The 883015-nt window shown below is 69.4% G+C and carries 885 protein-coding genes, 8 tRNA genes, 1 other RNA gene, 13 pseudogenes and 2 CRISPR repeat arrays (2 of these 909 only partly in view); of the genes and pseudogenes, 456 read left to right on the top strand and 451 right to left on the bottom strand.

Features of this window, described 5'->3' with window-relative positions; translation table 11 throughout:
- Positions 1–17: the final stretch of a PIN domain-containing protein gene (locus tag P1K31_RS09245; protein ID WP_276303044.1), read on the top strand. It extends 496 nt beyond the left edge of the window; only the last 17 of its 513 coding nucleotides appear in the window; its start codon lies beyond the left edge, outside the window; it ends in the stop codon at positions 15–17.
- 86 nt (positions 18–103) lie between these two features.
- On the opposite strand, the gene aspS is transcribed toward P1K31_RS09245, so the two are convergent.
- From aspS to P1K31_RS09225, 4 genes are all read right to left on the bottom strand, one after another.
- Positions 104–1408 (bottom strand): aspartate--tRNA(Asn) ligase, encoded by a 1305-nt coding sequence (aspS, locus tag P1K31_RS09240; RefSeq protein ID WP_276303043.1) that lies wholly within the window; start codon positions 1406–1408, stop codon positions 104–106.
- Positions 1409–1447: 39 nt separating this feature from the next.
- On the bottom strand, positions 1448–2089 hold the full coding sequence (locus P1K31_RS09235) for a helix-turn-helix domain-containing protein (RefSeq protein WP_276303042.1): 642 nt from the start codon (positions 2087–2089) through the stop codon (positions 1448–1450).
- A gap of 209 nt (positions 2090–2298) precedes the next feature.
- Positions 2299–3012, bottom strand: coding sequence for a phosphoglycerol geranylgeranyltransferase (locus tag P1K31_RS09230; protein WP_276303041.1), 714 nt, complete (start codon positions 3010–3012; stop codon positions 2299–2301).
- Positions 3013–3071: 59 nt separating this feature from the next.
- The gene (locus tag P1K31_RS09225) at positions 3072–5561 is read right to left on the bottom strand and encodes a DNA topoisomerase I (RefSeq protein WP_276303040.1); all 2490 of its coding nucleotides are present in this window, start codon (positions 5559–5561) and stop codon (positions 3072–3074) included.
- 193 nt (positions 5562–5754) lie between these two features.
- On the opposite strand from P1K31_RS09225, the gene P1K31_RS09220 reads away from it, so the two are divergent.
- Positions 5755–6231 carry a hypothetical protein gene (locus P1K31_RS09220; RefSeq protein ID WP_276303039.1) on the top strand — a complete coding sequence of 159 codons (477 nt, stop codon included), beginning with the start codon at positions 5755–5757 and terminating at the stop codon, positions 6229–6231.
- A gap of 48 nt (positions 6232–6279) precedes the next feature.
- Here the strand turns inward: P1K31_RS09220 and P1K31_RS09215 are convergent, their stop codons facing one another.
- The 4 genes from P1K31_RS09215 to P1K31_RS09200 all read right to left on the bottom strand — a co-directional run bounded on the left by P1K31_RS09215 (position 6280) and on the right by P1K31_RS09200 (position 11685).
- The gene (locus tag P1K31_RS09215) at positions 6280–7776 is read right to left on the bottom strand and encodes a S8 family serine peptidase (RefSeq protein ID WP_276303038.1); all 1497 of its coding nucleotides are present in this window, start codon (positions 7774–7776) and stop codon (positions 6280–6282) included.
- A 6-nt stretch (positions 7777–7782) separates the two neighbouring features.
- Positions 7783–8400, bottom strand: a complete 618-nt coding sequence (locus tag P1K31_RS09210; protein WP_276303037.1) for an ArsR/SmtB family transcription factor — start codon at positions 8398–8400, stop codon at positions 7783–7785.
- Positions 8401–8555: 155 nt separating this feature from the next.
- Positions 8556–10034, bottom strand: coding sequence for an Asp-tRNA(Asn)/Glu-tRNA(Gln) amidotransferase subunit GatB (gene gatB / locus P1K31_RS09205; protein ID WP_276303036.1), 1479 nt, complete (start codon positions 10032–10034; stop codon positions 8556–8558).
- Positions 10035–10809: 775 nt separating this feature from the next.
- Complete coding sequence (locus P1K31_RS09200) at positions 10810–11685, bottom strand: alpha/beta fold hydrolase (RefSeq protein WP_276303035.1); 876 nt, start codon at positions 11683–11685, stop codon at positions 10810–10812.
- 115 nt (positions 11686–11800) lie between these two features.
- Here P1K31_RS09200 and P1K31_RS09195 point away from each other — a divergent pair, with 115 nt between their 5' ends.
- The 4 genes from P1K31_RS09195 to P1K31_RS09180 all read left to right on the top strand — a co-directional run bounded on the left by P1K31_RS09195 (position 11801) and on the right by P1K31_RS09180 (position 17299).
- Positions 11801–12073, top strand: coding sequence for a DUF7518 family protein (locus P1K31_RS09195; RefSeq protein WP_276303034.1), 273 nt, complete (start codon positions 11801–11803; stop codon positions 12071–12073).
- A 22-nt stretch (positions 12074–12095) separates the two neighbouring features.
- On the top strand, positions 12096–15662 hold the full coding sequence (gene smc, locus P1K31_RS09190) for a chromosome segregation protein SMC (protein WP_276303033.1): 3567 nt from the start codon (positions 12096–12098) through the stop codon (positions 15660–15662).
- The gene (locus tag P1K31_RS09185) at positions 15655–16704 is read left to right on the top strand and encodes a segregation and condensation protein A (protein ID WP_276303032.1); all 1050 of its coding nucleotides are present in this window, start codon (positions 15655–15657) and stop codon (positions 16702–16704) included. Before smc ends, P1K31_RS09185 begins: the two co-directional genes overlap by 8 nt.
- 139 nt (positions 16705–16843) lie before the next feature.
- Positions 16844–17299 carry a ferritin-like domain-containing protein gene (locus P1K31_RS09180; RefSeq protein ID WP_276303031.1) on the top strand — a complete coding sequence of 152 codons (456 nt, stop codon included), beginning with the start codon at positions 16844–16846 and terminating at the stop codon, positions 17297–17299.
- A gap of 243 nt (positions 17300–17542) precedes the next feature.
- On the opposite strand, the gene P1K31_RS09175 is transcribed toward P1K31_RS09180, so the two are convergent.
- Positions 17543–18394, bottom strand: coding sequence for an S-methyl-5'-thioadenosine phosphorylase (locus P1K31_RS09175; RefSeq protein ID WP_276303030.1), 852 nt, complete (start codon positions 18392–18394; stop codon positions 17543–17545).
- Between the two features lie 69 nt (positions 18395–18463).
- Positions 18464–19156, bottom strand: coding sequence for a phosphoribosyltransferase (locus tag P1K31_RS09170; protein ID WP_276303029.1), 693 nt, complete (start codon positions 19154–19156; stop codon positions 18464–18466).
- A 276-nt stretch (positions 19157–19432) separates the two neighbouring features.
- Here P1K31_RS09170 and P1K31_RS09165 point away from each other — a divergent pair, with 276 nt between their 5' ends.
- The 10 genes and pseudogenes from P1K31_RS09165 (at position 19433) to P1K31_RS09120 (ending at position 30896) form a co-directional block, all read left to right on the top strand.
- Positions 19433–19795: a DUF7344 domain-containing protein gene (locus tag P1K31_RS09165; protein WP_276303028.1), complete on the top strand. Its 363-nt coding sequence runs from the start codon at positions 19433–19435 to the stop codon at positions 19793–19795.
- A gap of 209 nt (positions 19796–20004) precedes the next feature.
- Positions 20005–20904 carry a PhzF family phenazine biosynthesis protein gene (locus P1K31_RS09160; RefSeq protein WP_276303027.1) on the top strand — a complete coding sequence of 300 codons (900 nt, stop codon included), beginning with the start codon at positions 20005–20007 and terminating at the stop codon, positions 20902–20904.
- 463 nt (positions 20905–21367) lie between these two features.
- Entirely contained in the window at positions 21368–23689 is a 2322-nt protein-coding gene (gene ppsA / locus P1K31_RS09155) for a phosphoenolpyruvate synthase (RefSeq protein WP_276303026.1), read from the top strand.
- 91 nt (positions 23690–23780) lie between these two features.
- Positions 23781–24557 (top strand): DUF7537 family lipoprotein, encoded by a 777-nt coding sequence (locus P1K31_RS09150; protein WP_276303025.1) that lies wholly within the window; start codon positions 23781–23783, stop codon positions 24555–24557.
- Positions 24558–24593: 36 nt separating this feature from the next.
- Positions 24594–25652: pseudogene (gene mfnA, locus P1K31_RS09145) on the top strand (tyrosine decarboxylase MfnA).
- 43 nt (positions 25653–25695) lie between these two features.
- Positions 25696–26253 (top strand): YqaA family protein, encoded by a 558-nt coding sequence (locus P1K31_RS09140; RefSeq protein WP_276305731.1) that lies wholly within the window; start codon positions 25696–25698, stop codon positions 26251–26253.
- A gap of 340 nt (positions 26254–26593) precedes the next feature.
- Complete coding sequence (gene metG, locus P1K31_RS09135; RefSeq protein WP_276303024.1) at positions 26594–28744, top strand: methionine--tRNA ligase; 2151 nt, start codon at positions 26594–26596, stop codon at positions 28742–28744.
- Between the two features lie 115 nt (positions 28745–28859).
- The gene (locus P1K31_RS09130; protein ID WP_276303023.1) at positions 28860–29036 is read left to right on the top strand and encodes a DUF7312 domain-containing protein; all 177 of its coding nucleotides are present in this window, start codon (positions 28860–28862) and stop codon (positions 29034–29036) included.
- 39 nt (positions 29037–29075) lie between these two features.
- The gene (locus tag P1K31_RS09125) at positions 29076–29654 is read left to right on the top strand and encodes an NfeD family protein (RefSeq protein WP_276303022.1); all 579 of its coding nucleotides are present in this window, start codon (positions 29076–29078) and stop codon (positions 29652–29654) included.
- A gap of 54 nt (positions 29655–29708) precedes the next feature.
- Entirely contained in the window at positions 29709–30896 is a 1188-nt protein-coding gene (locus P1K31_RS09120) for an SPFH domain-containing protein (RefSeq protein WP_276303021.1), read from the top strand.
- Positions 30897–30944: 48 nt separating this feature from the next.
- Here the strand turns inward: P1K31_RS09120 and P1K31_RS09115 are convergent.
- Positions 30945–32266: pseudogene (locus P1K31_RS09115) on the bottom strand (RNA-guided endonuclease InsQ/TnpB family protein).
- Positions 32267–32472: 206 nt separating this feature from the next.
- On the opposite strand from P1K31_RS09115, the gene P1K31_RS09110 reads away from it, so the two are divergent.
- From P1K31_RS09110 to P1K31_RS09100, 3 genes are all read left to right on the top strand, one after another.
- Entirely contained in the window at positions 32473–33084 is a 612-nt protein-coding gene (locus tag P1K31_RS09110; RefSeq protein WP_276303020.1) for a winged helix-turn-helix transcriptional regulator, read from the top strand.
- A gap of 306 nt (positions 33085–33390) precedes the next feature.
- The gene (locus P1K31_RS09105) at positions 33391–33609 is read left to right on the top strand and encodes an AbrB/MazE/SpoVT family DNA-binding domain-containing protein (RefSeq protein ID WP_276303019.1); all 219 of its coding nucleotides are present in this window, start codon (positions 33391–33393) and stop codon (positions 33607–33609) included.
- Entirely contained in the window at positions 33606–34085 is a 480-nt protein-coding gene (locus P1K31_RS09100) for a type II toxin-antitoxin system VapC family toxin (protein ID WP_276303018.1), read from the top strand. The genes P1K31_RS09105 and P1K31_RS09100 overlap by 4 nt, the downstream gene beginning before the upstream one ends.
- Before the next feature lie 134 nt (positions 34086–34219).
- Here P1K31_RS09100 and P1K31_RS09095 read toward each other — a convergent pair whose 3' ends face one another.
- The 5 genes from P1K31_RS09095 to P1K31_RS09075 all read right to left on the bottom strand — a co-directional run bounded on the left by P1K31_RS09095 (position 34220) and on the right by P1K31_RS09075 (position 37122).
- Entirely contained in the window at positions 34220–34459 is a 240-nt protein-coding gene (locus P1K31_RS09095; RefSeq protein ID WP_276303017.1) for a DUF7123 family protein, read from the bottom strand.
- Positions 34460–34727: 268 nt separating this feature from the next.
- A complete protein-coding gene (locus tag P1K31_RS09090; protein WP_276303016.1) occupies positions 34728–35114 on the bottom strand; it encodes a TRAM domain-containing protein in 387 nt (128 codons plus the stop codon).
- A gap of 49 nt (positions 35115–35163) precedes the next feature.
- Entirely contained in the window at positions 35164–35829 is a 666-nt protein-coding gene (locus tag P1K31_RS09085; RefSeq protein ID WP_276303015.1) for a YkgJ family cysteine cluster protein, read from the bottom strand.
- A gap of 161 nt (positions 35830–35990) precedes the next feature.
- The gene (locus tag P1K31_RS09080; protein WP_276303014.1) at positions 35991–36803 is read right to left on the bottom strand and encodes an MBL fold metallo-hydrolase; all 813 of its coding nucleotides are present in this window, start codon (positions 36801–36803) and stop codon (positions 35991–35993) included.
- A gap of 46 nt (positions 36804–36849) precedes the next feature.
- Positions 36850–37122 carry a MarR family transcriptional regulator gene (locus P1K31_RS09075; RefSeq protein ID WP_276303013.1) on the bottom strand — a complete coding sequence of 91 codons (273 nt, stop codon included), beginning with the start codon at positions 37120–37122 and terminating at the stop codon, positions 36850–36852.
- Positions 37123–37293: 171 nt separating this feature from the next.
- Between P1K31_RS09075 and P1K31_RS09070 the strand changes: the two genes are divergently transcribed.
- From P1K31_RS09070 to thsA (P1K31_RS09055), 4 genes are all read left to right on the top strand, one after another.
- Positions 37294–37692: a PPOX class F420-dependent oxidoreductase gene (locus P1K31_RS09070; protein WP_276303012.1), complete on the top strand. Its 399-nt coding sequence runs from the start codon at positions 37294–37296 to the stop codon at positions 37690–37692.
- An 85-nt stretch (positions 37693–37777) separates the two neighbouring features.
- Entirely contained in the window at positions 37778–38482 is a 705-nt protein-coding gene (locus P1K31_RS09065) for a class I SAM-dependent methyltransferase (protein WP_276303011.1), read from the top strand.
- A gap of 76 nt (positions 38483–38558) precedes the next feature.
- The gene (locus P1K31_RS09060; RefSeq protein ID WP_276303010.1) at positions 38559–39539 is read left to right on the top strand and encodes a glycosyltransferase family 2 protein; all 981 of its coding nucleotides are present in this window, start codon (positions 38559–38561) and stop codon (positions 39537–39539) included.
- A 191-nt stretch (positions 39540–39730) separates the two neighbouring features.
- On the top strand, positions 39731–41308 hold the full coding sequence (gene thsA / locus P1K31_RS09055) for a thermosome subunit alpha (RefSeq protein WP_276303009.1): 1578 nt from the start codon (positions 39731–39733) through the stop codon (positions 41306–41308).
- Between the two features lie 119 nt (positions 41309–41427).
- Here thsA (P1K31_RS09055) and P1K31_RS09050 read toward each other — a convergent pair whose 3' ends face one another.
- Both P1K31_RS09050 and P1K31_RS09045 read right to left on the bottom strand, forming a co-directional pair.
- Positions 41428–42249, bottom strand: coding sequence for an SAM hydrolase/SAM-dependent halogenase family protein (locus P1K31_RS09050; RefSeq protein WP_276303008.1), 822 nt, complete (start codon positions 42247–42249; stop codon positions 41428–41430).
- Positions 42250–42258: 9 nt separating this feature from the next.
- Positions 42259–42816 carry a nicotinamide-nucleotide adenylyltransferase gene (locus tag P1K31_RS09045; RefSeq protein ID WP_276303007.1) on the bottom strand — a complete coding sequence of 186 codons (558 nt, stop codon included), beginning with the start codon at positions 42814–42816 and terminating at the stop codon, positions 42259–42261.
- A gap of 226 nt (positions 42817–43042) precedes the next feature.
- Between P1K31_RS09045 and lonB the strand changes: the two genes are divergently transcribed.
- From lonB to P1K31_RS09030, 3 genes are all read left to right on the top strand, one after another.
- Complete coding sequence (lonB, locus tag P1K31_RS09040; RefSeq protein WP_276303006.1) at positions 43043–45061, top strand: ATP-dependent protease LonB; 2019 nt, start codon at positions 43043–43045, stop codon at positions 45059–45061.
- Between the two features lie 3 nt (positions 45062–45064).
- A complete protein-coding gene (locus P1K31_RS09035; protein WP_276303005.1) occupies positions 45065–45898 on the top strand; it encodes a CPBP family intramembrane glutamic endopeptidase in 834 nt (277 codons plus the stop codon).
- An 86-nt stretch (positions 45899–45984) separates the two neighbouring features.
- On the top strand, positions 45985–46875 hold the full coding sequence (locus P1K31_RS09030; protein ID WP_276303004.1) for a cell division protein CdpA domain-containing protein: 891 nt from the start codon (positions 45985–45987) through the stop codon (positions 46873–46875).
- Positions 46876–46911: 36 nt separating this feature from the next.
- On the opposite strand, the gene P1K31_RS09025 is transcribed toward P1K31_RS09030, so the two are convergent.
- The 3 genes from P1K31_RS09025 to P1K31_RS09015 are packed head-to-tail and all read right to left on the bottom strand — an operon-like array spanning position 46912 to position 49544.
- Positions 46912–47355, bottom strand: a complete 444-nt coding sequence (locus P1K31_RS09025; RefSeq protein ID WP_276303003.1) for a Mut7-C RNAse domain-containing protein — start codon at positions 47353–47355, stop codon at positions 46912–46914.
- A gap of 9 nt (positions 47356–47364) precedes the next feature.
- On the bottom strand, positions 47365–49113 hold the full coding sequence (gene polX / locus P1K31_RS09020) for a DNA polymerase/3'-5' exonuclease PolX (RefSeq protein ID WP_276303002.1): 1749 nt from the start codon (positions 49111–49113) through the stop codon (positions 47365–47367).
- The gene (locus tag P1K31_RS09015) at positions 49110–49544 is read right to left on the bottom strand and encodes a DUF5788 family protein (protein WP_276303001.1); all 435 of its coding nucleotides are present in this window, start codon (positions 49542–49544) and stop codon (positions 49110–49112) included. Before P1K31_RS09015 ends, polX begins: the two co-directional genes overlap by 4 nt.
- Before the next feature lie 72 nt (positions 49545–49616).
- Between P1K31_RS09015 and P1K31_RS09010 the strand changes: the two genes are divergently transcribed.
- Together P1K31_RS09010 and P1K31_RS09005 are read left to right on the top strand one after the other, a co-directional pair.
- Positions 49617–49952 (top strand): DUF5789 family protein, encoded by a 336-nt coding sequence (locus P1K31_RS09010; RefSeq protein WP_276302999.1) that lies wholly within the window; start codon positions 49617–49619, stop codon positions 49950–49952.
- 41 nt (positions 49953–49993) lie between these two features.
- Positions 49994–50443 carry a DUF302 domain-containing protein gene (locus P1K31_RS09005; protein WP_276302998.1) on the top strand — a complete coding sequence of 150 codons (450 nt, stop codon included), beginning with the start codon at positions 49994–49996 and terminating at the stop codon, positions 50441–50443.
- Positions 50444–50449: 6 nt separating this feature from the next.
- On the opposite strand, the gene P1K31_RS09000 is transcribed toward P1K31_RS09005, so the two are convergent.
- The 4 genes from P1K31_RS09000 to P1K31_RS08985 all read right to left on the bottom strand — a co-directional run bounded on the left by P1K31_RS09000 (position 50450) and on the right by P1K31_RS08985 (position 53329).
- Positions 50450–50650, bottom strand: a complete 201-nt coding sequence (locus P1K31_RS09000; RefSeq protein ID WP_276302997.1) for a preprotein translocase subunit TatA — start codon at positions 50648–50650, stop codon at positions 50450–50452.
- 38 nt (positions 50651–50688) lie between these two features.
- On the bottom strand, positions 50689–50817 hold the full coding sequence (locus P1K31_RS08995; RefSeq protein WP_276302996.1) for a hypothetical protein: 129 nt from the start codon (positions 50815–50817) through the stop codon (positions 50689–50691).
- Complete coding sequence (nreA, locus tag P1K31_RS08990) at positions 50814–52088, bottom strand: DNA repair protein NreA (protein WP_276302995.1); 1275 nt, start codon at positions 52086–52088, stop codon at positions 50814–50816. Before nreA ends, P1K31_RS08995 begins: the two co-directional genes overlap by 4 nt.
- 284 nt (positions 52089–52372) lie before the next feature.
- Positions 52373–53329 (bottom strand): transcription initiation factor IIB, encoded by a 957-nt coding sequence (locus tag P1K31_RS08985; protein ID WP_254543340.1) that lies wholly within the window; start codon positions 53327–53329, stop codon positions 52373–52375.
- Positions 53330–53493: 164 nt separating this feature from the next.
- Between P1K31_RS08985 and rnhA the strand changes: the two genes are divergently transcribed.
- Together rnhA and P1K31_RS08975 are read left to right on the top strand one after the other, a co-directional pair.
- Complete coding sequence (gene rnhA / locus P1K31_RS08980; RefSeq protein WP_276302994.1) at positions 53494–54093, top strand: ribonuclease HI; 600 nt, start codon at positions 53494–53496, stop codon at positions 54091–54093.
- A complete protein-coding gene (locus P1K31_RS08975) occupies positions 54077–54613 on the top strand; it encodes a DUF7108 family protein (protein WP_276302993.1) in 537 nt (178 codons plus the stop codon). The genes rnhA and P1K31_RS08975 overlap by 17 nt, the downstream gene beginning before the upstream one ends.
- Before the next feature lie 73 nt (positions 54614–54686).
- Here the strand turns inward: P1K31_RS08975 and P1K31_RS08970 are convergent, their stop codons facing one another.
- Entirely contained in the window at positions 54687–55046 is a 360-nt protein-coding gene (locus P1K31_RS08970) for a PadR family transcriptional regulator (RefSeq protein WP_276302992.1), read from the bottom strand.
- A 205-nt stretch (positions 55047–55251) separates the two neighbouring features.
- Between P1K31_RS08970 and P1K31_RS08965 the strand changes: the two genes are divergently transcribed.
- From P1K31_RS08965 to P1K31_RS08905, 14 genes and pseudogenes are all read left to right on the top strand, one after another.
- A complete protein-coding gene (locus P1K31_RS08965; RefSeq protein WP_276302991.1) occupies positions 55252–55785 on the top strand; it encodes an inorganic diphosphatase in 534 nt (177 codons plus the stop codon).
- A 390-nt stretch (positions 55786–56175) separates the two neighbouring features.
- Positions 56176–57522 (top strand): alkaline phosphatase family protein, encoded by a 1347-nt coding sequence (locus tag P1K31_RS08960; protein WP_276302990.1) that lies wholly within the window; start codon positions 56176–56178, stop codon positions 57520–57522.
- 94 nt (positions 57523–57616) lie between these two features.
- Complete coding sequence (locus P1K31_RS08955; protein ID WP_276302989.1) at positions 57617–58396, top strand: YihY/virulence factor BrkB family protein; 780 nt, start codon at positions 57617–57619, stop codon at positions 58394–58396.
- 431 nt (positions 58397–58827) lie between these two features.
- A complete protein-coding gene (locus P1K31_RS08950) occupies positions 58828–59292 on the top strand; it encodes a DUF7310 family coiled-coil domain-containing protein (protein WP_276302988.1) in 465 nt (154 codons plus the stop codon).
- Positions 59292–59645, top strand: a pseudogene (locus tag P1K31_RS22050) (DUF7311 family protein); the annotation flags it as partial. The gene P1K31_RS08950 and the pseudogene P1K31_RS22050, both read left to right, overlap by 1 nt.
- Positions 59646–59739: 94 nt before the next feature.
- Complete coding sequence (locus tag P1K31_RS08945; protein ID WP_276302987.1) at positions 59740–61650, top strand: ATPase, T2SS/T4P/T4SS family; 1911 nt, start codon at positions 59740–59742, stop codon at positions 61648–61650.
- Positions 61647–63383 carry a type II secretion system protein gene (locus P1K31_RS08940; RefSeq protein ID WP_276302986.1) on the top strand — a complete coding sequence of 579 codons (1737 nt, stop codon included), beginning with the start codon at positions 61647–61649 and terminating at the stop codon, positions 63381–63383. Before P1K31_RS08945 ends, P1K31_RS08940 begins: the two co-directional genes overlap by 4 nt.
- A gap of 43 nt (positions 63384–63426) precedes the next feature.
- Positions 63427–63897, top strand: a complete 471-nt coding sequence (locus tag P1K31_RS08935) for a DUF7283 family protein (protein ID WP_276302985.1) — start codon at positions 63427–63429, stop codon at positions 63895–63897.
- Entirely contained in the window at positions 63875–64270 is a 396-nt protein-coding gene (locus P1K31_RS08930) for a DUF7285 family protein (protein WP_276302984.1), read from the top strand. The genes P1K31_RS08935 and P1K31_RS08930 overlap by 23 nt, the downstream gene beginning before the upstream one ends.
- Positions 64267–65085, top strand: a complete 819-nt coding sequence (locus P1K31_RS08925) for a DUF7284 family protein (RefSeq protein WP_276302983.1) — start codon at positions 64267–64269, stop codon at positions 65083–65085. Before P1K31_RS08930 ends, P1K31_RS08925 begins: the two co-directional genes overlap by 4 nt.
- Entirely contained in the window at positions 65082–68042 is a 2961-nt protein-coding gene (locus P1K31_RS08920; RefSeq protein WP_276302982.1) for a DUF7286 family protein, read from the top strand. The genes P1K31_RS08925 and P1K31_RS08920 overlap by 4 nt, the downstream gene beginning before the upstream one ends.
- A gap of 32 nt (positions 68043–68074) precedes the next feature.
- Positions 68075–68503, top strand: a complete 429-nt coding sequence (locus P1K31_RS08915) for a DUF5791 family protein (protein WP_276302981.1) — start codon at positions 68075–68077, stop codon at positions 68501–68503.
- Between the two features lie 192 nt (positions 68504–68695).
- The gene (locus tag P1K31_RS08910) at positions 68696–69589 is read left to right on the top strand and encodes an SDR family oxidoreductase (protein WP_276302980.1); all 894 of its coding nucleotides are present in this window, start codon (positions 68696–68698) and stop codon (positions 69587–69589) included.
- A 39-nt stretch (positions 69590–69628) separates the two neighbouring features.
- A complete protein-coding gene (locus P1K31_RS08905) occupies positions 69629–70720 on the top strand; it encodes an aldo/keto reductase (protein ID WP_276302979.1) in 1092 nt (363 codons plus the stop codon).
- Positions 70721–70727: 7 nt separating this feature from the next.
- Here P1K31_RS08905 and P1K31_RS08900 read toward each other — a convergent pair whose 3' ends face one another.
- Positions 70728–71381: an RNA ligase partner protein gene (locus P1K31_RS08900; RefSeq protein ID WP_276302978.1), complete on the bottom strand. Its 654-nt coding sequence runs from the start codon at positions 71379–71381 to the stop codon at positions 70728–70730.
- 118 nt (positions 71382–71499) lie between these two features.
- Here P1K31_RS08900 and P1K31_RS08895 point away from each other — a divergent pair, with 118 nt between their 5' ends.
- The 7 genes from P1K31_RS08895 (at position 71500) to P1K31_RS08865 (ending at position 77444) form a co-directional block, all read left to right on the top strand.
- Entirely contained in the window at positions 71500–72609 is a 1110-nt protein-coding gene (locus P1K31_RS08895; protein WP_276302977.1) for an RNA ligase, read from the top strand.
- A gap of 106 nt (positions 72610–72715) precedes the next feature.
- On the top strand, positions 72716–73900 hold the full coding sequence (locus P1K31_RS08890; protein WP_276302976.1) for an MFS transporter: 1185 nt from the start codon (positions 72716–72718) through the stop codon (positions 73898–73900).
- A gap of 54 nt (positions 73901–73954) precedes the next feature.
- Entirely contained in the window at positions 73955–75049 is a 1095-nt protein-coding gene (locus P1K31_RS08885) for a glycosyltransferase family protein (RefSeq protein WP_276302975.1), read from the top strand.
- Positions 75046–75504: a DUF7109 family protein gene (locus P1K31_RS08880; protein WP_379794330.1), complete on the top strand. Its 459-nt coding sequence runs from the start codon at positions 75046–75048 to the stop codon at positions 75502–75504. The genes P1K31_RS08885 and P1K31_RS08880 overlap by 4 nt, the downstream gene beginning before the upstream one ends.
- A gap of 57 nt (positions 75505–75561) precedes the next feature.
- On the top strand, positions 75562–76161 hold the full coding sequence (locus tag P1K31_RS08875) for an NUDIX hydrolase (RefSeq protein ID WP_276302974.1): 600 nt from the start codon (positions 75562–75564) through the stop codon (positions 76159–76161).
- 67 nt (positions 76162–76228) lie between these two features.
- Positions 76229–76447: a hypothetical protein gene (locus P1K31_RS08870; RefSeq protein WP_276302973.1), complete on the top strand. Its 219-nt coding sequence runs from the start codon at positions 76229–76231 to the stop codon at positions 76445–76447.
- A gap of 139 nt (positions 76448–76586) precedes the next feature.
- The gene (locus tag P1K31_RS08865; protein ID WP_276302972.1) at positions 76587–77444 is read left to right on the top strand and encodes a DUF7388 family protein; all 858 of its coding nucleotides are present in this window, start codon (positions 76587–76589) and stop codon (positions 77442–77444) included.
- A gap of 42 nt (positions 77445–77486) precedes the next feature.
- On the opposite strand, the gene P1K31_RS08860 is transcribed toward P1K31_RS08865, so the two are convergent.
- Positions 77487–78086, bottom strand: coding sequence for an Hsp20/alpha crystallin family protein (locus P1K31_RS08860; protein WP_276302971.1), 600 nt, complete (start codon positions 78084–78086; stop codon positions 77487–77489).
- Between the two features lie 48 nt (positions 78087–78134).
- Positions 78135–78293: a DUF7559 family protein gene (locus P1K31_RS08855; protein ID WP_276302970.1), complete on the bottom strand. Its 159-nt coding sequence runs from the start codon at positions 78291–78293 to the stop codon at positions 78135–78137.
- A 425-nt stretch (positions 78294–78718) separates the two neighbouring features.
- On the opposite strand from P1K31_RS08855, the gene P1K31_RS08850 reads away from it, so the two are divergent.
- From P1K31_RS08850 to P1K31_RS08815, 8 genes are all read left to right on the top strand, one after another.
- A complete protein-coding gene (locus tag P1K31_RS08850) occupies positions 78719–79906 on the top strand; it encodes an NAD(P)/FAD-dependent oxidoreductase (RefSeq protein WP_276302969.1) in 1188 nt (395 codons plus the stop codon).
- A gap of 112 nt (positions 79907–80018) precedes the next feature.
- Positions 80019–80573 (top strand): TspO/MBR family protein, encoded by a 555-nt coding sequence (locus P1K31_RS08845; protein ID WP_276302968.1) that lies wholly within the window; start codon positions 80019–80021, stop codon positions 80571–80573.
- 233 nt (positions 80574–80806) lie between these two features.
- Positions 80807–82525 carry a radical SAM protein gene (locus P1K31_RS08840; RefSeq protein ID WP_276302967.1) on the top strand — a complete coding sequence of 573 codons (1719 nt, stop codon included), beginning with the start codon at positions 80807–80809 and terminating at the stop codon, positions 82523–82525.
- A gap of 76 nt (positions 82526–82601) precedes the next feature.
- Entirely contained in the window at positions 82602–84395 is a 1794-nt protein-coding gene (locus P1K31_RS08835; RefSeq protein ID WP_276302966.1) for a flippase-like domain-containing protein, read from the top strand.
- Positions 84396–84621: 226 nt separating this feature from the next.
- Positions 84622–85584: a transcription initiation factor IIB gene (locus tag P1K31_RS08830; RefSeq protein ID WP_276302965.1), complete on the top strand. Its 963-nt coding sequence runs from the start codon at positions 84622–84624 to the stop codon at positions 85582–85584.
- Between the two features lie 248 nt (positions 85585–85832).
- Positions 85833–86855, top strand: a complete 1023-nt coding sequence (locus P1K31_RS08825; RefSeq protein ID WP_276302964.1) for a DNA-methyltransferase — start codon at positions 85833–85835, stop codon at positions 86853–86855.
- 22 nt (positions 86856–86877) lie between these two features.
- Positions 86878–87549, top strand: coding sequence for a type I 3-dehydroquinate dehydratase (locus P1K31_RS08820; protein WP_276302963.1), 672 nt, complete (start codon positions 86878–86880; stop codon positions 87547–87549).
- Positions 87550–87609: 60 nt separating this feature from the next.
- Positions 87610–88065: a DUF7575 domain-containing protein gene (locus tag P1K31_RS08815; RefSeq protein WP_276302962.1), complete on the top strand. Its 456-nt coding sequence runs from the start codon at positions 87610–87612 to the stop codon at positions 88063–88065.
- A gap of 6 nt (positions 88066–88071) precedes the next feature.
- Here the strand turns inward: P1K31_RS08815 and P1K31_RS08810 are convergent, their stop codons facing one another.
- The gene (locus P1K31_RS08810; RefSeq protein ID WP_276302961.1) at positions 88072–88809 is read right to left on the bottom strand and encodes a proteasome assembly chaperone family protein; all 738 of its coding nucleotides are present in this window, start codon (positions 88807–88809) and stop codon (positions 88072–88074) included.
- 113 nt (positions 88810–88922) lie between these two features.
- Here P1K31_RS08810 and P1K31_RS08805 point away from each other — a divergent pair, with 113 nt between their 5' ends.
- Together P1K31_RS08805 and P1K31_RS08800 are read left to right on the top strand one after the other, a co-directional pair.
- Entirely contained in the window at positions 88923–89828 is a 906-nt protein-coding gene (locus P1K31_RS08805) for an RsmB/NOP family class I SAM-dependent RNA methyltransferase (protein WP_276302960.1), read from the top strand.
- Positions 89825–90340, top strand: coding sequence for a DUF7122 family protein (locus tag P1K31_RS08800; protein ID WP_276302959.1), 516 nt, complete (start codon positions 89825–89827; stop codon positions 90338–90340). Before P1K31_RS08805 ends, P1K31_RS08800 begins: the two co-directional genes overlap by 4 nt.
- Before the next feature lie 118 nt (positions 90341–90458).
- On the opposite strand, the gene P1K31_RS08795 is transcribed toward P1K31_RS08800, so the two are convergent.
- Entirely contained in the window at positions 90459–92003 is a 1545-nt protein-coding gene (locus P1K31_RS08795) for a DUF790 family protein (RefSeq protein ID WP_276302958.1), read from the bottom strand.
- Positions 92003–93397: a DEAD/DEAH box helicase family protein gene (locus P1K31_RS08790; RefSeq protein ID WP_276302957.1), complete on the bottom strand. Its 1395-nt coding sequence runs from the start codon at positions 93395–93397 to the stop codon at positions 92003–92005. The genes P1K31_RS08795 and P1K31_RS08790 overlap by 1 nt, the downstream gene beginning before the upstream one ends.
- Positions 93398–93498: 101 nt before the next feature.
- On the opposite strand from P1K31_RS08790, the gene P1K31_RS08785 reads away from it, so the two are divergent.
- Together P1K31_RS08785 and dnaK are read left to right on the top strand one after the other, a co-directional pair.
- Positions 93499–94203 (top strand): nucleotide exchange factor GrpE, encoded by a 705-nt coding sequence (locus P1K31_RS08785; protein WP_276302956.1) that lies wholly within the window; start codon positions 93499–93501, stop codon positions 94201–94203.
- Between the two features lie 135 nt (positions 94204–94338).
- Positions 94339–96219 (top strand): molecular chaperone DnaK, encoded by a 1881-nt coding sequence (gene dnaK, locus P1K31_RS08780; protein ID WP_276302955.1) that lies wholly within the window; start codon positions 94339–94341, stop codon positions 96217–96219.
- A 294-nt stretch (positions 96220–96513) separates the two neighbouring features.
- On the opposite strand, the gene P1K31_RS08775 is transcribed toward dnaK, so the two are convergent.
- The gene (locus tag P1K31_RS08775; RefSeq protein ID WP_276302954.1) at positions 96514–97182 is read right to left on the bottom strand and encodes a DUF7509 family protein; all 669 of its coding nucleotides are present in this window, start codon (positions 97180–97182) and stop codon (positions 96514–96516) included.
- 110 nt (positions 97183–97292) lie between these two features.
- Here P1K31_RS08775 and P1K31_RS08770 point away from each other — a divergent pair, with 110 nt between their 5' ends.
- Positions 97293–97685, top strand: a complete 393-nt coding sequence (locus P1K31_RS08770) for a winged helix-turn-helix domain-containing protein (protein WP_276302953.1) — start codon at positions 97293–97295, stop codon at positions 97683–97685.
- A 179-nt stretch (positions 97686–97864) separates the two neighbouring features.
- Here P1K31_RS08770 and P1K31_RS08765 read toward each other — a convergent pair whose 3' ends face one another.
- Together P1K31_RS08765 and P1K31_RS08760 are read right to left on the bottom strand one after the other, a co-directional pair.
- The gene (locus P1K31_RS08765) at positions 97865–98665 is read right to left on the bottom strand and encodes an enoyl-CoA hydratase/isomerase family protein (protein WP_276302952.1); all 801 of its coding nucleotides are present in this window, start codon (positions 98663–98665) and stop codon (positions 97865–97867) included.
- A 72-nt stretch (positions 98666–98737) separates the two neighbouring features.
- Positions 98738–100603: a Rieske (2Fe-2S) protein gene (locus P1K31_RS08760; protein ID WP_276302951.1), complete on the bottom strand. Its 1866-nt coding sequence runs from the start codon at positions 100601–100603 to the stop codon at positions 98738–98740.
- A gap of 119 nt (positions 100604–100722) precedes the next feature.
- Here P1K31_RS08760 and dnaJ point away from each other — a divergent pair, with 119 nt between their 5' ends.
- From dnaJ to P1K31_RS08730, 6 genes are all read left to right on the top strand, one after another.
- Positions 100723–101865: a molecular chaperone DnaJ gene (gene dnaJ / locus P1K31_RS08755; RefSeq protein ID WP_276302950.1), complete on the top strand. Its 1143-nt coding sequence runs from the start codon at positions 100723–100725 to the stop codon at positions 101863–101865.
- A gap of 133 nt (positions 101866–101998) precedes the next feature.
- Positions 101999–102526 carry a hypothetical protein gene (locus P1K31_RS08750; protein WP_276302949.1) on the top strand — a complete coding sequence of 176 codons (528 nt, stop codon included), beginning with the start codon at positions 101999–102001 and terminating at the stop codon, positions 102524–102526.
- A 37-nt stretch (positions 102527–102563) separates the two neighbouring features.
- Positions 102564–103568, top strand: a complete 1005-nt coding sequence (locus P1K31_RS08745) for a signal peptidase I (RefSeq protein ID WP_276302948.1) — start codon at positions 102564–102566, stop codon at positions 103566–103568.
- On the top strand, positions 103541–104068 hold the full coding sequence (locus tag P1K31_RS08740) for a hypothetical protein (RefSeq protein WP_276302947.1): 528 nt from the start codon (positions 103541–103543) through the stop codon (positions 104066–104068). Before P1K31_RS08745 ends, P1K31_RS08740 begins: the two co-directional genes overlap by 28 nt.
- Positions 104068–105141, top strand: a complete 1074-nt coding sequence (locus tag P1K31_RS08735; protein WP_276302946.1) for a DUF5305 family protein — start codon at positions 104068–104070, stop codon at positions 105139–105141. The genes P1K31_RS08740 and P1K31_RS08735 overlap by 1 nt, the downstream gene beginning before the upstream one ends.
- Positions 105142–105480: 339 nt before the next feature.
- Positions 105481–106209, top strand: a complete 729-nt coding sequence (locus P1K31_RS08730) for an acyl-CoA synthetase family protein (RefSeq protein ID WP_276302945.1) — start codon at positions 105481–105483, stop codon at positions 106207–106209.
- Positions 106210–106259: 50 nt separating this feature from the next.
- On the opposite strand, the gene P1K31_RS08725 is transcribed toward P1K31_RS08730, so the two are convergent.
- Together P1K31_RS08725 and P1K31_RS08720 are read right to left on the bottom strand one after the other, a co-directional pair.
- Positions 106260–107699, bottom strand: coding sequence for a TIGR00366 family protein (locus P1K31_RS08725; RefSeq protein ID WP_276302944.1), 1440 nt, complete (start codon positions 107697–107699; stop codon positions 106260–106262).
- 119 nt (positions 107700–107818) lie between these two features.
- Complete coding sequence (locus tag P1K31_RS08720; protein ID WP_276302943.1) at positions 107819–108268, bottom strand: MaoC/PaaZ C-terminal domain-containing protein; 450 nt, start codon at positions 108266–108268, stop codon at positions 107819–107821.
- 77 nt (positions 108269–108345) lie between these two features.
- On the opposite strand from P1K31_RS08720, the gene P1K31_RS08715 reads away from it, so the two are divergent.
- The 4 genes from P1K31_RS08715 to P1K31_RS08700 all read left to right on the top strand — a co-directional run bounded on the left by P1K31_RS08715 (position 108346) and on the right by P1K31_RS08700 (position 113677).
- Positions 108346–109905: an acyl-CoA synthetase gene (locus tag P1K31_RS08715; protein WP_276302942.1), complete on the top strand. Its 1560-nt coding sequence runs from the start codon at positions 108346–108348 to the stop codon at positions 109903–109905.
- 244 nt (positions 109906–110149) lie between these two features.
- Positions 110150–110305, top strand: coding sequence for a hypothetical protein (locus tag P1K31_RS08710; RefSeq protein ID WP_276302941.1), 156 nt, complete (start codon positions 110150–110152; stop codon positions 110303–110305).
- Positions 110302–111906 carry an acetate--CoA ligase gene (locus P1K31_RS08705; RefSeq protein WP_276302940.1) on the top strand — a complete coding sequence of 535 codons (1605 nt, stop codon included), beginning with the start codon at positions 110302–110304 and terminating at the stop codon, positions 111904–111906. The genes P1K31_RS08710 and P1K31_RS08705 overlap by 4 nt, the downstream gene beginning before the upstream one ends.
- 241 nt (positions 111907–112147) lie before the next feature.
- A complete protein-coding gene (locus P1K31_RS08700; protein WP_276302939.1) occupies positions 112148–113677 on the top strand; it encodes a class I adenylate-forming enzyme family protein in 1530 nt (509 codons plus the stop codon).
- Here the strand turns inward: P1K31_RS08700 and P1K31_RS08695 are convergent.
- The gene (locus tag P1K31_RS08695; protein ID WP_276302938.1) at positions 113674–114642 is read right to left on the bottom strand and encodes an NADPH:quinone reductase; all 969 of its coding nucleotides are present in this window, start codon (positions 114640–114642) and stop codon (positions 113674–113676) included. The two genes, P1K31_RS08700 and P1K31_RS08695, sit on opposite strands and share 4 nt — an antisense overlap.
- 77 nt (positions 114643–114719) lie before the next feature.
- Here P1K31_RS08695 and P1K31_RS08690 point away from each other — a divergent pair, with 77 nt between their 5' ends.
- Positions 114720–115973, top strand: a complete 1254-nt coding sequence (locus P1K31_RS08690; protein WP_276302937.1) for an MFS transporter — start codon at positions 114720–114722, stop codon at positions 115971–115973.
- A gap of 82 nt (positions 115974–116055) precedes the next feature.
- On the opposite strand, the gene P1K31_RS08685 is transcribed toward P1K31_RS08690, so the two are convergent.
- Positions 116056–118071, bottom strand: a complete 2016-nt coding sequence (locus P1K31_RS08685) for an AMP-binding protein (protein WP_276302936.1) — start codon at positions 118069–118071, stop codon at positions 116056–116058.
- A gap of 93 nt (positions 118072–118164) precedes the next feature.
- On the opposite strand from P1K31_RS08685, the gene P1K31_RS08680 reads away from it, so the two are divergent.
- The 4 genes from P1K31_RS08680 (at position 118165) to P1K31_RS08665 (ending at position 121603) form a co-directional block, all read left to right on the top strand.
- Positions 118165–118785 carry a GNAT family N-acetyltransferase gene (locus P1K31_RS08680; RefSeq protein WP_276302935.1) on the top strand — a complete coding sequence of 207 codons (621 nt, stop codon included), beginning with the start codon at positions 118165–118167 and terminating at the stop codon, positions 118783–118785.
- Positions 118786–118896: 111 nt separating this feature from the next.
- The gene (locus tag P1K31_RS08675) at positions 118897–120573 is read left to right on the top strand and encodes an acyl-CoA mutase large subunit family protein (RefSeq protein WP_276302934.1); all 1677 of its coding nucleotides are present in this window, start codon (positions 118897–118899) and stop codon (positions 120571–120573) included.
- 47 nt (positions 120574–120620) lie between these two features.
- The gene (gene mce / locus P1K31_RS08670; protein WP_276302933.1) at positions 120621–121004 is read left to right on the top strand and encodes a methylmalonyl-CoA epimerase; all 384 of its coding nucleotides are present in this window, start codon (positions 120621–120623) and stop codon (positions 121002–121004) included.
- 380 nt (positions 121005–121384) lie between these two features.
- Positions 121385–121603 carry a hypothetical protein gene (locus P1K31_RS08665; RefSeq protein WP_276302932.1) on the top strand — a complete coding sequence of 73 codons (219 nt, stop codon included), beginning with the start codon at positions 121385–121387 and terminating at the stop codon, positions 121601–121603.
- A 291-nt stretch (positions 121604–121894) separates the two neighbouring features.
- On the opposite strand, the gene P1K31_RS08660 is transcribed toward P1K31_RS08665, so the two are convergent.
- Both P1K31_RS08660 and P1K31_RS08655 read right to left on the bottom strand, forming a co-directional pair.
- Complete coding sequence (locus P1K31_RS08660) at positions 121895–122116, bottom strand: hypothetical protein (protein WP_276302931.1); 222 nt, start codon at positions 122114–122116, stop codon at positions 121895–121897.
- Positions 122117–122146: 30 nt separating this feature from the next.
- A complete protein-coding gene (locus P1K31_RS08655; RefSeq protein WP_276302930.1) occupies positions 122147–122809 on the bottom strand; it encodes an FAD-dependent oxidoreductase in 663 nt (220 codons plus the stop codon).
- A gap of 107 nt (positions 122810–122916) precedes the next feature.
- Here P1K31_RS08655 and P1K31_RS08650 point away from each other — a divergent pair, with 107 nt between their 5' ends.
- The 7 genes from P1K31_RS08650 to P1K31_RS08620 all read left to right on the top strand — a co-directional run bounded on the left by P1K31_RS08650 (position 122917) and on the right by P1K31_RS08620 (position 131108).
- The gene (locus tag P1K31_RS08650) at positions 122917–124680 is read left to right on the top strand and encodes a 2-oxoacid:acceptor oxidoreductase subunit alpha (RefSeq protein ID WP_276302929.1); all 1764 of its coding nucleotides are present in this window, start codon (positions 122917–122919) and stop codon (positions 124678–124680) included.
- The gene (locus tag P1K31_RS08645) at positions 124677–125543 is read left to right on the top strand and encodes a 2-oxoacid:ferredoxin oxidoreductase subunit beta (RefSeq protein ID WP_276302928.1); all 867 of its coding nucleotides are present in this window, start codon (positions 124677–124679) and stop codon (positions 125541–125543) included. The genes P1K31_RS08650 and P1K31_RS08645 overlap by 4 nt, the downstream gene beginning before the upstream one ends.
- A gap of 344 nt (positions 125544–125887) precedes the next feature.
- Complete coding sequence (locus P1K31_RS08640) at positions 125888–127192, top strand: digeranylgeranylglycerophospholipid reductase (protein WP_276302927.1); 1305 nt, start codon at positions 125888–125890, stop codon at positions 127190–127192.
- A gap of 196 nt (positions 127193–127388) precedes the next feature.
- Positions 127389–128762 (top strand): geranylgeranyl reductase family protein, encoded by a 1374-nt coding sequence (locus tag P1K31_RS08635; RefSeq protein WP_276302926.1) that lies wholly within the window; start codon positions 127389–127391, stop codon positions 128760–128762.
- Between the two features lie 431 nt (positions 128763–129193).
- Positions 129194–130033, top strand: coding sequence for an aldo/keto reductase (locus P1K31_RS08630; RefSeq protein WP_368410799.1), 840 nt, complete (start codon positions 129194–129196; stop codon positions 130031–130033).
- A 70-nt stretch (positions 130034–130103) separates the two neighbouring features.
- Positions 130104–130859 (top strand): hypothetical protein, encoded by a 756-nt coding sequence (locus P1K31_RS08625; protein ID WP_276302925.1) that lies wholly within the window; start codon positions 130104–130106, stop codon positions 130857–130859.
- A 57-nt stretch (positions 130860–130916) separates the two neighbouring features.
- On the top strand, positions 130917–131108 hold the full coding sequence (locus tag P1K31_RS08620) for a DUF7333 family protein (RefSeq protein ID WP_276302924.1): 192 nt from the start codon (positions 130917–130919) through the stop codon (positions 131106–131108).
- A gap of 275 nt (positions 131109–131383) precedes the next feature.
- Here P1K31_RS08620 and P1K31_RS08615 read toward each other — a convergent pair whose 3' ends face one another.
- The 4 genes from P1K31_RS08615 to P1K31_RS08600 all read right to left on the bottom strand — a co-directional run bounded on the left by P1K31_RS08615 (position 131384) and on the right by P1K31_RS08600 (position 134759).
- A complete protein-coding gene (locus P1K31_RS08615; protein WP_276302923.1) occupies positions 131384–132337 on the bottom strand; it encodes a phosphoadenosine phosphosulfate reductase family protein in 954 nt (317 codons plus the stop codon).
- A gap of 274 nt (positions 132338–132611) precedes the next feature.
- Complete coding sequence (locus tag P1K31_RS08610) at positions 132612–133565, bottom strand: phosphoadenosine phosphosulfate reductase family protein (RefSeq protein WP_276302922.1); 954 nt, start codon at positions 133563–133565, stop codon at positions 132612–132614.
- 125 nt (positions 133566–133690) lie between these two features.
- Entirely contained in the window at positions 133691–134299 is a 609-nt protein-coding gene (locus P1K31_RS08605; RefSeq protein ID WP_276302921.1) for a DUF7110 family protein, read from the bottom strand.
- 115 nt (positions 134300–134414) lie between these two features.
- Positions 134415–134759: a glutaredoxin family protein gene (locus tag P1K31_RS08600; protein WP_276302920.1), complete on the bottom strand. Its 345-nt coding sequence runs from the start codon at positions 134757–134759 to the stop codon at positions 134415–134417.
- A 181-nt stretch (positions 134760–134940) separates the two neighbouring features.
- Between P1K31_RS08600 and P1K31_RS08595 the strand changes: the two genes are divergently transcribed.
- On the top strand, positions 134941–135978 hold the full coding sequence (locus P1K31_RS08595; protein WP_276302919.1) for an NAD(P)/FAD-dependent oxidoreductase: 1038 nt from the start codon (positions 134941–134943) through the stop codon (positions 135976–135978).
- An 87-nt stretch (positions 135979–136065) separates the two neighbouring features.
- Here the strand turns inward: P1K31_RS08595 and P1K31_RS08590 are convergent, their stop codons facing one another.
- Positions 136066–136401, bottom strand: a complete 336-nt coding sequence (locus P1K31_RS08590; protein WP_276302918.1) for a 2Fe-2S iron-sulfur cluster-binding protein — start codon at positions 136399–136401, stop codon at positions 136066–136068.
- A gap of 109 nt (positions 136402–136510) precedes the next feature.
- Between P1K31_RS08590 and P1K31_RS08585 the strand changes: the two genes are divergently transcribed.
- Both P1K31_RS08585 and P1K31_RS08580 read left to right on the top strand, forming a co-directional pair.
- On the top strand, positions 136511–137881 hold the full coding sequence (locus P1K31_RS08585) for a geranylgeranyl reductase family protein (RefSeq protein ID WP_276302917.1): 1371 nt from the start codon (positions 136511–136513) through the stop codon (positions 137879–137881).
- A 621-nt stretch (positions 137882–138502) separates the two neighbouring features.
- The gene (locus tag P1K31_RS08580; RefSeq protein WP_276302916.1) at positions 138503–138973 is read left to right on the top strand and encodes a DUF5797 family protein; all 471 of its coding nucleotides are present in this window, start codon (positions 138503–138505) and stop codon (positions 138971–138973) included.
- On the opposite strand, the gene P1K31_RS08575 is transcribed toward P1K31_RS08580, so the two are convergent.
- Both P1K31_RS08575 and P1K31_RS08570 read right to left on the bottom strand, forming a co-directional pair.
- Positions 138970–140004, bottom strand: a complete 1035-nt coding sequence (locus P1K31_RS08575; protein WP_276302915.1) for a DUF5787 family protein — start codon at positions 140002–140004, stop codon at positions 138970–138972. The two genes, P1K31_RS08580 and P1K31_RS08575, sit on opposite strands and share 4 nt — an antisense overlap.
- Positions 140005–140008: 4 nt before the next feature.
- Positions 140009–140437, bottom strand: a complete 429-nt coding sequence (locus P1K31_RS08570; RefSeq protein ID WP_254543464.1) for a bis(5'-nucleosyl)-tetraphosphatase — start codon at positions 140435–140437, stop codon at positions 140009–140011.
- 110 nt (positions 140438–140547) lie between these two features.
- On the opposite strand from P1K31_RS08570, the gene P1K31_RS08565 reads away from it, so the two are divergent.
- A complete protein-coding gene (locus P1K31_RS08565) occupies positions 140548–140871 on the top strand; it encodes an uS10/mL48 family ribosomal protein (RefSeq protein ID WP_276302914.1) in 324 nt (107 codons plus the stop codon).
- A 38-nt stretch (positions 140872–140909) separates the two neighbouring features.
- On the opposite strand, the gene P1K31_RS08560 is transcribed toward P1K31_RS08565, so the two are convergent.
- Together P1K31_RS08560 and P1K31_RS08555 are read right to left on the bottom strand one after the other, a co-directional pair.
- Positions 140910–141170 (bottom strand): DUF7513 family protein, encoded by a 261-nt coding sequence (locus tag P1K31_RS08560; protein WP_276302913.1) that lies wholly within the window; start codon positions 141168–141170, stop codon positions 140910–140912.
- The gene (locus P1K31_RS08555) at positions 141167–142735 is read right to left on the bottom strand and encodes a Na+/H+ antiporter NhaC family protein (RefSeq protein WP_276302912.1); all 1569 of its coding nucleotides are present in this window, start codon (positions 142733–142735) and stop codon (positions 141167–141169) included. Before P1K31_RS08555 ends, P1K31_RS08560 begins: the two co-directional genes overlap by 4 nt.
- 106 nt (positions 142736–142841) lie before the next feature.
- On the opposite strand from P1K31_RS08555, the gene P1K31_RS08550 reads away from it, so the two are divergent.
- A complete protein-coding gene (locus tag P1K31_RS08550; protein WP_276302911.1) occupies positions 142842–144116 on the top strand; it encodes an amidohydrolase in 1275 nt (424 codons plus the stop codon).
- A gap of 138 nt (positions 144117–144254) precedes the next feature.
- On the opposite strand, the gene P1K31_RS08545 is transcribed toward P1K31_RS08550, so the two are convergent.
- Positions 144255–145145, bottom strand: coding sequence for a coiled-coil protein (locus P1K31_RS08545; RefSeq protein WP_276302910.1), 891 nt, complete (start codon positions 145143–145145; stop codon positions 144255–144257).
- A gap of 339 nt (positions 145146–145484) precedes the next feature.
- Between P1K31_RS08545 and P1K31_RS08540 the strand changes: the two genes are divergently transcribed.
- Together P1K31_RS08540 and P1K31_RS08535 are read left to right on the top strand one after the other, a co-directional pair.
- On the top strand, positions 145485–145931 hold the full coding sequence (locus P1K31_RS08540) for a DUF371 domain-containing protein (RefSeq protein WP_276302909.1): 447 nt from the start codon (positions 145485–145487) through the stop codon (positions 145929–145931).
- Between the two features lie 114 nt (positions 145932–146045).
- Positions 146046–146849, top strand: a complete 804-nt coding sequence (locus P1K31_RS08535; protein ID WP_276302908.1) for an endonuclease III domain-containing protein — start codon at positions 146046–146048, stop codon at positions 146847–146849.
- Here P1K31_RS08535 and P1K31_RS08530 read toward each other — a convergent pair.
- The 3 genes from P1K31_RS08530 to P1K31_RS08520 all read right to left on the bottom strand — a co-directional run bounded on the left by P1K31_RS08530 (position 146804) and on the right by P1K31_RS08520 (position 149674).
- Complete coding sequence (locus P1K31_RS08530) at positions 146804–147250, bottom strand: disulfide bond formation protein B (RefSeq protein WP_276302907.1); 447 nt, start codon at positions 147248–147250, stop codon at positions 146804–146806. The genes P1K31_RS08535 and P1K31_RS08530 overlap by 46 nt on opposite strands.
- Position 147251: 1 nt before the next feature.
- Positions 147252–147929 carry a DsbA family protein gene (locus P1K31_RS08525; protein ID WP_276302906.1) on the bottom strand — a complete coding sequence of 226 codons (678 nt, stop codon included), beginning with the start codon at positions 147927–147929 and terminating at the stop codon, positions 147252–147254.
- Between the two features lie 563 nt (positions 147930–148492).
- Positions 148493–149674: a 3-dehydroquinate synthase II gene (locus P1K31_RS08520; protein ID WP_276302905.1), complete on the bottom strand. Its 1182-nt coding sequence runs from the start codon at positions 149672–149674 to the stop codon at positions 148493–148495.
- 328 nt (positions 149675–150002) lie between these two features.
- On the opposite strand from P1K31_RS08520, the gene P1K31_RS08515 reads away from it, so the two are divergent.
- Positions 150003–150671, top strand: a complete 669-nt coding sequence (locus tag P1K31_RS08515) for an HAD family hydrolase (RefSeq protein ID WP_276302904.1) — start codon at positions 150003–150005, stop codon at positions 150669–150671.
- A gap of 87 nt (positions 150672–150758) precedes the next feature.
- Here the strand turns inward: P1K31_RS08515 and P1K31_RS08510 are convergent, their stop codons facing one another.
- The 4 genes from P1K31_RS08510 to trpC are packed head-to-tail and all read right to left on the bottom strand — an operon-like array spanning position 150759 to position 154497.
- Positions 150759–151553, bottom strand: coding sequence for a 2-amino-3,7-dideoxy-D-threo-hept-6-ulosonate synthase (locus tag P1K31_RS08510; protein ID WP_276302903.1), 795 nt, complete (start codon positions 151551–151553; stop codon positions 150759–150761).
- Between the two features lie 27 nt (positions 151554–151580).
- A complete protein-coding gene (gene trpA, locus P1K31_RS08505; protein ID WP_276302902.1) occupies positions 151581–152471 on the bottom strand; it encodes a tryptophan synthase subunit alpha in 891 nt (296 codons plus the stop codon).
- Positions 152468–153706: a tryptophan synthase subunit beta gene (gene trpB, locus P1K31_RS08500; protein ID WP_276302901.1), complete on the bottom strand. Its 1239-nt coding sequence runs from the start codon at positions 153704–153706 to the stop codon at positions 152468–152470. The genes trpA and trpB overlap by 4 nt, the downstream gene beginning before the upstream one ends.
- Positions 153703–154497 (bottom strand): indole-3-glycerol phosphate synthase, encoded by a 795-nt coding sequence (trpC, locus tag P1K31_RS08495; protein ID WP_276305728.1) that lies wholly within the window; start codon positions 154495–154497, stop codon positions 153703–153705. The genes trpB and trpC overlap by 4 nt, the downstream gene beginning before the upstream one ends.
- A gap of 86 nt (positions 154498–154583) precedes the next feature.
- Here trpC and P1K31_RS08490 point away from each other — a divergent pair, with 86 nt between their 5' ends.
- The 5 genes from P1K31_RS08490 (at position 154584) to P1K31_RS08470 (ending at position 158529) form a co-directional block, all read left to right on the top strand.
- Complete coding sequence (locus P1K31_RS08490) at positions 154584–155228, top strand: esterase/lipase family protein (RefSeq protein ID WP_276302900.1); 645 nt, start codon at positions 154584–154586, stop codon at positions 155226–155228.
- Between the two features lie 45 nt (positions 155229–155273).
- The gene (locus P1K31_RS08485) at positions 155274–155735 is read left to right on the top strand and encodes an MGMT family protein (RefSeq protein ID WP_276302899.1); all 462 of its coding nucleotides are present in this window, start codon (positions 155274–155276) and stop codon (positions 155733–155735) included.
- A gap of 52 nt (positions 155736–155787) precedes the next feature.
- Entirely contained in the window at positions 155788–156822 is a 1035-nt protein-coding gene (locus tag P1K31_RS08480) for a diacylglycerol/lipid kinase family protein (RefSeq protein ID WP_276302898.1), read from the top strand.
- A 62-nt stretch (positions 156823–156884) separates the two neighbouring features.
- On the top strand, positions 156885–157781 hold the full coding sequence (locus P1K31_RS08475; RefSeq protein ID WP_276302897.1) for a rhomboid family intramembrane serine protease: 897 nt from the start codon (positions 156885–156887) through the stop codon (positions 157779–157781).
- Positions 157782–157785: 4 nt separating this feature from the next.
- Complete coding sequence (locus P1K31_RS08470; protein WP_276302896.1) at positions 157786–158529, top strand: endonuclease V; 744 nt, start codon at positions 157786–157788, stop codon at positions 158527–158529.
- An 18-nt stretch (positions 158530–158547) separates the two neighbouring features.
- Here the strand turns inward: P1K31_RS08470 and P1K31_RS08465 are convergent, their stop codons facing one another.
- The gene (locus P1K31_RS08465; RefSeq protein WP_276302895.1) at positions 158548–159318 is read right to left on the bottom strand and encodes an HNH endonuclease; all 771 of its coding nucleotides are present in this window, start codon (positions 159316–159318) and stop codon (positions 158548–158550) included.
- 131 nt (positions 159319–159449) lie between these two features.
- Here P1K31_RS08465 and P1K31_RS08460 point away from each other — a divergent pair, with 131 nt between their 5' ends.
- Positions 159450–160271, top strand: a complete 822-nt coding sequence (locus P1K31_RS08460; RefSeq protein ID WP_276302894.1) for an SDR family oxidoreductase — start codon at positions 159450–159452, stop codon at positions 160269–160271.
- Between the two features lie 4 nt (positions 160272–160275).
- Positions 160276–161577, top strand: a complete 1302-nt coding sequence (locus tag P1K31_RS08455; protein ID WP_276302893.1) for a glycerate kinase type-2 family protein — start codon at positions 160276–160278, stop codon at positions 161575–161577.
- Between the two features lie 70 nt (positions 161578–161647).
- Here the strand turns inward: P1K31_RS08455 and P1K31_RS08450 are convergent, their stop codons facing one another.
- Positions 161648–162718 carry an ArsA family ATPase gene (locus P1K31_RS08450; RefSeq protein WP_276302892.1) on the bottom strand — a complete coding sequence of 357 codons (1071 nt, stop codon included), beginning with the start codon at positions 162716–162718 and terminating at the stop codon, positions 161648–161650.
- Positions 162719–163151: 433 nt separating this feature from the next.
- Between P1K31_RS08450 and P1K31_RS08445 the strand changes: the two genes are divergently transcribed.
- On the top strand, positions 163152–163670 hold the full coding sequence (locus P1K31_RS08445) for a CinA family protein (RefSeq protein ID WP_276302891.1): 519 nt from the start codon (positions 163152–163154) through the stop codon (positions 163668–163670).
- A gap of 22 nt (positions 163671–163692) precedes the next feature.
- A complete protein-coding gene (locus tag P1K31_RS08440) occupies positions 163693–164184 on the top strand; it encodes a metal-dependent hydrolase (RefSeq protein WP_276302890.1) in 492 nt (163 codons plus the stop codon).
- 31 nt (positions 164185–164215) lie between these two features.
- Here P1K31_RS08440 and P1K31_RS08435 read toward each other — a convergent pair whose 3' ends face one another.
- Positions 164216–164944: a PHP-associated domain-containing protein gene (locus P1K31_RS08435; protein ID WP_276305727.1), complete on the bottom strand. Its 729-nt coding sequence runs from the start codon at positions 164942–164944 to the stop codon at positions 164216–164218.
- Between the two features lie 130 nt (positions 164945–165074).
- On the opposite strand from P1K31_RS08435, the gene P1K31_RS08430 reads away from it, so the two are divergent.
- Positions 165075–166277, top strand: a complete 1203-nt coding sequence (locus tag P1K31_RS08430; RefSeq protein WP_276302889.1) for a CaiB/BaiF CoA transferase family protein — start codon at positions 165075–165077, stop codon at positions 166275–166277.
- An 18-nt stretch (positions 166278–166295) separates the two neighbouring features.
- Here P1K31_RS08430 and P1K31_RS08425 read toward each other — a convergent pair whose 3' ends face one another.
- From P1K31_RS08425 to P1K31_RS08405, 5 genes are all read right to left on the bottom strand, one after another.
- Positions 166296–166733: a transcription elongation factor Spt5 gene (locus tag P1K31_RS08425; RefSeq protein ID WP_276302888.1), complete on the bottom strand. Its 438-nt coding sequence runs from the start codon at positions 166731–166733 to the stop codon at positions 166296–166298.
- Entirely contained in the window at positions 166733–166906 is a 174-nt protein-coding gene (locus tag P1K31_RS08420; protein ID WP_276302887.1) for a protein translocase SEC61 complex subunit gamma, read from the bottom strand. Before P1K31_RS08420 ends, P1K31_RS08425 begins: the two co-directional genes overlap by 1 nt.
- Positions 166907–167172: 266 nt before the next feature.
- Positions 167173–168345, bottom strand: a complete 1173-nt coding sequence (gene ftsZ / locus P1K31_RS08415; RefSeq protein WP_276302886.1) for a cell division protein FtsZ — start codon at positions 168343–168345, stop codon at positions 167173–167175.
- 67 nt (positions 168346–168412) lie between these two features.
- Positions 168413–169741, bottom strand: coding sequence for a D-aminoacyl-tRNA deacylase (locus tag P1K31_RS08410; RefSeq protein WP_276302885.1), 1329 nt, complete (start codon positions 169739–169741; stop codon positions 168413–168415).
- Between the two features lie 77 nt (positions 169742–169818).
- Positions 169819–171210 (bottom strand): sodium/calcium exchanger protein, encoded by a 1392-nt coding sequence (locus P1K31_RS08405; protein WP_276302884.1) that lies wholly within the window; start codon positions 171208–171210, stop codon positions 169819–169821.
- Positions 171211–171362: 152 nt separating this feature from the next.
- Between P1K31_RS08405 and P1K31_RS08400 the strand changes: the two genes are divergently transcribed.
- The 6 genes from P1K31_RS08400 to P1K31_RS08375 all read left to right on the top strand — a co-directional run bounded on the left by P1K31_RS08400 (position 171363) and on the right by P1K31_RS08375 (position 176671).
- Positions 171363–172154: a shikimate dehydrogenase gene (locus P1K31_RS08400; protein WP_276302883.1), complete on the top strand. Its 792-nt coding sequence runs from the start codon at positions 171363–171365 to the stop codon at positions 172152–172154.
- A 26-nt stretch (positions 172155–172180) separates the two neighbouring features.
- Positions 172181–172906, top strand: a complete 726-nt coding sequence (locus P1K31_RS08395; protein ID WP_276302882.1) for a helix-hairpin-helix domain-containing protein — start codon at positions 172181–172183, stop codon at positions 172904–172906.
- 45 nt (positions 172907–172951) lie between these two features.
- Positions 172952–174415, top strand: coding sequence for an aminodeoxychorismate synthase, component I (gene pabB / locus P1K31_RS08390; RefSeq protein ID WP_276302881.1), 1464 nt, complete (start codon positions 172952–172954; stop codon positions 174413–174415).
- A gap of 310 nt (positions 174416–174725) precedes the next feature.
- Complete coding sequence (locus P1K31_RS08385) at positions 174726–175292, top strand: anthranilate synthase component II (RefSeq protein WP_276302880.1); 567 nt, start codon at positions 174726–174728, stop codon at positions 175290–175292.
- On the top strand, positions 175277–176206 hold the full coding sequence (locus P1K31_RS08380; protein WP_276302879.1) for an aminotransferase class IV: 930 nt from the start codon (positions 175277–175279) through the stop codon (positions 176204–176206). Before P1K31_RS08385 ends, P1K31_RS08380 begins: the two co-directional genes overlap by 16 nt.
- A gap of 24 nt (positions 176207–176230) precedes the next feature.
- Complete coding sequence (locus tag P1K31_RS08375; RefSeq protein ID WP_276302878.1) at positions 176231–176671, top strand: Rieske (2Fe-2S) protein; 441 nt, start codon at positions 176231–176233, stop codon at positions 176669–176671.
- A gap of 51 nt (positions 176672–176722) precedes the next feature.
- Here P1K31_RS08375 and P1K31_RS08370 read toward each other — a convergent pair whose 3' ends face one another.
- Positions 176723–177013, bottom strand: a complete 291-nt coding sequence (locus P1K31_RS08370; protein WP_276302877.1) for a transcriptional regulator — start codon at positions 177011–177013, stop codon at positions 176723–176725.
- Between the two features lie 115 nt (positions 177014–177128).
- Here P1K31_RS08370 and P1K31_RS08365 point away from each other — a divergent pair, with 115 nt between their 5' ends.
- Positions 177129–178085 carry a nucleotidyltransferase family protein gene (locus P1K31_RS08365; RefSeq protein ID WP_276302876.1) on the top strand — a complete coding sequence of 319 codons (957 nt, stop codon included), beginning with the start codon at positions 177129–177131 and terminating at the stop codon, positions 178083–178085.
- A 376-nt stretch (positions 178086–178461) separates the two neighbouring features.
- On the opposite strand, the gene P1K31_RS08360 is transcribed toward P1K31_RS08365, so the two are convergent.
- From P1K31_RS08360 to P1K31_RS08345, 4 genes are all read right to left on the bottom strand, one after another.
- Positions 178462–179178: a diphthine--ammonia ligase gene (locus P1K31_RS08360; RefSeq protein ID WP_276302875.1), complete on the bottom strand. Its 717-nt coding sequence runs from the start codon at positions 179176–179178 to the stop codon at positions 178462–178464.
- 46 nt (positions 179179–179224) lie between these two features.
- A complete protein-coding gene (locus P1K31_RS08355) occupies positions 179225–180346 on the bottom strand; it encodes a DUF373 family protein (protein ID WP_276302874.1) in 1122 nt (373 codons plus the stop codon).
- 31 nt (positions 180347–180377) lie between these two features.
- Positions 180378–181379 (bottom strand): signal peptide peptidase SppA, encoded by a 1002-nt coding sequence (sppA, locus tag P1K31_RS08350; RefSeq protein WP_276302873.1) that lies wholly within the window; start codon positions 181377–181379, stop codon positions 180378–180380.
- A 67-nt stretch (positions 181380–181446) separates the two neighbouring features.
- On the bottom strand, positions 181447–182790 hold the full coding sequence (locus P1K31_RS08345; RefSeq protein ID WP_276302872.1) for an MFS transporter: 1344 nt from the start codon (positions 182788–182790) through the stop codon (positions 181447–181449).
- Between the two features lie 90 nt (positions 182791–182880).
- On the opposite strand from P1K31_RS08345, the gene P1K31_RS08340 reads away from it, so the two are divergent.
- The 3 genes from P1K31_RS08340 to P1K31_RS08330 all read left to right on the top strand — a co-directional run bounded on the left by P1K31_RS08340 (position 182881) and on the right by P1K31_RS08330 (position 184427).
- Positions 182881–183138, top strand: a complete 258-nt coding sequence (locus P1K31_RS08340) for a DUF5789 family protein (RefSeq protein ID WP_276302871.1) — start codon at positions 182881–182883, stop codon at positions 183136–183138.
- A gap of 107 nt (positions 183139–183245) precedes the next feature.
- Positions 183246–183566 (top strand): transcription factor S, encoded by a 321-nt coding sequence (locus tag P1K31_RS08335; protein WP_276302870.1) that lies wholly within the window; start codon positions 183246–183248, stop codon positions 183564–183566.
- 264 nt (positions 183567–183830) lie between these two features.
- Positions 183831–184427 carry a DUF6517 family protein gene (locus P1K31_RS08330; protein WP_276302869.1) on the top strand — a complete coding sequence of 199 codons (597 nt, stop codon included), beginning with the start codon at positions 183831–183833 and terminating at the stop codon, positions 184425–184427.
- On the opposite strand, the gene P1K31_RS08325 is transcribed toward P1K31_RS08330, so the two are convergent.
- The 5 genes from P1K31_RS08325 to P1K31_RS08305 all read right to left on the bottom strand — a co-directional run bounded on the left by P1K31_RS08325 (position 184420) and on the right by P1K31_RS08305 (position 186722).
- On the bottom strand, positions 184420–184764 hold the full coding sequence (locus P1K31_RS08325; RefSeq protein WP_276302868.1) for a hypothetical protein: 345 nt from the start codon (positions 184762–184764) through the stop codon (positions 184420–184422). The two genes, P1K31_RS08330 and P1K31_RS08325, sit on opposite strands and share 8 nt — an antisense overlap.
- Positions 184765–184769: 5 nt before the next feature.
- Positions 184770–184994 (bottom strand): hypothetical protein, encoded by a 225-nt coding sequence (locus tag P1K31_RS08320; protein ID WP_276302867.1) that lies wholly within the window; start codon positions 184992–184994, stop codon positions 184770–184772.
- An 82-nt stretch (positions 184995–185076) separates the two neighbouring features.
- Positions 185077–185793, bottom strand: coding sequence for a methyltransferase domain-containing protein (locus tag P1K31_RS08315; RefSeq protein WP_276302866.1), 717 nt, complete (start codon positions 185791–185793; stop codon positions 185077–185079).
- Between the two features lie 6 nt (positions 185794–185799).
- On the bottom strand, positions 185800–186201 hold the full coding sequence (locus tag P1K31_RS08310; RefSeq protein WP_276302865.1) for a nascent polypeptide-associated complex protein: 402 nt from the start codon (positions 186199–186201) through the stop codon (positions 185800–185802).
- Between the two features lie 56 nt (positions 186202–186257).
- Positions 186258–186722 (bottom strand): PUA domain-containing protein, encoded by a 465-nt coding sequence (locus P1K31_RS08305; RefSeq protein ID WP_276302864.1) that lies wholly within the window; start codon positions 186720–186722, stop codon positions 186258–186260.
- Between the two features lie 136 nt (positions 186723–186858).
- Here P1K31_RS08305 and P1K31_RS08300 point away from each other — a divergent pair, with 136 nt between their 5' ends.
- On the top strand, positions 186859–187041 hold the full coding sequence (locus tag P1K31_RS08300) for a hypothetical protein (protein ID WP_276302863.1): 183 nt from the start codon (positions 186859–186861) through the stop codon (positions 187039–187041).
- Positions 187042–187548: 507 nt separating this feature from the next.
- Here P1K31_RS08300 and P1K31_RS08295 read toward each other — a convergent pair.
- Positions 187549–188046 (bottom strand): LabA-like NYN domain-containing protein, encoded by a 498-nt coding sequence (locus P1K31_RS08295; protein WP_276302862.1) that lies wholly within the window; start codon positions 188044–188046, stop codon positions 187549–187551.
- Positions 188047–188181: 135 nt separating this feature from the next.
- Between P1K31_RS08295 and P1K31_RS08290 the strand changes: the two genes are divergently transcribed.
- The 7 genes from P1K31_RS08290 to P1K31_RS08260 all read left to right on the top strand — a co-directional run bounded on the left by P1K31_RS08290 (position 188182) and on the right by P1K31_RS08260 (position 194436).
- Positions 188182–188442, top strand: coding sequence for a hypothetical protein (locus P1K31_RS08290; RefSeq protein WP_276302861.1), 261 nt, complete (start codon positions 188182–188184; stop codon positions 188440–188442).
- A 258-nt stretch (positions 188443–188700) separates the two neighbouring features.
- A complete protein-coding gene (gene dapA / locus P1K31_RS08285) occupies positions 188701–189624 on the top strand; it encodes a 4-hydroxy-tetrahydrodipicolinate synthase (protein WP_276302860.1) in 924 nt (307 codons plus the stop codon).
- On the top strand, positions 189621–190364 hold the full coding sequence (dapB, locus tag P1K31_RS08280; protein WP_276302859.1) for a 4-hydroxy-tetrahydrodipicolinate reductase: 744 nt from the start codon (positions 189621–189623) through the stop codon (positions 190362–190364). The genes dapA and dapB overlap by 4 nt, the downstream gene beginning before the upstream one ends.
- Positions 190351–191187, top strand: coding sequence for a 2,3,4,5-tetrahydropyridine-2,6-dicarboxylate N-succinyltransferase (locus tag P1K31_RS08275; protein WP_276302858.1), 837 nt, complete (start codon positions 190351–190353; stop codon positions 191185–191187). Before dapB ends, P1K31_RS08275 begins: the two co-directional genes overlap by 14 nt.
- A complete protein-coding gene (lysA, locus tag P1K31_RS08270; protein ID WP_276302857.1) occupies positions 191184–192416 on the top strand; it encodes a diaminopimelate decarboxylase in 1233 nt (410 codons plus the stop codon). Before P1K31_RS08275 ends, lysA begins: the two co-directional genes overlap by 4 nt.
- Positions 192413–193258 (top strand): diaminopimelate epimerase, encoded by an 846-nt coding sequence (gene dapF / locus P1K31_RS08265; RefSeq protein ID WP_276302856.1) that lies wholly within the window; start codon positions 192413–192415, stop codon positions 193256–193258. The genes lysA and dapF overlap by 4 nt, the downstream gene beginning before the upstream one ends.
- Before the next feature lie 5 nt (positions 193259–193263).
- Positions 193264–194436 (top strand): M20/M25/M40 family metallo-hydrolase, encoded by a 1173-nt coding sequence (locus P1K31_RS08260; RefSeq protein ID WP_276302855.1) that lies wholly within the window; start codon positions 193264–193266, stop codon positions 194434–194436.
- Positions 194437–194449: 13 nt separating this feature from the next.
- Here the strand turns inward: P1K31_RS08260 and P1K31_RS08255 are convergent, their stop codons facing one another.
- The 3 genes from P1K31_RS08255 to purB all read right to left on the bottom strand — a co-directional run bounded on the left by P1K31_RS08255 (position 194450) and on the right by purB (position 197855).
- Positions 194450–194827, bottom strand: a complete 378-nt coding sequence (locus tag P1K31_RS08255; protein ID WP_276302854.1) for a DUF5518 domain-containing protein — start codon at positions 194825–194827, stop codon at positions 194450–194452.
- 909 nt (positions 194828–195736) lie between these two features.
- Positions 195737–196363 (bottom strand): phosphoribosyltransferase, encoded by a 627-nt coding sequence (locus tag P1K31_RS08250; protein ID WP_276302853.1) that lies wholly within the window; start codon positions 196361–196363, stop codon positions 195737–195739.
- A gap of 82 nt (positions 196364–196445) precedes the next feature.
- On the bottom strand, positions 196446–197855 hold the full coding sequence (purB, locus tag P1K31_RS08245) for an adenylosuccinate lyase (RefSeq protein ID WP_276302852.1): 1410 nt from the start codon (positions 197853–197855) through the stop codon (positions 196446–196448).
- Positions 197856–198011: 156 nt separating this feature from the next.
- Here purB and purN point away from each other — a divergent pair, with 156 nt between their 5' ends.
- The 3 genes from purN (at position 198012) to P1K31_RS08230 (ending at position 201852) form a co-directional block, all read left to right on the top strand.
- Entirely contained in the window at positions 198012–199622 is a 1611-nt protein-coding gene (gene purN / locus P1K31_RS08240) for a phosphoribosylglycinamide formyltransferase (protein WP_276302851.1), read from the top strand.
- Positions 199623–199817: 195 nt separating this feature from the next.
- On the top strand, positions 199818–200894 hold the full coding sequence (gene pdhA, locus P1K31_RS08235) for a pyruvate dehydrogenase (acetyl-transferring) E1 component subunit alpha (RefSeq protein ID WP_276302850.1): 1077 nt from the start codon (positions 199818–199820) through the stop codon (positions 200892–200894).
- Positions 200884–201852, top strand: coding sequence for an alpha-ketoacid dehydrogenase subunit beta (locus P1K31_RS08230; RefSeq protein WP_276302849.1), 969 nt, complete (start codon positions 200884–200886; stop codon positions 201850–201852). The genes pdhA and P1K31_RS08230 overlap by 11 nt, the downstream gene beginning before the upstream one ends.
- Positions 201853–201904: 52 nt before the next feature.
- On the opposite strand, the gene P1K31_RS08225 is transcribed toward P1K31_RS08230, so the two are convergent.
- Complete coding sequence (locus P1K31_RS08225; RefSeq protein WP_276302848.1) at positions 201905–202273, bottom strand: hypothetical protein; 369 nt, start codon at positions 202271–202273, stop codon at positions 201905–201907.
- 222 nt (positions 202274–202495) lie between these two features.
- The gene (locus P1K31_RS08220) at positions 202496–203008 is read right to left on the bottom strand and encodes a twin-arginine translocation signal domain-containing protein (protein WP_276302847.1); all 513 of its coding nucleotides are present in this window, start codon (positions 203006–203008) and stop codon (positions 202496–202498) included.
- 345 nt (positions 203009–203353) lie between these two features.
- On the opposite strand from P1K31_RS08220, the gene P1K31_RS08215 reads away from it, so the two are divergent.
- The 4 genes from P1K31_RS08215 to P1K31_RS08200 all read left to right on the top strand — a co-directional run bounded on the left by P1K31_RS08215 (position 203354) and on the right by P1K31_RS08200 (position 207064).
- The gene (locus P1K31_RS08215) at positions 203354–203932 is read left to right on the top strand and encodes a hypothetical protein (protein ID WP_276302846.1); all 579 of its coding nucleotides are present in this window, start codon (positions 203354–203356) and stop codon (positions 203930–203932) included.
- Between the two features lie 68 nt (positions 203933–204000).
- Positions 204001–206430 (top strand): dihydropteroate synthase, encoded by a 2430-nt coding sequence (gene folP, locus P1K31_RS08210; protein ID WP_276302845.1) that lies wholly within the window; start codon positions 204001–204003, stop codon positions 206428–206430.
- Between the two features lie 44 nt (positions 206431–206474).
- The gene (locus tag P1K31_RS08205; protein WP_276302844.1) at positions 206475–206636 is read left to right on the top strand and encodes a hypothetical protein; all 162 of its coding nucleotides are present in this window, start codon (positions 206475–206477) and stop codon (positions 206634–206636) included.
- Positions 206637–206725: 89 nt separating this feature from the next.
- Positions 206726–207064: a DUF8152 family protein gene (locus P1K31_RS08200; RefSeq protein ID WP_276302843.1), complete on the top strand. Its 339-nt coding sequence runs from the start codon at positions 206726–206728 to the stop codon at positions 207062–207064.
- On the opposite strand, the gene P1K31_RS08195 is transcribed toward P1K31_RS08200, so the two are convergent.
- Positions 207061–208032, bottom strand: a complete 972-nt coding sequence (locus tag P1K31_RS08195) for an oxidoreductase (protein WP_276302842.1) — start codon at positions 208030–208032, stop codon at positions 207061–207063. The genes P1K31_RS08200 and P1K31_RS08195 overlap by 4 nt on opposite strands.
- Positions 208033–208140: 108 nt before the next feature.
- On the opposite strand from P1K31_RS08195, the gene P1K31_RS08190 reads away from it, so the two are divergent.
- Together P1K31_RS08190 and P1K31_RS08185 are read left to right on the top strand one after the other, a co-directional pair.
- Entirely contained in the window at positions 208141–210039 is a 1899-nt protein-coding gene (locus P1K31_RS08190; protein WP_276302841.1) for a S9 family peptidase, read from the top strand.
- Positions 210040–210238: 199 nt separating this feature from the next.
- Entirely contained in the window at positions 210239–210718 is a 480-nt protein-coding gene (locus tag P1K31_RS08185) for an NUDIX domain-containing protein (RefSeq protein ID WP_276302840.1), read from the top strand.
- Between the two features lies 1 nt (position 210719).
- Here P1K31_RS08185 and P1K31_RS08180 read toward each other — a convergent pair whose 3' ends face one another.
- The 5 genes from P1K31_RS08180 to proS all read right to left on the bottom strand — a co-directional run bounded on the left by P1K31_RS08180 (position 210720) and on the right by proS (position 220015).
- A complete protein-coding gene (locus tag P1K31_RS08180) occupies positions 210720–211766 on the bottom strand; it encodes an NAD(P)-dependent glycerol-1-phosphate dehydrogenase (protein ID WP_276302839.1) in 1047 nt (348 codons plus the stop codon).
- A 48-nt stretch (positions 211767–211814) separates the two neighbouring features.
- A complete protein-coding gene (locus P1K31_RS08175) occupies positions 211815–212792 on the bottom strand; it encodes an NAD-dependent epimerase/dehydratase family protein (RefSeq protein ID WP_276302838.1) in 978 nt (325 codons plus the stop codon).
- Between the two features lie 47 nt (positions 212793–212839).
- On the bottom strand, positions 212840–213595 hold the full coding sequence (locus P1K31_RS08170) for an MBL fold metallo-hydrolase (RefSeq protein ID WP_276302837.1): 756 nt from the start codon (positions 213593–213595) through the stop codon (positions 212840–212842).
- 150 nt (positions 213596–213745) lie between these two features.
- Positions 213746–218269 carry a glutamate synthase large subunit gene (gene gltB, locus P1K31_RS08165; protein ID WP_276302836.1) on the bottom strand — a complete coding sequence of 1508 codons (4524 nt, stop codon included), beginning with the start codon at positions 218267–218269 and terminating at the stop codon, positions 213746–213748.
- A gap of 291 nt (positions 218270–218560) precedes the next feature.
- On the bottom strand, positions 218561–220015 hold the full coding sequence (gene proS / locus P1K31_RS08160; RefSeq protein ID WP_276302835.1) for a proline--tRNA ligase: 1455 nt from the start codon (positions 220013–220015) through the stop codon (positions 218561–218563).
- A 166-nt stretch (positions 220016–220181) separates the two neighbouring features.
- Positions 220182–220737: a CRISPR direct-repeat array (repeat unit 30 nt; unit sequence GTTTCAGACGAACCCTTGTGGGGTTGAAGG).
- A 192-nt stretch (positions 220738–220929) separates the two neighbouring features.
- Here proS and P1K31_RS08155 point away from each other — a divergent pair.
- Positions 220930–221871, top strand: coding sequence for a hypothetical protein (locus P1K31_RS08155; RefSeq protein WP_276302834.1), 942 nt, complete (start codon positions 220930–220932; stop codon positions 221869–221871).
- A 225-nt stretch (positions 221872–222096) separates the two neighbouring features.
- On the top strand, positions 222097–222759 hold the full coding sequence (locus tag P1K31_RS08150; RefSeq protein WP_276302833.1) for a hypothetical protein: 663 nt from the start codon (positions 222097–222099) through the stop codon (positions 222757–222759).
- A 182-nt stretch (positions 222760–222941) separates the two neighbouring features.
- Here the strand turns inward: P1K31_RS08150 and P1K31_RS08145 are convergent, their stop codons facing one another.
- The 3 genes from P1K31_RS08145 to P1K31_RS08135 all read right to left on the bottom strand — a co-directional run bounded on the left by P1K31_RS08145 (position 222942) and on the right by P1K31_RS08135 (position 225214).
- A complete protein-coding gene (locus P1K31_RS08145; protein ID WP_276302832.1) occupies positions 222942–223265 on the bottom strand; it encodes an AzlD domain-containing protein in 324 nt (107 codons plus the stop codon).
- The gene (locus P1K31_RS08140; RefSeq protein WP_276302831.1) at positions 223262–223945 is read right to left on the bottom strand and encodes an AzlC family ABC transporter permease; all 684 of its coding nucleotides are present in this window, start codon (positions 223943–223945) and stop codon (positions 223262–223264) included. The genes P1K31_RS08145 and P1K31_RS08140 overlap by 4 nt, the downstream gene beginning before the upstream one ends.
- Positions 223946–224065: 120 nt before the next feature.
- Positions 224066–225214, bottom strand: coding sequence for an NAD(P)/FAD-dependent oxidoreductase (locus P1K31_RS08135; protein ID WP_276302830.1), 1149 nt, complete (start codon positions 225212–225214; stop codon positions 224066–224068).
- 165 nt (positions 225215–225379) lie between these two features.
- Between P1K31_RS08135 and P1K31_RS08130 the strand changes: the two genes are divergently transcribed.
- Positions 225380–226354 carry an ornithine cyclodeaminase family protein gene (locus P1K31_RS08130; protein ID WP_276302829.1) on the top strand — a complete coding sequence of 325 codons (975 nt, stop codon included), beginning with the start codon at positions 225380–225382 and terminating at the stop codon, positions 226352–226354.
- A gap of 6 nt (positions 226355–226360) precedes the next feature.
- Here the strand turns inward: P1K31_RS08130 and P1K31_RS08125 are convergent, their stop codons facing one another.
- Positions 226361–226846 (bottom strand): DUF7984 family protein, encoded by a 486-nt coding sequence (locus P1K31_RS08125; protein WP_276302828.1) that lies wholly within the window; start codon positions 226844–226846, stop codon positions 226361–226363.
- 221 nt (positions 226847–227067) lie between these two features.
- On the opposite strand from P1K31_RS08125, the gene P1K31_RS08120 reads away from it, so the two are divergent.
- From P1K31_RS08120 to P1K31_RS08085, 8 genes are all read left to right on the top strand, one after another.
- A complete protein-coding gene (locus P1K31_RS08120; protein WP_276302827.1) occupies positions 227068–228984 on the top strand; it encodes a beta-CASP ribonuclease aCPSF1 in 1917 nt (638 codons plus the stop codon).
- A 66-nt stretch (positions 228985–229050) separates the two neighbouring features.
- Positions 229051–229206: a hypothetical protein gene (locus P1K31_RS08115; protein WP_276302826.1), complete on the top strand. Its 156-nt coding sequence runs from the start codon at positions 229051–229053 to the stop codon at positions 229204–229206.
- A 143-nt stretch (positions 229207–229349) separates the two neighbouring features.
- Positions 229350–230513, top strand: a complete 1164-nt coding sequence (locus P1K31_RS08110) for a thiolase family protein (protein WP_276302825.1) — start codon at positions 229350–229352, stop codon at positions 230511–230513.
- Between the two features lie 45 nt (positions 230514–230558).
- Positions 230559–231680: a pyridoxal phosphate-dependent aminotransferase gene (locus P1K31_RS08105; RefSeq protein WP_276302824.1), complete on the top strand. Its 1122-nt coding sequence runs from the start codon at positions 230559–230561 to the stop codon at positions 231678–231680.
- 45 nt (positions 231681–231725) lie between these two features.
- Positions 231726–232109: a hypothetical protein gene (locus P1K31_RS08100; RefSeq protein ID WP_276302823.1), complete on the top strand. Its 384-nt coding sequence runs from the start codon at positions 231726–231728 to the stop codon at positions 232107–232109.
- A gap of 195 nt (positions 232110–232304) precedes the next feature.
- Positions 232305–232673, top strand: a complete 369-nt coding sequence (locus P1K31_RS08095) for a hypothetical protein (protein ID WP_276302822.1) — start codon at positions 232305–232307, stop codon at positions 232671–232673.
- Positions 232674–232726: 53 nt separating this feature from the next.
- Positions 232727–233581, top strand: coding sequence for a UbiA family prenyltransferase (locus P1K31_RS08090; RefSeq protein ID WP_276302821.1), 855 nt, complete (start codon positions 232727–232729; stop codon positions 233579–233581).
- An 80-nt stretch (positions 233582–233661) separates the two neighbouring features.
- Positions 233662–234048: a DUF8048 family protein gene (locus P1K31_RS08085; protein WP_276302820.1), complete on the top strand. Its 387-nt coding sequence runs from the start codon at positions 233662–233664 to the stop codon at positions 234046–234048.
- A gap of 28 nt (positions 234049–234076) precedes the next feature.
- Here P1K31_RS08085 and P1K31_RS08080 read toward each other — a convergent pair whose 3' ends face one another.
- A complete protein-coding gene (locus P1K31_RS08080) occupies positions 234077–234478 on the bottom strand; it encodes a hypothetical protein (RefSeq protein WP_276302819.1) in 402 nt (133 codons plus the stop codon).
- A 90-nt stretch (positions 234479–234568) separates the two neighbouring features.
- Here P1K31_RS08080 and P1K31_RS08075 point away from each other — a divergent pair, with 90 nt between their 5' ends.
- The 3 genes from P1K31_RS08075 (at position 234569) to P1K31_RS08065 (ending at position 236277) form a co-directional block, all read left to right on the top strand.
- Positions 234569–234982: an NUDIX hydrolase gene (locus P1K31_RS08075; protein ID WP_276302818.1), complete on the top strand. Its 414-nt coding sequence runs from the start codon at positions 234569–234571 to the stop codon at positions 234980–234982.
- Positions 234983–235192: 210 nt separating this feature from the next.
- Positions 235193–235660, top strand: coding sequence for a GNAT family N-acetyltransferase (locus P1K31_RS08070; RefSeq protein ID WP_276302817.1), 468 nt, complete (start codon positions 235193–235195; stop codon positions 235658–235660).
- Positions 235661–235851: 191 nt separating this feature from the next.
- The gene (locus tag P1K31_RS08065) at positions 235852–236277 is read left to right on the top strand and encodes an EamA family transporter (RefSeq protein WP_276302816.1); all 426 of its coding nucleotides are present in this window, start codon (positions 235852–235854) and stop codon (positions 236275–236277) included.
- Between the two features lie 72 nt (positions 236278–236349).
- On the opposite strand, the gene P1K31_RS08060 is transcribed toward P1K31_RS08065, so the two are convergent.
- Positions 236350–237528, bottom strand: coding sequence for a redox-regulated ATPase YchF (locus P1K31_RS08060; protein ID WP_276302815.1), 1179 nt, complete (start codon positions 237526–237528; stop codon positions 236350–236352).
- 420 nt (positions 237529–237948) lie between these two features.
- Here P1K31_RS08060 and P1K31_RS08055 point away from each other — a divergent pair, with 420 nt between their 5' ends.
- Positions 237949–238428: a cupin domain-containing protein gene (locus tag P1K31_RS08055; protein ID WP_276302814.1), complete on the top strand. Its 480-nt coding sequence runs from the start codon at positions 237949–237951 to the stop codon at positions 238426–238428.
- A gap of 347 nt (positions 238429–238775) precedes the next feature.
- On the opposite strand, the gene P1K31_RS08050 is transcribed toward P1K31_RS08055, so the two are convergent.
- Positions 238776–239645, bottom strand: coding sequence for a polymer-forming cytoskeletal protein (locus P1K31_RS08050; protein ID WP_368410797.1), 870 nt, complete (start codon positions 239643–239645; stop codon positions 238776–238778).
- A 174-nt stretch (positions 239646–239819) separates the two neighbouring features.
- Between P1K31_RS08050 and P1K31_RS08045 the strand changes: the two genes are divergently transcribed.
- The 3 genes from P1K31_RS08045 (at position 239820) to P1K31_RS08035 (ending at position 240889) form a co-directional block, all read left to right on the top strand.
- Complete coding sequence (locus tag P1K31_RS08045) at positions 239820–240017, top strand: DUF5800 family protein (protein ID WP_276302813.1); 198 nt, start codon at positions 239820–239822, stop codon at positions 240015–240017.
- A 110-nt stretch (positions 240018–240127) separates the two neighbouring features.
- Positions 240128–240253, top strand: a complete 126-nt coding sequence (locus P1K31_RS08040) for a hypothetical protein (RefSeq protein ID WP_276302812.1) — start codon at positions 240128–240130, stop codon at positions 240251–240253.
- 81 nt (positions 240254–240334) lie between these two features.
- The gene (locus tag P1K31_RS08035; protein ID WP_276302811.1) at positions 240335–240889 is read left to right on the top strand and encodes an SHOCT domain-containing protein; all 555 of its coding nucleotides are present in this window, start codon (positions 240335–240337) and stop codon (positions 240887–240889) included.
- Between the two features lie 10 nt (positions 240890–240899).
- Here the strand turns inward: P1K31_RS08035 and P1K31_RS08030 are convergent, their stop codons facing one another.
- Positions 240900–241214 (bottom strand): DUF7410 domain-containing protein, encoded by a 315-nt coding sequence (locus P1K31_RS08030; protein WP_276302810.1) that lies wholly within the window; start codon positions 241212–241214, stop codon positions 240900–240902.
- 148 nt (positions 241215–241362) lie between these two features.
- Between P1K31_RS08030 and P1K31_RS08025 the strand changes: the two genes are divergently transcribed.
- Entirely contained in the window at positions 241363–242229 is an 867-nt protein-coding gene (locus tag P1K31_RS08025; protein WP_276302809.1) for a cytochrome c oxidase subunit 3, read from the top strand.
- 747 nt (positions 242230–242976) lie between these two features.
- Here the strand turns inward: P1K31_RS08025 and coxB are convergent.
- Complete coding sequence (gene coxB, locus P1K31_RS08020) at positions 242977–243879, bottom strand: cytochrome c oxidase subunit II (RefSeq protein ID WP_276302808.1); 903 nt, start codon at positions 243877–243879, stop codon at positions 242977–242979.
- Between the two features lie 133 nt (positions 243880–244012).
- Here coxB and P1K31_RS08015 point away from each other — a divergent pair, with 133 nt between their 5' ends.
- From P1K31_RS08015 to P1K31_RS07990, 6 genes are all read left to right on the top strand, one after another.
- Positions 244013–245374: a heme o synthase gene (locus P1K31_RS08015; protein ID WP_368410856.1), complete on the top strand. Its 1362-nt coding sequence runs from the start codon at positions 244013–244015 to the stop codon at positions 245372–245374.
- On the top strand, positions 245371–246072 hold the full coding sequence (locus P1K31_RS08010; RefSeq protein WP_276302806.1) for a DUF7546 family protein: 702 nt from the start codon (positions 245371–245373) through the stop codon (positions 246070–246072). The genes P1K31_RS08015 and P1K31_RS08010 overlap by 4 nt, the downstream gene beginning before the upstream one ends.
- Entirely contained in the window at positions 246069–246299 is a 231-nt protein-coding gene (locus P1K31_RS08005) for a SelT/SelW/SelH family protein (protein ID WP_276302805.1), read from the top strand. The genes P1K31_RS08010 and P1K31_RS08005 overlap by 4 nt, the downstream gene beginning before the upstream one ends.
- A 425-nt stretch (positions 246300–246724) precedes the next feature.
- Positions 246725–247657, top strand: coding sequence for an ABC transporter ATP-binding protein (locus tag P1K31_RS08000; RefSeq protein WP_276302804.1), 933 nt, complete (start codon positions 246725–246727; stop codon positions 247655–247657).
- The gene (locus P1K31_RS07995; protein ID WP_276302803.1) at positions 247654–248415 is read left to right on the top strand and encodes an ABC transporter permease; all 762 of its coding nucleotides are present in this window, start codon (positions 247654–247656) and stop codon (positions 248413–248415) included. Before P1K31_RS08000 ends, P1K31_RS07995 begins: the two co-directional genes overlap by 4 nt.
- 22 nt (positions 248416–248437) lie before the next feature.
- Positions 248438–249715: a Glu/Leu/Phe/Val family dehydrogenase gene (locus P1K31_RS07990; RefSeq protein WP_379794362.1), complete on the top strand. Its 1278-nt coding sequence runs from the start codon at positions 248438–248440 to the stop codon at positions 249713–249715.
- A 40-nt stretch (positions 249716–249755) separates the two neighbouring features.
- On the opposite strand, the gene P1K31_RS07985 is transcribed toward P1K31_RS07990, so the two are convergent.
- Both P1K31_RS07985 and P1K31_RS07980 read right to left on the bottom strand, forming a co-directional pair.
- On the bottom strand, positions 249756–250790 hold the full coding sequence (locus P1K31_RS07985; RefSeq protein WP_276302801.1) for a S1C family serine protease: 1035 nt from the start codon (positions 250788–250790) through the stop codon (positions 249756–249758).
- 96 nt (positions 250791–250886) lie between these two features.
- Positions 250887–251567, bottom strand: a complete 681-nt coding sequence (locus P1K31_RS07980) for a DUF420 domain-containing protein (RefSeq protein ID WP_276302800.1) — start codon at positions 251565–251567, stop codon at positions 250887–250889.
- Positions 251568–251693: 126 nt separating this feature from the next.
- Between P1K31_RS07980 and P1K31_RS07975 the strand changes: the two genes are divergently transcribed.
- Genes P1K31_RS07975 through P1K31_RS07965 form a run of 3 tightly spaced genes read left to right on the top strand, consistent with a single transcriptional unit; the run spans position 251694 to position 254130 of the window.
- Entirely contained in the window at positions 251694–252113 is a 420-nt protein-coding gene (locus P1K31_RS07975) for a cobalamin B12-binding domain-containing protein (protein ID WP_276302799.1), read from the top strand.
- Positions 252110–253153 (top strand): methylmalonyl Co-A mutase-associated GTPase MeaB, encoded by a 1044-nt coding sequence (gene meaB, locus P1K31_RS07970; protein WP_276302798.1) that lies wholly within the window; start codon positions 252110–252112, stop codon positions 253151–253153. The genes P1K31_RS07975 and meaB overlap by 4 nt, the downstream gene beginning before the upstream one ends.
- Before the next feature lie 26 nt (positions 253154–253179).
- Positions 253180–254130: an alpha/beta fold hydrolase gene (locus P1K31_RS07965; RefSeq protein WP_276302797.1), complete on the top strand. Its 951-nt coding sequence runs from the start codon at positions 253180–253182 to the stop codon at positions 254128–254130.
- A 64-nt stretch (positions 254131–254194) separates the two neighbouring features.
- Here P1K31_RS07965 and P1K31_RS07960 read toward each other — a convergent pair whose 3' ends face one another.
- The 5 genes from P1K31_RS07960 to P1K31_RS07940 form a co-directional block, all read right to left on the bottom strand.
- Complete coding sequence (locus P1K31_RS07960; protein ID WP_276302796.1) at positions 254195–254593, bottom strand: Zn-ribbon domain-containing OB-fold protein; 399 nt, start codon at positions 254591–254593, stop codon at positions 254195–254197.
- Positions 254590–255756 carry a thiolase domain-containing protein gene (locus P1K31_RS07955; protein ID WP_276302795.1) on the bottom strand — a complete coding sequence of 389 codons (1167 nt, stop codon included), beginning with the start codon at positions 255754–255756 and terminating at the stop codon, positions 254590–254592. The genes P1K31_RS07960 and P1K31_RS07955 overlap by 4 nt, the downstream gene beginning before the upstream one ends.
- Positions 255757–256265: 509 nt before the next feature.
- Positions 256266–256553, bottom strand: a complete 288-nt coding sequence (locus P1K31_RS07950) for a DUF7111 family protein (RefSeq protein WP_276302794.1) — start codon at positions 256551–256553, stop codon at positions 256266–256268.
- A gap of 168 nt (positions 256554–256721) precedes the next feature.
- Positions 256722–257165 carry a type II toxin-antitoxin system VapC family toxin gene (locus P1K31_RS07945; RefSeq protein WP_276302793.1) on the bottom strand — a complete coding sequence of 148 codons (444 nt, stop codon included), beginning with the start codon at positions 257163–257165 and terminating at the stop codon, positions 256722–256724.
- A complete protein-coding gene (locus P1K31_RS07940; RefSeq protein WP_276302792.1) occupies positions 257162–257437 on the bottom strand; it encodes a hypothetical protein in 276 nt (91 codons plus the stop codon). Before P1K31_RS07940 ends, P1K31_RS07945 begins: the two co-directional genes overlap by 4 nt.
- Positions 257438–257540: 103 nt before the next feature.
- Here P1K31_RS07940 and P1K31_RS07935 point away from each other — a divergent pair, with 103 nt between their 5' ends.
- Positions 257541–257810, top strand: coding sequence for a hypothetical protein (locus tag P1K31_RS07935; RefSeq protein ID WP_276302791.1), 270 nt, complete (start codon positions 257541–257543; stop codon positions 257808–257810).
- Between the two features lie 39 nt (positions 257811–257849).
- Complete coding sequence (locus P1K31_RS07930) at positions 257850–258134, top strand: PadR family transcriptional regulator (protein WP_276302790.1); 285 nt, start codon at positions 257850–257852, stop codon at positions 258132–258134.
- Positions 258135–258158: 24 nt separating this feature from the next.
- Here P1K31_RS07930 and P1K31_RS07925 read toward each other — a convergent pair whose 3' ends face one another.
- The 4 genes from P1K31_RS07925 to P1K31_RS07910 all read right to left on the bottom strand — a co-directional run bounded on the left by P1K31_RS07925 (position 258159) and on the right by P1K31_RS07910 (position 261247).
- Positions 258159–259301: an acyl-CoA dehydrogenase gene (locus P1K31_RS07925; RefSeq protein ID WP_276302789.1), complete on the bottom strand. Its 1143-nt coding sequence runs from the start codon at positions 259299–259301 to the stop codon at positions 258159–258161.
- A gap of 74 nt (positions 259302–259375) precedes the next feature.
- The gene (locus P1K31_RS07920) at positions 259376–259579 is read right to left on the bottom strand and encodes a hypothetical protein (RefSeq protein ID WP_276302788.1); all 204 of its coding nucleotides are present in this window, start codon (positions 259577–259579) and stop codon (positions 259376–259378) included.
- Between the two features lie 100 nt (positions 259580–259679).
- Positions 259680–260540, bottom strand: a complete 861-nt coding sequence (locus P1K31_RS07915; protein WP_276302787.1) for a 3-hydroxyacyl-CoA dehydrogenase family protein — start codon at positions 260538–260540, stop codon at positions 259680–259682.
- A 56-nt stretch (positions 260541–260596) separates the two neighbouring features.
- Positions 260597–261247, bottom strand: coding sequence for an HAD family hydrolase (locus tag P1K31_RS07910; RefSeq protein WP_276302786.1), 651 nt, complete (start codon positions 261245–261247; stop codon positions 260597–260599).
- 349 nt (positions 261248–261596) lie between these two features.
- Between P1K31_RS07910 and P1K31_RS07905 the strand changes: the two genes are divergently transcribed.
- The 4 genes from P1K31_RS07905 (at position 261597) to P1K31_RS07890 (ending at position 265694) form a co-directional block, all read left to right on the top strand.
- On the top strand, positions 261597–262385 hold the full coding sequence (locus P1K31_RS07905; protein WP_276302785.1) for a class I fructose-bisphosphate aldolase: 789 nt from the start codon (positions 261597–261599) through the stop codon (positions 262383–262385).
- A 1-nt stretch (position 262386) separates the two neighbouring features.
- A complete protein-coding gene (locus tag P1K31_RS07900; protein WP_276302784.1) occupies positions 262387–263307 on the top strand; it encodes a class 1 fructose-bisphosphatase in 921 nt (306 codons plus the stop codon).
- A gap of 125 nt (positions 263308–263432) precedes the next feature.
- Entirely contained in the window at positions 263433–265142 is a 1710-nt protein-coding gene (locus tag P1K31_RS07895) for an acyl-CoA carboxylase subunit beta (protein ID WP_276302783.1), read from the top strand.
- A gap of 186 nt (positions 265143–265328) precedes the next feature.
- Positions 265329–265694: a DUF5658 family protein gene (locus tag P1K31_RS07890; protein ID WP_276302782.1), complete on the top strand. Its 366-nt coding sequence runs from the start codon at positions 265329–265331 to the stop codon at positions 265692–265694.
- 14 nt (positions 265695–265708) lie between these two features.
- Here P1K31_RS07890 and P1K31_RS07885 read toward each other — a convergent pair whose 3' ends face one another.
- Positions 265709–266155, bottom strand: coding sequence for a MaoC family dehydratase (locus tag P1K31_RS07885; protein WP_276302781.1), 447 nt, complete (start codon positions 266153–266155; stop codon positions 265709–265711).
- A 286-nt stretch (positions 266156–266441) separates the two neighbouring features.
- On the opposite strand from P1K31_RS07885, the gene P1K31_RS07880 reads away from it, so the two are divergent.
- The 4 genes from P1K31_RS07880 (at position 266442) to mvaD (ending at position 271575) form a co-directional block, all read left to right on the top strand.
- On the top strand, positions 266442–267275 hold the full coding sequence (locus P1K31_RS07880) for an HpcH/HpaI aldolase/citrate lyase family protein (protein ID WP_276302780.1): 834 nt from the start codon (positions 266442–266444) through the stop codon (positions 267273–267275).
- A gap of 120 nt (positions 267276–267395) precedes the next feature.
- Positions 267396–268655, top strand: coding sequence for a Glu/Leu/Phe/Val family dehydrogenase (locus P1K31_RS07875; protein ID WP_276302779.1), 1260 nt, complete (start codon positions 267396–267398; stop codon positions 268653–268655).
- Positions 268656–268999: 344 nt separating this feature from the next.
- On the top strand, positions 269000–270517 hold the full coding sequence (locus P1K31_RS07870; RefSeq protein ID WP_276302778.1) for an ATPase domain-containing protein: 1518 nt from the start codon (positions 269000–269002) through the stop codon (positions 270515–270517).
- An 89-nt stretch (positions 270518–270606) separates the two neighbouring features.
- A complete protein-coding gene (gene mvaD, locus P1K31_RS07865; protein ID WP_276302777.1) occupies positions 270607–271575 on the top strand; it encodes a phosphomevalonate decarboxylase MvaD in 969 nt (322 codons plus the stop codon).
- A gap of 32 nt (positions 271576–271607) precedes the next feature.
- Here mvaD and P1K31_RS07860 read toward each other — a convergent pair whose 3' ends face one another.
- From P1K31_RS07860 to P1K31_RS07845, 4 genes are all read right to left on the bottom strand, one after another.
- On the bottom strand, positions 271608–272093 hold the full coding sequence (locus tag P1K31_RS07860) for a cupin domain-containing protein (protein ID WP_276302776.1): 486 nt from the start codon (positions 272091–272093) through the stop codon (positions 271608–271610).
- 67 nt (positions 272094–272160) lie between these two features.
- The gene (gene hepT / locus P1K31_RS07855; RefSeq protein ID WP_276302775.1) at positions 272161–272589 is read right to left on the bottom strand and encodes a type VII toxin-antitoxin system HepT family RNase toxin; all 429 of its coding nucleotides are present in this window, start codon (positions 272587–272589) and stop codon (positions 272161–272163) included.
- 193 nt (positions 272590–272782) lie between these two features.
- The gene (locus P1K31_RS21865; RefSeq protein ID WP_368410855.1) at positions 272783–272974 is read right to left on the bottom strand and encodes a nucleotidyltransferase domain-containing protein; all 192 of its coding nucleotides are present in this window, start codon (positions 272972–272974) and stop codon (positions 272783–272785) included.
- A 152-nt stretch (positions 272975–273126) separates the two neighbouring features.
- A complete protein-coding gene (locus P1K31_RS07845) occupies positions 273127–274293 on the bottom strand; it encodes a cystathionine gamma-synthase (RefSeq protein WP_276302773.1) in 1167 nt (388 codons plus the stop codon).
- An 803-nt stretch (positions 274294–275096) separates the two neighbouring features.
- Here P1K31_RS07845 and P1K31_RS07840 point away from each other — a divergent pair.
- A complete protein-coding gene (locus P1K31_RS07840) occupies positions 275097–275390 on the top strand; it encodes a helix-turn-helix transcriptional regulator (RefSeq protein WP_276305726.1) in 294 nt (97 codons plus the stop codon).
- 36 nt (positions 275391–275426) lie between these two features.
- Here the strand turns inward: P1K31_RS07840 and P1K31_RS07835 are convergent, their stop codons facing one another.
- From P1K31_RS07835 to P1K31_RS07820, 4 genes are all read right to left on the bottom strand, one after another.
- Positions 275427–276404, bottom strand: coding sequence for a PLP-dependent cysteine synthase family protein (locus tag P1K31_RS07835; RefSeq protein WP_276302772.1), 978 nt, complete (start codon positions 276402–276404; stop codon positions 275427–275429).
- Between the two features lie 114 nt (positions 276405–276518).
- Complete coding sequence (locus tag P1K31_RS07830) at positions 276519–276680, bottom strand: BtpA/SgcQ family protein (protein WP_276302771.1); 162 nt, start codon at positions 276678–276680, stop codon at positions 276519–276521.
- A 115-nt stretch (positions 276681–276795) separates the two neighbouring features.
- Entirely contained in the window at positions 276796–277149 is a 354-nt protein-coding gene (locus P1K31_RS07825; protein ID WP_276302770.1) for a HalOD1 output domain-containing protein, read from the bottom strand.
- A 128-nt stretch (positions 277150–277277) separates the two neighbouring features.
- Complete coding sequence (locus tag P1K31_RS07820; RefSeq protein ID WP_276302769.1) at positions 277278–277928, bottom strand: helix-turn-helix domain-containing protein; 651 nt, start codon at positions 277926–277928, stop codon at positions 277278–277280.
- Positions 277929–278144: 216 nt separating this feature from the next.
- Here P1K31_RS07820 and P1K31_RS07815 point away from each other — a divergent pair, with 216 nt between their 5' ends.
- The 3 genes and pseudogenes from P1K31_RS07815 (at position 278145) to P1K31_RS07810 (ending at position 281308) form a co-directional block, all read left to right on the top strand.
- Positions 278145–278954, top strand: a complete 810-nt coding sequence (locus P1K31_RS07815; protein WP_276302768.1) for an alpha/beta fold hydrolase — start codon at positions 278145–278147, stop codon at positions 278952–278954.
- Positions 278955–279053: 99 nt separating this feature from the next.
- A pseudogene (locus P1K31_RS22045) lies at positions 279054–279152 on the top strand (oxidoreductase); the annotation flags it as partial.
- Positions 279153–279517: 365 nt separating this feature from the next.
- The gene (locus tag P1K31_RS07810; protein ID WP_276302767.1) at positions 279518–281308 is read left to right on the top strand and encodes a ribosome biogenesis/translation initiation ATPase RLI; all 1791 of its coding nucleotides are present in this window, start codon (positions 279518–279520) and stop codon (positions 281306–281308) included.
- A gap of 70 nt (positions 281309–281378) precedes the next feature.
- Here P1K31_RS07810 and P1K31_RS07805 read toward each other — a convergent pair whose 3' ends face one another.
- The 5 genes from P1K31_RS07805 to P1K31_RS07785 form a co-directional block, all read right to left on the bottom strand.
- Entirely contained in the window at positions 281379–281630 is a 252-nt protein-coding gene (locus P1K31_RS07805; RefSeq protein ID WP_276302766.1) for a hypothetical protein, read from the bottom strand.
- A 116-nt stretch (positions 281631–281746) separates the two neighbouring features.
- Positions 281747–282082, bottom strand: coding sequence for a DUF7344 domain-containing protein (locus P1K31_RS07800; protein ID WP_276302765.1), 336 nt, complete (start codon positions 282080–282082; stop codon positions 281747–281749).
- A gap of 52 nt (positions 282083–282134) precedes the next feature.
- On the bottom strand, positions 282135–282446 hold the full coding sequence (locus P1K31_RS07795; RefSeq protein ID WP_276302764.1) for a hypothetical protein: 312 nt from the start codon (positions 282444–282446) through the stop codon (positions 282135–282137).
- A gap of 237 nt (positions 282447–282683) precedes the next feature.
- Positions 282684–282758, bottom strand: a tRNA-Arg gene (locus P1K31_RS07790).
- A gap of 228 nt (positions 282759–282986) precedes the next feature.
- Positions 282987–284207: a thermonuclease family protein gene (locus P1K31_RS07785; protein WP_276305718.1), complete on the bottom strand. Its 1221-nt coding sequence runs from the start codon at positions 284205–284207 to the stop codon at positions 282987–282989.
- A 194-nt stretch (positions 284208–284401) separates the two neighbouring features.
- Between P1K31_RS07785 and P1K31_RS07780 the strand changes: the two genes are divergently transcribed.
- Together P1K31_RS07780 and P1K31_RS07775 are read left to right on the top strand one after the other, a co-directional pair.
- A complete protein-coding gene (locus P1K31_RS07780; RefSeq protein ID WP_276305717.1) occupies positions 284402–285238 on the top strand; it encodes a geranylgeranylglycerol-phosphate geranylgeranyltransferase in 837 nt (278 codons plus the stop codon).
- Between the two features lie 135 nt (positions 285239–285373).
- Positions 285374–285784: a CoA-binding protein gene (locus tag P1K31_RS07775; protein ID WP_276305716.1), complete on the top strand. Its 411-nt coding sequence runs from the start codon at positions 285374–285376 to the stop codon at positions 285782–285784.
- A 6-nt stretch (positions 285785–285790) separates the two neighbouring features.
- Here P1K31_RS07775 and P1K31_RS07770 read toward each other — a convergent pair whose 3' ends face one another.
- Positions 285791–286123: a DUF5798 family protein gene (locus P1K31_RS07770; protein ID WP_276305715.1), complete on the bottom strand. Its 333-nt coding sequence runs from the start codon at positions 286121–286123 to the stop codon at positions 285791–285793.
- Between the two features lie 129 nt (positions 286124–286252).
- On the opposite strand from P1K31_RS07770, the gene P1K31_RS07765 reads away from it, so the two are divergent.
- Complete coding sequence (locus tag P1K31_RS07765) at positions 286253–286666, top strand: DUF7548 family protein (RefSeq protein WP_276305714.1); 414 nt, start codon at positions 286253–286255, stop codon at positions 286664–286666.
- A 115-nt stretch (positions 286667–286781) separates the two neighbouring features.
- An RNA gene (gene ffs / locus P1K31_RS07760) (signal recognition particle sRNA) lies at positions 286782–287094 on the top strand.
- Positions 287095–287713: 619 nt separating this feature from the next.
- Here ffs and P1K31_RS07755 read toward each other — a convergent pair.
- From P1K31_RS07755 to P1K31_RS07745, 3 genes are read right to left on the bottom strand one after another with little or no spacing between them, the layout of a single operon-like run.
- The gene (locus P1K31_RS07755; protein WP_276305713.1) at positions 287714–288634 is read right to left on the bottom strand and encodes a mechanosensitive ion channel family protein; all 921 of its coding nucleotides are present in this window, start codon (positions 288632–288634) and stop codon (positions 287714–287716) included.
- The gene (locus P1K31_RS07750) at positions 288634–288879 is read right to left on the bottom strand and encodes a YhbY family RNA-binding protein (RefSeq protein ID WP_276305712.1); all 246 of its coding nucleotides are present in this window, start codon (positions 288877–288879) and stop codon (positions 288634–288636) included. Before P1K31_RS07750 ends, P1K31_RS07755 begins: the two co-directional genes overlap by 1 nt.
- Before the next feature lie 35 nt (positions 288880–288914).
- Positions 288915–289244: a ribonuclease P protein component 4 gene (locus P1K31_RS07745; RefSeq protein ID WP_276305711.1), complete on the bottom strand. Its 330-nt coding sequence runs from the start codon at positions 289242–289244 to the stop codon at positions 288915–288917.
- A gap of 86 nt (positions 289245–289330) precedes the next feature.
- On the opposite strand from P1K31_RS07745, the gene P1K31_RS07740 reads away from it, so the two are divergent.
- From P1K31_RS07740 to P1K31_RS07730, 3 genes are read left to right on the top strand one after another with little or no spacing between them, the layout of a single operon-like run.
- The gene (locus tag P1K31_RS07740) at positions 289331–290383 is read left to right on the top strand and encodes a glycosyltransferase family 4 protein (protein ID WP_276305710.1); all 1053 of its coding nucleotides are present in this window, start codon (positions 289331–289333) and stop codon (positions 290381–290383) included.
- Between the two features lie 25 nt (positions 290384–290408).
- Positions 290409–291512, top strand: a complete 1104-nt coding sequence (locus P1K31_RS07735; RefSeq protein ID WP_276305709.1) for a glycosyltransferase — start codon at positions 290409–290411, stop codon at positions 291510–291512.
- Between the two features lie 33 nt (positions 291513–291545).
- Positions 291546–292712 (top strand): LEA/WHy family protein, encoded by a 1167-nt coding sequence (locus tag P1K31_RS07730; protein WP_276305708.1) that lies wholly within the window; start codon positions 291546–291548, stop codon positions 292710–292712.
- Between the two features lie 122 nt (positions 292713–292834).
- Here P1K31_RS07730 and P1K31_RS07725 read toward each other — a convergent pair whose 3' ends face one another.
- The 6 genes from P1K31_RS07725 to P1K31_RS07700 all read right to left on the bottom strand — a co-directional run bounded on the left by P1K31_RS07725 (position 292835) and on the right by P1K31_RS07700 (position 297946).
- The gene (locus P1K31_RS07725) at positions 292835–293869 is read right to left on the bottom strand and encodes a phosphate uptake regulator PhoU (RefSeq protein WP_276305707.1); all 1035 of its coding nucleotides are present in this window, start codon (positions 293867–293869) and stop codon (positions 292835–292837) included.
- A 101-nt stretch (positions 293870–293970) separates the two neighbouring features.
- Complete coding sequence (locus P1K31_RS07720) at positions 293971–295038, bottom strand: ATP-NAD kinase family protein (RefSeq protein ID WP_276305706.1); 1068 nt, start codon at positions 295036–295038, stop codon at positions 293971–293973.
- Between the two features lie 252 nt (positions 295039–295290).
- On the bottom strand, positions 295291–295995 hold the full coding sequence (locus P1K31_RS07715) for a competence/damage-inducible protein A (RefSeq protein ID WP_276305705.1): 705 nt from the start codon (positions 295993–295995) through the stop codon (positions 295291–295293).
- A 39-nt stretch (positions 295996–296034) separates the two neighbouring features.
- Complete coding sequence (locus tag P1K31_RS07710; protein ID WP_276305704.1) at positions 296035–296766, bottom strand: DUF5803 family protein; 732 nt, start codon at positions 296764–296766, stop codon at positions 296035–296037.
- The gene (locus tag P1K31_RS07705) at positions 296763–297428 is read right to left on the bottom strand and encodes a DUF2110 family protein (protein ID WP_276305703.1); all 666 of its coding nucleotides are present in this window, start codon (positions 297426–297428) and stop codon (positions 296763–296765) included. The genes P1K31_RS07710 and P1K31_RS07705 overlap by 4 nt, the downstream gene beginning before the upstream one ends.
- Positions 297428–297946, bottom strand: coding sequence for a transcription factor (locus P1K31_RS07700; protein ID WP_276305702.1), 519 nt, complete (start codon positions 297944–297946; stop codon positions 297428–297430). Before P1K31_RS07700 ends, P1K31_RS07705 begins: the two co-directional genes overlap by 1 nt.
- Positions 297947–298038: 92 nt before the next feature.
- Here P1K31_RS07700 and P1K31_RS07695 point away from each other — a divergent pair, with 92 nt between their 5' ends.
- From P1K31_RS07695 to P1K31_RS07685, 3 genes are all read left to right on the top strand, one after another.
- Entirely contained in the window at positions 298039–298392 is a 354-nt protein-coding gene (locus P1K31_RS07695) for a hypothetical protein (RefSeq protein WP_276305701.1), read from the top strand.
- Between the two features lie 138 nt (positions 298393–298530).
- On the top strand, positions 298531–299142 hold the full coding sequence (locus P1K31_RS07690; protein ID WP_368410851.1) for an HdeD family acid-resistance protein: 612 nt from the start codon (positions 298531–298533) through the stop codon (positions 299140–299142).
- A 263-nt stretch (positions 299143–299405) separates the two neighbouring features.
- The gene (locus P1K31_RS07685; RefSeq protein WP_276305700.1) at positions 299406–300605 is read left to right on the top strand and encodes an AI-2E family transporter; all 1200 of its coding nucleotides are present in this window, start codon (positions 299406–299408) and stop codon (positions 300603–300605) included.
- A gap of 71 nt (positions 300606–300676) precedes the next feature.
- Here the strand turns inward: P1K31_RS07685 and P1K31_RS07680 are convergent, their stop codons facing one another.
- Positions 300677–301237 carry a tRNA (cytidine(56)-2'-O)-methyltransferase gene (locus tag P1K31_RS07680; RefSeq protein WP_276305699.1) on the bottom strand — a complete coding sequence of 187 codons (561 nt, stop codon included), beginning with the start codon at positions 301235–301237 and terminating at the stop codon, positions 300677–300679.
- A gap of 89 nt (positions 301238–301326) precedes the next feature.
- Between P1K31_RS07680 and P1K31_RS07675 the strand changes: the two genes are divergently transcribed.
- Positions 301327–302259 carry an NAD-dependent epimerase/dehydratase family protein gene (locus P1K31_RS07675; RefSeq protein ID WP_276305698.1) on the top strand — a complete coding sequence of 311 codons (933 nt, stop codon included), beginning with the start codon at positions 301327–301329 and terminating at the stop codon, positions 302257–302259.
- 2 nt (positions 302260–302261) lie between these two features.
- Here P1K31_RS07675 and P1K31_RS07670 read toward each other — a convergent pair whose 3' ends face one another.
- Positions 302262–302576 (bottom strand): BsuPI-related putative proteinase inhibitor, encoded by a 315-nt coding sequence (locus tag P1K31_RS07670; protein WP_276305697.1) that lies wholly within the window; start codon positions 302574–302576, stop codon positions 302262–302264.
- A gap of 525 nt (positions 302577–303101) precedes the next feature.
- Here P1K31_RS07670 and P1K31_RS07665 point away from each other — a divergent pair.
- Both P1K31_RS07665 and P1K31_RS07660 read left to right on the top strand, forming a co-directional pair.
- Positions 303102–304004: a hypothetical protein gene (locus P1K31_RS07665; RefSeq protein WP_276305696.1), complete on the top strand. Its 903-nt coding sequence runs from the start codon at positions 303102–303104 to the stop codon at positions 304002–304004.
- Positions 304001–305956 carry a hypothetical protein gene (locus P1K31_RS07660; protein ID WP_276305695.1) on the top strand — a complete coding sequence of 652 codons (1956 nt, stop codon included), beginning with the start codon at positions 304001–304003 and terminating at the stop codon, positions 305954–305956. The genes P1K31_RS07665 and P1K31_RS07660 overlap by 4 nt, the downstream gene beginning before the upstream one ends.
- 29 nt (positions 305957–305985) lie before the next feature.
- On the opposite strand, the gene P1K31_RS07655 is transcribed toward P1K31_RS07660, so the two are convergent.
- Positions 305986–306513: a hypothetical protein gene (locus P1K31_RS07655; RefSeq protein WP_276305694.1), complete on the bottom strand. Its 528-nt coding sequence runs from the start codon at positions 306511–306513 to the stop codon at positions 305986–305988.
- Between the two features lie 187 nt (positions 306514–306700).
- On the opposite strand from P1K31_RS07655, the gene P1K31_RS07650 reads away from it, so the two are divergent.
- The gene (locus P1K31_RS07650; protein WP_276305693.1) at positions 306701–307786 is read left to right on the top strand and encodes a hypothetical protein; all 1086 of its coding nucleotides are present in this window, start codon (positions 306701–306703) and stop codon (positions 307784–307786) included.
- Positions 307787–307841: 55 nt separating this feature from the next.
- Entirely contained in the window at positions 307842–308387 is a 546-nt protein-coding gene (locus tag P1K31_RS07645; RefSeq protein WP_276305692.1) for a transposase, read from the top strand.
- A 482-nt stretch (positions 308388–308869) separates the two neighbouring features.
- Here the strand turns inward: P1K31_RS07645 and P1K31_RS07640 are convergent, their stop codons facing one another.
- A complete protein-coding gene (locus tag P1K31_RS07640; RefSeq protein ID WP_276305691.1) occupies positions 308870–310000 on the bottom strand; it encodes a helix-turn-helix transcriptional regulator in 1131 nt (376 codons plus the stop codon).
- A 223-nt stretch (positions 310001–310223) separates the two neighbouring features.
- Here P1K31_RS07640 and P1K31_RS07635 point away from each other — a divergent pair, with 223 nt between their 5' ends.
- Positions 310224–311978 carry a DUF7096 domain-containing protein gene (locus P1K31_RS07635; RefSeq protein WP_276305690.1) on the top strand — a complete coding sequence of 585 codons (1755 nt, stop codon included), beginning with the start codon at positions 310224–310226 and terminating at the stop codon, positions 311976–311978.
- A 74-nt stretch (positions 311979–312052) separates the two neighbouring features.
- Entirely contained in the window at positions 312053–312826 is a 774-nt protein-coding gene (locus tag P1K31_RS07630; protein WP_276305689.1) for a DUF7345 domain-containing protein, read from the top strand.
- A 294-nt stretch (positions 312827–313120) separates the two neighbouring features.
- Here the strand turns inward: P1K31_RS07630 and P1K31_RS07625 are convergent, their stop codons facing one another.
- Complete coding sequence (locus P1K31_RS07625; protein WP_276305688.1) at positions 313121–313867, bottom strand: hypothetical protein; 747 nt, start codon at positions 313865–313867, stop codon at positions 313121–313123.
- Between the two features lie 119 nt (positions 313868–313986).
- The gene (locus P1K31_RS07620; RefSeq protein WP_276305687.1) at positions 313987–314724 is read right to left on the bottom strand and encodes a restriction endonuclease; all 738 of its coding nucleotides are present in this window, start codon (positions 314722–314724) and stop codon (positions 313987–313989) included.
- A 72-nt stretch (positions 314725–314796) separates the two neighbouring features.
- Between P1K31_RS07620 and P1K31_RS07615 the strand changes: the two genes are divergently transcribed.
- Complete coding sequence (locus P1K31_RS07615) at positions 314797–314988, top strand: hypothetical protein (RefSeq protein ID WP_276305686.1); 192 nt, start codon at positions 314797–314799, stop codon at positions 314986–314988.
- 57 nt (positions 314989–315045) lie between these two features.
- Positions 315046–315798 (top strand): DUF2797 domain-containing protein, encoded by a 753-nt coding sequence (locus tag P1K31_RS07610; protein WP_276305685.1) that lies wholly within the window; start codon positions 315046–315048, stop codon positions 315796–315798.
- 56 nt (positions 315799–315854) lie between these two features.
- Here the strand turns inward: P1K31_RS07610 and P1K31_RS07605 are convergent, their stop codons facing one another.
- Together P1K31_RS07605 and P1K31_RS22210 are read right to left on the bottom strand one after the other, a co-directional pair.
- Positions 315855–316289 (bottom strand): hypothetical protein, encoded by a 435-nt coding sequence (locus P1K31_RS07605; protein WP_276305684.1) that lies wholly within the window; start codon positions 316287–316289, stop codon positions 315855–315857.
- Between the two features lie 35 nt (positions 316290–316324).
- Positions 316325–316426 (bottom strand): annotated as a pseudogene (locus P1K31_RS22210) (hypothetical protein); the annotation flags it as partial.
- A 235-nt stretch (positions 316427–316661) separates the two neighbouring features.
- On the opposite strand from P1K31_RS22210, the gene P1K31_RS07600 reads away from it, so the two are divergent.
- Complete coding sequence (locus tag P1K31_RS07600; RefSeq protein ID WP_276305683.1) at positions 316662–317540, top strand: NmrA/HSCARG family protein; 879 nt, start codon at positions 316662–316664, stop codon at positions 317538–317540.
- Between the two features lie 37 nt (positions 317541–317577).
- Here P1K31_RS07600 and P1K31_RS07595 read toward each other — a convergent pair whose 3' ends face one another.
- The gene (locus P1K31_RS07595) at positions 317578–318033 is read right to left on the bottom strand and encodes a YbhB/YbcL family Raf kinase inhibitor-like protein (RefSeq protein WP_276305682.1); all 456 of its coding nucleotides are present in this window, start codon (positions 318031–318033) and stop codon (positions 317578–317580) included.
- Positions 318034–318172: 139 nt separating this feature from the next.
- The gene (locus tag P1K31_RS07590; RefSeq protein ID WP_276305681.1) at positions 318173–319231 is read right to left on the bottom strand and encodes a zinc-dependent alcohol dehydrogenase family protein; all 1059 of its coding nucleotides are present in this window, start codon (positions 319229–319231) and stop codon (positions 318173–318175) included.
- 105 nt (positions 319232–319336) lie between these two features.
- Here P1K31_RS07590 and P1K31_RS07585 point away from each other — a divergent pair, with 105 nt between their 5' ends.
- The 4 genes from P1K31_RS07585 to P1K31_RS07570 all read left to right on the top strand — a co-directional run bounded on the left by P1K31_RS07585 (position 319337) and on the right by P1K31_RS07570 (position 321199).
- Positions 319337–319534 (top strand): DUF7525 family protein, encoded by a 198-nt coding sequence (locus P1K31_RS07585; RefSeq protein WP_254543785.1) that lies wholly within the window; start codon positions 319337–319339, stop codon positions 319532–319534.
- A 177-nt stretch (positions 319535–319711) separates the two neighbouring features.
- Positions 319712–319936 carry a DUF7123 family protein gene (locus P1K31_RS07580; RefSeq protein ID WP_276305680.1) on the top strand — a complete coding sequence of 75 codons (225 nt, stop codon included), beginning with the start codon at positions 319712–319714 and terminating at the stop codon, positions 319934–319936.
- Positions 319937–319969: 33 nt separating this feature from the next.
- Positions 319970–320398 carry an SRPBCC family protein gene (locus tag P1K31_RS07575; RefSeq protein WP_276305679.1) on the top strand — a complete coding sequence of 143 codons (429 nt, stop codon included), beginning with the start codon at positions 319970–319972 and terminating at the stop codon, positions 320396–320398.
- Positions 320399–320404: 6 nt separating this feature from the next.
- Positions 320405–321199: a nitrilase-related carbon-nitrogen hydrolase gene (locus tag P1K31_RS07570; RefSeq protein ID WP_276305678.1), complete on the top strand. Its 795-nt coding sequence runs from the start codon at positions 320405–320407 to the stop codon at positions 321197–321199.
- A 309-nt stretch (positions 321200–321508) separates the two neighbouring features.
- Here the strand turns inward: P1K31_RS07570 and P1K31_RS07565 are convergent, their stop codons facing one another.
- Positions 321509–323047 (bottom strand): aldehyde dehydrogenase family protein, encoded by a 1539-nt coding sequence (locus P1K31_RS07565; RefSeq protein WP_276305677.1) that lies wholly within the window; start codon positions 323045–323047, stop codon positions 321509–321511.
- Between the two features lie 144 nt (positions 323048–323191).
- Between P1K31_RS07565 and P1K31_RS07560 the strand changes: the two genes are divergently transcribed.
- Positions 323192–323608, top strand: coding sequence for a DUF4112 domain-containing protein (locus P1K31_RS07560; protein WP_276305676.1), 417 nt, complete (start codon positions 323192–323194; stop codon positions 323606–323608).
- Positions 323609–323691: 83 nt separating this feature from the next.
- On the opposite strand, the gene P1K31_RS07555 is transcribed toward P1K31_RS07560, so the two are convergent.
- Positions 323692–324498, bottom strand: a complete 807-nt coding sequence (locus P1K31_RS07555) for an RIO1 family regulatory kinase/ATPase domain-containing protein (RefSeq protein WP_276305675.1) — start codon at positions 324496–324498, stop codon at positions 323692–323694.
- 231 nt (positions 324499–324729) lie between these two features.
- Between P1K31_RS07555 and P1K31_RS07550 the strand changes: the two genes are divergently transcribed.
- Together P1K31_RS07550 and P1K31_RS07545 are read left to right on the top strand one after the other, a co-directional pair.
- Entirely contained in the window at positions 324730–326253 is a 1524-nt protein-coding gene (locus P1K31_RS07550) for an alginate lyase family protein (protein ID WP_276305674.1), read from the top strand.
- An 84-nt stretch (positions 326254–326337) separates the two neighbouring features.
- On the top strand, positions 326338–327480 hold the full coding sequence (locus P1K31_RS07545) for an acyl-CoA dehydrogenase family protein (protein ID WP_276305673.1): 1143 nt from the start codon (positions 326338–326340) through the stop codon (positions 327478–327480).
- Between the two features lie 114 nt (positions 327481–327594).
- Here P1K31_RS07545 and P1K31_RS07540 read toward each other — a convergent pair whose 3' ends face one another.
- Positions 327595–328167 (bottom strand): hypothetical protein, encoded by a 573-nt coding sequence (locus tag P1K31_RS07540; RefSeq protein WP_276305672.1) that lies wholly within the window; start codon positions 328165–328167, stop codon positions 327595–327597.
- Positions 328168–328270: 103 nt separating this feature from the next.
- Between P1K31_RS07540 and nth the strand changes: the two genes are divergently transcribed.
- Positions 328271–328957 (top strand): endonuclease III, encoded by a 687-nt coding sequence (gene nth, locus P1K31_RS07535; protein WP_276305671.1) that lies wholly within the window; start codon positions 328271–328273, stop codon positions 328955–328957.
- Here nth and P1K31_RS07530 read toward each other — a convergent pair.
- Positions 328954–329445: a DUF7321 family protein gene (locus tag P1K31_RS07530; protein WP_276305670.1), complete on the bottom strand. Its 492-nt coding sequence runs from the start codon at positions 329443–329445 to the stop codon at positions 328954–328956. The two genes, nth and P1K31_RS07530, sit on opposite strands and share 4 nt — an antisense overlap.
- A 111-nt stretch (positions 329446–329556) precedes the next feature.
- Between P1K31_RS07530 and P1K31_RS07525 the strand changes: the two genes are divergently transcribed.
- From P1K31_RS07525 to P1K31_RS07485, 9 genes are all read left to right on the top strand, one after another.
- Positions 329557–330405, top strand: coding sequence for a DUF7319 domain-containing protein (locus P1K31_RS07525; RefSeq protein WP_276305669.1), 849 nt, complete (start codon positions 329557–329559; stop codon positions 330403–330405).
- 67 nt (positions 330406–330472) lie between these two features.
- On the top strand, positions 330473–331231 hold the full coding sequence (locus tag P1K31_RS07520; protein WP_276305668.1) for a halocyanin domain-containing protein: 759 nt from the start codon (positions 330473–330475) through the stop codon (positions 331229–331231).
- Entirely contained in the window at positions 331231–331617 is a 387-nt protein-coding gene (locus P1K31_RS07515) for a DUF7318 family protein (RefSeq protein WP_276305667.1), read from the top strand. The genes P1K31_RS07520 and P1K31_RS07515 overlap by 1 nt, the downstream gene beginning before the upstream one ends.
- Before the next feature lies 1 nt (position 331618).
- Positions 331619–332518 carry a ubiquinol-cytochrome c reductase iron-sulfur subunit gene (locus P1K31_RS07510; protein WP_276305666.1) on the top strand — a complete coding sequence of 300 codons (900 nt, stop codon included), beginning with the start codon at positions 331619–331621 and terminating at the stop codon, positions 332516–332518.
- Between the two features lie 42 nt (positions 332519–332560).
- Positions 332561–333355 carry a cytochrome b gene (locus P1K31_RS07505; RefSeq protein ID WP_276305665.1) on the top strand — a complete coding sequence of 265 codons (795 nt, stop codon included), beginning with the start codon at positions 332561–332563 and terminating at the stop codon, positions 333353–333355.
- 164 nt (positions 333356–333519) lie between these two features.
- Complete coding sequence (locus P1K31_RS07500; RefSeq protein WP_276305664.1) at positions 333520–334284, top strand: cytochrome b family protein; 765 nt, start codon at positions 333520–333522, stop codon at positions 334282–334284.
- A gap of 26 nt (positions 334285–334310) precedes the next feature.
- Positions 334311–334835, top strand: coding sequence for a DUF7315 family membrane protein (locus tag P1K31_RS07495; protein WP_276305663.1), 525 nt, complete (start codon positions 334311–334313; stop codon positions 334833–334835).
- A 9-nt stretch (positions 334836–334844) separates the two neighbouring features.
- Complete coding sequence (locus tag P1K31_RS07490; RefSeq protein WP_276305662.1) at positions 334845–335105, top strand: DUF7314 family protein; 261 nt, start codon at positions 334845–334847, stop codon at positions 335103–335105.
- Between the two features lie 146 nt (positions 335106–335251).
- Positions 335252–335401: a rubrerythrin-like domain-containing protein gene (locus P1K31_RS07485; protein WP_276305661.1), complete on the top strand. Its 150-nt coding sequence runs from the start codon at positions 335252–335254 to the stop codon at positions 335399–335401.
- A 74-nt stretch (positions 335402–335475) separates the two neighbouring features.
- On the opposite strand, the gene P1K31_RS07480 is transcribed toward P1K31_RS07485, so the two are convergent.
- The 3 genes from P1K31_RS07480 to P1K31_RS07470 are packed head-to-tail and all read right to left on the bottom strand — an operon-like array spanning position 335476 to position 338107.
- Positions 335476–335916: a DUF7313 family protein gene (locus P1K31_RS07480; protein ID WP_276305660.1), complete on the bottom strand. Its 441-nt coding sequence runs from the start codon at positions 335914–335916 to the stop codon at positions 335476–335478.
- 24 nt (positions 335917–335940) lie between these two features.
- Positions 335941–336705, bottom strand: a complete 765-nt coding sequence (locus tag P1K31_RS07475; protein ID WP_276305659.1) for an NAD(+)/NADH kinase — start codon at positions 336703–336705, stop codon at positions 335941–335943.
- 49 nt (positions 336706–336754) lie between these two features.
- Positions 336755–338107: a M28 family peptidase gene (locus tag P1K31_RS07470; RefSeq protein ID WP_276305658.1), complete on the bottom strand. Its 1353-nt coding sequence runs from the start codon at positions 338105–338107 to the stop codon at positions 336755–336757.
- Positions 338108–338286: 179 nt separating this feature from the next.
- Between P1K31_RS07470 and P1K31_RS07465 the strand changes: the two genes are divergently transcribed.
- Together P1K31_RS07465 and P1K31_RS07460 are read left to right on the top strand one after the other, a co-directional pair.
- Positions 338287–339351 carry a polyprenyl synthetase family protein gene (locus tag P1K31_RS07465; RefSeq protein WP_276305657.1) on the top strand — a complete coding sequence of 355 codons (1065 nt, stop codon included), beginning with the start codon at positions 338287–338289 and terminating at the stop codon, positions 339349–339351.
- Positions 339352–339437: 86 nt separating this feature from the next.
- Positions 339438–340490, top strand: coding sequence for a M42 family metallopeptidase (locus P1K31_RS07460; RefSeq protein WP_276305656.1), 1053 nt, complete (start codon positions 339438–339440; stop codon positions 340488–340490).
- A gap of 154 nt (positions 340491–340644) precedes the next feature.
- On the opposite strand, the gene P1K31_RS07455 is transcribed toward P1K31_RS07460, so the two are convergent.
- From P1K31_RS07455 to P1K31_RS07445, 3 genes are all read right to left on the bottom strand, one after another.
- Complete coding sequence (locus tag P1K31_RS07455; protein WP_276305655.1) at positions 340645–341094, bottom strand: VOC family protein; 450 nt, start codon at positions 341092–341094, stop codon at positions 340645–340647.
- Positions 341095–341171: 77 nt separating this feature from the next.
- Complete coding sequence (locus P1K31_RS07450; RefSeq protein WP_276305654.1) at positions 341172–341411, bottom strand: AbrB/MazE/SpoVT family DNA-binding domain-containing protein; 240 nt, start codon at positions 341409–341411, stop codon at positions 341172–341174.
- A gap of 96 nt (positions 341412–341507) precedes the next feature.
- Positions 341508–343886, bottom strand: coding sequence for a DUF2298 domain-containing protein (locus P1K31_RS07445; RefSeq protein WP_276305653.1), 2379 nt, complete (start codon positions 343884–343886; stop codon positions 341508–341510).
- Positions 343887–343971: 85 nt separating this feature from the next.
- Here P1K31_RS07445 and P1K31_RS07440 point away from each other — a divergent pair, with 85 nt between their 5' ends.
- From P1K31_RS07440 to P1K31_RS07430, 3 genes are all read left to right on the top strand, one after another.
- Positions 343972–344733, top strand: coding sequence for a glycosyltransferase family protein (locus P1K31_RS07440; RefSeq protein ID WP_276305652.1), 762 nt, complete (start codon positions 343972–343974; stop codon positions 344731–344733).
- Positions 344730–345191, top strand: a complete 462-nt coding sequence (locus P1K31_RS07435) for a GtrA family protein (RefSeq protein ID WP_276305651.1) — start codon at positions 344730–344732, stop codon at positions 345189–345191. Before P1K31_RS07440 ends, P1K31_RS07435 begins: the two co-directional genes overlap by 4 nt.
- Before the next feature lie 53 nt (positions 345192–345244).
- Positions 345245–345319: transfer RNA gene (locus P1K31_RS07430), tRNA-Met, on the top strand.
- A 231-nt stretch (positions 345320–345550) separates the two neighbouring features.
- Here P1K31_RS07430 and P1K31_RS07425 read toward each other — a convergent pair.
- The 13 genes from P1K31_RS07425 to P1K31_RS07365 all read right to left on the bottom strand — a co-directional run bounded on the left by P1K31_RS07425 (position 345551) and on the right by P1K31_RS07365 (position 357690).
- On the bottom strand, positions 345551–346249 hold the full coding sequence (locus P1K31_RS07425; protein ID WP_276305650.1) for a type 1 glutamine amidotransferase domain-containing protein: 699 nt from the start codon (positions 346247–346249) through the stop codon (positions 345551–345553).
- A 163-nt stretch (positions 346250–346412) separates the two neighbouring features.
- Positions 346413–346976 carry a hypoxanthine/guanine phosphoribosyltransferase gene (gene hpt / locus P1K31_RS07420; protein ID WP_276305649.1) on the bottom strand — a complete coding sequence of 188 codons (564 nt, stop codon included), beginning with the start codon at positions 346974–346976 and terminating at the stop codon, positions 346413–346415.
- A gap of 79 nt (positions 346977–347055) precedes the next feature.
- Positions 347056–348969: a hypothetical protein gene (locus tag P1K31_RS07415; protein WP_276305648.1), complete on the bottom strand. Its 1914-nt coding sequence runs from the start codon at positions 348967–348969 to the stop codon at positions 347056–347058.
- The gene (locus P1K31_RS07410) at positions 348966–349454 is read right to left on the bottom strand and encodes a hypothetical protein (RefSeq protein ID WP_276305647.1); all 489 of its coding nucleotides are present in this window, start codon (positions 349452–349454) and stop codon (positions 348966–348968) included. The genes P1K31_RS07415 and P1K31_RS07410 overlap by 4 nt, the downstream gene beginning before the upstream one ends.
- Before the next feature lie 67 nt (positions 349455–349521).
- Positions 349522–351285, bottom strand: a complete 1764-nt coding sequence (locus tag P1K31_RS07405; protein WP_276305646.1) for a Na(+)/H(+) antiporter subunit D — start codon at positions 351283–351285, stop codon at positions 349522–349524.
- Positions 351285–353084 carry a cation:proton antiporter gene (locus P1K31_RS07400; protein WP_276305645.1) on the bottom strand — a complete coding sequence of 600 codons (1800 nt, stop codon included), beginning with the start codon at positions 353082–353084 and terminating at the stop codon, positions 351285–351287. The genes P1K31_RS07405 and P1K31_RS07400 overlap by 1 nt, the downstream gene beginning before the upstream one ends.
- Positions 353081–354583: a monovalent cation/H+ antiporter subunit D family protein gene (locus P1K31_RS07395; RefSeq protein ID WP_276305644.1), complete on the bottom strand. Its 1503-nt coding sequence runs from the start codon at positions 354581–354583 to the stop codon at positions 353081–353083. The genes P1K31_RS07400 and P1K31_RS07395 overlap by 4 nt, the downstream gene beginning before the upstream one ends.
- Entirely contained in the window at positions 354576–354932 is a 357-nt protein-coding gene (locus P1K31_RS07390) for a cation:proton antiporter subunit C (protein ID WP_276305643.1), read from the bottom strand. Before P1K31_RS07390 ends, P1K31_RS07395 begins: the two co-directional genes overlap by 8 nt.
- Entirely contained in the window at positions 354929–355450 is a 522-nt protein-coding gene (locus P1K31_RS07385) for an MnhB domain-containing protein (protein WP_276305642.1), read from the bottom strand. Before P1K31_RS07385 ends, P1K31_RS07390 begins: the two co-directional genes overlap by 4 nt.
- Positions 355447–356037, bottom strand: a complete 591-nt coding sequence (locus P1K31_RS07380) for a DUF4040 domain-containing protein (RefSeq protein ID WP_276305641.1) — start codon at positions 356035–356037, stop codon at positions 355447–355449. Before P1K31_RS07380 ends, P1K31_RS07385 begins: the two co-directional genes overlap by 4 nt.
- The gene (gene mnhG / locus P1K31_RS07375; protein WP_276305640.1) at positions 356034–356357 is read right to left on the bottom strand and encodes a monovalent cation/H(+) antiporter subunit G; all 324 of its coding nucleotides are present in this window, start codon (positions 356355–356357) and stop codon (positions 356034–356036) included. Before mnhG ends, P1K31_RS07380 begins: the two co-directional genes overlap by 4 nt.
- Complete coding sequence (locus P1K31_RS07370) at positions 356354–356638, bottom strand: cation:proton antiporter (protein WP_276305639.1); 285 nt, start codon at positions 356636–356638, stop codon at positions 356354–356356. Before P1K31_RS07370 ends, mnhG begins: the two co-directional genes overlap by 4 nt.
- On the bottom strand, positions 356635–357690 hold the full coding sequence (locus P1K31_RS07365) for a monovalent cation/H+ antiporter subunit E (protein WP_276305638.1): 1056 nt from the start codon (positions 357688–357690) through the stop codon (positions 356635–356637). The genes P1K31_RS07370 and P1K31_RS07365 overlap by 4 nt, the downstream gene beginning before the upstream one ends.
- 375 nt (positions 357691–358065) lie before the next feature.
- Here P1K31_RS07365 and P1K31_RS07360 point away from each other — a divergent pair, with 375 nt between their 5' ends.
- Complete coding sequence (locus tag P1K31_RS07360) at positions 358066–359082, top strand: right-handed parallel beta-helix repeat-containing protein (RefSeq protein ID WP_276305637.1); 1017 nt, start codon at positions 358066–358068, stop codon at positions 359080–359082.
- Between the two features lie 108 nt (positions 359083–359190).
- On the opposite strand, the gene coaBC is transcribed toward P1K31_RS07360, so the two are convergent.
- Positions 359191–360345 carry a bifunctional phosphopantothenoylcysteine decarboxylase/phosphopantothenate--cysteine ligase CoaBC gene (gene coaBC / locus P1K31_RS07355; protein WP_276305636.1) on the bottom strand — a complete coding sequence of 385 codons (1155 nt, stop codon included), beginning with the start codon at positions 360343–360345 and terminating at the stop codon, positions 359191–359193.
- A gap of 61 nt (positions 360346–360406) precedes the next feature.
- Complete coding sequence (locus tag P1K31_RS07350; RefSeq protein WP_276305635.1) at positions 360407–361141, bottom strand: NAD(P)/FAD-dependent oxidoreductase; 735 nt, start codon at positions 361139–361141, stop codon at positions 360407–360409.
- Positions 361142–361227: 86 nt separating this feature from the next.
- On the opposite strand from P1K31_RS07350, the gene P1K31_RS07345 reads away from it, so the two are divergent.
- Complete coding sequence (locus tag P1K31_RS07345) at positions 361228–361758, top strand: type II toxin-antitoxin system RatA family toxin (RefSeq protein WP_276305634.1); 531 nt, start codon at positions 361228–361230, stop codon at positions 361756–361758.
- A gap of 88 nt (positions 361759–361846) precedes the next feature.
- Here P1K31_RS07345 and P1K31_RS07340 read toward each other — a convergent pair whose 3' ends face one another.
- From P1K31_RS07340 to P1K31_RS07320, 5 genes are all read right to left on the bottom strand, one after another.
- Positions 361847–362497 carry a plastocyanin/azurin family copper-binding protein gene (locus P1K31_RS07340; protein WP_276305633.1) on the bottom strand — a complete coding sequence of 217 codons (651 nt, stop codon included), beginning with the start codon at positions 362495–362497 and terminating at the stop codon, positions 361847–361849.
- 355 nt (positions 362498–362852) lie between these two features.
- The gene (locus P1K31_RS07335) at positions 362853–363431 is read right to left on the bottom strand and encodes a GNAT family N-acetyltransferase (protein ID WP_276305632.1); all 579 of its coding nucleotides are present in this window, start codon (positions 363429–363431) and stop codon (positions 362853–362855) included.
- Positions 363432–363749: 318 nt separating this feature from the next.
- A complete protein-coding gene (locus P1K31_RS07330) occupies positions 363750–364016 on the bottom strand; it encodes an HAH_0734 family protein (RefSeq protein WP_276305631.1) in 267 nt (88 codons plus the stop codon).
- Positions 364017–364110: 94 nt separating this feature from the next.
- Positions 364111–365928 carry a pyruvate kinase gene (gene pyk, locus P1K31_RS07325; protein ID WP_276305630.1) on the bottom strand — a complete coding sequence of 606 codons (1818 nt, stop codon included), beginning with the start codon at positions 365926–365928 and terminating at the stop codon, positions 364111–364113.
- Positions 365929–365931: 3 nt separating this feature from the next.
- Entirely contained in the window at positions 365932–367362 is a 1431-nt protein-coding gene (locus P1K31_RS07320; RefSeq protein ID WP_276305629.1) for an aldehyde dehydrogenase family protein, read from the bottom strand.
- 226 nt (positions 367363–367588) lie between these two features.
- On the opposite strand from P1K31_RS07320, the gene P1K31_RS07315 reads away from it, so the two are divergent.
- The 7 genes from P1K31_RS07315 to P1K31_RS07285 all read left to right on the top strand — a co-directional run bounded on the left by P1K31_RS07315 (position 367589) and on the right by P1K31_RS07285 (position 371314).
- A complete protein-coding gene (locus P1K31_RS07315; RefSeq protein WP_276305628.1) occupies positions 367589–367873 on the top strand; it encodes a 50S ribosomal protein L44e in 285 nt (94 codons plus the stop codon).
- Positions 367874–367876: 3 nt separating this feature from the next.
- On the top strand, positions 367877–368053 hold the full coding sequence (locus tag P1K31_RS07310) for a 30S ribosomal protein S27e (RefSeq protein ID WP_276305627.1): 177 nt from the start codon (positions 367877–367879) through the stop codon (positions 368051–368053).
- A 143-nt stretch (positions 368054–368196) separates the two neighbouring features.
- Positions 368197–368997, top strand: a complete 801-nt coding sequence (locus P1K31_RS07305; protein ID WP_276305626.1) for a translation initiation factor IF-2 subunit alpha — start codon at positions 368197–368199, stop codon at positions 368995–368997.
- Positions 368998–369180 (top strand): RNA-protein complex protein Nop10, encoded by a 183-nt coding sequence (locus P1K31_RS07300; protein WP_276305625.1) that lies wholly within the window; start codon positions 368998–369000, stop codon positions 369178–369180.
- 6 nt (positions 369181–369186) lie between these two features.
- The gene (locus P1K31_RS07295) at positions 369187–369936 is read left to right on the top strand and encodes a proteasome assembly chaperone family protein (protein ID WP_276305624.1); all 750 of its coding nucleotides are present in this window, start codon (positions 369187–369189) and stop codon (positions 369934–369936) included.
- Positions 369937–369993: 57 nt separating this feature from the next.
- On the top strand, positions 369994–370602 hold the full coding sequence (locus P1K31_RS07290) for a J domain-containing protein (protein WP_276305623.1): 609 nt from the start codon (positions 369994–369996) through the stop codon (positions 370600–370602).
- 1 nt (position 370603) lies between these two features.
- Complete coding sequence (locus P1K31_RS07285) at positions 370604–371314, top strand: metallophosphoesterase (protein WP_276305622.1); 711 nt, start codon at positions 370604–370606, stop codon at positions 371312–371314.
- On the opposite strand, the gene P1K31_RS07280 is transcribed toward P1K31_RS07285, so the two are convergent.
- Positions 371306–372568 (bottom strand): NAD(P)/FAD-dependent oxidoreductase, encoded by a 1263-nt coding sequence (locus tag P1K31_RS07280; RefSeq protein WP_276305621.1) that lies wholly within the window; start codon positions 372566–372568, stop codon positions 371306–371308. The two genes, P1K31_RS07285 and P1K31_RS07280, sit on opposite strands and share 9 nt — an antisense overlap.
- A 93-nt stretch (positions 372569–372661) precedes the next feature.
- On the opposite strand from P1K31_RS07280, the gene P1K31_RS07275 reads away from it, so the two are divergent.
- A complete protein-coding gene (locus P1K31_RS07275) occupies positions 372662–373834 on the top strand; it encodes a threonine synthase (protein ID WP_276305620.1) in 1173 nt (390 codons plus the stop codon).
- A gap of 203 nt (positions 373835–374037) precedes the next feature.
- Positions 374038–374673, top strand: coding sequence for a LysE family transporter (locus tag P1K31_RS07270; RefSeq protein ID WP_368410853.1), 636 nt, complete (start codon positions 374038–374040; stop codon positions 374671–374673).
- On the opposite strand, the gene P1K31_RS07265 is transcribed toward P1K31_RS07270, so the two are convergent.
- On the bottom strand, positions 374674–375363 hold the full coding sequence (locus P1K31_RS07265) for an HD domain-containing protein (protein ID WP_276305618.1): 690 nt from the start codon (positions 375361–375363) through the stop codon (positions 374674–374676).
- 105 nt (positions 375364–375468) lie between these two features.
- Here P1K31_RS07265 and P1K31_RS07260 point away from each other — a divergent pair, with 105 nt between their 5' ends.
- From P1K31_RS07260 to P1K31_RS07250, 3 genes and pseudogenes are all read left to right on the top strand, one after another.
- Positions 375469–376173 (top strand): alanyl-tRNA editing protein, encoded by a 705-nt coding sequence (locus tag P1K31_RS07260; protein ID WP_276305617.1) that lies wholly within the window; start codon positions 375469–375471, stop codon positions 376171–376173.
- Between the two features lie 86 nt (positions 376174–376259).
- The gene (locus tag P1K31_RS07255; protein ID WP_276305616.1) at positions 376260–376991 is read left to right on the top strand and encodes a GNAT family N-acetyltransferase; all 732 of its coding nucleotides are present in this window, start codon (positions 376260–376262) and stop codon (positions 376989–376991) included.
- Positions 376987–377238, top strand: a pseudogene (locus P1K31_RS07250) (RNA-guided endonuclease TnpB family protein); the annotation flags it as partial. The gene P1K31_RS07255 and the pseudogene P1K31_RS07250, both read left to right, overlap by 5 nt.
- Positions 377239–377687: 449 nt before the next feature.
- Here P1K31_RS07250 and P1K31_RS07245 read toward each other — a convergent pair.
- From P1K31_RS07245 to P1K31_RS07235, 3 genes are all read right to left on the bottom strand, one after another.
- Positions 377688–378515 (bottom strand): TrmB family transcriptional regulator, encoded by an 828-nt coding sequence (locus tag P1K31_RS07245; RefSeq protein ID WP_276305615.1) that lies wholly within the window; start codon positions 378513–378515, stop codon positions 377688–377690.
- 299 nt (positions 378516–378814) lie between these two features.
- On the bottom strand, positions 378815–379279 hold the full coding sequence (locus P1K31_RS07240) for an Lrp/AsnC family transcriptional regulator (protein WP_276305614.1): 465 nt from the start codon (positions 379277–379279) through the stop codon (positions 378815–378817).
- A gap of 204 nt (positions 379280–379483) precedes the next feature.
- Complete coding sequence (locus P1K31_RS07235) at positions 379484–379816, bottom strand: DUF7344 domain-containing protein (protein WP_438268319.1); 333 nt, start codon at positions 379814–379816, stop codon at positions 379484–379486.
- A gap of 239 nt (positions 379817–380055) precedes the next feature.
- Here P1K31_RS07235 and ddfA point away from each other — a divergent pair, with 239 nt between their 5' ends.
- The gene (gene ddfA, locus P1K31_RS07230) at positions 380056–380382 is read left to right on the top strand and encodes a DdfA family disk-determining factor (RefSeq protein WP_276305612.1); all 327 of its coding nucleotides are present in this window, start codon (positions 380056–380058) and stop codon (positions 380380–380382) included.
- Positions 380383–380524: 142 nt separating this feature from the next.
- On the opposite strand, the gene P1K31_RS07225 is transcribed toward ddfA, so the two are convergent.
- The 6 genes from P1K31_RS07225 to P1K31_RS07200 all read right to left on the bottom strand — a co-directional run bounded on the left by P1K31_RS07225 (position 380525) and on the right by P1K31_RS07200 (position 384118).
- Entirely contained in the window at positions 380525–380761 is a 237-nt protein-coding gene (locus tag P1K31_RS07225; RefSeq protein ID WP_276305611.1) for a hypothetical protein, read from the bottom strand.
- 115 nt (positions 380762–380876) lie between these two features.
- A tRNA-Gln gene (locus tag P1K31_RS07220) sits at positions 380877–380978 on the bottom strand.
- 240 nt (positions 380979–381218) lie between these two features.
- On the bottom strand, positions 381219–381653 hold the full coding sequence (locus P1K31_RS07215) for a metal-dependent transcriptional regulator (RefSeq protein WP_276305610.1): 435 nt from the start codon (positions 381651–381653) through the stop codon (positions 381219–381221).
- On the bottom strand, positions 381650–382141 hold the full coding sequence (locus P1K31_RS07210; RefSeq protein WP_276305609.1) for a ferritin-like domain-containing protein: 492 nt from the start codon (positions 382139–382141) through the stop codon (positions 381650–381652). Before P1K31_RS07210 ends, P1K31_RS07215 begins: the two co-directional genes overlap by 4 nt.
- 65 nt (positions 382142–382206) lie before the next feature.
- Positions 382207–383214 (bottom strand): asparaginase, encoded by a 1008-nt coding sequence (locus P1K31_RS07205; RefSeq protein WP_276305608.1) that lies wholly within the window; start codon positions 383212–383214, stop codon positions 382207–382209.
- 4 nt (positions 383215–383218) lie between these two features.
- Entirely contained in the window at positions 383219–384118 is a 900-nt protein-coding gene (locus P1K31_RS07200) for a polysaccharide deacetylase family protein (RefSeq protein WP_276305607.1), read from the bottom strand.
- 196 nt (positions 384119–384314) lie between these two features.
- Between P1K31_RS07200 and P1K31_RS07195 the strand changes: the two genes are divergently transcribed.
- On the top strand, positions 384315–384566 hold the full coding sequence (locus P1K31_RS07195) for a hypothetical protein (protein WP_276305605.1): 252 nt from the start codon (positions 384315–384317) through the stop codon (positions 384564–384566).
- Positions 384563–385033, top strand: coding sequence for a PIN domain-containing protein (locus tag P1K31_RS07190; protein WP_276305604.1), 471 nt, complete (start codon positions 384563–384565; stop codon positions 385031–385033). Before P1K31_RS07195 ends, P1K31_RS07190 begins: the two co-directional genes overlap by 4 nt.
- 78 nt (positions 385034–385111) lie before the next feature.
- On the opposite strand, the gene sufD is transcribed toward P1K31_RS07190, so the two are convergent.
- From sufD to P1K31_RS07170, 4 genes are all read right to left on the bottom strand, one after another.
- Complete coding sequence (sufD, locus tag P1K31_RS07185; protein ID WP_276305603.1) at positions 385112–386341, bottom strand: Fe-S cluster assembly protein SufD; 1230 nt, start codon at positions 386339–386341, stop codon at positions 385112–385114.
- A gap of 15 nt (positions 386342–386356) precedes the next feature.
- Positions 386357–387787 (bottom strand): Fe-S cluster assembly protein SufB, encoded by a 1431-nt coding sequence (gene sufB / locus P1K31_RS07180; protein ID WP_276305602.1) that lies wholly within the window; start codon positions 387785–387787, stop codon positions 386357–386359.
- Positions 387788–387851: 64 nt separating this feature from the next.
- Positions 387852–388775, bottom strand: a complete 924-nt coding sequence (locus tag P1K31_RS07175; protein WP_276305601.1) for an ABC transporter ATP-binding protein — start codon at positions 388773–388775, stop codon at positions 387852–387854.
- Between the two features lie 225 nt (positions 388776–389000).
- Positions 389001–391721 carry a DNA-directed DNA polymerase gene (locus P1K31_RS07170; protein ID WP_276305600.1) on the bottom strand — a complete coding sequence of 907 codons (2721 nt, stop codon included), beginning with the start codon at positions 391719–391721 and terminating at the stop codon, positions 389001–389003.
- A gap of 136 nt (positions 391722–391857) precedes the next feature.
- Between P1K31_RS07170 and P1K31_RS07165 the strand changes: the two genes are divergently transcribed.
- The 3 genes from P1K31_RS07165 to P1K31_RS07155 are packed head-to-tail and all read left to right on the top strand — an operon-like array spanning position 391858 to position 392852.
- Positions 391858–392046, top strand: a complete 189-nt coding sequence (locus tag P1K31_RS07165; RefSeq protein WP_276305599.1) for a DUF7331 family protein — start codon at positions 391858–391860, stop codon at positions 392044–392046.
- Between the two features lie 44 nt (positions 392047–392090).
- Positions 392091–392408, top strand: coding sequence for a DUF7322 domain-containing protein (locus P1K31_RS07160; RefSeq protein WP_276305598.1), 318 nt, complete (start codon positions 392091–392093; stop codon positions 392406–392408).
- 24 nt (positions 392409–392432) lie between these two features.
- Complete coding sequence (locus P1K31_RS07155; protein ID WP_276305597.1) at positions 392433–392852, top strand: DUF7346 family protein; 420 nt, start codon at positions 392433–392435, stop codon at positions 392850–392852.
- Positions 392853–392912: 60 nt separating this feature from the next.
- Here P1K31_RS07155 and rad50 read toward each other — a convergent pair whose 3' ends face one another.
- Genes rad50 through P1K31_RS07140 form a run of 3 tightly spaced genes read right to left on the bottom strand, consistent with a single transcriptional unit; the run spans position 392913 to position 397332 of the window.
- On the bottom strand, positions 392913–395600 hold the full coding sequence (rad50, locus tag P1K31_RS07150; protein ID WP_276305596.1) for a DNA double-strand break repair ATPase Rad50: 2688 nt from the start codon (positions 395598–395600) through the stop codon (positions 392913–392915).
- Positions 395600–397009 carry a DNA double-strand break repair protein Mre11 gene (gene mre11, locus P1K31_RS07145; RefSeq protein ID WP_276305595.1) on the bottom strand — a complete coding sequence of 470 codons (1410 nt, stop codon included), beginning with the start codon at positions 397007–397009 and terminating at the stop codon, positions 395600–395602. Before mre11 ends, rad50 begins: the two co-directional genes overlap by 1 nt.
- A complete protein-coding gene (locus P1K31_RS07140) occupies positions 397006–397332 on the bottom strand; it encodes a DUF7966 family protein (protein WP_276305594.1) in 327 nt (108 codons plus the stop codon). Before P1K31_RS07140 ends, mre11 begins: the two co-directional genes overlap by 4 nt.
- A gap of 414 nt (positions 397333–397746) precedes the next feature.
- Between P1K31_RS07140 and P1K31_RS07135 the strand changes: the two genes are divergently transcribed.
- Both P1K31_RS07135 and P1K31_RS07130 read left to right on the top strand, forming a co-directional pair.
- Complete coding sequence (locus P1K31_RS07135; RefSeq protein ID WP_276305593.1) at positions 397747–398511, top strand: helix-turn-helix domain-containing protein; 765 nt, start codon at positions 397747–397749, stop codon at positions 398509–398511.
- 47 nt (positions 398512–398558) lie between these two features.
- Positions 398559–399497, top strand: coding sequence for a DMT family transporter (locus P1K31_RS07130; RefSeq protein WP_276305592.1), 939 nt, complete (start codon positions 398559–398561; stop codon positions 399495–399497).
- Between the two features lie 55 nt (positions 399498–399552).
- Here the strand turns inward: P1K31_RS07130 and P1K31_RS07125 are convergent, their stop codons facing one another.
- The 3 genes from P1K31_RS07125 to P1K31_RS07115 all read right to left on the bottom strand — a co-directional run bounded on the left by P1K31_RS07125 (position 399553) and on the right by P1K31_RS07115 (position 402055).
- Complete coding sequence (locus P1K31_RS07125) at positions 399553–400650, bottom strand: GNAT family N-acetyltransferase (protein ID WP_276305591.1); 1098 nt, start codon at positions 400648–400650, stop codon at positions 399553–399555.
- Positions 400647–401573: a polysaccharide deacetylase family protein gene (locus P1K31_RS07120; protein ID WP_276305590.1), complete on the bottom strand. Its 927-nt coding sequence runs from the start codon at positions 401571–401573 to the stop codon at positions 400647–400649. The genes P1K31_RS07125 and P1K31_RS07120 overlap by 4 nt, the downstream gene beginning before the upstream one ends.
- A gap of 206 nt (positions 401574–401779) precedes the next feature.
- Complete coding sequence (locus P1K31_RS07115; RefSeq protein ID WP_276305589.1) at positions 401780–402055, bottom strand: winged helix-turn-helix domain-containing protein; 276 nt, start codon at positions 402053–402055, stop codon at positions 401780–401782.
- A 177-nt stretch (positions 402056–402232) separates the two neighbouring features.
- Here P1K31_RS07115 and pan1 point away from each other — a divergent pair, with 177 nt between their 5' ends.
- From pan1 to P1K31_RS07090, 5 genes are all read left to right on the top strand, one after another.
- Positions 402233–403450, top strand: a complete 1218-nt coding sequence (gene pan1 / locus P1K31_RS07110; protein WP_276305588.1) for a proteasome-activating nucleotidase Pan1 — start codon at positions 402233–402235, stop codon at positions 403448–403450.
- 110 nt (positions 403451–403560) lie between these two features.
- Positions 403561–403992, top strand: coding sequence for a DUF7541 family protein (locus P1K31_RS07105; protein WP_276305587.1), 432 nt, complete (start codon positions 403561–403563; stop codon positions 403990–403992).
- A gap of 50 nt (positions 403993–404042) precedes the next feature.
- The gene (locus tag P1K31_RS07100; RefSeq protein WP_276305586.1) at positions 404043–404330 is read left to right on the top strand and encodes a DUF6684 family protein; all 288 of its coding nucleotides are present in this window, start codon (positions 404043–404045) and stop codon (positions 404328–404330) included.
- An 85-nt stretch (positions 404331–404415) separates the two neighbouring features.
- Positions 404416–406227, top strand: a complete 1812-nt coding sequence (locus P1K31_RS07095; RefSeq protein ID WP_276305585.1) for a cbb3-type cytochrome c oxidase subunit I — start codon at positions 404416–404418, stop codon at positions 406225–406227.
- Between the two features lie 258 nt (positions 406228–406485).
- A complete protein-coding gene (locus P1K31_RS07090) occupies positions 406486–406773 on the top strand; it encodes a DUF7520 family protein (protein ID WP_276305584.1) in 288 nt (95 codons plus the stop codon).
- 352 nt (positions 406774–407125) lie between these two features.
- Here the strand turns inward: P1K31_RS07090 and acs (P1K31_RS07085) are convergent, their stop codons facing one another.
- The 22 genes from acs (P1K31_RS07085) to P1K31_RS06980 form a co-directional block, all read right to left on the bottom strand.
- A complete protein-coding gene (gene acs, locus P1K31_RS07085) occupies positions 407126–409111 on the bottom strand; it encodes an acetate--CoA ligase (RefSeq protein WP_276305583.1) in 1986 nt (661 codons plus the stop codon).
- A gap of 238 nt (positions 409112–409349) precedes the next feature.
- A complete protein-coding gene (locus tag P1K31_RS07080) occupies positions 409350–409673 on the bottom strand; it encodes a HepT-like ribonuclease domain-containing protein (RefSeq protein WP_276305724.1) in 324 nt (107 codons plus the stop codon).
- A 52-nt stretch (positions 409674–409725) separates the two neighbouring features.
- Complete coding sequence (locus P1K31_RS07075; protein WP_276305582.1) at positions 409726–410157, bottom strand: nucleotidyltransferase domain-containing protein; 432 nt, start codon at positions 410155–410157, stop codon at positions 409726–409728.
- 121 nt (positions 410158–410278) lie between these two features.
- Positions 410279–411982, bottom strand: coding sequence for an acyl-CoA mutase large subunit family protein (locus P1K31_RS07070; protein WP_276305581.1), 1704 nt, complete (start codon positions 411980–411982; stop codon positions 410279–410281).
- Between the two features lie 55 nt (positions 411983–412037).
- Positions 412038–412823, bottom strand: coding sequence for an ABC transporter permease (locus tag P1K31_RS07065; protein WP_276305580.1), 786 nt, complete (start codon positions 412821–412823; stop codon positions 412038–412040).
- Entirely contained in the window at positions 412820–413800 is a 981-nt protein-coding gene (locus P1K31_RS07060; RefSeq protein WP_276305579.1) for an ABC transporter ATP-binding protein, read from the bottom strand. Before P1K31_RS07060 ends, P1K31_RS07065 begins: the two co-directional genes overlap by 4 nt.
- 171 nt (positions 413801–413971) lie before the next feature.
- Complete coding sequence (locus P1K31_RS07055) at positions 413972–414781, bottom strand: CBS domain-containing ParB/RepB/Spo0J family partition protein (RefSeq protein ID WP_276305578.1); 810 nt, start codon at positions 414779–414781, stop codon at positions 413972–413974.
- 87 nt (positions 414782–414868) lie between these two features.
- Complete coding sequence (locus P1K31_RS07050; RefSeq protein WP_276305577.1) at positions 414869–416374, bottom strand: DHH family phosphoesterase; 1506 nt, start codon at positions 416372–416374, stop codon at positions 414869–414871.
- Between the two features lie 182 nt (positions 416375–416556).
- Positions 416557–418053, bottom strand: a complete 1497-nt coding sequence (locus P1K31_RS07045) for an NADH-quinone oxidoreductase subunit N (protein WP_276305576.1) — start codon at positions 418051–418053, stop codon at positions 416557–416559.
- Entirely contained in the window at positions 418050–419630 is a 1581-nt protein-coding gene (locus P1K31_RS07040; RefSeq protein WP_276305575.1) for a complex I subunit 4 family protein, read from the bottom strand. The genes P1K31_RS07045 and P1K31_RS07040 overlap by 4 nt, the downstream gene beginning before the upstream one ends.
- Positions 419631–421652, bottom strand: a complete 2022-nt coding sequence (gene nuoL, locus P1K31_RS07035; protein WP_276305574.1) for an NADH-quinone oxidoreductase subunit L — start codon at positions 421650–421652, stop codon at positions 419631–419633.
- Positions 421653–421656: 4 nt separating this feature from the next.
- Positions 421657–421962: an NADH-quinone oxidoreductase subunit NuoK gene (nuoK, locus tag P1K31_RS07030; RefSeq protein ID WP_276305573.1), complete on the bottom strand. Its 306-nt coding sequence runs from the start codon at positions 421960–421962 to the stop codon at positions 421657–421659.
- Positions 421962–422321 carry a proton-conducting membrane transporter gene (locus tag P1K31_RS07025; protein WP_276305572.1) on the bottom strand — a complete coding sequence of 120 codons (360 nt, stop codon included), beginning with the start codon at positions 422319–422321 and terminating at the stop codon, positions 421962–421964. The genes nuoK and P1K31_RS07025 overlap by 1 nt, the downstream gene beginning before the upstream one ends.
- Positions 422318–422587 (bottom strand): NADH-quinone oxidoreductase subunit J, encoded by a 270-nt coding sequence (locus tag P1K31_RS07020; RefSeq protein ID WP_276305571.1) that lies wholly within the window; start codon positions 422585–422587, stop codon positions 422318–422320. Before P1K31_RS07020 ends, P1K31_RS07025 begins: the two co-directional genes overlap by 4 nt.
- Before the next feature lie 394 nt (positions 422588–422981).
- A complete protein-coding gene (locus tag P1K31_RS07015) occupies positions 422982–423443 on the bottom strand; it encodes a NuoI/complex I 23 kDa subunit family protein (protein ID WP_276305570.1) in 462 nt (153 codons plus the stop codon).
- 97 nt (positions 423444–423540) lie between these two features.
- Entirely contained in the window at positions 423541–424584 is a 1044-nt protein-coding gene (locus P1K31_RS07010) for a complex I subunit 1/NuoH family protein (RefSeq protein WP_379794444.1), read from the bottom strand.
- Between the two features lie 143 nt (positions 424585–424727).
- Positions 424728–426410 (bottom strand): NADH-quinone oxidoreductase subunit D, encoded by a 1683-nt coding sequence (locus P1K31_RS07005; RefSeq protein WP_276305569.1) that lies wholly within the window; start codon positions 426408–426410, stop codon positions 424728–424730.
- Complete coding sequence (locus P1K31_RS07000; protein WP_368410852.1) at positions 426407–427048, bottom strand: NADH-quinone oxidoreductase subunit B; 642 nt, start codon at positions 427046–427048, stop codon at positions 426407–426409. The genes P1K31_RS07005 and P1K31_RS07000 overlap by 4 nt, the downstream gene beginning before the upstream one ends.
- Before the next feature lie 50 nt (positions 427049–427098).
- Positions 427099–427509 (bottom strand): NADH-quinone oxidoreductase subunit A, encoded by a 411-nt coding sequence (locus tag P1K31_RS06995; protein ID WP_276305567.1) that lies wholly within the window; start codon positions 427507–427509, stop codon positions 427099–427101.
- A gap of 135 nt (positions 427510–427644) precedes the next feature.
- The gene (gene purE / locus P1K31_RS06990) at positions 427645–428265 is read right to left on the bottom strand and encodes a 5-(carboxyamino)imidazole ribonucleotide mutase (RefSeq protein ID WP_276305566.1); all 621 of its coding nucleotides are present in this window, start codon (positions 428263–428265) and stop codon (positions 427645–427647) included.
- Entirely contained in the window at positions 428262–429425 is a 1164-nt protein-coding gene (locus tag P1K31_RS06985; protein WP_276305565.1) for a 5-(carboxyamino)imidazole ribonucleotide synthase, read from the bottom strand. The genes purE and P1K31_RS06985 overlap by 4 nt, the downstream gene beginning before the upstream one ends.
- Before the next feature lie 106 nt (positions 429426–429531).
- Positions 429532–431340 carry a flippase activity-associated protein Agl23 gene (locus P1K31_RS06980; protein WP_276305564.1) on the bottom strand — a complete coding sequence of 603 codons (1809 nt, stop codon included), beginning with the start codon at positions 431338–431340 and terminating at the stop codon, positions 429532–429534.
- 320 nt (positions 431341–431660) lie between these two features.
- Here P1K31_RS06980 and ribH point away from each other — a divergent pair, with 320 nt between their 5' ends.
- Positions 431661–432074 (top strand): 6,7-dimethyl-8-ribityllumazine synthase, encoded by a 414-nt coding sequence (ribH, locus tag P1K31_RS06975; RefSeq protein ID WP_276305563.1) that lies wholly within the window; start codon positions 431661–431663, stop codon positions 432072–432074.
- A 19-nt stretch (positions 432075–432093) separates the two neighbouring features.
- On the top strand, positions 432094–433248 hold the full coding sequence (locus P1K31_RS06970) for a pyridoxal phosphate-dependent aminotransferase (protein ID WP_276305562.1): 1155 nt from the start codon (positions 432094–432096) through the stop codon (positions 433246–433248).
- A 14-nt stretch (positions 433249–433262) separates the two neighbouring features.
- Here P1K31_RS06970 and P1K31_RS06965 read toward each other — a convergent pair whose 3' ends face one another.
- The 3 genes from P1K31_RS06965 to P1K31_RS06955 form a co-directional block, all read right to left on the bottom strand.
- A complete protein-coding gene (locus P1K31_RS06965; protein ID WP_276305561.1) occupies positions 433263–434405 on the bottom strand; it encodes a S8 family peptidase in 1143 nt (380 codons plus the stop codon).
- Positions 434406–434475: 70 nt separating this feature from the next.
- Positions 434476–434907, bottom strand: coding sequence for an FAD synthase family protein (locus P1K31_RS06960; RefSeq protein ID WP_276305560.1), 432 nt, complete (start codon positions 434905–434907; stop codon positions 434476–434478).
- Entirely contained in the window at positions 434904–435428 is a 525-nt protein-coding gene (locus P1K31_RS06955; protein ID WP_276305559.1) for a Mov34/MPN/PAD-1 family protein, read from the bottom strand. Before P1K31_RS06955 ends, P1K31_RS06960 begins: the two co-directional genes overlap by 4 nt.
- Before the next feature lie 122 nt (positions 435429–435550).
- On the opposite strand from P1K31_RS06955, the gene han reads away from it, so the two are divergent.
- Positions 435551–437446: a Hef-associated nuclease gene (han, locus tag P1K31_RS06950; RefSeq protein ID WP_276305558.1), complete on the top strand. Its 1896-nt coding sequence runs from the start codon at positions 435551–435553 to the stop codon at positions 437444–437446.
- Here the strand turns inward: han and P1K31_RS06945 are convergent.
- The 3 genes from P1K31_RS06945 to P1K31_RS06935 all read right to left on the bottom strand — a co-directional run bounded on the left by P1K31_RS06945 (position 437443) and on the right by P1K31_RS06935 (position 441366).
- Entirely contained in the window at positions 437443–439149 is a 1707-nt protein-coding gene (locus tag P1K31_RS06945) for a phospholipase D-like domain-containing protein (protein ID WP_276305557.1), read from the bottom strand. The genes han and P1K31_RS06945 overlap by 4 nt on opposite strands.
- A gap of 109 nt (positions 439150–439258) precedes the next feature.
- A complete protein-coding gene (locus P1K31_RS06940) occupies positions 439259–440626 on the bottom strand; it encodes a HEAT repeat domain-containing protein (RefSeq protein ID WP_276305556.1) in 1368 nt (455 codons plus the stop codon).
- A gap of 50 nt (positions 440627–440676) precedes the next feature.
- Entirely contained in the window at positions 440677–441366 is a 690-nt protein-coding gene (locus P1K31_RS06935; RefSeq protein ID WP_276305555.1) for a protein sorting system archaetidylserine synthase, read from the bottom strand.
- Between the two features lie 173 nt (positions 441367–441539).
- On the opposite strand from P1K31_RS06935, the gene P1K31_RS06930 reads away from it, so the two are divergent.
- Positions 441540–441950: a plastocyanin/azurin family copper-binding protein gene (locus P1K31_RS06930; RefSeq protein ID WP_276305554.1), complete on the top strand. Its 411-nt coding sequence runs from the start codon at positions 441540–441542 to the stop codon at positions 441948–441950.
- A 90-nt stretch (positions 441951–442040) separates the two neighbouring features.
- Positions 442041–443168, top strand: coding sequence for a zinc metalloprotease (locus P1K31_RS06925; protein WP_276305553.1), 1128 nt, complete (start codon positions 442041–442043; stop codon positions 443166–443168).
- A 146-nt stretch (positions 443169–443314) separates the two neighbouring features.
- Here P1K31_RS06925 and P1K31_RS06920 read toward each other — a convergent pair whose 3' ends face one another.
- From P1K31_RS06920 to P1K31_RS06905, 4 genes are read right to left on the bottom strand one after another with little or no spacing between them, the layout of a single operon-like run.
- Positions 443315–443950: a 30S ribosomal protein S3ae gene (locus P1K31_RS06920; RefSeq protein ID WP_276305552.1), complete on the bottom strand. Its 636-nt coding sequence runs from the start codon at positions 443948–443950 to the stop codon at positions 443315–443317.
- Entirely contained in the window at positions 443943–444167 is a 225-nt protein-coding gene (locus tag P1K31_RS06915; RefSeq protein ID WP_276305551.1) for a KEOPS complex subunit Pcc1, read from the bottom strand. Before P1K31_RS06915 ends, P1K31_RS06920 begins: the two co-directional genes overlap by 8 nt.
- Positions 444164–445285: a hypothetical protein gene (locus P1K31_RS06910; protein ID WP_276305550.1), complete on the bottom strand. Its 1122-nt coding sequence runs from the start codon at positions 445283–445285 to the stop codon at positions 444164–444166. The genes P1K31_RS06915 and P1K31_RS06910 overlap by 4 nt, the downstream gene beginning before the upstream one ends.
- A 15-nt stretch (positions 445286–445300) precedes the next feature.
- On the bottom strand, positions 445301–445765 hold the full coding sequence (locus P1K31_RS06905; RefSeq protein WP_276305549.1) for a 30S ribosomal protein S15: 465 nt from the start codon (positions 445763–445765) through the stop codon (positions 445301–445303).
- A gap of 316 nt (positions 445766–446081) precedes the next feature.
- Here P1K31_RS06905 and P1K31_RS06900 point away from each other — a divergent pair.
- From P1K31_RS06900 to P1K31_RS06865, 8 genes are all read left to right on the top strand, one after another.
- A tRNA-Ala gene (locus P1K31_RS06900) sits at positions 446082–446153 on the top strand.
- Positions 446154–446849: 696 nt separating this feature from the next.
- Positions 446850–450320: a winged helix-turn-helix transcriptional regulator gene (locus P1K31_RS06895; RefSeq protein ID WP_276305548.1), complete on the top strand. Its 3471-nt coding sequence runs from the start codon at positions 446850–446852 to the stop codon at positions 450318–450320.
- Between the two features lie 321 nt (positions 450321–450641).
- Positions 450642–450806 (top strand): hypothetical protein, encoded by a 165-nt coding sequence (locus P1K31_RS06890; protein WP_276305547.1) that lies wholly within the window; start codon positions 450642–450644, stop codon positions 450804–450806.
- 220 nt (positions 450807–451026) lie between these two features.
- Positions 451027–451569 (top strand): hypothetical protein, encoded by a 543-nt coding sequence (locus P1K31_RS06885; RefSeq protein WP_276305546.1) that lies wholly within the window; start codon positions 451027–451029, stop codon positions 451567–451569.
- A 167-nt stretch (positions 451570–451736) separates the two neighbouring features.
- Entirely contained in the window at positions 451737–452069 is a 333-nt protein-coding gene (locus P1K31_RS06880; protein WP_276305545.1) for a hypothetical protein, read from the top strand.
- A complete protein-coding gene (locus P1K31_RS06875) occupies positions 452066–452563 on the top strand; it encodes a hypothetical protein (RefSeq protein WP_276305544.1) in 498 nt (165 codons plus the stop codon). Before P1K31_RS06880 ends, P1K31_RS06875 begins: the two co-directional genes overlap by 4 nt.
- On the top strand, positions 452560–453162 hold the full coding sequence (locus tag P1K31_RS06870; protein ID WP_276305543.1) for a hypothetical protein: 603 nt from the start codon (positions 452560–452562) through the stop codon (positions 453160–453162). Before P1K31_RS06875 ends, P1K31_RS06870 begins: the two co-directional genes overlap by 4 nt.
- Positions 453159–453377, top strand: a complete 219-nt coding sequence (locus P1K31_RS06865) for a hypothetical protein (protein WP_276305542.1) — start codon at positions 453159–453161, stop codon at positions 453375–453377. The genes P1K31_RS06870 and P1K31_RS06865 overlap by 4 nt, the downstream gene beginning before the upstream one ends.
- A gap of 876 nt (positions 453378–454253) precedes the next feature.
- On the opposite strand, the gene P1K31_RS06860 is transcribed toward P1K31_RS06865, so the two are convergent.
- Both P1K31_RS06860 and P1K31_RS06855 read right to left on the bottom strand, forming a co-directional pair.
- Positions 454254–454430 (bottom strand): hypothetical protein, encoded by a 177-nt coding sequence (locus P1K31_RS06860; protein WP_276305541.1) that lies wholly within the window; start codon positions 454428–454430, stop codon positions 454254–454256.
- Between the two features lie 128 nt (positions 454431–454558).
- Positions 454559–455287, bottom strand: coding sequence for an SWIM zinc finger family protein (locus P1K31_RS06855; protein WP_276305540.1), 729 nt, complete (start codon positions 455285–455287; stop codon positions 454559–454561).
- Positions 455288–455453: 166 nt separating this feature from the next.
- On the opposite strand from P1K31_RS06855, the gene P1K31_RS06850 reads away from it, so the two are divergent.
- From P1K31_RS06850 to P1K31_RS06840, 4 genes and pseudogenes are all read left to right on the top strand, one after another.
- Positions 455454–455711 (top strand): helix-turn-helix domain-containing protein, encoded by a 258-nt coding sequence (locus P1K31_RS06850; protein WP_276305539.1) that lies wholly within the window; start codon positions 455454–455456, stop codon positions 455709–455711.
- Position 455712: 1 nt separating this feature from the next.
- A pseudogene (locus tag P1K31_RS22040) lies at positions 455713–456081 on the top strand (DUF7718 family protein); the annotation flags it as partial.
- A gap of 99 nt (positions 456082–456180) precedes the next feature.
- Positions 456181–456387 carry a hypothetical protein gene (locus P1K31_RS06845; RefSeq protein ID WP_254547227.1) on the top strand — a complete coding sequence of 69 codons (207 nt, stop codon included), beginning with the start codon at positions 456181–456183 and terminating at the stop codon, positions 456385–456387.
- A gap of 263 nt (positions 456388–456650) precedes the next feature.
- On the top strand, positions 456651–456977 hold the full coding sequence (locus P1K31_RS06840; RefSeq protein WP_276305538.1) for a ParB-like helix-turn-helix domain-containing protein: 327 nt from the start codon (positions 456651–456653) through the stop codon (positions 456975–456977).
- Here the strand turns inward: P1K31_RS06840 and P1K31_RS06835 are convergent.
- Positions 456974–457222 (bottom strand): hypothetical protein, encoded by a 249-nt coding sequence (locus tag P1K31_RS06835; protein WP_276305537.1) that lies wholly within the window; start codon positions 457220–457222, stop codon positions 456974–456976. The genes P1K31_RS06840 and P1K31_RS06835 overlap by 4 nt on opposite strands.
- A 2431-nt stretch (positions 457223–459653) precedes the next feature.
- Positions 459654–459797 (bottom strand): hypothetical protein, encoded by a 144-nt coding sequence (locus P1K31_RS06830; protein ID WP_276305536.1) that lies wholly within the window; start codon positions 459795–459797, stop codon positions 459654–459656.
- 167 nt (positions 459798–459964) lie between these two features.
- Between P1K31_RS06830 and P1K31_RS06825 the strand changes: the two genes are divergently transcribed.
- Positions 459965–460324, top strand: a complete 360-nt coding sequence (locus P1K31_RS06825) for a hypothetical protein (protein WP_276305535.1) — start codon at positions 459965–459967, stop codon at positions 460322–460324.
- An 82-nt stretch (positions 460325–460406) separates the two neighbouring features.
- Here P1K31_RS06825 and P1K31_RS06820 read toward each other — a convergent pair whose 3' ends face one another.
- Both P1K31_RS06820 and P1K31_RS06815 read right to left on the bottom strand, forming a co-directional pair.
- The gene (locus P1K31_RS06820) at positions 460407–460790 is read right to left on the bottom strand and encodes a hypothetical protein (protein WP_276305534.1); all 384 of its coding nucleotides are present in this window, start codon (positions 460788–460790) and stop codon (positions 460407–460409) included.
- A 108-nt stretch (positions 460791–460898) separates the two neighbouring features.
- On the bottom strand, positions 460899–461450 hold the full coding sequence (locus tag P1K31_RS06815; protein ID WP_276305533.1) for a DUF8102 family protein: 552 nt from the start codon (positions 461448–461450) through the stop codon (positions 460899–460901).
- Between the two features lie 76 nt (positions 461451–461526).
- On the opposite strand from P1K31_RS06815, the gene P1K31_RS06810 reads away from it, so the two are divergent.
- Both P1K31_RS06810 and P1K31_RS06805 read left to right on the top strand, forming a co-directional pair.
- A complete protein-coding gene (locus tag P1K31_RS06810; RefSeq protein ID WP_276305532.1) occupies positions 461527–461799 on the top strand; it encodes a hypothetical protein in 273 nt (90 codons plus the stop codon).
- Between the two features lie 239 nt (positions 461800–462038).
- The gene (locus tag P1K31_RS06805) at positions 462039–463046 is read left to right on the top strand and encodes a tyrosine-type recombinase/integrase (RefSeq protein WP_276305531.1); all 1008 of its coding nucleotides are present in this window, start codon (positions 462039–462041) and stop codon (positions 463044–463046) included.
- A gap of 809 nt (positions 463047–463855) precedes the next feature.
- Here P1K31_RS06805 and P1K31_RS06800 read toward each other — a convergent pair.
- Positions 463856–464818: a transcription initiation factor IIB gene (locus P1K31_RS06800; RefSeq protein ID WP_276305530.1), complete on the bottom strand. Its 963-nt coding sequence runs from the start codon at positions 464816–464818 to the stop codon at positions 463856–463858.
- Between the two features lie 394 nt (positions 464819–465212).
- Between P1K31_RS06800 and P1K31_RS06795 the strand changes: the two genes are divergently transcribed.
- The 3 genes from P1K31_RS06795 (at position 465213) to P1K31_RS06785 (ending at position 468668) form a co-directional block, all read left to right on the top strand.
- Positions 465213–465569: a four-helix bundle copper-binding protein gene (locus P1K31_RS06795; RefSeq protein ID WP_276305529.1), complete on the top strand. Its 357-nt coding sequence runs from the start codon at positions 465213–465215 to the stop codon at positions 465567–465569.
- Between the two features lie 312 nt (positions 465570–465881).
- Positions 465882–468293, top strand: a complete 2412-nt coding sequence (locus P1K31_RS06790; protein WP_368410847.1) for a heavy metal translocating P-type ATPase — start codon at positions 465882–465884, stop codon at positions 468291–468293.
- Between the two features lie 15 nt (positions 468294–468308).
- Positions 468309–468668 carry a ZIP family metal transporter gene (locus P1K31_RS06785; RefSeq protein WP_276305528.1) on the top strand — a complete coding sequence of 120 codons (360 nt, stop codon included), beginning with the start codon at positions 468309–468311 and terminating at the stop codon, positions 468666–468668.
- 94 nt (positions 468669–468762) lie between these two features.
- On the opposite strand, the gene P1K31_RS06780 is transcribed toward P1K31_RS06785, so the two are convergent.
- From P1K31_RS06780 to P1K31_RS06760, 6 genes are all read right to left on the bottom strand, one after another.
- Positions 468763–468912 carry a DUF7557 family protein gene (locus tag P1K31_RS06780; RefSeq protein ID WP_276305527.1) on the bottom strand — a complete coding sequence of 50 codons (150 nt, stop codon included), beginning with the start codon at positions 468910–468912 and terminating at the stop codon, positions 468763–468765.
- A 49-nt stretch (positions 468913–468961) separates the two neighbouring features.
- Positions 468962–469060: a DUF7989 family protein gene (locus tag P1K31_RS22205; RefSeq protein ID WP_465261742.1), complete on the bottom strand. Its 99-nt coding sequence runs from the start codon at positions 469058–469060 to the stop codon at positions 468962–468964.
- 151 nt (positions 469061–469211) lie between these two features.
- Positions 469212–471230 carry a type II secretion system F family protein gene (locus tag P1K31_RS06775; RefSeq protein ID WP_276305526.1) on the bottom strand — a complete coding sequence of 673 codons (2019 nt, stop codon included), beginning with the start codon at positions 471228–471230 and terminating at the stop codon, positions 469212–469214.
- A complete protein-coding gene (locus tag P1K31_RS06770) occupies positions 471227–473698 on the bottom strand; it encodes a type II/IV secretion system ATPase subunit (protein ID WP_276305525.1) in 2472 nt (823 codons plus the stop codon). The genes P1K31_RS06775 and P1K31_RS06770 overlap by 4 nt, the downstream gene beginning before the upstream one ends.
- 96 nt (positions 473699–473794) lie before the next feature.
- Complete coding sequence (locus P1K31_RS06765; protein WP_276305524.1) at positions 473795–474973, bottom strand: pyridoxal phosphate-dependent aminotransferase; 1179 nt, start codon at positions 474971–474973, stop codon at positions 473795–473797.
- Positions 474970–475458 (bottom strand): Lrp/AsnC family transcriptional regulator, encoded by a 489-nt coding sequence (locus P1K31_RS06760; protein WP_276305523.1) that lies wholly within the window; start codon positions 475456–475458, stop codon positions 474970–474972. Before P1K31_RS06760 ends, P1K31_RS06765 begins: the two co-directional genes overlap by 4 nt.
- A 170-nt stretch (positions 475459–475628) precedes the next feature.
- Here P1K31_RS06760 and P1K31_RS06755 point away from each other — a divergent pair, with 170 nt between their 5' ends.
- Both P1K31_RS06755 and P1K31_RS06750 read left to right on the top strand, forming a co-directional pair.
- The gene (locus P1K31_RS06755; RefSeq protein WP_276305522.1) at positions 475629–475817 is read left to right on the top strand and encodes a DUF7317 family protein; all 189 of its coding nucleotides are present in this window, start codon (positions 475629–475631) and stop codon (positions 475815–475817) included.
- Positions 475818–475941: 124 nt separating this feature from the next.
- On the top strand, positions 475942–476553 hold the full coding sequence (locus P1K31_RS06750; protein ID WP_276305521.1) for a thioredoxin family protein: 612 nt from the start codon (positions 475942–475944) through the stop codon (positions 476551–476553).
- Between the two features lie 21 nt (positions 476554–476574).
- On the opposite strand, the gene P1K31_RS06745 is transcribed toward P1K31_RS06750, so the two are convergent.
- The 3 genes from P1K31_RS06745 to P1K31_RS06735 all read right to left on the bottom strand — a co-directional run bounded on the left by P1K31_RS06745 (position 476575) and on the right by P1K31_RS06735 (position 480283).
- Entirely contained in the window at positions 476575–478386 is a 1812-nt protein-coding gene (locus P1K31_RS06745) for a formate/nitrite transporter family protein (RefSeq protein WP_276305520.1), read from the bottom strand.
- A gap of 62 nt (positions 478387–478448) precedes the next feature.
- Positions 478449–479222, bottom strand: a complete 774-nt coding sequence (locus P1K31_RS06740) for an iron-sulfur cluster assembly protein (RefSeq protein ID WP_276305519.1) — start codon at positions 479220–479222, stop codon at positions 478449–478451.
- Positions 479222–480283, bottom strand: coding sequence for an amidohydrolase family protein (locus P1K31_RS06735; protein ID WP_276305518.1), 1062 nt, complete (start codon positions 480281–480283; stop codon positions 479222–479224). Before P1K31_RS06735 ends, P1K31_RS06740 begins: the two co-directional genes overlap by 1 nt.
- A 116-nt stretch (positions 480284–480399) precedes the next feature.
- Between P1K31_RS06735 and P1K31_RS06730 the strand changes: the two genes are divergently transcribed.
- Positions 480400–481446, top strand: a complete 1047-nt coding sequence (locus tag P1K31_RS06730; RefSeq protein ID WP_276305517.1) for an NAD(P)-dependent alcohol dehydrogenase — start codon at positions 480400–480402, stop codon at positions 481444–481446.
- 29 nt (positions 481447–481475) lie between these two features.
- Here the strand turns inward: P1K31_RS06730 and P1K31_RS06725 are convergent, their stop codons facing one another.
- Positions 481476–483095 carry a uracil-xanthine permease family protein gene (locus P1K31_RS06725; RefSeq protein WP_379793945.1) on the bottom strand — a complete coding sequence of 540 codons (1620 nt, stop codon included), beginning with the start codon at positions 483093–483095 and terminating at the stop codon, positions 481476–481478.
- Positions 483096–483516: 421 nt separating this feature from the next.
- On the opposite strand from P1K31_RS06725, the gene P1K31_RS06720 reads away from it, so the two are divergent.
- The 3 genes from P1K31_RS06720 (at position 483517) to P1K31_RS06710 (ending at position 487161) form a co-directional block, all read left to right on the top strand.
- Positions 483517–484182 carry an O-methyltransferase gene (locus P1K31_RS06720; protein ID WP_276305516.1) on the top strand — a complete coding sequence of 222 codons (666 nt, stop codon included), beginning with the start codon at positions 483517–483519 and terminating at the stop codon, positions 484180–484182.
- Positions 484183–484254: 72 nt separating this feature from the next.
- Positions 484255–485910, top strand: coding sequence for a long-chain fatty acid--CoA ligase (locus P1K31_RS06715; protein ID WP_276305515.1), 1656 nt, complete (start codon positions 484255–484257; stop codon positions 485908–485910).
- 99 nt (positions 485911–486009) lie between these two features.
- The gene (locus tag P1K31_RS06710; RefSeq protein WP_276305514.1) at positions 486010–487161 is read left to right on the top strand and encodes an acyl-CoA dehydrogenase family protein; all 1152 of its coding nucleotides are present in this window, start codon (positions 486010–486012) and stop codon (positions 487159–487161) included.
- Positions 487162–487337: 176 nt separating this feature from the next.
- On the opposite strand, the gene P1K31_RS06705 is transcribed toward P1K31_RS06710, so the two are convergent.
- The 3 genes from P1K31_RS06705 to P1K31_RS06695 form a co-directional block, all read right to left on the bottom strand.
- Positions 487338–487697 carry a GNAT family N-acetyltransferase gene (locus tag P1K31_RS06705; protein ID WP_276305513.1) on the bottom strand — a complete coding sequence of 120 codons (360 nt, stop codon included), beginning with the start codon at positions 487695–487697 and terminating at the stop codon, positions 487338–487340.
- Positions 487698–487776: 79 nt separating this feature from the next.
- Positions 487777–488193 carry a luciferase domain-containing protein gene (locus tag P1K31_RS06700; protein WP_276305512.1) on the bottom strand — a complete coding sequence of 139 codons (417 nt, stop codon included), beginning with the start codon at positions 488191–488193 and terminating at the stop codon, positions 487777–487779.
- Between the two features lie 97 nt (positions 488194–488290).
- On the bottom strand, positions 488291–488638 hold the full coding sequence (locus P1K31_RS06695) for a hypothetical protein (protein WP_276305511.1): 348 nt from the start codon (positions 488636–488638) through the stop codon (positions 488291–488293).
- A gap of 160 nt (positions 488639–488798) precedes the next feature.
- Here P1K31_RS06695 and P1K31_RS06690 point away from each other — a divergent pair, with 160 nt between their 5' ends.
- Positions 488799–489599 carry an N-acyl homoserine lactonase family protein gene (locus P1K31_RS06690; RefSeq protein ID WP_276305510.1) on the top strand — a complete coding sequence of 267 codons (801 nt, stop codon included), beginning with the start codon at positions 488799–488801 and terminating at the stop codon, positions 489597–489599.
- Here P1K31_RS06690 and P1K31_RS06685 read toward each other — a convergent pair whose 3' ends face one another.
- From P1K31_RS06685 to P1K31_RS06675, 3 genes are all read right to left on the bottom strand, one after another.
- The gene (locus tag P1K31_RS06685) at positions 489600–492065 is read right to left on the bottom strand and encodes an efflux RND transporter permease subunit (RefSeq protein ID WP_276305509.1); all 2466 of its coding nucleotides are present in this window, start codon (positions 492063–492065) and stop codon (positions 489600–489602) included.
- Positions 492066–492071: 6 nt separating this feature from the next.
- Entirely contained in the window at positions 492072–493352 is a 1281-nt protein-coding gene (locus P1K31_RS06680; RefSeq protein WP_276305508.1) for a COG1361 S-layer family protein, read from the bottom strand.
- A 108-nt stretch (positions 493353–493460) separates the two neighbouring features.
- A complete protein-coding gene (locus tag P1K31_RS06675; protein ID WP_276305507.1) occupies positions 493461–494198 on the bottom strand; it encodes a DICT sensory domain-containing protein in 738 nt (245 codons plus the stop codon).
- A gap of 228 nt (positions 494199–494426) precedes the next feature.
- On the opposite strand from P1K31_RS06675, the gene P1K31_RS06670 reads away from it, so the two are divergent.
- From P1K31_RS06670 to P1K31_RS06650, 5 genes are all read left to right on the top strand, one after another.
- On the top strand, positions 494427–496319 hold the full coding sequence (locus P1K31_RS06670; protein WP_276305506.1) for a 2-oxoacid:acceptor oxidoreductase subunit alpha: 1893 nt from the start codon (positions 494427–494429) through the stop codon (positions 496317–496319).
- A 2-nt stretch (positions 496320–496321) separates the two neighbouring features.
- Positions 496322–497257 (top strand): thiamine pyrophosphate-dependent enzyme, encoded by a 936-nt coding sequence (locus P1K31_RS06665; RefSeq protein ID WP_276305505.1) that lies wholly within the window; start codon positions 496322–496324, stop codon positions 497255–497257.
- A gap of 84 nt (positions 497258–497341) precedes the next feature.
- On the top strand, positions 497342–497770 hold the full coding sequence (gene lrpA1, locus P1K31_RS06660) for an HTH-type transcriptional regulator LrpA1 (protein ID WP_276305504.1): 429 nt from the start codon (positions 497342–497344) through the stop codon (positions 497768–497770).
- Positions 497771–497814: 44 nt separating this feature from the next.
- Positions 497815–498297, top strand: a complete 483-nt coding sequence (locus tag P1K31_RS06655) for an SRPBCC family protein (protein WP_276305503.1) — start codon at positions 497815–497817, stop codon at positions 498295–498297.
- Positions 498298–498362: 65 nt separating this feature from the next.
- The gene (locus P1K31_RS06650; protein WP_276305502.1) at positions 498363–499256 is read left to right on the top strand and encodes a DMT family transporter; all 894 of its coding nucleotides are present in this window, start codon (positions 498363–498365) and stop codon (positions 499254–499256) included.
- Positions 499257–499746: 490 nt separating this feature from the next.
- Here the strand turns inward: P1K31_RS06650 and P1K31_RS06645 are convergent, their stop codons facing one another.
- The 7 genes from P1K31_RS06645 to thyA all read right to left on the bottom strand — a co-directional run bounded on the left by P1K31_RS06645 (position 499747) and on the right by thyA (position 506873).
- Positions 499747–500406 carry a hypothetical protein gene (locus P1K31_RS06645; RefSeq protein WP_276305501.1) on the bottom strand — a complete coding sequence of 220 codons (660 nt, stop codon included), beginning with the start codon at positions 500404–500406 and terminating at the stop codon, positions 499747–499749.
- A gap of 157 nt (positions 500407–500563) precedes the next feature.
- Complete coding sequence (locus tag P1K31_RS06640) at positions 500564–501493, bottom strand: hypothetical protein (RefSeq protein ID WP_276305500.1); 930 nt, start codon at positions 501491–501493, stop codon at positions 500564–500566.
- A gap of 477 nt (positions 501494–501970) precedes the next feature.
- Positions 501971–502045, bottom strand: a tRNA-Glu gene (locus P1K31_RS06635).
- A 75-nt stretch (positions 502046–502120) separates the two neighbouring features.
- Positions 502121–503257 carry a helix-turn-helix transcriptional regulator gene (locus P1K31_RS06630; RefSeq protein ID WP_276305499.1) on the bottom strand — a complete coding sequence of 379 codons (1137 nt, stop codon included), beginning with the start codon at positions 503255–503257 and terminating at the stop codon, positions 502121–502123.
- A 131-nt stretch (positions 503258–503388) separates the two neighbouring features.
- Entirely contained in the window at positions 503389–505152 is a 1764-nt protein-coding gene (locus P1K31_RS06625; RefSeq protein WP_276305498.1) for an acyl-CoA dehydrogenase family protein, read from the bottom strand.
- 114 nt (positions 505153–505266) lie between these two features.
- A complete protein-coding gene (locus P1K31_RS06620) occupies positions 505267–505875 on the bottom strand; it encodes a dihydrofolate reductase (protein WP_276305497.1) in 609 nt (202 codons plus the stop codon).
- On the bottom strand, positions 505872–506873 hold the full coding sequence (gene thyA, locus P1K31_RS06615; RefSeq protein ID WP_276305496.1) for a thymidylate synthase: 1002 nt from the start codon (positions 506871–506873) through the stop codon (positions 505872–505874). Before thyA ends, P1K31_RS06620 begins: the two co-directional genes overlap by 4 nt.
- A 107-nt stretch (positions 506874–506980) precedes the next feature.
- Here thyA and P1K31_RS06610 point away from each other — a divergent pair, with 107 nt between their 5' ends.
- The 3 genes from P1K31_RS06610 to P1K31_RS06600 all read left to right on the top strand — a co-directional run bounded on the left by P1K31_RS06610 (position 506981) and on the right by P1K31_RS06600 (position 508843).
- Entirely contained in the window at positions 506981–507316 is a 336-nt protein-coding gene (locus P1K31_RS06610; RefSeq protein ID WP_276305495.1) for a cupin domain-containing protein, read from the top strand.
- 76 nt (positions 507317–507392) lie between these two features.
- Positions 507393–508163, top strand: coding sequence for a creatininase family protein (locus tag P1K31_RS06605; RefSeq protein ID WP_276305494.1), 771 nt, complete (start codon positions 507393–507395; stop codon positions 508161–508163).
- Positions 508164–508267: 104 nt separating this feature from the next.
- Complete coding sequence (locus tag P1K31_RS06600; protein ID WP_276305493.1) at positions 508268–508843, top strand: MBL fold metallo-hydrolase; 576 nt, start codon at positions 508268–508270, stop codon at positions 508841–508843.
- Positions 508844–509068: 225 nt separating this feature from the next.
- Here the strand turns inward: P1K31_RS06600 and P1K31_RS06595 are convergent, their stop codons facing one another.
- From P1K31_RS06595 to P1K31_RS06575, 5 genes are all read right to left on the bottom strand, one after another.
- Positions 509069–509878 carry an ATPase gene (locus P1K31_RS06595; protein WP_276305492.1) on the bottom strand — a complete coding sequence of 270 codons (810 nt, stop codon included), beginning with the start codon at positions 509876–509878 and terminating at the stop codon, positions 509069–509071.
- A complete protein-coding gene (locus tag P1K31_RS06590) occupies positions 509875–510138 on the bottom strand; it encodes a DUF5827 family protein (protein WP_276305720.1) in 264 nt (87 codons plus the stop codon). Before P1K31_RS06590 ends, P1K31_RS06595 begins: the two co-directional genes overlap by 4 nt.
- A 125-nt stretch (positions 510139–510263) precedes the next feature.
- Positions 510264–510875 (bottom strand): superoxide dismutase [Mn], encoded by a 612-nt coding sequence (sod, locus tag P1K31_RS06585; RefSeq protein WP_276305491.1) that lies wholly within the window; start codon positions 510873–510875, stop codon positions 510264–510266.
- 131 nt (positions 510876–511006) lie between these two features.
- On the bottom strand, positions 511007–511609 hold the full coding sequence (locus P1K31_RS06580) for a superoxide dismutase (protein WP_276305490.1): 603 nt from the start codon (positions 511607–511609) through the stop codon (positions 511007–511009).
- Positions 511610–511732: 123 nt separating this feature from the next.
- Entirely contained in the window at positions 511733–513136 is a 1404-nt protein-coding gene (locus P1K31_RS06575) for a cryptochrome/photolyase family protein (protein ID WP_276305489.1), read from the bottom strand.
- Between the two features lie 97 nt (positions 513137–513233).
- Here P1K31_RS06575 and P1K31_RS06570 point away from each other — a divergent pair.
- The 8 genes and pseudogenes from P1K31_RS06570 to P1K31_RS06530 form a co-directional block, all read left to right on the top strand.
- A pseudogene (locus P1K31_RS06570) lies at positions 513234–513597 on the top strand (SDR family NAD(P)-dependent oxidoreductase); the annotation flags it as partial.
- Positions 513598–513672: 75 nt separating this feature from the next.
- A complete protein-coding gene (locus P1K31_RS06560; RefSeq protein ID WP_276305487.1) occupies positions 513673–515052 on the top strand; it encodes an ABC transporter substrate-binding protein in 1380 nt (459 codons plus the stop codon).
- A 4-nt stretch (positions 515053–515056) separates the two neighbouring features.
- Complete coding sequence (locus tag P1K31_RS06555) at positions 515057–515923, top strand: branched-chain amino acid ABC transporter permease (protein WP_276305486.1); 867 nt, start codon at positions 515057–515059, stop codon at positions 515921–515923.
- 37 nt (positions 515924–515960) lie between these two features.
- Positions 515961–517175, top strand: a complete 1215-nt coding sequence (locus P1K31_RS06550; protein ID WP_276305485.1) for a branched-chain amino acid ABC transporter permease — start codon at positions 515961–515963, stop codon at positions 517173–517175.
- The gene (locus P1K31_RS06545) at positions 517165–517956 is read left to right on the top strand and encodes an ABC transporter ATP-binding protein (RefSeq protein WP_276305484.1); all 792 of its coding nucleotides are present in this window, start codon (positions 517165–517167) and stop codon (positions 517954–517956) included. The genes P1K31_RS06550 and P1K31_RS06545 overlap by 11 nt, the downstream gene beginning before the upstream one ends.
- On the top strand, positions 517956–518753 hold the full coding sequence (locus P1K31_RS06540) for an ABC transporter ATP-binding protein (protein ID WP_276305483.1): 798 nt from the start codon (positions 517956–517958) through the stop codon (positions 518751–518753). The genes P1K31_RS06545 and P1K31_RS06540 overlap by 1 nt, the downstream gene beginning before the upstream one ends.
- Before the next feature lie 57 nt (positions 518754–518810).
- Positions 518811–520406 (top strand): long-chain-fatty-acid--CoA ligase, encoded by a 1596-nt coding sequence (locus P1K31_RS06535; RefSeq protein WP_276305482.1) that lies wholly within the window; start codon positions 518811–518813, stop codon positions 520404–520406.
- A 389-nt stretch (positions 520407–520795) separates the two neighbouring features.
- Complete coding sequence (locus tag P1K31_RS06530; RefSeq protein WP_276305481.1) at positions 520796–522568, top strand: DUF7289 family protein; 1773 nt, start codon at positions 520796–520798, stop codon at positions 522566–522568.
- A gap of 3 nt (positions 522569–522571) precedes the next feature.
- Here the strand turns inward: P1K31_RS06530 and P1K31_RS06525 are convergent, their stop codons facing one another.
- The 5 genes from P1K31_RS06525 to P1K31_RS06505 are packed head-to-tail and all read right to left on the bottom strand — an operon-like array spanning position 522572 to position 525792.
- Positions 522572–523321, bottom strand: a complete 750-nt coding sequence (locus P1K31_RS06525; RefSeq protein ID WP_276305480.1) for a DUF7289 family protein — start codon at positions 523319–523321, stop codon at positions 522572–522574.
- Complete coding sequence (locus P1K31_RS06520; RefSeq protein ID WP_276305479.1) at positions 523318–523755, bottom strand: DUF7266 family protein; 438 nt, start codon at positions 523753–523755, stop codon at positions 523318–523320. Before P1K31_RS06520 ends, P1K31_RS06525 begins: the two co-directional genes overlap by 4 nt.
- Complete coding sequence (locus tag P1K31_RS06515; RefSeq protein ID WP_276305478.1) at positions 523755–524741, bottom strand: DUF7261 family protein; 987 nt, start codon at positions 524739–524741, stop codon at positions 523755–523757. The genes P1K31_RS06520 and P1K31_RS06515 overlap by 1 nt, the downstream gene beginning before the upstream one ends.
- On the bottom strand, positions 524729–525313 hold the full coding sequence (locus tag P1K31_RS06510; protein ID WP_276305477.1) for a DUF7288 family protein: 585 nt from the start codon (positions 525311–525313) through the stop codon (positions 524729–524731). The genes P1K31_RS06515 and P1K31_RS06510 overlap by 13 nt, the downstream gene beginning before the upstream one ends.
- Before the next feature lie 2 nt (positions 525314–525315).
- Positions 525316–525792 carry a DUF7287 family protein gene (locus P1K31_RS06505; protein ID WP_276305476.1) on the bottom strand — a complete coding sequence of 159 codons (477 nt, stop codon included), beginning with the start codon at positions 525790–525792 and terminating at the stop codon, positions 525316–525318.
- A 132-nt stretch (positions 525793–525924) separates the two neighbouring features.
- Here P1K31_RS06505 and P1K31_RS06500 point away from each other — a divergent pair, with 132 nt between their 5' ends.
- The 5 genes from P1K31_RS06500 (at position 525925) to P1K31_RS06480 (ending at position 530224) form a co-directional block, all read left to right on the top strand.
- A complete protein-coding gene (locus tag P1K31_RS06500; protein WP_276305475.1) occupies positions 525925–526713 on the top strand; it encodes an enoyl-CoA hydratase-related protein in 789 nt (262 codons plus the stop codon).
- A 99-nt stretch (positions 526714–526812) separates the two neighbouring features.
- Positions 526813–527952, top strand: coding sequence for an acyl-CoA dehydrogenase family protein (locus P1K31_RS06495; protein ID WP_276305474.1), 1140 nt, complete (start codon positions 526813–526815; stop codon positions 527950–527952).
- 9 nt (positions 527953–527961) lie between these two features.
- Positions 527962–528819: an alpha/beta fold hydrolase gene (locus tag P1K31_RS06490; protein WP_276305473.1), complete on the top strand. Its 858-nt coding sequence runs from the start codon at positions 527962–527964 to the stop codon at positions 528817–528819.
- A 37-nt stretch (positions 528820–528856) separates the two neighbouring features.
- Positions 528857–529393 (top strand): Lrp/AsnC family transcriptional regulator, encoded by a 537-nt coding sequence (locus tag P1K31_RS06485; protein ID WP_276305472.1) that lies wholly within the window; start codon positions 528857–528859, stop codon positions 529391–529393.
- 39 nt (positions 529394–529432) lie between these two features.
- Complete coding sequence (locus P1K31_RS06480; RefSeq protein WP_276305471.1) at positions 529433–530224, top strand: CPBP family intramembrane glutamic endopeptidase; 792 nt, start codon at positions 529433–529435, stop codon at positions 530222–530224.
- A gap of 30 nt (positions 530225–530254) precedes the next feature.
- Here the strand turns inward: P1K31_RS06480 and P1K31_RS06475 are convergent, their stop codons facing one another.
- From P1K31_RS06475 to P1K31_RS06450, 6 genes are all read right to left on the bottom strand, one after another.
- A complete protein-coding gene (locus P1K31_RS06475; RefSeq protein WP_276305470.1) occupies positions 530255–530584 on the bottom strand; it encodes a hypothetical protein in 330 nt (109 codons plus the stop codon).
- 3 nt (positions 530585–530587) lie between these two features.
- Positions 530588–530905, bottom strand: a complete 318-nt coding sequence (locus P1K31_RS06470) for a MarR family transcriptional regulator (protein ID WP_276305468.1) — start codon at positions 530903–530905, stop codon at positions 530588–530590.
- 101 nt (positions 530906–531006) lie between these two features.
- Positions 531007–531465: a MaoC/PaaZ C-terminal domain-containing protein gene (locus P1K31_RS06465; protein ID WP_276305467.1), complete on the bottom strand. Its 459-nt coding sequence runs from the start codon at positions 531463–531465 to the stop codon at positions 531007–531009.
- Positions 531458–531961 carry a PaaI family thioesterase gene (locus P1K31_RS06460; RefSeq protein ID WP_276305466.1) on the bottom strand — a complete coding sequence of 168 codons (504 nt, stop codon included), beginning with the start codon at positions 531959–531961 and terminating at the stop codon, positions 531458–531460. The genes P1K31_RS06465 and P1K31_RS06460 overlap by 8 nt, the downstream gene beginning before the upstream one ends.
- A gap of 1 nt (position 531962) precedes the next feature.
- Complete coding sequence (locus tag P1K31_RS06455; RefSeq protein ID WP_276305465.1) at positions 531963–533915, bottom strand: 3-hydroxyacyl-CoA dehydrogenase/enoyl-CoA hydratase family protein; 1953 nt, start codon at positions 533913–533915, stop codon at positions 531963–531965.
- Between the two features lie 120 nt (positions 533916–534035).
- Entirely contained in the window at positions 534036–535640 is a 1605-nt protein-coding gene (locus tag P1K31_RS06450; RefSeq protein WP_276305464.1) for a long-chain-fatty-acid--CoA ligase, read from the bottom strand.
- Positions 535641–535721: 81 nt separating this feature from the next.
- Between P1K31_RS06450 and P1K31_RS06445 the strand changes: the two genes are divergently transcribed.
- The 3 genes from P1K31_RS06445 (at position 535722) to P1K31_RS06435 (ending at position 538074) form a co-directional block, all read left to right on the top strand.
- Positions 535722–536006, top strand: coding sequence for a DNA-directed RNA polymerase subunit L (locus tag P1K31_RS06445; RefSeq protein WP_276305463.1), 285 nt, complete (start codon positions 535722–535724; stop codon positions 536004–536006).
- Positions 536007–536231: 225 nt separating this feature from the next.
- Positions 536232–537320, top strand: coding sequence for an AI-2E family transporter (locus P1K31_RS06440; RefSeq protein ID WP_276305462.1), 1089 nt, complete (start codon positions 536232–536234; stop codon positions 537318–537320).
- A gap of 82 nt (positions 537321–537402) precedes the next feature.
- Complete coding sequence (locus P1K31_RS06435; RefSeq protein ID WP_276305461.1) at positions 537403–538074, top strand: hypothetical protein; 672 nt, start codon at positions 537403–537405, stop codon at positions 538072–538074.
- 6 nt (positions 538075–538080) lie between these two features.
- Here the strand turns inward: P1K31_RS06435 and P1K31_RS06430 are convergent, their stop codons facing one another.
- From P1K31_RS06430 to P1K31_RS06415, 4 genes are all read right to left on the bottom strand, one after another.
- Positions 538081–538275 carry a hypothetical protein gene (locus P1K31_RS06430; RefSeq protein WP_276305460.1) on the bottom strand — a complete coding sequence of 65 codons (195 nt, stop codon included), beginning with the start codon at positions 538273–538275 and terminating at the stop codon, positions 538081–538083.
- On the bottom strand, positions 538265–538459 hold the full coding sequence (locus P1K31_RS06425) for a DUF8118 domain-containing protein (RefSeq protein ID WP_276305459.1): 195 nt from the start codon (positions 538457–538459) through the stop codon (positions 538265–538267). The genes P1K31_RS06430 and P1K31_RS06425 overlap by 11 nt, the downstream gene beginning before the upstream one ends.
- A gap of 319 nt (positions 538460–538778) precedes the next feature.
- The gene (hisF, locus tag P1K31_RS06420; protein WP_276305458.1) at positions 538779–539591 is read right to left on the bottom strand and encodes an imidazole glycerol phosphate synthase subunit HisF; all 813 of its coding nucleotides are present in this window, start codon (positions 539589–539591) and stop codon (positions 538779–538781) included.
- 73 nt (positions 539592–539664) lie between these two features.
- Positions 539665–539856 carry a DUF8027 family protein gene (locus P1K31_RS06415; RefSeq protein WP_276305457.1) on the bottom strand — a complete coding sequence of 64 codons (192 nt, stop codon included), beginning with the start codon at positions 539854–539856 and terminating at the stop codon, positions 539665–539667.
- Positions 539857–539953: 97 nt separating this feature from the next.
- Here P1K31_RS06415 and P1K31_RS06410 point away from each other — a divergent pair, with 97 nt between their 5' ends.
- The 5 genes from P1K31_RS06410 to P1K31_RS06390 all read left to right on the top strand — a co-directional run bounded on the left by P1K31_RS06410 (position 539954) and on the right by P1K31_RS06390 (position 545628).
- The gene (locus P1K31_RS06410; RefSeq protein WP_276305456.1) at positions 539954–540124 is read left to right on the top strand and encodes a DUF7550 family protein; all 171 of its coding nucleotides are present in this window, start codon (positions 539954–539956) and stop codon (positions 540122–540124) included.
- A 541-nt stretch (positions 540125–540665) separates the two neighbouring features.
- A complete protein-coding gene (locus P1K31_RS06405; RefSeq protein WP_276305455.1) occupies positions 540666–541865 on the top strand; it encodes a hypothetical protein in 1200 nt (399 codons plus the stop codon).
- Positions 541866–541994: 129 nt separating this feature from the next.
- The gene (locus P1K31_RS06400) at positions 541995–543764 is read left to right on the top strand and encodes an ABC transporter substrate-binding protein (protein ID WP_276305454.1); all 1770 of its coding nucleotides are present in this window, start codon (positions 541995–541997) and stop codon (positions 543762–543764) included.
- 6 nt (positions 543765–543770) lie between these two features.
- Positions 543771–544778: a phosphatase PAP2 family protein gene (locus P1K31_RS06395; RefSeq protein ID WP_276305453.1), complete on the top strand. Its 1008-nt coding sequence runs from the start codon at positions 543771–543773 to the stop codon at positions 544776–544778.
- Between the two features lie 127 nt (positions 544779–544905).
- Positions 544906–545628, top strand: a complete 723-nt coding sequence (locus P1K31_RS06390; RefSeq protein WP_276305452.1) for a dolichyl-phosphate hexose transferase — start codon at positions 544906–544908, stop codon at positions 545626–545628.
- A gap of 15 nt (positions 545629–545643) precedes the next feature.
- Here the strand turns inward: P1K31_RS06390 and P1K31_RS06385 are convergent, their stop codons facing one another.
- The 8 genes from P1K31_RS06385 to purL form a co-directional block, all read right to left on the bottom strand.
- Entirely contained in the window at positions 545644–547293 is a 1650-nt protein-coding gene (locus P1K31_RS06385; RefSeq protein WP_276305451.1) for a GMC family oxidoreductase, read from the bottom strand.
- Between the two features lie 19 nt (positions 547294–547312).
- On the bottom strand, positions 547313–547858 hold the full coding sequence (locus P1K31_RS06380) for a gluconate 2-dehydrogenase subunit 3 family protein (RefSeq protein ID WP_276305450.1): 546 nt from the start codon (positions 547856–547858) through the stop codon (positions 547313–547315).
- A 26-nt stretch (positions 547859–547884) separates the two neighbouring features.
- A complete protein-coding gene (locus tag P1K31_RS06375) occupies positions 547885–550101 on the bottom strand; it encodes a DUF7846 domain-containing protein (protein WP_276305449.1) in 2217 nt (738 codons plus the stop codon).
- Positions 550102–550104: 3 nt separating this feature from the next.
- On the bottom strand, positions 550105–551253 hold the full coding sequence (locus tag P1K31_RS06370) for an ABC transporter ATP-binding protein (protein WP_276305448.1): 1149 nt from the start codon (positions 551251–551253) through the stop codon (positions 550105–550107).
- Complete coding sequence (locus P1K31_RS06365) at positions 551243–552889, bottom strand: ABC transporter permease (RefSeq protein ID WP_276305447.1); 1647 nt, start codon at positions 552887–552889, stop codon at positions 551243–551245. Before P1K31_RS06365 ends, P1K31_RS06370 begins: the two co-directional genes overlap by 11 nt.
- 13 nt (positions 552890–552902) lie before the next feature.
- Entirely contained in the window at positions 552903–554066 is a 1164-nt protein-coding gene (locus P1K31_RS06360; RefSeq protein ID WP_276305446.1) for an iron ABC transporter substrate-binding protein, read from the bottom strand.
- 172 nt (positions 554067–554238) lie between these two features.
- Positions 554239–555399 (bottom strand): alpha-1 4-glucan-protein synthase, encoded by a 1161-nt coding sequence (locus P1K31_RS06355; protein WP_276305445.1) that lies wholly within the window; start codon positions 555397–555399, stop codon positions 554239–554241.
- Between the two features lie 66 nt (positions 555400–555465).
- A complete protein-coding gene (gene purL / locus P1K31_RS06350) occupies positions 555466–557652 on the bottom strand; it encodes a phosphoribosylformylglycinamidine synthase subunit PurL (RefSeq protein ID WP_276305444.1) in 2187 nt (728 codons plus the stop codon).
- A gap of 175 nt (positions 557653–557827) precedes the next feature.
- On the opposite strand from purL, the gene cas6 reads away from it, so the two are divergent.
- From cas6 to cas2, 8 genes are read left to right on the top strand one after another with little or no spacing between them, the layout of a single operon-like run.
- Positions 557828–558640, top strand: a complete 813-nt coding sequence (gene cas6, locus P1K31_RS06345) for a CRISPR-associated endoribonuclease Cas6 (RefSeq protein WP_276305443.1) — start codon at positions 557828–557830, stop codon at positions 558638–558640.
- Positions 558637–560829 carry a type I-B CRISPR-associated protein Cas8b/Csh1 gene (gene cas8b / locus P1K31_RS06340; RefSeq protein WP_276305442.1) on the top strand — a complete coding sequence of 731 codons (2193 nt, stop codon included), beginning with the start codon at positions 558637–558639 and terminating at the stop codon, positions 560827–560829. The genes cas6 and cas8b overlap by 4 nt, the downstream gene beginning before the upstream one ends.
- Entirely contained in the window at positions 560826–561956 is a 1131-nt protein-coding gene (cas7b, locus tag P1K31_RS06335) for a type I-B CRISPR-associated protein Cas7/Csh2 (RefSeq protein ID WP_276305441.1), read from the top strand. Before cas8b ends, cas7b begins: the two co-directional genes overlap by 4 nt.
- On the top strand, positions 561956–562777 hold the full coding sequence (cas5b, locus tag P1K31_RS06330) for a type I-B CRISPR-associated protein Cas5b (protein ID WP_276305440.1): 822 nt from the start codon (positions 561956–561958) through the stop codon (positions 562775–562777). Before cas7b ends, cas5b begins: the two co-directional genes overlap by 1 nt.
- Positions 562778–562793: 16 nt before the next feature.
- Positions 562794–565472 carry a CRISPR-associated endonuclease Cas3'' gene (locus tag P1K31_RS06325; RefSeq protein WP_276305439.1) on the top strand — a complete coding sequence of 893 codons (2679 nt, stop codon included), beginning with the start codon at positions 562794–562796 and terminating at the stop codon, positions 565470–565472.
- A complete protein-coding gene (cas4, locus tag P1K31_RS06320) occupies positions 565469–566038 on the top strand; it encodes a CRISPR-associated protein Cas4 (protein ID WP_276305438.1) in 570 nt (189 codons plus the stop codon). Before P1K31_RS06325 ends, cas4 begins: the two co-directional genes overlap by 4 nt.
- Positions 566039–566056: 18 nt before the next feature.
- Entirely contained in the window at positions 566057–567049 is a 993-nt protein-coding gene (gene cas1b / locus P1K31_RS06315; RefSeq protein WP_276305437.1) for a type I-B CRISPR-associated endonuclease Cas1b, read from the top strand.
- Positions 567049–567309 (top strand): CRISPR-associated endonuclease Cas2, encoded by a 261-nt coding sequence (cas2, locus tag P1K31_RS06310; RefSeq protein WP_276305436.1) that lies wholly within the window; start codon positions 567049–567051, stop codon positions 567307–567309. The genes cas1b and cas2 overlap by 1 nt, the downstream gene beginning before the upstream one ends.
- A gap of 110 nt (positions 567310–567419) precedes the next feature.
- Positions 567420–568231: a CRISPR direct-repeat array (repeat unit 30 nt; unit sequence GTTTCAGACGAACCCTTGTGGGGTTGAAGC).
- A gap of 2 nt (positions 568232–568233) precedes the next feature.
- On the opposite strand, the gene P1K31_RS06305 is transcribed toward cas2, so the two are convergent.
- Positions 568234–569604, bottom strand: a complete 1371-nt coding sequence (locus P1K31_RS06305; protein WP_276305435.1) for a dihydrolipoyl dehydrogenase family protein — start codon at positions 569602–569604, stop codon at positions 568234–568236.
- 157 nt (positions 569605–569761) lie between these two features.
- On the opposite strand from P1K31_RS06305, the gene P1K31_RS06300 reads away from it, so the two are divergent.
- Positions 569762–570445 carry a PHP domain-containing protein gene (locus P1K31_RS06300; protein WP_276305434.1) on the top strand — a complete coding sequence of 228 codons (684 nt, stop codon included), beginning with the start codon at positions 569762–569764 and terminating at the stop codon, positions 570443–570445.
- On the opposite strand, the gene P1K31_RS06295 is transcribed toward P1K31_RS06300, so the two are convergent.
- Positions 570442–570972: an NUDIX hydrolase gene (locus P1K31_RS06295; RefSeq protein ID WP_276305433.1), complete on the bottom strand. Its 531-nt coding sequence runs from the start codon at positions 570970–570972 to the stop codon at positions 570442–570444. The genes P1K31_RS06300 and P1K31_RS06295 overlap by 4 nt on opposite strands.
- A gap of 135 nt (positions 570973–571107) precedes the next feature.
- The gene (locus P1K31_RS06290) at positions 571108–572082 is read right to left on the bottom strand and encodes a transcription initiation factor IIB (protein WP_276305432.1); all 975 of its coding nucleotides are present in this window, start codon (positions 572080–572082) and stop codon (positions 571108–571110) included.
- 165 nt (positions 572083–572247) lie between these two features.
- On the opposite strand from P1K31_RS06290, the gene gatC reads away from it, so the two are divergent.
- The 3 genes from gatC (at position 572248) to P1K31_RS06275 (ending at position 575632) form a co-directional block, all read left to right on the top strand.
- Complete coding sequence (gatC, locus tag P1K31_RS06285; protein WP_276305431.1) at positions 572248–572526, top strand: Asp-tRNA(Asn)/Glu-tRNA(Gln) amidotransferase subunit GatC; 279 nt, start codon at positions 572248–572250, stop codon at positions 572524–572526.
- Entirely contained in the window at positions 572527–573840 is a 1314-nt protein-coding gene (gene gatA, locus P1K31_RS06280; protein ID WP_276305430.1) for an Asp-tRNA(Asn)/Glu-tRNA(Gln) amidotransferase subunit GatA, read from the top strand.
- A gap of 199 nt (positions 573841–574039) precedes the next feature.
- Positions 574040–575632: a class I adenylate-forming enzyme family protein gene (locus tag P1K31_RS06275; protein WP_276305428.1), complete on the top strand. Its 1593-nt coding sequence runs from the start codon at positions 574040–574042 to the stop codon at positions 575630–575632.
- A 176-nt stretch (positions 575633–575808) separates the two neighbouring features.
- Here P1K31_RS06275 and P1K31_RS06270 read toward each other — a convergent pair whose 3' ends face one another.
- The 10 genes from P1K31_RS06270 to P1K31_RS06225 all read right to left on the bottom strand — a co-directional run bounded on the left by P1K31_RS06270 (position 575809) and on the right by P1K31_RS06225 (position 587016).
- Complete coding sequence (locus P1K31_RS06270; protein WP_276305427.1) at positions 575809–576873, bottom strand: nucleotidyl transferase family protein; 1065 nt, start codon at positions 576871–576873, stop codon at positions 575809–575811.
- Positions 576874–577119: 246 nt separating this feature from the next.
- Positions 577120–577467, bottom strand: coding sequence for a helix-turn-helix transcriptional regulator (locus P1K31_RS06265; protein WP_276305426.1), 348 nt, complete (start codon positions 577465–577467; stop codon positions 577120–577122).
- Positions 577468–577491: 24 nt separating this feature from the next.
- On the bottom strand, positions 577492–578235 hold the full coding sequence (locus tag P1K31_RS06260) for an NRDE family protein (RefSeq protein ID WP_276305425.1): 744 nt from the start codon (positions 578233–578235) through the stop codon (positions 577492–577494).
- 26 nt (positions 578236–578261) lie between these two features.
- The gene (locus tag P1K31_RS06255) at positions 578262–579746 is read right to left on the bottom strand and encodes a class I adenylate-forming enzyme family protein (protein ID WP_276305424.1); all 1485 of its coding nucleotides are present in this window, start codon (positions 579744–579746) and stop codon (positions 578262–578264) included.
- Positions 579739–580794, bottom strand: a complete 1056-nt coding sequence (gene menC / locus P1K31_RS06250) for an o-succinylbenzoate synthase (RefSeq protein WP_368410843.1) — start codon at positions 580792–580794, stop codon at positions 579739–579741. Before menC ends, P1K31_RS06255 begins: the two co-directional genes overlap by 8 nt.
- On the bottom strand, positions 580791–581732 hold the full coding sequence (locus P1K31_RS06245) for a 1,4-dihydroxy-2-naphthoate polyprenyltransferase (RefSeq protein WP_276305423.1): 942 nt from the start codon (positions 581730–581732) through the stop codon (positions 580791–580793). The genes menC and P1K31_RS06245 overlap by 4 nt, the downstream gene beginning before the upstream one ends.
- Positions 581733–582223: 491 nt before the next feature.
- Positions 582224–583135, bottom strand: a complete 912-nt coding sequence (locus tag P1K31_RS06240) for a 1,4-dihydroxy-2-naphthoyl-CoA synthase (RefSeq protein ID WP_276305422.1) — start codon at positions 583133–583135, stop codon at positions 582224–582226.
- A 96-nt stretch (positions 583136–583231) separates the two neighbouring features.
- Positions 583232–585001, bottom strand: coding sequence for a 2-succinyl-5-enolpyruvyl-6-hydroxy-3-cyclohexene-1-carboxylic-acid synthase (gene menD, locus P1K31_RS06235; protein ID WP_276305421.1), 1770 nt, complete (start codon positions 584999–585001; stop codon positions 583232–583234).
- Positions 584998–586344 carry an isochorismate synthase gene (locus tag P1K31_RS06230; protein WP_276305420.1) on the bottom strand — a complete coding sequence of 449 codons (1347 nt, stop codon included), beginning with the start codon at positions 586342–586344 and terminating at the stop codon, positions 584998–585000. Before P1K31_RS06230 ends, menD begins: the two co-directional genes overlap by 4 nt.
- 75 nt (positions 586345–586419) lie before the next feature.
- A complete protein-coding gene (locus P1K31_RS06225) occupies positions 586420–587016 on the bottom strand; it encodes a sulfite oxidase-like oxidoreductase (RefSeq protein ID WP_276305419.1) in 597 nt (198 codons plus the stop codon).
- Positions 587017–587241: 225 nt separating this feature from the next.
- Here P1K31_RS06225 and P1K31_RS06220 point away from each other — a divergent pair, with 225 nt between their 5' ends.
- The 4 genes from P1K31_RS06220 (at position 587242) to P1K31_RS06205 (ending at position 590807) form a co-directional block, all read left to right on the top strand.
- Positions 587242–587457 carry a ribbon-helix-helix domain-containing protein gene (locus P1K31_RS06220; protein WP_254543879.1) on the top strand — a complete coding sequence of 72 codons (216 nt, stop codon included), beginning with the start codon at positions 587242–587244 and terminating at the stop codon, positions 587455–587457.
- Positions 587458–587616: 159 nt separating this feature from the next.
- Positions 587617–588537 (top strand): FkbM family methyltransferase, encoded by a 921-nt coding sequence (locus P1K31_RS06215; RefSeq protein ID WP_276305418.1) that lies wholly within the window; start codon positions 587617–587619, stop codon positions 588535–588537.
- 76 nt (positions 588538–588613) lie between these two features.
- Positions 588614–588892: a UPF0058 family protein gene (locus tag P1K31_RS06210; protein ID WP_276305417.1), complete on the top strand. Its 279-nt coding sequence runs from the start codon at positions 588614–588616 to the stop codon at positions 588890–588892.
- 76 nt (positions 588893–588968) lie between these two features.
- Positions 588969–590807, top strand: a complete 1839-nt coding sequence (locus tag P1K31_RS06205; protein WP_276305416.1) for a DUF7527 domain-containing protein — start codon at positions 588969–588971, stop codon at positions 590805–590807.
- A 12-nt stretch (positions 590808–590819) separates the two neighbouring features.
- On the opposite strand, the gene P1K31_RS06200 is transcribed toward P1K31_RS06205, so the two are convergent.
- Positions 590820–591125 (bottom strand): hypothetical protein, encoded by a 306-nt coding sequence (locus P1K31_RS06200; RefSeq protein WP_276305415.1) that lies wholly within the window; start codon positions 591123–591125, stop codon positions 590820–590822.
- Positions 591126–591395: 270 nt separating this feature from the next.
- On the opposite strand from P1K31_RS06200, the gene P1K31_RS06195 reads away from it, so the two are divergent.
- From P1K31_RS06195 to P1K31_RS06185, 3 genes are read left to right on the top strand one after another with little or no spacing between them, the layout of a single operon-like run.
- Positions 591396–592751 (top strand): adenylosuccinate synthase, encoded by a 1356-nt coding sequence (locus tag P1K31_RS06195; RefSeq protein ID WP_276305414.1) that lies wholly within the window; start codon positions 591396–591398, stop codon positions 592749–592751.
- Between the two features lie 51 nt (positions 592752–592802).
- Positions 592803–592997: a methytransferase partner Trm112 gene (locus tag P1K31_RS06190; protein ID WP_254543885.1), complete on the top strand. Its 195-nt coding sequence runs from the start codon at positions 592803–592805 to the stop codon at positions 592995–592997.
- 33 nt (positions 592998–593030) lie between these two features.
- On the top strand, positions 593031–593612 hold the full coding sequence (locus tag P1K31_RS06185; RefSeq protein WP_276305413.1) for a DUF7524 family protein: 582 nt from the start codon (positions 593031–593033) through the stop codon (positions 593610–593612).
- A gap of 87 nt (positions 593613–593699) precedes the next feature.
- Here the strand turns inward: P1K31_RS06185 and P1K31_RS06180 are convergent, their stop codons facing one another.
- Positions 593700–594428 carry a GNAT family N-acetyltransferase gene (locus P1K31_RS06180; RefSeq protein ID WP_276305412.1) on the bottom strand — a complete coding sequence of 243 codons (729 nt, stop codon included), beginning with the start codon at positions 594426–594428 and terminating at the stop codon, positions 593700–593702.
- Positions 594429–595195: 767 nt separating this feature from the next.
- Between P1K31_RS06180 and P1K31_RS06175 the strand changes: the two genes are divergently transcribed.
- The 3 genes from P1K31_RS06175 (at position 595196) to P1K31_RS06165 (ending at position 600508) form a co-directional block, all read left to right on the top strand.
- Positions 595196–598201 (top strand): bacterio-opsin activator domain-containing protein, encoded by a 3006-nt coding sequence (locus tag P1K31_RS06175; RefSeq protein ID WP_276305411.1) that lies wholly within the window; start codon positions 595196–595198, stop codon positions 598199–598201.
- A gap of 408 nt (positions 598202–598609) precedes the next feature.
- The gene (locus tag P1K31_RS06170) at positions 598610–598978 is read left to right on the top strand and encodes a DUF7344 domain-containing protein (RefSeq protein ID WP_276305410.1); all 369 of its coding nucleotides are present in this window, start codon (positions 598610–598612) and stop codon (positions 598976–598978) included.
- Positions 598979–600019: 1041 nt separating this feature from the next.
- Positions 600020–600508, top strand: coding sequence for an HTH domain-containing protein (locus P1K31_RS06165; protein WP_276305409.1), 489 nt, complete (start codon positions 600020–600022; stop codon positions 600506–600508).
- 214 nt (positions 600509–600722) lie between these two features.
- On the opposite strand, the gene P1K31_RS06160 is transcribed toward P1K31_RS06165, so the two are convergent.
- Both P1K31_RS06160 and P1K31_RS06155 read right to left on the bottom strand, forming a co-directional pair.
- Positions 600723–601844, bottom strand: a complete 1122-nt coding sequence (locus tag P1K31_RS06160; RefSeq protein ID WP_276305408.1) for a DR2241 family protein — start codon at positions 601842–601844, stop codon at positions 600723–600725.
- 75 nt (positions 601845–601919) lie between these two features.
- The gene (locus P1K31_RS06155; RefSeq protein WP_276305407.1) at positions 601920–602792 is read right to left on the bottom strand and encodes a CbiX/SirB N-terminal domain-containing protein; all 873 of its coding nucleotides are present in this window, start codon (positions 602790–602792) and stop codon (positions 601920–601922) included.
- Between the two features lie 408 nt (positions 602793–603200).
- Between P1K31_RS06155 and P1K31_RS06150 the strand changes: the two genes are divergently transcribed.
- From P1K31_RS06150 to P1K31_RS06125, 6 genes are all read left to right on the top strand, one after another.
- A complete protein-coding gene (locus tag P1K31_RS06150; RefSeq protein ID WP_276305406.1) occupies positions 603201–603731 on the top strand; it encodes a DUF7523 family protein in 531 nt (176 codons plus the stop codon).
- Between the two features lie 163 nt (positions 603732–603894).
- Complete coding sequence (gene cysS, locus P1K31_RS06145; RefSeq protein ID WP_276305405.1) at positions 603895–605376, top strand: cysteine--tRNA ligase; 1482 nt, start codon at positions 603895–603897, stop codon at positions 605374–605376.
- Positions 605377–606134: 758 nt separating this feature from the next.
- Positions 606135–606431, top strand: a complete 297-nt coding sequence (locus P1K31_RS06140; protein WP_276305775.1) for a hypothetical protein — start codon at positions 606135–606137, stop codon at positions 606429–606431.
- Positions 606428–607420 (top strand): magnesium/cobalt transporter CorA, encoded by a 993-nt coding sequence (gene corA, locus P1K31_RS06135; RefSeq protein WP_276305404.1) that lies wholly within the window; start codon positions 606428–606430, stop codon positions 607418–607420. Before P1K31_RS06140 ends, corA begins: the two co-directional genes overlap by 4 nt.
- Positions 607421–607597: 177 nt before the next feature.
- Positions 607598–609661, top strand: a complete 2064-nt coding sequence (locus P1K31_RS06130) for a S8 family peptidase (protein ID WP_276305403.1) — start codon at positions 607598–607600, stop codon at positions 609659–609661.
- Positions 609662–609768: 107 nt separating this feature from the next.
- Positions 609769–610674, top strand: coding sequence for a class I SAM-dependent methyltransferase (locus P1K31_RS06125; RefSeq protein ID WP_276305402.1), 906 nt, complete (start codon positions 609769–609771; stop codon positions 610672–610674).
- Between the two features lie 273 nt (positions 610675–610947).
- Here the strand turns inward: P1K31_RS06125 and P1K31_RS06120 are convergent, their stop codons facing one another.
- The 7 genes from P1K31_RS06120 to P1K31_RS06090 form a co-directional block, all read right to left on the bottom strand.
- Positions 610948–612186 (bottom strand): tripartite tricarboxylate transporter permease, encoded by a 1239-nt coding sequence (locus P1K31_RS06120; RefSeq protein WP_276305401.1) that lies wholly within the window; start codon positions 612184–612186, stop codon positions 610948–610950.
- Between the two features lie 94 nt (positions 612187–612280).
- Positions 612281–612631, bottom strand: coding sequence for a 50S ribosomal protein P1 (gene rpl12p, locus P1K31_RS06115; protein WP_276305400.1), 351 nt, complete (start codon positions 612629–612631; stop codon positions 612281–612283).
- A 9-nt stretch (positions 612632–612640) separates the two neighbouring features.
- Complete coding sequence (locus tag P1K31_RS06110) at positions 612641–613696, bottom strand: 50S ribosomal protein L10 (protein ID WP_276305399.1); 1056 nt, start codon at positions 613694–613696, stop codon at positions 612641–612643.
- Positions 613697–614335 (bottom strand): 50S ribosomal protein L1, encoded by a 639-nt coding sequence (locus P1K31_RS06105; protein ID WP_276305398.1) that lies wholly within the window; start codon positions 614333–614335, stop codon positions 613697–613699.
- Between the two features lie 141 nt (positions 614336–614476).
- Positions 614477–616294, bottom strand: a complete 1818-nt coding sequence (locus P1K31_RS06100; RefSeq protein ID WP_276305397.1) for an ABC transporter substrate-binding protein — start codon at positions 616292–616294, stop codon at positions 614477–614479.
- A gap of 181 nt (positions 616295–616475) precedes the next feature.
- The gene (locus tag P1K31_RS06095) at positions 616476–616955 is read right to left on the bottom strand and encodes a 50S ribosomal protein L11 (RefSeq protein ID WP_276305396.1); all 480 of its coding nucleotides are present in this window, start codon (positions 616953–616955) and stop codon (positions 616476–616478) included.
- Between the two features lie 195 nt (positions 616956–617150).
- The gene (locus P1K31_RS06090) at positions 617151–617351 is read right to left on the bottom strand and encodes a VNG_1110C family protein (RefSeq protein ID WP_276305395.1); all 201 of its coding nucleotides are present in this window, start codon (positions 617349–617351) and stop codon (positions 617151–617153) included.
- An 84-nt stretch (positions 617352–617435) separates the two neighbouring features.
- Between P1K31_RS06090 and P1K31_RS06085 the strand changes: the two genes are divergently transcribed.
- The 6 genes from P1K31_RS06085 to artA all read left to right on the top strand — a co-directional run bounded on the left by P1K31_RS06085 (position 617436) and on the right by artA (position 626172).
- Entirely contained in the window at positions 617436–618548 is a 1113-nt protein-coding gene (locus P1K31_RS06085) for an OBG GTPase family GTP-binding protein (protein ID WP_276305394.1), read from the top strand.
- Positions 618545–618988 (top strand): TIGR04206 family protein, encoded by a 444-nt coding sequence (locus P1K31_RS06080; protein ID WP_276305393.1) that lies wholly within the window; start codon positions 618545–618547, stop codon positions 618986–618988. Before P1K31_RS06085 ends, P1K31_RS06080 begins: the two co-directional genes overlap by 4 nt.
- Before the next feature lie 198 nt (positions 618989–619186).
- Positions 619187–619960 carry a VOC family protein gene (locus tag P1K31_RS06075; protein ID WP_276305392.1) on the top strand — a complete coding sequence of 258 codons (774 nt, stop codon included), beginning with the start codon at positions 619187–619189 and terminating at the stop codon, positions 619958–619960.
- Between the two features lie 331 nt (positions 619961–620291).
- Positions 620292–622010: a DUF7282 domain-containing protein gene (locus P1K31_RS06070; protein ID WP_276305391.1), complete on the top strand. Its 1719-nt coding sequence runs from the start codon at positions 620292–620294 to the stop codon at positions 622008–622010.
- 551 nt (positions 622011–622561) lie between these two features.
- Positions 622562–624892, top strand: coding sequence for a DUF7282 domain-containing protein (locus P1K31_RS06065; RefSeq protein ID WP_276305390.1), 2331 nt, complete (start codon positions 622562–622564; stop codon positions 624890–624892).
- Between the two features lie 152 nt (positions 624893–625044).
- Positions 625045–626172, top strand: a complete 1128-nt coding sequence (gene artA, locus P1K31_RS06060) for an archaeosortase A (protein WP_276305389.1) — start codon at positions 625045–625047, stop codon at positions 626170–626172.
- Between the two features lie 7 nt (positions 626173–626179).
- Here artA and dph5 read toward each other — a convergent pair whose 3' ends face one another.
- Positions 626180–626959: a diphthine synthase gene (gene dph5, locus P1K31_RS06055; protein ID WP_276305388.1), complete on the bottom strand. Its 780-nt coding sequence runs from the start codon at positions 626957–626959 to the stop codon at positions 626180–626182.
- A gap of 134 nt (positions 626960–627093) precedes the next feature.
- Here dph5 and P1K31_RS06050 point away from each other — a divergent pair, with 134 nt between their 5' ends.
- On the top strand, positions 627094–628110 hold the full coding sequence (locus P1K31_RS06050) for an aldo/keto reductase (protein WP_276305387.1): 1017 nt from the start codon (positions 627094–627096) through the stop codon (positions 628108–628110).
- A 46-nt stretch (positions 628111–628156) separates the two neighbouring features.
- A complete protein-coding gene (locus tag P1K31_RS06045) occupies positions 628157–629128 on the top strand; it encodes a class I SAM-dependent methyltransferase (RefSeq protein WP_276305386.1) in 972 nt (323 codons plus the stop codon).
- A 39-nt stretch (positions 629129–629167) separates the two neighbouring features.
- Here the strand turns inward: P1K31_RS06045 and P1K31_RS06040 are convergent, their stop codons facing one another.
- The gene (locus P1K31_RS06040) at positions 629168–629557 is read right to left on the bottom strand and encodes a hypothetical protein (RefSeq protein WP_276305385.1); all 390 of its coding nucleotides are present in this window, start codon (positions 629555–629557) and stop codon (positions 629168–629170) included.
- A gap of 1 nt (position 629558) precedes the next feature.
- Complete coding sequence (locus P1K31_RS06035; protein WP_276305384.1) at positions 629559–629801, bottom strand: amphi-Trp domain-containing protein; 243 nt, start codon at positions 629799–629801, stop codon at positions 629559–629561.
- Between the two features lie 360 nt (positions 629802–630161).
- Between P1K31_RS06035 and P1K31_RS06030 the strand changes: the two genes are divergently transcribed.
- Both P1K31_RS06030 and P1K31_RS06025 read left to right on the top strand, forming a co-directional pair.
- The gene (locus P1K31_RS06030; RefSeq protein ID WP_276305383.1) at positions 630162–631223 is read left to right on the top strand and encodes a glutamate-cysteine ligase family protein; all 1062 of its coding nucleotides are present in this window, start codon (positions 630162–630164) and stop codon (positions 631221–631223) included.
- Positions 631224–632357: 1134 nt separating this feature from the next.
- Positions 632358–632651, top strand: coding sequence for a PadR family transcriptional regulator (locus tag P1K31_RS06025; protein WP_276305773.1), 294 nt, complete (start codon positions 632358–632360; stop codon positions 632649–632651).
- Between the two features lie 129 nt (positions 632652–632780).
- On the opposite strand, the gene P1K31_RS06020 is transcribed toward P1K31_RS06025, so the two are convergent.
- The 3 genes from P1K31_RS06020 to P1K31_RS06010 all read right to left on the bottom strand — a co-directional run bounded on the left by P1K31_RS06020 (position 632781) and on the right by P1K31_RS06010 (position 634906).
- Positions 632781–633467 carry a helix-turn-helix domain-containing protein gene (locus P1K31_RS06020; RefSeq protein ID WP_276305382.1) on the bottom strand — a complete coding sequence of 229 codons (687 nt, stop codon included), beginning with the start codon at positions 633465–633467 and terminating at the stop codon, positions 632781–632783.
- Between the two features lie 140 nt (positions 633468–633607).
- The gene (locus P1K31_RS06015; protein ID WP_276305381.1) at positions 633608–634528 is read right to left on the bottom strand and encodes a universal stress protein; all 921 of its coding nucleotides are present in this window, start codon (positions 634526–634528) and stop codon (positions 633608–633610) included.
- 105 nt (positions 634529–634633) lie between these two features.
- Positions 634634–634906 (bottom strand): DUF378 domain-containing protein, encoded by a 273-nt coding sequence (locus tag P1K31_RS06010; RefSeq protein WP_276305380.1) that lies wholly within the window; start codon positions 634904–634906, stop codon positions 634634–634636.
- A 188-nt stretch (positions 634907–635094) separates the two neighbouring features.
- Here P1K31_RS06010 and P1K31_RS06005 point away from each other — a divergent pair, with 188 nt between their 5' ends.
- From P1K31_RS06005 to P1K31_RS05990, 5 genes and pseudogenes are all read left to right on the top strand, one after another.
- Entirely contained in the window at positions 635095–635478 is a 384-nt protein-coding gene (locus P1K31_RS06005) for an Hsp20/alpha crystallin family protein (protein ID WP_368410885.1), read from the top strand.
- 288 nt (positions 635479–635766) lie between these two features.
- Positions 635767–636432, top strand: coding sequence for a hypothetical protein (locus P1K31_RS06000; protein ID WP_276305378.1), 666 nt, complete (start codon positions 635767–635769; stop codon positions 636430–636432).
- Positions 636433–637120: 688 nt separating this feature from the next.
- Positions 637121–639220, top strand: coding sequence for a DUF4350 domain-containing protein (locus tag P1K31_RS05995; protein ID WP_276305377.1), 2100 nt, complete (start codon positions 637121–637123; stop codon positions 639218–639220).
- Between the two features lie 39 nt (positions 639221–639259).
- Positions 639260–639843, top strand: a pseudogene (locus P1K31_RS21860) (5'-nucleotidase C-terminal domain-containing protein).
- Between the two features lie 308 nt (positions 639844–640151).
- The gene (locus P1K31_RS05990; protein WP_276305376.1) at positions 640152–641573 is read left to right on the top strand and encodes a CehA/McbA family metallohydrolase; all 1422 of its coding nucleotides are present in this window, start codon (positions 640152–640154) and stop codon (positions 641571–641573) included.
- On the opposite strand, the gene P1K31_RS21855 is transcribed toward P1K31_RS05990, so the two are convergent.
- From P1K31_RS21855 to P1K31_RS05980, 3 genes are all read right to left on the bottom strand, one after another.
- Positions 641542–641883, bottom strand: coding sequence for a twin-arginine translocation signal domain-containing protein (locus P1K31_RS21855; RefSeq protein ID WP_368410841.1), 342 nt, complete (start codon positions 641881–641883; stop codon positions 641542–641544). The genes P1K31_RS05990 and P1K31_RS21855 overlap by 32 nt on opposite strands.
- 320 nt (positions 641884–642203) lie before the next feature.
- Positions 642204–644012 (bottom strand): alkaline phosphatase D family protein, encoded by a 1809-nt coding sequence (locus P1K31_RS05985; protein ID WP_276305375.1) that lies wholly within the window; start codon positions 644010–644012, stop codon positions 642204–642206.
- A gap of 429 nt (positions 644013–644441) precedes the next feature.
- On the bottom strand, positions 644442–645452 hold the full coding sequence (locus P1K31_RS05980; protein WP_276305374.1) for a phosphate signaling complex PhoU family protein: 1011 nt from the start codon (positions 645450–645452) through the stop codon (positions 644442–644444).
- Between the two features lie 242 nt (positions 645453–645694).
- Here P1K31_RS05980 and P1K31_RS05975 point away from each other — a divergent pair, with 242 nt between their 5' ends.
- The gene (locus tag P1K31_RS05975) at positions 645695–647158 is read left to right on the top strand and encodes a hypothetical protein (RefSeq protein ID WP_276305373.1); all 1464 of its coding nucleotides are present in this window, start codon (positions 645695–645697) and stop codon (positions 647156–647158) included.
- A gap of 237 nt (positions 647159–647395) precedes the next feature.
- Here the strand turns inward: P1K31_RS05975 and P1K31_RS05970 are convergent, their stop codons facing one another.
- From P1K31_RS05970 to btuC, 6 genes and pseudogenes are all read right to left on the bottom strand, one after another.
- Positions 647396–648355: an endonuclease/exonuclease/phosphatase family protein gene (locus P1K31_RS05970; RefSeq protein WP_276305372.1), complete on the bottom strand. Its 960-nt coding sequence runs from the start codon at positions 648353–648355 to the stop codon at positions 647396–647398.
- A gap of 237 nt (positions 648356–648592) precedes the next feature.
- Positions 648593–648665, bottom strand: a tRNA-Thr gene (locus P1K31_RS05965).
- Positions 648666–648936: 271 nt separating this feature from the next.
- On the bottom strand, positions 648937–649203 hold the full coding sequence (locus P1K31_RS05960) for a UPF0058 family protein (RefSeq protein WP_276305371.1): 267 nt from the start codon (positions 649201–649203) through the stop codon (positions 648937–648939).
- A 70-nt stretch (positions 649204–649273) separates the two neighbouring features.
- The gene (locus P1K31_RS05955; protein ID WP_276305370.1) at positions 649274–649972 is read right to left on the bottom strand and encodes a CAP domain-containing protein; all 699 of its coding nucleotides are present in this window, start codon (positions 649970–649972) and stop codon (positions 649274–649276) included.
- Positions 649973–650225: 253 nt separating this feature from the next.
- Positions 650226–651023: pseudogene (locus P1K31_RS05950) on the bottom strand (heme ABC transporter ATP-binding protein); the annotation flags it as partial.
- Positions 651020–652144: a vitamin B12 ABC transporter permease BtuC gene (btuC, locus tag P1K31_RS05945; protein WP_276305369.1), complete on the bottom strand. Its 1125-nt coding sequence runs from the start codon at positions 652142–652144 to the stop codon at positions 651020–651022. The gene btuC and the pseudogene P1K31_RS05950, both read right to left, overlap by 4 nt.
- Positions 652145–652205: 61 nt before the next feature.
- On the opposite strand from btuC, the gene P1K31_RS05940 reads away from it, so the two are divergent.
- The 4 genes from P1K31_RS05940 to P1K31_RS05925 all read left to right on the top strand — a co-directional run bounded on the left by P1K31_RS05940 (position 652206) and on the right by P1K31_RS05925 (position 655025).
- A complete protein-coding gene (locus P1K31_RS05940; protein WP_276305368.1) occupies positions 652206–653309 on the top strand; it encodes a PGF-CTERM-anchored ABC transporter substrate-binding protein in 1104 nt (367 codons plus the stop codon).
- Positions 653310–653424: 115 nt separating this feature from the next.
- A complete protein-coding gene (gene srp19, locus P1K31_RS05935; RefSeq protein ID WP_276305367.1) occupies positions 653425–653703 on the top strand; it encodes a signal recognition particle subunit SRP19 in 279 nt (92 codons plus the stop codon).
- Complete coding sequence (locus tag P1K31_RS05930) at positions 653700–653927, top strand: H/ACA ribonucleoprotein complex subunit GAR1 (protein ID WP_276305366.1); 228 nt, start codon at positions 653700–653702, stop codon at positions 653925–653927. The genes srp19 and P1K31_RS05930 overlap by 4 nt, the downstream gene beginning before the upstream one ends.
- A gap of 57 nt (positions 653928–653984) precedes the next feature.
- Positions 653985–655025, top strand: coding sequence for a presenilin family intramembrane aspartyl protease PSH (locus P1K31_RS05925; RefSeq protein WP_276305365.1), 1041 nt, complete (start codon positions 653985–653987; stop codon positions 655023–655025).
- A gap of 438 nt (positions 655026–655463) precedes the next feature.
- Here P1K31_RS05925 and P1K31_RS05920 read toward each other — a convergent pair whose 3' ends face one another.
- On the bottom strand, positions 655464–656453 hold the full coding sequence (locus P1K31_RS05920; RefSeq protein ID WP_276305364.1) for an ornithine cyclodeaminase family protein: 990 nt from the start codon (positions 656451–656453) through the stop codon (positions 655464–655466).
- 84 nt (positions 656454–656537) lie between these two features.
- Entirely contained in the window at positions 656538–656747 is a 210-nt protein-coding gene (locus P1K31_RS05915; protein ID WP_276305363.1) for a DUF8015 family protein, read from the bottom strand.
- A 222-nt stretch (positions 656748–656969) separates the two neighbouring features.
- On the opposite strand from P1K31_RS05915, the gene P1K31_RS05910 reads away from it, so the two are divergent.
- Entirely contained in the window at positions 656970–658226 is a 1257-nt protein-coding gene (locus P1K31_RS05910) for an MFS transporter (protein WP_368410840.1), read from the top strand.
- On the opposite strand, the gene P1K31_RS05905 is transcribed toward P1K31_RS05910, so the two are convergent.
- On the bottom strand, positions 658204–658626 hold the full coding sequence (locus tag P1K31_RS05905; protein ID WP_276305361.1) for a DUF3054 domain-containing protein: 423 nt from the start codon (positions 658624–658626) through the stop codon (positions 658204–658206). The two genes, P1K31_RS05910 and P1K31_RS05905, sit on opposite strands and share 23 nt — an antisense overlap.
- 92 nt (positions 658627–658718) lie before the next feature.
- On the opposite strand from P1K31_RS05905, the gene P1K31_RS05900 reads away from it, so the two are divergent.
- From P1K31_RS05900 to P1K31_RS05885, 4 genes are all read left to right on the top strand, one after another.
- Positions 658719–659291, top strand: a complete 573-nt coding sequence (locus tag P1K31_RS05900) for a GNAT family N-acetyltransferase (protein WP_276305360.1) — start codon at positions 658719–658721, stop codon at positions 659289–659291.
- Positions 659292–659536: 245 nt separating this feature from the next.
- Positions 659537–660517 (top strand): flap endonuclease-1, encoded by a 981-nt coding sequence (gene fen / locus P1K31_RS05895; RefSeq protein WP_276305359.1) that lies wholly within the window; start codon positions 659537–659539, stop codon positions 660515–660517.
- Between the two features lie 136 nt (positions 660518–660653).
- Positions 660654–660920: a dodecin family protein gene (locus P1K31_RS05890; protein ID WP_276305358.1), complete on the top strand. Its 267-nt coding sequence runs from the start codon at positions 660654–660656 to the stop codon at positions 660918–660920.
- A 142-nt stretch (positions 660921–661062) separates the two neighbouring features.
- The gene (locus P1K31_RS05885) at positions 661063–661311 is read left to right on the top strand and encodes a BolA family protein (protein WP_276305357.1); all 249 of its coding nucleotides are present in this window, start codon (positions 661063–661065) and stop codon (positions 661309–661311) included.
- A gap of 88 nt (positions 661312–661399) precedes the next feature.
- Here P1K31_RS05885 and P1K31_RS05880 read toward each other — a convergent pair whose 3' ends face one another.
- The 6 genes from P1K31_RS05880 to P1K31_RS05855 form a co-directional block, all read right to left on the bottom strand.
- Positions 661400–662539, bottom strand: a complete 1140-nt coding sequence (locus tag P1K31_RS05880; RefSeq protein WP_276305356.1) for an ABC transporter ATP-binding protein — start codon at positions 662537–662539, stop codon at positions 661400–661402.
- A gap of 39 nt (positions 662540–662578) precedes the next feature.
- On the bottom strand, positions 662579–663505 hold the full coding sequence (locus P1K31_RS05875; protein WP_276305355.1) for a carbohydrate ABC transporter permease: 927 nt from the start codon (positions 663503–663505) through the stop codon (positions 662579–662581).
- Entirely contained in the window at positions 663502–664488 is a 987-nt protein-coding gene (locus tag P1K31_RS05870) for a carbohydrate ABC transporter permease (RefSeq protein ID WP_276305354.1), read from the bottom strand. Before P1K31_RS05870 ends, P1K31_RS05875 begins: the two co-directional genes overlap by 4 nt.
- A gap of 9 nt (positions 664489–664497) precedes the next feature.
- A complete protein-coding gene (locus P1K31_RS05865; RefSeq protein WP_276305353.1) occupies positions 664498–665805 on the bottom strand; it encodes an ABC transporter substrate-binding protein in 1308 nt (435 codons plus the stop codon).
- A gap of 124 nt (positions 665806–665929) precedes the next feature.
- The gene (gene gfcR, locus P1K31_RS05860; RefSeq protein ID WP_276305352.1) at positions 665930–666556 is read right to left on the bottom strand and encodes a transcriptional regulator GfcR; all 627 of its coding nucleotides are present in this window, start codon (positions 666554–666556) and stop codon (positions 665930–665932) included.
- Entirely contained in the window at positions 666553–667614 is a 1062-nt protein-coding gene (locus P1K31_RS05855; protein WP_276305351.1) for a glucose 1-dehydrogenase, read from the bottom strand. Before P1K31_RS05855 ends, gfcR begins: the two co-directional genes overlap by 4 nt.
- A 133-nt stretch (positions 667615–667747) precedes the next feature.
- Here P1K31_RS05855 and P1K31_RS05850 point away from each other — a divergent pair, with 133 nt between their 5' ends.
- The 3 genes from P1K31_RS05850 (at position 667748) to P1K31_RS05840 (ending at position 671425) form a co-directional block, all read left to right on the top strand.
- Positions 667748–668662, top strand: coding sequence for a dihydrodipicolinate synthase family protein (locus P1K31_RS05850; RefSeq protein ID WP_276305350.1), 915 nt, complete (start codon positions 667748–667750; stop codon positions 668660–668662).
- A 103-nt stretch (positions 668663–668765) separates the two neighbouring features.
- Positions 668766–670151, top strand: coding sequence for a GntP family permease (locus P1K31_RS05845; RefSeq protein ID WP_276305348.1), 1386 nt, complete (start codon positions 668766–668768; stop codon positions 670149–670151).
- Between the two features lie 44 nt (positions 670152–670195).
- Entirely contained in the window at positions 670196–671425 is a 1230-nt protein-coding gene (locus P1K31_RS05840) for a mandelate racemase/muconate lactonizing enzyme family protein (protein WP_276305347.1), read from the top strand.
- Positions 671426–671496: 71 nt separating this feature from the next.
- Here the strand turns inward: P1K31_RS05840 and P1K31_RS05835 are convergent, their stop codons facing one another.
- Positions 671497–672462 (bottom strand): sugar kinase, encoded by a 966-nt coding sequence (locus P1K31_RS05835; protein WP_276305346.1) that lies wholly within the window; start codon positions 672460–672462, stop codon positions 671497–671499.
- Between the two features lie 73 nt (positions 672463–672535).
- Between P1K31_RS05835 and trmB the strand changes: the two genes are divergently transcribed.
- Both trmB and P1K31_RS05825 read left to right on the top strand, forming a co-directional pair.
- Positions 672536–673582 (top strand): HTH-type sugar sensing transcriptional regulator TrmB, encoded by a 1047-nt coding sequence (gene trmB / locus P1K31_RS05830; protein WP_276305345.1) that lies wholly within the window; start codon positions 672536–672538, stop codon positions 673580–673582.
- Positions 673579–674802: an HAD hydrolase family protein gene (locus P1K31_RS05825; protein WP_276305344.1), complete on the top strand. Its 1224-nt coding sequence runs from the start codon at positions 673579–673581 to the stop codon at positions 674800–674802. Before trmB ends, P1K31_RS05825 begins: the two co-directional genes overlap by 4 nt.
- 194 nt (positions 674803–674996) lie before the next feature.
- Here P1K31_RS05825 and P1K31_RS05820 read toward each other — a convergent pair whose 3' ends face one another.
- From P1K31_RS05820 to P1K31_RS05810, 3 genes are all read right to left on the bottom strand, one after another.
- Positions 674997–675263 carry a hypothetical protein gene (locus P1K31_RS05820; RefSeq protein WP_276305343.1) on the bottom strand — a complete coding sequence of 89 codons (267 nt, stop codon included), beginning with the start codon at positions 675261–675263 and terminating at the stop codon, positions 674997–674999.
- An 83-nt stretch (positions 675264–675346) separates the two neighbouring features.
- On the bottom strand, positions 675347–675940 hold the full coding sequence (locus P1K31_RS05815; RefSeq protein WP_276305342.1) for an HAD family hydrolase: 594 nt from the start codon (positions 675938–675940) through the stop codon (positions 675347–675349).
- Positions 675941–676052: 112 nt separating this feature from the next.
- The gene (locus P1K31_RS05810; RefSeq protein ID WP_276305341.1) at positions 676053–676370 is read right to left on the bottom strand and encodes a hypothetical protein; all 318 of its coding nucleotides are present in this window, start codon (positions 676368–676370) and stop codon (positions 676053–676055) included.
- Between the two features lie 117 nt (positions 676371–676487).
- On the opposite strand from P1K31_RS05810, the gene P1K31_RS05805 reads away from it, so the two are divergent.
- Together P1K31_RS05805 and gatE are read left to right on the top strand one after the other, a co-directional pair.
- Positions 676488–677897 carry a class II fumarate hydratase gene (locus tag P1K31_RS05805; RefSeq protein WP_276305340.1) on the top strand — a complete coding sequence of 470 codons (1410 nt, stop codon included), beginning with the start codon at positions 676488–676490 and terminating at the stop codon, positions 677895–677897.
- 91 nt (positions 677898–677988) lie between these two features.
- The gene (gene gatE / locus P1K31_RS05800) at positions 677989–679845 is read left to right on the top strand and encodes a Glu-tRNA(Gln) amidotransferase subunit GatE (RefSeq protein WP_276305339.1); all 1857 of its coding nucleotides are present in this window, start codon (positions 677989–677991) and stop codon (positions 679843–679845) included.
- Positions 679846–679896: 51 nt separating this feature from the next.
- Here gatE and P1K31_RS05795 read toward each other — a convergent pair whose 3' ends face one another.
- The 3 genes from P1K31_RS05795 to P1K31_RS05785 form a co-directional block, all read right to left on the bottom strand.
- Positions 679897–681021 (bottom strand): DoxX family protein, encoded by a 1125-nt coding sequence (locus P1K31_RS05795; protein ID WP_276305338.1) that lies wholly within the window; start codon positions 681019–681021, stop codon positions 679897–679899.
- A 92-nt stretch (positions 681022–681113) separates the two neighbouring features.
- Positions 681114–681827 (bottom strand): RNA methyltransferase, encoded by a 714-nt coding sequence (locus P1K31_RS05790; protein WP_276305337.1) that lies wholly within the window; start codon positions 681825–681827, stop codon positions 681114–681116.
- Positions 681824–682348: a DUF8114 family protein gene (locus P1K31_RS05785; protein ID WP_276305336.1), complete on the bottom strand. Its 525-nt coding sequence runs from the start codon at positions 682346–682348 to the stop codon at positions 681824–681826. The genes P1K31_RS05790 and P1K31_RS05785 overlap by 4 nt, the downstream gene beginning before the upstream one ends.
- A gap of 112 nt (positions 682349–682460) precedes the next feature.
- Between P1K31_RS05785 and folP (P1K31_RS05780) the strand changes: the two genes are divergently transcribed.
- The 3 genes from folP (P1K31_RS05780) (at position 682461) to P1K31_RS05770 (ending at position 684635) form a co-directional block, all read left to right on the top strand.
- Positions 682461–683651 (top strand): dihydropteroate synthase, encoded by a 1191-nt coding sequence (gene folP / locus P1K31_RS05780; protein ID WP_276305335.1) that lies wholly within the window; start codon positions 682461–682463, stop codon positions 683649–683651.
- Between the two features lie 107 nt (positions 683652–683758).
- On the top strand, positions 683759–684448 hold the full coding sequence (locus P1K31_RS05775; RefSeq protein ID WP_276305334.1) for a 6-hydroxymethylpterin diphosphokinase MptE-like protein: 690 nt from the start codon (positions 683759–683761) through the stop codon (positions 684446–684448).
- 58 nt (positions 684449–684506) lie between these two features.
- A complete protein-coding gene (locus P1K31_RS05770) occupies positions 684507–684635 on the top strand; it encodes a hypothetical protein (protein WP_276305333.1) in 129 nt (42 codons plus the stop codon).
- A gap of 23 nt (positions 684636–684658) precedes the next feature.
- Here the strand turns inward: P1K31_RS05770 and P1K31_RS05765 are convergent, their stop codons facing one another.
- Complete coding sequence (locus P1K31_RS05765) at positions 684659–685633, bottom strand: quinone oxidoreductase family protein (protein WP_276305332.1); 975 nt, start codon at positions 685631–685633, stop codon at positions 684659–684661.
- 137 nt (positions 685634–685770) lie between these two features.
- Here P1K31_RS05765 and P1K31_RS05760 point away from each other — a divergent pair, with 137 nt between their 5' ends.
- A complete protein-coding gene (locus P1K31_RS05760) occupies positions 685771–687198 on the top strand; it encodes an FAD-binding oxidoreductase (RefSeq protein WP_276305331.1) in 1428 nt (475 codons plus the stop codon).
- A gap of 20 nt (positions 687199–687218) precedes the next feature.
- On the opposite strand, the gene P1K31_RS05755 is transcribed toward P1K31_RS05760, so the two are convergent.
- From P1K31_RS05755 to P1K31_RS05730, 6 genes are all read right to left on the bottom strand, one after another.
- Complete coding sequence (locus tag P1K31_RS05755; protein ID WP_276305330.1) at positions 687219–688601, bottom strand: sulfatase family protein; 1383 nt, start codon at positions 688599–688601, stop codon at positions 687219–687221.
- A 128-nt stretch (positions 688602–688729) separates the two neighbouring features.
- Complete coding sequence (locus tag P1K31_RS05750; protein WP_276305329.1) at positions 688730–690430, bottom strand: thiamine pyrophosphate-binding protein; 1701 nt, start codon at positions 690428–690430, stop codon at positions 688730–688732.
- A 47-nt stretch (positions 690431–690477) separates the two neighbouring features.
- Positions 690478–692505 (bottom strand): TRAP transporter permease, encoded by a 2028-nt coding sequence (locus tag P1K31_RS05745; protein ID WP_276305328.1) that lies wholly within the window; start codon positions 692503–692505, stop codon positions 690478–690480.
- A gap of 7 nt (positions 692506–692512) precedes the next feature.
- A complete protein-coding gene (locus tag P1K31_RS05740; RefSeq protein ID WP_276305327.1) occupies positions 692513–693580 on the bottom strand; it encodes a TAXI family TRAP transporter solute-binding subunit in 1068 nt (355 codons plus the stop codon).
- Between the two features lie 158 nt (positions 693581–693738).
- The gene (locus tag P1K31_RS05735; protein ID WP_276305326.1) at positions 693739–694740 is read right to left on the bottom strand and encodes a TIGR04024 family LLM class F420-dependent oxidoreductase; all 1002 of its coding nucleotides are present in this window, start codon (positions 694738–694740) and stop codon (positions 693739–693741) included.
- Positions 694737–695516, bottom strand: coding sequence for an SDR family NAD(P)-dependent oxidoreductase (locus P1K31_RS05730; RefSeq protein WP_276305325.1), 780 nt, complete (start codon positions 695514–695516; stop codon positions 694737–694739). The genes P1K31_RS05735 and P1K31_RS05730 overlap by 4 nt, the downstream gene beginning before the upstream one ends.
- Positions 695517–695678: 162 nt before the next feature.
- On the opposite strand from P1K31_RS05730, the gene P1K31_RS05725 reads away from it, so the two are divergent.
- The 3 genes from P1K31_RS05725 (at position 695679) to P1K31_RS05715 (ending at position 698357) form a co-directional block, all read left to right on the top strand.
- A complete protein-coding gene (locus tag P1K31_RS05725; protein ID WP_276305323.1) occupies positions 695679–696653 on the top strand; it encodes an MBL fold metallo-hydrolase in 975 nt (324 codons plus the stop codon).
- A gap of 91 nt (positions 696654–696744) precedes the next feature.
- The gene (locus tag P1K31_RS05720; RefSeq protein WP_276305322.1) at positions 696745–697455 is read left to right on the top strand and encodes an HAD family hydrolase; all 711 of its coding nucleotides are present in this window, start codon (positions 696745–696747) and stop codon (positions 697453–697455) included.
- 125 nt (positions 697456–697580) lie between these two features.
- Positions 697581–698357 (top strand): SDR family NAD(P)-dependent oxidoreductase, encoded by a 777-nt coding sequence (locus tag P1K31_RS05715; RefSeq protein ID WP_276305321.1) that lies wholly within the window; start codon positions 697581–697583, stop codon positions 698355–698357.
- Positions 698358–698463: 106 nt separating this feature from the next.
- Here the strand turns inward: P1K31_RS05715 and P1K31_RS05710 are convergent, their stop codons facing one another.
- Complete coding sequence (locus P1K31_RS05710) at positions 698464–698730, bottom strand: SCP2 sterol-binding domain-containing protein (RefSeq protein ID WP_276305320.1); 267 nt, start codon at positions 698728–698730, stop codon at positions 698464–698466.
- Positions 698731–699008: 278 nt separating this feature from the next.
- A complete protein-coding gene (locus tag P1K31_RS05705) occupies positions 699009–700994 on the bottom strand; it encodes an AMP-dependent synthetase/ligase (RefSeq protein ID WP_276305319.1) in 1986 nt (661 codons plus the stop codon).
- Positions 700995–701276: 282 nt separating this feature from the next.
- Here P1K31_RS05705 and P1K31_RS05700 point away from each other — a divergent pair, with 282 nt between their 5' ends.
- A complete protein-coding gene (locus P1K31_RS05700) occupies positions 701277–702467 on the top strand; it encodes an alpha-hydroxy-acid oxidizing protein (protein ID WP_276305318.1) in 1191 nt (396 codons plus the stop codon).
- Between the two features lie 36 nt (positions 702468–702503).
- Here the strand turns inward: P1K31_RS05700 and P1K31_RS05695 are convergent, their stop codons facing one another.
- The 3 genes from P1K31_RS05695 to P1K31_RS05685 form a co-directional block, all read right to left on the bottom strand.
- Positions 702504–703499: a CapA family protein gene (locus tag P1K31_RS05695; RefSeq protein ID WP_276305317.1), complete on the bottom strand. Its 996-nt coding sequence runs from the start codon at positions 703497–703499 to the stop codon at positions 702504–702506.
- Between the two features lie 593 nt (positions 703500–704092).
- On the bottom strand, positions 704093–705073 hold the full coding sequence (locus tag P1K31_RS05690) for an LLM class flavin-dependent oxidoreductase (protein WP_276305316.1): 981 nt from the start codon (positions 705071–705073) through the stop codon (positions 704093–704095).
- Between the two features lie 75 nt (positions 705074–705148).
- Positions 705149–706309 carry a CaiB/BaiF CoA transferase family protein gene (locus tag P1K31_RS05685; RefSeq protein ID WP_276305315.1) on the bottom strand — a complete coding sequence of 387 codons (1161 nt, stop codon included), beginning with the start codon at positions 706307–706309 and terminating at the stop codon, positions 705149–705151.
- A 147-nt stretch (positions 706310–706456) separates the two neighbouring features.
- Here P1K31_RS05685 and P1K31_RS05680 point away from each other — a divergent pair, with 147 nt between their 5' ends.
- From P1K31_RS05680 to P1K31_RS05670, 3 genes are all read left to right on the top strand, one after another.
- On the top strand, positions 706457–706804 hold the full coding sequence (locus P1K31_RS05680) for a hypothetical protein (protein ID WP_276305314.1): 348 nt from the start codon (positions 706457–706459) through the stop codon (positions 706802–706804).
- 131 nt (positions 706805–706935) lie between these two features.
- Positions 706936–708618 carry a long-chain fatty acid--CoA ligase gene (locus P1K31_RS05675; protein WP_368410884.1) on the top strand — a complete coding sequence of 561 codons (1683 nt, stop codon included), beginning with the start codon at positions 706936–706938 and terminating at the stop codon, positions 708616–708618.
- Positions 708619–708779: 161 nt separating this feature from the next.
- Entirely contained in the window at positions 708780–710003 is a 1224-nt protein-coding gene (locus P1K31_RS05670; RefSeq protein ID WP_276305312.1) for an acyl-CoA dehydrogenase family protein, read from the top strand.
- 19 nt (positions 710004–710022) lie between these two features.
- Here the strand turns inward: P1K31_RS05670 and P1K31_RS05665 are convergent, their stop codons facing one another.
- On the bottom strand, positions 710023–710493 hold the full coding sequence (locus tag P1K31_RS05665) for a peroxiredoxin family protein (protein WP_276305311.1): 471 nt from the start codon (positions 710491–710493) through the stop codon (positions 710023–710025).
- 76 nt (positions 710494–710569) lie between these two features.
- Between P1K31_RS05665 and P1K31_RS05660 the strand changes: the two genes are divergently transcribed.
- Both P1K31_RS05660 and P1K31_RS22035 read left to right on the top strand, forming a co-directional pair.
- Positions 710570–710815 (top strand): glutaredoxin family protein, encoded by a 246-nt coding sequence (locus P1K31_RS05660; protein ID WP_276305310.1) that lies wholly within the window; start codon positions 710570–710572, stop codon positions 710813–710815.
- Between the two features lie 65 nt (positions 710816–710880).
- Positions 710881–711039: a DUF7563 family protein gene (locus tag P1K31_RS22035; protein WP_438268318.1), complete on the top strand. Its 159-nt coding sequence runs from the start codon at positions 710881–710883 to the stop codon at positions 711037–711039.
- Between the two features lie 9 nt (positions 711040–711048).
- On the opposite strand, the gene P1K31_RS05655 is transcribed toward P1K31_RS22035, so the two are convergent.
- From P1K31_RS05655 to P1K31_RS05645, 3 genes are all read right to left on the bottom strand, one after another.
- Positions 711049–711450 carry a cupin domain-containing protein gene (locus P1K31_RS05655; protein ID WP_276305309.1) on the bottom strand — a complete coding sequence of 134 codons (402 nt, stop codon included), beginning with the start codon at positions 711448–711450 and terminating at the stop codon, positions 711049–711051.
- A gap of 34 nt (positions 711451–711484) precedes the next feature.
- On the bottom strand, positions 711485–712231 hold the full coding sequence (locus P1K31_RS05650) for an SIR2 family NAD-dependent protein deacylase (RefSeq protein ID WP_276305308.1): 747 nt from the start codon (positions 712229–712231) through the stop codon (positions 711485–711487).
- Positions 712232–712390: 159 nt separating this feature from the next.
- Positions 712391–713599 (bottom strand): acyl-CoA dehydrogenase family protein, encoded by a 1209-nt coding sequence (locus P1K31_RS05645; RefSeq protein WP_276305307.1) that lies wholly within the window; start codon positions 713597–713599, stop codon positions 712391–712393.
- A gap of 132 nt (positions 713600–713731) precedes the next feature.
- On the opposite strand from P1K31_RS05645, the gene P1K31_RS05640 reads away from it, so the two are divergent.
- Positions 713732–714814 (top strand): phosphotransferase family protein, encoded by a 1083-nt coding sequence (locus P1K31_RS05640; RefSeq protein WP_276305306.1) that lies wholly within the window; start codon positions 713732–713734, stop codon positions 714812–714814.
- 68 nt (positions 714815–714882) lie between these two features.
- Entirely contained in the window at positions 714883–716511 is a 1629-nt protein-coding gene (locus P1K31_RS05635; protein ID WP_276305305.1) for a rhomboid family intramembrane serine protease, read from the top strand.
- Between the two features lies 1 nt (position 716512).
- Here the strand turns inward: P1K31_RS05635 and P1K31_RS05630 are convergent, their stop codons facing one another.
- A complete protein-coding gene (locus P1K31_RS05630) occupies positions 716513–717139 on the bottom strand; it encodes an METTL5 family protein (protein ID WP_276305304.1) in 627 nt (208 codons plus the stop codon).
- A gap of 122 nt (positions 717140–717261) precedes the next feature.
- Between P1K31_RS05630 and P1K31_RS05625 the strand changes: the two genes are divergently transcribed.
- Positions 717262–717432 carry a hypothetical protein gene (locus P1K31_RS05625; RefSeq protein WP_276305303.1) on the top strand — a complete coding sequence of 57 codons (171 nt, stop codon included), beginning with the start codon at positions 717262–717264 and terminating at the stop codon, positions 717430–717432.
- On the opposite strand, the gene P1K31_RS05620 is transcribed toward P1K31_RS05625, so the two are convergent.
- Together P1K31_RS05620 and P1K31_RS05615 are read right to left on the bottom strand one after the other, a co-directional pair.
- Complete coding sequence (locus P1K31_RS05620) at positions 717429–718520, bottom strand: disk-shape morphogenesis protein volactin (protein WP_276305302.1); 1092 nt, start codon at positions 718518–718520, stop codon at positions 717429–717431. The two genes, P1K31_RS05625 and P1K31_RS05620, sit on opposite strands and share 4 nt — an antisense overlap.
- A 90-nt stretch (positions 718521–718610) precedes the next feature.
- Positions 718611–719483: a cell division protein CdpA domain-containing protein gene (locus P1K31_RS05615; RefSeq protein WP_276305301.1), complete on the bottom strand. Its 873-nt coding sequence runs from the start codon at positions 719481–719483 to the stop codon at positions 718611–718613.
- A gap of 91 nt (positions 719484–719574) precedes the next feature.
- Between P1K31_RS05615 and lipP1 the strand changes: the two genes are divergently transcribed.
- Positions 719575–720519, top strand: coding sequence for a LipP1 family hormone-sensitive lipase (gene lipP1 / locus P1K31_RS05610; protein WP_276305300.1), 945 nt, complete (start codon positions 719575–719577; stop codon positions 720517–720519).
- A 271-nt stretch (positions 720520–720790) separates the two neighbouring features.
- On the opposite strand, the gene P1K31_RS05605 is transcribed toward lipP1, so the two are convergent.
- From P1K31_RS05605 to P1K31_RS05595, 3 genes are read right to left on the bottom strand one after another with little or no spacing between them, the layout of a single operon-like run.
- The gene (locus tag P1K31_RS05605; protein WP_276305299.1) at positions 720791–721255 is read right to left on the bottom strand and encodes a DUF6691 family protein; all 465 of its coding nucleotides are present in this window, start codon (positions 721253–721255) and stop codon (positions 720791–720793) included.
- Entirely contained in the window at positions 721252–721746 is a 495-nt protein-coding gene (locus tag P1K31_RS05600; protein ID WP_276305298.1) for a YeeE/YedE family protein, read from the bottom strand. The genes P1K31_RS05605 and P1K31_RS05600 overlap by 4 nt, the downstream gene beginning before the upstream one ends.
- Position 721747: 1 nt before the next feature.
- Positions 721748–722929 carry an MBL fold metallo-hydrolase gene (locus tag P1K31_RS05595; RefSeq protein ID WP_276305297.1) on the bottom strand — a complete coding sequence of 394 codons (1182 nt, stop codon included), beginning with the start codon at positions 722927–722929 and terminating at the stop codon, positions 721748–721750.
- A 204-nt stretch (positions 722930–723133) separates the two neighbouring features.
- Between P1K31_RS05595 and P1K31_RS05590 the strand changes: the two genes are divergently transcribed.
- The 3 genes from P1K31_RS05590 (at position 723134) to P1K31_RS05580 (ending at position 725482) form a co-directional block, all read left to right on the top strand.
- Complete coding sequence (locus P1K31_RS05590; RefSeq protein WP_276305296.1) at positions 723134–723376, top strand: sulfurtransferase TusA family protein; 243 nt, start codon at positions 723134–723136, stop codon at positions 723374–723376.
- Positions 723377–723491: 115 nt separating this feature from the next.
- Positions 723492–724076, top strand: coding sequence for a DsrE/DsrF/DrsH-like family protein (locus tag P1K31_RS05585; RefSeq protein ID WP_276305295.1), 585 nt, complete (start codon positions 723492–723494; stop codon positions 724074–724076).
- A gap of 149 nt (positions 724077–724225) precedes the next feature.
- Entirely contained in the window at positions 724226–725482 is a 1257-nt protein-coding gene (locus tag P1K31_RS05580) for a M20 family metallopeptidase (protein WP_276305294.1), read from the top strand.
- 67 nt (positions 725483–725549) lie between these two features.
- On the opposite strand, the gene P1K31_RS05575 is transcribed toward P1K31_RS05580, so the two are convergent.
- The 4 genes from P1K31_RS05575 to P1K31_RS05560 form a co-directional block, all read right to left on the bottom strand.
- Positions 725550–726089 carry a DUF1684 domain-containing protein gene (locus P1K31_RS05575; RefSeq protein ID WP_276305293.1) on the bottom strand — a complete coding sequence of 180 codons (540 nt, stop codon included), beginning with the start codon at positions 726087–726089 and terminating at the stop codon, positions 725550–725552.
- 137 nt (positions 726090–726226) lie between these two features.
- Entirely contained in the window at positions 726227–727375 is a 1149-nt protein-coding gene (locus P1K31_RS05570) for an MBL fold metallo-hydrolase (RefSeq protein ID WP_276305292.1), read from the bottom strand.
- A gap of 347 nt (positions 727376–727722) precedes the next feature.
- Positions 727723–728772 (bottom strand): diphthamide biosynthesis enzyme Dph2, encoded by a 1050-nt coding sequence (gene dph2, locus P1K31_RS05565; protein WP_276305291.1) that lies wholly within the window; start codon positions 728770–728772, stop codon positions 727723–727725.
- Between the two features lie 54 nt (positions 728773–728826).
- Positions 728827–729123 (bottom strand): DUF7130 family rubredoxin-like protein, encoded by a 297-nt coding sequence (locus P1K31_RS05560; protein WP_276305290.1) that lies wholly within the window; start codon positions 729121–729123, stop codon positions 728827–728829.
- Positions 729124–729293: 170 nt separating this feature from the next.
- On the opposite strand from P1K31_RS05560, the gene P1K31_RS05555 reads away from it, so the two are divergent.
- From P1K31_RS05555 to P1K31_RS05535, 5 genes and pseudogenes are all read left to right on the top strand, one after another.
- Positions 729294–729707 carry a YlbF/YmcA family competence regulator gene (locus tag P1K31_RS05555; RefSeq protein WP_276305289.1) on the top strand — a complete coding sequence of 138 codons (414 nt, stop codon included), beginning with the start codon at positions 729294–729296 and terminating at the stop codon, positions 729705–729707.
- 143 nt (positions 729708–729850) lie between these two features.
- Complete coding sequence (locus P1K31_RS05550; RefSeq protein WP_276305288.1) at positions 729851–730681, top strand: MBL fold metallo-hydrolase; 831 nt, start codon at positions 729851–729853, stop codon at positions 730679–730681.
- Positions 730682–730735: 54 nt separating this feature from the next.
- Positions 730736–732034: a hypothetical protein gene (locus P1K31_RS05545; protein ID WP_276305287.1), complete on the top strand. Its 1299-nt coding sequence runs from the start codon at positions 730736–730738 to the stop codon at positions 732032–732034.
- 38 nt (positions 732035–732072) lie between these two features.
- Positions 732073–732957 carry a phosphoribosyltransferase HisG-related protein gene (locus P1K31_RS05540; RefSeq protein ID WP_276305286.1) on the top strand — a complete coding sequence of 295 codons (885 nt, stop codon included), beginning with the start codon at positions 732073–732075 and terminating at the stop codon, positions 732955–732957.
- A 263-nt stretch (positions 732958–733220) separates the two neighbouring features.
- Positions 733221–734201: pseudogene (locus P1K31_RS05535) on the top strand (DUF7972 family membrane protein); the annotation flags it as partial.
- Positions 734202–734530: 329 nt separating this feature from the next.
- On the opposite strand, the gene P1K31_RS05530 reads toward P1K31_RS05535, so the two are convergent.
- Entirely contained in the window at positions 734531–735562 is a 1032-nt protein-coding gene (locus tag P1K31_RS05530) for a tyrosine-type recombinase/integrase (protein ID WP_276305284.1), read from the bottom strand.
- A gap of 215 nt (positions 735563–735777) precedes the next feature.
- Positions 735778–736146, bottom strand: a pseudogene (locus tag P1K31_RS05525) (DUF5805 domain-containing protein); the annotation flags it as partial.
- 353 nt (positions 736147–736499) lie between these two features.
- On the opposite strand from P1K31_RS05525, the gene P1K31_RS05520 reads away from it, so the two are divergent.
- The gene (locus P1K31_RS05520) at positions 736500–737213 is read left to right on the top strand and encodes a DUF2270 domain-containing protein (RefSeq protein WP_276305283.1); all 714 of its coding nucleotides are present in this window, start codon (positions 736500–736502) and stop codon (positions 737211–737213) included.
- 134 nt (positions 737214–737347) lie between these two features.
- Here the strand turns inward: P1K31_RS05520 and P1K31_RS05515 are convergent, their stop codons facing one another.
- The 6 genes from P1K31_RS05515 to P1K31_RS05490 form a co-directional block, all read right to left on the bottom strand.
- Positions 737348–737740 (bottom strand): hypothetical protein, encoded by a 393-nt coding sequence (locus tag P1K31_RS05515; RefSeq protein ID WP_276305282.1) that lies wholly within the window; start codon positions 737738–737740, stop codon positions 737348–737350.
- A 362-nt stretch (positions 737741–738102) separates the two neighbouring features.
- Positions 738103–738336, bottom strand: coding sequence for a hypothetical protein (locus P1K31_RS05510; protein ID WP_276305281.1), 234 nt, complete (start codon positions 738334–738336; stop codon positions 738103–738105).
- Between the two features lie 344 nt (positions 738337–738680).
- Entirely contained in the window at positions 738681–739649 is a 969-nt protein-coding gene (locus P1K31_RS05505; protein WP_276305280.1) for an AIR synthase family protein, read from the bottom strand.
- 80 nt (positions 739650–739729) lie between these two features.
- The gene (locus tag P1K31_RS05500; RefSeq protein ID WP_276305279.1) at positions 739730–740239 is read right to left on the bottom strand and encodes a hypothetical protein; all 510 of its coding nucleotides are present in this window, start codon (positions 740237–740239) and stop codon (positions 739730–739732) included.
- A complete protein-coding gene (locus P1K31_RS05495) occupies positions 740232–741923 on the bottom strand; it encodes a sodium/proline symporter (RefSeq protein ID WP_276305278.1) in 1692 nt (563 codons plus the stop codon). The genes P1K31_RS05500 and P1K31_RS05495 overlap by 8 nt, the downstream gene beginning before the upstream one ends.
- Positions 741913–742047 carry a hypothetical protein gene (locus P1K31_RS05490; protein WP_276305277.1) on the bottom strand — a complete coding sequence of 45 codons (135 nt, stop codon included), beginning with the start codon at positions 742045–742047 and terminating at the stop codon, positions 741913–741915. The genes P1K31_RS05495 and P1K31_RS05490 overlap by 11 nt, the downstream gene beginning before the upstream one ends.
- 254 nt (positions 742048–742301) lie before the next feature.
- Between P1K31_RS05490 and arcD the strand changes: the two genes are divergently transcribed.
- Entirely contained in the window at positions 742302–743744 is a 1443-nt protein-coding gene (gene arcD, locus P1K31_RS05485; RefSeq protein WP_276305276.1) for an arginine/ornithine antiporter ArcD, read from the top strand.
- A gap of 3 nt (positions 743745–743747) precedes the next feature.
- Here arcD and P1K31_RS05480 read toward each other — a convergent pair whose 3' ends face one another.
- From P1K31_RS05480 to P1K31_RS05445, 8 genes are all read right to left on the bottom strand, one after another.
- A complete protein-coding gene (locus P1K31_RS05480; RefSeq protein ID WP_276305275.1) occupies positions 743748–745169 on the bottom strand; it encodes a sodium-dependent transporter in 1422 nt (473 codons plus the stop codon).
- A gap of 147 nt (positions 745170–745316) precedes the next feature.
- A complete protein-coding gene (locus P1K31_RS05475) occupies positions 745317–747212 on the bottom strand; it encodes an IucA/IucC family protein (protein ID WP_276305274.1) in 1896 nt (631 codons plus the stop codon).
- 6 nt (positions 747213–747218) lie between these two features.
- Positions 747219–748586, bottom strand: a complete 1368-nt coding sequence (locus P1K31_RS05470) for a lysine N(6)-hydroxylase/L-ornithine N(5)-oxygenase family protein (protein ID WP_276305273.1) — start codon at positions 748584–748586, stop codon at positions 747219–747221.
- Positions 748583–749179, bottom strand: a complete 597-nt coding sequence (locus P1K31_RS05465; RefSeq protein WP_276305272.1) for a GNAT family N-acetyltransferase — start codon at positions 749177–749179, stop codon at positions 748583–748585. The genes P1K31_RS05470 and P1K31_RS05465 overlap by 4 nt, the downstream gene beginning before the upstream one ends.
- Entirely contained in the window at positions 749176–750963 is a 1788-nt protein-coding gene (locus tag P1K31_RS05460) for an IucA/IucC family protein (protein WP_379793959.1), read from the bottom strand. The genes P1K31_RS05465 and P1K31_RS05460 overlap by 4 nt, the downstream gene beginning before the upstream one ends.
- A 62-nt stretch (positions 750964–751025) precedes the next feature.
- A complete protein-coding gene (locus tag P1K31_RS05455; protein WP_276305270.1) occupies positions 751026–752549 on the bottom strand; it encodes a pyridoxal phosphate-dependent decarboxylase family protein in 1524 nt (507 codons plus the stop codon).
- The gene (locus tag P1K31_RS05450; RefSeq protein WP_276305269.1) at positions 752546–753904 is read right to left on the bottom strand and encodes a diaminobutyrate--2-oxoglutarate transaminase; all 1359 of its coding nucleotides are present in this window, start codon (positions 753902–753904) and stop codon (positions 752546–752548) included. The genes P1K31_RS05455 and P1K31_RS05450 overlap by 4 nt, the downstream gene beginning before the upstream one ends.
- 248 nt (positions 753905–754152) lie before the next feature.
- Positions 754153–754767 (bottom strand): TMEM175 family protein, encoded by a 615-nt coding sequence (locus P1K31_RS05445; RefSeq protein ID WP_276305268.1) that lies wholly within the window; start codon positions 754765–754767, stop codon positions 754153–754155.
- Between the two features lie 140 nt (positions 754768–754907).
- Here P1K31_RS05445 and P1K31_RS05440 point away from each other — a divergent pair, with 140 nt between their 5' ends.
- The 7 genes from P1K31_RS05440 to P1K31_RS05410 all read left to right on the top strand — a co-directional run bounded on the left by P1K31_RS05440 (position 754908) and on the right by P1K31_RS05410 (position 760993).
- Positions 754908–755804, top strand: a complete 897-nt coding sequence (locus tag P1K31_RS05440) for a DUF7351 domain-containing protein (protein ID WP_276305267.1) — start codon at positions 754908–754910, stop codon at positions 755802–755804.
- Positions 755805–755891: 87 nt separating this feature from the next.
- Entirely contained in the window at positions 755892–756170 is a 279-nt protein-coding gene (locus P1K31_RS05435) for a hypothetical protein (RefSeq protein WP_276305266.1), read from the top strand.
- 392 nt (positions 756171–756562) lie between these two features.
- On the top strand, positions 756563–757306 hold the full coding sequence (locus P1K31_RS05430; protein WP_276305265.1) for a beta-ketoacyl-ACP reductase: 744 nt from the start codon (positions 756563–756565) through the stop codon (positions 757304–757306).
- Position 757307: 1 nt separating this feature from the next.
- Positions 757308–758879 (top strand): acyl-CoA carboxylase subunit beta, encoded by a 1572-nt coding sequence (locus P1K31_RS05425; protein ID WP_276305264.1) that lies wholly within the window; start codon positions 757308–757310, stop codon positions 758877–758879.
- 4 nt (positions 758880–758883) lie between these two features.
- The gene (locus tag P1K31_RS05420; protein ID WP_276305263.1) at positions 758884–759222 is read left to right on the top strand and encodes a DUF8022 family protein; all 339 of its coding nucleotides are present in this window, start codon (positions 758884–758886) and stop codon (positions 759220–759222) included.
- Positions 759223–759482: 260 nt separating this feature from the next.
- On the top strand, positions 759483–760637 hold the full coding sequence (locus tag P1K31_RS05415; RefSeq protein WP_276305262.1) for a thiolase family protein: 1155 nt from the start codon (positions 759483–759485) through the stop codon (positions 760635–760637).
- Complete coding sequence (locus tag P1K31_RS05410) at positions 760634–760993, top strand: OB-fold domain-containing protein (protein ID WP_276305261.1); 360 nt, start codon at positions 760634–760636, stop codon at positions 760991–760993. Before P1K31_RS05415 ends, P1K31_RS05410 begins: the two co-directional genes overlap by 4 nt.
- 216 nt (positions 760994–761209) lie before the next feature.
- Here the strand turns inward: P1K31_RS05410 and P1K31_RS05405 are convergent, their stop codons facing one another.
- Positions 761210–761959, bottom strand: a complete 750-nt coding sequence (locus tag P1K31_RS05405; protein WP_276305260.1) for a DUF7547 family protein — start codon at positions 761957–761959, stop codon at positions 761210–761212.
- 130 nt (positions 761960–762089) lie between these two features.
- Between P1K31_RS05405 and P1K31_RS05400 the strand changes: the two genes are divergently transcribed.
- Complete coding sequence (locus P1K31_RS05400; RefSeq protein WP_276305259.1) at positions 762090–762776, top strand: DUF7504 family protein; 687 nt, start codon at positions 762090–762092, stop codon at positions 762774–762776.
- A gap of 44 nt (positions 762777–762820) precedes the next feature.
- Entirely contained in the window at positions 762821–762964 is a 144-nt protein-coding gene (locus P1K31_RS05395; protein WP_276305258.1) for a hypothetical protein, read from the top strand.
- Between the two features lie 87 nt (positions 762965–763051).
- On the opposite strand, the gene dpsA is transcribed toward P1K31_RS05395, so the two are convergent.
- The 3 genes from dpsA to P1K31_RS05380 form a co-directional block, all read right to left on the bottom strand.
- Complete coding sequence (gene dpsA, locus P1K31_RS05390) at positions 763052–763600, bottom strand: DNA starvation/stationary phase protection protein DpsA (protein WP_276305257.1); 549 nt, start codon at positions 763598–763600, stop codon at positions 763052–763054.
- A gap of 143 nt (positions 763601–763743) precedes the next feature.
- Entirely contained in the window at positions 763744–764121 is a 378-nt protein-coding gene (locus tag P1K31_RS05385; RefSeq protein WP_276305256.1) for a DUF8048 family protein, read from the bottom strand.
- A 102-nt stretch (positions 764122–764223) separates the two neighbouring features.
- A complete protein-coding gene (locus P1K31_RS05380; RefSeq protein ID WP_276305255.1) occupies positions 764224–764742 on the bottom strand; it encodes a hypothetical protein in 519 nt (172 codons plus the stop codon).
- A 174-nt stretch (positions 764743–764916) separates the two neighbouring features.
- Between P1K31_RS05380 and P1K31_RS05375 the strand changes: the two genes are divergently transcribed.
- Positions 764917–765396 (top strand): YbaK/EbsC family protein, encoded by a 480-nt coding sequence (locus P1K31_RS05375; RefSeq protein WP_276305254.1) that lies wholly within the window; start codon positions 764917–764919, stop codon positions 765394–765396.
- Here the strand turns inward: P1K31_RS05375 and P1K31_RS05370 are convergent.
- Genes P1K31_RS05370 through P1K31_RS05360 form a run of 3 tightly spaced genes read right to left on the bottom strand, consistent with a single transcriptional unit; the run spans position 765358 to position 768238 of the window.
- On the bottom strand, positions 765358–766350 hold the full coding sequence (locus P1K31_RS05370) for a metal ABC transporter permease (protein ID WP_276305253.1): 993 nt from the start codon (positions 766348–766350) through the stop codon (positions 765358–765360). The genes P1K31_RS05375 and P1K31_RS05370 overlap by 39 nt on opposite strands.
- Positions 766347–767087: a metal ABC transporter ATP-binding protein gene (locus P1K31_RS05365; protein ID WP_276305252.1), complete on the bottom strand. Its 741-nt coding sequence runs from the start codon at positions 767085–767087 to the stop codon at positions 766347–766349. The genes P1K31_RS05370 and P1K31_RS05365 overlap by 4 nt, the downstream gene beginning before the upstream one ends.
- Positions 767084–768238, bottom strand: coding sequence for a metal ABC transporter substrate-binding protein (locus tag P1K31_RS05360; RefSeq protein ID WP_276305251.1), 1155 nt, complete (start codon positions 768236–768238; stop codon positions 767084–767086). Before P1K31_RS05360 ends, P1K31_RS05365 begins: the two co-directional genes overlap by 4 nt.
- A 245-nt stretch (positions 768239–768483) precedes the next feature.
- Here P1K31_RS05360 and acs (P1K31_RS05355) point away from each other — a divergent pair, with 245 nt between their 5' ends.
- Together acs (P1K31_RS05355) and P1K31_RS05350 are read left to right on the top strand one after the other, a co-directional pair.
- Positions 768484–770580, top strand: coding sequence for an acetate--CoA ligase alpha subunit (acs, locus tag P1K31_RS05355; RefSeq protein WP_276305250.1), 2097 nt, complete (start codon positions 768484–768486; stop codon positions 770578–770580).
- Positions 770577–771644 carry a phosphotransacetylase family protein gene (locus tag P1K31_RS05350; protein WP_276305249.1) on the top strand — a complete coding sequence of 356 codons (1068 nt, stop codon included), beginning with the start codon at positions 770577–770579 and terminating at the stop codon, positions 771642–771644. Before acs (P1K31_RS05355) ends, P1K31_RS05350 begins: the two co-directional genes overlap by 4 nt.
- A gap of 46 nt (positions 771645–771690) precedes the next feature.
- Here the strand turns inward: P1K31_RS05350 and trxA are convergent, their stop codons facing one another.
- Positions 771691–772092 (bottom strand): thioredoxin, encoded by a 402-nt coding sequence (gene trxA, locus P1K31_RS05345; RefSeq protein WP_276305248.1) that lies wholly within the window; start codon positions 772090–772092, stop codon positions 771691–771693.
- Positions 772093–772534: 442 nt separating this feature from the next.
- Between trxA and P1K31_RS05340 the strand changes: the two genes are divergently transcribed.
- The gene (locus tag P1K31_RS05340) at positions 772535–773308 is read left to right on the top strand and encodes a helix-turn-helix transcriptional regulator (protein ID WP_276305247.1); all 774 of its coding nucleotides are present in this window, start codon (positions 772535–772537) and stop codon (positions 773306–773308) included.
- A 126-nt stretch (positions 773309–773434) separates the two neighbouring features.
- Positions 773435–773731 (top strand): PRC-barrel domain-containing protein, encoded by a 297-nt coding sequence (locus P1K31_RS05335; RefSeq protein ID WP_276305246.1) that lies wholly within the window; start codon positions 773435–773437, stop codon positions 773729–773731.
- 24 nt (positions 773732–773755) lie between these two features.
- On the opposite strand, the gene P1K31_RS05330 is transcribed toward P1K31_RS05335, so the two are convergent.
- Both P1K31_RS05330 and P1K31_RS05325 read right to left on the bottom strand, forming a co-directional pair.
- Positions 773756–774889 carry a citrate synthase/methylcitrate synthase gene (locus P1K31_RS05330; protein WP_276305245.1) on the bottom strand — a complete coding sequence of 378 codons (1134 nt, stop codon included), beginning with the start codon at positions 774887–774889 and terminating at the stop codon, positions 773756–773758.
- Positions 774890–775095: 206 nt separating this feature from the next.
- The gene (locus tag P1K31_RS05325) at positions 775096–776544 is read right to left on the bottom strand and encodes a DHH family phosphoesterase (RefSeq protein ID WP_276305244.1); all 1449 of its coding nucleotides are present in this window, start codon (positions 776542–776544) and stop codon (positions 775096–775098) included.
- Positions 776545–777166: 622 nt separating this feature from the next.
- Here P1K31_RS05325 and P1K31_RS05320 point away from each other — a divergent pair.
- A tRNA-Lys gene (locus P1K31_RS05320) sits at positions 777167–777240 on the top strand.
- A 188-nt stretch (positions 777241–777428) separates the two neighbouring features.
- Here the strand turns inward: P1K31_RS05320 and P1K31_RS05315 are convergent.
- Positions 777429–778016: a carboxymuconolactone decarboxylase family protein gene (locus P1K31_RS05315; protein ID WP_276305243.1), complete on the bottom strand. Its 588-nt coding sequence runs from the start codon at positions 778014–778016 to the stop codon at positions 777429–777431.
- 46 nt (positions 778017–778062) lie between these two features.
- On the bottom strand, positions 778063–778692 hold the full coding sequence (locus P1K31_RS05310; RefSeq protein ID WP_276305242.1) for a hypothetical protein: 630 nt from the start codon (positions 778690–778692) through the stop codon (positions 778063–778065).
- Between the two features lie 167 nt (positions 778693–778859).
- Here P1K31_RS05310 and fmdA point away from each other — a divergent pair, with 167 nt between their 5' ends.
- Entirely contained in the window at positions 778860–780116 is a 1257-nt protein-coding gene (gene fmdA, locus P1K31_RS05305) for a formamidase (RefSeq protein ID WP_276305241.1), read from the top strand.
- Between the two features lie 129 nt (positions 780117–780245).
- Here fmdA and thsA (P1K31_RS05300) read toward each other — a convergent pair whose 3' ends face one another.
- Positions 780246–781931: a thermosome subunit alpha gene (gene thsA, locus P1K31_RS05300; protein ID WP_276305240.1), complete on the bottom strand. Its 1686-nt coding sequence runs from the start codon at positions 781929–781931 to the stop codon at positions 780246–780248.
- Between the two features lie 210 nt (positions 781932–782141).
- On the opposite strand from thsA (P1K31_RS05300), the gene P1K31_RS05295 reads away from it, so the two are divergent.
- Positions 782142–782672 (top strand): AmiS/UreI family transporter, encoded by a 531-nt coding sequence (locus P1K31_RS05295; RefSeq protein ID WP_276305239.1) that lies wholly within the window; start codon positions 782142–782144, stop codon positions 782670–782672.
- Positions 782673–782678: 6 nt separating this feature from the next.
- Here P1K31_RS05295 and guaB read toward each other — a convergent pair whose 3' ends face one another.
- Positions 782679–784166, bottom strand: coding sequence for an IMP dehydrogenase (gene guaB / locus P1K31_RS05290; protein ID WP_276305238.1), 1488 nt, complete (start codon positions 784164–784166; stop codon positions 782679–782681).
- 471 nt (positions 784167–784637) lie between these two features.
- Here guaB and P1K31_RS05285 point away from each other — a divergent pair, with 471 nt between their 5' ends.
- The 3 genes from P1K31_RS05285 to P1K31_RS05275 all read left to right on the top strand — a co-directional run bounded on the left by P1K31_RS05285 (position 784638) and on the right by P1K31_RS05275 (position 786095).
- Positions 784638–785573 carry a DUF5794 domain-containing protein gene (locus P1K31_RS05285; protein WP_276305237.1) on the top strand — a complete coding sequence of 312 codons (936 nt, stop codon included), beginning with the start codon at positions 784638–784640 and terminating at the stop codon, positions 785571–785573.
- Between the two features lie 44 nt (positions 785574–785617).
- Positions 785618–785845 carry a DUF5795 family protein gene (locus tag P1K31_RS05280; protein WP_276305236.1) on the top strand — a complete coding sequence of 76 codons (228 nt, stop codon included), beginning with the start codon at positions 785618–785620 and terminating at the stop codon, positions 785843–785845.
- A gap of 71 nt (positions 785846–785916) precedes the next feature.
- Positions 785917–786095 (top strand) — tRNA-Trp (locus tag P1K31_RS05275).
- Positions 786096–786403: 308 nt separating this feature from the next.
- Here P1K31_RS05275 and P1K31_RS05270 read toward each other — a convergent pair.
- Positions 786404–786916 carry a DUF892 family protein gene (locus tag P1K31_RS05270; RefSeq protein ID WP_276305235.1) on the bottom strand — a complete coding sequence of 171 codons (513 nt, stop codon included), beginning with the start codon at positions 786914–786916 and terminating at the stop codon, positions 786404–786406.
- A gap of 6 nt (positions 786917–786922) precedes the next feature.
- Positions 786923–787558, bottom strand: coding sequence for a DUF8102 family protein (locus P1K31_RS05265; RefSeq protein WP_276305234.1), 636 nt, complete (start codon positions 787556–787558; stop codon positions 786923–786925).
- 172 nt (positions 787559–787730) lie between these two features.
- Between P1K31_RS05265 and chrA the strand changes: the two genes are divergently transcribed.
- The 3 genes from chrA to P1K31_RS05250 all read left to right on the top strand — a co-directional run bounded on the left by chrA (position 787731) and on the right by P1K31_RS05250 (position 791119).
- Positions 787731–789131 (top strand): chromate efflux transporter, encoded by a 1401-nt coding sequence (chrA, locus tag P1K31_RS05260; protein ID WP_379793881.1) that lies wholly within the window; start codon positions 787731–787733, stop codon positions 789129–789131.
- A 116-nt stretch (positions 789132–789247) separates the two neighbouring features.
- Complete coding sequence (locus tag P1K31_RS05255) at positions 789248–789679, top strand: arsenate-mycothiol transferase ArsC (RefSeq protein ID WP_276305232.1); 432 nt, start codon at positions 789248–789250, stop codon at positions 789677–789679.
- A 129-nt stretch (positions 789680–789808) separates the two neighbouring features.
- On the top strand, positions 789809–791119 hold the full coding sequence (locus P1K31_RS05250; protein WP_276305231.1) for an MFS transporter: 1311 nt from the start codon (positions 789809–789811) through the stop codon (positions 791117–791119).
- A gap of 217 nt (positions 791120–791336) precedes the next feature.
- On the opposite strand, the gene P1K31_RS05245 is transcribed toward P1K31_RS05250, so the two are convergent.
- From P1K31_RS05245 to P1K31_RS05235, 3 genes are all read right to left on the bottom strand, one after another.
- Positions 791337–791591, bottom strand: coding sequence for an ArsR/SmtB family transcription factor (locus P1K31_RS05245; protein WP_276305230.1), 255 nt, complete (start codon positions 791589–791591; stop codon positions 791337–791339).
- A gap of 339 nt (positions 791592–791930) precedes the next feature.
- The gene (locus P1K31_RS05240; protein WP_276305229.1) at positions 791931–792584 is read right to left on the bottom strand and encodes a class I SAM-dependent methyltransferase; all 654 of its coding nucleotides are present in this window, start codon (positions 792582–792584) and stop codon (positions 791931–791933) included.
- 4 nt (positions 792585–792588) lie between these two features.
- Positions 792589–793614, bottom strand: coding sequence for a glycosyltransferase family 4 protein (locus tag P1K31_RS05235; protein ID WP_276305228.1), 1026 nt, complete (start codon positions 793612–793614; stop codon positions 792589–792591).
- A 472-nt stretch (positions 793615–794086) separates the two neighbouring features.
- On the opposite strand from P1K31_RS05235, the gene P1K31_RS05230 reads away from it, so the two are divergent.
- Positions 794087–795082 carry a phosphoribosyltransferase family protein gene (locus P1K31_RS05230; RefSeq protein WP_276305227.1) on the top strand — a complete coding sequence of 332 codons (996 nt, stop codon included), beginning with the start codon at positions 794087–794089 and terminating at the stop codon, positions 795080–795082.
- Between the two features lie 170 nt (positions 795083–795252).
- Here the strand turns inward: P1K31_RS05230 and P1K31_RS05225 are convergent, their stop codons facing one another.
- The gene (locus P1K31_RS05225; protein ID WP_276305226.1) at positions 795253–795648 is read right to left on the bottom strand and encodes a hypothetical protein; all 396 of its coding nucleotides are present in this window, start codon (positions 795646–795648) and stop codon (positions 795253–795255) included.
- A gap of 285 nt (positions 795649–795933) precedes the next feature.
- Here P1K31_RS05225 and dinB point away from each other — a divergent pair, with 285 nt between their 5' ends.
- Entirely contained in the window at positions 795934–797223 is a 1290-nt protein-coding gene (gene dinB / locus P1K31_RS05220; protein ID WP_276305225.1) for a DNA polymerase IV, read from the top strand.
- Between the two features lie 8 nt (positions 797224–797231).
- Here the strand turns inward: dinB and P1K31_RS05215 are convergent, their stop codons facing one another.
- Complete coding sequence (locus tag P1K31_RS05215) at positions 797232–797585, bottom strand: hypothetical protein (RefSeq protein WP_276305224.1); 354 nt, start codon at positions 797583–797585, stop codon at positions 797232–797234.
- A 130-nt stretch (positions 797586–797715) separates the two neighbouring features.
- Here P1K31_RS05215 and P1K31_RS05210 point away from each other — a divergent pair, with 130 nt between their 5' ends.
- Positions 797716–797997, top strand: a complete 282-nt coding sequence (locus tag P1K31_RS05210; protein WP_276305223.1) for a hypothetical protein — start codon at positions 797716–797718, stop codon at positions 797995–797997.
- A 7-nt stretch (positions 797998–798004) separates the two neighbouring features.
- Here P1K31_RS05210 and P1K31_RS05205 read toward each other — a convergent pair whose 3' ends face one another.
- The 3 genes from P1K31_RS05205 to P1K31_RS05195 form a co-directional block, all read right to left on the bottom strand.
- Positions 798005–799666, bottom strand: coding sequence for an acetate--CoA ligase (locus P1K31_RS05205; RefSeq protein WP_276305222.1), 1662 nt, complete (start codon positions 799664–799666; stop codon positions 798005–798007).
- Between the two features lie 374 nt (positions 799667–800040).
- Positions 800041–800817, bottom strand: coding sequence for a TrmB family transcriptional regulator (locus tag P1K31_RS05200; protein ID WP_276305221.1), 777 nt, complete (start codon positions 800815–800817; stop codon positions 800041–800043).
- Positions 800818–800922: 105 nt separating this feature from the next.
- Positions 800923–801573 (bottom strand): helix-turn-helix domain-containing protein, encoded by a 651-nt coding sequence (locus P1K31_RS05195; RefSeq protein ID WP_276305220.1) that lies wholly within the window; start codon positions 801571–801573, stop codon positions 800923–800925.
- 405 nt (positions 801574–801978) lie between these two features.
- Between P1K31_RS05195 and P1K31_RS05190 the strand changes: the two genes are divergently transcribed.
- A complete protein-coding gene (locus P1K31_RS05190; RefSeq protein WP_276305219.1) occupies positions 801979–803610 on the top strand; it encodes an ATP-binding protein in 1632 nt (543 codons plus the stop codon).
- Between the two features lie 114 nt (positions 803611–803724).
- On the opposite strand, the gene P1K31_RS05185 is transcribed toward P1K31_RS05190, so the two are convergent.
- Positions 803725–804423, bottom strand: a complete 699-nt coding sequence (locus P1K31_RS05185; protein ID WP_276305218.1) for an HAD family hydrolase — start codon at positions 804421–804423, stop codon at positions 803725–803727.
- Between the two features lie 145 nt (positions 804424–804568).
- Between P1K31_RS05185 and P1K31_RS05180 the strand changes: the two genes are divergently transcribed.
- The gene (locus P1K31_RS05180) at positions 804569–804829 is read left to right on the top strand and encodes a ubiquitin-like small modifier protein 1 (protein ID WP_276305217.1); all 261 of its coding nucleotides are present in this window, start codon (positions 804569–804571) and stop codon (positions 804827–804829) included.
- A gap of 4 nt (positions 804830–804833) precedes the next feature.
- Here P1K31_RS05180 and P1K31_RS05175 read toward each other — a convergent pair whose 3' ends face one another.
- Together P1K31_RS05175 and tpiA are read right to left on the bottom strand one after the other, a co-directional pair.
- Positions 804834–806138, bottom strand: coding sequence for an acetamidase/formamidase family protein (locus P1K31_RS05175; RefSeq protein WP_276305216.1), 1305 nt, complete (start codon positions 806136–806138; stop codon positions 804834–804836).
- Positions 806139–806259: 121 nt separating this feature from the next.
- Positions 806260–806904: a triose-phosphate isomerase gene (tpiA, locus tag P1K31_RS05170; protein ID WP_276305215.1), complete on the bottom strand. Its 645-nt coding sequence runs from the start codon at positions 806902–806904 to the stop codon at positions 806260–806262.
- A gap of 86 nt (positions 806905–806990) precedes the next feature.
- On the opposite strand from tpiA, the gene P1K31_RS05165 reads away from it, so the two are divergent.
- Positions 806991–807395 (top strand): VOC family protein, encoded by a 405-nt coding sequence (locus tag P1K31_RS05165; protein ID WP_276305214.1) that lies wholly within the window; start codon positions 806991–806993, stop codon positions 807393–807395.
- A gap of 15 nt (positions 807396–807410) precedes the next feature.
- On the opposite strand, the gene P1K31_RS05160 is transcribed toward P1K31_RS05165, so the two are convergent.
- Genes P1K31_RS05160 through hisC form a run of 4 tightly spaced genes read right to left on the bottom strand, consistent with a single transcriptional unit; the run spans position 807411 to position 810238 of the window.
- The gene (locus P1K31_RS05160) at positions 807411–807938 is read right to left on the bottom strand and encodes a multiprotein bridging factor aMBF1 (protein WP_276305213.1); all 528 of its coding nucleotides are present in this window, start codon (positions 807936–807938) and stop codon (positions 807411–807413) included.
- Positions 807939–807984: 46 nt separating this feature from the next.
- Positions 807985–808593, bottom strand: coding sequence for a CDP-alcohol phosphatidyltransferase family protein (locus P1K31_RS05155; RefSeq protein WP_276305212.1), 609 nt, complete (start codon positions 808591–808593; stop codon positions 807985–807987).
- On the bottom strand, positions 808590–809114 hold the full coding sequence (locus P1K31_RS05150) for an adenylate kinase family protein (protein ID WP_276305211.1): 525 nt from the start codon (positions 809112–809114) through the stop codon (positions 808590–808592). The genes P1K31_RS05155 and P1K31_RS05150 overlap by 4 nt, the downstream gene beginning before the upstream one ends.
- Entirely contained in the window at positions 809111–810238 is a 1128-nt protein-coding gene (gene hisC / locus P1K31_RS05145) for a histidinol-phosphate transaminase (protein WP_276305210.1), read from the bottom strand. The genes P1K31_RS05150 and hisC overlap by 4 nt, the downstream gene beginning before the upstream one ends.
- Positions 810239–810355: 117 nt before the next feature.
- Here hisC and P1K31_RS05140 point away from each other — a divergent pair, with 117 nt between their 5' ends.
- A complete protein-coding gene (locus P1K31_RS05140; protein ID WP_276305209.1) occupies positions 810356–810814 on the top strand; it encodes a transporter in 459 nt (152 codons plus the stop codon).
- A gap of 59 nt (positions 810815–810873) precedes the next feature.
- A complete protein-coding gene (phaZ, locus tag P1K31_RS05135) occupies positions 810874–811764 on the top strand; it encodes an intracellular short-chain-length polyhydroxyalkanoate depolymerase (RefSeq protein WP_276305208.1) in 891 nt (296 codons plus the stop codon).
- Here the strand turns inward: phaZ and P1K31_RS05130 are convergent.
- The gene (locus P1K31_RS05130; RefSeq protein ID WP_276305207.1) at positions 811761–812531 is read right to left on the bottom strand and encodes a fumarylacetoacetate hydrolase family protein; all 771 of its coding nucleotides are present in this window, start codon (positions 812529–812531) and stop codon (positions 811761–811763) included. The genes phaZ and P1K31_RS05130 overlap by 4 nt on opposite strands.
- A 197-nt stretch (positions 812532–812728) precedes the next feature.
- Between P1K31_RS05130 and P1K31_RS05125 the strand changes: the two genes are divergently transcribed.
- Positions 812729–813445: a metal-dependent hydrolase gene (locus P1K31_RS05125; RefSeq protein ID WP_276305206.1), complete on the top strand. Its 717-nt coding sequence runs from the start codon at positions 812729–812731 to the stop codon at positions 813443–813445.
- Positions 813446–813497: 52 nt separating this feature from the next.
- Positions 813498–813896, top strand: coding sequence for an OsmC family protein (locus P1K31_RS05120; RefSeq protein ID WP_276305205.1), 399 nt, complete (start codon positions 813498–813500; stop codon positions 813894–813896).
- Here the strand turns inward: P1K31_RS05120 and P1K31_RS05115 are convergent.
- Positions 813893–814453 carry a class I SAM-dependent methyltransferase gene (locus tag P1K31_RS05115; RefSeq protein WP_276305204.1) on the bottom strand — a complete coding sequence of 187 codons (561 nt, stop codon included), beginning with the start codon at positions 814451–814453 and terminating at the stop codon, positions 813893–813895. The two genes, P1K31_RS05120 and P1K31_RS05115, sit on opposite strands and share 4 nt — an antisense overlap.
- 112 nt (positions 814454–814565) lie before the next feature.
- On the opposite strand from P1K31_RS05115, the gene P1K31_RS05110 reads away from it, so the two are divergent.
- From P1K31_RS05110 to P1K31_RS05100, 3 genes are all read left to right on the top strand, one after another.
- Positions 814566–814730 (top strand): HEWD family protein, encoded by a 165-nt coding sequence (locus P1K31_RS05110; RefSeq protein ID WP_276305203.1) that lies wholly within the window; start codon positions 814566–814568, stop codon positions 814728–814730.
- A gap of 4 nt (positions 814731–814734) precedes the next feature.
- A complete protein-coding gene (gene cutA, locus P1K31_RS05105) occupies positions 814735–815037 on the top strand; it encodes a divalent-cation tolerance protein CutA (protein ID WP_276305202.1) in 303 nt (100 codons plus the stop codon).
- A gap of 97 nt (positions 815038–815134) precedes the next feature.
- Positions 815135–815509, top strand: a complete 375-nt coding sequence (locus P1K31_RS05100; RefSeq protein WP_276305201.1) for a hypothetical protein — start codon at positions 815135–815137, stop codon at positions 815507–815509.
- A 25-nt stretch (positions 815510–815534) separates the two neighbouring features.
- Here the strand turns inward: P1K31_RS05100 and P1K31_RS05095 are convergent, their stop codons facing one another.
- The 4 genes from P1K31_RS05095 to P1K31_RS05080 form a co-directional block, all read right to left on the bottom strand.
- Entirely contained in the window at positions 815535–816296 is a 762-nt protein-coding gene (locus P1K31_RS05095) for a ribonuclease H-like domain-containing protein (protein ID WP_276305200.1), read from the bottom strand.
- A 98-nt stretch (positions 816297–816394) separates the two neighbouring features.
- Positions 816395–817066 carry a metal-dependent transcriptional regulator gene (locus tag P1K31_RS05090; protein ID WP_276305199.1) on the bottom strand — a complete coding sequence of 224 codons (672 nt, stop codon included), beginning with the start codon at positions 817064–817066 and terminating at the stop codon, positions 816395–816397.
- A gap of 102 nt (positions 817067–817168) precedes the next feature.
- Complete coding sequence (locus P1K31_RS05085) at positions 817169–818152, bottom strand: DUF368 domain-containing protein (protein ID WP_276305198.1); 984 nt, start codon at positions 818150–818152, stop codon at positions 817169–817171.
- A gap of 4 nt (positions 818153–818156) precedes the next feature.
- On the bottom strand, positions 818157–821072 hold the full coding sequence (locus tag P1K31_RS05080) for an oligosaccharyl transferase, archaeosortase A system-associated (RefSeq protein ID WP_276305197.1): 2916 nt from the start codon (positions 821070–821072) through the stop codon (positions 818157–818159).
- Between the two features lie 162 nt (positions 821073–821234).
- Here P1K31_RS05080 and aglG point away from each other — a divergent pair, with 162 nt between their 5' ends.
- Positions 821235–822203 carry a glucosyl-dolichyl phosphate glucuronosyltransferase gene (gene aglG, locus P1K31_RS05075; RefSeq protein ID WP_276305196.1) on the top strand — a complete coding sequence of 323 codons (969 nt, stop codon included), beginning with the start codon at positions 821235–821237 and terminating at the stop codon, positions 822201–822203.
- A gap of 50 nt (positions 822204–822253) precedes the next feature.
- Here aglG and P1K31_RS05070 read toward each other — a convergent pair whose 3' ends face one another.
- A complete protein-coding gene (locus P1K31_RS05070; RefSeq protein ID WP_276305195.1) occupies positions 822254–823195 on the bottom strand; it encodes a formate/nitrite transporter family protein in 942 nt (313 codons plus the stop codon).
- Between the two features lie 131 nt (positions 823196–823326).
- Complete coding sequence (locus P1K31_RS05065) at positions 823327–824166, bottom strand: TrmB family transcriptional regulator (protein ID WP_276305194.1); 840 nt, start codon at positions 824164–824166, stop codon at positions 823327–823329.
- Positions 824167–824274: 108 nt separating this feature from the next.
- Here P1K31_RS05065 and P1K31_RS05060 point away from each other — a divergent pair, with 108 nt between their 5' ends.
- Together P1K31_RS05060 and aglJ are read left to right on the top strand one after the other, a co-directional pair.
- Positions 824275–824424, top strand: a complete 150-nt coding sequence (locus P1K31_RS05060; protein WP_276305193.1) for a DUF8595 family protein — start codon at positions 824275–824277, stop codon at positions 824422–824424.
- A gap of 72 nt (positions 824425–824496) precedes the next feature.
- A complete protein-coding gene (gene aglJ / locus P1K31_RS05055) occupies positions 824497–825531 on the top strand; it encodes an S-layer glycoprotein N-glycosyltransferase AglJ (RefSeq protein ID WP_276305192.1) in 1035 nt (344 codons plus the stop codon).
- Here the strand turns inward: aglJ and P1K31_RS05050 are convergent.
- Complete coding sequence (locus tag P1K31_RS05050) at positions 825508–825837, bottom strand: DUF5789 family protein (RefSeq protein ID WP_276305191.1); 330 nt, start codon at positions 825835–825837, stop codon at positions 825508–825510. The two genes, aglJ and P1K31_RS05050, sit on opposite strands and share 24 nt — an antisense overlap.
- Before the next feature lie 185 nt (positions 825838–826022).
- On the opposite strand from P1K31_RS05050, the gene P1K31_RS05045 reads away from it, so the two are divergent.
- Complete coding sequence (locus P1K31_RS05045) at positions 826023–826235, top strand: ribbon-helix-helix domain-containing protein (RefSeq protein WP_276305190.1); 213 nt, start codon at positions 826023–826025, stop codon at positions 826233–826235.
- Here P1K31_RS05045 and P1K31_RS05040 read toward each other — a convergent pair.
- Positions 826224–826625: a JAB/MPN domain protein-containing protein gene (locus P1K31_RS05040; protein ID WP_368410882.1), complete on the bottom strand. Its 402-nt coding sequence runs from the start codon at positions 826623–826625 to the stop codon at positions 826224–826226. The genes P1K31_RS05045 and P1K31_RS05040 overlap by 12 nt on opposite strands.
- Before the next feature lie 152 nt (positions 826626–826777).
- On the opposite strand from P1K31_RS05040, the gene P1K31_RS05035 reads away from it, so the two are divergent.
- On the top strand, positions 826778–826912 hold the full coding sequence (locus tag P1K31_RS05035; protein WP_276305188.1) for a DUF7503 family protein: 135 nt from the start codon (positions 826778–826780) through the stop codon (positions 826910–826912).
- Here P1K31_RS05035 and P1K31_RS05030 read toward each other — a convergent pair whose 3' ends face one another.
- Positions 826913–828994, bottom strand: a complete 2082-nt coding sequence (locus tag P1K31_RS05030) for a hypothetical protein (protein ID WP_276305187.1) — start codon at positions 828992–828994, stop codon at positions 826913–826915.
- A gap of 103 nt (positions 828995–829097) precedes the next feature.
- Complete coding sequence (locus tag P1K31_RS05025) at positions 829098–829775, bottom strand: MBL fold metallo-hydrolase (RefSeq protein ID WP_276305186.1); 678 nt, start codon at positions 829773–829775, stop codon at positions 829098–829100.
- Positions 829776–829911: 136 nt separating this feature from the next.
- Here P1K31_RS05025 and P1K31_RS05020 point away from each other — a divergent pair, with 136 nt between their 5' ends.
- Positions 829912–830595: a VOC family protein gene (locus P1K31_RS05020; RefSeq protein WP_276305185.1), complete on the top strand. Its 684-nt coding sequence runs from the start codon at positions 829912–829914 to the stop codon at positions 830593–830595.
- A gap of 12 nt (positions 830596–830607) precedes the next feature.
- Here P1K31_RS05020 and P1K31_RS05015 read toward each other — a convergent pair whose 3' ends face one another.
- Entirely contained in the window at positions 830608–830901 is a 294-nt protein-coding gene (locus tag P1K31_RS05015; protein WP_276305184.1) for a DUF5779 family protein, read from the bottom strand.
- Between the two features lie 749 nt (positions 830902–831650).
- The gene (gene ilvD, locus P1K31_RS05010) at positions 831651–833387 is read right to left on the bottom strand and encodes a dihydroxy-acid dehydratase (RefSeq protein ID WP_276305183.1); all 1737 of its coding nucleotides are present in this window, start codon (positions 833385–833387) and stop codon (positions 831651–831653) included.
- 158 nt (positions 833388–833545) lie between these two features.
- On the opposite strand from ilvD, the gene P1K31_RS05005 reads away from it, so the two are divergent.
- The 8 genes from P1K31_RS05005 to P1K31_RS04970 all read left to right on the top strand — a co-directional run bounded on the left by P1K31_RS05005 (position 833546) and on the right by P1K31_RS04970 (position 842047).
- Positions 833546–834790: a LeuA family protein gene (locus P1K31_RS05005; RefSeq protein WP_276305182.1), complete on the top strand. Its 1245-nt coding sequence runs from the start codon at positions 833546–833548 to the stop codon at positions 834788–834790.
- Positions 834791–835125: 335 nt separating this feature from the next.
- Entirely contained in the window at positions 835126–836949 is a 1824-nt protein-coding gene (gene ilvB, locus P1K31_RS05000; RefSeq protein WP_276305181.1) for a biosynthetic-type acetolactate synthase large subunit, read from the top strand.
- Positions 836949–837581 (top strand): acetolactate synthase small subunit, encoded by a 633-nt coding sequence (ilvN, locus tag P1K31_RS04995; protein WP_276305180.1) that lies wholly within the window; start codon positions 836949–836951, stop codon positions 837579–837581. The genes ilvB and ilvN overlap by 1 nt, the downstream gene beginning before the upstream one ends.
- A complete protein-coding gene (ilvC, locus tag P1K31_RS04990) occupies positions 837574–838608 on the top strand; it encodes a ketol-acid reductoisomerase (protein WP_276305179.1) in 1035 nt (344 codons plus the stop codon). Before ilvN ends, ilvC begins: the two co-directional genes overlap by 8 nt.
- A 9-nt stretch (positions 838609–838617) precedes the next feature.
- Positions 838618–838959, top strand: coding sequence for a DUF7989 family protein (locus P1K31_RS04985; RefSeq protein WP_276305178.1), 342 nt, complete (start codon positions 838618–838620; stop codon positions 838957–838959).
- A 34-nt stretch (positions 838960–838993) separates the two neighbouring features.
- On the top strand, positions 838994–840415 hold the full coding sequence (leuC, locus tag P1K31_RS04980; protein WP_276305177.1) for a 3-isopropylmalate dehydratase large subunit: 1422 nt from the start codon (positions 838994–838996) through the stop codon (positions 840413–840415).
- The gene (locus tag P1K31_RS04975) at positions 840412–841074 is read left to right on the top strand and encodes a 3-isopropylmalate dehydratase small subunit (protein ID WP_276305176.1); all 663 of its coding nucleotides are present in this window, start codon (positions 840412–840414) and stop codon (positions 841072–841074) included. The genes leuC and P1K31_RS04975 overlap by 4 nt, the downstream gene beginning before the upstream one ends.
- Entirely contained in the window at positions 841067–842047 is a 981-nt protein-coding gene (locus tag P1K31_RS04970) for an isocitrate/isopropylmalate dehydrogenase family protein (RefSeq protein ID WP_276305175.1), read from the top strand. The genes P1K31_RS04975 and P1K31_RS04970 overlap by 8 nt, the downstream gene beginning before the upstream one ends.
- Here P1K31_RS04970 and P1K31_RS04965 read toward each other — a convergent pair whose 3' ends face one another.
- The 7 genes from P1K31_RS04965 to P1K31_RS04935 all read right to left on the bottom strand — a co-directional run bounded on the left by P1K31_RS04965 (position 842048) and on the right by P1K31_RS04935 (position 848203).
- Positions 842048–842524: a DUF5799 family protein gene (locus tag P1K31_RS04965; RefSeq protein ID WP_276305174.1), complete on the bottom strand. Its 477-nt coding sequence runs from the start codon at positions 842522–842524 to the stop codon at positions 842048–842050. It abuts the gene before it with no gap.
- A gap of 39 nt (positions 842525–842563) precedes the next feature.
- Positions 842564–843019: a DUF7992 family protein gene (locus tag P1K31_RS04960; RefSeq protein WP_276305173.1), complete on the bottom strand. Its 456-nt coding sequence runs from the start codon at positions 843017–843019 to the stop codon at positions 842564–842566.
- Positions 843020–843055: 36 nt separating this feature from the next.
- Complete coding sequence (locus P1K31_RS04955; RefSeq protein ID WP_276305172.1) at positions 843056–843685, bottom strand: fibrillarin-like rRNA/tRNA 2'-O-methyltransferase; 630 nt, start codon at positions 843683–843685, stop codon at positions 843056–843058.
- Complete coding sequence (locus P1K31_RS04950; protein ID WP_276305171.1) at positions 843682–844527, bottom strand: NOP5/NOP56 family protein; 846 nt, start codon at positions 844525–844527, stop codon at positions 843682–843684. Before P1K31_RS04950 ends, P1K31_RS04955 begins: the two co-directional genes overlap by 4 nt.
- 76 nt (positions 844528–844603) lie before the next feature.
- Positions 844604–845797 carry a PQQ-dependent sugar dehydrogenase gene (locus P1K31_RS04945; protein ID WP_276305170.1) on the bottom strand — a complete coding sequence of 398 codons (1194 nt, stop codon included), beginning with the start codon at positions 845795–845797 and terminating at the stop codon, positions 844604–844606.
- 275 nt (positions 845798–846072) lie between these two features.
- Positions 846073–846900: an alpha/beta fold hydrolase gene (locus tag P1K31_RS04940; protein WP_276305169.1), complete on the bottom strand. Its 828-nt coding sequence runs from the start codon at positions 846898–846900 to the stop codon at positions 846073–846075.
- Between the two features lie 88 nt (positions 846901–846988).
- The gene (locus tag P1K31_RS04935; RefSeq protein ID WP_276305168.1) at positions 846989–848203 is read right to left on the bottom strand and encodes a putative manganese transporter; all 1215 of its coding nucleotides are present in this window, start codon (positions 848201–848203) and stop codon (positions 846989–846991) included.
- 144 nt (positions 848204–848347) lie between these two features.
- On the opposite strand from P1K31_RS04935, the gene P1K31_RS04930 reads away from it, so the two are divergent.
- On the top strand, positions 848348–849580 hold the full coding sequence (locus tag P1K31_RS04930; RefSeq protein ID WP_276305167.1) for a thiolase domain-containing protein: 1233 nt from the start codon (positions 848348–848350) through the stop codon (positions 849578–849580).
- Entirely contained in the window at positions 849580–850968 is a 1389-nt protein-coding gene (locus P1K31_RS04925) for a zinc ribbon domain-containing protein (RefSeq protein WP_368410881.1), read from the top strand. Before P1K31_RS04930 ends, P1K31_RS04925 begins: the two co-directional genes overlap by 1 nt.
- Here the strand turns inward: P1K31_RS04925 and rtcA are convergent.
- Together rtcA and P1K31_RS04915 are read right to left on the bottom strand one after the other, a co-directional pair.
- Positions 850931–851992 (bottom strand): RNA 3'-terminal phosphate cyclase, encoded by a 1062-nt coding sequence (rtcA, locus tag P1K31_RS04920; protein ID WP_276305165.1) that lies wholly within the window; start codon positions 851990–851992, stop codon positions 850931–850933. The two genes, P1K31_RS04925 and rtcA, sit on opposite strands and share 38 nt — an antisense overlap.
- Positions 851993–851995: 3 nt before the next feature.
- Entirely contained in the window at positions 851996–852445 is a 450-nt protein-coding gene (locus P1K31_RS04915) for a universal stress protein (protein ID WP_276305772.1), read from the bottom strand.
- 108 nt (positions 852446–852553) lie between these two features.
- Here P1K31_RS04915 and P1K31_RS04910 point away from each other — a divergent pair, with 108 nt between their 5' ends.
- The 13 genes and pseudogenes from P1K31_RS04910 to P1K31_RS04850 all read left to right on the top strand — a co-directional run bounded on the left by P1K31_RS04910 (position 852554) and on the right by P1K31_RS04850 (position 862571).
- Positions 852554–852730, top strand: a complete 177-nt coding sequence (locus tag P1K31_RS04910) for an HVO_2753 family zinc finger protein (protein ID WP_276305164.1) — start codon at positions 852554–852556, stop codon at positions 852728–852730.
- A 4-nt stretch (positions 852731–852734) separates the two neighbouring features.
- Positions 852735–853001, top strand: coding sequence for an elongation factor 1-beta (locus tag P1K31_RS04905; protein WP_276305163.1), 267 nt, complete (start codon positions 852735–852737; stop codon positions 852999–853001).
- 622 nt (positions 853002–853623) lie between these two features.
- Entirely contained in the window at positions 853624–853920 is a 297-nt protein-coding gene (locus tag P1K31_RS04900; RefSeq protein ID WP_276305162.1) for a 50S ribosomal protein L21e, read from the top strand.
- Positions 853921–854277 carry an RNA polymerase Rpb4 family protein gene (locus P1K31_RS04895; RefSeq protein ID WP_276305161.1) on the top strand — a complete coding sequence of 119 codons (357 nt, stop codon included), beginning with the start codon at positions 853921–853923 and terminating at the stop codon, positions 854275–854277. It begins immediately after the preceding gene.
- A gap of 156 nt (positions 854278–854433) precedes the next feature.
- Positions 854434–854982, top strand: a complete 549-nt coding sequence (locus tag P1K31_RS04890) for a DUF655 domain-containing protein (RefSeq protein ID WP_276305160.1) — start codon at positions 854434–854436, stop codon at positions 854980–854982.
- Positions 854983–855062: 80 nt separating this feature from the next.
- A pseudogene (gene sufB / locus P1K31_RS04885) lies at positions 855063–856494 on the top strand (Fe-S cluster assembly protein SufB).
- A gap of 92 nt (positions 856495–856586) precedes the next feature.
- Entirely contained in the window at positions 856587–856853 is a 267-nt protein-coding gene (locus tag P1K31_RS04880; RefSeq protein ID WP_276305159.1) for a hypothetical protein, read from the top strand.
- Between the two features lie 63 nt (positions 856854–856916).
- Complete coding sequence (locus P1K31_RS04875; protein WP_276305158.1) at positions 856917–857789, top strand: 16S ribosomal RNA methyltransferase A; 873 nt, start codon at positions 856917–856919, stop codon at positions 857787–857789.
- A complete protein-coding gene (locus tag P1K31_RS04870; protein WP_276305157.1) occupies positions 857786–858361 on the top strand; it encodes a HemK2/MTQ2 family protein methyltransferase in 576 nt (191 codons plus the stop codon). Before P1K31_RS04875 ends, P1K31_RS04870 begins: the two co-directional genes overlap by 4 nt.
- 96 nt (positions 858362–858457) lie before the next feature.
- Positions 858458–859459 carry a 5-methyltetrahydropteroyltriglutamate--homocysteine methyltransferase gene (locus P1K31_RS04865; RefSeq protein WP_276305156.1) on the top strand — a complete coding sequence of 334 codons (1002 nt, stop codon included), beginning with the start codon at positions 858458–858460 and terminating at the stop codon, positions 859457–859459.
- Positions 859456–860580, top strand: a complete 1125-nt coding sequence (locus P1K31_RS04860; protein WP_276305155.1) for a methionine synthase — start codon at positions 859456–859458, stop codon at positions 860578–860580. The genes P1K31_RS04865 and P1K31_RS04860 overlap by 4 nt, the downstream gene beginning before the upstream one ends.
- A gap of 89 nt (positions 860581–860669) precedes the next feature.
- The gene (locus tag P1K31_RS04855) at positions 860670–861635 is read left to right on the top strand and encodes a ribose 1,5-bisphosphate isomerase (RefSeq protein ID WP_276305154.1); all 966 of its coding nucleotides are present in this window, start codon (positions 860670–860672) and stop codon (positions 861633–861635) included.
- Between the two features lie 42 nt (positions 861636–861677).
- The gene (locus P1K31_RS04850; protein ID WP_276305153.1) at positions 861678–862571 is read left to right on the top strand and encodes an ATP-dependent ribose-1-phosphate kinase; all 894 of its coding nucleotides are present in this window, start codon (positions 861678–861680) and stop codon (positions 862569–862571) included.
- A 63-nt stretch (positions 862572–862634) separates the two neighbouring features.
- Here P1K31_RS04850 and rbcL read toward each other — a convergent pair whose 3' ends face one another.
- The 11 genes from rbcL to P1K31_RS04795 all read right to left on the bottom strand — a co-directional run bounded on the left by rbcL (position 862635) and on the right by P1K31_RS04795 (position 872973).
- Positions 862635–863882 (bottom strand): type III ribulose-bisphosphate carboxylase, encoded by a 1248-nt coding sequence (rbcL, locus tag P1K31_RS04845; RefSeq protein ID WP_276305152.1) that lies wholly within the window; start codon positions 863880–863882, stop codon positions 862635–862637.
- Positions 863883–863983: 101 nt separating this feature from the next.
- Positions 863984–864187: a TOBE domain-containing protein gene (locus tag P1K31_RS04840; RefSeq protein ID WP_276305151.1), complete on the bottom strand. Its 204-nt coding sequence runs from the start codon at positions 864185–864187 to the stop codon at positions 863984–863986.
- Between the two features lie 100 nt (positions 864188–864287).
- A complete protein-coding gene (locus P1K31_RS04835) occupies positions 864288–864608 on the bottom strand; it encodes a 2Fe-2S iron-sulfur cluster-binding protein (RefSeq protein ID WP_276305150.1) in 321 nt (106 codons plus the stop codon).
- 209 nt (positions 864609–864817) lie between these two features.
- Positions 864818–866212 (bottom strand): selenium-binding protein SBP56-related protein, encoded by a 1395-nt coding sequence (locus P1K31_RS04830; protein WP_276305149.1) that lies wholly within the window; start codon positions 866210–866212, stop codon positions 864818–864820.
- An 80-nt stretch (positions 866213–866292) separates the two neighbouring features.
- Positions 866293–868080, bottom strand: coding sequence for a purple acid phosphatase family protein (locus P1K31_RS04825; RefSeq protein ID WP_276305148.1), 1788 nt, complete (start codon positions 868078–868080; stop codon positions 866293–866295).
- The gene (locus P1K31_RS04820; protein WP_276305147.1) at positions 868077–869969 is read right to left on the bottom strand and encodes an alkaline phosphatase D family protein; all 1893 of its coding nucleotides are present in this window, start codon (positions 869967–869969) and stop codon (positions 868077–868079) included. The genes P1K31_RS04825 and P1K31_RS04820 overlap by 4 nt, the downstream gene beginning before the upstream one ends.
- A 246-nt stretch (positions 869970–870215) precedes the next feature.
- Positions 870216–870677 (bottom strand): nucleoside-diphosphate kinase, encoded by a 462-nt coding sequence (gene ndk, locus P1K31_RS04815; protein ID WP_276305146.1) that lies wholly within the window; start codon positions 870675–870677, stop codon positions 870216–870218.
- A complete protein-coding gene (locus P1K31_RS04810; RefSeq protein WP_276305145.1) occupies positions 870674–871144 on the bottom strand; it encodes a 50S ribosomal protein L24e in 471 nt (156 codons plus the stop codon). Before P1K31_RS04810 ends, ndk begins: the two co-directional genes overlap by 4 nt.
- A complete protein-coding gene (locus P1K31_RS04805; protein ID WP_254544230.1) occupies positions 871144–871365 on the bottom strand; it encodes a 30S ribosomal protein S28e in 222 nt (73 codons plus the stop codon). The genes P1K31_RS04810 and P1K31_RS04805 overlap by 1 nt, the downstream gene beginning before the upstream one ends.
- Positions 871366–871728, bottom strand: coding sequence for a 50S ribosomal protein L7Ae (gene rpl7ae, locus P1K31_RS04800; RefSeq protein ID WP_276305144.1), 363 nt, complete (start codon positions 871726–871728; stop codon positions 871366–871368). It abuts the gene before it with no gap.
- Between the two features lie 225 nt (positions 871729–871953).
- Complete coding sequence (locus P1K31_RS04795; protein ID WP_276305143.1) at positions 871954–872973, bottom strand: NADP-dependent oxidoreductase; 1020 nt, start codon at positions 872971–872973, stop codon at positions 871954–871956.
- Positions 872974–873090: 117 nt separating this feature from the next.
- Here P1K31_RS04795 and tmcA point away from each other — a divergent pair, with 117 nt between their 5' ends.
- Positions 873091–875361: a tRNA(Met) cytidine acetyltransferase TmcA gene (tmcA, locus tag P1K31_RS04790; protein ID WP_276305142.1), complete on the top strand. Its 2271-nt coding sequence runs from the start codon at positions 873091–873093 to the stop codon at positions 875359–875361.
- The gene (locus P1K31_RS04785) at positions 875358–875840 is read left to right on the top strand and encodes a DUF456 domain-containing protein (protein WP_276305141.1); all 483 of its coding nucleotides are present in this window, start codon (positions 875358–875360) and stop codon (positions 875838–875840) included. The genes tmcA and P1K31_RS04785 overlap by 4 nt, the downstream gene beginning before the upstream one ends.
- On the opposite strand, the gene P1K31_RS04780 is transcribed toward P1K31_RS04785, so the two are convergent.
- Positions 875790–877208 carry a metallophosphoesterase gene (locus P1K31_RS04780; RefSeq protein WP_276305140.1) on the bottom strand — a complete coding sequence of 473 codons (1419 nt, stop codon included), beginning with the start codon at positions 877206–877208 and terminating at the stop codon, positions 875790–875792. The two genes, P1K31_RS04785 and P1K31_RS04780, sit on opposite strands and share 51 nt — an antisense overlap.
- A gap of 131 nt (positions 877209–877339) precedes the next feature.
- Between P1K31_RS04780 and P1K31_RS04775 the strand changes: the two genes are divergently transcribed.
- Positions 877340–877504, top strand: coding sequence for a DUF8014 family protein (locus tag P1K31_RS04775; RefSeq protein WP_276305139.1), 165 nt, complete (start codon positions 877340–877342; stop codon positions 877502–877504).
- Between the two features lie 33 nt (positions 877505–877537).
- Here P1K31_RS04775 and P1K31_RS04770 read toward each other — a convergent pair whose 3' ends face one another.
- From P1K31_RS04770 to P1K31_RS04750, 5 genes are all read right to left on the bottom strand, one after another.
- Positions 877538–878269, bottom strand: a complete 732-nt coding sequence (locus P1K31_RS04770) for a GNAT family N-acetyltransferase (protein ID WP_276305138.1) — start codon at positions 878267–878269, stop codon at positions 877538–877540.
- Positions 878270–878422: 153 nt separating this feature from the next.
- Complete coding sequence (locus tag P1K31_RS04765) at positions 878423–878794, bottom strand: DUF8055 family protein (protein WP_276305137.1); 372 nt, start codon at positions 878792–878794, stop codon at positions 878423–878425.
- Positions 878791–880491, bottom strand: a complete 1701-nt coding sequence (locus P1K31_RS04760; protein ID WP_368410836.1) for an FAD-dependent oxidoreductase — start codon at positions 880489–880491, stop codon at positions 878791–878793. Before P1K31_RS04760 ends, P1K31_RS04765 begins: the two co-directional genes overlap by 4 nt.
- Entirely contained in the window at positions 880451–882136 is a 1686-nt protein-coding gene (locus P1K31_RS04755; protein WP_276305135.1) for an electron transfer flavoprotein subunit alpha/FixB family protein, read from the bottom strand. The genes P1K31_RS04760 and P1K31_RS04755 overlap by 41 nt, the downstream gene beginning before the upstream one ends.
- Before the next feature lie 2 nt (positions 882137–882138).
- On the bottom strand, positions 882139–883015 hold the 3' portion of the coding sequence (locus P1K31_RS04750; RefSeq protein ID WP_276305134.1) for an electron transfer flavoprotein subunit beta/FixA family protein. It continues 2 nt past the right edge of the window; 877 of the gene's 879 nt are visible here — the last part of the coding sequence; the start codon is cut by the window's right edge — 1 of its three bases falls inside, at position 883015; its stop codon occupies positions 882139–882141.

The following is an 883015-nucleotide window of genomic DNA, read 5'->3' as shown; positions in this document are numbered from 1 at the left end:
ACGACGCGGCCGGCTGACTACGGCTTTCTCCTAGGGACTCAGCCGCTGGCGATCTGGGCGAGAGTCGCTGGCGCTCCTCTCGCTGGCTCCCGACGGCTTCGTCCTACGGACTCAGCCGCTGGCGATCCCGCGGGAAGAGGACGGCCTCGCGGATGTTCTCGAGCCCGAGGACGGTCATGAGCAGGCGCTCCGCGCCCAGCCCGAAGCCGGCGTGGGGCGGCATGCCGTAGCGGAACATCTTCGTGTAGTACTCGAAGGCGTCCGGGTCGAGGCCCTGCTGTTCGAAGCCCGCGACGAGCTCGTCGTAGCGGTGCTCGCGCTGCCCGCCCGAGACGAGTTCCATGCGCGGGTGCATCAGGTCGAAGCCGGTCGAGAGCGCCTCGTCGTCGTCGTGGTCCTTGATGTAGAACGGCTTGATCTCGCTCGGCCAGTCGGTGACGAAGTAGTGGCCGCCGACGTCCCGCCCGAGGGCCTTCTCGGCCTCCGTCGAGAGGTCGTCGCCCCAGACGAGTTGCTCGTCGAGCTCGCCCGTCGCGTTGACGCGCTCGATGGCCTCTCCGTAGGAGAGCCGCGGGAACGCCCCCTCGGGGGCCTCGAACTCGTCGGCGAGCCCGAGGAGTTCGAGCTGCTCCCGGCAGTTCTCGTCGACCGCCTCGTAGGCGGCGCGAACCGCCCCCTCGCAGACGTCCATCGCCTCCCGGTGGTCGATGAAGGCGCTCTCGAAGTCGATCGAGGTGGCCTCGTTGAGGTGCCGCGGCGTGTTGTGCTCCTCGGCGCGGAAGATGGGGCCGATCTCGAAGACGCGCTCCAGCCCGGAGCCGACCATCAGCTGCTTGAACAGCTGTGGGCTCTGGTTCATGAACGCCTCCTCGCCGAAGTAGGTGATCGGGAAGAGCTCGGTGCCGCCCTCGGTGCCGGTGGCGACGATCTTCGGCGTGTTGATCTCGGTCGCGCCGACCTCGCGGAAGTACTCGCGCACGGCGCGGAGGATCTCGGCGCGGATCTCGAAGATCGCCTTCGCCTCGTCCCGCCGGAGGTCGAGCGTGCGGTTGTCGAGCCGCGTGGGGAGTTCGGCGTCGACCTTCCCGGAGGGGTCGAGCGGGAGTTCGGGGTCGGCGGGCGCGACGACCTCGACCGACTCGGGGACGACCTCGACGCCGGTGGGGGCGCGCGGCTCCTCCTCGACGGTGCCGACGACCGTCACGACCGACTCGCGGGAGACGCTCGTCCCGGCCTCGACGAGGTCGTCGTCCATCTCGTCCTTCGCGAACTTGACCTGTATCTTCCCGGTCTTGTCCCGGAGGATGAGAAAGGCGATGCCACCGAGGTCGCGGAGTTCGTGCACCCAACCGGCGACGGTCACCCGCTCGCCCGGTTCGGCGTCCGCGGTGTACGTGCGGTTCTCCATACGGCCCCGTTTCCCCCGGGCGGGTTAAAGTGGGTCGATTTATTCGACCACTTCGGATTCGACCAGTCGGGCGTAGGCGCGCCGGAGCCGCTGGCTGATGGCCTGTTCCGAGACGTCGAACTCGTCGGCGAGGTCGCTCATCGTCGCCTCGCGGGGGATCTCGAAGAACCCGCGGCGGTAGGCGAACTCGACCGTCTCCCGCTGACAGCGGGTCAGCGGGCGCTCGCCGTTCGAGGCGAGCGTGACGAACACGTCGTCGAGTTCGACGGTGACGTCGCGCTGATCGAGGAACGCGAGGTAGGCGTCGAGCGTTCCCCGGTCGGCGAAGCGCGTCACCGAGTTCCACCAGCCGTCCCGGAACCGCGAGGCGTAGTTGCTGGCGTCGAGGTCGGACCACCGCGAGTCGGCGTAGACGCTCGCCGCCCGCGTCACCTGTAACGTGTACAGCCGCGCGTCGGCCACCTCCCGCATCCGCTCGACGTCGGTCACCGTCGGGTCGTCGGCCATCGCACACTCGAAGGCGTCGAGGTCGGTCCCGTCGGCCCAGAGGAACCACGTCGGTCGGCCGCGATCCGTCGACACGGCGTGCGCCACGTCGAGTTTCACCTCGGGAACCGTCGTCACCGCCGTCGCCAACACCAGTTCCGGAGAGGACGTACGATACGCGGCGACGATACTCATTGGTGGGTGTGCGTCGGCATCCCATAATAATGATTTCCCCTGACATATGTGGCACACGCCGTCAATTTCAGGAATTGAGTATAATTCAAATAATATAAACGGGTGGCGAAACTCGCCGTGGGGCGGGAGTCGCCGCCCAGTGGCGTCACGGCGAGGAGTCGCCGATCTCGACGCTCGTGGCTCCCGACGCCTGTCGACCCTGCCGACGTCTACCGGCTGACGCGGGCGGCCTCCTTCGCGCCGCGGACGGTCTCCTCCACCGCCTCGATGCCCTCGTCGTGAACGAGGTCCCCGACGATCACGACGTCCGCCTGCTCGGCCATCCGGTAGGCGGAGTCGTAGTCGCGGACGCCGCCGCCGTAGAACAGCGTCGCCTCGTCGAGCGCGTCGCGGGCCGCACCGACGATCCCTGGATCGCCGAGCGTGCCCGAGTACTCGACGTAGACGATCTCCTGGCCGAACATCCGCTCGGCCACGGTGGCGTACGCCGCCACCTCGTCGGCTTCGAGGTCGCAGTCGGCCTGGGTGTACTCCGCCACCGACGCCTCGGGATTGAGCACGATGTACGCCTCGGTGGTCGTGTGCTCCCAGTCGATGTCGGGGTCGATGCGCGCCCACTCCTTGTGCGCGCCGGTGATCCACGCCACGTCGCCGGCGTTGAAGACGACGGGGACGAGGTAGCCGTCGAGGCGGTCGGAGTGGACGACCGCGCCCGAGTGGCTCGGCTCGATGTACACCGGAGCGTCGGACTCCCCGCACGCCTCGACGACCCGGCGCATCTTCTCCTCGGTCATGCCCGTCGTCCCGCCGACGACGATGGCGTCGGTGCCCGTCGCGCGGATGTCCTCGTACGTGACTCCCTCCGGGAGGGCCTTGTCCGGGTCTACCTTGACGACGTGATCCCAGTTCGCCCACGCGTTCATACCTGTCCGTCCCGACCGCCGGACAAAACCGCTTCGGAACGCGAAACCCCGGGGAAGCGTCAGCCGGCGCTCGCCTCCGTCTGCCACTCGCGGATCCGGTCCGCGCTCACGCCCTGGACCTCCGCGGCCACCTCGTCGGCCTCCGCCGTCCGGAGGTCGTCGAGGCTCTCGATGCCGACCGCCGCGAGCTTCTCCGCGGTCTTCCTCCCGACGCCGTCGAGGTCCTCGATCGCGCGGGCGGCCCGCCGCGCCTTGTACTCCGCGAAGTTGCAGATGGGGCAGCCGAGCTCCCACGGGTCCCCGTTGTGGACGACGAGTTCGGGCAGGTCGTGCTCCTCGCAGCGCTCGTCGAGTACCTCGATCTCCCCCCGGCGCGGGAGGGGAAGGGAGTACTCACACTCCGGATAGCGCGTGCAGCCCACGAGTCGCGAGCCGGAGCGGAGCGTCTTGATGGCGAGTTCACCCCCCTCCTCCGGACCGCAGTCGGGACAGGCCCCGATCACCCGATCCTCCGTCTCGTCGGCCTCCTCGGCGCGGCAGCGCGGGCAGCCGTGGGTGAACGTGTTCCGCCCGGCGAGCATCTTCACGTGCTTCAGGTCGTGCTCCTCACAGCGCTCGTCGAGCACCATCGGCTCGCCGCGGTTGGGCAGGGGGAGCGTGTACTCGCAGTCGGGGTAGCCGTCGCAGCCGACGAAGTACGACCCCCAGCGCGAGCGGCGGACGAGCAGGTCGCTCCCGCACTCCGGACACGGCCCGAGCACCTTGTCGGCCTTGAGCGACGCGCGGAGGTGTTTGCCGATCTCCTCGCGCGAGTCGTGGAGGTCGGCGAACACGCGCTTCAAGATGTCCCGCGACTCGTCGGTCACGTCGTCGAGGGTCGCCTCGCCGTCCGCGATGGCGGTCATGTCCTGCTCTAACTGGGCGGTCATCTCCTCGCTCACGACCAGGTCGGCGAACCGCTCGGCCGCCTCGACGACGCCCATCGCCAGCTTCGTCGGGCGGGGCGGATCGCCCTCGATGTAGCCCCGGTCGTAGAGCTTCTGGAGGGTCCCGTGCCGAGTGGCCTTCGTTCCGACCCCCATGGACTCCATGGTCTCGATGAGCCGCGACTGCCCCCGGCGCCGGGGCGGCTGGGTCTGCTTCGCGTCCAGTCGCACCTCGGTCACGTCCAGCCGCTCGCCCTCCTCGACCTCGGGGACGTAGTTCTCGGTCGTCGAGAGGTAGGGATAGACGGCGTGGTAGCCGGGGTCGACGAGGCGCTTCCCGTTCGCCTTCAGCCGGCAGCCGTTGGCCTCGGCGACGACCCGCAGGTGCGCCCACGTCGCCGGCTCGGCCACGGTGGCGAAGAAGCGCCGCACGACGAGCTCGTACACCTCCCACTCGTCGTCTGTGAGCTCCGTCGGGAACTCGCCCGTGGGGTGGATCGGCGGGTGGTCGGTCGTCTGCTTGTCGCCGCTGGTCGGTTCGATCTCGTCGCGTTCGAGGAGGTGGCGCGCGTCGTCGCCGAAGTTGGGGTGCCCGGCGAACGTCTCCAGCAGCTCGCGCTCGTCGAGGTCGTCGGGGTAGACGGTGTTGTCCGTCCGCGGGTAGGTGACGTACCCCGCCGTGTAGAGGTCCTCGGCGATGCTCATCGCGCGCTGGGCGGAGTAGCCGATGCTCCCGGCCGCGCGGATGTACTGGGTCGTGTTGAACGGCGCGGGCGGGTCGTCCGTCCGGGTGCGGCGGCGGACGGACTCGACGACCGCCGACGTCGCCCCGCGGAGGCGCTCGTCCGCGGCCGTCGCCTCGTCCTCGTCCCAGAGGCGCTCCTGTTCGGTGCCGTCGTCGCCCTCGAAGAAGTACTGCGCCTCGAACTCGTCGTCCGCCGCGCCCGCCTCCTTCGCGAGGTCGGCGTACAGCTCCCAGTAGTCCTCGGGGTCGAACGCCTCGATCTCGCGCTCGCGGTCCACGATGAGCTTCAGCGTCGGCGACTGCACCCGCCCGACGCTGATGAAGTCGTCGCCGAGTTGCTTCGCCGAGAGCGAGAGGAAGCGCGTGAGCGCCGCCCCCCACATCAGGTCGATGATCTGGCGGGCCTCGCCGGCCGCGGCGAGGTCGAAGTCGAGTTCCTCGGGTTCGGCGAACGCCTCCCGCACCTCGCGGTCGGTGATCGAGGAGAAGCGCACCCGGCGGATGGGGATGTCCGCCTCCTCGCGGACGAGTTCGTAGGCCTCCTTGCCGATGAGTTCGCCCTCGCGGTCGTAGTCGGTGGCGACGATGGCCCGGTCGGCCTCCCGCGCGAGCGACCGCAGCGCGGCGACGATGTTCTCCTGCGTCTCGGTCTTCACCACCTCGGCGTCGACGAGTTCGACGGGCCGGACGTCGCGCCAGTCCGCGTACTCGGGGGGGAAGTCGACGCCGACGACGTGTCCCGACAGCCCGATGCAGCGCCGCCCGCCCCAGCGGTAGACCGCGACGCCGTTGCGCCGCTCGACGCTCGCGCCGCCCTCGCTCAGAATCTCGGCGATCCGCCGGGCGGCGTTGTCCTTCTCGGTGATAATCAGCTCCACGGGGACCCACCTCTCCGCGTCGTCATGTACCGGTGATAGGCCGACGCCCTTTCTAACCCTTTCGACTGGTAAAATCAACGCACTGCGGGTGTGTGCGCTCGCGAGCGTCGTCGCACCGACCGACTGGAGGGCGCGGTCGTCGCCCGCGGCGCGACGTGAAACCCCTTTGTCCCCCCGATTGCTACCCCCCGCCATGGACAAGCAGCTCGTTCCGGGACTGCGGTTACTGGTGCTGCAGATGCTGGCGATCGACGCCCTCATCCACCTCAGCGTCGTCGCCCCGCGTCTCGCCGCGTCGTCCGTCTCGGGCGAGTTCCCCCGGGTCGTCACCGTGTTCATGGCGCTGTCGATCGCCGCCATCGTCGTCGGCGCGCTCGCGGTGTGGGCCGGCGCGGTCTCCTACCGGACGGCGTACCTCCTCGTCGTCCTCCTCACGGCGGGCGAGATCGTCGGCTGGTTGCTCTTTCACAACACCGGTCTCGGGCACACGCACGACGCCGGGATCGTGGAGAGCACGATCGAGCACGTCGTCGGCGACCCGCTGGAGACGGCGGCGAAGACAGCCGAGGTCGTCGCGCTCGCGCTCGCGGCCTACCTGCTCCGCGTCGACGCGGCGGCGCGGACGAGACGTCCCTCGCCGGTCGGCCGCCTGCTCGCGCGCGACGACTGACCGGTCCGCCGACGGACCCGCCGACGGCACCGACCGGGCGATCCCCTCCTATCCCGCCGCGGCGAGCGCCCCCGTGGCGTTCACGCGCCCGGCCCCGGAGGCGTCGTCCACCCCCTCGGGACCGACGTCGACCGCGCTCTCGGTCAGGAGCGCTCGCACCTCGGCCGGCGTGGCGGCGGGGTTCTCTCCGATCACGAGCGCCGCCACGCCGGCGACGTACGGCGCGGCGAAGGAGGTGCCGCCGTCGACCTCGATGCCCTCCGCGGCGATCGCGTCCGGCGCGACGAGGTCGACGCCCGTCCGGGCGCTGTACGGGCGGACGGTGCCGTCCGCGCTCGCGCCGACCGCGACGACGCCGGGGGCCATCGCGGGTGCGCTCCCCCCGCCGGCCGAACGGTGGTGGAGTTCGCGGTTCGCGAACAGTTCGAGCGTCGCGGGCTCCCCGACGCGCTCGGCCTTGATCGAGACGTAGTAGCGCCCCTCCGGGACGGTGGCGCTCAGGTGCTCGTACGGCCGGCCGTCGTGACCGGTGGCCCTCGCGACGGGAACGTCCTGACCGGGGCGCTCGCGGATGAGGTAGAGGTCGTAGTCGGCGTCCGTCTCCGGCCAGCCGTCCCACCGGAGGGTGAGTTTCACCCGGCCGCTGATGACGGCACCGCCGTCGAGGTAGTTGCCGTCCGCGCCGTCGTCGAACGGCACCCACGTGGGGTCGTCGGGGCCGTGCGTACCGGTCCAGTAGCGCCGGGCGTGGTTCCCCGCCGAGGTGACGAAGACGGTGTCGTTGGCGGCCTCGGCGGCGATGCGCGAGATCGCACCGCTGCCGTCCCCCGGTTGCGTGTAGTAGCTCCCGGCGTCGACGATGACGTCCACGTCCGACGCCTCGAGCCACTCGACGGCGTCGCGGTACTCCTCTGCCGTCGTGGACTCGCCGATGGCGGCCAAGTGGAGGGTCGCCCCCGGCGCGGTGTCCGCGACCGCGCTCGCCACCGCCGTCCCGTGCCGCCAGTCGCCGCCGTCGCCGAAGGCGCGGTACGCGCCGGCGCTCGACGCGATGGCGGGGTGGCTCACGCGGAAGTCGCTGTCGATGACGCCGACGGTGACGTTCTCGCCGACGACGCCCGCCTCGTGGAGGCGATCCGCGCCCACGGTACGCACGCCCGGGGAGACGCGACCGTCGGTGGTGAACTCGGTCTCGGCGAAGCGCACCGACTCGACGCCGGGGTGGTTGGCCAGCGCCCGGACGGCCGGGAGCGGTACCGACCCCTCGACGTGGCGCGTCCCCTCGCTGGTGTAGACGCGGTCGATCTCGAACCCCTCGGCCGTCGGGAGGCGCGCCCGCTGTTTCAGTTCGACGACGACCCGCACCTCCCCGTCGACGGTCGGCCCGTCGGGTTCGTCCGGTTCGTAGAGGTGGTGTTTCAGCCGATCGACGAACGCCGCGTCGTCCGCGGTCCCAGCCTCGACGTTCGCGCCGGGCATCGGCGCGAGGGAGACGGCGAGCAGGCTACACGCGACCATCACCGCGAGGAGGTCGCGCGGCTCCATCGGCGGTCAGACGGTCGGGTAGTTCACGCGGTGCCAGCGACGCCAGGCGACCAGGAGGGCCAGGACGAGCAGTCCGCCGGCGAAGAAGAGGACGCCCGGCGGGGCGGAGAGCGACGCGGCGGCCCCGCCGTTCCCGAGTCCGTCCGCCATCCGCGGGAGCGAGTCGGCGGCGGTGGCCATCGTCTCCGGCGTGAGGAGCCACTGGACGAACAGGCTGACGATCCCGAGGAGGCCGACGGCGGCCACGAGGCTGCGCAGCGAGTCGAGGAACGATGTCTTGCGCTCCTCGCGGCCGACGAACACGACGAGCGGTTCCTCGGTCGGCGCGTAGACGTTCATCTCCCGGCCCTTCTGCGAGTAGCGGATGTCCGCCACGCGGACGAGCCCCGCGTCCTGCAGGTTCGTCAGGTGGTGGCGCGCGTTCTGGAGGGACGTGTCAACGCGGTCCGCGACCTCGGAGGCGGTCGCGGGCCGGTCGTGAAGCGTCGTCAGGACGGCGCGAGCCGTCTCCGACGAGAGCGAAGAGAGCAACTCCCCCGCGTGGTCGCTGTCGAGCCACAGCGTGCGGAGTTCCCCCTTCTGCTCAGAGCTGGCATCGGTGCTAGTTGGCAACAGCCCTGACATTACACCACACTTATCCCCCTGGGTACAAATATTTGCGGTAAGTTTCTTTCACTTCGTGCTGTGAATATCCGAATTTCAAGTAATTTCACCGGTCGGTTGGTTTATCCACGGCGGACGAGAACCCTGCGGGCTCGGGCCGCGCGACGACCGGTGCGTCAGTCCAGTTCCTCGCGCAGGAGTCGGTTGACGGTGCCGGGGTCGGCGCTGCCGCCGGTCGCGGCCATGACCTGCCCGACGAGGTAGTTGAGCGCGCCCTCCTCACCCGAACGGTAGTCATCGACGGCCTCGGGGTTGTCCTCGATCGCCCGCGCGACGGCGTCCGCGACCTCGTCGTCGCCGGTCTTGCCCAGCCCCTCCCGCTCGACGATCTCGTCGGGGGCGTCGCCCTCGTCGAGCATCTCGCGGAGGACGACCTCCTCTGCGTTCTTCGCGGTGATCTCCTCCCGCTCGACGAGTTCGAGCAGGCGGGCGAACTCCCCGCGGGGGATGGCGTCGAGGGGCATGTCGCGGTAGTTGAGTTCGCCGAGCAGGCGGTCCGCGGTCCACGCCGCCGCGAACGCCGGGTCGAACTCGTCGGTCAGGTCCTCGTAGAAGTCCGCCACCTGCTTGGTGGAGGTGAGCTTCGAGGCGACCTCCCCGCTCAGGTCGTACTCGCGGCGGAAGCGCTCGCGGCGGGCCTCGGGGAGTTCGGGGATGGGGATCTCCTCCTTCCAGCCGGAGACGCGCAGCGGCGGGAGGTCCGCCTCCTCGAAGTAGCGGTAGTCCCTCTCGGCCTCCTTCGAGCGCATCGAGACGGTGACGCCGCGGGACTCGTCCCAGTGGCGCGTCTCCTGCTCGACCTCCCGTCCGCGCGCGACGGCGTTGCGCTGGCGGGTCACCTCGTAGGCCAGCGCCCTCTCAGCGCCCTTGTGGCTGCTGATGTTCTTCACCTCGGTCCGGTTGGCCGCGGCGAGCGCCGACGCGTCGATGGAGCCGTCCTCGGCCACCTCCTCGCCCGGCACGAGCGAGATGTTCGCGTCGACGCGCAGGCTGCCGTCGCGCTCGGCGTCGAACACGCCCAGGTACTCGAGCACCTCCTCCAGTTTGGCGAGGAAGGCGCGCACCTCCGTCGGCGAGCGGAAGTCCGGCCGGGTGACGATCTCCATCAGGGGCATCCCGGCGCGGTTGTAGTCGACGAGCGTGTACTCCGCGCGGTCGATGGCTCCGCCCTCGTGTCTGAGCGATCCGGGGTCCTCCTCCAGGTGGGCGCGCTCGATCTCGATGACGCGGCGCTCGCCCTCGACGCGGATCTCCAGGGAGCCGTCCTGGCAGATCGGGTCGTCGTACTGCGTGATCTGGAAGTTCTTCGGGAGGTCGGGGTAGTAGTAGTTCTTCCGGTGAAAGCGCGTCTCCTCGGGGATGTCGGCCTCGATGGCCTTGCCGACCTTGACGGCGGCCTCCACCGCGGCCTCGTTGACGACGGGCAGCGATCCCGGCAGGCCGAGGCAGACGGGGCAGGTGTGGGTGTTGGGCGCGTCGTCGGCCGTGTCGGTCGAGCAGCCACAGAAGAGCTTCGTGGCCGTCTCCAGCTGGACGTGCACCTCCAGCCCGATGACGACGGCGTGCTCGCGCGCCCGGGTCGCCTGTGCGGTCATTACCCCGATTCACCGGGTCCGCGCGCTAAAGGCTATCGGGACTCGGGTGGGGGTGGGTTTGGGGGTCAGCGGCCGACGGTGACGGTGTCTCGAAAGCCCTCGTGCTTGGATGTAGAGGGCAGTACCACCTCGAAAGCCCTCAAATCAGAGTAGGAAGAGAGCACCTCGAAAGCCCTCGTGCTCTCGGGTCGTGCGCCACACGCTGCGCGCTTCGCCTCACTGCGTTCGGCTCCAGTGCTTGCGGTGTCGGACTTCCCCGAGAGTACTCGCCCTTTCAGTCCACCAGGAGATTCGCGTGGCTCGTCTCCCAAGCCCCTGTTCGCTCGCCTGACGGCTCGCTCACGGGAACACGAGAAAACCGCACCGTAGGCCTGCCCTTCCCCGGGTCGAGCGACGAGCCGCCCTCCCGGCCACACGGCTGGGCGCGCTCCCTGCGCGCCCGACGGAGACGGGTAGGGACCCTGGTGGACTGAAAGGGCGAGCGCTGTAGACGATGCACGCCGACACAAGCACTGGAGCGAGAGAGCGGAGCGACCGAGCGAAGCGCGCAGCGAGGCGCGCGAGTCACGCGAGCGATGCGAGCGTGACGTCGGAAGTCGCAGCCCGCGCAACCGAGCACCGTGAGGCGAGCAGGACCGTCTTCCGGGAGTCTACAGCGCGAGGGCTTTCGAGGTGGTACCGTCCTCTGCACCCGAGCCGAGGGCTTTCGAGGTGTTCTATTTGCAGTTCATTACGTAAGTGAGGGCTTTCGAGATGCCGTCGACAGCATCCGCGTTCATCCCAGGAAGTCCACCAGTCGCTCGTTCACCTCGTCGGCCTTCTCGTGTTGGACCCAGTGGGTGGCGTCCTCGAACACCACTAACGCACCGTCCTCACAGTACCCGACGCTCCGCTCCGCGTTCTCCCGGACGAGCGCGGCGTCACGCGCGCCCCAGAGCACGAGCGTCGGCACCGTCACCCGCTCGCGGCGGTCGAACGATCCACTCCGCAGTCCGTTCGCGCGGTACCAGTTCAGCATCCCCGTCAACGCCCCGGGGCGACCCCACGCCGTGCGGTAGCGCGCGAGGTCCACCTCCGAGAAGGTCCCCGGTCGGGAGCTACCGACGAGCGCGCGGGCCAGCAGTTCGTAGTTCCGCGCCCGGAGCACCGCCTCGGGGAGGCGGGGAAGCCGGAAGACCCCGGCGTACCAGCTCCGAAGGGCCTGCCGCGGGTTCCCCCGGAGGGTGTCGCCGAACGCGCCGGGGTGAGGGGCGTTGAGGATCCCGAGGCGCTCGACGCGCGCGGGGTGACCGAGCGCGAGCCACCATGCGACCATCGCACCCCAGTCGTGACCCACCATCCGGGCCGCGTCGTACCCCTCGGCGTCGAGGAGGCCGACGACGTCGCGAGCGAGGGCGTCGATGCGATAGGCTCCTACCCGGCCGGGCCTGTCGCTCAGGTCGTAGCCGCGCTGGTCGGGGACGAGGAGGCGGTAGCCCGCGTCGGCGAGCGCCGGCAGTTGCCGCCGCCAGCCGTACCAGAACTCGGGGAAGCCGTGGAGCAGGACGACCGGAATGCCGTCCTCGGGGCCGATCGTCCGAACGTGGAGGGTGACGCCGTTCGTCTCGACGTACCGGGAGGTGCCGGGGAGGTCGCGGGTTCGCTGGACCATGGGTTCCGTAGGGTAGCGACGCGGTAACCGCTTTCCCGGCGCGGTACCGAGAAATGTCAATGAATCTGTTATTGTCTGACGCATGTTTATACGTCCACGCCGGTGCATGTGGGACATGGCCAGCGGAAATCGCGTCGAGGAACTCGAGTCCCGCGTTCGACAGCTCGAGGCGTCGGTGACGGGGCTGACCGACGAACTCGTCGAGTGCAAGGAGCGGATCCAGGCGCTCGAAGCGGAGGTCGACCCCCCGGACGCCGTCGCGGGACGGTCCGGGCGGGCGAACAGACCGGATCCACCGGCGTCGGAATCCGAAGGGGACAAATCCGAGCGGGACCAGGAGGGAGAACAGAGCGGTTCCTCCGGCAGCGACGAGATAATCGTCGCGTAGGGGGGTCGCCAACGAGCGCCCCATGCACATCAAAGAGCTCGTCCTCGACGATTTCAAGAGCTTCGGCCGCACGACCAGGATCCCCTTCTACGAGGATTTCACGACCATCAGCGGGCCGAACGGTTCCGGCAAGTCGAACATCATCGACAGCGTCCTGTTCGCGCTCGGGCTGGCCCGCACGAGCGGGATCCGCGCGGAGAAGCTCACGGACCTCATCTACAACCCCGACGACGACGGCGCGGAGTTCGCCGGCGAGCGCGAAGCGAGCGTCGAGGTGCGCCTCGACAACGCCGACGGTACGCTCTCGCGGTCGCAGGTCGTCAACGCCGCCGGGACGGAGAACGTCGGCGACGTCGACGAGATCTCCATCCGGCGGCGGGTCAAGCAGACCGAGGACAACTACTACTCGTACTACTACCTGAACGGCCGGTCGGTCAACCTCTCGGACATCCAGGACCTCCTCGCGCAGGCGGGGGTGGCCCCGGAGGGGTACAACGTCGTGATGCAGGGCGACGTGACCGAGATCATCAACATGACGCCGCACGCGCGCCGCGAGATCGTGGACGAGATCGCGGGCGTGGCGGAGTTCGACGCCCGGAAGGCCGACGCGATGGACGAACTCGAGGTGGTCGAGGAGCGCGTCGACGAGGCCGACCTCCGGATCGAGGAGAAGGAGGAGCGCCTCGCGCAGCTCGAGGACGAGCGCGAGACGGCCCTCGAGTACCAGTCGCTCAAGGAGGAGCGCGAGGAGTACGAGGGCTACCTCAAGGCGGCGGAACTGGAGGACAAGCGCGCCCGCCTCGAGCGTACCGAGCGGAAGGTGGAGCGCGACGAGACGAAGCTCGAGGAGCGCCGGCGCACCCTGGACGAGCGCCAGGGAACGGTGGTCCGCCTCGAGGAGGACCTGGAGGACCTGAACGCGGAGATCGAGCGCACCGGCGAGGACGAGCAGCTGCGCGTCAAGCGCGAGATCGAGGAGGTGAAGGGCGAGATCGCCCGCCTGGAGGACGCAGTCGAGAGCGCCGAGGAGCGCATCGAGGAGGCCGAATCGAGGCGGCGACAGGCGTTCGTCAAGCTCGACGGGAAGCAAGAGCAGGTCGACGACCTCGACGCCCGCATCCGCAACGCGAAGGTCGCCAAGTCCTCGCTGAAGGCAGAGACGATGGAGCGGGAGGAGGAACTCGCCGAGGTCGAAGCCGAGATCGAGGCGGTGGACTCCGAGTACGAGCAGCTGAAGACGGACCTCCAGGAGGCGCGCGACGAGCTGGAGGCGGCGAAGGCCGAGAGGAACGAACTCCAGCGCGAGCAGGACCGCCTGCTCGACGAGGCGCGGCGGCGCTCGAACGACCAGCGCGAACTGCGCGAGGAGATCGAGTCGCTTTCGGCGTCGATCCCCGACCTGGAGGCCGACCTCGCCGACCTGGAGGCCGAACTGGAGAAGGCCGAGAAGAACAGGGAGACGATCGAGTCGGTCGTCGACGACCTGCGCGCCGAGAAGTACGAGCGCCAGGACGACATCGACGAGCTGGAGGACGAGGTCAGCGCCGCCCAGCAGGAGTACGCGGAACTCGAGGCCAAGGCGGGCGAGTCCGGCGACAGCTCCTACGGTCGCGCCGTCACGACCGTCCTCAACGGCGGCCTCGACGGCGTCCACGGCACCGTCGGCCAGCTCGGGAGCGTCTCCGGCCGGTACGCGACGGCCTGCGAGACCGCCGCCGGGGGTCGCCTGGCGAACGTCGTCGTCGACGACGACGGGGTCGGCCAGCGCTGCATCGAGTACCTGAAGTCGCGCAACGCGGGTCGGGCGACGTTCCTCCCGATCAACAAGATGCGCCAGCGCTCGCTGCCGAGCGAGCCGAGCCGCGACGGCGTCGTGGGGTTCGCCTACGACCTGATCGACTTCGATCCCCAGTACGCCGGGGTCTTCTCCTACGTCGTCGGCGACACGCTCGTCGTCGAGGACATGGCGACCGCCCGCGACCTGATGGGGCAGTTCCGGATGGTGACCCTGGAGGGGGAACTCGTCGAGAAGAGCGGCGCGATGACCGGTGGTTCCCGCTCGGGATCGCGCTACTCCTTCTCCTCGGGGAAGGGCCAACTCGAACGGGTCGCCGAGCGGATCGCCCGTCTCGAGGACGAGCGCCGCGAGGCCCGCGAGGAGCTACGGGACGTGGAGAGCCGCCTCGACGACGCCCGCGACCGGCAGGCGGACGCCGCCGACAAGGTGCGCGAGGTCCGGACGGAGATCGAGCGGACCGAGGGGCGTATCGAGGACGTGCACGAGACGATCGCGGCGAAGGAGGCGCGGCTCGAGGAGATCGACGAGGAGCGCGACGCGGTCGCCGAGCGCATGGAGGCGCTCGAGGACGAGATCGCCGAGGCGACCGAGGCGGTCGCCGGGGTGGAGGAGCGCATCGCGGACCTGGAGGAGGAGCTCAGGAACTCGGCGGTCGCGGAACTCACCGAGCGCGCGGAGGAGATCCGCGCCGAGATCGCCGACCTCGAGGACGAGATGGACGACCTCGACGGCGAGCTGAACGAACTCGGCCTCGAGAGGCAGTACGCCGAGGACGCCATCGAGGAGCTCCACGAGACCATCGAGGACGCGCAGAACCGCAAGGCCGAGGCGGAGACGCGCGTCGCCGACCTGGAGGCGGAGATCGAGACGGAGGAGGCCACGCTCGAGGAGAAGCGCGAGCAGGTCGCCGACCTGGAGGACGAACTCGCGGACCTGAAGGAGGAGCGCGAGTCGCTCAAGGCGGACCTCCGGGAGGCGCGCGAGGCGCGCGACGAGGCGAAGGAGGCGGCCGCGACCGTCGAGAGCCGCCTCGAGAGCCGCCGCGAGACCGTCCAGCGCCTGGAGTGGGAGGTGGACGAGCTCGCCGCGCAGGTCGGCGAGTACGACCCCGAGGACGTCCCCGACCACGACACGGTCGAGTCGGAGATCGAGCGCCTGGAGGGCGAGATGGAAGGGCTCGAACCCGTCAACATGCTCGCCATCGACGAGTACGACCGAGTGGCCGACGATCTCGCCGACCTGGAGGAGAAGCGCGCCACCCTGATCGAGGAGCGCGACGGCATCGTCGAGCGCATCGAGGGCTACGAGGCGAGAAAGCGCGAGACGTTCATGGAGGCCTACGGAGCCATCGACGAGCACTTCACGGACATCTTCGAGCGCCTCTCGGGCGGGACGGGGACGCTCCACCTGGAGGACGAGGAGGATCCCTTCGACGGCGGGCTGACGATGAAGGCCCAGCCGGGGGACAAGCCCGTCCAGCGCCTCGCGGCCATGTCCGGCGGGGAGAAGTCGCTGACGGCGCTCGCCTTCATCTTCGCCATCCAGCGGCACAACCCCGCGCCGTTCTACGCGCTCGACGAGGTGGACGCCTTCCTCGACGCCGCCAACGCCGAGGCGGTGGGCGAACTGGTCGACGAACTGGCCGACACCGCCCAGTTCATCGTCGTCTCCCACCGCTCCGCGCTCCTCGAGCGCTCGGAGCGGGCCATCGGCGTGACGATGCAGGACGACAACGTGAGCGCCGTGACGGGTATCGACCTCGCGGCCGCGGGGGTGACCGCCGATGACTGACCGCGCGGACGGGTCCGACAGCGAGCGCCCCGAGCCCGGAATCGGGACCGACGGCGGCGAGGGGATCGCGCTCGACTGGACCGACCGGGCGTCGGACGAGGGACGCGACGAGGGCGAGGGGCGCGACGGGGCCGGGACGTCGGACGCCCCGTCGCCCCTCGCGAACGGGGCGGGCGGGCCGCCCGCGCCCGCCGACCTCCCTTCCGGCGACGCCGACGCGGAGGCAGTCGACGCGGACGACCTCGCCCCGGACGGGGACGAGGTCGAGCCGGTCGAGCTGCTCGTCCAGTTGGCCGACAGGGGCGAGATCGAGCCGTGGGACATCGACATCGTCGCCGTGACGGACAAGTTCCTCGCGGCGCTCGACGAGGCCGACCTGCGGACCGGCGGTCGGGCGCTGTTCTACGCGAGCGTCCTCCTGCGGATGAAGAGCGACGCGCTGCTCGAACCGGACGAGCCCGAGGTCGAAGACGAGCCGTGGGACGCCTGGGACGACCCGCCCGCGGACGGCGAGGAGTGGACCGGTCCCGACCCGTTCGACGCGCTCGACCGCGAGATCGACCGCCGTCTGGAGCGAAAGCGCGCCCGCGGGACCCCCCGGACGCTCGACGAACTCGTCCGGGAGCTCCGCGAGGCCGAGCGCGGTTCGCGGTGGAAGGAGTCCCGGACCTACGACACGAGCGACTCCCCGCGGGGGTTCCGCCGGGGGACCCAGACGCTCGACTACCGCGCCGGGGACGACTTCCGCGTGGACGACGAGCCGACGGCGGCGGACGTCACCGGGACGGCCCACGCGGAGGACATCGAGGCGACGATCCGGCGCGTCTACCGCGCCCTGCGAGAGCAGTACGACGCCGGGCGCGCGGAGGTGCTGTTCGCGGAGGTCGACGGGACCGGCGGCTCGCGCGTCGAGACGTTCCTCGGGCTGCTCTTTCTCGCCCACCGGGGGCAGGTGCGCCTCCAGCAGGACGAGCTGTTCGGCGACCTCTGGATCCAGGACCCGGCGGGCGTCGAGGCGACCGAGGAGGCGCTCGCCGACTGAGGCGATCGACGAGAGCGCGGCGCCGTGACGCCGTCGCGCCGCTCCCCTGCGGTCGTCCGCGCGTCGTACTGTCACCTTCGCGTGGGCGTCTGCGTTCGCCGGCATGAACACTATTGTCCGCGGGCCCGTGACCCGGAACATGAGCGACAGCCAGGTGACCGACATCCTCAAGCGAGCGTACGGGGACGAACTGGAGACCGTGATGAACTACCTGACCAACTCGATCGTGCTCGACGGCGTCCGCGCCGAGGAGATCAAGGACTCGCTGCAGGAGGACATCCAGGAGGAGCTCGGGCACGCGCGGATGATCGGCGAGCGGCTCAAGCAGCTCGACGAGCGCCCGCCGGGGTCGGAGGCCTTCGAGGCCCGCCAGGGGACCCTTCAGCCGCCCGAGGACACGACGAACGTGATCGGCGTGATCGAGGGCGTCCTCGACGCCGAGGAGGACGCCATCGAGACCTACCGGTCGCTCGCGTCGGCCGCCCGCGAGGCGGACGACCTCGTCACCGAGGACCTCGCGGTCACGATCCTCGCCGACGAGGAGGCCCACCGAACCGAGTTCCGGGGCTACCGCAAGGAGTACACGAACGACTGAGCGGCTCGCGTTCAGAACGCCCGCCGGACGGCGTAGGATCACCCTTACGCCCGCAACCGTCGAAAGTCCTATGACGATTGATAGCCAATGGCATGGTAACCATGACGCCAGCCTGGTTCCGCGAGCGCCTGGCCGAGACCGAGGGTCGCGTCGACCGCGAGCGGCTGGTCGCGGCGCTGCAGTACGTGCGCGATCCGAGCCGGTGACCGGGTCGGAAACTCGGCTGCGCTCCCCGTCTCCCCCTCAGAGGTACTCGCCGGCGAGCAGCCGCACCCGCTCCTTCGTCTCCTCGGGGACGTGCGCTCGGGGGGTGTTGATCGTCCCCTCCAGGGCGCGCCCGCAGTCACACTCGCGCTCCCCGGGCAGCGTCTCGATCGCCCGCCCGACGATCTCCTTGATGGCGGCCTCGTTCGCGGCGGCGTTCTCGAGCACCTCCTCCAGAGTGACCTCGCCGTCGCGCCTCCAGACGTCGTAGTCCGTGACGCCCGTCACCGTGGCGTAGCACAACTCCGCCTCGCGGGCGAGCTTCGCCTCGGGGACGGCGGTCATGCCGATCACGTCCCACCCCTGATCGCGGAAGAACTCGCTCTCCGCCCGGGTGGAGTACTGCGGCCCCTCGATGCAGACGTAGGTGCCGCCCTCGACGATCCCGTCGTCGCTCGTCTCGCGCCCGCAGGCGGCGAGGTGCTCGACCAGGTGCGGGCAGTAGGGGTCCGCGAAGCCCATGTGGACGACGATCTCGCCGTCGAAGAAGGTGTAGGGGCGGTGGCGCGTCCGGTCGAAGAGCTGGTCCGGGACGACCAGCGTCCCCGGCGGGAGGTCCTCCCGGAGGCTCCCGACGGCGTTGCTCGCGAGGACCCGCTCCACGCCCACCGCCTTGAGCGCGTAGACGTTCGCCCGGTAGGGCACGTCCGTCGGGTCGTACTGGTGGTGGCGGCCGTGTCGGGGGAGGAACGCCACCTCCACCCCGTCGAGCTCTCCGATCGTGACCGGCGCGCTGGGTTCGCCGTAGGGCGTCTCGATCTCCTCCTCGCGGACGTTCGTCAGGTCGAGCGCCTCGTAGATGCCGCTTCCGCCGATGAATCCGACCGTCATGCGTCGGGCGAGGGGCGAGGGGCACTAAACTCCCGCGAGATGCACTGCACCAGCGCGTCGAGCATCCTCTCACTTCGCGAGCCGCCAGCCCTCGCCGACGCGCTCTGCGACGTCCCGGCGCTCCATCTCGTCGAGCACCTCGCCCATCCGCCCCGGCTGGGCGATCTCCATCTCGATGCGCTGGATGTCGTGGTACTCGTTGAGGTAGTGACGGAGCTCCTCGACGGTGTACGACGCCGCGCCCGCCTTCTCCATGACGCCGCTCGTGAGGTCGATCATGTCCTCGATGAAGTTCCACGGGTAGACGACCCACGTCCACTCCTCGAGGCGCTCGCCGACGTAGTCGGGGTCGAACTCGCTGGTCCCGAGCAGCTGGAGCGTGGCCGTCCGGACCTCGCCGGGGTCGCGGTCGCTCACGTACTCGTGGGCGTGCCGTATCGACCCGCCCGTGTCGGCGATGTCGTCGATGATGAGCACGTCCTTGCCCTCGACGCTCCCCTCCGGCATCGGGTAGCGGATCTCCGGCTCGCCGGTCTTCTGGGCGGTGCCGACGTAGTGTTCCATCTTCAGACTCGTCAGGTCGTCGAGGCCGAGGAAGTCGCAGAGACAGCGCCCCGCGAACCAGCCGCCGCGGGCCAGCGCGACCACCACGTCGGGTTCGAACTCCGCCGCCTTCACCTGGTCGGCCACGTCCCGGCAGAGGTCGTAGATGTAGTCCCAGTTGGTGATCGTGCAGTTGAACTCGTCCGGGAGGTCAGCCATTGCCTGTGTTCACCACAGTACACCGACGGCGTTTCGCCGGTTAAGTCGTACTGGTTCCGAACGCGGCGCTCCGTCGGAAGATGCGAGCGCCGCGCCGTTCGTCGCCGTCCCACGTCGTCGGGACGACCCGCTGGTCCGAACGACTCCGTCTTCCCCGGGCCGCGCTCGGACGTGACTTTGAAGCGACTGGAATATCCTCCGCGTAATGAATGCGTGGCAGACGCAACCAGGGCACCCTTGGGAGTCTCCCCGGATCGTCCGCACACAGGTGGAAACATGTCGGCGTGGGAACCGACGATGACTCCGGATACGGCGCTCGCGTTGGTCTCCGACGCGCGCCGCCGGGTCGTTGTCGACACGATACTAGACGGCAGTGGCGTAACGACACGGCAAGCGCTCGTCCGCACGGTGGTGGAGGAAGAAACGGGAAGACCGATAGCGCACGCGGACACGGGACGCGTTCAGGACGTGCACATCTCGTTGTACCACAATCACCTCCCCAAGCTGAGCAGGTACGACGTCATACGCCACGACCGGGACACGGGGGAGGTGGCGCTCTCGGACAACGCCGACGCCCTCGGGGAGGTGCTGGGGACGCTCACCGTCTCGCTGGACGCCATCGACGACTTCTGCGAATAGACGGTCCGACGGTCCCGCTCCGGGCCCGCTGCGACCGGCAGCGGGGCGACTGCTCACGAATGGGCGGTCCGGCGCTCTGCCGCCCCCGGGTTCGTCCCCCGAACCTACCGGGTCGCACCCCGCCCCGGGGGTGTCACGGACCGGCGACCTTCGCCAACCTCTGTCACCCCTCGCCAACCCTTATCACGCAGCGGGGAGTCGCCCCGACCATGGAGACGCGCCGCACCCTGCTCGTGGACGCCTTCACCGAGGAACCGCTGTCCGGCAACGCCGCCGGGGTCGTCCCCGACGGCGGCGGGCTGACCGCGGACCAGATGCAGGCGGTCGCCCGCGAACTCCACGCCAGCGAGACTGCCTTCTTCACCGAGAGCGAGGAAGCCGACCGTCGGGTCCGCTACTTCACCCCGGAGACGGAGGTCGACCTCTGCGGGCACGCCACCGTCGCCGGCCACGCCCTCCTGCACGAGGAGGGGGCGATCGACGCCGGGACGCACGCGCTCGCCACGAACGTCGGCGTCCTCGAGATCGACGTGGAGGCGGACGGCGCGGTGTGGATGACGCAGGGTCCGCCGGAACTCCGCGAGGTCGACGTCCGCCACGCCGAGGTCGCCGACGCCCTCGGCGTCGAGGAGCGCGCGCTCGAGGAGGTGGCCGACGACCTCCCGCTCGCGTGGAGTTCGACCGGCCTCGCGTTCCTCGTCGTCCCCGTCGCGCGCCTCGACGATCTCGGGAACGCGGAGCCCGACGTGGCGGCCGTCGAGGCGCTCTGCGAGGCGGTCGACGCGACGGGCGTCTACGCGTTCACCTTCGAGACGCTCGACCCCGACGCCGCGCTCCACGGGCGGATGTTCGCCCCGCTCGCGGGCGTCCCCGAGGACCCCGTGACGGGCACCGCGAGCGGGGCGGTGGGGGCGTACCTGCGGGAGTACGACGCCTTCGACGACCTGCCGGCGGAGATGGCGTTCGAGCAGGGTCACTTCGTGAAGCGCCCCGGTCGGGCGCTGGTGCGCGCCCGCGACGAGATCCGGGTCGGCGGCCGCGCCGTGACGGTCTTCGACGGGACGCTCTCGATCCCCGACGCGGAGGAGGACGACGTGATCGAGGCCTGAGCCGGGGTGAGATCCCCGGCGACGGCGTCGCGCACCCGGTCCCCACGGACGTACTCGGCGTAACGCCGCCTCGGGGGTGTGCCCCCGCCGGTCGGTCAGCGGCGCGACGTCGTCCTCGGCGCGCGCGACCCGTCTCCGAACCCGTCCGTCCCGTGACTCCCCCGTCCTCAGCGGCCGTGATGAGCGACGTGGCGGGATCGGTTCCACGGCGCTGTGAGTGTCGGCCGGTCCGGACTGTGTCGAAGTAAGACAGGTCTATCGGTGTAAGGAGCACCTTACGCTCGTCTCCCGTCGGAGCGGTGGCTCCACCGAGCGCTAAGCGAGGGGGTTCTTACCGGTGCGTCGCCCGGAAAGACCGACGCGAGAGCGACGCTGTCGACGATCGCCGGACGGTTCGCGTACGAGCGGGACGCGGTGGGTCGGAAGGTTCTTAATCGAGTTCCGTGTTCATCCCGATACGCAAATGGCTGTACTCTGGCTGGACGACGTCGGGTCCGACGACATCGACGCCGTCGGCGGGAAGGGTGCGTCGCTCGGCGAACTCACGGGGGCAGGCCTGCCCGTCCCTCCGGGGTTCGTCGTGACGGCGGGTACGTATCGCTCGTTCATCGAGGAGACCGGAATCGACGACGACCTGTTCGAGGCGGTCGACGTCGACTCCGACGACTCGAGCGCGCTCGCGGCCGCCGCCGCCCGCGCCGAGGAGCTCATTCTGGAGACGCCGATCCCCGACGAACTGAAGGAGGAGATCCTCGACGCCTACGCGCGCATCGGCGCTTCGGACTCCGGGGAGGACGCCGAGGGGGGCGAGGCGTTCGTCGCCGTCCGCTCCTCCGCGACCGCGGAGGACCTGCCCGACGCGTCGTTCGCGGGTCAGCAGGAGACGTTCCTCAACGTCACCGGCGAGGACCTCGTCGATCGCGTGAAGCGCTGCTGGGCGTCGCTGTTCACCCAGCGCGCGATCTACTACCGCGAGGAGCAGGGCTTCGAGCACCACAAGGTCGACATCGCGGTCGTCGTCCAGCAGATGGTCGACGCCGAGAAGAGCGGCGTGATGTTCACGAGCCACCCCTCGACCGGCGAACCGGAGATCATCATCGAGGCGGCCTGGGGGCTCGGCGAGGCGGTCGTCAGCGGCTCCGTGTCGCCCGACAACTACGTCGTCGACCGCGATACCGCAGAGACGACCGAGGTGACCATCGCCGACAAGAAGGTGATGCACACGAAGGACCCCGACACGGGCGAGACGGTCGAGGTCGAGGTGTCGGACGACAGGCGCACCGCGCGCGTGCTCACCGACGACGAGATCGCGCGCCTGGTCGAACTCGGACGACAGGTCGAGGAGCACTACGGTCGCCCGCAGGACGTCGAGTGGGCCGTCTACCGGGGGGAGGTCTACATGCTCCAGTCGCGACCCATCACCACGATCAAGCGATCCTCGGGGTCGGACGCCGCGGCGAGCGTCACCGACGGGAGCGGCACGAGCGCCCAGCAGGAGCGGTCGGGTAACGACGAGGTCATCCTCAAGGGACTCGGCGCGAGTCCGGGGATCGCGAGCGGCGCGGTGCGCATCGTCGACAAGCTCGACCAGCTCGACAAGGTCGGCGAGGGCGACATCATCGTGACGGCGATGACGACGCCCGACATGGTGCCCGCGATGAAGCGCGCGGCGGGTATCATCACCGACGAGGGGGGCATGACGAGCCACGCGGCCATCGTCTCTCGCGAACTCGGCGTCCCCGCCGTCGTCGGGACGGGGAGCGCGACCCGCGACCTGCAGGACGGGCAGGTCGTCACCCTCGACGGGGACAAGGGGACCATCCGCGAGGGGACCGCCGCCTCGAAGGAGGAGGAGACCGACCCGCTCGAGGACGTCCGCCCGAAGAACCCCGTCAAGCCGATGACCGCGACGGAGGTCAAGGTGAACGTCTCCATCCCGGAGGCGGCACACCGTGCGGCCGTCACGGGCGCGGACGGCGTCGGTCTGCTCCGCCTCGAGCACATGATCCTCTCGACGAACAAGACCCCCGAGTGCTACATCCGCGACCACGGCGAGGACGCCTACGTCGAGGAGATCGTCGAGGGCGTCCGCACCGTCGCCGACGAGTTCTACCCGCGACCGGTGCGCGTGCGCACCCTCGACGCGCCGACGGACGAGTTCCGACAGCTGCAGGGCGGCGAGGACGAGCCGAAGGAGCACAACCCGATGCTCGGCTACCGCGGCATTCGCCGCAGCCTCGACACGCCCGAGGTGTTCAAGCACGAACTCGAGGCGTTCCGCCGCCTCTACGACATGGGCTACGACAACGTCGAGATCATGCTCCCCCTCGTCAACGACGTGGAGGACGTGCTGCGCGCCCGCAGGCTCATGGAGGAGGTCGGCATCGATCCCGACAAGCGCTCGTGGGGGATCATGGTCGAGACGCCCGCCAGCGCGCTCTGCATCGGTGAGATGGCCGACGCCGGCATCGACTTCGCCTCGTTCGGGACGAACGACCTCACGCAGTACACCCTCGCGGTCGACCGCAACAACGAGCACGTCGCCGGGCGCTTCGACGAACTCCACCCCGCCGTCCTCAAGCTCATCGGCGACACCATCGCCACCTGCCGCGAGCACGACGTCAACACCAGCATCTGCGGGCAGGCCGGCTCCAAGCCGAAGATGGTCCGCTACCTCGTCAACTGCGGGATCAGCTCCATCTCGGCGAACATCGACGCCGTCCGCGACGTCCAGCACGAGGTCAAGCGCGTCGAACAGAAGCTCCTGCTCGATTCGGTCCGATAGCGGGGTGCGACCCCCCGACCGTCGGTGGGGCATAAGCTTTGTGGGCGGCGGCGGACACGTCTTTTTTGATGACTGACCCCGAGGAGAACGTATGCGACGAAGTCGTATACCGCTCGTCCTCGCGGTCGCGCTGCTGCTCGTGACCGCCGGATGTCAGTCGTTCGACGGGTCGGCGATGGACTCGTCGGCCCTCTCGTCCGAGGAGTCCCCGCCGGGCGTCGTCGACGGCCGCCTCGACAACGAAACCGCCCTCCTCGCCGCTCACGCGGCCGCGCTGAACGAGACGGGCTTCGAGACGCTCGTCACGGCGAACGGAACCCGTCCCGTCACCTTCGGCGGCGAGCGGCAGGTGCTCAACGTCTCGCGCTCGCAGCGAACGGTCGTCGCGGCGGGCGGAACGCCCTACGAGTACCACACGGTCAACCGCGAGGCGGGCTCCCGGTTCGACGCCTGGGCGAACGGGTCCACCCACTACCTCCGGGGCGACGTCGGCGGGCAGACATACTACCGGACCGGCAGGCCCCACGCGGTCGCCTCCCTGGCGTTCGTCGACCTCCTCGGCCCCCGCATCGCGGCCGCCGACTACGCGGTCGCGTCGGTGAACCGGACCGACGACCGGACGCTCGTGACCCTCCGCGCGGAGGGGACGACCAACGCGACGGCGGTCTTCCCGGCGAACGCGACCGACCCCTCCGGCTACCGCTCGACGCTCGTGGTCGACGGCGAGGGACGGATCCACCGCTTCGAGGCGTCCGGGACCTACGCCGTCGACGGCCGCGACACCTCGTTCCGCCTCGTCTTCGACCTCGTGCGGATCGGGGACGTGACCGTCGAACGGCCCGAGTGGGTCGCGGAGATGAGCGCGTAACGCAACGGCTAAACCGCACAACGCGGTACGAGGCCCATGCAGCGGGCCGAACCGCAGGACTTCGCTCGCGTTCTCTCGTCGATGTGCACCCGGCCGCACCCGGCGGCCCGCGCCGCGGCCGAGCGATTTCTCGCGACCAACCCCGGCGACCCCGGCACCTACCGGACGGTCGCGGGGCTCGAACGCGAGGCGGTCGAGCTGCTCGGTGAGGTCGCCTCGCTACCCGATCCGGCGGGATACGTCACCTCCGGCGGGACCGAGGCGAACGTCCAGGCGGTCCGCGTCGCCCGCAACCGTGCCCGCGGCCGGACCGACGCGCCGAACGTCGTCGCACCGGAGAGCGCCCACTTCTCCTTCACGAAGGCGGCCGACGTCCTCGGCGTCGAACTCCGGCGCGCGCCCCTCTCCGACTACCGCGCGGACGTGGACGCGATGGCCGAACTGATCGACTCGGACACCGTCTGCGTCGTCGGCGTCGCGGGCAGCACCGAGTACGGGCGCGTCGACCCGGTCCCCGCTGTCGCCGACCTCGCGCACGATCGCGGCGCGCTCTGTCACGTCGACGCCGCGTGGGGCGGGTTCGCGCTCCCCTTCACCGACTACGACTGAGACTTCGCGGACGCGCCCGTGGACACGATGACGATCGATCCGCACAAGCTGGGTCGGGCGGCGGTCCCGGCGGGCGGCCTGCTCGCCCGCGAAGACTCCCTGCTCGACGCCCTCGCGATCGACACGCCGTACCTCGAATCCACCGCGCAGGTGACGCTGACGGGGACGCGGTCGGGGGCGGGCGTCGCCAGCGCCGTCGCCGCGATGGAGGCGCTGTGGCCGGACGGCTACGCCCGCGAGTTCGAGCGCGCCGCGGCCGACGCCGAGTGGCTGGCCGCGGAACTCGCCGACCGCGGCCACGAGGTCGTCCCGTCGACCCTCCCGCTCGTGGCCGTCGACCTGCCCGACCGGACGTTCGAGGCGCTGCGCGAGCGCGGCTGGCGGCTCTCCCGGACGGCGGCGGGCGAGGCGCGGATCGTGGTGATGCCCCACGTCACCCGCGAGGCGCTCTCCGCCTTCCTCTCGGAGCTCGACCGACTGGCGTAGGAGAAGACTTACAGCGTCGCGCCCGAACCCGCCGCGTGTGTCACTGGTCGCGGCGCTCGCCGGCTTCACATTCGTCACCGGTGGGGACGTCCTCCACGCCCTGGAGTCGGCGGTCGAGCACGCGACCGGGCCGCTCGGGCTCGTCCTCATCGCCGTCTACTCGTTTCTCATCGCGGTCGTCCTCCCGCTCCCGAGCGAGACGGTGCTCCTCGCGCCGCTGCACCTCGGGCTCCCGCGGTGGGCCGACTACACGCTCATCATCCTCGTGAGCGGGGCGGGGAAGGCCGCAGGAAGCGTCCTCGCGCTCCGACTCGGCAACGAGGCGAAGCAGTCGGGGCCGATCATCGACCTCCTCCGTCGGTCGCGGTTCGACGTGGTCTCCTACTCCGAGCGGAAGACGGTCGAACTCGCCCAGGACTACGGCTACATCGGCATGGCGCTCGCGCTGTGCGTTCCCTTCTTCCCCGACACTATCTCCATCTACGCCTTCTCCGTGCTCGAGGACGACTATGCCAAGTTCGCGACGGCGGCGTTCGTCGGGAGCGCGGGTCGGCTCGTCGTGACGCTCGCCTTCGTCGGCGGGGTCGTCCGGGTCTTCTGAGGACCGACGAGGCTATGTAGGCCGCGCGCCGAATCCAGAGACGTGACCCACGCGGCGCGGCCCCCCACGGTCTCCCCTCCTATGCGTGCGGAGCCGTCGCCGCGTCGGTGAATCGTCGCGTCGGCCGGTCATACGGCCCCCGTGACGCGACCTGAACCCGACGTTCTCCGGACTGTCGATCGCGGAGCGGTCGGCACGGCGCAGCGACGCCGACACCACGGTCGTAGCCCGACACCCACGGAACGTCACGGACCCACTCGGTACACAGCACAATGATCCACATCCACACCGATCACCGAAATCGGCGGGTTTTAGGCCCGCACGGGAGGCATCGCTAGACATGAGCCACGAGGACTTTCCCACGGAACGTCCGGCGGTGGTCACCTGCGGGTTGCCCTACGCCAACGGCGACCTGCACATCGGCCACCTGCGCACGTACGTCGGCGGCGACGTGTTCGCCCGCGCGCTGCGCCGACTCGGGCAGCGGACCGCCTTCGTCTCCGGGTCGGACATGCACGGCACGCCCGTCGCCGTCAACGCCGAGCGGGAGGGCGTCGCGCCCGAGGAGTTCGCGCTCCGCTGGCACGAGACGTACGAGGCGACGTTCCCCCGGTTCGGCGTCGAGTTCGACAACTACGGCCACACCCACGACGAGACGAACACCGAGCTGACGACCCAGATCGTCCGCGCGCTCGACGAGGCGGGCCACGTCTACGAGAGGGAGATCCTCGTCGCCTACGACCCCGAGGAGGACCAGTACCTGCCGGACCGCTACGTCGAGGGGACTTGCCCCTACTGCGGCGCGAAGGCCCGCGGCGACGAGTGCGACGAGGGCTGCCAGCGCCACCTCGAACCCGGCGAGGTCAAGGACCCCGTCTCGATCGTCACGGGTAACCCCGCGGAGTACAGAGAGCGGACGCACAAGTTCTTCCGCGTCTCCGAGTTCCAGGAGTACCTCCAGGGGTTCATCGACCGGCTGGAGGGCACCTCGAACGCGCGCAACCAGCCACGCGAGTGGATCGAGGGCGAGCTCAAGGACTGGTGCATCACCCGCGACATGGACTGGGGGATCGACTACCCGGGAGCGGGTGCCGAGGACCTGGTCCTCTACGTCTGGGTGGACGCGCCGATCGAGTACGTCGCCTCGACGAAGCAGTACACCGAGCGCGTCGGCCCGGAGGTCTACGACTGGGAGGAGGCCTGGACCGAGGGGGGCGAGATCGTCCACGTCATCGGTCGCGACATCATCCAGCACCACACCGTCTTCTGGCCGGCGATGCTCCGCGGCGTCGGGTACACCGAGCCGCGGGCCGTCATGGCGAGCGGGTTCGTCACTCTCGGGGGCAAGGGCTTCTCCACCTCCCGCAACCGGGCGGTCTGGGCCGAGGAGTACCTCGACGAGGGCTTCCACCCCGACCTCCTGCGTTACTACATCGCCACTAACGGCGGCTTCCAGCAGGACGTGGACTTCTCCTGGGAGAAGTTCGCCGAGCGCGTGAACGGCGAACTCGTCGGGACGGTCGGCAACTTCGTCTACCGCTCGCTGCTGTTCGCCCACCGCGAGTACGGCGGGACGCCGGACGCCCCCCTCTCCGACGAGGTGCGCGAGCGCATCGAGGGTGCGGTCGCCGACTTCGGCGAGGCCGTCAACGACTACGACGTCCGGGCGATCGGGCGGGCGACGGTCCGCCTCGCCCAGTTCGGCAACGAGTACATCCAGCGCAACGAGCCGTGGAAGCTTACTGACGACGACAGCGAGGCGCGGAGCGCCTCGGGAGACCCGAGCGGTGACGAGCCGCGAGGGCCCGAGCGCGCCGCGCGGGTCATCCGCGACTGCGTCGGGATCGCCAAGGCCGTCGCCGTGCTCTTCCAGCCGATCGCGCCCGACACCGCGGAGCGCCTCTGGGGGCAGTTGAACGAGGACGGCTCTGTCCACGACGCGACGCTCGACGCCGCGCTCGCGGAACCCGCCCGTTCCTTCGACGCGCCGAGCGAGCTGTTCGAGAAGATCGAGGACGAGCGCGTCGACGAGCTGAACGGGAAGCTGGAGGCGCGCGTCGCGGCGGCGACCGAGGACGACGCGGACGCGGCGGACGCCGCCGACGGGGGCGACGGGGCCGAGCCGGAGGGCGGGGCCGACGGGGCCGCCGCCGACCTCGAACCGCTCGCCGACGAGCGCGTCGGATTCGAGGAGTTCGAGCGCCTCGACATGCGCGTCGGCGAGATCGTGAGCGCCGAGCCGATCGAGGGGGCGGACAAGCTGCTTCGACTGGAGGTGGACGTCGGGCTGGAGACGCGCCAGGTCGTCGCGGGCCTCCGCCAGCTCCACGACGCGGCGGACCTGCCCGGCACACGGGTGGTCGTGGTCGCCAACCTCGAGAGGGCCGAGCTCTTCGGCGTCGAGAGCGACGGGATGGTGCTCGCCGCGGGCGAGGCGGCGGACCTGCTCACCACCCACGGCGACGCGCCGCTCGGGACGAAGGTCCGGTAGCGGCGGTCGGGCGCGGTCGCCGGTCGGGCGGGGGAGTGTGGTGACTCACGCAACGGGTAGTCGGCCCGGGCGACGGGGCGACACGCCTTTCCGGCTCGTTCGCGTAGGTGCCTCCATGGCCGACGACGACGCCGAGTGGCGCTTCACCCCGGACGGCGAACCAGCGGACGCACCCGACGCCGACCCGTTCGACGCCGATCCGGAGCCGGGATCGCCGAGCTTCGAGAACGCGTTCTTCGTACTGCTGGGCGTCGCGGCGACGGTCGCCGTCTTCGCGATCACCTTCCTGTAGTACAGAAGGGTTAATCCGCGGACAGACCTAGCACAGCGCATGATCCCCCTCCAGATGCCGCCGGGATTGGAACTCTCCATTCCCGTCCTGCTGTTGCTCGCCGGGGCGGGCCTCATCGTCGCCGAGGCGCTCGCGCCGGGCGCGCACTTCATCGTCGTCGGTATCGCCCTGCTCGCTGCGGGCCTCGTCGGCCTCGTCGTCGGCGGCGGGGCGCTCGGCATCTTCCTGATGATGCTGTCGGTGCTCCTCGCGGGCGGCCTCGCGCTCTACGCCTACCGCGAGTTCGACCTCTACGGCGGGAAGGGTCGCAGCCAGACGAGCGACTCGTCGTCGCTGCGCGGGAAGACCGGGGAGGTGACCGAGCGGGTGACGACCTCGGGCGGACAGGTGAAACTCGACGGCGGCGGCTTCAACCCCTACTACGCCGCGCGGTCGATGGAGGGGGAGATCCCCGAGGGAACCGAGGTGATGGTCATCGACCCCGGCGGGGGGAACGTGGTCGTCGTCGAACCGCTGTCCGCCATCGAGGACGCCATCGACCGCGAACTGCGGGAGGGACGCGAGGTTCGCGACCGCGACGGATCGCGCGACCGCGACGGCGAACCCGAGACCGCCTGAGATCGGACCCCGACAGAGCGAATCCTTTTACCAGTGACATGCCAAGGTCCGGATATGCTCCCCGCAGTGATACTGCAGGTCGGCTTCGGCGGTACGCTGGTGTCGCTCGTCGCGATCGTCCTGCTGGTCATCGCGATCGTCGCGGTGTGGCAGGCCGTCGAGATCGTGAACGCCTACGAGAAGCGCGCCCTCACGGTGTTCGGCGAGTACCGCAAGCTCCTCGAACCGGGCATCAACTTCGTCCCGCCGTTCGTCTCGCGAACGTACCCCTTCGACATGCGCACGCAGACGCTGGACGTGCCCCGTCAGGAGGCCATCACGCGCGACAACTCGCCGGTGACGGCGGACGCCGTCGTCTACATCAAGGTGATGGACGCGAAGAAGGCCTTCCTCGAAGTGGACGACTACAAGCGCGCGGTGTCGAACCTCGCCCAGACCACCCTCCGGGCGGTGCTCGGCGACATGGAACTCGACGACACGCTCAACAAGCGCCAGGAGATCAACGCGAAGATCCGGCGCGAACTCGACGAACCCACCGACGAGTGGGGCATCCGCGTCGAATCCGTCGAGGTGCGCGAGGTCAACCCCAGCGCCGACGTCCAGCAGGCGATGGAGCAGCAGACCGCCGCCGAGCGCCGCCGGCGCGCCATGATCCTCGAGGCCCAGGGCGAACGCCGCAGCGCGGTCGAGCAGGCCGAGGGCGAGAAGCAGTCGAACATCATCCGCGCACAGGGGGAGAAGCAGTCCCAGATCCTGGAGGCGCAGGGTGACGCCATCTCGACCGTCCTCCGCGCGAAGTCCGCCGAGTCGATGGGCGAGCGCGCCATCATCGAGAAGGGCATGGAGACGCTCCAGGCCATCGGCGAGGGCGAGTCGACGACGTTCGTCCTCCCCCAGGAGCTCACCTCGCTCGTGGGGCGCTACGGCAAGCACCTCACCGGCAGCGACGTGCAGGCTGACGGCAGCGTCCTCGACAGCCTCGAGTTCGACGAGGAGACCCGAGAGATGCTCGGCCTCGACGACATCGAGCGCATCATCGGCGAGATCGACGAGGCCGCCGAGATGGACGTAGAGCAGATGGAACAGGAGGCCCAGGCGATCAAGGCCGGGGCGGATCCGGCCGACATCAAGGACCCAGACGAGGTCATCGAGGAGATGGACGCGACCGATTCCGCGGACGACGCCGGCGATACGGACGACGCGTCCGACGAGGAGAGCGTCCGGGAACCCGAGACACAATGACATCCTCCCCAGCGTAAACGCCGGGGTTTCCCGATCCCAGTTGGGATATTATGGTTCGCGGTCCGTGACCTGTTCTCGCGGGGCGAACCGACCCTCGCTGCGGTCGAACAGGCGGACCGCTGGCTGTGCCAACCAGCCGTTATCCCTATCCTCCATTGGGGGATTCGGGAGTACTTTTCGTCTGATGTTCTCCGCACCGTTGCAGTCAGCGTTTCCGACGAAGCCGCACTCACAGACATACAAGCCGCGCTCGATGCGCTGACGCTTGTCTGACCGCCCGCACGCCGAACACATCTTCGACGTTCCACGTTCGGACTTCGTGACCACGTCGATGCCTTCGGCTTCAGCCTTGTAGTCGAGCATCTGCGTGAAGCGGTCGAACGCCCACCCGTGCAAGTCGAGATTGCCGTGACTTCCCCAGTTGCGGGCGTCCCTGTTCTCGTCCTCGCGGATGCCGCCGAGGTCGCCCACGACAATCGTTCCGACGCCCCTCTCGACACACTCAGACACAACGTCTTTCGAGAGCGTGTGCAATAAGTGCGTTCGGCGGGCGGTCCACTTGCGGTCGAGGCGGCGGGCTTCGCGTGAGGTCGGATCGTCCGTCTCGGCGCGTTTCTTGGCGAAGTAGTAGCCGTCCTCTTTAAGTGCTCCACCGGGGTACAACACGGCCTCGTCGCCATACGAGACGGTGACGAGGTTGCAGATACCGAGATCAATGCCCGCCACACCGTCGCCCGGCGGTTCGGCGTCGTCAATTTCGACGCGACAGACGAAGTGCAACCGCCACTCACCGTGTTCGTACACCGCGCGGACTTGTTGAACGTTCTCGACGGTGACGTTCGGACCGGCGTCGTACTTGCAGAGAATGAAGTCCGACCAGTGTTCTTTGAGGTTGCGGCCTTTCGAGAGGCGGACGCGGTTATATTTCGCGTCGAGTTTGAAGCCGTCTTCTTTGAACGTGACGGTCGACCGCGGATGGTCGTCGCCGTGTTTGCGGTAGCCGGGTGGATTCGCGTTCTGATTCCCGTTTCGGCGGTGGCCGTACCAGCTCTTGAACGCTTCAGAAAGCTCTTCGAGAACTTTCTGACTTGACTGTGCGTTGAGGTCAGCGTAGCGTTCGTGGCGCTTGAGGTACGACTTCAGAGCGCTATCCTCGGGAATCTGGCCGCATGCGTCCCAAACGCGCCCGACAGTCCACCGGGCGACGTTCCAGAGTTTGCTGGCGTTCACGAGAGCGAAGCTCTCGTGCAGCCCATCAGAAATCGAAGATTTCTGAGGACGGCGAATCCGAGCGAATCGAGGTCGTCGCGCACCTGTCGCTGGTTGCAAATACCAGCGGTGTAGGTCCGGGTGACAACCTGGTTCGCCATACATAGCCTATGTCACTGAATGTACTTAACATCGACCTGAGCGAAGTGAAAGTGAACGCAGGCGTGGAATATCCAGTCGGCAGTCGCCGGCGGTTGGATACTACCATGTCGGATTCACACCCGCCGTAAACGGCGGAATTCTCTCCTTGAGGAAGATAATAGATTTACCCGAAGCGATTTTACCCTCCTCTATCGTATCGAGTCCCGTGAGCGACCAGCCGGGCGGTGTCGACGAGGAGAAGCGCGCGACGTTGCGGCGGTTCGCGGCGCTCGGAGCCGCCGCGCCGCTCGCGCGCCTCGTGGACACCGACGCCCAGAGCGACGCCCGCGACGCGATCGCGGGGTACCTCTCGACGACGCCCGGCGCGCACTTCTCGAAGATCCGCGACGACCTCTCGCTCGGGACCGGCGAGACCCAGCACCACCTCCGGCGGCTGGTCGAGGCGGGCGCGATCGAGAGCTTCCGCGACGGCGAGTACCGGCGGTACGTCCCGGCTCGGCGCTTCTCCCCGTTCGAGCGCACGGCGCTCGGCTACCTCCGGCGGGAGACGCCCCGCGGCATGCTCGTCGCGCTGCTTCGCGACCCCGACGCGACGGCGAGCGCGCTCGCCGACGACCTCGGCGTCTCCCGTCCCACCGTGAGCAAGTACGCGAAGGAACTCGAGGACGCGGGGCTGCTCGACCGGACCGACGGCTACGCGGTCGAGCGCCCCGAGACGGTGCTGACGCTGCTCGTCCGGTACGCGGACTCCTTCGGCGAGGACGCGATCGCGCTGGCGGGCGAGGCGGACTCGCTCGTCCGGTACGACCCGCGGTGACGCGACGCCGTTCTCCGCTCTGAGGTCGATCGAGACTGCGTCCCTAGATGCGGGGCGTCTCCGGATCGATCGGTGCAGGTCGACGAGCGGGGTGTTCCCTTCCGTAGGGCGGCGGGCTGTCACTGCCACCCCTCCGAAGCCGCGAGTCGTCGCGGTCAAATCGTAGCACAGCGGTCACGCGGATTGCGAAGCAGACGGCTCGCCCTTCGGGGCGGGGATGTCGGCGTAACATCCTTGTCCGGTCGCGGGGTATCGACTGATGGGTGACGAAGAATGGGTACACGTTCCGACCGCGAGAGAGTGACCGTGGACGATCGGGGACGAATCACGCTGCCGAAGCACGTTCGCGACCGGCTCCAACTCGACGAAGGCGACGACCTCGATCTCGAATTCGAGGACGGCGAGATCCACCTTCGGCCGAACAGACCGCCGTTCGAGCCGATCACGTCCGGAAAGCGCGACTGGGGAACGGAGGCGTTCGCGGGTGCCGGTGAAGCGTTGTTCGGCGACGAGGACGAGGAATGACGACGAGCGGGAACGAGCAGTTCGACCGCGTTCTGCTCGACCTGAACGCGGTCGTGATCGCTATCCTGCGGGATCATCCGGGCCACGAGTATCTCTTTCCCCCCGTCGAGCGGGGGTTCGAGGCCGAGTCGAGCCTCCTCGTGTTCGACTACTACCCGTTGCGCGCGCAATACCTCCTGACGAAACGGTATCGCGTCGAGACCCACCGCGCCCGAACCGCCGTCCAGCGCTTCGTCCGGCAGCCGATCCAGTTCGTCGCCGCCGATCGAGAGACGATCCTCGAGGCCTACGAGGTGAGTGCGGAGAGGAACCACGACGTCTACGACTGCTTCCTCGTCGCGCTCGCGCGGCACCACGAGGCGGACGCGATCCTGACGACGGACACGGACTTCGAGGAACTCTGTCGCGGCGAGCCGTTCGCGTATTTCAATCCCGTTCCCGAGGATATTCTCGAACGGTTCGCCGACGCGTCGTGACGGTGAAATCAGGTGGGGGAGGCGATCGTCGCTCCGTTCGCTGATCTACTGGTTACCCGGACGGTCGTCGGATCTCCGACGGCGCGGGCGCTCTCCCTGTCGGACGGGGTCGGCGTAAGGAGAGAGGTCGACCCTCAGACGCTGACCTTCCAGGTGGTTCCCGAGGAGTAGCCCCACTTCTCGATCGACAGCCCCGAGCACTGCCGGACGGCGCGCATGTTCGCGCCGACCTCCTTCGCGCTCATCCCGAGTTCGTCGCCGATGAGCCGTGACTTGAAGTAGGTCTTCGTCTCCGCGTTCTCGCGCAGGAACTGCACGATGCGCCGTTGCTTGTCCGTGAGGTCCATCTCCACGTAGGCCCCAGTCGCGCTCATGTCCCAACGGACGGAGTATCGGCGTATAGAGGGTTTGGTACGATGAGTTAACGGTTCGCTGTCTGGTGGTTTTCGGTCGTCGGATGCCGTCTCGAACGGGATCGAGACGGCGACGGATCGGGGGATCTGGTACGCGCGGGAAACGCGGGGACGATCCGGACGAACGGGCGACGCGGGGAGGGCGTCCCGGGGTGGGGACGTCTTCGGGTCGATCCCGTTCACGTTGGGGCGTCGGACGGGGGCGACAGCGACGCCCGCGTCCGGCCGGCTACTCGATCACGTCGCCGACGGCGAAGTTGGACTTCACCTCGCTGATCTCGACCTTGACGCGTTCGCCGATGTCCGCCCCGGGGACGATGATGACGTAACCGCGCTCGACGCGGGCGATGCCGTCGCCCTGCTTGCCGATGTCCTCGATCTCGACGTAGCGTATCTCGCCCACCTCGACGGGCGGTTGCGGTTCGCTCGGCGGGCGACCGCCGGACTCGCTCTTCTCGAGTTGCTCGCCGGTGGCGATGAGCGCGACGCGGTAGGTCTCGCCGGGTTCGATGGAGCCCGTCTCGATCTCGCGGCGGGGAACCTCGACCGTGTAGCGGTCGCCCTCGGGGGTGACGTCCGCACTAAACAGACAGAGGAGTTTTTCTGAGATTTCCATAGGCCTCTGAACGGGGAATCTTCTCCGAGCACTAAAGCCCTTGCCTCGATCAGCGGGGGGTCCCGTCGGGGTGCTTCGCCCCTTCGGAGTCGTGGACCACCACCTCCCCCGGATCGGGGTCCGCGGGTTCGTAGGCGTCGCGGACGGCGATCGCCTCCTCGAGTTCGCGCACCGCGCGCTCCCGCAGCGCGCCGGCCAGTTCCTCCGCGTCCCCGCGGTCGATGTCTCTGCCGAGTCCCTCGCACTCGTGGGCCCGGACGACCCCCCGCTCGTCGACCGCCTCGCCCATTGGCTGGCTCGTCCCGTCGAGCGCGACGCTGAAGGGGTAGGTCCGGCAGATGAGCGGCCGATCCGGGTGAACCGCGCACGCGCCGACGCCGTCGGACTCCCGGTAGAAGGCGCAGTCCCCGCAGGCGTCGGTCCGGAGCGCCCACTCGAAGGTCTCGCCCTCCGGCCCGTCGTCGCCCTCGCGCAGGCCGAAGGGCATCGGGCGGGCCACGTCGCGCCACGGTTCGCCGGTCGCCTCCTGAAGCGCCCGCACCTCGTCGGGGAAGACGGTCGCCGTGTGCGGATCGGTCCCGCCGTCGTCCGCCTCCTCCGCGGTGCAGCACGCGCCGCAGCGGGTGCACTCGAAGCCGATCGACTCGATCGCGTCCGCGAGGTCGCCGACCTCGAGGTCGCGGGCGCGCTCCAGTTCGGCTTCGAGCGATTCCATGTCGTGACCGTGCGGACGCAGCGGGATAAGGGGCGTGTTCGCTAGCAGGCGTACCCCGGAGTCGTGCTACTGAGAACTGTGCTGACGGAGGGACCTCGAAAGCCCTCACAGTCTGGACTCGCGCGGCTCGTTGCGCGCTTTCAGTCCGCCAGGGGTACAGTTCACTCGACTGTCGTCGCCCGCTCGCCGTCCCAGTCGAGCCGCCCCTCGACGGCCAGCTTCTCGAGGTGGGCGCGAACGGTGGCCTCCGCGAGCGGACGGACGGCGGAGACGTCCTTCTCGTAGGCGGCGTCGGTGACCTCGGGAACCGTCCCGGCTCCCCCGCGGACGGCGGCGAGGACGCGCGCCTCGCGCTCGCGTCGGTGGTCCACGAGCCGTCGGGCGACGGCGCGGACCTCTCTCGCGCCCTCGATCGGCGGGCCGTGGCCGGGGAGGAGTCGGTGGGGCGCGCGGGCGTGGACGCGCCGGAGGCTCGCGAGGTAGGCGCGCACGTCCCCCTCGGGCGCGCCCACCACGACGCTCCCCTCCGCGACGGCGAGGTCGCCACAGAGCAGATGCTCGCCCGTCGCCGTCTCGAACGCGAACCCGACGTGCTCGGGGGCGTGCCCGGGGAGGTCGAGGACCGTCACCGCGCCGTTGCCCGTCGCTATGGTCGTCCCCTCGCGGAACGTCCGATCCGGCGCGATCCCCGTCGCGCGCTCGAAGTCGTCCTCGCGGCCGGCGCGCCCCCAGACGGTCGCGCCGGTCCGCTCCGCGGCGTGCGCGACGGCCCCGACGTGGTCCGGGTGGTGGTGGGTGACGGCGACGTGGCCGACCTCGACGTCCGCCAGAACCCGGTCGAGGCCCTCGTGGGAGGCGGCCGGGTCGACGAGGAGGGCCTCGCGGTCGTCGACGACGTAGGCGTTCGTCGCACCCTCGGGTGCCGCGGTCCGCACGGGGACCGCTACCGGCCCGTTCCAGGAGCGGATGGTCATGCCTGGTGGTACGTTCGAGGGCGACAAAACGCTACGTACGGTTCGACTACTCGACGAGGAAGTACACCTGCTTGCGGGCGTCGCGAAAGCTGTAGCGCGACTCGACGAGTTCGGCCTCGGCGAGGCGGTTCAGCGCGTAGCGGACGGTGCGGTCGGGGAGGAGCGAGTCCTCGGCGAGTTCGCCCTGCGACATCGGAGCCTGGTCCTCGAGGACCTTCGCGACGAGCTTCGCGCTCGGGGGGAGTTCGCGCAGGCGCTCTCTGAAGTCGGGATTCGATAGGGGGGTCTCCGCCGCCTGCTTCTCCGCGTGTGTGCTCATATCTCACCGGTCCGGCAAAACGTACCGTAAACCTTCGCTATAGGGGTAACAAAACAATACTGACTATCCTATGTGTTCATATCACCCTTATACATCGATTGGTGACATGTATTGCCGCGACCGGAGGTGACGACCCGCACGACTTTTTCGGTTGGCGCGAGTAGGTGGCCTATGGCCATTCCTCAGGAGTTCCACGACCTCTTCGAGAAGCGGACGTTCGCGCACGTCGCCACCGTCATGCCGGACGGGACGCCGCAGGTGACGCCGGTGTGGGTGGACTACGACGCGGACGCGGAGGAGCTACTCGTCAACACCGCCCGCGGCCGGTTGAAGGAGCGAAACGTGAGCCGCGACCCGAAGGTGGGCGTGAGCCTGGTGGATCCCGACGACCCCTATCGGTTCGTCTCGGTGCGCGGGCGCGTCACCGACCTCCAGGAGGAGAGGGCCGACGAACACATCAACGAACTGGCGAAGCGGTACATGGGCGTCGACGAGTACCCCAACCGCGACGCGGAGTCGGGCGCGCGGGTGATCGTTCGGATCAGCACCGATCACGTGGCGACCGCGTAGTCGGGCCCGACCGCGCCGCCCGTCCCTGACGGGCGTTCCCTAATCCAGTACCGTTTTATTGCCCGCCCGGGTTATTCCGGATAGCGTGAAGGGGCAGGAGTGGTACCAGGCCGACGCCGTCGCCGAGGAGTACGACACCAAGCGGTTCTCGCGTGGCGGTCGGCTCATCGACGAGCGCGAGAAGCAGGCCGTCATCGACGCCGTCGCGCCGGTCGAAGGCAAGCGGGTCCTCGAGATCGCCTGCGGTACCGGTCGGTTCACCGTCATGCTCGCGGAGCGGGGGGCCGACATCACCGGCATCGACATCTCGGCCGCCATGCTCCAGCAGGGCCGCGAGCGCGCCCACCGGACGGGCGTCGCGGACCACCTCCAGTTCATCCGCGGGGACGCCGCCCGCCTCCCCTTCCCGGATGACCACTTCGACTCGGTCTTCGCGATGCGCTTCTTTCACCTGGCGGACACGCCGGCGTCGTTCCTGAGCGAGATGTGTCGAGTCTCGCGCGATCAGGTGTTCTTCGACACGTTCAACAGCGTCAGCCTACGGACTGTCTACAACTGGCTGCTCCCGATGGGGTCCCGCCTCTACTCGGAGAGCGAGGTGCTGCGCCTGCTCCACGGCGCGGGCCTGCGCCTCGACGACGAGAGCCACGACTTCGTCCTCCCCTACGGCTTCTACCGCGCGATCCCGAACGACGTCGCCCGACGATTCCGCGATCTGGACGTCTCGCTCGGCGACTCCCCGGCGGGCGCGCTCGCGTCGGTCTCCTACTGGGACGCGCGCGTCGAGTGAGGCGATGGGACGACTAACGGGATCGCGCACGACGAGTGAGGGGGCTTTTTATCGCTCGGGAGCGGCATGTACGCGTATGCAGCTCTCGGTAGTCGTCCCGACGCTCAACGGCCGAGAGCGCCTGGTTCTCTGCCTCGACTCCCTCGCCGAACACGCCCCGGAGGCCGAGGTCATCGTCGTCAACGGTCCCAGCGTGGACGGCACCACCGGGGCGGTCCGCGCCCGCGACGACGTCGACGTGCTGGTCGAGATCGACGAGCGGAACATCGACGTCGCCCGGAACGCCGGCGTCGATCGGGCGACGGGCGACGTCGTCGCCTTCCTCGACTACTCGGTGACCGTCGAACCGGGCTGGTACGAGGCGCTCGCCGACGCGCTGACCGCGCCCGCGAGCGCCCACCGCGCCAGCGGCCACGGTCCCGCCGCACCGGACGTCGTCACGGGACCGACGCGACGCGCGTCCCCCGACGGCGACGGCTCGGCCGAGGGGCCGGAACGCAGCCGACTCGGCGGCCGGCGGGTGACCTACTTCAACGGCGGCAACGTCGCGTTCACCCGCGAGGCGCTGGACGCGATCGACGGGTTCGACGAGTTCCTCGTCACCGGCGGTGGGCGCGACGCGGCCCACCGCCTCGCCGCGCTCGGGCGCGACGTGGCGTGGCTTCCCGGGATGGCGGTCCGGTACGACGGTAGGGGCGACCCGGCCGGGATCCGCGAACCGTCGCTCTACGCCGACGGGGGGGAACGCACCCGCGACTGGGCGTGGCGCTACCGCTCGCTCACCTACCGCCTCGTGAAGAACTACGGCGCGCGCTCGTGCTGGCGCGTCTGCCGCCACGCGCTCGTCGACGCGGCGGGCGCGCTCGTCGACGTGGCGCGCGGTGAGTCCCGCCCGTCGAGCTGGTTCGGCAACGGGCGGGACGTCGTCGTCGGGACCGCGGCGGGCCTGCGAACAGGGCTCGTCGCGCGCGTGCGCGACCGAAGCCCGAGACGTAACCCCCGCGGCCTCTCGACGCGGAGCGACCGTGCCGTCGCCGTCTACGACCGACGCGGGTGACGCACCGACGCGAGTGACGCACCGACGCGGGTGACACGAAGCGGTGCGGGTGGCGTGGACGGTGGGCGCGGGCGACCCACGTGAGGGGCGTTCGACACCGTGCTACCTGATGGCGTGGGACGCTGTTGCTCGATTCCCGTGACTACCTACGAAATAGTTATATAGAATCGCAAACCATGTCCCACCTGATTATGGCACAATCCTTCCAGCGCCGCGGTCAGCCGATGTTTATCCTCGCGGAGGACACCGAGCGCACCCGCGGTCGGGACGCGCAGTCGTCGAACATCGCGGCCGGGAAAGCGGTGAGTAACGCGGTACGGACGACCCTCGGGCCGCGGGGGATGGACAAGATGCTCGTCTCCGACTCCGGCGACGTCGTGATCACCAACGACGGGGCCACCATCCTGGAGAAGATGGACATCGAGCACCCCGCCGCCCAGATGATCGTCGAGGTCGCCACCACCCAGGAGGAGGAGGTCGGCGACGGCACGACCACCGCGTCGGTCCTGGCCGGGGAGCTGCTCGCGCAGGCGGAGGACCTCCTCGACGACGACGTCCACCCGACGGCCATCGTCGAGGGGTACAACGAGGCTGCCCGCCTCGCGCTCGAGGCCATCGACGCGCAGGTGCTCGACGAGGAACTCGACGACGATCTCCTCGTGAAGGTCGCGAAGTCGAGCATGACGGGCAAGGGCACCGGCGACGTCGGGGCCGAACCGCTCGCCGAGACGATGGTCGAGGCGATCCGACACGTCCAGGGCGACGAGCGCATCGAGCGCGACGACATCCGCGTCCGCACCCAGACGGGTGCCGGCTCCAGCGCCACCGAACTCGTCACGGGCGTCATCAGCGAGGAGGAGCCCGTCCACGAGAACATGCCCCGTCGCGTCGAGGACGCAACCGTCGCCGTCCTCGACCTCGACCTGGAGGTGCGCGAGGGGAACGTCGACGCCGAGTACAGCATCACCAGCATCGACCAGCTCACCGCGGCGCTCGACGCCGAGGAGGGCGAGCTCCGGGGCTACGCCGACGCGCTGAAGGACGCCGGCGTCGACGTCGCGTTCGTCACCGGCGACGTCGACGACCGCGTCGCCTCGTTCCTCGCCAAGTACGGGATCCTCGCGTTCGAGGACGTGAGCGACGAGGAGGCGACGGCCATCGCTCGCGCGACCGGCGCGAAGCAGCTCGGGAGCGTCAAGGACGTAGACGAGAGCGACCTCGGCCACGCCGAACTCGTGCGCGTCGAGAAGTTCGGCGAGGACGAGCTCGCGTTCGTCGAGGGCGGCGCGGAGGCCCGCTCGGTGACGGTCTTCGCCCGCGGCTCGACCGAGCACGTCGCCGACGAACTGGAGCGCGCGCTCACCGACGCGCTCGACGTGGTGACGGCGTCGCTCGACAGGGGCGGCGTCGTCCCCGGCGCGGGCGCGACGGAGATCGCCATCGCCGACCACATCCGCAGCGAGGCCGCGAGCATCACCGGTCGCAAGCAGCTCGCCGTCGAGGCGTTCGCCGACGCCGTCGACGTGCTCCCGCGCACGCTCGCCGCCAACTCCGGCATGGACCCCATCGACGCGCTCGTCGAACTCCGCTCGACGTTCGAGAGCGAGGGGCGCGCGGGCATCATCGCGCAGGGGCAGACGGGCGTCGTCGCCGACCCCGTCGAGTACGGCATCCTCGATCCCGCCGCGGTCAAGCGCGAGGCCGTCGAGTCCGCCACCGAGGCCGCGACGATGATCGTCCGCATCGACGACGTCATCGCGGCGAACTGAGCGACGAGCGTCTCGTCGCGAGTTCCGTCTTTCGTGACTCCACTCCCCGACGAGCGACGCGTCGGGACGCGCCCCGCGCTCGGCGAGCGCCCCGACTGCGCCCTCGGCGACCCGTAGAATCAGAACCGCAGCGAGACGGCGTCGCCGACGCCCACCCCGAACGCCTCGTCGCCGCGCCCCCGGTTGACCGCCAGTTCGACGTTGCCGTGGCTGCCGACCATGACGAGCGCGTCGCCGGGGTCGCGGTGGGCGTAGGACGGCGCGACGGGGTAGGGCTCGCCGTTCACCCGCACGGCGTCCCGGCCGTCGAGCGCGTCGCCGGGGACGTTAGTGATGACGTTGCCGAAGCCGTCCACGACGAGCACCTCGCCGTCCGCGCCGTCGTCGCGGCGATCCGGGGCGGGGAAGCGCAGGTCGACGACCTCGTCTACGGGCGTGGCCCGGTCGAGTTCCCCGATCGCCTCGACGCCCGCCTCGTGGACCGCGGCGGCGGCGGGGGCGAACACGTCCCGGCCGTGGAACGTCGAACTGGCGGGGTCGTCCGCGCGCCAGGCGAACGCCTCGATCCCGGGCGCGGGCGCTCCCGTCGCGTCGTCCTCGTCCGCTTCGTCGTCTCCGTCGCCCCGGCCGTCAGCGCCGTCGCCGGCGAGTCGACGCGCGGCGGGGAGGAGGAGGCCGTTGTCCGGGCCGACGAGGGCGTGGTCGCCCGCGCGGACGACGAGCGCCCGCCGCCCGGTCCCGACGCCGGGGTCCACGACGGCGCAGTGGACCGCCGGGGGGAAGTGCGGCAGGACCTCGCGGAGCCAGAAGGCGGCCGTCCGGACGTCCTGGCGCGGGAAGTCGTGGGCGACGTCGACGAGGCGGGCGTCCGTCCGCCGGAGGATGACGCCCCTCATCGCTGCCGGATAGGGATTGCCGAAGTCGGTCGCGAGCGTGATCATCGGTCGTCCTCAGTCGCTCGGGTCCTCGGCGTACCCCTCGTGGCCGTTACCGTTGCTGTCGCTACTGCCGACCTGTCGGAGTCGGCCGACGCCGTCGATCTCGTCGACGACGGCGGCGGCCGCGTCGGGGACCAGGCTGCGCCAGTCGTCGCCGTTCATCATGCGCTCTCTGACCTCGGAGCCCTCGAGCACCTCGCGGCGGAACATCGGCGAGGAGTGGACCTCGATGCCCGACTCCTCGAACAGGCGGACGACGAGCGGGTTGTTCGAGTAGGCGACGTCGAACTCCGGGCACATGCTCTGGACGTGGCTCACCCACACGGCGTTGCGGTTCAGGTCCTCGATGGGGACCGCGTAGGTGATGATGTCGAGGTCGGCCGCGCTCACGGCCTTGGTGATCATCATGATGCGCTCCCCGGCGGTGAACGGGTCGTGGACGGTGTGGGACTGGTCCGCGCTCCCGATCCCGAGGACCAGTTCCTCGACGTCCTCGGCGATCCGCTCGACCATCGCGTGGTGGCCCGCGTGGTACGGCTGGAACCGCCCGATGTAGAACCCCCGACTCATGGTGAATCCTCGACAGGGCGTTTAATAAATAGTGGTGAATGGCTCCGCCGCGTCGGCGAGGGCGGGGCGTCGGTCGCGGCGGCGAACGCCGCGATCCGATCGTCGAACCCCCCATCACCCGGCGAATTCACCCCTCTCGGCGGGTCTCGACGCCGTCTGTGCTCGGACGAGGGGAGAAAGTATATCAGTAGAGGTCCCTTCAGTATCGGTTGACAGCAACGGTTCTATGAGCAATAACAACGCAGACGAGGTCTCTCCGGTGGAAGAGGGGTCCGGCGAGGTGCCGGTCGAGCCGGAGGACCAGTCCGAGTCCGACCTGGGGAGGGCGGTCGTCGACGACATGGAGATAGACGAGTCGTCGACCGACGACTTACTTGGGGGGCTCAGGATAGAGAGCACGGCAGACATCGAAGTGCCCGACCGCCTGGTCGACCAGGTCATCGGGCAGGACCGGGCCCGGGACATCGTCCTGAAGGCGGCCAAGCAGCGCCGTCACGTGATGATGATCGGGTCGCCGGGGACGGGCAAGTCCATGCTCGCCAAGGCGATGAGCCAGCTCCTCCCCCGCGAGGAGCTACAGGACGTCCTCGTCTACCACAACCCCGACGACGGGAACGAGCCGAAGATCCGCACGGTTCCCGCCGGAAAGGGCGAACAGATCGTCGAGGCGCACAAGGAGGAGGCGAGAAAGCGCAACCAGATGCGCAGCTTCCTCATGTGGATCATCATCGCGATCGTCATCGGCTACGCGCTCCTCATCGAGGGGGCCGTCCTCCTCGGCATCCTCGCGGCGGGCGTCATCTACCTCGCGTTCCGCTACTCCTCGCGCGGCAGCGACGCGATGATCCCGAACCTGCTCGTCAACACCGCTGACCAGCAGACCGCGCCCTTCGAGGACGCGACGGGTGCGCACGCCGGGGCGCTGCTCGGCGACGTCCGCCACGACCCGTTCCAGTCGGGCGGCATGGAGACGCCGAGCCACGACCGCGTCGAGGCCGGCGCCATCCACAAGGCCAACAAGGGCGTCCTGTTCATCGACGAGATCAACACGCTCGACATCCGCAGCCAGCAGAAGCTGATGACGGCCATCCAGGAGGGCGAGTTCTCCATCACCGGCCAGTCCGAGCGCTCCTCGGGCGCGATGGTCCAGACCGAACCGGTCCCGACGGACTTCGTCATGGTCGCGGCCGGGAACCTCGACGCCATGGAGAACATGCACCCCGCGCTCCGATCGCGCATCAAGGGGTACGGGTACGAGGTGTACATGGACGACACCATCCGCGACGAGCCCGAGATGCGCCGCAAGTACGCGCGCTTCGTCGCCCAGGAGGTCGACAAGGACGGCCGCCTGCCGCACTTCACCCGCGAGGCGGTCGAGGAGGTCATCCTCGAGGCCCAGCGCCGGTCGGGCCGCAAGGGTCACCTGACGCTCGAACTGCGCAACCTCGGCGGGCTGGTCCGCGTCGCGGGCGACATCGCCCGCGCCGAGGAGGCGGAGTTCACCACCCGGGAGCACGTGCTGCGCGCCAAGCGCCGCAGCCGCTCCATCGAGCAGCAGCTCGCGGACGACTACATCGAGAAGCGCAAGGACTACGAGCTCAACGTCTCGCAGGGCGAGGTCGTCGGCCGCGTCAACGGGCTCGCCGTCATGGGCGAGGACTCCGGCATCGTCATGCCCGTCATGGCCGAGGTCGCCCCCTCGCAGGGGCCGGGCGAGGTCATCGCCACGGGTAACCTGCAGGACATCGCACAGGAGGCCGTCCAGAACGTCTCGGCGATCATCAAGAAGTTCTCCGACGAGGACATCTCCCAGCAGGACATCCACATCCAGTACGTCCAGTCCTACGAGGGCGTCGAGGGCGACTCCGCGTCGGTGACGATGGCCACGGCGGTCATCAGCGCGCTCGAGAACATCCCGATCGACCAGAGCATCGCCATGACCGGGTCGCTCTCGGTCCGCGGTGACGTGCTCCCGGTCGGCGGCGTCACGCACAAGATCGAGGCGGCCGCGAAGGCCGGCCTGGAGACGGTCATCATCCCCGCCGCCAACGAGCAGGACGTGATGATCGAGGACGAGTACAAGGACCAGATCGAGATCATCCCGGTCCGGCACATCAGCGAGGTGCTCGAGGTCGCCCTCGTGGGCGAACCGGAGAAGGACTCGCTGGTCGACCGGCTGAAGAACATCACCGGGCAGGCACTCGACCGACAGGTCGGCCACGGCGGCAGCCCGAGCCCCCAGTAATCCGTGACCGACTGGGCGGCGTTCGTCGGCCTGACGGTCGTCGTCCTCCTCTCGCTTCTCGCGCTGGCGCGACTCTCCCAGGGGACGGTCCGCGCGCCGCCGCGCCGCGCCGACGGCTCCGCGGGGTCCGTCGCGCTCGCCGAGTTCGACCCGCCGACTCGCGGTCGCGGGGCCGCCGCGTCCCTCCCCGACGGCGGCGTGCTGTCGCGGGCGGCCTCCCGCACCGACCTCGATTCGATCGGCACCGGCGCGCTCCTCGTCAACGTCGCGCTCTCGCAGGGGCTGTTCGGCCTCGCGCTCGTCGCCGGCGCGTGGTACACGCGCGTGCCGCTCGCCGCCCTCGGCGTCGACCTCTCGGCCCCCCTGAGCACCGGCCTCCCGGCGCTCGCGGTCGGCGTCGGCGTCGGTGTCGCGCTCTACCTCGCGAACGCGCTGGGGGCGGCGGGCGCGTCGGCGCTCGGCTTCGACGCCGACGAGACGCTCCGCGACCTCCTCACCCCCGACTCGCCCGGCGGGTGGGGGCTGCTGCTCGTCGGCGTCCTCCCGATCATCGCCGGGTTCGAGGAGGTGCTGTTCCGGGCGGCGCTCGTGGGGGCGTTCTCGACGGGATTCGGCGTCTCGCCCTGGCTCCTCGCCGCCCTCTCCTCGGTCGCGTTCGCGCTCGGCCACGGCGCGCAGGGGCGCGCCGGGATCCTCGTGACGGGGGTGCTCGGCTTCGTGCTCGCCGCCGTCTTCGTCCTCACGAACAGCCTGCTCGCGGTCGTCGTCGCCCACTACCTCGTGAACGCGCTCGAGTTCGTCGTGAGCGGCTACTTCGGCGTGGAGTGGGCGGCGTAGCGCCTCGCTCGGCGGCCACAGGGCGACCCGTGCGTCAGACGTACGTCTGACGCAGAGTTTTGTACGACGCGCGAGAATCCGACGCCATGACCAGCCTCACGGAGGTCTACGAGGGGGGCAGCGGCGGGACCAACCTCCGACGGCTGTACCTCGGCGTCCTCCTGTTCCTCGCGGGCGTGGCGTTCGTGCTGGGCGGGATCGTGTTCGCGACGGCCGACCCGCGGGCGGGGCTGTTCGGCATGACGTGGTGGCAGCAGCGGGAGGTCGCGGGCGTCCTCGCGGGCGTCGGGCTCCCGGCGGTGTTCCTCGGGATCTTCTCGGTGCTCCCGGCGGGCCGTCGGGTCAGGCTCGCGGCGGTCGTCGGCGCGGCGGTCGCGCTCTGCGGCGTCGGCCTGTTCTACCTCGTCTACCCCGACAGCTGGGTCAACGACACGCCGAACTACGCCCTCCCCGTCGTCGCGATCTACTTCTTCGGCGCGATCGTCACGTTCTGGTGTCTGTTCACCGGCGTCGCGAACTTCAAGACGCGCAACGACCCCGGCGGCACCGTCAAGCTCGAGATCACCCAGGAGGGCGAGACGCGCGTCGTCGAGGTCGACCGCTCCCGGCTTGGCGGACTCGGCGGCGTCGGCCTGCTCGGAGCCGTCCCCGACGGCGAGGTGGAGACGCAGACGAACGCGCCGGCGAGCGCGCCGGCGGACGCGCGTACGGCCGACGCCCCGCTGAGCGACGGCGGCGCGAGCGCGCAGCGGTCGTCCTCCCCCTCCTCCGACGGGCGGGACGACGCCGTCCTGCTCGACGCCGACGCGGGGACGGGGGCAGGTTCGGAGGGTCACGGCGTTCCCGACACCTACTGCGGGAGCTGTGCGCACTTCAAGTACGTCCGCAGCGGCGGCGAACTGCGACCCTACTGCGACTACCACCGCGAGGTGATGGACGACATGGATCCCTGCCCGCAGTGGGAGCGCAACGGCTGAGGACCGCCGTCCCTACTACTCCCCCGATCCTCTCACTCACAGTTCCTCCAGCGTCGCGCGCACGTCGTCCCAGTGGCTCCCCCGCCAGAAGCACTGCCCGCACTCCCGGCAGCGCCACACCGCCTCCCCGTCCGGGTCGGGGGCGTACTCCGGGGTCGGCGCGCCCTCCGGAACCCGTTCGAGGGGGCCGTTGCAGCGCCCGCAGACCGAGGGACGCTCGTCGAGTGCGAGCGGGACGCCCGCCGTGAGGAGCTCGGCGAGCTGTTCGCGAACGTCACGCGATTCGAGGAGGATCGCGTCGTCGGCGCGGTCCGCGAGTCGCACGTCCCGCGTGACGAGCGTCCGACCCTCATCGCGGGCGAGCGCGAGGAGGTCGCGGTCGGCCTCGACCCCCCGATCCAGCGCGTAGGCCGCGTCGTGGCCGCACATCCGCAGGTAGCTCACCACCCCGCCGCACATCGCGTCGAGCAGGAGGCGCACGGTCGTCGCTCAGCGCCCGAGGAACGCTCGCACGTCGTCGGTCTCCCAGGTGTTCAACACGTCGTCGGCCGCCGCCCAGCCGCGCCGGGCGGTGTGCACCCCGTAGCGCACGAGGTCGTAGTTCGACGGGCTGTGCGCGTCGGTGTTGACGACGACGGTCGCGCCCCGCTCGACGGCGAGCTTCACCGCGCCGCCCGAGAGGTCGAGGCGGTTCGGGCTGGAGTTGATCTCCAGGGCGGTGTTCGCCTCCGCGGCGGCCGCCGCGAGCCGCGGCACGTCGAGGTCGAGCCCCGAGCGCTGGTTCAGCATCCGGCCCGTGGGGTGTCCGATGACGTTGACCTCGGGGTGCTCCGCGGCGCGGATCAGGCGGTCCGTGCCGTCCCCGTCGAGCGCGCTGTGCGGGGAGGCGATCACGCAGTCGAGTTCGGCGAGCAGGTCGTCGCCCACGGAGACGCTTCCGTCCTCGCCGACGTTCGCCTCGACGCCCGCGAACACCTCGATGTCGGCGTCGTCGCCCACCTCACGCACCTCCGCGAGCTGCTCCTCCAGTTCGTCGTCCGACAGGCCGACGCCGCCGACCATCCCCGGGCCGGTCGCGTGATCGGAGACGTTGACGTAGTCGTAGCCGCGCTCCGCGGCGGCCTCGACCATCTCGCGCACCGAGTAGCGCCCGTCCGACCACGTGGTGTGCAGGTGGAGCTCGCCGCGGACGTCGCCCTCCTCGATCAGGTCGGGGAGGCGGCCCTCGGCCGCGGCCTCGACCTCGCCGCGATCCTCGCGCATCTCGGGCGGGATCAGCGGGAGGTCCAGCGCGGCGTACACGTCCGCCTCCGTCTCGCAGGCGAGGCGCTCGCCCACCCGCTGTCCGCTGTCGGGGTCGTCCACGTCGGAGACGTCGAAGACGCCGTACTCGTTCACCTTCAGCCCGCGCTCGATGGCCCGGTCCCGCACGGTGATGTTGTGGTCGCGGCTGCCCGTGAAGTGCTGCAGCGCGGCGCCGTACTCCTCGGGGGCGACGACCCGGAGGTCGACGCGGATCCCCTTCGAGCGGACGGACGCCTTGATCGGCCCCGCCTCGATGACCGAGTCGGCGTCCTCCCAGTCGGTGAACGCGTCGACGACCGCCTCCGGCTCGTCGCTCGCGACCAGCAGGTCCACGTCCCCGATGGTCGGCTTCCAGCGGCGGAGCGACCCGGCCACCGAGGATCGCTCGACGGCGGCCACGCCGGCGAAGTGCCGCTGGATGTCGTCCGCGAGCGGGCGCGCCTGGCCGAGCAGCTTGCGCTCGTGCGATCGGCGGGCGAAGTCGAGGTTGGCGAGGATGTTCTCCTCGGTCTTCTCCCCGAAGCCGCGCACCTCGCTGATCTCGCCGGCGCGGGCGGCGGTCTCGAGGTCGTCGAGCGTCCGCACACCGAGTTCGTCGTAGAGCGTTCCGACGGTCTTCGGGCCGACGCCCTCGACGCTCGTCAGCGCCGCCATGTCGACGGGGAGCGCGGCGCGGAGCTCCTCGAGTTCCTCGATCTCACCCGTCTCGACGTACTCGACGACCTTCGAGGCAATGGCGTCGCCGACGCGGTTGACCCCCATCACGGCGTCCGTCCCGCCGCGCCGGGCGAGGTCCGCGACGGACTCGGGGTACGCGCGGATGTTCTCCGCGGCCTGCCGGTAGGCCCGCGGCTTGTACTCGACGTCCTGGGCCTCGAGGAGGTTCGCGAACTCCTCGAACAGGGCGGCGAGCTCGTCGTTACGGACGCTCACGACCGCCCCCGTCGCCCGCCGTCGTCGCCGAGCACCTGCTTGAGGAAGCTCATCCAGCGCTTCTGGTCCGCCGCCTCCTTCGCGCGGGCCTCGGCCTCGATGTTCGCCGGACCGAGGCTCTGGAGGGCTTCGAGCGCGCGGTCGATGCCGACGATGCTCTCGGCGAGGGCGCGCCCCTCCTCGTAGCCGACTTCCCCCCGCTCGATGCGCTGTCTACGCTGGAGGCGCTCGCGTCGGAGGTTCCGCTTCGCTCGGTCGACGCGCTCGCGCTCGCCCGGCGGAACGCGATCCCGCCGTTTTATCTCGAAGACGAACTCCCGGAGGTTCACCTCCTCGCCCTGGACGGTGACCGTCTCCGGGATGCTCGCGCCCACCGTCGCGCCCTCGCGGTCGATGCGCTCGAGCAGCTGCTTTCGCTCGAACTCTTCCATACCCCCGGTTGGGCGCGGGGCCACAAAAGTCCGAACGAAAGGCGTAATGGCCGCGCCGTCGCACCCACCGACATGGCTGACGAGGAAGAGGAGTCCGGACCCCTGGTCGAACTCGGGGAGGGCGAATCCGTCGAGGGTGCGCCGCTCGCTCGCGTCACGTCGCGGCTGCACTACGGCATCGAGCGGAGCGAGGTCGTCCGCCGCGTCGGCAACGTCGAGATCCGAACCCCCGACGGGCCGCGGACGATCGAGGACGCCCTTGCCGAGAGCGACGAGACGTACTTCCCGAAGAAGGAGGCGCTCGAGGCGACGCTCCGCGACGTCGTCGGGCGCGGTCCCGTCTCTACGAGCGACCGAGCCCCGGACCGGGACCGGGACGGAGGCCCGGACCGCGACGGCGGGCAGTGAGTTGGTAAGACCTTTTTCGGCGGCGGCCGTACCGATGTCCGATGAGTCTCGAGTTCGATCCCTCGGCGCTCGACCCGGAGGACATCGGCGAGAAGGAGGCGACGCTCCGCATGGACCACGAGGAGGCCGTCGAGCACGTCCGCGAGACGTTCGTCGAGGCCGGGTTCGGCGTCCCCGTCGAGTTCTCGCCCTCGGAGCTGTTGAACGAGAAGGTGGACGCCGATCGGGACCCGTACTACGTCCTCGGCGCGTGCAACCCGGCGATGGCCGATCGCGCGCTCGACATGAGCCTGAAGACCGGCGGGCTGTTCCCCTGTAACGTCGTCGTCTGGGAGGAGGAGCCGGGCGTCCAGCACGTCTATCACCTGAGCATCATGCGGATCGGTCGGCTCGTCGGCGTCGCGCCCGACTCCGAGGAGTGGCGGGAGCTGATCGAGGAGACGGGCGCGCTCGCGGAGGAGGCGTTCTCGAACCTCGACGGCGCGAACTGACGCCGGCTACTCTCGCTTCTCGCGCTCTAACTCCTCCACGTGCCGCTCGAGTTCGCGGACCCGATCGTCGGAGGAGCGTCGTCGGAGGAACCCGACCACCGCGGCACCGCCCACGAGGAGGAAGGCGAGCGGGACGACGAACACGAGGAGGACGATGAACAGCTCCGGACCACCCGGAACGCCGGGAAAGAGCGGGAGCGACGGCATATCGAGAGGAGTGATCGTCGCGGGTATCAGCTTTCTGGTCACTTCGACCCGCGTCTGGACGCGCGCCACTTCAGGTAGGCGAGCGCCAGCACTCCCGGGACGCCGAACGCGCCGAGCGCGAGCAGGCCGACGACCATCAGGTCGGTCGGGGAGACGGCGAGGATCACGATCGGTAGTCCCCGAGTGTCGCCTGGAGCCCCGACGCCATCTCGGAACTCCGGCGGAGGCGGTTCAGGTCGATCGGGAGCGCCGGCGCGAGCGTCCGCACCGCGTCGTGAAACGTCTCGGCTTCCCCCGGCCCCGCGTCGCCCTCGCTGAAGGCGTTCCTGACGCTCTCGCGGATCATCCAGACGCCCGTCGGTCCCCAGTAGTCCTCCGTGACGTCCCGGAGGACGAGCACCTTGGCCTGCCGCCCCCGGTCGGCGAGGTGTTCGAGCACGCCCAGGCGGGCGGCGTAGTACGCCCCGGCGGTCTCCTCGACGTACCCAGTCCGGCCCTCGTAGCCCTCGTAGTCCGCGGCGACCAGGTAGCTCGCGTCCGGGGCGTAGTTCCAGATGCTCCCCGGGGCCTTCATCTCGACGAGTTCGTACTCCCAGCGCCCGGGTGCGAGAATCACCCAGAAGCGGTTGCCCATGTACTCGTTGTACCACACCTCGACGGCGTCGACGCTCGGGGCGTTGCGGATGCGCCCGCGGAGGTACTGGCCCACGGTGTCGTCGACGGCGGTGATCGACCAGCGCGTGGGGACGAGCCTGCGGCTCTCCGCGGTGCCGAGCGCGCCCGCCGACAGGATGCGGTTGATGTCGTAGACGTCGAACCCGCGGTTGTAGAGGTAGTTCATCGCCCCCTCGGCGCGCCAGTCGTCGTCCGAGAGGGTCTTCTCCACGGCGCGGGGTACGTGGGGGTTCTCGGCGAGCTCGGCGCTCTTCGCGGTCGCGCGCGGGCCGGTCGGCGTCGAGACGTTCGCGAGCCCCGCGTCGAGGTCGACCGTCGGGGGACCGTCGAGGCCTACCTCCACGTCCACCGGGCGGTCGGCGATGGCGACCTCGCGCTGCACGCCCACGAAGCCGTCCCACTCGTCGGCGACGTGGACGTTCGTCCGCTGGGTCGAGTTGAGCAGGTTCGTCCGCGCCTGGAACACGTCGTCGATCGTGAAGCCGCGGCGGTACCACTCGCCGCTCGTCTCGTAGTCGGCCGCGTGCTCGGCGTCGCTCACGGGCGCGAGCACGCCGGCGGAGACGTTCGGGTACGACGACCGCCCGACGAAGATGGACGGCGCGGTGCTGCCGAACAGGGAGTCGCCCTGCAGCGTCTCCTCGACGCGCCGCTCGACGTCCGCGAGGTAGTCGGTGATGGCGTAGGACTTCTCCCTCGCCAACTGGCGCATCCGGACCGACTCGTCCACGTCGAGCCCGTCGATGTACTCGTCGAGGCGCATTCGGTCGGGGTTGGTGCCCGACGGGTTTGAAGGTTCAGTTCCGGCGTCCGCGGGATCGCGGGGGCGCGGCGGAACGGCGGAACGGTGACGCGGCGGCCGCTCGTCGGCTGGCGAACGGGCGACACGGACGGCGTCTGGGGGTCCCGACGGCGGCGTGTCGCGCTCCCGCGGAGCGCCGTCGGGCGAACGTCAGCGCACGGGGTCGCTGGTCCCGGCTTCGTACAAAAACGTTCGCGCCGCTCGGAGGCGTCGCGTCGCGGAGAAGTAGTGGTCGGGAGCGCGAGTTAGCTGTGGATGCCCATCGCTTCGATCTGTTCCTGGTAGCGGTTGCGGATGGTGACCTCCGTCACCTGCGCTACGTCGGCGACCTCGCGCTGGGTCTTCTTCTCGTTGCAGAGGAGCGAGGCGGCGTAGATGGCGGCCGCGGCGTACCCCGTCGGCGACTTCCCCGAGAGCAGGCCCTCCTCCGCCGTCGTGGTGATGATCTCGTTGGCCTTCGACTGCACCTCCTCGGACAGGCCCAGTTCCGAGCAGAACCGCGGGACGTACTTCTTCGGGTCGACGGGCTCCATCTCCAGGGAGAGTTCCTGGGAGATGTAGCGGTAGGTCCGACCGATCTCCTTGCGCTCGACCCGCGACACCTCGGAGATCTCCTCGAGGCTGCGGGGGATGCCCTCCTTGCGGCAGGCGGCGTAGAGCGCGCTGGTGGCGACGCCCTCGATCGACCGCCCGCGAATGAGATCCTCCTTGAGCGCGCGTCGGTAGATGACGCTGGCGACCTCGCGGACCGAGCGGGGGACGCCCAGCGCGGAGGCCATCCGGTCGATCTCGCTCAGCGCGAACTGGAGGTTGCGCTCGCCGGCGTCCTTGGTGCGGATACGCTCCTGCCACTTGCGTAGCCGGTGCATCTGGCTGCGCTTCTTCGAGGAGATCGAGCGGCCGTAGGCGTCCTTGTCCTTCCAGTCGATGGTCGTCGTGAGCCCCTTGTCGTGCATCGTCTGCGTGGTCGGGGCGCCGACGCGCGACTTCTGCTGACGCTCCTGGTGATTGAACGCACGCCACTCCGGACCGGGGTCGATCTTCTCCTCCTCGACGACGAGACCGCAATCGTCACAGACGAGTTCCCCTCGATCCGTACTCTTAACAAGGTGGTCGGACCCGCACTCGGGGCATTCCCTCGTATTTTCCCGTTCTGTGTGATTCTCCTGCTCGCGCTCCCGGGTACGGGTGGACCGTGTCATCGCATTTTTATAGTATTACGGCTCCGCTATTTAAGACTTTGTATGGTGGAAATCGACGCGCCGGGTGGAGAATTCGCCGACGGGAACGCGTCTGACGCCGATTCACCCGCGGTATCCGCGTCGCCGATCGGAACCGACTTGCGACTCCCGCCGGGAGTCGGGGTATGCCGGTCATCGAGTGCGACCCCGACGAGGCGCGCGAGCGCCTGGCGGGGGCGGGCGTCACCGTCGAACCGGGGAACACGGAGCACGAGCGCTGGCGCGCGGAGTACGAGGGAGCGACGGCCGTCGCGTACGACGACAAGGTCGTCGTGCAGGGGGGCGCGCCCGGGCGGCTGGTCGGGCTCCTGCGCGACGGCGGCGGCCGCGCGCACGTCTACTTCGACGGCGCGGCGCGCGGCAACCCCGGTCCGGCGGCGGTCGGGTGGGTCGTCGTCACGGGCGACGGCATCGCCGCCGAGGGCGGCGAGCGCATCGGACGCGCGACCAACAACCAGGCGGAGTACGAGGCGCTCATCCGCGCGCTCGAGGTCGCCGCCGACTTCGGGTTCGACACCGTCGAGATCCGCGGTGACTCGCAGCTCGTGGTCAAGCAGGTGACGGGCGCGTGGAACACGAACGACCCCGAACTGCGCGAGCGGCGCGTCCGCGTCCACGAGCTCCTCCGCGAGTTCGACGACTGGTCGCTCGGACACGTTCCGCGGGAGATAAACGACCGCGCCGACGACCTGGCGAACGAGGCACTCGATGACGGGGGTTCCTGACGACGCCGTAGAGGAGGCAACGCGACTGACCCGACTTGCGCGCGACGCCGTCGACGAGCGGGAGGCCGAGGCCGCGCGCGCGAGGCGCGACGACCTGCTCGCCGAGCACGGGTTCACGGCTCGAGTGAGAGAGGAGGACGCGACGCTCGTGCTCTACCCCGCCGAGTGGGTCGAGGACGGGACCGTCCGGTTCGACCGTATCGACGACACCGATCGCGCGATAGAGCGACCGCTCGAGGGTCCGGGCGACGGGACCGACTGGGAGGCCGTCGAGGCGCACAACCGCGCGGTCGTCGCGCGGGTCGCGGCGGAGCACGGGGAGGTCCACGGGAAGAACGCGGCGGCGTTCGCGGACTTCATGGGTAACCACTACGCGAAACCCATCGAGGCGGCCACCGCGCGGACGCGGACGGAGTTCCTCGCCGAGTACTTCCCGCGCAACGCGTGGCCCGACGAGAGACAGCGCGAGGTAGTCGAGGAGTCGGTCGACCTGACGATAAAAACGGCGCGCGAGTTCTGACGGCGTCGGCCGCACCCGTCGAGCGTTCGTCGGTCGACGAACGCTGCCCGCGACGGACGGCCGGCAGTACGACTTACTCCGCGGCGTCGACCAGCGCGCGGAGCTCGTCGGCGCGCTCCGCGTCGGTCACGAACCGCGAGAAGATCCAGCCCAGCTGGCCGAGGACGGCCTGCTTTCCCTTCTCGGTCAGCGCGTACTGGTTCGTGCGTTTGTCGAGTTCGCTCTTCTCGACGAGCTCCATCTCGACGAGGTCGTCGAGGTTCGGGTAGAGCCGTCCGTGGTTGACCTCCGATCCGTAGTAGTCCTCCAGCTCGCGCTTGATCGCGAGCCCGTAACGCGGTTCCTCGGAGAGGATGACGAGGATGTTCTGCTGGAATGCGGTGAGTTCCCGCCCGATGCCCGGTTCGCCGGAGACTGACTGTGCCTCTGACATAAGTGGATAAATGTCATGGCGGTATATAAAACTTCTCAACTATCCATGGATTTGTAATCGTTTTCGCGTTACTGCGGACGTATCTATACGTATTAACAGTTTCACATCCTCTGCCTTTATATAGGCCTTTCGAAAGTGAATGTCCCTGTCGTTGATGGAACGGGAGGCCGAAAGTACTTTTTGGCCATCTGTCTCACGTTCGGTGATGGCTAATCTCTGGGAAGACCTCGAGACCGGTCCGAACGCACCCGAGACCGTCTACGCGGTGATCGAGTGCCTGAAGGGCGAGCGGAACAAGTACGAGTACGATAAGGACGTCCCCGGCGTCGTGCTCGACCGCGTCCTCCACTCGAACGTCCACTACCCCTCCGACTACGGGTTCATGCCCCGCACCTACTACGACGACGAGGACCCGTTCGACGTGCTCGTGCTCGTCGAGGACGCGACGTTCCCCGGGTGCATCATCGAGGCGCGTCCCGTCGCCCTCATGAAGATGGACGACGACGGCGAACAGGACGACAAGGTCATCGCCGTGCCGACGGAGGATCCGCGCTTCGACCACGTTCGGGACCTCGACGACATCACGCAGCAACAGCGCGACGAGATCGACGAGTTCTTCGCGACCTACAAGAACCTCGAGGCCGGCAAGGAGGTCGAGACGCTGGGCTGGGAGGGCAGGCAGGCCGCGCTCGACGCCATCGAGCACGCACAGGACCTCTACGAGCGGAACTTCGCCTGACCGCGTCCCTCGCGATACCCCGCGGTAATCGCGGCGTCGTCCGGAATGTGTTATAATTATGGGTAATTACTTGTGTTCGAGCCGGCTAGAACCGCTCGTGATGTCCACCACCGAGCCGTTCGGCTGCCACCACCTGACGGTCGTCCCCGAGAACTTCGATCCGCGCGTCGACCGCACTCGACGCGACTCCCCGCGCAGTCGCTGACCCGGCCAATCCGAAGCGGTTCGATGCAGTGCGGCTCGATCGATTCGGTCCGATCCGGCCCGATCCGGCACGGTCGCATTCAGTGTGCTTCCGATTTACCACAGGCGGCGAGACGCGGGCAGAAAGCCCCGCAACCCCTGACGGCGAAAAGAACCTTCTTGTGGGAGTGCGACGGTAGCGATACCATGGGACTGTTCGACCGCCTTCGCGGCGATGATGGGCCACAAGTCGCCTTCTTCGGGATCGACGGCGTCCCCTATAGCCTGCTCAGAGACCACACCGACGAGTTTCCGAACCTCGCGGCCGTCGCGTCCGAGGGGACCGCGGGGGCGATCGACAGCATCGTCCCGCCCGAGTCCAGCGCCTGCTGGCCCGCGCTCACGACTGGGGTCAACCCCGGCGAGACCGGCGTCTACGGCTTTCAGGACCGGGAAAACGGCTCGTACGACACGTACGTTCCAATGGGTCGGGACGTGCAGGCGACGCGCCTCTGGGACCGCGTTCAAGCCGCGGACCGGGACGCGACGGTGATGAACGTCCCCGTCACGTTCCCGCCCCAGCGTAACGTCCAGCGGATGGTGAGCGGCTTCCTCTCGCCGAGCGTCGACAAGGCCGCCTACCCCGACGAACTGCGCGAGACGCTTCAGGAACTCGGCTACCGAATCGACGTGAACGCGAAACTCGGCCACCAGGAGGACAAGTCCGAGTTCATGGAGGACGCCCACGCGACGATCGACGCGCGCTTCGAGGCGTTCAAGCACTACATCCGGCAGGACGACTGGGACCTCTTCTTCGGCGTCTTCATGACGACCGATCGGGTCAACCACTTCCTGTTCAAGGACTACGAGCGCGACGGCGAGAACAAGGAGCTGTTCATGGACTTCTACCGCAAGGTGGACGACTACCTCGGCCAGCTCCGCGAAATGCTCGACGACGACACCACGATGGTCGTCGCCTCGGACCACGGGTTCACCAGCCTCGACTACGAGGTCCACTTCAACCAGTGGCTGGTGGAGGAGGGCTGGCTCGACTTCCAGGGCGACGAGCCGAGCGAACTCGGCGACATCACCGACGACACGCGCGCCTACTCGCTCATCCCCGGCCGGTTCTACGTCAACCTGGAGGGTCGCGAGCCGCGCGGGAGCGTGAGCGAGGAGGACTACGAGTCTGTCCGCGACGAACTCAAGGAGCAACTCGAGGCGCTCGAGGGCCCCAACGGGACGGCAGTCGCGGAGCGCGTCGTCACCAAGGAGGAGGCGTTCCGCGGCGCGCACGACGACATCGCGCCCGACCTCGTCGTGATCCCGAACCACGGCTTCGACCTCAAGGCCGGGTTCAAGGGGACGGGCGACGTGTTCGGCGTCGGCCCGCGAAACGGCATGCACAGTTTCAGCAACGCCTGCCTGTTCATCGACGACGCCGACGCGCGCGTCGGCGACGCTGACCTGCTCGACATCGCGCCGACGATCCTCGACCTGATGGACGTCGAGTACGACCGCACGTCGTTCGACGGCTCCAGCCTCGCGCGCTGATCGGAGTCGAGCGTTCGTCCGACGACCGAGAACTCACGATTCGTCAGTCGGGACGTTCGCGTACAGTTACCCGTCTGGGCCCCCATCGGTGAGCATGAACCGGCCGCCGCGGACGACGCGCGAGGCGCTCGAACGCATCGCTGCGGTCGCGCGCACCCGCGAACTCTCCCTCGCGGCCGCCGGCATCGCCTACTACGCGCTCGTCTCGCTCGTGCCGCTCCTGGTGCTCACCGTGGTCGTCCTCACCGCGGTCGTGGGCGAGCAACTGGCCGAGTTCGTCCTCCGGCAGGCGGGGGCGATGCTCTCGCCCAGCGGTCGCAGCGCCATCCGCGAGACGGTCAGCGACGCGAGCGGTCGCGAAGGGGCGTTCGCGCTCGGCTCGCTGGTCCTTCTCTGGGCCGCGATCCGGCTCTTTCGCGGCATCGACGCCGCCTTCGCAATCGTCTACGGCACGTCCGACGACAACGACGTCCTCCGACAGTTCCGCGACGCCGCCGTCGTCCTCGTGACCGTCGTCGCGATCGCGGCCATCCTCGCCGGGATCGACATCGTGGTCGGCGTCAGATCCCCCCTCGGGCTCGGCGTCGTGAACCTGATCGCCCAGTTCCTGGCGCTCGCGTTCGTGCTCGTCCCGCTCTACTACTTTCTCCCCGACGCCCCGGTGTCGCTCCCGGAGATCGTCCCCGGCGCGGTGGTCAGCGCCGGCGGCTGGACCCTCCTGGGGGTCGTCTTCGAGGTCTACGCGGCCACCGTCGGGACCTCCCTGTACGGCGCGCTCACCGGGATCGTCCTGTTCGTCACGTGGCTGTACGTCTCCGCGCTCGTCCTGCTGCTCGGCGCGATCGTCAACGTCGTCCTCGCGGGTCGCGACTGAGGTAGTGTTCGGATATGCCTGTGAGCTCTGCCGTCGTCTGTTATGAGACCTCTCGAAAGCCCACCCGCGGCGGCTGGCCGATCCACCGCCGCGGATCCACCGCCGCGGGTTGAACGTTCGAGGTGTCCTCAGTCACGCCCTCACCGTGACTGAGGGTAGTGGTTAGATAGGTGGGGAAACTGGAAGCGGCGACGTTCCCGCCTGTAAACCCTCGGTACGCTCGACTCCCGCGGCTCGTCGCGCGCGTTCGCTCGCGCTGTTCGCTCACGTGCTTACGTCGCCGGGGTTCGTCGAGCGTACCTTGCCCTTTCGATCCGCCAGGGTGGCGGTCGATCCGCCAGCGGAACCGGTGGTGGTCGGCTCCTCATCCGAACACTGTCGCGACTCGGGGGCCGAAGGTTCAAGTACCGGAACGGGGCCACTCCGACCCGATGACGGACGACACGCTCTCGGCTCGCGTCGACGCGCTCGAACGTGCGCTCACCGACGGCCGCGACCTCCCCGATCTGAGCGAGACATCGCGCGTCGCGGCCAGGCTGACCGAGGTCGAGGACCGCGTCGACGAACTCGACGACCGCGTCGACGAACTGGACGCCGCGGTGCAGGCGCTCCGCGGTTACGTCGGCGAGGTGAGACACGTCAACCGGGCGGTCGAGCGGCGCGCGGACGCCGCCCTCGCCGCCGTCGAATCGCTCGACGACGCGGATCGGTCGCCCGACCTCGCCTCCGACGGCGGTGCCGCGTCCGCCGCTCCGCCGTCCGCCGTCTCGCCCGCCGTCGCCTCGCCGTCCGCCGAGTCGACGACCGAGCCGAACGCCGCGGGCAGTTCGGCGGAGGACGCCACCGACGGCGACGAGGTCGACGGGGCGCTCGCCCGCCTCCGGAACGCCCTGTAGTGTTCCGCGTCGTCCTCGCGGTCCTGCTCGCCCTCGCGCTCGTGGGCGCGTCCCTCCCGGCCGTCGAGCGGGCGCGGGTCGCGGCGAGCGACGCGGCCGTCGAACGGCAGGCGCTCGCGCTCGCGGCCGCGACCGAGCGCGTCTGCGCGGACAGCGACCCCGTCGCCCCCGGCGCGCGTCGCGTCGTTACCCTCGCGCTCCCCGACCGCTCGTTGGGCCGCGCCGGCGTCGCGCGGGTTCGCGTCACCGCGCGCGGCGTCCGCTGGCGGGTTCGCGGCGGCGCGGGACGTCGCCTGCCGTTCGACGGACCGGTCGCGCTCGACCGCCCGATAGAACGGCGCGGACCGGGTCGCCACCGCCTCCGCGTCGCCTGCGAGCGCCGCGGCGGTCGCGCGGTCGCCGTCGTCCGGACACAGATTTATAACCGAAACCGGGACCAGCCCACCCATGTCCTGGTTCCGGTTCGGCTCCCTCGGTCGCGGGTCGCCGCCCGCCTGCGCCTGCCGCCCCCGCGCGGACGGCGACCGTCTCGTCGTGGACGCGAGCGACTGCGACGGCGGCGGCGTCGTAGAGCGCAGCCCCGACTGCCGCGAGACGGTCGTCGACGCGCTCGCCCGTCGCGACGCCGAGGCCGTGCTCGTCCGCGCGGCGGGCGTCGAGCGGTCCTACGAGGAGGACGCGGCGGCCCTCCTCCTCGCCGCCGGTCGGTTCGTCGAGGCGGTCGCCCACCGCGACGAGGCGCTCGCGGAGCGCGCCCGCCGCGATCCACTCCTCGCCGCCCGCCAGGCGACCGGCCGCGCGGGGGCGCTCGCCCGCATCGCCGCCGAGACGGGGCTCGCGGAGGGCGCGGCCCGCGCCGAGGGGTACGAGGACGCCCTTCGCCCGCGCGTCGGGCCGACCGTCGCCCGTGCCCGGGTCGCCGTCCGCCCGCCGTCCGACGCGCGCCTCGTCGAGCGGCGCGACCTCGACACGGGTGCGGTCGCCCGGATCTACGAGCGGCCGGGGGACGAACTCCGACTCTACCACCTCGTCCCTCCCGAGCACGCGTTCGCCGACGACGCCCTCGCCGCGCTCGCCGCCGCATACGAGCGGCTGGCCGCGGGGGACGCGCCCGGCGACCGCACCGCCGGGCGCGCCGTCCGGGCGGTCGCGGACGCGAGCGAGGACGCGAACGTGCCCGTCGAACGTCTCGCCGCAGTGCTCGAGAAGCACACCGCCGGCGCGGGCGTCCTCGACGACTTCTTCGCCGACCCCGACTGCTCCGACGTGTTCGTGACCGCCCCCGCAGACGCCGCGCCCCTCCGCGTTCGCCGGGGCGACGAGACCCTCCGGACGAACGTCGGGCTGACCGAGCGCGGCGTCGAGACGCTCGCCTCGCGCTTCCGGCGGACGAGCGGTCGGGCGTTCTCGCGGGCGAGTCCGACGCTGGACGCGGTGACGACGGCGGGCGGTCGCCGCGTCCGCGTCGCCGGCGTCACCGACCCCGCGAGCGACGGCGTCGGGTTCGCCTTCCGCGCCCACGACGTCGAGGCGTGGACGATCGCGGCGCTCGTGGCCAACGGTACGCTCCCCGCGGGCGCGGCGGCGGTCTGCTCGCTCGCCGTCGAGCGCGACGCCGCCTGCCTCGTCACCGGCGGTCGCGCGTCGGGGAAGACGACCCTCCTCTCCGCGCTCTGCTGGGAACTCCCGGCGGCCGTCCGGGTCGTCGCGATCGAGGACACGCCCGAGCTCCCCGTCGCCGCTCTGCGCGATCGCGGACGGGACGTTCAGCGCCTCCGCGCCGACGCGGACGCGGACGCGGACGGATTCTCCCCCGAGGAGGCGGTCAGAACCGCGCTCCGGCTGGGCGACGGCGCGCTCGTCGTCGGCGAGGTGCGCGGCGCGGAGGCGGGCGCGCTGTTCGAGGCGATGCGCGTCGGCGCGAACGACAGCGCCGTCCTCGGCACGATCCACGGCGACGGCGGGGAGAGCGTCCGTGAGCGCCTCGTCTCCGACCTCGGCGTCCCCGAGCGCGCGCTGGGGACGACCGACCTCCTCGTCACCTGCGCGCTGACGCCCGAGGGTCGCCGCGTCGCGGCGATCGAGGAGGTCTGCGCCGTCGAGTCGGGCGTCGCGTTCGCGCCGCTGTTCGAGCGAAGCGACGGCGGCCTGGCCTCGACGGGCCGCGTCGAGCGCGGCGAGAGTCAGCTCCTCGACTGCCTCGCCCGCCCCGGCGAGTCGTACGCCGACCTGCGGGAGGCGCTCGACGCCCGCCGGTCGTGGCTCGACGAACTGGCCGCCGCCGACCTGACCGACGCCGCGACCGTCGTGAGCGAGCACGCCCGCCGCCGCGGGCGTGACCGACGGCGTGGCCGATGACGCCGCGCCGAACGCGTCCCCGTGACGGTGACGGCGGGGATCTGCCGACGATCCGCCGCCTCGCTCGCCGCGCGCCGCCGTACCTCGCCGGCGTCCCGCGGGATCGCTACCGGCGCGCGCTGCGGTTCCTCTCGCCGACCCTCGCCGCGGAAACCGTCGGCGCGGCGCTCGCGCTCGCCGTCCTCGCCGGGGGACCCGCCGCCGCCGGACTCGGCGCGCACCACCTCGTCCCGACGGCGCTCGCGGCGGGGTTCCTCGGGACGGTCGCCGGGTGTCGGCTGCCGCTCCGGGCCGCCCGCGCCCGTCGGACGGCGGCGCTCGGTGCCGCGCCCGACCTCGTCAGCCGGGCCGTGCTCAGGATGCGGCTGACGCCGACGCCGGAGACGGCCGCGGCGTTCGCCGCCCGGACCGGGCGGGGCCCGCTCGCCGACAGCCTCCACCGCCACGTCGAGCGGGCCGTCGGGACGCCCGCGTCGGGCCTCGGAGCGTTCGGGGAGCGGTGGCGGGAGGCGTACCCGGCGCTGCGTCGCGCCGCGCACCTCGTCGAGGCGGCGGGGGCAGCGCCCGCCGGTGAGCGCGAGCGGACGCTCGACCGGGCCGCCAGCGCCGTCCTCGACGGAACGCGCGAGCGGATGACCGAGGCGACCGCGAACCTCTCGGGGCCCGTCTCCGCCATCTACGCGTTCGGGGTCTTCCTCCCGCTCGCGCTGGTCGCCGTCCTCCCGGCCGGGCGCGCCGCGGGCGTCCGGGTGACGCTCCCGCTGGTCGTCGCCCTGTACGACGCGCTCCTCCCCGCGCTGTTGTTCGCCGCCGCCGTCGCCGTGCTCGCGCACCGCCCCGTCACGTTCCCCGCGCCCGCCGTCTCGCGGGCGCACCCCGACGTCCCCGACCGACGGCGCGGCGCGGCGGTCGCGTTCGGGGCCGGCATCGCGTCTGGCGGCGCGGCCGGCGCGCTCGCCGCCCTCGCGCTCCCCCGCTGGACGCTCCCGCTCGCCGTCGCCGGGATCGGCGTCGGCGCGGCCCTCCTCGCGTGGTACCGACCGGTGGTCGCCGTCCGTCGGCGGGTCCGTGCCGTCGAGGACGGCCTGGCGGACGCGCTCTACCTCGTCGGCCGACGCGTCGAGGAGGGGCGATCCGTCGAACGGAGCGTCGAACTCGCGGCCGACGAGGTGACGGGCGAGATGGGTGCGGTCCTGGAGGCGGCCGCCGCGCGACAGCGACGACTCCGCGTCGGCGTCGGCGATGCGTTCCTCGGCGAGCACGGCGCGCTCGCGGCCGTCCCCAGCCCGCGCGTGCGGAGCACCGCCGACCTGCTCGCGATCGCCGCGCGCGAGGGTCGCCCGGCGGGGGCGGCCGTCGTCGCCATGGCCGACCACGTCGAGGAACTCCGGTCGGTCGAACGGCGCTCGCGGCGCGACCTCAAGCGGGTGACGGCGACCCTCTCGAACACCGCCGCGGCGTTCGGGCCGCTGGTCGCGGGGGTCACGGTCGCCCTCGCCGACGCGCTCGGCGGTCGCTCGCTCGCGGGCGCCCCCGTAGCCCTCCCGACGGGCGGCCTCGGCCTCGCCGTCGGGGCGTACGTCCTCCTGCTCGCCGCGCTCCTGACCGCCCTCGTCGCGGGTCTCGATCGCGGGTTCGACCGCGCCGTCGTCGGCTACCGCGTCGGCGGGGCGCTCTGCTCGGCCACGACGGTCTACCTCGTCGCGTTCGCGGGGGCGCGACTGCTGACCTAGCTGGGGGCGTAGATTCATATACCGGAGGGGGACCAGCGTCCCCATGTTCGACGTTCCGATCGACTCGATCGCCGCGTGGGTCGGCCTCGCGCTCGCCGGCGTCGTCCTCGTCGGCGTGGCGCTCGCGCTCCCGACCGCGACCCCGCCGGACGCGGCGGCGGCCGCCGACACGGTCGACGCGGTCGCCGCGAGCCCGCACGCGGCGACCGCCGATCACCCCCTCCACGGGGCGACGGTTCGACTCGACTCGCGCCGCCTCACGCTCGTCCGGAGCGGGGCGCGCGCGCACGCGACGTTCGCCTACGGCCCCGTCACGCCGGTCACGCCCGGCACTCGGCTCGCCCGGGTTCTCGCCGGCCGGCCGGCGGAGGCCGTCTTCGAGTCCGCCCGTTCGCTGGCCCGGGCGACGGCCGCGGCCCGCGAGCGCGCGCCGGTCGTCAGCACTGCCGCCGACCGACTGCTCGTCAGACACGTCCGCTGGAGGGGCGTCGATGTCACGCTCGTCGGGGCGTAGGGCGCAGGTCGAGCCGGTGGCGGCGCTGGTGGCGCTCGTCGCCCTCTCACTCGCCGTGAGCCTCTACGCGGGCGTCGCCGTCGAATCAGTCGCCCCCGACGCGGACGACGGTGGGACGGCGGCGACCGCAGCCGACCGGGCGGTCGCGCTCGTCGCGCCCGCCGGCGTCGCGACGCCCGCCGACCTCCCGGCCGTGACCGACGCCGCGCCGGCGGGCTACCGGCTCAACGCCACGCTCTCCGCCGGCGGCGAGCGCTGGCACCTCGGCCCGGCCGCCCCGTCGACGGCTCCCCATGCGACCCGTCCGGTGAGCGTTCGCCTGTCCCCCGGGCGGGTCGTCCCCGGGACGCTCTCGGTGGTGGTGTGGCCGTGAGCGCGCGAGGCCAGAGCACGGTCGTGGACGTCGCGCTCGCGCTCGTCCTCGTCTCGGCCGCCGTCGGCCTCCTCACGGCTCCGTCACCCGCCACGACCGACGACGCTGCCGACGAGGTCGCCGCGGCGCTCCAGACGAGCACGGTCACCGTCTCCGCCGACGGCGGGAACCGGACGCTCCACGGGACGCCCGCGCAGTTGCTCGCGCGCGCGACGGTCGATCGCGCTCGATTCGAGGGGACCGCGCTCCGCCGACCCGACCCCGCCACTCGTCGCGCCGTCGAGCGGGCCGTCGCCCGCGTCGCCCGCCATCGCGCGGCGCGCGCGCAGGTGATCGCCCGCTGGCAACCGTACTCCGGAGCGCCCGCCGCCGGACGGGTCGTCGTCGGGGGGACGCCCCCCGCGTCCGCGACCGTCGACGCCGCCGCGACGACGATCCCGGCACCTCTCCCCTCCGGTGCGGTCCCCCCGACGCGAGCGGCACCCGGGTACGACGCTCTCGGGAGCGCGGCGGCCGAGTCGGTCGTCGCCGTCGTCGCGCCGCAGTCCCTGCTCCGACGCGCCCGCTACGACGAGCGCGCCAGAACCCGGCTCGTCGAGCGGCTTCGCCGCCTCGATCGGGCGCTCGGCGGACGGACCGTCGCTCCCGATCGTCCGGCGTCGGCGAACCTGACCGCGACTCGCGAGCGGCTCCGGGGGGCGCTCGCGGCTCGGTTCGCCGCTGACCTCCGGGAGCGGTTCGCGTCGCCCGACCGCGCGGCGCGAGCGGTGACCGTCGGGGAGATACGGATCGTGATCCGGACGTGGTCGCCGTGAGGCTGGCCGACGATCGGCGCGGCCGCGTCCCGTTCGCGCTCGTCGCCGTCCTCCTGCTCGTCGGGAGCGCGGCCATCGTCGCCACCGACCGACCGAGCCGGCGCGAGACGCCGGCAGTGGACCGGGTCGTGGAGGCGACGACCGCCGCCGCGCAGACGGCGCTCAGACAGGCCGCCGTCGTCGCCGCGCGCGAGGCGGCGGCGGATCCGGTGACCGAGCCGGTCGACACGCCCTACGGGCGCGTCGTGAACGACTCGTCGCCGTTTCGCGACGCCCTCCGGATCCGCGCGTACCTCGCAGCGCGCTCGTACCTCTCTCGCGTCGGGGAGCGCCGCGACGGCGTGAGCGCGTCCGTCTCCCTCCCGGCCGTCCGGTCGCCGGCCGATCTGCGCGCGGCGAAGCGCCGCGTCGACGTCGAGCGGACCGGGCCGAACGGGACGGCCCTCCGCGTCCGGTTTCGGGGCGTGACGGTGCGGGCGGAGCGCGGCGGTCGTGTGGTCGCGGAGCGGCGCGTCTCGCCCGCCGTCACCGTCGCCTCGCCCGCGCTCGCGCTCCACGACCGGGTGACGGCGTTCGAGCGAGCGCTGAACGCCGGACCGCTCGAAGACGGCCTCGGGCGGCGGCTCGCGGTTCAACTGTACGCGCTGGCCTGGACGCGCGGCTACGCCCAGTACGCCGGCGCACCCGTCGCGAACGCCGTCGCCAACCGCCACGTCGAGGTCGCGACGAACGCCGGCGCGCTCGCCGTCCAGCGGACGACGCTCGGCGCGACCGCGAACGGCGGCGAACGGGCGGTCGCCCGCAGTGCCGCGCGGGTCGCGGCGACCGACCTCCTCAGGGCGGGCGGGATCGACGCGGGCTGGACCGACGCGGCCGTCGGCGTCGTCGAGGAGGCGACGCGGGCCGACGGCGTCGCCCTCGCCTCCGAGCGCCTCGTCGGCGACGGGACGGTGACCGTTCGGGCGAACCACAGCGCAGACCGGGCGCTGATCGACGTGCTCGGAGGGAGCGACGCGTCGTCCCTCGCGAGCGTCGTCGGTCGCGGCTACGCGGCCGACGCGCGCCTGTTCGTCCGCGCGACGCGGATCGACGTATCCGACGCGGGAACGACCGTCCCCGGCGGCAACTGGACGCTCGTCGACCGCCGGCGGACGACCGACCGCCGCGTCCTCGACGGCGACGGCGCGGTCTCGGCTCGCGTCCCGTCCGGGTGGCGGACGTTCGAGCGGTACGAGCGGCGGGTGGTCGTGACGCGCACGACCGTCTCCCGCTGGCGGCGCGGGTCGGAACGGCGAACCACGCGCCGCGTTCGGACCGAGCGCCACGCCGTCTCGATCGCGCTGGCCGGACGACACTCCCCCGACTCCCGAGTGCCCCGGCTCGGCGTCGAGCGCGTCTACGAGCGCGGCGGACCGCTCGCCGGGCCGAACCTCGCCGGCGTTCCGGAGGCGGCGACGGGCCGCCTCGTCGCGTCGCGGGGCGGGCCCGACGCGCTCGCGCGCCGAGCCGTGACCGGAACGTTCGACCGGCGGCCGGTCCGCCTCGCGGGGGCGCGCCCCGACGGCCTCCGGCCGTGGCTCCGGCGCGACCTGGCGGCGCTCCACGAGCGCGTCCGGTCCGAGTCCGTCACGCTCCCGCGCGCGGCCGTCGCGACGTACGACGCCAACCCCTCGGCGCGGCTGGCGGACCGCCTCCGCGCGCGGCGGGCCGAACTGCTCGGCGCGCCGCCCCGGTACGCGGGCGTCGCCGACAAGGTGCGCGTCGCCGTCCGTCGGGCGTACCTGGATCGCGTCCTCGCGCGCCTCGACGAGCGCGCGGCGGCCCGGGACCGGACGCGGCGTAACCTGAACGGGGCGCTCGCGGAGGCCGACTTCGGATCGCTCGACCGGCTCCGCGGCGTGCTGGCCGTCAGCGACGACCCGCCGTCGTCTCGACCGCCGACGGATCGCGGACTCGGCGGTCCGCTCTCGCTCTCGGTCGAGACCGCGCCGACGTACCTGTCCCTCGATCCGGTGTCCCGCGAGCGTCTCGGCGTCGCCGGACGGGGTCGGGTGACGCCGCTCGATGCGCGCAACACCAACCTGTTCACCGTCCCGTACGGCGACGTGGCCGACGCCGTCACGCGCGGCCTCCTCGGTCCGGAGCGCGTCTCGCTGCGCACCGCCGCGACGACGCTCCGCGCGGAGCGCCGGGCGACGGCCGGCCGGGGCGATCCGGCCCTCCGCCGCGAGGTGGCGGCGGCGACTGATCACGTCCGCGGTCGGATGGCGACCGCCCTCGCGGCCGAGGGGATCGGACTGACCGACGAGTCGCCTGAGGCGGTCGTCGACCGCGGGCTGTCGCGCTGGCGGACGCCCGCCGCGCGCGCGCTGGCGCTGACGAACGGATCGGCCGTCGGGGCGGTCGTCGCCGAGACGCCGGGGGCGACCGCCGGCGAGCGCGAGCGGCTCGCGGCGCGACTCCGGGTCGCCGTCGACGACGCGCTCGCGTCCGACGCCGCCCGGCCGCCGGAGTCGACCGTGAGCGAGTCGGCGGGCGTCGTCCGATCGGCGGTCCGCGAGGGCGCGAAACGGGCGACGGAGTACGGCGTCAACCGGACGCTCGCCCGGTTCAATCGCACGCTCGCGTCGATCCCGACGGGGCTCCCGGTCGCGCCCGTCCCCGGCTACTGGTACGCCACGGTCAACGTCTGGGACGTGGACGTTCGCGGCGCGTACGAGCGGCTGGCGGTGCGCTCTCGTCGCGGCGCGAGGGAAACCGCGTACGTCCGCGAGCAGCGCCTCGTCCGTCTCGACGTGGACGGCGACGGCGCGAAGGAGCGCCTCGGGCGGACCGAACGGGTGGCCTTCGAGACGCGGGTTCCCGTCGTAGTCGTCGTCCCACCCGGCCGGCGCGGCGTCGGCGACCTGGACGGCGACGCGGACGAGCGCTCGCCGGGCTACGGGGAGCGGACGTGAACGCACTTATGCCGCGCCGGCGAAGGGGGACCATGCTCCAGAACGTCGCTGACGACCCCGGCGCGCTCACGCCGGAGGAGTTGCGCGCCCGCTACGACGACCGCCTGCGCGAGACTGTCGAGACGGTCGGCGCGGCCGAGGCCGCGCGGGAGGCGGGCGTCCCCCGCGAGGCGGTCGACGCGCTCGCCGCGGGCGGTTCGCCCGACCTCACGCTGGAAGAGGCGGCGGCCATCCTCGCCCTCCCGGCGGACGCGCCCGACGCGTCCGCCATCCGCATGGAGGTGCTCGACGACCTCATGATGGGGATGTCGATCGCCGTCCTCGACGTCGAGACGCTGGAGAGCGAACTCGACGGCGAGCTGGAGGCCAAGGAGATCCAGCAGAAGATCGAGGGCCGCTTCCCGATGACGCTCTCGGAACTCGCCCTCGTCCAGCAGGCCATCGAGAGGCGCAAGCCGTGAGTCCCCGTATACCCCCTCGACTCCGGTGTACGGCCGCGCCGAGACGCGGCCGGGGGTCGTCGGTGAGAACTGTCGTCCGCCCCGGCTCCGGTGATCCGTCATCCCGGGAGATGACGGAGGGTCGCCGGTGAGAACTGCCGTCCGCCCCGGCTCCGGTGTATGGCCGCGCCGAGACGCGGCCGGGGGTCGCCAGTGAGAACTGTCATCCTCGGCTGTGGCTACGTCGGCCTCGAACTCTGTCGTCGACTGGACGGCCACGACGTGACGGGCGTCCGACGCTCCGACGACGGGCTGGCCGCGGTCGAGGCGACCGGGGCGGCCGCCGTGCGGGCGGACGTGACCGACGCCGAGTCGCTCGCGTCGGTCCCCGACGTCGACGCCGTCGTCTTCGCGGCCAGTTCCGGCGGCCGCGACGCCGACGCCGCCCGGCGGGTGTTCGTGGACGGGTTGCGGACGGTCGTCGAGCACTTCGCCGCGCGCGAGGACCCGCCGGAGCGCCTTCTCTACACCTCCAGCACGGGCGTCTACGGCGATCACGGCGGCGACTGGGTCGACGAGGGGACGCGGATCGACCCGACGACCGAGAAGACGCGCGTGCTGGCGGCGGCCGAGCGGGTCGCCCGCGAGGAGGCCGCAGAGCGGGGGATCGACGGGACGGTCGTCCGCTTCGCGGGGCTGTACGGCCCCGGCCGCTACCGCCTCCGCCGGTACCTCGAGGGGCCGGTCACCGAGGGGTACCTGAACATGATCCACCGCGACGACGCGGCGGGCGTCCTCCGGTTCGTACTGGAGGAGCGCCCGCCGGACGACCTGCTGCTCGCCGCGGACGACGAACCCGCCCCGAAGTGGGAGTTCGCGGACTGGCTCGCCGACCAGTGCGGCGTCGAGCGCCCGCCGAAGCGGACGAAGGAGGAGCGCCTGGCGGCCGACGACCTCTCTGCGGCGGCGCGGCGGCGGATCCTCACGAGCAAGCGCTGCTCGAACGACCGCCTGCGCGAGCTGGGCTATGAGTTCACCTACCCGACCTACCGGGAGGGGTACCGCGCCGCGATCGAGGCCTATCTGGCCGGCGAGCCCCCCGACTGAGTGGTCCCCACCTAAGGCGCTCGGACGGGAAGGGGAGGTATGGCCACGAAGAACGGCACGTGGGCGTATCGCGACGCGTTCGACGGGTTCGCCCGCACCTATTTCCGCCGGTTCGGCGACGGCGTGGTGTCGAGCGTCGGCCTCGGCACCTACCTCGGCGACCCGACGGACGCCGTCGACGAGTCGTACCACGACACGACCGTGCGCGCGCTCGAGAGCGGCATCAACGTCGTCGACACGGCGATCAACTACCGCGCCCAGCGCTCCGAGCGAGTGGTGGGTCGCGCGCTGGCCGACGCCGACGTGGACCGCGAGGCCGTCCTGCTCGCGACGAAGGGTGGGTTCGTCCCCTTCGACCACGGCCGTCCCGCCGACCCCGCCGCGTACGTACGCGAGCAGTACGTCGACAGGGGGATCGTCGATCCCGACGACCTCGCACGGGGCATCCACTGCATCGCGCCGGGCTTTCTCGACGATCAGCTCGACCGATCGCTCTCCAACCTCGACGTCGACACGATCGATCTCTACTACGTCCACAATCCGGAGACGCAGTTGGAGGAGAACTCCCGCGAGGCGGTCTACGATCGGCTCGAGGAGGCGTTCACCCTGCTGGAGAACCGCGCGGCCGCGGGCGACGTCCGCCACTACGGCGTCGCCACCTGGCAGTGCTTCCGCGTTCCGCCCGACCACGACGCGTACCTGTCGCTGGCCGAGGTGGTGAACCGCGCCCGCGCCGCCTCCGACGCGGCGGGGACGGCGGCGACGCACCTCCGCGCGATCCAACTCCCGTTCAACGTCCACATGGCGGACGCGTTCACCGTCGAGGCCCACGAGTCGGTCGAGGGGCGCCAGAGCGCCCTCCGGTTCGCCCACGAGGCGGGCCTGAACGTCTTCACCAGCGCGTCGCTCGGGCAGGGGGAGCTCGCGCGCGAGGGGGCGATCCCCGACGCCGTCGACGCGAAGCTCGCGGGGGAGACGCCCGCCCAGCGCGCGATCAACTTCGCGCGGAGCGCGCCCGGCGTCACCTGCTCGCTCGTGGGGATGAGCGATCCCGACCACCTCGAGGAGAACCTCGCCGCCGGGACGTTCGAGCCGATGGGCGCGCGGGCGTTCGACCGAACGTTCGAGTAGTTCCCGCTCAGCGGTCGACCGCCCGGAGGTACTCCTCCAGCAGCGCGGGGAACTCCCGGCCGCGGAGGTAGCGCAGGCCGAGTTCCTCGGCCCAGTTGATGATGCCCTGGTCCTCGGTGACGACGCCCGCGTCGAGTTCGCGCGCGAGGATGAGCAGGTCGAAGTCCTCCCGTGAGTCGAGGACGCCCCGCCGCAGGGCCCCCCGGTACTTCTCGCGGAGGTCCGAGATGACGATGTCCACGCCGGTCATGTAGTCGTGATCCTCGACGGTCTCCGCGCGGGCCCGTTCGGCGCGACGGACGGCCTCCTCGGAGACGCGCAGGCCGCGGTCCACGCGGTCGTTCATCTCCTCTACGAACCGGTAGACGATCTCCGCGGGGACCGACACCTCGTAGCGCGCGGGGTTCTTCCGGATGACCCAGGTGTTGAGCTTCGAGATCGTCTCGTCGGACACGTCGCGGTCCGCGAGGATGGTCGTCAGTTCGCGGTGGATCGACGGCGGCATGTAACAGGAGATGTTGAGCGTCAGCTTCGCCGCCGCGACGGCGTCGAGCAGGCGGTCGAGCGCCTCCGCGAGCGTCTCGTCCTCCCGCCGGATCTCGTTGGTGAGGAACGCCGACGTATCCAGCACGAATCGCTGTCTGAGCGGGTAGTCGGCCATGCGTGGTACCCGTTCGCGTCCCGGGGAGATATATCATACCCGCGGCGAGGCGGACGTGGCCGGCGCGCCGCACTCGCCGACGACTCGCTTTTGTCCCTGCGGGCGGTACGTTCGTGCCATGAGTTACCACGAGTCGTTGGGGGTGTCTCGTGCTGACTTCGAGGCGCTCGCCGAGCACTTCCAGGATCGGGTCTACGAGGGGCGGCGCTACCGCGCGCTCCCGGACGCCCGGGGGTCGCTCGAACGCGGGACCGCGCTCCTCGACGGCGTCGTGATTCGGGGGTTCCCGAAGGTGCCCCGGACGTTCGTCCTCGGGGAGGGAGTCCCCCGGCACTTCGACGGCCCGTTCGTCGTCGAGGAGAAGCTGAACGGCTACAACGTCCGGGTCGTCCGCGTCGAGGGGGACGTCCTCGCGTTCACGCGCGGCGGGCTGCTCTGCCCGTTCACGACGTGGGCGGCGCGGGATCGGCTCCCCGTCGAGGCGTACTTCGACGCGCACCCCGAGTCGATGCTCTGCGCGGAGGCGATCGGCCCCGAGAACCCCTACACCACCCACGACTACCCGGAGGTCGAATCGCTCGCCTTCCGGGTGTTCGACGTCCGGGACCGAACGACCGGCGCGCCCCTCCCCGTCGCGGAGCGCCGGGAGCGCTGTGCGGCGTTCGACCTGCCCTCGGTCCGGCAGTTCGGGACGTACCGTCCGGAGGGGTCGGCCGCCGAACTCCGCTCGATCGTCGACCGCCTCGACGCCGAGGGTCGCGAGGGGGTGGTGACGAAGTCGCTCGACGGCTCGAGGCTGCTCAAGTACACGACGAGCGCGGCCAACCGCGGCGACCTGGCGTACGCCTTCTCCGTCCCCTTCGACTACGGCCGGGACTTCGTGTTCCGGCGGCTCGTCCGGGAGGCGTTCCAGTCGGTGGAGTGGGGCGAGGACGCGCCGACGCGCGCCGAGCGCGCCCGGGCGGTCGGCGAGGCGATCCTCGAACCGATGGCCGAGACGTTCGAGGCGGTGGCCGACGGCGATCTCGCGGGCCAGCGCCACACCGTCCGGGGGCCGCCGGCCGTCGTCGAGGCGCTGCTCGCGCACCTCCGGGAGCAGGGCATCCACGTCGTCGTCGAGGCGGACGCCGTCGAGGACGGCGAGCGCGTCGTCACCTACCTGAAGCGGATGGCGGCGACGACCGACAGGACGCGGGCGTACCTCGACGGGGCGATCGTCCGGGAGTAGCGGGAGTAGCACTCGACCGCCGATCCGTGACACGCGCTGGCGCGGATTCCGGTAGGTAGTGCCCGCTTCCGGAAGGTTTGAACGGATCCGGGCGGAACTCGGAGGTGTGTCTCGTCGTCAGTTGTTCGGGTCGCTGTGCGCGATGGTCTTTCTCGTGAACCTCGCCCGGGTCATCTACGCCCCGCTCCTCGTCCCCCTCCAGCAGACGTTCGGCGTCACGGAGGCGACGCTCGGCATCATCACGGCTCTGGCGTGGTTCGGGAGCGCGAGCCCCAGGTTTCCGGCAGGGTACCTCCTCACGAAGACCTCCCGGATGACCGTCGTCGTCGGGTCGGGCGTCCTGCTCACCGGATCGGCGCTGCTCGCCGCCGTCGCGCCCTCCGTGCGGGTCATCATGGTCGGCGCGTTCTGCATGGGGCTCGCGAGCGGCCCGTACTTCATCGCCGCCGGGCCGCTGCTGAGCGAACTCTTCCCGCGTCGGGTCGGTCGCGTCCTCGGCGTCCACGGCGCGGCGAGCCAGTTCGCCGCCGTCGGGGCCGCGCCGTTCGTCATCGCGGTCCTCGCGTTCGGATCGTGGCGGGCGACCTTCTACGTCATCGCCGCCGTCACCGCCGCCGTCACCGTCGCCATCTACCTCGTGGGGCGGCGGACGGCCCTGCCCGAGGCGGGGAGGGCCGACCGCGACCTCCTCGGGGCGGCGCGCGCGCAGTGGCGCATCATCGTCGCGGGTATCGCCTTCGTCAGCCTCACGGGCTTCGTCTGGAACGGCGTGTTCAACTTCTACGTCATCTACATGATGCAGGCGAAGTCGCTCTCCGAGCCGATGGCGAACGCGCTGCTCACCGTGCTGTTCGCGTCGGGCATCCCCGCGTTCGTCGTGGGCGGGGATCTCGCCGAGCGACTCCCGACGGTGCCGTTCATCATCGGCATCTCGGTCGCGTTCGCGCTCTCGCTGCTCGCGCTCACGAGCGTCTCGGGGCTGGTCGCCGTCGTCGCCCTTACAGCGGTCGTCGGCTTCGTCGTCCACTGCCTCTTCCCGGCGACGGACACCTACATCCTCGGGTCGGTGCCCGACCAGCACCGCGCGAGCACGTACGCCGTCTTCAGCGGGACGATGATGCTCCCGCAGGCGGGCGGGTCGATCGCCTTCGGCGTCGTCCGGGACGCGGGGTTCGGCTGGGACCCGCTCACGCGGGGTGCCGCGCTCGTCCTCCTGCTCGCGATGGGAGGGTTGTTCGGCCTCTACGCCGACGGGCGACTCCCGGCGACGGGCGCTCCGGTCAAGCACTGACCGCTCGGAGCGACACGACGGAACTTTTGGGTCGGCGGCTCCGATCCACTTCCGATGGAATACGTACAGGAGCGCGTGACGACGCTCCACGACTTCGCCGACCCCGTCCCCGACGCGCCCGTGGACCGGGCGGCGGTGGTCGTTCCGATGACCGAGCGCGAGCACGCCAGCCTCGCCGCCGAGCGCACGTTCGCGACGCTCGAACGGCTCGACCCGGGTCGCGTCGTCGTCGCCCTCCGGGCGGGCGAGGGGCGCGTCGGCGCGGTCCGCGACTGGCTCTCCGGATACGACCTCTCCTGCGAGGTGCTCTGGTGCGACGGGCCGGGCGTCGGGGCGCTGCTCGCCGACGCCGGCCTCGACGGGGCGCGGGGGAAGGGACGGGACGTCTGGCTGGCGCTCGGGGTCGCCGCCGCGAGCGAGCAGTTCGTCGTCGTCCACGACGCGGACGCGAAGGGGTACTCCGAGCGCCACGTGCGCCGCCTGCTCTTCCCGCTCGAACGCGGCCACGACTTCTCGAAGGGGTACTACGCCCGCGTCGAGAACGACCGCCTCTACGGGCGACTCTTCAGGCTGTTCTACGCGCCGCTCGTCCGGGCGCTCGCCGAGCGCCACGACGCGCCGCTCGTCGACTATCTCGACGCGTTCCGCTACGCCCTCTCCGGGGAGTTCGCCGCCAGCGGGTCGCTCGTCCGGCGATTCCGGGTCCCCCGCGGCTGGGGGCTCGAGGTCGGCACGCTCGGCGACGCCTTCCGCGAGGCGGGCTTCGCCGGCACCGCACAGGTCGACCTCGGCGTCCACGAGCACGACCACCGCGCCGTCTCCGGCCCGAGCGGGCTGGGCGACATGAGCGAGCAGGTGGGCGCGGCGCTCCTCCACGCGCTCGCCGACGCCGGCGTCCGACCCGAGTTCGACGCGCTCCGCGGGACCTACCGCGAGGCCGCGGCGACGCTCGTCGAGCAGTACGCCGCGGACGCCGCGTTCAACGGCCTCGACTACGATCGGGGAGAGGAGCGCGAGCAGGTGGCGGCCTACGCCGACGCCGTCCGCCCGCCGGGCGCGGACGACCGCCTCCCCGCCTGGGACGACGCGCCGATCGCGCCCGCGGCCGTCAGCGAGGCGGCGCGCGAGGACCTGGAGGGGGTCGCGTGAGCGACCCGATCGACCTCGACGGCGACGACCTCGCGGGCGTCGTCGACCTCTTCGGCGCGCTCACCCGCGAGGAACTCGACCGCGCGCTCGCGGAACTCGCGTTCAAGCGGGACGCCGACCCGCCCGACGCGCGGATAATCGAGCGGGCGCTCGCCGACTACGAACTCGTCGCCCACGACGGCCGGCTGGTGCCCGGCCCCGCCGCGTTCCCGGCCCTCCCCGAGGGCGCGGCGGACCTCCCCCACATCCTCGACGTGGAACCCCGCTCGCCCGACCGCGACGCCGTCGCGCGCACCGTCGAGGAGCGGTTCCGCGCCGAGACCGCCCGGGCGCTCGCCGACGGGGACGACGCCGCGGTCGCCCGCCTGCTCGACGCGAGCTACGACCTCGAGGCGTGGGGGCCGATCGACCTGGGAGACGCCCGCCGTCGGCTCGACGACGCGCGCGAACCCTGAGCGCTGCTACCGGAGCGCTTGCGCAGGACGTAAGCCGATTCCGTCCGAGAGGGGGGTATGGACCTGTCGCGGGTGGCCGCCCACGAGCCGGTCGAGGTGACCGACGAGGAGCGCGAGGCGGCCGTGCTGGTGCCGCTCGTCGCCCGCGACGACGGCCCGCACCTCCTCTTCACGAAGCGCGCCGACCACCTCGGCGAGCACCCCGGGCAGATGAGCTTCCCCGGGGGCGGTCGGGAACCAGGCGACGACGACCTCCTCGCGACCGCCCTTCGGGAGGCGAACGAGGAGATCGGCCTCGACCCGGGCGACGTGGAGGTGATCGGCCGCCTGGACGACATCCGCACCGTCACCAGCTACTCGGTCCGGCCGTTCGTCGCCCGGATCCCCGACCGCGAGTACGCGCCCGACGAGCGCGAGGTGGCCGAGATCGCCGTCCTCTCGATCGCCGACCTCACCGACCTCGACAACTACGACTCCGAGCGCCGCGAGCACCCCCACTACGGGGACATCAGGCTGCACTTCTTCCGCGTCGACGGCTACACGGTGTGGGGCGCGACGGGCCGGATGCTGGTCCAGTTCCTCGAACTCGCCACCGACTGGCGGCAACCCGAGGGGGTCGACCGGGTGGTGGACCCCGACGCGGACTTCCCGGTCTGACTCACACTCGAACCGCCCGCACACTCTCGATCGAAAGAGTGTTTACGCGACTGACTAATAATTCCGTATGCGAAGGAGATTCGAGGACCCGGAGTGGCTCCTGGAGGGCGCGGTCCGAATCGGCGCGATCGTCGCCGTCACCCTCCTCGTCTCGGGCACGTTCTCGCTGCTCGGGTCGGCGTTCCCGTTCGGTCTCGACGCGTTCTTCGAGTTCGTCGCCGCCGTCGTCCGGTACGCCGGGCTCATCACCGCCCTGATGTACGCCGTCGCGCGGGCGACGCGGTGAGTCCGGACCGCGCGGTCGCTACACTCGCGCCGAGCGACACCCTTATCCGACGAACGGACCTCCCCCACGCATGGTCGCACACGCGGCTGATCGAGTTCCGCACCGACTGTAGACACTTCTGCGTGACCGGGGTGACGCGATGCTGACCCAGCGGACGCTCTCCGCCGCCGGCATCGACGCCGTCGCGCTGAAGCCCACCGAGTGCGACGTGCGCGACGCGCTCTCGCTCGGCGTCGACACCGTCGTCGTCGACTACGAGGGGCGGGAACACCTGCCCGGCGCGGCGACGCTGCGCGCACTCGCCGCCGAGTCGACGGTCTACCTCACCACGCCCGTCCGCGCGGACGGGTTCGACCCACTGGGCGACGACTCGCTCGCCGACCTCCCCGAGGGCGTCGGCCGGGTGCTCGTCGCGGGCAACGCGGCGTACCTCGCCGACGCCGAGCGGAAACGGGCGATCGCCCCGCGCCTCCGGGCCGCGCTCGACGGGATCGCCGAGGGCGCGGGCGTCGACCCGTCGCCCGCGCCCTGGGTCGGCACCGAGGGCGTAGAGCGCCTCGCGCTGGCGGCGACCTCCGAACCCGGAGACGGGTCCGGAGGCGCTTCGAGCGACGGCCGCGCCGGCGCGTCCCCCGTCCAGTACGATCTCCTGGGCCGCACCACCGAGCGGGAACTGCGCGCGCTCCGGACCGTCGGCTTCGAGGGCGACGTGGCCGTCTACGCGCCCACCGTGCTCACCGACGACGACGACGCGATCCTCGACGCGGTGGGGGCGTACGTCGCCCGCCGGCGGGCCGTCGCTCGGGCGCTCCCCGAGGGTGGTCACGCCGACCGACGGGCGACGGGACGCGCCCGCGAAGTGCTGCTCGCCGCCGCGCGCGACTTCGCGCTCGTCGGGACCGCGGAGGAGGTGCGCGAGCAGGTCGCCGCGCTCCGCGCGGCGGGCGCGACCACCGTCGTCTGCTACCCGGCCCGCGGGCTACGCGCGTTCACGTAGCGAGGGGGAGGGACGGCGCTGTTCGGGGCGTCGCCCGCGGTTTCAGGCCCCGCGCTCGTCGTCTTCGTCCTCTCCGCCGTCCGGTCCGTCGCCCTCGACGTCCGCGCCGGGGGCGTCAGAGTGGACATCCGTCGCCGCGCTCCCCTCGGCGGCGTCGCTCCCCGTCGCCTCGCCCCCCTCCCGGTTCGCGCCCGCGCTCACGTCCACGTTCGTGTCCGCGTTCGCGCCCTCCACCTCCTCCTCCGTCGAGACGGCGACGTCTCGCCCCCTACCGCTCTTGGGGATCCGCACCCGCAGCGTGCCGTTGCTCGCGAGCGTCGCCTCCGCCGCCCGCGGGTCGACGTCAACGCTCTCCGGGAGGGCCACCGAGGCGTCGAGGGAGAGCCCCCGGCCGGGGATGCGCATCTCGTAGTTCTCGTAGTAGTCGCGAAAGCGGTCGATGCGGACGCGGACGGTGTTCTGGTCGAAGCGAACGTCGACGTCCTCCCCGGTCGCGCCGGGGGCGTCGAACACCGCGAGGTAGGCGTCCTCGCTCTCGAGCAGGTCGACTGACAGCGGGGTGCGCTCCTGGACGCGGCTGGAGAACTTCCCCACGCCGTCGAGGACGACGCTCTCGACTCGCTCGCTCAGGTCCTTCAACATGGTCCCCGATTCGAACGAGAGCGGCTTATCGGTTGCCCCGACCGGGGCTCAGAGGACGATCTCCTCGAGATCGTCGGTCGACCCGCAGTACGGACAGGAGAAGTCACCGACCGCGGTGTCGTCGGGCATGTCGTAGGTGTAGTGGAGTTCGAACATGTCGAGTTCGCACTCCGAATTCGTGCACTTGACCTCGAGCGTCTTCGGCATAGTCACGGCTACGAACGGGTCGCTAATCAATTCCACGGGGCGAGGACGGCGGTGCGCGGTCGCCCCCCGCCACCACCGCAGTCGCCCCGCCGAACGGCGCGTCCTCCGCCGCGCGGTCACCGTCGTTCGATTTCGCGACGAGTTAAGCCGCGGCGCGGCGAGCGTCCCGTATGCGACTCGCCGCACCGACCGCGACGCTCCGCCCGACGGGAAGCACCGGAGAGGCAGCGACGAGAACCGCTGCCCGCCCCGGTTCCGGTGTACGGCCGCGCCGAGACGCGGCCGGGGGTCGCCGGTGAGAACTGCTGCCCTCCCCGGTTCCGGTGATCCGTCATCCCGGGAGATGACGGAGGGTCGCCGGTGAGAACTGCCGTACGCCCCGGTTCCGGTGTACGGCCGCGCCGAGACGCGGCCGGGGGTCGCCAGTGAGAACTGCCGTCCTCGGCGCGGGGGCGATCGGCACCACCGCCGCGTACGACCTGGCGACGCGCGGCGCGGACGTGACCGTCTTCGAGCGCGAGTCCGTCGCCTCGGGGAGCAGCGGGCGGGCGTCTGGCCTCTGCTACGACGCCTACGCCGAGCGCACCGACGCCGCCGTGGGCGACTGGGCGCTCGAACGCTTCCGAACGCTCTCGGGGACCGGCGACTTCGAGTTCACCGACCGCCCGTACGTCTGGCTGGCGCGCGAGGGCGACGAGCGCCGCGCCGCGGCCATCCGCGAACAGGTCGGCCGGATGCGCGAGCACGGCCGGGACGTGTCGCTCCTCTCCGGCGCGGCCCTCGGGGATCGCTTTCCGGCGCTCGAAACGGACGACGTGGCGGTCGCGGCCGTCGCGGAGAACGCGGGCCACGCCGACCCCGCGAGCTACGCCGCCGCGATGGCCGATCGCGCGCGGGCGGCCGGCGCGACCATCCGCGAGCGCACGCCGGCGACGCTCCGGGAGCGGACCGAGGGGGACGAGGGGCCGGTCGTCGAGACGGACGGCGGGCGGGAGGCGTTCGACGCGGTGCTCGTCGCGGCGGGCGCGCACACCCGACGGGTGCTCGCGGCGGCGGGGATCGCCGTCCCGCTCAAGCCCTACCGCGTGCAGGCGCTCGTCACCGGGCCGACGCCGGCGCGGGACGACCTCCCGATGTTCTTCGACGCCACCGGGGGCTACTACCTCCGGCCGTACGGCGCGGGCCTGCTCGTCGGCGACGGCACCGAACCGGTGGAGCGCGACCCCGACGACTGGGACCGCGGGGCCGACGACTGGTTCGTCGAGGACTGCGCGGAATATCTGTCGGCTGCGCTCGGGGAGGCCTTCGGCGCGGAGGGGGCGGACGCGTCCGGCGCGAGCGGGGCGACGGCGCTCCCCGTCGAGCGCGCCTGGGCGGGCCTCTGCACGGCGACGCCGGACGGCGACCCGCTCCTCGGGGAGTGCGCGCCCGGGGTCTACGTCGCCGCGGGCTGGCAGGGCCACGGCTTCATGCGCGCGCCGGCGCTGGGCGAGGTGATCGCCGAGGAGATGCTTGGCGGCGAGGGGATCGTGGGCTTCGCCCCGACGCGCTTCGACGGGGACGAGGACTTCCGGATCGTGGAGGGGATGGACGTGGCGGTGGAACCGGAGTGAGGTGAGGCCGCTGTCGGTCGTCGCGTCGGTGCGATGGACGCGACACGGTCGACGGACGGGCCGACCGCACGCAGTACTAACTGGGCGGGCGTCGTAGGGCGAGCGAGTTCCGATGACCGTACACCGAAACGGATCGACGACGCGCGCGAAGGGCGACGACGCGCCGCGGGGCGCGCTCTCGCGCGAGGACTGGCCGGGGCTCGCGCTCGCCGTCGCCTTCTGCGAACTGGCGGGGATCGTCCCGGGGATCGTCACCCGCGAGGACGTCGCCGCGCTGAACGAGCGGGAGACGGTCGATCCCGACATCGCGCCGCCGGGGTGGGTCGTCCCGCTCGTCTGGAACGTCCTGTTCGCGCTGATGGGTATCGCCCTCTACCTCGTGTGGCGCGACGCCGGCGACACCCCGGAGGGGAAGGTCGCAGTCGGCTTCTTCTCGGCGCAACTCGGCCTGAACGTCGCGTGGTCGTTCGTCGCCTTCGGCTCGCGGGCGCGGAACACCTACCTCGTCGGCTTCGCGATGATCGTCCCGCTGCTGCTCGCCGTGGCGGTGACCGTCGTCGCGTTCGCCCGCGTCAGCCTGCGGGCGGCGCTGCTGCTCGTCCCGTACCTCGCGTGGGTGAGCTTCGCGACCGTCCTCTGCTATCGGGGATGGCGGCTGAACCGGTAGGGAGCGAACACGGGACACTTCCGTGCTACACGTTCGATCGATCCCGTCACGAACGTCTCGAAAGCCCTCGCCCTTTCAGTCCACCAGGGCGACGCTCGCCCGGTCTGCACCGCGGATCAAATGATCGACACGTGCGTCCTGGTGGACTCGAGGGCGTTCGAGTCGGTGGCTGTCGAAGCGCAGACTGCAGCAGGTAGTCACCGTTTTACGCGCTCGTCCACTCACACCCTCCAATGACCGATCCGGCGACGCTCGACGTGACGCTCGTGGACGGCTACGTCGACGAGCCGGCGCACTTCGGCGTCCCGCCGTACGTCTCGACCTACCCGCGCTACGTCGCGGGCGCGCTGGTGGACGCCGGCGTCCCCGAAGAGCGCATCACCTACCACACCATCGACGCGCTCCGAGAGGACCAGCGCCGGTGGCGCGACGTGGAGGAGGCGGACCTGTTCGTCTACGTCGGCGGGATGACCGTCCCCGGTAAGTACGTCGGCGGCACGCCCGCCGAACCCGACGAGGTGCGCCGCATGGCGTGGACCGCGACGGGGACGACGCTGATGGGCGGGCCGGTCCGCTTCGGCGTCGGCGAGCAGAACGAGGGCGCGAGCGACACGGAGCGCAGGGACCTCGACTACGACTTCGTCGCCAAGGGGGACGTGGAGGCCGCCGCCCACGACCTCGTGGCGAACGGGCTGGAGGGGTTCGGGAACCGTATGCGTGACGTGGAGGAGGTGACGCGGTGGGCCGAGCGCGGCGCGTTCGTCGTCGATGATCACCCCAACCACCCCGACTACCTCATCGCCGAACTGGAGACGGGGCGGGGCTGTCCCTACCGCTGCTCGTTCTGTACCGAACCGCTGTACGGCGACGCCACCTTCCGCCCGCCGGAGACCGTCGTCGCGGAGGTGGAGGCGCTCTACGAGCGTGGCGTCCGGCACTTCCGGCTGGGGCGGCAGGCCGACATCCTCGCCTACGGCGGCGACGGCGAGCGGCCGAACCCCGACGCGCTCCGGGCGCTCTACGGCGGGATCCGCGATGTGGCTCCCGCCCTCGGGACGCTCCACCTCGACAACATGAACCCGGTCACGATCGCGCGGTGGCCGGAGCTGTCGAGGGAGGGGATCGAGGTGATCGCGCGGCACAACACGCCCGGCGACACGGCCGCCTTCGGCCTGGAGTCGGCCGACCCCGTCGTCCAGGAGGAGAACAACCTCAACGTGAGCGCCGAGGAGTGCTTCGAGGCGGTCCGGATCGTCAACGAGGCGGCGGGGTGGCGGCCGGGAGCGGGGGACGCGCCCGCCGAGGACGGGGACGCGACGCGCCTCCCGAAGCTCCTGCCGGGGATCAACCTCCTGCACGGGCTGAAGGGCGAGCGGCGGGAGACCTACGAGCTGAACAAGGCGTTCCTCCGGCGGGTGTACGACGAGGGGCTGATGCTCCGCCGAATTAACATCCGGCAGGTGATGGCCTTCGCGGGGACCGAGATGTCGAAGACCGGGTCGGCCATCGCCAAGGAACACAAGAAGCCCTTCAAGCGGTACAAGCGGGAGGTGCGCGAGGAGATCGACAACCCGATGCTGCGGCGGGTCGCGCCCGTCGGCACCCGCCTGCGCGACGTCCACCTTGAGTACCACAGGGACGGCCGGACGTTCGGTCGTCAGCTGGGGACCTACCCGCTCCTCGTGGCGATTCCGGGCGAGCGCGACCTCGGGACGACGGTCGACGTGGCGGTGACCGACCACGGCTACCGCTCGGTGACGGGCGTCCCCTACCCGCTCGACGTGAACGCCGCGTCGATGGACGAGCTGACGGCGATTCCGGGGGTGGGCCGGCAGCGCGCGGGCAACCTCGTCGTGGACCGGCCGTTCGCCTCCGTCGCGGATGCCGCGGAGCGCGCCGGCGTCGATCTCGCGGACTTCGCCACCGTCCGGACGCCGGAGAGAGCCGACTGACCCCGTTCCCGTCGGGACCGTCCCGTCTCGTGACCCATGGGCAAGGCACTTATTCGTCCGTGCCGACCGGCGATCAATGACCGAGGTGAGCGTCGTCCTCCCCGCCTACAACGAGGAGACGACGATCGAGCGGACCGTCGAGCGGACCCTCGAGGCGCTCGCCTCGTTTCTCCCGGCCGACTCGTTCGAGGTGCTCGTCGCGGAGGACGGCTGCGACGACCGGACGCCCGAGATCGCCGCGCGCATCGCCGGCGGCGACCGCCGCGTCCGGCACGTCCACTCCGACGACCGCCTCGGCCGCGGCGGCGCGCTGGTGCGGGCGTTCCGCCTCGCGGAGGGCGAGACGCTGGTCTACCTCGACACCGACCTCGCGACGGGGATGGACCACCTGGAGGAACTGGTCGAGAGCGTCCGCTCTGCGGGGTACGACGTGGCGACCGGGTCGCGGCTCGTCCCCGGACACGTGGTCGGTCGCCCCGCGAAGCGCGCCGTCCCGAGTCGCGGGTTCAACGCCGCCGCTCGGCTCCTGCTCGGGTCGCGCCTGCGCGACCACCAGTGCGGGTTCAAGGCGTTCGACCGCGGGGCGCTCTTCGCGCTCCTCGACGACGTCCGGGACGAGCACTGGTTCTGGGACACGGAAGTGCTCGTCCGCGCCCAGCGGCGGGGGTATCGGATCAGGGAGTTCCCCGTGGAGTGGATCCCGCGCGAGGAGACGAAGGTGGACCTCGTGCGCGACGTGCTCGGCATGGGGAGTCAGCTCCTGCGCTGCTGGTGGGAGCTCGCCGTCGCCCCGCGTCTCACGCCCCGCGCGACGGTCGCGAGCGGCGTCCTGCTCGTCGCGCTCGCGACCGCGCTGATGACGCTCTACATCGACTTCGGGGCCGTCCTCGCGGAGATGAGCGCGGCCGACCCACTCCCGGTCGCCCTCGCGGCCGCCGCGTACGCGCTGTCGTGGCCGCTGCGCGGCGGTCGCTACCGCGACATCCTCTCGGAACTCGGCTACGACGCGTCGCTCGGCTTCCTCACCGGCGCGGTGTTCATCAGCCAGACGGGGAACCTCGTCTTCCCGGCGCGCGCCGGCGATGCCGTCCGCGCCTACGTGGTGAAGGTCAGGCGGGGCGTCCCCTACCCGTCGGGCTTCGCCTCGCTCGCCGTCGAACGGGTCTTCGACCTGCTCACCATCACGGTCCTCGCCGGAACGGTGCTGTTCGGACTCTCCGCTGCCGGTTGGGCGGACCCCTCGGGCCTCGACGGGATTCCGGCGGCCTACCGACGGAGCGGCGAGACGGCGCTCGCCGTCTCGGCCGCGATGGCCGTCGCCGCGTTCCTCGCGGTGTGGCTCGTGGTCGTCGGCGCGCGGGGCGACGGAACCCTCGTCCGCCGCGCCGTCGCCCGCGTCAGCACCGACTCCTACGCCGGCTACGTCGCCGACGTGATCGAGCGATTCGTCGCCGACGTGGGGACGGTCGCGAGCGACCCCCGGGCGTTCGCCCGGATCGGGGCGTCGAGCCTGGCGATCTGGACGCTCGACGTCGTCACCGCGCTCCTCGTCCTCGTCGCCTTCGACGTGGGGCTCTCGCCGGTCGTCCTCGTCGCCGTCGGGTTCTTCGCGGTGAGCGTCGGCAACCTCGCCAAGGTGCTCCCGCTGTCGCCGGGCGGGGTCGGCCTCTACGAGGGTGCGTTCACGCTGCTGGTCGTCGGGTTGACGCCCGTCGGGTTCGCCGCGGCGTTCGGGGCGGCCATCGTCGATCACGCCGTGAAGAACGTCATCACCGTCGCCGGGGGCGTCGCCTCGACCGTCGCGCTCAACGTCTCGCTCGCGACGGCGGTCGAGGAGAGCCGCGACGTGGAGCGCGTCGAGGTGGACTGACGACCCCGGATCGCGGAGTGACGGCGACACGGTAAATAAACGGGGACGGAGCGGTCCTCCAGAGCGAACGGTACGCGCCGCTCGGCGTTTTCGCTCCCCCCGGAGGGCGAGATTCATATAATCGGTATCGGAACCATTAAGAAGCTTTCGGGCTAAGGGACCGTACCAGACAACTGTCCGGGATTTTCGGGGGTCTCTCCTGCCCGGATAGCACACGCCCTCACCAATGAGTGATTCGAACACGCGAACGCGCGAACGACAGACCGAAGAAGAACAGTCCGACGAGCGAGAGGGACTCGACTGCCCGGAGTGCGGCGGGAGCCTGATCAGCGACACGGAGCACGGCGAGACGGTGTGCGCCGAGTGCGGCCTCGTCGTCGAGGAGGACAGCATCGACCGCGGCCCCGAGTGGCGCGCCTTCGACTCCCGGGAGAAGGACAAGAAGTCCCGCGTCGGCGCGCCGACGACGAACATGATGCACGACAAGGGGCTGTCGACCAACATCGACTGGCGCGACAAGGACGCCTACGGCAACTCGCTCGGATCGCGCCAGCGCGCGAAGATGCAGCGCCTGCGCAAGTGGAACGAGCGCTTCCGCACCCGCGACTCGAAGGAGCGCAACCTCAAGCAGGCGCTGGGCGAGATCGATCGGATGGCCAGCGCGCTCGGCCTCCCCGAGAACGTCCGGGAGATGGCGAGCGTCATCTACCGCCGCGCGCTCGACGAGAACCTCCTGCCCGGCCGCTCCATCGAGGGCGTCGCCACCAGCGCCGTCTACGCGGCGGCGCGCCAGGCCGGCGTCCCCCGCAGCCTCGACGAGATCGCGGACGTCTCCCGCGTCGAGAAGAGCGAGATCGCGCGCACCTACCGCTACGTGGTGCGGGAACTCGGACTCGAGGTGAAACCGGCGGATCCGGAGAGTTACGTCCCGCGCTTCGCCAGCGCGCTCGGCCTGAGCGACGAGGCCGAGAACCGCGCGCGCCGCCTCCTCCGCAACGCGAAGGAGAAGGGCGTCCACTCCGGGAAGTCCCCCGTCGGGCTCGCCGCGGCCGCCGTCTACGCCGCCGCGTTGCTGACCAACGAGAAGACGACCCAGGCCGCGGTGAGCGAGGTCGCGGACATCTCCGAGGTCACCATCCGCAACCGGTACCACGAACTCCTCGAGGCCGAGCAGGACATCCCGGTCTAGGTCGGTTTTCACGGCTGCTCTTCCCGCGTCCAGCGTCCGCCACGGCCCTCGCTCCTGCCGGTCGCTCCCTGATCGCGTTCGCTTCGTCTGCGGGCGACATTCGGGTCGCCCGCATGGCCCGCGAGACGGCATCGCCGTCTCGCGCTGCTCGCGCGACCACGGTCGCTCGTGTGACTCGCTCTCTGATCGCGTTCGCTGGCGCTCACGCGACCACAAGACACTAGACGCCGCCGGTAAACCTCTCGTCCATGCAGACCGAGCACGTCCTCCGCGTCGGCGACGCCCGCGACCTCGCGCTCCCCGACGACTCGGTCGACCTCGTCGTCACCTCCCCGCCGTACCCGATGATCGAGATGTGGGACGGGCAGTTCGCCGCCCTCGATCCCGCCGTCGGGGAGGCCCTCGACGCGGGCGACGGCGATCGGGCGTTCGACCTGATGCACGCCGCGCTCGACGACGCGTGGGCGGAGCTCGCGCGCGTGCTCGCGCCGGGCGGCATCGCCTGCGTCAACGTGGGCGACGCCACGCGCACCGTCGGGGAGTTCGCGCTCTACCCGAACCACGTCGAGATCGTCCGGCGACTGCGCGAGCGCGGGCTGACCCAGCTTCCGGGCGTGCTCTGGCGCAAGCCCGTGAACCGCGGGACGAAGTTCATGGGGTCGGGGATGCTCCCGCCGAACGCCTACCCGACGCTCGAACACGAGCACGTCCTCGTCCTCCGGAACGGCGGCCCGCGGCGGCTCGAACCGGGCGCGGACGACCGCTACGAGGCGGCCTACTTCTGGGAGGAGCGAAACGAGTGGTTCTCGGACCTCTGGACGTTCAACGGGACGTCCCAGGCGCTCGCGCCGGACGAGGAGACCCGCGAGCGCTCGGGGGCGTACCCGCTCGCGCTCCCGCTGCGCCTCGTCCGGATGTTCTCGACGCGCGGGGACACCGTCCTCGATCCCTTCTGGGGGACGGGGACGACGACGCTCGCGGCGATGCTCGCGGCCCGCGACTCGGTCGGCTACGAACTCGACGCGACGCTCGTCGAGGCGTTCGACGAGCGGATCACGGACCTTCCCGCCCGCTCGCGAGAGCGCGCCCGCGAGCGCCTCGATCGCCACCGCGCGTTCGCCGCGGGGCGGGACGACCTCTCGTACGAGGCCGATCACTACGACTTCGCGGTGATGACCCGCCAGGAGCGGCGGGTTCGCCTCTACGCCGTCGAGTCGGTCGAGACGACGGACGCGGGCTACCGTTGCGCGCACGCGCCGGTCGAGTTTTGACCCCGCCGGTGCAAGCCCGCCCATGGACTTCGACTCGTTCGTCCTCGCGGCGAGCCTATCCGACCTCGGCGGGGAGCGCGCCGCCCGCGAGCACGCCGACGCCGTCGAGTTTCGCATGGACCTCGCGGCCGACCCCCTCGCCGCCCTCGACGGCTACGACGGCGAGCTTCCGATCCTCGCCACGAACCGCGTCGAGTGGGAGGGCGGCGAGGCGGCCGACGACGACGCGCGCGTCGACGCGCTCCGGGAGGCCATCGAGCACCCCCGCGTCGAGGCCGTGGACGTGGAACTCGCGGCCATCGCGGCGGGCGACGGCGTCGGCGTCGTCGAGCGCGCCCGCGAGCGGGACGTCGCGGTGGTCGTCTCGGTGCACGACTTCGAGGAGACGCCCGCCCGCGCCGAGATGTCGCGGCTGCTCGGTCAGGCGCTCGAGTTCGGCGACGTGGGTAAGCTGGCGGTGACGGCCGAGTCCCGCGCCGACGTGCTCCGCCTGCTCGCGCTCACCCACGCCCAGACGGAGGCGGGCCGTCGCGTGGCGACGATGGCGATGGGCGAGGCGGGGCGACACTCCCGCGCCGTCGCGCCGGTGTACGGCTCGCGCATCGGCTACGCGCCCGTCGCCCCCGCCGACGCGACGGCCCCGGGGCAGTACGACCTCGCGACGCTCCGGGGGCTGGTGGAGGCGCTCGAATAGACCGACTCGCCGCGAAACCGGGGCATAACGCTCATATGCGTTCGCTGTAGAGTGCCGATGGTGAGCAAGCGTCGCCCCCTGTTCGCGGTCGCGCTGGCGTTCGTCTACCCCGGGCTGGGGCACGTCTACCTCCGGGAGTGGCTGCGAGCGCTGCTGTGGTTCCTGCTCACGGTCGCGACGGCCGTGCTGGTCGTCCCGCCGAACGTGCTCGACGGCGGCGGCGGGATCGACGCCATCCTCCGGGCCCAGCGGAACCTCCCGCTGAGCGCGGCGCTGGCCATCATCGCCGTGACGGCGTTCAGCATGCTCGACGCCTACCGGCTGGCCGCCCACGACCGCGATCGGGCGACCGCGTCGGCCGCGTCCTCGTCGGGGGCGACGGCGAGCGGGGGAGACGAGTTCCGCTGTCCCGACTGCCGTCGGACTATCGACGCCGAGTACGACTTCTGCCCGTGGTGCGCGACCGAGTTCGAGCGCGAGCCCGGACCCGAGGCCGAGACGAGGCAGACGAGGTAGGGGCGATCACTGGAACATCCGCAGGGGCTGGGCCTGCGTGCTCTCGTCCGCCGCCTGCTGCATCCGCTGGGCGAGGCGCTCGCGGGCGTCCCTGATCTCCTCCGCCTGCTCGACCAGCCGGTCCGTGTTAACCTCCACGTCGAGCAGTTGACCGACGCCGTGTTTGAGGATGACCCGGGCGGCCTCGGGGTCGGGGAACTGCGGATCGGCCTCCACGATGAGCCCGACGCCGGCGAGGCCGTGCTGGCACGCCTCGTAGAGGAGCGCGCCGGTCGGGCCGCTCACGTACCCGCTCTCGGCGGGCGGGACGATGCCCCCCTCGTCGAGCAGCCGCTCGCCGTCGCCGGTCGACACGCCGTAGAGTTCGGGCGTGCCCGAGTCCTTCTCCGAGGGGAGCCCGCTGAGAAACAGGGGCGTCACGTCGTGCTCGTCCAGCCAGCCGACGATGCAGCTCGCGAAGTCGGTCGCGCTCTGGGGCGAGACGGGGACGTCGCTCTGGAGGACGAGCAAGTCGCGCTCCTCGTCGGCGTAGAGCCTGACCGGCGGCTTCACCTCGGAGGACTCGCCGTGATAGACGGCGACGCGGGGGATCCCCTCGCAGTGGACGTCGGCGTAGTGAGTCATGCCGAGCGTGTCCACGAGGTGGTCGGCGGCGATCTTTCCGACGAGCCCGACGCCCGGGAGCCCCTCGACGAGGGTCGGACTCGACAGCGACAGGTCCGTTCTGACGGCAATATGTGCCATGTGGGGCCACACGGTCGGGCGCGGGTTAACGCTATGCCCCCGCGTACCCGCGCGCCTCGGCGCCGGTCGAGGTCGATGGAAACGCACAAACTGCGGCGCGGCCAGGGGGGGACATGGTTCTTGCGCGCTACGAACCGCTCGTCGACGACGTCGAGGCCTTTCGGGCGGCCTGCGAGCGGCCGCTCCCCTCGGTGGTCCGGGTCAACACCATCAAGACCACCGTCGAGCGCGCCGCGCGGGCGCTCGCCGACGGCGGCCACGGCTTCGAGCGGGTCGAGTGGCTGCCCGAACTCCTCCGGCTCGACTCGCGGAGTCCCGGCACCTCCTGGCCCTACTTCCACGGCTGGCTCTACGGTCAGGAGGAGGTGAGCGCCCTTCCCGCGGTCGTCCTCGACCCGAAGCCGGGCGAGCGGGTGCTCGACCCCTGCGCCGCCCCGGGGAGCAAGACGACCCAGCTCGCCGCGCTGATGGACGACGAGGGCACGCTCGTCGCCAACGACAACAACCTCGGGCGGCTCTCCGCCCTCCGGTCAAACGCGGAGCGCTGCGGCGTGACGAACCTCGTGGTCACCAACGGCGACGCGCGGAACCTCTCGCTGAAGCCGTTCAGGGGTGAGCCGTTCGACCGCGCGCTCGTGGACGTCCCCTGCTCCTGCGAGGGGACGATCCGGAAGAACCCCGATGCCTTCGACGACTGGAGCCTCGGTCACGTCCGCTCGATCGCCGGCATCCAGCGGGCGATCCTCCGGCGCGCCGTGCAGGTGACCCGGTCGGGCGGCACCGTCGTCTACTCGACGTGCACGTTCGCCCCCGAGGAGAACGAGGGCGTCCTCGACGCCGTCCTCCGCGAGGAGGACTGTCGGCTCGTCCCCTTCGAGGTCGACCTCGAGACGCGCCCCGGCGTCACCGAGTGGGAGGGCGAGCGGTACGACGACTCGGTGCGCCACGCCAGGCGCGTCTACCCGCACCTCAACGACACGGGCGGGTTCTTCTGCGCGAAGCTGGAGGTGGGCGCGTGACGGCCCCCCGCGAAAATCGGAGCCACGAGTTCGACCGCGTCCCGGAGACGGACGCCGAGCGCGAGGTCGAGGGGCGTCCCTCCCGTCGGGCGGTCCTCGACTTCTGGGAGGAGCGCTTCGGCGTCCCGCCGGCGACCTTCGACGGCTACACCTTCTGGGAGAAGGGCGCGGGGAAGCTCTGGGCGTTCGCGGGCGACGTCCCCGCACCCGCGGCCGTGGAGGCGCTCGGGATGACCTTCCTGCGCGTCAGACAGGAGCACTGGAAGCCCACCACCGACGCCGTCCAGCGGTTCGGGCGACACGCGACGAGGAACGTCGTCCACCTGGACGAGGAGCGTGCGCGACGGTTCGTCGCGGGCGAGACAGTCGAGCCCGGGTGGGACGGCGACTGGGGGTACCTGATCGTGACCCACGACCTCGCGGGCGAACTGGAACCGATCGGTGTCGGCCTCTATCTCTACGACGAACTCCGCTCGCAGGTGCCGAAGGGACGCCGCCGGGAGATCGGCTGACGCGAGCGTTTATATACGAGAGGGCGGCCAGTGTCCCCGTGTCCTGACGAGTCACCGCGCGGGGTCCCGCGATCGCGCGACACAGCCCCGCGCGTCCCTGCGTGTCGCCTGTTCGCCCTCATTGCGCGTCCTTCTCGCGGACGGTCCCCCCGGACAGCCCGTTCCACTCCACGCGGTACCCCAGCGCCGAGAGCGCCGCGCTCGCGTCGTCGATCCCCGCCTCTCCGAGAACCGCCTCGGCCTCGGACAGCGACATCTCCGGCTCGATCCGCCCGCGCAGGTCGTCGAGCACCGCCGGCCGCACGAGCGTCCGCCCCACGCGCTCGTGGGCCGGGAACGACTTCTCCTCGACGGCGCTCTCGCTGACGCCGTACTCTGCGGCGAGTTCGGCGAGCGTCACCGCGTCGGCGTCGGGGACGAGGTCGTCGGGGAGATCCGCCACCGCGTCCGCCACGAGCGTCTCCTCGTAGCGCCGCAGCGCGTCGCGGACGTCCTTCACGCGGACGCTCCCCGAGTAGGGGACGACGCGGTGGTCGAGCGCCTCTATCTCCTCGCCGACGCCGAGCGACTCGTCCACCGCGACGAGCAGCTCCACGTCCTCGAGATCCGCCAGCCTCGAGAGCTTCTTCTCGACGTACTCCGGCGTCCAGAAGCCCATTATCTCGAAGAACACGCGGAACGAGGCGTGTCGCCAGTCGAACGCGAAGTCGGGGATGACGACGTACGCGCCCGACTCCAGCGGCTCCGGCTCCCGAACCAGGTCCCAGTCCAGGTCGAGTGACCGGAAGCGCGCCGCGAAGTCGGCCTCGACGCCGCTGTCGAAGGCGGGTTCCGCGAGCGGCTCGACGTTCGGCACCGTCACGTCGCCGGCGTCGAGTTCGAGCAGCCGCTCGGTGCCGCGGTCGTCGATCTCCGCCTCGAGGTACCACTCCGGGGCCTTCGCCACGGTCCGGAGGAGTCGCGCGAAGCGGGTCCCGTAGCGGCGCGACCGCCGAAAGAGCGCGTCGGGACCGGTGACGATCACCTCGCGGACGGGCGGCCCCGAGTGTCCGTCGAGCCGCGCGCGCTCGTCCGGCACCTTCCTGATCTCGTACATCAGCCGCAGGCGCTTGACCGCCGAGACGAGCGCCTTCGGGTCCGCGCTCCGGACGCGGACCTCCGTCGCGTCGAACAGCGCCGTCTGCGCCAGCGAGAGGTTGTACTGCTCGACCAGGCCCGCCGCCGACCACCGCGGCTCGAACGTCGCGAGCACCTGGCGGTCGTCCAGGTCGGCGTAGAGCGCGGCCTCGATCTCGTCGGCCGCGACGCCGAACCGGTCCGCTACCTCGCGGAGGACGGCCGTGCGCTCGTCGGACGTGACGACGCCCCGCTCCTCGGCCCGTCGGAAGACGGCGTCGCGGACGCGCTCGGGATCGACGGCCGCCCGCGTCTCGAACGTCGCCTCGCGGTCCAGCAGCTTCGCGAAGCCGCGGATCAGCTTGAACGCCTCGCCCTCGCGCTCCAGGTCGGTGAGCGCCGCCTCCAGCGTCGCCCGCGGCTCGCCGACGTGCTCCCGATAGACGCCGAGGACGCGTCGAGCGAGCGGTTCGTCGTCCGCGTCGGCGAACAGCGGTCGGTAGCCGCCGCCCCGGCGCGAGACGCGGAGGAGGTCCTTCGTGAGCATCAGCGCCGCCTCCGGGCCACGTTCTCCTCCGCGGTCTCCTCGGTGACGACCTCGTACAGCAGCGCCCGCCCGACGCGGGCCGGGGTCGCCTCGCCGGCCTCCGTGGCGGCGGCTCCGGGGCCGCCGCCGTCCTTCGCGTTCTTCGGGCGGAGCACGCGCCCGAGACGCTGGGTGAACTCACGCTCGCTGCCGCTGCCGGAGAGGACGACCGCCACGTTCGCGTCCGGCACGTCCACGCCCTCGTCGAGGACGTTCGCCGTGACGACCCGCCGATAGCTCCCCTCGCGGAACCGTTCCAACACGTCGCGGCGCTCTGCCGTCCCGGTCTGGTGGGTGATGGAGGGGATCAGGAAGCGCTCGGAGAGGCGGTAGACGAGGTCCGTCGAGGCGGTGAAGACGATGACGCGGTCCTCGCGGTGGTACTCTAAGATCTCGGCGAGCGCCTCGACCTTCGCGTCCGCGTGCATCGAGATGTCGCGGGCGCGCTGCTTCGCCAGCAGCGCCTCGCGGGCGCGCGGATCGCTCCCGGAGCGCTTCACGAGCTCCTGGTAGTCGCTCCCCGAGCGCATCTGGATGCCCGAGCGGGCGAGGTAGTCCACGAACGTCCCCTGGGCCGCCTCGTACCGCTCGCGCTCCTCTGGCGTGAGTTCGACGCTCACGCGCTTGATGTCGTATCGGGCGAGGTGCTCGCCCGCGAGATCCTCCGGATCGAGTCGGTAGACCCGCGGGCCGACGAGGTCCGCGACGACCTCGTGGGCGTCGTCGGGGCGCTCGAAGGTCGCGGTGAGGCCGAGTCGGGCGGGCGCGGCGAGCAGGCGGGCGATGTCGCGGTAGCCCTCGCCGCCGAGGTGGTGGACCTCGTCGAAGACGACGAGGCCGAAGCGGTCGCCGATCCCGTCGGCGCGGAGGTACGCCGAGTCGTACGTCGAGACGGTCAGCGCCTCGACCCGCTGCTCGCCGCCGCCCATCTGCCCGATCGGGCGGTCGAACTCCGCCGCGAGTTCCCGCCGCCACTGTTCGAGGAGGTCGATCGTGGGGACGACGACGAGCGTCGCGGTGGAGAGCGCCTCGATCGCCTTGATCGCGACGACGGTCTTGCCGCTCCCGGTCGGTAGCTCCAGCACCCCCCGATCGCGGTTGTCGCGCCAGGCGTCGAGCGCCGCCCGCTGGTACTCGCGGAGCTCGTAGCTCGAGGCGACGTCGAGCGCGGGCGCGTCGAGCACGCGGTCGTCGAAGGGGAGGCCGCGTGCCTCGAGCGCCGCTCGCAGGGCGGCGTAGCGGTGGGCCGGCGCGCGACGGGTCTTCGTCCGCGGGTCGGCCTCGACGCCCGGCAGGGGGACGTCCTCGGGGCCGTCGACGCGGATGGTCCCGTCCTCGAACGCGAGGGTGAACACGGGGGGAGAACGGCGTTCAACGCTCTTGTCGATTACGGGACGGCTCCGTCCTCGGCGCGAATCCGGTGGGTTTACTCGCCCGCCGGCCCACCCTTTCGGCAATGAGCGACGACGAGCAGTCTCCGCAGGAACGGGAGCGAGAGCGGGTCGAGGAGTCGGCCGACGAGGCCAGCGAGGCCGGCGAGACCGACGGCGACGAAGCGAACGGGACCGACGAGTCCGCGGGGGAGGTCGACGCCGAGTCCCCCGACGGGCCGACGGCGGAGGGGCCGGCAGCGGACCTCGTCGAGCGGGTCGAATCGACCCCGCCCGAACAGCTCGCCCGGGAGATCGACGCGCTGCGCTCTCGGACCGACGAACTGGAGGCGGAACTCGACGAGCGCGACGAGCGGGTCGAGGAGCTCGAATCGAAGCTCAAGCGCGCGCAGGCCGACTTCAGTAACTACAAGAAGCGCCAGGAGCGCCGCCGCGAGCAGGAGCGACGGCGCGCCACGGAGGACCTCATCGTCCGCCTCGTGGACGTGCGGGACAACCTCCGTCGGGGCCTGGAGCAGGAGGGCGACATCCGCGAGGGCGTCGAGTCCACGTTGCGACTGTTCGACGACGTTCTCGAGGCGGAGAACGTGACCGAGATCGCGCCCGAACCGGGCGAGAGCGTCGACCCCCAGCGCCACGAGGTGCTGATGCGCGTCGAGAGCGACCGGCCGGAGGGAACCGTCGACGACCTCTACCAGCCGGGCTACGAGATGGCGGAGAAGGTACTCAAGCCGGCGCAGGTCACGGTGTCCGACGGAGGCGACGAATAGCACTTCTGTTTATAATTCGCGGTTGTCTCTCACGGCGGTTCGCGAAAAACGCACGACTGCGGTGGGATTGGGTCGTGTGGTTTCGGACGGGATTCAGCAAGGTTTAACGGGCGGACGACAGTAGGTGGAGGTAACATGGCGAGTAACAAGATTCTCGGTATCGACCTCGGTACCACCAACAGCGCGTTCGCGGTGATGGAGGGCGGCGACCCCGAGATCATCGTGAACGCGGAGGGGGATCGCACCACCCCTTCCGTCGTCGCGTTCACGGACGACGAGCGGCTCGTCGGTCGCCCCGCGAAGAACCAGGCGATCCAGAACCCCGAGCGGACCATCGCCTCCATCAAGCGCCACATGGGCGATGAGGACTACACCGTGGAGGTCGACGGCTCCTCGTACACGCCCGAGCAGATCTCGGCGATGATCCTCCAGAAGATCAAGCGCGACGCCGAGGAGTACCTGGGCGACGAGATCGAGAAGGCCGTCATCACCGTCCCCGCGTACTTCAACGACAAGCAGCGCCAGGCGACGAAGGACGCGGGCGAGATCGCGGGCTTCGAGGTAGAGCGCATCGTCAACGAGCCGACCGCCGCCTCGATGGCCTACGGCCTCGACGACGACGCGGACCAGACCGTCCTCGTCTACGACCTCGGCGGGGGCACCTTCGACGTCTCCATCCTCGACCTCGGGGGCGGCGTCTACGAGGTCGTCGCCACCAACGGGGACAACGACCTCGGCGGCGACGACTGGGACCAGGCGATCATCGACTGGCTGGCCGAGGAGTTCGAGGCGGAACACGGGATCGACCTCCGCGAGGACCGCCAGGCGCTCCAGCGGCTCAAGGACGCCGCCGAGGAGGCGAAGATCGAGCTCTCCTCGCGCAAGGAGACCTCGATCAACCTCCCGTTCATCGCGGCGACCGACTCCGGCCCGCTCAACCTGGAGACGAAGCTCACCCGCGCGAAGTTCGAGTCGCTCACCCGCGACCTCGTCGAGCGCACCGTCTCCCCCACCGAGCAGGCGCTCTCCGACGCGGGCTACTCGAAGTCCGACATCGACGAGGTGATCCTCGTGGGCGGGTCGACCCGCATGCCGATGGTCCAGGAGCAGGTCGAGGAGCTGACCGGGCAGGAGCCGAAGAAGAACGTCAACCCGGACGAGGTCGTCGCGCTCGGCGCGGCCATTCAGGGCGGCGTCCTCGGCGGCGAGGTGGACGACATCGTTCTGCTCGACGTGACGCCGCTCTCGCTCGGCATCGAGGTCAAGGGCGGGCTGTTCGAGCGGCTCATCGAGAAGAACACGACCATCCCGACCGAGGAGTCGAAGATCTTCACCACGGCGGCCGACAACCAGACCAACGTCCAGGTGCGCGTCTTCCAGGGCGAGCGCGAGATGGCCAATCAGAACGAACTGCTGGGCGAGTTCCAGCTCGCCGGCATCCCGCCCGCGCCCGCGGGCACGCCCCAGATCGAGGTGACGTTCAACATCGACGAGAACGGCATCGTGAACGTCGAGGCCGAGGACAAGGGGTCGGGCAACGCCGAGTCCATCACCATCGAGGGCGGCGCGGGCCTCTCCGACGAGGAGATCGAGCGCATGCAGCGCGAGGCCGAGGAGCACGCCGAGGAGGACAGGGAGCGCCGCGAGCGCATCGAGGCGCGCAACGACGCCGAGAGCGCCGTCCAGCGCGCTCGCACCCTCCTGGAGGAGAACGAGGAGAACGTCTCCGACGACCTCCAGTCCGACATCGAGGCCGCCATCGAGGACCTCGAGGGGACGCTCGAGGACGAGGACGCGAGCACCGAGGACCTCCGCGAGGACACCGAGGCGCTCTCGAAGGAGCTCCAGGAGATCGGCAAGCAGATGTACCAGCAGCAGGCCGCGCAGGCCGGCGGTGCCGGACCGGGCGCGGCGGGCGCGGGTCCCGGTGCCGCCGGTGCCGGCCCCGGCGCGAGCCAGGAGTCGGAGTACGTCGACGCCGACTTCGAGGACGTGGACGACGACGAGGAGCAGTAACGGCGCGTCGACCGTCGTATCTCGTTTTCGCCCTCTGTTTCCCACCCCGCGACTGATGGACCGGGCGGTCGAGCACGGACGGGGTTTCGAGACCGTGCCGTCGTCCGCGTTCGGACGTGTACTGTCGGCTATCGGGCACCGCCACTGAGTAGTCTGCGCGTACGACGACTTCCTCTATGAAATCGGCGTCTTGCTGTAGCTCCGCAACCATCCCGGACCCCTCACGGTGACTCCCGTGTGCGTGCGACTTCGATTCACGTTCGCTACACACTGGCGGCTTCTCCTCGGCGCGCTTCAGTCGAGGCGGTCGAGCGATCCGTAGCGCTCCTCGTTCTGAATGTGAGTGCAGAACTGTGCGCAGAGCCGACAGCAGTCGGCGGCATCCGTGAACGTCCGGACGCTGGCGTCCCAGCGCGCGTGGACTGATCCGAGCATCGCACTCCGCACCGACGGCTCGGTCGCGACCATCATCCGCCGCGTGCGCTGAGGTGGCGTGGCCTCGGCCGCTGGCCCCTGCATGCCGTCGCTCGACAGCAGGTCCTCGAGGACGCTCCCGACCTCGATACCGACGCCGAGATTGTCGCCGACTCGTGGCGCGATGAAAATGGTCACATTGCTCGCTCGCGCGAAGGCGATACTCTTTGTCGCGGCGTCCATCTCGTCGAGTGAGATTCCGACGTCGATCGCGAGGAAGGCGTTGAAGCCACGGTCGCGGAGACAGTCACGCGTCTCCTGGAGGAGGCGTAGCACCTCGTCCTCTGCGTACTCGCCGCTGGCCTCGTTCCACGTCGCGAACGACGGCGCGTCAGTCTCAACGCCGGCGTCCGCTGGCAGCAGTGCGTCGACGTCGAACGTGCGGTACGGGCCCATCACGTAGACGAGAAACCGCTCGCGCCGGACCGGGGGGAGGGCGTCCGAGTCATCGACCGCCTGAGGGAGATTGTCGACGATCAGGTCCCGCATTCGTCTCGGTGATCCGGCACACTAGCTTATAAATACTCGTGTTTTCAGTAATCCTCTACTAGAGAACGACTAAGTACGTGGCGCTATAACACTCGAACCGAGGCATTCCAATGGCCGAAACCGACCGCCGCCCCACAGACGAGGTTCGTCAGCCGGAGCCGCCGCTCCCCGAGGAGAGCGGGCTGACGCTCGAGGAGTACCTCGCCATGCAGCAGGCGATCGGCCACCCGACGCGATTTCGCATCCTGCGCACCCTCATCGTCAACGACGAACTAAGCGCCGCCGAACTCAAGTCGGCGGTCGACGTCGAACCCCACAACTTTCACTACCACCTCGACGAACTGGTCGACGTCGGGCTCGTCGACAAGCGCCAGCGACGCACCGCCGACAGCCAGGGCTTCTACACGTACTACCGGCCGACCGCGATGGGACGGGCCATCTTAGAGCACGGCGTCGAGGAGTTAATGCGCCGGGAACGCGAGTTCAACGACGCGTATTCGTGATCGGATTTACTCGGCCTCCTTGACCAACGAGGCTGGTGAACGAGAGCTTTCAGTTGATCACTACCTAGAAGAAGCTCTGTGCGACTGCCGCCGTTGCTCGGGAGACGGGGACTTCAAACCTACGAAAACGTCGCCCTCGTTCACTGAACGAAGCCCGCCGATCCCGCCCCGATGCGCTCCTACCGCCCCACGAACTCCGGTTCCTCCTTCCCGAAGAACGCCGCGTAGCCGCGCTCGTAGTCCTCCGTTCGGGCCGCGCCGGCGATGGCGTCCGTCTCGGCGGCCAGCTGTCCCGCCAGCCCGCGCTCGAAGCTCTCGGTCAGGAGGCGCTTGGTCGCGCCGAGGGCCGCCGTCGGCCCGCTCGCGAGGCGCTCCGCGTAGTCGGCGACGCGCTCGTCGAACTCCGCGGCGGGGACGCTCTCGGTGACCAGCCCCAGGCCGACGGCGTAGTCGGGGTCGATCGGCTCGTCGAGGAGGGCGATCTCCTTCGCGCGGCGGAGGCCGACGAGCCGCGGCAGCCAGAACGTGGAGCCACCGTCGCCCGTGAGCCCGATGCGACCGTAGGCGTACTCCAGGCGCGCCTCGTCGCTCATCACGACCGCGTCGCCCGCGAGCGCGAGGCTGAAGCCCGCCCCGGCCGCGACGCCGTTGACGCCGACGACCAGGGGCGTCTCGGCCTGGTGGAGCTGGAGGATCGCGTCGTGGAGCGCCGAGGCGAGGCGGCGCAGTTCGGGGGCGTCCCGCTCGTCGCCCTCGAGTCCCGCGAGGTCCGCGCCCGCGCAGAAGACGCCGTCCGTCCCGGTGAGGACCAGACACCGGACCGCGTCGTCCTCGCTCAGCTCGGTGGCGGCGTGGACGAGTTCCTCGACCATCGTCGGGTTGAGCGAGTTGAAGTCGCTCGTGCTGTCCATCACGATCCGCCCCGCGGCACCGTCGCGCTCGACGCGCAGGTTCTCGTAGTCGTCGGTGGTCTCTGCCATGCCCGTCGTACAACCACGTCTGGAATAAAACAACTGGAACAGTCCCGAAACGGCTCGCGAGCGGTCCCGTCCTCACTCCACCTCGTGGAGCCGCTCGCCGCGGTGTAGCCGCGTCGCGATGGAGAACGTCTGTTCGGCCTCCCGCCGGGTCGGGAAGTGCGCCGCCATGTAGCGGGCGGTGGCCATCAGCGCGAGGCGGCGCTCCTCGTCCTCCTCGACCGCCTCGAACCGGCGGAACGCGGCCTCGACGTTCTGGAGCGTGTGGAACCCGGCGTCCTCGCGCAGCAGGCCGCGGCCGAGCGTCCGCTTGAGGTCGTCCGTATCGCCGCCACCGTCGTCGGACGCAGTCCGACGGGCCCGCGAGTCCGCGGACTCGCAGACGTCGAAGTACTCGCACACGAGCGCCGCGGCGCGGTTGACCTTCCCCTGCTCGTCGAAGCAGGACAGCAGCTCCTCGCGGACCTCGCCCGGATCGCGGTCGGACTCCCCCGGCGTCGGGAGGGGCGCGCGCGGGGTGTTGAGGAACCGGTCGAGGTAGACGCTCATCGCGGCGTCGAAGCAGCCGCGGTAGAGTTCGACCGCGTCGGTCCGAAGTGTCGCCCGGTGGACCGCGTTGGCGTAGGTGAACGTGTGGTGGACGGTGTTCCAGTCGGAGAACTCGTTGTTCGTCGCGAAGTACGCCACGCGTCGGGTCGCCGCGCGCGCCACGGCGTCCGCGAGCTGCGTCGTCGTCGCGCCCTCGCGGATCGCGTCGGCCAGGGCGTCGACGATCGCCTCGGGATCGTCCGAGAGGAGCGTCTCGACGAACCCGTCCGGGCGCTCCCACGCCCTCCCCTCCCCCGCCGCGACGAGGTCGGGCAGCAGGTCGTGCGCGTCGAAGCACAGCGACGCGATGTCGACTGGCTGCCGCCACGAGGACAGCTCCTCGGAGCGCGTCGCGCCGGTCAGCTGTCGCACCGTGGAGGCGAGGACGGCGTCGGCGTGGTCGTCGAACCCGACGTGATCGAGCGTCTCGAACGCCTTGTTGACGAAGTCGAGCGTGTGCCCCGCGTTCATGTAGAGGTGGTCCGTCGCGGCGGTGAACAGCACGTCCGCGACGGCCTCCTCCTCGAGGTTGGCGAGCGCGGTCAGGAGGACGCGCTCCGCGCCGTCGGCGTCCCGGACCTCCACGCAGTCGCGGAACCACTCCTTCAGCCGCTCCTTCGGGAGGTCCCGGTTGTCGAAGGCGTACTGGCCGAAGCGCGGCGGTTCGCCCGCGGCCTCGGCGGCCACCTCGCGCACGCCGAGGAACATCGCGCGGCGCTTGTCGCGCCCGCCGACGTCGGCGTGGAGGTTCGCCATGCAGCCGAGGGTGGTCAGGCCGCGACCCCACCCCATCTCTCGGTAGCGGGTGCCGAAGTTGACGGCCGTCTCGACCGGCGTGCGGAAGCCGTCCGCGAGCGGCTCGCCCCCCTCGCCGCCCGCCCGCTCCGGATCGGTCAGCGCCCGGCGGCCCTCCTCGTCGAGGCCGACGACGGCCTTCGCCATCACCAGCCGGAGGTTCTCGCGGAGGCCGTCGGCGAGACGGTTGCGCCAGTGGACGGCGGGCGGCACGTCCGGTTCGGGGTTCGGGTCGATGAGGACGCGTCCGTCGCGCACCTCGACGGGGAACGTCTGCACGTCGTCCGCCCAGATGTCGAACGTGTCGCCCTCCTCCAGTTCGAAGCGCGCGTGGTGCCAGTGGCAGGTGAGGATGCCGTCCTCGACGGTGCCGCGGGCGAGGGGAAAGCCCATGTGCGGACAGCGGTTGTCGACCGCGTACACCTCGCCCTCGTGGTGGAACAGCGCGACCGCCCGCCCGTCCGCACCGACGACGGCGACCCCGTCCCGCTCCAGATCGGCGAGGTCCGCGACCGCCACGTACTCGGGGTCACCCCCCGACTCGGATTCGGTTGCCATGCGTTCACGTGGGCCGTCCGTAGGGAAAACCGTTCCCTGAACCCGTTTTTTGTAACGACCTTGACGTGAGTCGCTTCCGTTCTTTTGAAGTGTAACAACGTCATACGACGTTCCAACGAATGAGCGAGGACTTCTATGAGGTGCTCGGCGTCTCGCGCGACGCCGACGAGGACGAGATCAAGCGGGCCTATCGGCGCAAGGCGGCCGAGTACCACCCGGACGTGAGCGACGAGCCGGACGCCGAGGAGAAGTTCAAGCGCGTGAAGAAGGCGAAGGAGGTGCTCATGGACGAGCAGAAGCGCGCGGCCTACGATCGGATGGGCCACGACCGCTTCGAGCAGGCGGAGAAGCGCGGCGGCTTCGACGGCGCGGGGGGCGGCGGGGGCGATCCCTTCGGCGGCATGGGCGGCGGTGCCGGGAGTCCCTTCGACGACATCTTCGAGCAGTTCTTCGGCGGTGGCGGCGGGCGGCGCGACGGCCCGCGGCAGGGGCAGGACCTCCAGACGAGCCTCACGATCGACCTCGAGGACGCCTACCACGGGCTGAGCCGGGAGATGACGGTCACCCGGCCCGAGCGCTGTCCCGACTGCGACGGCCGGGGGCACCCGCCGGACGCGGACGCGCAGCCCTGCCCCGCCTGCGACGGGCGCGGCCAGCAGACGCGCGTCCAGCAGACGCCCTTCGGGCGCGTCCAGCAGTCCCAGACGTGCCGGCAGTGCGGCGGCGAGGGGACGCTCTTCGCCGAGACGTGTTCGACGTGCGACGGCGACGGGCGCGTCCTTCGCGAGGCGACGCTCTCCGTCGAGGTGCCGGCGGGCATCCGCGACGGGCAGACGCTCCGCATGGACGGCGAGGGCGCGCCGGGCGAACGGGGCGGCCCGAACGGCGACCTACTCATCGAGATCACGATCGAACCGCACCCCGAGTTCGAGCGCGACGGTGACGACCTGCTCTACCGCCTGCCTATCTCCTTCCCGCAGGCGGTCTTCGGCGACGAGGTGACGTTCGAGACGCTCGACGGGTCGGTGTCGATGGACGTGCCCGAGGGCACCCAGAGCGGCGAGACGTTCCGCCTCCGGGGTAAGGGAATGCCCCGCCTCCAGCGCCGCGGCCACGGCGACCTCTTCGTCAGGGTGCAGGTCGTCACGCCGGAGCAGCTCAGCCGGGAGCAGCGCGAGGCGCTCGAGGCCTTCGCCGAGGCCGGCGGCGAGGAGATCGACGTGAAGGAGGGCTTCTTCGAGCGGATCCGGAACAGCTTCTGAACCCCGATCCGGCTGCCCGTCCGGCTCACCTCGCCCCACTGGACGCATTCTCACTAACTGGTACTGCCCGAAGTTTACAAGTAGTAGCACAATCATGAAAACGTGAATGTCTTCAAAGACAATAATCGGAACAGTGGCGGTCGCGATGCTCGTCGTCTCGGCGACGATCGGTGCAATGGCGTTCACGACCGGGAGCGTCTCCCGCTCGGTCTCCGCCGACGTCGTCACCGACGACGTGGGTCTCATCGCCCTGCAGGCCGGATCGAGCGGGCTGGTCTATCAGGACGGCAACGGCGCGCTCACGATCGACTTCACCAACGGGGCGGCCGCGAGCGGTGTGAACACCGACGCGCACTTCGAGATCGGTGACCCGAACAACGGGAACGCGACCTACGCGTTCAACGTCACGAACCTCGACTCGGAGAGCCACGACTTCACGTTCAGCTACACGGGCGTGACGAACGACACTGACACCGGCGCGAACATCCAGTATCAGGTGTACAACAGCACCGGTTCGCTCCTGGGTACCGCCAGCGAAGAGAGTACGTACACGGTCTCGGCGCTCGGATCCGGGCAGACGGTCTACGTCGTCGTCGTGGTCGACACCGTCGGACTGGACAGCACGGCGAACCTCTCGGGCACGCTAGAGATCTCGGCGTGAACGGAACGGTTCGCCCGTAATCCATAACGCTCGGTTTATGCGTACGCTCGCTGGTGTCGTCGCGATCGGCGTCCTCGCCGCGCTCGTGCTGTTGCCAGCGACCGCTCCCGTGCACGTCTCGTACGTCTATTCGGAGAGCATGGAACCCACGATCGAACGGGGGGATGGCTACCTCGTACTCGCGGCGGGCGAGGTCCGTCCGGGTGACATCGCCGTGTTTCGATCGTCGGTGCGCGACGAGTACGTCACCCACCGGGTCGTGGGACGCACCGCCGACGGCTTCGTCACGAAGGGGGATAACAATCCGACGACCGACCAGGCCGCCGGACACCCGTACGTCCGTCGGGACGCCGTCGTCGGAACCGTCCTCACCGTGAACGGACGGCCCGTGACGCTCCCCGGGTTCGGATACGCCGTCGGGGCGATTCGAACGCATCGACCGGTCGCGCTGTCGCTCGTCGGGGTGCTCGTGGCCGCCTGGTTCGTTCACCAGAGTGGCGAGCCACGCCGTCCGACCCGCTCGCTCCTCCGTAACGAGGACGTGATACGTCCGCTGTTCGCGGCCAGCTGTCTCGTCCTCGTGGGACTCGTCGTGCTGGGGGGGAGCACGCACACGCTGACCTACGTGGCGATCACCGGACAGTCGGCGTCGCCGCGCGTCGTGACTGTCGGCGAGTCGCAGACGGACCACCTGACCGTTGGGGTGGCGAAGACGCCGCTCACCCGTCGGATCGTCACGACCGAGGGGATGACGATCACGGCGCAGAGATGGAACGTGTCCGCCGTCGAGCTGGACGTGGTGGTTCCGGGCGTAGCGGAGCGCGGTCCGCACAGAGCGCACGTCACCGTGTACAAGTACCCCGCCGTCTTGCCGGGGGAGACGCTCGCGGCGCTCCAACGCGTTCACGCCGTGCTGGCAGCGGCCGTGTCGAGCGTTCTCACGCTCGCTCCGCTGTACGGCGCGTACGCGCTCTGTATCGATGGTCGATCACCGATCCGACTGCCGCGGGCGAGATGGCTCCGTCGGCGCTGGGGGCGGTGACGATGCGCGCCCGCGGTACACCTCGGCGTGGCCCCCGACGCCGCCCCGGGTTATCCGTGCTGTTCGGCGTGGCGTTCGTCGTGGCGGTCGGAACCGGTGGCCTCCCGACGGCGGCGTTCGATAGCGCCGACGCCTCCCGGTCGACCGACGCCGACGTCGTGTCCGACCCGGACGCCATCCACTCGCTCGACGTCGCCCCGGCGGTTCACATCAACTCGACGGACCCACTCGTAAACGTGACAAACTACTTCGGACAGAGCGTCACGGTCACCGTGACGCTCCGCGACGACTCACAACATCTCGGCGACCTCGTCGTCGACGGTAATAACACCGGGAACGAGTCCGTCTTCACGCTCGGTGAGACGGAAACGAAGACCGTGAAGATCGAGATCCCGGACGACAGCACGCTCACCACGGAAACCGTGTACTTCCACGTGAACGGGTCCGCCCGGGGACTCACCGTTACGGCGCAAGACCGGAGCGCGCCGGTGGACGCGTGATGACTCGCCAGGGCGTCCGTCGCGTTGCGGTGCTCGTCGCGAGACACGGACCGGCGCTCGTCGTCGGGCTCTGCGTGCTCGGGGCCGTCTCGCTCGGGAGCGCCGCGTGGCTGTACACGAACCCCCCGACGACCGAGGTGACCGACGCGACCGAGCAGGTGTCCGTGCGGTCGGATCTGCACACGAGCGCCGTCGTCACCGAAAACAACACGCTCTACCCGGAGGGCACCACGGTCCGCGATCAGCCTGTCTACTTCGTGTCCGCGACGCCGACGGCGACAGTGTCCGTCAGGACCGCCGTTTCGCCGTCCGACCCCGGAGCCACGCGCGTGAATCAGTCGCTCGCGCTGGTCGTCCGGGGTGTGCGTGACGGGCAGGTCTTCTGGGAGGAGACGCGGGTGCTCGCCAGCGACGAGGTGCGGCCGACGAACGGTACGGCGACGACGAACGCGACGGTAGACATGCGTCGAGTGTACGGAAACGTTCGTGCGGTGACGAACGACGTCGGGACCGCCGGTTCGGTGGAGGTACTGCTACGGATGGAGGTGGGATACGAAACGGCCCGGTACTCCGGGACCGAGAGCGAAACCGTCCCCGTTCAGCTCACCGAACGGTGGTACTCCATCGACCGGGCGTCGATCGAACAGGCCGACAGCACACCGGTGACTCGAACCGTCGTCGTGCCACAGCGTAACCGTCTCGGATATCAGCTTCCGGGGGTTCTCGGTGGGGTCGCGCTCGTCCTCGGCGGGGCGACGGGCGTCCTCTTCACCCGTCTCGACGACCCCGTCGCACTCGAACGGGAGTTACAGCGGGACAGATACGCCGAGTGGATCTCGTCGGGGGAGCTCGACTCCGCGGTCGGCGAGCGGTTCGTCTCGCTCCAGTCGCTAGAGGACGTGGTGGATCTCGCCATCGATACCCATCGGCGTGTGATCTTCGATGCGGAACGGGAACTCTACGCGGTAATCGACGGCGACATCGTGTACTACTACGATCCGAGCGGGAGGTACAGTTCCGTCTCCGACTCCGATACCGACGACCGTTACGGCGGATTCGTGTTCGATCAGTGACCGCGACGCGAGCGGTTCTTCCTCGGTCGTTACCGTCTCTAGCTGGTTCACAGAACGTCGCCCGTTGCCGTGAATCGTAGGCCGCGCCTCCCGCCAGCGAGTGCCGGTATCGTCCGCGACGATACGCCTCCGGCGGCTGTCACGAACGCGGTCTGATCGGTGGAGACCGTCGACCGGTCGTGTCCGAGTAACGCGGGACCACGGTTCGAACTCCCGCGCCCAGCAGTGGGACGGCTTCGCCCCGTCGACGTCGTGTTGTCCCTCTCGCGACGGTCGCGACCACGCCCGGCGTCGGCACTGACTCGTGTCACCTTTGGCAGCCGTCGGCGAAGGCGGTGCATGGACGATCACCCGCGGGTCCTCGGCGACCTCCTCGCCCGCGAGCGTCGGAGCGACGCGCCGGCCCTCCTCGCGCCGGCGCTCGGCCGGGAGTACGACTACCACCGCCTCTGTACGAACGCGTGGAAGACGGGTAACTTCCTGCGCCTCCTCGGGGTCCGCGAGGGGACGACCGTCGCCGTCGGGGACGATCCGACGCCGGAGGCCGTCCTCGCCTTCCTCGGGGCGGGCCTGCTCGGCGCGGCGGTCCGCTTCGATCCGCCGCGGAACGTGGAGGACCGCGCGCTCGTCACGCCACTCGCGCGCGCCGAGGAGCACGACCCCGGGCCGTCGACGAAGCGCGTCGTCTACGGCGGTCCCCCTGAGGACCCAAGCGTCGCCTTCTTCGAGCGGGACATCTGGAGCGAGAACCCGACGAAACCGCCGGACGCGGTGTCGCCCGACGCGGCGCTCGTCCGCGCCGCGTCGGCGACGCACTCCCACCGCGAGGTACTCGCCGCCGCCCGTCGCGTCGCCGGTCGCCTGGCCCTCGCGAGCGACGACCGCGTGGCGGTTCGCGCCCCGCTGGCGGAACCGGGGACCGTCGTCGCGGGGCTCGTCGCGCCGCTCCTCGTCGGCGCGTCGCTGCTGTTTCCCGACGCGGAGGCGACGGGGACGGTGGCGGTCGCCGAGGGGCGGGTACCCGAGGGGAACGCGGTCGCGCCGGCGGACGCGTTCGAGTTCGAATAGTAGGACGGAGAGAACGGGAGCGCGGCGGAGGGGTGGCGCGACGGTCGGGGTCAGGCGTGCGGCAGGCCGAGGAAGACGGTCATCGTGATCGCCATCACGACGAACCCGGCGAGCATCGCCACCGTCGAGTAGCCGATGACGTCGCGGGCGCGGAGGTCGGCCAGCGCGAGCAGCGGGAGCGCCCAGAACGGCTGGATCATGTTCGTCAGCTGGTCGCCCATCATCTCGATGACGACGGCCGTGTACAGCGGCATGCCGAGTTGCTGGGTGGTCTCGAGCAGGATCGGCCCCTGCGCGACCCACTGCCCGCCGCCGGAGGGGACGAAGATGTTGACGATGCCGGCGCTGATGAGGCCGATCACGGGCCACGTTACCGGCGTCGCGATGCTCGCGAAGAAGCCCGCGATGGTCGCCGTCAGCGCCGTTCCCGTCAGCAGCCCCGCGATACCCGCGTAGAAGGGGAACTGGAAGATGATACCGGCGACGTTCTCCACGGAGTCTTCCATCTGATCGACGATGCGTCGGGGGGTCACCCACAGCACTATCGCGGAGAAGACGAAGAAGGCGTTGATGCTGTCGAGGGTGATACTGGCCAGACCGCTCCCGCTGATGAACCACGCGTCGACGACGAAGTACGCCGGGAAGGCCGCGATGACGAGGCCGAGCACCTTCGACCGGTTGAGTCGGTCGGCGAGCGTCGGACCGCGATCGACGTCGGTTTCGTCGCCGACTTCGGTCGGGTCAGCGACCTCGCCGCCGTCGCTCGCGACCCTCTCGCCGCGCATCTCCCGTGCGATTTCGTCCGGCAGTTCGACGATTTTCCCCGCCTCCTTCGGGTGAAGCGCACCCATTACGAGCGGGACGACGACGAGCAGGAGCGCCACCGTGACGATGTTGACGGTGCTCCCGATCGTCTCGGAGAGGGGGATCCCCTCGCGGGCGTACTCGGGGAACGTCTCCGGGATGAGCGCCGGGTCGGCCATGATGAGGCCGCTCGAGGTGGTGAGGCCGGAGTGCCAGATCATCAACGCGGTGTACCCGGCGGCGGCCAGTAGCGGGTAGTGGAGCTTCAGGCCCCGCTCCTTCCCCTGGAGCGCCACCTGCTTTGCGATCACCGCGCCGACGATGAGCCCGAGCCCCCACGAGATGAGCCCGGCGAACATCGCGACGAGCGAGACGAACGCCGTCGCGGTGAACGCGCTGTTCGGTATCCCCGCGATCCGTTCCAGGAACCGGGTGACCGTCGGCGACTTCGCGATAGCGTCTCCCATCATCAGCGTCACGGAGAACGCCGCCATGAAGCCGAGGAGCGTCCACACCCCGCCCGCCCACGCGTCCATCGCTTCCGTCGGCGACGCCCCGACGCCGAGCGCGCCGGCGAACGCGATTACCGTCAGTATGATCACGAGGACGTACGGGTTCGGCACGTATTTCAGCGAGAGATCCGCGGCTAATTCACCCAACCGACGTACCGGTTTTGTAATTCGCATGATATTCCGTCACGGAATAGTGACGGCGATACCTTGCAGGAAGGGGATTATAAATATTGGCAGATAATGTCACCCTCGTAAGGTGATGACGTAACACGTCGTCCGCACGACGACTGTCCTCACCCGTGACGCGAGCGGATGTACTCGAGCGTCTCGCAGACCAGTACCGTCCGGCCGTCCCGCGTGCGGACCTCGTCGCGGAAGGTGACGATCCCGCCGGGGTCCTTCTCGCGCTTGTCGACGACTTCGCGGTACACCCGGATCGTGTCCCCGACGAACGTCGGTGCCGGGATCCGCATCGAATCGAGCCCGTAGTAGCAGACGTTCGAGTCCTCGTGGCGGAAGTCGCTGGTGATGAGCCCCTCCATCATCGAGTAGGTGAGCGGCGCGTGGACCGGACGCTGGCCGAACTCCGTCTCGCTCGCGAACTCGACGTTCATCTGCAGTTCGTTCATGTCGCCCGTGGTACCGGCGTGGGTCACGAGGTGCGTCTCGGTGACCGTGCGGCCCCGCGTCTCGAACGTGTCCCCGACGGAGAGGTCGTCGTAGTAGTGCGCTGTACCCGACATCGCTCCGGGGTTTCGCCGGCGGGGGGATAAGTGGTCCGTCGGTGGAACTATGCCGACGTGGGGTGTGAACGTGTGGCATGAACCTCGGGCACGCGCTGGTCCGCGCCGCTCGCCACCACCCCGACGCCCTCGCGCTGGTCGGTCGGGGGACCGACGGTCTGACGTACGCCGCGCTCGCCGACCGCGTCGAACGGATCGCCGGCGGCCTCGCGCTGCGGGGGATCGGGCGCGGCGACCGCGTCGGGGTCCTCCTGCGGAATCACGCCGCGTTCGTCGAGATCACCTTCGCGCTCTACCGACTCGGCGCGGTGGTGGTCCCGTTCAACGCGATGCTCACGCCGGGCGAACACGACGAACTGTTCGAGGACGCCGACGTCGCCGCACTGATCGTCGGCGGCGGGTTCGCCGACCACTGCGCGGCGATGTCGGTCCGCCCCGACCGGTGCGTCGTCGTCGACGGACCGACCGACGGGTTCGCGGCCGGCGCGGAGCCGTACGGGGCGCTCCTCGACGCGTCGCCCGCGCCCGTGGCCGACGTCGACGGGGAGGACCTCTGTGCGCTCATGTACACGAGCGGGACGACCGGCCGCCCCAAGGGCGTCCGACACACCCACGGGACGTGGTTGGCGACCGCGCTCGGCCTCAAGGACGCCCTGTCGCTCGGCGCGGACGACGTGACGCTCCACGTGGCGCCGCTCACGCATGGGAGCGGGTTCGTCCTCCTCCCGACGGTACTCGCCGGCGGGACGAACGTCGTCCGCGACGGGTTCGATCCCGCGTCGTTCCTCGACGCGGTCGAACGCCGCGGCGTCACGAACGTCTTCCTCGCGCCGACGATGGTGTACAAGCTCCTCGACGAGTACGACGGGGGACGCGACACGAGTTCGCTCCGGGCGCTCTACTACGCCGGGTCGCCGATGAGCGCCGCCCGCCTCGCGGAGGGCGTGGAGACGTTCGGTCCCGTGTTCGTCCAGTCGTACGGTCAGATGGAGTGTCCGATGCTCATCACGCTGCTCGACGCCGCGACGCACGAGGCGTCCCTCGGCGAGCGCGAGGAACTCCTCCGGTCGGCCGGGCGGGAGGTCGACATCGCGCGGGTGCGGATCGTCGACGAGAACGACGACGAGGTGCCGCCGGGGACGCCCGGGGAGATCCTCGTGGAGGGGCCTCACGTAACGCCGGGGTACTGGAACCGACCGGAGGCCGACGACGAGGCGTTCCACGACGGGTGGCTCCGGACCGGCGACGTCGGACGACTGGACGAGGACGGGTACCTCTTCGTCCTCGATCGGAAGAAGGACATGATCATCACCGGCGGGATGAACGTCTACCCCCGCGAGGTCGAGGAGGTGATCGTCGGTCACGGGGCGGTCTCCAACGCTGCCGTCATCGGCGTCCCCGACGACTACTGGGGCGAACGGGTCACCGCCGTCGTCGAGCCGCGCCCCGACGGCGATCTCTCCCCGGAGGCGCTCGTCGAGGCCGTCGAACGGCGGTGCGGGGAGGAACTCGCGGCGTTCAAGCGACCGAAGCGGGTCGAGGTCGTCGACGAGCTCCCGCGCAGCCCCTACGGAAAGGTACAGAAGACGGCGCTGCGCGAGGAGTACTGGGCCGACCGCGATCGCAACGTGAACTGAGCGGGTAGCCGGCCCGGAAGACGAACCGCCTCGCGTCGCTCGCACGGGATCGACCGCCGCCGTCGAGACGACGACGGCGTGGCCCAGCGCCTCGCTCACCCTCCCCGGCGAGAACGACGCCGTGCGCGGCGGACTCGGCTACCTCTTCGCCGGGCCGGACGCCCGCGAGGGGGCGAGCGCCTTCCCGGAGGGACGGACCCGACTTCCCCGACCGAATTAAGTCGTCGGTCACCGATCACGGTCCATGGCAACACGAATCAGGAGCGACGATCTAGGGAGCCTCCGCGACGACCGGACCGTGGACGCGCGCGGCGAGCGGGTCGACGACGTGACCGAGCACCCGGCGACGCGGGTCTCTGCCGCCGCCGATATCGGGCCCGACTGCGAGGACCGGCCGTGACGGGAGGTGGAGCCCCCTCGACCGAGTTCGACTGGGACGACGTGTTGGCGGGGTTCGACTGGGACGCGCCGGACGAACTCAACCTCGCCCACGAGACCGTCACCCGTCACGTCGGACGCGGGCCGGCGCTCCACTGGATGGGGGAGGACGGACGCGTCGAGACGTTCACCTACCGGGACCTCGAGGAGCGGAGCGCGCGGGTGGCGAACGCGCTCGCCGACCTCGGCGTCGAGCGCGGCGATCCCGTCGCGACGCTCGTTCCCCGTATTCCCGAACTCTACCCGACGTTCCTCGGCATCTGGCGGCTCGGAGCGGTGTACGTCCCGCTGTTCACCGCGTTCGGTCCGCGGGCCATCGAGACGCGCGTCGGCGACGCGGGCGTGCGAACGGTGGTGACGACCCCGGAGTACCGCGACCGCATCGCCGCCGTCGAGCCGTCGGTCGGCGTCGAGCGCGTGCTCGTCATCGGCGAGGACGTGGACGGGGACGACGTCGACTTCCGGGCGATCGTCGACGATCAACCGACCGATCACGAGACCGCACGGACGGGCGCTGACGACCTCTGTACGCTCGAGTACACGAGCGGGACGACCGGCCCGCCGAAGGGCTGCCGGCTCACCCACCGCGTCCTGGCCGCCCTCGTCCCGTACCTCGAGTACTCGCTCGACCTCGGCGACGAGGTGATCTGGGGGGCGGCCGACCCCGGCTGGATGTACGGCCTGCTCACCGCCGGCGTCGCGCCGGTGAGCGCCGGCGTCCCGAACGTCATCTACGAGGGGGAGTTCGACCCCGAGCGGTGGTACGCGGTGCTCGAACGGTTCGAGGTCACGACGCTCGCGACCAGCCCCACCGCCTACCGGGGGCTGATGGCCGCGGGCGACCGATACGAGTCGTTCGACCTCGCGTTGCGGAAGGGAGCGAGCGCGGGCGAGCCGCTCAACCCCGAGGCGATCCGCTGGTTCGACGAGGCGCTCGGCGTGACGGTCCACGACCACTACGGCGTGACCGAGTGCGGGATGGTCGCCGGCAACCACCACGCCTGGGAGATGCCGGTCAAGCCGGGGAGCATGGGCCTGCCGCTCCCGGGCTTCGACGTGCGCGTGTTCACCGACGGGACGGAGGCCGACGACGAGGAGGTCGGCGAACTGGTCGTCCGGCGCGGACCGGGGACGTACTTCGACGGCTACTGGGGACGCGACGACGCGAACCCCTGGATCACCGCCGAGGGGGCGGAGTGGTTCGCGACCGGGGACGCCGCGTACCGCGACGCGGACGGCTACCTCTGGTTCGTCGGGCGGGCGGACGACGTCATCATCTCCTCGGGCTACCGCATCGGCCCGTTCGAGGTGGAGAGCACGCTCGTGGAGCACCCGGACGTCGCGGAGGCCGCCGTCGTCGGCGTCCCCGACGAGCGGCGCGGCGAGGTCGTCAAGGCCGTCCTCGTCCCGCGGGCGGGGGCGAGGATCGACGCCGACGAACTCCGCGCGTTCGTCAGGGATCGACTGGCGCGACACGCCCATCCGCGGGTGTTCGAGGTCGTGGACGAGCTACCGAAGACGGCGAGCGGGAAGATCCGCCGCCGGGAACTCAGGGGGGACTGATACGGACTGTCGCGAGTCGGTTCCGGCTGTCGCCGCCTCCGCGGCGGCGACTACCGGTAACCAGCCACGACAGTCCGTCCGAGACGACCGGCGTCCCGAACGCGAGCGGCGATCCCCCGACGCCCGGGCGAATGGCGTCCCCGTACGTGCACGCCGGCTGCCACGTTCGACCCCGCCCTCCCGCCGGGTTCGTGGTGGATGGTATCAAGATACAAATACGGCCTCTCCGTACCGTCCGCCGATGCGCATCGAGGACCTACTCGAACGGCGGGTCGGGAAGACGCCCGACAAGCCGTTCCTGAACGTGTCGGGGGAGCGGTACACCTACGCCGAGGCGGCGGCCGAGTCGAAGCGGTACGCGTCGGCCCTGGACGCGCTCGGCGTCGGTCCCGGCGACCGCGTCGGCCTCTACCTGCCGAACTGCGCGCCGTTCCTGTTCGCGATGTTCGCGACCGCCTATCTCGACAGCGTGACCGCGCCGGCGAACCCCGAGTACCGGAGCGAGGAGTTGCGCCACTCGCTCACGCTCTCGTCGCCGACGGTGCTCGTCACGACGCCCGACCTCCTCGAGACGGCGGAGGAGGCGGCCGAGGGAACGGCCGTGGAGCGCGTCCTCACGACCGAACCGGTAGCCGGCTACGACTGCCTGCCCGACCTGGCCGCCCGCGCCTCGGCGTCGGTCGCCCCCGCGGGCGACGACGACACCGCCGTCGGCCTCCACATGTACACGAGCGGGACGACCGGCCCGCCGAAGGCGGTCGAGTGCGAGCACCGGAACTGGACGATCAGCGCCGTGGACTTCCAGAAGCGGATGGGGTTCACGCACGACGACGTCCTGTTCACGGCGCTGCCGCTGTTCCACGCGAACGCGCAGATCTACTCGACGCTCGGGGCGTGCGCCGCCGGGGCCGAGGTCGTCATCGAGGAGCGGTTCTCCTCCTCGAGGTGGTGGGACTGGTGTCGCGAGTACGGCGTCACCGAGTTCAACGCCATGGGGAGCATGCTGAAGATGCTCGACAACGTCGACGAGCGCGAGACCGACGCCGACACCCCCGTCGAACTCGTCTTCTCCGCCGGGACGCCGCCCGAACTGATCGAACCGTTCGAGGAGCGCTTCGGCGTCCGCGTCGTCGAGGGCTACTCGCTCACGGAGGACCCGCTGCTCGTCCTCAACCCGACGTCGCCCGAGAAGCGCCGCATCGGGAGCATCGGGCTCCCGCCCGCCGAGAAGGACGTTCGGATCGTCGACGACGACGGCGAGGAGGTCCCCCGGGGCGAGCGAGGCGAGATACTCATGGACTGCCCGGCGCTGATGGCGGGCTACCACGACCAGCCGGAGGAGACGGCCGAGGCCGTCGAGGACGGCTGGTTCCACACCGGCGACTACGGGAAGGTAGACGAGGACGGCTTCGTCTACTTCCTCGACCGCAAGAAGGACATCGTCCGGCGCGGCGGCGAGAACATCTCCTCCTACGAGGTCGAGGGCGTCATCAAGGCCCTCGATGCGGTCGAGGAGGTCGCCGTGATCCCGTCACCCGACGAGTTCTACGACGAGGTCGTCAAGGCGATGGTGAAGGTGAAGGCGGGTCGCTCGCTCGCTCCCGAGGACGTCGTCCGGCAGTGCGAGGGGCGCATCGCCCCCTACAAGGTACCGCGCTACGTCGAGTTCGTCGACGACTTCCCCTACACGCCGACCGGGAAGATCCAGAAGCAGAAGCTACGCACCCGGGAGCGGGAGGAGACGCCCGACCACTGGGACCGCGAGGCCTAGGGCGTGAGCACGACCTTCCCGAGGAAGCTCTCCTCCTCGACCGCGCGGTGGGCGACCGCCGCCTCCGAGAGGGGGTAGGTGCGCGCGACGCGGATCGTGAGGTCGCCCGCCGCGAGGAGTCGCGCCAGGCGTTCGAGCGGTTCGCGGAGGGACGGCGCGTTGAACATGCTCATCACGGTGAACGTCAGTTCCTTCCCGCCGACGGAGGGGACGTCGGTGAACCCGGCTTCGAGGTGCCTGTTTCTGAGGAAGACGACGCGGCCGTACCGCGCGACCACGTCGGCGTCGAACTGCATGTACTCGTGGAGCATGTGATCGAGGATCGCGTCCGGCCCGCCGTCGGTCGCCTCGACGACCGCCGCCGCGAGGTCGTCCCGTCGGTAGTCGAGCACGGCGTCCGCGCCGAGCGCGCGCAGGTCGTCGTGGTAGCGCTCCGAGGCCGTCGTGACGACGTGCGCGCCGGTCGCGGCGGCGATCTGAACCGCCGCGTGCCCGACGCCGCCGCTTCCGCCGTGGATCAGACACGTCTCGCCGGGTTCGAGGCCGGCGTGGTCGATCAGCGCGCGCCACGCGGTCACCGCCGCGACGCCGAGTCCGCCCGCCGCGTCGAACGGGACGCCGTCCGGCAGGCGCGCGACCCGATCGGTCGGCGCGACGGTGTACTCGGCGTAGCCGCCCGCGCGCCCCGCGTCGAGGCCGGTCCCGAAGACGCGGTCGCCGACGGCGAAGTCCTCGACGCTCTCGCCCACGGCGTCCACCACGCCCGCGAAGTCGAGCCCCAGCACCGCGGGGAAGGAGGGGACGCGATAGGACTCGTCGGTCGCGCGCATGTACGTGTCCACCGGGTTGACGCCCGCCGCCCGCACCTCGACGCGGACCTCGTCGTCCCGCGGCGTCGGTCGGTCGGCGTCGGCGACCCGCAACACGTCGGGCCCGCCCTCTCTGTCGATGCTAACGACGCGCATGAGCGTACCTGGGGGAAGGGGACGATAAACCTTGACCGGCTCGTGCATTTATGGGAGCCGCCGTGCTGTCGTCAGTCGTGCGTTCCCGCATCGCGTCCCGCGTCTACTACGGGTGGGTCGTCGCCGCGTGCTGCTTCGTCGTCACGGGCGTGCTGTTCGGGATGACCTACTCCTTCAGCGTCTTCTACGACTCGCTGCTCGCCGCGTTCGACGCCTCGCCCGCCCGCGTCTCGCTCGTCTTCGGGATCCAGACGTTCGTCATCTACGTCGGCGCGGCGCTGCTCGGCGCGGCGCTCGACCGGTTCGGTCCCCGTCGGATGCTGCTCGCGGGCACCGTCCTCCTCGGCGGCGGCCTGTACGGCACCGGCGCGAGCGACTCGTACGCCGCGCTCGTGTTCACTTACGGCCTCGTCACCGGCCTCGGGATGGGCTGTCTCTACCTGGTGGCGTACGCCGTCGTCCCCCACTGGTTCTACCGGCGGCGTGGCGCGGCGACCGGCTTCGCGAGCGCCGGCCTCGGCGTCGGCATGCTCGTCATCGCGCCCGCGTCCGCCGAACTCATCGCCCGCTACGGCTGGCGCGGTACGTTTCGCACCCTCGGGGTGGCCCTCGCCGCCGTCCTGCTCGTCGCCGCCGCGCTGCTCGCCGACGCGCCGCACCACGTGGGCGCGGACCCCTCGGGGGAGTTTCCCGAGGATCGCTCCCCCGGCGACGGTCGTCCCGCCTCCGACGGCGGCGCGGCCGCGACGTCCGCCGAGCGCGCGTGGGCGACGGTCCGCTCTCCCCCCTTCCTCCTCGTCGTCCTCGGGTGGACGCTCATCTACGCGCCGCTGTACGTCCTCGTCAACCACGTCGTCCCCTTCGCCGCGACCGTCGGGGCGGAGTGGGCGGGCGTCCTCGCCATCAGCCTCGTCGGCCTGACGACCAGCGGCGCGCGCCTCGGCATCGGCGTCGTCTCCGACCGCCTCGGTCGGATCCGCATCTTCGTGACCTGCTCCGCGCTGATGGGCGTCGCCCTGCTCGCCCTGCCGTTCGCCCGCGCGCCACTCGCGCTGCTCGCGGTCGCCGTCCTCTTCGGCCTCGGCTACGGCGGCAACGGCGCGCTGCTCTCGCCGCTCGTGGCGGACCTGTTCGGGGCCGACCGCCTCGGCACGCTCTACGGGCTCGCCTCCGTCGCCTTCGCCGTCTCGGGGCTGCTCGCCTCGCCGCTCGCGAGCCTCGGCTACGGAACCCTCGGGACGTACCTCCCCGTCTTCCTCGTCACCGGGGTCGTCGGGATCGTCGGCGCGGCGTGCATCGAGGGCGCGGGGCGGCTCAGGGGAGTGACCTGATCGCCCCCGACGCGCCGACCACCCTCGAACGCCGCCAGCGCGGCCGCGACCGTCTCGGCGGGCGACGGGTCGCCCGCCGCCCCTACCGCGCCCGCTCGACCTCCTCGAGCGCGTCGGGGTTCTCGATGGAGGACATGTCGCCGAGGTCCTCGCCGGTGTAGGTCGCCTGGATGGCCCGGCGGATGATCTTGCCGGACTGGGTCTTGGGGAACTCGTCGACGAACAGCACCTCGCGCGGCCGGAACGGCTTGCCCAGCTCATCGCCGACCTGCTCGCGCAGCTCCGCGCGCAGGTCGTCCGACTCCTCGACGCCCTCCTCCAGGATGACGTAGGCGACGACCGCGGTGCCGGTCGTGTCGTCCGGCGCGCCCACGGCGGCGGCCTGGTTGACTGCGGGGTGGTCGATGAGCGCGCCCTCGACCTCGGCGGGGCCGACCTTGCGGCCGGCGACGTTGAGCGCGTCGTCGGCGCGGCCGTGGAGGAACCAGAAGCCGTCTGCGTCCTGCTGGGCCCAGTCGCCGTGGTCCCACAGCGGCGGGTCCTCGAAGGTCGACCAGTAGGTCTCCAGGTAGCGCTCGTCGCCGTCCCAGAGGCTCTTGGTCATGCTCGGACAGGAGTCGCGCGCGACGAGAAAGCCCCGCTCGTGGTCGTCGGCGACGGACTCGCCCGCGGCGTTCACGATGTCAACGTCCATGCCGAGGCCGGGCTTGCCGAGCGTGCAGGGCTTGAGCGGCATGCCGGGCAGCGGCATGAGGAAGCAGCCGCAGATCTCGGTCCCTCCGGAGATGTTGATGATCGGGACCTCGCCCCGCCCGACGGTCTCGTAGAACCACAGCCACGACTCGGGGTCCCACGGCTCGCCGGTGGAGCCGAGCAGGCGCAGCGAGGAGAGGTCGTGGCCCTCGACCCAGTCGTCGCCCCGCTTGCGCAGCGCGCGGATGGCGGTGGGCGAGATGCCGAACGTCGAGAGCTCGTGGCGGTCGATCATCTCCCAGAAGCGATCCGGCTCGGGGTAGTCCGGCGCACCTTCGTAGATGAAGACGGTGCCGCCGAAGGCGTGGTTGCCGATCAGCGTCCACGGCCCCATCATCCAACCGATGTCCGACACCCAGAAGAAGCGGTCCGCGTCCCTGTGATCGAACCCGAAGTGGATCTCCTTGGCCGTCTGCAGCAGGATCCCCGCGTGGGTGTGGACGATGCCCTTCGGCTTTCCGGTCGTTCCCGACGAGTAGAGCAGCATCGACTCCTGGCTCGCGTCCAGTTCCTTCGTCTCGTACTCGTCGGACTGCGTCTCGACGGCCTCCTCCCACCGTTCGTCGCGTTCGTCGTTCCACGGCACGTCCGCGCCGAGGCGCTCGAAGACGATCGTGTGCTCGACGTGGCCCGCCTCCTCGATCGCCTCGTCGGCGGCACCCTTGAGGAGCACCTCCTTGCCGCGGCGGTAGAAGCCGTCGCCGGTGAAGAGGACGGAGCACTCGGAGTCGGCGATGCGCGTCGCGGTCGCGTCCACGCCGAAGCCCGAGAAGATGGGGACGGCGATCGCGCCGACCTTGAAACAGCCGTAGAGGATCGAGACGACCTCCGGCACCATCGGCATGTACAGCCCGACGGTGTCGCCCGTCCCGACGCCGCGTTCCTCGAGCGCGTTGGCCACCTGGTTCGACTGACGGCGGAGTTCGTGGTAGGTGACCTCCCGAACACCGTCGGACGAGTCCGACGAGCCTCCGCTCGCTCCGCTCGCGGAGACCCCTCCGTCCTCGCCCTCCCAGATGACGGCGACCTTGTTCCGGCGCTCGTCGTCGACGGCCGCGTGCCGGTCGACCGTGTTGTGCGCGACGTTGAGCGACCCGCCGACGTACCACCGGGAGAACTGCGGGCCGTCCGAGTCGTCCCGGACGGCGTCGTAGTCCTCGTAGAACTCGATCCCGAGGTACTCCGGCAGGACGTCCCAGAACCACTCGACGTCGCGGCTCCGCTCGATCAACTCGTCGTAGGTGTCGATGCCGAACTCCCGCATGAACGCGGCGACGTTCGTCGACTCGACCGTCTCCTCGGACGGTTCGTAGACGATCTCGTCCAGATCGGGTAGCGAACGCATGGCGGTGTGTCTCGCCGCCGGGAGCAAGTAGGTTTCTGCGTTCGGACGCGCCGTCGGTAAACCCTTTTGCCACCTCGCGAGCAACTAGCACGCATGTACGTCCGGGACGCGAAAAACCGAGAGGAGGTCTGGCTGCTCGACCACATCGAGGCGATGGGCCTCGACGAGCGCGCGTTCCGGTCCCGGGACTACGTCGTCGCCATCGACGAGGAGTCGAACGCGAAGACGGGGTTCGGACGTATCCGGGTTCACACGGACGAGGAGGAGGACCGGCCGCGCAGCGCGAGCGGCCGGCGCTCACGGGTGGGCGACTACTGCGAGATAACGAGCATCGGCGTCCTCGACGGCTGGCGCGGGCAGGGCGTCGGAGCGCACGTCGTCGAGCGCCTCGTCTCCACCGCGGAGGACCGCGGCTTCGAGGAGGTGTACGTGTTCACCGACCAGCCGAACTACTTCACGCAGTTCGGCTTCCGCGCGGTCGAGGCCGACTCGCTCCCCGCGGTGCTGCGAGAGCACTTCGAGGAGAAGCGCGAGGCGGCCGACGAGCAGGTGGTCGCGCTCACGATCGACACCGACCGGTTCCGGATGCCCGAGGTGCTCCGCGAGCGGTTCAAGGTCGCGGCCGAGGAGCGCGAGGAGGTCCCCCGCGAGGAGGCGGAGGATTTCGGCATCGACCCCGAGACCGCGACCTACAAGTACGACACCGGCCGGTGATCGGAGGGCGTCGCCTCGACCGTCTCCCCCCGTCGACCCACGCCTCGGAGCGGGACGTGGTGCGGTCACATCCCGCCAAGGATTAAGCCCGCCGGCCGCCACGTTCGATCTATGTTCGACGAAGACGACCTTCAGCGGATACGCTCGAGCCGCGAGGAGTGGGAGGAGGAGCGCCTCCGGCCCACGCTCGACCGGTTCGGCGAGCGCCGGGAGACGTTCACCACCGACACCGACGGCCGCGAGGTGGCCCCCCTCTACACGCCCGAGGACGTCGCCGAGCAGGACTACCTGGAGGACGTCGGCTTCCCGGGCGAGGAACCGTACACGCGGGGAGTGTACCCGACGATGTACCGCGGGCGGCTGTGGACGATGCGCCAGTACGCGGGCTTCGGTACCGCCGAGGAGACCAACGAGCGCTTCCACTACCTGCTCGATCAGGGACAGACCGGCCTCTCGATGGCGTTCGACCTCCCGACGCAGATGGGCTACGACTCGGACGACACCATGGCCGCGGGCGAGGTGGGGAAGTCCGGCGTCGCGATCGACTCGCTCCACGACATGGAGACGGTCTTCGACGGCATCCCGCTCGACGAGGTCTCGACGAGCATGACCATCAACGCGCCCGCCTCCGTGCTGCTCGCCATGTACATCGCCGTCGGCGACCGCCAGGGCGTCCCCCGGGAGGAGCTGCGCGGCACCATCCAGAACGACGTGCTGAAGGAGTACATCGCCCGCAACACCTACATCTATCCCCCGGAGCCGTCGATGCGCATCATCACGGACATCTTCGAGTTCTGCGCGGCGGAGGTGCCGAGCTTCAACACCATCTCCATCTCGGGCTACCACATCCGCGAGGCGGGGTCCTCCGCGGCCCAGGAGGTGGCGTTCACCCTCGCCGACGGCATCGAGTACGTCGAGGCGGCCGTGGACGCGGGCCTCGACGTGGACGAGTTCGCCCCCCAGCTCTCCTTCTTCTTCGCCTCCTACAACAACATCCTGGAGGAGGTCGCGAAGTTCCGCGCCGCCCGGCGGATGTGGGCGACGATCATGGAGGAGCGCTTCGGCGCGGAGGACCCGAAGTCGAAGCAGCTCAAGTTCCACACCCAGACCGCGGGCTCCACCCTCACCGCCCAGCAGATCGAGAACAACGTCGTCCGGGTCGCCTACCAGGCGCTCGCGGCGGTCCTCGGCGGGACGCAGTCGCTGCACACGAACGGGAAGGACGAGGCGCTCTCGCTGCCCACCGAGAAGTCCGTCCGGACGGCCCTCCGGACCCAGCAGATCCTCGCCCACGAGTCGGGCGCGGCCGACACCATCGACCCGCTCGCCGGGAGCTACTACGTCGAGACGCTGACCGACCAGCTCGAGGCGGAGGCGTTCGACGTCATCGCGGAGGTCGACGAGCGCGGCGGGATGCTCCGCGCCATCGAGGAGCAGTGGGTCCAGCGCCAGATCCAGGACGTCGCCTTCGACCGCCAGCGCGAGATCGACGAGGGAGAGCGGATCATCGTCGGCGTCAACGCCTTCGAGGCCGACGAGGAACCCGAGGAGGACATCGAGGAGGTCGACGAGGAGGACGAGCGCCGCCAGCGCGAGCGCCTCGCGTCCGTCCGCGAGCGCCGCGACGAGGAGGAGGTGGCGGCGACCCTCGACGCGCTCCGGAACGCCGCCGCCGGCGACGAGAACGTCATGCCCCGCATCATCGACGCGGTGAAGGCCTACGCGACGACCGGCGAGATCTGCGACGCCATGCGCGACGTGTTCGGGGAGTACAACCCCGGGCTCTGATCCCGGGCCGCGTCGGTTTTATCCTCTCGCCGCCCGCAGGTCGATCCATGCACTTCGATCACGCCGGCATCGCCACCGGCGACGCCGACGCGCTCGCGTCGCTGTACTGCGAGCTGTTCAGCACGCGCATCGCCCACGAGGAGCGGTTCGACGGCCTCCGCGTGCTCTTTCTCGACCTCGGCGGGGGCTACTTCGAACTCCTCGAACCCGTCGAAGAGGGGACGATCAGCCGCTACCTCGACCGGAACGGGCCGGGCATCCACCACCTCGCGGTCGCCACGGAGGACATCGAGGCGACGCTGGCGCGCGCGAAGACGATGGGCGTCGACCTCATCGACGAGGAGCCCCGGCCCGGCGCGTGGGGCCACGACGTGGCCTTCCTCCACCCGAAGTCGACCGGCGGGATCCTGGTCGAGTTCGTGCAACACTGAGCCCTCGGAACTGCGCGTGCCGCTGGCACGCGCAGCCGACAGCGCTACGCGCTGTCGGGCGACTAGCGTCGGTTCCTCGCCCTTAGTTATCCCGTCGCGCGGACGTGCGGGCAATTACGGAAGTGCCGCTCGCTCGCCACCGGAGGTGGCTCGCTCGCGGTCGGCGCGCTGGCGTTCGCCTGCCCTCTCAATCCGTGAATGCGCGCGAAAGATACAAACTCCCGGGCTCCCTGCCAACGTGTGCCAACACGCCTCAAAACCTTGTTCACCGATGATTCTACCAGCCCCACGGCCCGCCGGAGCGGCCGACAGGCGATACGAACCGACCCCGACGGCCGTCCGTCCGACGATACGCCGGACGCTCGCGGCCTTACGGTGATATGAGTCCCGACGACGCCTCGAGCGGGAACGGCGAGGGCTTCCCGCTCGACCGCGCCGACGAGCAGCGCCTCGTCGGTGAGAACCGACGGTTCGTCCGGGGGCAGCTCCACCTCCCCGAGTACACGACCGGCTGTTACCACGAGCGACTCGACGACTGCTGCTGGCTGTGCTTCTTTCGCATCACGTCCAGCACCCTCGTGCGTGCGCTCCGCCGATAGCCTCCGCTCTCGACGGACGATGCCCGCTCCGAACGACGGTACCCTCCGGACGCGAGCGCGTCGCGCCGGTCGCGCGGCGACGGAGCGACCGCTCCGCGCGAAAGTGCACGCCCCGGGACACCTCGTTTCGGTGCGGGTTGTCTTGTTCGCGGCGGACCCCACCCGCCACAGCGCCCGCGGGCCGCCGGGACGTTCGACGTAATATACCAAACCCATAAACAATGAACTATATTGGTGGTTTCTTGATATTTTCGGCGGGCTGGGACGCGCGCTGACGGCGGGAGGAACCACCTACGGATCGAGGGCAAAGCCGTCGTCAGCCGCTCGCCCGGTCGAACGCTGCCCGCGTCGCCTCGCCTCGAGGCTCCGCCACGTGACGGCCAGCGTTCCCAGCCTGTCCGCCTCCGAGACGGCGGCGGCCAGCGCCGGGCAACTGGCGCTGCCGATCGGGACCTGGCCGAGGGGGTGGTCGGTATCGAGCGTCCGGCAGAGCGCGGTGTCGAACGGTGGCATGCACCCCCTTCGCCGACCGCCGCGAAAGAACTACTCCGTCCCCGGGGCGGGGCCGAAGCTCTCGACCTTGGCGGCCGCGGCGTCGCCGCCCGCGCCGACGATCGCCTCGGTCGCCGCCTCGACGAACGGCGCGAACCCGTAGACGAACGTCCGGTGGTCACCCTCGATCGCGTCGAGCGCCTCCGCGAGCGCGGCGTCGAGCCCCTCGTCCGCGGAAAGGACGTACACCCGCGCGCCGCCCTTCGCGAGTTCGGCGAGTCTCCCCTCGTGGATCGGGTCGTCGTCGCGGTAGACGACGGTCGCCCGCCCGCCGTCGCCGAGCGTGCGCTCGGCGATGCCGACGGCGGGGCCGATCCCCGGCCCGCCGGCCAGCACGACCGTCTCTGCCTCGCCCTCGTAGTGGGCGTCGCCGAACGGCCCGGCGAGGAGCAGCGAGTCGCCCGGCTCGAGGGTCGTGACGTGGGTTCCGAACGCGCCGTCGGGGTCGACGGTGAGCGTCACCTCGAACGTGTCGGCCACGTCCGGCGAGGAGATGGTGTAGAAGCGGGAGACGGTCTCGCCGTCTATCTCCGCACTGAGCCTGACGAACTGACCGGGGCGCGCGTCGAAGCCGGCGGGCGTCTCGAAGTCGATGGCGACGGCGTTCGGTCCCACGTCGCGGACGGCGGCGACGGAGACGGCTGTCGGGTCCATACGTACTGTGCGTTCGTCCGATTCGAAGGGAGTTTCGGTCGTGTCGGCTGGACACCTATACGCTATTCAGAAGTCTTTTGCAGCGTGGCGAGGTAGCGACGACTAGTATGCCCGACGACCTCAACTGGGCCATCGGCGGCGAAGCCGGCGATGGTATCGACTCCACTGGGAAGATTTTCGCCCAGGCGCTCTCGCGAGCGGGTCGACACGTCTTCACCTCGAAGGACTTCGCCTCGCGCATCCGCGGCGGGTACACAGCCTACAAGGTCCGGACGTCCGTCGATCGCGTCGAGAGCGTCGTCGACCGCCTCGACATCCTCATCGCGCTGACCCAGCGAACCGTCGACGAGAACCTGGACGAGCTCCACGAGGGGTCGGTCATCATCTACGACGGCGAGCGGACGACGATGCAGGACCTCGAGATCCCGGCGGGGATGATCGGCCTCGACGTGCCGCTCAAGAGCCTGGCCGAGGACGCGGGCGGCGCGATCATGCGCAACGTCGTCGCGCTCGGCGCGGCCTGCGCGGTCAGCGACTTCCCGATCGAGAACCTCGACGAGTCGCTCCAGAAGCGCTTCGGGGGCAAGGGCGAGTCCATCGTCGAGAACAACAAGGAGGCCGCCCGCCTCGGGCAGGACTACGTCCACGAGAACTACGACCACGAGTTCGACTACGAACTGGAGACGACGGACGCGGACTACGTCCTGCTCAACGGCGACGAGGCCATCGGCATGGGCGCGATCGCCGCCGGCTGTCGGTTCTACTCGGGCTACCCGATCACGCCCGCGACGAACGTCATGGAGTACCTGACGGGGCGCATCGAGCGCTACGGCGGGGCCGTGATCCAGGCGGAGGACGAACTCTCGGCGATCAACATGGCGCTCGGCGCGGCGCGCGCTGGCGCGCGCGCGATGACGGCCACCTCCGGTCCCGGCATCGACCTGATGACCGAGACGTTCGGGCTCGTCGCGACCACGGAGACGCCGCTCGTCATCTGCGACGTGATGCGGTCCGGTCCCTCGACCGGGATGCCGACGAAGCAGGAACAGGGCGACCTGAACATGCTCCTCTACGGCGGTCACGGCGAAGTGCCGCGGTTCGTCCTCGCCCCCACGACGGTGAGCGAGTGCTTCCACAAGACCGTCGAGGCGTTCAACCTCGCGGAGCAGTACCAGACGCCGGTCTTCCTCGCCTCCGACCTCGCGCTCGCGGTCACCGAGCAGACGTTCCCGCCCGAGGAGTTCGACATGGACGCGGTCGAGATCGACCGCGGTAACGTCGTGGCCCCCGACGCCATCGACGAGTGGGTCAACGAGAAGGGTCAGTTCCAGCCCCACCTCGAGACCGAGGACGGCGTCAGCCCGCGCGCGTTCCCCGGCACCGCCGGCGGCGCGCACATGACGACCGGCCTCGAACACGACGCGCTGGGCCGCCGCACGGAGGACACGGACGTGCGCGTCGACCAGGTCGACAAGCGAAACCGCAAGGTGGAGACGGCCATCGAGGCGGAGGACTGGTCGCCCCGCGAGTTCGGGGACGCCGACTCCGACACGCTGATCGTCTCGTGGGGGTCGAACGAGGGCGCGATGCGCGAGGCGATGGGCTTCCTCGAGGAGGACGGCGTCTCGGTCCGCTTCGTCTCGGTGCCGTACCTCTTCCCGCGGCCCGATCTCACCGATGCGATCGAGGCCGCAGAGGAGGTCATCGTCGTCGAGTGCAACGCGACCGGGCAGTTCGCGGACCTCATCGAACACGACGCCCTTACCCGCGTCAAGCGCATCAACAAGTACAACGGCGTCCGCTTCAAGGCGGACGAACTCGCGGAAGACGTCAAGCGCGCGCTCGCGGAGAGCGCGGAGGTGACCGCATGAGTTCCCAAGTTCGATTCACCGACTTCAAGTCCGACAAGCAACCAACCTGGTGTCCCGGCTGCGGCGACTTCGGGACGATGAACGGCATGATGAAGGCCCTCGCCAACACGGGCAACGACCCCGACAACACGTTCATCGTCGCCGGGATCGGCTGCTCGGGCAAGATCGGGACGTACATGCACAGCTACGCGCTGCACGGCGTCCACGGTCGCGCCCTGCCCGTCGGCATCGGCGTCAAGGCGGCCAATCCCGACCTGGAAGTGATGGTCGCCGGCGGCGACGGCGACGGCTACTCGATCGGTGCCGGCCACTTCATCCACGCCGTGCGCCGGAACATGGACATGACCTACGTCGTCATGGACAACCGCATCTACGGGCTGACGAAGGGGCAGTTCTCGCCCACCTCGCGCGAGGACTTCGAGACCTCGACCTCGCCGGACGGTACCCACCAGGCGCCGGTCAACCCGCTCGCGCTGGCGCTCGCCGCCGGCGGGACGTTCATCGCCCAGTCGTTCTCCTCGGACGCGCAGCGACACGCCCAGATCGTCCAGGAGGCCATCGAACACCCCGGATTCGGCTTCGTCAACGTCTACTCGCCGTGCGTCACGTTCAACGACGTGGACACCTACGACTACTTCCGCGACTCGCTGGTCGACCTCGCGGACGACGAGGACTACGACTCGACCGACTACGACCAGGCCAAGGAGGTCATCCTCGACTCCGACAAGGAGTACCAGGGCGTCATCTACCGCGACGAGGACTCGGTGCCCTACAACGAGAGCATGGGCCTGACCGAGAACATGTCCGAGATCCCCGAGGGCGCGCCCGAGGACGCGATGGACCTGGTGCGGGAGTTCTACTGACCCACCACGTTTTACGCCTCGGGTTTCCTCGCTCGGTCTTCGACCTCGCTGGGGAACCGCTCGGCGCAAAAACCTGGACTAAAAACCGCCGAGTTCGAGCGCGACGCGCTCGAACTCGGTGAACCGCGCTCGTTACACTCGCGCGGTCGGTAGCTGTATCCGCTCTGGCCTGTCGTTCTCGATTCGGTAGTGACGACCGTGCTGGCGATAGTGTTCGACGTTCCGGGGAGCGAGCGTATCGTCGCAGCAGTCTCCCCGTCGACAGTCACTACGGTCGTACCGTCTCGTCGACGAGTCGTACCGGAACGAGGTACTGATAACGGTCGGTGGCGCAACTGAAACGCATGACGAAGGAGACGACGACATCTTCTAGCGCGAACGGAGACGAGAGAGACCGCTTCGACGTCGTCATCGCGGGGGCGGGGCCCGCCGGGGGGCAGTGCGCTCGCGACCTCGCCGCGCGCGGATACGACGTCGTCGTCCTCGAGACCGAGGCCGAAGACGAGTTCCCCCGACAGAGCAACAAATCGACCGCGGGGACGTTCCCGTCGATGATGACGGGCTTCGGCGTCCCCGACCGACTCGCGGAGACGTTCACCGACAGCGTCGTCGTCGAGTCGCCCAACAGCCACTACAAGCGAGCCCAACCCGGGGCGGTTCTCGACTTCGCCGCGTTCAAACGGTGGCTCGTGGAGGACGCGCGCGACCGCGGCGCGGAGCTCCGCTTCGAGTCCCGCGTCTCCGCACCTATCGTCGAAGACGGACGGGTCGTCGGCGCGAAGTACGCCGGGTCCGAGGAGGTGTACGGCGATATCGTCGTCGATGCGACCGGTCCGAGCGCGCCGCTCGCGAAGGCCCTCGGCGTGAGCGACCTCCACCGCGAGAACCAGGCCATCGGCATCGACTACAAGGTCGAGGGCGTCGACCTCGACCACGAGGACTACGCCGACCTCACCGGCGCGATGATGCTCCGTCTCGACCACGACATCGCGCCCGGCGGCTACTCGTGGATCTTCCACACGGGCGGCGACACCGCGAAGGTCGGCGTCTGTTACATCCAGAACGAGCGCCACGAGGAACTCGCCCGCGACGGGATGCGTATCGACGACTACCTCGACTACTGGATGGATTCCGACCCGCGCTTCGAGAGCGCCGAACCCGTCGAGGGCGCGCACGTCCTCCGCGGCTCGGCGCACATCCAGATGCCCGGTCGCCTGAGCACGGACGGCTTCATGGCGATCGGCGACACCGTCCCGACCATCGACCCGCTCTGGGGCGAGGGCATCCACCAGGGGATGGAGTCCGGACGCGCCGCGGCCATCACCGCCGACCACTGCCTGACGCTCGGCCCCCCCGACACCTCCGCCGACCGGACGTCGGTGTACGACGACCTCTGGCACGAGCGGGTCGCGCCGAACATGCACCGGCGACTGCTCATGACGGAGTTGCTGTACCTCGTTCCGAACGAACGCTACGACGGGTTGATCCGCGACCTGAACCGACTCGCCCCCGACACGCTGGCGAACGCCAGCGGCGGGAGTCTCCTCTCGATCGCTCGCCTGCTCGAACTCGGCGACCTCCGGTATCTCGTGAAGCTGGCCCGGAACCGACTCACGGACCCGCACCGCCGCTGGAGTCCGCTCTCCTGACGCCCGGCGAGCGCCCGCGGTCCGTCGAACCGCCCTCGACGCGTCTCCCCTCGACTCCTCGTCCCCGACGAGATCGTCTCGGATCGAAGCGTCACGACGAGCCGAAATCGTCGGAGCCACGGAACGAACGCGTGAGTGATTGTCTCTCGTGCGAGATATACGACTGTTTTTAAAATGTGCCCCGCAAAGTGCGGTTATGCCTGTGGAAACGTTCGACGTGGTCGTCGTCGGTGGGGGGACGGCGGGTGCGTTCGCCGCTGCAACGGTCGCCCGAGAGGGGCTCGACGCGGTCGTCCTCGAGCGTAAGAGCGCCGAGGACGCCGGTCACATCGCCTGCGGTGACGCGGTCAAGGGCAAGAGCACCTTCCCCGACGTCATCGACCTCGAATACCTTCGAGCGGAGTCGTTCTCGAACGAGGGGATCACGCGCGCGCGCTTCGAGAACCCCCACAACGGCGAGGCGATCGACGTCCCCTTCGGCCCGACGAACGGCGCGGTCGTCGATCGCAAGCGCTACGGCGAGGTCCTCCTGGAGGAGGCCGAGCGGGCGGGGGCGGAGATCCACTACGACACGGTCGTCCGCGACGTCGTCCAGAACGGGTCGGTCTCGGGCGTGAAGGGGACCCGGAAGGGCTCGGTGCTCACCTACGAGGGGGAGGTGGTGATCGACGCCGCCGGGTCGCTCTCCATCCTCCAGGACAAGGCCGACTTCTCCGACGCCACCTTCGACACGAACGTGAACTACTCGCAGTTCTGTTCGGCCTACCGGGAGATCGTCGAGGTGGCCGAGCCCGTCGAGTGGCACGACGCACTCGTCTTCAAACCGATCGAGGAGCTGGGGTACCTCTGGTACTTCCCGCGGACGCCCACCGAGATCAATGTCGGCCTCGGCTTCCAGATGAACAAGCCGCCGGTGAAGCTCGTCGAGGTGCTGAAGCGCGACCTCCAGACGCGCGCCGAGTTCGCGGGCGCGCGAGTTCTCGACAAGCTCGGCGCGGCGCTCCCGACCCGGCGGACCTACGACTCGGCGGTCGCGCCGGGGTTCGTGGCGGTCGGGGACGCCGCCGCCCACGTCAATCCCACCACCGGCGGCGGGATCCCAGGCGCGGCGAAGGCGGGCCACTGGGCCGCGCTGCAGGCCGTCGAGGCGATCTCCGAGGGGACGACGGACGACGAGAGCGCCCTCTGGGAGTACAACCGGCGGGTCCAGACCGACTTCGGCAAGCGCTTCGCCGCGATGGACCTGTTCAACATCTGGGGCGGGGCCGTCGACATGGACGAGATCATGGAGATCATCACGAAGCTGCCGGGCCAGCAGCTCGCGGACGTGCTCGGCACCAGCGGCACCACGTCGATGCCCCTCTCGCTGAAGCTGAAGACCGCCGTCAAGTCGTTCGGCCACTGGCGCACCCTCTATCAGATCAAGCAGGTCAACGACACCGCGACCGAACTCAAGCGCATCTACGACGAGTTCCCCACCTCCCCCGACGGCTTCCCCCGCTGGCGGGCCAAGCGGGACGCGCTCATGGACGACTTCTATGACCTCGTCGGCGCAGAGCCGAAGTACTAGAACCACCCAGCTTTTGCCAGGGAGTCGCGGCCGACCGCGAAACGGGTCGGCCGCGACTCCCTGGCAAAAGCTGGATTAAATGCCTGTGTCACCTCCTCGGGCGCTCGCTGCGCTCGCGCCCTCGAAGGTTCCTTGGCCCGCTCGCTCCCGCTGGTCGCTCGCGGGTGCCGCGCTGGTGCCGGCGGTGATGGTCGGATCGGTCGGGCCAGTCGGCCAGCCGTCCCGTACCTTTATACCCGAGAGCGGGACCAGATCCCCCGTGCGCTGACCCTCGCCGCGGGGAGGGAAGCGGTCGTGCGACGCGACTCCCCGCGGGCGCGAACCGCGTCGCCTGTTCGCCACTACTACCTCTCGGATCCGCCGGCCGTGTGTGCGATCCCGTGTCATCCACCTTCGTAACCCCTTTTGACTCGTCGGCCCTGGTTCGACACATGGTCCACCAGCGCGAGCTTACGCCGTCCGACGTGCCGGCCGCGAGCGGGATGCCGATGCTCGGCCTCGGCACCTGGCAGAACGACGACCCGGAGCAGTGCGCGGAGAGCGTCGCGACGGCCCTGGAGACGGGCTACCGCCACGTCGACACGGCGCAGGCCTACGGCAACGAGGAGTGGGTCGGCAGTGGCATCGCCCGCGCCGACGTCGCGCGGGACGACGTCTTTCTCGCGACGAAGGTGTGGATCGACAACCTCGCGTCCGAGGACGTGCTGGAGACGACGCGCGCGAGCGTAGATCGACTCGGCGTCGACTCCCTCGACCTCCTGTACGTCCACTGGCCCGCCCGCGAGTACGACCCGGCCGACACGCTCGGTGCGCTGACCGAACTCCAGGACGAGGGCCTCATCGAGCGCATCGGAGTGAGTAACTTCGAACCCGAGCACCTCGAAACAGCGCAGGACGCCTGCGAGGCCCCCATCTTCGCGAACCAGGTCGAGGTCCACCCGCTGCTTCAGCAGGAGGAACTGCGCGAGTACTGCGCCGACGAGGGGATCGAAATCGTCGCGTACTCGCCGCTCGCGCGGGGGAAGGTCTTCGACGAGACGACGCTCTCGGACATCGCGGAGAAGCACGACGCGAGCGAGGCGCAGGTCAGCCTCGCGTGGCTCCGCGAGAAGGGCATCACCGCCGTCCCGAAGGCGACGAGCGAGGACCACCTCCGCGACAACTGGGGGTCGCTCGCGCTCGACCTCGACGACGAGGACGTCCGCCGTATCGACGACATCGACCGCGAGGACCGGCAGGTCCACCCCTCGTTCGCGCCGTCGAGCTGGTGACGCGTCGTTCGTCTCTTCGTGATTAACAAGTAGGCGAAACGTTCACGTATCCGTAGGATAACGACCGTGCATGGTCGTCGAGCGCCAGCGGTACGGCATCGTGACCGGCATTCGGGCGGACGTGACGCGCCTCCACGGGCTCTGGATGTCGCTCGTCTTCCCGCAACTCCGGCGGACGCACTCGGTGATGGGTCGGTGGCGGCCGCGAGGGACCGCCCAGCGCGCGCTGTTCCGCGCCTGGGGTGCGCTCGGGGCGCTGGCGCTGCTCGCCGGGTATCCCCTCCTCCTCTTGGGGTTTGGAACGCGCTTCTGGAGCCGCCGGCTCGACGGCACCGTCGCTCGCCTCGGCGTCGTCGGCGCTGTCGTCCTCTCCGCGGTCGTCTGGGGTCTCCTGACGCTGGTCGCGCGCCTCCAGTTCTCCACCGAGGGGTTCATCGCCGTGGGCGCGGCGAGCGTCGTCGCCGTCGTCAGCGTCGCCCTCGCCGTCGTCTTCGCCCGCTACGGTGGCCGCGGGACGACGGTCCTGCTCGCCTACCCTGCGGCGATGAACGCGTTGTTCCTCCCGCCGGTCGTGGCCGCGCTCTACTCGCCGACGCTCGCGGGCGTGATCTTCCCCGAGAGCGCGACGCTCGCTCGCTGGCTGCTCGACAACGTACTCGTCGTCGGCGACCTCAGCACCACCCTCCGCGACGCGTTCGAACTGGAAGGAGCCGCCTACGTCGCGATGTGGTTCGCCCTCGCGGTGCCCGTCGGGTGGCTCCTCGGGAGCGTCGTCGCGCTCGCGGACGCGGTGCGGCCGACCCCCCACCGGTCGAGTCCCGCGTAGGCGGAAACGCTTATCAACCCGAACAACGCTTAATTCGGCCCCCGTCCAAGGATCGGTATGAAGTTCGACGCAAAGACGACGGTCGGTATCTTCGTCGTCATCGTCGCCGTCGGGGTGCTCGGCCTGCTGGCGATGGGCGTGATGGAGACGGGAACCGTCCTGATGATGGTCCTCCCCGCGCTCGTGGTCTTCGGGTTGCTGTTCCTATTCCTCGGCGTCAAGCACGGCGAGTACCGCGCGGTCCGCTGACCGACGCGTCGCTCAGGGGGTGGTCACACTCGACCGCCCCCTGAGCTAGTTCGAGTTCTTTCGGCCGTCGCGTTCGGAGGAGCGACGGCTCCCCGCTCGACGCGGTAGCGCACCGTGTCGTACCGCGAGCGACCGCAGTGAGCGAGCGGGCCGAGGAGCGACCAGAGGGAGCGACGAGGCTTTTGCTCCAGCTTTTGCCAGGGAGCCACGGCCGACCGCGGAGCGTGTCGGCCGCACACGACCGCAGCAAAAGGTGGGCGGTGAAACGTGGGGGGTTACATGTAGCCGAGGTCGCGCAGGCGCTCCATCAGATTCTCCTTGTCCTGGGCGCGCCCCTGCCGTTCGGTGGTACTCTCGAGGTCCTGCAGCCAGGCGGGTTCCTCCGCGGACTTCGCCGAACCCTTCTCCGTGCCGAGCGAGCGGAAGCCCTCGAAGTACTTGGGCGAGACGGGGATATCCCTGGCTGTAATGCCCTCGGGCATGTCGTCGTAGTCCTGCGGGACGTGTCCCTCGGGCCATCCGGCCACGGTGTCGGGGACGACGTACTGCCACGTGGCGTCCCACAGCGCCCGCTCGTCGAACTGGAGGATGGAGTGGACGCGGTCGTGGGGCGGGTACTTCCGCGAGTCGTGGCGGGGGCTGAAGAAGGTCTCGTCGGCGCGGGCCTCCTGCTCGTCCCAGCGGACGCCCGAGAAGATGCCGTCGAAGCCGTGCTCCTGAATGACGTGGTTGAGCGCGACAGTCTTGAGGAGGTGGTTGCCGCCGAGGCTGTCGGCCTCGAAGCGGAAGGTGTCGCCCTCGTGGTCCGCGCGGCGGAGCTCGCGCCGGTTCTCCTCGGTCAGTGACGCGACGGGGACGTCGTCGCCGGGCGCGTGCTCGGCGAAGGCGGGGTCCTCGTTGCGCGCGTAGACCACTTCGAGGTCCCACTTATCGGCCCAGCGCTCGACGAAGTCGGTGACCTCCTCGAAGTGTTGATAGTGGTCGATGAACACCACCGGCGGGAGGTCGTGGCCGTACTCCTCGGCGACCTCCTTCACGAAGTAGAGCACGAGCGTGGAGTCCTTCCCGCCGGTCCACATCACCGCGGGCCTGCGGTACTGCTCCAGCGCGATCCTCGTCACGTCGACGGCCTTCGCCAGCTTGTCGGCCAGCGTCGGGTAGTCCGCGGCGGTCTGCTCCCGCCCGTCCTCGTAGTCGACCGTCAGGTACTCGGGAAAGTTCTCGCTCATCTCAGCAGTGAATCGACGCCGGAGATAATTTACCTTCCGCGGTAGCGAATGTATCGCACTCGGCGTGCGTAGCGAGGAGCACTACGGCCGTGCACCGACCGCGGCCAGCGCACCGTGTCGTCCCGCGAGCGAACGCAGTGAGCGAGCGGACGCGCCGAACCCTCGAAGGAGCGGAGCGACTGAGAGGGTGAGACGCGGTTTTGATCCAGCTTTTGCCAGGGAGCGAGCGCAGCGAGCGACCGCAGCAAAAGCTGGGCGGTGAAAGGTAGGTGTCTTACATGTAGCCGAGGTCGCGCAGGCGCGCCATCAGGTCCTCCTTGTCCTGGGCGCGGCCGGCGCGCTCGGTGGTGCCCTCGAGGTCCTGCAGCCACGCGGGTTCCTCGGCGCTCTTGTCGGTGCTGACCTCGCTGCCGAGCGAGCGGAACCCGGCGAAGTACTTGGGCGAGACGGGGATGTCCTCGTGGGTGAGGTCGTTCGGGAGGTCGTCGTAGTCCTGCGGGACGTGACCGGCCGGGTAGTCCTCGACCGTCTCCGGGACGACGAAGTTCCAGAAGGCGTCCCAGACGTCGCGCTCCTCGAACTGGAGGATCGGCTGAACCCGGTCGTGGGGCGGGTAGATGTCCGGGTCGTGGCGGGGGCTGAAGAAGGTCTCGTCGGCGCGCGCCTCCTGCTCGTCCCAGCGGATGCCGGAGATGATGCCGTCGATGTCGTACTCCTCGAGCGCGTTGTTGAGCGCGACGGTCTTGAGGAGGTGGTTACCGACGTAGGTGTCGAGCAGGAAGGGGAAGGTGTCCTCCTCGTACTCGAGGATGTTCCGCACGTGGTGCCGGTTCTGCTCGTTCAGGTCCTCGACGCGGATCTCGTCGCCCGGCTCGTCGGCGAGCGATCCGACGTCCTCGTTGCGCGCGTAGACCACTTCGAGGTCCCACTCGTCGGCCCAGTGCTCGACGAAGTCGATGAGCTCGTCGAAGTGCTGGAAGTGGTCGATGAAGATGGTCGGCGGGAGGTCGAGATCGTACTGCTCCGCGACCTCCTTCACGAAGTAGAGGGTGAGCGTCGAGTCCTTGCCGCCGGTCCACATGACCGCCGGGTTCTGGTACTCCTGGAGCCCCGTCTTCGTGACCTCGATGGCCTTCTCGAGCTTGTCCTCGAGCGCCGGGTAGTCCTCGGGGGATTCCCCCTCGCCGTCCGTGTAGTCCACGTCGAGGTACTGCGGGAAGTCTGCCATACGTAGTAATTAGATATTATTACCAGCCACTTACCGCTTGTGGCCTCGGAGGCGTTCGCGGGTTTCGGCCGCGGGGGGTAGCCGTCGCTCCGCGCGTCGCGCGACAGGAGGATTCGCTTCGCCGTTTAGCTGATGAACTTGTTGTCCCGCCAGTTGATGCCGTTACCGTTCGGCGCGTCTCGCGGGTCTTCGACGACCTTCAGCGTCGCCGCGCGCTCCTCGCCGTTGACGATGCGTGTCGCCTGGAGTTCCCCGTCGCGCGACGTGATGGCGGTGAGCGTTCCCTTCTCGCACTCGAGCGCGAGGTCGCAGAGGACCTCGAACATCGGATACTGAAGGGCGGTGTTCTGTAGTACTGTCTCTCGGTCTCCCTTGAAGCAGGCGTACTCGACGAGTTCGGACGGTCGTTCGACCTGCTCCTCCTGCTGGCCGAACGCGGCCCACTGCGGGGTGCCGGAGGGGCCGCCGCCGGCACCGAAGGGTCCGGCCTCGTCTTCTTCGTCCTCGTCAAGGTAGACGCGGTTCTCCGTGACGCTCGCCTTCAACTGCGCTGTCGGCGTGTACTTGCTGATGTTGTCCTCGGCGGCGACGGCACTCACGATGAGGGTGTTGTTCCGACGGGTGATTTCGACGTCTGCTATTTCGACGGGGAGGTCAGCGTCCTCGAAGTACTCAAATACGTCTTCGAGGGGCAGTTCGAGCGTCGAGTGAAGAGTGTATACGTGGCTGGTCATGGTGTAGCGTGCGCTAACTGGGGCTGCTGGTCCCCGCGACCGGAACTGGTCACCCTATTCTAGGAACTTGTTGCTTATATTTTCTGCCCTTTTTGTCACTCTCCACCGTGGGTGGCTATTCCCCCTGGAGGGTCTCCGCGAGTTGCCCGCGTTCGTCTAGTTCTGCGAGAATGTCGCTCCCACCGACGAATTCGCCGTCGACGTACGTCTGGGGGATGGTCTCCCAGCCGCTGTGTTCCTTCAGCGCGGCGCGGTAGGCGTCGAGCGCCTCCAGCACGTCCACGGTCTCCACGTCGTCGCGGTGCTGTCCGATGAGTCCGAGCGCCCGCCGGGAGTAGCCACACTGGGGCATGAGCGGCGTCCCCTTCATGAACAGGACGACATCGTTCTCCTCGATTGCGCCCTTGACGCGCTCGCGGACCTCCGCCTCGCTCAGGTCGGACTGCGGTTCGAACGTCATACCCGCAATAGGCGGCGCGTCGGGGAAACCTGTTTCGTCGGTCCGCGACCCGCGACGACTCCCGGCGTCGATCGTGTCACCCCCGGTCGTCGCCTCCGTCTCTCGGCGACCGTCAGCGCCCGGGTGCGCGCGCCGCACACGCGACCGGAGCGTTATGTGACCGCCGTCCCAACGACGCGACATGGCAGACACTCCCGAGTACCAGGTCGCGGTCGTCGGCGGCGGCCCGGCCGGACTCACCGCCGCGCTGTACGCCACCCGACTGGGCCACGACACAGTGGTTATAAACCGCGGCGGCGGCCGCGCCGCGATGATGCTCGACACGCACAACGTCATCGGCGTCCCCGAGTCCGTCTCGGGCAACGAGTTCCTCCGGACCGCGACCGAACAGATCGAGGGCTACGGCACGGACGTCTACCGGGACTTCGTCACCGACGTCGAGCGCACCGACGACGGCCGGTTCTGCGTGATCGCGAACGACCTGGTAGTGCTCGCGGAGCGCGTCGTCCTCGCTACCGGCTTCTCGGACGTGCGCCCCGATCCGCCGCTGCCCCGCACGGGCCGCGGCCTGCACTACTGCCTGCACTGCGACGCCTACATGTTCGTCGACGAGCCGGTGTTCGTGATGGGACACGGCGACAGCGCCGCCTTCGTCGCCATGATCATGCTCAACTTCACGCCCGAGGTAGACCTGCTGACCCGCGGGCGCGAACCGGAGTGGGGGGAGGAGACCGACGAGCGCCTGCGCGCCCACCCGATCGACGTGATCGAGGAGGAGATCGTCGGCATGGAGAAGGGCGACGACGGCTGGCTGGAGGCGTTCGAGTTCGGGGACGGCACCCGCCGGGAGTACCGTGGCGGCTTCCCGATGTACGGCTCGGAGTACAACAACGACCTCGCGGCGTCACTCGGCTGCGAGCTGAACGACGACGGCACCGTGGTCGTGGACGACCACGGGCGCACCAGCGTCGACGGCGTCCTCGCCGTCGGCGATCTCACGCCCGGCCACAACCAGATCCCCGTCGCCATGGGCGAGGGGGCGAAGGCGGGCATCGCGCTCCACTACGACCTGCGGGAGTTCCCGCGTTCGCCCGAGGAGATCGAGGAGCGCGGTCCCGTCACCCCCGAGGAAGTGCCCGCCGTCTCCGACCGCCTGCGCGAGCGCGCCCGAGAGCACGGCGCGGACGCGCCGGAGGGCGCGGCGGCGGACGACGACTGAGGCGACCGCCGGCACCGCTCGCCGGTTCGTTCCCAGAAGCACTAGGTAACCGGGATCGACGCGACCGACGCGGGGTCACCGCTCCGCTCAGTCGTCGGCCGCCGCCGTCTCCGTCTCGCTCTCGGCGTCCCCCTCGATGCTCGGCGGGTACTTTCCACGGTCGAGCTTCAGATCGGAGGCGGGCCGAGCCATGCACGTCAGCGCGTACCGTTCCGCCTCCTCCTCGGTCAGCCCGCGGGCGACGGCGACCGGCTGCTCGACCTCCCCCTCCACGATCTCGGCCGAGCAGGCCAGACACATCCCGACCCGGCAGGAGTACTCCTGGGCGATCCCCTCCTCGATGCAGCGGCTGAGAATGGTCTGCTTGTCCGAGACGGAGACGGTCTCGCCGGTCCCGACGAACTCGACGGTGTACTCGGTCATACCCCGCGATTGGACGATGCCGGACAAAACTCTTGTTGGTGGATTCCGTCGCCCCCGGGGAAACGGATAATTCGACAAAGGTTTTCACGCGCGCAGGTCACGAACAGACATGACCACCCAGCAGTGCGACGTCGTCGTCGTCGGGGCCGGGACCGGGGGGTGCTACGCCGCGGCCACGGTCGCCCGGGAGGGGTACGACGTCGTCGTCGTCGAGCGCAAGACCGCAGCGGAGGCGGGGCACATCGCCTGCGGCGACGCGCTCAAGGGAGCCGCCAACTTCCCCGACGCCATCCCGAAGTCCCAGATCGAACCGGCGTTCACCAACACCGACGTCGATCACGGGCGCTTCGAGATCCCCTCCGAGGACGCCGTCCTCGACATCCCCGTGCCGGGCGAACTCGCCGTCATCGACCGCTGGGAGTACGGCCGGCGCATCATCGAGGGGGCCGAGCGGGCGGGGGCGGCGTTCCACTACGACACGGTGGTCCGCGACGTGCTCCAGGCCGACGACGGCCGCGTGACGGGCGTGACCGGCGTCCGGAACGGCGAGCCGGTCACCTACGAGGCGGGGATGGTCGTCGACGCCGCCGGGTCGCTCTCCATCCTCCAAGACAAGGCCGACTTCTCCGACGCCACCTTCGACACGAACGTGAACTACTCGCAGTTCTCCTCCGCCTACCGGGAGATCGTCGAGGTGGCCGAGCCCGTCGAGTGGCACGACGCGCTCGTCTTCAAGCCCACGAAGCGCTCCGCCGGCTACCTCTGGTACTTCCCGCGGACGCCCACCGAGATCAACGTCGGCCTCGGCTTCCAGATGAACGAACGGCCCATGAAGCTCGTCCGGGACCTCCGCGAGGACCTGCGGAACCGCCCCGAGTTCCGGGACGCACGGGTGGTCGACAAGCTCGGCGCGGCGCTCCCGACCCGGCGGACCTACGACTCGGCGGTCGCGCCGGGGTTCGTGGCGGTCGGGGACGCCGCCGCCCACGTCAACCCCACCACCGGCGGCGGGATCGCCGGGGCGGCCTACGCGGGCAAGTACGCCGGCGAGCGGATCGTCGAGGCCATCGAGACGGACGATCCGAGCGAGGAGACGCTCTGGGAGTACAACGAGCGCGTCATGGACCACTACGGCGGGCGATACGCGGCGCTCGACGTCTACAACGTCTTCTCCACCGCCTACGACCTCGACGACCTCATGGGACTGCTCGCCGGCCTGCCGGGGAAGGAGCTCTCCGAGGCGCTCTACTCGGGGACCGCGGGCGTCAGCCCCCTCCTCGCCGCACGTACGCTCTGGAAGTCGCGCGACCAGTGGGACACGCTCCTCGACCTCTACCGGACGAAGCGCCTCGCCGACCGCCTCCTGCGCCACTACGAGACCTACCCCGCCTCGCCCGCGGGCTTCCCCCGCTGGCGGATCAAGCGCGACCGCATCATGGACGACATCTACGCGACGACCGGCGCGGAGCCGAAGTACTAGAACCACCACCTTTTGCTGCACTCGCGTGCCAGCGACACGCTTCGCGGTCGCTGGCAAAAGCTGGCAAAAGCTGGAGCAAAAGCCTGTGTCACCTCCTCGGGTGCTCGCTGCGCTCGCGTCCTCGAAGGTTCCTTGGCCCGCTCGCTCCCGCTGGTCGCTCGCGGGTGCCGCGCTGGTGCCGGCGGTGGCGGTCGGGCCCGTCGTTCGGGCCGTATCTTTATATCTGAGAGCGGGACCAGCGTCCGTGTGACGTGAGAGTCGTCGCGGGGCGCTCTGCGGTCGTGCGACGCCACGCCCCGCGAGCCAGCCCCCGCCGCGGCGTCGCCTGTCCGCAAGGAGGTTTTGCCAGCGAGGAGCGCCAGAGGCGCACGAACGAGCGCAGTAAAACACCCCACCCAAGCCGCATCTCACCCCCTCAGTCGCCCCACTCCTTCGAGGGGTCGGCGCGTCCGCTCGCTCGCCAGCGTCGCTGTCTCGCTCGCGGTCCGACGCACGGCGTCACGGGGGCGGTCGCGGGCCGCCCTCGCGTCGTCGTTCCGGGACCGTCGGTCGGTCGGGTTCGTCCCCCGGTCCTCCGAAAGTCGGAACGCGCATGTAGGGGTCCGGACGTATCCTCGAACAGTGCCGCTCTCCGAGGAAGCGAAAGAACGGCTGCGCGACGTCGTCGAGTTGCAGCCGACGAAGAACGCCGAACTGCTGGACCGCTGGGACCTCGACAGCGGTAGCGAGGTCCACCGGTACCTCGAATCCGAACTGAAGGACTACTACTTCCGCGACGAGAACAGCCTCATCCGGGCGACCGCCGAGGCGTCGGAACTCGTCGGGGTCGACCCGAGCGACGAGGTCATCCGCGTCCCCGAGCTACAGGTCCGGATCACCGAGGTCGTCGCCGGTCCCGATGAGGACCCCGAGAGTGTCGTCTCCGTGCTCCACAAGCTCCATGACGCCGGGATTGACGCGGAGGTCGACGAGGTGCGATCCGGGCTCAGGAGCCTTCAGGACAAGGGCATCGTGGAGGTCGTGAGGCAGACCGTCCCGACGTTCCGACTCGCCCTCCCCCGCGAGGACCTCGCGGTCGATTCGCTCGACTAGTCGGGCCGCCGCGCGCGCTCGCGCTGGCGGTCGAGCAACCGCCGTATCCCCTTGCCCGGTCCGCCCTCGATCGGCCAGCCGCGGGTGCGCCAGGCGGGCGGTTCCGGCGCGAAGTCGGCGCACCGCCCGGAACACTCCCGGGCGGTCTGGGTCCGTCCCTTCGCCGCGCACCACGGGAGCACGTCGCCCCCGTCCCGCCGCAACTCGAAGTGCCGACAGTCCGGCCGCATCGTCTCGACGTAGGCGCGCCAGCCGCGCTCGTAGGCGCGCTCGGCCAGCTCGCGGCGCTTCGCCCGCTTCCAGTCGGGGTCGGCGTACTCGAACCGCGCGGCGGACCGATCGCGGTCGCCCCCGTTCGGCCGCTCTACGATTCGCGTTCCCGGCTCGTCGGCGGCGAGCGCCGCGGGGTGCCAGGCCACCGACGCGTCCCCGCCGTCGAACGCGAGGATACCCGTCTCGACCGGGAGCCGTTCGAGCAGCGCGGGTTCGACGTTCGCGCCAGTCGCGCGGGTCGCGATCCACACCTCGTCCGCGAGTCCGAGCGCCACGTCCCGCTCCACCTGGTCGCCGAGGCGGCGCGCCGCGCTCGCGTCGAGGTCCGGCTTGTTCTCGATCGCGACGATCCGCCGACACCAGTCGGGGTAGTGCCACCTGCGTCGGAGTTCGATGCGCCCCCCTCGCCGTCGGGTGTCGACGATCCCGCGCTCGGCGGCCTCGTGGATCGTCTCGCGGACGTAGCGCCACGGATAGCCCGGCTCGGGGAGGGCCTCGCGGTAGTAGGACCACTCCCGGGGCGCGTGGCGGACGACGTGCAGGAGGTCGCCCGTCAGCCGGTCGGGGCCGAAGACGGCGCGGGCGGCCAGCGCCTCGCGGTCGCACTCGAGCACGAGCGTGTCCCAGCGGCGGCTCCGCGTGCCGAGCTGTCGAGCGACGAGAACCGCCGTCCCGTCGTCGAGCGATCCGTCCGGCGGCCACTCGCGCTCGGCCCACTGGCAGACGCGGAGTTCGAACGTGAACTCCGGTTCCCGCATGCCCTCAGCCCTTCAGGCCGCCGTTGTCGAGGAAGCGGTGGGCCTCCCGCAGGATGTCGCGGGGGCCGTCCTGCGTGATTGTGTTGATCGCTTGCTCGTAGTCCCGCCACTGCAGGTCGCGGTGCTCCGAGGAGAGCTCGGCGCTCGCCTCGAACGACTTCGCGATGAACAGGTGTACCGTCTTGTGGATGGTGTTCCCGTTCGCCTCGAAGATGTAGTCGTAGTCCTCTCTGAAGCCGTCGATGAGTCGGATGTCGTCGATACCGGCCTCCTCCGCGATCTCGCGGATGGCCGTCTGCTGCAACTCTTCTTCCCCCTCCACGCCGCCCTTGGGGAACTCCCAGTCCCCCGTGCGGCTCTTGAGCAGGAGGTACTCACGACGGCCACGCGTATCGCGGAACAGGATTGCTCCGGCGCTCGTGGCCTCTATCATGCATCTCCCTACTGTATCATAGGATAAGAGAATGTCGCCATACGTCGCCGTACGACGGTGTCCGTGATCGGATGAGTGCGCTTTTGCCGGTCGCGTCCCTGAATCGGCGTATGACCTTCGTCACGACCCTCACCCTCACGAGCGGGAACCGCCACACCCTCGAGGACGTGGTCGGGGACATCAAGGCCACCGCGGAGCGCAAGGGCGCGGAGCTGAAGGGGCCCCACCCGTCGCCGCCGGCCGACTACCGCGTTCCGCAGTCGAAGCGCCTCGACGACGGCGAGACGTTCGAGCCGTGGGACTACACCGTCTACAAGCGGACGATGCGCATCGTCGGCCACGACGAGGTCGCCCGGCGCACCGCCCACCGGGAGTTCCCGGACGACGTGCACGTCGAAGTCGAGATCGAGCAGGTCACCGGCGTCGGACGCTGAGCGTCCCGACCCCGGAGCACGCGAAGCGCGTCCGGGCGCTAGAACACGCTCTCGCCGACCCGCTCTAGGTACTCCGCCTCCCCCGTGTGGTCGTTCGCGTCGAAGGAGGTCACCCGGATCCGCACGCGCGAATCGAGCAGTCCCTCCGGGGCGTCGATGACGCGCAGTACCGTGTCGCCGACGCGGGCGACCGGCGTTCCGCCCCGGTGGCCGGTGACGAACACCGTCAACTCCTGGCCCTCCTCGAAGGCGGGCGTCGTGGTGCGAAAGAGCCCGCGGAGGTACGATCCGAGGCTCATACCCGCGCCACCTCCCCGGTCTCGCGGTCGGTGATGTACTCGCGGCCGTAGCCGGTCAGCGCGGCGAAGACGAAGACGGCGACGAGCAGCCAGCCGTGGAAGACGAACGGCCACACCTGGACGGGGTTTACGACCATCGCCGGGGTGAACCACTCGTACTGGTTCGGAAGCTGACTGATGGTGACGTAGCCGACGAGCACCCCGCCCGCCCACGGGAAGATGTACCCGAGCGCGGAGGTGTTCGCGTCGAGGATGTTCGCCCGCCGGTAGCCGTTGATGTTGAACCGCTCGCCCAGGCGGGCGATGTACGGCGCGATGGCGATCTCGGCGGCCGTGTTGATCGTGATCATCGCGTTGACCATCGCCGTCCCGACGACCATCGTGAGCTCGGTCCGCCGGACGGACGTGGCGACGCTGTTGAGCAACCAGTCCTGGATCGCCTGGAACCCGCCGCCGCGGATCATGATCTGCGCGCCCGCGACGATGAGCAGCGTGAGCACGATGAGCGGGAAGAAGCCGAGCGCGCCGCTGTAGAGGCTCCCGCCGACGGTGTTGACGGCGTCGCTGTCCGCGGCGACGATCTCGACCACCGGGAGCCACGCCAGTTCCTGAGCGAAGGCCCCGGTCTCCGCCGCGTTGAACACCAGGATGTCGGCGATCGAGGAGAGCCCGAGCAGGAGGTTGAGCGCCACTGCGGTGATGATGCCCCAGGAGATCGCCTCGACGATGTGCCGGCCGGCGATGGCGGTCGCGAGCACCACGCCGATCGACAGGAGGTGGACGAGGCCGATGGGGTTGCTGTTCTGTTCGAGGAGGTTGCCGCCGCCGCCGACCTCGACGCCGGTCATGACGCTCCCCGCGATCAGATACGCGACGAACGCGAGCACGGCCGCCGCGATGGCGTACTTGAACCGGGAGGCGACGACCCCGCCGATGTCGGAGTCCTGGGTCACGGCGCTGACGATCGTGGTGTCGCTCACGGGCGCGAGGTTGTCGCCGAAGACCGCCCCCGAGAGGATCGCGCCGAACAGGAGCACGGGGTTCGCGCCGATGAGGACGCCCGCCGGGAAGAAGAGCCCGGAGAAGGCGACCGTCGTCCCGTACCCGGTCCCGATGCCGGTGGCGAGCAGCGCCGCCAGCACGAACGTGACGGCCGGGAACAGCGCCGCGCCGATGCTCGCGGCGTCGGCGGCCCAGACGAGGCCGTCGACGAACCCGCCGTCCTGCAGAACCTGCGCGAACATGCCCGCCCACAGCCACGCGACGATGGCGGTGGCGGCGACGCGCCGGGTCATCCCCTCGAAGATGGTGTTCGCGTAGTCTCGCCACGGCCCGCGGACGAAGAGCATCCCGACGATGAGTCCGACGAGCATACCGATCACGAGACCGGTGGTGTCGCCGATCCCCAGCAGGCCGCTCTGAAACACTGCCCAGACGATGAAGAACGCGATGGGGAGCGCGCTCATCAGGGGGCCGCCGTAGAACTCGATACGGTGCCCCTCGCGGGCGTCCTCCTCCGCGCGGAGTTCCTCGTCGATGTCAGCTGCTTCCGGGTCTGACGCCATGCTGTATCACGCTCGGATATCGTGACCCCCGGGTAGATAAAGGCCCCTAACCGGCCGCACCCGTCGGAGGGTCACGCACTTAACCCCTCCCGGCCCACGTGCGGGTATGTCTGCCACGCGTGACCGACTCGTTTCACTGCGCCGCGACCTGCACCGCCACCCCGAACCCGCCTGGCGGGAGTTCTGGACGACCTCCCGCATCGTGGACGAACTGGAGGACCTCGGCGTGGACGAACTGTACGTGGGCCGGGAGGTCCTCGCCGAGGGCGAGCGCACGGGCGTCCCCGACGACGCCGAGATCGAGCGCTGGTACCGGTTAGCCCGGGAGCGCGGTGCCCGCGAGGACGTCCTCGAACGGACGGCCGGCGGCTACACGGGTGCGCTCGCCGTCCTCCGGCGTGGCGAGGGCCCCACGATCGGCCTCCGGGTGGACATCGACGCCCTCCCGCGGGAGGAGTCCGCGAGCGAGGAGCACCTCCCGACGGCGGAGGGCTTCCGCGCGGAGACCGACGCGATGCACGCCTGCGGCCACGACGCGCACGTCACCTACGGGATCGGTACCCTCGAGGCGGTGGCCGAGAGCGACTTCGAGGGGACGCTGAAGGTCGTCTTCCAGCCCGCAGAGGAGGTGATCGGCGGCGGTCGGGCCGTCGCGGAGTCGGGCCACCTCAACGACTGCGACTACCTCCTCTCTGTCCACGTCGGCCTCGACCACCCCACGGGCGAGGTCGTCGCGGGCATCGACGGCTTCCTCGCGGTCCAGCACTTCGAGGCGACGTTCACCGGCGAATCCGCCCACGCGGGCGCGAACCCCGGCGACGGGCGCAACGCCGTCCAGGCGCTCGCGACCGCGGTGCAAAACCTCTACGCCATCCCGCGCCACCAGGACGGGGCGACGCGCGTCAACGCGGGCATCGTCGAAGGTGGGAGCGCGACGAACATCGTCCCCGAGCACGCCCGCGTCGCGGGCGAGGTGCGCGGCGCGACGACCGAACTGAAGGACTACATGGCCGAGCGCGCGAACGCCGTCCTCGAATCCGCGGCGGCGATGCACGGTTGCGAGGTGCGCGTCGACGTCGGCAGCGAGGCGCCGAGCGCCACGAGCGACGACGCCGTCGTGGACGTGGTCGAGGCCGTCGCCGCCGACGTAGCGGGCGTCGACTCCGTCGTCAGGAACGACGACCTCGGGGGGAGCGAGGACGCCACGTTCCTCATGCAGCGCGTGCAGGACCGCGGCGGGAAGGCCGCCTACCTCTGCGTCGGCACCGACCACCCCGGCGGCCACCACACGGCGACGTTCGACGTGGACGAGGACTCGCTCCCCGTCGGCGTCGACCTGCTCACGGGCGCTATCCTGCGCCTTGCCGAGGAGCGACCCTAGGCGTCGCTTCCGGGTGCAGGTTCTCAGTGACGGGTTCTCGGAGACGGGTTCTCGGGTTCGCCGACTCGCCGTCGGCTCTCGCGTCGGCTCGCGTTAAAAAGGAACGTAGGGTGAGAGGACCCCGAAAGAGCGCGGCGGTTAGAGCAGCCCGGACTTCTGGAGCTTCATCAGGTCCTCGGTGTCGAGGGTCTCGCCCTCCTTGAACTTCTGATAGATCTCCTCGGCCTCCTTCTTGGCCTCGGCGCGCTTCTGGGCGCGCTCGTCCTTGCGCTCGCGCTCCTCGGCCTTGTCGAGTTCGCGCAGGCGCTTCTGGACGCGGACGAAGTCCTCGTGGTGGCGGTCGGCGGCCTCCTGGGCCTCGACGAAGCGCTCGTGGGCGGCGTCGGCGTCGTCGCGGATGTCGTCGGCCTCGCGGTAGGCCTCGATCATCTGGTTGTGGTGCTCCTGGGCCTTGTCGGCGAGTTCCGTCACCTTCTGGTGGTGCTTCGACGCCTCGGCGCGGACCTCCTGGGCCTCCTCCTTGAGGCCGTCGATGCCGTCCGTCTCATCGAGCTTCTGCTTTCGCTCCTGGTACTGGTCGCGCTTGCGCTCGATCTTCTCGATGAGTTCGCGCTCGTCCTCTGCGCTCAGGACCTCCGTCTGCTGGCGGAACTCGAGCTGCTCGATCTCCTCCTTGAGCTGCTCCAGGCTCTTGCCGTCGTCGAGATCGAGGTCGGACTTCGCGTCGTCGACCTTCGAGAAGAGTTCGTTGGCCTTCGCGTTCAGCTCGTTGCGCTTCTGTTTGTGCTCCTGAACCTGCTCGTTCAGTTCGTCGCGCTTCTCGCGGTGTTCCTGGGCCTCGTCCACCTTCTCGCGCGTCTTCGCGTTCAGTTCGTCGCGCTTGGACGCGCGCTCCGAGGCCATCTGGTTGAGCTCGTTACGTCGGTCTCGGAGCTGACCCGCGCGCTTTATGAGCTGGCCCTTGGATTTGGTTTCGAGGTCCTCTTCGGTGAGTTCTACGTTCTTTGAGTCGTCGATAGTCTCTGCCATGGTTATTCGCTACTGTCCATTACCGGCTCCGACGGTGGGGGCCTCTCTTGGGGGGATAGCAACCGATCGATAATCAGGGTCTCCTGTCATTCTGGTCGCCGTTCGATGCACCCGTAACGCCGGAGGCGTTCTGGTACCTGATGTTATCGGTACATCCTACTTAAGCCTTTTCCAATTCACGAACGACGAAACGTCCGCGAACGCGGCTCTCCGGGGCTGTCATGGGTTCGCACGGGGCGCGCACCCGATATAAATGAATCGTCGAACGGTCGAAGGATTGAACCGACCGTTCGTGTACGGAACGACCCGCTCAAGTGTACGCCGCGTCGAGCGCTCACCATGGACGACACGGAGAGGGGCGACGGACCGGAGCGGGTCGTACGCGTCCGCGCGCGCGGCCACGAACACGTCCTGGCCGAGCACGAGAGTACGTTCGAGGTGACCAGCGACGACTGGCTGACGCCCGCCGGGGACTGCATCGTCGGCGTCGAGGCCGACCGCGTCCCGAGCGACCTCGACCCGGCGTTCGTCGAGGCCTGCCGCGCCGCGGACGCGACGGTCGCGGCCACGCTCGCCGCGGGCGGGCGCGAGCAGACGGTGACGGGACGAGGCCACCCGGACCTCACTTTCGCCGACGACCGGAGCATGGTCTTCAGGACGAGCGACTACGTGGACGACCGGACGGTGATGGTGGCCGCCGACGCGGCCGCCGCCGACCTCGACCGCGACCTCGTGGCCGCGCTCGCCGACGGCGCGGAACTGACGGTGACGCTCAGGGTGACGTAACCGGTGCGCGGCAGATCGGGTAGGGTCGAGGCACGTCGGGGCGGGGCGTGGCTGGCCGCAGCGGCAGTCGCCGCCCACCGCCGGACCTATCACGTCGCCTGACCTACCCCGCGCATGGACGAACCCGCTGAGAACATAAGCGGCGGTTCGGCGGGCGGCGGTCGGTTCTCCGAGTTCCGGCCGGGGGACGGTACCTCCCGCGCGGAGGCCGTCGTCGACCGCCTCGGCGCGCTGTACTGGCAGAAGACCTACGGCGGACAGGACGCCTTCGAGTGCCTCGTCCGGACGATCCTCAGCCAGAACACGAGCGACAAGGCCAGCCAGCCGGCCCACGACGACCTGATGGCGAAGTACGGCGGCGAGTCGCGGGGCGATCTGGCCGCGTCGCTCGCCGACGCCGATCGGAACGAACTCGCCGAGACGATCTCCTCCGCGGGCCTGTACAACCAGAAGTCGGAGGTGCTCCTCGCGGTCGCCGAGCGCGTCGTCGAGGAGTACGGCGGGGCGACGGCGTTCGACGAGTACGTCCGCACCGCGGACTACGACGCGGTCCGGGAGACGCTGCTCGGGATGAACGGCGTCGGCCCCAAGACGGCCGACTGCGTGCTCCTGTTCGCCGCCGGGCGCGACGGCGTCTTCCCCGTGGACACCCACGTCCACCGGATCTACCGGCGCCTCGGGGTCGCGCCGCCGGACGCCGACCACGAGGGGGTCAGGGCGGTGCTGGAGGAACAGGTCCCCGCCGAGAAGTGCGGCTTCGGGCACACGGCGACCATCCAGTTCGGCCGGGAGCACTGCACGGCGCGGAACCCCGCCTGCCTCGACGATCCGGAGGCGTGTCCCCTGTCGGACCTCTGCGATCAGGTGGGCGTCTACCCCGAGACGGGCGAGGTCGAGGACCCCGCGGACGCCGCCTGACGGACCATCCCGACGAGCGAGAGCGTGATCAGCGCGAAGGCGATCAGCGAGAGGTTCGGGATCGTCAGCCCGAGGACGGGTGCGGTCCACTGGATCGCCGCGCAGCTCCCGCCCGCCGCGGAGCAGAAGCCCGGCCCCGCGGCGGCCTGAAGCTGGACGTAGGAGTGGTACGCCGCGATCCCGAACCCGCCGACCGAGAGCGGGAGGGCGGTGCGGTAGACGCCCGCGCGCTCCTCGACCGCCGCCATCCCGAGGATCAGGACGAGCGGATACATCAGGATGCGCTGGTACCAGCAGAGCTCGCAGGGGACCAGCCCGAGGCCGAGGCTGAAGTAGAGGCTCCCGGCGGTGGCGACGGCGGCGACGGCGGTCGCGGCGGCGAGCCAGCGTCGCGGGCGCATCTCACTCCCCGGCGACGCTCTCGAGCGCCCGTTTGGCCTCGTCGGTCCCGTTGCCCCCGCCGTCGATCGGCGCGACCGGCTGGCCGTCCACGACGAGGTAGGGCGTCCCCTCGACGCCCGCCTCCCGGGCGTACTGCCTGCTCTCCTGCATCTCCTGCTGGTACTCCCCGGCCTCGATCGACTGCCGTACCGCGTCGGGCTTCGAGACGCCCGCGCTCTCCGCGAACTCGACGAGCCTGTCGGTCGTCGCCCACTCCTCGCTCGCGGAGGGCTGGTTGGCCATCACGTACTCGTGATACGTCCAGTACGTCTCCGGGTCGACGTTCCAGACGGCGAGGCCCGCACGCCCGGCGCGCACGTCGTCCGATCCCATGAACCCCGTGAACGCGCGGAACTCGAGGCTGAGCTTCCCCGGCTCGACGTAGTCCGTCACGATGTCCCTGAGGTAGCCCGTGCTGAACGTGGCGCAGTGGGGACACTTCCAGTTGCCGACGTACGTCACCGTCGGCTCGTCGCCCGTTCCCATCGTCTCGTAGGTGTAGTCGCCCGGCGAGGCGGGGATCGGTGCCTTCGTCACGGGGCCATCGGGCATCGACTCGCTGGAGCCGAGACAGCCAGCGAGTCCGACCACCCCGGTCGCGCCGGCCGCGGCGAGGAACTGCCGTCGGGAGAGGGTCATCGGTCATGTTACCAGGGTAACGCGAATCAAGTTTGTGGTCGACGCGAATTCGAACGGCGGATCGGCCGGGTGGGAACCGGCGACCGAGTTCCCTATTCGAGGGTGCCGTACCGCGAGCGACCACAGGGAGCGAGCGGGCGCGCCGAACGACCGCAGGGAGAGCCGCGGTTTTCCGGGGATTTTGCCAGCGATCGCGAAGCGCGTCGCTGGCGCGCGAGTGCAGCAAAACGTCCTGGCGTGCAGGCGACGCCGCGGGCGGGGGCTGGCTCGCGGGGCGTGGCGTCGCGCAATCGCAGACGCCCCGCGACGAACGTCAGGTCACGGGGGGCACTGGACCCGCTCTCCGATATAAAGGTACGGACCGGCGGACGGCCCGCATGACCCGACCACTACCGTCGGCACCAGCGCGGCACCCGCGAGCGAGACCGAAGGTCGAGCGAGCGGACCGACGAGCGACTAACGGCGCGCTCGCTTCGCTCGCGCGCCGGCTGGAGCGAGGAGGATTTTAATCCAGGTTTTGCCAGCGAGTGAGCGAAGCGAACGAGCGCAGCAAAACGTGGTGTTTATTGCTCGATGATCGTCTCCTCGACCTCCTCGCCGAAGTGGCGGGCGGTCGTCTCGTAGTAGACGAGTACCTCGTCGCCCTCCTCGAGGTCGGTGACGGCCTTCCGGCCGCCGCGGGTGGCGATCTTGATAGTCTCCGCGTTCTGGAGCAGCGTCTCGACCACGTCGACGTCCGAGCCGTCGCCGCCGAGTTCGGCCTGCACGCGGAACATTGGGCGGCGCTCGATCTTCGAGCGTCCGACGATCGCCTCGCGGGTGTTGCCGTCGGTGTCGACGACCTGCACCTCGTCGCCGCTCTTGAGTTCTGCGAGGTACTTCGTCTTCCCGTCGGGCGTGCGGACGTAGGCGTGGACCGCGCCCGCGTTGACGCGGAACGGGCGGGAGGCGACGTAGGGCGACTCCGCCGTCTCGGCGTGGACGAAGAACAGCCCGCGGGACATGCTCCCGACGAGCAGCCCCTCGTCGTGGTCGAAGAGGCTTCCGGTGTCGACGCAGACGCGGTCCGCGCTGCCGGTCTGCTCCACTGCCGTCACGGTCGCCCAGCGCAGGTCGAGTTGCTCACGGTCGGACGCGTCGCGCAGGTCGACCGTGCGGCGGATCTCGTCGGGGTCGTCGGCGTCGAGCAGGACGGCGTCCGCGCCGTGTTCGAGCGTCTCGAAGGCGGTCTTCGCCTCCTCCGCGCTCGTGACGCCCGCGACGAGCGTCGTCTCCTCGCCGATCCGTGCGATGAGGTTCTCCAGGGGGATGATCTTCCAGTCCTCGCCGACGACGATGGTGTAGTCCGCGTCCCCTGCGGCCGCCTCCGCGAACGCCTCGTACCCCTCGTCCAGGATGCGGACGTACGCGCCGTCGGCGGATCCGTTGCCCCGCCGGAGGGTGGTGAGGTCGGCGGAGCCGGAGAAGTCACCGGGGAGGTCGACCGTCCCGTCGCCCTCGGTGCCCTTTCCGACGATGAGCGCGTCCGGCTCCGTCCGCGCCTTCGGCTCGGCGTCGAGGACGTGCACGTCGTCGCCCGCGAAGGCCGCGACGTTCACCTGCCCGAGTTCCCGCACGCGGTCGACGTCGTCGCGGTCGACCAGCACCCAGTCGACCCCGGCCTCCAGGCCCGCCGTGATGCGTCGTCGTCGCGCGTCCCAGTCGCCCACCTCGTCGTCCGCTTTCAGCCAGACGGCACGTGTCATGACCGGGGCGTAGGTGGGGGTGCTATTGAACGTGGTGGATGTTCCACGCGCCGACGTGCCGGTGAGAGGGTGGTATTCAGATACGGGGTTCGGTCAGTAGGGCCGTCACCGACGACGTTTCCGAAAGCCCCCTCCCGCTCGACGGCTGCGAACCACGCTGCGCGCGCCATCGGCGTGCTTGCGGGTTCTCGCTCGCCGAGCGGTCGGACCTTTCGATTTCCCACCCGGAGCGGTCGATCGGCCGGCCGTCGCCCGTCGTATCCGAAGACCGCCGACACCGACCGGCGGGGGCGAACGCTTATCCGCCGCGCTGGACTACCCTCGGTAAGTGACTACGACCCGGACCCCGACGACCGTCCTCTTCGATCTGGACAACACCCTCTGTGAACACGCGACCACCTTCTCCGACCGCCTGGCGGCCGCCTTCGAGCGCGTCGGCGTCGACCCGTTCTTCGGGACCGCCGACGTCCACCGCTGGCTCCCCCGCGTCTCCGCCGAGAGCGCGCTCGACCTCCGCGAGCAGGTCTTCGGCGGCATCGCCCGCGAACTGGGCCGCGATCCGAGCGTCGCCGACGACCTCGCCGCGGCCTACGTCGACCCCGACCCCGCGGACGTGCGCCCCCTCCCCGGCGCGCGCGAGGCCGTCGACGCGCTCGGTGAGGAGTACCACCTCGGCCTCGTCACGAACGGCGGGCGCGCCGTCCAGCGCGCGAAGCTCGACGCCCTCGACCTCGGGGACGCCTTCGACGCGTCCGTCTACGCCGGCGGCGCAATGCCCGTCAAGCCGGACGCGGAGCCGTTCGAGCGCGCGCTCTCCGCGCTCTCGGCCGCGCCGGGCGAGGCGCTGCACGTCGGCGACTCCCTCGGCTCGGACGTGGCCGGCGCGAACGCCCTCGGCCTGCGGTCGGTGTGGGTGCCCCACGCCGAGTCGCTCCGCGAGGGGCCGACGCCCAGCCACACGATCGACACGCTCTACGACCTCCCGGGGTTGCTCTGAGCGGGGCGGGAACTCGACGGCACGGCAGAAGGGGAGCGGACGAACTACGAACTACGAACTACGAGCGGCGGGCGGTTCGATCGCGGCTCAGATCTCGACGGACAGCCCCGCGCGGTCGAGCGCGTCGTCGGCGCTCGCGTCGTCGTGTATCACGGCCGAGACGGCGCTCGTGATGGCCTCGGGGTCGTCGTGCTGGAAGATCGAGCGGCCCATCGACACCCCGGCCGCGCCCGCGTCCATCGCCCCGCGAACGGCCGTGAGCGTCGCGTGGTCCCCCTCGGGCGCGCCGCCGGCGATGACGACCGGCAGGCGCGTGGACTCGACGACGTGCGCGAAGCTCTCCGCGTCGCCGCTGTAGGCCGTCTTGATGAGGTCCGCGCCGAGTTCCTCGCCGAGGCGGACGGCGTGTCCGAGCGCCTGGGCGTCGTGCTCGTCCACGCCCGGGCCGCGCGCGTAGGTCATCGCCAGCACGGGCATGCCGAGGCGGTCGGCGTCGTCCGCGACGCGGGCGAGTCCCTCGATCTGCTTCGGCTCGTAGTTCGAGCCGACGTTGATGTGGAAGGAGACGGCGTCGGCCCCCGCCCGGACGGCCTCCTCGACGGTGCCCGTCAGCCGCTTGTCGTCGCTGTCCGGTCCGATGACCGTCGACCCGTTCAGGTGGACGACGTACCCCTTCCCGTTCTTGTTCGGGTGGACGCGGGGGGCGATCCCCTTCTGCGTGAGGACGCAGTCCGCCCCGCCGCGGGTCACGGCGTCGATGGTCGATTCGATGTCCTTGAGGCCGCGGACGGCCCCGAGCGTTATCCCGTGGTCCATCGGGACGACGAGGTAGCGGCCGTCGGTCCCGATGCGGTCGAGTCGTGCTCGCGTTCCTGCGTTCATTGGTATGTCACTCTCTGTCAGGTCAGTTCAAGTCCGTTCCGATCCCGTCACGTCTTCCCCCGATCGCGCGCCCGCCTTCAGCTCGCGGGCCTTCGCTTCGAGACGCCGGGCCGTCTCCTCGACGGGCGTGCCGGTCTCGACGCCCTCCGCCACGACGTCCACCAGCGCGCTCCCGACGATGACGCCGTCAGCGCCCGCCGCCACCACCTCGCGGGCGTTCTCGCACGAGCTGATGCCGAAGCCGACGGCCTTCGGTACGTCCCACGCCGAGAGCCGGTCGAGGCTGGCCGCCGTCTGATCGCTCACGTCGGCGCGCGCGCCGGTGACGCCGAGTCGCGCCTGGACGTAGACGTAGCCGGACACGCGCTCCATGATCCGCTCGAGGCGCTCGCCGCGCGTCGTCGGCGCGACGACGAACACCAGGTCGAGGTCGTACTCGTCGCACGCCTCGCGCAGCGGAGCCGCCTCCTCCGCCGGGAGGTCCGGAACGACGAACCCGTCGATGCCGACCTCGGCGGCCCGCCGGACGAACGGCTCCGGCCCCGGTTCGCCGACCTCGCCATTCGCGGTGCCGCCGCGAGCGCCCTCGGCCGTGTCGGCCGCCTCGCGTCGCCCGTACTGGTAGATCAGGTTGTAGTAGGTCATGCAGACAAGCGGCACGTCCGCGTCGAGCGCCTCGACGAACTCGAAGAAGCGCTCGGGGGTCATGCCGCCCTCCAGCGCGCGGACGACCGCCCCCTGGATCGTCGGGCCCTCCGCGATGGGTTCCGAGAAGGGGAGGCCGAGTTCGATCAGGTCCGCGCCACCGCGGGCGAGCGCCTCGACGTACTCGAGGCTGGACTCGAAGTCGGGATCGCCCGCCACCAGGTAGGGGACGAACGCCGGCCCGTCGGCGAACGCCTCGGGGATGCGGCTCACGCGTCCCCCCGGAAGACGTCCATGTCGGGCGCGTTCGGCACGTCGCGCGCCGCGGTCTCCTCGACGACGGACTCGAGGTCCTTGTCGCCGCGTCCCGAGACGCAGACGACGACACAGTCGCCCAGCTGCTCGGGCGTCGCGTCCTCCAGCCACGCGATCGCGTGGGCGGTCTCCAGCGCGGGGATGATCCCCTCCTCCTGGGAGAGGCGGTGGAAGCCCTCGATCGCCGCGTCGTCGTCCACGGTGACCGGCGCGACCCGCCCCTCCTCTACCAGGTGGGCCAGTTCCGGCCCGACGCCCGCGTAGTCGAGCCCCGAGGAGACGCTGTGTGACTCGACGATCTGCCCGTCCGCGTCCTGCAGGAGCCTCGTGCGCGCGCCGTGGAGGACGCCCTCGCTGCCGGTCGAGAGCGACGCGGAGTTGGGCGCGACGCCCCGCTCCTCGTCCACCCGGAGGGAGGACCCGCCGGCCTCGACGGCGAACAGCGACACCCCCTCGTCGGGGACGAACGCCGAGAACGCGCCCATCGTGTTCGATCCGCCGCCCGCGCAGGCGACGACGCTCGACGGGAGCCGCCCCGCCCGCTCTCGGACCTGCGCTCTGGCCTCCTCGGAGATGACCGACTGGAAGTCCCGCACCATCGCCGGGAAGGGGTGTGGACCGACGACGCTCCCGATGACGTAGTGTGTCGTCTCGACGGTCGTCGCCCAGTCGCGCATCGTCTCGCTGATGGCCTCCTTGAGTGTGCCCCGTCCGGTGTCGACGGGATTCACGGTCGCCCCGTTGAGCCGCATCCGGAAGACGTTGGGGCGCTGGCGGTTCGTGTCCCGACGGCCCATGTACACCTCGCAGGGCATCCCGAGGTGGGCCGCGGCCATCGCCGTCGCGGTGCCGTGCTGGCCCGCGCCCGTCTCCGCGATGATCCGCTCCTTGCCCATGTACTTCGCCAGCAGGACCTGCCCGAGGGCGTTGTTGAGCTTGTGCGCGCCGCCGTGGAGCAGGTCCTCGCGCTTGAGGAGGACGTCGGCGTCGTAGCGCGCGCTCAACTGCTCGGCGCGCTGGAGCGGCGTCGGTCGCCCGCCGAAGTCGCGGAGGCGCTCCCTGAACTCGTCGACGAACCCGTCCTCGTTGTCGAGGACGTACCGCTCGTAGGCGTCCTCCAACTCCTCCAGGGCGGGCATCAGCGCCTCGGGGACGTACTGCCCGCCGTACCGTCCGAACGTGCCTGAGCTCATGTGTCGTAGTCGTCCTCGTCGGCCGTATCCTCTGCGGATGCGAGTCGTCGCACGTTCTCGGGGACCGCCGCCAGGCCGCCGCGCATGATCGCCGTGCCGACCAGCAGGCCGTCCGCGCCCGCCGCGCGCATCCGTCGGGCGTCCTCGGGCGTCGAGATGCCGCTCTCGGCGATCAGGGTGACGTCGTCGGGCGCGTCGGCCGCCACGCGCTCGAAGGTATCGAGGTCGACCGAGAGCCGCGCGAGGTCGCGGTTGTTGACGCCGACGATCCTCGCGCCGGCGTCGAGCGCCTCGCGCAGTTCCGCCCTACTGTGTACCTCCACGAGCGCCTGAAAGCCGCGCTCGCGGGCCGCCGCCAGCATCCCAGGGAGATCGTCGAGGAAGCGGACGATGAGCAGCACCGCGTCCGCCTCGACGGCGTCCAGCTGCTCGGGCGAGAGCAGGAAGTCCTTCCGCAGGACGGGCACGTCGACGGCCTCGCGGACGCGCCGGAGCGTCTCGGGTGAACCGCCGAAGTGTTCCGGCTCGGTGAGCACGGACAGGGCGGCCGCGCCGCCGTCGACCATCGCCCTCGCGAGGGCGACGGGGTCGTCCTCGTTCTCCCCGCGCGTGGTCGGACTCGTGGGCTTCACCTCCGCGACGAGCGGCGTGCGGCCGTCCGCCGCGGCCGCGTCGAGCGCGCCGGGGAGGTCCCGCGGCGACACGGACACCGCGCCGCCCGGGGCCGGGCGGTCCCGCGCCGCCGCGAGGATCGACTCGACGGCGGGCGCGAGCGACTCGTTGTTGTCCATCATCGTACACTGATGTACTAGTTTGGGTATAAGGCTTGCGTCACGCGGCCGGGGACTTTTTCACCCCCGTGCCGTATCGGGAGGTGATGGCGACACTGGACGACGGGGGAGGCGTGATGCCGGGCGACGAACCCGTGCTCCTGGTACACGGATACGGCGATACGGGCCAGACGCCGTGGTGGAGCACGCTCGAGCGCCACTTTCGCGACGTGGGGTACGACGAGCGTCGCGTCTCGACGCTCAGCTTCGGACCCCTGATGGGAACGACGCTCTGGTCCCCCCGGCACTACGCCCGGCTCATCGGTCGCCGGGTGGAGGAGTTGCGCGACCGCCACGGGGGCCGCGTCGACATCGTCGCCCACTCGATGGGCGGTCTCGGGGCGCGCTGGTACGTCGAACGGGAGAACGGGGCGGCGAACGTCGACGACCTCGTGACGCTCGGCACGCCCCACCGGGGGACGGACCTCGCGTACATGCACCTGTTCACCCCGGGCGGTCGAGCGATGGTCCCCGACAGCGACCTGCTCGCGACGCTCAACGGGCGCGCACCGCCCCGGGGCGTCTCCTACACGGCGGTCTGGAGCGACGACGACGGCCTCATCCGCCCCGGACGGAGCGCCGCCCTCCCGTTCGAGGCGACCAACGTCCGCAACATCCGGGTCTCGGGTCCCGGACACATGTCGCTCGTCTCCGACCGCACCGTGTTCGAGCGCTACGCCGAGTTGCTGTGAGCGGGCGGGGCGAACTTTGATACCCTCGGTCGCCGTCGCTCACCCATGAACGACGTGTCGGGCATCTTCGCGCGGGAGTCCGAGTACCTGGGACGGTACGTGCAACTGGGCGTCGCCAGCGATCGCGTCATCTCCGTCTCGTTTCCCCGCTCGCCGGAGGACGACGCGGAATCGGAGCACCCGCTCCTGGAGCGGGTCATCGCCTACCTGGAGGGCGAGCGCGACGACTTCGGGGACGTGACCGTCGCGCTCACCGTCCCCACCGACCAGCGGAAGGTGCTGGAGGCGACGCGGTCGATCCCCTACGGCGAGCAGGTTCCCGTCGAGCGCCTCGCCCGCATGACGGCCGGACTCGACGGGGACGACGAGGACGCCCACGGCGTCGTCCGGGACGCCCTCGCGTCGAACCCCGCCCCGCTACTGATCCCCGACCACCGGGTGCGCGACGGGCCGAGCGCCGCCCCGCCGGAGGTCGAACAGCGTCTGCGGAGCCTGGAGGGGCTGTGAGGGCGGATCGGGCGACCGAGGCGCTATTCAACCTCGACGGCTATCCCACGGTATGGATCGCGCAGCCGACGGGTCCCCGGGCGCGGACGAGCCCCCGGTCCGCATCGTGCTCAACCCCGAGAGCGGGAGCGCCGATCACGCCAGGCGGGTTCGGGGGGTCGCCGCGGAGCGGGGCTACGGCGTCGTGGAGACCGATTCCGCGGCGGACGCACGGCGGGCGACGCGCGCCGCGATCGACGATGGGGTCGGGACGCTCGTCCCCTGCGGGGGCGACGGCACCGTCCACACCGTCGTTCAGGCGCTCTTCGAGGCCGACGCGCTCGACGCGGTGACGCTCGGGGTCCTCCCGGCCGGGACGGCGAACCTCTTCGCCCGAAACCTCGACGTCGGGACGCTCGACGCGGGCTTCGACGCGCTCGACGCCGGCCGGCGTCGGCGCATCGACGTCGGCCGCGTCACGGGCGCTGACGCCGGTTCCGCCGGCGAGGGGACACGGGAGCCCGACCCCCCGGAACGGGGTCGACCCGCGTCCGCGAGGGCGGTGCCCGAGGGGAGCGACGGCGAGGCGTTCGTCACGTCCTTCGTCGCCGGATTCCCCGCCGTCGCGAGCGGAGCCGCCGGCTCCGGACTGAAGGCGCGACTCGGGACGCTCGCCTTCGCGGTGAGCGCCGTCGGCGAGGCAACCGCCTACGAACCGCACCCGGTCGAACTCGCGCTCGAAACCCCGACGGGCGAGCGGACCTGGGCGGGCGACGCCCTCTGCCTGCTCGCGGGCAACAGCCGCCGGTTCACCGGCGAGGGCGGGCAGGGCCACGTCGAGGACGGACTGCTCGAGGTCGCGGTCGTCGAGTCGCTCGCGCCCCTGGAGGCGCTCCGGGAGGCGGCGGTCCACCGGCTGTTCGACCGCGGGACGGAGGGGGTCGCGCGGTTCGACGCCGCCGCCGCCGCAGTCACGTTCCTCGACGGTCCCGTCTCGGTGAGCCTCGACGGGGAACTCTCGACGCGCGAGTCGTTCGTCCTGTCCGCGGTCCCGGCCGCCCTGTCCGTGCTGGTCGGCCCGGATTACGACCCCGATCCGGCGACGTAACCGCCGTACGGCCCCGAACGCGATCCCAAACCCCTTTGCCGCCAGACTCGTAGCGTCGGGTAATGGCCACGTGCGACGTGTGTGGGAAGCAGGAGAACCTGCCGTATCGCTGCCGGCACTGCGGCGGCACCTACTGCGGCGACCACCGGCTCCCCGAGGCTCACGACTGCCCCGGCCTGCAGAACTGGGGCGACCCCGGCGGGGTGTTCGACAGCGGCTTCGACGACAGCGTGAACGAACAGGGTCGGGTCGCGAAGGCCCGCCAGCGCGTCGCGAGCACCGGCGGCCCGCTCTCGTACTTCCGGGGGAACGTCGCGTACCTCTTTCTCGGGATCATCCTCGTCACGTTCGTCGCCGAGCAGCTCGTGCTCGCGACGCTGGGATACGATGCGTTCATCGCCATCTTCGTCCTGTCGTCGAACCACCTGACGTACGTCTGGACGTGGGTGACGTCGGTGTTCTCGCACAGCCCGAACGGGTTCTTCCACATCTTCGGGAACGGGATCGTCCTGTTCTTCTTCGGCCCGCTGGTCGAGCGCTACGTCGGCTCGAAGACCTTCGCCGCCCTCTTCCTCGTGAGCGGGATCGCGGCCGGGCTCGCGCAGGTCGGCCTGGGGCTCGCGCTGGGCGATCCGACCGCGGTCCTCGGCGCGAGCGGCGCGATCATGGCGATCCTCGGGGTGCTCACCGTCCTGAACCCGGACCTCAAGGTGTACCTCTACTTCTTCATTCCGATCCCCATCTGGGTGCTCACCTTCGGGTACGCGGCGCTGTCCGTGGCCGGGGTCTTCAGCGTCGACCTCTTCGGCGGCGGCGTCGCCCACTTCGCCCACCTCATCGGGCTCGTGATCGGCCTCGCCTACGGCGAGTACGCCCGCCGACAGGGCGTCCGGGCGACGAGTCAGGTCCAGTTCGGCGGCGGGCCGGGCGGCCCCGGTCGCGGCCGCGGTCCCTTCTGACTCCATGGAGGTCGCCCGCCCCGAGTTCCGACCCGACGCGGCCGCCTCGCGCGAGGAGATGGAGGCGACACAGCGCGAGATCGCCGCGAGCGCCGTCTTCGAGGACCGCTTCGACTTCGACCCCGCGCGCGCCGGCCGGCCGGAGGGGCCGCTCGTCGCGGGCGTCGATCAGGCCTTCCTCGACGACCGGGTGGTGAGCGTCGTCGTCGTCCTCCGGGGCGACACGGTCGTCGAGCGCGCCCGCTCCGTCTCGCCGACGGCGTTTCCCTACGTGCCCGGCCTGCTCTCCTTCCGCGAGGGCGGCCCCATCCTCGACGCCTTCGAGGCGCTCGACACCCGGCCCGACCTGGTGCTGTTCGACGGCAGCGGTCGCATCCACTTCCGGCAGGCCGGCCTGGCGACGCACATGGGCGTCGCGCTCGACGTGCCCGCCGTGGGGGTGGCCAAGAGCCTGCTGTGCGGCCGGCCCGTCGCGCCCACCGACGAACTGGCGGAGGGGGCGCGCGTCGCCGTCGAGGCGAACGGCCGGGTGGACGCGCCAAACGGGACCGTCATCGGCTACGCCGTCCAGACCCGGCAGTTCGACTCCTACCGCATCAACCCGCTTTACGTCTCGCCGGGCCACCGCGTGAGCGCCGAGACGGCGGCGGACGTCGCCCTCGCCTGCCGGGGCGGGTACAAGCTCCCCGAACCGACGCGGCTGGCCGACCAGTACGCCGACGAGGTGAAGCGTTCACTAGGTGATTAGATCTGAACCGCTCGCTCGTCAGTGAGTTTGTTGCTCGATTCGATATCGGAGCTTGGATCGACTGATCGAACCACTGTCAGCTTTCCTGTGACAGTTGGGGCAGAGAACGATGAGGTTGTCCGGTTCGTTCGGCCCTTGCTCTCGGCGTGGCTCAATGTGGTGAACGTCAGGTGAGTCGATGTGTTCCTCGCACCATTCGCATCGACGATCGGCGCGTTCGAAGTAGAGTTCATTCCGCAGGCTTTCCGAAACAGGCGGCGTCTTCGCTTGTGTCGATTTTCCTGATTGGTCGTTCGAGTTCTGTTCAGAAGGAGTAATCAACCACGAGACTCCCTCTTTGAGGCCTTGGGATGCCTGTATCTGGTAAAATCGAATACCGACTATCACAATGATCGCCACACAGACTACGACGATGCCCCACTGGAGCCGTGGCATCGAATTTAGCGGTTGATTGAGCGATAAAAAACCACCGACGATACCAGCGAAGACGAGTATTCCCACGGGAGGTAAGTCCTCTAGTTCCTCGAGATCTACATCGATGTCCGAAGAACCGACAGTGCCGATGTCGTACTGTGGGCCGCTGTGGCTGTTAGCCGGCTCAATGCCGAGTTCGTGATTTAACTGATCGATTCGAGCTTGTATCGCGTCGAAGCTGTCGTACTGTCGTAATACTTGGCTCACGTACGAACTGGAACAGCCGAGTTTCCGCGCTATTTCGGCCTGTGTCACGTTTGGATCGTTGTACCGTTCGATGAGTATCAGCCGTTGTAACTCGGTTTTATCGCTCATGGATCTGTTCTGGGTCAATATACTATCATAATGACTTGAACGTTTCTGAGAATTTATCTTCCTAGTGCCTCTTATTTGTGATACCGTGATGATGTGGCGATTCTTAAGGCCGGGGGGAGTGTGTCGAAACCATGGCAAAGACCGCGCTCATCACGGGCTGTTCGTCCGGCATCGGTCGGGCGACCGCCCGCGCCTTCCTCGACGACGACTGGACCGTCTACGCGACCGCCCGCGACGCCGCCGACCTCGTCGACCTCGCGGAATCCGGCTGCGAGACGGCCGAACTCGACGTCACCGACGAGGAGCAGGTGCGCGCGGTCGTCGACGCCGTTCTCGGGGAGCAGGGTCGCCTCGACTGCCTCGTGAACAACGCGGGCTACGGGCAGTTCGGCCCCGTCGAGGACGTCACGACCGACGCGCTCCACCGCCAGTTCGAGGTGAACGTCTACGGCCCCCACCGGCTGATGCGCGCGGTGCTGCCCCACATGCGCGAGCGCGGCGAGGGGCGCATCGTCAACGTCTCCAGCGTCGCCGGGCGGATCTCGACGCCCGGTATGGGGGCGTACGCGGCCTCGAAGTTCGCCCTGGAGGCGCTCACCGACGCGCTGCGCAACGAGGTGGCTCCCCACGGCGTCGGCGCGGTGCTGGTCGAGCCCGGTCCCGTCGAGAGCGGCTTCGCCCGGCGCGCCAACGGCGAACTGGAGGAACTCCCCCGGTCGGACGCCTACGAGACGGTCTACCGCCTCTACGACGACAGCGAGGTCTTCGGCGGGGGGAGTCCGATCGCCGTCCGCCCCGATCAGGTGGCGCGCACCGTCCTCGAGGCCGCCGTGACGCCCGATCCCCGGGCGCGCTACCCGGTCGGCGGGTTCGCCGAGCTGAGCCTGAAGGCGCGCTACCTGCCCGACGGCGCGCGGGACACCGCCTTCTCGCTGCTCAACCGTCTGCTCTGACGCCATGACTGACACACGTTCTCCGCGAACTGTCGCCCGCGAGTGCGTCGAGGCGGGCGTCGTCGCCGCCGATCCCGAGCGCGCCGTGCGCGAGCAGGTCGCGCTCGACGGCGACGTGCTCCACGTCGGCGACGCCGCGTTCGACCTCGCGGACTACGACCGGGTCCTCGTCGCGGGCGGCGGCAAGGCCGCCGTCGCGGTCGCCCGCGGCCTCGAAGCCGTCCTCGGCGATCGGATCGACGCGGGGGTGGTCGTCGCCGACGAGGCCGGCGGCGGTGACGCGCGGCCCGACCGCGTCGAGGTCGCGGTCGGCGACCATCCGATCCCGAGCGAGCGCGGCGTCGCGGCCACCGAGCGCGTCGTCGACCTGCTCGAATCGGCCGACGGCCGGACGCTCGTGCTCGCGCCCGTCACCGGCGGCGGGAGCGCGCTGCTCGTCGCGCCGACCGTCCCGCTCGACGACGCGCGGGCGACGACGCGCGCGCTGGTCGAGAGCGGCGCGCCCATCGAGGCGATCAACGCCGTGCGAAAGCGCCTCTCGCGGGTCAAGGGCGGCGGCCTCGCCGCCGCGACGGCCCCGGCGACCGTCGTCGCGCTGCTCGTGAGCGACGTGGTCGGCGACGACCCCGCCGTGATCGCGAGCGGGCCGTTCAGTCCCGACCTGCCGGCCCTCGACGCCGAGACGGTCCTCGACCGCTACGACGTGACGGTGCCGGAGTCGGTCCGCGCTGCGCTGCGCGAGGGACGTAGCGGGGCGATCGACGCCTCGCACGTGCACACCCACATGCTCGTGACGGCGCGCACCGCGCTCGACGCGGCCGCCCGGGTCGCCCGCGATGCGGGCTACGACCCGCTCGTGCTCGCGTCGGGGATGCGCGGCGAGGCGCGCGAGATCGCCCTCGCGCACGTCGCCGTCGCGGAGGAGTGTCTCGCCGCCGGCGAACCGGCCGACCCGCCCGCGGCGCTCCTCTCCGCGGGCGAGTGCACCGTCACCGTTCGCGGCGACGGCACCGGCGGGCCGAACCTCGAGTTCGCGCTCGCGGCGGCGCTCGAACTCCCCGAGGGCGCGACGCTCGCCAGCGTGGACACGGACGGGCGGGACGGCGGGACCGACGTGGCGGGGGCGCTCGTCGACGCCGGGACGGTCGCTCCCGAGGACGCGGAGGCCGCCCGCGACGCCCTCGCGGTCAACGACGCCTACCCCTTTCTCGCCGCCCGCGACGCGCCGCTGCGCGTCGAGAGCGCGACGAACGTGAACGACCTCCGGGTCGTGCTGCTCGACCCGCCCGACGCCGCGACGGACTGAGGCGGGACGACGGTCCGAACGGTCCGACGGATCGACGGATCGGCGCGGCGGACCGACGGTCGCGCCGTCCTCAGTCGAGGCAGGCCGCGACGACGCGCAGCATCGCCTCGCCGCTCACCTCGTCGGCGAACATCGGGACGCGCTTGATCTCCCGCGAGCGGAACACCTCCTGTGCCCGGTGGAGCGCCTTCTGCTGGCTCTGCCACCGGCGCTTGCAGAACTCACAGCCCTCCGTGTCGGGCTTGACGAACCAGTCTACGTCCGCGTCCGCGTCGACCACGTTCGCCAGGTCCTCGGTGACGCGGTTGACGACGACCGTCCGCGCGGGCACGCCGAAGTCGTCCAGTTCGCGGAGCAGGCGCTCGGACTCGACGACGCTCAACCGCTCGGGGACCATCACGACCCGGAAGTCGGTCCGCGCGGGGTCAGAGAGCGCCGCGCGGAGGCGCTGGATGCGATCGGAGAGGTCGCGCAGTCGGTCGAGTCCCTCGCCCGCGTCCGGGTCGCCGAACGGACCGGGCATCTCCCCGAGCATCCCGCTCATCTGCTCGCGGAAGGCGAGGATCCGCCCGACCATCGAGTCGAGGGCCTCGGGCAGCGAGAGCAGGCGGAGCGTGTGTCCCGTCGGCGCGGTGTCCACGACGACGCGCTCGAAGCGCTCGTCGTCGAGGTACTGGAGCAACAACTGGAGGGCCGCCGTCTCGTCGGCCCCGGGCATCGCGCCGCCCATCGGGTTCGCCTCGCTCCCACCGAACAGTTCGTCCATGCCGCCGAACCCCTGTTCGAACGGCGTCCCCTCCGCCGCTTCGGGGTCGATCTCGACCGCGTAGAGGGGCACGTCGTCGCGGATCCGTCCCGGTTCGCTCGGGATGGCCGTCTCCAGCACGTCCGACAGCGAGTGCGCCGGATCCGTCGAGACGACGAGCGTGGGCGTCCCGTCGCTCGCGCTCGCGAGCGCCGTCGCCGCCGCCATCGTCGTCTTGCCCACTCCGCCCTTCCCGCCGTAGAGGACGTACCGCGGGGCGTCGACGCCCTCCGGCGCGAAGTCATCGTCGTCTATGGACTCGACGGCCTCGACCTCGACCTCGAACTCGTCGGCGCTCCCGCGCTCGACCGCGTCCGCGTCCGGATTCGCGCTCATTGCCGGGCCTACCCGGCGGCGACTTGAGTACTCGTTGGTGTCCCTCGGCGCGGTAGTGCTCGTATAGGCAGGGGGACCTGGAAGCACCGACGTTCTCGATCGAAAGCCCTCGGCGCGCTCGATCCATCGGGATGACGGATGATCCACCCCCGGTGGGAACCGTAAGCGGGACTGGTGGTGATCGGCACCGTATCCGAACGCCGCCCCTCGACGCCCGGCGAAGGTTCAAGTACCGGGACGGGACCAGGTCCCGTCGGACGCCGCCTCGCGGCGCGGTCGTTCGTCACCCCCGACGACCGTCAGTCCGGATAGCCGATCGCTCCCCGATCCCCGCGCGCGGTCGGCTGCGCACCCCGCCACGCCCGATCCCTCGTCAGTGGCCGCTCCGGTTCCCCGCCGGTGGCTACTTGCCCCCGCGGTCCCTCCCCCCGCCATGGCCGACGACACCCCGATCGCGGAGCGGGTCGGCGAGGCGCTGTGCGCGGCGGACGCCACCCTCGCCGTCGCCGAGTCGTGCACCGGCGGCCTCGTCGGATCGCTCCTCACCGACGTGCCGGGCTCCAGTGACTACTTCGACCGGTCGGTCGTCACCTACTCCTACGACGCGAAGCGGGACCTGCTGGCCGTCTCCCGCGAGGCGCTCGACGCGCACGGCGCGGTGAGCGAGGCGGTCGCCGGACAGATGGCCCGCGGCGTCTGCGACACCGCCGACACGACGTGGGGGCTGGCGACGACGGGCATCGCCGGTCCGGCCGGCGGGAGCGACGAGAAACCCGTCGGGACGGTCTACGTCGGCGTCGCGAACGCCGCGCCCTGGGGTACCGGCGCGTCGCGGACGACCGTCGAGCGGTACGGCTTCGAGGGATCGCGGACCGAACTCAAGCGGCGGTTCGCCGAGCGCGCGCTGTCGGACCTACTCGCGCGCCTCGAGCGAGAAGTGCAAGAGCCTTAGCGGACGCTCCCGAGAGTCGCCCGTGAACAAAGAAGGTCACGTCGTCAACGGCCTCCTGCTTGGGATCGGCCTGGCGTTCGTCCTCGAACCGAGCGGTGACGCGGGCACCGTCTACGCCGTCGTGGCGGTGACGGTGCCCGTGGTCCTCGGTGCGCTCTTCCCTGACGTGGACACCGCGTTCGGCGCGCACAGAAAGACGCTGCACAACCTGCCCGTCCTCGGACTGTTCGTCGCCTTCCCCGTCGTCTTCGACAACCTCCACTTCGTCTGGGTGGGGGTGTTCACCCACTACGTCCTCGACATCGTCGGCAGCAAGCGCGGCATCGCGCTGTTCTACCCGCTGCCGAGGGAGTACGGCCTCCCGACGGGAGTCGCCACGAGCAGCCGCTACGCCAACGTCGTCACGCTCGCCGTCACCGCCGCGGAACTCGCCGCCGCCTACGCGCTCGTCCGCGTCGCGCCGGGCGTCGTCGCGAGCGCGTTCCGGGCGCTTCCGGCGGGAGTCGCCGCGTAACCCCGTCGCTCCGTCGCCCCGACCCCCGGCGTCAGTACACCCGAACGTCGTCGAATCGCCCCTCGTAGGCGACGTGCCCCGGATGGGTCGGCTCGGTCGCCGAGAGGAGGACCCGATCTACCTTCCCCCACGTGTTCTCGTAGCCGAGGTGGGCGAACTCGAGCGCGCGGCGGACGTTGTGTTCGACCCCGTCGCGGCGGAACACCCGCATCGACGCGCCCGACCGCAACCTCGCGGCGAGGTCGGCCGCGCCCTCGATCGGTTCCTCGAACGTCGTCCACGCCTCGCCGACGCTCCCGCGGAGGTGGGCGTACGAGGAACCGAACCCCGGCAGTCCCGTGAGCCGGGCGATCTCGCGGGCCCGTTCGTTGTGGACCTCCCAGTGCTTCGGGTTGTACACCTCGACGGCCCGAACGTCGTAGCGCTCGATGTCCGCCCGACTCAGGCTCACGTTAAGGAACTCGGGGTGGGGCGCGAGCGCCGCCGCGCCCTGGCGGTCGATCTCCCGCATCGCGCCGTCGAGGGTGACGAAGTCGGGGATCGGCTTCGAGAGCCCCACCGCGAGGACGTGCTTGCGATCGCGCCACGACCCGGTGAAGATCTCGCGGGCGGGGATCACGAGCAGGTCGTCGTCGGAGAACGCGCGCGCCTTGGCCTCGATGCTCGGCAACCGCGTGAAGTGCGGCGCGTAGACGACGGCGTCGAGGCCGCGGGCCTTCGCCCGCTCGACGACGCGCGCGTCGAGGATCTTCACGTGCATGTCCACGCGGAACTCGTCGCTCACTCGCGGCGCTTCCCCCGGACGGAGGTTAGTGATTGCGCTTTTCGCACCCGCAGGGCCGTGCGCACGAGGCCCACAGCTTCATTGGGGTTCCCGGCGAGTCGTCGCCATGGCTGACCGGCCTCTCGACGGCGTGCGCGTCGTCGAACTGTCCACGATGGTCGCCGGGCCCTACGCCGGGCAGTTGCTCGGCGACCTCGGCGCGGACGTGGTGAAGCTCGAACGTCCCGACGGGGGCGAGTTAGCGCGGCGACTCGATCCCCGCGTCGGCGGGGAGAGCTTCTACTACCTCACCGCCAATCGGAACAAGCGCAGCCTCGCGCTCGACGTGACGAGCGACGCGGGCCGCGAGGCGTTCTTCGACCTCGTCGAGCGCGCCGACGTCGTGCTCGAGAACTTCCCGCCGTCGTTCACCCGCCGCTACGGCATCGACCACGGGGCGGTCCGCGAGCGCAACGAGCGGATCGTCTACTGCTCGATCTCGGCCTACGGCGAGACGGGACCCTACCGCGACGACCCGGGCATCGACACGACGGTGCAGGCGCTCACGGGGGCCATGTCGATGACCCGTGACGCGGACGGCCCGCCGATGCGCTCCGGCGTGCCGATGAACGACGTGTTCGCCGCGCTCTATGCCGTCCAGGGCGTCCTCGCGGCGCTCTACGACCGCGATCGGACCGGCGTGGGCGACCACGTGGACGTCTCGCTGCTCGACGCGGGCGTTACCGGCCTCACTACGCGGGCCACCTACAGCCTCGTCACCGGGGAGCCCTACCCGCCGTTCGGCCGGCGGCACAACTACTTCGCGCCGGAGGGGGTCTACGCCGTCGGCGACGGCGAGGTGCAGCTCTCGGTGGTCACGGACCGCCACTGGCTGCGCCTCTGCGAGGTCCTCGACGACCCCGACCTCGCGGCGGACGAACGCTTCGCCGACGTGAACGAGCGCGTGCGCAACCGCGAGCGGCTGGCGGCCGAACTCGCCCCGCGGCTGGCGGCGTGGTCCGTCGAGGACCTCGTCGCCGCGCTGCGCGAGGCGGGCGTTCCGGCCGCCCCCATCAACGACACGCGCTCGGTCTGGGACCACCCCCAGGTGCGGGCGCGCGACCTCAAGCGCACCGTCGAGCACCCGACGGCCGGGGCGGTCGAGACGCTCGGCTTCCCGGTGAAGTACGACCGGATCGAGCCGACGATCCGGCGACACCCGCCGCTGCTCGGGGAACACACGGCCGAGGTCCTCGAGGAACTCGGCTACGACCCGGCGACGATCGGGGACCTGATCGAGTCCGGCGTCGCGGCCCGTCACCGGGAATAGGAGCGGCCGCCGTGCGCGTCAGCGCTCGTCCGAGTCGAGTACGCGGATCTGGTCGCCGCGCACCGTGACGGGAATGGGGACGGTCGCCTCATACAGCTCGACGGTGACCTGGTCCTTGCCCTCGTCGATGCGCTGGACCTGCGCCTTCTCGCCCTTGAACGGGCCGGCGATGAGTTCCACGATGTCGCCCTCGGCGATCCCCTCGACGTCGGGCTTCGGCGAGAGGAAGTGCTCGACCTCCATGATCGAGGACTCGCCCTGCACGACGCCCCGCGCGTGGGGGATCTCGTCCAGGATGCGGTCGAACACGCTCGCCTCGTCGGCCTCGACCATGACGTAACTCGTGAGCGAGTCGGGCGCGAGGACGGCGTGGATCGACTCCTCCTCGCGGTTCACGAGCATGTCCGCGACCGTCCGCTCCTGGCTCGCCGTGGTCTTGACCGCGTAGATGGGCATCAGACGCCCCCCGGCATGAACGCCATGATCACGAAGATGATGAACCCGATGAGCCCGACGAGCACGATCCCGGCCCCGGCGATGAACGACACCTGCATGAACTCCTCGCGGGAGGGGGTGCTGGCCAACTTTAGCACCCGGACGTACGAGGTGAGATCCTTGGGAACTTCCATACCCGCCCTTACCGACGGGCCTTTTTCTATCTTTCTACAGATAGACAACGCGAGCGCCTCGGGATCGTACGGAAGACCGTCGATCATCCCTGACGAGAGCTTCGCGCTCTCTCGAACCACTTGACACGGGGCTGTTCACAGGGCGAGAATCCGCCGTTCACCGAGGAGGCGGCGGCCTCTCGCGAGAACCACGGAACCGTAGAGCTGGGGGACGGAGAATCGGGGGAGGGAGTACCGGAGGTCGGAGGTCGGAGGTCGGAGGCGGGCTACTCCACGTAGTCGATGTCGTCGCCGTCGTCGGTGAGTTCGCGGGTGTCGACCTGCTCCTGTCCGTCGCCCTTGCCGTAGATCTGCGGGGACTCGACGCCCGTCACGACGACCATCGTCTCCATCTTGCTCTCGAACTCGGGGTTGACGCTCGCCCCCCAGATGATGCGCGCGTCGGTGTCGACGCGCTCGTAGATCTCCTCGACGACGCCCTCCGCCTCCTCGATGCTCATGTCGGGGCCGCCGACGACGTTGATGAGCGCGGAGTTGGCGTTCTGGAAGTTCACGTCGAGCAGCGGGGAGCGGAGCGCGGAGCGGATGGAGTCGCGGGCCTTGTTCTCGGAGTCGGACTCGCCGAGGCCGATCATCGCGACGCCGCCGTTCTCCATGATCGTCTTCACGTCCGCGAAGTCGACGTTCACCAGCCCGGGCTTCGTGATGAGTTCGGTCATGCCCTTGACCGAGCGCATCAGCACGCGGTCGCAGATCTTGAACGCGTCCTGCAGGGGCAGGTTCGGCGCGTACTCGAGCAGCCGGTCGTTCGGGATGACGATGACGGTGTCCGCAACCGACCGGAGGCGTTCGAGGCCCGCGTCGGCGTTCGCCCGGCGGCGCTCGCCCTCCGCGGTGAACGGGATCGTCACCACGGCGATGGTGAGCGCGCCGGCCTCCTGGGCGGCCTGGGCGACGACCGGCGCGGAGCCGGTGCCGGTGCCGCCGCCGAGCCCCGCGGTGATGAACACCATGTCCGAGTCGCCGATGGCCGACTGGATGTCCTCGATGTTCTCCTGGGCCGCCTCCTCGCCGATCTGCGGGACCGACCCCGCGCCGCGCCCGCCGGTGCGGGTGCGCCCGATGAGGATCTTCGTGTCGGCCTGCACCTGTTCGGCGAGGTGCTGGGCGTCGGTGTTCGCCGCGACGAGACGCGCCCCGTGGATCCCCTCGCGGGACATCCGCGTGACCGTGTTGCCGCCGCCGCCGCCGCAGCCGAACACCGTGATCTTGGTCTCGAGGTCCCGGACGATCTCCGCGAGCTCGTCGTCGGTCATCGTCCCGCCGGACGACACCGGATCGTCGCGCTGACCACCGGCTCCCGCCCCGTTCCCACGCGGGGTGTCCTCCTCCCGTTCGCCTTCGGCCTCGTCGATGGCCTCCTCTATAAGCGAGTCCATACCTGCGCGATGAAATACAGACGCGAAATAACTATCTTTCGCCGTTTGTCTGACGCCCGTCGTACAGTCACGCGAGCGGGAACCGCCGCTCGCGCTCCCGGCGGACGGCCGACGGATCGACCGTCTCGCCGTCGACGGTCACGGCCCGACCGCTCGCCAGTCGCCCGAACTTCGGTCCCTCCGGGACGCCCGCCTCGCGGGCCAGCCCCGGATCGAACGCCGTCTCACGGGCGATCACCTCCCCGCCCTCCCGCTCGACGGCGTCGTACTTCCCGCGGAGCGCGTCGATCAGGACCTCGATCAGCGCCTCCCGGTCCGCGGGAGCGGGGACGACCGCCCGTCCTGCGAGCAGCGTCCCGCCCTCCTCGGTCGCGACGGCCGCGCTCCGCGCCCGGACCGCCGCGAGGACACCCTCGCGGTCGATGCCGTTGGCCGCCGCCAGGAGGGCGTCGGGGAGGTCGACGACCTCGGTCTCCGCCGCGTCGACGTCGGTCCGGTCGCCGAAGCGCAGCCCCGCCTCGACCGTCGCGACCTCGGCCTCCAGCCGCTCGACGAGGTCGAGGGGGACGCCGGTCGTCTCGCGCGCCCACGTCTCGCTCACGACGCGGCAGCCGAGGCCCTCGACGACGCGCTCCAGGGCGGGGCGATCCCCGTCCACGAGCGCGCGGGTCGCCCCGGACCGTTCGATCGCCCGGCGGATCACGCCGCGGCTCTCCCCGGGATCGCCCATCGCCTCCAGGGCCCAGTCCGCGGCGAGGTGTCCCACGGCCCAGTCGGTCTTGCGGACGATCCGCTCGAAGCGGGGCGCGTAGTGGCCGCCGCCGAAGCCGACGAGCGTCCGCTCGCGGTCGGGCGCGACCCCCCGCAGATCGAGGATCGACCGCGCTACCGCCCGCGCGCCGTCGGGGTCAGTCCACTGCCCCTCGTCGCTGCCCAGTTCGACGAACATCGAGGGCACGTCGATCGCGGTCGGCCCGTGGTGGGTACACTCCATGCCCACCTCGTAGCCCTCGGGGGCGTGTTCGCGGAAGGCGTCGAGCACGCGGGCATGGGTGTTCGGGCAGGCGCGGGCGAACGCGCCATCGCGGCCGCCGTAGGTCGCGGGACCGAAGTTCCCGGTGTGGTGGGCGGTGAGCAGCGGCCCCGTGTCCCCCGAGTGCCGGGAGGCGAACACCAGCAGGTCCGGGTCGTCGAAGGCCTCGTCGGCGCGGTCGAGGTCGAGGTGCAGCGCGCCGAACTCGCGGAGTTCGACGTCCGGGAGGCGGTAGACGGTCCCACCCCCCTCGGCGTCCGGGCGCGAGCCGTCCTCGATCGCGGACCAGTCGGCGAGGTCGAGCAGGTGCTCGCCGACGTGGACCGACGCACTGTCGGCGCGGCTGACGACGATTCCGAGCACGGCCGAGAGGTCGCGGGCGAGGGGCTAAACGCCGTCGGTGTCGCTCGTCGGCGGGCGGAGAACGGGGACGTCGTCGCTCAGTCGTCGGCGCGCTCCGGATGGGGCCGGGAGGAGTGGATGGCGTCCTGGGCGGTCGTCGCCGTCCGGGCGAACAGCCCGCGGAGGTCCCTCCGACGGCGGTAGAACAGCACGATTCCGAGGAGGAGATACAGCGCGGTGTACGCGTAGAGGACGTCGATGCTGAGCGCCTCGGCCGCGGCCTCCGACATCGTCCGAATGAGGGCGAACTCGATGGCGACCTGCGAGATGAACAGCACGAGCAGCGCGACCGCCTCGCGCATGCTTATCTCGAAGTTGGTCAGGATGGCGATGGCGAAGAAGCTCTGGGCGGCGGTAATCCAGATCTCCGCGACCTGCTTCTCGTCGAACGGGAGCCCGCCTACGTGACCCGCCGCGATGCTGTAGACGACCGCGAGCGTCCCGATGAGCAGGGTCCACTGGTTGAGCTTCGAGGAGATGAGCGCGTTGAACCCCGCCGTCGACCGCGCCTTGTTCACGAGGTAGGCGACGACGATCAGCTCCGGGCTCTCGCTGGCGAGCGGCGCGATCCACTGGATCATGAAGAACTCGGGGATGCCGTACTGGAGGCCGAGCGCCTCGAGCCCGGTCGCGAACGGGTGGACGGCGGTGTAGATCATCACGCCGGAGTAGCCGAACAGGAGGACGACGCTCACGACGCGCGGGACGCGAGACCACGACTGGAGGTAGGCGGGGACGCCGACCTGTCCCTCCGGTTCCTCGACCTCGCCGCGGATGATGATGGCGATGTAGAGGACGTAGAGCCCGACCAGGACGACCGTGTCGATGATGCCGATGCCGCCGGCCGGACCGCCGCCGTTCAGGGTCTCGAGGCTCAGCGGCACGAAGAACGCGAACGCCGTCGCGGCGAGCAGGAACGCGATCTCGGTGGCGATGTCGCGGTCGAGTTTGACCACGTCCCGAAGGAAGCCGTCCCGGCGCTCGACGGCGGGGTCGTGGGACTGCTTCGCGCGGTAGACGGTGAAGAGGGCGATGGCCGACCAGCCGATGCCGATGAGGATCCGGTTCGCGCCGGTCATGTTGGCGACCGCGAGGTTGGCGTTCGCCATCCCCTTCGCCGTCCCCTCCATCGCCCCTGCCGTCCACGCGTAGTAGGCGTCGACGGCGTACTCGGGGGCGACGGCGAGGACGGCGAGGACCGCGATCGCGAACGCCCGCGGGACGTCCTTCTCCGCGGTCTCCGCGCCCCAGGCCAGGAGAAACGAGGAGCCGAGGACGGCGAGGCCGGCGATGACGACGGCCGCGATGGGGGCGATGTTCTCGGTCGGCTCGACGTGGCCGCCGTGCGTGACGAACGTCGCGACCCACGGGAGGGTAAGAAGAACCGTCAGAACGACCGCGGTGAGCGGGTGGCGAAGACGACGTAACATCGTGTGATAGGGCGGGATCGGCGCACGTATCTCTTTTGTTACGAGCTACCCGGAGCGTGTCGGTAATCGTAGTCGGCGGAGCCAGCGTACCGTTGGCCACCGCGCGTGGCGCGACCGACCCGTTTATCGCCCCCCGCCGCCAGGCCCCGTCCATGCAGGTGTTCGGACTGCTCGGTAACCCCGTCGGGCACTCGCTCTCGCCGCCGATGCACGAGGCGGCCTACCGCGAACTCGACGTGGACGCCCGCTACGTCACCTTCGAACCCGATCCCGACGACCTCGCCGCCGCCGTTGCGGGCGCGCGCGCGCTCGGGATCGCCGGCCTGAACGTCACCATCCCGTTCAAGCGCGACGTGCTCGACCTCGTCGACCCCGACCCGCTCGCCGCGCGCATCGGCGCAGTCAACACGATCGACGTCCCCGCGATGCGCGGCTACAACACCGACGCCGAGGGGGCGGTGCGCGCGCTCCGCGAGCACGGCGTCGAACCCGCGGGGACGGCCGTCGTCGTCGGGGCGGGCGGCGCGGGCCGCGCCGTCGCGTTCGGCCTCGCCGAGGAGGGGATGCGGGTTCGGATCGCCAACCGCACCGTGGCGCGCGCGGAGGAACTCGCGGCGGCGATCGGCGCCGCCGCCGCGTGCGGCCTCGACGACCTCCCCGACGCGCTCGCGGACGCCGACGTGCTCGTCAACGCCACGAGCGTCGGCATGGAGGAGGACCGGTCGCCGGTGCCCGCCGACGCCCTGCACGCCGACCTCGCGGTGCTCGACGCGGTCTACGCGCCCGTCGAGACGCGCCTGCTCCGTGACGCGGCCGCCGCCGGGGCGACGACCGTGGACGGCGCGTGGATGCTCCTCTATCAGGGGGTCGCGGCGTTCGAGCGCTGGACGGGTCGCCCCGCCCCCGTCGAGGCGATGAACGACGCGCTTCGAACACGCCTTTAATAGTCCCTCCGGATCTACTACCGAATATGAGCCTCATCGAGAAAATTAAGTCGGTCCTCGGCTTCGGGGACTCGTCGAAGAACGGTGAGCCCCGCTCGTCGGCCGGCGTGACCGTCGAGCGCGAACCGTCGAAGCGCGACGCGGCGGAGGAGGAGTCGGCCGCGGCCGAGACCGACGCCGCCGGGTCCACGGGGTCGATCACCGAGGAGCCGCCCGAGGACGTCGAGACGGCCGCCGAACCGTCCGAGGCCGCCGGTCCGCCCTCGCAGTCCGGGGGGGACGAGGACCTCGAACCCTCGACCGGCGAGGGAGCCGAACCCGATGCGGTCGAATCCGAGGACGTCGAGTCGGAGGGTGACGAACCCGAGGAGACCGAGTCGGAGGCGGTCGCCGAGGAGGAGGCCGCGGGGGCCGGCACCGACGCCGCTGCCTCGACCGAAACGCTGGTCGACGAACAGCAGGGCGTCGAGCCGGGAGAGGCGGCCGGCCCCGTCGACGGTGAGCCGGAAGTCGAACCCGCCGAACCCGCGGAGACGACGGAGCCGGACGCGGAGGGGGCCGAGGGGGCGGAGTCGTCCCGTGCCGTCACCAGCCTCAAGGGCATCGGTCCCGCCTACGCCGAGACGCTCGCGGAGGCGGGCGTCGAGTCCGTCGACGACCTCGCCGACGCCGACGCCGAGACGCTCGCGGAGCGGACGGACGTCTCCGCGAAGCGCATCCAGCGCTGGATCGACCGCGCGAAGGAGCGCTGACGCCGACCGCAAGAGCGTTATCCCGACTCCGCCTCCCTGACGGTGATGCCTGCGGTCGCGACCGACCGAGACGCCTTCCTCGCGGCGGCGAGCGGCGCACCTCCCCGCGCTCGCGTCCCCGTCGAGGTGCGCGTCGCGGCCGACCCGTTTCTCGCCTACCGCCGCGCCCGCGACGGCGAGCCGTCGGTGTTCCTCGAAACCGGCGGCGGCCGCCCCGGGTGGGGCTACTTCGCCGTCGCGCCGATCGAGACGGTGACCGTCGCGCCCGACGGGGACGACGCACTCGACTCGCTCGGGACGCTCGCGCGCCGACTCGACCGCGAGACGCTGATCCGGGGCGACTGTGACGTGCCGTACCCCTGCGGGGCATTCGGCTGGCTCTCCTACGACGTCGCCCGCGAACTCGAGGCGCTCCCCCGCTCGACCACCGACGACCGGAACCTGCCGCACCTGGAGGTGGCCGTCTACGACGCCGTCGCGGCGTGGGAGGAACCGCACGACGGCGAGACGACCCTCCGGGTGACGGCCTGCCCGCGGGTCGGCGACGACCCCGGCGGGGCGTACGAGCGCGGCCGGGACCGGGCGCTCGCGCTCGCCGAGCGCGCGACGGCGGGCGACCCCTCGGTCGGTCCGCCGCCGGTCGCCGCGGGCGAGGTGCGCTTCGAGCGCGACTGCCCGCCCGCGGCGTTCGCGGAGCGCGTCGCCCGGGTCAAGGAGTACGTCCGAAGCGGCGACACCTTCCAGGCGAACGTCTCCCAGCGCCTGCGCGCGCCGGCCGCCGTCCACCCAGTCGAGGTCTACGCCGCGCTCCGCGAGGTGAACCCCGCGCCCTACGCCGCGCTCGTCGAGTTCCCCTCGTGCGACCTCGTCTGCGCCAGCCCGGAACTGCTCGTCCGCCGCGAGGGCGACCGCGTCGTCACCGAACCCATCGCCGGGACGCGACCGCGGGGCGCGACCCCCGAGGCGGACGCGGCGCTGGAGCGCGACCTCCTCGCGGACGGGAAGGAGCGCGCCGAGCACGCGATGCTGGTCGACCTCGAACGCAACGACCTCGGGAAGGTGTCCGAGTACGGGAGCGTCGAGGTGACGGAGTATCGCCGCGTGGACCGCTACTCGGAGGTGATGCATCTCGTCTCGCTCGTCGAGGGACGCCTGCGCGAGGGGTGTGACCTCGCGGACGTGATCGCGGCGGTCTTCCCCGGCGGGACTATCACCGGCGCGCCCAAGCCCCGGACGATGGCGATCATCGACGAGGTCGAGGCGACCCGGCGCGGCCCCTACACTGGGAGCGTCGGCGCGTTCGGCTTCGACGGCCGAGCGACGCTCAACATCGTCATCCGGACGCTCGTGCGCCACCGCGACGAGTACCACCTGCGCGTCGGCGCGGGGATCGTCCACGACTCGGTCGCGGAGCGCGAGGACGAGGAGACGCTGGCCAAGGGTCGGGCGCTCGTGAACGCGCTCGACGCGGCGCTCGAAGAGCAGCGGCTGACGATGGAGGGGCGATGATCCTACGAGAACGGACACGGCATCCGCGAGCGACCGCAGGGAGCGAGCGGTTCACCGCGGACGCGAAGTGTTCGCGGTTGTTCGGTCCTTCCAGCACCGCGGGACGGTTCTGGAAGCCAGTGAACCACGCTGTACCTCTCACTGCAGATCTTTCGAGAGGGGAACGCTGCTGGCGGAAAGATCTGTTGCACCCGCGAGCGAACGGAGTGAGCGAGCGGCTCTTTTTGGTCCAGATTTTTGCGAGGAGCGGTTCCCGCAGCGAGCGCGGAGCGCGAGCGAGGAGACCCGACGAGCAAAAAGGTGGTGGTTCATGATCCTGGTCGTCGACAACTACGACTCGTTCGCGTACAACCTCGTCCAGTACGTCGGCGTCCACGACGAGGTAGTCGTCCGGCGCAACGACGCGATCGACGCGGCGGGGATCCGCGCGCTCGACCCGGACGGGATCGTCGTCTCGCCCGGCCCCGGCGTGCCGGAGGCGGCGGGCGTCTCGACGGCCGTCTTCGCCGACCTCGACTACCCGACGCTCGGCGTCTGCCTCGGCCACCAGGCGCTCTGCGTCGCCAACGGCGTCGCGGTCGGCCGCGCGCCCGAGGTCGTCCACGGGAAGCCCTCGACGATCACGCACGACGGCCGGGGGATCTTCGCGGGCCTCCCCGAGCGCCTCACGGTCGGTCGCTACCACTCGCTCGCGGTGACCGACCCCGACCTGCCCGATCACCTCGAGGCGACCGCCCGGACCGACGACGGGGTGGTGATGGGCGTCCGACACGCCGATCGACCGCACGAGGGCGTCCAGTTCCACCCGGAGAGCATCCTGACCGAGCACGGCGAGCGGATGGTTCGAAACTTCTGTCAGCTATGCACTACCACGTGAACGGCGACCTGGTTCCGGCCGAGGAGGCGACGGTGAGCGTCCGCGACCGGGGCTTTCTCTACGGCGACGCCGCCTTCGAGACGCTCCGCGCCTACGGCGGCGAGGTGTTCGAGTGGGACGCCCACCGCGCGCGCTTGGAGCGAACCTGCGGGGCGCTCGGCATGCCCGACGCCGCGCCGGACGACCTCGCGCTCCGGATCGCGGAGACGCTCGACGCGAACGACCTCGAAGACGCCTACGTCCGCGCCTCGGTCACGCGGGGCGTCCAGCCGGGACGGCTCACCCCCGCCGCCGAGGTCGATCCGTCGGTCGTGATCGTCGTCGCACCGCTCCCGCGGGGCGGCCTCGGCGGCGAGTCGACGTGGGACGGTCCCGCGGTCGTCCAGTCGGTGAAGACCCGCCGGACGGCCGCCGGCGCGCTCCCGCCCGACCTGAAGACCCACAACTACCTCAACGGGATCCTCGCGCGCCTCGAACTCAGACGGGCGTCGAGCGACGCCTACCGCCCCGACGAGGCGCTGATGCGCGACGCGGACGGGTTCGTCGCCGAGGGGGCGACGAGCAACCTCTTCTTCGTCGACGACGGGACGCTCAGGACGCCGGCGGAGGGGGCGATCCTCCCGGGGGTCACCCGGCGGGTCGTCCTCGACCTCGCCGCGGACGAGGCGTTCCCCGTCGAGGTCGGGAAGTACGCGCCGGACGACGTGCGCGGGGCCGACGAGGCGTTCCTCACGAACACGACGTGGGAGGTGCGACCGATCGAGAGCGTGGACGGCATCGAGGTCGGGGCGGGACCGATCACCCGCCTGCTGGCGCGCCTGTTCGACGAGTACGTCGAGGAGCGCTGTTACCGTCGGGAGTCGTCCGCGCCCGGCACCGACGACGCCTCCGACGGCGGCGATCACAACCCTTGAACCGTCGGCGGCCGAACGCAGGGCATGGACGAGGACCGCCGCATCGCGAGCGTCGAGGAGGTGCCCGAGGACGGGACGCTGCTGTTCACCGTCCGCGACGGCTTCGACACGGAGGAGGTCGTCCTGATCAGACTCGCGGGGGACGAGTCGGGCGACTCGTCCCCGCCGGTGGCCGCGTGGAAGAACTACTGCCAGCACTGGACGGACGTGCGCCTCGACAAGGGCAGCGGCGCGATGGTCAGAGACGGCGAGATCGTCTGTCAGCGCCACGGCGCGACCTTCGAGCGGGACTCCGGCTACTGCGACTTCGGCCCCTGCGAGGGGGCGTACCTGGAGGAGGTGGCCGTCGCGGTCGAGGACGGTGCGGTCTACCTCGTCGACGACCGCTACGAGTTCGCCAACCTCGGCCCCTCGGGCGAGCACGACCTCTCGACGGGTAGCCGCATCGACTTCTCCGGCACCTGACCCCGAGAGGGCGCGCTCGCTGGCCCGCGGCGCTCACCGTCGCCAACCCCGCTACCGGATGGTGAACGTCGGCTCCTCGACGCTCTCGGCCTTGCACTCCGGGCACCGCGAGGGGCGGTTCACGAGGTCGTCGAACTCGTCGAAGCCGCACTCGCGGCACGCGGGCGGCGCGACCAGCAGCCGTTCGTCGGTGCCGTCGAGGGACTTCGAGATGTGTTCGACGTGCGAGAGCACCGTTCCGGTGCGGACGCCGAACTCGGCGGCCAGCGTCCCGGGGGCGGCCGGTTCGCGACGGAGGTAGTCCGCGATGCGCCGGCGGGTCGTCTCGCGCTCTGCGCGCATGGCTCTCCGGTGCACGCCCACCCGCAAAACAGTTACCCGTCGGACGGTCGATCCCTCCCCGCGGACGGTGATTGAAGGCGCAATACCTATGCGCGCGGGAGGAGACGCGGCGAGTATGTACGCAGTCGTCTTGGCGGGTGGCTACGCTACTCGACTCTGGCCGATCACCCGCCACCGTCCGAAGATGCTCCTCCCGGTCGGCGACACCACGGTCATCGACCGCATCCTGACGGAACTGGAGGCGGACGACCGCATCGAACGGGTATACATCAGTACGAACGAACGCTTCGCGGGCTCGTTCGAGCGGCACATCGACGACGAGAGTTACGAGAAGGCGACCCTCTCCATCGAGGAGACGGTCGCCGAGGACGAGAAGTTCGGCGTCATCGGCGCGCTCGCCCAGCTCGTCGAGCGCGAGGGGGTGGACGACGACCTCCTCGTCGTCGCCGGCGACAACCTCATGGGCTTCCCGATGAGCGACTTCCTCGACGACTTCGAGGCCCGCGGCGCGCCAACCGTCGCCGCCTATGACGTCGGCTCCCGGGAGAAGGCGACGTCCTACGGCCTGGTCGCGCTCGACGGCGACCGCGTCGTCGACTTTCAGGAGAAACCCGACGACCCGAAGAGCACCCTCGTCTCCATCGCCTGCTACGCCTTCCCCGAGGCGTCGGTCCGCTTCGAGGAGTACCTGGCGGGCGACAACAACCCCGACGAACCGGGCTGGTTCATCGAGTGGCTCCAGGCGAACGAGCCGGTCTACGCCTACCAGTTCGACGAACCGTGGTTCGACATCGGCACGCCCGAGGCCTACCTCGAGGCGGTCGCGTGGGCGCTCGACGGCGACGTCAGGGTCGCGGAGGACGCCGCGGTCGACGGCTGCGACTTCGGCGAGAACGTCCACGTCATGTCCGGCGCTCGCCTCAGCGGCGTGTCCCTCTCGAACGCCGTCGTCTTCCCCGAGACCGAGATCGCGGACGCCGCCCTCCGCGAGTCGATCGTCGACGAGCACTGCCGCATCGAGGGGAAGGACCTGCGCGACTCGCTCGTGGGGTCGTACTCGCAGCTCTACTAACCCACCTTTTGCTGCGGTCGTGTGCGGCCGACACGCTCCGCGGTCGGCCGTGGCTCCCTGGCAAAAGCTGGATCAAAACCCTCCTCACCCCCTCAGTCGCTGCGCTCCTTCGGGGGTTCCGTCGGTCCGCTCGCTCACTGCGTTCGCTCACGGGTGCTGCACTGGTGCCGGCGGCGGTGCTCGGGTCGTGCGGATCGTTCCCCGGTCCGTACCTTTATATCGGGGAGCGGGACCAGAGCCCCCCGTGACCTGACCGTTTGTCGCGGGGTGTTCGCGGTTGTGCGACGCCACGCCCCGCGAGCATCGCCCCCGCCGTGGCGTCGCCTGCACGCCAGGACGTGGTGCCGCGCTCGCGTCGTTCGCGTAGACGCTACGGCTATTCGAGCCACGCGTCCCCGATTCGCAACCGCCCCCGCGTCCCGTCCCACTCCGTCTCGTACTCCAGTTCGATCCGTCGCTCCATGTGCGGCGCGTCCACGACCAGCGTCTCGAACTCGCCGCCCTCGCCGAGGACGTGGACGCCGTAGCGGTCGTTGAGCGCCTCGAGGTCCGCGAGGGCGTCGGCGTCCAGGGTGCGCCCGAGCCACGACTCGTCGAGGCCGGCCGCCGCGACCTGGACGATCATGATCTCGAAGCCGGCGTCGAGCATGGCGTCCGCGAGTTCGCGGGGGTCGCGCCGCCAGAGCGGGGCGAACAGCTCCGCGTCGAGGCGGTCGCACATCGCCCGGATGCGGTCGGTCTGGAAGGTGCTCTCGACCGCGCCGGCGGTGACGCCGCCGATGCCGCCGAGGTCGGCCGCCAGGTCGCCCAGGGCGGCTTCGAGCGGTTCGAGTTCGGCGTCGCCCTGCGCGCTCGCGTCGGCGACGTCGTCCGCGCCGAAGTCGCCCGGGCGCACGGAGACCAGGGGGATGCCCACCGACTCGGCGGCGAGTTCGGCGAGGTCCGTCGCCGGGACGTGGTACATGTAGGAGTCGCCCGTCGGGTGGACGGTGACGAGGCGCTCGACGGGATGGTCCGCCTCGAGCGCGCGGTAGAGCGCCCACGAGGAGTCCTTGCCGCCGGAGAAGAGACTGACCCACGGTCGCGTTCGCATAACTGCGATAGCCGAGCGGGGGATAAACGGCCTGCGATCCTCCGGTTCAGGCGCGATCGTCGATCTCCTCGACGGCCACGCCGCTCACGTAGGATGAGACGCCGACGCCGAGGACGCTGACGACCAGTCCCGCGATCAGGAACGCCGCGAGGCGCGTCCCGGCGGTGAGCGCGAACCCGTCGACCGAGACGGGGCCGACGGTGACCGGCGGGACGCGGAGGCGGTCGATGACGCCCGCCCGTTCGAGGAAGAAGCCCGCGAATCCCCGGACGACGAACCCGAGGCCGACGATGCCGAACGGGAGGTTCATGAAGGAGCGCCGGACGCGGTCGTTGACGAGCCACTCGTCGACGAGCCGCCCCATCGCGGCGGCGAGCGCGCCGAGGACGAACCACGGGACGCTCTCGTAGAGGAACTCGAGGGCTATCAGGACGGGATCGGTCACCTGAGTCGTCCCGACCGCGCCGAGGAACACCCCGACGAGCGCCAGGCCCACCCCCACGACGTACGTGACGACCGAGACGCGCCCGGCGTAGAAGGCCGTCCTGACGGCCCCCGGGAGTCCGGCCAGCGCGCCGTCCACGCCGAGACCCTTGTAGAGGAAGAACACGCCGATGACGCCGGCGACGACGGCGACGGCGACGGCGATGCTATCGGCCGCCGTGAGCAGCGCCGGGAAGGCGAGCAGCGCGACGCCGATCGGAACGAGGACGGTCTTGCGAAGCTCCTCGTCCGCGAGGACCTGCTTCAGCAGGTAGTAGGTCGACTCGATGTCCCGCGCCTGCCGGACGATGACCCGGTCGACGGCGTCGACCCGGACGCGGCTCTCGATGATCGGGAGGGTCTGCTCGTCCTCGGCGCTGTCCACGACGACGACGGCTCCGTCGGGATCGTACGCAGCCACGAGGTCGTCCACCTGTGCGGCGAGCGCGCGGTTGGCGTTCACGGTGCTTCCCGCGCACGATAGCACGGCCAGGATCGGCTGCTCGCCGTCGTCGCGGAGGTCGCGCGCGACCCGCAGCCCCTCGAGCAGACAGTTCACGTGGCTGTCCTCGGGATCCTCGACGCCGACCTCGGTCACGAGATCGGCCACCGCCTCCTCGCCGACCAGCGGAGCGTCCCGGGGGGTGCTCCCGTCGCGGTCGATACACAGCACCAGGGTTCCCACGGCTTCGGGAACGGTCCCCGACTTGAAAAAGCTACAGGCGAACGTTCACGTCGGCGTCGTCGGCGAACCGGCTCGCGATACCCGCGCCGACGGCGTAGGCGACGGACTCCGCGCCCCGACCGAGGCGCTCGCGGAGGCTCGCCTTCGGCTCGAACGTCGCGACGCTCACGTCGACCCCGAGGAGGTCCTCGACGCGGTCGACGGCGTCGTCGCGCGCACCGAGAGCGTCCACGAAGCCCAGTTCGTGTGCCCGCTCGCCGAGGTAGACGCGCGCCTCGGTGTCGCGGATCAGTTCCGGCGAGAGGTCCCGCCCCTCCGCGACCCGCTCGACGAAGTGGTCGTAGTAGTCGTCGATGAGCCCCTGCAGGTACTCGCGCTCGTCGTCGGTGACCTCCTTGAGGGCCGCACCGGCGTCCTTGAACCGCCCGGCGGCGAAGCGCTCGTAGCTGAGGCCGAGTTCGTCGGCGAACTCCTTCGCGTTCACCCGCGAGCCGATGACGCCGATGGAGCCGACGACGGTCGTCTCGCGAGCCCACAGCTCGTCGCACCCGCTCGCGATCCAGTAGCCCCCGCTGGCGCAGGTGTCCGTCGCGTAGGCGACCGTCGGCCCGTCGAACGCCGCGGCCGCCGCGCGGACGTCGTCGCTCGGCACGACCTCGCCGCCGGGCGTGTTGAGCTTCAGCAGCAGCGCCCGCGCGTTGTCGTCGGCGTCGGCGGCCTCGATCTGCTCGACGACGTCGTCCGCGGGCGTCCCGCGGACCCGGTTCGGAAAGCGACCGCGCCCGGAGCGCGTGATGGGACCCTCGACCGCGACCTCCGCGACGTTGTACGTCGGGAGCGCGCGCGACGCGACGCGCTGACCGACCCGGACGCCGACCACGCCGGCGAGGACGGCGAGCAGCACGCCGAACGCGGTTCGCTGGTCGGGGAGGAAGACGAACAGTACGAGCCCGACGGCGACGGCCACGACGGCCACCACCAGCACGATGAACGTGCGGGCGACGGTTCGCTCACTGCTGTCTGGTCTTGCCATGTCCCCCACTGGACGCCGAGCCCGGATAAAACTCCACTGAGGATCCACCCGATGGAGGGGACGCCGCTCAGTCGTCCTGCGGGACGGCGTCGGAGACTCCCTCGGCACCGGACAGGGACTCCTCGACCTGCGTGTAGGTGAGGACGAGCGCGGCGGCGGCGAGCACACCGCCGACGACGAACGGGGTCGGGAAGCCGAAGCGGACGAGGTAGCCCGACGCGAGCGGGCCGATGGCGATACCGAGCCCGAAGGCGGTGGTGAGCACGGAGAGCGTCGTCCCGGAGCGTCCCTCGCCGGCGAGGTCGCCCGCGAGCGCGAGCGCCGGGGCGAACACGAGCGCGACGCTCACGCCCTGCAGCAGGCGGGCGACGAGCATCAGCCCCGGTCCCGCCACCCCGTCGAGCGCGGGGACCGCCCGCTCGACGCCGGGCGCGAGCGCCGGCACGTACCCCTGGAGGGCGACCGAGGGGGCGAGCAGGGCGAACCCCGCGAGGAGGAACGGCTTGCGGCCGTACCGGTCGCTCGCGCGGCCGATCGGCACCTGCAGGAGCACGTTGGCGATGACGACGGCGGCGAACTGGACGCTGAAGAGGAACTCGCCCTCCTCGAGCCTCGTCGTGATCGCGTCCTGGAGGGTCGCGAATAGGGCGATGGTGATCGCCATGAACAGCGTGCCCACGCCGAGGACGAACACCGGGTCGAACGTCCCCCGGCCGCTCGGGTCGAACACCCGAAACGAGAGGTCGTCGGACGCCGCCGCGGCCGTCCGCTCCGGATCCTCGATGAGCAGCGACACGAGCGCGAAGCTCGCGACGGCACCGAGGACGGCGACGCCGAAGGCGGCGTTGAACCCCGTCAGCGTCCCGAACGGCGTCGCGTACGGACCTCCCTGGACGACGAGGCCGGCGACGATGGGACCGAAGCCGAAGCCGACGAGTCGAAAGGTGTTGAACACGCCGAAGTTCCCGCCGCGGGTCGCGTCCCCCGCGGCGAACTCGTTGACCAGCGCGACCGTCGCGGGGATGGTGAACGCGGCACCGAGGCCCTGGAACGCCCGGACCGCGAGGACCGCCCCGTACCCCTCGACGAACGGGTAGGCGGCGCTGGCGACGCCGAACAGCGCGAGCCCCAACAGGACGAACGCCCGCCGTCGGCCGGTTCGGTCGGAGAGGCGGCCCGTGATCGGCTGGCCGAAGCTGTTCAGGAAGCCGAACAGCGACAGGACGAGGCCGACGAGCAGGGGGAGCGTCAGTTCGACGCCCAGGACGGACCGGCCGACGAGTCCCGTGACGTCGACCTGCCCGCTCTCTATGTACAGCGGGAGGACGATGATGAGAAACGAGTTCCCGAGCGCGTCGGCCATCCGCGCGAGCGCCAGCGTCAGCACGCGCCTGTCGGTGCCGAGAACCATCCGGTCGTGGTATGGACGCATCCGGGATCACGGTTTCTATCCTTACCGTCAGCGGCAACTTCATACCTTCACGATTCCTCACGGACGGGTATGGCTCGCACAGTGAAGCTCAGCAGAGTCGGGACCGTCCTTGCCGACCACGACTATCCGACCTCGCGGGACCGCGCCGTCTCCGCGTTCGGCGACGTGACCGTCCTGCTCGCCGACGGCGAGGCGAACCTCGGCCGGACGCTCACCGAGGTGACGAGCGACTCCTTCGACAGTGCCGACGAACTGGAACTCGAACTCTACTCGCACCTCCCGGTGGCGGCGGTCGGCGAGCCCGGCCAGTCCGAGGGCGAGGGCTGACCGGGAGCGCGAGGGTCGACCGCCGCGGACTCGCCGGCCGAACCGACCGAGGAGGACGGCGCGACTGGATTCCCGTCGCTTATACGTACCGGCCCTGTTCAGGGCGTATGAAGTTCTGTGACGAGTGCGGTTCGATGATGCACTCGGACGGCGAGACGTGGGAGTGTCGCTCCTGCGGCTACACGGAGGCGCGCGACCGCGACCAGGAGGGGAAGATGACGACGACGCAGGGCCAGGAGCGGAGCGAGATCGTCGACGTGAGCGACGCCGAGGACCGCGGCCTGCCGACCACGACCGTCGTCTGCCCGAACTGCGGCAACGACACCGCCCACTGGTACATGCAACAGATCCGCTCGGCCGACGAGTCCGAGACGCGCTTTCTCGTCTGCACCGAGTGCGAGCACAAGTGGCGCGAGGACGACCACTAACAACGACCTTTTACTGCGCTCGCGTGTCAGCGACACGCTCCGCGGTCGCTGGCAGCTCGCTGGTAAAAGCTCGATCAAAAGCACTTCCTCACCCCCTCAGTCGCTGCGCTCCTTCGGGGGGCTCGTCGGCCCGCTCGCTCGCCCCGCTTCGCGGTGCTCGCTCGCGGTGCGAAACGTAGAGGTTCCCGGTCCGCTGGTGGCCTCTCCGTCGTCCGTCGCTCTCTACACCTTCCCTACAAGTCCTCGGTGCCCGTAGTTCCGCCCATGATGCCCGCCGTCCCCGAGGAACGGCTGGAGCGTGGCGGCTGGTCGCTCGTCGAGGAGTCGACGGAGACGCTCGTCCGCCTCCCGGCGGCGCGAGCGCTGGGGTACACCCGCCTCTACGAGGACGCGGCGTTGCGCGCACGGATCCGCGAGGCGGCCGGGATCGACCGTCGGTGGCGGTTCTTCTTCGCGACGCGGCTGACGTTCGCCCCGCCGCTCCCGGCGGGCGTCGGGCCGGCGCTCCTGCTCCCGACGGTCACGGCCGAGGTGCGACGGACGTTCGCGGACGACCTCCGGGAGCGGGGGTTCCGTGGCGTCGAGCGGGGCCGTACCGAGCAGGTCCGCGTGCGCTCCGGGGGGCGCGCTCGTCTACAGTCGTTCCGCGCCCGACTGCCGCTCGACGTCGACGGGCGCTCGGCGGCGGTTCCGGTGGAGGGCTGGATCGGCGTCTGGGCGGCGGACGGCGAGTTCCGCGTCGCGGGCGGGGCGTACCCGACGGACCTCCCCGAACTCGGAGCGGCGCTCGGAGTCGAGGCGGGACCGGCCGCGAGCGCGTGTCGAGCGGAACTGTTCGAACTGCTCCGCGCGGTCAGTTGAGCGCGCGAACCGGGGCGGCGAGCGCCGTGCGGAGGACGCCCCGGGCGTCCGGCTGAATCGGCGCGATCCGGGCCAGGGGGCCGGGCCGGGCGGCCGCGCCGATCCGGGCGACCGGCGTCCCGTCGATGCGGAAGACGACGGTCACGTCGAGGTCGCGAAGCAGGCGGTCGAGGCGGTCCGCGCGGCGCAGGCCGGTGCGGGCGAGCGCCGAGGCGGCCCTGATCGACGGGAGGTTGACGAACACCGTGTCGGTGTAGGACTCGACGGTGATCGGCTGGCCGTCGATGGTCAGCGTGAGATCCGCGGTGACGTCGACGGGGTGGGGGGTTCGGGCCACCCGACTCAGTCGCGCTGTTCGCGCGTCGTGATCGTCAGCGTCCCGTCGAGACGCCAGTGGGCGTGCTCGGCCCCCTCGCCGGCCTTGCTCGGCACGAAGACGTTCATGTCATCGAACTCGTACTCGATCTCGGCGTTCCGTCCGGTCAGGCGGTCGTACAGCGCGATGCCGAGGTCGGGCCACGTCGTCGCCTCGTCGAAGCGCTCCTCGGGGGTCTCTGCGTCACTCATGGGGGTGATCTACGGCGGAGAGCCACATTAAACTACCCCGGACGCGGCCCGTCTCCCGGTTTTAGCCGCCGCGAGCGGTCGGTCAGGCGCGGGCGAACACGAGGTAGCCGGTGTGGCCGACGCCGGCCGTCGAGGGCCGAGACCCGCGGGCGTCGAAGTCCATCTCGCGCTGCAGCGTCTCGTAGGTCTCGATCTCGTCGAGACCGGCCTCCCGCGCGGCCTCGACGACCGCCCTCGTCCCCTCGACGAACGGGACGTAGGCGGCGACGTAACCGCCGGACACGAGCAGGTCCCGCGCCCGCGAGACGATCCGTGGGGCGTCCTCGGTGTCGAGCGTCAGGAGGTCGAACGTCCCGAGGTCGTCGAGGTCGTCGACCACGTCCCCGACGCGCACCTCCACCCGGTCCGGGACGCCGGCGATCTCCACGTTCGAGCGCGCCACCTCCGCGAACTCGGGGTTTCGCTCGTACGTGACGACGTCCGCCCCGGCGCGCGCGAGGTAGGCGGTCAGCACCCCCGTTCCGGTGCCGGCGTCGAGGACGCGGTCGCCGCCGCAGGCCCCCGTGTGACCCATGACGAGGCCGATGTCGCGCGGCATCATCGGCGCACCCGTGCGCTCGAAGTGCGCGAACAGGTCCGGCCCGCGCAGGTCCCGCACCTCGAACGCCTCGCCGAGATGCGTCTCGACCGTGTCGCCGGGCGCGACGTCCTCGGGCACCTCGAGGATGCCGAGGTCGCTCTCCAGCGTCTCGCCGGGCGCGAGCAGGTACTCGCGTCCGTCGCGGACGAACAGGTACACGCTCCGTTACTCCAGCCTGCTGACCGCCGCGGCGAGGTCGCCCCCCTCGGCCGCCAGCGCCTCCCGGGCTTCCTTCTCGCTCGCGCCGGTCCGCTGGGTGACGATCTCCACGTCGGCGTCGGGGATGTCGGGGGCCTCGTCGGCCGCCGCGTCCGCGTCCGTACCGGTTTCCCCCCCGACGTCCGCGCCGCCCTCGGCCCGCGGACGCGACTCGGGTTCGCCGACGATCTGGTAGGTCGCCTGACCCTGGGCGTCCATGCGCTGGACCTCGGCGTCCGTGAAGACGAGGTCCTCCTCGGCCGTCCGGATGACGACCTCCTCGGCGTCGATCTCGGTGACCTCTATGCCCATCTGCTTCATCATCTGCTTCATCTTGCGCGGGTTGAGCCCGCCGCCGCCTCCAAACATACGTGGCTCCACTCGGTCTGGCGGCAAAAGCGTAGTGGACTCCGCCCGTCCGCCGCTCACTCCCCGGTTCCCGCGCCGTCGCGCACCTTCACGGCCATCCCCGTCTCGAAGTCGGCCAGCCCGTCGGCCGGGAGTTCCGCCCGCCCAACGGCGAGCAGCGCTCCGTCGTGGGTGACGAGCACCTCGTCGCCGGGGCGGACGTCCGCGTCCGCGTGGCGGACGAACTTCGCGAAGGCGTTCTTCCCGTCGCGGACGAACGGGACGCTCTCCTCGCCGACCTCGACGCGCGGCCGACCGAGCGCCTCGTGGAGGCGCACGCCACCCGCGTACGCGAGCGTGAACCGGCCGTCGGTGCCGTAGGAGACGAGGCGCGTCTCGTCCGCGCGGACCTGCTGGGGACGACCGGTCGAGGAGCGCCAGACCGAAAGCGTCTCCCCGGCGGGGAACAGCGCCGCCCCCGCCCCCGCGCCGAACTGGTAGTCCGCGATCGTCCGCAGTCGCGCCCGCTCGTCCTCGTCCATACCCCCGCTGGTCCGCCCGCGGACAAAAGCGGCGCGAGTCGACCACGTCCGCCACGACCCGTGTCACGTGATAGTCATGGACGCGGGCCGGACCGATCCGGAGGAATTTAATCCGACCGGGATCGAACCGGGGCACATGGCAACGGATTCACGCAAGCTCACGATCGGCGTCGGCCTCCTCGTCCTGTGCAGCGCGCTCGTCATCTTCGGCGGTCTTCCGACCGCGCCGATCCCCGACGTCGCGCTGGCGGTCGCCGCGCTCGGCCTGGCCGCCGGCTCGCTGCTGGTCGGCTTCTCCGAGGACGGCATCGGGGTCTAGAACCCCAGCTTTTGCTGCGGTCGCGGGCGGGCGACCCGCCTCGCGGTCGCCCGCGACACCCTGGCAAAAGCTGGATCAAAAGCACGGCGTCACCCCCTCAGTCACGCCTTCGGCGTTCCTTCGGGGGCTCCTTGGCCCGCTCGCCGGCCATTGGCCGGCGAGCGGTGAGCGCGCTGGCGGTGAGATACGATACCGATAGCACTGAGGGCGATAGATCCACTCCGTAGTATCGCAGTCTAAGCGATTCAGTCGTCGCGATCACGCTGGCTACGTTCCGCTCCGTCGCGTCGCTCCGGTTCAGGAACGGTCCACCGCGGAAATTGGTTTTTTCGCTGTCGTCCCGAAACCGATCGACGACTCGCGCCAGCGCGGCACCCGTGAGCGAGGCCGAAGGCCGAGCGAGCGGACCGACGAACCCCCGAGCGAAGCGAGGGGGTGAGGAGGGTTTTGATCCAGCTTTTGCCAGCGAGGCGGCGGAGCCGCCGAGCGCAGCAAAAGGTGGTGGGGCTAGAGCAGGAACCTGTCCGTCCGTTCGCTCAGGTCCACGAACGAGTCGGCCGCCTCGATGAGTTCCGTCGCCGTGGACTGGCGAAAGCCCATCACCTCGACGCGGGTGCCCTCGTGGCGCAGGTGCGAGCAGAGCCGCGAGAAGTCGCCGTCGCCGGTGCAGAGGACGACGGCGTCGACGTGGCGGCCGAGCGTCACCGCGTCGAGGCTCAGGCCGACGTCCCAGTCGGCCTTCTTCGTCCCGTCGCTGTAGGTCTTGAGCTCCTTGATCTTCGTCTCGAAGCCGATGTCCTCCAGCGCCTCGAAGAAGGTCTCCTCCTCGGGCGCGTGCGCGCGGACGACGTACGCGATGGCGCGGACCAGTTTGCGGTCGTACACCGCGGCTTCGAGCAGGCTGGCGTAGTCGACGTTGCGCGAGTAGACGCTGTGCGACGAGTGATAGAGGTTGCGCGCGTCGGCGAGCACGGCGACGCGTTGATCGGGGTGGATCGGGGGCATGTTCCGGACTCGTCCGCGCTCCGGGATAGACCTTCGTATCGCCGCGACCGAGCGCCGCCGCCGCGGTCGCCCCGCGGCCGACGGTCGCGGTCGGCGAACGCAGGCTTAATGGGTCGAACTGTCCGACTGGTGGGTATGTCCGGCGACTTCCAGCTTCCGGCCAAGGGCGACGTGCTGGTCGAACTCTACAACCAGTTCAACGAGGACCAGCAGGAGATGACGTACGAGACGGTCACTATCCTCCACAACGGGTGGATCCGATGCGTGCGCAGACCCGAAGACATGGAGACCGAGGCCGCCGCCGAGGGGGACGCGGAGGTGGACTACTACCCCCCGAGCACCGTCGGCGGCGTCTACACTATCGAGGACGAGAACGTCGTCCCCCTGTCGCAGTAGGACCCGATCGGGACCCGGAGTCGGCCTCGCCCGCCGGCAGAATTGGCGCGCGGCACAACCCCTAAATAGGTGGCGTCCCCTCGAACGCACATGCACGTCACGTCCCGCGGGAGCGGGAGTGCGGACGGTACCCGTCGCAAACGCGCGTAGAGCGACGGGTTCACGGCGGGCTGGCACTCCGTCGCGGGCTGTTTTCGACGCGTACCGAACGAGAGCCGCGCATCCAGCGCACCGACACACCACACCAGATCACAGCACATGACGCACGAACCGTACACCGGGGTCTTCCCCGCACTCACCACGCCGTTCACCGAGGACGACCGCATCGACCACGAGACGCTCGCCGCGAACGCCCGCCGACTGGAGGAGGCGGGCGTGGACGGCATCGTCCCCGTCGGAACGACCGGCGAGAGCGCTACGATGACCCACGACGAGCACATCGAGGTCATCGAGACGGTCTCCGGGGCCGTAGGTGAGATTCCCGTCGTCGCCGGCGCGGGGAGCAACGCCACCCACGAGGCCGTCTCGCTGGCCGGGCGCGCCGCCGACGCGGGGGCCGACGGCCTGCTCCTCATCTCGCCGTACTACAACAAGCCCGAACCGGCGGGAATGGAGCGCCACTTCCGCGCCGTCGCCGACGCCGTCGACCTCCCGCAGATCATCTACAACGTCCCCGGACGCACGGGGCGCAACATCGCCGTCGAGACGGCCGTCTCGCTCGCTCGCCACGAGAACGTCGTGGGCTACAAGGCGGCGAGCGGCGACCTCACCCGGGTGACCCGGGTCATCGAGGGGACGCGCGAGGAGGCGTTCACCGTCCTCTCGGGCGACGACGCGCTCACCCTCCCGATGCTCGCCATCGGCGCGACGGGGTGCATCAGCGTCACCGCCAACGTCGAACCCGAGCGCGTCTGCGCGATGGTCGGCGCGGCGCTCGACGGCGACTTCGAGCGGGCGCGCGCGCTCCACCACGAACTCGGCCCGCTCAACCGCGCGCTGTTCGCCGAGACGAACCCGATCCCGGTGAAGGCGGCGATGGCGATGCGGGGATACATGCCCGAGCGCATGCGCCCCCCGCTCTCGCCGCTGACCGACGGCAACCGCGAGGAACTCTCCGCAATCCTCGCCGCTCTCGACAGGAATACCCCCCGAGAAGTACAAGCGCGACAGACAGAACCATGAGGGTAGTCGTCACGGGCGCGACCGGGCGGATGGGGCGGACCGTCCGCGAGGCGGCCGAGGAACGCGGGTGGGACGTCCGTCCCGTCTCGCGCTCCGACGCCGTCGAGGACGGCCCCGAGGACCTCGCGGCCGTCCTCGCCGACGAGCGCCCCGACGCGGTCGTCGACTTCACCCTTCCCGAGGCGAGCGTCGAGACCGTCGCCGCCTGCGCGGAGGCGGGCGTCCCGGCCGTCGTCGGGACGACGGGGTTCGACGACGGGCAGTTCGACGCGCTCTGGGGGGCGAGCCAGTCGGTGGCCGTGTTGCACGCCCCGAACTTCTCCCGCGGCGTCGCGGTCCTGCTCGGCCTCGTCCGCGAGGCCGTCGCCGCCCTCCCGGGCTACGACGTGGAACTCACCGAGACCCATCACCGCGGCAAGCGCGACGCGCCGAGCGGCACCGCGAACCGCCTGCTCGACGCCGTCGACGAGGCGCGCGAGACCGCGGCGGAGCGCGTCCACGGCCGTCGGGGCGCGCACCTGCGCGGCGACGGCGAGGTGGGCGTCCACGTCCGGCGCGCGGGCGACGTCCGCGGCGAGCACGAGGTGCTGTTCGCGGGCAACGACGAGGTGCTGACGCTCACCCACCGCGCCGAGAGCCGGCGGGTGTTCGCGGCGGGGGCGCTCGACGCCGCCGCGTGGCTCGCCGGCCGCGAGGCGGGCTGGTACGATTTCTCGGAGGTGCTGAATGACGACGCTTGAAACCGACGTAGGCGAGCTGTGGGATCGATACGAGAGCGGCCTGACCGCGGGCGACGCCGGGCTCGACGAGCTGGCGACGCTCGACGCCTTCCTCGAGGCGCTGGAGGCGGGCGAGGTGCGCGCCGCTGAGCGGGAGTCGCCCGCGGAGTGGCGGGCCGTCCCGTGGGTTAAGCGGGGCATCCTGCTCAACTTCGCCCTGCGCGAGACGCGCCCGCGGCGGTACGGCGACGTCACCTACCACGACGTGCTCCCGCTGCGCGAGACGCGCGACCTCGCCGCCCGCGGCACGCGCAACACGCCCGACGGCACCGTCATCCGCCGCGGCGCGTACGTCGGCGGCGACGCCATCATGATGTCGCCGTCGTTCGTCAACGTCGGCGCGTACGTCGACGACGGCACGCTCGTCGACTCCTGCGACACGGTCGGCTCCTGCGCGCAGATCGGACGCGACGTGAAGCTCGGCGCGAACACGCTGATCGGCGGCGTCCTCGAACCCGTCGAGGACGCGCCCGTGATCGTCGAGGACGGCGTCTCCCTCGGGGCGGGCTGCCGGGTCACCTCCGGGTTCGTCGTGGGCGAGGGGGGCGTCGTGGGCGAGAACACGCTCCTCACGCCGCGCATCCCCGTCTACGACCTCGTCGAGGAGGAGGTCGTGTACGGTCACCTGCCGCCAGAGCGCCGCGCCTTCACGCGGTTCGTGGAGTCGAGCGTCGGCGACCACGACCTGTTCGACGGCGGGGCGTACAAGCCGGCCGTCGTCGCGACGCACATCGAGGACCGAACGCTCGAGGCCAGCGAACGGGAGGGGGCGCTGCGCGAATGACGGGGACGGGAGCGGCGGTGCGTCGGCTCACGGACTGGGATGCCGCCCGGCTCCGGGCGCTCGCCGACGAGTTCGAGACGCCGCTCTACGTCCTCGACCTGGACCGCGTCCGCGAGAACGCGGCGCGCCTCCTCGCCGCCTTTCCCGACGCGGACGTGAGCTACGCCGTGAAGGCGAACGCGACCCGCGCGGTCCTCGAGACGGTCCGCGACGCCGGCCTCGGGGCGGAGTGCGCCTCCGCCGGCGAGGTGCGGCGCGCACTCGACGCGGGCGTGCCCGGCCGCCGGGTGCGCTACACCGCCGTCAACCCGCCCGCCCGCGACCTGGACGACGTGGTGGAGGCGTCCCGCGGGCACGACCTCGTGCTCACGGTGGACTCGGCGGACACCCTCGACCGCGTCGCCGAGCGCGGCTACGACGGCCGCCTCTGCGTGCGCGTCAACCCCGGCGTCGGCGCGGGCCACCACGAGAAGGTCGTCACGGGCGACGCCCCGCAGTTCGGCGTGCCCTACGACCGATCCGCCGCGCTCTGCGCCGACGCCCGGCGTCGAGGGTTCGACCTCGTCGGCCTCCACGCCCACGCCGGGAGCGGCATCTCCGGCGAGGGGCTCGAGGCGCACCGCGAACTCGTCCGCCGGACGAGCGCGCTCGCCGAGGAGGTGGGCGACCTCGACTTCGCGGCGGTCGGCGGCGGCTTCGGCGTCCCCTACCGCCCCGAGGAACCGCCGCTCGACCTCGACGCGGTCGCGCGCGCGACCCGCGAGGCGTTCGGCGACCCCGGCGCGCGCCTCGCCGTCGAACCCGGCCGCTACGTCGTCGCGGACGCGGGCGTCCTCCTGACGCGCGTCACCGCGGTCACCGAGACGCCCGAGACGACCGTCGCGGGATGCGACGCCGGGATGACGACGCTGCTCCGCCCCGCGCTGTACGACGCGTACCACCACATCCGTAGCCTCGCGCCCGACGCGGCCGCACGCGAGTCGGTCCGCTGTCTCGTCGCGGGACCGATCTGCGAGACGGCGGACGTGCTCGCCCGCGACCGACCGCTCCCCGCGCCCGCCCGCGGCGACCCGCTGGCCGTCGGGAACGCCGGCGCGTACGCCTACGAGATGGCCAGCCAGTACAACTCCCGTCCCCGTCCCGCCGTCGTCTCCGCGACGGGCGACCCCCTCGTCCGCCGCGAGACGCTCTCCGACCTTACCAGGCTCGAAGCACGAGTAGAACAATGATCCCTGTAGCGAAGTACCACGGAACCGGCAACGACTTCATCGTCGTCGACGCGGACCTCTCGGTCCCGGACCGACGGCGGTTCGCAACGGACTACTGCGACCGAACATCCGGCATCGAGGGGCCGGACGGCCCCTCGGGTGCCGACGGCGCGCTCTTTCTCGCGCTCGAACCCGCCTTCGACCCGCCGCGGGTCATCATGACGCTCGTCCAGCCGGACGGCTCGGTCGCCTCGATGTGTGGCAACGGCGCGCGCGTCGCCGCCGCCTGGGCCGCGGACCGCACCGGCCGGGACGAGGTGATGATCGACACCCCGGCCGGGACGCGCCACGCCGTCGTCGGCGACGACGAGGTGACCATCGAGATGGGTCGCCCGACGTTCGATCCGGCGGCCGTCCCCGTCGCGCGCGACGGGCCGATGGTGGACGAACCGCTCGCGGGCCTCGCGGTCACGGCGGTCAACACGGGGGTACCCCACGCCGTCGCGTTCGTCGACGACGTGGACGCGGTCGACCTCGAGGCGGTCGCCCCCGTGATCCGTCACCACGACGCGTTCCCGGACGGGGCCAACGTCACCGTCGCGTCGGAGCACGACGGCGGCGGGTTCCGCCAGCGCACCTTCGAGCGTGGCGTCGAGGGGGAGACTCGCTCCTGCGGGACGGGCGCGGTCGCCGTCGCGGCCGTCGCGCGCCGCGCCGGGCGCATCGACGACGGCCCCGTCACGATCCGACCGCCGGGCGGGGACCTCACCGTCTCCTTCGAGGACGGGCGGGCGTACCTCGCCGGGCCGGTCGTCCACGAGTTCGACGCGGAACTGTCCCCGGCCCGGCCGCGGCGCGCCTGAGACCGATGGGCGAGATCGATCCGCTCTCCTTCCACGAACGCGCCGTCCGGACGCCCTCCCACGAGTCCGTCGACGACATGCGCGACCTGCTGGTCGAGACGCTCCGCGCCGCCGGCGAGGGGCCGCGCGTCGACGGGGCGGGCAACGTGCTCGCGGCGAAGGGCGAGGGAGGCCCACACCTCGTGCTCAACACGCACCTCGATACGGTCCCGCCGCACGTCCCGATGGAGCGCCGCGCGTCGGTGCCCGGAACCGGCGCGGAGGAGCCGAACGAGCGGGGGCCGAGCGGGAACGGTGGTGGCGGTAACGGCGGCGCGCGCGCGTCGAGCGGGGCGGGCGCGGCGGGCGACGTGATCCGGGGGCGCGGCGCGTGTGACGCGAAGGGTCCCCTCGCCGCGATGGTCGCGGCGTTCGCGGCCGCGGCGCCGGACGGTCCCCGCCTCACGCTCGCGGTGACGCCGGACGAGGAGACCACCTCGGCGGGGGCGGCCGCCCTCGCGCCGACGCTCGACGGCGACCTGTACGTGGTGGGAGAGCCGACCGGCCTCGACGTCTGTACCGCCGCGCGCGGCCGGTTCGAGGGGTCGATATCGATCCGCGGGGTCGCGGCCCACGCCGCGGAACCCGAGACGGGCGTGAACGCCGTGGCGGCCGCGGAGGCGGTCCTCGGCGCGCTTCGCACGTTCGACGGCGCGCGCGGCCCCCCCGCGCACCCCGACCTCGGCGAGCCGACGCTCACGCCGACGCGGATCCGGGGGGGCGAGGCGGTCAACCAGGTCCCCGATTCGTGCCGCGTGGACGTGGACCGCCGGAGCGTCCCGCCGGAGACTGCCGGCGGGTTCGAGCGCGCGCTGAACGACCACCTCGCGTCCCTCGACACCGACTGCGAGTTCTCCCTCACCGAGCGGGAGACGCCGTTCCTGGAGGCGTTCGCCACCGACCCGGAGCACCCGCTCGTCGCGGCGCTGCGGGGTGTGGGGGCGGGGGAGACGCGCCCGTTCGGTGCGGCGACGGAGGCGTCGTACTTCGCGCCGGAGCCGACGGTCGTCTTCGGACCGGGCGTGCTCGCCGACGAGGAGGGACCGGTGGCCCACGCCCGGCGGGAGTACGTCAGGCGGAGCGAGGTAGAGCGGGCGAGCGAGATCCTCCGCGAGGCGCTCGCGACGCTGCGCGCGTGACGCCGGCTGACCGCTACGCGCCGACGCGCGTCTCCTCCCGGACGTAGACGCCGAGGAACCCGCCCAGCGCGCCGAGGAGGGCCGCGACGGCGGCCACCGCGAGGAACGCGCCGACGGCGAGGGCGACGCCGATCGCACCGACGGCGGGCGTCACGGCGTCGAGAGCCGGGACGACCGCGAGGAAGCTACTGAGAAGGAGGAGCGCGATCACGAGCGGCAGCGAGGCGAATACCCCCGACAGCGCCCCGACGCTCGCGCCCTCGCGGCGGCCCCCCCGCTGGAGGTACCCCGCCACCGCGCCGCCGAGGATCGGCGACAGCGGGACGAACGACAACACGACGGTTACGACAGCGCCGATCGCGGCGTTGAGCAGCGTCCCACCTCTCGTCATCGTCCCGATGATCAGTATCCAGCTATATATACTGTCTGTCCTCGCGTGACGACGCCGCCCCTGGAACGATCCCACTGAACCGGTCCCGACGAGGGGGAGTCGAGGGACTGAGGGCGTCCGCTGGGGGATACGGTCGAAGCAGGAGTCGCCACGGAGGCGGTGGTGCCCCCGGATCGAGCGCCGGCGTCGTTCGCGTCCGCTCCCTCGTTCCCCACCTGTGACTCGGCCCGAGGAACGGGCACCCGAGGATGACGGAGGCGGACACGCCATGCGGCCGGCACCCGACCGAACGGGCTCACGGCCGAGGGGTATTTATTCGGGTTGTTCAATAAAGGTGGTTTAACCCCGGAACGTCGTGTCAAATACGGTCGTTGCGTTCGTCGCGGCCGTCACGTGCCTCGAGTCCGGATCGGATCGCTTCGAAACGAACCACCGCTCGCGTCCGGACGGAGTAGACACCTACTACCCCCTGAAACAGTCAAAAGGACTATTGTACAGCAGTTTCCATGGTCCGATGGGACTGTGGCAGGCCGCTCGCACCCCTGTCACAGCGCGCTTGCATCCCGGAAAAGCCGTTTGTGCCGTCCGATGTCCGTTAGTGGACACCGACGCCGAGCGGGTTTCGCATCCCACGTGCGACCTCGGGGCGACCGCCCCGCTGCAAGCCTTCCCATCCCCACCTGTGTTCTCGCTCTCGGGGGTTTGTCCCCCCGCGAGCGCTTACCGACCGCCGCGAAGAGCGACGCACTCCCCCTCGAACGACCGACGGTGCCCGCGCGAAACCGACTATCGGGTCGAACCCTGCGTGACGGGGGTCCCGACGGTGCGGTTCGGGGTCCCCTCCCTCGACCGCGAGAGAGTGACGCGAACAGGTAGTTCTGCTGCCTGCGCAGGCCGGGTCGGGGGCGGTCACTCCCGGTCGAGATACTCCACCGCCTCCTCGTCGGGGACCTGTCCGAACTCCCGATAGAACCGACCGACTGCACCGAAGTACGCGGGCGTCTGGACGCAGATCACGTCGTCGGCCTCCCCCTCGAGCATCTCCACGGAGTCGGGCGGGGCGATCGGTGCGGCGACGATCACCCGCTCGGCACCGGCGGCGTACGTCGTTCTGACGCAGGCGAGAGCCGTCGCGCCCGTCGCGATGCCGTCGTCCACGACGAGCGCGGTCTTACCGTGGAGGTCGAACCCCGACCCGTCCCCGCGGTAGCGATCGGCCTTGGCGCGCGCCGCCTCGGCCTGCCGCTCGCGCTCGTCCTCCAGGTAGTCCTCCGTGACGCCCAGTCTGGCGACGAGGTCGTCGTTGATCCACGTCGCGCCGTCGGCCCCGACGGCCCCGATAGCGAGTTCCGGGTTCCCTGGCGCGCCGAGCTTGCGCGCGACGACCACGTCGAGCGGGAGGTCGAGCGCGTCCGCGACGGCCCGCCCCACCGGGAGGCCGCCGCGCGGTATCGCGAGGACGATGTCGGCCTCGACGCCCCGCGATTCGAGCACCTCCGCGAGCTGTCGTCCCCCGTCCGTGCGGTCCGTGAACACGAGTCGTTCACCCGTGCGAACTACGGGACAGCGGCGTATGACCCTTTTGCCGGCTCGAGCGCGCTCGCCGGCGCGCTCCGGTTCAGTCGTCGGGGTCGTCGGGGTCGTCGGAGGCGGGGGCGTCGGTCCCGTCCAGTTCGTCCACGAGGTCGCTCGCGAGGCCGGTGTATCCGGCCGGGGTGAGCGCGCGCAGTTCGTCGCGGACGGACTCGTCCACCTCGAGGTCGTCGAACAGCGCCCGGAAGTCCTCAAGCGTCACCTCTCGCCCCCGCGTGAGCGCCTTCACCCGCTCGTAGGCGTCCCCGTGGCCCTCCCGGCGGAGGATCGTCTGGACCGCCTCGCCGACGACCGCGGGCGTGGCCTCGAGTTCCTCGCGCATGACGCGCTCGTTGGGGACGACCTTCCCGAGCCCGGTCCGGAGCTTCGCGTAGCCGATGAGGCAGTGGGCGAACGCCGCGCCGACGTTCCGCTTCACGGTCGAGTCTGAGAGGTCGCGCTGGAGGCGCGAGGTGGTCACGTAGTCGGCGAGGAATCCGAGGTCGGAGTTCGCCTTCGAGAGGTTCCCCTCGCTGTTCTCGAAGTCGATGGGGTTGACCTTGTGGGGCATCGTCGAGCTGCCCGTCTCGCCCGCGGCGGCCTCCTGGCCGAGGTAGCGGTCGCTGACGTAGAGCCACGCGTCGCGGTCCAGGTCGAGTAGTACGTCGTTAACCCGGCGGAACGCGTCGAACAGTTCGGCGAGGTCGTCGCAGGGGTTCACCTGGGTGGCGAGCGGGAGGTGGGCGAACCCGAGCGACTCGACGAACGCCCGCGAGAACGCCCGCCAGTCCACCTCAGGGTAGGCGACGCTGTGGGCGGCGTAGGTCCCGGAGGCCCCGGCGAGCTTCCCGGCCAGCTCGACGCCCTCGATCGCGGCGACCGCCCGCCCGACGCGGGCGGCGTAGACGGCCATCTCCTTGCCGAACGTGGTCGGCGTGGCGGGCTGGCCGTGCGTCCGCGCGAGCATGGGGAGGTCGCGGTGCTCCCGGGCGAGGTCGGCGAGGTCGTCGCGGACGGCGCGCAGTTCGGGCAGCAGCGCCGCCTCGACCGCGCCGCGGACGAGCAGCCGCTGGGCGAGGTTGTTCACGTCCTCGCTCGTCAGCCCGAAGTGGATCCACGGGCCGTACTCCGGGAACGAGTCGCGGACGAAGTACTCGACGGCCTTCACGTCGTGGTTGGTCGCCGCGAACTCGCCGTGGCCCTCGGTCTCGATCCGCTTGACGAGTTCCGCGTCGTCCGCGTCGAACTCCTCGTACAGCGCCCGGAGCGCGGCGCGGTCGTCCGCGCCGATCGAGAGCGGCGTGACGTCGAGGTCGGCCAGCGCGAGCAGGTACTCCACCTCGACCCGCACGCGGGCGCGCATCAGGCCCGACTCGCTCGCGTAGGGGACGAGCGGGGCCGTCTTCGATGCGTAGCGCCCGTCGAGCGGCGAGACGGCGTCGAGTGACGTTCGCATACCGGGGGGTGTGCGCACCGGGCGAAAAAGGGTGTCGAAGTGGCCGGATCATCTGTACACGTTCGCGTATATCGGATGGGGGAGGGCCGTCGGTCTACTGCATGACTGTGCACTCGAACCGACACCGCTTTGGGCCTCCCCCCGGCCCTGACACACATGAAGATCGCGGGCATGGCGAGCAATCGCGGGCGCAACCTGCTGAACGTAGACGACCGAGCGCCGGGCGGCGCGTCGCTGTCGGTCGTCCTCTCGAACCGCGCCGCCGCCCCCGTGCTCGACGCCGCCGCCGAGCGCGGCATTCCGACGGAGAGCGTCGAGCGGAGGGAGGGCGAGTCGCGCGAGTCCCACGAGCGGCGGATCCTCGATGCCCTCGCCGACTACGACTTCGACGTCGTCTGCCTCGACGGGTACATGCGCGTGCTGACGAGCGAGTTCCTCGACGCCGCGCCGCCCACGCTCAACGTCCACCCCTCCCTGCTCCCCTCGTTCCCCGGCACGAACGCCCACGAGGAGGTACTCTCGGCGGGCGTCCGCGTCACCGGCTGCACCGTCCACGTCGTCACCGAGGAGGTCGACGCCGGCCCCGTCGTCGCCCAGGAGCCGGTCCCCGTCTACGAGGACGACACGGCGGAGACGCTCAAGGAACGCGTGCTCTACGAGGCCGAGTTCCGCGCCTACCCGCGGGCCGTGCGGGCGGTCGCCGAGGGGCGCGTCGAGGTGACCGAGGACGACGTCCGCGTCGAGGGCGACGAGTCCGGGGCGCTCCCCCGGCGGCGGCTCGTCGGCGAGGACCGCCTCGACGCGCTCCGCTACGGCGAGAATCCCCACCAGGACGCCGCGCTGTACGCCGACCTCACCTGCGAGGAGGCGACGGTCGTCGGCGCGCCGCAGCTGAACGAGGGCGCGAAAGCGCTGTCGTACAACAACTACAACGACGCCGACGGCGCGCTGAACCTGATCAAGGAGTTCGACGAGCCGGCCGCCGCGGTCATCAAGCACACGAACCCGGCCGGCTGCGCCACCGCCGACTCGCTCGCGGACGCCTACGCGCGGGCGCTCTCGACCGATCCGATGAGCGCCTTCGGCGGCATCGTCGCGCTCAACCGCGAGTGCGACGCCGCCACCGCCGAGCGGATCGTCGACTCGTTCAAGGAGGTCGTCGTCGCGCCCGGCTACGCGGGCGACGCGCTCTCCGTGCTCCGGGGGAAGGAGAACCTCCGCGTGCTCGACGTGGGCGAGTTCGACGGTTCGTCCGCCGACGGACGCGCGGGCGAGCGCGACCGCTGGTCCGAGCGCCTCGTCGAGAAGCACGTCACCGGCGGTCGGCTCGTCCAGGAGCGCGACCTGCGGACCGTCACCGCGGACGACCTCGAGGTCGTCACCGAGCGCGAGCCGACCGAGGAGGAGATAGCGGGGATGCTGTTCGGCTGGAAGGTCGTCAAGCACGTCAAGTCGAACGCCGTCGTCTTCGCGACGGGCACGGAGACGGTCGGCGTCGGGATGGGGCAGGTCTCGCGCGTGGACGCGGTCCGCCTCGCGGGCACGAAGAGCGAGGAGCACGCCGAGGGCAAGGACGCGCGCGGTGCCGTGATGGCCTCGGACGCGTTCTTCCCCTTCCCCGACGGGATCGAGACGGCGGCCGAGTACGGCGTCGAGGCGGTGGTTCAGCCCGGCGGATCGGTCAACGACGAGGACGTGATCGAGGCCTGCGACGACCTCGGCATCGCGATGGCGTTCACCGGGGTTCGTTCCTTCAAGCACGACTGAGGGGTGGCGAACGGCGGTGGCCAACGGCGGGAGCGGAGTGTGGGGACGCGTCGGTCGCCGGGATCGCCCTCCGACCCCTCCTCGGTTTCGCGTCCGATCGACCGAACCTCACCGCGGACGGTACGTCACCGACGGCCGTCCCTCTCTCCGACGAGAACAGCGTATACAACGTCGTGGCCACAACTTTCGGGCGGTATGCCCCGGGAAACAATTGCGGAGTTCGACGTCGACCGCGTCGAGGTGCTCTCGGCGGCCGGGACGGTCGATGAGGACCTCGAACCGGACCTCTCCGACGAGCAACTCCTCGCGCTGTACGAATCGATGAAGCGCTCGCGGGCGCTCGACGAGAAGGGAGTGTCGTTGCAGCGGCGGGGCGAGATCGGGACGTTCGCGCCGGCGGTCGGTCAGGAGGCGGCGCAGGTCGGGAGCGCGTTCGCGCTCCGGGAGGACGACTGGATGGTTCCGAGCTTCAGGGAGCACCCCGCGTACCTCACCCGGGGGACGCCGATCGCGACGATCCTCGCCTACACCGCGGGGATGGAGGAGGGGGCGGTGATCCCCGAGGGGGAGCGCAACATGCCTCCGTCGATCGCGGTCGGGGCGCAGGTCCCGCACGCGGCGGGGATCGGCTGGGCCCAGGAGATCAAGGACGACCCCGCGGCGACGCTGGTCTACTTCGGCGACGGGGCGAGTTCCCAGGGCGACAGCTACGAGGGGATGAACTTCGCGGGGGTGTTCGACGCCCACGCGGTCTTCTTCTGTCAGAACAACCAGTACGCGATATCGGTACCGAGAGCGCGGCAGACGGACGCCGAGACGCTGGCGCAGAAGGCCATCGCCGCCGGGATCGAGGCGGTGCAGGTGGACGGAAACGACGTGCTCGGGGTCTATTCGGTCACCGCCGACGCGCTCGAGCGGGCGCGGGAGGGCGAACCGTGGATGATCGAGGCGGTCACCTACCGGCGGTCGATGCACACGACGGCGGACGATCCCTCCGTCTACCGGGACGAGGCCGAGGAGGAGGCGTGGGCCGAGCGGGACCCCATCGAGCGGTTCGAGCGCTACCTGCGGGATAGGGGCGTCCTCGACGACGAGCGGATCGCGGAACTCGATAGCGAGATCGCGAGCGACACCGACGAGGCCTTCGCCGAGACGCGGGAGATGATGGACGCCCTCGACGCGGCGGACATGTTCGAGCACGTGTACGAGGAGCTGACGCCGGACCTGGAGGCGCAGCTCGCGGCGTTCAGGAGGGCGAACGATGGCGAATAACCTGAACGTCGTCGAGGCGGTTCGACAGGGCCTCGACGAGGAGCTATCGCGCGACGAGGACGTGATCGTCTACGGGGAGGACGTCGGCGTGAACGGGGGCGTCTTCCGCGCGACGCAGGGGTTGATCGAGAAGTACCCCGACCAGATCTACGACTCGCCGCTCGCCGAAGCCGGGATCATCGGGACGGGCGTCGGACTCGCCACGTACGGGCTGAAGCCGGTTCCGGAGATCCAGTTCGCCGGCTTCATCGACCAGGGGTTCCACCAGCTGAAACAGCACGTCTCCCGGCTCCGGAGTCGGTCGCGGGGGAGCTTCAACTGCCAGATGACCGTGCGCGCACCCTACGGCGGCGGCATCCACGCGCTGGAGCACCACTCCGAGAGCTTCGAGGCGGGCTACGCCCACGTCCAGGGGATACAGGTCGTCGTTCCCTCCACGCCGGCCGACACGAAGGGGCTGCTGACCGCCTCGATACGGGACCCCGACCCGGTCGTCTTCCTCGAACCGATGCGGATCTACCGGCGGTTCAGGGAGGCGGTCCCCGAGGGCGAGCACGCCGTTCCCCTCGGGGAGGCGACCGTCCGCCGGGAGGGCGAGGACGTCACGGTGATCAGCTGGGGGGCGATGATGTGGGAGACGCTCCGCGCGATCGAGGACGCGGAGGCGAGCGTCGAGGCGATCGACCTCCGCACGATCTCCCCGCTCGACACCGACACCGTCGTCGAGTCGGTCCGAAAGACCGGACGCTGCGTCGTGGTTCACGAAGCGCCGAGGACCGCGGGGATGGCGGCGGAGATCACTGCGCGACTCAACGAGGAGGCGTTCCTCTACCTCGAAGCCCCGGTCCAGCGGGTGACCGGGTACGACCTCCCCTTCCCGCTGTTCGGACGCGAGGAGCGGTACCTCCCGGACCGGGGACGGATACTCGACGGCATCGAGCGCGCGGTGACCTTCTGATCCCGTCGTTCCCATCACTCCCGACCTCCAGGCACCCCGGCCACCGGCGACCCTACCCGCGCTCCCCTTGCCCGCTCCCTCGCCGCGCGGCGGCGTCGGGATCGCGGAGCGAGAGCCCCTCGACCCAGTGCGTCAGGTCGACGAGCACGTCGTCGACCTCGGCACACCGCCGCTCCGCTTCGGCCAGGGTGACCTCCTCCCCGGGTTCAAAGAGGTCGGTGAACGCCCGCCGCCGCGTCGAGATCGGATGGGACGGCGAACAGCCGTCGTCCACTTGTTGACGAAACCGGTCGTACGCGAGGTACCGCTCGTCGGGGAGCAGTTCGACCGCGAAGCTCGGCGCGAACCCGTACGCCTCCCGGTATCCTCCGGGTCCGGTACCGACTCTCTCTACGGTGAAGGTGTATCGATCGCGTGCCATCCTCGGCGTAGTCACGCCTCCTCTCCGGGACAAACCTTCCGGTACGCGTCGCCGCCGCGCGTCGGAGACTTCACTCCGATCTGGGCGTTCGCTCCCGCCTCCGACCGGATCGCCGATCCGACGCCTGCCTCGAACCATGCTCAGTGACCCGCGCACGGCCGCGGCGAGAACGTCAGACCATCAAAATAGTATCAACTTCGACCGGGGGTGTGGAAACCGCCGTTACGACGTGTTGTTCGTGCTCGTGTTGTTCGTGCTCGTGTCGTTCCCGCCGGTCTGATTGCCGCCGCCCCCGCCGACCGTCTGGTCCTCGGTGGGGCTGTAGCTGACGTTGATGACGCCGTCCTCGTTGTTCTCGAACAGGGCGAAGCTATCGCTCAGGTCGTAGACGGTGTTCATCTCGGCCTCGGCGGACTGCGCCGGGAAGAACGGCACCGTCTCGCCCGTGCTCACGTACTCGATGAGCCGGGTGTTGAAATCGCTGAACAGCGCGATGTCGATCTCCTCGGGCGCGTAGTCGATGACGCCGGAGACGAACCGGAACTGCTGATTCGGGTGGAAGTCGTTGGCGTACATCAACGCCTTGAACTGTTGGCCCGACTCGTCGGGCTGCGCCGCCACGGAGCCCGTTCCGGAGAGGCCGACCATCGCGGCACCGGTGGCGAGCGCACCCTTCTTCATGAACGACCGGCGGGACGGTTCGTCGAACACTGTCTCGGTAGGTTCGTCACTCATTGGAATCACCTTCCCACGCGCCGTGGGCATTCGTTCCAACGCCCGCCAGCCCCTTAACAAGCCCTCATTATTTGATATGTTATTCGAGATTACATACCATTAGGGGATCGTAGTTCGTCGATCTTCATCGGTTATCGTTCCTGATTGACTTTTCCATCGATCGTTGCCCCGGCGAACCTTTATATCCGAGAGCGCGGCCAGCGTCCCCGTGCGCTGACACCCGCCACGGGTCGTCCTGCGGTCGCGCGGCACAGCGACCCGTGGAGCGGCCGTGCCGCCTGCCCGCCCTGGCACCCCGTCGGCCGAGCCTACGCTTTTGCGCCCCCGCGTCGTCCTCTCCGTCGGATGCTCCTCGCCGTCGCGCTCGGTGCGGTCGCGCTCCCCTACGCGACGCTGTGGCTCAGCCGTAGCGCGCGCGTGCGGTCCGTCGCCCGCCGCCTCGATCGTACCGGCTGGCCGTCGCGGCTCGCCCTCGTAGCCGCCGCGCTGTCGATAGCCGCGCTCGGCCTCGCGGGGAGCGCGTTCGTGACGTTCCCGGTCGCGCCGGCGTGGGCGTTCGTCACGCTCGCGCTGTTCGGCTACGCGCACGTCGAGCTGTTCGTCGCCGCCGATGAGCTCCGCCGCTACCCCGACGAGCGCGCGCTCCACTTCGCGCTCGACGCCCCGGCGACGTGGCCGTCCACGGCGATGCGGATCTACTCGACGTGGACGTACCTCGTTCGGACGCGCCACCCCTGGCTGGCACTGGCGTACCTCGCCTGCGCGGCGCTGTGGGGGGTCGCCCCGTACGTCGGGCTCCCGCCGGCGGCGGCCGTCGTGCTCGCGAGCGACAGCCTCGTGCTCTCGCTCGCGTGTACGCACGGCGCGCTCGCCGACCACCGCGAGCCTCGCGCCCGACTGGAGCCGCGTCTCGACGGCACGTGAGTGGAGCGCGGTCGATCGGCAGCGGATGCTTCGACAGGCTAAAGCGGCCCGCTCGGAAGCATCCGAGTATGGAGTTCTACGAGGCGGCGTCGTTCCTCTTCGACCTCCGTCGGTACCCCTCGCGGAAGGGGCTCGACGCCACCCGCTCGCTGCTCTCGGCGCTCGGCGACCCCCACGAGACCGTCGAGTTCGTGCAGATAGCGGGGTCGAACGGAAAGGGGAGCACCGCGCGCATGGTCGAGCGCACGCTCCGCGAGGCGGGCCTCGACGTCGGCCTGTACACCTCGCCGCACCTCTCGGACGTGCGCGAGCGCGTCCGCGTGAACGGCCGGAAGGTGACGAAGGCGGCCGTCGTCGAGTTCGTCGAGGCGGCGCGCGAGCCAATCCTCGACGCCGCGGGCCGCGGCGACTGCCCGACGTTCTTCGAGACGATGACCGTCCTCGCGCTCTGGGAGTTCGCCCGACAGGAGGTGGACGTCGCCGTGCTGGAGGTCGGCATCGGCGGCCGGTACGACGCGACGAGCGTCGTCTCCCCCGCGGCGAGCGCCGTCACGAGCGTGACGCTCGAACACACCGACCTGCTCGGCGAGTCGGTGGACGAAATCGCCCGCGACAAGGCGCAGGTCGCCGGCGAGGGGCCGCTCGTCACCGGGACGACGGGCCGCGCGCTCGACGCCATCCGCGAGGCGGCCGCGGACGTCGACGTGGTCACCGTCGGGGACGGCGACGCGGACGTGGTCGTTCGGTACGACGGTCGCGAGGCGCTCGAGGGGCGCGTCTCGCTGACCGGCGACGGCTGGTCGGTCGACGTGCGCCTCCCGCAGCTCGGCGCGCACCAGGCGACGAACGCCGGCGTCGCGGCCGCCCTCGCGCGCGCGGTCGCCGACGTGGACGAGACGGCCCTCGCCCGCGGACTCCAGAACGCCCACTGGCCGGGGCGATTCGAGGTGATGTCGCGCGCACCGCTGACGGTGCTCGACGGCGCGCACAACCCCGGCGGCTGCGTGAGCGTCGCCGACACGCTCGCGGAGTTCGCCTTCGGCGACCTCCACCTCGTCTTCGGCGCGATGAGCGACAAGGATCACCCCGGGATGGCCGAGGCGCTCCCCCGCGCGGACTACGTCTACGCCTGCCGCCCGGATCTCGACCGCGCGGAGGCGCCCTCCGCGCTGGCGCGGGTCTTCGCGGGCGAGGCGGGTGAGGTGGTCGAGTCGGGTGACGTCGCGGGCGCGCTCGACGCGGCCCTCGACGCGGCCGCGCCCGACGACTGCGTGCTCGTCACGGGGTCGCTCTACACGGTCGCGGAGGCGCGCGAACGGTGGACGCGCGTCGAGATCCCGAAGAGCGTGCGGAACCTCGAACAGGCGCGGGCGATGCTCGAGGACGCCGACGTGACCGCTTCCGGCGTCTGGCGGATGCGGGGGAAGGGCGTCCACCGCGTCCTCAAGACGCGCGTCCAGCCCCGGCAGGCGCAGTACATAAAGGAGGAGATGCTGAGCCTCGGCGGCGAGTGCGCCGTCTCGGGGCTCTCCTCGCAGGACCGCGAACCGGTCGACGTGGTGTTGATGGGGACGCTCGCTCAACACAGGCGCCTCCGCGAGAAGCTCGACGGCCAGCCGTACGGCCTGACGCAACTCGGCGACGCGCTCGGCGACGCGCTCGCCGTGGACGCGGACCCGAACCGCCACGGCTACCCGTGGGAGGAGCGCCCCTGCGTGATGGGTATCGTCAACGTCACGCCGGACTCGTTCCACGACGGCGGCGAGTACGACTCGGTCGAGGCGGCGGTCGAGCGGGCCGAGGCGATGGTCGAGGCGGGCGTCGACGTCCTCGACGTGGGCGGCGAATCGACGCGCCCCGGCGCGACGCCGGTCCCCGTGGACGAGGAGATCGACCGGGTGGTTCCGGTGATCGAGCGCCTCGCGGACCTCGACGCGCTCGTCTCCGTGGACACGCGGAAGGCGTCGGTCGCCCGGGCCGCCCTGGAGGCGGGCGCGGACGTGCTCAACGACGTCTCGGGGCTGGAGGACCCCGAGATGCGCCACGTCGCCGCCGAGTACGACGTCCCGATCGTCGTCATGCACAGCATCGAGGCACCGGTGGATCCCGACACCACCGTCGAGTACGACGACGTGGTGGAGGACGTCATCGACGCGCTCACCGAGCGCGTCCTCCTGGCGGAGAAGGCGGGCCTCGACCGCTCGAAGATCATCGTCGACCCCGGCATCGGCTTCGGGAAGTCCCGGCGCGAGAACTTCGAACTGCTCGGGCGCGTCGACGAGTTCCACGCGCTCGGCTGTCCGGTGCTCGTGGGCCACTCCCACAAGTCGATGTTCGACCTCGTCGGCTGCGATTCGGCGGACCGCCTCGCGCCGACGATCGCGGCGACCGCCGTCGCCGCCGAGCGCGGCGCGGACATCATCCGCGTCCACGACGCCCCGGAGAACGTCGCCGCCGTCCGCACGCAACTGGCGGCGACCGACCCCGACCGGTTCTGAACCGAACCTGCAACGCTTATATTTAGGCCGCCCTAAATCGGGCCGTGAGCACTTCACGGCCCGAACGGATCGACGCCGCGTCCGACCGCGAGGTCAGAGCGGTCGCCTGCCGGACGCGTCCGGAGCGGACGGTCATCATCGAGGAGGGGAACGTCGACGGGTGGCTCTCCTCGGATCTCGTCGTCGACCTCCCGCGGTACCGGTAGGTTCCCCCCTGTCCCTCGCGGCGCGCGACGTCCAGAGTCACTAGTGCGCCGGAACCCGTTTCGGTCCGACGACGCATCAGATAGACCGTATGAACGACGACCGCCCACTCCTCGAACGCCTGCACGCCCGCCTCGAAGCGACGGCGGACCTCCCGCTCGATCGGACGGCGAACCGCTGGCTGGGCGAGGCGGAGGCCGTCGCCGCGGACGTCGCCCGCGGGGACGCGCCGGAGGCGGCGGTCGAGCGCCGCCTCGACCAGGTACGGACGCTGCTCTCGCACGTCGAGGGGACCGGCCACCCGGAGGGCGACGCGCACGTCGAGGCGGCGCGGGCGCTGCTCGACGAACTCGACGAACGCGACGGCCCCGATGGATCCGGCGGGTCCGACGACCCCGGTAGCTCGGGCCGGAAGGGCGGGGAAGGTTAGCGCGCCGCCCGTTCCGCCTCCTTTGCCCCCTCGAAGTCATAGCGAACTCCCGTGAGGTTCTCGGAGGCGATCCAGAGCTGTCGGGCGGCGGTCCGGTCGTGGGACTTCGCGTTCGACGTCACCCGGTCGGGGGGTCCCTGGTACTGGAGCGGTCCCGGACCGCGCGGTCCGTAGAACGCGCCGCCCTCGACCGGCGAGCCGGCGGCGGCGTACAGGATCGGGAGCGCGCCGCGCGCCGCCGACTGGGCGAAGAGGGCGTTTCCGAGGTCCATCAGCCGCGCCCGCAGCCGGTTGCCCTCCATCTCGGGGCCGGCGCGCTGGAGGCCGGTGGCGGCCCAGCCGGGGTGGGCCGCGAGGCTCAGCGCGTCGAGGTCGGCCGCCTCGAAGCGGCGCTGTAACTCGTAGGCGAACAGCAGGTTGGCGAGCTTGCTCCCGGCGTAGGCCTCGTAGCGGTCGTACGACTCCTCGTCGGGCGTATCGAGCCGCAGCGTGCCGCGCCCGTGGAGGAGACTGCTCACGGTGACGACCCGGGTCGTCCCGTCTGTCGCCGCGAGGCGGTCGAGTAGCAGGCCGGTGAGCGCGAAGTGCCCGAGGTGGTTGACGCCGAACTGGAGTTCGAAGCCGTCCGCAGTCCGGCGGTACGGCGTGTGCATCACGCCCGCGTTGTTGACGAGGACGTGGAGGTCGTCGTGGGCCTCCCGGAAGGCCCCCGCGAACGCGCGCACGGAGTCGAGGTCGGCGAGGTCGAGCGTCAGGAGGTCGAGGTCGGCGTCGGGGAACGCGGCGCGGACGCGTCGCCGGGCGCGCTCGCCGCGCTCCTCGCTCCGGCATGCCATCGCGACGGTCGCGCCGCGGGCGGCGAGTTCGCGCGTCACCCGGTAGCCGAGTCCGCCGTTCGCACCCGTGACGACGGCCGTTTTCCCGCTCTGGTCGGGCAGTCGATCCGCCGTCCAGTCGTTCGTAGCCATGCCGTCGGCCCTTGGCGGGGCGCGCGGATAACGCTGACCGCGTCGGCGTGCGGGCGAGTCTCCTGTCACCCCCGAAGGGCTATCTCGCCCCCCGCCCACACTCACCCCATGCGCGACATCGAGCGCTACCTCAACATCCGGAGCGCCTACGGTGGGTCGCTCTCCCCGTCGGGCACGCTCGCCTTCCTCATGGACACGACCGGCGTCCCGCAGGTGTGGACGCTCTCGGAACCCGAGGCGTGGCCCGAACAGCGAACCTTCTACGACGAGGCCGTCTCGTTCGTCTCCTGCTCCCCGACCCGCGAGGAGGCCGTCTTCGGCATGGACGAGGGCGGCGACGAGCGGATGCAACTGTACCTGCTCGACCTCGATCCCGACCCGACCGCCGACCCGATCGCGGGACTGACCCTCCCGTTCGACATCTCGGAGAGCGATGCTCGCGCGAAACACCGCGGCGGCACCTCGGGCCGCAGCGAGCCCCGCCCGAGCGATGCTCGCGCGAAACACCGCTGGGGCGGCTGGAGCCACGACGGCGAGCGATTCGCGTTCGCCTCGAACCGCCGGGACGAGGCCGCCTTCGACGTGTACGTCCAGGGCCGCGACGAGCGAGGCGACGAGGCCGAACTCGTCCACGAGGGCGACGGCTGGCTCACCGTCGAGGGGTTCTCGCCGGACGACTCGGCGCTGATCGTCACCGAGGCCTACTCCTCGTTCGACCAGGACGTCTACGCGCTCGATCTCCCCTCGGGCGACCTGACCCACCTCACGCCCCACGAGGGGACCGTCCGCTTCCTGAGCGCGACGTGGGCACCCGACGGAAGGGGGATCTACGTCGTCACCGACCGCGACTCGGACCTGCTGTACCTCGCGCGCGTCGGCCTCGACGGCGCGCTCGAACCGGTCGTCGAGGACGACGAGTGGAACGTCGACGGCGTCGCCCTCGATCACGACACGGGGCGGGCGATCTACTCGCGCAACGTCGACGGCTACACCGAGTTGACCGTCGGCGACCTCGACGGGGCGACCTTCCGGGGCGGGCGGACGCTCGATCTCCCGCCGGGCGTCGCGGGCGGGGTCAGCTTCGACGAGGGCGCGCGCTCGTTCTCGCTCACCGTCACCGGGAGCGTCGAGAACGCGAACGTCCACGTGGTCGACGTCACCTCCGGCGAGCGCGAGCGGTGGACGCGCGCCTCGACCGCGGGGGTCCCCCGTGAGTCGTTCGTCGAACCCGAACTCGTTCGCTACGAGAGCTTCGACGGCCTGGAGATCCCCGCGTTCTTCTCCGTCCCGTGGGCGGCCAACGAGCGCGACGGCGCGGTGGGCGACGGCGTGCCCGTCGTCGTGGACATCCACGGCGGCCCCGAGAGCCAGCGCCGCCCGTCGTTCTACGCGCTGAAGCAGTACTTCCTCCGGCGTGGTTACGCCGTCTTCGAGCCGAACGTCCGTGGCTCGACCGGCTACGGGACGGCCTACGCGCACCTCGACGACGTGGAGCGGCGCATGGACAGCGTCGCCGACGTCCGCGCGGGCGTCGAGTGGCTCTCGCGTCAGCCGGTCGTGGATCCCGACCGGATCGTCGCCTTCGGCGGCTCCTACGGCGGGTTCATGGTGCTCGCCGCGCTCACCGAGTACCCCGACCTCTGGGCGGCGGGCGTGGACATCGTCGGCATCGCCAACTTCGTCACGTTCCTCGAGAACACCGGGTCGTGGCGGCGGGAACTCCGCGAGGCCGAGTACGGCTCGCTCGAGGACGACCGCGAGTTCCTCGAGTCGATCAGCCCCGTCAACACCGTCGACGCGATCCGCGCACCGCTGTTCGTCCTCCACGGCGCGAACGACCCGCGGGTCCCCGTCGGCGAGGCCGAACAGGTCGCGGAGGCCGCCCGCGAGCAGGGCGTGCCGGTCGAGACGCTGATCTTCGAGGACGAGGGCCACGGCGTCGCCAAACTCGAGAACCGGATCGAGGCCTACTCGCGCATCGTCGCGTTCCTCGACGAACACGTCTGAGCGCCTAACTGTTTCGTCGCCCGTAAGGCGACCTTTTCGCTCGACGCGGCCGCCCACCCCGTCCCACTGTGTTAATTAACCATACATGTAACGAATGGAATATACGTTGTCCACCGGTCGATAAAACGCTGATTTAACACCGTCTGTGGCGCTGGAAGGTCATTCGGATTTATGTACGGCGATGTGAAACGATCGGTCGATGTCCGTGAGCGACACCCACGAGCGCGTCTCCGATTATCTCCGGGTGCTCGACGGTTCGTACAGCGGATTCACGGTCCGGCAGACGACCCTCAGCGTCCGCGCCGAGGTGTACGACAGGATGGCCTCGCTCGCGAGCGCGGGGGTCGTCGACGCCGCCGTCCGCGTCCGGAACGCCACCGACGAGGTACTCGCGGTCCGCGAAGCGGGCGACGGCTGGACCGACCCCTACGGTCTCGTCCGCCGCGACGAGACCATCGAGTCGGGCGCGCGCCGTTCGCTGCGCGAGCGAACCGGCATCGATGCCGCGCTCGACGACCTGCTCGGCGTCACGATCGTCTGTCTGACCGACGCGACGAACCCCGACCGGGACTCGCTCTACCGGCTCTCGGCGCTCTTCTCCGGTCGCTACGTCGGCGGCGAGCCCGAGTCCAACTGCGCGTGGCGTTCCCGTCCCCCGCGCTCGATCTCCGCGATCTAGCCTAGATGACGCCCGTCACCGTCGCGGCCTCGACGGCCGCCTCGCGGCTCACGCCGTCGCCGAGGATCGTGTAGCGGTCGCGGATCTCGTGGGCGGTCGTCATCGCCTCGACGAAGTCCTCGGCGGTGATCCCCAGCTCGTCCGCCGTGGTCGGCGCGCCGATGTCCGCGAGCGCGTCGCGGACGTTCCGCCAGCGCCCCGCCGACCCCGAGTGGAGGTACTCGGTAACGACGCTCGCGACGCCGACCTGGTGGCCGTGCAGCGCCGCGCCGGGCGCGATGCGGTCGAGCTGGTGGGAGATGAGGTGCTCCGCGCCGCTCGCGGGCCGCGAGGAGCCGGCGATCGACATGGCGACGCCGGAGGAGACGAGCGCCTTCACGACGATCCAGGCCGACTCCTCCAGTCCGGGCTTGATCGAGTCGGCGTTGCCGACGAGCATCTCCGCGGTCATCTGCGAGAGCGCCCCGGCGTACTCCGAGTACTCGACGTTCTTCAGCCGGTGGGCGAGCTCCCAGTCGCGGACCGCCGTGTAGTTGGAGATGATGTCGGCGCAGCCCGCCGTGGTGAGCCGCCAGGGGGCGTCGGCGATGATCTCGGTGTCTGCGACGACCGCGAGCGGCGGCTCCGCGGCGACGCTGTGGCGGGTGTCGCCCTCCGGGACCGACCCCCGCCCGGAGACGATGCCGTCGTGGCTCGCCGCCGTCGGCACGCTGACGAAGCCCATCCCCAGCTCGTCGGAGGCCATCTTCGCGATGTCGATGGCCTTCCCGCCGCCGACGCCCACGAGGAAGTCGACCTCCTCGGCGCGGGCGGCCTCGATGACGCGCTCGACGGCGGCGAAGCTGGCCGTCTCGACGGTGACGGTGACGCTCGCCTCGAACTGTTCGGCGACGCGCTCGCCGGCGATCCGCCGGGGCGTCGGGCTGGTGACGATCAGCGGCGTCCCGCCGAGGTGTACCTCGTCGATGGCCGCGGCCGTCTCGTCGATGACGCCGTGGCCGACGACCACGTTGCGCGGCAGGCGAATCCACGCGAGTTTGTCGAACATACAGTCCGGTGTCTGTCGCGCGTCATAACGGTTTGTTTGTCGGGGGCGTTAGAACGTCTCCAGCACGCCGAGCACGCGCTCCTCGGCCTCGCGGTCGGGCCCCGCCTCGCGCCCCGCGCCGTCGGGGTGGGCCTCGACGGTCGCCGCGACCGTCTCCGCGAGCGGGGTCGCCTCCCAGCCGAGCGCCTCCAGCCGGTGGGTGTCGAGGACGTGCGGGTACCCGCGGTACAGCGGGAAGTCCGCCGGCTCGACGCCGCCCGCCGACAGTTCGCGGGGGCCGGCGCGGACGACCTCGACCTCGCGGCCCGCCTCCGCGGCCAGCAGGTCGACCCACTCGGGGAGGGTCGGGAGCGTGTGATCGCCGACGTTGTACGCCGCGCCCGCCTCGCCCGCCTCGGCGACGGTGCGCAGGGCGCTCGCCACGTCCCCGACGTACGCGAGGTGCCTGAGGGAGGTGTACGGAACGATCACCCGGTCGTGGTTCAGGACGCGGTCGATCCAGTAGTCGAAACGCTCGGTGTAGTCGTGGGGGCCGTAGACGACCGGCGGGCGGACGCTCGTCGCGCGGACGCCGCGCTCGGCGGCGGCCAAGACGGCGCGGTCGCCCTCGGCCTTCCGGGGGCCGTAGGTGTCCATCGAGTCGTCGGCCGCCTGCTCGGGCGTGCAGTCGTGCAGCGGCGTCTCACCCTCGCGCTTGGGGACGACCTCCCGCCCGTAGGCCGCCCCCGAGGAGACGTAGACGTAGGCCCCGCAGTCGGCGAAGACCTCGGTCGCGGCGCGCACGTCCCTGGGGTGGTAGGCGACGCAGTCGATCACGACGTCGGGGTCAGCCCGCTCGCGGGCGAGCGCGAGCGCGGAGTCGTTCGTCCGGTCGCCCTCGACGTGCTCGACCCCCTCGCGGTCGGCGAACGGGTTCTCGCGGTTCCCGCGGGTGAAGATCGTCACCTCGTAGCCGGCGTCGAGGAACTCCTCGACGGCGTGCCGGCCGATGAAGCGCGTCCCGCCGACGATCAGTGCGGTGTCCATGACGCTGGCTTCGGCGGACGGGGCAAACGTGTGGCGATCCCCGCCGCTCAGAGGTCGAGGCGCTCGCCGTCGGCCGGGACGTACACCCGGTCGCCGACGCCCGCCTCGTCGACCGCCGCCCGGAGGTCGGCGCGAGAGAGGGGACAGTGGTTGATGGCCTCCATGTGGACGGCGACGACGGGCGCGTCGGCGTGCTCGCGGACGGCGATCACGTCCTCGGCGGTCATCGTGATCGGGTCGCCCTCGACGAACTGCGCCGCGCCGGCGTTCACGACCACGACGTCCGGGTCGTACCGCTCCAGGGTCTCGCGGACCCCCTCGTACCAGACGGTGTCGCCGGCGAGGTAGACGCTCCGACCGCCCTCGGCGCGCAGGAGGAACCCCGAGACGGGTCCCATCCGCTCGGCGAGGTCGCCGCGGCCGTGACGGGCGGGCGTCCGGATCACCTCGAGGCCGCCGAACACGCGGGCGTCGTCGACCGTGCGGATGTCGGTGAACCCCGCCTCCGTGAGTTCGTCCACGTCCTCCGGCTGGCAGAACACGGGTCGGTCGTCCGGTAGCCGGTCCCTCGCCGGGTCGTCGAGGTGATCCCGGTGGAGGTGCGTCACCAGGACGGCGTCCGCGGAGAGATCGACGTCGGGGAGGTCCACGAGCGGGTTGCGGCGGTCGTTCGGCGAGTTCGGGATCGGCGGGTTCGCGCCCGCCTCGCCCAGCATCGGATCGACGAGGACGGTCGTCCCGCCTACCTCGACCAGCAGCGTCGCGTGTCGGATCAGCCGGACCGAGAGGTCCTGGGTCGCCATGCTCGTGGATCGCGCGGGAGCGGGAAATCGGTTCGGATCGGTCTCCGACCCCTAGAGAGTATCGTAGCCGGCCGGAGGCACGGTGAGACCCGACTGGTCGGGGCATCGATTCTCACGGAGCGAATCGATGGAGTAGTACGATACTCCCTATCAGTCCGCCCCGCCGCGCAGCGCCGCGTCCGCCTGCGCCGCGACGGGGGTGGCGCTCTCGGGGAGCTCCGTGCGGACGTCCCAGCGCTCCTCCTCGGCGATGACCGCGGCGTAGGCGTCGGGGAGCACCTTCACCACCGAGGAGAGCGCCTCCTCCCAGTCGTCGAGGAGTTCCGCGGCGCGGTCCGAGTCGGTGTGATCGTAGTGGTTCTCCACGAGGCGGCGGAGCATCCGGCGGTCGCGCTCGTCGAGGTCGCGCTCGAGCGCCACCATGCCCGTGTTCGCCTTCGACTCGAAGTCGCCCGCTTCGTCGAAGACGTAGGCGACGCCGCCGCTCATCCCCGCGGCGAAGTTCCGTCCGGTCTCGCCGAGGACGGCGACGACCCCGCCGGTCATGTACTCGCAGCCGTGGTCGCCACAGCCCTCGACGACGGCCTTCACGCCGGAGTTGCGGACGGCGAAGCGCTCGCCCGCAACGCCGTTGATGTACGCCTCGCCGTCGGTCGCGCCGTAGAGCGCGACGTTACCCACGAGGACGTTCTCGTCGGGTTCGTAGCCCGCATCGGGGGGCGTCTCGACGACGAGCGTGCCGCCCGAGAGGCCCTTGCCGACGTAGTCGTTGGCGATGCCCGTGAGGTGGAGCGTCACGCCGCGCGCGAGGAACGCCCCGAAGCTCTGGCCCGCGACCCCCTCGAGGTCGAGGGCGATCGTGTCGTCGGGCAGCCCCGCCTCGCCGTAGCGCGTCGAGACGTGGTGGGAGAGCATCGCGCCGACCGCGCGGTCGGTGTTGCGTATCTCGCTCGTGACGTGGACGGGCTCCTCCCGGTCGAGCGCGGGCGCGGCCCCCGCGATCAGGCGGTGGTCGAGCGCCTCGTCGACCTCGTGGGCCTGTTCGGTCGTCTTGGTCCGCCCGTCGCCCGAGGGCTGGACGAGCATCGCGCCGAGGTCGAGCTTCCTCGCCCGCGGGTGGGTCACGTCCTCGCGCTGGCGCAGGCAGTCGGCGCGGCCGACCATCTCCTCGACGGTGCGGAAGCCGAGTTCGGCCATCAGCTCGCGCAGCTCCTGAGCGATGAACGTCATGTAGTTGACGACGTGATCGGGCTGCCCCGGGAAGCGCGACCGGAGGTCCTCGTCCTGCGTGGCGACGCCCACCGGGCAGGTGTTGTTGTGACACTGCCGGGCCATCACGCAGCCGGAGGTGACGAGCGGGGCGGTGCCGAAGACGTACTCCTCGGCCCCGAGGAGGGCGGCCACGGCCACGTCGCGGCCGGTCTTGAGCCCGCCGTCGACGGTCACGCGGATGCGCGAGCGCAGGCCGGTGTGCCTGAGCATCTGGTTCGCCTCCGCGAGGCCGAGCTCCCACGGCAGCCCCGCGTTCTTGATCGAGGTCTTCGGGGACGCGCCGGTCCCGCCGGAGTGACCGGAGACGTGGACGGCGTCAGCCTTCGCCTTCGCCACGCCGGCCGCGATGGTGCCGATGCCCGCCTCGGAGACGAGCTTCACGTTCACGTCGGCCTCGGGGTTCGCCGTCTTCAGGTCGTGGATCAGCTGCTTCAGGTCCTCGATGGAGTAGATGTCGTGCAGCGGCGGCGGCGAGATCAGCCCCACGCCGGGCGTCGAGCAGCGGACGTGGGCGATCATCTCGTTCACCTTCTTGCCGGGGAGCTGCCCGCCCTCGCCGGGCTTCGAGCCCTGGGCCATCTTGATCTGCAGCTCGTCGGCGTGCGTGAGGTAGTTCGACGTGACGCCGAACCGGCCGGAGGCGACCTGTTTCACGTTGCACTCCTTCTCCGTGCCGAAGCGCTCGGGCGGTTCGCCGCCCTCGCCGGTGTTCGACTTCCCGCCGATGCGGTTCATGGCGATGGCGTTGTTCTCGTGGGCCTCCGGCGAGAGGCTCCCGAGGCTCATCGCGGCCGTCGAGAAGCGCCGGACGATCTCGTGGATCGGCTCGACCTCCTCGATGGGGACCGGATCGCGGTCGGACTCCAGTTCGAGGAGCCCGCGCAGCGTCTGGAGGCGCTCGTTCTGGTCGTTGCTGAGCTCGGCGAACTCCTGGTAGCGCTCGTAGTCGCCCTGCCTGACCGCCTGCTGGAGCGTGCCGACCGTCTGCGGGTTCCACTCGTGGTGGATGCCGGTCTTGCGGTTCTCGAACTCGCCCTGGCGTTCGAGTTCGGGGTCGTCGCCGAAGGCGGCGGCGTGGCGACCGCGCAGGTCCGCCTCCAGGTCCTCGACGTCGACGCCGCCCGTGCGCGCGGTGGTGCCCTCGAAGTACTCGGCGACGAAGCCGGAGTCGAGGCCGACCGCCTCGAAGATCTGCGCGCCTCGGTAGCTCTCGACCGTCGAGATACCCATCTTCGCCATCGTCTTCAGCAGCCCGTCCTCGAGCGCCTTCCGGTAGGCGGCGAGCGCCTCGTCGAGGTCGGCACCGTCGGGACCGGCGACCGTGTCCTCGATGGTCTGGTGGGCGAGGTAGGGGTTGATCGCGCCCGCGCCGTAGCCGACGAGCGTCGCCATCTGGTGGACGGTGCGCGGGTCGCCGGACTCGACGACGAGGCCGACGCGGTTGCGCAGCCCCGTGCGGACGAGGTGGTGGTGGACCGCACCGACGGCGAGCAGGCTCGGGATGGGCAGGCGCTCCGGGCTCGCCGCGCGATCCGAGAGGACGAGCACGTCGTACTCGTCGACGGCGCGCTCGGCCTCGTCGCGGACGCGCTCGACCGCCTCGGCGAGCGTCTCGTCGGGATCGAAGGTGATGTCGACGACGGTCGAGGGGACCCGCCCGTCCAGTTCCTTGATCGCCGCGGTCTGGGCGTCCGTGAGGAACGGCGAGTCGAGCACGAGCTGGCGGGCGTGCTCCGGCGACTCCGCGAGGAGGTTGCGCTGATTCCCGAGGCGACACTCCATCGACGTGACCAGCTCCTCCCGGATGTAGTCGAGCGGCGGGTTCGTCACCTGCGCGAACAGCTGTTTGAAGTACGAGTCGAGCGGCCGGTTGTAATCCGAGAGGACCGTGAGCGGCGTGTCGTCGCCCATCGAGCCGACGGGGTCCTTCCCGTCGGTCGCCATCGGCTCGATGAGGTGGTCGAGTTCGTCGTAGGTGTAGCCGTAGAGCGCCTGGTGGGCGCGCAGACCGTCGACGCGCTCGCCGAGGCTCGGCTCGTCGTCGAGGTCGAGGAGGCGGACCTGCCCCTCGCGGACCCACTCGCCGTACTTCTCGTCGGTGAGGCGCTCGAACACCTCCTCGTCGGGGATGACCCGCCCCTCGGTGGGGTCGGCGAGGAAGAGCTGACCGGGCTGGAGGCGTCCCCGCTCGCGGATCTCGCTCGGGTCGTGATCGAGCGCGCCGACCTCGCTCGCCATCACGAGCGTGTCGTCGTGCAGTACGTCGTAGCGACACGGACGGAGGCCGTTGCGGTCGAGCACCGCCCCGACGCGCTCGCCGTCGGTGGCCGCCACGAGCGCGGGGCCGTCCCACGGCTCGACGAGCGAGGCGTGGAAGTCGTACCACTCACGGCGCCCCTCGCTGACGCCCGTCTCGGGGTCACGCCACGCCTCGGGGATGAGCATCCGGAGGACGTGGGGGAGGTCGCGCCCGCCCTGCAGGAGCAGTTCGACCGCGTTGTCCACGCTCGCCGTGTCGGACTGCTCGGGGTCGTCGATGACTGGTCGGATCGTGTCGATCTCCTCCCCGAAATCCGGGTGTGCGAGGTCGTTCTCCCTCGCGCGCATCCAGTTGATGTTCCCCTGAATGGTGTTGAACTCGCCGTTGTGGACGATGGTTCGGTAGGGGTGAGCGAGGTGCCACGCGCCGAGGGTGTTCGTCGAGAAGCGCGCGTGGACGAGCGAGAACGTGGAGCGGAAGCGCTCGTCGCGGAGGTCGGGGTAGTACTCCGAGAGTTGCTCCGCGGTGAGCAGGCCCTTGTAGACGAGGCGGGTGCGGTCGAGCGAGCAGACGTAGAAGCGCTCTCGACCGGGGACGTCGCGGTTCTCGACGCTCTTCTCGACGGCGCGGCGACCGACGTAGAGCCGGCGGTCGAACGCCGCCGCGTCGGGAGCGTCGGTCGGTCCCACGAACACCTGCCAGACGTCGGGCTCCGAATCGAGCGCGGTCTTTCCGAGGTCGGCGTTGTCGGTCGGGACGTCGCGCCAGCCGAGCACCTCGAGGTCGTGTTCGGCCAGCACCTCAGCGACGAGCGCCTTCAGTTCGCCCTGCTTCGATTCGTCTCGGGGCAGGAAGACGGACCCGATCGCGTAGGGGTCCGGGAGGTCGAAATCGACCTCGGATCGGAAGAACTCGTCCGGCACCTGCAGCATGATACCCGCACCGTCGCCGGTGTTCTCCTCCGCGCCGGTCGTTCCGCGGTGTTCGAGGTTTCGAAGGAGATCGAGCCCGTCCGATACGATCCGGCGGGAGCGCCCGCCGTCGAGGTCCATGACGAGCCCCACCCCGCAACTTGCGCGGGCGTCGTCCGGCCTTGCGAGTCCGGCTCCGCCCGCAAAGCTCCCTTTGTGATGTCTGGCCATACTCCATCACGGCTATCGTACCCCATGAGAGTTCTGCTCAAGGGGCTATCCTACTGTTTATGCTATATTAAGACATATTACAGGCGGGCGGGTGTGGTAAAAGACTGGGGTAGTGGGGGATAATCTACCGGGGAGGGTGGAAATAATGCAAACAAAACAATTCGGAACGCCGTCTCGAAGTGACGTTCGTCGCGAGGGGTCGCGTCGCCGGGCGGCCGGCCGATCCGCCTTTCGCCCCGACGCGGCCTCCGATCTCCCCTCGCCGCTCTGCCCGGTTCGACCGGCCCTCGCTCAGTAGGACTTCGCGAAGTAGGCCGTCGTCTCCGCGCCCTCGCCGCAGACGCCGCAGGTGTCGTGGATCGGGGGCTCGTCCTCGTCCATCGGCACCATCACGATCTCGGCGGCGATCTGCTCCTTGATCTCGGCTTCGCAGGCCTCCTCGCCGCACCAGCCCGTCTTCACGTACCCGCCGTGTCGGCCGATCGTGCCGAGGATCTCGTTTCGACTGTCGGCCTCCCGGACGTTCGACTCAAGGTTCTCCTCGGCGGCGGCGTAGAGCTTCGCGTAGACGGTGTCGAGCGCGCCCTCGACCGCCTCGACGAGGTCGCTCCGGTCGGCCGCCTCGGACTCGCCGTCGGGGCGGTGGACGAGCGTCACCTCCCCGTCCTCGACCTCGTTGGGACCGACCTCGATCCGGAGGGGGACGCCCTTTAACTCCCACTCGTTGAACTTGAAGCCGGGGTTGCGCTCGTCACGGTCGTCCAGGTGGACGCGGACCCCCGCCCCGTCGAGTTCGTCTCGCAGGTCACCGCAGTACTCGAGGACCGCCTCGCGGGTGTCCTCCTGCCAGATCGGAACGATCACGACCTGCTCGGGGGCGATCGTGGGCGGCAGGACGAGTCCCTGGTCGTCGGAGTGGGTCATGATGAGCGCTCCCAGCGCGCGCCAGGAGAGCCCCCACGAGGTGGTGTGGGCCAGTTGTTCCTCCTCGTCCTCGTCGGCGTAGGTGACGTCGTAGGCCTCCGCGAACGACGTCCCGAGGTAGTGGCTCGTGCACGACTGGACGGACTTGCCGTCGGGCATCAGCGCCTCCAGCGTCGTCGTCGTGTCCGCGCCGGGGAACTTGTCATGGTCCGGCTTCTTCCCGCGGAGCGCGGGGATGGCGAGCACGTCGGTGTAGAGACGTTCGTACTGGTCGAGGCGGCGGATCGTCTCCTCCCACGCCTCCTCGCCGTCGCGGTGGGCGGTGTGGCCCTCCTGCCAGAGGAACTCCTTCGTGCGGAAGAACGGCTTCGTGTCGGTCGCCTCCCAGCGCACGACCGAGCACCACTGGTTCAGCCGCATGGGGAGGTCGCGGTGGCTGCGGATCCACTGCGCCATGAACGGCGTGATGATCGACTCGCTCGTGGGTCGGACCGCCAGGCGCTCTTCGAGTTCGTCGTACCCGCCGTGGGTGACCCACGCCACCTCGGGGTCGAACCCCTCGACGATGTCCTTCTCGCGTTCGAGGTAGCTCTCGGGGATGAACAGGGGGAAGTAGGCGTTCTGCACGCCGGTCTCCTTGAACCAGCCGTCGAGGTGCGACTGCAGTCCCTCCCAGAGGGCGTACCCGCGGGGTCGGGTGACGATGAAGCCGCCCATCGGCGCGTAGTCCGCGAGGCCGGCCTTCCGGACGACCTCGGCGTACCAGTCGCCGGGGTTGTGCGCTTTGGACTCGGTGATGCCGAGTTCCTGTTCGCCGCTCATACCGGTAGGTGTCGCAGGGCGGGCTTAAGTCCGACGTGATGCTGGCACGGCCTCACGCGCCCGAACGTCGTCGACCCCCGGGGGGTCGAGGGGGAACCGGAGGTCGACGGAAACGATAAGTGCGAGACACCCGACTGAGTGGCCGTGTGCCCCCGAATGGGGCATGGTTTCAGACGAACCCTTGTGGGGTTGAAGGGGAACTCGCGCCAGCACATCCGGCGGTCGGGGTGGCGTTTCAGACGAACCCTTGTGGGGTTGAAGGGCAGTACCAAGCGAACGTGAGTTACGAGGGGCGGGTTTCAGACGAACCCTTGTGGGGTTGAAGGTCGATGGTGGAGACGTGGCCCATGCTTTGGACCGCGGTTTCAGACGAACCCTTGTGGGGTTGAAGGACGACATGATGAGCCTCGCGAACGAGACGACCAACTCGTTTCAGACGAACCCTTGTGGGGTTGAAGGGCGAGCTCGTCGAAGACGAGTACGTGAACATTCGAAGGTTTCAGACGAACCCTTGTGGGGTTGAAGGGCCCGCGAAAAGAGCCGGGCTTTCGCGGTGTCGGGCAGTTTCAGACGAACCCTTGTGGGGTTGAAGGTCTGCGGCTCTTGATCGCCTTCGAGAGCGTCCCAGGTTTCAGACGAACCCTTGTGGGGTTGAAGGATGTATCCGCTGGTGTCGATCGTCTGGCCGGCGTGTTTCAGACGAACCCTTGTGGGGTTGAAGCGTGGTCGCCGACATGACGCTCGACGTCTACGTCGACGTTTCAGACGAACCTTGAGGGGTTGAGGCGAACTGACCACTCCCCGGCTGTCCTAACTACGTAGGGTCCATCTCCCCTAACTGCTTAGGTCGCTACTACTCGCCCGCGTGTGATCAAGAACTACACATCTCTCGTAGAGAGCGGGGCGAATCAAACATGTCGGGAAGTGACACGAGACGGACGCTCGTCTCCGTGGTAGTGATTCTCGTCGCGATAGGGGTCGTGTTCGGCTCCATCGGCGCGCTGGCCGGCCAGGACACGGACGGAAGCGCGGGCGACGGAGCGAACGGGAACGGAGACAACGGAGCGAACGGCAACGGCAACGGCGACGGAGCGAACGGCAACGGCAACGGGGATCGCATCGACGTGGAAGAGACGGACGACGGCGTAGACATCGAGGGTGACGGTCGACAGATCGACCACGACGACGGCGGTGAGGACGTCGAGGTCGAGAGCGCCGACGATACCCTCGAGTACGACACGTCCGACGGCGGCGACGTGGTCGACCTCGAGAGCGACGGTCACGAGATCGAGCAGGACGACGGTGACGCCGAGGTCGAGAGCGACGACCTCGACTTCGAAACCAGCGACGACCTCGACTTCGAAACCAGCGACGACGGCGACGAGGTCGACGTCGAGAGCGACGACCTCGAGATCGAGCACGACGACGGCAGTGAGGTCGAAACCGCGGACGTGGACTACGACCGCGACGACGACGGCGACCTCGACTTCGAGAGCGCGAGGGGTCCCATCGACCTCGAGTTCGATGACGACGACGTCGACATCGAAGCCGACGGCCTCGACATCGAGGAGGAGGACGACGACCTAGAGGTTGACGACGACGATGTCGACTTCGAAAGTGACGGCGACGGCGACGTCGAGTTCGAGGACGACGAGAACGACATCGAGCAGGACGACGACGAACTGGAGGTCGCCAACGACGATCTCGACTTCGAGAACGACGGCGACGGCGACCTCGAGTTCGACGACGGCGACACCGGCATCGAGCAGAACGACGATCACCTCGATGTCGAGGGCACCGACGGCTTCGACATCGAGAGCGACGGCGAGGACGTGGAAGTCGACGGCGACAACTAACCCCGCCTCGACTTCCGTCGAACGTCGAACACCGAACGGACGCGACGAGCGCGTCGATTTCTGGACCACTGCGGACGCGGCGTTACTCACGAGCCGCAGTCGGGTTCGGAACCCGAGCGATTAGGTCCCGCTTCACCAATCCTGTTAGGGCCGTAACTCTCGCCCGCCGCCGTTCAATCGTGCTACTGTCCCGCACGAACAGTAGGGCTACAGAGGCATTCGAACATGAGACAATCAGTGAACGCGGTAGTCGTCGTACTCGTTACGCTGGCCGTGGTGGTCAGCTTCGCCGGCGCGATCGGCGCGCAGGACGACTCGAGCGACGGTAACAACGGCAACGGCGGCTCCACGGACGGAGGTGACAGCGACGACTTCGACTTCGAAAGCACCGACGACGGCCTCGACATCGAAGGGCTCGGCTTCGAGATCGCGCACGACGGCAACGACGTAGAGGTCGAGAACGCCGAGGACGACCTCGACTACGAGACCGCGGACCAGGGCGACGAGGTCGACGTCGAGAGCCGCGACAGCGAGATCGAGCAGGACGGCGACGATACTGAGGTCGAGAACGACGATCTCGACTACGAGCGCGACAGCGACGGCGACCTCGACTTCGAGAGCGCGGACGGTCCCATCGACCTCGAGTTCGACCGCGGCGACGCCGACGGCGACGTCGACATCGAGACCGACAGCGACGAGATCGAGGAGCGCGGCGGCGACCTCGAAGTCGAAGGCGACGACCTCGACTTCGAGAACGACGGCGACGGCGACCTCGAGTTCGACGACGGCGACACCGACGTCGAGCAGGACGGCGACCGCCTCGAGGTGGAGAGCGACGACTTCGACCTCGAGAGCGACGGCGAGCACGCCGACGTCGAACAGCGGTAGGGGCCGGCCGCCCCCCGCCGACTCGACGTGACGAACGCGTCGGTATCTTTTCAGTAGACTCCGGCCCTGCGAGGGGCCGACGCCTCTCTACGAAGCCCGCGGCTTCGAGCAGTACGACGTGCACGTCGGGGCGTGGAGATCGACCGGCGGGGAGACACGTTCGTGAGGACGGAGTACGGGAGCTAGAGCGCCGCCTGCAACACCATCACCGCCGCGAGTCCCGAGACGATCGTCGCCAGCACGCTCTCGGTGCGCCAGGCGACGAGCGCCGCCAGCACGCCCGCGAGCAGGCGGGCGGGCGAGAACTCGCTCGGGGAGAGCGCGACGAACTCGGGCGCGACGAGTGCCGAGAGGACCGCCGCGGGCACGAACGACAGCGCCCACCGGACGCGCGGCGGGACGGTGTCGACCCGCTCGAACAGGAGGAAGAACGACAGCCGGATGGCGAACGTCCCGAGTCCCGCCGCGAGGATGACGAGCCAGAGGTCGAGACCGGCGACCGTCATCCGTCGATCGCCCCCGCGAGCATGCCCGCCGCGACGCCGCACAGCGCGCCGACGATGAGTCCGAGGTTGAACGGCAGCCCCGCCTCCAGCACGGCGACGCCTCCGCCGACGGCGGCCGCCGTGGCCGTGCTCCGTCCCTCGACGGCGGGCACGAGCAGCGCGAGGAACGTGAGCGGTACGGCGAAATCGAGGGGGACGGACGCGGGGACGGCGGCCCCGGCGACGACACCGATCACGGTACACGCCTGCCAGACGACCCACAGCGGCAGCGCCGTGCCGAGGTAGTACCACGGGCGCGAGGCGGGGTCGTCGTCGCCGAAGCGCGTCACCGACAGGGCGTACGCCTGGTCTGTCAGCAGGTAGGCGAGCGGCAGTCGTGCGAGCGTGCGCACCCGATCGAAGTAGGGCGCTATCGAGGCGCTGTACATCGTCATCCGGAGGTTGACGACCAGGACCGTCGCGATCACCACCGCCGCCGGCGCGCCGTTCCCGACGAGGTCGATGGCCGCGAGCTGGGAGGCCCCCGCGAAGATGAACACCGACATCCCGAGCGCCTGCATGGGGGTGATGCCCACCGCGACCGCGGCCGCGCCCGCCAGCAGGCCGAACGGCACGATGCCGACCGTGATGGGTGCGACGGCTCGCACTCCCGCGAGGAACGACGCCCGACGAGCAGTCATGTCCCGGGATCGGTGGATCGGGCGTAAATCGCGTTCGATTCGCCCGCCGTCCGAGTCGATTCGGCCCGCGGTCCGAACGGTCGTCCGCGGCCGCCGGCGGTCGAACGCGCGCCACGCGCGTTACGCGACGTTCCGCTCCTCGATCAGCTCCGCTCGCTCGAATCGGTCGCTCCCGAGCGCCGAGACGTCGACGAGCGACGCCTCGCCGTCGAGCGCGAGTTCGGCCACGATCCGCCCCGTCGCGGGCGCGTGCTGGAAGCCGTGACCGGAGAACCCGACGGCGCTAACGAGCCCCGGGAGCGTCTCCTCGACGATCGGGTGATGATCGGGCGTGACGGCGTAGAGGCCGGCCCAGCCGCGCCCGATGCGCGTCTTCGGGCCGAAGTAGCGCGCCGCGTCGCCCGCCCGCTCGACGGCGGTCGTCGCCCAGTCGAGGTCGAACGACCGTCGGTACGCGTCGGGGTCCCGATCGGGATCGTCGGCCGAGAAGTGCCCGCCGACGAGCGCCGCGCCCTCGCGCTCGGGCCGGAAGTAGGCACCCGTGTCGAGGTCGATGGTCAGCGGAACCGACTCGGGGACGGCCGTCTCGGGGTCGACGACGAGCATCTGCCGACGCCTCGGCGCAACCGGCAGGTCCACGCCCGCCGTCGCGGCGACCTCGCGCGCCCACGGGCCGGCGGCGTTCACCACGACGTCGGCGTCGAGCCGTCCCGCGTCGGTCTCCGCGCCCGTCACCGCGTCGCCGTCGCGCCGGACCGCCGTCACCGCGGTCCTCGTCCGGATCTCGGCCCCCGCCTCGCTCGCGGCGCGCGCGAACCCCTGGAGCGCGAGGTGCGGGTCGGCGAACCCGTCGGTCGGGGAGTACGTCGCCAGCCGGAACGACTCGGCGCGGAGTTCCGGACAGTGCTCGCGGGCGTCGTCGGGATCGAGCACGCGGCTCGGGACGCCGAGGTCGTTCTGCATCGCGACCTGCTCGCGGAACGCGTCGGCGGTCGCCGGCTCCCGGGCGAGAAACAGGTAGCCGGGTCGCCGGTAGGCCAGTTCCGCGTCGAACTCCTCCTCGAAGGTGCGCCAGACCGCCATGCTCGCGAGCGACAGCTCGACGTTGATCGGGGTGGAGAACTGCGCCCGGATGCCGCCGGCCGAGCGCTCCGTGCTCCCGCCGCCGAGCGACCCCTTCTCGCAGACGACGACCTCCGCGCCCCGCTCGGCGAGGTAGTAGGCCGACGCGAGTCCGACGATACCGCCGCCGACGACTACGGCGTCCATGGGGGATGATTCCGACGGCGGACGATAAGCGTGGCGCGCCGCCGGAGCGCGCCCCGCCGTTCACCGCGCGGTGTGGCCCGGCGCGACGTGTCCGCGCGCCGCCGCGCGGACGTGAAGGTGGCCGCCGTCCCCAAGAGCTAACCCCCGGTCCTCGATACTCGGGACATGATACGCGTCCTCTCGGACGACGACGTGGCGGCCGTCCTCGACCTCGGCGACCTCCTCCCGGTCGTCGCCGACGCCTTCCGAAAGCAAGGCGAGGGGGCCGTAGAGCGCCCCGAGCGCCCGCATTTCCACGTCGGGGCCGGCCTCGACGGTCCCGAACCGCTCGGAACGGGGCTGGTGATGCCCGCCTACGTGCACGGGGCGGCCCACTACGCGACGAAGCTCGTGGGAGTCCACGAGGGCAACGCCGAACGGGGCCTGCCGACCGTGAACGCGGCGATCGCGCTCACCGCCGCGGACACCGGCCGGCCCGCCGCGCTCGCGGCGGGAACGCGCATCACGAACGCCCGAACCGGCTGTATCGGCGGGCTAGCCGCGCGCGAACTCGCGAACCGCCCCGTGCGTCTGGGCGTCCTCGGGGCGGGCGCGCAGGCGCGCTGGCAGGTCCGCGCGATCGTCGCCGCGACGGGCGTCGAGCGCGTCCGGATCTACTCGCCGAGCGAGTCCCGCGAACGCTGCGCGGCCGACCTGCGCGCGGAACTCGCGACCGACGTGGCGGCGGTCGACGCGCCCGCGGCCGCCGTGGAGGACGCGACGGTCGTCGTCACGGCCACGACGGCGACGGAGCCGGTCTTCCCGGGCGACGCGCTCGCGCCGGGGGCGCTCGTCGTCGCGGTCGGCGCGTACACCGGTGAGATGCAGGAACTCGACCCGCGGACGGTCGAGCGCGCGGCGCGCGTCTTCGCCGACGTTCCCGAGGAGGCGGCCGCGACCGGCGACGCGCGCGCCGCGGGCCTCGACGCGTCCGACTTCGTCCTGTTCCCGTCCGTGCTGACCGGCGAATCGGGTCGTCAGGGCGAGGAGGAGATCCTGGTCGTCGAGAGCGTCGGGTCGGCGGTGCTCGACGCGGCCGCCGCGGAGCACGTCCTCGAGCGGGCGCGCGAGGCCGGGCGGGGGACGACCGTGCCGCTCTGAGCGACACTACTCGTGCCTCCGAACGGCGAAGGGGCTCTCGCGCTCGGTCCACCGCCACCCCGGCAGGCGGGTCTGGAAGCCGGCGGCGAGCGCGGCGTCGAGGTCGTCGAGTCCCGCTCGACCCTCGCCGTGCACGTGGACGTCCGCGTAGTGGAAGGTGGCCTCGGCGAGCAGCGCGAGCGGCTGACCGCCGGCGATGGTCGCGGCCAGTTCGCGCCCGAGGAACTCGTCGACGACGAAGCCGGGGTAGTCCCCCGGCACGTCGAGCACGCGGAGGAGGGCGACGAGCGCCGCGACGTTCACCGCGCGGTCGCCGTCGGCGAAGACGACCGCCACCTCCTCGCGGTACTGCTCCTCGGTGACGGGCGCGACCTCGGTGTCGAACGCCTCGCCGAGCGATCGGCGCACCTCGGTGATGAGCGGGGCGACGGGGCGGTCGCGGACGAATTCGTACTCCTCGTGGACGCGTTCCGGAGTCAGGTCGAGGTGCATGGTCCCCCTTCACCGCGACCGGACGTGTCCTTTGCGAAGGCTTTTATAATGACGGGGGTATAGGGGCAGGTAACGCGGGTTTTCCGAGCCGTTACCGCGGCACGAGTGCCTAGCATGACGTACTGTTTCGTTCCGACACTGGTCCCGACCCTCGTTCGCCGGACGAACGCCGGCGAATCGAGTGACGACGTGCGCCGGAACCCCGCCCCTTCGAGTGACCTATGAGCACGGTAGAGAAGCAACTCGACACGTTGAAAGCAGAGATCACAGAAGAGGTCCCGAGCGACATTTCCATCTCCGATGTCACCTACGAGGGACCGGAGCTGGTCATCTACACGCGCGATCCGAAGCGGTTCGCGCGGAACGGTGACCTGATCCGGACGCTCGCAGGGAAGCTGCGAAAGCGCATCACGGTCCGTCCGGACCCCGACGTACTCTCGCGTCCCGCCGACGCCGAGGAGCAGATCCGCTCGGTCATCCCCGAGGAGGCGGGCGTCACCGACCTCGACTTCCACGCCGACACCGGCGAGGTAGTCATCGAGGCCCAGAAGCCCGGGATGGTCATCGGCCGGCACGGCTCGACCCTCCGGGAGATCACCCAGCGGGTCGGCTGGACGCCGGAGGTCGTTCGCACCCCGCCCATCGAGTCCTCGACGGTCTCGAACGTGCGGAACTTCCTGAAGCAGGAGCGCGACGAGCGCCGCGACATCCTCGAGCGGGTGGGCCGGCAGATCCACCGCAAGCAGCTCTCGGACAAGGAGTGGGTGCGCATCTCGACGCTCGGCTGTTGCCGGGAGGTCGGTCGCGCCTCGTTCATCCTCTCGACGCCGGAGACGCGCGTCCTCGTCGACTGCGGCGACAAGCCCGGCTCCGACGACGTGCCGTACCTCCAGGTGCCAGAGGCGCTCGGGTCGGGCGCGAACTCCCTCGACGCGGTCGTCCTGACCCACGCCCACCTCGACCACTCCGCGCTCGTTCCGCTCCTGTTCAAGTACGGCTACGACGGGCCGATCTACTGCACCGAGCCGACCCGCGACCTGATGGGGCTGCTGACGCTCGACTACCTCGACGTCGCCGCGAAGGAGGGACGCACCCCGCCGTACCAGTCCGAGATGGTCCGCGAGGCGATCAAGCACACCATCCCCCTCGAGTACGGCGACGTGACCGACATCGCCCCGGACGTGAAGCTCACGTTCCACAACGCCGGGCACATCCTCGGGAGCGCGGTGAGCCACTTCCACATCGGCGACGGCCTCTACAACGTCGCGTTCTCGGGCGACATCCACTACAAGGACACCCGACTGTTCAACGGCGCGGTCAACGAGTTCCCCCGCGTCGAGACGCTCGTCCTCGAGTCCACCTACGGCGGTCGCAACGACTACCAGACCGACCAGGAGGACTCCGAGCGGAAGCTCATCGAGGTCATCAACGGGATCTACGACGAGGGCGGGAAGGTGCTCATCCCCGCGTTCGCGGTCGGGCGCTCCCAGGAGATCATGCTCGTCATCGAGGAGGCGATGCGAAAGGGGAAGATCCCCGAGATGCCCGTCCACCTCGACGGGATGATCTGGGAGGCGACGGCCATCCACACGACCTATCCCGAGTACCTCCGCGACGAACTGCGCGATCGCATCTTCCACGAGGACGAGAACCCGTTCCTCTCGCCGCACTTCAACCACATCGACGGCGGCGAGGAGGAGCGCCAGGAGATCGCCGACGGCGACCAGTGCATCATCCTCTCGACCTCCGGCATGGTCACTGGCGGCCCCATCATGTCCTGGCTCGAACACGTCGGCCCGGACCCCAAGTCGACGATGGTCTTCGTCGGCTACCAGGCCCAGGGGACGCTCGGTCGCCGCATCCAGAACGGCTGGGACGAGATCCCGATCAACGGCTACGGCGGCCGCGCGAACACGCTACAGTTGAAACTCGACGTGGAGACGGTAGACGGCTTCTCCGGGCACGCGGACCGCAACGGCCTGATGAATTTCGTGCGCACGATGAACCCCCGCCCCGAGAAGGTGCTCTGCGTCCACGGCGACGAGTCCAGCGTGCAGGACCTCTCCTCGGCGCTCTACCACGAGTTCAACATGCGCACCTTCGCGCCGAAGAACCTCGAGACGTTCAGGTTCAAGTAACCCCCGTCCGCCTCCGCCCCGCGCCCCCCGGATGGATTGATACGGGTTCGTGACCGAGAGGGGAACATGGTTGACACCGACGACGCCCTGCGGACCTTCCTCCGGCGGGCCGACGAGATCATCCACGAGTACGACAACGGCTACATGGACGCCGACGCGGCGATGAGCGCGATGGAGACGTACGTCGACGACCTGCGCGAGACCGTCGACGGCGACGGCTGACGCGGCCGCCGACGCGCCGGTGGCCTCGACCGCGCCGGCGTCGACGCGCCGGCGACCACCGAGACGACCGCCGACGGGCTGACTCTCACGGCGACCGACGGGTGGGCGAACGCGCATGGCGCTCGCGCCCGTACCGACGGTCGATGGCAGACATCGTTCTCCTCGACGGTGCGCGCACCGCACACGGCTCGCTCCTCGGCGGGCTCTCGTCTCACTCGGCGATCGAACTCGGCACGGCGACGCTCGACGCGGTCCTCGACCGGACGCCCGTCGCCCCGGACGCGGTCGACTGGGTGGCCCTCGGCTGCGCGATCCAGGCCGGCCTCGGGCAGGTGCCCGCGCGGCAGGCGGTCGTCGCCTCGCGGCTGTCGGACGGGACGCCCGCGACCACGATCAACGAGGCCTCCGGCTCCGGCCTGCGGGCTATCGCGCTCGCGGCCGACCGCATCGAGGCCGGCCGCGCCGAGGTCGCGCTCGCCGGCGGCATGGAGTCGATGACGAACGCGCCGTACGTCCTCCCCGACTACCGCACGGGGCGGCGGTACGGCGACGCCACGCTGGTGGACTCGATGATCCGCGACGCCCTCTGGGACGAGAGCTACGACGCCCACATGGGCGAACTCACGGAGGCGCTGGTCGAGCGCGAGGGCATCCCCCGCGAGGCGCAGGACGAGTACGCCCTGGAGAGCAACCGGCGCGCGGTCGAGGCCGTCAGCGCCGGTCGCTTCGACGCCGAGGTCGTCCCCGTCGAGGCGGGCGGCGAGCGCGTCGAGACCGACGAAGGGCCGCGCGAGGACACCTCGATGGAGCGACTGGCGGGGCTCCCCCCGGCCTTCGGGTCGGACGGGACCATCACGGCCGGAAACGCCTCGAAGCTGAGCGACGGCGCGGGGTGCGTGGCGCTCGCGACCGCCGACGCGGCGGACGACCTGGGCGTCGACCCGCTCGCGCGCGTCGTCGACTACGCCGTCGCCTACCGCGATCCGAAGTGGTTCAACGTCGCGGTCGCCGACGCCGTCGAGGAGTTGCTCGCGGCGAACGACCTCGCCGCGGACGACGTCGCGCGGTTCGAACTCAACGAGGCGTTCGCCGCCCAGATGGTGTACGTGATAGAGCGTCTGGGCATCCCCCGCGACCGGCTGAACACGCGCGGCGGCGCGGTCGCGTTCGGCCACCCCATCGGCGCGAGCGGCGGCATGCTCGCCACCTCGATCGCCTACGAACTTCGCGAGGCCGACGCGGACTACGGCGTCGTCGGCATGAGCATCGGCGGGGGCGGCGGGATCGCGATGCTGCTCTCCCGCTAGTGCGGATCACCAAGAGTTATCGCCGCCCACGTCGGGAGGTAGCGTATGACCGAGTTCTCTCGGCGGGTCGAGCGGATCTCCATCAGCGGGATCCGCGAGGTATTCGAGGCGGCGGGGGCTGACGCCATCAACCTCGGCCTCGGCCAACCGGACTTCCCCACGCCCGACCACGCGAAGCGGGCGGCCATCGACGCCATCGAGTCGGGCGCGAGCGACGCCTACACCTCGAACAAGGGCATTCTCGCGCTCCGCGAGGCGATCAGCGCGAAGCACGAGCGGGACAACGGGTTCGCGCCCGATCCCGGGAACGTCATCGCCACGGCGGGCGGCAGCGAGGCCCTGCACATCGCGCTTGAGGCGCACGTCGAGGACGGGCGGGAGGTGATCTACCCCGATCCCGGGTTCGTCTCCTACGAGGCGCTCACCCTGCTCGCGGGCGGGACGCCGCGGCCGATCCCGCTGCGCGAGGACCTCACGATGGATCCCGCCGCCGTGGAGGAGGCGATCACCGACGACACCGCCGCGTTCGTCGTCAACTCGCCCGCCAACCCGACCGGGGCCGTCCAGTCGGTGGCCGACATGCGGGAGTTCGCCCGCATCGCCGACGAACACGACGTGCTCTGCCTCTCGGACGAGGTGTACGAGCGGCTCGTCTTCGAGGGCGAGCACCAGTCGCCGATGCGGTACGCCGAGACGGACAACGTCGTCGTGGTGAACGCCTGCTCCAAGGCCTACTCGATGACCGGCTGGCGACTCGGCTGGGTGACCGCGAGCGAACGACGGATCGAGCGCATGCTCCGCGTCCACCAGTACGCCCAGGCCTGCGCGAGCGCCCCGGCGCAGTTCGCCGCCGAGGCCGCCCTCTCCGGCCCGCAGGGCGTGGTGGGGGAGATGGTGGCCGCCTTCGAGGAGCGCCGCGACGTCCTCCTCGACGGCCTCGAGGACATGGGCCTCCGGACGCCGACCCCGCGGGGGGCGTTCTACGCGATGCCCGAGGTCCCCGACGGGTGGGTCGAGGCGGTCATCGACCGCGGCGTCATCGTCGTTCCGGGCGAGGCGTTCGGCGAACACGGGGCGGGGTACGCGCGAATCTCCTACGCGGCTGGCGTCGAAACGCTCCAGGAGGCCCTCGACGCGATGCGGGAGGCGACCGCGGCCGTGCGCTGAGGGCGCAGGCGTAATCCGTAACTCGCCGCCCGCCCTATCGGGGGCGTGGACTCGCTCGCCCCCGACCACGTGCCGCTCTACGAGACGGCCGCCGAACAGCGCCGCGTGTGGGAGCGCTGCGCCGAGCGCGGCCTCCCGGTCGTCGCGGTGCGCGACGCCGCCCGGGGCTACGTCGTCCGGTACGACCTCCAGCACCTCGGGCGCGAACTCAAGCCGGACGTGCTCCAGCGCCTGCGCGACCGCGTGCACGCCTTCCGACGGCAGGAGCCGCGCGTCGACGTCGCCTCCCAGGTCGAGCGGATCGGCGGCGAGGTCGGCCCCGTCTCCGGCGACCTCCACGCCCCCTCCGAGGCGATCGCCCGCGACCTCGCATCCCACGTCGCCGCCACCGTCTTCGACCGGTCGAACTGGCGGTACGAACCGCGGTAACGCGCCCCACGGCACCCTCCGCGCTTTTGTCGGCGGCCGTCCTCGTCGGTGATACCATGAGGACCGGACTCCCGATCGACGACTGACGGTCCCACATCGGCGCGCCGACGCGCCCGTGTCGGGACCCCCGTCTCGGCACGACTGCCCCGTTCTGCCGAGTCCGCACTGCCTTCGAGCGACAGCACTCGCACACACATGGCCCGACAGTCACCCTTCGACGCACAGTCCGATCGGGTCGATCGCCCGTCGCGGCGGTCCCGCCGGGCCGCCCGACGGCCCTCGCGACTGGACCGATCGACCCGATACGACCCCCGAACCCCCGCCGACGCCCGCGCGCTCGCGGTGGCGTTCGCGCTCGCCGCCGTCGTCCCGCTCGCGCTGGTCGCGGCGGCCGCGCCCCTCCCCGGGGCGCTCCTGCTGGTCGCGGTCGCCGCCGCGGCGCTCGCGCTTCGCCGGGTCGCCCGCCGTCGCCTCGCCGCCGGCGGTCCCAGCTCCCGGACGGCCAGGCTGCCCGGTCTCGGCCTCTCGATCGAGGTGACGGTCAGCGCGTCCGACCGTCGCTGACCGTCGCCGACCGCCGGGCGAGGTTTCTTGTCGTTGCTTCGCCACCTTATTCTATGGCAATCGCACGCCACGGCTCGGGGGTGGACGCGGCCGTCCGCGCGCTCGCCTCGCAGGTCCACCCCGTGTTCATGCTCCCGCCGCTGGCCGCGAGCGCCTTCGGGGCGGTGCTCGCTCGCGACTTCTCGCTCGCGCTCGCGCTGCTCCACCTGGCGGCCGCCTTCTTTGGGCTCTACACCGCCCACGTGAAGGACGGCTACGTGGACTTCTACGGCCGCGGGGAGGACGACGACCACCCGCTCAGCGAGCGCGGGTGTCGCCTCGCCCTCGCCGGTGCCTCCGCCTGCTTCTTCGTCCTCCTCGGCGTCATCGGGCTCCTCGTCGGCCCGATCGCCGCCCTCCTCACCCTCCCGGGGTGGCTCATCGGCTACTTCCACGCCCCGCAGCTCGACATGCACCCCGTCTCGGCGACGGCGGGCTACCCGACGGGCATCGGACTCGCCCTCCTCGGGGGCTACTACGTCCAGACGCGGACGCTCTCCCCCACGGTGCTCGCCTTCGCCGCCGTGTTCGTGGTCGTCCTCTCGGGCATCAAGGTGATCGACGACGCGAAGGACTACGACTACGACCGCTCCATCTCCAAGCGCACCGTGGCGGTCGTCCTCGGCCGCCGCCGCGCCCGCGAGGCGGCCTACGGGCTCATGGTCGCCGGGATGCTCGCGGTCGCCCTCCTCGCGCTGTTCACCCCGATCTTCCCGCCGAGCAGCGTCCTCGCCGCGGCCGCGTTCGGCGCGGTCGCGCTCCTCGCCCGCCCGATGGACTCCGCGCTTGCGACGATGGTGCTCATCCGGGGGTCGTACGTCTTCCTCGCGCTGCTCATCGCGGCGGTGTGGTTCCGGCCGCTGGGGTAAGTACGTCGCGCGTTCCTCCGAACTGCCCGTACCCCGCGAGGCCCCAGCCTTGATACCTGCTCCGCGAGTAGGCCGAGGCCGTGACCGACACCGATCCCACCGGGACGACGGCCATCGACGCCGAGGTCTGCGAGCGGGTCGCCGCCGAGGGCGGAACCGACGCCGACGACCTCGCCGGCGCGCTCGCGGTCGTGGACGCCGCGCTGACCGACGAACACTCGACCTACGAGCGCGAGTACGAGTACACCACCGTCGAGGGGACGCGCGTCTACCTCGCTGATCCCGCCGAGTGGGACGACCTCGCGGCGCGCCTCGACCTCGACGCCTCCCTCCGCGCGGCGGTCGCCCGCGCCCACGAGGCGCAGGCGGAGAAGCTGCTCGACGACGCGACCGCCGGTCGCCGGGCCGAAGGAGAGGAGGGAACGGCGATCGTCGTCGGGATCGACACCGCCGAGGAGATGGTCTGATCGGACGGCCGTGGTTCTCCGCGTCGCGTCACTCTTCGAGTCGCTCGGCCGCCCGCCGGCACCGCGCGAGCCAGCGCTCCTCGTGCGTCCGGGGACCGACGACGCGCCCGAACAGGTCCCGGACGCTCGTGACTCCCTCCGCCTCGCACCACGCGACGCACTCGGCGTAGAGCGCCCGGGGGTGATCGTCGTCGTCCTCGCAGAGCCGGAGCTTCTCCGCCCCCGAGAGGGCGGCGAGGAACGCGCGGGTGTGTCCGTCGATCAGCACCCATCCCTCCACCCCCTCCAGGCGAATCGCGGGCAGGGGGTCGTAGCTCGGCTCGTCGGCGTCGAACCCGGCGAGCGCACGGGCGAGCTTTCGGCTGCTGAGGTAGAGCTGACTGGGTCGCGGTGCGTCGACGGGCACCGCGAACGGGTCCGCGTCCGACACGTCGGGATCGACGGTCTCTCCGCAGAAAGAACCGTCCCCCCGCCGTGAATAAGTGCTATCTATTGACACGGTGACGTACGCCCCGGAACCATGTCTCGGATCGTCGAGAAGGCCTGCGTCTACGCGACCCGCGCTCGGGACGAACTCCTGGTCTTCGAGCGCCCCGACGCGGACGCGGGCGTCCGCGTGCCCGGTGGCACCGTCGAGTCGGACGAACCGCACCAGCTGGCGGCTCTGCGCGAGCTGGAGGAGGAGTGCGGCGTCGCGGGCGACCGCGCCACCTACCTGGGGTCGATCCGGCGGCACCACCCGCGGCGGCCGGAGATCCACCACCGGCACTTCTTCCACGCGCCGGTCGAGGAGCGCCGCGACCGCTGGGATCACACCGTGACCGGCGGCGGCGATGACGACGGGATGGTGTTCCGGTGTTACTGGTTACCCGTGCCCGCCGCGCCCTACGCGCTCGACCACGGGTTCGAGGCGCTCGTCCACCGACTGCGGTGACGTCGATCCCCCACCGGGCGCTCACGATCTCGGTGCGTATCGTCGAGTGCGCTCTCGATAACGAGGGCGGTCTGCGGGCCGTACCGGGTGCGGACCGCGCGTCGGTCGAGCGGTGACTCGGTAGCACGCGTCGCCGCTCGCGCTCCCAAGGCGTGCCAAACTCTGGCATGCCGAGCGAAGCCTGAAGAGCGAGCGCCGAGGCGTCCCCGTATGGAACTCATCGAAGCCACGGCTGACGACCTCGACGCGCTCGTCGACCGCTGGTACGACCTCGCGAAGGCGATGGAGGAGTACTCCGAACTGAACGAACTCGCCTACGGGGACGTTAGCGAGGTCTCCGACGACGGCTTCCGCGCTCACCTCGACGACGAGGACGTCACCGACTACCTCGTCGTCCACGGGGGCGAGACTATCGGCTTCGTTACTCTCCGCGAGGGCCACCACCCCTCGCGGCAGTACTCGCGGTACCTCCGCGTCGTGAACGTCGCGATCGACGAAGATCACCGGAGTCAGGGCCGCGGCACGGAGGTCATAGAGCGGGTGAAAGAACTGGCCCGCGAGCGGGGTTGTGACCACCTCAAAGTCTCCTGCGAGTGGCAGAACGAGGACACACGCCGGTTCTACCGCGACGCGAACTTCCAGCCGAAGCAAGTCGACTACGCACAGCCGCTAGAGTGAGCCGAGATACGCCCCCACTCGACGGCTATCTTCAAACCGCGAGAGGATCCGCCCTGAAGGGCGGACATCGCCCGTAACGGGGTTGTATCGTCAATTAGTGCTCACGACCTCGATCGTAGATAGTGGCTATTTAAGAACCACAGATGATGAGGGTAGAGGTATTTTTTAGTAGCGATGGAGATCGCACACTGATGGGTTTTCCCGAGATAGATCCGGCCGTTTTCTTTGGTTCGATCACGATGGTAACGTGGGGAATCTGGGTAGTCTTGGGCAACGCTGCGTCGGAGTCCATCGACCCGAGGACGGCCGCCGCCATCTCCTATCTCGTTGCGGGACCCCTCGCACTCGGATTCATCCTCGTTTCAGACGCATCGCTCGCCATTACCGCGAGAGGAGGACTGCTCGCTGGCACGGCCGGATTGTTCACCGGAATCGGCCTTATCTCCATGTACATCGGCCTCTCCGGAGGGTCAACGACAACCGTCTCTACTCTCGGTGCGATGTACTTCGTCATCGCGGCCATCATCGGTATGGTCGTCCTCGGAGACGAAGTTACGATAACGAGGCTTGCCGGGATAGCGTTCGCAGTTGTTGGGGTCGTATTGGTGACCCAGTGAAGTACCACGGCTCGGGTGAGCTGTAGTACTCTGCCTTGAAATCCATAGAAGTGACAGTCTGTGCGAAAGTAGTCAGTTAGTGCTCACGATCTTGATCACGTCGCCCTCTGTCAATTCGTGGTCGTCGCCGATGCGCCGCCGCGAGCGCGCGTCGACGGCGTGGAGGTAGCCGTCGCCGATGTCCGAGTGGACGGCGTACGCGAGATCGCGGGGAGTAGAGCCCCGCGGGAGCAGGAAGGCGTCGGGGAGGACGTTCCCCTGCCCGTCGGTCCACTTCGTCTCGTTCTGGACCGGGTAGGCGGTCACGCGGTCGAGCAGGTCGTAGACCGCCGCGTCGAGCGCCGCCTGCACGCCCGTGCCGCCCCACGCCTCCATCACGTCGTGGATGCGCTCCAGGCCGGCCTCCTGCTCCGCGGTCACCTCGCCGACCACCTCGAAGTCGGGGTCGCCGGGGTCGTACTCGACGACGCCCGCCTTCGCCGCCTGCCGGAGCGCGAGTTCCCCCTCCGCGCTGGCGGGGACGACGATGTCGGCCGCCTCGCGCAGGCGCGCCACGTTCTCCGCCGGGGCGACGTCCGCCTTGTTCGCCACGACGACGATGGGCTTCGAGCGCGCCCGGAGGTCCCGGGCGAGGCGCTCCCTGTCCTCGTCGGTCCACTGCTTCGGGTCGTGGGGGTACTCGACGCTTCTGAGGGTGGCGGACACGTCCGCCTCGCTCGCGCCGATGCCGGTCAGCATCTCGGTGAGCGCGTCCTCCAGGTCGAAATCGGGCGCGCGCGACTGGCGTTCAATCGACTCCCAGTTGCGCGCGACGATGCCCGCCATCCAGAGGTCCATCTCCTCCTCGACGAAGTCCACGTCCCGCACGGGATCGTAGCTCCCTACCTCGACGGGTTCGCCCTCGGCGTTCGTGCCGCCGGAGGCGTCCACGACGTTGAGGATCGCGTCGGCGTTCGACAGCGCGTCGAGGAACTGATTGCCGAGGCCGCGCCCCTCGTGCGCGCCGGGGACGAGGCCCGCCACGTCGAGCAGTTCGATCGGGACGTAGCGCTTCCCGTCGCGGCAGCGCTCGTTCCCGCAGCGCTCCTCGCGGTCGAGGCAGGGGCACTCGGTGCGCGCGTGGCTCACGCCGCGGTTCGGGTCGATGGTCGTGAACGGGTAGTTGCCGATGTCGACCTCCGCGAGCGTCGCGGCGCGGTAGAACGTTGACTTCCCGGCGTTGGGCTTGCCCGCGAGCGCGACAGAGAGCATACCGTGGGGTCGTTTCGAGTCGCAGAGTGCCTTTCGGTTGCCCGAGGAGGGGAACTGGACGATACCCTCGTCTCGAACGTTCTCGTACGTTCAGCCGACAACAGCTGTCGATACCTCGAAAGCCCTCGCGCTCTCGGGTCGGGAGGCTCGCTGCGCGCTTCGCTCCCTCCGGTCGCTGCAGTGCTTGCATCGCCCGCCTTCCCCGAGAGCGCTCTTTCAGTCCGCCAGGTGGCTGTGGGTCGCGTCTCTGTACCCCACTCGCTCGCGCTGTTCATCCCACAGAACGCCGAGACCCTCCCCCCACCGTCGGACGACCCCGGAGCGCGCCCGGCCGCGTGGCGGGTGTGCGTATCCGTCCGCGTCCCCGAAACCGTCCTGTCCACCGGTAGTTACCTGTGCCCTGACGCGCGTTACTCGCGTATGACTCCCATCAACGAGTCGGAACTCGACTGGACCGAACTCGACGGGGTGGAGGGGACGTTCGGGCGGAAGCGGTTGGGCGAGGCGGCCGGGGGCGAGCGCATCGGCTGCAGCCTCTATGAACTGCCCACCGGGTGCCAACCGTGGTCGCACCACTACCACGCGGCGAACGAGGAGGCGATCTACGTGCTGTCGGGGAGCGGCACCCTCCGCGTGGACGGCGACGAGCACGCGCTCAGCGAGGGGGACTACGCGGCGTTCCCGGCGGACGAGTCGGGCGGCCACTGCGTCGTCAACGACTCGGACGCGCCGCTCCGATACCTCGCGTTCTCGACGATGGCGGAGCCGGACGTCACCATCTACCCCGAAATCGGTGAGATCGGGGTGTACGTCGGTGCCGCGCCCGGTAGCGGGGACGAGCGAACCCTGTCCGGGTTCTACGACCTCGACGACGCCGTGGACGGTTCGGAAGACGAATAGCCTCGACGATCGGAACGGATGCGGTTTTCACGCGAGCCGCGCGGCCGGGAGGGCGTCCCGTCGCCCGATCCGGGGGATGGCAGGCGTGCGGTGCGGGTTTCTGGTGTTCCCGTGAGCGAGCCACGCGAATCTCCTGGCGGACTGAAAGGGCGAGGGTTCTACGCGAACCCGGAGGCCGCAAGCACCGCAACGAGGGAGCGAGTGTAACGAGCGGACCGAGTGAGGAGCGCAGCGTGTCTCCCGGGAGCGTAGAACCCGAGGGCTTTCGAGGTGTTGCGGTTCGTTACGTGAGCGAAGGCTTTCGAGACGTTCCTACGTAGGAAGGTTCCGTACCATCACTCGACGCGTTACTCCGTCTCCCGGGCGAACTCGCGGTGGATGGACATCTCACCGCGCGCCCGGATCGAGCCGTCGATGGCGGCGTCGTCGTGCAGCGAGAGGTCCTCGCAGGCGACGTCGCCGAGGATCTCAGCGCCGGGGGCGATCCTGACAGTCCCCCGCTTGGTGGTCACGTCGCCGTGGACGCGCGTGCCCTCGCCGACGGTGATGTCGCCGCGGGCGCGGAGGCTGCCGAAGACGTTGTTGTCCCGGCCTACCTCGAGCGAGGTGGCGCGGATGTTCCCGTGGATGCGGCAGTCGTCGCCGACGACGCCCGGCTTCGAGACGCGCCAGGCGTCGTCGCTGACGCTCGACCCGCGGGGGACGATCAGCGGGTCGAGTTCCTCGTCCTCCTCGTCGGCCTCGGCGTCGCCGAGCAGTTCCTCCGCGGCCTCCCGGGCCTCCTCCTCCTCGCCGATGCGCAGCAGGTGCGAGAGGTAGACGAAGAAGAACACGACGGTCGGCATCGGGTTGCGGATGACGATCCAGCCGTTGGCCTCGAAGCCGCGCTCGATGTCCACGTCGTCGCCGATGTCGAGGTCGCCGCTCACCATCAGCTGGCCGCCGATGCGGGTGCGCTCGCCGATGTAGGCGTCCTCGCCGACGAGGACGTTCCCCGCCACGTCGCACCACATGTCGAGGCGGCAGTCGCCCTCCGCCTCGATGTCGTTGCCGAAGGTGACGCGCTCGCCGGCGACGACGGTCCGCCCGCGGACCCCGAACTCGACGGTGCTCTGCCCCCCGACGATCACGTCTCCGTCGGTCACCAGGTCGCGTTCCTCGACGGTCGTCCCGTCGGGGATGGCCAGTCGTTCGAGCGGGTCCGAGCGAATCGACACGAGTAGTCCGTTACCGTCACCCGTAATAAACCCCGTGCGATCGTCCGACGCGGGGCTGACGCTCCCGCCCGAATCGATCGGTCCGGGGCGGCGGACCCCGTCCGGTCGGTCTCCATTCGGTCGGTCCTCGTCCGGTCAGGTTTATACTCGCGCGCGGCCAAACCCGACCCGCGCATGACCGTTCTTTCGTTCGACGAGTCGGGCGTCGACGTCGTCTACAAGGGTACCGAGTTCCGCCTGGAGAAGTCGCTCATCGAGGACGCCGTCCAGAAGCCCTACCCCGACGTGACCGACCACGAGGTTCTGATGATCGTCGAGGAGGACCCGTCGCCGACGGGTGAACCGCGTCGCATCGCCGACATCGTGAGGTGAGCGGATCCCCTCGATCGCGCTGGTCGTATCTCCGCCCTCCGCGCCGACTTCGACGCCGCGTCGTCGCTTCGCAGCGATAGACATTTCATCCGGCGCGCGTACCCTCGGGTATGGCCGATCCCGTCCGGTTCGACCACCCCGCCTTTCGCACGGCCGCCGCCACCGTCGTCAGCTACCTGCTCATCCTCGTCGCGATGACGATCGTGTTGTTCGGCGTCCCCTACCTGCTCTTCTGAGTCAGCACCCGTCCCCGTCCCGAGCCGACGCTACGCCGATAGCCGCAGTCTATACCAACGCTCGCGGCGCTAGCGGGTAGTATGACCGGAGTAGTCGGGTGGGTCCGCCGACACCACGTCGGCGTGCTCGCCGTCTCGCTGCTCGTCGTCACCGCCCTGCTGGTGGGCGTCCTCGGTATCGGAACGCTCGTCGCGCTCGCGTCGCTGACCGCGCCGCTCGACGCGCTCGCGGACGCAGTCCTCCCGTGGGCGGTCGCCGCGCTCCTGCTCGCCGCGCTCGCGCTCTGCCTGGTCGCCGCGCTCGCGTGGGCGCTGGTCCGCCGGCTGTCGCTCCCGAAGAGCCAGCGCGCGGCCGACCTCGCCGCGCGGATCGAGCGCCACAACCACTGGGCGCGCTCGGTCGGTCTCTCGGCGTTCGTCGCGCCGCCGCGGCCCACGACCGACGATCGGATCGACGACCTCACGCGCCGCTACGTCGACGGCGACCTCTCGGAGGCGGAGTTCGAGCGTCGCGTCGGCTCGCTCGTGGACGACGAGGACCGCGATCGGATGCGCGGCTCGCGTGGCACGCGCGTCGGACGCGAACACGACGAACGAAGGCGGGGACGGGAACGGGAGCGCGCTCGCGGGCGCTGACCGAGGCGCGTCAGGTGACGAAGGCGTAGACGATGAGGAAGCCGAAGTAGACGACCACGAGCAGGCCGAGCGCCTTCAACCGGAACAGGGTGAGCCCCTCCTCCTCGTCCTCGTAGGTCTCCTGGAACCGCTCGTACTCGGCCGGAGAGAGGCGATCGCCGTGCTCGAGGCCGCGGTGGAGGACCAGCCAGTCCTCGCGGGCGAACCGCCTGTCGCAGAACTCGCAGGCGTACGGGTCGTCGGGACCGTCCGTCCCGTCAGACCCGTTCGACTCGGGGTCGCGCGATCGCGTGCGGACGGGGGGTGGGGATTCGACGTCAGTCATCCGTGGGCTCGGAGCGGGATCGCTCCGCGGTCTTCGACGGCACTAGGGCGACGGCGAAGGTGTACCTTCCGGCTCTCGCCGCTCACCGTTTCGCCTGCCGCCCGTGCGTTTGAGAGCCTTTTTGCTTCCCCGCTCGTAACGGAGCGACATGAGTGTAGACGAAGCGGACGAGCACGGCGGGCACCATCACCACCTGCCCGCGGTCGAGGACTGGCCGCGCGGGTTCGGCGAGGCCAGCTGGTGGCCGTTCATCACCGCACTCGGCGGCGCGGGGTTCTACATCGGCGCCGCCCTGTTCGTTCTCGGAAACGGATCGGAACCGCTCATCGACCCGATCGTCGGGCCGGCGGTGTTCGTCGGGAGCACGGTCGTGTTTCTCGCCGGGCTGTACGGCTGGCTGTACCACGCCTTCATCGTGAACTTCTGGGAGGGCGAACCCGAGGGGACGAGCGCCCGCGGTCTCCGGCTGGCGATGCTCCTCTTTCTCGGGAGCGAACTCTCCACCTTCGGCGCGGGGTTCGTCTACTACTTCTTCATCCGCGCGGGGACGTGGCCGCCGACGGGCGGCGAACTCCCCCACCTGCTGAGTTCGCTCGTTCTGATCAACACCGCCATCCTGGTGGTGAGCAGTTTCACCCTCCACTACGCCCACATCGCGCTCCTCAACGGCAAGCGCGGGCGGTTCAAGGGCCTCCTCGCCGCCACGCTCGTACTCGGGATCATCTTCCTCGGCGGGCAGGTGCTTGAGTACTACGAGTTCATCGTCGGCGAGGGCTTCACGCTCCAGCAGGGCATCTACGCGAGCGCGTTCTTCGGGCTGACCGGCCTGCACGGCCTGCACGTCACCCTGGGTGCGGTGCTCATCGCCATCGTCTTCATCCGGGCGCTCTACGGGCAGTACTCCCCCGAGCGCCACACCTCCGTCTCGACGGTCTCGATGTACTGGCACTTCGTGGACGCCGTCTGGATCTTCCTCGTCGTCGTCCTGTACGTCGGCGCGGAGATCACCTTCTGATCGGCGACGCACCGGGCGCTCGCCCCCTCCCCCCCTTTCTCTCCCTCTTCCTTCTCCCCCTCTTTCCCTCCCTCCTCCTCCTCTCCTCCCGCTACTGGACCCCCAGTCGGAGGCGACGACGCCGAGGTCGGGACGACCGGCGTCGCCCCCGAGCCGCCGACCGCCGGAACCGAGGTCGGTCCCGGCCCCCGCGAGAGCGAGACGACGTGCGACGCTCCGACGCGCGACGCGTTCCCGGAGCGGCCGCCGCCGTGGGCGGGTGGGCGGTACCTCGCGTTCCGGCCTCGCCGCGGGATCGATCTCCGAACGGTCGGTCCGCGGAGGGGACTTCGGCCGACGGGCGGAGGGGAGGTCACCCCTCGCGCACGTCGCGTGTATCGCGCGTCGGCGAACCGTCGCCGTCCCGGGCACGACGATCACCATGGGTCGCGCGGGGCCGGTCCGTCGAGCGACACGTCGCAGCGATGGTCGAGGTCCCGCCTCGATCCGTTCCGCCGCCGCGGCGTCCCGGAGGTCGGGTAACTCGTCAGCGGGTCATGGGGGACGAGGGTGTACACTCCCGAGCGACGAGCGGCGCGGTCGCCCGCTCGGAGGATCGACGGCGGGTAGATCGGCGCGGAGAAGCGGAGGTGCGCTGACGGGAGAGTCGCGCTCGCGGGTACGGTCGGCTACGGTGTGGCGTCGGGAGAAGCGCGTCGTGGGAGTACCGTCGGGGATCGACCGCGTCGGATCGGTTCTCGGCCGGGGTCAGGCGGTGCCGTTCGCGGTCGCGTTGGCCGTGGCGTTGGTGGCGTTGCCGCCCGCGGTCGCGTTGGTGGCGTTGGTCGCGTTGCCGCCCGTGGCGTTCCCCGCGGTGGTGTTGTTGCCGCCGGCGGTGGCGTTCTCGCCGCCGGACTGCTGCTGTTGCTGGAGGTACTGCTCGTACTCCTGCTGGGAGACGACCTCGACCGTGCCGAGCATCTGGGAGTGGCCCACGCCGCAGTACTCGGCGCAGTAGAGCTGGTACTCGCCCTTCTCGGTGGCTTTCGTGATGATCGTGTTGTACTGGCCGGGGAAGGCGTCCTGCTTCAGCCCGAGGTCGGGGACGTGGACGGCGTGGAGCCAGTCGGTCGACGTGACGTGGAGGTACACCGTCTGGTTAGCTGGGATCACCACCCGATTCTGCTCCCCGGTGACGTTCGCGTCCGGATAGTAGACGTTCCAGAGGTACTTCTGAGCGACGATCTCGACCTGCACCGCGTCACCGTCGGTCGGGGCCTTCGCGCCGGGGTAGTCCTGTGACAGGCCGACGACCTCGGCGTCGTCGGGGTTGGTCGCCGTCGCGCCGCCGATGAAGGTGCTGCCGAGCACCTGGTAGGAGGCGAGGCCGACGAAGAGGAGGATGATGGCCGTGGCGACTGTCCACGTGATCTCGAGGCGGCGGTTCTCCTGGGTGGGTGACGGGTTCTCGTTGTTGCGGAACTTGTAGACGGTGTAGATGAGGATGCCCTCGACGAGGACGGTGATCGGGACCGCGACGTACAGCAGCTTCTGGTTCAGCCCCGAAATCAGCCGCTCGTTGACGGACGACTGGGCCGCGACGGGCTCTGCGAGGACTGCGAGTAGCACGAGCCCCCCGAGCACACCCAGTAATCTCCGGGTAACTCTCATGCGAGTCGGTTAGAAACTGCGGCGTAAATACCTACTGACTGGCGCTCGGTGGGGCGAAAAACGGGAGGTCTAAGTGCCGACGTGACCGACTCTCGGCGTAGTGACCGTGTCTCGACGCCCCCGCTTCACGACGATGCTCGCGGCCGCGACCGTCGGCGTCTACCTGCTGGTCGTCGTCGGGGCCACCGCCGCGCTGGCGGACGCCGTCGCCGCGTGCGGGACGTGGCCGCTCTGCGCCGGCCCGCTCACCGACCCGCAGGTCGCCGTCGCCACCGGCCACCGCGTCGCGGCGGCCGCCGTCGGCGCGCTCGTCCTCGCCGCGGTCGCCCTCGGCTGGTCGTCGTCGACCCCGCGGGTGCGGGCCGCACTCTTCGTCGCGCTCGCGCTCTACCCCGTGCAGGTCGGCGTCGGCGCGTTCGTCGCCGTCGCGGACGCGCCGGCGGCGCTCTCCGGGGCGCACCTCCTAACCGCGATGGTCATCTTCGGGAGCCTCGCGCTCGCGCTCGCGTGGCAACTCGAGGTCGAGACGGGCGACCGGCCCCCCGTCGAAACCGCCGCGGGCGAGACGCCCCCCGATTCGACGCCCGTCTCCGCCCGGTCCGACGCCGGTCGTCGAGAGGGCCCACTCGCCCGCGCGGCGGCGACCGCCTACGTCTACTTCAAGCTCATGAAGCCGCGGTTGATGTGGTTGCTCTGTCTCGTCGCGAGCGCGGCGATGGCGCTCGCGGCCGGGCCCGACCTCCGCCTCGACACCGTCCTCTACACGCTCGGCGGCGGCGTCCTGGCCATCGGCGCGAGCGGGACGTTCAACCACGTCCTCGAACGCGACATCGACCGGAAGATGGCCCGCACGGCCGACCGGCCGCTCGCGACCCACCGGGTCCCCGTCCGAAACGCGCTCGCGTTCGGCGGCCTGCTCACCCTCACCGCCGTCGTCGCGTTCCTGCAGGTGAACCCGCTGACGGCCCTGCTCGGGTTCACGGCCATCGTCTTCTACAGCGTCGTCTACACGCTCGTCCTCAAGCCCAACACCGTCCAGAACACCGTCATCGGCGGGGCGGCGGGGGCGCTCCCGGCGCTCATCGGGTGGGCCGCCGTCACGAACGCCGTGGAACTGGCGGGGATCGCGCTCGCGGGCGTCATCTTCCTCTGGACGCCGGCGCACTTCTACAACCTCGCGCTCGCGTACAAGGAGGACTACGCCCGCGGCGGCTTCCCGATGATGCCCGTCGTCCGCGGTGAGACGGCGACGCGGCGGCACATCGTCTACTACCTCGCCGCGACGCTGCTGGGCGCGAGCGTCCTCACGGCGCTCTCGGATCTCGGGTGGCTCTACGCGGGCGTCACCGTCGCCTTCGGCGCGCTGTTCCTCTGGACGGTGGTTCGCCTGCACCGCGAGCGGACGAAGTCGGCGGCCCTGCGCGCGTTCCACGCCTCGAACGCCTACCTCGGGATGCTCCTCGTGGCCGTCCTCGTCGACGCCATGGTGCTATGAGCACGGCCACCTCCGCGTTCGGCCGAGTCCGTCCCTCGCGCGAGACGCTGCTGGGACTCGCGGTCCTCGTCAACACGGAGCTGCTGCTCGTCGTCGGTTACGTCCTCTGGACGGGGGTCACCCCCTCCCGACCGCTGTTCTACATCTACCCGTTCGTCTGGATCAACGCCGGGCTGTGGGGCCTCTGGCGCGCGACGGTCCCCGCCGCCCCGACCCGCCGCCGCCTCGTCGCCGGGGCGGTCGCGCTCGGCTACCTCCTCCTGCTCGGCTACTTCGGCGGGCTGTACGCCGTCGGCGCGACGCCCGGTCCGTCCGACCTGCGAGTCGTCACGCGGACCCTCCCGCCGGGGTGGAGTCCGGCCCTCCTCTACACCGGCGAGTGGCTCACGCTCGCGCTCCTCCCGTTCAAGGCCTTCGGGTACGCGACCCTCGCGTACCTCGTCTACGCGACGGTGCTCGACGCGGGCGGGTCGGCGACGGCCGGGCTGCTCGGGCTGTTCTCCTGCGTCTCCTGCACCCTTCCGCTGATCGCCGGCGTGCTGAGCGGCTTCGTCGGCGGGACGGCGGCGCTCGTCTCGGCCGCCTACGGCCAGAGCTACGGCCTCTCGACGGTCGTCTTCGTGCTCACCGTGGCCCTGCTCGTCTGGCGGCCGACGGCGGCGGACCTATCACGCGTGCGCTCGTCCCTCCGCCCGTGACGACCGTCGAAATCGAGTACTGCGTCCCCTGTGGCTTCCTGCGCCGCGCCGAGGACGTCCTGCACGTCCTGCTCACGAGCTTCGGCGATCGGCTGGACCGCGTCGCGCTCGTCACCGGCGACCACGGCGTGTTCGTCGTTCGCGTGGACGGCGAGGTGGTCTTCGACGCGAGCGAGGACGACTTCGACGCCGACGAGATCGCCCGCCGGGTGCGCTCGCGGATGTAAACGTGGTGTAGCGCTCACCCCTCTATCTACCGTCAGCGAGCAGCGCGAACGAAGGGGTGCGCAGGAAACCGATCGTACTGAACCCCCTGGCGGACTGAAAGGGCGAGCGGGCTACACGAAGCACGGAGCCGTAAGCACCGCAGGCGAACGCAGTGAGCCGAGGAGCACAGCGTGTTCCGCGCGAGTGTAGCCCGCGAGGGCTTTCGAGGTGTTCTCGGCTACTGTCGAGTACGTGAACGTGACCTCGAAAGCCCTCGCGCTCTCGGGTCGGGGGGCTCGCTGCGCGCGCTCTCTCGCGTCGCTCGTTCGCGTGCTTACGTCGCCCGCCTTCCCCGAGCCCCCTCGCCCTTTCAGTCCGCCAGGGCGTTCGACGTACTCGTCCCGACAACGGAACCCTTAGGCGCGGGTCGGACCTCGGATCAGGTATGGTTGTGGTCGCCGAGGACGTCTCCCGCGCGTACGGCGAGCGCGTCGCGCTCGACGGCGTCTCGCTGTCCATCGACGAGGGGGAGGTGTACGCGCTGATCGGTCCGAACGGCGCGGGGAAGACGACGCTCGTCCGCTCGCTCACGGGCACCACCGACTACGAGGGGCGCGTCGAGCTGTTCGGCGTCCCCCCGACGGAGGTCGACCCCCAGCGCCTCGGCCTCCTGCCCCAGTCGTTCGATCCGCCCGAGCGCCTCACCGCCCGCGAGCTGGTCGGCTACTACGCCGGGCTGTACGACCGCGCCCGGCCGGTCGAGGACGTGCTCGCCGACGTGGGGATGACCGCCTCGGCCGACACGTGGTACGAGAGGCTCTCCGGCGGCCAGCAGCGCCGGGTGTGCGTCGCCGCGACGCTCGTGAACGACCCGGACCTGCTCGTGCTCGACGAGCCGACGACGGGCATCGACCCCGCCGGGCGGCGCGACCTCCGGGACCTCCTCGAATCGCTCGCCGCAGGGGGGACGACCGTCCTGCTCACGACCCACTACATGGAGGAGGCAGAGCGGCTGGCCGACCGCGTGGGGCTGCTCGCCGAGGGCCGCCTCGTCGCGGAGGGGACGCCGGACGCGCTCGTCGCGGAGCACGGCGGGGCGAGCCGCCTCGAACTGCGCACCGCCGCCGACGAGGACGCCGCCCGCGCGCTGATGGACGCGGGCTACGCCGTCGAGCGGACCGCGCGGGCCGTCGTCGTCTCCGGCGTCGCGCCCGAGGGGATCGGCGAGGTCGTCGGGGCGCTCGCGGCCGCCGACGTCGGCTACGACGCGCTCTCGTGGCGCCAGCCCGACCTCGAATCGGTCTACCTGGCGCTCGCCGGCGCGGACGTGACAGAGACCGGCGAGGCGAGAGAGCGCGAGGCGGGGGTCGTCGCGTGACGCTGACCGCCCGCGTCGGGTCCGAGACGACCGCCGCCCTGCGCTCGTTTCTGCGCCGCCGGACGGCGGTGTTCTTCACGTTCTTCTTCCCCGTGATCATCATCCTCATCTTCGGCGCACTGGTGGGGACGCAGCCGACCGGCGGGGGGCTGTTCGCCGAACCGCCGGCCTACTACCTGCCGGGCTACCTGGCCGTCGTGGTGCTGTTCACGCCCCTCTCGCGGGTCGGCAGCGAGGTGGCGCGCCACCGCGCGGGCAACCGGTTCGAGAAGCTGGCGACGACGCCCCTCTCGCGGACCGAGTGGCTCCTCTCACACACGCTCGTCAACGTCGGCATCATCGGCGTCGCCGCGCTCGTCATCTTCGTGCTGGTGGTCGTCGTGACGGGTGCCGAGATCCCCCTGACGGCCGACCTCGCGCTCGTGGTCCCGTTCGTCGCGCTGGCGGTCACGCTGTTCTGCGGGGTGGGCGCGCTGCTCGGCCGGATCGCCGACTCGCAGGACGGCGTCATCGCCGCGAGCAACGGCATCGCCGTCCCGCTTTTGTTCCTCTCGGAGACGTTCGTACCGCCGTCGCTGCTGCCGGCGTGGTTCGTCCCCGCGCTGTCGCTCTCGCCGCTCACCTACTTCGCCCGCGGCGTCCGGAACGTGACGTACCCGGCCGCGGGCGGCGACCCGCTCCCGAACCTCGCCGTGCTCGGGGCGCTCACCGTCGTCTTCTTCGCCGCCGGCGCGTTCGCGCTCCCGCGGACGGACTGATCCGCCGCTCGCCGCTACGTTCATGCCCGCCGCAAGTATTGCCTCGACTATGGACGAGACCACCCCACTGGAGAACATGCTGGCCCAGATGGAACGGGCCCAGGAGTACGCGCAGGTCGATCCGGGCATCTTCGAGCGCCTGAAGTACCCCGAGCGGACGCTGAAGGTGACGCTCCCGGTGCGGATGGACGACGGGAGCGTCGAGGTGTTCACGGGCTACCGCTGTCAGTTCGACAGCGCCCGCGGACCCTACAAGGGCGGCATCCGCTATCACCCGAGCGTGACGATGGAGGAGGTGACAGCCCTGGCGGGGTGGATGACGTGGAAGACGGCGCTCGTGGACCTTCCCTACGGCGGGGCGAAGGGCGGCGTCATCTGCGAGGTCAAGGAGATGAGCACGGACGAACTGCGCCGCATGACCCGCCGCTACACGGAGGGTATCCGGCGGATGATCGGCCCCCACATGGACGTGCCCGCGCCGGACATGAACACCAACCCCGAGGTGATGGCGTGGATCATGGACACCTACTCGATGTACGAGGGGTACAGCATCCCACAGGTCGTCACGGGGAAACCCCTCTCGCTCGGCGGGACGCCGGGGCGCGTCGAGGCGACCGGCCGCGGCGTCGCCATGATCACCCGGAAGGTCTTCGACTACCTGGAGGAGGACCTCCACGAGGCGACCATCGCGATCCAGGGGTTCGGGAACGTCGGCAACTGGGCCGCGCGCCTGCTCGTCGAGATGGGGGCGAACGTCGTCGCCGTCAGCGACGTCACCGGCGCTCGCTACGACCCCGACGGCCTGGACCTGGGCTCGCTGCTCGCGTTCTCCGAGGGCGGTGGGACGATGGAGGGGTACCCGGACGCGGAGTTCATCTCCAACGAGGCGCTGCTCGAACTGGACGTGGACGTGCTCATCCCCGCCGCGGTCGCCGACGTCATCACCACAGACAACGTGGACGACGTGCGGGCGTCGGTGATCGTCGAGGCGGCGAACGGCCCGACGACGACGTCGGCCGACGACGCGCTCATCGAGCGCGACGTCCCCGTCGTGCCGGACATCCTCGCCAACGCGGGCGGCGTCATCGTCTCCTACCTGGAGTGGGTGCAGAACACCCAGGAGTACTCCTGGACGCTCTCGCAGGTGAACGCCGACCTCGAACGCCGGCTCACGGGGTCGTTCGACGAGGTCGTCGACGCCTACCACCGCCACGAGACGCCCGACCTCCGGACCGCGGCCTACACGATCGCCCTCCGACGGGTCGCCACGGCGCACGAACTGCGCGGGCTCTTCCCCTGAACGGCGGTCGAGGGGCGGGAAGCGAGAGGAGAAGAGAGCGTCAGCGGATCGGGATGTCGGTGCCCCGCCCCCGCCGCCGGGGGCCGGGTCCGGGTCCGCGCCGGCTCGGTCCGTGGCGGGCCGCCGGGCGCTCGCCGAGCGTCACGTGGACTCGGCGCTCGCGGCCGTCCCGGACGAGGTCGACGGCCACCCGCTCGCCCGGGCGGGTCTCGAGCAGGAGGTGGCGCATCAGCCCCTCGTGGCTGTCGACGGGATTGCCGTCGATGTGCGTGACGACGTCGCCGCCGACGGGGATCTCCCGTCCGCGGACGCGCCGGGTGCCGGTACAGCCCCGCAGCGCGTCGCTCGCCGGGCCGGCGCTCACGTCCACGACGAGGACGCCGCCCACCGCGGAGAGGCCGTTCGCCTCCGCGACGGTCGGGGAGACGTCGAGCGTGCGCACCTTCAGGTAGGAGTGGCGGTACGCGCCGTCCTCGATGAGCGCGGGGACGATCTGTGCTGCGACCTCGGCGCTGACGGCGAAGCCGATGTTGTCGCCGCCGCGGGCGCGGTTGACGCCGACGACCGCGCCGTCGGTCGTGACGAGCGGGCCGCCGCTGTTGCCCGGGTTGATGGGCGCGTCGGTCTGGACGGTGTCGGGGATGGCGAACCCCCGCTGGGTGGGCATCGAGCGGTTCGCGCCGCTGACGACGCCCGCGGTCAGCGAGCCGTCGAGACCCATCGGGTTGCCGAGCGCCGCGACTGGCGTTCCCGGGACCGGGTTCGACCCGGCGAGCGGGAGCGCCTCCGCGTACTCGGGGTGATCGCCCACGCGAACCACCGCGAGATCGGTGTAGGCGTCCACGCCGACGACCTCGCCGACGCGCCAGTCGCCCTCGCTGAAGCGCACGTCTACCGCCTCGTTGCCCCCCACGACGTGGGCGTTGGTGACGACGTAGCCCTCGCCGTCCATGACGTCGAAGACGAAGCCGGAGCCCGCCCCGCCGGGGGTACGTCCGTCGCCCGCGAGGTAGATGGAGACGACCGAGGGGATGGTCGAGCGATACAACTCCTCGTAGCTGTGAACGTCGGTCATAGCGTAGTGCCGACGCGCCTCGCGCCGGACTTACCTCGAGTTAGGTCGCGCGGATTGATAAGGCGTGCGCTGTCGTGTCACGGGCGCGCACGTCGGTCACGCGTGTGTCGAGTGGCGGAGCGAGGCGAGCCAGGAGCGCGCCGGCACCGCGAACAGGAGGAGGACCTCGCCGCGCACCTCCCACGAGTAGACGTGGTTGAGCATGACGTACGTCACCACGCCGAGGAAGAGGCTGAGCGACCACGCCGCGACGGCGACGCGGCCCACCCTCGCGTGGGCGGTCTCCGCGAGCTCGGCGGGCGTGTGGGTCAGCCCGAGGACGACGGCGTAGAGCACGACGGGCACCGCTACCACCGAGAGGAGGATGTGGATCGCGAGCATCGCGAGGTACGCCGGCTCGACGATCCCGGCGTAGGCGGAGAGGAACTGCCCGTCTTCGATCACGAAACTCTTCTCGAACCCGCCGCCCACCTTCCAGAGGTAGAGGACGAGGAAGACGCAGATGAGGCCGAACGCGGTGAGCATCGCGGCGCGGTGCTTGCGAACCTCCCCCCGTCGGATGAGGTACCACCCGAGGAGCAGCGAGGTGAGCGCGAGCGTGTTCACGACCGCGATGAGGTCGGAGAACAGGAGGACGGTCGCCTCGGAGAGCGGGGGGAACAACGGGATGAGCCCCTCGAACGCGCCGATGACGAGCGCGTAGCCGACGACCGAGAGCGCCGCCGTGACCGCCTTCGGGTGGGCTTTCGCGACGTTCTCGGGGGACGCTGTGGCCATAGTTCGAGCTTCGGACGCGAGCCGTATGGCCGCTTCGTTTTCCGCTCTCTCCCGGAGCGTCCCGCGCGCGGCCGATTCGACCACTTACCGTTAGAGTCAAAGCCGACTCTCACGATTGTTCGGCACATGAGTACCGATCAGGGTCAGCGTACTATCCGGTGTCTCGTGGCGAAGGTAGGGCTGGACGGTCACGACCGCGGGGCACACGTCATCGCCCGCGCGTTCCGCGACGCGGGCTTCGAGGTCATCTACTCCGGGTTGCACCGCTCGCCCGACGAGGTGGTGCAGGCGGCGGTCCAGGAGGACGTCGACGTGCTCGGCATTTCGATCCTCTCGGGGGCGCACAACACGCTCGTCCCGAAGATCCTCGAGGGGCTCGAGGAGTACGACGCGCTCTCGGACACGCTCGTCATCGTCGGCGGTATCGTCCCGGAGGACGACCGCTCGGCCCTCTACGACGCGGGCGTCGCCGAGATCTTCGGCCCCGGCGCGTCGATGGAAGAGACCATCGACTTCGTCCGCGAACACGCACCCCAGCGCGAATGAACGACGCGAACCGGCGGCTCCTCGACGACCTGCTCGCGGGCAAGCACCGCGCGCTCGCCCGGGTCATCTCCAAGATCGAGGATCGATCGGCGGGCTATCGAGACCTCGTGAGCGCGCTCCACGAGCACACGGGCGACGCGGACGTGATCGGGATCACGGGCAGCCCCGGTGCCGGCAAGTCGACGCTGGTGGACAAGCTCGCGAAGCACTACCGTGAGGAGGGGCTCACCGTGGGCGTCATCGCCATCGACCCCTCCTCGCCGTTCACCGGCGGGTCGGTGCTCGGCGACCGCATCCGCATGGCCTCGACCAACGGCGACATGGACGTGTTCTTCCGTTCGATGAGCGCCCGCGGCAGCCTCGGCGGGCTCTCGACGGCCACCGCCGACGCCGTGAAGGCCCTCGACGCGTTCGGCAAGGACAAGATCGTCATCGAGACCGTCGGCGCGGGGCAGAACGAGATCGACGTCGTGAAGGCAGCGGACACGGTCGCCGTCCTCGTCCCGCCCGGCAGCGGCGACGACGTCCAGATGCTCAAGGCGGGCATCCTCGAGATCGGGGACGTCTTCGTCGTCAACAAGGCGGACATGCCCGGGGCCGACCGGACCGTCCAGGAGTTACGCGAGATGATCCACACCCGCCAGGACTACACCGAGACGGGCCACCACGGCGCGGGCGCGCTCGAGGCGGTCGCGGAGCCGGAGCTCGCCGACGACGGGGAGGGCTGGGAGCCCCGCCTCCTCGAGACGGTCGCCAAGACCGGCGAGGGCGTGACCGACCTCGTGACGGCGCTCTCCGACCACGCCGCCTACCTCGACGAGTCGGGCGCGCGCGAGGAGCGCGAGCGCCAGCGGTACGCCGAGGAGATCCGAACCCTCCTGCGCGAGGACGTGAACCGGTTGCTCGCGGCGGAGATCGATCGTCGGGGCGGCCTCGACGTGCTGGTCGAGGCGGTCGTCGAGCGCGAGCGTGACCCCTACACCGTCGCGGACGATCTGATCGAGCCGCTCGCGGAGTGTCTCGATCGGGGGAGTAATTAAGCGTCCGTCGATCGTACGCCCCGCGCATGAGACTTCGAACCCTCCTGACCGGTACGGCCGCCGGCGCGGGGCTGCTCGCCGCCGTCAACCGAACGCTCTCCTCGCGGGCGAAGACGCTCCGCCCGCCCCTCGGTCGGGCGACCGAGGGCTACCGCTGGCGCGGCTTCGACGTGTCGTACACCGAGGCGGGCGATCCCGACGCGCCGGACCTCCTCCTGCTCCACGGCGTCAACGCCGCCGCGTCGAGCGCCGAGTTCGAGGCCGTCTTCGACGCGCTCGCCGAGGACTACCACGTGATCGCGCCGGACCTCCCCGGGTTCGGGCTGTCCGACCGCCCGCCGCTCATGTACTCGGCGTCGCTCTACTCGACGTTCGTGGCGGACTTCGCGCGGGACGTGACCGACCGGCCGACCGTCGTCGCCTCCTCGCTGTCGGGCGCGTACGCCGCGCAAGCCGCGGAGACGGTCGACTTCGAGGAGCTCGTCCTCGTCTGTCCGACCGCCTCCACGATGCCCGGCCGCCGGACGTGGCTGCGGTCGCTCCTCCGCGCGCCGCTCGTAGGCGAGGCGCTGTTCAACGCGCTGACGAGCCGGCACTCGTTGCGCTACTTCCAGCGCGATCACGGCTTCTACGACATGAGCCACGCCGACGACGAGTGGGTGGCGTACCGCTGGCAGCTCGCCCACCAGCCCGGCGCGCGCTTCGCGCCCGCGTCGTTCGTGAGCGGCTTTCTCGACCCCGACGTCGACCTCGGCGCGACGCTCGCCGACCTCGACGAGCCGATCACGATCGTCTGGGGCCGGGACGCGGACGTCCTGCCGGTCGAGCGGGGAGAGGAGCTGGCAGAGGAGGCCGACGCCCGCTTCGTCGTCTTCGACGAGACGCTGCTCCTCCCGCACTACGAACACCCGGCGGAGTTCGCCGTGCTCGTGCGGGGCGAACTCCCCGCGCGGACGGAGTACGCCAACGTGCAGTAGGTCGCGTCGAAGTCGGCCGTCCGGGTGCGATCGGGAGCACCTCCTCGACCGCGACGACGGACGCTCAGCGCGGTACGAACCGCACCAGTCGCTCGCCGGTCGTCGTCGACTCGCCGAGCGTCGCGCCGACCGTCATCCCCGTCTCGACGGCCTCGGGGTCGGCGTCAACGATCCCCGTCAGCCGGACGGTGCCGAAGTCGACGACGGCGGTCGCGTACGGCGCGTCCTCGTCGAACTGAGGCGTCGGGACGCGGACGACGGTGTAGGTCGCGACCGTACCCGACTCGGGGAGGGGACGCTCGTCGAGGTCGCGCGCGCCGCAGTGCGGGCAGACGCGCCGGGGCGGGAGCGATCCGTGACCGTCGGGACAGCGCAGGTAGTACCCCTCGCCCGCCTCGATCGCGTCGAGCAGGTCGTCGAACCCCTCGTTCCGGCCCGCGCTACCGCGCTCGTCTCCGCTCACGCGACCACCTCCAGTACGTGGACCGTCGCGCTGGCGACCGTGCCGCCCGCGTTGTGCGCCAGGCCGACGCGCGGATCGCCGGCGTCCGACGCGCGCGGGTGGGTCCCCGAGAGCAGTCGCGCGAGCGAGACCACCTGCGCGACGCCGGTCGCACCGACCGGGTGGCCCTTCGCCTTCAGGCCTCCCGAGAGGTTCACCGGCAGGTCGCCGTTGCGGGTCGTCTCGCCGCGCCGGGCCGCGCCGATGCCCTCGCCGGGGTCGTAGAAACCGAGCGCCTCGACGGCGAGCACCTCGGCGATCGTGAAGCAGTCGTGGACCTCCGCCACGTCGACGTCGTCGGGGCCGATCCCCGCGTCGGCGTAGGCCTCCTCGGCGGCGTCGGCGGTCGCGGGCGAGCGCGCGAAGTACTCCCGGTCCTGCAGCGCGAGGTTGTCGCCGCCCTGCCCCGTGCCGGTGACGGCGACCGGGGCGTCGAGTCCGGCCCGTTCGGCGTAGTCGTCGCTCACGAGCACGACGGCGCTCGCGCCGTCGGTGATGGGACAGGAGTCGTAGAGCCCGAGCGGGTCGGCGATGCGCGGCGCGTCGAGCGCCTCCTCGACCGTGATCGACGAGCGGAACTGCGCGTGCTCGTTCGGCAGGGCGTGTTCGTGATTCTTCACGGCGACGTGCGCGAGGTCCTCGGCGCTCCCGCCGAACTCCTCGAAGTACGCCCGCGCCATCAGCGCGTAGGCGGCGGGGAAGGTCATCCCGGCGCGGATCTCGTAGAGGTCGTCCGCGGCGATGGAGAGGCCCTCCGTCGCGCCCGCGGTGCCCATGTTCGTCATGCGCTCGGCCCCGCCGACGAGCACCACGTCCGCCTCGCCGGTCCGCACGGTTCTGACAGCCTCGCGGACGGCGACGCCGCTCGACGCGCACGCGGATTCGTAACGCGTGGCCGGTGCGCGGACGCCCACGGCCTCGGCCATCTGCGGGCCCATGTGCCCCTGGTGCTCCGCGAGTTCGCCCATGAAGTTCCCGAAGTAGAGGTGCTCGACGTCGCCCGGCTCGACGCTCGCCTCGTCGAGGGCGGCCAGCCCGGCCTCGGCAAACAGGTCGCGCCCGGTGCGATCAGGGAACCGACCGAAGCGAGTCAGGCCGGTACCGGCAATGCGTACCTTTGACATGGACGGACCTAGTTCGCTGCCCGGTATATGTCTGCCGTCTAAGGACGACGACGCGCCCGATCGGCAACGACGATAGACGAACTCGTCTACGACGGTCGCCGTCGACCCTAGGCGCGGCGCGCTCGGGAGCGCTAGCGAACAGGCGACGCCAGGGTGGGGTCGCGGGGCGTGGCGTCGCGCAACCGCGAGCGCCCCGCGACCGAAGTCAGGTCACACGGACGCTGGTCCCGCTCTCGGATATAAACGTACGGGCCGAGCGAACGATCCGACAGCCCCGACCGCCACCGCAGACGCCAGCGCACCGTCCCGCGAGGAGCGCGGACGACGCGAACGGCCGGCGCTACCGGCCGTGAGCGAGGCGCGAAGCGCCGAGCGAGCGGACGCGCCGAACCCCCGAAGGGGGTGAGGCGCGGTTTTGGTCCAGCTTTTACCAGGGAGCCGGGCGCGACCGCGAAGCGTGTCGCGCCCAGCGACCGCAGGAAAAGGTGGCAGTTCGAAAGGCGGTGGTTCTAGATCCCCATGTCGCGGGCGGCGTCGGGGATCGGGAGGTCGCCGACGGTCACGCCCAGGAGTTCCGCCGCGTGGTCGAGCGCCATGTCGAAGCCGTAGTAGCGCTCCAGTTCGTCGCCCGTCGGGGTCGGACGGACCTTCAGCATGGCGTAGCCGTCGACGTTCTGCGCGACCGCCGCGGTCGCGCCGCCCCCTGACCGCTCGAAGGTCAACACGCGCTCGCCGTCGGTCTCGAAGTAGCGGGCGGTGACGTCGCCCGCCTCCGCGGTGTCCTCGGAGTCCGTCATGACGAGGGGTAGGGGGAGCCGCCTGTCGTCTCTGTCGGTTCCCGACGAGGGTTCGAGTAGGGGAGCGGGACCTGCGCGGCACGTTCGATCGACACCGATGACGTCGCCGCCGTCCGTGGAGATATCGGCGGGGAGGGGCTCCGACTTCGACGCTGCCGGACCGAGCGATCACTCGCCGCCGGCAACGGTTTCGGGGGCGAGCCGGTCGATCACGCCGTCGAAACCGTCGTCGAAACTCAGAACCGAGTCGATGTCGTGCCGGTCGACCATCGCGACGATCGTCGCGTCGGTGAAACTGAGTCCGTGATCGGAGTATCGCTCGTACGCCTCGACGGCCTCGTCGAAGAGGGTCGGGGTGAAATACCGGAGGTCGATGGCTTCCGGATACCCGTCGCCCCGGATTCGGCGTCCGAGTTCGACGGCGTCCTCGATGCGGCCCGTCCGTCGGTGCGTGAGCGTCACGACTTCGTCGTAGACGTAGTCGCTCGTGACCGCTCGGCCGAACGCCGCCGACCGAAGCACGCGATTGAGCGCGGCGACGCCGACGTCGTGTCGGCTCGCGTCCGTGTCGTGATGTGCGTAGAAGACTCCTGTGTCGACGAAGACGCTCATCCGTAGAGTGTCTCGTCGATGTCCGCCTCGTCCGTCTCGCCGCCCGAGGAGATCATCCCCTCGTTGAACCGCTCGATCTCCTCGTCCGTGAGCGCGGCCTCCCCCTCGCGGAACGAGTCGATGAACTCCGAGCGCGACTCGTAGGCGGACTCCACGATACGCGTCAGGATCTCCTGCTGAGTGACCTTCACCCCGGTCTCGAGCCTGATCTCGGCCTGCAACTCCTCCAGTTTGGACTTCGTTTCCTCGTCCATCTTGACTGCGGTCGCCATGAGTGGGGTTACCTCTTCAACTGGGTTAACGTTTCGACCGTAGCGGCAGTCGAGTCCGGAGAGGGGACTGCTGCTCCCCTCCGTCCGGATGTATCCCCGCACTGTGCGGCGAGACCGTCGGTTCCCGACGAGGGTTCGTGTAGGGGAGCGGGACCTGCGCGGCACGTTCGACACGTTCCGACCGATCCACCTCGCCGCCGTCGCTGTCGTGACCGTCACGCTAGTTACGCTCGCCGTCCTCCTCGCCCAGTCCTGGTGGGTCCTCGCGTCCGCCGGCCTCCTCGTCGCGTCGGTGCTGTTCGCCGATCTGTCCGCCGCGTCGGTGCTCGCCCTCCTCGTCCGCGAACGACTCGACGCCGGACTCGACGAGTGAATCGCAAGCCTAGGGGCGCACCGCCCCGTCCCTCCCGCCATGGCGAAGTGGCTCGAAAGCGGCACTCGACGGGACGTCTGCGCCATCCTCTACGCGGGCGGAGAGCTTCGCGCCCCGCAGTTGAAGCGGCGGCTGGAGGCGCACTACGACGCCCGCATCGATCCGAAGCGCTTCTACGGCCGGCTCGACGCCCTGGTCGAGTCGGGGCACGTCGAGCGGCGGGTGGACGGGCTGGACGACATCTACGCGCTGACGGACGCCGGCGCGCGGGCCATCCGCGATCACTACGCGTGGCTCCGGGAGCTGATCGAGGGACAGGAGTAGTCCGGCGAACGGGCGCTCCGCGGTTCAGGAGAGCAGTTGCGCCGCGATCGTGTTGCGCAGCACCTCGCTCGTCCCCTCGTAGATCTCGTTGAGCTTGGCGTCGCGGTAGAACCGCTCGGCGGGGAAGTCCTTGGTGTAGCCGTAGCCGCCGTGGATCTGGATGCCCTCGTTTGCGACCTCGCGGGAGACCTCGCTGGCGTAGAGCTTCGCCTGCGCGGCCTCCTTGATGAACGGCTCGCCGCGGATCTTCAGGTCGGCCGCCTGGTGCATGAGCAGGCGCGCGGCGCTCGTCTTCGTGTCCATGTCCGCGAGCTTGTGCTGGATGGCCTGGAACTCGGAGATCGGGCGGTCGAACTGCTCGCGCTCCTGGGAGTAGCGGAGCGCCTCGTCGAGGGCGGCCTGCGCGATGCCGACGCCCCGGGCGGCGATGGTGATGCGCCCGCCGTTGAGCGTCTTGAGCGCGTGGACGAACCCCTCGCCCTCCTCGCCGAGCCGGCGCTCCGCGGGGATGCGCATGTCGGCGAAGCGCAGTTCGGCGGTGGGACAGCCCTTGTCGCCGAGCTTGTCCTCGGTCCCCTCGACGACGAACCCGTCGTCCTCCTCGGGGCGCACGACGAACGAGGAGATGCCCCGCCTGCCCGCGTCGGGGTCCGTCTTGGCGAAGACGGTGACGGTGTCGGCGACGGAGCCGTTGGAGATCCACAGCTTCCCCCCGTTGACGACGTACTCGTCGCCGTCCTTCTCGGCGGTCGTCCCCATCGCGGGCACGTCGCTGCCCGCCTGCGGCTCCGAGAGCGCGAACGCGCCGACGTCCCGCCCCTCCGCGAGCGGCGTCAGGTACTCCTCCCGCTGCGCGTCGTCGCCGAACTCGTAGAGCATGTTGCCGGCCAGCGAGGTGTGCGCGGCGACGATGGTGCCGAGACCGCCCGACCCCCGCGAGATCTCCTCGAGGCCGATGGCATAGGCGTGGTAGTCGAGGCCCGCACCGCCGTACTCCTCGGGGAAGGGCATGCCCATCAGTCCGAGGTCGCCCATCTCGCGGACGAGGTCGCGCGGGAATTCGTCGGTCCGGTCGATCTCCGCCGCGACGGGAACGACCTCCTCGTCGACGAACTCGGCGACCATGTCCCTGATCTGTCTCTGTTCCGCGGAGAGGCTGAAGTCCATGGACTCGGTTGCGGGTGATCGATCCTGTACTTTTCCCTTCCGGGGGTAGAAGGTGCCGCTCCCCCGGCGGCCGCTCAGCGCCTCCGCTGGTACAGCCGGATCCCGAGTTCGGCGAGGAGCCCGACGACGCTCCAGCGGTACGCGAGGACCGCCGCACCGGCGAGCAGCGCCGCGACGCGCTTGTTTCCACGATACAGCGCCATCCCCGCCTCCGCGACCATCGAGAGCGCGCTCAGCCGGCGCGAGGATTTCGATCTGAGGAACTTACCTGCTCCCATGGCGTTCGGTAGGTCCGCCGGTCCGAAAAGCCCCGGGCCGGCGTACGCCGGCAGCCGCCGGGACGGAGCGACCCTTTCGACGGCCGCGGCGGGGGATCGCCTAGTCGTACTCGTAGAAGCCCCGCCCGGTCTTCCTGCCGAGGTCGCCCGCGTCGACCTTGCGCTTCAGGAGGTACGCCGGTTTGTACCGGTCGCCGAGTTCCTCGTGGAGCGTCTCGGTCGCGTCCAGGCAGATGTCGAGGCCGATGTGGTCGGCCAGTTCGAGCGGCCCCATCGGGACGTTGGTGCCGAGTTTCATCCCGCGGTCGATGTCCTCCTTCGTGGCGACGCCCTCGTCGAACGCGCGGACCCCCTCGTTGATCCACGGCATGAGGATGCGGTTGGAGACGAACCCCGGCTTGTCGTCTGCCTCCCAGGTCTCCTTGCCCAGCGCCTCCGCGAACGCGTGGGCGAGTTCGACGGCCTCCGGGGCGGTCCGCTCCCCGACGACGACCTCGACGCCCGTCATGATCGGGACGGGGTTCATGAAGTGCAGACCGACCACCTGCGCCGGGCGGTCGGTCGCGCTCGCGATGGTCGTGATCGACAGGGTGGAGGTGTTCGTCGCGAGGACGACGTCCTCCTCGACGATCCCGTCGAGGTCGGCGAAGATCTCCCGCTTGACCTCCATGTTCTCGAGGGCCGCCTCGACGACGAGGTCACACTCGGCGAGGTCCGCGAGGTCGGTCGTCCCCGAGAGCCTGTCGAGGGCGGCCTCGGCCTCGCCCTCGGTGAGCCGTTCCGCGTTCACGAGCCGTTCCAGGCTGTCCTCGATGTTCGAGAGGCCGCGGTCTATGAACTCCTGCTCTACGTCCCTGACCACCACGTCGTAGCCGTTCGTGGCCGCGACCTGCGCGATGCCGCCGCCCATGGTGCCCGCGCCGACGACGCCGACGCGCGCTACGGAGTCGAATCCACGCATACCGGAGAGGACGCCCCCGACGAGTAAAGCGTGCCGGCTCTCCGTTCTCTTCCCCGCTACCCCCGGACGAGCGCCGGGAGCGCGTCGAGCCCGTCGATCTCGTGGGTCGGCGCGACCTCGCACTCGACGGGTCGCCCGCGCGTCAGCAGCGCCGAGTCGATGCCCGCGTTCGCGGCCGCCTCGACGTCGCAGGCGCTGTCGCCGACGTAGAGCGCGTCGCGCGTCCCGAGGTCCGAGAGCGCCTCGTTCACGTAGTGGGGGTCCGGCTTTTTCCGCCGCAGGCCCTCCGGGGTGAAGGGACAGCCGTAGACGGCGTCGAACCGATCCTCGATGCCGAAAAAGCGGAGGACGTACGCGACGGCCTCGTGCTGGTTGTTGCTCACGAGGCCGAGCGGAACGTCGAGCGACCAGACGGCGTGCACGTCGTCGTAGAGGTTCCGGAGTCCCGCCCGGAGCTCGCGCTTCTGCTCCCGGACCGCGTTGGCGGCGGCCTCGTAGCAGAAGTCCATCGCGTCGATCCGGTTGCGCCGACAGAGCCGCCCGATACCCTCGACGTTGCCGGCGACGAGCGCCCGCACGTCGTCGTGGGTCGGGCGTCGCATGTCGAACTGCCGGAAGGTCCGCTCGGTCGCCCGGCGGAAGGCGTCCCGGCTGGGGAGCTCGACGAGCACGCCGTCGTTGTCGAAGATCACCGCGTCGTACGTCACGCGAACCCCTCCGTCTGGTGAGTGTGATCAGGGAGCAGCTTCGCTGCGACCGTGGTCACGCGAATCCCCCCGGGATGAGTGTGATCTTGTCGGGCGCTTCGCGTCCGACGGTGGTCACGCGAATTTCCCCTGGATGAGTGTGATCAGGGAGCAGCTTCGCTGCGACCGTGGTCACGGCGACTACCCCTCGTCGTCCGTTCCCCCGTATCGCGTGTGCCCAGTTCGTGGTCATATCCCTGCTGTCGTGAGCACTCGCGCTCGGTGAGTATCAATCTGTCCGATTCGATCCGACGCGCTCGGCGCGTGGCACTAACAGTATTATACCTCGTTGTCGAACACCCGTCCGTACATGATCCCGATCGACGACAGTCCGCTCGTCCGAGACGGTAAGGTGCTCATTCTCGCGTACGACCACGGCCTCGAACACGGCCCGGTCGACTTCACCGACGTCCCCGAGAGCGCGAACCCCGAGCGAACCTTCGAGGCGGCGACCCACCCCGCGGTCACCACCGTCGCCGTCCAGAAGGGGATCGCCGAGGCCTACTACCCCTCCTACGAGGACGACGTGAACCTCCTGATGAAGCTCAACGGCACGTCCAATCTCTGGATGGGTGAACCCGACTCGGCCGTCAACTGCTCGGTCGAGTACGCCTACGAGGTCGGCGCGGACGCCGTCGGCTTCACGCTCTACGGCGGTTCCAACCACGAGATCGAGATGGCCGAGGAGTTCCGCGCGGTACAGGAGGAGGCGCGCGCCTACGAACTCCCCGTCGTCATGTGGTCCTACCCGCGCGGGCAGGGGCTGAAGAACGACACCAGCGAGACGACCATCGCCTACGCCGCCCGCCTCGCGCTCGAACTCGGCGCGGACGTGGCGAAGGTGAAGTACCCCGGCTCGAAGGAGGGCATGGAGCACGCCGTCCGCATGGCGGGCAAGACGAAGGTGGTCATGTCCGGCGGGTCGAAGACCACGGACCGCGAGTTCCTCGAGTCCGTCAAGGCCGTGATGGACGCCGGCGGGAAGGGACTCGCCGTCGGCCGCAACGTCTGGCAGCGCGAGGACCCGACGCGCATCCTCGACGCCCTGGAGCGGGTCATCTACGAGGGCGCGTCCGTCGACGCCGCGCTCGAGGAGTGAGATGAGCGGGGACGACGTCATCGAGGCGGTCTTCGAGGCCGTCGCCGCGGCGACCCCCGAAATCAGGGAGAGTCTCGTCGGCCGTCGCCGCTACGAGGCGGGCGAGAACCCGTCGGGCGAACAGCAACTGGAGGCCGACGTCTACGCCGACCAGCTGTTCGAGGAGCGCCTGCTCGCGCTCGACGGCGTCGCCTCCTACGCCAGCGAGGAGCGCGAGGGGATCGTCCGCGCGGACGGTACGTCCGCGGACGCGGATTCCACGAAGGGGAAGACGCGGGCGGGGAGCGGGGGAGACGGCGGCGATGGGGACTACCACCTCGCGCTCGACCCCCTCGACGGCTCGTCGAACGTCAAGCCGAACAACGTGATGGGGACGATCGTCGGCGTCTACGACGAACCTCTGCCGGCGGGGGGCGACGCGCTCGTCGCCGCCGGGTACGTCCTCTACGGCCCGCTCACGACGATGGTGACCGCCCGCGACGGGCGGGTCACCGAGTCAGTCGTCCACGGGGGCGAGCGCCACGCGGCGACCGCCGACCTCGCGCTCCCGGACGACCCCACCGTCTACGGGTTCGGCGGGCGCGTCCCCGACTGGACCGACGAGTTCGCCGCCTACGCCCGCGAGGTCGAGCGGGAGCTCAAGCTCCGCTACGGCGGCGCGATGATCGGCGACGTCAGCCAGGTGCTCACCTACGGTGGGATCTTCGCGTACCCCGGCCTCACCACGCACCCGAACGGGAAGCTCCGGCTCCTGTTCGAGGGCCTCCCCATCGCCGCGATCGTGGAGACGGCCGGCGGCGCGTCCACCGACGGCGAACGGTCGTTGTTGGAGCGGACGCCGGAGGAACTCCACGAGCGCACGCCCGTCTTCGTCGGGAACCGCGAGTACGTCGAGCGCGCGGAGTCGGCGCTGTCGGAGTAGCCGAACCGTCCGCCGCCGATCCCCTCGACGCCCCCGCGGTGCCGTCCCCGACCGCCCCGCTGGCCGACGCGGCCCGGGCGGCGACAAGATAACGGTTTTCACCCCCCTCCGCGCAATTCTTGCGCATGAAGGTTCGCATCGACGAGGGCGCGAGCGAGGACGAGGCCGCCGCCATCGCCGCCGCGCTAGCGCGCCACGCCGTCGAGGAGGTACGGGTGTACGTGGGGGACGCGGCCGAGCCCGCCGTCGTCCACGAGGGCGACCGCGTCGGGGACGCCACGCCCCACGACGATGTCGGGCCGACCGACCGGGAGATCACGCTGCTCGAGGAGATCGCCACCATCGAGCAGGGGGGGCCGGAGAAGTACAGGGAGCGGCTGTCGGACCAGGGGAAGCTGTTCGTCCGCGACCGCCTCGACCTCTGGTTCCCCGACGGGCTGCTGTTCGAGGACGGGAAGTTCGCCGAGTTCGACGCGGAGGATCGGATCCCCGCAGACGGCCTGCTCACGGGCGCGGCGGAGTTCGAGGGCCGTGACGTCCACTTCATGGCCAACGACTTCACCGTGAAGGCGGGATCGATGGCCGCGAAGGGCGTCGAGAAGTTCCTCCGGATGCAGCAGCGCGCGCTGAAGACGGGCAAGCCGATCCTCTACCTGATGGACTCCTCGGGCGGGCGCATCGACCAGCAGACCGGCTTCTTCGCCAACCGCGAGGGCATCGGGAAGTACTACTACAACCACTCGATGCTCTCGGGGTACGTCCCGCAGATCTGCGTGCTCTACGGGCCGTGCATCGCGGGCGCGGCCTACACCCCCGTCTTCGCCGACTTCACCGTGATGGTCAAGGGGATGAGCGCGATGGCCATCGCGAGCCCGCGGATGGTGCGGATGGTCACCGGCGAGGAGATCAGCATGGAGGACCTCGGCGGCCCGGAGATCCACACCCGCTACTCGGGGAGCGCCGACCTCGTCGCGGAGGACGAGGAACACGCCCGCGACCTCGTCGCTCAGCTGATCGGGTACCTGCCGAACAACGCGGGGGGGAAGCCCCCCCGCGCCGACCCCGAGGGGCCCGCGCGATCGCCGACGGGGATCGACCGGATCGTTCCCGCGGAACCGAACCGGGGGTACGACATGCGCGAACTGATCGACCACGTGGTCGACGCCGGGTCGTTCTTCGAACTCCAGCCGAACTACGGCGGCGAGATCGTCACCGCCTTCGCGCGCATCGACGGCCGGCCGATCGGCATCGTCGCCAACCAGCCCGCCACGCGCGCGGGGGCCATCTTCCCCGACGCGGCGGAGAAGGCCGCGGAGTTCATCTGGAAGTGCGACGCGTTCAACGTCCCCCTGTTGTACCTCTGTGACACGCCGGGGTTCATGGCCGGTTCGCAGGTCGAGCGGGACGGCATCCTCGAACAGGGCAAGAAGATGATCTATGCCACGAGCAGCGCGACGGTGCCCAAGCAGTGCGTCATCGTCCGCAAGGCCTACGGCGCGGGTATCTACGCGATGAGCGGCCCGGCGTACGACCCCGACTCGACTATCGCGCTCCCGAGCGGCGAGATCGCGATCATGGGTCCCGAGGCGGCCATCAACGCCGTCTACCGGAACCGGCTCGACGCCATCGAGGACCCCGACGAGCGCGCCCGTCGCGAGGCGGAACTGCGCGAGGAGTACCGACAGGACATCGACGTCCACCGGATGGCGAGCGAGACGGTCATCGACGAGATAATACCACCGAGTTCGCTCCGTAAAGAATTGGCTAACCGGTTCGAGTTCTACGAAACGGTCCGGAAGGACCTCCCTGACAAGAAGCACGGAACCGTTCTGTAGGCGGTAACGCCCCGAATCGGGCCGTCGCGTCGCGCTCGCGTTCCGTCGCTCGCTCGGATCGCACTATACCGTTCTTTACGTCGACCCGTCCGGGGGTAGGTCACTGGTAACAATGGCGAAACGGGTGTTCCCCTGAGGTACGACTCCGGCGGCGTCCGTCACGGACGTCGTCCCTCAGGCAACCCCATGTCTTCCATCGAACTCGCCGCGTACGTGCGCCACGGCTGGAACGACCGCTCGCTGCTCTCGGTAGCCGCGCGACACGAGCGTGCGTTCTGGGGGCTCGCCGTCACGGCGATGCTCCTCGACATCGGCCTCACGTACTACGGCTTACGGCTCGGCCTCGTCGAGATGAACCCGATCGCGTCGGAGATCATCGCGAAGTACGGTCTACCGGGAATGATCGGCATGAAGTCGTTCGGCTTCGGCGTGGCCCTGTTCGGCCGCCGCGTCGTCCACCGACGGTACGCGGCGCTCGTGCCGCTCGCGCTCGCGCTCCCGTGGCTCGTCGCGGCGTGCATCAATGTCGTGATGATCGCGTCGATCCTCTGACCCTCTGACCGACCCTACGGTCTCTTCAACGACAGCGCGGTTCGGTCGAACGCACAGACCAGTTCGTCGTCCTGATTGAACGCCTCGACGTGCATGGTCACGACGCCGCGCTCACCGTCGCTCGTCTCGCGCTTGTCGGTGACCGTCGTCCGCGCGTGAATGGTGTCGCCGTGGAAGACCGGAGCGGGGTGCTCGACGTTGTCGTACGAGAGGTTGGCGACGATGGTCCCGTCGGTGGTGTCGGCGATGGACAGCCCGACGGCGAGCGACATCGTGTAGAGGCCGTTGACCAGTCGCCTGCCGAACTGGGTTCCCTCAGCGAACTCCCCGTCGAGGTGCAGCGGCTGCTGGTTCATCGTCATGTCGCAGAACCGCTGGTTGTCACTCTCGCTCACCGTGCGGCGCTTCTCGTGCTCGATGGTCCGTCCGACCTCGAACTCCTCGTAGTGCAGTCCGGGCATGGAGGGGACTCGTCCCGGCGGGTAAAAGCGTCGGGGGTTCGGCCGGTCGCGGCCCGTGGCCGACGCCGTAATGCTCTCCCTTCACGCGTCTCGCCGGGCGCGACCGGCGTCGAACCGGCCCGAGAGCGGCCGGGGCGGCTGTGGACCACGAACCGCCTCGATCCCCGGTCGTCCCGATCCGCCCGCCCGAATCCCACGTGAAACGTTCTCCTATCCTGAGGCGTCGGCCCCGGGACGTCGCGGCGGACCGCCCCGATTCAATACCGTTGGGGGACACCTCTCCCCCATGCCGCGACGAACCGTGCTCTTCTCGCCCGGCGACGAGCCGGAGCTCATGCGAAAGGCCCCCGGTAGCGGTGCCGACGTGATCGTCTTCGACCTGGAGGACGCAGTCGCACCGGACCGCAAGGAGGCTGGCCGCGAGGCCGTGAACGGCGTCCTCACCGACCCCGACTTCGACCCGGACTGCGAGGTGTGCGTGCGCGTCTCCGGCGACGCGGCGGGCGACGACCTCGACGGGGCGCTCGCCGGATCGCCGCGCGTCGACGCCGTGATGCTTCCCAAGGCGGAGTCGGGCGACGACGTGGACGACCTGGCGGCCGCGCTCGCCGCCCGCGACGCCGACCTGCCCGTGTTCGCGCTCTGTGAGACGGCGGCCGGCGTCCTGCACGCCGAGTCGATCGCGAGCGCGGACGCGACGACCGCGATCGCCTTCGGGGCCGAGGACCTCTCGGCCGACATCGGCGCGAACCGCACCGAGGAGGGGACGGAGGTGCTCTACGCCCGCGAGCACGTCGTCCTGGCGGCGAGCGCGGCCGGGATCGACGCCGTCGACACGGTCTTCACGGCCATCGATGAGACCGAGCGCCTCGCCGAGGAGAGCGCCTTCGCGCGGGATCTGGGCTACGACGGGAAGATGGCGATCCACCCGGCGCAGGTGCCCGTCATCAACGACGCGTTCACGCCCAGCGACGAGCAGGTGGCCTGGGCGCGCCGCGTGATCGCGGCGCGCGACGAGCGCGGCGGCGGGGGTGTCTTCCGCGTCGACGGCGAGATGATCGACGCCCCGCTCGTCGCCCGGGCGGAGAACGTCATCGAGCGAGCCGGCGAGCGTCCGTGAGCCACCCGTAAAGGTCACCCTACGCCGGTAGGAGGTAGTTACTCGCCGGACGTAGTACCGGACGACCGCGGGGACGTTGCCCCCCGACACGTTTAACAGCGCCCCTTCCGAGGGTCGGGTATGTCTGACGCGGCGAATCCCTTTGAGAGTCTACAGGAACAAATCGACGACGCCGCCGAGTATCTCTCCGTTCGCTCCGATCTCCTCGAGCGACTCAAGCACCCCGAGCGGATCCTCGAGACGAACCTCACCGTCGAGATGGACGACGGATCGCTCGCGGTCTTCAAGGCGTTTCGATCCCAGTTCAACGGCGACCGGGGTCCGTACAAGGGCGGCATCCGCTATCACCCCGGCGTCACCCGCGACGAGGTGAAGGCGCTCTCGGGGTGGATGGTCTACAAGACGGCGGTCGTCGACATCCCCTACGGCGGCGGGAAGGGCGGCATCGCCATCGATCCCCGCGAGCACTCCGACGGCGAGATGGAGCGCATCACGCGCGCGTTCGCGAAGGAACTGCGTCCGTTCATCGGTCCGGACCGGGACATCCCCGCGCCCGACGTGAACACCGGCCAGCGGGAGATGAACTGGATCAAGGACACCTACGAGAAGCTGGAGAACACGACTGCACCGGGTGTCATCACCGGGAAGGCTCCCGACAGCGGCGGCAGCGAGGGGCGCGTGGAGGCGACGGGCCGGTCGGTCATGCTGACGGCTCGTGAGACGTTCGACTACCTCGGCAAGAAGGTAGAGAACGCGACCGTCGCCGTCCAGGGGTACGGCAACGCCGGGTCGGTCGCCGCGAAGCTCATCGAGTCCGACCTCGGCGGGAAGGTCATCGCGGTCTCGGACTCGAGCGGCGCGGTCTACAACCCCGACGGGCTCGACGCGCAGGCGGTCAAGGACTTCAAGGACGAGACCGGGTCGGTCACCGGGTACGAGGGGGCCAGCGAGGAGTTCACCAACGAGGAGCTGCTGGCGCTCGACGTGGACCTGCTCGTCCCCGCCGCCCTCGAGAACGCCATCGACGCGGAGATCGCGCGGGACGTGCGGGCCGACGTGATCGTCGAGGCCGCCAACGGGCCCGTCACGCCGGACGCCGACGAGATCCTCACCGAGCGCGACGTCGAGGTGCTCCCCGACATCCTCGCCAACGCGGGCGGCGTCACCGTGAGCTACTTCGAGTGGGTGCAGAACCGCCAGCGCTTCTACTGGACGGAGGAGCGCGTCAACGAGGAACTCGAACGGCTCATCACCGAGGCGTTCGACGCGCTCGTCGAGGCGTACGAGGGGAAGGGGACGCCGAACTTCCGGACCGCGGCCTACGTCGTCGCCATCGAACGGGTCGTGAAGGCCCACGAACAGGGCGGGACGTGGCCGTAGGATCCGACTGCGAGGATCGTCCGACTTCCTGACCGTGGGACCGCCACGTCGGCTCAGGTGTCTCGTGGCTGTCCCACGACTGACAAACACCCGACGGGAACTGGTCAGGCGAAGTTACTTATACGTACAGGGTACTATCACGTGGTAGCGTATGTCGCGCGCGAGACGGGGATTCGCGCGTCCGACATCGTGGCGGAGGAGGCGTTCGCGGAGTCGCGTTCCAACTGTCCGGGATCGATTCACGGCCGTCGGGAGGGCGTGACGCCAACCTGCCGGTTCGATGGGTGAGCGGGAGGGTCACCACGTCCCGTGGCTCCGAGCGGAATCCCCGGCCGGAACACACCATGACGAACACCACTGACACATCCACTGACGTATCCGCTGACGAACTTCCGTCGCGAGGACGGGTCCCGACCGGACTCACCGGACTCGACGAGATCCTCGACGGCGGCTATCTCGACAAGCGTAACTACCTGGTGCGCGGCAGCCCGGGCGTCGGCAAGACGCTCATCGGTTTTCACTTCCTCGCGGCCGGTGTGCATGCCGACGATCGGGTTCTCTTCATCAATCTCGGCGAGGCGGAATCGGACATTCGCCAGAACGCAGCGCAGTTCGGGTTCGGAGGCGAGTTCGAGACGGTTCCGATCGTCGATCTGAGTCCGTCTGCGGGGTACTTCACTGACGCCGGCGACATCTTCCCCCCGGACGAGGTGGAAGGTCGATCGGTCACCCAGGAGATCGTCGACGAGGTTCTGGCGCACGAGCCCGATCGCGTCGTCGTCGATCCCCTCTCGCAGTTCCGGTATCTCTCGACCGACGAGGCACACTTCCGCAAGCAGGTCCTGTCGTTCCTGAAGTTCCTCAAGGAGTCGGAGGCGACGGTGGTGCTCACCTCCGAGAGCACCACGGCCACGCCCGACGACGACATCCAGTTCATGAGCGACGGCGTCGTCACCCTCGACTACTCGTCGACGGCCCGGACCCTCGAAATCTCCAAGTTTCGGGGATCCGACTTCCAGGGCGGTACTCACGCCGTCCGCATCGACGATGACGGGATGACGGTCTTCCCGCGACTCCGTCCCGGGAAGCATCGCGCTGACTTCTCGCCGGATCCGATCTCCTCCGGCGTCCCCGAGATGGACCAACTCCTGCACGGCGGGCTAGAGCGCGGCACCGTCACGCTCATCAGTGGCCCGACGGGCGTCGGCAAGACCACCACCGGCGCGCAGTTCATGAAGGAGGCGGCCGGGCGGGGCGATCGGTCGGTCGTCTACCTGTTCGAGGAGGCGAAAACGACGTTCCTGCATCGTTCGGAGGCGATCCATATGCCCGTTCGAGACATGATCGACCGCGGCACGCTGGCGGTGAAGGAGATCGAGTCGCTCCAACTCTCGTCGGAGGAGCTCTCCAACGACATCCGGCACGAAATCGAGGAGGAGGACACCGGCATCGTGATGATCGACGGGATCGAGGGGTATCAACACACCATTCGGGGGGACAGCGATCGGGTGGTCACCGAACTGCACGCCCTCTGCAGCTACCTCCAGAACATGGGCGTCACGACGATCCTGATCGGCGAGGTGGGGGCCGTCACCGGCGACTTCAGGGTCACGAAACACGAGATCAGTTATCTGGCCGACAACGTCCTCTTCCTCCGCTATCTGGAGCTAGACGGCCACCTCCGGAAGGCGATCGGCGTGTTGAAGAAGCGAGCGAGCGACTTCGAACGGACGTTACGGGGGTTCGAGATCACCGAGTACGGGATCGCCGTCGGCGATCCGCTCACCGGACTCCGGGGCGTCCTGCGCGGCGAACCCAGGTGGATCGAAGACTCCAATACGAGTGCCGGATCGAACGGCTGAACGGGTCGCGACCCACTCGCCTCACGAACCGGGACGCGTCCTCGCGCGGACCCGAACCGCTTAAGCGGGTATCGGGCCGCGGGGTTGGTATGAAAGCGACCGCGCGGGCCCACCCGATCCAGGGGCTCGTGAAGTATCACGGGATGCGCGACGCCGAGCTCCGCCTGCCGTACCACGACAGCATCAGCGTCTGCACCGCGCCGAGCAACACGACGACGACGGTCGAGTTCGACCCCGACCTCGACGCCGACGACCTCACCATCGACGGGGAGGCGGTGACGGGACGGGCCGCCGAGCGGGTCGAGCACGTCCTGGACCACGTCCGCTCGCTCGCGGGCATCGACGACCGGGTGCGGTTCGTCAGCGAGTCGTCGTTCCCGACGAACATCGGCTTCGGCTCCTCCTCCTCGGGGTTCGCCGCCGCCGCCACGGCGCTCTGTGCGGCCGCCGACCTCGACATGACGCGACCCGAGATCTCGACGGTCGCCCGCCGCGGGTCGTCCTCGGCCGCGCGCGCGGTCACGGGCGCGTTCTCCCACCTCCGGACCGGCTTGAACGACGAGGACTGCCGCTCCGAGCGCATCGAGACCGACCTGGAGGACGACCTGCGGATCGTCGCCGTCGAGGTGCCCGCGTACAAGGAGACAGAGGAGGCCCACGCCGAGGCCGCCGAGAGCCACATGTTCGAGGCGCGGATGGCCCACATCCACGGCCAGATCGCCGAGATGCGCGACGCGCTCCGCCGGGGCGACTTCGACGCCGCCTTCGAACTCGCCGAGCACGACTCCCTCTCGCTCGCCGCGACGACGATGACCGGCCCCGCGGGGTGGGTCTACTGGCAGCCGACGACCCTCCGCGTGTTCGACGCCGTGCGCGACCTCCGCGACGACGGCGTCCCCGTCTACTTCTCGACGGACACCGGCGCGAGCGTCTACGTCAACACCCCCCGCGAGCACGTCGAGCGCGTCGAGAGGGCGGTGAGCGAGCACGCCCCCACCCGCGTCTGGGAGGTGGGCGGCCCCGCGCGGGTGCTAGAACCGGACGAGGCGCTGTTCTGAGCGGTCGGCTGCTCCAACCGACGTACGCCTCCCTACCGCTCCAGCCCGCACCCGTTACAGGTCAGATCGAACCCGCCGTCGGCGAGCGCGACGCCGTGGCCCGTCTCCTCCTCGCACTCCGGGCAGTAGACGATCGACTCGATCTCGTCCCACCCGTGGCTCGCGCCCGGCGCGCCGACTGCGAGGCCGACGACGCGCTCCTCGCCCCTGTTGCTGCCCCGCTGGAACTCGCCCGGTTCGAATCGGATCGCCGCGCCGGGACCGACCTCGACCTCCTCGGTCTCGTCGTCGATCCCCTCGCGTACCTCGAACGTGGCCGTCCCCTCCTGCACGTAGAACACCTCCTCCTGGTCGTGGTGGGTGTGGAGCCCGCCGGAGAACGACTCGCCGGGGGCGAGTTCGAAGTAGTTCATCGCGAAGTCCGCGGTGCCGAGCACCTTCGAGACGGGCTTCCTGACCTCGTGGACGCGTAGCGGGTTCGGCTCGTTGCGGATCTCGTCCAGGGCGACCCTCTTCATGGCGTGTACGTGCTGGGAGGCGGAGAACATAGCTGTACGGCCTCGGATCCGAATCGGCCGAGCGTTCTCAAGAATGGTGCTGCTGGAACCAGCGAGCGGGTTCCTGCTGAAACCGTTCGAACCAGTGGAGATCGTCGCGTAGGACCTCGTAGACGATTTCGTGGTCGATGTTCCCGTATTGGTGCGCCAACACGTTTCGAAATCCGACGGCCTCTTCCATCCGCTCTCGTGTCTCGGTCGACAGGATTACGGCCACCTCGAGTGCTTCCATCTCCCTCTTCGCCGTCCCGCTGGGTGAGAGGCCTTCGGTCGAGCGGACGTGCTGAGCGAGGTCGATACGCCCCTGAATGAGGTTCATCAACGTGCGTTCGACCGCCCGTTGTATCACCACGTCGTTCAAGTACTCCTGTTCCGGTACGTCCTGCATCTGCCGCAGATCGGCAGTGTATCTGTTAATATGACGTAATTTATCGACGAATACCTTCTCGTCGACCATCCCGGACGTCTCCCTTCGCGAGCCGGTCTATGAACTCCCGGCTCCCGCACTCGCTCGTCCTCCGTGGCTTCGTACTCTCGTTCGACCCGCTTTCGATACGCATCGGCCTCCTTCTCATCTCCGGAGACGAGGATCCCATCGCGGAATGCGGCGTACGCCACGGGTATCGGGAGCGTGTCGATGTCACTCACGTCTACGGAGTGCTCGGCGTACTGCTGGAGTTCAGCATCGATGCGGTTACGGAGCCGGAATCGCTCGCGCGTCTATTCGCTCCGGGAAGTCGAAGCGCGACGTCGACGTCCGACGACTCCTCTGCCGTACCGCGGATTCGTGAGCCGAAGAGGTGCGCGAATTCGACCGCGGTCTGTGCGAGATAGTCCCTCATCCCGTCGATGTCGATCCCATCAACGGTCGGCTCGCTTCCCGCCATAAGGCTACTAATCACTCGCCGCTTAATGTATTTACATCACCGTCCCCCGTCGAATGGCGGTGAGCGGTGATGCATCGAGGCACCGAGCACCGTTCACCGAGCGTCTTTTACTCACCCATCGCCCGCTCGATCGCGCCCGCCAGGTCCGCCCGGAGGTCCTCGACGTGCTCGATCCCCACCGAGACGCGGATCAGGCCGTCGGTGAGGCCGGCGGCGAGGCGCTCCTCGCGCGGGACCGCGGCGTGGGTCATCGCCGTGGGTTGCTCGATCAGGCTCTCGACGCCCCCCAGCGACTCGGCCAGCGCGAACACCTCGGTCCCCGTGACGACGGCGCTCGCCTGCTCCAGCGTGCCGTCGAGTTCGAAGCTCAGCATGCCGCCGAAGTCGTCCATCTGCTCGCGGGCCACCTCGTGCTGGGGGTGCGAGTCGAGGCCGGGATAGTGGACTGCGGCCACGTCGGGGTGGTCGTCCAGCCACGCGGCGAGTTCGCGGGCGTTCTCGCAGTGGCGGTCCATCCGCACGGGGAGCGTCTTCGTCCCCCGGAGGACGAGGAAGCAGCCGAAGGGATCGGGCGTCGCGCCGACGGCGTTCTGGTAGTAGCCGATGCGCTCGTCGAGGTCGGGGTCGTCGGTGATCAGCGCGCCGCCGACCACGTCCGAGTGGCCGCCGAGGTACTTCGTCAGCGAGTGCGAGACGACGTCCGCGCCGAGGTCGAGCGGCCGCTGGAGGTACGGCGTGGCGAAAGTGTTGTCCACGGCGCAGAGCGCGCCGTGCTCGTGGGCGATCGCCGCGACCCGCTCTACGTCCACGACCTGCATCAGGGGGTTCGTCGGCGTCTCCGACCACACGAGTTCCGTCTCGGGGCGCATCGCCGCCTCGATCGCCGCGGGATCGGTCATGTCCACGAAGTCGAACTCGAGGTCGTACGCCTCGTACACGCCCGTAAACAGGCGGTGGGTACCCCCGTAGACGTCGTCGCCGGTGACGACGTGATCGCCGGCCTCGAGGAGGTTCATCACGGTGTTGATCGAGCCCATCCCCGAGGAGAAGGCGCGGCCGTGCGTTCCCCCTTCGAGGCTCGCGAGGTTCTCCTCCAGGGCGGTCCGCGTCGGGTTGCCCGTCCGGGAGTACTCGTAGCCCCGGTGGTCGCCCGGGCCGTCCTGTGCGTACGTCGAGTTGGCGAAGATGGGCGTCATCAGCGCGCCCGTCTCGGGGTCGGGTTCCTGTCCGGCGTGGATCGCGCGCGTCTCGATACAGCGTGAGGGATCGTCCATGGGGAGACCAGCGCGGCCTGCGGTGTGTCTCTTGCCCTTCGCGGGGCGACGGCGCTCCGTCGGTGACCGCCGGACGGGGGGAGGTTCCGGGCCGCGCCCCTTCTCGGCAGAAGGAGTGTGGTTATCGCTCTCTCGGCACTACGAGGGGTGCTGCACCGAAGAGCGCCCGTCACGAAATCGGCTACTGCGACGGTGTGACAGCGCCGCCGAGCGGTGGTGATCCGGGTCCGAGATCGGCGTTTGACGGCACACGAGAGGGCGCCAGTCTATCGCGGCCACCTCCCCACCTGTGGCCGCTCCCGCTCGCATCGGAGCCGGGAGCTCACTCCGTTGGCGTCTCCGGGAGCGCGGCCCCGTACCCACCCCGCCGATCGTGGTGGGACAGGTGACCCCCACGCTACGTCTCCAGCCGACGCGCTCGACGGTCCGTGCGATCGTCAATCCGTTCGGTCGATACACCCATCGCACCCTCGGAGCCGCGCTCGTCGTCCGCGCTGACGGCGTCCCGGCCCGGTGTCTCGCCCCGGTCGAGACACGCCCTCGACACTTCTTCCGGAAGTGACGCGCCGCGTTTCCGGCGTAATCCGTCGTTACTCGGTGACCGTAATTGTCGAACGACTGTACCGAACGGCGTCGGTTTCGACCGCCTGTCCGAACTCGCCGCGTGGGAGACTGTCCGGTCGAAGCTGACACGTCGGCGAGACTGTTGTGACCGTTGTACTAGACAACGATCGGGAACTGTCTCTACCGCCCTCATTAACAATATCCCATGCCGGTGACAGGCCCGTTAGACGACAATGACACTGTTCGACCTCACTGGCTTCCAGCGCGACCTGCTGTACGTGATCGCCGGGTTCGACCAGCCCTCGGGCCAACAGATCAAGGGCGAACTGGAGGCGCACACCGACCGCGAGATCACCCACGGTCGCCTCTATCCGAACCTCGATACGCTCGTCAATCGCGGGTACGTCGAGAAGGGTCAGCTCGACCGCCGAACGAACTGGTACGCGCTCTCCGACGACGGGCGCGAGGCGATCGTCGCCCGCCACGAGTGGGAGGACAACTACGTCCCATTCGAGACGCCGCTACAGACGTAGACGAACGGTGCACCGGCCCTCCGTGACGGGGAGGCGTCAGCCTTCCCACTCCTCGAAGCTCCCGTAGATACCCTTCGAGAGGTAGCGCTCGCTGGAGTCGGGGAAGACGGTGACGACGCTGTCGAAGGGCGCGTCGATCGCGCCCTCCTCGATGCCCTCGGCCACCTGTCGCGCGGCGACGCTCGCCGCGCCGGAGCTGGAGGCGGCGAGGTGACCCTCCTCGCGGGCGAGGCGCTTCAACTCCGCCTGCGCGTCGCGGTCGGGGACGGCGATCACGTTGTCGACGAGATCGGGGTCGAACAGCTCGTTCGTCGCCACGTCGTTCGTCCCGATCCCCTCCGTCTTGTACTCGTGGTGACGGGGGTGGCGGCCGACCGCGCGGCCGTAGACCGACCCCTCGGGTTCGACCGCCGCGACGTGGGTGCTCGGGTGGCGCTCGCGGGCGTACCGGGCGATCCCCATGAGCGTGCCGGCGGTCCCGACGCCGGCGACGACCGCGCCGACCCTCCCCTCGAGCGCCTCGTAGATCTCCGGGGCGGTCGTGGCGTAGTGCGCCTCGGCGTTGAGCGGGTTTGAGAACTGCTGGGGGACGACGCCGTCGCGCGCCGCGGCGAGTTCGCGGGCGCGCTCTATAGCCCCGGCCATCCCGTCCTCGGTGGGAGTGTTCACGACCTCCGCGCCGAGCGCGCGCATGAGCTGCTGCTTCTCGACGCTGAACCGCTCGGGAACGACGAACACCGCGCGCACGTCGAGCTGCCCCGCCGCGATGGCGAACCCGATGCCCGTGTTCCCGGCCGTCGGTTCGACGATCGTGCCGCCGGGCTCGAGGGTCCCGTCCTCGAGCATCCGTTCGAGCATGTACCGACCGATGCGGTCCTTCACGCTCGCGCCGGGGTTGAACGTCTCCAGCTTCGCGTAGACGGGGACCGACTCGGGACCGGCGTGGACGCGGACGAGCGGCGTCTCGCCGATCGTCTCGACCACCGACGGGAGGGGGTCGCGGTGTGTCGTCATCTGTCGGCAAATATTGCACGTCCGCGCATTAACCTGGCGGGTTCGTGTGCGCGGCGGGGAGCGCGGGGCGCTGGACGCGGAACGTCGCGAGGCAGCGCGGAGCGAGCGCGGCCGCTACCGGCCGGCCGCCTCGACCAGCGCCCGGACGCGCCCCTCCTCCACCGGGGCGGTCGCGTCGTCCGCCTTGAGCGCCGAACCGACGACGACGCCGTCGGCGATCGCGAGGAGGTCGGCGACGGTGTCGGCGGTCGCGCCGCTCCCGACGAACGCGGGCACGCCGCACCCGTCCGCAGGCGCTCGTCGTCGACGGACTGTCCGGTCCCGCCGCCGGAGACGATCACGCCGTCCGCGAGGCCGCGTTCGACGACGTCGCGGACGTGCCTCCCTCGGCTCAGGTGGGTTCGGGTCCCTCCTCGATCTCGCGGAGACAGAGGCGGCCGTCGGCGTGTACCACGACGCAGTGCCCGTCGTAGACGAACGCGACGTGCCCGTCGGTTCGCGGACCGCCGCCGCCGTCGGACGGTTCGAACAGTTGGTTGAGCGCGTCGAAGTCGAGGTGATCCGAGAGGGGGACGATCTCCGTCAGTTCGCGGCCGGTGACCGCGGCGAGGGCCAGCACCACCGAGGTGCTGACGGAGTCGTCCGAGTCCCAGTCGTGGACGGTGCGATACCACCCCGTCCCGGGGTCGTACTCGACCGTCTCGTCTCGAGCGTGGTGGAATCCGTCAGTGTGTTCGTTACTCATTTGGGACACTACCGTGGGCGGACCGAGCAGTACTCCGCTCGTCCTCGTCGTCCCGACGGCACCGACGAGCGTGGAATAGGCGGTTCTCGGCAGAAGGTGTATATTAATCGAACTCGTCGGGATGCGCCCTACCGATCGGCCGCCAGCGTGCCCCCGACCAGGCGGTGCAGCCCGCGCTGGATCCGCTGGGAGATCGCCCGCTGGCTCACGCCGAAGTGGTCGGCCAGTTCCTGTTGCGTGACTCGGCGCGGGTCGTCGAAGTAGCCCCGTTCGTACGCGGCGACGAGCGTCGCGCGCTGGTCCTCGGTCAGATCGTACTGCTCTCCGGTGCGCATCTCGGTCACGCTGTACAGCCGTCGCAGTTGCAGGGGGATCTCGTTCTCGACGGCGTACGCCCGGAACCGCCGAAGCGCGTCGCGATCCGGGAAGCGAAGCTCGAACCGCCAGCCGTCGACCGTCCCCCGCGCTTCGAGGATCGACGCTTCCACCGCCGTCACGCCCGCGACGAGCCCGGCGACGGCGTGGTTCCACCGCGCCCGGTAGAGGACGCCGGTGTCGACGCGGTCGACGGCGGTCAGCGACTCGACGGCCCGCTTCTCGTGCACTCGCCGTTCGAACCCCTCGAAGTCGCCGCTGTCCCACGCCCAGAAGAACGGCAGCACTCCCTCCTCGGTCGGGACGATGCGCTCCAGCTCGATCCGCATCTCCGGTTCGGCCGTGAGCGCGTCACCCAGCGGGAACGCCTCGACCGGGAGGGTGAAATCAACGATCGTCGCCATGCCGACCCCTTGTCGCCCGGCCGCCAAAGGTACCGGGACCGCTCCGAAGCCGTGTCCGTTCCGACCGGGAGCCGATGGCGCGTCGCTTCCAGTCCCCCGAAGCGTCCTCGGCGTCCCGTCGCCGTTCGATCCGTCGTCCCCGACGCGGCCGGCGAACACCTGTCCGCCTTCGGGGGCGTCCGTAGAGTGAGGTGGCTCCGCGCCCTACTGCCTCCGATGACCCCGTTCGAGACCGGCGACCTGCTCGGGCGGTTCCCGTACGTCCGGGTAGGGGAGGGAGCGAAGCCGCTCGTCGTCTTCCCCGGGGTGGGCGACGCGATGTTCGACGGCGACTATCCGCCCCCGAGCGCGTGGGTGCTCCGGCGGTACTTCCGTCGGTTCGTGGACGACTACGCCGTCTACGTCGTGAGCCGCCCGCGAGGCCTCCCGGAGGGAGAGACCATCGAGGGGATGGCGGCCGACTACGCGGACGCCCTGGAACGGGAACTCGGCCCCGCCGACGTGCTCGGCATCTCTATGGGCGGCATGATCGGCCAGGCGTTCGCCGCCGATCACCCGGATCTCGTCGACGCCCTCGTGCTCGCAAACACCGGATGTCGCGTCGCCGACGCCGCGCAGGACACCGTCCGCCGGTTCCGGCGGTACGCGCGGGCACACGACTGGGGGCGGATCCGCGCGGAACTCGCGGCCGCGATGTTCACCGACTGGCGGGCGGTGTCCTATCCGCCCCTCGCGCTGACCGTCGGCCGGTTCGTCCTGCCGCGCCCGGCCGTCCCGGCCGACGTCCGCGTCTCGCTCGACGCCATCCTGGCGTTCGACTGGCGGGACCGACTCGACGACGTCGACGCCCGGACGCTCGTCGTCGGCGGTAGCGACGATCCGTACTTCCCGGAACCGATACTCGAGGAGACCGCCGCCGGAATCCCCGACGCGACGCTCTTCGCGTTCAGCGGGGCGACGCACGGGGCGTTCCACGAACGGAAGTCGGCCTTCGACTCGCGCGTCAAGGCCTTCCTGCGGCGATAGACCGGCGTGTCCGTCGCGCGAAACCGGGCGAGCGGACCGCGGTTCAGTCGCGGAGCCTGCAAGTGCAACGCCTCACGAACCGCGGGGCGATGCTGTCGCATGGCCGATTGCACGGTCCTGATCACGGGCTGCTCGTCCGGGATCGGACGCGAGACGGCGCTCGCGGAACGCGAGCGGGGGTGGAACGTCTGCGCCACCCGGTCGAGACGCGGTCCGGGGAGCGGGCGCTCGCGCGGAAGGAGGACCTCGAACCGACGGGGACGTACGGCTGGTTCTACAGGCTCTACGATCCGGAGCTGTACGATCGCCGGTTCATCGACAGGGGTTCGGATACGTCCATCCCCGACGCGTGGCGGCGGTGGTCGTGGACGCCGCGACCGACGACGGCCCCACCGGCGCTACGTCGTCGGCCCCTGGAAGTACCTGCTGTTGCTCGGGTTCGCCGTGCCCGACGCGGGCCGCGACCTGCGCTACCGGCTCCTGAAGCGGTTCGCGTAGCGCCTCCGAGCCCCGCGGCGGCCCCGGGCGGAAGTCACTCGAGGCTGAGCGCCCTACCCCCTCACATGGGTGACGAGCGCTCCCGGGCGGCGCGGAAGGACAGGTACGCCGCCGTCATCGACCAGGAGAAGGTCACCGACGAGGTCCGTGACGTCGCCCTGAAGTACGATCCGCTGAACCGGTCGGGGCGGCAGGAGGGGTTTCACGTGACCGCGGATGGCGAGCTCCACATCGACGACGACCGGGTGATCGAGGAGCACCGGATCGTGGAGCACCGCATCCCGAACGACGCGATCAAGATCGTCCGGCTGCCCGCCGAGCGGGGGCGGCTGGTCCACCAGTACGGGCAGAACGGGTTTCGGCTCTACGGGTTGCCGACCCCGGTCGAGGGGCGCGTCGTCGGCCTGCTGGGGCCGAACGGCGTCGGGAAGTCCACCGCCCTCCGCGTTCTCGCCGGTCTCTTGAAGCCGAACCTCGGCGCGTCCGACGGGGCCGAGTGGGACGCGATCGTCCGCGCGTTCCGCGGGACCGGCGTCCAGCGCTACCTGGAGGACCTGCGGGACGGCGACCTGCGAGCGGCGTACAAACCCCAGCGCGTCGATCGGCTCCCCGGGCGGTACGAGGGGACCGTCGGGGACCTGCTGGAGGCGCGCGACGAGCGTGGATCGCGAGCGACGGCCGTCGAACGCCTCGAACTCGGCGGACTCCTCGGTCGGCGAACGGACGAACTGTCGGGCGGCGAACTCCAGCGCGTCGCGATCGCCGCGACGCTCGTGGCTGACGCGGACGCGTACCTGCTCGACGAGCCCTCCTCGTACCTCGACGTCGGCCAGCGGCTGACCGTCGCCCGGGCGCTCTCCCCCCTCGCCGGCGCGCGGCGGGTCCTCGTCGTCGATCACGACCTCGTCACCCTCGACGTCGCGTGCGACGACGTCGACGTCGTCTACGGCGACCCCGGCGGGTTCGGCGTCGTCTCCCGGCCGCTCTCGGCGCGCCGGGGGATCAACCAGTTCCTGACGGGATACCTGCGGTCCGAGAACGTCCGGATCCGCGAGGACGCCGTCGACTTCCTCCGACGGCCGGGCCGACGCGTCAGCGACGAGGAGCCGGTCGTCGAGTTCTCCCCACTGGCGGCGTCGTTCCCATCGTTCTCGCTCCGGACGGAGGCCGGCGCGGTCCGCCGCGGGGAGGTGCTCGGCATCTTCGGCCGCAACGGCCTGGGAAAGACGACGTTCGCGAAGCTGCTGGCGGGCGCGATCGAACCGGACGACGGCGAGGTGGCGGGGGACGTCCGCGTCTCGTACAAGCCCCAGCACGTCGAGCCGTCCTACGACGGCACCATCCGGGAACTGTTCGAGGAGGCAGTCGGCGACCGCGGACGGGCGTTCGAGACGGGGGTCCGGCGGCCGTTCGACCTCGAACCGCTCCTCGACCGCGACGTCGGACGCCTCTCCGGGGGAGAGCTGCAGCGCGTCGGCGTCGCGCTCGCGCTGGCGAGGCGCGCCGACATGTACCTGCTCGACGAACCGTCGGCGTACCTCGACGTCGACGGGCGGACGTCGCTCGCGACGCACCTCCGCGCGTTCGTCGAGGAGGGCGCTCCGTGTCTCGTGATCGATCACGACCTGCTGCTGTTGCACTACGTCTCCGACCGGGCCATGGTGTTCGAGGGCACTCCGGGTGAGAGGGGGATCGCACGGTCGCCGGAGTCGGTGCGCCGGGGGACGAACCGATTCCTGAAGACCGTGGACGTGACCTTCCGGCGGGACCCGAACACCGGTCGGCCGCGCGCGAACGACCCCGGAAGCAGGAAGGACCGAGAACAGAAGCGATCGGGCGACTACTACGTGGCGTAGCGCCGTGACGAATCGCGTCGGGGTGGCGACCCGGACGGCGGGCGAAACCGTCCCCTCGGAGGCCGGGGCGTCAGAGCGCCACGCCGTGCATCAGGAACCCGGCCGTGAGCAACCCGCCGACGAGCGCCCCGACGGCGGCGGCGAGCGCGAGCAGCCGGAGGGAGATCCCGACCCTGGCGCACTCCTCGGCGTCGATCGCCGCGCCACAGCGAGCGCACGCCCGTCCGTCCCCGGCGTCCGGGTCGTCTGTCCAGTCGTGGCCGTCGCGCCGGCAGACGACGGGACCGAACAACGGGGCGGGTGGCGGTGAGTCGTGAGTCATCGTCGGAACGACCTCGGCCGGCGGCGTACGACCGGACGACGTCGGACGATCGGAACTCGCCTCCCCTGCGATAAGTGCTTACCGGCTCCTGAGCGCACTGTGCTTCGGGACCGCCGCTACTCCATCGTCACGAAGTCGTCGGCCGGCCGGGCCAGTTCCAGCAACGGCGCGAGATCGGCCGCGCCGTCCGCCAGCGCCACGTCTTCGCCCCGCGCGTCGTACTCCACGATACCCGCCTCGGACAGCTTCGGGAGGTGGACGTGAGCCAGGTTGATGGCGACTCGCCGCCGGATCCCCTCCGGCGAGTCGTCTGAATCGCGGGCCTCCTCCCACGAAGCTATCCGCTCTACGAGTTCCCTCCGGGTCGCCGTTCCGTCGCCGTCGATCAGGTGATAGAGGACGACCCGACGGTGTGCGTCCGCTACCAGGTCGAACGCCGTATCCGGGGTCATCGCCGGATTCCATTCCACCACGTCGTAATCCCTTGACACTTGTTGGCCAGTATCATATGAAAGTGTAACGCTTTTCGACGGTGGGCGCGACGATTCGAACACCCCGTTCTCGACCAATGCGGTCGAACAGGGCAGCCCCCAGTCTCCCACTGGGCACACCGTGAACGGCCGGAATCGGATCGCCGTCTGGGTCGCCCGTTTCTGCATACCCTAGCTTCCGGCCATCCGGGAGCGTCACTGTATCTGGGTTCTCGAACAGGTCACGCGCGATAGCGAGCGTTCCCTCGGTCCCATCCTCGAGGAACGGCGGTAGGGCGTTCCGCCCACACCAGCGCCGGAACGGGACGTCGACGAGACTATTCATCGGCTAAATATCGACGCCTATCTAAGTAAGGTTAAACGTGAACGCGCGCTACCAGCCGTTTCCAACCCAGAACGTGCCCGGGTTCATTCGAACCCTCTGCGTCGGCTCGCTCCTCACGTCCGTTCGTCGCAGAAATCATGGGCGCTGCAGGGCTTGAACCACGGTCGCTCACGTCCGTTCGCTCCTCGATTCAAATCCCTCGGAGCCGTTTTCACGGCTCGCTTCGCTCGCCGGAAACGGGCGCTGCAGGATTTGAACCCGCGGCAACTTGGTCCGAAGCCAAGCACTCTGTCCAGACTGAGCTAAGCGCCCTCGGTTCAATTCAGTGGGGTCGCCGATTTAACTCTGTCCAATCGACCCCTGGTCGGATACCTACTCGAGGTGGGCACGTCAGCACTGATAACTGCCGAGTGTCGGAGGCACCCTGACCGGATCGGTCGTTCCGGTAGTCGGGATCGACGGACGTCGGGGTAACGTGGGTCTAGCCGACCACGCGACCCCGACACAGAGACCGGAGTAAGGGGATGTCGAGGCGTGAATTCAGGGGAGCGACTCGCACGCGACGCCGTCGTCGTCGCCGTCGAGCCGGTGCGGATCGCTCGGGTCCCGATCGAGCACCCGCTGGGCCTGGTCCTGGGTATCGAAGTGGTCACAGTCGTAATCGCCGTCGGACGGCTTCGGTGGGAGGTCCGCGTCGTCGCTCGGTTCTGGTGTCGGCTCGGGCGTCGACGGCGGGCCGTCGAACCCCCACACGCCGACGTCGTTCCGCTGCGCGGTCGCCTCGATGTCGGCGAACCGGTCGCGCTCGGAGAACGAACTGTCGTAGAGCCGCGCGTAGCCGCGTCTGAGCAGCTGCGCATTGAAGTTCGCGCCGTCGAGGGAGACGTAGACCAACAGTCGGTTGTAGTATCCACGGCGGTCGGCCTGCGGATCGACGGCGATTCGCACGCGTTCGCCCTCGAGTTCGTCCGCGGCGAACCGTGACGCGCGCTGGCCCCAGTCGTAGAGCCAGTCTCGCCCGGCTGTCGTGTTGGGGATCCCCTCGAACTCATCGGGGTCGACCCGGCTCAGCGTCGTCTCCGGCGTGTCGACCCCGATGAGTCGGATCGTGTCCACCTCGCCGTTCGGGAATCGGACTTCCATCGTATCGCCGTCGACGACGCGCGTGACGGTGACGGTCCACTCGGAGCCATCACCCGGCCCGCGAGCGGCTGGCGTATCGCCGGGTGTCGACGTCGTCTGTCGGCTCGGCGTCGCCGTCGAACGCGGCGTGGGCGTCGCGTCCGGCGTAGAATCCGACGCAGGGGCCGAGGTCGGGGTTTCCGTCGGTGCTCCGCCGGCCGCCGAGTCCGGTGCCGCCGTGGATCGCGCCTCTGTCGTCTCCGACGGTTCTGTAGTCGGTACGGCACCGGTGGGGTCGGCGTCCGAAGCGTTGCTGCCCTGTGACGCGGACGGTCCCGCTGCGGACGGCGGTGAGTCGCCCGGGACCACCGCGAAGACGACGCCCACGAGCACGAACAGGTAGACGAACGATGCGGCTCCCGTCTTCCATCCGGGTTCCGACAGCCCCGGCAGACGACCGAGCGGCGTGTCACCGACGACGTCCGCGAGCCCTCGCCGGTTCGTCGCGAGAGCGACCGGGACGTAGACGAGCGCGATGAGCAACGTGAACGGGAACAGGACGACGGCCACGACGGCGAGCGCGACGTTGCGCTTCGTCGCCCCCGGCTTCATGCCCGGAACGTGTCTCGCTATCTCCATTGATTGATGACAGTACGATGGCGAATCCAGGCATAAGTCTATCCCTCGAAAACGTCGATTCCGCCCTCGAGGAGCTCGGAGACTGACGAACACGTATCATTTCGTGACTGTCACGGATGCTCTGCAGAGCGTCGCCGGAGAACCCCATCCGTCGGTTTCGCGGGCTTTATCCCACGCGTGGGATACCGAGACGTATGCGCGAGACGCTCCGCGGACTGGTCGAACTCACCCGTCCGGTGAACGCGATCGCCGCGGGCGTGCTCACCCTGATCGGCGCGTACGTCGCGGAGGGCATCGCCGGCCGTCCGGCCGCCGCGGCGGCCGCCGCGATCGCGACCGTCCTCGCGGTGGGGGCCGGCAACGCCATCAACGACTACTTCGACGCGGACATCGACCGCATCAACGCGCCGGGACGGCCCATCCCCCGCGGCGCGGTCGCGGAGCGAGCGGCGCTCGCGTTCAGCGTCGCCCTGTTCGCCGTCGCCGTCGGACTGGCGCTCACCCTGCCGCTCCTCGCGCTCGCGCTCGCGGCGTTCAACCTGCTGGCGCTGGTCGCCTACACGGAGTTCTTCAAGGGACTGCCGGGCGTCGGCAACGCCGTCGTCGCCTACCTCGGGGGGAGCACGTTCCTCTTCGGCGGGGCGGCCGTCGAGGGCGACCTCGCGCCGGTCGTCGCGCTCTTCGCGCTCGCCGCGCTCTCGACGTTCACCCGCGAGGTGATCAAGGACGTGGAGGACCTCGCCGGGGATCGCGAGGAGGGACTCAACACGCTTCCCATCGCCGTCGGCGAGCGCCGCGCGCTCCTGCTGGGGACCGCCTGCCTGGTCGTCGCGGTACTCGCCAGCCCGCTCCCCTACCTGACCGGGACGCTCGGGCTCGCCTACCTCGCGCTCGTGATCCCGGCGGACCTCGTCATGCTCGCGGCCGCGGCGGAGAGCTTCTCCGATCCGACCGGGGGCCAGACGCACATCAAGTACGGGATGTTCCTCGCGGCGGCGGCGTTCGTCGTCGGGCGGGCGGTCGCGCTGTGAGCGTCGCGTCCGGAGCGACCTGAGCGGCCCGAGCGGTCCCGAGAACCCGGAACCCCGGGAATCCGAGAACCCGAGCGGTCTCGAACGATCCCGAGCGACGCCACGCTTTTGCACGCGGCGGGGGTAGTCTGGGGTATGCCCGTCGAATCAGACGCGGAACTCAGGGATGTCCTGGGACAGGAGACGATCGCCGTGGTCGGATGCTCGGCGACGCCCGGCAAGGACGCCCACGAGATCCCGGAGTACCTGCGCGAGCACGGATACGAGGTCGTCCCGGTCAACCCCTACGCCGACGAGATCTTCGGACGCGAGCCGTACGACTCGCTGACCGAGGTCGAGGAGGAGATCGACGTCGTCGACGTGTTCCGCCCGAGCGAGGAGGTGTCGGGGATCGTAGACCAGGTGCTCGAGCGCGACGACGTGGACATCGTCTGGCTGCAGCTCGGCATCCGCGACGACGAGGCGGGCGAGCGCGTCGAGGAATCCGGCCGGCGGTTCGTTCAGGACCACTGCATGAAGGTCGAACACGGCCGGCTGATGGACTGAACCGAGTCAGGCGTCGCGCGTCGGCTCCGCGTCGTCGGCTCCCGGCCCGTCGTTCGCGCCGCCGTCGGCGCTCGTGCTCGTATCCGTACCTGCGCTCGCGCCGTCCGCTGCTTCGGCCTCCTCGATCGACGCCTCGGCGAGCACGGCGTCCACGTCGATCCCCTGCTCGCGCGCGACGGCTTCGAGCAGCACGCGGTTGTCCTCGGCGGTTCTATCGACGCGCTCGACCGTCTCGCGCACCTCGACCAGCTGCTGGCGCAGGTCGTTGAGCTTTTCGTAGACGTCCTCTGCCATCGCGGCGACCTTCTGGAGCTTCGATGCGGTTCCTCCGAGTCCCATACCCGTGTACGCGGGGCGAAGCCACCTGTGCCTTGCGGACTCGTGGCCGAACGGGATCTCCCGCGTCTCGCCTCCGTCGGACGTGTTGCGTGCCGTGGCGATTAAGCCCCTCGCGGCCGGCCCTCCCGTATGGACGACACCCGCCTCGCCCCCGCAGTCGGCACCGCCGCGTGCCTCGCCGTCGTGGCCGTCCTCGCTCTCCCCTACCTCATCGTCGACAGCGCGACCGCCGTCGGGACGTACTACGCCAGGGGCGTCATCGACCCGCAGTTCGCCGGTCTGTTCGCCCTCGTCTGCGTCATCGTCTTCGCCGCGGGCAGAGCGGGACGCTCGGACCCCGCGCTGGCGGCGGGCGCGGCGCTCGTCTTCGGTCTGTTCGTCCTCCTCCTCTGTCTGCTGTGGGCGCTCACGGTCCCAACCGAACTGGTGTTCTCGCTGACGCGGGAGACGACGATCGAGTACCACCGGCACCTGCTCGTCGCCGTCGCGGCGCTCGTCCCCGCCAGCGCGCTGTGGTACGCCCGCGCGCTCGGACTGGTCTGATCGACGGGCTGCTGTGGATCGACGGATCGACACACCGACCACCGCCACACCGGGTACCGACGAACGACGAAACCGGCGTACCGAAAGGCGTTTATTCGGCAACCGGCTACGTTCAGATCGGACTAGGTCGGGCAGTTAGGCCCTGCTCACAACCCGCACTACGGTCTTCAGCGGGGACCGAACCCCGGGCGCGTCCGGTCAGACCGGTACGGGCCCCGCAAGCCGACGCAGAAGCCTCGTCCGTCGGGGGCAGCGGTCCACGGCGGAGCGCCTGCAGGGGCGCTTCGTCGCGGTTAACCGTGGACAGCCCGCCAGGCGCGGAAGCGAGCAGCGGACCCGCGGACACCTGTCGCTCGACGGGTCGCGGGGTGGAGGAGGTGCGCGGGATTCCCCGTACCGGAACGCCGGGCAACCCCGGGCGTCCGTTCCATTCATCGACAACCACCTTTTGAACTGCTACCTTTTACTGCGGTCGCGTGCGGCCGACCGCGAAGCGGGTCGGCCGCGGCTCCCTGGTAAAAGCTGGATCAAAACCCTCCTCACCCCCTCAGTCGCTGCGCTCCTTCGGGGGTTCCGTCGGTCCGCTCGCTCGGCGCTTCGCGCCTCGCTCGCGGCCGGCAGCGCCGGCCGTTCGCGGTGTTCGCGGAACGCTCCGATCCCCGCGCTCCTCGCGGATGCCACGCTGGTGCTATCGGTGGTGTTCGGGTCGGTCAGGTGGTCACCCGGTCCGTACTTTTATAACCGAGAGCAGGACCAGAGACCCCCGTGACGTGAGAACCGTCGCGGGGCGCTTCGCGGTTGTGCGACGCCACGCCCCGCGAATCCGCCCGCGGCGTCGCCTGCACGCCAGGACGGTTCGCTGCGCACACCTTCGACGTGCCGGCAAACCGTCCACTGAGACCGCGTCTCACCCCTCGCTTCACTCGGGGGTTCAGCGCGTCCGCTCGCTCGTTTCACTCGCTCGTAGTGCCAACGCTCGACAGGTCGGGCGGGAGAGGCGGAGCGGCGGTCGAGCGAGAGAGGGATGGAGTGAGGACGGCCCAGCGGTCAGTCGTCGGCCGTCTCGGCCACCGTCGCGCCGTTGGCGAGTTCGATGCCGCCGTGAACGTCCACCTGCGGGAAGGGGATGTTGATGCCCGCCTCGTCGAACGCCCGCTTCACGTTCGTGACGTACTCCCCGCGGACGCGCGTGAAGTCGGCGCGCGAGGGGTCGGCGATCCAGAAGCGCGACTGGAGACCGACGTAGGAGTCCGCCAGTTCCGTCAGTCGCACCGAGGGCGCGGGGGTGTCGAGGATCTCGGGGTGCTTCGTCGCCTCCTCGACGATGACGTCGGTCGCCCGTTCGATGTCGTCGTCGTAGCCGATGCCGAACAGGAACTGCAGCCGGAGTTTGTCCTTCGCGACGGGGTTCTTGATCACGTCGTCGGTGAGCGCCGCGTTCGGCACCGTCAGCAGTTCATTGTCGAAGGTCCGCACCCGCGTCACGCGCAGGCTGATGTCCTCGACGATGCCGGAGTACTCGTCCCACTCGATCCAGTCGCCGATGCGGAACGGCCTGTCCGTGTAGATGAACACGCCCGCGACCAGGTTCTTGAGCACGTCCTGCATCGCCAGGCCGATCGCGAGCGTCGCCGCGGCCGCCACGGTCGCGAGCGAGGTGAGGAAGCCGTCGTAGCCCGCGAACCCGAACGCGATCGCCACCGCGACGAACGTCACGAGGACGTGGACGACGCGCACCAGCGGCTTCTTCGCGTGCGCGTCCACCTCCCGCGAGTCGAGGACGCGCCCCGCGAGGGGGAGGATCGTCGCCCGACTGACGGCGTAGACGACGACGAAGGCGATGACGAAGACGAGCGCCGAGCCGATCGCGTCGGCGATCTGCCCGTCCAGTCCGAACGTGTCCGCGAGTATCTTCGAGATCGCCCCCGTCGCTCTCGACCCCGTCTGGAGGACTCCGTCCTGGGCCATCAGTGGAAGACCGCGGTGTGCCCTCGCGCGTCGACGAGGTCCGCGTCGACGTGCTCTGCCAGGTCCGCCGCGAGCTCCTCGGTCGTCGTTCCACCGCGGGACGCCCGGAGGAACTTCACCTTCACGAGGTCGCTCTCTCGCAACTGGTCGCGGAGCTCCTCGGCCACCGGTTCGATGCCTCCCTTGCCGACCCAGACGGTCACGTCGAGGTCGTGCGCGCGCGCCTTCAGGTCCTCGTTTGCCATCACCAGCCGTATCGACGCGACGGCTTTGAACCTTGTCAGTTGGGTCGGGCGCGCTCGGTCGCGTCGGCGTCGTCCCGCTCCTCGCGCCGCGGCCGGTAGGGGTAGCGCTTCTGTGCGCCGCAGTCGCAGGTGACGACCACGTGGCCGTCCTGCAGTCGGACGCGGGCGTTCCGCCCCGGCCGGAGGTAGACGTCGCAGGCGTCGCAGGTGAAGCGCTTGAACGTAAGCGGCAGGCCGCAGCGGTTGCGCTCGGCGATCCGCCGCGCGCGTCGCACGTACGCCCGCGAGCGGTCCTCGTGACCCTCAGCGACCGCCCGCCGCGCGAGGTCGTGGAGCCGCTCGATGCGCTCCTCGGGGATTCCCATGGTCGACACACCCGACGGCCGTACATCCGCGTTGCGTTGTGGTCCGAAGTCGGTACGGTTAATCGCCGCCCGCGAACAGCGACGGTATGCGCGTCTGTCACTACCTCGAACTCGAATCCCGCCTCGACAGGAGCGGGATCGGCACCTCCGTCGCCCACCAGCGGAAGGCGCTCGCCGACACCGACGTCGAGCTTCTCGTCTCGCCGTGGCGCGGGGGGACGCCGAGACGGGCGCTCTCTCACGCGCTCGTCGGGGATGGCGCGTTCGACCAGTTCGACCTCGCACACTGCAACGTGGTCGGGCCGGGGTCGGTCGCGGTCGCCCGACACGCCCGCCGGAACGGCGTCCCCCTCGTCCTCCACGCGCACGTCACGAGCGAGGACTTCGCCGAGAGCTTCCGCGGCTCGACCGCGGCGGGACCCCTGCTCCGTCGCTATCTGCGGTGGTTCTACTCGCAGGCAGACCTCGTGCTCTGCCCGAGCGAGTACACGAAGCGGGTGCTCGAGTCCTACCCCGTGGACGCGCCGATCAGACCCATCTCCAACGGGGTGGACCTCGAGTCGCTGGCGGGCTTCGAGGACCTCCGCGGGGAGTACCGGGCGCGCTACGACCTGGAGGGGATGGTCGTCTTCGCGCTCGGCAACGTCTTCGAGCGCAAGGGGTTGACGGACTTCTGCCGGCTCGCGGAGACCACCGACTACGACTTCGCGTGGTTCGGGACCTACGACACCGGACCGCATGCGAGCCCGACGGTCCGGCGGTGGACGCGCGACCCGCCGGAGAACGTCACCTTCACCGGCTGGGTGGACGACAAGCGCGGCGCGTTCGCCGCGGGCGACGTGTTCTGCTTCCCGGCGAAGGTCGAGAACCAGGGGATCGTCGTCCTGGAGGCGATGGCCTGCGGGAAGGCGGTCGTCCTCCGGGACCTCCCCGTCTTCCGCGAGTTCTACACCGACGGCGAGGACTGCCTGCTGTGCGAGACGCGAAGGGAGTTCCGCGCGGCGCTCGACCGACTCGCGAGCGATCCCGACCTGCGCGAGCGCCTCGGCGAGAGCGCCCGCGAGACCGCGGCCGAGCACGGCCTCGACCGGGTGGGTGAGGAACTCACGGCCGCCTACCGGCGAGTCACAAACGATTAACCCTCCCGCGGCGGACTCTCGGGAAATGCGACCGGACGTGGCCGTCTTCACCGACACGTACCTCCCCACGGTGAACGGCGTGACCTACACCATCGAGACGTGGAGCGACCGCTGGCGTCGCCGTGGCGGACGGATGGACGTGGTCTACCCGAAGAGCGACCACGCGCCGAGGACCGGCGAGTACCCCGTCTTCAGTCTGCCCTTTCCCTTCTACGACGGCTTCCACGTCGGGTTACCTCGGGTTCCGAGCGCGGTGCGCGACGTGGACCTCGTCCACTCGCACACGCCCTTCGGGGTCGGACTGGCCGGGTATCGCCTCTCGCGGCGGCGCGACCTCCCGTTCGTCGTCTCCTTTCACACGCCCACCTCCGAGTACGCCGACTACCTCTTCGACAGTCGCCTCGCGAGGGTCGTCTCGCGCGCCGCGAACGACTACGAGACCGCCTACCTCAACCGCGCGGACCACGTCGTCACGCCGAGCCAGAGCGCCCGGGCGAGGCTGATCGAGCGGGGCGTCACCGCCCCCGTCACCGTCGTCCCGAACGGGATCGACGTCGAGCGGTTCGCCCCGGCCGACGGCGACGCCTTCCGCGCGAAGTACGACCTCCCCGACGGCCCGCTCCTCGGCTACACGGGCCGCCACGGCCAGGAGAAGCGCCTGCAGGACGTGATCGCCGCCGCCGAGGGCCTCGACATCCCGGTCGTCTTCGGCGGTGACGGCCCTGCGCGGCCGATGCTCGAACGCCGCGCGGCCGAGTCGAACGCCGACGTGCGCTTTCTCGGCTTCCTCGACCGCGACGAACTCCCCGCGTTCTACTCCGCGCTCGACGTGTTCGCCTTCCCGAGTCCGGTCGAGACGCAGGGACTGGTCGCGCTGGAGGCCAACGTCTGCGGAACGCCGGTCGTCGGGGTGAACGAGGGAGCGCTCGCCGACACCATCGAGGAGGGATCGACCGGATATCACTACCAGCCCGGGGACGTCGACGGCTTCCGGCGCGCCATCGAGCGGGCGCTCGACGAGCGCGACCGACTCCGCGCCTCCTGTCTCGCCACCCGCGAGCGCGTGAGCGTGGAGCACGCCGTGAGCGTTCTCGAGACGGTGTATTCGATAGTGCTGGAACAGTCCTAAAGAGCTATACGTCCACGGCCAAGTCGTCACCGCATGGTACGCGGACTGTTCACGTCGCGGCTTCGCGTCGTCGCGACGATCGTACTCGTGCTCACCGGGAGCGTCGCGGGGGCGCTGGTCACCGGCGTCGTCGGTGCGCCGTCCGTCGCGGGCGTCGAGAACCGCTTCGGCGCGGTCAACGAGTCGCGGACGGTCGTCCACACCGACCTACACGTCCGGAACCCGAACCCGATCGGCGTCCGGTTCGGCGGGACGACGGTGAACTACACCGTGGCGATGAACGAGGTCGTCCTGGCGAGCGGCGAGAAGGAGGGCATCGGCATCGAGTCCGGGAACGCGACGCTCTCGTTCGTCACGTCGATGGAGAACGAGCGGATCCCCGAGTGGTGGGTGACGCACGTCAGAAACGGCGAGACGACGCGCGTTCACGTCGACGCGCGCGTCCGCTCCTCGCTGCTCGGGCGGACGTTCGCCGTCCCTCAGGAGCGGACCGTGGAGACCGACGTCATCGGCCAGTTCCGCTCGACGGAGGACCGACCGGTTCGCGCCGACTCCCCGCTCGCACCGGATCCGGTGCTGATCGTCCGCGAGACGGACGCGCGGTGGGGCGCGGTGACCGCCGACCGAACGCCCATCGAGACGCGCTTCGTCGTCTACAACCCGAACTCGTCGCCGTACGTGCTCACCGAGATCGGGTACGAGATGACGATGAACGACGTCCCCGTGGGGAGCGGCGCGAGCGAGCGCGCCCACGTGATCGAACCGGGAACCGAGGAGGCGATCGACGCGACGACGGCCATCCGAAACGCCCGCCTCGACGAGTGGTGGGTGTCGCACCTCGAACGGAACCAGGTGACCGACCTCCGCATCGACTTCTACGCGAAACTCGAACTGCCCTCCGGCGCGACGATCCGCCTCCCGCTCGACGCCCTGACCTACACGGAGACGATCGAGACGGACGTCTTCGGGACGAAGAACGCGACCGCCGGGGCCGAGGCGAACGCCTCGGCGGAGGGCGGCGCGAACGGGACGACGGACGAGGGGACGGACGACGCTGACGAGGAGGGGACGAACTCGTCCGCCGCGACGCCGACGCCCACCGACGAACCGACCGACGGCTCCGCGCCGACGGACGACGGCGCTGACGGCGACGACGGTGGCCTCCTCTCGGCGCTCGCCCCCGCACGCGCCGGAAACTGACGCGCCGGCACCCGCTCGCGCTTCTTCGCCGGGCGTTCCGGTTCCGACCGCAGACCGCACTCGGAGGTCCGTGGGTGCGGAGAAGGAGGCGACCGAGCTACTGGATCGGCGGAGCGACCGAGCTACCGGATCGTCGTGTGCTCGCTCTCGGCGTTGAGCGCGAGGTTCGTGGCGATCTCGGCGTTGCGGACGGCGTACTGCGCGGTCTGCTGCAGGCTGACGAGCACCTCGCGCACCTCGAGCAGGTCCTCGTTCGGCATCTCGGGCAGTTCGCTCAGGATCTCCCGCTCGCGGTCCTTGATCTCCGCGAACAGGCGGCGCACCTCGATCGCCGTGTCGTAGTCGCGGTCGACCGCGGAGCTCACGCCCTTCTCGGTGATCTCGTTCACCTGGTCGGTGAACTCGCGGATCTTCCGCATCGTGGGTTGATCGACCTTCAGCTCGTGGCCCTCGGCGTTGAGCGCGATCTCGGCGATGTCCTCCGCGTTGTCGGCGGTGAGTTCGAGGTTCTTGGCGATCGAGCGGTAGCCGATGAGCGCGAAGCCGTCGTCGAGCCCCAGGGCGTTCGTCAGGTTCGGGTTCTGAAAGGCGGTGAAGATGAGGCGAAGCAGGAGGACGAAGATCTTGTTCGCCTGCCGCTCGCGGTTGAGCGCGCGCTGGGCGAGGTCGGGATTGCCGTGGGCGAGCGCGCGGATCGCCTCGTTGCGCATCGTCTGGCCGGTCGCCTCGAGGCGTTCGAGCAGGTTGTCGAGCGTGAAGTCCTCCGGGTCGACCGAACACCGGATGGCGATGCGGTCGGGCGTCTCCTCGATGACGCCGAGGCCCATCAGCTGCGTCTCGGCGTTGTAGACGGCGTTGATGTGCGCGCTGTCGAGCGTCTCGCCCTCCGGGGCCTCCACGTGGATGACCCGCCGCCCGAGGACGTACTGCGCGATGATGGCCCGCTCGACGGCGTCGGCGTCAAGGCTCCCCGCGTGGATGATCGCCTCGCTCTCCTCGCGCTGGACGGACTCGGGCATCACCGTGAGCATCCCCTTGCCGCCGACGCGGATCGAGACCTCGTCCCCCTTCTCTACGTTGTACTGCTTCGCCCACTCCGCCGGTAGCGTCATCGCCAGCGTCGATGGACCCAGTCGCTGGACCTTCCGCGTTTCCATGCACTCGGATAGCGCTCCGAATACCCTTAAGGATATCTCAACATGGCTAGTCTAACCGTCCGGTATAATACTGATAGTCACTCACACGACCGCCGCCGCGCTCACACGAGTTCGACGAGTCGCCGCTCGAACCGGCCGGTTCGCACGCGGTGCCACCCCCGTAGCTCGTCGTCGAGGTCGGGGTCGCCGGTGTCCGCCCGCAGGACGCCGATGCCGTCGAGTTTCGACCGCGAGGCGACGATCTGTACGTCGGAGCGGCGGAGCACCGCGGGCGAGAGTTGCTGGTTACCGCGCCCGAAGACGAACCCCTGTCCGCCGATGGGCGAGACGACGACGACGTTCCGATCGGAGAGCGCGTCGAGGATCTCGCGCTCCCCGCCGTCGCGGACGAGCACCTCCCCGTCGCGCCAGACGTCCACGCCGAGCGGCGACCCCTCGAAGCCGAGTTCGCGCTCGATCGCCCCGACGGTGCTCCCCGGTCCGAACACGTAGGTCGTCCCCGGTTCGACGTCGTCCGCGACGCCCGCCGCCAGCGACTCGACGCTCCCCCCGCCCAGTTGCTTTCCCGCCTGCACCTCCTCGGCCACCGGAACCGAGACGACGGCCTTCAGTTCGGTGTGGACCTCCCCCTCGCGGTAGTCGTCCTCGTCGATGTCGTTGATCTCGCGGGCCTCGACCCGCTCGTAGGTGGCGGCGATCCGACCCGCGGCGCGCGGGGTCACCGCGAAGACCGAGGAGTAGACCTTCACCCCGGCCGGGACGCCGAGCATCGGCGTCCCGGTCCCCGCCGCCTCGATCGTCTCGGCCACGTCCACGGCGGTACCGTCCCCGCCGACGAACAGCACGAGGTCGACGCCCGCCTCCAGGAACGCCGCGACGGCCGCCCGGGTGTCGGCCGCGCTCGTCTCCTCGCTGGCCGGGCGGCCGACGACCGTCGGATCGAAGCCCGCGGCGCGCGCCTCCTTCGCGCCCATCGGGTCGCCGTAGGCGAGGAGGTCGGCGGTCCGGTCGCGCTCGAACAGGCCGTCGAGCGCCTCCCGGGCGCGGTCGGGGGCCCGTGTCTCCGCGCCGCGCGCCCGCGCCTCCTCGACCTTCCCGTCCGTCCCCTTCAGTCCGACCCGACCGCCCATCCCCGCGATGGGGTTGAGCACGAACCCGATGCGTCTCACGGGGTGGCGTACTCGGAGGGGCCGCAAAAGCGTCGCGGACGCGGCGTCCCCACGAGGGTGGGACGCACCGCATCGTATCGCTTATGCCCTCCCCGTCGGAACCCGCGCCCATGTACGTGATCTTGCAGGAGGGCGTTCAGGCGGGCGTCGTCGACCTCGCGGGCTACGTGATCGGCATCGGCGGCCTCGCGCTCACCGCCGCGTGGCTCTCCTACCTCTACCGCTAGGGCGGTCCACCGAGCGCGACGGGCGTCACTCCCGTTCCGCGGCTCCCACCAGCGTCGCCCGCTCGCGCAGCCACGCGGCCGCCGCCTCGACCGCCCCTCGGTCCTCGCCGCGGACCTTCACCCGGACGTAGTCCCCCGGATAGCTCCCGACGGTCACGTCGAAGCGATCCCGTAGCTCCTCGAACCGATCGAGCAGCGCGCTCTCGGGTTCGTCCACCGCGACGGTCTCGACGTATCGCCTCGTTCCGGCGAACTCCTCCGCGACGAGCCCGAACATCGCCTTCATCTCCGCCGGGACGCCCGGGAGGACGTAGACGGACTCCAGGACGCACCCCGGCGCGACGCCGACCTCGTTGTGGAGGACCCGCGCCCCGGCGGGGAGGTCCGCCGTCCCCGCGGTGAGGTCCTCGCGGACGTACCCGCCGTGCTCCTCGAGCCAGGCGAGCGCCTCCTCGCTGCGCTCGAGTTCGCGGTCGAACGCCGCGGCGACCGCGTCCATCGTGAGGTCGTCGTGGGTGGGACCGAGCCCGCCGGTCACGACCACGGCGTCGTACTCCCCGTGGTACTCGCGGACGACCGACGCGATGTCCTCGATCCGGTCGGGGACGGTCACGACCCGCTCGACGGTCGCGCCGCGGGCCGTGAGCCGCTCGCCGAGCCACGCGGCGTTCGTGTTCACTGTCTCGCCTGCGAGGAGTTCGTCACCGACGGTCACGACCGCGACGCGCATGCCCCGCGCTACGGCGGGGGACGTTAAAAGTGGGGGCGCTCACTCCTCGCGCGTGTCGAGGCCGACCTCCTGTCGCCGCCGCTCGAGTTCGCGGATCTGCCTGACGTAGTAGGCGCTCCCGACGAGCCCCGCGATGGTGAGGATCCCCGCCAGCGACCCGAAGATAAGCAGGTCCCGATCGAGGTAGTACCGCACCGAGATGCCGCTCGTCTCGACCGACGACCACTCGATGTGGATGCGGCCGTCGACGCGCTCGGTCGTGTACCCGCCGGGCGAGACCTTCCCCAGCAGCGGCACCGCGACATCCGTGTTGGGGGGGATGACGACCTCGTAGGAGGCCCCCTCGACGAACGCCGGCGTGGAGAAGGTCTTCCCGTTGCGCGCGACGGTGAACGCCACCTTGCCGCCCTCCTCCGGCACCTCGATGGTCGCCCGCTCGCGGGACTGCGTGACGGCGAACTCGTCGCTGTCGTTCAGCCCGATGACCGTCCCGTTCGGGTACTGGTATTTGACGGCCGACACGTCGAGCGGCCGTTCGATGCCGAAGGTGTTGCGGTCGTACACCGAGAGGTTCGTCCGGTTCTCGAGGACGTACACCGCCCTGTACTCGTTCGCCCGGACGTCGTAGGTCGCCGTCGCGTCGGTCTCCCAGTCGTAGGAGGCATCCCGGTTCAACTGGTCCTGGCTCAGCTGTCCGGGGCCGAACAGGCTGGTACACCCCGCGCTCATCGTGAGGACGGCGAGCATCGCGAGCGCGAGCAGTCGTCTCATGGAATGACGCAGAGCAGCTCCGAGGGGAGGTAGCCGCCGATGCTGGAGAGCAACCCCGGCGGGTCGGTGTCCTCGCGGCAGACGATGCTCTGTTCGAGGAGGCCGAGGCGTTCTACGGTGACGATGTCCTCGGCGTGGCCCGCGCGGTTGACCGTCGCGCGCACCTCGGCGCGGGTGGCGCTGTTCACGTTCACCCGACCGTCGCCGCGCGTCCAGTCGTAGAGCCGGTCGCGCTCCACGTCGGCCAGTCGGGGTTCGTCGCCGTAGACGAACCGGAGAGGGACGTGCTGGACGAGGCCGAAGCGCCGCCTGACCTGCGAGGGGGTGCCGGGGCCGAGACCGACGTTCCCGGCGGCGATCCGCATCCGTTCGCCCGCGTCGAGGACGAACCCCTCGTCGTCCCACGCCTCGAGCGTACCGACGTACTCCTCGCCCGCCCGGAAGTCGGGGGTGATGGCCCCCCACTCCTCGCGGAGGACGTTGCGCGCGACGACGGCGTCGTCGCCCCCGACCGTCACCGACGGGAAGTCGTCCCTGCGGAGGCCGACGTCCCACGTTACTTCGAGATCGCCGAGGGCGTTTCCGACGAGCGAGTCGAGCGAGTCGAGCGCCCGCCCCCGGGCGTCCCCTCTGACGTAGATCTTCGTTGCGAGAACGACCATCAGACGTCTACGTTCAACTCCTCGCGCAACGCCTCGATGCGCTCGTTCATCGCGTTCACGAGGGCGTCGTTGTTCATCGCGTCCAGGTCCGCCCCGCAACTCGGGCACTGGAAGTTGAACTCCATCGCCTCGCCGAACTCGAAGCGCAGCGACTCCTCGGGACAGAGGTAGAACTCGTGGTCCGCCTCGTACTGACGGCGCTCCTCGAGCGCGTCGAGGAGGTCGTACATCTCCTCCTCGAGCTTCTCGGGGATGTTCTCGTACTCGAACGTCCAGAGATAGGTGAGCCACCCGGAGTCCTCGTCGCGCAGGCGACGGTAACTCGCGAGGTCGTTCTCGTAGAGGATGAAGAGCGCCCGACGAACGTCGTTCAACTCGAGACCGAGTTCCTCCGCGAGTTCCTCGTCGGTCACCTCGCCGTCCGGCGGCGCGGCGGCGACCGGCATGCCCGTGGGACCCACCAATTCGTGGAGATATTTCTGAATAACGGGGTCGTTCAGTAGCTCCTCGAAGGCCATTACGGAAAAGTGCGCGGCTGGGGCGGGTAAAACTTCCGTTCCGGCGAGCGCCCGTCCGCACTCCTATACGTCTCCGGGGCGTCGACTGTCGCATGACGTCAGACCGCGCGCAGTCCCCCTCGTCCGGGGGCCTCCCCGAAGCGGTCGTCGAGACGCTCGAAGCGCTCGACGACCACGACCTCAGACGGGCGATCCTCTACGCGCAGGCGCTCCTCCGCCGGCGACACGGGGACCAGGCGGACATCGAGGCGGGTCCCGGCGAGGAGATCGTTCGCGTCGTCGAGCACGAGGGGTTCACCGAGGTCCACAAGCTCCAGCCCTGTCCGAGCGGCTGCGACGACTGTCCGCACGGTCCCTACGTCTATCACGTCGTGTCGGAGCGACACCCCGACGGCACGGAACACCGCCGCTGGACGCTCATCGGGGAGGAGCATCACGAACCGTAACCGCTCCGACCGGCGGCCGCGCGACCGGTCGGGGGGACGACCCGACCGGAGCGGTGAACCGCCGACCCCCGTGACAGTAGTCCGATCTATCAACACGCCTTAAGTTCTCTCCGGTCCTACCCGCGTCGGTGATTCAAAGTGAGTACTGAAACTTCGAGCGACGCCGAGATGCGGCGGACCGAGAGCACCCTCCACGGGTCGTGGCGACGCCTCATGATCGGCGGCGCGCTGATCGCCATACTGGGCGTTCTCGCGATCGTCTACCCGTTCGTGACCGGCCTGTCGATCTCGATCTTCGTCGGCGTGGCGCTGATCGTCGGCGCGGTCATCCACGTCGCACACGCGTTCTCCGCGGGCGGTTGGAGGGGCGCGCTCTGGCAGGTCGTCCTCGCGCTGGTGTACCTCGTCGCGGGTGTCCTGTTCCTGACGGACCCGGTGCTCGGACTGGTGTCGCTGACGCTCGTGCTGATCGCGTACTTCCTGATCGACGGCGTCGTCGAGATCGCGATGGGTCTCCGGCTTCGCGGGGAGTCACGCTGGGCCTGGCTGGTCGCGAGCGGCGTCGTCTCGCTCGTCCTGGCGGGGCTCATCTGGGCCGGTCTCCCGTCCAGCGCCGTCTGGGCGGTCGGCCTCCTGTTCGGCGTGAGCCTGCTCACGACCGGCATCTCGATGGCCATGGTCGCCATGGGCGGCCGGGACGCGGCCGAGGCGGCCGACGCGACGGCCCGCCGATCGGCGCGCGGCGCGTAACCACGCGCAACCGAGTCGAACGACCGCCCCGTTTCCCGGGGCATCATTCACGTTTCGTGACGAAGTTCCGCTTTTCCGCCGGCGCGGCGCTCGCCTCTGCCCCGGTGACTGTCCACTCTCGCGACCTGCGCGCCAGCTTATCCCCCACGGACGCGTTGTCTCACTGATGTGACCGCCACGACCGACCAGCCGTTCCGCCGGACGAGATCCGGGGCGCTCCGCCGCGCCCGACGCGACCCAACGGGGGTGCCGCCCCCGGAGCCATGACCCCCCGGTTCGACCGCCGCGTCGACCGTCTGCGTGCGGCGCTCTGGGTCGCCGCCGTCGTCATCCTCGGCGTGCTCCTGTTCGTCGCCTACTCGTACGCGGGGACCGTCATCCTCGCGCTGTTCATCTACTACGTCACGCGACCGATCTACTCGCGGCTGCGGCGGGTGATCCCCTCCCGGACGCTCGCCGTGTTCGTCGCGCTCGTCGTCGTCACCCTGCCCGCGGTGGTCGTCTTCGGCTGGACGCTCGCGCTCGCCCTGCAGGAACTGTTCCGGTTCGCCGAGTCGGGGGCGCTCGATCCGTATCGGGGGTACCTCCAGCCGTACATAGACTTCTCGACGCTCGCCGTCGACATCGACACCCTGGTCCGGGAGGGGTTACGTCTCGTCGAGTCGGGTCCGCCGACGAACGGCTACCTGCAGGGTGCCCTCGACGCGCTCGCCGTCTCGTTCGGCCTCCTCGCCGGCGTCGGCATCCACCTGTTCATCGCGCTCGCGCTGGCGTTCTACCTGCTCCGGGACGACCACCGGATCGCCCAGTGGACGCGCGAGACGTTCGGCCTCGGGGGGACGGTCGTGGAGACATACGTCCGGACCGTCGACCGCGACCTCAAGAACGTCTTCTTCGGGAACATCCTCAACGCCTTCCTCACCGGCGCGATCGGCACGGTGGCCTACACGCTGCTCGACGCGGTCGCCCCCTCGCCGGTCGTCGCGATCCCGGCACCCGCGCTGCTCGGGATGCTCACCGGCGTCGCCAGCCTCGTCCCGGTCGTCGGGATGAAACTCGTCTACGTCCCGGTGTTCCTCGCGCTCCTCGCGCGCGGCGCGCTCGACGACCCCGCCGCGCTGTGGTTCCCACTCGCCTTCGCGGCCGTCTCGATCGTGATCGTGGACACCATCCCGGACCTCGTCCTCCGGCCGATCGTCAGCGGGCGGACGCTCCACGTCGGCGCGCTCATGCTCGCCTACCTGTTCGGGCCGCTGCTGTTCGGATGGTACGGCGTCTTCCTCGGGCCGTTCCTGCTCGTGGTCGTCCTCGAGTTCGCGCGCGTCGTCGTCCCGTGGCTGCTCGATCCCGAGCGGGACGTGACGACGACGCTCCCGGAGTTCCGGACGGTCGAGGGGAACGAGGACGGGGTGCGCGATCGGTCGCTCGTCGACCCGACGGAGGAGGGAGCGCCGTCGAAGTGACGATTTGCTATCGCTGTATCCGATATATCGGTGACGACCGCCCCCTCCCGTCTAGCGCGTCCGGCACGCCGCTACTCGTCGCCGTTACTCGAATCGACCGGATCGACCGGCTCCACCCGCTTTCCCGTCGCCTTCGGAACCACGCGGTGGGTCGCGCCCTCCCACTCCCAGTCGAGTTCCCGTCCCTCGAAGAGTCGGTCGAGGAAGACCGCGAGCCCCGCCACCTCGGAATGGGGCTGGTTGGTGACCGCGACGTTCCAGTCCGCGCGCTCGTACACGTCGAAGGGGACCTTCTCCGCGCCGACGACGATCAGCAGGGGTCCCGCCCGGTGGTCGGCGCGGACGTCCCGCTCTACGTCCTGCACGGGGAGGCCGTACATCGTCAGGTGGACGACCGCCCCCGGAAACTCGCGGACGACTCGCTTCGGTTCCTCGGTCTGCTCGACGACGAACGGGCCGCCGAAGCGATCGGTGATGTCCTCGATGGTCTCTCTCGACCTCGTCGCGTTCCCGGTGAGGACGACGCGGTCCGCCCCCAACGCCCGGGCCGTGAGGCCGACGTGGGTCGTCATCCGGTTGTCCCGGCCCGGCCGGTGGCCGAGGCGCAGGACGGCGACTTCGTGATCCCTCATACCGCCGGGATTCGCTTCGGCGCGAGTAGGGCTTTCGGAAGCGGGGCGAGGGCGGAAGCGACTTTACCCGCGAGGGGACCATACCGGGCATGGAACTTCGCGGACGGCGCATCGTCGTCACGGGCGGGGCGGGCCTCGTCGGCTCACGCCTCGCTGCGCACCTCGCGCCCGACAACGACGTCCTCGTCGTGGACGACCTCTCGAACGGCGTCCGCGCGTCCGTCCCCGACGGGGCGACCTTCGTCGAGGGGGACCTCACCGACCCGTCCGTCGTCGCGGACGCCGTCACCGGGGACGTCGATATCGTCTGTCACCTCGCGGCGGCCGACAAGTACGTCGACACCGACCGCCCGCGCGCGCAATTCGAGACGAACACGGCCATCACGTACGCGCTCCTCGAACGCATGGAGGCCGTGGGCGTCGCGAACCTCGCGTTCACCTCCTCGTGTACCGTCTACGGCGAGACGGGCGAACCCACCCCCGAGGACTACGGTCCGCTCGAACCGATCAGCGTCTACGGCGCGACGAAACTCGCCGAGGAGGCCGTCCTCTCCGCGTACGCGCACAGCCACGGCTTCACGGTGTGGACCTTCCGCTTCGCGAACATCGTCGGGCCGCGATTCGGCGCGGGCGTCGTTCCGGACTTCGTCGAGAAACTGCGCGCCGATCCCGAGACGCTCACGATCCTCGGCGACGGCGAGCAGGAGAAGTCCTACATGCACGCCGCGGAGTGCGTCGAGGCGATGCGCTACGTCATCGAGCGCGCGGGCGGCGACCTCAACGTCTACAACCTCGGAACGCGCGACACGACGAGCGTCACCCGCGTCGCCGACATCGTGAGCGAGGAGATGGGACTCGACCCCCGATACGAGTACACCGGGGGCGACCGCGGCTGGACTGGGGACGTCCCGCGGGTGTCCCTCCCCATCGACCGCCTGGCCGAACTCGGGTGGGAGCCCGAACTGACGAGCGACGAGTCCGTCCGCCGCGCGACCCGCGAGTTGCTCGCGACGGCGGACTGACCTCAGATCTCGAATCGCGTCCGCGCCTCGCAGTCCTGTTCGCGGGCGAGCAGTTCCGCGCGCGCCTCGTGGGTCCCCGGTTCGGGGTCCGACCACGCCCCCTCGTAGGTCCGCGACTCCCCCGGCGCGAGCGTCTCCTCCCCCAGCACCTGCGCGAACAGCCGTCCGTCGCTCCAGCGCCAGCGCTCGTCGACCACGAAGTCCGCCCGCGCGGCGTCTGCGAAGGTGAGCGAAACGGGTTCGTCGCCGGTGTTCTCGACGGTGAACGCGAACGTTACCCCCTCGTCGACGGTGGCGCGGAGGTCGCCTCGGAGCATAGCGGACACTGGGCGGCGGAGGCCATAGTTGTGCGGGCGTACACCGTATGACGATATATCGAATCGCGTACTCGGTGTTCGCAGAGCTTCGGAGGATGAGTAGCCACAAATCATAATGGTTCTACATTCACTCTGGACTGGATTGTTCCTTAGAAGACGAAAGTATGGATAGACTCAGTGATATTACACAACGGGTCAGTATTGGTAAGAAGCATGCAGAAGGGCAAGTGAGTTGTAACATAGAGTGAATGGCATCTACTTCTCAGAACGTGCTCTCCTCACATCGTCTATTCCAGTAAACTTCTCGCAGATGCTGATGCACAGTCTTGAGTAGCCGACCTATTGGTAGATTGCTCAGCTTTCTGTCGACCAAAAGAGGCACGACAGAGTCGAAGTATCCGATTCTGCGGCGACCTAGTAGAGGCTGGTGACATTCTCGCATATCGTAGGTCTTAAACTCGAATATAATTCCAAAACAGTCCCAAAATATAATAATTCACTATCTAATTAACTGGCTGCTGTCACATGAAATCAGATTCATATAAGCTGAGTAGACGGACAGTCCTCGCGGGAACGGGGGCCATGTGTCTAGGATCGTTGCTACCCTCACGGGTAGCCGCAGGCGGTAACCGAGTCGTCCTCGGGGATTTTGAGACCGGGACGGATGGTTGGCGAACGAACGGCGGTGTCGAACTCGCACGTGTCGACGGGAGTACCGTGCCTGAAGCGGTGGCTCACGGTGACTACGCCTTGCGTGTCGATGGGAACAACGATCCAAAACCGATGGTTGAGACGACCGTTCGAGATGCCGACTTTGCCACCTATCCGTATCTGGTTGCTGATGTCTATGTGGCCCGTATTGATGGCTACGATGGTTCCGTTACGTTCCAGTTCATCTTCCGCCACGACCGCGGTGGGCAGCAAGGTGAGACAACCGACAGGAAGAAAGGAACATCAACTAAGGAACAGAAAGCGAACTCTCCGACAGCTATCTCCCCGGAAATCGAGGTTCCGCAACTGTACGATCTCCAGCTGTTCTGGGACATGTCGGACATCCCGGCCGAAGCCCGAGAACGGCCTCATCAACTCGAACTTACATGGTCTCGAACTCGCGGCAAGGGAGAAGGGAGTGAAGGACAGGGGAATGCGCCTTCGTATGGCGCAGCGGTATATCTGGACAACGTTCGGCTGACGAACAGTAGAGAAGCCGTTGAGGCGAGCGCACTCTCCGCTCATTTAAGCCGACTCCGCGCACGGCACCAACTCCCCGAATACGTCTTCGAATCAGCGTCTGACGGTACGGAGCGCGGCCGTCTTGAATACGTCGACGGGACCACCGTTCCAGTAACCGTCGCCGTCGAAGGGTCCAAGAAGCTCCGGTATACGCTTGACGGCACCACCTACCAGCTCGGAGGTGGATGGGAATGACGGGTGACGGTTCGTCCGACAGGCAGTCGGGGACACCTCCGTATGGCAAATCCCTGCCAGCCGGAGCCGACGGCGACAACAGTATCGTCATTGACAACGGAGTGTACCGTGTCGATATCGGCGAAACAGAGTCAGGAACGTGGGTTTGGGATTACAACGGCCATTCTACGCTGTATCATGAATTCTTCGCGATGAGTGCTGGCGGCAACCGGGCCGTTCCTTCCTTTGACCAAGACGAGGTACTCAGTCCATTCCCTGACAACGGTGAGCCCGGTGGCCAATACGCTGCAACGACGAAATACACGGTTGAAGGCGTTCCGGTAGTCGTTAAACGGTCGGTCCAGATGGACCCTGACGATCCTACCTTCCGGATGACGTACGACATCGTCAATAGTGGTGGACAGTCACTTGAGGACTTCGAGTTCTACCAGTACGCCGACTTTGACGATGGTCGGAACGACTTTTGGGATGATGTCGGAGTATACCGCACAGATCCACAGTTTGTCTACGTTCGCGACGGCGGTGGGAATGCGTATGCTGGGTTCGGATCGAACCTTCTTGCTGATGAACACCTCGTTGACGATTATCCGGGATACAGCGAGGTATTGAACGGAAACATGGATAACGACGACCGCTATCCGACCTCCGGAACCGGTGACGCGGTCGTCGCACTCAACTGGGAGTTCGAGTCGTTGATACCTGGTCAACCGATCACCTTTACACTCCGGTTTGGAGCTGCCTCCACCGAGGAAGAGATCGAGCAGACTGCCGGTAAACCGCCTGAGGATCTCGATACCACTCCTCCACGAACGGAGGTGTCGGCAATGGCTGGAACCCTTGCGTACGTTCCCGGTCTTAGCGAGAATGATGCGGAAAACGGTAACGACAACTACAGTATCTTTCCGAACGGCAAGAGCGCGTTCCCACCCCGCGACTTCTCTCCCGACGGAACATTCCTCGGTGATAGCGTGCTTACGCCGGTTGGACTGGACGACCTCGTCGGCAAATCGAAGTCCGTTCAGGAGCTTGATGGCTCGTATCGCGCATTCCGGTTCCGAAATCACCTCGCTATCTCGTTCAACTCTCCGGATGGACGAACGATTCCAAGTGATGAGACAGTCCAGATGTATGTGAACGGAGAGTTCCCTGATGATGTGAACATTCACAACACAGCGGCTGACGACCCCGAGTTTGAGCTTGACTATTTTTTGCCCGGCGATCCGGACCGGACATCGAACACTATTCTCGAAGAAGGAATCCTCCACAATGACCTCCATCCGATTGGGCGCAACCCGGCGTTCGACAGCCGTACCCGACGTGCTCACGCTCACCGTCGGTTCTTCGGAGTTGAGAAACGGACATTCTACCGCAACGGAGAAACAGTTGACGGTGTGCGAGCCGCGACTATCTGGGGCACGTCGAATCCGTACACCCGCTATCTCGCACGCGACTTGCTGGCCGATATCGGCGATTTGATCTTGGACTTTGCAAATCCTATCATCTATAGTTGGGTAGAGCTGTCGCTGCTGGCCGACGGAACCAAACTCGTCCGCGTTCCGGACGCGAGTGTCTTCCCAAAACAGGCCGGTGTGCTCGCTAACCATCCCGATCTGGAGGAAGGTAGCATCCGTGAGCGCAACAACCTAGAGGTTCTCCTTGACGTCTCCAAGACGTCGAATGATGATGCATACGAGGTTGCCACCAACGAGAAGCACAATGCGGCCTGGCAGCGATTCCAGAAGGAGTTCAAGGAACAGCGGGTGGTCCCGTACGGGACACCACACCTCGACTACCTGTTCAACTACGAGGCAAACTGGGACCTGGCGGATCACCCGGTCATGGTCTACGGAGAACTACCGGATGGCACTCACCTTGACACCGATCAGGTCCATAACCTCCTTGACAGCGCAACTGCGGACACACGGCCGTTAAGTCCCTTCCCTGTCGGGTAGTTTGGGGGTGAATATCGGTTCGGCCACTACTAGGTAGCAGACACAGCCTGTCCACCCGCCGCTTTTCCAATCAGCACGAGCAGTGAGACAGCCGTGTACGCAAGCGGACACCAGACGCACATGTACACTAGGAAGGCGACAATGCCAGATGCGAAAAAGACGTCAGTCGTCCACACGGTGGCAAGGTGGCTAACCACCGGGAGCATCTGAAGAGCACCGATACTAACGAGCCTTTCGACGACGCCGACGAGTGCGCCGTTCACAATGCCGATTCCGATGGGAAACAAGATTGCCCATCGAGAGCCTCCTGTATAGAGCAACCGAGTTGCCTCATCGCGGAGGGAACCAGCGTCTGTGGTACTGCCCCGGATCACTGCCGCGCTGAGGAGTAGCGGGTAAAGCGCAAGCAGGTACGCGACTGGAACCGAAGTATAGGACTGGACGAGGACAAAAACCCAGAAGGCGGCCGTGAAAACTCCGACATGTCGAGCCACGACATTAGCCGGCGCATCGATATCAGGGGCAGTCAGCCACGACCGTACACCGCTAGGAGGCATATTATCTTAGTTGAAGAGAGTACAACAAAAAGTTACCCCTGATAGCGGGTAGTGTTCAGAAACGCTCACCTGTATATAAACACTCTCCCTACGCCTTGAGTATCGACAAGTAAGATATGGAAACAATGAGACGGTGTCATCCGCTCCTTGCGACGGTGACGGCGGCCAGTCTGCCCTCGCAGAGCGAATGGTCCGTCATGCCAGCGATCTCTGTGAACACGAAGACCACCTCTCACAGGTTATCGCTGGTCTCGATCTCCCGCTTGTAGAGATCGACGACCAGTACACACAGACGCCGAGTTACGGCTACGACCTCGCGCCGATGCTGCGGCTGTTCCTTCACAAGTACGCGGGCGACTACAGCGACGACGAACTCGCCGACCGCCTTGACTCGTGGCAGTATCTCGGAATCCGCTTCGACCTCGACGATACACCGACTCAACAGACCCTCTCGTACACCTGGCGTAATCGCTTCGACGCCAACCTCCGCGAGCTGATCGTCGCCGCTGGCGAGGGCATCCGCCAAGAGGCAATTGAGCACGACGTTATCCGCGACGACCGTGCGGACGGCGAAGACGAGACTGACAGCGAGTTCGAGACGGGCGAGGTCCCCGACGACCTTACAGAAGCGAAAATCCGCGAGACGATGCGGGCCGCCCGCGAGCACGTTTTCCCCGCGTTCGACACAGGACGTGCCTCGAACGCCCGGTATAGCGACGAATGCATCCTCTCGATGCAGTCCTACCTCAGTCTGGCGAACTGCGGGACTGCACAGGGAGCAAAGCGATTCGCGCGGATGAGCCGTCGCGACGAAACCCCACACGGAGACACACACTTGCGAGCGATTAAGAAACTCGGGAAGCCAACGGGCCGTCAATCTTCTCTCACCGAGTACCACGGAACAGGCCGAAAGAGGCGGATTGAGCCGTGGCAGCGCGTCTTCGAGGAACTACAGGCCGACTTCAGTACGGCAGTCGGGAACACGATTGACGCGATTCGGGATACGAAGCCGTTCCGCGAGCCGGTCGTCGCGGCCATCGACATTACCGATACGGTGTTCTACCCCTCGCCGTGGGAAGACTACGACGAGGGCATAGCGAAAGACGATTTCCCCGCGCCCGTGAACGGTCTCAAAGAGCGAGGGAAACGGGGCTCATCAATTTGCGACGCTCACCATCGTCGGCGACAACGTCCCGCTCATCCTCGCCGTCGAACCGATCCGGGATGCGTCCTACTGGGAAACAGACGATGTCGAGACGCGAAGCCGAGCTGAGGTCGTCGACGCACTGCTGGAAGAAGCGAGCAAACACGTCGATATACATCTCGTGATGGCCGACCGCGAGTTCGACGGTCACGACGTCCTGCACACACTCGATAGCCACGACCTCATCTACCTTATCCCGAAACGGGAGTACGAAGCGGCCTTAGAAGGTGTCGAGAAGGTTGAGGACCACCCGATCGCGGACGTGGGTGTCGAACCCGACGTGGAGGTAGGCGTCGACGGCGAAGTGAGCCATGAGGTGAACTTCATGTACCTCCCATCGACGGAGGAAGGCGGCGACTACGCGGTGTTCCTGACGAACCGTGACGACGTGGCTCCCGAGGACGTACGAGGACTCTGCAACCGCTACAGTCGGCGCTGGGAGATCGAGAACGAGTATAAGCAGATCAAGAAGTTCCTCCCGACGATGGCCTCCACTGACTACCGGGTGCGCTGCTTCAACTTCCTGTTCGCGTGCCTGCTGTACAACGTGTGGCGGCTCGCGGACTACCTGTTGAAACTGGAGATCGGGAAGCCGATTCGTGACGAGCCCGTGTTGACGGCGGGCGAGGCTATCGAGTTGCTTGCCTGCTTCCTCGTCCCATACGGATAGTCGTCGCAGGATTTCCCTCGTGTTCTCGCCTGCCGTAGCGACAGCTCTCGCATTCGTTCTGGATTTCGCTCCTTCCTGTCGCTTTTTGAATGAGTAGTGGGCTTCACTTTCGATTTGTCTCACTTCGTCGACTCTGAGTCACCCGAGAAATCGCCTGCTTTCGTTTGTGGATTCACTATCCACCGAACCTCTGGTGTTCGAGGGTTTCGGAGGATGGACAAGCTACAGACTGTAATGGTTCCATTTTCACGCATGGTACTGTGTAATGTAATAAAAACGACACTTCGGGTTGCACGTCGAGACGTTCAGATCTGAACGGTCGGATAGGACACGGACGCTGTGGGGTCGACTCACCGATCTAACGTGAGACGGGGGTGCTCTAGGAAGGGCCGGCGGTCGTCTCTGACGCACCGTCAATGACGTTCCAAGTTGCAGTAACCCTCTTTGGAGGTCTGATCGCATCGTAATCACGACTCCGTCCTTCACTCGTCGTTGTCTGCGAGATCGATCAGGTTTTCCCGGCCCAACTGGCGTTTCTCGATCGTCCCTTCGTCGACCAGCTTCCCGATGACGCGCGACGCCTTCGAGGCGGACCAGTCGAACTCGTCGGCGATGGCGGCCTGGCGCATTCGCCCATCGTTGGCTTCGAGCAGGGTCTGCACGCGTTCGGTATCGGTCATGACCTCCGGTCCTGTCGCCGGCTCACCCGACGGCGCCGCCTCGCTCGTCGGTGCCTGCGCCGCGGCCGTCGAATCCGTTGCTAGACTGCCTGTCACCGCCTGTTCGGTAGCGTTAGGGCCGTCACGTCGGTGCAAGACGGTGTACGCGCCGATGCTGACGAGCCCCAACAGGAGTGTTCCGCCAACCAAGAATCCCGGACCGATATCACCCAACGGCGACGTCGTCGCTCCGTTGGTCGTCGATAGCTGCGTACTGGTCCGTTCGCCTCCCGCGGTAGCGTCCTGCCCTGTCGCGGTGAACACGACGCGCGGGTGCTCACTGGCGAAATCCTCACGCCCGATCCACGTTACCCCGCCATCGTCCCAGCTAGTGGGCGTCGGTTCAACCCGAGCGATCTCGTAGCCAGCGGGGGCCTCGACTTCGAGCGTGTCGTTCGCTGCGAGGAAAAACCCACCCTGGAAAATATCCCCAACGACGAGCGTCTCGTTCTGCTGGACAGCGAAGTGTGTCCAGGTGAACTGGTAGGTGACGATCCCCCAGCGCCGGGGGACCTCCTGAATGCGGGTCGAAGCGGTGACGTTCACGGCACGCATTTCCCGCCCGGTTGCGTTCGCCGCGTTAGCAACGACGCCCCGCATCCGCTCCCGGAACGGGTCGAGATAGCGTGCCGTATCGTCTCGGAAACGGGCTTGAAACGCCTCGTACTCCGCGACGCGATCGTCGGTGTCGAGCCGGGTCCGAATCTGGATCGTCCACTGTGCCGACCCGTTCGGGGAGACGTGGATACGGGTGACAGTGTTGTCGGTCTCAGGTAGTGGGGGTTGAGCCGCGGCTCCTGCGACTGCCGTAGGCGTAATCACCGCCGCCAGCAAAAACCCGATGACGCAAATCGCTGTCGCCGTCAGCGGACAGACACGTAAGGAATCAGTCATACAGATACCTCCGATTACTGTGGAGTACTTATAAATTGTTTGTTCATTGAACCGCTCGACGGACCGAACCAAACAGGATAGCCTCGATAGCGTGGTAGAACAGAACACACTGGAGTCCCCGGGTTTGGCCGAGAAGGACGGCTGCAAACGAGTGCAAACGTCCGCGAATCACTCCCACTATCTCCTCGGTTTATTACTATACCAGTAAAATAGGTATCTCACGATGAAAGGAAAGTCAATCATACACGTACTTCTCGCACTGCTCGTCGTGGTCGGGATGACCGTCCCGGCAGCGGCAGTGTCAGGAGGCGATGGCGTGGCAGCCACCGATGAGATATCAGCGACGATGGCCGCTACGGTCGCACAGGAGAACGCAACGCGTACCAACTCAAGCGTGAACGTCACCGTCGGCCAGCAGCTCTCGACGGTTATCGACGTATCGAGCGACGAGGTTCAGACCGATTTCGAGAACACCGCGTTCGAAGTCTCGGTCGAGGGGGCCAGCGAGGAGAAGCAGGCCGAAACCATCGCCGACCGCGCGGAAGAACTGCGCGAGCGGGCGGAAGACATCCGCGAGGACTACGAGGAAGCGACCGGGGCATACGAAGCCGGTGCCATTAGCAAATCCGAGTACGCCCAGCGACTCGCCACCCTAAACTCGCGGGCGACGAACCTCCTTGGAAGCTACGAACAGCTCAACCAGCGCGCACAGAGCGTCTCCGCGCTCGAACTCCGCGCAGCTGGCATCGATCAGTCGGCACTCGAGAGCGCCGTGGAGAATCTGAGTAGCGTCAGTGGTGCCGGGCCCACGGCGCTCCTCAAGCAGTTCACCGGCGAGTCACAGGGGGAGATCGAACTCGAGACCGCCGACGGATTGAAAATCGAGATCGAGAGCGAAGACGGCGAACAGTCGCGTGAGATCGAACGCCCCCGCGACGAGGATCGGACCATCACAGTGACCCAGTCTGCCGCACTCGACACGGCGCGTGCAGCGCTCTCGACGCCGGAAAACGGCACCTGGACGCTCACTGAAGCGACGGTGAAGCAAGACGAAGGCGCCTACGAGTTCGCGTTCGTCCTCCGGGGGGTCGCCAACCGGACCGGCGAAGCCGAGGTCAGCGTCGACGGTTCCTCGGGCGAGGTCTACAAGCTCGAAGAGGAGATCAAAACCCGTGCAGATGACGACGAGGACGAAGCAGAGGAGCGTGACGAGAACGAAGAAGACGACGAGGATGACGAAGGCGAGGCCGACGGTGAGCTCGCGGTGATCGTCTCTGAGGGGACGCCCGCGGCGAACGCGACGGTCACGCTGACGGTCCTCTCGAATGGTGGGGCCGCCGAGAATGTCACCGTCTACTTGAACGGCCAGGCGGTCGGAACGACCGACTCCGACGGAACGGTGACGGTGACGCTTCCCGAGAGTGGTGAGGCAGAACTTACGGCCCAGAAGGGTGAGGCCGAAGGTGAACTCGAGTTCGAGTTCGAGGAGGCCGCCGAGGACGACGTCTTCCGGAACCTGAACGTGGATGCGGCGCTCGATGACGACACCGTGTCAGTGACCGTGTCTTACGACGGCTCGGGTGTCTCGAACGCGACGGTCTACGCGAACGGCCAGGCGGTCGGAACGACCAGTTCGGACGGGACGGTGACGTTCACGATCGACACGAACGCGACCGAAGATATCGAACTTGAGGTCAGCAAAGGCGCGTTCGAAGCTGAACTCGAGTACACGATCCAGGACGGCTCGCTCACCCTCACCGAAGAAGCCCACGAGGGCGACGGCGACAAAGCCGAGGACGAAGAGGACGAGGAAGACGAAGGCGACGAAGAAGCCGAGGAGGAAGACGCTGATGAGGACGAAGCCGGGGAAGACGAGGACGAGCAGGTCGATGCAGACGAAGAGGGTGAGGAAGACGAGGGGGACGAAGAAACCGAGGACGCAGAAGGGGAAGCAACTGACGAGGACGGAGCGAGATAGGTGGACTCCCGTTCTGACCGAATTCGCCTCGAGACTGACTCCGATACCACGTTTGCCCATCTATGACCCACGACATGACTGACAGTACCGATTCGAGCACACGCCTCGCTGAACGCCGGGGAGTTCGCTACGGCTGCGCGCTCGTTGCCATCGTGTTCCTGGTGACGACGCCAGTGGCTGCAACTGCCGGAACAGCCCAAGCCACTGATTCTGCATCGCAGCTGCCCGCGGAGCCAGCGTTCGTCGTTGAGCTCCACGCTGACGGATCGGCACGCGCGACGCTGGCCATGACGTTCGACCTGACTACCGAGAGCGAGCGCGAGGCCTTCGAAGCGCTCCGTGCGAATACGACCGCACGGGAGCAGCGAACTGACCGGTTCGCCACGCGGCTGCAAGCTATCGCTGCGGGAGCCGAAAACGCGTCTGGCCGGTCGATGCAGATCCGTGACCCAGGTATCACGTTTGCGACGCGAAATGACACCGGGATCGTCGCTCTTTCGGTCACGTGGGAGGGGTTGGCTGCACAGGAGGGTGACCAACTCGTGCTCCAGGAGCCGTTTACGAGCGGATTCGACCTGGATCGGTCGTTCAGGATCCATGGGCCCGACGGCTACGAACTCGCGACTGTCCGCCCGTCGCCGACGACTCAGACCCAGACCAGCGCGACGTGGCGGGCAGGGACGGCGCTCGATGGCTTCCAGGTGACGTTCACCGCAGCAGGTGACGCACACGCAGCCGAGACCGGGAACGACGAGAGTTCAGCTGGCGCCCCCGGTTTCGGGATTGGGGTCGGCGCTGTCGCTTTGCTGGTGAGCACGGCATTGCTGCTGTATCGTCGTCGGTCGTAGCAGAACGGTGCCACGGGCTGTCTCGACGTCCGTCCGATTGCCCTGCGTGTGACGCCCCGATCACTGCTCTGCCACGCCAGCTCTACGGGGAGAGCGGCATCGACACGCTCGCGGGGGAGGACGGGTGGCTGTTCGATCACCGGCGCGTCGCCGACGTCGTCAACGGCGACCTCTGACGGCGGGACGGTGTCTGTCCGGGCGCTGTACCGCTCGGGGACGGGGTGCCCGTCGCGGACGCCGAGCGTCTCGGCCGGCGGACGACCGGGCGTCGTTCCGCGACGCCGAATGTCACTCTCACGCCATGAGCAGAAGCGCCGTGTACCCCCCCGCGCCGAGGAGGAACGCCGCGAACCGGCTTCCGGCCGGCGACGGGAGTTCCTCCTTGATGCTGTTGAAGACGACGCTCCCGGCCAGGAACGCGAACAGCACCGCCAACGGCGCCGCCGCGATGCTGGTGAGCACGCCGATGCCGGCACCGACGAGGACCGCCGCCGCGAGGATCCACCGACCGATCCGGTGGTAAGCGGAGCCGTGGTGTCGTCGGAACCCCGCGTCGATGATGACGAAGTGGAGCACGATGGCGGCGGCGTAAAAGAACAGGTTCAGGACGCCCGACTCCTCCTGGTGGAAGAGGAGGTACCCGATCAGTCCGTTGTACCCGGTGAACGACAGCAGGTGCGCCCAGAACACCGTGTCCAAGGCGTCCTCGGCGTCCTCCGCGCCGTCCGTTCCGTGCCGGGAGTGCGTGACGAGGGCGTGGATCCCGTAGAAGGCGGTGAATCCGGTCAGGACGACGACGTAGACGTGGACGTCCCGGCTGAAGAACCGCCCGATGGCGTCCGTGCTCTCCACGACGTCGAGGACGGCTCGGTTCACCTCGGGAAGCAGGAGGACGAACACGTAGGACACCGACACGCCGCCCGCGAACGAGACGGTCAGGTCGTGGGGCAACCGGCCGAACGCGCGTAGCCGCCCCGCGAACACGTGGGCACCGGCGAGCACGAACGCGAACGCTATCGCAGCGACGGTCGCCGCTTCCATACAGGGGGGCGGCGGGTTCGCCACGTCAAGGTGTCGCCTGCACAGTACGACGCGGCAGAACGTGTATCCGAACGCACTCGCATCCCTCCGCATCTCCCCCGCTTCCTTCGCGCCTGACGTCAGAGCGCCCGCCGAATCGCCGTCGAGAGCTCCTCCTCGGCACCGTGGAGCGCGCCGCCGCTCTGATAGACCGAGAGGCGCACGATCGGCCGGAGTCGACCGTCGATGCGGACGTAGGCGAGGAAGCTGTGGCTCGTGATGCGCGCCTTCGCGAACAGTCCGGGGACCGCCGGGTGGTAGTAGTCCACGTCCGTGTACGTGCTCGTCCGCGTCACGCGCCGGTCGTCCGGCGCCGCCTCGTCGAGCTCGGCGACGGCGGCGGCGACGCGCTCGACCACGTCGTCGGGCCACTCGTCGAGCGCGGGAACCGTCGCCCCGGAGACGAACCCCTCGGCGTCCGACGGCGGAATCTCGACGCCCGCCTCGACGATCGTCCGCGCCAACGCGGGTCCGTCGAGGAGGTCGATGCCGGCCGCCGTCGCCGTGCGCTCGGCGTCCGGCGCGACCGTCGACGTCGTCGCCAGCGAGACGCGGTCGACGTCGCCCTCGGACCGGAGGGCGACGAGGTCGCGGACGACGGTCGAATCGACGCGGCTCGAGGGAGGGTAGTGGCGGACGTGGACGAGGCGGCGCTCCCCGCCGCGCCCGAGACGGACGTCGATGCCGCCCGCGGGCGTGGGCGGCGCGACCTCGACCGACCAGCCGTCCCAGCGCGCGAGCGCGAACTCGCGGACGAGGTCGGCGAACCGCTCCGGGGGGAGGCGCTGGAGCGCCTCGACGTCGTGGCTGTCTTTCACAAACACGGTTCGTCGTCCGCGCTTAAGACCCTTCGCGCGTCCCTCGACGGGTCGTCGGACGTTCCCCCGGCCGTGAGAATACCCTCCATCGAGCATCGCGTCGAGATCGTCGTTCCGGAGGACGCGGACGAGGAGGCGGACCTGATCCTCACCTGCACCGCGAAACCGCGCTCGGACTGTCCCATCGAGGTCGGACGGTACCGGGAACTGCTCGACTACCGCGCCGAGCACGGCCTGCCGCCGGGCCAGTCGAAGCTCGACTAGCGTCGACGGGCGATCGCGTCCGAACAGCGTATATCGGACGCGCACCGACTCACCGGCGTGCAGGTCGTCGGCTACCAGCGACCGGACCTCGCCCTCCTCGTGACCAGCGACGCGTCCCCCGGGGCGGTCGATCGGCTCCCGCTCGACCGGGGTGCGCGGCTCGAGTACAGCCTCGGGGCGCGCCACTGCGCCGGAACGCTCACCGACGACGGCCACGTGCCGTGCTCTGCCCCGACCGCGCCGTACTGCGAGGCCCACGCCTCGACGTGGGTCTGCGCCCGCTGCACCGGAACGTGTCTCAAGGACGAGATGGACTGCTACCAGGAGCACGCCGTCTACCTCGCGGCGTTCGCCCCGGCCACGTTCAAGGTGGGCGTCACGCGCCTCGAACGACTTGAGACCCGGCTGCGCGAGCAGGGGGCCGACCGCGCGGCGCACGTCCACACCGCCTCGAACGGCCGCATCGCGCGCGAACTGGAGGCCGAGATCGCGCGGACGCTCACCGACCGGGTGCGCGTCCCTGAGAAGGTAGCCGGTCTCCACCGCGCCGTCGACGAAGCGGCCTGGGAGTCGCTGCTCGCGGACTTCGACGTCGTGGAGCGGTTCGAGTTCGACTACGACCTCCCGCTCGACGACCAGCCGATACCCGAGACGCTCGCCACGGGTACCGTCGTCGGGACGAAGGGGCGACTGCTCGTCCTGGAGCGGGCGGGCAGCGCGTACGCGGTCGACGCGCGCGACCTCGTGGGCTACGAGCTTCGGGAGGGCGCGAGCGAGCGACAGCTACAGTCGAGCCTCGCGCGGTTCTAGCCGTCGCCCGTCGTTCGTCGCACCGGGAGAGGCGAGCGTCGGGTGGTCGGGTCCGATCAGTCCTCGAGCGCGTCGCCGATGCGCTCCAGCTCGCGGCGGATGTCGTGCAGTTCGTCGCGGACCTTGCGGACCTCACGGACGAGTTCCTCGCGCTCCTCGCCGCGACCGCGCTGGCCGGGGCCGCCCATGCCGCCGGGCCCGCCCGGGCCGCCGCCCATACCGCCGGGCCCGCCGCCGCCCATCATCCCGCCCATCATCTGCGCGAAGGGGTTGCCGCCCATGCCGCCGGGCCCGCCGCCCCCGCCGAAGGCCTCCTCGAGACGCTCCTCGCGGGACTCGCCGCCCTCCTCCCGCTCCTGTTCGCGCTGCTGTCGGATCTCCTCGACGCGCTCGCGGAAGGACTTCTCGCCGCCCTCCTCGGTCGACTCGTCGGGGGACTCGTCGTCTGCCGTTCGCTCCTCGTCGCTCGATGGTTCCTCGTCGTCGGCCATGGCGCGAACTTCGCACGCCCGCCACAAAAGCGTGGTTATACCCACTCGTTCCACGGGTCGTCGAGGACGCTCGAGACGCCGGCGAGCGCGAGGGGCAGGACGACGACGTCGAACGCCGCCCGGTAGATCGGCCCGTAGCGCGGCGCGACCCCCGGCCGATGACCGCCGAAGCGCTCGCGTACCGTTCAGCCCCGCCGATGGGGGCGGCGACCGGCGCTCCGAGTACAGTAACGGCTCTCGCGACGAACGACGAGCGACGACTGTCCCGCTCGCAGCGCCGTCCACCGTGACGGTCCGCGGCGGGGGACGAACCCAGGATCGTGCCAATGATTATCATACCTTATCTCCACCCGGCGCGTCTCCACTATCGCCATGAAACGGATTCTGGTCGCGGGAGCGACGGGCTTTCAGGGCGGTGCGGTCGTCGATCACCTGCTCTCCGGCGAGTACGGGGAGTACGAGGTCTTCGGACTCACGCGGGACGCACACGGCGAGGCGGCGCGCGCGCTGTCCGCCCGGGGGGTCCACGTCGTCGAGGGCGACATGCGCGACGACGCAGAGATGGGACCGCTCGCGGAGGGGATGGACGGCGTCTACTGCGTCACGACCTACTTCGAGGACGGCGTCGCCGCCGAGATCGAGCAGGGCGAGACGCTCGCGACGGCCGCGGCGGCGGCCGGGGTCCCGTACTTCGTGCTCAGTTCCGTCGCCGGGGCGGATCGCGACACCGGTCTCGAACACTTCGAGTCGAAGTACGCCGTCGAGCGCCACGTGCGGGACCTCGACCTCGCGGCGACGGTGATCCGGCCGGTGTATTTCATGCAGAACGTAGAGCGGATGCGCGAGGAGGTCCTCGGCGGGCGGCTGGCGCTCCCCCTCGAGATCGAGACGCGCCTCGACCTCGTCGACGTGAGCGACGTAGGACGGCTGGTCGCGAGCGCGTTCGCCGACCCGGATCGGTTCGTCGGCGCGTCCATCGACCTCGCGGGCGACGCCAGAACGCTGTCGGAACTGGCCGAGGCGGTCGCGGCGGTCCTCGGCCGGAGCGTGACCGCGGTCCACCTACCCGTGGAGGAGTACCGCGCGATCGCCGGCGACGAACTCGCGGACACGTACGCCTGGTTCAACGAACACGGGTACGGCATCGACGTCGACGCGCTCGTCCCCGAGTACGGGTTCACCCCGCGCACGTTCGAGGAGTACCTCCGCGCGAGCGACGTCTGGTCGCCGCCGCCGCGGTCGGCCTCGTGAGAGCGCGCCGCGCGCGGCACGGTCCCCGATGCGGGTGCTACGGCGCGTACCGTCCGGTCAGCCTCGTCCGCGCGAGGACGTGCCCCTCGATGGCCGCCTCGACGTCGGTCTTCCTGCTCCCCGCCGGGAGGTCGAGCGTGGTGTCGAGCGCGTAGCAGTCGAACCGGTAGATGTGCTCCCCGTCGGGCGGGTTCGGGCCGCCGTAGCCGACCTCGTCGTAGTCGTTTCGCCCCTCGACCGCCTCGGTCGCCCGCCAGTCCTCGGGGATCGACGTCACGTCGGGCGGAACGTTCCAGACGATCCAGTGATCCCACACCTTCCCCGCCGGCTCCATCGCGTCGGGGTCGTCCATCACGAGCACCAGCGACTCCGCGTCCGCCGGAACGCCCTCGACGGTCAGCGGCGGATTGACGTTCTCCTCCCGGTAGCCGTACTGATCGGGGATCCGACCGCCGTCCTCGAAGGCGGGACTGGTGAGCGTCAGCTCCGTCATGACGTCCCGGGATTCGCTCCCGAACGCCAAATAGGGCGGCGGCGATCGGGGGGACTGTCCGCGCCGACGAACGGTCGGCCGGCGGTGTCCGGACGGCGGCCGACGAAGGCCGTAGTGCTGTCGCCGTGCGCCGGGTCCGTCAGAACGAGGTCACCACTTCGACGCCCTCCGTCTCGTACGCCGTCATGGCCGCAAGTCGCTCCGGCACCTCCTCGAGCGGGACCTCGCGGCTTACCAGTCGCCCCGGATCGACGTCGCCGGACGAGAGGAGGCCGAGGAGTTCGTCGTAGCGCGTCGGCGGCATCCCCCGCGAGCCGTGAAACGACAGTTCGTCCATCGCCATCCGATCGGTCGGGAGCGAGACCTCGCCGCGCTCCCTGTCGGTCGTGAGTCCGATCTGGACGTGTTCGCCGCGTCGTCGGAGGCTGGCGACCGAGTTCCGGCACGTCTCCGCCCGGCCGAGCGCGTCGAGGGAGACGTGCGCGCCGCCGTCCGTGATCGTCCGCACCGCCTCGGGGACGTCGGCGTCGCGCGCGTCGACCGTCCCGTCCGCGCCGAGGCTCGCCGCGCGGTCGAGCGCCGACTCGCGCACGTCGACCGCGACGACGCGAACGCCGAGCGCGTCGGCGACGTGGACGGCCGAGAGGCCGACGCCCCCGCAACCGTGGACGGCTACCCAGTCGCCCGGCGCGAGGGAGACGCGGTGGGCCAGCGCGTGGAACGCGGTCATGAACCGGCAGCCGAGCGCCGCTACGTCGCGAGCGTCGAGGTCGTCGGGGAGGGGCATGGCGTTGTAGTCGGCCCACGGGAGGTGGACCTGCTCGGCGAACGCGCCAGGCGCGTCCGGGTGAAACCCGAGGCCGAGACCGTTCGGGCAGACGTTTCCGTGTCCGTTCCGGCAGAACGGACAGGTTCCGTCGCCCAGGTTGAACGGGAGCGCGACGCGGTCGCCCTCGCGGACCTCGGCGACCCGTTCGCCGACCGCGACGACGGTTCCCGCGGGTTCGTGTCCCAGGATTTGGCCGCGCGGGACGCGGTCGTCGGCCCACTCGCCGTGACCCATCCAGGCGTGCCAGTCGCTCCGACAGACGCCGCACGCCTCGACCTCGACGACGACGCCGTGGGGTTCTGGGTCCGGTCGCGGTACGTCTTCGATGACCAGCGGTTCGCCGTACTCCTCGAGGACGACTGCGCGCATGGTTCGTGACTGCGCAGCAGAGCGGGGTAATCGTTCCGTCCGCGGAGCGTCGACCGCTCCGCTCGAACCGGGGGTATTTTTATCCGCCGCGTCCGCTCCACGGGTATGACAGAGACGGCGTCGGCGACGGACATGGAACTCGGGCTCGCGCTGGTGTTCGGGCTGATCGGACTGGGCGGTGCGGTCGTGATGTACGCGGCCGCGGTCGGCGAGAATCAGGTGCTCTCCGCGTGGGGCTTCGCCGCGGCGATGCTGGCGGGCGCGCTGGCGATCGCCGCGCTGCACGTCTACGATAGGCCCTGACGCGGCCACCGGGGACCGCCGGGCGACGTTCACGGCGCGTGATTCCCGCCCCGCGACGTACGACGCGCGACGAGTCGCTTCGGCGCGCCGACGGGGGTGACGTACGTCGGGCGTGCCTTCCCCCACGGCTCTGTATAATGCCGTAATCGTTAATCCGTCACGTCCCGTAGTGGCCGCATGGCCGAGTTGAGCGAGGAGGATCAGCGCATCCTCGATTACCTGCGCGAGAGCGTCTCCCAGGGAGAGGGGTACTTCCGGGCAAAGCGCATCGCCGACAGCATCGGCCTCACGGCCAAGCAGGTCGGCGCTCGGCTCCCGCGACTCGCCGACTCGACCGAGGAGATCGAGATCGAGAAGTGGGGACGGGCGCGGTCGACGACCTGGCGCGTCACCCTGGGGTAGGACACTTTTTACGGTCGGCGGTGAAGGGCCGGTATGACTGTCCGGGTAGAGCGGACTTTCGAGTTGGACGCGGCACCCGATGACGTGTGGGCCTTCATCTCCGACCCGGAGAAGCGGGCGCGTCCCATCAGCGTCGTCACCGATTTCGAGACCACCGGGGAGCGAACGGCGAGGTGGCACGTCGAACTCCCGATCCCGCTCGTCAAACGTACCATCGCCGTCGACACCCGAGAGACGACCGTCGAGCCCCCGCGCTACGTCCGGTTCGTCGGCCGTTCGAAGGTGATGCGGGTCGTGGGCGAGCACGAACTCGAACCGACCGAGGGGGGAACGCGCCTCACGAACCGGTTCGTGGTCGACGGGAGGCTCCCCGGCGTCGAGCGCTTCTTCAAGCGCAACCTCGACGCCGAACTCGACAACCTCGAAGCCGCCATCCGGGAGGACCTCGGCCCGGGCGTCTGAACCGTCATGCGCCTCGCACTCGCTCAACTGGAGATCGAAGCCGGCGACGTGAGCGGAAACGTCGCCCGCGCGGAGCGCGCCGTCGCCGCCGCCGCCGGCCGCGGCGCGGACCTCGTCGTCCTCCCCGAGGTGTTCACCGTCGGCTACTTCGCGTTCGACGCCTACGCGCGCCGCGCCGAGTCGCTCGACGGTCCGACGCTCTCGCGCCTGGCGGAGGCCGCCCGCGAACACGACCTCGCGATCCTCGCGGGCAGCATCGTCGAGGACCTCTCGACGACCGACGGCGGCCCCGCAGAGGAGGGGTACGCGAACACGTCGGTCTTCCTCGACCGCGCCGGCGAGCGGCGGGCGGTCTACCGCAAGCGCCACCTCTTCGGCTACGACTCCGCGGAGGCGGACCTGCTCGTCCCCGGCGAGTCGACGCCGGTCGTCGACTTCCAGGGGTTCGGCGTCGGGATGACGACCTGCTACGACCTCCGGTTTCCGGGGCTGTACCGCGAACTCGTCGACGCCGGCGCGACCCTCGTCTGCGTTCCGAGCGCGTGGCCCTACCCCCGCGTCGAGCACTGGAGCGTACTCCCGCGCGCACGTGCGATCGAAAACCTACACTACGTCGCCGCGGCGAACGGCTCCGGGAGCTTCGAGGACGCCACGCTCCTCGGTCGCTCGACCGTCTACGACCCGTGGGGCGTCCCCCTCGCCAGCTGCGGCGACGACCCGGCGCTCGTCGTCGCCGACGTGACGGCCGAGCGCGTCGAGTCGGTGCGCGAGGAGTTCCCCGCGCTCCGGGATCGGCGCTGACGCTCTCGGACGAATTCGGGGGCCGTCGATCGAACGGCCGGGGCGATCCGCTCCGCGATCGATCGCCCAATGCTTATATACCATCGCGACCCGAATATCGAGTACCGGACGGGCGCTTTTCTCGTTCGTTCGGTAACGCGGCAACGCACAGGCCGCCATCACGGTCGTCGAGGTGCCCGGACTCGGCGACACTCCGTCCCGCCTCCCCTTTCACTCGCCTCTCCAGTCCACCTGCTCGTCCGCGCGTCCCGAACGGGATCGGTCGTAAGACGAACGAAAACAGGGATGGCACCGCCGACGGCGGTCGGGTCAGTCCTCCTGGGTCTTGATGTCGGCCGAGAGGCCCTGTGCCATCTGGATGTCCTTCGAGTTGTTGAGCGTCCACGCCGTGCGCTCGGTGACCGCCTCGATGACCTCGCGGGCGCTGGGGTAGCCGTTTCCGGACTTCTTCACGCCGCCGAACGGAAGCTGGACCTCCGCGCCGATACACGGGAGGTTGCCGTAGGAGAGGCCGACCTCCGCGCGGTCGCGGTAGTAGTTGATCTGGCGGTAGTCCTCCGCGATGATCGCCCCGGCGAGGCCGTAGGGCGTGTCGTTGTGAATCTCGACTGCCCGCTCGATGTCACCGGAATACTTCATCAGCGCGACGTGGGGACCGAAGACCTCCTCGCGGATGGAGCGCTGCTCGCCCTCGTCGTCGTACTCGATCTCGTAGACGAACGGCCCGACCCAGTTGCCCCCCTCGTGGCCCTCGGGGATCTCCGAATCGTCGAGTTCGGTGCGGTCGACGAGCACCTCCGTGGCCTCCTCGCGCGCGAGGTCGTTGTACTTGCTGATCTTCTCGACGTGTCCGGGCTCGATGGCCGGGCCCATGAACGTGTCCGAGGCGAGCGGATCGCCGACGGAGATCCCCTCCGCGAGCTCGACGAAACGCTCCTTGAACTCGTCGTAGACGTCCTCGTGGACGATCAGGCGCTCCGAGGAGACGCAGCGCTGGCCGGTGGTCTTGAAGCTCGACATGACGGCCGAGTGGACGGCGACGTCGAGGTCCGCCGTCTCGGTGACGACGATGCCGTTCTTCCCGCCCATCTCGCAGGCCGCGAGTTTGCCGGGCTGTTCGGCGACCTTACGGGCGACCTCGTGGCCGACCTCGGCGCTCCCGGTGAACAGGACGCTGTCCACGTCCTCGTGGTCGACGATGGCGGCCCCGGCGTCGCCGAAGCCCTGCACCATGTTGAAGACTCCCTCGGGGATCCCCGTCGACTCGAACATCTCGGCGATGACCTGGCCGCACATCGGCGTCTGCTCGGCGGGCTTCCAGACGACCGTGTTGCCCTCGACGAGCGCGACGGCCATGTGCCAGAACGGGATGGCGACGGGGAAGTTCCACGGCGTGATACAGCCGACGACGCCGCGCGGTTTGCGGCGCATGTAGGCGTCCTTCGCCGGGATCTCGCTCGGAACGACGTCGCCCTTCGGATGGCGGGCGTCGCCCGCGGCCCACTCGACCATGTGCCAGGCCTCGGTCACGTCGGCCCTCCCCTCGCTTATCTCCTTCCCGCACTCCTTCGTGACTACGCGTCCGAGTTCCTCGTGGCGTTCCTTCAGTTCGTGGTAGATCTCCCAGAGGTACTCGGCGCGGTCGATGTAGGACAGCGAGCGCCACTCCTCGAAGGCGCTCTCGGCCGCCTCCACCGCGCGCGCCACGTCCTCGGGCGTGCCGCGTTCGAACGTCGCCAGCGGCTCGCCGGTCGCCGGGTTCACCGACTCGAACGTCTCGTCGCCCGACCCGCCGACGAACTCGCCCGCGATGTAGTGCGCGTAGGTATCCTGAATCTGCTGGCTCATGACGTGGTAAGAATTGCGAGGGAGGAGGCTAAAAACTCACCGTGTTCCCGGGTCGTTCCCGGACCGTCGACCCGCGACGCGGCGGGACCGTCCGGGGACTCGAGGGATACCTAGCCTCAAGACCGCGGGTGTCCTTGGGGCGGTATGAACGGCGACATCGACCTCCCGAAGGACGAGGCGGCGCTCCGGCGAATGCGCGCGGTCGCGCACCTGCTCGACGACGGGTTCCGACTCCCCGGAACGGACTTCCGCTTCGGTATCGATCCGATCCTGAGCGTCGTCCCCGGGAACGCGGGCGACCTCCTCGGCGCGGGTCTCTCGCTCTACATCGTCTACGAGGCGGCCAACCTCGGGGTCCCCTACTCGACGATCGTGCGGATGCTGGCGAACGTGGCCGTCGACGCCGCGATCGGGTCCGTCCCCGTCGTCGGGGCGATCTTCGACGCGGTGTTCAAGGCGAACGTCCGCAACGTCCGCCTCGTCGAGCGGCACCTCGGGCGGGAACCGGACCGTGAGGACGAGGACGGCTCGGAACCGATCCGCATCGAGATCACGGAGTAGGGGCACCTCCGGAACAGTTATCGGGCCGCCCTCGCAGACGGCCCGTGGGGTCCCCTTCCCCCTCCCCTCGATCGCCACCTCGTCTAGACGTCCACGCCGGCGTCCTTCTCGATCTCGCCTTTCACGTTGGCCGCGTCGAAGTCGTGGTCCGGGCGGATGTTGACGAAGTCGAGGAAGTCGCGGGCGGCGAGGAGGACCTCGATCGGGTAGTGCTCCCGGGCGGCGTCGACGGCGGCGCGCCCCCCGATGAGCGGCGCGAGTGCGGCGAGCGCGCAGGCCACGTCGTACGCCCGGGCCTGCTCTACGGCCCCCTCGCGGACGCTCGTGGCGTCGATGAGAAACAGGCGGTCGTCGGCGACGAGGACGTTCTCGGCGCGGAGGTCGCCGTGGGCGAGGCCCGCCTCGTGGACGCGGGCGAGCGACCCGAACAGGTCGGGCGCGTACCGGACGACGTCGTCGGCGTCGAGTTCGTCGAACGTCCGGAACGCCGGGAGGTACTCGACGACGAGCACGCCGAGGCCGTCGTGTTCGAACGCCTCGATCGGTTCGGGGACGTTCACGCCCAGCTCGCGCATCCGCCGGGTCGCGTCCAGTTCGAGTTCGGCCATCTCCAACGGGTCCTCGACGTGCTCGAAGAACCCCGTCCGGCCGCTCGAGAACGCGCCGAGGTTCCGTCCCGTCGTCAGGAGGGCGTGCAACAGCGAGTGCTGCCCGGAGATGACCTTCACGAACCACCGCTCGTCGACCACGCACGGCGTCGACAGCCAGTTGTCGGCCTCGAGGAACTCCACTCGAACCTCGTCCCGACCGTACCGGCGCGCCACCTCGACCATCACCCCCTCCAGGCGCTCCCACTCGATAGTCCCCTTCAACAACCGACGGAAGGCCATGTACGATACGAGACGAGCGCTACGTATGAGTGTGTTGCCCGCGGTGTACCCCGACGTATCGCCGGAACACCGTCCGCCGGACCCTTCCGTTAGCGGTACCGTTCACCGCCCGATACCGTCCGAAGGAGGATACTAACCTTAGAAAGTTTAAGTTATGACTGGACTAAAATTATAATAACAAATTAACCTGCGAAAGAAATACATGGGGAGACATGGATGGGCGATTTGAGTATGGAAGAACTCAAAGAACAGCGTTCCTCGTTCAGCAGGCGACAGTATCTGAAGTCCGCGGCCGTCGCGGCCGTGGGCACGACTCTCGGCGCGACGGCGATGTCGAGCGCCACCGCCCAGCAATCCTCAACGACGCTCCCGACGGGCGAGAGCCGTCCGGCGCTGTTCGTCCACCTGGACGAGCTGGCGGCGGTGAAGGCGCAGGTCGACGCGGGCGCAGAGCCCTGGGCGAGCGCCTACGCCGAGTTCATCGCCGACGCCGACGAATCGCTGGAGGCGAGTCCGCGCAGCGTCACGGACAACGACGGCAGCAACACCTTCGCGAGCGGCGACCCGGGGTCGGGCGCGCGTAGCGACTACACGGCGGCGATCGAGATGGGCGACCGGATCCGCGATCTGGGCCTGGCCTACCAGCTCACCGGCGAGGACAAGTACGCCCGGCAGGCCGTCGAGTTCCTCGATCACTGGTTCCTGAATCCGAGCACGCGGATGCGTCCGGAGAAGACCGACGGGATCGAACTCTACATCACTATCCCGAAGATGTGGTACGGTGCCGAACTCGTCCGCGACCATCCCGCGTGGCAGCGTGGGGACGTCGGCTCGCAGGCCGACCTCGAAGCGTGGACCGCCGACTTCCTCGCGACGCTCCCGACCGGCACGCCCGACTGGATCCAGAACGTCTTCGTCTGGCGCGAGGTCTGTCACGCCGCCGGCGCGGTCTACATCGGCGACACGGACGCCCGCAGCGCGGCGTTCGACCGCCTGCGCGCGGACGCGTTCTCCCAGCTGCGCGAAGACGGGCTCCTCCAGAACGAAATCGAGCGCTCCGAGGGGCTCTCCTACTCGATGTACGCGCTGAAGGCGTTCGTCACCGCCGCCGAGTTGGGTCGGCACAACGGCGATGACCTCTACGGCCACGAGAAGTACGGCGGGTCCGCGATCAAGCTCATGTTCGACGGCTACGTCGAGTACGTCCTCGATCCCCAGACGTTCGACGAACAGTACGGCGAGGCGCGGGGCTTCACGGCCCGCGAGCGCGAGGAGGGGGCGTCGGCGTACGAGCTGGCGTACTCGTACTGGCAGGAGGACGACTACCTCGACGTGATCACGTCCCGGGGCAGCGAGATCAAGAACGAGCCGACGTACGTCGAGCAACATCAGGACGCGATCGACTCGAAGGGCCGGCCCGTCCGCGACGAGCGCCTCCTCGGCTGGACCACCCTCACACACGGAAACCTCTTCGAGGTGGAGCGGTCCTCGGGCGGTTCCGGCGGTTCCGGCGGTTCGAACGACTCCGACGGTTCTGGCGGCTCTGACAGCTCCAACGGCTCCGACAGGTCGAACGGCTCCGGCGGTTCGGATGGATCGAACGGGTCCGGTGGTTCCAACGGGTCCGCACCCGAGGGGCCGGATCGGTCCGGGAACTCGGAGGCTCCCGACGGCCTGGTGGAGTTCCTGGAGGGCGAACTCGGGATCGACGTCGACGCGCTCGCGCGGTACTTCGAGCGGTTGTCCGCCCGCTGACCACGTTCTCGATCCGCCGCGACCGCGGCGTCGTCGGGCAACACTTGCCGGAGCGTTTATCAGCGCTGACACGCGATTCGACGCATGGATTTCAGCCTGCCCGCCGAGCATCGGATGATCCGCGACACGGTTCGCGAGTTCTGCGAGGAGGAGATCGAGCCTGTCGCGTGGGATCTAGAGGAGGCGCACCGTTTCCCCGAGGAGATCTTCGAGGCGCTGGCCGACCTCGACATGATGGGGGTCCCCGTCTCCGAGGAGTACGGCGGCCTCGGCGGCGATCAGCTCATGTACGCGCTCGTCACCGAGGAACTGGGGCGCGTCTCCGGCTCCATCGGCCTCTCATACGCCGCGCACACGAGCCTCGCGACGAAACCCATCGAGTTGTTCGGCACGGACGAGCAGCGGGAGCGCTGGCTCACCCCGCTCGCGACCGGCGAGTACGTCGGCGCGTGGGCGCTCACCGAACCCGGCTCCGGCTCCGACGCGAGCAACATGACCACGACCGCCGAGCGTGACGGCGACGAGTACGTCGTCGACGGGACGAAGCAGTTCATCACGAACGCGAGCGTCGCCGGGTCCGTCCTCGTGAAGGCCGTCACCGACCCCGGGGCGGGCTACGACGGCATCTCGACGTTCGTCGTCGATCCGCGAAACGACGACGGGTTCGAGGTCGTCACCGAGTGGGACAAGATGGGACTCAATGCCTCGCCGACCTGCGAGATCAAGTTCACCGACTGCCGAATCCCCGCCGAGCGCCTGCTCGGCGGGGAGGGCGAGGGGTGGGAGCAGACGATGAAGACGCTCGACGGCGGCCGCATCTCCATCGCGGCGCTCTCGACTGGGCTGGCCCAGGGCGCGTTCGAGGCCGCCCTCGAGTACGCCAAGGAGCGCGAGCAGTTCGGCAAGCCCATCGGACAGTTCGACGCCGTCCGCGACATGCTCGTCGAGATGGACCGGAAGATCGAGCGCGCGCGCCTGCTTACGCACAAGGCGGCGGTCCTGTACGACGAGGGCGAGGACGTCACCCGCGCCTCCGCGCTGGCGAAGTACGACGCGAGCGTGGCGGCCCGCGAGGTGGCCGAGGACGCCGTGCAGGTGCTCGGCGGCTACGGCTACACGACCGACTTCGCGCCCCAGCGGTTCTACCGCGACGCGAAGCTCATGGAGATCGGCGAGGGGACCAGCGAGATCCAGCGGCTCGTACTCGGACGCGAACTCGGGCTCTGAGGAGGTGCCGATCACGTCCACCGTCTCCCCGTCCTCGTCGCGTTCGCGGCCCCCGTCTTCCGTCCCCGTCTCCATCTCCACCTTCGCCTTCACCTCCTCCTTCCGACGCGCGGCCTATCGCCGGCTGTGATACTGGAAGAGCAGCTCCCGGTGTGCGCCGGTCATCGCGCGATCCACGCCGTAGGCGAACAGCGCGAACCCGCCGAGGAAGACCACCCCGCCGACGAGGCTCGTCCACGAGAACGGCGCGAGCGTACCGGTCTCGACGAGCGCGACGAGCCCCCGGCTCGTCCCGTCGAGCGCGGCGAAGAAGGGGTCGCGAGCGACGGCGACGACGGCTCCGCCGACGAGCGCCGCGGCGAGCGCGAGGGCGTGGCGCTCACGCTCGGGGCGGTGCGCGTCGAGGAACGCCCGGAGGACGTCACGGTCGCCGAAGGCCCGCGGGTTGGCGCGGTACTGCCGGACGACCCCGACGCCGACGACGGTCAGGAACGCGACCCAGAGCAGCCCGGCCAGCGCCGTCGAGAGCTGCGCGGCGTCGAACCCCGGGGCGAACGAGCGGATCGCGCCGCCGACGGCTCCGGCGGCGCGGTCGACGACGGCGTACAGGAGCGAGAACCAGACCGCGAGCCACGCCGTTCCCGGCTCCGGCGAGACGACGGCGTGTGAGCGGAGCGGCGGTGCCATACCGCAGGACAGTCACGAAGTGTTATAAGTTTGCGGGCGGAGGGCAACGCGGCGCGGAGATCGAAGGCGACACCGGGAAGTCCCACCCGTCCGGGGATCACGCATGGGCACGCCACTGCCGACGCGTGAGAAGCAGGTCGAGGAGGTCCTTGAGCGACTCTACGAGGAGTACCCCGACTCCACTATCTCGCTCGACTTCACCAACCGCCTCGAACTGCTCGTCGCGGTCGTGCTCTCCGCGCAGTGCACCGACGAGCGCGTCAATCAGGTCACGGCCGATCTCTTCGAGAAGTACCGGACCCCCGAGGACTACGCGAACGCCGACGTGGACGAACTCGACGAGGACATCAGTTCGATCACGTACCACTACAACAAGGCGACGTGGCTCAAGAGCGCCGCGAACACGATCGTCGAGGAGCACGGCGGGGAGATCCCGGACACGATGGAGGAGCTGACGGACCTGATGGGCGTGGGCCGGAAGACGGCGAACGTCGTCCTCCAGCACGGCCACGACACCGTCGAGGGGATCGTCGTCGACACGCACGTCCGGCGGCTCTCGCGCCGCCTCGCCATCACCGAGGAGGAGACCCCCGAGCGGATCGAGCGCGACCTCATGCCGATCGTCCCCGAGACGGACTGGCAGCAGTACACGCACCTGATGATCAGCCACGGGCGGGCGACGTGCACCGCGCGGAACCCCGACTGCGCCGACTGCGTCCTCGAGACGATCTGTCCGTCCTCGAAGCTCGACCACGAGATCGACCTGGCGAGCGGCGAACCCTGGAGCTAGACGATCCCGTACTTGGTGAGGTAGCGCGCCATGCCGACGACGTAGGCGAGCAGCCAGAAGAAGACGTAGCCGAAGACGCCGATGCGAATGCGCCGCCGCCAGAAGCGCATGTTCTCGTCGCCGATCTCGTCGAGCAGTACGTCCTCGTCGTAGTCGTGATAGAGGTTGTGCCGCCACTTCGCGCGGAAGACCCGGACGATGCCCGTCGCGCCGAAGGCGAGCATCGCGTACGCCTGCAGACCGAGGAAGGCGTGGAGCGCGGCGAAGCCGTTCAGCTGCTCGAGAAAGCGGGGGGCCATCCAGCCGAGGAGCGGCACCGTGGTGAGCGTGAGGCCGGTGAGGATGAACTTCAGGTGGTGGACGAGGACGCCCCACGTCACCGCCTCGGCGTCGATCATGATCCACGCGCCGTAGAGGAACAGCGGAAAGCTCAGCGTGACCGAGACGGCGACGATGGTCGCGATCGCCGTCTCGCCGAGGCCGAACATACTCGGAGTTCGACGGGCGAACGCATCAGGGTGACGAAAACGCCGTCGAACGCCGCGCTCGACCGACGCGTCGTCGGAACGTCTATACGACGCCCGACCCTATCCTCGGGCATGGTTGACTCCCGGTCGTCGGCCGGCGAATCCGACGAGGGCGCGGCGGACGCCGAGGGGGGCGTCTCCGAGTCGACGGCGGGCGGGACGACCGACGACGACCTCTCGATCGACGAGCTCCGCGCGCAGGTCGAAGAGCGGTACGACTTCGACGACTTCGGCCCCGAGGACATGGCGCGCATGTCGCCGGAGGAGTGGGAGGCGGTCTTCGACCCCGAGACGTGGATCACGGGTCCCGAACTGCTCGACCGCGTCGAGGCGGACCTGAAGAACCGCGTCGCCGACCGCGACGTGTTCGCGCGCGTCGAGCGTTTCTCCGACCCCGACCGCGTCGTCGCCTACTCCGACGAGGGCTACGCGGTCGTCTCCCTGGACGGGAGCGTCGAGGGGATGGGCACCGTCCTGCGCGACGTGAAGCCGACGGTCGCGCTCTGCTCGATGGACGACTACGAGGTGGCCGAACCGCCCGACGGGGAGACCCTCCCCGGGCCGCTCGAGGTGCCCGAGGGGAGCGGCGAACTCGGCAACCGAATGCTCCAGATCGTCGGCGGCGTCCAGCTCCTGGTGGGGCTGTTCATGTTCGCCGCCGTGCCGCTGTTCGGGGTCGACGTGCTCCTCGGCGTGACGGTGGGGCTCGGCTTCCTCGTCATCGGCGGTCTGCTGTTCCTGCTCGTGGCGAACGCCCGTCTGTCGGATCGCTTCCGCGCCGAGGAGTACCGAAACCGCCTGCGGGCGATCGGGATGGACGCGGACGAACGCCCCGCGTTCGTCGACGAGATCGAGCGCGGCGGGCGTCCCGACCCCACCGACGAACGCTCGGACACTGAGTCCGGCGAGAACGCCGCGTAAGGGCACGAGCGTCCCTCTCGACACGTTCGGTGGGTTTATACGAACCCGGTTCGGAGTGAGATTGTGCATGAATAGACGGGAATTTCTCATGACGGCCGGGGGTACAGCCGGTGCCGTCACGGCTGCCGCCGGGTCAGCCGCCGCCCAGGACGGCGGGAACAACACCACCGGCGGCGGTAACGCCACCGGAGGGAACGCCACCGGCGGCAACGAGACCGGCGGTGGAAACGCTACCGGCGGGAACGAGACTGGTGGTGGCAACGAGTCGGGCGGTGGTGGTGGCGGTGGCGGGAGCGGGCCGATCGACTACGGCGGGTGGCTCGACGACGCCAACGGCTGGTCGGAAGGTGGGACCCAGGACGCGCGCGGTGAGAGCGAGGTGACCGTGCAAGTGGGCGCGGGTGAGGGCGGTCTAGCGTTCGAGCCCGTCGCCGTTCACGTCGACGAGGGCGCGACGATCATCTGGGAGTGGACCGGCGAGGGTGGGAGCCACAACGTCGCGGCCCAGGAGGGGGGTGACTTCTCCTCGGACATCCAGTCGTCGGGCACCTTCGAGTGGACCGCTGAAGGCGGCCCCATCGTCACCTACCAGTGCGATCCCCACGCCGGCCAGGGCATGAAGGGCGCCATCGCCATCGGCGAGGACGTACCGCGAGCGTCGGCCGCGGCGGCGGCCGCCGAACCGGCCGACCCCCACGAGATGGGCGTCCCGTTCCAGCCCCACTTCGTCGGCATCGCGACCATCATGATGATGATCTCGTCGCTCATCTTCACGTTCTACCTCCTGAAGTACGGCGAGAGTCCCAACACGAAGGGTGGTAACTGATGAGTTCCGGAAACAACAGCTACGGAGACATCCACCGCTACGAACCGGCCCGCGAGAGCACGACGGCCGCCATCGCCATCGTGTTGCTCACCATCATCGAGGTGGTGTTCGTCGGGGTGTTCACCTACGGCCTCGCCACGGGCTGGGGTCTCGATCCGTTCGGGAACATGTACCTCGGCGGCCTGCTCGCGCTCATCTTCGTCGACCTCGCGTTCATCCTCCTGCTGTACCGCAAGGAGTTCCTGCCGGACGTGATGATCGTGAAGAAGCGCCGGCGCAAGTGGGAGGACCTCTACGTCCGCGAGGAGGACGTCCACGGCGTCGAGTTCGGCGGCGACGCGTGGGAGAACGTAAAGCGCGCAGTCTACCCCTACTACAAGCGATAACATGGCAGACGACGACAAATATCCGACAGAGACAGGCCGCCGACGCTTCGTGAAGGGCGTCGTCGGCGCGGGAGTGCTCGCCGGCGTCGGGACCGGCGCGGCCGCCGCCCTCGGAACGGCGACCGCACCGACCGGTTCCGGCGGCGGTATCACCGAGTTCGTCGGCATCGAGAACACCGACGGCCCCGCCCCGCGCGGGATGCCGGTCATCCCCGTACAGATCGCCGACAACGGGGACATCCAGGGCCTCTGGCCCGAGGTCAAGACCGTCGAGGAGGCGGGACAGTCGTTCGAGGTCGCCGAGACGGACCTCGGCGGCGTCACGTACTCCTCGGAGTGGTTCCAGTACTGCGGCGTGCAGACGTACGCGGGCATCCAACCCTCCGCCGACCAGGAGAACACGTTCCTCTCGGCGGCCGACTCGCCGTACGAATGGCAGAGCGAGGAGCTCTCGGAGGGCGACCCGCTCAACGTATCGCACTTCGAGGACTACGAGAACTTCGACACCGGCGTCGGCAGCCCGGGTCTCGGAAAGCCGGCGATGGCGACGTGGCGCTCCCAGGACGTCGACGCGGCGGAAACCATCCCCGTGCAGGTCGTGCGCAGCGATGAGGTCATCAAGATGCGTCAGGAGGGCGGCCCCCTCGGCGAGTTCATCAAGGCCGCGACCACCGAGGACGGCTTCATGGCGTGGCTCGACAAGTGTACCCACTTCTGCTGCGTGCCGGCGTTCAAGGCCTACGAGGACAGCGCGAAGTTCGGTGCCGCCGACGAGGTCTACTGTCAGTGCCACCAGTCGGTGTACGCGCCCTTCACCTGGGTCCAGAAGTCCTTCGTCGCGCTCCCGCGACCGGAGGGCGAGGACGGCGGTGGCGGCGGTGGCGGCGGCAACGAGAGTTAAGAACAGTGAAACCGATCGAACCCCAGTGAGTCACCAATTCCCATGAGCCTAGAACGCAAGGACGAGATGGACCACGAGGGCTGGATGGAGAGCAAGGAGCTCTCCCCGGTCGAACGTGGGTACCTGACGGTCCTCATCTGGCTCGACACGCGTCTGCGCATCGTTGACTACCTCGAGATCCTCGAGAACCTCTACTACAAGGTCAACCTCCAGATGCCGAAGAGCCACACCGAACAGTACAACCTCGACAACAAGTTCTGGTACTGGTACCCCCTGTACGCGCTCGGGTCGTTCAGTACCATCGCCTACGTCGTCGCCGCCATAAGCGGGGCGCTGCTCGGGTTCTACTACTCGCCCGCGACGACGGGCGACCCGACGGCGGCGTACAGCTCCATCACCTACATCATGACCGAGCTGAACTTCGGGTTCTTCCTCCGGTCGTTACACCGGTGGTCCGCCCAGGTGATGGTCGCGGCCGTGTTCCTGCACATGCTCCGCGTCTACTTCACCGGCGCGTACAAGGAACCGCGCGAGCTCAACTGGATCATCGGCATCGTGCTCATCTCGCTGACGATGGTCTTCGGGTACACCGGCTACCTGCTGCCGTGGGACCAGCTCGCGTTCTGGGCCGGGCAGATCGGCGTCGAGATGGCCCTGTCGATCCCGCTCGCGGGCGAGTGGGTCGCGCAACTGCTCTTCGGCGGGTTCACGCTGAGCCAGGCGACGCTCCAGCGGATGTACATCCTCCACGTCTTCTTCCTCCCGTTCATCACGACGGCGCTCATCGCCATCCACATCGGCATCGTCTGGATGCAGGGCATCGCCGAGCCCCACTGATCGCTGATCGACGCGGCGTCCGATCGCGATCGGTTCTCCCTTCTCCCCGTCGCCCTCTTCCCCGAGCGGCCGGCGTCGGCCGGCCGTCGTTCGCTTTTCGCGGACCCGCGGGCGACTAACACAACGTTCAAGATTGCCCGCCAGCTAGAGTGGCGTACGTAGACATGCCTCCGAGCGACGATAGCGGCGAGGAGGTTCGAGGCGACGGGACCGGTATTGTCGCCCCGGACGACGAGACGCCCACCTGGAGCGAGCGCAAGGCTCGTACCGAGGGGCTGCCTCGCCTGACGTACGAGTACTTCGAGCGCGCCCGCCGCGAAGACCAGGACCTGCGCACCGAGTCGAGCTACATCGAGCGCGACGTCCTCGGCTTCCCGACGTGGCCCCACGAGATGATTCGCAACCTCGCGTTGACGAGTTTCTTCGTGGGCATGATCATCTTCCTCGCGGCGGCCCTCCCACCGCACATCGACGCCCCGGCGAACCCCAGCCAGACGCCGCCGGTCATCCTGCCCGACTGGTATCTCTACTGGTCGTTCGGCCTGCTCAAGCTCGGCCCGCTCAACCCCGAGATCAGCATGTTGGGCGGGCAGAAGCTGATGGCGGACCGGACCTACGGCGTGCTGGCGAACCTCGTGGTCGTCGGGTTCATCGCCATCGTGCCCTTCCTCAACAAGGGGTCGGCCCGCCGCCCGGTCGAGCAGCCGTTCTGGGCCGCCGTCGGCGTCTTCGGCGTGATCTTCGCGCTGACGATCAGCGTGCTGTCGATCAAGAACCTCGTGCCGCTCGAACCGCACCTGCTGTTCGACCTGACGTTCCTGCTCCCGTTCGTGGGCGGGTTCATCGCCTACGCGGTGCTCAAGTCGATGCGCGAGGGGTACATGTTCGAACTCAACCGGCGGTACTACCGGCTCCGTCCGCCGAAGTGAAGTAAGCGCGAACCCTCCCCTCTCTCATGGCAGACGGACCCGACCAGCCGCGTCGCGGGGCGGACGGCGACGTGGTGGTATCGCTCGATCTCTACAAGACGGTTATCGTCTCCTCGACGCTCGTCGCGGTGGCCTTCATCATCCTCGGGTTCCTGTTTCTCGACGCCGCGACGAACGTCGTCCAGCGGTTCCTGCTACTGGGTCTGCTCGTCGGCGCGGCGCTCCCGCTCGCGCTCTACCTCGGCTACCGCCGACTGCGACGGGCAGCGTCGCTCGGCGAGCGCGTCGTCGTCGGGGCCGTCCTGTTCTACGCGTCGCTGTTCGGGATCCCCGGAATCCTCGGGGCGGCGCTCGGGCTCCGAGCCGTCCTCCCCCCCGTGCCGTTCCTCGTCGAGTCGCTCCTCCAGCGGCTCCCGGTCCCGGCGGGCGTCCTGCAGGTCGCCTTCGCGCTGCTCGGCATCGCCCTCATCGGGGTCGGCGCGGGGACGTACGTCCTCGGGACGCGCTTTCGCACCGAGGGAATGGGAAACCCTAAAGACGACCGTGACTAACGTCCGATAATGGCTGACGAATTCATGAAGGGACTCTCGGCGCTCATCCTCGGCGGGTTCGGGTGGCTCGTCCTCGCCGGGTGGTACAACACGCCGGAGTTCGCGAGCGGCCAGCTCATCACGCCGGCACCGGAGACGCTGACGTTCTACGACCAGATGGGGCTCCTCCTCAAGGAGGGTCTCTTCTACTTCGCCATCCTCGGCGCGTTCACCTTCTGGGTGCTCATCCCGATCGTCCGGAAGGCGATGCAGGCCCGCGCCGGTCAGTAAACCGCCGGGGTACCGACTCTCCGTCTCCCGTTCAGCCCACCGCCGAGCGCCTCGATCGTCCCGCGGTCCGCGTTCGCCCCGGCCGTCGCCCCCGACGCCGAGCGCGCTGCCACAACACATACCACACTAGCGACTGTACCCCACCTATGGGAGTCGAAGATCCGTACGACGGGGAGCCCCCGTACACGTTCGAGTGCACCGAGTGTGGCGAGCGGGTGGAGGCCGATACTCGTCCTGGGCCGTGCTCGAACTGCGGCGGACGGATGCGGAACATCAGTCGTTCGCGCGAGAAGTAGCCCGTCCTCGCGAGAGCAGAGACGGGACAGGGGGAACGCCGGAGGGAGCGACTTCGAACCGGACCGTTCGCGGTTCAGATGATGCTGTTCCAGACGTTCTCGATGAGAAAGAACAGGCCCGTGTAGGCCGCGTACAGCAGCACGAGGACGGACGCGGTGATCGAGCTCTTGGGACGCTCGATGGTGACCTCCCTGCGGGCCTCGACCAGCCGCGCCTCGAACTCGAAGAGGTCGGAGATGACCAGACCCACCACCAGCACCGAGAAGACGATGCCCGCGTGGTACTCGACGGTCGCGAAGTAGAACGCGCCGACGAGCAGCAGGAAGTTCGTCGCCACGCGGAGCGGACTGCGCGCGACGGCGTCCGCGCCGCCGTCGCGCGCCTGCTTGACGTGCGTACTGTGCTCGGCCGCCCGGGCGACCATGTTCACCACCACGAGCGCGAGCAGGACGTATTCGATGTACGGCCCGAGGATGGCGTCGACCGGGCCGAACAGCGAGACCGAGGGTTCCATACGTAGATGGGTGTCGTGCTCCCCTTAGTGTCTTTCCAATCCTCGCCCGTCGGTCGCAAGGAACCGGAGCGATCCGGCGGGCTCGATTCTGACGGGGTCGTTCGGCGCGACCGGGCCCTCCCTGCGGTCGTCGGCGAGCAGTTCGACGGCGGCCTCGTCGCGCTCGACCCGCAGCGTCACCGTCCCCAGCGGCAGGACCCACCGATCGGGGTCGATGGCGAACGGCGCGACGGGGACGACCGCGGCGACGCCGCTGCCGAGCGCGAGCGAGGGACCGCCAGCCGCCCGCGCGTACCCGCGGCTGCCGAACGGGGTGGCGACCACCACGCCGTCGGCCCGGAACCGGGCGACCGTCCGGCCGCCGCTCTCGATCGAGTACTCGGAGATGCGCGCCGGTGAGGCGGTGACGAGCATCGCGTCCATCAGCGCGCGGGTCCGACCGCCCGCGTGGGTGACGGCGACGACCGGGACCTCGACCGTCCGGCTCTGCCCCGCCGCGACGGCGGCGACCGCCCCGGCGACCCGCGCGGGGGGGACGGAGAGGGGCGAGTCCCCGCCGACCGCCAGGACCGGCGCGGGGCAGTCCGGGGGAAGCGACAGGACCGCCCCCTCGCCGACCGCGACGACCGCGTCGAGGTCCGCGGGGAGGTCGCCCGCCGCGACGGGGACGCGCTCCGCGCCCGCGTCCCCGATCGCCTCGGCGACCGCCTCGTCCGCCCCGACGACGCCGAGGCGTGGACGGTCCCCCGGTTCGTCGGCCGCTCGCCCGCTCGCGCCCTCGTCGCTCATTACCGTGACCCTCGCGTCGCCCGTCCAAAAGCGTGACCCACGGCGGCGCTCACGGGAGGTCGCCCGTGATGCGGAGCCCCTCGGCGTGTCCCTCCCGTTCGAGGGCGGCGACGATCTCCTCGCGCGACTGTCTGGCGATCTCGGTGTCCTCCCGCGCGAGGCGGACGACGAGTTCGGTCAGGAGGACGGCACCCTCGCGCAGGTCGCGCGACTCGAGCTTATCGAGCGTGTCGGCGCGGGTGTGGCCCCAGCCCCGGCCCCGGTCGCCCGTCTCGCTCGCGACGTGGTAGGCGGGGACGCCCCCCGCGAGCACGTACGGCCAGTGGTCGCTGTGGGGGCCCTGTCGGGGATTCGTCGCGATCGGGTGATCGAAGTGCTCCGCGACCCCTCGCAGGACGGCCTCGAGGTCGTCGAAGCCGTGGGTGTACGCGGAGAGCGTCCGACCCTGCAGCACGCCGTCGCAGTTGACGACGGCCGTCACCGAGTCGAGGTCGCGCCGCTCGGCGTCGTAGCCCGACCCGCGGAGGCCCACCTCCTCGCTCCCGAAGCAGACGAAGCGGACCGTCGTCTCGAGTTCGTCCTCGCGCGCGGCGAGCGCGTTCGCGAGCTCGACGACCATCGCCGTCCCCGCGCCGTTGTCCATCGCGCCCTCCGCGATGTCGTGGGCGTCGACGTGGCTCGTCACGAGCACCTCGCGGTCGGTCTCGGGGCCGATGAGGGCGTGGACGTTCTGGCTCGTCGCGGGCGTGTACTCGCACTCGACCTCGACTTCGACCTCGCCTCCCGCCCCTGCGCTCCGCCCGTCCGCGCGCCCTCCGGAGCCGTCCTCCGCGCCGTCGAACCACCGGGCGAGGCGCGCGCCGACCTCGCTCGAGACGCCGACGGCCGGAACGTCACCGATGGGAGCGTCGGGCGTTCCGACGCTCCCCGTCGGGGCGAGACAGCCATCGACGTGGTTCCTGAAGACGAACGCCGACGCCCCCGCCCGCACCGCCCGGTAGTACTTCTCCCGGCGGTGGACGAACCGGTCGTAGTAGTCGGGGACGGTGGAGGAGACCATCACGACCGTCCCATCGAGGTCGCGGTCGAAGTCCTCGGGCAGTCCGTACCCGAGGTCGACGAACTCGCCGGTCGCGCTTCCCGAGGGGCTGCGGGGGAGGGCGATGCACGCCTGTTCGGTGTCGCCGGCGCGGATCGCGCTGTCGCCGCGCGTCCAGCCCTGCACCTCGAACTCGTCGAGGTGGGCGTCCCGCGCACCCGCCGCGGAGAGCGCGTCGCGGGTGAGTTCCGCCGCCTCGCGCTCGCCGTCGCCGCCAGCCATCCGGTCGCCGACGTCCACGAGCGCTTCGAGGTGACTCCACCCTGCCCTGCTCGTGAACGTTGCGCCGATCCACTCCGTCATGACCTGGCGTCGGGCGGGCGGGGGCCTAATACTGTCGGACGTACGCCCTTCGAGAATCTCGCTACCCCGGAGTGGCGAGTAGTTTTGCGGGGTTACGTCCGACAGTATAAGCGTTCTGACGTCGCGACCGTCGTCGGAACGGCGAGTTTTTCTGCCCTGCGCGCGACACCCGAGGTAGCATGCGGGACGTCCTCGAAGAGTGGCGGCCGGTCATCGACGCGGAAATCGAGCGTTTGCTCCCCCGGACGATAGACGAGGCGTACCTCTCTGACTTCTTCGGTCCCGCCGTCTACGCGTACGACCCCGGGGCGATCCAGCGGGCGCTCGCCGCGCCGCTCTGGGACCTCCTCGACCGCGGCGGCAAGCGCTGGCGGGCCGTGCTCTTTCTCGTCTTCTGCGAGGCGTTCGGCGAGGACCCGAACGACTACCTCCCCTACGCCTGCATCCCCGAAATCCTCCACAACGGCACCATCATCGTCGACGACGTGGAGGACGAGGCGACGATGCGCCGCGGCGAGCCCGCGCTCCACCACGGCCACGGCGTCGACGTGGCGCTCAACGCCGGGAACGCGATGTACTTCCTCCCGCTCAAGATCATCACTCGCAATCCCGGCGAACTCCAGCCCGCCACTCGATTGGCCGCCTACGAGATGCTCATGCACGAGCTCAACCGGACGCACCTCGGGCAGGGGATGGACATCTGCTGGCACAACGAGCGGGGCGTCGACATCACGGAGGCGGAGTACCTGGAGATGTGCGCCTGCAAGACCGGCTGCCTGGGTCGCATCGTCGCCCGCCTCGCGGCCATCGTCACCGGGCAGGACCGCGAGACCGAGATCGCGGTCGCCCGCTACGCCGAGCGGATGAGCGTCGCCTTCCAGATCGCGGACGACGTCCTCGACGTGGAGACGAGCATGGAGGCCGGCGGGGACTTCGGGAAGGGTGTCGGTAACGACGTCCGCGAGGGCAAGAAGACGCTGATGGTCATCCACGCCGCCGACACCGCCGACCCCGAGGCCGTCGCCCGCCTCGAGGAACTGCTCTGGGCCGAGGAGAACACCGACGAGGAGGTGCGCGAGGTCGTCGAACTGCTCTCCGAGGCGGGGAGCGTCGACTACGCCCGACGGCAGGCGCGCGACCTCGCGGCCCAGGCCCGCGAGCACCTCGCCCCGCTCGACCTCGAACCCGAACCGGCCGAGCGACTCGCCGCGTTCACCCGCTTCGTCGTCGAACGGGAGGCGTGACCGAGCGCGAGCGCGGGCGGGATCGCGGGCGTGCGGGCCGCTCGCGAGTCGCCACGTCTTTAGCGCGCCCGCACCGACCCGCGGGTATGGCCGACTTCGACTTCGACTACGACCTCTTGAAGGAACTGACGGAGACGCGGGGCGTCCCCGGCTACGAGGACCGCGTCCGCGAGATCGTCCGCCGCGAACTCGAGGCGGCGACGGATGAGGTCCGCTCCGACGCGATGGGCAACGTCGTCGGGACGATACGCGGCGAGCGCGACTACGCCGTCGTCGTCGGCGCGCACATGGACGAGATCGGCTTCATGGTCCGGCACGTCACCGACGACGGCTTCCTCCAGCTCGACGCGCTCGGCGGGTGGGACGCCGACGTCCTCCGCGCCCAGCGCGTCACCGTCCACACCGAGGACGGCGACCTGACGGGCATCATCGGCTCGCCCCCGCCGCACACCCAGTCGGACGGCGACGACGACGAGTTCGAGGTCGAGGACGTCTACGTGGACCTGGGCATGGACGGTGACGCCGTGAGGGAGCGCGTCGCGGTCGGCGATCTCGTCTCGATGGACCAGACGACGACCGTCGTCGGCGACCTCGTCACCGGCAAGTCCCTCGACGACCGGGTCTGCCTGTTCGCCGCGCTCGAGGCCGCCCGCCGCATCGAGGACCCGACCGTGACGATCCACTTCGCCGCCACCGTCCAGGAGGAGGTCGGCCTGCGCGGCGCTGCGGCCCTCGGCGTCGACCTCGATCCCGACCTCGCGATCGCGATGGACGTGACCGTCGCGAGCGACCTCCCCGGCGTGGAGAAGGGAGAACACGTCACCCGCCTCGGGGAGGGCGCGGCGATCAAGCTCAAGGACTCGTCGGTCATCACGAACCCGAAGGTGAACCGCCGCCTCCGCGCGGTAGCGGAGGAGCGCAGGATCCCCGTCCAGACGGAGGTCCTGCCCCGCGGCGGCACGGACACGGGGAGTTTCCAGAACTCATACGGCGCGAAGCCGGTCGGCGCGATCTCGATCCCCACGCGCTACCTCCACACCGTCACCGAGAGCGCCCACCGCGAGGACGTCGGCGCGGCTATCGACCTCGCCACGGCGTTTCTCGAGACCGAGACGGGCGAGAACGACTACACGCTCTGAAACCACCTTTTTCTTCGTCGGGTGCGCTCCCTTCGGTCGCGCACCACTCCTCGAAAAATCTGGACCGAAACGGCCGCGGACGCTCGGCCGTCTCGCTCGCCGCGTTCGCTCGCGGGTACAACGGGGGCGTGCGTCCGTGGGGTTCCTTCCCTACTCAAATGTCGAGCGGTTCGAACGCCCGGCTTGGCGGTGGGGGATTCGCGTTCAACTCCCACTCCATACCGAACGCGTCCCGGAGGATTCGGTGGTGGGCCGCGTTCTGCTCGACCTCGCACCCGACCGATTCGGCGCGGTCCGTGATCGCCTCGAACGCCGGTTCGTCGACCGCCAACGCCACGTGATCGACTCTGCCGGCGGAGGGTTCACCATCTGCCTGCGCGACGGCGAGGAAGAACTCGTCCCGACCGAGAAAGGACATCGTCGGCGTGGCTCCCTTCGATATCGCTTCGTCCCACCCGACGCCGTCCGGTACCGTGCCCACGGTGCCGTCGAGCACTCCCTCTCGAAACAGCACCTCCATGTCGAACAACTCCCGATAGAACGCTTCCCCGTCGGGAACGTCGTCGACGAGGAGCACGAGGTGGTGGAGCCCTCGAATTCCCATCGCGAGCGATACTCGACGAGGTGCAATAAAGATTGAGTGACGAGGGGCGGAACCGTCCAGATTCGTCAGCGCTGAATTCAGGACCAGTCGTAGCCCTCGGTGATCTCGACGGCGTCCGTCTCGCCCATATCGATCGGTTCGAGGTCGGCGGCGACGCCGTAGCGTTCTCGCACGATTTCAGCGACGAGACGACCCTCTTCGTCGACATCCCACCGTAGGCGATCGCCCGGTTCGAGGTCGAGGTCCTTCCGCACCGACGCCGGGATCGTGACCGCGTAACTCCCGTTCACCGTCGTCTCGTCGTCCTCGGTCGCCATGTGCGCGAGTACACCCCCCGGACGGATAACGATTCCCCGGGTAATTGTCGTGTGCCCACCCAGCGGGATCCTGTTTCACGACCTGTTCCTCGCTCTTCATCGCTCTTCCGCATCGGAAGGTGGATCGTCGCCCGCCGACCGCTCCACCTCGTAGATCGTCACGTCCCCGAACCGCCGCTCGACGTGCACGCCGGGTACGTCCTCGAACGACACCGTCCCGTAGCGCTCGCGCTCGTTCGGGCCGACGTAGACGTAGCGCACGGCGTAGCGATCGAGCAGTCGGGCGCGCTGTCGGGGGGTGCCCGTGAAGATCCGGTCCGCGTCCTCGACGCGGGCGTAGTAGGCCTCCGGGCCGCGGTAGCCCACCTCGTGTCGCCACCCGGCGACGGTCTGGAGGCCGGTGAGCGTCGTCTCCGCGTTCGTCCACCCGTAGCTGTCGAGTCCGGGCGCGGCGGCGACGACGGGCCGCCCCTCGCGCGCGTCGAGCCAGCGGATCGCCGCGTACTCGTCGGGGTGGTACGTCTCGACGAACGCGAGCGCGTCGAGCGTCGGATCGTCGGTGCGGGGGTACACCTCGGCTGCCTCGGCGTCGTAGCGACCCGGTTGGGCGGTGAAGTGATCGGCCAGCGCGAGCGCCCCGTAGACGGACGTCGAGAGGACGAGCGCGGCGACGAGGACGCGCCCAGCGTCGATCCCCGTCTCCCCCGTTCCGATCCCCCCGGGGAGCGAACCGCGTGAGGCGCGCCGGAACGACGCCGCGGTCGGGGCGGGTCGGGATCGCCGTGCGAGGTCGGCGAGCGCGGCCCCGGCCGCGGGCGACCAGAGCACCCACACCTGCGCGTAGGTCTTGAAGACGGTGTTCATCCGGCCGGGGCCCGCCCGCTCCCGGACGTAGACGAGGTCCGCGAGCATCACGAGGCCCGCCGCGGCGAGGATCAGGAGCGTCGCGAAGGCCGTCCCGTCGTCGAGGTCCGCGCGCAGGAGCCACCACGCGCCGAGCGCGACGGGGAGGAGGAGGCCGAGCGCGGCGAACCCGAGCAGCCACAGCGCGACGCCGCCCGCGACGGCCCCCCACGCGAGTCGACGCGTCCGCGCGTCCCCCGCGACCGCCCTCGTCCGGCGCGCGAGGAAGGGGACGAACGCCGCCAGGAATCCCCCGTGGACGACCAGCAGGGCGTACATCGGGCTTCGATCCCCGCGGGGGACGAGGGCGACCGACCGGGCGCTCGCGCTCGTCGTCCAGAAGGGGAGCGAGACCAGCAGCGCGAGGAGCGCGAGCGCGGCGACGACGGCGAGCGCCGACGCGTCGCGCCGGAGTTCGCGGCCGAGTCGCGCGAACTGCGAGTCACCCGCCGAGACGCGCCGGTCGAGACGACGTTTCCCGCCGAGCAGGAGGAGCGTCGCGGGCGATGCGGGGGCGAACGCGAGCGCGAGCCACGTTAGCCCGAGCACGGTCGGGAACGTCCACGTGTCGACGACCGCGACGAACCCGGCGTCGAGCGCGAGCAGCGCGAGCAGCGCGAACCGTCGGGCGCGTTCCGCCGCGGGCGTCCGGACGTAGGCGTAGCACAGCGTCGCCGCGAGCAGGAGGAACGGCGCGCTCGTCATGTGGGCGTGGAGGTCGCCGTTGAGCCACGCGAACAGGGGGAACTCGTTGATCGTCCCCGGGACGACCCGGCTCGCCCCCCAGTACGTGAAGTCGGCGACGGGACGGTAGCCCGCGGCGTCGACCCCCCGGACGCCGACGAGGGGCGCGCCGACCTCCGCGACGGGGGCGGGGACGAGCGCGCCGAGGACGCGAAGCGGCGTGTAGAGGTTGCTCGCGAACCCGACGAAGAACGCGCCGAGCGCGCCCGCCGTCCGTCGGGAACTCCCCGACGCGTCGCCGAGTGCGCCCGCGAGGCCGTAGGCCGCGGTGACGAGGGTCGCGTAGAAGCCGGCGAGCGCGAGGTTGTAGGCGAAGCGGGCCTCGGTGCCGGTCAGTCGCGCGAGCACCGCGGCGAGGAGGTGCCCGCCGTAGTAGTACCGGACGGGTTCGCCCGCGAACCACGGGTCACGCGGGGGCAGGACCTCCGTCCGGAGGAGCGCGCGCAGGAGCGAGAAGTCGAGGAACTTCTCGCCCATCGTGGCGTGGACGGCGGGGTCGACGGCACGGACGGCGACGAGAGACAGGAAGGCGAGCGCGAACACGAGCGCCGTCTCGACCGCCCGCCGCCCGTCGGGTCGCGCCCCCCGCCGGTAGGTGAGCGCCGACGCCCCGACGAGGGCGAGCAGTCCCGCGCCCAGCGCGATCGGGCCGAACGCGAGGTGGCCGACCCAGTAGGCGACGCTCCCGACGACGAGCAGCGAGAGCGGGAGGGCGATCCCCGCGCCGCGGTCGGGCAGGCGCGGGGCGACCGCGGCGGCGACCGGGAGGGAGAGGCAGAACAGCGCGAGGGAGACGACGAGCCACCGGGCGACGAGCCCCCACTCCATACCGGGTCACCGGCCGGCCCCCGCATACGTCTTCCGTCCGACGAGAGGGGGAACGGTTTAACCCCGGACGGTATTGGTTCTGACAATGTCATCGGTGGGTCTCGTCGTCCCGGCGTACCGGCCCGACATCGGTCGACTGGCCGACTACGTTCGCACCCTCGACGAGCGGCTGTCGCCCGCGGCCGTTCGGGTCGAGATCGACGCTCCCGAACCGGTCGCGCTCGACCGACTCGCCGACCTCCCCGCGACGGTGAACGCGGCACCGTCGCGCCGCGGGAAGGGCGCGGCCGTCGCCGCCGGGTTCCAGGCGCTCGCCGGGGACGACGGGATCGAGGTCCTCGCGTTCGCCGACGGCGACGCCAGCACGCCGGTCGGGTCGGTCGACGCCGTCCTCGGCGCGGTCGGCCGCGCGGACCTCGCAGTCGGGTCGCGCCGCCACCCCGACGCCGTCGTCGATGGGCACCAGACGCGCGTCAGGCGACGCCTCGGCGACGGCTTCGCGTGGCTCGCCCGTCGGTGCCTCGACGCCTCCCTGTTCGACTACCAGTGCGGAACGAAGGCGCTCACCGCCGAGGCGTGGCGGGCGATCGAACCCCACGTCGCCGCCCCCGGCTTCGCGTGGGACGTCGAGGTGATCGCCGTCGCCGACGCGCTCGGACACCGCGTCGAGGAGGTGCCCATCCGCTGGCGGGACCGGCCCGGTTCGACGGTCGCGCCGGTCCGCGGCTCAGCGTCGATGGCCCGCGGGCTGCTGTCCGCCCGCTGGCGCGCGAGACGGGTGCGGGCGGCGCGCGCCGGTCGACGCCCCGCCCGCGAACTCCCCGCGCCGGCGGACCGCGTCCGGTGACCCTCGCCGCCCGCCTCCGCGCGCTGGCGTCCGCCGTCCGGTTCGGCCGGTTCGTCTCGGTCGGGGCGCTCGGCGCGGCCGTCGACACCGCCGTCCTCGCGCTGCTCTACGGCGCACTCGAGCTTCGACCGGTGCCCGCGAAGCTGGCGAGCGCGGAGGCGGCAATCCTCGTCATGTTCGTCCTCAACGAGCGCTGGACGTTCGCCGGGGAGGGCGCGCCCGGGTACCGGTCCGTCCTCCGGCGGCTGGTCACCTCGAACCTCGTCCGCCTCGGCGGCGCGCTGGTCGCCACGGGCGTGTTCTCGGTCGCGCTCCGCGCCGCCCCCGTCGAGGTGGTGCTGTTCGGGGCCGATCTCTGGTTCCTCGTCGCCAACGGCGCGGGGATCCTCGCGGGGCTCGCGGTCAACTACGTCCTCGAGAGCGCGGTGACCTGGCGGGTGGCCGATGCGCCCGAGTGACAGACGGCGGTCGAATCACAACCCTTACTTACCCGAGTGCGGTACGGAGATGTAGCGGGATGGGATAGCCAGGAGATTCCGCCGGGCTCATAACCCGGAGATCGGTAGTTCAAATCTACCTCCCGCTACCTTCTGTGGCGCACACATCGAACGAGGAGCGAAGCGAGCCGTGAGCCGTGCGCCACGGCGTAGCGCCGAGTAAATTTGAATCAGGGAGCGAACGGAGTGAGCGACCGTGGTTCAAATCTACCTCCCGCTATCGTTTCCGTGGATCACGCTTCGAGCGTCGACTCGTAATCCAACGTGGAAAATCCGCCTCTCGTTTCCGGTCGCTCCCGGCGTTTCGACCGCGCGACTGCCTACGGCTGCGCGTCGGCGTCCCGCACGAGCGCCTGTTGGAGTTCGTTCGCGGCGGCGGCCGAGGACTCGGGGCCGCGGGCGGTGATGAGGTCGCCGTCGACGGTGACGCTCACGTCCTCGTCGAGTTCGGCGTCCCAGTTGCCGCCGGCGGCGATCACCTCGTCTTCGACCCAGTAGGGGAGCTTTCGTCCGTCGGGCATCAGGTCGTTCTCGTCGACGATGCCCTCCTCCCAGTCGTTCGGGAAGCCGGTCACGTCGCGCCCCTCGACGAGGAACGAGCCGTCACTCGCCCGGGTGAACGCGAGGAGGCCGACGGCGTGGCAGACGACGAGCGCGACGCTCCCGTCGTTCTCCACGGCGTCGCGCAGGAGCGCCCGCGCGTGGCGGTCCTGGTTCACGTCCCACTCGGTGCCGTGGCCGCCGGGGAAGACGACGGCGTCGAAGTCCGCCGCGTCGACGGCGGCGAGCCGCTCGGGATCGTTCAGTCGCTCGTCGGTCTCGTGGATCTCCCTGATCCGTTCCGCGGCCTCCTCGCCGACGGTCTCGGGATCAACCGAGCGTTCGTCGACGACCGGCGGGCCGCCCGTCGGCGTCGCGACCGTGATATCGACGCCCGCCTCGTCGAGCGTCGTCAGCGGCTCGACGCACTCCTCGCCCCAGTACCCCTCCTCGCTCACGACGAACAGCGCGGATACCATCGTACCTCGCCGCTACGCGCGCGGGACTGAAAAGTGTGGGCTCACCCGCGGCGATCACCGCTTTCGCTCCCGTTATCGCCTCCGTCGATCCCCCATCGGTTCCCCGTCTATTCCCGACGGTTTTCCGTCGGCCCTTCGTCGGTCCTCCGTCGGCTCCCGTCGCTCACCCGTCGCCGTGCTCGTCGACGATGACCACCCGACCGTCGACGACGTCCACGTTGATCAGCGTCTTCACGTCGTAGTCGGCCATCGCGTTGTCGCCGCCCACCTTCTTGATGACGGCGACGATGTCGGCCACGTCCGCACCGACCTCCTCGAGCGCCTGCGTGATCCCGCGGAGCGTCCCGCCGGTCGAGAGCACGTCGTCGAGCACGAGCACGCGGTCGCCCTCGGCGACGTCGTTCATGTACATCTCGCTCTCGGAGTAGCCCGTCACCTGCGCGAGCGAGACCTCGCCCTCGAGGCCGTACTGTCGCTTGCGGATGACGACGAGGGGGATGTCGGTCATGAGCGAGACGGCGGTCGAAATGTGGATACCCATCGCGGCGGGCGTGACGATCTTGTCGACCTCCTCCAGGTTCGCCTTCCGGATGATCTTGATGACGATCTCGCGGAGGAGCGACGGTTCGAGCATCGGGACGCCGTCGCTGATGGGATGGACGAAGTAGTGGTAATCCCCCTTCTCGATGATCGGTGCCTCGCGCAGTGACCGGGCGAGCTTGTCCATGTCGCTCCTATTCAGGGGACGGTAAAAATGGCGATGGTACGCGACCGACCTGCCTCTCCGTCGCACGCCGGTCGCGGCGTCACGACGCGAGCGCGTCGGCGAGCGCCCGGGCGAGCGGGAGGGCGTGGACGCCCACGTCCGCGAAGTGAGCGAACGACGCGAGCAGGGCGAGGTTCGCGCCCGCGGCCAGCGCGAGGCCGAGGCAGACCGCGCCGACGCGCGGCAGGGGCCGACCGGCGCTGTCGAGGAGGAGCCACGCGGCGAGGCCGCCCGCCGTCGCGAGGCCGAGCCACGCGTGAAACTGCATCGCCTCGCCCAGCGGCGCGTCGGTGAGCGCGAGCCACGCGAAGACGGCCTGTCCGCCGAGGAGCACCCCGGCGCTCGCCGTCCACGCGACGAGTCGTCCGCGCGCGACGAGGACGCGCCGAACGGGCGCCTGCCGGGCGACGCCGTAGACGCCGAGGGCGAACAGCGGGAGGAGATAGCGGACCGTCACCTGCGCGTGGAGCGGCAGGCGCGGGAGGTAGACGAGCGTCAGGCCGACGGCGACGGCGACCGCGAAGGCGTCTGCCGCGACCGTCGGGTCGCGCCGCGAGAGGAACGGTCCGTCCGACGCGAGGCGACGGCCGAGCGCGATCGGGAGGACGCAGAGCGCCCCGAGCAGCGGGGCCGACTCGACGACGGTGAGGTTGATGGCCTGGCGGATTCCGGGCTCCTCCACGCCCGGGATCGCCCCGCTCCTGAGGAACGTGTACCGCAGGCGGCTCGGACGCTCGACGAGCGCGACCGCGCCGTCCGCGAGGAGACCGAGCAGGACACTCACCTTTCCGAGGAGGCCGCCGCCCGCGTTCGGGTCCGGTCGTCCGGTGGGACCGCCGTCCGTCGTCGTTCCCGCCCCCGTTCCGGCGTTCGCGTCCTCGAGGGGTCCCCCACCGCTCCCGCCGGTCTGCGTCAGCGGCTCCCCGGCGTAGTCGGGCCACAGGCGCGGCGGTTCGACCGGCGTGCCGACGACCATCGCGTTCGTGAGCAGGAACGGGAGGAGCGCGACCCCGAACGCCGCCGCGACGGTCGCGAGCGTCCGCGGGTCGTTCGCGCGCGCGGTGGGGAGATCGACCGCGAGCAGCGCGAGGAGGACGACGAGCGCCTCCGGGGCGTGCACCCACGCGAGGAGCGCGACCCAGGCGTACGCGAGCGGGCGAAACCGTCGCTCGATCGTCCGGTCGCCCGCTCGGCTCCGGTACAGCGAGTAGAGCGCGGCGAGGGTCAGCGCGGTCACGACGACGTGGCGCTTCGGGATCGACGCCCAGAACCCGACCGGCGTCGCGAGGACGCCCGCCAGCCCCGCGAACAGCCCCGCGCGCCGGTCGTGGGCGCGCGCGACGAGGCGGTAGAGGAGGACCGCGACCGCCCCGGCGGCGACGACCGTACTCGTCTGCAGCGCCACCATCGGGAACCAGACGGGATCGAGGGGCCTCGCGACGGCGAGGTTCGCGGCGAAGGTGAAGAGCGCGACGGCGCTCCCCCCGAGCGCGAACGCGCGCCTACGATCCACGAGCCGTCCGACCTGCGTGGCGAGGGCGAGCAGGAGGAGGCTGTAGCAGGCGGCGACGGCGACGCGCGGGTCGGCGACCGCGGCGACCGCCTCGATCGTCCAGAGGAAGGGGAGGGCGAGGAGGACGTGGCCGTAGTTGCGCCCGTAGAGCCGCCCGTCCACCAGGTGCATCCCGGGCGTGTCGGGGGAGTCGCCGTAGACCACGTCCGGCGGGACCCAGAGGTGCCCGCGCGAGACGCCGACGAGCGTGTTGGCGATGGTGTAGTTGTCGGTGATGAAGAAGCCGATCCGCCAGCAGGAGAGGGAAAAGAGCGTCGCCGCGAGGAAGACGACGAGGCCGAGGCGGTCGCCGAAGACCGCGCGTCCGACGAGGCGCGCGGCGGCGGTCGATCCTCCCGACGCGTCGGCGAGGCGGCGCTCCACTCGCCCCGCGACGCTCACCCGATCACCTCGACGGGGACGGTCGCGCGGTCGACGACGGTCCGCTCCTCGCCCGACCTGAGCGTCACCGACACCGTCGCCTCGTAGCGGCGACGGTCGATCCGGTCGGGCGCGAAGGCGTCCGCCGCCACCGTCAGGCGGACGCGCCCGTCGACCCCCGCGTCGAGCGACGTGAGCGACACGCGACTGTAGCCCAGGTCTGCGATTCGTACCTCGTAGACCAGGATCGGTCGCCCGGTGACACCCGTCACGGTGGCGGTCGCCGGGGGGACCGAGAGCGCGTACGCGGTCTCGCCGTAGCGCCCGCGCTCTAGCGTCGCCGCCTCCGGAAGCCGCACGTCGCGCACGTCCGCGGTTCCCTCGCCCGACCCGAAGCCGTCGGACGGCGACGCCGTCGCGTCGATCGGGCCGTACGGTCCCGTGAGCACCAGCGCGAGGAGGACGACCCCGACCGTTCCGTGGACCGCCGTCGCTTCGACGTTCATTCTCTATTACGTGAATTACGCGAGGTAAAATATGTGTGTCGGGACGGGACTGTCGAGGGCCGGCGGGTCAGGCGAGCAGCAGTACGGCCACCCCGAGGGTCACGACGACGACGAGCACGAGGACGCTCGTGCCGATGCCGGCGCTCAGGTTCGACGGGCCGGTCGGTTCGTCGGTCGTCGGCGAGTTCGGTTCGAGCCCCGCGCGCCGCGCGGCGGTCGCCGGGTTCCTCGCGGCCCAGGCCGCGATCGTCGCGAGCCGCGCGACGACGCGATCGACGGCGGCGTACGAGTCGGTGACCCCGCGGACGAGCGCGCGCGTCCCGTAGAACACGACCGGGTTGTACACCGCGTCCACGTCGGGGACGCGGCCGACCCTGCCGAGGGGCCGCTTCAGGAGGACGAAGCCGATCACGCCCGCGGCGGCGAGGACCAGCCCCTCCGCGACGTGATCGAACGTGAACGTCACGTAGTGGAGGTCGGCCGCGTCCGGCAGGATCGCGAACAGCGCGTCGGGGAAGAGGCCGTAGACGACGCACAGGACGGCGACGGTGACCATGGCGACCTGCTGGCCGCGGTTCGCGTCGACGACCTGCCCGTCGTAGCTCCCCCGGAAGAAGGCGTAGTAGCCGAGCTTGATGAACGAGAGGAACGTCCCGACGCCCCCGATCAGCAGCAGCCACCAGAGCGGGTCGATGTGCTCCTTGTGCGCCGCGGCGATGATCATCCCCTTGCTCACGAAGCCGTTGAAGCCGGGGAAGCCGGCGATCGAGAGCGCGGCGACGACGAACGCGACCGCGGTCACCGGCATCTCGCGGGCGAGGCCGCCGACGTACTTCAGGTTCTCCTCGCCGGTCCGGAAGATGATCACGCCCACCGTCATGAACAGCAGGCTCTTGTAGAGGATGTGGTTGAACACGTGGCCGAACGCGCCGGCCGTCGCCAGTGCCGTGCCGATGCCGACCCCCGCGATCATGTAACCGACTTGCGACTGGATGTGGTACGAGAGCAGCCGCCGCATGTCGTTCTGGAGCAGCGCCATGCTCGCGCCGAAGACCGCCATCGCGCCGCCCATGTAGGCGAGCCAGAGGTGTCCCTCCGGGAACGCGCGGTACATGGCGTAGACGCCGGTCTTCGTCGTGTAGACGCAGAGGAAGACGCTGGCGGCGACGTGCGGGCGCGGGTACGTGTCCGGCAGCCACGCGTGCAGGCCGACGAAGCCGACGTTGACGCCGATGCCCACCGCCGCGAGCACGGCGACGGTTTCACCGGCCGCCGCGAGTCCTCCCGGCGCGGCGCTGAACAGGAACGACCCCACGTCGACGTAGTACCAGACGATCGCCGCGAGCACGAGGTTCCCGCCGATCCCATGCAGCAACGCGTAGCGAAAGCCCGCCCGGACGGCCTTCCCGCCGTAGTACCAGACGAGGGCGGTGCTCGTCACGGCCATCAGCTCCCAGAAGAACACGAGCGTCAGCCAGTCGCCGGCGAACACCGCGCCGAGGCTGGTGGCGACGTACGACAGCGCGTAGGCGGTCTGGACGTTGTCCGCCCGGCTCGCGTAGGAGTAGAGCACCGCGGCCGCGCCGATGAAGCCGAAGATGAGGCCCATCAGCCGCGAGAACTGATCGACGTTGAACAGCACCGTCTGGAACCCGAACAGCCGCACCGGGAGGTGCGCCCCCGCCGGCGCGAGCAGCGAGATCGGGACCACCGCGAGCGTCGCGACGAGCCCCAGCGCGTGGCCGACCCGTCGGGAGACGACCGGGAGCAGGAACGCGGCCGCGAGCACGTAGGCGAACGGGGGCAGGGCGGCGAGCGGATCGACGGCCATCAGGCGACCACCCCCGTCGCGGCGGCGACGATCCGCTCGACTAACCGCAGGAACACGGCGGCGTAGGGGACGAGACCGAGGACGACGGACCCCGCCACGGCGAGCAGGATCGGCCCGAGCATGAACCAGGTGCTCTCCTGGCCGAGCCACCCGCGTCGCTCCCAGCCGTCCGCCGGCGGGCCGTGGTGGACGTCGTGGCCGTCGCGGTCCTCCCCGCGGCCGCGCTCTGCCGCCCCGTCCTCGGCAGTCGACTCGTCGGGGCGCGCGTGATCGCTCGGGTTACGATCGACCGCGTACTCGCCCTCGCGCTCGGCGACCGGCCGCGCCGACTCGGCGGCGCGCGGTTCGGTGCCGGGGGCGTCGACGTCGCGCGCGTTCCGGTCGTGACCGTCGTAGCCGCCGTCGACGGCGACGTCGGCGCGCCCGCCGAGGGCGTGCTCTATCAGGGGCTTCCGGTCGTGGCGGTCGGCCGCCTCCCCCTCGAAGAACGCCTGGTAGACGATCGGCCAGAAGTAGGCGATGTTGAGCACGCCCGAGAGCAGCAGCGCCGCCGTGAGGACGAGCTGTCCGGCGTCGATCGTTCCGATGAGGATGTAGAACTTGCTGACGAAGCCAGCGACCAGCGGGATGCCGGCCATCCCGGCGGCGGCGACCGCGAACGCCGACATCGTGAGCGGCATTCGCTTGCCGATGCCCGCCATGTCGCTGATGTCGTCCGTGTGGGTCTCGACGTGGATGACGCCCGCACAGAAGAACAGCGTGAGCTTCATGAACGCGTGGGCGGGGATGTGCAGCAGCCCGCCGATCAGCGCGTTGGGCGTCAGCACGGCGAGCCCGAGGACGATGTACGACAGCTGGCTCACCGTCGAGTAGGCGAGCCGGCGCTTCAGGTTGTCCTGTCTGAGCGCGATGACGCTCGCGGCCACGAGCGTGAACGCGGCGACCGCGGCCAGCGGCAGGCCGACGCCGAGGTCCGACACGGTCGCCGGCCCGTACACGTCGAGGACGACCCGGGCGATGCCGAAGACGCCGCTCTTGACGACGGCCACCGCGTGGAGCAGCCCGGAGACGGGCGTCGGCGCGACCATCGCGTCCGGGAGCCACGAGTGGACGGGCATGAGCGCGGCCTTCACGCCGAAGCCCCCCGCGAGGAGGGCAAACGCGGCGCGGGCGACCGTCGGATCCGCCGCGAGCCCCTCGATACCGCCGGGGGTGAACGTCACCGTCCCCGTCAGCCAGTAGACGAGCGCCGTCCCGGCGAGGACGGCGACCCCGCCGCTGAAGGTGTACGCGAGGTACTTCCGGCCCGCGGCCCGCGCCTCCGCGGTCTCGTCGTGGGTGACGAGCGGGTACGTCGCCACCGTCAGGAGCTCGTAGAAGACGAACAGGACGAGGATATTCGAGGCGAAGGCGACGCCGATCGCCGCGCTCACGCTCGCCGCAAAGGAGGCGAAGTAGCGCGTCTGGGCGTGCTCGTCCAGCCCGCGCATGTACCCGATGCTGTACGCGCTCGTGATGACCCACAGCAGGCTCGCGAGCAGGCCGAACAGCATGCCGAGGGCGTCCGCGCGGAGCGCGAACTCGACGCCGGGGACGAACGCCCCGAGGTCGGTCACGTACGCGTCGCCGGCGAGCGCGGCGGGGATCATGCTCGCGACGAGGGCGAACGCGAGCCCGGCGGCGAGCATCGTCCACCCCTCGCGGAGGTTCGGTCGGCGGCGCGACGCGTAGATCGCGGGGATGGCGAGCGCCGGTACCGCCACCGCTGCGAGCGGTCGGAGGGAGGCGATGTCCGTCATTGCTGGAGTAGAGTTTCGAGGGTCGGTTGCATGAGCTGTGCGAATTCCGCGCCGAGCGCGCCGAGCGCGACCGCGACCGCCGCCGCGGCGAGCACGACGGCGACCATGCCGACCGAGACGCCGACGTCCCGGGGACTACCGCCGTCGGTCGCCGCCGCGGTTCCGGGCGCCGGCTCGACGGCCGACGCCCCGCGGAAGAACATCCGCTCCACGAGCCGCGCGAAGTACGCGAGCGTCAGCAGCGTGCTGAGCAGGATCACGACGGCGATGGGCCACGCCTCCGCCTCGACCGCGCCGAGGGCGATGTACCACTTGCCGACGAAGCCGACCGCGGGCGGGACGCCGACCATCGCGAACGCCAGCGTCGCGAACGCGAGGCTGAGCACCGGCGCTCGGGCGGCGAGGCCGTCGTACTGGTCGACGGTGCGCGCGCCCGCGGCCGCGGCGATCGCGCCGGCGGCGAGGAACAGCCCGCCCTTCATCACGGCGTGGCCGACGAGGTGGAGCGCGCCGCCGACGACCGCCGTCTCGTTGGCGATCGCGAAGCCCGCGACGACCAGTCCGAACTGCGAGACCGACGAGTACGCGAGCGTGCGCTTCACCTCGGTCTGCAGCACGGCCAGGACGCTCCCGGCGACGATGCTGACGCCGGCGAGCGTCAGTAGCGCGGTCCGGGCGGCCGGAACCGCCGCGAGGAAGTCGACCGTGAACACGCCGAAGATCACGCGCGCGATCGCGTACGCGGAGACGGTCGAGACGAGCGCGGAGATGAGCGCGCTCACGCTGTCGGGCGCGCTCGCGTACGCCTCGGGCTGCCAGGTGTGGAGCGGGTACAGCGCGGTCTTGACCGCGAGCCCCGTGACGGTCAGCGCGAACGAGGCGCGGACGAGCGTCGAATCGTACCCCACCGCCGCGAGTTGCGTCGCGAGGTCCGCCATGTTGAGCGTTCCCGTCGCGATGAACGCGTAGCCGATCCCGAGGAGGAACACCGACGCGCCGACCGTCCCGATGATGAGGTACTTGAGCGCGCCGACCGCGGCGCGGCCGGAGTCGCCGGTAGCCACGAGCGCGTACGCCGCGAGGCCGGTGATCTCGAGGAACACGTACAGGTTGAACATGTCCCCGGTGACGCTCATCCCGGAGAGCCCGGCGACGAGCAGCAGGTACTGCGCGGAGAAGGCCGGCGACCGGGGTCCCGCCCGGCGGGCGTACGCGAGCACGCCGAGCGCGACGAGGGCGACGAGCAGCGCCACCGCCGCCGAGAGGCCGTCGACCACGAGTTCGATCCCGAACGGCGGCCGGAACCCGCCGACCGCGTAGGAGAGGGTCCGTCCCTCGCCGAACACCCGCGCGGCGACCGTCCCGGCCAGGCCGAGCTGGAGGACGCAGACGAGGGTCGCGACCGGCCACGCGGTGCGCGCCGAGACGTACCCGAGCGCGAGCGCGAGCACGCTCCCGAGGATGGGGACGGCGACGAGGAGGGGCAGGAGATCACTCATTCGCTCGCACCTCCCTGAGCACGTCCTCGTCGAGGGTGCCGTACACGCTGTGGATCCGAACGATGAGCGCCAGCGCGACCGCCGTGAGGCTCACGCCGACGACGATCGCCGTGAGGATGAGCACGTGCGGTAGCGGGCTGACGTACGGTCCCTCGTTGGTGAGCACCGGCGGCGCGCCGCCGACGCGGTAGGCCGAGGTGATGAAGAACAGGAAGATCCCCGTCTGGAAGACGTTCATCCCGACGATCTTCTTCACGAGGTTCGAACTCTCGATGATCATGTACGCACCGATACCCAGCAGTAACACGACGGCGACGTAGTTGTAGCGCGTGAGTAGCAGATCGATCATGATTCCTCCTCCGCTGTGTCCTCTATCGGTTCCGCCGACTCGAACCCGGCCGAGATGAGGAAGAACAGGCCGGTGATGACGCCGGCGACGACCGCGCCGATGCCGAGCTCGACGAGCTCGATGCCGTACTTGCTCGCGTGGTAGACGGGGTAGGTGGCGTACTGGAGGAAGTTCCCGCCCAGCAGGATCGACCCGACGCCGATCAGGACGAAGTTGGCGACGCCCACCACCATCAGCGCGAGGACGAGTCCGGGGTTCAGCCAGTCGCGGACCGGCTCGATGCCGAACGCGAACGCGAGTATCAGGAGCACGGTCGCGGCGATCGCGCCGCCCTGGAACCCGCCGCCGGCGGAGTCGGCCCCGTGGAACATCACGAACAGCCCGAGCGTCAGGATGAACGGCGTCACGACGCGGACCGTCGTCATGATGATCGTGCTCTCGACGTACGGCCCGCGCTCGCGCTCCCACTCCTCGACGCCCTCGGGTTCCGCGCCGCCCCCCGATCTGTCGGCGCTCATACGAACTCCTCCCGCCGGAGCACGAGCAGGACGGCGACGCCCGCGGCGAACACCACGACCGCCTCGCCGAGCGTGTCGAACCCGCGGTAGGCGGCGAGCACGGCCGTCACGACGTTCTTCACCTCCGTCTGTTCGTAGGCGTTCTCGAGGTAGTACTCCGTGACCGACGAGCTGACGACCGGCGAGTCGGGGCTCCCGACCGCGGGCATCGCCGGGACGGTCAGCGCGAGGACGGCGACGAACGCGAGGACGGCGACGCCCGTGCGGGGACTGGGGAGTTCGAGCCGCCGCTCGTCGGGCGGCCGGACCGTCTTCGCGATCGTCAACAGGAACAGGAGCGTCGTCACCCCCGCGCCGACGGCGGCCTCGGTGAGCGCCACGTCGGGCGCCTGCATGATGACCCAGAGCACGGCGATGCCGAGGCTGTAGGCCGCCGCGGCGATGATCACCCCGAGCACGTCCCGGAGGACGGCGGCGATGAGCGCGCAGCCGAGGACGAACGCGAGGATACCGGCCTGGAGCGGCGTCAGGGCGCTCGCCTGCAGCGGGGCGAGCAGGACGCCCGCCTCCGGCGCGATCGAGATCATTCGGTATCGCCCTCCGAGCCGCCGACCGTCCACGGTTCGATCCCCTGATCGTACGCCGCGCGGGCGATGGCGTGGGCCGCCGTCGGGTTCGTCACGAACATGAACGCGAGCAGGAACGTCGTCTTGAGGCTAGCGACGTCCCCGCCGAAGACGATGGTGACGGCCGCGAGCGTCAGCATCGCGCCGAGCGTGTCGCTCTTCGAGGCGGCGTGCGTGCGGGTGTACAGGTCCGGCAGCCGCAGCAGGCCGACCGCGGCGACGACGCCGAAGAACGTCCCGACCGCGGCGAGCAGCACGACGAGCACGTCGATCGGCGTCATATGACGCCACCCCGCTCGACCGTGAACTTGGAGATCGCGATGCTCATCAGGAAGTTGAGCAGCGCGTAGACGAGCGCGACGTCGAGGAACATCGGCTCGTCGAACGCGGCCGCGACGAGCGCCAGGATGACGACGGTGTTCGAGCCGACGACGTTCACCGCGATGACGCGGTCCGGCATCGTCGGTCCCCGGAACACGCGGTAGAGGACGACCACCGCGAGCAGCGCGAAGGCGCTGGCCGCGCCGAGCAGGACGCCGGCGACGAGCGGCGACGCGCTCACGACTCCTCGCCCTCCCCGTCGGCCAGTCGTTCGCGCGGGCTCGGGATCCGGGCCCCGGGACGGCCGTAGAAGACGAACCGGACGGCCCGCTCGAGACCGCCCTCGAACAGGTCCTCGCGCGAGGCGCGCGTGAGCGCGTGGACGTAGAACTCGCGCTCGCTCACGTCGACCGTCAGCGTCCCCGGCGTGAGGGTGATGCTGTTGGCGAGCGTCGTCGCCGGCACGTCGCCCCAGACCGCCGCCTCGAAGCGTTCGAGCGACGGGTCGATCGGCAGCTTCGGGTGGAGGACGACGTACGCGATCGCCACGTTCGCCCTGGCGATCTCCCAGAGGAGGTAGGGGACGTACAGCGCCATCCGCGCGAGCTGTCCCGGGAGCTGTCCGAGCTGGGGCGGCCCCTTCAGGGCGATCTTCGAGAGCACGGCGGCGACGATGCCAGCCGTGATCGCGCCCGTGACGAGTTCGAACGGTTCGAGCGAGAACCCGCCCAGGGTCAGGTAGAAGAGGTACGACGCGCCGAAGACGAGGAGGTACTGGGCGGCGCTCTCGCGGCCCACCAGCGCCGTCCGCCGGGTCGCACGCTCGACGGGTGCCTCCTCGACGCTCAGTCCGAGTTCGGACAGTTCGAACTCGAGCGGGCGCAGCATGGGGGCGTTCCCGCCGGGCTGGTACTCTGGATCGACCACGACCCGGTCAAGCCCCTGTCGACGAGCGTACTGGTAGAGCACGCGAGCGAAGTCCGCCGGGCTGAAGAGGTACTCCTCGCCGCCGACGATCGCCGTCTCGACGGTCACGTCCGCCTCGTCGGGTTCGACGTCCTCTCGCGCCCAGACCTCGACGCGTTCGAGGAGCTCCTCCGCCCGTTCGAACTTCGCCGCCCGCGTCGGCTCGACGGCCCGCCAGACGGCGGGATAGACGAAGTGAACCGTCGCGGAGACGCCGCGCTCGGTGGCGTCGTCCTGAGCGACCCTGACCGCGTACGCGACCGTGTTACGGAGCGTCGGCGACTCGCCGACCGGGACCAGCATTCTCGTGTGGTCCTCAGCCGTCATGCGCCCCCCGCGCCGGGCGGTCACCGTCGGCCACTGGCTGACCGGTAACTCGCAGACTCTGCGTCATAGCGTTTGATCGTGTGGAACCAGTAGCCGTCGACGCAAAACTATTTTTATATCAGAACCCGTCCCTTCCGGTGATTGTCGCCGCAGCAGAACGGAACTGCGAGCGACCGCGACACGCCCGAAACGTCATCTCTACCGCCGCAGACGGGGACCGTCGCCGGATCGATCGCCGGGGGCCGCGCCGATCGCCGGCGGGGTTCGACGGATCGGAGGCCGGGATAGTGACCGGTTTCAGTAACTTTAGGCGTCGTGTAATCCCGTTTCATCGGCGATTAACGAAGCCGTTCACCCCCGCACGGGGGAGCACGCATGGCACTCAGGCAGTGGCGGCAGGGGGGAGTAGCGCTCGTCGTGTTCTTCATCGCGTCGTCGGCGGTGACCGGGGCGGCACCGCCGGGGCCGACGGACTCGACGTCGGTCGACTCGTGTACCACTATCGACATGCCCGGCGAGTACGTCGTGACCGAGGATCTCTCGGCCGACGGCACGTGTCTCACGATCACCGCGGACGACGTCACCCTCGACGGCGCGGGCCACGAACTCTCCGGCAACGGAACGGGTACCGGCGTCGTCGTCGGCGGGGAGAACGTCACCGTCCGCAACGTGACTGCGACCGGGTTCGACGCGGGGGCCGACCTCGACGGACAGAACAGTTCGGTCGTCGAGAGCACGTTCTCCGCGAACCGCGTGGGCGTCACCGTCACGACGCCGCGCAACGCGACCCTGTCGAACAACACGGTCGTCGGCAACGCGGGGGACGGCGTGAACGTCCTGCTCGGATCGGTGACCCTCGACGGTAACCGCCTCGCGGACAACGGCGGCTACGGGCTGGCGACCGCGCCCGGCGAGGCGACGACGCTCATCGACAACGTCGTCGAGAACAACAGTAAGGGTGGGCTCCTCTTCGCCTCCGGGACGCCGACGCTCCGCGACAACCAGGTGCGCGACAACGGCGGCGACGGCGTCTTCCTCGACGAGGTGTCGGGCGCGACGCTCGCGAACAACACCGTGACCGGGAACGACGGCGTCGGCCTCGCCGTCGCGGAGAGCACCGACGTGGGGCTCTTCGCGACGAACCTGTCGAACAACGCGGGCGACGGCATCCGCGTCGCGGGGACGCTCGACGTGTCGAACAGCACCATCACGGACAACGGCGGCGACGGCATCCACGCCCTGACGGCGCAGCTGGTCGAGGCGACCGACGTCACGGTGAGCGACACGGTCATCGAGCGGAACGCGGGCGACGCCGTCGGCGGACCCGCCGCCGGGAACGTCACCGTCGTGGACGGGCCGAACGCGAACGCGGCCGACGGCCTCTCGCGCTGATTCGGACGGAGCGACCGTCGTCACGGGCCTCGACCGCCGCGGACGACGGTAGGCGGGCGGTTCGCTCGAGGTCGAGACCGGTCGTGGGACGGTCGATCCGTCCGACGGTCACGCCAGTTCGCGAGCGAGTTCGTCCGCGACGCGGCCGCCGAGGCCCTCCTTCGTGCCGACGAACTCGTCCGCGTCGTCGGCCCGGACGACGAGCGCGCGGGTCTCGTCCTCGCCCATCACGTTCGCGTCGTTGGCGACGACGAACGCGAGGCCGGTCCGCGAGAGCGGGCCGCGGGCGGCCTCGACGAGCGCCTCGTCCGAGGCGGCGGTCTCTAGCTTGAACCCCACGATGGGGAGGTCGGGGTGGGACTCGCGGACGGTGTCGATCAGCTTTGGCGTGGGTTCGAGGTCGAGCGAGAGCCGCTGTCCGGACCGGATCTTCTCGTCGCTCGCCTCGACGGTGTAGTCGGAGATGGCGGCGGCCGAGACGAGGGCGTCCGCGCCGTCGCAGGCCTCGACCGCGGCGGCGGTCATCTCGGCGGCGCTCTCGACGCGCTCGACGGTCGCGTAGGGGACGTCGGGGCCGTCGTGGAGGAGGGTCACGTCCGCGCCGCGGACGTAGCACGCCCGGGCGACCGCCCGTCCCATCCGCCCCGAGGCGCGGTTCGAGAGGGTCCGGACGGGGTCGATGCGCTCGCTCGTCGCGCCGCTGGTCACGACGATACGCCGTCCGGCGAGGGGGCGCTCGTCCACCGCCCGGGCCACCTCGAGGCAGATCGCCTCCTCGGTCGCGATCTTCGCCTTCCCCTCCTCGATCCGCGGGTCGACGAACGCGACGTCCCACTCGCGGACGCGGTCTATGGCGTCGAGGACGCCCGGGTGGTCGTACATCGGCTCGTGCATCGCGGGGGCGACGACGACCGGCACGCCCGCGCCGAGCGCGGTCGTCGCGCACGTCGTGACCGTGGAGTCGTCGATCGCGGCCGCCACCTTCCCGACGGTGTTCGCGGTGGCCGGGGCGATCAGGAGGACGTCGGCCCAGCCCTCCCGGCCGCACAGCTCGACGTGCTCCACCCGCCCCGTGATCTCCGTCACGACCGGGGTGCCGGTGGCGTACTCGAGCGCCCACGGGTGGACGATACCCCGCGCGCTCCCGGTCATCACGCCCCGTACCTCGGCTCCCCGCCGCCGGAGTTCGTGGGCCAGTTCGACGGTCTTGACCGCCGCGATCGACCCGGAGACCCCCAGCGCGACGTTGACGCCTTCGAGCATACTCGGGGTTCGTGACCGCCCTATAAAAACGGCCCCGACGGCGATCCCGATCGCCGCTTCTCTACTCCTCCCGGAGGCTCGGGTGTGGCGTCGGGTCGTCCGGGTGCGGTTCGGCGAACGCCTCGCGCATCGCGTCCATCGACTCGCGCTCGCGGCGCAGGCGCTCCTCGTCGTCGATCTCCTCGCAGCCGGGGGGTACCTCGCGGTCGCGGTCGGTGAAGTATCCCGCCGGGGCGACCCAGTCGTGGTAGAACGGCACGTCGGCGTCCTCGACGACCGTCATCGCCACGTCCGCGCCGTGGCCCGCCGCGACGATCGTCTGGTGACGCTTCTCCGCGACGCGGCCGGCCGCGTACAGCCCCTCGACGTCGGTCCGGCCGTACTCGTCCACGTCGAGGTACGTCTTGCTCCCGCGCCTGATGATCCCCACGTCGAGGTCCGCGAGGAAGTCCGTCGCGTTCTTGGTGGCGACGAGGACGAAGTCCGCGCGCAGGGCGTCGCCGGCGGTCTGCACGTCGAAGCCCGACGCGTCGCGGGCGACGTCGGTCACCTCGCCGTCGAGGAACGCACACCCCGCGCGCTCGGCCTGTCGCTCGGTCAGGTCGAGAAACGTACGCGGGTTCACCCCGGCCGGGAAGCCCGGGACGTTCTCCAGGTGTGCGTTCCGCCGGAGGATGGACTCGCCGCCCCGAACGACGAGCGTGTCGAGGCCCGCCCGCGCGGTGAAGATGCCCGCGGTCAGCCCGGCGATCCCGCCGCCGACGATGCAGACGTCGCAGGTCGCTGCGTCTTCCATACTCGCGCTCGGCGCGAGGGGGTAACAAGCGCCCCGGTTCACCGGCGTGGTGAACACTTACGGCGCGGGCGGGCCAACGACGCCCTGTGGACTCCGTCGAAGTCAGCACCCTCGTCTATCTCCCCCCCGAGGAGGTCTACGACTTCCTCGTCGACTTCCCGCGCTACGCCGACTACTCGAAGCACCTGACGGAGGTCAGGCGGCACGGCGACGGGTCGCCGGGCACCGAGTACGACCTCACGTTCGCGTGGTGGAAGCTCACCTACACCGCCCGCTCGCGCGTGACGGGCGTGGACCCCCCCGAGCGAATCGACTGGGAGGTCGTGAAGGACATCGACGCGCGCGGCCACTGGGCCGTCGAGCACGTCCCGGAGGAGGCACCGGAGGGGAAGGACGACGCCTCGCGGGTGCGCTTCTTCGTCGAGTTCGCCTCCGGGTCGGTCGACCGGAGCGCGATCTCGCTCCCGCTGTTCGTCTCGCTCGACTGGGTAGTGGAGAAGGTGAAGCCGAAGATCATGGAGGAGGCAGAGCGCGTCGTCCGGCGCATCGTCGCCGACCTGGAGGGCGAGGAGCGCCCGGTCGAACTCGTGGTCCACGACGGCCCGGAGACGGTCTGATACTGTCGGGCGTCCCGTCGTGCAGCGACTCGCCACCCCGGGGTGGCGAGATTCTTGAAGGGCTTACGTCCGGCAGTATGAACAACCCTTACTCCCGGTAGTCGCCGCCGTACCGGATGAAAAAGTACGCGAGCCCGAGCGTCGAGATCATGGCGATGATGGTGGCGATGCCGAGCGTCTTCGCGCCGTCGGAGACGGCGGGCTCGACGGGTCCGGCGGGCGCGGCCCGGGGCACGTTCTCGCCGATGGCGATCGCGCCGAGCATCCCCTGGCCGGCGTGGGGGTCACACTGGTACGTGACGATCGGGCCGCCGGTCGCCTGCCACTCGAAGGTGCCCGACGACTGGATGTCCGAGGAAAAGTCCGCCCCCTCGGTGGCCGCCACGTTGTGCCCCGCCGATTCCCACTCCCAGACGATCGTCGCGCCCTCGTCGACGTGGACCGCCACCGGATCGAACGCCAGGCCGCCCTCCCCGACGCCGACTTTCACCGGCACCTGGCTCTCGCCGCGGGCGTCGACGGTTCCGCCCTCCTCCCAGCCGTTGGCGTCGTCGAGCCACCCGCCGTAGTCGATCGGCCCGCTCCCGCCGCCACCACCGCCGCCGCCCGACTCGTTGCCGCCACCGCTCTCGTTGCCACCGTCCTGGGCCGCCGCCGCGCCGCTCGCGGCGACGACGCCCGCGCCGGCACCCGCCGCGCGGAGAAAGTCGCGCCGGTTCAATCCCGTGTCTTCGTCCATACCCGCCCTTCGAAACGGGGCTAACTGAATGCTTCGAAAGCACTTTTTTTAACCGAGAGCCTCGCGCCCGCCTGGCGGGCGCTCGACCCCCGGCCAAAAACCTGCAGTAAAAAATACCGCTCGCTCGTTCGCTTCGCTCACTCGCTCGCGGTACAACACAGATCGACCTCCGCCCGAAAACCTGTTCCCGCGAGCGAGAGCGAGGCGTGAGCGAAGCGAGCGCCTCGAATAGCCGAGCGGCGGAGCCGCGAGGCGAACGCAGTGAGCGAGCGGAAACTCGCTGGACGAGCGACGCGAGTCCAGCGGTGCACTAAAGAGGCCGCTCGCTCGGCGTCGCCTCGCTCGCGACGTGAACTCACTCGGTCGCCCTCTGGTACTGCTCCCGGGTGACGGTGTACCGATGGTGGTCGAGCACGTCGTCGCCGATCGGCGTCCAGTTCCGGAGCACGCCGTCGTACCGCCCGCCGTAGCGCTCGACGTACTTCTCGACGGCCCGCTCGGAGTTCCCGTTTCCCTCCTCGTATCCGATTGCGATCAGGTCGAGGTCGAGGCGGTCGAACGCGAGTTCGGTGAGCGCGGTCGCGCACTCGCCCGCGTAACCGCGCCCCCAGAACGGCCGCGCGAGCACGAACCCGACGTTCCCCGTTCGTCGCTCCCACTCCACCGAGAGCGCTGCGTACCCCGCGAGTTCGCCCTCCGCCGGGTAGACGGCGTACCAGGCCGCCTCGCCCTCGCTCCACCGCCGCTCTGCCCGCTCCAACCGGTCCCGCGCCTCCTTGACCGTCCGATAGGGGTCGTGAGGCACGTACTCGAACACGCCGTCGGCGCTCTCGCTCCCCGCGGCGAAGAGGCGATACAGGTCGAAGAGGTCCACCCGCTCCTGGCAGAACCGCTCCAGCGCGAGGCGATCCGTCTCGATCCGCTCGGGGAACATAGGGGAGCCTACGAGGAACCAGGGCAAAAGGCGCGGGGGTACAACTGGCGGCACGACGCAGGGCGATTCGACGGTACCGCAACTATCGTCACACGCTAACCCGTACCGCGAGTGAGCGCCGTAGGCGCGAACGAGCGGGCCAAGGAGCGACTAACGGAGCGTGAGCAACGCGAGCGCTCCGGCATTCCCGCGAGCCGGAGGCGAGCGGGAGCACGCCGGACGAGCACCGCGAGTCCGGCGGTGGGAGCGACGCAGTGCTTTTGATCGAGCTTTTACAGCGGGTGCGCCAGAGGCGCACCCGCGTAGTAAAAGGTCGTGTTACACAGCCAGGTCGCCCTTCGCCCTGATGACCGTCACCGCCTCCGCGTCCACGTGCTCCGTGTCGAGGTGCATCGGGACGTACTCGCGGCGCTCGTAGGCCTCGCGCTCGGCCTCGTCGCCGATCGTACACCAGAGCTGCACCCGCTCGGGACCGTGCCAGTCGCCCTGGCGCTTGACCGAGAAGCAGACGACCTCCTCACCGTCGTGCTCGATGACGGCGTCCTTCCGGATGCCGGGATCCCCGTTGATGATGAGGTTCTTCATGTACCTCCCTCGCACTGACGGGCGGTTAAGCGCTTCGAGTCGCCGGGCGCTATGGGGCCGCCGGGAAGTCGCCGGGGAATCGACGTGTTCCGGCTCACGCCTCCGGCTCCGACGCGGGCTCCGGCACGCGGTAGACGACGCCGCGCTCGCCGTCGATGGTGACGCGCGTGCCGTCGGGCACGTCCTCGGGGAGCGTGACGTCGCCGACCATCGGGATCCCCAGTTCGCGGGCGACGATGGCGGCGTAGTTCGTCGACTCGGGGCGCTCGTGGATGAGCCCGCCGACGGTCGAGAGGTCGCCGGTGAACTCGCCGTCGAACTCGCTCGGCAGCGCGACGATCGCGCCATCGGGGACCTCCGACAGGTCACCCGTCTCGGTTCTCGCGACGGGGCCGGTCGCGCGACCGGCCACCGCGACGCGGCCCGACGCGATCACGTCGGCCGCCATGTGGACCTTGAGCGTGTTCGTGGTGCTCGTCCCCTCGAGTTCCTTCATCATTCCCGAGAGGACGACGACGGTGCCGCCCGGGTCGGCCACGCCGACGCGGAGCGCCTCGGTGGCGGCGGCCTCGATGACGGCGTCGGCCGCGCCGACGCTGAGCGGCGACAGGCGGGGGACCGTCCCCCAGAGGAGGGACAGCTGGCGGTGGACCCGCTCGTCGGGCGTCACGACGACGATCGGGCGCTCGGGGCGGTACTTCGCGACCTTCCGCGCGGTGTAGCCGGACTCGCTGGCGGCGGCGATGGCGTCGGCCTCGACGTCGCGGGCGAGGAAGCGAGCCGAGCGCGCGAGCGCGTCGGTCTTCGTCTCCCCGGCGGCGGGTACCCACTGCTCCCTCGCGGTGGCGTACTCCCCGCTCGCCTCGACGCTCCTGACGATGCGGGCCATCGTCTCGACGACGCGGACGGGGTGGTCGCCGACGGCGGTCTCCGCCGAGAGCATCACCGCGTCGGTGCCGTCGAGCACGGCGTTCGCCACGTCGGTGGCCTCCGCGCGGGTGGGTCGGCGGGCGTGGACCATCGAGTCGAGCATCTCCGTCGCGGTGATGACGGGGACGCCGGCCTCCCGGCAGCGACGGATGATCCGCTTCTGGATGAGCGGCACCTCCTCCATCGGGCACTCGACGCCGAGGTCGCCGCGCGCCACCATCACGCCCTCCGCGGCCTCGACGATCTCGCCGAGGCGCTCGACCGCGTCGGCGCGCTCGATCTTCGCGACGACGGGGACGTCCGCGCCGTGGGATTCGAGCACCTCGTCGACCGCGTACACGTCCGCGGCGCTCCCGACGAAGCTCGCGGCGACGAAGTCGACCCCGACTTCGGCCGCGAGTTCGAGTTCCCGTCGGTCCCCCTCGGTGACCGAGGGGAGGTCGAGGTCGACCCCCGGGACGTTCACGCCCTTGCGACTTCCGAGAGCGCCGCCGCTGTCGACGCGGGCGACGACCGCGCCGTCCTCGACGCGCTCGACGGTCGCCTCGATCCGCCCGTCGTCGATCAGCACCCGGTCGCCCGGGTTCGCGGCGGCGATCGACTCGGAGAGCCCGACCGTCGGGAGGTCGACCGGGGCGTTCGGGACGAACCGAACCGTCTCGCCGGCTTCGAGCGTCACGGGATCGTCGAGCGGCGCGGTCCGTACCTCGGGACCGGGGATGTCGAGCATCGTCGCGACCGGCCGACCCCCGGCGGCGGCGCGGACGGTCTCGACCAGTTCGCGCCGATCCTCGGGAGTGCCGTGGCTGGCGTTCATGCGTGCGACGGCCATCCCCGCGTCGATCAGTCGCTCGACCGTCTCCCGCGAGGACGAGGCCGGCCCGAGCGTGCAGACGATCTTGGCGTTGCGCCGCGCCGGGGCGGCCCCGGCGGCGCGGTCGGCGGCCGGTCCCTCCCCCGGGGGGACGTCGCTTCGGTCCATGGCTTAGAGGACGATCGTCTTGCGCTCGACGAACGACTCGATGGAGACGCCGAGCCCCTCGCGGCCGATGCCCGAGTCCTTCACGCCGCCGAACGGGATGTCGCCGAGGCCGTGGCTCGGCGCGCCGTTGATGCGGACCGCGCCGGCCTCGATCCGCTCCGCGAGCCGCATCGCCCGGTCGTAGTCGCCGGTGAACACGGCGGCGTCGAGGCCGAGGTCGCCGGCGTTGGCGAGTTCCAGCGCCTCCGCTTCGTCGGCGAACGGCACGATCGGGATGACGGGGCCGAACTGCTCCTCGCGCACGATGCGCGCGTCGTGGGGGACGTTCGTCAGCAGGGTCGGCTCGAAGAACTGTCCGTCGCGCTCGCCGCCGCGGACGACCGACGCGCCGCGCTCGACGGCGTCGTCGACCAGTTCCTCCACCCACTCGGCCTGCCCCTCGTCGATGAGCGGGCCGAAGGCGGTCCCCTCGTCGAAGAGGTCGCCCGATCGCCACTTGTCCATCTCCCCCTCGATGCGGCCCGCCAGTTCGTCGTGGACCGACTGGTGGACGAGCACGCGGCTCACCGCCGAGCAGCGCTGGCCGGCGTACTTGAGCGCGCCCTTCGCGCTCCCGGCCGCCGCCTCCCCGAGGTCGGCGTCGGGGAAGACGACCGCCGGGGCGTTGCCGCCGAGTTCCATCAGGAGTTCGACCATGCCGCTCTCGCGGGCGACGTGCTTTCCGGCCGCCGACGAACCGGTCATCGCGATGGCGTTGACCCGGTCGTCGCCGACGAGGAGGTCGCCGATCTCGCCGCTGGGCCCCGAGACGTAGTTGAACGCCCCGTCGGGCAGCCCGGCGTCGTCGACGATCTCGGCGAGTAGCTTTGAGCTGACCGGCGTCTGGCTCGCGGGCTTGAGGACGACGCTGTTGCCCGCCGCGAGCGCGGGGGCGACCTCGAGGGCGGTCGTGGAGAGCGGGTAGTTGTACGGCGAGATGCACAGCACCGTCCCGCGCGGGACGGGCTTGACGATGGCTCGCCACCCCTCGTGTCCTCGCGTCGTCCCCTCGCGGTACTCGCCGCGGAGCGAGCGGACCTCCTCGACGGCGCGGCGGAAGCGTTCGGCGGCCGCGTTGACCTCGTTGCGCGCGCTGCCGATCGGCTTCCCGGCCTCGCGAACGATGACGTCCGCGAGTTCGTCGGCGCGCTCCTCGATGCCGTCGGCGATCGCGCCGAGCCACTCGGCGCGCTGGACGACGGTGCTCTCGCGCATCGCGACCTCGGCGCGCTGGGCGGCCTCGAGCGCCTCCTCGGCCTGTTCGGGGGTCGCGGACGCGACCGTCGCGAAGGTGCCGCCTTCGGCGAGGTCGCGCACGTCCCGCGTTCGGTCGGCGGGGACCCACCGTCCGCCGACGTACAACTGGTCGTGAGCGTGGACTCCTCTGGTGGCCATGGTAACACTTCGCGCCGGAGGGTCAAAAAAGTTTACTCTAGTTCGAATAAATCATGTTCGGCTCCGAGACAGACCCGGTTCGCGGGGTGAGTCGGTCCGTCCACGCCTTCCGTACGGTGAGGGATCCCCGATCCGTCGCCCGAACCGTGCGAACGCGTCGCGTCGACCTGCCGGCCCGATACCAAACGGGTTTTAAGCGACGACGCAGAACCTCACTGCAATAACCATGCAGATGCCACGCCGGTTCAACACGTACTGTCCGCACTGTAGGGAACACAACGAACACGAGGTGGAGAAGGTCCGACGCGGCCGCTCCTCCGGGATGAAGAAGGTCAACGACCGCCAGCGCCGCCGCCGCGGGTCGGGCATCGGTAACGCCGGGAAGTTCTCGAAGGTGCCCGGCGGGGACAAGCCGACGAAGAAGACGAACCTGCTCTACCGCTGCAGCGAGTGCGGGAAGGCGCACCTCCGCGAGGGCTGGCGCGCGGGCCGTCTGGAGTTCCAGGAGTAGACCATGGCGGGGAACTTCTACCAGGTCAGGTGCCCGGACTGCGAGAACGAGCAGGTCGTCTACGGCAAGGCCGCGACCGAGGTCGCCTGCGCCGTCTGCGGGCACGTCCTCGTCCGCCCGACCGGCGGCAAGGCCGCCATCGAGGGCGAGGTCCTGGAGACGGTCGAGCGGGGCGCGTAGAGCGGCCGAACCGACCGACTCGCCGTTCTCCGGTCTTTCTCGCTCGTTCGCCGCGTTCTCACCGCTATTAGCGACGGCGACGGCGGCGGCGTCCGCGCTCGCGTGACGGTGCTTTTATTCTCGCGAGACGGTTACGACCGGGTATGAAGTACACCGGCTGGCCCGACCCCGGCGACCTCGTCGTCGGCAAGGTCGACGAGATCACCGACTTCGGCGTGTTCGTCGATCTGGAGGAGTACGAGGACCGACGCGGCCTCGTCCACGTGAGCGAGGTCGCGAGCGGGTGGATCAAGAACATCCGCGACCACGTCACGCCCGGCGAACTCGTCGTCTGCAAGGTGCTCGACGTGAACGAGTCCTCCCAGCAGATCGACCTCTCGATCAAGGACGTGAACGAGCACCAGCGCTCGGACAAGGTCCAGGAGTGGAAGAACGAGCAGAAGGCCGACAAGTGGATGACGCTCGCGTTCGGCGAGGAAATGACCGACGAGCAGTACATCGCCGTCGCCAACGAACTGCTCGCCGAGTTCGGCTCGCTCTACGACGGCTTCGAGCAGGCGGCGATCCACGGCGCGGAGGCGCTCTCCGACACCGGCCTCGACGACGACGAGGTGAGCGCCATCGTCGAGACCGCCCGCGAGAACGTCTCGGTCCCGTACGTCAACATCACGGGGTACGTCCACCTGCGCTCGGCCAGCTCCGACGGGGTGGACGACGTGAAGGCCGCCCTGGAGGCCGCCGAGGGCAACGGCGAGGTCCCCGAGGAGGTCGAACTCTCCGTCAGCTACGTCGGCGCGCCCGAGTACCGGATCACGGTGCGCGCGCCGAGTTACAAGGTCGCCGAGAGCGCCCTCGAAGCCAGCGCTGACCGCGCCCGCGCCACCATCGAGGGGCGCGGCGGCAGCGCCGTCTTCCACCGCGAGCGCCAGACCGAAGACGAGTAGATGAGAAGCGACATCCGGATCTGCGCGTCGTGGCGCGACCGTCACGACCGCCCGGTGTACACCCTCACCGATACCTGCCCCGAGTGCGGCGGGTCGGCGGTCAACAGCGCGCCCGCGCCGTACGACCCGACGGACCGGTACGGGGAGTACCGACGCGCACTTAAGCGCCGCGCCCGCGAGTAGGCGCACATGGACGAAGTTCACACCGAGGTCCTCGCGGAGGTCGCGCTCTCCGACCCCGTGCTCATCGAGGGGCTCCCCGGCGTCGGCCACGTCGGCAAACTCGCCGCCGAGCACCTCCTCGAGGAGTTCGACGCGACCCTCGTCGCCCGGCTCTACTCCCGGCACTTCCCTCCACAGGTGACCGTCGAGAACGGCCGCTCGAAACTCGTCGGCCTCGAGTTCCACGCCGTCGAGACCGAGGGGGCCGACATGCTGGTGCTCACGGGCGACCACCAGGCCCAGGACAACGAGGGCCACTACCTCATCACCGACGCCGTCCTCGATCTCGCCGAGGAGCACGGCGTCTCCCGGGTCTACGCGCTCGGGGGCGTCCCCACGGGCGAACTCATCGACGAGTACGGCGTCATCGCCGCCGCCTCCGACGACCTGCTCGTCGAGGAGCTCGAACCGCACGTCGAGTTCCGCGAGGACGAACCCGCCGGCGGTATCGTCGGCGTCAGCGGCCTCCTGCTCGGCCTCGGCGAGCGTCGGGGGCTGCCCACCGCCTGCCTGATGGGCGAGACGAGCGGCTACCTCGTCGATCCGAAGAGCGCCCGCGCCGTCCTCGAGGTCCTCCAGGAGATCGTCGGCTTCGACGTGGGCTACGACTCCCTGGAGGAGCGCGCCGAGGAGATGGAGGAGGTCGTGAAGAAGATCCAGGAGATGGAGGGAGCCCAGCAGCCTCCCAGCGACGAGGACCTCCGGTACATCGGTTGACGGCGACCGCGGGGTCGCCAGCGAGGGATTCTTGGTGGCGCTTCCCCAAGGGAGGGTGTGTACAAGGTGCTGGTGGTCGTTCCCAACTGGCTGTTCCTCGGCGTCCTCATCGGCCTCCTTCTGAGCGTCGTCGCGGCCAGCGCGTTCGTCGTCGGGCGATGGCTCTACCCCGACCCGCCGCTCTCGGAGCCGAGCCGCAGCACCGAGACGCGCCGCCGGGCGGAGATCCGCGAGTACCTCACCGCGATCGGCGAGCCGTTCGCCGAGGACCACTTCGTCGAGGGGTACACGGTCGAGTTCTACCTCCCGAAGCGGGACGTGGCGATCACGTTCGACGGTCGGGCGTTCATCGCCATCGAGGCGTCGCCGACCTACGCCGTCCTCATCGAACACGAGATGCCGGGGTTCTACCTCGGGAGCCGCCTCCCGTTCGAGACGCCGAGGATCGACTTCGGCGAGGGCGACGCCGGCGATCGGCGGACGCTCGACCGCAGCCGGGCGGCGTTCGCGGTGCTCGGGCTCCCGACGAACGCCAGCGAACGGCAGGTGCGGGCCGCCTATCGGGAGAAGGTGAAGGCGGCCCACCCCGACCAGGGCGGGGACAGAGAGGCGTTCAAGCAACTGCAGGAGGCGTACGCGACCGCCCGCGAGCAGGCCGCGAGCTGACGTGCCGGCCGACCTCACGTTCCGCGATCGGGCGGTCTACCTCGCTGACGCCGACGCGCTCGTCCTCGCCGACCTCCACGTCGGCAGGGACGCGACCTCCGACGTGACGTTCCCGCTCGGCGAACGCGCGGACCTCGTCGAGCGCCTCGGCGCGCTGCTCGACCGCTTCGACCCCGCCGAGGTCGTCTTCGCGGGCGACGCGCTCCACTCGTTCGACCGCGTCCCGGCGGGGGTCGCGGGGACCCTTGCGGCGCTCGACCGACTGGTCGACGAGTCGGGCGCTCGGCTCGTCGTCACGCCGGGGAACCACGACGCGATGCTCGCGGCGGTGTGGTCGGGACCGACCCGCCGCGCGCACCGACTCGCGGACGGCACCGTCGTCCTCCACGGCCACGAACCACCCGAACCCGACGACCGGGGTGCCCCGCGCTACGTCGTCGGCCACGACCACCCGAAGATCACCATCGAGGGGCGCGACTGGCCGTGCTTCCTCCACGGTGAGGGCGTCCTGAACGGAAGCGACGTCCTCGTGTTGCCCGCGTTCACCCGCCTCGCCGGCGGCGTGTCGATCAACGGGAACGTCTCCCGGGGGACGCCACTGCGCTCGCCGCTCGTCGCCGACGTCGACCGGTTCCGCCCGATCGTCCGCGACGAGACGGCCGGCGAGACCCACGCCTTCCCGCGGCTCGGCGAGTTCCGGCGGTTACTCTAGATCCCCGCTCAGGGCGTCCGCCGCGCGCTTTCCGCTCTCCAGCGCGCCGTCGATCGACGACCACCGGGTGTAGTCGCCGGCGAGGTAGACCGGCCCGTCGGGCGCGTCCGCGGCCGGGAGGGTTCGGCGGAAGCCAGGCGGTTGCGCGAACTGCGAGAACGGAACGCGCTCGGTCCGGAGGAGTTCGAGGTCGTCGAAGCGGCGTGCGGGATACCACGATTCGAGCGCCTCGCGCACCGCCGCCGCGAGGGCCACCTCCGGTTCGTCGGGGTCGCCGAGGAACGTCGCGCTCAGGAGCTGCACCCCGTCGGGGGCGTACTCGGGCGCGACGGTCGACAGCGGGACGACCTCGTTCGGCCTGGCGTCCCCGGCGTTGAGGACGATTCGCTTCCCCGCGTCGAGGTCGACGTGCTCCGGGAGCGAGAAGTACTGCGTCACGCAGCCGCGGGGCTCGCCGGGCGTCTCGACGCCGGTCAGGTCCTCCGCCGTCCGCGGGTCCGTCGCGACGACGCACGCGTCGAACGACTCGGTCTCCCCGCCGACCGAGAGCGCCGCGCCGTCGCCGTCGGGGGTGACGGCCTCGACGCGCGCCCCGGTGTGGATCGTCGCGCCGGCGTCCCGCGCGCGGTCGGCCAACTGCCCCGCGATCGCACCCATCCCGTCGGCCGGGACGGCGATCTCGCCGCTCGCGAGCATCTTGAACGCGTACTCGAAGACGACGCTCGAGGCGGACAGCGACCGGTCGAGCGTGATGCCGCCGAAGAAGGGCGCGGCGAAGTTCTCGACGTACCGCCGGGAGAACCCGCGGTCGGCGAGGTACGTCTCGATGTCGGCGTCGTCGCCGTTCAGGATCGCCTCGCCGTCCTTCCGCCGGAGTTCGCGCTGGAGCGCGAACGTTCGAAGTTTGTCGGCGAGGCTGATCTCCCGGTTGAACAGCGTCTCCGTGAGCGCACCGGGGTCGCGGACCGGGTCCGAGAGCACCGAGCGCTCGCCGAGGCGGGCGACGACCGCCCCCGGGGTGAACCTTCGGAGGGAGAGCGCGCCGTAGTCGAGTTCCCGCCGCGCGGCCGGATAGGCCGTGAACAGTACCTGGAAGCCGCGGTCGAACGTGAACCCGTCCTCGCGCACGCTGCGGACGCGCCCGCCGACCTCGGGGTTCTCCTCGAACAGTTCGACATCGATACCGGCCTCGGCGAGGTGCCGGGCGGCGACCAGCCCCGCGAGTCCCGCGCCGACGACCGCTGCGCGTGCCATACCCGGCCCGTCTCGCGGAACCGGTAAATACGCTGTCGACTCCGCCGGTGCAGCGAAGGACAGCGATTTGTCGTCCCCGGCGATAGCCACCGCATGGACACGACAGCGGCGTTCGACGGTTTCGTCTGCACCGAGACGGGCGAGCGCTTCGGCGCGGAGACGAGCCACCATCCCGACGGCGGCGTCCTCGACGCCGCCTACGACTACGACGCGATCGACCTCGACCGCGCGGCGCTCGAGTCCCGCGGGCCTGGGCTCGGGAAGTACGCCGAACTGCTCCCGTTTCCCGCGTCGTCGCTCGCGACGCTCGGCGAGGGAGCGACGCCGCTGGTCGACTGTCCGGCCCTCGCGGACGAACTCGGCGTCGAGCGCGTCGTCGTGAAGGACGAGGGGGGGAATCCGACGGGGACGTTCGCCGACCGCGGGATGGCGCTCGCGCTGACGGCCGCTCGCCGCCACGGAGCCGAGGACGTTGCGCTCGCGAGTACGGGCGACGCGGGGTACTCGGCGGCGGCGTACGCCGCCCGGGCGGGCGTGACGAGCCACCCGTTCGTGCCGACGCGCTCGACGTTCCTCAACAAGGCGATGATCAACGTCCACGGCGGCGACATGCGCGTCGTCGAGGGGCGACTGCCCCAGGCCGAGGAGGCGTTCCGCGAGGCGATGGCCGAGGAATCGTGGTACTCGCTCGCGGCGCTCGAGACGCCGTACCGCCACGAGGGGGCGAAGACGGTGCTCTACGAGCTGCTCGAACAGCTCGACTGGGAGGTGCCGGACGCCGTCTTCTACCCGTTCGAGGGGAGCGACGGGCTCCTCGGGCTCCACAAGGGCGGCCGCGAGTTCCGCGACCTGGGGCTGGTCGACGACGTGCCGCCGCTGTACGCCGCCCAGTCGACGGGCTGTGCGCCGATCGTCGAGGCGTTCGAGTCGGGCGAGAGCGCCCACCGGCCGTGGGAGGTGCCGGACACGGTCTGCGGCGGACTGGAGCGGCCCGACCCGCCGGGCGGCGACCTCGTCCAGACGGCGCTGCGCGAGAGCGACGGCGGTGCCGTCGCTACCGACGACGGCGACATCCTGGAGAGCGCCGCGGCGGTCGCCAGCCGCGAGGGCGTCGGGATGGGCGTCTCCGCGGCGAGCGCGGCGAGCGCGGCGTGGGCGATGGCGGACGAACTCGACGAGGACGCCACCGTCGTCCTCGTCAACACGGCGGCCGGGGCGAAGGACGCGGACCTCCTCCGGAGTCACCTGATGGGTCAGGGGTTCTGAGCCGAGAGGGCGAACAGGCGGCACGTCGCGTCCGCGGGCCGTGTGCCGCGCAATCGCAGAGCGGCCCGCGGCGATCGTCAGATCACGGGGACCCTGGTCCCGGCATCGGTGATAAACCCTCGCACGGCTTCCACAGGCTTTTCCCTCCGTCCGCGAACCCGTAGACGGAGATGGGCGCCGTCGTCACGTTCCTCGCGGGGGTGATCTTCGGCCTCGCGCTCGCCGCGCCGCCCGGACCGATGAACGCGATCATCGCCGAGGAGAGCGTCGTTCGGGGCTGGTCGTCGGGCTTTCGCGCGGGGCTGGGAGCGATGACGGCGGACCTCTGCTTCCTGGTCGGGTCGCTGCTCGGCGCGGTGACGTTCGTTCGGCGCTTCCCGGCCGTGCGGGCGATCATGGTCGGCGCGGGCGGAGTGCTTATGCTCTACTTCGCGTACGGGGCGGCCCGCGAGGTGCGCGGGGGCTTCCGCGCCGAGGGGGCCGACGGCAAGGGTTTCAGGAAGGCGTTCGCGCTCGCGCTGACGAACCCGTACCAGGTCCTCTTCTGGCTCACCGTCGGCGTGGCGCTGTTGAACCCCGGGACGGTCGACGTGCTCGAACCGCTCTCGGCGGCGCTCGCCGGGGCGCTCGTCGTGCGGACGGGGAGTCCGGCGCTGCTCGCGGGGCTGTTCGGCGGGATCGTCGTCTGGATCACGGCGTTTCCGGCGGCGCTCGTGGCGGCCGAGCGCCGCATCGAGGCGCTCGCGCCGGCGGTCGCGGGGCTCAGCGCGCTCGTGCTCGCCGGGTTCGGTTGCTACTTCCTCGTCGACGCGGCGCGGGCCGTGGCCGGAGCGATCTGATCAGGCCCGGTCGCCGTCGACGTCCATCTCGGCGACCTCGCCGTCCAGCCACTCGCGGAACCAGCGGACGCGCTTGAGCCGCTGGTGGGCGATGCTCTCGGCGGTGTCGCTCTCGATGCGGCGAACGGCGTCCTCGCCGCGTTCCAGCACGCGGGCGACCATCTCCGAGGCGTCCACGTGCGTGCGCGCCTCGTACCCCATCCGCAGGAGCATCAGCGTCGTCCCGTTCGCGCCCACCTTGTCGAGCAGGTCCGCCTCGATGAGACATCGCGTCTCGAGCGGGAGATCCGTGAGCGGTCCCTGGTAGGAGTGATCGCGGATCGCGGCGCAGACCTCCTCGACGAACGACTGCGGGTAGTCGCCGTGGGAGGTCAGGTACTCGCGGGCGACGCGGGCACCCTCCTCCGCGTGGGCGTCCTGGTCGGCCTCCAGTTTCGAGATGTCGTGGAACAGCGCGGCGACCCGGACCACGTCGACGTTCGCGCCCTCCCGCTCCGCGATCTTCGTCGCGAGGCCGACGACGTTCAGGATGTGGTTGAACCGGTACTCCGCGGAGTGCCACGGGTACCAGCGCATCCGCCCGCCGGTCTCCTCGCTCTCGACGCTGGCGGTGAGGTAGTCGTTCACGAACTGCTTCATCTCGTCGAACGCGTCCTCCGAGACGGGTGACTCCCTAATCTCGACCCCCATACGACCACCTCCGATGAATCCCGTTGTTCATATTAGCCGTAATTACTCCGGTTCTACTCTTGAGGTTTACGACAAGTCAAGTGCGCGGCGGACGGACGGTCATCCGTGACCGAACTACGCTACCTCGTCGACTCCTCGGTCGTCGCGTTCGAGGCGACCGTAGAGCGCGCGCTCGACGACCGGATCGTCCTCGACCGGACGCACTTCTACCCCGAGGGCGGGGGCCAGCCCGCGGACCGGGGGATCATCGAGGTCGGCGACGAGACGTGGACGGTGACGGACGTGCGGAAGGCCGACGCGGTCTATCACGAACTCGACCGGACGCCTCCCGCCGCCGGCACGACCGTCACGGGCCGCCTCGATCGGGACCGCCGCGAGGCGCACATGCGTTATCACACGGCCCAGCACCTGCTCTCCGCGCTCCTGCTCTCCGACTTCGACGCGCCGACGATCGGTAACCAGCTGTACGCCGACCGCGCCCGGATCGACGTCGCCTGCGACCAGTTCACCGACGACGACCTCGCGCGGATCGAGTCGCGAGCGAACGACCTCGTGGACGACGCCAGGCCGGTCGCGTGGTACACGATGGACCGCGCGGCGGCCGAGCGGACGCTCGATCCCGAGCGGACGCGCCTCGATCTCCTGCCCGAGAGCGTAGACGAACTGCGCATCGTCGAGATCGAGGGGTACGATCGCACGGCCTGCGCGGGGACGCACGTCGAGCACACCGGCGCGATCGGTCGCGTCCGCGTCACCGGGCGGATGACGCGGGGGAGCGGCGCGGAGCGACTCTCGTTCGTCCTCGACTAGCGCGCTCGGCCTCGAGACGAACGAAATCGGGAGCTTCACGCGACCCTCGGGGTAGCTTTATTTTTCCCCGCCGTGTGCGGTGGGGCATGGAGGTACGCACCGCCGATGTCGACGACGCGGCGACGGTTCGGGAGATCGCTCGACGGTCCATGGAGGCATCCTACACGCTGAGTCCGCAGACGATCGAGGGGGCGGTCAAGCAGTGGTACGGGGACGAGGCGTTCGCGGAGCGGGTCGAGGACGACGATCAACTCGTCCTCGTCGCCGAGGAGGAGGGAGAGCCCCGGGCCTTCAGCGAGAGTGTCCTCCTCGACGAGGAGGGCGACGCCGACCTCAACTGGCTGCACGTGGACCCCGACTACCGGGGGGAGGGGATCGCCCGCGCGCTCTTCGCCGAGACGCGCGACCGCCTGGCGGAGATGGGCGGGACGCGCCTGCACGGGCGCGTCCTCCGGGACAACACGGACGGAAACCAGTTCTACCGGCACCTCGGCTTCCAGAAGGTAAGCGAGGGCCGCGTCGACATCGACGGGACGGACTACGTCGAGAACATCTACGTCGAGGACGAGCCGAGCGAGATGGAGGCGGTGACGACCGGCGACGGCAAGCGGGTCTACGTCGACCACGACGACGCCCTCCGCGCCAGCCTCGGTCCCTTCTTCGCGGTGTTCTCCGACACCGACCGGGAGACGCGCTGGGGCTACTACTGCGCGAACTGCGGCAGCCTCGACATCGCGGTCGACACGATGGACCGCATCCACTGCAACGAGTGTGGCAACGTGAGCAAGGCCTCCCGCTGGGACGCGGCGTACCTGTGACTCCGAGGCGGATAGAGATGCGAACGCGGCGTGGAACATTCTTTCTCGCGGTCCCAAGACGATAGGAGCGGGACGCTCCGAATCAACGTGCGCAAAAACCGTCGATTTTTGGCATCACGGAAGACGCTTCGTGTCTTCCGTACGACCTGTGGAGACTGCGATCCCTGTTGATACGTCCGTATCTGCAAAACGCGTCGTGAAAGCAGGAAGCCCCACCCTCAAGCGCGAGCCGTCAGGCGAGCGGTAGGGTGGGTAGTTCACGGTGGTTCGCACGTCTAGGATAGACGTGCCGGACCTGCGGCCGCGAGGTGTACCGACGGTGCGGAGGGTCCCAGTACGGGAATGTGGAGTCGGATAAAGGCCGCACGGTCCGGTGTGAGGTGCACGCCTCGACACCGAACCACGCATGGACGGATGGCACACGAGGGTGCGTTCGCCCACGTCACTCCCCACCTGTGTTTGCCACGCCCCGGGCGAAGCAGGAGCGATGATGCGATGATTTCGGACCTGCCGGAGTCGTGACGGCTTCCGAGCGTGCGGGCGATTCACCCTCATCCTCACACCATATCACCGGCTCGTAAAAGAATTACGGCCAGCCGACCGCCCCGACCGACGAACTCGACGGTACATAGACGAACGAGCGTGAATCTCCACAGTTTCGAAGGCTATCCGGATCAGAACCGTCGTCGTTCTCGGTCACTTCGGATCGGCGTTCGGATTCAACCCCGTCGCCATGAGTCGCCGCGCGATCACGACGATCCCGTTGTCGAACCCTCTGCCGAACACCGCCCGTTCCGTCTCGGTGGAGCCCCCGTCCGTCTCGTGGGTCGAGACCGAACTGACTAGGATCGTGTTTCGGTCGATCAGCAGGAGTCGGCTGATCGTCGTCGCGTCAGCGGGGTCGGTCGGATCGCTGTTCAGCCACTCCAACCCCGAGACGAACACCTCGACGTCGGGGAGCGACGTCTGGATGGTCTCGCGAAGTCGCTCGGAGGCGGCCCCGACGACGACCGTGAGTCCCGTCTCCTGGGCCTCCCTCAGTTGTTGGATCAACTCCTCCGTGATGACGGCTTCGTGACCGACGACGAAGACGATCTCTCGCCCGGCGCCGTCGATGAGTTGCCGGGTCCGGTTCGTTATCGCCGAAACGCCCGAGAGCGCCCAGACCTCGTGCGCCGTCTCCTGCCCCTCGTCGGACGGTGCGGGGTCGATGTCCTCCAGCGTCCGAACGAGCGTCTCCGTCCGCGATTCGTACTCGTGTCGGAGCGTCTCGGCCGCCTCGTCGATCGGAACGGCCCGAAACTGCTGGGGGTTCGAGTGCTGGACCTCCGCGAGCCCCTTCGTCTCCAGCACCCTGATCGCGTCGTAGACGCGCGTGCGGGGAACGTCGGACGTCTCGCTGATCTCCTTGGCCGTCCCCTTCGGCATCCGCGAGAGGGCGACGAAGCACTTCGCCTCGTACTCCTTCAAGCCGAGTTGCTGTAGCAGTTCGACCGCTTGTCGGTGATTAGATAACTCGCTCATGGGTCCCAACCATGCTACCGGATCGTCCGGTGCCGTCTTCGCTGTTGACTCGGCGGTCACAAGACAGTTCCTGTTCAGTCGACTGGTCTCGCGCGCCGGAATCGGCTCGCCTAGCGGGGTGAAGTAGCTCAGCGACCATGAATCTACGCATCGGAATTCTATTATATTGCTGATACCGCAGATATGACGGGGAAGAGCTCGGGAAATCGGATTGTGAAATGTGTGTATCGCAGAATATTGCGCTGTAAGTGCGGATTTAACAACCCTCTACTCGCCGGCGGCGTCCGCGCCCCGCCCGTCTACCCCCTGAACTGGAAGTGATCGAACGGTTGTATCTGTCGTCGCTTCACGAGTTCAGAACTCTCGATTTCGAGTCCCAGTTCGTGGACGGCGTCCGCGATGCGGGAGATGTCTGTCGTACTCGTCGCGACGATCTCGACGTGGAGATTTCGCCGCCCGGTCATCATCTCCCGAACGTCGATCACCCCCTGTACGTTCATGATCTCGTCCGCTAGCTCCGCCCGCCTGGTCGCCGGCGCGGTACAGATGAAGAGCACTCGCAGGGGGAGATTCGCCATCTCGTAGTCGATCTCCGGATGGTACCCCCGAATGACCCCGTCCGTTTCGAGTTGATCGATCCGGTTTCGGACCGTGCTCGGCGAGACGCCGACCGTATCGGCGATCTCCTGTGCCGTCGTCTCCCGTGCCTCCCGCTGGAGCATATACAGGATCCCCTTGTCGATCTGGTCTAGCTCCCTCGACATGGTTCGGCTAGGTCGACGAGGCGTATGTACTCTCTGCCGGCCGGTTCGATGCGGAATCGGCGAGTAACCGCGCTACTGGTACGTTTACCCAGATAATCACAGCAAGGTTATACGAAGTCGGTTCGAACCGTCACATGGCACGGAGTTCGGTAGGGTCCCAACCACTGACCTTCCGTGCCACCGCTGCCACACCCGTGGCAGCTTCTACGACGGTGGGCTATCGACTACCGTCCCGCCGGGGAGGTCGTCCCGATTCTCGATCAGTACCGTCAGAAGCGGCCTGATGTCGTCGAACTGCGGCCCCCTCGTCACCGTCCCCGCCTCTCGATCCCAGCGGACGAACCCGTGGTCCGCTAATTTCGGGAGGTGCACGTGGTGCATCTGGATCATCGTCTCGCGGTCCTCGGGGATCGATCTCTGTCCCCCCACCGGAATCCGATTCTCGGATTCGGAGTTCTGTTCGACTAAGGTGACCAATACCCGTCGTCTATGGGCATTCGCCAATACACGTAACTGTGTGCCGAACGTCCGAGTCATTTCACTCCGCTTACGCGTTCAAGCGTCAAATACCCCGATCGTTTTCGAGAACACCAAACGTTTGAGGAAGTGAGTGACACTCCACCACGAACGAGGTGTCGGTGCGCACGTACACTGTCTCGGAGGGAAATCGGAGGGGTGGCTCGATCGATCCCGGGAACCAGCGATGCCACGCTCTGTTACTCGGATACTCACGGAATAGTTATTCGGGTTCTCCCCGTGTCTCCTACGGACTAACGATGAGCGACGATGAGCGCCCCGCCGACAGACGGATCCCCGCCGAGGCTCCGGAGACGATTCACGTCACGTACGACTGGTCGGTCACCTCGCCGTCCGTCGCGGTCGTCGAAACCGTCGCCCGAGCGATGGATCGAGAACCGATGGCCATGATCCCGCTGCACGAGAGCGTCGATCCGGACGCGTTGGACGCGCTGTTCCAACCGCTCCCGGAAGACCGATCCCCGACCGACGTCTCGATATTGATGACGTACGCCGGCTACGCGGTGACCGTCCGATACACCGGCGACGTCACCGCGCGAAGAGCGGATCCCGGACGGACGGAGTGACTCGCCGGGGTCTCAAGCGAGGAGTGCGGGACGCTCCGCTCGACCAACTCGGCGGCTCGAGCGACGCTCTACCGTAGCGTTGTCGTACAACGGGGAGGCGCGATGTCCGGACGAACCATTACCGCCCCAGCGAGTGGCCGGACTACTCCCGAGCGACGAGCTTGCCGCTGTCGTCCATGTTCACGAGATCGCGCCCGATCGCCCGCTCTATCGCCGCGTTCACCGCGCTCGGGCTGTGGCTCCCCCTGCTATACAGTATCGTCCGGACGCGGAACGCCGGCACGCTCGGCGGATCCGGGATGTCGGTGTTGGCGGCGACGATCCGCGCTACGGTTTCGGCGAGCGCCTCGCACCCGGCGTCTACGGTAGTAGTAACCATACGTTCCGTTCGGGGGCGAGGGGGAAGCCTGTTGTGCCGGCCCTCGTAGTTTCACGGATCGACCGCCGTTCGCTCGCCGAACGGGCCGCAGACACGAGTGCTCGGTCGCTGTGGATAGTCCCGCCCGGATTCGAACCGGGGTCAACGGCTGACCTCCGCGCCGGAAGCGCCGAACGCGTCCAAAGGCCGTTATGATTGGCCGCTACACCACGGGACTTCGCTCACTTCGTTCGCTCGTCCCGTGTACCTCGCAAACCCGATGGGTTTGCTCACCACCACGGGACTTCGTTCGTTTCGCCCTCTCAGCCCCGTGTCGTTCGCGAACCCGCTGGATTCGCTCACCACCACGGGACTTCACCTCGTTCGTCCCGTGTACCTCGCGAATCTAACGATTCGCTCACCACCGCGGGACGACGGTCGGAGGTTCCGCGCCGCCGTACTTCAAGCCTTCGAGCCGTCAGTCCGCGATCTCGGGGTACTCGGCTTCGAGCAGCGCGCAGACGTCGCGTTCCGGGGCGAAACAGTCGGGGCACTGCGGTTCGCGGTCGATGATGGTGTCGAGGCGTTCCGCGACCGTCTCGTCGATGACGCTCTCCAGGGCCTTCGCCTCGACGCGGAACTCCTCGACGTCGAGCACCTCGACGAGGAACCGCTCGATGATGCAGTAGTTCTGGAGGACGTCGCGGGCGCGGACGATGCCGTCGTCGGTCAGCGAGACGCCCTTGTACTTCTCGTGATCGGCCAGACCGCGCGCTTCGAGTTTCCCGATCATCTCGTTGGCGCTGGCGGGGCTGACGTCGAGCAGGTCCGCGACGCGACCGGTCGCGGCGGGTCCGTCCTCCGCCTTCTGGACGAGGTAGATCGCCTTGAGGTACTGATCGGCCGTGTTCATGCTCGGGTCTCCATGAGCCTGGTCACCGCCTCGACGCCCTCGGCCTCCTCCTCGCGGATCTCCGCGAGGACCGCGACGAGCCGTTCCGTGTCGATGCTGAACGTCGTCTCCGAGGCCTCCACGGCGGCGATGACGTCGTCGTAGAACTTGTACGCCGTCTCCTCGTTACAGAGCTGGTCGTAGAGGACGCCGTCGAAGTCCTCGGGCTTCGTCTGCCCGTACTGCGCCTCCACGAGCGCCTCGATCTGGTCGAACGGCACCGGCTCGGCGTCCAGTTCGTCGACGAGCGCCTCGAGGCGCTCGCGGTGCTCGGCCGACTCCTCGGCGGCGTGTTCGAGGAGCGCGTGCACCTCGGGGTCGAGTTCGTCGTCGTCCATCGTCTGGGCGTGCTTCGCCGACCGGGCCTCGACGACCTCCTCCAGCACCATCCCGATCTGGATGAGCCGGGCGAGCTGGTGATCGGACGTCACCTGTCGCGTGACGCTCATGGCCGACCATCCGCGGGACGGTCGCGATTCGATCCACTCATACGGGAACTGTCGCGCGTGGACAGTTAAGTCGTTTCCTCGTGCGCCGCCCCCGTCCACGGCGGAAAGAGCGCCTCGACCGGCGGGTCGGGCGCGCGCCGACTCAGCGCGAGCACCAGCTTGACGCGCGCCTTCGCCGCCGACAGGCGGCCGCCGGAGAGCGCCCCTGACTCCGCCAGCGTCCGACCCCCGCCGGGCGTGCCGTAGACGGGCTGGACCCGACCCGCGGGACACCGGGAGGTCACGACGACCGGAACGCCGTCCGCCGCGGCCGCGGCGATCGCCTCCCCCAGCGCGGCGGTCGCGTTGCCGGCACCCGTCGCCTCGACGACCGCGCCGTCCGCCCCGGCGTCGAGCGCCCGCCGCAACCCCGCGTCGCCGACGCCGATCCCCGAGAACAGGACGGGGACGGTGGCCGTCACCCGCTCCACGTCGAAGCGGGGCGCGTCGCTCCCCGGCGGGCGGTGGAACTCGATCCCGTCCCGCAGCACCGACGCGACCGGGCCGACCGCCGGGGAGCCGAACGCGCCCAGACGGCTGGTGTGGAGCTTCCGGACGGCACCGGCGGCGTGGAGTTCGTCGTCGAAGGCCACGTACGTCCCCCCCGCCGCTCGCAGGCGGTCGTCCCCCGCCGCGCGGACCGCCGCGAGGAGGTTGGCCGGGCCGTCGGCTCCCGGCAGGTCCGCGTGCCGCTGGGCTCCGGTGAACACGACCGGGACGGTCCCGTCGAGCAGGTGATCGAGCGCGTAGGCGGACTCGGCCATCGTGTCCGTCCCGTGGGTGACGACGATCCCGTCCGCCCCGGCGTCGCGCGCCGCGTCCGCGAGCGCGAGGACCGTCTCGAAGTCCATGTCGAAGCTCGGTCGTTGCGCGACCTCCTCGACGACGAGGTCGGCGTGCGCCGCGAGTTCCGGGACCGCGTCGAGCAGGTCCGCCGCGCCCCGGGTCGGTTCGGCACCCTCGTCCGTGTCCGTGCTGGCGATCGTCCCGCCCGTCCCGAGGACGGCCACCGTCGGTATCTCCGACATCGCCATCCGCTCAGACGAACCGCCCCTCGCTCTCGTAGACGCTCTCGTCCTCGTCGTACTTCTCGGCGACGTCCGCGAGCGTGCTGAACTCGACGCCGTCGTGGCCCTTCACGTACGTGATGAACTCCTCCAGCAGCGGGATCAGCTGCGGACGACCGTGCACGTCCGGGTGGATGGTGAGGGTGTAGACGCCCGCGCCGCGGCGCTGGTAGAGGTAGTCGAAGTGCGGCTTATACAGCTCCTCGTACACCATCCGCGGGCTGGTGTAGCCGTAGTTGTAGTTCGGCTGTTTGATGAACATCATCGGCGGGATGTCGTCGCGGTACCAGCTGATGGGGATCTCCACGACGTCCGTCTCCTCGCCGCGCTCGTACGGCTTCATCCACGTCTCGGGGTCCTGGTCGTACCGGATGCGGTGCCAGGTGTCGCCCTTGCGCATCCGGACCGGCTCGAAGTCCCGCAGCATGAGGCTGCTGTCGTACAGGAAGCCGTGCTCCTCGACCAGTTCGGGCGTGTTCTCGCTGAACTCCCACCAGCTGGCGCGGTGGCCGACCGGCTCGGACCCGGTGAGGTCCTCGATGAGGTCCATCGAGCGCGTGAGGATCGCCTCCTCCTGCTCGCGCTCGAGGTCCGTGGGGTTCTCGTGGGTGTAGCCGTGGGTGCCGATCTCGTGGCCCGCCTCGGCGACCGCTGCGCACTCCTCGGGGAACGTCTCGATGGTGTGGCCCGGGATGAACCACGACGTGTCCACGTCCGCGTCCTCGAACACCTGTAGCAGCCGCGGAATGCCCTCCGTGCCGGCGAGGAGGCCCCGCGAGAGGTCCGCGGGCGAGTCCGCCCCGCCGTAGGAGCCCAGCCAGCCCGCGACGCAGTCCGCGTCGATGCCGATGGCGACGTCTATGTCTCCCATGGTAGCAACTGCCCCGATTCGGCCGTCACGCGCTTGACCGTTGGGCAACGCCGCGTCGGTTACCGCTTTCACGCGGGCGGAACGATCACAGTGGCGTACCGACGACGTCGTTCCGTCGTTCGCGGTCGTTCGTCGGAGGAGCCGCGACACTCCGCCCGAACGTGAGTTTAAGTAGCGTGCCGAACGATAAACCGGTATGGGCGCGGAACTCTCGGATCGAGTGCGCGAGATCGCGTCGGCCCGCGGCGTTCCGGAGTCGGAGGTCTTCGAGCGCGCGCTCGAACGGGGTCTCGAGGACCTGTGGGTGGATGTCGTCCTCTCTGCGTACTTCGACGGCGATCTCGGTCGCGAGGAGGCTATCGAGCGCGTCGGACGAACGAAGGTCGAGCGGGCGGAGCGCGAGCGCGCGATCGTCGAGGACGACGTGAAGTGGGGTCTCAATGCGTGACGCTCGTCGCAGTCTCTGACGCGGGGCCGCTCATCCATCTCGCGGAGATCGATTCGCTTGACTTCCCGTCCGCCTTCGACGCCCTCGTTATCCCCAGAACGGTCTACCGGGAACTGGAGGAGGGCGGCGTTCCAGAGGGGCTGTCCGAGGTCGATCACGATCTCGTAACCGCAGAGGGGGATCCGAGCGTAACCGCGGAGCTGGATCCGGGGGAGACGGCGGCCCTGGCGGTGGCGAACGAACGCGACGCGATCCTCCTGACCGACGACTTCGCCGCCCGAGAGGCGGCGACGGCGGCCGACGTCGAGGTGCACGGATCGCTCGGCATCATCGCACTGGGATACGCACGCGGGACGCTCGCGAGAGAGGAGGCCGCCTCGCTCATGCGGGCGCTTCAACGCGAGACTAGCCTGTTCGTGACCGACGCTGTCGTCGAACGGGGAATCGATCTGTTAGACGACCGCTGAGGGAGAGATCGGCGCTCGAAAGGCGAGAAGAACAGCGTACGAGTTACGAGGAGGAAGGTCCCCGTGTCCCTGTTTCGCTCACTTCGTGCGCGCTCGCAACCGATCGCGGATACGCGACTGCATATCCTCGCGGAGTTCGTCGACCGCGATCTCCTCCAGGACGGGCACGAAGAAGCCCTCGACGAGCATGTTCTTCGCGAGGCGCTCGTGGACGCCGCGGGAGGTCATGTAGAAGAGGTCCTCCGCGTCGACCTGGCCGACCGTCGCCGCGTGGCTGGCCTCGGTGTCGTGGTTGTTGATGATGAGCTTCGGGGAGGCGTCGGCCTCGCTCTCGTCGGAGAGCATGAGGGTGTTCTCCCGCTGGTAGGAGTTTGTGTCCCACGCCTCGCGGCCGACGTGCTGGACGCCCTCGTAGACCGACCGCGCGTGGTCGTCGACGACGCCGCGGGTGACGAGGTCGGCGGTCGTGTGCTCGGCGTTGTGCCAGACGCGCGCGTCCACGTCGAAGTGCTGGTCCTCGTGGCCGAAGAACGCCCCGACGATCTTCGTCTCGGAAGCGTCGCCGTCGAGCGCCACCTCAACGGAGGTCTTCGTCAGGCGCGAGCCGATGTTGCAGTCGATGAAGTTGACCGTCCCGTAGGTGTCGGTCGTCCCGCGCTTGAGCTGGTAGTTGTACGTCTCCTCCGAGAGGTCCTGGAGGCTCCCGTACTGGACGTAGGCGTTCTCGCCCGCGACGACCTCGACGAGGCCGCTGTAGTAGCGGTCGCCCTCGACGGCCTCCTCGCCGCTATCCTGCCGCTCGAGGATCGTCACCGAGGCGGACTCCTCGGTGACGATCAGCGTGTAGTTGAACAGCGACCGGGAGTTCATCGTCGTGCGGATCTTCACGTTCTCCGCGGTGACGCCCCTCGGGACGTAGACGACGGTCCCCGTGCTGAACAGCGCCGTCGAGAGCGCCGTCAGGTAGTTCGTCTCCGGGTCGACGACGGAACCGAAGTGCTCGCGCAGCAGCGCCTCGTGCTCGTCGACCGCCTCCGCGAACGGCAGCACCTCGACGCCCTCGGTCTCGGGGGCGACGAGGTCCTTCTCCTCCGCGGCGGTGAGCGGATCGACGAACGACGCGAAGTCGAGGTCCGCGAGGTCCGTCCACTTGCGCCCCGGCGTGTGGATCACGTCCGGGAAGGGGAGGTCGTCGAGCGCCGCGAGGGCGTCGAGGCGCGTCTCGAGCAGCCACTCGGGCTCGCCGAGCCGATCGCTTATCTCCCGTACCTGCTTCTCGGTGAGGTTTGCGTGTACCTGCGTACTCATGAGATCCTCCGGGGGTTACCCGAGGCTACCCTCCATCTCCAGTTCGATCAGGCGGTTGAGTTCGACCGCGTACTCGATCGGCAGCTCCTCCGTGATCGGCTCGATGAAGCCGGCGACGATCATCTGCTTGGCGTCGTCGTCGTCCAGTCCGCGCGACTGGAGGTAGAAGACGTCCTCGTCGCCGATCTTCCCGACGGTCGCCTCGTGGGCCACGTCGACCCTCGACTCCTCGATCTCCATGTACGGCATCGTGTCCGAGGTGGACTCGTTGTCGAACATGAGCGCGTCGCACTCGACGCTGGTCGAGGAGTCGGTCGCGCCGTCCGCGATGTGGACCAGCCCGCGGTAGTTGGTGCGCCCGCCGTCCTTCGAGATCGACTTCGACTCGATCGTGGACTTCGTGTTCGGGGCGTTGTGGTAGACCTTCGCGCCCGTGTCGATGTTCTGGCCCTTGCCCGCGAACGCGATCGTGATGTGGTTGTCCGTCGCGCCCGGCCCCTTCAGGATGGTGCACGGATAGAGCATCGTGGCCTTCGAGCCCATGCTCCCCGACACCCACTCCATCGTCGCGTCCCTCTCGGCGATGGCGCGCTTGGTGTTGAGGTTGTAGGTGCTCTTCGACCAGTTCTGGACGGTGGAGTACTGGACGTGTGCGCCCTCCTTGACGAACACCTCGACGCAGCCGGAGTGGAGGTTGAAGTGGCTGTACTTGGGTGCGGAGCAGCCCTCGATGTAGTGGACCTCGGAGTTGGCTTCGGCGATGATGAGGGTGTGTTCGAACTGGCCCATCCCCTCGGAGTTCATCCGGAAGTACGCCTGGATCGGCATCTCCACGGTGACGCCCTCCGGGACGTAGACGAAGCTCCCACCCGACCAGATCGCGCCGTGGAGGGCGGCGAACTTGTTGTCGCTCGGCGGAACGCACTTCGTCATGAAGTACTCCTCGACCAGGTCGGGATGTTCCTGGACGGCCTTGTCCATGTCCATGAACACGACGCCCTTCTCCTGCCACTGCTCCTGCATGTTCTGGTAGACGATCTCCGACTCGTACTGCGCGCCCACGCCCGAGAGGGCGTTCTTCTCGGCCTCGGGGATGCCCAGCTTGTCGAAGGTGTCCTTGATGTCATCCGGGAGGTCCTCCCAGCTGTCGACGCCCCCCCGCACCTCGACGTCCGGTCGGATGTAGGGGACGATCTCGTTCACGTCGACCTCCGAGAGGTCGGGCTGGCCCGGCCAGCCGGTCGGCATCGGTATCTCGTGGAACTGCCGCAGCGCGCGCAGGCGGCGCTGCAACATCCACTCGGGTTCGTCCTTGTCCTCGGAGATGACGCGGATGGTCTCCTCGGTCAGCCCCTTCTCGGACTTGAACGCGGCGCGCTGCTCCTTCTTGAACTCGAAGCGCGCCTCGGTGTCGGTCTCTTTGAGGTGGTCTTGCTCGGAACTCATTGGCTGTAATTACGTTTACTCACTTATGTGCCTATCTCTAGTCGAATTCGGTTACGCACGTATCTCAGGCGGTCCCGTAGACCTCCTCGCGGACCCAGTCGTACCCCTTGTCCTCGAGTTCCTCGGCGAGTTCAGGCCCGCCGCTCTTCACGACCTTCCCGTCCAGCATGATGTGGACGTGGTCCGGCTCGACGTAGTCGAGGATCCGCTGGTAGTGGGTGATCTGGAGGACGCCCGTCCCCTGCTCGTCGCGGAGGGCGTTGATGCCCGCCGAGACGTCCTGCAGGCGGTCGATGTCCAGTCCGGAGTCGATCTCGTCGAGCACCGCGATCGAGGGCTCCAGGATCGCGGCCTGTAGCACCTCGTTCTGCTTCTTCTCGCCGCCGGAGAAGCCGGCGTTGAGGTACCGGGTGGCGAACCGCTCGTCCATGTCGAGCAGTTCCATCTTCTCGCGCAGGAGCCCCTGGAACTCGGCGACGCCGATCTCGCCCTCGTCGACCGGCCCCTCCATCGGGGAGGTGGTGTAGCCCGACTCCTCCTCCACTTCCCCCTCGCCCTCGCCCTCGCCCTCGTCCTCCTCGAAGAGCTCCTCGCGCTCCTCGAGCTTGGCGTTGAGCGCCGTGCGCAGGAAGTTGACCATCGTGACCCCCTCGATCTCGGCGGGGTACTGGAAACCGAGGAACACGCCCAGCGCGGCGCGCTCGTTCGGCTCGAGGTCGAGGAGGTCCCACGTGCGCTTGTCCTCGGGGATCTCGAAGTCCTCGCCGAAGTCGCCGTCGTCCAGGTGGATCAGTACCTCGCCCTCCGTGACCGTGTAGGCCGGGTGACCGGCGATGATCTTCGCCATCGTCGACTTCCCGGAGCCGTTCGGCCCCATCAGCGCGTGGATCTCGCCGGTCTCCACCTCGAGATCGACGCCCTTCAGGATCTGTTCTCCGTCTTCCTCGTTGACCTCCGCGTGAAGGTTCTTTATCTCTAATCGTGCCATAACGAGCACCTGCGCTTATCGTACGGTGATCGGTGCGTGGCGTGTATAATGTTTTCGTATCTACCCTAATTCCGCTTCCGGCAGCGACAAATGATGTTTCCGTATGGCAAAGACGGCCGCGGTTCCGCGTGCTCGTTCGGGTTTCAGCGCGTGGCCGCGAGCCGCCGCGCGACGACGCCTCGCGGATCGAACGCCCGATCGGGGACGAGCGCGTTCGTCCCCGACTCAGAAGTACTGGCCGAGGCCGGTCTGGGTCTGGCCGCTCTCGACCTCGTCCCAGGAGACGTCGATGGCGTCGAGGATGCGCTCGATGGGGCCGCGGAGGGTGCGATCGAGCATCTTCTCCCAGTCGATCTCGAACTCTCCCGGCAGCTGGTCGGCGTACTCGATGCAGATGACGTCCTCATTTCGGCGGAACTCGCGGTAGAGCGCGTCGGTCCGGGCGTCGATGCCGAGTTCGCGCTCGACGCGCCCGTAGAAGTCGTTGTGGACGCCCTTCAGGTAGAGGCGCTTCGGCTTCGATCCCCGACCGAAGTTCGTCCCGAGCAGGAGGTTCGCGTACTTCGCCCCGCGGACGTGCGCCGTGTCGGTGTCGTAGTTGTCGAGGCGCTTGCCGATGCCGCCGGGGATCCCGATCTCTTCGACGCCGATGTCGCCGCCCTTGAACCGCTGGACCACGTCGTGGACGTACTCCTTCACCTCCTCGCGGTACTCCTCGCCCTCGCTCGTGACGATGAGTTCGATGACGCGCTTCTGGACCTCCTTCGTGATGGGCGCGATGTCGGAGCGCTTGTACTCGAAGCCCGTGATGTCGATGTCGTCGACGTCCTTGCCCTCCTTCCAGACGATGTGGCCGGCGTAGCGCTTCTTCTTGCCCGCCTGGAAGAACCGCCGGTAGAGCTTCTCGAACTCGATTTGGAACCGGTGGTGGGCGGCGTTGAGCTCCTCGCTCGCGAACTCGTCGTAGGAGGCGTTGATCTCCTCCTCGATGGCGAACGCCTGTTCGATGGCCTCGCCCCTCGAAATCTGACCGCCGAGCTCCAACATGACAGAGTCCGTATCTCCGTACGCGACCCGGTGATCCATCTCGTTCGCCACGGTCTCAGTGAACTCGATAACCCGTCGTCCTGTTGCGGTTACCGCGGCTCCCATTTCTTTGTCGTAGAGCCTGAACCTATCCCAACCGAGTACCCCATATAAAGAATTCATAATAACCTTGACAGCTCCCTGCTGGCGATCGTAGGTCTCGTACTCGTCCGACCCCGGTCGGTGCTCGTCGCGCAGGCCCTTCTTCCGGTCGCGCTCCTCGAGCAGTTCGTCCACCATCTCCCGGATGATGCCGGCCGGCTCCTGGCGGAAGTGCGTGCCGTTGGGCGCGACGTAGGTGTCCCCGTCGAAGGTCGCCGGATCGACCTTCGTCTCGATGGACGCGTTGATCGTCACCATGCACATGGGGTAGAGCGACTTCAGGTCGAGCACGGAGACGTTCTCCCGGACGCCGGTGATGGGATCGAACACCGCGCCGCCCTCGTACTCCTCGCTGTCGACGCTCCCCTTGGAGGGGAGCGCGAACTCGCCGTGGACCTTGTGGAGGATGTAGAGGTCCACCGCGTCGCCGGGGGTCGTGGCGTCCTCCAGCTTGCAGCCGACGAACGACGCCACCTCCGTCCAGAACGGGACGATGTTCTGCTTGCGGTCGAGTTCGACGCAGAGCTCGACGTCGCGCAGGTTGTACTCGAGCAGCCGCTCGGGGTTCTCCTCCCAGAGGTCGCCGATGCTACCGGGGTAGCGCTCCTTCCCGACGCCGAGTTCGGCCTCCCCGACCGCGTCGAGGCGGTAGGAGTCGAGCTCGGAGATCTTGATGCGCTTGTAGGCGTACAGCAGATCGAACACGACCCGCCCCTTGACGTTCGGCCCCTGCCACTCGCTGCGCCAGACCTCGTTCACCCGGGAGAGCCGGTTCGGGTCGAGGTCGCCGTCGCCGCCGAGTACCTCCAGTCGGTCGAGCAGGTAGGGCGCGTCGAAGTCGGCGAAGTTCCACCCCGTCAGCACGTCGGGGTCGGTCTCGTCGACGTAGTCGAGGAACGCCGCGAGCATGTCCTCCTCCCGGTCGAAGGAGCGGACCTCGACGGCCGGCCCCTCGCGGAGCGGGTCGTACTCCGGAAGCGAGTCGGGACCGCCCGCGCCGTTCGGGGCCTCGTAGAGCCACACCACGTACTCGTCGCGGTAGTTGTCGTGGCTGGTGAGACAGATGATCGGCTCCTCGCCCTCCTCCGGGAAGCCCGAGCGGTCGTCGACCTCGATGTCGAAGGTGTTCACCCGGAGTGTCGCGTCCATCTCGACGGGCCGCAGTTCCTGGTGGGGGACGTCGATCGCGCCGTCGTCGCTCCGGCGACGGGGGACGCGCACGCCGCTCGTGATGTCCTTGTCGATGAGCAGGCGGTTGGGAAAGAGGATGTCGGCCTCGTAGTGGTCGAAGCGGTCGCGCAGTTGCCCGACATCGCGGGGCGTCTGTCCGACGATCTTCGTCAACCGCTCCCCGCGGATGCTGACGAACGGCTCGCCGTCCTCGTCGGTCTCGCGGGAGTCGAGCAGGCGGTCGAACTCCTCCTCGGGGCGACCCTCGAGGGAGTCGGTCGGCGCGTAGAAGTAGGGCTCGAACTCGCGGACCCTGACGTGTTCGACCTCGTCGTCCGCGGTCCGCCCGAAGACGTGGACGACCGGGTGCTCGTCGCGGCCGCTCCCCTCGATCGTGTAGTCGACCTGCGTGACGAACAGCTCGACGGCACCGTCGGCGTCGGGATAGCGGTACGAAGAGGTGTCGACCACCTCCGGCGCGAGGCCCGTGCCGTCCCCGGCGACGGCCTCCGCCTCGGCCGTCACCACGGCGGGGGCGTCCCGGCCGTTCCCGCCCGCGGCGTAGTCGCCCAACCCGCTCTGTTTCATGATAGGTGGCGTTCGCCCTCACCGGTAAAAATCCCCGCGGTGTCGTCCGCGCCGGCGCACGCGACCGCCCAAACCGCAAAGCACTCCGCTGCCGCAAAGCATATACTATGACATAGCATACCAGTGCGTTGCGACCATGGCCGATAACGATGCCCCGTCGGAAGCAGAGTCGATCGACGAGTCGCGTCGCGAGCCGGACGTCTCCGCGGCGGTCGAGTCGACGGAGACGTACGAGACGGACGAGGGGCTGGTCTTCTACGACGCGCAGAACCCTCTCGCGTGGATCCTCTCGCGGAACACGATCCGGCTCGACGACGTGATGTGAGCCAACCGGGTGCCTTTTTCGCCGCGTGCCGAGTACGTGTCCACGTGAACCCCTTCGAGGAGGACGAGGAGGACGCCTGGCCGGACGAACCCGACGAGTTCGACCCTGACAGCCTCGGCCCAAGCGTGGAGTACTCCGCCCCCGAGGACCTCGCCGACGCGGACATCCCCGAGGACGTCTTTCGCGCCTTCTGGGCCGTCGTCGTCATGGCCAACATCGGGCTGTTCGCCGCGAGCCTCGGGCTGATGTTCATCGTCTTCCGCGGGCAGCTCCGACTCGGCGGGACGGTCTTCGCCATCGGCGCGCTGGCCCTGCTGTTCGGCTACCGGTACTACCGCAGCTACCGGAGCGGGAACGATTAACCCCCGGGGCGCGAAGGGGACGACATGCGAACGGTTCGCGCCGCCGACGGAACGCGCTACCTCCTCGTGAGGCGGTCGAGCGAGTCCTCCCGCGTTCGGGACCCGACGACCGGCGAGGAGCGGTACGTCGCGAACGACCGCCTCGAACCCGTCGAGGGCGAATCGGCGCTCGAAACCGCCGCGCGAGCGATCCCCGACCCGGTCCGTCGCCTGCTCACCGCCGTCCGCGACGAGCGCGGCCTCGGGCTCCTCCTCGAACTCGACCGGCGCGGCCCGATCGCCGTCCGCGATCTGCTTGCCGCCTACGACCTCTGTGAGAGCGACCTCCTCGGACTGCTCACCGAGTTCCGCGCGGCGGGTCTCGTCGAGCCCGCGGACGTGGCGGGCGAACCGGGGTACGACGCGACGGCGACGGCGCGCGAGGCGCTCGACCGGCTCCGCTGAGCGTCGGCGACCGTCGACGGGGGTCGCGGCGGTCGCGGTCGGCGCGGCCGCGGATCGGGGTCAGTCGCCCTCCGCCCGCAGCGCGGCCAGCGACGCGCCCTCGTGGTGCTCGACGGTCGAGCGGTTGCTCGTCGGGTCCTTCTCGACGTGGACGAGTTCGTCGGCCGCGCCCACCAGCTCCTCGTCGTGGCTCACGACGACGATCTGCTCGACGCCCACCCGGCGCATCGACTCGACGAGTTCGACGAGCTTCGAGACGTGCCCCGAGTCGAGGAACACCGTCGGCTCGTCGAGGATGAGCGGCGGCATGGGGGCCGACCCCTCGATCCCCTCCGCGAGCAGGCGGTAGATGGCGCACCGGAGCGAGAGGTTGAACAGCGCGCGCTCCCCGCCGGAGAGCTGCTCGGGGTCGAGGGGCTCGCCGTCCTTCTGGTAGACGGTGAGCTCGTACTCGCCGTCGAGCTCGATGCGCGCGTAGGAGTCGTTCTGGTAGACGAGGTCGAACGTCTCGTTGAGCAGCTGCTCGAGCTTTCTGACGTTGCGCTGGCGCAGCTCCGCCCGGAGCTCAGCGTACATCGCCTGCAGCTGCTCGGTCTCGTCGTAGAGCGATTCGAGGTACTCGACGGTCGCGAGGAGCTCCTCTCGCTCCTCGCGCAGGCGTTCGAGGTCCGACAGCTCCCCGCGGGTCCGCTCGATGCGCCCGACCAGCTCGTCCCGCCGCTCGGTCACCTCCTCGATGACCGACGCGACCTGCTCTAAGTACTCATCGGCGTTCTCCAGGCGCTCGCGCGCCCTCTCGACGCTCGACTCGTCGAACTCGGCGTCGAGTTCCCCCCGGCGCTCGCGCTTCTCCGCGAGGCGGTCGCGGCGCTGGTCGTTGAGCTCGTCCAGGTGCGCGCGCTTCTCGCGGCGGTCCTCGACGGCCGCCTCCTCCTCCGCGATCTCGTCGAGGCGCTCGCGGGCGGATTCGAGGGCGTCCCGTTCGCCCGCGATCGCCTCGCGCTCCTCGGTGAGGTCGGCGATCGCCTCGCGCTCCGCGTCGGCCTCGGCCGCCTTCCGCTCCGCGACGGAGCGCTTCTCCTCGGCCTGCGATTCGAGGTCGGCGGCCTCCCCACGGAGCGTCTCGGCGCGCTCGCGCTTCTCGTCGATGGTTCCGGCGCGCTCCGCGATGCGCTCCTCGAGCAACTCTCGGCGACTCTCGATCTCGCCCAGCCGGTTCTCCGCCTCGAGGAGGGCCTCCGCGCGCTCGACGCGCTCCTCCAGGGTCGCGAGCTCCTCGCGCCGGGCCTCGAGCTTCGCGTCGAGGTCGGCCACCCTCGACTCGTACTCGGCGCGTGACTCGACGTGGGGCGAGTCCTCCACCGGCTGGCCGCACTCGGGGCACATCCCCTCGTCGAGCAGTTCCCGGATCTCGTCGAGGCGCTCCCTCGTGGCGTTCCGGTCGGCGACGAGTTCCGCCACCCGTCCCTGGCGCGCCTCGTGCTCCCCGCGGAGTTCGCGGAGGCGGGCGGCCGCCTCCCCGGGTTCGACCGCCGCGTCGGCGAAGCGCTCCCGGAGCGCCTCGGCCTCGGCGTCGAGGTCGGAGAGCGTCTCGCGGTCGGCCTCGAGGTCCCCGGCCGTCTCCTCGGCGGTCGCCGCGAGCGTCTCGGCGCGCTCGCGCTTCTCCGCCGCCCGCGTCTCGTGTTCGTCGGCGCGCTCGGCGAGTCGCTCCGACTGGTTGTCGAACGCCTGGGCCTGTATCCGTCGCTCGCTCGCCCGCTCGGCGAGTTCCTCGTCGCGCTCGTCGAGCGCCGTCCGGCGCGCCGCGATCGCCTCCGCGGTCGCCTCGTCGACGGCGGTGTCGTCGAGGAGGTCCTCGACCGCCGCCTCGAGGTCCTCGACGCGCTCGCGGGCCGCCGCGATCGCCTCGCGGTGGGCCTCGCGATCGCGCTCCGCCTCGGCGATCTCCGATCGGAGTTCGTCGATCTCCGCGTCGAGCGCGTCGAGTCGCTCCCGCGTCTCCTCGTATCGGTCGAGCACCTGCCGGGCCTCGTCGCGGCTCTCGCGGGCCCGGTCGCGCTGCTGCTCGTAGTTCTCTAGCCTGTCGTTCGTCTCGTTGAGCTCCGTCTCGAGGGCGTTCAGGCGGCCGTGGAGGTCCTCCTCCTCCCTCTCGGCGATGCGCTCCTCGACGCTGTCGAGGACGGCGCGCCGGTCGCGGCGGACCCGACCGACGCCCACGCGCGCCTGGCTCGCCCGCTGGCGATACTCCTCCAGCTTCCCGAGCTGCAGGAGGTCGTCGATCACGTCCTGGCGCTGGCTCGGCGAGGCGTTGATGAGCTTGTTCACCTCGCCCTGGCGGACGTAGGCGCAGTTGACGAACGCCTCGGCGTCCATCCGGAGGAGGTCGGTCACGAACGAGCGCACGTCCCGCGCGCCCTCGATCGGGTCGCCCTCGCCGGGCGTCTCGAGGACGCACGAGGCGGTCTGGGCGCGGTCGCCGCTGACGCGCACGCGCCGTTCGAGGCGGAAGCGCTCGCCGCCGTGGACGAACGTCAGTTCGACCGTGGCCTCCTCGCTCCCGATGGTGACGACCTCGTCGAGCGTCGTGTCGAGCGCCCGCGCGCCGTAGAGCGCGAAGAAGCACGCTTCGAGCAGCGACGACTTCCCGCTCCCGTTCAACCCGTGGATGACCGTCACGCCGCGGTCGAGGCGGAGGTCCGCGTCGTCGTAGCACTTGAAGTGCTCCAGCCGGATGCGCTCGAACCGCATCAGAAGTCACCCATGGTGGACTGGTCCTCCGCACTCCCGGCACCGTCCGCCTCGGTCGCGACGGTCTCCGACCCGGCCTCGGGGACGGCGGCCGACCCCGACTCGTTCCCGCTTCCCTCGCTTCCCTCGCCTCCCTCGCTCCCCTCGCTTCCCCCGTCTCCGCGCCCCCCCTCGGCCGACGGGGGCGCGGATGGCGACGGCGAGTCCGTCTCCCCGCTCCCCGCTCCGCTCTCCTCCCCGCCGGCGTCGGTCGCGTCGGCCGCGTCGTCGGCCGCTGCCGCCCCGGTCGTCGGCTCGATCGCTTCGAGGGCGTCCGGGTCGCCCTCCTCGACGATCTCCGCGACGAGCGACTCCACCTCCTCGGCGACGTTCGCGTCCGCGACCTTGCTCGCCCGGACCACCTCGTCGACGTGGCGGGCGGCCGCGCTGAGGCCGAGTTCGCGGACGCGCTCGTTCACCGCCTCGTCGGGGTCGGCGAAGCTCACCTCCAGGTCGCGCACCTCCTCGAACTCGCGGTGGTCGCTCACGCGCGCGACGAGCGCGCCCCGCTCGTCGATCTCCCGCTCCAGTTCTGCGGGGGTGATGCGCTCGCCGTCGCCGCGGACGGTGACGATGACGACGGCGTCCGCGAGGTCGTGCTGGTCGACCCGCTCGTGCACGCGCTCTATCCCCTCGCCGGGGGAGAGTTCGACGTCGACGAAGACGAACTCGCGGGTGTCGAGGCCGCGCCGGGCGATCGACACCTCGCCGTCGAAGGTGACGATGTTGTAGCCGCGGTCCGCCCGCTCGTCGGCGCTGGCGCGCTCGGTCGACCCGCAGTAGGTGACCCACGCCCCCTCGACCTGCGCCCGGTCCGCGGCGTGGTTGTCGCCGAGGAGCATCGCGTCGAACGCGACGGTCGACGAGGAGAGCACCTCCGCGGCGTCCCACTCCCCGAAGTCGAAGGGCGTGAACAGGCCGTGAGTGACGAGCGCGGCGTGGTCAGCGTCGTGGTCGGCGAACTCGTAGTCGAGCGCCGCGCGCTGTGACCGGGGGACGAAGTCGAGGCCGTAGAAGGCCGTCGAGCCGACGACGTGCGGCTCGCGGTCGAGGCGGACGGCGAGGCCCAGCGACTCGAAGAGGTCGAGCCACTGGCCGTCGCGCTTCGACTCGTGGTTCCCCACGACGGCGAGAAACGGAATGTCGGCGTCGTCGAGCGTCCTGAGCGCGGAGAGCGTGCCGAGGAGGTCGGGCAGGTCGGGGCGGCGGTCGTGAAAGAGGTCGCCCGCGTGGACCACCGCGTCGACGCCGTCGGCGACGGCGTCCTCGACGACCTGCTCGAACGCGTCGAGGAAGTCCCGACGGCGCTCCGACCGGTGATACTGTCGGTACCCGATGTGCGTGTCCCCGGTGTGTATCACGCGCGTCATCTGCCTCCCCGTTTCGTATCCGATCCTAAATCCGTTGCGTGACCGGGGCGGAAGTGGTCCCCCCGGGCGGCGGCGCGGTAGCGCTCGAACGCGCGGAGCGCGGCCCGCCCCTCGTCGCCCGGATCGCATCCCTCACGCCCCTCGCCGGCCGGACCGCACGCGACGGCCCGGCGGAGGCGCGGCAGCCCGACCGACTCGACGAACGCCGCGGCCAGCGCCACGTCCCCGCGGGCGGCGACGGCGCGCTCGACGACGGTTCGATCGCGATTCGGCGACGCGGCGAGGCGCGCGAGCGCCCGCTTGACGGCGACGGGGTCGGCCATGCCGTCGATGGCGCGTCCCGGTATAAGAAGTTCGGGGGCGGCGCGGCGTCGTCCCCGCCGTCCGGGAATCGGCGAACCCGTTACGGAACTCGACCGCGTCTCTCCACCTACTGACAATTGACGAACCCGGCGACGACGGCACGGTTCGAATGGACGCCCTGGAGATGCGGTGGCGTCAGGACGTGTTCGAACGGGCGAGCGCGTCGGAGGACACCGAACGCTACCGGTTTCCGGATCGGGGAACAAGTCGGCATCGAGCATCTCGGGCTTCCGCCCGCGTTCGAGGGGCCGCCGTCGGAAGGTCGGCCGGATCGATGCCCCCGGTAGCGACCGTCGGCCGCCGAGCGGTGACCGATCGGATCTCGACGGAGCCGGTTGAAACTGTTTTACGGGCGTCCGGCCAACCTGTTCGACATGTACCGCGTCGCGCTCGACCTCTGGCAGGACGACTGTCCCCTGGCGCGGGCGACCGCCGACCACGAGGTGACGTTGACCACGCCGTACTGGAACTTCTCCCCGGAGACGGGCCGGTGGGACCTCTGGATCGAGGCCTCGGCCGACGATCGGTCCGAACTGGAGGCCGGCGTTCGGGCGCTCGGCGGGGCCGAGACGATGCACCGCTTCGAGCTGAGACGGAAACGAGCCTCCAGCGCGACCGTCCGGGCGCTGTTCGACGAGACCGCCGCGATCGACGCGATCACCGCCCACGGCGGGGCGGTGATCGGCCCCTTCACGAACCGTGCCGGGCGGGAGCGCTGGCACGTCGGGTTCACCGACTCGGCGGCCGTCGACGCCGCGCTCGCCGCGCTCGACCGACGCGAGGACTTCGCCGTCGTCGAGCGGACCCGTCTCGACGGATCCGACGCGCCCGACGTGTACCGGCACTTCGACGCGGCGGCCGCGCTCCTCGCCGGGTGCGACCGCCTCACGGGGACCGAGCGCCGCGTGCTCCGGACGGCGGTCGAGCGCGGCTACTACGCGACGCCGCGGCAGGAGACCCTCGCCACCCTCGGCGACCGGTGTGGCGTCTCCGACGCCGCGATCTCGAAGACGCTCCGCCGGGCCGAGCGCAAGCTCCTCGGGGCCGCGGTCACCGCGCTCGACGACCTCGGGGACCTTGACGGTCCCGACGACCCCGACCGGCCGCGGCCCGCGCGCGGCGGGGCGGACGGGGGTTAGGATACGAACCGTCCGACTCTTCGGGCCGGCGAACGTCCGTCCGCCCGATGGACCGCGATCGGATCCTGGCGGCCGCGCCGCTGCTCGCGGCGGCGCTCTGGGGCGGGATGTACGTCGTGAGCAAGTGGGGGTTCGGCGCGATCCCGCCGCTCACCCTCGCGTTCCTGCGGGTCGCGCTCGGCGCGGCGGTGCTCTACCCCGTCGTCCGGGCGACGACGCCGACCCGTTCGTTCGCCCGGCGGGAGTGGCGGCGGTTCGGGGGTCTCGCGGTCTGGTTGACGGCGGCGCTCACGACCCAGTTCGTGGGCACCGACCTGACGAACGCGAGCCAGGGCGCGCTGCTGACCGTCTCGACGCCGGTGTTCATCATCGTCCTCGGGGTGACGGCGCTCGACGAGCGGCTCACGCGCCGGAAGGCCGTCGGAACGCTCCTGGCGTCCGCCGGAACGCTCGCCGTGCTCGCGGGTCAGTACGACCTCGGGGCGCTCGCCGGCGGGAACCTCTTCGGGATCGGACTGCTGCTGTTCTCGGCGTTCTGCTTCGCCGCGTTCACCGCGTTCGGCAAACCGCTCGTCCGGCGGTACTCGGCGCTCGAGACGGTCACGTACGCGACGGTCCTGTCGGTGCCCCTGTTCGGGCTGCTGGTCCCGGTCGAACTCGCCGCGCACCCCGGCGCTCTCGGGTCGGTTCCGACGACGCTCCCGGTCGTCGGGGCCGTCCTCTACCTCGGCGTGCTCAGCACCGCGGCCGCCTGGTACTGCTGGTACAAGGGGATGGAGTACGCGGACGCGAGCGCGGTCGCCGTGTTCTTCTTCGCCCAGCCCGTCGTCGGAGTCCTGCTCGGCGTGGCGTTCCTCGGCGAGACCGTCGGCCCCGGGTTCGTCGGCGGCGGGATACTGCTGCTGCTCGGGGTGTACGCGGTGAGTACGGACGACGGACCGCCGGCCGAGAGGCCGCGAGACGACGCGGCGAGCGGCGGACCGTGACCGCGGAGCCGCGCCGTCGCCGAACGGGGTGACACTCGTGGGGGTGCGGTCCCGGTCAGGTCGTGTCCTTCTCGCAGATCGAGACCAGCCAGCTGTCGGGGTCGGTGAGGTCCTTCCCGTCGATGACCCACGAGTGCTCGTCCGTGAGCGGGCGCGCGACGAGCGTCGCCGGTTCGGTGACCTGCGAGAGGGGGAAGGCGGTGTCGGGGTGGAAGCCGAAGGCGGTCAGGAGATCGGGGGGGAGGCCGCCGCCGCGAACGGCCACGAGCGGGAGGTCCTCGACGTCCCGCAGGATCGTCCGGAGGAGCGCCGCGTAGGCCGGCGCGCCGGCCGACCCGCCGTCGAGCGGGTGGACGTCCATCACGTTCGCGACGCCGCGGCGCGCGCTCGTCCCGACGATCGCGGCCCCGACCGGGGCGTCGTCCCGCCGGGCGACGTAGGCGGTGTAGTCGTACTCCGGGTTCTCGTACCGCCAGCCGTAGAACGTCCTGTCGCGGTCGGCGTGAAAGCGGTCGGGGATCCGGCCCTCGTACAGCGAGACGAGCGTCTCGACGGGGATCACGTCGTACCGCGAGACGGTGACGCCCCGGACGAGGCGACGCGCGCGCGTCCCTCGGAGGCCGAAGTAGGCGCTCATGGCCGTCGCGCCGGCGGCGTCGACGACGCGGCCGACGAGGCTCTCGTCGCCGAAGGGGGTGAACGCCCCGGGGTGCTGGATCCGGTAGTACGTCGGGACGGTCTCGACGACCTCCCAGCCCAGTTTGAGATTCCCCGGCAGCGACTTCTCGTTGGGGAAGTCGAAGAAGAAGTCGAACGGCTCGTCGGCGTAGCGCTCGATCGCTCGCTCGGTCATCCGGGTGAACAGCCCCCTTCGCTGGTGGTCGGGGTGGACCATCGTGTCGCAGGGTTCGAGGCTCTCGTAGGTGCGTCCGTTCGCGCGCAACCGGAGGCAGAAGAACGACCGAACCCCGACGATCTCGCCGTCGCGTTCCGCCACGTAGACGGGGACGTGATCGACGTAGGGGTTGTCCTCGTACTTCCACGCGAACCAGTCCGCGTCCTTCCTCGCCCCGAAGACCGCCTCGTAGAGGTCGATGTATCCCCGCCTGTCCCCGTCCCGGTACGGGCGAATCGCGTACTCGTCGCCGCTCATGCGAGCGTGCGTTTCGCGACCTCCCCCATGGTTTCGACGGTTACGTCCCCCCGCTCGCGCATCGCGTCGATGGCCGCGAGGACGGCCCGGAGGCGGCCCACCTCCTCCGGGCCGACGAGGTCGTTCGGGTGGAACCAGACGTGGAAGACGCCGTCCTCCTCGACGGCGCGTTCGAGGCCGAGTCTCGCCTGCTTCACGACCGGATCCCGACGGAACGGGCGGGCGAGGGTTCGCGCGTAGCTCTCGAAGCCGAACAGGTGCAGCGACGCGGGGACGTTCACGAGGCCGTACTCGTCGACCGTCGGGTAGACGGTGGGCGGGGCGGAGAACCCCCCGGCGTAGGCGGCGAACTTACCGAGCGCCCGGAGGCAGGATCGGTCGTACCACCGCGGCGGTGCGCGCCCGCGGTAGCACGTGAACCCCGTTTCGGCGAGCACCTCCCGGTGGGCGACGCGGTTGCGCGGATAGGCGAACGACTCCATCTCGATGCCGCGCTCCCGGGCGATGTCGACGCACGCCTGGAGTTCGGCGCGCGCCACCTCGGCGGTCGTAGTGTCCGCCGTGAAGTCGAGGTGGGTGAACGTGTGACAGCCGATCTCGTGATCGGCCCGCGCGTCGCGGATCTGCTCGACGAGGTCGTTCCCGTACCACTGATCGGCGGAGCCGGAGAGCGTCGCGGGATCGATCGGCACGCCCCCGTCGGCGGCGTAGGCGGTGTAGATCTGGTCGTCGGTTCGGGCGAGAAAGAGCCGTCCGACGACCGCCCACGTCGCGGGCAGGTCGAACTCATCGAGGAGTTCGAGGAGAATACCCCACCCCCGTCGGCCGGCCGCTATGCGCCGAAGTTCGCGCACCGGGGGCTCGGGGTGGTCGTGGAACCCCCAGGCTAGTTCCGCGTCGATCGAGAGTACTACGCGTGCCATTTACCCGCGTTTCTCCGCGCACCCCGATAGTTATGAAATACATATGATCATTTTAGTACGTGCTTCACTCATACTCGGATGCAATTGAAATTACTCTGGATAGAGGGGAATATCGGAATATCCGGTTATACAGTCGGTAAAAGCGCTCTACTCCGAACCGAACGCGTGAGAGTCACACCGCGTACACTATGTCCAGAACCCTGTCTTCACGGGTCCGGACCTGTCGGAATGTCGAGCGAGTAGATCCGCTTTCTGGCGTCGGTGAACGACACGCGCGAGGCGACCACGTCGGCCTTCTCGAGTCGCGTCAGGGCGTACCTGACGGTCCGCGTCGGCAGGAGCGTCTCCTCGGCGAGTTCCCGCTGTGTGAGCGGCCCGTCGTACTCGAGGACCTTCGCGACGAGCTTCGCGCTCGGCGGGAGTTCGCGCACCGATTCCCATCCCCCTGGTCGATCCGATTCGGACTCGCAGGTCGTACTCATACGCACCCCTTTCGGATGCCGGGTAATAATATTTTTGAATGCAAAATTACTACTGGGAATCTACGTATGGGTCGGTATCGTCCCCCGAAACCGCCGTCGGGCGGCCGGTTCGCGTCGGCTTTGGCCGGTTTGTACCGACCCGAAACCTCTTATGAACGCACGTGCTAGACGGGTCCAATGACCGACACTGTTGACGACGTCGACCTGCCGTACGACGACGACGCGTCACAGCAGGACAAGATATCGGCCCTCCGCGAACGGCTCGAGATCATCGAACGCCAGAACGAGGAGATGCGGGACAAGCTCCTCGACGCGAACGCCGAGAACAACAAGTTCCAGCAGAAGCTCGAGCGGCTGACCCACGAGAACAAGAAGCTCAAGCAGTCGCCGCTGTTCGTCGCGACCGTCCAGGAGGTCACCGACAACGGCGTCATCATCAAGCAGCACGGCAACAACCAGGAGGCGCTCACCGACGTCACCGACGAGATGCGGTCGCAGATCGAACCCGACAGCCGCGTCGCGGTGAACAACTCCCTCTCCATCGTCAAGACGCTCGACAACGAGACGGACGTCCGCGCCCGCGTCATGCAGGTCGAGCGCAAGCCCGAGGTCTCCTACGCGGACATCGGCGGCATCGACGAGCAGATCGACGAGGTCAGAGAGACCGTCGAGATGCCGCTCACCAGCCCGGGCATGTTCGACGCCGTCGGGATCGAGCCGCCGGCGGGCGTGCTCCTGTACGGCCCGCCCGGCACGGGCAAGACGATGCTCGCGAAGGCCGTCGCGAACCAGACCGACGCGACGTTCATCAAGATGGCCGGCTCCGAACTCGTCCACAAGTTCATCGGCGAGGGCGCAAAGCTCGTCCGCGACCTGTTCGAACTCGCCCGCCAGCACGAGCCCGCCGTGATCTTCATCGACGAGATCGACGCGATCGCGTCGAAGCGGACCGACTCGAAGACCAGCGGCGACGCCGAGGTCCAGCGCACCATGATGCAACTGCTCTCGGAGATGGACGGCTTCGACGAACGCGGGCAGATCTCCATCATCGCGGCGACCAACCGCTTCGACATGCTCGACCGCGCCATCCTCCGCCCCGGCCGCTTCGACCGACTCATCGAGGTGCCGAAGCCCGGCGTCGAGGGACGCGAGCGCATCTTCCAGATCCACACCCGGAGCATGAACGTCGCGGACGACGTGGACTTCGCGAAGCTCGCCGAGACGACCGAGGACGCGAGCGGCGCGGACGTGAAGGCGATCTGCACCGAGGCGGGCATGTTCGCCATCCGCGACGACCGCACGGAGGTCTACATGGCGGACTTCGAGGCCGCCTGGGAGAAGATCCAGCAGGAGGAGGCCGAAGAGAACGAGGACGTCTCGCGGACCTTCGCCTGACTCCGATTTCGGTTTTACGCTCCTGTTTTCGGCGTTCGTCGGCCCGGCGTTCGTCGCCCGGCTCGGCGACGATTCGACGCGCCTTTGGTGGGCCGACCCCTTCCTCCGACATGGACGATCAACCGGGATTGAGCGACCAGTACCGGATGTCGAGTCCGTGGCCGCTGTTCGTCGCCCTCGGATTCGTCATCTCGGAGGTCGGCGTCTTTCTCAACATCATCCCGCTGTCGGTGGGCGGACTCCTGCTGTTCGCCGGGAGCGTCGCGGGCATCATCCAGGAGTCGGGGTACGCCGAGCGACCGTGGGGGACGCTCTCGCTCGTCGGCGGGCTGCTGGTCGCGCTGGGACTCGCCATCACCGCCTCGCAGGTCCTGCCGTTCGAGGGGTTCCCGGCGGCGCTCGACGCCGTCTGGGGCGGACTGGTCGGCCCGGAGCTGAACGGCGTCGTCCAGCGCGGCGTCTCCGTTCTCTTCGCGGGCGTCATCGCGCTCGTGGCGAGCCAGGTCGCCCGCCTCGTGGAGCGCGACGTCGACGCGCTCTGAGCGGGCGAGGAACCAACACACTATTTACGACGCTCGCGTAACGTCGCGGTATGGCACCGGACGTCTTCGATCGGGAGACGCTGCTCGACCTCTCGGTGAACGTTATCCCGCTGTTCATCATCCTGTTCTTCGTGGGGCTGTTCGTCGTCGTCGCCCCGTTCGGCTTCAATCTCGTGGACACGACCATCCAGATGGGACTGCTCGTCGCCCCGTTTCTCGGGCTCGCGATCCTCACCTACTACGCGGGGAAGGCGATCACCGAGTCCGAGGCGAAGATGGAGGCGGAGGGCCTCGAGCGAGTGGAGCGCTCCGACGAGGAAGCGGCACCCGCGAAGTAGGCATCGGACGACGTGACGATCGCCCGCCGGCGGCGGGTCGCGGCGCGAACACAACCTTTCTAATCCCCCGGTACACAGGTGACGTATGGACGTTTCAGCTCAGCTTGCGCTGACGGTTCTCATGGGGGTGTTCCTCGCCGCCGTTGCGGTGTTGCTCACCCGCGTCGAGGACTGGCGGTCGTACACGCCGCTGGCCGGTGGCGGCGGCGCGTACGGTGAGGAGTCGGCGTACGCGACGGAGGAGAAACCGGCGGGCCTCATCCGCTGGCTGACGACGGTCGACCACAAGGACATCGGGATGATGTACGGCGCCTACGGCGTCATCGCCTTCGTGTGGGGCGGCCTCGCGGTCATCCTCATGCGCACGGAACTGCTCACCCCCGCGGGCGACGTGCTCGCCCCCATGGCGGAGGCGATGGGGGTCGCGAACGGCGGCGAGGGGCTCTACAACGCGCTGCTGACGACCCACGGGATCACGATGCTGTTCCTGTTCGGGACGCCGATCATCGCCGCGTTCGCCAACTACCTGATCCCGCTGTTGATCGGGGCGGACGACATGGCGTTCCCGCGGATCAACGCCATCGCCTTCTGGCTGCTCCCGCCCGGCGCGCTCCTCATCTGGGCAGGGTTCTTCTTCGTCCCGTTCGGCGTCGACCCCTCGCAGCTCTCGTGGACGATGTACACCCCGCTCTCGATCGAACAGCCCGAGGCCGGGGCGGACCTGATGCTGCTCGGGTTACACCTCACGGGCGTCTCGGCGACCATGGGCGCGATCAACTTCATCGCCACCATCTTCACCGAGGCCGGCGACGACGTGAACTGGGCGAACCTCGACATCTTCAGCTGGACCATCCTCACCCAGTCGGGGCTCATCCTGTTCTCCTTCCCGCTGCTCGGGAGCGTGCTCATCATGCTGCTGCTCGACCGGAACTTCGCGACGACGTTCTTCACGGTCGAGGGCGGCTCCCCGATCCTCTACCAGCACCTGTTCTGGTTCTTCGGCCACCCCGAGGTGTACATCCTCGTGCTCCCGCCGATGGGGATCGTCAGCTACGTCCTCCCGCGGTTCGCGGGCCGGAAGCTGTTCGGGTTCAAGTTCGTCGTCTACTCGACGCTCGCCATCGGCGTCCTCAGCTTCGGCGTCTGGGCCCACCACATGTTCTCGACGGGCATCGATCCGCGCATCCGCGCGTCGTTCATGGCCGTCTCGCTCGCCATCGCCATCCCCAGCGCCGTGAAGGTGTTCAACTGGATCACGACGATGTGGAACGGGCGCATCCGACTGACCGCCCCGATGCTGTTCTGCATCGGGTTCGTCCAGAACTTCATCATCGGCGGGGTGACGGGCGTGTTCCTCGCCTCGATCCCCGTCGACCTGGTGCTGCACGACACCTACTACGTCGTCGGCCACTTCCACTACATCGTGATGGGGGCCATCGCGTTCGCCGGCTTCGCCGGGCTCTACTACTGGTACCCGATCTACACCGGCCGGATGTATCAGCGTACGCTCGCGAAGGTGCACTTCTGGACGTGGATGGTCGGCACCAACATCACGTTCCTCGCGATGCTGCTGCTTGGCTACGAGGGGATGCCCCGGCGGTACGCCACCTACGAGTTCGGCACCGAACTCGTCTCGCTCACCCTCATCCAGGCGCTGCACGTCGCGGCGACGCTCGGCGCGTTCCTGATGCTGTTCGGGGGCGTCGTCTTCCTCTACAACTTCGTCCAGTCGTGGTACGAGGGTCCCGAGGCGGGTCTCGATCCCTGGGACCTGGAGGAGGTCGGCCTGGAGGGGCGCGAGTTCGTGTGGAACGACCAGCGCATCCGGACCGCAGTCACCGACGGCGGCGAGTCGTCCGGGGCGGCGACCGAAGACGGACCGACCGACGACGACTGACGACCGCGACGGAGAACCGCTCTCTCGTTCCCCCGATCCCTTCTACCGGTTCGACGGCGAGCGACGGGAGCGCCGTCGAGTCAACGAGGCGAACGCCGTAGAGCGTCACACGCTGTTCAGCACGAGGACGATGCCGGTGACGAACATGAACGCCGCGATGGCGACGAGAATCAGCAAGATGAGTTCCTTCTGGCCCATATTCACGCGTTCGGGGGCGCGGTTCAAAAGGGTAATCCCACGCGATTCCGTAGGCGGCGTGTGAGCAACGACACGCTACAGCTCCGGGGGCCGACCGCCGTGCTCGTCCTCTACGCCATCGTGGTCGCCGTCGCCGGCGGCCTCGGCTACATCCTGCCGATCGTCCGCCCCGGCGACTGGGATCCGCGGCTGTTCGGCGTCGTCCCCCTCCCCGGGACGTCGCTCGGGGTCGCCGCCTACGGGGCGATCACGCTCGCGACGATCCTCGGGGTCGTCATCGTCGCGATCGTGTTCGTCTCGAACCGGTACGCCGAACCGGTATCGGAGAAGCGCGACCGGCGCGAATAGGTGGACGGGCGGACAGACGATAGGCGGACGGGCGGATAGTGGAGAGGCCCCGGGACGATCGACGTATCGCACCTGCTGCTCGCTCGGTCACGCGTCGGGCGGTCGGTTCGGGTTTCCCCCTCGATCTCGGCTTCGGTCCCCTCACCAGTGACGGTCGGACTGGGCCACGCCGACGGCCGAAGATCACGTAGCAGGCGCGGTCGGCGGTCGTCCCGGGAGTGAGAACCTGCGTGCGCGACACCGACGGCCGAGTACCGAGACCGCGAGCAGGGAGACGGCGGTGGGGTCGAGCGGCGTCGAGCGACTTCGACGCGCCCACGTTCCCCGTTTCCCACCGCCGGTTCGACGCGGTTCAGTCGCTCCGGACCTGCTGGCGGATCTCCTCGGGGACGCTCGGGTCCCGGAGGGTGGTCGTGTCGCCCAGGTCCTCGTCGTTGGAGATGTTCTCGAGGAGGCGGCGCATGATCTTCCCCGAGCGCGTCTTCGGCAGATCGTCGACGAAGACGATGTTCGACGGACGGGCGAACTTGCCGATCTCGTCCTCGACGGCGCGCACGATCCGGTCGCGGACCTCCTCGTTCTCCTCGACCCCCTCGCGGAGGATGACGTACACGTCGGGCACCTCGCCCTTCTCCGTGTGCTCGCGGGAGACGACGGCGGCCTCGGCCACGTCCTCGACCTCCGCCACCGCGCTCTCGAGTTCCATCGTCCCGAGTCGGTGGCCGGCGACGTTCATCACGTCGTCGAGACGACCCAGGATGCGGAAGTAGCCGTCGCGCTCGTGGACCGCCCCGTCGCCCGCCTTGTAGTTCCAGTCGCGCCAGTCGTCGCTCTCCGTGTCGGAGAAGTCCTCCCAGTACTCGCTGATGAACCGCTCGTCGTTACCGTAGACCGTCTGGAGCATCCCCGGCCACGGGCGCTTGATGATGAGGTTACCGGCCTGTCCGGTGGCGGGTTCGATCTCCTCGCCCTCGTCATCGAGCAGCGCGGGTTCGATGCCGGGACAGGGAACGCCGGCACTGCCGGGTTTCATGTCCTTCAGCGCGGGCAGGTTCGTGATGAGGTGTCCGCCCGTCTCGGTCTGCCACCACGTGTCGACGATGACGGCCTGCTCCTTCCCGATGTGCTTGTAGTACCAGAGCCACGCCTCGGGCTGGATCGGCTCGCCGACCGTCGTCATGTGGCGGAATTCGAAGTCGTAGCCCTCGAGGTACTCGGGGCCCCACTTCATGAACTGCCGGACGGCCGTGGGGGAGGTGTGGAAGACGTCCACGTCGTACTTCTCCGCGATCTCCCAGATGCGGCTCTTGTGCGGGTAGTCCGGCGCGCCCTCGTACATGACGCTCGTCGTGCCGAGCGCGAGCGGGCCGTAGACGATGTAGGAGTGGCCCGTGATCCACCCGATGTCCGCCGCGCACCAGTAGGTGTCCTCGGGCTTGATGTCGAGGACGTACTTCGACGTGCCCGTCACGTACGCGAGGTAGCCGCCGGTGCGGTGCTGACAGCCCTTCGGCTCGCCGGTCGTCCCCGACGTGTACATCAGGAACAGGGGGTCCTCGGCGTCCCGCGAGACGGGTTCGACCGTCTCGCGGCGGTGCTCGGAGAGCAGGTCGGAGACGAGCGTGTAATCGTCGCTCACGTCGACGCTCTCGTGGGGTTCGTCGTGGCGCGTCCAGACGAGCACCTCGGGGTCGCCGTCGACCTCCTCCATCGCCTTGTCCGCCTTCTCGACGTGGTTCAGGAACTCGCCGCGGCGGTAGTAGCCGTCGATGGTGACGACGTAGTCGGAGTCCGCGCTGTCGACGCGGTCCGCGAGCGCGGTCGCGGAGAAGCCCGCGAACACCTCGCTGTGGGGCGCGCCGATGCGCGCGCAGGCGAGCATCGTGATCGGCAGGGCAGGCACCATCGGCAGGTGGAGGGTGACGACGTCGTCCTCCTCGACGCCGGCCGCCCGGAGCGCGGCGGCGAGCTCGTTCACCTCGCGGTAGAGGTCCTGGTAGGCGATCCGCCGGACCTCCCCCTTCTCGCCCTCCCACAGCAGGGCCGTCTGGTTCTTCCGCTCGTCGAGGTGACGGTCGACGCAGTTGTAGCTCGCGTTCAGCTTCCCTCCGGTGAACCACTCGTAGAACGGCGGGTTCGAGGCGTCGAGCACCTCCTTCCAGCGCTCGTCCCAGTCGAGGAGTTCGGCGTACTCCTCGAACCCCGCCGGGAAGTCCTCGAACCGGTCGTAGACGGCCGGGTCGCTGACGTTGGCCTGCCCGACGAACTTCGGCGACGGGTGGAAGTACTCCTGTTCCCGCAGTCGAGATTCGAGCTTACGTTCCTCTGACTCGCTCATGAACTTTCATCACCATGATAGCGGTTTACTGCCGTGGTAATAGGGTTAACGCACCACGGTCGAAGTACTCTCGTTACGCGAATATCCGATGGTCGAATCTCGGTGCTCCGTCCCGACGATACCCATCGAGACGTTCTCCGAGAGCGGAGGGGATCCGCTTACGACCCCGCCGTCTACTCCCCTCTCTACGAACAGATCCGGGAGGGTCTCCCTCCCTTCGAATCGACGATCTCGATCTCTATCGGTTCCACCGAGGATCCAGGTCCGGAAGCCGGATCGCCGGATTCTCCGTCGTCGGAGGCACGGGTTCAGTATCGGTCACGGAACCACTGCGCGACCTGGCGACTGAACGCGTCGTAGACTTCCAGCCCGGTCCGAAGGGTTTCGTACACCTCGCCGTAGTCCACCCTGCCGTACTCGCGAGCCAGTTGTGGGTAGCGACGTGTTGGGCGAGGTCGGAACACGCCTGAATGGCGTTCTCGAACATCCGCTCGACGGCGCGTTGCTCGGTCGTATCCGTCGGGAGGTCCTCGCGGGAAAGCGACCGTTGCTTCTCTTTCAGCTCGCCGTAGTACTGCTCGATTCCTTCGAGTTTCTTCGAGACGACCCGTTCGTCAGCCGTGCAGACCGTTCTCCGCGATGCGGTCTATCACGCCCCGCTGGTGGCGGCGGATATCGTCGCGTCGCTCCTCGAACGCCGTCTCGATGTCTGTCTCGAACCGGCGGAACGTCTGCTCGTCACCGCAGAGGAACTCGCCGTTGACCGCGTCGTAGGCCACGTCGAGCGGGAGGACTTCGACGTCGGAGATCTCGACGAACGGGGCGTCCTCTCGCTGGAGGTCGCCCGAGAGGAAACACCGCTTCTGGAATCGCTCCCGGGAGGAGAGGCCGTCGGTGAACTTGACGGCGACGTCGAGATCGGACGACGGCTGCGAGTTCCCCGTGACGTGCGAACCGAACGCCACTACGAAGTCGATCTCCGCATCACGGCAGAGCGACTCTTCGAGGATAGCGAGCGCCCGCGAGCGCCCGTCGGCCGATTCCATACGTGGACAACGGCGTATCGTTCCAAAAGAATTCCGCTGTTTCACGTTCGATCCCCGGTTCGGCGGGCACTACGCCTCGTTGAGCGACGGGGAGGACCGAACGCCCCGGCTCTTGCCCCGTTCAGGCCAGCGTGACTGTCTCGGTGTAGCTGCCGTGTTCGGCCTCGAACACCTGCATGATCTCGCCCATCGTCGCGTACGCCTTCACGGCGTCGACGACGTAGGGCATGGTGTTCTCGCCCGCGCGGACGGCCTCCCGCAGCGCGTCGAGCGTCTCGCGGACGCGCTCGTCGTCGCGCTCCTCCTTCACGGCGTCGAGGCGCTCCAGTTGCCGGTCGGCCACCTCGTCGCTCACGTGGAGCAGTTCCGTGTCGTCCTCATCGTTCCCCGTCGTGTACTTGTTCACGCCGACGACGGTCTCCTCGCCCTCGTCGACGCGCGACTGGTACTCGTAGGCGGCGTCCTGGATCTCGCGGTGGAAGTAGCCCTCCTCGATGCCCCGGAGGACGCCGTCGCGGATCGAGCCGTCGCCGATCTCCTCGATCTCCTCGATGTAGGCCATCGCCTCGGCCTCCATCTCGTCGGTGAGCGCCTCCACGGCGTAGCTCCCGCCGAGCGGATCGACGGTGTCCGCGAGGCCGGACTCCTCGGCGATGATCTGCTGGGTGCGCAGCGCGATGCGCACCGCCTCCTCCGAGGGGAGCGCGAGCGCCTCGTCGTAGCTGTTCGTGTGCAGCGACTGCGTCCCGCCCATGACGGCGGCGGCCGCCTGCAGCGTGACCCGGATGATGTTGTTGAGCGGCTGCTGGGCGGTGAGCGACTGCCCCGCCGTCTGCGTGTGGAACTTGAGGCGCTTCGCGGCGTCGGTCGTCGCGCCGAAGCGCTCCTCCATCACCCGTGCGTAGATACGGCGGGCGGCGCGGAACTTCGCCACCTCCTCCAGCACGGAGTTGTGGGAGTTGAAGAAGAAGGAGAGGAGCGGTCCGACCTGGTCCGCGTCGAGGCCGCGCTCCGCCGCCGCCTCGACGTAGGCGAAGCCGTCGGCGAGCGTGAACGCGAGCTCCTGGGCCGCCGTCGATCCCGCCTCGCGGATGTGGTAACCCGACACCGACACGGGGTAGAACTTCGGCGTGTTCTCGACGGCGTACTCGATGGTGTCCGTGACGATGTCGAGGGAGGGTCCCGGCGGGACGACCCACTCCTTCTGGGCGATGAACTCCTTCAGCATGTCGTTCTGGAGCGTCCCCCGAACCTGCTCGCGGGGGACGCCCTGCTTGTCGGCCAGCGCGAGGTACATGGCGTAGATGACGATGGCGCTCGGGTTGATAGTGAACGACGTGGAGACTTCCCCGACGTCGATGCCGTCGAACAGCACCTCCATGTCCCGGAGCGTGTCGACCGCGACGCCCTCCTTTCCGACCTCCCCGAGGCTCATCGGGTCGTCGGAGTCCAGTCCCATCAGGCTCGGCATGTCGAACGCCGTCGAGAGGCCGGTCTGCCCCTCCTCGACGAGGTAGTGGAAGCGCTCGTTGGTCTCCTCCGCGGTGCCGAAGCCGGCGAACTGCCGCATCGTCCACGTCCGGCCGCGGTACATCGTCGGGTACGGGCCGCGCGTGTACGGCGGCTCCCCGGGGAAGCCGACGTCCTCGTCGTAGTCGAGGTCGGCGACGTCCTCGGGCGTGTAGAGCCGGTCGACCTCGTGGTTCGATACCGTCGCGAACCGCTCGCGTCGCTCGCCGTGGGCGGAGAGCGCGGGGTCGAGGGTCTCCTCCTCCCACTGCTCGCGCTCGGACCGGATCTCGCGCAGGTCGTCCTCGTCGAACATGTACCGGTATTTGTAAAGGATAGCTATGAAGGTTCGGACGAGATGTGAGCGGGGATCAGTACTGGCCCAGCCGCCCCGTCGTGCGCGCCCGCCGCGTCCCCAGGCGGAAGACGGCGTAGCCCGCGCCGACGTAGACGACCGCCGTGACGACGAGCAGGCCGAGGTCGGCGGTCGGAAGCTCCCACAGGCGCTGTCCGGCGCTCATCGATCGCCGGAGGAGGTGGCTCCCGAGCGCGAGCGGGAGCAGCTTCAGCGCCGGGTTCGCCCCCACGGGCAGCGCGATGAGCGCGACGAAGGCGAACTGCACCAGCTGGAAGACGCTCTCGACCCGCCTGAACACGAGCGCCAGGCCGCCGAGGGCGAAACCGACGCCCACCGCGGAGCAGAGGGTGAGCGCGCCGAGGGGGAGGACGGTGAGCGGGTCGAGGGTCAGCCGCGCGTCGGTGGTCGCCAGCATCAGCGCCAGCAGGACGACGCCGTAGGCGAAGCTCACGAGGACGTTCACGACCGTCTTGACGGCCACGACGCGTCCGAACCCGAGCGGCGACATGTAGAGCTGTTCGAGCGTCCCCCACTGGGCCTCCCGGATGAGCTCCCAGGAGAGGTCGGCGTACGCGACGCTCGCCATCAGGAGGAGGAAGAAGCCGACGACGATCCCGCCGAGGGACGCCTCGACGGCCCGCGGGGCGAGTTCGCGCCCGCCGAAGACCACCAGCGCGAAGAGGACGTAGACGGTGAACAGGTTCGTCACGGTGTTGAACGCGTAGCGGACCCGGAGGACGAGGGACTTCCGGGCGACGGCCCGCGCGAGGACGGCGGTCTCGCCGAGCGACACGCTCACCTCACCCCGCGGTCGGTCAACTGCAGGAAGGCGTCCTCGAGGTCCGGTTCGACGGCCGTCATCGAGACGAGGTCCACGTCCGTCTCGCGGAGGTCCTCGACGAGCGCGTAGAGGGCCGTCGAGTCGGCGAGCGTCACCTCGAAGCGAAGCCCCTCGGCGGCGTGGAACCACCGCTCGACGCCGTGATCGCGCTCCAGGCGGTCGCGCACGTCGCGGGGGAGCGCCCCGGCGACCGTCACGCGGTACGCGCGCGCGTCGAACAGCCCCACAAGCTCCTCGACGCTCCCGTCCGCGGCGACCCGTCCCTCGTTCAGGACGACGGCGCGGTCGCACACCTCCTGTACCACGTCCATGTCGTGGCTGCTCAGCACGATGGCGCGTCCCTCCTCGTCGGCGAGGCGTCGGATCCGCTGTCTGAGGTCGTAGGACGCCCCCACGTCGAGACCGAGCGTCGGCTCGTCGAGGAAGACGACCGGCGTCTCCCGCGCGAGCGTGCAGGCGAGCGCCGTCTTCTGCTTCATCCCCCGCGAGAGGTCCGTCACGGCGTCGTCGGCGCGCTCGCCCAGCCCGAGCGAGTCGAGGAGGGCGGCGTGCTCCTCCCGACGCGTTCGGGGATCGATGCCCTGTAGCCCGGCGAAGAAGCGCACGTTCTCGCGGACGGTGAGCCGCCAGTAGACGTTGCGAGCGCCCTCGAGCATCGCGCTCGCGTGTCGGTACGCGGGGGCGGGATCGGCCAGCACGTCGACGTCGCCGACGCGAACCGACCCCGCGGTCGGAACGAGCAACCCGAGCGCGCACTTGATGAGCGTCGTCTTGCCCGCGCCGTTCGGCCCGAGCAGTCCGACGACCTCCCCCGGGTCGACGTTGAGCGTCACGTCGTCGACCGCCCGGACGTCGCCGTAGGTCTTCGTCAATCCCTCGATGACGACCGCTGCTTGCGCTCCCCCCCTCCTCCGCTGTGCTGTCTCGACGCTCATCGTGGCGAGATACCGAGTGGCACAGTTACGGCACGGGCGCGCAAAAAACCGCCGGTCGCGGCGGTATCTCGCGTCGGATCCGGTGAGCGTGTCGCCGCGTGCGCGCCCCCGGCCGGCGGGACGAGGACGGAGCTGCGTTCCTTCCCGAAACCACGAGGATCGAGAACCCGCCTACTCGTCGTCGCTCTTGAGGCGCTCGATCGTCTCGACGAGCGGGTGGTGGGCGTAGTCGACCTCCTCGATGTCGTCGATCGTCTCGAGGTTCGCCTTGCGAGCGGTCTCGGCCATCCCGAGGGGAACCCGCTCGTCGAGGACGATGACGTAGGCGTCCATCTCGTCGATGCCGAGGCGCTTTGCCGCCTTCACGCGGTGGTGGCCGTCGGCCAGCAGGAGGTGCTCGCCGCCGTTGTCGATCACCACGAGCGGTTCGGCGAGGCCGTTTTCCAGTTCGTAGGTCCGTCCCTCGAGTTCGTCGGTGTAGACCTTGGACTGCGTGGGCGTGAGCGACGCGAGGGGCACCTTTCGGCGCTCCTGGCGCATCCCGACGCCGTGGATGTTCCGGAGCGTCTCGATCAGCTTGTTGACCTTGCCCGGCGTGGCGCGCTCGATCTGGCTGCGCACCACGTCGGCGTTCGAGATGATGCCGACGAGGTTCCCCGCGTCGTCGACCACCGGGAGCTTCTGGATGCCGGAGCGCAGGATGACGCGCGCCGCGTCCGTGATCTCCATGTCCGGGTGGGCGACGATGAGGTCGTCGTTCATCACCTTGAACATCGGATCGCCGTCCTCGGCGAGGAGGAGGTCGCGGGCGGTGACGAAGCCGTGGACGCGCCGCCTGTCGCAGACCGGGAACCCGCTGTGTTCCTCGCTCTCCGCGATGCGCCGCTTCACGTCCGCGACGGTGTCGTCGACGCTCACCGTCACCACGTCGCGCGTCATGTAGTCCTTCACGCGGAGTTTGCGCTCCTCGACGTCGAGCATCACCCCGTTACTACGGCCGCCGAGGGAAAGTCTTCCCGGTCGCCGCGCCCGGAGCGCGGCGGGACGACCGCACCCGCGACGGCGATCTCACTCGTCGTCGGACGTCCCCGTCCCCACCGGGAGCCCCAACCCCTCGACGCCGTCGTCGAACAACTCGGTGGCGCTCCAGTGGGGGCGCGCGCGGAGCGTCTCGAAGAACCGGTCGTTGATGACGTCCTCGATGATCTCCCGGAGCTCCTCGTCGCTGTCCTCCTCCACGCTGCCGAGCAGGCCGAGGGGGATCTGCGCCCCCGCCATGTCGGCGTGGCCGCCCGCCTCGCCGATCTGCGAGAACGCCTCGCGGAGCGTCTCGCCCACGTCGAGGTCGGCCCCGCGGGTGCGCGCGGAGGCGTAGATCGTGCCCTCCTGGATGCCGTAGACGAGCGTCGTCGAGATCCCCTCCATGTCGAGCAGGCGATCCGCCGCCTGCGCCAGCGCGTCGCGGGAGCGCAGCCGACCCACGCAGGAGGTGAGCACCGGTCCCTCCACCCGACGGTTCCGGATCGCCCGACCGATGGTCTCGATGATGTCGACGCTCACGCTCGGCGACTCGACGCGCTCGAGCGTCGCGTCGTCGACGTACGGAAGCAGGTACGCCGCCGCCTCGAAGTCGTCGGCGACCACCTCCCGGCTGAAGTTCTTGGTGTCCACGCGGATGCCGTAGAGCAGCCCCGTCGCAACGGCCGTCGAGGGGCGGACCCCGAGCCGCCGCAGGTAATCGACCAGCAGGGTGCTCGTCGCGCCCACGTCGCTCCTGAGGTCCACGAAGCGCGCCTCGACCGGTTCGCGCGGCGGGTGGTGGTCGATGACGATGTCGACGTTCGTGTCCGGGGGGAGCTGGTCGTTCACTCCCGGCCGGGAGTGATCGACGAGCGCGAACCCGCCGTAGCCCGAGAGATCATCGTCCGGATCGAGGTTCACGAGGTCGAACTCCAGCAGGTTCACGAGCGCGAGGTTCTCCTGGTGGGTGATGTCGCCGTAGTAGATGGCCTCGGCGTCACATCCGGCGGTCTCCGCGATCGCGCTGAGGGCGACCGCGCTCGCGATGGCGTCGGGGTCGGGGTTGTCGTGCATGACGACCGCCAGCGTCCCCTCGACCTCGCGGAGGACGCGCCGCAACTGGCGGATGCGGAGTCCGTCCTGCCGGGTGGGTTCGATGATGCGCTCGGTGACGGCGGCCTCGGGGCGCACGACGCGGTCGGCGAGTCTCTCGATGGCGTCGCTCATCTCCTCGTCCGCCTCGATCGGGACGTAGGCGAGCACCATCGCGTCGGGGTACACCTCGCGCGCCGCCGTCGTCGCCCGGCGGTTCACCGCCGCGTCCGTGCCCGCCACGATGACGCTCTCGACGGGGCGGTCGTCCTCCGCGACGGCCGCGGCGACCGTCTCCGGGTCGGCGCAGTCGCCGAGCGTCGCCGGGATGCTCTCCTCGCGTAGCGCTTCGACCCGACTCTCGTCGTCGGTGACGACGAGGAGTTCGCCCGGATACCCGCCGAGGTCCTCGTACAGCGAGTAGCCGAACGACCCGCAGCCGAGAACGAGCCGGGTTGTCATACCTCCCCTACCGGAGCGAGGGGCTAAAACTCTGCGGGCGGCAGGTCGAAACCATCCGCGATCCGTCGGTTTCCGCGCCTCGCTCGGCCCGCTGGCGCGACGACTCACGGGTGGCTACGGCTGGCGAGCGCGACCGGTCGCTGGGCGAGAACGGCGACGGGGACGGGAGCGGAGCCGACCGCTCAGAAGAGGGTTGCGGCCGCCTCGAACGCCACGTCGGAGAACAGTCCGAGCGCGGGCAAGAGCGCGACGGTGACGACGGCGGCGGCGACGACCGCGGCGTAGAGCCCCGTCGGATAGCTCTCGATGTCGAAGGGCGCGGACGGGTCCTCGATCCACATCGCCCGCACGACGCGGGAGTAGTAGTAAAGCGACAGCGCGCTGTTGATGACGAGCGCGGCGGCGAGCAGGAGCACGCCGCCGTCGACCGCCGCCATCAGCAGGAAGAACTTCGAGAGGAAGCCCCCGCCGATGGGCAGCCCCGCGAGGCTGAACAGGAAGACGGTCATCGCGACGCAGGCCATCGGCGCCTGCGTGGCGAGGCCGTTGTAGTCCTCGAACGTGCGGCCGACGCCCCAGTACTCGACGAGCGCGACGAACAGGAACGCGCCCGTGTTCATGAAGCCGTAGACGACGAGGTGGAGCATCCCCGCGCCGAGGATGAACTCGCTGTCGCCCGCGCCGGTGAGCGCGCCGAGCGCGATGAGGACGTAGCCCGCGTGGCCGATCGAGGAGTACGCGAGCATGCGCTTTACGTTCTCCTGGGTCGCGGCGGCGAAGTTCCCGACGAACATCGTCACGAACGCGAGCACCTGAAACGCGAGCACCCAGTCGACGCCGATGTTCGCCTCGACCGGGAACGCGGTGACGAACACGCGGAACGCGACGACGAACCCCGCGGCCTTCGAGGCCGACGAGAGGAACGCCGAGACGGGTGCGGGCGCGCCCTCGTACGCCTCGGGGGCCCAGAAGTGAAACGGCACCGAGGCGGTCTTGAACGCGACCCCGCCGACGACCATCAGCACGCCGATGCCGAGCACGCCGAGCAGGCCGTCGCCGACGCCGCCGGAGAGCGCGCGCGCGACCTCCGGTAGCAGGAGGCTCCCGGTGACGCCGTAGACGAGGCTGATGCCGTAGGCGAGCACCGCCGAGGAGAGCGCGCCGATGAGGAAGTACTTCATGCCGGCCTCGACGCTCCCCCGGTTCCGCTTCAGGTACGCGACGAGCGCGTAGGAGGGGAGCGAGGAGAGTTCGAGGCTGACGAAGACCGTGGCGAAGGAGTTCGCCGCCGCCATCAGCGACATCCCCGTCGCGGCGAGCAGCACCAGCGAGTAGAACTCGGCCTGGTAGGGGTTATCGCGCAGGTAGTCGTAGCTCGCGAGGCTGACGAGCGCGGTCACGCTCCCGAAGATGAACGTGAAGAACAGGCTCATCCCGTCGACGATCAGCTGACCGCCGAACAGGTCGATCGGCTCGCCGCCCGTGGTGAACAGGATGAACCCCGACGCGAGCACCGCGAGCAGCGCCCCGACGGTCGCGATGCCCGCGAGGATCCCGCGGTTCGACGCTTCGGGGTCGATGCTGTCGACGACGAGCAGGACGAGCGACGCCGCGCCGAACGCGAGCGTCGGCGCGATCGCCGCCAGTGCGGAGAGTTCGGTCGTTTGTAACGGAATCATTGGACACCTCCGAGCGCGGAGAGCGCGTTAAGCGTCTCGACGCTGGCGTAGCGCGCGGCGTCGAGGTCGAGGATCGGGCCGACGGCGTCACGGATCATCGCGAACGCGATGTCGGGAGCCGTCCCCAGCACGACGATGAGCACGACGAGCACGACCAGCGGCACGAGGTCGTGAACGCCCGCCTCGCGCACCGGGTAGTCGGTCGCGGAGAAGAACTCGCCGAACACCGACCGCTGGAGCGCGAACAGCAGGTAGCCCGCGACGATGACGATGCCGAACATCGCCAGCGCGGTGAACACGGGCGCGCCGGCGAACCCGGCGTTGAACGTGCCGACGAAGATGAAGAACTCCGCGGCGAAGCCGGCCATCAGCGGCAGGCCCATGTAGGCGAACGATCCCGCGACCAGCGCGCCGACTGTGACGGGCATCCGGTCGGCCAGCCCGCTCATGTCGCCCACCATGCGCGTGTGGGTCGTGTTGTAGATGACGCCCACGCACAGGAACAGCAGCCCCGAGATGAGGCCGTGGGAGATCATCTGGAAGGTCGCGCCGCCGAGCCCGTAGACGGTGTAGGCGACGAGCCCGAGGATGACGTACCCCATCGACGAGACCGAGGAGTACGCGACGATGCGCTTCAGGTCCTGCTGGGCGAGCGCGAGCAGCGCGCCGTAGATGACGCTGACCACGGCGAGCGCGGCCAGCACCGGCGCGAGCGCCGTCGCGACCTCCGGGAGCATCGTGAAGTTGAACCGGAGCATGGCGTAAGTCCCCATCTTCAGGAGGACGCCCGCCAGCATCACCGACACCGGCGTGGGGGCCTCGACGTGGGCGTCCGGCAGCCACGTGTGCAGCGGGACGACGGGCACCTTCACCGCGAACCCGAAGAACATGAGGGCGAACGCGATCAGCGCGACCGCGTTCCCGGAGAGGCCGTAGAGCGAGCCGAGTTGGCCCGCGTTGAGCGCCTGTGCGATCTCCGGCAGGCCGAGGCTGGAGATCGAGTCGCCCAGCCCGAACACGAGGCTGAAGAAGCCGACGAACATCACGAGCGAGGCGACGTTCGTGTAGATGAAGAACTTGATCGCGGCGTACTTTCGGCGCGGGCCGCCCCAGACGCCGATGAGGAAGTACATCGGGATGAGGACGGCCTCCCAGAAGACGAACCAGACGAAGAAGTCGAGCGCGGCGAAGACGCCGATGAGGCTCGCCTCCATCACGAACATCAGCCCGTAGAACTGCGACTGACGCTCCCCGATCGGGGTCCACGCGCTCAGGATGGCGAGCGTCGTCAGGATCGTCGAGAGGGCGACGAGCGGCATCGAGATGCCGTCGAGACCGGTGTGGTAGGCGAGCTGATAGGATCCGACCCGGAGCCACTCGGCGTACGTCTCGAAGGCGGGCTGGCCGCCCTGCAGCAGGACGTTACCCGTACCGTCGAAGACAGCGTACATGTAGACGCTGACGACGACCGGGACGAGGCTGATCGCGAACGCGAGGCGTCCGGCGACGCGGTCGGGGGCGAGGAAGGTGATCGCCGCCCCGAGCAGGCAGGCGGCGATGAGTACCTCGATCAGCACTCAGAACCACCCCCCGTACAGCCCGAGCCCGACGATCAGCGCGACGAGCCCGAGCGTGAGCAGCGCGGCGTAGTTGGAGACGATACCGGTCTGGATGCGCCGGATGCGGCTGCCGGAGAACAGCGAGACGCTCGAGACGCCGTTGACCACGCCGTCGATGACGCCCTGGTCGAACTTGTCGGCGGCCCGGGCGACGTTCGCCGTCAGGCCCTGGGCGAGCCACACCTGGTACTCGTCCTGGTAGTAGTTGTTGAAGAGCAACGTCTTGATGGAACCGAGTCTGTCCGTGTGTTCGACCGGCGCGGGGCCGCGGTAGAGCGCCACCGCGAGCCCGGCACCGGCGAGGGCGAGCCCGAGCGAGGCGGCCGCGGAGACGAGCATCGTCCCCACCTCGCCGGCGAGGTACGTCGCCTCGTAGCCGGCGAACTGCTTCAGCAGCTCCTCGTAGTGCTCGCCGGTCAGGGTCTCGGGCCCGTGGAAGAGCCACGCGTGCAGGAAGTCGACGTGCGCGCCGGTCAGCTTCGCGATCGGCACCGCGTTGATGAACCCGACGACCGCCGCGAGCACGCCGAGGACGACGAGCGGCCCTTTCACGTTCCAGCGGACGGCGTGGGGGTCCCGCGCCGTGTCCGTGCGGGGCTCGCCGTGGAAGGTGAGCAGGACCATCCGGAAGGTGTAGAAGCCCGTCAGGAAGACGGCCAGCAGGCCCATCGCGTACGCGCCGAGCAGCAGCGGGTTCGACAGGCCGTGGACGAGCGCCTCGAACAGCACCTCGTCCTTCGACCAGAAGCCGGAGAACGGGAAGATGCCCGCGAGCGCGAGCGACCCGGCGAGGAACGTCCAGTAGGTCACCGGCATGCGCTCCTTCAGCCCGCCCATGTCCCACATGTCCTCGTTGTGGTGCATCGCGATGATGACCGACCCCGCACCGAGGAACAGGAGCGCCTTGAACACCGCGTGGGTGGTCAGGTGGAAGACGGCGGCGACGTAGCCGCCCGTCCCCAGCGCGAGCATGATGTAGCCGTACTGGGAGATGGTCGAGTAGGCGAGCACCTGCTTGATCTCGCGCTTGACGACGCCCATGGTCGCGGCGAACAGCGCCGTGAAGCCCCCGACGAAGGCGATCACCGCGAGCGCCGTCGGCGAGAGGGCGTAGAAGCCGTACATGCGCGCGACGAGGTAGACGCCCGCGGCGACCATCGTCGCCGCGTGGATGAGCGCGGAGACGGGCGTCGGACCCTCCATCGCGTCGGGCAGCCACGTGTGGAACGGGAACTGGGCGGACTTGCCCATCACGCCCCCGAGCACGAGCAGGCCGATGATCGTGAACCAGGTCCCGGGCGCGAGGCCGAACGTGTTCACCTCGCCCGCCCCGCCGGTCAGGGCCTCCTCGGCGAGCGCCGGGAAGCCCTCGGGCCCCGCGAACGCCGCCGTGCCGAACGTGGTGAACACCGCCACCACGCCGATCAGGAAGAAGTAGTCGCCGAAGCGGGTGACGAGGAACGCCTTCTTCGCCGCCGACGCCGGGCCGTCCTGCCGGAACCAGAAGCCGATGAGCAGGTACGAGCAGAGCCCGACCAGCTCGAAGAACATGAACGCCATCAGCAGGTTCGAGGACATCACGAACGCGAGCATGCTCGCGCTGAACAGGCCGAGTTCGGCGTAGTACCGCGACAGTCCGGTCTCGCCCTCGTCGTTCATGTACCCGAGGCTGAAGACGTGCACGAGGAACGCGATGAGCGAGACGACGACCAGCATCAGCGAGGAGAGCTGGTCGAGCAGCAGGCCGAACTCCAGCGCGAAGGGCTGGCCCGCCGCGAACGTGTAGATGACTTCGTTGTACGTCTCGCCGCCGAGCACCGTCAGCGCCACCCAGGCGGACAGCGCGAGCGAGCCGCCGGTCGCGACGATGCCGGCGAGCGCGCCCCGCTTGGGCATGAACCTGCCCCCGAAGAGCGCGACGAGGAACGAGACGAACGGCAACAGTGCGATCGCCGGGGCGTAGTCGAATACTCCTGCCATGATCTTACCACCTCATCGTGGTCGCCTTGGTGACGTCCACGTCGCTGAAGTTCCGGTACAGTACGAGGATGATCCCGATCCCGACGGCCACCTCGGCCGCGGCGAGCGCCATCGTGAACAGGGTGAACACCTGCCCGGTCAGGTTGCCGAACTGGTAGGAGAACGCGACGAGGTTGACGTTCGCCGCGTTGAGCATGAGTTCGACGCTCATCAGGAAGAACAGCGCGTTGCGCCGCGTGAGGATGCCGAACAGGCCGATGCAGAACACCGCCGCCGACAGGACGAGGTAGTACTGAACGGGCACCGCCATCAGTCGTCTCCCTCCTCGGTGCGCCCGCCGTCGGTTCGAAGCGCCTCGCGGGCGGTTCCGAGGGGGCCTCGCGTGCCCTCGCGCTTCGCCAGCATGAGCGCGCCTTCGAGCGCGGCGTCGAGCACGATGGCGATGACGATGAACGACACGAGGAATCCCTCGGACTGGTGGGACGCGAGGTCGACGAGGTCGAACATCGCGTAGCCGATACTCGCGGTGATACTCCCCTCGGCGAAGCCCTGTGGCTCGCCGAACTGCGACGTGAGGAACACCGCGGCCATGACGACGAACAACGCCACCGCGGCGAGGCCCGGCACCATGCTACTTCCGTCGAGTTTGAAGCGTGGACGTGTGGTCATGTGGGCACCTCCTCGTCACTGGCGGATTCGCGCGTCAGCATCACCGCGAAGGTGATGAGAATGAGGACCCCGCCGACGTAGACGAGGACCTGCATCGCCGCCAGGAACTCGGCGCGCAGCATGACGTAGTGCACCGCGACCGACAGCAGCGCCACCCCGAGGAGCAGCGCCGCGTGCCAGACGTCACGCACGAGCACGACGCCGAGGCTGCTCCCCACCGTAACGATGGCGAACAGCGCGAATGCTAGTGTCTCTGCTACTGCCATTGGTGTCTGTCGTTGCGCTCGGGGTTTCAACGTTTCGAGAATCGTGCGGCCACGCGCACGCGACCCACGCTCCGACGCGCGGGCGAACTTCCTCCGACACACCGGACATTTTCGGGTCGCGACCGGTCCGCGCGGGAATGATTCATCTGAGGACTCATTTCCCATTCAGAGACTTCGATCTCCCCACTCTCGCCGCGTCGGTCCCTCCACACGACGCTCGTACGATCATACGGGAGCAGTCTGTACGAGCATCCCCGAGCGAAGCGAGGGGTTCACCGATTTTTGCTCGCGTATGCGAGCAAAAATCGGCCTTTTTAGTCCAGGTTTTTGGGCGGGGTTCGACGAGGCGTGGCTTCGCCACGCCGAGGAGGACCCCGTCTAAAAAAGTGGTGCTCTACTGGTAGTCCACGTCGCCCTCGCCCTCGCCGATCCACGCGCCGCGGTCGGGTTCGCGCGAGGCGAGGGGGTCGATGTCCTTGTACCAGGGGACGTTCTTCAACTGCTCCATGTTGTAGGCGAACTCCTCCTTCGTGTCGGCCGTGAACTCGAAGTTCTGCGTGAGCAGGATGGCGTCGACGGGGCAGACCTCCTCGCAGAGCCGGCAGTAGACGCACTGGCCGATGTGGAGGTTGTACTGCTCGCCGTTGCGCTGTTCGTCCGTGACGATCTGGATGGTGTCGTTCGGGCAGACGTTCTCGCACTGGCGACACCAGATACAGCGCTCCTGGCTGAACTTGTGTACACCGCGGAACCGGGGGCTGACCTCCGGTGCCTGGTCGGGGTACTCGACGGTGAACGTCGTCCCGTCCAAGGCGTGCTTCATGGTGGTCGCCATGCCCTTGAGGATTCCAATCATTGTCGTAGTCTTGTCGGGGGATTGATTTCAACCCCGGGATTTCCCGAGCGTCGCCGGGCCGCGCCCGGCTCGCCCCGGCGTCCCGGAGCCGGCCGTCTCAGACGATCACCCCCACGATGACGGCGGTGAGCACGAGGTTGGCGAAGGAGAGCACGAGCATCCCCTTCCACCCGATCTCGATGAGCTGGTCGATGCGCAGCCGGGGGACGGCGGAGCGGGCCCACTGGGTGAACAGGAAGACCGCCCAGATCTTGATCATGAACCAGACGATCCCCGGGAGGATCGGCCCGGCCGGGCCGCCGAGGAAGATGGTCGCGATGATCGCGCCGCCGAGGAAGATGTGCAGGAACTCGGCGAGGTACATCAGCACGAAGTAGACCGAGGAGTACTCGGTCTGGTACCCCGCGACGATCTCCGTCGGCGCCTCCGGGATGTCGAACGGGTTGCGACCGATCTCGGCGAGGTTGGCCGCCATGAACAGGACGAACGCGAACGGGTTCACGAACGCGTACCACGACGGGACGGTGAGCCCGAAGACGGTGAACAGCGGCTCGGCCTGCATGTTCACGATGGTGCTCATCCGGAGCGAGCCGGTGAAGATGACGACCGAGGCCGCAGTGACGATCAGCGGGATCTCGTAGGCGATGTTCTGGGCCACCGCGCGCAGCCCGCCGAGGAACGAGTACTTGTTGTTCGACGCGTAGCCGCCCATCACCAGCCCGACGCTGGCGATTGAGGCGACCGCGAAGACGAACGCGAGGCCGACCTCGGGGTCCGCGAGCTGGATGCCGCTGCCCATCGGGATCACGGCGAACCCGATCAGCGCCGAGAACACCATCACGATCGGCGCGAGGTCGAACGCCGGTCGGTCCGCGCCGTCGGGGATGATGAGCTCCTTCGAGAGCAGGCGCACCGCGTCGGCCACGATGATCAGCAGGCCGAACGGCCCGACGCGGTTGACCGCGATGCGGTCGGTGAACGCGGCGGTGATCTTGCGCTTCGCCCACGGCCCCGCGATGGCCGTCGTGATGAGCATGATGTTACCGACGATGAAGGCCGCGATGAGCGCCGCGACGAACGTCTCGAGCGGGCCCATGTTCGTCCCGAAGCCGAGCAGCTCGCCGATCGTCTCGGGGAGCATCTTCCCGCCGGCGGGGGGCGCGGTTGCGTTCGCCGTTCCGTTCGTCGCGTTGCTCGCGTTCGTCGCGTTGCTCGCGTTCGTCGCGTTGCTCGCGTTCGAGGCGTTGCCCTGCTGGAGCAGCGCGACGGCGAGGCCGCCCGCGCTCATCGGTCGACCTCCCCGAGGACGATGTCGAGGCTGCCGAGCGACGCGATCATGTCGGGGATGTACTCCCCTTCGGACATCTCCGGGAGCGCCTGCAGGTTCGAGAAGCAGGGGCTGCGGATCTTGAAGCGGGCGGGGGTGTCGGTGCCGTCCGAGCGGATGTAGATGCCGAGTTCGCCCTTCGCCGCCTCGACCGCCCGGTAGATCTCCCGGTCGTTGTCCGGCTTGAGCGTGCGCGGGACGTTCGACTGGATCTCGCGGTCGGCCTCGGGCCAGTCTTCGAGCAGGTCGAGACACTGCTCGATGATCTTCGCGGACTCCTCGACCTCCTTCAGGCGCACGAGCACGCGGCTGTAGTTGTCACAGCCGTCCTCGACGACGACGTCCCAGTCGAGTTCCGGGTAGTAGCCGTAGGGGTCGTCCCGCCGCAGGTCGTAGTCGATCCCCGAGCCCCGGGCGACGGGGCCGGTCACGCCGTAGCTCTTCGCCACGTCCGGTTCCAGCACGCCCGTGTTGACGCAGCGGAGCTGGAAGATCTCGTTGCCCGTGACGAGGTCGTGGTACTCCTCGAGCTTCGCGGGGAGGCCGTCGAGGAAGTCCCGCGTCTTCTCGAAGAACTCCTCGCGGGGTTCGGGCAGGTCCCAGCAGACTCCACCCAGCCGGAGGTAGTTGAACATGAGCCGCTGGCCGGTGAGGTCCTCGAGGATGTTCTGGACGACCTCGCGGTCCCGCGTCGCGTACATGAAGATGGCGGTGAAGTCGCCGTAGACGTCGAGCGCGAACGTCCCGACGGCGAGCATGTGACTCGCGATGCGACACAGTTCCGCGCTCATGGTACGGATGATCTGCGCGTACTCGGGCACCTCCAGGTCGGCGAGGTCCTCCGCCGCCCGCGCGTACGCCCACTCGTTGAGGATGCCCGCCGAGATGTAGTCCCAGCGGTCGGGGTAGGGCATGATCTGGTGGCGGTAGGTGCTCTGCTGGCACATCTGCTCCTCGCAGCGGTGGAGGTAGCCGATGTCGGGGTCGACGTCCGCGACCTGCTCGCCGTCGAGCGTCGTCTTGAGGTGCAACACGCCGTGGGTCGCCGGGTGGTGCGGGCCGATGTTCACGAACATCGTGTCCGCGTCGTCCCCGCGGTGGTCCTCCTGGAGGGGGTTCGCGTGCTCGCGGAGGGCGACGATCTGGGGCTGTTCCACGTCGTAGTCGAGGCGCAAGGGGTGGCCCTGCCAGGTCTCGGGCAGCAGGATCCGCCGCAGGTCGGGGTGCTCGTCGTACTCGATGCCGACGAGGTCGTACGCCTCCCGCTCGTGCCAGTCCGCGGTGCGGAAGACCGCATTCCCCGACTGGCTGTGGGGGTTCTCGAGGCCCGTCGGGACGACGAGGTTCACCTCGTGGGTGGGGTCCGCGTACTTCTTCAGGTGGTAGATGGACTCGAAACGGTCCTCGTACTCCTGGGCGGTGACGCAGGACAGGTGATCGAAGCCGGCGCGGTTCTTGAGGCGGTCGAGCGCGGCCGCCACCCCATCGGGGCGGACGACGAACGACTCGGCGTTGACGTGCGACTCGCGACCGACGACGAGGTCCGAGAGCAGCGATTCGAGCGCGTCGTAGTCGAGCCCCTCCTCGGTGACGCCGACATCCGCGGTCGTGGTCGTGGTCGGGAGTTCTTCCAGGCTCATGTCGATCGACGCTCCGCCCAGTCGTAGCGCATGACGAGGTCGTCCTCGTCGATCTGGTCTGCGAGGTGCTGTACGAGTTCGTCGCGGTCGAGGTCGCCGAACTGCTCCAGCTCGTAGGACTTGACCACCACCGGCGAGGTCTCGCCGTTGGCGACGCGCTCCTGGAGCTTCGCGACGCCGTAGATGAGCGCCTCGGGGCGCGGCGGGCAGCCGGGGACGTGGATGTCCACCGGGATGACCGTCTCGGCCCCCTTGATCACGTTGTAGCCCTCCTGGAACGGGCCGCCCGAGATCGTACAGGAGCCCATCCCGACGACGAACTTCGGCTCGGGCATCTGGTCGTAGACGCGCTTCATGCGCGGGGCGAACTTGGAGACGATCGTCCCCGGCACGATGATCACGTCCGCCTGCCGCGGCGAGGCGCGGGGGACGCCGGACCCGAAGCGGTCGAGGTCGTGCTTGACCGCGTAGGTGTGCATCATCTCGATGCTGCAGCAGGCGATGCCGAACTGCAGCATGAACATGGAGGAGCCCCGGACCCAGTTCATGAACTTGTCGAACTTGGTGAGGATGAACGGCGTCGAACCGAACGCCTCGCGGAGCTTGGAGTTGAAGCGGGTGTCCACCCCGTCGCCCATCCGGGCCTCCTGCTTCCTCTGTAGGCTGGTCGTCGTCGTGTTGTCGCTACTCATGTGTTGTCCACCTGCTGTCTGTCAGTGCGCGCGGACCGCACCCAGCGGACCGCGTCGTTGCGCCACGCCCAGACGAGGCCGACGAGGAGGATTCCGATGAAGACCAACATCGGGACCAGCGCCTGCGCGAGGCCCGCCTGCGAGACGGCGTCCCGGTAGATGACAGTCCACGGAAAGATGAGAACCGTCTCGATGTCGAAGATGACGAACAGCAGCGCAACCATGTAGTACTGGATGTTGAACCGGATGCGCGTGGTGCCCGTCGGAACCTCGCCGCTCTCGTAGGTGGCGGTTTTCCCTTGCTCCGGCACGGTGGGACGCAGCAGCGCCGACAGCGCCATCATCCCGAGCGGGATGCCGACTGCGACGACCCCCAACGCGCCGATCGCTATCCACGGGTTGCTCATTGTGCTTGTATCGTATGGCGGGTTGGCAGCCCCCGCATATAAGAGTTGATTCTTGCGGGTCCGGCGTGCGGACGGCCGATTTCGTCCGCCTCGCTCCGTCCGTCGCCGGTCGTGCGGACCCGCGGCGCGACCGCGCTACGCGCCGTCGTCCCGGAACCGCTCGGTCCCCGACTCGTGCAGCGTCCGCGAGACGCGACCGACCGACGACTGGAGCCTCTCGTGGTACTCGATCAGTCGCTCCTCCAGTTCGTCGTGCCGACGGGCGAGGATCTGGACGGCCGACAGCGCCGCGTTGAACGACTTCCCCGCGTCGACGGCGGTGATGGGCGCGCCGGTCGGCATCCCGATCACGGAGTCGACGGACTTCTCCTGGACGGGGACGCCGACGACCGGCAGCGGGTACGCGAGCGAGGCGGTCATGTTCGGCAGGTCGGCGGACTTCCCGCCCGCGCCCGCGACGATCACGTCCAGGCCGCGGTCGCGGGCGGTCATCGCGTAGGCGTACATCAGGTCGGGCGTCCGGTGGGCCGAGACGACGTACGTCTCGAACGTGAAGCGCGCCCCCGGCGGGTCGTCGTAGTCGGTCACCTCCTCGAAGCCGAGTTCGGTCAGCGCCTCGTACGCGCCGTACATCACGTCGAGGTCCGAGTCAGAACCCATGACGATTCCCACCTCGGGCGTCTCCTCGGTCAGTCGGTCGCGGTCGGCCTCGGCCTCCAGGTCGTCGATCAGCGACCGGATCTCCGGGACGGTCATCGGACGGTCACCTCCGCGCGCAGGTCGCGAGCGCGGGACAGGAGCGTCTCCGTTCCCTCCCCTTCCCCGCCGACGAGCGTCACGTGGCCCATCTTCCGCAGGGGGCGCGTCTCGCGCTTGCCGTACCAGTGGAGGTGCGCGCGCGGCTCCGACAGGATCGCCCCGAGGGCGTCGAGCGTCGCCGGCTCCGCGGCCCGCTCGACGTCGCCGAGCAGGTTCGCCGTCACCGTCAGGTCGCGCCGGGCGGTCTCCCCGAGCGGCCAGCCCAGCACCGCGCGGAGGTGCTGCTCGAACTGCGAGGCGTGGGCCCCCTCGATCGTCCAGTGGCCGGAGTTGTGCGGACGCGGGGCGATCTCGTTGACGAGTACCTCCCCCTCCCGCTCGAACAGCTCGATGCCGAAGACGCCCCGGCCCTCGGTGGCGTCGAGCACGCGCTCGGCGATCTCGCGCGCGCGGTCGAGCACCTCGTCGCTCGTCCGGGCCGGCGTCACGGACTCCCGGAGGATCTCCTCGCGGTGGATCGTCTCGGTGACGGCGAACGTCGCCGTCCCGTCCGCGCCCTTCACGCCGATGACCGAGAGTTCGCGCTCGAAGGGGACGAGCGCCTCTGCGAGCGCGCCGGCCTCGCCCGCGCCCACCTCTGCGAGCGCGCCGTCGCACGCCTCGGGCCCCTCGACGGGGACGTTCCCGCGGCCGTCGTAGCCGCCGCGGCGGGCCTTGAGCATCACCGGCCAGCCGAGCTCCTCGCCCGCGGCGCGGAGGTCCTCGGCGTCGTCGACCCGGACGAACTCCGGGACGGGGACGCCCGCGTCCGCCAGCCACTCGTTCTGGACGAGCTTGTCCTGGATCGTCCGGAGCGTGTCGGGCGAGGGGTGGACGGGCGTCCCGGTCGCCTCGCCGACTCGCTCCAGGAGGTCCGGATCGGCCAGTTCGATCTCGTAGGTGAGCACGTCCGCGCGGTCGGCGAGTTCGCGCACTCCCTCCTCGTCGTCGAAGTCGCCCACGAGCTGGTCGCGGACGACGGGTGCGGCCGGGCAGTCGGGGGTCGGATCGAGCACGACGACCTCGACGCCGAGCGGTCCCGCGGCCTCGCCGAGCATGCGGCCGAGCTGTCCGCCGCCGACCACGCCGACGGTCGGGCCGGGCGTTGACAGTTGCATGTGAGCGTCTCGCCCGTCCGTCGGGATAACCGTTGACATCTCGATTCGCGACCCGCGACCGACCCAGACCGACGGGCGGGTCGGCGAGCGTCTCGCTCCTCGCCGGTCAGCGCCGATCCCGCTCCGGGGTCCGATCCTCCTCCCGCGGGAGTCGGGAGGTGTCGACGAGGAAGAGCACCTCCGAGTCGGTCGTCCGGAGCTTGCCGGTGCGCGCCTCGTAGTCGGGGAAGCGCGCCCGCAGGGTCGCCCGCTCGCCCGCGTCGGCGACGACGACCGGCGGTCGCTCCGCCATCGCGTCGAGTTCGGCCGGCGTGCGCGCACAGGTCACCGTGACGTCGCTCCGCTCGAAGTACCACGGCAGGGGGAGCAGGTCGAACCACTCGACGCAGGCGGGCCGGTACGCGCTCGCGCTCGGCGGGGTCCCCTCGACGTAGCGCTCGCCGTAGACGAGCACGTCCGTCCCCTCGGTGGTCGCCGCGGCGCGCTCCACGTCCGCGAGCGTCGGATGTACGTCGTCCGCCGGCTGGGCGTACTGGACGAGTTCGTTCTCCGGGGATTGCGGGTGGAGGTAGACGGCGGTGACGCCCATCGCGCCGACCTGCGCGGCGACGACGAGGAGGACGGCGGCCGCGACCCCGACGCCGATCCGGTCGTCCGCCGCGAACGCCGCCCGCCCCCGGCGGTAGACGAGCGCGACGCCGACGGCCGCGGGGACCGCGAGGGGGAGCACGGCGTGTACAGTCGCCCACGGAGCCTTGACGTCGGTGATGACGGGGTAACCGAGCACCGAGGCGACCCCCCAAGCGAAGGTGCCGAGGACGAGCCCCCGCGGGCGCTCCTCCGCGAAGCTCTCCGCGAGGAAGCCGACGACGGCGAAGGTACAGAGCATCGCCGCACCGAACCCGAGCGTCAGGAGGAAGTCGCCGAGGTAGGGGAGGTAGCCGTGCTCGGTCGCCGTGCCGTCGATCCAGATCTCGACGAACGCGCGCCACGATCCCAGCGTGGCCGCCTCGATCACCGGTCCCCACATCGCGGGATCGCCGAGCGCGTTCCCGAGACCGAGTTCGTCCGGGCCGCTCGCGCGCGGCGCGTAGAAGAACACCACGATCGCGAGGAACTCGACGGCGGCGACGGCGGCGACGGCGAGGGCGACGAGGACGCGCCGCGCGCCGCGGGCGCTCCCGCCGTCCTCGATCGTCCGCGGGTCGTCCCCCGCCCTCGCCCGGGCCGGCGCGTCCCGCCACGCCGCGCGACGGCGGTCGAGGCCGAGCCACCGCTCCACGACCGCGCTCGCCGATTCGCCGCGACGGGCGGCGGCGAACAGCTCGAAGTAGGCGACGACGGCGGCCGCGCCGGCCCAGCAGAGGAGGTAGACGGGGGCGTTCTCCTTGACCGTGAACCCGAGCGCGACGAACGCGACGCCGGCGAGGAGGTACCGGTGAGCACGCGTGTCGAGGAGGCGGACGAACAGGCCGAACGCGACGAACATGAACGCGCCGACGAGGGGGTCACCGCGCATGAACCGGCTGTAGTAGAGCAGCACGGGGTTCGCGGCGAGAAAGAGCGCGAGCGCGACCAGCTCGCTCTCCCGGAGACGCTCGCGGAGGAGGAGCGCGGAGAGGGGGAGGAGCCCGCCGACGACCGCGGGGACGAGGCGCATCGCGGCGTCGGTCGGGCCGAGGACGGTGAACACGACCGCGTTGACGTGGTGGTAGAACGGCCCGTGGATGATGGGGCGGTACTCGTAGCTCCCCGTCCGCGCGTAGTCGAGGATCCAGTAGCCGACGCGGGCCTCGTCCCAGTGGGCCACCCGGTCGCCGAGGAGGAGGAGGCGCGCCGCGAGCGCGAGGAGGGCGACGGCGGCGACGACGAGGTGTGCGCGCCGCGGGGTCCAGTACCGGACGCCTGCTGCCATTGCTCCGGAACAGTCGCCCGCGCGTAAGAACCCTTGTGGTCGGTCGCGTTAGTACTGCTCTGATGCGAGAGACCGGATCGCACTCACCGACGTGGCCGCCTCGAACGCCCCCTTTGGAGTCCCGTCTGGTAGCTACGTATCTGATCACTACCGGTCGTGTCTCGTCGTGCGGTCGGTCGTAGTCGCTCGCGATCGGAGCACCGTCTCGCGTGTGGGGGACCGTGGCCGACCGACACGCTCGATGGGAATCCGTCGCTCCGTCCCGGCAGTATCGGCCGCACAGCGGTACTTCTTTTAACGGGCCTCGCTACGGCGCAGGTATGGTAGCGCTAGGGCTCGTGGTCGCGCGGTTCAACCGCGAGGTCACCGAGCAGATGGAGGAGGCGGCCCGCGACGCGGCCGCGGAGGCCGGCGCGGACGTCGTCGAGGCGCTCTCGGTCCCGGGGGCGTACGACGCGCCGCTCGCGGCCGACCGCCTCGCCCGACGGGACGACGTGGACGCCGTCGTCGTCGTCGGGGCCATCCACGGCGGCGACACCGACCACGACCAGGTGATCGGGCACGCCGCCGCGCGGGGGCTGACCGACGTGAGCCTGAAGCGCGACACGCCCGTCGCGCTCGGCGTCACCGGCCCCGGGATGAGCATGGACGAGGCGCGCGCCCGCGTCGACTACGGGGCGCGCGCCGTCGAGAGCGCGCTGGCGCTCGTCGACGAACTGGAGGTAGCAGAGTGACGATGGAGGTACACGAGAGATGAACTTCGACTTCGCAGACCGCGTCGAACGCGTCGAACCGAGCGCGACGCTCGCCATCAGCAGTCTCGCCACCGAACTGGAATCGGAGGGCGTGGACGTGGTGGACCTGAGCGTCGGCGAACCCGACTTCCCGACCCCCGAGGTGATCGTCGAGGCCGCGACGGAGGCGATGGAGGCCGGCCACACCGGCTACGCCCCCTCCCAGGGCGTCCGCGACCTCCGGGAGGCCATCGCCGCCGACCTCGCGCGGCGGGACCTCGACTACGCCGCGGACGAGATCATCGTCACGCCGGGCGCGAAGCAGGCGCTGTTCGAGACCTTCCAGACGCTCGTGGACGACGGGAACGAGGTCGTCCTCCTCGATCCGGCGTGGGTCTCCTACGAGGCCATGGCGAAGCTGGCGGGCGGGTCGCTCTCGCGCGTCGACCTCTCGGCATCCGCGTTCCAGCTCGAACCGGCCCTCGACGACCTCGCGGAGACCGTCTCCGACGACACCGAACTGCTCGTCGTCAACTCCCCGAGCAACCCCTCGGGCGCGGTGTTCTCCGACGCCGCCCTGGAGGGCGTTCGCGACCTCGCCGTGGACCACGACGTGACGGTGATCGCCGACGAGATCTACGACCGGATCACCTACGGCGTCGAGCCGACCAGCCTCGCCACCCTCGACGGCATGCGCGAGCGCACGGTCACGATCAACGGCTTCTCGAAGGCCTTCTCGATGACCGGCTGGCGGCTGGGCTACCTCGCCGCGCCGGAGGAACTGATCGGGCAGGCGGGCAAGGTGCAGTCGCACTCGGTCTCCTCCGCGACCCACTTCGTCCAGCACGCGGGCATCACCGCCCTGCGCGAGTGCGACGACGCGGTGAACCAGATGACGCAGGCGTTCCGCGAGCGCCGCGACCTCCTCACCGATCTCTTCGCCGACCGCGGCGTGGAGGTGCCGGTCGGGGACGGGGCGTTCTACGTGATGGTCCCCACCGGAGACGACGACGCGCGGTGGTGCGAGGACGCGCTGAGCGAGGCGCACGTCGCCACCGTCCCCGGGAGCGCGTTCGGCACGCCCGGCTACGCCCGCCTCTCCTACGCGGCGGGCGAGGAACGGTTGAGGGAGGGCGTGAACCGCCTCGCCGACGGCGGGTTCCTGTCGCTCTAGATCGGGCGCGGATCCTACAGGTCGTCGCTGGAGTCGAGACCCAGGGCGGCCGCGACATCGAGGAGGCCGTTGCCCTGCTCGTTCTCCGTGAGGCCGACGTCCTCGGCGGTCGCGGCGAGGCGGTCGCGCGCCTCCGCGTTCGCGTAGCCGTTCGCCATCAACTGCCCGCCCGCGCCGGCGACGTGCGGGCAGGCCATCGACGTGCCCGAGAGCTCCGCGTAACCGCCCCCGACGTACGTCGAGTAGACGTTGGATCCCGGCGCGGCGAGTTCGACCTCGGGGCCGGTCGAGGAGTAGCTCGCCAGGTCGTCGTTCTCGTCGGTCGCGCTGACGGCGACGCACTCGGGGTAGGCGGCGGGGTAGCCGACACAGTCGGTGCAGGGGCCGTCGTTGCCCGCCGCCGCCACCAGCAGCACGCCCTTCCCGTAGGCGTACTCGCAGGCGTCCCTCAGGAGCGACGACTCGCCGCCGCCGAGGCTGAGGCTGCCGACGTCCCACCCCTGGTCGGCGGTGTACTCGATGCCCCTCGCCACGTCCGAGGTGGTGCCGATCCCGGCCCCCGTCATGACCTTGACGGCGTGGAGCGTGGCCTCGGTGCCGACGCCGACGACGCCCTCGTCGTTGTCGACCGCGTCCGCGATGCCCGCGCAGTGGGTGCCGTGGCCGTTGTCGTCGTCCCAGAGGTCCGACTCGACGCCGAGGAGGAACGCCCGCCCCTCCCCGAGGTTGGCCCGCAGGTCGGGGTGGTCCGCGTCGATACCCGTGTCGATGATGGCGACGTCGGCGCCCGCACCGGTCTCGCCGTTCGCGTGGGCCACCTCCGCGTCCACCCGGTCGACGCCGTAGGGGAGCGTCTGCGCGATCGCGCGCACCGTCCCGTCCTCCTCGGCGTACCGGATCCCGGGGGCGGTAGCCAGCGCGTCGACGGCGCCGGGCGCGGCCAGTACCGTCATCGCGTCGAAGGCGAACTCGTAGACGACCTCGTCGGCGCGGGAGAGCGCCGCGTCCCGCCCCGCCGCAGACGCGAAGCCGACGTTCACCCGGACGCGGTCCTCGTCCGCGCTGGCCGCCGACCCGGCCGCTCCGAGGCCGACGAGCGCGCCCCCGACCGTCCCGAGAACCGTCCGCCGAGTGACACCGTACCGTGTCCGTGACATGACGCCGACGATGGCACTCCGACTAATGTAATTTCCGGCTAGAATAGCACGTATTTAAATCTGTACGGCGCTACTGACAGCGCTTCCGACAGATCGCGTCGACGATGTCGCCCGTCGAGAACAGTTCGCCCTCGTATCGGGGGTCGCGCCCGGAGGCCCGGCGCACCTCGCAGTCGATGCCCCGCTCGTCGAGGGCGGCCGCGATCGCCGCCGGGTCGTGGTGCTGGTCGTGGCCCAGGAGGATGACGTCCGGGTCGATCTCCTCGATGGGGACGAAGATGTCCTCCCGGTGGCCGAGGACCGCGTGATCGACGGGGTCGAGCGCGGCGACCATGTCCCGGCGCTGGCGATCGGGGAGGACCGGCTTCGGCTTGTGCGTGACGTTCTCCCGGCGGGCGATGATGACGTACACCTCGCCCAGTTCGGCGGCCTGCTCGAGGTAGTGGAGGTGGCCGGGGTGCAGCAGGTCGAACGTGCCCTGCGCGACGACGGTCAGCGTCATCGCGGGTCCCCGTCGCCGGTCTTCCACTCCTCGTCGTAGGAGAGTTCCTCGTCGATGTCCGCCTGGGTGAAGTCGAAGAAGCGCTCCTCCGGTTCGGGGAGTTCCACGTCGAGCACGGCGAGGTCGGTCTCCTCGCCGTCGCGGTCGAACGCGCGCCAGTCGTCGTCGCCGTAGGGCGCGCCGATGATGATGTGGACGTCACCCTTCCCGAAGGTGGCGAGGTCGGCGTCGCTCGGGTAGAGCACGCCGTTCGGGTGGGAGTGGACGGAGCCGGCGGCGCGCAGGTCGTTCGGGACCATGCTGGTCTTGACCGTCGCGCTCACCGGGTTCGACTCGGTGCCGGGAATGACGAGGACGTCGGTGATGACCGTCCCCGACTCGTCGAGACCGAGCGTCCGGGCGTCCTCGCCGCGCAGCAGGCCCATGTACTCGTTCGGGTGCGTCTGGGCGGACGCCTCGAGGGCGAACTCGAGCGTCGCGCGCGCGATGCCGAGTATCTCGCCCGAGCGGAACAGCCGCATGTACGTGAGGTGACCGGGTTTCCATCTAAGCGTTCCGGAACGGGCGGCCCGCGGCGGCGCGTTCCGGCGCGCTCGGGGACGCTTGCCAACAGTTAAAAACGGTCGGAACCGAGCATGGGCAAATGTCTCCGTCACACGCCGGAAATGACTCCGGTTCGGTCTCTGCTGTCACCGTATACGATCTCGCGCCGGACTGCACCGCCGACGTCGTCGAGGTCGGGACGCACTACCACGCGACCGTCAACGGCGTCGTCGAGTACGGCGTCTTCGTCGATCTCTCGGACGCCGTCTCCGGGCTCGTCCACGACTCGGAACTCGAGGGCGACTACCGCGTCGGCGACGCGCTCATCGTCCGACTCGAGGAGATCCGGGACAACGGCGACCTCGGTTTCACCGAGGTCCAGCCGGACGACTACCGCACCGAGATCGTCGAACAGGACCACGGCGCGACCGTCGCGGAACTCGGCGACGCGGTGGGCGACACGGTCCACGTCGCGGGCGAGATCGTCCAGATCCGCCAGACCGGCGGGCCGACCATCTTCCAGGTCCGCGACGCGACGGGCGTCGTCCCCTGCGCCGGGTTCGAGGAGGCGGGCGTCCGCGCCTACCCCGACCTCGACGTCGGTGACCTCGCCCGCTTCGTCGGCACGGTCGAACGCCACGACGGCTCGCTCCAGATCGAGGTCGAGCGGGTCGAGTCGGTCGACGACCCCGAGTCGGTCCGCGCCGACCTCGACGACGCGCTCGACGAGGCCGCCGAGCCGCACGACACCGAGCCGCTCGTCGAGTGGCCCGCGTTCGACCAGTTGCGCGACGACCTGGCGGCGGTCGCGAAGACCCTCCGCCGGGCCATCCTCGACGGCCGCCCGATCCGGATGCGCCACCACGCCGACGGCGACGGGATGTGCGCGTCGGTCCCGCTCCAGCTCGCGCTCGAGCGCTACATCGCCGAGGTCAACGAGGACCCCGACGCGCCGCGGCACCTCCTGCGCCGCCTGCCGAGCAAGGCCCCCTTCTACGAGATGGAGGACGTGACCCGGGACCTCAACTTCGCGCTCGAGGACCGCGAGCGTCACGGGCAGAAGCTCCCCCTCCTGCTCATGCTCGACAACGGCTCGACGGAGGAGGACACGCCGGCCTACCGGACGCTCGCCGAGTACGACATCCCGATCGTGGTCGTCGACCACCACCACCCCGACCCCGAGGCGGTCGAGCCCTACGTCGAGGAGCACGTCAACCCGTACCTCCACGGCGAGGACTACCGCATCACGACCGGGATGATGTGCGTCGAACTCGCGCGCATGATCGACCCCGACCTCACCGACTCGGTGCGCCACGTTCCGGCCGTCGCGGGGCTGTGCGATCGCTCGCGCGCGGACGCGATGGACGACTACCTCGCCCTCGCCCGCGAGGCGGGGTACGACGAGGACGACCTCGACGACATCGGCGAGGCGCTCGACTACGTCGCCTTCTGGCTGCGCTACAACGACGGGAGCAACCTCGTCAACGACGTGCTCGGCGTCGACTGCGACGACCGCGAGCGCCACGAGGAACTCGTCGCCTTCCTCTCCTCGCGGGCCGAGCGGGACCGCGACCGCCAGCTCGACGTGACCCTCTCGCACACCGAGCACGAGACGCTCGACAACGGCGCGCACCTCTACCGCGTGGACGTGGAGAACCACGCCCACCGCTTCACCTACCCCGCGCCCGGCAAGACCACCGGCGCGATCCACGACCACAAGGTGCGCGAGCACGCCGGCGACCCCGTGATCACCATCGGCTACGGGCCGGACTTCGCCGTCCTCCGCAGCGACGGCGTCCGCCTCGACATCCCCGAGATGGTCACGCAACTCGTCGAGGAGCACCCCGGCGCGGGCGTCTCCGGCGGCGGCCACCTCGTCGTCGGGAGCATCAAGTTCGTCTCCGGCCGGCGCGAGGAGGTCATCGACGCCCTGGTCGAGAAGATGGCGGACGCCAACATCGACGAGGAGCTCCGTAGTACCCTCCTGCGCGACTAGTACCGGTCGCTCCCACCACCCTCCTCGAACTCGATCCGTCGCCCGAGCGCCGCCGTGGCGGCCGCCGCCGCGGCGATTCCCGCTAGCAGGCCGATCGGGACGCGCGGCTCCCTCCCGTCCCCGCTCGCGCTCGCGTGCCAGTCGGCCTCGAACGCCCGGGCGTAGTACCCGCCGACCGCCTCGCCCTCCAGCACGAGCGCCACCTCCCTGTTCTCGCGCGCGGCGTGTGCGTTCCAGTTCAGACTCCCGACGACGGCCAGCCGGTCGTCGACGACGACGCCCTTCGCGTGCACCTTCTCGAACCGCCCCCGGGGGTCGGCGAGGCGTGCCGAGAGGGGGATTCCCTCCTCGTCGGCGAGCGCGTTCAGTCGCTCCGCGAGCGCGGCGTTCTCCTCGCGGACGTACCACGCGCCGCTCAGGAGGACGCGCACGCGGACGCCGCGTCGGGCCGCCGCGATCGCCGCCCCGGCGAGAGGGCCGTCGGGGCCGCCGAGCGACACCTGCACCACGTCGATCGAGCGCGTCGCGTTCCCGAGTACGCCGCGAAGCGCGCGCTCGGCGTTGTCGGGCGCGGCGAGCACCCGGACGCGCTCCACCCGCAGCCGCTCCGGCTCGATCCGCCGCGGGTAGTCGCCCGCCGCGACCGACTCGTTCACGAGCGTCAGGTTCCGGCGGACCGTGCCCCAGGGACGGGCGTCGAGCCACCCGGCGTCCGCGCGGAACGTCTCCGCCAGCGCCGCTGCGGTCCGCGCGTCGCGGACGACGACGCCCCACCCCCGGCTCGAACGGCCGCCCGCGCCCGAGGGTTTCCAGTTCTCCGTGAGCACGAGCGCCCGGTCGTCCGCCACGGCGTACTTGGCGTGGTGATAGGCGTAGCGCGCACGCGGGCCGTCGACGGCGCGGACCGCGATCCCCGCCGCCACGAGGCGGTCGAGCGCGCGCGCCTGCGCCGTCGTCGTCCCGCCGACGGGGTCGCCCTCGACCAGCACTGCGACGCGGACGCCCCGGCGGTGCGCCCGGACGAGCTCGTCGGCGACGCGGTCGGAGGTGAACGTGTACCCCGCGAGGAGGATCCGCTCCTCGGCACCGGCGAGGACGCGCGTCGGGACCTCGGGGGCGTCGGGGAGGAGGAACGCCGTCGCGTTCGCCGGTCCGCTCGCGACGACGGGGCGATCCGTCGCGCCGAGGGGACGGAAGCGCCCGACGCGCCGGACGTACAGCTCGCCCTCGGGCGCGTCGCGGTACCCGAGGGCGTCGACGACCGCCCCGTCGCGGGAGAGCCGCAGGGGCTCGCCCGCGTTCGCGAGGCGGGGGAGCGCGTCGACGGCGACGATCCGGTCGTCGACGAGGCGGCGGGTCCGCTCGGGGACGGGCGTCAGCACGACTCGCCCGCCGACGGTCGCGTTCGGGAGCGCGACCGCCGTCTCGTCGTCGGCGAGTCGATACGTGCCGAGTCGCGTCCCGGCGGGCGCATCGAGGACGACGAACTCGCCCGCGTCGTCCGCCGCGACGGGGTTCGGGTAGACGCCGACGAGCCGCGGGTGCCGGTCGGGACCTCCGGTGGCGTTCCCGTCCAGTGTGGCGTTTCCAGCCGAGGTGGCGCCCTGCTGTCCGCTGTCGACGAGTGCGGCCGTCGCTTGTGGACTCGCGGCGACGAGGAGTCCGAGGACGACGATCAACCGAACGAGTACGACCCTGCGCACGGGGACGCTGGTCCCGTTCTCGATTAAAAAAGTTCGCTGGGGCGACCGGACCGGGCGTTGGGGGAGGTCGAAGGGGGCTATCGGGGAGGTGCAGATCGGACGGACGCGCTTACGCGGCCGCCTCTGGCTCCGTACCGGCCGCCCCGTCCTCGTCGAGCGCCTCGGCGGCCCGCTCGGCCTCGACCTGCACGATGTAGGAACGGTCGTCGGCGTGTTCGCTGGCGGCCTCGAGCGCGCGCTCGGTGGCGATCTGGTTGAGCGCCCACGCCGCGCTGGCGCGGACGGTGTCGCTGTCGTCGTCCTCGAGGACGTCGGAGAGCGGTTCGACGGCGCGCGTGTCCCCGATCATGCCGAGCGAGCGGGCGGCCGCGCTGCGGATCTCGGGGTCGTCGGCGACGAGGCGATCGGCGACCGTCTGCGTGGCGGACTCGTCGCCGATCTCGCCGACGGTCTTCAGCACGACGCGCTGGAGCGGCGGGTTCGCGTCCCCCTCGATGTACGGGAGGAGCGTGTCGAGGGCGTCCGGGTTGCCGATCTTCCCGAGCACCCGGATGGCCTCCTGATCGCGGCGCTCCGCGAGCGGCATCATCGCGTCGTAGGCCTCGGGCGCGCCGAGGCGTCTGAGCGCGTTCACGCAGTTCTCCTGCATGAAGTCCGATTCGAGCATCTCGAAGGCGAGCAGGATCGGCTCGGGGTCGCGCTCGGCCTCGGCGATGCGGACGACCGACAGCTCCGGCGGATAGTCCTTGCGGCTCTTCGGGGTCAGCACGTCGTAGAAGCCCTGGTAGTCGAGCTTCTGGACGACGGTGAGGTCGTCCCACTCCTGGGCCTCGTCGAGCCCCGCGTCGAGCGCGTCGGCCCCCTCGAGGAGCGCGGCGATGGCGTCCTCGTCCTCGTCGGGGTCGAGGCCGGAGCCCTCGATCGTCCCGGCGGCGTCGTCGAGCGCGTCGGCGGCGGCCTCCGGCGACCGTCCGGCGTCCCCGAGGTCCTCGCCGAGCGTCTCGCCGGCGTCGTCGAGAAACGCCTCGACCGCGGCGACCACCTCGTCGTCGCCGCGCTCCGTCCAGCGCGTGTCGCGGATGCGGCCGGCGTCGTCGCGGACTCGCTCGGCGACGTCCTCGACGTACGGCCCGCGCTGCTCCTCGATCGCGTCGCGCAGGTCGTCGACGCGATCCTCGAGGTCGCCCCTGGGGTCCTCCTCGGCGTCCTCCTCGGCCTCCGGGAGCGTCTCGACGTCGGCCTCGGCCGCGTCCAGTTCGGCCTCGACCGCGTCGAGGTCGGCCTCCGTCTCCGCCTCCTCGAGGTCCGCCTCGATCGCGTCGAGGCGCTCCCCGATCGACTCGGGCGTGGCCTCGGCCGCGTCGGCGTCCTCGGTCGCCTCGTCCGTCGGGGTCGCTTCGGCGTCCTCGCGCTCCTCGGCCGGGCGCTCCTCGCGCTCCTCGGCGGGCGCGTCGGCTTCGTCATCCCCGTTGCTCATACAGAACGGTCCGGCAGTGCCCGGCAAGAGCGTTTCCTTTCGGACCTCGGTCACTCGAAGCCGGCCTCGCGCCAGTAGAAACGCGGTGCGAGCAGCAGGTACGCGAGCGCGGCGGCGAGCAGCGCCTTCGGGAAGAGCCGCGAGAGCGCCTCCGGGGCGGCGACGGCGAGCACCTGCACGACGCCCATGGCGATGGCGTCCCGGGCGTGCAGATCCGGATAGGGGACGCGCGTCACCATCAGGGCGGCCAGGAGCGCGGTGACGCCCAGCAGCGCCCACGGGTCGCGCAGCCCCGCGAGGTAGAGCACGGCCAGCACGGTCGCCGCGAGCGTCGTCTGGACGCCGCGGGTCGCCGCCGCCTCGACGTCGTAGGCGGTGTAGAGGCCGAGGCGGACGACCGCCGCCGCGACGAACAGCGCGGGGACGGCCGTCGCGAGCGCGAACCGCGCGGTGAGCTCGGTCCCCCACGCCTCGACGGCGACCCCGAAGACGAACAGCGCGGGGGCCATCCCGAACGACGCAACGTCGGCGAGCGAGTCGAGGTACTCCCCGACCGGGGTGCTTCCCGCCGCGCGCGCGAGGACGCCGTCGAGGCCGTCGGCGACCGCGGCGAGGAGGACGAGCCGGGCGGCCGTTCCCGCGTCGACGAGGACGAACGCCGCGGCGGCGAACCCGAGCGCCGCGTTCGTCACCGTCACGCAGTCGGCGAGGCCGAGCCGGCCGACGAATCGGGGACGCATACCCGATGCTGGGAGGTCGACGGTTTAGCGGGTTCGGTTCGGCCCGAACGGCCGATCGGGGGGACTATACTGTCGGTTGTCCGTCACCGGAGGTGGTCGCCGCGTCAGTCGACGAGGAACCTCCAGACGGGTACAACCGACAGTATATACGTCGCGGCCGGCAAGTCCCGCGCATGAGACGGCGAACGTTCCTCGCGACCGCCGTGGGCGTCTCCGCCGGGATCCTCGCTGGTTGTCTGAGCAGCGGCGCTCCCGGCGAGTTCGACGTCGGCATGGCGGCGAACGCGTTCGAACCCCCCGAGTACGAGGTGAGCGTCGGCGACACCGTCGTGTGGGGCAACAACGGCTCGCGGTCGCACTCGGTGACTGCCTACGAGAGCGGCATCCCGGAGGGAACCGAGTACTTCGCGTCCGGCGGGTTCGAGTCGGAGCAGGCCGCACGCGACGGCTACTGGGACGGCGAGGGCGTCATCTACGCCGGCGAGACGTACGAACACGCGTTCGAAGCCCCCGGCGAGTACAACTACTTCTGCGTCCCCCACGAGGGGGCCGGGATGGTCGGTCGGATCGTCGTGACCGAGTAATCCCCTCGCCCGAGCCTGAACGCGCCCGGACATAATTCCGTAGAAGACTTTATCGAAATACTGATTGTGACGCAGGCGTGTATTTAACCGGTGCAACGACACGTGCTCGTCCTCGTCGCCCTCCTGACGGCGGTGGCGTCGGTCGGCGCGGCGGGAACGTTCGTCCTCGACGTTGACGATACTGCTACCCGTAACCACACGGACGGCGATAGCACCGCGCCGGTCGGTTCGGCCGGCGCGGACGCGAGAACGGGCATGGATCACGATCCGAACTCGGACGCCGATTCCGATCCGGCGTCGGCCGAAGGGCTCCGGGCCCCCTCGGACAATCCCTGGCGGTCCGAGGTCGTCGTCGTGGGCATCAATAACTCCGTCAACGACTCCTGGTCGTTCGAGCCCCACGTCCGGCGCGCGATCGACTACTGGACGGGCAACGCGGCGAGACACGGCGACTACACGGTGGCGTTCGTTCTCGACCCCACCGCCGAGGATCCCGACGTGGAGGTCCGGTTCGTCGCGTCCATTCCGGACTGTGGCGTCGAGGACGGCGACGGAACGTCCCTCGGGTGTGCGCCCGTTCTGGACGAGGGGACGCGGGCGCGTCCGCCCGAGGTCGTTCGGATCGTCGGCGGGTACAACGACACCTCGACAGTCAGGGTGCTCCAACACGAGTTCGGGCACCTCCTCGGGATCGAGCACGGCGAACCGCCGTACCCCGTGATGAACGAGAGCTTCGACGCGTCGCGTCTGCCCGAACCGAACGCCTCCGATCGCCGCCGTCCATGGGAACCCGACGCCGTGCGGCTCTACGTCGATACCGCGAACCGCTCCGCCGACCGCGACGTACTCTCCGAGCAGGTGCTCGGGGCGCTCTCGTACTACGAGCGAGGGGTCGGGGGAACGGGCGAACTGAACGTCACGTTCGAGCTAACCGGGAACCGCTCGGCCGCGAACGTCGTCGTCACGTTCCCCGAGTCGCTCGACTGCGAGAACGACGCGGGATCGTGCGCGCGGAGGTACGGCGTCGACACGGACGGCGACGGGGCGATCGAGTACTACACCCGACTGCATATCCAGATCGCGGACGTCGACGCCGACGCGGTCGGCTGGCACGTCGGCGCGAACCTCGCGACGACTCTCGGTCTCGACGGCGAGGAGACGCCGCCGCCCTTCGTCGACGCCGACTACGACGACCGTCGTCGGACGTGGTGGACGTAGCGGCCGCGTCGGACCCGCGTTCGATTCGCGGCCCGCTGGGTGTCGAATACTCGAGTGCGGCCGCTCGGACACGTACGACCTGAAAACGTACGCGGTGTCCGTGACTGTCGATCGCCGAGCGAAGCGGTGATCGGTCGGGGTGCCGTTCAGACCTCGACGTCCTCGCCCTCGACGTCGACGCTCGTCTCCTCCTCCTCGGCGACCTCCTCGGGTCGCGCTTCGAGGGTGAGCTTCTGGATCTCGACGCGGCGGAGCGGGTAGATGCTCTTGGCCTCGGCGTAGATGGCCGAGGAGAGGCGGCTCTCGACGACGCTGTCGACGAGGTCGTCGAAGGTACGCTCGCGCGCCGCTTCGCGGACGATGTCGACCATCGTGTCGCGGATGGCCTTCTCCTGGCTGTGGTCCGCCTTCTTCGTCGTGAACGCGACGGGCTGCAGCTGCACGCGGTAGTCGTCCGACGTGAGGACCGTGACGTACGCGGCGATCTTCGAGGAGCCGCGGCGCACGAGGCTGCGCAGGTAATCGCGCGTCAGCTCGTGTCTGACGAACTCCGTGTAGGCGGCGTCCGAGCCGACATCGTTGATCTGGAACGTCAGCTTCGTGTTGTTCTCGCTGGCGTCGTTCTTGATGGCGCCGAGCGTCGTTTCGATGGTTCGGCCGTAGACCAGTTCGGGGTCGTCGGCCGTGGTCTCACCGATCTCGGCCCGGTCGAATTGCTCCGGGGCGAGTACGGTGTACCAGCGCTTCTCCTGTTTTCGTCGAGAGACGGATCGTTCACTCATGATTGGTGTCTGTGTCGGTCAACTGCGATGCTACCGTGAGGTTCGTGACGTAGTCGTCCACCGTCGTTCTGAGGCCGCCGGTCGTCTCGCGCTCGATGACGGTCTCGACGACATCCCCCTCGACCGTCGTGCGCATCTCGGGGGTGTTGTCGGGTTCGAGCGCCGCGGCGACCGTCGCCGCGTCCTCGAACCGGGTGCGGATCGTCGCGCGCTTCATGCGCGGAGCCCCCGCCGGAGCGTCTCGATGAACGCCTCCGGCCCCGCCCCATTCTCGCCGTCCTCGCCGTCCTCGGCGAGGTCGACGTGCGCGCGCCGCCCGCGCCCGGTCGCCCGTCCCCCGACCGCCGCGGCGGTCTCGGAGACGAGCGTCGCGACGTCGCGGTCGGCCGCGACGGCCGCGGACCCGGCCTCGCCGTCGATCGCGACGGCGATCGGCTCCGGTGAGCGGAAGTCCCGAACGAGGCGCGCGACGGTGTCGAGCGCGCTCCCGCAGGCCGCCCGGACGACGACGTAGCCGTCGTACCGTTCGAGCGCGGCCTCGCGGACCGCCTCGTGGGCGGCGCGGGCGTGCTCCCGCCAGGCGTCGAGCGCGGCGTCCCGGCGATCGTGGCCGAGCGCCAGCGCGACGCCGACGCCGGGGCGCGCTCGCGCGACGGCGTCGAGCACGTCACCGTACCCCGCCAGGGTGTCGAACGGACCGCCCGGCGCGTAGGGCCGGAGGGCGCGCTCGACCGCCTCGGAGGCCCTCGGGGCGTCGCTCGCCCCCTCGAGCACCGAGAGCGCGAGCAGCGACGCGAGCGTTCGACCCTCGCGCTCGACGCCCGCGAGCGCCTTCGCGGCCGCCTCGGGGCGGCCGGAGAACGGGGCGTGCGCGAGCGTGGTGTGCGCCAGGCCGTCGGCGAGGTCGTCGGTCGGAGCGGCGATCCCGGCCCGGCGGTCGAGCCCCGCGGCGTCGAGCAGGTCCGCGTGCGCGCCGGGATCGTCGCCGGCCGCGTACGCGCCCGCGAGCGCGAGCGCCGCGTCGGGCGTCGCGTCGAGCGCCCGGGCGACGCCAGACGCGGTCACCGAGAGCGCCGTCGTCCCCGCGAGCGCGAGGTCGCCGCCGGACCGTCCGACCGCGACGGTCAGGTCGGCGTCCGCGTCCGCGATCGGTCGGCGGGTGACGCTCGCCTGGTAGGCGACGTCGCGCTCGCCGAGCGCCCTGGCGAGCAGCCCCAGCGCGGCCAGCGCGTCGCCGTCCGGCGCGGCGAACAGGCGGACGAACGCCGCCTCGCGCAGGCGGGCGGCGATGGCACTGGCGTCGGGGGCGGACTCGGGGGGGCCGGCGGTGGACATGTCGCTTCGTGTCGGTTACTCGAGCAGGCGCTTTGCCGTGTCGTACGTGTACTTGAACTCCTCGTCGAGGACGTCGCCGCGGTAGTAGTTCACCAGGCGGCGGACCTTCGACTCCGTGTTCTGCAGGGCGCGCTTGTTCTGGTGGTCGCCCGGGTTCGCGTCCATGTGCTCGCGCAGGCGGATCGCGCGCGCGAGCAGGTGGCGGAGGTCCTCGGGGAGGTCGTCGCTCGCGTCGTTCTCGTCCAGGATCTCGGTGACCTTCTTGCCGGTCGCGAGCTTCACGTCGGGGACGGGGACGCCCTGGACGCCCTCGTCCCGGAGTTTGACCCCGATGACGCTCGGGTCGTGGCCCTGTTCCGCGAGTTCGACGACGCGCTCCTCGATGCGCTCCGCGTCTACGTCACTCCACTCCGGTGGTTCGTCTGCCGTCGGGCGGTCCGAACCGGACGACCCGCGACGGCGCGTGTGCATTCGTGCCATGGTGTGAGATTGGAACCGCACGAACCGCGAGTGGCGCTTGCAGCGCCGCCGCGCCGGTCGCGTACGAGCGACTGGCGCGAGTGCACTACCGCACTCCCAAGCCGCGGAAGCCCGCGGCGACGTCGGATATGCGGCCGTGCCGTTCCCACGTGACCCAGTGGCGTCGACCCCAAAACGGTTTCTATACGGGCGGCCGCCTCCCCGAACCCGTCCGTCGCGCCGCCGTGACCGCCCGACGGCGTGCGAATACCCGTCGGGCGCGGCGGACGCTTCGATGGGGTTAAGTGAGGGGCAGAGATACGTAGAACTGCGCACAGGGCTTGTAGATCAGCGGCAGATCACTCCCTTGGCATGGGAGAGGCCCCGGGTTCAAATCCCGGCAAGTCCACTCCGATTCCTGCGCCGTAACCAGGGCCCCAAACCGCAAGGTACGGGCCCTGAATCGGCCGGGCTCGCCACTTTTAGGCTGACAATTACTCCCTCGCAGAAGGGAGTTCAACAGGATACCAAGCGCGGGGGGCCCGCGTCTGGCGGTCCTGTGAGGGAATGGAGGTGGTCGGCGTGACGCTCGTCGACCGCTACCCACCCATCTGCGAGTACTGCGGGTGCGAGATCGACACACCGGCGAAGCGCTGTCCGGCGCTCGCGGACGGGAGGTGTCGGCCGTGACTCGCGCAACGCTACGGGGGCCGTCTGTGCCCACTACTTCACGCCGGCCCCGCGCAGCGACACCAGCCGAACCACAGCGGTGGTCGGCCGTCTCTGACAAGAGTCGGCGTCGGGGTGAACATTACGGTGCGACGCCCCCCGCCCCAACTGTCATCGAGATCCTCGCCGCGCTTTCATATTCCCCCGATCCCACAGACGCGGGAAGCGCGAGGTGGTCGGCGTGACGGTGCCGCCGGCGCGGCAGTGTACGCTCCCGTCCTGTACGCGAGCGGCGACGGCGCCGACGCGCGACGGATCGCTGTGCGAGGTGCACCTCGACGGGCTCGGTGGCGGCAAACCTATCACGAAATCCGACCATACCACTCCCGCTGAGAGGGGCGAAGATGTGTCAGATTCGGTCTGTCGGACTGAAGACATGGCCGACGGCGAGGGGGTACCCGTCGACGGGGGCGGCGGCGGTAGGCCTACGACCTCGGATAATACGCTCAATCCCCGGTCGGAGGACTACGCCGACGCGGAATTCATTGCCCCCCAGCGTGGCGTCTGGCCGGCCGAACTGCTCGAGCGCGAGCAGTGGATGGGGCATGTCGAGAAGCGGCCGTTCGCGCCGTGGGCCGACCGCGACCACCCCGACGCCGACGCGGACGAGGACGCCCGCTGGAAGTGGGGGCTCACCGAGAACTACGTCGACGGCGAGACGGTTGCGATCGCCGAGGACGACCCCCGGCTTGACGGTCGGGTGTTCATCCAGCAGGCGGACGACCCGTACGCGTATGTCGACGGCGACGACGTCCGCTGTCCTGAGACAGGGGAGGTCCACCCAACGTTTCTCTCGCTCCTCGAGCAGCTCGGCGCGACCTATACCGACGTTTCGACGTCGGAGAGCGGGGTGCACGCGAACTATCGCGGCGCGCTCCCTGACGGCCTGACGCAAGCGACGTTCGCGATCGATGCCGAGCCGTGGGGGGCGAACGAGGATGTCCCCGAGGTGGAGATCTACGCCGGCAAGCGCGTCTGCGTCATGACCGGCAAGCACGTTCCCGGGACGCCGACGGACGTGCGTGAGTGGGACGACGAGGCGCTATACGAGATTCTCGACGAGTACGACCGCCTGCCGACGCCGCGGGGAGAGCCGGACGTCGAACGCGAGTACGAGCGCTTCGACGCGCGCGAGTACGAACCGACGGTGACCGCGGCGACGGAGACGACCGACGATATTCGTGACCTCTTCGCCGCCCTCGAGCGCCTCGACGCGCGCTGGGTGGCCGAGGACACGATCGTCCACGCGTGGAACGATGAGGCGTCGACGTCCGACGGCAAGCGCGCGTTCAAGCCGACGTGGGGGCGGAGTGCGAACGGGACGGCGAACATCGTCGACGAGAATATCTGGCAGGACACTGGCGGGGGCGGGTACGGCGGGCCGGTCGTCATGGCACTCATTGACCGCGGCGACCTCTCGCCGGCGACCGCGACGCCGCGTGACGCCCGCGGCGCACTCTGGTTCCGCGGGGTGGACCACCTCCGCGACCTCGGCTATGCGATCCCCGAGTACGACTCAGGCGACGGCGAGGACCTCCCGGCGTGGGTTGACGAGTGGGCCGACGCGCAACCGCTCGTCGACGTCGAGGACGTCCGCGAGCAGGGATTCGAGGGCCTCGAGCAGCACTCGGCGCTGCCACTCCGGCAGCTCGACGCGCTTGACCCGGCTGAGGCACGCCGGTTCGCGCGCAAGCGCGGCATTGAGTGGCCGACGACGACCGAGGCGCGCCGTCGGCTTCGCGACCGGATCATGCGAGCGCTGCGGGCGGGTGAGGACGTCGTCCTCGATGCGCCGACGGCGCTCGGTAAGTCGTTCACCGTCGCGACGGAGCCCTGGCTGAACCACGCCGATATCACCGACGAGCAACCGGTCGTCCAGTTCTCCGAGACGCGCGCGGCACGGGACGGCGCGGCCGAGGATAGCGAGGCCGCGGGCGTGTCGTACGCCGTCCTCAAGGGGCGGACGGAACGCTGTCCCGTCGCCAAGGGGGTCTATGATCCGGGCGAAGACACCGACGTGACGCTGACGATCGACGGAGTCCCCGCGAGCATCTGGTTCGACGAGGTCTGCGACCGTCGGGGCATGCCATTCTCGGTCGCACACGCCTACTTTGCCGAGCACAACGACCAGGGCGCGCCCCTCCCCTGCTGTGCCGACGGCCACGACTGCCCGGCCGTCACGCAGTGGGAGGGCGTCCCCCGAACCGAGGACGGCGCGCCGGCCGTCGACGTCGTCCACGCAACCCACCAGTTCGCGCGGGTGCCGTCGCTCGTCGCCGGCTGTAACGACGTGTTCGACGAACTCCCCAATTTCGCGGCCGACCTCTCGCAAGAGCGCGTGCGCCGTGCCGTCACGGCCTTCCTGAAAGCGACGGACGCGGAGGTGCGGACGTTCGAGCACCTCGTCGAAATCGGGAAGCACGGCCTCTCGCCGAACGAACACGACCCGCGGGAGTCACTTGCCGACCGCTGGCAGGCGCTGCGGGACGCCCTCGATACGGAGCCACCCGCGGAGTGGTACCTGGAGAACGCCGACGCGCACACGCTTGCGCCGGCGCTTGCCCGCGCGATCCTCAACGCCGAGGAGCAAGCAAACGACCGTCGAACGGCGACGGTGCCGCACCGACCGCCACGGTTCGACGACGAGGCACAGGACGACGACGGCTGGAATCGGGTCTGGGTGACGGTCGTCCTCGACGAGGATAACACGATTCGGACCGTCCGCGCCGCGCCCGACCTCTCGGCGGCGCGGTCGGTCATCGGCCTCGACGCCCATCCGACGATGCCGCTGTGGCAGCGCAACACGAACCCCGGAATCACACGGGACGCCCTGCTCGACCCCGAGGAGCGACGACTCTGGCGGCGCTACGAGCGCGGCCTCGTCGTCGTCCAAGTCGGCGACGCGACCCGACCGCTCACGAAGGGGGAATACTTCGACGAGGGGGGGACGACCGCCATGCTCGAGCACCTCCGCGCGGAATACGGCGACCGCTTCCGGACGGCGATCACCGCCAAGAGCGTCGCGAATCGGACTCACCGACTCATGCGCGACGTCGGCATCGACGAGCCGGCGGTGATGCACTACGGCGAGGAGAAGAGCCGCAACGACTTCGCCGGCGAGGCGGTCGGCTTTCTCAACGGGTGTATCGACCCCGGCGATGAGGCGATCCTCGACCAGCTCGCCGAGTGCGGCCTCGACGCCCGACCGAAAACCACCGTCGACGACGACGGGGAGGAACACCGCGCCCACGGCCGGGAGTTCGTCGGCCCCGACGCGGCGACCGCGCAGGCACTCTTAGCGAGCGTTCGCGAGAACCACGTCGCGCAAGGAGCTGGCCGGTATGCCCGCGACGCCGACGATCCCGAGAACCACGCCGTTGTCTTCGTCCGCACCGACGCGCTGCTCCCGGGCTTCGCCGACCTGCAGGTGGCGGGCGTCGAGTGGACCGCAACCGACACCCAGCGGGAGATTATCGAGGCACTCCGCGACCGCACGCACGCGACCGCGCGGGAATTGGCCGACGCCGTCGGCGTCTCGAAAGACCACGTCCGGAAGACCCTCCGCCGCCTCGTCGAGGCGGACCGCGTCGAGTGTCGCGAAGGCGCGGGGGACTACGGTGCGCACGTCTATCGCGCGTTAGCAGGGGAGGCGCCGACCACCGGCCTCGTTTCCCTCGGACGCGGAGAGACAATCGCCGACGAGAGCGTATGGGAGTCCTATACGTGGTCGTTGGCGATTACTCCTCCCCCGACTCCCGCCGACCCGGACGGACGGGGTGTCACCGCCACCTGGGACTGGCGCGACACCGCTGAGCGTGGAACGCCGCCGCCCGAACGCGGCGGATAACCCGCCCCGCCCCCGGTTGTTCGCCCCGCCGACCAGCAACGGCACTCGTCGATCCTGTCCACGCTCCCCCGCCAGTCTCCACTTGAAACGTATGTGCCTGTGCTGAGTGGTTCGCCGAGAATGGACGTTCCGTATACCAATACTGACGTGTAAATTTACCACACTAATCAGAAGGTTCTTGTAGTTTTATATCCAATATGATAGTGAGCACAGCACACGCATCATTCCGCGCGAGGCCCCCAGGTATGTCATGTCCCGCCGCCCGTGATTCGCGCCGCGTTCGCCGTCCCGGGGAGCCCTGCCCTTGCCACCGCTTCGTCTATGACCCGCACCAGCACCCGCACGTACACGACGATCGCCGTCACGCCCGCGACTCGAGACGCGCTGTTTTCCGAAAAGACCGGTCCACGAGATACGTACGAGGACGTCGTCCGCCGGCTGCTGGAGCGCCCCGCGCCGGCCGACCAGCGCGAGCAGGACGAGTAACGCTGTCGCCCCGGCCCGTGATGACCTCCGGCCGTCGCGCACCCGGAGCGAGCAGGATGCACGAACGGGGCTGGTGTTCCCCCGATATCGTCTCCGTGGTTCGTAGGCTCGTCGGATGGGCGGCGGGGTCCGCCGTTCATCCGGCCGCACCGACTCGCCGCAGCCGACGGCCTGCTCCACGCCGCACCATTCCATCCACCCATCCATCCATTCATCCATCATGACCGACGCATCTCCCACCACCGAGACCCCCGATACCGACCGTAGTGACGCTGACAGCGACGTGATCGTGTTAGGCGCGCCCACGGCGTTCGCCACGATCGGCGACCCGACGGACCCCGACGGCGAGCGCCTGATTGAGCTCCCCGAGCCCGACCCAGGCGAGGACGTCCGACGGTTCGAACTCCCCGCGGCTCAAGCGGATGCTGCTCATGCCTTACTGCGAAAGAAGCCCCGGCTCACCGTGCTCTCGAATCCGACCGAGCGCGATCTCTCGAACGTCAAATCCCGCATGGATCTCGAGAAAGAGCGACAGGAACAACAGGCGTGCAAGCACCAGCGCCGCCGTGAGAAGAAGGGGCGGTACGACCCGGCGGAAGACCGCCCGGCAAACCGGTGGAAACTGATGATCAACGCGACCTATGATCGGCTGGTTGCGGCGGGAGACGAGGAGGCAGCGGCGCGCCTGCGGGACACGCATCCGCTACGAACGCAAAAGCAACTGGCCGACCGGCTGGTGGCCGACTTGGAGGAAGAGGGGTAGCCGGCGTGGCGTCCCCCTCTTCCTCCTCGCCGGCTTCGTCCGGTTCGTCTGCCTCGTCTGCTGCGGCGCTCGGAGTTGTAGAGGGTAGTACTGAGCCCGACTATTCGAGCGTTGACCTCCCCTCGAAAGCCCGGACGGAGTACAGTTACGTCGAACGGCGCGCCGAATTGCTACAACTCGTCGAAGAGGCGGGCCACCCCGCCGCACTCAACCAGACGGAACTCGCCGAGGACTACGGCGTGAGCCAACAGCAGATTAGCAAGGACTTCGCCCGGATCGCCCGCCACGTTCACGCTCGGCTCGTCGATCGTGACCGACGGGCGTTCACCGTCGAGGCCGTGGTGTCCCGTGCGATCCGGGGGCTCCTCGATAACGAAGAGTATCGGAAGGCGGCGAAGACAGCGATGGACTACGACGAGTGGATCACCGAGTTCCACGATCTCGACGTGTTGGCCGACCGCCTCGAGCGCCTCGAAGCACAGCAGGAGGGCCAGCGGTGACCCGCCGGTCGAAACGCGGCCTCGAGAAGCGCCTCGACCAGCTCGAAGACCAGTCAGAGCAGACGCCGGAGCTCTGTTTAGTATACACCCCGCTCTCAGTGTCCGACCCTCTCAGCACTGCAATACAGACGGATTGGCACGCCCAATGTGCTCGTGGGAACGCTCCGGGGTTCCTCATTATGACGTCCGGGGTGATCGCGGAGTTCCGCGGCCGGCTCTCCCGCGCGTTGTACGATCTCCGAGCCGAGACGGGGGTGTACATCCCGCAACCGACGTTCCTCGAGTTTCTCCACGGTCGGGTGGAGGGAGACGTCCCGCTTGGCGACGAGGGTGTCCGTGCATTCTTCGAGCAAGCGGCCATCACGGCAGACCACGTTGATCGCGTCTGGGATCGGACGGTCATGGCAGCGTCGCCGGACTATCCAGCGTATGGTCCGCTCGCCGGCGCCTCCGGCCACGATTCCGACCGTTCGATCGTGGAGGGGGGAGCATGACGCGCCGATCGAAACGCACCCTCGAGCAGCGCCTTGGCGAACTCGAGGGCCAGGTAACTACTGAAGGCGACCGCCTCGAGACGCTCGCGGGGGACGCCCTCATGTACGCCGACGAGCCCGCTCTCACCGACTACCTGGTTTCCCTCGGGTTCGTCGTTGAGCGCGAGGAGCGAGTGCACAGCACTGGTCATGAGGACGTCATGGTGCACACGACGCCGTCGGCGAGCGACGTCTTTCACTCGGTCCGGTGGCACTCCGACGGACCGACCACCCCACACGACGCCTGCCGGATCGCATGGGCCGACGATCGTCTCGAGGCCGTCCTCGCGACCGCTGAGCACCCCGTCGAGTACGATACACCCGAGCTTCCGATCGACTCGGTCACCGTCGACGAGGGCGATGGGTGGCGGGCGATCGCGCCGGCCGGCCATGTCGTCGAGAACATGGTGCTCAGGCGATCGGCAGCCGAGAACTATGGGTACAAGATTCTCGGTCCGGTCCCGTCCCGGATCGCCGACGCCGACGAGCTCGACCTCGTCGAGGTCGACGCCGTCCCCGTTCCCTACGCCGATCGCCGACCGACACCGCCTCACGCATGACGTCAAAACGCGACCTCGAGAAGCGCCTCGACACGCTCGAACCGTCCCACCCCGACGAGGAACGGATCTTCGTCGCGGTCATCGGCGGCGACGACGACGCCCCGACCGGGTGGCTCTCGCCGGCGGAGTACGAGCGCCACTACGGCGACCTGCCGGAGAGCGATTTCGAGTACACAATCAAATGGGGTGGTCGGGAGTCAGCTTCCCACGACTGAAGTCGTGCGGAGGATGTCGGGGGCGTGGTGAACTACCCTGTCCTACTCGCTCACGGCTGACGTCGTTCGCTCCTTGAGTTAAGTGGTTGGCGTGCGTGGTGAGCATATGGTACAGGGGGAGGTTCGGCGTCGGCAGACCGCGGCGACCGATCAGGAATTTTCGAATGCGGTCTATCGGTGCACGCCGGCCGGGACGTCGGAGGTAGCCGAGATCGTCGGCGTGGCTCGGCAGTCGGCGGACGCTCGTCTGAAGAAACTCGAGGAGCGGGGATGGATTTGGTCGAAGAAAGTGGGCCCGACGCGCGTCTGGATCCACAACCGAGTGATGAAACAGCGGTAGCGGCATTGAGGCGCGACGCCTGCTACGAAGCAGTTTTTTGACAGGCCACGCGCACCCGCGCGCGCGAGGCGGCAACCGACCGCCGTCTACCGATTCTCTCCGCAGTATATTTTTGATTACTCGGACATTCACTGCTTCATAGCAGGACACACGGACGCTGTCTTGCGATTCGGTATCGTTAGGGAGCTCACGTCGGGGCGTGCGAACCGTCGGCAACTCAACACAGAATCGCGTGACGGCGCCGGTACCGATCGGCGTTCACGCGCACGTGGGCGCGCCGCGTCGAATTAGAACAGGCCGAGACGGCACCCCGCCCCGGCAGCGGCGAGGTGCGCGGTCACAGGTGGGATGAAGGATCACCGCGTCAGTGGCATGCCACTGGTACACCCTCCCCCGGACGACTGGCCCGGGGGACCGGTCTGCGCTGCACGACTCGGAAGCTACCGGGCCGGTCTCGCGCCTCGACGACGCACACCGGCCGCGGTGCGTCGCGTCATCGGCAGTCGGTCGTGTCAGTCGCCGCCCGCGGGCCGCGTTCACGCCGTCCGCGCCCGGGCGCGCTGATAGAGCAGTGCCACCACCAGCGCGGCGAGCACGAGGTTCGGCCAGCGGGGGATCGTGTACATCGCGACGAATGGCGCGGCCAGGAGCCCGACGAGGATCGCCGTCTCCCGGAGCGCCTCCCAGCGTGTCCGTAGGATGTCTATCGGCATGGTATGTTATATGCTATCCTATCTCTCTCGTTCCTTGCGACACGCCCGGCAGTACTCTCGAATCTCGCCCTCGACGCGCACGCGCTCGACGTCGGTCGTGAGCCGCCCACAGGAATCGCAGGCCGCGATCACAGGAATTGGACCCCGGTGCTCTCGCCGCCGCCGAAGTCCGCTGGTTCCGACCGCATCGGGCGCTCGCGGGCGTCCTCCTCCCCGGCCTCGGTCTCAGCCTCAGCCTCACCCTCGTCCGCGTCCGCGTCCGCGTCTGTCTCCACGCCGTCCCCGATCGGACAGCCCTCGGCGTGGCACAGTACCGTCCGCCCGCCGAGTGAGATGAGCAGCTCGCGCTGGCACCCCTCGCACCGAATGTATTCACAGCCGCCCTGTGCGGCCGGTTCGCGGTGGTACGTGTACTCACCCTCACCCTCACCCTCGTCCTCGCCCTCGAGGACCTCGCCGTCATCGCCGGCGACGATGATAGAGTGACCGCCGTCCGTCGCGACCGCTGCACTCGTCTCGCCGTCGGCCGTCGCTCGTTCCACGTCCTCGAGCGCCTCGACCAGCAGCGGATCCATCGCCGCCCGGTCAGCGTACGCGGGGACCGCCCGCGCGCCGGTCTCGAAGGCCACCCGGCGGGCGTGCTTGCACGTGACGCCGCGGTACTCGTGATCGGGGCAGGTACAGGCGCCCGTCCGCGCGTCGACGGTGTACTCGTCGCCACCCTCGCCGTACACCAAGTAGACGTCCGGCGCGTTCTCGACGACGAGGAGATAGTCCGTCAGTGCGCGCACGTCGCGCGGGTCAAGCTCCAGGTCAAGGTCGGTACGTTCTTCTGCCGTAGTCGCGTTCGTGTTCATGGGTTTCTCCTACAGAACCCGGCCCGCGTGTTCCTGCACGCGGGCGAACTAACGCCCCGAGAGGCCGGTGTTCTTATCCATTACTTTTACATGTAATGGCATAAGCGTTTCCATTCAAGATACCTGTAAAGGACTAAGTAGGCGCAAGCCATTATATTCATACGTAATGGTGGCCGACGTCTCGGACATGCCCGGTGCTGATCGCGACGAGGACAGCGGACAGTATTCTGAAACCTACCCCACGGCCGAGTTCCTCGACGCGGTCGCGGACAGTGGCGGAATGGCGAGCACCCAGGACGTCGCGGACTACGTGGGCTGTTCCTACGAAACGGCATACAAGAAACTCCGCGCGCTCGAATCCGACGGGTCGGTCACGAGTCGGAAGGTAGCAAACGCCCGCCTATGGCAGCTTCCGGACGAGTGAGATGAGTGCTCCCTCACGTCCGACGGGCTACGACGTCGCGTATCACGTCTCTCCTGGTCGTCCAGACTGTCACATCACCGTCGGGTTCGATCGCGACCAGGGTCACATCCCGCGGTTTCTCGTGACGCTCCATTACCAGGCGGTGACGGACCCGGTACGGTGGGAGGCAATCGCTCGGATGGACCACAACGAAACGTCGATTCAGGGCCACGACGTCTATCGCGAGGGGTTACACGTCGATATTGCCCGGCGCTCGAAGCGGCCGGTGCACCTCCAGGTCCGGCACGCGCCGCTGCCGTCGAACCCGGGGATAGTGGTTCGCGGGTGCGACCAGTACCTCCGACGCGAAGCTGACTATTTCAGTGACGTCTACGAGGAGCGTCGCCCGCCCGGCAGACCGCCCCGATGGTCTCCCGACGGGGGCGATTCTGCACGCACATTTATCACAGCGGAGCCGCTACAAGGACGTATGAGCCGCAAAGCTCCGGCCGAGAACGAGGTTCTCACGCCCGAGGAGCTGAGCGAGGTCCTCGCCGAGGCGACCGGGACCACCGCCGAGGAGATCGAACGCGGGGCCGCTGAGCTTGAGATCGCCCCGCCGGAAGAGGGGACGGTCGTCGGCTACGGGGAGTGTGTCGGGGGGCTTGATCCCCTGAGCGACCCCGAGAGCACGTGAAGAGCTTCGGGAAGTACCGGGGGACGAATATCGCCGAGAGTGTCGACGCCGTGAGCGAGCGCCTCGATCGCGACCTCCGGGAACACCGCGATGCCCAGTGAACGACCCCACGACCAGCGGAAGGCCGACGAGGAACGCGCGGCCTACCGCGACCGGATTCGACAGCTTATCGAAGAGGATCGCGAGCTGCTCGACGCCCTCGCCTAACGAGCCTCTTCTCCTCACCGACCGCCGAAAACCTCGAACGCGAAGACCTCACCCCCATGCAAGAAGCATGGGCCTTCGCCGAAAACGTCAGCGTCACCGTTGACGGCGAGGAGATGACGTACTCTGAGTATGTCCGCGACCTGGGACAACATGTTGTCCCGGATAAGTTACAGGTCCCGAGCCGGAAGCACCCCGACGTCAAACATCTCTCAGAGAAACTCGGGAAGAGCGGCCAGAGCATCCATGACCACCTCTCGTTCCTCCTCCTGCCGGACGAAGCACAGGAGTGGATCGACGAGGGGGACCTGACGAAGCGCGCGGCGCGCATGATCGTGCGCAAGTGCCGGTCGAACATCGACGACCCGGCGGACGCCCTCGCCTAACGGGTCCCTTCTGCGGAGACCAGCTCACCCCTGCCGGTCGTCGCGATGAATCCCCGCTCGAGCGCCCGCTCGATCGCCGCATCCACCTGTGCCGGCGAGTAGCGATTTCGGTGGGTCAGAATTTGGCAGACGCGGAACGGCTCGATCCGCGCCGGCTGTGGCCCGCCCGTGTTGTACTCGACGACCCGCGCCACCTTCGCGACGAGGGCGTCTCGATCGGTCTCCCGCTCACCGTCGCTGTGCATACCGGCGGTTCGGCTCCCACGGACACGACCGTTCCGCCCGTCGGATCACGAACGTATTCGGGTTCGGCTCGGCCCCCACAGCCGGCACAGCGAAGGAACAGCGGAGCGCGGGTCCCAGTCCGCGCGGAGCGGCCGGAAGCGGGGGCTTGTCCCCCGACCCGGAAGCCTGAGCGTCCCCCCGACCGGAGGGAGGGGGACGTCCGGCGGTGGCGGTGGTGGTGACGGTATACGCTCACTCACCGCTCGCCGGAAGGGAGGTGCGAAGGGTGACCGAAGGGAGCCACGGCGGTCGCCCTCGCCACAGGTGGGGTGCCCGCGCCGCTGCGAGCAGGCGGCATTTGTCCCCCCCGACGGATACCTGTTGCTCTACTGTCACGACGCCGAGAGCGTACGTGGGCGCGAACCGACTCCACGGAGAGCCGATCACGGTGATTAGGGGGATGCGCCCGGTGTTCTCTCTGCGATTTGAGGGAGTTTAGCAACGGTAGGGGGTCAAGCGTGAGCGTGATGCACGGGGAGCCCTAATGGACTGTGCGTGTGGGGTGTGGGACAATTCGGGACCATATCCATGCGCGCCGACGTGTGCCAGGCCCGTAGCGCTCTACCACGGTGGAGCGTGGAGCGTGGAGCGCTACGGGCCACCTGTCGGCCGACGCGAGTCCTCTGCTGCCCGTCCCCCGGATAGTGAGGCGACGGCCGGTTAAGTGAAATATTACCAATACTATCTCGCGGGTAACTAATTGGACGACCGCTGATAGTCACCTGTCGCCGTGGGGCGCCATACCCCGCGTGTGACGTACGTACATTCGGTCGTACAGGTTCCGAGAAGCCTGTGGACTCGCACAGAATCACCAGCCTCGGACCTGCCGCCCCCGCTCGCTGTGCCGGGGCGAGGGCGGCTCTTCAACACAAGGAGTGAGCCGACGCGGTTGCTCTCGTGTCTGTTCTCAGCGGCACACAGGTGGGGCGAGAGTTCGCCGTGAACGCCGGCGCCCCTCGCTCGCAGTTCATGCTTTCTCACATGCTATTTAGTATTACCGACTTGCACACGCGGAACATACTCCGGCTACGGGCACTCTCACACCGCGTTTCTCTCGGACGTCCTTACATAATTGCCGGCTAAATACTCCGGTATCGTGGTGGTACGACGTGGGATAACGGACGAATCGCTATACAGCGCCGTGGTAGGCGTGGGTCCACGAGCACAGAGTACTGCGGTTATTTGTGAATAGAGGCCTACCACCTTATCGTACTGGTTATAGGAGTCCTCACGATTGCCGGACAAGCCGAGAATACAACGGCCCTGCTGCCACCTGGGGCGTGGCAGTAGGACCGCAACCATGCCGGAAAGGCACGGGCATGGGATCCAGCCAGCCACGTGCAGCCGCCCATTGCATGCGGGTTTATATCACGGTTTCACTTGCGAAGTGAAACCGTATGTACACTATGGCGACGGGGCGCTGGCGTCTAACTCGTGTGATGCGACGCGGAAAACTGCATGCAGCTCCACCCTCACCTGCACGTCGTTGATGGAGCCGCGAGCACGGCACACGAGTATGCACGCGATGGGATGTCTCAGTCGCACCACGTGCAGTAGTCCTTCAGCTATGAAGGGGTATCACGTGTGTGCTTGCGATAGGAAGCCGTTGTTCCCCCTTCGCGATTGCCCGCGAGCGTCGGCCATCGCGTGCTCACGCGCCGTGTGTCACGCTGGACAGATCGAGAGAGAGAGAGTGGCGCTCCGTGACACACTCTTGGCGGTTACTGCGGGGAAGGAGTCACGCCGACCCACAAAACACCATGCAGAAGCGGTTCCAGCGTGGGTCGGCGCGGCGGATGATACATGGTTGCTTGGCGATGCGATGCATCCTCGCGTCCACGGATGATGGCGGCCGTGGCCAACACAGAACTGCACAGCCCCATGAGATAAAGTAATACAGCACGTTCTGTATCAATCGAGAGTTAATCGGTGATGAACAATACCAGCCGACAGCACCTGGTGTACTCTCACGGGCAAAAGAACGCGAGAGGAAAGGTAGTCCCCGTCGGTCCACGTTCACTTTCGCCCGCCGGGAGTTCACCCAGTGGGATCCCGGCGTCGGCCTCTTCGTCGGGCGCACCGGGTAGCAGTTCGGCTACTTCCCGATGCTCGAGGACGGCCTCGCCGTCGAGATCGACGAGGCCCACCAGCGAGCGTAGGCGAGAACGGGACCGACGCAACGTTTTTTCCGTAGTCGTCGCGCGCGCGTGAGGAGGGACGGCGACGCTGCCGGTTGGTATGACGGTATCACGACCACCGGAAGCATTTTGATCGCCGGCCTGTAAGTCCCAGGTGACACCCGCCCGTCAATCCGCACCAGGGTGTCAGCGTCCAAGAGGGCGCAAAAAAGGATTGACGCGCGATACCTCGACCGCGGGGGCCTGCCAAAACCTACGACCCGCGGTCACTGTCGTCGAGTGACCTGAACAGTCCCCACAGCACCAGCAACAGCACCCCCGCGGCGTAATTGCCGTGGGCGATCGCCGTCACCGCGCCCGTGAGGACCACGATCACTTCTTCGGGTGATACCTCCATCAACCCGTGCCGGCCAGCTGGCCGGCACGCCGACACTCCCAGCGACACCTCAAAACCTCCCTCTCTGGGACGCGGCCACCATCCACCGCCGCACGAGCCGGTCGCTAGACTTTGTTACCTGTGTTTTATATATATATATATATATATATACCCCAAGAAGGAGGGATATGGACCGCTCCCTCCCGCCGCGACTCAGTTCGCGCCAACAATTCATTCTCGCCGTGCTCGCCACCGAAGACAACATGAGCCGAATCGTGCTTTCACGCCTCGTCGCGAAAGAGTTCGACGCCGTCGAACCGTCACCCAGTTACCCCGGAGAACAGATCCTTACCGCAAACCACCGCTCGACGCACTCACGGTCACTCGAACGCCTCTACGACCGCGGACTCATCACCAACTTCATATTCATCACCCCTACCGACGACGGCCGCGCCGTCGGCCAGGAACTCCGCCGGCGTCACGCCGACGGCCGCTATTCACTGCAATTCAACACTGAACCGTGGCATAACGAAGCGCTGGTGGTATAGCTATACTCATTCGTCGGCGGGCTGCCCGTCGACGCCGTCGTGCACGTGTTTGTTACGCCCCGCGCAGGACGCCCTCGCACTGTCACTCGTTGTTCATCCCCGTCGACGACGACCGACTCGAGGAGGAGCGCGACGGCCGCGCCGTCGAGGCTTCCGCTGCGGCTGGTCGCTCTGTCGCTCCCTCTGATTCTCCGCTCGGTTCCGGCTCCGTGACGCGCGCCGCCTCCGCCTCCGACGACGACGACGAGGGCATCCCGGTCAGCCACCACTTCGCGCGCGTGACGATCCCCGCCTGTGCCTTCCGCTCGGCGATCGACTGCTCACGCTCGCCCGCGCGGACCAACTCGTTCGATGCGTCGATGCGTGAGTTGGCCGCGGCGAGTTGCCGCCGAAGGCGCTCGACCTCGGTTCGTAATTCCTCGACCTCCTGCTCGTGTTCGGGCGATTCGTTCCGGGAGGCAAGCACCTCCCGAATGCATTCAGAGCGGGATATACCCGCCTTCTCCGCCTCCCGTTCGACCTCGCCGATGAACTTCGCGAGATCGTGTGTGAGGACGGTGATGAGTGACTCCGACTACTCCTCGTCGCCAGCAGCCTCGGTGATCTTGAGGAACTTCGTCTGTGAGATTGCTCCTTCGCGGTACAGTTCCGCGATATCGTCCTGCGAGAGTTCCCCAGCCCGAACCGCTTGGACAAATTCGTTCACGCTCCGAGGATCATTTTCGATGGGGATGATTTCGACCTCATACCGACGCGGGTGGTCGAACGCTTCTGCCGCTCTCTCAAGCGCTTTTCCCAAGAGGAACTCGGTCCACGCAAGCCGATCACCACTCGTCATCTGTTTCCCTGGCATAGGAGCCTCAAGGGTTTCTTCACCTCCTGTTTCAGGCTCCATTAATCCGCGCCCTAAAAGTAGAGCTAATGCATCGATCGGATTGCCCTCGTACTCTGGCACTCGCTCTCGATGGTCAAGGAGGATAGTGAAATCCTCCATCCCCGCCTTGAGACGTCTTTTGATTCTGGACCGTGCCGCGCGTTCTCCGCGGTCTGAGAGATTGCTCGAACCGCGAAGGAACTCACGTTGACTGGGCGTCAGCAGCGACGCAGTGAGATCATCGTCGGCCATAGGAACAGAAATTGAAGCGGCATCTATATTTATCTTCCTCTTGTAGCAGTTGACATGGCAGTCGGAGGCACCACAGTTGGCCCACTTGAACCGGAAGTCCGGGATCTACTCGCGGACTTCCGCGATCGAGAGGGCTATCCGAATTACAACGAAGCACTCCGATCGCTGCTCAATAAGGAAGAAGGAGGTGCAACTCGAAGCTGAGGTATCGAACGACGCCGTGACGGGGATGTTCGCGCATCCCCAGAGCGTCGCGACCAACACGAACGACGACGCCGAGCAGGCTATCGTCACCGGCTCTACGAGGGCTGGGGCCTTGGCTTTTCCGCTCGGTGTCGTCGTCGACTGAGCGACACAAATGCAATATAACGAGACGAGGACGACCCGCACCAACCCTGACCGGCACTCGCCGGTCGGCGTGACGAACGACGAGAAGATAGTCCTGCTTCTCGACGACATCCGCGTCGAGCTAGAGCGGCTGAACGAGAACCTTGACCGCATCGACGGCTCGGAGGTGTCGCCGTGACCGAGACGGACGGGCGGCGGAGTACCTTTCCCACTGCCACGCGACAGGGTCGCCGGGGTCCTATGAGCGATGGACTCGAACCCACGACGCCTGCCGAGGCCGTGGAGTGGTATCTCGCCGAGCGAGACCCCGAACTCTCGGAGAAGTCGTTGCAGAACCACCGATATCGGCTCTCGCAGTTCCTCACGTTCTGCGAGGCCGAGGAGATCGATAACCTGAATGCCCTCACGGGGCGCGATCTGCATCGTTTCCGCGTCTGGCGGAGCGAAGACATCAAGCCCGTTACACTCCGTGGGGAGCTCCAAACGCTCCGCGTGTTCCTCGATTTCTGTGCGGCGATCGACGCCGTCGAACAGGGGATGCGCGAGCGCGTGCACCTCCCTGCCGTCCCGGCGGAGGACGAAGCGCGGGACGAGCATCTGGAACTCGACCGGGCGGGGACGATCCTCGATCATCTCGACCGGTTCGCCTACGCGAGTCGCGAGCACGTCATCCTCGCGATCGTCTGGCACACCGGTATCCGGTTGGGAAGTCTCCGGGCGCTCGATGTCGGAGACTTCGACCCGGACGCGCAATGCCTCGACATCCGACACCGGCCTGACACGGGGACGCGGCTGAAAAACGGAGCTGCTGCCGAACGCTCGGTCGCCGTTGGGCCGTACTACTGCGGGGTGCTCCAGGACTATCTGGAACACAACCGCGTAGAGGTAACGGACGACCACGGGCGTCGGCCCCTCCTCACCAGTTCGCACGGTCGGTTGAGTGAGGGCGCGGTTCGCGAAACCGTCTACCGAGTAACGCAGCCCTGCGAGATCGGTGAGTGTCCGCACGACCGCGATCCCGAGACCTGCGAGGCGCGACAGCATGGCAAGCGCGCTGGCTGTCCGTCCTCGCGGTCACCGCATGGGATTCGCCGCGGGTCGATCACGGATCACCTGCGTAACGGGACGCCCCAGGAGGTGGTCTCGGACCGCTCGGACGTCTCAGCGGACGTGCTCGATCAGCACTACGACGAACGAACCGAACGCGAGAAGATGCAGATTCGCCGCGACTTCATCGAGGACGCATAGCGATGATGAACTCCACTCCACGACGACTGGGTACGCATTCTACCCGAGCCTCGGCAGGCACACGTATTGACGTAGCCCCGGCAAGTCCACTCCTTCCCTCGCTTCGCTCGGTCAGTCGTGGACTTGCCGACCTTCGCGAACGCGAAGCGTTCGCTCAGTCCCGGCGAGTTCACTCGACTCCACTGCGTTTCGTCTCGTTTCCTCGCCGACGTCACACTCGCTCACGCTCGCGTGACTCCCGGCAAGTCTATCGGAGCGACCGAGGTTTTCCGAGGGAGCGAGAATGGACGAGTCGAGCGTGAGCGGGCCGAACACGAGGATTTGAACCCTGGGGGTCGCAGCGCCGAGCGAGATCCTCGTGAGCGAAGCGAACGAGGGCGTTGGCAGACGAACGGAGTGCGTCCGTCTGAGCGAGGCGATCGTCTTCCTCCGATCCGAACTCGGCGCTTTCACGAGCGAACGGCGAAACGGAGATAAATACGCGTACCCGGCAAGGGTGAACGATTTACCCGCGAGTGGCTCCCCGTCTAGTGGGGTCGTTCCACCTGTCCGGCCCGGCGTGTTGGCGAGCTCCTGCATGTCCAGGTTTCCTGTCTTGCAGCGCTTCCGACCGTGTTCGTGTGCCATTCAACCTGTCGGTTGCACAGCAGTGCTGTGGGCAGGCGGACTGTGGGCCGGGTCGCCGTCCCGCGGAGGGACGCCAGGTGCTCCGACCCCTCTCTTCGAGACGTCCGTCGTAAACGGAAACGAGCGGCTCGCACTCCAGTTGTCGGTCTATCCTTCGCGGCCGACGGCGTCGAGGTCCCGGGCTACTGGATGCCCATCGCTTCGATCTGTTCCTGGTAGCGGTTGCGGATGGTGACCTCGGTGACCTGGGCGACGGCCGCGACCTCGCGCTGGGTCTTCTTCTCGTTGCAGAGGAGCGAGGCGGCGTAGATGGCGGCCGCGGCGTACCCCGTCGGCGACTTCCCCGAGAGCAGGCCCTTCTCCGTGGTGACCTCGATGATCTCGTTGGTCTTCGCGCGGACCTCCTCGCTCAGATCGAGCTCGGAGCAGAACCGGGAGACGTACGCCTGCGGATCGACGGGTTCCATCTCGAGGCCGAGACTCTGGGAGATGTAGCGGTAGGTCCGACCGATCTCCTTGCGCTCGACCCGCGACACCTCGGAGACCTCCTCGAGGCTGCGGGGGATGCCCTCCTTGCGGCAGGCGGCGTAGAGCGCGCTGGTGGCGACGCCCTCGATCGACCGCCCGCGGATCAGGTCTTCGGAGAGCGCGCGTCGGTAGATGACGCTGGCGACCTCGCGGACCGAGCGGGGGACGCCCAGCGCGGAGGCCATCCGGTCGATCTCGCTCAGCGCGAACTGGAGGTTACGTTCGCCGGCGTCCTTGGTGCGGATACGCTCCTGCCACTTGCGCAGGCGGTGCATCTGACTGCGCTTCTCCGCGGAGATCGAGCGGCCGTAGGCGTCCTTGTTCTTCCAGTCGATCTGCGTCGTGAGCCCCTTGTCGTGCATCGTCTGCGTGGTCGGGGCGCCGACGCGCGACTTGCTCTGGCGTTCGGAGTGGTTGAACGCGCGCCACTCCGGCCCGCGATCGATGTTCGTGCCCTCGACGATCAGGCCGCACTGATCGCAGACGAGTTCCCCCTGATCGTCGCTCTTCACGAGGCTGCCCGTTTCGCATTCGGCGCACACCCGTCCGCTCTCCGGTTCCTGCGCTTGCTGCTCCGTTTCGGATTCGCGCTCACGCTGACGGGTGTGGTTCTCCATTACGTATGGACATGGCCCTCGCGGTGCCTTAAGCCCTTGCCACCGCGAACGTCCGTGAGAGGACGACTGGTGGATCCCGTCTCGCGGGTCGTTCGCGTCCGAGACGACGCGCCGAACGGGGGACGGCTCCGTCACCGCCATCGCACGGGAGCGGGGCAACCGTAGTGCGGACAGGTTTCGATACCCGTGCGACCGAGTGACGTCGTCGCGCGGTCGTTTCCCGTCCGTACCGCTCCCGGCCGACGGGCTTCGGCGACGAATCGGCGCACCGCGCCCCCGGTTCGTGAGAACCCGTTATAACCCCGACTGTGGTTCCTTCGGCGTTCTCGCGGCGTCGCCGGCACTCCCTTAGCGAAAACCCGTAAAAGAATGGCCGACGATAGCTAGCGATGCAATGTCACTAACAGAGACCGCGGGCAAGATCGGCCACCTGAGCGAGGAGGCGCGCGAGTGTCTCGAGAACTGCTTCGAAGCCGCGGAGGTCTGCGAGTGGTGCGCTGACGAGTGCGCCGGCGACGCGGAGATGGCGCGCTGTCTCCGCCTCTGTCGGGACGTCGCGGACGTCGCGACCCTCCACGCCCGCTTCATGGCGCGCAACTCGAACTACAGTCCCGAACTCGCCGAAGTGTGTGCGGGCGTCTGCGAGGAGTGCGCCGAGGAGTGCGATCAGCACGACGCCGAGCACTGTCAGGTCTGCGCGGAGGTGCTCCGCGAGTGCGCCGAGAGTTGCCGGACCATGATGACGACGTGAGCGACGCCGACGCGACGGCCGAGACGGCCGCGAGCGACGAGTAGGCGGACGGTCCGAGAACCGGGGTCGCCGCTCGTCTCCGCCGTCGCAGGTCGACATCGCCGCTCACCTCCTGCCACCGACCGGCCTACGAAAGGTAGGGTCGTCAACCCAACTCAGATTCTTTTTGAAGGTGACATGAGCGTATATCCTATGGATGTAAGGCACAATGACGATATATCTACACCACGTTAGGTGAGGTACGGTCGCGGTCGGAGCGGGCGGTCGGGTTCGCACCGGCGGATCGATCGCGAGATCGCTAACGAGGACACCATGACGAATCACCGAAATCACGACGGGGACCGGTCCGACGATCCCGGCGGGCACGGGAGCGACGTCGGGGACGGCGACGATACCGCACGCGCGCCGGAACGCGGGGACGAGGGCCCCGACGGGAGTCCGGCCCGTCGAGACGCCGAACGCGAGGAGCCGCGCGTCGAGGAGACGTTGCTGGAGGAGGCGGCGCACGAACCGGGCGAACGGCCCGCGAGTTCCGGTCACGCCGCCGCCGCGCACGAGCACGCCCGCCACGGAGCGCACGGGGGACACGGTGACCAGGGGGGACACGGCGTGAGCCACGTCGGTCACGAGGCGATGTTCCGCCGTCGGTTCTTCGTCTCGCTCGTCCTGTCGATCCCCGTCCTCCTCTACAGCGAGGGGCTCCAGGCGCTCCTCGGGTTCTCGGCACCCGCCGTTCCGGGCGGCGAGTGGATCAGTCCGGTCTTCGCGGTCGTCGTCTTCGCCTACGGGGGCGTGCCGTTCCTCGAGATGGCCGTTCCCGAGCTCCGCACGCGCGAGCCCGGCATGATGACGCTTATCTCGCTCGCCATCACCGTCGCGTTCGTCTACAGCCTCGCGACGGTGATCGCCCTCCCGGGGATGGACTTCTTCTGGGAACTGGTGACGCTGATAGACGTCATGCTGCTCGGCCACTGGATCGAGATGCGGAGCGTCAGGCAGGCCTCCGGCGCGCTGGACGAACTCGCGAGGCTCATGCCCGACACGGCGGAGCGAATCACCGGGAGCGGCGACACCGAAACGGTGCCCGTGGGCGACCTCGAGACGGGCGACCTCGTGCTGGTCAGGCCCGGGGCGAGCGTGCCCGCCGACGGCGTCGTCGAGGAGGGCGACTCGGACGTGGACGAGGCGATGGTCACGGGCGAGTCCCGACCCGTCTCGAAGGAGCCCGGGAGCGAGGTCATCGGCGGGACGATCAACGGGGAGGGAAGCCTCAGGGTGCGCGTCACCGCGACCGGCGAGGACACCGCGCTCGCGGGCATCATGCGACTGGTCGAGGAGGCCCAGACGAGCAAGTCCCGCACGCAGGTGCTCGCGGATCGGGCCGCAGGCTGGCTGTTCTACGCCGCGGTCGCGGCCGCAGCCGTGACGACGGTCGCCTGGATCGTCGCGGTCGGCTTCGACGTTCAGGTCGTCGAGCGCGCCGTGACGGTCCTCGTCATCGCGTGTCCCCACGCGCTCGGGCTGGCGGTCCCACTGGTCGTCGCGATCAACACGTCGCTGGCCGCGCAGAACGGCATGCTCGTCCGGGACCGCATCGCGATGGAGGAGGCCCGTAACGTCGACACCGTCGTCTTCGACAAGACCGGCACGCTGACGAGGGGCGAGCAGGGGGTCGTCGGGATCGCCGCCGTCGGCGGGATCGACGAGGACGAAGCGCTCGCGCTCACGGCGGCCGTGGAGGGCGACTCCGAGCACATGATCGCGCGCGCCGTCCGCGAGGCGGCCGAAGAGCGCGGCCTGGCGGTCCCGGCGGTGCGCGAGTTCGAGGCGATCAAGGGACGGGGCGTCCGCGCGACCGTCGACGCGCGCCGGGTCCTCGGTCCCGCGGGCCTGTCGGACGGCGAGGCGTCCGGCGACGCCGAGCGACGGTCGGGCGCGGGGCGTTCGGTCGAGGGCGGGGGCGAGACGGTCTACGTCGGGGGGCCGAACCTCCTCGATCAGCTCGACGTCGAGCCCGCTCCCGAACTCGCCACCTTCGCGGCGGAGGCGGGGGCCGACGCGCAGACCGTCGTGTACCTCGTGCGCGGGGACGAGGCCGTCGCGGCGATCGCGCTCGCCGACGTGATCCGCGAGGAGAGCCGCCGGGCGATCCAGGCGCTCCACGACATGGGCGTCGAGGTGGCGATGCTCACCGGCGACTCCGAGGACGTCGCGCGCGCGGTGGCCGCCGACCTCGGCATCGACACGTACTTCGCCGAAGTGCTCCCCGAGGACAAGGACGAGAAGATCGTCGAACTCCAGGAGCGGGGGAGGCTGGTCGCCATGGTCGGCGACGGCGTCAACGACGCCCCCGCGCTGACCCGCGCCGACATCGGGATCGCGATCGGTTCCGGGACCGACGTCGCGGTCGAGTCCGCGGACATCGTCCTCGTCCAGAACGACCCGCTCGACGTGGTCCGGCTGATCGAACTCTCGCGCCGGAGTTACCGGAAGATGCAGGAGAACCTGGTGTGGGCGGCCGGGTACAACGTCTTCGCCATCCCGCTCGCGGCGGGGGTCCTCGCCCCGATCGGCGTCCTGCTCGCGCCGGCGGTCGGGGCGCTCCTGATGTCGCTCTCCACGGTGATCGTCGCGATCAACGCGCAGTTCCTCCGGCGGGCGGACCTGAGCGTACCGGGATCGAGCGCAGACCCCGCGTCCGCCGGGGCACACCCGGCGGACTGACAGTTCCCGGTCGACGTGGCCCTCACCGGCTACCTCGCCGCACTGACGCTCGGTGCGCTCCCCGCGGTCGGTGACTTCGCGGGCGGCCTGCTCGCGGAAGCGATCCGCGTCCCCGAGCGGACGCTGCGCCCCTCGCTACACCTCGCGGCGGGGATGGTCCTCGGCGTGATCGGCGTGACGATCGGGTACTGGGCGGTTCGCGGACAGCCGCCGGTCGTGAAACTCGGCCTCCTCGCGTTCACCGTCGGGATCCTGCTCACCGTCGTGGTCGAGGACACCGTCCCCGAGCCCCACGAGGGCGAGCAGGTCCGCCTCGCGGCCGTCGCTCCGATCTTCGGGTTCGCCCTCTTCGGTCTCGTCGCGGTCTACCCCTGACGGCCGCGAGGCGAGCGACGCGTCGCGTCGCTCACGGCGGTGAGAACGACGGGGGAGCCGACGGCGCGGCGACGACTCGGGACTACGGCCGGGGTTACAGTTCGTCGCCGCCGTGAAAGAGCGTTAGCTCCTCCGCCTCGTAGATGTTGATCAGCTCCGTGACGAGCTCGTCGTAGGTCTCGTCCTCCTCGCGCAGGCCGTTCAACCGTTCGATGGTCTCCTCGCGCAGCTCGACGGTGGGCATGACGGGAGACACTACGTCGACGGACCGTATTAATCTGTGGCCGGAACGCTCAGTCCGCCCGCTCCGCACCTCGTTCCCAGACGCTCTCGACCGATTCGCCGTTCGGTGGTGTGTGATCTACGTCCTTCAGTGTCTGCTTCGCAGCCATCTTGCCATGCGATAGCAGGACACTACTACTTAAATCCTTCATGAAACGAACACTAACTCTCCCAGGCGACTCGCATTGTATTATGCTCCTAGTACTCCTCCTGGGACGCCCGGTCGCCCGGACGGTGCTCCACGGAAGAGACGTTCCTCCCTCATATGACGATGAACACCAGCAGCGCGAGCGTCGGCAGGACGACGACGAACTTCGCCCCGGCCAGGAGGCTGACGTCGCGGATGTACCCTGCGATGACGCCCGAGATGATCGCCTGGAACGTCACGGCGTGGAAGAACAGGAGCGTCAGCAGGTCGGTGTCGACGTTGCCGCCGAACCCCCCGCCGCCGCTCGATCCGCCGTCCGCGCCGCTCGACGCCTGCGAGGCCAGTCCGGCCATCACGTCGAGGAACTTCACCTTGAGGATGGCCATCACCCCGAGGAGCGTCACGAACGTCATGATGATGATCACCACCTGCATGCGGGTACGGGACTTGCGGTCACGGTCGATGTCGTCCTGGTTCTCGCTCGCCTGCGCGGCGGTCGTCAGGACGGCGGTGATCTGGCTCGACGCCTCCTGTGCCTTCGAGATGAGCTTCACGGTCCGGGCGAGCCGGGGGATGCGGTACGCGTTGTTGAACTCGCGGAGCGCCTCCTTGAGGCTCGTCCCGTAGTGCACCTTCGCGTGGATGGTCTCGAACTCGTCGGCGAGCCGTCCCCGGGAGGTGTCGGCGACGACCTCGATCGACTCGAGGAGCGTCATTCCCGTATCGTTCGCCGACGACAGCTTTCGGAGGTCCTCCGAGAGCTTCCCGACGACGCTGCGGCGCGTCTTGACGTTCCACTCGTAGAACGCCGTCAGCGGGACGAGGTTGACGTAGAGCGGGACGTAGAGGAGGAAGAACGTGCTGCGGACGGGCGCGTCCTTCAGCCCGTCGACCGAGAGGGGGACGAACCCCGCGAGGACGAAGAACGCGAGCAGCACGAGCGTCGCGGGCGCGGTGACGAACAGCACCGTGAGCGGGTGATCCCGGAAGAAGTGGTGGGGGTTCCTGAGTATCTCGACGGTCTCGTGGGTCCCCTCGCGGCTCCGGACGCGGTCGAAGACGCGGTAGCGCCCGGCGTAGCGCTCGATGAGGCCGAGGCCGAACAGCCCGCCGCCCTCCTCGTCGCGCCCGTCGTCCGCCCGGAGGTAGCCGTCGCCGACCTCGTCCTGGACGACCGTGGAGATGAGCACGAGGAAGCCGACCCCGACGAGCGGGATCAGGCCGTAGACCGTCCCGTACAGCAGCGTCGTCTGGGCATCGCCCATCATGCTCATGATGACGAGGATGATGATGAGCAGCAGGGGAAACAGCGAGAGGGTCATGTACATCTCCCCGAACAGTTCGAGGGTCTCGAGGATCGTCTCCTGTTCCTGCTTCGAGGTGCGCATCTGCTTGTCCTTCTGGTCCTCGAGGAAGCGCGCCATGTTCCCGCCGGAGTTGACGATCGAGAGCATGTCGGTGAGGAACTGGCCCAGCTCGTCGCTCGGCGTCCGGAGCGCCTGGTTTCGGATGGCGGTCCGGTAGTCGGTGTCGAAGTACTGCGTCTCGAGGACGATGCTCTGGAACTCCTTCGACACCTCGCCGTAGGTGTCGTCCGCGGTCGCGATGGCCTCCAGGATCTCGAGCTGGTTGAGTCCGCCGACCGAGAGTGCGTACATGAACGAGACGGCGTCGGAGAGGAGGACGTTGATCTCCCGCTTCCGTTCGCCGGCCACGTAGTACGGGACCGCCGCGAGCGATCCGAAGCCGAGCGCGAACCCGACGGCCCCGAACACCACCCCGCCGAGGGCGATCAGCGCGGGGACCTTGACGGCCTGGACGACGGCCAGCAGTTCCGGGTCGAGGGGCACCCCGAGGATGCTCGGCGTCCCGACGACGAACAGCTCGAAGACGAGGTACGTGAGGAGGGTTCCGAGCACCCACAGGAGCCCCCCGACCAGGACGCCGACGGCCATCGCGCGCGAGAGGTACAGCTCGACGGTGTGGGCCATTCGCGCCTCGGCCAGCTTCCGCTCGACCGACTCGACGAACTCGCTGTCCTCGTCGAACACCCGGCGGTAGAGGGGGTAGAACGCGTCGCCCAGAGTGTCCGAGCTCCCGAACTGCGCATCCGTCGCCGATCCGAGGCTCATCCGTCCTCCCCCTTCGGTCTGAAACCGCCGAAGCCGTCGGGATCATCGGGTTCATCGGGTTCGTCGGGATCATCGGGACTGTCGGGTTCGTCGGGACCGTCGAGGTCGTCGAGGTCGTCGAGGTCGTCGAGGTCGCCGGGGGGGTCGACATCCCCCGCGGCCATCGAGGTGACGGCGTCCTCCAGCCCGTCGACGCGCTCTCCCTCGTACGTCGACAGGAGCGACTCGCCCTCCCGCAGGATCCCGCGCACCTCCTCCAGGATCTCCGGGAGCGGATCGGGTCGGGGGACCATCTCCTCCTTCTCGGGGTCGATGTCGATCTCCACCGACTCCATCTCCCGGAGGTCCTCCAGGCTCCGTTCGAGTTCGTCGTTGGCGATGAGCGTGAGGATGGTGTCGGGGTCGTTGATGAACGCCTGGAGGGTCGCCGCGACCTGGGTGTAGGTGTTCAGCCCGCGCTCGATGAGGTAGGCGAGCACCAGCCGACGGGTGAACAGTTCCTCCCCGAGCCGGTCGGGCGACCACCCGCGGTCGAAGGTGATCTCCTCTGCGGTGTTCGACTGGCCCGTATCCAGGAACTCGTCGCTCTCGGCCTGCCACTGGTAGACGTCCCGGACGTTGATCTCGTCGTTCTCGGCGTCGTAGCGGTTGATCTCGGTGATCGACTTGTTCCGGCGGACCTTGCTGCCGCCCACGCGCGTCGAGGTCTGGACCGAGACGAGGTCGAGGGCCGTGAACATCGTCTTCGAGACGTTGATCGGCTCGGTCGTGAACCGCTTTATCACCTCCCCGACCGAGTCCGCGTGGAAGGTGGTGAGGGTGGTGTGGCCCGTGGACATGACCTGGAAGAGGGTCCGCCCCTCCTCGCCGCGGATCTCGCCCATCACGATGTACTCGGGGCGCTGGCGGAGCGCGGCCTCCAGCAGGTCGAACTCGTCTACGTCCCCCTTCCCGTCGTCGGAGAAGGAGGGTCGGGTCACGCTCGCGATCCAGTTGCGCTGGGGGAGTTCCACCTCGCGGGTGTCCTCGATGGAGACGATCTTCGACTGCGAGGGGATGAACAGCGAGACGGCGTTGAGCGAGGTGGTCTTCCCGGAGGCCGTCCCGCCCGCGAAGATGAGCGACTTGTGGTTCTCGATGCAGAGCCAGAGGAAGGCCATCTCGTCGAGCGAGAACGTCTTCCAGTTGATGAGGTCGATCGGCGTGAACGGGACGTCCTTGAACTGGCGGATGGTGTAGTTCGTCCCGTGGTCCGACACCTCCCTCCCGAGGGTCAGCTGCGCGCGCGACCCGTCGGGCAGGCTACAGTCGACCTGTGGCTGGCGCTTCGAGATGCCCTTGCCCGAGCGCTGGGCGAGCTTCACCACGAAGTCGTCGAGCTCCGACTCGCCGTGGTAGACGTTGGAGATGATCTGCTCGTGGTCGGTGTGGTAGACGAACACCGGGGAGTTGTACCCGTCACAGGAGACGTCCTCGACGTTGATGTCGTGCTTGATCGCGTCGATGCGCTCGTAGCCGACGAAGTCCCGTCGGAGCACGTAGAGTAGCTTCTCGACCTGGTACTCGGTGAGCGTCGGGGCGTCCTCCTCGACGAGCGCCGGTTCTGGCCGGACGGCGATGCCGTCGAGGTCGCCCGAGCGGACGACCGGTTCGTCCTCGAAGCCGAACAGCCCCTTCAGCCGCGCGACGACCCCCGACGCGTCCTCCTCTCCCCCGTCGTCTCCCTCCTCGCCCTCGGCCGCGCCGCCCGCCGCGCGCGGCTCGGAGGCCAGCGCCGCGATGTCGCCCTCGTAGAGGTTGTACCGGTCGAGCAGGCGCTTGGTCTCGCGGGCGATGACCTCGCCCCGCGATTCCTCGCCCCCCTTGACGACGATGTCGTCGTCGGAGTACTTGATGGCGGTTCGGAGCTTTCCGGTGAGGAACTCCCGCAGGTCGCGCTCGATCGGCGTGAAGTGTGGCTCGACGACGTAGTACTTCCGCTCGTTTTCCCTCTCCGAGTGGAAGATGATCACGAACGCGTAGGGCTTGTTCACCCAGTAGCGGTCGACCTCGCGGAAGTGCGACTTCTTCGCGAGCGGTACGGCCCGTTCGAGGTCGTAGCGGCCGACCACCGTCGAGTGGCCCTCGACGGTCGAGAAGAACTCGTCCTCGTCCACGTTCGGGTCGACGTCGACCGTGCGCGCCTCGACGATCCCGTCGAGGACCGACGCCGCCGTCCCGCCCCGGCTCAACCGCCCGGAGAGCCGCGTCGAGTCGAACCCGAGCGCCTCGCTCTCGTCGAACGCCACCGCCTCCCCACCGGTGCGTGGCGGCTCCCCGTCCTCGTCGTAGAAGTACTCGCGCTTGTAGTCCTCCCAGGTGTACTCCCCGACCGCGACAGGCGTCCCGTCCGCGCTGTCGGACGCCTCCTCGTCGCCCGAACCCTCCGGGATCCCCGCTCGGTCCGCGAGGGCGTCCTTGCTGGCCATGACGGTTCCACGCCCCACGTGTCAAAAAACTTTTTGTCCATATTGTGAATGTATCGAACCCGTACCTGTCGGGTAAATCGACCGGGTACGTGGGTATCAGGCGACGAACCGCTCGATGCGGTTCATCGCCTCCCGCAGGTCGTCGAGGCCGGTGGCGTAGGAGACGCGGAGGTGGCCCTCCCCGCCCGCGCCGAAGGCCTTTCCGGGGACCATGGCGACCGACTCGGCCTCGAGCAGCGCCTCCGCGAACGCGTCGGCGTCGTCCCAGGGGCACCTCGGGAAGACGTAGAACGCCCCGGTGGCCTCGAAGCAGTCGATCCCTATCTCCGCGAACCGCGCGAGGACGAACTTCCGGCGGCGGTCGTACTGACGGCGCATCTCCACCACCTCGTCGCCGCACTCCTCGATGGCCGTCAGGGCCGCGTACTGGGCCGTCGTCGGCGCCGAGAGCATCGTGTACTGGTGGACGCGGTTCATCGCGCCGATCGCCTCCGCCGGGCCGAGCGCGTAGCCGAGGCGCAGTCCGGTCATCGCGTAGGCCTTGGAGAAGCCGTTGAAGACGATCGTGCGCTCGCGCATGCCCTCCTGGGTGGCGATGGAGGCGTGCTCGCCCTCGTAGGTGAGTTCCGCGTAGATCTCGTCCGCGAGGACCGCGAGGTCGTGCTCGCGGGCGAAGTCGGCGACCGCGGCCACCTGTTCGCGCGTCAACGTCGCGCCGGTCGGATTGTTCGGGTAGCACATGACGAGCGCGTCCGCCTCCTCCGCGCCCGCCTCGGCGAGCACCTCGGGGGTGAGCGCGAAGTCGTCCTCGACGCGCGTCGGGACGGGGAGCACCTCGCCGCCCGCGAAGACGACCCCCGGGACGTAGGAGACGTAGGAGGGCTGGGCGACGGCGACGGTGTCGCCGGGGTTCACGAGCGCGCGGAAGGCGAGGTCGATCCCCTCGCTCGCGCCCGCCGTCACGAGCACCTCCTCGTGGGGGTCGTAGTCGAGGCCGTGGCGCTCGCGGCAGTCGGCGGCGATGGCCTCGCGCAGCTCCCGGGTTCCGCGGTTCGCGGTGTAGGAGGTGCGCCCCCGCTCGAGCGACTCGATGGCGGCCTGTCGCGCGCGCCACGGGGCGGTGAAGTCCGGCTCCCCGACGCCGAGCGAGATGACGTCGTCCATCTCCTCCGCGAGTTCGAAGAAGCGACGGATCCCCGACGGCGGCACCTGCCGGACGCGGTCGGACACCCGGAGCGGGCCGATCGGTTCCGTCGTCGGGTTCGGCCCGCTCATGGCGTCACCGACAGTCGATCGTCGTCGTGGCCGTCGCCGAACTCGATGCCGGCCTCCTTGTAGCTCTCCATTATGAAGTGCGTCACCGTCTGGGTGACCTCGGGGACGGGCGCGATCTGCTCGCTGACGAACCGGGAGAGCTCGCTCATCGAGTCGGCCTCGACGGTCAGCGCGAAGTCGTAGTCGCCGCTGACCAGCCTGAGGGTGCGCACCTCGTCGAACTTGACGAGCCGCGCGGCGATGTCGTCGTAGCCCGTCTCGCGGTCGAGCGTCACGTTGCACTCGACGAACGCGCGCACGCGCTCCCCGTCGACGGCGTCCCAGTCGACGACCGCCTGGTAGCCGCGGACCGCCCCGTCGGACTCGAGCGCGTCGATGGCCGCCGCTACCTCCTCCTCCGCCGCGCCGAGCTGACGTGCGATGTCGGCGGTGTCGTATCGGGCGTTCTCGCACAGCAGGTCGAGGACGTCGCGCTGCGTGTCCATGCCACGTGTCGGGAGGACGGCGATAAAGAGGCTTTCTCCTCGCGGGCCGCGCGGTTCGATCCCTCTAGCGGCCCTTCACATCTCGGAACGCCTCGAAGGGAGGGCGGATGGACCTTATAGATATATTATCTCACGATATACTTATAGGGGTAAACCGCATCGTTGTTCACATGCGCACCCACGCCGTCGGGACGGCGATCGCACTCTACGAGACGGGCGACATCACGCTCGAACAGGCCGCGAACTACGCGGGAGTGACACCTGGCCGGATGGCCGAGAGCCTCCGCGCCCGCGGCGTCGAAATCAGGCAGTACGCCGAGCGCCCCGCCGCGGCCGGCGCGCCCCTCGCCGTCCGCTGAGGTCGGCGGCGTTTTCTACAGCTTGTAAGTCCCGTTCGCGCGAGCGCACGCGCACCATCCACCAGGCGGGCGGATCGCACCGAACGGGAAAACACACATTCCCCTTCGATCCCTACGTTCGGCCATGGTACTCGAAGAATCCGTTCAGGAACTCGAACGCGGCGACGCCGCGCCGAACTTCGCGCTCCCCGGCACCGACGGCGAGGAGTACTCCCTCGCCGACTTCGCCGACTACGAGGCGCTGCTGCTGGTGTTCACCTGTAACCACTGCCCCTACGCGAAGGCGAAGTTCGACCTGCTCAACGAGATCGCGGCGGCGTACGACGAGGTGGCCGTCGTCGGGATCAATCCCAACGACGCCGAGGAGTACCCGGAGGACTCCTTCGACCGGATGGTCGAACTCGTCGAGGACGGGACGATCCGCTACGACGCCTACCTCCGCGACGAGAGCCAGGCGGTCGCCCGCGACTACGGCGCGGTCTGCACGCCCGACCCGTACCTGTTCGGCCGACGCGAGGGCAGCGGGGAGCGACGCGCCTCGGGGAGCGCGAGCGGCGACGGGCAGCGAGCCGAGTTCCGTCTCGCGTACCACGGCCGCCTCGACGACGCGCTCAACCCGGACGCGGAGCCCACGGAGCTCTACGTCCGCGAGGCGATCGACGCCGTGCTCGCCGGCGAGGACGTGGCCCTCGACTTCATGCCCTCGCGGGGCTGTTCGATCAAGTGGCGGGACTGAGCCGGGTCGCCCCGGCGGGTTCTACCCCCCGAAGAGCCGCTCGCGGAGCGTGCGTTCGATGGCCCGCTCGACGAGCAGCACCGACCGGTTCGTGTCGTTGACGACGTCGAAGTGAAGCGAGTCGGTGAGGAGGCGGGAGAGCAGCCCCCGGTCGGTCGCGCCGATCAGCAGTAGCGTGTGGTCCGCGGCCTCGCGGGCGATCGCGCCCTCCACGTCGCCCGAGTCGTCCACCGCGAGGGCGGCGTCGTCCAGGTCGTGCTCGGTGGCCCAGTCAGCGAGGAACCGCTCGCCGGCCTCGCGCTCGTCGGGACCGTCGACGACGTGCAGGAGCGTGATCTCGGAGCCGACCGTGGCGTGGAGCCCCCGCGCCACCTCGGCGGCCAGGTCGCTGTTGTCGTCGCCGTCGGTCGGCAGGAGGACCCGTGAGGCGTCCTGCCCGCGATCCTTGAGCACGAGGAAGTCGCAGGGGAGCTGGTTGGTGAGTTCGCTCAGCGGCCGCTCGGCGCGGCCGGCGGCCCACAGGCGGTCGTCGTCCCAGCCCATGACCACGAGGTCGGCGCGCTTGCGATCGGCGAGGGTGAAGATCTCCTCGAACGAGCGGTGGGTGACGACCGTGGAGGTCTCGCAGTCGACGCCGTAGGTCTCCGCCCGCTCGCGGACGCTCTCCAGCAGGTCGTCGGACTCGGAGACGATCCGCTCGCGCTGGGCTGCACCGTATCTCCCGGCCGCCCGTTCGGGTACCTGAACGATGTGGACGGCGTGGACGACGGCGTCCTCCCGTTCGCCGGCGAGCGTGCAGGCGAGGTCGGTGAGGTGCGACTCGGTGCGCGGGTTCGAGATCGGAACCAGGACGCGGTAGGTGTCCTCGTCGGGCGGTAGCTCCTCGGTGGTGTCGATCAGCGGGACGTACGAGCGGCCGACGAGCCCGCCGAACAGCCACTCCCGCACCGAGAGCTGTCGTTTCGCGCCCTCGAACCGGGCGGATCGGAGGCGCGTCTCCGTCGTCTGGAAGTAGTTGACGACCGTCACCAGCACGACGCCGCCGACGGTGTTGCCGAGCAGGACCGGGATCACGAACTCGGTCATCCCGACGCCGACGGTGAGTTCGCCGAGCAGGACCAGGTACGTCATCTCGGTGAAGGAGACGACGGAGTGGAACAGGCCGCCGAGCGGGATCGACAGGAAGGCCAGGTAGACGACCACGAGCCGGGAGATGGTGTCGCGGGCGGCGTACTCGACCCAGACGACGCCGGCGACGATGAGCCCGGCGAAGGCCGCCTTGGTGAACAGGGACCACCACCCAGTCTCGACGCCCTTCTGGCTCAACTCCGCCGCGACCGTCGCGGCCTCCGGCGAGAGCACGCTGCCGAACGCGAGGGCGGCCGCCCCGGCCGCCCCGCCGGCGAAGTTGCCCGCCAGCACGACCAGCCAGTTGCGCAGCAGCGCCGGGACGCTGGCCAACCGCTCGAGGGTGAGCGCGACCGGCGGCAGCGTGTTCTCCGTGTACAGCTGATAGCCGCCGATGATGATGTAGATGAACCCGAGGGGGTAGAGGAGCGCGCTCAACACCGGATCGCCGCCCGTCTCGGCCGTCAGCGAGACGTACAGCAGGAACGTGATGGTGATGGCGAAGCCGCCCGCGAGCGCGCTGAAGAACAGTTCCCGGCTCCCGGAGGTGATCTCCTCGTCTGCGGCCGCGACGATCCGCTGGAACACCTCGTCCGAGGAGAAGCGATCCCGGACGACCTTCCCGACCGCCGGCGCGCCGCTTCTCGACCGCTCGACCGCCTCGCGAACGGACTCCTCGGGATCGAGGCCGTCAGAACCTGCCATTACCGGGGGAACCCACCCCGAAAACTAAGCGTTTGGCATCCCGCTCGCCGCCCGCGCCCGGATCAGTCGTCCGTCTCGGCGACGCCGCCTCCGCTTCCGTACCGCGCCCGACGGAGGCCGTCGCAGACCGTCCCCTGTCCCGTCATGTTCGTCCTCGCCAGGCGCGCGCGCCGGTGGACGAGGTCGAACGAATCGACCGTGAACGGGTCGCCGTCCGGCGTGGCGAACAGGCGGTCGTCCGGTCCCTCGGCGATCCCCGCGTCGGTCGCCTTCTCGACGTAGCGCGCGAGCGGTTCGCGGGGGACGAACACGACGAGCGCGTCCCCGTCGAGGTCGACCGACGCGCGGTCGGGTTCGGCGTCGAGGGTCACGTCCCGGCGGCGGAGGCGGGCGACCTGCGCGGGGCGCACGCCCGCGTCGAGCAGCGCCTCGACCGCCCGGTACTGGCGGGCCAGGCGCGCCTTGTCGTCCAGGACCGCCCGGACCGCCTCCACGCCCTCCGTCGCGTCCTCGAAGACCGCCTCGAAGTCGCGGTCCGCGTTCACTCCCTCGGTGATCTCCCGTTCGTGCATGTGATCGACCAGTTCGACCCGGACCGCCTCGACGCCGTCGAGCGCGAGGGTCTCCTCCCGGGCGTCGCTCGCCATCATCCACGCGAAGGCGGGCGAGCACCACGCCGTCGGGAGCGCCATCCGGACGGAGACGCGCGGGGGGTCGACCTCGACGCGCTCGACGTACTCTAGCTCGACGATCGAGCGGTCGAGTTCCGGGTCGGTGACCCGGTCCAGCCGGTCGAGGACGGCCGTTCGCGTGACCGCGGAGGCGCGTCCGCTCATCAGTCGTCGGCCGCCGCCGGACCTCGGTCGTACTGATCGGCGAGGTCGAACCGCTCGCTGATCTCGTCGCCCCGGAGGTCGCTCGCCCGCCGCGGGATGTCGATGTCGTAGAGCCGCGCGGCGTTCTCTCCCATCACCTTCCGTTTCACGTCGAGGTCGAACTCCACGCCGTATTCGGCTTCCTGATCGGACGCGAGTTCGAACTCCATGACCGCCTCGACGAGCCAGTCGGGTTCCCAGATGGCGTAGTCGCTGCCGAACAGCACCCTGTCCTCGCCCAGCCAGAACAGGAGTTCGCCCAGGATCTCGCCGAACTTCCGCGGGCGCGACAGCGCGAGCGGCGCGGCGACGGCGAGGCCGCCGTAGACGTTCGGCTCCTGGGCGGCGATCCAGCAGAAGTCGTCGAGCCGCGGCAGTCCGACGTGTTCGACGACGAAGTTGAGTTCCGGGAACGAGGTGGCGGCGTCGTCCACGTCGGCGACGTCGAAGGCGTCGCGGTTGAGCGGGCGGATGGTCGGTCCCTTGTGCGGGTGGATGTTCTCGATGCCGAGTTCGGCGCACTTCTCGAGGTACTCGAAGGCCTCTTCGGAGTCGAGCCGCCAGCCCTTCGAGTCGCCCTTCCACTCGGCGGTGTAGAGTTTCACCCCCTGGAGGTCGTACCGCTCGTGGTCGCGTTCGAGCTGCTCGAGGCCCTCCTCGCCGTCGCGCGGGTCGAACCGTCCGTTTAAAATGAATCGCTCGGGGTGCTCCTCCGCCAGTTCGGCGTTCTGCTCGGTCGTGTTGAACCCCTCCTCGTAGAACTCGCTGAGGTACGTCGGCTGGAAGATCGCCACGTCCACGTAGCCGTCGCGAAACAGGTCGCGAAGCAGCCGATCGGGCCCGTACTTGCGGTACTCCGAGAGGTCCCACTGGTGCTCCTCGGGCGTGAAACCGGTGTGGTAGTCGTAGAAGCACTGGATGAACTGCTCTCCCCCTTCGTGGACGATGTTCTCCTCGCTCGCGTCCCACATGTGGACGTGCGAGTCGAGGACGAACACGTCCTCCCCGTCGTACTGGTACATACCGATTCTACATGAGCACATGGTAGCAAATCACTTGTGACTAATTGACGTGATCCTGAACGTCTGGACGCCGTGGACATACCTTTTACTCGTCGCCGGACGTGCGGTGGAACGCCATGCGAGCCGCCCGACTACACGAGTACACCGACGACATGAGCGAGGCGCTCTCCATCGACGAGGTGGACCGCCCCGAACCGGCGCGCTCCGATCACGTGATCGTGGAGGTCGAGGGCGCGGGCTGGTGCCAGACGGACAACCACATCATCGAGGGGATGTGGACGGACTACGTCGAGCAGGACCTCCCGCTGACGCTGGGCCACGAGAACGCCGGGACCGTCGTCGAGACCGGAGAGGAGGTGACGACCGTCGCCGAGGGCGACCGGGTCATCTGTCACCCGGTCCTCCCCTGCGGGAAGTGTCGGCCCTGTCGGATGGGCGAGGACATGCACTGCGTGAACCTCTCGTTCCCGGGGCTCACGACCGACGGGGGATTCGCGGAGGCGCTGCTCACCTCGGAGCGGTCGGTGGTGGCGCTGCCCGACGGCGTCGATCCGATCGACATCGCCCCCCACGCCGACGCGGGGATCACCGCCTACCACGCCGTCAAGAAGGCCGTCTCGCGGCTCGTCCCCGGCGACTACGCCGTCGTGGTTGGCGTGGGCGGGCTCGGTCACATCGGGCTGCAGTGTCTGGATGCCATGAGCGCCGCACGGATCGTCGCCCTCGACGTGAAGTCGGAGGCGCGCGAACTGGCCGAGGAGCTCGGCGCGGACTACACGCTCGATCCGGGGAGCGACGACGTGCCCGCCGAGATCGAGTCGATCACCGACGGCCAGCTGGCGAAGCAGGTGGTCGACTTCGTGGGGCGGGATCCGACGCTCGCGCTCGCGCCGGAGATCGTCGCCGGGACCGGCGAACACCACGTCGTCGGGTACGGCGGGCACGTCCACGAACCGGCGCAGTCGCTCGTCAGCGGCGAGTTCTCCTACGTCGGCACGCTCGTCGGCAAGTACACCGAGCTCCAGGAACTGATGGCTCTCGTCGCGCAGGGCGACGTCGAACTCCACACATCGCGCTACGGGCTGGAGGAGATCAACGACGTGGCCGAGCGCCTCGAACACGGCGAGATCGAGGGCCGGGCGGTCATCACGCCGAACGCCTGAGACGGCGGGACGACCGATTCTCCGGCCGGTCAGTCGGCGCTCTCGGCGGACGTCCCCTCGCCGCGGAGGAACCGGTCGTAGGCGGACTGGAAGTCCTCGTCGCCCTCGGCGATGCGGGCCCAGTCGGCCAGCCCGCGCTCCTCGGGCGTCCCCTCGATCGTGTTGTCGAGGAAGAGCGCGACGATCCCCCCGACGGCCATGTTCGTCGTCCCGAGGATGTAGAGGGTCCCGCCGACGGCGTTCGTCGCGAGGACCGACCCGACGACGGGTACGGTCGCGAGTCCCTGCTGGAACGCCGTCGCGTCGCCCACCGCGCTCATGTACGAGGGGACGGCCATCCCCGCGAAGACGGCGAGGCCGATCGTAAAGAGGTTCCGCGAGGAGTCGAGGTCGACGTACTTCAGGTTCGACAACCCCACGGCGACGATCTGCCCGAACATGGCGATGTAGAGCCCGCCGACGATGGGGTCCGGGATGGTCGCGATGAGGGTCCCGAAGTAGCCGACGAAGCCGACGACGAGCATCACCGTCGCGCCGATCTGGACGACGTAGCGCGAGGCGACCCCCGTCAACCCGATCGCGCCGATGTTCTCCGAGTAGGAGGTCGACCCGCCGGTCCCCATCATCCCCGCGAAGACGTTCATCAGCCCCTCCATGCCGATGCCGTGGTTGATCCGTCGCTCGCTCGGCGCGCCGACGCCCGAGAGGCGGGCCACGGCGTGGTAGTCCGCGAAGCTCTCGATGATCGACGCGAGGACCCCGGCGAACATGCCGACGACGAACGACGCCTGGACCCTCGGCATCCCCCACATGAACGGGTAGACGGCGTAGACCGGTTCCGCCGAGGCGACCGAGCGCAGGTCCACGTAGCCGATCGACCCCGGCGCGTACACCCCGGCGACCGAGAGGACGGCCGCGACGGTCCACGCACCGGCGATGCCGAGGATGACGGGAAAGAGGCCGAACGCCCGGCTCCGGTCCCCCAGGTACTGCGAGAACAGGACGATGAGCCCGAGCGTGAGGCCGACGAGCCACCAGTTCTGCTGTGCGCCCGCGACGCCGGGGTTCACGTCGACGATCTGCGGGGCGGAGAAGAGCGACAGGCCGATGAGCGCCACCACGGGGGCGACGACGACCGGCGAGATGTACGAGCGGAGGCGGCCGACGACGCCGAGGTAGCCGATGGCGACCTCCGCCAGCGCCGCGACGACGATCGCCCCCTGGAGGTAGAGCAGCTTCGACTGCCAGTCGGGCAACCCGGCGACGGCGGGGGCCGCCGCGACGATGGCGATGCCCGGCGCGAGCATCGAGAACGGCGCGCCCTGGACGATCGGATACCGGTTCCCGAACGTCGTCTGCGCCAGCGTCGCGACCCCGGAGACGACGAAGAACGTCCCGACGAACTTCGCCGTCACGTCCTCCGGCATCCCCATCAGGCCGGCAAGGATCAGCGGCACCGCGATGTTCGCCCCCACCATCGTGAGGTAGTGCTGGACGCCGAGGACCACCGACGTCCCCATCGGCGGCCTGTCCTCGATCCCGTACTCGACCAGCGACGCTCTCCCCTCGCTCGACGCTCCTCCCTCGACCGGGTCGTCCACCCCGGTCGGGCTGTCCCCCTCGCTCGCATCGTCACCCTCGTATCCCATGCAAATTGTCCGAGGATCGACGACCGCCCGGATAAAGGCGTCGTCACGCGATCACGGTGTCCGAACGTTTACATACGAGGGGGAGGCCAGCGACCCCGTGCGCTGAGAGTCGCCGTGCGGCGTTCCGCGGTTGCGCGACGCACCGCCGCACGCCCCCTCGCCGGCCGCCCGCAGACCCCCGGGCGGCTCCCGCCGGCCCCCCGCGTCGCCTGTTCGCCCACCTTTTGCTGCGGGAGCGGCCGGAGGCCGCTCCCGGGCAAAACCTGGACCAAAACCTCGGTGCTCCCTTCGGTCCGCGCCGAGTCCGTTCGTTCGGCCTCCGGCCTCACTCACGGTAGCGCGACACCATGCCTCGCGAGCACTGTCCGCGGAGTCGCCTGTTCGCCCCGAGGCTTTTGCCCTCGCCGCGCGAGACGGAGCCATGAACGACGTCGTTCCCGAGCGCATCGAACGGTTCGCCCGCCTCGTCGGTCCCGACGCCGACGCGGTCGTCGCGGAGATGGACGCCTACGCCGAGAAGCGGGACTTCCCGACGGTCGGCCCCGCCGTCGGAGGCTGGCTGCGCCTGCTCGCGACGATGGTCGGTGCGGAACGGATCTTCGAGTTCGGCTCGGGATTTGGCTACTCGGCCTACTGGTTCGCCGGGGCGCTCCCCGAGTCCGGCGAGGTCGTCCTCACCGACCGCGACCCGGATGACCTCGCCCGCGCCCGCGCGTACCTGGAGCGCGGCGGCTACCTCGACCGCGCCGCCTTCGAGCAGGGCGACGCGGTCGAGGTCGTCGAGCGCTACGACGGCCCGTTCGACGCGGTGCTGATCGACAACGAGAAGCATCGCTACGCGGAGGCGTTCCGCGCCGTTCGGGGGAAGGTCGCCCCCGGCGGCGTGGTCGTCGCCGACAACGCGATCACCGCCGATCCGATCGACTTCGACGCGCTGGTCGCCCTGATGGACGGCGAATCGGTCGAGACAGACGAGCACACGCGCGGCGTCCACGAGTACCTGACGACCGTCCGCGACGATCCGGCGTTCGAGACGGCGCTGATCCCCGTCGGGGAGGGGATCGCGGTGAGCTACCGCACCGGGTAGCGGCGCGTCGATCGCCAGACGGGGCTCGGTTCTATGACAAACGTTAGTAGTCAGCAGTTCCACCGTTCGTACATGCCAGGCGGCACTGACATGACGCTTCGACCGTTTCTCTGGCGAGCCGAACGGCTCTACCCGGACACGGAGATCGTCTCTCGGACGGCGGAGGGCATCACGCGCTACACCTACCGGGAGTACGGCGACCGCGTCCGCCAGCTCGCGAACGCCCTCGACGACCTCGGCATCGAGGCGGGTGACCGCGTGGCGACGTTCTGCTGGAACCACCACCGGCACTTCGAGGCGTACTTCGCCACGCCCTCCATCGGCGCGCAGCTGCACACGATCAACCCACTGCTCCCTGCAGAGCACATCCGCTACATCGTCGGCAACGCCGAGGACCGTGTGCTGTTCGTCGATCCGTCGCTGATCGAGGCGCTCGAACCCGCCGTCCAGTCGCCGGAGTTCGACGCGGTGGAGCGGTACGTCGTGATGGGTGAGGAGCCCCCCGAGACCTCGCTCGATCCCGTCGTCTCCTACGAGGAGTTCATCGGCGACCGTCCGACGGAGTACGACTGGCCGGACGTGGGCGAGGACCAGCCCGCGGGGATGTGCTACACCTCCGGCACGACCGGAAACCCGAAGGGTGTCGAGTACACCCAGAAGATGCTCTGGGCGCACACGATGGCGACGATCACGCCCCAGGGGCTCGGAATCGCCTCCGACGACGTGGTGATGCCCGTCGTGCCGATGTTCCACGTCAACGCGTGGGGGATGCCGTTCACTACCACCGCCGGCGGCGCGAAGCACGTCTACCCCGGCCCCTCGCCGACCCCCGAGGACCTCGCCGGCCTCATCGAGGAGGAGGCGGTCACCATCACCGCGGGCGTTCCCACCGTGTGGCTCGGGCTGATGGACTACTGCGAGGAGCACGACGTCGACCTCTCGTCGCTGGAACACGTCATCGTCGGCGGGTCGGCCGCGCCGAAGTCCATGATCCGCTGGTTCGACGACCGGGGCGTCGAGGTGCTCCACGCCTGGGGCATGACCGAGATGTCGCCGATCGGCTCCATCTCGCACCTCAAGGCGGACCTGGAGAGTGCTGACTACGAGACGCAGGTGGACAAGCGCGCCAAGCAGGGCCTCATGGTGCCCGGCCTGGAGTTCCGCGTCGTCGACGACGACGGCGAGGAGGTGCCGTGGAACGGCGAGGACTTCGGCGAGCTCTGGGTGCGCGGCCCGTGGGTGACGACGGAGTACTTCAAGCGCCCCGACGCGAACGAGGAGGACTTCGAGGACGGCTGGCTGAAGACCGGCGACGTCGTCACCGTCGACGAGGACGGCTACATCAAGATCGTCGACCGCGCGAAGGACGTGATCAAGTCCGGCGGGGAGTGGATCTCCAGCGTCGAACTGGAGAACTCCGTCATGGCCCACGACGGCGTGGCCGAGGCGACGGTCATCGGCGTCCCCCACGAGAAGTGGCAGGAGCGGCCCATCGCGTTCATCGTCGCCGCGGAGGGGGCCGACGAGGCGACCGTCGAGTCCGAGGTGATGGACATGCTCGCGGCGGAGTACCCGAAGTGGTGGCTCCCCGACGACGTGGTGTTCATCGACGACGTCCCGAAGACCGCCACCGGGAAGTTCTCGAAGAAGGACCTCCGCGATCGGTACAGCGACGCGTCGATGTTCGAGGGGCAGGCCCCCGAGGAGGCGGCCCCCGACGACGACTGAGACTCGAAGCGACTCGTTTTCGGACCTTCCCGTTGAACTGTCGTTCCGGCGTTACGGGTTTCAGGAGCTACATTACGCTCGAAACCGTACTCGGTGACTATGGAACTGTTGGACGAGGGCGTCGTTCCGGAGCACGCGCGGGGCGTCAAGCGGGAGGCCCGCGAGTTCGCCGCGGAGCACATCGCCCCCGTGGCACGGGAGTACCACAACTCCGGGGAGTACCCGTGGGAGATCCTCGAGGCGGGGATGGACGCGGGGCTCGTCGCCCAGGACATCGACGAGGAGTACGGCGGGCGCGGCCTCGACCTCCACGAGATGCTCGCCATTGCCGAGGAGTTCTTCCGCGCGGACGCGGGCATCGGCCTGACGATGATGCTCGCCTCCTTCGGCGCGGAGATCGTCGAGGAGTTCGGCAGCGAGGAGCAGAAGGAGGAGTACCTCCGTCCGGTGGCCGAAAACGAGGCGATCACGGGGCTCGCCGCCTCCGAACCGGAGACGGGCAGCGACCTCGCGGGGATGACCACGAGCGCCGAGCGCGACGGCGACGAGTGGGTGATCGACGGCGAAAAGTACTGGATCGGCAACGCCGTCGAGGGCGACTGGGTCACCCTCTACGCGAAGACGGGCGACTCCGACGACCGCTACTCGAACTACTCGCTGTTCATCGTCCCGACGGACGCGCCGGGGTACGAGGCCGAGCACATCCCCGAGAAGATCGGCATGCGCGCCTCCAAGCAGGGACATATCGTCCTCGACGACTGCCGGATCCCGGAGGAGAACCTGATCGGGGTCGAGGGTGCGGGCTTCTACATGCTCGCGGAGTTCTTCAACCACGGCCGCGTGGTCGTGGGCGGGCACGGCCTGGGGCTGGCCGCCGCCGCCATCGAGGAGGCGTGGGAGTTCGTCCACGGCCGGCAGGCGTTCGGCCGCGACGTGAGCGAGTTCCAGGCCGTCCAGCACATCCTCGCGGACATGCGCACGGAGTTCGAGTCGGCACGAGCGCTCACCTGGCGGGCCGCGGACAGGGTCGCGGCCCAGGACAACGCCGGGCTGTGGGCCGCGATGGCGAAGACGAAGGCGACCGAGACGGCGAACGACTGCGCCGAGCGCGCGATGCAGCTCCACGGCGGGCGATCGATCCTCCGGGATCGGCGCGTCTCGCGGGTCTACCGCGACGTCCGCATCCCGGTCGTCTACGAGGGCGCGAACGAGATCCAGCGCAACCTCGTCTACAGCCAGTCGACGTTCTGATCGGGGCCCCAACCTTTTCGTCGCCTCCCCGCGTCGGGGACGTATGCGCCGCGCGACGCTGCTCGTGCTGGTCGGCCTCGGCCTCGTCGTGTTCCCCGAACCCGCGACGACGCTGCTGGGCGTCGTCGTCTTCCTCGCGGGAGTCGTCCTCTACCTCCGGTAGGGTTCCGAAGCCCTCAGAAGCCCTCGCGGAGGACCGTCTCCTCCGGCGGGAACAGGGCCGAAAGCGTCTCGCGCGCCTCGGCGCTCGCGTCGAGGCGACCGAACCGCGCCGCCTCCTCGACCGAGAGGTAGCCCACGGCGTGCCGCTCGCCCCTGATGCGGTGGGTGAACCAGTGGTGTCGGCCGGTGCAGCACAGTTCGTCGCCGTCGTAGATGCCCCGGCGCGCGCCGATCCGCGCCGGAGCGGGGAGGTCGTCCGGACCGTCGAGCGGGTCCGGGCGCTCGGTCGGGCGGAAGGCGTAGGTGACGAGTCGGCGGAACGCCTCGACGTCGGCGTCGGGGACCGGGCGGTAGTCGTACTCGGCGTCGGTCATGGTCGACGGTGCGCGCGTGCCGGCTTAAACGCACCTCGGGGGGTCGCGCGCTACCGAGCGACGCGGGGGAGGGCTCCGGCTACGTGACCGTCCCGACGCCCAGCGCCTCGCGGACGGCGGCGCTCGGGTTCAGCCGGTCGACCACCGCGCCGACGTCGACCGCCTCGACCTCGGGCGGCGCGTCGTCCCGGCGCTGGAGCGCCCGGACGTGTCGGAGGTACGACAGCCGGAGAAGCCATACCGCCCCCCTCGTGCCCGCCTCGCTGTCGAGGTAGTAGGTCACCCACCCGGACTCGGGGTGGACGTGGTGCGGCGAGGCGACGCCCTCCTCGACCAGAGCGTCCCTGAGTCGCCTCGTGAGCGGTACGTCGACCTGCCACTCCCCGTGGAGGTGGCCGATCTCGCGCCCCCCGACGGTGAACTCCCGGCCCGCGAAGCGGTGTGGCGCGGTCGAGACGCCGGGCCAGGTTTCGACTTCCGCTGTGATGTCGATCATGGTCTCACGGCGGACAGGGTCGGCGCTCGGCGACGGGCGTCGAACGCGCCGCGTCCGTCGATACTGAGTAGGACGCGGGCGTGGATGAGGGCGTCGCCTACCGGTCCCGATCGTCCACGAGGAGGCGGTAGTCCTCGAGGGCCTCCCGCACCCGCTCGGCTCCGTCCGTCCCCTTACGCTCGGCCCCGCAGGCGACCCACCCCGTTCCGTCGCCGTGGCGGGTGCAGCCGTAGCGGGTGTAGCCGTACGGACGGTAGGCGTCGTCGGTCTCGAGCACGACGTCGATGACGCCGTCCGCCCGTCCGTCGTCGGGGGCGACGGCGGCACGAGTGGCCTCGTCGTGGTCCATCACCCACACCGCGACGGCGTCGCCGCCGAGCAGGTCGCGCGCCTCGCGCTCCGTCAGGGGAGCGTCGGGCCACTCCTCGATCGGTGGCGGGGCCATGCGACGCGTTCGCACTGCTGGGGCTTAGCGACTGCGGCGACTACTACGTACGGAATACTCTCACCGTGTCAAACAATAACCCGCTCCGCGGGCCCGATCGGCCGTCGACTCCCCGCGTCCGGACTCGCGTTTTATGCTACGCCCGGCCGACAGGTACGGCATGGCAGACGTCGATCTCACCGTGCTGGATCGAGGGCGCGTCCGCGCCGACACGAACTTCGTCGTCGACGGCTCCGCCGTCGCCACGGCGTCGAACCCGGACCCCGAACACGATTACGCCGCGTTCGCGGTGTGGAACCTGGTGATCGAGACGCCGGAGGCGACCGTGCTCTGGGACACCGGGTCGCATCCGGAGGCGGGCGACGGCTACTGGCCCGAACCGCTGTACGACGCGTTCGCGCACGTCGACGCCGCGGACCACCCCCTCCCGGACGACCTCGACGCGGCGGGCTACGACCTGGCCGACGTCGACGCCGTGGTGACGAGCCACCTCCACCTCGATCACGCGGGCGGCCTCGAACACTTCGCCGGGACGGACGTGCCGATCTACGTCCACGCCGAGGAACTGCCCTACGCCTACTTCAGCGCCAAGACGACGGAGGGCTCGATCGCCTACCTCGCGTCGGACTTCGACCACGACCTGAACTGGCGGGTGGTCTACGGGGAGCGCGCGACGCCCTTCGAGGGGGTCGAACTGCTCCATCTGCCCGGACACACGCCGGGGTTACTGGGCGCACTGATCCACCGGTCCGATAACGATCCAGTGCTCGTCGTCGGCGACGAGGCGTACGTGGCGGCGAACTACGAGGAGGGGCGGCCGATGGCGACGAGCCTGCTCTGGAACAACGCCGCGTGGCGCGAGACGCTCGCCCGCGCGCGGGAGATCGAGCGCCGGAACGACGCCTACGTCGTCCTCGGGCACGACCTGGAGCGGTTCGAGGAGATGCAGTCGGTGCTCTGATCACGCCGCCCCGTTCGTCACCCCGTTCACCAGCCCCTCCAGCCGCGCCCAGACGACGAGCGTCGCGGGCGTGACGAGCAGCGCGGTGAGGTAGGCGTAGAGGATCGAGAGGCCGGTGAGGACGCCGAACTGCCCGAGGATGGGCGTGATGGCGAGCACGAGCACGCCGATGCCGAAGACCGTGGTGAGCATGCTTCCCGTGAGCGCCCCGCCGGTCCCCTGGACGGTCCGGGTCAGCGCCGGCCCGAGGTCGCGCTCCTCGTACTCGTCGGCGAAGCGGTGGACGACGTGGACCGAGTAGTCGATGCCGAGGCCGATCGTGATCGAGAGGATCGTCGCCGTGAGCGCGTTGAACGGGATGTCGAGCGCGCGCATCGACCCGCCGATGAGGGCGAGGGTGACGAGGATCGGGACGAGGTTGGCGATCCCGAGCGACCAGTAGCCCGCGATGGCGCGGTAGACGACCACGAGGAAGACGGCGGTGAGCGCGAGCGCCAGCGCGAGGCTGCGGAACGCGGACGCGAAGATGACGTCCGAGACGGCGGCGAAGACGACCGTCTGGCCGGTGGCGGTCGCGTCGGCGCGGTGGCGCTCGGCCATCCGTCGACCCGCGTCGGCGACGGCGTCCTGCTCGGCGTCGCCCTCCGCGGCGTAGACGACCTGCGCGCTCCGGTGGTCGGGCGCGAGGTAGCGCTCGGCCCCCTCGCCCGCGGGCGACGATTCGAGCGCGGCGTACACCTCCCCGAGGTTCCGGTCGGGGACGCCGTTGCCGTCCCGGTCGTTGCGCTCGACGAGCGCGGCGAACTCGGGGTCGGCGGCCGCCCGCGCCTGGATCACCGAGAGGACGCTCTCGGAGCGCGCCCGGCGGTCCTCGCTGACGAGGGGTGCGGGCGGGTCCTCCTCCGCGCGGTGGATCGCCTCCAGGGCGGTGTCGCGCTCCATCGGCCCCTCGACGTAGACCGTCACCGACTGCCGGTTGCCGGAGGCGAAGTTCGATTCGAGGTAGTCGAGCGTGCTCGTGACCGTGTACTCCCCGGGTGCGAACGGTTCGGGGAGGGCGTCCAGGTACGCGGGCGTCTCCTCGGGCGGGAGGAAGTCCTCCTGCCGGAAGCTCGTGTCCACGCCCGTCGCGTAGCCCCCGGCGGCGACCGTGAGCACGGCGACGACGAGCAGGACCGCGACCGGCGCGCGCCGCGCGAGGACGACGCCGGCCGAGAGCGCGCGCCCGAGGGCGGTCCCCTCGCGCCCGAGGGGTTGCTGGCTGAACTGGGGGAGCCACGTGTCGGCGGCCAGTCGGTCGAGGAGGAGCTTCGCCGCCGGGAGGAACACCCCGAAGATGAGGAAGGTGAACGTGATGCCGACGGCGGCGACGAGGCCGAACTGTCGGATCGGGCCGAGCGAACTCGTCCCGTTGGCGGCGAAGCCGATGACGGTCGTCCCGGTGACGATGAAGAACGCGACGAGGAGCTGTCGGAGGGTGCGGCGCATCGACTCGTCGCGCGACGCGGTGGGGCGCTCCTCGCGGTAGCGGTTGATCGCGTGGATGCCGAAGTCGATCCCGACCGCGAGCAGCAGCGGAGGCACCGCGATGAGCAGCTGGGAGAACGGGACGCCGACGAGCCCGGTGAACCCGAACGTCCAGACGAGCGTCATCGCCAGCGCGACCACCCCCAGCAGGAGGTCGAGCGGGTCGCGGTAGGCGACGACGAGGAAGAGGACGATGAACAGCGCCGCGGCCGGCACGACGACGATCAGCGAGTCGAAGATGACCCGCGAGAACTCGTCGTTCACGAGCCCCGAGCCGAACACCTCGATGCCGGGCGCGGTGGCGGCGACGACCCGCTCGGACCTGAGCTGGATGCTCGTCAGCGCGTCGGCGCTCCCGCCGGGACCGGCGGTCTCGGAGTAGGCGGGGACGTCGTGGGAGACGGAGCCGATGCTCGCCGAGGCGGTGGCCGACTCGGGGTTGAAGTCCGTCGAGAGGCTGGCGTCGAAGCCCGGTCGATCGGCGGCGCGGCGGACGGCGGCGTCGATCTCGCCCGGGGTCGCCCGCTCGACGGCGCGGATCTGTGCGTCGAGCGTGGTCGCGGTCGGATCGAGCTCGCGGGCGACCCCCTGGGCGGCGCTGCTCGTGCCGACCACGCGGAGGTCGGGGCGCTCCGAGAGCGCCTCCTGCGTTTCGAGCATCCGCAGCAGCGCGGGCTTCGAGAGGACGTTCCCCTCGCGCTGGATCAGCGACGTGCTCGCGGTGCCCGGCGCGAACGGCGGCGTGAACTCGCGGCTCACGTCCTCGAACGCCGCCTGCGCGGGGACGTCGGTCGTGAACTGGTCCGTGCCCGTCTCCGTCGAGATGTTCCCGAGGCCAACGGCGAACACGCCCGTCAGGAGCAGGAAGGCGAGGACGACCGTCTTCGTCCGCTCGACGACGAGGGCGTCGACCCGATCGACGAGGCGCGCGACGTCCATCGTCGGTCAGCGGCGACCGACGAGGAGGTAGCCGAGCGCGAGCGCGCCGAGGCCGCCGACCCCCAGCAGCCACCGCTGCCACAGCACCCCGCCGCCCTCCCCTCGCTCGATCTCGACGGGCACACGGTAGGTCGAGGAGAGCCGCGTGTCGCCGTCGCCGTCGTCGTACTGGAAGTCGAGCGAGACCGGGTAGTCCTTCGCCAGCGCGCTCCCGGCCACGCTCACCCGGAAGGTGAGCGTGGCGGACTCGCCGGGGTCGAGCGCCCGGACGTACGCCTCGCTGTCGTCCACCGACACGGGGTCGTCGCCGAACAGCTTCGCCGACACGTCGGTCACGCGCTCGTCGCCGGCGTTGGTCACGCGCAGGCGAACCTCGCCGGAGTCGCCTGCCGAGACGTTCGTCCGGATCGACTCGACGGCGAAGGCGTCCCGCTCGGCGCTCACGTTCGTCGCGACGTACAGCGGGGCGCTCTCGGTCACGCTCCCGTCGTCGGTCGGGTAGCGGACGACGAGGTCGAACTGCCGCGGGCCGGCGCTCGCGGCGTCGCTCACGGAGAGGTCGTACGCGAACCGGGCCTCCTCGCCGGCGGCGAGGTCGCCGAGGGCGTACTCGGTCTCGGTCGCGGTGACCGTCCCCCCGCGCTCGCGCAGGAGGAGCACGGCGTCCTCCACGTCGTTCGGCCCCGCGTTGGCGATCGTTCCCGAGAGGGTACCGTCGGCCCCGACGCGCAGCGTCGAGTTACCGTCCTCGATCGCGAACGACTGGCGCTCGCCGGGGGTCACGCCCGCCGCGTACGGCCCCGCGCGCCCGCGGTTCCCCGCCTCGTCGGTGTAGTCCGCCGTCACGTCGATCGCGTACGAGCGGTTCTCCGCGCTCGGCGCGAACGACGCCTCGGCCTCGATCGTCGCCTCCTCGCTCGCGCCGAGGTCGCCGACGTAGACCCGCGCGGTGGGTGCGCCGCCGAACGTGAGCGCCGCGTTCGACGACTGCAGCGTGACGGCCACCGCCGAGAGGTCCTCCTCGCCGTCGTTCTCGACGACCACCTCGACGGTCCCGGTCCCGCCCGCGTTCGCGGACGTACTCGCCGAGGCGATCTCGAGGTCGGCCGGGACGGCCTGCGGACCGGACGGCGCGGGGGGTTGCGGTGGCGCTCCCGCTCCCCCGTCAGTTCCCGCCGTCGCGTTCGTCCCGTTCTCCGGGGCCTCCTGTCCGAACGCGGTCGGCGCGACGCCGACCGCGACCGCCGAGAGGACCAGCACCGTCGCGAGGAGGAGGGGCCGCCGCATCAGAACCACCGCCGCCCGCGGTCGAACGCTGTTGTCATTGTCCTACAGACAGGCCGAACGCGTGATAAGGGCCTCGAAAGGCGTCGGCGGGTGCGGCGGTCGCCGCGCTCATCGGGCCGCGTCGTCGCCGCCGGTCTCGACGAGTCCGTACGTGTTCCGCAGGTGGTCGACGATCCAGTCGACCGTGTCGGGGTCGTAGGTCCAGAAGCCGTAGTACCGGCGCGGCTCGCGCTCCTCGGCCAGGAGCGCGCACTTGTTCGCGTCGACGCCCGCCCCGTCGTAGACGACGAACCACGAGTTCGCGATCTCCCTCGAACGTTCGACGTGGACGGTGAACGACTCGTGGTCGGGAACCTCCCCGTCGGGAACCGCGTAGGCGTGGACGTCGAGGTTCCGCCGACCGCCGAGCTGCTCGTAGACGTCGAGCTGGGTACCGAGTACCGAGAGCTTCTGGAAGCCGGCGTGGAGTTCGCCGCTCCCGACGCGCCAGGCGCGGTCCTCGATCTCCCGCGAGGCGGCGATCATCTGTCGCGTGTCGTAGGAGGTGAACATGGTCTCGTCGAGGTGATCGAGGATGGGCCGGTAGGGACTGTCGCGCTCGAAGTGCGGCTCCGTCGCGCGCCGCGGATTGACGAGGTCGTCGACGTCGGCGGCCGTGAGGAACTCCTCGTCCTCGCTGAGGACGACGTAGTCGCGCGGCCCGCCCGCCGCCTCCCCCCGCTCGACGACGACGTTGCGGTCGGCGAAGTGCTCGCGCAACGTCTCGGTGACGCTGGCGTCGGCGTTGAAGACCGTGAGCGTCCGCTCGTGGGCTTCGACGCCAGCTATCAGTTCGGTGAGAGACATACCTCCGTGTGAAGCCACACGACACCGCGTCATATAGACCTTTACCCGGCCCCGACGGGGCGGTTTCTCGACACGACCCGAAGCGACCGGACGAGCGTTCGGTCGTTCACGGACGACCGTGTCGATATTTACCAATCTATCATAATCAATGTGTGCTAACGTATGGTAAACGCTTTAGTTCGCACGATCCGTTTTCCCGGGTACGGACCTTCGGGCCGTTGATTTCACATGACTGACAACGAACTGGTCTGGCGCATCGCCGGCGGTTCTGGTGACGGGATCGACTCCACCAGCCAGAACTTCGCGAAGGCGTTGATGCGCTCGGGCCTCTCGGTCTTTACGCACCGGCACTATCCGTCGCGCATCCGCGGCGGCCACACGTACGTAGAGGTACGCGCCTCGGGACAGGAGGTCAAGTCCCGCGGCGACGGGTACAACTTCCTGCTCGCGCTCGGGGACAGCTTCGCGCGCAACCCCCAGCAGGAGGCGTACTACGGGAACGAGGAGGTGAAGCCGCTGTCGGAGAACCTGGACGAGCTCCGCGAGGGCGGCATCATCGTCTACGACGAGGGGCTGCTCGACGCGAGCGAGATCGAGGGCTTCGAGGAGCGTGCCGAGGAGAACGACTGGCACGTCTACCCGCTCGACCTCCGCGGCATGGCCCGCGAGCACGGCCGCGAGGTCATGCGCAACACGGCGGGCGTCGGCGCGACCGCCGCCCTCCTCGGGATGGACACCGCGCCGTTCGAGCAGCTCATGGAGGAGCGCATGAGCGGCGACATCCTGGAGCAGAACGTCGAGATCCTCGAGATGGCCTACGAGCAGGTCGCCGAGATGGACCACGCCCACGACCTGCGGATCCCCGAGGGCGAGCACGACGAGACGCAGGTGCTCGTCTCGGGCAGCACGGCCATCGCCTACGGCGCGCTCGACGAGGGCTGCCGGTTCATCGCCGGCTACCCCATGACGCCGTGGACCGACGTGTTCACGATCATGTCCCAGAACCTGCCCGACGTGGGCGGCATCTCCGAGCAGGTCGAGGACGAGATCGCGGCCGCCGCGCTCGCCCTCGGCGCGAGCCACGCGGGCGCGAAGGCCATGTCCGGCTCCTCGGGCGGCGGGTTCGCGCTCATGTCCGAGCCGCTCGGCCTCGCCGAGATCACCGAGACGCCGATCGTGCTCGTCGAGTCGATGCGCGCCGGCCCCTCCACGGGGATGCCGACGAAGCCCGAGCAGGGCGACCTGGAGCACGTCCTCTACACGAGCCAGGGCGACTCCAACCGCGTCGTCTTCGCGCCGGGCACCCCCCAGGAGGCCTACGAGCAGATCCGGACGGCCTTCCGGATCGCCTACGACTACCAGATCCCCTCGATCCTCGTCTACGACCAGAAGCTCTCGGGCGAACTCCGGAACCTCCCCGAGTCGTTCTTCGACCGCGAGCCGAACCCCTCGCTCGGGGCGACGCTCACGGAGGAGGAGATCGCGGAGGCGGCCCACCACGCCTCGGGGGCGTTCAACCGCTACACCTACGACCCCGAGAACGGCGTCAGCCCCCGGTCGCTCCCCGGTCAGCGGGACGGCCGCTTCCTGGCGTCGGGTAACGAGCACAACCCCCAGGGGCACATCAGCGAGGACCCCGAGAACCGCGTCTTCCAGATGGACCGCCGCATGCGGAAGCTCGAGTCCGTCCGCGCGGAACTCGACGACGCCGAGGAGTCCAACCAGACCGTCCACGACCCCTCGGGCGACGCCGAGTACGGCATCCTTACCTGGGGCAGCCACCAGGGGACCGTCGAGGAGGCGGTCGACCGCCTCAACGAGGGCGGCCACTCGGTGAAGTCGATGGGCGTAAGCGACCTGATGCCCTACCCGAAGGACGAGGTCACGGCGTTCCTGGAGTCGGTCGACGAGTGTCTCGTCGTCGAGATGAACGCGACGGCACAGTTCCGCGGGCTGACGCAGAAGGAACTCGGTCGGTTCGGCGAGAAGCTGTCGAGCCTGCTGAAGTATAACGGAAACCCCTTCGAGCCCGCGGAGATCGTCGAGGGCTTCGAAGCGAGCATCAACGGCGGGGACCTCCCGGGAGAGACCACGAAGTACGTCCCCGCGGCAGGTGACTGATCATGAGTAGTTCATTCAGCGCGATCGGAGAGGAGCGAGAGATCGACCAGAACGAGTTCACCCCCGGCATCGAGCCGCAGGCGACGTGGTGCCCGGGTTGCGGCGACTTCGGCGTCCTCAAGGCGCTGAAGGGCGCGATGGCCGAACTCGGGAAGAACCCCGACGAGGTGCTGCTCGTCACGGGCATCGGCTGCTCGGGTAAGCTCTCGTCGTACTTCAACAGCTACGGGTTCCACTCGATCCACGGGCGGTCGCTGCCCGTCGCCCGCGCCGCGAAACTCGCCAACCCCGACCTCGAAGTGGTCGCGGCCGGCGGCGACGGCGACGGCTACGGCATCGGCGGGAACCACTTCATGCACACCGCCCGGGAGAACCACGACATGGTCTACATCGTGTTCAACAACGAGATCTTCGGGCTGACGAAGGGGCAGACCTCCCCGACCAGCCCGAAGGGGCACAAGTCGAAGACCCAGCCCCACGGGAGCGCGAAGGACCCCGTGCGGCCGCTCTCGATGTCGCTCGCGGCCGGGGCGTCCTACATCGCCCGCACCGCGGCGGTGAACCCGAACCAGGCCAAGGAGATCATCAAGGAGGCGGTCGAACACGACGGCTTCGCCCACATCGACTTCCTCACGCAGTGTCCGACGTGGAACAAGGACGCGCGACAGTACGTTCCCTACACGGACATCCAGCAGGACGAGGAGTTCGACTTCGACGTCGAGGACCGCAGACAGGCCGGCGATGCGATGTACGAGGCCGAGTCGCGCCTCTACGAGGGCGAGGTGCTCACCGGGCGGTTCTTTAAGAGCGACCGCCCCTCCTACGGCCAGGAGAAGCGCGCGACGGGCGAGATGCCCGAGACGCCGCTGGCCGAGCGCTACTTCGACGACTCCTACGAGTGGGAACGCAGCTACGACCTGATGGAACGCCACCGCTGACGACCGGCGAGATTCAGGATCGGCTGACGGTACACCGTTTGCACTTTCGCAAGGTATTTTTTCCCGGACGCAAAAATAACGTCAATGAGCGCTGACGCCACCGAGGATCGCATCCTGTCCGTGCTGGAAGCGGATGCGCAGGCCTCCTACGCCGAGATCGCAGAGCGAGCGGGGGTGTCGAAGCCGACCGTCCGGAAGTACATCAACAAGCTCGAGACGGACGGCGTCATCGTCGGCTACTCCGCCGACGTCGATCCCAAGAAGCTGTCCAGCACGTCGATCGCCATGGTCGGCATCGACGTGGCGAGCGAACGCTACGTCGAAGCCACGCGGGCGCTGAAGGCGCTGGACGAGGTCGAGGCGCTCTACTCGTCCTCGGGCGACCACATGCTCATGGCGGAGATCCGCGGCCCCGACGGCAACGCCGTGGGCGAGTTCATCAGCGAGCAGATCCTCTCGATCGACGGCGTCACCGCCGCCCACCCCTCCTTTCTCCAGGAGCGGTTGAAGTGACCGCCTCCGGTGGCGATTAGGTCGCTCCGACCGACGTTCCGCGCATGGCCGTATTCGAACGCGAGGCCCGCGTCGACGCGCCGTTCGAGACCGTCTGGCGGTTTCACTCCCGCATCCAGGGGCTAGAGGCGCTCACGCCGGGGTTCCTGAACCTCGAGATCGAGCGCGTGATCGGACCGGACGGCGAGCGGAACCCCGACGCGCTCGCGGCCGGGACCCGCGCGTACGCCTCGGTGCGCCCCTTCGGCGTCGGTCCGCGTCGGCGGTGGGTGTCGGTCATCGTCGAGCGCGAGGAGGGCGAGGACGCGGCGCACTTCGTCGACGAGATGGAGGGCGGGCCGTTCCCCCGATGGCGGCACACTCACCGGTTCGAGCGCGACGGCGACGGGACGGTGGTCCGCGACCGCGTCGAGTACCGCCTGCCGTGCGGTCGGCTCGGGGCGGTCGCCGCCGCGCTCGGCGACCTCGGCTTCGAGCCGATGTTCCGCTACCGCCACCACCGGACGCGGACGCTGCTCGAGGGGTGACGGAGCGATGTGAGGGAGCGGGGCGGAAGGACAACCGGTAAGCCGGTCGTCTACGGACCTGTGACGTGGTCCGCGACTCGGCCTCCGTCCCCGTCCCCCCCGCACTCGCGCTCGGCGTCGCCATCCTCGCGGTGAGCACGAGCGCCATCCTGATCCGATGGAGCGCCGCGCCGAGCGCGGTGAAGGCGTTCTACCGCGTGCTGTTCACGCTCGCGATGGTCGCGCCGTTCGCGCTCTTCCCTCCGGACGCCCGCGCCGACTTCGGCGCGCTCTCCCGCCGCGATCTCGTCGGCGCGACCGTCGCGGGCGCGGCGCTGGCCGTGCACTTCGGCGCGTGGTTCGAGAGCCTGGAGTGGACGAGCGTCGCCGCGAGCGTCACGCTCGTGCAGGCCCAGCCGGTGTTCGTCGCGGTCGGCGCGTTCCTCCTGCTCGACGAGCGGGTGACCGGGCGGACCGTCGCCGGGATCCTCGTCGCGCTGGTCGGGATGGCGCTCATGGCGTCGGCCGACCTCCTCGGCGGCTCGGCCGTCGGCGTGCGGCCGCTCTACGGGAACGCGCTCGCGGTCTTCGCGGCCCTCATGACCGCCGTCTACGTGCTCGCCGGGCGGTCGCTCCGGCGTCGCGTCGCGCTCCTCCCCTACGTCACCGTCGTCTACGCCGCGTGCGCGCTGGCCCTGCTCGCGTTCGTCGTCGCGCGCGGCCACCCGCTCTGGCCGTATCCGCCCCGCGAGTGGCTGCTCTTTCTCGCGATGGCGGCGGGGCCGGGGATCTTCGGCCACACGGTGATCAACTGGGCGCTGGCGCACGTCGAGTCGAGCGTCGTCAGCGTCTCGCTCCTCGCCGAACCCGTCGGCAGCACGCTCCTCGCGCTCGCCCTGCTCGCGGAGGTCCCCGGACCGCTCACGGCGCTCGGAGGGGTGGTCGTCCTCCTCGGGATCTACGTGACCGCACAGGGGTGAGGGCGCTCACCCCGACGATGATGTCGTCGACGCGGCGCTCGCCGTCGAGCCGTCGCCATCGGTTCACGCTTCGAGGCCCTCGACGCGGGTACTCACCCCTACCACCCGTCCGTAGCAAGATCGTATCAGGCGACCACTATTTTCGAAACGCGTACCGGTCGAGAGAGACGACTGTACCCGTCGGCGGTCGTTCGATCGCCCCGGTCGCCGCGAGCGGCTCCGTCGATGGCCACAAAACTCATTGAGGTAGACCCGGACCAACGACTGTCGACGTCGCCGCGCGCGCGACACCGACGCTCGACGCCGGGATCGGTTCGGCTCTACGGCCGTGCTGCCATCACGTCCCGGCTCTTACCCATCCTCCGATCCGTTTCGACCTGCCGGCGGATCCTCACCGCTTCCGCCTCGCTCACGTCGTCGTCTCGCTCACGTCGCGGCACCCCGCTCCTCGAACTCTCGCATCGTCGCGCTCCAGGCACGAGCGACACCGTCAGCTCGTCGTCCCACCGCCGGAAGGTTCCGAGACGGGGCGACCGTCCACGTAGACGGTCGTGTTCCCCCCGGTCCGGACGCGAGTCACCGAACCGGTGAACTCGTAGGTGTCGGTACCGCCGCCGACCTCGCCCGTCACCTGGGAACCGTTCGCGGCGATGACGTCCGCGGCGTCGTTCGGATCGCGCGGACCGCTCCGGCGGAGTTCGCCGGACACGGCGATCGTGTAGGGCTCCATCCGCCCGCTCTCTCCGGCGAGACGGAGGTCGTGCCAGCCGTCCCCGGACGCGTTCGCGCTGGCGTTCGATGAGGAGACGGACGTCCCGTTCGACCGCTCGCCCGTCGGCGCTGACGTCGGGGTCGACGTCGGCGTCCGCGCTCCCGTCTGACCGGATTCGTTCCCGGCCGGTGCGTCGGCCGGCGTCGATTCCGTCCGGGGGCCGGGAGCGTCGGTCGCGTTGCCGCCGCCCGCTCCCGTCGGTGGCGCGTCGGCACCGGCGTCGATCAGGCTCGGGACGCCCCAGACGACGAGCGTGACGACCCCGGCCAGGACCACGATGGTACTGACCGCGACGATCGTCCGGTCGCCGACCTGTCCGAAGACTCCCGATTGCCGCTCATCCCCGGCCGGCGGATCCCGAGCACGATCGGAGGGCATGAGAGACGAGACGTTCCAGCCTCCTTTATTTATTATTACGCTAATTTATTGATTCAATAAAACCTACTGGTACGGATACACTGTCGCTGTGGCGTCGCCGCCACCGAACGCGGATCGCGCGAACGTGCGATCGTCTATCGTGACCTCGCCGGGAGGGCTATCTCGAGGGCGACGTCCAGACGTGCGTCGGTCCGGACGCGCCCCGGGGGGCGGGGAGGGCCACCACGTCGAGGGTCGTCGCGGCGAGCCCGGCGCTGAACAGCGCGGCGTGCTGTTCGCCGAGTCGGTCGAGCGTCCGTATCGCCTGCGCCTTCGCCAGCGCGGCGAACTCGCGGCCGAAGAAGGAGCGAACGTCGCCGCCGGTCGCGCGGGCGGCGGCCGCGAGAAGCGGGCTGTTCGGGACCGCCTCGCGCAGCGGGTGGGAGAGGCCGTCCTTCCAGAGGCGGTCGTCGCCGACGAAGTAGTCGAACCCGTCGATCCGACAGAGGCGGGCGGTCGTCTCCCCGGCCGCGACGTCCAGGTAGAGGACCGTCTTCGAGTAGACCGTTCTCCAGCCGAGGTGGACGAGCAGCGCGAACAGCACCGGGTCGTACGATCGGTCGTCCCCGTCGCCGCGGGCGAACCGCTCGATCGCCTCGTCGACCGTCAGCACCGTCCCCGGATCGAACGGCGTCTTCCGGCAACAGGCCTCCACGAACGGACGGACCGCCTCCCGGTCGAGCGTACCGAGCGCGAGGAGGAAGCCCGCGAGACTGTTGTCGGCCGCGAGGTCGGCCGGCGGGACCGATTCGAGGAGTCGGCGGGCGACCGGGACGTGGCGCGCGCTCGCCCGTCGGTCGTCGGACGCGGAGACCGTCTCCCGCGGGTCGGTCCCGTCGACGGTGTAGAGGACGTCGAGCGCCGCGAGCGCCGCGACGAGGCCGCCGTCGAGGTAGTCGTCCGCCGCGAACCCCGCCTCGTCGAGGATGCACTGTCCCCGCGGCGTCACCTGCACCGTCCGCTCGGCCGCGTCGGTCGACCCGTCGTCGGCGCGGATGACCCACCGCTCGCCGTCCCTCGCTACCCGCGCTTCGTGCAACCGGGGCATGGTCGTACGACGAACGAATACCCGCACGAACATATCCGTTTCTGTGAATGAGTGGGGATGATGAATGATCCCCGAGGGGCGTGAAGGAATATCGGGATCGGGGCGTGAGCGCTGTGTCGATCAGCGGTGTGCAAGACGGCGGTACGCTGTCCCTCCTCGGATCCGAGGACCGCATTCGCTCCTCACGTTCGTTCGTCGCAGAATGCTCCGTCGGGGAGTTGAACCACGCCCGAGAACCTGCGCGAAGCGCAGAACCTCGGTCTACTTCAAATCGCCAGAGTGATCGCACTCTCTCGCTCTGGAACGCGCGGAGACGATACTCCGCGCGTGAGTCGCTCGAGAAGTGCTCCGTCGGGGATTTGAACTCGTGAAGACGTTCCGGGCTGTGGCGCTTCGCACCGTTCCGGGCGTGCGACTTCCCTGCTCAAATCCCCTCCCTGCGCGCTGCGCTCATTCGCAAAAACTCGTTCGCTGTAGTGCTCCGTCGGGGATTTGAACCCCGGTCATTGCCTCGAGAGGGCAATATGATTGGCCGGACTACACTAACGGAGCGCCCGACGCGTCCTGCGTCCGTATTCACGAGTATCGGGGAATGACGCTTAACGGTTCCGCTTCGACCGTCCTTTGTCACTCGTCATCGAACGGCGAGCGGGTCGCCTCGGGTTCGTCGCCCGCGCGGCTGATGATGTTCTCGCGGCCGACGCGGAGCTTGCTGATGTACCCCTCCTCCTCCATCTCCGAGAGGAGCATGCTCACCTTCGACTTCGACCAGCCGGTCTCCTCGACGATGTTGACCTGCTTCATCCGACCGCCGTTCACGTCGAGGAGGTCCATCACCCGGTCCTCGTCGGTCATCAGGGCCTCGTCGGGGACCGATGGCTCCGCGACGGTCGCCGATCGGTCGGCCCGTCGCTCGCTCGCGGACGTGCCTCCCGGCGGGACCGTCGGCCCCCCCGACCCGCCGTCGCCTCCGGTCCCGAAGCCGGCGAACCGGTCGAACAGGTCGAATCGATGGGCGACGAAGGCCCCGACGGCGAGGAGGGCGACCGCCGCGCCCGCCGACCACAGCGGGCCGAGGCCGCCGAACGACCGCGACGCGACGGGGTCCGAGTCCGTCGTCGCGTTCCCCTCCGCCGACTTCGGTTCGAGCACCACCTTGGGGTGCTCGTTGAGGAACTGTTTGCCCTCCGCGCCGCCGACCCAGACGACGGTACCGTCGGTCTGCTGTCTCGGCTGTGGAGCCGCGGAGACGAGGGTGAGGCTGTCGTCCCAGGAGACGACCAGGCGCTGGTTCGGGCCGAGGTAGAGACCGCCCTCGAAGACGTCGCCGACGATGAGGCGCTCGCCGTCGGTCTGCGCGAACTCCGTCCAGACGAACGACATCTCCACGACGCCCTGATTGCCGATGGGGGTGACGTACGCGCGTTTCTCGAACCCACCGGCGGACATCTGCCGCCCCGTCACCTCCGAACCCGCCGCCGTCAACCGGTTCGAACGGTTCACGAAGTTCCGGTAGAGCGGCGTCTCGCTCCCGTTGAACTCGCTCGCGAACGACTCGAACTGCTCGCGCTGGGTCGCGTTGTCGAGCGTCCGCTTGTAGACGAACGTCCAGCGCGCCGATCCGTTCTCGTAGACCTCGATGTCGAACTCCGTCCGATCGAAGTCCTGCGTCTGCAGGGATGCGTCGGCGGTCGCGACGCCGGTAACCGTCGAAGAACCGACAAGAATCGCGGCGAATAGAACAACCACTAGCGCGCGCGACATCTACCGTATCCAAACCAATCACGATATAAATTTCCTGCGACTAACTACTGAGGCGTGCGTGACGATATCACGGCCTCGAACCGCCAGACGGCTCGGCTGGGCGGTGGCCAGCGAGCCGACGGAAGCGGCGGTCAGTCGTTCGCCGCCTCGGGTTCCGCGACGGTCGGCTCGACGGCGGCGTAGCGGACGAACGCGTCGAACTCGTCGATCGCCTGACGGTCGCCGTCGGTGATCCCGCGGGCGGTCCGTCGACCGAAGCGGGCGGTCGCGAACTCCCGCGTCACGAGCGCCGCCCGACCGTCGCCGTCGTCGATCTCCGCCTGGGCGACGGCGAGCAGTTCCGCGGCCGCGAACACGTCGTAGACGTAGTCCGCGAGCTCCTTGGCCTGTAACTGGGCGTAGTCGGTGTCGGCGGCAGCGAGGGTGTCGAGGGCCGACTGCAGGTCGTCGAACTCCGCGGCGACGGCGTCGCGGGCCGCGGCCAGCGACCCGTGTTCGACCGCGTCGAGTCGCTCCCGGACGGCGGGGACGAACACCTCGTGGGCCGCCTCGCGCGCGAGGACGCGGAGCACGTCGAGCGAGAGGACGTTCGAGGTGCCCTCCCAGATCGGGAGCACCTGCGCGTCCCGGAGCATCCGCTCGGTAGTGAACCCCGAGACGTAGCCGTTGCCGCCGAGCACCTCGCAGGCGTAGGACGCCGCCTCGACGGCCTCCCGCGCCGTTCGGTACTTCGCGACCGGGACGAGCAGGCGCATCAGCCGGTAGGCCTCCTCGTCGTCATCGCGATGGTACCGCTCGAACAGCCGCGCGGCGGCGAAGGTGACGGCGACCGCGGCCTCGTAGTCGACGGTCATCTCCACGAGGTCCCGGCGCATGAGCGGATACTCGTCGATGGTCCGGCCGAACGCCTCGCGGTTCGCCGCGTGGACCTTCGACTCGAGGAGACAGCGTCCCATGATGCCGACGCTGGCGGCGGCGTTCGAGAGCCGCTCGTAGTTGAGCATCTCCGTCATGTAGCGGAACCCGCGCTCGGGTTCGCCGACGAGGTAGCCCTCCGCGCCGCGGAATTCCACCTCCCCGGTCGGCACGGAGATGGTCCCGAGCTTGTCCTTCAGGCGGCGGTAGAGCTGGTCGTTCAGCTCCCCGTCGGCCTTCGTGTGCGGGACGAGAAACAGCGAGAGCCCCTCGGTCCCCTCGGGCGCGCCCTCGCGGCGGGCGAGCGCGAGCGTCCCCTCGGCGTCGATGTTCGAGCAGAACCACTTCTCGCCGGTGAGGCGGTAGACGCCATCCTCGTCGGTCTCGACGGCCGTCGTCTCGTTCGCGCCCACGTCGCTCCCGCCCTGCCTCTCGGTGAGGAACATCGCCCCCTCGATGTAGTCCTCGGCGTCGCGGGTCGTCAGCCGGTGGAAGTACTCCTCGAGGCGTTCGCCGTCCGCGAACCGGTCGAGCACGAGCGCCGCTCCGACGGTCATCGACGCCGGACAGACGAAGCCGGGGTCGGCGTACGATAACAGTGACTGAAGCGTCAGCGCGTGGACGAACCCCATCGGCGCGTCCTCGCCCGGCGGCGCGTGGAACGCGTCGTGTGCCAGGCCGAAGTCGCTGTAGGCGATGCGCTCGGTCTCCTCGAGCGCGGGGTGGTACTCCACGCGGTTCTGCACCTCGCCGTGGCGGTCGTAGGTGTGCAGTTCCGGTCCGTGGGCCTCGACGGCCTCGGAGTTCTCGACGACGGTCGTCCCCACGACCTCGCCGAACTCGCGCAGTCGGTCGCTCGCCCACGCGAATGACTCGGAGGGATACGCGCGCTCCGCAGCCCGCCGCAGCGTCGGGTCGAGCTCCCAGTAGTTGCAGTCGCGCCCCGCGTCGAGCGCGGCGTAGTCGATGGGCTCGTCCATGTCCGTAGCACTTCGACTGAGCGTATAATCCCTGTGGGCGACGGTGCCACCGTCCACGCCGACGCCGAGCGTTCTCCGTCCGTCGCGCCCGTCAGCCGTCGCGCTCGCCTCCCGCTACGACCGGCGCTCGTACTCGACGAACGCGAACTCGCCCCGGTCGTCGCGGTCGACCTCGCACCACGCGTCCCGGTCCCACTCCGGAAAGCGCGTGTCGCCCTCGTACGTCGCGCGGAGCTCGGTGAGGTACATGCGGTCCGCACGCGGGAGGAACTGCTCGTACACCGTCGCCCCGCCGACGACGAACACCACGTCGTCCGCGCCGGCGGCAGCCTCCCGCGCCGCGTCGAGCGCCTCCTCGATCGACCCCGCGCGGACCGTCCCCTCGGGCAGGTCGAGTTCGCGCGTGGTGAGCACCACGTTCGTCCGGTCGGGGAGCGGCCCGCCGAGCCGGGCCGCGATGCTCTCGTAGGTCCGCCGCCCCATCACGACGGGGTGGCCGGTCGTGAGCCGCTTGAACCGGCGCAGGTCCGCCGGGTAGTGCCACGGCATGTCGCCGTCCGCGCCGATGACGCCGTTCGCGGCGACCGCGGCCACGAGCGCGATCTCGGGTCGCTCGCTCGCCCGCTCCGCTCCCTCGCCGCGGTCGCGCTCGTCCTCGCGACTCCCCCCATCGCTCCGGTCGTTCCGATCGCCCCGGTCGTCCCAGTCGCTTCCGTCGCTCATTCGGCGACCGCGAACCGGATGCCCGGGGCCGAGTCGTACCCCAGCAGCCGGACGTCGTCGTAGGTGAGTTCGTCGAGTGGTTTGTCGGCGATCTCGACGCGCGGCCGGTCGCGCGGCTCGCGGGAGAGCTGTTCGAGCAGCCCCGGCACGTGGTCATACCCCTCCTCGCCGCCGTCCTCCTCGGGGGCGGCTCCCTCCAGCCACTCGCGCACGTCGAGGTAGTCCTCGCGCGTCTCGACGCTCCCGAGGCGCGCCCGGAGGTCCGCGAGGTGATCGGCGTACCACTCGCCGCGTGCGCCGGAGCCGCAGTAGACGTGGGCGTCGACGATCGTGTGGGCGAACTCACCGGCCTCGAAGCCCGTCCGCTGGGCGATCGCCTGCGCCAGCAGCGAGTAGGCGGCGACGTTGAACGGGACCCCGAGCGCGATGTCGCCCGAGCGCTGCGTGAGGTGGAGGTTCAGCTGGTCGCCCTGGACGTTGAGGACGAACGTGTAGTGACACGGCGGGAGGGTGCTCACGGCCGCGTTCCCGGGGTGCCACGCGTTCACGACGATGCGCCGGGAGTTGGGGTTCTCCCGGAGCGTGTCGAGGACGTACCGGATCTGATCGAAGGTGCGCTCGTCGTCGTTCACCCAGCGGTGGGCGTCGTCGGGCCACGACTCGCCGTCGAGGCCCGACTCGGGGAGCGGGTAGCGCCGCCAGAACCGCCCGTAGGCGGTGTCGAGCCGCCCCTCCTCGTCGGCCCAGGCGTCCCAGATGCCCGTGCGCTCGCGGAGGGTGCGGACGTGCTCCTCGCCCGAGAGGTACCAGAGCAGTTCGTGCACGAGCGAGTCCCAGCGGAAGCCGTCGAGCTTCTTCGTCGTCAGAAGCGGGAAGCCCTCCCGGAGGTCCACGCGGTAGTGCTGGCTGAACGACGAGATCGTGTCGACGCCGGTGCGGTTCGGCTTGTGGGCCCCCGTTCGGAGGACCCGTTCGACGAGGTCGAGGTACTGCTTCATGGGGCGCGGTTACTGTCGGTGGTGAGTGTGTGGACGGTATAAGGACTGCCCTTCCGGGGTCGACAGACCGTGTACTGATGTGCGTCGCACGCGACGGTAGTAATGCCATGAGCTACCGGACCGCGAGCACCGACGACGTGGAATCCGTGATCGACGAGGAGTGGGGCGGCATGTGGTTCCTGCGCGACGCACTCGGCAGCGAGACGGTCGGCGTGACGCTGCTGGAACTCGTCCCCGGCGGGAAGGGGAAGGAACACGATCACGCGAGTAGCGACCACGAGGAGGTGTACGTCGTCGTCGAGGGGACGGTCGACGTTGACTGCGACGGCGAGACGGTGACCCTCGGGCCGAACGAGGCGATCCGGCTGTCGCCCGATCAGACCCGACAGATCGTCAATCGGGGCGACGAGCGCGCGCGGCTCGTTCTCGTCGGCGCGCCCTGAGTCCTCCGGCGGTACACCGCCGCCGGGACTCGGCGGACGGCATAGTTCTTTCACGCCGCCCGCCCGAGGCGACGGTATGTACCTCGCCGACCACACGTGGGAGGAACTGGGCGACTACTTCGAGCGCGAGTCGCTGGCGCTCGTCCCGCTCGGCAGCACCGAGCAGCACGGTCCCCACCTCCCGGAGGCGACCGACCACCTCATCGCGGAGGCGCTCGCCCGCGAGGCCGCCGAGCGGACCGGCTACCTCTGCACCCCGACGGTGAACGTCGGCGTCAGCTCGCACCACCGGCAGTTCCACGGCACGATGTGGGTCGATCCGCCCGCCTTCCGCGACTACGTGGCGTCGTTCACGCGCAACCTCGCCTACCACGGGATCGATCGGGTCGTCTACGTGAACGCCCACGGCGGCAACGTCCAGCACCTCCGCGAGGTGGGCGGGCGCCTCCACGAGTCGGGGGACGCCTACTGCCTCGAGTGGATGTGGGACGAGTCCATCCCCGACCTCGTGAGCGACCTCTTCGCGTACAACGGCCCGCACGCGGGGCCGAAGGAGACGGCGATGATCATGCACCTCCGTCCCGACCTCGTCCGGGAGGATCGGCTCGAAGCCGCGCGCGACGGCGGCTGGGTGGACTTCACGTACGACGCCGCCTGCGTCAACGGCGCTCGCACCTTCTACGACTGCGTCGAGAACGCGGACAACGGCGCGTTCGGCGACCAGACCGACGCCACCGCGGAGAAGGGACAGCGTCTGTTCGAGGCCGCCACGGCGCAACTGATCGAGCTCTGCGAGTGGCTCGCGGCGCGCGAGGCGGCCGAACTCCTCCCCCGCCCGCACGTCTGAGTCGGGCGGCGGCTACGATCGGCGGCGACCTGCGGGTGTCGGCGACCCGCGCGGGCGGGACGGCGAACGACACGCACAAGCGACGGGCCGGCGTAGCCCGCGCCATGATCACGAATCTCGCGCAGGGACAGCGCGTGTTCACGAGTAACGCCTTCCTGGTGGAGGGAGATCGGACTGTCGTCGTCGATCCAGGGAACGACTTCGACGCCGTCGCCGCGATCCGCGAGCGCGTCGACGACCTCGACGCCGTGATCGTCACGCACACGCACCCCGACCACGTCGGCAACCTCGACGCCGTGAAGGAGGCGTTCGGCGTCGAGGCGTGGGGGTTCGACGCGGGCCAACCAGGGATCGACCACGCGATCGAGGACGGCGAGACCGTGCGCATGGGCGACCACGACTACCTCGCGCTCCACACCCCCGGCCACAAGGACGACCACCTCTGCTTCTACGCCCGCGACCCGGGGATCCTCTTCGCGGGGGACCTCGTCTTCGCTAACGGTAGCTTCGGGCGCACCGACCTCGCGGAGGGCGACCGCCGGACGCTGATCGAGAGCATCGACCGACTGCGCGAGACCGTCGGCGACGACCTCGACGAGATGCACACCGGCCACGGCCCGAGCGTCGCGACGAACCCCGCCCACGACCTCGAACTGGCGAGCAGGGCCGCCAGGTTCTGACCGGCGACGCGGCACGCCGGGGTCGACCACTGGTTCCGACCACCGGGTCCGAAGACCGACGCACCGAGAGTTTATAACGGAAAACGGGGCAAGCGCCCCCGTGCTCTGAGTGTCGCCGCCGACGGCCTCGCGGGAGCGCGACGCACCCGTCGGCGATCGTCCGGCAGCGCGTCGCCTGTTCGCAATCACGCGGTCGCAGTCCTGGTGTCACGTCCGCGTCCGCACTCACTCCCGAGCCGCCGCGACCAGCGCCTCGTACGCCGGTTCGTAGGCGTCGGCCACGGCCGCTGGATCCCCTCGCGCCTCGCTCGTCAGCGCGGGAAGGGGCGTCCGCGCTCGCGGATCGAGGAGGTCGACGACGTTCTCGACGCGAGTCTCCAGCCGTCCCTCGTAGGCGCTCCCGCTCGCGACGGCGCAGGCCTTCGCGTACCGCTCGCCGTCGTAGACCCGCGCCAGCCCGGGTTCGACGACGGCGACGGCGTCCGGGACGAACTCCCGGAGGGGGAGCGCGATGTCGGCGTACGACTCGACGACCGCCCGACTAGCGGCGGCGACGCGCTCGGCGAGCGCGTCGAGCGCCCGGCGGTGCAGGTCGGCCATCACGTCGTCGAACGCGGGGAGCGACTCGACGACCGTCGCCTCGTCGAGCGGCAGCGCCTCGCGGGCCGACGCCGGAACGTCCGCCGTCCCGTTGACGACGAACGCGTCGGTCCCGTCGATCGTCACCCGGTCGCAGACGAACTCCCGCCGCTCGCGTCCCAGCAACCCCGTCGACGGCCTCGACGAGGGTCGCCAGAGGCGGTGGACCGGGTTGATCCGCTCCTCGGTCTCGCCGCAGACGGCCGCGAGGCGTCGGGCGTCCTTCCCGTAGAGGCGTCGCTCGCCGACGGCGCGGCGGTAGTCGTCGTGGTCGAACCAGTAGTCGTTGCCCGCCCGGGGCTTGAACCCCGTCGCGTCGAGGGACGCCGCGAGGCCGGTCGAGAAGGTGGTCTTCCCGGCGTCGACCCCGACGGCTCCGACCACCAGCAGCCTCATGCGAGGCCGTAGTACCCCGGCTCGTCGTCGGCCTCCGGTTCGCCGAAGACGAACGAATCGGCGTTGACCATCATCCACGGGATGGCCCAGTCGAGCAGCACGTCCTCGGTCTCCACGTCGAGTTCGCGATCGGCGTCGAGCCCCTGGAGGAGCCGCGCGATCTCGTAGATCGTGTACATCTCGTCCGCGGTCAGCACCTCGTCGGGCGTCCGAAACTCGAGGGGTCGGAGTCGGTCGAAGTCGTCCTTCGGTCGCGGCATGGGCGGCGGTACGTGGACCGTCTCCGTAAGTCGTCCCATCTCCGGCGGCGTCCGGTGCCGCGCGACCGACGAGCGCCGCGGCTATCGGCGCGAAAAACGGAGGAAGGTCTACCGACCGGGTCGGCTCACTCGTACGTCGAGACGACTTCCTGGTAGTTCTCGGCGACGTTGTCCCAGTCGACGACGTCGAAGAACGCGGAGACGAAGTCGCCGCGCGACGGACCGTAGTCGTAGTAGTACGAGTGTTCCCAGACGTCGAGCGCCAGGATCGGGTGACTGCCCCAGAGCGCGCCCTGGTCGTGCTTGTCGACGACGAGGTTGCGAAGTTGCTTCGCGACGGGGTCGTAGACCAGCAGCGCCCAGCCGCCCGCGGCGGACGCGGCGGCCTCGAACTCGCCCTTCCAGCCCTCGTAGGAGCCGAAGTCCTCCTCGATGCGGTCGGCGAGGTCGCCGGACGGCTCGCCGCCGCCGTTCGGGGCCATGTTCTCCCAGAACAGCGTGTGGAGGTAGTGTCCACAGCCGTTGTGGGTCACGGAGCGCATCGCGCCCCCGGAGGAGCCGAAGTCGCCGTTCTCGCGGTTCTCCGCCAGCGTCTGCTCCGCGCTCTCGAGACCGTTTACGTAGCCCTGGTGGTGCGTGTCGTGGTGCCACGTGAGCACCTGTTCCGAGATGCTCGGTTCGAGCGCGTCGTAGTCGTACGGGAGCGGCGGCAGTTCGGGATCGGAGTGTTCAGGCATGAGATTCCACCTCGCGAGTGTATTCGTCGCGGGACTGTTAAACGTTGAGGATACCTACGTTAGCACGTGTCGATACGGCGCGAGTCGTAGGGCGTCAGCCGCGAAGAAAACGGCGACGTTCGGGGGTGCGCCTACATCGAGGACGCGGCGTCGTAGCGCTGGGCCACGTCGTCCCAGTCGACGACGTCCCAGAAGTTGTCGACGTAGTCGGAGCGGTCGTTCTCGTACTGGAGGTAGTAGGCGTGTTCCCAGACGTCGAGGACGAGCAGCGGCGTCGTCCCCTGTGGGGTCTGATTTTGGTGGTTCTCGGCCATCGAGACGACCATCCGGTCGCCGACGTGGTCGTAGAGCAGCAGCCCCCATCCGGACCCCTCGACGCCCTTGGCGGTCGCCGAGAAGTCGCCCCTGAATCCGTCGAAGGAGCCGAAGTCCTCCTCGATGCGGTCGGCGAGGTCGCCGCCCGGTTCGCCGCCGCCGTCGGTGGACATGTTCTCCCAGAAGACGGAGTGGTTGACGTGGCCGGAGAGGTTGAACGCGAGGTTGCGCTTTACCCCCTTCACGTCGCCCCACTCGTCGTTCTCACGCATCGACTGTAGCTTCTCGAGTGCACTGTTGGCACCGTCGACGTAACTCTGGTGGTGCTTGTCGTGGTGCAGTTCCATGATCCGCTGGCTGATACTCGGTTCGAGCGCGTCGTAGTCGTACGGTAGGTCCGGAAGTTCGTACACTGCCATGAGTAACCCCACTAGCCGGTCGACGCCTGGTGGGTTAAACATTTAGCAACGTTAACAGGTTCTGATACGCCCTCCTCGTTGACGGCCGGTCGTGATGATCTCTCTGTCTGATAGTTCTGCGCGTCACCCGTTCCCGCCGCGCGCCCGCTCGAACGTCGCCAGGGCCCGCTCGCGCCGCTCGCCGTGGTCGACGATCGGCGCGGGGTAGTCGGGAGCGACCGACTCTCGCTCGTCCGGATCGAGTTCGTGCCACGAGTGGATCTCGTCGGGCGTCGCCCCCGCCAGCTCCGGGACGTACTCGCGGACGTACTCGGCGTCCGGGTCGTAGCGCTCGCCCTGCGTCCAGGGGTTGAAGATCCGGAAGTACGGCTGTGCGTCCGTGCCGGTGGAGGCGGCCCACTGCCACCCGCCGTTGTCGTTGGCGGTGTCGTGATCGACCAGGCGCTCGCGGAACCAGTCGTAGCCCTCCCGCCAGTCGGCGAGCAGGTCCTTCGTGAGAAAGGAGGCGACGATCATCCGCACGCGGTTGTGCACGTAGCCCTCCTCGCGTAGCTGGCGCATCCCGGCGTCCACGACGGGGTAACCCGTCCGACCGTCCTTCCACGCGCGGCGTTCTCCCTCGTCGTCGCGCCAGTCGATCTCGTTCTCGTAGTCCCGGTAGTTCCTCGTCACCACGTCGGGGTCGAAGTAGAGGACGTGCGCGTAGAACTCCCGCCAGGCGAGTTGCCCCCGGAACGCCTCGACGGCCTCGCGCGCCGCGTCGCTCCCCGCGCGATCCATCGCGTCCTCGGTCGCGGCGTACGTCGCCCTGATCCCGATCGTCCCCCACTTGAGGTGCGCCGACAGCCGCGAGGTGCACCCGTCGGCGGGGTAGTCTCGCCGCTCGGCGTACTCGTAGATGGGGCCGTCGCAGAACGCGTCGAGGCGCTCGCGGGCGACGTCCATCCCGGCGGATTCGACCTCCGCCTCCGGTTCGTCGAAGCCGAGGTCGGCGAGCGACGGCAGCGGATCGCCGCGAACGTCGGCGAGCGCGTCCCCGTCGGGAGCGTCGTACGGGGCTTCCTTCTCGCGGTCGCGCCACTTCCGCGCGAAGTAGGAGTAGACCGAGTAGGGATCGCCGTCGTTCGTCGTGACGCTCCCCGGTTCGTGGAGAAGGGCGTCGTGGAACCGCTCGTGGGTCAGACCCGCCGCGTCGAGCGCCCCGGCGACCCGCTCGTCGCGGCGCTGGGCCAGCCCGGAGTAATCGCGGTTCCAGTAGATGCCGTCGGCGTCGCGCGCCTCGGCCGCCTCGACGAGCACGTCCGCCGGATCGCCGCGCGCGAGGCGGAGGTCGCCGCCCCGCTCGCGGTACCACCGCCGCAGCTCGGCGAGCGCGTCGAGCATGAACGCGACGCGCGGCGGCGAGGCGTGAGCGAGCACGTCGTCGTCGAAGACGAAGACCGGGAGGACGGCGCACTCGTCTGCGGCCCGGGCGAGCGCGACGTTGTCGGTCGCCCGCAGGTCGCGCCGGTGCCAGTGTAGCAACACACGCCGAGGGAGGTGCCGACCCGCCGTATAGATCGGGGTCGCCGCTCGCGGTCATCAGCGTTGCGCGGCGAGCAGCGTCGCGTACCGCGGCACGGATCACCTGCGCGAGCGCGGCGGATCGGTGAGCAACGTGGCGAGCGTCGACGGCCCCGTCGGCCTGCCCCGGCAACACCCATACGTCGCCTCGAAGGGCGGCCCCGTCGGTCTGACGCAGAGCCTCGCGCTCGACTGGGTCCCAGACGTGCGCGTCAATTGCATCGCGCCGGGGTACGGCGCGACGGACCTCACGGACGAGTTGCGGGCGAACGACGATCCGGGCGTCGATCGTCGAGCGGACGCCGCTGGAGCGGTTCGCCCGCCCCGAAGGGATCGCGGCCCCCGCCGTCCCCCTCGCTAGCGCCGCCGCGAACTACGTCACCGGGGCAATACTCGCCGTCGACGGCGGGTGGCCGGCCCGGTAACGCGGGTATGCAGTCGATACTCACGGCAACGACCCTCTAGATTTAAGGCCGTGGTATAGCTACCCCCGGTGACGTATGGTTACGGATGGAAACGGTTCTCGCAAATCGGCGAACAATGGAAAGGAATGCGCCGTCGGGTCAACCGATGGTAGGGCGGTCGGGCGTCGAACCTTCCTGCGGTCGGCCGGCGGGGGTGCGGTCGCGGTCGGCCTCGCCGGCTGTGTCAGTGTCAGCGACGACGGCAACGGCGGGGGCGACGGCGGTGGCAACGGCTCTAACGGCGGTGGCGGCGGTAACGGGGACATCCCCGGCACCATCAAGATCGGGGTGTTAGCGCCCGAGCCGGCGAACAACCCCATCGGCGGCTCCATCGTCAACGGGGCGAAGCTCGCCGCCCAGCAACTGAACGACGAGGGCTTCATCGACGGGACGACCTTCGAGGTGGTCGTCGAGGACACGAAGGAGGATCCGGGGACCGGGCGCACCAAGTACCGGGAGCTCACGCAGGGCCAGAACGTGCACGTGACGACCGGCGTGTTCACGAGCGAGGTACTGCTCGCCATCCTCGACAACATCGCGAACCAGCGGACCGTCCACATGACGACCGGGGCGGCGACGCCGAAGGCGAGCAAGCGCGTCCACGACGACTACGAACGCTACAAGTACCACTTCCGGACGGGACCGATCAACGCCTACGAGCTGGGCGTCAACATGGTCGACTTCCTGGAGGGGAAGAAGGACGACCTCGGCTGGGAGTCGGTCGCGGTGCTCGTCGAGGACTACGAGTGGACCGGTCCCGTCCAGCAGGCCCTCGACGAGCGCCTGGCCGACACGGGCGTCGAGATCGCGATGAAGCAGCGCTACGCCTCGGGGACGGAGAACTTCTCGCCCATCTACGACGAGGTCGAGAGTTCCGGCGCGGACGCCGCGTTCATCGCGATGGCCCACACCGGCACCCCGGCGGTCGTCCAGTGGGCGAAACAGCAGCGCCCGTTCGAGTTCGGCGGCATCCACGTCCCGATGCAGCTTCCCTCCTACTACGAGGCGGTCAGCGGGGCGTGCAACTACGGCGTCACGCAGAACTCCGCGACGCCCCAGAGCGAGGTGACGGAGAAGACCGTCCCGTTCGCGAACGCCTACAACGAGGCGTTCGACAGCTACCCCGTCTACACCGGGTACATCACCTTCGACGCGGTGAAGCAGTACGCGCAGGTCGTCGAGGACGCGGGGACCGTCGAGGCGGACGCGGTCGTCTCCGGGCTGGAGGAGAGCTCCTACCTCGGCACGGCGGGTACCATCTCCTACTACCCGAAGGACGAGGAGTTCGCCCACGACGTCATCTACGACCGGGAGAAGGTCTACCCGATCTTCCAGCAGTGGCAGGACGGCAAGCAGGAGGTCATCTTCCCGGACAACCTGGCGACGGCCGACTACGCGAAACCGTCCTGGCTCTGAACCCATGCCCGCGCTCACTACCGTCATCGTCCAGGCCGTCACCATCAGTGCGCTCTACGCGCTGGTCGCCATCGGCTTCACCCTCATCTTCGGGGTCGGCGGGGTGCTCAACCTCGCCCACGGCGCGAGCATCACCATCGGGGCGTACACCGCCTACCTCACGACCCGGGTGTACGGCCTCGACATCGCCCTCGGCATCCTCGCCGCGCTCGCCGTGACGGGGCTGTTCGGCGCGGTGCTCTACCTGGGGATGGTCAAACGCATCGAGGACGAACCGATCCTGGTGATGATCACCACGCTCGTCACCGCCGTCGCCATCGAGCAGGTGTTCCTGATCGCCTACGGCACGCAGCCGAAGGCGATCCCGTCGCTCCTGTCGGGCAACGTCACCCTCGCCGGGAGCAACGTGCAGCTGAACATGGTCGCGGTGTTCGTCCTGTCGTGGCTCGTCATCGGCGCGCTGTTCGCGTTCGTCAACTACACGAAGGCGGGCAAGGCGCTGCTCGCGACCAGCATGACGCGGAAGGGAGCCGCGCTCGTCGGCATCGAGGCCGACCGCATCAACCTCGTGACGTGGGTGCTCGCGGGTGCCATCGCGGGCGTCGCGGGCGTGTTCCTGGGCTCGTTCCAGACGGCCTACCCCCTCATGGGTCAGACGCCGCTGGTGCTCTCGTTCACCATCGTCGTGCTCGGGGGCATCGGCTCGATCAAGGGGAGCGTGCTCGGGGCGTACCTCATCGGCTTCCTCGAGATCGCCACGATCCAGTACGTCAGTTCGAGCCTCACCGGCCTGACGCCGCTGCTGGTGCTGGTGCTGGTGCTGCTCGCGAAGCCGGAGGGACTCTTCGGTCGGGAATTAGTCGAAGCATGATACACGACGCACTCGCTATCGATTCACGGTGGTACAGATGAGCGGCGACACCGTCTCGGGCGGGCTGTTCGAGCGGCTCAACTCGGCGGGCCTCCCGCTTCGCTACGTCCTCGGACTGCTGGGGCTCGTCGTCCTCGCCGTCCTGCCGCTGCTGTCGGAACTGGAGCTCGGGATCGGCGTCCCCGGCGTGTTCGTCCTGGTCGTCGACAACCTGCTCCTCTTGAAGCTCGTGGCGGCGCTCTACTTCGGGATGTTCGCGATGAGCTGGGACGCCGTCTCCGGCTACACGGGGCAGATCTCCTTCGGCCACGGCCTGTTCTTCGCCGTCGGCGGCTACTCGTCGGCGCTACTGAACATCGAGTTCGGCGTCGATCCGCTGCTGTCGATCCCCGTCGGGGTCGTCCTCTCGGCGGTCGCCGGCGTCGTCATCGGCGTGCCGGCGCTGCGCCTCCGCGGGCCGTACCTCTCGCTCGTGACCCTGGTCGCCCCCCTCATCCTGCTCCAGATCTTCATCTGGCGGAGCGACGTCTTCGGCGGCGAGAACGGCCTCTTCGGGCAGGACCCCTTCCTCGGCTACGGCGGCGGCGACGCGACGATTCCCTACTACATCGCGCTCGCGCTGTTCGTGTTCATCTTCGCGCTGCTGTTCGCGGTGACGCGCTCCGACGCCGGGAAGGTGTTCACCGCCATCCGCGAGGACGAGGACGCGGTCGCCGCCGCCGGGCTGAACCCGGCGAAGTTCAAGATCTTCGCGTTCGTGCTCAGCGCCGCCGTCGGCGGCCTCGCGGGCGCGATGTTCGTCCACTCGCCGGTCGGCGGCCCGCGCCCCTCTGAACTGATGAGCGTCATCATCAACGTCGAGGTCATCATCGCCGCCATCCTCGGCGGGATGGGGACCATCGTCGGCGCGGCCGTCGGCGGTATCTTCCTCTCGCTGCTGCAGGACGCGCTGAGCAACATGGGCGACACCGTCGCCGTCCCCATCCTCGGGACCGACCTGTCGCTCGTGTTCTCGCTTCCCATCCCGATCCACGAGATGGACTTCCTGCTGTTCGCCGTCATCACGCTCGTCCTCCTGCTCGCGCTGCCGGGCGGCATCGTCCGCGCGGGCGTCAGGTGGGGTCGGCGGGCGGTCCGACGGTTCGGTGACGGCGACGACGCGGTCGCGACCGACGGGGGGACGGAGGCCCCCGAGCGGCGGGCGTACAGAAACTACCGAGAGGACCTTCGAGGTGACGACGATGAGCACTGACTCCGGTTCCGGTCGGGTCGAATCGCCCGCGGAGACGTACGGTCCGGACGACGGCGTCCTCGTCGTGCGGGGCCTCACCAAGCGCTTCGGCGGCCTCACCGCCGTCGACGAGTTCTCCTTCGCGGTCGAGGAGCGCGAGATCCTGGGCTTCATCGGGCCGAACGGCGCGGGAAAGTCCACGACGTTCAACTGCGTCACGGGCACGTTCCCGCCCACCTCCGGCACCGTCTGGTACCGGGGGGAGGACGTGACCGGCGAACCCGCCTACGAGATGGTAAAGCGGGGGCTGGCGCGAACGTTCCAGTCGTTCCGCCCGCTGCACGACCGCTCGGTGGTGGACAACGTCGCCCTCGCGTTCGTCCCCGACCGGCTGTTCTCGCTGTCGGGGCTGCGCGGCGAGACGCGCGAGCGGGCCGCGCAGCTCTGCGAGCGGGTCGGCCTCGGCGACCGCCTCCACCAGATGCCGGACGAACTCCCGCACGCGGGGCTCCTGCGGCTGGAACTCGCCCGCGCGCTGGCGACCGACCCCAACCTCCTGCTCGTCGACGAACCGTTCGCCGGCCTCGCGGGGGCCGAGGTCGAGAGCGTCTCGGGGCTCCTGCGCGAACTGCGCGAGGAGGGGCTGACGCTCGTGGTCGTCGATCACAACATGCGGGGGCTGCTCTCGCTCATCGACCGCGCGATCGTCATCCGCTTCGGCTCGAAGCTCGCGGAGGGCACCCCGGAGGAGATCAGGAACGATCCGGCGGTCCAGCGGGCCTACCTCGGGGGTGACGTCTGATGTTCCCGACGCGGTTGCCGGGGCTGCTCGCCTCGGCGGCGGACGACGCCCCGGAGGAGGCCTCTAAGGACGCGTCCGCCGCGGAGGGGGCCGACGAGGCGCTGCTCTCGGTGGCGGACTGCTCGGTATCCTACGGGAAGGTGAGCGCGCTCCGGAACGCGGATCTCCGGGTCGACCGCGGGGAGTTCGTCGCGCTCATCGGCCCCAACGGCGCGGGCAAGTCCACGCTCGCCAACACGGTCTCCGGCTTCCTCCCCTACGAGGGGTCGGTCGCCTACGCCGGGCGGGAGGTGCGGGAGTGTCGCCCCCGCGACCTCGTGCAGGACGGCCTCATCCACTGCACGGAGAAGCGCGATCTCTTCGGGTTCATGAGCGTCGAGGACAACCTCGAACTCGGCGCGTACCGCCACGGGAGGGACGCGGACGAACGGCTCGCGTTCGTCTACGACCTCTTTCCCGCGCTGGAGGAGCGCACCGAACAGGAGGCGAACACGATGAGCGGCGGCGAACAGCAGATGCTCGCCATCGGGCGGGCGCTGATGGGCGACCCGCAGCTGCTCGTGCTCGACGAGCCGACGCTCGGCCTCGCCCCGGTCGTCCTCCAGGACATCAGCGACGGCATCGACCGCATCCGCGAGGAGGGCGTCACGGTCCTGCTGTGCGAGCAGAACGTCACCTTCGCGCTGAAACACGCGGACCGGATCTACCTGCTGGAGAACGGCGAGGTGGTCCGCGAGGGGACGCCGGACACCCTCCGCGGCGACGACCACGTCCGCGAGTCCTACCTCGGGGGGTGAACGCGTGGGCGTTGTCACAAACCATAACTCCCCCCGTCCGGACTATCACGGTGGTTCATGGTGAATCTCGTCTCCGACATCGAATCAACCGCCGACTCGCGCCCGGACGCCCCCGCCATCGTCTACGACGGACGGACGCTGACCTACGGGGAGTTCTGGGACAGAACCGGTCGCTTCGCCGCCGGCCTCGCGGAGCGCGGCGTCGAACCCGGCGACCGCGTCGGCGTCTACCTCCCGAACCTTCCCCAGTACGTCACCGCGTTCGCGGGCACGCTCCGCGCGGGCGGCATCGTCGTGCCGATGAACCCGCAGTACAAGGAGCGGGAGATCTCGCACCTGCTCGCCGACAGCGGCGCGCGCGTCGTCGTGACGCTCGCCGACCTCGTCCCGAACGTCCTCGCCGTGCGGGGGGAGACGGCGGTCGAACACGTCGTGAGCGTGGGCGGCGCGGCGGAGGGGGCAACCGCGTTCGAGGCGTTCCTCGCCGAGGACGGGCTCCCCGTCGTCGAGCGCGACGCGGACGACGTCGCCGTCCAGCCGTACACCTCGGGGACGACCGGCAAGCCGAAGGGCGTCCTGCTCACCCACGAGAACCTCGGTTCGAACGCCCGGGCGACGGGCGCGCTGATGCCCGGCGGGTTCCGGGAGGACGATAAGATGCTCGGGGTCCTCCCCCTGTTCCACATCTACGGGATGACCGTGACGATGCTCGCGACGCTGTTCGAGGGGGCGGCGTACTACCCGCTGCCGAGCTGGGACGCGGGGCAGGCGGTGTCGCTCATCGAGGAGGAGGACATCACGATCATGCACGGCGTCCCGGCGATGTACAACGACCTCATCAACCAGCCCGAGGCGTCGTCGTTCGACCTCTCGTCGCTCCGGTTCGCCAACTCGGGCGGCAGCAGCCTCCCGATCGAGGTGATGCGCCGCTTCGAGGAGCTGTACGAGGTGGACCTCTTCGAGGGCTACGGCCTCACCGAGACGAGCCCCGTCACCCACGCGAACCGCCCCGACGAGCGGCGGCCGGGGAGCATCGGCAAGCCCATCGACGGCGTCGAGGCGCGCGTCGTGGACGGCGCGTTCGAGGACGTGCCGCCGGTCGAGCGCGGTCCCGTCGATGAGGGCGAGGTGTCGGGGACACCTCGAAAAGACGGCGAAGCCGTCGATGAGCACGACCTGAACGAGATCACCGGCGAGATCGTCGTCGCCGGGCCGAACGTGATGAAGGGCTACTACGGCCTGCCCGAGGCGAACGAGGAGGCGTTCACGGAGGAGGACGGCACGCGCTGGTTCCACACCGGCGACATCGGCTACCACGACGAGGACGGCTTCTTCTACGTCGTCGACCGCGAGAAGCACATGATCAACACCGCCGGATACAACGTCTACCCCCGCGAGATCGAGGAACTCCTCTTCGAGCACCCCGACGTGGCCGACGCCGCGGTCGTGGGCGTTCCCGACGAGCGCCGCGGCGAGACGGTCAAGGCGTTCGTGGTTCCGGTCCCCGACGCGGCGGCGACCGAGGAGGACCTCCGCGAGTACTGCCTGGAGCGCCTCGCGGAGTACAAGCACCCCCGCGAGGTCGAGTTCGTCGAGACGCTCCCCCGGACGACCACCGGCAAGGTCCAGAAGTTCGAACTGCGGGGGGCGTAGGCCGATTTCGACCGGCGAAGTCCATCGTCGATCCGCCCGAGAACGTTCGCGTTCGTCTTCGATGCGAACCGTCTCGCGACTGCGCCACGGAGGAACACCTCACGACCGGGAGACTGTCCTCCTGGAGGTCGGCCACGCCGATAGTCCGGAGGACGGCGTCCGCGTCGAGTCGGGCGACTCGGTTCCCCGTGATCGACGGTCCCGGGACGCTCCCCTCGCGCTCGCCGTGGCACCTCCTCCCTGCGCGAACGACGAAGGGCCGCCTCGACGCCCTGAGTTGCTTCCGGCGCATCCGCCCGACCGCTTCGCGGGGAACCTCGACGCGGCCGCTCCGGAGCCCGCCGACGCCATGCGACAATTTTTATACGTCTGGATTCATTCATCAATGAATGAATGAATCCGCGTCACCCCGTCGGTCGGCATCGCCCTCGCGGAACGATCGGGGGCAGTCAGAGGTCCTCGGGGTCGTCCTCATCCTCGGTATCACGATCGCCGGAACGACTGCTGTCGCCGTGTTCGGGGCACCGGTGCTGTCCAACGCACAGCAGGCCGTGGAGATCAAGAGCGCCGAGCACGCGATGACGAAACTGGATTCGAAGGCCAGCCTGGTCGGATTCGACGATTCACCTTCCCAGGAGATCGACCTCGGCATTCGTGGTACTGGCGGCGCGGTGCGGGTGAACGAAACCAGCGGTCGGATCACCATCGACAGAACTGACGCCGGTGGCAACACCACCACACTCCTCGCCAGGGACCTCGGCGCGGTCATCTACGAGAACGGCGACACGACAATCACGTATCAGGGCGGTGGGGTCTGGAAGCAGACCGGCGACGGAAGCACCATGATTTCGCCGCCCGAGTTCCACTACCGCGACAGGACGCTGACGCTGCCCTTGATCATCGTAGACGGCGACCGATCGATCGACGGTCGCGTTCAGGTGAGTGCCGGCCCGTCCCAGTCCGTGTTCCCGATCGACGGCGACGCGAACAAGTCGAATCCACTGGTCGACGATCGCGTCAACGTCACTGTCACCAGCAGGTATTACGAGGCCTGGGGGGACTTCTTCGAGGAGCGCACCGGCGGGCAGGTGACCTACGATTCCCCGAATCAGACAGTGACCGTGACGCTCGTCTCGCCCGCGACCCAACAGCCGGTTACACAGGGTGTCTCGTCGACATCGCCCGCCAAGCGGATGCACATCGACGGCAAGCACGGGGACGTCTTCATAGACACGTACAACTCCTCGGACGGAAACTACACCGCCACGGGAGGATCGGGCGGGACGATCGTCACGGCCGGGGGCGTGGACATACAGCACGGCACGCTCAACGGCAGTCTCGTCTCCGGCGGCGGTGAAGTCAACCTCAAGAAGGACTCGTACATCACCGACGACCTGGCGTACGGGGGGGCGCTCTCGACTCACGACGCACAGTCGAGTCACGTCGGCGGCGACATCACGAGCGACGGGTCAGCGCCGATCGTCGACCCGATCGACGGGTTCATCGATCAGAAGCAGACGGAGATCGCAAACGACCCGGACGTGAATACGGATTCGGACGGGGACATCGACGACAAGGGTGACACCGATCCCACCAACGACGAACTCGTCGGCAGTCGGGACTCGTGGACGCTGACCGACGGGACGTACTATCTGGAGACGATCGACCTGAAGGGAAACGAGGCGCTGACGCTCAACAACACGAACGGCCCCGTCGAGATCTACGTCGAGAAGGACTTCAAACTGGACGGAGCCACGCTGAACGTCACCGACGAATCGGGTCATACGGTCAGGATCTACGTCGGCCACAAGCGAATCGAAGTCACGAACGGCGCGACAGTTTCGGTCCCCGAGGACCGTTCCAGCAAGCTCTGGCTGTACGGCAGCCGCGATACGCACATCAAACTCGCGGGGAGCGGGACGAGAGTCACCGGAGTGATATACGCACCCTCGGGCGACACGGACCCCGGCAAGATCGAACTCACGGAACACGCCGAACTCTTCGGCGCGGTCGTCGGGGGCGAAGCGAGGCTCGAAAGAGGCGCGACAATCCACTACGACGAGACGCTCAGTTCACAGGCCCCGATTCCGCCGGGCACGGACGTGGCGCAGTTGACGTACCTCCACGCCACGACGAACACCGTGACTATCACCGACGAGTGACCCCTATCGCTTCAGATCGAATTCGATGACGCTCCGATACACGTACAGCCGCTCGGTCGTGAACTGGTACGTGACCGACCCGTCGCTCGCGTCCGAATCGATCGCCGTGTATCCCTCTCGATCGAAGTAGCGGCTCCAGATGTCGGCGCGGGGGGAGTCGACGGTGATCGAGACGGCCGTGTCGTTCGACGGCGTGAACGAGCCGTCGAGCCCGGTTCCTCGGTTCGTCCCGACGATGAGCACCGGCGAGCGTCCGCTGAAGCTCTCGTCGGTCTGCGGGTACGTCACGACGAACGAGAGAACCGCCCGGTCGTCCCCGACCTCGAACCCCGGCGGGATTCGCATCACGCCCCCCTCGTCGTCGGTTCGAATCACCGCTCCGGATACGTACACGAACGTCGTGTCGCCCTGCCCCGAGTAGACGAGCGGTCGGGGGTTCATCGAGAAGGTCGCGTTGTTCGACGCGTTCCCGACCTCGACCGCCCGTACGGTGATCTCGACCGGCGCGTCGAACCCGATCGCGCCACCGGAGAGGTAGACTTCGGTCCCTCGACTGGGCGCGTTGCGGTGGTGAATGTCGGCCAGGTTCGCCGCCAGCACGTCGAACGCTCGTCCCATGTTGTCGAGTTGCTCCGCCTGCTGGGCGTCCTGCAGTCCGCCGTACCCGCCCACGTACACGAGACCGGTGGAAGCCACGACGAGCGAGAACACCAGAACGTACGAGAGCGTCTCGCTCTGTCCGCGCGCGCTCACGTCGATCGCACCTCGAGCGTGTCACTCGGCGTCAGGACGATCCGCAGGTCGCCACCGGCGATAGTTCCCGCGTCGACGGCGGTCGTCGAGTCGAACGCGACCGTGACCGTGACCGACGGGTCGTCGGACGTCAGGACGAGGCGGGGTGGAGACGCCGACGTGTCCACCGTCACGCGATAGCTGGCTCCGGCGACGCGAGCGGGCAGCGACACGTCGACGCGTACCTCGGAGCCGCCGGCCGTCGCTAGCCGGTCGGCCGTCATCAGGTCGGCGGCGATCCGTTCGCCGACGACCGTGAGTTCGGACCGGACGGTCTGCTCCTGCCGGGAGTCGACGACTCCCCCCGCTGTGATCAGCACGCCGCTGATCAACACCGCCGTGATCGCCAGACTCAGCGTGTAGCCGATCTGGACCGAGGTCGCGCGGTCGTCCATCACGCCGGTTCCCCCGGGGCGATGCGAACGGGCGCTCGGTAGTGGACCGCGGCAGTCTCGTACACGAGGTCGAGGGAGAGGCTGTACGCGGCATGGGAGTAGTAGGGGGACGTCCCGTCGGTGGGATCGAAGAGGTAGGTGTCCCGGTGCGTGTCCATCGCGTCCGACCGCTGCACGGTGAGTTCGTACGTCCCCCGCGCCTCCTCGCCGTTCCGGTACTCGACGTCGTACGGCCCGGAGACGCCCGCCGCCCACCGTAGTCCCGGACACGCCGTCCCGTTCACCGTGCCGGCAGTGACGTCGATCGTCGCGGTCGGACCGCTGACCGCACAGTCCGGGAAAGCCGTCGGTGACGTCTCGCTCGCGTTCTTGACCGCGAGGAGGACGTGAGTGCTGTTCCTGTAGATGTACGCGTGCCACTGCGCGTTCGTCGCGTTCTCGACGACGGCGACGTGGAATCCCGCCCGCGGGTCGTTCGTCTGGGCGAGAGACGACTCGGTCACGGTCAGCCGGTGGCCGCGGATCCCCGAGACGTTCCACGCGACGGTCCAGTTCCCCTGGCTGCTGTTGACGGTGGTCGTGTTCGCGGAGGTGAACGTTCGCGACGCGTTCGATTGACGAATCAGGTAGCCATCGCTCACCACGAGAGAGGGCTCGTCGATGTCCGCTACGTGCCCCCGGTCGAGGTGCTGTCGGCGTACGAGGTCGTTGTACGTCGAGACGTTTTCGCGCACGTCCGTTCGAACGGCAGACCAGCCGGTGTACTCGTGAGCGTTCACCTGGTCGAGGAGTTCACCGACGTTCTCGACCGTCGTCGACTGGTACTCGATGACCGGTTGGCTTTCAACACCCACGCTTCGCGTCGCGAGGTTACTGGAGTAGATCTCGACGTTCAACAGCAACACCACCACGACGAGTACCAACGCGATCGTCAGACCCGTGACGACGATGAGCTGCCCCCGATCGCCGCCGGTTACATCTTCCATACGACGAGTCGCACCTCCATAACGGTGTATATCGGACTGTTCGGGGCGGCGTCCGTCGCGTAGAAGGTCGCGTTCGCCGCCGAAACGGTCTGGTTCTCCCCCGGGGCCGTGAGCGGGGTGTCGTCGAACAGGAACACGGCATGCGTCGCAACCACCGCGTGGTTACTTGGCGTGCCCATGTATACCATGGTCTCGCGGCTGGACGTCCCCTCCGCCCCCCTGTGCGTGACGTACACGTTGAACGCGACGTCGTTCGCCCGGAACGTGTCGTTCAGGGCCGCCCCGAACCGGTTCGGGGGGCCGCCGCTCGTGTAGAAGCCGATGTCCGGCGCGCCATCGAACTGTTCGGTGGTGGTGTTCCAGAACACGACCGCTTCCCCGAGCGCACCGGTCGCGTCCGTCGTGGCGAGCAGGTCCTCGGCCAACGCGCGCTGCTGGTTTTCGATACGTTCGTTCGACGTGCTCGCGGTCAGGGGGGTGACTGCGGTGGCCTGGAGCGCGAAGAGGACGGCTCCCAGAACCAGGAGCGCGGCCGTGAACCCCTCCACCATGTGTGCCTGTGCCCGATCCATCGTCACCACACCCGCACGACGAGCTGGTAGGTCGTCCCCTCGAGAGTAACGAGACGCCGGGCGGTGCTAACGTCTCCTTTCCTCGAAGGTGACGCCCCCCTGGCCAGCGTCGTTCCGTCCACCGTCGCAACGGCTCCTGCCCGTTCGATCGTCACGTTCACTCGCGTCCCGGACTCGACCCCGAGTGCCTCGGTGAGGTCGGGGGTGTCGTACCGACAGCCGGCCGGAGGCGTGGCGTTATCGAAGAACGCGACCGTGCACGTCGCGTTCAGCTGCGTGGGTCGGATCGGTGAACCGAGGTGCCCCTCGCTGAGGTGGGCGGCACTCCGGTCAGCCTTCATGACCTGGGCGTCACTGTCCCCGGAGAACGGAGCGAACATCCCCGGGAGGACGCCGAGCGCGAACACGAGCGCCAGGAGGAATACCCCGATGGCCATCGCGAAGTCGAGGGTGGTCTGCCCCCTAGTGGTTGCTGACATGCTGTTCGACAGGTTGCGAAGAATGTACCGAATTCTTATAGGTATTTCGGCGGGCGAGTGGTAGTACGCCGGTCCGGCCGGAGGACCTCGACGCCGGGCAACACCTTTTACCTCCCCTCCTGTGGTGGTGCCATGAGCGACGAACCAGTGCTCCTCGACGTCGAGGACGGGATCGCGACCCTCACCCTGAACCGCCCGGACGTGCGAAACGCCATCACCCACGAGGTCTCGACGGCGATGATCGATCGCCTGAACGAGGTGGAGCGGAGCGACGCTCGGGCGCTCGTGGTGACGGGGTCGGGCGGTAGCTTCTCGGCGGGCGGGGACATCAACGCCATGACGTCGCGCATGTCCGGCGAGGCGACGCTCGCGGAGTCCGTCCGGCGCATCCACCTGGAGACGAGCCGCGCCATCGAGCGCGTGGCGAAGTTCCACCTGCCGACGGTCGCGAAGATCGACGGCGCGGCCTTCGGCGCGGGCGCGAACCTCGCGCTCGCCTGCGACGTGCAGGTGGCGAGCCCGGAGGCGAAGATCAGCTTCGGATTCAGGCAGGTCGGCCTCGCGGTCGACACCGGCACGTCCTACTTCCTCCCGCGCGTCGTCGGGCTGAACAAGGCGAAGGAACTGGTGTTCACGGGCGAACTGCTCGACGCCGAGGACGCGCTCGACCTCGGGCTGTTCAACCACGTCTACGAGGACTTCGAGGCGGAGGCCGACGCGTTCGTCCGCTCGATCGCGGAGGGGCCGACGGTCGCCCTGGAGACGTCGAAGCGCGCGCTCAACCAGGGCCTAGAGCAGTCGCTCGACCAGGCGATGACCCGCGAGGCGGCCCACCAGGCGGCCGTCTTCGAGACGTGGGACCACCGCGAGGGCGCGAGCGCGTTCATGGAGAAGCGGGATCCCGAGTTCGCCGGCGAGTAGCCGCCGAGCGACCGTCGAGCACCCGACGAGCGGTCAACTATCTTACCAGTGTTCGGTGCGGACCCGAGACTATTTTACGTCGGAAGCTCACACACCGTCATGGCATTCCAGCTCACGTCCGAACAGGAGGCGATCCGCGACGCCGTCCGCGAGTTCGGCGAGAACGAGATCGCGCCCGTGGCACGGGAGCACGACGAACAGAAGAAGTACCCGGAGGAGATCCGCAGGAAGGCCGCGGAGTACGACCTCGTCGCGCCCAACGTCCCCGAGGAGTACGGCGGCGCGGGGATGGACCTGCTCTCGACGATCGTCGTCACGGAGGAGCTCTGGCGGGCGGACCCCGGCATCGGGAGCGCCGTCGGCTCGGCGGGCTTCGGCACCTCCATGATCGTCAGGTTCGGCGACGAGTGGATGAAGGAGGAGTGGCTCCCGCCGATCACCGCGGGCGAGGCCGTCTCCTGCTCCTGCATCTCCGAGCCCGCCCACGGCTCCAACGTCGCCGGCATCGAGACCACCGCCGAGCGGGACGGCGACGAGTGGGTGATCGACGGCAACAAGATGTGGATCACTAACGGGACGGTCGCCGACGTGGGCGTCGTGATGGCGAAGACCGACCCCGGCGAGGGGCACAAGGGCATCAGCGCCATCCTCGTCCCGACCGATACGGACGGCTTCGAGCCGACGAAGATCGACAACAAGCTCGGCATCCGCGCCTCGGACCTCGCGGAGATCGTCCTCGACGACGTGCGCGTCCCCGAGGAGAACCTCATCGGCGAGGAGAACCGCGGGTTCTACCAGCTGATGAACTTCTTCGCCGGCGGGCGCGCGAGCGTCGCCTCCCAGGCGGTCGGCGCGGCCCAGGGCGCGCTCGACGCGGCCATCGACTACGCGAACGAGCGCGAGCAGTTCGGCCAGAAGATCGCCGAGTTCCAGGCGCTCCGCCACAAGCTCGCCGACATGGCGACGAAGGTCGAGGCCGCCCGTTCGCTCACCTACCGCGCCGCGGGCTACGCCGAGGAGGGCGACCGCGAACTCGGCATGAAGTACGCGAGCATGGCGAAACTGTTCGCCTCCGAGAACGCGGTCGAGGTCGCGGACGACGCGCTGCAGGTGTTCGGCGGCTCCGGCTACGTCACCGACTACCCCGCCGAGCGCTACTACCGCGACGCCCGGATCACGAAGATCTACGAGGGGACGAGCGAGATCCAGAAGAACATCATCGCCGACCGCATCCTCTGAGGTCCGAGGATGACCGACCCCGATCACACGACGAGCGATCCGGATCACGAGACGTGGACCGACGCCCAGGAGGAGACGACCGTCGAGGTGGACGGTCACGAGGTGTCGATGGCCTACTACGACGAGGGCGACGGCCCTCCCGTCGTCTTCCTCCACGGCATCCCGACCTGGTCGTTCCTCTGGCGGCGGATCGCGCCCCCGCTCGCGAACGACGTTCGGACGATCGTCCCCGACCTCGTCGGCTACGGCAACAGCGACCGGCGCGACGGCTTCGACCGCTCGATCCGCGCCCAGGAGCGGGCCGTCGCCGACCTGATCGACGGCCTGGGCCTCGACGCCGTCTCGCTGGTCGCCCACGACATCGGCGGGGGCGTCGCGCTCCGTTACGCGGCGCACGAACCGGACCGGGTGGAGAGGCTCGTCCTCTCGAACGCGGTCTGCTACGACTCCTGGCCCGTCGAGTTCGTCACCACGATGGGCCTGCCGAGGACCGCGGAGATGGACCCCGACGAATTCGAGGCGAAGCTCGACTTCGCGTTCGCCGACGGCCTCTACGGCGACGACGCGGACCCCGAGTGGCTCGACGGCATGAAGGCACCGTGGCTGGCGGAGGGCGGCCGCCGCGCGCTCGCCCGCGCCGCCGTCGCCACGAACACCAACCACACGACCGAGATCGACTACGGGGCCGTCGACGCGGACGTGCTGTGTCTGTGGGGCGTCGACGACGTGATGCAACCGCTCGCGTACGGCGAGCGCCTCGCGGCGGACCTCGACGGCGAGGTCGTGGAGCTGGAGCGCGCCTACCACTGGGTCGTCGAGGACCGGCCCGAGGCGTACCTCGAGGCCTGCCGGGGGCACCTCGTATGATCGAAAACGCGAAGTTCGGCGAACCGGAGGGGAGCGCATGAGCAGTCCCGGGACGAACACGGACCCCGAGGCGGCCCCCGACTGGCAGTTCAAGGAGCGCGACGTGCTCATACTCAAGGAGCTCTCCGTGGACTCCCAGCTGTCCTCGCGGGAGCTCGCGCGCATCCTCGAGGAGAAGTACGGCATCGACGTCTCGCACGTCACGGTGAGCGAGTCCATCCGGGGGATGCGCGAGCAGGGCGTCTTCCGCGAGGCGATCGTTCCCAACGAGGAGTTCTTCATCTTCGGCATGTTCGAGTTCAAGCTCAACCCCGAACACTTCGCGGAGACGTGGCGCGACGCGCTCGACGCCATCTGCCAGTCGCCGAACACCCTGTTCATGTTCCTCTCCGACGGCGAGTACCAGTGGAAGTCCGTCATGATGTTCCCGAACCGCTCGGCGGAGTCGAAGTGGATCCACGAGTTCTACAAGGAACACGGCCTCGCCGTCCAGAACATCAGGAACTCCGTCGTCCACAACGTCCTCAAGTTCCGAACGGACCCGGAGATCTTAGAGAGCCTCTATCGGGAGTGAGGAGCGTAGGCTTTTGGACAGGTAGGCCGTACTCCGGCCATGGTCGTCTCGTCGGATGCCGAGCAGTCGTACGCGTCGCGCGCCGTCGCCGTCGTCGCCGCCGTCGTCCTGGCCGTCCTCGGGCTCGGCGCGGGCGTCGGCCTCGTCCAGGTCGCGGCCGTCGTCCTCCGAACCGCCGGCGTCCCGATCACCCGCGGCCTCAGCCTCCTGCTGTCGCTTGTGCTCGTCCAGGGCCTCGGCGTGCTCCTCGTCGCCGGGCTCTACCTCTGGTTGAGCGGCCGCGGGTTGTCGTTCGTCGGCGTCCGCGTCCCGTCGAAGCGCGACCTCGTCTGGGTGGTCAGCGGCTACCTGCTCGCGATCGCCGCGAACTTCGCCGTCGGGATCGTCCGGTTCCTCTCCGGGGTTCGGTCCGCCGAGAACGAGGTCATCGGCCTCGTCAGGCCGGAGCCCGAACTGCTCCTCGTGTTGATCCCGGCGTCGTTCCTGCTCATCGGTCCCGGCGAGGAACTCCTCTTTCGCGGCATCGTCCAGGGGCGGCTCCGCGAGTCGTTCGGTCCCGTCGTCGGCGTCGGGCTCGCGACGCTCATCTTCGTCGTCATCCACTACCCCTCGCTCACGGGGACGCCCGGCGGCCGGGCCGTCTACATCACCGGACTGGCGCTCCCGGCGCTGGTGTTCGCCGTCGCCTACGAGGCGACGGACAACATCGTCGTCCCGTCGCTCATCCACGGCGCGTACAACGCCACGCTGTTCGGGCTGGCGTACGTCGCGCTGAAGTACGCCCCGGCGATGGAGGAGACGGCGGTGCTGCTGGCGCTGGTTCCCTATTGAGGAGGGCCTCCCCACGATGACGCCACTCGGCTATCGGACGCCCAGATAGCCCGCCGCCTCCCTCGCGATCGTCTCCGTCGTGCTCCCGATCAGTTCTCCCTCTCTCGCCCTCACGTCCGCGTGACGAATCGACGCGATGGTCCACGGATTGACGTAGCTATCTCTCGGAAGTCCTCCAGACGCGAAGTCATCGTCGGTCAGCGGGATCGCGATCGAACGGCGCGTCGTCGTCACTGCGACGTAGAGCGCTTCCTCGTCGTCGAACGGGTGCGTCCCGTCGCTCACTCGGACGTACGGTCGGTAGGCGTGGGGGCCGAACAGGTCGGGACCCTTCACCACGGCTCCGCGGGCGTACGCCACCGTCTATTCCTCGCCGTAGTAGTCGTCCGTCGTGGACGCAGAACTCGCTCGGGTCTGTGCGGCGTACGCCGCCAGTCGGTCGTCCTCGGCGATCGCCCAGTACCGCCCCCTGTGACGGACGAGGCTGCGATCCTCGAGGCGCGACAGGACCGCACCGACGCTCCCCCGCTTGATCCCGGTCGCCTCGTGGATCTCGGTCTGCGTGAAGGCCTTGTCGTCGTTCTCGGCGAGGAACGAGAGCACCCGGTAGGGTTGCGTTCCCTCCCGGATCTCGAGCGCCTCCTCGCGCTCGTCGTCGAACCGGTCGATGCCGATCGGCATGGGTAATAGTACGTAATACTTTGTAATAAACCTGCGGTAGTCGACTCACTTCGCGCTGAAGTACGCCCCGGACGGAGGAATCGACGCGCTCCCGTACTGACTCAGACGACCAGCGACCTGAGCTGACAGGACAGCACGACCGTCCCCTCGCCGGTGACCACCTCGGCGTCGTAGGTGAGCACGCCGTTGCCGACGGGGTGATCGCGCGGCTCCTTGTCCGTCACCTCGAGTTCCACGTGGACGGTGTCGCCGATGAACGTCGGCGCGCGGAACCGGAGCCGATCGACGCCGTAGAAGGCGACGACGGCGTCCCGCTCGGCGGACGTTCGGGACTGCCAGAGCAGCCCCGTCATCACCGAGAAGACGAGCGCGCCGTGGACGATCCGCTCGCCGAAGTCCGAGTCGGCCATCGCCTCGGCGTCGGTGTGGAGGTGGTTGAAGTCGCCGCTGACGCCCGCGAAGTTCGTCACGTCCGCCTCGGTGATCGTGCGCCCCTGCGTGGTGACGCGCTTGCCGACCTCCGTGCGCTCGAAGACGCTCTCGACCGCTCCCTCACTCATCGCCCTCCCCCCGGAAGATCCGGTAGGTCGTCCCGCCGGTGGCGACGGTCCTCTCCTCGCCGTCCGGCGTGGTACTCGTGACTGTCACCTCGGTGACGCCCATCGAGCGCCCGGCGCGGACCACCTCGGCCGCGGCGCGAACGTCGTCGCGGGCGGGCCGGACGTAGCGCACGTTGAGGTCGGTCGTCGTGAGGGAGGCCGCCTCGGGGCGTTCGAAGGTCGAGCGCAGGGCGAATCCGCTCGCGGTGTCGATCAGCGCCGCCGTGATCCCGCCGTGTATCGTCCTGCCCGTGAGGTTGACGAACTTCTCGTCGAACGGGACGGACATGGCGACCCGTCCCGGTTCGAGCACCTCGAAGTCGAGGTCGAGCCACCGGAAGAGGCCGTACTCGTCGACCCCGCGCCGGAGGTGACGCTCGATCGCGTCGGCGTCGACCTTCGAATCTGCGTCCGCATCCGTGTCACCGTCGGCGTCGCAATCGGCGTCCGCGCTCATCTCATCGTCCCTCGAACTCGGGGTCGCGCTTCTCGGCGAAGGCGGCGGTACCCTCGGCCGCGTCGTCGGTGCTGATGAGGAGGCCGAAGCCCTGGCTCTCCAGTTTGAGCCCGGCGTCGAGACTCGCGTCCGCGCCGTCGTCCATGACCGACTTGGCGACCTCCAGGGCGATCGGCGGCCCCTCGACGATGTCGTCGACGAACTCCGCGACCACGTCGTCGAACTCCTCTCGGTCCACGGCACGGTTGATCAGCCCCCACTCCTCGGCCAGTTCCGCGTCGATGCGGTTGCCGCGGAAGACGAGCTCCTTCGCCCGACACTCCGTGAGCATCCGCATCGCGCGCTGGGTGCCGCCGCCACCGGGGATCAGCCCGAGGGTGATCTCCGGGAAGCCGAACTCCGAGTCCGACGTGGCGATGCGGAGGTCGCAGGCGAGCGCGAGTTCGTGGCCGCCGCCGAGGCAGAAGCCGTCGATCTTCGCGAGCGTGGGCCGCGGGAACGACGCGACGGTTTCGAACACCTCGCTCACGTCCATCGCGTCGGTGGGGCGCAACTCGCCGAAGCCGCCGATGTCAGCCCCCGCGGAGAACGCCCGGTCGCCCGCGCCCTCGAACGTGACGCACCGCACCTCCTCGGCGTCGACGCCGTTCAGGAGGTGGGTGATCTCCCCCATCAGGTCGCGCGAGAGGGCGTTCAGCCGCTCGGGGCGGTCGAGTTCGACCGCCAGCACGCCCCGGTCGTCGAGGTCGTAGTTCAGGAACCGGTAGTCGCGCTCGCCGCCGCCGTAGTCGTAGAAGCCCGCGCCCGCCTCCTCGCCGGTCCGACCCGACTCGACCAGTTCGACGAGGTAGTCGGCGGGTTCGTAGCGCGCCTCACCCGTCTCCTCGTGGAGCGTCCTGAGCTTGTCGAGCACCGCGTCGAGGCCGTACCTGTCCGCCCGTCGGCACGGCCCCTCGGGGTAGCCCCCGCCGAGGCGCATCCCGGTGTCGATCGCCTCCGCGGTGGCGACGTCGTTCCCGATCAGCTTCGCCGCCTCGTTGATCATCCGCGCCTCGACGCGCAGCGTGTCGAACCCCTCGCCATCGCCGGGTTCGTAGGTCGGGCCGTCTCCCTCCCCGTAGTCGTAGTACCCCCGCCCGGTCTTCCGCCCGAGGTCGCCCGCGTCGACCTTCTCCTGGACGACGGGCGGGATCGGCTTGCCCGCCTCCTTGCGGACGTGGTAGCCGATGTCGATACCCGTGAGGTCCGAGAGTTCGAACGGCCCCATCGGGTACCCCTTCCGGTGGACCATCGCGGCGTCCGCCTCCTCGATCGTCGCCTCGCCCTCACTCACCATCCACGCCGCCTCGTCGCCGAACGGCCCGAGCACGGAGTTGACGACGAAGCCGTTCACGTCCTTCCTGACGTAGATGGGGGTCTTGTCGATCGCCTCGACGAAGGCGTAGGCGAGTTCCGCCGTCTCGTCTGCCGTCTCATCGCCGTAGATCACCTCGACGAGGTCCATCTTCACCGGCGGGTTGAAGAAGTGCATCCCGACGACTTGCTCGGGGCGGTCGGTAGCCCCCGCGATCTCCGTGATCGACAGCGAGGAGGTGTTCGACGCGAGGACCGCGTGCTCGGGCGCGAGATCGTCGAGTTCGGCGAACACCTCCCGTTTCAGGTCCATCCGCTCGGGGGCGACCTCGATGACGAGGTCGGCGTCCGAGACCGTCTCGCCGAGGTCGACGGCGGTGTCGATCCGGGAGAGCACCTCCTCGGGGTCCTGGTCGATCAGGCCCTTCTCCGCGAGTTTCTCCAGGCTCCAGGCGATCTCCTCGTACCCCTTCCGGACGATGTCCTCCTCGATGTCTCGCATGCGCACGTCGTAGCCGGCGAGCGCGACGACCTCGGCGATGCCGTGGCCCATGTTCCCCGCGCCCAGTACCGCGACACGTTGTACGTCACCTAACTCCATGGCTTCAGGCGAGTCGGAGATGGCTTAATTCCTGCGACGACGATTAGCATTGTTCGAGTATTCCCCCGCTAACGCACCAACGATTCGTCAGAATCGAAAAGTTCGAACGATGGTAGGCGATCAGACGGGATGACCTTCCTCTCCCGTCTCCTCGTCGCGGAGCTTGAACTTCTGGACCTTCCCGCTCGGGTTCTTCGGGAGCTCGTCCACGAAGTAGTACGTCCGCGGGCGCTTGAAGTCCGCCACGTCGTCGCTCTCGACCAGGTGCGAATCGAGCGCCTCCGCCGTCGCATCGCCCACCACGAAGGCGACGACTCGCTCGCCCCACTCGTCGTCGGGTTCGCCGACGACCGCCGCCTCGACGACGTCCGGGTGCGAGAACAGCGCGTCCTCGACCTCCGTCGGGTAGATGTTCTCGCCGCCGGAGATGATCATGTCGTCCTTGCGGTCGACCACGTAGAGGTAGCCGTCCTCGTCGCGGTAGCCCAGGTCGCCGGTGTAGTACCACGTCTTCCCGTCCGCCTCACGCAGCGACTCCGCGGTGGCGTCCGGGCGGTTCCAGTACTCGCGCATGGTGCACGGCCCCGAGAAGAGGATCTCGCCGACCTCCCCCGCCTCGACCTCGTCGCCCGGATCGCCGTCCGGCGTGACGATCCGCACGTCGTGGTTGAGCGCGGGCAGGCCCGCCGAGCCGAGCTTCGGGATCTGCTCGTCGGGGTGCTGAAACGTCCCGCAGGGGCCGATCTCGGTCATCCCGTAGGCCTGCAGGTAGTCCTCGCAGAACTCCTGCATGCACCCCTCGAGCACGCGGCGGGGCATCGGCGACGCGCCGTAGAAGCCGATCTCGAGCGAGGAGACGTCCGCGTCCACCTCCGGCGCGACCTGCAGGAGCGCGTTCCAGGCCGTCGGCGCGGCGAACAGCTGGGTGACGCCGTGGGCCTCGATCGCCCGCAGGACCGCCGCGGGGTCGAACTCGTGGTGGATGACGGAGGTCGCGCCGACGTGGACGCGCGGGAACAGGTTGGCGTGTAGCTCCGCGCAGTGATAGAGCGGGAGGACTGACAGCCCGACGGCGTTCCTGTCGATGCCGCTCTCGGCGATGCAGACGAGGCTGTGCTCGACCATGTCACGGTGCTCGTGGACCACGCCCTTCGGCCGGCCCGTCGTCCCCGAGGTGTAGATGAAGGCGTAGACGTCGTCCTCGGCCACGTCCGCGTCCGGCCGGGAGGCGTCGCCGCCGGCGAGCACCTCGTAGAAGTCGCGGGCGAAGTCGGGCGTCCCGCCGTCGGGGGCGTCGGTCCCCTCGGCCGTCGGGGCCGCCGGGCCGTCGACGTAGAGGTACTCCTCGACCGTCTCCAGGTCCGGACGAGCCCCCGCGACGGCCTCGCGGGTGTCCGCCTCGAGGACGACGAGGCTCGACCCGGCGTCGTTCAGGACGAACTCGATCTCGCCCGCCGGGAGGCGGTAGTTGAGCGGGTTGAACACCGCGCCGAGCTTCGCGCAGGCGTAGACCGTCAGGACGAGTTCGCTCCCGTTGAACAGGACGGTCGAGACCCGGTCGCCCTTCCCGACGCCGAGGTCGGCGAGGGCGTTCGCCAGGCGGTTCACGCGCTCGTCGAACTCGGCGTACGTGAAGCGCTGATCCCGCCGCGGGTAGACGACGGCGTCTCTCGACGGATACTTCGCCGCCGATCGTTCGAGGGTGTCACCTAACGTGGTAGACATGCACGCGGTACGCGTTGGCGAGGACTGTAATTCTACCGTCGCCTTCGAAACGTTGAAACGCCGCTTGGCCGACCTTGAGATATGGAACTCCGGGTCATCGCGAACGAACCGACCGAACTCGCAATCGAGATCGCAGGCGAGGATCACACCTTCATGAACGTGCTGAAGGGGGCGCTCCTCGAGACGGAGGGCGTCGCCGCCGCGACCTACGACGTGAACCCCGAGCAGTCCGGGGGACAGACCGACCCCATCCTCACGGTCAAGACCGAGGGGGGCGTCGACCCCCTCGACGCGCTCGAAACCGCGGCGCGCAACGTGAAGGACAAGTCGACCGCCTTCCGCGAGGCCTTCGAGTCCGCGGCGTAGGCGCGCGGTCGCCCGCTCTCGTCGCTCCCACCGCTTCCACCCCACCCCTCTCGTCCATCGCTCCCGCCCCTCCCGTCGCACCCGCGGGCGACGCCCCCGCTCCCCGTAGCCGACCGTCTCCGCGCCCCGCGAGAGTGCTGCCTGCAATCGCGGGCAGCGCGCTGAAACGCCGCCGGGGCGAACGCCCCCCGGCCGAGGCCGACGGTTCCTCGCCGGCGATCCCTCATGCTCTCGCGCACCGACTTCGACGTCGACACCCGGGCGGCCGTCCTCTGGGCGATGGGCGGGGCGATCACCGCGGCGGTCGCCTACGCGGTCCTTCAGTTCCTCGGTTCCCTCGTGTTCGCCCTCTTCGCCTACTACGCCTCCCGTCCGATCTATCGACGGCTGTCCGCCGCGACGGACCACCCCGACCTCGCGGTGACGGCGACCGTCCTCCTCTTCACGCTGCCGGTCCTGGCCGTCGTCGGGTACGGCTTCTTCGTCGCCGTCCAGGAGCTCGACCGGGCGCTGCTGGCGGCCGGGCTGGGGCAGTACCGCCCGCTGCTGGAGCCGTATCTGCGTCTCGTCCGACAACGGGATCTACGGACGATCGTCGCGATGCTCCGACGACCGGAGCAGGCGTTCGGTCCCCTGACCCAGCGGCTCTTCCGGCGGGGGTTCGGATACGTCCTGGCGATGGTGAGCACCACCCTCGCCGTCCTGGGACAGCTGTTCCTGGCGCTCGTCTACCTGTTCTACCTCCTGCGCGACGACCGACGGATCGCCGACTGGTTCCGCCGAACCGTCAACCGCGACGCCGACCTGCTGACGTTCGCCGAGGGCGTCGACGAGAAGCTGGGGACGCTCTTCTTCGGCAACCTCCTGACCATCGTCACGACCGGCGCGATCGCCGCCGTCACCTACGTCGTGATCGACCGGTTCGTCCCGGCGGGCGTCGTCGCGTATCCCGTCCTGCTCGGCGCGCTCATCGGGATCGGGACGCTCGTCCCCGCGGTCGGGATCAAGATCGTCTACGTACCGTACACGGCGGTGCTCCTCTTCGACGCGCTGGCGGGCGAGACGCCGCTGTGGTTCCCCGCCCTCTTCTTCGTCGTCTCGCTGATCGTCGTCGACACCGTCCCGGATTACTTCGTCCGGTCGTACCTCTCGGCGGGCGATCTGAACTTCGGGCTCGTCCTGCTCGCCTACGTCCTCGGGACGATGGTCTTCGGCTGGCTCGGCGTCTTCCTGGGACCGATCCTGCTCGCGCTGTTCGTCCAGTTCGCCCGCGGTCTCCTCCCGAAGCTCACGAACGGGACGCTGTCCGGGTGAACCGCTTCCGGCCCCGAACGGGCATCAAACGGCCGTTTGATCCTAGCGCGTCCTTTTGCCCTCGTCCGCCGTCCTCCGATCCATGCGACGACGAACCGCCCTCGGGCTCGGCGCGACGACCCTCGCCGGCGTCGTGACGGGATGCCTCTCGCGACCGTCCGGTGCGGGCGACGGTGGGGACGACGACGGGACCGACGACGACACGGACGGAAACGGGACCGACGGCGATCCGTCCGACGCCGCGGAGCGCGCCACCGTCTCGCTCGCGGGCGCGGACGACCCTCCCGACCTCCCTGTCCGCCACGCGGTCGAGGTGCTCGACGCCGAGGCGACCGACGAGCGCCCGCCGCAGCTCCGGGTCACGCTGACGAACGAGGCGGACCACGCGGTCGAGGTGGGCGAGGGGCGGGCGGTGCTGTTCGAGTACGTCGGCTCGTCGGATCGACGCCTCGTCCTGCTCCCCGGACCGGCGGATCGGTACGAGGCGATCCGGTCGGGTTGCTGGACCCTCGCCGAACCGATCGCAGTCACGGAGGAGTATCGGCTGCTCGCGCTGGCCGCCGGCGAGTCGATCTTGCGGGACCTCGGCGTGTGGGGGGCGGCGGACCGCGGCGGGGGCGGCGACGCCGACGCGTGTCTCCCGACCGGCGAGTTCCGGTTCGAGAGCACCTACAACGTCGCCCGCGACGAGGAGCGGGTGATCGACGATCCCGAGTGGGAGGCGGCGTGGGGGTTCACGCTGCGCGTCGAGTAGCGGGGGTTAGCCCGCGGCTTCGCCGCCGCGCGGTCGCCACGTCCCGTGTTTCGGACACCAGTAGGTGTCGCCGCGGACGCGGGGCGAGTCGTCCCCGCAGTCGGGGCAGTCCCGACGGTCCTCGTCGGTCGGCTCGGGCGCGTCCATCGCGCGGTACACCTCGCGCCAGCCGGCGCTCGGCGAGGAGCGCTCATCGGGCATCGGTGCCCTCCTCGCACCGCGGACAGCCGCGCTCGAGGGTCGAGTCGGTCGTCTCGAGGCCGCACCGCTCGCAGCGCCAGTAGTAGTGGTCGAGGCGACCGTACCGGTCGTAGCCCGCGTGCGGGCCGGAGACCGGCGGGGCGGGACGCGTCGCTCTTCGTGGGTGGTGGTCGTCCGTGGACATCGGCTCTCTCGTGGAAACGCGGCGTCGCGGGCGGAGGCACCCGGGAGGGGGCACCTGCGATGGGGAAGTCCGCCCCGACGACGCACTCGTAGCTGCGTCTCCCCGGGCGTCCGACGCGGCCGTCTACAACGAGTCTCGGCGGTTACGGCGAGTCGTCTCCGGTCTCCGCGTGCGATCCGGGGGAGACAGTGAGAGAGAGGGGTCGGACGGGTAAAAGGGGGCGGCTAGCGGGGTGAAAGTGAAGGACGGGACAGGTTTCGAAGCCGACCGGTCGGCGCGTTCGTGTCGCGGCGTCGCGGGGGTGAAAGCGGCGCCCTGATCAGCGCCGGACCGGCACGTCCCGCTCCGCGAGGTACTCCTTGACCTCGCCGATGGTGTACTCCTCGAAGTGGAAGATGGAGGCGGCGAGCGCGGCGTCCGCCCCCGCCTCGGTGAACACCTCGTAGGCGTCCTCGGGGCCGCCGCAGCCGGAGGAGGCGATGACGGGCGTCGAGACGGCCTCGCAGACGGCCCTCGTGAGCGGGACGTCGTAGCCGTCCTTCGTGCCGTCGGCGTCGATGGAGTTGACGAACAGTTCGCCGGCCCCGCGCGCCTCGGCCGCCCGCGCCCACTCGATCACGTCGACGCCGGTCCCCTCGCGGCCGCCCCGCTTGGTGCACTCGAACCAGCAGGACTCGCCGTCGACCCGCGCGTAGTGCTCGCCCGCCTCGTCGAACCGGCGGCGAGCGTCGACGCTGATGACGATACACTGGCTACCGAACGCCCTCGCCCCCTCGGTAATGAGTTCCGGGCGTTCGAGCGCGCCCGTCGTGATGGAGACCTTGTCCGCCCCGGCGCGGAGCGTCTCCCGTACGTCCTCGCGGGTGCGGATCCCGCCGCCCACCGTGAGAGGGATGAAACACTCGTCCGCGACGCGTTCGACGACCGAGAGCATCGTCTCTCGGCCCTCCGCGCTCGCGGTGATGTCGAGGAAGACGAACTCGTCCGCGCCCGCAGCGTTGTACTTCTTCGCCAGTTCGACCGGATCGCCGGTGTACCTGAGGTTCTCGAAGTGGACCCCCGTGTAGACCGCCGCGTTCCCGTCGTCGTCCAGGTCCACGTCGATGCACGGGATGATCCGCTTTGTCAGCATCTACCCCCGCTTGGCGGGTGGCGGGTTTCACGGTTTCGACAGCGTGTCGCGTCGTCGCCGCCGTCCGCGCTCGCTACTCCCGATCCGACTTCGATCTCGACAGCAACTCGCGCACGGTCCCCTCGTCGAGCACGTCCACGAGATCCGCGCCCGCCTCGTACCGACGCAGGGCCGCCTCGTCGAGCACGTCCGCCGGCTCGCGGTCGCCCAGTCGGTCGAGCAGCAGACGATCCAGGTCCTCGGGGTCGTAGCCGGGCACGGGCATGCGACGCCGTTCGTCACGCGGTAGCAAAAAGCATGCGCCCCCCGGGACGGACTGTAACTCCGACAAGGCAAAGTACGCGCCCCGAGGAGACGGTGGCATGAGCGATCACGAACACGAAGAGCGCGAGGGGGACACGTACGAACCGACGGCCGGCCGCCAGACCGCCCCGCAGGCACCCTACACGAGGGGACAGATGGTCACGGGGTTCGTCATCGCCCTCGTCGGCATGGTCGTCGTCTTCGGCGTCCCGATCATGCTCACGCTCTAATCCCACCTTTTGAACCGCCACCTTTTCCTGCGGTCGCGGGCAGCGACACGCTCCGCGGTCGCTGCCGGCTCCCTGGTAAAAGCTGGACCAAAACCGCGCCTCATCCCCTCGCTGCGCTCGGGGATTCGTCGCGTCCGCTCGCTCACTCCGTCCGCTCGCTCACTCCGTCCGCTCGCTCACTCCGTCCGCTCGCGGGACGGCGTGCCGGTACAGACAGCGGCGAACTCGGGTCTACCGTCCGTACCTTTATAATTGAGAGCGGGACCAGCGTCCGTGTGACCTGACTTCGGTCGCGGGGCGCTCGCGGTTGCGCGACGCCACGCCCCGCGAACCCTGCCCCGCCCGCGGCGTCGCCTGCACGCCCACGTTTTGCCGCGTCCATCGCGCGTCGAGCCGCCGGCTCGCTCCGCAGTCGCGCGCCGCCACACGCGCCCTCGCCCGCCGAGGTCCCGTCCGGTGTCTCCAGGGGTACGACACCGAGACCGTCACCGAACGGCGAGAAACTATTTGTTCGGCCTCCCCCAAGCGACCACTCCCCGAGATGGACGACGCAACGTGGTTCGCGGCGGGGCTGCTGGTCCTCGCGCTCCTGTCGGGAGCGACGGCGCTCGACGTGGGGGGCCCGCCGATCGCCGGGGAACGGACCGACGAGGTGGTCGAACTCCGGGATGGGTCCGATCGCCTGTGGCCCTACACGAGCAAGCGCCACTCGTTCAGCTCGCGGACGCTCGCCATCAACCTCGTCGTGTACGCCGATCCGGCGACGACACGACGGCTTATGACCCACCGCGGCGACGCCGAGTGGCAGCCCACCGAGAACGAGACGGAGGACACCGACACCGCCTCGATCGCGAACGTCGAGTACGACGACAGCGAGGACCGCCTCGTCTGGAGCGACGCCCGGGGGGCGCGGCGATACACCTACGTCGAGTCGCCCGACGGAAACGGCGCGTGGCTCGAGGAGCGCTATCAACTGCACGACGGCAGCTACCTCGGCGCGCGCGACCACGTGCGGGCGTACGCCGCGCGCGACGGCGGGTGGACGGCGCTGCAGGCCCACAGCGAGCACTGGGACTGGTTCCGCCTGCGCCACACCGTCTCCGGTATCGCGGACGCCCAGCGCCGCGTCGAGATCGACTTCATGCGAACGCTCTCCGTCGATCGCGTCGTCCGGGTCTACGCCGGCAACGGCGGGACGGCCGACGGCCACGGGTGGATCTCGACGATCGAGGTAGGAACCACCGTCGCGGCGCTCGCCCTGGCGGGGCCGGCCCTCGCCCGGCGCGGACTCGATCGGCTCCGGGACGACGCGCGGGCGAGCGCGATCGCGCTCGGTCCGGCCGTCGGTCCGGCGGGGCTGTACCTCGCCGTCAGGGCGGTCGGCGTCGCGCTCGAAACGACGTTCCCCGGGACCTCCCCGAAGGTCTTCGCGGGGCTGCTCTACCCGGTCATCGCGGTCGGCATTCCGGCGTCGGCCGCGCTCCTCGCGCGGCCGCACCGACCGATCCGCGCGTTCGCCCTCGTCGCGACGGGACTCGGCGTGGCGTTCGTCCTCGATTACGCCGCGCTGGGCGTCGCGGTCCTCCCGATTCGAGCGATCCTGCACCGTGCGGCGGTACTCGTCTCGGCGGGGATGGTCGCCGCCGTCGGCGCGACCGCGACCGCCGATCGGTGGCACGCGCTGCTCGTCGTCGCCTGCTGGGCCGCGACGCTCTCGCTTCCGCTCGTGGGGGCGATATGACGTCCGTGCGGGCGATCTACCCGACGGAGCGGCGGGTGACGAGCCCCCGTCTCGGTATCACTATATCGGTCACCTTATCTGTCCCGAGAGGGAGGTACAGCAGAAGCGTCTACGGGGGACGATAGACGAATGGCTCGTGAACCGAACGACGCGCGAACGACGCGCCGGCGGCTGCTACACGGAACGGCGAGCGCGTCGCTCGCCGCCACGGCCGGTTGTCTGGACGGGATCTGGAACATCGCCGGCCGGACGCGAGCGGAACAGCTCTCGCTCCGCATCAAGACGCTCCCGACCGACGCGGACCCCTACGCCATCCGCATCGCCCGCGCGCTGGCGAACGGGCTGGAGGCGGTCGGGATCGAGACGGAACTGCTCCCGATGGCCGAGGAGGCCCTGCTGCGCGATCTGCTCGTCAATCACGACTTCGACCTCTACGTCGCGCCCTCCCCCGGAGGACGGGACCCCGACTTCCTGCGTCCGTTCCTGCACTCGCGCTACGCGGGCGAACAGGGGTGGCAGAACCCCTTCGGCTACACCGACCTCTCGATGGACGAACTCCTGGACGAGCAGCGTCGGCGCGAGGGCGACGCCCGTCGGAGGGTCGTCGTCGACCTGCAGATGGCGCTCGTCGAGGCCCAGCCGTGTACCGTCGTGGCGTTCCCCGACGACGTCATCGCGATCCGGACCGACCGGTTCTCCGGGTGGAAGCGGCTCCCGCCGACGACTCCGCTCGGCTACATCGCCCTCGACGCCGTCGGGGGCGTTCCGCGGGACGCTCTGCGCGTCCTGCTCCGCGACGCGCGGGCCACGCGCAACCTGAATCCGCTCGCGGCCGAACACCGCGACCGCGGTACGATCACCGGACTGGTGTACGACTCCCTGGGTCGCGTCCACGACGACACGGTCCGACCCTGGCTCGCGGCCGGGTGGACGTGGACGGACGACGACCGTCGCGCCGAGATGTCCCTCAGACGGGCGTACTGGCACGACGGAACGCCCGTCACCGCCCGGGACGTGGCGTTCACGTACCGATTTCTCGCCGACACCTCGCTCGGCGAGGCCGACGCGCCGGTCCCGGCCGAGCGGTTCCGCGGGGAGGGATCGCTCGTCGCCGACGTGTCGGCTGTCGACGAGCGGGTCGTCGAGTTCGCCTTCGACGACGTCGCGCCGTCGATCGCGGAGCGGGCGTTCACCGTCCCGGTGCTCCCCCGTCACGTGTGGCGCGAGTACACCGACCCCGCGACCGTCGCGGGGGTGTCGGTCGGCGCGCAGACGACGGAGGCGCTCGTCTGGGAGAACCCGAACCCGATCGGGAGCGGACCGCTTCGGATCGAGGCGGTCGAGCGGGACGAGCGCATCGTCCTCGCGCGCGTCGAGGATCACTTCCTGGGGCGGGTCGAGGGGGACCTCGGGGCGGCCGTCGGCGACCGCCTCGCGTTCGACCGCGCGGTGTTCCGTCCGGTCCCCTCCGACTCCGTCGCGGTCGAACTGCTCGCGGAGGGGCGGGCCGACGCGAGCGCCAGCCCGCTCAGTTCGGCGGTCGCACCCGACATCGGTCGAGCGGCCGCCCTCTCGCTCATCGTCCACCCCTCGGCGTCGTTCTACCACGTCGGCTACAACGTCCGCCGCGCCCCCCTGTCGAACCTGCGGTTCCGGCGGGCGGTCGCGCGCCTGCTCGACAGGGCGCACATCGTCGAGTCCGTCTTCGACGGCTACGCCACGCCGGCCGTCAGTCCGCTGGCGACGACGGACTGGCTCGCCCCGGAGCTGACCTGGGACGACGAGGCCCCCGTCCTCCCCTTCGTCGGAGAGGACGGCGAACTCGACGTCGAGCGCGCCCGCGACCTGTTCGTCGAGGCCGGGTTCAGATATCAGGAGGGTCGCCTCCTCCAGGGGTGAATCGACGTGGGTCTGGGTGACGTCCTCGCGAGCGTCGTCGTCGTCTCGGGAGCGATGCTGGTGATCGCGTCGCTGACGATCATCGGCGTGAACCGCCTCGTCGAGACGGCGCGCGACGTCCGACGGCGACTGCGCGCCGCCGCGCCCGGCCTCGGGTTGCTCGTCGCCGTCCTCCTCGTGAACAAGATCGCGCGGGACTACGGCCCCGAGGTGTCGTGGCTGATCGGGTGGAACGTGACCGGCGCCATCCTGGGCATCGAGGGGGTGTTCGTCGCCGTCGTCCAGTCGTTCGCGACCCCGACGCTCACCGCGTACTTCTCGTTCGTCTACGTCTACGGCTACGTCTTCCTGCTGGTGTTCCCGCTCGTCGCGTACCTCGCGCTGGAGCGCGCCGAGGCGCTCCAGCGCACGGCGGTCGCCTACTGCCTCAACTACGCGATCGGGCTCGTCTGTTACACGCTGTTCATCTCCTACGGGCCGCGAAACGTCATGCCCGAACTCGTCGACCCGCTGCTGTACTCGACGTACCCGAGTTCGCAACTGCTCACGAGCCAGGTGAACACGAACACCAACGTCTTCCCCTCGCTTCACACCTCGCTCTCGGTGACCGTCGCGCTACTGGCGTGGGAGACGCGCGACCGCTACCCCCGCTGGGTCCCCGTGGCCGCCGTCCTCGCCGCGAGCGTCGTGGTCTCGACGATGTACCTCGGCATCCACTGGGGGACCGACGTCGTCGCCGGGATCGGGCTCGCCGTCGTGAGCGTTCGCCTCTCCGGGCCGGTGCTCGACCGCCTGATGGCCCTCGTCGAGCGCCGCGCGGTGACGGGCGGCGCGCGCGACGCCGCCGGCCGCGCGCGCGCCCGCGATCCCGAGTGGCGAACGGCGCGATCGGATGGGAACGTCGAGACCGACGGCGACCGGATCGACGGTATCGACGGCGACGACGGCGATCTGATCGACGAAGACGACGAAGACGACGGCGGGGCGAACACCCCGCCGGTCCGATCCCGGTGACGGAGTTCGCGGACGAGGGCGATCCCACGCTCGAACCCGTACCGGCCGCTCGGCGGCGCGGTCCGTCGAACGGAGCCGTTTTTGGCAAACCTAAACGTTCAAGTCCGCCGCCGGAAATCCCCGGGTAATGAGTCGAGCACTCGACCGTGAACGGGGCGGGGACTACACGTTCGACGACGTGAGCGTGGTCATGGGGACGTACAACGAGGAGGCGGCGATCGGGACCGTCCTCGACGACGTGGCGCGCGTGACGGACGGCCGCGCCGAGGTCGTCTGCGTCGACGGGTCGTCCGACGGGACCCCGGAGATCGCCCGCGAGCGCGGTGCTCGCGTCGTCCAACAGCGCCCGCGGGGGTACGGCGTGGCGGTGGCGGCGGCGCTCGCGAGCGCGACCCGGCCGGTCGTCGTCACCACCGACTGCGACGACACCTACCCGATGGAGCGCCTCCCCGACTTCCTCGACGCGATCAACGACGGCTACGACGTGGTCAGCGGCGACCGCCTGTATCACGGCGCGCGGGCGATGCCGCCGGTGAATCGGCTCGGGAACCGCGCGTTCGCGCTGCTCGCCAGCGTACTCGCGGGGCGACGCCTCCACGACGTGACGACCGGGATGCGCGCCTACCGGCGGGCGGTCGTCGACGGCATCGAGTGGACGGAGAACACGGGGCTGTCGGCCGAACTCCTCATCAGACCGGTCGCGCGCGGGTACGCCGTCCGCGAGATCCCCATCGAGTACGCAGAGCGGGCGGGCGAGACGAAGCTCGACCCGCTCTCCGGCGGCGCGGCCATCGCGAAGTCGATCGTGACCGTGGGGGTCGAGGAGCGCGCCCGCAGGCGAACGCGCTAGTTCCCACCCGAGGAGTCAAAGCGTCTCCTCGACGTGATCCGCCGCGCGCAGCGCGAGCGCCGCGATCGTCAGCGTTGGGTTCATCGCGCCCCCCGTGACGAAGACGCCGCTCGACGCGATCCAGCAGTTGTCGAGGTCGTGGGTCCGGAGCGTCGGGTCGACGACGCTCTCTTCCGGATCCGTCCCCATCCTCGTCGTTCCCATGTGGTGAAACGCGGGACCGGTGTTCCCCGGGCCGACGGTCCAGGTGATCTCGGCTCCGAGCTCGGAGAGGATCGCCCGCTGGATCTCGTTGGCCCGCTCTATGGTCCGCCTCGTCCGGTCGTCGATACGCCAGTGGATCGCCGGCACGGGGTTGCCGTGGTCGTCCGTCCGCGAGCGGTCGAGCGCGACCCGGTTCTCCCGCCGCGGGAGCTGACCGACCAGCGCGCCGACGGCGATCTCGTTCCCGTAGGCCCCCCGGAGGGTGGAGAGCAGGTCGTCACCCCACTCCTCGGCCCCGAGGGCGATCTCGACCGGCGAGGGGCCGGCGTAGTTGAGGAACTCCAGTTTGATACTCCCGACGTCGGCGTCCGTCCCGGGGATCCCGCGCGTCGTGCGGCCCGGCTCGTCGTAGAACTGGTGGCACTCGCTGGTGATGAACCCGACGTGGTTCTGCCGCGTCGGTTCGTCGAGCCGGCCGCCCATCCCCGCGAACAGGTGATCCATGAAGTAGCGTCCCACGAGCCCGCTGGCGTTGGCGAGCCCGTCGGGGTGCCGGTCGGACGCCGAGAGGAGGAGCAGGCGCGGCGTCTCGACGCCGCCGCAGGCGACGACGAACCGGCGGGCCTCCTGCCGGTGTTCCTCGCCGTTCGGCGCGGCGTAGACGGCCGCCTCGACGGCCTCGCCGGAGTCGTCGTGCTCGAGGCGCTGGACCGCCGCCCGGTCGATGACGCGAGCCCCCTCGGCCTCGGCCTCGGCGACGTGGACCTCGGCGGTGTACTTCGCCCCGGAGGGGCAGACGGGCTTGCAGGTGCCGTAGCCGACGCACGGGCCGCGCCCGTCGTAGGCCTCCGAGTTCCGGGCGTTGCCCACGGAGTGCATCGCCACGCCCAGCCGCTCGCAGGCGTCGGCGAAGAGCGAGTCGCCGTAGGAGGGCGCGAAGGCGGGCATCGGGAACGGTTCGTCCCGTGGCGGCGCGAAGGGGTCGTCGACCGCGCCGGCGACGCCGAGTTCTCTCTCGGCCCGCGCGTAGTACGGCCTGAGGTCGTCGTATCCGATCGGCCAGTCGTCGGCCACCCCCTCGCGGGTGCGCCGCTCGAAGTCGAGTTCGTGCAGGCGCATCACCATCCCCTGCCAGTGGAGCGTCGACCCGCCCACGCCCTTCACGCGGGCCGCGTTGAGCGGGTAGCGTCGCCCGGTCGAGGTGAACGCGTCGCGCTCGCCGCCCATCTCCCACACCGGCCCGCCGCCGGGGCGGATGCTCCGCTCCATCCGCCGGAGCCGCTCCGCGGGGTCGAACCGCCGACCCGCCTCCAGCACGACGACGTCGTACCCGCGCCGGGCGAGCGTCGCGGCGACGAGCGCGCCCGCCGGCCCCGACCCGATCACGCAGACGTCGACGCGCCCCGAGGGTCGCCGATCCCTCCCCGCACCGGTCCCCCCGCCGTCGCTCCCGTCGCTCATCGGCGCGCACCCCGCCGCCTCACGGCTTCGGCCCCCGCCGGTAGCTCTCCAGTCCGCCGGGGTGGCCCTGCGGGTTCTCGATGCCGACCAGTTCGCCGCCCGCCGGCGACGCGTAGAACGCGTAGAGCAGTTCGTTCACCAGGTAGTACCGCAGGCGCTCGGCGTCCGTCCCGTCGGGATTCGGCTCCGCGGTGGCGACGCCGAGTTCCCGGAGCAGGCGGTCCCGCTCGTCGCCGTCGAGCGTCGCGTACGGTCCGCCGTACCACGACTCGGCGGCGACGTCGAGCGTCGAGAGGGCGTCCCGGACGCCCGCCGCGTACGCCGCCCGATCGCGGATCCGCCCGACGACGTAGGTCTCGACGAACTCCGGGACGCCCGTCGCCGCCGACGGGTAGAGGACGGCCGCGACCGCGACGAGCGTCTCGACCGCCCGCTCGTCGAACGCGACCGACCCACCCTCCCCGTCGTCCGCCCGCCCGAGGCGCTCCCAGGTCAGCGCCGCGCCGCCGCCCAGCGCGCCGCTCGCCGCCAGCGCGGCCAGGGCGTCGCGTCGCGTCAGTTCCATCGCAGCGGGATTAGGTCAGCCTAAACTTATGGCTTGTTATCCTCGCCACGCGCGGCGGGTTCCGAGGAGTCGGTCACGGTGCGGGAGGCGTTCGTCGCGCGGGCGTCGGTCTCGACGGCCACGCCGTCGACGTACTCCCCGTCGGGTCCCACGTACGTCCCCTCGGTCCCGCACTCGGTGACCAGCGCGCAGACCCGCGCCTCCGGCGGCCAGACGGCGCGGACGCCCTCGCCGGTGACCTCGACGGTGAGCTCCTGGCGGTAGGTGAGCGTCCCCCCCGCCCGGTCGGCGAACGTCACGGTCAGATCGACCTCGCTCGCGCCCTCGGGGACGCGGACCGCCGGTTCGCCGCCGGTCGAGTCGAGTCCGCGCCCCGCCGCGAAGGGGTGGCTCGTTGCCCGCGCGCCCCTCGGACCGACGGTCCACTCGACCGTCACCGCCTCGCCCGGGTCGTCCACCGCGTAGCGGGCGTAGCCCGACTCCGTCTCGACGCGAACCCACGCGCGTTCCATCCCCTCCGGCGCGCCGACGGTCGTCGTCGCCTCGATCCGCTCGCCGCGGAGCACCGTCAGCCGCCGGAGCTCCGGCTCGACGGGCGTCACCGCCCCCGTCCACCGCCCGCGGTAGGTGAACCGGTAGAGCGCGCGGTCCCCCGCGGCGTCGATCGTCTTCAGATCGCGGGCCGGACCGCGGTCCTGGGCGTATATCACCGGACCGTCGAACCCGGGATCGTTGCGGAGGTGCTGGAACGGGTGGGCGCTCCAGGCTCCGTACGGCGTGGGGACGAACACGAGCGCGCGGGCGAACGCCGTCCGCTCGATCGGTTCGTACGCCGTCCCGAGGTTCTCGGTCCGGAGCCGGTTCTCCGCCACCGGGTCGGCGAGCGCGCCCCGCTCCGCGGCGACGACGACGGGCGCGCCGACGAGCAGGACGACGAGCACGACCGCGCGCGCCGCGGCCGGCGAGAGCCGGGCGGTCGCCGTCCGGCGGAGCAGTCGCATGCCGCGGACCGCGCCCGCCGCGGCGAACGCCGACAGCGGGAGGAGGACGTCGAAGTGGTAGTACGGGCCCAGCAGGTCGATCAGCCCGTTGAGCAGCCCGTTGTACGTCCCCCAGAAGAGGGCGTTGCCGGCGATCACCGAGGCGAACACCCCGACGAGGACGACCCCGACCTCGCGGTCCGTCATGCCGCTCGTCGAAGCGCGGATCGGCCGCCCGCGGAGCTCCAGGGCGAACAGTCCGAGGCCGACCGCCGCGAGGACCGTCCCGACGGGACCGGCGACCGTCCACTCGACGAGCAGGCGGGAGACGGCGGCGACGGTCGTCGCGAGCGCGAGGCGGGAGGTGTAGTCGACCCCGTGGCCGAGGAGCGCGCGCTCGCCGAAGCCAAGCCCGTCGCGGGGGCCGAACGCCGCGTAGGGGAACAGGAGCGGATCGCCCGTCACGAGGGCATTGTACCCGAGCGTGATCCCGACGAACGCGAGGCCGGGGACGGCGACGGCCGCGTACCGACGGAGCGCGGACGGGAACTCACCGGTTCGCCGCGCCCGCCACAGCACGGCGAGGGCGTGGGCGACGAACGGGAGCGCGAACAGCAGCGCGGTGTAGGGCCGCGAGAGGAACGCGACGCCGATCGCCGCCCCCGCCACGAGCGCGTAGCCGAGCCACCCCGTCCGGGCGGCCCGGACGTAACAGACGGCGAACGCCAAGTTGAACAGCGTCGTCGGCGCGTACGCGAGGAACACCGAGGAGGTCACGAGAAAGAGCGGCGCCCCCGCGAGCGCGACGACGGCGACGAGGCCCGTCCGGCGATCGAACGCCGCCGCCGTCAGCGCGTACGTCAGTGCGGCGTTTCCGGCGGCGACGGCGGCGAGGGCGACGCGGTAGTCGCCGGCGCCAGCCTTCCCGAGCGCGAAGACGGCCGGCGCGACGGGGGCGTACTTCGAGTACATCCGGATCGCCCCGCCCGGTCCCCGGTCCACGACGAAGAACCAGGGTCGGACCGCGCCCGCGAGGTCGCCGGGGTAGAGGAACACCTGCCCGTCGAGCAGCATCGCGGCCTGCAGGAGGTAGACGCCCTCGTCGTCGTTGACGCTGTGGTACGCGAAGAGGTCGACCGCGAGGTACCAGACGACGGCACCGGTGGCGAGCGCGAGCGCCGCGGCGAGGAGCCGTTCCGGGGGGCCGAGGCGGCGCGCGACGGCCCGAACCGCCTCCTCCGCTCGGCGGTCGGCGCGCCGCATGCGTCAGTCGCCCGCCGTCCCGGCGACGTCGGCCCCCTGCGGGAACCACGACAGCTCGTGGTCCGCTTCGAGCACCACCGCCACCCGCTCGTCCGGGTCGATCCGCTCGTCGTGGTTGTGCATGCAGCCGACGCGCTCGCCCGTGTCGAGTTCGACCTCGTACAGCACCGTCGGACCGAGGTACCGGCGGGAGACGACCCGCCCGTTCGCGTTCGACGCGGTCCGGTCCGCCCGCACGTCGTCGGGGCGGACGAGGATCTCGATCCTCGACCCCTCGTACTCCGAGGCGAGGCCGTGGACGCGGTCGCGGGCGACGGGGCCGATGCCGGTCTCGACCGCCTCCGCGCCGACGCGCCCGGAGAGGAAGCTCGCGTGCCCGAGAAAGCCCGCGACGAACCGCGATTCGGGGTGCTGGAACACCCGGTCCGGGCGGCCGATCTGCTCGATCCGCCCGCCGTTGACGACGGCGACCCGATCGCTGATCGACATCGCCTCCTCCTGGTCGTGCGTGACCGAGACGGCCGTCACCCCGGCGCGCTTGATGATCCGCCGGACCTCCTCGCGCATCCGGACGCGGAGGTCCACGTCGAGGTTCGAGAACGGCTCGTCGAGCAGGAGGATCTCCGGCTCGGGGGCGATCGACCGGGCGAGCGCGACGCGCTGCTGCTGGCCGCCGGAGAGTTCGCTCGGGTAGCTGTCGCCCTGCGACTGCAGGTTCACGAGGTCGAGCAGTTCGTCCACCCGCCGCTCGCGGTCGGCGCGGTCCCACCCCTTCAGCCCGAAGGCGACGTTCTCCCGTGCCGTCAGGTGGGGGAAGAGGGCGAACTCCTGGAAGACGACGCCGATGCCGCGATCCTCGGGCGGGACGAACGAGCCCGCCCCCGAGACGATCGCGCCGTTCAGCCGTATCTCGCCGCCGTCCGGGCGTTCGAGCCCCGCGATCAGCCGGAGCGTCGTCGTCTTGCCGCACCCGGAGGGCCCGAGCAGCGTCAGGATCTCGCCCTCGCGCACCGACAGCGAGAGGTCGCGGATGACGGTCTCCCGCCCGAAGCGCTTCGACACGCCGGCGAGTTCGAGCACCGCCTCGCCCGCCGCGTCGGTCGTCTCGTCCGTCCGGTTCACGGTTCGTGTCGTAGTCGTACTATCTGACATCGTATCCCTCCTGCGAGATGATGAGCAGCATCGACAGCGCGGAGACCCCGAGCAGGATGAGCGCCGGGATGACGGCGTAGCCGAAGTACCCCTGGCCGTACGCCGACCAGATGCGCGTCACGAGCGTGTCGAACCCCGTGGGCGCGAGCAACAGCGTCGCCGGCAGCTCCTTCATGGTCGTCAGGAACACGAGCGCCCATCCCCCGAGCAGTCCGGGCGCGACGAGCGGGAGCGTCACCGCCCGGAACGCGCCGGCGGACGTCCGGCCGAGCGTCCGCGCCGCCTCCGGCAGCGCGGGATCGACCCGGAGGAACGACGCGCGCAGCGACCCGACCGCCTGCGGCAGGAAGCGGACCACGTAGGCGAACACCAGGAGGTACAGCGTCTGGTAGATCGGCGTCGCGTAGGAGGTGCCGAGGTAGACGAGCGCGAGGCCGAGGACGACGCCCGGGACCGCGTAGCCGACGTACGTGGCCCGCTCGAACGACTCCGTCAGCCGCGAGCGGTGTCGCGCCGCCAGGTAGGCGACGGGGAGCGCCGCCGCCGTCGCGGCGACCGCCGTAGCCCCCGAGACGCCGACCGAGTTGAACACGTACTCCATCCTGAAGTCCAGCGCGGCCCCGCCGCTCGCCCCGTTGACGAACCACGCGCCGAGGATGAGAAGCGGCACGACGAGCGCCAGCGCGGGGACGGCGGCGCAGAACAGCACCGCGGGGGCGGTCCACCGCCCGAGCGGGACCGTGTCGCCGTGGCGACCGCCGACCGCGTACAGCGGCCCCGTTCCCCGGACGCGCGATTCGAGCGCGAGGATCACCAGCGTGACCGCCACCAGCAGCAGCGACAGGAGCGCGGCGAGGTCGCGGCCGAAGGTGGTGAACTCGACGTAGATGACGCGCGTGAACGCGTCGAAGCGCATGATCGCGGGGGTACCGAAGTCGGAGAGGGTGTACAGCGCGACGAGCAGGCTCCCCGCGGCGACCGCCGGGCGGATCTGCGGGACGGTCACGCGCCTGAACGCCTCCCACCGCGAGTGATCGAGCGTCCGCGCGGCGTCGACGAGGCGCGTGTCGAGCGACGCGAGCGCGGCGCGCGTCGTGATGTAGACGTACGGGTAGGTGTAGAGGGTGAGCACGAGCGTCGCGCCGGCGAAGCCGTAGATGCGGGGGAGCGACTCGACGCCGAGCGGCGCGAGCACCCGCTGGAACGCCCCCTTCGGGCCGAACGCCGAGACGAAGGCGAACGCCCCGATGTAGCTCGGGACGACGAGCGGCAGCGAGACGGCGACCGTGAGCGAGCGGCGGAGCGGCAGGTCGGTGCGGACCGTCAGGTACGCGAGCGGGACGCCGAGGAGGATCGACGCCCCGGTCACCGCGGCGACGAGCGCGGCGCTGTTGACGAACACCCGGAGCGTCTCGGGGCGCGCGAGCAGCGCGACGGCCTCCCCCGGACCGCCCGCGAGCGCCGTCCTGACGAGCCAGAGCAGCGGGAGCAACACGGCGGCGGCCACGACCCCGCTCGCGACGGTCGGCGCGATGGGGAGCCGGTCGCTCGCGCGGGCGGCCCCCTCGTCGCCCGCGGACGCGCCCCGTTCGCCGGTCGCCCCCCGCTCGTCGGCCGTCGGCCCCCCCGCGGTCATCGTTCGATCGGTCTCACAGCACGCCGACGTCGCGCATGAGTTCGATCGTCCCCTGGAAGTCGGACAGCTGGGTGAGATCCAGCCCCTCGGGCGGGTTCAGTTCGTCGATGGTCGGGAGCCGACCGATCGGCTCGACGCCGGGGACGAGGGGGTACTCGAAGGTCTCCCGCGCGAAGTAGTCCTGGGCCTCGGCCGAGAGGAGGTGGCGGACGAAGTTCGCCGCCAGCTCCGCGTCGGCGGCGGTCTTCAGCACGGACGCGCCCGCGACGTTGAACATCGCGCCCGCGTCGCCCTTCGTGAACGCGGTGGCGATGGGGGCCTCGCCGCCGCGGCCGGCGAGCACCCGCTGGATGTAGTAGTGGTTCGCGAACCCGACGCCGATCTCCCCGTCGGCGATCGCCTCCGCGACGCGGAACTCGTCGCTGTACTCCCGGACCCCGAGGTCCATGACGCCCCGGAGCCACTGCCTCGTCGCCTTCTCCCCCTCGAGTACGCGCATCGCGGTGACGAACGACTGGAAGGAACTGTAGGTCGGGGCCCACCCGATCCCGTCGGCGAACGCCTTCTTCTCGGGGAACGCCATGACGTCGGTCGGGACGTCGGACTTCTCGAACTTATTCGTGTTGTACGGCACGGTCCGCGCGCGCCCGGAGGTGCCGATCCACTGCCCGTCCGGGTCGCGGAACTCCTCGCGGACGAGCTCCCGGACGCCCTCCGGAAGCTCGCTCGTGAACCCGTCCTTCTTCAGCTCGCCGAGCGAACTGGCGTCGACCGTGAAGAACACCTCGGCGGGGCTGTTCTCTCCCTCGGTCTCGATCTGGTTCACGAGCTCCGCCGCCGAGTTGTACCGCACCTTGACGGCGAGGTCGGGATAGAGGTCCTCGATGAACGAGATCAGCTCGCCGACGAGCACCTCCCCGCGGGCGGAGTAGACGGTGAGCTCGCCGCTCATCTCGGGCATGTCGGCCATCGACGTCCCGCCGCCGATCTCCCGGTCGCCGAAGGGCGACCGGCCGGAGCCGATCTGCCCGACCGCCTCCGAGCCGTTCCCCCCGCTCTCGTTCGACCCCCTGAACAGCCCCGTGCACCCCGCGAGCCCGGCGACGCCCGCGGCCGCACCCGTCGCGAGGAGCCGTCGACGAGTGATCGCGCGCCCCGGTGAATCCTCCGTCGTCATACGTGGTTTAGGTGAACCTAAACGGCATATACCTACCGGTTCGAACGGGATGCACGCGTCGGCGTCCCGCTCATAGGGAGTATCGTAGCCAGTCGAGACTCGTTGTGTCTCCGACTGGCTACGGTGTTCGATTCTCTCCGGGAGAATCGATAAACGCCCACGATACTCCCTATCAGTCGTCCGCGGTCACTGTCGCAGTGCGGGTCGCGGCGAGGCGGTCGAGGCACTCGAGCCAGTCGCGCATGTGCTCGCCGACGTAGTTGAGGAACGCGCCGTTTTCGTACGCGGACCAGTCGCCGTCGGCGAGGGCGTCGGCCATCGCAGCGAACGCCCCGGCGTACGAGTCGGCCGACGGTTCGACGCCGTCGACGATCTCCCAGAGGTGTTCGTTCAGTTCGAGCCCCGGCACCTCGTTGTTCAGGTCGTCGAACGTCGATCGCGGGGCCTTGTTGTGTTCACAGAGCGGGTAGCCGGTCACGATGTCGGCGTCGAGGAGGTCCGTCGCGCGCTTGAGGAACACGCCGCTCCAGATGTCGTCGAACCGGCCGACGTTCCACTCGTTGTCGTCCATCGGAAGCTGGTAGAAGGCCGGGACGATCTCCCGCTCGAACGCGAGGTTCATCGAGCAGACGGTGAGGTACTGCCCGCGCTCGGCGACGAAGTTGCCGGCGAAGTCCTCGGTCGCGGTCCGCGTCCGCGCCTGCCCCCGCAGGTCGCCGTCCATCAGGATGCGGACGGCGTCGAGGTCGGGCACGTTCGTCCACAGCCCCTGCGAGGCGACCACGTTCGTCACGCGCTCGGTCCCCGTCACGACCGTCTCGCCCATCGCGGAGTAGGGGTACCCCCGTGGGTAGAGGCCGTGGTCGTCGGCGTTCTGGTAGAGCACGTTCACCCACCGCTCGTCGGAGCGGACCGACTCGATCGGCCCCTCGTACGCGAGGTTCGCGAAGTGCGTACCGAAGAAGTCGAAGTCGGGGTGGGGCAGCGTGTCGTCGTCGATGAAGAACCCGTAGTCGAAGCGCTCGTCCGCCCACAGGTACATGAGCCCGAAACTCGTCTCGGCGTGGCTCGCCGCCGGGATCAGGCGGGCGTACTCCTTGACGCCGTGACGGGCGTACCACTCCTCGCGGCGCGTCCCGTCGAACACCTCCCCGGAGACGTCCTCCTCGCGGAGCAGCGCGCGCATCTCGTCGGTCGCGCAGAAGTCCTCGGTGACGAGCAGCACGTGCAGTCGATCGAGATCGAAGCCGTACCGGCGCGCGTTCTCGAAGTACGCCCGTAGACACTCGAACTCGCGGATCGTCGGGACGATTACGCACGTGTCTGGAGCCATCGGTTACTCCCGAGGTTTTTAGGATAGCCTAAAAACGTGTCGTTCCGTCGCGGCGGGGCAGCCGCGTCACTCCAGTTCCCGGGCGATGACGTCCCGCAATTCAGCGATCTCGCCCGCGCCGTAGGTGAGCGTCTCGCCGCCGGCGCGGAGCGTCAGCGTTCCCGTCGAATTCGCCTCGCCGAGTTCCGTCACCGGGGCGACGCCGTCGAAGCGCTCGCGAACCGCCCAGGGGTCGGTCGTCTCCACGACCGCGCGCCCGGGCGTCTCGTCGAACAGCGCCGGGGCGTCCTCGACGGTCGCGGTCGCGCCGGCGTCCCCCGTCACCATCTCCGCGAGCGTCGCGGCGAGGCCGCCGTGGTTCGCGTCGTGGACCGCGAGCGTCGCGGGGTGGTCCGCCACGTCGGCGAGCGCGTCGAGCGCGTCCGCGGGGGCCTCGGGCAGCGCGGGGAACCGGTCGCTCCCGCCGAACCGCGCGAGGTACTCCGACCCGCCGAGGCGCACCTCGGCGCGGGCGAGCGGCCCGTCGCCGACGACGAGGAGGGTCCCCTCCCCGGCGAGCGACGCGGGCGGCGCGTCGTACCCCGCCTTCGTCCCCACCATCGCCAGCGTCGGCGTGGGCGGGATCGGCCCCGAGGCGGAGTCGTTGTACAGCGAGACGTTCCCGCCGACGACCGGGACCGAGAGATCACGACACATCTCCGCGAGCCCGTGCACGATCGCGCGGAAGCCGCCGTACACCTTCGGCTTCTCCGGGTTGCCGCCGTTCAGGCAGTCGACGGCGGCGAGCGGTCGCGCGCCCTTCGCCGCGAGGTTCGTCGCGTTCTCCAGCGCGACCGCGCGCGCTCCCTCGTAGGGATCGGCGCTCGTCCAGTTCGGGTCCGCACCCGCCGAGATCGCGAGGCCGGTCTCGCGGGCCGAAGGCCCGCTCGACTCTCCCGCGGAGCGTGGCTCCGCGCCCACTTCGCGAACGGCCAGCACCGCCGCGTCGTCGCCCGGCCGGACGACCGTCCGCGCGCCCACCTCGTGGTCGTACTGGCGGTAGACCCAGCGCTTGCTCGCCGTGTTGGGGCTCCCGACGACCGCCTCGAACGCCTCCCTCGACGGGACGTCGGGCAGGTCGCGCTCGGGGGACGCGGGCGCGACGGCGTCGAGGTCGTTCATCGGCGCGCCGTCGGCCAGGTACTCGGCCGGCACGTCCACCACCGTTTCGCGGTCTCCCCCCTCGTCGGCGAACGTACAGACGTAGTTGCCCTCGGTCACCTCGCCGATGACCGAGCAGCCGAGGTCGAACCGCCCCGCGAGTTCGCGGACGCGCTCGACGTCGTCCGGGCGCACCTCGTAACACATGCGCTCTTGGGACTCGGCGAGGAGGATCTCGAGCGGGCGCATGTTCGGCTCGCGCTGGTGGACCCGATCGAGGTCGATGCGCGCCCCGAGACCGCCCTTCGCGACCATCTCGCTCGACGCGCCGCCGAGGCCCGCCGCGCCGAGGTCGCGGGCGGCGACGACCAGTTCCTCGTCCAGCAGCGCCTCGTTGCACTCGATGAGCAACTTCTCCGCGTAGGGGTCGCCCACCTGCACCGCCGGGCGGTCCTCCGTCTCCGCGTCCTCGCTCAGGTCCTCGCTGGCGAAGGAGGCCCCGCCGAGGCCGTCGCGGCCGGTCGCGTTGCCGACGAGTACGAGCGCGTTCCCGGGCGTCCGCGCCCGGGCGGTGACGAGGCGGTCGGCGCGCAGCAGGCCGACGCAGGCGACGTTCACCAGCGGGTTCCCCTCGTAGTCGGGGTGGAAGGCGACGCTCCCGCCGACGGTGGGCACGCCGATGGAGTTGCCGTAGTCGGCGATCCCCTCCACGACGCCCTCGAAGAGGTACCGCGAGTGCTCGCGGTCGAACGCGCCGAAGTAGAGCGAGTCGGTGAGCGCGATCGGGTACGCCCCCATCGAGAGCGTGTCGCGGACGATCCCGCCGACGCCCGTCGCCGCGCCGTCGTAGGGATCGACGTAGGAGGGGTGGTTGTGGCTCTCGATGCCCAGGGTGACGTACCAGTCCTCCACCAGTTCGACCACGGCGGCGTCGTCGCCCGGCCCGACGACCACCTGTTCTCCCTGACTGTCGAACGCCGACAGCAGGGGGCGCGAGGAGCGGTACGCGCAGTGTTCGCTCCAGAGGTTCTCGAAGAGCGCTTCCTCCGCCGGCGTCGGGTCGCGGCCGAGTTCCTCGACGACGAGTTCGCGGTCCGAGGGGGTGAGCGGCATTCACCTGTTTGGTGATTTCGGTGGGACAAAGGGGTTTCTATGTGCACGAACGTGGTGTCCGACCACTATTATCCAATCCGTACATGTTTATAATAAATTATTCGCCAACGTTTATTTCCTGACGGTATGAACGTTTGCTGTATCATGTTTGACGAGCGCGGAGGTGCGTAGCTGAATGCGCGTTCTGGTCCGCCTCTCCGCCCGGGCGGACGCGGCGTACGACAACGCGTACCACCACAAGCTTCGGGGGCGCATCTGGCGCGCCCTCGACGGCACCGAGTACGACGCGCTGCACGACTCGAACGAGCCGCCGGGGTTCGCGTACTCGAACCCCTTTCCGCCACGTGACATGCGCGAAGGTGACGAGCGGACGCTCCTCGTCGCCTCGCCCGACGAGCAGTTGCTCGCGCACGTCGCGGCGGACCTGCTCTCCGACCGGGAGTTGAACGTCGGCGAGATGCCGTTCCGCGTCGAGGACGCGAGCGCGCTCACGCCCGACGCGGGCGAACCGGGGACCTCGGGGACCATCGAGACGGGGACCGGGCTCCTCGTGAGGATCCCGCCGTGGCGATGCGAGGAGTACGGCATCGACCACCCCGGGGGCGACACGGCCGTCTTCTGGCGACCCGAGCACACGACGGAGCCGCTGATGAACCAGTTGGAGGCGAACCTCGACCGGAAGCACCGGCTGTTCGCGCCCGACTATCTACCGGGACCGAGCGACCGGCAGGGTGAGCTGTTCGACTCCTACGAGCTACTGAAGACGTTCGCCGTGCCGGTGACCGTCACCGAGGGTGAGCGGATGACGTTCGTGCTGAGCAAGTGGAAGTTCGGGTACACCGTTCGGGACGACCACCACCGGCGGCACCTCAACCTCGCGCTCGACTGCGGGTTGGGCGAGCGGAACTCGCTGGGGTTCGGGTTCGTGAACGTCGACGAAAAGTACGACCCGTACGGCGAGCCGGCCCCAGAGGTGCACGCCGGATGAGCCTCCTGCCGGAGCCGCACGAGTTCGAGAAAGAGTACGACTACGAGGAACTCGCCGAGGAACTCCCGGACCGGCCGATCACCTCGCTCCGTGACGTTCAGTACGTCTACGGGCGGCTCTACACCCTGGCGACCGCCGGCGGCGGGGAGTTCGCGGCGTACCTCACGCCCCAGAAGTCGACCGATCTGTTCGACGAACCCGAGAGCCTGCTGTTCCTGAACGTGGATCTGACCGGTGACGAACCCCGTCTCGACCCGGACGAGCCAGTCGGCGTGAGGCAGTACGGAGCGGACCTGGTCGGGCCCGTCGCCCACTCGTGGTACAACGCCGCAAAGGGGTTCGACCACAGCATCACCCACCGCACGGGGCGGAACAAGGAACCGGAGAAGGTCGCGGAGTACCTCCACGAGCGCCTGACCGCCTGGGCTGCCGACGAGACGATCCGACAGGTGGCCGCCGACCACGAGGACGGCTGGATCGTCGAGGCACTGGCCCACTTGGGCGAGCAGGAGGGGGTCGGCGAGCGGATCGAGGAGGTGGTTTTCGGGCTCCTCGATGGGAAGACGACCGCGCTGACGACGGTCAGAGTCAAACTCGACGAGGACGGCGAGTACCAGTTCCCGGGAGCCTGCGGGAGCACGGTGTTCGACGAGGCCATGCGCGCCCGCAAGCGCTCGAAGCTCGTCTCGAAGGGCGAGGCGAGCGACTCGGCGGGACGGGCGACGGACCTCGTGACCGGGGTCGAGGGACGGACCGTGGGGACCGCCGAGGACCCGCTGAACTACTTCCTCGGCAAGCAACTGGAGAAGTTCCCCGGGTTCGACCCCGATCAAGCCTGGCGAACCCACCCCGTCTCGGAGGACGTGGCGGTGACGCTGATGAACGCGTCCACGTTCGTCGACGCCTGCGACTACTACACGATGGGGGCGAACGTCTACTACCTGCCGTACTTCTTCGGCCGCCTTACCCCCGAGGACGCGCGGGAGCTGTACGGTGTCCTGTACGACCTCGTCAACTCCGAGGAGGGGATGAGCCCGCTGGAGAGCGCGTACCGACAGTACCAGGACAAGCCGGCCCTCCAGGCGGCCGGCGAGCGGTTCCGGTTCTACGTCGCGGCCGTGATGGAACACCAGACCAAGCGCTTCGACGTGTTCGGGGACAGCCTGGACGCGTCGCTGCTCTCCCCGGTGGGGCTGGCCCGGTCCCACCGAGACGTGCTCCGGTCGTGGTTCTACGACGCTGACGACGACGCGGAACTCCCGCATTCGCGGGTTCGCCCGGCGTTTCCCACCCCCGAGAACTGGGACGTGTTCGTGCCCGACGAGCGCTCGCTCGTGACGACGCTCGCGACGGGGTGGTACTTCGAGCAGACCTTCGGTCCGCAGGACGACGACGACGCATCGGCCGACGACTACCGCATCCGGGCGCTGGTGGCCGCCCTCAGTGGCGAGCCGCTGAGCGCGGAGGCGGTTCTCGACGAGTACGTCAACCGACTGATCAGCGACGAGGGAGAGGAGTTCCCGAGTTTCCGCGTCGCCGCACAGTTCGTACAGCTTTGCGCGCTCGCCGCCGCCGACCTGCTCGACGGTCGGGGAGCGTACGAACCGGTCGCCGAGGAGCCGACGTTCCGCTCGGCCGACCGGACGCCGACTGATACTATGACACAGGACACACCAGCCCGAACCGACGGCGGCAGTGCTGCCACGGCGCGGGAGACGAAACTCGCACAGTTCCTCGAAGACACGCCCGCGCTCTCGGAGGGGAACCCGGAACGCCGGGGCAGCTTCCTGCTCGGCGCGCTGGTCGGCCAGGTCACCGGCTACCAGCAGGTGAGCGAGGGCCGCTCGACCACGATGGTCGACCAGTACCCGATCAAGGCGATCACCGAATCGAAACTCAAACGTCTGGCAGGCGACGTGCTGGACAAGAACGTCGTCTACTCGCGGGAGCGAGGGCTCCCCTCCACGATGTACGGCGAGGTCGTCGACCGGCTGGTGACGACGCTGCCACGGATCGACATCGAGGAGGACTGGGAGCTCGACACTACAGACCTCCGGTTCTACTACTCCCTCGGCGTCGCCTACGGGATGAACAACTGGACCACCGGCGACGATGACGAGGACGACGAGCAGTCGACAGCCGAGACGCCCGCCGACCGGCCCGCGGCCACCAGCGAGGACCCCCGATGACGACCTACGCCCACACCGACGACAGCTACGACCCCGTGAGGAACCGCTCCGAGATCGTCTTCTGCTACGACGCCGTCGACGCCAATCCCAACGGCAACCCGCTCAGCGGGGCGAACCGACCGCGCATCGACCCCGAGACGCAGGAGGCGGTCGTGACCGACGTGCGCCTGAAGCGCTATCTCCGCGACCAGCTCGACGACGACGGCCACGGCGTCTACGTCCGGAACGTGAAGAACGAGGAGGGAATGCAGTCCTCCCGGGAGCAGCTTCTCGCGGACCGACTGCGGGATCTCGAGCCCGACGACTGGAACCTCGACGACCTCGACGAGGGGGCGGAGGCCGAACTCCGGGAGTTCGTCTTCGGGGACTTCCTCGACCACAGCGCCGACGTGCGCTACTTCGGAGCGACCATGAGCGTCGACATGAAGGGGAGCTACGAGGGGTTCGAGGACTACCTGCCGGACCACTTCACCGGCCCGGTCCAGTTCTCGCCGGGCAAGAGCCTGCACCCCGTGACCGAGAACGAGGAGTACAACAGCCTGACCAGCGTCATCGCCACCGGCGAGGGGAAAGAGCAGGGCGGCTTCGATCTCGACGACCACCGCATCCAGTACGGGTTCATCGGCTTCCACGGCCTCGTCGACGAGCACGGCGCCGCCGACACGAAGCTCTCGGCCTCGGACGTCGAGCGCCTCGATACCCTAACGTGGCGGGCGATCAAGAACCAGACGATCAGCCGGAGCAAGGTCGGCCAGGAGCCCCGCCTGTATCTCCGGGTCGAGTACGCCGACGAGAGCTTCCACCTCGGCGGGCTCACCCGGGATCTGGCGATGGACGAGGGCGCCTCCGAGCCGGCGGACGAACTCCGGACCGTCCGTGACTTCACGCTGGACGCGACTGCCCTGGTCGAGCGGCTCGAACGCCACGCCGATCGGGTCTCCCGCGTTCGCGTGGTCGCCAGCGACGTCCTCGACGTGACGGTCGACGACGAGACGCACTCGGCTGGCGACGACCTCGATTCACACGGCTTCTACGACGCCCTCCGGGAGGCGGTCGGCGACGAAGCCGTCGAGGTCGTGGACGTATACGGGGAGGCCCGAGAGACGATGTCCGCCGACCCCGAGTGATGAGTCGGTCGTCGACGGACGTTCCGGAGGACGGCGAAGCCGCGATCCCCGAGGAGCGGGGGGAAAGCGACACCCTTCCGGAGACGTGTCTCTCGTTCGAGCTTCACGGCCCCTGGGCGCACTTCCGCCGGGTCGAGGGCAACATCGTCAAACAAACCTACCGGGTCATCCCCCGGACGACGGTGGCCGGCATCGTCGCCGCCATCGTCGGTCTCGACCGGGACAGTTACTACGACGCGTTCGGCCCGTCGGTGTCGGCGATGGCAGTCGAGCCGGTCGCCCCCCTGCGGACGATCAATCTTCCGCAGAACACGCTATCGACTGCCAAGGAACACATGACCACGATGCCGAGTCGGGGCCACGCCCGCATCTCGCTGCCGGACCCGACCGAGCCCCGTCAGCAACACAACTACGAGGTGCTGGTCGACCCGGCGTATCGCATCGACCTCCGGCTGACCGACGGGGAACTGCGTCGTCGCCTCCGCGAGCACCTGGAGACGGGAACCGCCCACTACCCGACGAGTCTCGGCCTCTCGGAGCACCTGGCCGAGGTCGAGTACCTCGGGGAGTTCGAGGTGACGCCGCGGGAGCGAGAGACGACGGCCGTCGACTCGGTGGTCATGGAGGCCGTCGACGATGTCGAGCTGGAACCGGGTACGGAGGTCCGGGTCGAACGGTCGCCCGCGTTCATGGAGGCCGACGGTGACGGACGGACCACGACCGGCTTTCGGAGCCTGGCGTACGCAGCGGACGCGAGTTCGCTCCGCGTCCAGGGCGTCGAAACCGCCGAAGTCGACGGGAGACACGTGATGTTCGCGTGAATCGCGGTGGACGCTGATGGTCGATTTCACGCGTCGCCCGTCACACGTCACTCGGGCCGGGGAGCGCGTGCCGCTGGACCGTCACCTGGGGGACGTCGCCGAACGGGTCGGCTGGCTCGTTCCGGCGGACGCGGAGACGCCGAACGGCGACTCGCTCTGCGAGTTGGCCGTCACAGTCGCCGAGATTCACGACTTCGGGAAACTCACGTCGTGGTTCCACGACCACCTGACCGACGGAGCCGAGGCGGTGTCGGAGGGGCCGACGCACCACGCCCCGCTGGGTGCGCTGGTCGCCCACCGGGTCCTCGTCGAGAAGGGGTTCGAGGGGACCGATCCGCTCCTGGGGTTTCTGGCGGTCGCGCGGCACCACGGTCGGCTTCCCGACGCGACATCCTACGTGTACCGGGCCTGTGTCGACAGCGGTGACCGGCTCCCTCGGCTCTACCGTGAGGACCCTCCCGACCAGATCGACGACATCGACGGTAGCGTCCCCAATCTCGCCGTCGAACTCCTCGACCGAACGGGAGCTTCGGACACGATGTGGGAGACGGTCCGCTCGGAGATTCCGGACGTTCGCCGGACACGGGAGTACCGAAGCGTCGCCGAGCCGGTCTGCACGGGCAGCAGACGGCTTCGGGAGGCTCCCGGGAAACTGCCCGAGGGCTTCTACGCCGCGCTCGTACAGGTCTGGAGTGCCCTCGTCTTGGCTGACAAGACGAGCACGAAGCACCTCGTGTCTGGCGTCCCCGTCGATCGCGAAGCGTACTCGGTTACCCAACCGAGGCGAGTTGCCGTCGACGCCTACGTTCGGAACCTCCAGGCCGAGAACGCGTCGGACGACCTCACAGAGGAGACGGTCGCGATGAACGAGCGGCGCGAGGAGGCGAGACAGTCGATCCGCCGACGAGCCGAGGCGTTCGAGGCGTCCGATCGCGATGTCGCCACTCTGACTCTTCCGACCGGCATGGGAAAGACGCTCTCGGGCCTCGACGCCGCGCTGACGGTGCTCGATGGGGAATCGAACGGCCGCCTCATTTACGCGCTCCCATATACGTCGATCGTCGACCAGCTCGCGGAAGTCAGCCGGACGGTCTTCGACGCTGCCGAGGGCGACGACCTGCTCACGGTCGACCATCACCTCGCGGAGACACTCGTTAAACTGGCCACCGACAGCGAGACCGTTCCGGACGACGCCGTCGAGGATCTCGCAACCCTCCTGGGGGAAAGCTGGCGCTCCGGGATGGTCGTCACCACGTTCGTCCAGCTCTTCGAGAGCCTGGCTGGTCCGACGAACGCCCGGGCGATGAAACTCCCCGCGCTGTACGACAGCGTGGTCGTGCTGGACGAGCCACAGGCGCTCCCACTGAAGTGGTGGCCGCTGGTGAACCGGCTGATGGAGGTGCTGACACAGCAGTACGGCGCGTCTGTCATCGCGATGACCGCGACACAGCCCCGGCTCCTCTCCGATGACGGGCGGGAGCCGTTCGAACTGGTCGAGGACAGCGGACGGTACTTCGACGCGCTGGACCGTCTGGAGTTCGACTTGCATCCCACCGTCGAGTCGTATCTCGGCGGGGCGGAGGAGCCGGAGACGCTCGGGTACGCCGAGGCGGCCGATACTCTGGCCGGTCGCCTGAAGGAGGGAACCTCGGTCCTGTCGATCTGCAACACCATCGACAGCGCGAGGGAACTGGCGGAGGCCGTCGAGACGGCTGTCGATCCGGTCGTCGTGAACGAGGTCTACCAGTCGAGGCTCGGCGAGCTCTCGTACGATCCCGATACACCGGTAATACGGCAGACAGGCTGGAGTAGGACCCTAGATCCGCGTGAGACGGTCGAGGAGGTCCTGTCGGCGACGCCCGATAACGGAGCCGCCCTCCTGCATCTCACGACCCGCCATCGGCCGTGCGACCGTGCCCACCTCATCGAGGTCGCGACGGAACTCCTCGACCGGGACGTGCCGCTCGCGTTCGTCTCCACCCAGCTCGTCGAGGCCGGCGTGGATGTGAGTTTCGAGGAGGTGTTCCGCGACTACGCGCCGATGGACAGTATCGTCCAGGCGGCCGGGCGATGCAACCGCTCGTTCGACCGTGACCGGGGGCGCGTGACGGTCTGGTTCCTCGACCCGCCTGAGAACCGGACGGTTCCGCCGGCGAGCTCCATCTACGGTCTCCATGGGGAGAGCCTGACGAAGGTGACCGCCCGGGCGCTCTCGTCGGTCTACGACGGGACGCCGATCCCCGAGCGGACGGTGACCACTGACGCGGTCGAACGGTACTTCGAGGAGCTGGACGCTCGCGGCGTTGGGTCAGAAGGGCTCGCCGAACACGTCGACGTGGCTGAAGCAGAGAAACTCGGCAGGCTGTCGCTGATCGAGGAGAGGTCGGCGGTCGACGTGGTCGTCGCTCGGACCGACGGCGAGGAACGGCTCTTCGAGGAGATCCGGAAGGCTCGGACGGAACACCGGTGGGACGATGTCGACGACCTAGTCGACGCGACCAGGGAGCTCCAGGTGTCGGTTCCGGTGTATCGCGACGATCGAGACGCCAATGAGAAGATCCGGGGACTGCATCCGCTTGTCCCCGGAGGTGAGCGCCGGTGGCTGGACGGTCGGCCGGGACACGACGGCGGATACTTCGACGCAATGGAGGGGTTCGTCGTTCCCGACACGACCGCGGAGGCTCGCCTACTATGACCGAACGGGGAGCGTCATCGACGGACGATCCGGTAGACAGGCTATTGGCCACGGCTCGTGGCGACGCCGTGGAGGACCCGTTTCGCGTCACGGGCGTGATGATGCAGTATTATCACGTCTGCGAGCGGGAGCTCTGGCTGGCCAGCCGGAACCTGGAGATCGATCGCGAGAACGTCAACGTCGTCCGGGGGACCCGGGTCGACGAGTCGGCCTACGCCGACCGGGGGAAACGGAATCTCAGGTTCGGGATGATCTCGCTTGACCTGCTCGACGACGGGCGCGTCATCGAGATCAAACCCTCCTCCTCGCTGGAGGAGCCTGCGAGGATGCAACTGTCGTACTACCTCTGGTATCTCGACCGGGTCGCGGGCGTCGAGCGCGAGGGCGTGCTCGCACATCCGACCGAACGGCAGCGCGAGTCGGTTGAGCTCTCGTCTGAGCGAGTCGAGAAGGTCGAACGAGCGATCCGAGGGATCCACCAGGTCGTGACCGCCGACTCCCCGCCGTCGGCCGAGGAGAAGCCGTACTGTGAGTCGTGCGCCTACCACGACCTCTGCTGGTGTTGAGGGCGAACGAGGCAGACCATGAACAGGAACTACCACGTTTTCTCGGACGGTCGCATCGAACGGAGCGAGGACACCATCCGCCTGGTTACCGAGGACGGCGAAAAGAAACACATCCCGGTCGAGCACGCGGAGGCGGTGTTCCTCCACGGCCAGATCGACTACAACACCCGGCTGATCTCGTTTCTCAACGATCACGGGATCGCTGTTCACGTCTTCGGCTGGAACGACCGCTATGCCGGTTCGCTCATGCCCGAGCGGGGCCAGACGAGCGGTCGGACCTTGGTCGAACAGGTCCGAGCCTACGACGACCCGAAGCGCAGGCTGGCCATCGCCTCGGCCTTCGTCGAGGGAAGCATCCACAACATGCGGACGAACGTCGCCTACTACGACGGTCGGGGACACGATCTGAGTGGTGTCCTGGCGGACCTCGATTCCGCAGCGGACAACGTCGGTGCGGCCGACGACGTGTCGGAACTGATGGGCGTCGAGGCGACCGGTAGGCGAGCGTACTACCGGATCTTCGACGTCGTCCTTCCCGACTCCTTCTCGTTCGAACAGCGGGAGTACAACCCCCCGCCGAACCCGGTGAACTGTCTCATCTCGTTCGGGAACAGCCTCGTCTATATGAACTGTGTCTCGGCCATTCGGGCGACCGCGCTCGACCCGGCGGTGAGCTATCTCCACGAGCCCGGCGAGCGGCGGTTCTCGCTCTCGCTCGACATCGCGGACCTGTTCAAACCGGTGCTCGCCGATCGGGTGCTCTTCCGCCTCGTCAATCGGGGACAGATCACGCTCGACGACTTCGAGTCGGAACTCGGTTCGTGTCTGCTGACCGAGCGGGGTCGGACGGCGTACGTCAAGGCGTTCGAGGAGACGCTCGAACGCACCGTCGAGCATCCGCGACTCGACCGGAAGGTGAGCTATCAGTACCTCCTGCGACTCGAGGCGTACAAGCTGAAGAAGCACCTGCTGACCGGCGAGGCGTACGAGCCATTCGAGCGGTGGTGGTGATGTACGTCGTTCTCGTCTACGACATGCGGGCCGAACGCACCGGACGGATGCTGCGACTCTGCCGGCGCTACCTTACCCACGTGCAGAACTCGGTGCTCGAGGGGGAGATCTCGAAGGGGGACCTCGAACGCCTGCGCGGCGAGATCGAGGACACGCTCGAACCGGGCGAGTCGACGATCATCTACGAACTCTCATCCGACACGCTCCTCGATCGGACGGTCTACGGCGAGGACCCGACCGAAGACAGTCGGTTTCTCTGAACGGACCTGCTTCCGTCGACCCCCCAGGGGTCGAGAGGGGATTGGGGGTCGACGGAAACGGTTATGCGTCAGTGGTCGTGAGAAGGCTTGTGTGCCTCAAATGGGGCATGGTTTCAGACGAACCCTTGTGGGGTTGAAGCAGAGTTATGTCGGATGCGGGTGTAGTCGGGGGTATGTTTCAGACGAACCCTTGTGGGGTTGAAGCTCAGGACGTTACGGGGGTAACTGTACAATGAGCGCGTTTCAGACGAACCCTTGTGGGGTTGAAGCCTGTATTCGAAGTCGATGAGGATCGATAAAATGAGTTTCAGACGAACCCTTGTGGGGTTGAAGCAGCGGCTTGAGCCCCTGGTCGGACTCGTCGAGGAGTTTCAGACGAACCCTTGTGGGGTTGAAGCAAGACGGCACTCTCGCGGGCGATAGACCAGGTGCTGGTTTCAGACGAACCCTTGTGGGGTTGAAGCTCGAAAAATGTCAAGCAGGCGCGCGCGAAACTCGCGTGTTTCAGACGAACCCTTGTGGGGTTGAAGCCGCGGAGATGGACGGCACAGAGTCGGATTAACAGTTTCAGACGAACCCTTGTGGGGTTGAAGCGACTTCGAGCAGGAGACGAGGACGAACTCAGTCATGTTTCAGACGAACCCTTGTGGGGTTGAAGCGAGCCCGAGGGCGTTCTCGGTGCTCATCTCTGTCCGTTTCAGACGAACCCTTGTGGGGTTGAAGCGCGAACTGCAACGGCGTATCGTAGGTCCACTCGTGTTTCAGACGAACCCTTGTGGGGTTGAAGCGGGAGCGTCGGGGGCGTTCGGGAGCGACATGCTCGACGTTTCAGACGAATCCTTGTGGGGTTGAAGCGGTATCACATCGAAGTACAGCGCGAGGACAACACCGTGTTTCAGACGAACCCTTGTGGGGTTGAAGCCGTCACGCGTCCGCGTCCTCGAACGCTCCGAGCACGACCTTGCTCAGCGCCGGGTGGACGTGGATCGCGTTCGTGACGTCCGAGACCGTGCCCGAGCCGCTCGTGATCGCGACGATCACCTCGTGGATCAGCGTCGACGCCTCGGGACCGACGATGTGACAGCCCAGGACGGTCCCGTCGTCGGGGTCGGCGAGCACCTTCACGAAGCCGTCCTCCTCCTTCAGCGCCCGGCCCATCACCGTATCGCCGTACGCCCGTCGGCCGACGACGTACGCCCGGTCCCGCTCCTCGAGTTCCCGTTCGGTCAGCCCGGTGGCGGCGATCTGCGGCGAGGTGAAGATCGCGTGCGCCATGCCCGTGTAGTCCACCGGGGTCTGCTCGCCGCGGAGGGCGTTCTCGACGACGTACTTCGCTTCGTGGTCTGCGGCGTGCTTGAACTGGTAGTTACCCGCGATGTCGCCCTGCGCCCAGACGTTCGGCGCGCTCGTCTCCAGGTACTCGTTCGTCTCGACGAACCCCCGCTCGTCCGTCTCTATCCCGGCCGCTTCGACGTCGAGCAGGTCGGTGTTCGGCCGGCGGCCCGCGGCGACGAGCAGGTCGTCGCCGTCGACCTCGATTTCCTCGCCCCCGTCGTTCCGCTCGGCGTAGACGATGATCCCGGCGCCGGTTCGCTCGACCGCCGTCGCGGTGTAGCCGGTGTGGACGGTGTGCCGTCGCCGCGCGAGGTCGGTGAAGGCGTCGGCGACCTCGCGGTCCTCGCGCCCGACGAGCACGTCGTCCCGACCGACGATCGTCACGTCCGTGCCGAGCGCCTCGTAGAAGTGACCGAGCTCCGCGGCGATGTAACCGCCGCCGATGACCACGAGGCGCTCGGGTTGCGTTTCGAGCCGCAACGCCTCCCTGTTCGTGAGGTAGTCCACCTCGTCGATCCCCTCGATCGGCGGGACGATCGGCCGCGCGCCGGCGGCCACGACCACCTTCTCGCCGGTCACCTCCCGGCCGCCGATCTCCAGCGTTCGGTCGTCCACGAAGCGCGCCTGCTCCCGAAACAGCGTCAGGCGTTCGCGCTCGCGGTCGGTGCGTTCCATGCGATCCGACTTCCCGTCGACCGACGCGGTCACCTCCCGAACGATCGCCTCGTAGTCGACCCCCTCGATCCGCACGTCGACCCCGAACTCGCCGGCGCGCCGGATCGACTCGACGAGATCCGCCCGCTGAATGAGCGTCTTCGAGGGATTACAACCGCGATTCACGCAGGTACCGCCGATCGGCCCGCGCTCTATCAGCGCGGTTTCGAGGCCGGCGTCCGCCGCCGCGTTCGCCACCTCGTTTCCGGTCCCACCGCCGATCACGAGTACGTCGAAGTCAGCCATCGCCGGTCACCACGTCGCGCCGATACGGCGGGCCGGCACATCCCGTTTTTCCGCGTTGGTCGAGACGATCGGCGCGGGCGAACTGTTGCGACGCGGGTCGCCCGCCCGCGCCCGGCGGACCGCATTCCTTTTTTCCTCGCGCTCCGAACGCTCCCCCGTGCTGTCGGTCGAGCTCCACACCCACTCCGAACTCTCGTATGATGGCCGCGACCCCATCGAGCTCATCCTCCAGCAGGCCGAAGCCGTCGGTCTGGACGCCATCGCCATCACCGACCACGACGAGATCGACGCCAGCCTGGAGATGGCCGAGGTCGCCCCGGAGTACGGTCTCGTCGGCATCCCCGGAATGGAGATCACGAGCGAGGTCGGGCACGTCCTCGGCCTCGGCCTCCGCGAGCGGGTACCCGCGGGCCTCTCGTTCGGGGAGACGCTCGACCGCATCCGCGAGCAGAGCGGCATCGCGATCATCCCCCACCCGTTCCAGAAGTCGCGCCACGGCGTCGCGCCGCACATCACCCGCGACGAACTGGCCGGCGCGGACGCCATCGAGGTGTACAACTCCCGGCTCCTCACCGGGCGCTCCAACCGTCAGGCCGAGCGCTTCGCCGAGCGACGCGACCTCCCGATGACGGCGGGGAGCGACGCGCACATCGCCGAGATGGTCGGCCAGGCGGTCACCTACGTGGCGACGGAGGACCGCAGCGTCGACGGGATCCTCGACGCGGTCGCCGCGGGCGAGACGACCGTCGTCGGCAAACGGACGCCCTGGCGCATCAGCTTCCGGCAGGCGGGCGGCGCGATGAAACGCCGGGCCGTCCTCGCGATGACGTCCCTGTTCTAGCGGTCATCGCCCGTCTCCGTCGCCCCGGCAGCCCCCGTCGTCCCGCCGACCGCGGCCGCCTCGACCGCCTCGATGGCCCGCCGGCCGATCTCCGCGACGTCCGGCTCCAGGCGGGCGTTCTCCCGTAACTCCGTCCGCGTGAACCACTTCCACCGGGCCGGCGCGGCCTCGTCGTCGCCGTCCGGCCGAACGTCCCGCGAGTCGACCCTTCCGTAGTAGACGAAGTCCACGTGCTGGTGGCCCACCTCCCCCGTCGGGTAGACGTCGATGTCCTCGAGCAGGAACTGCTGGGGCTGGGGGATGGATCGCACCGTCTCGGAGGTCACGTCCCCGACCGGCGCGAGGAGGTCCACGTCGAGGCCGGTCTCCTCGCGGACCTCGCGGATCGCGGCCTCGTGGGGGAGTTCGTCCCGATCCACGTGTCCGCCGGGCGGGAGCCACATCCCCAGCCGCTCGTGGTCGTGCAGCGCCGTCGCGCCCTCGTTGACGATGTACACCGTGGCGACGAAGTGACGGGTCGTCTCCATGTTGAGCGGTCCGACCGCCCGGCGCTTGGCGTTTCTGATACGCGTCGTTACGCGCGTTGCGCGTCGCTTGCGGGGGTGAGAGGCGGGAAACGAGGGTGACGTCGGCCCCGAACCGCGGCCGACCGCCGTCCGAGATCAGTAGGAGGGGGTGTTCCCCTCGGCCTCGAGGAGTTCGTGGTACCGGTTGCGGATGGTGACCTCGGAGATGTTGGCGACCTCCGAGACCTGGCTCTGGGTGACCTTCTCGTTCGAGAGCAGCGCCGCCGCGTAGATCGCCGCCGCCGCGAGCCCCACCGGGGACTTCCCGGAGTGGATGCCCTGCTCCTTCGCGTTGCGCAGCAGTTCGCGGGCGCGGCGTTCGACCTCGTCGGAGAGGTCGAGGTCGCTGGCGAAGCGCGGGACGTAGCTCTCCGGGTCCGCCGGCTTGATCTCCAGGTTCAACTGGCGGACGACGTAGCGGTAAGTGCGCGCGATCTCGTCCTTGTCGACGCGGGAGACGGCGGTGATCTCGTCGAGGCTGCGGGGGGTGCCGGCCTGGCGCGCCGCCGCGTAGAGCGCGGCGGTGGCGACGCCCTCGATCGAGCGGCCGGGCAGCAGGTCCTCGTTGAGCGCGCGGCGGTAGATGACGCTGGCGGTCTCGCGCACGTTCTCGGGGAGGCCGAGCGCGCTGGCCATGCGGTCGATCTCGCCGAGCGCCTGTTTCAGGTTGCGCTCCTTGGAGTCGCGGGTGCGAAAGCGCTCGTTCCACGTGCGCAACCGCTGCATCTTCGCGCGCTGTCTGGACGAGAGGGAGTTGCCGTAGGCGTCCCTGTCCTGCCAGCCGATGTTGGTCGACAGCCCCTTGTCGTGCATCATGTTCGTCGTCGGTGCGCCGACGCGGGATTTTCGGTCGCGCTCGGCGGAGTCGAAGGCGCGCCACTCGGGGCCGCGATCGATGCTGTCCTCCTCGACGACGAGGCCGCACTCGGCGCACACCGTCTCGCCGTGCTCCGTGTCCGTCTCCAACCGACCGCCGCACTCGGGACAGACGAGTTCGTCCTCGTCCACCTCTCGCTCCCCGCTCTCTCGCTCACGCTCGCTCGCCTCCCGCCGGATAGTGGTATCTGTCATCGTGTGGGCTCGGATGGGCCGGTCGACCCAGAATCGTCTGTCTGTACTATATTGTTGTGAATCGGGCAACTTAAACCTGTTGAACGTGAGGGTGCCTCTCACGCTTCGAGGCCGTCGAATCCGGGCTTTCGAAACCCTTAGTGTCCGTCCGCGGCAGGTGCCCGTATGAGCGACGCATCCGTCGACCCGGAGGAGGTCCGCCACGTCGCGGACCTCGCACGGGTCGCGCTGGACGACGAGGAGGTGGCGCGCTTCGCCGAGCAGTTCGCGGAGATCCTCGCGTACTTCGACACCCTCGACGAGGTTCCCGAGGTGGACCGCGAGCGCGAACTGGTCAACGTCATGCGCCCGGACGACCCCCGCGACTGTCTCACCCAGGAGGAGGCGCTGGCGAACGCCCCCGAGACGGAGGACGGCTACTTCAAGGGCCCACGGGTGTCGTAAATGGGCGATCTGAACGCCTTCATCACGGAGGAGACGATCGAGGGCGCCGGCGAGGGGCCCCTCGCCGGCCGGACCGTCGCGGTCAAGGACAACATCTCGACCGCCGGCGTCCGGACGACCTGCGGGTCGGCGATGCTCGAGGGGTACGTCCCGCCCTACGACGCGACGGTCGTAGAGCGCCTGAAGGCCGCCGGCGCGACCGTCGTCGGGAAGGCCAACATGGACGAGTTCGGGATGGGAGGGACGACCGAGACGTCGGCGTTCGGGCCGACGCGGAACCCGGCCGACGCGTCGCGGGTCGCCGGCGGGTCCTCTGGCGGGTCCGCCGCCGCCGTCGCCGCGGGCGAGGCCGACCTCGCGCTCGGGACCGACACCGGCGGGTCGATCCGCAACCCCGCCGCCTTCTGCGGCGTCGTCGGCATCAAGCCGACCTACGGGCTGGTCTCGCGCTACGGCCTCGTCGCGTACGCCAACTCGCTCGAACAGATCGGCCCGATCGCGCCGACGGTCGAGGAGGCGGCGGAGCTACTCGACGTGATCGCCGGCCCCGACGAGCGCGACTCGACGACGCGCGACGCGAGCGAGGCCCGCGACGGCCCGGACGGGCGGGCGGACGCCGGCGGGGCGGACGCGGGTTACGCGAGCGCCGCCGACGGCGACGTCGACGGGACGACCGTGGGCGTCCTCACGGACCTCCTCGAGGGCGCGGACGAGCGGGTCGTCGACGCGTTCGACGACGCCGTCGCGAACCTCGAAGCGCAGGGCGCGACGGTGCGGGAGGTCGAACTCGAGTCCGTCGAGCACGCGGTGCAGGCGTACTACGTCATCGCGATGTCGGAGGCGTCCTCGAACCTGGCGCGCTTCGACGGCGTCAGGTACGGCGTCTCGGGCGGGTACGAGGGGAACTGGAACGACGCCTTCGCCCGGTCGCGCGAGGCGGGCTTCGGCGAGGAGGTGAAGCGCCGCGTCCTCCTCGGCACCTACGCCCTCTCGGCGGGCTATCACGACAAGTACTACGCCAAGGCCCAGGACGCCCGCGCGTGGATCAAGCGGGACTTCGACGCCGCCTTCGAGGAGGCGGACGTGCTCGCCTCGCCGACGATGCCGGTGCTGCCCCCGAAGCTCGGCGAGAGCCTCGCCGACCCGCTCAAGCTGTACCTCATCGACGCCAACACCGTCCCCGTCAACCTCGCCGACCTGCCCGCCGTCTCCGCCCCCGCGGGCGAGGCCGACGGCCTCCCCGTCGGCGTCCAGTTCGTCGGCCCCGCCTTCGGCGAGCGCGAGATCGTCCGCGTCGCGAGCGCGCTGGCGTGAGCGTCGGCCCCCCGACGTTCCGCCCGCCGCCTCGCCGCTCCGCCGTCGCTCCGTCCGCCGTCCCCGTCGCCGCCCGCCACTCGCGCCCGCGGACACGTCACTCGGCGACGACAAACGGGCCGATATTATCACGCGTACGTTTGCGTAACGGTGGCGAAAACCATTAGCCTCCGGCCTCGAAACCACGCGTTGATAGTTCATGAAGGTTCAAATGCGAACGCTCGACTTCCTCGACAGGGCGGTCGACCTCTACGACGACGTGGTCGGGGTGATCGCCCACGACGGAACCGAGTACACCTACGCCGAGTTCGGTGAGCGGGTGAACCGTCTGTCCAACGCGCTGGCCGATCTCGGCGTGAAGCAGGGGTCCCGCGTCGCGCTCCTCGCGCCGAACACGCACTACTTCCTCGAGACGCTCTACGCGACCAACCAGCTCGGAGCGGTGTTCGTCCCGATGAACTACCGCCTCGTTCCCGAGGACTTCGAGTACATCCTCGACGACTGTGCGGCGAACACGGTCATCGCGGACTACGACTACGCGGAGAACGTCGAGACGGTCCGCGACTCGATACCGGCGGAGAACTACGTCGGCTACCGGGCCGACGAGATCGAGGGCGACTGGCTCGACTACGAGGGCCTGCTCGCCGACGCCTCCGCCGAGGCCCCCGAGCGCCCGGACATCGTCGAGGACGACGACGCCTCGATCAACTACACCTCGGGGACGACCGGCGATCCGAAGGGGGTCGTGCGGACCCACCGCACCGAGCACTGGCACGCGCTCGTGCTCAACCAGCACATGGAGATCCGGGACGACGACACGTACCTCTGGACGCTGCCGATGTTCCACTGCAACGGCTGGGGGCACACCTACGCCATCACGGGGACCGGCGGCACCCACGTCTGTCAGCGCACGTTCGACCCCGAGGGGACGCTGCGGCGCATCCGCGACCACGACGTGTCGTTCATGTGCGGCGCGCCGACCGTCCTGAACCGGGTCATCGCCTACCACGAGGAGCACCCCGACGAGCCGACGACGGGCGACCGGGAACTCCGCATCGCCACCGCGGGTAGCGCCCCCCCGAGGGCGACGATCGAGACCGTCGAGGACGAGATCGGCTGGCGGATCATCCACATCTACGGTCTCACCGAGACCTCCCCCATCATCACCACCTCGAACTCCCCCCGGCGCATCGCCCAGCGCGGCCGGGACATCAAGTCCTTCCAGGGATCCGAGACGCTCGCCACCGACGTGCGGGTCGTCGACGACGACGGCGAGGACGTGCCCCGCGACGGCGGGACGATGGGCGAGATCGTCGTGAAGGGCAACCAGGTGATGGACCGCTACCTCAACAAGGAGGAGGCGACGTACGAGGCGTTCAACGCGAAGAAGCCCGGCTACTTCCACACCGGCGACCTCGCGAGCTGGAACGAGGACGGGATGATCTCGATCAAGGACCGCGAGAAGGACATCATCATCTCCGGCGGGGAGAACGTCTCCTCCCTCCAGGTCGAGGACGTGCTCTACGACCACCCCGCCATCGCCAAGGCGGCGGTCATCCCTACGCCGAGCGACGAGTGGGGCGAGATGGTCACGGCGCTCGTCGTCAGGAAGCCCGGCGAGGACCTCTCCGAGGAGGAGGTGACCGAGTTCGCCCGCGAGCACCTCGCGGGCTACAAGATCCCCCGGCGCGTCGAGTTCGTCGACGACCTCCCCGAGACGGCCACCGGAAAGGTCCAGAAGTACCAGCTCCGCCAGGAGTACTGGGAGGGCGAGGAACGCCTGATCGGGTAGTACCAGTACCTTTTTACTCGTCGGGTCGCGCTTCGCGCGACCCTCCTCGCAAACAGCTACGCTAAAAAGGCCGCTCGCTCACTCGCTTCGCTCGTTCGCTCGCGGTACAACACAGAGCGATACCGTAGGCAACGAAAGCTGGCTCCAAAGCACTCGGTCGCTCCGTCGCGGTCATCTCACCCCCACACCGCGGCGGCGTCGGCGAAGAAGTCCGCGTACGCCCGCTTCGCCGCCGTCCACTCGCCGTCGCGGCGATCGAACGCCTCGCGCACCTCCTCGAACTCGGCGGTCGAGTACGGCGAGGCGACCCGAATCATCTCAAGGAGTAGCGGGTCGCGGAGCCCGTCGTCCGCGAGCACCCGCTCTCGCACCGTCTCGGAGTCCTCGGCGAGCGAGACGTTCGACCGGGGGAGGCTCTTGGACATCTTCGGGTAGCCCGCGAGTCCGGGTACGAGCCGGGTGTAGAGACCGGCGACGGTTCCCGCGTAGGGCGACGCGTCAAGCACCCTCCGGACGAACGACGACAGCCCGTGGTTGTCGCTCCCGCCGACGAAGCAGACGTGCTCGTATCCGCCGGTGACGATCGGGTGAAGCGTGTCGGCGGCGAGCAGCAGGCCGGTCTGCGCGCCGGCGAACCGGGGCGTCTCGACGTCCGGCGTCTCGGCGGACTCGTACGCCGCCGCGAGTTCGGACTCGAAGGCGGTCGGTTCCGGGTCCGACACCGGGGCGCTCCCGTCGTCCTCCCCCGCCTCCTCGGGGGCATCGGCCGCCTCGCCGTCCGGGTCGTAGTACCGCGAGAGGAGCATCGCCGTCCGGAGCGCCCCGGGCGCGTCCAGTTGCGTGCGGAGGGTGCCCGCCCGCTCGTCGAAGCCGAGTTCGACGGCGAACGAGCGGTAGCGCCCCGCGAGCGCCCGCACCTCGTTCAACCCGCGCCCCGCGGCGAGGTAGGCAGGGAGGTCCGCGAGGACGAGTTGCACGTCGAGACCCGCCTCCTGCAACCGGACCGCGGTCAGTACCTGGCCGAGCGTGCCGACGTGCGGTGGGCCGGTCATCGAGACGCCGGACGTGACGAGCGCCGGCTCGCCCGCGTCGATTCGCGATGCGAACGCCCGCCCCCGGTCGCCGACCGCGAAGGTCCGTTCGACCTCTGTCGCCGACACGTCGCCGACCGCGAAGTCGGCGCGTTCGAACCCCCGATCCTCGACGAGCGTCCGACGGTGATCCCGGAGCAGGTCCGACATACGTGGTCGTTCTCGGGACGCGGTAAAGTGTTAGCTCGGTACACGGTAACGAGTAGCGTTCGTAGTTCGGGATACGCTACGCGTCGCACCGCGAGCGAGTGCAACGAGCGAGCGGGCGCAAGCGCGACCGCAGGGAGCGCGCCGCGCTTTTGGTCCAGCTTTTGCCAGGGAGGCGGGAGCGACCGCGAAGCGTGTCGCTCCCGCCCGACCGCAGCAAAAGGTGGCGGAGCAAAAGGCGGTGGTTGACTACTGGTACGCCAGCCGCATGATCCACTGCGAGAAGGCGTCGCTGCGCGTGTCCAGTTCGTCGTCCGCGACGAACGGCGAGAGCATGTCGCCGGCCATCAGCAGCGAGAAGTCGAGGTCCTTCGCCGTCGGCGTGAGGTAGTAGGTGTTGTGCCCCTCGTAGACCGTCTCCTCGCGGTCGATGAGGTCCTTCTCGACGAGCGACTCGACGATGCGACTCCCCTTGCGCGAGGAGACGTCGAGTTCCTTCCAGAACTCGCTCTGGTGGATCCCGCCGCTCTCGCGCACGAGGTCGAGGCCCGCCAACTCGTCGTCCGACAGGTCCTCCTCCGAGGATGCAGCGCTCATACGGACTAGACGGAGGTCGGTGGATTAAATCTGACTGTCCACGGGTCCGTACTCGGTCACGCACGGTGGGCCGTCGGCGAACAGGTACGACCCCCGCCCCTCCGAGTCGACGGCGATGAGCGACGAGGACTTCGTCCCGAACCCGTCTGCGTGAATGCAGACGCCGTGCTCGTGATCCCCGAGGTAGGTGGCCGCCCGGTCGCGCCAGTCGAGCGCGGTCTCGCCATCGCGCGGGGCGAGGCTCCGCAGCAGCCGCTCGCCGTTCTCGGCCTGCTGGCGACCGAGGTCGGGACGGAACTCGGGGACGAAGTAGGTCGTGTCGTAGCCGACGTTCATCACGACGTGGACGCCGGGGTCGAAGCGCGTCGCGGTCGGATCGCCGTCGTTCGCGACGAGGGCGGCGTCGTCGGCGTCCGCGAGCAGGAGGTAGAACCCCTCGTAGTCGCGGGTCGCGAGTTCGTCCTCGACGAGCGCGAGGGCCGCCGCGGCGCTCCCCCGTCGGAGCGCGTCCCGGACGAGCAGGCCGCGCGAGCGCTCGCCCGTCAGCCCCCGTACCCAGAGGTTGGTGACGGCGACGACGACGCCCGCGTCGTTGTACCCGATCCACGTTCCGCCCGCCTCCTCGTCGGTCGGGGCGACGATCCGCCGATCGCCGTCCGCGAACTCGCGCGGCGAGGACGAGGGGCGGTCGAGGCGCTCGTCGCGGTTCGCGGCGACGACGACCGGATGCGACTCGAAGACCTGCCAGGCGACGGTGAGGGTGCACACGGGTACTCCTAGGTGCGGAGCGGACGTTAAACTCGTTTCTCCCGGAGGCGCTCGCGCACGGCCGCCCGGTCGACCGTCCCCGATTCGGTCCGGGGCAACGCGCCGAACGCGACGACGCGCGGGCGCTTGAACCCCGCCAGCCGGTCGCGGCAGTGCGCCTCGACCGCGGTCGCGTCCACCGCCTCGGCGTCGTCTCCGTCCCCGACCTCGATCAGCGCGGCCACCCGCTCGCCCCACTCCTCGTCGGAGAGGCCGACGACCGCAGCGTCGCGGACCCCGTCGAGGTCGCGCAGGACCGCCACGACTTCCCGGGGATCGACGTTCTGCCCCCCCGTGATGATGCGGTCCGCCTTCCGGTCGCCGATCCACAGGCGGCCGTCCTCGTCGACGCGGCCGACGTCGCCCGTCAGCAGTCCGTGCGGGCAGAACGCCTCGGCGGTCGCCGCCGGGTCGTCGTAGTAACCCGGGGTGACGGTCGGTCCGGCGATGACGAGTTCGCCCGTGCTCCCCGTCGGGAGCGGATCGCCGTGGTCGTCGACCACCGTCACCTCGGTGAACAGGAGCGGTCGCCCGACGGTGCCGACGTGGGCCACGGCCTCCTCCGGGCGGGCGGTGGCGACCTGCGAGGCCGTCTCGGTCATGCCGTAGGTCGGACAGACGGGGACGCCGCGCTCGCCGCACTCGCGGACGAGGTCGTCCGGGGCCGGCGCGCCGCCGAGCAGGACGAACCGGAGCGAGTCGGGGAGGTCGCCCGCGTCGAGCAGCCGTCGGAGGAGCGTCGGGACGAGCGAGATCCCCGTCGGGCGGTGCTCACGGAGCGCGGCGAGCAGGTCGTCGGCGTCGGTCGGGCAGAGCAGGACGGCCGAGCCGTACAGCGTCGAGCGGAGGACGGACGCGAGCCCACCCATCGAACTCGGGGACAGCGGCGACGCCCATCGATCATCGGGGAGGGTTCCGAGCCGGAAGGCGCTCGCGCTCGCGCTCGAGAGCAGGTTCTTCAGCGTGAGCACGACTAGCTTCGGCCGACCCGTCGTCCCGGAGGTGTAGAGCATCACCTGCGGGTCCTCGGGGCTCCACTCGGGCAGGTCGAAGGGGCGGGGCGTCGTCGTCGCGATGGCCGTCGCCTCGCCGTCGGAGTCGAGCGACCGTACGGGCACGTCGCCCACTGCGTCGAGCATCCGCCCCTCGGTCTCGGCGTCGCAGAGGAGCAGGTCGAGGTCGGCGCGTTCGATCCGCGGTTCGAGTTCCGCGGCGGTCAGTCGCGTCGACAGCGGGACGAGCACGCCCCCGACGCGCAGCACGGCGTGGATCGCCTCGACGGCGGCCGGGCGCGTCCCGAGGAGCACGCCGACGTGATCGTCGACGCAGATCCCCTCGGCCGCGATGCGTCCCGCGAGCGACTCGACCGCCGAGTCGAGTTCCGCGTAGGTGCGAGACGCGCCGCTTTCGGCATCGACGAGCGCCGTGGCGTCCGGCGTCACGCGCGAACGCTGGGCCAGCCAGTCACGCACCTGTCGAACCACCGTTCGCTGGTACATTTCCTTTTCTCTCTGGGACGGTGAGTGCCCCCCCCTCGAGACGACACGGATCGGGCCCGAGGTCCTCGGCGAGCATCGACGCGGTCGCCAGCCCGCAGGCCGGGACGTCGCCGAGGCTGGCGGCGAGGTGGACCGCCGCCGTCCGGGCGTACACCGCGTCGACGGTGGTGGTCACGACCGCCTCCAGGCCCGAGAGGCGAGCTCGCCGCGCGATCCGTCGGGCGCGGTCCACCCCCCCGAGCGCCATCGGTTTCAGGACGATGACGTCCGCGGCGTCGGAGTCGAGGACGGTCGCGGCACCGCGCTCGACGAGCGACTCGTCGAGCGCGACGCGCACGGGGCCGCCGCGGAGCGCGGCGTGGCCGTCGAGGTCGTCGGCCGCGAGCGGCTGCTCGACGTACGCGACGCCGAGGTCGGCGAGCCCCGCGACCGCCTCGCGCGCCTCCTCTCGCGTCCACGCGGCGTTCGCGTCGGCGCGGAGTTCCACGCCCCCGCCGACCGCCTCGCGGACCGCCCGCAGTCGGGCGACGTCCTCCTCGACGGCCCGCGCGCCGACCTTCACCTTGAGCGCACGGTACCCGTCCTCGACCGCCGACAGCGCGGCCGCGACCGTCTCGTCGGTCGAACCGTCGCCGACGGTCGCGTTGACGGGAACGGCGGTGACGCCGCGAGTCCCGCCGAGGTATCGGTGGAGGGGGACGCCGGCGCGTCGGCTGCGGGCGTCGGCGAGCGCCAGCGCGAGGCCGTGACGCGCGGCGGGCGTCTCGCGGGGGGAGAGTGCGGCGAGGGCGGCGTCGAGTCCCTCCCCGTCGGCGAGGTCCCGCGCCCGCTCCAGCGCCGCCTCGCACGCGCGCCTCGACTCCGTCCAGCCCGGGAGGGGCGTCGCTTCGCCGACGCCCCGCTCGCCCCGCCGCTCGACGGCGACGACGAACCCCTCCCGCCGATCGATGGTCCCGTCGGCGGTGGTCAGCGGACGGGCGAGCGGGAGCGAGAACGGTTCGAGGGTCACGGTCGCGCTCATGCGAGCGTCGGCGCGGCGAGTCCGAGCGCGAACAGCACCGAGTGGACCGCGAGGAGCTTTCCGGTCGTTTCGAGCGCGGGGTTGAGCGCCTCGCCGCTCGTCTCCGAGAGGACCGTCCGGGAGAGCGTGACGGCGAGCGGGAGCGTGAGCAGTGGGAGCAGCGCGAGGGGGCCGTAGCCGGTGAGCGCGAAGATCGGAGGGACGGCGTAGGCCATCCCGAGCAGGAGGAGGAATTCGGCGCGGCTGAACCGGTAGCCGAGCGCGACTGCGAGCGTGCGCTTTCCCGTCTCGGCGTCGGTCTCCCGGTCGCGGATGTTGTTCACGACGAGGATACAGGTCGCGAGCCCCGCGGCGGGGAGGCTCGCGACGACGGCCGCGAGCGTGACCGTCCCGTCGGGGATCCACAGCGGGAACGGCTCCGCGAGGAGGGCCGCGGCCTGGACGTAGTACGTCCCGACGACGGCGACGAGGCCGAAGAAGACGAAGACGAAGAGGTCGCCCAGCCCGCGGTAGCCGTAGGGGTACGGCCCGCCGGTGTAGGCGATGCCGGCTGCGACGCTCGACAGCCCCACGACGAGGATGGGGACGCCCCCGACGTACACCAGGTACGTCCCGAGGACGACGGCCGCGAGGAAGGTGAGGTACATCGCGCGCTTCACCTCCCGCGGCGGGATGAGCCCCGACTGCGTGACGCGGGTGAAGCCCTCCCGCTCGTCCGTGTCCGCGCCGCGGACCGCGTCGTAGTAGTCGTTGGCGAAGTTCGTCCCGATCTGGAGGAGGAGCGCGCCGATCAGCGCCGCGACGGCCGGCGGGGCGGCGAACACCCCGTCGTGGACCGCCAGGCCCGTTCCGACGACGACGGGCGACGCCCCCGCCGGGAGCGTCTGCGGCCGCGCGGCCATCAGCCACGCCCTCGTTCGCGAGACCTCGGTGCTCATTGCCGGAGTTCCGGCCGCCGAGGGCGTCAAAGTTGGCATCTCCGCTCGCGGACGGTGGCGAACAGGCGACGCGTGGCGCTCCGCGGAACGGCGCGTCGCGCACCCGCCTCGACCGCCCCGCGGCCGTACTCAGACGATGGGGTGTCTGGTCCCGTTCCGGTACTTGAACGTTCGTGCTCCGCGTGAGGGGTCTGTCGGGCACGTCGTCCCGCGCTATTCGCGGGACTCGAAGCGTCCCGCGGACGACGCGAACGGCTGGCAGAGCCCGCCGTGAGCGAGCGGACCGAGGAGCGGCCGGAGTTCCCGCGAGCCGGAGGCGAGCGGGAGCCCGCCGGCCGAGTGTAACGAGTCTGACGGCGGGAGCGACGAGGGGTTTGGTCCCTCCGGAACCGCCCGTGGTTCTGGAAGCCTGCGAGACGCGAAGCGTCTCGCAATGCAGCGTTTGCCAGCGAGTGAGCGAAGCGAGCGCGCAGCAAGAGGTGGTGGTTGAATTAGTAGTGCCAGGGGAACGCCGAGAAGTCCGGTTCGCGCTTCTCTAAGAACGCGTCGCGGCCCTCCTGGGCCTCCTCGGTCATGTACCCGAGGCGCGTCGCCTCGCCCGCGAACACCTGCTGGCCGACCATTCCGTCGTCGGCCATGTTGAACGCGAACTTGAGCATCCGGATCGCCGTCGGGCTCTTCTTCGTGATCTCGTCTGCCCACTCCAGCGCGACGGTCTCCAGGTCCGCGTGGGGGATCGCCTCGTTGGCCATGCCCATGTCGACCGCCTCGGCGGCGGAGTAGGTCTTCCCGCGGAAGAACACCTCGCGGGCCCGCTTCTGGCCGATCTGCCGGGCGAGGTACGCGGAACCGAACCCGCCGTCGAAGGAGGCGACGTCGGGGTCCGTCTGGAGGAACTTCGCGTGCTCCTCCGAGGCGAGCGTGAGGTCGCAGACGACGTGTAGCGAGTGGCCGCCGCCGACGGCCCACCCCGGCACGACCGCGACGACCGGCTTCGGCATGAAGCGTATCAGCCGCTGGACTTCGAGGATGTGTAGGCGACCGGCTCTCGCCTCGCGGACGGCGGGGTCGTCGTCGGCCGCCGCCTCGTCGTCGCCGCGGTACTCGTAACCCGAGCCCCCGCGGACCGACTGGTCGCCGCCGGCGCAGAACGCCCAGCCGCCGTCCTTCGGAGAGGGACCGTTGCCCGTGAGCAGCACGCAGCCGACGTCGGCCCGCTTGCGGGCGTGGTCGAGCGCGGCGTACAGCTCGTCGACCGTGCCGGGACGGAAGGCGTTTCGGACCGCGGGCCGGTCGAAGGCGATGCGGACGGCCGGTACGTCCACCGCCCGGTGGTAGGTGACGTCCTCGAACTCCCCCGTAACCTCCTCCCAGCGGTCGGGGTCCATGATCTCCGAAGCCATGTGCGAGAGCGGGAGGCGGCGCGCAAAAAGATTCCCGTCGACCGGCCACGGGCGGAGGACGGGGAGCCGGCCGTCCCTCGCGCCGTCGATCTCGGCCTACGCGGCGTCCGCGCGGTCAGAGAGCTCCGACGCGACGCGTTCGTGGAGCGCCTCGCGGTGGCGGTGTGACGCCTCGCCGTCGACGCGCACCTCGATCACCTGCGTCCCCTCCCGTTCGAGCGAATCGCGGTACGCCTCGCGGAACCCCGCGCGCGTCTCGACGCGCGAGAACTCGAGGCCGTAGAGGTCGGCGGTGGGTTCGAAGTCGAGGCCGTGGGGGGTCTCGAAGAACTCGGTAAAGGGCGGGTCGTGGGCCTCGATGGGGAGCATGCGGAAGATGCCCCCGCCGTCGTTGTTGAGCAGGACGATCGTGGCGTCCACGCCGCAGCGCCCGACCGCGAGCAGCCCGTTCGAGTCGTGGTAGTACGCGAGGTCGCCGGTCACGAGCACGAGCGGGTCGTCCGCGGCGCTGCCCGCCCCGAGCGCGCTGCTCGTGATGCCGTCGATGCCCGACGCGCCCCGGTTGCCGAGCGCGGTGACGGCCGCCTCGCGGGGCCGACCGAACCGATCGAGATCTCGGACGGGCATGCTGTTCGAGACGAACAGCGTCGACGGATCGGGCGCGAGCGCGGCCGCGTCGGCGAGGATCGCCCCCTCGAAGAACGTCCCCTCGCCTTCGACGAGGGACCAGTAGTCGCGTTCGAGCGCGGCGAACCGCTCGCGCCACGCTGGATCGCCCCCTCCCTCGATCCGGCCGGCGAGCGCCCGGGCGAGGCGCGTCGGGTCGGCGACCGCGAGGTCCGTCGCGGCGAACGTCGCCTCGCGCCACCCGCCCGCCGGGTCCACGACGACCTGTCGGGCGTCCGCGCTCGCGGTAGTCGCGTCGCGCAGGTACTCCCGGAGGGTCTTCGAGGTGGGCGACGCGCCGAACCGGACCGCGAGGTCGGGCAGCGCGTCGAGGGCGTCGAGGTAGGTGTCGTATCCGCCGCAGACGGTCGTGTCGGCCACGTGTGGGCCGAACCGCAGCCCCGAGAGCGGGTCCGCGAGCACGGGGAGGCCGGTGGCGTCGGCCAGGGCGGCCAGCGCATCGGGCGCGAGGTCGGCCTCCGGTCCGGCGACGATCAGGCCGCGATCGGCGCGCTCGACCGCCCCGACGAGGTCGCGCAGGTCGGCCTCGGAGATCTCGGGAGCGCCGGCCGCGACCGAGACGAAGGGGCCGTCCCGCCCCTCGACCGCCTCGCGGCCCGCCGCGGCGAACCCCTCCGGGACGTCGCCGGGGACGGGCGTCGGCTCCAGCGGCTTCTCGAAGGGGACGTTCAGGTGGACCGGACCGGGTTCGACGCCCGTCGCGGTGGCGACGGCGCGGTCGAGGGCCGTCCGGAGCGCCCTGAGCTTCCGTTCGTCGGCCGCCGGTTCCGGGAGGGTGCGGTAGTGGCGGACCGCGTCGCCGTAGAGCCCCTCCTGGTCGATCGTCTGGTTCGCGCCGCTGTGCTGGAGGACGCGCGGCCGGTCGGCCGTCAGCAGGAGCATCGGCGCGCGCGACTGGTGGGCCTCGATCACCGCCGGGTGGAAGTTCGCGGCCGCCGTCCCCGAGGTGCAGACGAGGGGGGTGGGCCTGCCGGTGCGCTTCGCCCGGCCGAGCGCGAAGAAGGCCGCGGAGCGCTCGTCGAGGTGGGAGTGCGTCTCGATCCCCGGGTGCTCCGCGAAGGCGACGGTCAGCGGCGTACAGCGGCTCCCGGGGGCGAGACAGACCGCGTCGACGCCCGCCTTCGCGAGTTCGTCGGCGACGACCGATCCCCAGAGGGCGTTACGGTTCTCGACCCTCATCTCCGCTCCAGTTCGTCCAGGATCGGTCGGTACTTCAGCTGTACCTCCTCCCACTCGGCCGCGGGGTCGCTGTCGCCGACGATGCCGTTGCCCGCGAACAGGGTCGCGCGCCGCCCGCCGGCGACGCCCGAGCGGATGGCGACGGCGAACTCGCCGTCCCCCTCGGCGTCGAACCAGCCGACCGGCGAGGCGTACCAGCCCCGCTCGAACGTCTCGGTCTCGCGGATGGTGCGCGCCGCCTCGCCCGGCGGGAGGCCGCCGACGGCGGGCGTCGGGTGCAGCGCCTCGACGATCGAGAGGACGTGCTCGTCGGCCGCGAGGTCCGCCGTGATGGGCGTGCGGAGGTGCTGGATCGTCGCCAGTCGGTGGACCGTCTGCTCCCCGACGGTCACCTCGCCGAGCGGTTCGAGCTGATCCCGGATGGCCTCGGCGACGAGACCCTGCTCGTGCTGGATCTTCTCGCTCCCCACCAGCGCGGCGGCGAGGTCGGCGTCCTCCTCGGGGGTCGCGCCGCGCGCGACGGAGCCGGCGAGCGCCTCGGCCTCCACGCGGCGACCGTCGAGGCGGACGAGGCGCTCCGGCGGTGCGCCGAAGAAGCCCGCCGCCTCGGTCGGCTGGACGAGGAAGCGATAGCACTGGGGGTAGGTCCGGCGCAGGCGTTCGAGGACGCTCGGCACGTCCACCTCGGCGTCGAGGTCGACGTCGAGCGCGAGCGCGAGGACGACCTTCCGAAGCGACCCCTCGCGGATTCGTGCGGCCGCCTCGCCGACCTGCGCCTGCCACTGTGCGGCGTCGGTCCGGTGGCGCGTCCGGTGTACGCCTGGCGGGTCGCCGCTCGGCACCATCGCCGGGAGGTCGGCGATCCGGTCGCGCGCGGCCTCGAGGTCGGACGCGACGGCGGCAGGATCCGCGTCGGGGGCGAACCGCGAGACGGTCAGGTACGTCGTGTCGGTCGCCCGGGTGAGCTGAACCGCGGGGAGGACGAACTCTGCCGCGGGAAAGCCCTCCCACGGCGGCGCGGCGTCGTGATCGTCGGTGAAGGCGAGGCCGCCGAGCATGCGCGGACGGGTCACGGCGGGGCCGTCGTGGTCCGCGTCGGCGAAGATCGACCGCGCGCCCTCCCGGAGCGCGTCGAAGCGGTCGGGCCCGGCGGCGACCAGCCGTGCCGCCGCCCGCCCGCCGACGAGTTCCAGTCCGTCGGGGGCGGACCAGTGGATGCGGGGAACCGCCTGTTCGGTCAGAAAGGCTCGAAAGGAGACGTCCGGTACCTCGCAGGACCGGCTGACGAGCACGCCCCGCTCGCGCGCGTCCGCCGTCACGCCTCCGCTGCGCGCCGATTCCATTGCCGAAAACTCGGGGTTCCTGACCCTTGAGGCTATCCTTCCCGGTCGGCGGTGTCCGTCCCCGCCGTCGTCCACTCAGCTGTAGCGCTCCTCGTTCCAGGGGTTCGCCGTGTCGGAGTAGCCCCGCTTCTCCCAGTAGCCACGCTCCGGTTCGGTGAGGAACTCGACGGCGTCGACCCACTTCGCGCCCTTGTAGGCGTACCTGTGCGGCGTGACGACCCGAACGGGGCCGCCGTGGTCGTCGGGTATCGGTTCGCCGTCGAGTTCCCAGGCGAACAGCACCTCCTCGCGCATGCACTCCTCGAGGGGGAGGTCGGTCGCGTAGCCGTCGAAGCCGTGGAACAGAACGTGGGTCGCGTCGTCGCGGACCCCCGCGAGATCCGCCAGCGTCGGGAACGTGACGCCGGTGAACTCGTTGTCGAACCGGCTCCACCCCGTGACGCAGTGGAAGTCCTGTCGCTGGATCTCGTGGGGGAGGTCGGTGAACTCCTCGAGCGAGAACGACCGCTCGCTCTCGACCGCCCCGCGGACGGCGAACTCCCACGTCTCGGGCGACCACGAGGGCGTCCCGCTCTTCGAGAGGACCGGGAAGCGGTCGGTGCGCCGCTGGCCCGGCGGGAGGCGGTCGCCGCCGAACTCCTCGTGGAGGTCCGTGACGTCGCGTACGCTCATGTCGGCGGGTAGCGATCCCTCGAAGGTAGGTGCATCGACTTCCGAACGCCGACCCCGTTCGACCGAGGGTGAACCCCCCGACGCGGGTGCGGACGTGATTGCATTATTACGAACTACACTGACATAACTCGAAAGGTTGCTTCGCATTCCGTGAGGATATATTTGCTCTACCGCCAAGATTCCCCGCAGGAATTATATACCCGACTCTCAAAGCCACGAGTGACAATGCCCAAGGTGGAGATCACGATTCCGGAGCACCTGGAGATGCAGATCGCCCAGATGATCGAACAGGGGGAGTTCGTCAACCGCGAGGAGGCCATCGAAGACCTGTTGGCGGCGGGGTTACGGGCCTACAAGACCAGCGGTCCCATCGAGGAGGACGAACCGGGAGCCTTCGAGGACGACGGGATGATGGGCCACGAAGACGAGTACGTCTTCTAGTCTCTCTGACGGCGCGCATGAGCGACCGCAAGTCGCTTCTCCCGCACATCTCTCCCCTCTACCCGCTCGGTTCATCCGACAGTTTGATATACACCCCTCGTCGACCGACCACCGTAAGATGTCAGAAGTTGATAAACGAGGTGCACGTTCTCTACCTCGGTGGAGAACGTGCGCCGGGACGGATCGGTTCGGCGCGGGGGGAGCGACGACCGCAGGACCGCGTTCGGTCGGGGCGGGGCGAACGGAACGGGAGAGACGATGAACGCGAGCGTCGTGCTCGGCCGCGTCAAGAGCGCCGTCCACACCGAGCGGGTCGACCGCGCTCTCGACCGTCTCGGCGTCCGCCCCGTCCTCGCGGAGGCCTATCGAGCGGCGATACTGGCGACGACGGACACCCGTACGCTCGAGGTCGCGGGGGTCGAGGCGGAGTTCCACCTGAATTCGACCGGGGAGTACCGCGACCTCTACGCGTTCGACGAGCGGTCGTTGGCGGCCGACCTGCTCTCCCAGCTCGAGGCCGACGACGTGGTCTACGACGTCGGCGCGAACATCGGCATCTACGCCTGCCTCGCGGCGGCGGTCGCCGACACCGTCGTGGCGTTCGAGCCGCACCCCGAGAACGCGGCCACGCTCGCCGAGAACGTCGCACTCAACGACGCCTCCGTCACCGTCTCCCGCTACGCGCTGGCGAACGGCACCGGCACCGCCGACCTCGCCATCACGCTCGACGGAGTCGGTTCGGCCGGTCACACGCTCCTGACGGCGGCGAACCCCGATTCGCGGACCGTGACGGTCGAAACGCGGCGGGGCGACGACCTCATCGCCGACGGGGAGACCCCCCCGCCCACGGTGCTCAAGATCGACGCCGAGGGGGCGGAGCTGTCGGTTCTCCGCGGTCTCCGGGAGGCGGTGAAGCGACCGGAGTGCCGGCTCCTCTACTGCGAGGTCCACGAGTCCAGGCTGGAACTGGACGGCGGCTCGGTGTCCGCGGTCCGGGAACTCCTGCGGGACGCGGGCTTCGACGTCTCCGAACGGACGGCGGCCACGGGTCAGACGTTCCTCGTCGGTCGAAAACCGTAGGCGCGCCGCGCGGAGCGAGCGTCCCGTTGTCACTCGGCACGGTACGTTTAAACCGCAGTCGGAGCTAGCGGGGTACATGCACAAAGACGAACTCCTCGAACTCCACGAGCAGATGGTGACGATCATGGGGTACTTCCGCGCGCAGGAGGACGTGGACGAGTCGCTGTTCGAGGCGTACGACCAGCTCGACGTCTCGCCGGCTGACGTACACAAGTCGAAGAGCGAGCACAAACACGCCGTCTTCGTCCTCGGCAACGCGCTCGCCAGCGCCATGAGCGACGACGAGTTCTCCGACGCCGGACGCATCAGCAAGCGTATGCAGGAACTCGCGGACGACGCGGAACGGAAGTTGTAACGGGCCTCCACCCCGTTCCGTCCTGTCGTACGGCGTAGGAATCAAAGTATATCACCCCTCGGACTAATTACAGAGTATGCAAGCACGGACCGTCGAACAGATACGCGAGTGGCAGTCACACCCGTTCTCCGGGGACGACCTCCCCGTCCTCGCCGACACGTCGTTTACCGGCGCTGTCGAGGTCAGCGACGCGTGGCTGTTCCTGCTCAACGGCCGCGCGGTCGGCGCGTACGGCGGCAGCGTCTCGGACATCGCGACCGGCGAGGGAACGGCGTACGTCGCGCCCGATCCCGCCCTCCCCCTCCTGTTCACCATGCTCGAGCGGGACGGCGAGGAGCGCGGCCGGTACTACACCGCACAGACGTCCCTCGCCGACGTGGACGAGACGCTCCGCGAGGGCGGCTTCACCGGCTACGTCGAACTCGCGGAGAACGTCATAAGCGGCGATTACTACGCCGTCTACTACGACGGCGCCGCGATGTACGCCGCCTTCGTGGGGCAGAGCGAGCGCCCGCTCACCGGCGAGGAGGCGTACGAGCGGGCCGTGGACGAGGTCGGTATCTACACCGTCGTCTCGACCGACGTGCCGGTGCTCGACCTGCCCGACGCCGACGGCGGGGCCGACGAGGAATCAGCCGCCGCACGCTCGGCGGACGACGCCGACGGACGCGTCGCCGAGGCCGTCGCGGACGCCGAGACGGAACCGGCGCGCCCGCCGAATCCGACGGACGTCGGTGACGCGCGCGCCGTCGAGTACGACGGCGCCGTCGGCGAACACCCGGAGGACGCGATCTCTCCGGTCGACGACGCTTCCCGGGAGACGGATCCGGACGCCGCGTCGGAGGCCGACGGCGGGGACGACCCGCTCGACGAACCTCACGGCGACGATCCGGGAGCCCTCGACGAACTCGACGATGTCGAGGAGGTCGAGGAGGTCGAGGAGGTCGAGGAGGTCGAGGACGTCGACGACCTCCGGACGACGATCCGCGCGCGAACGGCCCGGATCGAGCGCCTGGAGGAGCGCGCCCGGTCGCTCGCCGCCGAGCGCGACGACCTGCGGGCGGAAAACGAGTCGCTCCGGGACGAGATCGAGGCGCTGAACGAGCGGCGCGCCGGCCTCGAAGCGTCCGTCGAGCGCCTGGAGGAGCGCGTTCGCGAGCTGGAGTCGGGGGGTTCCGCGGGCGACGGGAGCGCCGAGGACGACGGTGTCGAGCTGTCGCCCGAGGAGGGGCTCGCCGGGACGAACCTCTTCGTGCGCTATCGCTCGCGCGCCGCGATGACCCTGGACGACGTGCTCGACGGGTACGACGACCGCGACGAGCTTCGGGGGAACCTCGACCTCGAGAGCCACACGCGCTTCGACGCCGAGACGGCGCGGGTCGACGGGGAACCGTTCGAGGCGTTCCTCGCCGACACGCTCCAACACGAATTCGTCTCGTGGCTGGTGCTCGACCTGCCGTTCGAAATCGCCGATGCCGGCTACGAGGGCGCGCTGGAGGCGCTCTACGTGGCCGTCCCGGAGATCGACCGCGCGGAACTGCGCGGAACCGTCGACGCGGGCGAGGCGTCGCCGTCGTTCGACGTGGTCTGTCGGGACCGCCTCGGCAACCCGCTGATCGTCGCGAACCTCCACGACTCGCGCGACCCGACCGAGGAGGCCGAGATGGAGGCGCTGCTCTCGGGCGCGGAGCGAGTCGCCGAGGCCTACGACACGCTCGTCGGAGCGTTCGTCGTCACGTCGAGCTTCTTCGACCCGGGGGCGCTCGAACTCACGAGCGAGGCTACTACGAGCGGCGGACTGTTCGGCGGCGGAAAGCGCGCGAGTTTCGTGCAACTGTCGAGGAAACGCGGTTTCCACCTCTGCCTGGTGGAGGCGCGCAATCGTCGCTTCCACCTGACGGTCCCGGAGCTGTAGTCGACGTCGACGCTAGCTCTCGATCTCCGCCATCTCGTCGATCTTCATCTTGTCGAGCTTCTCGTTGATGTCGTCGACCTTGTCGTCGAGTTCGGCGACGAACTCGGCGGTACGGTCGGTCGTGATGGCACCCTGGCTCGACGGCTCGATGAGGTCCTCCTCCTCGAGGACGCGCAAGGAATAGCGGACCTTGTGGTGCGGGTAGCCCGTCTCGTTCGACATCTTCACGATGCCGATCGGTTCGTTCTCGATGACCATCTTCAGGACCTGCAGATGGCGCTCGAGCATATCGACTTCCTTCTCAAGTCGGTCTATCATGGCACTTGTTAACTTGTGTTTGCAGCCTTTAAAGGTTGCTGTCCGTTTCGACGGGTGGCTGCGATTGGTAACGAGTACCCAACCGGCCCGTATAACCGTTGTGGCTCGCGCCTCGAGAGGCGCGAGCGCGGCCGACGCAACTCGTCGGAGGGGCGGACATGGGCGCTCCGCGTGCTCCTCGCCCGACGGGCTCCCCCTCGACCCCGTCGGCGGGGCCGTCTACCCGTCGGATCGTAACCGGTTTAGCACGTCCTCTGGAACCTCCGCGCGATGACTATCACCATCGTCGGGTCGCAACTCGGCGACGAAGGGAAAGGGAGAGTAGTCGACCTCTACGGCGACGCGATCGACGTCGTCGTCCGCTACCAGGGCGGGGACAACGCCGGCCACACCGTCGTCCACGACGGCGAGGAGTACAAGCTCTCGCTCGTCCCGAGCGGCGTGATCCGGGGGAAGGTGGGAGTGCTGGGCAACGGCTGCGTGGTCAACCCCGAGACCCTGTTCGGGGAACTCGACGCGCTACGCGAGCGCGGGCTCGACCCCGACGTGCGCGTCGCCGAGCGCGCGCACGTCATCCTCCCCTACCACCGCGTCCTCGACGGCATCGAGGAGACGGCGAAGGACGACCTCGCGGCGGGCACGACGGGTCGGGGGATCGGGCCGACCTACGAGGACAAGGCGGGCCGGCGCGGCGTCCGCGTCGGCGACCTGCTCGACCCCGACGTGCTGCGCGAGCGGCTGGAGTACGTCGTCCCCCAGAAGCGCGCGCTCGCGGAGGCCGTCTACGGGCTGGAGGCGGGCGAGGCGTTCGACGCCGAGGGCCTCTTCGAGACCTACCGCGGCTACGGCGAGCGCCTCGCCGACGAGGACATGACCGTCAACTGCGGGGAGTTCCTCGCCCGGCGCATCGACGCGGGCGACGAGGTGATGTTCGAGGGGGCCCAGGGTACCTCCATCGACATCGACCACGGCATCTACCCCTACGTCACCTCCTCGAACCCGACGGCCGGCGGCGCGTCGACCGGGACCGGCCTCGGTCCCACGGTCGTCGGGCAGGGTGAGGTGATCGGCATCGTGAAGGCCTACCTCTCGCGGGTGGGAACCGGCCCGCTCCCGACCGAACTGGGGCACGTCGAGGGCCAGACGCCCGAGGGCGGCGGCGACACCTCGTCGGCGGCCGAGGAGATCGCGACCTACATCCGCGACGAGGGCGGCGAGTACGGGACGGTGACCGGCCGCCCCCGCCGCGTCGGCTGGCTCGACGTGCCGATGCTGCGCCACGCCGCCCGCGCGAACGGCTTCACGGGGCTGGCGATCAACCACGTCGACGTGCTCGCCGGACTGGACACCGTGAAGGTGGGCCACGCCTACGAGTTCGACGGCGACGAACTCCGCACGATGCCCGCCACGACCGAGCAGTGGGGGCGCTGTGAGGCGATCTACCGCGAGTTCGACGGCTGGTCGGAGGTCGACTGGGCCGCGGTGGCCGACGAGGGGTACGAGGCGCTCCCCGAGGACGCCCGCACCTACCTCGAGTACGTCAGCGACGAACTCGACGCGCCGATCTACGCGGTCGGCGTCGGCCCGGGCCGCGAGCAGACGGTGGTCCTCGACTCGCCGGTCTGAGGCGGGACCGGACCCGGCACGCTTTTCCCCCCGACTCCCGAGGTGTCGCGCATGAAGGAATCCCTGATGGACATCCTCTGCTGTCCGCTCGACAAGCAGGATCTCGAACTGGAGGTCGTCCGCCGCGACGACGAGGAGGTGCTCGAGGGGCGACTGGTCTGCACGCAGTGCGGCGAGGTGTTCCCCATCGAGGACGGCATCCCGAACCTCCTGCCGCCGGACATGCGAGACGACGCGCCAGCCTGAACCTTTTTGACCATAGCCCGCGACGAAATTCCCGTGAGCGAGACTCTCGTCGTCGGCCTGAACGCGGACGGCCTCCACACGGTGACCGTCCCGGAGACCTTCTCCGCGAGCGGCGAGTTCACCGTGGTTCTCGAGAACCACGGTACACCGACCCGCGTCCATCTCGGCCTCGACGACGCGCTCGCCTCGGCGGTCGAACTCGAGGACAGCCACCACTACGTCACCGAGGGCGCGACGGAGCGCGTCCCGGTCCGCGTCGCCCCCGACGCCGAGGTGCGCGGCCACCTCACCGTCTCCGTCTCCTACGGCTCGACCACGGCCGGGGTGCTGGTCGACCTCGCCCCGGCCGAACCGGAGAAACCCCCGGTCGAGGTCGACGAGTCGCTCGGTCCCTCGACCGCCGCCGGCCTCGACGAGCCGAGGCCGACGTCGTCGCCGATGGGATTCGACTCCGCGACGGCCGCCCCCGCGCTCGCGCTCGGCGGGGTCGCCGTCCTCCTCGCGGGCGCGACCCTCACGGTCGACGGCGTCGCCGCGGTCGTCCTCGCCGTCCTCGCCGTCCTCGCGGCCGTCGTCGGCGCGGGGTACGCGCTGTACAGTCAGGGTCGGAACTGACCCCGCGGTTCGCCGCCTATCACCGCGGGGGCTGTTATCGAGGACGCTGGTCCATCAGAGCGCAGGACGTACGACGTCGAGGACCCGTCAGAGTTCGACGAAGATCATCACTTCGTCGATTCGTTCGTCACCACGGTCATAGTGGTTTCGTCGGATGGTCTTCGTCTCCCAGTTACGAGCGTCGAGGAACGCGAGCCCGCGCTCGTTGGTTCTCGGAAGTCGCTGGCAGGCTTTCCGATAGGTGTTGGAGGCAGCCCATCCGCATCCGTGTTCCAGGAGTTGACTGCCGATGCCCTGTTCACTGTACTCCGTACGGACACCGAGCGTCAACTCGACCGTCCGGCGCGATCGTTGTAACGTCGATGCCCCGATATGTACCCAACCGACACTCTTGCCGTCAACGGTGGCGACGAAAAACATCCGGGTTTCGGCGTCGTTGTGGCGCTTGAGCACACCCTCGACGTCGAGTCTGGATGCGAGGTCCTCGGCGCTGGGATAGAGCACGTTCGCGATGACCCGCCGAATCGCATCGACGATGGCAGGCAGGTCCTCCTGCCGAGCGGGTCGGACCGTGACGGCCGTTCCGCTTACCTGTGTCGTCTCGAGACCGGTCCCCAGGCCGAGTTCGAGACGTCCGTCGGATTCACAGACGTACTCGTCGCACTTGAGATCACGGACGACCTCCTCCGTCCGTTCGGGTCCGAGTTGTACCAGATCGAGGAGCGCATCGCGAGAGACGGTGCCGTTCCGTTCGATGTGCTCGTATATACGCTCGTGGTGACTGGTTTCGAACGACAGCCTTTCGACTGCGTTCATGTCTCTCCCTCCCGATCGTATCCCACGAGCGGCGCTCCGGTTTCACGTGCGGAAGGTGATGTCTCCTGTGACGGACACCCGGCGGGACGCGGCCCGGGCCCACCTCGCACCTCGTCTCTAACGCCGGTCACGTCTGTATGTCGGTCGAATCGTCTTTCGGCGCGAACGATCGAAACCGATCGTCCGTGGGATCATCACCCCGTAGGTCGTCACCGAACGGGCACAACCTGCCATCGTATGGCCAGCGGTCACGACCGACACGACAGCGATCTCGTCGATCATCGTTCGTCACGGGGATTCGCGAGGTGTCGGACCTCTCGCCGTGCTCTCTGGTCCCGTCACTGACGGGTTCACGTTTTCTCTCCGGGATACACCCCAGTCGCGGGGGGTCGCGCGCACAAATACTTATCGGATCTGACATCGGCGGGTGGCGCCTACCGTTCGTACTCCTTACTAGGCGTCCGACGGTCGGGAGAGGAAGAGCATCGTTCTGGAGCTAATATAGGGACGTGAAATATATCCGAGGACTTATAGAATATTCCCTACGTATCTGTATCTGTGTTCGTAGCCGTCACGCAGGGTCCCGAACGTGGTCACGTGAGAGGTAAGCTGCAGACGTCGTCTGTGCTCGGTCCCGGGGCGATCGATGACTGGATGATGGTCATGTCCCCGGTCGGACCAGGGCGGAGAAGCAGCGACAGGTCGGCACTATACGCGGAGCCGTTCGGTATCCGAGACGGTTCGTAGGACATGATTCGTGGAGTCTCATGACCGTCGTTGCGCAGGTGGCGATCGCGGCGAACGCGTTTGACCTGGGAGAGGTGCTCAGTACGGGGCCTCCCGTCGATATCGAGCTGACCCAGTTCGTCCCGATCGACGCACGACCGGCCCCTTTCATCTGGGTCGAGACGCCCGATGTGGCCGCGTTCGAGACAGTAGTCCGTCGGGATCCGAGGGTCGGCAGTCTGACGCGCCACGATACCCGGGCGGGAAAAACGCTCTATCACATCGAATGGGACGCGGAAATCAACGGACTTCTCGGCGTCATCGAGGAGTTCGACGTCCTGGTCGAACGTGGCCACGGAACGGCCGAGAGGTGGACGTTCCAGCTCAGACTTCCCGACCACACGTCCCTGCGAACGTTTCACGCTCGTTGTCGGGACGAGAACCTCCCACTCCACGTCAACTGGATTTCGGGGACAGCTATTCGCACCGATCCGGCCGACGCGTCGGCCGTGGAGAGCGGACGGGAAGGTGCCCGTGACTCTCTCCGGCGAGGTGCTGAGACGGAGACATCCGGCACGATCGACCGCGAGCCGCTTCCCGCGAGCGTACGCGAGCGAACGACGCCGTTTCGACAGATCGTCGAGAATCTCGACGTCGTCATCTGGATGACCGATCCGAACAAGGAGGAGGTGATCTACGTGAACCCCGTATACGAGGAGGTGTGGGGACAGCCCCGCGAGCGGCTCTACGACGAACCGCTCGCGTTTCTCGACGCGATCCATCCCGACGATCGCGAGCGGGTTCGCGCCGCCCTGGCGTCACAGCCGGATGGCGTGTACGACGAAGAATACCGGCTCAAACGTCCCGACGGAGAGATCCGCTGGATCCGAGACCGGGCAGTATCGATCCGGGACACGGAGGGGAACGTGTCCCGCATTGCCGGGATCGCCGAGGACGTTACCGAGCAGAAGGAACGCGAGCGGGCCCTCGATCAAACGAGTCAGATCCTGGGGGCGCTCGCGACCAGCTTCCCCGACCTGGCGTTCGTCATCGACGAGGACGGGTATTATCGGGAGTACTTGGGAGGCCCCGAGACCGAATCCCTCCTGTACGAGGAACCGGGGGAGTTCCTGGAGGCCCAACTGTGCGACGTGCTACCGGCGGACATCGCTGATCAAATGCTCTCGGTGATCCGTCGCTGTCTCGACACCGGCGAACTTCAGACGTTGGAGTATCAACTCGAAGTGCCGGCAGGATTGCGGTGGTTCGAGGGTCGGATAACCCCGATGCAGCACCCTACGGACACACGGTCGGTCGTCTTCGTCGCGCGTGACATCACCCAACGAAAGAAGCGCGAACGCGTTCTGACCGGACTCCACGGTGCGACGCGCACGCTCTTCAACGCTGCCTCCAGCGAGGATGTCGCCGATATCGCCGTCAGAACGGCCAGTAAGCGGCTACGACTGTCCTTCGTCGCCGTCTTCTCCCTCGACGAGTCGGCGGGCGTGCTCCGACCGGTTGCATACACGCCCGACGTGAAAGAGATACTCGGTGAACTACCGAGGCTTCTCGGACCGGGGAGCCTCGCGTGGGATGCGTTTATCAACGGCGATACGCGGGTGTACGACGACGTCCGTCCGCGAGAGATGGTGTACGGCGCGGAGACACCGGTCCGAAGCGAGCTGATCGTCCCACTCGGTAACTACGGTATCCTGTTGGCCGGGAACACCACCACGGGTGCGTTCGACGACACGGATACCGAGTTCGCCGAGCTGCTAGCGACCAATACAGAGGCGGCGCTACACCACGTCGAGTACGAACGGGACTTCGAGCGCCAGAACGAACGGTTAGTAGAACTCACCCGGCTCAATAGCGTCATCCGTAGCATCAACCGGGCGGTCGTCGACGCGACGACCCGAGACGAGATCGCATCGAAGGTCTGCGAGAACATCGTGGAGAACGAATCCTATCTGGCCGCGTGGATCGGCGAATACAGGACGGGGAAGCGGGTCACGTCCCACGCGACGGCAGGCCTCGCGGAGGCGGTGTTCGAGAGCGGGGTGATTCCGGCGGACGACGCCACCCTGATGGACGAGTTGGCAGGGACGGCACACCAGACCCGTGCCGTTCACGTGACGCAGGACCTCCATCGCGAATCGAGCGTCGGACCGTGGCACGAGCAGTTACTCGACCGCGGATGTCGCGGGGCTGTGGCGGTTCCGCTCGTAGCTGGTGAGGCCGTGTACGGGATTCTGACGCTGTATACTGATCAGTCCGATTCGTTCGACGAGGAGGAGATCACGATCCTGCGGGAACTCGGGCAGACGATCGGGCGAGCGATCCGGGCCTCGGAGGCACGGCGCGCCCTGGTGGCCGATACGGCCACCGAGCTCAAATTCGACATTTCGGACGTGAACTCGTTTTTCGTCGCCGCGTCCGGGGAACTCGAGTGTCGGCTCAGTCTCGAAGGTCTCGTCCCGCTCGAAGCGGGGCGGCTGCTCAATTACGTCACGGTGGATGGGGCCTCACCCGATGCGATCCGCGAGTGGGCAACCCGGGCGGCCAACGTCGAGACGTGTCGATTACTCACCGAGACCGAAGAGGGCGGCGTGTTCGAATTTCGGGTGTCGGGAGCGTCCGAAGTGTCGTCCCTCGTCGACTTTGGCGCAACAGTACGTTCGATGGTTGCCGATGACGGGGAAGCTCGGGTCATAGCCGAAGTCGCACCGGATACGGATACCCTGACCGTACTGAACGGGCTGCGAGAGGTGTGTCCCAGTGCGACACTGACCGGTAAGCGAGACCTCGATCGTCCCCTTCAAACTGTCCATCAGTTCCGCGAAACCCTCACCGAGCAGCTCACCGAGAAACAGCTGAATGCCCTTCGGGCCGCGTACTTCGCGGGGTACTTCGAGTGGCCCCGGGCGAGCACTGCGGAAGACATCGCCGATCCGATGGAGGTCTCGTCCTCGACGTTGCACTTCCATCTCCGCCACGCAATGAGAAAGCTCCTCATGGTGTTCTTCGAGGCACAGGACACGGAGTAACGCGGCAGTGAGGTGGTCCCCTGTACCGCACACAGGGTCGACGTCCATGAGAGACGGTTTCGACGTCGCTCGTGCCGGTAGTCGTCGGTACCCGGGCGAGGTCAGTGAGACACGAACACACCGTGCATCCGGGACGCGTCACTGCTTCGTCGTGTGATGTGACGCGAGTCAGGCACCGTGTCGCCCCCGAAATCGGCGTGGAGGAGTTGCGATGCCGCGCGTCCCACCGGTCGTACCGGCGTCTTTTCTCGAGCGGACGGCGGACGATGTGTCCCTGCGTGCACCACTTTCACCCCCGGCGGGAGAGCTCCCGTGTTGGCGTGGGACGTGGCGGATGAGCCTCCCAGTAGGACGTGACACCAGCATCTAGAGTGTGAGCTTATCGGTGCCAGAGCCAATGTCAGTGATATGTCAAAGGGTGACATCGAACTCGAGAGTAACGGGCTGCCCCTGGAAGAGGTCGGCTCTGTGTCGGAGTCCCTCGATCGAACGCTTCGATTACTGGCACATCACCGCCGACGAGCTATCCTCGAGCTGCTGATCGAGGTGGATGACGGTGGGATTACCTTCTCACGTCTCGTCAGGGCGATCGCTCGATCGGAAGGCGAGGACGACAGCGAGTCGATCAGGATCGATCTACACCACTGTCACCTCCCTCGGTTGGCCGACGCCGGGGTCGTCGAGTACGATCATCGGAGCGGCGCTATCCGATACAGAAGCGCTGACGACATCGAGGCCGTCCTCGCCTCGCTGAGGGGGCGCCCGTCGCTACAGTGAGCCGATCCCCCTCGTAACACCAGGCGTCGAGTCGGAGCGAGTGAGCCGCGTTTTCACCGTACGTGGTGACTGGTCTACTACGGCTATCCGGAGCCCTTCGAACGTGTGCGCGTTAGTTTCGAGAGACGTCATCTAGCCCAACTCGTATATTCTGTACGAAACATATGGGATTATCGTACGTTTGCATCCGACGACTCTAGGCACTTGTATAGATGTTTTCTACGTCCGCTGCGTGTAGAGGCCGAACACCTCCAGAGCCGTTTCGAACGACCGAGGAGGAAGACGAAAGATGACAGGTACGGGGATTCGCGGGGATGCGGGGTATCAAACGGTCGCACAGATCGGTTCCGATGACGGGACTGCCGATGGCGATTCCGAGGTGCAGATCGAACGAACAGTGTCACAATAACAACGTCATGACAGTGAAAAACGATCCGGGATTCTCGGAGACTGGCCGTCTTCGCGGAGTCGATCTCATGGACGAGAGCACGAGCAACGATGGGTAGTCGAGTTCACAACCGAGAATATCGGGCCCGAGCTCCGCTGAGCGGGAAGGTCCGTCTCGCGACGGGGTCATCGCGGGGGATCGGCCGCGGCATCGCCGAAGATCCCGGACGGGAGGGGACGACCGTTATCAACCTGAACGGAGGGCTGCATTCGTGACTCGGCGTGCCGTCACCTATCGACCGCCGAGGCAGATCACGCTCGAGTCACTCGATTTCGGCTCGTCGTTCGACGGTTGGAAGCCCCCCCAGCCGTCCGGAGGCCGGATGTGACGGGGCGCACCTCGGAGGCCAGTTCCGACGTGGACGCGTCGAGCTACGACCGGTGGACCGGGTCGCTCCCCGAGGCGCTACCGTCGTCGCGGACGACCCTCGCGTACCCGCGCTTTCGGGCCATCAACGAGGCGCAGATAGTGGGTCCACCGCGATGGCCGAGGGGACAGGCGTCCGTACTGTACGTGACGTCAGATATGCGTTGGAACGAGCATATCCCCGAGCGCGCTGACGACCGATGTACCGCGACGGTGGGGCACGGCGAATGACGGTAGAGAGCGACCCTCCTCGCGTCGAACTGCGTGTGCGTGAGTGCACGCCCGTGGGCGTGCACGATCGACAGGAAGCGGTCTACGAGCAGCTCGAACAGCTCCGAGAGGCGGGAGCCATAGCCGACGTGACCGTCGAGGTCTGGGGCAAACAGGTACGCGTGGGGGCCACCACGGACCCGGCGGCGGCCGATGCGGCCGTCCGCGCTGCCCGATCCACGTACGAGGAGTTCGAAGTGTGGGCGGAACGAACCGGCCATCGGCTCGAACCGGCGTTTTCGACCCACACGCTCGGTTCATTGGTCACCGACGAACAGGTCGAGGTGGTCAGGTTTCCGACCATGTGTCTCGCAGTGTATGACGCCGACGACCTGTTGACCGTCGTTCCCTGTTCGACCGACGAGGGCGTTCGCACCGTCGGCGACTACCTCGCGACACTGCGTTCCGGAGAATGGACGCCGGCCGCCGTCGAAGCGAGGAGATAGGCCGTCGACGGCAACACCGACCGAACGCCGTCTTCTTGGCAGTGCCAGCGACGGCTCCCCATCGTCGGCTCCGGGATTGCCGTCAGACGAGGCGATCCGGGCTTCACCGTCGAACTCACCATCCGGGAGCCGTCAGTTACTCGGCTCTCTAGGGTACTGGGAGCTGTTTTCAGCACGTCGGGCCCCGTTGCCCGCGCTCGCTTCCCTCGCCCGACTACTCCCCGCTCTCGTCGGTCGGGACGCCGCAGAGGTTTCCCTCGTCGTCGAACCGCTTTGCCCGGAGGTAGCGCGCCCGGTAGCGGTTCGCGCCCTCGGAGACGTCCGCCTCGCGGATCTCGTCGGTCCGGTCCTCGGCGACCGCCTCGACGATCGCCTCGATCTGCTCCTTCTCGCTCGGGGTGAGTTCGAAGGTGTACTCGCGTGGCTCCTCGCGCTCGAGGGTCGTCCACGTGCGCGCGGCGGCGATCACGAGCGAGCAGGGCTCCCGGCAGGGGAACTCGCCGTCACCGCGCGGCGCGTCGAGCGGCGTCGCCTCGTCCTCGTCCCACTCGCGGCGCTTGAGACACTGGGAGTCCACGCAGCAGGCCTCGGCGACCCAATCGACGGCCTCCGAGGGGAGTTCGTCGACGATGTCGTAGATGCCGGTCTGTCGCTCCGCGGTCTCGCGCCAGTGGCTCACGTCGAGGTCGCCCGTCCGCTCGCGGTACCAGTTGGCGACCGTCGCGGGGTAGAGGAAGTCGACCGCGCGCACGAGGTCCGCGCCCGGGAGGTCGGGGTAGACCCACCCCCGACGGAGCGTGGGTGCCGTCTTGAGCGGGCGGTAGCGCCCCCTCTCGTCGTAGGTGGCGAGGCGGCGGGCGTCGAGCGGGTCGTCGCGGCGGTCGAGGTCGTCGACGGCGCGGTCGGCGTCCGCCTCGTGACGGAGGTCGTAGCGGCGCTCGCCGTCGTCGCCCAGCGTCGCCGTGATCCGCAGTTGCCCCCACGACCGCGAGATCCCTCCCTCGCGTAGCGCCGCGTAACGCTCGGGCACGGGGCGCTCGTCGGCCCCCTCGACCCACCGCAGGAACGCCTCGCGGTCGGCGCTCAGGTCGGTCAGCGTCCAGGCGTACCAGTTGTTCACGTAGTCCGCGTGCTCCATCGCGAGGTCGCGGAACGAGCGCTCGTCGAGTCCCGAGCGCTCGACCTCGGGCGTGGCGAAGGCGTACGCGTCGCCGTCGGCCGCGACGCGCAGGCCGTCGAAGTCGACGCCGTCCTCGGCGGCGGCTCGAAGGGCGTCGAACTGCTCCTCGTTCGTCGCGCCTGTCGCGCGCCGCGTTCGATCCGGGGACTCGTCCATGCCCGAACCGAGCGGCGGAAAGCAGGTAAATCCGCGTTTTTCGGCGCGGTGACGGGGCGACGGAGCACCCGAACCTCAGTCCCCCGCCACGTCGCCGGCCCGCTCGCGGACGCGCTCCGCCGAGCCGCCCACGTCGGCCCCGGCGTCGCGCGCGCGCTCGACGATCACGTCGGCCATGAGCGCCTCCGTCCCGACCGCGCCGGCGTACCAGATGCGCGTACCGTCGACCTCCGCCGGCACGTCGTAGCCCTCCCGGAAGTCGTCGGTGATGCCCATGTCCTCGGGGATGTCCTCCTGGGTGTGAAAGCCGTCGGCGACGAAGAGGGGGACGACCACTACGTCGTCCGATTCGAAGTAGTCGGTCACGTCGTCGACCTCGGGTTCCTCGTCCATGAACAGCGCCGCCACCTCGTCGAATCGATCCATCTCGCGGATGCGCTCGGTGTGGTAGTGGATGGCCTTCGCGGAGTTCTCGTTGCGCTCGGTGCCGTGGCCGACGACCGCGAGGCCGAACCCCGGCCCCACGTCGGGATCACCCGTCACCGACTGGGCGCGCCGGACGATCACGTCGCTCATCGCGTCGTGCGTGCCGACCGGTCCGCAGTAGTGGACCGTCTTGTCCACGTCGCTCGCCCGGAGGCTCGCGTGGCTCGCGCTGGTGCCGTCGGAGTCCCACCGGGAGACGTCCCACCCCTCGAGGCGCAACTCGCGGGGGATCACCTCCTCGGTGAAGTAGCCCTCGCTGACGAACAGCGGCACGACGAACACCTCCTCCGCCTCCACGGTCCGGAGCACCTCCCGGAACGACGGCTCCTCCTTCCAGAAGGCCTCGCGGACCTCGTCGAAGATCCCGGCCGCGCGGACGGTGTCGGCGTGGTCGAACGTCGGCGCGCTCGAGTCGGGGTTCAGGTGCGAGCCGTGGGCGACGATGACGAGCGCCTGTGACATGCCCCGACGTTGGGGATTTTTCGGATTAAGACCTTCGCTCCTAGGGCTCGCGTACGACGCACCCCGAGGCCCTGGCGGACTGAAAGGGCGAGCGGTATCGACCCTCCCGGACGACGTAAGCACTGGAGCGAGCGAACGGAGTGAGCGAAGCGCGCAGCGAGGCCCGGAGGGTCGATACCGTGAGGGCTTTCGAGGTCACTATCGACTACTCCGACGCTGAATCACCTCGAAAGCCCTCGCGGTCTGGACTCGCGCGGCACACGCTGCGCTCCTCACCTCGCTCCGCTCGGTTGCGGTGCTTGCGGTACCGTGCTTCGTCCAGACCGCTCGCCCTTTCAGTCCGCCAGGGGTACCGCCCTGTTCGCTCTTCGAACGGCTTTTAGGGTGTTCTCACGCACACCACCCAGTATGTCCCTCGCAGCAGAGACGCGCGCCGCCGTCCGCGCCCGACCGTTCCTCTACGACGCCCTGCGCGCGGGCGTCGTGAACTACGCCGCCGCCGCCCGGTACCTCGACGTCGGCGACGAGGAGGCCGTCACCGCCGCGCTCCGCCGCTACGCCGAGGAACTGGACGACTACGAACCGCCCTCGGGAGCGGCCAGCGTCGCGATGCGCAGCGGGCTGGGGGCCGTCGCGACGGGCGACGGCGGGGACGAAGACGGCGGAGGTGGCGTCGACCACGGCGAGCGCGCGCGGACCGACGCGCCCCCGCTCCTCCGGGTCGGCGAGAGCGCGTACGGTCCGGGGGGATCGCTCACGGGCGTGCTCGCGACGGGCGACGTGAACGCGACGGCGCTCGCCGAGGCGCTCGCGCGCCTGCGAGCGGAGGGGATCGCCGTCGAGGCCGCCGCCGTCGCGGGGTCGGCGCTCGTCGTGCTCGTCAAGCGGCGCGACGGGCCGAACGCCGTGCGCGCGGTCGAGTCGGTCGTCGGGCGCTGACGCGGCGGACGTCGGCCGCAGACCGGGTCGACCGGTCGGATTCGAACGCCGGGACGCCGCGCCGGGGTCGGACGCCGACCGACCTCGACCGCCGCTCGCCCGGGGAGACAGGGCGTCCCGCGGTTCCGACGGATTCAAACGCGCATCCGATGAACCACGGGTAATGACGATACGCGTGACGAACACGCTCACGGGCGAGCGCGAGGTCTTCGAACCGCGCGGCGACGAGGTCCTCCTCTACGTCTGCGGACTCACCGTCTCGGACCCCGCGCACCTCGGGCACGCCCGCCTGTGGATCCACGCCGACGTGGTCCACCGCTGGCTCGAGTACCGCGGCCACGACGTCCGCCACGTGGAGAACTTCACCGACGTGAACGAGAAGATCGTCGCCCGGATCGGCGAGATGGGCGACGACGAGGCCGACGTCGCCCGAAACAACGTCGCCCGGACCGTGGAGGACATGCGCGCGCTCAACCTCCGGCGCGCGGAGGTCTACCCCCGCGTCTCCGAGCACGTCCCGGAGATCATCGACCTCGTGGAGACGCTGATCGAGTCGGGCCACGCCTACGAGGCGAACGGCTCGGTCTACTTCGACACCTCGACGTTCCCCGACTACGGGAAGCTCTCGAACCAGTCGATCGAGGACCTCGAAGCGCGGGCCTCGGGGGACGAGCGGGCCGAGAAGCGCAATCCGACCGACTTCGCGCTCTGGAAGGCCGGCGGCGTCCCGCCGGAGACGGTCGCGGAATACCGTCACGAGGAGGCGGCCCCGCCCGAGGAGGCGAGCGCCGGGGCGGAGACGTGGGACTCGCCGTGGGAACGGGGACGCCCCGGCTGGCACATCGAGTGTTCGGCCATGTCCATGACGCACCTCGGCGAGACGCTCGACGTACACATGGGTGGCCAGGACCTCGTCTTCCCGCACCACGAGAACGAGATCGCCCAGAGCGAGGCCGCCACGGGTGAGCGGTTCGCCCGCTACTGGCTCCACGTCCGTCTGCTGGAGACGGAGGGCGAGAAGATGAGCTCCAGCCTCGGGAACTTCTGGACGGTGCGGGACGCGGTCGAGCGACTCGGCGGCGACGTCGTCCGCACGTTCCTGCTCTCTACCGCCTACGACAGCCGCCAGACCTACTCCGAGGCGACCGTCGACGAGGCGCGGGAGCGCTGGGAGCGCCTCGAACGCGCCTACGAGCGAGCCTGCGAGGCGCTCGACGGGCCGGACGCCTACTCGAAGGTCGCGGACGGCGACCTCCGGTCGGCGGTCGGGACCGCGACCGCCGACTTCGAGGCCGCCATGGACGAGGACTTCAACACCCGCGAGGCCATAGCGGCGCTGCTCGACCTCGCTCGGGCGGCCAACCGCCACCTCGACGGCCGCGACGCCTACGACTACCGCGGCCTCCGCGAGGCCGTCGAGGCGTTCGACCGACTCGGCGGCGACGCGCTCGGGCTCACGTTCGGCCCGGACGCCGGCGAGGGCGAGGTGACCCTCGCCGGGGAGGTCGTGGGCCTCCTGCTCGAGATCCGCGAGCGCGAGCGCGAGGCGGGCAACTACCAGCGCGCCGACGAGATCCGCGACTCGCTCGAGGCCCTCGGCGTCGAGGTCGAGGACACGGACGACGGACCGACGTTCCGGTTGTGACTACGAGCGAGGGGTAGTGGAGGCGATCGTGCGTCTGTGTGTACGAGCACTTATCTCGTCTTCGTAACGTAACGACACGGCATGGGTGGGATCGAACTGCGCGATGGTCTCCTCGTCGTCGACCGAAAACCCCAACGACCTCTACGACCTCGCCGTTCAGTTTTCCTCGATCCTCGACGACCTCGACATCGGCCACGTCTACGTCAGCGGCTACGTCGTGATCCTGACCGGACGTTCTAGAGCGACCGAGGACATCGACGTTCTCCTCGAATACATCGACCCCGACACGATAGGTCGCCTCGTCGATCGACACGAAGAACACGGCATGGGGCCAAGCGATGCCGCTCGATTCGATGGACGAAATGCTCGACGACAATATCTGGGATGCCCGAACCGGCGAAATGGTCCCCCCACCTCGAAGCCAAGTCCGTCGACGACGAGTACGACGGGCCTCTCTCGAAAACAACATCATCGCCCGAATCACCAGCGTCGATTCCGAACTTCCGATCGGTCCGCTCGAACTGCAAGTCGCGTACAAACTCTACCTCGAACACCGGCGACGCGTCGAGCGAGCCGGTCGCGACCGCTCGCCGTAACCGTCTATCCGCTTCGTCGTCACCTTCCCCTCCCTCCTCTCGACCGGACGCCGGGACGGTCACCACTCCGCCGTCGACGGCTCGTCGGAATCGCTCGAACCCCCCTCCGTACCGACCGAAACGACGCATACCCTTTTTTCGTTGGCAGCGAGAGCGAACGGTATGAATCGCATGCGCATGGTCGGCCTCGCGCTCACGGCGCTCGCGCTCTGCGGGTACGTCCTCGGCGTCGTCGCACCGTATCCGGGTCGGTCGATCACCGTGACGGGCGTCATGGTGGGTATCGCGCTCGCGGCGATGTCCGATCCGCGTCAGTCGTCGTCCCGAACGCGGGAGCCGAGTCGCGATCCGAGACGGTTCGACGGCGGCGGATCGACCGACGGGCGCGACGCACCCGGGTCGCCCTCGACGTTCGACGGGGCCGACGTGAGGGCGGGAACGGGAGGTGATCGCGCGTGATCTCCGCGCTCTCGTACGCCTCGGGGGCGGTCGAACGCCGCTCGGTCGACGGCTCGGCGGATCTCTCGGTCCTGAAGTCGGAGCAGGGCACCGCGTGGGTGGACGCGACCGACGCCACCGAGACGGAGCTGCGCCTCGTGGCGGACGTCTTCGGCATCCACCCGCTCGCGGTCGAGGACGTCCTCAATAACGTCCGCCCGAAGACCGAGGAGTTCACCGACTACACGTTCGTCCTCGCGAAGGAGGCCGAACTCACCCGCGGCGACCGGCCGTTCGACGAGGAGGTACGCGACGAACCCCTCGGCGTGTTCATCGGCGAGGACTGGGTGTGTACGCTCTCGGTGTCGCCCATCGCGGCCGTCCAGCGGGTCTGGTCCGCCGTGACGCAGTGGGACGAGCGCCTGCTCCAGCGGGGGGCCGACTACACCGCCTACCGCGTGATCGACACGGTCGTGGACGACTACTTCGACCTGCTCGACCGGATCGAGACGCAGATCGAGCGCATCGAGGAGGAGGTGCTCGTCTCGACGGGAATCGACACGCTCGAGCGGATCAACGGCGTTCGGCGCGACCTGCTGGCGTTCCGAAAGGTGACGTGGCCCGCGCGCGAGTCGATCGGCGCGCTCGCGCGGGGGGACACGGGGTACGTCCGCCCGGAGATGGAGAAGTACTTCCGGGACGTGTACGACCACCTCGTCCACATCGTCGACCTCACGGAGACGTACCGCGATCTCACCAGCGGCGCGCGGGACATCTACCTCAACACCCTCTCTCAGTCCACCAACGAGGTGATGAAGACGCTCACCGTCGTCGCGACCATCTTCCTCCCCCTCACCTTCATCGCGGGCGTCTACGGGATGAACTTCGGAGACAGCCGGTTCAACATGCCCGAACTGGCGTGGCCGTTGGGCTACCCGGCCGTGATGGTCGGGATGCTGCTCGTCGCGCTCGTCATGCTCATCTACTTCCGCGAGCGGGAGTACCTCTGACTCTGAGGCTCCGGGGCGGGGTTACCCGAACGCGAGCAGTACCCTCGAAACACCTCGTCGCGGGCGTATTCGGCCGCCGATCCGCGCCAACGTCGAAACACATATTCATATCATGGAACAAATAATTTAGATTCAATAATAAATTATAAGTAATTAACTATCTACGTTCCTCACAGGATGAAAGACACGAATGCTAGATTCACTCGTCGGCAGATCATCCTGGGCGCTACTGGCGGCATTGCTCTCGGAACGTACGTCAGTGAAGCTACTGCGCACGGGGATTCGAAGGAATACGCGCGGCCGGGGGAGGGCATGATCGTCGGGACGCAGTCGTGGAGCGCCGTCGAGCGTTCGAAGGCGCAGGCCGACGTGGTCATCGATACCCACGACTTCGGTGAAGGGGGACAGGCGGTCGTCGGGGAGTTTTCCGACTCGGCGCTAGCAGCGCTAAGCCAGCGCGACGATATCCGGTACATCGAGCCGAACGGACTCGTGAGAGCGATCGACCACGGGACCCGAGGGACCCAGACCATCCCCTGGGGTGTCGACCGGATCGACGCCGACGAAGTCCAACACGACGGCTTCACCGGACGTGGGGCAGATGTCGGGATCATCGACACGGGCATCGACTCCGATCACCCCGATCTACAGGCTAACCTCGGGACCGGACAGGCCTACGTCCGGTGTGGGGTACAGTACGACGGGACTCCCTGTGCGTCTACCAACGGGAACGCCTGCCTCGAACCGTGGGACGACGACGACGATCACGGTACTCACGTCGCCGGCACCGTCGCTGCGGTGAACAACACCGAGGGCGTCGTCGGCGTCGCTACGAGCGCGACGTTACACGCCGTGAAGGCGCTCGACTGTAACGGCGTGGGAACCTTCTCAGATATCGCCTCCGCCGTCGTCTACGTCGCCGATCAGGGCTGGGAGGTCGCCAACATGAGTCTGGGGACGACGTTCGCCTCGCAGGCGGTCCACGACGCCTGTAAGTACGCCTACCGTCGGAACGTCGTTCTCGTTGCCGCCGCCGGTAATGACGGCCCGTGCACGAACTGCGTCAACTACCCGGCCGCCTACGACGAGGTCATCGCCGTCAGCGCGACGACTCGCAATGACACCCTCGCCGACTTCTCCTCGACGGGGCCAGAGATCGAACTCGCCGCTCCCGGAAGTGACGTCAGGTCGACAATCCCCGGCGGGTACGCGTCGTTCTCCGGGACGTCGATGGCGTCACCGCACGTCGGCGGTGCGGCAGCCCATCTCATGGCGGTCGGGTTCAACAACGCGAACAACATCACGTACGATTCGAACGATACGCTGACGCCGTCGAGTTACGAGAATCCGGGGGGCGCTCGCGGCCAGCTCCGCGACACCGCCGAGAACATCGGGCTCTCGGAAGCCGAAGGCGGCTACGGGTTAGTGGACGTCGAGGCGGCGCTCGCGATCGGTGAATCCGGGACGGTGTCGGTCAGCCAGCCGAATCGAACGACGTGGTTCACGGTGAATCTCGAGCGTTCGTACGACAACCCGATCGTGATCATGAATCCGGTCTCGCGCAACGGGGGTCATCCGTGTCACGTTCGTCTGCGCAACGTCGCCAGTCAGAGCTTCCAGTTCCAGATCGAGGAGTGGGCGTACCTGGATGGGGCACACTTGGAGGAGACGGTGCACTACGTGGTGTTCGAGGCGGGTGCGTACACGTCTTCGGCTGGCAACCGTCTCGAAGTCGATACGATGGCCACCGATCACCAGTTCACCCGGACGAGCTTCTTCCAGAACTTCACCGACACGCCCGTCGTCCTCTCTCAGCCACAGACGTACCGTGGTCAGGATCCCATCGTCACACGGCAACGAGACGCTTCGAGCAACGGCGTCGACATCCGCCTTCAGGAGGAAGAGGCCAGAGGTGGACACCTGAGTGAGACGGTCGGGTACGCTGCGATCGAACCGGGCGTGTTTACCATCAACGGCGTCCAGTTCGAGGTCGGTCGAACGCCCGACGTGGTGCCCGACCGGTGGTACCGGATCGACTTCCAGCAGACGTATAACTCGCCGCTGTTCGTCGCGGCCATCCAGACGTTCGACGAGTCTGACACGGCAGGGCTTCGGTATCGGGAGCTCACCGGGTCCAGCGTTCGAGTACTCGTCGAGGAGGAGCAGAGCAGGGATTCCGAGACGACCCACGCGACGGAGGTCGTCGGATACGCGGTCATCGAAACGAGCGGGCTCATCTGAAACTCGCCGTCTATCGAGGCGACTGTCGCCGACAGAAATCCCCCTGCCAGAGCGGATGATTGCCGCCACCCCCACAATTATTCAAGAGAATACTCCAATGAACATTGATGCTTCCCGGTGACGCCTCACGATTTCACACCGCGTTCGAAGCGATGGTGGCAGAGTATCCGTTCGACACCACGTATATAGAGGGGACACAACGACGGACGAAAGCGGTCGCCGCACTCATTGAGCGGCTGGAGACGACACCGTGTCGGATCCTGTCACTCGGTGCCGGTGCGTGCGACGTCGAGGGCGTTTTATCGCGGATGGGCCACGACGTTGTAGCCGTCGACGATTTGAACGACGATTGGCACAAACTCGGCGAGAACCAGACACGTATCAAAGACTTCGCACAGTCGATGGATGTCGAGTTTGTCGATGAGCATATTGGCCCAGATTCGCCGCTTCCGGGGGGAGAGTTCGATATCGTGATGGCACTCGATGTGATCGAGCACATCGATGCGCCGCGTCCGTTTCTTAACACTGCCGTCACTCACCTTCGAACCGGTGGAAATCTCGTCTTGTTGACGCCAAACGTCGCCCACTTGGCCAACCGACTTCGGTTCTTGTTCGGGCAGTCACCGTCCATAGATGTCGAGTACATGTATTGGCATCTCGGACCGTTCCGTAGCCACGTAAACGAATACACGCTCGGTGAACTGCGATGGATGCTCGAAACGCATGATCTAGAAGACATCGACGCGACCTCTATCAATCAGTCGGTCGCAAAGATGAAAGGGTCGACGGAGTCTCGATACAGGAAGGTGCTGCTCACGATCTACGATCGAGTGTCAGGGTTACGAGATCAATGGAAGGACACGCAGATCATGTGGGGGCAGAAACCGGAGGGCTGGTCGGAGATACCCCCTTCGATCGACGCCTTTTCCGAGTGTCACCCCCAGATCAGGGATAACAATCTGGATACACTCTCCACCGACGAAATAATCGACGCTGTGACGAGTGAACAGTAGTGATGCCGTACCTAGACCCCGTCTCTCACGACGGACTCTGGAGCGCGTTTAGCCGGTCGATTCTGTCCGTGTGGTAGTACGCTGGCTACCGCTCTTCGACCACGCGAGTCGCGTTCGAGTCCGCGAACGGTAGTGAGTGGACCGTGACGGTGCCGGGCCTGCCGAAACAGCTCGCCACGCAATCGAACGAGAGGTTACTCCCCCGAGATAGACTGGAGAGCGGGGACGAAAGGTATCGCTCAGTCGGTGATGCCGTGTCGTGTCCCGTCACCTTCAAAGAAGCATCAACGGTCCCATCAGGACGCCCATGAGGTGCGCCCGTCGCGCGCCGAAGCGAACCGGGAGCAGGCCGACGAGCGTGCTCACGGCCAGGAGCCCGACCCCCAACCCCCCGGCGAAGGCGAACGAGAGGGCGCAGAGCAACCCGAGCACCGACAGCGACAGCCGGGTGGCGTCGACGCGTCCGGCGACGCGCAGGTAGCGATCCCCGACGAGGACGACGAGCGCGAACCCCGCCGCCGCGGCGAGCGCGACGGTGGCGAGCAGCGACGGCAGGTCGAGGGGAACGCCCGCCCGGTCCATCGCCACGAGGACGCCCGTCCGGGGCTGGCCGAGCGCGACGAGCGCGAACAGCGCGAAGATCGTGTTCGCCGTGTTGACGCCGCTGGTGGCGACGATGAACCCTCGCCCGCCGTACCGGCCGGGAACGGCGAGCAGCGCGAGCGTGGCGGCGATGGCGCTCGAGACGCCGGGGACGTACCCGACGACGGCACCGGCGACGGTGCCCAGGCCGCCGAGTCCGGCGACCGCCCGCCGCGACAGCGTCACCGACGGGTCGTCCTGCGGCGGGACGCCGCCGCCCCCCACGGCGTCGAGGAGCACGGGCGCGCCGAACAGCCCCGCGAACAGCGGCAGCAGGACGTCGCCCGTCTCGAGCAGCCCGTCGACGGGGAGGTCGAGGGCGACCCAGCCGAGCGCCCCGCTGGCGAGCAGGGCGAGCGCGCCGCCGATCGCCCCCCGAACGGTCGGTTCGGTGAGCACGAGCGCGAGCGCCGTCGCGCCGAGAACGAGCGGGAGGTGCGCCCGGACCGTCGGGTAGAGGGCCGTCATCAGCCGCGTCATCGGGAGCGCGAGCGGGAGGGCGACGACGACGGCGCTCGCGCTCCCGAGCGCGGACAGGCGCAGCGCCTCGCCGCCGCGGCCCGCGAGCACGAGCCGGTGGCCGGGGAGCGCGCTCGCGGCCATGGCCGAATCCGGGACGCCGAGCGCGAGGGCGGGCACCACGTCGAGGAAGGTGTGGACGACCCCCGCCGCGAGCATCGCACAGCCCACGAGGAGGGGCGGTCCGGGGAGGGCGGGCGCGACCGCCGCGAGCAACAGCGCCATGTTGTTGGCGTGCAGGCCGGGGAGGAGGCCGCTCGCGGTGCCGAGCGCGACGCCCCCGAGGACGAACGCGAGCGTGAGCGCGGCCGCTCGCGGGTCGGCGACCGCCTGCGGGACTCCGGGATCCATCGTCCGTCTCTGGTCCCGTCTCCCTACTTGAACGTTCGCGCGCCCGGCGCGGCCGCTCCGGGCGCGATAAACGGAGAAGGTGTACCGGGTCGGTTCAGCCGAAGAGCGCGCCGAGGCCCTCGCCGCCGGCGTCTTCGTCTTCGTCTTCGTCCTCCTCTTCCTCGGCTTCGGCTTCCTCGGCCTCCTCTTCCTCGGCTTCCGCTTCGGCCTCGGCACCGGCACCGGCACCAGCGGCCGCGCCGCCCGCTGCCGCGCCCGCTGCGGGGACGGCGGCGGCCTGCTCGACGGCCTCCTCGATGTCGACGTCCTCCAGCGCGGCGACGAGCGCCTTCACGCGGGATTCCTCGACGTCGACGCCGGCGGCCTCGAGGACGCCGGTGAGGTTGTCTTCGTTGATCTCTTCGCCCGTTTCGTTCAGGATGAGTGCTGCGTAGATGTACTCCATTGTCGTTGGTTATCCGAACATCGCGCCGAGCGCGTCGCCACCGTCCCCGTCCTCGTCGTCGTCGGCGTCGGTGTCGTCGGCCTCGGCTTCCTGGTCGTCAGTCGATTCCTCTTCCGCGTCTTCCTCGGCAGTCTCCGCGTCTTCTGCCCCGGGCGCGGCGATCTCGGTACCGCGCAGTTCCTCCGGGAGCGCCTCCTCGTCGTCGATGACGGCGGCGAGCGCGCGCATCTGCGCGTCGGCCTTGGCGACGAGGTCGTCGGCGATGTCCGGGCTCTCGATGGCCGCGAACAGGCCGAGGCTGCGGGCCTCGTTGCTCGCCTTCGCGAGGAGGAGATCCGCGGTCCGCGCCGTCGGGTAGACGGCGTTGACCGACAGGTTGCGCCCCGCGGCGACGGCGGACTCGATGTCCGCGCGGTACTCCGCTACGTCGATGGCGAGCTCCTCGGGTTCGAAGAACACGCCGTCGGAGTAGACCCCGCGCAGGTCGAGCCCGACCTCCTTCGGCTCGATGTCGAGCTCGTTCAGGACGTTCGCCAGCGTCTGGTCTACCTCCTCGCCGGCCTCGAGGACCGTCGAGTCCTCGAGGACCTTGATGGAGCCGTCCTGGATGCGGGCGTTCGCGCCGACCTGCTGGAGTTCGCCCACGAACGGGCCGGGGTCGATCCCGGTGTCACCCGCGGGGATGACGATGTCGTTCGGGGCGACCTCGCCCGCGTTGATCGGCGCGGGCGTCTTCGACTCCTCGAGTCGCTTGTACAGGCCGAACGGGTTGTCGTTCGTCCCGATGACGCCGACCTGTCCCTCGACGAGATCGGTGAGCGTCTCGAGGCCGTCGTCGACCTCCTCCAGGGCGCGGACCAGGAGCGTGTTCCGCGAGACGCGGAGCTCTGCCGTGCCGTGGAGGTCGCGGCGCATCGCCTGGAGCTGGCGGCTCGGGATGCCCGTGATGTTGACGACGCCGACGCTCTCGTAGGATCGAAGCGTCTCGACGAGGTCGTCGACCTCCTCGCGCTTCCACTGCGGGATGACTTCGGTCTTGCGTTCGGATCCTGCCTCTGCGGACATTTAGGCCACCTCCACCGCCGGCCCCATCGTCGTCTTCACGTAGACGGAGTCGATGTTGAGCGGCCCCTTCTCGAGGTCCGCCTCCAGCCGCCGGATGATGACGTCGATGTTGTCGGCGATCTCGTCGGCCGTCATGTCCTCGGCGCCGACCCGGGCGTGGAAGGTGCGGCGGTCGCGGCTGCGAAGCTGGACCGTGTTCTTCATCCGGTTTACGACTTCGACGACGTCGTCGTCCGGCTGAAGCGGCGTCGGCATCTTCCCGCGCGGACCGAGCACGGTACCGAGGTAGCGGCCGATGTCTTGCATCATGTTCGCCTGGGCGATGAAGAAGTCCGTTTCGCCGGCGAGATCCTTCGCGGCGTCGGTGTCGTCACCCAGTTCTTCGAGATCGTCGCTGTCGAGTACCTCGTCTGCGACGTCCCGCGCCCGGAGGGCGGTCTCGCCCTCCGCGAACACGACGATACGTGTCTCCTGTCCGGTCCCGCTCGGAAGGACGATACCCTCGTCGACGCGGTTGGACGGGTCGTTGAGATCTAGATCGCGCAGGTTGATGGCGAGGTCCACCGACTCGCGGAAGTTCCGCGGTGGGGCCCCCTCTAGTGCGCGAGAGACTGCGTCCTCTATTGACTGATCTGCCATTGTTCACCTCCGTAGTCCGCCACGTGGCTACTACGGCGTGAAACAGGCGTGAACCTGCCTCGTCTCCATATCACCCGCGTCGTGGTCTTAAATACGTCGAAGTGTCGGGCGGGCGGCACGGGTTCGCGCGGTCGCTCCGACTCACTCCGACCGTTCGCCGACGGCCACGTCGGTGTACTTGTGCTTGTCGAAGCCCGCCGCCCCGGTCTTCGGCACGTCGACCCACGGGTAGTAGAACCCCTCCCCGATCGGGTGGTACACCGGGAGGACGACGACGTCCTCCCAGTTGGCCTCCTCCATCGCCAGGTACGCCTCCCCGCGGGCGCGCCGATCCTCGTCGGTGTCCCGGGGGTGCGCCCGGATCCGCTCCCAGGCGGACCGCGCCCGGTCGGCGGCGGGCGTTCCGCCCCAGGTCCTAAACGGGGACTCGTCGTTCGCCGGGTCGAGCAACTGCAGGAAGTTGTCCGGGGCGGGGTAGTCCATCGTCCAGGAGAACGAGAAGGCCTCCAGGGAGCCCGCCGTCGCGCGCTCGACCAACGACGGGAACGGCGCGGACTCGATCCGGACGTCGAGTCCGACGTTCGCGCCCTTCGAGCGGAGGAGATCGCCGGTCTCGCGCCACTCGGCGCTCTCGTAGGTCGTGAACGTTAGCGACGTCGGGTTCGATCGGTCGCGCCCGGCGGCCGCGAGCGCGGCGCGGGCGCGTTCCATTCCCTCCTCGCCGTCGTACGGGTAGCCGCGGGCGTGGTCGTCGTACCCCGCCGACCCGCCGGGGAAGACGTTCGGCGGGGTCAGGTGGGCCGCCGCCTCGCCGCGTCCCTTGTGGACCTGCTCGACGACCGTCGGGGCGTCGAGCAGGTGGGCGACTGCCCGACGGACGGCCCGGGGGACGGCCTCGGGATTGAACCCGACGAAGTACGTCGCGACGACCGGAACGCGGAGGTACGAGGCCGTGAGGCCGTTCGAGAGCGGTCCGTACGTCCCGACCGCGCGGCCCCCCTCGTCGGTCGACTCGACGTCGACCTTCGCGGGGTCGAACGCCGCGCTCGGAACCCAGAACGCGTCGACCTCGCGCTCGAGCGCGAGGTCGAAGGCGGCGGCCGGGTCCTCGACGACCTGCCAGCGGATACCGGAGATTCGCGGCCCCTCGCCGTAGTAGTCGTCGCGCGCGACGACCCGGTACGACGTCCCCTCCTTCCAGTCGTCGAGCGCGAACGGTCCCGCCCCCACGGGCGAGTCGCGGGCGAAGCGCTCGTAGGCGAGCCTCCCCTCGTGACCCTCGACGTCCCCGACGATCCCCTCGGGAACGATCCCGAACGCGGGGAGCGCGAGCACGTCCAGGGCGGCGTGAAACGGTTCGTCGAGGCGGAGTTCGACCGTGCGCTCGTCGGTCGCCCGCACGCCGAGCGACCCCGGAACGTACGCCTCCGTCGGTCCGTCGTCGCCCTCGACCGTCCGCGTCTCGTGGGCGACGCCGAGCACGTCGAGCAGCGTGCTCGCCCACAGCGAGTGCTCCGAGGCGGCGACCCGCTCGAACGAGTAGACCACGTCGGCGGCCGTGAGCGCGCTCCCATCGGCGAACGTCGCCTCCTCCCGGAGCGGGAAGGTGTAGACCCGCCCGCCGTCGGCGGTGCGGACGTCGGTCGCCAGGCGGGGTTCGGGGTCGAGCGACCCCGCCCGGTAGTGGACGAGGCCGTCGTACAGCTGCGTGATGACGCTGGTGGACTCGGTGTCGATGGCGTTGATCGGATCGAGCGACTGGAGCTGCCCGCCGATCATCCGGAGCGTCCGTCGCCTCCGGTCGTCGTCGGACTGCGACCCGTTCGAGGGCGAATCGCCCGAGGGGGAAAGCGCCGCGCATCCCGCGAGCGCGAGCGCGCCGCCGCCCCCGAGGAGCCGCAGCGCGTCGCGTCGCGTCACTGTCGGGGAACCGTCGGTGGGATCGGGTGGGAGGATCATAGGACCGATATCTGCTGAAGCGGATGGGGATATATAATCTTATCCTGAATATTTAATTAATATATTGAATACCTATACGTGACGAGTGCCACCGAGTAGCGCGGCGGCTCGCAGCCGACCGCCTCGGGGACGTAGTCGGAAGGAATCGAAAGTCGGGGGGGATCGACCCGCGGTGCGCGTGCTACGCCTCGGCGAAGTGGTCGTCGAACTCGCCGTCGTCGATCCGCTGCTTGAACGTGCGGGCGTCCTCGCCCTCGACGGTGACCCCGAGGGAGACGCAGGTCCCCGCGACCTCCTTCGAGGCACCCTTCACGTCGTAGGCGAGCAGGTCGGGCAGTTTCTGCTCGGCGATCTTCGTGAGCTGTTCCAGCGTCATGTCGGCGACGAACTCCGCCTGCGGCCGGCCGCTGCCGGTCTCGAAGTCGAGTTCGTCCTTGATGAGCGCCGCCGTGGGCGGCACGCCGACCTCGATCTCGAAGGAGCCGTCGTCCTCGTACGTGACCGTGACGGGCACTTCCGTGCCGTCGAAGGCGGCCGTCTGGTCGTTGATCTCGTTGACGACTGCCTGCACGTCTACCGGCGTCGGCCCCAGTTCGGGACCGAGCGGCGGGCCAGGATTGGCCTGGCCACCGGGGACGAGCACCTCGATAGTTCCAGCCATACTCGGTATGACCCCCTTCGAGGTTTTAACCATTGTCTTCTCGCCTCTCCCGAGTGGGATTTTCACACGGGTCTCGCGGGGGCGGACGCGAGTATAATACACGTCCGCGTCCGCGCGACGAGCGCCGACGGTGGCGGTCGGTGACGGTGGCGACGGCGGAAGGGGTGAGAGGGAGAGCGGGGCGCGCGTCGTTCCCTACGGGACGAACACGCCCTTGCGGCTCAGCCAGTCGCTGGCCCGGTTGATCTCGACGGGGCTGCCGATGATGCGCGTGGTGTCACCCTGTTCGAGAAAGGAGAGGGTGAACTCGCGCTCGAGGTCCCGCTTCAGACCGTCGAGCGCCCCGGTGGGCAGGACGATCTGCGTGCTGTCGCGGAACCGCTCGGCATCGCTCATCGTCCGAGAGGTGTCCTGCCGGCGGTATATAACTGCCGAAGCGCAAGACAAGCCTTTTCGGGGGCGACGGCGGAGTGGAGGACGATGGGACTTGAGGAGGAGATCGAGGCAATCGAGGAGGAGATCGCCACCACTCCGTACAACAAGTCCACCGAGGCGCACATCGGCCGGCTGAAGTCGAAGCTCGCCCAGAAGAAGGAGAAGCTGGAGAACCGATCGTCCGCCGGCGGCGGCCAGGGCTACGCCGTCGAGAAGACCGGCGACGCCACCGTCGCGCTCGTGGGCTTCCCGAGCGTGGGCAAGTCGACGCTGCTCAACGCGCTCACCAACGCCGAGAGCGAGATCGGGGAGTACGAGTTCACCACCCTCGACGTGAACCCCGGGATGCTCCAGTACGGCGGGGCCAACATCCAGATCCTCGACGTGCCGGGGCTGATCGAGGGGGCGGCGGGCGGCCGCGGCGGCGGCCGGGAGGTCCTCTCGGTCGTCCGCACCGCCGACCTCGTGCTGTTCGTCCTCTCGGTCTTCGAAATCGAGCAGTACGACCGCCTGAGGAAGGAGCTGTACGACAACAAGATCCGCCTCGACACCCGCCCGCCGAACGTGAGCGTCTCGAAGAAGCACAAGGGCGGGATCAAGGTGACGACCCCGGGCGACGTCGGCCTCGACGAGGAGACGATAAAGGGGGTGCTCCGCGAGTACGACTACATCAACGCCGACGTCACCGTCCGCGAGGAACTCACCATCGATCGCCTCGTGGACACCCTGATGGACAACCGCGTCTACCTCCCGTCGCTCGTCACGGTGAACAAGGTCGACCTCATCGACCGCGACTACCTCGAGACCGTCCACGAGGACCTCCGCGAGCGGGGCATCGACCCCGAGGAGGCGGTGTTCATCAGCGCCGAGGCGGAGAAGGGCCTCGACTCGCTGAAGGAGTCCATCTGGGAGGCGCTCGGGCTGATCCGCGTCTACATGGACAAGCCGGGGCGCGGCGTCGACTACGAGGAACCGCTGATCCTCCGGGAGGGCGAGAACGCGGTCGGGGACGCGCTCGAACAACTCGGGGGCGACTTCGAGTCGCGGTTCCGGTTCGCCCGCGTCTCGGGTCCGAGCGCGAAACACGACGAACAGCAGGTCGGTCGGGAGCACGAACTGCGGGACGAGGACGTGCTCCGGCTGATCGTGCGGCGATGAGCGACCGGGCCGCGGGCACGCCGAACCGTCGCCTGTTCGTCCTCCTCGCGCTCGTCGCCGTCCCCTGGACCGCCGTGCTCGTGGGCGGGGCCGTGACGCTCGTCTATCCCTTCGGGCTCGTGGACCCTGCCTCGCTCCACCTGACGACCCTCCCCGACTACCTCTCGTACACGCGGGGTCGGATCCCGGCGTTCATCCAGGCGTGGCCGATCGGAGTCGCGCTGTACGCCGCGGCGCTCCTCAGCGCGGCGCTCGGGGTCGTCCGACGCGAGGACCCGCGGCTCACCGGGGGGCTGCTGGTGCTGACGGCGGTGAGCCAGCTTCCGCTCGTCGTCGGCTTCTCCCAGCGGTTCGGCTACACCGCCCTCCCCGTCGGCACCGTCCTCCTGCTCGCCGTCGCGTGGTGGTTCTACCGGCCCGCAGTCCGTCGGTTCGGGTAACGCCGGCGCGCCCCTCGTCGATCACCGCGGGCCGCGAGACGGCTCCCGGCGGTCGCCGACCTCGGGGACGACCGCGTCCCGCAGCCGGTCCACCGCCGATTCGTCGCGGGCTGGCGGTCGATCGGGCCGCCGTGTCGTCCCCGTCGGACGTCGGCGGACCAGGAAACCCTTAGTGTGTGCCGAGAGTAGCTCGGCGTGATGAATCCGACGCTCGATCACACGATGATGCGCGTCGAGGACCTCGACGCCTCCCTCGAATGGTACCGAACGCACCTCGACTACGAGGAGAAGGGCCGCATGGAGATGGACACCTTCACCAACGTCTACATCGGCCCCGAGGGGCTCCACGAGGAGGGCGCGGTGCTCGAACTCACCTACAACCACGACGACAGCACCTACGAACTGGGCGACGCGTGGGGGCACATCGCCGTCCGGGTGGACGACGTCTACGACGCCTACGAGGAGCTGATGGAGGGCGGCGTCGAGGACTACCGCGACCCCGACTCCTGCGGCGGGCGCTACGCCTTCGTGACGGACCCCGACGGCCACGAGATCGAGATCGTCCAGCGCGACCACGGCGCGCGCTGGAGCATCGACCACACCATGGTCCGCGTCGAGGACGCCGACGCCGCCCTCGGCTGGTACCTGCGAAAGCTCGGGTTCGAGATGGTGCGCCGCGCCGAGATGGACGACTTCGCGCTCTACTTCGTGAAACCCGAGGGCGCGGCCGAGGAGGCGATGTCCATCGAACTCACCTACAACTACGACGGGCGGAGCTACGAACTGGGCGACGCGTGGGGGCACTTCGCCGTGATGGTCGACGACCTCGAGGACGCCTGGGGGACGCTGATGGGACGCCACGCGGAGGACTACCGCGACCCCGAATCCTGTGACTACACCTACGCGTTCACCAGGACCAACGACGGTCACGAGGTCGAGATCCTGGACGCCTGGCCGGACGCGGTCGAGTAATCCGACCGAACGAGACCGATCGGGGCGGGTCGGTCGTCTACGGACCGGTCCCAGAAGCCGTTCTGCGCGGCGATCGACCGCGTCCGAGGCGTTAATCACCCATTAACGCCCCGGTACATCGACCGAATCAGCGGTTACCGTCCCGCCGAAAACGGTTCGAAAGTCCTGTATTTTCCAGATCGGTCGTTATTAGAATATTACTTATACCCCTGGCGGCCGCCACTGCAACCGCAGGCGGTGACAGTACTCCCCACCCGAGTCTTATAGTGGCCGGAATTTCATCGGTTCACCGGCGTGGCGGACACTGTCACCAGTCATCCACTCAAAAATCATGGCACTTACATCGATCCGGGTTCGCAGCCTGTTTCTGACCACGCTCATGGTCCTCTCCGTGTTCGTCGGGTCCGTCAGCCTGGTCGGAGCCGCTGCGGGCTCAACCCTCCAGCAAAATTCGTCGCAGGACGAGTCATCGGTCGTTAGCTTCACGAACGCAGAGTACAACGCCTCTCGCGGTGGTATCGCCGAAATCGACGTGGCGACGTCGGGAGTGAGTACGGCCTACGTCACGATCAACTCGAAGGAGGCCGGGTACAACCCGACGGTGAAGGTCACCGACGGTAACCTCGACGGTCGCGTGCGGATCCTGTTGAACACCTACGACACGCCCGACGGCCCCGCTCAGAGCTTCGGCGTCGGGTCGTCGGCCGACAGCGTCGAGTACGTGAGCGGTGCGGCCAACACGTCCGACCCGCTCCCGATCGGCGAGTACAGCCTCACCGTCCGGCCGGACCGCGGTGGGAACGCGGCCGACTCCGCCACGCTGAAGCTCACCTACGGCGGGCCGAGCACCTTCGGTACGTTGACCGCGCCCGACAGGTACAACCTCAGTGACTTCAGTACGACGCGCGAGATCTGGAACCGCTCGGTGTCGACCAGCCGCGTCGCCCAGGGTGACCTCGTCATCGCCCGCCTGGGCGGTTCCGGGCTCGCGGGCGCTATCATCGCCAACCAGGATCAGGGCGAGTCGGTCGAGAAGGCGTTCATCGACTTCCTCAACCAGCGCGATGGGAACAGCGACGTCGCGTTGATGACTATCAGACAGCCACAGACCGGCGAGTCGGTTCGGATCAATCCGAACAACATCAACGTCGTGCTCGCGCCGGAGAACGGAGCCGTCTTCTTCGTCATCGACACGGACGACCTCAGAGTCGGCAAGCAGTACAACTGGCGCTTCGCCGTCTCGAGCGCCAGCGGGATCGTCGACAGGACGGCCGGCGTGTCGACCTCGTTCATCGTCGAGCCCCGAAAGGCCGAGTTCAACACCGAGGCGCGTAACGGCGAACAGACCGCGGTGACCTACGCCGACGCGGGCGCGAGCCTCAGCGGGAAGACGACGCTCGCGCCGAACTCGGAGCTCCAGGTCACCGCCAGGAGCGGCGACAAGACGCTCACCAGCCAGACCGTCACCGTCGCCGAGGACCGCACCTGGGGCGCGACCTTCGACCTGACGGGCGTCGAACCCGGCACGGAGTTCACGGCGACGGTCAGCGGGGCCGGCGTCGAGGAGCGGACCGTCCCCGGCTACGTGAAGGAGGGACGGACGGCGTCGATCGAGTTCAGCGACCAGGACTCGAACGGGAGCGTCGTGACGGTCGACTCGGTCAACATGTCGACCGGCGGGTTCGTCGTCATCCACGACACCTCATACGAGAACGGCGAGGCAGTACAGAGCGTCCGGGGCGTCTCGAAGTACCTCACCCCCGGAACCCACGAGAACGTGGAGATCAAGCTCGAACGGCCGTTCAGCGAGGGCGGTGACGCCATCGCCATGGCGCACCTCGACACGAACGAGAACAAGGAGTTCGACTTCGTCTCCTCGCAGGGCGAACTCGACACGCCCTACGTGATGGACGGTAATCCGGTCGCCAGCACCGGAACGCTCGCGGTCGGCGGATCGGGCGGGAGCGCGTCCGTCGGGCCGGGCTTCGGCGCGATCGCCGCCCTCGTCGCTCTCGTCGCCCTGGGCCTGTTCGCGCTGCGCCGCGACTGACCGAGACCGCGACTCCCGATTCTCGCGTTTTTCACGCCCGCCGAGCGTCGCCTTCGGAGAGCCACCGCCGCCGCGGGCGGAACCGGCCCGGTCAGTCACCGCGAACGCCCGGTTGAGCAAGCAACAGGCAATGTGTATCTCGCGTGCGCGCGACGTGGGAGGCGGGGTCGGCGGCGTACGGTCCGACTTCGCCGACACTCCCACCGGACGCGGACACTTTCCGTTCGGCGACTGTACTCTATCGGTGAATAGCTATCTGACTGGCCGATAGGTCGTTCATCGATTTCGACCTATCGAATTCGTGTCTAACACGGTCGGGGACTCGACGCTTCGCCCGACGTTCACTCCACAAAGGCTATATCTCATGAGTTCCATGATGTCAGATCTTAACACAGAGGATGACTCACCAGAAAGCATTTATAACAATGAGCACTGTTTCTGCCTGTACCCCTACCCATGGTGACAGTATCCCATTCCGACGGATCTCGCGGTCGTGATACCGGGCCGCACGGTCGGATGGCGGTACTGCCGCCGATGGTACACACATAACCATGACAGGTACATACAACACCAAGATCCGCAGCCTGTTCCTGGCTGCGCTGATGGTCCTCTCCGTAGTGGCGGGGTCCATCGCGCTGACGGGAGCTGCCGCTGCGGCCAACGAATCCATCAACGATGGTGGCGTGTACTTCATTGGGCAGACGCTCGTGTACAGTAACGCGTCTGCTGGTGAAGACTACGCGCTCACGAAGGACGGCGAGTTCGTCCGCGAATACACCGCTGACAGTGACGGTACCGTGACGATCGAGACGAGCGCTCGTACAGCCGGCTCCTACGCGCTGAGCGGTCCGGGGCTGAGTGATCCTCTCGACTTCACGCTCACGCACCAGGACCTCACCGCCGAGTTCGGTCAGGACGACAGCGCGAACGACGCGCTCGTCGTCGACTCCGGCCGGAGCGGCTACGACGTGAACCTCAGTTCGAACGACCTGAGCGAGCAGGAACTCAAGGACCTGTTCAACGTGACCGACCTGACGTTCACCGTCAACGGGAACACCGGCTACTTCAACTACAACCTCAGTAACGTCAATCTCGCCGACGGCCAGTACGACGTCACGGTCGACGTGACCGACACGAACGCCAACGCGACGGCGACCCTCAGTGTCGGCACCGGTGCCGACGACGCCGCCGAGTTCGTCAAGCCGATCATCACCGAGGACCGCGGCGACATCGCCGAGATCGAGGTGAACCTCACGAACGTGCAGGACGCGTACGTCAAGGTCGGATCGAGCGACGTCAACTACGAGCCCGAACTGAAGGTACACGACGGGAACGGCGACGGCACGGTCACCATCCTGTTCAACACCTACAATACGACCAACAGTGACAGCTCCACGGCGTTCACGGCGCTCAACGCGAGCGAGGGTGACTCGGTGACTGTCCTCACGAACGCGAGCACGCCCAAGCCGCTCGCGGCGACGGACTACGATCTCGTCGCTGGCACGCTGAACAGCGCGGGTGACGGTATGGCGACCGAGACCGGCGTCGGCACGCTGGTCATCACGGAGAGCACCGTCAGCACGATGGGATCGCTCACGGCACCCGCGAGCGTCGACATCTCGAAGTTCGAGACGCTCTCGGACGTGACCGACGTCTCGACGTCGAGTAGCAGGATCGCGATGGGTGACCACGTCGCGCTCCGCATCGGCGGCTCCGGTTACTTCGGTGCTGCCGGCGACGACTTCGAGGGCTTCGTCGCCAACAACTCCGACGCGTCGTTCAAGATCGCCAAGGTCAACAGCGGCCCGAACGCCGACGCGCCCGCCAACCACTTCGGTAACATGACGACGAAGATCGTCTACGACGAGAACCGGAAGGCGACCTTCGTGGTCTTCGACTCCGACTCGCTCGGCACGGACGCGACGCAGAAGCTCGGCAACTACCGGGCCAACTTCACGTTCGAGGGCGACTCCGTGACGACGAGCTTCAAGGTCGTCGAGCGCACGGGCTCCTTCGACACCGAGACGGTCAACGGCAACGAGACCGTCGTCGTCAAGGCCGAGCAGGACGCGAGCATCTCGGGGTCGACCTCCGTCGCACCCGGAACGAAGCTCCGCATCATCGCGAAGGCCACCGGCGACAGCCCGTTCCTGCTCAGTAAATCCGTCACAGTTCAGGAAGACGGCACCTTCGCCGGTTCCTTCGACTTCTCGGGCGCTTCGGTCGGCACCGAGTTCACCGCGACCCTGAAGGACGTCTCCAGCGAGGACATCGTCGCACAGGGTATCGTCGAACCCAGCCAGTCCGCCTCGGTCAGCGTCTCCGACCAGGCGAACGACGGCTCCTACGTGGTCGTCGACTCGGTCACCCTCTCTGACGGTGGCTTCGTGACGATCCACGACGCGACGCTCAACGAGTCGCCGTTCGACAGCGTCCGCGGCACCTCGAGCTACCTCGAGGCCGGCACGCACTCGAACGTCAACGTCAGCCTGGACACGCCGTACCAGGAGTCCGGTGAGGTCATCGCGATGCCCCACCTCGACACCGACGGCGACCAGACGTACGACTTCGTCACCTCCGAAGGGAGCGACGACGGTCCGTACACCGCCGACGGCGCGGCAGTCGTCGACGGCGCGACCCTGACGGTCGAACAGAAGGAGACCGGTGACAACGAGACCGGCGACAACGAGACCGGTGACGACGAGACCGGTGACGACGAGACCGGCGACAACGAGACCGGCGACAACGAGACCGGTGACGACGAGACCGGTGACGACGAGACCGGTGACGACACCACGCCCGAGGAAGGCCCCGGCTTCGGCATCGTCGCCGCGCTCGTCGCGCTCGTCGCCGCCGCGCTCGTCGCGCTGCGCCGCGACTGATAGAACCGCCCGCTAACCGCCGAACCCCTCTCCGGGTTCGACTATCCACTTTCGCTTCTTTCGGCCGCTGCGCCCCCGAGCGACGGCCACGGGCGGCGTGGGCCGTCCTGCCAACGACAAGACCTATGCCGGTTTCCCGCCTGTATGCGGATATGTTAGGGCCACTGTTGAGTGCGCTTGCGTGGGCCCACCGCTTCGCGGATCCGCTGGCGTGGATCGTCGTGGCGGCGTTCCTCGGCGGCGCGGCGCTGGAAGCCGCGGACCGGGACGCGCGCTACCGGCCTCTCGTCTTCGGCTACGTCGGCCTGCTGGCCGCGACGACCGCGCTGGTGGTCGCGCTCGGATGGGAGCGCTTCCTCCCGCCGGCGGTCGTCTCGCTGCTCGCGGTCGGCGGCGCGACGCTGGCGTGGACCCGCGGTGCGGACGCGGCGCGCTATCTCACCGTCGGCGCGTGGGTCGCGTTCGGGCTGTTCTGGCTGACGCTCGTCCACCACTTCGCCGTCACCCAGCGGAGCGTCATCGAGGGGATCGGCGCGGTCGTCGCCGTGCCGGGGTGCCTCTACGCCGGCTACCTCCTCCTTCGCGGGCGTGACTCGCTGTACGTCCTCTCGCGGGCGGTCGCGGCGATGGGGCTGGTCGTCCTGCCCGCCGAGTCGCTGTTCGTGGTGCGGGCGTTCCTCGTCGAATCGGTCACGACCCAGACCGCCTTCCTCATGAACCTGCTCGGACAGACCCAGCCGGCGGACTTCACCGTGCAGAGCGGGGCCATCGTCGGGCGCGCCGACCTCCGGAGCACGTTCGTCTTCTGGGACGGCGACCACCGTATCACCTACACCATCCTGCTCGCCTGTACGGGCGTCGGGAGCATGGCGATCTTCGCGGGCGCGATCGCGGCCGTCCGCGCGCCCCTCTCCCGGAAGGTCCGCGCGTTCGCCGTCTCGCTCCCCGTCATCTACGCGCTGAACCTCGTGCGCAACGTCTTCATCGCGCTCTCGTTCGGCCAGCAGCGGATGCACGTCTTCCCCGACCTCGTCCTTACGGTGTTCGCCGCGGAGGACCCCTACCGGGTATCCTACTTCGTCGCCGACCGGATCATCGCCCAGAGCGCGTCGGTCCTCGCGCTCGTGGCCGTCACGTACCTCGTGGTGCGGGAACTCCCCGAGGTGTTCGTCATTCTCGAGGACGCGCTGTTCATGCTGACGGGGACGGAGTACGACCTTGCCTCGGCGTTCGACGACACGCGTCGGCCCCCGCCGCGCGGCGTGACGAACGACGATTGACCCCCCGTCAGCCGGTTCGCCCCTCCACGACCTCCTCCGGCGCGCCGGCGAGTTCGACCAGCGCCTCGGCTTCGAGCAGGTGGAGGTCGCCCGGCAGGACGAGCAGGTGCAGCGGGTCGCCGAAGTCCCGCGCGGCGAGCGCCGAGAGGCGGTCGGCGGCGACGACGGGGTCGGGGCTCCCGGCGCGACAGACCGCCGCGGCGAGGGCGTCCTCGTAGCTCCCGGCGAGCAGTTCGGCGGCCGCGTCCGCCGTCATGTACTCCTCCCGCTCGCGCTTTATATCGAGGTAGACGAGCGTGTGCAGGCCCCGCTCGCGGTTCCCCTCGATCGTCTCGACGACGCTGCCCGGAACGTCGTCCCCGCCGTGCGCGTAGGGGAAGGGGAGGGTCGTCGCCTTGCCGAAGCGGTAGTTCTGGAGGCCAGTGAGCGAGGCGGCGGCCGCCTCGGCTGTGGTGCCGTGGATCACGCGCGTCTCGATCCCGCGGGCCGCGGCGCGCAGTCGGAGGTCGACGTGCGTCGTCGAGATCATCGTATCCCCGGCGGTGAGGAAGGCCGCCGTCCCCTCCTCGGCGGCGTCGAGGATCGGGTCGGGGGTCCCCTCGACACCCGCGCGGTCGCGCACCTCGATCTCGACGTCGTGGTACGCCGCGACCGCCTCGACGGTGGTACCCATCAGTCGGCTGGTGTAGAACTCGGCGAAGACGCGGTCGGCCTCGCGGAGCGCGTCCCGCCCCTCGACGGTGATCGAGCGCTCGTCCCAGAGGCCGAGTCCGATGAAGGTGAGCATGCTCGCCCTCGGCCCGCTCCCGGGTTAAGCCTCCCGAGACGAGGTCGGACGGGCGGCGGGTCGCGATGGGCGCGGCCCGTGGACCGGAGCGGCGGCCCCCGAACGATTTAGCCGCCTCCGTTCGTGCGCCTCCTATGGAGTACGTCTCCCTCGGTTCGACCGGTACGAAGGTCTCGCGGCTGTGTTTCGGGACGTGGCGCTTCGGCAAGCGCTCGGGCGGCGTGGTCGAAACCGGCCGCGAGGCGGCCCACGACCTGCTCGACGCGGCGTGGGACCGCGGCATCAACTTCATCGACACGGCGAACGTCTACGGCGATCCGAACGGGACCAGCGAGGAGTACATCGGGGAGTGGCTGGAGGGGCGCGACCGCGAGCGGTTCGTGATCGCCTCGAAGGTCTACTTCCCGTTCGACGAGGACGATCCGAACGGGCGGGGACTCGGGCGGAAGCACGTCCGGGCGCAGATCGAGGGCACTCTCGACCGACTCGGCACCGACTACCTCGACGTCTACTACATCCACCGCTGGGACGACGAGGTGCCGATCGAGGAGACGCTCGCGACGCTCGACGACCTCGTCGAGGAGGGCCGGGTGAACCACCTCGGGGCCTCCACGATGGCGGCCTGGCGGCTGACGAAGGCGCTCTGGAGGAGCGACGTGCACGACTGGGAGCGCTTCGAGGTGACCCAGCCGCTCTTCCACGCGGCCTACCGCGACGACGTGGCCGACTACCTCGACGTCTGCGCGGATCAGGACCTCGCGGTCTGTCCCTACTCGCCGCTCGCCGGCGGCTTCCTCACCGGGAAGTACGAGCGCGCCGACCCGGACGACCCGAGGCGGGTCGAGGGTCCCGACGGCTCGCGCGCTACCCTCGACGAGCGCTTCTCGGACTACTACCTCTCCGAGCGCGGCTGGCACGTCCTCGACGCGATCCGTGACGTCGCCGACGAGGCGGGGGCGACGCCCGCCCAGGTCGCCCTCCGGTGGCTGATCGACCAGGAGGCGTTCACGTGCGTCCCGATCGTCGGCGCGCGGACGGTCGAGCAACTGGACGAGAACGTCGGCGCGGTCGACGTCTCGCTGACCGACGAGGGGTACGAGCGGATCGGCGCGGCGCGGTACGCGGAGGAGGGGCGGCGCTGGGGGCACTGACCGCGGAAAGCGAAGCCCGTAAGCCCGTCGCCCGGCGATTCCAGGTATGGACGTGCCGTGCGTGCGCGTGCGACCGACGGCTGGCGAGGGGACCCGCCGGGAGCTCGCGGCGCTCGACCTCATCGCGGACGAGTACGAGATCACCGTCGAGGACGGCTGGCTCTACATCCCGGTCGTCGCGGAACCCGAGGGGTACGACGTCGTCGCCCACGACGTGCCCCCCCGGGAGGGCCAGACGCTCCCCGACGACATCCTCGGGTTCGCGCCGCGCTACGAGCGCCTCGGCGACATCGCGATCCTCGAGGAGGACAGCGCGGAGCGCGCCCGCGAGATCGCGGACGCGCTCGTCGCCTCGGATCTCCCCGTCGAGAGCGTCGTCAACCGCGCCTCGAAGGTCAAGGGGGACATCCGGGTGCGCGACTGGGACGTGCTCGCCGGCTCGACGCGCACGGTCCACCGCGAGTACGGCTTCGAGTACGAACTCGATCTCGCGCGGGTCTACTTCTCGCCGCGGTTGGCGACCGAGCGCCACCGCGTCGTAGAGCAGGTCGAGGCCGGCGAGCGCGCGTTCGACATGTTCGCGGGCGTCGGGCCGTTCGCGATCCCGTTCGCCGCCCGCGGCGCGGAGGTGGTCGGGACCGACCTCAACGAGGTGGCGATCGACTACCTGCGGCGGAACGCGGCGCGAAACGGCGTTTCAGACCGCGTGACGGCAATCGCGGGTGACGTGCGGGAGGTCGAGGGGTACGACGACTGGGCCGACCGCGTCGTGATGAACCTCCCCCACAGCGCGTGCGAGTTCCTCGACGCCGCCGTGGCCCTCGCCGGCGACGACTGCACGCTCCACTACTACGACATCCAGCACGAAGAGGACCCGTTCGGGCCGGGCGAGCGGGCGATCCGCGAGGCGGCCGGCTCCGACTACGAGGTGGCAGTCGAGACCCGTCGCGAGGTGCGCTCGTACGCCCCCCACGAACTCAACGTCTGCCTGGACGTGCGCCTGACGCGGCGACGGTGACCGCGTCGGGGGGCGGCGTGCGGTCACCTCGTCGGCGCGCTACGCCCCGGGGACGCCGAGAGCGTCCATCCCGACGCCGAGGAACGTTCCGAGGAGCCACAGCACGACGGCCGAGGCGATGACCGCGATGACGCCGACCGCGGCGGCCGCGAACCACCCGCCGGGGTACTGCCAGTTGATGACGCCGATCCAGGCGATGACCGCGAGGAGCGGCCCCAGCAGGGGGATCCAGCCCAGGAAGAAGCTCACCAGCGCCCACACGAGCGCCCCGACGAGCGCCGTGAAGACGGCGCGACCGAATCCCACGTCCCGGTCGATGATGAGCGTCGCGCCGATGTGGATGCCGATCGCGCCGATGAGCAGGCTGATGACGAACGCGACGATAGAGCTCGTCAGCCCGGCGTCGGCCTGGAGGAGGAGTTCGCTCATCTCACGTCCTCCAGTTCATGGTGATCGTCATCTCCTGGCGGCCCTTCCTGATGAGCGCCGAGCGTTCCTTCACGTTCACCTCGCAGGCGACCTCGTTTCCCGGTTGGAGCGAGACGCGCTTGTTCCCGACCTGGATGGTCGCCCCCTCGCCCTCGCCGCGGGCGAACTCGTCGGCGATGCTGTGGAGGTACGACGCGAGTTCGTCCCGCGTCATCTCCTCCTCGAATGATGTCGTCTCAGTCATGGGTCCGACTACAAAGTACGTGACGGAAAGTTATGAAAGCATTGCGCGCAGACACAGGACCCCGTTCTCGACCCGGAGAAGTAACGCGACTCTCGCGTCTTTCGTCGGCCGTTCCCGACGGTCGCGTCCGGCTCCTCCGTCGCGGCCGTCCACTCTCGGCCCCACCGAAATCGGTACACTCCCGATACTGTTGCAAAGGCAATGAGTGGTCGGATCGCCTCCCCGTACATCCGGTCGGACCGATACCGACGCGCCGGTGGCGTTTTCCCCGCTGGACGAGTAGATCGACGCGAGATCGCGCCGACGTGGTCGCCCGACGTTTTCCGGAGACCGGCGCGCTCGACGCTCCGTGATGATATCATGAAGATAGGACTCGAAGTTGAATACTGGCTCGTGGACGGGGACGGCGAACTCATCGCCGTTCCGTCGGAACTCCCGGCGGACCACGACTTCCTCGAGGAGGAGTTCATCCCGCCGCTCCTCGAGGTGCTCACGCCGCCCGCGTCCTCCCACGAGGAGCTCCGGACGGCGCTCGTCGACCGACTCGAAGCGACGCTGGAACTGGTCGACGAGTACGGCTACCGCCTCGTCCCGCTCGGGTCGCCGTTGGCCCGCGAATCGCTCTCGATAACCAGCGAGCGGGGGAAGGTCCTCCAGCGGATCTACGGCGAGGAGCTGGAGTACGCGAAACACTGCGCCGGAACCCACGTCCACTTCGACAAGGCCGAGGTCGTCCGGCAGTTGAATCTACTCACGGGTCTCGACCCCGCGCTCGCACTCGTCAACTCCTCGCCGTACTACAGCAGCAGCCAGGTCGCCAGTTCGTCGCGGGCGGCGGTCTACCGCTACGAGGCTCACCGGGAGTTCGCCCGCTACCGCGACCTCTGGGACTACGTCTCGGACATAGAGGAGTGGAACGCTCGGGTCGAGGAGCACCACCGGGACCTCCGGCGGATCGCCGAGGAGGTCGGCATCGACCGCGAGCAGTTCGAGCGGTACTTTCCGCCGGAGAGTTCGGTGTTCACCCCGGTTCGGCTGCGCGAGCAGTCGCCGACCGTCGAGTGGCGCGCGCCGGACACCGCACTCCCGAGTCAGACGCTGCGACTCGTCGAGGACGTCGAGCGACTCCTCGCCCAGACGGAGTACAAGGAGGTCGCTGTCGGCGAGACCGGGGTGTGGGCCGACCGCATCGGCGTGCCGCCGTTCTCGGAACTGCAGGAGTTGAGCAGGGAGGCGATCAGCGACGGACTCCGCTCGCTTCGCGTCCAGGACTACCTCGCGACGATGGGGTTCGACGTCACCCGGTACGATCCGATCGCCGACCGGATCGAACGGAACTGGACGATCCCCCGGGAGCGGGCCCTGGAGATCCGACTCCGGTTCGCGGACGAACTCGAGGCCGACGTCGAACGCCTCTCGTGAGGTGGTCCCGGTGCGCTCGACCGCAGACCGTGCGGTCCCGGCGCGGATCGCGCTCGACGCGGACGCGGTGCCCGCTCGCGTCCGCCGTTCGGGGGAGAACGGTTCGCGCCCCGGAGTTTCACGCCCCCGGCAAATAGGTATATCCTGCTGCCATGTGCGTGGTGTTACAGGGCACGACTGACCACGGTTCGTCGCTGCTCCAGAGGGGGGATTCAGGTGGGGATGTCACCGTTTCGGAGGCTGGTGAACCGCACGAATCCGTGGTCGGCTGTTGCCCCGTTTTGGTTCGGACCCACTGAGAAGTGGACTCATCCGTACCGACTCCTCGGGTAGCGGGCTGATTTGGGCGAATTCGCGGACTGACCGACACCGTACCGTTCGTCGGTGATCGTGTCCCCATCCCCGTCGCTCGAAACTACCTCTGTCCAGCGCGTCTCCCGACAGATCCTCGAAGCGGCTGCTCCGCGGGATCGACGACCGCCTCGGGATCGCCGTCGGACGGCGAGTGGGTGGAGGGTGAGTGGTCGGTGAACGCCTGACGGGCCGGTTCGGTCATCTCCAGCGCACGCGGGTGGGATGAGCGCTCGGGGCGCACTCCCTCCTCGGCCGTTACTATCGGCCATACGTCGTTATGGACCGGATACTCGCGTATCGGGGGCTCTAACGCTCGGCGAACGGTAGGTTCGCCGTCTCGACACCCTCTCACCAATTTATTACAGAAAAATACCCAATGACCGAAAGATAGACGTTAGTGCGGTGTCATCGATTCGGTAGGGCGCGACAGCTACACGCCATCGGACGGTCACGGCCCGGTCGTTCCGCGACCACTGAGCTCCTGTTCGAACGGGACGTGACCGACACAGGTGGGAGAGGGGACTCCCCGAGGTAGGTGCGTGCCCGATCTGCGATCGCGGCCTGCCGGACCCCGCCGCCGAATCGTGTGCCATCAATCGAAGGGGACCGGCGGCCCGTTCTCTCTGCCCGATCGTCGACTGACTCGGCTGCGCTCCGTCCGGGCGAATCTCCCGCGCCGATCACGCGATCCACCGATGCCGTCGTACCGAGTAACGACCGACGGCGCGGGTGATACGCCGATTAACTATGGTCCGTCCGGGAGAGGGTGGTGGCATGACGTTGTTCAAACTCACGGGGTTCCAGCGCGACCTCCTGTACGCGATCGCGGGCCACGACCGCCCGTCGGGTCAGCAGCTCAAGGACGACCTCGAGGCCGCGTTCGACGGCGAGATCACCCACGGCCGGTTGTACCCCAACCTGGACACGCTCGTCAACCGGGGGTACGTCGAGAAGGGTCGGGTCGATCGCCGCACCAACTACTACGTGCTCTCGGAGACGGGGAGGGAGGCGCTCGCCGCCCGCAAGGAGTGGGAAGACGGGTACCTACCCTTCGAAACCTCCAGCGGTTCCTGACGCCGATTCCGACCCCGGCGTCGGCAGACGTCCCCGCCCGTAGCCCGAACGCCCCCGGCGACGTATCGCCGACGAACGCTCGGGGCCGGCGGTTCGCGGGCGTTCGGCCGTCCGCCGGGGCGATCCGCGCTACTCCGCCTCCCTCTCTACGGTCTCGCCGTCGAACGCCCGCTCGCTCATCAGGGCGTGCTCGACGAGCGCCTCGTGGGCGCGTCGAAGGCGCTCGGAGAGCGCCTGGTGGGAGATGCCGAGTTCGTCGGCGAGTTCGGCGGTGGTGACGCCGCGGGGGACCTTGTAGTAGCCGTGTCGGAGCGCCGCGCCGAGCGTCTCGTGCTGGGCCGTCGTCAGGCCGAGCGTGCCGGGGCGTTCGGCGTTCATCTGGTGGACCTTCAGGTACTTCAAGTCCATATCCTTCCCTCCGCAGGCGTCGTGCGTCCGCGAGAGCGCCTCCCGGTTCGGGAAGAGCACGCGAAACTGCCAGCCGTCGTGGGAGGCAGTCGCCGCGAGTATCGTCGCCTCCTCCTCGACGAACTGCCGGACGAGCGTCCGCACCCACCCTGCCCACTCCACCTGAAACAACTGCTCGCCGTCGACGTCGGAGAACAGCGAAACCGTCTCGACGCTCGAATCGCTCCCGAGCGCGGTCGTCAGCGCCTCGCCGTCCATTCCGCTCGACCAGAGGTACGGCATGACGCGGCCGGCATCGTAGGCGACGACGCGTTCGATCTCGAACGTCACCCCCTCGTGTCGCTTCAGCGTCTCGTGAAGCGCGAATTTGTCCGTTGGAACTCCGATCTCCGCGATGGTCCCCGACATTATACGTGATACCAGTCCTCGGGACCGGATATCGTCATTGGCGGATCGCGGGGACAGAAACCGTTCCGGGACACTCTCGCGGGATCGACCGTCGGCCGCCGTCCGCTCGCCGAACTCCGTCTCCGGGAGATGCCGGACCGTCAGCCGTCGGCGAGCGGACCCGCGGTGTGGTCGTTCTGTGCCGAGAGTACCACGCTCCGGGCGTTCGCGCGGACGGACCGGTTCGTGGAGCCGTAGATGAACTGCCGCAGCGAGCCCTTGGTCGGCGCACCGATCACGGTGAGTGGATAGTACCGCGACTGCTCGATGATCGCCTCCACGGTGTCGGCCGCTTCGAGTATCCAGGTGGTGGTGGTCTCGGGTCGCTCGATGCGCTCGTACGCCGCGTCGACGTACTCCTCGGCGGCGTCCCGTCGACGATCCGGGGCGTCCTCCTCGACGACGTGGAGGATATCGATCCACGCGTCGCAGTCCTCGGCGATCTGCCGGGCGACGTCCGTCGCCAGGCCGGAGTGGGGGCCGCCGGCGATCGGGAGGAGGATCGATGGCACCTCGCCGTAGCCGCTTCGCCCGTTGACGACGACGACGTCGCACTCGGCGTGGGCCGCGATCTGCTCCGTGACCTTCCGGCGGAGGAGGTCCTTCGGCGAACTCCCCGGGAGGACGAGCGTGTCCACGTCGTGGGTCGCGATCGTGCGGAGGACGCCCTTGACGATCCGACGGCTGTACAGGAACCCCCCGTCCACCCGCGACGTCAACGCGGAGGCCTGATTCAGCGCCCAGTCGAGGAGCTCGTGGTCGTCGTCGGTCGCGACCTGCTCGCGGAACTCCATCGGTGTCTGTTCGGGTACCCTGATGGGGTTCGTGATGTGGAGGGACGCGTCCGTCGCCCGCGCGAGGGTCGCCGCGATCTCGATCTGGTCGGTGACCGCCGGGGCCTCCCGGGCGAGGAGCGGCACGAGGATGCGCTCTCCCGTGAGCTCTCCCGCGATGTGGGCCGTCCCGTCCGGGAGATCTCTCCCGTCTCCCAGCCACGTCGCTGTGAACGGTGTGAAGTCCATACCCCCGCCTTCGCGCTCGCGTTATAAAAAATACGGGAGTTAATCGTTAACAACGGGGGCGTCTGCGATCGATCGCGTCGAAAAATCAGTCCGTCGCGCCGCCCGTCACGCCGTTTTCTCCTTCGCAGACATCTCCGCGGAGCGCGCTCCGTAGAGCTGGTAGGCGAAGTACAACTCGTACAGGCCGGCGAGGCCCACCAGCAGGTAGACGAGCGCCTCGACGGTCGGGACCGAGCCGAGCAGGACGTTCACGACGTTCCAGTTCGCCTCGACGAACATCCCGAGCCCGACGAGCCCCCATACGAGCGCGCCCACGATGACCAGGGCGAGGGAGGCCCAGTCGACGGGACTGGCGCGGATCTGTCCTTCGTACTTCACTGTGCGTCACCTCCAGAACGTGTATAGGGCAGTTCCGAGTAAAAAGACATCGCCATTTTCTGCCGAATTAAGATTAATATTCGATATAACCTCCATAACGCGGATCAAAACTCGATTAAGTAACAAATATACCGAAAAGGTGATGTCGTATCGCGGTGTACTCGCCTTCGAACAGGGAGGTGAAAGAGATGCTGCCAGTAACGACACCGAACAGCTGGACGCAGGGTATCGGCCTGCCGTCCCGCCTGTTCCCGAGCGGGTTGTTCGGGGACGCCTTCGAGGGCGTCGAACTCTACGAGGAGGACGACGCCTTCGTGTTGACCGTCGACGTGCCCGGCTTCGAGCGGGACGAGATGACCGTCACGTGGGACGACGGCCGGCTCAACGTCGCAGCCGAGCACGTGGACGAATCGCTCGGTCGCGAGAAGACGTTCCACCGGTCGTTCCGCTTCCCCAAGGACATCGAGGTGGACGACGTGAGCGCCTCGTACCGCAACGGCGTCCTCGAGGTGACGCTACCCATCCCCGCGGACGCGACGACCCGCGGCACGCGGATCGAGATCGAGGGCTGACCGTCGCGGCCTTCGGCCCGTCGGACGCCCCTCGAGATCTCCCACAGCGCGTAACGTCAGATGCCAGCGTAGCGGTTAGCCGCCGACTCTACCCGGTGATTTCCGAGCGAGTGCCCGTGCGGGTCGTCCGGAACGAACCGACTCGGTATCCGACGGAGTCTCCCCGACGCACGGAAACGGCGGTCCTCTCGCCGTCAATCGGTATGCCGACCGCGCGGCCCGCCCGTTCGGGCCGCGCGGTCAGGTCTCCCGTGAGGAGGTGACGGCCGCGGAGAGGTGTGACCAACCATGAAGAGATACGAGGAAGACCCCGCAGACGAAGAGACGAGCACGACCACGACGACCAGGCGGTTCGAAGGTCTCGACGCCCGCTTCGGAAGCGACCCCGAAGAGATCTACGTCGAACTCCGGATGGGGAGTCCCGCCTACATTCACGTCCGGGAAGGCGACTACCTGCAGGAGGGCGATGCGTTCCACCGCGAACAGATCGGGATGGAATCGCCGACGCTGGAGACGTGGGAGGTCGTCGACATCACCCCCGAGATCACGGTCGGCCGTGATATCGACACGGGCGAGGGGGTCACGTGGCCCCGCGAGGAGGTCGAGAAGGGCCTGGCGATCGGTCGATACTCCACGAACCTCACCGACTTCGAGTGGGTAAGCGTCTATCAGGTCGGTCGGTGGGGGGACTACGACCCGGAGGGCGAGGGGTCCGGTACCCGGTACACCGGCCGGCCGTACGTCTCCGTGGTCGCCTACGGCGACAACGGGTTGAAGTACGGTCGTCGTTACCGGTTCGTCGATCCCGGGTCGAACGAGATCTACCTCTGGAAGGCGGACGAGCCGCGGGGCGGCTTCAGCGAGGAGGTAGCGGAGCGACTCGACCGGCGCGTTCGGGAGGCGCTGAAGGCCGAGGGCTACGCCGTGACCGAGCGGAGGGCGACCGAGGCGTGAGCGCCGCGCCGTGTGCGGGTGCAGGAGTGCCGGTGACGAACGCCGCGTCGTTTTCCACCCTCGCCGCGGTAGTTCCTCCCGTGCGACCCGGTTATCCGTATATTTTTCATAACTATCCGGTACATAACTAATTGCCGCCGAGGTGATGATCGACTGTCGCCGTGGGGACGTCGTGCCTCGCGTGTGACCCCGTCAGCGGACGGGACCGAAACACAGGTGGGAACGCAACGGATCACCAGACTCCAACCGTCTCCCCCTCCCCGCGTATAGAGGGGAGGGAGCGGGACGTCCGTTGCCGAACGCAGTCGCTCGGGCGGGTCGAGTTCGCGTCCGTAGATACAGGCGGGGACGTGAGATCGCCGCGAGCACGACCGCCGCGCATCGCTACCTCCAGGGGTTCCGGGATCACTTGTTCGTCGAGCGACCCCACGAGGACGGACTACATCGCGTCCCCCGACGGCCCGACCGGACTCCCCGGCCCTTCGCCGGAGCTGCCCGGCCATCGCGCTCCGCTCTCGGTGCGAGAACGCGAACGCGAACGCGGACCGGGACGGGTGACAACCGTGGAGCCCCCGGCTCGCAACTCGGAATCCGGTAGGGTACGGATACGGTGACGCTCGTTCTTCTCTATACATTCCCGTTGAGCTATTATAAAATTTCAATACAAAATATTCGCGATAAATTCGCGATGAGGTTTCGACGCCGCAGATTCCTGCAACTCCTCGCGACCGCGTCGGTCGCCGGGGGCACAGCACTCGAACACGTCGCGACGCCCGTCTCCGCAGCGGCGGGATCCGATTGCAGCGCCACGGACACCGTCCCCCGGATCGAGTTCTACTCGGCTGCGAGTCAGGTCGACCCGAACTACGAGGCGCTGACCGACGAGTCGGTCGTCGCCGTCTGGGCCGAACCGGCCGCCACGAACACCGACGACGACGGTAACGGCGACGCCTACGCGTACGACGACCTCACCCCGATTCCGCTGGTCTCCGTCGACGCCGGCGTCTACGGTTTCGGCGCGATCCTGCTCCAGGACGGCGAGATCGACTTCGACTACGGGAACGAGGAGTTCGTCCTGAACGCCTGGGACGCGGAACTCGGCGGTTCCGGTACCGTCCTCTGGGACGAGGGCCACGGGCAGTACTACACGCTCGATACGTGTTCGACGTTCGAACGATACGCCGAGAACAACGGGTACACCGTGACGCCGACGGCGTCCCTGTCGAGCGACCTCCCGGACGCCGACGCCGCCGTCATCACCTCGCCCAGCGACCCGTTCAGTTCCGCGGAACTCGACGAACTCGCGGACTTCGTGGCGAACGGCGGGGCGCTGTTCCTCCACGATCAGTCGGATTACGGCGACTACGACGAGACGGCGAACCTCAACGACGTCGCGTCCCGCCTCGACCTCGCCTACCGGTTCAACGACGACGACGTCAACGACGACACCAACAACGTCGGCGGCGATACCTTCGACGTCACGACCAGTCAGTTCAACGTCAACGCCTTCGACCTGTTCGCCGACCGCGGCGGGATCGGACTCGACGCGGGCGTCCGCTACGTGGCGACCGTCGACAGCGTCACGGACGGCGACACGGTGGACGTCACGTTCGCGGATGGCTCGTCGGCCGAGGTCCGCCTGCTCGGGTTCGACTCGCCGGAGACCAAGCGAAACGGCCAGTACGAGAAGATCGAGGAGTGGGAGGGCATCGAGGACGACAGGTACCTCTCCGACTGGGGCGAGAGCGCCAAGGACTACGCCACGGGGGAACTCGAGGGGGAGACAGTCGAGATCGAGATCGACCCCGCGGAGGACGTCCGGGATCCGTTCGGTCGGCTGCTGGCCTATGTCCACTACGACGGGGACGGCGACGGTAGCGTCGACACGCTGTTCAATCGGGAGATCATCGAGCGGGGCTACGCTCGCGTGTACGGTTCGAACCTGACGAAGCACGACGCGTTCTGGAACGCGGAGGACGACGCGCGGGCGAACGGACGACGCGTCTGGCGGGAGAGCGACCCGGAGAACACAGCCGAGGTCCGCGACCGGGCCGTCGAGGAGGTCTTCGTTCCCAACGCCGCGAGCGTTCGTACCGGCAGCGGTGAGATCTCGCCCGCACGGGTGCCGGTGTTCGCCGAGAGCACGGCCACCCAGGATCTCAGAGGCGGCGTCGAGTACGGAGGCGACGTTCCGCTGGTCGGCGTCGATTCGAGCGCTCGTGTCGCCCTCGTCGGCGGACTGCCGATCGACGAGAGGTACCGGGACGACGTCACCGACTTCGAGCACGAGGTGTTCCTGACGAACCTCGTCGACTCGCTGTCGGAGGCATCGGGTCAGATCCTCGTCGAGGGCGGCCACGGCCAGTTCAACGAACCCCACGCGCTGTCGAACGAGGACGCCGTCGCCTACCAGCGCTACCTCGAAGGCCAGGGCATCGCCTTCGAGCAGGTCAACACGCTCGACGGGGCCGGCGACAACGCCCTCTCTACGGCCCGGGCCGTCATCGTGACGTCCCCCCGGTCGTGCTACACCACCGCGGAGATCGACGCGCTGAACACCTTCGGGAGTAACGGCGGCGCGATCGTCCTGATGGGGAGCGGCCACGGCAGGATCATGCCGGACACGCGGGCGAACCTCAACGACCTCGCCGACGCGTTAGGGACCGACTTGCGTCTCAACGCGGACCACGTCTTCGACGACACCCACAACGTCGGCGGCGACCCCGCCTTGCTGTACACGACGAACCGCAACACGTCCGACTTCTCGCTGTGGAGCCCCTACAGCTAGCGGGACGGCTTCTCCCCCCATCCAGCGGTCGAGCGGGTGATGGAGCGCTACTACGGCGAACTCGACGAGCGACTGGGCGTCGTCGTCGGCCGGTCGACGGTCGCGCTGGACGCCCGCACCGAAACCGTCCGGCGGACGGAGTCGAACGTCGGAACCCTCGTCGCCGACGGCCTGCGCGCCAGCGTGGGTGCGGACGTCGCACTGATGAACGGCGGCGGCATTCGTACGGATACGCTCTACCCGCCGGACGACATCGCCAAGAGACGGATCGTCAACGTCCTGCCGTTTCCCAACTACGCGGTCGAACTTCGCGTGTCCGGCGACGTCCTGCTGTCGGCGCTCGAAAACGGCGTCAGCAGGGTCGAGCAACTGTCCGGCCGCTTCCCAGAGGTGAGCGGCGTGCAGTACCGGTACGATCCCAGAGACCCACGGGTAGTCGCATCGTCTCGGCGGCTATCGGTTCGGAACCGATCGACGTGGACGCGACGTACACGCTCGCGACGAAGTCGTTCGTCGCGAGCGGCGGCGACGGCTACGACGTGCTCGTCGACGCCCCCGACTCGTCACCGCCGACGAGGGCGCACTCCTCTCGGAGCTCGTCACCGACCGCGTCGAGGCGCTGACGCCCATCTCGCCCGACGTTCAGGGACGGATCACCCGCCTGTAGCCCGATTCTCGGCCTCGGCTCGCGACCCGTCGACTCACCGCGCTCCCCGACGGGTCGCGAACGTTCGTCCGGTCGGCGCGAGCGAGCGCAGCCGACCGATCCTACCCCACCGTTCACACGCGAACGTCTACCCGACACGTCTAGAGGTGTCCGTGCCGATCCAGTGGACTATTGTCGGATATTATAAATTCTTATCGCTCGAACGCAGACGGATAAAACCGTCCTACGATGCCCACAGACGACGGGAATCTCAGCCGACGAACCGTGCTTCGATCGATCGGCGGACTCGGGGCGGTCGGTCTCGCGACCGCCGAGATAGCGGACGTGAACGCGACGCCATCGGGCGTGCGCAGAAAGCGAATCACGGGGCATATCGAACCCGACGCCCCGAACTGGCTCTACGTCCCGGTCGACGTCGACGAGGGCGTGACGGAGTTGCACGTCAGCTACGACTACGACAAGTCCGCCGAGAACCTCCTCGACATCGGGATGGCCGATCCCGACGGACACGAACTGGGGAACGGCGACGGCTTCCGCGGCTGGTCCGGCGGCGCTCGCTCCGAGTTCACGATCTCGCGCTCCGAGGCCACGCCCGGATACTACCCGGGCGAGATCGAACCCGGCACCTGGAACGTCATCCTCGGGCCGTATCGCGTCGGCGCGGAGGGGATCGACTACACCATCGAGGTGACGATGCGATCGGGAGAGCCGGAACCGGCGTTCGAGCCGCGTCCGGTCTCGGACGAACCGATCAACGACGAACCGGGCTGGTACCGCGGCGACCTCCACCTCCACACCGTGCACTCCGACGGCGAGTACACGCCCGGCGACCTCGTCGACGGAGCCGTGGACGCGGGGCTTGACTTCCTGGTGTCGACCGATCACAACACGACGACCGCCAACCTCGTCTGGGGGAGGCACGCGCGCTCGGACTTCCTCATCCTCAACGGGGAGGAGATCACCACGCGTGCCGGCCACTTCGGCGCGCTCGGTCTCGAACCGGAGCAGTGGATCGACTGGCGGTACGCGCCCGACGACGACGCCCTCTCGCGCTTCGTCGAGGAGGTTCACGACGTCGGCGGTATCGCGGTCGCCAACCACCCGTTCTGCCCGTACAAGGGCTGCGATTGGCGGTTCGACTACGAGCGGATGGACGCGGTCGAGGTGTGGAACGGTCCCTGGACGTGGGAGGACGAGGCCGCCGTCCAGACCTGGGACCGCATGCTCCGGGAGGGGCGGTACCTCCCGGCCGTCGGGGCCAGCGACGCCCACGACTACGAGGACGACATCGGCGTACCGCACACGGTCGTTCACGCCCCTCGGCTGGGGAGGGACGCGGTTCTCGCGGGGCTCGCGGCGGGTCGCTCCTACGTCGTCGAATCGGACGCCATCACGCTCGACGTTCGGGCCGTCTCCGGCTCCCACGAAGCCATCCCGGGGGAGCGCCTCGAACGACCGCCGAAGGCCCCGATCACCGTCGAACTCGCCGTCCGCGGCGCGCCGGGGTCCGAGGTCACGTTCCACACGCAGGACAGCATCGTGAAGACGGTGTCCGTGACGGAGGACCGGCAGCGAATCGCCTACGAGACCACCGCGGAGGCGTCGGCGTTCGTCCGGATCGAACTTCGGACCGCCGACGGCGACATGCTGGCGCTCACCAACCCCGTTTTTCTCGGCCGGGCCTGACGAATCCGACGCGCGTCGGGTTCGCAACCCGGTCTAACCCGACTCCCGCCTCGGGAAGACTGCCCGAGCCCTGTGACGGGGGTGCGGCCGAGATGCGACTCGGCCATGTGCTGGTAGGCGGCGTAGAAGTCATCCGGGTACTGCTGGCAGGACGCGACCGCGAAGGTGAACTCCTCGACGTCGTCGATGGCGGTGAGCGCGGTACCAAGGCACCGATACCGACGATAGCGGCGGCCGCACCAGTTTTGCGGAGGAATCCGCGTCGGCTGTCCGAATCCGGGTCTGGGATCGATGGATCGTCTAGGTCCATACGAGCGCAAGACATTATCCAACGGGTATAGAACTCATCTTGGCAGTTCACTTGCCTGAATCATCCCACCTGAGCCTCCAATCCGCCAGGGGTAACGGAAATAGTAGAATAGGTGCCATGTGGTTCGAACGTGGGCGTCAGAATCATACAGAGGTACCCTCACGACGCACCCCACCCAGTTACAGAGGGAACGCGTCAAAACGTCACTTCGTTGCTCTCAGCCCCGTCTGCAGAGCGTGGACAGAGCTGTGCATTAACGGCCGCCCCGATGTCGTCAAGCGTTCGTAGCAACAGAAACGGGTCTCCGGACGAGTAGATAGTTAGATGTCGGCGCTCTCCTCCGGGAGAGGGGAGTCGTTAGCCCGGAGTTCTTCGAGAGCAACTGTCCCTTCCGGGACTCGATACTTCCGGAGTACCCCGCGGGCGGCGTCCGGCTCGTTCACCGTATCGTCGACCGCATACGTCGTCCACGTGAACTCCGTGGGGGTGAACTCGGCGACCGAGTAGCCGTTGTACTTCACGTCGATGAACTCGAAGTGGGCGTTCTCTTCGAGCACGGTCTCTTGCCACGTCTCGTTGGTGAGACGCGGGGACTCGGACTCGACGCTCGTCCGATCCTCCGCCCCCCAGAAGTCGGACGCCCATCCGTTACTCGACAGCCCTGGCGTCATAAATTCGATCCCGACGAGTTCTTCCTCGGAGGGGATCGGCGTTCGCTGGAACACGTCTTCGTAATCGTTCAGTAGATAGGCGACGAAACTCGTGTGCCAGTCACCGGTGAAGGTGAGGAAGTTGTCGACGTCGAAATGTTCGAGTTGGCCCAAGATTTCCTTGCGCTCGTGTTCGTAGCCGTCCCACGCGTCGTAGTTACGCCAGAACTGCCCGTCGTCCTCGAACGACATGACGAACTCCGCGACCGCCCGCTCGTTCGCCCACGCCTTCCAGGTCGCGTCTGTCTCTTTGAGCGTCTCGAGGAACCATTCACGCTGCTCGAAGCCGAGCATCGTCCGGTCGCCGTCGTCGCGTTCGGGAGCGTGCGGAGGGACACCGATCTGGCGCTGGCCGGCTGCATCGCCGCCCGGTGGCGGTGATCGGAACAGGCGCTCGTCGGTGACGGGGAGTTCGAGCAGGTCACCGAAGCGGACCGAGCGCCACATGTGGAAGCGCTCGTGGAGGTGCTCCGCGCTCGGATCGTACATGACCCGCGCGGGGTTGTATTCCCACCAGGCCTGGATCGCGTCGATGAACAGCTGGGTCATAAACTCCCCGTCGTCGCCCTTCGGGTGGTCTTCGGTCACCGGGACGTCCTCTTCGTAATCCCACCACGGATTGTTGACGATTTCGTGATCGTCCCAGGTTGGGATCAGGCTGTGCCGTTCGAGCGCCCGCTGGAAGAACTCGTCTCCCCGGTAGGTGTTCCAGAGGTGTCGGTAGTCCTCGAGCGTCCACGCCTCGTCGTTCCCGCTCGGCAGTTCGATCGATCGGCCTTCGAACGGTGACTCACCTCCCCCCTCGTAGATCTGGTCGCCCAGGTGGACGATGTAGTCGACATCCTCGTTGGCGATGTAGTTGTACGCCGGATAGTACCCGCTCTGGTAGGACTGGCAGGTGACAACTGCCAGCGCGACGCTGTCGACGCTCGCGTCCGGTTCGGGGAGTGTCCGGCACCGACCAGTCTGACTGGTCGTTCCGTCATAGTGAAATCGGTAGTACAGATGTTGATCCGGGGGGAGTTCGCCGTCGAGATCGATCTTGATGACGTGGTTGTTCTCCGGCTTGATTTTCCCGGGCTGAATACGTCCTTCGTAGACCGGGTCGGAGAAGTCCCCGTCTCTCGCGACCTGCACGTACGCCGGTTGGGACGACACGTAGGCGTCTTCGGCGAGCTTGGTCCAGAGAATCGCCCCGGAGTCCGTCGGCCCGCCGCTCACGACCGAAAGGGGGAACACCTCCTTCGGAGAACTGTCGGCGGACCAGTCGACTTCGCTGGACTCGAGTTGTTCGGGCCGGAGTCCGTGGACGATGTCGGCGTCGAGCAGCGTAGCGGAGACGCCGGCGATCCCGACCGCGCCGATCGATTTGAGTACGTTACGCCTGCTAGTGACCGATGTATCGTCGGTATCGGACATGAGTCACGTGGAAAGCCCCGGCTAGTCGGCTTATGCTTGCACTTCATAGATTCTGGACGCCTACGCCCAGAGTGGAACCGCTATCCGCTGCTACCATATTATCCGTACCAGTTTATGGAAAAACGTAGCTCCATTTCAGTACCTCATAAAGCCGGTTGCTCGTGCCGTCCACTTGTCGCCAGGATGTCCTGAAACCAACAGGTAGGCGGCGAACCCTGCGACGACCTGTGGAACTGGTCGTCACACTCACTGGAGCGTTCAGTCGAAGTCTCGACGGAGTATGGTGCTGAAGACGGGACAGACGGCTGGGGACGCTGTATCCCCTCCCTACTCACTCGCTTCGCTCGTGCGTTGAGGAAGGGGTCTTAGCGCCTCAAGTCAGGTAAATACGATAATACGATACAGATACTTCGAGATGCACGCGCGAAGTCACTGTGCCATCGTTTCGCGTATCTCCCGCTGGATCGCCATCTCTGCCACGTTGTTTCCGTACTCAGCGGTTCGCTTCACCGAATCCAGCAGCACCCCGTAACGGTGGGCCTCGGACGCCGACTCGTACGTGTAGAGTTCGCGCTCGGCCGTCTCGACGTCGGCGACGAGTTCGTCACACGTGATCGAGGTTCGGTAGGCCGTTTCGACGTCGGCGTCGGCGAGGACGACGCCCGAAGCGGTATCGACGATCCGCCACGAGCGGGACGCCAGTTCCGCATACGTCTCGGCAAACGTGTCGTCCGGGGGCGTCGACTGTTGCGTGGCGATCCGTGCCATCTTCCCGGCGTGATCCGCGATCCGCTCGCACTGGCGGGCCACGTAGTAGAATTCGAACAACTCCGGGCGCGACTCCTCGATCCGTTCGACGAGGCGGAGGTCCGCGAGCGACCGACGGAAGTAACGCATCACGAGCGTGAACAGTCTGTCTGCCTCCCTGTCCCGATCGATCACCTGTTCGGCGAGCGTCCGGTCGTGTCTGATGACGGCGGTGACTGCGTCCCGTTGCATCGCGAGCGCGACGAGCCGGAGTCGGACGACGTTCTTCGCTATCGAGACGTTCCGTGCGTCGATCAGGTTCCGGAGTACGATCTGAGTCTCGGTCGTTTCGAAGACGTCGACGCCGCTCAGTTCGGCGACTGTGTCCGCGATGACTGCCCGTCGGTGCGCGTCGTGCCCGTTGCGATCGACCAGCGTGATCCGGTCTACCCCCCCGATGTAGGACGCACGGATCGTCTCGCGTATCTGCTCGCTGCCGTACGTAGTAACGTCGATCGTTGCCGTCCACTCAGCGCCTTTTCCCTCCCCCGGTTTTACCACGAGGGTTCCGTCGTCGTCGGACGAGAGATACAGCAGCGACCCTGCCTCGACGTCCTGTTCCCGCGCCCATGGTTTGGGAAGCGAGACCGTGAACGTGGCACCACCCGCCAGCTGGACCTTCCGGGCCTCCATGTCGTCCGACGGATGGATGAGGGCCTATTCCAGCGTTTATATGTGGGGGACGAGGCTCTATCGAGAGCCACGTACCTCTGTGACCCGTCATAGAATCGTCGATACGGGGCAGGACGAGACGCCGATCCGTCGTTTCGTCGCCGTGATGGGTCCCTGCGCTACGTACGTCACTTTCGTGTCCTGACCCATATAGTGTAATAATATAAAGAACGAAACCCTGCTACCGTACCTTCCACGACGTGATGCGAACATCGACGCCCGGATTCCGACGGAGAGCGTTCCTGAGTGCGATCACCGGCACCGTGGCAGCCACCGCTGGAGCCACCAGCGTCTTCGGAGGGACAGACGACAACGCCGACAGCGATGACGATGACACCGATACGGCGAGACGCCCCCGGACTGAGCGGCGGACCTTCGAGGCGGCGGATGCGGGGGAGGCGCTCCTCGAACTCACCGCGTCCGCACCCGGAACCGACTGGATCGAGGAGAACAGCGAGTCCGCGGTCGTCACCGTCGCCCTCGACGGCGAGTACAACCAGGACGTCGTCCTGTTCCGGGGAGGCGAACGGTTTACCTATCCGCTGGCGCTCGGTCCGGTCGAGTCGGGCGAGCACACCGTGACGGTGACGTACGATCCGGCGAAGTCGCCGGTCGGGTCCGATCGTGCGGTGGTTCACGGGACCGCGGCGTCGGTCGTCCCCGAGAGCGACGAGCGCGCGCTCGTTCACCGCTACTCGCCCGTCCTCTACGGCCGCGACCTCCCGAACGTCGCCGGGGACTACGAGAACGGGTACACTGACGTCCCGCTCCTGCTGTATCACACGACGTCGACGGACGACGAGACGGGCCACACGACAATCGAGTACACCGTCATCTGGTCGAACGAGGACGGCGGCACCGACACGCCTGGATTAATGGGCAGTTGGGGTCGGACGACCGACATCGAGTGGATCTACCGAGTGACGGTCGACGACGACGGCGAGATCGTCTCCGAGGAGTACCAGGGCAACGGTCACACGACGCTCCCGTTCACGGGGGCGAAGATGGGCGATCATCCGCTCCTCGAGACGTCGACGATCAACAACATGGTCGCGAAGGTGAACGACCCGGACGACTCGACGGGGTATCGGTTCTTCCTCGATCCCTCCCGGACGCTCCCCGAGGGCCGAGCGCGCGAGGCGATGATGGATCGCAACCCGTGGACGTACGAGATCATGGCCAAGGGGATGGTCCGCGAGGGCCGGCTCGAATCCGTCGACGAGCCAACGACGACCCCCGCAGTGTCCGACCTGCGGAACTACCTCTACGTCGAGTTCGACAAGGAGACGACGTATGAGACGGATCCGGTGAGCGAGGAGGCCGCCGTAGGAACGGCGCTCGCTGTCCGTCTGACCGACGGCTCCGCGTGGTACACGTCCCATCACGGCGACCCTGACGCGACGGTCGTCCGGAACGACCCCGCCGCGACCACCGTCGAACTACCCCCCGGAACCGACGGGACGGACGTGGCGGCGATCGAGGCCCGCTCGGTGCCGCTCGGCAAACAGCCCGCGGACTACGAGACCGTCGTGTCGTCGATCGAACGCGCCTTTTTCCTCGGCGACGACTACCTGCCCACGGAGTCCATCGTCGAGTGGAACGGCTCCGTCACGCTCACGCCTCAGAACCCCGACGCCTGCCTCTGGCGTCGAGACACCGAGCGTTGAAGGGCTGCGAGTGTCCGAGCCGGCTGCGGTGAACGGGTCGTGGCCGATCCCGAAGCCGTGGCTGCCGCCATTCGTCGCTACCCTGCCGACTCCTGCTATCCCAGCGGGAGACCGCGAGCGAAGTACGGCGGTCCGGAGAGGTGACCCCTAAAACCGTCACGCATCCCCGGATCGCCCGCGAGGGACAGTCCCGCGGTGGTCAGCGTTATCCGCTTGGAAGCGAGCGGACGTGACGCGCTATGCGGATCGCCGGATCCGAAGGTCGGCGACGGTGGGGAGGTGGTCGGAGACGAGCGTCTCCTCGCTGATCCCTGCGTCCTCGACGGCGACGCCGTCGGCGCTGGTGAACACGTAATCGATGCGCTTCTCGGGTGCGGAGTCGGTGTACACCGCGGGGTAGGTGTACGAATCGCCGTTCCCGACGGCGGCGAAGGCGTCGACGTACTCGCCCGTCATGGCCTCTATCGGCCCCGAGTCGGGCGTGGCGTTGAAGTCGCCCGTGATCACCTGCGGGTCGGAGACGTCGGCGGTGGCGTCCAGTATCGCCTCCACCTGCGCCGCGCGTCGTCGTTCGAACAGGTGATCGAGGTGCGTCGTGTAGAAGCGGATCGTCTCACCCTCGACCTCGACGGTCGTCTCCTGAAGCCCGCGCGGTTCGTTGTACGCCCCCTCCTCGACCTGCGGGGACGGCAGTTCGTAGTGCGCGGAGTCGAGGATGGGGTACTTCCGCTCGGTCAGGATAGCGGTCCCGTACCTGCTCTGCTCCTCGCAACTGCTCTCGTAGTCGGTGATGTTTGCGGCGTAGTCGACGTGCATGCCGAGGCGGTCGGCCAACCGCCTCGGCTGATCGTCGCAGCGACTCCGCGACGCCAGATGTTTATCGACCTCCTGGAGCGCGACCAGGTCCGCACCGGACCGGACGATCAGGTCCGCGATCCGCCGCAGATCGTACACCCCGTCCATGCCCGTGCCGTGATGGATGTTCCAGTTGAGCACCCTGATCGAGGTGCCCTCGCCGTCGGGTTCCGAGGCGTGCGACTCGTTCGAACTGTTCCGGGCGGCACCGCCCGGCCTCGTCGCCCCGAGGCCGAGGGCCGCCGCCCCCGTGCCGACGACGAACGTCCGCCGTTTCACCGCACCCGTCGCCGGGTCCGTGACCGTCCGTTCCGCGTCGCGTCCGTCTCCTGATTCGGACATTACGACGGAAGACCCGCGCAGATCCGGGTAATACTATTATATTTCGTATATTTACCCATCGGTGATCGTCGGGCAGCCTACGTCCGAACCCGTCCGACGCTGATAGCTACGTTCGACTCCGGAGTGATGGAGGGGGTGTTCCGCTCGGTGGGGGCCTCGAACCACGGTCGGAGGCGCTCCTCCTCGTTTCTCATCCCACCGGTCGCTCGTTCCTCCTCGCTTCGTTCCGGGAGAAAGAGCCGGTGGGGGGATTTGAACCCTCGACCTAATCCTTACGAAGGATTCGCTCTGCCAGCTGAGCTACACCGGCGCGTTCGACGCCTCGGAACGCACTCGATAGTGGTGCCAAGAGGAGTATAAGGATTGCGGAGTGCCGCCGCCGTGTCGCGGCGTGACGGACCGTCCGGTACCGGTCACGTACGGCCCTACCCGACGAATCCCCGGCTCACAGCGCGATCGCGAGCACGACGCCAGCGAGGATGACGGCGAAGACGACGATGGTGACGAACAGGAAGAATCGATCGGCCGCACTCATGTCTCTCTCATCGGTGGCGCAGACGGTAAGGCTGTCTCCCGGATCGTCAACTGCTGTGGACGCTCGCCCGTCGATCGTCGGTCCGCTTCCTCCCGTCGCGGTCGAGCGTGCGCTCGGCCGCCGCCGCGAGCTGGTCCACCAGCGTCGTGACGGCCTCCTCGTGGTCGCCCTTCGACCGGTACACCGCAGCGGGGGTGACGTCGAGGTTCCTGTACTCGTCGAGCGCGTCCTCCGCGAGGTCGCCCCGTACGTGCATGTATCGCGCGATGCGGTCGAGCAGCGCGTGATAGTGGATGAGCTCTCGCTTCCTCATGATAGCCACCCTAGGTTTTAGGAGTACCTAAAACCTTCGCGGTAGTACGAAAACGCGTCGAGACGAACGTTCAACAGAGGTCGAGCGTCGCGTAGACGTGGCCGCCGTCGGTGACGGTGACGCCCACCCCGACGCGGTCCGCGTAGCGGTAGGTGAGTTTCGTCCGGGCGTCGGGATCGTCGGTCCAGCGCGTCACGACGGTTCGGGCGATGGCGCGCTCGTCGGGCACGTCGGTCGCGTCGAGTTCGACGCGCGAGATCGTCTCGAGTTCGCGCCCCTCGCGCACGCCGGAGCGCGTGTCGTCGGGGACGCGACACTGACCGTAGAGGTCGAACCTCTCGTACCGCCCGAGCGTGTCGTAGCCGGCGGCGGCGTGGGAGGGGTACCCCTGCGCGGCCATGTTGTCGCTGTGGAACTGCGCCATCTCGTCGAGGGCCTCGCCGCGCGCCAACGTCGGGTCCTCCCCGGCCACGTCGGCGCGCACCTCCGCGTTGACGACGGCGACGATCTCCCGCTCTATCGCCGCCGCGTCGACCTCCTCAGCGGAGAACTCGGGTTCGTCCGCTCCCTCCGCCCCGCCGGCGTCCGTCCCGTCGGTCCCATCGGCACCGCCAGTCCCGTTCGCCCCGTCGGTATCGTTCGCGGAGCCGTCCGACGACGCGTCGGTCGCGGCCGACCCGTCGGACAGTTGCATCCCGAGGAGGCCGCCGACGGCCATCGACGCGAGCACGAGACCGCCGATGACGACGAGGAGGACCCTGTTTCCCATCGTCCGTCGCTAGACGCCGATAGACATCTAATTTTCGAATACTATCTCTAAAACAGACTACTTCGTGACTGATTCGAAACCGAGCGTTGCGGCGCGCGGGACGGAACCGCGTCGACCCGATCGACGCGGTTCAGTCGCCGTCCGCGTCTCCCGTGCCCTGGCCGGGGCGGAGTCCGTCACCACCGCCTCGACCGTCCCGCCGGCCCTGTCGGTCGCGGCCGTCCTGCTCGTCCTGTCCGTCCCGTTCGTCCCCGCCGGCGTCGTGTCCTCCGACCCCCTCGCGTCGGCCGAGAGCGGTCACCGAGGGGGTCCCGGTGACGGGGTTCCTCCGCACCGCCGTCCGGGCGTCGAACGCCCGTTCGACGACGGCCTCGGTGAGCACCTGATCGGGCGGGCCCGCGGTCAGCACCGCTCCGTCGGCGAGGACGACTAGCGCGTCGCAGTAGCGCGCCGCGAGGTCGAGGTCGTGGATGGCGGCGAGCGCGGTTCGACCGTCGTCGACGAGGCCGGAGACGAGGTCGAGCGTCCGGACCTGGTGATTGACGTCGAGGCTCGCGGTCGGTTCGTCGAGGAGGAGCACCGGGGTCGCCTGCGCGAGCGCGCGGGCCAGGAGGACGCGCTGGCGCTCCCCGCCGCTGACCTCGCCGACCGGCCGGTCGGCGAGGTGGGCGACGCAGGCCCGCTCGAGCGCCCGTTCGACCGCGTCCGCGTCGTCGTCGCCGGCGCGTTCGAACCGGCCCGTGTGCGGGGTCCGCCCCATCGCGACGACGTCGCGCACGGAGAAGTCGAAGCCGAGGGAGGTGTCCTGCGGGACCGTGGCGACCAGGCGGGCGCACTCGCGGGCGGACAGCGACGCGACCGGCCTGCCGTCGACCGTCACCTCGCCCCGATCCGGCGTGAGTACGCCGTTTACGGTTCGGAGGAGGGTAGTCTTTCCAGCGCCGTTGGGTCCGACGAGCGCGACGAACGATCCCTCCGGCACGTCGAACGAGACGCCGTCGAGCACGCGCGCGCCGCCGAGGGTCACGGCGACGTCCTCGACTACGATCACAGCGCGTGCACCTCCCGGCGGCGGAGCAGGTAGAGGAAGAAGGGCGCGCCGATCGCCGCGGTGACGATGCCGACGGGGAGTTCGCCCGCGCCCGACCGGGCGAGCGCGTCCGTCAGCACGAGGAAACTGCTCCCGGCGAGCGCGCTGGTCGGGAGGAGGATCCGGTGATCGGGGCCGACGAGCAGGCGCATCACGTGCGGGACGATGAGGCCGACGAAGCCGATGACGCCCACGACGGCGACGGCGACGGCGGTCATCAGCGTCGAGACCGCGAGCAGGATCCGCTTGGTGCGCTCGACCTCGATGCCGAGCGTGCGCGCGTCCTCCTCGCCCAGCAGGAGGACGTTCAGGTCGCGCGCGTAGGCCGCGAGCACGGCGAACGAGGCGAGCACGATCGGGAGCGTGAGCGTCACGTCGTTCCACCCCGCCCCGTGGAGGTGGCCCATGAGCCAGTAGAGCGCGCGTTCGAGGCTGTCGCCGGCCTGCACGAGCAGGAAGGACACGACCGCGCCGAGGAACGTCTGGACGGCGACCCCCGCGAGCAGGAGGGTCGCGACCGGGGTTCGGCCGTCCTTCGAGGCGATGAGGTAGACGAGCGCGGCGGCGGCGAGCGCGCCCGCGAAGGCGACGGCCGCGATCCGCACCCCGGCCGGGAGCCCCGCGACTAGCGCGGGCGGGCCGACCACGATGGCCGCCACCGCTCCCACGGCGGCCCCCGAGGAGACACCGATGATCGAGGGATCCGCCATCGGGTTGCGGAAGAACCCCTGCATCACCGTCCCCGCGGCGGCGAGGGCGAAGCCGACGACCGCCGCGAGCGCGATGCGGGGGAGCCGGAGCCGGACGACGATGATCTCCGTGGCGCGGCTCACCTCGAAGGCGAAGGGATGGACGTACCCCACGTCGATCGCGAGCCACGACACCTGACCGAGAAGCGGCAGCCGCGCCGGCTGGGACGCGACCGACGCCGACGCCGGCACCGCGACAGCGTTGAGTATCGCCTTCGTCACGTCGAGCGCGGCGAGGTCGACCGACCCCAGCATGACGCTCCCGACGATCGACGCGAACAGCGCCGCCGCTAGGCCGACCGACCACGCGACCGTCCGCACCCAGCGCCGCATAATCACAAGCCCGGTTGGATTAGGCAAATACTTATTGAATACCGGCCGACGGGTCAGATACATGCGTTCCAGCGTACTCGTCTCGCTCGTGGTCCTGCTCGTCGTCGCCCCGGCGAGCGCGGTCCCCGCGGGCGCGACACAGCAGGACCAGGCACAGTGTTCGTTCCCCTACAGCGCGACCGACTCGACGGGCGCTAACGTGACCGTCGCGGAGGACCCCGGGCGCGTGGTGGCGCTGCAGGCGAGCACCGCCCAGATCCTCTGGGAGATCGGCGCGAAGGACAGGGTGGTGGGGATGCCCGTCCGGTCGTACACCGCGTACCTGGACGGTTCCCGGGAGCGCGAGGACGTGCTCACCGAGGACGGTTCCGCCGTGGACGTAGAGCGGGTCGTCTCGCTCGAACCGGACCTCGTCATCGCGCCGGGGAGTATCTCCGACGAACAGATCCAGCAGATCCGGGACGCCGGGATCCCCGTCTACAAGTTCGCCTCCGACACGTCCATCGAGAGCATCTACGACCAGATCGAGCGCGTCGGTCGGCTGACCGGCGAGTGCGAGGGGGCGGCGGAGACCGTCTCGACGATGCGCGAGCGGGTCCAGACCATCGAGGGGGCCGTCGAGGGCGAGGAGCGACCGCGGGTGCTCTACACGTTCTACGGCTACACGGCGGGCAACGGCACGTTCATCGACAGCATCATCACCGCCGCGGGCGGGCAGAACGTCGCCGCCGAGGCGGGCATCCAGGGGTACGCCCAGATCAGCGAGGAGCAGGTCGTGAAACAGGACCCCGAGTGGATCGTCACGCCCAACGACGCCCCGCTCCCGAACGGGACCGCCTACCAGAGCACCACCGCCTACCGGCAGAACCAGACGCTCACCGTGAACGCCAGCCTGATGAACCAGGCCGGACCGCGCGTCGTCGAACCGATGACGAAGCTCGCGACGGCGTTCCACCCCGAAGCGGTCGCACAGGCGACGAACGGAACCGGCGCGCCCGCGAACGACACTGACGACGCGAACGGTACGGACGGGGCGAACGCCTCGGGCAACGAGACCGACGGTAACGACTCCGACGGAACGGACGGAAGCGGGCCCGGCTTCGGGGTCGCCGCCGCCGTCGTCGCCCTCGTCGGCGCGGCGCTGCTCACGCTCCGCAGGCGATAGCGCGGTCGACCGCCGGCATCGCTCTTCGCGTCGATCGCCCGCAGCGGTGACCGACAGCGGCGGTTTGTGCGTGTTCTTCGAAACCTAGTTCACCCTCCCGTGGGGTATCGAGCACATGGTCGAGAACGTCATCTGGCCCGCCGCCCTCGACGCCAACTGCTCTCGGAGCGAGGGGCGGCGCGTCTCGCTCGAACTCGCCGTCGAGGACCCGACGGTGGACGAGATCGCCCGGGCCGTCCAGCAGGTCGGTTACGACGCCGTCATCGAACGCGACAAGACCTATCCCCGGGAGTACGAGCCCCGCGGGCGCGTCCTCGTCCAGAACGCCGACGACGCCGGCAAGAGCGACCTCCTCCAGGCCGTGGCGGCCTACGTCGCGGCCCTCCGCGCATGAGGCGCGTCGGCGAGGCGGTCCGGGCCGCCCAGGGACTCGTCGTCGTCCGCTCGCCCGACGAGTCCCGTCCGGACTTCGGCGTCCGGGTGCTCGACGAGAACCTCGACGCCGTCGGGCGCGTCGTGGACGTGTTCGGCCCCGTCTCCCGCCCCTACGTCGCCGTCTCGCCCGACGACGACGTGCGCCCCGCCGGCCTGCTCGGAACGAAGCTCTACGCCCGGTGAGGACCGGGCCGTCGGTCAAGCACAACGCACAAACGACGCCTCTCCCTCGAACCAGGTATGAACAGACGGGCGTACGTCGCCGCGGGCGCGACGGTCCTCATCTTCCTGCTCGTGCAGGTCGGCGCGCTGGCGATGGTCGAGCCGTTCCAGTCGGCCGGGCTACAGACCGTCGAGGACCCGCGGGACCCGACGAACAGCCTCCTCTACCTCGTCGCCATCCTCGTCGCCACGGGCGCGATGCTCGCGGCGTTCAAACTCGGCGGCGACGCGGTGATCCGACTGTTCATCGTCCTCTCCGGCGGGCTGCTCTCGTACTACGTCTTCCTCGTCCTCCTGCCGCCGGTGGCCGTCGTCGGGGGCTTCAGCGGGTCCGCCCTCGTCGCGGCGGGCGCGCTGGCGCTCGCGCTGCTCGTCTACCCGGAGTGGTACGTCATCGACGCGACGGGCGTCGTGATGGGCGTCGGCGCGGCGGCGCTGTTCGGCATCAGCTTCGGCCTCCTCCCCGCACTGCTCCTGCTGACGGCACTCGCCGTCTACGACGCCATCAGCGTCTACGGCACCGAACACATGCTCACGCTCGCCGCCGGCGTGATGGATCTCCGCGTTCCGGTCGTGCTGGTCGTCCCGCTCACGCTCGGCTACTCGTTTCTGGAGGAGGAGGGGGCGGCGCGCGTCTCGGACGAGGGGGCGACGCCGGACGGCGGCGACGCGGGGGCGACCCCCGCCGACCTCGACGACTCCGCGAACGCCGACGGCGGGGGCGAGGACGACTCGGAGGGCGTCGACGGGCCGGATCCGGCTGAGCGCGACGCCTTCTTCATCGGCCTCGGCGACGTGGTGATGCCCACCATTCTCGTCGCCAGCGCGGCGTTCTTCCTCGAGACGCCCTCCCTCGGCGTCCCCGGCCTCCCGACGCTCACCCTGCCCGCGCTCACCGCGATGATCGGAACGATCGCCGGCCTGCTCGTGCTCGTCGGGATGGTGATGCGCGGTCGGGCGCACGCCGGCCTCCCGCTGCTCAACGGCGGCGCGATCGGCGGCTACCTCGTCGGCGCGCTCGCCGCGGGGGTCCCCCTGCTGCGGGCGCTCGGGATCTGACGCCACCACCTTTTGAACTGCCACCTTTTACTGCGGTCGCGTGCGGCCGACCCGCTTCGCGGTCGGCCGCGGCTCCCTGGTAAAAGCTGGATCAAAACCCTCCTCACCCCCTCAGTCGCTTCGCTCCTTCGGGGGTTCCGTCGGTCCGCTCGCTCACTACGTTCGCTCGCGGCTGCCGCGCTGGCGTCGGCGGTGGTAAAACCAATATCCCGTCCATACCTTTATGTCAGAGAGCGGGACCAGAGCCCCTCGTGACGTGACCTTCGTCGCGGGGCGCTCCGCGGTTGCGCGACGCCACGCCCCGCGAACCACCCCCGCCGCGGCGTCGCCTGTCCGCCAATACCGGTCGCCGCGCTCGCCGGAACTCCGAAGGTCCGACGCGCCCGCACGCTCCCCCGGGTCGCCCGTTCCCCACTAGCCGCACCTCGACGAGTGCCGCTATCGGCCCGTCAGCGCCTCGCTCCCCGGCGCGAGGTCGACGTACTCGCCGAGCCCCTCGCCGGTCGCCTTCTCGTAGAGCATGTGCGCCGCGGCGACCGTCTCGATCGCGGTGCCACCGCTGTCGAACACCGTGATCTCGTCGTCGCTCTCGCGCCCCGGCACGTCGCCCGCGAGCACCTCGCCCAGGTCGCCGTGGAGGTGATCCTCGCCCACGACGCCCTCCTCGACGGCCTTGAGGAACGATCCGGCGTCCTGCGCGGCGCGGGCGCGCAGGTCCACTACGTACGTCGCGCGCTCGACGGTGGTCGCGTCCAGTTCACGCTTCTCGGGGTCGTACCGCCCCATCGCGGTGACGTGCGCCCCCGGTTCGAGCAGATCGCCGTCGAACACCGGTTCGTCGGCGTTCGTCGCCGTGATCACCACGTCCGCGCCCTCGACAGCGGCGTCGCTGGAGGCGACCGCGCCGACGCTCGCGTCGTACTGGCCGTTCGCCTCGCTGGCGAACGCCTCGCGGTGCTCCTTCGTCGGCGAGTAGACGTTCACCGTCTCGAACTCCCGAACGGTCATCGTCGCCGCGAGCTGGCCGCGCGCCTGCGCGCCGCTCCCGATGATCGCGAGGGTGTCGGCGTCCTCGCGGGCGAGCGCGTCGACGCCGACGGCACCGGTCGCGCCGGTCTTGAACGGGTTCATGCTCGCGCCGTCGAGGAGCGCGAGGGGGTCGCCGGAGCGGGCGTCGAACAGCGGCAGCACGAAGTGGACGTCGCCGCGCTCGAACCCGCCGGCGTAGGTGTAGCCGCCCATCGCACCCGTCTCCGGCAGGATGGCGAGGTAACCCGTGAGCATCCCCGCCGGGTCCTCGCTGACGAGCCTGGTTCGCGGTTCTGCGGGACCCTGCTGGCGGTAGCCCTCGCGGACGGCCTCGACGTATTCCGCGGGCGTCGCGAGCCCGGCGAGTTCGCCGCTGGTGAGAAAGAGCGTCTCGGTCATGTGACGGACATGAGAGGGGCGCGGCTTAGCGTTGGTGGCTGAGGAGATGGAGTCGGTTCTCGTTCGGAACGACCGGCGATCCCGTCAGTCGGCGTTGACGGGCGAGCGGTCGCGGGCCATCGGTTCGTCGGTCGGGCCGTTGACGAACATCGCGTGCCCCATGACGGCGACGGCGACGAGCGCCGCGACGGGGACGGCCGTGGTGAGTTCGACGCCCGCGAGCGTGAGAAGGGCGGTGATCCCTACGAGCGAAACCGGAATGATGCCCAAGACGACATCGTAGTACCCAGTCATAATCTATCATAACAAACGGTGATCTACTACTAATATCTTTTGCTGTAATGGTCTGATATCTTCGGTCGTAGCGGACGGATACCTACAACCGAACTCCAGCTAAATGCGTGTGTAAGTTATGAGTTGGTTCCGGGGGGAAAACCGGCAGACGTGGCGGGGTCGTTCGTCACGTAAGTACTCGTCGGTCAGGTCAAGCTTGACCACGGGGACCGACGGCTTGAAATGGATGGTGTCGGGAGTGATACTGTGAATCGAAACGATCGGGCAATCACGGGGCTCGTGATGCTGGCGCACTCGATGGTGCACACGTACGAGTTCGCCTTCCCCGTCCTCATCACGGTCTGGTTGGCCCAGTTCAATACGACCGCCGCCGTCATCGGCGGCATCGTGGGCGTCGGGCTGGCGCTGTTCGGGCTCGGCGCGCTCCCGGCCGGGGTGCTGGCGGACCGGATCGGTTCCCAGCCGCTCATCGTCGCAAGCCTCGTCGGGATGGGCGGATCCTTCTTGCTGTTGAGCGTCGCGCCAAACCTGGTCGTGATCACGCTCGCCCTCGTCGTCTGGGGCGCGGCCGCGAGCGTCTACCACCCGGCGGGTCTCTCGCTCATCACGCGCGGCGTCGAGGAGCGCGGCACCGCCTTCGCCTACCACGGGACGGCGGGCAACGTCGGCACCGCTCTCGGCCCGTTTCTCACCACCGTCCTCCTCTTCCTGTCGGGCGACGACTGGCACCTCGTCGCCGCGCTGCTCGCGCTTCCGGCGCTCGCCGGTGCACTGTTCGCGCTCCGCGCGAACGTGAACGAGACGGCGGCGGTCGCGGCTGACGGCGGGACGAGCAAGGCGAACCCGGGTATCGACTCGCTCGGCGAGTTCGTCGCGACCTCGCGGAAGCTGTTCGTCGGCGCGTTCGTCCTCGTGTTCGCCGCCGTCATGTTCTCCGGCATCTACTATCGCGGCATCCTGACGTTCCTCCCCGAGTTGCTCTCCGGGTTCGACGTCATCCGACCCGTGGAGCTGTTCGGGCGGGAGTTCACGCCCGCCAACTACATCTACACGTTCCTGCTCGGCGTGGGCGTCCTCGGTCAGTACGTCGGCGGGAAGCTGACCGACCGCGTGCCGCTCGAACTCGGCCTCGCGGTCGGCTACGGAACCCTCGGGCTGGTCGCGCTCGCGTACCTCCCGGTCGCCGCCGTCGGCGTCGTCCCGCTGCTCGCGCTCAGCGCCGTCCTCGGCTTCTTCCTCTTTCTCGTCCAGCCGTTCTACCAGGCGACGGTCGCGGAGTACACGCCCGCCGACGCGCGCGGGCTCTCCTACGGCTACACCTACCTCGGCGTCTTCGGCGTCGGCGCGCTCGGCGCGCCCATCGCGGGCACCGCCCTCCAGTACCTCTCGGCGGGTCCGCTGTTCGTCATCCTCGCCGCGTTCGCGGGCGGCGCGGCGGCGATCGGCGTCGTCCTGCTCAGGATGAGCCGACGACGCTGACCGCGACCCGCCACGGTACCAGCAGGGCGAAGCCGACGCCCAGCGAGACGAAAAAGAAGGTCACCGCGAAGTCGCCGTGAAACAGCGCGGTCGCCCGCAGCGCCTGCCCCACGACCGCCGCCCCGGACCACGCGATGACGGTGTAGACGGCGGCGGTCCGGCTCGATTCGCGTACCCCGTACAGCCCGACCGCCGGGGCGACGAGCAGCCACCCGACGAGGAAGGGCAGGGCGGTCGCGAGGACGTACCCCGGATTCGAGAGCGCGAAGTCCCGCCCGCCGTGGCTGACCACGCCGAGCAGGGCGAACGTACCGATGAGTAGCAGGTCGCCCGCGGCGAGTCCGAGCGTCGTCGGGGAGGCATCGATGCGGCCCCGGAGGGCGGCCGTCGTCGTGCTCATGCGCCCACCTCGGCGCGCCGCGGACTTGACTCCCCCGTTCCGTCGGGGTCGCCACCGGGAGCTACAAACGCCGCCGGGCGCTACGACTGCCCATGCAGTTCGCGGTGCTCGGCTGGCCCGAGGACGGTCCCACCCTCCGCCTCGACCACCGGCGGTTCGCCTACGCCGGGAAGTTCGCCATGTCGAACACCGGCAAGGCCGTCGCGCTCGCGGACGGGATCGCGCCCGACGACCTCCCCCCGGCCCGCGAGGCCGCGGCCGAGGGCGTCCTCGCCGCCTGCTCGTTCAACGAGGACCGCACGGATCCCGACGCGCTCTGGATCCGCTACGTCACCACCCGGCGCGACCGACGCGGCGAGGGCCTCGGCACGCGCCTCGCGGCCTTCACCGTCGCTCGCGCCCGCGAGCGCGGCTACGGGCGCGTCCGCATCGCCGTCAACAACCCCTTCGCCTACCACGCGCTCTCGAAGGCGGGCTTCGGCTACACCGGCCGGCGGACCGGCCTCGCGGAGCTCGTCCTCGAACACCCGAGCGACCGCGCGCGCTATCGCGAGGGGCTCTCCGCCTACGCCGAGCGCGACCTGACCGACGACGAGCGGGCGTTCGTCGAGGCGAAGCGCGAGGCGGGTGCGCCCGAGGTCGTCGTCGATCCCGACCGGATCTGAGCGGCGGTCGCTCGTCCACGACGAGCCGGTGCTCACGGGGAACGTGAAACACTTCGAGCGTATCCCCGACCTGACCCTCGAATCGTACGAGAAGGAGTGAATCGCGATCGGGTGCCGGGTATCGACCGACGGGCGACATCGTCGGATCGGGGACCGTACGGTACGACTCTGGACCCGGGCGGCGGGCGATACACTTGACGCCCCGAATCCGAGCCTTGATGGGTCCTCCGGGGGAATATCGGGTGATGGGAAACGCAGCGTTGCGACAGCTCGCGGTCATCGAGGACGTCCCCCTCTCCGCCCTCGCCGGGAGCGTCGTCGCCGTGGACGCGCACAACTGGCTCTACCGCTATCTGACGACGACGGTGCGGTTCACGTCGGCCGGAGCGTACACGACGGCGGCGGGCGAGGAGGTGGCGAACCTCATCGGCGTGGTCCAGGGGCTCCCGAAGCTCCTCGAACACGACGTGACGCCGGTGTTCGTCTTCGACGGCGGCGTCTCCGACCTGAAGGAGGCGGAGATCGCGGATCGGCGCGACCAGCGCGAGCGCTACGAGGAGCAGCTGGAGGAGGCCCGCGAGGCGGGCGACGCGATCGAGATCTCGACGCTCGAATCGCGCACCCAGCGCCTCACGCCCCTGATCCAGGAGACGACCCGAGAGCTCCTCAGGCTCCTCGACGTGCCGATCGTCGAGGCCCCCGCCGAGGGCGAGGCGCAGGCGGCGCACATGGCCCGGAAGGGGCGGGTCGACTACGTGGGAAGCGAGGACTACGACGCCCTGCTGCTCGGCGCGCCCCGGACCCTCAGACAGCTGACGAGCTCGGGCGACCCCGAGCTGATGGACTTCGAGGCGACGCTTTCGAGACACGACCTCACCTGGGAGCAGCTCGTCGACGTGGGCATCCTCTGTGGGACTGACTTCAACGAGGGCGTCCCCGGCATCGGCCCGAAGACGGCGGTCGAACTCGTCCGCGAGCACGGCGACCTCTGGGCGGTCTTCGAGGCGCGAGACGTCTACGTCGAGCACGCCGACCTGATCCGCGAACTCTTCCTGAACCCGACGGTCACCGACGACTACGACTTCGAGACGGCGCTCTCGCCGGACGTCGACGCCGCCCGCGTCTACGTCTGCGAGGAGTGGGAGGTCCCGGAGAGCGAGGTCGAGCGCGGCTTCGAGCGCATCGAGGAGTCGGTCGCCCAGACGGGGCTCGACGACTGGCTCTGAACCGGCGTCAGTCTTCGCCGCCGACTGTCTCCCTCCCGGGTGACTCTCCCGTCGCGGTCGTTCACTCGTCGCTGTCGTTCACCGTACGTGTCATACGAACGAACGAAATACTCGGGCGTTGTACAACCCGGGGCCCATGACGGCAGTAAAAGTCATCAAGGTACTCGGCACGTCGAACGAATCGTGGGAGGACGCCGCTCAGGAGGCGGTCAGACAGGCGAGCGAGACCATACACGACATCTCGGGCGTCGAGGTCGAAGACTGGACGGCGTCCGTCGAGGACGGGGAGATCGTCGAGTACAAGACCACGGTGGAGATCGCCTTCCCGGTCAAGGCACAGCAACGCGGTCAGAAGTCCGGCGGTCGGAGCGTCATCCAGCGCCTTCGACCCATGTCGCGCTGATAGGGAGTATCGTAGCCAGCCGGAGGCACAGTGAGCCTCGGCTGGCCGAGGGGATCGATGCTCACGGTGCGAATCGATGGAGTACTACGATACTCCATATGAGCCCTCGCGCTTTTTACCCGTCGCGGTTCGAGGTGGGGGTATGACCCCCGAAGACGTAGAGCGGCTCATCGAGGCGGGCGTCGAGGACGCCGACGCCACCGTCACGCGACCGCGCGACCCGGACGACGACACGCACCTGGCGGCGGTCGTCGTCTCGCCCGCCTTCGAGGGCAAGCCGCTCGTCCAGCAACACCAGCTCGTCTACGACGCGCTCGGCGATCACATGACGCGGGACATCCACGCGCTCGAACTCAGGACGTACACGCCCGAGGAGTACGAGGCGCGATAACGGTCCGGCCCGCTGACGAACCGAAACCGAAGCGGTCGAACTGAAAGGGTGATTCGGACGGATTCGGGCCGGATCCGATCCGGAGCGGTCAGTCGAGTCGGGCCTCCGCGGCCGTCATCCGCGAGAGGTCGCGGTTGCGGAGGGTCTCGCCGGTCGCCCCGTCGAAGATGTGGATCACGTCCTCCGGGATGCGGGCCACCACGGTCGTGCCGCGCTCGATCAGGCGCATCCCGCCCACGACCGCCACGAACGTCTCACTCCCGTCGGGGAACGTCAGGTAGACGTTGTTCTCGTCGCCCATCGGTTCGACCACGTCCACCGTCGTCACGAAGTCGTGCTCGCCGCTCGCGGTGCCGACGATCTCGACGTCCTCGGGGCGCACCCCGAGGGTGAGGTCGGTGGCCCCGTCGAGCGCCCGAACCGTCTCCTCGGAGAGGGAGTACTCGAAGCCGTCGCCGCGGAGGGTGTCGCCCTCGCGCTCGACGGCGAAGAAGTTCATCGACGGCTCGCCGATGAATCCCGCGACGAACTCGTTTCGGGGCTCGTGGTAGCACTCGAGCGGCGTGCCGACCTGCATCAGCTCCCCCTCGTTGAGGATGGCGATGCGGTCGCCCATCGTCATCGCCTCCGTCTGGTCGTGCGTGACGTAGACGGTGGTGACGCCCAGTTCCTCCTGGAGGCGCTGGAGTTCGGTGCGCATCTCGGCGCGGAGCTTCGCGTCCAGGTTGGAGAGCGGTTCGTCCATCAGGAACACGGAGGGATCGCGGACGATCGCCCGGCCGAGCGCGACGCGCTGCTGCTGGCCGCCGGAGAGTTCGCCCGGTTTGCGGTCGAGCAGCGGTTCGATGCTCAGCATCGCCGCCGTCTCCTCGACCCGCTCGTCGATCTCGTCGTCGGGGAGGTCGGTCGACTCCTCCAGCCCGAAGCGCATGTTCTCCCGGACGGTCATGTGCGGGTAGAGCGCGTACGACTGGAACACCATCGCGATGTCGCGATCCTGCGGTTTCACGTCGTTGACTGGTCGGTCGGCGAGGCGGATCTCGCCGCCCGTGATCGACTCCAGCCCGGCGATCATCCTGAGCGTGGTGGACTTCCCGCAGCCGGAGGGACCGACGAGGACGAGGAACTCCCCGTCCTCGATGTCCATCGAGAGGTCGTCGACGGCGACGATGTCGCCGTCCCCGCTCCGGAACACCTTCGTGAGTCTGTCGAGCGCCAGGTCAGCCATCGTCGTACCTCGTTGTGTGCGTACGTGTCATTGTGGTTCTCACGTCGATACCCCCTTCGCGAACTCGTCTCCGAACAGCAGGTAGACGACGAGCGTCGGGATGGCGGCGACGAACGCGCCGGCCATCCGCAGGGCGAAGTCGAGCCCCTCGAGCGCCTCGCCGAGCCCCGAGAGCACGAGGACGACGGGGGCGGCCGGGCTGCTCGAACTCGAGACGAGGATGAGCGCGAACAGCAGGTCGTTCCATATCTGCGTGAACTGGTAGATGAGCGTCACGGCGAACATCGGCGTCGACAGCGGCAGGACGATGCGCCGGTAGATGCGCGCGAAGCTCGCCCCGTCGAGCCGCGCCGACTCGATGATGTCGTCGGCCATCCCCTTGTAGTACGACCGGAACAGCAGCGTACAGATCGGGATCCCGTACGCGGTGTGGGTGACGACGAGCTCCACGAGGTCGGCGTAGGCGGGCGAGACCATCGGGACCTGCCAGACGGGCGCGAGCCACTGTTCGAGCGGCGCGTAGATGGCCCAGAACCGCGAGAGCGGCACCAGCACCGCCTGGTAGGGGATGAAGATCCCCGCGATGAACAGGAAGAGGAAGGGGAGCTTCCCGCGCCACTCGATCTGCGTCAGGCCGTACGCCGCGAGGCTCCCCAGCGTCGCCGAGAGGATGGTCGCGGGGATCGCGAACACCAGGCTGTTCACGATCCCGCCGAGGAGCACGGCGATGGCCGTCTCCCACTTCGAGAGCGTGAAGCCGCTCGGCCCCGGCGGCGCGTACGGGGCGGTGCCCGCGATGGCCGGTCCGGTCTTGAACGCCGTCATCAGCCCGGCCTCGATCGGCGCGAGGAAGTACATGACGAACAGCGCCAGCACGAGATACAGCGCGAGACGAGTGAGCGTCACCTCGCCGTACAGGTAGCGGGCCTTCAGCCGCGCGGTCAGTGACGACGCGTCCCCGCTCATAGCTGCCCCCGCTTGTACTCGTAGTGCAGGTACGGCGTGATCACGCCGAGTGCCATGACGAACAGGAGGATGGCGATGGCCGAGCCGTAGGCCCAGTTCTGGTTCGAGAACGCCTCGCGGACCATCTTCGTCGCGAGGATGTCCGCGCCGTTCGGCGGTCGGTAGTTCGCCACCAGCGAGTAGAGGAAGTCGAACGCCTTCAGCGCGAACACCATCAGCACGACCGACGCGCTGACCATCGCGCCCTTCAACTGCGGGATGACGACCCGCCAGTACATCCGGACGGTGCTCGCGCCGTCGACGCGGGCGGCCTCGTAGTGGTCGTCCGGGATCGCGCGCAGCGCGGCGAGATAGACCACCATCGTGTAGCCGCTGAACTGCCAGACGAGCGCGAGGACGACGGCCCACAGCACCAGGTCGGGGTTACCGATCCAGTTGTACCGCCCCAGCCCGATCGCCGTCGTCAACCGGTTGACGATCCCGTTGTCGTAGTTGTACATCCACAGCCAGAACTGCGCGGTCACGACGAACGAGAGGCTCATCGGGAGCAGGTAGATCGTGCGGAGCGTGTTCTCGAACCGGACGCTCCGGTCGAGGAGGATCGCGAGCAGCAGCCCCAGGACGAGACAGACGGCGGTGAACGCGATCATCAGGACGAGGGTGTTCTTCGCCGCGTCGATGACTGCCGGATCGGTGAACGCCCGCGCGTACATCTCGAAGTCGAGGTTCGAGTAGTCGGCGGGTACGAACCCCTCGTAGTCGGTCAGCGAGATGAGGAAGTTCCACCCGATGGCCCCGTAGACGAAGAAGCCCATCAGGAGAAACGGCGGCAGCCAGAACGGGAGCGACTCGACGAAGTCCTCGCCGAACCGCCGGGCGAGGAAGCCGCGGTCCTCGCCGGACGTGACCGTCCCGCCGTCGGTCCGCGCGGCGTCCGCGCCGTCCCCCGTCAGTCGCCCGATAATCCGTCGAATGCTACGCATGGAGGGTGGTTACTCGGCGACCTTCTCGAGCATGCCCTGCGTCGCCGCGTCGACGTTGTACGGGCCGGTGAACTCGCTCGAGATGACGTCCTTCAGGTTCGTGAGCGTCTCGGGCGCGACGGCCAGCCCGTGTGCGAGGGTGGGCGGCTTGTTGGAGACGCTCCCGAAGTCCTCGATGGTCTCCGTGAGGTACGGATCGAACTGCTCGGTGTCCACGTCGGTCCGGGTCGGAATCGACCCCTTTCGGCTGTTGAACGCCACCTGCGCCTCCGCCCCGCCGACGTACTCCATGAACGTCTTGACGCCCTCGGGCGAGGGATTGTTACCCGGGTAGATGAACGAGTCGATGTGGAGGGTGTACATGTCCTCCGTGCCGGGGAACGGCACCCAGCCCCAGTCCTCGCCGTACGTCAGGTCGTTGCCCCGGTACGCGCCGGCAACCCAGTTGCCCTGGTGGATGAACGCGGCCTTGCCCTCCATGATCATCTGGTTGGCGGTGGTGAAGCCGATCGACGAGGCGTCCTCGTTGATGTAGTTCGCGAGGATCTCCTTCGTCGTCTCGAACGCCGACCTGACGGCGGCCTCGTCGCCCTCCCCCCTGATGTAGTCCATGTACGGCTGGTAGCCCTCCTTCCCGAGCATCACGACGGCCCACAGCTGGAGCGTGGTCCACGCGGCCTTCATGCCGTGGGCCATCGGGACCGCGTCGGTGTTCTGCGCGACGGCGTCCATCGCCTCGATGAGGTCCCGGGGGGACTTCAGCGACGCCGGGTCCACGCCGGCCTCCTCGACGACCTCGACGTTGTAGAAGAGGTTGTTGAGCCGGTGGGAGCCGATAGGCATGGCCGCCTTCTTGTCGTTGAACGTGCAGGCGCTGACCGCCTCCTCGACGTGCGCGTCCGCGAGACTCCCCTCCCAGACGTCCGAGAGGTCGCCGAGCACGCCCTCGTACTGGATGAGGTTCTTGCCCGGCCACCCGGCGAAGGCGCCCGGCGGGTTCTGGTTGCCGAGTCGCTTCGCGACCACGGTGTTCAGGTTCTCGTTGCCGCCGCCGCCGATCGGTTCGAACGTGATCTCGACGTCGGGGTGGGCCTCCCTGAAGCCGCCGAGGAGCGCCTCCGCGGCGTCCTTGCCGTCGCCGCCCGTCCACCCGTGGAGGACGTCGAAGGACCCGCCGGAGCCGCCGCCGGAGCCGTTTCCACCGCCGCTCCCACCGCCCCCGCCGAGACAACCGGCGAGGCCGGCGACGCCTGCCGCCGCCGTTCCCTTCAGTACGGTGCGCCGCGAGAGTCGACCTGCTACGTCATCCCTTGCCATTATATTACCCCCTGTGAAGGTTACGCGGAAAATACGGGAGCACGAACTTAACGCTTTCCAGTGTTAACTGGGGAGCGAGTAAATCTTTATCTACCTATAATAAGGAGAAGAATGAAAGACGCGATTAGACGCGGATGACCTGCAGCAGGGAGTAGACCGGCACGCCCTCGACCTCGTCGACGCCGCGCTTGTCGGCGAGGATGGCGCAGGCGACGGGGTTGCCGCCGCGTTCGCGGACGGCCTCGATCGTCTCGGTCAGGGTCGTCCCGCTGGTGACGGTGTCGTCGATGACGTAACAGTCGCGCCCCTCGACGTCCGCGAAGTTCCGGGAGAAGCTCCCGCCGAGGTCCTCGATGTCGCCCTCCTCCCACTGGTGCTTGCGCGGCGTGTACGTCGCGAGGTCGGTCTCGAGGTCGCTGGCGACGGCCGTCGCCAGCGGGACGCCCGCCTTCTCGATGCCCACCGTGACCTCGGCGGGGCCGTTCGCGTCGACCAGCAGGTCGGCGAGCGCCGAACCGACGTGGCCGAGGCGGCCGGAGTCCGCGCCGACGGCGCTCCAGTCGACGTGGATGTCGTCCGGTTCCCGGCGGGACGCGCCGGCGCTGGTGCCGGCGGTGGCCGCGTCGCCGCGCTCGACCAGCCAGCGGGCGGTCTCGCGCGAGACGTTCAGTTCGTCCGCTATTTCGCCCTTCGAGAGCCCTCGTTCGGCGAGCGTTGCTGCGTTCTGGATGAGGTCGTCTACGTTCTTCATAGTGTGTCGAACTCGAGTGCCGCCTTTATCACGGTGTCGTCGTCCCGGAAGGCCCGGTCGTAGTCCTCGACCCCGACGACGTCGGTGACGAGCGACTCCAGGACCCACTCGGGGAGCCCTGCGAGGGTCTCGACGGCGGCCTCGAAGTGGTCGCGGTTGGAGTTGACGCTCCCGACCAGCGCCCTGTTGTGGAGGACGAGTTCGCGGTGGAGCGCGCCGCCGTCGACTTCGAACGTCCAGTCGCCGGGAACCCCGAGGAGCGCCCCGACGCCGTTGGGCGCGAGCGCCGCGACGGTCTCCGTGGCGTGTCTCGCGTAGCCCGTCGCCTCGTAGACGAGGTCCATCGGCTCGTGGACGTCGGGGATCTCCGGTACCGGCGTCTCCCGCGAGTCGACGTACGTCGCGCCCAGATCCTCGACGAGGTCGATGGTCGGATCGGGGCGGTCCCGACGGCCGAGGCAGTACGTCCGCTCGACGCGCTCGCCGAGCATCGCGAGGGTGAGCAGGCCGAGCGAGCCGTTGCCGAGCACGAGCGCGCTCTCCGGCTCCCAGGCGAACGCCGACCGGCTCGCGTAGGCGTGTTCGAGCGCCTTCTCGGTGATACTGATCGGCTCGACGAGAAAGCCCCACTCGGCGAGGTCGCGCGGAAGCCGGACGAGGAACTCCGGCGCGCTGACGAAGTACTCGCTCATGAAGCCGTGCGCGCCGACGATGCCCCGCTCGACGTACGCACCCTCCGGGGCCATGTCCGGCTCTCCGCGCTCGAAGTACTCGTTAGTTCCGCTCGGCGGCCGGCGAACCGTCGGCGCGACGACGGTCCCCTCGGCGAGGTCGGTCCCGTTCGCGTCCGCGACGACGCCGACCGCCTCGTGACCGAGGACGAGGTGGTCCTCGCCGGCCGGGGGGCCGCCGTGCTCGCCCGCGACGACCTCGCGGTCGGTACCGTCGACGCCGACGCGCAGCGTGCGAACGAGCACCTCGCCGCCAGCGGGCACCGGCCGCGGTCGCTCGCGCAGTTCGGGGCCCGTCCCCCCTCGGGTGCTGACTACGGACCGCATTCGGCGTCCCTCATTGATAAATACTTATTCTGATCTGAGTTAAAACTTTTTCTCTACGCGCCGAGGGCGTTCGCCCCGTCCGACACCGATTCGGACCCGACCTGTTACGTCGATGGCGTGCGATGATCGACCGATGGCAGATCGAACTCACGCGGACGACACCGTGGATCCGCTCTCCCTCCACGGCGTCGTCCCGCCGACGGTGACCGCCTTCGCGGAGGACGAATCGCTCGACGCAGAGACCTCGGCCGCCCACGCCCGCTTCGTCGTCGACGGGGGCGCGCACGCCGTCTTCCCGCTCGGGACGAACGGGGAGTTCGCGCTACTGACCCCCGACGAGCGCGAGGCGGTGATCGCCGCCGTCGTGGACGAGGTCGGCGGTGACGTGCCGGTCATCGCCGGGGTCGGCGCGCCGAGCACGTACGAGACGGTGCGCCACGCCGAGCGCGCCGCGGACGCGGGCGCGGACGGCCTCGTCGTCGTCACGCCCTACTACTACCCGATCGACGACGCGGGCGCGGTCCAGCACTACCGCCGGGTCGCCGAGGCCGTCGAGGAACCCATCTACGTCTACCACATCCCGAGCAAGACGGGCAACACGCTCTCGCGCTCGGCGGTCGCGGACATCGCCGCCGTCCCCGGCGTCGCGGGGCTGAAGGACTCGAGCAAGGACGTCCCGTGGCTCGGACAGGTCATCGCCGACACGCCCGACCTCACCTACCTCGCGGGGTCCGACTCGCTGCTCCTCCCCGGGCTCGACCTCGGGTGCGCCGGGGCGGTCAGCGCCGTCGCAAACGCCTTCCCCGAACTCGTCTGCGACCTCTACGCCGCCTACGTCGACGGCGACCGCGAGACCGCGCGCGACCTCCAGTACACCGTCTACCGGGTCCGCGACGCGATCAAGCGCGGGCCGTACATGGCTGGCGTGAAGGCCGCCCTCGACCTGCGCGGGTTCGACGCCGGTCCGCTCCGCAGCCCGCTCCGCTCGATGAACGAGACCGACCGCGCGGCGCTCGAGCGGGACCTTCGCGAACTCGACCTGCTGTAGGGCGAGCGCGGAGCGTCGCGCATCCATCGTATCAAACTAATAAACATTTATTAATAATCGCAATAAATTATATTAACAGTAACCTGAGTAAACGTTGGGTGGAATGGCGTACCCATACAGCCCGCTGGTCGCGTTTCTCGTCGGCATCGCCGCCGTCGTCCTCCTGCTCGTGTACCTGGACCTCCCGGCGTTTCTCGGGCTCGTCATCGCGACGTTGATCGTCGGGTTCGTGACGCCCGCCGTCGCCCTGGCGGAGATCCCCGCGAAGCTCGCGGAGGCCTTCGGGGAGAACATGGCCGGAATCGGGATCCCGATCCTGATGGCGGCCGTCATCGGAAAGTCGATGCTGGACAGCGGTGCGGCCGAACGGATCGTCCGCGGCGCCACCTCGGTGACGGGCCGGGACAACGCCGACCTCGCGCTCTGGGGGAGCAGTTCGTTCCTCGCGATCCCCGTCTTCTTCGACAACGTCTTCTACCTGATGGCCCCCCTCGCGCGGTCCATGCGGGCGCGGGTCGGCGACAACTACGCCCTCTATCTCGTCGTCGTGGGGGCGGGCGCGGCGACCACGCACGTGTTCGTCCCGCCGACGCCCGGTCCGCTGGCCGTCGCCGCCGAAGTCGCCCCGGGGAGCCTGGGGATGGTCATCCTGATCGGCCTGACCGTCGCCGTCCCCTCGGCGCTCGTCGCCGGCCTCGTCTACGGTCGGTGGATCAACCGCCGGATCACCATCCCGCTGCGCGAGGCGATGGACACGTCCCGGGACGACATCGAGGAGATCACCGGTCGCGCTCGCGACCAGCTCCCGGGGGCCTTCGAGGCGGCACTCCCCGTGGTCCTCGCGGTGGTCCTCGTCGCGTCGAACACGGTCGCGACGACGTTCCTCGGCGATTCGTACGTCCTCGGGCCGATCGACCTCGTCGCAATCACGGGGTTTCTCGGCGATCCCAACTTCGCGCTCACGGCCGCGGCGCTCGCGGCTGCGGTGACGTACCGTCGGTGGGGTACCTTCGACGACGAGGGCTGGACCGATCAGCTGACCGAGGCGCTGAAGAGCGGCGGTCACATCGCGGCCATCACCGCCGCGGGCGGCGCGTTCGGCGCGATGCTCGCGGCCGCGGGCATCGGCGATTTCATCGCGAACGCGCTCGCCGACGTCGGCCTCGGCCTGCTCGTCACCGCGTGGCTCATCGCCGCGATGGTGCGCGTCGCGCAGGGCTCCGCGACCGTCGCCATGCTCACGACCGCCGGGATCGTCGCGCCGCTCGTCGGGAGCCTCGCGGTCCACCCGGCGTACCTCGTCATGGCGATCGGGGCGGGCGGGAACATCGCCTCGTGGTACAACGACAGCGGGTTCTGGCTGGTGAAGGAGATCGGCGGCCTCACGCAACTGGAGACGCTCAAGACGTGGACCGTCCTGACGACGATCATCTCGGTGACGGGGCTCGCGGTCGTCCTCGTCATGTCGCGCGTCGTCCCGCTCGCCTGAGCGAGAGCCTCAAACTTTTACTGACGGGCGAGTGAAATCCAGCCATGGCCAGGGACTACACCTCGCTTCACGACCCGAACGCGGAGTACACGATGCGCGACCTCTCGCGGGAGTCGATGGGGCTCTCGAACGACCGCGGTGCGCGCGACGTCGAGATCACGGACATTCAGACGGCGATGGTCGACGGGAACTTCCCGTGGACGCTCGTGCGCGTCTACACCGACGCGGGCGTCGTCGGCACCGGCGAGGCCTACTGGGGCGCGGGCGTCCCCGAGCTCATCGAGCGGATGACGCCGTTCGTCGTCGGCGAGAACCCCCTCGACATCGACCGGCTCTACGAGCACCTCGTCCAGAAGATGTCCGGCGAGGGGTCGATTCAGGGCGTCACCGTGACCGCCATCTCGGGCATCGAGATCGCGCTGCACGACCTCGCCGGGAAGCTCCTCGACGTGCCCGCCTACCAGTTGCTCGGCGGGAAGTACCGCGACTCCGTGCGCGTCTACTGCGACTGTCACACCGAGGAGGAGGCCGACCCCGAGGCCTGCGCCGACGAGGCCGAGCGCGTCGTCGAGGACCTCGGCTACGACGCGCTGAAGTTCGACCTCGACGTGCCGAGCGGCTTCGAGAAGGACCGCGCGAACCGCCACCTCCGCCCCGGCGAGATCCGCCACAAGGCCGAGATCGTCGAGCACGTCACGGAGCGCGTGCGGGACCGCGCCGACGTGGCGTTCGACTGCCACTGGACGTTCAGCGCCAACAGCGCGGAGCGGCTGGCCCGCGCCATCGAGGACTTCGACGTGTGGTGGCTCGAGGACCCTGTGCCGCCGGAGAACCACGACGTGCAGCGACAGGTCACCCACGGGACGACGACCCCGATCACCGCCGGCGAGAACGTCTACCGCAAGCACGGCCACCGCCGCCTGCTCGAGGAGCAGGCCGTCGACATCATCGCGCCGGACCTGCCGAAGGTCGGCGGCATGCGCGAGACGCGGAAGATCGCCGACATGGCGGACACCTACTACGTTCCGGTCGCCATGCACAACGTCTCCTCACCGATCGCCACGATGGCGAGCGCGCAGGTCGGCGCGGCCATCTCCAACGCGCTCGCGGTGGAGTACCACTCCTACGAACTCGGCTGGTGGGACGACCTCGTCGAGGAGACGGTCATCGAGGACGGGTACGTCGAGATCCCCGAGCGGCCGGGCCTCGGCCTGACGCTCGACCTCGACGTCGTCGAGGAACACCTCGTCGAGGGCGAGGAGCTGTTCGACTGAGCGGAGCGAAGTCGAGCCAGCGAATCTTCGATTCGCCCTGTTCGACTGAGCGGACCGGGATCGGCGCGCCCTCAGCGATCGACGTCGCGGCCGTCGTCGGCGAGGAACGCCGCTAGCTCGTCCCGCGTCGGGAGCCCCTCGATGTCGCCGGTGACCTGCGTCGCCAGCGCGCCGACCGCGTTCGCCCGCTCGGCCGCCTCGACGGGCGGGCGTCCGTCGAGGCGGCCCGACAGGTAGCCCGCGGCGAACCCGTCACCCGCGCCGATCGGGTCCACGACCCGCTCCACGGACACGGCCGGAACGCGCTCGGCGACGCCCTCCGCCGCCACGAACGCCCCGTCCTCGCCGAGCTTCACGACCACCTCGCTCGCCCCCCGCTCGCGGAACTCGTCGGCGATCTCCCGGGGGTCGTCGGTCCCGAGGAGCACCTCCCCCTCGTCGAGCCCCGGGAGGACGACGTCGGCCGCGGCCGCGAGCGGGAGGAGCGTCTCGCGCATCTCCGACTCAGACCACAGCGAGAACCGGAGGTTGGGGTCGAACGAGACGCGCACCCCGAGGTCGGTGCACCGCTCGACGAGGTCGGTACAGAGGTCCCGACAGGTGTCGGAGAGTGCCGGGGTGATGCCCGTCAGGTGGAGGTACGACGCGCCGGCGAGCGCCTCGTCGGGGACGTCGCCGGGTTCGAGCCGGCTCGCGGCCGACCCGTGGCGGTAGTAGAGGACGCCGCCCTCGCCGGTCGCGCGCCGCTCCTTGAACATGAGGCCGGTCGGCGCGTCGGGGTCGAACCGGACCGACCGCGTGTCGACGCCCGCCCCGCGGATGGTGTCGCGGACGTAGCGGCCGTGGGGGTCGTCGCCGAGGCGGCTCACCCACGCCGCGGCGTGATCCAGCCGCGCGAGACCGATAGCGACATTACTCTCCGCGCCGCCGATGCGCTTGCCGAACGAGGAGACGTACTGGAGCGGGCCCGTCTCCTTCGGGTTCATGAGGACCATCGTCTCGCCGACTGTCACTACCGCGGGGTCGTGCGATGTCATAGTACTGTATTCCGAACGACGTACTACTCAGTGTGGGGTAAATATTTTGCCTTCGGGAGCACACTCACGCGGCATGGGATCGGACGACCTCCGACGACGGATGGAGTCGATGGGGGAGCGGTTCAACTTCGGGGAGTACGAGATCGAGGCCTACCTCGCGGTGCTCGACCACGGGGAGATGACCGCGAGCGACATCGCGGACAGGACGAGCATTCCGCAGCCGCGCGTCTACGACACGGTGCGCAAGCTGAGCGATCGCGGGATGGTGGAGCTTCGGGAGTCGCGGCCGATGCGCGTCGTCGCGCTCGACCCCGGCGAGGTGTTCCCCCAGGTGCGCACCTCCTTCGAGGCGATGGTCGAGGAGCTCACCGACCGCTACACGGCCCCGACGCGCGAGACGGAGGCCGTCTCGCTCGTGAAGTCTCGCCCGAGCATCCTCCGGTACCTCGAGGCGGTGATCGAGAGCGCGGAGTACGAACTCACGTGCTCGCTCACGCCCGACCTGCTGGAGCGCTTCGAGGATCGGCTCGAGGCCGCCGTCGAGGCCGACGTGACCGTCGAACTGCTGGTCACCCCCGCCGCGAACGCACCGTCCCCCGAGGAGTACGACTACGCCGCCGTCTCGACCGTCGCGCGGGCGCGCCGCGGGCTCACCACGCCGGTGATGGCCGTGGCCGACGGGCAACGGTCCGTCTACGCCACGCAGGACGCGCTCGACGGCGGCTCGGAACGCTACGGCGTCATCTTCAACCGCTCGTCGCTCGGATTCCTCGTCTCCGGCTTCTTCAGCACCGTCCTCTGGACGACGGCCGACACGCTCCTCGATCACGTCGCGGGCCGGTCGTTCCCGAGACAGTACGCATCGATCCGCCGCTGTCTGAAGGACCTGGGCGACGAACCGGGGACGTTCTACGCCCGGATCCGCGGGCGCGACGTCGTGACCGGCGAGCGCCGCACCGCCGTCGGCCGCATCGCGGAGGTGACGCTGGAACCGACCGCCGAACTCGCCACGCTCACGCTCGCCACCGACGACGGCGAGGTGACCGTCGGGGGGCGCGTCGCCGCCCTCGAGGACATGGAGGCCCACGAGATCGTCGTCGACACGGAGCCCCTGTCATGAACCGCTACGACCTCCTCTACGAACTGTACGACGAGTTCGACGCGAAGACGCTGCTCGAGTACCAGAACTTCGTGGACGTGTTCCCGGCCGTCGGGTCGCGCGTCGCGCTGGAACACTGGCGTCGCGCCAGCGACGAACTCGAGCGCAGGAAGGACGCCGTCCGCTCGGCCTTCCCCGCGGGCGAGACGCTCGCCTCCGTCGCCGCCCACGCCACGCGCGACGAGGCGTTCACCGCACTCGATCTCCTCGCCACGTACGACCGCGCGGTGAACGTGCTCGTGCTCGACGTGGACGAGACGCTGCGATCCGCCGGGCAGACCGACAACGAGATCCCCCGCGACACGCTCCACCTCCTGACCGAACTCCACGAGGAGGGGATGCCGATCGTCATCTGCACCGGCCAGACGCTGGAGAACGTGAAGGGGTTCATCACGCAGGGACTCGGCAACGAACTCGTCCACTCGGGGTCGCTGAGCATCGTCTACGAGGCCGGAAACGGCGTCTTCACGCCCGGTCACGGCGCGGACACGAAGCGCCTGCTCTATGAGGACCTCGATGACACCGTGCGCGGCGTGTTCGACGAGGTCCGCGCGCGGGTCGTCCCGGACGCCCCGGAGGACATCCGTCGGGGCTGTCACCTGCAGGGCAACGAGTTCAACGTCACGCTCAAGCCCAACCACCAGACCGGCAGCCGCGAGGCCGTCGAGGTCATCGACCACGCGCTGTGCTACCTCCTCGATCTCGTCGGCGAGGCGGCCCCCGGGGGCGACCCCGAGGCGGCGCGGGCGTTCTACGCCGCCGCCGACCCCGAGATCCGCGAGGTGCTCGAACGCCGCGGCGGCGTCCCCGACCTCGACGCGGCCGACGTCACGGACGAGACGCGCGACCTCTTAGAGCGCGTCGACGTCGCCTACTACGAGGGCGACGCCGCCGAGGTGGGCAGCCTCGAACTCGACAAGGTTGCGGGCGTCGAGGCCGCCCTCGAGGTGCTCGGCGTCGACGACCCCTTCGCGCTCGTGATGGGCGACTCGAAGAGCGACCTCCGCGTGATGGAGTGGGTGGAGGCGAACGACTGCGGCATCGCCGCCGCGCCCGAGCACGCCTCGGAGGTCGTCCTCGAACACGTCCTCTCGACGGACGAACTCGTCTTCGACCGCAACGACGCGACGTCCATGCTGCGGGTCGTCTACGCGCTCGATCGGCTGGCGGGGCTGTCGTAGGCGGCGCGTCTTTATCAAACGACCGCACACGGGGCATCCGTACCCCCTAACTGCTCTCGACGGCGCGTCTCGATGTCCGTCACCGATTTACGTTCGTGTTGCGAGCGCCCGATCTGGACACCAGTCATAAATCTCACGCGAATTAGGCGAGAAAACCCACGACTTCAGTCGTGGGATGAATCGCCGCACACCGTTCAAACGCGGTCGAGACTGCCCACCGAACGCTCGGTGCCGATGCGGACGACGACGAGATCGGCGCGTTCGTGATCACGAACGACTGGATCATCTTTACCGGCGACGACGACTTCGAACGCGACCTCCCGTTCGGTGTCATCCTCTATCACCAGGAGGTCCTCTCCCCACCTGGTGTCGTTCTCGACGCGATCGAACTGATAGCCCCCACGCCGACCACGGCGAGATCCTCGAATACGTCCCCGGGCAGTGGGTCTGAGCGCACTCACGGCGTAACTCCGTCGTTCACGTTCAGCTCTCGGGCTTCGAGGCCGGTTGGCTGTTGACCCGTTCGCGTGGGACCCCGACCGCACTACTCCCACCCGAGCGCGCCGGGGAGGTCGCCGAACCCCCCGCCGTCGTACCGGTGCGCGGTCCACCCGGCGTTCCGCGCCCCCGTCACGTCGGCGTCGTCGTCCCCGACCATCGCGTACTCGTCGGCCGGTAGCCGCTCCTCCGCGAGCCGGAACGGGGCCGCGTCGGGCTTGTGCGCGCCCGCCTCGTAGGAGGCGACGAACGCGTCGAAGTACCCGAAGAGCCCGTGGGCCCGCAGCATGTGCTCCTGCCACTCCCTGACGCCGGTGAGGACGCCCAGCCCGTACTCCGCAGAGAGCCGCGCGAGCGTCGCCTCGGCGTCCGCCGGCGGCCGGGACAGTTCGACCTCGCGCGCCAGCAGCGCGTCCGCGAACTCGTCGGGGTCAGAGCGTCCGCCGATCTCCGCGAACGCCCCCCGGATCGGATCCGGCTCGCAGGCGTCGAAGCGAGCGAAGAACGCCCCGCCGTAGGCGTCGATCGCCTCCTCGAGGAGGTCCCCATCGATCGCGGCGACGGCGCTCCGGAGGACGTCGCCGTCGTCGCGATCGAGATGAAGCAGCGTCCCGTCGAGGTCGAAGAAGATCGCCTTCACGCCGCGGCGTTTCGACGGGACGGAGAAAGGTGTTGTCCTCCGGGCGGGGGAGAGATCGCTCCCGGGGCGGCCCGCCCCGGTTCGACTCGGCGTCGGCGGTTCGCCCGCTCGCCTACTCGCGGAACTCGAACCGGACGTGGTCGCCCTGTTCGAGCGACGTCCCGCCGAAGACGCGCTCCCAGTCCCCGCCGGTGCGTCGGAGCGCGACGGTGTCGTGCCGGAGGCGGTCGCCCTGCAGTAGCGCGGGGCGGACCTGCACCCCGTAGCGGTCGGTCAGTTCGTCGACGGCGTCGACGACCGTCGCGTCCGGCGAGAGCGCCATCTGTGCGCGTTCGAGGCCGGCCCGGGCGATGAGCCAGCCGGTGAGTTCCACGCCGACGCCGATGGTCGCGCCGACGTCCCCGCCCGTCGCGTGCAGTCCCGTGCTCATACCTCCCCATTAGCACGCAGGATAAAAAAGTTTACTCAATATCGAAAAAATAGCTCTCAGGTCCTCGCGCAGCCTTTCGGTGGGTTTTACCCCCGTCCCGCGAGTCCCCTCACCCGTATGAGCGACAACGAGTACCGCACGGAACGCGACAGTCTCGGGGAGATGCAGGTCCCGGCGGGCGCCTACTGGGGGGCCCAGACCCAGCGGGCGGTCGAGAACTTCCCCGTCTCCGGGATCACGTTCGGCCGCCGGTTCGTCCGGGCGCTCGGCATCGTGAAGAAGGCCGCCGCGCGCGCGAACGTGGACCTCGGCCACGTCGACGAGGAGACGGGCGAGGCCATCGTCGCCGCCGCGGACGAGGTCATCGCGGGCGAGCACGACGACCAGTTCCCGGTGGACGTGTTCCAGACCGGCTCCGGCACGTCCTCGAACATGAACGCGAACGAGGTCATCGCCAACCGCGCGAGCGAGATACTGGGCCGGGAGGTCGGCTCCCGACACGTCCACCCGAACGACCAGGTGAACTTCGGGCAGTCGAGCAACGACGTGATCCCGACGGCGATGCACGTCAGCGCGCTGGAGGCCGTCGAGCGCGACCTGCTCCCGGCGCTCTCCCGCCTCCGCGACGAACTCGCCGCCAAGGAGGCGGACTTCGACGGCGTCGTCAAGACCGGCCGCACCCATCTGCAGGACGCCACGCCCGTCCGCCTCGGCCAGGAGTTCGGCGGCTATCGGACGCAGGTCGAGAAGGGGATCGAGCGCGTCCGGAACACGACCGACCACCTCGCCGAACTCGCGCTCGGCGGGACGGCGGTCGGGACCGGTCTCAACACCGACCCCGAGTTCCCCGGACTCGCCGCCGAGTACATCGCCGAGGAGACGGACCTCCCGTTCCGCGAGGCGGACAACCACTTCGAGGCGCAGGCTGCCCACGACGCGATGGCCGAGGCCCACGGCGCGCTGGTCGTCGTCGCCGGCTCGCTCAACAAGATCGCGAACGACCTCCGCCTGCTCGCCTCCGGCCCGCGCAACGGACTGGGCGAGATCGACCAGCCGGAGAACCAGCCGGGCTCCTCGATCATGCCCGGGAAGATCAACCCGGTCGTCGCCGAGGCCGTCAACCAGGTCCACAAGCAGGTCGTGGGCAACGACGCCGCGGTGGCCGCCGGGGCCGCCGAGGGACAGCTCGACCTCAACCTCTACAAGCCGGTCATCGCGCACAACTTCCTCGAGTCGGCGGAGATCCTCGCCAACGCCAGCGACGTCTTCGGCGAGCGCTTCGTCGCCAAGCTGGAAGCAGACCGCGAGCACTGCGAGGCGGCGGTCGAGCGCTCCATGGCGCTCGCGACGGCGCTCAACCCCCACATCGGCTACGACAGGGCCGCCGAGGTGGGTAAGACGGCGCTCAAGGAGGGCAAGACCGTCCGCGAGGTGGCGATCGAGAAGGGCTACGTCACCGAGGAGGAGGCCGACGCGATCCTCGACCCGCGCGAGATGACCGAGCCCGGCATCCTCGGGCAGGACTGATACTGTCGGACGTCGACGACCGGACGCGGGGTCCGATCGGCGCCCGCGGCATTGGCCGGATTTTTATCGCTCGCCGTCTCACCCACGAGCAATGAGCGAGTACGACTACGAGGACCTCGGACTCGTGGCGGGCCTCGAGATCCACCAGCAGCTCGACACCGCCGCGAAGCTCTTCTGCAACTGTCCGACGGAGCGCCGCGAGCCGGAGGAGGCGGTCCGCACCGTGACGCGCTACCTCCACCCGACGCGCAGCGAGCTGGGCGAGATCGACGAGGCCGCCCTGGAGGAGAGCCGCGTCGACCGGGAGTTCCAGTACCTCGGATACGACACGACCTGCCTCGTCGAGGAGGACGACGAGCCGCCCCACCGAGTCGACGAGGAGGCGCTCGACGTGGCCCTGGAGATCGCCCAACTGCTCGACGCGACCCCGGTGGACGCGGCGCACGTGATGCGCAAGATCGTCGTGGACGGCTCCAACACGTCCGGGTTCCAGCGCTCGACGCTGATCGCCACCGACGGCGAGATCGAGACCGAGGAGGGCCCGGTCGGCATCGCCGACATGCTCCTGGAGGAGGAGAGCGCCGGTCGGATCGAGGAGACCGAGGCCGGGGTCGTCTACTCGCTCGATCGGCTGGGCATCCCCCTCGTCGAGATCGGCACGGAGCCGGACATCCGCTCGCCCGAGCAGGCCCGGGACGCGGCCGCCCGGATCGGCATGCTGCTCCGCTCGACCGGTCACGTGAAGCGCGGGCTCGGCACCATCCGCCAGGACGTGAACGTCTCCATCGCGGAGGGCGCGCGCGTCGAGCTCAAGGGGGTGCAGAACCTCGACGACATCGACGACATCGTCCGCGAGGAGGTCCGCCGGCAGGTCGAACTGGTCGAAATCGGGAGGGAACTCCGCGAGCGCGGCGCGAGCGTCGGCGAGCCGCGGGACGTGACCGAGGTCTTCGCGGACACCGACAGCGGCGTCGTCGCCTCGGCGGACGCGGTCGTCGCCGTCCCGCTGTTCGGCTTCGACGGGCTCGTCGGCCGGGAGATCCAGCCCGATCGCCGCCTCGGGACGGAGCTCTCGGACCACGCGAAGCGCGCCGGCGCGGGCGGGATCTTCCACACCGACGAGCTCCCCGCCTACGGCGTCACCGAGGACGAAGTCGCCGCTCTGCGTGAGGCGGTGGGGGCGGACGAGACGGACGCCGTCGCGCTCGTCGCCGCCTCCCGGCCGGTCGCGGAGCGGGCCGTCGACGCCGTGGCTGAGCGCGCCCGCGCTGCGGTCGAGGGCGTCCCCGAGGAGACGCGCGGCGCGAACGCCGACGGCACCTCCCGCTACCTCCGGCCGCTCCCCGGCGCGGCCCGCATGTACCCCGAGACCGACGTGCCGCCCGTCCCGCTCGACCCGACGGAGGTCGAGACCCCGGAACTGCTCACCGAGAAGGTGGACCGCTACGTCGCGGAGTACGGCCTCGATCCGGGGCTGGCCGAGCAGGTCGCCTACGGCCGCCGGATGCCGACCTTCGAGGCGGCCGTCGAGGACGGCGTCGACGCCACGCTCGCGGCCGGAACGGTCGAGTCGACCGTGACGGAACTGCGTCGCGACGACGTGCCCGTAGAGCGACTCCGCGACGAGCACTTCCTCGACGTGCTCGCGCTCGTGGACGCGGGCGACCTCGCCAAGGAGGGCGTCGGCGACGTGCTGCGCGCTCTCGCCGAGGACCCGACGCTCACCGCGGCGGAGGCGGCCGAGGAGGCGGGCCTGGCCGGCGTCGACGAGTCCGAGGTGCGCGAGACGGTCGCCGAGGTCGTCGAGCGAAACGGAGAGCAGGTCGAGGCGGAGGGGATGGGCGCGTTCTCCGCGCTCATGGGCGAGGCCATGGGCGCGCTCCGCGGCAGGGCCGACGGCGAGGTGGTGAGCACGGTCCTGCGCGAGGAGATACGGAAGCGGGCGTAGCGAGGGCGCGACGGCGACCGTGGAGCGGGCCGGATCGCAGCGTTCCCGCCGTCAGTCGGCCTCGGCGGCGGCCGCCCGTCGTCCGGCGAACGCCTCGTGGAGCCACCCGTCGACGGAGAACCGTCCGGCCCCGGTGACCAGCAGGGCCGAGGTCAGGCCGAACAGGGAGACGTGCGCGAGCACCGGGTCGTCCGGGAGGCCGAACAGCGTCGTGGTGAGGAGGACGAACGCGACGGCGGAGAACGCCCGGGTGAACAGCCCGAGGACGAGCGTCACGCCGACGAGGATCTCGACCAGCCCGGCCCCGACGACCCACAGCTCCGGCTGGACGGGAACGACCGCGGTGAGGTCGTACTTCGCGACGACCGCCAGCGCGACGCCGGGGTTCATGAGCTTCTCGACCAGCCCGAGGTAGGCGAACGCGAGGCCGAGGCCGAGGCGGACCGCCGTCGGGACGAACGCGGTGTACGGTTCGATCCGCTCGCCGAGGGGCACCGCGAGCCGGCGGTAGACGGGGTCGATCCGGGAGTAGGCGGTCCGCTCGTCCGCTGCGACGGCGGCGATGAGGTCGTCGGCGCTCGGCCGGCCGCCGCCGAGCAGCGCGACGGCGACGAACCCGGGGACGTACTCGAACGCGAGCAGGAGCGCCGGGAAGGCGACGACGCCCGCGAGGTACGCGGCGAGGCCGATCAGGGCGACGAGTCGGGTCGCGAGGCCGAACAGGAGCAGGAAGCCGACCGCGATGCCGAACAGTCGGACGAACAGCCCGCCGAGGTCGCCGAACGCCGGGTCGAACGCCTCCGCGTGGACGAGCGGCGAGAAGTAGTAGCCGTTGAAGCCCGCGCCGACCAGCGGCAACCCCAGGCTCAGGCGGAACAGCCAGGGGAGCAGGTCGTCGTACCCCGAGAGCGCCGCGCGCGCGGCCTCGACGTCGGGCCGCGCCGGTCGGGACCAGAGGTACAGCCCCAGCGCGGCGGCGAGGCCGACCGCGCCCGCCCCGAGGACGAGCAGGTTGAACGGGTCCGACAGCGTCTCGGCGAGGACGCGCAGCGCCTCGACGGCCGCCCCGCCGTCGACGACGTACCGGACGTGGGCGCTCGCGACGCCGCTCGCCCCGAGCGCCACCAGCAGGAGTGCGCCCGACAGGAGCGCCGGGCGCTCGATGCGCGGTGCCACGCCCAGGGGTTGCCGGTCCGCTCGTATAAGTCCGCGGTGTCCCCTCGCGCCGAGACCCGGGGGCGTGGGGCGTCTACGTGGCTCGACCGGGATCAGGGTTCGCGGATCCTGTTCTCGGCGCGGCGCAACACGCCGTGGAGCGTGCTCACCTCGCGGGTGGTGGGGTGGGCGCGCCCGAGCAGGCGACGCCACAGGCGCACCGTCTTCGGGCGCTTCTCCTCGACCAGCCCCGCCGCGTCGACGAGCGAGGCGAACTGCTCGTGGAGCGCCTCGATGTCGCGCTCCGGCGCGCGGGCGATCTCCGTCGGGTGCTGGGTTTCCTCGACGGTCAGCGAGCGCAGTTCGTAGAGCGTGATCGTCGCGGCCTGCCCGAGGTTGAGTACGGGGTAGTCGGCGCTCGCCGGGATCGAGCAGACCTCGTCGAGGCGTTCGAGCTCCTCGTTGGTGAGGCCGATCCGCTCGCGGCCGAAGACGACGCAGGTGTCCGCGCTCACGCCGCGCAGGGACTCGGCGAGTTCCCGCGGCGTCCGGAAGGGGTAGCGCACGTGGTGGCGGTCGTCCTCGTTCGTGATCGCCGTGCAGCCGACCGTGTGGAAGTTCTCGACGAGGAACTCGAACGACACCTCCCGCGCGTTCGGGAGGACGTCCTCGCGGGCCTGTCCGGCGAAACCGTAGGCCTCGCCGTCGCGGTCGAGGTCGGGGGGATCGACCAGGTAGAGGTCCGTCAGCCCGAAGTTCTTCATCGCCCGCGCGATCGTGCCCACGTTGCCCGGGGTCTTCGCGTCGACGACGGCCACCGAGATCATAGGTCGAGGTCGGAGAAGTCGACGCCGAGCGCCTCGCGCTCCTCCTCGCTCATGTTCGCCAGTTCCTCCTCCAGCGGATCGAGCCGCGGGTTCGGGTCGGGTTGCCTCAGTCCGTCGGGGTCGGTGTCGACGTGTTCGGTCCCCTCGTAGTCGTCGGGCGCGCGCCCCCCGTCGGCGAACCACTGGTGGAAGGCGTTCTGCACGTGCCGGCTCCCCGCCAGTTCGTGGCCCATCTCCTCGCGGAACCAGTAGAGGAAGTCGGTCTCGTGCTGGTTGCACAGCAGCACCTCCCCGAGCGGTTCGCCGTAGACGACCCGCGCCTGCCGGCACTTGCGCTTCTCCGCCTCGCCGTGGATCAACCAGCAGGCGTCACACGGCTTGGTCACGAGGGTCGCCAGTCGCGCGATGCGCTCGCGGTCGTCGTCCGGAATGCGCGCTATCGGCTTCAGGTCGCCGTCCTCGTCGAGGATCGCCTCCTCGTCGAACCGCCACCCGCGAAGCCCGATGCTCACCTTCGCCATGTATCGGTGTATCCGACGCGACGGGAAAAGCGGCGTGTTTGGTGTCTCGCGCGGGGGCGTCCGACGCGTCCGGATCGGTCGGCCTTTGGTGCGTCCGCCCCGAGCGTACGGTATGCGGAACGTAGACGCCGCCGGGCTCGGCATCGGGGACGACTATCCCCCGCGGGTTATGGGCGTGTTGAACGTGAGCGAGGAGTCGCCGTACGAGCCGAGCGTGTTCGACGATCCGGGGGAGGCCGCGGCCTACGTCGACGAGCGACTCGTGGAGCAGGGGGCGGACATCGTCGACGTGGGCCTCGAGTCGGCCAACAAGCGGTTCGAGGTGCTCCCCGCGGAGGAGGAGCTCGCGCGCCTCGACACCGCCGTCGAGACCATCGAGAGCGTCTCCGGCGATGTCGTCTTCTCCATCGAGACGCGCTACCACGAGGTCGCCGAGGCGGCGCTCTCCCGCGGGTTCGACATGGTCAACGACGTCTGCGGGTTCGCCGACCCCGAGATGCCGCGGGTCTGTGCGGAGTTCGACGCCGCCGTCGCGAAGATGGCGAGCCCCCCCGACCTCGAACGCCCCGGCGCGGTCTCGGACGTGGACTGGACGGCTCGGAGCGGCGGCGAGGCGCGCGACCGGAGCTACACGGACGACGTCTACGAGGCGCTGAAGCGGAACGGCTTCACCGACAAGACCATCGTGGACCCCGCCTTCGGCGGCTGGTCGGAGGCGAAGACCCTGGCTGACGACCGCGAGACGTTCCGCCGCCTGCGGGAGTTCCGCGGTCTCGGTCGCCCCCTCCTCGTCTCCATCAACCGGAAGAACTTCCTCCGGGAGATCGCCGGGCGGTCGACCGAGGAGGCGCTCCCGGTCAGCCTCGCCGCGACCGCGATGGCCGTCGAGCGCGGCGCGCACGTGATCCGGACCCACGACGTGGCCGCGACGCGCGACGCGGCGCTCGTCGGGAGGACGTTCGCCCGCGAGCGCGTCCGCGTCCGCGACGGGGCCGTCGGCGTCGAGGAACTCGACGTGACGACGCCCGGGGAGGCGGCGCGCCACCTCGACCGCGTCGGGGCCGACCCGGACCGCGGCGGCGACGCCGTGACGCGCGTGTTCGAACTGACGGGACTCGCCGCCGCCGAACGCGAGCGCCTGGGGACGCTGACGGCCGACTCGACCGCCCGATTCGTCGCGGGAACCGACGGCGACCTGCTGTTCGGATCGCCCGCCGCCCTCCGGAGACTGGCCGAGGCGGACTTCGACGACGACCTATTGGACGTGCTTCGTGAGATTTCTGAAACCCTGACGTACAAGTAAGAGAAAACTTATACCATGTGGAAGAATACGAACGGGTGCGAGCCGGACGGCCACGCGGGTAGGGGTACTCAAGTGGCCCGCCGGCCCACCGGTATTTCGGGACGTCCATGCTCGTGAGCGACTGGCTCCCCGTCTACGAGGCGATCCTCTCCGACTTCGGCTTCGACCGCGCGAGCGACGAGCACGCCCGCGATCGGCTGGCCGAACTCACCGACGCCTTCGACCTCGACCGACTCGCGAGCGTCGAGGGGAGCACGGTCGCCGTCGCCGGGGCGGGGCCGTCGCTCGGGGACGAACTCGCGATCGCCCGGCGGGCGGACGTCGTCTTCGCCGCCTCCAGCGCCGCCGACGTGCTCCGCGCCGAGGGCGTCCGGGTGGACCTGATGGTGACCGACCTCGACAAGAACCCCGCGACGGCCGTCCAGCTCACCCACGAGGGGACGCCGGTGGCCGTCGCCGCCCACGGCGACAACGTCCCCGCCCTTCAGGAGTGGGTCCCGCAGATGACCCGCCGGAACGTCCTCCCGACGACGCAGGCCGAGCCCGCGGGGCCGGTGGTGAACCTCGGCGGCTTCACCGACGGCGACCGCGCCGCGTTCGTCGCGGACCACCTCGGGGCGGCCGCGCTGACCTTCCCCGGCTGGGACTTCGACGACCCCGAGGTCTCCCCAACGAAACGCCGCAAGCTGGCGTGGGCGGAGCGCCTCCTCCGCTGGCTGGAACTGCGCCGTGACGAGCGGTTCGCGGTGCTCGACGGGCGGCGCGAGGGCATCGACGTGAGCGCGCTGCCGGTGTGAGTACGGTACGCACGCGCCGCACGGAAAGCACTTACCGCCCGTCGATGGATACGGGGTGATGTTCCCCGGGGCGCTCCTCCTCGGCCGTGACCGATCAGCGACGCGCCGGTGGCTCGCCGTCGCGTCGCTGACGCTCGGAACGGTCGCGTTCGCCGTCGGCGCGGGTCTGCGCCGGATCGTGTCGTAGCGGAGTACGTTCGCCTGAATTCGCTACGGCACCAGCACGACCTTCCCGCTCGTCTCGCGGTTCTCGATGGCGCGGTGGGCGTCCGCGGCGTCCGCGAGGGGGAAGGTGTGCCCGACCTGCACCGAGAGGTCCCCGGCGGTCAGCCGTTCGGTGAGGTGCGGGACGGCGCGCAGGACCCGCTGGGGGTCGCGCCCGAGGCCCTGCCCGAGGTGGTAGCCGACGACCTCGAAGTTGTTGAACAGGAGCGTCGCGGTGTCCGGCCGGCCGGGCTCGCCGCTCGCCGCGCCGTAGACGACCATCCGGCCGAAGTGCGCGAGGCAGTCGAGGCTGCGCTCGGTGGTCTCGCCGCCGACGCCGTCGAGTACGAGGTCGACGCCCTCCTCGTCGGTGATCTCACCCACTTCCTCGGCGAAGTCCGTCTCCGTGTAGTCGATCGGGTGGTCGCAGCCGAGGTCCGCCGCGAGGTCGAGCTTCTCCGCGGTGCTCGCGGTGCCGAACACCTCCGCGCCCGCCTCGCTCGCCAGCTGGACGGCGGCGGTGCCGACGCCCCCGGCGGCGGCGTGGATCAGGACGCGCTCGCCCTCCTCCAGTCCGCCCCACTCGAACAGGCAGTTGTGCGCCGTGAGGAACTGGACGGGGAACCCGGCGGCCTCCTCGAAGCTCATCCCCTCCGGGACATCGAACAGCCCGTCGGCGTCCGCGACGGCGTACTCGGCGTAACCCCCCCGGCCGACCATGCCGACGACGCGGTCGCCCGCCACGAACCCGTCGACGCCCTCGCCGACGGCGTCCACCACGCCCGCGACCTCCATGCCCGGGACGTAGGGCGGCTTCGGGCCGCCCTGGTAGTGGCCCCGCCGCTGCATGACGTCCGCGAAGTTGACGCCGATCGCACGCGCGTCGATCCGAACCTGCCCCTCGCGCGGTTCCGGGACGTCCCGCTCGACGACCTCGATCGCGTCCGCGTCGCCGAACGCCGTCACCTCGATGGCCTTCATGCCCCGGTCGTCGGGCGGGGACGGTATAAACGGTCGCCGGACGCCCGCGCTCCCCACGCCCGAGTATCGCACGTCCGGACCTCGCACGTCCGTCCGGGAATACACTTATCCCGGTGTGCGGTCAGGTGTCTCGTGACATGGCATACGACTGTTCCTTCCTCGCCGACCTCGACGTTGACGCGTCCTTCGAGGCGGACGACCGGGAGAGCCACGCCGCGGACTGGGGCGCGGAGGAGGCGGGGACCGCGGTCCGGCCAGACGCCGTCGTCTGGCCGGGGTCGACCGAGGAGGTGGCCGCCGTCCTCGCGGCGGCGAACGAGCGCGGGGTTCCGGTCACGCCCTACGCGGCGGGGACGAGCCTGGAGGGCAACGCCGTCCCCGTCCACGAGGGCATCAGCATGGACGTGACGCGGATGGACGCGATCCTCGACGTGCGGCCGGACGACTTCCAGGTGGACGTCCAGCCGGGGATCATCGGCGAGCGGATCGACGAGGCACTCGCCGAGCACGGGCTGTTCTTCCCGCCGATGCCCGCCTCGGCCGACATCTCCACCATCGGCGGGATGATCGTGAACGACGCGAGCGGGATGAAGACCGTGAAGTACGGCGAGGTGGGCGACTGGGTGCTCGAACTGGAGGCCGTCCTCGCCGACGGTTCGGTGATCAAGGCCGGCAGCAGGGCCGTCAAGACCTCCGCCGGCTACAACCTCAAGGACCTGCTCGTCGGCAGCGAGGGCACCCTCGCGGTCGTCACGCGCGCGACGCTCGAACTCGAGCGCCTCCCCGAGCAGGTCCGGGGCGGGCGGGCCGTCTTCGCGGACCTCGACGACGCGACGACCGCCATCTTCGAGACCATCCGCTCGGGCGTGGACGTGGCGACGATCGAACTCATCGACGACGTGAGCGCCGGGATGGCGAACGACTACCTCGGGACGGACCTCCCCGACGCGCCGATGGTCTTCCTCGAGTTCCACGCGGACCACGGGATCGAGGCGGAGATCGAGCGCTGTCGCGAGGCGTTCGAGGCGAACGACGTCGTCCGCTTCGAGATGGCCGACGACGAGGCGGAGATGGCGGGCCTCTGGCGCGCACGCCGGGAGTTCGCGCTCGCGCTCCAGAGCTACGACGAGGTCCTGAAGCCGCTCACGCCGGGGGACATCACCGTTCCCATCAGCAAGTACCCGGACGTGGTGCGCTACGCGAAGGAACTGAGCGCCGAGCACGACCTGATCATCCCCACGTTCGGCCACGCGGGCGACGGCAACGTCCACTACTCGGTGTTCGTGGACAAGTCGGACCCGGAGATGCTCGCCCTCGCCCGCGACGTCCACGGGCGGATCGTCCGCCGGGCGATCGAGTTCGGCGGCACCTGCACCGGCGAGCACGGCGTCGGCCTCGGCAAGCGCGAGTACCTCGAACTGGAACACGGCCCCGAGGCGGTGGAGGCGATGCGCCGGATCAAGCGCGCGCTCGACCCGAGGGACACGCTCAATCCGGGGAAGATCTTCCCGGAGACCGCCGAGGGGCGGCGCGTGGTCGCCGACCCCGATCTCGACGACGACTGACCGCCGGCGAACGCCGGCGACTACCGGTAGCCGAGCGCGTCGAGTCGCCGCTCGATCGCCGCAGGCGTCTCGTCCGCCGACTTCCTCCCGTCGTCCGCGGCGTCGAGGCGCGCCACGTGCCGCTCGACCGCCCGGTGGAGCCGTCGCACCGTCGGCGCGTGGTCGGCCGTCCCCGACACGTCGCGGCGCTCGTCCGGGTCGGCCGAGCGGTCGTACAGCTCGCGGCGGCCGGAACGGGTGTGATAGATGTAGGTGAAGCGGTCGGTACGGGCGCTCGCGAGGAGCTCCCCGTCCTCGGGCCGCCGCGGGATGGGTTGCTGGGTGACGCGCTCCCCGCGGACGGCGACCGAGAGCACCGGTTCGGGGGCGGGGCGCTCGCCGTCCCGGACGACCGGGAGGAGGCTCCCGGCGTCGAGGTCGGGCGCGGCGACGCCCATCGCCGCACAGACGGTCGGCGGGATCGAGCGCAGGCCGACGGGCGCGGTGACGGTGCGCGCCGGCGCGTCGGGCGCGTCCACGACCAGCGGAACGTTGATGAGCTCCGAGTAGAGCTTGGGGTAGTGCGCGAGGTGACCGTGATCCATGAACTCCTCGCCGTGATCGCCCGCCACGATCACGCAGGTCTCATCGCGCAGCCCCGCCGCCGAGAGCGCGTCGAGGAGCCGACCGACGCTCGCGTCCACCTGGTGGGCCGCGCCGTCGTAGCAGGTCCGGAGGTCCGCGAGCGCCCGGTCGCCGACCTCGCGGCCGAGGCCCGCCCGCAGGTGCGCCCGGAGCATCGACGCGGTGCCCGTCGCGCCGCCGACCGCCCGAACGTGCCGCGGCGCGGGGACGTACGGCGTGTGCGTGTCCATGTAGTGCACCCAGAGGAAGAGCGGGCGGTCCGCCTCCCGGACGCTCTCGACGGCGCGGCGCTCCAGGGCGCGGAGGTTCGACGTGTCGACCGCGGGGTGCTCGCCCTCGCCGCGGGCGATCCCGAACGCGCGTCGGCCGGGCGCGGCGACGAGCTGGAGCCACCCGCCGACGGTCGGGTGGGCGGCGAGCAGGCGGTCGATCCCGGAGCCGTCGAGCCACGTCTCGAACGCGTCGAACCCGCGGTCGTACCCCCAGTGCTCGCTCAGAAAGCCGTTCGCGGCGTTGAGCCCGACTGTCCGGACGCCGCCCGCGCGGAGGCGCTCGGCGAGCGTCGGCCGCGACGAGGGTCCGAGGCGGCTCCCCTCGGCGAACACGTGGTCCGAACCGAGGACGCTCGGGAAGGAGAAGGGCGTCCAGTTGCCGTGCGCGTAGGCGCGCGTGAAGTGCGCTCCCTCCCGGGCGAGCGCGCTCACGGTGGGCATGGCCGCGAGCGCGTCAGCCCGGAGGGAGTCGACGGTGACCAGGAGGGTGACGGCGTGCGTGTCCACGTGTGAGACACCTCGAAAGCGGTAGGTAACACTTGCTAGGGGGAGGCAATAGCTGATCGGGTTGCTATCCGTGACTCGATAGCCCTATGGAGGCGATCGAACGCGAGAGCACCGCGGAGCGGCGTCGGTCAGTCGTGTACCAGCACGTCCAGTACCACGGGACCGTCCGTCGCCAGCGCCTCCTCGAACGCCGGCGCGATCTCCTCCTCGCGCTCCACGAGGCGCCCCGTCGCGCCGTGGCTCTCGGCGTTCGTCGGGATGTCGACGGGCGGCTCGAAGTCCATGCCGACGTAGTCGTGATCCGAGTCCTCGCCGCCGAAGATGGCGTTCGTGTTGTCCTTCAGGATGCGGTAGTTGCGGTTGTCGGGGACGACGACCGTGAGGTCCACGTCGTAGCGCGCGGCCGAGTAGAGCGCGTGGGGATAGTAGAGGTACGATCCGTCGCCGACGTAGCCGACGACCTGCCGGGGGTCGTCGGACTCGCGCTCCGCGATGGCCGCGCCCACCGAGGCGGGCAGGCCGTAACCCAGGCCGCCGCCCTTGTTCGAGATCAGCTGCTCCGCCTGCATCGGCCAGCGAAGGAGCAGGGGGTACTTCGCGGTGATCCCCTCGTCCACGACGTAGGCGTCCGGCGCGACCGAGCGTAGCGCGTCCACGAGGCCGGCCTTCGAGGCGCGCGGGTCGTCCGGGTCGGCGTCGCCGCGACCGATCCTGTCCGTCGTATCGGCGATCGACTCCTTCAGTGCTCGAACCTTCTCGACGCGCTCCGCGCGCGTCTCCTCGTCGACGCGCGCCTCGACGCGCGCCGCGAGGTCGGCCATCACGTCACCCGGATCGCCGAGGATCGCCGCGTCGGCGCGCTGTCGCTTGGCGAGGTCGTGAGCGTTCGTCCCGACGTGGACCCGGGTCGCGTCCTCCGGGACGAGCGGGTTCTCGTGGCGCAGGAGCGTCGTGTTCGTCGAGCAGCCGACGAACGCCAGTGTGTCGCTGTTCATCAGCATCGACGCGAAGTCCTCCCGGGGCGGGATGTGCGACACCCACAGCTCGTGGTCGGTCGGGAAGTTCACCTCGCAGGCGAGCGTCTCGCCGTGGACGCGCGCGCCGCAGGCCTCCGCGAGGTCCACGGCCGCCTCGACCGCCTCGTAGCCAGACCGGGCGATCTCGTCGCCGAGGACGAATACGGGCGCGTCGGCCTCGGCGAGCAGGTCGACCGCCGCGTCGATCTGCGCCTCGTCGCCCCGCCCGGCGGTCGGGATCGGCCCGAGCGGCTCCGGTTCGAGGTCCGTCTCCGCGAGCATCACGTCCATCGGGAGCGCGAGGAAGACGGGGCCGGTGGGCGGCGTCAGCGCGATGCGGAACGCCCGCCGGAGCAGCCCGGGGAGCGCGCGCACGTCGGTCACCTCCGCGTCGAACTTCGTGAACTGCCGGACCAGTTCGAGGAGGTCGCCCGAGAGTAGCGGCTCCTCGTGGCGGAAGTCGAGTTCGTGGTTCCCGGCGGTGACGACGATCGGCGCGCCGACCCACTTCGCCGCGTAGAGGTTGCCGAGGCCGTGGGCGAGGCCGGGCGTGATGTGCAGGTTCACGACGCCCGCCGGCATCACCGACGGGTCGTGGTGGCCGTGGTAGCGCCGCGTCTGGGCGTACCCCGAGGCCATCCCAACGGCGACGTCCTCGTGCAGGCCGAGGACGTAGTCGAGGTCGCTGTGCGAGAGCGCTTCGAGCACCGGGAGTTCCGTCGTCCCGGGGTTGCCGAACACGCGGGTGACGCCGTACCGTTCGAGGGTAGCGACGAACAGGTCAGCGCCGGTGTAGCCGTCCGTGTCTGTCATTACCTGTAGTGATCTCGGAGCGGTCATAAAGCTGTGCGGCGATCGGGTCAGCGACTCCGCGCCGGCGCGCCGACGGGGAGGTCGCGGTCGAGGTACGCCATGCCCAGGCCGACCAGGGCGAGCAGCGCCGCGCCGACCTGGACCGTCGTCATCGGCGCGTACAGCGCGACGGCCGCGAGGAGCAGGTAGATCCCCCTGCCGACGAGGCCCAGTTCGGAGCGGCCGTCGTAGGCGGTGGTGGCCGCGACGAGCGCGACGACGCCGACCATCACGACGGCGAGGTGCAGCGGCGTCGCCGGGAACGACCACGCGATGAGGCTCGGGTTCGTGACGAACGCGAACGGGATGAGGAAGCCCGCCGCGCCGATCCGAAGCGCCTGCTTCCCGGTCCGCATGAAGTTCGACCCCGCGATGCGCGCCCCGACCGCGACGGCCACGGCGACCGGCGGCGTGATGGCGGACAGCATGGCGAAGTAGAACACGAACAGGTGGGCCGTGATCTCGGGGAGGCCGATCTCGACGAGGCCGGGCGCGACGAGGATCACGACGAGGATGTACGCCGCGGGCGTCGGCATGCCGAGTCCGAACAGGATGCTGAGGAGCATCGCCATCACGAGCACGGCGACGAAGACGCCCCCCGCGAGTCCGACCATCCGGACGCTGACCTTGTTCGCGAGCCCGGTCTGGGTGAGCATGCTGATGATGATGCCCATCGCCGCGAGGACGCCGATCAGCGGGGCCATGTCGATGGCCCCGTCGCGGAACCCCCGGAACGTGTCGAGGGTGGTGTCGACGAGCGTCCCGGCGCTCGGACCGTCGACGACGAGGTTCCGGAGGTACATCGTCGCGACGAGCGTCGCCGAGGTGTACAGCCCGGCGCTCAGCGGCGTCAGGCGCAGCACGACGAGCGTGTAAATGAGCACCGCGAAGGGGACGGCGAAGTGCGCCCCCGAGCGCAGGACGCCCCGGTCGAACCGCCCCGTCCGCTCGACGGTCCAGCCGAACCGGAGGACGACGAACTGGACCGCGACGCCGACGCTGAAGTAGAACAGCAGCGCCGGGAGCAGCGCCGCCCGGATGACCTCGACGTAGCTCACCTGCAGGATGTCGGCCATGATGAACGCGGCGACCCCCATCACCGGCGGCATCATCTGCCCGCCGGAGGAGGCGACGCTCTCGATGGCCGCGGCGAAGTCGTCCCTGACTCCCTGGTTCTTCATCATCGGGATGGTGAACGTGCCCGTGGTGGCCGTGTTGGCGGCCGCGCTCCCCGTGATCGAGCCCATCGCCATGCTGGAGACGACGGCGACCTGGACGACGCCCGTCCGGAGCTCGTTCCCGAACTCCCGGCCGACGTCGAGGATGTAGTCGAGCGCGCCGTAGGTCTTCGCCATCCCGGCGAACATGATGAACACCGCGACCCACGTCGTCCCGACGCCGAGGATGAACCCGTAGGTGCCGCTCAGCCCGATCGCCCCGTAGCGGGCGACCTCCTGCCAGTCCATGCCGGTGTGCCCGAGGAAGCCGGGGAGCGACGGGCCCGCCATGGCGTAGGCGATGGCGACGAAGACGACGGAGGTGATGGCCCAGCCGTACGCCCGCCGCGTCGCGTCCGTGACGATCGCGACGATGGCCGCGCCGACGAGGTAGTCGGTCGAGGTGAACCCGAGGACGACGGCGTCGTTCAGCAGGCGGTCGAAGTTCGCCTCGACGTACGCCGCCACCGCGAGCGACGCGAACGCGAACGCGAGCGTGAGGAGCCAGTCGTACGATCCGAGCGCCGCCCGGGTCCGCCCGATCGCTCCGCCCGGCGCGAGCCGGTCGCGGTCGCGGTAGGCCGTCGCGTCCTCCGTCCCGTAGCGGTGTTCGAGCGTCGCGTGGAGGTAGAAGACGCACAGCCCGACGCCGAGAAAGAGGTTCGAGTGGCGCACCCGGACGAGCGCCAGGCTGTACGCGTAGTAGAACGTGTAGAGCGTCAGCCCGACGCCGAGGACGGAGACGGCCGTCCAGAGCGCGAGCTTCCCGCGCGGCCACTCGTCGACGGCGTCGAACCGCCCTCGCAGGCTCACCCCCATCGACGGATCACTCCACCTTCTCCCCGCGGGTCAGGTCGTCGCTCCAGATACCGAGTTCCTCGTAGAAGTCGGCCGCGGCGGGGTGAAACGGCATGTCGTAGGGGTTCTCGAGGAAGTACTTCTCGTCGGCCAGCGGCGTCAGCAACCCGTGGTACTCGCCGAGCCCCTCGCGGTTCCCGTGGAGCGCCTCGAGGTAGCCGTAGACCGCGTCGTAGCTGAAGTCGTTCCGGACGACGAAGTTGTACGCGAGCGAGGGCGCGATGAGCGGGTCGGGCGCGTGGGCGTACCCCTCCATCTCGCCGGTGTCGATCTCGGTGACGAGCAGCGCCGGGTCGGACTCCATCTCCGCCGTCGCGTCGTCGGGGAAGTCGAGCAGCCGGAGGTCGACCGTCCCCTTCATCTCCTGTAGCCAGCCCGGTTCGACCGAGAAGTTCACGAACGTCCCCGCGCCGACGTCGAGGCGTCCCTCGCTCATCGCGCTCGCCTGGCCGCCGTAGTCGACGCTGATGCGCTCGTAGTCGGAGGTCACGTAGCCGAGGGCGTGTTCGAGCATCTCGGCGGTGCCAGAGCCCCGGGGGGTCGGCGAGACGCGGCTGTCGGGCTCGATGTCGGCGACCGTCTCCCAGCCGTCGTTGCCGCTGCAGAGGAACCACCCGAGGTCGTAGAGGTGGTGGACCTGGTACGGCTGGAACGAGAGGTCGGAGAAGGGCTCCTCGCCCTCCTCGATCTTGTTCGCCGACCAGTTCTGGATGTAGACGATGTGCGCCTCGTTCCGGTTCAGCTGACCGATGTTCGCGTTCGTCCCCTCGCTCGGTCGCGCGTCGATCCGGACCGCGTCGGTGTTGTCGTTGACGACGGCCGCGATACCCTGGCTCATCGCGTAGGCCGCGGTCGTCTCCGTCGCCGTGTGCATCACCATGTCCGTGGGGCCCGAACCGCCCCCGGACCCGTTTCCGCCGCCGTTCCCGGTCCCGCCTTCGCCCCCGAGACAGCCCGCGAGCGTCAGCGCGCCCGCAGCGCCGAGCGAGGACTTGAGAAACGTACGCCGTGAGGACGGTCCGCGTGGAACAACCATACATCAATGGCTAACAGTTTATCCTTATAATTCTTCGTATCGCTCACACTGTTTACCGTACTACCCCCCGAACTTACCAATTGTAAATATGGCCGACACTTTCGGTCGGGCGGTGGGAGGGTTGCCCGACGACGCGCGCGTCAGGGGCGAGAACGGGGTTACGTCGGCGCGAGCGCGTCGATTGTCGCCCGGATCTCCTCCGGTTCGGCGGCGCGTGGGAAGGAGACGGAGACGGCGTCGACGCCGGCAAGCGCCTCGAACTCGGCGACGCGCTCGCGGGCCTCCTCGGGCGTCCCGGCGACCGCCAGCGAGTCGAGCAGGTCGTCGTCGATCTCGGCGAGCGCCTCCCTCCTGTTCCCGGCCTGCCACGCCTCGTAGATCGCCCCCGCGGTCTCCTCGTGGCCCTGCCGGGCCAGCGCGTCGCGGTAGAACGTCCCCATCCCGCCGAGGTAGAACCCGACGTGTTGCCTGACGATCTCGCGGGCCCGCTCGCGGTCGGGGAGCGCGGCGCAGGTCAGCGAGAGGGTGACGCGCACGTCGTCGGGGTCGCGCCCCCCGAGGTCGGCCCCGCGTTCGAGGTCCTCGATCCTGTCGGCCATCCCCTCGGGGGTGAGCATGAGCGCGTGCCAGCCGTCGGCGAAGCGCCCGGCGAGTTCGACCGCCTTCGGCCCCATCCCGGCCACCTCGATCGGCGGGACGGGATCCGGCGGCGTACAGCGCAGGCGGAAGCCCGAGAGGTCGAAGTACTCGCCGTCGTACTCCACCTCCTCGCCCGAGAGCACGCGCCGCACGACGTCGACGGTCTCCCGCGTCCGGCGGAGGGGGTTCCCGTAGTCGACGCCGTGCCAGTTCTCGATGACGATGGGGCCGCTCGGACCGAGGCCGAGGCGGAAGCGACCCTCGGAGACCTCCTGCAGCGTGGCCGCGGTCTGGCCGATGAGGGCCGGCGAGCGCGAGTAGATCGGCATGATGCTCGTCCCGACGTCGATCGAGTCGGTGCCCTCGGCGATGCTCGCCAGCACGACGGCCGCGTTTCGCCCCCACGTCTCGGGGATCCACGCCGCGTCGTAGCCGAGGTCCTCGGCGCGCCGGGCCTGTTCGACGAACGCCCCGACGCTCGCCTGGGCCGCGACCGGGAGGAAGACGTCTCGGTCGGTCATACCTCGGCCGTCTCCTCGATCCGCGGGAGGCCGCGCGCCACGATAGTCTCACCCACGACGTACGACGAGGCGTCGCTGGCGAGGAACTGCACGACGTCGGCGATCTCCTCGCTCAGGCCGATGCGTCGCTTCACGTCGCTCCGGTCGATCTCGTCGGCCGTGACGCCCATCTGGCTGGCGACGCCCGGCGTGGCGACGAACCCCGGCGCGATGCAGTTGACGCGCACGTTGTCGCCCGCCCACTCGTAGGCGAGCGTCGTCGTGAGGTTCACCACGCCCGCCTTCGCCGCGCCGTAGTGGCTCATGTACGGCGATCCGTCGGTGCCCGCGACGCTCGCGAGGTTGACGATGCTCCCGCCGCCGTGCTCGCGCATGTGCGCGCCGGCGACCTGCGAGCAGTGGAACGTGCCGTGGAGGTTGATGTCCACGATCGTCTTCCAGCCGTTCTCCGAGATGTCGGCGAACCCGGCCATGAACGACGCGCCCGCGTTGTTGACGAGTACGTCCACCCCGCCGAACTCCTCGACGGTCGCCTCGACCAGCGCCTCGACCGAGGGGCGGTCGCGCACGTCGCACTCGACCGCGAGTACGTCGCCCGGCGCGCCGGACTCGCGGATGCCCGCCGCGACCTCGTCGACCTTCTCCTGGGAGCGCGAGGAGACGACGACGTTCGCGCCGTCCTCGGCGAAGCGCTCCGCGGTCACCCTCCCGATCCCCTGCGATGATCCGGTGATGACGACGGTCCGCCCCGCCACGCTGAACTGTTCGGTGCTCATTCGATCTCACCCTGGCTCTCGATTACCATCGTTCACGTCTACAACCGTGCGGTATAACATTAGTCCGACGGTCGCCACGAACGGTTACCATTGCTACGCGAACCGGTGGCGGGCGCTGACGGGACCAGCACCCTTATCGCCCGCCGGCGGGTTGCTCCACCGATGACGGATCGCCGGAGCGACGCACCTCCCGCCGTCCACCGCATCGAGTTCGACGTGGACTGGCCGCCGGGACACGTCGCCAGCTACCTGGTGGACTGCGACGAGCCGACGCTGATCGACGCCGGGATGCCCGGACCCGACGCGGAGCGGGTCCTCCGCGAGCGCCTCGCGGACTGCGGGCGCGACCTCGCTGACGTCGAGCATCTCGTCCTCACGCACCCTCACGTGGATCACGTCGGACAGGTCGGCGCGGTCGTCGAGGCGGCCGACCCCACCGTGTACGCCCCCGCCGGGATCCGGGAGCGCTTCGACCGCGACCCGGACGACCTCGCCGCCGCCGTCCGCGCGAACGCCGTCGGCGCGGGGCTGACCGACGACGCGCTCTCGACCGCCGTCTCGATGGCCGTCGATTCGCTGGAGCGGAACCGCGAGCTCCTTCCGCCCGGCGACGTCGACGCCTGGGTGGTGGACGGTGAGCGCGTCGAGGTGGGCGGGACGCCAGTCGAGGTGATCCACACGCCGGGCCACCAGGCGGATCACTGCTGCTTCCGGGTCGAGCTCGGCGAGCCGACGCTCGTCTCCGGGGACGCGGCCATCGAACCGTTCCGTCCGGTCGCCATCCACGTCGGCCTCGACCGCGGGGTCGAGGACGCCATCGCCGCCTTCTACGGCGCGCTCGACCGCCTCGCGGCGGTCGACGTCGCGCGCGTCTACCCCGCCCACGGGCCCGTCCACGACGACCTGGCGGGGGCGGTCGCCCGCGACCGCGCCTCCCTCGACCGCACGCTCGACCGGACGCGGGAGCGGGTCGAGGCGGGAGCGGAGACGGCCGCGGAGATCGCCCGGGAGCGGGCGGGCGACCGCGACATCGCCTACATCATCGCCGAGGTGGTGGGCGCGCTCCGCCACCTCGAGGCGGCGGGGCGGATCGCCGCGACCGTCGAGGACGGCGTCCGGCGCTACCGACCCCGGTAGCCGCCGATCCGGTAACCGACCCGAGCGAGGCGTCGGCGCGCGTCGACGCCGGCCGCGATAGCTTCATTAGTCCCTCGCCCGGCCATCCGCCATGGCCGACTACGACGGCGTCTTCTTCGACATCGGGGGCGTGCTGCTCGACCTCTCGTCGGTTCGGACGGGGTACGTCGCCTTCCTCGAGGCGTTCGCCGACGAACAGGGCATCGACGACCTCGACGGGCTGATCGAGGACTGGAAACGGGCGCTCGGGTCGTACTTCACGTCCCGCGACGGCACCGTCTACCGGACGGCCCGGCCGGGATACCAGCGGGCGCTCGACGCGGCGGTCGGGCGGAAGGTCGCGGAGGAGGAGTGGTTCCCGCTGTTCGCGGAGTTGACGCTCGAACACGTACAGCCGACCCGGTTCGCCAAGGAGGTCGTCTCGACGCTCGACGACGCGGGGCACTACCTCGGAGTCATCAGCGACATCGACCACTGGGAGGCCGAGCGCATCCTCGGGAAGTTCGACGTGCTCGGACACTTCGACCACGTGACGACCAGCGAGGAGGTCGGGCGGACGAAGCCCGACCCGGCGATGTTCGAGGCCGCGCTCGAGAAGGCCCCGGCGCACGTCGCGCCCGAACGCTCGCTCTACGTCGGCGACCGCTACCGCCACGACATGCGCGGCGGATCGCGGGCGGGCCTCGTCACCGTCGCGCTCGGGGGGAGCGCCGCGGAGCGGGCCGGGGAGGACCCCCACGACGCGGTGGACTACGTCGCCGAGGACCTGTCGGACCTGCTCGACATCGCCGGTCTGCGGTGAGCGACGGCGGGCGACCCGTCGCGTCGGTCTCGACAGCGCCGGATCGCTCGCCCCTCGGCGGGTAAAAACGGCCGCCCATGCCGCAGGGTAACTATTTGAACGGTCTGTACATTGTACCGCCCGCAATGGACTTCGGACTCGACGATAGGACGGCCCTCGTGACCGGGGGCGGCGGACGGATCGGGAGCGAGGACTGCCGCGTGCTGGCGGCGGAGGGCGCGGAGGTGATCGTCCTCGACGTGGACCTCGACGCCGCAGAGGAGGTGGCGGGCGAGATCGAGACGTCGGGCGGGACGGCCCACGCGGTCGAGTGCGACCTCACCGACCGCGAGGAGGTGGCCGACACGGTCGGCGCGCTGGAGGAGGAGACGGGCGGCGTCGACATCCTGATCAACAACGCGGCGATGGTCGACGCCCGCTCGCAGGTGAAGGACTACGACGACGAGACCTGGGACCGCGACGTGTCGATCAACCTCACCGGGGCCTACAACGTCACCCGCGCGGTGTTCCCCGGCATGCTCGAACGCGAGTGGGGGCGGGTGGTCAACATGTCCTCGATGGCGGGCTGGCAGGGTGGCTTCGGCCAGATCTCCTACTCCGCGACGAAGGCGGCGCTCATCGGCTTCGGCAAGACGCTGGCGCTCGAAGGCGCGCAGCGCGGCGTCACGAGCAACGTCATCGCGCCGAACATCGTGGTCGAGGCGCTCGCCGACCTCCCCATCGAGCAACTCGAGGAGGTCGACCCGTACTTCGCCCGCATCGCCAGGGCGACGCCCATGCGCAGGCTGGGGACGGAGGCGGACGTGGCGAACCTCGTCGCCTTCCTCTGCTCCGAGCAGGCGAACTACGTGACCGGGCAGGTCGTCGGCGTCACCGGCGGCATCGACCTCTTCAGCTTCTGAACCGGTCCGGCGAGTATCGATTCCCACCGCGCGACCGCCGACCCCCGCCTCCCGCGATGGCTCGTCTCGGCCGGCTCCCGACGCGGCCAGATTCGGAACTGCGTCGTCAGACGACGAACCGCGAGTCGAGCGACGCCGACGTGTCGGCGAGGTCCACCGCGGCCTCGGTGTACCGCAGGATGCGTTGCACGTCCCCGTCGACGGCCAGCTCGCCGCTCACGAGCACGTTGATGACGCCCCCCTCGCCCTCGACGAGCTTCTTCCACTTGTCGTACTCGCCGGTGATGACGAAGCCGTGTTCGCGCTCGTCGAGGCCGTCGAGGATCGCCACCTCGCGGCACCCGCCGTCGTGGACGTCGAGGGAGGAGTACACGGTCCGGTCGTCGCTCAGGTTCTCCCAGTTGGACGAACAGCTCCTCGACCGTCTCCGGGAGTTCCGCCCGGAGGTCGTCGGTAAGGCTCGCCGTCGCCTCCTCGAGCGGCGGCGATCGGATCGCCGCTACCAACCGCTCGGACGGCGGCCCCTCCCGCGACTCGTACTCGCTCCGCAGCGGGGCACCTGCGTCGGCCGCGAGCGACGAGGCGGCCGGTCGGTGACGGCGGGAACGGGGAGGAACGGCGGCACGGCGGGCCGAATCGGGGACGGCCGCCTCAGTCGTCGGCCGCGGCCGGCTTCCGCTGGCTGTCGTAGATCGCCCGGACCTCCTCGCGGTGGCGATCGAGGATGTTGCGGCGCTTCTTCTTCATCGAGGGCGTGAGCATGTCGTTCTCCGGCGTCCACTCCTCGGGGACGAGTTCGAAGCGCTTGATCCGCTCGTACTTCTCCAGGTCCTCGTTGACGCGCTCGACGGCCTCGCCGACGAACGCGTGAACGCGCTCGTCCTCGCAGACGGCTGCCGGATCGTCGGGGAGGTCGACGTCCTGCTCGCGCGCCCACTCGCGGACGGCCTCGACGTTGGGGACGACGAGCGCCCCGACGAACTTCTCGTCGTCGCCGACGACCATCACCTGCTCGACGCGGTCGACCGTGGCGAACCGATCCTCGATGGGGCCGGGGGCGACGTTCTTGCCGGTCGAGAGCACCAGCAACTGCTTGAGCCGGTCGCGGAAGACGAGGTAGCCGTCGTCGGTCTGCTCGACGATGTCGCCGGTGCGGAAGTAACCGTCCGCCGTGAACGCCGCCTCGGTGGCGTCGGGGCGCTTCCAGTAGCCCGCCGTCACGTTCGGCCCCCGCACCAGCAACTCGCCGACCCGCCCGCCCGTCTCCTCAGGGGCGCGCTGGTCCGGGGGGAGGACCGACTCGTCGAGCCGCACCTCCACGTCCACGAGCGGCGGACCGAGCGTCCCCGCGCGGATGTCCTCCGGCGGGTTGGCGGAGACGACGGGGGCGGTCTCCGTCAGCCCGTACCCCTCGCAGATGGTCAGCCCCATGCCGACGAACAGCTGGGCCAGGTCAGTAGAGAGGCTCCCGCCGCCGCTGATGAACAGTTCGACGTTCCCCCCGAGGCCCTCGCGGACCGTGCTGTAGACGAGGCGGTCGGCGAGGGCGTGCTGCGCGCGGAGGATCGGCCCCGGATCCTCCGTTCGCGCGCGCTTTCGGGCGACCCCGACGGCCCACTCGAAGATCCGCGACTTGACCTTCGACTCGCTCGCCTGCTCGCGCATGCCGCGGAAGATGCGCTCGTAGATACGCGGGACGCTCGTCGCACCCGTGGGCTTCACGAGCGCGATGTCGTCCGCGACGGTGTCCGTGCTCTCGGCGTAGGCGACGCACGTCCCGCTCGCGAACGGGACGAAGTGGCCGGCCGTGCGCTCGAAGACGTGCGCGAGCGGGAGGAACGACAGCGTCGTCGAGTCGTCGTCGATCGTCGGCACCTCCGGCGGGCGATCCGGGCGCGGACCGAACCGCTTGCGGATCCCGTTGACGTTCGCCCGGAAGTTACCGTGCGTGAGCCGTACGCCCTTCGGCTCGCCCGTCGTCCCCGAGGTGTAGATGAGGCTCGCGAGGTCGTCGAGGTCCCGCGAGTCGAGCCAGGACCGGTACTCGTCCTCGTCGAACGTCTCGCGGCCGCGCTCGTAGACCTCCCCGAGCGTGAACACGTCGTCCCGGTCGGCGCGCCGCGGAACCTCGTCGATGACGACGACGAAGGAGAGGTCGAGGTCGTCCTCCACCTCGAGGACGCGCTCGAGCAACTCGCCGTTCTCGACGACGACGCCCGTCGCCCCCGGGTCCGAGAGCAGGTACCGCACCTGGTTCGGGGTCGATTCGACGTACACCGTCGTTACGACCGCTCCCGAGGCGAGGAGCGCGAAGTCGGTCTGGGCCCACTCCATGCGGGTGTTCGCGAAGATACCGACGCGGTCGCCGGCCTCCACCCCGAGGGTGCGAAAGCCCGCCGCCAGGTCCCTGACGACGTCGCGCATCTCCGCGTACGTGAGCGTCCCGTAGTCGCCGTCCGGGGCGGCGGGCACCGCGCCGGCAGTCACGAGCGACCGGTCGTGGACGCCACCCTTGTACCGCTGGGCCCGCCGGTTCGCGTTGCGCTTCGCGCTCGCCTCGAACAGCTGCGGGATCGTGTCGTCGCCGATCACCTCGTCGACGTACTCGCGCTCCGCGCGCTCTCGTTCTCCCGTCACCGAATCACCGGGTCGCTTCGATTCAACCCCATCATTGATTACAGTTTGTTGCGTGCACCCATATGACTCTCCTTGAACTGGTAGCCACGGAGACGGCGTTGTTTCGGCGTCCGCGACTCCCCGGCGTCCGGAACGGGACGCGCCGGGTGTCCACAGTCACCGCCCCTCACACGTATACCGTCGGCTGCACCTGTGTACACGCACACTCGACACGACGGTGTGGCGAGGCGATTCAACGAGGTACAGCCAACAGTATATTAGCGCGGGCCGCACAGCCCGGGTATGGTCGACAGGCCTTCCGACCCGTATGGACAGGACCGCCAGCGCGACGTCTACACCGCGGGGATGTTCGCGGACCGGCCCCCCGAACTCCCCGTCAGGTACGAGCGCCTCCGCGAGGCCGCGCTCGAGGCGATGAGCGACGAGGCCGCGGCCTACGTGGCCGGCGGCGCGGGCGGTGAGGCGACGATGGCCGCGAACCGGCGCTCGTTCGACGACTGGCGCATCGTCCCCCGCCTCCTCAGGGACGTGACCGAGCGCGACCTGCACGTGGACCTGCTCGGCCGGACGTTCGACGTGCCGTTCGCCCTCGCGCCGCTCGGCGTTCAGACGATCGTCCACGAGGAGGGCGAACTCGCGACGGCGCGGGCGGCGGGCGACCTGAACGTCCCGATGTGCTTGAGTTCGGTGGCCTCCCACAGGATGGAGGAGGTCGCCGAGGCGCTGGGCGAGACGCCGAAGTGGTTCCAGCTCTACTGGTCCTCGGAGCGGGCGATCATGGAGAGCTTCGTCGAGCGTGCCGAGAGCGCGGGCTTCGACGCCATCGTCCTCACCGTGGACGTTCCCATCCTCGGCTGGCGCGAGCGCGACATCGAGCGCGCGTACCTCCCCACGCTCGCCGGCGAGGGGCTCGCCAACTACCTCTCCGACCCGGCCTTCCGGGAGGGCCTCGACGGGCCGCCCGAGGAGTACCCCGACGCCGCAGTCCAGCACTTCATCGACGTGTTCGGCAACCCGGCGCTCGACTGGGACGACCTGGAGGACCTCTGCGGGATGACCGACCTCCCCGTCGTCGTGAAGGGGCTGCTCCACCCGGCGGACGCGGCGGAGGCGGTAGCGCGCGGCGTCGACGCCGTCGCCGTCTCCAACCACGGCGGGCGGCAGGTGGACGGCTCGATCGGCGCGCTCGAGGCGCTCCCCGGGATCGTCGAACGGATCGAGGGGCGCGTTCCCGTCACCCTCGACAGCGGGATCCGCCGCGGCTCGGACGTGATCAAGGCGCTCGCGCTCGGCGCGGACGCCGTCATGGTCGGCCGGCCGTTCGCCTGCGGACTCGCGATCGCGGGCGAGGCGGGCGTCCACGAGGTGCTCACCAACCTCCGGGCCGACCTCGACGTCACCCTCTCGAACGTCGGCCGGCCGAGCGTCGCCGACCTCGACCGCTCGCTTCTGGTCCGAACCGAGGAGCTGTGAGGAACGGTTCGCCGAGGGCGTCGCGTCGTCCGATCGTCACACGGCGACGACGAGTCCCTCGCCGTCCCGCTCGAACTCGGTGCCGAACGGCTCGGAGCGTTCGCGCATGCGCTCGCGGCACCAGCGAGCGGCGTCGCCGCGCGCCTCGTGGACGCGACAGTCGCGGATCTCCGTGGGGAGCAGACGGACCTCTTCGATCGCCGCGTCCGCGTCCGTGCGGACCTCGAACAGGAAGCTCCGGTCGTTCCTGAGATCGGGGTCGACGGCGTAGTCGTCGACGAAGTCGCCCGCGTCGTAGAGGATCGGCGCGCCGTCGTACACCTCGACCCCGTGGAAGACGTGGGCGCTGTGGCCGTGGACGAGGTCGACCCCCCGGTCCACGAGCCAGCGGCCGAACGCCTCGAACGCCGGTGGGGGCTCCTCGACCATGTTGGGTCCCCAGTGGAGCGACGCGACGAGGAGGTCGGGGGCGGGCTCCCTCGCCCGGGACAGCGCCTCCGCCACGCGATCACGGGTGTCGTCGTTTCCGACGTCGATCTCGACGTGAGCCGTCCCCGGCGCGTCCTCCGTGGCGGCGTACTCCGGCGTGTTGTCGGTGAACGAGACGACCGCGACGTCGAGGCCGCCGATCGCCGCGCGGGCGGGGGCGAGCGCCGCGTCGACGTCCCGCCCCGCGCCCGCGTGGGCGATGCCCGCCGCGTCGAGGTGATCGAGGGTGTCCTCCAGGGCCACCTCCCCGAAGTCGAGGACGTGGTTGTTCGCGAGCGCACAGCAGTCGACGCCCGCGGCGTCGAGCGCCGGGATCGCCCGGCCGGGATCGCCCCGGAAGTGAAACGGGCGGTACGTGCGCGTCCAGCGCTCCCCGCGCGTCGAGAGGCAGCACTCGAGGTTGACGATCAGTCCGTCGAGCCCCCGCAGGCGATCGAGAGCGGTTCCCCAGACGGCCTCGGGGGGACGGTGACGCTGACGCTCGTCGACCGTCCGGCCGAGCATGACGTCGCCCGTCAGTCCGATCCGTCCCCTCCCCGACATCCCCCTCACCTTGGCGGGTCACGGACAAAACGCCTTCCCCACTCGCCGCGGCCGGGTCGAGAACTCCTCCGCGGGGAGTACCGCACGTCCGATACGGTCAGGTTCTACGGTTATTCCGGATGGCCCGTCAGTTACGTGGGCTGATAAACCAAAAGACTCTCAAGTGTCCGCTGGTTCCCTGGATACAGGGGCGAGATCCCTACGCGCCGATAGGACGCGATCGCGGTTCGACTCGGTCCGGTCCGAAATCATCACCCATCGTTCCGAGTCCGACCGCGTGACCGCGGGTGGTAGGGGACGCCTACACCGGGCGATCGCCCTCTCGTGTGCCGACACGACGCTTCGCACGCCGGCGGGTTCGTGTGCCATCCGAACGCTGTGCCGTCGGCTGTGCGACGATTTCTGCAGACGCGCCGTAGCGAGCGAGCCCCGGCTACGCCCCTGTTCGAGTCCACACCGCAGACGGCAATAGTACTTGTGACTGGTGGTTGAAACGTTCCTAAAACCAAACCCGCTCGTGCCCGAATCGCGACCGCTCGTCGGCGGCCGGACCCGTCTCGAGAGGCGGTTCCGTCGCCGAATCCCCGAGCGCCCTACAGCCGCTCCGGGGCCAGTTCCTCGATCGTCCGCTCGGCGAGGTCGCCCGCGCCGTTCGGGATGGTGACGAGCGGCCGGTCGATGACGTCGACCGCCGCGACCTCGCGCAACTGCTCGCGCGCCTCCTCCCCGTCGCCCGCGACGCCGAGCGCCCGCACCATCTCGTCGGTGACGGCCGCGACCGCCTCGCCGCGGTCGCGGCCGCGCCACAGCGTCGCCACCCGCTCCGCGTCCTCGGGGAAGCGCCGGGCGACCGCCCGCTCGTACCCCCTGCCGTTGCCCACGTAGTAGGCGAGGTGCTCGCGCACCCGCTGGCGGGCCTCCTCGCCGTCGTCGCTGACGCACGCGGGGACGTAGGGCGCGACGGCGATGTCGTCGGGGTCGCGGCCCGCCTCCTCCGCGTGCTCCGCGACGTACTCGAACGCCTCGGGGAGGTCGCGGAAGGGGACGTTGTGGGGGATCCAGCCGTCGCAGAGGCGGGCGACGACCCGGCGGTTCGCCTTCCCGAGCGCCGCGTGGTAGATCGGTACGTCCGCGCCGAGCGCGGGGAAGTCGGCGGCGTGAAACACCTCGCCGTCGTAGTTCACGCGCCCGTCGTCGGCGAGATACTGCTTCGTCAGTTCGATACACTCGTGAGCGCGGCGGACGGGGTTCGGGTCGTCCCACTCCATCCCGTGGAGGTCCTCGATCGCCTTCCTCGTGCTCGTCCCGACGCCGAGGGTGAACCGGCCGTCCGAGACGCGGTCGAGCGTCGCCGCGGTCATCGCGAGGACCGCGGGCGTGCGCGAGTAGACGTTGACGATGGCGGTCCCGAGTTCGATGCGGTCGGTCCGCGCGGCGACGTCGGCGAGCCTGACGATCGCGCTCTCGTGCCAGAGTTCGGGGACCCACGCGGAGTCGTAGCCCAGTTCCTCCGCGCGGATCGCGAAGTCGGTCGGGTCGGAGACGGTCGCCGGAACGAGGACGCCGAGGTGCATGCTACCACCGTCCGGGCGCAGGTACATAAAGGGTCACTCGCACCGTCTGATCGTCTACGCGTTCGGCCCCCTCGATCACTTCACCGCGCCCGTCTCCCGGAGGGCGGCGACGTGCTCCGCGGCGAGTCCGGCCCCGCGCAGCACCTCGTCTGTGTGCTCGCCGTGGCCGGGCACCCGCTCGTCGCCGTCGGGGAGGTCGGCGACGGCGGGGAAGCCGAGGCGGGGTGGCGCGCCGTCGCCGCGCTCGATCATCCCGCGGGCCTCGAACTGCGGGTCGCGGACGGCCTCCCGGGGGGAGTAGACCCCGTCGACGGTGCCGTCCACGCCGCGGAAGGCCTCCACCCACTCGCCGCGCGGGCGGGTCCGGAACACGTCGGCGAGCGCCTCCCGCAGCGCCGCGAGTTCGTCCGGATCCTCGGTCATGTGCGCGTCGATCAGATCCCCGCGGCCGACCGCCTCACAGAACGCCCGCCAGAACTGCGGTTCGAGCGCGGCGAGGGTGACGTATTCGCCGTCGGCGGCCTCGTAGACGTCGTACCAGGGGTAGCCGCCCGTGAGCGGCGTCTCGCCGGGCCGGGGGTCGTCGCCCGCGAGCGACTGGGACGCGAGCGACTGCGAGAACGACAGCACCACGTCGGCCATCCCCACGTCGACGTACGTCCCCTCGCCGGTGTGCTCGCGCGACAGCAGGGCGCTCACGACGCCGAAGGCGGCGAACAGGCCCCCCGCGAGGTCCGCCACCTGGTAGCCGGGCACCACCGGCCGGGCGTCCGGGCCGGCGCGCGTCGCGTCGAGCAGGCCCGCGCGTCCGATATAGTTGATGTCGTGGCCCGCGCGGTCGGCCTCCGGCCCGGTCTGGCCGTAGCCCGTGAGCGAGCAGTAGACGATCCCGGGGTTGTGCGCGCGGAGCGTGTCGTGGTCGACGCCGAGGCGATCGACGACGCCCGGTCGGAACCCCTCGATGACGGCGTCGGCCTCCTCGGCGAGCGCGTAGAACGCCTCGCGGCCGCCCTCCCGCTTGAGGTCGACGGCGACGCTCCGCTTGCCCCTGTTCACCGCGTCGAACACCGCGCCCACGCCGCGGTCGGTCGTCGGCTCCATGTCTCGGGCGTAGTCGCCGGCACCCGTGTCCTCGATCTTCACCACGTCCGCGCCCATGTCGGCGAGCAGTTGGGTCGCGTAGGGGCCGGGGAGCAGTCGCGTCAGGTCGAGCACGCGGATGTCGCGGAGGTCCATGCGGCGACTCCGGCCGCGGGGCTCATATACTGTCGGCCGCGGCCGCCGAACGACGGCGTCCGACGATGCCGCGCCGTCCGTCTCGTCGCCGCCGACGGTACGCGCCCGGCCGGGAGGACTACGACGTCGGGCCGCGTTCCTCCGATCATGACACGCGTCGTCAGCGTCCACGAGTACGAACTCGCGCCCGACGCCGACCCGGCCGACTTCGAGGCGGCCGTCGAGGCGGCCGAACGGCGGGGGCTGTTCGACCTCCCCGGACTCGTCGACCGCCGGTTCCTCCGGGGGATCAAGGGCGACCGCGAGGGGGAGTACGCCGCGATCTGGACCTACGAGGACCGCGAGGCGTGGGAGGCGCTCTGGGGACCGCCCGGGGACCCGAAGCCGCCGGAGGCGTACCCCGAGCGCTGGCGTGAGTGGGAGGCGCTGCTCGACCCGCTCCTGACCGACGACCCCGATTTCATCGGGTTCACGTCGTACGAGGCGCTGGCGTAGAGCGACGCGCCGGTGTCGAGGGGCGGAGCCGGAACGAGCGCGGTCCGGGTACGGGCCGGGTGCGGGCGTCGCCGGCCGCCGGGCGAACACCTATGCCATCGGTGTGCAATCACACGCCACGTGCCATGATGATGGACGTCCAACTCACCGTCACCGGGTTGCTCGACCGCGCGGTCGACCTCTTTCCCGACCGCGAGATCGTAACGAAGCGACCGGACGGGAGCCTCCACCGGTACACCTACGCGGACGCTCACGCTCGGATCTGCCGGCTCGCGCACGCGCTCGACGACCTCGGGGTCGAGCGGGGCGAGCGGGTCGCCACCGTCGCGGCGAACGACTACCGCCACCTCGAACTGTACTTCGCACCGCCGTGCTCCGGCCGGTCGATCCACATGTGCAACATGCGCCTGCCCGACGAACACTTCCAGTACATCGTGAACGACGCCGAGGACCGGGTGCTGTTCGTCGATCCGGCGTTCGTCGAGAAGGTCGAGGCCAACGCCGACGCCTTCGAGACCGTAGAGCGGTACGTCGTGCTGGCCGACGAGGTCCCCGAGACCTCCCTCGACCCCGTGATCGCCTACGAGGACCTCGTCGCGGACTACCCGACGGAGTACGACTGGCCCGAGGTCGACGAGCGGGACGAGTGCGGGATGTGCTACACCTCGGGGACGACGGGGAAGCCGAAGGGCGTCGCCTACACCCATCGCGCCGTCTACCTCCACAGCCTGATGTGCGGACACGTCGACACCAACGGCGTGAGCGAGTCGGACGTCGTCCTCCCCGTCGTCCCGATGTTCCACGCCAACGGGTGGGGGCTGCCCTACGCCGCGACGCTCGTCGGCGCGAAGCAGGTCCTCCCGGGCGTCCACACCGATCCCGGATCGGTCGCGGAACTCATCGCGGACGAGGAGGTGACCGTCTCGGCGGCCGTCCCGACGATCTGGCTGGAGATGGCCGAGTACCTCGACGAGCACCCGGAGGTCGACATCTCTAACATCGACCGCCTGACCGTCGGCGGGAGCGCCCCGCCCGAGTCCCTCATCCGGAGGTACGACGAGCGCTACGACGCGCCGATCATCCAGGGGTGGGGGATGACCGAGACGACCCCGCTGGCGACGCTCAGCACGCTCCGGAAGGAACTGCGGGACCTCCCGGCCGAGGAGCGGTACCGCTACCGCGCGACGGCGGGGATGCCCGTCCCCGGGATCGAGGTTCGGATCCGCGACGAGGACGGCGAGGCGTCCCCGGACGCCTCGGAACGGTCGAGCGGACGGCGTGCGCGAGACGGGAACGACGTCCCCCGCGACGGCGAGTCGATGGGGGACCTCCAGGTCCGCGGCCCGTGGGTGGTCGGGGAGTACCACAACCGGCCGGACGCGAACCGCGAGTCGTTCACCGAGGACGGGTGGCTCCGGACGGGCGACATCGCGACGATGGACGAACACGGGTACGTCGACGTCAAGGACCGGACGAAGGACGTGATCAAGTCCGGCGGGGAGTGGATCTCCAGCGTCGAACTGGAGAACGAACTGATGGCCCACGACGCCGTCGCGGAGGCGACCGTCATCGCCGTCGACCACGAGAAGTGGCAGGAGCGCCCCCTCGCGTGCGTCGTCCTCCGCGAGGGCGCGGACGCCTCCGCGGACGAACTGCGCGAGCACCTCGCCGAGCGCTTCCCCTCGTGGTGGCTCCCCGACGCGATCGAGTTCCTCGACGCGATCCCACGCACCTCGACCGGGAAGTTCAACAAGCGCGTGCTGCGCGAGCAGTACGACGACGTGGTACTGGAGGGAGAGCGGGAGGAGGCGTAACCGGGTCCGAGCGAGCCGGGTCTGGTCGGGGCGTGACGGCGGGGACACGCGGCGCTCTACTGTCGGCCGTCCGCGTCTCACGGTCGTCGGCACTCCGGCACCGACCAGTCGGTAGAGACGGACGGCCGACAGTATAAGTCTCCCCGCCCGAACGTCGAGGTATGGCAACACAGGACGCGCCGTCGTCGGGCGTGAGCTTCGAGACGACCGAGGAGTGGCGGCTCATCCGATCTAGCCTCGACGAGTTCATCGAGCGGGAGGTGGCGACGCTCTCGGACGACCTGGGCGAGACGTGGTCGAACCCGCGCCTGCGCCACGAGGCGGACGGCCGCCTCGTCCCGGAGGTGGTGGAGGCGATCGAGGAGATCCGCCGGCGGAGCGCCGAGGCGGGCTTCTACGCCATGAACATGCCGGAGGAGGCGGGCGGCGAGGGCGTCTCGAACGTGACGTGGTACCGCGCGAAGAAGCACGTCGCGAGCCACGGTCCCGGCCTGTCGCGGCACGTCCTCGCGGGGCCGGAGGGGCCGAAGCCGCTGCTCCTCCAGGCGGAGGGCGAGCAGGTCGAGCGGTACCTCGAGCCGACGATGCGCGCCGAGAAGTCCGCCGGGTTCGCGCAGACGGAGCCCGCGGCGGGCTCAGACTCGCCGGCCATGGCGACGCGCGCCGAGCGCGACGGCGACGAGTGGGTGCTGAACGGTACGAAGCAGTGGATCACGAACGCCCCCTACGCCGACTTCCTGCAGGTGTTCGCGCGGACGACCCCGCGGGAGGAGGCCGGACGCTACGGCGGGATCACCTGCTTCCTCGTCGAGCGCGAGGAGTACGAGGTCGGGAGCCTCAACAACGCCGTCGGCTCCGTCGGTCGGCAGGCCGAGGTCCACCTCGACGACGTGCGCCTCGGCGACGACCGCGTGCTCGGGACGCCGGACGAGGCGTTCTACGAGGCGATGGGCTTTCTCTCGCTCGGCCGGATGGAGCTGGGCGCGGAGGCGGTCGGGGGAGCCGAGTTCCTCCTCGACCGGGCGACGGCGTACGCGCGGGATCGGGAGGCGTTCGGGCGGCCGATCGGGGCGTTTCAGGGCGTCTCGCACAAGCTCGCGGCGGGGCGGGCGAAGAGCTACGCGGCCGACGCGGCGGGGTATAGGCTCGCCTGGAAGATGGACGAGGGCCGAGAGGCGATCGAGGACTCCTCGATCTTCAAGTGGTTCGCCACGCGGGCGCTCTGGGAGGTCGCGGACGCGACGGTGCAGGTCCACGGCGGCAACGGCCTGAGCGAGGACAATCCCTTCATGGACGCGCTGCACCACGCCCGGATCCTCCGGATCGTCGAGGGTACCGACGAGATACAGCTCAACACCATCGCGAAGCAGATGGGCCTCCGGTAGTCGCAGTCCGAACCGGGCGCTACAGCTCGGCGACCGCCTCCTCGACCGCTTCGCGCGGGACGGGCGAGATCCAGTCGTCGGCCACCCACGCGTCGCGGACGGTCCGCTCCTCGTCGACGACGAAGACGGCCCGCATCGGCGTCGACGCGTTCGCCATCCCCGACCGCGGGGTGAGGAGGTCGTACGCCTCGCTCGCCGCGCCGTCCACGTCCGCGAACATCCGGAACGGGCTGTCGAGGTAGCGGACGAAGGCGTTGACGGCGTAGGGGCCGTCCCGGCTGACGCCGAGGACGGGCACGTCGAACTCGTCCCAGCCGGCGCGGTCGTAGCGCTTCCACCAGTTCTCCGCGATGGCGGAGAACGCGAACGCCGAGAAGACGAGTACGCCCCCGCCGTCGAACGCCGCGGAGAGGCGCGTCGAGCGGAACGTCTCGCCGGTGCAGAGCAGCGATTCGAAGTCGGGGGCGCGGTCGCCGGGGGTCGGTGGCATGGCACACCTCTCGTCGGGGCGAAGGAAAAGCCCGCGGTCGTGAGGGTTTTTACCACTGGGGCCCCTCTGACCGGTCATGACGCGAACGCTCTACCGGCTGGAGGGCTGTCCGTACTGCGAACTGGTGGTCGACGAACTCGACGAACTCGACCTCGACTTCGAGAGCGTCTGGGTCGAGGGGATGCACTCGAAGCGAAACGAGGTGAAGCGCGTCTCCGGCCAGCGCGCGGTCCCGGTGCTCGTCGACGACGAGCGCGGGCTCACGATGTCGGAGAGCGCGAACATCGTCGACTACCTCGAACGCTCCTACGGCGCGACGTGACCGCCCTGTCATTCCATTCCGAGTGACACACCTATTTATAGGGCGGTGAGAAACCCTCGGAGAGGATGCCGAGGTGCCAGAACTGCGAGTCGTTTGTGACGGAAGCGTACGTACGAGTGTTCGCCCCGGAGGGGATGGAGTCGGTCCGCGTCTGCCCGCAGTGTGAGGACAAGTTACGCGACGGCGCGGAGATACGCCAGGCGCGGTCGTCCCGCGGGAACTGATCGCCTAGACTACTCGTCCAGGCTGTGGGGGTCGAGCCCCGGATCGTCGACCGCCGGCGCGCCGAGCGCGAGGACGACCCCCTGCTCGTCGCCGACGTTCCGGTGACCGTGGCCCGTCATCGGCCCGGCGGCGTAGAACGTCCCCGGCCCGGCCTCGACGATCTCCTCCTCACCGGACTCACCGACCTTGAGCGAGAACGTCCCTTTGAGGATGTAGTACAGCTCCTCCTGCTCGGCGTGGGCGTGGTACTGGATCTCCTCGCCGGGTTCGAAGTACCAGAGTTTCACCTTCAGGTTCTCCGTCTCGAGGGCCTCGTCGATCGGACGGATGTCGAGGTCCGGCGGTATCTCCTCGACCCGCGAGAGGTCGGTGAGCGGCACGTCGTCGGTATGGACGATCTCGTAGCCCATGGTGGGACAGAACAGGCGCTCCGATTACAAATAATTAGTAGTCCGCGAGAGCGTCGCGGATGCGTGGGAGTGCCTCGGTCGCGTCCGCGCGGAAGTCGTACTCGGCTCGCCCCGAGAGGGCGGTGCGCTCCCGGTTGACGACGACGAGCGTCGCGCCGCGCGCGGCGGCCTCGCGGGGCAGGCTGGCGGCGGGTTCGACCGACAGCGACGATCCGACGACGAGGACGGCGTCCGCGCGCTGGGCCATCGCGTGGGCCTGATACCAGGCGTAGTCGGGCAGCTGTTCGCCGAAGAGCACCACGTCGGGCTTCAGGAGGCCGCCGCAACGCCGACAGCGCGGCGGGAGGTCGTCGGCCCGCGCCGCGTCCAGGCCGTCGGTCGCGCCGCAGTCCACGCAGGCGACCCGCTCGCCGTTGCCGTGGAGTTCGACGACGCGGTCGCTCCCGGCCGCCTGGTGGAGTCCGTCGACGTTCTGCGTGATGACGCCCTCGATGTGGCCCTCGCGTTCGAGCGCCGCGAGCGCCTCGTGGGCGCGGTTTGGCTCGCGGCCGTCGCCGTACAGCTCCTCGACGAGGGCGATGCGGTCGTCCCAGAACCCCTCGGGGTCGGCCTCGAAGCGACTGATGTGGAAGTCCTCCGCGTCGTAGCGCGTCCAGACGCCGTCCGGTCCGCGGAAGTCGGGGATGCCCGAGGCGGTGCTCACCCCCGCGCCCGTCATCGCGACCGCGCGCTCCGCGTCGGCCAGCGCGCCCGCCGCGAATCGAAGTTCGTCCTCGTCCATGTGCGCGCAAGGGGACGCGCCCGCAAAAGAGCGCGGGCGGACCTCGGCGGTGCGGACTGTTCCCGATCAGGAACTATCGAGCGGCGGGGGTATCGACGGTGCCGGGCTCCCCGGATCGCCCGTTCACGGGCGGTCGCCCCGTGAGGAGACGTGGCGCTCTCAGAACTCGGGGAGGTTCTCCAGTTCGCCCTCCGCCACCTCCTCGAAGGCGTCGCGGGCGATGACGCGCCTGTGGACCTCGTCCGCGCCGTCGACGATGCGGAACGCCCGCACCGCCTGGTAGAAGTCGGAGATGGGGAGGTCGCGGCTGATGCCCGCGCCGCCGCAGGACTGCAGGGCGAAGTCGATGGCCTCCTGGGCGGTGTTCGCGGCGAACACCTTGCACATCGAGACGGGGATGCGCGCCTCGCCGCCCTCGGTGATCTCGCGGGCGGCGTGGCGGACCATCGTCCGCGTCGCGTGCAGCCGCGTCTCGTGGTCGGCTACCTTGAACCGCTGGGACTGCTTCTCGTCGAGCGTCGAGTCGAACGCCTCGCGGTCGGCCATGTACGCCTTCGCGATGTCGAGCGCGCGCGTCGCCATGCCGGTAAAGCGCATGCAGTGGGTGAGCCGGGCGGGACCGAGGCGCTGCTGGGCGTGCGTGAACCCCTCGTTCAGCTCCCCGAGCAGGTTCTCCTCGGGGATTCGCACGCCGTCGTACTCGATCTCGGCGTGGCTCTCGTGGATGAGGCCCTGTCCGAGGTGGGGGATGTCGCGGACGATATTCACGCCGTCGGCGTCGGCGGGGACGAGAAAGAGCGACGTACCGGCGTAGGGGTGGGCGTCCATGTCGGTGCGCGCCATGACGATCAGCACGTCGGCCTCGCTCCCCTGGGTGGTCCACCACTTGTGGCCGTCGATCACCCACTCGTCACCCTCCTTGCGGGCGGTCGTCCGCATCATCTTGGGATCGGAGCCCGCACCCTGCTTGGGCTCGGTCATCGAGAACGCCGAGACGATGTCGCCGGCGACCAGCGGCTTCAGGTACTCCTCCTTCTGCTCCTCGGTGCCCACCAGTTCGATCGTGTGCATGTTCCCCTCGTCCGGCGCGGCGACGCGCATGGCCGGCGCGCCGAGGATCGACCGCCCCGCCTCCTCGAACAGCGGGAGGACATCCCTGAAGGCGACGCCCATTCCGCCCCACTCCTCGCCGATCTGCGGGCAGTAGACGCCGCGGTCGCGGGCCTCCTCGCGGAGGTCGGCGACGACGGAGTCGGGGACCGATCCCTCGCGCTGGTACTCGCGTTCGGTCGGGACGACGACCTCGCTCATGAACTCGCCCGCGCGATCTCTGAGTTCCTTCGCCTCCGGTGAGTCGTGGTACTCCATACCCGCAACTACGGGTACACCATTGTAAATGGATAGGTCGATCATCGCTGAACGCTGTTCGACGGATGTCGTTCGAGCGCAAACTTATTCGTACTCGCACCGCGAGATCGTGAACAATGGGAGGTCTGTCACATGAGCGAGGGTAGCGAGGACTACTTCGAGCGCATCGTCGATCCCGACCGGCTCGCGGACTACCTCGAGGCGGAGCTCGGTCCCGCGGCGGAGTTCCACGTTGAACACCACAGGGAGGGCCACTCGAACGAGACGCTGTTCGTCACGTGGGGCGAGCGCGAGCTCGTCATCCGGCGGCCGCCGCCGGGTGAGATCGCGGAGAACGCCCACGACGTGCTCCGGGAACACCGCGTCGTCGATGCCCTCCAGGGGACCGACGTGCCGCTCCCGCGGACGGTCCTCGCCTGCGACGACCACGCGATCATGGGCAGCGACTTCTACGTCATGGAGCGCGTCGAGGGGGACGTCTTCCGGGGGAACGAACCCGACCGGTTCGCGACGCCGGACGCGCGACGGCGGGTCGGCGAGGAACTCGTCGACACGCTCGCCATCATACACGGGGTGGACTACGAGGCGGTCGGGCTCGACGACCTCGGCTACCCGCCCGGGTTCACCGAGCGACAGGTTAAGCGCTGGTCCGAGCAGCTCATGTGGGCGTTCGACGTCACCGCCGAGGAGCGCGAGGTGCCCGAACTGTACGGCGTGATGGAGTGGCTCTCCGACAACGTCCCGGACGACGCGCCCACCGCGCTCGTCCACGGCGACTACAAGCTCGACAACGTCATGTACGGCCCCGGCGACGACCCCGAGATCGTCGCCGTCTTCGACTGGGAGATGAGCACGCTCGGCGACCCGCTCACCGACCTGGGTTGGATGCTCTCCTACTGGTGGGACGAGGGTGACCCCGCCCCACCCGACGCGACGGACACGCTCACCTCGACGTTCATGACCCGCGAGGGCTACCCGACCCGCCGCGAACTGGTCGAGCGCTACGAGGCGCGGACCGGCGTCACCTACGGCGAGGAGGAGGACCGCTTCTACCGGACGCTCGCGGTCTACAAGCTCGCCGGGCTCGGGGAGATGTTCTTCCGTCGCTACCTCGAGGGTAACTCGGACGATCCGATGTACCCGAAGATGCGCGAGGGCGTCCCGCAACTGGCGACCCGCGCCCGGCGCATCATCGACGGGGAGGAACCCCTCTGAGTCGGGCGTCCCCGGCGATCACGCCCCCCGTCACTCGTAATTAAGACGGTCCACGTCGGACGGTACCCATGGCGGCTCTCGACTGGTACTGGCTCCTCCTCCAGCGGCTCCTTCTCGTCGTCGCCGCGATAGCCTCGCTCCTCGCGCTCCGCACGTTCGTCGACGGCGACCTGCGGCACTCGGTCCGACGCAGACTCCTGCTCGGCGTTCCGTGGGGAACGCTCGCCGTCTCGGCGTTCGTCGCCGGGGTCTACCTGTTCGTCCAGGACGGCCTCGCACACCCGTACGCGCCGACGGTCATCCCGTACCGCTCGTGGTCGTACTTCTACCCGGTGGGCGTGCTCGTTTCCCCGTTCGCGCACGCGAGCTTCGACCACCTGCTCGGGAACCTGATCGCGACGCTGACGCTCGGGACGGTCGCCGAGTACGCGTGGGGGCACTACCCTCGGGAGCGCGGCGCGCAGACGTTCACCGGATGGCGGACGAACCCGTTCGTCCGCGTCGGCGCGTTCGTCGCCGCGGCCCTGCTCGTCGGCGTCCTGACGGGGATCTTCGCGCTCGGTCCCTCGATCGGTTTCTCGGGCGTGGTCTTCGCCCTCGCGGGGTTCGCGCTGCTCCGCTACCCCATCGGCACCCTCGTCGCGCTGCTGGTCGGCGACCTCCTCTCGCTCGGCTACAACGCGATCCGGATGCCGGCGTTCACGCAGGGGGGCCACTCCACCTACGTCACGCCGTGGTGGGCCGACATCGCCGTGCAGGGCCACGCGTTCGGGCTGTTCACCGGCGCGCTGCTCGGCGCGCTCCTGTTCGACCTCCGGGACGAGCGCCCGTCGGCGGCCCGCGTCTGGCTCGGGGTCCTGCTGTTCGTCGTCTCCCAGGGGCTCTGGGCGATCTACCTCCCGCGGGGCGGCGGGCAGTACACGCTCTACCGCGCCGTCGGCGTGACGCTCGCGTTCGCCGTCGCCCTCGTGGTCGCGTCCGCCGCGCGCGCGAGCGATGCGCCGCTCGTCGAACGCCTCGATCTCTCCTCGCGGGAGGCTTCGTTCGGGCTGGTGGTGGCGATCGTGCTGGCGCTCGCGCTCGTCGCGATCCCGTTCAACCTCTTCGTCGTCGCGGACGCGGCGGTGGGCGTGAACGAGGACAACAGCCTCTCGGTGGGCGACTACACCGTCTTCTACGCGGAGGGCGTCCCCAATCAGTACGTCTCCGCGGTCGACGTTCCAGCGTTCAGGGGGGAGACGGCCGTCAACGCGAGCGGCGTCATCGTCGTCAGCCCCGAGCGCAACATCTGGTGGGAGGTGGTCCCGGAGGACCGCCTCGCCCACGACGGGACGCGCCGGATCTACGTCGGCGGCCTCGGCTGGCGTGAGGCGATCACCGTCAACCGGACCGCCTGGAGCGCCGTCGGCAACGAGACGACCTACACCGTCCACTTCGAGCACGGCGACCGGCGCAAGCTCGCCTACGTCAGCCCGTCGGTTCGTGCCGAACCGACCGTCGAGGGGCGGACGGTCACGCTCGTCCCCGGCGAGCCGTTCGCGCTGCGCGTCGAGAGCGGTGGACGGGCCCTCGGATCGGCCCCGATCCCCCGCGAGAACGCGACGACGAGCGCCGGGAACCTCACCTTCGTGCGCGAGGAGGACCGCGTCTACGCGACGACGGCCGACTCGCGGGTCCGGGTGGCGACGAAGGGGTGAGTCACCGCCACTCGATCCGGTAGACCTCCGTCTCGATGGTCCGCCGGGCCTCCCCGTGGAAGTCGAACTGCCGGTCCACGTCGAGGGCGGCCGCGAAGGCGTCGGTGACCTCGCCGCCCTCGTCCGCGGCGAACGCCTCGACGAATTCCCGACTGTCCGCGTTGTGGATCGAGTAGGAGACGTCGGCGACCTCCGCGACGGCGGCGAGGAAGGCGCGGTCGGCGTGGCGGTTCCCGCGTTGCGCCCCGAACGGCGGATTCATCAGGACGGTCACGGGCCGCGAGCGTGAGTTGAGACAGATCGGCGGTCGGGTCGCGTCGGCGAGCACCCACTCGACGCGCGCCGCCGCGTCCAGGCGTGTCGCGTTCCCGCGGGCGACCGCGAGCGCCGCCGGATCCCGGTCCACCCCGACTACCGTCTCCGCGCTCGCGAGCGCCGCCCCGAGGGCGAGCACCCCCGTCCCGCACCCGAGGTCGAGGGTCGTCCCTCCGAGATCGCCCCGCAGGGACGCGAGGTGGACGAGGTGGGCGGCGACGTCCGCGGGCGTGGGGTACTGCTCCCACTCGACGCGCGGGTCGTCGAACCCCGCGACCGATTCGAGCGCGCGTTCGAGCGTGCGTCGCGCCATGCCGGTCGGGACGGCGCGCGCGCGAACAAGGCTTTCCATCCGTCCTTTCCACCCGTCCGCTCTTCCTCCTTCGTTCGTTCCCCGTCGGATAGATTCATCTTCCCCGGGACCTATCGGGTACCATGACCTGTCCGCGGTGCGACTCGACACTCGAACGGTACGCCCTCGACGGGGAGACGGCGCTGGCCTGTCGGGCCTGCGGCTACCTGGGCGTGACGGTGGAGCACAGGAGCGAGCGACGGGAGCGCGAGAGCTGGGAGGCAGCGCTCGCGCGTTTCCGCCGGGGCGGTTAGTTCTCCGCCGAGGCGGCTTCCTCCTCCGCGTCCGCGTCCCCCTCTGACTCGCCGTCCGAGACGGATCGCTCGACCGCTTCGCTCCGGTTCGGAGAGCCGCTTCCCTCCTCCGCCTCCTCGCTCCGGGCAGCGACGAGCGCGCCGCGGGCGACGCTGTAGAGCGGTTCGCGCGCGCTGCGCACGTCGCTGATGGAGAACGGAATGTTCGCGTCCTCCAGGTGGTCCGCGAATAGCGCCTCGAAGCCGCGCGGACTCGACGTGCCGCCCGTGACGACGACGGGCACGTCGAGGCCCTCCTCGATGTCCTCCTCGTCCACCTCGCGGGTGATGTTCTCGATGACGTAGTCGAGCAGGTTCTCGTAGTAGATGGCGAGCGCGCCCTCGACGCCCCCGACGTCCGTGCGGAAGTCGAGTTCGAAGTCGTCCTCCTTGATGGAGGTGACCTTGTCGATGGGCTTGCCCGTCGCCCGCGCGGCCTGCTCGTCGATCCAGTCGCCCCCGCGGGCGATAGAGAAGGTCATCACGGGCACCGCGTAGTAGGCGAGACAGACGTTCGTCATGCCCGCACCGAAGCTGATGCCGAGGCCGGTGAAGTTGTTGTCCGCGAGTTCGGAGTAGATGACCGCCATCCCCTCGTTGATCGGTTCGGGGTCGTACCCGGCGTCGCCGAGGAACGACTCGAGCGTCTTCTGGTGGTAGAGCACCGAGACGTCCGAGTCGATGGGGTCGGCGGGAACCGAGTAGTGGATGCGCTCGCCCGGCCGGGTCGGCTCCCCCGCCACCTGCTCGATGATGAGCTTCATCATCGGAATGGCGCTCTTCTCGTCGCTCGAGAGGATGCCCCGCCGCATCGGGCGGCGCGTCTCCTGCTTGAAGATGTTCGCGAAGCTGAGCGCGTCGTCGCCGACGACGTACACCGCGTCGTCCTTCCGGATGTGGAGGACGTCGCTCCGCGAGAGCATCTGCTCCGCCATGTCCGAGTACTCGATCTCGACGAACGAGTTGCGCTGCTGTACGAACACCGTCTCCTCCGCGTCCTGCTTCCCCGAGATGATGTTCATCGTGCCGACGTCTAGCCCCTTTGCCATAGTCGGGCCGTATCACTACAGCGTAATAAACTTACTGTGGATAGAGAACATAACGATAGGGTGATTGTAATTAATCAATGACTATCTGGCCTATCCCTGCCGCAACAGTCCCCTGAGACGTTCGACGAGCGACGGCGGCGTCTCCGGCCCCGACGCCTGTCGCTCGCGAAGCTGTCGCAGCGCCGCCGTCTGATCGTCCGTCCCACCGCCGCGGGCCGTCCGGTCCTCGTTTCCGCGCAGCCGCTTCAGCCCCGCGACCGCGCCGTCCACCCCCTCCGAACGGTGGGATGTCGGCGCGACGCCCTCGAGACCGGACCGATCGATCGACTCCGTCGCCGCGGACTCGCCGAACTGTATCCGCTGCGTCTCTACCTTTCGCACCCCGCCCCACGAGAGCTCGGCGCTCGCGAGCGCGTCGTCGATGTCGTGCCGGACCTGCTCGTCGGGCACCTCCGGATCCGGGGACGTCTCGTCTCCGCTCTCTGTCGGCAGAGCCCGTTCGACGTGGTAACTGACCAGCGCCGCGGCCGTCGCCGCGACGACGGCGACCAGCCCGACCGCGTAGATGCCCACGCCCTGTACGCTGTAGTCGGGTCCCCCGCGCACGTCCCACTGGTAGGGATAGGTGCCCACGAACAGGGCGACGGCGACGAGACAGATCGTCGCGCCGCCCAGCGCGGCGTACCGCGCCCGCCGCTCCACGGGGAGCAGGACGGTGACGCCGAGCAGGAGCGTCGGGAGCCCGCTCGCGCCGACCGCGAACGCGATCTCGCGGAACCAGTACGTCTTCCCCGGCCCCGGGAGCGTCCCCTCGTAGACGAACAGCGCGAGCCCCGAGAGGCCGAGCCCGAGCCCGCCGAAGAACAGCGCGAACCCGAGGTAGACGTCCACGCGCCGCTCCGGTTCGCCGATGTGTCGTCGATACCACGCCACGAGACTGCCGGTCGCCCGCGCGTCATCCATGATTGCGTCACAATACGTATCGAAGTATATGACTTTTCTCCCGCCGCGTATTCTCGCTGAGAGTTAAGTCGGCAGTGTGCCAGTTACGGCCATGTCCCGCGAACCCGATCCGCAGGCGCAGGCCGTCCTCGACCTCCTCGACTCGATCCCGCGGCCGCCGACGTACGCGCTGTCGGTTCCGAGCGCCCGCGACGCGCTCGAATCGTTCTTCGCCAACGAGGACCCGGAACCGGTCGGCGACGTGGCCGACTTCTCGATCCCCGGTCCGGACGAGGACGTCCCGGTCCGGCTCTACCTCCCCGAGGGAGAGGGCCCGCACCCCGCGCTGGTCTACCTCCACGGCGGCGGCTGGGTCATCGGCAGCCTCGACACCGTCGACGACGTCTGTCGGGGGCTGGTGAACCGCGTCGGCTGCGCCGTCCTGAGCGTCGACTACCGCCTCGCGCCGGAACACCCCTTCCCGGCCGCCCTCGACGACGCCTACGCAGCCGTCGAGTGGACCGCGGCGCACGGCGACACCGTCGGCGTGGACCCCGGGCGGATCGCCGTCGGGGGCGACAGCGCGGGCGGCAACCTCACCGCCGGGGCGACGCTCATGGCGCGCGACCGCGGCGGGCCGGAGATCGCCCGACAGGTGCTCGTCTACCCCGCCGTCGCCTCCCCGGTCGTCCACGACTTCGACAGCTACGAGGAGAACGGCGAGGGGTACTTCCTCGAACGCGAGAGCGTGGCGTGGTTCTACGAGCGGTACGTCGCCCGCGCCGCGGACCAGCGCAACGAGTACGCCGCGCCGCTGCTCGCGCGCGACCTCTCCGGCCTCCCGCCCGCGACGGTCGTCACCGCCGGGTTCGACCCGCTGCGCGACGAGGGCCGCGAGTACGCGAACCGCCTGGCCGAGGCGGAGGTTCCGGTCACCGACTACCACTACGAGGGGATGATCCACGGCTTCGTGAGCCTCCCGGACTACCTCGACGCCGCGGACGAGGCGCTCGACGACGTCGCCGCGGATCTCGAGGAGGCGTTCTACTCGGGGTGAGCGGTCAGCGCACGGTCGCGACCGACGCCACGGCGGCGACGTGCTCCGGGACGGCGACGGGGAGTCGCCGCCGGAAGGGTGCGTCGAGGCGCGTGCGTTGCCGATGCGCCCCGCGACCGTCGCGGTCTGTCCCTCACCGGCCCCGTAGAGCGGGAGGAACGACACCACGTGGAATCGCCGGCCGGGTAGACCCTCGGTTCGATAAGACCCCTGCCGGATCGGGCGACGGTGTCGACAGTCGCGCGTTCGCCCGGATGGCGTACCGGGGAGGTCAGTCGTCCGTCGCCACCGCAGCGGACCTCGACGCCCGGACGGTCCGCCAGTACCCCTGGGCGTACGCGCCGAGGAACATCCCCGCGACGGCCCACAGGATCGGGTAGTTCCCGATCCCGACGCTCGCGTAGGCGGCACCCGGACAGACGCCCGAGAGCCCCCAGCCGACGCCGAAGATCGTCCCGCCGACGACGACGTTGCGGTCGAACTCCCTGGTCCGGCGCGTGTACTCGCGCGCAGTCAGCGGCGCGCGGTCGAAGGAGCCCGTGGCGACGGCGACGGTGATCCCGGTCACGACCGCCGCGCCGCCCATGACGAACAGAAGGCCGAAGTCCTCGAACTGGAGGAAGTCCAGCACGACCTCCGGCCGGGCCATCCCGCTGATCGCGAGGCCGAAGCCGAAGGGCAGCCCCCCGAGGTAGATCACGGCCAGGAACAGCGGACGCCGTTCGCTTTCACTCACGGCGTCACCCCCAGCGCCCGGACGAGCTGGGCGGTCCCGATGGCCACGGCGAGGAAGGTCGCGACGTTCACGAGCGACGTGTTCGACAGCGAGCCGATCCCGTAGACGCCGTGGCCCGAGGTGCAGCCCTTGCCGAGGCGCGTGCCGACGCCGACGAGGAACCCGCCGCCCAGCAGCCGCCACCACTGGACCTCGGTCGTCCAGGTCCCGGGGTTCAGTACGATCCCCCAGATCGCCGCGCCGCTGACGATGCCCGCGGTGAACACGAGCCGCCAGCCACGCGACCGGACGTACGCGAAGCGGTTGAACCGCGGGACGTCCGAGACGTACGACAGCGTCGACTCGAGGAACGTGCTCGCCCCGGCGATGATCCCCGTCCCGAGGTAGATGACCGCGGCCCCGAGGCCGACGAGCGATCCGCCGAGGAGATACGGCAGGATTCCCCGCGGGAAGAGCTCTGCGAGCGCGACCGAGGGCGTGAGCGCGTCCATCTCAGTTCGTCAGCGCTCCCTCGCTGGCCGCGCAGTTGTTCGGGCCGAGTTCGAGCTCGAACGCCTCCTCGTCGTCGGGCGACTGCCGTCCGAGGTTCGTGGCGACGATCCCCTCGTAGTTGGCGGGACGCGGGGGCATGTCGGAGACGACGAACTCGACGAACTCGTCTTCGTCCATCGAGAGCGCGTCCATCCGCTCCATCAGATCGCCGAGTTCGGCCGTGTAGGTGCCGTCGTCGTCGGAGGTCGCGGCGTCGCTGAAGTGCGCCGGCGCGACGATCGCGTCGTCGGGCCGGGTCAGGACCTTCCCGTGGAGGCTCTCGTGGAGCGTCCGCGCCGCGTTCCTCGCGGCTTCGGGATCCTCGAGGTCGGGTCGGGCGACGCTCTCCGTGAAGAGTCCGTCGCCCGTGAACAGGACGTTTCCGACCCCGTACGCGGTCATGCCGGTCGTGTGCCCGGGCGTGTGGACGACCTCGATCTCGACCTCGCCGACGGTGAGGGTGTCGCCGTCCGCGACCGTCTCGTAGGGGACGTCGTACGTCACGCCCCGGTCGGCGGCGGGTCGGGGGAGAACCGCCGTCGCGCCGGTCTCCTCGGCGAGGTCGCGGACGCCGGAGACGTGATCCGCGTGGACGTGCGTATCGAGCGCGTACGCGAGTTCGGCACCGAGGGTACGTGCGTCCTGGATGTACTCCTCCGTGAACGCGCGGAGCGGGTCGACGACGGCGGCTTCCCCGTCGGAGACGACGAGGTACGCCAGACAGCCGCTGGACGGCCGCCGGTACTGGGCGACCGTGGCGTCGGCGTCGACGTCGAGTTCCGCGTACTCGTAGACGCGCGCCCAGCCCTTCATCCCGCGTTCGAGGTGATTGACGTCGTAGCCCTCCGCCTCGAGGTGCTCGGCGACTAGCTCGCTCGCCCCGCCCTTCGCACAGAGTACCGTGATCTCCCGGTCGTCGGGAAGCTCCGCGAGCAGGTCCTCGGGGATTCCGTCCAGCAGCTGGAAGTACGGGTAGTTCACGACCTCGACGGTCTCGCCGCCGATGCGCCACTCCTCGAAGTCCCCCTCCGAGCGCGCGTCGAGGATAAACACCTCCTCGCCGCCGTCGATGCGCTCCTTCAGTCTCTCGGGGGCGATCGATTCGACGTCTCCTTCAGAGTCGGTGAGGGTTTCGTCGGTCATCGTCACTCGTGGCTAACGACGCGCTCCAGATAAGGCTTTGCATAGTAGTTCTATATGTGCACAATATCAATCGCGCTGTAGCCGCATAAAACCGCTCAATACCTCTGAAACGAGGATATTGGGGATACAGTTGTGTGCAAATTTAGAACTTCCGACGATACGCTTTTACCTCCGGCTCCGATATTGGGTGGTGAAGTCAATACCATGACGCAGCACGACGTGACGGAGACGCTCGACGTCAAAGGACAGAACTGCCCGATGCCCGTCGTCAAGACCAAGCGGGCGGTGGACCGGCTCGCCGCGGACGACGTCCTCGAGGTCATCGCGACGGACCCCGGAAGCGTGAGCGACATCGCCGGTTGGGCCGAGAGCACCGACGGCGTCGAACTCCTCGACCAAGCGGAGGGCGACGACGTGTACAGGCACTACGTCCGCAGGACGGAGTGAGATCGATGGACGAGATCGCGATCACCGTTCCCGACGACAGCCCGAATAGCCCCGCGATGGCCACGAACCCCCTCGACGAACTCGACGACGCCGACCGGGTGTTCGATGTCTGATCATGAGCTCTGACACGCCCACACCGCCGACCGACGCGACGTCCGACGCCGACGTGGCCGCGCTAGAGTCCCGCATCGAGGAACTCGAGTCGGAACTCGCCGACCTCCGCACTGAGGACGACGGCGGACAACCGAAGATGTCGATCATCGCGACGAAGGGCACGCTCGACATGGCGTACCCGCCGCTCATCCTCGCGAGCACGGCCGCCGCCTTCGGGTGGGAGGTGACGGTGTTTCACACCTTCTGGGGGCTCGACGTCCTCCACGAGGAGCGCTCGAAGAACCTCAAGCTGAGTTCGGTCGGCAATCCCAACGTGCCGGTGCCGAACGCGATCGGTGCGCTCCCCGGGATGGACAGCGTGACGACGAAGATGATGGAGAGGCGGATCGAGGACAACGACACCGCCAGCATCGAGGAACTCCTCGAGACCTCACTGGAGATGGGCGTCGAGTTCCAGGCCTGCCAGGTGACGATCGACCTGATGGGATACGACGAGGACGACTTCTACGACGGCGTCACCACCGGCGTCGGTGCCGCCACGGCGATTCGGGCCATGGCGGACGCCGATGTCCAACTGCTCGTCTAGCGGATGCCGCGTCGGTCGACTACTCCATCACGGGGTGTCGAATCGCACGCCGAGCCCGCATGAAGGCCGCGCTCTGCCGGCGGCTACCCGTACGGCCGCGAGCGGGAAGAGACGTATCGGGACGCGTCCCGTAGGCTCTACGAGCGCCGATGGATCCCCCGACACCCCAACCGCCGGTGACGTTCCTGCGCGAGCGTCGAGAGTACCTCGTCACTCGCGCGCGAGAACTCCTCGAGTTCGACACGCAGAACCCGCCCGGGCGGACCCGCGAGATAGTCGACTGGCTCGACGCCCGCTTCGAGGCGCTCGGACTGCCGACGGCCCGGTACGCCGTCGATCCGGCGAAGCCGAACCTCCTCGCGACGCTGCCGGGGGAACGCGACCGCGCGCTCTGTTTCAACGGTCACGTCGATACCGTCCCCTTCGACGCCGACGAGTGGACCCGCGACCCGCTGGGCGGGCGCGACGGGGATCGGCTGTACGGCCGCGGTGCCACGGACATGAAGGGCGCGGTGGCCTCGATGCTGGCGACCGCTCGCGCGTACGTCGAAACGGGGACGACGCCGCCGGTCACTCTCCGTTTCGCCCTCGTCAGCGACGAGGAGATCGGCGGCGACGCCGGCCTGCCGGCCCTCCTCGACGTGGACCGAATCCGGGCCGACGCGTGCGTCATCGGCGAACCGACCTGCGAGGAGGGTCGCCATTCAGTGACGGTCGCCGATCGCGGCAGCATCTGGCTGACGCTCGAGGCCCGCGGGGAGGCCGCACACGGCTCGCGGCCGATGCTCGGCGTGAACGCGATCGATCGGCTGTACGACGCCGTCACCGAGTTGCGAGGGGGGCTCGGGACGCGGGCGCTGACGATCGTTCCCGCGATAGAGCGGATCGTCGACGAGTCCGTCGAGTACTACGAACCGATGATGGGCGAATCGACGGCGCGTCGACTGTTCGAATATCCGACGATCAATCTCGGACGGATCGCGGGCGGCGAGGCGATCAACAGCGTTCCGCAGTCCGCGCGCGCCGAGATCGACATCCGGTTGACCGCGGGAGTGTACACGCCCGACGTGCTCTCCGACGTCCGCGAGTGTGTAGACGGGTGCGAGGGCGTGACACTGACCGACATCTCGTGGAGCGTCGGTACCGCCGAGGCGATCGACAGTCCGCTCGTCGAAGCCGTGACGGCGGTCGCGGAAGACGTGACCGGCGGACGGGTGTACCGACGGAGCGCGACCGGCGGCGGCGACGCGAAGAAGCTCCGACGGGCGGGGATTCCGACCGTCGAGTTCGCCCTCGGGACCGACACGGTGCACGCCGTCGACGAGTACACGACTACCGGCGCGCTGGTCGGTAACGCGATAACGTACGCGCGGATCCCGTACGCGTACGCCGACCTGGCCGAGTGACCGCCCGCGACGGTGCTCCGCCCGAACGACGGTCTATACACCGATCCCGGCGGCTGAGGCCCCGTCGCTAGCGGTACGTCCTCTCCCCCGCTTCGACCGGGACGTCGAGCCAGTTTTCCGTCGGCGGGAGCGGGCACTCGTAGCGCTCCGAGTACGCGCAGGTCGGGTTGTACGCCTCGTTGAAATCGAGGATCCACGTGCCGTCGTCGGTGCGGTGGGTATCGGCCTCCAGATCGAGGTAGCGCCCCGCGCCGTAGGTCTCCTCGCCGCTGGTCGAATCGCGGAACGGTACCCACAACCGGTCGTCGTCGGGATCGCCCTTGTACGCCCGGAGGGTGGCCTCTTCGCCGCCGACCTCGAATCGGAATTCGCCCCAGCGGAGATAGTCGCTCTCGCCGCCGGTGCTCGTCCCGACCGTCACCGTCTCCCTCCCGTCGTGTTCGTCGAGCTGCAGCTCGAACCGATACGTCCCGTCTACGGGATAGTACGACAGTCCGTCGAACGAATCCCGTTCGTCCTCGGGGATCGGCGAGTGCGGATACGATCGGAAGTACTCGTCCTTCTCCTCGCGCCGAGTACGGACGCTCGCTCTCCAGTCAGTGCTCACGTCCGGGGGCTACGGTCCCGGCGTTTCTATGGCTTCGGACAGGGAGTCGTGAACGATCGGTCTCCGATGCGATCCCCGCGTCCCTCCCGTCGGTGAGCGGGGGCCGCCGCGACTCCGGCGGCGTCGCACGCTACCCCTCAGGCGGCGCAGTTGTTCGGGCCGAGTTCGAGTTCGGTCGCCTCGCCCTCGTCGTCGACGGTCTCTCTCCCGGTGTTGATCGCGATGATCGTCTCGTAGTTCGGCGGTTTCTCCGGCGCGTTCTCGGTCAGCCGCTCGACGAACGCCTCCTCGTCGAGCCGGAGGACCTCGATCTCCTCGCGGAGGTCGCCGAGACGCGCCGTGAGCGGGTCGCCGGGGGAGCCGTTCTCGTAGCGGCCGTCGCTCGTGACCGCGAGGTGTCCCGGCAGAACCCGCGTGTCGTCCGGCAACTCGAGGATGGTCCCGTGGAGGGAGTCGTACAGTAGCTCGGCACCGCGAGCGGCGTCCTCCTCCCCGAACTGGAGCTCCGTCCGCCCCACCGAGTCGACGAACAGCGTGTCCCCCGTCAGGAGCAACTCGTCGTCCACGAGGTAGTTCACCATCTCCGTCGTGTGCCCCGGCACGTGGAGGGCCTGGATCTCGACGTCGCCGAGTTCGACGACCTCGCCGTCCGACAGCGGCTCGTACTCGTACTCGACGCCCCGCTCCCGCGCGTGCTCGCCCAGCCGGTAGGGGACGCCGACCTCCTCGGCGAGCGCCGGGCTCCCGGAGATGTGATCGGCGTGGACGTGTGTGTCGAGCACCCGTCCGATGGACAGCCCCGCGTCCTGCGCGGCGACCTTGAACCGATCGGTCTGTCTGGTCGCGTCGACCACGACGGCCTCCTCCGCCCGCTCGGAACCGACGACGTAGCCGAGACAGCCCTTCGCCCGGCGCTGGACCTGCCGGACGACGAGGTCGTCGTTCGCCGTCTCGACGGGGACGACCTCGTAGAGTTTGCTCCACTCCTCCATGCCGCCTGTGACGACCGACACGTCGTCGTAGCCGCGCTCGTCGAGTTCGAACCCGAACGGCGTCGAGGTCAACCCCTTCCCGCAGATGGTGACGACCGGTCGGTCGTCCACGAGCGCGTCGACCTCGTCCAACTGCTCCTCGCTCACCCCCTCGCGCGGGTCGTACGGGACGTTCCTCGCACCCCGCACGTGCCACGCCTCGAAGCTGTCCTCCGGCCGCGTGTCGATCAGCGCGAACCGTTCGTCGGCGTCGATCCGCTCAGCCAGTTGCGCCGCAGTGATGTTCTTCACCATCGTGACTCACCCGTGTCTCCCGTCTACGGTTGGTTCGTCGCGCCCGTCAACCTTCGCACTCCCCGATCGAGTACTCTTCAGATACGAGTACCCGAGTCGGGATCTCCGACGTGACTGCCTCGAACGCCCCCGCACGCCGGAGGCGTGCGCAGCGCGGTTCGCTGCCGGCGTGCGGGGCCTCGCTCGTCGAGCGGTCGCCCCCGTCAGGCCCGTCCCTCGTGGGTGCTCATCCGGCGAACGCTCGAAGCTGATCGTGTCGCGTTCCCGCGCGCGTCGCGTCGCCGAATCGTCTTCGGCAGCGAAGCGGACCGCCCGATTACGGATCGGGCTGGCGTCGGTGCGGGACCTCACCAGGTCCCGTGGAAGGTGTCGAAGGAGAGCGAGTCGAGAGGTTCGTTCCCGACGGCGATCTCGTACTCGCCGGGGGTGAGCATCGGCCTGTGGAAGCGCGGGCCGTCGTCGGTCGTGATGCGCGGACAGCCGGTGTTGACGAAGGCGTCGAAGCCGAAGTTCCGCAACCTGTCGGGGGTCACCTCGTCCATCGTCAGGAGGTAGGCGTTCTCGTTCTCCTCGACGATGTCGGTAGCGACCTCCCAGCGCCCCTGGCCGATCTTCGTGCAGAAGATCACGCCCCACGTCTCCGCGTCCATCGCGCGGTGGACCGCGCCGTAGCGCTGCTTGAGGAACGTCTCGGTGTCGGCGATCGTGACGACGTTGTTCACCGGATCCGCGATGACGACCCGCTTCTCGGGGTGCTCCATGGCGAGGCCGAGCGGGTGGAACTTCCCGCCGCCGACGTAGAGCACCTGGTCCGCGCCGACGTCCGCGCTCGCGTAGTTGCAGCCGAGCACCTGCCCCTCGTGGGTGAGGCGGTCGTCGCCGCGGCGGGTGTGGACCTCGTAGCCGCGCTCCTCGAGGAAGGTGCGCATCTCGTCGAACCGGTTCATGTGCTGGGCGGTCGTGACGAGGCCGACCTCGGGGTCTTCCTCGGGGGCGGCGAGCTCCGACAGCGCCTCCTCGACGATGGGCGTGACGGCCACGTTCGAGAACAGCGGGACGTAGATGATCTTCTCCGACTCCTTCATCGGCGAGTGGCCGAAGTGGACGAACACGTCCGTCCGGCGCATCAGGTAGGTGTCGAGGTCGCACGCGCCGTAGCACGGCTGCCCGGAGATGAGCACGCGCACGTCGTCCGCGAGCAGGTCGCGCAGGTCGTCGGCGACGGCCGGGCCGCGGCGCTTCAGCCCCTCGGGGAACTGGAGGCCGACCTTCTTCGCGTCGCGCTCCTCGACGGCCTCGACGATCCGTTCCAGTTCGTAGTCCCACTCCCGGTCGTGCTTGAGGGCCATGCCCGTGTCGCGGAGGTCGCCCCCGGAGAACTCCGACTCCTGACTCATTGCCGGGACGAGTGGCTCCGCGCGGTTAACCTGTGTGGTTCGCCGGAGTCGTGCTCAGTCCTCCAGCCAGGCGTAGAGCTCCTCCTTGGGTGCGTCACAGCCCGGACACGCGTCGGGGAGTCCGTCACTGAGCGCTCCGACCTCGCCGCACTCGGCGCAGCGCCAGACGAGGTACCCCTCGCCGAACTCGTGTCCGGGGTCGTGCTCGAGGTCGACGTGATCGACCGACTCGTGCGTGCTCACCCGGAACCCCTCCTCCGAGAGCCCCCGGATGACGCCGAGTTCGTTGCCGTCGCGGTCGAAGATCGGCTGTCCGGGCTTCACGACGATGGGCGCTGATTCCTGTGCCATGCCCCTACGAAGGGGCGGACGGAGTATCAAACTGGTGGACGGTAGCATCCCACACGACCGGCGGCGTCGAGCGCGCCCGTCCGGAGCGCGCCACCCCGCTCCGCGGGAGCCGGGGTGACGATCCGGGGTGCCTTCGGCACACCTAAACCCGACCGGTCCCAAGGCGGGGTATGAGCATCGAAACCACGCCGGACGCGGACGCGGAGGGGGAGAGCACGCCGGAGGCCGAGGTCACGCGCCTCGCGACCGAGTTCGGCGAGGCGATCTCCGAGCTTCCGGCGTACCGGGAGTTCGCCGAGGCGAAGGCGGCGGTCGAGGAGAGCGAGGAGGCCCAGGAGAAGATCCGGGAGTTCGAGGGGCTCCGCGAGGAGTTCATGCTCGCGCGTCAGACCGGCGCGGCGACGAACGACGACCTCCGCGAACTCCAGCGCGCACAGCAGGAACTCCACGAGATCCCCGCGATGAACGAGTTCCTCCGCGCGCAGTCCGACCTCGAACTCACGTTTCAGGAGCTCAACGAGATGATCTCGGCCCCGCTCGCCGTCGACTTCGGCGAGAAGGCCGGCGGCTGCTGCCAGGACTGAGCGATCGTCCCGATTCTCCGTTATCCGCTCCTCGATGTGGCGCGCCGTCTCCGGTCGCGCGGGAGTACGAGGAGGGCGACCCGACGGACCGTTCGCTCGACCTCGAAGCGAACAACTAACCCCCTCCCGAGAGAGCGCCCGGTATGGTTCACTCCGACTGGGGCGACTGGCTCCTCCGGGCCGTCGAGGACGCGGACCCCGACGGGCTGGCCGTCTGGTATCTCGGCTGCAACGGCTTCGTGCTGAAGGCGAGCGACGGGACGACGCTCTTCGTCGACCCGTACCTCGGCACGGGCGATCCGCCGCGGACCGTCCGGATGATCCCCGTCCCGTTCGACCCGGCGGACGTGCGCGAGGCGGACGCCGTCCTCGCCACCCACGAGCACACGGACCACGTACACGGCCCGAGTCAGGCACCCATCATCGCGGGGACGGACGCGACCTACTACGCGCCGGACGCGGGCCTCGACGTGGTCGAGACCGAGGGCTGGATCGACGAGTGGGACCTCGACGACGACCGGTTCGTCGAGGTGACCGAGGGCGACAGCTTCGAGGTGGGCGGGGTGACCGTCCGCGTCGAGGGGGCGAACGACCCCGACGCCGAACACCCCGTCTCCTACGTGATCGAGCACGCGGGGCGGACGTTCTTCCACGGCGGCGACGCGCGTCCCGGCGAGGCGTTCGCGGACGTGGGGGAACGCTACGACATCGACCTCGGGGTGCTCGCCTTCGGAAGCGTCGGGATGATCCGGGACCGGGAGACGGGCGAACCGACGCGCACGCGGTGGTACTCCGACGAGAACATGATCGTCGAGGCCGCCGGACAACTCGACCTCGACCGCCTCCAGCCGACCCACTGGGACATGTGGCGGGGGATGACGGCGGATCCGACGGCGCTGTTCGACCACGCGCGGAGCTTCGACGCGCCCCGCCGCGTCGAGATCCGCGAGATCGGCGATCGGACCGACGTCTAGTTGGGGGCGCGGCCACATACATTTAATACCAGTGGGCGGAACATTCTGTCAACGATGAGTGCCGCAGAGACAGACATCGTCACCGTCGAGGAGGGGGGAATCTCGGTGGAGAAGTCCTTCGCGCCCGACGAATTCTCCGTCCCGGCGATCGCCTTCGCCCTCGAGAACGCGCGCGACGATCCGGTCGCCGTCCGACTGGTCGACGACCTGCCGGACGGCGTCTCCCCGGACGACGTGGGGTTCCATCCGGAGTACGGCGAGGACTACTGGAGCGTCGAGGACGACCGACTCGTCTTCGAGCGGCGGTTCGACCCGGCCGAGACGTACACGACAGTCTACGGCCTCCGCGCCGCCGACCTCGACTCGGTCGAGCGGTTCCTCGTCGAACCGACCCTCGAGGCGATGGACCCGGCGGCGGCGATCCTCCCCGACAACGCCCAGGTCGTCCGCGACGTGCTCTCCGGGGACGCGGACACCGTTCCGGGGCTGGGCGAGGAGGACGGGGGCGGGAAGAGCGCCGAGGCCGAGGAGGGCGAGGACGGGAGAAGCACCGAGAGCGAGGACGGGAAGAGCGACGAGGGCACGGAGGGCGACGCGGACGACGAACCGATCCAGCCCCTGCAGCTCGTCGATCCGAACATCTTGGAGGACGACGCGGACGGCGGCTCCGACGTCGTCGCCGCGCCCACGGCCGGTAGCTTCGCGGCGACGCTCGCCGCCGAACTCGAGGCGGGGAACGTCGACGACGAGACGAAAAGCGTCCTCGCGTCGCACCTCGGCGGCGCGACGGGAAGCGTCGACGCCCGCATCGAGCGGCTGCAGGTCGACGTGAGCGACCTCCTCGCCTACACCGACGCGCTCGAGGCCTTCCTCGACGAGAACGGCGAGGGCCAGCAGCTGCTCGCCGATCTGCGCGAGGAACTGGAGTCGTTGGAGGGACGCGTCCGGAGCATCGAGGACCGCTCGACCTCGAACCGCGACGGCGTCCGCGAGGTGACCGGCCGGGTCGACGACGTCGAATCCGGCGTCGAGCGCGTCGAGTCGGAGGCGGAGCGGATCCGCGAGACCGTCGCCGACCTCGAAGCGAGGATCGAAACTGTCGCCGATCTCGAAGCGAGGATCGAGACCGTCGCCGGCGACGCCGTCGCCGAGGCGGACCTGGACGACCTCCGCTCGCGCGTCGACGACCTCGCCGCCCTCGCCGACGAACTCGAATCCGTCGGCGACCGGCTGGACGCGCTCGACGAGCGCGTCGCCGAGGTCGAGACCGAGATCGACGCGTTCGAGGGCTTCCGCGAGCGCATGGCGCGCGTCTTCGGCGCGGCGGACAACGACGACGACAACGACGGCTGATCGTTCGGGTTTTATCCCCGCGGCGTGACCGTCCGACAATGGCAACCATCAGCGTCGCCGTTCCGCGGAAGGGGCGGCCGCTCGAGGCGGTCCTCGAACGCCTCGCCGCCCGGACCGGCGAGCAGGCGCTCGCGGACGACGTCATCTCGACGCTCCGCTACGAGAAGGCGATCACGAAGGGCACACAGGAGACCGAGACGCCGATCTACGAGCGCCTCGCCGCCTACAGCGACAGCGACGATCCGCACGCCCCGGAGTACACGCTGCTTCGCGACTCGCGGGCGGGCCTCCCGCGGCGCGTCGTCTTCGACTCGCTCACGGTCCCCGTCGGCGACCACGACCTCCGGCTCGTCGGCCGCGAGGAGCCGTTCCGGGCGCTCCGCAAGCACGAGTTCGCCCTCGGCTTCGATAGCGCCGACCTCGTGCTGGAGGAGGTGGTCGCGCTCGACCCCGACCCGCTCTCCGACATCGGGGCCGTCAACGGCCGCATCGACCCCCGCGACACCGACGTTCGAGTGGTCAACGGGCTCGGCGACACCGTCTACCACACGCTCCTCGCGACGCCGGCGGTGGTCGACGGCGACCTCGACCGCTCGTTCGTCGAGGGGTACGCCGGTCCGCTGTGCGTCTCCCCCCGCTACGAGCGCCTCGTCGAGGCCGTCCTCGGGACGCGCGCCACGGAGGACGTCTCGTTCTGCTATCCCGCCGCGTCGGAGACGGAGGAGGAGGCCATCGCGGACGCGGGAGTCGGGGTGTACGTCACCGTCACGGGGTCGACCGCGCGCGATCACGGGCTCGTCCTCGGCGAGCGCCTCTTCCCGAGCGAGACCGTCCTCCTCGAGAACCGACGCGAGCTGACGTCCGCCGAAGCCGGCCTGAAGGAGGCGTTCTCGCCGGTCGAGACGGAACTCACCGTCCGCTAGATCCCGTCCTGCGCCCCGGACGCGCCGACCGCCCGTCGAGCGGCCGCCCGCTCGACACTCAAGAGTGGCGAACGGTGCCGACGACGGACACGGGGATATTTACCCCGCGGCGGCGTGTCTCGCTGACGAGCGCGCCGCTACGACACCGACCGGGACGGAGAGGTCGGACGCGAGGTCGCTGTTTACGGGCATAGCCGCACGTTCCGGCGGTCCCGCCTCCCGCACCGCCGAACGGTCGCGATGACGAATCGAAGACGGAGAAGGACATGACTCGATCGGGGACGTTCCGACGGAACTACGCACGGCGGAGTCGCATCGTGTGGTGGTTCCTGTTCGACGGCAATCGGTCGGCCGTCGCCGGGCTCATGCTGGTCGGCGTGATCGCGATCGTGCTCGCGTTCGGGTTCGTCGGTCTGATCGACGTCACGAAGACGAACCGGATGATGTGGCTGTTCAACGGCATCGTCAACGGCATCCTCACGCTCGTCACGGTCGTGATCGCGCTCAACCAGCTCGTCCTCTCCCGGGAGCTCGATTCGGTCAGCAACTTCTACGACCGGTTGGACGAGACGGTGGCCTTCCGACAGTCCGTCGAGGAGCGCGCCGCGACCGACGTCGCCTCACCGGTCCCCACGGACTTTCTGGGAGTGCTCTTACGGACGCTGCGCGATCGAGCGCTGACGCTCCGGGAGGACGAACTCGTCCGTCGCGACGAGGACGTTCGCCGCGACGTCGAGCGCTACGTGCCGTCCCTCATAGAGCAGACCGACCGGACGATCGATACCCTGGAGGAGACGCGAACCGAGTTCGAGGCACTCTCGGCCGTCGTCCGCTACCGCGACTCGTGGTACTTCTACTTCACCCGACGCGTCCGGGTCGTACACGGCGATGCGCTCTCCGATACCGCGAGCGCGGCGACCGAGGAGATGCTCGAACTCCTGAAGGAGATCGACGCCGCCCGCCAGTACTTCAAGACGCTCTACGTGCAGCGCTCGCTCGCCCGACTCTCGCGTCGACTCGTGTACACGGGTAGCCTCTCGATTCTGATCGCCGTACTCACCGTTCTCGTCTACCGGAACACCCCGAACGCGGCGCTCGACCCCGTCCCCCTCCTGTTGGTCACGAGCGTCGTGATCGCGGTCGCGCTGTCGCCGATCGCGGTCCTCTTCGCGTCCGGCCTGCGGGTCGCGACGGTCGCCCGCGAGACGGCCTCGTTCGGCCCGTTCGTTCCGCAACAGGACTGACGGCGGGGCTGGGTTCGGCGGATCATTGATTCGCGCGAGATCGTTCGGAGAACCGATCACGAAATGTTCCGATACGGCGGTACGTGCGCGCGTAGGTCAATCGCTTACGGCGTGTAAGCTCCCCGTCGAAGGACCGTCCCGCACCGACGATAGTGACGAGGGGGTGACGTGTAATCGCCGAATGGAACGGCGCCCGGCCCGATCGCTCGCTGATCCGGGGGAGTGCTACCTCACCCGGATTTGATATCGCGACATGAAGTTTATGAGTCGTGCGCGCGACGGACGACTCGGTCGCCTCGTAGCCAACAGATTCGAACGCTTTCCGAACGTTACGTCAGCGTGTAGACGTTGGCCTCGTATACCTCGCGGACGCGGTCGCCCCAGTTGTGGGTGTAGGTGTCGATGACGTCGGCGGCCACGTCCCCGCGGAGGTACTTGACGATCCCGCGGTCGCCGGTGCGGTCGCGCAGGTGCGTCGTGAAAAAGTGCCGGAAGTAGTGGGGCGTCACGTTCTCCTCTGCCCCCCCGCCCGATCGATACCAGCCTCGAGCCTCCGCGTGACGCTTTACGACCGTTCGAACCTGCGAGGGGGTGAGCCGTTCTCCCCAGTCCTCGCCGGTACTGACGAACAGCGGTTCGGCGGGGGAGCGCACGTTCGGGCGGATCGCCAGCCAGCGAACGAGCGCCTCTCCGAGCTCCGCGTCGATCGGGATCACCGTCGAGCGCTTGCGTTTGTTCGAGGCCGATCGCTCCTCGCCGTTGACGACGACTCCCCGTGCGGGATCGCTCGCGACGAACAGCGAGTTCGGCCGGCCGTCGAGTTGCGGGCGCGGGGGAATCGAGTACGCCTCGCCGACCACCGGCGCGTCGAGGGAGACGTCCCGCAGGTCGAGGTTACAGAGCTCTCCGACGCGCATTCCGGTCTTTAGCAGCGTCAGGACGACCGCGCGTTCGAGCGGATGGGTGACGTCGGCGACGAACTGGCGCATCGCCGGGACGCTGATCTCGCGGCGTTCCGGGTCGGTGTCGATCGACTCGTCCATCTCGGCCATCACGAGCGCCATCGGGTTCGCGTCGAACGCGCCGGCCTGCGTCATGTACGCGTAGAACCGGTGGACGTACGTCGCGTAGGTAGCGACGGTGCTCGGAGCGTGCTCCCCGCGGAGCGAGTGGACCCAGGCGAGACACTCTCGCTGTCCGGCGCTTTCGGGCGTGCTCCCCCCGTCGGCGACGAACGCCTCGAACTGACGAAGGACCCGCTCGTAGGCCGCTCGCGTCCGCTCCGAGCGCCCGTGGTAGGTTATGTCCTGCAGGAAGTACTCGACTGGATCTCCCTCCCCGTCAGTGTGATCGCCGCTCATCGCCCGTCGTGGCCGTTCCCGCGACGGTCCGACGCGTGCGTGTCCCCCGAGCGCGAATGCGATGGACGCCGTCCGCGCGTGCGACTGTGCCCCTCCTCGTCCTGTCGCCGGCTTCGTTCCCGACGCCGACCTCGAGTGCGGTCCCCGCTCGACGGAACCGGGTCCGACGACCCATCACCCGCGAAACTCGACGATTGCCCGCCGACGTTCGACTCGACGAGGGCGTATCCGCCGTGGCGACCGCTGTACCGAACGCGCCCCTCGCGCTGAAGCGCCTCGAGGGCGTCGTCGAGACGACCCTCGACGTTGCCCGCGAGGTGAGTAAGGAGTTCGTCCCACGAGAGATACTCCTCCCGCCGAAGAAGTTCGAGGAGCCGGGTCTCGAGGGGTTCTCCCCCGGGGGTGACGTCCTCGTTACCCCCCTCCGGTGGGTCGAGGTCGAACCCGCGCCTTCCCGCCTGCACCATCGTCCTGACGAACTCGCTCTGGCTCATGTCCAGCGCCTCGGCGTGATCGACCCACTCCTCCTTCTGATAGCGTGGGACGTACGTCTTCACCACGGCGCGATCATCGTCATCGGTCACGACCTGTCTATCTCCGTGAGGGATAATCAGCGTTGTCCCGTGACGAGCGATAATGAGCCTTATATCTTTCAGAGGGTCTCTCGAACTCGTCCATGTAGTACTATTTTCGTCGATAATCTAGGATACTAGGTCGACCGATGATGATAACCTTCTACGACCGCCCGGGGGCGAATCGCGGATGCTCGGGTCGAACGAGGTGCCGTCGCTCCGCGGCTTCGGCGCGCCACTGGCTCGTCACTTCGTGGACCGTCTCGAACGGTCGCGTCCGGGGCCGGGTGGTCCACTCGTCACTCCCGCAATGATGCTTCTATGGAGAGTGCAACGTTATCGTCGGTCGTCCGCTACTGTGACGCATGACTGGCGAATCGATCGAACCCACGGACTTCGACGCCGGGGATCGCGACGCCCGCGAAGTCGCGAGCGAAGTCGCGGACGATCCCGAGCGGTTCCTCGCGTTGATGCCCCACTACTACCGCGGCGAGGTCTCGATCATGAAGTCGTTGCTGGACCGGATGGACCTCACGGTCGACTGGGCGATCGCCGTCCTGGTCGCGCTGTTGGCGCTCTCGTTAGAGAGCGCGGATCGGCCGCCGCACTTCCTTCTCGTCGGCATGGGGGCGATGACGATGTTCCTGCTGTTCGACGTGCGGCGCTACCGGACGTTCGACGCGACGCGGGCGCGGGTCCGCATGATCGAGGAGAACCTGTTCGCCAACGCCTTCGACCCGAGGGGGGCAGAGCGTACCGAGTGGCGCGCGGAGATCAGCGACGACCTTCGAGTGCCCACGTTGAAGGTCACGACCCGCGAGGCCGTCGCGCGCAGGCTTCGTCGGGTGTATCTGCCGCTGCTCGCGGTTCTCCTGGCCGCGTGGACGTACCGAATCACGGTCTTCGTCCCCGGGGAGGCGTGGACTGAGACCGCCGCCGTGCCGGGGATTCCCGGGATCGCCGTCACGGTCGGCGTCGCGCTCTACTACGCCGCTCTCCTGACGATCGCCTACTGGCCGAAACGGCGCGAGGCGATGGGCGAGTTCCACGGCGAACAGCCGGGCGAGTGGAAGGGGTGACGCCACGGCCCCGCTCCTCGGTCTGGGATCCCGGCCCCTCCGCCCGCACTGCGTCGTTTCCGTACTTCTTCACGGACGAGTACCGCGACACGTACACCGCATATCGCTATACGATTTTCTCGCGGTCGTACCGATCACACCGCGCGCAGGATTCCGCGTTTACACTCCGGACAGTCGTGGACGCCGTCGGGATCGAACGCGTGCGTTACCGTTCCGCACATGTCGCAGGCTTGCAGGTGGGTGTGGGCCGCATGGATCGGTCGGTCGGCGAGTCGGTGGACAGACCGCTCCCGCTCCAGCGCGGCGATACGGAGCTTCAGTCGGCGGATCTCGCCGTGCAGATCGTGTCCCTCCTCTCGAGTCGCCGTTGCCGTCCGTGACCGTCGCTTCGTGCGAAGCCGGGACTGGAGGCCCGACGTGCTCTCGGTGGGGACGTCCGTTTCCGTCCCGGAACACGCCTTGATGTGGCTCAGTAGCTCCGCTCCCTCCATCGTTGCGCCACATTTGTGACACGATACGTTCCTCATCTTGGTCACTCCGGTTACTGTGAGGTTAGCGGCCAGAGGAGATACGTTAGGTGCTTGCACGGGCCGAGCACGTCCCTCGCGTGAGTTCGCGGCGCGTTCAGGTCACGCCGTCACTCCGGGGTTCGAGGCGCTCGGACTCGCGCCAGGCGGCTCTCCGCCGGGGGGTTCCTCCGTCTCCCCCCGAGAACGTGTGGGTGCATATCGACGGTGAGAGTCCGGCCACAGAGCCGTTCGTAGTCGCCTCTCCGTGACTGTGTCCCCGCGAGAAGACGTCCGGCTGCGTCGTACTGTCGGACGTACCGTCGTGACGCGACTCGTCATCCGGGGTGGCGAGATTCTCGACGGGCGTACGTCCGACAGTATCAGTCCACGTACCCGCCGGTGAGGTCCGCGACGAAGGGAACGATCTCCTCGGTGTCGCGCGTTCGGTCACTGGCGTACGTGGTGTCGGCCGGGCGGGACGCGATGCGTCTGCCCGGGCGGCCCTGCGCGGGTCGCGACCGGAGCCCGCCGTCGGTGCGGGCGGGCGCGATCTCGCGGGGCAGCTCGGGAACGAGCGGCGCGTCGTCCTGGTCCGTGTAGTGGTTGTCGGTCATGGTGATCTGCGACGCGGCCAGGGAGACCCCGACGGCGTCTGTTGCGTCTGCGATCGCCTATTCTTCACGATTTATAATAAAGGTTGTCCCCGTCGTCGTTCTTGCCGGAGGGATGGCAGCGGTCGGCGTTCGCGACTTCCTCACTATTTATAATAATAGTTCGTGCTCGCGCGGTTCTTGCTGCGCGGGCGGTCATGTCCGGGGGACGAGTAGTTACGCGACGGGGCACCACGATCGAGGCGGACGTCGGGACCGGGGTTTGAATCTTAGATATCTAAGATCTGTCGCCGAACGTCGCGCCCCACGTACACCGTACTTCGCGATACGGAACCCGAATTCGACCCTCACTCCCAGAGGCGGTAGAGGTCGTCCCGCGGGGCCTCCTTGATCGTCTCCCCGTCGAGGGTCACGCCCGCCGCGTCGGACGCTCGGACCTCCCCGATCGCCGCTCCGGAAACGCCGCGCTCCCGGACCGCGTCGAGCGCGGCGTCGGCCTCGTCGGCCGGGACCGTCGCCAGGAGGGCCCCGGAGCCGAACGTCCGAAGGGGGTCCACGCCCGCCGCCGCGCACACCTCCGCCGTCTCCGGACGGACGGGGATCGCGTCGCGGTCCACGTCGACCGCGACGTCGGAGGCGAGCGCGAGTTCGACCAGCCCCGTCAGGACGCCGCCCTCCGTCGGGTCGTGCATCGCGGTGGCGAGCGGCGCGAGGGCGGTCGCCTCCGGGACGACGCTCACCTCGTCGGCGAACGCCCGCGCGGCGTCGAGCGTCGCGCGGTCGACGCCCTCGCGGAGTTCCTCCTCGAAGTCGGCCGCCAGGACGGCCGTCGCCTCGACGCCCGCGGCCTTCGTCAGGAGGACGGCGTCTCCCGGTCGAGCGCCGCCCGTCGGGACGTAGCGGTCGGTCACGCCCATGCAGGTGAGCGAGAGGACGGGGTGGTCGACGCCGGGGGCGTGTTCGGCGTGGCCCCCGACGACGCTCACGTCGAGCGCCGCGGCCGCGTCGTCCACCTCCGCGGTGATGGCGTCGAGCGTCTCCGGGTCGGCGTCGGGGAGGAGACAGACGTTCGTCAGCCAGCGCGGGCGCGCGCCGGACGCGGCCACGTCGTTGCAGGCGACGTGCACGCCGAGCGCCCCGATCCCGTCGCCCGCGAAGGAGATCGGATCCGAGTTCACGACGAGCGTCGTCTCGCCGAGGTCGATGGCGGCGGTGTCCTCGCCGTAGGCGGGTCCCTGTACCACCGCGGGGTCGTCCGCGCCCGTCCGGCCGAGGACGAGGCGGGCGAGCGCGTCGGCGTCGAGCTTTCCGACCATGCCGGGTCGTCGGGCCGTCCCCCACCTACCGGTTTCTATCCCGGTTCGGATTCCGCCCCGGATCGGAAGCGGCCGGCCGGTCAGTCGTCGAGCGGCCGTTCGTCGCCGCGGACGCTGTCGACGATGACGTCGCCGCCGTCGCGCTCGGCGAGCCAGAACAGCTTGTAGGCGTCCGCGTGGCGGGTGAACGCGATCTTCGGCGGGTCGAGCGGCGAGTACTTCCTGAGCGTCCAGTTGAACACCGCCTCGCGGGCCTTCTCCCGCGCCTGCTCGTCCGTGACGCCGGCCGGGAGGACGAGCGCGTCCTCGACCGTGCGCGGTTCGATCGTCGGGAACACGTCCGCGCGGAGCGCCAGCCGCCGCACCCGGTCGACGCTCACCACGTAGCCGGCGACGCGCTCGCCGAGGACGGGCCGGTCCATGCTCGACTCGGCGTCGTACACCCGGTAGGGGTAGGCCACGCAGCCCACCCGGCCGGTCGACGCCACCTCCCCGCGGCCCACCGCTGGCGGGATGACGTCGAGGTCGACGGCGTCGTGGCGGGTTCCGGCCGCCCCCGCCGGTCTCGCCGCCCCGGCGCGCTCACTCATCGTCGCGCGAACCGTCGCGCCAGTAGTCCGCGGCCGCGACGTGCGCGCGGATGGCGTCGGTCTCGGTGACGGCGATGGGCTCGACGCGCCCCCCGTCGGTGACGTAGTCGGGCGACCCCGACGCCCGCTGGCCGACGACCGCCGACAGCGGCTTGTCGAAGATGTCGAACTGGTCGTCGACGCCCGAGGGGGGCGTGGTCAGCAGCGAGACGACGATCAGCGTCAGCGTCGAGAGGATAAACGCCGGGAAGAGGCCGTAGACGCCGACGAGCCCGTAGAGGAACCCCGCGCTCTCGGGCGGCATGAGGCCGACCGCGTCGAGGATCGTCGGCAGTTGCGTCCACGTGATCATCGTCGTCGCGCCGACGACCATGCTCGCCGCCGCGCCCTCGGCGGTGACGCGCTTCCACCACAGCGTGGCGATGACCGTCGGGCCGAGCGACGCCCCGAGGCCGCCCCACGCGTAGTCGAGCACGAGCGTGTAGACGGGCGTGTTCTTGGCGAGGAAGGCGAAGGCGATGGAGGCCGCGCCGAGGAGGACGGTGACGATCCGCGAGTAGCGCACGAGCTGGGCGTCGGTCGCCTCCTGGTTGAAGAAGCCGTGGTAGACGTCCTCCACGACGGCGCTCGTCGCGACGAGCAGCTGGGAGTCGGCGCTCGACATCATCGCCGCCAGTGCCGCCGCGAGGATGACGCCCGCGACGACTCCCGGGACGAGTTCGAGCGTGAGCAGGGGCATCACCTTGTTCTGCCCGAGGTCGGCCCCCTGGCCGAACGCGACGAGGGCGTACAGCCCCACCAGCGCAGCGCCGATGTACGCGACGAACATGAACAGCTGCGCGACGAGCGCCGCCAGCCGCATGTTCCGCACGCGGTCGATGCCCATGAACCGCACCATGATGTGGGGGTTTCCGGGGACGCCCAGCCCGATCGCGGCGTAGCTGACGATGGCGAAGACGGCGGCCCAGCCGGTCAGGCCGGCGGTGACGCTCGTGAGCGATCCGCCTCCCACGCTCGCGAGTTCGTCGAACGGGAGCCCGTAGTTCGTGAACGCGATCACCGGTAGGATGATGAACGCGACGAGGATGATCGCCCCCTGGAAGTAGTCGGACCACGCGACCGCGAAGTAGCCCCCGAGCATCGTGTAGCCGACGACGATGACCCCGCCGACGAGGATGCCGACCCAGTCGGCGACCCCCGTGAGCACCTGCAGGAGGACGCCCGCGGCGACGATCTGCGCGCCGACGTATCCCCCCTCGAAGAGCATCAGCACGACCGACGAGATGCCCTTGACGTAGCCCGTCTCGTCGCCGAGGCGGGTCTCGAAGAAGGTGGGGAGCGTGACCGAGCGGACGATCTCGGTGTACTTGCGCAGGCGCTTGGCGATGCCGGCCCACGCGAACAGGTCGGCCGGGATCATCCCCAGTCCGTTGTAGAACGCGATGATCCCGGAGCTGAAGGCGTCGCTCGGGACGCCGAGCGTGAGCCAGCCGCTCATCTCGGAGGCGCGTTCGGAGAAGCCGGTGACGACCGGCCCGATCTGCCGCCCGCCGATGACGTAGTCGCCCACGTCGTCCATGAACCTGGAGGACCAGAGCCCGATGCCGACGAGCACGAGGAGGTACGCGCCGAACGTGGCGAGCACCCAGAGTCCCGCGGTCCCCGCGATGCCGCTAGCTTGCATCGTCCCCCCCGTACTCGCGGCGCAGCCGCCGCTCGCGGCGTCCCTCAAGGACGTAGTACGCGATCAGCATCAGGAAGAACAGGGCGTACGGGCCGACCAGCCCGATCCAGTCGATGGCGCTCATCTGCATACCGCGGCAGTCCGAAACACACCACTAAAAATCGCTCGCTTGAGACTGTGAGTTTATCCCGACAGACGCGACGGACGACCGTCCAAACGTTCCGATCGGTTCACGGCGGGCTCGATCGGCGGACGGCAACGAGCGCGCCGGCGGCGTTCGCGATCGGAGCCGTCGCCGAACCCGCGTCACAGCCCCCGGCAATGCTTGTCGAGAATACTTCGTAAGGATTTAATGCCCAAAAGTAATACACCGCGGTAATGGAGAGCGAACGATTCGCGCCTCGTGGGTACGAGGAGATAGATCCGTCCCGCCGTCCGTCGCTGGGCGTCGCGCTGCTGCCGGTGATCGCCCTCGTCGGCTTCCTGGGAGTCGGGTCGGCCCTGCTCGGCCTCGACCCGCACGTCCCGCTCGTGTGGAGTATCGCGTTCGTCGGACTGCTCGGACGCTACGTCCTCGGGTGGTCGTGGGAGCACCTCTACGACGGTGTCGCCCGGAGCCTTCGGATGGGGCTGCAGGCGATCCTCATCCTGTTTATCATCTATGCGCTGATCTCGACGTGGATCAGCGCGGGGACCATCCCCTCGCTGATGTACTACGGGCTCGCGCTGCTCTCGCCGCAGGTATTCCTGCCGGCGACGGCGCTGCTCGCCGCGGTCGTCGCCTTCGCCATCGGGTCGTCGTGGACCACGATGGGGACGCTCGGCGTCGCGTTCGTCGGCATCGGGTCGGGCCTCGGCGTCCCCGCGCCGGTGACCGTCGGAGCGATCCTGTCGGGGGCCTACGCCGGCGACAAGCAGTCGCCGCTGTCGGACACGACGAACCTCGCCGCCGCCGTCACCAACACCGACCTCTACGAGCACATCCGGGCGATGCGCGCGGGGACGGCCCTGGCGTTCGGCCTCGCGGTGCTCGGCTACGCGCTCCTCGGGCTGGGGTTCGACGGCGCGATCCCCGCCGGCCGCGTCGCCGGGATCCAGAGCGCCCTCGTGGGGACGTACGCGATCACGCCGCTCGCGTTCCTCCCGCTCGCGGTCACCTTCGGCCTCGCGCTCTACGGCGTCCCGGCGCTCCCGACGCTCCTGGCGGGCGTCTTCGCCGGCGTCGGCACGACCGTCGCCCTGCAGGGTCGGTCGTTCGTCGACGCGTGGACCGTCTTCATGTCGGGGACCGGCCCCGAGACGGGGATGGACCTCGTCAACGAACTGCTGGCGAGCGGCGGCCTCTCCGCCTCGGCGTGGACCGTCGCGGTCGTCGTCGCGGCGCTCTCGCTCGGCGGCCTCCTCGAATCGACGGGCGTGCTCGCGGTGCTCGCCCACCGGCTCGCGGCGGGAGTCGAGAGCACGGGTGGCCTCATCGCCGCGACCGGCGTGAGCGCGCTCGCGACGAACGCGCTCACCGCCCAGCAGTACATGAGCATCGTCGTGCCGGGAATGACCCTCCGCAACGTCTACGACGGGCTCGGCCTGCGGTCGCGCGACCTGTCGAGCGCCATCGAGTCCGCCGGCACCCCGACCGGCGCGCTCTTCCCGTGGCACGCCGGGGCCGTGTTCGTCCTCGGCGTCACGGGGGTCGAGACGCTCGCCTACGCGCCGTACTACTTCTTCGGGCTCCTCTCGCCGCTGGTGCTGTTCGCCGCGGCGATCCGCGGCGTCCGCCCGGCGAGCGTGGCGACGGAGGACGGGGCGTCGACCGCCGACTGACCGTCAGTCCGCGTCCACCAGCGGCGTCCGCTCGCGTCCCGCGCCGACGAGCGTGCGCAGCGCGAGCAGCGCGCCCACGGTCAGCGCGAGCCTGAGTTCGAGCCCGAGCGAGACGCCCGCGAGCGAGGCGACGCTCGTGAGGAGGGTGAACGCGAGGAACGCCGGGAGCACCCAGGCGACGAGCGCGCGCCACGGTTCGGCGAGCGCGCCGACGGACGCGCCCGTCCCGGAGCGGAACTCCGCGACCGCGTCCCGGCCGAGCACCCACCCGACGAAGACGACGAACGCGAGCAGCCCGATCGTGAGCGCGAGGTCGGCGAGCGTGCCCGCGAGCAGGCCGAACGCGGCGGGTTCGAGCGCCGTCAGCGACCCCGTCGCGGCGAGCAGGGCGACGACGCCGAGGGTCGCCCGCCGCCGGCCGACGCCGTGCTCGTCGACGAGGTAGGCGACTGGCGCTTCGAGCATGCTGATCGCGCTCGACACCGCGGCGAGCAGGACGACGCCGAAGAACAGCGTCGCCACGATCCCGCCCGCGGGCAGCGTCACGAACGCCTCGGCGAGCGCGTAGAACAGCGCCCCCTCCCCGCCGCTGCCGGCCGGCAGCCCCTGCGAGAAGAGCAGCGGGAAGACGACCAGCCCCGTCAGCACGCCGATCGCCGTGTTCGCCACCGCGATGACGGTGGCGTCGCCCGGGAGCGACTCGTCGCTCCCGAGGTAGGAGGCGTAGGTGAGCATCGACCCCGCGCCGACCGAGAGGGTGAACAGCGCCTGCCCCGCGGCGGGGCCGAGCACGTCGAGGAAGTTGGCCCGGAGCGTCCCCACGTCGAACGCGAGGAAGAACTCGTAGCCGCCGGCGGAGCCGGGAAGGGTGAACGCCCAGGCCGCCAGCCCGACGAGCAGGACCGCGATGGCGGGCATCATCGCCTTCGAGGAGCGCTCGATGCCGTCGCCCACGCCCGCGGCGATGATCGCCCCGACGATCGCGAGGAAGACGAGGTGGGCGGCGACCGCGCTCGGGCCGAACGCGACCGACTCGAAGTACGCCCCCGGGTCCGCGAAGTACGCCCCGGTGAGGCTGCCGACCGCGTACCGGAGGATCCACCCGCCGACGACGGAGTAGAAGGTGAGGATGAGCATCGTCGTCCCGACGGCGTAGACGCCGACGAACGGCCACCACCGCGAGTCCGACAGCGCGCGGAACGCCCCGACGGGATCGCGCCGCCCGCGCCGGCCGATCACGAACTCCGCGATCAGCCCCGGTACCCCTATCAGCACGATCAACCCGAGGTAGACGACGAGGAAGGCGCTCCCCCCGTTCTCGGCGGTGAGCCACGGGAACCGCCAGATGTTGCCCAACCCGACCGCGCTCCCGATCGCCGCGAGCACGAACCCCAGGTTGGTCGACCACGTCTCTCGTTCGCTCATTACCGTCGGATTCAGCGGGACGTATTTGAGTCCCCCGAAATCCGTGTCACGTGTTGTGATAGACCGTCATCGTTTCTCGCTGTGATGTGTTTTCGAGTGAGATGAAGGCGGGGGTAGAAACGATGGCCGCGGCGAATTCCGGCGGGATCAGTCCTCGCGCGCGACCTCGTACAGCGCGTTGCCGACGGTGCCGTGTTCGGAGGCGTGGGGCCTGCCGTCGGCGTCGGCGTAGCCGTAGTCGAGCATCCGGTTGCGGTTGAGACAGAGCTTCGTGAACTCCGGCCGCAGGAGGTCGAAGAGCGCGAACCGCTCCTCCAGTTCGGGGAAGCGCGCCTGGTAGTCCTCGACCGCCCCCCGGACCTGCGTCCAGAACTGCGCGTCCTCGTACCCGTGATGTTCGGTGAGGATCGAAGAGAGGTAGCGGAAGACGCCGACGAACAGCCCCGCGACGACGAACTGACAGAGCCCCTCCGGCGGCTCCGTCCGGAGCACGGCGTCGAGCTCCGGCGGCAGGTCGGCGAGTTCGGGTAACGGATGCTCGCTCACGTTCACGTCGTCCACGAAGTCCTTGACGGCGAGGCGGGTCGGGACGCACTCCTCGTCGAGCACGAGGATGGCGTTCTCGCCGTGCGGGGAGAACGCCGTCCCGTAGCGATACAGGTAGTGCAGTAGCGGCGGGAGGACGACGCCGAACAGCTCGTCGAGCCACTCCTCCAGCGACAGCCCCGACCGCTCGACGAGCTTCGAGACGAAGGGCGTCCCGTCGGCGTCCACGTGGAGCAGCGCGGCGAGCGTCACGGGGCGCTCGTCGTCGCGGACGAGCGACTCGACGCTCTCGCGCCAGACGCAGCCCAGCAACTCGTCGTACTGGTACGGCGACCCCTCGATCGCCGCGAAGTCGGGGTGGTCGTAGTTGAGCCCCGCCACCTCGCCCGGCAGGATCAGCTCGCACTCCTCGCGGAGGAACGGGTCCCCGTCGCGGACGCGCTTCACGTACTCGGTGACGAGCGGCGCGGCCTCGGTGCGCTCGCCCGGGAGCCCGCGGTAGACGAGCGTGTTGAGGATGCGCATCGGGAGCTTCACGTTGCGCTTCTCGGGGTCCGAGACGTTGACGAACGTCCGGATCGACTGCATCGGGAGGTACTCGTCCGGCCCCTCGCCCAGCGGAACGACGTCGCCCGCCGCGATCTGCGCCGGGAAGAGCTGGACGACGCTGTTCTCCCACTGCCAGTCGTGGACCGGCAGGAGGTAGTAGTCCTCGGGGTCGCGGCCCGCGCGTTCGAGCGTCCGGATGAGTTCGTCGTGCGCGTCGCCCAGTTCCTCCCGGACGAGCGTCCCGTAGTCGAGGTCGGAGACGGCCGCGAACGTCGCCTCGGAGCGCCGGACGGCGAGCCACGAGAGGCGCACGCGCCGCTTGCGCTCGGGGGCGTACCGCCGGTAGTCGTCGTAGCTCCACCCGATGCGGCCCTTGTTGTACGTGATCCACGGGTGGCCGCCCATCTCGCCCTCCAGTTCGGCGTAGCTAAGGTCGAGGAGGTTCCCCTCGCGCTCGCGCCGCCGCGCCTCTATGTGGGCGTCCGCGAGGAGCGTGTGGTTGTACTCGCGGACCAGGTGTCCGGCGGTCATTCCGTCCATGCCGACGTGCTCGCGCGCGTCGCGGACGAACCGTATGGGATCGGTCGCCGGCTCCCACGACTCGCCGTCGTAGCGCTCGACCGAGCCGGGGAGGACGCGGTAGCCGTCGAACAGTCGACGCTCGGCGCGGAAGCGGTAGGACGCGCGGTCGAGCGTCAGGCGGTAGGTGTCGATCCCATCGCGGGCGTCGTCCCCGCTCTCGCCCTCCACTTCGCCCGCGCGCCCGACGACGGTCGGGTCGATCAGCCCCTCGTAGGCGAACTCCGCCAGCATCTTCTCGAGCAGGTTCGTCCCGACCGTCTCCCACACGTCGGCGTCGAGCGCGTCGGCGAGCGGTTCGGGCAGCGGGTCGTCGGTCTCGGGGATCTGTGCGTCGGATTCCGTCTCGGGTGCGTGTGCGTCTGACATCTCGGATCAGTCCTCCTGGATCGGGTGGTCGGTTCGCCCCTGGGCGGGGGAGTCTGACAGGAACTGCTCGACGCCGAAGTCCTGAAAGACGGTGTCCCGGTCGACGGGGTAGACCGCCTCGCCGAGCAGCTGTTCCACGATGACGCTGTTGCGGTAGGTGCCGAGGCCGAGGTCCGGCGCGCCGACGCCGTGGGTGTGGAGTTCGGCGTTCTGGACGAACACCCGCCCGGCCGCGCCGTCGAGTTCGACGCGGTAGTCCTCGGTGATCCGCGGGCGGCCCCGTTCGTCGCGGCGGATGCGCGGTTCGAGCGGCGCGAGGAACTCGGGCGTCGGCCGGTGGTAGCCCGTGCCGAGGACGACCGCGTCCGCGCCGTGCTCGAAGCGCGTCCCCTCCTGGCGCTGCTCGCAGGCGAGGCGGTAGCGGTGCGGGCCGTCGGCCGACGGCTCGATCCCCCGCACCTCGGTCATCGCCAGCAGGCCCACGTCGGGGTCGCGCTCGATCGAGTGCTCGTACAGGGTCTCGTAGATGCGATCGTTCGTCTCCGGGTCGATCCCCTTGTACAGCAGGTCCTGCTCGGGGAGCACCTCGTCTCGGGTCTCCTGCGGGAGCGAGTTGAAGTACCGAACGTACTCCGGCGTGAAGTGCTGGAGGCCGAGCTTCGAGTACTCCATCGGGAAGAACCCGTCGGAGCGGGTGAGCCAGTCGAGGCGGTAGTCGCGCTCGGGTTGACGTTCGAGCAGGTCGAGGAACACCTCCGCCGCGCTCTGGCCCGACCCGACGACGGTGATCGCGTCGGCGTCCAGGCAGCGCTCGCGGCGGTCGAGGTAGGACGCCGTGTGGAACACGTCGGCGTCGGGGAGGTCGCGGAACGCCTCCGGGACGTAGGGGACGCTCCCCACGCCGAGCACGAGGTCGCGGGCGAGGTAGCGGTGGCGCTCGCCAGTTTCGGGGTTCCGGGCGCGAACCTCGAACACCTCGCGATCGTCGTCGTACTCGACGGCCGTCACCTCCCGCGAGAACCGGCAGGAGTCGAGGCGCTCGGCGACCCACCGCATGTACGCGTCGTACTCGCGCCGTGGGATCTGGAACGTCTCGTAGAAGTAGAACTCGTACAGCCGGTCGCGCTCCCGGAGGTAGTTGAGGTAGCTGTGGGGGCTGGTGGGGTCCGCGAGCGTCACGAGGTCCGCGAGGAACGGGACTTCGAGGGTGGTCCCCTCGATGAGCATCCCGCCGTGCCAGCGGAACTCGGGCTTCCGGTCGAGGAAGACGGCGTCCGCGTCGGCGTCCGCCCCGTCGAGCAGCGCGGCCAGCCCGAGGTCGAACGGGCCGATCCCGACGCCCACGAGGTCCCGAACGGGTTCGGCGGCGCTCATCCGAGCACCTCCGACTCGAACCGCTCGCGCTCGCAGACCATCAGGAGCGCGTCCTTGTCCTCCTCCTCGAACCGGAACTCGCGGACCGGTTCGAAGCCGCAGCGCTCGAAGCAGTGGATCGCCGCCCCGTTGCGCGCGTCCGGTTCGGTGACGATCCGGTCGGTCTCGTGGTGGGTGAACTGGAACTCGGTCATGGCGCGGAGGAGCGGGATCGCGTACCCCCGCCCGACGTACTCCGGCGGACCGATCAGCAGGTGGATCCCCTGGTCGGTCGGGTCGGCGTCGTAGTACGACGCGAGGTGGTCGTCGGCCGCCCAGTAGGACTCCCAGTAGCTCATCGGGACGTGATCGAGGCAGCCGACGTACGGCGTGAGGTGGTCGTCGGCCAGCTTCTCGACCAGCGCGTCGCGGAAGCGCGGCAGCGGGTGGTCGAGTCGCCAGTACGGCAGGACGTGGGGCTCGTTGAGCCAGGCGTGGAGCCGCCCGAGGTCGCGGTCGAGCGCCGCCCGACGGAACGAGATCGTCCGCCCGATCGCCTCCTCGCGGCGCTGGAAGTCGTAGCTCGCGGCCACCGTGGCGCGGGGGTCGGTCATTCGACGGACACCTCGGGTTCCGTCACGAGGGGGTTCTCGATCTCGGCGTACACGGACTGGTCGTCGAGCGACCCGACGAGTTCGTCCATGTCGTGGAACCGGGTGAGCAGGTTCGCCTTGCACGGCACCGTCGGCTCCGAGAGGAGACTCGTCACCAGCGAGGAGGTGGGACGGTCGTACTCGGTCGCCCGCTCCAGTTCCTCGCGGAGGGCGGCCAGCAGGCGGCGCTCGTCCGCGCCCGCCACGCCGAGGGCGTTCGCGACGCCGAAGGCGTTGTTCAGCACGACGTAGTAGCGGATCCGCTCGTCGGCGACGGCGTCCGGACAGATCGTGTCGGCGCGCTCGCCGACGCCCGGCAGGAGCCGATCCACCTCTCCGTAGATCGCCTCGGGGAAGTAGTACCCCTGGTTGTCGCGGTAGTAGAACGCGTCGGGATAGCCGCCGTCGAGCCGGAGGAGGCTGTTCTGCTGGTGGGCCTCGAGGCCGATCCCGCGCTCGAGGTAGAGCCAGAGCAGCGGGCGCACCGAGATCGCGAGGTAGCGGCGGAACCACTCCTCGGCGACGGCGTCGAACGACCGACCCTCTCGGTCGGCGAGCGCGGCGACGACCGCACCCAGCCGGGAGCGCCCCCCGCCGATCCGGTCCTGACAGAGCGCGACGACCGGCGCGACGCTCCGCGCGTCGTCCCCGCGGAAGGGGTTCTCCCGGAGGACGACCTCGAAGCCGGACTCGGGGGCGTCGCGCCCGTCGTCCACGTCGAGGGTGAGGTACGCGGGGTCGCGTACCACGCCGAAGTCGGGGAACTCCCGGGCGAGGTCGTCGCCGAGCTCGGTGTCGAGCAGCTCGGAGACGGCGACTCCGCGGTCCAGCTCGGGGCGCTTGTTCACCCGGCGGGAGTTGGTGATGCGCACGTCGAGCGACCCCTTCGCCATGAACGAGGCGTCGGGGTGATAGAGCGTGCGCACCGACGTGGTGGGGGCGAACGCGCGGCCCACCTCGCCGAGCGGTTCGAGCCGCCCCGCCTCGACCAGTTCGCCCACCGCGGGCCGGTCGAGCAGGCGGCGGGCCTGCCACGGGTGGAGCGGAAGGAGCGCGTCGTCGCTCTCGACGTGCTCCGCGACGAACTCGTCGGGGACCTCGGGATCCGAGCGGAGCTCGCGCTTCACCCACTCGACGGCGCTCTCGTCGCGCGCCGAGTCGTGGACGACGAGGTCGGGGTCGGCGCGGACGTAGTAGAGCGGGAAGCGCCCGCGGAGCTCCGGGGCGTAGCGCCCCTCCTCGCGGGGGGACATCCCCTGTCGGCTCTTCGGCGTGGGGTGCAGCAGGTGGCCGAAGACGAGCGACTGCTCCGCGTCGAGCAGGTCGAAGTCGAGCCCGTAGAGGCGCTCCTCGTCGTCCGCGCGCGCCTCGACGAAGCGCTCCACGTTCCGGCAGCTCAGGAGCACGCGGCGGAGCAGTTCGTCGCCCGCGCCGTCGCGCGCGAGCGAGAGGTCGCGGACGACGAGCGCGGCGAGCGTCGCGTAGTCGCACTCGACGGGCTCCCCGCCGCCGAAGCGGGCGCGGGTGGGCCCGTCGAAGAGGTGGCGGCCCGTCGGCGCTCGGTAGGCCACCGGCGTCAGCAGTTCGACGCCCAGCCGTTCGAGTCCGCACCGGGCGACGAGGCCGCTCTCGGGGGCGTCGATCGGCGTCCCCTGGGCGTTGACGAACTCGCCGCCCGCCTCGCGGAGGTAGCAGTTGAGGAAGGCGGTGCGCGTCGCCTCGCGCGCGACCGCGCCCGCGTCTATCGCCTCCCCGGACGCGGTCGTCGGTTCCTCGACCCCGCCGGCGGTCTCCCCGGTCTCGCCCCTCATCGGCCCACCTCCGCGGCGTCGAGGTCGCGGCCGAGCGCCGTCACTCGACGGAGGATCCCCTCCGCGTCCTCGACCGTCGTTCGGGGGTTGAGCAGGGTGAACTTGAGGTGGGTTCGCCCGCCGACCTCGGTGCGCGCGAGCACGGCGTCGCCCTCGGCGAGCAGCGCGTCGCGGATCGACTCGTTGATGCGGTCGGCCCGACCGCCGTCGCCGGCGGCGGACGACGGGACGTAGCGGAAGACGACCGCGTTGAGCGCCGGCTCGGTCGCGAGTTCGAGGTCCGGGTCGGCCGCGATCCGGGCGGCCACCTCGTCCGCGAGGTCGAGGGTGTACTCGACGAGCGCGGCGAGGCGGCGGCGGCCGAGGGTGCGGAACGCGACGAGCGGCTTCAGCGCGTCGAACCGGCGGGTGGTCTGGGTAGACTTGGAGACGAGGTTCGGGACGCCGGCCGCGTCGTCGCCCTCCGGGTTGAGGTAGGCGGCGTTGCGCGCCACGTGGCGGTAGTCGTCGCCGTCGCGCAGGAGGAACAGCCCGCAGCTGATCGGCTGGTAGAACAGCTTGTGGAAGTCCACCGCGACGGAGTCCGCCCGCTCGATCCCCGCCAGCCGGTCGCGGTGGCGGTCGCTGAGCGCGAGCGCGCCGCCGTACGCCGCGTCGACGTGGAACCAGAGGCCGCGCTCCTCCGCGCGATCCGCCAGCGCGTCGAGCGGATCGACGCTGCCGAAGTCGGTCGTCCCGGCGGTGCCGACGAGCGCGAACGGCTCCCGGCCGTCGGCGTCGAGGCGGGAGAGGGCCGCGTCGAGCGCCGCCGGCGACAGCCGGTAGTCGTCGTCCGTCTCGACTTCGACGACCGCCCGCTCGCCCAGTCCGAGGTGGGCGGCGGCCTGCTCGGCCGTGAAGTGCGCCGCCGTGGAGCAGAGGATCCGGAGGTCGGCCGCCTCCGGCGGGAGGCCGTCGCGCCGCGCGTCCCGGCCGTGCTCCTCGGCGAGGTGGCGGTTGCGCGCCAGCAGCAGGCCGAGGAAGTTAGACGCCGTCCCGCCGCCCGTGAAGACGCCGTCGGCGTCCTCGCCGTAGCCGAACAGCTCCGCGAGACGGCCGACGAAGCGCTCCTCGAGCACCGACGCCGCGGGGCTCTGATCCCAGGAGTCGAGCGACTGGTTCGTCGCGGTCAGCATCGCCTCCGCCGCGAGCGAGGGGACGAGCGGCGGGCACTGCAGGTGGGCGACGCAGGCCGGATGGGAGACGTTCACCGAGTCCGCGAGCACGAGGTCGGAGACCCCCCGGACGGCGCGCTCGAACCCGACGCCCTCCTCGGGGAGGCACTCGAGGTCCGCGAGCCGGGCGCGCAGCCGCTCCGGCGAGCGACCCGAGTAGGGGGCGTCGCCCTCCACGATCGTCTCGACGACCGCCTCCTCGGCGATCCGCATCGCCGTCCGGTAGGCCTCTGCGCTCCCCTCGCCACCGAGGAAGAGCGTCTCGGCGGTCGTGCGGCCGTCGGCGTAGTCGGGGACGCCGCTCATGCGGGCACCCCCCTCGCGACGGCCGCCTCGACCGCCTCCTCGAACCGGTCGGCGATGGCGTCCACGTCCTCGCGGGTGACGACCAGCGGGGGAAGGAACCGCGCGGTCGCGCCGTGGCGGCCGCCCAGTTCGATCACGAGCCCCCGGTCGAAGCACGCCGCGCGAACCCGCTCCGCGAGGTCGCCGTCGGCGGGGTAGCTGCCGACCTCGTCGGGATCGGCGGTGGGATCGACGAACTCGACTCCGAGCATCAGCCCGCGGCCGCGCACGTCGCCCACGGCGTCGTGGCTCCCCGAAACGGCTTCGAGGCGGTCGCGCAGGCGCGCGCCCATCGCGGCCGCGCGCTCGTGCAGGTCGTGTTCGAGGACGTACTCGATCGTCGCCTCGCCCGCCGCCATGGCGAGCTGGTTGCCGCGGAAGGTGCCGGCGTGCGCGCCCGGCTCCCACGCGTCGAGGCGCTCGTCGTAGACCACGACGGCCAGCGGCAGGCCGCCGCCGATCGCCTTCGAGAGCGTGATCACGTCGGGCGTGATGCCCGCGTGCTCGAAGGCGTACAGCTCGCCGGTGCGCCCGAGGCCAGTCTGGATCTCGTCGACGACGAGCGGGACGTCGCGCTCGCGGGTGATCCGGCGGATCTCGCGGGTCCACCCGTCGGGCGCGGGGACCGCGCCGCCCTCGCCCTGGACGAGTTCGACGACCATCCCCGCGGGGTCGGTGATCCCGCGTCCGGGGTCGTCGAGCAGGCGCTCGACGTAACGCGCGGCCGTGCGCGCGCCCTCGTCGCCGCCGATCCCGAACGGGCAGCGGTAGTCCGCGGGGTAGGGGAGGTGGTGGACGCCGGGCATCAGCCCGGAGAGCGGCTCCTTGGGGTCGGTGTCGCCCGTGAGGCTGAGCGCGCCGTTGGTCATCCCGTGGTAGCCGCCACGGAAGGCGAGGACGCTCCCCCTGCCCGTGGCGGTCTTCACGAGCTTGAGGGCGGCCTCGACCGCGTCCGTCCCCGCGGGCCCGCAGAACTGCACGCGGGCCCGCTCGGCGAACTCGTCGGGGAGGCTCTCGAAGAGCCGGTCGACGAACGCCTCCTTCCCCGGCGTGGTGATGTCGAGCGTGTGGAGGGGGCGGCGCTCGTCGAGCGCGCGCTCCATCGCCTCGACGGCGACCGGGTGGTTGTGCCCGAGCGCGAGCGTCCCCGCGCCCGCGAGACAGTCGTAGTACTCCTCGCCGTCCATGTCGACGACGGTGACCCCGCGGGCCTCGCGGATCGCGAACGGGAGGTGACGCGGGTACGTCCGCGCGCTCGACTCCCGGCGCGCCTGCTGGTCGAGCAACCCGGCGTTCGACGCCTCCTGGTAGCTCACGGGTCGATACCTCCGTTCGAAACCGTCGTCGCAGTCGTCGTCCGGACGCATCGATCTCTGTGTTCCGACATACGAGTTTTAGGCTAGCCTAAAACATTGAAAACTGTACCGGTTTTAGGATGGCCTAAAAAGTAATGTGAGCCCCTGCAGTATGGTTCTTACCATCGGGTCCTCTCGGAGAAGAAATACTCCGGTGAGGAGGCGTCAAACCGCCGTCGACGGCCGTCGCGACGTTCCTCCGACCGATCTCACCCGTCGTTCGAGCGACCGTACGTCCGCGCCCAGAGCACCTGGAGGGGGACGATGAGCAACGGCACCAGGTAGGCCGCGTCGAGGTTCACCGCGCTGACGGCGATCGAGGCGGCGAAGACGGCGGGGTTGATCAGCCCGCGGAGGGTGAGGAGGCGCGCGTCGAGCGGGGTGATCACGTCGGCGACGTACCCGCTCGACGCGGCGTACTGCCAGATGGCGGTCATGAGTACGCCGATGGCGATGAAGTTGAGCGCGTAGAGCGTCCACGCGAGGCGCGTATCGTAGGTCCCGATGAGTTCCGTCGGGAAGGGCATAAACGACACCGAGAGGAGGAACAGGAGGTTGAGATAGAGCAGCACGCGGTCGTGACGGACGATCTGTCGGAACAGGTTGTGGTGGACGACCCAGTAGAGGCCGACGACGAAGAAACTGAGGAGGTAGCTGACGAACAGCGGCCGCATCGCGCGCAGCGCGCCCCCGAGTTCCGACGGAGGGACGTCCGGGACCTCGAACTGGAGGACGAGCAGCGTCAGCACGATAGCGAAGATCCCGTCGCTGATGGCGTTGAGCCGGTCGACCCCCTCGCCGCCGACGGTCCGCAGGCGTGGCATACCACCCGATTGGTCGTCGCGCGGCTTATCGTGTCTCCCCGATGACAGCGAGCGGCCGATCGGCGGCCCGGAAACATCGATTCTGTTACAGAAACCCGCTTAAGCTAGAGTTTTACCGTACCTGACACCTATCTGTGGGTATGAGCGAAAGCGAGGCGGAGCCGAGCATTCGGGAGTGTGCGGACTGCGTCGCCCCGGCGGAGGCGTTCTCTATCGTCGCCAACGAGACGCGCCTCTCGATCCTGGAGGCGCTCTGGCGGGCGGAGGAGCGACCGGTGCGGTTCTCACGGCTGCGGGAGATGGTCGGAATGCGCGACAGCGCGCGGTTCAACTACCACCTCGGGAAGTTAACCGACCAGTTCGTCCTGCGCACCGACGACGGCTACGACCTGCGCCACGCGGGCACGAAGGTGGTGCAGGCGGTCCTCGCGGGGTCGTTCAACGAACACCCTCACGTCGAGCCGTTCCCGGTCGAGGGGTCGTGTCTCTGGTGCGACGGAACGCTCGAGGCCCGATACGACGACGAGATGCTCGCCATCGTCTGCGCCGACTGCGAGCGGCGACACGGGAGGTACTCCTTCCCGCCGGGCGGGCTGAACGACCGGACGACCGAGGAGATCGCCCGGGCGTTCGACCAGCGCGTGCGCCACCTCCACTGCCTCGCGGCGGACGGCGTCTGCCCGGAGTGCAGCGGCCGGATGCGGACCGTCCTCGTGAGCGAGGGAGATTGCTGTCTCGGCGACGGACTGCGCGCGGACCACGTCTGCGAACAGTGTAACCACCGGCTCTGCTCGGCGGTCGGCCTGCGCCTGCTCGATCAGTCGGATGTCGTCGCGTTCCACCGCGACCACGGGATCGACCTCGGACTGACGCCCTACTGGACGCTCGACTGGTGTGTCTCCGACGAGGCGGTGACCGTCCTGGATACAGATTCGTGGCGCGTCGAGGTGGCGATCACGCTCGACGGAGAGACGCTGCGCGTCACCATGGACGAGGACCTCGTCGTCCGCGAGGTCCGCCACGAAGCGGTCGGATAGGTTACCGAAGCGGACTTCGGTACGATCACCTACATAAATAAATTTCAGATTACAGTTTTGCTTCAAGCGATCGCCTCTCCATCCGTGATGAGATCGCCCCGATCCACCGCCGGCCGAACCAACGTACCGTATCCGCCGATCCCGGAGACGCCGGACGGCCGTACCATCCTCGTCGCCTTCGCGGTGGCTCTCGTGGTGCCGGTCGTTCTGTGGGTGGTGAGCTACCCGGCGCTCGCGGCGCTCGCCGCGGCCAGTTTCTCGGCCGGCGTCGTCGCGGTTCACGTGGCCGCGGCCGTCGACCGGCGGCGGACCACCGGGTGCACCACCCTCCGCGTACCCGGGGTCGGTATCCGCGTCGAACTGTAATCAGTGCGTCACGACGGCGATTGTTTCAGATAACATCCCGTGATATTACCACGTAAATAGTACGTACCGACGGCAGCGAATATTGCCGTCAGCTGCCGGTTCGTGGCAGGAGAGTGTCATCATTCGCTCATATTCAGTGTGGTGTACTATGACATACAGTTATACTATTGTGGCTCTTTGGTAGCTCTGTAGGGCGATTACCGACCCAGTGTCGCACGTCGACATGATGTATATACACTCGCCAAAATCTACTAGGCAATATTAGGACAAGGCTTTCATCAGGGTCGTCGTGACCTCGAACTAACGGCGCGCGCGTTCACCGTCGTTCCCGGTTCCGGCCATCGGGTGACCTTGGAGATCGCGCGTGTGCGGTCGACAAAACAGACGAAACAATGACACTCGAAACACAGACGTGCGTCGTCACCGGCGCATCGCGCGGTATCGGGAAGGGCATCGCGATCGAACTCGGCGAACAGGGCGCTGACGTCGTCGTCAACTACCGCTCCTCGGAGGCGGAGGCCTACGACGTCGTCGACGAGATCGAGGACGCGGGCGGACGGGCGATCGCGGTACAGGCCGACGTGAGCGACCTCGGCTCGGTGGAGGGGATGGCCGAGGACGTCCGTCGGGCGTTCGGCGACGTCGACGTGCTCGTGAACAACGCCGGACTGACTGTCGACCGGAAGTTCGCGAACATGACGCGGGAGGACTGGGACCGCGTGATGGACGTGAACCTCGGTGGCGTGTTCAACTGCACGAAGGTCTTCTTCGACGACCTGCTCGAGGCCGAACACGGCCGGCTGGTCAACATCTCGAGCGTCGTCGGCCAGCAGGGGAACTACGGCCAGGCCAACTACGCGACGACCAAGAGCGGCCTGTTCGGGTTCACGCGGACGATCGCGCTGGAGATGGCCCGCTCGGGGTCGACCGCCAACTGCGTCGCGCCCGGGTTCGTCCAGACCGACATGCTCGAGGACGTCCCCGAGCGCGTCCGGGAGAAGATCGTCGAGCGCATCCCCCTCCGGCGGTTCGCGGAGGTCGGTGACGTCTGCGGGATCGTGCGGTTCCTGGCGGGCGAGGAGTCGAGCTACATGACCGGACAGATCCTCGCCGTCAACGGCGGCATGGAGTGGTAACATGAGTCAGGAGGTCCCGCGCACCGAATCCGCCGACCCCGTCGAGGAGCTTCGGCGTCGGCGCGAGGCCGCCCGGCAGGGTGGGGGCCAGGAGCGCATCGACAGACAGCACGCGAAGGGGAAGCTGACCGCCCACGAGCGCGTCGAGTACTTCCTCGACGAAGGTACGTTCAGAGAGATCGACACCTTCGTCGAGCACCAGTCGACCAACTTCGACATGGCCGAGAAGCGCTACCCGGGCGACGCGGTCGTGACCGGCCGCGGCGAGGTGGACGGCCGCCCGGTGTTCGTGTTCGCCCACGACTTCACCGTCCTCGGCGGGTCGGTCGGCGAGGCGGTCGCCGACAAGATCTGCAAGGCGATGGACATGGCCATGGACGCGGGCGTCCCCATCGTCGGGCTCAACGACTCCGCGGGTGCGCGCATCCAGGAGGGCGTCGACTCGCTGGTCGGCTTCGCGCGCATCTTCCGGCGCAACACCGAGGCCAGCGGTCTCATCCCGCAGATCTCGGCCATCATGGGTCCGTGCGCGGGCGGGGCGACCTACTCGCCCGCACTGACGGACTTCACCGTCATGGTGAACGACACCAGCCACATGATGATCACCGGCCCGGACGTCATCGAGACGGTCACCGGCGAGCAGATATCGAAGGACGAACTCGGCGGCGCGCGCCCGCACGCCTCGAAGAGCGGCGTCGCGCACGTGACCTGTTCCTCGGAGGAGGACGCGCTCGACGACATCAGGCACCTCCTGTCGTACCTGCCAGCGAACCACCTCGAGGACCCGCCGCGCGTCGAACCGTACGACGACCCCGACCGGTCGTGCGACGCGCTCGACGACATCGTCCCGAACGAGCCGAAGAAACCCTACGACGTGACGAACGTCCTCGAGGAGCTCGTCGACGACGGGACGCTCTTCGAGGTCCACGGGGGCTACGCCCGCAACCTGGTCGTCGGCTTCGCCCGGATGGACGGGCGACCGGTGGGCATCGTGGCGAACCAGCCGCGGGCGAACGCGGGGACGCTCGACATCGACGCGAGCCAGAAGGGCGCGCGGTTCGTGCGCTTCTGCGACGCGTTCAACCTCCCGATCCTGACGTTCGTGGACGTGCCCGGCTTCATGCCCGGCACCGACCAGGAGCACAACGGGATCATCAAACACGGCGCGAAGCTCATCTACGCCTACTCCGAAGCGACGGTCCCGCTGCTCACCGTCATCACGCGCAAGGCATACGGCGGCGCGTACATCGTGATGGGCTCGAAGGAACTCGGCGCGGACGTCAACTACGCCTGGCCGGGCGCGGAGATGGCCGTCCTCGGACCGCGCGGCGCGGTGAACATCCTCTACCGCGAGGAACTCGCCGCGACCGAGCGGACCGAGGCGCGCCGCGAGGAGCTGATGGACGAGTACCGCGAGGAGTTCGCCAACCCCTACAAGCCCGCCCAGCGTGGCTACCTCGACGACGTCATCGAACCGAAGCAGACGCGCCAGCGGCTCGTCGAGGACCTCGCGCTGCTGGACCGGAAGCGCGCGGATCGACCGCCGAAGGACCACGGAAACATCCCACTGTAACGCTATGTCCGCCCACGCACACACCGAAACCGACGTCGACCTCGACTTCGACGTCGACACCCACACCTGGAGCATCGACATCCGGACGGACGCCGGGGAGACGACGGTGACGATCCCCGAGACGGCCACCGACCGCGAGGCGGCGGCGCTCGCGTGCGCCGTCGGCGCGCACCTCGAGGACGAACGAACGGCGGCGGCCGCCGCCCACGACGACGGACCCAGTTCCGTCGATCGCTGGGCGCTCGCCGGACGCTACAGCTGCCGCCGTCGGTCCGACCTCCCCCGATCGGTGCGGCGGGGCGAGGAGTGGAAGATGGCCGGGCGGGCGCGTCGCCTGCGGTAGCCACCCCCGGCCGTCGCTGCCAACACTTATCACGATACGAACTGCATCACCGCCTCACGAAGAACACCATGTGTGATCGGAAGATAACAGATAGTCTAGACGAACCGTCGCCCTCCAACGGAGGAGAGCCGTGAGCGCCGCGACGATCGTCGCCTCCGGTGGTACGCCGTCACACGAGACGGCGGAGGGTCGGCGATGAGCGACGTGACAGTCCTCGCCTCCGGTGTTCTGCCGCCCCAAGAGGCGGCAGGGGGTCGGCGATGACAGACGTCGCCCTCATCGGTGCGTCGATGACCCAGTTCGGCCAGCGCGAGGAGTGGATCCTCGAACTCCTCTCGCAGGCCGGCAAGGAGTGCCTCGACGACGCCGGTGTCGCCCCGCACGACCTCGATCACGTCTACGTCTCGAACATGGCGAGCGGCGAGTTCGAGGGGCAGACGGGCATCATGAACGCCCTCGCGCACGACCTCGGGGCGCTCCCGGCCTACGCCCAGCGCGTGGATCAGACCTCCTCCTCCGGCGGGGCGGGGATGTACGCGGCGTGGCAGTCGGTCGCGAGCGGGGCGAGCGACATGACGCTGCTCGTCGGTGGCGAGAAGATGACCCACCGGTCGACCGGCGAGGCGACCGACGTCATCGCCTCGATCACCCACCCCGTCGAGTACAAGCAGGGGGTCACCCTCCCGAGTTTCGCGGGACTGACCGCGAGACTCTACCTCGACACGTACGACGCGCCCCGCGAGAGCCTGGCGAAAGTCGCCGTGAAGAACCACCGGAACGGCGTGGACAACCCCCACGCCCAGTTCCGGAAGGAGGTCGACCTCGAGACCGTCCTCGACTCGCCGGTCGTCGCCGACCCCCTCCGGTTGTACGACTTCTGTCCGATCACCGACGGGAGCGCGGCGCTGCTGTTCTGCCCCGTCGAGGTGGCCGAGGAGTACACCGACGACTACGTCCGGATCGCGGGGATCGGCGGCGCGACGGACACGCACGTCGTCCACGAGCGCGCCGACCCGACCACCATGGGCGGCGTCGTCGACAGCGGCGAGATCGCCTACGAGATGTCGGGTTACGGACCGGAGGACATCGATGTCGCCGAGTTACACGACATGTTCACCATCCTCGAGTTCCTCCAGAGCGAGGATCTCGGCTTCTTCGAGAAGGGTCGCGCGTGGGAGGCGGTCGAGGAGGGCGTCACCGAGCGCGACGGCGACCTCCCGATCAACACCTCCGGCGGTCTGAAGTCGAAGGGTCACCCCCTCGGCGCGAGCGGCGTGGCGCAGGGATACGAGATCTACGAGCAACTCCTCGGCGAGGCGGGTCCCCGGCAGGTCGACGCCGAGGTCGGCCTCTGCTGCAACGTCGGCGGGTTCGGCAACTGCGTCATCACCACGATCATGGAGGTGGCGGGATGACGATGGAGGCAGTCCGCTACGCCGACGGCAGCCTCAGTTACCCCGGTCACCCCGTCGGCCCCGACGGCAGCGAGCCCGTCGGGGCCGTCGACCTGAGCGAGTACACCGCGACGGTCGTCACCTGGACGACGAGCACCGCCACCCCGCCCGGCGTGCGCGCGCCCAACCACCTCGCGATCGTCGAGTTCGACGTCGACGGCGAACCCGTTCGCGCGCTCGGGCAACTCACCACCGACGAGGTGGACATCGGCGACGAGGTTCGACCCGTGTACGTCGACGAGTTGCGCGAGCCGGGTGCCGGGATCCGCGAGCCCGACAGCCAGCCCTGGGACGGCTACCGCTTCGAACCCGTGTAAACCACCCTACCCTACTCCCTCGGCGCTCCGCGCCTCGGTCTCTTCTCACGGGCGCGAAGCGCCCGTTCGAATGGTCAGAGGGACCGTAGGTCCCTCTCGACTTGAGGCCGGAGGCTCCACCTTGAATCACGCCGAGGCGGTCCTCGTCCCGCCGTCGCACGGCGTATCACTATCAGCACGTCGACGCGGCGCACTCCCGTCCGCGAGACGACGGACCTAGGACCCGTCTCGGTCCTCGTCGTCGTCTCGCGCACGCCGACGGCTCGGTCGTTCCGAGGCGTCCGGGGACGCCCCGTCGTCCTCGTCCGGACGGACCTCCCGTCTGATCGCGTCGAGCTCGGCGTCCACGTCTACCTCGGGCCCGTCGGGATCCTCGCCCTCGTTCCCGTCACCGCCGTCCGCCGTCTCGTCGGTCACGGCGATGGAGATCGCGTCGGTCGGTTCGCGCCGTGGGCGTCGGTCGCGGTCGACGCGGCGCTCGTCGGCGCGTCCGCCGATCGCGCCGTCGATCTCCCGGCGAAGGGAGCGGGCGTCGTCGAGCAGGTCGCGCGCGTTCTCGTCGGTGGGGCGAGCCTCCAGGGCGTCCTGCAGGTCGGCGAGGACGGCGTCGACGCCGTCGAGCGCGCGCCTGCCCGCCGTCGTGACGCGCTCGTCGTCGCGGTCGGTCGCGGGGAGACCTCGCCCGCCGGTCAGCCTGAGCACGCCGCGGAGGAGTTCGAGCGCGCGGATGTTCGCTTCCAGAAAGGAGATAAGTGTCGGGATGGTGTACTCCTCCGTGAAGCGGAGGAACTCTCCCGGGCGCGGTCGCGCCGCGTGGCGGCTCCGTCGCCACGGCGTCCGGTCGCGTGCCTCCGGCCCGCGATCCGCCCGCCGCTCGGCGCCGTCCGCCTCGAGCTCCGCGCGGAGTTCGTCGAGCGTGGCAGAGAGGTCGTCGAGGAGCGCGGGGAGGTCGTCCCGGTCGGTCATGGCGGGCGTTGGTCGCCGCCCGCCAAACCAGTGTCGACGCCTTCGTGCTATCGTGTAGCGTGGCACTAGTTTCCGGAGCCACGCCAGAAGCCTTATTATATCCCTACTACGAATATACGAAAGAATAGGTATGACAACTGAGACCGGGGCAGGTGCATTCGCGCAGGCGCTCGCAGCGATGAAGCGCCAGGGGAGCAGCCTGCTCGTCGTTGGTTCGGCCTGCGGCCGGTCGCACCTCTCGGCGTGTCGGCGGCTCCTCGGGGAGGACGGTGACGGCGAGCGCCGTCGGGTGGTGGTGCTCACCGACGGACCGCCGGAACTCGACGTGCGCGTCCCGTCGGGGGACCGCGAGGAGGGGGAATTCGAGCTGTTCGACCGGCGGCCGGCCACGCGCAGCGTGGCGGCCGCGACCACCGCGTCGCCGGGACTCCCGCCGACGCTCGGGACGCTCGAGGCGGAGGTCCGCGGGACGATCGACGAGTTCGACGCCGCGGCCGACGGGCTCGAGTCCGCGGAGCTCCGGGTCTGCATCGACTCGCTCCGCCCGCTGCTCGAGGGCTACGACGAGGACGACGTCGTGTCGTTCCTCGACGGCGTCATCGACGCCACGCTCGACGCGAACGGGATGTGTCACGCACACCTTCCCGTCGATCCCGACAACGGAGTGGTCGAACGCCTCAAGCCGCTGTTCGACGCCACCATCGAACTCCGCGAACTGCACATCCCCAGCGAAAACGGAGAGACGCCGCGAACCGCCACGGAGCAGCGCTGGCACCTCCACGAGGAGGACATCAGCACCGACTGGCTCCCGCTCTAGGCCGACCAAAATCTTTTAGCCTTTAGGCGAGCCTAATCCGGGTAATGGCAGCACCGGCACCGAGCCCCGAGTCAGTCGAGCGATACGTCACAGCGCACTGTACGTCACCCGAGCGGACCGTCTTCACCGAATCGAAGAACCCCGACGGGTGGATCGCGACCGATCTCGTCGTCGACGTCGATCGATAACCGCCGTCGCGCCGGTCGCGCCGCGCGGGCGCGACCGCTCGGGCCGTAACGGACCGTCAACAAAAGAACGGGGATGAACGCGACGCGCTAGTGCGTCGCCTCTTCGAGCACCAGTGTGTCGTCCTCGAGGTAGTGTTCGATGTGGTGGGCGTCCTCCTCGACCTCGACCAGGATCCCGCGGAGCTGCTCCTCGGTCGTGTAGTCGCCGAGGTTGTTGGTGAGCTCGATGTGATCGCGGAGCGACTCGATGATGTCGCCGTAGATCGCCAGGTCGTTCTCGAGGGAGGTGCGGATGTCGTAGACGTCCTCGCCCTCGAACTCGACGGTGGCGCGCTCCTCCTGGTTGGACGGTCCCGCGACCGGGACGCCGCCGAGGGCCTGCGCCCGCTCTGCGATCACGTCCGCCCCCTCCTCGACGGTCTCGTAGGCCTCCTCGAGGAAGCGGTGGAGATCGAGGAACTCGGAGCCCTCGACGTTCCAGTGGTGCTTCTTGAGCTGATGATACAGGACGTACGAGTTCGCGAGGTCCGTGTTGAGCGCGTCGATGATCTGCTCCGAACGATCCTTGTCGATGCGCAGCGCGTTCTCCTCTACCTCGTCCGCCGGCTGCCGTATCGCCTCTTTCTGAGTGCTCATCTCAGTTCTAGCGTCGTGCGCGCCCTACTTAAAGATTTCCGCCATGGGAAGATTATTTTGGGAAGCCAAAAACTCCTTTCTCGAATACGCGCATTATTACGCGCGGGAGAAAACACCGGCGGGTTCGTCGACGCGCCCGCGACTCACGCGCGGGCCAGCAGGAGGGGCTCGCCCCCCAGGAGTTCATCGTCGCGGGCCGCGACGTCGCGCCGCACCTGCGCGTCGTGAACGGCCATCACCGCTCCGCGGATCCGGTCGTCGAACCCGCAGCGGTCGGCGAAGTCGTCCCACACGCGCGGCTCGACGAGCAGTGCGTAGGCCTCCGGCGTCCGCGCGACGAGCGGATCCTCGCGGAACGCGGTCCGCCACTCGTAGACGAGGCCGTCGATTCCGACGTGTCGCGCCGCCGCGTCCTGGACGGCGCGGAGGCCGTCCCACAGCGCGTCCACCGAGAGGTCCTCCGCGTCGGCGATCCGCGCGACGACCGCCGCGTCGAACGCGCCGTCGAGTGCATCGGGCATACGCTTCGTTCGTCGCGCCGGACCAAAAACAGCGCCGCGTCGACGGCCGAGTCGCGGCCGCCTATCGCCCCTCCGTCACCGCCCGTCCGTCACCACGGCCCCTCATCGCTCGCCCGTCGCCACCCGCTCGCCGTCGTGCGTCACGACGACGCGCTCGGGGGCCGTCCCGTCGAACGCGAACGACGCCTGGTACTCGATGTCGACGACGCAGTCGCCGCACGTCCGGTTCGCCATCTCCTCGGGAACGTACGTCTCCACGGACACGGTGAGCGTGCCGCCCTCGACGCTGACGTCACCCAGCCGGGCGCTGTGACACTGATCCGCCCCGGTGATGACGCCCTTTACCTTCACCTGACCGTCTCGCGGGAACGAGACGGAGGCGCTCTGGTCCTCCGTACCGCAGTTAGCCGACTGCGCCTGGAACTGCTCTCCGGTGATCGAGGACGCTCCCCCGTCGGTCCCGTTCGTGGTGTTCGTGCCGTTCGTCCCGTTCGACCCGCCGGTACCGTTCGAGTCGTTCGTCCCGTTGGCGTCGCCGTCGGCGTCGTCTCCGCCCAGACATCCCGCGAGCGCGGCCGTCACGCCGCCCGTGAGCGCGCCGAGTACTGTTCGTCGGTTCATACCGCGCCGTCAACGTCCAACATGAAACCCCTTGTGGCGGATGGAACGGTCGTCGTATGCTGTAGGCGGTACCGCTTTCGCGACGTTCGCACCCCGAGCGTCGACAGTCGGTACGGACGTTCGGCGGACAGCGTATCCATCAAGGCTATGACGGTGGCGGTCTCCGGACGCCACATGCACCCGCGCGCCGAGGAGTTTCGGAACTGCGCCAGAGAGCGATACGACTTCGACCCCGACGTCAACGAGTTCGAGGACGGGACGAAGACGGCGGCCGACGCCGCGAGGGCGGTCGGCTGCGATGTCGCCCAGATCGCGAGCGCCATCGCCGTTCGCGCGGGCGAGGACCTAGTCGTCTGTGTGACGAGCGGCGCGAACCGCGTCGACATGGGGAAGGTCGCGGCCCTCCGGGACGTGGACCCGTCGGCGACCGGGATGGCCGATCCGGTCGCCATCCGGGAGACGCTCGGATGGTCCATCGGCGGGGTCCCCCCGTTCTGTCACGACGAGGCGGTCCCCGTCTACCTGGACGAGACGCTCGTCGATCACGGGACGGTGTGGGCCGCGGCGGGGACGCCCGACGCGGTGTTCCCGATCGCCCCCGAGACGCTCCGGGAGCTAGCGGACGCGGCGGTCGTCGACCTCGCGGAGGAGTGAGGCCGCCCGCTCGGGGACCCCGATTCGGGCGGCGGCAGCGGCGAACGCGAACACCCCGATGGCGATGAGGACGATGATGCCGCTCTCCTGGAGGCCGAAGTAGTACGAGACGACGATGCCGGAGACGACGGCGAGTTCGGCGGCGACGACCGAGAGAGCGAGCGACTGGCGGAAGCTCGTCGCGACCTGCGCCGCCGCGGCGACCGGGACGACGAGCATCGCGGCGACGAGGATGACGCCCATGATCTGCATCGCGGCGACGACGACCAGCGCGGTGAGGACGACCAGCAGCCGCTCGTGGCGACGGACGTTCACGCCCGCGACGCGCGCCGCCGTCTCGTCGAACGTGAGGTAGACGAGCGGCCGGTACGCGAGCGCGACCGCACCGACCACGATCAGCGTGAGGACGACCAGCAGGCCGACGTTCGCGCGGGTGACGAGCGAGAGGCTCCCGAAGAGGTAGTCGGTGATGCCGACCGAGAGGCCGCCACTGTCGAGGCTCATCAGGACGGTCCCGAGCGCGAACCCCCCGGACAGGACGATCGCCATCGCCACGTCGCCGTAGGCGTCGGTGTACTCCGCGATGGCCTGCACGAGCAGCGCCGAGAGGACCGCGACGACGAGCGCGGCTGCGTAGGGCGAGACGGGCGCGTCGAGGCTCGCGCCGAGGAGCAGGCCGACGGCGACGCCCGCGAACGCCGTGTGTGCGAGCGTGTCGCCGATGAACGCCAGCCGCCGGTGGACGAGGAACGTCCCGATGAGCGGCGCGATGACGCCGACGCAGAGGCCCGCGAGCAGTGCCTGCTGCATGTAGCCCGCGCAGAAGACGTCGCCGCCGATCGCGACGCGGCCGGCGGCGCACGATACCCCGCCGAACAGCGACAGCGCCCGGTCGAACAGCGCCTCCAGGGGCCCGGGGGCGGCGAGCGCCGCGAGGAGCGTCGGCGCGGTCACGGGTGATCGTGGTGGAGCTGGCGCTGGTTCGCGCCGTAGGCGTTCGCGAGCGCGTCGCTGTCGGCGAAGCCCTCGGGATCGCCGTGGAAGAACACCCGGCGGTTGATGCAGGCCACGCGCGAGGCGCGCTCGGTGACGACGCCGAGGTCGTGTTCGATGAGGATCACCGTCATCCCCCCGTCGTTGAGGTCGGCGAGGAGGTCGTAGAAGGCGTCCCGCGAGTCGGCGTCGACGCCGACCGCGGGTTCGTCGAGCGCGAGCAGGTCGGCCTCGGAGGCGAGCGCCCGCGCGATGAACACCCGCTGGCGCTGGCCGCCCGAGAGGGAGCCGACGCGACGGCCCGCGAGGTCGGTCACCCCGACTCTCGCCATCGCGTCCTCGATCGCCCGGCGGTCGTCCGCGCCGAGGCGCCGAATCCCCGCGTGGGGGTACCGCCCCATGCGAACGACCTCGCGGGCCGTGATCGGCAGTTCGCCCGCGGCGCGCGTGGCCTGCTGGGCGACGTACCCGACGCGCGTCCCGTCGTCGAACTCGTGGGCGGGCTCGCCGAACAGCCGAACCGTCCCGCTGTCCGGCCGGCGCAGTCCGAGCACGAGTTCGAGGAGGGTGCTCTTGCCCGACCCGTTCGGTCCGACGAGGCCGAGGAACTCGCCGTCCTCGACGGTCATCGACACGTCCTCGATGACGGGCTGCTCGCCGTAGGCGAACGTGACGGAGTCGACCTCGACCGCGTTCATGCGCCGAGTGCGGTCCGAAGGCTCTTGAGGTTGATCTCTCGCATGACCTCCACGTACCCCCAGTCCTGCTCCTCCCACTCCTCCCTGTATCCCGCGAGGGCCGTGATCGGGAGCACCTCCGTCGCGTCCGTCTCGGCGACGAGCTGCTTCGCCGCCCGATCGGACTCGAACACCGGCGCGAGGACGTGCTCGATGTCGTCCGCCGCGATGATCTCCCGTGCGCGCCGCACGTCGCTCGTCGTCGGGCTGTCGTCCGGCGAGAGGTCGGTCAGCGCGTGCACCGCGAAGCCGTAGCGCTCGCCGAGGTACTGGAAGGCGTTGTGCCCGGCGACGAGGACGGCCCCCTTCGAGCGACCGGACAGCGCCTCCTCGAACTCGGCGTCGAGGTCCCGGAGCTCGGAGACGAAGCCGTCCGCGTTCTCGCGGAGGGTCGCTCCCTCGTCAGGCGCGAGATCGACGAACCCGTCGCGGATGGTCTCGACGGCGGTCGCCGCCCGGGTCGGGTCGAGCCAGAAGTGCGGGTCCTTTCCGCCGCGGTCGTGCCCGTCGGCCTCCTCGTCGCCCTCCTCGCGGTGGGACCCGTTCTCCCCGTGCTCGCCTTCGTGGATGTCGCCTCCGTGGGTGTCGTTCTCGTCGCCGTGGTCGTGTTCGCCCTCGTGATCGTGTCCCCCCTCGTCGCGGGTCCCGGATTCGTTCTCGCCTTCGTGCGTGCCGTTCTCGTCGCCGTGGTCGTGGTCGTGGTCGTGGTCGTGGCCGCCGTCCCCGGCCGCGTCGATGAGGTCGACGTTATCGCGCGCGGCGATGATCGCCACGTCGACGCCGTCCTCCCCCAGGCTGCGGACCACGTCGTCGGCCCACGGCTGGAACCCTTCCCCCATGTAGAGGAACGCCCGCGCCTCGCGGACGCGGCGCTGGAGGTCCGCGGAGGGCTGCCAGCCGTGGCCGTGCTGGCCGAACGGCACCAGCGTGCCGACGTCGAGGGCGTCGCCCCCGACGCGACGACCGAAGTCCCCGAGCACGTAGAACGACGCCTCCACGCCGTTCTCGTTCGATCCCGTCGCGGGATCGACGCTTCCGAGACACCCGGCGAGCGCTCCGGCCGTGACCGTCGCTCCGGACGCCAGCAGCGACCGTCGTGTGAGTTTCGCCATCTGATACTAAGATGCTATTCCAGATTAATAAAATGCACCATCCTATTCGGAGAGGTTGTTATCATCTCCGGGGCGGGCGGCGCGTCGAACTCGTCAGCGGGCGCACGCACGCGCGACCACGATCGTCCGCCAAATCATCCGCCCCTCGCCCGCTCGACGGGCGGACGGCCCGCCCGCCGCGGCTCCCGCCGATCGGGAACGGTCGGCACGTATATCGGACGCGCCGGTGTAGCCCCACGCGACGAATGGGACTGGAAACGCTGTTCACCCCGAGACGCGTCGCCGTCGTCGGCGCGACCGAGCGCGAGGGGTCGGTCGGCAGGGCCGTGATGAGGAACATGCTCGACTCGTTCGAGGGCGAGACGGTTCCGGTGAACCCCAACGCCGAGTCGGTGCTCGGCAGGGAGGCGTACCCCGACGTCGCGTCCGTTCCCGGCGAGGTGGACCTCGCGGTCGTCGTCGTCCCCGGTCGCGTCGCGGTGGACGTCGTCCGCGGGATCGCCGAGGCGGGCGTCGAGAACGTGGTGGTCATCACTGCGGGGTTCGGCGAGACCGGGAGTGAGGGCGCGCGGCGCGAACGGGAACTCCGCGCGGTCGCGGAGGAGCACGACCTCGATCTGGTGGGGCCGAACAGCCTCGGAATCATCAGCACGCCGGCGGGCGTGAACGCGACCTTCGGGCCGGAGAACGCCCTCGAGGGAAGCATCTCCTTCATGAGCCAGTCGGGCGCGTTCATCACGGCCGTGCTGGACTGGGCGAACGACCGCGGCATCGGGTTCAAGGACGTCGTCTCGCTCGGCAACAAGGCCGTCCTCGACGAGCGCGACTTCGTCGAGGCATGGGGTGACGACGAGGGGACGGACGTCGTCCTCGGCTACCTCGAGGGGATCACCGACGGCGCGTCGTTCATCCGAACCGCCCGCGAGGTGACGGCCGAGACGCCCATCGTGCTCGTGAAGTCCGGTCGGACTGAGGCGGGCGCGTCGGCCGCCGCCTCCCACACCGGCACCATCGCCGGGAGCGAGGCGGCCTACGAGGCCGGACTCGAACAGGCGGGCGTCGTCCGCGCGGAGAACGTCCAGGAGCTGTTCGACGCCGCGAGCATCCTCGCGGGCCAGCCACTCCCCGAGACGGACTCGGTGGCCGTGGTGACGAACGCGGGCGGCCCCGGGGTGATGGCGACGGACGCCATCGGCGACTCCGGCCTCTCGCTCGCGTCGTTCGCCGACGAGACGCTCGCCCGCTTCGAGGAGGCCCTCCCCGAGGAGGCGAACATCTACAACCCGGTGGACGTGATCGGCGACGCGCCGGTCGACCGGTTCGCCGAGGCGATCGAGATCGCCATGGACGACCCGAACGTCGGCGCGGTCTGCGTCGTCACCTGCCCGACCGCCGTGCTCACCTTCGACGACCTCGCGTCCGCCGTCGTCGGGCGGCAGGCCGAGTCGGGCCTCCCCGTCGCCACCTGCTTCATGGGCGGCGAGCGGACCGAGTCCGCGCGGGAGATCCTCGGCGAGGCGGGCATTCCGACCTACTTCGACCCGGCGCGCGCGGTGGAGAGCCTCGACGCGCTGCGGTCGTACGCGGAGATCCGCGAGCGGGAGTACGTCGAGCCGACGACGTTCGACGTGGACCGGGAACGAGCGCGCGAGATCCTGCGGGGGGCGGCCGACCGCGGCGACACCCGCCTCGGGGTGGAGGCGATGGGGCTGCTCGACGCCTACGGCGTCCCGATCCCCGAGGGGGACGTCGTCTCCTCGCCCGAGGAGGCCATCGAGGTCGCCGAGTCCATCGAGGGCGACGTCGTGATGAAGATCGTGAGCCCCGACGTCCTCCACAAGTCGGACATCGGCGGCGTCCGCGTCGGCGTCCGGAACGACGACGTCTACGACACCTACGAGGACCTCGTCGCCCGCGCGAAGAACTACCAGCCCGACGCGACGATCCTCGGCGTGCAGGTACAGGAACTGCTCGACCTGGAGGCGGGCATCGAGACCATCGCCGGGATGAACCGCGATCCGCAGTTCGGCCCGCTCGTCCTGTTCGGCCTCGGGGGCATCTTCGTCGAGGTGCTGGAGGACACGACGGTGCGGGTCGCCCCCGTCAGCGAGCCCGAGGCGGCGGGGATGGTAGACGACATCCGGGCCGCGCCGCTCCTCCGCGGCGCGCGCGGCCGCCGACCCGTCGACGAGGAGCGCGTCGTCGAGGTCATCCAGCGGCTCTCGCAGCTCGTGACGGACTTCCCGGCCATCCTCGAACTCGACGTCAACCCCCTCGTTGCGACGCCCGACGGCGCGACCGCCGTCGACATCAGACTCACCATCGACCCCGACGAGCTATGAACCCGATCCTCATCACATCGACCGACGAGAGCACAGGCAAGACTGCAGTCACGCTGGCGCTGGCGCAACTCGCGCGGGAGCGCGGCCTCGACGTCGGCTACATGAAACCGAAGGGGACGCGCCTCCAGAGCGCAGTCGGCAAGACCCTCGACGAGGACCCCCTGCTCGCGCGCGAACTCCTCGACCTCGACGCCGAGATGGCCGACCTCGAACCCGTCGTCTACTCGCCGACGTTCGTCGAGCAGGCGCTGCGCGGGCGCGAGGACGCGGACGCCCTCCACGAGCGCGTGCGCGAGAGTTACGACGACCTCGCCGCAGACAGGGACCTCGTGCTCGTCGACGGCGGCGGGTCGTTCTCGACGGGCGGCGTCGTCGACCTCACAGACGCCGACGTCGCTGACCTGCTCGACGCCACCGCGGTCCTCATCGCCCGCTACGAACAGCCCGGCGACGTGGACGCGGTGCTGTCCGCGGCCCGGCACCTCGGCGACCGCCTCGGCGGCGTCCTGTTCAACGCGGTCGCCGACGCCGCCTACGACCAGCTGACGACCGACGTCGTTCCCTTCCTCGAGGGGAGGGGGATCACCGTCTTCGGCGCGCTCCCCCGCGTGCAGGAACTCGCGGGCGTCACGGTCGCGGAGCTCGCGGACGACCTCGGCGCGCGGGTGGTGACGACGAGCGCGCCGACCGACGCCTTCATCGAGCGCTTCACCGTGGGCGCGATGGGTGCCGACGACGCGCTCCGGCAGTTCCGCCGCACCCGCGACGCGGCGATGATCACGGGCGGCGACCGCTCGGACATCCAGGCGGCGGCGCTCGAAGCGCCGGGCATCAGGTGCCTCCTGCTCACCGGCGGGTTCCGCCCCGCCGGCGCGGTCGTCGGCCGCGCCGAGGAGGAGGGCGTGCCCATCCTGACGGTCCAGACGGACACCATCACGGCCGTGGAGCGGGCCGAGGACGTGCTCAGGCAGGGGCGCGCCCGGAGCGCCGAGACGGTCGAGGTCATGCGCGGACTCCTCGAGGACGGCGCTGACGTCGACGGGATGCTCGACCTCGCGGGGTGAGCGCGCTCCGACGACGATCCGGAAGGGGGGACTCCCTCAGGCGTGCTCAGGCGTGCTGCTCGATCGCCGATCGGAGCGTCGCCTCGTCCTGTACGCCGACGAACTGCTCGACCTGCCGGCCGCCGGCGTAGAGCTGAAGCGTCGGAACCCCACGGATGCCGTGGGACTGCGCGATCGCCTGGTTGGCGTCGATGTCCACCTTGGCGACGGTCGCCGGGGAGTCGGCGGCGAGGGTCTCGATCGTCGGTTCGAGCATCTTGCACGGTCCGCACCAATCCGCGTAGAAGTCGACGAGCACGACGTCGTGGCCCGCGACGACCTCGTCGAACTCCTCCGCGCCGTTCACGTGGATCGGCTCGTCCGGGGCGTCGCCCCCACCTGCTCGCTTCGCGAGTTCCTCGCGCTTTCGATCGCGTATCGCGTCGAGTTCCTCGTCGGATTCACTCATACTCCGGTATTCTCTCGACGACGGCTTAATTACGCCGACTGTGTGTCCGCTGTCTGCACAACCGTGGCGGGGCGCTCGTCGGCGCAGCGGGGGATCGCTGTCCGCCGCTGCGGTGATCCGATCGCCGGGGATTCGCGCGTCGAACCGGACGCTTGCGCGGCGCGGTCGCTTCCGGTCGTCGAGTGTGCCGTACGAATAGCGGGGGAGTCACTCCCCACCTCGTCGCCGGTTCGGGCGGACCGGCGACGAGTGCGTGTTCGAGACACGCAGTGCCGGGCTGTCAGAGGCATCCGGCAAACGTTCATAGCCTAGCCAGGATAATTACCTCACCGCTCGACCGGACACGTAACGAGTGAACATACTTATAAAAAAGTTTCCCCCATTTATGTATGGGTGCGGGGGTCCCGGAACGTTTACGTGCTGGTGCGCTCACGTGTGCTGAGTGCGCGACCCGGTGCCGGAGGCGGTGCTCGATCTGCTCGCTCGACGCGCGGAGTTGCTGGACCGGATCGCCGAACGGCCGGCCGACAAGCCCGCGCTCGGGGACGCGCTCGGCGTCTCGCGCTCCACGGTCGACCGCGCCGTTCGGGAACTCGCGGAGCGCGGATTCATCGAGCGATGTGGGGACGGCTATCGCACCACGGCCGCCGGTCGGCTCGCCGCCGCCTCCTACGGGGAGTTCCGCCGACGGTCCGAGGGGATCCGCGCCGCGGCGGACGTCCTCGACGTGCTGCCGCCGGACGCGCCGCTCGACGCGCGGGCGCTCGCCGGCGCCGAGGTCGTCGCGGCCGACGGGGGCGATCCGGAGCGACCGGCCCGACGGATCGCCGAACTGGTTGGTCGGGCGGACGAGGTTCGGGGTGCCGGCGGACTGGTCGCCGATCGATACGTCCGGCTCTACCGCGATCGGATCCTCGACGGGACGGCCGTGCGGGTCGTGCTCGCGCCCGCGTCGCTCGAACGCCTGCTCGCCGGACACGCGGACGCCGTCGCGGCGGCGCTCGAAACCGGGCTCGTGGAGCTCCGCGAGTCCCCCGACGCGCCGCCGTTCGGCCTCAGGCTCTACTCGCGCGACGACGAGACGACGATGAGCGTCACCGTCTACGACGACGACCTCCGGGGGATCATCTGCAACGACGACCCCGGGGCGGTCGAGTGGGCGGCGGAGTACGTCGAACGGATCTGGAACGACGCCCGGGCGATACCGACCCCGTGAACGCGCGAGCGTAACTGCCGGGGGCCCACGAACCTCCGTCCTCGCCTCGTCTCGCCGACGCTTCCACGAGGCGGTGAACTGCCGTCTGACAGTACTGTTAAGGCCTCCCGCTACGACGGCGGGGACATGGAGATCACCGCGAACCCGACACCCCAGGAGATCACCTCGCTCGTCGGACGGGAGGTCTACTCGAACAACGGCGTGTTCGTCGGTCAGGTCGAGGACCTCCGCCTCGACCTCGACAGCGAGCGCGTCACCGGCCTCGCGCTCTCGCAGCTCAACGGCGAGCTGTTCAAGGACCGCGCTCGCGGCGCTCGCGGCGTGCTCATCCCCTACCGCTGGGTGCGCGCCGTCGGGGACGTCATCCTCGTGAACGACGTCGTCGAACGACTCAAGGAGCCGGAAGAGGAAGCGGCGGTCTGAGTCGGGTTTCGTCCACGTCCCCGCCTATCGCTCGTCGAGCGGCGTCCACGTCCGATCGGCGTCCCCGACGTACCGGCCGCGCGGGCGGATGAGCCGATCGGCCTCCAGCTGTTCGAGGCTGTGGGCGGTCCAGCCGCCGACGCGCGAGACGCCGAAGGTCGCCGCGAACAGGTCCCGGGGGATGCCGATGCCGTGGAGGAGCAGCGAGGTGTAGAACTCGACGTTCGTGTCGAGGGGGCGATCCGGTTTGTACTCCGCGAGCAGGTCCGTCGCCGTCTCCTCGACCTCGGCGGCGAGCGCGAAGAACTCGCCGTCGCCGTCCGCCTCGTAGAAGCGCTCGGCGGCGGACGAGAGGACCGCCGCGCGAGGGTCGCGGACCCGGTAGACGCGGTGACCGAAACCCATGATGCGCTCGCCGGACGCCAGTCGCTCGCGGAGGTACGCCTCGGGGTCGCCCGTCTCCTCGATCTCGAAGAGCATGTCGAGTACCGGTCCCGGCGCGCCGCCGTGCAGCGGGCCCTTCAGCGCGCCGACGGCCCCCGTCGCGGCCGAGACGACGTCGGACCGCGTCGAGGCGATGGTCCGCGCGGTGAACGTCGAGGCGTTCAGCCCGTGGTCGACGACCGTGTTGAGGTACGTCTCCAGCCCGCGGACCTCCGCGTCGCTCGGCTCCTCGCCGGTGAGCATGTACAGGTAGTTGCCGGCGTGCGAGAGGTCCTCGCGGGGCGACAGGGGCGCCTCGCCCTCGCGCGTCCGCCAGTAGGCCGCGACGACCGTCGGGAAGCGCGCCACGGCGGTCCGGGCGGCCTCCTCCGGGGACTCGTCCTCGCGGCCGAGGTTCGCGCTCGCCGCGCCCATCCGGAGGGCGTCCATCGCGTCGGCACCGTCCTCCGCGGCCGCCCGGACGACCTCGTAGGCCTCGTCGGCGAGGTCGCGGCGGGCGGCGAGGTCGTCGCGCAGCGCGTCGAGTTCGTCGGCGTCCGGCAGGCGGTCGTTCCAGAGCAGGAAGACCGTCTCCTCGTAGGTGGCGTTCGCCGCGAGCTCCTCCACCGGGAACCCGCTGATGACGAGCTCGCCCGCCTCGCCGTCGACGTGGCTCAGGCGCGTCTCGGCGGCGATGACGTTCTCGAGACCGGGAGCGAAGGTGTCGTCCGTCATAGTGACGTCTAGCGGGCGGAGGGATTTATCCCACACCCCTGCGGGGGCGGTTGCCGGTACGTGGGGGGTTCACGGTCGGCGATACGTCGATCGCCGATGACTCGATCGCCGGTAGGTCGGCGGTAGGTCGGCCATCGATAGCTCGATCGCCGGGTGACCGCCGCCGGAGCGGTCACGGATGCGCCGGTCGTCGGTACGTCGGTCGCTCAGCTCCCGTTGGAGTCGCCCGTCTCGACGCCCATCGCGTCGAAGAGCTTCCGCCTGACGGCCTCCTCGGTGAGCGCGAGTAGCGTGTCTCGGTTGTCCTCGCTGGTTTCGATGCCGGTGAAGATACCGAGCGGGATCTCGACGGTGGCGTCGGTGGAGTGGCCGCGGGCCTCGCCGATGTCGCCGAAGGCGTCGTCGAGCACCGCGCCGATGTTCATCCGGATGTCCTTCGAGCGGGCGGCGAGGTAGATGGTGTCCTCGGTGATGGCGAAGACGGCGGTCGTGGTGATCCCCTCGAGGTTGAGGAGGTGTTGAGCGGCCTGCGCGAGCGCGTCGCGGTCGCGGACGAACCCGGCGTTCGAGACGAGGTGGCTCCCCTTCACGTCGCGGTTGCGGATGGCCTCCGCGAGCACGTCGAGCGTCTCGGGGCTCATGCTCGGCGACTCCACCTGCTCCAGCGTGTCGTGATCCACGAACGGGTAGAGGTACGCCGCGGCGGTGAGGTCCGCCGGGGTGGTGTCGCGCTTGAAGTCGAGGGTCTCCGCGCGGATGCCGTAGAGCAGCGCGGTCGCGACCTCCTCGTTCAGACTCAGGTCGAACTCCTGGATGTACTTCGTGAGGATGGTCGAGGTGGAGGAGATGTTGGGACGGATGTCCTCGAACCGGGCGTCGTACTCGAGTTCGGGCTCCGCGTGGTCGATGTAGATGTCGATGTGGCGGTCGACGGGCGGTTCCGAGGCCTGCGCGTGGTCGACGAGCGCGATGGTGTCGTAGTCGTCGAGGGTCACGTCGCTCCGCGGGACGAGTTCGATGCCGAGGAGGTTCACGAACGCGCGGTTCTCCTGGAGGCCGATCTCGCCGTCGTAGACGATGTCGGCCTCGACGTCGCGGGCCTCCGCGATGGCCTTGAGCGCGACGGCGCTCGCGATCGAGTCCGGGTCGGGGCTTCGGTGAGTGAGGATGGCGAGTTTGCTATCGGATCCGTCGAGTATCTCGGCGAGCTTACCCGTCTTGTACTCGAGTTCGCCCGTCTCGAGCGCGCGCAACGCGGAGTCGGCGATGACGGCCGAGGGATTGATGACCACGTCCGCCCCCATCTCGGCGAGGTCGTCGGCCGACACCGGGTCGGAGGCGCGCGCGACGATGAACTGCTCGCCTCCCCGGTCGCGGATGTTCTCGACGGCGGCCATGTTCGCGTCGACGTCCGACGAGAGGATGAGGACGACGTCGCGGTCCGCGACGTCGTCCGCGACGCTCGCCTCGCGGATGTCGGCCATCCGAGCGTCCATGTCCTGGTCGCGGAGCGCCTCGACGCGCCCCTCGTCCATGTCGATGATGAGGACGTCCTTGTCCTCCTCTTCGAGTGCCTCGGCGACGGCGTGACCGACGCTACCGCAGCCGAGGATGGCGTACGTGGACATGGACGCCATGGTGATGGCGGTACTCATGATATGCTACCTCTGACTGCCTCGTACTTTAAATAAGTGGGATCGGTGAGTACGCTCCGCTCCGAAAACGTCGGTGAGGGCACGTCCGACGCTCGTTCGCGTTGTCGAACGCGGCGCATCTGGTCCGTCGGATGCACCGCTTCGCGACGTTCGACGCCCGGGATACCGACCACCGGCACGGACGCGGGTCGACACCTACTCGACGCGCGTCTCCGGAGAGATCCAACCAACAGCGCTCCCCGGACGCACGCGCGCCTGGCGATCGACCCGGGACGGATCCGCCCGCCGGAACGCGTCGCGACCGCTCGCCCCGGACGTACGAAGAAAACCCCACGGAGGCGACCGACGGTCGGTCGCCGAGACGATCCCACCTGTGGAGAACTCGGCGCGAAACGCTCCCATTCTACGGTGCGCTCCGCGCCGGTCCCCGGCGCACCCTTCGACACCCAGCTATATATTAATTATGCAGAAAAATTAATTTAATACCGACAAAATATGAATATATCCTCGTTCGGCCGATCGACGTGAGCCGCTCTCCGTGGTAGTTCGCCGTACGCGATGGCGACGCAGGGGCCGGTCGAAAGGAAACCTATATGAATCAACCGCAGTTACTCGAAATCGAGGGCTGATAGCTCAGCCAGGCAGAGCATCTGGCTCTTAACCAGACGGCCGAGGGTTCAAATCCCTCTCAGCCCGCTGTTCGTGTGCGAGCGACAGCGAGCACCGAACGAGTTCCTGAGTGGATTTGAATCAGGGAGCGAGCGTCAGCGAGCGACCGTGGTTCAAATCCCTCTCGGCCCCTCACCCTCCTCGCCGCTCTCCGACCCGGCACGAAGCGCTCGTTCTAGCGTCGCGCAATCCCGCTAGCCATCCGACGATGGTCGTCACTCCGTCGTCGCGTCGTCGTCGAAGGGATAGCGCAGTCCGGTCGGGTACTCGCTCTCCTCGGTGGTATCTAGCCGGAGCGCGATGCAGAAACGATCGAAGCCCACTTCGAGCGCGGCGAACATGAGGAGTTCGACGAGTCCCTCCCGGCCGAACTCGTCCCGGAGATCGTCGATCAGTTCGTCGGTGATGCCGTGCGGGTCGGACGAGAAGGCGTCGGCCAGCCGAACGGCGAGGGCCTCGTGGTCGTCGAGGTCGTCGAGGTCGGCCGTTCCACAGAGCACCGCGTCCTCCTTCGATGCGACGTCGTCGGCCACGTCCCGGGTGCGGACCGTCGCGCAGTAGGCGCAGCGATTCACGGCGGCGACCCGCAGTCGCATCAGTTCCAGGGTCTCCGCGTCGATACGCTCGCTCCGCGGGAACGCCTCGAAGACGGCGGCGATTCGCTCGAACAGTTCCGGCCGGTGGGCCATCGCCCCGAAGAAGGCGGCGTCGCCGTACCACCCGTCGCGGGCGTCCCGGAGGAGCGCGCCGACCGCCTCGTCCTCGGCCTCCTCGGGCGCGACGGTGTCGATTCGCGAGGGCATAGGCGCGCGTACGTACAGCGCGAAGCGACAAACGTGCTACGGTGGATCACACCGCACGGAGGTAGAGGCGAAACTCGAGGCCGTCGTCGACGGCGACGACCTCCGACGTCTCCTTCTCGAACCGGACGGCGACCTCCTCGGTCGGGAACTCGTCGCAGAGTCGGTCGGCGACGTGCTGGACCGGTCCGACGGCGTCGGCCGGTGCGTAGAGCCCCACGCCGGCCGCGCTCGGCGCGTCCGCCATCGCGTCGGCGATCCGGTCGGCCAGATCGTCGGACGGTACGGACACCGACACGTAGCGCTCCCCGCGGTACCGAAACGCGGCCATCCCCGTTTCGGCCGGTTCAGTCTCGCCCGGTGCTCGGGCGACCGCACTCGCGAGCGCCGATGCGGTCGCCGCGGCCCCCTCGCGCCACTCGTCGTCCGGCGCATCGGGCGGATGCCAAGCGCGGAACCGACCGTCCTCGCGGCGGTCGAGCGCCCCCGCCCCGACCAGGAACGCGAGGTGGGCGACGAGCGCGTCGTCGTGCGGGGCGACTCCGTTCGGACCCTCGCGTTCGAGGAGGTGCCGTCCGAGGTCGTCCGCGTCGAAGGGGTCGTCCTCGAACGCCTCCCGCGCGGCGACGTACACCGCAGCGCACGCATCGAGCGACGGAACCCGGATGGTCGATGTCATGGACGTATAGTGTCGTTCGGCGAACCCGTTAATCGTTCGCCGTCGGCGCGCCGTGCGGTGCCGCAACCGAACTCCGTCATTCGCCCCTCTCACCTGTAGTCGTCCGGTACTATATCCGCGGCGACGATTAGGACTATTTTGTTGCTTGCCGATTGATAGCTCGGACCATGGTAGAAACAGTGTTCGAGGTGGACACGGACAAACCCCCCGACGAGCAGCCGGATCCCATCGTCAACAGGTGGCACCCGGACGTGCCGGCCGTGGCGACGGTGAAGCCGGGGGAGACGTTCCGCGTCGAGTGCCTCGACTGGACGGGCAACCAGGTCGTGAACGACGACAGCGCGAACGACATACGCGACATGCGGCTGGATCCGAACCACCACCTGAGCGGTCCCTTCGAGGTGGAGGGGGCCGAACCGGGGGACATCCTCGTCGTCGACATCCTCGACCTCGGGCCGTTCCCCGACCACGAGTGGGGGTTCACGGGCATCTTCGAACAGGACAACGGCGGCGGGTTCCTCACGGACCACTTCCCCGAGGCGCGGAAGGCGATCTGGGACCTGGAGGGCGTCTACACGTCCTCGCGACACGTGCCGGACGTGCGGTTCGCGGGGCTGTCGCACCCCGGTATCGTGGGGACGTCGCCTTCCCACGACCTGCTCGAACGGTGGAACGAACGCGAGCGGGCGCTCATCGAACGCGGCCCCGAGAACGAGACGGCGGTGAACCACGAGACGCGCGAGGACGATCCGCCGCTCGCGCTCCCGCCGGAGCCCAACGAGGTGATGCTCGGGGACATGGACGAGAGCCGGGTCGAGGAGGCGGCCGAGGAGGCGGCGCGGACCATCCCGCCGCGCGAGAACGCCGGGAACTGCGACATCAAGAACCTCAGTCGCGGCTCGCGGGTGTACATCCCGGTGTTCGTCGACGGTGCGAAGCTCATCACCGGCGACCTCCACTTCTCGCAGGGCGACGGCGAGATCACGTTCTGCGGTGCCATCGAGATGGCGGGGTTCGTCGACCTGAAGGTGGACCTCATCAAGAACGGCGTCGAGCGCTTCGGGATCGATCACGCGATGTTCAAGCCGGGGAACGTAGAGCCGCAGTTCTCCGAGTACATCGTCTTCGAGGGGTACTCCGTCGACGAGGAGGGGACGCAGCACTACAAGAACTCGACCGTCGCGATGCGCCGGGCCTGCCTCGACGCCATCGACTACCTGACCAACTTCGGGTACAGCCGCGAACAGGGCTACATCCTCCTCAGCACCGTCCCCGTCGAGAGCCGCATCGCCGGCATCGTCGACCTCCCGAACACCTGCGTCACCGTCTCGGTGCCCCAGGAGGTGTTCGAGTTCGACGTCGATCCGGACAGCCTCGAGGACGCGCCGAGCGAGGCGCGGGGTAACGTGGCGGAACCCTCCTGAGCGCACACCCGGCCGTCCGTTTTTCGTCGTCGCGTGGCTCTCCGGTCGGAGGGACACGCGCTCGCCCCTCGGAAGTCACCCGAAGTCGAAGCGAGACGGAGGACCCCCGGCCACGGTCGGGACGTCATCTCAGTGTCCGATCGCCCAGGGATAACTGCCGTGTCGGTGTCTACCGTGATCGTCCCCGATCCCGTGATCGTGGTCGTGGTCGTGACCGCGGGCGTCACCGCCGCGCGCGGCGACGACGTCGTCGACCCGCAGGAGCACGTTCGCGGCCTCGGTCGCGCCCGCGATGGCCCGTCGCTTGACCGCGAGCGGTTCGACCACCCCCCGCGCGGCGATGTCGGCGATCGAACCGTCCGCGGCGTAGATCCCGACCGTCGCGTCGCCCCCGTCGTGGCGGGCGCGGAGGTCGGCCAGCACGTCGATGGGCGAGAGTCCCGCGTTCTCCGCCAGCGTTCGGGGGACGGCCTCCAGTGCTCGGGCGGCCGCCTCGACCGCCAGTTGCTCGCGACTGTCGAGTCCGACGGCGAAGTCGCGGAGGTCCGCGGCCAGCGCCACCTCCGTCGCGCCGCCGCCCGGGAGCAGGTCGTCGTAGAGGAGCGCGAGCGTCACGACGGTCAGGCAGTTCCGGACCACCCGGCGCGTCTCGTCGATGGCGTGCTGAGTGCCCCCGCGGAGCAGCAACGACACCTGCTCCGACTCCGCGTTGCCGCGAACGATCGTCAGACCGCGCCCGGCGAGCCGTCGCCGCTCGACGACGCCCGCCCGGCCGAGGTTATCGCGCGCGAGTTCCTCGATGTCCGCGACGAGCGTTCCGCCCGTGGCGCGGGCGAGCTTGTGCATCTCGTCCCGTCGCGTCCGTTCGACGGCGAGTATCCCGCGGCGCACGAGACGCGACCGGAGCACATCGTCGACGGCCTGCTGGCAGAACACCGCGTCCGTCCCGGCGTCCGCGATGCGCTCGATCTGCTCCCGAAGCTGACTCTCCTCGTGCGCCGTCACGGCGTCGAGGCCGTCCGCGTCCTCGACCGTCACGGCACGGGTCGCGCTCGCCTTTCGGACGCCGAGCGGCGCGTCGACGAGCGCGACGCGTGCGTCCGCGAACCGGCGCGGCAGGTGGATCGCCTCGTCGGCGGTCGCGGAGGACTCCTCCATGTCGATGACGAGGCCGTCGACGAGTTCCGTGTCGCCGGGGCTTCCGCCGGGTACCCCCTGGAGCGTGATGCGGTGTCGGTCGACCCTGCGATCATCCCTCACCGCGAGGACCGCGTCCGCGGCGAGTTCGGCGATGTGTGTCGCCTCCGGCTCCGACCACTTCCCGGTGATGGAGGTCCGTGCGACCGCGACGAGCGTCTCCCGGTCGGTCGGTTCGCCGCCGAGCGTCAGCGTCGGGAGCGTCTCCAGCGCTCGATCGCACGCCCGATGGTACCCCGCGGTGATCGTCCCCGGGCGGAGGCCCAGCTCGAACAGGTCCTCCGCCTCGTCGAGCAGCGCGCCAGCGAGGAGCACCGCGGTCGTCGTGCCGTCGCCGACCTGTTCCGCCTGTTTCGACGCGACGTCGTACAGCAACGACGCCGCGGGGTGCTCGATCTCCATCCGATCCAGGATCGACGCGCCGTCGTTCGTGACGACCGCCAGCCCGTCGGTCCCCACGAGGAGCTTGTCGCGTCCAGCCGGACCGAGCGTCGTCCGCAGCGTGGCCGCGAGCGCTCGACCGGCCGCGATGTTGGCGCGACGAGCGTCCCGGCCGGTCGTTCGATCGAGTCCCCCGCTCCTGAGCTGACGGGCCCAGCGCGTACCTTCATGTGGCATGATATCACTGAACTATGGCATCCACGCCTCGCGACAAAAGTGTAACTGCGCCGTCTAATCCGTTGCGTTCGACGACTACCGCGTCATCGGGTCAGTCTTTTCGTCACGTAACCTCCGTTCCGAATCGAACAATCAGGTATATCTCTGTTGTCAGACAATTGTCCTGACGGGCTGTGGTCCGTGCTACCATGGTCTGTGGGGAGGGAAGCAATGTCACTGTACACGGAACTCGGGATGGGCCTGGTGTTCGTCGGGGCCGTCCTCGTCGTCAACGGCCTGTGGCTGCTCGGGCGAGGATCCGACCGCGATACGGCCGTCCTGAACTTCCTCGTCGGCGGGTTGACGCTGTTCATCGCCCTGTGGTGGGCGTTCGGGGGCGAGGCCTCGCCGGGGACGGCGTTCAACGCGGCGGCGACGCTCCTGTTCTCGTTTACGTACCTCTGGGTGGGGGTCAACGCCTACCGCCGCGCCGACGACCAGCGGTCGCTCGGCTGGTACTGCATCCTCGTCACCGTCGTCGCCGTCCCGACGGGGTATCTCGTGTGGATCGGCGGCGACGTCGGCCTCGCGCTGCTCTGGTGGATCTGGGCGATACTGTGGGCGACGTTCTGGCTCCTGCTCGCCCTCCAGCGGGTCGACTACACGGTTCCGGTCGCCTGGTACACGATCGCGGTGGGCATCGTCACGGGCGCGGCCGGATACCTGATGGCCGCGGGGTTCTGGCCGTGGGCTCCCGCCTGATCCCGTTCACTCGCTGATCTTGTAGTTCGGTGCCTCGTCGGTGATGACGACGTCGTGGGCGTGGCCCTCCTTCTGTCCGGCGGCGGAGACGCGGACGAACTCCGCGCGCTCCTTGAACTCGGCGATGGACGCCGCGCCGACGTAGCCCATGCCGGACTGCATCCCGCCGACGAGCTGGTGGAGTTCGCTGGCGAGGCTGCCCTTGTACGGCGTCGCCGCCTCGACGCCCTCCGGGACGAACTCCTCGTCCTCCTCGGCTTCCTTGAGGTAGCGATCGCCGCCGCCGGAGCGCATCGCGCCGACGCTGCCCATGCCGCGGTACTGCTTGTACTTCTTCCCGTTCATCGTGATGACGCGGCCCGGGGCCTCGTCGGTGCCCGCGAAGTACGAGCCGAGCATGACGGCGTCCGCGCCGGCGGCGATCGCCTTGATGGCGTCCCCGGAGTAGCGGATCCCGCCGTCCGCGATCACGGGAACGTCGCGTTCGCTCGCGACGTCCGCCACGCCCGCGACGGCCGAGATCTGGGGCATCCCCGCGCCGCTCACGACGCGCGTGGTGCAGATGCTCCCCGGACCGATACCGACCTTCAGGCCGTCGGCGAAGTCGACGAGCGCCTCCGCGGCCTCTGGCGTACCGATGTTCCCGACGACGACGTCCGCCTCGACGGTCCCCGCGATCTCGCGCGCGGAGTCGACGACGTTTCGATTGTGCGCGTGCGCGCAGTCGATGAACAGCACGTCGGCCCCCGCCTCGTCGGCGGCCTCGGCGCGATCCGCCTCGAAGGGTCCGACGGCCACGCCGACGAGCAGCCGCCCGCTCTCGTCGCGGGCGGCGTCCTGGTACTCGCGGCGCTGGAGGATGCCCTGCATCGTGACGAGTCCGGTGAGCGTTCCGCCGTCGTCGACGATGGGGACGCGCTCTATCTTGTGCTCGTACATGAGTTCGAGCGCGGCGCGAGCGGTGACGTCCTCGCCGGCCGTGATGACCTCGTCGGTCATCGCCTCGCGAACCTCGTCGCGCTGGCCGACCTCGAGGTACGGGCGGATGTCGGTACCCGAGATGATACCGAGGACGACGCCGTCGTCGTCGACGACGGGCGCGCCGGAGACGCCCTCGCGTTCCATCATCGTGTCCACCTCGCGGACGGTCTGGTCGGGGTTCGCGGTGACGACGTCGCGGATGATGAGTTCGTCGGCGCGCTTGACGCGCTCTACGTGTTCCGCGGTCTCCTCCACCGTCATGTTGCGGTGGAGGACGCCGAGGCCGCCCTCCCGAGCCATCGCGATCGCCAGGTCCGCCTCCGTGACCGTGTCCATCGCGGCGGAGAGGACGGGGACGTTCAGTTGCACGTTCGTCGAGACGCGCGTGCGCATCTCGGCGTCGTCGGGTTCGACGTGACTCTCCATCGGGCGCAGCAGTACGTCGTCGAACGTGAGCGCTTCCGGGACTCGAAGCTTCTCGGAGAAGGGTTCCTCGCGCGGCGTCTTCGCCATGTAAACGGTGGTTGGTCTCGCTGTAAAAGCGTTGCGAGTACCGCGACCCCGCGACACGCGACCACAGGGATCACGGGTGGCGTTCGTATCGGTTCGGGCAATATTCTCGCCCGGAGAGGATCTGGACGTTCGTACAGATTATCACCGAAACTGCAGTGAGACGGCTGTCCACGGCCGACACGAGTGTACATGAGTTCGTTCCGTGGGCACGCTTCTCACACAACGTTTATGATCGAATGCACGGTTACTTCCGGTATGGACTCCGCGATTCCCGTCGGAGCGCGTACCGGCTCGATAGCCTTCAATTCCGGTATGGACATCTTTCGGTTTACAGGGAATTTCGCGGGGAAATCCGTCACATTCGGGCGACCCTCCCACGACGCGTTCGAGAACGCGACGGCTCGCCTGCGTCCCCGGTATCGTGACGGACACTACCGTTCGGCCGACGGTGAGGCCCGACGCGCCTGACTGATGAGTACGTCACGTCATCCTATCGCCCTGCGCCTCGAGCGGCGCGTGGGGCGCGGTACTCGTCTGCTCGGGACGGTGATGGCCCTCCCGCTCGTCGACGGTATCTTCCCCGCGCTGGTTCTCGCCGGTGCCCTGAGTTCGATAACGGGCATCTTCGAGGTCGGCCTGCTGGTGTTCGGCGGCAGCGCAACGCTCGCGGTCGTCCTCGCGGAGATGGAGGGGACGCGCCGCGAGCAGGTCGTCTCGGTCCTCTCGGTCGGCGTGATCATCGTCGCGGTCGCGGCCGTCGAGGCCGCGCTCGCCCCGACCATCGAGCGGCTCATCGTCCTCGAGACGTTCGAGCGCTTCGCCGCGCTGGTCATCCTCGCCATCGCGGCGAAGACCGCCAGTTCGACCGTCGGCGAGTACCTCCCCAGTCCGGGGACGATAGTCGGACTCGGGCTCATCGCCAGCCTCGACCCCGTCGGGTTCGAACTGGTGTTCAACCCGGACGCCGGACAGATCGCGGCGGGCGCGGCCGCCGCGGGCGTGGGGACCGCCTTCGCCCTCGTCGCCGCCCTCGCCGGCCCGACGCTCCGGCAACTGGTCGACATCGACCGCTTCCGCTTCGGGAGCGCCGTCGCGCTCGGCATCCTCCCGCTCACGATGTACGCCGAGACGAAGTTCCCGCTCGCGCTCGCCGTGCTCGGCGTGACCTGCCTGCTCTCGATCGATCCCACGGAGACGGACCGCGTCGACGAGACGGGGAACGAGCCGACGGGGGAGCGCGAGCCGACCCCCGACGCCGTCCCGACGGCCGTGGCGGACGACGCCGACGCCCCCGTCTCCTCGGTCTTCGCCGACCCGGAGGCGCGCGGTGCCAGCGCCGCGGCGGACGGGGGGGCCGGTCCGGACGGCGACCGCGGGCGCGACCCGGAGCGCGCCCCCTGGCTCTGATCGCGAGGGGGAAGGCTTAGGGACGCGACGGCCCGTCTCCCTCCATGGGAGAGAACCGAGTCGTGCAGGGACGGATGGTGACGCCGACGTCCCTCGCGGAACTGATCGAGGGCGGGGACGTGATGGACGCCGAGCCGATCCGGGACGCTGACCGCGACTGTCCCGAGTGCGGCGGGAACGTCCTCGTCGTCGGCTACATGCCCTCCGTCCTCGAGTTCGTGACGGGGTACAAGTGCCAGGACTGCGACTGGAGGGAGACGGACCGCGAGTGACCGCTCCGGCGACGTGAGTGTTCCGCGAAACCGTAACCGCTTTACGGCGTCTAACCGTCGTCCTTGATAGCGGGGACGTGGCCAAGCCAGGCATGGCGACTGACTCCAGAGGCCACGCGCCCGGGACGAGACTCCAGACTGATATACCGAGCGGCGGGCTGATCACCTCGCCGCGTTGACGACCCTCTGGAGTTCCGAGGCGCACACCGGAGATATCAGTCGATCGGGGGTTCAAATCCCTCCGTCCCCATACTTCTGCTCCGAGCACTCATGCGAGGAGCGAAATTTGTCCGAGGGGGATTTGAACCAGGGAGCGAGCAGAGCGAGCGACCGCGGTTCAACATCCCTCTGCCCGCACTCCGTGCGTGACAATTGTGGGATAGTGTACAGTCGCTAACCGCCGATCAGCGACGGGTGCGGTTCGGACCCGGGTCCGGCACGGCGAAACTATCCGCGTAGGGAGCGGTGAGGTCGAACGACACCACGGCTTTCCTATGATCTCCGTGATCGTCCGCGAATTCGGTTCAAGTAACACCCGCCCTCGCCCTCTATCTGGTTTCACTCTCGACGGTCGGAGGCGTGTTGATCGTGTCCGACACGCTGTTTGTCGAGGTGACTCTGCATCTTCTCGAGCGCTGTTTTGGCCTCGGTCCGGTTCGTCTCTAGACGCGAGACGACGTCGTCTGGAAGATCGAGGCCTTCAGCGAGCAGTAAGAGGCGATCTAGCAGAGTGATCTCCAACCGCTCGTTGATCATTCCGATACTGAGAACGTCCAACTCGCGGAGCTCGACGTCTTCGACTTCTTCGACGAATTCGTCCTTCTCGGCGAGGAGCCCCTCCATTATCGGGCTTCCGCGTTCTCGCGGTTCGCTATCGAGCGTCGCGAAGATCGCCTCGATACGGTCGATCTGCTCGACCGTATCACCCTCGTGGCCGCTGAAAATCGCTCTGATTTCGTCACTGTCCGCGGCAGCCGCGAGGTCGCTGTGTAGATCGAGGATTTCTATCTCGGCGTGGTAGAGCTTTTGCAGCTCTCGTTCGAACATGTCACGTTTTGTTTGGATAGCCATCGTTCCTCACTCCTCCCCTTCCGTGTGATCGACCCCCTCTTCGTCGTGTTCTTCGGCGAGCGGCGCTCTGCCGAAGACTACCTCGCGGATACACTCTTGAACTACCGTTTTGTCGGCGATGTCGCTCTCGATGAGGAGGCGGAGTCCCTCGGACGAGATCTCGTTTCCGGCTTCGAGGTCACTCAGTAACTCGGGTATGGACACCCGTTTCGTTTTCAACCGCACGTCCATGTCCTCGACGAGGACGCCGTTTTTCCGACCGGCTCGATAGAGCGCGTCGAAGAGTACCTGCTCGGCGACAGTCGGTTCCTGCTCACCGTCCGTACCGCGTAAGAGTGCCGTGACGTCGACGCTGGTGAGGAGAAACGCAAGCCCGTTCGCAATGCCTTCCCGGAGCTGCTCGTCCTCTAACTCCCACACGCGCCCGTTCCCGGACGTTCCTTCGAATATCTTTCCGCGTTCGTCCTCGTCGAGGTGCTCCAACAGAACCGTAAAATCCAGAATCGAATTATAGATGCGCTCCCGGATGTCCTTGCGCCGTTGATACCGTTGTTGTTTGGCGTGCTTCCCGTCGTACGTTTTCTCGCCAGTAAGCCAGCGGCGATCTTCGCTGGTCAGCATCGCGTTTTTGCGATTAGCCATGCGCTATCCCATGCGACGTCACCTGGACGTATAAACACGGACGACCCTGGTAAATGCGAATTCATAGACGATGGTAGATATTTATTTACCGATCCGCGATCACCTCCTTCTATGGCTCGCCAGCGCGGACCTCCGGAGTCCGGCAGCGACAGTTACGGACGGGGTGGTTCACGTGCGTGAGACGCGGGCGACGGAGGCACCCCGGCAGTACGGGGGACAGTCGAGCCCCGAGAGACTGATCGAGATCGCGCGGTACTTCTCGTTCATCGGAATCGTGGGGTTCGGGGGCCCCCTCGTCCACATCGCGATGATGGAGGATGATCTCGTCGGTGAAGACTCGCGCCGATGGACGGACGAGTCGATTTTCATGGAGGGTCTCGCTATCTGCAATATGTTACCCGGGCCGGCGTCGACCCAGCTGGGGATCTTCATGGGCTGGGTTCGAGCTGGCATCCCCGGCGCACTCGTTGCCGGGGTCTTCTTCATGCTGCCGACCTTCGTCATCGTCGTCGTCTTCTCGTGGCTCTACTTCGCCTATCAGACCGTACCGGCGGTCGAGGCCGTCTTCTACGGCATCAATCCCGTCGTAATCGGACTGATCGTCGGCGCGTCCTACTCGATGGCGCAGAACGCCCTCGCGGGCGGCCGATCTCACGCCGAATTCGACGTCGGATCCGACACGTGGCCCGTCGATTTTCTGCTGGTCGCGCTCCTCGTGGCCGCTATCGTTGCGACGGTCTCACTGAATCCGAATCCTGTCGTCGAGTTCGTCGTCGCCGGCCTGATCGCGGTGGCCGTCTACCGATTCGACTGGGTCCGATCGAACGCTCGAGGCGTAATCGTTTTCGGCGTCGTCGCCGCCGCGTTCAGTATCGCCTACTCGTTGCGGGATCGGATCCGCAGTTTTGTTGGCGCAGGTGTCCGACGGACGATCGAAGCGAGCCCCCTCTGGGGGCTCGCGGTAGTCGTCTGGGCGAACCCCTGGATGAAACTGTTCCTGTTCATGGTCTACACGGGGTCGTTCATCTACGGCGGCGGGCTCGTTCTCATCCCGTTTATCGAGAAGTACGTGGTAAATGAATTCGCGTGGATGACCGCGCGGGAGTTCGTCGACGGGATCGCTATCGGGCAACTCTCGCCAGGTCCGGTCGTGATGACTACGGCCTTCGTGGGTTACAAACTCATGCTCGACGTCTCGGGGGGCGTCCTGTGGATCGCAGTGCTGGGTGCACTCGTTGCGATGATCGGGGCGTTCGGCCCGTCGTTCGTGTTCATCATCGGGTTCTTCCCGTACTTCGCGAAGGTACGCGAGAACGACGTCGTACAGACGGCTCTGACGGGTGTCAACGCCGCCGTGGTCGGCGCAATCCTCGGTGCGACGGTCACGCTCGCGGCCGAGTCGTTTATCGTCGAAACACCGACGCTTCCGGTCGCGATCGGTGCTACGACGCTCGATCTCTTCACCGTGGGGCTCGCTATCGTCACGTACTGGCTGTTCGTCCGCGGCGTCCACGCCGCGTATCTGATCCTCGGCGGCGGGGCGATCGGGATCGGGGCGTTCTTCCTCCTCTGATCACCTGGACTCGGCTCCTTGAAACCCTTCCTCGAAGGCCCGGTGACTGCGTCCGTTCACCGAATGAGAGCAATGTGACGGCACGCTTTATCGAGGTTCGATCCGTTCACGATAGTATGACTCGCGTGGCGTTTGTTTGTGTCGGAAATGCCGGCAGGAGCCAGATGGCAACCGCCTTCGCTGAACGAGAACGGGACCGACGCGGTCAGGATATCGACGTCGTTACCGGCGGGACTGACCCGGCGGACCACGTTCACGAAGCGGTCGTCGAGGTGATGAGGGAAGAAGGAATTGATATCGGCGACCGGCCCCCCCGTGAAATCACGCCCGAGGACATCGAGAACGTAGACGACGTTGTGACGATGGGGTGTTCGGTCGACCAGTTCCGGCCCGACGACTGGGAGGGCGAGAGCCAGCAGTGGGATATAGAACACCCGGGCGGCGACAGCATCGCCGCCGTTCGTCGACAACGCGACGAAATCGAACGGCGCGTATCCGATCTCTTCGACGAACTCGAGGCTGAAGATGGCAGTGCTTCCGAGGGCTAACCCCACATCGGAGGTGCAGATATCGATACCCGCCCTGGACTCCGTCCACGGTTTTCATACGTGTCGGCACTAAATCCGTTAACGGTACGGTAAAATCTATTTACCCGATGGTCCTACGTTCGCGCATAGATGGCGACAGAGGAGGGCTCCGCTGGCGTATTCGATCCGTTCCGCCAGTTCTTCGCGCTCGAACGTGACGTGCTCGTCCTCTCCGTGGCGATGTTCGCGTTCAGCCTCGGCTTCCAGATGACCAGCCGATACGTGCCGGAGTACATGGCGGTGCTGGGAGCGACGCCGTTCGTTATCGGGCTCTACGGGACGTTCGGAAACGTCATCAGCGCCGTCTACCCATACCCCGGTGGGGCGTTCTCCGATCGCATCGGTTCCCGGTACGCGCTGACGCTGTTCGGTCTTCTATCGACTCTTGGGTTTCTGTTCTGGCTCATCGCGCCGCTGATCGGAACGGTCGAACTCGGTGGCCTCGCAATCGAGCCATGGATCTGGATCTTCGTCGGGCTGATCCTCGCACAGGCGTGGAAATCGTTCGGCCTCGGGGCGACGTTCGCGATCGTCAAGCAGAGCGTGTCCGAGTCCCGACTCGCACGAGGATTTGCCAGCACAGAGACGTTCCGCCGAACGGCGTTCCTGATCGGTCCCTTACTCGCCGCCGGCTTGCTGTACTTTGGCGGTGGCGATGTCCTCCCGGGGTTCCTTTACGTACTCGGCGTCGCAACCGCCTTCGGTGTAGCTGCCACGGTTGTTCAGCACTTCCGCTACGACGCGAGCGAGGATACCATCGGGAAGGAGTTCGAAGGCGTCCAGCAGATCGCACGGGACCTTGGAGCTCTTCCCGCGGAACTCCGCCCGCTGCTCGTCGGTGACACGCTCGTCCGCTTCGCGAACGGGATGGTGTACGTCTTCTTCGTCATCGTCATCACTCGGTTCCTCGAAGTTGACGTCACGCTCTTCGGCTACTACCTGAGTCCGGAGGTGTTCTTCGGCGTTTTACTCGGGTTGGAGATGGTCGTTGCGCTACTCGTGATGGCACCAGCCGCAAAGATAGCGGAACACGTGGGCCTCAAACCGGTGGTTGCACTCGGATTCGCCGTGTACGCGGTCTTCCCCGTGCTTTTGATCTTCGCACCGCCGAACGCATTCATCGTCGGGCTCCTGTTTGCCTTCTCCGGCCTCCGGTTTGCTGGCCTTCCGTCCCACAAGGCACTGATCGTGGGTCCGGCCGAACGTGATGCGGGCGGCCGTGTGACGGGTGCGTACTATCTCCTTCGAAACGCGATCGTGATTCCGAGTGCTGCACTCGGTGGCTACCTCTGGGATTTCGTCAGTCCTGAACTCGCTTTCGCGCTCGCGGCAACGATCGGTCTCGTCGGTACTGGATACTTCTTGGCTTTTGGAAAAGAGTTCGAAGCGTACGTTTCATAGCTTTCCCGTCCATATTGCTGACGATACGTGGAACGAGGCTCTACACACGTCGTGTGTCCCACTCGCGGGGGAGGACGCGATGATAACGGTTCCGGTCAGGATCCATCGCTGGTGGACAGCCCGGTCAACGCTCTCCGGACGTTCACCCCTTCCGCGTTCGTACCGGCGACGCTGGACGACGCCGCGGTCACCGCCTCTCGGCCGTCACTCATCGGCGTCACCCCGGAGGTCGTCGAGGGTTTCGAGTAGCCGCGTCGTGGCGGGGGGTGAGGCCGTAGTAGCGCCAGCGCCCCTCCTTGCGTCGCGTCACGAGTCCCGCGCCGTGAAGCCGCGAGACGGCCTGACTCACCGCGCCCTGGCTCACACCGAGCGCCGGTTCGAGTTGGCAGACGCACAGGCCGCCGTCCGCCCTCGCGATCAGGCGTAGCGCCTCGTACCGGATGTCGTTGCCCATCGCCGAGAGCAACTGCACGTCGGTCGCGAGGGCGGCTCTCGCCCTCGTCGGCGTCGTAGCCGCACAGGCGTTTCGTTTCCGGAGGTGGCGCGGAGGACGCTGCCTCGCGGCGTTCGGCGAGGTCTGTAGACTCTAATCGTCGGACGAGACCACCTCATCCTGGCTTCGAGGTGGTCCGCGTACTCAATCGTGAACTCGTGAACGCGGTCGATGTCGAACGTCTCACCGTTCAAGGGTTTTCGGCCCCGCTCTCCGCTCGCGATGACTCGTGCCAGATGTTTCTCCTCGCCATCGTGAAACCATCGAGAGCATGGCGTCGAGTCGGTGTAACTCGCCCCTGGAGTGAGCGTGAACCACTCACTCGCCGGACGATGCGGTGACCAACAGACTCGCTCCGCCGATCGTCTCCCGCCCGAGGTCGTACAGGAGTCTCGAGAGGCCGGGTTCAGTCGGCCGGACGTACTCGAGTCGGTCGATCGCGAAACCGTGTCGAGCGAGGAGTTGTCGTATCGTTCGCTCGTCGAACCAGCAGATGTGTTCCGGGTTACAGCTCACGTCCTGTCGGAGCAACGCCTGTCGGAAGCGATGGAACGTCCAGGCGTTCGGCGTCGATAGCACGAACGTCCCGTCCGGGGCGAGGTGGCGATGTACGCTCTCGAGAAAGCCCCCGAGATCCGCAAGGTGCTCGATGATCTCGCCCGCCACGATCGTGTCGAACGTTCGGTCGAGGTCGAAATTTTGCGCGTCCGCGCAGACAGCGTCGTACCCTCTGTCGGTTAGCGTCTCGACATCGTCTTCGAGGTAGTCCAGCCCGAGTACTTCGTCCCCGATCTCGTAGAGATATTTGTGGACCCACTCGTTCGAATGCTCAGCCGCCGCGTCGTGTTGGACACAGCCGATGTCCAGAATCGATCCGCCGACCGGAACCGCCTCGAGTAGCGCCCGCGTTCGCAGGTTCGAGATGTGGCCGAACGACCGACGGTCCGTAGCAGCGGTCGTGTCGTGACTCATCGACTCACCGTGCTGATGCGACCGCCCGCCAGACGTCTATGTGGGTCTCGACCGACGCCTCGTTGTGTGTCGCTGCTTTACGACGTGCACGCTTCGAGAGTCGACGGCGGGTCGCGGGGTTGCACAGGACGGATCGAATGCCCTCCGCGAGCGCGTCCGGTGTGGGCTCGCACACAAGCCCCGCATCTCCGACCGCGTCGGGGACACCGCTGGCGTTGCCGGCGACGATCGGGAGGCCGGCCGCCTGCGCTTCGAGCACCGCGGTCGGGTACGCATCGAGGTAGCTGACGTATGCGAACGCGTCTGCGCGCGCCAGTAACCCGGGAACGTCGTTCTGGAACCCGAGAACGTCAATGCGATCGGCAAACGGGTGATGGCGCACTCGCGCTCGTACTCGATCCAGGTACCTGCCGTCACCGGCTATCAGGTAGCGATCCGCGAGATCCGCTTCGAAGATCGGTTCGAGTGCGGCGAGGATCTGTGTCACTCCACGGTACTTCCCCTTGTATCTCAGGTTCGTCACCGTCACGATCGTCGTCTCGTCCCCGTCGTCGGCCCCCTCGGCCGCGGATCGATACTCGTCGACGGGGAACGGGCGGGGGCACGCCGTCACCTCGCCGAGCCGGTACCGCGTCGAGAGCATGTCCGCCGTCCGCTCGCTGATCGTCATGACGGCAGCCGCCCGGGCCAGCGTACTGCGCGTATAGAGCGAGAGCCGAGCGGCTTTCAGGGTGGAGTACTGTCCGTGGCTGTTGAGATAGTCGTCCCAGCCGCGAAAGTAGACGACGAGGGGCGTCCGCGCGACGACCGATGTTGATGCGGCGAGGAGGCCGTTTGCGACCAGTTCGTCGACGTGAATCACGTCGTAGTCGCCTCGCAGGAGGGCACTGACCCGGCTGGGGATCGACAGGCGCGTGATGACGTCGGGGGCGACCCCCGGGTAGTCCGCGGCGAGTGCGCCCGCCAGACTGGCCTCGTAGTCCGGATTCGAGTGACAGAGTGCGATTCGTAGCTCGTCCTGGCGGTCCATCGTCCGGTCGCGGGAAGGGGTCGATACCGATGGCTCCGTGCGTGGTGTGGTCGGTTCAGTGCCAGCCATATATCATACTCTATACCATACGTATTAATAGTATCTCAACGATCAATATGTTGTCGCCGGGCTCCCGGCGCGACCTGTCTGCCCGGAAGACTCACTCGTTCGCTTGACGATCCTCTCTAACTCGTCGAGGGGTATACCGTCGGCCGTGTCTGTGTACGTAGGTCACTAGTAGGAGTAACGCGAGTGTTCACCGGCCCCCAGATAGTAGCGGCGCTCCCCGTGGTCGTCGGTCGGAGAGCCCCGAGGGGCCGCGCCGAATCGAGGACCGGCGTCCGCTCATGCGTTTATCGATCTGAACGATAGTACTGTGATGTGTTTTCTCAGAATATTCAACAAATGGGTCGCAGAACCTCACAACACCGAAGGAAACACCTTATTACGAGATAATCAAAACGGGGATGTAATGAACTACAGGAGCATAGCCGAGTTGAACTCGGAGGTGCGCCAACTCGCCCACGACCTACCCAGCGACATCGATCTGGTGGTCGGGATCCCTCGCAGCGGCCTGCTCGCCGCCAACCTGCTCTGTTTGAATCTGAACGTTCCCATGACTGACGTCGACGGGCTCTGCGAGGGGCGACTCCTGGCGACGGGCTATCGGTACGACGAGACGTCCACCTTCTCGGACGTCGATCGCGTTCTCGTCATCGATGACTCGGTCGATTCGGGACGCGAGATGACGAACACCAGACGACGACTCGACGAACACGACTTCCCGTTCGATGTAGAGTACGCCGCAGTCTACATCTCCGCGGAGGGGTATCAGTACGTGGATCACTGGGGAGAGGTGGTCGGCAAGCCGAGGGTGTTCGAGTGGAACCTGATGCACCACCCGATGTTGAAGAACTGCTGCGTCGACATCGACGGCGTGCTGTGCCGCGATCCGACGAGGCGGGAGAACGACGACGGGGAGAACTACCGCGAGTTCGTCACCACCGTCGAGCCGAAGATCCTCCCGACCGAACGCGTCGGGTGGCTCGTCACCTGCAGGCTGGAGAAGTACCGCGACCTGACCGAGGAGTGGCTGGACGCTCACGGGGTCGAGTACGACAACCTGGTGATGATGGACCTGCCGAGCAAGGAGGTGCGCCGAGCCCGGGGGAACCACGCGGAGTACAAGGCGAACGTGTACAAGTCGACCGGCGCGAACCTCTTCATCGAGAGTTCCCACAATCAGGCCGTACAGATCTCGGAGCGGACGGGAAAGCCCGTCTACTGCTACTACTCGAACGAGATGGTGCAACCCGACGCGCTGGCGAGGACGTACGACAGGGGCAACGAGTACCTGTCGCGTCTCGTCGACAACCCCATCTCGTTCCCGTTGCGGGCCAGCAGGTACCTGCTCACGAGGGGACAGCACCGGATGAACCTGTTGACCCGAAGGTACCGCGACGATTGACGCGGGTTCGTTCCTCCGCCCGAGGCGCAGCCCGCGACGACGACACTTCCCTACCGGCGCGCGAGGGACGTCGGCCCGACGCGGGGTCCGAGGTGCACCTCGGATCGTTTCAGTCCTGATCGAGGACGCGGCCGGATCGCCGACGGCGGTCGAAGCGAACCGTCGGCGGTCTACGCCACGACTCGGAGGACGCCGTGGGTGCAGTGCGGGCAGTCCCTCGTTCCGTCCTGTCCGTACCGCCACAGAACGATACCGCACGCGTCGCACGCCTGTATGCGTATCTCGGGCGTGCTGGAGACGGTCGCCGCGGCGTCCGGCGGGGCGTTCCCCCACAGTTCCTCTTCCACCCTGTACACGCGCGCTCGAAGGCGTGCCACCTCCCTGCGCAGAGCTCGATCGTCGATCGCCCTCCCCCCGGTTCCCCGTCGGACGTGCATCCCCGCCCGGCCGCTCGACGCGTCCGTCCCGAAGACGTCGAGGTCGACGGCGTCGCACTCCGCGAGGTGCGCCGGGAGTTCGTCGCGGTTCACCCGCCGATCGCACCCCGGGCAGGTCCACCCGGTCACGGCGTCGCCCCCCGGCGCCCGTATCGGGCCGTCCGTCGACACATGCACGGTGGTACCGCACTACGCGCGGTTGAATCTATCTGTCGTGTTTCGGGAATACCGTCCCGGAGGAGTGTCGCGAACGGGTGAGTTCGACTCGACTCGACTCGACGCGAGCGACGCGAGGGGAGTGGCGCTCGACTCGAGCCCCTCGACGCGAGTCGGGTGCCCCGAGGACCGGATCGGACTCGACACTTTCACCGCGCTGTGGACAGCTACAAGCCCCCCGAGAACGCACGGACGACCATGAGCGGTGCGGGGTTCGCGGGACCGCCGACGAGCGACGAGGAGCGCGTCGTCCTGCACGTGGACATGGACTGCTTCTACGCGGCGTGTGAGCGGCGACGCGAGCCCACCCTCCGGGGGAAGCCGGTCGTCGTCGGGATGGGCTACGAGGCGGGCGAGCCCCACGGCGCGGTCGCCACCGCCAGTTACGAGGCACGCGAGCACGGCGTCGAGAGCGCACAGCCCATCTCGCAGGCGCTCGAGGCGCTCCCCCGGGCGGAGACCGCGCCCGACGACCACGACGGGCCGGTCGGCCACTACCGCCCGGTGGACATGGCCTACTACAGGGAGGTGAGCGACGAGATCCGGGCGATCCTCCACGGGGTGGCGGACGCGGTTCGGGAGGTGAGCATCGACGAGGCGTACCTCGACGTGACCGACCGCGTCGGGTGGCACAGCGTCGAGGTCTTCGCGTCCAGCCTCAAGGAGCGTATCGACGAGGAGATCGGCGTCCCGGCGAGCGTCGGCGTCGGGCCGAACATGAGCGTCGCGAAGGTCGCGTCGGACTACGACAAGCCGGACGGCCTCGTCGTGGTCGAACCGGCCGAGGTCCGGGAGTTCCTCGCGCCGCTCCCGGTCGAGGAACTCCACGGGGTCGGCCCCGTCACGGCGCGGGAGCTGCGCGGCATGGGCGTCGGGACGGCGGGCGACCTCGCGAGCGCGGACCGCGACGCGCTCGTCTCGCGCTTCGGCGCGCGCGGCGGGACGATCCACGATCACGCGCGCGGACGGGACCCCCGCCCCGTCGAACCGGTCGGGAAGCCCAAGAGCCTCTCGAGCGAGTCGGCGTTCACCGAGCCCACCGACGCCTTCGACGCGGTGTGCGAGCGGCTGCTCCGACTCGCGGACGAGGTCGTAGAGCGGACGGAGTCCCGAGACGCGCTCTACAAGACCATCGGCATCAAGGTGGTCCGGCCACCGTTCGACGTGAACACGCGCGAGCGGTCGCTCTCCGGCCCCGTGGCCGACGCGGACCTCGTCGAGTCGGTCGTGCTCGATCTCGCGGAGGAGTTCGAGGGCGAGACGGTGCGAAAGCTCGGGGTGCGCGTCTCGAACCTCACCTTCGCGGAGGGGACGCAGGCCCCACTGGACGAGTGGGAAGGAGAGCGAGAGGGGGGCGTCGGTGCCGAGGACGGACTCGACGAGGGGGAGGCCCGATCCGAAGGGCCGGACCGCGACGACGGACGATCCGAACACGACCGGCCCGCGGACCGCGCGCGGGGACAGACCACCTTCGTCGACTTCACCTGACGCTACCCTCACCTTCGCCAGGGCTTCTGTGGGACCGTCGTAGAGGGAGCGCCACGGCAGTCCCCGCTCGAACGCGTCGGTTCGCCCTCTTCTTCCTCGCCGTCTGCGTTCTCCTCGCCGGTACGGGTTCCTGGCTCGCGCTGCACGACACGGACTACACCTACGCCTTCGATCGCACCGAGGAGGAGTTTCCGAGGTACGAGGGGAACGTCGAGTACTACGACGGTCTCACCCCCGAGCAGCGGCGGGCGGTCGACGCCGCCGTCGAGGGGGAGGTACAGCGATTCGAGCACCGCGAGGAGGTACCCGGAACGGTCGTCCGGAGGGGGGAGACCTACTACGTGTTCGAACTGACCGCACACTTCGACTACGCGAACCCGAGGACGTTCGTCCCGACGCTCGTCGGGTTGAGCGGGCTCGGGCTACTCGTCTTCACGGTCCGACGCGACGTCGCGGCGAGGGGTCTTTAGACCGCCGGGCTCAACGATACCTATGAACCACCTCGCGCCCGCGGGTGAGGGGGCCTACCACCTCCCGCGTCACGCCCACGTCATCGTCTACACCGCCCGCGACGACGGCGAACTCGTCACCGTCTACGACTGCGGCGCGGCGCAGAAGCCGCCGGTCGCACAGTTCATCGGCCACCTCGTCCGCGTGCAGGCCGACGCCCGCACCGATCAGTCGCCGACGGGGTACGTCGTCCGCCTGCGCGAGGGCGGCGTCCTCGAGGAGCAGGGCGACGGCGAGTGGGTCATCCGATCCGCGCCCGCCTGACGCGGGCTCAGGCTGACTCGGACTCCCCCGGCGAGTCGGGGACGCGGTCGCGAAGCTCCGTGCGACGGATCTTCCCCGTCACCGTCTTCGGCAGGTCGTCCACGAACTCGATCTCCCGGGGGTACTCGTGGGCGGCGAGTTCGTTGCGAACGTGCTCCTGGACGTCCGTCACGAGGTCGTCGCTCGGCTCGTAGTCCGCCGAGAGGACGACGAACGCCTTCACGATGTTGCCGCGTTCCGTGTCCGGCATGGGGACGACGGCGGCCTCCGCGACGGCGGGGTGCTCGCCCAGCGAGGACTCCACCTCGAAGGGGCCGATGCGGTAGCCCGCGCTGATGATGACGTCGTCGGCGCGTCCCTCGAACCAGAAGTAGCCGTCCGAATCGAGGTGGCCGAGGTCGCCCGAGAGGTACCAGTCGTCGAGGAAGCAGTCCGCCGTCTTCTCGGGTTGCTCCCAGTACTCCGCGAAGAAGCAGGGGAAGTCGCCGCGCTCGGCGATGACGCCCGTCTCCCCCGGCGGGAGCTCCTCGCCCGTCTCGGGGTCGATGACGGCCGCCGTCACGCCGGGCAGCGGCTGGCCCATGCTCCCCGGGCGCACCTCCATCGTCGGGTAGTTGTTGATGATCATGTTACCCGTCTCGGTCTGGCCGTAGGTGTCGAGGATAGTGACGCCGAGGGCCTCCTCGCCCCACTCGACGACGCCCGCGGAGAGCGGCTCGCCGATGGAGAGGGCGTGTCTGACGTCGACGTCCTTCCCCTCGAGCACCGAGGCGCTCTCGCGGAGCATGCGGTAGGCCGTCGGCACCGAGAACAGGACGGTGATGGGGTACTCGTCGAGGAGGTCCGCCCACTCCTCCGGGTCGAACTCGCTCTCCGAGGTGAACATGCTCGTCCCCCAGAACCACGCGCCGAGGGTGTTGATGGGTCCGGTGAGCCAGCCGAGGTCGGCCGTCGACCAGTAGAGGTCGTCCTCGCGCACGTCGACGGCGAGCTTCTGGGTGGCCGCGACGCCGGCCACCCACCGCTGCTTGTGGAGGACGCCCTTCGCGCGGCCCGTCGTCCCGGAGGTGTAGTAGAGGAGCGCGTCGTCCTCGCCCGACGTGTCCGCGACCTCGAACTCGTCGCTCGCGGCCGTGGTCGCCTCGCGGAAGTCCACGTCGCCCTCCCGTCTCTCGCCGACGACGATCACGTGCTCGACGCTCGGGACGTCCGCGAGCGCCTCGGCGACGGTGTCGCGGTTGTCGCCAGTCGTCACGACGACCCTCGCGTCGCAGTCCGCGAGGCGGTAGGCGATGCCGTCCGGCCCGAAGCGCTCGTTGACGCTCCCCCACACCGCCCCCGTCTTGAGCGTCCCGACCATGGCCGCGTAGTGCTCCGGAATGCGGGGCATATACGAGAAGACGCGGTCGCCGCGGTCGATCCGCTCGGCGAGCACGTTCGCGAAGCGGTTCGACCGGTCGCGGAGGTCGCCGAACGTTGTCGTCTCGCGCTCGCCCTCCTTTCCGGCCCACTCCAGGGCGACGCGGTCGGGATCGGCCTCGGCGTGGCGGTCGCACACCTCGTGGCCGACATTCAACGACTCCGGGGCGTCCCAGTCCGCCTCCGCGTAGATGTCGTCCCAGGTGAACTCGTCTCGGTCGTCGACCGGGTCGAAGGAATCCCAATCCATGGGTGGGAGTCAGTGGCATCCGCCTTAGTGATTCGTTCACGGATGTCGACCTGTCGCGCGTCCCCCGGACGGCCCGGTGCCGTCGAGGTGCCGTCGTGGGGTGCGGGGTCGTCGCCGGGCTTATCCCGCTTCCGACGCGAATCGGTGACATGACACGGGAGGCGGACGACCGGCGATTACCGCGTGACGGTGTCGCTCCGACGTCGGGGACGAGGGCGACGATGGCGTGTCGCGCGTGCGGTGCGACGTTTCCCAGGAGCGACGTTCGGTCGGGGGAGAAGGGGACGCTCTCGTGCCCGGAGTGCGGCGCGAGGGACCTGGAGCACGTCGGTTTCGAGTGAACCGCCCGCCGCTCGGTCACGCCATCGCATCGGCTACTCCGTCACGTCGACCCGCTCCTCGAGGAGCTTCCGGATCCACGCGGCGAATCCGTGGTCGCGCCCGTGCGTCCAGACCGCGCTCTCCTCGCGCACGCCGGGGAGGTGGCTCTCCTCGACGCCGCTCGCGAGGACGGCGCGGCGATCCACCATGACGAGTCGCCCCGGCCACTTCTCGACGACCCGTTCCGTCCGCTCCAGCCCCGCCGAACCCGTAACCCGCGCGTCCGGGACCGCTCGTTCGACTCGATCTCCGAGCGCCTCCGACGGCACCTCCACGACGACCGTCACGCGATCGGCGACTGCCGCCAGGCGGTCGAGAAACGTCGCATCGAGCACGGAGTCGTCCGCGACGACGACGTGGACGTGTTCCTCCGCGCCGTCGAGGAGCGACGCCACGCGGTCGCTCACGTGTTCGGTGTTCGTGACCGACCAGACGCCCCTGTCCTCGGTTAGGTCCGTCGATTCCACGTCCTCTAACGCGGTCGCCGCCGCCTCGATTCCGGAGACGTAGTTCCGCTGGAGTACGTCGAGCGCCTCGTCAGTCGGGACGGCTCTGTACTCCCTGGGCTCCGACTGGTGTACGTCTACTAGCCCCCGCCGGTGGAGCCGTTCGACGGTGTCGTACACCCGCGACCGAGGGACCTCGGAGAGTTTGCTGATCTCCTTTGCGGTCCCCGTGGGGATGCGAGTGAGGGCGACGAAGCACCTCGACTCGTACTCGGTCAGGCCGAGTCGCTCTAGCGCCGCTACCGCTTCCCGCTCACCCGTCATGCAGTCTCGAACGACGTACGCGAACATACCACTAGTGGCCGCGAAACGAGCATCCTCTCTATCGGTGCGCTTCCGACCGTGACCGGGTCCGTACCGGCCGGGCGCTCACTCGAACGCCGTCCCGTGCTGAAGCAGCTTGTCGACCAGTACCGAGTTCCCCCGTCGAAGGCGTTCGGAGAGCGCCTGGTGTGAGACCCCGAGCTCGTCGGCGAGGTCCTCCAGCGTCACCGCACGCGGAACGTCGAAGTAGCCCCGCTCCGCCGCCGTCACCAGCGCGTCGTATTGTTCGTCGGTCAGGCCGTGGCTGCCGACCGGTCGGTTCGAGACGTCCTGTATCTGGACGACGTCGAGCGAGATGTCCATCTCGTCACAGAACGACAGCGTCCGCTCGATCATCTCCCGCTCCGGATAGAGCAGTCGGAGCGACCACCCGTGTCGGGACGCCTGCGCCGTGAGGACGACCGGCGGCGAGGCGGCGAGGATCCTGAACACGAGCCGCGTGTCGTAGTCCCACTCGATCCTGTAGAGCCACTCGTCCCCGGCGGTCGACAGCCGCGACCACCGTTCGACGGTCGCGTCGGAATCGAGCGCGGTCTCGAGCGCTACTCGATCGGGAGCGCGGGCCCACACGAGCGGCATGGTCTCGTCCGTGTGCACGGTACGCTCGCAGACGAACCGCGCCTCGGTGACCCTCTGTAGCGTCGCTCCGAGCGCGAATTCGTCTACGGATATACGAACTTCGACAAGTGTTGACATGATCTCACTGGCTGGTCTCTGTGAACGTTTCGCGGATCGACCGGACGTGTCGCGCGATCGCCGGTCCGATGTCCGATCCGTACTCGGTTTCGGTCGCGTTCCGGACCTCCGCGGTCTCCTGAACTCCCCTCGTGCGCTCGGCCGGCGTCGGTCGAACCCTCCCGTCGGAGGCCGTCCCCCTGCGCGTGCGCGAGGGGAATACGGAGGTCCCCGATCCGGGTCAGCGGTTGCTACCCGGCATCGGACGATAATCGCTCCGCGACTCGTCCGACAGCAACGAGCGGTTCACTACGGCAGTAACAACGAGGAGCGCCGCGGATCGACGTGGAACCGATCCTGCCCGACCCCTCGCCGTCTGCCGGGCGTCTGACGGACGGTTATACTTCCCCGCACGAACTCACGGACATGGGTGAGACCGAGACGATCACCGTCGCCGAAGTGAGCGATGGCGCGGCGAGCGCCGGCGACCCCGGTACCACGGTGGAGATGCCGGCGGTCGAGGTGCTCACCGGTCGGGGGTTCGTCACCGGGAAGTCCGGGTCGGGGAAGTCCAACACCGCGAGCGTCATCATCGAGAAGCTGCTCGACCGCCAGTTCTCGCTCCTCATCGTCGACATCGACGGCGAGTACTACGGGTTGAAGGAGAAGTACGAGATCCTCCACGTCGGCGCGGACGAGGAGTGCGACATCCAGGTCGGCGCGGAGCACGCCGAGAAGATCGCCGACCTCGCGCTGCGCAACAACATCCCCATCATCCTCGACGTCTCGTCGTTCCTCGACGAGCGCGAGGCGGCGGCGCTGCTGACGGAGGTCGCGAAACAGCTGTTCGCCAAGGAGAAGAAGCTGAAGAAGCCGTTCCTGCTCATCGTCGAGGAGGTCCACGAGTGGATCCCCGAGGGCGGCGGCCTGGACGAGTGCGGGCGCATGCTCATCAAGATCGGCAAGCGGGGGCGCAAGCACGGGCTCGGCATCACGGGCATCAGCCAGCGCCCGGCCGACGTGAAGAAGGACTTCATCACGCAGTGCGACTGGCTCGTCTGGCACCGCCTCACCTGGCGCAACGACACGAAGGTGGTAAAGCGCGTCCTCGGCAGCGAGTACTCGGCGGCCGTCGAGGACCTCGGCGACGGCGAGGGCTTTCTCGTCACTGACTGGTCAGAGCGCACCCGACGCGTGCAGTTCCAGCGCAAGCGGACCTTCGACGCCGGGGCGACGCCCGGGCTCGACGACTTCGAGCGCCCGGATCTCAAGTCCGTGAGCGCCGACCTCGTGGGGGAACTGGAGAGCATCACCGAGGAGCAGGACCGCCGCGAGGACCGCATCGAGGAACTGGAGCAGGAACTCCTCGAGAAGGAAGAGCGCATCAGGACCCTGGAACGGGACCTCGCCGACGCGCGAGACCTCTCGCGGATGGCCGATCAGTTCGCCGCCGCGCTGTTCGATCACCCGGGACGCTCCCGGATGCGCATCGAGTCCGAACAGTCCACGCTCGAGGAGAACCCCGGCGTCGAGTACCGGAACGGACGCGCCGCCTCGAACGGCGCGAGCGACGGGAGCGACGGGAGCGACGAGGACGGTGTGAGCGACCGCGACGAGCGGTGGGAAGCGACCGACCTCGCCCCCTGGCCGGATCAGTCGGACGGGGGCGATCGGGGAGACGGCGGCGAGAGCGCGGACGACGCCTCCGACGTGCGCGTCCGCGACCGATCGGTCGTCGAGCGGCTGCGCGAGCGCCTCGAAGGGATGGACCCGACGACCCGCTCGATGCTCGCGCGCTACCGCGAGCGCGGCCCCCTGTCGCCGCTCGACGCGCACGTCGCCGCGGGCGGCTCCGGCGACCGGACCGTCGCCTACAGCCGCAACGGCGAACTCCGGGAGGCGGGGTTCATCGAGCACGCGGCGCGCGGCGAGTACGTCTACGCCCTCCCCGACCTCGTGGCGAGCGAGTTCGACGACCGGCTGTCCCCCGAACAACTGGACGAGCGCGTCGGGGAGATCGAGCGGTACCTCGTCGACGGTCCCTGGCCGGTGGAGTAACCCCCGGATCGCTTCGGCGCACCTTCATCGCCACCTGTTCGACTCGTGAGTGCTCCGCTCCGACCTCGATCACATCGGTACACGACACGGGCAGACGTGCCCTCCGTGGACCGGTCAGCGTTCCGCGATCGTGAACAGGGATCGGGAATCGTCGGTCAGATCGCTCATCGTCTCGATCCGGTGGTGTGGGGCTGGCTCCGGGTCGTCGATCCCGTCGGCGTCTAGCCATATCGAGCGCACGCCGGCACTGTGTGCCCCGGCGACGTCGCTTCCGAGCGAATTTCCGACCGTGACCGCTCGTTCCGGTTCCGTATTCAATCGATCGAGTGCGATGTGAAACGGTTCCGGGTCCGGTTTCGGTGCGGTGTCGTATCCGGCGTAGACGATCGTCTCGAAGCGGTCCGCGATGCCCAACGCATCGATCTTCTGGATCTGCCACTCCGGAGGGCCGTTCGTGATAAGCGCGAGTGAATAGTCCGGTGAATGTACGTCGAGAGCCTCCTTCGCTCCGGGCAACCACCGTACGTTTGTCTGATCGCGTTCCTCGGCGTAGGCGTCTGCGACCTCTCGACCGACGCTCGGACTGTATCCCGCTCGTTCCGCGAGCGCGGCGAAACATCGCTGGCGGTTTTCGAGCCCGCTGTCGCTATCGGTGACGAAGTCGTCGAAGATCTCGTAGTACCCCTCGGCGGTGAAGAACGGTTCGCGACCGATCGCCTCGAACGCCAGCGAGAGGATCTCCTGCCCGGAACGGCGATACGTACAGAGCGTGTCGTCGAGGTCGAACAGGATCGCCTCGATCGGATCTCCCATGACAGAGACGTACCGCGTCCAGCGATTAAAGACTCGGTGTTCGGCACGTTAGGTGCGAGACCGAGGCGGTGACCGTCGCAGGGGGACGCTACTCCCGGCGCGTTTCGATGGAGCCGTTTTTCCCGCCCCCGGACGAGACGCGGGCATGGAGCTGACGCTGTTCGGTCCCCTCCGCGGCGTGACCGGCGCGAAGACCGTCGAGGTCGAGTTCGACGGCGGGACCGCCCGCGACGCGCTCTGGGCGTTCGTCGATCGCTACCCCCGCGCCCGGGATCAGTTGTTCGACGGGGCGGGCGACCTCCGCCCGAGCGTCCGGCTGACGCGCGACGGCGAGCGCGTCGATCCGGCCGACGCGCTGGCGGCCGACGAGTCGCTCACCGTCTACCCGGCGATGCGCGGGGGGTAGGGATCTAGAGGTCGTACTGTTCGCGCACGAGGTCGGCGAGGCCGCGCTCCTCCAGCACGTCCATCGGCGCGAGCAGGGTCAGTTGAACGACCCCCGGCAGGCGGGCGATCTCGACGCCGCCAGTGAAGGTACAGCGCCCCCGCACCTCGCCGACGCTCATGTCGAGGAGGTCGCTCGCGCGCTCGAAGGCGTTGTCCGTCGCGTCGTTGATCGTCGCGCCGCTGCCGATCACCTGGATCGGCCCGAGGTCGTCGAGGTCGACGCCGTACTCCTCGGCCAGCGCCTCGCCCCGCTCGCGCTCGTCGGCGCTGATCGGCCTGGCGATGTGGGGCAGGTCCTCGACGTTCGGCAGGAGGAGCGGGCCGTCGACGTCGAGGCCCTTTATCACCTCCACCTCCAGTTCGGTCCACCCGCTCACGTCGGTCGTGTGCAGGGAGAGTTCGCCGTCGCCCTGGTTGGCGTGGAGGTCGCCCACGTAGAGGCCGCCGCCGTCGACCTTCACGGGGCAGATCAGCACCGCCCCGGCGCGGACCTCGTTCGAGTCCATGTGGCCGTCCGTCCGCTTCTCGAGTTCGGATTCGTCCGCGAGCCCCCAGTCGTGCTCCGCGCCGACGAGGAACTGCCCGAAGTCCCCCGCGTTGTGGGAGTCGGGGAGTTCGACCGGCGGCGTCGTCCCGATGTTCCCGACGAAGGGACGGAGGTGCCCGATCGCGCCGGGCATCTCCGCGGGCTTGTAGAGGAGGATGGGATGCTGGCGGGAGTTCTCCGGGAGCGCCATCAGCTCCTCGGCGTCCTCGGCGAGCGCGTCCGCCCCCTCGGGGCCGACCGTGAGCCCGATCGTGCGGTCGTCGTCGAAGACGACGGTGTAGCCGTACTCGAAGCCGAACGAGGAGGCGTTCGCGCCGCACTCGGCGCATCTAATCGACTCCTCGCCGGTCCCCTCGACGACCGTCTCCGGCCACGCCGCGCCGCACTCCGGGCAGCGGTGGTCCACGAACGGGTCGTCGCCGAACGCCCCCTCGCGCTCGGCCATGCTCCCCGTGCTCGTGGCGACGCTCGTCACCTCGACGTCCCTGATGCGGACGGCGATGGCGTCGCCCACCTCCGCGCCCTCGACGGCGATCGGTCGGGTCACCTCGTGGCCGCCGCGGAACGAGGGCGTTATCATCGGACCCCAGCACCCCGGCGGCGTGTGCGTCCGTACCGTTCCGCCGTCCGCGACCGTCCCCGCCCACTCCTGGTCGGGGCCGACCAGCCCCAGCGTGAACTCGTCGACCGTCAGTTCCTGTCGTACCTCTCGCTGTGCCATGACGTTCGTGGGGTTGGTTCCCACGGGTCAAAAGGGTGCGCACGTCGGCGGCGGGGGCGGGAGACGAGGGCGAGGTACGAGTCCGGGCCCCGCGGAGCGCGGACTCGTCGGCAGACGGCCCTCAGACGCCGGAGACGAGGTCGCGCAGGGCGGCCTCGGGGTCGTCGGCCTTCGCGACGCCGCTGGCGAGGAGGACGCCCTCGCTGCCGAGTTCGCGGGCGGCGGCGAGGTCCTCGCCGGTCGAGATGCCCGCGCCGCAGAGCACCGGAACCGACTCGTCGACCGCCGCGGCGGCCGCGACGGCGTCCTCGACGACGTCGGGGTCGGCCTGGCTCACCGGCGTCCCCGTACCGATGAGCTCCGGCGGCTCGACGGCGACCGCGTCCGGGCCGAGCGCGGTCGCCGCGCCGACCTGTCGGGGGTTGTTCGCGCAGACGACCGTCTCCAGCCCGGCGCGCTCCGCGGCGCGCAGGCCCGCGTCGACGTCCGCGAGTCGAAGGCGGCGCTCGGAGTGGTTGATCAGCGTACCGACCGCGCCCGCGTCGGCGACCGCCTCCGCCAGCGTGCTCCCGGTGTGGCTGCCGTGTTCGACGCCGTCCACGTGCTGGGCCCACGTCTCGACGCCGGTCCCGGCGACCGCGGAGAGGTGGGCCGCCTGCGGGGCGACGGCGATGCGCGCGTCGGTGTCGTCGGCGACGGTCGCGGCGGCGTTGGCGACCGCGACCGGGTCGCAGGGGTACGCCTTGAGGTTGACGAGGACGAACATATCGGGAGTCGGTCCCGGAGGGGAGTTATAGCTACCCGTTCGGCGCTCGCCGGCACCGCTTTGCCGTCGCCCGGCGTCCGGGTCGCATGGATCCCCACGTCAGCCTCGTGACGCTCGGCGTCTCCGACCTGGACCGCTCGATCGAGTTCTACCGCGACGGGCTCGGCCTCCCGATGCGAGAGCGAACGGACGCGGACGTCGCGTTCTTCACCACCGAGGGGGCGTGGCTGGCGCTCTATCCGGTCGAACTACTCGCGGCTGACGCGAACGCCGCGGACCCGACCAGGGACGGCGGGTTCGGGGGGATCACGCTCGCGCACAACGTCGCGTCGCGGGCGGACGTGGACGCGGTCGTCGCAGAGGCCGAGGCGGCGGGTGCCGAGGTCGTGAAGTCGCCGCAGGAGACCGACTGGGGCGGTTACGCGGGCTACTTCGACGACCCGGACGGCTACCGCTGGGAGGTGGCGTGGAACCCGCACTTCGAGATCTGAAGGAGAGCGTCGGCCTCAGTCCTTCCGCTTGACCACGTCGCCGAGCGTGTACGACCCCGTCGACGCGCCGCCCTCCCACTCGGTGTCGTCGTCGGTGGCTCCCTCGGTGAGCGTGATGTCGAGCTTGCGTTCGAGCTTGCGCTGGACGTCGTCGCTCGGGAGCATGTCCCCGCGTTCGAGCTTGCGGACGAGGCTCGCCTTCTCGTTGAGCTGCTTCGCGAGTTCCTCCTGCGTCAGGCCCGCCGCTTCGCGGGCGCTCCGGATGCGCGCGTCGTAGTCCTGGACGACCTCATCCATCTGGTCGAACATGTCGCGCCGTCGGCGCGTCCCGCCGGAGGACCCCGACGATCCCGCCGATCCGGACCCGGACCCGCTCGACCCCGAGGACCCCGTGGAGTACTTGGTGGAGGCGCTCCCGGACGACTGGGTGCGAACCTCGGTCCCGAACTGCGCGCAGCTGGAGCAGACGTCGATCTCCGCCCCCTCGATCTTGACCGTCTTCGGCGACGAAGTCTCCGCTCCGCACATCTCACACTGAGCCATGGGGGGTCTTTGCCACGCCACCGTATAAATCGTGCGCCCTGACCGCTCAGCGTAGCGCGCGCATCGAGCGATAGAAGCGCTGTAGGGCGGTGATGTGTCCGACGACGGCGAAGAAGACCAGCAGCCACCCGACGACGGTCAACCCCGACAGCGCGCCGGTGACGAACGCCGCGAGCGCGCCGACGAGCCCGATCAGCGCGAGGCGGTCGGCCCGCCCGACGAGCCCGCCGTAGACGCGGTCGAGGCCGACGGCCTGCGCCTGCGTGCCGAGATAGGAGGTCATCAGCACGCCCGTCACCGCCGCGAGGCCGATCGCCCACTGCCGGACGCCCGCGGCGAGGCCGACGAGCATCACGATGTCCGCGTAGCGGTCGAGGACGTGGTCGAGGAGGTCGCCGGCGGGCGAGGCGGTCCCGAGCCGCCGCGCGAGCGCCCCGTCGAGCAGGTCGAGCCACCCGTTGAGGAAGACGAGCACCGCCCCGAGCAGGTAGAGCAGCGGCGCGTCGCCCGCGAACGCGAACGCCGCGCCCGCGGCCACCGCGAGCCCCATCGCCACGACGCTCACCGCGTTCGGCGTGAGGCCCAGCCGCTCGGAGACGTTCACGAAGGGGTCGAGCGCGCGGTTCGCCACGGGTCTGAGCTGATCGAGCGTCATAGGTAGTCGGTGAAGTCCACCCCGCCGGCGCTCGGTTCGCGGTCGCCCGCGACGACGGCCTCGATCTCGCGGGCGACCGCCTCGGGATGGAGGTCAGTCGTGTCGATCTCGTACACCGCGTCCGCGCCGTGGCGCTCGACCGCCTCCGCGAGGATCACGTCGAGCGCCTCCGCCTCGGCGTTCTCGCGGGCCTTCGCCGGCGGCTCGCCCCGTTCGGTCAGCCGACGCTCTACCTCCGCCGGACGACAGCGCAGGACGACCACGCGGTCCGCGTCGAGACGGTGAGCGAGGTGCGATTCGAGCAGCAAGCCGTCCGTCCCTCGCTCGTTCGCACGCTCGTCGACCCACGCCGCGAGCGCGTCGAGGTCGGCGTAGAGGCTCCCCCGATCGGGGTCCTCGCCCTCGTGGAACCCCTCCGCCCGGATCGCGTCGTTGAGGTGGAGCACGTCGAGCGGCGACGCCACGAGGTCGGTCGCGGTGGTCTTCCCCGTTCCGGGGGTGCCGGTGACTGCGACCCTCATGCGACGCGGTTCACGACCTCCACGGCGCGCTCGGTTTCCTCCCGCGTCCCGCAGGTGATCCGGATGCACCCGGGCAGCCCGAAGCTCGTGCAGTCGCGGACGATGACGCCCTCGCGCTGACAGGCGTCGGCGACGGCCGACGCCGGGGAGGACGCCGCCTCGTCAGTCGTCGAGCGACGCCGCGGCTCGTCGCCCTCGACCCCCTCGCCGACGTCCGCGAGCACGAAGTTGCCCGCGCTCTCCCACGTCCGGGCGTCCAAGTTCGCGTACATGTACTCGCGCGCCCAGCGGACGGCCTCGACGCTGCGCTCCACGTGGTCGTCGTCGTCGAGCGCCGCCAGCCCGGCGCGACAGGCGAGCTTGTTCACCCCGAAGGGCGTGTTCACGCGGGCGTAGGCGTCCGCCCACGCCCCGGGCGCGAGCAGGTAGCCAAGCCGGAGCCCCGCGAGCCCGTAGGCCTTCGAGAACGTGCGGAGGACGGCCACGTCGTCGCGCTCGCGGACGAGTTCCGCCTTGCTCGGGGCGTCCGTGAACTCGCCGTAGGCCTCGTCGACGACGACCAGCGTCTCCTCGTCGGTCCCGTCGGCGATCTCCGCGACCCCGCCGGCCGAGATCTCGGTTCCGAGGGGGCTGTGCGGGCTCGTGAGGTAGACGATCCGCTCGCCGTCGTACGCGTCGAGGACCGCCCCGGCCGTCTGTGCGAAGTCCTCGGCCTTCCGGATCCGGTAGGCGCGCGCCGTCCCGTGGTGGTAACGGGCGCTCATCGCGTAGTAGGAGAAGCCGGGATCGGGCACGAGGACGCGGTCGCCGGGCGCGAGCAGGGCGCGGTGGAGGTAGTCGATCGCGCCGTCCCCGCCGGGGGCGAGCCACACCTGGACGGGCGCGACGTCCCACCGCGCCGCCAGCTTCTCGATCAGGTCCGCGTGGGAGGCCTTCGGGTAGGTGTTGATCGAGTCGGCGGCCTCGCGGACGGCCGCGACGGCCTTCGGACTCGCGCCGAGGGGGTTCTCGTTCGAGGAGAGCGCGATCAGGTCCTCGGGGTCCATCCCGAGTTCCCGGGCGACCTCCTCGTTCCCCCGCCCGGCCTGGTAGACGTCGTAGGCGGAGAGGTCGCGCGGTTGCATACTCGGAGACTGCGGACGCGCCGCCTTAAGCGTAGTCAACCGGTGTCGATCCGTCGCACGCCGCCGGGGCGGCGTGCAGTCGACAGTATCTTCCCCGGGCCGTTCATCGATCCGGATATGTCGCTCGTCGACACCGTCGCCCACGTGGTCCACCTGTCGTTCGCCGGGCTGTGGACCGGCACCGTCCTCTTCGTCACCGCGAGCGTCCTCCCGCTGGCGCTGCGCGGCGACGTCCGCCCCGAACCCCTCGAGTACGTCACCGGCCGCCTGACGACGGTCTCGCGGGCGAGCGCGTTCTTCCCGTTCGCCTCCGGCGGCCACATGGCCGGGCGAGGGTACACCGTCCCCCTGCTGCTGGAGACGTCGCGGGGGCACCTCGTGCTCGCCATGATCGCCCTGTGGTTCGCGCTGGCGGCGCTCGTCGAGGTCGGTGCCGCGCGGATGCGTAGCGGCCTCCGGGCGCGGAAGGTCCGGACGCCTGCCCGCGACGCGAAGCCCTTCCTGCAGGCCGGGTCGGTCGTCTCGGTCGGCCTGCTCGTCGTCGCCGGAACGCTCGCCGGCGGGCTTCCGCTCTGACTCGCGTCCCCGACTACCGCCTCCCGCATCTTTACCCTCTCCTGACGCGACGCGACCGCATGGACGCAGAACCGCGGTTCGTGGAGGTTCCATCCGGCGAGACGATCGCCTACAGGGCGCGCGAGGGCGGCGAGGTGCCGGTCGTGCTCCTGCACGGCAACATGACCTCCTCGGTCCACATGGACGTGCTCTTCGAGCGGATGGACGCGCGTTACGCGCTCTACGCGATCGACCTGCGCGGGTTCGGGGAGTCGAGTTACGGGACGCCGGTCGACTCGCTCGCCGACTTCGCGGGGGACGTGGCGGCCGTCGTCGACGCGATCGGTCTCGATACGTTCCACCTGCTCGGCTGGTCGACCGGCGGCGGGGTGGCGATGGAGTACGCCGCCGCCCACCCCGACCGCGTCGAGCGGATCGTCCTGGTCGCGCCCGTGAGCACCCGGGGCTACCCGATCTACCGCAAGGACGAGGACGGCCGGCCGACCGACGAACCCCTCACGACGCGCGAGGAGATCGCCGCCGACCCGGTGCAGGTCGCGCCGGTCCAGCGCGCCTACGACGAGGCGGACCGCGACGCGCTGAAGGCGATCTGGGAGGCGCTCATCTACACGCACGAGACGCCCGACGACGAGCGGTACGAGCGCTACGTCGACGACATGCTCACCCAGCGCAACCTCGCGGACGTGGACTACGCGCTCGCGCATTTCAACGTCAGCGACCGCGAGAACGACTACGGCGAGGGGTCGGGCCGGGCGGCCGACGTGACGCAGCCGACGCTCGTCCTCCGGGGGGACCGCGACCTCGTCATCTCGGCCGAGATGGCCGCGGAGACCGTCGAGGACCTCCCGAACGCGCGCCTCGTCGAGCTGGAGGACTGCGGCCACTCGCCGTTCGTCGACGCGCCCGAGCGCGTCGTGGCCGAGATCGAGGCGTTCCTCTCGTCGCCCTAGGGGACGTGGATCTCGTTTCTGAGCGTTCCCACGCCCTCGACCTCGACCTCGACGGTGTCGCCGTCCGAGAGCGGGCCGACGCCGGCCGGGGTGCCCGTGGAGATGACGTCGCCGGGCAGCAGCGTCATGTAGCGGGTGATCTCCTCGACGAGTTCGGGGACGGAGAAGATGAACTGATCGCGCGTGGAGTCCTGCCTGAGCTCGCCGTTGAGCCGGAGGCGGACGTGGGCGTCCTCGGGGACGACCTCCGGTTTGGCGATGACGGGGCCGATCGGGGCGGCGTTGTCGAAGGCCTTGCCGCGCACCCAGTTCTGCTCGATCCGCTGGTCGTCCCGGTTGGAGATGTCGTTGAGGCAGGTGAACCCCGCGACGACGTCCATCGCGTTCTCCGCCCTGACGTTGCGACACCGCTCCGCGATGACGACGGCCAGTTCGGCCTCGTGGTCGATGCGCTCCTTCCCGGCGGGTAGCGTGACCCGCTCGCCGTGGGCCGCGACGGTGTTGGGTGGCTTGAGGAACAGCATCGGCCGGTCGGGGACCTCGCTGTTCGTCTCCGCCGCGTGATCGGCGTAGTTCAGCCCGATGCAGACGATCTTCGTCGGCTCGCACGGCGGGAGCACGTCCACGTCCTCGGCGGCGAAAGTCTCGTCGCCGAAGGTGAGCCGCCCGCCGTAGTTCTCGCGGGCGATGATCTCCTCGCCGTCCGTGCCGGTCCACTCGCCGCGGCGGACGTTCCCTGCCGAGTCGCGAAAGCGAACAACTCGCATGAGACTCCCATTCAACCGCGCCCCGATAACCCTTCGGACTCGCCGGTGCCCGCCCGCCCGCGGCTCGGAGCACGCGCCGCTCCCCGTACGACAGGGCCACGCCCCGGCCGTCGCGTCCGTCCCGCCCCCCGCTTTCACTCTCCGCGAGGAGCGACGACCAACAGTATAAGTGGCTCTCGGGAGATACTACGCCCGTCATGGAGCTAACCTGGCACGGCCATTCCACCTGGCACGTCGACGTGGACGGAACGACGATACTGATCGACCCCTTCTTCGACAACCCGAAGACGTCGCTCTCGCCCTCGGACGTGGCGGAGCCGGACTACCTCCTGCTCACGCACGGTCACGCCGATCACATCGCCCACGCCGGTGAGTTCGCGGACGCCACCGTCGTCGCCACGCCGGAACTCGTCGGGTTCGTCGCCGACGAGTTCGGCCACGGGGACACGATCGGCATGAACATCGGCGGGACCGTCGACATCGGCGACGCCTACGTGACGATGCACCGCGCGGACCACACCAACGGGGCGAACACGGGCTACGAGTACGACGTCGGGATGCCCGCCGGCTTCGTCGTGAGCGACACGAAGCCCACGCAGGTCGCCGACAGCGAGTCCACGACGTTCTACCACGCGGGCGACACCGGCCTCATGACCGAGATGCGGGACGTCATCGGGCCGTTCCTCGAACCGGACGCCGCGGCGCTCCCCATCGGCGATCACTTCACGATGGGACCGTGGCAGGCCGCCGTCGCGGTGGACTGGCTGAACGTCGATCACGCCTTCCCGATGCACTACGACACGTTCCCGCCGATCGAGCAGGACCCGCGGGACTTCGTCCGCGAGGTGGAGGCGACGGGGAGTTCGGCCGAGGTTCACGTCCTCGAGGCCGACGACCCGTTCACGCTCGAGTAGCGCGCACGGACGGCCCACCTTTTTGTCGCCGGCGGCCGATCCTCCGGTCGCTATGGCAGATATCGAGACCACGAGCACCTCGGAGCAGGGCTACACGACCGTCAGCCGCGCGGGCGACTACCAACTCACCGTTGACGCGACGGGCGGCGACGGCCCCGACCCCAACTCGGTCCTGGTCGCCGACTACGCCTCCTGTTTCATCCCGGCGTTCCGCGTCGGCGGCCAGCAGGAGGGACACGACGACCTGGGGACGATAACGATCGAGGCGGAGGCGGATCTCGACGACGGCGACGACCTCGCCGCGGTCCGCTTCACGGTCCACGTCGAGGCCGACCTGAGCGACGAGGAGTTCGACGCCGTCGTCGAGCGCGCCGAGGACATCTGTCACGTCCACGACGCCCTCCGCGAGGGGCTCCACGCCGAGATCGAGGTGCGCGGCGGCCAGTTCTAGATCGTCCGGCGGGCGCGGAGCACGAAGGTCTCCCGACGCTCGCGGCCGCACTCGACGCCGAACCCGGCCTTTCTGAGGAGGTGCACCGCCTCGGCGAGCGAGAAGCGCTCGTCCGTGGGCGGTCCGTCGCCCCCCTCGCCGTTCGCGGACCAGTCGCCGACGCCGAGGAGGCCGCCGGGGGCAGTCACGCGCGCGAGTTCCGCGAGCGACCCCTCGCCCGCGAACTCGTGGAAGGTCATCGTCGAGTACGCGCCGTCGAGTTCGCCGTCGTCGAACGGGAGGTCGGCCACGTCGGCGACGACGAACGCGACGTTCTCCGGGGCCCCCTTCTCGCGGTAGTAGTCGTGCATCGACGCCTGGACGTCCACCGCGTAGAGCGTCCCCGCGTAGGGGGCGACGTCGTCGGTGTAGAAGCCCGTCCCGCTCCCGAGGTCGGCGACCGTCTGGTACGGCGTCGGATCGAACAGGGCGAGCAGTTCGTCCACCGACAGAAAGCGGTAGCGCGACGGGTCCTCCAGGCCGTCGGCCCTCGCCGCGTCGAAGGTGTGAAAGCCCATGCGCTCTCTCGGCGCGGGCGCGACATATACTGTCGGCCGTGTCCGCATTCGAGGGACACGGCGCTACGGTCACGGCGCGAGATTGATGGGCCCTCCCGAACATCCCTCGAGTATGGCGACGATCGTTCCCCCGACCGAACGTACCTGCGAACGCTGCGGCCGACACGATGTCTGGGACGCGACGAGCGAGAACTGGGTCGTCCGCGACGAGGTTGGCAACCCCCACTGCCTCCACGAGTGGGACATCAGCGGGAAGTACAACCCGGTCGGCGAGTGACGCGATGCCGACCGCCTACATCACCGCTCCCCCGGACTTCGCACGGGAGCTGGCGAGTACCCTCGTCGAGGAGGAGCTCGCGGCCTGCGTCAACGCCCTGCCCTGCTCCTCGGTCTACCGCTGGGGCGGCGAGGTAGTGGAGGACGAGGAGGTGATCCTCCTCGCCAAGACGACCGCCGAGCGGTACGCCGACCTCGAGGCCCGGGTGGTCGAGGTGCACCCATACGACGTGCCGTGCGTCGAGCGCTTCGAGGAGTCGGGCCTGCTCGACGCCTTCGCCGACTGGCGGGCGGAGAGCGTCCGGTAGCCGTGCGCCGACGTTCACGATCACGGGGTTTATCCCCGTCGGTGGACGTGTCCGAGTATGGGCCGACGCCGAGGCGTGCCATCCGGGAGGCGAGTCGATGCTCCGTGACTCGCTCTGCCGGGACCTGACGGGTCAGTTCGTCGGCTGCGACGAACGACCCGACCGCGCGACCTGTAGCTTCCACGACGAGCCGTGTTGTATGCGCGCGGGCGACGTCATTCAACTCGAGGTCGAGCGCGTCGACGACGTCTGGTCGACCCTCTTTCACCGCTGCGAGCGCCACGCGGTCCACGGGTTCCCCCGGGAGCACAGCCTCTGCGGGACGCCGCAGGTGCTCGTCGCCACCCGACTCGAACCGACCGGTGCGTACCTCCCCGACACGAACGAGTACGTCCCGGACGCGCTCACCGTCGGAGCCATCGACATCGTCGACGTCTCGCCCGCGGACGAGGGACTGCGGCCCCACTACTGACCCCCGAGAGCCGCGGTACGCCCTCCTACTCGATATCGCCGAACGCGCGGTCGTGGAGCGCCCCGACGACGTGCTCCGCGAGCGTTCGGAGGTTGACCGCGTCCTCGCGGTTGTACGACACGAGCGTCTCGAGGGCGTCCTCCGCGCCGCGCTCGTACTCCCGCCAGAGGCGGACCGCGTCGTAGCCCGAGAGGTCCGGGCGGTCGCGCTCGACGCCGACGTCCCGCTCTACGGCCTTCAGCCCGCCGGTGAGGTCGAGGCGGCGACACGGGTACATGAGGTCGACGTGCGGCGCGTCGAGCGTCAGATCGAACGCGGTCTCGAGAAACGGGACGTCGAAGCGCCGACCGTTGAACGACACGAGCAGGGGCGCGTCGGCGAGCGCCTCCCGGATCGCGTCGCGGGTGAGCGGTCGGCCGACCGCCGGGTCGCGGTCGGCGACGAGCGTCAGCGTCTCGCCGCCGCGGTGGACGCTCACCGTCGTCACGTCGTCGTTCGCGTGGGAGAGGCCGGTCGTCTCGATGTCGAAGAAACACGCCTCCTCGCGGAAGTTCTCGTAGAGCCGCCACCGGTGAGCGCTGGGGAGGGCCGAGTCGAAGAAGCGCGAGTCGCCCGCGTCGAGGCGCTCGCGACCCGTCTCGATGAACGCCTCGATGCGGTCGCCGGTCTTGCCGCCGACCGCGTCGCGCTCGAAGTCGTCCCAGTGGGTGATCCCCCGCTCCCACAACCCGCGCTCCGTCTTCTCGCCGACGCCGTCCACCGGAATGAAGCTGTTCTCGATCCGCACGGGGGGACCGACGAGTGACGGAGACTAAACGTTGCGGGATACGGTCACGCCGTAGTGAGTGATCGAGTAACGGGTCAGTAACCGGGCGACGGGTCGAGCTACTCCTGTGGGACGGCGACCGGCGCGACCCGGATCTGGCGGGCCACATCGGCGGGGAGGCTCTGGCGACCCGCGTCGCCCTCGACGGTGATCATCCCGAAGGGGGCGATCTCGACGACCTCGATCTCGGTGCCGGGTTCGACGCCCGACTCCGCGAGGTAGCGCAGCTCCTCGCCGGTGCGGTGGCGGACGCGCTGGACGACGACGCGGTCGCCCACCGCGCACTCGTCGAGGCGCTTGCCGGGGGCGTCCTCGGGCGGCGCGAGGTCCGCGCCGGGGATGGGATCGCCGTGCGGGTCGACCGACGGATCGCCGAGCGCCTCGGCGATCCGCGACTCGAAGCGCTCGCTGATGTGGTGTTCGAGGCGGTCGGCCTCCTCGTGGACGTCCGTCCAGTCGTAGTCGAGCGCCTCCGCGAGGTAGGCCTCGATGAGGCGGTGGTGACGGAGCACCTCGATGGCGACGGTCTCGCCCTCGGGGGTGAGCGTCACCCCCTTGTACTTCTCGCGCTCGACCAGCCCCCGCTCCTCGAGTTTGTCGAGCATGCTCGTGACCGTGGGCGGGGTGACCTCCAACCGCTCAGCGATGGCGGACGTGGAGACGCGCTCTCCCGTCTCCCGCTGGAGAATGTAGATGGTCTTGAGGTAGTCCTCCATCACGTCGCTGAGCATGCGTGTACTCGGCGCTCCCCCGGTAAAACCGTTCCCCTGTCCGCGTCGCCGTCCACCGCTCGCGGGACGAACCGGTCGACGAAGCGGTACCGAACGGAGGGGCTACCTGCTTCCGCCGGCCGCGCGCGCGGCCGACTCCTCGGACGCCTCCCCGTCCAGGTCGAGGTCGTCGGTGTAGTGGTCCACCGCGACGACGAGCGCCCCGCCGACGACGGCCGCGACGAGGACGGGGGAGGCGCTCCCGAGCGTCCACGCGTCGACGTTCTCCGCGACCCGCTCCGCCGGATAGCGGAGCGCGCCCACCATCAGGCTCACGAGGAACGTGAGCGTCGCCGCGCGGTACCGCGTCAGCGCGTACTTCACGGCGTGCGCGACGGTGAACAGCCCGACGACCGCGCCGAGGCCGAACGCGGCGACGACGGTGCCGGACTCGACGAGCGCGCCCGCGCCTCCCCCGCGGGCGGCGACGAGGAGGGCGTCGACGAACGCCGAGAGCGTCCCGGTCAGGTAGATGTACTGGCCGAGCAGCAGCAGGATGAACGCCCCCGAGATGCCCGGGAGGATCATCGCGCAGATGGCGACCGCGCCGGCGACGGTCACGACCGGGAGCGTGTGCGGGAGCGCCCCGGCGACCTCGCCCGCGACCGCGAACGCGAGGGCGACCCCCGCGAGCCCCGCAAGCGCGCGCCCCGGCGTGCTCACGTCCACCTCGCCGTACAGGACGACGGCGCTGGCGGCGATGAGGCCGAAGAAGAAGGCAAACAGGAGCGCCGGCGTCGCCTCCGAGGCGTGCTCGACCGCCCGCGAGACGGTGACGAGGGCGGTCAGAATGCCCGCGCCGAGCGCGAGCAGGAACGGGAGGTCCATCCCGACGAGTCGGGTGCGAAGCCGCGCCCGACCGTCGGCGCTCACCGCCCCCGGGAGGAGCAGGAGCGCCCGCGGGTCGAGGTTCGTGATGGCGGTGATGAGCCGCTCGTAGATGCCGGTGATGAGCGCGATCGTCCCGCCGGAGACGCCCGGAACGGCGTCGGCCGCCCCCATCGCGACGCCCTTCAGGTAGATACCGACCCAGTCTCGAAGTGCCATTTCGTTATGCGGGGCGGGCGAGCGGGATGTGGGTTGCGGCCGGTCCCGGAGTCGGGGCCGCGGCCCGTCGGTCGGACGGCTCGCTCGGTCCCCCAAGCGACGCGGCGGGCGTCGTCAGGTTGGCCGTTCCGTTCGTGGCGTTCGTCCCGTTCGTCGCGTTGGCCCCCTCCGGCGTATCGACGCTCGCCCGTTCCATCGACACCTGCACGGGGCTGTCGTCCTCGCCGATGACCTGCGCCTCGCTCACGTCGGCGGTGGCGTTCCACGTCGTCACCGAGGCGTTGCCCCCACCGCCCTGCGTGAACGCGACGAACTCGTAGGGACCGGTCGCGCGGACGCTGACGTCGGTGCGACCCTCCTCCGGTCCCCACTGGTCGTACCCCGTCGTGGAGTAGGGGAGGGTCATCTCGAAGTTCCCCTGCGCGTCGGTCTGGGCCTGCTGGGCGTAGGTGAACGTCCCCCCGTCGGGCATCTCCATCTGGACGCGCGCGGTCACGGTCGAGTCGGGCGGCCCCTGTCCAGTGACGTTCGCGCCGTCGACGCGCTCGAAGGTCTTCACCCACGGCGTTCCCTGGCGGGACGACTCGCTCGCGTGCACTAGCCGGTAGTGTTCGAGCGCGGGGATGCGCTTGGTCGGGATGCCTTCGAGGCCGCCGACCTGCGCGGTGCCGTCCTCCTCGACGAACCGCTCGGCCTCCTCCATGCTGTCGAAGAAGCGAACCACGTTGGAGGCGTTGTCGGGCGTGCTGGGCAGGGTCTGGCCGTTCCCGTAGGTGCGCGGCTCCCAGTCGATGACCGGCACGCGGCCGTCCGGCAGGCGCGGGCTGGCGGCGCTCCCGTGGAACGTGTACAGCCGCACGCGCATGCTCTCGTAGTGGCGGTCCCCGTGCATCGTGACGACCCGCTGCCCGTTCTGATCGTAGACGTAGCCGTACAGCTCTGAGAGGCCGACCCCCTGCGTGTCGAAGACGGCGGGCGCGAAGTACTTGTCAGAGCCCGCCCGCGCGAGCTTCCAGTCGATCATCACGTATCGCGTGTTCTGCTCGCCCTCCGTCGCGAGTTCGTTCGCGTGCGTCTCGTTCGGCGCGAGCAGGAAGTTCGCGGCGTCGACCGCGCCCTGCTGGAACGGGTTGGCGTTCGGGATGCGCTCGCCCTGGACGGTGATGAAGTGGCCGTAGTCCCACCACGCCATCACGCCGTACGCCCCGTCGGGGTAGTCGAAGTCGTCGGTCCGGGCGTACGTCCCGTAGTACTCCATCGGCTCGCCGTCCGGGTCGGCGTACTGGCCCTCCTCCGGCGTGTTGTTCGCCATCCACAGGAGGCTGTCCTCCCACTGGGCGGACTCGCCGGGGCCGGTGTAGGTGCCCGTCTGCGTCGCCTGGAACACGGGTCCGGCGAGGACCGACCCCGACGTGAACGGAACGAGGAGGACGAGCACGACGGCCGCGACGACCATCACCTGCGCCGCGTCGACGTTCTTCGCCCGCCGCACGTCGTCGAGGCCGACGAACCCGACGATCTCGCCGACCAGCGCCGCGGTGAGCGTGGCGACGGGCACCGCGAGGTAGTAGTCGAAGCGCTGCTGGGTGAACGTCGCGAGCGTCATGAGCACCATCCAGATGACGACGAGCAGCGCGTCCCCGCGGGGCTCGTCCTCCTGGACGTACCGACCGAGCAGGACCAGCCCGCCCGTCGCGGCCGCGTAGTAGGCGAGTCCGTAGGAGTTGAAGAGGAACTGCCCCCACTGGTCGCGCGGGATCGGCTGGGCCTCGCCGACGGTGCGCGCCTGCGCGGTCGCGTCCAGCCCGAACACGCGGAGGACCTGCCCGACGAAGTAGTCGAAGAGGCCGGGGGTCGCGACGGCCATCAGGCCGACGGCGACGACCGCCGCGCCGAGGATGACGCCGGGGTAGGCGAGCGGGGAGATCCCGCGGGCCTCGAGTTCCCGGGCGAGGACGCCCATGACCACCAGCCCGGCCGCGAGCGCGAGCATGAGCCCCGGCTGTAGGATCGAGAAGTCGGTCGCGGTGATCGCGACCGTGGAGGTGCGGATCGAGACGAGCAGCGCCGCGACCACGAGCATGACGACCCCGGCGATGGCAACGTGCTCCGGGCTGCGCCCGCGGAGGTACGTCACGACGAGGTGGACCAGGAGGAATGGCCCGAGGATGCCGAGGATGAGGACGCCCGGCGGCCACACCCAGACGTACATCGCGATGCCGAGCCCGGCGAGCGCGGAGTAGAGGAGCGTCCCGCGGAGCGCGTCGAAGTCGCGCTGGGTGAACTGTTCGTAGATGGGCTTCTCGCGCTCGGCGACGGCGACGGCGACGACGACGCTCAGCACTGCGACCGCCTGGAAGAGCGCCTCCGCGGCGTGGTGGTCGGAGAAGCCGACCAGCGAGCGCCAGAGGAACGCCCCCGGCGTCAGCGCGAGGACGACCACGGCGATGACCCCGCCGAGACGGCCGCCGAAGCGCCTGCCGAGGTAGTAGCCGGGGATCGCCGTGAGGGCACCGATGACCGCCGGGGCGAACAGCAGCGTCATCGCCGTCGCCTCCGACTGCGGGCCGGGGTAGAACAGGCCGACGACGATGGCGGCCGTCGCGACGAGCTGGTCGTAGAACGTCCCGAACTGCCCCGACGCCGTCCCGTAGGGGAAGTAGGTCCACGGGTCGAAGGGCATCGTGAACGGCCAGTTCCGGACGGAGTACGTCGTCGTGCGGAGGTGGTACCAGGCGTCGTTACCGTTGAACAGGACCCGACCGTCGATCAGGAAGTTCTCCCACGACTGCACCCGTATCCAGAGCATGTATGCGAGGAGGAGGGCGAGCACGGGAACGTGGTACAGCTCCTGCACGCGGTCGAGGACGGCGTCCGTGTCGAGCGAGAGCCGGTCCTCCTGCTCCGTGCGTTGGCTCATTGAACTGAGGAAGTCCCAACGCGCCCATAAGCCTTCTGACCTCACGTCAGTCGTGAAAGAAATCGGAGCGCCGCGAGCGCGGCGCTCTCGAGGACGCGGCGCGTTCGAGGGGGCCGTCGGGAAAGGAAAACGCCATTGTACCGCCCGGAAGTGGTGACGACCATGCGCGTCTCGGTCGTCGTCTGTACGCACACCACCGACCGCTACCCCGACCTCCGCGAGGCCGTAGAGAGCGTGCTCTCGGGCACCTACGAGGACCGGGAAGTCATCGTCGTCAGCGACGGGAGCGAGGCCGTCTACGAGCGCGCGCTCGACGACTACGGCGACCGCGAGGACGTGCGGGTCCACCTGCAGGAGCCGAACGCCGGGCTGCTGGCCGCGCGCAACGCCGGGGCCGCCGTCGCCGAGGGGGACGTGGTCGCGTTCATCGACGACGACGCCCTCGCCGACGAGCGCTGGCTGGAGGAACTCGTCGCCGCGTACGACGCGGGCGGCGAGCGTGCCTGTTCGGACCCCGGTCGGGGGAATCCGGCTCGCGATCGCGTGCTCGCGGCGGGCGGGAAGATGGTCCCCGAGTGGGTCGCCGGCCGCCCCGGGTTCCTCCCCGCGGAGTTCTACTGGCTCGTCGGCGTCACCCACCGGGGGTTCGCGGACGGTCCGGGCGAGGTCCGGAACACGTTCGGCTCGAACATCTCGTTCCGCCGCGAGGTGTTCGACGAACTGGGAGGCTTCGACACCGACATCGGCGGACGCAGGGGCGACAGGCACCTCCAGGGCGGCGAGACGGAGCTCTGCGCCCGCCTCCGCGCGGAGTACGGGACTGGCGTCTACTACACGCCGGACGCCGTCGTCGCACACAAGATCTTCGACTACCGGACCGACCCGCTGTGGCTCGTCCGGCGGGCGTTCTGGCAGGGGTACTCGAAGCGGGGGATGGAGGTGTTCGTCCCCGAATCGACGGGGGAGGAGGGCGAGTTCCTCGGCGACCTGTTCACCCGGTTCGTCCCCTCGCGCCTGCGGGGGCTGGTCGCCGACCCGTCGACGGAGCGGGCCGCCCAGTTACTCGCCCTGCTCGTCCTGACGGCGGCCGTCGGGTTCGGGTACCTCTACGGCTACGTCAAGTGGCGGTGAGTCGGATCGCCCGTCGGCGCGACGACCGACGGCGACCGCCGTCGGTCCCGTCAGTCGTCCTGCTGTGCTGACCCCGACCGGCCGCGGTCGGCGATCCCGCCCAGCAGCCACTCCCTGTAGCCGAGCACGCGGCGCTCGTGCTCGTCGCCCGGGATGCGCCGCTGGGTCTGTGCGTAGTTCACGAGGGTGACGAGGAAGACGCCGCCGACCGTGTTCCCGAGGAGGACGGGGAACACGAAGTCCCAGAGCACCGGGAGCACGGCGGCCCCCTCCTCGAAGACGTAGTAGAACGCGTCGCAGGTGGAGACGACGACGTGGTACAGTTCGGCGACGGGGATGCACAGGAAGATCACGAACACGAGGACGAACCGGGTGACCGAATCGCGCGACGCGTGGAGGAGCCAGACCAGCCCCGCGACGAGCCACCCCGCGAACACGGCCTTGAAGAAGAGGTCCCACCACGGGGTCTCGACCGCCTTCGAGGCGAACTCGGCACCCACCTTCGCCACCTCGGGCGTCATCACGCCGCTGTGCGCGAGCACGAACGCGCCGAGCGCCGCGCCGGTGACGTTCGCCACCAGCACGACGCCCCAGACTCGGAGGAGCGACGGAACGCTGATGACGCGGGTCAGCGTGAGCGCCACGGGGGGCAGCGTGTTCTCCGTGTACAGCTGGTAGCGACCCATGATGATGTAGACGAACCCGACGGGGTACAGCAGGCTCCCGAGGAGGTGGGTCCGGTCGTTCGGGACCGCCGCGGTCAACACGGCGTGCAGCAGGAACGTCAGCGTGATCGCGAACCCCGCGGCGAGCCCGCTGAAGAACAGCTCCCGGCCGGACGAGTCGATCTCGGCGTTCGCCGAGGCGACGATCCGCTGGAAGATCTCGTCCGCCGAGAACATGTCGCGGACGGCCTCGCCGGCCGCCGGCGCGCCGCTCGCCGATTGATCGATCGCTTCCCTGACGTCCTCCTTCCCGTCGTCCTGACTCATTGTCTCTGGGTGCGCCGGCGCTCGGTGGTTCCTCCACGCGACTCCGCGACGTACCTGGGTGAGAACACCCCACGCCCCTTACGTCCCTCGGCTAGCTCACATCCCCGTGGGTGTTTCGAAGGGTTCGCGATTCACTCCCGGTACTCGCTGCTCTCGTGGTCCCAGATGAGATCGAAGTAGCGGTTGAGACCGGCGACGAACGCGCCGTTCTCGGTGATGACGGCCTCCCGGAGGTGGTTCGGCACGTCGTCCGCCTGCACGAGGAGGATGGCCGTCCCGTCGTCGTAGTCCATGGTCGGGTCGGCGAGCGTCCCGCGAAACGGCAGCGCTTCGAGGCTGAAGCGGATGCCGATCTCGGGGTACTCCCGCTCGATGTACTCGACGAGTTCGGCCTGTCGCTCGCGGTTCGGGGGCGAGAGGTTCCCGGGGTGGAGCATGAGCACCCGCACGTCGAGTCCGCGCTCGACGGCGTCCGCGACGGCCGGTTCCACCGTCTCGATGTACTCGAAGGCCTTCGTGAGGACGCGCACGCGCTCGCGGGCCTCGTGGTAGATTCGCTTGGTCTCCGTCTCGCTCGGCTCGCCCACGTCGACGACGTAGAACAGTTCCTCCGCGGCGGTGACCTCCTGGCCGGCGCGCTCGAAGCGCGGGCCGAACTCCGCGAGGAACGCCTCCCGCTCGGCCTCGATGTCCCGGACGAACTCCTCGTAGGCCTGGCGCTGGTTCTCCTCGGCCCGGTCGAGGATCTCCTCCGGCGGTCGCGGGAGGTACTGTTTCGGACGGCCCGGGATGACCTTCACGAACCCCCGGTCGGCGAGCGCGTCGAGCACGCCGTACACCCGCGCCTTGGGGATGCCCGCCGCCTCGGCGAGGTTGGGAGCCGTCGTCCGCCCGAGCGAGAGCAGTTCCGTGAGGGCGGTCCGCTCGTACTCGGTCAGCCCGAGGCGCTCGAACACGTCCGTCTCGCTCATACCCGCCACTCACCCCGGGGGACCGTAAGCGCGCCGATGAGCGGGGAAACCGTCTCCTCCCAAAGATCTATATGCGATGCTCCCTAGTTACTCGGATAACGAGTAACCATGGCAGATCAAGACCGCCGCGATGACGATCGGCATCACCTGGACGAGCTCGAAGACGGGTGCGGGTGCGCCGAGGTGTGGGAGCACCTGAGCGAGCAGCGCGAGAAGGCAGAGGCGGCCCGCCAGGAGACGGCGGGCGCGACGCGGTAACGTCGGATACGTCGGGGTGGACGGCGGCGATCGGCCGAGGGGTTTTTGCGAGTCGGTGGACGACTTCAGGTAATGACCGACTCGCAGGTGTGCGTCCTCGTCCCGACCTACCAGGAAGGCGAGACCATCGGTAGGGTCGTAGACGGGTTCCGGGAGCAGGGGTTCGACAACGTGCTCGTCGTCGACGGGCACTCGACCGACGGGACGCAGGACATCGCCCGTGAGCACGGCGCGCGCGTGATCGAACAGTCGAGGACCGGCAAGGGGCAGGCCGTCCGCGAGGCGCTCGACTACATCACCGCGCCGTACGTGTTGATGATCGACGGCGACGCGACGTACGACCCCGCCGACGCCCCGGCGATGCTCGAACCGCTACTCGACGGGCGCGCGCAACACGTCATCGGCGACCGCTTCGCGGACATGCGTCCCGGCGCGATGACCCGCCTCAACAGGATGGGGAACCGGTTCATCAACACCGCGTTCGAGGTCATCCACGGCCGGAACTTCGGCGACATCCTGAGCGGCTACCGGGCGTTCACCCTCGACTCGGTGCGACGGTTCGAACTCACCGCGAACGGCTTCACCATCGAGACGGAGCTCGCCGTCGAGTGCGTCAAGCACCGGGTCACCACGGCCGTCGTCCCGGTGAGCTACCACTCCCGGCCGGACGAGTCCGACACGAACCTCAGCCCGTTCAGCGACGGCGGGCGCATCATCGTCGCGCTCTACGCGCTGGCGAAGACGAACAACCCCCTCTTCTACTTCGGGAGCGTCGGCATCCTGCTCGTGCTCGTCGGCGCGACGCTCGCGGGCTACGTCGGGATCGAGTGGTTCACGCGGAACATCTCCCACGAGGCGATCGCCGTCGTCTCCGGCGTCGCCATCCTCCTCGGGGCGCAACTGCTCGCCTTCGGGGTCCTCTCCGACATGGTCGTGGTGGTCAACCGGGAGCAGACGCGCCGCCTGGAGGAGCTGAACGATCGGCTCGCGGCGCACTTCGACGAGTCGCGCCCCGACGACGGCCGGCGGGAGCGCGCCGACGGCGAGCGCGAGTCCCCCGCCGGGGACTACGAGCGCTCGCCGCTAGAACGGGACGAGCGAGCGTAGCCGTCCCAGGAAGCCGGGCGCGGCCCGCTGGCGCCGTTCCTCGAAGACCGGATGTAACGCGTTCAGTAGCTCTCCCTTGTGCTCGAAGTGCGCCGCCGAGGTCTCGTCGAGCGCCTCGGCGACGGTCATCGTTCCGCCCGACGCGTCGTACGGGATGGCTTCGTCGCCGACGGCGGCCCGGACGTCCGCCGCGTCGGCCGGAAACACCAGGTCCGCCCGCTCCAGTCGCTCGTCGAGCGCGGCGATGCCGAACGCCAGCGTGTCGGGTTCGTCCAGGTTGTCGTCGGTCGGGGGTCGAACGCCCATGAGCGGGAACTCGGGGCGACGCCTCGAAAAACCTGCGCAATTCCGGCGTCTCGTGGATCGTCGGCGAGGTGCGGCGGCCGAGCGTCCGGTAACTCGGCTTCGAACGGGCGGCGATCGACGCTTCTACCGCAACGAGTCGCGCGGACAACCCAACGGATATGGGCGTCTGGCCGATACGCCCTCTCATGACGGAGTACACCACGGTGTCGATACCGAAGCCGCTCGCGGAGCGGGTCGAGGAGACCATCGAGGGGACGAGCTTCTCGAGCACGAGCGACCTGGTCCGGTTCCTCCTGCGGAGCATCGTCATCCAGCACCAGCGGACCGGGGGCCTGAGCGAGGCGGAGTTCGAGGAGATCGCGAAGCAGCTTCGGGACCTGGGATATCTACGAGACTGACTCCGCCGGGGGCGTCGCGTCGAGGACCGTGAACTCGCGTCGACGCCCGCTCCGGTCGAAGGGGACGACGCCCTCCCACGGCGGGACGGCGACGAACACGACCTCGTGCAGGTCGTCGGACTTCTTCAGCCCGAGGTGTCCGTCCGGGTGCGAGACGAACCGGCCCTGCGTCCGCGGCGTTCCGAGGTCGACCCCGAAGACCGCGCGCACCGAGGGCGCGGTCTCCGGCATGTAGAAGTGCGTGAACACGGGGAGCTCCGGGTCGAGGTGGGAGACGCCGTCGAGCGACGCCGCGGGAGTGACCAGCAGCCCGATCGTCACCGATTCGGGATCACGCTCGCGGGCGAACTCCAGCAGTCCGTCGACCAGTCCGCGGGTGACGTAGATCACGGAGCACGATACGATTCCGAACATCTTAAGTTAGCTGACGAGTCTTATCCCGTGAGACAGTTTGTGACTATATTTTTTCTAAATTGAATTTGCTAACGTACAGTCTTTTATGACAAAAAATTTATGATTGTGCGCGCTGATTAGTATTCTGTATGTCCGACAACAGCATCGCGGAGTACGTGGCGGAGCACCCGAAGATGGCCGGCGTCCTGTTCACGGTCCTGCTGCTGCTCTCGCAGGCGGGGACGGCGATGGCCGGGTGGGGTACGGCGAACCCGGGTCCGTAATCAGTCGTCGAGAACGAGCGACGAACTCCAGATCAGCCGACCGTCGAGCCGAACCGGCGAATCGTCGAGCGAGAGAAACGCTTCGAACTCTTCTCGGGTGAGCGAGAACGTCCGCAGTTCACCGGGGATCAGCGAGCACGTCTCGTAGCCCTTCATGGCGGGGGTGAACGTCGTGCCCATCCCCGCGCTACCGGTCGGGTAGGTCCGGATGGTCACCTCGTACCGGTCGCCGGCCGACTCGACGGTCGAGAGGACGGGTACGAGGCTCTCGGCGTGGGCGATGTCCACGTTCCCGTCCCCGACGACGAGGTACTGTCCGCCGACGACGCTCTCCTCGCGCGCGACGTCGAGCGCGGCCCGGAGCGTGAAGCCGCTGTTGAGCAGGCGCGCCATCGTCCGCCCGACGGCGGTCGCGCCGGTGTTGATGACGGGATCGAGCGTGGCGACGCCGCCGATGGCCCCCGCGTCGATGAGCGCCATCCCCTGTTCGTAGGAGGCGCAGGCGTTGAGGAAGAACGCGTTCATGCCGACGGCGTCGAGCGTCCGGGCGTCGAGCAGTCCGTCGGAGCACTGGAAGCCGCCGTCCTCGATGTGGCCGATGTAGTGGAAGTAGTCGATCTCGGATTCGAGGACCAGGCGGAGTCGGTCGGTCGTCAGGTCCCGGTAGACCGTCACGTCGAAGGGGAGGTTCGCGCGCGACCCGTAGACGCCGCGAGCGTCGTCGTGCTCGTCGAGCATCGACTCGTCGTTACAGACGACGACGATGCTCAGGTCGCCGCTCTTCGGGCGCTGCTCGAGGCGGTTGCGGAACGCGGTCGGGGACGCCTTGGTGGCACCGACGGGTGCGTCGGTACCGACCCAGACCTCCTCCAGGGAGTCCGTCTTGGCGGGCCTGACCAGGCGCGGGCGAGCGGCGTTCCCGGTCGTGCGCGCCGCCTCGCCCCGGACCGGCTCTCCCCGCATGAACATCTCGATCGACTCCGCCGACGCGGCCGTGGCGACGGGGGTGTGTCCCGCGGGCGTGCGGATCACCGCGAGGTCGTCGGCGAGAAACGGGAGCGCCTCCACGCCCGACGGGATCGGCTCGACGTGCGCGGTCTGCTTCCACGTCGGCGCGTGCGGCGCGAGCGCCTCGAACGGGACCGAGAGGTACGACTCCAGCTGTTCGGCCAGCGGGCGGTCGTACAGCGCGGCGAAGTCGAGGTCCGCGTCGAGGTGACGCTCGACGATCCGGCGTTCCGCGAGGTCGACCGGATAGATCCCCTCGGTGCGCACGAGGCAGTCCAGGAAGAAGACGTGCTTGAGGACCCGCTCGACCTCGCGCTCGTAGCCGTCGGGGCCGTCGAGCGGGTAGGCGAAGCCGTCGTCGGTGACGAGTCGTGGCTCGTCGCCGGGAACGACCCGCGCGCCCAGGTAGTAGGCGAGCGGCGCGGCGACGAACGCCGCCGAGAGCGACGGCGGCAGTTCGAGCGTCACGCCCGTCTCCGGCACCGACAGCCCGTCGGGTATCGACAGCTCGTCGCCGAGTTCGATCGCCGGCGGATGTCCGCGCAGGGTGGGAAACGAGCGCTCGCACGTGGTCGTCTTCAGCGCCGATCCGAGGTACGATATCGCCGTCATCACGTCCTCCGGGTCGTCGGTGGTGGTGATCGTCGCGGCGGGGCGCTCGTGGTACGAGCGGGCACCGACGATCACCTCGCGCTCGCGGTCGAACTCGATCGTCGTCGAGCCGTCGTCGAGGTGCACGGTGCAGGGTCCCTCGACGCGGAGGTAGAGCTTGACGGGGGCACTCAGTTCGACGTGGTAGACGCCGGCGGGGAGCGTTCGGTCCTCGAAGTGCGTCACCTCGTGGACGAGCGCGCCGTCGGGGTCGCGGACGTAGGTGGCGACGACCTGGGGGAGCGACACGGCGCTCGTGGTGAGCGCCGCCGCCGCGTCCACCGGAAGGGCGATGCGGTGCGGGGAGACCGACCGCGGTTCGACGGACGTGGCCGTAGCGAGGTCACACTGACGCCGCTCGATGCTGTCCGTGATCCGAACGCCGTCGCCTGCCGGCAGCGGTTCGACGGCGACGAACGTCACGGCAGCTCAGCCTCCACGCCCGACGGGATACCCATGACTACCTGTGTAGTGTCGGTGAACGATAAAAACCCTTCGCGTGGATCGCGGAAACTCGTCCGGGGCGCTAGCCGAAGACGAACTCGCGAACGGTCCTGGCGTAGAGCGCGGGGGTCCGCCGTCTGCCGTTGGTCACCGCGTCGCGGACGGCACGCGTCGCGTCCTCGTGGACTCCCTCGCCGTGTCCGACCAGCACGCGCTCGACGTCGAGGTCGGCGAGTTCCGTCGGCGGGAGCGGCCGGAGCATCGGGTGGACGCCGATGCGCTCGTCCGACGTGCAGAAGTACGGGGCGGTCCCGAGCGCGTCCGCGACGACGAGCGTCCCGTCGGTCTCGTCGTAGAGGTACGCCTCCCGCCAGACGGGCCAGTCGACGAGTTTGTGCACCCGGAACCCCGTGCCGTCGAGCGACGTCTCGACGTCGTCGATCGGCACCTCGAGTTCGGCGTCGACGTTCGACATCCACGACGGACGGTGGACGGCGACGCCGTGACGGCGAGCGATCGTCGCCGCGTCGCGCCTGTGTCGGTCGAGCAGGAGCACGACGCCCCGAACGGTCCCGAGGTCGGAGAGCAGGTCGTCGAGCCCGCGCGCGTCGACGGGATCGACCAGCCACACCTCGCCGTCAGTCGCGAGGGCGTGGCTCGCGCGTTGCATCCGCTCGTCGGGGTAGGCGAGCCAACCGACGCCGCCCTCGAAGCGGTCGATCTCCCGGAGGGACGTCGGACCGGACCCTTTCATCGGCATGGGATCGAGTTGGTCCGCGCGGGACATATATCGTCTGATGTGCGCCGCCGACCGGGGTGCGCACTCGCTCTCCTCACGCCTCGGGCTCTCCCGGAGCCTCGCACGTTTATGCCGCGGGCGGCCCAACGTTCAGGGTATGCTCTCGTCCCTTCGCTGGCTCGCCCTCGAGGTGAAGTACCTCGACCCCGCGGGCGAGTTCTACGAGCGACACCTCGACCTCCCGCTCGCCGAGCAGCGCGAGGCGGAACTCGTCTTCGACGCGGGCGGGACCGACCTCGTGCTCCGCCGCCCCTCGGGCGTCCCCCGCGGCGGGCTCCACGTCCACTACGCGTTCGCGACGCCGCCCGACCGCTACGACGACTGGTGGGAGCGCCTCTCGAGGCGGTTCGACCTCACCGAACACCGCTTCGGGAGCGCCCGCTCGCTCTACTTCTACGACCTGGAGGGCAATTGCGTCGAGATCGGCCAGCGCGGCGAGGGCGACCGGGACATCGCGGGGATCTTCGAGGTCGTCCTCGAGGTCGAGGACCTCGACCGGGCGGAGGCGTTCTACACGACCCTCGGCCTGGACGTGACGAACAGGGGCGCAGAACGTCGGCGGGTCCGCCTCACGACCGGCGCGTTCGACCTCGAACTGTGGGAACCGCACCTCGGGCTCGCCGACGCGCGCGGCGGCGTCCACGCGGACGTCGGGATCGAGGCCGAGGATCCGACGGCCGCGGCCGAGCGCGTCGGCGGACAGGCCTGCGACGTCGAACCCCTCGCGGAGGGCGTGCGCGTGCGCGACCCCGACGGCCACTACGTGACGCTCGTCCCGTGACGCGCCGGGCGATCAGCCCAGCCGGTCGGTGTCGATGCTCACGCCCTCGGGCGTGACGACGAGGAAGCGCCGGAAGTGGACGAGCTGGCCGCCCTCGTCGCGCACGTCGCGGGCGAACCCCGACGCGAGTTCGTTCAGGTCCCCCTCCACGGCCAGGACGAGCACCGCACCCTCCCGGACGAGGCGGGCCCACTCGGTCGGCGCGGTCGTCCCGTCGAGGACGCCGAGGACGACGCGACCGCTCGCGTCCGTCGCGTCGTCGATCTCGCGCTCGACCGTCCGCAGGTCGAGTTCGAAGTCACTCATACTCCTCCCTCTGCGCGCTCACGATAAAAACCCACTTTTTGCCGCGAGAGCGGCCGAAGGCCGCTCCCTGGCAAAACCTGGACTAAAACTCTCCTCACTCCTTCAGTCGCTGCGCTCCCTCGGGGGTTCTCGATCCGCTCGCTCGGCGCTTCGCTCACGGCCGGCGCTGCCGACCGTTCGCGTTGTCCGCGGGACTCTTCGAGTCCCGCGCCACTCGCGGGTGCCGCGCTGGTGTCGGCGGTGGTGCCCCCGGCCTGCCGGCCCACATATTTATATCAGAGAACGGGACCAGCGTCCGTGTGACGTGAGAGTCGTCGCGGGGCGCTCTGCGGTCGTGCGACGCCACGCCCCGCGAACCAGATCCCGCCCGCGGCGTCGCCTGTACGCCAACCTTTTGCTGCACTCGGCGGCGAAGCCGCGTCGCTGGCAAAAGCTGGAGCAAAGTCCTCCTCACCCCCTCGCTTCGCTCGGGGGTTCGTCACCGGAACGCGGCGCGTTCCGGTTGGCTCACGAGCGTTCCACCCTCGTGAACGTCGGTCCGCTCGTTCGCGCCCGTGGCGCTCACTCGCGGGTGCGCGACCGCCAACGCCCCGACGCATCTCCCGTTCGCAAGGACGTTTTGCCAGCGAAGCGCGCGGAGCCCAGCAACATCTCCACTGAACCCCCGCTCCCTCTTTGCGGTCGGTCGGCGGGTGCGGCCTCGCTCCGCTCGGTCGCGCGGACGACGGAACCTCCCGGCAGCGGCCGCACTACTCCCGCTTCACGCCCGGGTTCGTCACCGCGCCGTTGGCCGCGGAGTCGAAGTCCCGGCCGTACTTCGCCAGGACGCCGGAGGTGTAGGGCGGTTCCGGCTGCTCCCGGTCGTCGAGGCGCGCGTCGAGTTCCTCGTCCGTGAGGTCCACCTCCAGGGTGCGCTCGGGAACGTCGACGCGGATCGTGTCGCCGTTCTCGACCGCGGCGAGCGGCCCGCCGACGAACGCCTCGGGCGCGGCGTGGCCGATCATGGGGCCGCGGGTCGCGCCGGAGAACCGGCCGTCGGTGATGAGCGCGACGTCGTCCTCGTGGCCCTGCCCGACGACGGCGGCGGTGACGCCGAGCATCTCGCGCATGCCGGGGCCGCCGCGGGGGCCCTCGTTGCGGATGACGAGCACGTCGCCGCTCTCGACGCTCCCCTCCTGGACGTAGCGCATGGCCTCCTCCTCGTTCTCGAAGACGCGCGCCGGCCCCTCGTGGCGGTCCGCGTCCTTCTGGGTGACCTTCAGCACCGCGCCGTCGGGTGCGAGGTTGCCCTTCAGGATCTTGATCGCGCCCTCGTCGCTGAAGGGGTCGGAGACGGGTCGGAGGAAGTCCGCCTCGATACCGTCGTCGTCGGGGAGATCGAGTTCCTCTAACTCGGCCGCGATCGTCCGCCCGGTGACGGTCATCGCGTCGCCGTGGAACAGCCCCGCGTCCAGCAAGCGGCGGATCACGACCGGGACGCCGCCGGCCTCGTGGAGGTCCTGCATGACCCGCGTGCCGCCGGGCTGGAGGTTCGCGATCTTCGGCGTCCGCCTCGAGATCTCGTCGAAGTCGTCGATCGAGAGGTCGATGTCCGCCTCCGCGGCGAGCGCGAGCAAGTGGAGCACGGCGTTGGTCGAGCCGCCCATCGCCACCTGGAGCGCGATGGCGTTCTCGAAGGACTCCCGCGAGAGGATCTCGGAGGGTCTGCGGTCGCTCTCGACGCAGTCGAGGGCGAGTTCGCCGGCGCGCCGGGCGACCTCGTAGCGCCCCTCGCCCTCCGCGGGCGGGGAGGCGCTGCCGAGCGGGGCGAGGCCGAGCGCCTCGCTGATGGACGCCATCGTGTTGGCGGTGAACATCCCGCCGCAGGAGCCCGCCCCCGGACAGGCGTGGCGTTCGAGGTCGTCCAGTTCGTCCTCGGTCATGTCGCCCTGCGCGTACGCGCCGACGCCCTCGAAGACGTTCTGGACGGTGACCTCGCGCCCCTCGTGCTCGCCGGGGAGGATGGACCCGCCGTAGAGGAACACGGAGGGCAGGTCGGTTCGGATGGCGGCCATCATCATCCCGGGAAGGTTCTTGTCGCACCCCGCGACGGTGACGAGCGCGTCCATGCGCTCGCCGAAGGCGACGAGTTCGACGCTGTCGGCGATCACCTCGCGGGAGATGAGGCTCGCCTTCATCCCCTCGGTGCCCATCGAGATGGCGTCGGAGATGGTGATCGTGCCGAACTCGATGGGCATGCCGCCGGCCTCGTCCACGCCCTCGATCGCGGCCGCCGCCACGTCGTCGAGGTGGACGTTGCAGGGGGTGATGTCCGCCGCGGGGTTGGCGACGCCCACCATCGGGGAGGCGAGGTCCTCGTCGTCGAAGCCCATCGCGCGGAACATCGCGCGGTGGGGCGCGCGCTCCGGCCCCTCGGTGACTTCGCGGCTCCGCAGGTCCGCCGACTTCGCCGGTTTCGGCTCCCGGCGCGATTGCTGCTGGCTCATACCACCCGGAACGGCCGCGAGGGCATAAACGCCCACCCTCTGTCAGGATTTGCTGGAAGCCCGAGCGCCGCGGCGGTGGCGGCGACGGCGGCCGTGCTACCGCCAGACGGAGCGTGCGAATATGGCCCCTTGGGACAAGCTTAATGTACCCCCGACTCATGGACGAAGTACAATGTCCCAGACTACGGAGGGCACGTCGGATACCCCGGCGGGTCGAGTTCTTCCAGGGCACGCTGAGTAACTTCGACGAGATCAGCACTGCACAGATTTTCGACACGACGCTGCGCGACGGTGAGCAGTCGCCGCGGACATCGTTCTCCTACGACGACAAGCGGGAGATCGCCGCACGGCTGGACGCCATGGGGACCCACGTCATCGAGGCCGGGTTCCCGGTGAACTCCGACGCGGAGTTCGCCGCGGTCCGCGACATCGCCGCCGACGCGACGGCGACCGTCTGCGGGCTGGCGCGCGTGGTCGACAAGGACGTCGAGGCGGCCATCGACGCGGACGTCGACATGGTGCACGTCTTCGCGAGCACGAGCGACGTACAACTCGAGGACTCCATGCACGCCACGCGCGAGGAGGTCGTCGAGCGCTCGATCGCGTCGATCGAGCGCGTCCGCGAGGCGGGCATCGAGGTGATGTACTCGCCGATGGACGCCACGCGCACGGACACCGACTTCCTGATCGAGGTGGTCGAGGCGGTCACCGACGCGGGCGTGGACTGGATCAACGTCCCCGACACGTGCGGGGTCGCCACGCCGACCCGCTTCGCCAGACTCATCGCGACGATCCGGTCGCACACGGACGCGAAGATCGACGTCCACACCCACGACGACTTCGGGCTGGCGACGGCCAACGCCATCGCCGGCATGGAGGCCGGGGCCGCGAGCGCGCAGGTGAGCGTCAACGGCATCGGCGAGCGCGCCGGCAACGCCGCCTACGAGGAGGTGGTGATGTCCCTCGAGAGCCTCTACGGCGTCGACACGGGGATCGACACCACCGGTATCCGCGCGCTGGCGGACCTCGTCGAGGAGAGGAGCGCAATGCCGGTGCCGGCGAACAAGCCGATCGTGGGGGGGAACGCCTTCGCCCACGAGTCGGGCATCCACGCCGCGGGCGTCATCGAGAACTCGGCGACGTTCGAGCCGGGCGTGATGACACCCGAGATGGTCGGTGCGACGCGCGAGCTGGTGATGGGCAAGCACACCGGCACCCACTCGGTACGCGAGCGCCTGGTCGAGGCCGGCTACGAGCCGACCGACGACGAGGTGCGCGCGGTCACCCGGCGCGTCAAGGACCACGGCGCGGCCAAGGAGCGCGTCACCGACGAGACGTTCGAGCGCTTCGCGAGCGAGATCGGCGTCCGCCAGCCCGAGCGCGTCACGGAGGGCCCCCGGTAGGATGGTCCGCCAATCGATCCGCCACCGCCGAGCGCAGCGGCCGCGCCGGGCGGGACGGCGGCGGATCCGGCCGCGGCGACAGTATTGCCGACCGAGGAAGGTTTATGTCGGTGGAGTCCCCACGCCCGCTAATGACACGCGGCGTTCGCGGGGGTTCACACGCCCCGGTCGCGAGCGGCGCGTTCGACTCGATTCTCGCGATAATTGTAGGGGCCGCCTAGCCCCTACACCATCCATCCCCCGACGCTACTTGCCGTACCGACTTCGAGCAGCGACGCACGGTCATCGATGGACGCGAGCACACCACCACGAAGAACACGACGCGGAGGAACAGCATGAGTGAACCAGGCTCACGGGCGCAGGCGGCGGCTCCGCCGACGTCCGAGGAGGAGGGCGAACGAGAACGAGCCGACGCGGCGGCCGAGGCCGAATCGTCGGATCGGTCGTCGACAGCGGAGCGGACGACCGGCGCGACGGCAGTCGTCGCCGCGCTCGAGAGCGCCGGCGTCGAGCACGTCTTCGGCGTGCAGGGCGGGGCCATCATGCCCGTCTACGACGCCCTGTACCACTCGGACATCGCCCACGTGACGATGGCCCACGAGCAGGGCGCGGCGCACGCCGCGGACGCCTACGGGCAGGTGACGGGCGAGCCCGGCGTCTGCTTCGCCACGTCCGGCCCCGGCGCGACCAACCTCGTGACGGGTATCGCGGACGCCGACATGGACTCGGATCCGCTCGTCGCGCTCACGGGGCAGGTGCCGACGGACTTCGTCGGCAACGACGCCTTCCAGGAGACCGACACGGTGGGCGTGACCCGGCCCATCACGAAGGCGAACTACTTCGCGGACGACGCCGACGCGGTCGGCGACCTCGTCTCCGGGGCGTTCGCGCTCGCCGGCGAGGGCCGCCCCGGCCCGACGCTGGTCGACCTGCCGAAGGACGTCACGACGGCGGAGACCGAGGCCCGCCAGACGGAGCCGCCGGAGGAGCCGCCGGTCCCCGCCGCCGACTCCGAGGCGGTCGAGGCGGCTGCCCGCGCGATCGCCCGCGCGGAGAAGCCGCTGATCCTGTCCGGCGGCGGCGTCACGAAGGGCGAGGCGAGCGAGCAGCTGCGGCGGTTCGCCACCGCGTTCGAGATCCCGGTCGTGACGACGATGCCCGGCATCGGCACCTTCCCGGAGGACCACGAGCTGTCGCTGTCGTGGGCCGGGATGCACGGCACCGGCTACGCCAACATGGCGATCAGCCACACTGACTGCCTGCTCGCCGTCGGCACGCGCTTCGACGACCGCCTCACGGGCGGCATCGAGACGTTCGCGCCGGACGCCGAGGTCGTCCACGTCGACATCGACCCCGCCGAGATCTCGAAGAACGTCCACGCGGACTACCCGCTGGTGGGCGACGCGGGGACGGTGCTCGAGCAGCTGTACGACGCGATGTCGAACGGACCCGCCGCCGAGACGGTGCGGGCCGGCGACCGCTGGGGCGCGTGGCGCGAGCAGTGCGCGACGTGGAGGGAGGAGTACCCGTTGACCTACGACACGCCGGACGACGAGCCGCTCAAGCCGCAGTTCGTCGTCGAGGCGCTCGACGCGATCACGTCGGACGACGCGATCGTCACGACGGGCGTCGGGCAGCACCAGATGTGGGCGGCGCAGTTCTGGACCTACACCGAGCCGCGGACCTACGTCTCCTCCCACGGGCTCGGCACGATGGGCTACGGCCTGCCGGCCGCAATCGGCGCGAAGATCGCCGCGCCGGACCGGGAGGTCGTCTGCTTCGACGGCGACGGCTCGTTCCTGATGACGATCCAGGAGCTCTCGGTCGCGGTGCGCGAGAACCTGGACGTCACGGTCGTCGTGCTGAACAACGAGGCGATCGGGATGGTCCGCCAGTGGCAGGACGCCTTCTTCGGCGGCCGCCGGATGGCCTCCGAGTACCCGTGGATGCCCGACTTCGCCACCCTCGCGGAGGCGTTCGGCGCGCGCGGGTTCACCCTCGACTCGTACGACGACGTCGCCGACACGCTGGAGGCGGCGCTCGCCTACGACGGGCCGTCGGTCGTGGACGCCCACATCGATCCCGCCGAGAACGTCTACCCGATGGTTCCCAGCGGCGGCGCGAACGACCAGTTCGCCCTCTCGGAGGACCACCTGTGATGCGGGGACCGGCCCCCGAGGAGCGTCCCCGTCCGGCGGGTCGGCGCTCGGCGCAGGGCATCCGCGTCGACCCGCACGCGGAGGCGACCCACGAACCGCGGCGGACCGCCATCTCGGCGCTCGTCTACCACGAACCCGGCGTGCTGGCGAAGGTCTCCGGACTCGTCAGTCGGCGGCAGTTCAACATCGAGTCGCTGACCGTCGGGTCGACGACCAACCCCGAGACGGCGCGCATCACGCTGGTCATCGAGGAGCCGGAGCCCGGCGTCCGGCAGGTGGAGAAGCAGCTCCTGAAGCTCCAGCCCGTCATCTCGGTCCGCGAACTCGGAGGCGACGCCGTCCGGCGCGAACTCGTCGTGTTGAAGGTCCACGGCGACGAGCCCGACAAGGTCAACGCGATAACCCAGATGTACGACGGCCGGACGCTCGACGCCGGCCCGCGCACCATCACCGTCGAGATAACCGGCGACGAGCAGAAGATCGACGACGCGATCGACGCCTTCCGACAGTTCGGCATCCGCGAGCTCGCCCGGACGGGACAGACCGCGCTGGCGCGCGGCGACGAGTGGACGACCGACGCCGAGGAGGAGCGCTACGAACGCATGCGAACGCAGACGCAGACCAATGAGTGACAACGCGACCATCTACTACGACGACGACGCACAGTCCGACTACATCACCGACAAGACCGTAGCCGTCCTCGGCTACGGCAGCCAGGGCCACGCCCACGCGCTCAACCTCGCGGACAGCGGGGTCGACGTGGTGGTCGGCCTGCACGAGGGCTCCTCTTCGCGCGACGCGGCCCGCGAGGACGGCCTCCGGGTAGCCACCCCGAGGGAGGCGGCCGCCGACGCGGACGTGGTCGTGATGCTCGTCCCCGACACCGTCCAGCCGGCGGTGTTCGAGGACATAGCCGACGAACTGGAGGCGGGGAACACGCTGATGTTCGCCCACGGGTTCAACGTCCACTACAACCAGATCCGCCCGCCCGAGGACGTGGACGTGACGATGATCGCGCCGAAGTCGCCGGGTCACCTCGTCCGGCGCAACTTCGAGGCCGGCGAGGGCACCCCCGGCCTGCTCGCGATCTACCGCGACGCCACCGGCGAGGCGAGGCAGGAGGCGCTCGCCTACGCGCAGGCGATCGGCTGCACCCGGGCGGGCGTCATCGAGACGAGCTTCCGGGAGGAGACCGAGACGGACCTCTTCGGCGAGCAGGCGGTGCTCTGTGGCGGCATCACGGCCCTGATCAAGGGCGGCTACGAGACGCTCGTCGAGGCGGGCTACAGCCCCGAGATGGCCTACTTCGAGTGCCTGAACGAGATGAAGCTCATCGTGGATCTGTTCTACGAGGGCGGGCTGGCAGAGATGTGGAACTCCGTCTCCGACACCGCCGAGTACGGCGGGCTCACCCGCGGCGAGGAGATCGTCGACGACCACGTGCGCGAGAACATGCAGGGGATACTCGAGGGGGTCCAGAACGGCGAGTTCGCCCGCGAGTGGATCGCGGAGAACCAGGCGGGCCGCCCGAGCTACACCCAGCGTCGACAGGCCGAGATGGAGCACGACATCGAGGAGGTCGGCGCGCAGCTGCGCTCGCTGTTCGCGTGGGCGGAGGAGGAGGCGGACCGGACGCCGAAACCGCCGGCGGACGACTGAGACCAGACGATGACACGCGAACCAGCAACCGACACGACCGACACGACCGACGCGGACCGACGAACCGGGTCGCCGACCTACCGACGGACGCTCGGCGAGCTGAGCCACACGAACCCCTACACCGACGAGGCGTTCGGCGACAGCGTCGTCTACGAGCGCGGCCCGTTCGTCGCCGCCGACGGCGGGCGCGACCCGGCGCGCGAGCCCGCCGGGGACGACCCGACGCTGGGTGACGTCGACCACGAGCCGCCGCACGGCGAGGGGGTGAACCGCGTCCACGAGCGCGGCGAGGAGGCCCAGGAGCCCCGAGAGAGCGGCGCGAGCGGCGAGGGCCGCGGGGAGTCCGCGTGAACGTGAATAGCGTACGGCCCGTAGGAGTACGACGATGAGTCGGGGAACGCTCTACGACAAGGTGTGGGACCGTCACCGCGTGGGCACGCTGCCGAGCGGGCAGGATCAGCTGTTCGTCGGCCTCCACCTCGTCCACGAGGTGACCAGCCCGCAGGCGTTCGGCATGCTCGAGGAGCGCGGCCTGGAGGTCGCCCGCCCGGACCGCACGCACGCGACGGTGGATCACATCGTCCCGACGGCGGACCAGTCCCGGCCCTACGCCGACGAGGCCGCCGAGGAGATGATGTCGGCGCTGGAGTCGAACGTCGCCGACAGCGCCATCGACTTCGACGACCCGACGACGGGCCGGCAGGGCATCGTCCACGTCATCGGTCCGGAGCAGGGGCTCACCCAGCCCGGGATGACTATCGTCTGCGGGGACTCCCACACCTGCACGCACGGCGCGTTCGGCGCGCTCGCGTTCGGCATCGGGACGAGTCAGATCCGCGACGTGCTCGCCACGCAGTGCATCGCGCTGGAGAAGAAGCAGGTGCGCCGGATCGAGGTCACCGGCGAACTCGGCGAGGGCGTCACGGCCAAGGACGTGATCCTCGCGCTCATCCGCGACCTCGGCACCGACGGCGGCGTCGGCTACGTCTACGAGTACGCGGGCGAGGCCGTCGAGTCGCTGTCGATGGAGGGCCGGATGAGCATCTGCAACATGTCCGTCGAGGCCGGCGCGCGCACGGGTTACGTCAACCCCGACGGGACGACCTACGAGTGGCTGCGCGAGACCGACGCCTTCCGGGACGACCCGGAGCGGTTCGACCGACTGCGCGAGTACTGGGAGTCGATTCGCTCCGACGCGGACGCCGAGTACGACGACGTGTACGAACTCGACGGCTCCGCCCTGGAGCCGATGGTCACCTGGGGAACCACGCCCGGCCAGGGCGTCGGCATCTCCGATCCGATCCCCGATCCCGAGGACCTCCCGGACGGGAAGCGGGAGGTGGCGGCGCGCGCCCAGGAGCACATGCGCGTCACGCCCGGCGAGACGATGGAGGGCTACCCAGTGGACGTCGCCTTCCTCGGCTCCTGCACCAACGCCCGGCTCTCCGACCTGCGCGACGCCGCGCGCGTCGTCCGCGGGCGCGAGGTCCACCCCGACGTGCGGGCGATGGTCGTCCCCGGTAGCCAGCGGGTGAAGGCCGCCGCCGAGGCCGAGGGGCTGGACGACGTGTTCCGCGAGGCGGGCTTCGACTGGCGGGCCGCGGGCTGCTCGATGTGCCTCGGGATGAACGAGGACCAGCTGGTGGGCGACGAGGTCTGTGCCTCCTCCTCGAACCGCAACTTCGTCGGCCGGCAGGGCAGCCCCGAGGGTCGGACGATCCTCATGAGTCCGGCGATGGTCGCCGCCGCCGCCGTGACCGGCGAGGTGACGGACGTACGGGAGCTGCCGGAGGTGGCCGTCGCATGAGTCAGGGTGAGGGCGCGGAGCCCGTCCGCCGCGTCGAGGGGACGGGCGTCCCGGTCCGCGGCGACGACATCGACACGGACCAGATCATCCCGGCGCGCTTCCTGAAGGTCGTCACCTTCGACGGCATCGGCGAGTTCGCGTTCTTCGACCAGCGGTACGACAGCGCGGCTCCTCCGGAGCCGCGAGACGGAGACGGCGAAGCCGTCGAAGTGGACGACGAGCCGAAGGACCACCCGTTCAACGAGGCGCGCTTTCGGGACGCCTCGGTGCTCGTCGTGAACAGCAACTTCGGCTGCGGCTCCTCGCGCGAGCACGCCCCACAGGCGCTCATGCGCTGGGGGATCGACGCGGTGGTGGGCGAGAGCTTCGCCGAGATCTTCGCGGGCAACTGCCTCGCGCTCGGCATCCCGACCGTCACCGCCGACGCGGGGGCGATCGAGGCCCTCCAGGACTTCGTCGACGCGCACCCCGACGAACCGGTCGCCGTGGACGTGGCCGCAGAGCGCGTCAGCTACGACGACGTGACGGTCGAAGCGTCCGTCGACGAGACCCAACGCACCGCGCTGGTCGAGGGGAAGTGGGACACCACGGCCCTCATGGCCGCGAACGAGGAGGGGATCGAGGCCACGGCAGCCTCGCTCCCGTACGTCGATGACTGACCGGATCGCCGTCGTCCCCGGCGACGGGATCGGGCGGGAGGTCGTCCCGGCCGCCGTCGAGGTGCTCTCGGCGCTCCCCGTCGACATCGAGTTCGTCGAGGCCGAGGCGGGCGACCGCGTCCGCGACGAGACCGGCGAGGCGCTCCCCGAGGGGACGGTCGAGGTCGTCAGCGGGGCCGACGCCACCCTGTTCGGCGCGGCCGGGGAGACCGCCGCGGACGTGATCCTCCCACTACGGGCCGCGGTGGGGGGGTACGCGAACGTCCGGCCCGCCCGGGCCTACCCCGGCGTGGACGCGCTCAAACCCGAGACGGACCTCGTGTTCGTCCGCGAGAACACCGAGGGCGTCTACGCGGGCATCGAGAGCGAGATCGCGCCGGGCGTGACGACGCTCACCCGCGTCGTCACCGAGGAGGCCTCCCGGCGCATCGCCGAGTTCGGCTTCGACTACACCGAGGCGCGCGGCGACGACGTCACCGTCGCGCACAAGGCGAACGTGATGCGCACCACCGACGGGCAGTTCCTCGACGCGGTGCGCGCCGTCGCCGACGAGCGCGGCGCGGCCCACGAGGAGGCGCTGATGGACGCGCTCGCGATGCACCTCGTCCTCCGCCCGGAGGAGTACGGCGTCGTGATCTGCCCGAACCTCGCGGGGGACGTGCTCTCGGACCTCGCGGCGGGGCTCGTCGGCGGGCTCGGCCTCCTCCCGAGCGCCAACGTCGGCGACGACAACGCGCTGTTCGAACCCGTCCACGGCACCGCGCCGGACATCGCCGGCGAGGGGATCGCCAACCCCGTGGCGACGATCCTGAGCGCGGCGATGCTGCTCGAACACCTCGGGCACGACGAGGAGGGCGCGCGCGTCCGCTCGGCGGTCGAGGCCGTCCTGGAGGACGGCCCGCGCACGCCCGACCTGGGCGGGAGTGCGACTACCGAGGACGTGACCGACGCGATCGTCGGACGGCTGGGCTGACTACTCCCCCCTCTCCCCCTCGCTCGCCGCTTCCCTGATCTCGTCCCACCGTCCGCGATCCTCCAGGAACGCCTGCAGGCGTTCGGCGTACTCCGCGACGAGCGCGTCCGCCCGCCGCACCTTCTCCTCGTCGAAGCTGTCGCCGCCGCCACCGCCGAGGCCGAGCGCGCTCTTGATGGAGCCGAACAGTCCGCCACCGCCCCCGCCGCCGGAGGAACTGCCCGCGCCCGCGCCGCCCGCCCCCATCGGTCCCCGGTTCGCCATGCGCTCCAGTTCGGGGACGACGGCGGGGAGGCTCTCGGTGTTCCCGACGAGGCGCGCCCGCTCGGGGTCCTCGGGGTGTTCGATCTCGAACTCGGTCGCGGTCATGATCAGCCCCCACTGCTGTCGGGTGAACTCGGAGGCCTCGATGCGCTCCTCGAACGCCCGGTCGGTCGCCATGCGCGCGCCGACGATGCGGTCGGTCCAGTCTGTCATACCGGCCGTTGGATCCGCCGGGCTATCAAACCCCGCTCGCTAGAAGTCCGGGAGGTCGTCGGGCGCTTCGAACTCGGACTCCCAGTCGATGTACTCCTCCTTGAGCACGTCGGAGACGACCTGACCGAGTTCGGTCAGGCCGGCGTTGATGGCCGACACCTTGCCCCAGGAGTCGAGGTCGGGGTGGAGGTCGCGCTCGCGCCAGTCCTCGGGGAGGCCGGGGGCGTGATAGCCCACCCGCCCGGCGAAGTCGTCCCAGAAGAAGTCGAACTCCGAGACGAGATCGAGGTCGAGGACGATCCCCCACTCCGTCTCGCCGACGTCGGTGTGCTCGCGCCACTCGTTGAACGACCGCTCCCACGCGCCGTCGCGGAGGAACGCCTCCAGTTCCTCGCGGCGGTACTCGTCGCCCATCACGTCCGCGTCCGCGTAGTCGTCGGGGTCGAGCGCGTGCTGGAGTTCGGGGGGGTCGGGGGCCTCCGCGTCGAGACTCATGGACCACCGTAGGGACGCCGAGGGCAAAAGCGTGCGTCAGACCCGCCGCGCGACGACGGCGAGGTGATCGTCGTGGAACGGTTCGAGGCGGGCGGTCCCGAGCACCTCGTAGCCCGCCAGGTCGTCGAGGAAGGCGTCGAAGACGTCGGCGGGGTCCGCGGTCACGTCCTCGCTGCGCGCCTTCACGGCGGCGAGCAGGCGGCCCCCCTCGCGGAGGAACCGCCGGTTCGCGGTCGCGACGCGCGCCTGCCCGCGGGTGGCGACGTCCTGCACGATCGCGTCCACCGGCTCGACGACGTGCGCGTACGTCTCGGGCCTCCGCGCGTCCTTGAGCAGCGGGAAGAGGTTCGGGCGGGACTCGGCGACCGAGAGCAGGTCGCGGGCGGGGCGGGCGGCGAACTCGACCGCGTAGGTCGGGCCGGCGAAGTCGGCGACGTGGCTCGCCGTCGTCCCGGAGGCCGCGCCGAGGTAGAGGACGGTCTCGCCGCCCGCGAGGCCGGTGTCCATCCCCTTCTCCAGCATCGCGCCGAGCTTCGAGCGGCGGGCGTCCCACAGCCGCCAGCCCCCGTCGGTCGGCTCGCCGTAGACGGGTTCGCCACGGGTCGCGAGGCGCTCCCGACCGTCGAACGGCCGGCGCTCGACGCCCGCGGGTAGCGACGGCGTCACGCCTCCCGCCCCCGGATGCGCTCGATGCGCGCGTCCAGTTCCGCCGCCAGTTCGGGCTTCGGGTCGCCCGAGTAGTAGTCCACCCGGGCGGCGATCGAGAGCTTGCCCGCGAGCGCCCGCGCGGCCGACCCCCGCTGATCCGGGCGGGTCCCCTTCACGTACTCGTGGACGTAGATGACGCCGTGTTTCGGCGACGGCCCGCGGCCCCGCAGGTGGGCGAACAGCGCGTCCTCCGCGCCCAGCACCTGCACGGTGCCGCTCGGCTTCTTCGCCAGCGCGCCGAGGCCCCCCGCGAGGGCGATCAGCCGCGCGGCGAGCACCGGTCCGGCCAGCGTCGAGAGGTTCGGCGCGACCTCGGGGGCGGTCCGCTCGACGTACCCCCTGAGCGCCTCGCTCTCGTCCGCGAGGTCGGCGACCCGCGCCGCGAGCGCGACGAGGCGCTCGTCGGTCGGGCCCGCCGGATCCGCCTCGGCCACCTCGCGGGCGTACTCGACGCCGGTCCCCGCGTCCTCGAAGCGGCTGCCCGCCCACTCCGCGACGCGCTCGGCGAGTTCGTTCGCCACGCGCTCGGCGTCGTCCATCGCGCGCACCGCGTGGACGAGCTGGCGGTCGTCCGCGCTCTCGCGCTCCCGGACCGCCTCGCGGGCGGCGGCCGTGGTCGCCTCGCGGAGCAGGGCGTAGTACTCGTCCTCGTCGGCGGCGAAGCCCGTCTCGACCGCCAGCGCGGGCCAGTCTGCCGGTGACTCCGCGGAACCCGTTTCGATGGCTTCGCGCGCACCGTCGAGGTCCCCACGACTCACCCCCTCGAACCAGCACGCTCCCGCCGGAGTGTCCTCACTCATGCATCGTTCGTGTAAGGGGTGAGAGATCAGTTCACGGTTTCGACTCGCTATGCCCCCTCGGTCGGCGGAGCGTGGTTCACCTCTCAGAGAGCGGCGAACGCGTCAAAGTATCGTCGGGGAAGGGACGACCCCCGTCCGTGTCGCGTCGCACCGGTGGACGCCAGGAACGTTTCCCCTCGTTACAGCGGCAGGCCCGCGGCGTCCATCGGAGAATCCGGTCGTCGTCGGACGCCGGTGATCCCCTCGAGTCGCGGTTGCTCGTCGTGAAGTAGAGACTGGCCGCTCGGGCGACGACGCTGCGGATCCGACCGAACTCGTCCGCGAACAGCGCCTCGTCCGTTCGCACCGTTCGATGGTCGTCGGCAAACGTGATACAGCGGAGGTGTTTCCCCGCCAGGTTTCCGAAGTAGAACGCGCCGCGGTAGAACTCGGCGCTCGCGGGTGCGATCGTCGGCGTGTACGAGACGAGAGGATCGGTGAATCGGGGGTCGTCGCTCGGCCCGGTTACCTCCGGCCAGCCGTAATTGTGGCCCTGCTGGATGAGATTTACCTCGTCGTCGGTGTCGGGTCCGTGCTCCGTGCTGTATAGCTCCCCTGTTTCGGGGTGAAAGGCGAGCCCTTCGGGATTCCGGTGTCCGTAGCTGAAGACGGCGGTTCCGAAGGGATTGTCCGCGGGTACGGAGCCGTCAGGGTCGAGCCGAAGGATCGCACCGTGGAGCGTCTGCGGATCCTGGGCCTTCGTCCTTTCCTGTGCATCGCCGCACGTCACGTATAGCTTACCGTCGGGACCGAAAGCGAGGCGACCGCCGTCGTGTGTGCTCGCGCCGGGAATGTCGTCGAAAATAACGTCACCTCGGAGCAGACTGCCGTCCTCCAGGTGACACCTGATAATCCGGTTTTTGATGCCGTCGTCCTCGTACGTCTGGTACAAGTACATCGCCCGGGAGGCGGGAAACGCGGGTGAAAGCGCCAGACCGAGGAGTCCCCCCTCACCGATCGCCCGCGTGTCGGGGAACTCCGCGAGCGTGTCCACGCTCCCGTCGGGACGGAGGCGATTGACTCTCCCCGGTCGTTCGGTGAAATACAGCGTTCCGTCGGGACCGAACTCCACACCCCACGGGACCTCGAGACCCGAAGCGACCGTTTCGACGCCCGAATCGCGAGAACCGTGGTCGCGGTGGCGGGTAGTCGCTCCGGCGCGACCGCTCACGAGACCGACTGTACAGAGACTCCCGACGCCGCTGAGCCACTGTCGGCGTGATATACCCATGGAAAATACATTATTATCGATAGTATATTAAATTAATTACGAAGATAGTGGTTCCATACTGTAGCACGCAGGTCGCCGTCTCGTCGAGGCGGTCGAGCAGCGTGTGGAGAGATAGCGGGGGTGCTCGTGCGACACACGGGCGTACTCGGAGAAACGTCGAACGCGGATTCGCGAGGGGCCGGGAAGGGGGGCGCACTCCGATACCCGCCGGGCGTATTCGGTGCGCGACCGGGTACCGGTGGCGGGATCGGGAACACGTCTTCTCGGCCGACGCGTCACCGGAGGTGATCGAGCACGGGCCGGTCGAACCGTCTCCCCCTACTGACGACCACCTCGTGTCCCAGCCCGTCGAGGCGCTCGAACGCGCCGTCGGGGAGGGCGTCCGCGGTCCGGCGGAACGCCCGCTCGGCGAAGAAGGGGTCGCGCGTCCCGCCGACGACGAGCGTCGGCGCGTCGATCTCGTGGAGGCGGTCGCGCGCGTCGTGCGCGAGGCACGCCCGCGCCGAGACGTCGAAGTCGATCGCGGTCGGCGGGATCTGTGAGAGCAGGTCGTAGGGGTAGGTCGCCGCGCGCAGCAGGCGGCGGCGCGCGCCGACGGCCACGGCGTCGACGCCAGCGCGGTAGACGCGCCCCCACTCGCCCGCGGCGGCCCAGTCGCGCCACCGCTCGACCGTCGCGCGTCCGCGGTCGCTCAGGCGGGCGGCCGCGAGCCCGAGGACGACGCGCGCCGCGAGGTCCGGCCGGTCGGCGGCGAGGTGCTGGACGACGAACCCGCCCATCGAGAGCCCGAGGAGGTTCGCCGGGGCGAGGTCGCCCTCGCCGAGCGCGTCGGCGAGGGCGTCCGCCATGTCGCGCGTCGTCGTCCTCGCCGGCAGGCCCGCGGGTCGGCTGAGCGCGTAGATCGGCCCCGGGTAGCCCCGTCGGCGGAGGCGCGCGCCAAAGGCGGCGACGGCCCCCGCGAACCAGAGGGCGTCCGTCACGCGGAGCAGGGGGTCGTTGAGGCCCGTGACGACGACGAGCGGCGGCGCGGCGCTCGTCTCGGCCGGCGGGCCGACGTGGACGAACGGGTGATCGCGCAGTTCGCCGAGGCGCACGTCGAGCATTCGCTACCGGACGTGACGGGCGAGCGGTAGAAAAGTGCGCTGCCGGCGTTTCGACGCCCGTGCGCCGCCCGAACCGCCGCCGCTCGGATCAGAGCACGCCGAAGCCGAACATCGGGCCGAACAGGGCGTGGAGGCCGACGCCGACGAGCAGCGCCGGGATCGTCGTGTAGATGCTGGCGACGACGGCGGCCTTCTTGTCGATGGCGATGAGCGGGAACAGCGCGTCGCCGTCCTGGCTGATGGCGTTCGCGGTGAGCGCGGAGAACGGGATCGCGCCCTCGGCGTACGCCGTCGCGAGGACGATCTGAGGGCCGCAGCCGGGGATGAGGCCGAGGGCCGCGCCCGCGATCGGCGCGAGCAGCCCCGCGGCGGCCGCGATGGCGGCCACGTCGAGGTTCAGCAGCGCGACGGGGTACTCATACAGCAGGTACGCCGCGAGCACCCATACCGTGACGAAGGAGGTCTCCATCGCCGCGTGGGTGAGCGTCTCGGTCACGTTGGCGAACGTGTCCCGTCCGCGGCCGACGTGCCCGTGGCCGACGTAGCGCCGCCCGACGAAGTAGAGGTAGAACGACAGGGCGGTGCCGGCGACGCCGAAGACGGTGAACGCCCCGGCGTAGTCGAGGCCGAGGCGGATCGGCACGTCCGGGGCACCACGAGCGAGGTAGAGCACGCCCGCGACGAGCGCGCCGACCGCGGCGATCCACCAGAGGCCGAGCGCGAGTTCGCTCAGGCGCGTCAGGAGGGGCGACTCGCCCGTCGGGGCGTCCACCTCGCAGCACTCCGCGGCCTCGTAGTGGTGGACCTGGCTCCCCCCCGGCGTCGGGAGCCCGCCGTTGGCGACCGCGCCGCCGTCGGTGACGGCCGTCTCGAGCCGCCCGACGGCGCGGTCGACGCGGCCGACGCCGAGGCCGACCGTGTCGACGGCGTAGCCGAAGACGACGGCGGAGACGAAGGCGATGGCGTAGGCGTACAGCCCCGCCTCGGGCGCGAGCGCGAGGATGACGAACGCCGAGTCGCCCGCGGTGGCGATGAGCGTCGCCACGACGGTGCCGAAGCTCACGGTGCCGCGGACGTAGAGCGGCATCATCACGATCGCCCCGCCGCAGCCGGGGGTGAGCCCCATGAGCGCCCCGACGAACGGCTGGGCGCGCTCGTGCTCGCGGAGCTTCTGGATGAGCCGCCCGTCCGTCTTGTACTGCACGTAGCTGAACAGCAACACGGTGACCGCGACGAACGCGCTGACCTGCACGAAGCCGTCGCGCACGGAGGCGACGAAGATATCGACGACGACGTCAAGCATCGGGATCACCGCCAGACCACGGATTAGACATCTCTAAAAATGTATTTAGCACCACCGTCCAAATAGTTGGCGGAACCGTACGATCCGACGATAGGATCGACGGTCGACCCGTACCGTCATAACGGCTCGCACGAAGGGGGAGCCATGACGGAAGCGTACCTCATCGGCGCGGGCCAGTCGGACTTCGGCTCGTTTCCGGACGAGAGCTATCGGTCGCTGTTCGCGACGGCGTACGGGGCCGCGCACGACAGCGTCCCGAACGGGATCGAGGCGGCGGAGATAGACGAGGCGTACGTCGGGACCCTGGGCGTCGGCGGGCGACAGCTCGGGCTCCCGGGACCGGCCGTGACGGAGCACGTCGGCCTGGACGGCGTCCCCTGCACGCGGGTCGAGAACGCCTGCGCCGCGAGCGGCTACGCGGTCCGGCAGGCGGTCACGGCGATCAAGGCGGGCATGGCCGACGTGGTCCTCGCGGGCGGCGTCGAGGTGATGACCGACGTCTCGGGCGACGCCGTCAGGTTCTGGCTCGGCGTCTCGGGCGAGACCGAGTGGGAGCGCCTCTCGGGGACGACGTTCGCGGGCGTCTACGCGCAGATGGCGAGCGCGCACATGGACGAGCACGGGACGACGGCCGAACACCTCTCGCACGTCGCGGTGAAGAACCACGCGAACGGCGCGAAGAACCCCCACGCCCAGCTCGGGTTCGAGTGCTCGCTGGAGGACGCGATGAGCGCCCCCACCGTCGCCGACCCCCTCACGCTCTATCACTGCTGTCCGACCACGGACGGCGCGGCGTGCGTCCTCCTCGCCAGCGAGGACGTCGTCGAGGAGTTCACCGACGACCGCATCCGGGTGGCGGGCGTCGGGGCCGCGAGCGACGCGGTGGGGCTGTTCCAGCGCGACACCTACACGTCCGTTCCGGCCTCGCGGGAGGCCGCACAGCGGGCCTACGCGATGGCCGGCGTCGCACCCGAGGACCTCGACTTCGCGGAGGTCCACGACTGCTTCGCCATCGCCGAGCTCATGGCCTACGAGGACCTCGGGCTGTGCGAACCGGGCGAGGCCGGCGAGTTCGTCGCCTCCGGCGCGACCGCCATCGACGGCGAGCTCCCCGTCAACACCTCCGGGGGCCTGAAGTCGAAGGGTCACCCCATCGGCGCGACCGGCGCGGGACAGGTCGTCGAGGCGTTCAAGCAGCTCTCGGGGGCGGCCGGCGGGCGACAACTCGACGACCCGCGGATCGGGCTCACCCACAACGTCGGCGGCAGCGGCGGCGCGGCCGTCGTCCACGTCTTCGAACGCGAGGAGGGGGGTTCCTCGGGAGGGCCGAGTGACCGGGGAGCGCGGGGGAGCGAGAACGGGGGTGGTGCGGCGTGATCCGAGCGATCCGCGCCGTCGGCGCGTACGCGCCGGAGTTCCGCCTCCCCGCCGGGGAGATCAGCGAGGCGTGGGGCCGGATGGACGCCGGCGGCGTCGAGTCGGTGGCGGTCCCCGACGCCGACGAGGACGCGCTGACGATGGCCGCGGCGGCGGCCCGGCGCGCGCTCGACGCCGCCGGCGTCGGCGACGACGCGGTCGAGTACCTCGCGCTCGCGACGACCACCCCGCCGCTGGCGGAGGAGGAGCTCACCCCCCGGCTCGCCTCGATGCTCGGCGTGGGCGAGCGCGCGACGCTACAGGTCCACGCGGGGAGCACGCGCGCCGCCACCCGCGCCCTGCTCTGTGCGCCAGCCGACGCGACAGCGCTCGTGGTCGCCAGCGACGCGCCGCGGGGCGAACCGGGCGACGCCTTCGGGCAGGCGGCCGGCGCGGGCGCGGTCGCCCTGCTCTGCGCGCCCGACGGCGCGGCCCGTGCGGTCGCGTCGGGGGAGTACGCGACGCCCTACCCGGGGACGCGCTTCCGGCGGACCGGCGACGAGGCGCTCTCCGGACTCGGGGTGACGAGCTACGACCGACGGGCGTTCACCGAGACGCTGGCGGGGGCCGCCGAGGGCGTCGAGACCGAGGACGCGACCGCGGTCGCGGTGCAGGCCCCCGACGGGAAGCTCCCCTACCGCGCGGCGGGCGCGCTCGGCGTCGAGGCCGGGGCCGTGAGCGCCTGCGCGACCGTCCACGAACTCGGTGACACGGGCGCGGCGAGCGTCCCGCTCTCGCTCGCTCGGGCGCTCGAAGCGGGACACGGGACGATCGTCGCGGCGGCGTTCGGCAGCGGCGCGGGCGCGGACGTGCTCCGGATCGAGGTCGACGGCGAGGTGCCGGCCGATCTCGCGCTCGACGGGGGCGAGGAGGTGTCCTACGCGCGGGCGCTCCGCCTGCGCGGCGAGATCACGGGCGAGGGGCCGGGGACGGGCGCGGCGTACGTCTCGGTGCCGACGTGGCGGCGCTCGATCCCCCAGCGCCACCGCCTCGTCGCCGGGCGCTGCCCGGAGTGCGGCGCGCTCGCGTTCCCGCCCGAGGGTGCCTGCTCGGAGTGCGGTTCGCTGGTCGAGTACGAACCCGTCGAACTCCCCCGCGAGGGGGTGATCGAGGCGGTGACGCGCATCGGGCGCGGCGGCGCGCCGCCGGAGTTCGCCGAACAGCAGGCCCGATCGGGCGCGTTCGGCGTCGCCATCGTCCGCTTCGAGGTCGACGGTGAGACGACCAGCCTCCCGGCACAACTCGTCGGCGAGGCGGCGGTCGGCGACGCGGTCCGGGCGACGATCCGTCGGATCTACACGCAGGAGGGGGTCACCCGCTACGGGGCGAAGTTCCGCCGCGCGGAGTGAGCGGTGCCTCCACGCGGACGCGGGCGGTTCCGTCCGGGCGCTCGTCGAGCGTCGCATCGCAGCCGAAGGCCCGGATCGCGGCGAGGTTGGTCCGGACGTGGCCGGTGACGTGCGGGATCGCCAGTTCGCCGCCCGAGAGGGCGAGCGCGACGAGCGCCTGATCCGCGAGGTGCGGATCCATCACCGCACCCGCGTCGTGGAGCGCCTCGAACGCCGACGCCGCGTCCGCCGCGACCGCCTCCGAGGGCTTCCCCCGCTCGCCGAGCGCGCTCGCGCCGACCCTCGTCCGCTCGTACTCGCCGACGAGGAGGATCGAGGACCCCGGGCAGTCCGACGCGACGTACTCGACGCGGTCGACCTCGACCGGACGACCCGCCGCGTCGAGGGTATCGACCGCGGCGGCCGCCTGCCTGTCCGCGACCTCGGCGTCCTCGAGCGACGCCGACGCCTTCGAGTACACCGCGACCCGGCGGAGCGACCCGCGCTCGGTGAGGCGAAGCGGCGCGAGCGTCGAGGGGCGGAGTTCGAGCGTCGCCCGCCCGCCGCCCGCCGGATAGAAGCCGGTCCGCTCGCAGTCGACCGACGCGTCGAGGCCGTACCCCCGGAGGAGGGGGATCTTCACCCGGCGGGGGTACTCGATCGGCGGCGACCACGCCACGTCCGTCCCGCCGGTCGCCTCGACGGACAGGGGGGTGTCGAGGGCCGCGGCGAGCGGCAGGAGGGCGTCGAACACCAGCGCGACGCTGCCCGCGGTCCCCACGTCGCGCGCGAGGTCGCCGCCGCGAACCGCCCCCGGCGCGAACGTCACCGTCCGCGAGTCGGGTTCCGCCCCCTCGACGTCGGCCTCGCAGGCGGCGGCGACGAGGTCCACCGCGGCGAGGTGCTGGGGGCGCAGCCCCGGGTTCGGTCGCGCGCCACGCACGTCGTCGACGCGGACGCGCCGTCCGGTCACGGCCGCGAGCGAGAGCGCAGTTCGCAGGACCTGTCCGCCCCCCGCCGCGCCGTCGATCTCGATCGCGCCCATCGCTCACCGCACGACGGTCACCGGGACGGTCGCCCGCTCGACGAGGCCCGCCGCGACGCTGCCGACGAGTCCCTCGTACTGCGGTGTCATGCCGCGGTGGCCGACGAATATCGCGTCGGCGTCCCGTCGCGAGGCGAGCTCGGTGACGGACTCGACGGGATCGCCGTAGAGCAGTTCCGTCTCGACGTCGAGCCCCCGCTCGCGGGCGTACTCGCGCGCCCGCCCGAGGACGTACTCGCCGCGGGCCTCGGCGTCGCCCTCGTCCTCGATGACGAGGTGGTTCTCCGCGTCGGCGAAGCTCGCCACCGGCGCGTCGGCGGCGTACTCGCGGACCGCCGGATCAACGGCGTAGACGACCGCGACCGCCGCGTCGGTCGTCGCGGCGAGATCAAGGGCGTACTCGAGCGCTCGCTCGCTCTGCTCCGAGCCGTCGGTTGCGACGATGAACTGCATGGCTGTCACCGTTCGCCCTACGTTCGTGCGGGCAATGACGGTACCGCCGCGGTCACCCCCCGGGCGGCTTTAACAACTATTTTACGTCGCCGCCCGCTCACACCGTGTATGAGCGCAGAACAGCGCGGGGCGCGCAAGTGCGTCTCGTGCGGGATCAACATCTCCGGGACGAACGCCGCCGCGTTCAACTGTCCCGACTGTGGTCGCCAGATCTATCGCTGCTCGAAGTGCCGCAAGCAGAGCAACCTCTACGAGTGTCCCCAGTGCGGGTTCACCGGTCCGTAACACCATGGGAAAAGTCGCAGCCCGAATGAAAGTCATGCCGCAGAGCCCCGACGTCGACCTCGACGACCTCCAGGATCGCCTGGAGAACTCGCTTCCCGAGGGCGCGAAGATCAACCGGGTCGACCGCGAGAACGTCGCGTTCGGCCTCATCGCGCTCATGCCGACGGTCATCGTCCCCGACGACGCGGGCGGTACGGAGGCCATCGAGGAGGCCTTCTCCGACGTCGACGGCGTCGAGAGCGTCGCCGTGGACGAAGTCGGCCGCATCTGAACGTCCGAACCGTTCGCTTTCTCCCGACCGTCGCGGTCGATCCGCGATCCGAACCCCCGGAGACGGATCATCGTCCGCGGTACGCCCAGAGCACCCGGTCTGCACCTCCCCGCGCATCGACTCGGGGTGGTACTCGCCGCTCGAGTCCTCGACGGTAGGTTCGTGCTCGACGCCGTCGAGGTTCTCCCGGACGATTCCGTGGGTGGTAACCGGGAGCGAGGGTGAGCGTGGGGTTCGTCCGCCCTCGATGCTCGCCGGGGCCCGGCCGACCCAGCCCGCGGTATCGCCGCCCAGGCGGATCTGCTCGCCCGCGCCGCCGCCCGTGGCGTTCGGCGCGTTGCCGCCGGTTTCGTCCTCGTCGCCACCGCCCGCGGGACCGGCGCGGCCGGCCAGTCCGACGACCGCGCCGGTGAGGACCGCACCGCCCGCTCTGAGAACGCTCCGCCGTACCATCTCGTGTCACGTGTTCGATTCGAACGGTAGTCCTCGAACGAAGGCACGGGTGGCGGCGAGTCGCTCACGACTGGCGGGCGTCGTTCCCGCGGGCCGTTGCCGCGTCGACGGTTCCCGGGGCGGGCGTGGAACGCACCTTTTATAACGCTGACCGGGAAAGGTACGGCAAATGCCGAGTTCCAAGGGCCCTCTTCACGGAACCCGAGAGAAGCTGTCGAATGATCCGCGCGAGCGCGGGACGTCCCCGCCCCAGCGCGCCATCCAGCAGTACGAGGTGGGCGAGAAGGTCCACCTGAAGATCGACCCGAGCGTCCCCGAGGGGCGCTTCCACCCGCGGTTCAACGGTCACACCGGGGAAGTCGTCGGCGAGCAGGGGCGCGCGTTCAAGGTGGAGATCAACGACGGCGGCAAGCGCAAGACGCTCATCGCCCGCCCCGCGCACCTCCGCCGACAGCGGAACGAATAGATGACGATATTCAAGGAGATCCTGGACGAGGAATACCTCACCGTCTCCGAGGCGAAGGAGCTGCTGTCGGACATCGAGAGCGAGCGCGCCCTCGCCGAGGACCGCGAGATGCGCTACGAGCTGGCGCGCGCCATCGAGCACGTCAACCGCTTCGCCGAACTCAGCGCCGAGGACTCCCGCGCGCTCGTCGAGGACCTCGAAGGGTTCGAGAAGATCGACGACGAGACGGCCCACAAGATCGCGGACCTGCTCCCGCGCAACCGCGACGAGCTTCGCGCCGTCTTCGCCCAGCAGCGCTACTCGCTCTCGGGCGACGAACTCGACGAGATCCTCAACGCGGTCGCGAAGTACGCGTAGCTCCCCGTCAGCGCCCCTACCTTCGTTTCTCGCGGACGTTCTGCGACCGCGAGCGGCCGCGTCTCCGACTCGACCCCGGTGGGTAGCCCGCTTCACGCCGGACGCGGAATCCGCGTCTGCAATTCAGTTAAATACGCGCTCCCCGTCTTGGTACCTATGACGGACCCCGACAGCGACACAGTCGCCGTCGTCCTCGACTATCTGCCTCACGGGCGGGCAGACGACGACCGCCCTCAGTACCAGAAGCCGTCGCTCGCCCTCGCGCTCGGCGTCGACGACTTCGGGCTCTACGAGTGCGTGCTCGCCGAGGGGGCCGATCTCTCCATCGGCGACCGGTTCTCGCTCTCCGACGACGCCGTCGAGAGCGTCCGCGGGATCGACTACGACGACCTCTCCGGGGGGGGTCGCTCCGAACTCAAGTACGCGGTCGAGGGTATCGTCGACGAGGACGAACGGCGCTTCGTGGACCACTACAACGAGGCCCAGCCCATCACGCTCCGACTCCACCAGTTGAACCTGCTTCCGGGCATCGGGAAGAAACTCCGCAACTCGATCCTGGAGGAGCGAAAGCGCAAACCCTTCGAGAGCTTCGAGGAACTCGACGAGCGGGTCAAGGGGCTGCACGACCCCCGCGGGATCCTCGTCGAGCGGATCATGGAGGAGATCCGCGAGGAAGACCTGAAGTACCGTTCGTTCGTTCGGTGAGCCCGAGGGCCTTTCTTCCACCGCACGTGACGGAGATCGTACAGCGCTAGGTCATCCCCACCCATGACCTCTCTACTCCCATGAGTTCCGAGGAAGAGTACCTGCGGCGAACCGACACCGAGGCGCGCTTCGAGTTCAAGAAGGAGCAGCGCGCCGCGTTCAAGTCCGAGAAGGGGCTGACCGAGGAGACGGTACGGCTCGTAAGCGAGGACAAGGCCGAGCCGGAGTGGATGTTGCAGCGCCGCCTGCGCGCGCTGCGGCAGTTCCACGAGATGCCGATGCCGACCGGCTGGCCGGGCCAGCCCGACCTCTCGGAGGTCGACGTCGACGAGATCGTCCCGTACATCCGACCGGACGTCGAGGTGCGGGGGGGCGTCGACAGCTGGGAGGACCTCCCGGATGACATCAAGGACACCTTCGACAAACTGGGTATCCCCGAGGCGGAGCGCAACTCGCTGTCCGGCGTGGGCGCGCAGTACGAGTCGGAGATCGTCTACCAGAACATGCGCGCGGAGTGGGAGAGCGAGGGGGTGATCTTCATGGACATGGACCGCGCGGTCCGCGAGCACCCCGACCTGGTCGAGGAGTACTTCATGACGAAGTGCGTTCCGCCGAGCGACAACAAGTTCGCCGCCCTCCACGGCGCGATCTGGTCGGGTGGGAGCTTCGTCTACGTCCCGGAGGGCGTCACCGTGGAGATGCCGATCCAGGCGTACTTCCGGATGAACTCCGAGGGGATGGGCCAGTTCGAACACACCCTCATCATCGCCGAAGCCAACTCCGAGGTCCACTACATCGAGGGCTGCTCCGCACCCAAGTACAGCCACTTCAACCTCCACTCCGGCTGCGTCGAGGTGTTCGTCAAGGAGGGCGCACACGTCCAGTACTCCACCGTCCAGAACTGGTCGAAGAGCACCTACAACCTCAACACCAAGCGCGCCATCGTGGAGGCGGACGGCCGCATGGAGTGGATCTCCGGCTCGATGGGCTCGAAGGCCACGATGCTCTACCCGGCGACCATCCTCAAGGGGCCGGGCGCGAGCGACAACCACATCACGATCGCCTTCGCTGGGCGAGGGCCAGAACATCGACACGGGCGCGAAGGTCTACCACAACGCCCCGAACACGAAGTCCACGATCGTCTCGAAGTCGATCTCGAAGGACGGCGGGCGCACCAACTACCGCGGGCTGGTCCGCATCCCGCGCGGCGCGGTGAACGCGGCCTGCTCGGTCGAGTGCGACGCGCTCATGTTCGACAACGAGTCCGAGTCCGACACGATGCCGCACATCGAGATCAACGAGAGCCGCGTGGACGTGGCCCACGAGGCGACCGTCGGGAAGATCGGCGACGAGGACGTCTTCTACCTCCAGTCGCGCGGACTGGACGACGACGACGCCAAGCAGATGATCGTCGCCGGCTTCATCGAGCCGATCACGGAGGAGCTGCCGATCGAGTACGCGGTCGAACTCAACCGCCTGATCGAACTGGAGATGGAGGGTAGCCTCGGGTGATCGGGACCACCGGTTGATCGGCCGACAGACGGGATCTTCAATTCCTGAATATCTACGAGATACTGAAATACATCGAGATAGAACATTCTCTCGTGGAGAAGTACGTAATGTTCCCGGAACTGGCCGGCGTCGCCGCACTCGCGGTAGCGGGTGGGCTCGCCCTCGCGCTCGTCGTCCTGATCGCGAGGTGGTGTGTGGGAGGGAGTACCGAGGGGTCGCCGAACCCCTCGACGGATCGAACCTCCGAGAGGGTCGTCTCCGTTTCCGTGACTGCCCTGCTGGACCTCGCGTGGATCGTCCCCGGTATCTCGCTTCTCACCGTCTCCGCGCTCGTTCTATATCGATGGGTCGGTAGGTAGCGAGTGCCGCGGTCGAACGTCGGATGACAAACGGTTTACCACGTCCGTAGCGTAGTCCCTCTAATGACTGACCCCGCGAGCGCCGGCACGGGCGCGCGCGACCCGGACGCCCTGATCGCCCGCGCCGGCCTGCGCGGCGACCCGAACCGTGACCAGCACTTCCTCGTCGACGACCGCGTGCTCGACCGCCTGCCGGGCTACCTCCCGGAGGGGACCGACGCGAGTCACCTGCTGGAGGTCGGGGCCGGGACGGGCGCGCTCACCGACCGGCTGCTCGCCGTCGCGGATCGGGTGACGGCCGTCGAGCGCGACCCACGGTTGGCGGCCTTCCTCCGCGAGGAGTTCGCCGGCGAGATCGACGCGGGCCGGCTGACCGTGATCGAGGGCGACGCGCTCGACGTGGACCTCCCCGCCGACGCCACCGCGTCCGTCTCGAACCTCCCCTACGGCGTCTCCTCGGAGATCGCGTTCCGGCTCCTGCCGACGGGGACCCCGCTCGTGCTCATGTTCCAGCGGGAGTTCGCGGAGCGGATGGCCGCCGAGCCGGGGACGCCCGAGTACGGCCGCCTGTCGGTGACGGCGGGCCACTACGCCGACGTGGCGGTGGTCGAACCCGTCCCCAGGGGGGCGTTCGATCCCGCGCCGGCGGTCGAGAGCGCCGTCGTGCGCGCCGTCCCGCGCGATCCCGACTACGCCGTACCCGACGACGAGTTCTTCCTGCGGTTCGTGACGGCGGCCTTCACCCAGCGCCGGAAGACGATGCGCAACGCGATCCGGAACACCGCCCACATCTCGAAGCTTGACGATCCGAAGGCGGTCGTCGCCGCCGCGGACGAGGCGCTGATGGGGAAGCGCGCGGGCGAGGTGACGCCGGCGGAGTTCGCGCACCTCTCCCGGCTCGCCTGGGAGGTGGGCGACCCGGCGGAGCGGGAATGACGGACCTCTACGAGGAGCGCGGCGGGGCGCAGGTCTACCAGCCCGCGGAGGACTCGGACCTCCTCGCGCGGGCGGCCGCGCGACGGCTCGGCCGCGACGAGCGGATCCTCGACGTGGGGACGGGGTCGGGGTACGTCGCGGCGACGGTCGCGGCGGCGACCGGCGCGCGGGTGATCGGCGCGGACGTCAGCCCCCTCGCCGTCCGCGAGGCGCGCGAGCGCGGCGTTCCGGTCGTCCGCGCGAACCTCCTCGACCCGTTCCGGGACGGCGCGTTCGACGCGGTGCTGTTCAACCCGCCGTACCTCCCGACGGACCCGGAGGCGGAGTGGGACGACTGGATGGAGCGCGCGCTGTCGGGCGGTCCGGACGGACGGCGCGTTATCGACCCGTTCCTGGCCGACGTGCGGCGCATCCTCCGCCCCGACGGGCGCGTCTTCCTGCTCGCCAGTTCGCTCACCGACGTCGAGGCCGTCCGGGAGACCGCCCGGGAGAGCGGCCTCGACGGCGAGGTGATCGCGGAGGAGTCGTTCCCGTTCGAACGGCTCGTGGTGCTCGAACTGGTCCCGACCTGACCCGCCGGTGGCGTCGATCCGAGTCCTCGGGGAATTACTCACACGCATTTACCAAATGAGTAATTATTATCACCGGGGATGCCGTAGCCCGGACCGATGACCGAGCGCATCGCGACGACGACGGGGCTGTTTCCGCTCCCCGACCACGCGAAGTCGACGCTCTCTGACCTCAAGGGTCACCAGAAGGACGACCTGATATCGGGGGACGAGGGTGACGACATCGTCGAGGAGTACGACCGAGTTCGAGCCGAGGTGGTAGAGCGCCAGCGGGCGGCGGGCCTCGACCGCATCGTGGAGGGCCAACTGCGGTGGGACGACATGCTCGCCCACCCGCTGTGCGTCCACGAGAACGTGGAGACGCGGGGCATCGTGCGCTACTACGACAACAACAACTTCTACCGCGAGCCGGTGGTGCGCGGCGACCTCTCGTTCAGTGGCGACGTCGCGTCCGACCTCGAGAAGACCGCGGCGCTCGCGGGCGACGAGGCGCTGCAGGCGGTCCTCCCCGGGCCGTACTCGCTCGCCGACCTCGCCACGGACGAGCACTACGGCGACGAGGCGGCGTTCCTCGACGCCGTGGCCGACTTCCTCGTCGGGGAGGTAGAGGCGTTCCCCGAGGTCGAGACGCTCCTCCTCCTCGAACCGTCGCTCGTCGAGCACGCGCCCGGCGACGGGACGGACGCCCGCGCGAGCGAGGCTATCGACCGCGTCGCGGGCGCGACCGACGCGGACGTGATCGTCCACGCGTTCTACGGCGCGCTCACGGAGAAGGTCCACGCGCACCTGCTCGACGCCGACGTCGACGCCGTGGGCTACGACTTCGTGAACGATCACGACCGGAACCTCTACAACATCAACGAGTACGGCACCACGGACGACGTCGCCCTCGGGTTCGTCGACGGGCAGAACACGAAGGTGGAGTCGTCCGACCTCATCCGCGAGCGCGTCGAGTGGGTCGAGGAGAGCACCCCCGGCGCGTCGTTCGAGCGGACCTATCTGCTGCCGAACACCGAGACGTTCTACCTGCCGGTGAACCGCTTCGAGGAGAAGCTCGACGCCCTCGGCGCGGCCGTCGCCGAGGAGGAGGTGACCGCATGAGTACGAACACGCGAGAGCAGTTCCGACCGCCGAACCACCCCAACGAGCACTTCATCCTGACGACGGTCGTCGGGAGCTACCCCAAGCCCAAGTGGCTGAACCGCGCCCGCGACCTCTACCACGGCGACCTCGACGTGACGGCCGCGGACCGCGCGAGCGACGAGCCCCGCGGGGGCTTCGACGTCGACGTGGACTTCGACGAGCGCAACTGGCAGGAGGCGAAGGACGACGCCTCGCGGCTCATCACGCTCGAACACGAGCGCGCGGGGCTCGACGCGGTCGTCGACGGCGAGATGCGGCGCAACGAGATGGTCGAGTACTTCGCCCACCGCATCGCCGGCTACGAGTTCAACGGCCCCGTCAAGGTGTGGGGGCACAACTACTTCGACAAGCCGAGCGTCGTCGACGCGGTCGAGTACGACGAGACCTGGCTCGTCGAGGAGTTCGAGTTCACGAACGAGGTCGCCAGTCGGCCCGTGAAGGTGCCCATCACCGGCCCGTACACGCTCGCTAACTGGTCGTTCAACGAGCACTACGACGACGGGGAGGCCCTCGCCTACGCGCTCGCGGAACTCGTCAACCTCGAGGTCGAGAAGCTGGTCGAGGCGGGCGCGCGGTACGTCCAGATCGACGAACCCGCCCTCGCGACGACGCCCGACGACCACGCCATCGTGGGGGAGTGTCTGGAACTCATCGCCGACGGCATCCCCGACGACGTGCGCCTCGGCCTGCACGTCTGCTACGGCGACTACTCGCGCATCTACCCCGAGATCCTCGACTACCCCATCCACGAGTTCGACGTCGAGCTGTGCAACGGCGACTACGAGCAGATCGACGTGTTCTCCGAGCACGAGTTCACGAAGGACCTCGCGCTGGGCGTCGTGGACGCGCATGTCGCGGAGGTCGAACCGGTCTCGCGGATCAAGGAGAACGTGAAGCGCGGGTTCGAGGTCGTCCCTCCCGAGCGCCTCACCGTCTCGCCGGACTGCGGGCTGAAGCTCCTGCCCCGCAAGGTCGCCTACGGCAAGATGGAGAACATGGTGACGGCCACCCGCGAGGTCGAGGCCGAACTCGACGCGGGCGAGATCGAGATCGGCGAGGCGGTCTCGAAGGCCGACTAGGTCGGGCGCGTCGGTTCCTCGCCTCTCCCTCCGGATCACCACCGCCGACCGCCCGCTCGTTTTTACCTCGCGCTCGCCAAACGCGTACCATGGACTCCCAGGACCTCCACCCGGCTGTCGAGACGGCCGCCGAGGACATCGCCTCGATGGAGATCCGCGGTGCGGCGGCCATCGCCGCGACCGCGGCGGCGGCCCTCCGCGCGCAGGCCGAGGCGAGCGACGCCGAGACGCCGGAGGCCTTCCGCGCGGAGTTGCTGGCCGCGGCCCGACGGCTCCGCGAGACGCGCCCCACCGCCGTGAGCCTCCCGAACGCCATCCGGTACGTCGCGAGTCGGACGGAGGGGGACTCCGTCCCCGCGCTCCGCGAGAGCGTCGTCGTGAGCACGACGGCGTTCGAAGCGCGCCTCGAACGCGCCCAGTCGGAACTCGGGCGCGTCGGAGCGAACCGCCTCCAGAACGGCGACACGATCATGACGCACTGTCACTCGACGGACGCGCTCGCGTGCGTCGAGGCGGCGGTCGAGGGAGGGAAGGAGCTGTCGGCGTTCGTGAAGGAGACGCGGCCGCGCCAGCAGGGCCACATCACGGCCCGCGCGCTCGCCGAACTGGGCGTCTCCGTCACGCTCATCGTCGACAGCGCCGCCCGCCACTACCTCGACGAGGCCGACCACGTCCTCGTCGGCGCGGACTCCATCGCCGCCGACGGGAGCGTCATCAACAAGATCGGCACGAGCGGCCTGGCGGTGAACGCCCGCGAGCGGGGCGTCCCCGTCGTGGTCGCCGCCCAGACGATCAAGCTCCACCCGGAGACGCTGACCGGCCACACGGTCGAGATCGAGACCCGCGACGAGCGGGAGGTCGTCGACGACGAGGCGCGCGCCGGGATCGGCGACGTGGCGGTCGCGAACCCCGCGTTCGACGTGACGCCCCCGCGGTACGTCGACGCGATCGTCACCGAGAGCGGTCAGTTCCCTCCCGAGAGCGTCGTGACGCTCATGCGGGAACTGTTCGGCGAGGAGCACCGCGATCCGTGGCTGGACGCGGGCGTGCCGTAGTTCGGGTGAGGTTTTTATCGCTGGGCGTCGGAGTTGCGGGGCATGCGTCGCGTTCTCTGTGCCGGTCACGTGAACTGGGACGTGACACTTCGCGTCGACGACCTCCCCGAGCGCGACGGCGAAGCGCGCATCGAACAGCGCCGCGGCGCGGGCGGCGGGAGCGCCGCCAACGTCGCCTGCGCGCTCGCCGGACTCGGGGTCGACGCGGCGCTCTTCGGGAGCGTGGGCGACGACGACCCGGGCCGTCTCGCCCGGCGGGAGCTCGAGACCGCGGGCGTGGACTGCCGGCACCTCGTCGAGACCGACGGATCCACCGCCGTCAAGTACCTCGTGGTCGACGGCGACGGCGAGGTGGTGGTCCTCGGCAGCGACGGCGCGAACGAGGCGTTCGCGCCCGACGACCTCGCCCCGGGCGCGATACGCCGGGTCGACCACCTCCACCTGACGGGCCAGCGCCCCGAGACAGCCGCTCGCCTCGCCGACAGGGCCCGCGAAGCCGACGCCACGGTCAGCTTCGACCCCGGGCGTCGACTCTGCGTGCGCGACTACTCGGCGACGCTCGAACGGGCCGACGTCGTCTTCCTGAACGAGCGCGAGGCGGACGCGCTCGCCGACGCGCTCTCGAGCGACGCGAGGGGCTGGCTCGACGCGACCGTCCTCGTCGTCACCCAGGGGGCCGGCGGCGCGCGGGTCCGGACGGCCGGCGACCGCTATCGCCACCCGGGGTACGACGTCACCCCGATCGACACGACGGGGGCCGGCGACGCCTTCGCCGCCGGGTTCCTCGCGGCGTGCGACGGCGGCCTCCCCGAGGGCGGGCGGGGATACGAGCGGGCGCTGGCGGCGGCGAACGCCTGTGGCGCGCTCGCCTCGACGGTCACTGGCGCGCGCGCCGACCTCTCGGCTGACGACGTCCGGACGCTCGTGGCGGGCTGAACTCGCGGGCGACCCGCCGCCCTCCCCGGGCACGACGGTCGCGGTCGCCCCGTCGCGGTTCGCCTACCGCGGCGTCTCCGTCCCCCACTTCTCGATCGCCACGGCGAGTTCGGGGTAGTCCTCCGCGTACTCCTCCAGCGGGATCCCCTCTACGGTGGCGTCGATCGACTGCCGGAGGGCCTTCGCGCCGGCGGCCGTGCCGTCGGGGTGGCCGTGGACGCCGCCGCCGGCCTGGACGCAGATGTTCGTGCCGCAGCGCTCGATGAGCTCGGGGACGAGTCCGGGGTGGAGACCGCCGGAGGCCGTCGGGAGCACGTCGTTCAGGCCGTAGAGGTCCGCGTAGAGCCACTCGTTGATCCCGACCGTGTCCTCGTTCTCCAGTTTGCCGAGGTCGGCGGTGCCGGTGTGGAGCTGATCTGCTCCGCAGAGGCGGGCGATCTGTGCGAGCACGCGCATCGAGACCCCGTGGCTGGGGACGCGGTCGAACGCGGCGTGCATCGCGCGGTGGGCGTGGATGGCGAGGCCGAGTTCCGCACAGCGTTCGCGGACGGTCTGGACGGCGGCCCACCCGGTCGTGATCACGTCGACCATGACGTACTCGCCGCCCGCCGCCGCGACCGCGTCGGCGCGTTCGAGCATCGTGTTCGCGTCGGCGGTGACGTTCACGAGGTAGCTCTTTCGCTCGCCGGTCTCCTCCTCGGCGCGGTCGCGGGCGTCGAGGCTCTCCGTGAGCCGGTCGTGGAACGGGTTGAACGACTGGTCGGTGAGGTTCTCGTCGTCCTTCAGGAGGTCGATGCCGCCCACCCACGCGTCGTAGCCCACCCCCGCGTGCTGCTCGGTGGAGAGGCCGACCTTCGGCTTCGGGACCGTCGCCGTGATCGGGCGGTTGGGCGCGTCGAAGATCTCCGTGCGGACGCTCGTGCCGAACCCCGGCCCCGGGAAGGAGGTGGCGAGCGGTTCGGGCCACTCGCAGTCGAGCAGGCGGATGCGCTCGACCGCCTTCATCCCCATGATGTTCCCCGCGATGCAGGAGAGCACCTGCGCCATGCTGCCGGGCTCGAACAGCTCCTCCGGATAGGCGACGCGGATCTCGTCGCCGTCGATCGCGAAGGCCGTGGCGCTGAGGTCGGTGACCGACCCTTCGACCTGCAACTCGGCCCACGTCCCGTTCGAACTCTCGGAGGCGACGCGGCTCGCGGCCGCCTCCATCGACATGTCGGCGGCGGGTTCGACGCGGAACGCGCAGACGAGATCCGAATCCGCGGGGTCGTACTCCAGGTCGAGGAAGTCCTCGTACGTGATTCCCGGCATGCCCCGTGAGTTCGTCGGGCGGGGTTATAAAGTTCAGAGGGGGTTCGGTCGCGGCGGCGCGGCGAATGCAGTGGGCGCGGCGGTCGCGGCGGGCGCGACCCTCAGGTCGCGATCATCACGTCGCTCGCCTTCACGACGGCCGTCACCTCGTCGCCCTCCGCGATGCCGAGGCGCTCGACCGAGTCGCTGGTGATCGTCGCCGCCACCTCGTTCCCGTCGACGTCGACGACGACCTCCGCTATCGGCCCCTGTGTGGTGATCGACCGGACGGTTCCTCGCAGCCTGTTTCGGGCGCTGAGTGCCATGCCAGCGCGGAGCTACGCGGGCGACGGTGAAAAGCGGTCGCGGCTACTCGGGTGACCGTGCCAGACGCGAGAACGTGAGCGGCGGGTGGTCCCCACGCCGTCACCGCCACGGGTTCGAGACGAGTTCGCCGTGGACGTCGCTGCCGACGCGGAGCCGGCAGTCGCTCCGCGGTTCCGCGACGCACGCGAGGACGTAGCCGTCCTCCCGGTGGCGCGGCTTCAGCGCGCGCGGCTCCCGGCGGTGCTCGACCCGCCCGTCGAGCAGCCGCGCGGTGCAGGTGGCGCACGCGCCGGTGAGACAGCCGAACGGGAGGCCGACGCCCCCGCGCTCGGCCGCCTCGATCACGGTCTCGTCGGGTTCGCTCTCGATGCTCTCAGTCCGTCCGTCGTTCCATTCGAGCGTGATACGGTAGGTTTCCATGGCCTCGTGGATGCGCGCTGTCCGTTCTACGTCCTGGCGGACTGGAAGGGCGAGCGCTCTCCGGGAAGTCCGACCCCGTAAGCACCGCAGACGCGCGAACGGAGGGAGCGGGTCGAGGAGCACAGCGTGGGTCGCATGACTGGAGAGCACGAGGGCTTCCCCTCGTCCCCCGGTTCGAGTCCGAATCGCACGATGATATTAGTTCCTCGTCACAGCCAGACGTCGCTCGTGCAGTCGCCGTCGGGCCAGCGGATCTCGTGGGCGCGGGCGGGACCGGCCGGCATGTCGCCGAAGTCCACCAGGAAGTCCCGGTCGAGTTCCATCGTCCCCTTTCGCGGGTTCACGTCCGCCTTCAGCATCACCGACCCCTCCTCGCCCTCGTCGGGGTAGAACTGGTTGTCCCACGTGGAGTAGAGCGACGTGGTCCAGTAGAGGCGCTCGCCGTCGAGGCTCAGCTGGAGCATCTGCGGGCCGCCGTGGACGGCGCGCTCGCCCTCGATGGGGTGGCGCGGGCCGAAGTGCCCGCCGGCCCAGATCTGATCGGCGAGCCGCGGGTTCGCCGGGTCCGAGACGTCGTACATGCGGACGTCGCCGTGGAGCCAGTTCGAGAAGAACAGGTAGCGGTCGTCCATCGACACCAGCAGGTCGGTCACGAGGCCGGGGACGGGCATGTCCCAGTCGTCGTGCTCGCGCGGTTCGACGTCGATGACCTTGTCCGCGCGCCACTCCCCGCGGTCTTCGTGGAAATGAAACACGTTCGAGGAGAGCGCCGCGCCGACGTACCCGTGGGTCGAGACCGGCGAGTGGAGAAAGCGCACCTCGAGTGGGATCATCCCCTCCTCGCCGAGGTCGATGGTCTGCTCGACCGTCCGGTTCTCCCAGTCCCAGACGTGGAGCTTCCGGCCGTACTTGCCCGCCTCCACGTCCTCCAGGTCGAATCCGGGGTAGTAGGTCTTCGGCGCGGCCCACTCCGAGGAGATCATGACGTTGTGCCGGGGCTGGTACCAGTAGTCGTAGTTCATCTCGATCTCACCCGGGGCGTCCCAGCGCCCCTCGACCTCGAAGTCGTCGTTGAGTTCGAGGAAGCCCCCCGGCAACTCGCCGTTCCGGTCGCCGAGCATGCTGATGAGGATCTTCCCGTCGGGGATGCAGTGGACGGTGTGTGGCGCGCTCAGGTCGTGCTCGAACACCTCCTCGGGCTCGATCACCTTCACGAGTTCGGGGTTCCGCCGGTCCTTCGTGTCGACGACGTGGAGGCGCGAGGAGCGCTGCCCGGGAACGATCAGGTGCTGGCGTTCGAGCCCCTCGACGTGGCAGGACGACGAGCAGGCGTTCCAGCCGAAGTGGTGGAGTTCGTCACCCCTGTTGGGCATCTCGACGCGGTCGATCACCTCGCCGTAGGTCGACGAGTCGGGGTCCACGTCCACGACCCCGAGGAAGTCCGGCGCGTCCACGTCCGTGCCGACGTACAGTCCGATGACGTAGGCGACCTCCTCCGGCTCCGACTCCTCGATGGCCGCCTGCGGAGTGACGTACCCCGGTCCCTCGTGGTGGTGATGGTGGTGCTCGTGGGCGTCGGTTGCAGGGTTGTCAGCATCGCTCATGGTCGATCAGGGTTTGGCGCACGAGGGGGAGAGGGGTGTGTTTCCGGCATGTATTGCCGTTACTCCGCTCGGCCGCGGCGCTACAGCGCCCCCACGACCCGCTCGGTCGAGGCCGTCCCCTCGACGTCGACCCATCCCGAGCCGTTCACCTCGCGCGCCTGCGCCGGGCCGAACTCGTACTCGCCGGTCGCTCCCGGTCCCTCGGGTGCCTCGGCGTAGTAGACGACGTCCGCGTCTGACGTCGGGGGAACGTCGAAGTAGACGTGCTGGTAGCCGTCCGGCGCGCCGTCGGCGTCGACGTACTCGGGGCCGCTGTCGCCGGTCCCGGTCACGGTCCACTCGGCGGGAACGCGGTCGCGCAGGCGGATCGGCCGGTCCGCGCTCGCGGTGAGTCGAATCCGGTTCGTCCGCCCGCCGTGCCACGTGCTCCCGTCGTCGCTGCGCGTCCCGTCCACGGCGAGCGGTTCCCGCGTCGCGTCGCCCGGGCGGAGCTGCGTCGGCTCCCCGTCGGCCGTCTTCGCGAGCGCGAACGAGTCCACGACGGTCCCGTCGAGCGCGACGTACTCGCCCTCGATCCGGCGCTCCGAGAACGAGAGCCGGACGATCCCGTAGCGGTCGCTGTCGCGAAACGCCGTCCACTCGGGCGGTTCGTCGTGCCGGAAGCCGTAGTGGCCCGAGCCGCCGGTCCCGTTCACGACGTACGTCGTCCCGACCTCGCCCGCGGTCTCGCCGACGATCGGCTTCGAGCGCTCGTAGGAGTGGTTGTGTCCCGCCAGCACGAGATCGACGCCGTACTCGTCGAACAGCGGCCCCCAGAGGTCCCTGAGGTCCTCCCGGGCGGCGTGGTCGCCGTCGGTCCAGAGGCTGCTGTGAAAGTAGACGACCGTCCACGTTACCGCAGGATCGTCGCGGGCGTCCTCGAGCGTCTCCTCGACGTACGCCCGCTGTCGCTCGTTGTAGAGGTACGACTCGTCGGTGTAGCAGCGCGTGTCCTGAAACGGGAGGAACTCCTCGCCGCGGGCGAGGTCGCCGCAGGCGTCCGCGGAGGTGTTGAGCCCGACGAACAGCGCGTTGCCGTACCGGAAGTCGTACCACCGCCGCTTCGAGCCGAGGTCTGGCAGGCCGGGGTCGCGGAAGGGCATGAGCCGGTTGAGCCGCCCGTCGTACTGGGCGAACCCCTGTCCGGGCTCCTTCTCGTGGTTACCGGGGACGGTCAGGAACGGGGTCGTCGCGTAGAAGTCCTCGAAGGCGCGGAAGTACTCGTCCCACGTGTAGGGAAAGCCGTTGGCGTAGGCGATGTCGCCGACGCCGAGGTGGAAGGCCGGGTCGAACTCCCGCGCCCGGTCGACGATCCGTACGGGGCCGTCGTCGTCCGCGCGCTGGGCGGGGTTGCGGTCGTCCGCGATGCCGTGGTCCGCGACCATCGACACCCGGAAGTCGGTCCCGTCCTCGGGGGCCGTCCGGAACGCGAAGGTCGCCGACCGTTCGTCGCCGACGACGGCCCGGTAGTCGTACGCCGTGTCGGGCGTCAGTCCCTCGATCGTCGCGTCGTAGGCGACGAGGTCCTCCCCCGGGAGGACCGTCGCGTTCGCCTCGACGGCCGCCGAGAGGTCGCCGCCGCGCTCGCCGTACTCGACGCGGGCGTCGAACGTCCCGCCGGCCGTCCAGCCGACCGAGGCCGAGCGCTGCGGGTCCGGGCCGTACGCGACGTGTACGCCGGTCGGCGCGCCGCCGATCGCGCCCCTGGCCACCCCCGCCGACGTGGGAAACGCCGGCGCGAGGCTCCCCGCCGCGACCGTGGCGACCCCCCGGAGGAGGTCGCGGCGGTCGAACCCGTCGTCGCCGCCGCCCGAGCCCCCGTCGCTCACAGCCCGTCACCTCCCTCGGGGCTGCCGAAGGCGTCCGGGCCGTCCGGCGGGACGTCGCCGTCCCCGCCGGTGACCCCCGACGCGTCGCCGACGAGCGAGTCGAGGCGGTTCCGCCGGTACTCGCGCAACTCGACGCTGCCGCTCGGAACGCGGTAGCTCCCGAGGAGCGTCTTCGGCGCGTCGGCGGAGTCGATCGTCCGATCGACCCCGTAGGCGGTGTACAGGCACGCGTCGGGGGTCACGGTCACCGTGCAGTAGCCCCAGCGGCTGCTGTTGAACCACTCGACCCACGGGTTCTGCGACCGGACGGCGAGGTCGACCGCCTCCTCCGTCTCGTCGGCGGGGAGCTTTCCGGCGGCGGCGAGGTTGTCGCTCGTCACGCCGGGGGCCATGAACTCGACGCCGACGCGCTCGTCGGGCTCGGGCAGGCGGAGCGTCTGGCGGACGCTCTCGTAGTCCTCGAGGAGGTAGGAGGCGACGTAGGAGTGCATGTCGCCGGTGAGCGCGACGACGTTCCGTACGTCGGCCCCCCGGAGCTGACCCATCACGTGCCGCCGCTCGTGCTCGTAGCCGTCCCAGGCGTCGTAGTTGAGGTAGAACGACGCCTCGCCCGCGTTGGTCGTCTTGAGCGCCGCGTTGAGCACCTCGTTACCCCACAGCTTCCAGGTCGCCGGCGACTCGACGAGCCCGTTCACGAACCACTGGCGCTGCTCGCGTCCGAGCATCGTCCGGCCCGGGTCCTCGGTCGCGTCGGTCGGCGGGACGCCCGTGTCGCGCCGACCGAAGGCGTCCTCGGGCGGCGGCGACCGGTAGAGCCGCTCGTCGGTGACGAACAGCTCCGCCAGGTCGCCGAAGCGGATCGACCGGTAGAGCCGGAAGTCCTCCTGGATCGCGTCGGGCGCGAGTTCGTCCCCGTCCCCCGCCGGTTCGTACTGGATTCGGTTCGGGACGTACTCGCTGAGCGCCCTGATCCCCTCGACGTAGAGCCGGCGCATGAACGCCGGGTCGTCGCCCCGGGGGTGGCTCTCGGTCTCCGGGGCGTCCGCCTCGTAGTTCCACCACCGGTTGTTGACGATCTCGTGGTCGTCCCACGTGTGGATCAGCGTGTGCCGTTCGAGCGCCCGCCGGAGGTGCTCGTCGCTCCGGTACGTCCGGTGGAGGTGCCGGAAGTCGGCCAGCCCGTGGGCCACCGACTCCCCGCTCGGCAGGCGGACGTCCCGCCCCGGCTGTCTGCCCTCGCCCGCGTACTCGTAGAGGAAGTCCCCGAGGTGGAGGAGGTAGTCCACCTCCTCGTCGGCGACGTGCGCGAACGCGCCGAAGTAGCCGTGCAGGTAGTTGTTGCAGCTACAGACGGCCAGCCGGAGTTCCTCCGGACTCGCGTCCGGCTCGGGCAGCGTCCGACACCGTCCCACGGGGCTGGCGACGCCGTCGTAGACGAACCGGTAGAACAGGTGTCGATCCGCGACGAGTTCGCCGTCGAGGTCAGCCTTCACCGTGTAGTCGGCGTCGGGTCCGACCGCCGAATCGGGGACGACGCCCCGGTAGATCACGTCGGAGAACGACCCGTCGGTCGCCACCTCGACCGCCATCGGCGTCCCGGGCTCGTACGCCGCCGGCGCGAGCCGCGTCCACGCGATGACGCCGCTCGGCGTCGGCCCGCCGCTCGCGACCGACTGGGGGAAGACCGCCCCGCCGTCCGTTCGCTCGACCGCGAACGCGTCCCGCTCGCGCCCCGTCGGTCGGGTCGGCTCGACGGCCGTCGCGGCCGCCCCCTCGCCGACGAGCGCCGCGAGCGCGCCGCCGACCGTCGTCGCACCCGCCGCGCGCAACACCGCCCGCCGCGTCGAGCGGGTCCTCGCCCGTCCGTCTCGCTCCGCCTCGGTGTCCATGCCCCGCGTCGAGAACCGCCGGGAGTAATAATTTCTCCCCAAATAATAAGGGAACTATGACACTATACCGCTACGGAGTACTACGGTGTGAAGAAGTCCCGACCGACGAACTGATCTGCTCCGGGGACGGCCCGCGTGGGCGTGGCAGTTTTCGACGGCCCGCGCCACGCGCCTGGACGTGACTAGAGAGCGCCGTCGCTAGGGGCGTGACGCGGACGCAGAACGAAGACCGCGACTCGAGTCGACTTACTCGTACAGCCAGGTCTCGTCGCTTCGCTCGTAGTCGAGGAGTTCGTCCTCGTCGAAGAAGAGGTCGATCTCGCGCTCGTTGGACCCCTCCTCGGTGTCCGAACCGTGGATGACGTTCCGACCGAGGTCGAGTCCGAAGTCGCCGCGGACGGTGCCCGGTGCGGACTCGGCGGGGTCGGTCTCGCCCATCATCGTCCGGACCTGCGCGACCGCGTCCTGTCCCTCCCAGACCATCGCCATTACGGGCCCGGAGGTGATGAAGGAGACGAGGTCGCCGAAGAAGGGCTTGTCCTCGTGCTCGCCGTAGTGGCGCTCGGCGAGGTCGCGGTCGATCCGCACGAACTTCGCGCCGACTAGCTTCAGCCCGCGGTCCTCGAAGCGGGAGACGATCTCGCCGATCAGCCCGCGCTGGACGCCGTCGGGTTTGACCATCACGAAGGTGCGTTCGGTCTCCGTCATTCCTCCGCGTCCTCCCGCGCCTCGGAGGGCGACTCGGTCTCGACTTCTGCCGTCTCGACGTCGGCGTCCGCCATCTCGTCGGCCGTCTCGGCCTTCTCCTCGCTGACGGCGTCCTCGGCGTCCTCGGCGTCCTCCGCCACCTCGAGGTCGGGGGAGCGATCGACGTCCTCGGCGGTGTCCTGGGACATCCGGTCGGTCGTCTCCGCCTCGGGCTCGGGGGCGACCTCCTCCTCGTCGACCTCCTCGACGTCCTCCTGGGAGCCGACGGTCTGCTGCTTTCGGGCGGCGTGCTCGCGCCGCCCGGCCTCGGTCCACTCGAGGTCGCGCGCCTCGCGGCCCATGAAGTAGTTCTTCTCGGCCTTCGAGTCCTTGAAGTGCAGCACGGTTCCGTCGTTACGGACGTACATGATGCCCGTTCCGGGCTCGATCTCCTCGCCGCTGAAATCGCAGGTACGCGTCCGGGGCATCACTGACCTCCGATGGAGTCGGCCTCGCGGGCGGTCTCGCGCAGCTGGAGGACGTCGCCCACGCGGACCGGCCCGAGCACGTTTCGCGCGATGATGCGACCCTGATTTTCGCCGGAGCGGATGCGACACTTGACCTGCATGGCCTCGCCGTGCATGCCGGTCTTGCCGACGATCTCGATGACCTCGGCGGCGGTCGCACCGTCGTTACCCTCTGCGCTCATTTACCTGAGCTCCGAGAGTTTCCCGGCGATGTCGTCCACATCGCCGCTGGCCTCGCCGGCGTCGACGATGGCCGCGGCCGCGCTGCCGACCTCCAGCCCGGCGGCGTGACCGATCTCGTCCTGCGTCTCGACGAACAGGAACGGGACCTCCTTCTCGTCGCACAGCTCGGGGAGGTGCATGACGACCTCCTCGGGCTGGACGTCCTCGGCGATGTAGACGAGCGCCGCGTTGCCTCGCTCGACGGCCTTGGTCGTCTCGTTGGTACCTTTCTTTACCGAACCGGTGTCCCGGGCGACCTCGAGCGCCTCGATGGCGTCGTCTTCGAGGTCCGCGGGAACGTCGAAATCAACGTATACTGGCATGATGGATCACTCCCGCGTGTGGGCTCGCGCTCCCTCGCCTCGTGCGACGGGTGGACGACGTAGCGTCCGATCGACCCTCGCACAGTACCGACTCGCGTCGGCGTGAGTCCCTGACTGGGAGCATCATCAACCCCACGCAGGCTGTACACCCGATTACTGTTGCCCCACATTTAAGCGCTTCCGAACGCGCTCGCCCCGTGGGACTGTGACGCAAGCGCTCTCGCGTCAGTTTTCGGGATCGGACACCTGAACCACTTGCTTTCCAATATTCACTCCGTCGAACAAACCGAGGAACGCGTCCGGCGCGTTCTCCAGTCCCTCCGTGACCGTCTCGCGGTACTGCACGACGCCGTCGGCCACCCAGTGTGCGAGGCGTTCGTTCGCCTCCTCGTAGCGCTCGACGTAGTCCCGCACCAGCACGCCCTCGACGCGGGCGCGCTTGGTGATGAGCTCCCCCAGCTTCCGCGGTCCCGTCGGTCGCTCCTCGGCGTTGTAGAGGGAGATCTGTCCGCAGACGACGACCCTCGCCCTGACCGCGAGGTGGGCGAAGGCGGCGTCCGTGATCGGCCCGCCGACGTTGTCGTAGTAGACGTCGATGCCGTCCGGGCACGCCTCGGCCAGCGCCCCGCGCACGGACTCCGTCTCCCGGTAGTTGATCGCCTCGTCGAAGCCCAGTTCGCCGGTCAGCCAGTGGACCTTCTCGTCGGCCCCCGCGATCCCGACGACGCGACAGCCGGCGTGCTTCGCGATCTGTCCGACGACGGAGCCGACGGCACCGGCCGCCCCCGAGACGACGACCGTGTCGCCCGGCTTCGGCCGCCCCACGTCGAGCAGGCCGAAGTAGGCCGTCCGCCCCGGCATCCCGAGCACGCCGAGCGCGGTCGAGATCGGCGCGCGGTCGGGATCGACCGGGACGAGTTGATCCTCGTCCGCCACGGCGTAGTCCGCCCACCGGAGGTTCCCGTTCACGACGTCGCCCGCCTCCCAGCGGGGGCTGTTCGACTCGACGACCTCGCCGACGACGCCCGCGCGCATCGCCTCGCCGACGTCCCACGGCTCGGCGTAGGACTCCGCGTCGCGCATCCGACCGCGCATGTACGGGTCCACCGACATGTACCGCGTGCGGACAAGCACCTCCCGCGGACCGGGGTCGGGCACCTCGCGCTCGACCATCTCGAAACAGTCCTCCGTGGGTCGCCCGTCGGGGCGCTTCGCCAACAGCCACTGCCGATTCGTCTCCGACATGTCCCGCGAGAGGGACGGGGGGACCGTTACACTGTCGCTCGGACGGGTTTCGCGGGGTCTGGTTCGCGGGCGGGGGCGACCGCAGGACGGATTATCGCCCGCCACCGACGTTCCCCCATGCTCACCTCCCTCGTGCGCTCGCTCCGGGCCGAGGCGCGTCGGGCGAACGAGCGTCGCCTGCTCGCCCTCGCGGGCGGCCACGACGCCTGCCTCGACGCCCTCACCGGCGTCCTCGAGGCGGGCGCGATCGAGGACGCGGTCCTGATCGGCCACCGCGACGTGCGAGGGCTGGCGCGTCACGGGCCGCGTCGCGCCGACGAACTGCTCGGGACGACCCGCGAGTGCGTCGTCGTGGACGCCCACGAGGAGTGCCGCCCCAACGCGCTCGGCCGCGCGGCGGGAGCGGTCGACGGCGGCGGGCTGCTCGTCCTGCTCGCGCCGCCGCTCGACGCGTGGCCCGACCGGCGCGACCGCTTCGACGAGTCGCTCGCCGTCCCGCCGGACGCCCTCGACGACGTGGCGGGGAACTTCCGCCGCCGCCTGGTTCGCCTCCTGCGCCAGCACCCCGGCATCGCGATCGCGGACCCGGAGACGGGAGCCGTCGAGCGCGACGGCCTGACCGATCCGTACCCGGCGCGCGAGCGGGGGACGCCCGCCCCGCCGGCGCGCCACACCTTTCCCGACGCCGCCTACCGCGCCTGCCTCACCGACGACCAGGTCGCGGCGGTCCGGGCGTTCGAGACGCTCCGCGACCCCGACTCGGCGGTCGTCCTCGAGGCCGATCGGGGGCGGGGCAAGTCGAGCGCGGCGGGGCTGGCCGCCGGATCGCTCGCCGCGGTCGGGCGCGACGTGCTCGTCACCGCGCCGTCGCGGGGCGGTGCCGTCGAACTCTTCGCCCGCGCCCGGGAACTGCTCGACGCGCTCGGCGTCCTCGCGGCGGAGGAGGACGGGGCCCTCGCGGCGACGGGGGGCGGGCGCGTCCGCTTCGAGCGCCCCGCCCGCGCGGCGGAACTGCCGGGCGATCCGGACGCGGTGTTCGTCGACGAGGCCGCGGGCCTGTCGGTCGCCCTGCTCGCGTCGTTCCTCGACGGCCCGCCGGTCGGGTTCGCCACGACGGTCCACGGCTACGAGGGCGCGGGACGGGGGTTCTCCGTGCGCTTCCGCGAGCGCCTGGACGCGAGCGACCGCGACGTGACCGACTGCGTGATGCGCGCGCCGATCCGCTACGCCGCGAGCGACCCCGTCGAGCCGTGGCTGTTCCGCGCGCTCCTGCTCGACGCCAACCCGCCGGTCGAACCGCTCGTCGAGGGCGCGACGCCGAGGACGGTCGCCTACGAGCGCCCGACGCCCGGGGACCTGCTCGCCGACGAGCACCGCCTCCGGGAGCTGTTCGGCCTGCTCGTCCTCGCGCACTACCGGACGGAGCCGAACGACCTCGCGCGCCTGCTCGACGCGCCGAACCTGACGACGCGCGTCCTCGCGCACGACGGCCACGTCGTTGCGGTCGCCCTGCTGGCCCGCGAGGGGGGCCTCCCGCCCGCGGTCCGCGAGCGGGCGTACCGCGTCGGGCGCGTCCGGGGGAACATGCTCCCGGACCTCCTGATGGGCCAACTGCGCGACCCGGCGGCGGGCGCGCCGGTCGGCCGGCGGGTGGTCCGCATCGCCGTCCACCCGGCCGTCCGGTCGCGCGGCCTCGGCTCGCACCTGCTCGACCGCGTCCACGCGGAGTTCGGCGACGGGGTCGACTGGTTCGGCGTCAGCTACGGCGCGACGACGCGGCTGCTGTCGTTCTGGCGGGGGAGTGGCTACCGCGTCGTCCACCTCTCGACGACGCGCAACGAGACGAGCGGCGAGCGCTCGGCGGCCATGCTTCGGCCCGCCGCCGGGGCGGAGGGTGCGCGGACCACGAACGGTGCGGACGACGCGAACGACGCGGCCGACGCCCTCCCCGATCGGCACGCGCGCTGGTTCCGTGAGCGGATCGCGGGCGTCCTCTCCGATGCGCTCTCGGATCTCGACCCTGACGTGGTCCGCGCCGCGCTCGCCGCGACCGGCGGCCGGGCGGCGCTCGACCTCGACGACCGCGAGTGGCACCTCGTCGCGGCGGCCGCCTACGGGCCGGGGCAGTTCGACGTGCACCCCGAGCCGTTCCGCCGCCTCGTCGTGAGCGCGCTCACCGACCCCGACCCCGATCCGCCGCTCGACGCCGACGCGGAGCGCCTGCTCGTCCGGCGCGTCCTCCAGGCGCGCGGCTGGCGGGCCGTGGCCGAGGAACTGGGATTCCAGACGCCGAGCGGCGCGCGGCGCGCGGCCGGCCGGGCGTTCCGCGCGCTCTGCGAGCGCTACGGCGGGGACGCGGTCGCCGAGGAGCGGGGGCGGTACGAGTGAGCGAGGCGGTCGCGCTCGCCGCGTTCGCGCTGCTCGTCCTCGGGGTCGTCGGGACGGTCGTCCCCCTCCTCCCGGGGGCGCTCCTCTCGCTCGCGGGGGTGTACCTCTACTGGTGGGGGACGGGCTACGCCGCCCCCGGCCCGGCGGTGCTCGCGGCGCTCACGCTCGTCGGCGTCGCCGCGGTCGCCGTGGACTACTTCGGCGGGGCCATCGCCGCGCGCTCGGGCGGCGCGTCGTGGTGGACGACTGCCCTCGCGGCGACCGCGGGGGTCCTCCTCATGCTCGTCTCGGGACCGTTCGGGCTGCTGGTCGGCGTCGCCGGGACCGTCTTCGTGCTGGAGTACGGCCGCCACCGGGACGCCCGGGAGGGTGCGTGGACGGCGCTCTACGCGACCGTCGGCGTGCTCGCCTCGGCGGTCGTGCAGGCGCTACTGGCGCTGTCGATGCTCGTCGCCATGCTCGCCGTGGCGCTCCTGTGACCGCCCGGCCGCCTCCGGTTCGATCACCGTCCGCTCGGGGATCGGCTCCTCCGCCGGCGCTCGCTTCGCGACGAGCCGCTGGAGCCACGACAGCCGCTCGGTCGGCTCCTTCTCGATGCGCTCGTACTCGATGACGACCGCGCCGTCGGCCTCCGCGATGCGGAAGTAGTTGAGCCGGAACGACGGGCGGTAGACCGACGGGAGCCGGCCGAGCCGCGCCGGGACGCGGACGAGTCGCTTCAGCCACGTGCCGGTGTTGATGACGACGCCCTCGTCCCACCGCAGGAGCGACGCGCGGTGGGTGTGACCGTAGACGAACACCGCCACGTCGGGGTGCTCGGCGAACACCCGGCGCGCGGCCGCCAGGAACGGCTCGTCGCCCTGTCCGACCTGGAGGCCGGACGCGAGCAGGCCGAACCGGCGGACGGTCCTCCGCACGTCGCGGTCGAAGAGCAACAGCGGGACGGCGGCGATCGCGAGGACGACGAGGAGGACGGCGTTGACCGCGACGAGGAGTTCGAGGAAGACGCCCGCGACGCCGAGGTCGCGCGCGAGGAGCGACGGCTCGAAGATCCGCGTCGGGAGCACGCCGACCGCCTCCAGGACCGCGCCGAGGAAGTAGAGGGCGGTCAGGTTAAACAGGAGGAGCAGCGGCGCGACGACGAACCGGAGGTACGGGCTCATCTCCCGGTAGAAGTAGTTGGAGAGGATCCACCGCGGGATCTCCTCCATGGGGGCGACCGACTGGATGTCGCGGGGCCAGTTGTACCGGCTCCGACCCGAGAGGCGGCCCGCCTGCGCGACGATCTTCCGCACGACGAAGTAGCCGACGGGGTTCGCGTGGGGGTTGCCGAAGTCCGGCATCCGGTTGTTCGGGTCGTGCTGCATGCCGTGCTCGATCCAGATCGTCCGGTCGGCGACCTCGCGCGTGACGTGCACCTCCTGTTCGAGTTCGACGTTGTACTCGCGCAGGCGCTCCACGTACTCGGGGTAACACGCCAGTTCGTAGTCGTGGTTCCCGGGGATGACCGTGATCCGGACGTGCTCGCCGGTCGCGCGCAACTGCTCGAACAGCCACGGGTGGTTCTCGACGAGGCGGTCGAACTTCGCGAGCCCCTCGACCTCCGTGAACTCCCACAGCCCGAACAGGTCCCCCAGGACGATCAGCTCGGCGTCGTCGCGTCCCTCCAGTCCGCGCAGGAACTCGGTGAACTCCTCCTCGAAGTCGCACTGCTGGAGCTGCTCGTCGCCCCCGATGTGGAGGTCGCTCACGAAGTAGTACTCCGTCGTCGCACCGTCGCGGCGGGCCGTCACCGTCCCGACGTGCCGCCCCGCGCCACGGGTCTCCGCTCGATCATGGATCGGCATACGACGGACCGTCACTAAATGTCTCTGTAGTCACACGTCTCGGCAGGTCGTCGGCGCGTGACCGTTCGGCGAGGGAGTCCGTCACGTCGCGCGGACGGAAGGACTGATATCGGCGAGGGCGTAGCCGGGGTATGACCGCGTGTAGCGAGGACGGCTGCGAGAACGAGGCGGCGGTTCGGCTCTACGTCCCGTGGGCCGAGGACAGGGACGTCTGTCCGTCCCACGCCCGCGCGCTGGTTCAGCGGGACGGCGTCGTCGCGGAGCCGCTTCCGGGGGCCGAGGAGCGTTGGCGGTGAGCGGAGTTCGAGGCGGAACCCCACGCCGTTAGATCACGGCCAGACGGCCATCATCACCTCGTCTATGTACTCGTCGTCGAGCTTGTAGTGCTTCTCGCGGACGGCCTCCGTCTCCCACCCGCGCGAGTCGAGGAACTCGATCGCCGCCTCGTTCGTCGAGGGGACGCTGTTGTAGACCTTCTCGTAGCCGTGCTCCTTCGCCCACTCCAGGCCGCGTTCGAGCAGGTGGCTCCCGATGCCGTGGCCGCGGTACTCGTCGAGGACGCCGACGGTGAGCTCCGCCGTGTGGCTGAGCTTCTCGATCTCCGGCGCGTGGAGGTGGACCCAGCCGACGACGTCGTCGTTCACCGTGGCGACGAAGAAGATGCGCGACTCGATGTTGTCGTGCCACTGGAGCACGTTCTCGTGGTCCACGACGTTGGCGATGTTCTCGGCGACGATGTACGTCCGTTCCTCGCTGACCGAGCGGATGGCCCCGACGAGCCCCGTGAGGTCCGTCTCGCGGGCCTGTCGGATGACGTAGTCGACGCCTCCCTCGGAGAACTCCTCCTCCGCGCCGCCGTCGAGGCTCACCCGCAGCGAACCGTTTATCTGCTCTACCACGCCGTCGCGCTTCAGGATCGTGACGTGGTGACCGAACGCCGTCGGGTCCATGTTGAGCGCCTCGTGGGCCTCGTCGTAGTCGACGATGCCGTGGTGCTCGATGTACTCGTACACGTCTCGCCGGTCGGTGTGGCCGAACTCGAGTTCGTCAGAGAACCTCATGGCTACTGGTATCACTCCGCATTATCTTAACGATTGTCACTGGGGGCCCCGGATCGAGACGACCGTCGGCCGACGGGGCGGGCCGTCCCGGGGACGCCACCGCTCGCCGACGCTCCTCGCCGCGCACGGACGCTCACTGATTCCCACTGATACCTACCGAGGTGGCACGCGCGTGAGCACGCGCGCCGTGTCCCGGACGTTGTGGGTCCCGACGAGCAGCGTCGCGGCCTCCCGGACGGTGAACTCCGCGTCGAGCGTCGTCCCGTAGCACGCGGCGTAGAGGTCGAGCCACTGGTTCATGGCGCGTTCGAGCGCCGCGAACTCGTCGGGGTGGAACGCGACCGGTTCACCGCCGCCGGTGCGCGCCTCGACGTACAGCGCGACGGCAGGACCGAACCCCTCCCGGAGGTAGCGCATGGCCCGCCGCTCGTCGGGCGGGTCGTCCGGGGGGGCGAACGCCTCGCGGTCGCGCTCCGCGCGCGCTTCGAGCGCCGCGATCCGCTCGGCGTACGGCGAGCGCGTCACCCCTGCTTGAACTCCACGCCCTTCCCACCTCGCGGGTGCTCCCACTCGGTGTCGGCGACGATGGCACAGGTGCCACACTCGACGCAGGGTTGGGTGTCGAGGCTGACGACGCGCTCCTCGCTCCCGTCCGTCTTGATCGTCTCCTCGCGGTAGCAGCCGCCGCCGAAGTCGAGCGCGCTGACCGGGCACGCCGTGACGGCCGCGCCGCTCGCCGCCCAGGAGTTGTCGAGCACGCGGATGTGGGGGTTCCCGACGTCCGTGTCGTAGGTGAGATCGCCGATGCGGTCGGCCAGGCTCGGCGGCTCTACCTCGCTCTCGTCGGTTACCTCCTCGCCGAGTTCCTCCGCGATCACGGTCGGCAGCGTCACGTAGGGCGTCCGCGTGTCGGGGACCGTCATCGCCATGAACGGCGAACTGTACAGGCGTTCGAGCCGGCCGCGCGCCGCGCGCAACCCGAGGCGGCCGACCGACGACTTCAGGACGGTGTCCAGGGCGTCGGTCACCGCGTCGCGCTCGCCGAGCGCGCTCGCCGCCCGATAGCGCCGCGGTCGGAGCTTGTCCATCAGCCCCGTGTCGTGGAGCCGCTCCTCGTACCGCGCGCCCGCCGTCTCCGGTCGGCCGCGGAGCTTCGCCTCGGCGAACGCCTCCGCGGCCAGCGCGCCCGCGGTCACGGCGTGGTTCATGCCCTTGATGATCGGCCCCTGGGCCTGCATCTGCCCGCCGGCGTCGCCGACCAGCACGAGCCGATCGCGGTGCGGTGCCGGGTGCGCCACCTTCTTGGAGTCGGGGACGAGCTTCGCTGAGTACTCGAGTTCCCGGTAGTCGTCGCCCAGCCACCGGGCGAGCAGCGGGTGGGTGAGCAGGTTGTCGAGCAGCTCGTGGGGCTCCGCGCGCTCCTCGACGAGGCTGTCGAGGTGGAACACCGTCCCGATGGACAGCGACTCGGCGTTCGTGTAGAGGAACCCGCCGCCGCGCACGTCGTCGAAGAGGCTGCCCGAGAACAGGTGGGCGACCCCCTCGTCCTCGCGCACGTCGAACCGCTCGGCGATGACCTCGGCGGGCATCTCCGCGACGGCCTTCACGCCCTGGAACCACTCGGAGGGGTCCTCCCAGTCCATCAGGCCGGCGTCGCGCGCGAGTTCGCTGTTCACCCCGTCTGCGGCGACGACGAAGTCGGCCGTGATCGGCTCGATCTCGTCGCAGGTCACCCCGACGACCTTCCCGTCCTCGCGCAGCAGGCCGTTGACCCGCACGTCCGTCAGCAGGCCGCCGCCCGTCTCGCGGGTCCACTCGTGGACGCGGTCGGCCAGCCACGAGTCCATGGGCCGGCGGAGCACCGCGTCGCACCACTCCGTGTCGTGCTCGTGGAGCGAGGTGAGGTCGAAGGTCTTGACCTTGCGCCCCGAGACGTTGTGGAGGTAGTACTCCGTGACCGGCCGCTCTGCGGCCTCCTCCCGGAAGTCCGGGAACAGGTCGTCGACGGTGTAGGGGGCCGACCCCTCGGCGTAGATGAGGCCCCCGGAGACGTTCTTCGACCCCGCGTCGACGCCGCGTTCGAGCACGAGCGTCTCGACGCCCGCGTCGGCCAGCTTCGCGGCCGCGGCGGCACCGCCGGGCCCCGCGCCGACCACGACCGCCTCGTAGTGCTCGTAGTCGTCAGTCACCGCCACCACCTCCGTCGGCGACGGCGGCCGCATCCAGTTCGCCCGTCTCGACCGCCCGTGTGAGCCGCGGGAGCACCTCGAACAGGTCGCCCTCGATGAAGTAGTCCGAGAACTCCCGAATGCGGGCGTTCGGGTCGGTGTTGATCGCGAGGATGGTCTCCGACTCGTCCATTCCGACCTTGTGCTGGACCGCCCCCGAGATGCCCGCGGCGACGTACAGCTTCGGCGCGACCACCTGGCCGGTCTCGCCGATCTGTCGCTCCTCGCGCGTGTACTGCTCGACGTGCCCGTCGAAGTCGTAGGAGCCGGTGACGATGCCGCGAGAGACGCCGACCTCGGCGTCCTCGAACGCGTCCGCGAGGTCGACGGCGAGTTCGATGCCGCGGGTCGGGTCGTCGCCGATCCCCCGCCCCACGGCGACGATGACCTCGTAGCCGGAGAGGTCGATCCCCTCCTCCAGGCGGTCGTGGTCGGTCACCTGCACGCGGAGCCAGCCCTCGTCGAGGGAGAGGTCGTGGGCCACGATCACGCCCTCGCGTTCGGGGTCGGGTTCGGGGACCTCGAAGCTCCCCGGGATCACCGATGCGCCCTGCGGGTGGAACTCGCGGTTGGGGTTGTCGAGACAGAGGATCGTCGAGTACTCGAACCCGGAGAAGTCGGGGCGCTTCATGTGGAGGACGGCCTCGAACTCCTTTTTCTCGCCCGCGACGCCGGTCTTCACGGGGTTCGAGATGACCGTGTTCTCGATGTACAGCCCCGAGCAGTCGCTCGCCAGCCCGGAGTCGAGTTCGGCCTGCACCTGCGCCGAGAGGTCCCGCCCGTTGTTCGTCGCCGGGAAGAGGACGTAGCGGGGTTCGTCGTAGTCGCGCCACTCCTCCTCCGGGCGGTCCTCGCGCCCGTGGGGGTGGCCCGCCCCCCGCGCCATGTCGCAGAATATCTCCGCGTACGGCTTGTGCTGGAACCGGGTCAGCCGCTCGTCCTCGTAGTGAACGACCACGTCCGCGCCGAGCGCGACGCACTCCTCCGCGTGCTCGCTCGCGCCGTCGCCGATGAGCACCGCGACGACCCGCTCGTCCTCGGCGTCGGACTCGTCCGCGAGGTACGTCTCGTTGTAGTCGTCCATCAGCTCCCGCGCCTTCCCGAGCATCTCGCGGGAGACGTCGATGAGCTCGCCCGCCTGCGTCTCGCAGTAGACCCACATGTCGCGGTAGACGCCGCCCTCGAGCGCGCGGACGTGCTTCTTGTCCGCCGTGGGGTGGTCGAGGTCGGGGTGCTTCTCCTCCGGCGTCCGCGCGACGGCCTCTTCCCCCTCCTCGTCCTCCTCGCTCCCCGCGACCGAGTCGATGCGGCGCTGGACGAGCCGTTTGACGCTGTCGCGGTCCTCGCCGCCCTCCTCCTCCTCCAGCAACCGTTCGAGGACCTCCACGTCGTCGACGTTCTGGAGCGCGTTGCCCACGTCGGCGGCGCTCATCTCCGCGAGGTCGAGGTCGTCCGCGTCGGCCTCCTCGTCCTCCTCGTACTTCTCGACGCGGCTCTCGATGAGCGCGACGGCCGCGGGACGGTTCTGTCCCTCCCGCTCCGCGTCGAGGATGGCCTTCAGTTCGACCACGTCCTCCACGTCCTTGATGGCGGGTCCGAGCTCCTGGATGTCGTACTCGCCGGGGTCGAGTTTCGCCACGGTCAGTCACCCCCGGCTTCCGCGCCGCCGGTCGCACCGGCCGCGAGCGGTCGCATCGCGTCGAGCACCTCCTGCATCGCCGACGGATCGTCGGGATCGACCATCGTCGCCTCCCGTTCGGCGGGGGCCTTCGGGATGGGATCGACCGAGGAGACGATGGTGGGCGAGCCGTCGAGCCCGATGTAGTCCGGGTCGAGGTTCAGGTCGACGTGGTCCCACGTCGTCAGGTACTCCTCGTAGTCCCGCGCGCGCTCGCGCGTCTCGGCGCGGAGGTCCTTGAGCGTCAGCCGCTGGCCCGCCGTCCGGTAGGACGGCTCGAACTCGGGGTCGGTGACGACGAACGCCGGCAGCGGCGCTTCGACCGTCTCGATTTCCTCGATGTCGCCCTCGACCAGCCGCTTCGCCCGCACCAGGCGCTCGTCCTCGTCGATATCGAGCGCGACCACGTGCGTGATGATCGGAACGTCGAGGCACCAGCACGTCTGCGGCCCGGTGTGGCCCGTCTCCCCGTCCGCGGTCTTGAAGCCCGCGACCACCAGGTCGGGCATCCCGAGTTTCTCGAGCGCCGTGCCGAGCGTGATCGACGTCGCCCAGGTGTCCGAGGCCGCCAGTTCGCGGTCGGACACCAGGTAGAGGTCGTCAGCGTACACCGACTCCATCCCCTCCCGGAGTACGTCCCCGTACCCCGGCGGTCCCATGCTCATCAGCGACACGCGCCCGCCGTGGCGCACCTTGGTCTGGAGCGCCGCGTGGAGCGCGTGCTTGTCGTTCGGATTCATCACCGTCGGCGTCTTCCCCCGCTCGAGGTGGCCGTCTTCGTCGAACGACACCTGCCCCTCGCGGAAGTCCGGAACTCCCTTCGTGAGAACGACTATGTCC

The sequence above is a fragment of the Halomarina halobia genome (assembly GCF_029338575.1).
GTDB classification, from domain to species: Archaea; Halobacteriota; Halobacteria; order Halobacteriales; family Haloarculaceae; genus Halomarina; species Halomarina halobia.
The sequence above is the reverse complement of the archived record's forward strand: the minus strand, read 5'-3'. Positions and strand labels throughout refer to the sequence as shown.

What these genes read in the sequence shown, in the direction of transcription:
- aspS (WP_276303043.1), bottom strand. Translation starts at nt 1,408, where the DNA reads ATGGAGAACCGCACGTACACCGCGGACGCCGAACCGGGCGAGCGGGTG.
- P1K31_RS09235 (WP_276303042.1), bottom strand. Translation starts at nt 2,089, where the DNA reads ATGAGTATCGTCGCCGCGTATCGTACGTCCTCTCCGGAACTGGTGTTG.
- P1K31_RS09230 (WP_276303041.1), bottom strand. Translation starts at nt 3,012, where the DNA reads ATGAACGCGTGGGCGAACTGGGATCACGTCGTCAAGGTAGACCCGGAC.
- P1K31_RS09220 (WP_276303039.1), top strand. Translation starts at nt 5,755, where the DNA reads ATGGACAAGCAGCTCGTTCCGGGACTGCGGTTACTGGTGCTGCAGATG.
- P1K31_RS09215 (WP_276303038.1), bottom strand. Translation starts at nt 7,776, where the DNA reads ATGGAGCCGCGCGACCTCCTCGCGGTGATGGTCGCGTGTAGCCTGCTC.
- P1K31_RS09210 (WP_276303037.1), bottom strand. Translation starts at nt 8,400, where the DNA reads ATGTCAGGGCTGTTGCCAACTAGCACCGATGCCAGCTCTGAGCAGAAG.
- gatB (WP_276303036.1), bottom strand. Translation starts at nt 10,034, where the DNA reads ATGACCGCACAGGCGACCCGGGCGCGCGAGCACGCCGTCGTCATCGGG.
- P1K31_RS09200 (WP_276303035.1), bottom strand. Translation starts at nt 11,685, where the DNA reads ATGGTCCAGCGAACCCGCGACCTCCCCGGCACCTCCCGGTACGTCGAG.
- P1K31_RS09195 (WP_276303034.1), top strand. Translation starts at nt 11,801, where the DNA reads ATGGCCAGCGGAAATCGCGTCGAGGAACTCGAGTCCCGCGTTCGACAG.
- smc (WP_276303033.1), top strand. Translation starts at nt 12,096, where the DNA reads ATGCACATCAAAGAGCTCGTCCTCGACGATTTCAAGAGCTTCGGCCGC.
- P1K31_RS09185 (WP_276303032.1), top strand. Translation starts at nt 15,655, where the DNA reads ATGACTGACCGCGCGGACGGGTCCGACAGCGAGCGCCCCGAGCCCGGA.
- P1K31_RS09180 (WP_276303031.1), top strand. Translation starts at nt 16,844, where the DNA reads ATGAGCGACAGCCAGGTGACCGACATCCTCAAGCGAGCGTACGGGGAC.
- P1K31_RS09175 (WP_276303030.1), bottom strand. Translation starts at nt 18,394, where the DNA reads ATGACGGTCGGATTCATCGGCGGAAGCGGCATCTACGAGGCGCTCGAC.
- P1K31_RS09170 (WP_276303029.1), bottom strand. Translation starts at nt 19,156, where the DNA reads ATGGCTGACCTCCCGGACGAGTTCAACTGCACGATCACCAACTGGGAC.
- P1K31_RS09165 (WP_276303028.1), top strand. Translation starts at nt 19,433, where the DNA reads ATGTCGGCGTGGGAACCGACGATGACTCCGGATACGGCGCTCGCGTTG.
- P1K31_RS09160 (WP_276303027.1), top strand. Translation starts at nt 20,005, where the DNA reads ATGGAGACGCGCCGCACCCTGCTCGTGGACGCCTTCACCGAGGAACCG.
- ppsA (WP_276303026.1), top strand. Translation starts at nt 21,368, where the DNA reads ATGGCTGTACTCTGGCTGGACGACGTCGGGTCCGACGACATCGACGCC.
- P1K31_RS09150 (WP_276303025.1), top strand. Translation starts at nt 23,781, where the DNA reads ATGCGACGAAGTCGTATACCGCTCGTCCTCGCGGTCGCGCTGCTGCTC.
- metG (WP_276303024.1), top strand. Translation starts at nt 26,594, where the DNA reads ATGAGCCACGAGGACTTTCCCACGGAACGTCCGGCGGTGGTCACCTGC.
- P1K31_RS09130 (WP_276303023.1), top strand. Translation starts at nt 28,860, where the DNA reads ATGGCCGACGACGACGCCGAGTGGCGCTTCACCCCGGACGGCGAACCA.
- P1K31_RS09125 (WP_276303022.1), top strand. Translation starts at nt 29,076, where the DNA reads ATGATCCCCCTCCAGATGCCGCCGGGATTGGAACTCTCCATTCCCGTC.
- P1K31_RS09120 (WP_276303021.1), top strand. Translation starts at nt 29,709, where the DNA reads ATGCTCCCCGCAGTGATACTGCAGGTCGGCTTCGGCGGTACGCTGGTG.
- P1K31_RS09100 (WP_276303018.1), top strand. Translation starts at nt 33,606, where the DNA reads ATGACGACGAGCGGGAACGAGCAGTTCGACCGCGTTCTGCTCGACCTG.
- P1K31_RS09095 (WP_276303017.1), bottom strand. Translation starts at nt 34,459, where the DNA reads ATGAGCGCGACTGGGGCCTACGTGGAGATGGACCTCACGGACAAGCAA.
- P1K31_RS09090 (WP_276303016.1), bottom strand. Translation starts at nt 35,114, where the DNA reads ATGGAAATCTCAGAAAAACTCCTCTGTCTGTTTAGTGCGGACGTCACC.
- P1K31_RS09085 (WP_276303015.1), bottom strand. Translation starts at nt 35,829, where the DNA reads ATGGAATCGCTCGAAGCCGAACTGGAGCGCGCCCGCGACCTCGAGGTC.
- P1K31_RS09080 (WP_276303014.1), bottom strand. Translation starts at nt 36,803, where the DNA reads ATGACCATCCGCTCCTGGAACGGGCCGGTAGCGGTCCCCGTGCGGACC.
- P1K31_RS09075 (WP_276303013.1), bottom strand. Translation starts at nt 37,122, where the DNA reads ATGAGCACACACGCGGAGAAGCAGGCGGCGGAGACCCCCCTATCGAAT.
- P1K31_RS09070 (WP_276303012.1), top strand. Translation starts at nt 37,294, where the DNA reads ATGGCCATTCCTCAGGAGTTCCACGACCTCTTCGAGAAGCGGACGTTC.
- P1K31_RS09060 (WP_276303010.1), top strand. Translation starts at nt 38,559, where the DNA reads ATGCAGCTCTCGGTAGTCGTCCCGACGCTCAACGGCCGAGAGCGCCTG.
- thsA (WP_276303009.1), top strand. Translation starts at nt 39,731, where the DNA reads ATGGCACAATCCTTCCAGCGCCGCGGTCAGCCGATGTTTATCCTCGCG.
- P1K31_RS09050 (WP_276303008.1), bottom strand. Translation starts at nt 42,249, where the DNA reads ATGATCACGCTCGCGACCGACTTCGGCAATCCCTATCCGGCAGCGATG.
- P1K31_RS09045 (WP_276303007.1), bottom strand. Translation starts at nt 42,816, where the DNA reads ATGAGTCGGGGGTTCTACATCGGGCGGTTCCAGCCGTACCACGCGGGC.
- lonB (WP_276303006.1), top strand. Translation starts at nt 43,043, where the DNA reads ATGAGCAATAACAACGCAGACGAGGTCTCTCCGGTGGAAGAGGGGTCC.
- P1K31_RS09030 (WP_276303004.1), top strand. Translation starts at nt 45,985, where the DNA reads ATGACCAGCCTCACGGAGGTCTACGAGGGGGGCAGCGGCGGGACCAAC.
- P1K31_RS09015 (WP_276303001.1), bottom strand. Translation starts at nt 49,544, where the DNA reads ATGGAAGAGTTCGAGCGAAAGCAGCTGCTCGAGCGCATCGACCGCGAG.
- P1K31_RS09010 (WP_276302999.1), top strand. Translation starts at nt 49,617, where the DNA reads ATGGCTGACGAGGAAGAGGAGTCCGGACCCCTGGTCGAACTCGGGGAG.
- P1K31_RS09005 (WP_276302998.1), top strand. Translation starts at nt 49,994, where the DNA reads ATGAGTCTCGAGTTCGATCCCTCGGCGCTCGACCCGGAGGACATCGGC.
- P1K31_RS09000 (WP_276302997.1), bottom strand. Translation starts at nt 50,650, where the DNA reads ATGCCGTCGCTCCCGCTCTTTCCCGGCGTTCCGGGTGGTCCGGAGCTG.
- nreA (WP_276302995.1), bottom strand. Translation starts at nt 52,088, where the DNA reads ATGCGCCTCGACGAGTACATCGACGGGCTCGACGTGGACGAGTCGGTC.
- P1K31_RS08985 (WP_254543340.1), bottom strand. Translation starts at nt 53,329, where the DNA reads ATGACACGGTCCACCCGTACCCGGGAGCGCGAGCAGGAGAATCACACA.
- rnhA (WP_276302994.1), top strand. Translation starts at nt 53,494, where the DNA reads ATGCCGGTCATCGAGTGCGACCCCGACGAGGCGCGCGAGCGCCTGGCG.
- P1K31_RS08975 (WP_276302993.1), top strand. Translation starts at nt 54,077, where the DNA reads ATGACGGGGGTTCCTGACGACGCCGTAGAGGAGGCAACGCGACTGACC.
- P1K31_RS08970 (WP_276302992.1), bottom strand. Translation starts at nt 55,046, where the DNA reads ATGTCAGAGGCACAGTCAGTCTCCGGCGAACCGGGCATCGGGCGGGAA.
- P1K31_RS08965 (WP_276302991.1), top strand. Translation starts at nt 55,252, where the DNA reads ATGGCTAATCTCTGGGAAGACCTCGAGACCGGTCCGAACGCACCCGAG.
- P1K31_RS08960 (WP_276302990.1), top strand. Translation starts at nt 56,176, where the DNA reads ATGGGACTGTTCGACCGCCTTCGCGGCGATGATGGGCCACAAGTCGCC.
- P1K31_RS08955 (WP_276302989.1), top strand. Translation starts at nt 57,617, where the DNA reads ATGAACCGGCCGCCGCGGACGACGCGCGAGGCGCTCGAACGCATCGCT.
- P1K31_RS08950 (WP_276302988.1), top strand. Translation starts at nt 58,828, where the DNA reads ATGACGGACGACACGCTCTCGGCTCGCGTCGACGCGCTCGAACGTGCG.
- P1K31_RS08945 (WP_276302987.1), top strand. Translation starts at nt 59,740, where the DNA reads ATGTCCTGGTTCCGGTTCGGCTCCCTCGGTCGCGGGTCGCCGCCCGCC.
- P1K31_RS08940 (WP_276302986.1), top strand. Translation starts at nt 61,647, where the DNA reads ATGACGCCGCGCCGAACGCGTCCCCGTGACGGTGACGGCGGGGATCTG.
- P1K31_RS08935 (WP_276302985.1), top strand. Translation starts at nt 63,427, where the DNA reads ATGTTCGACGTTCCGATCGACTCGATCGCCGCGTGGGTCGGCCTCGCG.
- P1K31_RS08930 (WP_276302984.1), top strand. Translation starts at nt 63,875, where the DNA reads ATGTCACGCTCGTCGGGGCGTAGGGCGCAGGTCGAGCCGGTGGCGGCG.
- P1K31_RS08915 (WP_276302981.1), top strand. Translation starts at nt 68,075, where the DNA reads ATGCTCCAGAACGTCGCTGACGACCCCGGCGCGCTCACGCCGGAGGAG.
- P1K31_RS08905 (WP_276302979.1), top strand. Translation starts at nt 69,629, where the DNA reads ATGGCCACGAAGAACGGCACGTGGGCGTATCGCGACGCGTTCGACGGG.
- P1K31_RS08900 (WP_276302978.1), bottom strand. Translation starts at nt 71,381, where the DNA reads ATGGCCGACTACCCGCTCAGACAGCGATTCGTGCTGGATACGTCGGCG.
- P1K31_RS08895 (WP_276302977.1), top strand. Translation starts at nt 71,500, where the DNA reads ATGAGTTACCACGAGTCGTTGGGGGTGTCTCGTGCTGACTTCGAGGCG.
- P1K31_RS08885 (WP_276302975.1), top strand. Translation starts at nt 73,955, where the DNA reads ATGGAATACGTACAGGAGCGCGTGACGACGCTCCACGACTTCGCCGAC.
- P1K31_RS08875 (WP_276302974.1), top strand. Translation starts at nt 75,562, where the DNA reads ATGGACCTGTCGCGGGTGGCCGCCCACGAGCCGGTCGAGGTGACCGAC.
- P1K31_RS08870 (WP_276302973.1), top strand. Translation starts at nt 76,229, where the DNA reads ATGCGAAGGAGATTCGAGGACCCGGAGTGGCTCCTGGAGGGCGCGGTC.
- P1K31_RS08865 (WP_276302972.1), top strand. Translation starts at nt 76,587, where the DNA reads ATGCTGACCCAGCGGACGCTCTCCGCCGCCGGCATCGACGCCGTCGCG.
- P1K31_RS08860 (WP_276302971.1), bottom strand. Translation starts at nt 78,086, where the DNA reads ATGTTGAAGGACCTGAGCGAGCGAGTCGAGAGCGTCGTCCTCGACGGC.
- P1K31_RS08855 (WP_276302970.1), bottom strand. Translation starts at nt 78,293, where the DNA reads ATGCCGAAGACGCTCGAGGTCAAGTGCACGAATTCGGAGTGCGAACTC.
- P1K31_RS08845 (WP_276302968.1), top strand. Translation starts at nt 80,019, where the DNA reads ATGACCGTACACCGAAACGGATCGACGACGCGCGCGAAGGGCGACGAC.
- P1K31_RS08840 (WP_276302967.1), top strand. Translation starts at nt 80,807, where the DNA reads ATGACCGATCCGGCGACGCTCGACGTGACGCTCGTGGACGGCTACGTC.
- P1K31_RS08835 (WP_276302966.1), top strand. Translation starts at nt 82,602, where the DNA reads ATGACCGAGGTGAGCGTCGTCCTCCCCGCCTACAACGAGGAGACGACG.
- P1K31_RS08830 (WP_276302965.1), top strand. Translation starts at nt 84,622, where the DNA reads ATGAGTGATTCGAACACGCGAACGCGCGAACGACAGACCGAAGAAGAA.
- P1K31_RS08825 (WP_276302964.1), top strand. Translation starts at nt 85,833, where the DNA reads ATGCAGACCGAGCACGTCCTCCGCGTCGGCGACGCCCGCGACCTCGCG.
- P1K31_RS08820 (WP_276302963.1), top strand. Translation starts at nt 86,878, where the DNA reads ATGGACTTCGACTCGTTCGTCCTCGCGGCGAGCCTATCCGACCTCGGC.
- P1K31_RS08810 (WP_276302961.1), bottom strand. Translation starts at nt 88,809, where the DNA reads ATGGCACATATTGCCGTCAGAACGGACCTGTCGCTGTCGAGTCCGACC.
- P1K31_RS08805 (WP_276302960.1), top strand. Translation starts at nt 88,923, where the DNA reads ATGGTTCTTGCGCGCTACGAACCGCTCGTCGACGACGTCGAGGCCTTT.
- P1K31_RS08795 (WP_276302958.1), bottom strand. Translation starts at nt 92,003, where the DNA reads ATGCTCACGAAGGACCTCCTCCGCGTCTCGCGCCGGGGCGGCGGCTAC.
- P1K31_RS08785 (WP_276302956.1), top strand. Translation starts at nt 93,499, where the DNA reads ATGAGCGACGACGAGCAGTCTCCGCAGGAACGGGAGCGAGAGCGGGTC.
- dnaK (WP_276302955.1), top strand. Translation starts at nt 94,339, where the DNA reads ATGGCGAGTAACAAGATTCTCGGTATCGACCTCGGTACCACCAACAGC.
- P1K31_RS08775 (WP_276302954.1), bottom strand. Translation starts at nt 97,182, where the DNA reads ATGCGGGACCTGATCGTCGACAATCTCCCTCAGGCGGTCGATGACTCG.
- P1K31_RS08770 (WP_276302953.1), top strand. Translation starts at nt 97,293, where the DNA reads ATGGCCGAAACCGACCGCCGCCCCACAGACGAGGTTCGTCAGCCGGAG.
- P1K31_RS08765 (WP_276302952.1), bottom strand. Translation starts at nt 98,665, where the DNA reads ATGGCAGAGACCACCGACGACTACGAGAACCTGCGCGTCGAGCGCGAC.
- P1K31_RS08760 (WP_276302951.1), bottom strand. Translation starts at nt 100,603, where the DNA reads ATGGCAACCGAATCCGAGTCGGGGGGTGACCCCGAGTACGTGGCGGTC.
- dnaJ (WP_276302950.1), top strand. Translation starts at nt 100,723, where the DNA reads ATGAGCGAGGACTTCTATGAGGTGCTCGGCGTCTCGCGCGACGCCGAC.
- P1K31_RS08745 (WP_276302948.1), top strand. Translation starts at nt 102,564, where the DNA reads ATGCGTACGCTCGCTGGTGTCGTCGCGATCGGCGTCCTCGCCGCGCTC.
- P1K31_RS08740 (WP_276302947.1), top strand. Translation starts at nt 103,541, where the DNA reads ATGGCTCCGTCGGCGCTGGGGGCGGTGACGATGCGCGCCCGCGGTACA.
- P1K31_RS08735 (WP_276302946.1), top strand. Translation starts at nt 104,068, where the DNA reads ATGACTCGCCAGGGCGTCCGTCGCGTTGCGGTGCTCGTCGCGAGACAC.
- P1K31_RS08730 (WP_276302945.1), top strand. Translation starts at nt 105,481, where the DNA reads ATGGACGATCACCCGCGGGTCCTCGGCGACCTCCTCGCCCGCGAGCGT.
- P1K31_RS08725 (WP_276302944.1), bottom strand. Translation starts at nt 107,699, where the DNA reads ATGCGAATTACAAAACCGGTACGTCGGTTGGGTGAATTAGCCGCGGAT.
- P1K31_RS08720 (WP_276302943.1), bottom strand. Translation starts at nt 108,268, where the DNA reads ATGTCGGGTACAGCGCACTACTACGACGACCTCTCCGTCGGGGACACG.
- P1K31_RS08715 (WP_276302942.1), top strand. Translation starts at nt 108,346, where the DNA reads ATGAACCTCGGGCACGCGCTGGTCCGCGCCGCTCGCCACCACCCCGAC.
- P1K31_RS08710 (WP_276302941.1), top strand. Translation starts at nt 110,150, where the DNA reads ATGGCAACACGAATCAGGAGCGACGATCTAGGGAGCCTCCGCGACGAC.
- P1K31_RS08700 (WP_276302939.1), top strand. Translation starts at nt 112,148, where the DNA reads ATGCGCATCGAGGACCTACTCGAACGGCGGGTCGGGAAGACGCCCGAC.
- P1K31_RS08695 (WP_276302938.1), bottom strand. Translation starts at nt 114,642, where the DNA reads ATGCGCGTCGTTAGCATCGACAGAGAGGGCGGGCCCGACGTGTTGCGG.
- P1K31_RS08685 (WP_276302936.1), bottom strand. Translation starts at nt 118,071, where the DNA reads ATGCGTTCGCTACCCGATCTGGACGAGATCGTCTACGAACCGTCCGAG.
- P1K31_RS08680 (WP_276302935.1), top strand. Translation starts at nt 118,165, where the DNA reads ATGTACGTCCGGGACGCGAAAAACCGAGAGGAGGTCTGGCTGCTCGAC.
- P1K31_RS08675 (WP_276302934.1), top strand. Translation starts at nt 118,897, where the DNA reads ATGTTCGACGAAGACGACCTTCAGCGGATACGCTCGAGCCGCGAGGAG.
- mce (WP_276302933.1), top strand. Translation starts at nt 120,621, where the DNA reads ATGCACTTCGATCACGCCGGCATCGCCACCGGCGACGCCGACGCGCTC.
- P1K31_RS08665 (WP_276302932.1), top strand. Translation starts at nt 121,385, where the DNA reads ATGAGTCCCGACGACGCCTCGAGCGGGAACGGCGAGGGCTTCCCGCTC.
- P1K31_RS08660 (WP_276302931.1), bottom strand. Translation starts at nt 122,116, where the DNA reads ATGCCACCGTTCGACACCGCGCTCTGCCGGACGCTCGATACCGACCAC.
- P1K31_RS08655 (WP_276302930.1), bottom strand. Translation starts at nt 122,809, where the DNA reads ATGGACCCGACAGCCGTCTCCGTCGCCGCCGTCCGCGACGTGGGACCG.
- P1K31_RS08650 (WP_276302929.1), top strand. Translation starts at nt 122,917, where the DNA reads ATGCCCGACGACCTCAACTGGGCCATCGGCGGCGAAGCCGGCGATGGT.
- P1K31_RS08645 (WP_276302928.1), top strand. Translation starts at nt 124,677, where the DNA reads ATGAGTTCCCAAGTTCGATTCACCGACTTCAAGTCCGACAAGCAACCA.
- P1K31_RS08640 (WP_276302927.1), top strand. Translation starts at nt 125,888, where the DNA reads ATGACGAAGGAGACGACGACATCTTCTAGCGCGAACGGAGACGAGAGA.
- P1K31_RS08635 (WP_276302926.1), top strand. Translation starts at nt 127,389, where the DNA reads ATGCCTGTGGAAACGTTCGACGTGGTCGTCGTCGGTGGGGGGACGGCG.
- P1K31_RS08630 (WP_368410799.1), top strand. Translation starts at nt 129,194, where the DNA reads ATGGTCCACCAGCGCGAGCTTACGCCGTCCGACGTGCCGGCCGCGAGC.
- P1K31_RS08625 (WP_276302925.1), top strand. Translation starts at nt 130,104, where the DNA reads ATGGTCGTCGAGCGCCAGCGGTACGGCATCGTGACCGGCATTCGGGCG.
- P1K31_RS08620 (WP_276302924.1), top strand. Translation starts at nt 130,917, where the DNA reads ATGAAGTTCGACGCAAAGACGACGGTCGGTATCTTCGTCGTCATCGTC.
- P1K31_RS08615 (WP_276302923.1), bottom strand. Translation starts at nt 132,337, where the DNA reads ATGAGCGAGAACTTTCCCGAGTACCTGACGGTCGACTACGAGGACGGG.
- P1K31_RS08610 (WP_276302922.1), bottom strand. Translation starts at nt 133,565, where the DNA reads ATGGCAGACTTCCCGCAGTACCTCGACGTGGACTACACGGACGGCGAG.
- P1K31_RS08605 (WP_276302921.1), bottom strand. Translation starts at nt 134,299, where the DNA reads ATGACCAGCCACGTATACACTCTTCACTCGACGCTCGAACTGCCCCTC.
- P1K31_RS08600 (WP_276302920.1), bottom strand. Translation starts at nt 134,759, where the DNA reads ATGACGTTCGAACCGCAGTCCGACCTGAGCGAGGCGGAGGTCCGCGAG.
- P1K31_RS08595 (WP_276302919.1), top strand. Translation starts at nt 134,941, where the DNA reads ATGGCAGACACTCCCGAGTACCAGGTCGCGGTCGTCGGCGGCGGCCCG.
- P1K31_RS08590 (WP_276302918.1), bottom strand. Translation starts at nt 136,401, where the DNA reads ATGACCGAGTACACCGTCGAGTTCGTCGGGACCGGCGAGACCGTCTCC.
- P1K31_RS08585 (WP_276302917.1), top strand. Translation starts at nt 136,511, where the DNA reads ATGACCACCCAGCAGTGCGACGTCGTCGTCGTCGGGGCCGGGACCGGG.
- P1K31_RS08575 (WP_276302915.1), bottom strand. Translation starts at nt 140,004, where the DNA reads ATGCGGGAACCGGAGTTCACGTTCGAACTCCGCGTCTGCCAGTGGGCC.
- P1K31_RS08570 (WP_254543464.1), bottom strand. Translation starts at nt 140,437, where the DNA reads ATGATAGAGGCCACGAGCGCCGGAGCAATCCTGTTCCGCGATACGCGT.
- P1K31_RS08565 (WP_276302914.1), top strand. Translation starts at nt 140,548, where the DNA reads ATGACCTTCGTCACGACCCTCACCCTCACGAGCGGGAACCGCCACACC.
- P1K31_RS08560 (WP_276302913.1), bottom strand. Translation starts at nt 141,170, where the DNA reads ATGAGCCTCGGATCGTACCTCCGCGGGCTCTTTCGCACCACGACGCCC.
- P1K31_RS08555 (WP_276302912.1), bottom strand. Translation starts at nt 142,735, where the DNA reads ATGGCGTCAGACCCGGAAGCAGCTGACATCGACGAGGAACTCCGCGCG.
- P1K31_RS08550 (WP_276302911.1), top strand. Translation starts at nt 142,842, where the DNA reads ATGTCTGCCACGCGTGACCGACTCGTTTCACTGCGCCGCGACCTGCAC.
- P1K31_RS08545 (WP_276302910.1), bottom strand. Translation starts at nt 145,145, where the DNA reads ATGGCAGAGACTATCGACGACTCAAAGAACGTAGAACTCACCGAAGAG.
- P1K31_RS08540 (WP_276302909.1), top strand. Translation starts at nt 145,485, where the DNA reads ATGGACGACACGGAGAGGGGCGACGGACCGGAGCGGGTCGTACGCGTC.
- P1K31_RS08535 (WP_276302908.1), top strand. Translation starts at nt 146,046, where the DNA reads ATGGACGAACCCGCTGAGAACATAAGCGGCGGTTCGGCGGGCGGCGGT.
- P1K31_RS08530 (WP_276302907.1), bottom strand. Translation starts at nt 147,250, where the DNA reads ATGCGCCCGCGACGCTGGCTCGCCGCCGCGACCGCCGTCGCCGCCGTC.
- P1K31_RS08525 (WP_276302906.1), bottom strand. Translation starts at nt 147,929, where the DNA reads ATGACCCTCTCCCGACGGCAGTTCCTCGCCGCGGCCGGCGCGACCGGG.
- P1K31_RS08520 (WP_276302905.1), bottom strand. Translation starts at nt 149,674, where the DNA reads ATGACACGTGCCGTCTGGCTGAAAGCGGACGACGAGGTGGGCGACTGG.
- P1K31_RS08510 (WP_276302903.1), bottom strand. Translation starts at nt 151,553, where the DNA reads ATGAACGCAGGAACGCGAGCACGACTCGACCGCATCGGGACCGACGGC.
- trpB (WP_276302901.1), bottom strand. Translation starts at nt 153,706, where the DNA reads ATGAGCTCAGGCACGTTCGGACGGTACGGCGGGCAGTACGTCCCCGAG.
- trpC (WP_276305728.1), bottom strand. Translation starts at nt 154,497, where the DNA reads ATGGACAACAACGAGTCGCTCGCGCCCGCCGTCGAGTCGATCCTCGCG.
- P1K31_RS08490 (WP_276302900.1), top strand. Translation starts at nt 154,584, where the DNA reads ATGGCGACACTGGACGACGGGGGAGGCGTGATGCCGGGCGACGAACCC.
- P1K31_RS08485 (WP_276302899.1), top strand. Translation starts at nt 155,274, where the DNA reads ATGAACGACGTGTCGGGCATCTTCGCGCGGGAGTCCGAGTACCTGGGA.
- P1K31_RS08480 (WP_276302898.1), top strand. Translation starts at nt 155,788, where the DNA reads ATGGATCGCGCAGCCGACGGGTCCCCGGGCGCGGACGAGCCCCCGGTC.
- P1K31_RS08475 (WP_276302897.1), top strand. Translation starts at nt 156,885, where the DNA reads ATGGCCACGTGCGACGTGTGTGGGAAGCAGGAGAACCTGCCGTATCGC.
- P1K31_RS08470 (WP_276302896.1), top strand. Translation starts at nt 157,786, where the DNA reads ATGGAGGTCGCCCGCCCCGAGTTCCGACCCGACGCGGCCGCCTCGCGC.
- P1K31_RS08465 (WP_276302895.1), bottom strand. Translation starts at nt 159,318, where the DNA reads ATGAGCGATAAAACCGAGTTACAACGGCTGATACTCATCGAACGGTAC.
- P1K31_RS08460 (WP_276302894.1), top strand. Translation starts at nt 159,450, where the DNA reads ATGGCAAAGACCGCGCTCATCACGGGCTGTTCGTCCGGCATCGGTCGG.
- P1K31_RS08455 (WP_276302893.1), top strand. Translation starts at nt 160,276, where the DNA reads ATGACTGACACACGTTCTCCGCGAACTGTCGCCCGCGAGTGCGTCGAG.
- P1K31_RS08450 (WP_276302892.1), bottom strand. Translation starts at nt 162,718, where the DNA reads ATGAGCGCGAATCCGGACGCGGACGCGGTCGAGCGCGGGAGCGCCGAC.
- P1K31_RS08445 (WP_276302891.1), top strand. Translation starts at nt 163,152, where the DNA reads ATGGCCGACGACACCCCGATCGCGGAGCGGGTCGGCGAGGCGCTGTGC.
- P1K31_RS08435 (WP_276305727.1), bottom strand. Translation starts at nt 164,944, where the DNA reads ATGCACGTGAAGATCCTCGACGCGCGCGTCGTCGAGCGGGCGAAGGCC.
- P1K31_RS08430 (WP_276302889.1), top strand. Translation starts at nt 165,075, where the DNA reads ATGGCTGACCGGCCTCTCGACGGCGTGCGCGTCGTCGAACTGTCCACG.
- P1K31_RS08425 (WP_276302888.1), bottom strand. Translation starts at nt 166,733, where the DNA reads ATGCCCATCTACGCGGTCAAGACCACGGCGAGCCAGGAGCGGACGGTC.
- P1K31_RS08420 (WP_276302887.1), bottom strand. Translation starts at nt 166,906, where the DNA reads ATGGAAGTTCCCAAGGATCTCACCTCGTACGTCCGGGTGCTAAAGTTG.
- ftsZ (WP_276302886.1), bottom strand. Translation starts at nt 168,345, where the DNA reads ATGGACTCGCTTATAGAGGAGGCCATCGACGAGGCCGAAGGCGAACGG.
- P1K31_RS08405 (WP_276302884.1), bottom strand. Translation starts at nt 171,210, where the DNA reads ATGTTACGTCGTCTTCGCCACCCGCTCACCGCGGTCGTTCTGACGGTT.
- P1K31_RS08400 (WP_276302883.1), top strand. Translation starts at nt 171,363, where the DNA reads ATGCAGGTGTTCGGACTGCTCGGTAACCCCGTCGGGCACTCGCTCTCG.
- P1K31_RS08395 (WP_276302882.1), top strand. Translation starts at nt 172,181, where the DNA reads ATGAGCCTCATCGAGAAAATTAAGTCGGTCCTCGGCTTCGGGGACTCG.
- pabB (WP_276302881.1), top strand. Translation starts at nt 172,952, where the DNA reads ATGCCTGCGGTCGCGACCGACCGAGACGCCTTCCTCGCGGCGGCGAGC.
- P1K31_RS08385 (WP_276302880.1), top strand. Translation starts at nt 174,726, where the DNA reads ATGATCCTGGTCGTCGACAACTACGACTCGTTCGCGTACAACCTCGTC.
- P1K31_RS08380 (WP_276302879.1), top strand. Translation starts at nt 175,277, where the DNA reads ATGCACTACCACGTGAACGGCGACCTGGTTCCGGCCGAGGAGGCGACG.
- P1K31_RS08375 (WP_276302878.1), top strand. Translation starts at nt 176,231, where the DNA reads ATGGACGAGGACCGCCGCATCGCGAGCGTCGAGGAGGTGCCCGAGGAC.
- P1K31_RS08370 (WP_276302877.1), bottom strand. Translation starts at nt 177,013, where the DNA reads ATGCGCGCAGAGCGCGAGACGACCCGCCGGCGCATCGCGGACTACCTC.
- P1K31_RS08365 (WP_276302876.1), top strand. Translation starts at nt 177,129, where the DNA reads ATGTACGCAGTCGTCTTGGCGGGTGGCTACGCTACTCGACTCTGGCCG.
- P1K31_RS08360 (WP_276302875.1), bottom strand. Translation starts at nt 179,178, where the DNA reads ATGCGAACGCGACCGTGGGTCAGTCTCTTCTCCGGCGGCAAGGACTCC.
- sppA (WP_276302873.1), bottom strand. Translation starts at nt 181,379, where the DNA reads ATGGCAAGACCAGACAGCAGTGAGCGAACCGTCGCCCGCACGTTCATC.
- P1K31_RS08345 (WP_276302872.1), bottom strand. Translation starts at nt 182,790, where the DNA reads ATGGTTCTCGGCACCGACAGGCGCGTGCTGACGCTGGCGCTCGCGCGG.
- P1K31_RS08340 (WP_276302871.1), top strand. Translation starts at nt 182,881, where the DNA reads ATGGCTCGCACAGTGAAGCTCAGCAGAGTCGGGACCGTCCTTGCCGAC.
- P1K31_RS08335 (WP_276302870.1), top strand. Translation starts at nt 183,246, where the DNA reads ATGAAGTTCTGTGACGAGTGCGGTTCGATGATGCACTCGGACGGCGAG.
- P1K31_RS08330 (WP_276302869.1), top strand. Translation starts at nt 183,831, where the DNA reads ATGATGCCCGCCGTCCCCGAGGAACGGCTGGAGCGTGGCGGCTGGTCG.
- P1K31_RS08320 (WP_276302867.1), bottom strand. Translation starts at nt 184,994, where the DNA reads ATGAGTGACGCAGAGACCCCCGAGGAGCGCTTCGACGAGGCGACGACG.
- P1K31_RS08310 (WP_276302865.1), bottom strand. Translation starts at nt 186,201, where the DNA reads ATGTTTGGAGGCGGCGGCGGGCTCAACCCGCGCAAGATGAAGCAGATG.
- P1K31_RS08305 (WP_276302864.1), bottom strand. Translation starts at nt 186,722, where the DNA reads ATGGACGAGGACGAGCGGGCGCGACTGCGGACGATCGCGGACTACCAG.
- P1K31_RS08300 (WP_276302863.1), top strand. Translation starts at nt 186,859, where the DNA reads ATGGCAACGGATTCACGCAAGCTCACGATCGGCGTCGGCCTCCTCGTC.
- P1K31_RS08295 (WP_276302862.1), bottom strand. Translation starts at nt 188,046, where the DNA reads ATGCCCCCGATCCACCCCGATCAACGCGTCGCCGTGCTCGCCGACGCG.
- P1K31_RS08290 (WP_276302861.1), top strand. Translation starts at nt 188,182, where the DNA reads ATGTCCGGCGACTTCCAGCTTCCGGCCAAGGGCGACGTGCTGGTCGAA.
- dapA (WP_276302860.1), top strand. Translation starts at nt 188,701, where the DNA reads ATGACGCACGAACCGTACACCGGGGTCTTCCCCGCACTCACCACGCCG.
- dapB (WP_276302859.1), top strand. Translation starts at nt 189,621, where the DNA reads ATGAGGGTAGTCGTCACGGGCGCGACCGGGCGGATGGGGCGGACCGTC.
- P1K31_RS08275 (WP_276302858.1), top strand. Translation starts at nt 190,351, where the DNA reads ATGACGACGCTTGAAACCGACGTAGGCGAGCTGTGGGATCGATACGAG.
- lysA (WP_276302857.1), top strand. Translation starts at nt 191,184, where the DNA reads ATGACGGGGACGGGAGCGGCGGTGCGTCGGCTCACGGACTGGGATGCC.
- dapF (WP_276302856.1), top strand. Translation starts at nt 192,413, where the DNA reads ATGATCCCTGTAGCGAAGTACCACGGAACCGGCAACGACTTCATCGTC.
- P1K31_RS08260 (WP_276302855.1), top strand. Translation starts at nt 193,264, where the DNA reads ATGGGCGAGATCGATCCGCTCTCCTTCCACGAACGCGCCGTCCGGACG.
- P1K31_RS08255 (WP_276302854.1), bottom strand. Translation starts at nt 194,827, where the DNA reads ATGACGAGAGGTGGGACGCTGCTCAACGCCGCGATCGGCGCTGTCGTA.
- purB (WP_276302852.1), bottom strand. Translation starts at nt 197,855, where the DNA reads ATGCGAACGTCACTCGACGCCGTCTCGCCGCTCGACGGGCGCTACGCA.
- purN (WP_276302851.1), top strand. Translation starts at nt 198,012, where the DNA reads ATGAAGATCGCGGGCATGGCGAGCAATCGCGGGCGCAACCTGCTGAAC.
- pdhA (WP_276302850.1), top strand. Translation starts at nt 199,818, where the DNA reads ATGCCCCGGGAAACAATTGCGGAGTTCGACGTCGACCGCGTCGAGGTG.
- P1K31_RS08230 (WP_276302849.1), top strand. Translation starts at nt 200,884, where the DNA reads ATGGCGAATAACCTGAACGTCGTCGAGGCGGTTCGACAGGGCCTCGAC.
- P1K31_RS08225 (WP_276302848.1), bottom strand. Translation starts at nt 202,273, where the DNA reads ATGGCACGCGATCGATACACCTTCACCGTAGAGAGAGTCGGTACCGGA.
- P1K31_RS08220 (WP_276302847.1), bottom strand. Translation starts at nt 203,008, where the DNA reads ATGAGTGACGAACCTACCGAGACAGTGTTCGACGAACCGTCCCGCCGG.
- P1K31_RS08215 (WP_276302846.1), top strand. Translation starts at nt 203,354, where the DNA reads ATGCTCCTCGCCGTCGCGCTCGGTGCGGTCGCGCTCCCCTACGCGACG.
- folP (WP_276302845.1), top strand. Translation starts at nt 204,001, where the DNA reads ATGGAGTTCTACGAGGCGGCGTCGTTCCTCTTCGACCTCCGTCGGTAC.
- P1K31_RS08200 (WP_276302843.1), top strand. Translation starts at nt 206,726, where the DNA reads ATGAACGACGACCGCCCACTCCTCGAACGCCTGCACGCCCGCCTCGAA.
- P1K31_RS08195 (WP_276302842.1), bottom strand. Translation starts at nt 208,032, where the DNA reads ATGGCTACGAACGACTGGACGGCGGATCGACTGCCCGACCAGAGCGGG.
- P1K31_RS08190 (WP_276302841.1), top strand. Translation starts at nt 208,141, where the DNA reads ATGCGCGACATCGAGCGCTACCTCAACATCCGGAGCGCCTACGGTGGG.
- P1K31_RS08185 (WP_276302840.1), top strand. Translation starts at nt 210,239, where the DNA reads ATGTCCGTGAGCGACACCCACGAGCGCGTCTCCGATTATCTCCGGGTG.
- P1K31_RS08180 (WP_276302839.1), bottom strand. Translation starts at nt 211,766, where the DNA reads ATGTTCGACAAACTCGCGTGGATTCGCCTGCCGCGCAACGTGGTCGTC.
- P1K31_RS08175 (WP_276302838.1), bottom strand. Translation starts at nt 212,792, where the DNA reads ATGGACACCGCACTGATCGTCGGCGGGACGCGCTTCATCGGCCGGCAC.
- P1K31_RS08170 (WP_276302837.1), bottom strand. Translation starts at nt 213,595, where the DNA reads ATGGCGACCCAGGACCTCTCGGTCCGGCTGATCCGACACGCGACGCTG.
- gltB (WP_276302836.1), bottom strand. Translation starts at nt 218,269, where the DNA reads ATGGCCAGACATCACAAAGGGAGCTTTGCGGGCGGAGCCGGACTCGCA.
- proS (WP_276302835.1), bottom strand. Translation starts at nt 220,015, where the DNA reads ATGAGCGGCGAACAGGAACTCGGCATCACCGAGTCCAAAGCGCACAAC.
- P1K31_RS08155 (WP_276302834.1), top strand. Translation starts at nt 220,930, where the DNA reads ATGTCGGGAAGTGACACGAGACGGACGCTCGTCTCCGTGGTAGTGATT.
- P1K31_RS08150 (WP_276302833.1), top strand. Translation starts at nt 222,097, where the DNA reads ATGAGACAATCAGTGAACGCGGTAGTCGTCGTACTCGTTACGCTGGCC.
- P1K31_RS08145 (WP_276302832.1), bottom strand. Translation starts at nt 223,265, where the DNA reads ATGACGGTCGCCGGTCTCGACCTCTGGCTCGTCATCCTCGCGGCGGGA.
- P1K31_RS08140 (WP_276302831.1), bottom strand. Translation starts at nt 223,945, where the DNA reads ATGACTGCTCGTCGGGCGTCGTTCCTCGCGGGAGTGCGAGCCGTCGCA.
- P1K31_RS08135 (WP_276302830.1), bottom strand. Translation starts at nt 225,214, where the DNA reads ATGGACGCCGTAGTCGTCGGCGGCGGTATCGTCGGACTCGCGTCGGCC.
- P1K31_RS08130 (WP_276302829.1), top strand. Translation starts at nt 225,380, where the DNA reads ATGATACGCGTCCTCTCGGACGACGACGTGGCGGCCGTCCTCGACCTC.
- P1K31_RS08125 (WP_276302828.1), bottom strand. Translation starts at nt 226,846, where the DNA reads ATGCACCTCGACCTGACTCCGGAACGCGTCCACGAGGAGTACGAATTC.
- P1K31_RS08120 (WP_276302827.1), top strand. Translation starts at nt 227,068, where the DNA reads ATGAGCACGGTAGAGAAGCAACTCGACACGTTGAAAGCAGAGATCACA.
- P1K31_RS08115 (WP_276302826.1), top strand. Translation starts at nt 229,051, where the DNA reads ATGGTTGACACCGACGACGCCCTGCGGACCTTCCTCCGGCGGGCCGAC.
- P1K31_RS08110 (WP_276302825.1), top strand. Translation starts at nt 229,350, where the DNA reads ATGGCAGACATCGTTCTCCTCGACGGTGCGCGCACCGCACACGGCTCG.
- P1K31_RS08105 (WP_276302824.1), top strand. Translation starts at nt 230,559, where the DNA reads ATGACCGAGTTCTCTCGGCGGGTCGAGCGGATCTCCATCAGCGGGATC.
- P1K31_RS08095 (WP_276302822.1), top strand. Translation starts at nt 232,305, where the DNA reads ATGGCCCGACAGTCACCCTTCGACGCACAGTCCGATCGGGTCGATCGC.
- P1K31_RS08090 (WP_276302821.1), top strand. Translation starts at nt 232,727, where the DNA reads ATGGCAATCGCACGCCACGGCTCGGGGGTGGACGCGGCCGTCCGCGCG.
- P1K31_RS08075 (WP_276302818.1), top strand. Translation starts at nt 234,569, where the DNA reads ATGTCTCGGATCGTCGAGAAGGCCTGCGTCTACGCGACCCGCGCTCGG.
- P1K31_RS08070 (WP_276302817.1), top strand. Translation starts at nt 235,193, where the DNA reads ATGGAACTCATCGAAGCCACGGCTGACGACCTCGACGCGCTCGTCGAC.
- P1K31_RS08065 (WP_276302816.1), top strand. Translation starts at nt 235,852, where the DNA reads ATGGGTTTTCCCGAGATAGATCCGGCCGTTTTCTTTGGTTCGATCACG.
- P1K31_RS08060 (WP_276302815.1), bottom strand. Translation starts at nt 237,528, where the DNA reads ATGCTCTCTGTCGCGCTCGCGGGCAAGCCCAACGCCGGGAAGTCAACG.
- P1K31_RS08055 (WP_276302814.1), top strand. Translation starts at nt 237,949, where the DNA reads ATGACTCCCATCAACGAGTCGGAACTCGACTGGACCGAACTCGACGGG.
- P1K31_RS08045 (WP_276302813.1), top strand. Translation starts at nt 239,820, where the DNA reads ATGACCGTTCTTTCGTTCGACGAGTCGGGCGTCGACGTCGTCTACAAG.
- P1K31_RS08040 (WP_276302812.1), top strand. Translation starts at nt 240,128, where the DNA reads ATGGCCGATCCCGTCCGGTTCGACCACCCCGCCTTTCGCACGGCCGCC.
- P1K31_RS08035 (WP_276302811.1), top strand. Translation starts at nt 240,335, where the DNA reads ATGACCGGAGTAGTCGGGTGGGTCCGCCGACACCACGTCGGCGTGCTC.
- P1K31_RS08030 (WP_276302810.1), bottom strand. Translation starts at nt 241,214, where the DNA reads ATGACTGACGTCGAATCCCCACCCCCCGTCCGCACGCGATCGCGCGAC.
- P1K31_RS08025 (WP_276302809.1), top strand. Translation starts at nt 241,363, where the DNA reads ATGAGTGTAGACGAAGCGGACGAGCACGGCGGGCACCATCACCACCTG.
- coxB (WP_276302808.1), bottom strand. Translation starts at nt 243,879, where the DNA reads ATGAGAGTTACCCGGAGATTACTGGGTGTGCTCGGGGGGCTCGTGCTA.
- P1K31_RS08015 (WP_368410856.1), top strand. Translation starts at nt 244,013, where the DNA reads ATGCTCGCGGCCGCGACCGTCGGCGTCTACCTGCTGGTCGTCGTCGGG.
- P1K31_RS08010 (WP_276302806.1), top strand. Translation starts at nt 245,371, where the DNA reads ATGAGCACGGCCACCTCCGCGTTCGGCCGAGTCCGTCCCTCGCGCGAG.
- P1K31_RS08000 (WP_276302804.1), top strand. Translation starts at nt 246,725, where the DNA reads ATGGTTGTGGTCGCCGAGGACGTCTCCCGCGCGTACGGCGAGCGCGTC.
- P1K31_RS07990 (WP_379794362.1), top strand. Translation starts at nt 248,438, where the DNA reads ATGCCCGCCGCAAGTATTGCCTCGACTATGGACGAGACCACCCCACTG.
- P1K31_RS07985 (WP_276302801.1), bottom strand. Translation starts at nt 250,790, where the DNA reads ATGACCGACGTTCACAGCTACGAGGAGTTGTATCGCTCGACCATCCCC.
- P1K31_RS07980 (WP_276302800.1), bottom strand. Translation starts at nt 251,567, where the DNA reads ATGGCCACAGCGTCCCCCGAGAACGTCGCGAAAGCCCACCCGAAGGCG.
- P1K31_RS07975 (WP_276302799.1), top strand. Translation starts at nt 251,694, where the DNA reads ATGAGTACCGATCAGGGTCAGCGTACTATCCGGTGTCTCGTGGCGAAG.
- meaB (WP_276302798.1), top strand. Translation starts at nt 252,110, where the DNA reads ATGAACGACGCGAACCGGCGGCTCCTCGACGACCTGCTCGCGGGCAAG.
- P1K31_RS07965 (WP_276302797.1), top strand. Translation starts at nt 253,180, where the DNA reads ATGAGACTTCGAACCCTCCTGACCGGTACGGCCGCCGGCGCGGGGCTG.
- P1K31_RS07955 (WP_276302795.1), bottom strand. Translation starts at nt 255,756, where the DNA reads ATGTCAAAGGTACGCATTGCCGGTACCGGCCTGACTCGCTTCGGTCGG.
- P1K31_RS07950 (WP_276302794.1), bottom strand. Translation starts at nt 256,553, where the DNA reads ATGACGGACTCCGAGGACACCGCGGAGGCGGGCGACGTCACCGCCCGC.
- P1K31_RS07945 (WP_276302793.1), bottom strand. Translation starts at nt 257,165, where the DNA reads ATGAGCGTCTTCGTCGACACAGGAGTCTTCTACGCACATCACGACACG.
- P1K31_RS07940 (WP_276302792.1), bottom strand. Translation starts at nt 257,437, where the DNA reads ATGGCGACCGCAGTCAAGATGGACGAGGAAACGAAGTCCAAACTGGAG.
- P1K31_RS07930 (WP_276302790.1), top strand. Translation starts at nt 257,850, where the DNA reads ATGGCGAAGTGGCTCGAAAGCGGCACTCGACGGGACGTCTGCGCCATC.
- P1K31_RS07925 (WP_276302789.1), bottom strand. Translation starts at nt 259,301, where the DNA reads ATGGACTTCAGCCTCTCCGCGGAACAGAGACAGATCAGGGACATGGTC.
- P1K31_RS07920 (WP_276302788.1), bottom strand. Translation starts at nt 259,579, where the DNA reads ATGGGAGCAGGTAAGTTCCTCAGATCGAAATCCTCGCGCCGGCTGAGC.
- P1K31_RS07915 (WP_276302787.1), bottom strand. Translation starts at nt 260,540, where the DNA reads ATGCGTGGATTCGACTCCGTAGCGCGCGTCGGCGTCGTCGGCGCGGGC.
- P1K31_RS07905 (WP_276302785.1), top strand. Translation starts at nt 261,597, where the DNA reads ATGATCCCGATCGACGACAGTCCGCTCGTCCGAGACGGTAAGGTGCTC.
- P1K31_RS07900 (WP_276302784.1), top strand. Translation starts at nt 262,387, where the DNA reads ATGAGCGGGGACGACGTCATCGAGGCGGTCTTCGAGGCCGTCGCCGCG.
- P1K31_RS07895 (WP_276302783.1), top strand. Translation starts at nt 263,433, where the DNA reads ATGAAGGTTCGCATCGACGAGGGCGCGAGCGAGGACGAGGCCGCCGCC.
- P1K31_RS07890 (WP_276302782.1), top strand. Translation starts at nt 265,329, where the DNA reads ATGTCTTCCATCGAACTCGCCGCGTACGTGCGCCACGGCTGGAACGAC.
- P1K31_RS07885 (WP_276302781.1), bottom strand. Translation starts at nt 266,155, where the DNA reads ATGCCCGGACTGCACTACGAGGAGTTCGAGGTCGGACGGACCATCGAG.
- P1K31_RS07880 (WP_276302780.1), top strand. Translation starts at nt 266,442, where the DNA reads ATGCCGCGACGAACCGTGCTCTTCTCGCCCGGCGACGAGCCGGAGCTC.
- P1K31_RS07875 (WP_276302779.1), top strand. Translation starts at nt 267,396, where the DNA reads ATGTCTGACGCGGCGAATCCCTTTGAGAGTCTACAGGAACAAATCGAC.
- P1K31_RS07870 (WP_276302778.1), top strand. Translation starts at nt 269,000, where the DNA reads ATGACGAACACCACTGACACATCCACTGACGTATCCGCTGACGAACTT.
- mvaD (WP_276302777.1), top strand. Translation starts at nt 270,607, where the DNA reads ATGAAAGCGACCGCGCGGGCCCACCCGATCCAGGGGCTCGTGAAGTAT.
- P1K31_RS07860 (WP_276302776.1), bottom strand. Translation starts at nt 272,093, where the DNA reads ATGAAGAGGGTCGCCCTGGACGAGATCCGCAACGAGCCGAACCCGCTA.
- hepT (WP_276302775.1), bottom strand. Translation starts at nt 272,589, where the DNA reads ATGGTCGACGAGAAGGTATTCGTCGATAAATTACGTCATATTAACAGA.
- P1K31_RS21865 (WP_368410855.1), bottom strand. Translation starts at nt 272,974, where the DNA reads ATGAGGGACTATCTCGCACAGACCGCGGTCGAATTCGCGCACCTCTTC.
- P1K31_RS07845 (WP_276302773.1), bottom strand. Translation starts at nt 274,293, where the DNA reads ATGGACGATCCCTCACGCTGTATCGAGACGCGCGCGATCCACGCCGGA.
- P1K31_RS07835 (WP_276302772.1), bottom strand. Translation starts at nt 276,404, where the DNA reads ATGACGACACACCGCGACCCCCTCCCGTCGGTGGTCGAGACGATCGGC.
- P1K31_RS07825 (WP_276302770.1), bottom strand. Translation starts at nt 277,149, where the DNA reads ATGAGTAACGAACACACTGACGGATTCCACCACGCTCGAGACGAGACG.
- P1K31_RS07820 (WP_276302769.1), bottom strand. Translation starts at nt 277,928, where the DNA reads ATGGCGACGATCGTTGATTTCACCCTCCCGGTCGAGGCGTTCCCGCTG.
- P1K31_RS07815 (WP_276302768.1), top strand. Translation starts at nt 278,145, where the DNA reads ATGACCCCGTTCGAGACCGGCGACCTGCTCGGGCGGTTCCCGTACGTC.
- P1K31_RS07810 (WP_276302767.1), top strand. Translation starts at nt 279,518, where the DNA reads ATGGGTGACGAGCGCTCCCGGGCGGCGCGGAAGGACAGGTACGCCGCC.
- P1K31_RS07805 (WP_276302766.1), bottom strand. Translation starts at nt 281,630, where the DNA reads ATGACTCACGACTCACCGCCACCCGCCCCGTTGTTCGGTCCCGTCGTC.
- P1K31_RS07800 (WP_276302765.1), bottom strand. Translation starts at nt 282,082, where the DNA reads ATGACCCCGGATACGGCGTTCGACCTGGTAGCGGACGCACACCGTCGG.
- P1K31_RS07795 (WP_276302764.1), bottom strand. Translation starts at nt 282,446, where the DNA reads ATGAATAGTCTCGTCGACGTCCCGTTCCGGCGCTGGTGTGGGCGGAAC.
- P1K31_RS07785 (WP_276305718.1), bottom strand. Translation starts at nt 284,207, where the DNA reads ATGGAGATAGCGAGACACGTTCCGGGCATGAAGCCGGGGGCGACGAAG.
- P1K31_RS07780 (WP_276305717.1), top strand. Translation starts at nt 284,402, where the DNA reads ATGCGCGAGACGCTCCGCGGACTGGTCGAACTCACCCGTCCGGTGAAC.
- P1K31_RS07775 (WP_276305716.1), top strand. Translation starts at nt 285,374, where the DNA reads ATGCCCGTCGAATCAGACGCGGAACTCAGGGATGTCCTGGGACAGGAG.
- P1K31_RS07770 (WP_276305715.1), bottom strand. Translation starts at nt 286,123, where the DNA reads ATGGGACTCGGAGGAACCGCATCGAAGCTCCAGAAGGTCGCCGCGATG.
- P1K31_RS07765 (WP_276305714.1), top strand. Translation starts at nt 286,253, where the DNA reads ATGGACGACACCCGCCTCGCCCCCGCAGTCGGCACCGCCGCGTGCCTC.
- P1K31_RS07755 (WP_276305713.1), bottom strand. Translation starts at nt 288,634, where the DNA reads ATGGCCCAGGACGGAGTCCTCCAGACGGGGTCGAGAGCGACGGGGGCG.
- P1K31_RS07750 (WP_276305712.1), bottom strand. Translation starts at nt 288,879, where the DNA reads ATGGCAAACGAGGACCTGAAGGCGCGCGCGCACGACCTCGACGTGACC.
- P1K31_RS07745 (WP_276305711.1), bottom strand. Translation starts at nt 289,244, where the DNA reads ATGGGAATCCCCGAGGAGCGCATCGAGCGGCTCCACGACCTCGCGCGG.
- P1K31_RS07740 (WP_276305710.1), top strand. Translation starts at nt 289,331, where the DNA reads ATGCGCGTCTGTCACTACCTCGAACTCGAATCCCGCCTCGACAGGAGC.
- P1K31_RS07735 (WP_276305709.1), top strand. Translation starts at nt 290,409, where the DNA reads ATGCGACCGGACGTGGCCGTCTTCACCGACACGTACCTCCCCACGGTG.
- P1K31_RS07730 (WP_276305708.1), top strand. Translation starts at nt 291,546, where the DNA reads ATGGTACGCGGACTGTTCACGTCGCGGCTTCGCGTCGTCGCGACGATC.
- P1K31_RS07725 (WP_276305707.1), bottom strand. Translation starts at nt 293,869, where the DNA reads ATGGAAACGCGGAAGGTCCAGCGACTGGGTCCATCGACGCTGGCGATG.
- P1K31_RS07715 (WP_276305705.1), bottom strand. Translation starts at nt 295,995, where the DNA reads ATGCGCGTCGCGGTCGTGACCGTCGGTGACGAACTCCTCGCAGGCGAG.
- P1K31_RS07710 (WP_276305704.1), bottom strand. Translation starts at nt 296,766, where the DNA reads ATGAGACGACTGCTCGCGCTCGCGATGCTCGCCGTCCTCACGATGAGC.
- P1K31_RS07705 (WP_276305703.1), bottom strand. Translation starts at nt 297,428, where the DNA reads ATGGTCGTTCTCGCAACGAAGATCTACGTCAGAGGGGACGCCCGGGGG.
- P1K31_RS07700 (WP_276305702.1), bottom strand. Translation starts at nt 297,946, where the DNA reads ATGGCCTTCGAGGAGCTACTGAACGACCCCGTTATTCAGAAATATCTC.
- P1K31_RS07695 (WP_276305701.1), top strand. Translation starts at nt 298,039, where the DNA reads ATGACGTCAGACCGCGCGCAGTCCCCCTCGTCCGGGGGCCTCCCCGAA.
- P1K31_RS07685 (WP_276305700.1), top strand. Translation starts at nt 299,406, where the DNA reads ATGACCCCCCGGTTCGACCGCCGCGTCGACCGTCTGCGTGCGGCGCTC.
- P1K31_RS07680 (WP_276305699.1), bottom strand. Translation starts at nt 301,237, where the DNA reads ATGAGGGATCACGAAGTCGCCGTCCTGCGCCTCGGCCACCGGCCGGGC.
- P1K31_RS07675 (WP_276305698.1), top strand. Translation starts at nt 301,327, where the DNA reads ATGGAACTTCGCGGACGGCGCATCGTCGTCACGGGCGGGGCGGGCCTC.
- P1K31_RS07670 (WP_276305697.1), bottom strand. Translation starts at nt 302,576, where the DNA reads ATGCTCCGAGGCGACCTCCGCGCCACCGTCGACGAGGGGGTAACGTTC.
- P1K31_RS07665 (WP_276305696.1), top strand. Translation starts at nt 303,102, where the DNA reads ATGAAATCAGATTCATATAAGCTGAGTAGACGGACAGTCCTCGCGGGA.
- P1K31_RS07660 (WP_276305695.1), top strand. Translation starts at nt 304,001, where the DNA reads ATGACGGGTGACGGTTCGTCCGACAGGCAGTCGGGGACACCTCCGTAT.
- P1K31_RS07655 (WP_276305694.1), bottom strand. Translation starts at nt 306,513, where the DNA reads ATGCCTCCTAGCGGTGTACGGTCGTGGCTGACTGCCCCTGATATCGAT.
- P1K31_RS07650 (WP_276305693.1), top strand. Translation starts at nt 306,701, where the DNA reads ATGGTCCGTCATGCCAGCGATCTCTGTGAACACGAAGACCACCTCTCA.
- P1K31_RS07645 (WP_276305692.1), top strand. Translation starts at nt 307,842, where the DNA reads ATGGCCGACCGCGAGTTCGACGGTCACGACGTCCTGCACACACTCGAT.
- P1K31_RS07640 (WP_276305691.1), bottom strand. Translation starts at nt 310,000, where the DNA reads ATGACTGATTCCTTACGTGTCTGTCCGCTGACGGCGACAGCGATTTGC.
- P1K31_RS07635 (WP_276305690.1), top strand. Translation starts at nt 310,224, where the DNA reads ATGAAAGGAAAGTCAATCATACACGTACTTCTCGCACTGCTCGTCGTG.
- P1K31_RS07630 (WP_276305689.1), top strand. Translation starts at nt 312,053, where the DNA reads ATGACTGACAGTACCGATTCGAGCACACGCCTCGCTGAACGCCGGGGA.
- P1K31_RS07625 (WP_276305688.1), bottom strand. Translation starts at nt 313,867, where the DNA reads ATGGAAGCGGCGACCGTCGCTGCGATAGCGTTCGCGTTCGTGCTCGCC.
- P1K31_RS07605 (WP_276305684.1), bottom strand. Translation starts at nt 316,289, where the DNA reads ATGGCCGACGACGAGGAACCATCGAGCGACGAGGAGCGAACGGCAGAC.
- P1K31_RS07600 (WP_276305683.1), top strand. Translation starts at nt 316,662, where the DNA reads ATGAAACGGATTCTGGTCGCGGGAGCGACGGGCTTTCAGGGCGGTGCG.
- P1K31_RS07595 (WP_276305682.1), bottom strand. Translation starts at nt 318,033, where the DNA reads ATGACGGAGCTGACGCTCACCAGTCCCGCCTTCGAGGACGGCGGTCGG.
- P1K31_RS07590 (WP_276305681.1), bottom strand. Translation starts at nt 319,231, where the DNA reads ATGCGCGCAGTCGTCCTCGAGGAGTACGGCGAACCGCTGGTCATCGAA.
- P1K31_RS07585 (WP_254543785.1), top strand. Translation starts at nt 319,337, where the DNA reads ATGACAGAGACGGCGTCGGCGACGGACATGGAACTCGGGCTCGCGCTG.
- P1K31_RS07580 (WP_276305680.1), top strand. Translation starts at nt 319,712, where the DNA reads ATGGCCGAGTTGAGCGAGGAGGATCAGCGCATCCTCGATTACCTGCGC.
- P1K31_RS07575 (WP_276305679.1), top strand. Translation starts at nt 319,970, where the DNA reads ATGACTGTCCGGGTAGAGCGGACTTTCGAGTTGGACGCGGCACCCGAT.
- P1K31_RS07570 (WP_276305678.1), top strand. Translation starts at nt 320,405, where the DNA reads ATGCGCCTCGCACTCGCTCAACTGGAGATCGAAGCCGGCGACGTGAGC.
- P1K31_RS07565 (WP_276305677.1), bottom strand. Translation starts at nt 323,047, where the DNA reads ATGAGCCAGCAGATTCAGGATACCTACGCGCACTACATCGCGGGCGAG.
- P1K31_RS07560 (WP_276305676.1), top strand. Translation starts at nt 323,192, where the DNA reads ATGAACGGCGACATCGACCTCCCGAAGGACGAGGCGGCGCTCCGGCGA.
- P1K31_RS07555 (WP_276305675.1), bottom strand. Translation starts at nt 324,498, where the DNA reads ATGGCCTTCCGTCGGTTGTTGAAGGGGACTATCGAGTGGGAGCGCCTG.
- P1K31_RS07550 (WP_276305674.1), top strand. Translation starts at nt 324,730, where the DNA reads ATGGAAGAACTCAAAGAACAGCGTTCCTCGTTCAGCAGGCGACAGTAT.
- P1K31_RS07545 (WP_276305673.1), top strand. Translation starts at nt 326,338, where the DNA reads ATGGATTTCAGCCTGCCCGCCGAGCATCGGATGATCCGCGACACGGTT.
- P1K31_RS07540 (WP_276305672.1), bottom strand. Translation starts at nt 328,167, where the DNA reads ATGGCACCGCCGCTCCGCTCACACGCCGTCGTCTCGCCGGAGCCGGGA.
- nth (WP_276305671.1), top strand. Translation starts at nt 328,271, where the DNA reads ATGGGCACGCCACTGCCGACGCGTGAGAAGCAGGTCGAGGAGGTCCTT.
- P1K31_RS07530 (WP_276305670.1), bottom strand. Translation starts at nt 329,445, where the DNA reads ATGTTCGGCCTCGGCGAGACGGCGATCGCGACCATCGTCGCCGTCTCG.
- P1K31_RS07525 (WP_276305669.1), top strand. Translation starts at nt 329,557, where the DNA reads ATGGTTGACTCCCGGTCGTCGGCCGGCGAATCCGACGAGGGCGCGGCG.
- P1K31_RS07520 (WP_276305668.1), top strand. Translation starts at nt 330,473, where the DNA reads ATGAATAGACGGGAATTTCTCATGACGGCCGGGGGTACAGCCGGTGCC.
- P1K31_RS07515 (WP_276305667.1), top strand. Translation starts at nt 331,231, where the DNA reads ATGAGTTCCGGAAACAACAGCTACGGAGACATCCACCGCTACGAACCG.
- P1K31_RS07510 (WP_276305666.1), top strand. Translation starts at nt 331,619, where the DNA reads ATGGCAGACGACGACAAATATCCGACAGAGACAGGCCGCCGACGCTTC.
- P1K31_RS07505 (WP_276305665.1), top strand. Translation starts at nt 332,561, where the DNA reads ATGAGCCTAGAACGCAAGGACGAGATGGACCACGAGGGCTGGATGGAG.
- P1K31_RS07500 (WP_276305664.1), top strand. Translation starts at nt 333,520, where the DNA reads ATGCCTCCGAGCGACGATAGCGGCGAGGAGGTTCGAGGCGACGGGACC.
- P1K31_RS07495 (WP_276305663.1), top strand. Translation starts at nt 334,311, where the DNA reads ATGGCAGACGGACCCGACCAGCCGCGTCGCGGGGCGGACGGCGACGTG.
- P1K31_RS07490 (WP_276305662.1), top strand. Translation starts at nt 334,845, where the DNA reads ATGGCTGACGAATTCATGAAGGGACTCTCGGCGCTCATCCTCGGCGGG.
- P1K31_RS07485 (WP_276305661.1), top strand. Translation starts at nt 335,252, where the DNA reads ATGGGAGTCGAAGATCCGTACGACGGGGAGCCCCCGTACACGTTCGAG.
- P1K31_RS07480 (WP_276305660.1), bottom strand. Translation starts at nt 335,916, where the DNA reads ATGGAACCCTCGGTCTCGCTGTTCGGCCCGGTCGACGCCATCCTCGGG.
- P1K31_RS07475 (WP_276305659.1), bottom strand. Translation starts at nt 336,705, where the DNA reads ATGAGCGACGAGGGCGCGAGCGGGCGAGCGGCCGACGAACCGGGGGAC.
- P1K31_RS07470 (WP_276305658.1), bottom strand. Translation starts at nt 338,107, where the DNA reads ATGACGGAGTGGATCGGCGCAACGTTCACGAGCAGGGCAGGGTGGAGT.
- P1K31_RS07465 (WP_276305657.1), top strand. Translation starts at nt 338,287, where the DNA reads ATGCGGGACGTCCTCGAAGAGTGGCGGCCGGTCATCGACGCGGAAATC.
- P1K31_RS07460 (WP_276305656.1), top strand. Translation starts at nt 339,438, where the DNA reads ATGGCCGACTTCGACTTCGACTACGACCTCTTGAAGGAACTGACGGAG.
- P1K31_RS07455 (WP_276305655.1), bottom strand. Translation starts at nt 341,094, where the DNA reads ATGGGAATTCGAGGGCTCCACCACCTCGTGCTCCTCGTCGACGACGTT.
- P1K31_RS07450 (WP_276305654.1), bottom strand. Translation starts at nt 341,411, where the DNA reads ATGGCGACCGAGGACGACGAGACGACGGTGAACGGGAGTTACGCGGTC.
- P1K31_RS07445 (WP_276305653.1), bottom strand. Translation starts at nt 343,886, where the DNA reads ATGGAGTGGGGGCTCGTCGCCCGGTGGCTCGTCGTCTCCCTCGCGCTG.
- P1K31_RS07440 (WP_276305652.1), top strand. Translation starts at nt 343,972, where the DNA reads ATGTCATCGGTGGGTCTCGTCGTCCCGGCGTACCGGCCCGACATCGGT.
- P1K31_RS07425 (WP_276305650.1), bottom strand. Translation starts at nt 346,249, where the DNA reads ATGGTATCCGCGCTGTTCGTCGTGAGCGAGGAGGGGTACTGGGGCGAG.
- hpt (WP_276305649.1), bottom strand. Translation starts at nt 346,976, where the DNA reads ATGGACAAGCTCGCCCGGTCACTGCGCGAGGCACCGATCATCGAGAAG.
- P1K31_RS07410 (WP_276305647.1), bottom strand. Translation starts at nt 349,454, where the DNA reads ATGAACGTCGAAGCGACGGCGGTCCACGGAACGGTCGGGGTCGTCCTC.
- P1K31_RS07405 (WP_276305646.1), bottom strand. Translation starts at nt 351,285, where the DNA reads ATGGCCGTCGATCCGCTCGCCGCCCTGCCCCCGTTCGCCTACGTGCTC.
- P1K31_RS07400 (WP_276305645.1), bottom strand. Translation starts at nt 353,084, where the DNA reads ATGACGGACATCGCCTCCCTCCGACCGCTCGCAGCGGTGGCGGTACCG.
- P1K31_RS07395 (WP_276305644.1), bottom strand. Translation starts at nt 354,583, where the DNA reads ATGAGTGATCTCCTGCCCCTCCTCGTCGCCGTCCCCATCCTCGGGAGC.
- P1K31_RS07390 (WP_276305643.1), bottom strand. Translation starts at nt 354,932, where the DNA reads ATGATCGATCTGCTACTCACGCGCTACAACTACGTCGCCGTCGTGTTA.
- P1K31_RS07385 (WP_276305642.1), bottom strand. Translation starts at nt 355,450, where the DNA reads ATGAGCGCCGACAGATCGGGGGGCGGCGCGGAACCCGAGGGCGTCGAG.
- P1K31_RS07380 (WP_276305641.1), bottom strand. Translation starts at nt 356,037, where the DNA reads ATGATCTCGATCGCGCCGGAGGCGGGCGTCCTGCTCGCCCCGCTGCAG.
- mnhG (WP_276305640.1), bottom strand. Translation starts at nt 356,357, where the DNA reads ATGACGCCGATCGACGTGCTCGTCGTGCTGCTCGCCGCGGTCGGGACG.
- P1K31_RS07365 (WP_276305638.1), bottom strand. Translation starts at nt 357,690, where the DNA reads ATGACGGCTGAGGACCACACGAGAATGCTGGTCCCGGTCGGCGAGTCG.
- P1K31_RS07360 (WP_276305637.1), top strand. Translation starts at nt 358,066, where the DNA reads ATGGCACTCAGGCAGTGGCGGCAGGGGGGAGTAGCGCTCGTCGTGTTC.
- coaBC (WP_276305636.1), bottom strand. Translation starts at nt 360,345, where the DNA reads ATGCTCGAAGGCGTCAACGTCGCGCTGGGGGTCTCCGGGTCGATCGCG.
- P1K31_RS07350 (WP_276305635.1), bottom strand. Translation starts at nt 361,141, where the DNA reads ATGGAAGACGCAGCGACCTGCGACGTCTGCATCGTCGGCGGCGGGATC.
- P1K31_RS07340 (WP_276305633.1), bottom strand. Translation starts at nt 362,497, where the DNA reads ATGGACGAAGACACGGGATTGAACCGGCGCGACTTTCTCCGCGCGGCG.
- P1K31_RS07335 (WP_276305632.1), bottom strand. Translation starts at nt 363,431, where the DNA reads ATGTTCCCCGAGCGGATCGAGACGGATCGCCTCGCGCTGGAGCGGTTC.
- P1K31_RS07330 (WP_276305631.1), bottom strand. Translation starts at nt 364,016, where the DNA reads ATGAAGAACCTCATCATCAACGGGGATCCCGGCATCCGGAAGGACGCC.
- pyk (WP_276305630.1), bottom strand. Translation starts at nt 365,928, where the DNA reads ATGGACCGAAGCGACGTCCCCCCGGGGGAGGGACCGGCCGCCGACCGC.
- P1K31_RS07320 (WP_276305629.1), bottom strand. Translation starts at nt 367,362, where the DNA reads ATGGCCACCAGAGGAGTCCACGCTCACGACCAGTTGTACGTCGGCGGA.
- P1K31_RS07315 (WP_276305628.1), top strand. Translation starts at nt 367,589, where the DNA reads ATGCAGATGCCACGCCGGTTCAACACGTACTGTCCGCACTGTAGGGAA.
- P1K31_RS07310 (WP_276305627.1), top strand. Translation starts at nt 367,877, where the DNA reads ATGGCGGGGAACTTCTACCAGGTCAGGTGCCCGGACTGCGAGAACGAG.
- P1K31_RS07305 (WP_276305626.1), top strand. Translation starts at nt 368,197, where the DNA reads ATGAAGTACACCGGCTGGCCCGACCCCGGCGACCTCGTCGTCGGCAAG.
- P1K31_RS07300 (WP_276305625.1), top strand. Translation starts at nt 368,998, where the DNA reads ATGAGAAGCGACATCCGGATCTGCGCGTCGTGGCGCGACCGTCACGAC.
- P1K31_RS07295 (WP_276305624.1), top strand. Translation starts at nt 369,187, where the DNA reads ATGGACGAAGTTCACACCGAGGTCCTCGCGGAGGTCGCGCTCTCCGAC.
- P1K31_RS07280 (WP_276305621.1), bottom strand. Translation starts at nt 372,568, where the DNA reads ATGGCACGCGCAGCGGTCGTCGGCGCGGGACTCGCGGGGCTGGTCGCC.
- P1K31_RS07275 (WP_276305620.1), top strand. Translation starts at nt 372,662, where the DNA reads ATGGACACGACAGCGGCGTTCGACGGTTTCGTCTGCACCGAGACGGGC.
- P1K31_RS07265 (WP_276305618.1), bottom strand. Translation starts at nt 375,363, where the DNA reads ATGGGGGTCGAGATTAGGGAGTCACCCGTCTCGGAGGACGCGTTCGAC.
- P1K31_RS07255 (WP_276305616.1), top strand. Translation starts at nt 376,260, where the DNA reads ATGGAGGTACGCACCGCCGATGTCGACGACGCGGCGACGGTTCGGGAG.
- P1K31_RS07245 (WP_276305615.1), bottom strand. Translation starts at nt 378,515, where the DNA reads ATGAGCGAGTTATCTAATCACCGACAAGCGGTCGAACTGCTACAGCAA.
- P1K31_RS07240 (WP_276305614.1), bottom strand. Translation starts at nt 379,279, where the DNA reads ATGTCGAGGGAGCTAGACCAGATCGACAAGGGGATCCTGTATATGCTC.
- P1K31_RS07235 (WP_438268319.1), bottom strand. Translation starts at nt 379,816, where the DNA reads ATGACTCGGACGTTCGGCACACAGTTACGTGTATTGGCGAATGCCCAT.
- ddfA (WP_276305612.1), top strand. Translation starts at nt 380,056, where the DNA reads ATGAGCGACGATGAGCGCCCCGCCGACAGACGGATCCCCGCCGAGGCT.
- P1K31_RS07225 (WP_276305611.1), bottom strand. Translation starts at nt 380,761, where the DNA reads ATGGTTACTACTACCGTAGACGCCGGGTGCGAGGCGCTCGCCGAAACC.
- P1K31_RS07215 (WP_276305610.1), bottom strand. Translation starts at nt 381,653, where the DNA reads ATGAACACGGCCGATCAGTACCTCAAGGCGATCTACCTCGTCCAGAAG.
- P1K31_RS07210 (WP_276305609.1), bottom strand. Translation starts at nt 382,141, where the DNA reads ATGAGCGTCACGCGACAGGTGACGTCCGATCACCAGCTCGCCCGGCTC.
- P1K31_RS07205 (WP_276305608.1), bottom strand. Translation starts at nt 383,214, where the DNA reads ATGGCGATGTCGGAGATACCGACGGTGGCCGTCCTCGGGACGGGCGGG.
- P1K31_RS07200 (WP_276305607.1), bottom strand. Translation starts at nt 384,118, where the DNA reads ATGGGAGACATAGACGTCGCCATCGGCATCGACGCGGACTGCGTCGCG.
- P1K31_RS07195 (WP_276305605.1), top strand. Translation starts at nt 384,315, where the DNA reads ATGGGCGCGGAACTCTCGGATCGAGTGCGCGAGATCGCGTCGGCCCGC.
- sufD (WP_276305603.1), bottom strand. Translation starts at nt 386,341, where the DNA reads ATGAGTACGCAGGTACACGCAAACCTCACCGAGAAGCAGGTACGGGAG.
- sufB (WP_276305602.1), bottom strand. Translation starts at nt 387,787, where the DNA reads ATGAGTTCCGAGCAAGACCACCTCAAAGAGACCGACACCGAGGCGCGC.
- P1K31_RS07175 (WP_276305601.1), bottom strand. Translation starts at nt 388,775, where the DNA reads ATGGCACGATTAGAGATAAAGAACCTTCACGCGGAGGTCAACGAGGAA.
- P1K31_RS07170 (WP_276305600.1), bottom strand. Translation starts at nt 391,721, where the DNA reads ATGAAACAGAGCGGGTTGGGCGACTACGCCGCGGGCGGGAACGGCCGG.
- P1K31_RS07165 (WP_276305599.1), top strand. Translation starts at nt 391,858, where the DNA reads ATGGCCGATAACGATGCCCCGTCGGAAGCAGAGTCGATCGACGAGTCG.
- P1K31_RS07155 (WP_276305597.1), top strand. Translation starts at nt 392,433, where the DNA reads ATGCGAACGGTTCGCGCCGCCGACGGAACGCGCTACCTCCTCGTGAGG.
- rad50 (WP_276305596.1), bottom strand. Translation starts at nt 395,600, where the DNA reads ATGCGGTTCGAGCGCATCCGGCTGGAGCACTTCAAGTGCTACGACGAC.
- mre11 (WP_276305595.1), bottom strand. Translation starts at nt 397,009, where the DNA reads ATGACGCGCGTGATACACACCGGGGACACGCACATCGGGTACCGACAG.
- P1K31_RS07140 (WP_276305594.1), bottom strand. Translation starts at nt 397,332, where the DNA reads ATGGCCGACCCCGTCGCCGTCAAGCGGGCGCTCGCGCGCCTCGCCGCG.
- P1K31_RS07135 (WP_276305593.1), top strand. Translation starts at nt 397,747, where the DNA reads ATGTACCGCGTCGCGCTCGACCTCTGGCAGGACGACTGTCCCCTGGCG.
- P1K31_RS07130 (WP_276305592.1), top strand. Translation starts at nt 398,559, where the DNA reads ATGGACCGCGATCGGATCCTGGCGGCCGCGCCGCTGCTCGCGGCGGCG.
- P1K31_RS07125 (WP_276305591.1), bottom strand. Translation starts at nt 400,650, where the DNA reads ATGAGCGGCGACGAGTACGCGATTCGCCCGTACCGGGACGGGGACAGG.
- P1K31_RS07120 (WP_276305590.1), bottom strand. Translation starts at nt 401,573, where the DNA reads ATGGCACGCGTAGTACTCTCGATCGACGCGGAACTAGCCTGGGGGTTC.
- P1K31_RS07115 (WP_276305589.1), bottom strand. Translation starts at nt 402,055, where the DNA reads ATGAGTACGACCTGCGAGTCCGAATCGGATCGACCAGGGGGATGGGAA.
- pan1 (WP_276305588.1), top strand. Translation starts at nt 402,233, where the DNA reads ATGACCGACACTGTTGACGACGTCGACCTGCCGTACGACGACGACGCG.
- P1K31_RS07105 (WP_276305587.1), top strand. Translation starts at nt 403,561, where the DNA reads ATGGACGATCAACCGGGATTGAGCGACCAGTACCGGATGTCGAGTCCG.
- P1K31_RS07100 (WP_276305586.1), top strand. Translation starts at nt 404,043, where the DNA reads ATGGCACCGGACGTCTTCGATCGGGAGACGCTGCTCGACCTCTCGGTG.
- P1K31_RS07095 (WP_276305585.1), top strand. Translation starts at nt 404,416, where the DNA reads ATGGACGTTTCAGCTCAGCTTGCGCTGACGGTTCTCATGGGGGTGTTC.
- acs (WP_276305583.1), bottom strand. Translation starts at nt 409,111, where the DNA reads ATGAGCGAGTCAGAGGAACGTAAGCTCGAATCTCGACTGCGGGAACAG.
- P1K31_RS07075 (WP_276305582.1), bottom strand. Translation starts at nt 410,157, where the DNA reads ATGGAATCGGCCGACGGGCGCTCGCGGGCGCTCGCTATCCTCGAAGAG.
- P1K31_RS07070 (WP_276305581.1), bottom strand. Translation starts at nt 411,982, where the DNA reads ATGTTCGACGAGGACGACCTGCGCGAGATCCGGTCCGAGCGCGAGCAG.
- P1K31_RS07060 (WP_276305579.1), bottom strand. Translation starts at nt 413,800, where the DNA reads ATGAGCGTCGAGACAGCACAGCGGAGGAGGGGGGGAGCGCAAGCAGCG.
- P1K31_RS07055 (WP_276305578.1), bottom strand. Translation starts at nt 414,781, where the DNA reads ATGCTCGACGTCGAGGAGCGCAAACTCCGCGTGAAGGACTACATGACG.
- P1K31_RS07050 (WP_276305577.1), bottom strand. Translation starts at nt 416,374, where the DNA reads ATGACAACCCGGCTCGTTCTCGGCTGCGGGTCGTTCGGCTACTCGCTG.
- P1K31_RS07045 (WP_276305576.1), bottom strand. Translation starts at nt 418,053, where the DNA reads ATGATTCCGTTACAAACGACCGAACTCTCCGCACTGGCGGCGATCGCG.
- nuoL (WP_276305574.1), bottom strand. Translation starts at nt 421,652, where the DNA reads ATGGCAGGAGTATTCGACTACGCCCCGGCGATCGCACTGTTGCCGTTC.
- nuoK (WP_276305573.1), bottom strand. Translation starts at nt 421,962, where the DNA reads ATGGCGGTGCCCGTTCAGTACTACCTCGTCCTGTCGGCGGCGGTGTTC.
- P1K31_RS07025 (WP_276305572.1), bottom strand. Translation starts at nt 422,321, where the DNA reads ATGACCACACGTCCACGCTTCAAACTCGACGGAAGTAGCATGGTGCCG.
- P1K31_RS07020 (WP_276305571.1), bottom strand. Translation starts at nt 422,587, where the DNA reads ATGGCAGTAGCAGAGACACTAGCATTCGCGCTGTTCGCCATCGTTACG.
- P1K31_RS07015 (WP_276305570.1), bottom strand. Translation starts at nt 423,443, where the DNA reads ATGATTGGAATCCTCAAGGGCATGGCGACCACCATGAAGCACGCCTTG.
- P1K31_RS07010 (WP_379794444.1), bottom strand. Translation starts at nt 424,584, where the DNA reads ATGCTCCCCGAGACGATCGGCGAGCTGCTCGGCTTCGGGACGAACATG.
- P1K31_RS07005 (WP_276305569.1), bottom strand. Translation starts at nt 426,410, where the DNA reads ATGAGCCTGGAAGAACTCCCGACCACGACCACGACCGCGGATGTCGGC.
- P1K31_RS07000 (WP_368410852.1), bottom strand. Translation starts at nt 427,048, where the DNA reads ATGGGCGACGGGGTGGACACCCGCTTCAACTCCAAGCTCCGCGAGGCG.
- P1K31_RS06995 (WP_276305567.1), bottom strand. Translation starts at nt 427,509, where the DNA reads ATGAGCAACCCGTGGATAGCGATCGGCGCGTTGGGGGTCGTCGCAGTC.
- purE (WP_276305566.1), bottom strand. Translation starts at nt 428,265, where the DNA reads ATGACCGTCCCGGAGATCCGGTCGCTGATCGACGACCTGGAGGCCGAG.
- P1K31_RS06985 (WP_276305565.1), bottom strand. Translation starts at nt 429,425, where the DNA reads ATGCAACTGTCAACGCCCGGCCCGACCGTCGGCGTGGTCGGCGGCGGA.
- P1K31_RS06980 (WP_276305564.1), bottom strand. Translation starts at nt 431,340, where the DNA reads ATGGCAGCAGGCGTCCGGTACTGGACCCCGCGGCGCGCACACCTCGTC.
- ribH (WP_276305563.1), top strand. Translation starts at nt 431,661, where the DNA reads ATGGTAGCGCTAGGGCTCGTGGTCGCGCGGTTCAACCGCGAGGTCACC.
- P1K31_RS06970 (WP_276305562.1), top strand. Translation starts at nt 432,094, where the DNA reads ATGAACTTCGACTTCGCAGACCGCGTCGAACGCGTCGAACCGAGCGCG.
- P1K31_RS06965 (WP_276305561.1), bottom strand. Translation starts at nt 434,405, where the DNA reads ATGTCACGGACACGGTACGGTGTCACTCGGCGGACGGTTCTCGGGACG.
- P1K31_RS06960 (WP_276305560.1), bottom strand. Translation starts at nt 434,907, where the DNA reads ATGACGCTGACCGTCGTCGCGCAGGGCACGTTCGACCTGCTGCACCCC.
- P1K31_RS06955 (WP_276305559.1), bottom strand. Translation starts at nt 435,428, where the DNA reads ATGCGGCTGTTCCGCTCGGGCGAGATACTCGGCATCGCGCGCGCGACG.
- han (WP_276305558.1), top strand. Translation starts at nt 435,551, where the DNA reads ATGTCTCCGTCACACGCCGGAAATGACTCCGGTTCGGTCTCTGCTGTC.
- P1K31_RS06940 (WP_276305556.1), bottom strand. Translation starts at nt 440,626, where the DNA reads ATGAGCAACGGGGATGACGAAGCCGACGCGCCCGCCGAGGAGCGCGAG.
- P1K31_RS06935 (WP_276305555.1), bottom strand. Translation starts at nt 441,366, where the DNA reads ATGCGTCCCCGATTCGTCGGCCGGCTCGGCCTCGCCGACTGCGTGACG.
- P1K31_RS06930 (WP_276305554.1), top strand. Translation starts at nt 441,540, where the DNA reads ATGAGACGGCGAACGTTCCTCGCGACCGCCGTGGGCGTCTCCGCCGGG.
- P1K31_RS06920 (WP_276305552.1), bottom strand. Translation starts at nt 443,950, where the DNA reads ATGAGTGAACGATCCGTCTCTCGACGAAAACAGGAGAAGCGCTGGTAC.
- P1K31_RS06915 (WP_276305551.1), bottom strand. Translation starts at nt 444,167, where the DNA reads ATGAAGCGCGCGACGATCCGCACCCGGTTCGAGGACGCGGCGACGGTC.
- P1K31_RS06910 (WP_276305550.1), bottom strand. Translation starts at nt 445,285, where the DNA reads ATGTCCACCGCCGGCCCCCCCGAGTCCGCCCCCGACGCCAGTGCCATC.
- P1K31_RS06905 (WP_276305549.1), bottom strand. Translation starts at nt 445,765, where the DNA reads ATGGCACGAATGCACACGCGCCGTCGCGGGTCGTCCGGTTCGGACCGC.
- P1K31_RS06895 (WP_276305548.1), top strand. Translation starts at nt 446,850, where the DNA reads ATGGCCGACGGCGAGGGGGTACCCGTCGACGGGGGCGGCGGCGGTAGG.
- P1K31_RS06890 (WP_276305547.1), top strand. Translation starts at nt 450,642, where the DNA reads ATGACCCGCACCAGCACCCGCACGTACACGACGATCGCCGTCACGCCC.
- P1K31_RS06885 (WP_276305546.1), top strand. Translation starts at nt 451,027, where the DNA reads ATGACCGACGCATCTCCCACCACCGAGACCCCCGATACCGACCGTAGT.
- P1K31_RS06870 (WP_276305543.1), top strand. Translation starts at nt 452,560, where the DNA reads ATGACGCGCCGATCGAAACGCACCCTCGAGCAGCGCCTTGGCGAACTC.
- P1K31_RS06865 (WP_276305542.1), top strand. Translation starts at nt 453,159, where the DNA reads ATGACGTCAAAACGCGACCTCGAGAAGCGCCTCGACACGCTCGAACCG.
- P1K31_RS06860 (WP_276305541.1), bottom strand. Translation starts at nt 454,430, where the DNA reads ATGCCGATAGACATCCTACGGACACGCTGGGAGGCGCTCCGGGAGACG.
- P1K31_RS06855 (WP_276305540.1), bottom strand. Translation starts at nt 455,287, where the DNA reads ATGAACACGAACGCGACTACGGCAGAAGAACGTACCGACCTTGACCTG.
- P1K31_RS06850 (WP_276305539.1), top strand. Translation starts at nt 455,454, where the DNA reads ATGGTGGCCGACGTCTCGGACATGCCCGGTGCTGATCGCGACGAGGAC.
- P1K31_RS06845 (WP_254547227.1), top strand. Translation starts at nt 456,181, where the DNA reads ATGAGCCGCAAAGCTCCGGCCGAGAACGAGGTTCTCACGCCCGAGGAG.
- P1K31_RS06840 (WP_276305538.1), top strand. Translation starts at nt 456,651, where the DNA reads ATGCAAGAAGCATGGGCCTTCGCCGAAAACGTCAGCGTCACCGTTGAC.
- P1K31_RS06835 (WP_276305537.1), bottom strand. Translation starts at nt 457,222, where the DNA reads ATGCACAGCGACGGTGAGCGGGAGACCGATCGAGACGCCCTCGTCGCG.
- P1K31_RS06830 (WP_276305536.1), bottom strand. Translation starts at nt 459,797, where the DNA reads ATGGAGGTATCACCCGAAGAAGTGATCGTGGTCCTCACGGGCGCGGTG.
- P1K31_RS06825 (WP_276305535.1), top strand. Translation starts at nt 459,965, where the DNA reads ATGGACCGCTCCCTCCCGCCGCGACTCAGTTCGCGCCAACAATTCATT.
- P1K31_RS06815 (WP_276305533.1), bottom strand. Translation starts at nt 461,450, where the DNA reads ATGGCCGACGATGATCTCACTGCGTCGCTGCTGACGCCCAGTCAACGT.
- P1K31_RS06805 (WP_276305531.1), top strand. Translation starts at nt 462,039, where the DNA reads ATGAGCGATGGACTCGAACCCACGACGCCTGCCGAGGCCGTGGAGTGG.
- P1K31_RS06800 (WP_276305530.1), bottom strand. Translation starts at nt 464,818, where the DNA reads ATGGAGAACCACACCCGTCAGCGTGAGCGCGAATCCGAAACGGAGCAG.
- P1K31_RS06795 (WP_276305529.1), top strand. Translation starts at nt 465,213, where the DNA reads ATGTCACTAACAGAGACCGCGGGCAAGATCGGCCACCTGAGCGAGGAG.
- P1K31_RS06790 (WP_368410847.1), top strand. Translation starts at nt 465,882, where the DNA reads ATGACGAATCACCGAAATCACGACGGGGACCGGTCCGACGATCCCGGC.
- P1K31_RS06780 (WP_276305527.1), bottom strand. Translation starts at nt 468,912, where the DNA reads ATGCCCACCGTCGAGCTGCGCGAGGAGACCATCGAACGGTTGAACGGC.
- P1K31_RS22205 (WP_465261742.1), bottom strand. Translation starts at nt 469,060, where the DNA reads ATGGCTGCGAAGCAGACACTGAAGGACGTAGATCACACACCACCGAAC.
- P1K31_RS06775 (WP_276305526.1), bottom strand. Translation starts at nt 471,230, where the DNA reads ATGAGCCTCGGATCGGCGACGGATGCGCAGTTCGGGAGCTCGGACACT.
- P1K31_RS06770 (WP_276305525.1), bottom strand. Translation starts at nt 473,698, where the DNA reads ATGGCCAGCAAGGACGCCCTCGCGGACCGAGCGGGGATCCCGGAGGGT.
- P1K31_RS06765 (WP_276305524.1), bottom strand. Translation starts at nt 474,973, where the DNA reads ATGAGCGGGCCGAACCCGACGACGGAACCGATCGGCCCGCTCCGGGTG.
- P1K31_RS06760 (WP_276305523.1), bottom strand. Translation starts at nt 475,458, where the DNA reads ATGGACACGCAGCGCGACGTCCTCGACCTGCTGTGCGAGAACGCCCGA.
- P1K31_RS06755 (WP_276305522.1), top strand. Translation starts at nt 475,629, where the DNA reads ATGCGCACCCACGCCGTCGGGACGGCGATCGCACTCTACGAGACGGGC.
- P1K31_RS06750 (WP_276305521.1), top strand. Translation starts at nt 475,942, where the DNA reads ATGGTACTCGAAGAATCCGTTCAGGAACTCGAACGCGGCGACGCCGCG.
- P1K31_RS06745 (WP_276305520.1), bottom strand. Translation starts at nt 478,386, where the DNA reads ATGGCAGGTTCTGACGGCCTCGATCCCGAGGAGTCCGTTCGCGAGGCG.
- P1K31_RS06740 (WP_276305519.1), bottom strand. Translation starts at nt 479,222, where the DNA reads ATGAGCGGACGCGCCTCCGCGGTCACGCGAACGGCCGTCCTCGACCGG.
- P1K31_RS06735 (WP_276305518.1), bottom strand. Translation starts at nt 480,283, where the DNA reads ATGTACCAGTACGACGGGGAGGACGTGTTCGTCCTCGACTCGCACGTC.
- P1K31_RS06730 (WP_276305517.1), top strand. Translation starts at nt 480,400, where the DNA reads ATGCGAGCCGCCCGACTACACGAGTACACCGACGACATGAGCGAGGCG.
- P1K31_RS06725 (WP_379793945.1), bottom strand. Translation starts at nt 483,095, where the DNA reads ATGGGATACGAGGGTGACGATGCGAGCGAGGGGGACAGCCCGACCGGG.
- P1K31_RS06720 (WP_276305516.1), top strand. Translation starts at nt 483,517, where the DNA reads ATGAACGACGTCGTTCCCGAGCGCATCGAACGGTTCGCCCGCCTCGTC.
- P1K31_RS06715 (WP_276305515.1), top strand. Translation starts at nt 484,255, where the DNA reads ATGCCAGGCGGCACTGACATGACGCTTCGACCGTTTCTCTGGCGAGCC.
- P1K31_RS06710 (WP_276305514.1), top strand. Translation starts at nt 486,010, where the DNA reads ATGGAACTGTTGGACGAGGGCGTCGTTCCGGAGCACGCGCGGGGCGTC.
- P1K31_RS06705 (WP_276305513.1), bottom strand. Translation starts at nt 487,697, where the DNA reads ATGACCGACGCCGAGTACGACTACCGCCCGGTCCCCGACGCCGACGTC.
- P1K31_RS06700 (WP_276305512.1), bottom strand. Translation starts at nt 488,193, where the DNA reads ATGATCGACATCACAGCGGAAGTCGAAACCTGGCCCGGCGTCTCGACC.
- P1K31_RS06695 (WP_276305511.1), bottom strand. Translation starts at nt 488,638, where the DNA reads ATGGCCCCGCCACCGATCGAGGAGTGGCCCGACGCTCCCCTGACGGAG.
- P1K31_RS06690 (WP_276305510.1), top strand. Translation starts at nt 488,799, where the DNA reads ATGGCAGACGTCGATCTCACCGTGCTGGATCGAGGGCGCGTCCGCGCC.
- P1K31_RS06685 (WP_276305509.1), bottom strand. Translation starts at nt 492,065, where the DNA reads ATGGACGTCGCGCGCCTCGTCGATCGGGTCGACGCCCTCGTCGTCGAG.
- P1K31_RS06680 (WP_276305508.1), bottom strand. Translation starts at nt 493,352, where the DNA reads ATGCGGCGGCCCCTCCTCCTCGCGACGGTGCTGGTCCTCTCGGCGGTC.
- P1K31_RS06675 (WP_276305507.1), bottom strand. Translation starts at nt 494,198, where the DNA reads ATGTCTCTCACCGAACTGATAGCTGGCGTCGAAGCCCACGAGCGGACG.
- P1K31_RS06670 (WP_276305506.1), top strand. Translation starts at nt 494,427, where the DNA reads ATGACTGACAACGAACTGGTCTGGCGCATCGCCGGCGGTTCTGGTGAC.
- P1K31_RS06665 (WP_276305505.1), top strand. Translation starts at nt 496,322, where the DNA reads ATGAGTAGTTCATTCAGCGCGATCGGAGAGGAGCGAGAGATCGACCAG.
- lrpA1 (WP_276305504.1), top strand. Translation starts at nt 497,342, where the DNA reads ATGAGCGCTGACGCCACCGAGGATCGCATCCTGTCCGTGCTGGAAGCG.
- P1K31_RS06655 (WP_276305503.1), top strand. Translation starts at nt 497,815, where the DNA reads ATGGCCGTATTCGAACGCGAGGCCCGCGTCGACGCGCCGTTCGAGACC.
- P1K31_RS06645 (WP_276305501.1), bottom strand. Translation starts at nt 500,406, where the DNA reads ATGCCCTCCGATCGTGCTCGGGATCCGCCGGCCGGGGATGAGCGGCAA.
- P1K31_RS06640 (WP_276305500.1), bottom strand. Translation starts at nt 501,493, where the DNA reads ATGCCCCGGTTGCACGAAGCGCGGGTAGCGAGGGACGGCGAGCGGTGG.
- P1K31_RS06630 (WP_276305499.1), bottom strand. Translation starts at nt 503,257, where the DNA reads ATGTCGCGCGCGCTAGTGGTTGTTCTATTCGCCGCGATTCTTGTCGGT.
- P1K31_RS06625 (WP_276305498.1), bottom strand. Translation starts at nt 505,152, where the DNA reads ATGGACGAGCCCATCGACTACGCCGCGCTCGACGCGGGGCGCGACTGC.
- P1K31_RS06620 (WP_276305497.1), bottom strand. Translation starts at nt 505,875, where the DNA reads ATGAGCGACGGAAGCGACTGGGACGACCGGGGCGATCGGAACGACCGG.
- thyA (WP_276305496.1), bottom strand. Translation starts at nt 506,873, where the DNA reads ATGAAGCAGTACCTCGACCTCGTCGAACGGGTCCTCCGAACGGGGGCC.
- P1K31_RS06610 (WP_276305495.1), top strand. Translation starts at nt 506,981, where the DNA reads ATGAGCTACCGGACCGCGAGCACCGACGACGTGGAATCCGTGATCGAC.
- P1K31_RS06605 (WP_276305494.1), top strand. Translation starts at nt 507,393, where the DNA reads ATGTACCTCGCCGACCACACGTGGGAGGAACTGGGCGACTACTTCGAG.
- P1K31_RS06600 (WP_276305493.1), top strand. Translation starts at nt 508,268, where the DNA reads ATGATCACGAATCTCGCGCAGGGACAGCGCGTGTTCACGAGTAACGCC.
- P1K31_RS06595 (WP_276305492.1), bottom strand. Translation starts at nt 509,878, where the DNA reads ATGAGGCTGCTGGTGGTCGGAGCCGTCGGGGTCGACGCCGGGAAGACC.
- P1K31_RS06590 (WP_276305720.1), bottom strand. Translation starts at nt 510,138, where the DNA reads ATGCCGCGACCGAAGGACGACTTCGACCGACTCCGACCCCTCGAGTTT.
- sod (WP_276305491.1), bottom strand. Translation starts at nt 510,875, where the DNA reads ATGCCTGAACACTCCGATCCCGAACTGCCGCCGCTCCCGTACGACTAC.
- P1K31_RS06580 (WP_276305490.1), bottom strand. Translation starts at nt 511,609, where the DNA reads ATGGCAGTGTACGAACTTCCGGACCTACCGTACGACTACGACGCGCTC.
- P1K31_RS06560 (WP_276305487.1), top strand. Translation starts at nt 513,673, where the DNA reads ATGGTTACGGATGGAAACGGTTCTCGCAAATCGGCGAACAATGGAAAG.
- P1K31_RS06555 (WP_276305486.1), top strand. Translation starts at nt 515,057, where the DNA reads ATGCCCGCGCTCACTACCGTCATCGTCCAGGCCGTCACCATCAGTGCG.
- P1K31_RS06550 (WP_276305485.1), top strand. Translation starts at nt 515,961, where the DNA reads ATGAGCGGCGACACCGTCTCGGGCGGGCTGTTCGAGCGGCTCAACTCG.
- P1K31_RS06545 (WP_276305484.1), top strand. Translation starts at nt 517,165, where the DNA reads ATGAGCACTGACTCCGGTTCCGGTCGGGTCGAATCGCCCGCGGAGACG.
- P1K31_RS06540 (WP_276305483.1), top strand. Translation starts at nt 517,956, where the DNA reads ATGTTCCCGACGCGGTTGCCGGGGCTGCTCGCCTCGGCGGCGGACGAC.
- P1K31_RS06535 (WP_276305482.1), top strand. Translation starts at nt 518,811, where the DNA reads ATGGTGAATCTCGTCTCCGACATCGAATCAACCGCCGACTCGCGCCCG.
- P1K31_RS06530 (WP_276305481.1), top strand. Translation starts at nt 520,796, where the DNA reads ATGAATGAATCCGCGTCACCCCGTCGGTCGGCATCGCCCTCGCGGAAC.
- P1K31_RS06520 (WP_276305479.1), bottom strand. Translation starts at nt 523,755, where the DNA reads ATGGACGACCGCGCGACCTCGGTCCAGATCGGCTACACGCTGAGTCTG.
- P1K31_RS06515 (WP_276305478.1), bottom strand. Translation starts at nt 524,741, where the DNA reads ATGGAAGATGTAACCGGCGGCGATCGGGGGCAGCTCATCGTCGTCACG.
- P1K31_RS06510 (WP_276305477.1), bottom strand. Translation starts at nt 525,313, where the DNA reads ATGGATCGGGCACAGGCACACATGGTGGAGGGGTTCACGGCCGCGCTC.
- P1K31_RS06505 (WP_276305476.1), bottom strand. Translation starts at nt 525,792, where the DNA reads ATGTCAGCAACCACTAGGGGGCAGACCACCCTCGACTTCGCGATGGCC.
- P1K31_RS06500 (WP_276305475.1), top strand. Translation starts at nt 525,925, where the DNA reads ATGAGCGACGAACCAGTGCTCCTCGACGTCGAGGACGGGATCGCGACC.
- P1K31_RS06495 (WP_276305474.1), top strand. Translation starts at nt 526,813, where the DNA reads ATGGCATTCCAGCTCACGTCCGAACAGGAGGCGATCCGCGACGCCGTC.
- P1K31_RS06490 (WP_276305473.1), top strand. Translation starts at nt 527,962, where the DNA reads ATGACCGACCCCGATCACACGACGAGCGATCCGGATCACGAGACGTGG.
- P1K31_RS06485 (WP_276305472.1), top strand. Translation starts at nt 528,857, where the DNA reads ATGAGCAGTCCCGGGACGAACACGGACCCCGAGGCGGCCCCCGACTGG.
- P1K31_RS06480 (WP_276305471.1), top strand. Translation starts at nt 529,433, where the DNA reads ATGGTCGTCTCGTCGGATGCCGAGCAGTCGTACGCGTCGCGCGCCGTC.
- P1K31_RS06470 (WP_276305468.1), bottom strand. Translation starts at nt 530,905, where the DNA reads ATGCCGATCGGCATCGACCGGTTCGACGACGAGCGCGAGGAGGCGCTC.
- P1K31_RS06465 (WP_276305467.1), bottom strand. Translation starts at nt 531,465, where the DNA reads ATGAGTGAGGGAGCGGTCGAGAGCGTCTTCGAGCGCACGGAGGTCGGC.
- P1K31_RS06460 (WP_276305466.1), bottom strand. Translation starts at nt 531,961, where the DNA reads ATGAGCGCGGACGCCGATTGCGACGCCGACGGTGACACGGATGCGGAC.
- P1K31_RS06455 (WP_276305465.1), bottom strand. Translation starts at nt 533,915, where the DNA reads ATGGAGTTAGGTGACGTACAACGTGTCGCGGTACTGGGCGCGGGGAAC.
- P1K31_RS06450 (WP_276305464.1), bottom strand. Translation starts at nt 535,640, where the DNA reads ATGTCTACCACGTTAGGTGACACCCTCGAACGATCGGCGGCGAAGTAT.
- P1K31_RS06445 (WP_276305463.1), top strand. Translation starts at nt 535,722, where the DNA reads ATGGAACTCCGGGTCATCGCGAACGAACCGACCGAACTCGCAATCGAG.
- P1K31_RS06440 (WP_276305462.1), top strand. Translation starts at nt 536,232, where the DNA reads ATGCTCTCGCGCACCGACTTCGACGTCGACACCCGGGCGGCCGTCCTC.
- P1K31_RS06435 (WP_276305461.1), top strand. Translation starts at nt 537,403, where the DNA reads ATGCGACGACGAACCGCCCTCGGGCTCGGCGCGACGACCCTCGCCGGC.
- P1K31_RS06430 (WP_276305460.1), bottom strand. Translation starts at nt 538,275, where the DNA reads ATGCCCGATGAGCGCTCCTCGCCGAGCGCCGGCTGGCGCGAGGTGTAC.
- P1K31_RS06425 (WP_276305459.1), bottom strand. Translation starts at nt 538,459, where the DNA reads ATGTCCACGGACGACCACCACCCACGAAGAGCGACGCGTCCCGCCCCG.
- hisF (WP_276305458.1), bottom strand. Translation starts at nt 539,591, where the DNA reads ATGCTGACAAAGCGGATCATCCCGTGCATCGACGTGGACCTGGACGAC.
- P1K31_RS06415 (WP_276305457.1), bottom strand. Translation starts at nt 539,856, where the DNA reads ATGCCCGTGCCCGGCTACGACCCCGAGGACCTGGATCGTCTGCTGCTC.
- P1K31_RS06410 (WP_276305456.1), top strand. Translation starts at nt 539,954, where the DNA reads ATGAGCGATCACGAACACGAAGAGCGCGAGGGGGACACGTACGAACCG.
- P1K31_RS06405 (WP_276305455.1), top strand. Translation starts at nt 540,666, where the DNA reads ATGGACGACGCAACGTGGTTCGCGGCGGGGCTGCTGGTCCTCGCGCTC.
- P1K31_RS06400 (WP_276305454.1), top strand. Translation starts at nt 541,995, where the DNA reads ATGGCTCGTGAACCGAACGACGCGCGAACGACGCGCCGGCGGCTGCTA.
- P1K31_RS06390 (WP_276305452.1), top strand. Translation starts at nt 544,906, where the DNA reads ATGAGTCGAGCACTCGACCGTGAACGGGGCGGGGACTACACGTTCGAC.
- P1K31_RS06385 (WP_276305451.1), bottom strand. Translation starts at nt 547,293, where the DNA reads ATGAGCGACGGGAGCGACGGCGGGGGGACCGGTGCGGGGAGGGATCGG.
- P1K31_RS06380 (WP_276305450.1), bottom strand. Translation starts at nt 547,858, where the DNA reads ATGGAACTGACGCGACGCGACGCCCTGGCCGCGCTGGCGGCGAGCGGC.
- P1K31_RS06375 (WP_276305449.1), bottom strand. Translation starts at nt 550,101, where the DNA reads ATGCGGCGCGCCGACCGCCGAGCGGAGGAGGCGGTTCGGGCCGTCGCG.
- P1K31_RS06370 (WP_276305448.1), bottom strand. Translation starts at nt 551,253, where the DNA reads ATGTCAGATAGTACGACTACGACACGAACCGTGAACCGGACGGACGAG.
- P1K31_RS06365 (WP_276305447.1), bottom strand. Translation starts at nt 552,889, where the DNA reads ATGACCGCGGGGGGGCCGACGGCCGACGAGCGGGGGGCGACCGGCGAA.
- P1K31_RS06360 (WP_276305446.1), bottom strand. Translation starts at nt 554,066, where the DNA reads ATGACGACGGAGGATTCACCGGGGCGCGCGATCACTCGTCGACGGCTC.
- P1K31_RS06355 (WP_276305445.1), bottom strand. Translation starts at nt 555,399, where the DNA reads ATGGCTCCAGACACGTGCGTAATCGTCCCGACGATCCGCGAGTTCGAG.
- purL (WP_276305444.1), bottom strand. Translation starts at nt 557,652, where the DNA reads ATGCCGCTCACCCCCTCGGACCGCGAACTCGTCGTCGAGGAACTCGGC.
- cas6 (WP_276305443.1), top strand. Translation starts at nt 557,828, where the DNA reads ATGCGCGTTCTGGTCCGCCTCTCCGCCCGGGCGGACGCGGCGTACGAC.
- cas8b (WP_276305442.1), top strand. Translation starts at nt 558,637, where the DNA reads ATGAGCCTCCTGCCGGAGCCGCACGAGTTCGAGAAAGAGTACGACTAC.
- cas7b (WP_276305441.1), top strand. Translation starts at nt 560,826, where the DNA reads ATGACGACCTACGCCCACACCGACGACAGCTACGACCCCGTGAGGAAC.
- cas5b (WP_276305440.1), top strand. Translation starts at nt 561,956, where the DNA reads ATGAGTCGGTCGTCGACGGACGTTCCGGAGGACGGCGAAGCCGCGATC.
- P1K31_RS06325 (WP_276305439.1), top strand. Translation starts at nt 562,794, where the DNA reads ATGGTCGATTTCACGCGTCGCCCGTCACACGTCACTCGGGCCGGGGAG.
- cas4 (WP_276305438.1), top strand. Translation starts at nt 565,469, where the DNA reads ATGACCGAACGGGGAGCGTCATCGACGGACGATCCGGTAGACAGGCTA.
- cas1b (WP_276305437.1), top strand. Translation starts at nt 566,057, where the DNA reads ATGAACAGGAACTACCACGTTTTCTCGGACGGTCGCATCGAACGGAGC.
- cas2 (WP_276305436.1), top strand. Translation starts at nt 567,049, where the DNA reads ATGTACGTCGTTCTCGTCTACGACATGCGGGCCGAACGCACCGGACGG.
- P1K31_RS06305 (WP_276305435.1), bottom strand. Translation starts at nt 569,604, where the DNA reads ATGGCTGACTTCGACGTACTCGTGATCGGCGGTGGGACCGGAAACGAG.
- P1K31_RS06295 (WP_276305433.1), bottom strand. Translation starts at nt 570,972, where the DNA reads ATGGAGACGACCCGTCACTTCGTCGCCACGGTGTACATCGTCAACGAG.
- P1K31_RS06290 (WP_276305432.1), bottom strand. Translation starts at nt 572,082, where the DNA reads ATGACAGATACCACTATCCGGCGGGAGGCGAGCGAGCGTGAGCGAGAG.
- gatC (WP_276305431.1), top strand. Translation starts at nt 572,248, where the DNA reads ATGAGCGACGCATCCGTCGACCCGGAGGAGGTCCGCCACGTCGCGGAC.
- gatA (WP_276305430.1), top strand. Translation starts at nt 572,527, where the DNA reads ATGGGCGATCTGAACGCCTTCATCACGGAGGAGACGATCGAGGGCGCC.
- P1K31_RS06275 (WP_276305428.1), top strand. Translation starts at nt 574,040, where the DNA reads ATGAAGGTTCAAATGCGAACGCTCGACTTCCTCGACAGGGCGGTCGAC.
- P1K31_RS06270 (WP_276305427.1), bottom strand. Translation starts at nt 576,873, where the DNA reads ATGTCGGACCTGCTCCGGGATCACCGTCGGACGCTCGTCGAGGATCGG.
- P1K31_RS06265 (WP_276305426.1), bottom strand. Translation starts at nt 577,467, where the DNA reads ATGAGCGCTGCATCCTCGGAGGAGGACCTGTCGGACGACGAGTTGGCG.
- menC (WP_368410843.1), bottom strand. Translation starts at nt 580,794, where the DNA reads ATGAGCGCGACCGTGACCCTCGAACCGTTCTCGCTCCCGCTCGCCCGT.
- P1K31_RS06245 (WP_276305423.1), bottom strand. Translation starts at nt 581,732, where the DNA reads ATGAGCACCGAGGTCTCGCGAACGAGGGCGTGGCTGATGGCCGCGCGG.
- P1K31_RS06240 (WP_276305422.1), bottom strand. Translation starts at nt 583,135, where the DNA reads ATGGCTTCGGAGATCATGGACCCCGACCGCTGGGAGGAGGTTACGGGG.
- menD (WP_276305421.1), bottom strand. Translation starts at nt 585,001, where the DNA reads ATGAGGGTCGAGAACCGTAACGCCCTCTGGGGATCGGTCGTCGCCGAC.
- P1K31_RS06230 (WP_276305420.1), bottom strand. Translation starts at nt 586,344, where the DNA reads ATGGAATCGGCGCGCAGCGGAGGCGTGACGGCGGACGCGCGCGAGCGG.
- P1K31_RS06225 (WP_276305419.1), bottom strand. Translation starts at nt 587,016, where the DNA reads ATGAGCGTACGCGACGTCACGGACCTCCACGAGGAGTTCGGCGGCGAC.
- P1K31_RS06220 (WP_254543879.1), top strand. Translation starts at nt 587,242, where the DNA reads ATGCCCAAGGTGGAGATCACGATTCCGGAGCACCTGGAGATGCAGATC.
- P1K31_RS06210 (WP_276305417.1), top strand. Translation starts at nt 588,614, where the DNA reads ATGCACAAAGACGAACTCCTCGAACTCCACGAGCAGATGGTGACGATC.
- P1K31_RS06205 (WP_276305416.1), top strand. Translation starts at nt 588,969, where the DNA reads ATGCAAGCACGGACCGTCGAACAGATACGCGAGTGGCAGTCACACCCG.
- P1K31_RS06200 (WP_276305415.1), bottom strand. Translation starts at nt 591,125, where the DNA reads ATGATAGACCGACTTGAGAAGGAAGTCGATATGCTCGAGCGCCATCTG.
- P1K31_RS06195 (WP_276305414.1), top strand. Translation starts at nt 591,396, where the DNA reads ATGACTATCACCATCGTCGGGTCGCAACTCGGCGACGAAGGGAAAGGG.
- P1K31_RS06190 (WP_254543885.1), top strand. Translation starts at nt 592,803, where the DNA reads ATGAAGGAATCCCTGATGGACATCCTCTGCTGTCCGCTCGACAAGCAG.
- P1K31_RS06180 (WP_276305412.1), bottom strand. Translation starts at nt 594,428, where the DNA reads ATGAACGCAGTCGAAAGGCTGTCGTTCGAAACCAGTCACCACGAGCGT.
- P1K31_RS06175 (WP_276305411.1), top strand. Translation starts at nt 595,196, where the DNA reads ATGACCGTCGTTGCGCAGGTGGCGATCGCGGCGAACGCGTTTGACCTG.
- P1K31_RS06170 (WP_276305410.1), top strand. Translation starts at nt 598,610, where the DNA reads ATGTCAAAGGGTGACATCGAACTCGAGAGTAACGGGCTGCCCCTGGAA.
- P1K31_RS06165 (WP_276305409.1), top strand. Translation starts at nt 600,020, where the DNA reads ATGACGGTAGAGAGCGACCCTCCTCGCGTCGAACTGCGTGTGCGTGAG.
- P1K31_RS06160 (WP_276305408.1), bottom strand. Translation starts at nt 601,844, where the DNA reads ATGGACGAGTCCCCGGATCGAACGCGGCGCGCGACAGGCGCGACGAAC.
- P1K31_RS06155 (WP_276305407.1), bottom strand. Translation starts at nt 602,792, where the DNA reads ATGTCACAGGCGCTCGTCATCGTCGCCCACGGCTCGCACCTGAACCCC.
- P1K31_RS06150 (WP_276305406.1), top strand. Translation starts at nt 603,201, where the DNA reads ATGTCCCTCGCAGCAGAGACGCGCGCCGCCGTCCGCGCCCGACCGTTC.
- cysS (WP_276305405.1), top strand. Translation starts at nt 603,895, where the DNA reads ATGACGATACGCGTGACGAACACGCTCACGGGCGAGCGCGAGGTCTTC.
- P1K31_RS06140 (WP_276305775.1), top strand. Translation starts at nt 606,135, where the DNA reads ATGAATCGCATGCGCATGGTCGGCCTCGCGCTCACGGCGCTCGCGCTC.
- P1K31_RS06130 (WP_276305403.1), top strand. Translation starts at nt 607,598, where the DNA reads ATGAAAGACACGAATGCTAGATTCACTCGTCGGCAGATCATCCTGGGC.
- P1K31_RS06125 (WP_276305402.1), top strand. Translation starts at nt 609,769, where the DNA reads ATGCTTCCCGGTGACGCCTCACGATTTCACACCGCGTTCGAAGCGATG.
- P1K31_RS06120 (WP_276305401.1), bottom strand. Translation starts at nt 612,186, where the DNA reads ATGGATCCCGGAGTCCCGCAGGCGGTCGCCGACCCGCGAGCGGCCGCG.
- rpl12p (WP_276305400.1), bottom strand. Translation starts at nt 612,631, where the DNA reads ATGGAGTACATCTACGCAGCACTCATCCTGAACGAAACGGGCGAAGAG.
- P1K31_RS06110 (WP_276305399.1), bottom strand. Translation starts at nt 613,696, where the DNA reads ATGTCCGCAGAGGCAGGATCCGAACGCAAGACCGAAGTCATCCCGCAG.
- P1K31_RS06105 (WP_276305398.1), bottom strand. Translation starts at nt 614,335, where the DNA reads ATGGCAGATCAGTCAATAGAGGACGCAGTCTCTCGCGCACTAGAGGGG.
- P1K31_RS06100 (WP_276305397.1), bottom strand. Translation starts at nt 616,294, where the DNA reads ATGATCCTCCCACCCGATCCCACCGACGGTTCCCCGACAGTGACGCGA.
- P1K31_RS06095 (WP_276305396.1), bottom strand. Translation starts at nt 616,955, where the DNA reads ATGGCTGGAACTATCGAGGTGCTCGTCCCCGGTGGCCAGGCCAATCCT.
- P1K31_RS06090 (WP_276305395.1), bottom strand. Translation starts at nt 617,351, where the DNA reads ATGAGCGATGCCGAGCGGTTCCGCGACAGCACGCAGATCGTCCTGCCC.
- P1K31_RS06085 (WP_276305394.1), top strand. Translation starts at nt 617,436, where the DNA reads ATGGGACTTGAGGAGGAGATCGAGGCAATCGAGGAGGAGATCGCCACC.
- P1K31_RS06080 (WP_276305393.1), top strand. Translation starts at nt 618,545, where the DNA reads ATGAGCGACCGGGCCGCGGGCACGCCGAACCGTCGCCTGTTCGTCCTC.
- P1K31_RS06075 (WP_276305392.1), top strand. Translation starts at nt 619,187, where the DNA reads ATGAATCCGACGCTCGATCACACGATGATGCGCGTCGAGGACCTCGAC.
- P1K31_RS06070 (WP_276305391.1), top strand. Translation starts at nt 620,292, where the DNA reads ATGGCACTTACATCGATCCGGGTTCGCAGCCTGTTTCTGACCACGCTC.
- P1K31_RS06065 (WP_276305390.1), top strand. Translation starts at nt 622,562, where the DNA reads ATGACAGGTACATACAACACCAAGATCCGCAGCCTGTTCCTGGCTGCG.
- artA (WP_276305389.1), top strand. Translation starts at nt 625,045, where the DNA reads ATGTTAGGGCCACTGTTGAGTGCGCTTGCGTGGGCCCACCGCTTCGCG.
- dph5 (WP_276305388.1), bottom strand. Translation starts at nt 626,959, where the DNA reads ATGCTCACCTTCATCGGACTCGGCCTCTGGGACGAGCGCTCGATCACC.
- P1K31_RS06050 (WP_276305387.1), top strand. Translation starts at nt 627,094, where the DNA reads ATGGAGTACGTCTCCCTCGGTTCGACCGGTACGAAGGTCTCGCGGCTG.
- P1K31_RS06045 (WP_276305386.1), top strand. Translation starts at nt 628,157, where the DNA reads ATGGACGTGCCGTGCGTGCGCGTGCGACCGACGGCTGGCGAGGGGACC.
- P1K31_RS06040 (WP_276305385.1), bottom strand. Translation starts at nt 629,557, where the DNA reads ATGAGCGAACTCCTCCTCCAGGCCGACGCCGGGCTGACGAGCTCTATC.
- P1K31_RS06035 (WP_276305384.1), bottom strand. Translation starts at nt 629,801, where the DNA reads ATGACTGAGACGACATCATTCGAGGAGGAGATGACGCGGGACGAACTC.
- P1K31_RS06030 (WP_276305383.1), top strand. Translation starts at nt 630,162, where the DNA reads ATGAAGATAGGACTCGAAGTTGAATACTGGCTCGTGGACGGGGACGGC.
- P1K31_RS06020 (WP_276305382.1), bottom strand. Translation starts at nt 633,467, where the DNA reads ATGTCGGGGACCATCGCGGAGATCGGAGTTCCAACGGACAAATTCGCG.
- P1K31_RS06015 (WP_276305381.1), bottom strand. Translation starts at nt 634,528, where the DNA reads ATGGACTTCACACCGTTCACAGCGACGTGGCTGGGAGACGGGAGAGAT.
- P1K31_RS06005 (WP_368410885.1), top strand. Translation starts at nt 635,095, where the DNA reads ATGCTGCCAGTAACGACACCGAACAGCTGGACGCAGGGTATCGGCCTG.
- P1K31_RS06000 (WP_276305378.1), top strand. Translation starts at nt 635,767, where the DNA reads ATGAAGAGATACGAGGAAGACCCCGCAGACGAAGAGACGAGCACGACC.
- P1K31_RS05995 (WP_276305377.1), top strand. Translation starts at nt 637,121, where the DNA reads ATGAGGTTTCGACGCCGCAGATTCCTGCAACTCCTCGCGACCGCGTCG.
- P1K31_RS21855 (WP_368410841.1), bottom strand. Translation starts at nt 641,883, where the DNA reads ATGGACCTAGACGATCCATCGATCCCAGACCCGGATTCGGACAGCCGA.
- P1K31_RS05985 (WP_276305375.1), bottom strand. Translation starts at nt 644,012, where the DNA reads ATGTCCGATACCGACGATACATCGGTCACTAGCAGGCGTAACGTACTC.
- P1K31_RS05980 (WP_276305374.1), bottom strand. Translation starts at nt 645,452, where the DNA reads ATGGAGGCCCGGAAGGTCCAGCTGGCGGGTGGTGCCACGTTCACGGTC.
- P1K31_RS05975 (WP_276305373.1), top strand. Translation starts at nt 645,695, where the DNA reads ATGCGAACATCGACGCCCGGATTCCGACGGAGAGCGTTCCTGAGTGCG.
- P1K31_RS05970 (WP_276305372.1), bottom strand. Translation starts at nt 648,355, where the DNA reads ATGTCCGAATCAGGAGACGGACGCGACGCGGAACGGACGGTCACGGAC.
- P1K31_RS05960 (WP_276305371.1), bottom strand. Translation starts at nt 649,203, where the DNA reads ATGAGGAAGCGAGAGCTCATCCACTATCACGCGCTGCTCGACCGCATC.
- P1K31_RS05955 (WP_276305370.1), bottom strand. Translation starts at nt 649,972, where the DNA reads ATGGGAAACAGGGTCCTCCTCGTCGTCATCGGCGGTCTCGTGCTCGCG.
- btuC (WP_276305369.1), bottom strand. Translation starts at nt 652,144, where the DNA reads ATGCGGCGCTGGGTGCGGACGGTCGCGTGGTCGGTCGGCCTAGCGGCG.
- P1K31_RS05940 (WP_276305368.1), top strand. Translation starts at nt 652,206, where the DNA reads ATGCGTTCCAGCGTACTCGTCTCGCTCGTGGTCCTGCTCGTCGTCGCC.
- srp19 (WP_276305367.1), top strand. Translation starts at nt 653,425, where the DNA reads ATGGTCGAGAACGTCATCTGGCCCGCCGCCCTCGACGCCAACTGCTCT.
- P1K31_RS05930 (WP_276305366.1), top strand. Translation starts at nt 653,700, where the DNA reads ATGAGGCGCGTCGGCGAGGCGGTCCGGGCCGCCCAGGGACTCGTCGTC.
- P1K31_RS05925 (WP_276305365.1), top strand. Translation starts at nt 653,985, where the DNA reads ATGAACAGACGGGCGTACGTCGCCGCGGGCGCGACGGTCCTCATCTTC.
- P1K31_RS05920 (WP_276305364.1), bottom strand. Translation starts at nt 656,453, where the DNA reads ATGACCGAGACGCTCTTTCTCACCAGCGGCGAACTCGCCGGGCTCGCG.
- P1K31_RS05915 (WP_276305363.1), bottom strand. Translation starts at nt 656,747, where the DNA reads ATGACTGGGTACTACGATGTCGTCTTGGGCATCATTCCGGTTTCGCTC.
- P1K31_RS05910 (WP_368410840.1), top strand. Translation starts at nt 656,970, where the DNA reads ATGGATGGTGTCGGGAGTGATACTGTGAATCGAAACGATCGGGCAATC.
- P1K31_RS05905 (WP_276305361.1), bottom strand. Translation starts at nt 658,626, where the DNA reads ATGAGCACGACGACGGCCGCCCTCCGGGGCCGCATCGATGCCTCCCCG.
- P1K31_RS05900 (WP_276305360.1), top strand. Translation starts at nt 658,719, where the DNA reads ATGCAGTTCGCGGTGCTCGGCTGGCCCGAGGACGGTCCCACCCTCCGC.
- fen (WP_276305359.1), top strand. Translation starts at nt 659,537, where the DNA reads ATGGGAAACGCAGCGTTGCGACAGCTCGCGGTCATCGAGGACGTCCCC.
- P1K31_RS05890 (WP_276305358.1), top strand. Translation starts at nt 660,654, where the DNA reads ATGACGGCAGTAAAAGTCATCAAGGTACTCGGCACGTCGAACGAATCG.
- P1K31_RS05885 (WP_276305357.1), top strand. Translation starts at nt 661,063, where the DNA reads ATGACCCCCGAAGACGTAGAGCGGCTCATCGAGGCGGGCGTCGAGGAC.
- P1K31_RS05880 (WP_276305356.1), bottom strand. Translation starts at nt 662,539, where the DNA reads ATGGCTGACCTGGCGCTCGACAGACTCACGAAGGTGTTCCGGAGCGGG.
- P1K31_RS05875 (WP_276305355.1), bottom strand. Translation starts at nt 663,505, where the DNA reads ATGAGCGGGGACGCGTCGTCACTGACCGCGCGGCTGAAGGCCCGCTAC.
- P1K31_RS05870 (WP_276305354.1), bottom strand. Translation starts at nt 664,488, where the DNA reads ATGCGTAGCATTCGACGGATTATCGGGCGACTGACGGGGGACGGCGCG.
- P1K31_RS05865 (WP_276305353.1), bottom strand. Translation starts at nt 665,805, where the DNA reads ATGGCAAGGGATGACGTAGCAGGTCGACTCTCGCGGCGCACCGTACTG.
- gfcR (WP_276305352.1), bottom strand. Translation starts at nt 666,556, where the DNA reads ATGAAGAACGTAGACGACCTCATCCAGAACGCAGCAACGCTCGCCGAA.
- P1K31_RS05855 (WP_276305351.1), bottom strand. Translation starts at nt 667,614, where the DNA reads ATGCGGTCCGTAGTCAGCACCCGAGGGGGGACGGGCCCCGAACTGCGC.
- P1K31_RS05850 (WP_276305350.1), top strand. Translation starts at nt 667,748, where the DNA reads ATGGCAGATCGAACTCACGCGGACGACACCGTGGATCCGCTCTCCCTC.
- P1K31_RS05845 (WP_276305348.1), top strand. Translation starts at nt 668,766, where the DNA reads ATGGCGTACCCATACAGCCCGCTGGTCGCGTTTCTCGTCGGCATCGCC.
- P1K31_RS05840 (WP_276305347.1), top strand. Translation starts at nt 670,196, where the DNA reads ATGGCCAGGGACTACACCTCGCTTCACGACCCGAACGCGGAGTACACG.
- P1K31_RS05835 (WP_276305346.1), bottom strand. Translation starts at nt 672,462, where the DNA reads ATGACATCGCACGACCCCGCGGTAGTGACAGTCGGCGAGACGATGGTC.
- trmB (WP_276305345.1), top strand. Translation starts at nt 672,536, where the DNA reads ATGGGATCGGACGACCTCCGACGACGGATGGAGTCGATGGGGGAGCGG.
- P1K31_RS05825 (WP_276305344.1), top strand. Translation starts at nt 673,579, where the DNA reads ATGAACCGCTACGACCTCCTCTACGAACTGTACGACGAGTTCGACGCG.
- P1K31_RS05810 (WP_276305341.1), bottom strand. Translation starts at nt 676,370, where the DNA reads ATGAGCACGGGACTGCACGCGACGGGCGGGGACGTCGGCGCGACCATC.
- P1K31_RS05805 (WP_276305340.1), top strand. Translation starts at nt 676,488, where the DNA reads ATGAGCGACAACGAGTACCGCACGGAACGCGACAGTCTCGGGGAGATG.
- gatE (WP_276305339.1), top strand. Translation starts at nt 677,989, where the DNA reads ATGAGCGAGTACGACTACGAGGACCTCGGACTCGTGGCGGGCCTCGAG.
- P1K31_RS05790 (WP_276305337.1), bottom strand. Translation starts at nt 681,827, where the DNA reads ATGATCTCGGTGGCCGTCGTCGACGCGAAGACCCCGGGCAACGTGGGC.
- P1K31_RS05785 (WP_276305336.1), bottom strand. Translation starts at nt 682,348, where the DNA reads ATGGCGAAGGTGAGCATCGGGCTTCGCGGGTGGCGGTTCGACGAGGAG.
- folP (WP_276305335.1), top strand. Translation starts at nt 682,461, where the DNA reads ATGCGGAACGTAGACGCCGCCGGGCTCGGCATCGGGGACGACTATCCC.
- P1K31_RS05775 (WP_276305334.1), top strand. Translation starts at nt 683,759, where the DNA reads ATGCTCGTGAGCGACTGGCTCCCCGTCTACGAGGCGATCCTCTCCGAC.
- P1K31_RS05770 (WP_276305333.1), top strand. Translation starts at nt 684,507, where the DNA reads ATGTTCCCCGGGGCGCTCCTCCTCGGCCGTGACCGATCAGCGACGCGC.
- P1K31_RS05765 (WP_276305332.1), bottom strand. Translation starts at nt 685,633, where the DNA reads ATGAAGGCCATCGAGGTGACGGCGTTCGGCGACGCGGACGCGATCGAG.
- P1K31_RS05760 (WP_276305331.1), top strand. Translation starts at nt 685,771, where the DNA reads ATGGCATACGACTGTTCCTTCCTCGCCGACCTCGACGTTGACGCGTCC.
- P1K31_RS05750 (WP_276305329.1), bottom strand. Translation starts at nt 690,430, where the DNA reads ATGACAGACACGGACGGCTACACCGGCGCTGACCTGTTCGTCGCTACC.
- P1K31_RS05745 (WP_276305328.1), bottom strand. Translation starts at nt 692,505, where the DNA reads ATGGGGGTGAGCCTGCGAGGGCGGTTCGACGCCGTCGACGAGTGGCCG.
- P1K31_RS05740 (WP_276305327.1), bottom strand. Translation starts at nt 693,580, where the DNA reads ATGGTTGTTCCACGCGGACCGTCCTCACGGCGTACGTTTCTCAAGTCC.
- P1K31_RS05735 (WP_276305326.1), bottom strand. Translation starts at nt 694,740, where the DNA reads ATGACCGACCGAGACGTCTTCCTCCCGGTCGCGGCCCAGGCGAGCGTC.
- P1K31_RS05730 (WP_276305325.1), bottom strand. Translation starts at nt 695,516, where the DNA reads ATGAGCACCGAACAGTTCAGCGTGGCGGGGCGGACCGTCGTCATCACC.
- P1K31_RS05725 (WP_276305323.1), top strand. Translation starts at nt 695,679, where the DNA reads ATGACGGATCGCCGGAGCGACGCACCTCCCGCCGTCCACCGCATCGAG.
- P1K31_RS05720 (WP_276305322.1), top strand. Translation starts at nt 696,745, where the DNA reads ATGGCCGACTACGACGGCGTCTTCTTCGACATCGGGGGCGTGCTGCTC.
- P1K31_RS05715 (WP_276305321.1), top strand. Translation starts at nt 697,581, where the DNA reads ATGGACTTCGGACTCGACGATAGGACGGCCCTCGTGACCGGGGGCGGC.
- P1K31_RS05700 (WP_276305318.1), top strand. Translation starts at nt 701,277, where the DNA reads ATGGTCGACAGGCCTTCCGACCCGTATGGACAGGACCGCCAGCGCGAC.
- P1K31_RS05695 (WP_276305317.1), bottom strand. Translation starts at nt 703,499, where the DNA reads ATGTCGGGGAGGGGACGGATCGGACTGACGGGCGACGTCATGCTCGGC.
- P1K31_RS05690 (WP_276305316.1), bottom strand. Translation starts at nt 705,073, where the DNA reads ATGCACCTCGGCGTCCTCGTTCCGGCGACCGTCTCCGACCCGACCGAC.
- P1K31_RS05685 (WP_276305315.1), bottom strand. Translation starts at nt 706,309, where the DNA reads ATGGACCTCCGCGACATCCGCGTGCTCGACCTGACGCGACTGCTCCCC.
- P1K31_RS05680 (WP_276305314.1), top strand. Translation starts at nt 706,457, where the DNA reads ATGACACGCGTCGTCAGCGTCCACGAGTACGAACTCGCGCCCGACGCC.
- P1K31_RS05675 (WP_368410884.1), top strand. Translation starts at nt 706,936, where the DNA reads ATGGACGTCCAACTCACCGTCACCGGGTTGCTCGACCGCGCGGTCGAC.
- P1K31_RS05670 (WP_276305312.1), top strand. Translation starts at nt 708,780, where the DNA reads ATGGCAACACAGGACGCGCCGTCGTCGGGCGTGAGCTTCGAGACGACC.
- P1K31_RS05665 (WP_276305311.1), bottom strand. Translation starts at nt 710,493, where the DNA reads ATGCCACCGACCCCCGGCGACCGCGCCCCCGACTTCGAATCGCTGCTC.
- P1K31_RS05660 (WP_276305310.1), top strand. Translation starts at nt 710,570, where the DNA reads ATGACGCGAACGCTCTACCGGCTGGAGGGCTGTCCGTACTGCGAACTG.
- P1K31_RS22035 (WP_438268318.1), top strand. Translation starts at nt 710,881, where the DNA reads ATGCCGAGGTGCCAGAACTGCGAGTCGTTTGTGACGGAAGCGTACGTA.
- P1K31_RS05655 (WP_276305309.1), bottom strand. Translation starts at nt 711,450, where the DNA reads ATGGGCTACGAGATCGTCCATACCGACGACGTGCCGCTCACCGACCTC.
- P1K31_RS05650 (WP_276305308.1), bottom strand. Translation starts at nt 712,231, where the DNA reads ATGGACGAGGACGAACTTCGATTCGCGGCGGGCGCGCTGGCCGACGCG.
- P1K31_RS05645 (WP_276305307.1), bottom strand. Translation starts at nt 713,599, where the DNA reads ATGGAGTACCACGACTCACCGGAGGCGAAGGAACTCAGAGATCGCGCG.
- P1K31_RS05640 (WP_276305306.1), top strand. Translation starts at nt 713,732, where the DNA reads ATGAGCGAGGGTAGCGAGGACTACTTCGAGCGCATCGTCGATCCCGAC.
- P1K31_RS05635 (WP_276305305.1), top strand. Translation starts at nt 714,883, where the DNA reads ATGGCGGCTCTCGACTGGTACTGGCTCCTCCTCCAGCGGCTCCTTCTC.
- P1K31_RS05630 (WP_276305304.1), bottom strand. Translation starts at nt 717,139, where the DNA reads ATGGCGCGACGCACGCTCGAACGCGCGCTCGAATCGGTCGCGGGGTTC.
- P1K31_RS05625 (WP_276305303.1), top strand. Translation starts at nt 717,262, where the DNA reads ATGACCTGTCCGCGGTGCGACTCGACACTCGAACGGTACGCCCTCGAC.
- P1K31_RS05620 (WP_276305302.1), bottom strand. Translation starts at nt 718,520, where the DNA reads ATGGCAAAGGGGCTAGACGTCGGCACGATGAACATCATCTCGGGGAAG.
- P1K31_RS05615 (WP_276305301.1), bottom strand. Translation starts at nt 719,483, where the DNA reads ATGGATGACGCGCGGGCGACCGGCAGTCTCGTGGCGTGGTATCGACGA.
- lipP1 (WP_276305300.1), top strand. Translation starts at nt 719,575, where the DNA reads ATGTCCCGCGAACCCGATCCGCAGGCGCAGGCCGTCCTCGACCTCCTC.
- P1K31_RS05600 (WP_276305298.1), bottom strand. Translation starts at nt 721,746, where the DNA reads ATGGACGCGCTCACGCCCTCGGTCGCGCTCGCAGAGCTCTTCCCGCGG.
- P1K31_RS05595 (WP_276305297.1), bottom strand. Translation starts at nt 722,929, where the DNA reads ATGACCGACGAAACCCTCACCGACTCTGAAGGAGACGTCGAATCGATC.
- P1K31_RS05590 (WP_276305296.1), top strand. Translation starts at nt 723,134, where the DNA reads ATGACGCAGCACGACGTGACGGAGACGCTCGACGTCAAAGGACAGAAC.
- P1K31_RS05585 (WP_276305295.1), top strand. Translation starts at nt 723,492, where the DNA reads ATGAGCTCTGACACGCCCACACCGCCGACCGACGCGACGTCCGACGCC.
- P1K31_RS05580 (WP_276305294.1), top strand. Translation starts at nt 724,226, where the DNA reads ATGGATCCCCCGACACCCCAACCGCCGGTGACGTTCCTGCGCGAGCGT.
- P1K31_RS05570 (WP_276305292.1), bottom strand. Translation starts at nt 727,375, where the DNA reads ATGGTGAAGAACATCACTGCGGCGCAACTGGCTGAGCGGATCGACGCC.
- dph2 (WP_276305291.1), bottom strand. Translation starts at nt 728,772, where the DNA reads ATGAGTCAGGAGTCGGAGTTCTCCGGGGGCGACCTCCGCGACACGGGC.
- P1K31_RS05560 (WP_276305290.1), bottom strand. Translation starts at nt 729,123, where the DNA reads ATGGCACAGGAATCAGCGCCCATCGTCGTGAAGCCCGGACAGCCGATC.
- P1K31_RS05555 (WP_276305289.1), top strand. Translation starts at nt 729,294, where the DNA reads ATGAGCATCGAAACCACGCCGGACGCGGACGCGGAGGGGGAGAGCACG.
- P1K31_RS05550 (WP_276305288.1), top strand. Translation starts at nt 729,851, where the DNA reads ATGGTTCACTCCGACTGGGGCGACTGGCTCCTCCGGGCCGTCGAGGAC.
- P1K31_RS05545 (WP_276305287.1), top strand. Translation starts at nt 730,736, where the DNA reads ATGAGTGCCGCAGAGACAGACATCGTCACCGTCGAGGAGGGGGGAATC.
- P1K31_RS05540 (WP_276305286.1), top strand. Translation starts at nt 732,073, where the DNA reads ATGGCAACCATCAGCGTCGCCGTTCCGCGGAAGGGGCGGCCGCTCGAG.
- P1K31_RS05530 (WP_276305284.1), bottom strand. Translation starts at nt 735,562, where the DNA reads ATGAGCGGCGATCACACTGACGGGGAGGGAGATCCAGTCGAGTACTTC.
- P1K31_RS05520 (WP_276305283.1), top strand. Translation starts at nt 736,500, where the DNA reads ATGACTGGCGAATCGATCGAACCCACGGACTTCGACGCCGGGGATCGC.
- P1K31_RS05515 (WP_276305282.1), bottom strand. Translation starts at nt 737,740, where the DNA reads ATGAGGAACGTATCGTGTCACAAATGTGGCGCAACGATGGAGGGAGCG.
- P1K31_RS05510 (WP_276305281.1), bottom strand. Translation starts at nt 738,336, where the DNA reads ATGACCGACAACCACTACACGGACCAGGACGACGCGCCGCTCGTTCCC.
- P1K31_RS05505 (WP_276305280.1), bottom strand. Translation starts at nt 739,649, where the DNA reads ATGGTCGGAAAGCTCGACGCCGACGCGCTCGCCCGCCTCGTCCTCGGC.
- P1K31_RS05500 (WP_276305279.1), bottom strand. Translation starts at nt 740,239, where the DNA reads ATGAGTGAGCGCGCCGGGGCGGCGAGACCGGCGGGGGCGGCCGGAACC.
- P1K31_RS05495 (WP_276305278.1), bottom strand. Translation starts at nt 741,923, where the DNA reads ATGCAAGCTAGCGGCATCGCGGGGACCGCGGGACTCTGGGTGCTCGCC.
- P1K31_RS05490 (WP_276305277.1), bottom strand. Translation starts at nt 742,047, where the DNA reads ATGAGCGCCATCGACTGGATCGGGCTGGTCGGCCCGTACGCCCTGTTC.
- arcD (WP_276305276.1), top strand. Translation starts at nt 742,302, where the DNA reads ATGGAGAGCGAACGATTCGCGCCTCGTGGGTACGAGGAGATAGATCCG.
- P1K31_RS05480 (WP_276305275.1), bottom strand. Translation starts at nt 745,169, where the DNA reads ATGAGCGAACGAGAGACGTGGTCGACCAACCTGGGGTTCGTGCTCGCG.
- P1K31_RS05475 (WP_276305274.1), bottom strand. Translation starts at nt 747,212, where the DNA reads ATGTCAGACGCACACGCACCCGAGACGGAATCCGACGCACAGATCCCC.
- P1K31_RS05470 (WP_276305273.1), bottom strand. Translation starts at nt 748,586, where the DNA reads ATGAGCGCCGCCGAACCCGTTCGGGACCTCGTGGGCGTCGGGATCGGC.
- P1K31_RS05465 (WP_276305272.1), bottom strand. Translation starts at nt 749,179, where the DNA reads ATGACCGACCCCCGCGCCACGGTGGCCGCGAGCTACGACTTCCAGCGC.
- P1K31_RS05455 (WP_276305270.1), bottom strand. Translation starts at nt 752,549, where the DNA reads ATGAGCGGCGTCCCCGACTACGCCGACGGCCGCACGACCGCCGAGACG.
- P1K31_RS05445 (WP_276305268.1), bottom strand. Translation starts at nt 754,767, where the DNA reads ATGCCACGCCTGCGGACCGTCGGCGGCGAGGGGGTCGACCGGCTCAAC.
- P1K31_RS05440 (WP_276305267.1), top strand. Translation starts at nt 754,908, where the DNA reads ATGAGCGAAAGCGAGGCGGAGCCGAGCATTCGGGAGTGTGCGGACTGC.
- P1K31_RS05435 (WP_276305266.1), top strand. Translation starts at nt 755,892, where the DNA reads ATGAGATCGCCCCGATCCACCGCCGGCCGAACCAACGTACCGTATCCG.
- P1K31_RS05430 (WP_276305265.1), top strand. Translation starts at nt 756,563, where the DNA reads ATGACACTCGAAACACAGACGTGCGTCGTCACCGGCGCATCGCGCGGT.
- P1K31_RS05425 (WP_276305264.1), top strand. Translation starts at nt 757,308, where the DNA reads ATGAGTCAGGAGGTCCCGCGCACCGAATCCGCCGACCCCGTCGAGGAG.
- P1K31_RS05420 (WP_276305263.1), top strand. Translation starts at nt 758,884, where the DNA reads ATGTCCGCCCACGCACACACCGAAACCGACGTCGACCTCGACTTCGAC.
- P1K31_RS05415 (WP_276305262.1), top strand. Translation starts at nt 759,483, where the DNA reads ATGACAGACGTCGCCCTCATCGGTGCGTCGATGACCCAGTTCGGCCAG.
- P1K31_RS05410 (WP_276305261.1), top strand. Translation starts at nt 760,634, where the DNA reads ATGACGATGGAGGCAGTCCGCTACGCCGACGGCAGCCTCAGTTACCCC.
- P1K31_RS05405 (WP_276305260.1), bottom strand. Translation starts at nt 761,959, where the DNA reads ATGACCGACCGGGACGACCTCCCCGCGCTCCTCGACGACCTCTCTGCC.
- P1K31_RS05400 (WP_276305259.1), top strand. Translation starts at nt 762,090, where the DNA reads ATGACAACTGAGACCGGGGCAGGTGCATTCGCGCAGGCGCTCGCAGCG.
- P1K31_RS05395 (WP_276305258.1), top strand. Translation starts at nt 762,821, where the DNA reads ATGGCAGCACCGGCACCGAGCCCCGAGTCAGTCGAGCGATACGTCACA.
- dpsA (WP_276305257.1), bottom strand. Translation starts at nt 763,600, where the DNA reads ATGAGCACTCAGAAAGAGGCGATACGGCAGCCGGCGGACGAGGTAGAG.
- P1K31_RS05385 (WP_276305256.1), bottom strand. Translation starts at nt 764,121, where the DNA reads ATGCCCGATGCACTCGACGGCGCGTTCGACGCGGCGGTCGTCGCGCGG.
- P1K31_RS05380 (WP_276305255.1), bottom strand. Translation starts at nt 764,742, where the DNA reads ATGAACCGACGAACAGTACTCGGCGCGCTCACGGGCGGCGTGACGGCC.
- P1K31_RS05375 (WP_276305254.1), top strand. Translation starts at nt 764,917, where the DNA reads ATGCACCCGCGCGCCGAGGAGTTTCGGAACTGCGCCAGAGAGCGATAC.
- P1K31_RS05365 (WP_276305252.1), bottom strand. Translation starts at nt 767,087, where the DNA reads ATGAACGCGGTCGAGGTCGACTCCGTCACGTTCGCCTACGGCGAGCAG.
- P1K31_RS05360 (WP_276305251.1), bottom strand. Translation starts at nt 768,238, where the DNA reads ATGGCGAAACTCACACGACGGTCGCTGCTGGCGTCCGGAGCGACGGTC.
- acs (WP_276305250.1), top strand. Translation starts at nt 768,484, where the DNA reads ATGGGACTGGAAACGCTGTTCACCCCGAGACGCGTCGCCGTCGTCGGC.
- P1K31_RS05350 (WP_276305249.1), top strand. Translation starts at nt 770,577, where the DNA reads ATGAACCCGATCCTCATCACATCGACCGACGAGAGCACAGGCAAGACT.
- trxA (WP_276305248.1), bottom strand. Translation starts at nt 772,092, where the DNA reads ATGAGTGAATCCGACGAGGAACTCGACGCGATACGCGATCGAAAGCGC.
- P1K31_RS05335 (WP_276305246.1), top strand. Translation starts at nt 773,435, where the DNA reads ATGGAGATCACCGCGAACCCGACACCCCAGGAGATCACCTCGCTCGTC.
- P1K31_RS05330 (WP_276305245.1), bottom strand. Translation starts at nt 774,889, where the DNA reads ATGACGGACGACACCTTCGCTCCCGGTCTCGAGAACGTCATCGCCGCC.
- P1K31_RS05325 (WP_276305244.1), bottom strand. Translation starts at nt 776,544, where the DNA reads ATGAGTACCGCCATCACCATGGCGTCCATGTCCACGTACGCCATCCTC.
- P1K31_RS05315 (WP_276305243.1), bottom strand. Translation starts at nt 778,016, where the DNA reads ATGCCCTCGCGAATCGACACCGTCGCGCCCGAGGAGGCCGAGGACGAG.
- P1K31_RS05310 (WP_276305242.1), bottom strand. Translation starts at nt 778,692, where the DNA reads ATGACATCGACCATCCGGGTTCCGTCGCTCGATGCGTGCGCTGCGGTG.
- fmdA (WP_276305241.1), top strand. Translation starts at nt 778,860, where the DNA reads ATGGTAGAAACAGTGTTCGAGGTGGACACGGACAAACCCCCCGACGAG.
- thsA (WP_276305240.1), bottom strand. Translation starts at nt 781,931, where the DNA reads ATGCCACATGAAGGTACGCGCTGGGCCCGTCAGCTCAGGAGCGGGGGA.
- P1K31_RS05295 (WP_276305239.1), top strand. Translation starts at nt 782,142, where the DNA reads ATGTCACTGTACACGGAACTCGGGATGGGCCTGGTGTTCGTCGGGGCC.
- guaB (WP_276305238.1), bottom strand. Translation starts at nt 784,166, where the DNA reads ATGGCGAAGACGCCGCGCGAGGAACCCTTCTCCGAGAAGCTTCGAGTC.
- P1K31_RS05285 (WP_276305237.1), top strand. Translation starts at nt 784,638, where the DNA reads ATGAGTACGTCACGTCATCCTATCGCCCTGCGCCTCGAGCGGCGCGTG.
- P1K31_RS05280 (WP_276305236.1), top strand. Translation starts at nt 785,618, where the DNA reads ATGGGAGAGAACCGAGTCGTGCAGGGACGGATGGTGACGCCGACGTCC.
- P1K31_RS05270 (WP_276305235.1), bottom strand. Translation starts at nt 786,916, where the DNA reads ATGGCTATCCAAACAAAACGTGACATGTTCGAACGAGAGCTGCAAAAG.
- P1K31_RS05265 (WP_276305234.1), bottom strand. Translation starts at nt 787,558, where the DNA reads ATGGCTAATCGCAAAAACGCGATGCTGACCAGCGAAGATCGCCGCTGG.
- P1K31_RS05255 (WP_276305232.1), top strand. Translation starts at nt 789,248, where the DNA reads ATGACTCGCGTGGCGTTTGTTTGTGTCGGAAATGCCGGCAGGAGCCAG.
- P1K31_RS05250 (WP_276305231.1), top strand. Translation starts at nt 789,809, where the DNA reads ATGGCGACAGAGGAGGGCTCCGCTGGCGTATTCGATCCGTTCCGCCAG.
- P1K31_RS05240 (WP_276305229.1), bottom strand. Translation starts at nt 792,584, where the DNA reads ATGAGTCACGACACGACCGCTGCTACGGACCGTCGGTCGTTCGGCCAC.
- P1K31_RS05235 (WP_276305228.1), bottom strand. Translation starts at nt 793,614, where the DNA reads ATGGACCGCCAGGACGAGCTACGAATCGCACTCTGTCACTCGAATCCG.
- P1K31_RS05230 (WP_276305227.1), top strand. Translation starts at nt 794,087, where the DNA reads ATGAACTACAGGAGCATAGCCGAGTTGAACTCGGAGGTGCGCCAACTC.
- dinB (WP_276305225.1), top strand. Translation starts at nt 795,934, where the DNA reads ATGAGCGGTGCGGGGTTCGCGGGACCGCCGACGAGCGACGAGGAGCGC.
- P1K31_RS05210 (WP_276305223.1), top strand. Translation starts at nt 797,716, where the DNA reads ATGAACCACCTCGCGCCCGCGGGTGAGGGGGCCTACCACCTCCCGCGT.
- P1K31_RS05205 (WP_276305222.1), bottom strand. Translation starts at nt 799,666, where the DNA reads ATGGATTGGGATTCCTTCGACCCGGTCGACGACCGAGACGAGTTCACC.
- P1K31_RS05200 (WP_276305221.1), bottom strand. Translation starts at nt 800,817, where the DNA reads ATGACGGGTGAGCGGGAAGCGGTAGCGGCGCTAGAGCGACTCGGCCTG.
- P1K31_RS05195 (WP_276305220.1), bottom strand. Translation starts at nt 801,573, where the DNA reads ATGTCAACACTTGTCGAAGTTCGTATATCCGTAGACGAATTCGCGCTC.
- P1K31_RS05190 (WP_276305219.1), top strand. Translation starts at nt 801,979, where the DNA reads ATGGGTGAGACCGAGACGATCACCGTCGCCGAAGTGAGCGATGGCGCG.
- P1K31_RS05185 (WP_276305218.1), bottom strand. Translation starts at nt 804,423, where the DNA reads ATGGGAGATCCGATCGAGGCGATCCTGTTCGACCTCGACGACACGCTC.
- P1K31_RS05180 (WP_276305217.1), top strand. Translation starts at nt 804,569, where the DNA reads ATGGAGCTGACGCTGTTCGGTCCCCTCCGCGGCGTGACCGGCGCGAAG.
- P1K31_RS05175 (WP_276305216.1), bottom strand. Translation starts at nt 806,138, where the DNA reads ATGGCACAGCGAGAGGTACGACAGGAACTGACGGTCGACGAGTTCACG.
- tpiA (WP_276305215.1), bottom strand. Translation starts at nt 806,904, where the DNA reads ATGTTCGTCCTCGTCAACCTCAAGGCGTACCCCTGCGACCCGGTCGCG.
- P1K31_RS05165 (WP_276305214.1), top strand. Translation starts at nt 806,991, where the DNA reads ATGGATCCCCACGTCAGCCTCGTGACGCTCGGCGTCTCCGACCTGGAC.
- P1K31_RS05160 (WP_276305213.1), bottom strand. Translation starts at nt 807,938, where the DNA reads ATGGCTCAGTGTGAGATGTGCGGAGCGGAGACTTCGTCGCCGAAGACG.
- P1K31_RS05155 (WP_276305212.1), bottom strand. Translation starts at nt 808,593, where the DNA reads ATGACGCTCGATCAGCTCAGACCCGTGGCGAACCGCGCGCTCGACCCC.
- P1K31_RS05150 (WP_276305211.1), bottom strand. Translation starts at nt 809,114, where the DNA reads ATGAGGGTCGCAGTCACCGGCACCCCCGGAACGGGGAAGACCACCGCG.
- hisC (WP_276305210.1), bottom strand. Translation starts at nt 810,238, where the DNA reads ATGCAACCGCGCGACCTCTCCGCCTACGACGTCTACCAGGCCGGGCGG.
- P1K31_RS05140 (WP_276305209.1), top strand. Translation starts at nt 810,356, where the DNA reads ATGTCGCTCGTCGACACCGTCGCCCACGTGGTCCACCTGTCGTTCGCC.
- phaZ (WP_276305208.1), top strand. Translation starts at nt 810,874, where the DNA reads ATGGACGCAGAACCGCGGTTCGTGGAGGTTCCATCCGGCGAGACGATC.
- P1K31_RS05130 (WP_276305207.1), bottom strand. Translation starts at nt 812,531, where the DNA reads ATGCGAGTTGTTCGCTTTCGCGACTCGGCAGGGAACGTCCGCCGCGGC.
- P1K31_RS05125 (WP_276305206.1), top strand. Translation starts at nt 812,729, where the DNA reads ATGGAGCTAACCTGGCACGGCCATTCCACCTGGCACGTCGACGTGGAC.
- P1K31_RS05120 (WP_276305205.1), top strand. Translation starts at nt 813,498, where the DNA reads ATGGCAGATATCGAGACCACGAGCACCTCGGAGCAGGGCTACACGACC.
- P1K31_RS05115 (WP_276305204.1), bottom strand. Translation starts at nt 814,453, where the DNA reads ATGGGCTTTCACACCTTCGACGCGGCGAGGGCCGACGGCCTGGAGGAC.
- P1K31_RS05110 (WP_276305203.1), top strand. Translation starts at nt 814,566, where the DNA reads ATGGCGACGATCGTTCCCCCGACCGAACGTACCTGCGAACGCTGCGGC.
- cutA (WP_276305202.1), top strand. Translation starts at nt 814,735, where the DNA reads ATGCCGACCGCCTACATCACCGCTCCCCCGGACTTCGCACGGGAGCTG.
- P1K31_RS05100 (WP_276305201.1), top strand. Translation starts at nt 815,135, where the DNA reads ATGCTCCGTGACTCGCTCTGCCGGGACCTGACGGGTCAGTTCGTCGGC.
- P1K31_RS05090 (WP_276305199.1), bottom strand. Translation starts at nt 817,066, where the DNA reads ATGCTCAGCGACGTGATGGAGGACTACCTCAAGACCATCTACATTCTC.
- P1K31_RS05085 (WP_276305198.1), bottom strand. Translation starts at nt 818,152, where the DNA reads ATGGCACTTCGAGACTGGGTCGGTATCTACCTGAAGGGCGTCGCGATG.
- P1K31_RS05080 (WP_276305197.1), bottom strand. Translation starts at nt 821,072, where the DNA reads ATGAGCCAACGCACGGAGCAGGAGGACCGGCTCTCGCTCGACACGGAC.
- aglG (WP_276305196.1), top strand. Translation starts at nt 821,235, where the DNA reads ATGCGCGTCTCGGTCGTCGTCTGTACGCACACCACCGACCGCTACCCC.
- P1K31_RS05070 (WP_276305195.1), bottom strand. Translation starts at nt 823,195, where the DNA reads ATGAGTCAGGACGACGGGAAGGAGGACGTCAGGGAAGCGATCGATCAA.
- P1K31_RS05065 (WP_276305194.1), bottom strand. Translation starts at nt 824,166, where the DNA reads ATGAGCGAGACGGACGTGTTCGAGCGCCTCGGGCTGACCGAGTACGAG.
- P1K31_RS05060 (WP_276305193.1), top strand. Translation starts at nt 824,275, where the DNA reads ATGGCAGATCAAGACCGCCGCGATGACGATCGGCATCACCTGGACGAG.
- aglJ (WP_276305192.1), top strand. Translation starts at nt 824,497, where the DNA reads ATGACCGACTCGCAGGTGTGCGTCCTCGTCCCGACCTACCAGGAAGGC.
- P1K31_RS05050 (WP_276305191.1), bottom strand. Translation starts at nt 825,837, where the DNA reads ATGGGCGTTCGACCCCCGACCGACGACAACCTGGACGAACCCGACACG.
- P1K31_RS05045 (WP_276305190.1), top strand. Translation starts at nt 826,023, where the DNA reads ATGACGGAGTACACCACGGTGTCGATACCGAAGCCGCTCGCGGAGCGG.
- P1K31_RS05035 (WP_276305188.1), top strand. Translation starts at nt 826,778, where the DNA reads ATGTCCGACAACAGCATCGCGGAGTACGTGGCGGAGCACCCGAAGATG.
- P1K31_RS05025 (WP_276305186.1), bottom strand. Translation starts at nt 829,775, where the DNA reads ATGCCGATGAAAGGGTCCGGTCCGACGTCCCTCCGGGAGATCGACCGC.
- P1K31_RS05020 (WP_276305185.1), top strand. Translation starts at nt 829,912, where the DNA reads ATGCTCTCGTCCCTTCGCTGGCTCGCCCTCGAGGTGAAGTACCTCGAC.
- P1K31_RS05015 (WP_276305184.1), bottom strand. Translation starts at nt 830,901, where the DNA reads ATGAGTGACTTCGAACTCGACCTGCGGACGGTCGAGCGCGAGATCGAC.
- ilvD (WP_276305183.1), bottom strand. Translation starts at nt 833,387, where the DNA reads ATGAGCCAGCAGCAATCGCGCCGGGAGCCGAAACCGGCGAAGTCGGCG.
- P1K31_RS05005 (WP_276305182.1), top strand. Translation starts at nt 833,546, where the DNA reads ATGGACGAAGTACAATGTCCCAGACTACGGAGGGCACGTCGGATACCC.
- ilvB (WP_276305181.1), top strand. Translation starts at nt 835,126, where the DNA reads ATGAGTGAACCAGGCTCACGGGCGCAGGCGGCGGCTCCGCCGACGTCC.
- ilvN (WP_276305180.1), top strand. Translation starts at nt 836,949, where the DNA reads ATGCGGGGACCGGCCCCCGAGGAGCGTCCCCGTCCGGCGGGTCGGCGC.
- ilvC (WP_276305179.1), top strand. Translation starts at nt 837,574, where the DNA reads ATGAGTGACAACGCGACCATCTACTACGACGACGACGCACAGTCCGAC.
- P1K31_RS04985 (WP_276305178.1), top strand. Translation starts at nt 838,618, where the DNA reads ATGACACGCGAACCAGCAACCGACACGACCGACACGACCGACGCGGAC.
- leuC (WP_276305177.1), top strand. Translation starts at nt 838,994, where the DNA reads ATGAGTCGGGGAACGCTCTACGACAAGGTGTGGGACCGTCACCGCGTG.
- P1K31_RS04975 (WP_276305176.1), top strand. Translation starts at nt 840,412, where the DNA reads ATGAGTCAGGGTGAGGGCGCGGAGCCCGTCCGCCGCGTCGAGGGGACG.
- P1K31_RS04970 (WP_276305175.1), top strand. Translation starts at nt 841,067, where the DNA reads ATGACTGACCGGATCGCCGTCGTCCCCGGCGACGGGATCGGGCGGGAG.
- P1K31_RS04965 (WP_276305174.1), bottom strand. Translation starts at nt 842,524, where the DNA reads ATGACAGACTGGACCGACCGCATCGTCGGCGCGCGCATGGCGACCGAC.
- P1K31_RS04960 (WP_276305173.1), bottom strand. Translation starts at nt 843,019, where the DNA reads ATGAGTCTCGACGCGGAGGCCCCCGACCCCCCCGAACTCCAGCACGCG.
- P1K31_RS04950 (WP_276305171.1), bottom strand. Translation starts at nt 844,527, where the DNA reads ATGAGTGAGGACACTCCGGCGGGAGCGTGCTGGTTCGAGGGGGTGAGT.
- P1K31_RS04945 (WP_276305170.1), bottom strand. Translation starts at nt 845,797, where the DNA reads ATGGGTATATCACGCCGACAGTGGCTCAGCGGCGTCGGGAGTCTCTGT.
- P1K31_RS04940 (WP_276305169.1), bottom strand. Translation starts at nt 846,900, where the DNA reads ATGCTCGACGTGCGCCTCGGCGAACTGCGCGATCACCCGTTCGTCCAC.
- P1K31_RS04935 (WP_276305168.1), bottom strand. Translation starts at nt 848,203, where the DNA reads ATGCTTGACGTCGTCGTCGATATCTTCGTCGCCTCCGTGCGCGACGGC.
- P1K31_RS04930 (WP_276305167.1), top strand. Translation starts at nt 848,348, where the DNA reads ATGACGGAAGCGTACCTCATCGGCGCGGGCCAGTCGGACTTCGGCTCG.
- rtcA (WP_276305165.1), bottom strand. Translation starts at nt 851,992, where the DNA reads ATGGGCGCGATCGAGATCGACGGCGCGGCGGGGGGCGGACAGGTCCTG.
- P1K31_RS04915 (WP_276305772.1), bottom strand. Translation starts at nt 852,445, where the DNA reads ATGCAGTTCATCGTCGCAACCGACGGCTCGGAGCAGAGCGAGCGAGCG.
- P1K31_RS04910 (WP_276305164.1), top strand. Translation starts at nt 852,554, where the DNA reads ATGAGCGCAGAACAGCGCGGGGCGCGCAAGTGCGTCTCGTGCGGGATC.
- P1K31_RS04905 (WP_276305163.1), top strand. Translation starts at nt 852,735, where the DNA reads ATGGGAAAAGTCGCAGCCCGAATGAAAGTCATGCCGCAGAGCCCCGAC.
- P1K31_RS04900 (WP_276305162.1), top strand. Translation starts at nt 853,624, where the DNA reads ATGCCGAGTTCCAAGGGCCCTCTTCACGGAACCCGAGAGAAGCTGTCG.
- P1K31_RS04895 (WP_276305161.1), top strand. Translation starts at nt 853,921, where the DNA reads ATGACGATATTCAAGGAGATCCTGGACGAGGAATACCTCACCGTCTCC.
- P1K31_RS04890 (WP_276305160.1), top strand. Translation starts at nt 854,434, where the DNA reads ATGACGGACCCCGACAGCGACACAGTCGCCGTCGTCCTCGACTATCTG.
- P1K31_RS04875 (WP_276305158.1), top strand. Translation starts at nt 856,917, where the DNA reads ATGACTGACCCCGCGAGCGCCGGCACGGGCGCGCGCGACCCGGACGCC.
- P1K31_RS04870 (WP_276305157.1), top strand. Translation starts at nt 857,786, where the DNA reads ATGACGGACCTCTACGAGGAGCGCGGCGGGGCGCAGGTCTACCAGCCC.
- P1K31_RS04865 (WP_276305156.1), top strand. Translation starts at nt 858,458, where the DNA reads ATGACCGAGCGCATCGCGACGACGACGGGGCTGTTTCCGCTCCCCGAC.
- P1K31_RS04860 (WP_276305155.1), top strand. Translation starts at nt 859,456, where the DNA reads ATGAGTACGAACACGCGAGAGCAGTTCCGACCGCCGAACCACCCCAAC.
- P1K31_RS04855 (WP_276305154.1), top strand. Translation starts at nt 860,670, where the DNA reads ATGGACTCCCAGGACCTCCACCCGGCTGTCGAGACGGCCGCCGAGGAC.
- P1K31_RS04850 (WP_276305153.1), top strand. Translation starts at nt 861,678, where the DNA reads ATGCGTCGCGTTCTCTGTGCCGGTCACGTGAACTGGGACGTGACACTT.
- rbcL (WP_276305152.1), bottom strand. Translation starts at nt 863,882, where the DNA reads ATGCCGGGAATCACGTACGAGGACTTCCTCGACCTGGAGTACGACCCC.
- P1K31_RS04840 (WP_276305151.1), bottom strand. Translation starts at nt 864,187, where the DNA reads ATGGCACTCAGCGCCCGAAACAGGCTGCGAGGAACCGTCCGGTCGATC.
- P1K31_RS04835 (WP_276305150.1), bottom strand. Translation starts at nt 864,608, where the DNA reads ATGGAAACCTACCGTATCACGCTCGAATGGAACGACGGACGGACTGAG.
- P1K31_RS04830 (WP_276305149.1), bottom strand. Translation starts at nt 866,212, where the DNA reads ATGAGCGATGCTGACAACCCTGCAACCGACGCCCACGAGCACCACCAT.
- P1K31_RS04820 (WP_276305147.1), bottom strand. Translation starts at nt 869,969, where the DNA reads ATGGACACCGAGGCGGAGCGAGACGGACGGGCGAGGACCCGCTCGACG.
- ndk (WP_276305146.1), bottom strand. Translation starts at nt 870,677, where the DNA reads ATGACGGAGACCGAACGCACCTTCGTGATGGTCAAACCCGACGGCGTC.
- P1K31_RS04810 (WP_276305145.1), bottom strand. Translation starts at nt 871,144, where the DNA reads ATGCCCCGGACGCGTACCTGCGATTTCAGCGGCGAGGAGATCGAGCCC.
- P1K31_RS04805 (WP_254544230.1), bottom strand. Translation starts at nt 871,365, where the DNA reads ATGAGCGCAGAGGGTAACGACGGTGCGACCGCCGCCGAGGTCATCGAG.
- rpl7ae (WP_276305144.1), bottom strand. Translation starts at nt 871,728, where the DNA reads ATGCCAGTATACGTTGATTTCGACGTTCCCGCGGACCTCGAAGACGAC.
- P1K31_RS04795 (WP_276305143.1), bottom strand. Translation starts at nt 872,973, where the DNA reads ATGTCGGAGACGAATCGGCAGTGGCTGTTGGCGAAGCGCCCCGACGGG.
- tmcA (WP_276305142.1), top strand. Translation starts at nt 873,091, where the DNA reads ATGCTCACCTCCCTCGTGCGCTCGCTCCGGGCCGAGGCGCGTCGGGCG.
- P1K31_RS04780 (WP_276305140.1), bottom strand. Translation starts at nt 877,208, where the DNA reads ATGCCGATCCATGATCGAGCGGAGACCCGTGGCGCGGGGCGGCACGTC.
- P1K31_RS04775 (WP_276305139.1), top strand. Translation starts at nt 877,340, where the DNA reads ATGACCGCGTGTAGCGAGGACGGCTGCGAGAACGAGGCGGCGGTTCGG.
- P1K31_RS04770 (WP_276305138.1), bottom strand. Translation starts at nt 878,269, where the DNA reads ATGAGGTTCTCTGACGAACTCGAGTTCGGCCACACCGACCGGCGAGAC.
- P1K31_RS04760 (WP_368410836.1), bottom strand. Translation starts at nt 880,491, where the DNA reads ATGCGGCCGCCGTCGCCGACGGAGGTGGTGGCGGTGACTGACGACTAC.